This is a genomic window from Colwellia sp. M166, from assembly GCF_024585285.1.
Taxonomy (GTDB): Bacteria; Pseudomonadota; Gammaproteobacteria; order Enterobacterales; family Alteromonadaceae; genus Cognaticolwellia.
Genome location: NZ_CP040755.1, coordinates 2,479,869 through 3,402,614, shown reverse-complemented (window position 1 = coordinate 3,402,614; position 922,746 = coordinate 2,479,869). Strand labels below are relative to the sequence as shown.

771 protein-coding genes, 12 tRNA genes, 9 rRNA genes, 1 other RNA gene, 21 pseudogenes and 4 riboswitches (1 of these 818 cut by a window edge) are annotated in these 922,746 nt (G+C 39.3%); of the genes and pseudogenes, 334 read left to right on the top strand and 480 right to left on the bottom strand.

Going from position 1 to position 922,746, the window contains the following annotated elements; translation table 11 throughout:
• Positions 1–192: 192 nt before the first annotated feature.
• On the bottom strand, positions 193–1,173 hold the full coding sequence (locus FGD67_RS15340; RefSeq protein WP_257171982.1) for a transposase: 981 nt from the start codon (positions 1,171–1,173) through the stop codon (positions 193–195).
• A gap of 207 nt (positions 1,174–1,380) precedes the next feature.
• On the opposite strand from FGD67_RS15340, the gene FGD67_RS15335 reads away from it, so the two are divergent.
• From FGD67_RS15335 to FGD67_RS15325, 3 genes are all read left to right on the top strand, one after another.
• Positions 1,381–1,683: a hypothetical protein gene (locus FGD67_RS15335; RefSeq protein WP_257171981.1), complete on the top strand. Its 303-nt coding sequence runs from the start codon at positions 1,381–1,383 to the stop codon at positions 1,681–1,683.
• A gap of 120 nt (positions 1,684–1,803) precedes the next feature.
• Positions 1,804–1,998 carry a hypothetical protein gene (locus tag FGD67_RS15330; RefSeq protein WP_257171980.1) on the top strand — a complete coding sequence of 65 codons (195 nt, stop codon included), beginning with the start codon at positions 1,804–1,806 and terminating at the stop codon, positions 1,996–1,998.
• A gap of 56 nt (positions 1,999–2,054) precedes the next feature.
• The gene (locus FGD67_RS15325; protein WP_257171979.1) at positions 2,055–2,477 is read left to right on the top strand and encodes a hypothetical protein; all 423 of its coding nucleotides are present in this window, start codon (positions 2,055–2,057) and stop codon (positions 2,475–2,477) included.
• A gap of 120 nt (positions 2,478–2,597) precedes the next feature.
• On the opposite strand, the gene FGD67_RS15320 is transcribed toward FGD67_RS15325, so the two are convergent.
• On the bottom strand, positions 2,598–3,599 hold the full coding sequence (locus tag FGD67_RS15320; RefSeq protein WP_257171978.1) for a hypothetical protein: 1,002 nt from the start codon (positions 3,597–3,599) through the stop codon (positions 2,598–2,600).
• Positions 3,600–3,809: 210 nt separating this feature from the next.
• Between FGD67_RS15320 and FGD67_RS15315 the strand changes: the two genes are divergently transcribed.
• The 5 genes from FGD67_RS15315 to FGD67_RS21935 are packed head-to-tail and all read left to right on the top strand — an operon-like array spanning position 3,810 to position 5,779.
• Positions 3,810–4,496: a site-specific integrase gene (locus FGD67_RS15315; protein WP_257171977.1), complete on the top strand. Its 687-nt coding sequence runs from the start codon at positions 3,810–3,812 to the stop codon at positions 4,494–4,496.
• A complete protein-coding gene (locus FGD67_RS15310; protein WP_257171972.1) occupies positions 4,439–4,720 on the top strand; it encodes a tyrosine-type recombinase/integrase in 282 nt (93 codons plus the stop codon). Before FGD67_RS15315 ends, FGD67_RS15310 begins: the two co-directional genes overlap by 58 nt.
• Positions 4,713–5,102 carry a transposase zinc-binding domain-containing protein gene (locus FGD67_RS15305; protein WP_257171971.1) on the top strand — a complete coding sequence of 130 codons (390 nt, stop codon included), beginning with the start codon at positions 4,713–4,715 and terminating at the stop codon, positions 5,100–5,102. Before FGD67_RS15310 ends, FGD67_RS15305 begins: the two co-directional genes overlap by 8 nt.
• A 40-nt stretch (positions 5,103–5,142) precedes the next feature.
• Positions 5,143–5,574, top strand: coding sequence for a transposase (locus tag FGD67_RS15300; RefSeq protein WP_257171976.1), 432 nt, complete (start codon positions 5,143–5,145; stop codon positions 5,572–5,574).
• A complete protein-coding gene (locus tag FGD67_RS21935) occupies positions 5,486–5,779 on the top strand; it encodes a transposase (protein WP_373567885.1) in 294 nt (97 codons plus the stop codon). The genes FGD67_RS15300 and FGD67_RS21935 overlap by 89 nt, the downstream gene beginning before the upstream one ends.
• Positions 5,780–6,068: 289 nt before the next feature.
• Here FGD67_RS21935 and FGD67_RS15295 read toward each other — a convergent pair whose 3' ends face one another.
• Entirely contained in the window at positions 6,069–6,278 is a 210-nt protein-coding gene (locus FGD67_RS15295; protein ID WP_257171975.1) for a hypothetical protein, read from the bottom strand.
• A 632-nt stretch (positions 6,279–6,910) separates the two neighbouring features.
• Between FGD67_RS15295 and FGD67_RS15290 the strand changes: the two genes are divergently transcribed.
• Genes FGD67_RS15290 through FGD67_RS15270 form a run of 5 tightly spaced genes read left to right on the top strand, consistent with a single transcriptional unit; the run spans position 6,911 to position 8,880 of the window.
• On the top strand, positions 6,911–7,213 hold the full coding sequence (locus tag FGD67_RS15290; RefSeq protein ID WP_257171974.1) for a site-specific integrase: 303 nt from the start codon (positions 6,911–6,913) through the stop codon (positions 7,211–7,213).
• Complete coding sequence (locus FGD67_RS15285) at positions 7,197–7,598, top strand: tyrosine-type recombinase/integrase (RefSeq protein WP_257171973.1); 402 nt, start codon at positions 7,197–7,199, stop codon at positions 7,596–7,598. The genes FGD67_RS15290 and FGD67_RS15285 overlap by 17 nt, the downstream gene beginning before the upstream one ends.
• Positions 7,541–7,822 (top strand): tyrosine-type recombinase/integrase, encoded by a 282-nt coding sequence (locus FGD67_RS15280; RefSeq protein WP_257171972.1) that lies wholly within the window; start codon positions 7,541–7,543, stop codon positions 7,820–7,822. Before FGD67_RS15285 ends, FGD67_RS15280 begins: the two co-directional genes overlap by 58 nt.
• A complete protein-coding gene (locus FGD67_RS15275; protein WP_257171971.1) occupies positions 7,815–8,204 on the top strand; it encodes a transposase zinc-binding domain-containing protein in 390 nt (129 codons plus the stop codon). The genes FGD67_RS15280 and FGD67_RS15275 overlap by 8 nt, the downstream gene beginning before the upstream one ends.
• 40 nt (positions 8,205–8,244) lie before the next feature.
• Positions 8,245–8,880, top strand: coding sequence for a transposase (locus FGD67_RS15270; RefSeq protein WP_257171970.1), 636 nt, complete (start codon positions 8,245–8,247; stop codon positions 8,878–8,880).
• Between the two features lie 673 nt (positions 8,881–9,553).
• On the opposite strand, the gene FGD67_RS15265 is transcribed toward FGD67_RS15270, so the two are convergent.
• The 7 genes and pseudogenes from FGD67_RS15265 to FGD67_RS15235 all read right to left on the bottom strand — a co-directional run bounded on the left by FGD67_RS15265 (position 9,554) and on the right by FGD67_RS15235 (position 18,566).
• The gene (locus FGD67_RS15265) at positions 9,554–9,874 is read right to left on the bottom strand and encodes a DUF2004 domain-containing protein (RefSeq protein WP_257171969.1); all 321 of its coding nucleotides are present in this window, start codon (positions 9,872–9,874) and stop codon (positions 9,554–9,556) included.
• Between the two features lie 377 nt (positions 9,875–10,251).
• Positions 10,252–10,882: pseudogene (gene cobO / locus FGD67_RS15260) on the bottom strand (cob(I)yrinic acid a,c-diamide adenosyltransferase).
• 83 nt (positions 10,883–10,965) lie between these two features.
• The gene (locus FGD67_RS15255; RefSeq protein WP_257171968.1) at positions 10,966–11,295 is read right to left on the bottom strand and encodes a DUF2149 domain-containing protein; all 330 of its coding nucleotides are present in this window, start codon (positions 11,293–11,295) and stop codon (positions 10,966–10,968) included.
• Between the two features lie 3 nt (positions 11,296–11,298).
• Positions 11,299–11,805 carry a MotA/TolQ/ExbB proton channel family protein gene (locus tag FGD67_RS15250; RefSeq protein ID WP_257171967.1) on the bottom strand — a complete coding sequence of 169 codons (507 nt, stop codon included), beginning with the start codon at positions 11,803–11,805 and terminating at the stop codon, positions 11,299–11,301.
• Position 11,806: 1 nt separating this feature from the next.
• Positions 11,807–16,207: a cobaltochelatase subunit CobN gene (locus FGD67_RS15245; RefSeq protein WP_257171966.1), complete on the bottom strand. Its 4,401-nt coding sequence runs from the start codon at positions 16,205–16,207 to the stop codon at positions 11,807–11,809.
• 268 nt (positions 16,208–16,475) lie between these two features.
• Entirely contained in the window at positions 16,476–17,918 is a 1,443-nt protein-coding gene (locus FGD67_RS15240) for a cobyrinate a,c-diamide synthase (protein WP_257171965.1), read from the bottom strand.
• Positions 17,919–17,960: 42 nt separating this feature from the next.
• Positions 17,961–18,566: a hypothetical protein gene (locus FGD67_RS15235; RefSeq protein WP_257171964.1), complete on the bottom strand. Its 606-nt coding sequence runs from the start codon at positions 18,564–18,566 to the stop codon at positions 17,961–17,963.
• Positions 18,567–18,741: 175 nt separating this feature from the next.
• A riboswitch (cobalamin riboswitch) is annotated at positions 18,742–18,957 on the bottom strand.
• A gap of 208 nt (positions 18,958–19,165) precedes the next feature.
• Between FGD67_RS15235 and FGD67_RS15230 the strand changes: the two genes are divergently transcribed.
• The 4 genes from FGD67_RS15230 (at position 19,166) to FGD67_RS15215 (ending at position 23,551) form a co-directional block, all read left to right on the top strand.
• Positions 19,166–19,753 (top strand): histidine phosphatase family protein, encoded by a 588-nt coding sequence (locus FGD67_RS15230; protein ID WP_257171963.1) that lies wholly within the window; start codon positions 19,166–19,168, stop codon positions 19,751–19,753.
• A gap of 118 nt (positions 19,754–19,871) precedes the next feature.
• Complete coding sequence (locus FGD67_RS15225) at positions 19,872–20,909, top strand: CobD/CbiB family cobalamin biosynthesis protein (protein ID WP_257171962.1); 1,038 nt, start codon at positions 19,872–19,874, stop codon at positions 20,907–20,909.
• A gap of 39 nt (positions 20,910–20,948) precedes the next feature.
• Positions 20,949–22,028, top strand: a complete 1,080-nt coding sequence (gene cobD / locus FGD67_RS15220; RefSeq protein WP_257171961.1) for a threonine-phosphate decarboxylase CobD — start codon at positions 20,949–20,951, stop codon at positions 22,026–22,028.
• Between the two features lie 203 nt (positions 22,029–22,231).
• Complete coding sequence (locus FGD67_RS15215) at positions 22,232–23,551, top strand: IS4 family transposase (RefSeq protein WP_373567779.1); 1,320 nt, start codon at positions 22,232–22,234, stop codon at positions 23,549–23,551.
• Between the two features lie 73 nt (positions 23,552–23,624).
• Here the strand turns inward: FGD67_RS15215 and FGD67_RS15210 are convergent, their stop codons facing one another.
• The 6 genes from FGD67_RS15210 to FGD67_RS15185 all read right to left on the bottom strand — a co-directional run bounded on the left by FGD67_RS15210 (position 23,625) and on the right by FGD67_RS15185 (position 31,009).
• Positions 23,625–25,493 (bottom strand): TonB-dependent receptor domain-containing protein, encoded by a 1,869-nt coding sequence (locus FGD67_RS15210; RefSeq protein WP_257171960.1) that lies wholly within the window; start codon positions 25,491–25,493, stop codon positions 23,625–23,627.
• A 53-nt stretch (positions 25,494–25,546) separates the two neighbouring features.
• A riboswitch (cobalamin riboswitch) is annotated at positions 25,547–25,691 on the bottom strand.
• A gap of 68 nt (positions 25,692–25,759) precedes the next feature.
• On the bottom strand, positions 25,760–27,268 hold the full coding sequence (locus tag FGD67_RS15205) for a cobyric acid synthase (RefSeq protein ID WP_257171959.1): 1,509 nt from the start codon (positions 27,266–27,268) through the stop codon (positions 25,760–25,762).
• Positions 27,265–27,897 carry a bifunctional adenosylcobinamide kinase/adenosylcobinamide-phosphate guanylyltransferase gene (gene cobU / locus FGD67_RS15200; protein WP_257171958.1) on the bottom strand — a complete coding sequence of 211 codons (633 nt, stop codon included), beginning with the start codon at positions 27,895–27,897 and terminating at the stop codon, positions 27,265–27,267. The genes FGD67_RS15205 and cobU overlap by 4 nt, the downstream gene beginning before the upstream one ends.
• The gene (locus FGD67_RS15195) at positions 27,894–28,733 is read right to left on the bottom strand and encodes an adenosylcobinamide-GDP ribazoletransferase (protein ID WP_257171957.1); all 840 of its coding nucleotides are present in this window, start codon (positions 28,731–28,733) and stop codon (positions 27,894–27,896) included. The genes cobU and FGD67_RS15195 overlap by 4 nt, the downstream gene beginning before the upstream one ends.
• On the bottom strand, positions 28,723–29,814 hold the full coding sequence (gene cobT, locus FGD67_RS15190) for a nicotinate-nucleotide--dimethylbenzimidazole phosphoribosyltransferase (RefSeq protein ID WP_257171956.1): 1,092 nt from the start codon (positions 29,812–29,814) through the stop codon (positions 28,723–28,725). The genes FGD67_RS15195 and cobT overlap by 11 nt, the downstream gene beginning before the upstream one ends.
• Before the next feature lie 166 nt (positions 29,815–29,980).
• A riboswitch (cobalamin riboswitch) is annotated at positions 29,981–30,177 on the bottom strand.
• Between the two features lie 178 nt (positions 30,178–30,355).
• Positions 30,356–31,009, bottom strand: coding sequence for a histidine phosphatase family protein (locus FGD67_RS15185; RefSeq protein ID WP_257171955.1), 654 nt, complete (start codon positions 31,007–31,009; stop codon positions 30,356–30,358).
• Positions 31,010–31,252: 243 nt separating this feature from the next.
• On the opposite strand from FGD67_RS15185, the gene FGD67_RS15180 reads away from it, so the two are divergent.
• The 3 genes from FGD67_RS15180 (at position 31,253) to FGD67_RS15170 (ending at position 38,269) form a co-directional block, all read left to right on the top strand.
• Entirely contained in the window at positions 31,253–32,065 is an 813-nt protein-coding gene (locus FGD67_RS15180) for a cobalamin-binding protein (protein ID WP_257171954.1), read from the top strand.
• Between the two features lies 1 nt (position 32,066).
• Positions 32,067–37,676 carry an ABC transporter substrate-binding protein gene (locus tag FGD67_RS15175; protein ID WP_257171953.1) on the top strand — a complete coding sequence of 1,870 codons (5,610 nt, stop codon included), beginning with the start codon at positions 32,067–32,069 and terminating at the stop codon, positions 37,674–37,676.
• A gap of 125 nt (positions 37,677–37,801) precedes the next feature.
• Positions 37,802–38,269 (top strand): 2TM domain-containing protein, encoded by a 468-nt coding sequence (locus FGD67_RS15170; RefSeq protein WP_077288120.1) that lies wholly within the window; start codon positions 37,802–37,804, stop codon positions 38,267–38,269.
• Between the two features lie 95 nt (positions 38,270–38,364).
• Here the strand turns inward: FGD67_RS15170 and FGD67_RS15165 are convergent, their stop codons facing one another.
• Positions 38,365–38,517 carry a hypothetical protein gene (locus FGD67_RS15165; RefSeq protein ID WP_257171952.1) on the bottom strand — a complete coding sequence of 51 codons (153 nt, stop codon included), beginning with the start codon at positions 38,515–38,517 and terminating at the stop codon, positions 38,365–38,367.
• 36 nt (positions 38,518–38,553) lie between these two features.
• Positions 38,554–38,808 carry a hypothetical protein gene (locus FGD67_RS15160; RefSeq protein ID WP_257171951.1) on the bottom strand — a complete coding sequence of 85 codons (255 nt, stop codon included), beginning with the start codon at positions 38,806–38,808 and terminating at the stop codon, positions 38,554–38,556.
• A gap of 114 nt (positions 38,809–38,922) precedes the next feature.
• On the opposite strand from FGD67_RS15160, the pseudogene FGD67_RS15155 reads away from it, so the two are divergent.
• Positions 38,923–39,104: pseudogene (locus tag FGD67_RS15155) on the top strand (transposase); the annotation flags it as partial.
• 31 nt (positions 39,105–39,135) lie between these two features.
• Here the strand turns inward: FGD67_RS15155 and FGD67_RS15150 are convergent.
• The 17 genes from FGD67_RS15150 to FGD67_RS15070 all read right to left on the bottom strand — a co-directional run bounded on the left by FGD67_RS15150 (position 39,136) and on the right by FGD67_RS15070 (position 52,877).
• A complete protein-coding gene (locus FGD67_RS15150) occupies positions 39,136–39,480 on the bottom strand; it encodes a hypothetical protein (RefSeq protein ID WP_257171950.1) in 345 nt (114 codons plus the stop codon).
• Positions 39,481–39,738: 258 nt separating this feature from the next.
• The gene (locus FGD67_RS15145) at positions 39,739–39,990 is read right to left on the bottom strand and encodes a DUF5676 family membrane protein (protein ID WP_257171949.1); all 252 of its coding nucleotides are present in this window, start codon (positions 39,988–39,990) and stop codon (positions 39,739–39,741) included.
• 401 nt (positions 39,991–40,391) lie between these two features.
• Entirely contained in the window at positions 40,392–42,053 is a 1,662-nt protein-coding gene (locus tag FGD67_RS15140; RefSeq protein WP_257175136.1) for an RluA family pseudouridine synthase, read from the bottom strand.
• Between the two features lie 240 nt (positions 42,054–42,293).
• A complete protein-coding gene (locus tag FGD67_RS15135; RefSeq protein ID WP_257171948.1) occupies positions 42,294–42,578 on the bottom strand; it encodes a hypothetical protein in 285 nt (94 codons plus the stop codon).
• Between the two features lie 660 nt (positions 42,579–43,238).
• Positions 43,239–43,589, bottom strand: a complete 351-nt coding sequence (locus tag FGD67_RS15130; RefSeq protein WP_257171947.1) for a hypothetical protein — start codon at positions 43,587–43,589, stop codon at positions 43,239–43,241.
• A 33-nt stretch (positions 43,590–43,622) separates the two neighbouring features.
• Positions 43,623–43,994 carry a cation transporter gene (locus tag FGD67_RS15125; RefSeq protein WP_257171946.1) on the bottom strand — a complete coding sequence of 124 codons (372 nt, stop codon included), beginning with the start codon at positions 43,992–43,994 and terminating at the stop codon, positions 43,623–43,625.
• Between the two features lie 12 nt (positions 43,995–44,006).
• Positions 44,007–44,408, bottom strand: coding sequence for a hypothetical protein (locus tag FGD67_RS15120; protein WP_257171945.1), 402 nt, complete (start codon positions 44,406–44,408; stop codon positions 44,007–44,009).
• Entirely contained in the window at positions 44,392–45,051 is a 660-nt protein-coding gene (locus FGD67_RS15115) for an isoprenylcysteine carboxylmethyltransferase family protein (protein ID WP_257171944.1), read from the bottom strand. Before FGD67_RS15115 ends, FGD67_RS15120 begins: the two co-directional genes overlap by 17 nt.
• The gene (locus tag FGD67_RS15110) at positions 45,041–45,379 is read right to left on the bottom strand and encodes a DUF2933 domain-containing protein (protein ID WP_257171943.1); all 339 of its coding nucleotides are present in this window, start codon (positions 45,377–45,379) and stop codon (positions 45,041–45,043) included. Before FGD67_RS15110 ends, FGD67_RS15115 begins: the two co-directional genes overlap by 11 nt.
• Entirely contained in the window at positions 45,376–45,759 is a 384-nt protein-coding gene (locus tag FGD67_RS15105) for a cupredoxin domain-containing protein (RefSeq protein WP_257171942.1), read from the bottom strand. The genes FGD67_RS15110 and FGD67_RS15105 overlap by 4 nt, the downstream gene beginning before the upstream one ends.
• A gap of 22 nt (positions 45,760–45,781) precedes the next feature.
• On the bottom strand, positions 45,782–48,058 hold the full coding sequence (locus FGD67_RS15100; protein WP_257175135.1) for a heavy metal translocating P-type ATPase: 2,277 nt from the start codon (positions 48,056–48,058) through the stop codon (positions 45,782–45,784).
• Positions 48,051–48,488 (bottom strand): MerR family DNA-binding protein, encoded by a 438-nt coding sequence (locus tag FGD67_RS15095; protein ID WP_257171941.1) that lies wholly within the window; start codon positions 48,486–48,488, stop codon positions 48,051–48,053. The genes FGD67_RS15100 and FGD67_RS15095 overlap by 8 nt, the downstream gene beginning before the upstream one ends.
• 170 nt (positions 48,489–48,658) lie before the next feature.
• Complete coding sequence (locus tag FGD67_RS15090; RefSeq protein WP_257171940.1) at positions 48,659–49,204, bottom strand: c-type cytochrome; 546 nt, start codon at positions 49,202–49,204, stop codon at positions 48,659–48,661.
• A gap of 11 nt (positions 49,205–49,215) precedes the next feature.
• Entirely contained in the window at positions 49,216–50,403 is a 1,188-nt protein-coding gene (locus FGD67_RS15085; protein ID WP_257171939.1) for an OprO/OprP family phosphate-selective porin, read from the bottom strand.
• A gap of 145 nt (positions 50,404–50,548) precedes the next feature.
• Positions 50,549–50,956 (bottom strand): hypothetical protein, encoded by a 408-nt coding sequence (locus tag FGD67_RS15080; RefSeq protein WP_257171938.1) that lies wholly within the window; start codon positions 50,954–50,956, stop codon positions 50,549–50,551.
• Between the two features lie 732 nt (positions 50,957–51,688).
• Positions 51,689–52,261, bottom strand: a complete 573-nt coding sequence (locus FGD67_RS15075) for a NapC/NirT family cytochrome c (protein WP_257171937.1) — start codon at positions 52,259–52,261, stop codon at positions 51,689–51,691.
• A 10-nt stretch (positions 52,262–52,271) separates the two neighbouring features.
• The gene (locus FGD67_RS15070; RefSeq protein WP_257171936.1) at positions 52,272–52,877 is read right to left on the bottom strand and encodes a hypothetical protein; all 606 of its coding nucleotides are present in this window, start codon (positions 52,875–52,877) and stop codon (positions 52,272–52,274) included.
• 272 nt (positions 52,878–53,149) lie between these two features.
• Here FGD67_RS15070 and FGD67_RS15065 point away from each other — a divergent pair, with 272 nt between their 5' ends.
• The 10 genes from FGD67_RS15065 to FGD67_RS15020 all read left to right on the top strand — a co-directional run bounded on the left by FGD67_RS15065 (position 53,150) and on the right by FGD67_RS15020 (position 67,333).
• Entirely contained in the window at positions 53,150–55,423 is a 2,274-nt protein-coding gene (locus FGD67_RS15065; RefSeq protein ID WP_257171935.1) for an OmcA/MtrC family decaheme c-type cytochrome, read from the top strand.
• 94 nt (positions 55,424–55,517) lie between these two features.
• Positions 55,518–56,528, top strand: a complete 1,011-nt coding sequence (locus FGD67_RS15060) for a DmsE family decaheme c-type cytochrome (RefSeq protein WP_257171934.1) — start codon at positions 55,518–55,520, stop codon at positions 56,526–56,528.
• A gap of 17 nt (positions 56,529–56,545) precedes the next feature.
• A complete protein-coding gene (locus tag FGD67_RS15055; RefSeq protein ID WP_257171933.1) occupies positions 56,546–58,696 on the top strand; it encodes an MtrB/PioB family decaheme-associated outer membrane protein in 2,151 nt (716 codons plus the stop codon).
• 330 nt (positions 58,697–59,026) lie between these two features.
• Entirely contained in the window at positions 59,027–59,635 is a 609-nt protein-coding gene (locus FGD67_RS15050) for a hypothetical protein (protein WP_257171932.1), read from the top strand.
• 11 nt (positions 59,636–59,646) lie between these two features.
• Entirely contained in the window at positions 59,647–60,240 is a 594-nt protein-coding gene (locus FGD67_RS15045; RefSeq protein ID WP_257171931.1) for a hypothetical protein, read from the top strand.
• A 119-nt stretch (positions 60,241–60,359) separates the two neighbouring features.
• The gene (locus FGD67_RS15040; protein ID WP_257171930.1) at positions 60,360–61,349 is read left to right on the top strand and encodes a prenyltransferase; all 990 of its coding nucleotides are present in this window, start codon (positions 60,360–60,362) and stop codon (positions 61,347–61,349) included.
• A 56-nt stretch (positions 61,350–61,405) separates the two neighbouring features.
• Positions 61,406–63,736, top strand: a complete 2,331-nt coding sequence (locus tag FGD67_RS15035) for a TonB-dependent receptor (RefSeq protein ID WP_257171929.1) — start codon at positions 61,406–61,408, stop codon at positions 63,734–63,736.
• 61 nt (positions 63,737–63,797) lie between these two features.
• Entirely contained in the window at positions 63,798–64,544 is a 747-nt protein-coding gene (locus FGD67_RS15030) for a fumarate reductase cytochrome b subunit (RefSeq protein ID WP_257171928.1), read from the top strand.
• 3 nt (positions 64,545–64,547) lie between these two features.
• Entirely contained in the window at positions 64,548–66,545 is a 1,998-nt protein-coding gene (locus FGD67_RS15025; protein ID WP_257171927.1) for a fumarate reductase flavoprotein subunit, read from the top strand.
• Positions 66,545–67,333 (top strand): fumarate reductase iron-sulfur subunit, encoded by a 789-nt coding sequence (locus FGD67_RS15020; protein WP_257171926.1) that lies wholly within the window; start codon positions 66,545–66,547, stop codon positions 67,331–67,333. Before FGD67_RS15025 ends, FGD67_RS15020 begins: the two co-directional genes overlap by 1 nt.
• A gap of 88 nt (positions 67,334–67,421) precedes the next feature.
• Here the strand turns inward: FGD67_RS15020 and FGD67_RS15015 are convergent, their stop codons facing one another.
• From FGD67_RS15015 to FGD67_RS14995, 5 genes are all read right to left on the bottom strand, one after another.
• Positions 67,422–70,598, bottom strand: coding sequence for an efflux RND transporter permease subunit (locus FGD67_RS15015; RefSeq protein WP_257171925.1), 3,177 nt, complete (start codon positions 70,596–70,598; stop codon positions 67,422–67,424).
• A gap of 2 nt (positions 70,599–70,600) precedes the next feature.
• Positions 70,601–71,959 carry an efflux RND transporter periplasmic adaptor subunit gene (locus FGD67_RS15010; protein ID WP_257171924.1) on the bottom strand — a complete coding sequence of 453 codons (1,359 nt, stop codon included), beginning with the start codon at positions 71,957–71,959 and terminating at the stop codon, positions 70,601–70,603.
• Positions 71,952–73,265 (bottom strand): TolC family protein, encoded by a 1,314-nt coding sequence (locus FGD67_RS15005; RefSeq protein WP_257171923.1) that lies wholly within the window; start codon positions 73,263–73,265, stop codon positions 71,952–71,954. The genes FGD67_RS15010 and FGD67_RS15005 overlap by 8 nt, the downstream gene beginning before the upstream one ends.
• Before the next feature lie 33 nt (positions 73,266–73,298).
• Positions 73,299–75,014: an HD domain-containing phosphohydrolase gene (locus FGD67_RS15000; protein WP_257171922.1), complete on the bottom strand. Its 1,716-nt coding sequence runs from the start codon at positions 75,012–75,014 to the stop codon at positions 73,299–73,301.
• A 195-nt stretch (positions 75,015–75,209) separates the two neighbouring features.
• The gene (locus FGD67_RS14995; RefSeq protein ID WP_257171921.1) at positions 75,210–75,506 is read right to left on the bottom strand and encodes a hypothetical protein; all 297 of its coding nucleotides are present in this window, start codon (positions 75,504–75,506) and stop codon (positions 75,210–75,212) included.
• 267 nt (positions 75,507–75,773) lie between these two features.
• Here FGD67_RS14995 and FGD67_RS14990 point away from each other — a divergent pair, with 267 nt between their 5' ends.
• Positions 75,774–75,962 (top strand): hypothetical protein, encoded by a 189-nt coding sequence (locus FGD67_RS14990; protein WP_257171920.1) that lies wholly within the window; start codon positions 75,774–75,776, stop codon positions 75,960–75,962.
• Between the two features lie 212 nt (positions 75,963–76,174).
• Here FGD67_RS14990 and FGD67_RS14985 read toward each other — a convergent pair whose 3' ends face one another.
• Complete coding sequence (locus FGD67_RS14985; protein WP_257171919.1) at positions 76,175–76,876, bottom strand: ABC transporter substrate-binding protein; 702 nt, start codon at positions 76,874–76,876, stop codon at positions 76,175–76,177.
• A gap of 386 nt (positions 76,877–77,262) precedes the next feature.
• A complete protein-coding gene (locus tag FGD67_RS14980) occupies positions 77,263–79,920 on the bottom strand; it encodes a TonB-dependent receptor (RefSeq protein WP_257171918.1) in 2,658 nt (885 codons plus the stop codon).
• Positions 79,921–80,221: 301 nt separating this feature from the next.
• Here FGD67_RS14980 and FGD67_RS14975 point away from each other — a divergent pair, with 301 nt between their 5' ends.
• Positions 80,222–80,926, top strand: a complete 705-nt coding sequence (locus FGD67_RS14975) for a UTRA domain-containing protein (protein ID WP_257171917.1) — start codon at positions 80,222–80,224, stop codon at positions 80,924–80,926.
• Between the two features lie 123 nt (positions 80,927–81,049).
• Here FGD67_RS14975 and FGD67_RS14970 read toward each other — a convergent pair whose 3' ends face one another.
• The 7 genes and pseudogenes from FGD67_RS14970 to FGD67_RS14940 form a co-directional block, all read right to left on the bottom strand.
• Positions 81,050–81,313 carry a hypothetical protein gene (locus FGD67_RS14970; protein WP_257171916.1) on the bottom strand — a complete coding sequence of 88 codons (264 nt, stop codon included), beginning with the start codon at positions 81,311–81,313 and terminating at the stop codon, positions 81,050–81,052.
• Positions 81,314–81,345: 32 nt separating this feature from the next.
• The gene (locus tag FGD67_RS14965) at positions 81,346–83,199 is read right to left on the bottom strand and encodes a 2Fe-2S iron-sulfur cluster-binding protein (protein ID WP_257171915.1); all 1,854 of its coding nucleotides are present in this window, start codon (positions 83,197–83,199) and stop codon (positions 81,346–81,348) included.
• Positions 83,200–83,968: 769 nt separating this feature from the next.
• A pseudogene (locus FGD67_RS14960) lies at positions 83,969–87,082 on the bottom strand (efflux RND transporter permease subunit); the annotation flags it as partial.
• A gap of 18 nt (positions 87,083–87,100) precedes the next feature.
• On the bottom strand, positions 87,101–88,951 hold the full coding sequence (locus FGD67_RS14955; RefSeq protein ID WP_257171914.1) for an efflux RND transporter periplasmic adaptor subunit: 1,851 nt from the start codon (positions 88,949–88,951) through the stop codon (positions 87,101–87,103).
• Positions 88,948–90,402 (bottom strand): TolC family protein, encoded by a 1,455-nt coding sequence (locus FGD67_RS14950; protein ID WP_257171913.1) that lies wholly within the window; start codon positions 90,400–90,402, stop codon positions 88,948–88,950. The genes FGD67_RS14955 and FGD67_RS14950 overlap by 4 nt, the downstream gene beginning before the upstream one ends.
• On the bottom strand, positions 90,402–90,926 hold the full coding sequence (locus tag FGD67_RS14945; RefSeq protein WP_257171912.1) for a DUF411 domain-containing protein: 525 nt from the start codon (positions 90,924–90,926) through the stop codon (positions 90,402–90,404). The genes FGD67_RS14950 and FGD67_RS14945 overlap by 1 nt, the downstream gene beginning before the upstream one ends.
• A gap of 156 nt (positions 90,927–91,082) precedes the next feature.
• Positions 91,083–91,463, bottom strand: coding sequence for a hypothetical protein (locus FGD67_RS14940; RefSeq protein WP_257171911.1), 381 nt, complete (start codon positions 91,461–91,463; stop codon positions 91,083–91,085).
• 389 nt (positions 91,464–91,852) lie between these two features.
• Here FGD67_RS14940 and FGD67_RS14935 point away from each other — a divergent pair, with 389 nt between their 5' ends.
• Together FGD67_RS14935 and FGD67_RS14930 are read left to right on the top strand one after the other, a co-directional pair.
• A complete protein-coding gene (locus FGD67_RS14935; protein ID WP_257171910.1) occupies positions 91,853–92,269 on the top strand; it encodes a hypothetical protein in 417 nt (138 codons plus the stop codon).
• 468 nt (positions 92,270–92,737) lie between these two features.
• Entirely contained in the window at positions 92,738–93,238 is a 501-nt protein-coding gene (locus tag FGD67_RS14930) for a hypothetical protein (RefSeq protein ID WP_257171909.1), read from the top strand.
• Between the two features lie 6 nt (positions 93,239–93,244).
• Here FGD67_RS14930 and FGD67_RS14925 read toward each other — a convergent pair whose 3' ends face one another.
• Positions 93,245–96,046 carry a serine/threonine-protein kinase gene (locus FGD67_RS14925; RefSeq protein WP_257171908.1) on the bottom strand — a complete coding sequence of 934 codons (2,802 nt, stop codon included), beginning with the start codon at positions 96,044–96,046 and terminating at the stop codon, positions 93,245–93,247.
• A 151-nt stretch (positions 96,047–96,197) separates the two neighbouring features.
• Positions 96,198–97,250 (bottom strand): FHA domain-containing protein, encoded by a 1,053-nt coding sequence (locus FGD67_RS14920; RefSeq protein WP_257171907.1) that lies wholly within the window; start codon positions 97,248–97,250, stop codon positions 96,198–96,200.
• Positions 97,251–97,824: 574 nt separating this feature from the next.
• Here FGD67_RS14920 and putA point away from each other — a divergent pair.
• Positions 97,825–101,649 carry a bifunctional proline dehydrogenase/L-glutamate gamma-semialdehyde dehydrogenase PutA gene (putA, locus tag FGD67_RS14915; RefSeq protein ID WP_257171906.1) on the top strand — a complete coding sequence of 1,275 codons (3,825 nt, stop codon included), beginning with the start codon at positions 97,825–97,827 and terminating at the stop codon, positions 101,647–101,649.
• A gap of 186 nt (positions 101,650–101,835) precedes the next feature.
• On the opposite strand, the gene FGD67_RS14910 is transcribed toward putA, so the two are convergent.
• The 5 genes from FGD67_RS14910 to FGD67_RS14890 all read right to left on the bottom strand — a co-directional run bounded on the left by FGD67_RS14910 (position 101,836) and on the right by FGD67_RS14890 (position 105,993).
• Positions 101,836–102,249, bottom strand: coding sequence for a GFA family protein (locus tag FGD67_RS14910; protein ID WP_257175134.1), 414 nt, complete (start codon positions 102,247–102,249; stop codon positions 101,836–101,838).
• Positions 102,250–102,497: 248 nt separating this feature from the next.
• Complete coding sequence (locus FGD67_RS14905) at positions 102,498–103,754, bottom strand: NRAMP family divalent metal transporter (protein WP_257171905.1); 1,257 nt, start codon at positions 103,752–103,754, stop codon at positions 102,498–102,500.
• An 88-nt stretch (positions 103,755–103,842) separates the two neighbouring features.
• Entirely contained in the window at positions 103,843–104,478 is a 636-nt protein-coding gene (locus FGD67_RS14900; protein WP_257171904.1) for a TetR/AcrR family transcriptional regulator, read from the bottom strand.
• 430 nt (positions 104,479–104,908) lie between these two features.
• Positions 104,909–105,307, bottom strand: coding sequence for a hypothetical protein (locus tag FGD67_RS14895; protein WP_257171903.1), 399 nt, complete (start codon positions 105,305–105,307; stop codon positions 104,909–104,911).
• 98 nt (positions 105,308–105,405) lie between these two features.
• Positions 105,406–105,993: a TetR/AcrR family transcriptional regulator gene (locus tag FGD67_RS14890; RefSeq protein ID WP_257171902.1), complete on the bottom strand. Its 588-nt coding sequence runs from the start codon at positions 105,991–105,993 to the stop codon at positions 105,406–105,408.
• 111 nt (positions 105,994–106,104) lie between these two features.
• Here FGD67_RS14890 and FGD67_RS14885 point away from each other — a divergent pair, with 111 nt between their 5' ends.
• Positions 106,105–106,647, top strand: a complete 543-nt coding sequence (locus FGD67_RS14885; protein WP_257171901.1) for a carboxymuconolactone decarboxylase family protein — start codon at positions 106,105–106,107, stop codon at positions 106,645–106,647.
• 279 nt (positions 106,648–106,926) lie between these two features.
• Here the strand turns inward: FGD67_RS14885 and FGD67_RS14880 are convergent, their stop codons facing one another.
• From FGD67_RS14880 to FGD67_RS14865, 4 genes are all read right to left on the bottom strand, one after another.
• A complete protein-coding gene (locus FGD67_RS14880) occupies positions 106,927–109,128 on the bottom strand; it encodes a PepSY domain-containing protein (protein WP_257171900.1) in 2,202 nt (733 codons plus the stop codon).
• 22 nt (positions 109,129–109,150) lie between these two features.
• Entirely contained in the window at positions 109,151–109,576 is a 426-nt protein-coding gene (locus FGD67_RS14875; RefSeq protein WP_257171899.1) for a DUF2271 domain-containing protein, read from the bottom strand.
• Between the two features lie 64 nt (positions 109,577–109,640).
• Entirely contained in the window at positions 109,641–110,042 is a 402-nt protein-coding gene (locus tag FGD67_RS14870) for a PepSY domain-containing protein (RefSeq protein ID WP_257171898.1), read from the bottom strand.
• A gap of 76 nt (positions 110,043–110,118) precedes the next feature.
• Positions 110,119–111,375 carry a ferric reductase-like transmembrane domain-containing protein gene (locus FGD67_RS14865; RefSeq protein WP_257171897.1) on the bottom strand — a complete coding sequence of 419 codons (1,257 nt, stop codon included), beginning with the start codon at positions 111,373–111,375 and terminating at the stop codon, positions 110,119–110,121.
• A gap of 336 nt (positions 111,376–111,711) precedes the next feature.
• Here FGD67_RS14865 and FGD67_RS14860 point away from each other — a divergent pair, with 336 nt between their 5' ends.
• Positions 111,712–112,386, top strand: a complete 675-nt coding sequence (locus tag FGD67_RS14860) for a response regulator (protein WP_257171896.1) — start codon at positions 111,712–111,714, stop codon at positions 112,384–112,386.
• Positions 112,383–113,735: an ATP-binding protein gene (locus FGD67_RS14855; protein ID WP_257171895.1), complete on the top strand. Its 1,353-nt coding sequence runs from the start codon at positions 112,383–112,385 to the stop codon at positions 113,733–113,735. The genes FGD67_RS14860 and FGD67_RS14855 overlap by 4 nt, the downstream gene beginning before the upstream one ends.
• Positions 113,736–113,999: 264 nt before the next feature.
• On the opposite strand, the gene rnpB is transcribed toward FGD67_RS14855, so the two are convergent.
• Positions 114,000–114,420: RNase P RNA component class A (gene rnpB, locus FGD67_RS14850), an RNA gene on the bottom strand.
• A 107-nt stretch (positions 114,421–114,527) separates the two neighbouring features.
• Between rnpB and FGD67_RS14845 the strand changes: the two genes are divergently transcribed.
• Positions 114,528–115,181: a glutathione S-transferase family protein gene (locus tag FGD67_RS14845; RefSeq protein WP_257171894.1), complete on the top strand. Its 654-nt coding sequence runs from the start codon at positions 114,528–114,530 to the stop codon at positions 115,179–115,181.
• A 26-nt stretch (positions 115,182–115,207) separates the two neighbouring features.
• Here FGD67_RS14845 and rsmI read toward each other — a convergent pair whose 3' ends face one another.
• On the bottom strand, positions 115,208–116,059 hold the full coding sequence (gene rsmI / locus FGD67_RS14840; protein ID WP_257171893.1) for a 16S rRNA (cytidine(1402)-2'-O)-methyltransferase: 852 nt from the start codon (positions 116,057–116,059) through the stop codon (positions 115,208–115,210).
• Between rsmI and FGD67_RS14835 the strand changes: the two genes are divergently transcribed.
• Genes FGD67_RS14835 through dolP form a run of 4 tightly spaced genes read left to right on the top strand, consistent with a single transcriptional unit; the run spans position 116,045 to position 119,567 of the window.
• Positions 116,045–118,000, top strand: coding sequence for a penicillin-binding protein activator (locus tag FGD67_RS14835; RefSeq protein ID WP_257171892.1), 1,956 nt, complete (start codon positions 116,045–116,047; stop codon positions 117,998–118,000). The two genes, rsmI and FGD67_RS14835, sit on opposite strands and share 15 nt — an antisense overlap.
• A complete protein-coding gene (locus FGD67_RS14830) occupies positions 117,987–118,361 on the top strand; it encodes a YraN family protein (protein WP_257171891.1) in 375 nt (124 codons plus the stop codon). The genes FGD67_RS14835 and FGD67_RS14830 overlap by 14 nt, the downstream gene beginning before the upstream one ends.
• Positions 118,362–118,402: 41 nt before the next feature.
• Positions 118,403–118,993, top strand: coding sequence for a phosphoheptose isomerase (locus FGD67_RS14825; RefSeq protein WP_077288143.1), 591 nt, complete (start codon positions 118,403–118,405; stop codon positions 118,991–118,993).
• Between the two features lies 1 nt (position 118,994).
• Complete coding sequence (gene dolP, locus FGD67_RS14820; RefSeq protein WP_257171890.1) at positions 118,995–119,567, top strand: division/outer membrane stress-associated lipid-binding lipoprotein; 573 nt, start codon at positions 118,995–118,997, stop codon at positions 119,565–119,567.
• Positions 119,568–119,704: 137 nt separating this feature from the next.
• On the opposite strand, the gene mrcB is transcribed toward dolP, so the two are convergent.
• Entirely contained in the window at positions 119,705–122,068 is a 2,364-nt protein-coding gene (mrcB, locus tag FGD67_RS14815) for a penicillin-binding protein 1B (protein ID WP_257171889.1), read from the bottom strand.
• Between the two features lie 239 nt (positions 122,069–122,307).
• Between mrcB and miaA the strand changes: the two genes are divergently transcribed.
• Positions 122,308–123,216: a tRNA (adenosine(37)-N6)-dimethylallyltransferase MiaA gene (gene miaA, locus FGD67_RS14810; RefSeq protein ID WP_257171888.1), complete on the top strand. Its 909-nt coding sequence runs from the start codon at positions 122,308–122,310 to the stop codon at positions 123,214–123,216.
• Positions 123,217–123,398: 182 nt separating this feature from the next.
• Here miaA and FGD67_RS14805 read toward each other — a convergent pair whose 3' ends face one another.
• Positions 123,399–124,919, bottom strand: coding sequence for an aldehyde dehydrogenase family protein (locus tag FGD67_RS14805; protein WP_257171887.1), 1,521 nt, complete (start codon positions 124,917–124,919; stop codon positions 123,399–123,401).
• A gap of 120 nt (positions 124,920–125,039) precedes the next feature.
• Here FGD67_RS14805 and FGD67_RS14800 point away from each other — a divergent pair, with 120 nt between their 5' ends.
• Complete coding sequence (locus tag FGD67_RS14800) at positions 125,040–125,951, top strand: AraC family transcriptional regulator (RefSeq protein ID WP_257171886.1); 912 nt, start codon at positions 125,040–125,042, stop codon at positions 125,949–125,951.
• Between the two features lie 10 nt (positions 125,952–125,961).
• Here the strand turns inward: FGD67_RS14800 and hrpB are convergent, their stop codons facing one another.
• Positions 125,962–128,553, bottom strand: coding sequence for an ATP-dependent helicase HrpB (gene hrpB / locus FGD67_RS14795; RefSeq protein ID WP_257171885.1), 2,592 nt, complete (start codon positions 128,551–128,553; stop codon positions 125,962–125,964).
• Positions 128,554–128,692: 139 nt separating this feature from the next.
• On the opposite strand from hrpB, the gene thpR reads away from it, so the two are divergent.
• Together thpR and FGD67_RS14785 are read left to right on the top strand one after the other, a co-directional pair.
• A complete protein-coding gene (gene thpR / locus FGD67_RS14790; protein ID WP_257171884.1) occupies positions 128,693–129,265 on the top strand; it encodes an RNA 2',3'-cyclic phosphodiesterase in 573 nt (190 codons plus the stop codon).
• 88 nt (positions 129,266–129,353) lie between these two features.
• Positions 129,354–129,764, top strand: coding sequence for a hypothetical protein (locus FGD67_RS14785; protein ID WP_257171883.1), 411 nt, complete (start codon positions 129,354–129,356; stop codon positions 129,762–129,764).
• A 164-nt stretch (positions 129,765–129,928) separates the two neighbouring features.
• Here the strand turns inward: FGD67_RS14785 and pepB are convergent, their stop codons facing one another.
• Entirely contained in the window at positions 129,929–131,236 is a 1,308-nt protein-coding gene (pepB, locus tag FGD67_RS14780; protein WP_257171882.1) for an aminopeptidase PepB, read from the bottom strand.
• A 91-nt stretch (positions 131,237–131,327) separates the two neighbouring features.
• On the opposite strand from pepB, the gene sfsA reads away from it, so the two are divergent.
• The 7 genes from sfsA to panC all read left to right on the top strand — a co-directional run bounded on the left by sfsA (position 131,328) and on the right by panC (position 137,486).
• Positions 131,328–132,050: a DNA/RNA nuclease SfsA gene (gene sfsA / locus FGD67_RS14775; RefSeq protein WP_257171881.1), complete on the top strand. Its 723-nt coding sequence runs from the start codon at positions 131,328–131,330 to the stop codon at positions 132,048–132,050.
• 281 nt (positions 132,051–132,331) lie between these two features.
• Positions 132,332–132,772: an RNA polymerase-binding protein DksA gene (gene dksA, locus FGD67_RS14770; protein ID WP_077287833.1), complete on the top strand. Its 441-nt coding sequence runs from the start codon at positions 132,332–132,334 to the stop codon at positions 132,770–132,772.
• A gap of 30 nt (positions 132,773–132,802) precedes the next feature.
• Positions 132,803–133,693, top strand: coding sequence for a tRNA glutamyl-Q(34) synthetase GluQRS (gene gluQRS / locus FGD67_RS14765; RefSeq protein ID WP_257171880.1), 891 nt, complete (start codon positions 132,803–132,805; stop codon positions 133,691–133,693).
• Positions 133,694–133,805: 112 nt separating this feature from the next.
• Positions 133,806–135,218 carry a polynucleotide adenylyltransferase PcnB gene (gene pcnB / locus FGD67_RS14760; RefSeq protein ID WP_257171879.1) on the top strand — a complete coding sequence of 471 codons (1,413 nt, stop codon included), beginning with the start codon at positions 133,806–133,808 and terminating at the stop codon, positions 135,216–135,218.
• On the top strand, positions 135,218–135,709 hold the full coding sequence (folK, locus tag FGD67_RS14755) for a 2-amino-4-hydroxy-6-hydroxymethyldihydropteridine diphosphokinase (RefSeq protein ID WP_257171878.1): 492 nt from the start codon (positions 135,218–135,220) through the stop codon (positions 135,707–135,709). The genes pcnB and folK overlap by 1 nt, the downstream gene beginning before the upstream one ends.
• 56 nt (positions 135,710–135,765) lie before the next feature.
• Positions 135,766–136,560 (top strand): 3-methyl-2-oxobutanoate hydroxymethyltransferase, encoded by a 795-nt coding sequence (panB, locus tag FGD67_RS14750; protein ID WP_257171877.1) that lies wholly within the window; start codon positions 135,766–135,768, stop codon positions 136,558–136,560.
• A gap of 77 nt (positions 136,561–136,637) precedes the next feature.
• Positions 136,638–137,486, top strand: a complete 849-nt coding sequence (panC, locus tag FGD67_RS14745) for a pantoate--beta-alanine ligase (RefSeq protein ID WP_257171876.1) — start codon at positions 136,638–136,640, stop codon at positions 137,484–137,486.
• A gap of 143 nt (positions 137,487–137,629) precedes the next feature.
• Here the strand turns inward: panC and panP are convergent, their stop codons facing one another.
• The 4 genes from panP to FGD67_RS14725 all read right to left on the bottom strand — a co-directional run bounded on the left by panP (position 137,630) and on the right by FGD67_RS14725 (position 142,194).
• Positions 137,630–139,264, bottom strand: a complete 1,635-nt coding sequence (gene panP / locus FGD67_RS14740) for a pyridoxal-dependent aspartate 1-decarboxylase PanP (protein ID WP_257175133.1) — start codon at positions 139,262–139,264, stop codon at positions 137,630–137,632.
• 449 nt (positions 139,265–139,713) lie between these two features.
• Entirely contained in the window at positions 139,714–140,406 is a 693-nt protein-coding gene (locus FGD67_RS14735) for a tRNA (guanosine(46)-N(7))-methyltransferase TrmB (protein ID WP_257171875.1), read from the bottom strand.
• 67 nt (positions 140,407–140,473) lie between these two features.
• Positions 140,474–141,247 (bottom strand): ABC transporter permease, encoded by a 774-nt coding sequence (locus tag FGD67_RS14730; protein WP_257171874.1) that lies wholly within the window; start codon positions 141,245–141,247, stop codon positions 140,474–140,476.
• 5 nt (positions 141,248–141,252) lie between these two features.
• Positions 141,253–142,194 (bottom strand): ABC transporter ATP-binding protein, encoded by a 942-nt coding sequence (locus FGD67_RS14725; protein ID WP_257171873.1) that lies wholly within the window; start codon positions 142,192–142,194, stop codon positions 141,253–141,255.
• A 172-nt stretch (positions 142,195–142,366) separates the two neighbouring features.
• Between FGD67_RS14725 and FGD67_RS14720 the strand changes: the two genes are divergently transcribed.
• Positions 142,367–144,691, top strand: a complete 2,325-nt coding sequence (locus FGD67_RS14720; RefSeq protein ID WP_257171872.1) for a S9 family peptidase — start codon at positions 142,367–142,369, stop codon at positions 144,689–144,691.
• Between the two features lie 394 nt (positions 144,692–145,085).
• Here FGD67_RS14720 and FGD67_RS14715 read toward each other — a convergent pair whose 3' ends face one another.
• Both FGD67_RS14715 and efp read right to left on the bottom strand, forming a co-directional pair.
• Complete coding sequence (locus tag FGD67_RS14715) at positions 145,086–145,931, bottom strand: putative rhamnosyl transferase (RefSeq protein WP_257171871.1); 846 nt, start codon at positions 145,929–145,931, stop codon at positions 145,086–145,088.
• A gap of 280 nt (positions 145,932–146,211) precedes the next feature.
• A complete protein-coding gene (gene efp / locus FGD67_RS14710) occupies positions 146,212–146,784 on the bottom strand; it encodes an elongation factor P (RefSeq protein ID WP_257171870.1) in 573 nt (190 codons plus the stop codon).
• A gap of 46 nt (positions 146,785–146,830) precedes the next feature.
• Between efp and epmB the strand changes: the two genes are divergently transcribed.
• Positions 146,831–147,859, top strand: a complete 1,029-nt coding sequence (gene epmB / locus FGD67_RS14705; protein ID WP_373567776.1) for an EF-P beta-lysylation protein EpmB — start codon at positions 146,831–146,833, stop codon at positions 147,857–147,859.
• Positions 147,860–148,023: 164 nt separating this feature from the next.
• Entirely contained in the window at positions 148,024–148,320 is a 297-nt protein-coding gene (locus tag FGD67_RS14700; protein ID WP_257171869.1) for a hypothetical protein, read from the top strand.
• Between the two features lie 73 nt (positions 148,321–148,393).
• Here FGD67_RS14700 and FGD67_RS14695 read toward each other — a convergent pair whose 3' ends face one another.
• Both FGD67_RS14695 and FGD67_RS14690 read right to left on the bottom strand, forming a co-directional pair.
• Positions 148,394–148,894, bottom strand: a complete 501-nt coding sequence (locus FGD67_RS14695) for a DUF3016 domain-containing protein (protein ID WP_257171868.1) — start codon at positions 148,892–148,894, stop codon at positions 148,394–148,396.
• Positions 148,895–149,142: 248 nt separating this feature from the next.
• Positions 149,143–150,705, bottom strand: coding sequence for a PAS domain-containing methyl-accepting chemotaxis protein (locus tag FGD67_RS14690; RefSeq protein ID WP_257171867.1), 1,563 nt, complete (start codon positions 150,703–150,705; stop codon positions 149,143–149,145).
• 949 nt (positions 150,706–151,654) lie between these two features.
• On the opposite strand from FGD67_RS14690, the gene FGD67_RS14685 reads away from it, so the two are divergent.
• Complete coding sequence (locus FGD67_RS14685; protein ID WP_257171866.1) at positions 151,655–154,018, top strand: fatty acid cis/trans isomerase; 2,364 nt, start codon at positions 151,655–151,657, stop codon at positions 154,016–154,018.
• A gap of 24 nt (positions 154,019–154,042) precedes the next feature.
• Here the strand turns inward: FGD67_RS14685 and FGD67_RS14680 are convergent, their stop codons facing one another.
• Positions 154,043–154,948 carry a LysR family transcriptional regulator gene (locus tag FGD67_RS14680; protein WP_257175131.1) on the bottom strand — a complete coding sequence of 302 codons (906 nt, stop codon included), beginning with the start codon at positions 154,946–154,948 and terminating at the stop codon, positions 154,043–154,045.
• A 160-nt stretch (positions 154,949–155,108) separates the two neighbouring features.
• Here FGD67_RS14680 and FGD67_RS14675 point away from each other — a divergent pair, with 160 nt between their 5' ends.
• The 3 genes from FGD67_RS14675 (at position 155,109) to FGD67_RS14665 (ending at position 160,872) form a co-directional block, all read left to right on the top strand.
• Entirely contained in the window at positions 155,109–155,732 is a 624-nt protein-coding gene (locus FGD67_RS14675; protein ID WP_257171865.1) for a glutathione S-transferase family protein, read from the top strand.
• Positions 155,733–155,803: 71 nt separating this feature from the next.
• Positions 155,804–157,849, top strand: coding sequence for a pyridoxamine 5'-phosphate oxidase family protein (locus FGD67_RS14670; protein ID WP_257171864.1), 2,046 nt, complete (start codon positions 155,804–155,806; stop codon positions 157,847–157,849).
• Between the two features lie 530 nt (positions 157,850–158,379).
• The gene (locus FGD67_RS14665) at positions 158,380–160,872 is read left to right on the top strand and encodes an EAL domain-containing protein (protein WP_257171863.1); all 2,493 of its coding nucleotides are present in this window, start codon (positions 158,380–158,382) and stop codon (positions 160,870–160,872) included.
• A 523-nt stretch (positions 160,873–161,395) separates the two neighbouring features.
• Here FGD67_RS14665 and groL read toward each other — a convergent pair.
• The 3 genes from groL to FGD67_RS14650 form a co-directional block, all read right to left on the bottom strand.
• The gene (gene groL / locus FGD67_RS14660) at positions 161,396–163,048 is read right to left on the bottom strand and encodes a chaperonin GroEL (protein ID WP_257171862.1); all 1,653 of its coding nucleotides are present in this window, start codon (positions 163,046–163,048) and stop codon (positions 161,396–161,398) included.
• Positions 163,049–163,121: 73 nt separating this feature from the next.
• Positions 163,122–163,412: a co-chaperone GroES gene (locus tag FGD67_RS14655; RefSeq protein ID WP_077287781.1), complete on the bottom strand. Its 291-nt coding sequence runs from the start codon at positions 163,410–163,412 to the stop codon at positions 163,122–163,124.
• A 106-nt stretch (positions 163,413–163,518) separates the two neighbouring features.
• A complete protein-coding gene (locus FGD67_RS14650; protein WP_257171861.1) occupies positions 163,519–164,028 on the bottom strand; it encodes an FxsA family protein in 510 nt (169 codons plus the stop codon).
• Positions 164,029–164,550: 522 nt separating this feature from the next.
• Here FGD67_RS14650 and FGD67_RS14645 point away from each other — a divergent pair.
• Positions 164,551–166,395: a protein-disulfide reductase DsbD gene (locus tag FGD67_RS14645; RefSeq protein WP_257171860.1), complete on the top strand. Its 1,845-nt coding sequence runs from the start codon at positions 164,551–164,553 to the stop codon at positions 166,393–166,395.
• A 220-nt stretch (positions 166,396–166,615) separates the two neighbouring features.
• On the opposite strand, the gene FGD67_RS14640 is transcribed toward FGD67_RS14645, so the two are convergent.
• The 3 genes from FGD67_RS14640 to FGD67_RS14630 are packed head-to-tail and all read right to left on the bottom strand — an operon-like array spanning position 166,616 to position 170,713.
• The gene (locus FGD67_RS14640; protein ID WP_257171859.1) at positions 166,616–169,063 is read right to left on the bottom strand and encodes an EAL domain-containing protein; all 2,448 of its coding nucleotides are present in this window, start codon (positions 169,061–169,063) and stop codon (positions 166,616–166,618) included.
• Positions 169,063–170,292, bottom strand: a complete 1,230-nt coding sequence (locus FGD67_RS14635; RefSeq protein ID WP_257171858.1) for a hypothetical protein — start codon at positions 170,290–170,292, stop codon at positions 169,063–169,065. The genes FGD67_RS14640 and FGD67_RS14635 overlap by 1 nt, the downstream gene beginning before the upstream one ends.
• A complete protein-coding gene (locus tag FGD67_RS14630; protein ID WP_257171857.1) occupies positions 170,264–170,713 on the bottom strand; it encodes a substrate-binding domain-containing protein in 450 nt (149 codons plus the stop codon). Before FGD67_RS14630 ends, FGD67_RS14635 begins: the two co-directional genes overlap by 29 nt.
• Positions 170,714–170,997: 284 nt before the next feature.
• On the opposite strand from FGD67_RS14630, the gene aroQ reads away from it, so the two are divergent.
• From aroQ to FGD67_RS14610, 4 genes are all read left to right on the top strand, one after another.
• Complete coding sequence (gene aroQ, locus FGD67_RS14625) at positions 170,998–171,450, top strand: type II 3-dehydroquinate dehydratase (protein ID WP_257171856.1); 453 nt, start codon at positions 170,998–171,000, stop codon at positions 171,448–171,450.
• A 76-nt stretch (positions 171,451–171,526) separates the two neighbouring features.
• Positions 171,527–171,976: an acetyl-CoA carboxylase biotin carboxyl carrier protein gene (gene accB / locus FGD67_RS14620; RefSeq protein ID WP_257171855.1), complete on the top strand. Its 450-nt coding sequence runs from the start codon at positions 171,527–171,529 to the stop codon at positions 171,974–171,976.
• Between the two features lie 23 nt (positions 171,977–171,999).
• Positions 172,000–173,346: an acetyl-CoA carboxylase biotin carboxylase subunit gene (accC, locus tag FGD67_RS14615; RefSeq protein WP_257171854.1), complete on the top strand. Its 1,347-nt coding sequence runs from the start codon at positions 172,000–172,002 to the stop codon at positions 173,344–173,346.
• A gap of 126 nt (positions 173,347–173,472) precedes the next feature.
• Positions 173,473–173,646, top strand: a complete 174-nt coding sequence (locus tag FGD67_RS14610) for an oxidoreductase-like domain-containing protein (RefSeq protein ID WP_257171853.1) — start codon at positions 173,473–173,475, stop codon at positions 173,644–173,646.
• Here the strand turns inward: FGD67_RS14610 and elbB are convergent.
• Genes elbB through FGD67_RS14595 form a run of 3 tightly spaced genes read right to left on the bottom strand, consistent with a single transcriptional unit; the run spans position 173,643 to position 176,955 of the window.
• Positions 173,643–174,299, bottom strand: a complete 657-nt coding sequence (elbB, locus tag FGD67_RS14605; RefSeq protein WP_257171852.1) for an isoprenoid biosynthesis glyoxalase ElbB — start codon at positions 174,297–174,299, stop codon at positions 173,643–173,645. The two genes, FGD67_RS14610 and elbB, sit on opposite strands and share 4 nt — an antisense overlap.
• Entirely contained in the window at positions 174,296–175,492 is a 1,197-nt protein-coding gene (locus FGD67_RS14600) for a multidrug effflux MFS transporter (protein WP_257171851.1), read from the bottom strand. The genes elbB and FGD67_RS14600 overlap by 4 nt, the downstream gene beginning before the upstream one ends.
• Positions 175,489–176,955: a PLP-dependent aminotransferase family protein gene (locus FGD67_RS14595; RefSeq protein WP_257171850.1), complete on the bottom strand. Its 1,467-nt coding sequence runs from the start codon at positions 176,953–176,955 to the stop codon at positions 175,489–175,491. The genes FGD67_RS14600 and FGD67_RS14595 overlap by 4 nt, the downstream gene beginning before the upstream one ends.
• A 187-nt stretch (positions 176,956–177,142) precedes the next feature.
• On the opposite strand from FGD67_RS14595, the gene FGD67_RS14590 reads away from it, so the two are divergent.
• Complete coding sequence (locus FGD67_RS14590) at positions 177,143–178,108, top strand: DMT family transporter (protein WP_257171849.1); 966 nt, start codon at positions 177,143–177,145, stop codon at positions 178,106–178,108.
• Positions 178,109–178,302: 194 nt separating this feature from the next.
• Here FGD67_RS14590 and FGD67_RS14585 read toward each other — a convergent pair whose 3' ends face one another.
• Positions 178,303–180,738: a zinc-dependent metalloprotease gene (locus FGD67_RS14585; protein WP_257171848.1), complete on the bottom strand. Its 2,436-nt coding sequence runs from the start codon at positions 180,736–180,738 to the stop codon at positions 178,303–178,305.
• A gap of 229 nt (positions 180,739–180,967) precedes the next feature.
• Between FGD67_RS14585 and FGD67_RS14580 the strand changes: the two genes are divergently transcribed.
• The 5 genes from FGD67_RS14580 (at position 180,968) to FGD67_RS14560 (ending at position 187,088) form a co-directional block, all read left to right on the top strand.
• Positions 180,968–181,936 carry a class 1 fructose-bisphosphatase gene (locus tag FGD67_RS14580; RefSeq protein ID WP_257171847.1) on the top strand — a complete coding sequence of 323 codons (969 nt, stop codon included), beginning with the start codon at positions 180,968–180,970 and terminating at the stop codon, positions 181,934–181,936.
• A 300-nt stretch (positions 181,937–182,236) separates the two neighbouring features.
• Positions 182,237–183,775 (top strand): PAS domain-containing methyl-accepting chemotaxis protein, encoded by a 1,539-nt coding sequence (locus FGD67_RS14575; RefSeq protein WP_257171846.1) that lies wholly within the window; start codon positions 182,237–182,239, stop codon positions 183,773–183,775.
• A gap of 259 nt (positions 183,776–184,034) precedes the next feature.
• On the top strand, positions 184,035–184,577 hold the full coding sequence (locus tag FGD67_RS14570; protein ID WP_257171845.1) for a GbsR/MarR family transcriptional regulator: 543 nt from the start codon (positions 184,035–184,037) through the stop codon (positions 184,575–184,577).
• Between the two features lie 142 nt (positions 184,578–184,719).
• The gene (locus tag FGD67_RS14565) at positions 184,720–186,090 is read left to right on the top strand and encodes a cytochrome ubiquinol oxidase subunit I (RefSeq protein ID WP_257175130.1); all 1,371 of its coding nucleotides are present in this window, start codon (positions 184,720–184,722) and stop codon (positions 186,088–186,090) included.
• Positions 186,087–187,088 carry a cytochrome d ubiquinol oxidase subunit II gene (locus tag FGD67_RS14560; protein WP_257171844.1) on the top strand — a complete coding sequence of 334 codons (1,002 nt, stop codon included), beginning with the start codon at positions 186,087–186,089 and terminating at the stop codon, positions 187,086–187,088. The genes FGD67_RS14565 and FGD67_RS14560 overlap by 4 nt, the downstream gene beginning before the upstream one ends.
• Positions 187,089–187,193: 105 nt before the next feature.
• Here the strand turns inward: FGD67_RS14560 and FGD67_RS14555 are convergent, their stop codons facing one another.
• The gene (locus FGD67_RS14555) at positions 187,194–189,266 is read right to left on the bottom strand and encodes a S9 family peptidase (protein WP_257171843.1); all 2,073 of its coding nucleotides are present in this window, start codon (positions 189,264–189,266) and stop codon (positions 187,194–187,196) included.
• A 288-nt stretch (positions 189,267–189,554) separates the two neighbouring features.
• On the opposite strand from FGD67_RS14555, the gene FGD67_RS14550 reads away from it, so the two are divergent.
• Complete coding sequence (locus FGD67_RS14550) at positions 189,555–190,478, top strand: manganese-dependent inorganic pyrophosphatase (RefSeq protein ID WP_257171842.1); 924 nt, start codon at positions 189,555–189,557, stop codon at positions 190,476–190,478.
• A 93-nt stretch (positions 190,479–190,571) separates the two neighbouring features.
• On the opposite strand, the gene FGD67_RS14545 is transcribed toward FGD67_RS14550, so the two are convergent.
• Positions 190,572–191,000: a PACE efflux transporter gene (locus tag FGD67_RS14545; protein ID WP_257171841.1), complete on the bottom strand. Its 429-nt coding sequence runs from the start codon at positions 190,998–191,000 to the stop codon at positions 190,572–190,574.
• A gap of 86 nt (positions 191,001–191,086) precedes the next feature.
• Between FGD67_RS14545 and FGD67_RS14540 the strand changes: the two genes are divergently transcribed.
• Positions 191,087–191,968, top strand: a complete 882-nt coding sequence (locus FGD67_RS14540) for a LysR family transcriptional regulator (protein ID WP_257171840.1) — start codon at positions 191,087–191,089, stop codon at positions 191,966–191,968.
• A gap of 65 nt (positions 191,969–192,033) precedes the next feature.
• Here the strand turns inward: FGD67_RS14540 and FGD67_RS14535 are convergent, their stop codons facing one another.
• Complete coding sequence (locus FGD67_RS14535) at positions 192,034–194,208, bottom strand: prolyl oligopeptidase family protein (protein WP_257171839.1); 2,175 nt, start codon at positions 194,206–194,208, stop codon at positions 192,034–192,036.
• 148 nt (positions 194,209–194,356) lie between these two features.
• Here FGD67_RS14535 and FGD67_RS14530 point away from each other — a divergent pair, with 148 nt between their 5' ends.
• Positions 194,357–194,902 carry a GNAT family N-acetyltransferase gene (locus FGD67_RS14530; RefSeq protein ID WP_257171838.1) on the top strand — a complete coding sequence of 182 codons (546 nt, stop codon included), beginning with the start codon at positions 194,357–194,359 and terminating at the stop codon, positions 194,900–194,902.
• A gap of 187 nt (positions 194,903–195,089) precedes the next feature.
• Here the strand turns inward: FGD67_RS14530 and fadA are convergent, their stop codons facing one another.
• The 3 genes from fadA to FGD67_RS14515 all read right to left on the bottom strand — a co-directional run bounded on the left by fadA (position 195,090) and on the right by FGD67_RS14515 (position 199,015).
• Complete coding sequence (fadA, locus tag FGD67_RS14525) at positions 195,090–196,253, bottom strand: acetyl-CoA C-acyltransferase FadA (protein ID WP_257171837.1); 1,164 nt, start codon at positions 196,251–196,253, stop codon at positions 195,090–195,092.
• A 14-nt stretch (positions 196,254–196,267) separates the two neighbouring features.
• Positions 196,268–198,442, bottom strand: a complete 2,175-nt coding sequence (fadB, locus tag FGD67_RS14520) for a fatty acid oxidation complex subunit alpha FadB (protein WP_257171836.1) — start codon at positions 198,440–198,442, stop codon at positions 196,268–196,270.
• A gap of 288 nt (positions 198,443–198,730) precedes the next feature.
• A complete protein-coding gene (locus tag FGD67_RS14515) occupies positions 198,731–199,015 on the bottom strand; it encodes a MazG nucleotide pyrophosphohydrolase domain-containing protein (RefSeq protein WP_257171835.1) in 285 nt (94 codons plus the stop codon).
• 149 nt (positions 199,016–199,164) lie between these two features.
• On the opposite strand from FGD67_RS14515, the gene FGD67_RS14510 reads away from it, so the two are divergent.
• On the top strand, positions 199,165–200,361 hold the full coding sequence (locus tag FGD67_RS14510) for an MFS transporter (protein WP_257171834.1): 1,197 nt from the start codon (positions 199,165–199,167) through the stop codon (positions 200,359–200,361).
• 33 nt (positions 200,362–200,394) lie between these two features.
• Here FGD67_RS14510 and FGD67_RS14505 read toward each other — a convergent pair whose 3' ends face one another.
• Positions 200,395–202,620, bottom strand: coding sequence for an EAL domain-containing protein (locus FGD67_RS14505; protein WP_257171833.1), 2,226 nt, complete (start codon positions 202,618–202,620; stop codon positions 200,395–200,397).
• Between the two features lie 350 nt (positions 202,621–202,970).
• Between FGD67_RS14505 and FGD67_RS14500 the strand changes: the two genes are divergently transcribed.
• Complete coding sequence (locus FGD67_RS14500; protein WP_257171832.1) at positions 202,971–203,879, top strand: TIGR03899 family protein; 909 nt, start codon at positions 202,971–202,973, stop codon at positions 203,877–203,879.
• 45 nt (positions 203,880–203,924) lie between these two features.
• On the opposite strand, the gene FGD67_RS14495 is transcribed toward FGD67_RS14500, so the two are convergent.
• From FGD67_RS14495 to FGD67_RS14485, 3 genes are read right to left on the bottom strand one after another with little or no spacing between them, the layout of a single operon-like run.
• Positions 203,925–204,686, bottom strand: a complete 762-nt coding sequence (locus FGD67_RS14495) for a phosphoadenylyl-sulfate reductase (protein ID WP_257171831.1) — start codon at positions 204,684–204,686, stop codon at positions 203,925–203,927.
• A complete protein-coding gene (gene cysI, locus FGD67_RS14490; protein ID WP_257171830.1) occupies positions 204,679–206,421 on the bottom strand; it encodes an assimilatory sulfite reductase (NADPH) hemoprotein subunit in 1,743 nt (580 codons plus the stop codon). The genes FGD67_RS14495 and cysI overlap by 8 nt, the downstream gene beginning before the upstream one ends.
• Complete coding sequence (locus FGD67_RS14485; protein WP_257171829.1) at positions 206,421–208,235, bottom strand: assimilatory sulfite reductase (NADPH) flavoprotein subunit; 1,815 nt, start codon at positions 208,233–208,235, stop codon at positions 206,421–206,423. The genes cysI and FGD67_RS14485 overlap by 1 nt, the downstream gene beginning before the upstream one ends.
• Positions 208,236–209,009: 774 nt before the next feature.
• Between FGD67_RS14485 and FGD67_RS14480 the strand changes: the two genes are divergently transcribed.
• Complete coding sequence (locus FGD67_RS14480) at positions 209,010–211,217, top strand: tubulin-like doman-containing protein (RefSeq protein ID WP_257171828.1); 2,208 nt, start codon at positions 209,010–209,012, stop codon at positions 211,215–211,217.
• A 790-nt stretch (positions 211,218–212,007) separates the two neighbouring features.
• Here the strand turns inward: FGD67_RS14480 and rrf (FGD67_RS14475) are convergent.
• The 5 genes from rrf (FGD67_RS14475) to FGD67_RS14455 form a co-directional block, all read right to left on the bottom strand.
• Positions 212,008–212,122 (bottom strand): 5S ribosomal RNA (rrf, locus tag FGD67_RS14475).
• Positions 212,123–212,433: 311 nt separating this feature from the next.
• Positions 212,434–215,336, bottom strand: a 23S ribosomal RNA gene (locus FGD67_RS14470).
• 530 nt (positions 215,337–215,866) lie between these two features.
• A tRNA-Ala gene (locus tag FGD67_RS14465) sits at positions 215,867–215,942 on the bottom strand.
• Between the two features lie 119 nt (positions 215,943–216,061).
• A tRNA-Ile gene (locus FGD67_RS14460) sits at positions 216,062–216,138 on the bottom strand.
• A 122-nt stretch (positions 216,139–216,260) separates the two neighbouring features.
• Positions 216,261–217,806 (bottom strand): 16S ribosomal RNA (locus FGD67_RS14455).
• Together the 16S, 23S and 5S rRNA genes with 2 tRNA genes alongside form the textbook arrangement of a ribosomal RNA operon.
• A 967-nt stretch (positions 217,807–218,773) precedes the next feature.
• On the opposite strand from FGD67_RS14455, the gene FGD67_RS14450 reads away from it, so the two are divergent.
• Positions 218,774–219,220: an RNA-binding protein gene (locus FGD67_RS14450; protein ID WP_257171827.1), complete on the top strand. Its 447-nt coding sequence runs from the start codon at positions 218,774–218,776 to the stop codon at positions 219,218–219,220.
• Positions 219,221–219,500: 280 nt separating this feature from the next.
• Entirely contained in the window at positions 219,501–220,595 is a 1,095-nt protein-coding gene (trmA, locus tag FGD67_RS14445; RefSeq protein ID WP_257171826.1) for a tRNA (uridine(54)-C5)-methyltransferase TrmA, read from the top strand.
• Here trmA and fabR read toward each other — a convergent pair.
• A complete protein-coding gene (gene fabR / locus FGD67_RS14440; RefSeq protein WP_257171825.1) occupies positions 220,576–221,229 on the bottom strand; it encodes an HTH-type transcriptional repressor FabR in 654 nt (217 codons plus the stop codon). The two genes, trmA and fabR, sit on opposite strands and share 20 nt — an antisense overlap.
• 216 nt (positions 221,230–221,445) lie before the next feature.
• On the opposite strand from fabR, the gene FGD67_RS14435 reads away from it, so the two are divergent.
• The 3 genes from FGD67_RS14435 (at position 221,446) to FGD67_RS14425 (ending at position 224,647) form a co-directional block, all read left to right on the top strand.
• Positions 221,446–222,564 carry a fatty acid desaturase gene (locus tag FGD67_RS14435; RefSeq protein WP_257171824.1) on the top strand — a complete coding sequence of 373 codons (1,119 nt, stop codon included), beginning with the start codon at positions 221,446–221,448 and terminating at the stop codon, positions 222,562–222,564.
• 69 nt (positions 222,565–222,633) lie between these two features.
• Complete coding sequence (sthA, locus tag FGD67_RS14430; protein WP_257171823.1) at positions 222,634–224,076, top strand: Si-specific NAD(P)(+) transhydrogenase; 1,443 nt, start codon at positions 222,634–222,636, stop codon at positions 224,074–224,076.
• Between the two features lie 79 nt (positions 224,077–224,155).
• Positions 224,156–224,647: a histidine phosphatase family protein gene (locus FGD67_RS14425; protein ID WP_257171822.1), complete on the top strand. Its 492-nt coding sequence runs from the start codon at positions 224,156–224,158 to the stop codon at positions 224,645–224,647.
• A gap of 29 nt (positions 224,648–224,676) precedes the next feature.
• On the opposite strand, the gene FGD67_RS14420 is transcribed toward FGD67_RS14425, so the two are convergent.
• Together FGD67_RS14420 and FGD67_RS14415 are read right to left on the bottom strand one after the other, a co-directional pair.
• Complete coding sequence (locus FGD67_RS14420; protein ID WP_257171821.1) at positions 224,677–225,171, bottom strand: hypothetical protein; 495 nt, start codon at positions 225,169–225,171, stop codon at positions 224,677–224,679.
• Positions 225,172–225,783: 612 nt separating this feature from the next.
• The gene (locus FGD67_RS14415; RefSeq protein WP_373567774.1) at positions 225,784–227,103 is read right to left on the bottom strand and encodes an IS4 family transposase; all 1,320 of its coding nucleotides are present in this window, start codon (positions 227,101–227,103) and stop codon (positions 225,784–225,786) included.
• Positions 227,104–227,220: 117 nt separating this feature from the next.
• Between FGD67_RS14415 and FGD67_RS14410 the strand changes: the two are divergent.
• Positions 227,221–228,106 (top strand): annotated as a pseudogene (locus tag FGD67_RS14410) (IS982 family transposase).
• A gap of 163 nt (positions 228,107–228,269) precedes the next feature.
• On the opposite strand, the gene hemE reads toward FGD67_RS14410, so the two are convergent.
• Entirely contained in the window at positions 228,270–229,337 is a 1,068-nt protein-coding gene (hemE, locus tag FGD67_RS14405; protein WP_257171820.1) for a uroporphyrinogen decarboxylase, read from the bottom strand.
• A gap of 717 nt (positions 229,338–230,054) precedes the next feature.
• Between hemE and FGD67_RS14400 the strand changes: the two genes are divergently transcribed.
• The 3 genes from FGD67_RS14400 to FGD67_RS14390 all read left to right on the top strand — a co-directional run bounded on the left by FGD67_RS14400 (position 230,055) and on the right by FGD67_RS14390 (position 232,451).
• A complete protein-coding gene (locus FGD67_RS14400; protein WP_257171819.1) occupies positions 230,055–230,342 on the top strand; it encodes a hypothetical protein in 288 nt (95 codons plus the stop codon).
• A gap of 4 nt (positions 230,343–230,346) precedes the next feature.
• Positions 230,347–231,201 carry a lysoplasmalogenase family protein gene (locus FGD67_RS14395; RefSeq protein ID WP_257171818.1) on the top strand — a complete coding sequence of 285 codons (855 nt, stop codon included), beginning with the start codon at positions 230,347–230,349 and terminating at the stop codon, positions 231,199–231,201.
• A gap of 149 nt (positions 231,202–231,350) precedes the next feature.
• Positions 231,351–232,451 carry an NAD(P)/FAD-dependent oxidoreductase gene (locus tag FGD67_RS14390; RefSeq protein WP_257171817.1) on the top strand — a complete coding sequence of 367 codons (1,101 nt, stop codon included), beginning with the start codon at positions 231,351–231,353 and terminating at the stop codon, positions 232,449–232,451.
• An 87-nt stretch (positions 232,452–232,538) separates the two neighbouring features.
• Here the strand turns inward: FGD67_RS14390 and FGD67_RS14385 are convergent, their stop codons facing one another.
• A complete protein-coding gene (locus FGD67_RS14385) occupies positions 232,539–233,297 on the bottom strand; it encodes an FKBP-type peptidyl-prolyl cis-trans isomerase (RefSeq protein ID WP_257171816.1) in 759 nt (252 codons plus the stop codon).
• 159 nt (positions 233,298–233,456) lie between these two features.
• On the opposite strand from FGD67_RS14385, the gene FGD67_RS14380 reads away from it, so the two are divergent.
• The 8 genes from FGD67_RS14380 to FGD67_RS14345 all read left to right on the top strand — a co-directional run bounded on the left by FGD67_RS14380 (position 233,457) and on the right by FGD67_RS14345 (position 244,141).
• On the top strand, positions 233,457–234,413 hold the full coding sequence (locus tag FGD67_RS14380) for a WD40 repeat domain-containing protein (RefSeq protein ID WP_257171815.1): 957 nt from the start codon (positions 233,457–233,459) through the stop codon (positions 234,411–234,413).
• Complete coding sequence (locus FGD67_RS14375) at positions 234,413–234,634, top strand: SlyX family protein (protein ID WP_257171814.1); 222 nt, start codon at positions 234,413–234,415, stop codon at positions 234,632–234,634. Before FGD67_RS14380 ends, FGD67_RS14375 begins: the two co-directional genes overlap by 1 nt.
• A gap of 290 nt (positions 234,635–234,924) precedes the next feature.
• Positions 234,925–235,599 (top strand): response regulator transcription factor, encoded by a 675-nt coding sequence (locus FGD67_RS14370; protein ID WP_257171813.1) that lies wholly within the window; start codon positions 234,925–234,927, stop codon positions 235,597–235,599.
• The gene (locus FGD67_RS14365; RefSeq protein WP_257171812.1) at positions 235,599–237,023 is read left to right on the top strand and encodes a HAMP domain-containing sensor histidine kinase; all 1,425 of its coding nucleotides are present in this window, start codon (positions 235,599–235,601) and stop codon (positions 237,021–237,023) included. Before FGD67_RS14370 ends, FGD67_RS14365 begins: the two co-directional genes overlap by 1 nt.
• 561 nt (positions 237,024–237,584) lie before the next feature.
• Positions 237,585–239,273, top strand: a complete 1,689-nt coding sequence (locus tag FGD67_RS14360) for a phosphoethanolamine transferase (protein WP_257171811.1) — start codon at positions 237,585–237,587, stop codon at positions 239,271–239,273.
• The gene (locus tag FGD67_RS14355; RefSeq protein ID WP_257171810.1) at positions 239,273–239,638 is read left to right on the top strand and encodes a diacylglycerol kinase; all 366 of its coding nucleotides are present in this window, start codon (positions 239,273–239,275) and stop codon (positions 239,636–239,638) included. The genes FGD67_RS14360 and FGD67_RS14355 overlap by 1 nt, the downstream gene beginning before the upstream one ends.
• A 95-nt stretch (positions 239,639–239,733) precedes the next feature.
• Positions 239,734–241,764 (top strand): LTA synthase family protein, encoded by a 2,031-nt coding sequence (locus tag FGD67_RS14350; RefSeq protein WP_257171809.1) that lies wholly within the window; start codon positions 239,734–239,736, stop codon positions 241,762–241,764.
• Positions 241,765–242,059: 295 nt separating this feature from the next.
• On the top strand, positions 242,060–244,141 hold the full coding sequence (locus FGD67_RS14345; RefSeq protein WP_257171808.1) for a bifunctional diguanylate cyclase/phosphodiesterase: 2,082 nt from the start codon (positions 242,060–242,062) through the stop codon (positions 244,139–244,141).
• A 258-nt stretch (positions 244,142–244,399) separates the two neighbouring features.
• On the opposite strand, the gene FGD67_RS14340 is transcribed toward FGD67_RS14345, so the two are convergent.
• Positions 244,400–245,872: a CotH kinase family protein gene (locus FGD67_RS14340; RefSeq protein WP_257171807.1), complete on the bottom strand. Its 1,473-nt coding sequence runs from the start codon at positions 245,870–245,872 to the stop codon at positions 244,400–244,402.
• 591 nt (positions 245,873–246,463) lie between these two features.
• Between FGD67_RS14340 and FGD67_RS14335 the strand changes: the two genes are divergently transcribed.
• The 7 genes from FGD67_RS14335 to FGD67_RS14305 all read left to right on the top strand — a co-directional run bounded on the left by FGD67_RS14335 (position 246,464) and on the right by FGD67_RS14305 (position 251,959).
• Entirely contained in the window at positions 246,464–247,885 is a 1,422-nt protein-coding gene (locus FGD67_RS14335) for an ATP-binding protein (protein ID WP_257171806.1), read from the top strand.
• A gap of 9 nt (positions 247,886–247,894) precedes the next feature.
• On the top strand, positions 247,895–248,560 hold the full coding sequence (locus tag FGD67_RS14330; RefSeq protein ID WP_257171805.1) for a response regulator: 666 nt from the start codon (positions 247,895–247,897) through the stop codon (positions 248,558–248,560).
• A gap of 85 nt (positions 248,561–248,645) precedes the next feature.
• Positions 248,646–248,828: a hypothetical protein gene (locus tag FGD67_RS14325; RefSeq protein WP_257171804.1), complete on the top strand. Its 183-nt coding sequence runs from the start codon at positions 248,646–248,648 to the stop codon at positions 248,826–248,828.
• Between the two features lie 113 nt (positions 248,829–248,941).
• On the top strand, positions 248,942–249,229 hold the full coding sequence (locus FGD67_RS14320) for an EF-hand domain-containing protein (RefSeq protein WP_257171803.1): 288 nt from the start codon (positions 248,942–248,944) through the stop codon (positions 249,227–249,229).
• An 11-nt stretch (positions 249,230–249,240) separates the two neighbouring features.
• A complete protein-coding gene (locus FGD67_RS14315) occupies positions 249,241–249,711 on the top strand; it encodes a hypothetical protein (protein WP_257171802.1) in 471 nt (156 codons plus the stop codon).
• Between the two features lie 268 nt (positions 249,712–249,979).
• On the top strand, positions 249,980–251,254 hold the full coding sequence (locus tag FGD67_RS14310) for a YHYH protein (protein WP_257171801.1): 1,275 nt from the start codon (positions 249,980–249,982) through the stop codon (positions 251,252–251,254).
• 174 nt (positions 251,255–251,428) lie between these two features.
• A complete protein-coding gene (locus tag FGD67_RS14305) occupies positions 251,429–251,959 on the top strand; it encodes a hypothetical protein (RefSeq protein ID WP_257171800.1) in 531 nt (176 codons plus the stop codon).
• 267 nt (positions 251,960–252,226) lie between these two features.
• Here FGD67_RS14305 and FGD67_RS14300 read toward each other — a convergent pair whose 3' ends face one another.
• Positions 252,227–252,421, bottom strand: coding sequence for a YheV family putative zinc ribbon protein (locus FGD67_RS14300; protein ID WP_257171799.1), 195 nt, complete (start codon positions 252,419–252,421; stop codon positions 252,227–252,229).
• A 129-nt stretch (positions 252,422–252,550) separates the two neighbouring features.
• Here FGD67_RS14300 and FGD67_RS14295 point away from each other — a divergent pair, with 129 nt between their 5' ends.
• Together FGD67_RS14295 and FGD67_RS14290 are read left to right on the top strand one after the other, a co-directional pair.
• On the top strand, positions 252,551–254,449 hold the full coding sequence (locus tag FGD67_RS14295; protein WP_257171798.1) for an ATP-binding cassette domain-containing protein: 1,899 nt from the start codon (positions 252,551–252,553) through the stop codon (positions 254,447–254,449).
• 88 nt (positions 254,450–254,537) lie between these two features.
• Entirely contained in the window at positions 254,538–255,260 is a 723-nt protein-coding gene (locus FGD67_RS14290) for a tetratricopeptide repeat protein (RefSeq protein ID WP_257171797.1), read from the top strand.
• Positions 255,261–255,465: 205 nt separating this feature from the next.
• Here the strand turns inward: FGD67_RS14290 and FGD67_RS14285 are convergent.
• A pseudogene (locus FGD67_RS14285) lies at positions 255,466–255,684 on the bottom strand (LytTR family DNA-binding domain-containing protein); the annotation flags it as partial.
• On the opposite strand from FGD67_RS14285, the gene FGD67_RS21930 reads away from it, so the two are divergent.
• The 4 genes from FGD67_RS21930 (at position 255,681) to FGD67_RS14265 (ending at position 258,024) form a co-directional block, all read left to right on the top strand.
• Positions 255,681–255,902, top strand: coding sequence for a hypothetical protein (locus FGD67_RS21930; RefSeq protein WP_257171795.1), 222 nt, complete (start codon positions 255,681–255,683; stop codon positions 255,900–255,902). The pseudogene FGD67_RS14285 and the gene FGD67_RS21930 overlap by 4 nt on opposite strands.
• Before the next feature lie 142 nt (positions 255,903–256,044).
• Entirely contained in the window at positions 256,045–256,176 is a 132-nt protein-coding gene (locus FGD67_RS14275; protein ID WP_257171794.1) for a DUF3149 domain-containing protein, read from the top strand.
• Positions 256,177–256,816: 640 nt separating this feature from the next.
• The gene (locus tag FGD67_RS14270) at positions 256,817–257,788 is read left to right on the top strand and encodes a hydrolase (protein ID WP_257171793.1); all 972 of its coding nucleotides are present in this window, start codon (positions 256,817–256,819) and stop codon (positions 257,786–257,788) included.
• A complete protein-coding gene (locus tag FGD67_RS14265) occupies positions 257,785–258,024 on the top strand; it encodes a YheU family protein (RefSeq protein WP_257171792.1) in 240 nt (79 codons plus the stop codon). The genes FGD67_RS14270 and FGD67_RS14265 overlap by 4 nt, the downstream gene beginning before the upstream one ends.
• A gap of 45 nt (positions 258,025–258,069) precedes the next feature.
• On the opposite strand, the gene FGD67_RS14260 is transcribed toward FGD67_RS14265, so the two are convergent.
• The 3 genes from FGD67_RS14260 to nudE all read right to left on the bottom strand — a co-directional run bounded on the left by FGD67_RS14260 (position 258,070) and on the right by nudE (position 260,126).
• Positions 258,070–258,654, bottom strand: coding sequence for a YceI family protein (locus tag FGD67_RS14260; RefSeq protein WP_257171791.1), 585 nt, complete (start codon positions 258,652–258,654; stop codon positions 258,070–258,072).
• 90 nt (positions 258,655–258,744) lie between these two features.
• A complete protein-coding gene (gene cysQ, locus FGD67_RS14255; RefSeq protein ID WP_257171790.1) occupies positions 258,745–259,572 on the bottom strand; it encodes a 3'(2'),5'-bisphosphate nucleotidase CysQ in 828 nt (275 codons plus the stop codon).
• Positions 259,572–260,126, bottom strand: a complete 555-nt coding sequence (gene nudE, locus FGD67_RS14250) for an ADP compounds hydrolase NudE (protein ID WP_257171789.1) — start codon at positions 260,124–260,126, stop codon at positions 259,572–259,574. Before nudE ends, cysQ begins: the two co-directional genes overlap by 1 nt.
• Positions 260,127–260,266: 140 nt before the next feature.
• On the opposite strand from nudE, the gene yrfG reads away from it, so the two are divergent.
• Entirely contained in the window at positions 260,267–260,941 is a 675-nt protein-coding gene (gene yrfG / locus FGD67_RS14245) for a GMP/IMP nucleotidase (RefSeq protein ID WP_257171788.1), read from the top strand.
• A 305-nt stretch (positions 260,942–261,246) separates the two neighbouring features.
• Here yrfG and FGD67_RS14240 read toward each other — a convergent pair whose 3' ends face one another.
• The 12 genes from FGD67_RS14240 to gspC all read right to left on the bottom strand — a co-directional run bounded on the left by FGD67_RS14240 (position 261,247) and on the right by gspC (position 272,851).
• The gene (locus FGD67_RS14240) at positions 261,247–261,990 is read right to left on the bottom strand and encodes a type II secretion system protein N (RefSeq protein ID WP_257171787.1); all 744 of its coding nucleotides are present in this window, start codon (positions 261,988–261,990) and stop codon (positions 261,247–261,249) included.
• Complete coding sequence (locus tag FGD67_RS14235) at positions 261,990–262,463, bottom strand: type II secretion system protein M (RefSeq protein WP_257171786.1); 474 nt, start codon at positions 262,461–262,463, stop codon at positions 261,990–261,992. Before FGD67_RS14235 ends, FGD67_RS14240 begins: the two co-directional genes overlap by 1 nt.
• Positions 262,460–263,692, bottom strand: coding sequence for a type II secretion system protein GspL (gene gspL, locus FGD67_RS14230; protein ID WP_257171785.1), 1,233 nt, complete (start codon positions 263,690–263,692; stop codon positions 262,460–262,462). The genes FGD67_RS14235 and gspL overlap by 4 nt, the downstream gene beginning before the upstream one ends.
• Positions 263,692–264,714, bottom strand: coding sequence for a type II secretion system minor pseudopilin GspK (gspK, locus tag FGD67_RS14225; protein WP_257171784.1), 1,023 nt, complete (start codon positions 264,712–264,714; stop codon positions 263,692–263,694). The genes gspL and gspK overlap by 1 nt, the downstream gene beginning before the upstream one ends.
• Positions 264,707–265,387, bottom strand: a complete 681-nt coding sequence (gspJ, locus tag FGD67_RS14220; protein ID WP_257171783.1) for a type II secretion system minor pseudopilin GspJ — start codon at positions 265,385–265,387, stop codon at positions 264,707–264,709. Before gspJ ends, gspK begins: the two co-directional genes overlap by 8 nt.
• Positions 265,384–265,782 carry a type II secretion system minor pseudopilin GspI gene (gene gspI / locus FGD67_RS14215; RefSeq protein WP_257171782.1) on the bottom strand — a complete coding sequence of 133 codons (399 nt, stop codon included), beginning with the start codon at positions 265,780–265,782 and terminating at the stop codon, positions 265,384–265,386. The genes gspJ and gspI overlap by 4 nt, the downstream gene beginning before the upstream one ends.
• A complete protein-coding gene (gspH, locus tag FGD67_RS14210; RefSeq protein WP_257171781.1) occupies positions 265,766–266,398 on the bottom strand; it encodes a type II secretion system minor pseudopilin GspH in 633 nt (210 codons plus the stop codon). The genes gspI and gspH overlap by 17 nt, the downstream gene beginning before the upstream one ends.
• 27 nt (positions 266,399–266,425) lie before the next feature.
• Positions 266,426–266,860, bottom strand: coding sequence for a type II secretion system major pseudopilin GspG (gspG, locus tag FGD67_RS14205; protein ID WP_257171780.1), 435 nt, complete (start codon positions 266,858–266,860; stop codon positions 266,426–266,428).
• A gap of 2 nt (positions 266,861–266,862) precedes the next feature.
• On the bottom strand, positions 266,863–268,086 hold the full coding sequence (gspF, locus tag FGD67_RS14200; RefSeq protein WP_257171779.1) for a type II secretion system inner membrane protein GspF: 1,224 nt from the start codon (positions 268,084–268,086) through the stop codon (positions 266,863–266,865).
• 114 nt (positions 268,087–268,200) lie between these two features.
• The gene (gene gspE / locus FGD67_RS14195; RefSeq protein WP_257175128.1) at positions 268,201–269,703 is read right to left on the bottom strand and encodes a type II secretion system ATPase GspE; all 1,503 of its coding nucleotides are present in this window, start codon (positions 269,701–269,703) and stop codon (positions 268,201–268,203) included.
• A 77-nt stretch (positions 269,704–269,780) separates the two neighbouring features.
• On the bottom strand, positions 269,781–271,877 hold the full coding sequence (gene gspD, locus FGD67_RS14190) for a type II secretion system secretin GspD (protein ID WP_257171778.1): 2,097 nt from the start codon (positions 271,875–271,877) through the stop codon (positions 269,781–269,783).
• Between the two features lie 17 nt (positions 271,878–271,894).
• Positions 271,895–272,851 (bottom strand): type II secretion system protein GspC, encoded by a 957-nt coding sequence (gene gspC / locus FGD67_RS14185; protein ID WP_257171777.1) that lies wholly within the window; start codon positions 272,849–272,851, stop codon positions 271,895–271,897.
• Positions 272,852–273,054: 203 nt separating this feature from the next.
• Between gspC and FGD67_RS14180 the strand changes: the two genes are divergently transcribed.
• The 3 genes from FGD67_RS14180 (at position 273,055) to FGD67_RS21830 (ending at position 278,692) form a co-directional block, all read left to right on the top strand.
• A complete protein-coding gene (locus tag FGD67_RS14180) occupies positions 273,055–273,468 on the top strand; it encodes an RNA-binding S4 domain-containing protein (protein WP_257171776.1) in 414 nt (137 codons plus the stop codon).
• Between the two features lie 9 nt (positions 273,469–273,477).
• Positions 273,478–274,335: an Hsp33 family molecular chaperone HslO gene (gene hslO / locus FGD67_RS14175; RefSeq protein WP_257175127.1), complete on the top strand. Its 858-nt coding sequence runs from the start codon at positions 273,478–273,480 to the stop codon at positions 274,333–274,335.
• A gap of 442 nt (positions 274,336–274,777) precedes the next feature.
• Positions 274,778–278,692: a S8 family serine peptidase gene (locus FGD67_RS21830; RefSeq protein WP_306556755.1), complete on the top strand. Its 3,915-nt coding sequence runs from the start codon at positions 274,778–274,780 to the stop codon at positions 278,690–278,692.
• A gap of 470 nt (positions 278,693–279,162) precedes the next feature.
• Here the strand turns inward: FGD67_RS21830 and FGD67_RS14150 are convergent, their stop codons facing one another.
• The 12 genes from FGD67_RS14150 to FGD67_RS14095 all read right to left on the bottom strand — a co-directional run bounded on the left by FGD67_RS14150 (position 279,163) and on the right by FGD67_RS14095 (position 289,672).
• Positions 279,163–280,005, bottom strand: coding sequence for an IS630 family transposase (locus FGD67_RS14150; protein ID WP_257171775.1), 843 nt, complete (start codon positions 280,003–280,005; stop codon positions 279,163–279,165).
• Positions 280,006–280,428: 423 nt separating this feature from the next.
• Complete coding sequence (locus FGD67_RS14145; protein WP_257171774.1) at positions 280,429–281,196, bottom strand: TIGR04219 family outer membrane beta-barrel protein; 768 nt, start codon at positions 281,194–281,196, stop codon at positions 280,429–280,431.
• Positions 281,197–281,200: 4 nt separating this feature from the next.
• Entirely contained in the window at positions 281,201–282,193 is a 993-nt protein-coding gene (locus FGD67_RS14140) for a DUF2333 family protein (protein ID WP_257171773.1), read from the bottom strand.
• Positions 282,194–282,202: 9 nt separating this feature from the next.
• A complete protein-coding gene (locus tag FGD67_RS14135; protein ID WP_257171772.1) occupies positions 282,203–282,673 on the bottom strand; it encodes a copper chaperone PCu(A)C in 471 nt (156 codons plus the stop codon).
• A gap of 507 nt (positions 282,674–283,180) precedes the next feature.
• Positions 283,181–284,158, bottom strand: coding sequence for a lipopolysaccharide assembly protein LapB (locus FGD67_RS14130; RefSeq protein ID WP_257171771.1), 978 nt, complete (start codon positions 284,156–284,158; stop codon positions 283,181–283,183).
• Between the two features lie 31 nt (positions 284,159–284,189).
• Positions 284,190–284,528 (bottom strand): hypothetical protein, encoded by a 339-nt coding sequence (locus tag FGD67_RS14125; RefSeq protein ID WP_257171770.1) that lies wholly within the window; start codon positions 284,526–284,528, stop codon positions 284,190–284,192.
• 69 nt (positions 284,529–284,597) lie between these two features.
• On the bottom strand, positions 284,598–284,810 hold the full coding sequence (locus tag FGD67_RS14120; RefSeq protein WP_257171769.1) for a PspC domain-containing protein: 213 nt from the start codon (positions 284,808–284,810) through the stop codon (positions 284,598–284,600).
• Positions 284,811–284,964: 154 nt separating this feature from the next.
• Positions 284,965–285,627 (bottom strand): phage shock protein PspA, encoded by a 663-nt coding sequence (pspA, locus tag FGD67_RS14115; protein ID WP_257171768.1) that lies wholly within the window; start codon positions 285,625–285,627, stop codon positions 284,965–284,967.
• 13 nt (positions 285,628–285,640) lie between these two features.
• Positions 285,641–285,934 carry a hypothetical protein gene (locus tag FGD67_RS14110; RefSeq protein ID WP_257171767.1) on the bottom strand — a complete coding sequence of 98 codons (294 nt, stop codon included), beginning with the start codon at positions 285,932–285,934 and terminating at the stop codon, positions 285,641–285,643.
• A 366-nt stretch (positions 285,935–286,300) separates the two neighbouring features.
• Entirely contained in the window at positions 286,301–287,179 is an 879-nt protein-coding gene (locus tag FGD67_RS14105) for a sulfurtransferase (RefSeq protein WP_257171766.1), read from the bottom strand.
• Between the two features lie 906 nt (positions 287,180–288,085).
• The gene (gene dusA, locus FGD67_RS14100) at positions 288,086–289,072 is read right to left on the bottom strand and encodes a tRNA dihydrouridine(20/20a) synthase DusA (protein WP_257171765.1); all 987 of its coding nucleotides are present in this window, start codon (positions 289,070–289,072) and stop codon (positions 288,086–288,088) included.
• A gap of 132 nt (positions 289,073–289,204) precedes the next feature.
• On the bottom strand, positions 289,205–289,672 hold the full coding sequence (locus FGD67_RS14095; RefSeq protein ID WP_257171764.1) for a MarR family winged helix-turn-helix transcriptional regulator: 468 nt from the start codon (positions 289,670–289,672) through the stop codon (positions 289,205–289,207).
• A 194-nt stretch (positions 289,673–289,866) separates the two neighbouring features.
• On the opposite strand from FGD67_RS14095, the gene FGD67_RS14090 reads away from it, so the two are divergent.
• From FGD67_RS14090 to FGD67_RS14060, 7 genes and pseudogenes are all read left to right on the top strand, one after another.
• Entirely contained in the window at positions 289,867–290,529 is a 663-nt protein-coding gene (locus FGD67_RS14090; protein WP_257171763.1) for a class I SAM-dependent methyltransferase, read from the top strand.
• 22 nt (positions 290,530–290,551) lie between these two features.
• The gene (locus FGD67_RS14085; RefSeq protein WP_257171762.1) at positions 290,552–290,956 is read left to right on the top strand and encodes a hypothetical protein; all 405 of its coding nucleotides are present in this window, start codon (positions 290,552–290,554) and stop codon (positions 290,954–290,956) included.
• Positions 290,957–291,016: 60 nt separating this feature from the next.
• Positions 291,017–291,427: a GNAT family N-acetyltransferase gene (locus FGD67_RS14080; protein WP_257171761.1), complete on the top strand. Its 411-nt coding sequence runs from the start codon at positions 291,017–291,019 to the stop codon at positions 291,425–291,427.
• Between the two features lie 83 nt (positions 291,428–291,510).
• Positions 291,511–292,396, top strand: a pseudogene (locus tag FGD67_RS14075) (IS982 family transposase).
• 6 nt (positions 292,397–292,402) lie between these two features.
• Complete coding sequence (locus FGD67_RS14070; protein ID WP_306556801.1) at positions 292,403–293,395, top strand: choice-of-anchor A family protein; 993 nt, start codon at positions 292,403–292,405, stop codon at positions 293,393–293,395.
• A gap of 732 nt (positions 293,396–294,127) precedes the next feature.
• Complete coding sequence (locus FGD67_RS14065; protein WP_257171760.1) at positions 294,128–295,594, top strand: methyl-accepting chemotaxis protein; 1,467 nt, start codon at positions 294,128–294,130, stop codon at positions 295,592–295,594.
• Complete coding sequence (locus FGD67_RS14060) at positions 295,578–296,111, top strand: DUF6436 domain-containing protein (protein WP_257171759.1); 534 nt, start codon at positions 295,578–295,580, stop codon at positions 296,109–296,111. The genes FGD67_RS14065 and FGD67_RS14060 overlap by 17 nt, the downstream gene beginning before the upstream one ends.
• Before the next feature lie 919 nt (positions 296,112–297,030).
• Here the strand turns inward: FGD67_RS14060 and FGD67_RS14055 are convergent.
• Complete coding sequence (locus tag FGD67_RS14055; RefSeq protein WP_257171758.1) at positions 297,031–297,744, bottom strand: cytochrome b/b6 domain-containing protein; 714 nt, start codon at positions 297,742–297,744, stop codon at positions 297,031–297,033.
• A 327-nt stretch (positions 297,745–298,071) separates the two neighbouring features.
• On the opposite strand from FGD67_RS14055, the gene FGD67_RS14050 reads away from it, so the two are divergent.
• The 4 genes from FGD67_RS14050 to FGD67_RS14035 all read left to right on the top strand — a co-directional run bounded on the left by FGD67_RS14050 (position 298,072) and on the right by FGD67_RS14035 (position 302,218).
• A complete protein-coding gene (locus FGD67_RS14050) occupies positions 298,072–298,563 on the top strand; it encodes a LuxR C-terminal-related transcriptional regulator (protein WP_257171757.1) in 492 nt (163 codons plus the stop codon).
• A 254-nt stretch (positions 298,564–298,817) separates the two neighbouring features.
• The gene (locus FGD67_RS14045) at positions 298,818–301,175 is read left to right on the top strand and encodes a M1 family metallopeptidase (RefSeq protein ID WP_257171756.1); all 2,358 of its coding nucleotides are present in this window, start codon (positions 298,818–298,820) and stop codon (positions 301,173–301,175) included.
• Positions 301,175–301,675 carry a DUF6702 family protein gene (locus tag FGD67_RS14040; RefSeq protein WP_257171755.1) on the top strand — a complete coding sequence of 167 codons (501 nt, stop codon included), beginning with the start codon at positions 301,175–301,177 and terminating at the stop codon, positions 301,673–301,675. The genes FGD67_RS14045 and FGD67_RS14040 overlap by 1 nt, the downstream gene beginning before the upstream one ends.
• A 78-nt stretch (positions 301,676–301,753) precedes the next feature.
• Complete coding sequence (locus FGD67_RS14035) at positions 301,754–302,218, top strand: chemotaxis protein CheX (protein ID WP_257171754.1); 465 nt, start codon at positions 301,754–301,756, stop codon at positions 302,216–302,218.
• 352 nt (positions 302,219–302,570) lie between these two features.
• Here the strand turns inward: FGD67_RS14035 and FGD67_RS14030 are convergent, their stop codons facing one another.
• Together FGD67_RS14030 and FGD67_RS14025 are read right to left on the bottom strand one after the other, a co-directional pair.
• Positions 302,571–302,816 carry a transposase gene (locus FGD67_RS14030; protein ID WP_257171753.1) on the bottom strand — a complete coding sequence of 82 codons (246 nt, stop codon included), beginning with the start codon at positions 302,814–302,816 and terminating at the stop codon, positions 302,571–302,573.
• A 176-nt stretch (positions 302,817–302,992) separates the two neighbouring features.
• Positions 302,993–303,790 (bottom strand): IclR family transcriptional regulator, encoded by a 798-nt coding sequence (locus tag FGD67_RS14025; RefSeq protein WP_257171752.1) that lies wholly within the window; start codon positions 303,788–303,790, stop codon positions 302,993–302,995.
• An 862-nt stretch (positions 303,791–304,652) separates the two neighbouring features.
• On the opposite strand from FGD67_RS14025, the gene FGD67_RS14020 reads away from it, so the two are divergent.
• The 7 genes from FGD67_RS14020 (at position 304,653) to FGD67_RS13990 (ending at position 311,482) form a co-directional block, all read left to right on the top strand.
• Complete coding sequence (locus FGD67_RS14020) at positions 304,653–304,970, top strand: UxaA family hydrolase (RefSeq protein WP_257171751.1); 318 nt, start codon at positions 304,653–304,655, stop codon at positions 304,968–304,970.
• Between the two features lie 204 nt (positions 304,971–305,174).
• Positions 305,175–306,257 carry an alpha-hydroxy acid oxidase gene (locus FGD67_RS14015; protein ID WP_257175124.1) on the top strand — a complete coding sequence of 361 codons (1,083 nt, stop codon included), beginning with the start codon at positions 305,175–305,177 and terminating at the stop codon, positions 306,255–306,257.
• Between the two features lie 15 nt (positions 306,258–306,272).
• Positions 306,273–307,319 (top strand): aldo/keto reductase, encoded by a 1,047-nt coding sequence (locus FGD67_RS14010; protein ID WP_257171750.1) that lies wholly within the window; start codon positions 306,273–306,275, stop codon positions 307,317–307,319.
• Complete coding sequence (locus FGD67_RS14005) at positions 307,319–308,191, top strand: amidohydrolase (RefSeq protein WP_257171749.1); 873 nt, start codon at positions 307,319–307,321, stop codon at positions 308,189–308,191. The genes FGD67_RS14010 and FGD67_RS14005 overlap by 1 nt, the downstream gene beginning before the upstream one ends.
• 21 nt (positions 308,192–308,212) lie before the next feature.
• Positions 308,213–308,989, top strand: coding sequence for an SDR family NAD(P)-dependent oxidoreductase (locus FGD67_RS14000; RefSeq protein WP_257171748.1), 777 nt, complete (start codon positions 308,213–308,215; stop codon positions 308,987–308,989).
• Positions 308,990–309,040: 51 nt separating this feature from the next.
• The gene (locus FGD67_RS13995; RefSeq protein ID WP_257171747.1) at positions 309,041–309,916 is read left to right on the top strand and encodes a fumarylacetoacetate hydrolase family protein; all 876 of its coding nucleotides are present in this window, start codon (positions 309,041–309,043) and stop codon (positions 309,914–309,916) included.
• Positions 309,917–310,831: 915 nt separating this feature from the next.
• On the top strand, positions 310,832–311,482 hold the full coding sequence (locus FGD67_RS13990; RefSeq protein ID WP_257171746.1) for a TetR/AcrR family transcriptional regulator: 651 nt from the start codon (positions 310,832–310,834) through the stop codon (positions 311,480–311,482).
• 80 nt (positions 311,483–311,562) lie between these two features.
• Here the strand turns inward: FGD67_RS13990 and FGD67_RS13985 are convergent, their stop codons facing one another.
• On the bottom strand, positions 311,563–312,171 hold the full coding sequence (locus FGD67_RS13985; RefSeq protein WP_257171745.1) for a TetR/AcrR family transcriptional regulator: 609 nt from the start codon (positions 312,169–312,171) through the stop codon (positions 311,563–311,565).
• A gap of 268 nt (positions 312,172–312,439) precedes the next feature.
• Between FGD67_RS13985 and FGD67_RS13980 the strand changes: the two genes are divergently transcribed.
• Together FGD67_RS13980 and FGD67_RS13975 are read left to right on the top strand one after the other, a co-directional pair.
• Positions 312,440–313,594, top strand: a complete 1,155-nt coding sequence (locus FGD67_RS13980) for an efflux RND transporter periplasmic adaptor subunit (protein WP_257171744.1) — start codon at positions 312,440–312,442, stop codon at positions 313,592–313,594.
• Positions 313,591–316,680, top strand: a complete 3,090-nt coding sequence (locus tag FGD67_RS13975) for an efflux RND transporter permease subunit (RefSeq protein WP_257171743.1) — start codon at positions 313,591–313,593, stop codon at positions 316,678–316,680. The genes FGD67_RS13980 and FGD67_RS13975 overlap by 4 nt, the downstream gene beginning before the upstream one ends.
• A 95-nt stretch (positions 316,681–316,775) precedes the next feature.
• Here the strand turns inward: FGD67_RS13975 and FGD67_RS13970 are convergent, their stop codons facing one another.
• From FGD67_RS13970 to FGD67_RS13950, 5 genes are all read right to left on the bottom strand, one after another.
• Positions 316,776–316,931, bottom strand: a complete 156-nt coding sequence (locus tag FGD67_RS13970; RefSeq protein WP_158077028.1) for a hypothetical protein — start codon at positions 316,929–316,931, stop codon at positions 316,776–316,778.
• Between the two features lie 27 nt (positions 316,932–316,958).
• A complete protein-coding gene (gene rraB, locus FGD67_RS13965; RefSeq protein ID WP_257171742.1) occupies positions 316,959–317,309 on the bottom strand; it encodes a ribonuclease E inhibitor RraB in 351 nt (116 codons plus the stop codon).
• 26 nt (positions 317,310–317,335) lie between these two features.
• Positions 317,336–318,082 carry a 1-acylglycerol-3-phosphate O-acyltransferase gene (locus tag FGD67_RS13960; protein WP_257171741.1) on the bottom strand — a complete coding sequence of 249 codons (747 nt, stop codon included), beginning with the start codon at positions 318,080–318,082 and terminating at the stop codon, positions 317,336–317,338.
• A gap of 115 nt (positions 318,083–318,197) precedes the next feature.
• A complete protein-coding gene (locus tag FGD67_RS13955) occupies positions 318,198–318,944 on the bottom strand; it encodes a VacJ family lipoprotein (protein ID WP_257171740.1) in 747 nt (248 codons plus the stop codon).
• Positions 318,944–320,239 (bottom strand): hypothetical protein, encoded by a 1,296-nt coding sequence (locus FGD67_RS13950; protein ID WP_257171739.1) that lies wholly within the window; start codon positions 320,237–320,239, stop codon positions 318,944–318,946. The genes FGD67_RS13955 and FGD67_RS13950 overlap by 1 nt, the downstream gene beginning before the upstream one ends.
• Positions 320,240–320,505: 266 nt before the next feature.
• Here FGD67_RS13950 and FGD67_RS13945 point away from each other — a divergent pair, with 266 nt between their 5' ends.
• Positions 320,506–321,288 carry a hypothetical protein gene (locus FGD67_RS13945; RefSeq protein ID WP_257171738.1) on the top strand — a complete coding sequence of 261 codons (783 nt, stop codon included), beginning with the start codon at positions 320,506–320,508 and terminating at the stop codon, positions 321,286–321,288.
• 93 nt (positions 321,289–321,381) lie between these two features.
• On the opposite strand, the gene FGD67_RS13940 is transcribed toward FGD67_RS13945, so the two are convergent.
• Both FGD67_RS13940 and FGD67_RS13935 read right to left on the bottom strand, forming a co-directional pair.
• Positions 321,382–322,101: a response regulator transcription factor gene (locus FGD67_RS13940; RefSeq protein WP_257171737.1), complete on the bottom strand. Its 720-nt coding sequence runs from the start codon at positions 322,099–322,101 to the stop codon at positions 321,382–321,384.
• Between the two features lie 305 nt (positions 322,102–322,406).
• The gene (locus tag FGD67_RS13935; RefSeq protein ID WP_257171736.1) at positions 322,407–324,185 is read right to left on the bottom strand and encodes an acyl-CoA dehydrogenase C-terminal domain-containing protein; all 1,779 of its coding nucleotides are present in this window, start codon (positions 324,183–324,185) and stop codon (positions 322,407–322,409) included.
• Between the two features lie 155 nt (positions 324,186–324,340).
• Between FGD67_RS13935 and FGD67_RS13930 the strand changes: the two genes are divergently transcribed.
• On the top strand, positions 324,341–325,300 hold the full coding sequence (locus tag FGD67_RS13930; protein ID WP_257171735.1) for a hypothetical protein: 960 nt from the start codon (positions 324,341–324,343) through the stop codon (positions 325,298–325,300).
• 440 nt (positions 325,301–325,740) lie between these two features.
• Here FGD67_RS13930 and FGD67_RS13925 read toward each other — a convergent pair whose 3' ends face one another.
• Both FGD67_RS13925 and FGD67_RS13920 read right to left on the bottom strand, forming a co-directional pair.
• Positions 325,741–329,049 carry a response regulator gene (locus FGD67_RS13925; RefSeq protein ID WP_257171734.1) on the bottom strand — a complete coding sequence of 1,103 codons (3,309 nt, stop codon included), beginning with the start codon at positions 329,047–329,049 and terminating at the stop codon, positions 325,741–325,743.
• A 717-nt stretch (positions 329,050–329,766) separates the two neighbouring features.
• Positions 329,767–330,804, bottom strand: coding sequence for an NAD(P)/FAD-dependent oxidoreductase (locus tag FGD67_RS13920; protein WP_257171733.1), 1,038 nt, complete (start codon positions 330,802–330,804; stop codon positions 329,767–329,769).
• Between the two features lie 472 nt (positions 330,805–331,276).
• Here FGD67_RS13920 and FGD67_RS13915 point away from each other — a divergent pair, with 472 nt between their 5' ends.
• The 9 genes from FGD67_RS13915 to FGD67_RS13875 all read left to right on the top strand — a co-directional run bounded on the left by FGD67_RS13915 (position 331,277) and on the right by FGD67_RS13875 (position 345,598).
• Positions 331,277–331,711 (top strand): Rrf2 family transcriptional regulator, encoded by a 435-nt coding sequence (locus tag FGD67_RS13915; protein WP_257171732.1) that lies wholly within the window; start codon positions 331,277–331,279, stop codon positions 331,709–331,711.
• A 452-nt stretch (positions 331,712–332,163) separates the two neighbouring features.
• Positions 332,164–333,174 (top strand): cytochrome-c peroxidase, encoded by a 1,011-nt coding sequence (locus tag FGD67_RS13910; RefSeq protein ID WP_257171731.1) that lies wholly within the window; start codon positions 332,164–332,166, stop codon positions 333,172–333,174.
• A 12-nt stretch (positions 333,175–333,186) separates the two neighbouring features.
• Positions 333,187–334,509 carry a cytochrome-c peroxidase gene (locus FGD67_RS13905; protein ID WP_257171730.1) on the top strand — a complete coding sequence of 441 codons (1,323 nt, stop codon included), beginning with the start codon at positions 333,187–333,189 and terminating at the stop codon, positions 334,507–334,509.
• Complete coding sequence (locus FGD67_RS13900; protein WP_257171729.1) at positions 334,506–335,096, top strand: arsenate reductase (azurin) small subunit; 591 nt, start codon at positions 334,506–334,508, stop codon at positions 335,094–335,096. The genes FGD67_RS13905 and FGD67_RS13900 overlap by 4 nt, the downstream gene beginning before the upstream one ends.
• Positions 335,097–335,106: 10 nt before the next feature.
• On the top strand, positions 335,107–337,812 hold the full coding sequence (locus tag FGD67_RS13895; protein WP_257171728.1) for a molybdopterin-dependent oxidoreductase: 2,706 nt from the start codon (positions 335,107–335,109) through the stop codon (positions 337,810–337,812).
• A gap of 52 nt (positions 337,813–337,864) precedes the next feature.
• On the top strand, positions 337,865–338,950 hold the full coding sequence (locus FGD67_RS13890; protein ID WP_257171727.1) for a putative porin: 1,086 nt from the start codon (positions 337,865–337,867) through the stop codon (positions 338,948–338,950).
• A gap of 229 nt (positions 338,951–339,179) precedes the next feature.
• On the top strand, positions 339,180–341,621 hold the full coding sequence (locus tag FGD67_RS13885; protein ID WP_257171726.1) for a HEAT repeat domain-containing protein: 2,442 nt from the start codon (positions 339,180–339,182) through the stop codon (positions 341,619–341,621).
• Between the two features lie 68 nt (positions 341,622–341,689).
• Positions 341,690–344,203, top strand: a complete 2,514-nt coding sequence (locus FGD67_RS13880; protein WP_257171725.1) for a PAS domain S-box protein — start codon at positions 341,690–341,692, stop codon at positions 344,201–344,203.
• Complete coding sequence (locus tag FGD67_RS13875; protein ID WP_257171724.1) at positions 344,204–345,598, top strand: sigma-54 dependent transcriptional regulator; 1,395 nt, start codon at positions 344,204–344,206, stop codon at positions 345,596–345,598.
• Positions 345,599–345,688: 90 nt separating this feature from the next.
• On the opposite strand, the gene FGD67_RS13870 is transcribed toward FGD67_RS13875, so the two are convergent.
• Together FGD67_RS13870 and FGD67_RS13865 are read right to left on the bottom strand one after the other, a co-directional pair.
• Entirely contained in the window at positions 345,689–345,850 is a 162-nt protein-coding gene (locus tag FGD67_RS13870; protein WP_257171723.1) for a hypothetical protein, read from the bottom strand.
• A 644-nt stretch (positions 345,851–346,494) separates the two neighbouring features.
• Positions 346,495–347,874, bottom strand: a complete 1,380-nt coding sequence (locus tag FGD67_RS13865; protein ID WP_257171722.1) for a PhoH family protein — start codon at positions 347,872–347,874, stop codon at positions 346,495–346,497.
• Between the two features lie 578 nt (positions 347,875–348,452).
• On the opposite strand from FGD67_RS13865, the gene rapA reads away from it, so the two are divergent.
• The 3 genes from rapA to FGD67_RS13850 all read left to right on the top strand — a co-directional run bounded on the left by rapA (position 348,453) and on the right by FGD67_RS13850 (position 353,337).
• Positions 348,453–351,371 carry an RNA polymerase-associated protein RapA gene (rapA, locus tag FGD67_RS13860; protein ID WP_257171721.1) on the top strand — a complete coding sequence of 973 codons (2,919 nt, stop codon included), beginning with the start codon at positions 348,453–348,455 and terminating at the stop codon, positions 351,369–351,371.
• A 203-nt stretch (positions 351,372–351,574) separates the two neighbouring features.
• Positions 351,575–352,258: a pseudouridine synthase gene (locus FGD67_RS13855; protein ID WP_257171720.1), complete on the top strand. Its 684-nt coding sequence runs from the start codon at positions 351,575–351,577 to the stop codon at positions 352,256–352,258.
• Positions 352,259–352,347: 89 nt separating this feature from the next.
• Positions 352,348–353,337, top strand: coding sequence for an alpha/beta hydrolase family protein (locus FGD67_RS13850; protein WP_257171719.1), 990 nt, complete (start codon positions 352,348–352,350; stop codon positions 353,335–353,337).
• Positions 353,338–353,493: 156 nt separating this feature from the next.
• On the opposite strand, the gene FGD67_RS13845 is transcribed toward FGD67_RS13850, so the two are convergent.
• The 3 genes from FGD67_RS13845 to FGD67_RS13835 form a co-directional block, all read right to left on the bottom strand.
• Positions 353,494–356,649, bottom strand: a complete 3,156-nt coding sequence (locus FGD67_RS13845; protein ID WP_257171718.1) for an efflux RND transporter permease subunit — start codon at positions 356,647–356,649, stop codon at positions 353,494–353,496.
• The gene (locus tag FGD67_RS13840) at positions 356,646–357,920 is read right to left on the bottom strand and encodes an efflux RND transporter periplasmic adaptor subunit (protein ID WP_257171717.1); all 1,275 of its coding nucleotides are present in this window, start codon (positions 357,918–357,920) and stop codon (positions 356,646–356,648) included. The genes FGD67_RS13845 and FGD67_RS13840 overlap by 4 nt, the downstream gene beginning before the upstream one ends.
• A gap of 117 nt (positions 357,921–358,037) precedes the next feature.
• Entirely contained in the window at positions 358,038–358,418 is a 381-nt protein-coding gene (locus FGD67_RS13835) for a YacL family protein (RefSeq protein WP_257171716.1), read from the bottom strand.
• A 415-nt stretch (positions 358,419–358,833) separates the two neighbouring features.
• Between FGD67_RS13835 and FGD67_RS13830 the strand changes: the two genes are divergently transcribed.
• From FGD67_RS13830 to FGD67_RS13815, 4 genes are all read left to right on the top strand, one after another.
• Entirely contained in the window at positions 358,834–359,622 is a 789-nt protein-coding gene (locus FGD67_RS13830) for a hypothetical protein (protein WP_257171715.1), read from the top strand.
• Positions 359,623–359,858: 236 nt separating this feature from the next.
• Positions 359,859–360,827, top strand: coding sequence for an HlyD family secretion protein (locus tag FGD67_RS13825; RefSeq protein ID WP_257171714.1), 969 nt, complete (start codon positions 359,859–359,861; stop codon positions 360,825–360,827).
• A complete protein-coding gene (locus FGD67_RS13820; RefSeq protein ID WP_257171713.1) occupies positions 360,827–361,783 on the top strand; it encodes an ABC transporter ATP-binding protein in 957 nt (318 codons plus the stop codon). Before FGD67_RS13825 ends, FGD67_RS13820 begins: the two co-directional genes overlap by 1 nt.
• The gene (locus FGD67_RS13815; protein WP_257171712.1) at positions 361,780–362,925 is read left to right on the top strand and encodes an ABC transporter permease; all 1,146 of its coding nucleotides are present in this window, start codon (positions 361,780–361,782) and stop codon (positions 362,923–362,925) included. The genes FGD67_RS13820 and FGD67_RS13815 overlap by 4 nt, the downstream gene beginning before the upstream one ends.
• A 150-nt stretch (positions 362,926–363,075) precedes the next feature.
• Here the strand turns inward: FGD67_RS13815 and acnB are convergent, their stop codons facing one another.
• Positions 363,076–365,667: a bifunctional aconitate hydratase 2/2-methylisocitrate dehydratase gene (gene acnB / locus FGD67_RS13810; RefSeq protein WP_257171711.1), complete on the bottom strand. Its 2,592-nt coding sequence runs from the start codon at positions 365,665–365,667 to the stop codon at positions 363,076–363,078.
• Positions 365,668–366,163: 496 nt separating this feature from the next.
• Between acnB and FGD67_RS13805 the strand changes: the two genes are divergently transcribed.
• On the top strand, positions 366,164–368,959 hold the full coding sequence (locus tag FGD67_RS13805; RefSeq protein ID WP_257171710.1) for a bifunctional aconitate hydratase 2/2-methylisocitrate dehydratase: 2,796 nt from the start codon (positions 366,164–366,166) through the stop codon (positions 368,957–368,959).
• A 251-nt stretch (positions 368,960–369,210) separates the two neighbouring features.
• Here FGD67_RS13805 and FGD67_RS13800 read toward each other — a convergent pair whose 3' ends face one another.
• From FGD67_RS13800 to ampD, 7 genes are all read right to left on the bottom strand, one after another.
• Positions 369,211–369,555 (bottom strand): hypothetical protein, encoded by a 345-nt coding sequence (locus FGD67_RS13800; RefSeq protein WP_257171709.1) that lies wholly within the window; start codon positions 369,553–369,555, stop codon positions 369,211–369,213.
• A gap of 146 nt (positions 369,556–369,701) precedes the next feature.
• Complete coding sequence (gene lpdA / locus FGD67_RS13795) at positions 369,702–371,132, bottom strand: dihydrolipoyl dehydrogenase (RefSeq protein WP_257171708.1); 1,431 nt, start codon at positions 371,130–371,132, stop codon at positions 369,702–369,704.
• A 259-nt stretch (positions 371,133–371,391) separates the two neighbouring features.
• Complete coding sequence (gene aceF / locus FGD67_RS13790) at positions 371,392–373,050, bottom strand: dihydrolipoyllysine-residue acetyltransferase (protein ID WP_257171707.1); 1,659 nt, start codon at positions 373,048–373,050, stop codon at positions 371,392–371,394.
• Between the two features lie 25 nt (positions 373,051–373,075).
• On the bottom strand, positions 373,076–375,751 hold the full coding sequence (aceE, locus tag FGD67_RS13785) for a pyruvate dehydrogenase (acetyl-transferring), homodimeric type (RefSeq protein ID WP_257171706.1): 2,676 nt from the start codon (positions 375,749–375,751) through the stop codon (positions 373,076–373,078).
• Between the two features lie 104 nt (positions 375,752–375,855).
• Complete coding sequence (pdhR, locus tag FGD67_RS13780) at positions 375,856–376,617, bottom strand: pyruvate dehydrogenase complex transcriptional repressor PdhR (RefSeq protein ID WP_257175123.1); 762 nt, start codon at positions 376,615–376,617, stop codon at positions 375,856–375,858.
• 198 nt (positions 376,618–376,815) lie between these two features.
• The gene (gene ampE, locus FGD67_RS13775) at positions 376,816–377,697 is read right to left on the bottom strand and encodes a beta-lactamase regulator AmpE (protein WP_257171705.1); all 882 of its coding nucleotides are present in this window, start codon (positions 377,695–377,697) and stop codon (positions 376,816–376,818) included.
• Between the two features lie 138 nt (positions 377,698–377,835).
• A complete protein-coding gene (ampD, locus tag FGD67_RS13770) occupies positions 377,836–378,417 on the bottom strand; it encodes a 1,6-anhydro-N-acetylmuramyl-L-alanine amidase AmpD (protein ID WP_373567884.1) in 582 nt (193 codons plus the stop codon).
• Positions 378,418–378,514: 97 nt separating this feature from the next.
• Between ampD and FGD67_RS13765 the strand changes: the two genes are divergently transcribed.
• From FGD67_RS13765 to yacG, 9 genes are all read left to right on the top strand, one after another.
• Positions 378,515–379,036, top strand: a complete 522-nt coding sequence (locus FGD67_RS13765; protein WP_257171703.1) for a TIGR02281 family clan AA aspartic protease — start codon at positions 378,515–378,517, stop codon at positions 379,034–379,036.
• The gene (gene nadC / locus FGD67_RS13760) at positions 379,037–379,924 is read left to right on the top strand and encodes a carboxylating nicotinate-nucleotide diphosphorylase (protein WP_257171702.1); all 888 of its coding nucleotides are present in this window, start codon (positions 379,037–379,039) and stop codon (positions 379,922–379,924) included.
• Between the two features lie 434 nt (positions 379,925–380,358).
• Positions 380,359–380,826: a pilin gene (locus FGD67_RS13755; protein WP_306556754.1), complete on the top strand. Its 468-nt coding sequence runs from the start codon at positions 380,359–380,361 to the stop codon at positions 380,824–380,826.
• 125 nt (positions 380,827–380,951) lie between these two features.
• A complete protein-coding gene (pilB, locus tag FGD67_RS13750; protein ID WP_257171701.1) occupies positions 380,952–382,658 on the top strand; it encodes a type IV-A pilus assembly ATPase PilB in 1,707 nt (568 codons plus the stop codon).
• A 186-nt stretch (positions 382,659–382,844) separates the two neighbouring features.
• Positions 382,845–384,092 carry a type II secretion system F family protein gene (locus FGD67_RS13745; protein ID WP_257171700.1) on the top strand — a complete coding sequence of 416 codons (1,248 nt, stop codon included), beginning with the start codon at positions 382,845–382,847 and terminating at the stop codon, positions 384,090–384,092.
• 158 nt (positions 384,093–384,250) lie between these two features.
• The gene (locus FGD67_RS13740; RefSeq protein WP_373567771.1) at positions 384,251–385,135 is read left to right on the top strand and encodes an A24 family peptidase; all 885 of its coding nucleotides are present in this window, start codon (positions 384,251–384,253) and stop codon (positions 385,133–385,135) included.
• Positions 385,136–385,185: 50 nt separating this feature from the next.
• Positions 385,186–385,797: a dephospho-CoA kinase gene (gene coaE / locus FGD67_RS13735; protein WP_257171699.1), complete on the top strand. Its 612-nt coding sequence runs from the start codon at positions 385,186–385,188 to the stop codon at positions 385,795–385,797.
• A gap of 94 nt (positions 385,798–385,891) precedes the next feature.
• Complete coding sequence (zapD, locus tag FGD67_RS13730; protein ID WP_257171698.1) at positions 385,892–386,638, top strand: cell division protein ZapD; 747 nt, start codon at positions 385,892–385,894, stop codon at positions 386,636–386,638.
• Positions 386,639–386,793: 155 nt separating this feature from the next.
• Complete coding sequence (gene yacG / locus FGD67_RS13725; RefSeq protein ID WP_257171697.1) at positions 386,794–387,030, top strand: DNA gyrase inhibitor YacG; 237 nt, start codon at positions 386,794–386,796, stop codon at positions 387,028–387,030.
• A 27-nt stretch (positions 387,031–387,057) separates the two neighbouring features.
• Here yacG and mutT read toward each other — a convergent pair whose 3' ends face one another.
• The 3 genes from mutT to FGD67_RS13710 form a co-directional block, all read right to left on the bottom strand.
• Positions 387,058–387,456 (bottom strand): 8-oxo-dGTP diphosphatase MutT, encoded by a 399-nt coding sequence (mutT, locus tag FGD67_RS13720; RefSeq protein ID WP_257171696.1) that lies wholly within the window; start codon positions 387,454–387,456, stop codon positions 387,058–387,060.
• 237 nt (positions 387,457–387,693) lie between these two features.
• On the bottom strand, positions 387,694–390,372 hold the full coding sequence (gene secA, locus FGD67_RS13715) for a preprotein translocase subunit SecA (protein WP_257171695.1): 2,679 nt from the start codon (positions 390,370–390,372) through the stop codon (positions 387,694–387,696).
• 125 nt (positions 390,373–390,497) lie between these two features.
• A complete protein-coding gene (locus FGD67_RS13710; protein WP_257171694.1) occupies positions 390,498–391,397 on the bottom strand; it encodes a M23 family metallopeptidase in 900 nt (299 codons plus the stop codon).
• A gap of 32 nt (positions 391,398–391,429) precedes the next feature.
• Here FGD67_RS13710 and FGD67_RS13705 point away from each other — a divergent pair, with 32 nt between their 5' ends.
• The gene (locus FGD67_RS13705; protein WP_257171693.1) at positions 391,430–391,891 is read left to right on the top strand and encodes a DUF721 domain-containing protein; all 462 of its coding nucleotides are present in this window, start codon (positions 391,430–391,432) and stop codon (positions 391,889–391,891) included.
• 89 nt (positions 391,892–391,980) lie between these two features.
• On the opposite strand, the gene lpxC (FGD67_RS13700) is transcribed toward FGD67_RS13705, so the two are convergent.
• The 23 genes from lpxC (FGD67_RS13700) to mdh form a co-directional block, all read right to left on the bottom strand.
• Positions 391,981–392,898, bottom strand: coding sequence for a UDP-3-O-acyl-N-acetylglucosamine deacetylase (gene lpxC / locus FGD67_RS13700; protein WP_257171692.1), 918 nt, complete (start codon positions 392,896–392,898; stop codon positions 391,981–391,983).
• Between the two features lie 138 nt (positions 392,899–393,036).
• Positions 393,037–394,200 (bottom strand): cell division protein FtsZ, encoded by a 1,164-nt coding sequence (gene ftsZ, locus FGD67_RS13695; RefSeq protein ID WP_257171691.1) that lies wholly within the window; start codon positions 394,198–394,200, stop codon positions 393,037–393,039.
• A gap of 78 nt (positions 394,201–394,278) precedes the next feature.
• Positions 394,279–395,514 carry a cell division protein FtsA gene (gene ftsA, locus FGD67_RS13690; protein ID WP_077283778.1) on the bottom strand — a complete coding sequence of 412 codons (1,236 nt, stop codon included), beginning with the start codon at positions 395,512–395,514 and terminating at the stop codon, positions 394,279–394,281.
• Between the two features lie 5 nt (positions 395,515–395,519).
• Positions 395,520–396,299, bottom strand: a complete 780-nt coding sequence (locus FGD67_RS13685) for a cell division protein FtsQ/DivIB (RefSeq protein WP_257171690.1) — start codon at positions 396,297–396,299, stop codon at positions 395,520–395,522.
• 3 nt (positions 396,300–396,302) lie between these two features.
• The gene (locus tag FGD67_RS13680; protein ID WP_257171689.1) at positions 396,303–397,238 is read right to left on the bottom strand and encodes a D-alanine--D-alanine ligase; all 936 of its coding nucleotides are present in this window, start codon (positions 397,236–397,238) and stop codon (positions 396,303–396,305) included.
• Positions 397,235–398,695, bottom strand: a complete 1,461-nt coding sequence (gene murC, locus FGD67_RS13675; protein WP_257175120.1) for a UDP-N-acetylmuramate--L-alanine ligase — start codon at positions 398,693–398,695, stop codon at positions 397,235–397,237. Before murC ends, FGD67_RS13680 begins: the two co-directional genes overlap by 4 nt.
• A gap of 8 nt (positions 398,696–398,703) precedes the next feature.
• The gene (gene murG, locus FGD67_RS13670; protein ID WP_257171688.1) at positions 398,704–399,810 is read right to left on the bottom strand and encodes an undecaprenyldiphospho-muramoylpentapeptide beta-N-acetylglucosaminyltransferase; all 1,107 of its coding nucleotides are present in this window, start codon (positions 399,808–399,810) and stop codon (positions 398,704–398,706) included.
• Positions 399,803–401,065: a cell division protein FtsW gene (gene ftsW / locus FGD67_RS13665; protein ID WP_257171687.1), complete on the bottom strand. Its 1,263-nt coding sequence runs from the start codon at positions 401,063–401,065 to the stop codon at positions 399,803–399,805. The genes murG and ftsW overlap by 8 nt, the downstream gene beginning before the upstream one ends.
• Positions 401,065–402,459 (bottom strand): UDP-N-acetylmuramoyl-L-alanine--D-glutamate ligase, encoded by a 1,395-nt coding sequence (gene murD / locus FGD67_RS13660; RefSeq protein ID WP_257171686.1) that lies wholly within the window; start codon positions 402,457–402,459, stop codon positions 401,065–401,067. The genes ftsW and murD overlap by 1 nt, the downstream gene beginning before the upstream one ends.
• 10 nt (positions 402,460–402,469) lie before the next feature.
• Positions 402,470–403,552 (bottom strand): phospho-N-acetylmuramoyl-pentapeptide-transferase, encoded by a 1,083-nt coding sequence (gene mraY, locus FGD67_RS13655; RefSeq protein ID WP_257171685.1) that lies wholly within the window; start codon positions 403,550–403,552, stop codon positions 402,470–402,472.
• Positions 403,552–404,952: a UDP-N-acetylmuramoyl-tripeptide--D-alanyl-D-alanine ligase gene (gene murF / locus FGD67_RS13650; protein ID WP_257171684.1), complete on the bottom strand. Its 1,401-nt coding sequence runs from the start codon at positions 404,950–404,952 to the stop codon at positions 403,552–403,554. The genes mraY and murF overlap by 1 nt, the downstream gene beginning before the upstream one ends.
• Entirely contained in the window at positions 404,949–406,547 is a 1,599-nt protein-coding gene (locus FGD67_RS13645) for a UDP-N-acetylmuramoyl-L-alanyl-D-glutamate--2,6-diaminopimelate ligase (RefSeq protein ID WP_257171683.1), read from the bottom strand. The genes murF and FGD67_RS13645 overlap by 4 nt, the downstream gene beginning before the upstream one ends.
• On the bottom strand, positions 406,540–408,297 hold the full coding sequence (locus FGD67_RS13640; protein ID WP_257171682.1) for a penicillin-binding protein 2: 1,758 nt from the start codon (positions 408,295–408,297) through the stop codon (positions 406,540–406,542). The genes FGD67_RS13645 and FGD67_RS13640 overlap by 8 nt, the downstream gene beginning before the upstream one ends.
• Before the next feature lie 21 nt (positions 408,298–408,318).
• Complete coding sequence (gene ftsL / locus FGD67_RS13635; RefSeq protein WP_077283799.1) at positions 408,319–408,633, bottom strand: cell division protein FtsL; 315 nt, start codon at positions 408,631–408,633, stop codon at positions 408,319–408,321.
• Between the two features lie 15 nt (positions 408,634–408,648).
• Positions 408,649–409,590: a 16S rRNA (cytosine(1402)-N(4))-methyltransferase RsmH gene (gene rsmH / locus FGD67_RS13630; protein ID WP_257171681.1), complete on the bottom strand. Its 942-nt coding sequence runs from the start codon at positions 409,588–409,590 to the stop codon at positions 408,649–408,651.
• Positions 409,591–409,635: 45 nt separating this feature from the next.
• Entirely contained in the window at positions 409,636–410,094 is a 459-nt protein-coding gene (gene mraZ / locus FGD67_RS13625; protein ID WP_257171680.1) for a division/cell wall cluster transcriptional repressor MraZ, read from the bottom strand.
• Between the two features lie 275 nt (positions 410,095–410,369).
• On the bottom strand, positions 410,370–411,470 hold the full coding sequence (locus tag FGD67_RS13620; protein WP_257171679.1) for an ABC transporter ATP-binding protein: 1,101 nt from the start codon (positions 411,468–411,470) through the stop codon (positions 410,370–410,372).
• The gene (locus FGD67_RS13615; protein WP_257171678.1) at positions 411,467–413,095 is read right to left on the bottom strand and encodes an iron ABC transporter permease; all 1,629 of its coding nucleotides are present in this window, start codon (positions 413,093–413,095) and stop codon (positions 411,467–411,469) included. The genes FGD67_RS13620 and FGD67_RS13615 overlap by 4 nt, the downstream gene beginning before the upstream one ends.
• Before the next feature lie 24 nt (positions 413,096–413,119).
• Positions 413,120–414,133, bottom strand: a complete 1,014-nt coding sequence (locus FGD67_RS13610) for an extracellular solute-binding protein (RefSeq protein WP_257171677.1) — start codon at positions 414,131–414,133, stop codon at positions 413,120–413,122.
• A 142-nt stretch (positions 414,134–414,275) separates the two neighbouring features.
• On the bottom strand, positions 414,276–414,749 hold the full coding sequence (locus tag FGD67_RS13605; protein ID WP_257171676.1) for a YcxB family protein: 474 nt from the start codon (positions 414,747–414,749) through the stop codon (positions 414,276–414,278).
• Between the two features lie 639 nt (positions 414,750–415,388).
• A complete protein-coding gene (locus FGD67_RS13600; protein ID WP_257171675.1) occupies positions 415,389–416,831 on the bottom strand; it encodes an IS1182 family transposase in 1,443 nt (480 codons plus the stop codon).
• 275 nt (positions 416,832–417,106) lie between these two features.
• Positions 417,107–417,706 (bottom strand): hypothetical protein, encoded by a 600-nt coding sequence (locus FGD67_RS13595; protein ID WP_257171674.1) that lies wholly within the window; start codon positions 417,704–417,706, stop codon positions 417,107–417,109.
• A 133-nt stretch (positions 417,707–417,839) separates the two neighbouring features.
• On the bottom strand, positions 417,840–418,775 hold the full coding sequence (mdh, locus tag FGD67_RS13590; RefSeq protein WP_257171673.1) for a malate dehydrogenase: 936 nt from the start codon (positions 418,773–418,775) through the stop codon (positions 417,840–417,842).
• A 194-nt stretch (positions 418,776–418,969) separates the two neighbouring features.
• Between mdh and argR the strand changes: the two genes are divergently transcribed.
• Entirely contained in the window at positions 418,970–419,443 is a 474-nt protein-coding gene (argR, locus tag FGD67_RS13585) for a transcriptional regulator ArgR (protein ID WP_077283815.1), read from the top strand.
• A gap of 175 nt (positions 419,444–419,618) precedes the next feature.
• Here the strand turns inward: argR and FGD67_RS13580 are convergent, their stop codons facing one another.
• The 5 genes from FGD67_RS13580 to FGD67_RS13560 all read right to left on the bottom strand — a co-directional run bounded on the left by FGD67_RS13580 (position 419,619) and on the right by FGD67_RS13560 (position 425,045).
• Positions 419,619–420,542, bottom strand: coding sequence for a Dyp-type peroxidase (locus FGD67_RS13580; RefSeq protein ID WP_257171672.1), 924 nt, complete (start codon positions 420,540–420,542; stop codon positions 419,619–419,621).
• Between the two features lie 197 nt (positions 420,543–420,739).
• Positions 420,740–422,005, bottom strand: coding sequence for an ammonium transporter (locus FGD67_RS13575; protein WP_257171671.1), 1,266 nt, complete (start codon positions 422,003–422,005; stop codon positions 420,740–420,742).
• Between the two features lie 9 nt (positions 422,006–422,014).
• Positions 422,015–422,353 (bottom strand): P-II family nitrogen regulator, encoded by a 339-nt coding sequence (locus FGD67_RS13570; protein ID WP_077283821.1) that lies wholly within the window; start codon positions 422,351–422,353, stop codon positions 422,015–422,017.
• 788 nt (positions 422,354–423,141) lie between these two features.
• Complete coding sequence (locus FGD67_RS13565; protein ID WP_257171670.1) at positions 423,142–423,987, bottom strand: HDOD domain-containing protein; 846 nt, start codon at positions 423,985–423,987, stop codon at positions 423,142–423,144.
• A 224-nt stretch (positions 423,988–424,211) separates the two neighbouring features.
• Positions 424,212–425,045 carry a DUF2797 domain-containing protein gene (locus FGD67_RS13560; protein ID WP_257171669.1) on the bottom strand — a complete coding sequence of 278 codons (834 nt, stop codon included), beginning with the start codon at positions 425,043–425,045 and terminating at the stop codon, positions 424,212–424,214.
• A 144-nt stretch (positions 425,046–425,189) separates the two neighbouring features.
• Here FGD67_RS13560 and FGD67_RS13555 point away from each other — a divergent pair, with 144 nt between their 5' ends.
• Together FGD67_RS13555 and FGD67_RS13550 are read left to right on the top strand one after the other, a co-directional pair.
• Complete coding sequence (locus tag FGD67_RS13555; RefSeq protein WP_257171668.1) at positions 425,190–425,453, top strand: GIY-YIG nuclease family protein; 264 nt, start codon at positions 425,190–425,192, stop codon at positions 425,451–425,453.
• A 140-nt stretch (positions 425,454–425,593) separates the two neighbouring features.
• Complete coding sequence (locus tag FGD67_RS13550; RefSeq protein ID WP_257171667.1) at positions 425,594–426,319, top strand: DUF3581 domain-containing protein; 726 nt, start codon at positions 425,594–425,596, stop codon at positions 426,317–426,319.
• A 116-nt stretch (positions 426,320–426,435) separates the two neighbouring features.
• Here the strand turns inward: FGD67_RS13550 and FGD67_RS13545 are convergent, their stop codons facing one another.
• A complete protein-coding gene (locus tag FGD67_RS13545; RefSeq protein WP_257171666.1) occupies positions 426,436–426,690 on the bottom strand; it encodes a PGPGW domain-containing protein in 255 nt (84 codons plus the stop codon).
• Positions 426,691–426,849: 159 nt separating this feature from the next.
• Complete coding sequence (locus tag FGD67_RS13540) at positions 426,850–427,359, bottom strand: hypothetical protein (protein WP_257171665.1); 510 nt, start codon at positions 427,357–427,359, stop codon at positions 426,850–426,852.
• Positions 427,360–427,608: 249 nt separating this feature from the next.
• Here FGD67_RS13540 and FGD67_RS13535 point away from each other — a divergent pair, with 249 nt between their 5' ends.
• Positions 427,609–428,484, top strand: a complete 876-nt coding sequence (locus tag FGD67_RS13535) for a DNA ligase (RefSeq protein ID WP_257171664.1) — start codon at positions 427,609–427,611, stop codon at positions 428,482–428,484.
• Positions 428,485–428,510: 26 nt separating this feature from the next.
• Entirely contained in the window at positions 428,511–429,125 is a 615-nt protein-coding gene (locus FGD67_RS13530; RefSeq protein WP_257171663.1) for a LysE family translocator, read from the top strand.
• Positions 429,126–429,218: 93 nt separating this feature from the next.
• On the opposite strand, the gene FGD67_RS13525 is transcribed toward FGD67_RS13530, so the two are convergent.
• The 8 genes from FGD67_RS13525 to FGD67_RS13490 all read right to left on the bottom strand — a co-directional run bounded on the left by FGD67_RS13525 (position 429,219) and on the right by FGD67_RS13490 (position 438,825).
• A complete protein-coding gene (locus tag FGD67_RS13525; RefSeq protein WP_257171662.1) occupies positions 429,219–430,118 on the bottom strand; it encodes a class I SAM-dependent methyltransferase in 900 nt (299 codons plus the stop codon).
• Between the two features lie 112 nt (positions 430,119–430,230).
• Entirely contained in the window at positions 430,231–431,655 is a 1,425-nt protein-coding gene (locus FGD67_RS13520; protein ID WP_257175119.1) for a sodium-dependent transporter, read from the bottom strand.
• Between the two features lie 187 nt (positions 431,656–431,842).
• On the bottom strand, positions 431,843–432,682 hold the full coding sequence (locus FGD67_RS13515) for an HDOD domain-containing protein (RefSeq protein ID WP_257171661.1): 840 nt from the start codon (positions 432,680–432,682) through the stop codon (positions 431,843–431,845).
• 51 nt (positions 432,683–432,733) lie between these two features.
• The gene (locus tag FGD67_RS13510; RefSeq protein WP_257171660.1) at positions 432,734–434,431 is read right to left on the bottom strand and encodes a M28 family metallopeptidase; all 1,698 of its coding nucleotides are present in this window, start codon (positions 434,429–434,431) and stop codon (positions 432,734–432,736) included.
• A gap of 242 nt (positions 434,432–434,673) precedes the next feature.
• The gene (locus tag FGD67_RS13505) at positions 434,674–435,153 is read right to left on the bottom strand and encodes a winged helix-turn-helix transcriptional regulator (RefSeq protein WP_257171659.1); all 480 of its coding nucleotides are present in this window, start codon (positions 435,151–435,153) and stop codon (positions 434,674–434,676) included.
• 310 nt (positions 435,154–435,463) lie between these two features.
• Positions 435,464–438,022 carry an EAL domain-containing protein gene (locus FGD67_RS13500; RefSeq protein ID WP_257171658.1) on the bottom strand — a complete coding sequence of 853 codons (2,559 nt, stop codon included), beginning with the start codon at positions 438,020–438,022 and terminating at the stop codon, positions 435,464–435,466.
• 119 nt (positions 438,023–438,141) lie between these two features.
• Complete coding sequence (locus tag FGD67_RS13495) at positions 438,142–438,411, bottom strand: hypothetical protein (RefSeq protein WP_257171657.1); 270 nt, start codon at positions 438,409–438,411, stop codon at positions 438,142–438,144.
• A gap of 195 nt (positions 438,412–438,606) precedes the next feature.
• Positions 438,607–438,825, bottom strand: coding sequence for a hypothetical protein (locus FGD67_RS13490; protein WP_257171656.1), 219 nt, complete (start codon positions 438,823–438,825; stop codon positions 438,607–438,609).
• A gap of 207 nt (positions 438,826–439,032) precedes the next feature.
• Between FGD67_RS13490 and FGD67_RS13485 the strand changes: the two genes are divergently transcribed.
• Entirely contained in the window at positions 439,033–439,872 is an 840-nt protein-coding gene (locus tag FGD67_RS13485) for an isopenicillin N synthase family oxygenase (protein ID WP_257171655.1), read from the top strand.
• A 157-nt stretch (positions 439,873–440,029) separates the two neighbouring features.
• On the opposite strand, the gene FGD67_RS13480 is transcribed toward FGD67_RS13485, so the two are convergent.
• Together FGD67_RS13480 and FGD67_RS13475 are read right to left on the bottom strand one after the other, a co-directional pair.
• The gene (locus FGD67_RS13480) at positions 440,030–443,230 is read right to left on the bottom strand and encodes an efflux RND transporter permease subunit (protein WP_257171654.1); all 3,201 of its coding nucleotides are present in this window, start codon (positions 443,228–443,230) and stop codon (positions 440,030–440,032) included.
• A 2-nt stretch (positions 443,231–443,232) separates the two neighbouring features.
• Positions 443,233–444,450, bottom strand: a complete 1,218-nt coding sequence (locus FGD67_RS13475; RefSeq protein WP_257171653.1) for an efflux RND transporter periplasmic adaptor subunit — start codon at positions 444,448–444,450, stop codon at positions 443,233–443,235.
• A 525-nt stretch (positions 444,451–444,975) separates the two neighbouring features.
• Here FGD67_RS13475 and FGD67_RS13470 point away from each other — a divergent pair.
• Positions 444,976–445,437 (top strand): TerB family tellurite resistance protein, encoded by a 462-nt coding sequence (locus FGD67_RS13470; protein ID WP_257171652.1) that lies wholly within the window; start codon positions 444,976–444,978, stop codon positions 445,435–445,437.
• Positions 445,438–445,503: 66 nt separating this feature from the next.
• Positions 445,504–446,334 (top strand): S1 RNA-binding domain-containing protein, encoded by an 831-nt coding sequence (locus tag FGD67_RS13465; RefSeq protein WP_257171651.1) that lies wholly within the window; start codon positions 445,504–445,506, stop codon positions 446,332–446,334.
• 200 nt (positions 446,335–446,534) lie between these two features.
• On the opposite strand, the gene tldD is transcribed toward FGD67_RS13465, so the two are convergent.
• From tldD to FGD67_RS13340, 25 genes are all read right to left on the bottom strand, one after another.
• Positions 446,535–447,983: a metalloprotease TldD gene (tldD, locus tag FGD67_RS13460; RefSeq protein ID WP_257171650.1), complete on the bottom strand. Its 1,449-nt coding sequence runs from the start codon at positions 447,981–447,983 to the stop codon at positions 446,535–446,537.
• On the bottom strand, positions 447,976–448,824 hold the full coding sequence (locus FGD67_RS13455; protein WP_306556753.1) for a carbon-nitrogen hydrolase family protein: 849 nt from the start codon (positions 448,822–448,824) through the stop codon (positions 447,976–447,978). Before FGD67_RS13455 ends, tldD begins: the two co-directional genes overlap by 8 nt.
• Before the next feature lie 9 nt (positions 448,825–448,833).
• Positions 448,834–452,976, bottom strand: coding sequence for a YhdP family protein (locus tag FGD67_RS13450; RefSeq protein WP_257171649.1), 4,143 nt, complete (start codon positions 452,974–452,976; stop codon positions 448,834–448,836).
• Between the two features lie 44 nt (positions 452,977–453,020).
• A complete protein-coding gene (rng, locus tag FGD67_RS13445) occupies positions 453,021–454,484 on the bottom strand; it encodes a ribonuclease G (RefSeq protein WP_257171648.1) in 1,464 nt (487 codons plus the stop codon).
• Between the two features lie 12 nt (positions 454,485–454,496).
• The gene (locus FGD67_RS13440; RefSeq protein ID WP_257171647.1) at positions 454,497–455,084 is read right to left on the bottom strand and encodes a nucleoside triphosphate pyrophosphatase; all 588 of its coding nucleotides are present in this window, start codon (positions 455,082–455,084) and stop codon (positions 454,497–454,499) included.
• Position 455,085: 1 nt separating this feature from the next.
• Entirely contained in the window at positions 455,086–455,565 is a 480-nt protein-coding gene (gene mreD / locus FGD67_RS13435; RefSeq protein WP_077283866.1) for a rod shape-determining protein MreD, read from the bottom strand.
• A complete protein-coding gene (gene mreC / locus FGD67_RS13430) occupies positions 455,562–456,443 on the bottom strand; it encodes a rod shape-determining protein MreC (RefSeq protein ID WP_257171646.1) in 882 nt (293 codons plus the stop codon). Before mreC ends, mreD begins: the two co-directional genes overlap by 4 nt.
• 15 nt (positions 456,444–456,458) lie before the next feature.
• Positions 456,459–457,502 (bottom strand): rod shape-determining protein, encoded by a 1,044-nt coding sequence (locus tag FGD67_RS13425; RefSeq protein WP_077283870.1) that lies wholly within the window; start codon positions 457,500–457,502, stop codon positions 456,459–456,461.
• A 250-nt stretch (positions 457,503–457,752) separates the two neighbouring features.
• On the bottom strand, positions 457,753–462,210 hold the full coding sequence (locus tag FGD67_RS13420; RefSeq protein ID WP_257171645.1) for a DUF6701 domain-containing protein: 4,458 nt from the start codon (positions 462,208–462,210) through the stop codon (positions 457,753–457,755).
• 246 nt (positions 462,211–462,456) lie between these two features.
• Positions 462,457–462,927, bottom strand: coding sequence for an MSHA biogenesis protein MshP (locus FGD67_RS13415; protein WP_257171644.1), 471 nt, complete (start codon positions 462,925–462,927; stop codon positions 462,457–462,459).
• Positions 462,917–463,726: a PilW family protein gene (locus FGD67_RS13410; protein WP_257171643.1), complete on the bottom strand. Its 810-nt coding sequence runs from the start codon at positions 463,724–463,726 to the stop codon at positions 462,917–462,919. The genes FGD67_RS13415 and FGD67_RS13410 overlap by 11 nt, the downstream gene beginning before the upstream one ends.
• Positions 463,726–464,331, bottom strand: a complete 606-nt coding sequence (locus FGD67_RS13405) for a type II secretion system protein (RefSeq protein ID WP_077283878.1) — start codon at positions 464,329–464,331, stop codon at positions 463,726–463,728. Before FGD67_RS13405 ends, FGD67_RS13410 begins: the two co-directional genes overlap by 1 nt.
• Positions 464,321–464,800 carry a type II secretion system protein gene (locus tag FGD67_RS21825; RefSeq protein ID WP_306556752.1) on the bottom strand — a complete coding sequence of 160 codons (480 nt, stop codon included), beginning with the start codon at positions 464,798–464,800 and terminating at the stop codon, positions 464,321–464,323. The genes FGD67_RS13405 and FGD67_RS21825 overlap by 11 nt, the downstream gene beginning before the upstream one ends.
• Positions 464,801–465,249: 449 nt before the next feature.
• Positions 465,250–465,768 carry a type II secretion system protein gene (locus FGD67_RS21820; RefSeq protein ID WP_306556751.1) on the bottom strand — a complete coding sequence of 173 codons (519 nt, stop codon included), beginning with the start codon at positions 465,766–465,768 and terminating at the stop codon, positions 465,250–465,252.
• A 33-nt stretch (positions 465,769–465,801) separates the two neighbouring features.
• Positions 465,802–466,425: a prepilin-type N-terminal cleavage/methylation domain-containing protein gene (locus FGD67_RS21815; RefSeq protein WP_306556750.1), complete on the bottom strand. Its 624-nt coding sequence runs from the start codon at positions 466,423–466,425 to the stop codon at positions 465,802–465,804.
• 146 nt (positions 466,426–466,571) lie between these two features.
• The gene (locus tag FGD67_RS13385) at positions 466,572–467,078 is read right to left on the bottom strand and encodes a hypothetical protein (RefSeq protein WP_077283887.1); all 507 of its coding nucleotides are present in this window, start codon (positions 467,076–467,078) and stop codon (positions 466,572–466,574) included.
• 25 nt (positions 467,079–467,103) lie between these two features.
• Positions 467,104–468,342 carry a type II secretion system F family protein gene (locus FGD67_RS13380; protein WP_257171642.1) on the bottom strand — a complete coding sequence of 413 codons (1,239 nt, stop codon included), beginning with the start codon at positions 468,340–468,342 and terminating at the stop codon, positions 467,104–467,106.
• An 11-nt stretch (positions 468,343–468,353) separates the two neighbouring features.
• Entirely contained in the window at positions 468,354–470,069 is a 1,716-nt protein-coding gene (locus FGD67_RS13375; protein WP_257171641.1) for a GspE/PulE family protein, read from the bottom strand.
• 1 nt (position 470,070) lies between these two features.
• Complete coding sequence (locus FGD67_RS13370) at positions 470,071–471,222, bottom strand: lipopolysaccharide assembly protein LapB (RefSeq protein WP_257171640.1); 1,152 nt, start codon at positions 471,220–471,222, stop codon at positions 470,071–470,073.
• Complete coding sequence (locus FGD67_RS13365) at positions 471,219–472,127, bottom strand: ExeA family protein (RefSeq protein ID WP_257171639.1); 909 nt, start codon at positions 472,125–472,127, stop codon at positions 471,219–471,221. The genes FGD67_RS13370 and FGD67_RS13365 overlap by 4 nt, the downstream gene beginning before the upstream one ends.
• A gap of 11 nt (positions 472,128–472,138) precedes the next feature.
• Complete coding sequence (gene mshL / locus FGD67_RS13360) at positions 472,139–473,839, bottom strand: pilus (MSHA type) biogenesis protein MshL (protein WP_257171638.1); 1,701 nt, start codon at positions 473,837–473,839, stop codon at positions 472,139–472,141.
• A complete protein-coding gene (locus FGD67_RS13355) occupies positions 473,836–474,159 on the bottom strand; it encodes a hypothetical protein (protein ID WP_257171637.1) in 324 nt (107 codons plus the stop codon). The genes mshL and FGD67_RS13355 overlap by 4 nt, the downstream gene beginning before the upstream one ends.
• Positions 474,152–474,856, bottom strand: coding sequence for a hypothetical protein (locus FGD67_RS13350; RefSeq protein WP_257171636.1), 705 nt, complete (start codon positions 474,854–474,856; stop codon positions 474,152–474,154). Before FGD67_RS13350 ends, FGD67_RS13355 begins: the two co-directional genes overlap by 8 nt.
• Positions 474,857–474,860: 4 nt before the next feature.
• Entirely contained in the window at positions 474,861–475,457 is a 597-nt protein-coding gene (locus tag FGD67_RS13345; RefSeq protein ID WP_257171635.1) for a PilN domain-containing protein, read from the bottom strand.
• 1 nt (position 475,458) lies between these two features.
• Positions 475,459–476,358, bottom strand: a complete 900-nt coding sequence (locus tag FGD67_RS13340; protein WP_257171634.1) for a hypothetical protein — start codon at positions 476,356–476,358, stop codon at positions 475,459–475,461.
• Positions 476,359–476,478: 120 nt separating this feature from the next.
• Here FGD67_RS13340 and FGD67_RS13335 point away from each other — a divergent pair, with 120 nt between their 5' ends.
• Positions 476,479–477,444, top strand: coding sequence for a 1-aminocyclopropane-1-carboxylate deaminase/D-cysteine desulfhydrase (locus FGD67_RS13335; RefSeq protein WP_257171633.1), 966 nt, complete (start codon positions 476,479–476,481; stop codon positions 477,442–477,444).
• Between the two features lie 71 nt (positions 477,445–477,515).
• Here FGD67_RS13335 and rplI read toward each other — a convergent pair whose 3' ends face one another.
• The 8 genes from rplI to FGD67_RS13295 all read right to left on the bottom strand — a co-directional run bounded on the left by rplI (position 477,516) and on the right by FGD67_RS13295 (position 484,414).
• Positions 477,516–477,968 (bottom strand): 50S ribosomal protein L9, encoded by a 453-nt coding sequence (rplI, locus tag FGD67_RS13330; protein ID WP_257171632.1) that lies wholly within the window; start codon positions 477,966–477,968, stop codon positions 477,516–477,518.
• Between the two features lie 20 nt (positions 477,969–477,988).
• Positions 477,989–478,216 carry a 30S ribosomal protein S18 gene (gene rpsR, locus FGD67_RS13325; protein ID WP_077283912.1) on the bottom strand — a complete coding sequence of 76 codons (228 nt, stop codon included), beginning with the start codon at positions 478,214–478,216 and terminating at the stop codon, positions 477,989–477,991.
• A gap of 66 nt (positions 478,217–478,282) precedes the next feature.
• Positions 478,283–478,615, bottom strand: coding sequence for a primosomal replication protein N (priB, locus tag FGD67_RS13320; protein ID WP_257171631.1), 333 nt, complete (start codon positions 478,613–478,615; stop codon positions 478,283–478,285).
• 7 nt (positions 478,616–478,622) lie between these two features.
• Positions 478,623–479,069, bottom strand: coding sequence for a 30S ribosomal protein S6 (gene rpsF / locus FGD67_RS13315; protein ID WP_257171630.1), 447 nt, complete (start codon positions 479,067–479,069; stop codon positions 478,623–478,625).
• Positions 479,070–479,326: 257 nt separating this feature from the next.
• Positions 479,327–480,190, bottom strand: a complete 864-nt coding sequence (locus tag FGD67_RS13310) for a universal stress protein (RefSeq protein ID WP_257171629.1) — start codon at positions 480,188–480,190, stop codon at positions 479,327–479,329.
• Between the two features lie 171 nt (positions 480,191–480,361).
• Positions 480,362–481,120, bottom strand: a complete 759-nt coding sequence (gene rlmB, locus FGD67_RS13305) for a 23S rRNA (guanosine(2251)-2'-O)-methyltransferase RlmB (protein WP_257171628.1) — start codon at positions 481,118–481,120, stop codon at positions 480,362–480,364.
• Positions 481,121–481,227: 107 nt separating this feature from the next.
• The gene (gene rnr, locus FGD67_RS13300; RefSeq protein WP_257171627.1) at positions 481,228–483,660 is read right to left on the bottom strand and encodes a ribonuclease R; all 2,433 of its coding nucleotides are present in this window, start codon (positions 483,658–483,660) and stop codon (positions 481,228–481,230) included.
• Positions 483,661–483,796: 136 nt separating this feature from the next.
• Positions 483,797–484,414, bottom strand: a complete 618-nt coding sequence (locus FGD67_RS13295; RefSeq protein ID WP_257171626.1) for a tetratricopeptide repeat protein — start codon at positions 484,412–484,414, stop codon at positions 483,797–483,799.
• Between the two features lie 274 nt (positions 484,415–484,688).
• Here FGD67_RS13295 and FGD67_RS13290 point away from each other — a divergent pair, with 274 nt between their 5' ends.
• Both FGD67_RS13290 and FGD67_RS13285 read left to right on the top strand, forming a co-directional pair.
• Positions 484,689–485,711 (top strand): sensor domain-containing diguanylate cyclase, encoded by a 1,023-nt coding sequence (locus tag FGD67_RS13290; RefSeq protein ID WP_257171625.1) that lies wholly within the window; start codon positions 484,689–484,691, stop codon positions 485,709–485,711.
• Positions 485,712–485,805: 94 nt separating this feature from the next.
• Positions 485,806–486,975 (top strand): HD-GYP domain-containing protein, encoded by a 1,170-nt coding sequence (locus tag FGD67_RS13285; protein ID WP_257171624.1) that lies wholly within the window; start codon positions 485,806–485,808, stop codon positions 486,973–486,975.
• A 153-nt stretch (positions 486,976–487,128) separates the two neighbouring features.
• Here FGD67_RS13285 and FGD67_RS13280 read toward each other — a convergent pair whose 3' ends face one another.
• Both FGD67_RS13280 and FGD67_RS13275 read right to left on the bottom strand, forming a co-directional pair.
• A complete protein-coding gene (locus FGD67_RS13280; RefSeq protein WP_257171623.1) occupies positions 487,129–488,538 on the bottom strand; it encodes a M20/M25/M40 family metallo-hydrolase in 1,410 nt (469 codons plus the stop codon).
• Positions 488,539–488,890: 352 nt separating this feature from the next.
• Positions 488,891–489,682, bottom strand: coding sequence for a haloacid dehalogenase type II (locus FGD67_RS13275; RefSeq protein ID WP_306556749.1), 792 nt, complete (start codon positions 489,680–489,682; stop codon positions 488,891–488,893).
• 276 nt (positions 489,683–489,958) lie between these two features.
• Here FGD67_RS13275 and FGD67_RS13270 point away from each other — a divergent pair, with 276 nt between their 5' ends.
• Complete coding sequence (locus tag FGD67_RS13270; protein WP_257171622.1) at positions 489,959–490,297, top strand: hypothetical protein; 339 nt, start codon at positions 489,959–489,961, stop codon at positions 490,295–490,297.
• 308 nt (positions 490,298–490,605) lie between these two features.
• Here FGD67_RS13270 and erpA read toward each other — a convergent pair whose 3' ends face one another.
• Both erpA and FGD67_RS13260 read right to left on the bottom strand, forming a co-directional pair.
• Positions 490,606–490,947: an iron-sulfur cluster insertion protein ErpA gene (gene erpA, locus FGD67_RS13265; protein ID WP_077283936.1), complete on the bottom strand. Its 342-nt coding sequence runs from the start codon at positions 490,945–490,947 to the stop codon at positions 490,606–490,608.
• Between the two features lie 64 nt (positions 490,948–491,011).
• The gene (locus FGD67_RS13260; RefSeq protein WP_257171621.1) at positions 491,012–491,755 is read right to left on the bottom strand and encodes a DUF6776 family protein; all 744 of its coding nucleotides are present in this window, start codon (positions 491,753–491,755) and stop codon (positions 491,012–491,014) included.
• Positions 491,756–491,814: 59 nt separating this feature from the next.
• Here FGD67_RS13260 and FGD67_RS13255 point away from each other — a divergent pair, with 59 nt between their 5' ends.
• Positions 491,815–493,503 (top strand): chloride channel protein, encoded by a 1,689-nt coding sequence (locus tag FGD67_RS13255; protein ID WP_257171620.1) that lies wholly within the window; start codon positions 491,815–491,817, stop codon positions 493,501–493,503.
• Entirely contained in the window at positions 493,503–493,934 is a 432-nt protein-coding gene (gene hemJ / locus FGD67_RS13250) for a protoporphyrinogen oxidase HemJ (protein ID WP_257171619.1), read from the top strand. Before FGD67_RS13255 ends, hemJ begins: the two co-directional genes overlap by 1 nt.
• A gap of 62 nt (positions 493,935–493,996) precedes the next feature.
• Here the strand turns inward: hemJ and FGD67_RS13245 are convergent, their stop codons facing one another.
• The gene (locus tag FGD67_RS13245) at positions 493,997–494,866 is read right to left on the bottom strand and encodes a hypothetical protein (protein ID WP_257171618.1); all 870 of its coding nucleotides are present in this window, start codon (positions 494,864–494,866) and stop codon (positions 493,997–493,999) included.
• A gap of 252 nt (positions 494,867–495,118) precedes the next feature.
• Between FGD67_RS13245 and FGD67_RS13240 the strand changes: the two genes are divergently transcribed.
• Positions 495,119–496,129, top strand: a complete 1,011-nt coding sequence (locus FGD67_RS13240) for an aspartate carbamoyltransferase (RefSeq protein ID WP_257171617.1) — start codon at positions 495,119–495,121, stop codon at positions 496,127–496,129.
• 45 nt (positions 496,130–496,174) lie between these two features.
• A complete protein-coding gene (gene hemL, locus FGD67_RS13235; protein ID WP_257171616.1) occupies positions 496,175–497,458 on the top strand; it encodes a glutamate-1-semialdehyde 2,1-aminomutase in 1,284 nt (427 codons plus the stop codon).
• 84 nt (positions 497,459–497,542) lie between these two features.
• Here hemL and FGD67_RS13230 read toward each other — a convergent pair whose 3' ends face one another.
• The 9 genes from FGD67_RS13230 to zapE form a co-directional block, all read right to left on the bottom strand.
• Entirely contained in the window at positions 497,543–498,022 is a 480-nt protein-coding gene (locus FGD67_RS13230; protein WP_257171615.1) for a ClpXP protease specificity-enhancing factor, read from the bottom strand.
• A gap of 11 nt (positions 498,023–498,033) precedes the next feature.
• The gene (sspA, locus tag FGD67_RS13225) at positions 498,034–498,675 is read right to left on the bottom strand and encodes a stringent starvation protein SspA (RefSeq protein WP_257171614.1); all 642 of its coding nucleotides are present in this window, start codon (positions 498,673–498,675) and stop codon (positions 498,034–498,036) included.
• A gap of 97 nt (positions 498,676–498,772) precedes the next feature.
• Complete coding sequence (locus FGD67_RS13220; protein WP_257171613.1) at positions 498,773–499,471, bottom strand: cytochrome c1; 699 nt, start codon at positions 499,469–499,471, stop codon at positions 498,773–498,775.
• On the bottom strand, positions 499,471–500,736 hold the full coding sequence (locus FGD67_RS13215) for a cytochrome bc complex cytochrome b subunit (RefSeq protein ID WP_257171612.1): 1,266 nt from the start codon (positions 500,734–500,736) through the stop codon (positions 499,471–499,473). Before FGD67_RS13215 ends, FGD67_RS13220 begins: the two co-directional genes overlap by 1 nt.
• Positions 500,736–501,326: a ubiquinol-cytochrome c reductase iron-sulfur subunit gene (petA, locus tag FGD67_RS13210; RefSeq protein ID WP_257171611.1), complete on the bottom strand. Its 591-nt coding sequence runs from the start codon at positions 501,324–501,326 to the stop codon at positions 500,736–500,738. Before petA ends, FGD67_RS13215 begins: the two co-directional genes overlap by 1 nt.
• A 457-nt stretch (positions 501,327–501,783) precedes the next feature.
• Complete coding sequence (gene rpsI / locus FGD67_RS13205) at positions 501,784–502,176, bottom strand: 30S ribosomal protein S9 (protein WP_257171610.1); 393 nt, start codon at positions 502,174–502,176, stop codon at positions 501,784–501,786.
• A gap of 3 nt (positions 502,177–502,179) precedes the next feature.
• Positions 502,180–502,608, bottom strand: a complete 429-nt coding sequence (gene rplM / locus FGD67_RS13200) for a 50S ribosomal protein L13 (protein ID WP_257171609.1) — start codon at positions 502,606–502,608, stop codon at positions 502,180–502,182.
• 256 nt (positions 502,609–502,864) lie between these two features.
• Entirely contained in the window at positions 502,865–503,689 is an 825-nt protein-coding gene (locus tag FGD67_RS13195) for a hypothetical protein (RefSeq protein ID WP_257171608.1), read from the bottom strand.
• A gap of 212 nt (positions 503,690–503,901) precedes the next feature.
• Complete coding sequence (gene zapE, locus FGD67_RS13190) at positions 503,902–505,017, bottom strand: cell division protein ZapE (protein ID WP_257171607.1); 1,116 nt, start codon at positions 505,015–505,017, stop codon at positions 503,902–503,904.
• Positions 505,018–505,197: 180 nt separating this feature from the next.
• Here zapE and FGD67_RS13185 point away from each other — a divergent pair, with 180 nt between their 5' ends.
• The 3 genes from FGD67_RS13185 to FGD67_RS13175 all read left to right on the top strand — a co-directional run bounded on the left by FGD67_RS13185 (position 505,198) and on the right by FGD67_RS13175 (position 508,329).
• The gene (locus tag FGD67_RS13185; protein ID WP_257171606.1) at positions 505,198–505,662 is read left to right on the top strand and encodes a YhcB family protein; all 465 of its coding nucleotides are present in this window, start codon (positions 505,198–505,200) and stop codon (positions 505,660–505,662) included.
• Positions 505,663–505,728: 66 nt separating this feature from the next.
• Complete coding sequence (locus FGD67_RS13180) at positions 505,729–507,084, top strand: Do family serine endopeptidase (RefSeq protein ID WP_257171605.1); 1,356 nt, start codon at positions 505,729–505,731, stop codon at positions 507,082–507,084.
• Between the two features lie 243 nt (positions 507,085–507,327).
• A complete protein-coding gene (locus tag FGD67_RS13175) occupies positions 507,328–508,329 on the top strand; it encodes a trypsin-like peptidase domain-containing protein (protein ID WP_257171604.1) in 1,002 nt (333 codons plus the stop codon).
• 307 nt (positions 508,330–508,636) lie between these two features.
• On the opposite strand, the gene murA is transcribed toward FGD67_RS13175, so the two are convergent.
• The 7 genes from murA to mlaF all read right to left on the bottom strand — a co-directional run bounded on the left by murA (position 508,637) and on the right by mlaF (position 513,317).
• Positions 508,637–509,899 carry a UDP-N-acetylglucosamine 1-carboxyvinyltransferase gene (gene murA, locus FGD67_RS13170; RefSeq protein ID WP_257171603.1) on the bottom strand — a complete coding sequence of 421 codons (1,263 nt, stop codon included), beginning with the start codon at positions 509,897–509,899 and terminating at the stop codon, positions 508,637–508,639.
• 27 nt (positions 509,900–509,926) lie between these two features.
• Positions 509,927–510,184 (bottom strand): BolA family protein, encoded by a 258-nt coding sequence (locus FGD67_RS13165; protein ID WP_257171602.1) that lies wholly within the window; start codon positions 510,182–510,184, stop codon positions 509,927–509,929.
• 24 nt (positions 510,185–510,208) lie between these two features.
• Complete coding sequence (locus FGD67_RS13160) at positions 510,209–510,505, bottom strand: lipid asymmetry maintenance protein MlaB (protein ID WP_257171601.1); 297 nt, start codon at positions 510,503–510,505, stop codon at positions 510,209–510,211.
• 69 nt (positions 510,506–510,574) lie between these two features.
• Positions 510,575–511,216 carry a phospholipid-binding protein MlaC gene (locus FGD67_RS13155; protein ID WP_257171600.1) on the bottom strand — a complete coding sequence of 214 codons (642 nt, stop codon included), beginning with the start codon at positions 511,214–511,216 and terminating at the stop codon, positions 510,575–510,577.
• 2 nt (positions 511,217–511,218) lie between these two features.
• Entirely contained in the window at positions 511,219–511,689 is a 471-nt protein-coding gene (gene mlaD, locus FGD67_RS13150; RefSeq protein ID WP_257171599.1) for an outer membrane lipid asymmetry maintenance protein MlaD, read from the bottom strand.
• A 45-nt stretch (positions 511,690–511,734) separates the two neighbouring features.
• Entirely contained in the window at positions 511,735–512,511 is a 777-nt protein-coding gene (mlaE, locus tag FGD67_RS13145; protein WP_257171598.1) for a lipid asymmetry maintenance ABC transporter permease subunit MlaE, read from the bottom strand.
• Complete coding sequence (gene mlaF / locus FGD67_RS13140) at positions 512,508–513,317, bottom strand: phospholipid ABC transporter ATP-binding protein MlaF (RefSeq protein WP_257171597.1); 810 nt, start codon at positions 513,315–513,317, stop codon at positions 512,508–512,510. The genes mlaE and mlaF overlap by 4 nt, the downstream gene beginning before the upstream one ends.
• A 447-nt stretch (positions 513,318–513,764) precedes the next feature.
• Between mlaF and FGD67_RS13135 the strand changes: the two genes are divergently transcribed.
• From FGD67_RS13135 to mgtE, 12 genes are all read left to right on the top strand, one after another.
• Positions 513,765–514,745, top strand: coding sequence for a calcium/sodium antiporter (locus FGD67_RS13135; RefSeq protein WP_257171596.1), 981 nt, complete (start codon positions 513,765–513,767; stop codon positions 514,743–514,745).
• A gap of 16 nt (positions 514,746–514,761) precedes the next feature.
• On the top strand, positions 514,762–515,727 hold the full coding sequence (locus FGD67_RS13130) for a KpsF/GutQ family sugar-phosphate isomerase (RefSeq protein ID WP_257171595.1): 966 nt from the start codon (positions 514,762–514,764) through the stop codon (positions 515,725–515,727).
• A gap of 1 nt (position 515,728) precedes the next feature.
• Positions 515,729–516,274, top strand: coding sequence for a 3-deoxy-manno-octulosonate-8-phosphatase KdsC (gene kdsC, locus FGD67_RS13125; protein WP_257171594.1), 546 nt, complete (start codon positions 515,729–515,731; stop codon positions 516,272–516,274).
• A complete protein-coding gene (gene lptC / locus FGD67_RS13120; RefSeq protein ID WP_257171593.1) occupies positions 516,271–516,837 on the top strand; it encodes an LPS export ABC transporter periplasmic protein LptC in 567 nt (188 codons plus the stop codon). Before kdsC ends, lptC begins: the two co-directional genes overlap by 4 nt.
• Entirely contained in the window at positions 516,803–517,348 is a 546-nt protein-coding gene (lptA, locus tag FGD67_RS13115; protein ID WP_257171592.1) for a lipopolysaccharide transport periplasmic protein LptA, read from the top strand. The genes lptC and lptA overlap by 35 nt, the downstream gene beginning before the upstream one ends.
• Positions 517,349–518,080, top strand: coding sequence for an LPS export ABC transporter ATP-binding protein (gene lptB / locus FGD67_RS13110; protein WP_257171591.1), 732 nt, complete (start codon positions 517,349–517,351; stop codon positions 518,078–518,080).
• Between the two features lie 60 nt (positions 518,081–518,140).
• A complete protein-coding gene (locus tag FGD67_RS13105) occupies positions 518,141–519,649 on the top strand; it encodes an RNA polymerase factor sigma-54 (protein ID WP_257171590.1) in 1,509 nt (502 codons plus the stop codon).
• Positions 519,650–519,685: 36 nt separating this feature from the next.
• Positions 519,686–519,973, top strand: a complete 288-nt coding sequence (gene hpf / locus FGD67_RS13100; RefSeq protein WP_257171589.1) for a ribosome hibernation promoting factor — start codon at positions 519,686–519,688, stop codon at positions 519,971–519,973.
• A 29-nt stretch (positions 519,974–520,002) separates the two neighbouring features.
• Entirely contained in the window at positions 520,003–520,455 is a 453-nt protein-coding gene (gene ptsN, locus FGD67_RS13095; protein ID WP_257171588.1) for a PTS IIA-like nitrogen regulatory protein PtsN, read from the top strand.
• Between the two features lie 7 nt (positions 520,456–520,462).
• Entirely contained in the window at positions 520,463–521,317 is an 855-nt protein-coding gene (gene rapZ / locus FGD67_RS13090; RefSeq protein WP_257171587.1) for an RNase adapter RapZ, read from the top strand.
• Between the two features lie 3 nt (positions 521,318–521,320).
• Positions 521,321–521,602 carry an HPr family phosphocarrier protein gene (locus FGD67_RS13085; RefSeq protein WP_306556748.1) on the top strand — a complete coding sequence of 94 codons (282 nt, stop codon included), beginning with the start codon at positions 521,321–521,323 and terminating at the stop codon, positions 521,600–521,602.
• Positions 521,603–521,784: 182 nt separating this feature from the next.
• Positions 521,785–523,143, top strand: a complete 1,359-nt coding sequence (gene mgtE / locus FGD67_RS13080; protein ID WP_257171586.1) for a magnesium transporter — start codon at positions 521,785–521,787, stop codon at positions 523,141–523,143.
• A gap of 105 nt (positions 523,144–523,248) precedes the next feature.
• On the opposite strand, the gene pmbA is transcribed toward mgtE, so the two are convergent.
• Positions 523,249–524,604 (bottom strand): metalloprotease PmbA, encoded by a 1,356-nt coding sequence (pmbA, locus tag FGD67_RS13075; protein ID WP_257171585.1) that lies wholly within the window; start codon positions 524,602–524,604, stop codon positions 523,249–523,251.
• Between the two features lie 105 nt (positions 524,605–524,709).
• Between pmbA and yjgA the strand changes: the two genes are divergently transcribed.
• Positions 524,710–525,228, top strand: a complete 519-nt coding sequence (gene yjgA / locus FGD67_RS13070; RefSeq protein ID WP_257171584.1) for a ribosome biogenesis factor YjgA — start codon at positions 524,710–524,712, stop codon at positions 525,226–525,228.
• An 81-nt stretch (positions 525,229–525,309) separates the two neighbouring features.
• On the opposite strand, the gene FGD67_RS13065 is transcribed toward yjgA, so the two are convergent.
• The 5 genes from FGD67_RS13065 to FGD67_RS13045 form a co-directional block, all read right to left on the bottom strand.
• On the bottom strand, positions 525,310–526,458 hold the full coding sequence (locus FGD67_RS13065; protein ID WP_257171583.1) for a succinylglutamate desuccinylase/aspartoacylase family protein: 1,149 nt from the start codon (positions 526,456–526,458) through the stop codon (positions 525,310–525,312).
• Between the two features lie 30 nt (positions 526,459–526,488).
• Complete coding sequence (locus tag FGD67_RS13060) at positions 526,489–527,667, bottom strand: PLP-dependent decarboxylase (protein ID WP_257175115.1); 1,179 nt, start codon at positions 527,665–527,667, stop codon at positions 526,489–526,491.
• Between the two features lie 92 nt (positions 527,668–527,759).
• Positions 527,760–528,509 (bottom strand): 2,3,4,5-tetrahydropyridine-2,6-dicarboxylate N-succinyltransferase, encoded by a 750-nt coding sequence (locus tag FGD67_RS13055; protein WP_257171582.1) that lies wholly within the window; start codon positions 528,507–528,509, stop codon positions 527,760–527,762.
• Positions 528,506–529,510 carry a 4-hydroxy-tetrahydrodipicolinate synthase gene (gene dapA, locus FGD67_RS13050; RefSeq protein WP_257171581.1) on the bottom strand — a complete coding sequence of 335 codons (1,005 nt, stop codon included), beginning with the start codon at positions 529,508–529,510 and terminating at the stop codon, positions 528,506–528,508. Before dapA ends, FGD67_RS13055 begins: the two co-directional genes overlap by 4 nt.
• Positions 529,511–529,589: 79 nt before the next feature.
• A riboswitch (Lysine riboswitch) is annotated at positions 529,590–529,797 on the bottom strand.
• A gap of 116 nt (positions 529,798–529,913) precedes the next feature.
• A complete protein-coding gene (locus FGD67_RS13045; protein WP_257171580.1) occupies positions 529,914–531,206 on the bottom strand; it encodes a DsbA family protein in 1,293 nt (430 codons plus the stop codon).
• Positions 531,207–531,383: 177 nt separating this feature from the next.
• On the opposite strand from FGD67_RS13045, the gene FGD67_RS13040 reads away from it, so the two are divergent.
• The 3 genes from FGD67_RS13040 to arcA all read left to right on the top strand — a co-directional run bounded on the left by FGD67_RS13040 (position 531,384) and on the right by arcA (position 535,066).
• Positions 531,384–532,445: a methyltransferase gene (locus FGD67_RS13040; RefSeq protein ID WP_257171579.1), complete on the top strand. Its 1,062-nt coding sequence runs from the start codon at positions 531,384–531,386 to the stop codon at positions 532,443–532,445.
• A 76-nt stretch (positions 532,446–532,521) separates the two neighbouring features.
• Positions 532,522–534,135, top strand: coding sequence for a sensor histidine kinase (locus tag FGD67_RS13035; protein WP_257171578.1), 1,614 nt, complete (start codon positions 532,522–532,524; stop codon positions 534,133–534,135).
• A 208-nt stretch (positions 534,136–534,343) separates the two neighbouring features.
• The gene (gene arcA, locus FGD67_RS13030) at positions 534,344–535,066 is read left to right on the top strand and encodes a two-component system response regulator ArcA (RefSeq protein ID WP_257171577.1); all 723 of its coding nucleotides are present in this window, start codon (positions 534,344–534,346) and stop codon (positions 535,064–535,066) included.
• A gap of 14 nt (positions 535,067–535,080) precedes the next feature.
• Here arcA and FGD67_RS13025 read toward each other — a convergent pair whose 3' ends face one another.
• Complete coding sequence (locus tag FGD67_RS13025; RefSeq protein ID WP_257171576.1) at positions 535,081–535,428, bottom strand: Hpt domain-containing protein; 348 nt, start codon at positions 535,426–535,428, stop codon at positions 535,081–535,083.
• A gap of 389 nt (positions 535,429–535,817) precedes the next feature.
• On the opposite strand from FGD67_RS13025, the gene folE2 reads away from it, so the two are divergent.
• From folE2 to FGD67_RS13010, 3 genes are all read left to right on the top strand, one after another.
• Positions 535,818–536,744, top strand: coding sequence for a GTP cyclohydrolase FolE2 (folE2, locus tag FGD67_RS13020; RefSeq protein ID WP_257171575.1), 927 nt, complete (start codon positions 535,818–535,820; stop codon positions 536,742–536,744).
• A 563-nt stretch (positions 536,745–537,307) separates the two neighbouring features.
• The gene (gene gltB, locus FGD67_RS13015; protein WP_257171574.1) at positions 537,308–541,768 is read left to right on the top strand and encodes a glutamate synthase large subunit; all 4,461 of its coding nucleotides are present in this window, start codon (positions 537,308–537,310) and stop codon (positions 541,766–541,768) included.
• 27 nt (positions 541,769–541,795) lie between these two features.
• Positions 541,796–543,244, top strand: a complete 1,449-nt coding sequence (locus FGD67_RS13010; protein WP_257171573.1) for an FAD-dependent oxidoreductase — start codon at positions 541,796–541,798, stop codon at positions 543,242–543,244.
• A gap of 85 nt (positions 543,245–543,329) precedes the next feature.
• On the opposite strand, the gene FGD67_RS13005 is transcribed toward FGD67_RS13010, so the two are convergent.
• The 3 genes and pseudogenes from FGD67_RS13005 to FGD67_RS12995 form a co-directional block, all read right to left on the bottom strand.
• A complete protein-coding gene (locus FGD67_RS13005) occupies positions 543,330–545,525 on the bottom strand; it encodes a diguanylate cyclase (RefSeq protein WP_257171572.1) in 2,196 nt (731 codons plus the stop codon).
• A gap of 228 nt (positions 545,526–545,753) precedes the next feature.
• A pseudogene (locus tag FGD67_RS13000) lies at positions 545,754–546,784 on the bottom strand (IS630 family transposase).
• A gap of 134 nt (positions 546,785–546,918) precedes the next feature.
• On the bottom strand, positions 546,919–548,814 hold the full coding sequence (locus FGD67_RS12995) for a beta-ketoacyl synthase (RefSeq protein WP_257171571.1): 1,896 nt from the start codon (positions 548,812–548,814) through the stop codon (positions 546,919–546,921).
• Positions 548,815–548,950: 136 nt separating this feature from the next.
• On the opposite strand from FGD67_RS12995, the gene FGD67_RS12990 reads away from it, so the two are divergent.
• Positions 548,951–549,970 carry a GlxA family transcriptional regulator gene (locus FGD67_RS12990; protein ID WP_257171570.1) on the top strand — a complete coding sequence of 340 codons (1,020 nt, stop codon included), beginning with the start codon at positions 548,951–548,953 and terminating at the stop codon, positions 549,968–549,970.
• 93 nt (positions 549,971–550,063) lie between these two features.
• On the opposite strand, the gene FGD67_RS12985 is transcribed toward FGD67_RS12990, so the two are convergent.
• Together FGD67_RS12985 and FGD67_RS12980 are read right to left on the bottom strand one after the other, a co-directional pair.
• The gene (locus tag FGD67_RS12985; RefSeq protein WP_257171569.1) at positions 550,064–550,375 is read right to left on the bottom strand and encodes a metalloregulator ArsR/SmtB family transcription factor; all 312 of its coding nucleotides are present in this window, start codon (positions 550,373–550,375) and stop codon (positions 550,064–550,066) included.
• A gap of 104 nt (positions 550,376–550,479) precedes the next feature.
• A complete protein-coding gene (locus tag FGD67_RS12980) occupies positions 550,480–550,812 on the bottom strand; it encodes a DUF2956 domain-containing protein (RefSeq protein ID WP_257171568.1) in 333 nt (110 codons plus the stop codon).
• Positions 550,813–550,922: 110 nt separating this feature from the next.
• On the opposite strand from FGD67_RS12980, the gene FGD67_RS12975 reads away from it, so the two are divergent.
• The 6 genes from FGD67_RS12975 to FGD67_RS12950 all read left to right on the top strand — a co-directional run bounded on the left by FGD67_RS12975 (position 550,923) and on the right by FGD67_RS12950 (position 555,375).
• Complete coding sequence (locus FGD67_RS12975; protein WP_257171567.1) at positions 550,923–551,558, top strand: dUTP diphosphatase; 636 nt, start codon at positions 550,923–550,925, stop codon at positions 551,556–551,558.
• A 149-nt stretch (positions 551,559–551,707) separates the two neighbouring features.
• Positions 551,708–552,367, top strand: coding sequence for a DUF2726 domain-containing protein (locus tag FGD67_RS12970; protein ID WP_257171566.1), 660 nt, complete (start codon positions 551,708–551,710; stop codon positions 552,365–552,367).
• 179 nt (positions 552,368–552,546) lie between these two features.
• On the top strand, positions 552,547–553,257 hold the full coding sequence (mtnN, locus tag FGD67_RS12965) for a 5'-methylthioadenosine/S-adenosylhomocysteine nucleosidase (protein WP_257171565.1): 711 nt from the start codon (positions 552,547–552,549) through the stop codon (positions 553,255–553,257).
• Positions 553,257–554,228 (top strand): cobalamin biosynthesis protein, encoded by a 972-nt coding sequence (locus FGD67_RS12960; protein WP_257171564.1) that lies wholly within the window; start codon positions 553,257–553,259, stop codon positions 554,226–554,228. The genes mtnN and FGD67_RS12960 overlap by 1 nt, the downstream gene beginning before the upstream one ends.
• A 103-nt stretch (positions 554,229–554,331) precedes the next feature.
• Complete coding sequence (locus FGD67_RS12955; RefSeq protein WP_257171563.1) at positions 554,332–554,721, top strand: rhodanese-like domain-containing protein; 390 nt, start codon at positions 554,332–554,334, stop codon at positions 554,719–554,721.
• A 12-nt stretch (positions 554,722–554,733) separates the two neighbouring features.
• Positions 554,734–555,375 carry a trimeric intracellular cation channel family protein gene (locus FGD67_RS12950; protein ID WP_257171562.1) on the top strand — a complete coding sequence of 214 codons (642 nt, stop codon included), beginning with the start codon at positions 554,734–554,736 and terminating at the stop codon, positions 555,373–555,375.
• Between the two features lie 111 nt (positions 555,376–555,486).
• On the opposite strand, the gene FGD67_RS12945 is transcribed toward FGD67_RS12950, so the two are convergent.
• From FGD67_RS12945 to tyrS, 10 genes are all read right to left on the bottom strand, one after another.
• A complete protein-coding gene (locus FGD67_RS12945; RefSeq protein WP_257171561.1) occupies positions 555,487–555,810 on the bottom strand; it encodes a ribonuclease E inhibitor RraB in 324 nt (107 codons plus the stop codon).
• A gap of 189 nt (positions 555,811–555,999) precedes the next feature.
• Entirely contained in the window at positions 556,000–556,473 is a 474-nt protein-coding gene (locus FGD67_RS12940; RefSeq protein ID WP_257171560.1) for a hypothetical protein, read from the bottom strand.
• Positions 556,473–557,027: a DUF4136 domain-containing protein gene (locus tag FGD67_RS12935; RefSeq protein WP_257171559.1), complete on the bottom strand. Its 555-nt coding sequence runs from the start codon at positions 557,025–557,027 to the stop codon at positions 556,473–556,475. Before FGD67_RS12935 ends, FGD67_RS12940 begins: the two co-directional genes overlap by 1 nt.
• A 120-nt stretch (positions 557,028–557,147) precedes the next feature.
• On the bottom strand, positions 557,148–557,648 hold the full coding sequence (locus tag FGD67_RS12930) for a nitrous oxide reductase accessory protein NosL (protein WP_257171558.1): 501 nt from the start codon (positions 557,646–557,648) through the stop codon (positions 557,148–557,150).
• An 11-nt stretch (positions 557,649–557,659) separates the two neighbouring features.
• Positions 557,660–558,478 carry an ABC transporter permease gene (locus tag FGD67_RS12925; protein ID WP_257171557.1) on the bottom strand — a complete coding sequence of 273 codons (819 nt, stop codon included), beginning with the start codon at positions 558,476–558,478 and terminating at the stop codon, positions 557,660–557,662.
• Positions 558,478–559,404, bottom strand: coding sequence for an ABC transporter ATP-binding protein (locus tag FGD67_RS12920; protein ID WP_257171556.1), 927 nt, complete (start codon positions 559,402–559,404; stop codon positions 558,478–558,480). Before FGD67_RS12920 ends, FGD67_RS12925 begins: the two co-directional genes overlap by 1 nt.
• Complete coding sequence (locus tag FGD67_RS12915; RefSeq protein ID WP_257171555.1) at positions 559,404–560,765, bottom strand: nitrous oxide reductase family maturation protein NosD; 1,362 nt, start codon at positions 560,763–560,765, stop codon at positions 559,404–559,406. Before FGD67_RS12915 ends, FGD67_RS12920 begins: the two co-directional genes overlap by 1 nt.
• 250 nt (positions 560,766–561,015) lie before the next feature.
• The gene (gene nosZ, locus FGD67_RS12910) at positions 561,016–562,908 is read right to left on the bottom strand and encodes a TAT-dependent nitrous-oxide reductase (RefSeq protein WP_257171554.1); all 1,893 of its coding nucleotides are present in this window, start codon (positions 562,906–562,908) and stop codon (positions 561,016–561,018) included.
• Positions 562,909–562,970: 62 nt separating this feature from the next.
• Positions 562,971–565,100, bottom strand: coding sequence for a transcriptional regulator NosR (nosR, locus tag FGD67_RS12905; protein WP_373567769.1), 2,130 nt, complete (start codon positions 565,098–565,100; stop codon positions 562,971–562,973).
• Positions 565,101–565,529: 429 nt separating this feature from the next.
• Positions 565,530–566,729: a tyrosine--tRNA ligase gene (tyrS, locus tag FGD67_RS12900; protein ID WP_257171553.1), complete on the bottom strand. Its 1,200-nt coding sequence runs from the start codon at positions 566,727–566,729 to the stop codon at positions 565,530–565,532.
• Between the two features lie 157 nt (positions 566,730–566,886).
• Between tyrS and FGD67_RS12895 the strand changes: the two genes are divergently transcribed.
• The 4 genes from FGD67_RS12895 to FGD67_RS12880 all read left to right on the top strand — a co-directional run bounded on the left by FGD67_RS12895 (position 566,887) and on the right by FGD67_RS12880 (position 570,884).
• Positions 566,887–568,284, top strand: a complete 1,398-nt coding sequence (locus FGD67_RS12895) for an OapA family protein (RefSeq protein ID WP_257171552.1) — start codon at positions 566,887–566,889, stop codon at positions 568,282–568,284.
• Position 568,285: 1 nt separating this feature from the next.
• Entirely contained in the window at positions 568,286–569,425 is a 1,140-nt protein-coding gene (locus FGD67_RS12890) for an anhydro-N-acetylmuramic acid kinase (protein ID WP_257171551.1), read from the top strand.
• A gap of 172 nt (positions 569,426–569,597) precedes the next feature.
• Positions 569,598–569,789 (top strand): hypothetical protein, encoded by a 192-nt coding sequence (locus tag FGD67_RS12885; RefSeq protein WP_077284068.1) that lies wholly within the window; start codon positions 569,598–569,600, stop codon positions 569,787–569,789.
• A gap of 174 nt (positions 569,790–569,963) precedes the next feature.
• On the top strand, positions 569,964–570,884 hold the full coding sequence (locus tag FGD67_RS12880; RefSeq protein ID WP_257171550.1) for a TIGR01777 family oxidoreductase: 921 nt from the start codon (positions 569,964–569,966) through the stop codon (positions 570,882–570,884).
• Positions 570,885–571,036: 152 nt separating this feature from the next.
• Here FGD67_RS12880 and FGD67_RS12875 read toward each other — a convergent pair whose 3' ends face one another.
• The 3 genes from FGD67_RS12875 to FGD67_RS12865 all read right to left on the bottom strand — a co-directional run bounded on the left by FGD67_RS12875 (position 571,037) and on the right by FGD67_RS12865 (position 572,361).
• Positions 571,037–571,405, bottom strand: a complete 369-nt coding sequence (locus FGD67_RS12875; protein ID WP_257171549.1) for a hypothetical protein — start codon at positions 571,403–571,405, stop codon at positions 571,037–571,039.
• 75 nt (positions 571,406–571,480) lie between these two features.
• Positions 571,481–571,735: a cytochrome C oxidase subunit IV family protein gene (locus FGD67_RS12870; protein WP_257171548.1), complete on the bottom strand. Its 255-nt coding sequence runs from the start codon at positions 571,733–571,735 to the stop codon at positions 571,481–571,483.
• Positions 571,736–571,743: 8 nt separating this feature from the next.
• Positions 571,744–572,361, bottom strand: a complete 618-nt coding sequence (locus FGD67_RS12865; protein WP_257171547.1) for a cytochrome c oxidase subunit 3 family protein — start codon at positions 572,359–572,361, stop codon at positions 571,744–571,746.
• 1,050 nt (positions 572,362–573,411) lie between these two features.
• Between FGD67_RS12865 and FGD67_RS12860 the strand changes: the two genes are divergently transcribed.
• A complete protein-coding gene (locus FGD67_RS12860; RefSeq protein WP_257171546.1) occupies positions 573,412–573,849 on the top strand; it encodes a universal stress protein in 438 nt (145 codons plus the stop codon).
• Between the two features lie 466 nt (positions 573,850–574,315).
• On the opposite strand, the gene tuf (FGD67_RS12855) is transcribed toward FGD67_RS12860, so the two are convergent.
• The 31 genes from tuf (FGD67_RS12855) to argC all read right to left on the bottom strand — a co-directional run bounded on the left by tuf (FGD67_RS12855) (position 574,316) and on the right by argC (position 610,305).
• Complete coding sequence (gene tuf, locus FGD67_RS12855; RefSeq protein ID WP_257171545.1) at positions 574,316–575,500, bottom strand: elongation factor Tu; 1,185 nt, start codon at positions 575,498–575,500, stop codon at positions 574,316–574,318.
• A 68-nt stretch (positions 575,501–575,568) separates the two neighbouring features.
• Complete coding sequence (gene fusA, locus FGD67_RS12850) at positions 575,569–577,665, bottom strand: elongation factor G (RefSeq protein ID WP_257171544.1); 2,097 nt, start codon at positions 577,663–577,665, stop codon at positions 575,569–575,571.
• A 141-nt stretch (positions 577,666–577,806) separates the two neighbouring features.
• Positions 577,807–578,280 carry a 30S ribosomal protein S7 gene (gene rpsG / locus FGD67_RS12845; protein ID WP_077288472.1) on the bottom strand — a complete coding sequence of 158 codons (474 nt, stop codon included), beginning with the start codon at positions 578,278–578,280 and terminating at the stop codon, positions 577,807–577,809.
• A gap of 105 nt (positions 578,281–578,385) precedes the next feature.
• On the bottom strand, positions 578,386–578,760 hold the full coding sequence (gene rpsL, locus FGD67_RS12840) for a 30S ribosomal protein S12 (protein WP_011045492.1): 375 nt from the start codon (positions 578,758–578,760) through the stop codon (positions 578,386–578,388).
• A 207-nt stretch (positions 578,761–578,967) separates the two neighbouring features.
• The gene (gene rpoC, locus FGD67_RS12835) at positions 578,968–583,182 is read right to left on the bottom strand and encodes a DNA-directed RNA polymerase subunit beta' (protein ID WP_257171543.1); all 4,215 of its coding nucleotides are present in this window, start codon (positions 583,180–583,182) and stop codon (positions 578,968–578,970) included.
• Positions 583,183–583,288: 106 nt separating this feature from the next.
• Positions 583,289–587,317 (bottom strand): DNA-directed RNA polymerase subunit beta, encoded by a 4,029-nt coding sequence (gene rpoB, locus FGD67_RS12830; protein WP_257171542.1) that lies wholly within the window; start codon positions 587,315–587,317, stop codon positions 583,289–583,291.
• A gap of 269 nt (positions 587,318–587,586) precedes the next feature.
• Positions 587,587–587,952, bottom strand: coding sequence for a 50S ribosomal protein L7/L12 (gene rplL, locus FGD67_RS12825; RefSeq protein ID WP_257171541.1), 366 nt, complete (start codon positions 587,950–587,952; stop codon positions 587,587–587,589).
• Between the two features lie 114 nt (positions 587,953–588,066).
• A complete protein-coding gene (gene rplJ, locus FGD67_RS12820) occupies positions 588,067–588,561 on the bottom strand; it encodes a 50S ribosomal protein L10 (RefSeq protein WP_257171540.1) in 495 nt (164 codons plus the stop codon).
• A gap of 301 nt (positions 588,562–588,862) precedes the next feature.
• A complete protein-coding gene (rplA, locus tag FGD67_RS12815; RefSeq protein ID WP_257171539.1) occupies positions 588,863–589,558 on the bottom strand; it encodes a 50S ribosomal protein L1 in 696 nt (231 codons plus the stop codon).
• 3 nt (positions 589,559–589,561) lie between these two features.
• The gene (gene rplK / locus FGD67_RS12810; RefSeq protein ID WP_077288466.1) at positions 589,562–589,990 is read right to left on the bottom strand and encodes a 50S ribosomal protein L11; all 429 of its coding nucleotides are present in this window, start codon (positions 589,988–589,990) and stop codon (positions 589,562–589,564) included.
• Between the two features lie 329 nt (positions 589,991–590,319).
• Entirely contained in the window at positions 590,320–590,898 is a 579-nt protein-coding gene (nusG, locus tag FGD67_RS12805; protein ID WP_257171538.1) for a transcription termination/antitermination protein NusG, read from the bottom strand.
• 10 nt (positions 590,899–590,908) lie between these two features.
• Complete coding sequence (secE, locus tag FGD67_RS12800; RefSeq protein ID WP_257171537.1) at positions 590,909–591,292, bottom strand: preprotein translocase subunit SecE; 384 nt, start codon at positions 591,290–591,292, stop codon at positions 590,909–590,911.
• Positions 591,293–591,400: 108 nt separating this feature from the next.
• Positions 591,401–591,477: transfer RNA gene (locus FGD67_RS12795), tRNA-Trp, on the bottom strand.
• A 299-nt stretch (positions 591,478–591,776) separates the two neighbouring features.
• Positions 591,777–593,507: a potassium/proton antiporter gene (locus FGD67_RS12790; protein ID WP_257171536.1), complete on the bottom strand. Its 1,731-nt coding sequence runs from the start codon at positions 593,505–593,507 to the stop codon at positions 591,777–591,779.
• A 585-nt stretch (positions 593,508–594,092) separates the two neighbouring features.
• Positions 594,093–595,277: an elongation factor Tu gene (gene tuf, locus FGD67_RS12785; protein ID WP_126667293.1), complete on the bottom strand. Its 1,185-nt coding sequence runs from the start codon at positions 595,275–595,277 to the stop codon at positions 594,093–594,095.
• Between the two features lie 79 nt (positions 595,278–595,356).
• Positions 595,357–595,432: transfer RNA gene (locus tag FGD67_RS12780), tRNA-Thr, on the bottom strand.
• A 16-nt stretch (positions 595,433–595,448) separates the two neighbouring features.
• A tRNA-Gly gene (locus tag FGD67_RS12775) sits at positions 595,449–595,523 on the bottom strand.
• 29 nt (positions 595,524–595,552) lie between these two features.
• Positions 595,553–595,637: transfer RNA gene (locus FGD67_RS12770), tRNA-Tyr, on the bottom strand.
• A gap of 35 nt (positions 595,638–595,672) precedes the next feature.
• Positions 595,673–595,748: transfer RNA gene (locus FGD67_RS12765), tRNA-Thr, on the bottom strand.
• Positions 595,749–595,882: 134 nt separating this feature from the next.
• A complete protein-coding gene (locus FGD67_RS12760; protein WP_257171535.1) occupies positions 595,883–596,611 on the bottom strand; it encodes a type III pantothenate kinase in 729 nt (242 codons plus the stop codon).
• Positions 596,608–597,582: a bifunctional biotin--[acetyl-CoA-carboxylase] ligase/biotin operon repressor BirA gene (gene birA, locus FGD67_RS12755; protein WP_257171534.1), complete on the bottom strand. Its 975-nt coding sequence runs from the start codon at positions 597,580–597,582 to the stop codon at positions 596,608–596,610. The genes FGD67_RS12760 and birA overlap by 4 nt, the downstream gene beginning before the upstream one ends.
• Positions 597,579–598,613 (bottom strand): UDP-N-acetylmuramate dehydrogenase, encoded by a 1,035-nt coding sequence (gene murB, locus FGD67_RS12750; RefSeq protein ID WP_257171533.1) that lies wholly within the window; start codon positions 598,611–598,613, stop codon positions 597,579–597,581. The genes birA and murB overlap by 4 nt, the downstream gene beginning before the upstream one ends.
• Before the next feature lie 70 nt (positions 598,614–598,683).
• Positions 598,684–600,843 carry a polysaccharide biosynthesis tyrosine autokinase gene (locus FGD67_RS12745; protein WP_257171532.1) on the bottom strand — a complete coding sequence of 720 codons (2,160 nt, stop codon included), beginning with the start codon at positions 600,841–600,843 and terminating at the stop codon, positions 598,684–598,686.
• On the bottom strand, positions 600,840–601,349 hold the full coding sequence (locus tag FGD67_RS12740) for a polysaccharide biosynthesis/export family protein (RefSeq protein WP_257171531.1): 510 nt from the start codon (positions 601,347–601,349) through the stop codon (positions 600,840–600,842). Before FGD67_RS12740 ends, FGD67_RS12745 begins: the two co-directional genes overlap by 4 nt.
• Positions 601,350–601,426: 77 nt before the next feature.
• Positions 601,427–602,590, bottom strand: a complete 1,164-nt coding sequence (locus FGD67_RS12735; RefSeq protein ID WP_257171530.1) for an outer membrane beta-barrel protein — start codon at positions 602,588–602,590, stop codon at positions 601,427–601,429.
• 261 nt (positions 602,591–602,851) lie between these two features.
• A complete protein-coding gene (argA, locus tag FGD67_RS12730; protein ID WP_257171529.1) occupies positions 602,852–604,159 on the bottom strand; it encodes an amino-acid N-acetyltransferase in 1,308 nt (435 codons plus the stop codon).
• A gap of 12 nt (positions 604,160–604,171) precedes the next feature.
• Positions 604,172–606,133: an argininosuccinate lyase gene (argH, locus tag FGD67_RS12725; RefSeq protein ID WP_257171528.1), complete on the bottom strand. Its 1,962-nt coding sequence runs from the start codon at positions 606,131–606,133 to the stop codon at positions 604,172–604,174.
• A 30-nt stretch (positions 606,134–606,163) separates the two neighbouring features.
• Entirely contained in the window at positions 606,164–607,408 is a 1,245-nt protein-coding gene (locus FGD67_RS12720; RefSeq protein ID WP_257171527.1) for an argininosuccinate synthase, read from the bottom strand.
• Positions 607,409–607,519: 111 nt separating this feature from the next.
• On the bottom strand, positions 607,520–608,440 hold the full coding sequence (locus FGD67_RS12715; RefSeq protein ID WP_257171526.1) for an ornithine carbamoyltransferase: 921 nt from the start codon (positions 608,438–608,440) through the stop codon (positions 607,520–607,522).
• A 36-nt stretch (positions 608,441–608,476) separates the two neighbouring features.
• Positions 608,477–609,268, bottom strand: coding sequence for an acetylglutamate kinase (gene argB / locus FGD67_RS12710; RefSeq protein WP_257171525.1), 792 nt, complete (start codon positions 609,266–609,268; stop codon positions 608,477–608,479).
• Positions 609,265–610,305 (bottom strand): N-acetyl-gamma-glutamyl-phosphate reductase, encoded by a 1,041-nt coding sequence (gene argC / locus FGD67_RS12705; protein WP_257171524.1) that lies wholly within the window; start codon positions 610,303–610,305, stop codon positions 609,265–609,267. The genes argB and argC overlap by 4 nt, the downstream gene beginning before the upstream one ends.
• Before the next feature lie 308 nt (positions 610,306–610,613).
• On the opposite strand from argC, the gene argE reads away from it, so the two are divergent.
• Positions 610,614–611,774, top strand: coding sequence for an acetylornithine deacetylase (gene argE, locus FGD67_RS12700; protein WP_257171523.1), 1,161 nt, complete (start codon positions 610,614–610,616; stop codon positions 611,772–611,774).
• A 108-nt stretch (positions 611,775–611,882) separates the two neighbouring features.
• Here the strand turns inward: argE and FGD67_RS12695 are convergent, their stop codons facing one another.
• Complete coding sequence (locus FGD67_RS12695) at positions 611,883–613,331, bottom strand: hypothetical protein (protein ID WP_257171522.1); 1,449 nt, start codon at positions 613,329–613,331, stop codon at positions 611,883–611,885.
• 230 nt (positions 613,332–613,561) lie between these two features.
• Here FGD67_RS12695 and FGD67_RS12690 point away from each other — a divergent pair, with 230 nt between their 5' ends.
• Positions 613,562–613,753 (top strand): DUF2970 domain-containing protein, encoded by a 192-nt coding sequence (locus FGD67_RS12690; protein ID WP_257171521.1) that lies wholly within the window; start codon positions 613,562–613,564, stop codon positions 613,751–613,753.
• A gap of 118 nt (positions 613,754–613,871) precedes the next feature.
• Here the strand turns inward: FGD67_RS12690 and FGD67_RS12685 are convergent, their stop codons facing one another.
• The 9 genes from FGD67_RS12685 to FGD67_RS12645 all read right to left on the bottom strand — a co-directional run bounded on the left by FGD67_RS12685 (position 613,872) and on the right by FGD67_RS12645 (position 622,971).
• Positions 613,872–614,687, bottom strand: a complete 816-nt coding sequence (locus tag FGD67_RS12685) for a Dam family site-specific DNA-(adenine-N6)-methyltransferase (RefSeq protein WP_257171520.1) — start codon at positions 614,685–614,687, stop codon at positions 613,872–613,874.
• Between the two features lie 335 nt (positions 614,688–615,022).
• The gene (locus FGD67_RS12680) at positions 615,023–616,375 is read right to left on the bottom strand and encodes an SPOR domain-containing protein (protein ID WP_257171519.1); all 1,353 of its coding nucleotides are present in this window, start codon (positions 616,373–616,375) and stop codon (positions 615,023–615,025) included.
• A 21-nt stretch (positions 616,376–616,396) separates the two neighbouring features.
• A complete protein-coding gene (gene aroB / locus FGD67_RS12675) occupies positions 616,397–617,461 on the bottom strand; it encodes a 3-dehydroquinate synthase (RefSeq protein ID WP_257171518.1) in 1,065 nt (354 codons plus the stop codon).
• A 10-nt stretch (positions 617,462–617,471) separates the two neighbouring features.
• On the bottom strand, positions 617,472–617,990 hold the full coding sequence (aroK, locus tag FGD67_RS12670; protein WP_257171517.1) for a shikimate kinase AroK: 519 nt from the start codon (positions 617,988–617,990) through the stop codon (positions 617,472–617,474).
• Between the two features lie 149 nt (positions 617,991–618,139).
• Positions 618,140–620,197 (bottom strand): type IV pilus secretin PilQ, encoded by a 2,058-nt coding sequence (locus FGD67_RS12665; protein WP_257171516.1) that lies wholly within the window; start codon positions 620,195–620,197, stop codon positions 618,140–618,142.
• 2 nt (positions 620,198–620,199) lie between these two features.
• Positions 620,200–620,730: a pilus assembly protein PilP gene (locus FGD67_RS12660; protein WP_257171515.1), complete on the bottom strand. Its 531-nt coding sequence runs from the start codon at positions 620,728–620,730 to the stop codon at positions 620,200–620,202.
• The gene (locus tag FGD67_RS12655) at positions 620,727–621,335 is read right to left on the bottom strand and encodes a type 4a pilus biogenesis protein PilO (protein ID WP_257175113.1); all 609 of its coding nucleotides are present in this window, start codon (positions 621,333–621,335) and stop codon (positions 620,727–620,729) included. The genes FGD67_RS12660 and FGD67_RS12655 overlap by 4 nt, the downstream gene beginning before the upstream one ends.
• Entirely contained in the window at positions 621,335–621,904 is a 570-nt protein-coding gene (locus tag FGD67_RS12650; RefSeq protein ID WP_257171514.1) for a PilN domain-containing protein, read from the bottom strand. Before FGD67_RS12650 ends, FGD67_RS12655 begins: the two co-directional genes overlap by 1 nt.
• Positions 621,892–622,971, bottom strand: coding sequence for a pilus assembly protein PilM (locus FGD67_RS12645; protein ID WP_257171513.1), 1,080 nt, complete (start codon positions 622,969–622,971; stop codon positions 621,892–621,894). Before FGD67_RS12645 ends, FGD67_RS12650 begins: the two co-directional genes overlap by 13 nt.
• Before the next feature lie 131 nt (positions 622,972–623,102).
• On the opposite strand from FGD67_RS12645, the gene FGD67_RS12640 reads away from it, so the two are divergent.
• Entirely contained in the window at positions 623,103–625,682 is a 2,580-nt protein-coding gene (locus FGD67_RS12640; RefSeq protein ID WP_257171512.1) for a penicillin-binding protein 1A, read from the top strand.
• A gap of 390 nt (positions 625,683–626,072) precedes the next feature.
• A complete protein-coding gene (pckA, locus tag FGD67_RS12635) occupies positions 626,073–627,683 on the top strand; it encodes a phosphoenolpyruvate carboxykinase (ATP) (RefSeq protein ID WP_257171511.1) in 1,611 nt (536 codons plus the stop codon).
• Positions 627,684–627,779: 96 nt separating this feature from the next.
• On the opposite strand, the gene envZ is transcribed toward pckA, so the two are convergent.
• Complete coding sequence (gene envZ / locus FGD67_RS12630; RefSeq protein ID WP_257171510.1) at positions 627,780–629,072, bottom strand: two-component system sensor histidine kinase EnvZ; 1,293 nt, start codon at positions 629,070–629,072, stop codon at positions 627,780–627,782.
• 50 nt (positions 629,073–629,122) lie between these two features.
• A complete protein-coding gene (ompR, locus tag FGD67_RS12625; RefSeq protein ID WP_257171509.1) occupies positions 629,123–629,848 on the bottom strand; it encodes a two-component system response regulator OmpR in 726 nt (241 codons plus the stop codon).
• A 292-nt stretch (positions 629,849–630,140) separates the two neighbouring features.
• Here ompR and FGD67_RS12620 point away from each other — a divergent pair, with 292 nt between their 5' ends.
• Entirely contained in the window at positions 630,141–630,512 is a 372-nt protein-coding gene (locus tag FGD67_RS12620) for a hypothetical protein (protein ID WP_257171508.1), read from the top strand.
• On the opposite strand, the gene FGD67_RS12615 is transcribed toward FGD67_RS12620, so the two are convergent.
• On the bottom strand, positions 630,509–631,003 hold the full coding sequence (locus tag FGD67_RS12615; RefSeq protein ID WP_257171507.1) for a hypothetical protein: 495 nt from the start codon (positions 631,001–631,003) through the stop codon (positions 630,509–630,511). The genes FGD67_RS12620 and FGD67_RS12615 overlap by 4 nt on opposite strands.
• 179 nt (positions 631,004–631,182) lie before the next feature.
• Between FGD67_RS12615 and FGD67_RS12610 the strand changes: the two genes are divergently transcribed.
• Positions 631,183–631,662: a TlpA disulfide reductase family protein gene (locus FGD67_RS12610; RefSeq protein ID WP_257171506.1), complete on the top strand. Its 480-nt coding sequence runs from the start codon at positions 631,183–631,185 to the stop codon at positions 631,660–631,662.
• A gap of 165 nt (positions 631,663–631,827) precedes the next feature.
• On the opposite strand, the gene FGD67_RS12605 is transcribed toward FGD67_RS12610, so the two are convergent.
• The 7 genes from FGD67_RS12605 to FGD67_RS12575 all read right to left on the bottom strand — a co-directional run bounded on the left by FGD67_RS12605 (position 631,828) and on the right by FGD67_RS12575 (position 641,176).
• Positions 631,828–634,062, bottom strand: a complete 2,235-nt coding sequence (locus FGD67_RS12605) for a TonB-dependent receptor domain-containing protein (RefSeq protein ID WP_257171505.1) — start codon at positions 634,060–634,062, stop codon at positions 631,828–631,830.
• 417 nt (positions 634,063–634,479) lie between these two features.
• Positions 634,480–635,589 carry a glycosyltransferase family 4 protein gene (locus FGD67_RS12600; protein WP_257171504.1) on the bottom strand — a complete coding sequence of 370 codons (1,110 nt, stop codon included), beginning with the start codon at positions 635,587–635,589 and terminating at the stop codon, positions 634,480–634,482.
• Between the two features lie 88 nt (positions 635,590–635,677).
• Positions 635,678–637,189 carry an oligosaccharide flippase family protein gene (locus FGD67_RS12595; protein ID WP_257171503.1) on the bottom strand — a complete coding sequence of 504 codons (1,512 nt, stop codon included), beginning with the start codon at positions 637,187–637,189 and terminating at the stop codon, positions 635,678–635,680.
• Positions 637,190–638,515 (bottom strand): O-antigen ligase, encoded by a 1,326-nt coding sequence (locus FGD67_RS12590; protein ID WP_257171502.1) that lies wholly within the window; start codon positions 638,513–638,515, stop codon positions 637,190–637,192.
• Positions 638,509–639,606 (bottom strand): glycosyltransferase, encoded by a 1,098-nt coding sequence (locus FGD67_RS12585; RefSeq protein ID WP_257171501.1) that lies wholly within the window; start codon positions 639,604–639,606, stop codon positions 638,509–638,511. The genes FGD67_RS12590 and FGD67_RS12585 overlap by 7 nt, the downstream gene beginning before the upstream one ends.
• On the bottom strand, positions 639,593–640,738 hold the full coding sequence (locus FGD67_RS12580) for a glycosyltransferase (protein ID WP_257171500.1): 1,146 nt from the start codon (positions 640,736–640,738) through the stop codon (positions 639,593–639,595). Before FGD67_RS12580 ends, FGD67_RS12585 begins: the two co-directional genes overlap by 14 nt.
• Before the next feature lie 6 nt (positions 640,739–640,744).
• On the bottom strand, positions 640,745–641,176 hold the full coding sequence (locus tag FGD67_RS12575; protein ID WP_257171499.1) for a serine O-acetyltransferase: 432 nt from the start codon (positions 641,174–641,176) through the stop codon (positions 640,745–640,747).
• 126 nt (positions 641,177–641,302) lie between these two features.
• Between FGD67_RS12575 and FGD67_RS12570 the strand changes: the two genes are divergently transcribed.
• From FGD67_RS12570 to FGD67_RS12555, 4 genes are all read left to right on the top strand, one after another.
• Positions 641,303–641,905 carry a sugar transferase gene (locus FGD67_RS12570; protein WP_257171498.1) on the top strand — a complete coding sequence of 201 codons (603 nt, stop codon included), beginning with the start codon at positions 641,303–641,305 and terminating at the stop codon, positions 641,903–641,905.
• Positions 641,902–642,540, top strand: a complete 639-nt coding sequence (locus FGD67_RS12565; protein ID WP_257171497.1) for an acetyltransferase — start codon at positions 641,902–641,904, stop codon at positions 642,538–642,540. The genes FGD67_RS12570 and FGD67_RS12565 overlap by 4 nt, the downstream gene beginning before the upstream one ends.
• A 17-nt stretch (positions 642,541–642,557) precedes the next feature.
• Positions 642,558–643,739, top strand: a complete 1,182-nt coding sequence (locus FGD67_RS12560) for a DegT/DnrJ/EryC1/StrS aminotransferase family protein (RefSeq protein ID WP_257171496.1) — start codon at positions 642,558–642,560, stop codon at positions 643,737–643,739.
• A 137-nt stretch (positions 643,740–643,876) separates the two neighbouring features.
• The gene (locus FGD67_RS12555; RefSeq protein WP_257171495.1) at positions 643,877–645,781 is read left to right on the top strand and encodes a nucleoside-diphosphate sugar epimerase/dehydratase; all 1,905 of its coding nucleotides are present in this window, start codon (positions 643,877–643,879) and stop codon (positions 645,779–645,781) included.
• Positions 645,782–645,808: 27 nt separating this feature from the next.
• Here FGD67_RS12555 and FGD67_RS12550 read toward each other — a convergent pair whose 3' ends face one another.
• Complete coding sequence (locus tag FGD67_RS12550; RefSeq protein ID WP_257171494.1) at positions 645,809–646,948, bottom strand: MltA domain-containing protein; 1,140 nt, start codon at positions 646,946–646,948, stop codon at positions 645,809–645,811.
• Between the two features lie 163 nt (positions 646,949–647,111).
• Here FGD67_RS12550 and FGD67_RS12545 point away from each other — a divergent pair, with 163 nt between their 5' ends.
• Together FGD67_RS12545 and FGD67_RS12540 are read left to right on the top strand one after the other, a co-directional pair.
• The gene (locus FGD67_RS12545) at positions 647,112–648,191 is read left to right on the top strand and encodes a metalloprotease (RefSeq protein ID WP_257175112.1); all 1,080 of its coding nucleotides are present in this window, start codon (positions 647,112–647,114) and stop codon (positions 648,189–648,191) included.
• 148 nt (positions 648,192–648,339) lie between these two features.
• On the top strand, positions 648,340–648,744 hold the full coding sequence (locus tag FGD67_RS12540) for a hypothetical protein (RefSeq protein WP_257171493.1): 405 nt from the start codon (positions 648,340–648,342) through the stop codon (positions 648,742–648,744).
• 142 nt (positions 648,745–648,886) lie between these two features.
• Here the strand turns inward: FGD67_RS12540 and FGD67_RS12535 are convergent, their stop codons facing one another.
• The gene (locus FGD67_RS12535) at positions 648,887–649,552 is read right to left on the bottom strand and encodes a YceH family protein (protein ID WP_257171492.1); all 666 of its coding nucleotides are present in this window, start codon (positions 649,550–649,552) and stop codon (positions 648,887–648,889) included.
• A 523-nt stretch (positions 649,553–650,075) separates the two neighbouring features.
• Between FGD67_RS12535 and FGD67_RS12530 the strand changes: the two genes are divergently transcribed.
• From FGD67_RS12530 to FGD67_RS12515, 5 genes and pseudogenes are all read left to right on the top strand, one after another.
• Positions 650,076–650,420, top strand: a complete 345-nt coding sequence (locus tag FGD67_RS12530) for a hypothetical protein (protein WP_257171491.1) — start codon at positions 650,076–650,078, stop codon at positions 650,418–650,420.
• Positions 650,420–650,476: pseudogene (locus tag FGD67_RS21925) on the top strand (hypothetical protein); the annotation flags it as partial. The gene FGD67_RS12530 and the pseudogene FGD67_RS21925, both read left to right, overlap by 1 nt.
• 12 nt (positions 650,477–650,488) lie before the next feature.
• Positions 650,489–651,223 (top strand): S8 family serine peptidase, encoded by a 735-nt coding sequence (locus tag FGD67_RS12525; RefSeq protein ID WP_257171490.1) that lies wholly within the window; start codon positions 650,489–650,491, stop codon positions 651,221–651,223.
• Positions 651,224–651,296: 73 nt separating this feature from the next.
• Positions 651,297–652,322 (top strand): IS110 family transposase, encoded by a 1,026-nt coding sequence (locus FGD67_RS12520; protein ID WP_257171489.1) that lies wholly within the window; start codon positions 651,297–651,299, stop codon positions 652,320–652,322.
• A gap of 415 nt (positions 652,323–652,737) precedes the next feature.
• Positions 652,738–654,921 (top strand): S8 family serine peptidase, encoded by a 2,184-nt coding sequence (locus tag FGD67_RS12515; protein ID WP_257171488.1) that lies wholly within the window; start codon positions 652,738–652,740, stop codon positions 654,919–654,921.
• Positions 654,922–655,141: 220 nt separating this feature from the next.
• On the opposite strand, the gene FGD67_RS12510 is transcribed toward FGD67_RS12515, so the two are convergent.
• The 12 genes from FGD67_RS12510 to FGD67_RS12455 form a co-directional block, all read right to left on the bottom strand.
• Positions 655,142–655,981, bottom strand: coding sequence for a hypothetical protein (locus tag FGD67_RS12510; RefSeq protein WP_257171487.1), 840 nt, complete (start codon positions 655,979–655,981; stop codon positions 655,142–655,144).
• A gap of 1 nt (position 655,982) precedes the next feature.
• Complete coding sequence (locus FGD67_RS12505) at positions 655,983–656,555, bottom strand: hypothetical protein (RefSeq protein ID WP_257171486.1); 573 nt, start codon at positions 656,553–656,555, stop codon at positions 655,983–655,985.
• Positions 656,556–657,392, bottom strand: a complete 837-nt coding sequence (locus FGD67_RS12500; protein ID WP_257171485.1) for a TIGR04255 family protein — start codon at positions 657,390–657,392, stop codon at positions 656,556–656,558.
• Between the two features lie 133 nt (positions 657,393–657,525).
• Positions 657,526–657,765, bottom strand: a complete 240-nt coding sequence (locus FGD67_RS12495) for a helix-turn-helix domain-containing protein (protein ID WP_257171484.1) — start codon at positions 657,763–657,765, stop codon at positions 657,526–657,528.
• A 420-nt stretch (positions 657,766–658,185) separates the two neighbouring features.
• Complete coding sequence (locus tag FGD67_RS12490) at positions 658,186–659,013, bottom strand: hypothetical protein (RefSeq protein WP_257171483.1); 828 nt, start codon at positions 659,011–659,013, stop codon at positions 658,186–658,188.
• 5 nt (positions 659,014–659,018) lie between these two features.
• Positions 659,019–659,264: an AlpA family transcriptional regulator gene (locus FGD67_RS12485; RefSeq protein ID WP_257171482.1), complete on the bottom strand. Its 246-nt coding sequence runs from the start codon at positions 659,262–659,264 to the stop codon at positions 659,019–659,021.
• 75 nt (positions 659,265–659,339) lie between these two features.
• Positions 659,340–660,047 carry a hypothetical protein gene (locus FGD67_RS12480; RefSeq protein WP_257171481.1) on the bottom strand — a complete coding sequence of 236 codons (708 nt, stop codon included), beginning with the start codon at positions 660,045–660,047 and terminating at the stop codon, positions 659,340–659,342.
• Positions 660,047–661,258: a site-specific integrase gene (locus FGD67_RS12475; protein ID WP_257171480.1), complete on the bottom strand. Its 1,212-nt coding sequence runs from the start codon at positions 661,256–661,258 to the stop codon at positions 660,047–660,049. The genes FGD67_RS12480 and FGD67_RS12475 overlap by 1 nt, the downstream gene beginning before the upstream one ends.
• Before the next feature lie 425 nt (positions 661,259–661,683).
• Entirely contained in the window at positions 661,684–662,547 is an 864-nt protein-coding gene (locus tag FGD67_RS12470; RefSeq protein WP_257171479.1) for a YicC/YloC family endoribonuclease, read from the bottom strand.
• A gap of 117 nt (positions 662,548–662,664) precedes the next feature.
• Positions 662,665–664,389, bottom strand: a complete 1,725-nt coding sequence (locus FGD67_RS12465; RefSeq protein WP_257171478.1) for a GMC family oxidoreductase — start codon at positions 664,387–664,389, stop codon at positions 662,665–662,667.
• Positions 664,386–665,156 carry a gluconate 2-dehydrogenase subunit 3 family protein gene (locus FGD67_RS12460; protein WP_257171477.1) on the bottom strand — a complete coding sequence of 257 codons (771 nt, stop codon included), beginning with the start codon at positions 665,154–665,156 and terminating at the stop codon, positions 664,386–664,388. The genes FGD67_RS12465 and FGD67_RS12460 overlap by 4 nt, the downstream gene beginning before the upstream one ends.
• On the bottom strand, positions 665,134–665,670 hold the full coding sequence (locus FGD67_RS12455) for a thioredoxin family protein (protein WP_257171476.1): 537 nt from the start codon (positions 665,668–665,670) through the stop codon (positions 665,134–665,136). Before FGD67_RS12455 ends, FGD67_RS12460 begins: the two co-directional genes overlap by 23 nt.
• Positions 665,671–665,837: 167 nt before the next feature.
• Here FGD67_RS12455 and rph point away from each other — a divergent pair, with 167 nt between their 5' ends.
• Positions 665,838–666,551, top strand: coding sequence for a ribonuclease PH (gene rph, locus FGD67_RS12450; protein WP_257171475.1), 714 nt, complete (start codon positions 665,838–665,840; stop codon positions 666,549–666,551).
• 20 nt (positions 666,552–666,571) lie between these two features.
• Positions 666,572–667,213 carry an orotate phosphoribosyltransferase gene (gene pyrE, locus FGD67_RS12445; protein WP_257175111.1) on the top strand — a complete coding sequence of 214 codons (642 nt, stop codon included), beginning with the start codon at positions 666,572–666,574 and terminating at the stop codon, positions 667,211–667,213.
• 83 nt (positions 667,214–667,296) lie between these two features.
• Here the strand turns inward: pyrE and FGD67_RS12440 are convergent, their stop codons facing one another.
• From FGD67_RS12440 to bioH, 3 genes are all read right to left on the bottom strand, one after another.
• The gene (locus tag FGD67_RS12440; protein ID WP_257171474.1) at positions 667,297–668,274 is read right to left on the bottom strand and encodes a putative metalloprotease CJM1_0395 family protein; all 978 of its coding nucleotides are present in this window, start codon (positions 668,272–668,274) and stop codon (positions 667,297–667,299) included.
• Positions 668,275–668,279: 5 nt separating this feature from the next.
• Complete coding sequence (locus FGD67_RS12435) at positions 668,280–668,576, bottom strand: hypothetical protein (protein WP_257171473.1); 297 nt, start codon at positions 668,574–668,576, stop codon at positions 668,280–668,282.
• Positions 668,577–668,688: 112 nt separating this feature from the next.
• The gene (bioH, locus tag FGD67_RS12430) at positions 668,689–669,489 is read right to left on the bottom strand and encodes a pimeloyl-ACP methyl ester esterase BioH (RefSeq protein WP_257171472.1); all 801 of its coding nucleotides are present in this window, start codon (positions 669,487–669,489) and stop codon (positions 668,689–668,691) included.
• Between the two features lie 54 nt (positions 669,490–669,543).
• Here bioH and FGD67_RS12425 point away from each other — a divergent pair, with 54 nt between their 5' ends.
• Positions 669,544–670,311: a ComF family protein gene (locus tag FGD67_RS12425; RefSeq protein WP_257171471.1), complete on the top strand. Its 768-nt coding sequence runs from the start codon at positions 669,544–669,546 to the stop codon at positions 670,309–670,311.
• An 8-nt stretch (positions 670,312–670,319) separates the two neighbouring features.
• Here FGD67_RS12425 and FGD67_RS12420 read toward each other — a convergent pair whose 3' ends face one another.
• A complete protein-coding gene (locus FGD67_RS12420) occupies positions 670,320–672,872 on the bottom strand; it encodes a M14 family zinc carboxypeptidase (RefSeq protein ID WP_257171470.1) in 2,553 nt (850 codons plus the stop codon).
• Between the two features lie 230 nt (positions 672,873–673,102).
• On the opposite strand from FGD67_RS12420, the gene nfuA reads away from it, so the two are divergent.
• Complete coding sequence (nfuA, locus tag FGD67_RS12415) at positions 673,103–673,684, top strand: Fe-S biogenesis protein NfuA (protein ID WP_257171469.1); 582 nt, start codon at positions 673,103–673,105, stop codon at positions 673,682–673,684.
• A 19-nt stretch (positions 673,685–673,703) separates the two neighbouring features.
• The gene (locus tag FGD67_RS12410) at positions 673,704–673,940 is read left to right on the top strand and encodes a hypothetical protein (protein ID WP_257171468.1); all 237 of its coding nucleotides are present in this window, start codon (positions 673,704–673,706) and stop codon (positions 673,938–673,940) included.
• Here FGD67_RS12410 and FGD67_RS12405 read toward each other — a convergent pair.
• Positions 673,937–675,268 carry an MATE family efflux transporter gene (locus tag FGD67_RS12405; RefSeq protein ID WP_257171467.1) on the bottom strand — a complete coding sequence of 444 codons (1,332 nt, stop codon included), beginning with the start codon at positions 675,266–675,268 and terminating at the stop codon, positions 673,937–673,939. The genes FGD67_RS12410 and FGD67_RS12405 overlap by 4 nt on opposite strands.
• A 102-nt stretch (positions 675,269–675,370) precedes the next feature.
• Here FGD67_RS12405 and FGD67_RS12400 point away from each other — a divergent pair, with 102 nt between their 5' ends.
• Positions 675,371–676,420: a polysaccharide deacetylase family protein gene (locus tag FGD67_RS12400; RefSeq protein WP_257171466.1), complete on the top strand. Its 1,050-nt coding sequence runs from the start codon at positions 675,371–675,373 to the stop codon at positions 676,418–676,420.
• A gap of 69 nt (positions 676,421–676,489) precedes the next feature.
• On the opposite strand, the gene FGD67_RS12395 is transcribed toward FGD67_RS12400, so the two are convergent.
• The 5 genes from FGD67_RS12395 to FGD67_RS12375 form a co-directional block, all read right to left on the bottom strand.
• Complete coding sequence (locus tag FGD67_RS12395; RefSeq protein WP_257171465.1) at positions 676,490–677,134, bottom strand: SCO family protein; 645 nt, start codon at positions 677,132–677,134, stop codon at positions 676,490–676,492.
• Positions 677,134–678,051 (bottom strand): heme o synthase, encoded by a 918-nt coding sequence (cyoE, locus tag FGD67_RS12390; protein WP_257171464.1) that lies wholly within the window; start codon positions 678,049–678,051, stop codon positions 677,134–677,136. Before cyoE ends, FGD67_RS12395 begins: the two co-directional genes overlap by 1 nt.
• 9 nt (positions 678,052–678,060) lie before the next feature.
• Entirely contained in the window at positions 678,061–679,044 is a 984-nt protein-coding gene (locus FGD67_RS12385; protein WP_373567883.1) for a heme A synthase, read from the bottom strand.
• A gap of 24 nt (positions 679,045–679,068) precedes the next feature.
• A complete protein-coding gene (locus FGD67_RS12380; RefSeq protein ID WP_257171462.1) occupies positions 679,069–679,629 on the bottom strand; it encodes a hypothetical protein in 561 nt (186 codons plus the stop codon).
• Positions 679,630–679,690: 61 nt separating this feature from the next.
• On the bottom strand, positions 679,691–680,437 hold the full coding sequence (locus FGD67_RS12375; protein WP_257171461.1) for an SURF1 family protein: 747 nt from the start codon (positions 680,435–680,437) through the stop codon (positions 679,691–679,693).
• Positions 680,438–680,488: 51 nt separating this feature from the next.
• On the opposite strand from FGD67_RS12375, the gene FGD67_RS12370 reads away from it, so the two are divergent.
• Positions 680,489–680,698, top strand: a complete 210-nt coding sequence (locus tag FGD67_RS12370) for a DUF2909 domain-containing protein (RefSeq protein WP_257171460.1) — start codon at positions 680,489–680,491, stop codon at positions 680,696–680,698.
• Between the two features lie 72 nt (positions 680,699–680,770).
• On the opposite strand, the gene FGD67_RS12365 is transcribed toward FGD67_RS12370, so the two are convergent.
• The 14 genes from FGD67_RS12365 to FGD67_RS12300 all read right to left on the bottom strand — a co-directional run bounded on the left by FGD67_RS12365 (position 680,771) and on the right by FGD67_RS12300 (position 696,926).
• Positions 680,771–681,655: a cytochrome c oxidase subunit 3 gene (locus FGD67_RS12365; protein WP_257171459.1), complete on the bottom strand. Its 885-nt coding sequence runs from the start codon at positions 681,653–681,655 to the stop codon at positions 680,771–680,773.
• Positions 681,656–681,685: 30 nt separating this feature from the next.
• Entirely contained in the window at positions 681,686–682,270 is a 585-nt protein-coding gene (locus FGD67_RS12360) for a cytochrome c oxidase assembly protein (RefSeq protein WP_257171458.1), read from the bottom strand.
• Between the two features lie 11 nt (positions 682,271–682,281).
• On the bottom strand, positions 682,282–683,886 hold the full coding sequence (ctaD, locus tag FGD67_RS12355) for a cytochrome c oxidase subunit I (protein WP_373567767.1): 1,605 nt from the start codon (positions 683,884–683,886) through the stop codon (positions 682,282–682,284).
• Between the two features lie 12 nt (positions 683,887–683,898).
• The gene (coxB, locus tag FGD67_RS12350) at positions 683,899–685,395 is read right to left on the bottom strand and encodes a cytochrome c oxidase subunit II (RefSeq protein ID WP_257175109.1); all 1,497 of its coding nucleotides are present in this window, start codon (positions 685,393–685,395) and stop codon (positions 683,899–683,901) included.
• Positions 685,396–686,096: 701 nt separating this feature from the next.
• Positions 686,097–686,711: a transcriptional repressor LexA gene (gene lexA, locus FGD67_RS12345; protein WP_257171457.1), complete on the bottom strand. Its 615-nt coding sequence runs from the start codon at positions 686,709–686,711 to the stop codon at positions 686,097–686,099.
• A gap of 146 nt (positions 686,712–686,857) precedes the next feature.
• Positions 686,858–687,907, bottom strand: a complete 1,050-nt coding sequence (locus FGD67_RS12340; RefSeq protein ID WP_257171456.1) for a DUF2955 domain-containing protein — start codon at positions 687,905–687,907, stop codon at positions 686,858–686,860.
• An 11-nt stretch (positions 687,908–687,918) separates the two neighbouring features.
• Positions 687,919–688,983: an HlyD family secretion protein gene (locus tag FGD67_RS12335; RefSeq protein WP_257171455.1), complete on the bottom strand. Its 1,065-nt coding sequence runs from the start codon at positions 688,981–688,983 to the stop codon at positions 687,919–687,921.
• Positions 688,973–689,464, bottom strand: coding sequence for a MarR family transcriptional regulator (locus FGD67_RS12330; protein ID WP_257171454.1), 492 nt, complete (start codon positions 689,462–689,464; stop codon positions 688,973–688,975). The genes FGD67_RS12335 and FGD67_RS12330 overlap by 11 nt, the downstream gene beginning before the upstream one ends.
• 704 nt (positions 689,465–690,168) lie before the next feature.
• Positions 690,169–690,283: ribosomal RNA gene (gene rrf, locus FGD67_RS12325) — 5S ribosomal RNA — on the bottom strand.
• Between the two features lie 309 nt (positions 690,284–690,592).
• Positions 690,593–693,491 (bottom strand): 23S ribosomal RNA (locus tag FGD67_RS12320).
• A gap of 431 nt (positions 693,492–693,922) precedes the next feature.
• A tRNA-Ala gene (locus tag FGD67_RS12315) sits at positions 693,923–693,998 on the bottom strand.
• 119 nt (positions 693,999–694,117) lie between these two features.
• Positions 694,118–694,194 (bottom strand) — tRNA-Ile (locus FGD67_RS12310).
• A gap of 122 nt (positions 694,195–694,316) precedes the next feature.
• Positions 694,317–695,863, bottom strand: a 16S ribosomal RNA gene (locus tag FGD67_RS12305).
• Between the two features lie 901 nt (positions 695,864–696,764).
• On the bottom strand, positions 696,765–696,926 hold the full coding sequence (locus FGD67_RS12300) for a hypothetical protein (RefSeq protein ID WP_257171453.1): 162 nt from the start codon (positions 696,924–696,926) through the stop codon (positions 696,765–696,767).
• Between the two features lie 524 nt (positions 696,927–697,450).
• Between FGD67_RS12300 and oxyR the strand changes: the two genes are divergently transcribed.
• On the top strand, positions 697,451–698,350 hold the full coding sequence (gene oxyR, locus FGD67_RS12295; RefSeq protein WP_126667225.1) for a DNA-binding transcriptional regulator OxyR: 900 nt from the start codon (positions 697,451–697,453) through the stop codon (positions 698,348–698,350).
• Positions 698,351–698,482: 132 nt separating this feature from the next.
• On the opposite strand, the gene ahpF is transcribed toward oxyR, so the two are convergent.
• The 3 genes from ahpF to FGD67_RS12280 form a co-directional block, all read right to left on the bottom strand.
• Positions 698,483–700,084 carry an alkyl hydroperoxide reductase subunit F gene (gene ahpF, locus FGD67_RS12290; RefSeq protein WP_257171452.1) on the bottom strand — a complete coding sequence of 534 codons (1,602 nt, stop codon included), beginning with the start codon at positions 700,082–700,084 and terminating at the stop codon, positions 698,483–698,485.
• Between the two features lie 99 nt (positions 700,085–700,183).
• Positions 700,184–700,753 carry an alkyl hydroperoxide reductase subunit C gene (gene ahpC, locus FGD67_RS12285; RefSeq protein ID WP_126667223.1) on the bottom strand — a complete coding sequence of 190 codons (570 nt, stop codon included), beginning with the start codon at positions 700,751–700,753 and terminating at the stop codon, positions 700,184–700,186.
• Between the two features lie 930 nt (positions 700,754–701,683).
• Complete coding sequence (locus FGD67_RS12280) at positions 701,684–702,106, bottom strand: hypothetical protein (protein ID WP_257171451.1); 423 nt, start codon at positions 702,104–702,106, stop codon at positions 701,684–701,686.
• 933 nt (positions 702,107–703,039) lie between these two features.
• On the opposite strand from FGD67_RS12280, the gene FGD67_RS12275 reads away from it, so the two are divergent.
• On the top strand, positions 703,040–703,465 hold the full coding sequence (locus tag FGD67_RS12275; RefSeq protein ID WP_257171450.1) for a CBS domain-containing protein: 426 nt from the start codon (positions 703,040–703,042) through the stop codon (positions 703,463–703,465).
• A gap of 111 nt (positions 703,466–703,576) precedes the next feature.
• On the opposite strand, the gene FGD67_RS12270 is transcribed toward FGD67_RS12275, so the two are convergent.
• On the bottom strand, positions 703,577–704,221 hold the full coding sequence (locus FGD67_RS12270; RefSeq protein ID WP_257171449.1) for an energy transducer TonB: 645 nt from the start codon (positions 704,219–704,221) through the stop codon (positions 703,577–703,579).
• Positions 704,222–704,493: 272 nt separating this feature from the next.
• On the opposite strand from FGD67_RS12270, the gene FGD67_RS12265 reads away from it, so the two are divergent.
• The 4 genes from FGD67_RS12265 to FGD67_RS12250 all read left to right on the top strand — a co-directional run bounded on the left by FGD67_RS12265 (position 704,494) and on the right by FGD67_RS12250 (position 708,626).
• Positions 704,494–705,393 (top strand): endonuclease/exonuclease/phosphatase family protein, encoded by a 900-nt coding sequence (locus FGD67_RS12265; protein ID WP_257171448.1) that lies wholly within the window; start codon positions 704,494–704,496, stop codon positions 705,391–705,393.
• 309 nt (positions 705,394–705,702) lie between these two features.
• Complete coding sequence (locus tag FGD67_RS12260; RefSeq protein ID WP_257171447.1) at positions 705,703–706,359, top strand: triacylglycerol lipase; 657 nt, start codon at positions 705,703–705,705, stop codon at positions 706,357–706,359.
• A 158-nt stretch (positions 706,360–706,517) separates the two neighbouring features.
• On the top strand, positions 706,518–708,170 hold the full coding sequence (locus FGD67_RS12255; protein ID WP_257171446.1) for a methyl-accepting chemotaxis protein: 1,653 nt from the start codon (positions 706,518–706,520) through the stop codon (positions 708,168–708,170).
• A gap of 114 nt (positions 708,171–708,284) precedes the next feature.
• A complete protein-coding gene (locus FGD67_RS12250) occupies positions 708,285–708,626 on the top strand; it encodes a hypothetical protein (RefSeq protein ID WP_257171445.1) in 342 nt (113 codons plus the stop codon).
• Here FGD67_RS12250 and FGD67_RS12245 read toward each other — a convergent pair whose 3' ends face one another.
• Positions 708,627–709,085 (bottom strand): hypothetical protein, encoded by a 459-nt coding sequence (locus FGD67_RS12245; protein WP_257171444.1) that lies wholly within the window; start codon positions 709,083–709,085, stop codon positions 708,627–708,629. It abuts the gene before it with no gap.
• 135 nt (positions 709,086–709,220) lie between these two features.
• Entirely contained in the window at positions 709,221–710,135 is a 915-nt protein-coding gene (locus FGD67_RS12240; RefSeq protein WP_257171443.1) for an AraC family transcriptional regulator, read from the bottom strand.
• A 151-nt stretch (positions 710,136–710,286) separates the two neighbouring features.
• Between FGD67_RS12240 and FGD67_RS12235 the strand changes: the two genes are divergently transcribed.
• Complete coding sequence (locus FGD67_RS12235) at positions 710,287–711,435, top strand: iron-containing alcohol dehydrogenase (RefSeq protein WP_257171442.1); 1,149 nt, start codon at positions 710,287–710,289, stop codon at positions 711,433–711,435.
• 92 nt (positions 711,436–711,527) lie between these two features.
• Here FGD67_RS12235 and FGD67_RS12230 read toward each other — a convergent pair whose 3' ends face one another.
• Both FGD67_RS12230 and FGD67_RS12225 read right to left on the bottom strand, forming a co-directional pair.
• Complete coding sequence (locus FGD67_RS12230) at positions 711,528–712,055, bottom strand: hypothetical protein (RefSeq protein ID WP_257171441.1); 528 nt, start codon at positions 712,053–712,055, stop codon at positions 711,528–711,530.
• Between the two features lie 189 nt (positions 712,056–712,244).
• Positions 712,245–713,300: a CNNM domain-containing protein gene (locus FGD67_RS12225; protein WP_257171440.1), complete on the bottom strand. Its 1,056-nt coding sequence runs from the start codon at positions 713,298–713,300 to the stop codon at positions 712,245–712,247.
• A 207-nt stretch (positions 713,301–713,507) separates the two neighbouring features.
• Between FGD67_RS12225 and FGD67_RS12220 the strand changes: the two genes are divergently transcribed.
• From FGD67_RS12220 to FGD67_RS12210, 3 genes are all read left to right on the top strand, one after another.
• Complete coding sequence (locus FGD67_RS12220) at positions 713,508–713,756, top strand: helix-turn-helix transcriptional regulator (RefSeq protein ID WP_257171439.1); 249 nt, start codon at positions 713,508–713,510, stop codon at positions 713,754–713,756.
• Between the two features lie 3 nt (positions 713,757–713,759).
• Complete coding sequence (locus FGD67_RS12215; RefSeq protein ID WP_257171438.1) at positions 713,760–714,488, top strand: hypothetical protein; 729 nt, start codon at positions 713,760–713,762, stop codon at positions 714,486–714,488.
• Between the two features lie 153 nt (positions 714,489–714,641).
• Positions 714,642–714,785 carry a hypothetical protein gene (locus tag FGD67_RS12210; RefSeq protein WP_257171437.1) on the top strand — a complete coding sequence of 48 codons (144 nt, stop codon included), beginning with the start codon at positions 714,642–714,644 and terminating at the stop codon, positions 714,783–714,785.
• Between the two features lie 236 nt (positions 714,786–715,021).
• Here FGD67_RS12210 and FGD67_RS12205 read toward each other — a convergent pair whose 3' ends face one another.
• Complete coding sequence (locus FGD67_RS12205; protein ID WP_257171436.1) at positions 715,022–715,312, bottom strand: putative quinol monooxygenase; 291 nt, start codon at positions 715,310–715,312, stop codon at positions 715,022–715,024.
• A gap of 50 nt (positions 715,313–715,362) precedes the next feature.
• Entirely contained in the window at positions 715,363–716,403 is a 1,041-nt protein-coding gene (locus FGD67_RS12200; protein ID WP_257175108.1) for a zinc-binding alcohol dehydrogenase family protein, read from the bottom strand.
• 117 nt (positions 716,404–716,520) lie between these two features.
• Here FGD67_RS12200 and FGD67_RS12195 point away from each other — a divergent pair, with 117 nt between their 5' ends.
• Positions 716,521–717,456 carry a LysR family transcriptional regulator gene (locus FGD67_RS12195; protein WP_257171435.1) on the top strand — a complete coding sequence of 312 codons (936 nt, stop codon included), beginning with the start codon at positions 716,521–716,523 and terminating at the stop codon, positions 717,454–717,456.
• A gap of 24 nt (positions 717,457–717,480) precedes the next feature.
• Here the strand turns inward: FGD67_RS12195 and FGD67_RS12190 are convergent, their stop codons facing one another.
• Complete coding sequence (locus FGD67_RS12190) at positions 717,481–717,852, bottom strand: hypothetical protein (protein WP_257171434.1); 372 nt, start codon at positions 717,850–717,852, stop codon at positions 717,481–717,483.
• Positions 717,853–718,159: 307 nt separating this feature from the next.
• On the opposite strand from FGD67_RS12190, the gene FGD67_RS12185 reads away from it, so the two are divergent.
• A complete protein-coding gene (locus tag FGD67_RS12185) occupies positions 718,160–719,410 on the top strand; it encodes an alpha/beta hydrolase (protein ID WP_257171433.1) in 1,251 nt (416 codons plus the stop codon).
• 154 nt (positions 719,411–719,564) lie between these two features.
• On the opposite strand, the pseudogene FGD67_RS12180 reads toward FGD67_RS12185, so the two are convergent.
• Positions 719,565–720,485: pseudogene (locus tag FGD67_RS12180) on the bottom strand (TMEM143 family protein); the annotation flags it as partial.
• Between the two features lie 211 nt (positions 720,486–720,696).
• Between FGD67_RS12180 and FGD67_RS12175 the strand changes: the two are divergent.
• A complete protein-coding gene (locus tag FGD67_RS12175; RefSeq protein WP_257171432.1) occupies positions 720,697–721,302 on the top strand; it encodes a cold shock and DUF1294 domain-containing protein in 606 nt (201 codons plus the stop codon).
• A 90-nt stretch (positions 721,303–721,392) separates the two neighbouring features.
• Here the strand turns inward: FGD67_RS12175 and FGD67_RS12170 are convergent, their stop codons facing one another.
• Positions 721,393–722,169, bottom strand: coding sequence for a PEP-CTERM sorting domain-containing protein (locus FGD67_RS12170; RefSeq protein ID WP_257171431.1), 777 nt, complete (start codon positions 722,167–722,169; stop codon positions 721,393–721,395).
• Positions 722,170–722,452: 283 nt separating this feature from the next.
• On the opposite strand from FGD67_RS12170, the gene FGD67_RS21810 reads away from it, so the two are divergent.
• The 3 genes from FGD67_RS21810 to FGD67_RS12155 are packed head-to-tail and all read left to right on the top strand — an operon-like array spanning position 722,453 to position 723,915.
• A complete protein-coding gene (locus FGD67_RS21810; RefSeq protein WP_306556747.1) occupies positions 722,453–722,983 on the top strand; it encodes a type II secretion system protein in 531 nt (176 codons plus the stop codon).
• An 18-nt stretch (positions 722,984–723,001) separates the two neighbouring features.
• On the top strand, positions 723,002–723,679 hold the full coding sequence (locus tag FGD67_RS12160) for a hypothetical protein (RefSeq protein ID WP_257171430.1): 678 nt from the start codon (positions 723,002–723,004) through the stop codon (positions 723,677–723,679).
• Positions 723,680–723,687: 8 nt separating this feature from the next.
• A complete protein-coding gene (locus tag FGD67_RS12155) occupies positions 723,688–723,915 on the top strand; it encodes a hypothetical protein (protein ID WP_257171429.1) in 228 nt (75 codons plus the stop codon).
• A gap of 59 nt (positions 723,916–723,974) precedes the next feature.
• Here the strand turns inward: FGD67_RS12155 and FGD67_RS12150 are convergent, their stop codons facing one another.
• Together FGD67_RS12150 and FGD67_RS12145 are read right to left on the bottom strand one after the other, a co-directional pair.
• Positions 723,975–724,757, bottom strand: a complete 783-nt coding sequence (locus tag FGD67_RS12150; protein ID WP_257171428.1) for a phytanoyl-CoA dioxygenase family protein — start codon at positions 724,755–724,757, stop codon at positions 723,975–723,977.
• Positions 724,758–724,815: 58 nt separating this feature from the next.
• Positions 724,816–725,265, bottom strand: coding sequence for a MarR family winged helix-turn-helix transcriptional regulator (locus tag FGD67_RS12145; protein ID WP_257171427.1), 450 nt, complete (start codon positions 725,263–725,265; stop codon positions 724,816–724,818).
• Between the two features lie 792 nt (positions 725,266–726,057).
• Here FGD67_RS12145 and msrB point away from each other — a divergent pair.
• Positions 726,058–726,501, top strand: coding sequence for a peptide-methionine (R)-S-oxide reductase MsrB (msrB, locus tag FGD67_RS12140; protein WP_257171426.1), 444 nt, complete (start codon positions 726,058–726,060; stop codon positions 726,499–726,501).
• 3 nt (positions 726,502–726,504) lie between these two features.
• Positions 726,505–727,002, top strand: a complete 498-nt coding sequence (gene msrA / locus FGD67_RS12135; protein WP_257171425.1) for a peptide-methionine (S)-S-oxide reductase MsrA — start codon at positions 726,505–726,507, stop codon at positions 727,000–727,002.
• 82 nt (positions 727,003–727,084) lie between these two features.
• Here the strand turns inward: msrA and yihA are convergent, their stop codons facing one another.
• Positions 727,085–727,741: a ribosome biogenesis GTP-binding protein YihA/YsxC gene (gene yihA, locus FGD67_RS12130; protein WP_257171424.1), complete on the bottom strand. Its 657-nt coding sequence runs from the start codon at positions 727,739–727,741 to the stop codon at positions 727,085–727,087.
• Between the two features lie 195 nt (positions 727,742–727,936).
• Between yihA and FGD67_RS12125 the strand changes: the two genes are divergently transcribed.
• Together FGD67_RS12125 and FGD67_RS12120 are read left to right on the top strand one after the other, a co-directional pair.
• Positions 727,937–729,163, top strand: coding sequence for a cytochrome c (locus FGD67_RS12125; protein ID WP_257171423.1), 1,227 nt, complete (start codon positions 727,937–727,939; stop codon positions 729,161–729,163).
• A 240-nt stretch (positions 729,164–729,403) separates the two neighbouring features.
• Positions 729,404–730,024 carry a cytochrome c gene (locus FGD67_RS12120; protein ID WP_257171422.1) on the top strand — a complete coding sequence of 207 codons (621 nt, stop codon included), beginning with the start codon at positions 729,404–729,406 and terminating at the stop codon, positions 730,022–730,024.
• A gap of 308 nt (positions 730,025–730,332) precedes the next feature.
• Here the strand turns inward: FGD67_RS12120 and FGD67_RS12115 are convergent, their stop codons facing one another.
• On the bottom strand, positions 730,333–730,839 hold the full coding sequence (locus FGD67_RS12115) for a porin family protein (protein WP_257171421.1): 507 nt from the start codon (positions 730,837–730,839) through the stop codon (positions 730,333–730,335).
• Between the two features lie 216 nt (positions 730,840–731,055).
• Here FGD67_RS12115 and FGD67_RS12110 point away from each other — a divergent pair, with 216 nt between their 5' ends.
• Together FGD67_RS12110 and FGD67_RS12105 are read left to right on the top strand one after the other, a co-directional pair.
• On the top strand, positions 731,056–731,634 hold the full coding sequence (locus FGD67_RS12110) for a HutD family protein (RefSeq protein WP_257171420.1): 579 nt from the start codon (positions 731,056–731,058) through the stop codon (positions 731,632–731,634).
• Positions 731,635–731,773: 139 nt separating this feature from the next.
• Positions 731,774–733,297 (top strand): S10 family peptidase, encoded by a 1,524-nt coding sequence (locus FGD67_RS12105; RefSeq protein WP_257171419.1) that lies wholly within the window; start codon positions 731,774–731,776, stop codon positions 733,295–733,297.
• A gap of 97 nt (positions 733,298–733,394) precedes the next feature.
• Here FGD67_RS12105 and FGD67_RS12100 read toward each other — a convergent pair whose 3' ends face one another.
• From FGD67_RS12100 to gorA, 8 genes are all read right to left on the bottom strand, one after another.
• Positions 733,395–736,244: a pitrilysin family protein gene (locus tag FGD67_RS12100; RefSeq protein WP_257171418.1), complete on the bottom strand. Its 2,850-nt coding sequence runs from the start codon at positions 736,242–736,244 to the stop codon at positions 733,395–733,397.
• A gap of 1,127 nt (positions 736,245–737,371) precedes the next feature.
• Positions 737,372–740,116: a DNA polymerase I gene (polA, locus tag FGD67_RS12095; RefSeq protein ID WP_257171417.1), complete on the bottom strand. Its 2,745-nt coding sequence runs from the start codon at positions 740,114–740,116 to the stop codon at positions 737,372–737,374.
• Between the two features lie 724 nt (positions 740,117–740,840).
• Positions 740,841–742,292 carry a GGDEF domain-containing protein gene (locus FGD67_RS12090; protein ID WP_257171416.1) on the bottom strand — a complete coding sequence of 484 codons (1,452 nt, stop codon included), beginning with the start codon at positions 742,290–742,292 and terminating at the stop codon, positions 740,841–740,843.
• 845 nt (positions 742,293–743,137) lie between these two features.
• A complete protein-coding gene (locus tag FGD67_RS12085; RefSeq protein WP_257171415.1) occupies positions 743,138–743,593 on the bottom strand; it encodes a hypothetical protein in 456 nt (151 codons plus the stop codon).
• Between the two features lie 225 nt (positions 743,594–743,818).
• Entirely contained in the window at positions 743,819–744,436 is a 618-nt protein-coding gene (locus tag FGD67_RS12080; RefSeq protein ID WP_257171414.1) for a TetR/AcrR family transcriptional regulator, read from the bottom strand.
• Positions 744,437–744,621: 185 nt separating this feature from the next.
• Positions 744,622–747,756: an efflux RND transporter permease subunit gene (locus tag FGD67_RS12075; RefSeq protein WP_257171413.1), complete on the bottom strand. Its 3,135-nt coding sequence runs from the start codon at positions 747,754–747,756 to the stop codon at positions 744,622–744,624.
• A 12-nt stretch (positions 747,757–747,768) separates the two neighbouring features.
• On the bottom strand, positions 747,769–748,944 hold the full coding sequence (locus tag FGD67_RS12070; protein ID WP_257171412.1) for an efflux RND transporter periplasmic adaptor subunit: 1,176 nt from the start codon (positions 748,942–748,944) through the stop codon (positions 747,769–747,771).
• 385 nt (positions 748,945–749,329) lie between these two features.
• Positions 749,330–750,682, bottom strand: coding sequence for a glutathione-disulfide reductase (gene gorA / locus FGD67_RS12065; RefSeq protein WP_257171411.1), 1,353 nt, complete (start codon positions 750,680–750,682; stop codon positions 749,330–749,332).
• A 232-nt stretch (positions 750,683–750,914) separates the two neighbouring features.
• Here gorA and prlC point away from each other — a divergent pair, with 232 nt between their 5' ends.
• The 7 genes from prlC (at position 750,915) to FGD67_RS12030 (ending at position 758,982) form a co-directional block, all read left to right on the top strand.
• Positions 750,915–752,957, top strand: a complete 2,043-nt coding sequence (prlC, locus tag FGD67_RS12060) for an oligopeptidase A (RefSeq protein ID WP_257171410.1) — start codon at positions 750,915–750,917, stop codon at positions 752,955–752,957.
• A gap of 4 nt (positions 752,958–752,961) precedes the next feature.
• Positions 752,962–753,147 (top strand): hypothetical protein, encoded by a 186-nt coding sequence (locus FGD67_RS12055; RefSeq protein ID WP_257171409.1) that lies wholly within the window; start codon positions 752,962–752,964, stop codon positions 753,145–753,147.
• Positions 753,148–753,256: 109 nt separating this feature from the next.
• Positions 753,257–754,051, top strand: coding sequence for a hypothetical protein (locus FGD67_RS12050; RefSeq protein ID WP_257171408.1), 795 nt, complete (start codon positions 753,257–753,259; stop codon positions 754,049–754,051).
• 28 nt (positions 754,052–754,079) lie between these two features.
• Positions 754,080–754,679 carry a site-specific integrase gene (locus FGD67_RS12045; RefSeq protein WP_257171407.1) on the top strand — a complete coding sequence of 200 codons (600 nt, stop codon included), beginning with the start codon at positions 754,080–754,082 and terminating at the stop codon, positions 754,677–754,679.
• Positions 754,640–756,589, top strand: coding sequence for a hypothetical protein (locus FGD67_RS12040; protein WP_257171406.1), 1,950 nt, complete (start codon positions 754,640–754,642; stop codon positions 756,587–756,589). Before FGD67_RS12045 ends, FGD67_RS12040 begins: the two co-directional genes overlap by 40 nt.
• A complete protein-coding gene (locus FGD67_RS12035) occupies positions 756,590–758,593 on the top strand; it encodes a hypothetical protein (protein WP_257171405.1) in 2,004 nt (667 codons plus the stop codon). It begins immediately after the preceding gene.
• Positions 758,593–758,982 (top strand): hypothetical protein, encoded by a 390-nt coding sequence (locus tag FGD67_RS12030; RefSeq protein ID WP_257171404.1) that lies wholly within the window; start codon positions 758,593–758,595, stop codon positions 758,980–758,982. The genes FGD67_RS12035 and FGD67_RS12030 overlap by 1 nt, the downstream gene beginning before the upstream one ends.
• Positions 758,983–759,208: 226 nt before the next feature.
• Here FGD67_RS12030 and FGD67_RS12025 read toward each other — a convergent pair.
• The 11 genes and pseudogenes from FGD67_RS12025 to FGD67_RS11975 form a co-directional block, all read right to left on the bottom strand.
• Positions 759,209–759,922: pseudogene (locus tag FGD67_RS12025) on the bottom strand (Tn3 family transposase); the annotation flags it as partial.
• A 109-nt stretch (positions 759,923–760,031) separates the two neighbouring features.
• Positions 760,032–760,409 carry a hypothetical protein gene (locus FGD67_RS12020; RefSeq protein ID WP_257171403.1) on the bottom strand — a complete coding sequence of 126 codons (378 nt, stop codon included), beginning with the start codon at positions 760,407–760,409 and terminating at the stop codon, positions 760,032–760,034.
• Between the two features lie 4 nt (positions 760,410–760,413).
• Positions 760,414–762,378, bottom strand: a complete 1,965-nt coding sequence (locus FGD67_RS12015) for a hypothetical protein (protein WP_257171402.1) — start codon at positions 762,376–762,378, stop codon at positions 760,414–760,416.
• Complete coding sequence (locus FGD67_RS12010) at positions 762,375–764,321, bottom strand: hypothetical protein (protein WP_257171401.1); 1,947 nt, start codon at positions 764,319–764,321, stop codon at positions 762,375–762,377. The genes FGD67_RS12015 and FGD67_RS12010 overlap by 4 nt, the downstream gene beginning before the upstream one ends.
• On the bottom strand, positions 764,308–765,729 hold the full coding sequence (locus tag FGD67_RS12005) for a site-specific integrase (protein WP_165745002.1): 1,422 nt from the start codon (positions 765,727–765,729) through the stop codon (positions 764,308–764,310). The genes FGD67_RS12010 and FGD67_RS12005 overlap by 14 nt, the downstream gene beginning before the upstream one ends.
• Before the next feature lie 135 nt (positions 765,730–765,864).
• Positions 765,865–768,141: pseudogene (locus tag FGD67_RS12000) on the bottom strand (Tn3-like element ISKox2 family transposase); the annotation flags it as partial.
• Between the two features lie 112 nt (positions 768,142–768,253).
• Positions 768,254–771,280, bottom strand: coding sequence for an efflux RND transporter permease subunit (locus tag FGD67_RS11995; RefSeq protein ID WP_306556746.1), 3,027 nt, complete (start codon positions 771,278–771,280; stop codon positions 768,254–768,256).
• Positions 771,277–771,996 (bottom strand): efflux RND transporter periplasmic adaptor subunit, encoded by a 720-nt coding sequence (locus tag FGD67_RS11990; protein WP_257175107.1) that lies wholly within the window; start codon positions 771,994–771,996, stop codon positions 771,277–771,279. The genes FGD67_RS11995 and FGD67_RS11990 overlap by 4 nt, the downstream gene beginning before the upstream one ends.
• A gap of 79 nt (positions 771,997–772,075) precedes the next feature.
• Positions 772,076–772,842 (bottom strand): annotated as a pseudogene (gene istB / locus FGD67_RS11985) (IS21-like element helper ATPase IstB).
• 24 nt (positions 772,843–772,866) lie between these two features.
• Positions 772,867–774,396, bottom strand: a pseudogene (istA, locus tag FGD67_RS11980) (IS21 family transposase); the annotation flags it as partial.
• A gap of 207 nt (positions 774,397–774,603) precedes the next feature.
• Positions 774,604–775,152 (bottom strand): efflux RND transporter periplasmic adaptor subunit, encoded by a 549-nt coding sequence (locus FGD67_RS11975; RefSeq protein ID WP_257171400.1) that lies wholly within the window; start codon positions 775,150–775,152, stop codon positions 774,604–774,606.
• Positions 775,153–775,268: 116 nt separating this feature from the next.
• Between FGD67_RS11975 and FGD67_RS11970 the strand changes: the two genes are divergently transcribed.
• Positions 775,269–776,298, top strand: a protein-coding gene (locus tag FGD67_RS11970) for an IS630 family transposase (RefSeq protein WP_161789755.1) whose coding sequence is annotated in 2 segments (ribosomal slippage) — positions 775,269–775,723 and positions 775,722–776,298 — 1,032 coding nt in all. Because the reading frame shifts where the segments join, the coding sequence is not laid out codon by codon here.
• A gap of 230 nt (positions 776,299–776,528) precedes the next feature.
• Here the strand turns inward: FGD67_RS11970 and FGD67_RS11965 are convergent.
• From FGD67_RS11965 to FGD67_RS11935, 7 genes and pseudogenes are all read right to left on the bottom strand, one after another.
• Positions 776,529–778,358, bottom strand: coding sequence for a molybdopterin dinucleotide binding domain-containing protein (locus tag FGD67_RS11965; RefSeq protein ID WP_228757881.1), 1,830 nt, complete (start codon positions 778,356–778,358; stop codon positions 776,529–776,531).
• Positions 778,292–779,968, bottom strand: a complete 1,677-nt coding sequence (locus FGD67_RS11960; protein ID WP_228757882.1) for a molybdopterin-dependent oxidoreductase — start codon at positions 779,966–779,968, stop codon at positions 778,292–778,294. Before FGD67_RS11960 ends, FGD67_RS11965 begins: the two co-directional genes overlap by 67 nt.
• 143 nt (positions 779,969–780,111) lie before the next feature.
• Entirely contained in the window at positions 780,112–780,546 is a 435-nt protein-coding gene (gene cueR / locus FGD67_RS11955) for a Cu(I)-responsive transcriptional regulator (RefSeq protein ID WP_088585976.1), read from the bottom strand.
• A gap of 220 nt (positions 780,547–780,766) precedes the next feature.
• A pseudogene (gene lpxC, locus FGD67_RS21920) lies at positions 780,767–781,691 on the bottom strand (UDP-3-O-acyl-N-acetylglucosamine deacetylase).
• Positions 781,692–782,003: 312 nt separating this feature from the next.
• Entirely contained in the window at positions 782,004–782,273 is a 270-nt protein-coding gene (locus FGD67_RS11945; RefSeq protein WP_212751624.1) for a hypothetical protein, read from the bottom strand.
• Complete coding sequence (locus tag FGD67_RS11940; protein WP_088585979.1) at positions 782,257–782,661, bottom strand: helix-turn-helix domain-containing protein; 405 nt, start codon at positions 782,659–782,661, stop codon at positions 782,257–782,259. Before FGD67_RS11940 ends, FGD67_RS11945 begins: the two co-directional genes overlap by 17 nt.
• A 93-nt stretch (positions 782,662–782,754) precedes the next feature.
• On the bottom strand, positions 782,755–785,220 hold the full coding sequence (locus tag FGD67_RS11935) for a heavy metal translocating P-type ATPase (protein WP_088585980.1): 2,466 nt from the start codon (positions 785,218–785,220) through the stop codon (positions 782,755–782,757).
• Between the two features lie 81 nt (positions 785,221–785,301).
• Between FGD67_RS11935 and FGD67_RS11930 the strand changes: the two genes are divergently transcribed.
• Complete coding sequence (locus tag FGD67_RS11930) at positions 785,302–785,754, top strand: Cd(II)/Pb(II)-responsive transcriptional regulator (RefSeq protein ID WP_105932867.1); 453 nt, start codon at positions 785,302–785,304, stop codon at positions 785,752–785,754.
• Between the two features lie 68 nt (positions 785,755–785,822).
• Here FGD67_RS11930 and FGD67_RS11925 read toward each other — a convergent pair whose 3' ends face one another.
• The 7 genes and pseudogenes from FGD67_RS11925 to mobI all read right to left on the bottom strand — a co-directional run bounded on the left by FGD67_RS11925 (position 785,823) and on the right by mobI (position 790,853).
• Positions 785,823–785,963 carry a hypothetical protein gene (locus tag FGD67_RS11925; protein WP_257175202.1) on the bottom strand — a complete coding sequence of 47 codons (141 nt, stop codon included), beginning with the start codon at positions 785,961–785,963 and terminating at the stop codon, positions 785,823–785,825.
• Positions 785,920–786,111, bottom strand: a complete 192-nt coding sequence (locus FGD67_RS21915) for a MerR family DNA-binding protein (protein WP_276309500.1) — start codon at positions 786,109–786,111, stop codon at positions 785,920–785,922. Before FGD67_RS21915 ends, FGD67_RS11925 begins: the two co-directional genes overlap by 44 nt.
• Before the next feature lie 9 nt (positions 786,112–786,120).
• Complete coding sequence (locus FGD67_RS21910) at positions 786,121–786,306, bottom strand: MerR family DNA-binding transcriptional regulator (protein WP_276309499.1); 186 nt, start codon at positions 786,304–786,306, stop codon at positions 786,121–786,123.
• Between the two features lie 14 nt (positions 786,307–786,320).
• Positions 786,321–787,067 (bottom strand): annotated as a pseudogene (locus tag FGD67_RS11915) (HAD-IC family P-type ATPase); the annotation flags it as partial.
• The gene (locus FGD67_RS11910; protein WP_088585983.1) at positions 787,061–789,556 is read right to left on the bottom strand and encodes a heavy metal translocating P-type ATPase; all 2,496 of its coding nucleotides are present in this window, start codon (positions 789,554–789,556) and stop codon (positions 787,061–787,063) included. The pseudogene FGD67_RS11915 and the gene FGD67_RS11910, both read right to left, overlap by 7 nt.
• Before the next feature lie 183 nt (positions 789,557–789,739).
• Positions 789,740–790,372, bottom strand: a pseudogene (locus tag FGD67_RS11905) (transposase); the annotation flags it as partial.
• Positions 790,373–790,409: 37 nt separating this feature from the next.
• Complete coding sequence (mobI, locus tag FGD67_RS11900; RefSeq protein ID WP_088585984.1) at positions 790,410–790,853, bottom strand: conjugative transfer protein MobI(A/C); 444 nt, start codon at positions 790,851–790,853, stop codon at positions 790,410–790,412.
• A gap of 464 nt (positions 790,854–791,317) precedes the next feature.
• Between mobI and FGD67_RS11895 the strand changes: the two genes are divergently transcribed.
• From FGD67_RS11895 to FGD67_RS11885, 3 genes are all read left to right on the top strand, one after another.
• The gene (locus tag FGD67_RS11895; RefSeq protein WP_257171399.1) at positions 791,318–792,292 is read left to right on the top strand and encodes a ParM/StbA family protein; all 975 of its coding nucleotides are present in this window, start codon (positions 791,318–791,320) and stop codon (positions 792,290–792,292) included.
• 125 nt (positions 792,293–792,417) lie between these two features.
• A complete protein-coding gene (locus FGD67_RS11890; RefSeq protein WP_008845653.1) occupies positions 792,418–792,564 on the top strand; it encodes a hypothetical protein in 147 nt (48 codons plus the stop codon).
• Position 792,565: 1 nt separating this feature from the next.
• Positions 792,566–793,807 carry an integrase family protein gene (locus FGD67_RS11885; protein WP_257171398.1) on the top strand — a complete coding sequence of 414 codons (1,242 nt, stop codon included), beginning with the start codon at positions 792,566–792,568 and terminating at the stop codon, positions 793,805–793,807.
• 16 nt (positions 793,808–793,823) lie between these two features.
• Here FGD67_RS11885 and FGD67_RS21795 read toward each other — a convergent pair whose 3' ends face one another.
• From FGD67_RS21795 to FGD67_RS11875, 3 genes and pseudogenes are all read right to left on the bottom strand, one after another.
• Positions 793,824–794,018: an AlpA family transcriptional regulator gene (locus tag FGD67_RS21795; protein ID WP_000127614.1), complete on the bottom strand. Its 195-nt coding sequence runs from the start codon at positions 794,016–794,018 to the stop codon at positions 793,824–793,826.
• A 399-nt stretch (positions 794,019–794,417) separates the two neighbouring features.
• A pseudogene (locus tag FGD67_RS11880) lies at positions 794,418–797,404 on the bottom strand (Tn3-like element ISKox2 family transposase).
• 102 nt (positions 797,405–797,506) lie between these two features.
• Positions 797,507–797,677 carry a hypothetical protein gene (locus tag FGD67_RS11875; protein ID WP_257171397.1) on the bottom strand — a complete coding sequence of 57 codons (171 nt, stop codon included), beginning with the start codon at positions 797,675–797,677 and terminating at the stop codon, positions 797,507–797,509.
• Between the two features lie 233 nt (positions 797,678–797,910).
• Between FGD67_RS11875 and FGD67_RS11870 the strand changes: the two genes are divergently transcribed.
• The 12 genes from FGD67_RS11870 (at position 797,911) to FGD67_RS11815 (ending at position 809,089) form a co-directional block, all read left to right on the top strand.
• On the top strand, positions 797,911–798,528 hold the full coding sequence (locus FGD67_RS11870) for a restriction endonuclease subunit S (protein WP_257171396.1): 618 nt from the start codon (positions 797,911–797,913) through the stop codon (positions 798,526–798,528).
• A gap of 53 nt (positions 798,529–798,581) precedes the next feature.
• The gene (locus tag FGD67_RS11865; protein WP_257171395.1) at positions 798,582–800,102 is read left to right on the top strand and encodes a type I restriction-modification system subunit M; all 1,521 of its coding nucleotides are present in this window, start codon (positions 798,582–798,584) and stop codon (positions 800,100–800,102) included.
• Positions 800,092–801,279, top strand: a complete 1,188-nt coding sequence (locus FGD67_RS11860; protein ID WP_257171394.1) for a restriction endonuclease subunit S — start codon at positions 800,092–800,094, stop codon at positions 801,277–801,279. Before FGD67_RS11865 ends, FGD67_RS11860 begins: the two co-directional genes overlap by 11 nt.
• Before the next feature lie 12 nt (positions 801,280–801,291).
• A complete protein-coding gene (locus tag FGD67_RS11855) occupies positions 801,292–804,234 on the top strand; it encodes a hypothetical protein (RefSeq protein WP_257171393.1) in 2,943 nt (980 codons plus the stop codon).
• 200 nt (positions 804,235–804,434) lie between these two features.
• Positions 804,435–805,052, top strand: a complete 618-nt coding sequence (locus FGD67_RS11850) for a type I restriction endonuclease (protein WP_257171392.1) — start codon at positions 804,435–804,437, stop codon at positions 805,050–805,052.
• Between the two features lie 151 nt (positions 805,053–805,203).
• Entirely contained in the window at positions 805,204–805,689 is a 486-nt protein-coding gene (locus FGD67_RS11845) for a DEAD/DEAH box helicase family protein (protein ID WP_257171391.1), read from the top strand.
• Positions 805,682–806,515 carry a hypothetical protein gene (locus FGD67_RS11840; RefSeq protein WP_257171390.1) on the top strand — a complete coding sequence of 278 codons (834 nt, stop codon included), beginning with the start codon at positions 805,682–805,684 and terminating at the stop codon, positions 806,513–806,515. Before FGD67_RS11845 ends, FGD67_RS11840 begins: the two co-directional genes overlap by 8 nt.
• An 85-nt stretch (positions 806,516–806,600) precedes the next feature.
• Positions 806,601–807,596, top strand: coding sequence for a hypothetical protein (locus FGD67_RS11835; protein ID WP_257171389.1), 996 nt, complete (start codon positions 806,601–806,603; stop codon positions 807,594–807,596).
• A 16-nt stretch (positions 807,597–807,612) separates the two neighbouring features.
• Positions 807,613–808,020 carry a M48 family metallopeptidase gene (locus FGD67_RS11830; RefSeq protein WP_257171388.1) on the top strand — a complete coding sequence of 136 codons (408 nt, stop codon included), beginning with the start codon at positions 807,613–807,615 and terminating at the stop codon, positions 808,018–808,020.
• A gap of 11 nt (positions 808,021–808,031) precedes the next feature.
• Positions 808,032–808,442: a M48 family metallopeptidase gene (locus FGD67_RS11825; protein WP_257171387.1), complete on the top strand. Its 411-nt coding sequence runs from the start codon at positions 808,032–808,034 to the stop codon at positions 808,440–808,442.
• 10 nt (positions 808,443–808,452) lie between these two features.
• Positions 808,453–808,626 carry a hypothetical protein gene (locus FGD67_RS11820; RefSeq protein ID WP_177222598.1) on the top strand — a complete coding sequence of 58 codons (174 nt, stop codon included), beginning with the start codon at positions 808,453–808,455 and terminating at the stop codon, positions 808,624–808,626.
• Between the two features lies 1 nt (position 808,627).
• Positions 808,628–809,089, top strand: a complete 462-nt coding sequence (locus FGD67_RS11815; protein ID WP_257171386.1) for a DUF1643 domain-containing protein — start codon at positions 808,628–808,630, stop codon at positions 809,087–809,089.
• A gap of 4 nt (positions 809,090–809,093) precedes the next feature.
• Here the strand turns inward: FGD67_RS11815 and FGD67_RS11810 are convergent, their stop codons facing one another.
• The 7 genes and pseudogenes from FGD67_RS11810 to FGD67_RS11785 form a co-directional block, all read right to left on the bottom strand.
• Entirely contained in the window at positions 809,094–809,744 is a 651-nt protein-coding gene (locus FGD67_RS11810; RefSeq protein WP_257171385.1) for a type I restriction-modification system subunit M N-terminal domain-containing protein, read from the bottom strand.
• Between the two features lie 132 nt (positions 809,745–809,876).
• Positions 809,877–809,954: pseudogene (locus FGD67_RS21790) on the bottom strand (hypothetical protein); the annotation flags it as partial.
• Positions 809,955–809,979: 25 nt separating this feature from the next.
• Positions 809,980–810,132, bottom strand: a pseudogene (locus FGD67_RS11805) (NYN domain-containing protein); the annotation flags it as partial.
• 204 nt (positions 810,133–810,336) lie between these two features.
• A complete protein-coding gene (locus FGD67_RS11800; RefSeq protein ID WP_257171384.1) occupies positions 810,337–811,053 on the bottom strand; it encodes a hypothetical protein in 717 nt (238 codons plus the stop codon).
• A gap of 62 nt (positions 811,054–811,115) precedes the next feature.
• Positions 811,116–811,562, bottom strand: a complete 447-nt coding sequence (locus tag FGD67_RS11795; protein ID WP_373567763.1) for a hypothetical protein — start codon at positions 811,560–811,562, stop codon at positions 811,116–811,118.
• 35 nt (positions 811,563–811,597) lie between these two features.
• Positions 811,598–812,938 carry a hypothetical protein gene (locus tag FGD67_RS11790; RefSeq protein WP_257171383.1) on the bottom strand — a complete coding sequence of 447 codons (1,341 nt, stop codon included), beginning with the start codon at positions 812,936–812,938 and terminating at the stop codon, positions 811,598–811,600.
• 317 nt (positions 812,939–813,255) lie between these two features.
• Positions 813,256–813,417 carry a helix-turn-helix domain-containing protein gene (locus tag FGD67_RS11785; protein WP_257171382.1) on the bottom strand — a complete coding sequence of 54 codons (162 nt, stop codon included), beginning with the start codon at positions 813,415–813,417 and terminating at the stop codon, positions 813,256–813,258.
• Positions 813,418–813,556: 139 nt separating this feature from the next.
• On the opposite strand from FGD67_RS11785, the gene FGD67_RS11780 reads away from it, so the two are divergent.
• From FGD67_RS11780 to FGD67_RS11760, 5 genes are all read left to right on the top strand, one after another.
• Positions 813,557–814,069, top strand: coding sequence for a hypothetical protein (locus tag FGD67_RS11780; protein ID WP_257171381.1), 513 nt, complete (start codon positions 813,557–813,559; stop codon positions 814,067–814,069).
• Entirely contained in the window at positions 814,066–815,169 is a 1,104-nt protein-coding gene (locus FGD67_RS11775; RefSeq protein WP_257171380.1) for a DEAD/DEAH box helicase, read from the top strand. The genes FGD67_RS11780 and FGD67_RS11775 overlap by 4 nt, the downstream gene beginning before the upstream one ends.
• A complete protein-coding gene (locus FGD67_RS11770) occupies positions 815,159–815,500 on the top strand; it encodes a hypothetical protein (RefSeq protein ID WP_257171379.1) in 342 nt (113 codons plus the stop codon). The genes FGD67_RS11775 and FGD67_RS11770 overlap by 11 nt, the downstream gene beginning before the upstream one ends.
• Before the next feature lie 85 nt (positions 815,501–815,585).
• Positions 815,586–816,347: a site-specific integrase gene (locus FGD67_RS11765; protein ID WP_257171378.1), complete on the top strand. Its 762-nt coding sequence runs from the start codon at positions 815,586–815,588 to the stop codon at positions 816,345–816,347.
• Positions 816,348–816,360: 13 nt separating this feature from the next.
• A complete protein-coding gene (locus FGD67_RS11760; protein ID WP_257171377.1) occupies positions 816,361–818,277 on the top strand; it encodes a hypothetical protein in 1,917 nt (638 codons plus the stop codon).
• A 112-nt stretch (positions 818,278–818,389) separates the two neighbouring features.
• Here the strand turns inward: FGD67_RS11760 and FGD67_RS11755 are convergent, their stop codons facing one another.
• Positions 818,390–819,082, bottom strand: a complete 693-nt coding sequence (locus FGD67_RS11755) for a DNA-3-methyladenine glycosylase I (protein ID WP_257171376.1) — start codon at positions 819,080–819,082, stop codon at positions 818,390–818,392.
• Between the two features lie 387 nt (positions 819,083–819,469).
• On the opposite strand from FGD67_RS11755, the gene FGD67_RS11750 reads away from it, so the two are divergent.
• From FGD67_RS11750 to FGD67_RS11735, 4 genes are all read left to right on the top strand, one after another.
• Positions 819,470–820,474, top strand: a complete 1,005-nt coding sequence (locus FGD67_RS11750; protein ID WP_257171375.1) for a hypothetical protein — start codon at positions 819,470–819,472, stop codon at positions 820,472–820,474.
• A gap of 100 nt (positions 820,475–820,574) precedes the next feature.
• Positions 820,575–821,027, top strand: a complete 453-nt coding sequence (locus tag FGD67_RS11745) for a HEAT repeat domain-containing protein (RefSeq protein ID WP_257171374.1) — start codon at positions 820,575–820,577, stop codon at positions 821,025–821,027.
• Between the two features lie 215 nt (positions 821,028–821,242).
• Positions 821,243–821,392: a hypothetical protein gene (locus FGD67_RS11740; protein WP_257171373.1), complete on the top strand. Its 150-nt coding sequence runs from the start codon at positions 821,243–821,245 to the stop codon at positions 821,390–821,392.
• A gap of 91 nt (positions 821,393–821,483) precedes the next feature.
• Entirely contained in the window at positions 821,484–822,008 is a 525-nt protein-coding gene (locus FGD67_RS11735; RefSeq protein WP_257171372.1) for a hypothetical protein, read from the top strand.
• A 497-nt stretch (positions 822,009–822,505) separates the two neighbouring features.
• Here the strand turns inward: FGD67_RS11735 and FGD67_RS11730 are convergent, their stop codons facing one another.
• The 3 genes from FGD67_RS11730 to FGD67_RS11720 form a co-directional block, all read right to left on the bottom strand.
• Positions 822,506–824,218, bottom strand: coding sequence for an LA2681 family HEPN domain-containing protein (locus FGD67_RS11730; protein WP_257171371.1), 1,713 nt, complete (start codon positions 824,216–824,218; stop codon positions 822,506–822,508).
• A 371-nt stretch (positions 824,219–824,589) separates the two neighbouring features.
• Entirely contained in the window at positions 824,590–826,032 is a 1,443-nt protein-coding gene (locus FGD67_RS11725; protein ID WP_257171370.1) for a DUF4041 domain-containing protein, read from the bottom strand.
• A 3-nt stretch (positions 826,033–826,035) separates the two neighbouring features.
• Entirely contained in the window at positions 826,036–826,275 is a 240-nt protein-coding gene (locus FGD67_RS11720) for a hypothetical protein (RefSeq protein WP_257171369.1), read from the bottom strand.
• 600 nt (positions 826,276–826,875) lie between these two features.
• Here FGD67_RS11720 and FGD67_RS11715 point away from each other — a divergent pair.
• A pseudogene (locus FGD67_RS11715) lies at positions 826,876–827,409 on the top strand (DNA-3-methyladenine glycosylase I); the annotation flags it as partial.
• The gene (locus tag FGD67_RS11710; RefSeq protein ID WP_257171368.1) at positions 827,399–828,190 is read left to right on the top strand and encodes a class I SAM-dependent methyltransferase; all 792 of its coding nucleotides are present in this window, start codon (positions 827,399–827,401) and stop codon (positions 828,188–828,190) included. The pseudogene FGD67_RS11715 and the gene FGD67_RS11710, both read left to right, overlap by 11 nt.
• A 234-nt stretch (positions 828,191–828,424) precedes the next feature.
• Here FGD67_RS11710 and FGD67_RS11705 read toward each other — a convergent pair whose 3' ends face one another.
• Positions 828,425–829,510, bottom strand: a complete 1,086-nt coding sequence (locus FGD67_RS11705; RefSeq protein WP_257171367.1) for a TonB family protein — start codon at positions 829,508–829,510, stop codon at positions 828,425–828,427.
• A gap of 338 nt (positions 829,511–829,848) precedes the next feature.
• Here FGD67_RS11705 and FGD67_RS11700 point away from each other — a divergent pair, with 338 nt between their 5' ends.
• The 4 genes from FGD67_RS11700 to ftnA all read left to right on the top strand — a co-directional run bounded on the left by FGD67_RS11700 (position 829,849) and on the right by ftnA (position 834,895).
• Positions 829,849–831,153: an NAD(P)/FAD-dependent oxidoreductase gene (locus FGD67_RS11700; protein WP_257171366.1), complete on the top strand. Its 1,305-nt coding sequence runs from the start codon at positions 829,849–829,851 to the stop codon at positions 831,151–831,153.
• 325 nt (positions 831,154–831,478) lie between these two features.
• Positions 831,479–833,425: a methyl-accepting chemotaxis protein gene (locus FGD67_RS11695; protein ID WP_257171365.1), complete on the top strand. Its 1,947-nt coding sequence runs from the start codon at positions 831,479–831,481 to the stop codon at positions 833,423–833,425.
• A gap of 218 nt (positions 833,426–833,643) precedes the next feature.
• Complete coding sequence (locus tag FGD67_RS11690) at positions 833,644–834,117, top strand: peroxiredoxin (protein ID WP_257171364.1); 474 nt, start codon at positions 833,644–833,646, stop codon at positions 834,115–834,117.
• 247 nt (positions 834,118–834,364) lie between these two features.
• Positions 834,365–834,895 carry a non-heme ferritin gene (ftnA, locus tag FGD67_RS11685; protein WP_257171363.1) on the top strand — a complete coding sequence of 177 codons (531 nt, stop codon included), beginning with the start codon at positions 834,365–834,367 and terminating at the stop codon, positions 834,893–834,895.
• A gap of 123 nt (positions 834,896–835,018) precedes the next feature.
• On the opposite strand, the gene FGD67_RS11680 is transcribed toward ftnA, so the two are convergent.
• A complete protein-coding gene (locus FGD67_RS11680) occupies positions 835,019–836,545 on the bottom strand; it encodes a DUF4397 domain-containing protein (protein ID WP_257171362.1) in 1,527 nt (508 codons plus the stop codon).
• A gap of 539 nt (positions 836,546–837,084) precedes the next feature.
• Here FGD67_RS11680 and FGD67_RS11675 point away from each other — a divergent pair.
• The 3 genes from FGD67_RS11675 to FGD67_RS11665 all read left to right on the top strand — a co-directional run bounded on the left by FGD67_RS11675 (position 837,085) and on the right by FGD67_RS11665 (position 842,827).
• Positions 837,085–838,269 (top strand): NAD(P)/FAD-dependent oxidoreductase, encoded by a 1,185-nt coding sequence (locus tag FGD67_RS11675; protein WP_257171361.1) that lies wholly within the window; start codon positions 837,085–837,087, stop codon positions 838,267–838,269.
• A 376-nt stretch (positions 838,270–838,645) separates the two neighbouring features.
• Positions 838,646–841,747: an efflux RND transporter permease subunit gene (locus FGD67_RS11670; protein ID WP_257171360.1), complete on the top strand. Its 3,102-nt coding sequence runs from the start codon at positions 838,646–838,648 to the stop codon at positions 841,745–841,747.
• Positions 841,748–841,771: 24 nt separating this feature from the next.
• On the top strand, positions 841,772–842,827 hold the full coding sequence (locus tag FGD67_RS11665) for an efflux RND transporter periplasmic adaptor subunit (RefSeq protein ID WP_257171359.1): 1,056 nt from the start codon (positions 841,772–841,774) through the stop codon (positions 842,825–842,827).
• 664 nt (positions 842,828–843,491) lie between these two features.
• Here the strand turns inward: FGD67_RS11665 and FGD67_RS11660 are convergent.
• A complete protein-coding gene (locus FGD67_RS11660; protein ID WP_257175105.1) occupies positions 843,492–844,250 on the bottom strand; it encodes an ABC transporter substrate-binding protein in 759 nt (252 codons plus the stop codon).
• Between the two features lie 421 nt (positions 844,251–844,671).
• On the opposite strand from FGD67_RS11660, the gene FGD67_RS11655 reads away from it, so the two are divergent.
• Positions 844,672–845,298 (top strand): GNAT family N-acetyltransferase, encoded by a 627-nt coding sequence (locus FGD67_RS11655; protein WP_257171358.1) that lies wholly within the window; start codon positions 844,672–844,674, stop codon positions 845,296–845,298.
• 61 nt (positions 845,299–845,359) lie between these two features.
• On the opposite strand, the gene FGD67_RS11650 is transcribed toward FGD67_RS11655, so the two are convergent.
• The 6 genes from FGD67_RS11650 to FGD67_RS11625 all read right to left on the bottom strand — a co-directional run bounded on the left by FGD67_RS11650 (position 845,360) and on the right by FGD67_RS11625 (position 854,550).
• A complete protein-coding gene (locus tag FGD67_RS11650) occupies positions 845,360–845,956 on the bottom strand; it encodes a PEP-CTERM sorting domain-containing protein (protein ID WP_257171357.1) in 597 nt (198 codons plus the stop codon).
• Between the two features lie 42 nt (positions 845,957–845,998).
• Positions 845,999–849,982 (bottom strand): ExeM/NucH family extracellular endonuclease, encoded by a 3,984-nt coding sequence (locus tag FGD67_RS11645; RefSeq protein ID WP_257171356.1) that lies wholly within the window; start codon positions 849,980–849,982, stop codon positions 845,999–846,001.
• A gap of 213 nt (positions 849,983–850,195) precedes the next feature.
• Positions 850,196–852,145 carry a DNA topoisomerase III gene (locus FGD67_RS11640; protein WP_257171355.1) on the bottom strand — a complete coding sequence of 650 codons (1,950 nt, stop codon included), beginning with the start codon at positions 852,143–852,145 and terminating at the stop codon, positions 850,196–850,198.
• 93 nt (positions 852,146–852,238) lie between these two features.
• Positions 852,239–853,726: a glycerol kinase GlpK gene (gene glpK, locus FGD67_RS11635; RefSeq protein WP_257171354.1), complete on the bottom strand. Its 1,488-nt coding sequence runs from the start codon at positions 853,724–853,726 to the stop codon at positions 852,239–852,241.
• Positions 853,723–854,172 carry an SRPBCC family protein gene (locus FGD67_RS11630; RefSeq protein ID WP_257171353.1) on the bottom strand — a complete coding sequence of 150 codons (450 nt, stop codon included), beginning with the start codon at positions 854,170–854,172 and terminating at the stop codon, positions 853,723–853,725. Before FGD67_RS11630 ends, glpK begins: the two co-directional genes overlap by 4 nt.
• A 132-nt stretch (positions 854,173–854,304) precedes the next feature.
• Positions 854,305–854,550 carry a TIGR02922 family protein gene (locus FGD67_RS11625; protein WP_257171352.1) on the bottom strand — a complete coding sequence of 82 codons (246 nt, stop codon included), beginning with the start codon at positions 854,548–854,550 and terminating at the stop codon, positions 854,305–854,307.
• Between the two features lie 200 nt (positions 854,551–854,750).
• Between FGD67_RS11625 and FGD67_RS21905 the strand changes: the two genes are divergently transcribed.
• The 4 genes and pseudogenes from FGD67_RS21905 to FGD67_RS11610 all read left to right on the top strand — a co-directional run.
• Positions 854,751–854,960: a cysteine-rich CWC family protein gene (locus FGD67_RS21905; protein ID WP_373567762.1), complete on the top strand. Its 210-nt coding sequence runs from the start codon at positions 854,751–854,753 to the stop codon at positions 854,958–854,960.
• 54 nt (positions 854,961–855,014) lie between these two features.
• Positions 855,015–855,449 (top strand): hypothetical protein, encoded by a 435-nt coding sequence (locus FGD67_RS11620; protein ID WP_257171351.1) that lies wholly within the window; start codon positions 855,015–855,017, stop codon positions 855,447–855,449.
• A gap of 167 nt (positions 855,450–855,616) precedes the next feature.
• Positions 855,617–855,850 carry a hypothetical protein gene (locus FGD67_RS11615; protein WP_257171350.1) on the top strand — a complete coding sequence of 78 codons (234 nt, stop codon included), beginning with the start codon at positions 855,617–855,619 and terminating at the stop codon, positions 855,848–855,850.
• A gap of 18 nt (positions 855,851–855,868) precedes the next feature.
• Positions 855,869–856,126 (top strand): annotated as a pseudogene (locus FGD67_RS11610) (alpha/beta hydrolase); the annotation flags it as partial.
• A gap of 270 nt (positions 856,127–856,396) precedes the next feature.
• On the opposite strand, the gene FGD67_RS11605 reads toward FGD67_RS11610, so the two are convergent.
• The 4 genes from FGD67_RS11605 to FGD67_RS11590 form a co-directional block, all read right to left on the bottom strand.
• Entirely contained in the window at positions 856,397–857,143 is a 747-nt protein-coding gene (locus tag FGD67_RS11605) for a TIGR00266 family protein (RefSeq protein WP_257171349.1), read from the bottom strand.
• Positions 857,144–857,723: 580 nt separating this feature from the next.
• Positions 857,724–858,974 (bottom strand): DEAD/DEAH box helicase, encoded by a 1,251-nt coding sequence (locus FGD67_RS11600; protein WP_257171348.1) that lies wholly within the window; start codon positions 858,972–858,974, stop codon positions 857,724–857,726.
• A gap of 6 nt (positions 858,975–858,980) precedes the next feature.
• Positions 858,981–859,328 (bottom strand): DUF2750 domain-containing protein, encoded by a 348-nt coding sequence (locus FGD67_RS11595; RefSeq protein WP_257175104.1) that lies wholly within the window; start codon positions 859,326–859,328, stop codon positions 858,981–858,983.
• A 72-nt stretch (positions 859,329–859,400) separates the two neighbouring features.
• Positions 859,401–859,877 (bottom strand): acyl-CoA thioesterase, encoded by a 477-nt coding sequence (locus FGD67_RS11590; protein WP_257171347.1) that lies wholly within the window; start codon positions 859,875–859,877, stop codon positions 859,401–859,403.
• Between the two features lie 121 nt (positions 859,878–859,998).
• Between FGD67_RS11590 and FGD67_RS11585 the strand changes: the two genes are divergently transcribed.
• Positions 859,999–860,442, top strand: a complete 444-nt coding sequence (locus FGD67_RS11585) for a YaiI/YqxD family protein (RefSeq protein ID WP_257171346.1) — start codon at positions 859,999–860,001, stop codon at positions 860,440–860,442.
• A 69-nt stretch (positions 860,443–860,511) separates the two neighbouring features.
• Here FGD67_RS11585 and FGD67_RS11580 read toward each other — a convergent pair whose 3' ends face one another.
• The 8 genes from FGD67_RS11580 to FGD67_RS11545 all read right to left on the bottom strand — a co-directional run bounded on the left by FGD67_RS11580 (position 860,512) and on the right by FGD67_RS11545 (position 869,023).
• On the bottom strand, positions 860,512–861,879 hold the full coding sequence (locus FGD67_RS11580; RefSeq protein WP_257171345.1) for a DEAD/DEAH box helicase: 1,368 nt from the start codon (positions 861,877–861,879) through the stop codon (positions 860,512–860,514).
• 273 nt (positions 861,880–862,152) lie between these two features.
• Positions 862,153–862,857, bottom strand: a complete 705-nt coding sequence (locus FGD67_RS11575) for a response regulator transcription factor (protein ID WP_257171344.1) — start codon at positions 862,855–862,857, stop codon at positions 862,153–862,155.
• A 257-nt stretch (positions 862,858–863,114) separates the two neighbouring features.
• A tRNA-Tyr gene (locus FGD67_RS11570) sits at positions 863,115–863,199 on the bottom strand.
• Between the two features lie 43 nt (positions 863,200–863,242).
• Positions 863,243–863,357 (bottom strand): 5S ribosomal RNA (gene rrf, locus FGD67_RS11565).
• Between the two features lie 309 nt (positions 863,358–863,666).
• Positions 863,667–866,563 (bottom strand): 23S ribosomal RNA (locus tag FGD67_RS11560).
• Positions 866,564–866,976: 413 nt separating this feature from the next.
• Positions 866,977–867,052 (bottom strand) — tRNA-Ala (locus FGD67_RS11555).
• 120 nt (positions 867,053–867,172) lie between these two features.
• A tRNA-Ile gene (locus tag FGD67_RS11550) sits at positions 867,173–867,249 on the bottom strand.
• Positions 867,250–867,479: 230 nt separating this feature from the next.
• A 16S ribosomal RNA gene (locus tag FGD67_RS11545) occupies positions 867,480–869,023 on the bottom strand.
• Between the two features lie 815 nt (positions 869,024–869,838).
• Between FGD67_RS11545 and FGD67_RS11540 the strand changes: the two genes are divergently transcribed.
• Positions 869,839–870,384 (top strand): gamma carbonic anhydrase family protein, encoded by a 546-nt coding sequence (locus FGD67_RS11540; RefSeq protein WP_257171343.1) that lies wholly within the window; start codon positions 869,839–869,841, stop codon positions 870,382–870,384.
• Positions 870,385–870,392: 8 nt separating this feature from the next.
• Here FGD67_RS11540 and FGD67_RS11535 read toward each other — a convergent pair whose 3' ends face one another.
• From FGD67_RS11535 to FGD67_RS11515, 5 genes are all read right to left on the bottom strand, one after another.
• The gene (locus tag FGD67_RS11535) at positions 870,393–870,626 is read right to left on the bottom strand and encodes a hypothetical protein (protein WP_257171342.1); all 234 of its coding nucleotides are present in this window, start codon (positions 870,624–870,626) and stop codon (positions 870,393–870,395) included.
• Positions 870,627–870,645: 19 nt separating this feature from the next.
• On the bottom strand, positions 870,646–871,458 hold the full coding sequence (gene aroE / locus FGD67_RS11530) for a shikimate dehydrogenase (protein ID WP_257171341.1): 813 nt from the start codon (positions 871,456–871,458) through the stop codon (positions 870,646–870,648).
• 116 nt (positions 871,459–871,574) lie between these two features.
• Positions 871,575–872,252 (bottom strand): OmpW family protein, encoded by a 678-nt coding sequence (locus FGD67_RS11525; RefSeq protein ID WP_257171340.1) that lies wholly within the window; start codon positions 872,250–872,252, stop codon positions 871,575–871,577.
• A 246-nt stretch (positions 872,253–872,498) separates the two neighbouring features.
• On the bottom strand, positions 872,499–873,404 hold the full coding sequence (gene hemF, locus FGD67_RS11520) for an oxygen-dependent coproporphyrinogen oxidase (protein WP_257171339.1): 906 nt from the start codon (positions 873,402–873,404) through the stop codon (positions 872,499–872,501).
• A complete protein-coding gene (locus FGD67_RS11515) occupies positions 873,401–873,946 on the bottom strand; it encodes a Sua5/YciO/YrdC/YwlC family protein (RefSeq protein WP_257171338.1) in 546 nt (181 codons plus the stop codon). The genes hemF and FGD67_RS11515 overlap by 4 nt, the downstream gene beginning before the upstream one ends.
• A gap of 184 nt (positions 873,947–874,130) precedes the next feature.
• On the opposite strand from FGD67_RS11515, the gene FGD67_RS11510 reads away from it, so the two are divergent.
• Entirely contained in the window at positions 874,131–876,077 is a 1,947-nt protein-coding gene (locus tag FGD67_RS11510; RefSeq protein WP_257171337.1) for a S9 family peptidase, read from the top strand.
• Between the two features lie 63 nt (positions 876,078–876,140).
• On the opposite strand, the gene FGD67_RS11505 is transcribed toward FGD67_RS11510, so the two are convergent.
• The gene (locus tag FGD67_RS11505) at positions 876,141–877,775 is read right to left on the bottom strand and encodes an acyl-CoA synthetase (protein ID WP_257171336.1); all 1,635 of its coding nucleotides are present in this window, start codon (positions 877,773–877,775) and stop codon (positions 876,141–876,143) included.
• Between the two features lie 354 nt (positions 877,776–878,129).
• On the opposite strand from FGD67_RS11505, the gene purE reads away from it, so the two are divergent.
• On the top strand, positions 878,130–878,612 hold the full coding sequence (purE, locus tag FGD67_RS11500; RefSeq protein WP_257171335.1) for a 5-(carboxyamino)imidazole ribonucleotide mutase: 483 nt from the start codon (positions 878,130–878,132) through the stop codon (positions 878,610–878,612).
• Between the two features lie 10 nt (positions 878,613–878,622).
• On the top strand, positions 878,623–879,780 hold the full coding sequence (locus FGD67_RS11495; protein ID WP_257171334.1) for a 5-(carboxyamino)imidazole ribonucleotide synthase: 1,158 nt from the start codon (positions 878,623–878,625) through the stop codon (positions 879,778–879,780).
• Between the two features lie 150 nt (positions 879,781–879,930).
• Here FGD67_RS11495 and FGD67_RS11490 read toward each other — a convergent pair whose 3' ends face one another.
• The 4 genes from FGD67_RS11490 to FGD67_RS11475 form a co-directional block, all read right to left on the bottom strand.
• Positions 879,931–880,497 (bottom strand): topoisomerase DNA-binding C4 zinc finger domain-containing protein, encoded by a 567-nt coding sequence (locus FGD67_RS11490; protein ID WP_257171333.1) that lies wholly within the window; start codon positions 880,495–880,497, stop codon positions 879,931–879,933.
• 95 nt (positions 880,498–880,592) lie between these two features.
• Positions 880,593–881,066 (bottom strand): DUF494 family protein, encoded by a 474-nt coding sequence (locus tag FGD67_RS11485; protein ID WP_257171332.1) that lies wholly within the window; start codon positions 881,064–881,066, stop codon positions 880,593–880,595.
• Positions 881,067–881,068: 2 nt separating this feature from the next.
• Positions 881,069–882,208 (bottom strand): DNA-processing protein DprA, encoded by a 1,140-nt coding sequence (dprA, locus tag FGD67_RS11480; RefSeq protein WP_257171331.1) that lies wholly within the window; start codon positions 882,206–882,208, stop codon positions 881,069–881,071.
• A gap of 33 nt (positions 882,209–882,241) precedes the next feature.
• Positions 882,242–883,330, bottom strand: a complete 1,089-nt coding sequence (locus FGD67_RS11475) for a LysM peptidoglycan-binding domain-containing protein (RefSeq protein WP_257171330.1) — start codon at positions 883,328–883,330, stop codon at positions 882,242–882,244.
• Between the two features lie 116 nt (positions 883,331–883,446).
• Here FGD67_RS11475 and def point away from each other — a divergent pair, with 116 nt between their 5' ends.
• From def to trkA, 4 genes are read left to right on the top strand one after another with little or no spacing between them, the layout of a single operon-like run.
• Positions 883,447–883,962, top strand: a complete 516-nt coding sequence (gene def, locus FGD67_RS11470; protein ID WP_257171329.1) for a peptide deformylase — start codon at positions 883,447–883,449, stop codon at positions 883,960–883,962.
• Positions 883,963–884,006: 44 nt separating this feature from the next.
• Positions 884,007–885,005, top strand: coding sequence for a methionyl-tRNA formyltransferase (gene fmt, locus FGD67_RS11465; RefSeq protein ID WP_257171328.1), 999 nt, complete (start codon positions 884,007–884,009; stop codon positions 885,003–885,005).
• A 2-nt stretch (positions 885,006–885,007) separates the two neighbouring features.
• A complete protein-coding gene (gene rsmB, locus FGD67_RS11460) occupies positions 885,008–886,315 on the top strand; it encodes a 16S rRNA (cytosine(967)-C(5))-methyltransferase RsmB (RefSeq protein ID WP_257171327.1) in 1,308 nt (435 codons plus the stop codon).
• A gap of 22 nt (positions 886,316–886,337) precedes the next feature.
• A complete protein-coding gene (gene trkA / locus FGD67_RS11455; RefSeq protein ID WP_257171326.1) occupies positions 886,338–887,717 on the top strand; it encodes a Trk system potassium transporter TrkA in 1,380 nt (459 codons plus the stop codon).
• 34 nt (positions 887,718–887,751) lie between these two features.
• On the opposite strand, the gene FGD67_RS11450 is transcribed toward trkA, so the two are convergent.
• The 4 genes from FGD67_RS11450 to FGD67_RS11435 form a co-directional block, all read right to left on the bottom strand.
• Complete coding sequence (locus FGD67_RS11450; protein ID WP_257171325.1) at positions 887,752–889,218, bottom strand: TrkH family potassium uptake protein; 1,467 nt, start codon at positions 889,216–889,218, stop codon at positions 887,752–887,754.
• Between the two features lie 9 nt (positions 889,219–889,227).
• Positions 889,228–889,851: a YigZ family protein gene (locus tag FGD67_RS11445; protein WP_257171324.1), complete on the bottom strand. Its 624-nt coding sequence runs from the start codon at positions 889,849–889,851 to the stop codon at positions 889,228–889,230.
• Between the two features lie 12 nt (positions 889,852–889,863).
• Entirely contained in the window at positions 889,864–891,183 is a 1,320-nt protein-coding gene (gene pepQ / locus FGD67_RS11440) for a Xaa-Pro dipeptidase (RefSeq protein ID WP_257171323.1), read from the bottom strand.
• Positions 891,184–891,301: 118 nt separating this feature from the next.
• Entirely contained in the window at positions 891,302–893,221 is a 1,920-nt protein-coding gene (locus FGD67_RS11435; RefSeq protein WP_257171322.1) for a transglycosylase SLT domain-containing protein, read from the bottom strand.
• Positions 893,222–893,449: 228 nt separating this feature from the next.
• Here FGD67_RS11435 and tusA point away from each other — a divergent pair, with 228 nt between their 5' ends.
• Complete coding sequence (gene tusA, locus FGD67_RS11430) at positions 893,450–893,701, top strand: sulfurtransferase TusA (RefSeq protein WP_257171321.1); 252 nt, start codon at positions 893,450–893,452, stop codon at positions 893,699–893,701.
• Between the two features lie 167 nt (positions 893,702–893,868).
• Here tusA and glyS read toward each other — a convergent pair whose 3' ends face one another.
• The 6 genes from glyS to dnaA form a co-directional block, all read right to left on the bottom strand.
• Complete coding sequence (gene glyS / locus FGD67_RS11425) at positions 893,869–895,935, bottom strand: glycine--tRNA ligase subunit beta (RefSeq protein WP_257171320.1); 2,067 nt, start codon at positions 895,933–895,935, stop codon at positions 893,869–893,871.
• The gene (gene glyQ, locus FGD67_RS11420; protein ID WP_257171319.1) at positions 895,935–896,870 is read right to left on the bottom strand and encodes a glycine--tRNA ligase subunit alpha; all 936 of its coding nucleotides are present in this window, start codon (positions 896,868–896,870) and stop codon (positions 895,935–895,937) included. Before glyQ ends, glyS begins: the two co-directional genes overlap by 1 nt.
• Positions 896,871–897,045: 175 nt before the next feature.
• A complete protein-coding gene (gene gyrB / locus FGD67_RS11415) occupies positions 897,046–899,490 on the bottom strand; it encodes a DNA topoisomerase (ATP-hydrolyzing) subunit B (protein WP_257171318.1) in 2,445 nt (814 codons plus the stop codon).
• 10 nt (positions 899,491–899,500) lie between these two features.
• On the bottom strand, positions 899,501–900,595 hold the full coding sequence (gene recF / locus FGD67_RS11410) for a DNA replication/repair protein RecF (RefSeq protein WP_257171317.1): 1,095 nt from the start codon (positions 900,593–900,595) through the stop codon (positions 899,501–899,503).
• 9 nt (positions 900,596–900,604) lie between these two features.
• Positions 900,605–901,708, bottom strand: a complete 1,104-nt coding sequence (gene dnaN, locus FGD67_RS11405) for a DNA polymerase III subunit beta (protein ID WP_257171316.1) — start codon at positions 901,706–901,708, stop codon at positions 900,605–900,607.
• Positions 901,709–901,736: 28 nt separating this feature from the next.
• Positions 901,737–903,098: a chromosomal replication initiator protein DnaA gene (dnaA, locus tag FGD67_RS11400; protein WP_257171315.1), complete on the bottom strand. Its 1,362-nt coding sequence runs from the start codon at positions 903,096–903,098 to the stop codon at positions 901,737–901,739.
• 477 nt (positions 903,099–903,575) lie between these two features.
• Here dnaA and rpmH point away from each other — a divergent pair, with 477 nt between their 5' ends.
• The 19 genes from rpmH (at position 903,576) to FGD67_RS11305 (ending at position 919,920) form a co-directional block, all read left to right on the top strand.
• Positions 903,576–903,710, top strand: a complete 135-nt coding sequence (gene rpmH, locus FGD67_RS11395) for a 50S ribosomal protein L34 (protein ID WP_033080930.1) — start codon at positions 903,576–903,578, stop codon at positions 903,708–903,710.
• Between the two features lie 41 nt (positions 903,711–903,751).
• Entirely contained in the window at positions 903,752–904,108 is a 357-nt protein-coding gene (gene rnpA / locus FGD67_RS11390) for a ribonuclease P protein component (protein ID WP_257171314.1), read from the top strand.
• On the top strand, positions 904,075–904,323 hold the full coding sequence (gene yidD / locus FGD67_RS11385) for a membrane protein insertion efficiency factor YidD (protein ID WP_257171313.1): 249 nt from the start codon (positions 904,075–904,077) through the stop codon (positions 904,321–904,323). Before rnpA ends, yidD begins: the two co-directional genes overlap by 34 nt.
• Before the next feature lie 6 nt (positions 904,324–904,329).
• Positions 904,330–905,958, top strand: a complete 1,629-nt coding sequence (gene yidC, locus FGD67_RS11380) for a membrane protein insertase YidC (RefSeq protein ID WP_257171312.1) — start codon at positions 904,330–904,332, stop codon at positions 905,956–905,958.
• A gap of 190 nt (positions 905,959–906,148) precedes the next feature.
• On the top strand, positions 906,149–907,534 hold the full coding sequence (gene mnmE, locus FGD67_RS11375; RefSeq protein ID WP_257171311.1) for a tRNA uridine-5-carboxymethylaminomethyl(34) synthesis GTPase MnmE: 1,386 nt from the start codon (positions 906,149–906,151) through the stop codon (positions 907,532–907,534).
• Positions 907,535–907,585: 51 nt separating this feature from the next.
• The gene (gene mioC / locus FGD67_RS11370; protein WP_257171310.1) at positions 907,586–908,029 is read left to right on the top strand and encodes an FMN-binding protein MioC; all 444 of its coding nucleotides are present in this window, start codon (positions 907,586–907,588) and stop codon (positions 908,027–908,029) included.
• A 411-nt stretch (positions 908,030–908,440) separates the two neighbouring features.
• On the top strand, positions 908,441–910,330 hold the full coding sequence (gene mnmG / locus FGD67_RS11365) for a tRNA uridine-5-carboxymethylaminomethyl(34) synthesis enzyme MnmG (protein WP_257171309.1): 1,890 nt from the start codon (positions 908,441–908,443) through the stop codon (positions 910,328–910,330).
• 30 nt (positions 910,331–910,360) lie between these two features.
• Complete coding sequence (gene rsmG / locus FGD67_RS11360; protein WP_257171308.1) at positions 910,361–910,987, top strand: 16S rRNA (guanine(527)-N(7))-methyltransferase RsmG; 627 nt, start codon at positions 910,361–910,363, stop codon at positions 910,985–910,987.
• 40 nt (positions 910,988–911,027) lie between these two features.
• Positions 911,028–911,828 carry a ParA family protein gene (locus FGD67_RS11355; RefSeq protein ID WP_257171307.1) on the top strand — a complete coding sequence of 267 codons (801 nt, stop codon included), beginning with the start codon at positions 911,028–911,030 and terminating at the stop codon, positions 911,826–911,828.
• A 12-nt stretch (positions 911,829–911,840) separates the two neighbouring features.
• On the top strand, positions 911,841–912,731 hold the full coding sequence (locus FGD67_RS11350; RefSeq protein WP_257171306.1) for a ParB/RepB/Spo0J family partition protein: 891 nt from the start codon (positions 911,841–911,843) through the stop codon (positions 912,729–912,731).
• Positions 912,732–913,011: 280 nt separating this feature from the next.
• The gene (locus tag FGD67_RS11345; RefSeq protein ID WP_257171305.1) at positions 913,012–913,404 is read left to right on the top strand and encodes an ATP synthase subunit I; all 393 of its coding nucleotides are present in this window, start codon (positions 913,012–913,014) and stop codon (positions 913,402–913,404) included.
• 17 nt (positions 913,405–913,421) lie between these two features.
• Complete coding sequence (gene atpB / locus FGD67_RS11340; protein ID WP_085330525.1) at positions 913,422–914,192, top strand: F0F1 ATP synthase subunit A; 771 nt, start codon at positions 913,422–913,424, stop codon at positions 914,190–914,192.
• A gap of 97 nt (positions 914,193–914,289) precedes the next feature.
• Positions 914,290–914,517: a F0F1 ATP synthase subunit C gene (gene atpE / locus FGD67_RS11335; protein ID WP_077284459.1), complete on the top strand. Its 228-nt coding sequence runs from the start codon at positions 914,290–914,292 to the stop codon at positions 914,515–914,517.
• 32 nt (positions 914,518–914,549) lie between these two features.
• Positions 914,550–915,020 (top strand): F0F1 ATP synthase subunit B, encoded by a 471-nt coding sequence (atpF, locus tag FGD67_RS11330; RefSeq protein ID WP_257171304.1) that lies wholly within the window; start codon positions 914,550–914,552, stop codon positions 915,018–915,020.
• 14 nt (positions 915,021–915,034) lie between these two features.
• Positions 915,035–915,568, top strand: a complete 534-nt coding sequence (gene atpH, locus FGD67_RS11325) for a F0F1 ATP synthase subunit delta (protein ID WP_257171303.1) — start codon at positions 915,035–915,037, stop codon at positions 915,566–915,568.
• Between the two features lie 13 nt (positions 915,569–915,581).
• Positions 915,582–917,123, top strand: coding sequence for a F0F1 ATP synthase subunit alpha (gene atpA, locus FGD67_RS11320; RefSeq protein ID WP_257171302.1), 1,542 nt, complete (start codon positions 915,582–915,584; stop codon positions 917,121–917,123).
• A gap of 27 nt (positions 917,124–917,150) precedes the next feature.
• Positions 917,151–918,011, top strand: coding sequence for a F0F1 ATP synthase subunit gamma (atpG, locus tag FGD67_RS11315; RefSeq protein ID WP_081179537.1), 861 nt, complete (start codon positions 917,151–917,153; stop codon positions 918,009–918,011).
• A gap of 57 nt (positions 918,012–918,068) precedes the next feature.
• A complete protein-coding gene (gene atpD / locus FGD67_RS11310; RefSeq protein ID WP_257171301.1) occupies positions 918,069–919,454 on the top strand; it encodes a F0F1 ATP synthase subunit beta in 1,386 nt (461 codons plus the stop codon).
• Positions 919,455–919,500: 46 nt separating this feature from the next.
• Positions 919,501–919,920, top strand: coding sequence for a F0F1 ATP synthase subunit epsilon (locus tag FGD67_RS11305; protein WP_257171300.1), 420 nt, complete (start codon positions 919,501–919,503; stop codon positions 919,918–919,920).
• 80 nt (positions 919,921–920,000) lie between these two features.
• On the opposite strand, the gene FGD67_RS11300 is transcribed toward FGD67_RS11305, so the two are convergent.
• The 3 genes from FGD67_RS11300 to FGD67_RS11290 all read right to left on the bottom strand — a co-directional run.
• Positions 920,001–920,249: a YdcH family protein gene (locus tag FGD67_RS11300; protein WP_257171299.1), complete on the bottom strand. Its 249-nt coding sequence runs from the start codon at positions 920,247–920,249 to the stop codon at positions 920,001–920,003.
• 12 nt (positions 920,250–920,261) lie between these two features.
• Positions 920,262–920,567: a TraR/DksA C4-type zinc finger protein gene (locus FGD67_RS11295; protein WP_257171298.1), complete on the bottom strand. Its 306-nt coding sequence runs from the start codon at positions 920,565–920,567 to the stop codon at positions 920,262–920,264.
• A gap of 554 nt (positions 920,568–921,121) precedes the next feature.
• Positions 921,122–922,746 carry the 3' portion of a S9 family peptidase gene (locus FGD67_RS11290; RefSeq protein ID WP_257171297.1) on the bottom strand. It continues 670 nt past the right edge of the window, so only the last 1,625 of its 2,295 coding nucleotides appear in the window; its start codon lies beyond the right edge, outside the window; the stop codon is at positions 921,122–921,124.

The window sequence follows — 922,746 nt, the reverse complement described above, 5'->3', positions numbered from 1 at the left end:
CACCCATGATAAATACAAGCCATAACCATGAAACAAGAAACAGTTATCTACAGTAAATTTTAGGCGGTTTATTAAGTTTACTGGCGCTGAATACCGACTTTTTAGTGATAGGCGTTCATTTCTCTGAATGCTAGCTGCATTAATCCCGTCTCCATTAGGAAACATCAATATAACCTGGGTTAAAAAATAGTGTTATGCGCTATTTAAACAAACTTTAGCGTTCGCTAGACCGTGCGTTCGATGTAATCCTACGTGCTCCGTAAATGCACATAAATGCTCGGCGCTACCCACGGCACCTGTGAAGATACCTTCGAAGTTCGTCGTCAGTTTCATCCAGCTTTCATTACTGATGTGTAACCTCGTGAGTATCGCGGTGGTTTCTGAATTAATCGCCCCACGTTTGTCGTCTCTGAGTATTCGGCCCGTTTCATCTACTAGCATTAAGTAATCTTGTAGGCTGAAACAAATACCCCTGGTTTTATCTTGATGTTCATGACCAATAAAGGGCAGTAATGCCGTGGGCTGTGTCCCTTTAATAGCAGCCTTAATGCGCAGTTGTATACTGGTAAAGTCTGATTGCTCTGGTGTGGGCACAATAGCAGCGCGGACAGGGTTTAAATCGACATAAGCCATACACGACAATAGTGCGCCTTCATCAAGCAGTGCTTGTGATTGAAAGCGCCCTTCCCAGAAGTGTCCTTTACATTCATCTTCTTTGTTTGCTTGTCGCGCTATCGGCTCATTCAGGGAGCGCATAAACCAACTGATATCGATTAAACGTTGTTTGTAAATATTTGAAGTATCTTCCACCATTTCTCTTTCGTATTCATTAAGCGTCTGTTGCTGTAGGTATTGCCTAGTCAGGTGGGTGCCTTTGTACAGTTGATGCCAACGTGTAAGTACCTCTAGCGTAGACCAGTTATTGACTTGCGCTGTGTCAACATGCAGCACAAGATGCAAGTGATTATGCATGACGGCATAAGCACAAATATCGATGGCAAACGTTTGAGATAATTCAAAAATTCGCGCTTCTATCCAATCGCGCCTGTGCTCATAATTCATGCCGGTTGCTTCATCGACACCACATAAGAATGCTTTTCGTACGGTGCGACTTTGAATATGGTAATACGGCGTATCTGACAAACTGATTTGTTGTGAACGGGGCTTTGGCATAATAGTATCTACACTTTGTTAAGTAAGGTTCATTAAGTGTAGTTTATTGATTAAAATGTGAGCAGGTTATTATGGGTGGCCTGATAAAATACGGCGTATCTGACAAACTGATTTGTTGTGAACGGGGCTTTGGCATAATAGTATCTACACTTTGTTAAGTAAGGTTCATTAAGTGTAGTTTATTGATTAAAATGTGAGCAGGTTATTATGGGTGGCCTGATAAAATATTTCACTAGTCTTAAATTGGAGCAGACTCGAACTATTGCAAGCTTTACTTATGATGGTGGTAATTGCCGTAGATACGGTTTTACAATTTTAAGAAACTATGACGGACATGATTTCAAAGTGACTTTGGTTGATAGCAATGGAGATAGAGTTGCTGGCGGATATAGCGTAGCAGTTTCCACTTCTATCTTTAATGCAGGCACTTATTATTGGGAAGTTGAAAATAAAACAACAACTGGATCTACTTATGGTGGAATTACTTATGAAGTAAGATCTGGTGGCTAGTTAAACTTTCTATTAACGACTCAGCCCTATGAGTCGTTAATAGAAAACAATCTAAAATAAAAGCTTAAGTTTTATAAAATTATGTCGATAAAAGAAAACGACATATGAAAAAGGATTTTTATGAAAATCAGCACCAATCTACTACCTACTCTATTTGAAAGTAAAATATCTATTTTTACAAACAGTGATGATGAAAAAATAAAAAGCTTTTCTACTAAAACAAGCGAAAGTGGCTTAAAAATTAATATAAACACAACTCACCTTGATCCTAAAGTTAAAGAAAAAAAGACAATAATGCTTTTGATTCATCATTAATTGAGGGAAGTGCATATGAAAAAGTATTTAAAAAAGAAGAGCTCAACTTTTCTAATATGAGTATAAAAGAACTTCATAGTATTGTTAAAAATGTGAATGAAATGGAACGAGAATACACACAAAAATACGATAGTGATGAACCAGTTAGATTAGGTAAGTCAGGAAACCCCATAATATCCAAAAAAAGAGAAGATATGAATAGTTTAGAGTCTAAACTTAGGATCCTTTCTTATGGTGGAGGGGATGTAGATCCTGATAAAAAAATTAATGTTATGGAGTATTTTTCTAACAGTTCAGAGAAATTAGATGGACTTGCTAAAGAATATCCTGAACGTCAGACTTATCAAGTAAGAGCCTCTTACATGAAAGAAATAATTAATACGTTTGATAAATTTATATCAGACGATACTTTTGATTTATATCAAGAAAAGGCTGCTTTATTGTTAACCGACAAAAAGAAAGTCGATGTTTTTATTTGAAAAAAGCCTAGAACATAGCAAAACAGCTAACGCCGTTTTAAGCGGCTTGTAATAGTTTGCTAAAATGTGAAACGAAGTGGAACCGAGCAAACTGTTACGAGTCCGACTTGAAAACCCTTGTTAGGTTTTTTTATGGCTGATTTTTCGTTTAAACCTCTGAAGAAGATGTTTGTCATTAGCACCAGCATGGAGCCTTTGAATGGCGCTTGTATCATTTTGGTTTTTACCAAGTACCTTTCCATAAACACCATAATCCTCATTAGCCTGTTTATTTTCAAATGTGGCTAAAATTAGCCTTGTTGATTCAAGTGATTTCAAATAGCGTGTAGCAATCTCTACCAGATCACGTGTCTTAATGTTAGATATAACGTACCGATGTATTACACGATTCCTTAGTTGATATAGAGCATTTAATTCATCGAATTTTTCATCGTCAATAATGCCAAATTCTTTAGCATGCTCGTATATTTTTCGCTCCATTATTCCCCATTCACCATCTGCTTGGAAAAAGTATTTAACATCGATATCGTTAGTTTGGGCCTTTATTTGTTTTGCGATCACAATACTCAACCTAAGGTAAGCATCTATTTGATTAGCTGCAATAGCAATTATTTCGATATAAGACTCAGATTCAATGGCAGAAAACAGTAAGTCATGAGATGCAGCTAATGAAGCGTGAAACCTATCGGATTTATCTAAATCGGCAGCAAGTTTGCGATCCGTTTGCGGGACAATTACGACAGTATTTAATATTGTCCTTACAATTTTAAGTTGTTCTTCTATACGAGGATCATTTTTTAATTTTTTGTCATGAATATATTTTCCGATTAGAGCTTGATCACCTAAAGCACCGTGGTATAAACGAGTGCAGAACTCAGAATCATCAAGATTAGATTCTCTCCACTCTAATTTTTTTATACCTTCAGGATTCGCATTTGCAACTTTAGGAGCCAATTCCTCCAACGGGTAACAACTTAATTGAAAACAACCAATTGATTCGTCGTAAGGTTGAAAGCTATAAGGTGATATTTCTTCCTCACCTTTAAAAACTGGATTGAGATATTGCCAATCTATTGGAATTTGTATTAGTAGTATACCGTTTGGCTCAGTCCAATGTTTCATTCGATACTCGATGCTATACCTGCTAAAAACCTAACGCCCACATTAAGTGGACAAAAATTGTTGCCTAAAATGTGTAGCGAAGCGAAACTGAGGCAACTGTTTTTGTTCCACTTTAATTGCTTGTTGAACGAAGCCGCTTTGCGGCAGAAAAAACAAAAGTAACCTGTACTTACCTTAACTGTCAATATCGGCAGTCTTGAGGAGTACCTTATGAATATCATCGAGCAAGCTCGTTTCAATTTATTGGTTCAATCTTACCTTAACGAACTGACCTTACAAGGAAAAAGTGACAAAACTATTGACTGTTACAGTCGATGTATTAGGCAAACAGCCACTTTCTTTGATACCTGCCCAGACGACTTGACGGTTGAAGCGCTGAAAACTTACTTCCTGTACCTCGTTGAGAATAAATCATGGAGTCACGTTAAAATCACCCGTTGTGCTATTCAGTTTTTATACACACATGTGCTACAGCGCCCTTGGCAATGGGTTGATATTGTTAAGCCCCCTAAAGTTCAAGCACTTCAGGATGTTTTATCCTTATCTGAAGTCGCTGCAATTATTAATACCACGCGTCAATTACGATACCAAGTGTATTACTTAACCACTTATAGTTTAGGGTTGCGCTTATCTGAAACCTTAAATTTAACGATTGCTGATATTGATCGTCATTTAATGCAAGTGCATTTACGTTATACCAAAAACAAAAAAGACCGTTTCGTTCCTTTGCCACAAGCAACCTTGTTGGCATTACGTCATTATTGGAAAACACACCGTCATCCCAGTTTGTTGTTTCCTGGGGGAAGCCACCACATATTCGACAAGACAAAACGCTGGTCATGGACAAAGGCGGTATACAAAAAACCATTAAACTTGTCGCTAACGCCTGTGGCATAACTAAAAATGTTCACGTGCATACGCTGAGACACTCTATTGCCACCCATATGCTTGAGCGTGGCGCGAGTTTGCGCTCTATTCAAGTTTTTCTAGGTCACGCTTGCCCCAAAACAACCGCGCTTTATACCCGCATGACAGAGGAAGTCGCGCAAAACAGTACACTTATGCTCAATGATATCGTTGACTCGCTTAACATTACTTGGCGGGAGCAGCGTGATGATTGAACTCGCCCAGATAGCCAGACAGTATCAAGATGAATTTACCCAAAAATACGCGAAACAAATGAAAGGAGTACACCATCAGGCACTCACAAAAATCATGGCGTGCCATACCCCACAAGCAGGGGCAATGTTGTATCATTGTGATGATTGTCAAACCAACAGCACCTTTCATCCTTCATGTGGCCATCGACACTGTCCGGCTTGCCAACATAAGAGCAATAGTGATTGGTTAACGTTGCAACAACAAAAATTGTTGCCTGTAGATTATTATTTAGTAACGTTCACGTTACCCTATCAATGTCGTCATTTTATTTGGACTCACCAAAAGTGGGCTTATCAAGCGATGTTCACTGCCGCTAAACAAACCCTAGACGCTTTTTTTTAAACGAGATAAACAGCTTGGGGAAAATAATGGCCTCATTGCGGTGTTGCACACGCACTCCAGGCGACTTGAGTTTCACCCTCACATTCATCTTGTGGTACCCGCAGGCGGGTTAGATAAATCGAGAAAACAGTGGCAAACAAAATCAGGGAAATACCTTTTTAAAGCCGATAACTTAGCCAAGGTGTTTCGAGGAAAATTCATCGCGCTACTGTGTGCGTCTGGTTATTATCTCCCGGCTAAAACCTCTAGTTCGTGGGTAGCTGATTGTCAGCACGTAGGGAAAGGCGATAGTGCGTTAACCTACCTTGCTAGATACCTCTATCGTGGGGTGGTGAATGAAAACAACCTACTCTCGATTAAGCATGACCGAGTGACGTTTCAATATAAAGAAAGTAAAACGAAACAGTTTAAAAACCATCACCGAGCACGCTACGGCCTTTTTATGGCGAGTACTACAACATGTACTGCCTAGCGGTTTTCGACGAGCACGCAATTATGGTTTTTTACATGGCAATGCTAACCGTACGTTAAAGCGGTTACAGTTACTGCTTAACGTGGTGTTAGCGCCCAGTGAAACATTACCTAAAAAAGGCGTTTGTTGCCCTAATTGTGCCACTCAAATGACGCTATACCGAATGCGACGAGGTCATCGCGTCATTAGGGGTCATACGATATAAAACAAGGAAGTGCCTAAGCAAAAGGAATTGTTGCGCCCTAAACAGTCACAAAGTGAGGATAATAAATATAAGAAAAAACAAATTGTTGCGTTACTATATTACCAAACTCTGTTTAGTGATAGTAGCTGCGCTTGGCCTGAAAATCACCGCTTAGAGGCACCGCCAACAGACAACCCATCTTAGTTTTATTTATTTACTTATAAAGAGTACGCACCAACACCGGGCTTGTTCAACAACAGGATTAAGTTGCGGCTGCGCGCAACCTATCCTTTATTTATTAGCTATACATTTAACCAAGCCAATTTTTAACTGGTTTAACCCACTCTGAAATAGGTTTGAAAAACGCCCCATGCTCTTTTCCTGTACTTATAGAGATTTCATTAAATGAACTCACATTAGAGCTTTGGTTGATCAAGAACTGACACGAACCAACCATATCAGATGTTTCATAAATTGAATGCACTACACCGTAGACTTTAAAAGCATCTCTATCTAGCATAAAGCTAGCGCAGCTAGCTAGAAGAATAATGTTAACTTTTGGATTTCTTAAGTCCTTTGAAGCTAAAATCGTAATTTCACCACCACGAGAAAAGCCTACTAGTGATATATTTTGTGGCTTAACACCAAGAGAAATTAGTTTTTTAACGTCACTAGATAATTTAAATGCAAACTCCCTAGGGTTAGTATTTTTAGGTCTGTGATACGCAATAAGTGTGTAGTTGTCACTTGAAAGAGCTTCTTTAACTTTTGGGAAGTCATATTCTCCCCAACGGGGGCTTATTGGATTAGTATTTTTTCCTTCAACAATTTTTCCATGTGAATAAAATACATATTTTTTATTGGGATCTATTGTATCTGGAAATTGATCTAAAACTTTTCCTGCATATACGAGTGAAGGATAAAGAAGTGCAAAGAATACTATAAGTTTGATATGAATCTTCCTTGTATAGCTAACGCCGTTTTAAGCGGCAAATTGCTGTTGGCTAAAATAAGTGAGGCACGAACAAAAAGCCAACTGTAATTTGTCCGACTTGAAAACCCTTGTTGAACGAAGCCGCTTTGCGGCAGAAAAAACAAAAGTAATCTGTACTTACCTTAACTGTCAATGTCGGCAGTCTTGAGGAGTACCTTATGAATATCACCGAGCAAGCTCGTTTCAATTTATTGGTTCAATCTTACCTTAACGAACTGACCTTACAAGGAAAAAGTGACAAAACTATTGACTGTTACAGTCGATGTATTAGGCAAACAGCCACTTTCTTTGATACCTGCCCAGACGACTTGACGGTTGAAGCGCTGAAAACTTACTTCCTGTACCTCGTTGAGAATAAATCATGGAGTCACGTTAAAATCACCCGTTGTGCTATTCAGTTTTTATACACACACGTGCTACAGCGCCCTTGGCAATGGGTTGATATTGTTAAGCCCCCCTAAAGTTCAAGCACTTCAGGATGTTTTATCCTTATCTGAAGTCGCTGCAATTATTAATACCACGCGTCAATTACGATACCAAGTGTATTACTTAACCACTTATAGTTTAGGGTTGCGCTTATCTGAAACCTTAAATTTAACGATTGCTGATATTGATCGTCATTTAATGCAAGTGCATTTACGTTATACCAAAAACAAAAAAGACCGTTTCGTTCCTTTGCCACAAGCAACCTTGTTGGCATTACGTCATTATTGGAAAACACACCGTCATCCCAGTTTGTTGTTTCCTGGGGGAAGCCACCACATATTCGACAAGACAAAACGCTGGTCATGGACAAAGGCGGTATACAAAAAACCATTAAACTTGTCGCTAACGCCTGTGGCATAACTAAAAATGTTCACGTGCATACGCTGAGACACTCTATTGCCACCCATATGCTTGAGCGTGGCGCGAGTTTGCGCTCTATTCAAGTTTTTCTAGGTCACGCTTGCCCCAAAACAACCGCGCTTTATACCCGCATGACAGAGGAAGTCGCGCAAAACAGTACACTTATGCTCAATGATATCGTTGACTCGCTTAACATTACTTGGCGGGAGCAGCGTGATGATTGAACTCGCCCAGATAGCCAGACAGTATCAAGATGAATTTACCCAAAAATACGCGAAACAAATGAAAGGAGTACACCATCAGGCACTCACAAAAATCATGGCGTGCCATACCCCACAAGCAGGGGCAATGTTGTATCATTGTGATGATTGTCAAACCAACAGCACCTTTCATCCTTCATGTGGCCATCGACACTGTCCGGCTTGCCAACATAAGAGCAATAGTGATTGGTTAACGTTGCAACAACAAAAATTGTTGCCTGTAGATTATTATTTAGTAACGTTCACGTTACCCTATCAATGTCGTCATTTTATTTGGACTCACCAAAAGTGGGCTTATCAAGCGATGTTCACTGCCGCTAAACAAACCCTAGACGCTTTTTTTTAAACGAGATAAACAGCTTGGGGAAAATAATGGCCTCATTGCGGTGTTGCACACGCACTCCAGGCGACTTGAGTTTCACCCTCACATTCATCTTGTGGTACCCGCAGGCGGGTTAGATAAATCGAGAAAACAGTGGCAAACAAAATCAGGGAAATACCTTTTTAAAGCCGATAACTTAGCCAAGGTGTTTCGAGGAAAATTCATCGCGCTACTGTGTGCGTCTGGTTATTATCTCCCGGCTAAAACCTCTAGTTCGTGGGTAGCTGATTGTCAGCACGTAGGGAAAGGCGATAGTGCGTTAACCTACCTTGCTAGATACCTCTATCGTGGGGTGGTGAATGAAAACAACCTACTCTCGATTAAGCATGACCGAGTGACGTTTCAATATAAAGAAAGTAAAACGAAACAGTTTAAAACCATCACCGAGCACGCTACGGCCTTTTTATGGCGAGTACTACAACATGTACTGCCTAGCGGTTTTCGACGAGCACGCAATTATGGTTTTTTACATGGCAATGCTAACCGTACGTTAAAGCGGTTACAGTTACTGCTTAACGTGGTGTTAGCGCCCAGTGAAACATTACCTAAAAAAGGCGTTTGTTGCCCTAATTGTGCCACTCAAATGACGCTATACCTAATGCGACGAGGTCATCGCGTCATTATGGGTCATACGATATAAAACAAGGAAGTGCCTAAGCAAAAGGAATTGTTGCGCCCTAAACAGTCACAAAGTGAGGATAATAAATATAAGAAAAAACAAATTGTTGCGTTACTATATTACCAAACTCTGTTTAGTGATAGTAGCTGCGCTTGGCCTGAAAATCACCGCTTAGAGGCACCGCCAACAGACAACCCATCTTAGTTTTATTTATTTACTTATAAAGAGTACGCACCAACACCGGGCTTGTTCAACAACAGGATTAAGTTGCGGCTGCGCGCAACCTATCCTTTATTTATTAGGTGTGGAAGTCACTTCAGACTTTGACCTTTATTCCAAAGGCTCTTATTCCCGTGATCCACACCTTGATTTTTACTCCACTCTAGCGTGCTTGCACGAAGACCGAAGCGAAGAACTTTAAACGCTTAATCCAACCGTTAATGTGGGCTGCCCCACAACTCAAGCTTAATAAATTAAGGTGCTTTCTGAACTTAACTTTTGCACTGAATTTGGTTCGAGCACCTACAGTCCTTTGAAATATAAACTACAAATACAAGGATTTAGCACACCTAACGCCTAGCTAAACGGCAAAATATGATGGCAGTTTTTTTGCGTGTTTTTGCAAAAAGAATGACAGCATATTTTGTCCGTTTGAGCTTTTGGTTAGGCTTTATATTAAACACTCAGTTTACCTTTAACTTTCCATTGAGATTTCTTCGATTTTACCATCTTCTCCGAAGCGAACACTTATCACATAGTCAGTTTCATCTTCTGGAAGAGTAAAATCAAAAACACAATCATCATCCCAATGATCCTTGAATTGAAGGATACTTAAAACACTCTTTGGTTCAGGCTTTGCTGTACCCAAATGCTTTAACCAATACTCAGGTTCAATTTCTTCTATATGATGAGATACAAACATTGTTGCACCATACTCATCTTCCTCGGTGCCAAAGGCTGCTTTAATGGATTCTAGAGCCGCTAGTTCTCGTTTTTTTATTTCTACTTCAGTCATTGAAGGAACGTCCTTATAGAGCCTAACAGCTTATTATGAGGAAAAAATCTTTGTTTAAACAAGGGAAAAATCCTTCTTTCATATTTCACGATAATCAAAACATACCCGATTTGTTCACTATCTACAATAAGTTACTAATAAAACATTTCGTTATGCTAAAGACATAAACGAGAATATTTCCTCTTTATTGGATGAAAGCAGGAAAACGCATTTAACTGTACAAATAAGCAGCAAATCAAAATAAATATGGATAACTAGATAAGCTCTTTTTCTTGCTCATATTAAAAAGCAAAGGAGAGCAAAAAAGTATGCTAATTATTTATCGTCTTGACTTATCTCTGAGCATCAATGCTGTTTCATGCATCCTATAAGCGCAATTACCAATCCAACCCTTTTTGCGCTTTTACGCCGGCTTTAAAGGCATGTTTAATCGGTTGTACTTCAGATACCGTATCAGCCAATTCAATTAATCGTCGATGACATGCACGTCCTGTGATCAATACGTGCTGCATCTTAGGACGATTATTTAATGCTTCAATAATTTCATCAAGTTCAATGTAACCATATTTGACCATGTAGGTCATTTCATCCAGTAACACAATATCAAGGTTTTCATCACTGAGCATTGCTTTACTTTTTTTGCCACGCCACTTTCGCTGCGGCAATATCAGTTTCAGTACTTTGGGTTTCCCAAGTAAAACCAGTTCCCATAACATGATACTGAATAGGAAATTGCTTTAAAATATTCATTTCGCCACATTCCCATTTCGAACCTTTGATAAATTGCACAATACCGGCCTTTTGACCATGACCAATTGCGCGTAATACCGTGCCAAAACCTGAAGTGCTTTTGCCTTTACCGTTGCCAGTAATAACAACTAATACCCCGCGTTCTTCTGTGGCTTGCGCTACACGCTCATCAACACCGGCTTTAATTTTTTTCTGACGCTCAATATGCTTTTGCTCTTTGGCTTTTACTAACGCTGCTTGCTGTTCAATATCGTTCATTGTTTTGCTCTCTCTATTCATAGCTGTCGGTACATACGCGACAATTGTATTTATTGTGATTTGTGACTAACAGTGATGACTGGCTATTCATTACTGATCAGGATCAGCTTGCCAGTTTCTGGGTCGCGATACACTTGCCCCATTGACTGATAGCCCTCTTGGCTTTGCAATTTATTCTTTAGCGCCTCAGGTGCTGTACTCAGTTCTTTACCGACTGAATTTACCGGCTGCACCTGAGCGGCACTGTCTGCTTTATTTATCTGAAAGTGTTGCTCTAATTCAGGACTAAGCGCCACTAAAGCGGCGATTAAGCCACAAGCAAAAACTAACATTATATCAATCAAATTAGCCAGAGGCCCTAATGGTTCTTGCTCTTGGCTATCAAATTGACTGCTACGCCATGCATCGCTCATTGCTTAAGCACCTGTTGTTAAAGTTGGTTCATCATTCGACAAAACTGTTGTCGCAGCTAGGTTAGTGCTATTTTCATCATCTAAACGTTGCATGGCATTATCATACCAACGTCTGCGCATTCTTCCCAATACAAAGCCCATCACACCGGCGAGTAAGCCAATGATAGTGGTATCAAATGCAACTGTCATTGCGGTGGTTAAAATACTGATATCACCTGTGCCCAATGCTGATAATCCAGGGCCTAAAGGGATCAAGGTGCCCATTAAACCAAGCATTGGCGCAATACGGGTGATAAAATCTGCGCGTTCAATGCGCTTTTTACCTTGTTCAATCAGCTGACGTTTTTGTTTTTCAGCCACTAACGCTGGAATAACAGAGAAGCGCTCACCAATAGCTAAACCAAATTCATAAATGGCCAACGCCGTAAAAAACAATAACCCCCACACCACAGGTTGAAGTAGCCATGAGGTGATTAAATGCATTAATTCTAAGGAAAAACCATACAACATATTAATGCTCCATTTTTGATAATTGACGACGAGAACGCATATAACCAGCTAAAATTAGTAGCAATATCAACACAGTTAAGCCCAATAATAAATGGTCTTGTTCAACAAGCTGTTCATTAGCACTCTCTTTTGAATCGTTTTTTTGTCGATCTGCAGCTTTATCGTTTGATGCTCTCTTCGCCTCAGATTTTGACGCTTCATTGCGCTGTTGTTCCAGCTCAGTACTAATTTCCTGAATATGTTGTACACCACTACCAACATCGCCTTCAGGGGTATGATTTGCCGCGGCTAACACCTCAGCTAACTGACGATTCAGCTGCGCTGATAACATTGGCTTTATAAAGTCATAAATCGGATGGTTAGCATGAGTATGACCACTACCTGGAATACCATTTTCGACAATATTTTTGGCAAATTTTTCTGCAAGCTCAGTTTGTGTTTGTTGTGATGCTTGCCAAAAACCTTTTTCAATTGCCACTAACATTACCGCTAAGATATTACTCTGTACATGTACATTGTGTTTTTCTTGTAAAAACTCATCTAGGCCAATTTCTAAGCTGTCATCAATATAAATCGCTTTTAAATCTTGCCAAACCCAAGATTTAATAATCTCTGGGCTTGTCGCCTGCCAACCCCACAAGTTTTCGATGAACTCACTGCCCATGGTTCTTGCACCCGCATAGCCTTGTTTCATTAACGGCTGAATCCACTGACGATTTAAAAATCGTCCGCGTAGTTCAGATAACAAAGCAGTTTGTAATGGGTCAATAGATAATTGCTGATTATTGGCATGTGAAATAACAAAGCTGTCGGGTTGCTTGCCTGCAATAGTTTCTATCGCTAAATTCAAACCACCGAGATAATCATAGGCATCATTATTATCAATTAAGCCATACAGATTACTAGCACGCCCTAGATACGTGCTATTGACATGGGCAAGTTGCTGACGAAAAAGTGCTTGGACATTACTGCCCATAGCAACATTTTCATTAGGCACGCCGTAAGCATGACTCATACGTTTGATATAGGCTTCACCTAATTGTTTTCGTTCTTGCCATGCCCCTGAACGCTCAGCTAAGCGATTAATACCTGCGCCATAAGCGCCAGGAGCAGTACCAAAAATACGATAACTTGCTTGGCGACCTAATAATTCAGGGCTTATGTTGCCGTTCGCACGTAATAGCGCTTGGGCCTCACGCAACCAATTACTGGCAACCATATTGTTAGCTAAGCTCTCGTTAAATTCATGTTTTTGTTGCGCTAACATGTGCTCTACTGGCTGCAACGCTGAGTTAAGCGCCATCATTAACGCCGGATGATCGCGTGCTATCACATGTTTACTTGCCGCAAGCGCTAGCAATACTGAACGGTCAAGCCAAGCTAACTGTTGAGCATATAAATCTCTAAATAGTCCTGAAGTGGTAAAAACAATATCGCGACGTTCTGCACGTTCATCATCAAGTGCAATTAACTGCAGAGACTTTAAAATACCACGACGATTCCACACCGGTTTCACCCCGAGCATATCCATACCAAACGCAATCATGGCACCTTCATCACGTACCGCATCAGAAGCCCATAAAATTACCGCTTCTTTATGAGTTTTATCCACAATAGGGTTTTCTGCTCTCGCTTTATTGGCTAACTGCTGGCCAGTAGCAAAACCTAGCTGTGAGGGGATCAAACTGCCATCTAAGGCATAAAAATTACGGCCAGTTGGCAAAGCGTCAGGTGTACGAATGGGATCATTGCCTTTACCTGGCGCAACAAAACCACCATTTAAAGCATTCAAAAACGCTGACATTTCACTTTTTGGCGATTTAATCAGGTTCTGTTTAATTTCATTTCTCTGATGCTTAGTAAAATTTAATTCGCCTTTTTCAATTGAGGTCATCATGGTGTCAATGGCGTCTTCTTGCCAGTCCTTGCCATAAACATGCAAACCTAAGGGCATAAAATCTTCTTGTAATTTAGTCAGATAATGCCCGACTTCATGCAACAAAAAATCATCATCAACCTCGCCAAAACCGATACCGCGTACCTGTAACTCTTCATCCATACTGGCAACAAGTTCATCGGTTAAATTCAGCACTTGAATTTTATGGCGCAGCGCCTTAATGGCTTTTTTCTTGGTGTCTTGATTCGACGCCGCTTCTGCACTTTCAATTAGCTGGCGTAATTGCAACAAACCATCGTAAAGTTCAGTTGTTGCTAAAGGCGGGGTCAAATGATCGAGCATAACGGCAATACCGCGACGTTTAGCTTGTATGCCCTCACCTACACCGTCAACAATGTAAGGATAAATACTGGGAATACTCTCAATAATTAATGCAGGGTAATCACTTGCTGATAAGCCAACGGCACGTTTGGGTAAAAACTCATAAGTTGAATGGCGACCTAAATGCACGATGGCATTAGCTTTGAAAACATCACGTAAATGATAATAGAACGCCAAATATTGATGCGGTGGTGGAAAGGTCATATTGGCATGTAAAAGCTCTTCATTTAGCTCCCAACCTCGTGGCGGTTGCGGCCCTAAAAACACATTGCCAAATTGTACACCCGGCAGCAGTATTTTATTGTTCCATACCATGGTCTTTCCTGGTACTTGCCCCCAACCACGAATACCTTCAATTTGCATAGCAATCAGTGCATCTTTAAGTCCCTTGGCTTCTTGCCATTGCGTTGCTGCCAGCTCATTACCCTTCAACCTTAAAGTAATTAAATCTTCATATTTATCAGTTAGTTGTGACAGTAAACCTAAAGCCCGGGCACGACCTTTGTGTCGAATACCATCAAGCGCATGGTGTAAATCAACCGAAGTGCTTGCAACATTTTCGAGTAAAGCTTTTAATACTGAGCTGCGCTCTACTGCAGGTAACTTTTCGAGCTCAGTTTTTCCGTTGGCAAAAAGATAATCGTTAACTTGCGCATGTAAATATCCTAATGGCCCTTCGATCATTTCAGCTTTAACCATGTCAGGCAAAGTATCAAAATAGCCTTGATATTCACTTGCTGACATCTTATTAATCAACGGCGACATTTTATTCAGCGCGCCAGCATCTTGCGGTAAGTTAACCGCTTTTAATTGTAATATATCAAGTAATTCATCGGCAGAATGAGGAAAGTCAGCCTCAGGACCAAGATCATAACCTTGTGCTTTTAACGCTAATAGTATTTGCCATAATGACTGCTGTACATCCAAATTATCAGCACCAATATTATGTCGTCCAGGAGGATGGTTATAATAAACAATAGCCACTTTTTTATCGGCATTTTCCGTTATTCTCAGTGCTAACCAAGCGGTTACACGTGCCTGTAAACGTTCAACTTCCGATGTTAAAACTTGGCTGATAGACAAACTAGCACCCGTTAATGAGTCTAGCTTAGCACTTGAAGCTAAAGCCAGAACATGTGGCTGAGAAATGCCCTGTAATTCAGGCATAGCGACACGATAATGCACACTGTCACTCGGTAAACCTGTTGGTGAAAGTTGATATGCTAAGGCGCTGAGCTCTGTCACGCGAATACCTTTAAACACTGGAATATTTAACGCATTAAACTTTTTAGTTACCGCTTCGCGACCTTCGCCACCACCAATAACAAAGTCTTGCAAAGCAATGATTGCCAATGGTTGTGTGGTTTTTAACTGTCGAATCGTTTCAATCGCTTGTTCGCTAGCTTTTCCCCAACCGGCAAGTACAGATACACACTGCCATTGTATTTGACATAGTTGCTGATGCAGCTGCCATTGTCCCGGTTGATCGCCAGTATCATGATCAATAATAAAAACCACAGGCTTAGCTATGTTTTTAGCAATATTACTCGTTAAAGCAGCTTTACTAATCAGTTGTTCTTGCCAATAAAAACGTATCGGTTGTAGTGGTAAAATTTTTGGCGCTTGTGCTAATAACATATCATTGCCATTAGTAAGCTGAGGCTGTGCTATTTGTTGCAACCATTCAAACAAATGCCCCAAATTTTCTTTACCTCGATTTTGCCAATAAGCGCGCGCTTGTAGCCAATAAGAAAATTGTGGCCACTGTTGCTGTTTATCTGCTAATGCCGATAGATAATTATTTTTATCAAGTGCCGTCATCAGGCTTAATAATTGTTCCTTAGGCAAATCAGCTGTGCGGCCACCTTGTTTATCATGGTGTAAAGCCATTAAACGCCTATCGGTATTCAGCATAAGTCTTGTTTGTTGCGATTGGTATTTTAAGGTGAGTAAGCGCTCGACAGATTCACCAAAAACCCCCGCAACAAGTAATGCTTGATGCTTATTTATTAACTGCTGTATCTGGCTATTGGTTAATTGATTCAGTTGGCTAACACTGCGAATAGTAATACCGGTTTTCGCTATTTCCTGCATTGCTAAAAACTGATGTGCTCCTGCTACCATGCTCACAGCTGACCGGTCTGACACTAATGCCAACACCTTAAATTCGGCTGCATTAAGTGTGAAACTATTAATAAAAACAACAAAAAATAACGTTATAGCAAAATAAGCATTACAGATAGACTGTCTTTTTGATGCGCTGATAAAAGATCTTATAGCTGATTTGCTACACATAAAACTTGTCATGAAAACTCTCATAAAACAGGGACTAACAGCTTAATTAATAGAATAATATTAACCAAGCTTTGCTAGATAAAATTTGAAGAGCGAATTAAAAACATCGCGTTTTATTAAAAATACGCAGTGTTAAACTTGGGTTGCTAGGTAAATACCAATGCATATAAGACGCAAGAATGTTGTTATGTTGGTAAACAAATTCTCCGGCCCGTTCACTTGGATGATGTGTCGTTTGACCACTAGGCTCTAAATCAATTTCAGCAGCAGAATAGTGAAAGCTATGCCCGCGCATTATGTTGTCAGTATCGTGAGCACCATTGTCGACAAGGCTGCCATCAATCCCTTTACCAAAACCGGTTAAATTAACCCACTGTGAACCGATAGCGGCGACTTTTTTCTGCATAACCGCCTTACCTGGCAATAAACCCAGCATCGAAAACTCTTGCCCTGACATATCGGTAAGTTGCTCAAGTAAATACATCATGCCGCCGCACTCAGCAATAATAGGCTTATTACTAGCAGCAAAACCTTTAACATCATCGAGAAAAGTGACATTCGCCATTAACTGTTCAATATAGAGCTCAGGATAACCACCCGGAATATATAAAACATCACCGTCAGGCAGGTGTTCATCGGTCAATGCTGAACAATAAACTAGCTCTGCGCCTGCTTGTTGTAAAAAAGCAATATTAGCCGCGTAAATAAAACTAAAAGCATTATCTCGCACAATAATAATGCGTGTGCCGAGCAATGCTTGCTTAGTCATGATTTCATCGCTATTGGTATGACTTGCAAAAAATTCTACTTTTTCAGGTAACTCAGTTAGATCGGTATTAGCGATATGACCTGCAGCTCGATCAAGTTGCGCATCAATATCGGATAATTCCTGTGCCAACACTAAGCCTAAATGACGTGCTGGTAAGGTAATAGTTTCATCTTTTGGTAAACGGCCATAAAAACGAAACTCTTCTGGAAAGCCTTCACTTAGCAACTCGATATGACGCTCGCTATTCACACGGTTGGCAATTACGCCAGAAAAAGGTAAGTTTTTTCTAAACTTTGCTAAGCCAAACGTCACCGCGGCAAAGGTTTGTGCCATCGCTTTAGCATCGATAACCCCTAGCACTGGAATGTTAAAGTACTCAGCTAGGTCCGCACTACTCGGGTTGCCATCAAACAAGCCCATGACGCCTTCAATCAGAATAAGATCAGACTCTTGTGCAGCACGATAAAGCAATTCCTGACAGCCTTTCTCGCCAACGAGCCAGAGATCTAATTGATAAACTAATTCACCACTAGCTTGGCGTAAAATCATCGGGTCAATAAAGTCAGGTCCAACTTTAAACACCGTTACTGTACGACCTTGGTTGCGGTGATAACGAGCCAAAGCCGCTGTTACTGTGGTTTTTCCAGAGCCCGAATGCGGCGCAGCAATAATTAATGCTGAACACATAACACCACTGCCTTGCTTATGTTCAGGCTTATTTTTAAATGCGGTGTTTGCAACTGGTGATGTTTGCTTTTTTGCAGAAGCCATTAAGCTATCCTTCTCATTAAACTATTTTTAACAAGCTAAAAATTAAAGCGAGTTATTAACTTTGGTATCTATGGCTTTATCAGCAAAGAAATGACTCAAGGTAAAATCAATAACGATCGCCGAAATCACATAGAAAATAGGATTAGAAATAGACTTAAAGTAGTATTTATCAACGCGGGTTGCGTATTCAGCCCAAGACAACTCAGGAAACTTACCTGATAATGCGTAATAGCTACCATTTGAAATAAAGAAGGCAATTGAGCTGGCAATAAATAACGCTAACGCCACTTTAACAATGTTGATTTGCCAGGCGCTTCGCTGCCAGTTAGGACGAGTATAATAACCGACAGTAAACATAACGCCGTAGCTCAATACTAACGCTGGATATGAAGTGGTAATACAGTCACCAAATTGACCACGATAATAAGATGACGCGAGATCTATTGTTAAAGTCAGAATGTAAAAGAACCAAAAGGCTTTAATATTTCTCAAATACATCCCAGCTAAAAAGAAAATAGCAATTGATGCACTCGGCAAATGGTTAAAGCTAGAAAAATGGTGTGTACGAGTAGCTAACATAAGAAAGCTTAATATTGCCAATACGGCAACAAACAAGTTAATAGGTAATTTTTGGTGGTCTGATTTCATAACGATTCCGCTGCCTAATATATATAGAATATTAACGGTGTAGGAAATCAAAGTCGGTATGCGGTGTGGTCACGTAATGAATAATAGCAACGATAAGTAGCGCTTTAATACATCATGCGATCGTAAAAAATAACTCAGACCGTATACTGTTCTCTGAATTACCGCCCACCGCAGTTGTCGAGTGATAGCTTTAGGCCGGTCTCCGGACTCCTGTTCATCGCACTTGCAACACCTTCCCATATCGTCACTATTTTGTTAAATAAAGTAGTGATTTAATACAGTGGTTTTGTTGCTGCTCACAGTTACCGTTGCGGGGGCAGTACTGGTATTTCACCAGTTTCACGTTTCATCTTTGTCATCCGTGTTAAGCAGATAAATTTTATCTCATTAACGCGGCAACTCAAGACACCTAAATCTGCGCTGATATTACGCCATGCGCAACGGTTATTCAACAAATAACACCATTTTACCTGCCTCTACTGGATGCTTGTCAGAGCAATAGTGTGTAGAAAAAACAATTGCATTGAATCAAGTTAATGATTTAGTTATTCTCCACAGCCAATTATTCTATTTTAACAGCTACAGCATAGAGCTAAGAAATGAAAACAACGCTATATTTAGCTCGTCACGGACAAACCCAATGGAATAAAGTACAACGTTTTCAAGGGCAATTAGACAGTGAACTAACCGCTATAGGCAAACAACAGTCAGAAAATGTTGCCTCGCAACTTATCAGCAAAAAAATAGACCTCATTGTTTCTTCCTCACTAGGACGAGCAATTGCAAGCGCGGCGATATGCCAGCAACAATTAAATGCCCCCGTGATGAGTTTAGATAGCTTGGTCGAAAGAGATTTAGGTCATTGGCAAGGTAAACATGTTAATGATATTAAGAACGATAAAAACTATCATGAAATATTACACCAATTTACCGAACTAAAACCGGTTAATGGAGAAAGCGCAATACTATGCGGTGAACGTATTTATCAAGCATTAAAGTCGCTAGCACTGAGTCACAAAAGTAAAAACTTACTGGTTATTTTTCATGGCGAAGCGTTACGTTGCTTATTAGCAAGACTAGGCGAAAATTCAACGGGTAATGCTTATCAACTCTTCGACAATGGTTGCTTATTAAGCTTGAATTATCTCCATCAGGATAATCAATTTCAATTAGTTGAGCAGTTATAACAACATAAACTGCCTAACTAAAACGCTATAACCAAGCTGTTTAGTTAGGCGCTTTAGGTCTTTTAATTTAAAGATAACTAAGCTTTATAACCCCGAAAATATTAAGGCAGTAGTAACATTGTTTGAGCATATTTTTCAACACAATATATTTCAACAAAGTATCGCAATACTGTCTGAATTTAGTCTGGTATTAACGCTGTTCATCGCACTATTGTTGGATAAAACGTTAGGTGAAGCAAAACATTTTCATTACTTGGTTGGCTTTGGCTGGTTAGCCAATAAACTGGCAGCAAGACTTAATCCGCTTCCAATAGAAAAAGTGTCAACCAAAGACCGTTCAGTACTAAAAGCAAAACTACTCGGCACGATGGCTTGGTGCTTATTGGTACTACCATTACCTGTACTTTATTATTTCCTCATTGAGCAGTTAACTTGGTATGGGCAAATTATGGCCGATGCCACGGTACTTTATTTAGCAATAGGACTGAATAGTTTATATCAACATGCCATGCAGATTTACCGGCCACTACAGTCTGGCGATATTGATAACGCTCGCCACTTCACCGGCTATATTGTCAGTCGAGAAACTTCAGCACTTACCGAGCAGGAAATATCAAGAGCGACGGTTGAATCCATGTTAGAAAACGGCCATGACGCGGTTATCGCATCACTTGTTTACTACCTTATTGGCGGCGCACCTCTGGTAATTTTGCATAGGCTTGCCAATACCTTAGATGCAATGTGGGGCTATAAAAACGCTCGTTTTATAAATTTTGGTTATGCCAGTGCTCGTCTCGACGATTTACTCGGCTTCATTTCAGGAAAATGTTGTGCGCTGCTCTATGCGATACAAGGTCTACCGCACCGACTTTTTGCCAAAGCACTTCAAAATGCCTATAGCCAAGGCAAGCAATATAAAAGTCATAATGGTGGCTGGGTAATGGCCGCTGGCGCAACCGTTATGGCAATAAAATTAGGTGGCAGCGCTCAATACCATGGCAATGTTGTTCATTCTGTCACTTTAGGCGCAGGCCGTGCCGTTAGCATTGATGATATTGTACAGAGTTTACATGTCGTTAACCGAGCTAGTTTACTGTTAATTACCTGGGTTTTTATCTGGCAATTAATCACAAATATTTTTTGCACGTTCATTTAATACCAAGTCCACTTACAATAGTTTATTACTAGGAAAAAAATGGCTTTAATTCATGGTGGGCAGTTACAACAGATTGCCGAGCAATATAAAATTTCAACCAATGATTGGTTAGATCTATCCACTGGCATTGCGCCGTTCAGCTATCCCATTCCTGATATCCCGTTAAGCGCATGGCAACAATTACCACAACGAAATCCTGAATTAATTGCTGCTGCAAAACAGTATTATCAATGTTCACAACTTGTTGTAACTAACGGCAGCCAAGCCATTATTAAAGCATTGCCTGAGCTATATCGGCAAAAAAATATTCACGCACGCAATGTCTATCTACCTGAACGAGGCTATAAAGAGCATGCACATGCTTGGAAAACCGCAGGTTATCAATTGCATTTCTATCAAGCGTCATTACCGGACATTACATCGTTATTACCAAACAGTGTGCTAGTGGCGATCAATCCTAACAACCCAACAGGGCAGTTTTTCACGCCTAGTATTATTAAGCAATATCATGAAAAGCTCAGTCAACTTAACGGCTTATTAGTACTTGATGAAGCCTTTATGGACGTTATGTCGAAGGAGCAACCTTATAGCCCTAACCTTGATAGCGATGTTGCTAATGATAGTAACAGTGGTCACGTCATGGTATTGCGTTCATTTGGCAAGTTCTTTGGTTTAGCTGGTATTCGTATTGGCTTTTTAATTGCGGATAATACTTGGTGTAAAAGCATTGCAAGCCTATTAGGGCCATGGCAAGTAAACGGACCAGCACAAATCATTGCCGAGCGAGCGTTAGCTGATATCAGCTGGCAAATAGAGCAAAAGTCACGTTTGAAAACATTGAGGAAAGCGCAAGAAAAGATGCTTAATGAAGTATTTTCTCAAGCTTTATTGCTTGATATTAAAGGCTGTGATTTATTCCTCACCTTACGTTTTCATCAAGTAGAACATGCTGAAAAAATTCACCATAGCCTTTGCCAACAAGGGGTCTATTGCCGACTTGCTGACGAGAAAGACACGATCAGATTTGGCATTACAGTGATGGGGAATTTTAAGCGATTAGAGAGTGCTTGCCGCCAAGCTTATACACGAATTATTGCCGGCATGGATGCAGGTACTTAGTTTTTGTCCGGAACGAAAAAACTGACCGTGCATCCTGTACATATACGCTTCTGTGCATCCTTGCACCTGCGTTATACCGTACATCCTGTACATAAAAAAGGCACCTCGTCAGGTTAATGCCGATCAGTTAAGATAACGATCGGTTGACCGATCCAAAAGATCATGCAAAATCCGTAGTTAGGTAACTAACTACGGATTTTTTTGTGAATATTGAACAAGCACTACAGACGACACTTGAAGAAAGTAACCGATACCATACCTTCGAAAAACTATCAGAAATCCTTTCTCCTGAAATCATTGAACAAGGCTTTGAAAAGGCTGGCATTGCTACGGTTCGCAAACGTAGGCTACCACTGGAAGCGGTTTTATGGTCAGTGATTGGTATGGCTTTATTTAGAAAAGAGTCTGTTTGGAATATCGCCACTAAGTTAGACATCATGTTACCTGGCAAGAGTCAGCTTGTTGCTCCCAGTGCTATGGTTCAAGCCAGACAACGCTTAGGCGATGATTCGGTTAAACAAGTCTTCAATAAATCTGCACAAGCAATGTATAAACAACACGAATTTGAAACATGGAATGGTTTGAACCTATTGGCTGTGGACGGTGTGGTCTGGCGAACACCTGACACCCCAGATAATCGTAAAGCATTTTCTTCTGGCAGCAACCAATATGGTGACACAGCCTTTCCACAAATCCGTATGGTCTGCCATATGGAGCTTACCAGTCATCAACTACTCAGTAGTGAGTTTGATAATTACAAAACGAATGAAATGAAGCTAGCTGAGCGTTTGATTGAACGCACACCTGATAACTCTCTTACTATGTTTGATAAAGGATATTATTCACTTGGGATGCTTAATCGTTGGCACCAAACGGGGAGTGATCGACATTGGTTGATCCCAGCAAGACCGGACTTACAGTATGAAATTATCACATCGGTTGGTAAAAATGACCATATCATTGCATTGAAAACAACAAAGCATGCACAAAAGAATTTTCCAGATGTACCTGAAATCATTAACGCCAGATTAATCAGTAAAACAATAAAGGGTAAAAGCTATCGCATATTAACGTCAATGACAGATAGATTGCGGTTTCCTGGCAACGAAATTGTTGAGTTATACTGCCATCGATGGGAGATAGAACTCGGGTTTAGGGAAATAAAACAAACGATGCTTAATAGTGCATACCATTTGAGAAGTAAGCGTCCTGATATGGTTCGCCAGGAGCTATGGGGCGTATTACTCGCCTATAATTTAATACGAAGAATTATGACGATGGCGGCGAAAGAAACAGGTATATGGCCAAATCAGCTGAGTTTCTCGAGTAGTTCGATGGCAGTGGTTCAGTATTTTTCGTCAATATCAATAATGAGCCCCGGTAATATTCCTATGCATTGGGATCATTTACTTAAAACCCTGCTCTTATTCAAACTTCCGACGAGGCGGGAAGATAGAAAATATCCCCGCTGGGTGAAACCCAAACCATCTAAATACCCTCATAAAAAGAAAAATGCCAGTTAGCTTAACTGACTGGCATTAACCTCGTCAGGTGCCTTTTTCATTCTAAGTTAATATATTACTATCAGCGCGGCTATTAATTTTGGTAAGTAATACCGAAGTACGCTACACGTTCCTGAGTAAAGTATGCACTTGACGTTTGGTAGTTTTCATCAAACACATTATTCACTTTTGCCTGAAGCTTAATATTATCAGAAACTGGATAACTAACACCTAAGTTCACCAATGAATAACTATCAAGCTTCACAACTGTACCACCAAAAAGATAATCATAACGCTTACCTTTATATTGAATTTCAGCGTATAAATCAGCCTTAGCAAGTGTAGTATCGAATTGATAACTTATATGATTTTTTGCACGACGACCTAGTTGCTTGCCAGTAGATGCATCTTCAGCTTCAATGTAGCTCACATTAAATTGGTGTACCCCACCAAAACCTTGATAATTAGCACCAAGTTCTGCACCTTTAATTTCAACATCATCAACGTTAACAGGTGTTACATTGCCATCTTTATCCGAGCCACTCCAATCGATTAAATCTTCGATGTCTGTTTGGTAAAGATTAAAAGCAATTGATAGTGCATCAAATTGACTTTTAACACTAAATTCATAGCTCTTCGAAGTTTCAGAGACTAAATCAGAATTGCCTTTATAACCAAAATTCAATGGGTAATATAAATCATTAAATGTTGGTGCTTTAAAACCAGTACCTGCAGAAACACTTAATTGAGTGCTTTGTGTTACTTGATAACCCACACTGGTGTTAAAAGTAGTTTCAGAATCAATACCTTCGACATCGTCATAGCGTGCAGCTAATTCATAAGATAACTTATTATCATTAAACATTGCATGTGCAAATACGCCTGTCGTGTCACGCTTAGTTTTATCGTACTCAGCATCACCTTTAAGCTCTTCCTGATATAAATCAGCACCTAGGTTCAATTGCCATTGTGAAGAAAGCTCACTACTATTTAATAATGAATATTGGTTACGACGCGAATCATATTTTGTACCATCACTTTTGCTTGTTCCATTACCGTAACCAATGTTAGAAGTACGGTTTTGACTAACACTGAATTGTGTGATGCTATTTACACCGCCAGCTTGCCAATTATAGTTGGCGCCTAATTGCCATACATGGTTATTCACTTCACTTTCATTAGCACCAAATGAGCTATCGTATTCAGTATCACCTTTGTCTAATTGTGCTAACCAATTTAAACTTAATGATTTGTCGATTTGTTGTTGACCATTAATAGCAAAAGAGTCAAAGCTATAGCCATCATCATCGGTTTCATTATCATCTTTAGCATCAAAACCATCACTTTCTTCGTGCTCAACACTTAAGCTCGTAAAGCCATCGCCATGTTCTATACCAACACCGCCGTTAATCATGCTGTAACCTTCGCTACCGACATTTGCACTAACGAAGTGTTCTCCACTATTTAGTTTGCGAGTAAATATTTGAATAACACCACCGATGGCATCAGATCCCCAGAGTGCTGCTCGAGGTCCTTTAACAATTTCAATACGCTCAACCAATTCAGGAGCAATATTTTGTACGTTAGTAGAGCCTAAGCTTGCAGAGCTAATACGAACACCATTTAATAAAACAAGGGTATGACCAGAGTTAGCACCGCGCATATATACTGACGATGCTTGACCACGACCGCCAGAAGTTGAAATATCAAGACCTGCAACAGTTGATAGAATATCTAGTACTGATTTAGGCTGAATACGATCAATCTCAGCACGTGTAATTACCACTTGGCTTGCTAATGAGTCAGCAATATTCATTGGTGAACGTGACGCAGTTACTGTGATTGTTTCTAAGTCATCTGCACTTTCAGTATTTGCTGAAGCGATAAAAGATGTCGACATTGCACCAGCAACAGCTAATGATAATAATGATTTTTTGAAAAAGTTATTTTGCTTAATGTTCATATGACCTCATTAATGATGCCCACCGCATCATATGTTTTACCACGTTTATACGTGGTGTAATTAAGTAAATTCAAGTGCTCGGACTGATTACGCTATACAAAAATAACGTGATTCACCGTTGCGGGGGCAGTGTAGAAATTTCATCTACTTCCCTCAAACTTACTGTATTAAACAGTAACTAACATGGTTAATTACTGTCGCTAGTTTAGATTCTTTGCATGTTGATATTTGTTAGCTAGGTATTCGACCAACAGTTTCAATAGCCCTTAAGTGCGACTACTCGGTGTATTCACACCCTGAGCAATAATCTGCTGAATTTTTTCCATAGCTAAATGCTCATTACAAACATCAGCTAATCGCTCTAGTTGTATTTCTCTGTGCTGATTAATATCAACAACCGGCTGTGCCATGTCTTTTATACCTAACCAATTGAGTACCGCTTGTGTCGGCTCAGGGCAATCAAAAAAGCCATGTAAGTAGCTAGCGATAATTTGTCCGTCATCAGAGATACAACCATCCGGTGTTTGTTGTTTTTTACCGGTACCATCACTTTCAATATGCAGTAATGGCTGGTTTAACGCTGGGCCCGTAGAGACGCCACAGTGAATTTCATAGCCTTTTAACTGACAAGTTTCACCTTTTAACGTCATGCTCGCCGTTACTTGGCTTAGTGTTTTATTTTGCGTTAGCGTGGTGGTGAAATCTAACAAGCCTAGGCCTGATATTTGCTCAACATGTGATTCAATATGTTCAGGATCGAATATCTGCTTACCCAACATTTGATAACCGCCACAAATGCCCATAACTTTACCGCCATAGCGTAGGTGTTGCTCTATTTCTTGCTGCCAACCTTGTTGCTTTAAAAAGCTTAAATCAGAAGTGACATTTTTACTGCCTGGAATAATAATTAGATCAGCCCCTTGTAACGACTGACCTATTCGGATGTATTGCAAATCAATATTGGGCTGTAAGCGCAATGGGTCAAAATCAGTGTGGTTGCTCATATGTGGTAGCAGCGGCACAAAAATTTTCACCTTCGCTTGCATGACTTTGTTATCAAGCGCGACCGCATCTTCTGCGTCTAATGCTAAGTCATGTAAATAAGGCAACACACCTAATACGGGCTTGCCTGTGCGCTCTTCAAGCCAATCTAAACCCGACTCAAGTAATTTAATATCACCGCGAAAACGATTGATAATAAAACCTTTCACTCTTGCTTGCTCTGACTCAGAAAGTAACGCCAGCGTACCAACTAAGTGAGCAAATACACCACCACGGTCGATGTCTGCCACTAAAATCACCGGGCAATCGACGGCTTCGGCATAACCCATATTGGCAAGATCATGAGCACGAAGGTTAATTTCAGCTGGGCTACCTGCCCCTTCAACCAGCAATACCTCATGATCATTGGCTAAACGGTGATGCGATTCCAACACCGCTTGCATCGCCACTTTTTTGTAGTCGTGATACTTGCCGGCTTCCATGTTGGATATTGCTTTACCATGGACAATAACTTGCGCGCCAGTGTCACTATTAGGTTTTAACAAAATAGGATTAAAATCAACTCGTGCTTCAACCTTTGCCGCAATCGCTTGCAAAGCTTGAGCGCGACCAATTTCGCCACCATCTTTAGTTACCGCGCTATTTAGCGCCATATTTTGCGGTTTGAATGGCGCTACGTTAATACCGGCATTCACTAATACGCGGCATAAGCCCGCAACTAAGGTGCTTTTTCCTGCATCAGAGGTCGTGCCTTGCACCATTAATGTTTTCACAATTGCACCTTGTTGTTAGTTTTTTCAGCTGATTTTAATGTTAACGATAAGCCTGCCATCACAAATTCAACATTATCAGCAATGCTAGCAATGGCTTGATGCAGCCAGCCCGCTTGATCAACGAATTGACGTGAAAGTTCGCCCATAGGAACAATGCCATGACCTACTTCATTACTGACTAGAATTATTTCAATCTTTCGTAGCTGACCATTCACTTTATGCTCAGGACTGTCTTGTCGCTGAAGATGCTCTAACAAGCTCAGCAGTTGCTGTTTTTCTTCTTGCCAATAAGCAAGGTTACACTCCGACGTTTGGTCAGCTTCTATACTTGGCTTGCATAAACTATTACTTAGCCACAACGTTAAACAATCCACCAATATACAAATATCTTGCCTGTTATCTTCAAGCGCTAATGCTATGGTCCTTGCTAATAACAGTGGTGATTCTATTAACTGCCAATGCGCAGGACGATCAGCTTGGTGTTGAGCAATGCGTTGCTGCATTTCATCATCAAATGCTTGTGCCGTCGCGATATAAGTCACGGGTAAATTTGAAGACTTAGCATAGCGTTCAGCCAACGAACTTTTACCGGAGCGAGCACCGCCAATAATGAGGTGAACTTTACTCATGAAGCCACCACAGAAAGTGACAATAACGAAAGGTAAATAACCACTTCAGAAAGCTGCTGTGCAGCGCCCAAACAATCGCCAGTATAACCGCCTAATTGTTGAGTAAACCAACGTTTTAAACACCAACGAGTAATGAACAAAATAGCAATCAGTTTCCAAGCAATGCTAAACGATAAAGTAAATACAATAATCACAGCCCCTGTCACCAGTAAGGTTAAGTAGCTGCTATTGGATAAATCTTGTGCCAGCGGTTTAACTTTCGATGTTGCGTCTTCACTCACATAAGGCATGTCAGCAATGAGGCTTGTTGCTAACACTCGGCTTAAACAATGGCCTAATAAAAAAATCGACAACATAGACATCACTTCAGACGGCAAGACTGCACTTATTACGTTATCTCCCACCATTGAAGTATTTAATAATGCTAACAATGTTTGATACTTAATCATCAGAATAAAAAATAGGGCCGCGGCGCCATAAGTCCCTAAACGACTATCTTTCATAATATTAAGCTTATTCTCTACAGTCCAGCCGCCGCCGAAACCGTCCCAAACATCAGCCCAGCCATCTTCATGAAAAGCCCCGGTTAAGAAGACACTCGTCGCCATGGCAATCAACAAAGCAAGTTCGACAGGCATAACACTGGCGGCAAGATAAAAAACTAACGCTGAGCCAACACCAATAAATACCCCCACTAAGGCGAAATATCGACTGGCTTGATTAAGCATATTTGCCGTAACATCAACCTTAAGTTTTACCGGGATACGGGTAAAAAAACTGACCGCTAAAAGCAATAAATGCCATTGCTCACGCAATATGCCTTGCTTAAGTAACATCAGTAACCTCGGCATCAACAAAACTTGCCATATCATTATAAAATGCCACCGCAGCTTGAAGAATGGGCAACGCTAATGCGGCGCCTGTACCTTCACCCAAACGTAAACCTAAGTTTAATAAAGGCTTAACGTTCAACCACTGCAACATTTTCTGATGACCTTGTTCACCTGAGCAATGAGCAAATACCATATAGCCTTTGACATTAGCATTCAGTTCAATCGCTAACATAGCCGCAGCGGTACAAATAAAACCATCAACAATAATCAGCATATTATTCTCTGCGGCCGCCAGCATCGCTGCAGTTATTTGTACTAGTTCAAAGCCACCGATACAGCGTAAAATTGCCTTTGCATCAACTAAGTTTTCAGCATGCAATGCCAAAGCTTGTTCAATAACTTGTTGCTTCTTCTTAACCACATCATCAGAAACACCGGTACCACGACCAACCACATCGCTGACAGGCACTTTCATTATTGCCGCCATAATGGCTGATGCAATAGTGGTATTGCCAATGCCCATTTCACCAAAGGCCACAATATTACAACCACTCGCTTTAATTTTGTTGATGTGTTGCAGTGCAAACGAAAAGCCCTGTTCGACTTGAGCCTCAGTCATTGCAGCTTGCTGGTTGATTGCCTGTGTTATATAACCTAAACGCTGATTAATAACCGGTAAAGATGCTGCAGGGGGATGTAGAATACCCGCATCAACAACACTCAGTTGCCAACCGAATTGTCGGCAAAGTACATTGATAGCCGCTCCACCATTGGCAAAGTTAGCCACCATTTGGCTAGTAACGTCACTTGGCGCAATAGAAACACCTTCGCTAGCAATACCATGATCGCCGGCAAATACCGTTAAATGGGGAGAGACAAGTTGTAACTTGTGCTGGGTGTCAGTTGGGTCATCGTTGAGAATATTATTTTTGGTGTCAGCTATCGTGCTTATTAGCTGTATTTGTGCAATTTGTTTAGCAAGTAATTCAAGATCGCCTAATGCACCTAATGGCTTGGTTTTACCATCGATTTTTGCTTGAATTTTTTCTGAATGTTCACAACTAACCGCTTGGATCTCAAACATGACATTACCTAAATCAGACCGTACTAAATAAAAAATTGTTAGTGGATCGGTATATGATGATTAACGTCGATAGTATTAGGGGGTTTTTGGGAGCAAATCTATTTTCATCAGTGATATCGTCACCAATAAAAAATTGATAGTGTCTCGAGTAACCCGCTCGACGTAGCAATTAATGTTCATATTCATCTGGTATCCTGACTTACAGCATCTAGATATATCCCTTCCCAATGATTTTCTTTCGAAAATGTTTAGTGGTTAATATATCGCTCTGTTTACAGTTGCGGGTACAGTTGTGGACTTTCACCACATTCCCAGCCTCACGAATTTAAATGCTTTTAAGCAGCTTAAAAAAGTGTATTTGAATATGACATTATTTAATTATTGCCGCGATTATCGACAGCTAGGGGAAAATAGCAAGGTTTATTTTTATATCAGATAGTTCATAAAGTAATAAAAACGATAAAAATCAATCTATTGCTATAGAGTGCCAATTAACTTTCATACTAAAGGACTAAAATATTAGGGGCATATAATCGCGCAATTAAAGCATTAATTTAGACCAAGCTTTACCTTCGTTATCAATGAAAACTTGCAGATGAATTAAGCTGCCATAAGGCACATCCAAGTTGGTCATATGATAAGTACCTGGAATAGGCAGCCCTAATACTTTAGCCAGTAGATATCGAATAACACCACCATGACTCAACACTAAAGTATTTAATGAGTCCGCTTTTTCGAGTTCGCTTTGGCACAATTGCGAGAGTAAATTTTGCCAGAAGTTATCAACGCGCTCCATAAAACTTTCCATAGACTCACCGTTGGGCGGTTGGCATTGCCAGGGATCTTGCCAAAAATCGCCTAAGGTTAACGTTGTTTCTGCTGCGGTTGTTTCAGCTTCCTGTGTTAATTGCCACAACGCTTGATAAGGTTTACCGTCCCAATCACCAAAGTTCATTTCTTGTAATTCGGTCAACACCTGCAATGAAAGCTCATGTTGTTGGCAATATTGTGTGGCAAATTCTCGACACCGAACCAACGGCGAGCTATAACAATTTGAAATTTTAGGTAAATTTTTTGTGGCATTAATAAGTTGTTGCTTGCCAATATCGGATAGCGCAATATCAGTACGACCGCAAAGGATGCCGCTTTGTACAAGCTCGCCATGGCGTAACAAATAAACATTAAATACTGACAAGCTACTCTTCCTATTTTTAGCCTCGCTATTGCCGACAGTTTAGCAAAAAAGCTTGTGCTATTAATATGATAAATATTTTTATGTATACCCATGACGCTTCAAGATACATAATTTAAGTTTGAATTATCATCGGTATAAACAACAAAAAATTGATCTTTATCGCCCACCTTTTGGTAAGCTAAAAATATCTCAGTTAATATCTGCCCCATAACTATGCCAAATCATAAGTCACAAGGAAAATATATGTCCCCTGTTCCTGAACCTAAATGGCCAGAACGCATTATCTGTTTAACAGAAGAAACCACTGAAGCACTTTACTTAATGGAGGAAGATCATCGCATTATTGGTATTTCAGCTTACACCATGCGCCCAGCGCGAGCACGTAAAGAAAAAACCAAAGTCAGTGCTTATATCACCGCCAGAACCGAGAAAATTTTAGCATTAAAACCTGACTTAGTTTTAGCCTTTTCTGATATGCAGGCCGATATTGTCGCTGATTTAATTAAAGAAGGCATACAAGTACATTGCTTTAATCATCGAAGCATTAGCGAAACCTTGCAAATGATCCGCACACTTGCAGGCTTAATTGGCCAGCCAGAAAAAGGCGCAAAATTAGTAGCAGATTTACAAAACAACTTAAACACCATCAAACAACAAGCTGATAAGTTACCGGTACGACCGAAAGTTTATTTTGAAGAATGGTTTGACCCTATTATTACCGGCATTGGTTGGGTCAGCGAACTGATCGAAATTGCCGGTGGTATCGACTGCTATCGCGAATTTTCAACACAATCTTTAGCTAAAAACCGTATTGTTGCCGATGCTAGTGATGTTATTGCCAAACAACCTGATATTTACATTGCCTCTTGGTGTGGTCGTAAGTTTGATCAAGATAAAGTTACCACTAGAGCAGGTTGGCAGGAAATACCCGCAATAAAAAATGGTGACATTTACGAAGTCAATTCAACCGATATTTTACAACCGGGTCCGGCAGCATTAACTGATGGTGTAAAACAACTCGCCGATATTATTAAGCAATGGGCTGAGCATAAATAAAATGTTAAATATTTGCTGGCTGAGAAGTCGCTTAATCGCCATATTATGTACATTTGCTTTTGTCTATAGTAGCCAAGGCTCTGCGCAAGCGCTCGATAAAGTGTCTATTCAACTAAATTGGTTACATCAATTTCAGTTTGCTGGCTACTATGCCGCAAAAGAACAAGGCTATTATCGAGAATTAGGCTTAGATGTTGAGTTACGAGAGTTCGATGGTCAAGGAGCCGTTGACGATAATGTCATTGCAGGTAAAGCCGATTACGGCATCAGTAATTCAAGTCTACTGGTAGCTAAAAGCAAAGGTAAACCGGTTGTTATTGTTGCACAAATATTTCAACATTCACCGGCAAACCTTGCCACGCTGCGCTCTTCTAATATTGCTAGCCCATTTGACCTCATCGGTAAACGTATCATGATGAGTTCAGCATCAAAAAATTTCGACCCTGTTACCGCGATGCTATTGCAAGCGCAAACAAAAAAAAATGCTTTTACTTGGCAAGACAATAACCAACCCTTCTCCGCATTGGTGAACGGTGAAACTGACGCGATTTTAATTTATAACACCAATGAGCCATTCGAATTTGCCCAAGCTAACATAGATATATTTACTATCGACCCGAGAGATTATGGTATTGATTTTTATGGTGATAATCTTTTCACTAGCGAGTCCGAAGTAAAAAATAATCCTCAGCGTGTACAGGCTATACGCCAGGCAACGATTAAAGGTTGGAAATACGCCCTAAATCATAAAACAGAAATCATTGAGTTGATTGAAAAAAAATACAATAGCCAAGATAAATCTCATGCCCATTTACGTTTTGAAGCCGAAGAAATTAGTAAAGTAATTTTAGCTAAATTTATTGCTATAGGTTCAATTGCTCGCACCAGAATGGAAAAAACAAATGAAATTTATCATCAACTTGGTATGACAAATTCACCTTTTCTACCTGAAAATATTTTACTAGACGATGCCTTAGAAAATTTTTCAGATAAGCATATTAGCCACGACAGCAGCACGTTATTAATAATATCGATGATATTGATCTCTTTATTATTAATATCTATCACCTTAGTGTTACCTAAGCTTATTACTCAACAGCGTTTAGTTGCCTTTATGGCGTCACGGAAATTTCCGCTTATCGTGCACTCAATTTCAGTATTGAATATCACCATTATTTTCAGCGTAATTTATCTCACCTTGCAAGATAATGAAAAAAGTACACAAAGTAGCATAGAAAAAAATCTTGAGTCTGTTGTCAGTGCGACAAAAACAAGACTTAATGACTGGATAAGTGAACAAGAATACTTATTACAACAAATGCGAACTGACACAAAAATAATTAATTTAACCAAACAACTAAACCAACAAGCGCCTCAAACAGAAAAACTAATAACTTCATTAGCATTGCAAGATATACGGCAATATTTTCGACAAAGTAACCTACAAGGCCAAGGTTTTTCTATCATCAATAAAGACAAGATTAACATTGCTTCAAATCACAATGAAAATTTAGGCAAAATTAATGTTATCGCACAACAAAAGCCAGAGCTACTGAGCAGCGTATTTACCGGTGAAACACGCTTTGTCTCGCCGATCAAAAACGATCAGAACGTATTGTTTGGTAATAATAGTAATCCGATAGATCAATACAGCATGTTTATTGTTAGCCCGATATTTGATGATAATCATCAAGTTATTGCGGCATTAGCATTAAAAATTCAAACCAGTGGTCAAATTTCCGATATTATGCAACAAGGCCGTATTGGTGCATCAGGCGACAGTTACTTAGTTAACGAGCAAGGTCAAATGCTCTCCAAAAGTCGCTTTGAAGCCAGATTATCGATATTAAAGTACTTTCAAGATCATAGTAAAAATAATCAGCTGATCACCCTTAAAGACCCACAAATTAACATTACTGAAGCGCCAAATGCCGTCATAAATAATCAAGCTTTGCCATTTACCTATATGGCTAATCATCTTATAAATACAATGTATAAAAATAACAGTAACTTAATAGTAAAAAATAAAATAGCGACAAACGTTTTAGGTTACAACGACTACCGTGGCGTTAGCGTTTACGGCGCTTGGTTATGGGATTCAGAGTACGGCTTTGGCATAGCAACTGAAATAGACGTTAATGAAGCGATGTTAGGGTTAAATTCACTACGTAATAAGTTAATGTTGATTTCATTTTTTACCTTATTGCTGACCTTAACCGCTAATATATTTACCGTCACTGTTGGCCAACGTTCAACAAAATATATGCGACGTTCAAAAGCTGAATTAGAAAAGATAGTTAAACAACGTACCACCGAATTACATCAACGTGAACGGGCAATGTGGGAGTTATACGAATATGCCCCTGTTGCCTACGCTACATTAAATAGCCAAGGCCAGTTTATAAAACACAATTGTGTATTTGCCAAAATGTTTAAGCGCCCTAGAGAGCTTTTTGTGTCCTTAAACTGGCAAGAATTTGTCGAACCAAAACACTATGTTCATCGTATATTCCAGAGTAAGTCTCATCTTTTAGAGTGCGAAATTCCAGTAAGAATTAGTGGCAACCAAACCATAGATACCATGCTATCGGCTCTACCTGTTTATGATAATGACGAATTAATTGAAGTGCGACTGACCCTTATTGATGTGACACAAAGAAACGCAGCCAAAGCACAATTTGCAGCATTAATGGAATCCGCACCTGACGCCATATTAATGTTAGATAAAAACAGTGAACACCGTATTGTAAACTCGCAAGTGCTCACTATGTTTGGCTATGATAAATCAGAGCTGATTGGTGAAAAAATTGAACGATTACTACCTGAAGAAAAATGTTTACAGGTTTTTGAACGCTTACTCAGTGCGCCTAGCACTGAAAAGCAACGCTTAGAGTTGCTCGGTAAACGCAAAGATGGCGATGAGTTTTCCGCAGAAGTGACGGTAAATTCAATTGATATTCACAATGAGCGCTTTATCGTCGCTATTGTTAGAGATATCACCGAACGCAAACTTAATGATCAAGCTCTGGCAGAACAAGTCTTATTCCAGCAAGCGTTGGCTGATACTATTCCTTATCCTATTTTTGTTAAAGGCACAGACTTACGATTTATTAACGTCAATAAATCATATGAAGAAACATTCAATGTTAGGCGCGAAGATGTTATTGGTAAAACCGTACTCGATCTTGACTACTTGCCATTGGCTGATCGAAAAGCTTATCAAGCGGAAGATACCGCACTTATTGCCTCTATGGGCATGGTGCGAAAAGAAATCCCGCTAGTCTACGGTGATGGCTTAACGCACTCAACCATGTACTGGGTGAAGAGCTTTGCTAAAGCCGATGGCAACATTGGCGGCTTATTAGGTACGTTTGTTGATATCAGTGAACAAAAAATGGCTGAGCAAACCTTAGCACACGCCAAGTCTTTAGCTGAAGATGCGGTAAAAGCAAAATCTAACTTCTTAGCCAACATGTCGCATGAAATTCGCACCCCGATGAACGCGATCATAGGTATGTCGGCTTTAGCGCTGAAAACCAACTTATCACCTCAGCAACAAAACTATATCTTTAAAGTTAATCGTGCTGCCGAATCCTTATTAGGTCTGGTAAATGATATTTTGGATTTTTCTAAAATTGAAGCCAATAAACTCGATATTGAAGTTATTCCATTTTGCCTAGATGAGATTCTCGATAACCTCGGTAATATGCTAATGGATAAGCTGACCGAGAAAAAAACTGAGCTTATTTTTGACGTTGAAAAAACCGTTCCTATTGACTTAATTGGCGATCCTTTACGCCTTAGTCAAATACTCACTAACCTGGGTAGCAATGCGGCTAAATTCACCGAACACGGTGAAATAAAAATTCACATATCTTGTCTTAAAAAGCATAATAACAAAGTCACTTTAAAGTTCTCTATTTGTGATACTGGCATAGGAATGAGCGCCGAGCAGCAAGAAAAGCTCTTCCAGTCATTCAGCCAAGCTGACGCTTCAACCACAAGGAAATACGGTGGCACAGGTTTAGGGCTAGCAATATGTAAGCACTTGGTTGAATTACTAGGTGGCGAAATATGGTTAGAAAGCCAAGAGGGACAAGGCAGTCAATTTCATTTTATTGTTGATTATCAATGCCAATCGTTAGCACAAAGCCAAGCAAAAAGACCTTATTTATCATCACTTCAAGGCGGAAAACTTGCCTTAATCGCTGATAATGAGAGCTATAAGCCTATTTTACTGCGCATGTTGCAATCGTTTGGCTTTATTGTCGAACACTACAGCTCAGTCACGAGCGCGCTGACTGAGTTAACACAAGATAGCCAAACTTTTGATGCCTTGATTTTTGATCTGGTTAATTGCAATGATCAGCAAAGTTGTCGTGATATAAGATCAATACGAGATGCCTGCATCGATTTGCCAATATTACATATTCTGCCGAACCGACAAGAAATACCCAGCAAAACTCTTAATACCGATGAAAAGTATTACGTCACCTGTAAGCCAATTACCTCGTCGAATTTACTCGACAATTTATTAATTGCCCTGGGGCACGAAAACCTACGTAATATCAAATATACCTCAGCCCCCCTTGTTGAGCAGTCAGCAATCAATGCCCTACAAGGGGCGAAAATATTATTGGTTGAAGATAATGAAATAAACCAAGAATTGGCAACCGAACTATTAAGCCATCACGGTATTGCAGTAACCGTAGCCAATAATGGTCAAGAAGCGATAGATTATCTGCAACAGGAAAGCTTTGACGGTGTGCTGATGGATTGCCAAATGCCCGTAAAAGATGGTTATACCGCCACGCGAGAAATTCGCCAAGACGCGCGTTTTATCGATTTACCTATTATTGCCATGACCGCTAATGTCATGGCTGGCGATCGAGAAAAGTCTTTACGCTCAGGCATGAATGAACATATCGGCAAGCCTATTAACACCGGCGAACTCTTTAGCAAATTAGCCCAATGGGTAATACCGAGCAAACCTAATAATAAAAAACACAAAGCTAATTCATATAAAAATGACCTGCTTACCCTACCTGAACTTGAGGGTATCGACACCGCCGCAGGTTTAGCGGTAGCGCAATATAATCAGCAATTGTATCAACGCCTACTGGTTAAGTTTAAACATAACTATAGCCAAGCTATTAACCCGATAGCGCAGGCAATGAATAGCCATGACTTTGCTACGGCTGAACAACTGGCTCATACCTTAAAAGGTGTCGCAGGTAATATTGGTGCTCAGCAGCTTTATACCCTTTGTCAGCAGTTGGAAAATGATGCCATACAGCATGATATAAAACCGCTACTACTCGAGCAATGTCAAAATGAACTTAACCGTATTCAATTATCATTATCGCAACTAGAGCCGCAAGTCCCTGTTGAGCAAGCTTTCAACGTTAAGGACTGCAAAGCATTATTCGAACAATTGGTTATCGAGGTAGATAATTATGATGTAGCGGCCATAGATACCATTCAGACATTATTATCGATGACACATCAACAGCACTACCATCAACAACTAAAAGATATCATGACAAAGGTTGAAATATACGAATTTGACGATGCCGCCACGTTACTCAAGGAAATTGAAATTTCATTATGAGCCTGTTCGATAACACTATAAGTTACTGAATTTTAACAACTGTCACAAAGTTGTCAGGTAAAAGTCGTAGTAAAAAAAGAGTAACTAATCAATAATTTAACCAGAACAGCAACAAGGGGAAGTAAATGACCGTTCGAAAATTAAGACTTAAACGAGCATGGTCTCAGGAGCAATTAGCCCAGTTTAGTGGTTTGAGTATTCGAACAATTCAACGCATTGAACGTGGTCAAAAAGCAGGTTTGGAATCACTTAAATCTCTTGCCGCTGTTTTTGAGGTTGAACTTGATGAATTACTAAAGGAGAAGGATATGAGCAACTCGGACACTTACAACGATGAAGAAACTCGAATTATCGAACATGTTCAGGACATTAAGGGATTTTATAGCCATCTGATTAATTATGCCGTGGTTGTACTAGGCTTATTCTTACTGAATTTTCTTGTTAGCCCTGGTTATTATTGGGCTTGGTGGGCGGCATTAGGTTGGGGGATTGGGGTGATATCACACGGTTTGAGTGTGTTTGAAGTTTATAGCTTTTTTGGCGCTGATTGGGAGAAAAAGCAAATAGAAAAACGCTTAGGTCGAAAACTTTAACTTGGCTTGCTTTATTGTAACCTCCTCAGTGTGATGAAGAGGTGTGCATGAAAATGGGCCAAGCCAATGTTCTTTTTAGCGGCTTATTATGTGAGTTAGCCACATGTTAATTTTGCTTGTTGTTTACAAGCACTTTGTGCTTGCTCTGTTGATTCGCCGCCCATACAGAAATCAAACCTTAAAGCTCTCTTTTCTGGGGCGGGATCTGCAATAGTTGAAGCAGGAATCCACTTCCATTTTTTTAGCATTTTACGCGAATGTTTACCAAGGTTATTTTTAGGTAATTAGTTGATAACCTCAACATTTTCAGTTTTTCCTAAATCGGAAATATTAAAAGATAAAACAGCACATCCTCTACTCCCTGAACGGGCAAGTTCTAAAGGATATTTCGGGATATTTTTATTTGCACGTTCCCAGGTAAAGTCACTAGTGAGGGCTAAGTAAGTTACCTGTTCATCAGCGTAAATAGTCTTGTTTTTACCTACAGTACTTATCGAGGCAACAGCAACAACAATTGAGATTAATGTTAATATCTTCATATACACTCCATTGTTAGAATCATTTACATAAATATAATGACTCCCACTCAAAAATGGACATCAAAACAGCGGTGACTACGATTAACTGTCATCAAAGGTTAACAAGGACGTGTGATGACCACACCAAGGAAACAACACGTTAGCTTAACCAATCATCATATTATCATTATGTCTCACGCTGTATTCGTCGCGCTTTTCTCTGAGGTCAAGATAACGCCACTGGACAAAGCTATGAACACCGTCGTAGATGGTTTGAAGATAAGCTTTTAGCCTTAGCCCAAGTCTTTGCTACTGATAATTTAAGAGGGGCTTTTATTTTTTAAGTTTTTAAGCAACTAAATCAATTCCTATTTTAGCACTAGTGATGAGTGCAAAATAAATAAGAAGGCCTATAGATTTTTTACGACGACGAGCAAGTAACTCTTTAATTGCAACACTACCATCAATATCTAGCAATTGAGATTTCCATAAAATAAGCCAAAATATTTTTAAAGTAAACTCTTGATTATTTATGAATATTTTAGTTTTTTTGATTGGTAATAAAATTAAAGATGAATATAAAAGCTCATCTTCACACATAATGTTAAAACGTGTAGTAAAGCGATCATAAGAAACGATCACCATTAAACCTGATATTGTATGTGTTTGCTTCTGAATTCGTTCAAATGCCATAATTGATAAAGCCTAACGAGCCTGTGGAATCACTCATTTTTGATAAATATCCCGATAAAACAGGAGTACTAAATGCATTACCTATATCGAGTTAACCAACCGCAGTGCGATACAGGAGCACAAGAAATAAACAGGAATAACTTAATTCGTTATACCAAGTCTATTAATATGCATTTGGAGCAAGCAAACATTATATGAAGCGCCTCGATTGCCAACTTTTTCAAGTGCAACAGAGCTATTAAGTGAAAGCTCAACAGCCTACAGCCTGTTATATATTGAGGCTATCAGCCAACCACTGACACCTGCAATTGCGCCCCAAGCAAACAGTCCCGTTAAAAATCCCGAAAAGGTTAGAGTCCAGCCTAATGTACTAAAATCTGCGTGTACCATATGCCCAGTAATCTTCATTATGAGTTGCGGCATAAAATGAACAGCGGCGCTACACACAACCCAAAGAATACCAAAAGAAATAGCACTAGAAATTCCAATTTTATTTGCATCAATGTTCATGGCTTCCTCCAATTTAAGAAGTAGTAATCAGAATTAAAGAAACATAAGCTTATTATCGCGACTTCTCTGCAATGCCCGTTCCATAATTTCGCTTTATTATCACTTAATATCCCATAAATTCAATAAATTAGAAAGATTAATTTTAACAAAAACTGAGCGTATTAAACTATTACAGCGAAGTCTCAGTAATATTCAATTGATGATAATGCAGCTATTTCATCACTATCCTACGTAGGGTTAAAATATGCAGCTTGTACCACAACGTTATGCAACTTGGTGACTGACTACCTGGTGACCTTTACGACGACCAAATTCACCTTGATACGCTTTTAGTTATTCTCGTATAACTGCTTGGCAGCTAGCTGCTTTACAACAACAAACAAGGTTATCAATAAACTAGATTAAAAGTCAGCAGCAACTTCAAAAACTAAAGCTTGATGATTAATCGGGTGTTGCAACGACAAGTATTCGGCATGTAAATGTAGTCGTTGTGCTTTTAAACCATAATGATCGTCACCAACAATCGGCATATTTAAGCCATCTTGATGGGCGCAATGCACGCGTAGTTGATGTGTACGTCCCGTTTTAGGAAATAAGTGCAAGCGCGTGGTGTTATTTTTCCGCTCCAATACCCGCCAAGTCGTTAATGCCGGTTTACCGTGCTGATAACACACCATTTGTCGTGGTTTATCATCAAAATCTAGCCGTAGTGGCAATTCAATCGTGCCACTGTCTGCTACAACATTTCCGCTAACTAAAGCCACATAACGCTTCTCTATTGTGCGCTCAATAAATTGTTTTTGCAGCGCTTTATGAGCACGTTTATTTAAGGCAATAATCAACAGTCCAGAAGTCGACATATCTAATCGATGGACAATAAGCGGCCCAGATGCTTGTGGGAACTGGTTTTTAATGCGCATATACACTGAGTCGGCAATCGTTTTACCCGGCACGGATAAAAACTCAGCCGGCTTATTAACCACTAAAAGATCGTCGTCTTGATAAACGATAGCCAAATCTTTGCCATGTGCAGGATTAATCAGCAAAGGGTTATCATCAACATCTAAGCCCTGAAGCATATGCCCTAAAATAGGCTGACATTTACTGTAGCAAGAAGGATAGTAATTCTTATGTTGCCTGATAGCTGACTTAGGCGCTGCGCCCCACCAAAACTCCGCCATAGTGACGGGTGCTAAGTTATGTAAATAAGCATATTGCAATAATTTAGGCGCGGCACAATCACCAGCACCCGCAGGTGGTATATGTTCCGGTAACTCAGCAAAAATAGCGTTAAGGTCTTTAGTTGCGCCATCTGCGTTTAAAAACTGATATTGTGAAAAGAGTTTTTTCTGTAAGTTTTTAGAACGTGCTTTACGCTGCTTCTTTAACTTGGCAATTTTACTGGTTATCGTATCTAAGGCTTGCTGCAATAATGCAAGTTTACTCTGCCCGTGCTGTTTTAATGCTTGTAACTGTTTTTTTTCGTAAATGCTTTGCCCTGCTAAGACAAGTTTTAACTGCTCAAATCCATCGACGGTTAATTGCTCAACCGCCTCATCTCGCTGCTTTTTTCTTTCTTGGCGGTTAGCAACAATTAAGCGCTGTTGTACTGATAACGCTTGTTGATAACGGTTAGTTGCTTCATTAAGCGCATTCGTTGCAGTAGTTAGCGGCTCACCACACTCTAATTGTTCAATTTCAGCATTAATGTTATTGATAATGCGGTTTTCAGCTAGAAAAGTGTCATCTTGTAATTGCATATCAGACACAGGCGGAACAAAGTTAATAGCAGTATGGTTATATTCCAACTGGCCAGAAAAAGCCGATAAATAGCCTAGCTGTTGTTGGGCATTTTTAACCACCAAAACCCCCAACATTTTACCGCTATCGCTTTCACTGCCAATAATATCAGTTTGCTTTTCTAGCGCTTGCTGCAATTGTTCAGCAGCAGCAACAGCAAGTGCCTGTGGTTGATAATAAAACGGAAAGGTAAATTTTTCCGGTAAGCTGATATGAACAACAGGCTGAGAAAATAAGGTAAAACAAGATTCAAGGTTTGGCATAGCAATATAATACTGAGATGTTTGCGAAGATATATTTCGCGATAATAGCATATTCAATGATATCTCACTAAGTAAGCTCAATAGTTTATCAGAGCATGATCTGCTGATAGCGCTTCAACCAAAAACACCAAGATATAGTGGCAACAGCAGCATAAACCATAAATGCTGAACAAATTCAGAGTCAATAAAACTTGCGGCGCTGACAAGATCAGCACGCAACCATGACCTTTTGTTCGGCAATTATTTAATAATGGCAACACCGGCAACTTCTACAACCGTTTTAGCCTCGGCACGTTCGATAATTTTTACTAAGGTTGTTTGGATCGTTTCGTCTTTTCTGACATCGTTTTCATTCGAAAAACGTTCTTCTTGGGCACTTGCTCCGGCTTCTAAAATAAAACTTACTACCACTTGTGTCGCGCAATCTTCTGTTGGGCCAAAATAAGCTAAGGTTATTTGCGGATAACCTTGGAAACCATTTTTAACTTTCTTTGCAATACGTTTTGTCGATTTGTCTAAATTCATAATAAGCGCCTTGAAGAAGTCTCCAGCCCAGATAATAGGCTGATAATTATTTGCTAAAATATGCTAGGAAATAAGAAAAAGCAAACCTTATACCAAGTTTATTCCCACTCAGCGCTTACCAGCGTTTGAGAACAACGATCATTTTGTGAATATAGTTATTCTATATGAAGGAAATTATCGCGGTTATCGAACCGCTGGTAAGCTCCTCAAGGGTGATTTTAAAAGCCTTACAGGCCGTGTTATTGATTTCGATAAGGTGCTCACAGGGATGTGAGTCATTAGAACAAGGCAGGAGTAGTTGTCGAGAATAACCCTTACCTTCAATCAATACCTTGCCAACATGGATGTTGGTACTTAGGTTCAGTCTGGAACGGTGAACCTGTGCCGCTAAGCCGGTTAAATTTCACTGAGTGGGAACAAACTTAGTAAAATTGGTATTATATCGGCAATCAAGGCACTGAACAGTGTCGTTCACAAGGCAATTAAGACACGTAAATAACTGAGATCATGAATCAGCTATAAAGTTATCTACTTAACGATTGGCCAAACATCGAAAAAGTGGACGATGCCGATAGGAAGGAGGAAAACGGCCTTGAATCAATTTATAATTGAATTCGAAGGCCGTTTGAAAGGTATTATTTAAATTTGGCTTTTCAGCCTTTATTTATTTAATTGCACCATATCGTGTTTTTTAATAGCTCCTTTTAAAACTGTAACTTTCGCAAAATGTTCATCAATAATTTTATCTATTCTCACTTGTCCTATTTCTTGCTGCTTATAGAACTCAGCTCCTTCGTCATTGTCATCATTCATGACAAACCGATAGGTATGTAAAATTTGCCCCGTTTTTGCACCATCATTCAAGCCAACACAAACAATGGCTTCACTTTCAGATGCGGAAACGACTTGACCACGCATTAAATAGTTATGTGAAAAATCACTATTTGCACACCCAGCAAGAACGACAGCAAAAACTATAAATCCGATTACTTTAGATATTTTATTTAACATAATTAATTCCTATTTAAGTTATTTTGATTAAATTTAACGTTTTCTTTTAACCGAGCCTGGGGGGGTTTTATGACAACTCCACGGCGTATGGTCTGAATTATCTTTCACATTTTGATCGACAAATTTGTAATAGCCCTCCTTAGTGCGAGTCCACCAATCATCATGTATATCAGCACCATGTTTTCTAATGACTTCTTCAATGCCAGCAAGGTTTAAATTAACCGCGTCATAGGCTAAATGGATACTTTCTTCTTTACGATTGAAAGATACTTCATCTAGGCCAAACATTTTATCAATTTCCTTAATTAACGCCTCAATGTTTTCATCTTTGACCTTTGACAGTCTAAGGTTCCTAACAACTAGGTTGCTTTCTCTCACTCCAACTCTATGATCTAAATCAGTCATATTCCCTCTCCTTTAATGATTGTGTTGATTTGATGCTTTGCTATTTACTATTTTATTCGATGCCATTTGGGGCATCATACTTTCCATCATTTGTAAGTGATGTTCAGCCATATTTATTTGTTGTGCTATCGATTTATCAGCCATATCCCTATGCATTATTTGCATCATTTTTATCATTGACCGTCGATGCTCATGCATGAGTTCTTGCTGTTTTTTAGGCTCAACTTCTCGCTTTATAGCGATAAGCTGCTTTCTCATAATCTCCATATTTTCATGCATTTTGTCCATATTTGCATGAGACATTGCCATCCCCTCATGCATATCGTTGTTAGCCATCTCAAAAGCTACTGTAGAAAAACTAATAACAACGGACAGAATACTTACGGTAAATAAGTAGTTAACTAACTTTTTCATTGTTCTTTCCTTTTTCCTTATTTGAAAATTTTGGCAACCAAGCTGGTGTTTTAGCCATATATAATAAGTATTCCTCACCAAACTCACGGATAACTTTCTCTTCTTCTTTATTTGCAAGACGCACATAGACAACCACTAAAATCGGAAACATTACAATTGTCGGAATTGTTGGCCATTGTAATAAGAACCCAAACATAATTAGGATGAATGCTACGTACTGAGGATGTCGGCAACGCGCATACCAACCAGAAATCGCCAATGTGTTATTTTTTTGCGCTTGATGCAAAACATTCCAAGCAGAGGACAAAATGAAGAATCCTGCAACAATTAAAACGTTACTCGCTATATGCAAGGGGTCCCAATGAGCATTACCTTCGAAACCAAAAATTGTATGTAATAAGTGACCATTTTCATGAGCAAGGAAGTTAATACCTGGATAATTTTCGGTTAACCAACCAGACAAAAAATAAATGCTTAACGGAAATCCGTACATTTCAGTAAATAATGCAACAATAAATGCTGAAAATGCACCTAAAGCTCGCCAATCAGTTTTAGTTTGTGGTTTGGCAAAACTAAAAGCAAAAAAGATAAAAATAGCGGAATTTAAGATCACTAAAGTCCATAAACCATAATCACCGTTCATTATTATTCCCCTTCTGCTCTTTTTCGTCCCTTGCGGTTTTCAGACCTTCCAGATAGCCGTTTCTATAGGCTTCATTTTTATCTGTTAGTTCTTGGAATGTTTCTTCCTTATCACCTTTAGAAGACGCTACTTGATTATTTTCATGCTTCCCGTGACTGCCATGCATAAATATGTGCATCAATGGGCAAAGCAATAAAATTAGAAAAGGCAAGTACTGAAAAAAATGCTGCCGATGTTCAACCAACAAAAAGTAGCTGGCTGCAGCAATTAGCCCTAATGCCGCCCATCCTGTCGGGGTTGACCAAAATGAACGATGTTTTTTACTCATTTCTGTCCTCCTAATGCAGCACTTTCAACGACAACCAAGGTACCGGTATACATTTTCATCGGACAATGAAAGGCATATTCTCCTGCTAACATTGCCGGTAACGCGACTGATTTACTTACGCCTACCGGTAGCTCTTCACTCAGTTCAAAATCGGGAAATAACACCGTAGCAGCACAAGGGCTGCCATCTTTTCTTAAGAATTGCAGTTTTGTTGGCTTGCCCGCAGCAACCCTGATTCGTGCTGGTTGGTAGATACCGTCATTAACCACAACGGTTATATTTTCTGCGCTAGCATCAACAGCCTTTGACGGTTTATACAACCAAAACCACCATACGATGAGCGCTATCAGCGCCAAACCGATTAAATTGACTATTATCATTTTAAATTCTCCAACACTTTTATTAATGTTCTTTGGCTTTAAAAAACCGTAAGCGATTGGCATTACTTACCACTGTTAATGACGAGAAGGCCATGGCGGCTCCAGCAATAACGGGATTAAGTAACAGGCCAAAAAATGGATAAAGCACACCGGCAGCAAAAGGCACTCCAGCTACGTTATAGATAAAGGCACCAAAAAGGTTTTGCTTAATATTGCGTAACGTTGCTTTGCTAATGGCAATCGCATCGGCGAGACCATGTAATGAACCTCGCATCAAGGTAATATCAGCACTTTCAATAGCAACATCGGTACCCGTACCAATCGCAAAGCCAACATTAGCCAACGCCAATGCCGGAGCATCATTAATACCATCGCCAGTCATACCGACAATTTCACCTTGTGCTTGCAACTCTGCCACTTTATTGGCTTTATCTTCCGGCAACACTTCAGCAAAAACCTCAGTAACACCGACCTTTTTAGCCACGGCATTAGCGGTTGCTCTATTGTCACCGGTTAGCATAACCACGCGGATACCACCGGCTTGTAAGCGTTTAATGGCTGAAATAGAGTCAGTTTTAATCGGGTCAGAAACAGCAATAATAGCGGCTAATTTGTTATCAACAGCGAGGTACATCGGCGTTTTCGCCTCATCAGCAAGTTTTTGTGCTTGGCTAACAAAACCATTAAGCGCGATGTGCTTACTCAACATCAGCTTTTGATTACCAAAAAGTAATTGTTGACCGTTAAAATTGGCTTTAATGCCATGGCCGGCAATGGCATGAAAGTCACTAACATTCTCTGGATCAATACCTTGCTTAATGGCAGCATCAACAATAGCCTGTGCTAACGGATGTTCTGAGCCACTTTCAATGCTGGCCGTTATGGTTAAAATATCGGTTTCTGTATAGGCTTTATCGATAACAATAATATCGGTTACCGTTGGCGATCCTTCAGTAATGGTACCGGTTTTATCCAAGATCATAGCGGTAATCTTTGCTGAGGTTTGTAGTGCTTCGCCATTGCGGATCAACACGCCAGCCTCAGCAGCTTTACCCACCCCCACCATCACCGACATCGGCGTTGCTAGGCCAAGCGCACAAGGACAAGCAATAATTAACACGGTAGTGGCAGAAACCACCGCGAACGCTAAGCTCGGCTCAGGACCAAAATTAAGCCAAACTAAGGCACTAACAATAGCGATGATCATAATCACCGGAACAAAATAGCCTGAGATGACATCCGCTAAACGACCAATCGGTGGCTTAGAGTTTTGCGCTCGTTTCACCATATTGATAATTTGCGCCAATGCGGTATCTTTACCGACCCGCGTCGCTTTAAATAAAATACTGCCTGATTTATTTAAAGTCCCGGCAACGACTTCATCTTCTTCAGCTTTCTCGACTGGCATCGGCTCACCCGTCAACATTGATTCATCAATGGTGGTGTGGCCTTGGACAACGACACCATCGACTGATATTTTTTCTCCCGGCCGGACACGAACGATGTCATTAAGCTGTACTTGCTCAATGGCAATATCAATTTCTTGTTCTTTGCCGTCAACAACCCGAACAACACGTGCGGTTTTTCCTTGCAAGCCAATTAAGCGCTTAATCGCTTCACTGGTTCGCCCTCGTGCTTTCACTTCCAAGGCAAGCCCGAGGTTGATCAACCCGATAATCATCGCGGTAGCTTCAAAATAAACATGGCGTGCCATCTCAGGTAATGCCATTGGGAACAACACAACAATCATTGAATATAGCCAAGCGGTACTTGTCCCTAACGCAATTAAGGTATCCATATTCGCATTATGATTAACAAAAGATTTCCAAGCGCCTATGTAGAAGTGCTTGCCGGCAAAATACATAATGGCAAGGCATAACAGGCCAATCAACAACCAAACCGCTCGTTCTAACGATGTATCAACGGTCATAGGGCCACCGGCAATGCTATAAATCATCAATGGGATACCAAGTCCCAAGGCTATCCACACTTGCTTCATTAGCTTAACGTAATATTTTTCATCGGCGACTTCTTTTTCATCTAGCAACTGGTCATCACTTGCTTGATTACTACTTTTGGCATTATAGCCAATGGATTCAACCGTATTGATCAGAGTTTCAGGGGCAACATCACCAGTAACAAGCACAGTTCTTAAAGCAAAATTCATCTCGGCACTTTCGACTCCTGTCACTGCTCGCAAAGCTTTTTCTATTTTACCAACACAACTAGCACAACTAGCACCATCAATAATCAATTCTTGACTAGCGCTCTGAGTAATATCGTCTGATAATTTATTCATCATGTTCTCCTTCACTTTGACTAATTGTTGCTATTTCACCTTCAATAAGGTGACATATCATATGACCTGATGGCGCTTTATCAGGTATATTCTGCCAATCGTTTACTGCTTTTCTTAACTTCTCTCGTAACAACAGCGCCGCCTGAAATTGTTTCTCGGTTTCTGCAAGACGACGTTCAACAATTTCTCGCACTAATGGGCATGCGGTATGGCCTTTATCCGCTTCAGCTAAAATGTCTTTAATTTCATCAACTGAAAAGTCTAATTGCCGAGCACTTAAGATAAACTTCAATCTTCGTTGTACCGCTTTGCCATAAACCTTATAACCATTTTCTGGGTTCTTCATTGGAGAAATAAGTCCAATACGAGTGTAATAGCGCACCGTATCAGGTGTAGTATTCATCACATTCGCTAACTTCTTTACCCTCATCACACAAATCCTCGTTTATAAGTGTCAAAAATAGCTTTTAACAACTATCCCTAGTTTAAACCTATGTCTAAGACACAGGTCAAGCGATAAAAATCATATATATTCGCAGTAACATATACGAAAGAAGAGAAACTACCCGATATATTTTAGGATAGTTTCTCTGCATTTAATTATTGATTTAAATAACGCACAATCACTTGCATATCTTCCTCCGTCATGGGGTATTTAGGCATGGCCGATACGGCATTATTAAATTTTGGATCCTTTAACTTTCTCAAGACAAAGTCTTGGCCTTTATCAGCAACAACTGAATCTAATTTAGGCCCTAAAGTTCCTCCTTGCCCTTTGAGAGAATGGCAGCCCTGACAACCAAAAGCGCTGATCAATTCTTCCCCTGAACGTTGGGGAGCTTTATTACCCGCCGTATCGAAATTATTTCGCACATCAGACGTTAATGTACTGGCTAAAAACGCTTCAACAGCTAACGTTTCTTTACCTGTCATATGTGCTTTCGCTCGCATATGCGGCATCACAACTGACCACTCCTGCTTGGAATATTCCTCCGCGGGACGGGCATTATGACAACGAGCACAGTTTTCACTGTAGACTTTAGCGCCGGTTGCAATCAAAGAAGGATCGCTAACATGTTGAGCTTGAACTGTATAAGCACTAGAAGACAGTACTATGACTGACAATAAAAGTTGAGTTAATTTCATGATAGTTCTCCTTAAAAACCAAAGGCTAATTGTAAAAACATACGATCATCAGGTACTACATCGTGGCTCGCTTGTGCATTATCAATAGAGGTACTTTCAGCACCAAATTTCAATACTGCACTGGGCTCCAACCAGTAATTAATACCGTAATAAATACGACTACCCGTTTTACCGCCATCTTCTTCAAATTCATGCACAATACTGCCATCAAAGTCAGAAGAAATATCAGAATAGCGGACAACAAGTTCAATAGGATTTAACCAATCTTTACCTAATTGGCGAGCTTGCCAAGTACCTTGTACATACCACCCTTCCTTATCAAAGTCTCTTACCCATTCTTCACCGTGTGCACCTTCGACGCCTTCGTCTTCACCTTCTGTTTCAGCTGTTGAGCCAAAAATTTCACCTCTGACACTAGCAAAGCTCCCTATCCAGTTAAAGTCGACATTGTAAGCGTTGTAATTTAAATCACCGTCATTACTATAGGCGCCGGTATAATATGAAACACCGATTTCCCACTCAGGTAAAAATGCATAAGCAATACGCCCACCGTAAGCCATAGTGTCATTGTTATCACCTTTTTTGGCAGCCATCTCAACACCACCGCCATGATCACCTTCTTCTTGGCGAGGACCACTCACAGCATAAAAGTCAGTGAACAGTTTCCCGGCCTCACCTAACGTCCAGGTATTGCCAATGTTTATTCCGGTATCACCTAAAATACTAGTAATTCCGCCGAGTGAACCGTTACCACCGTGCCCACCGTAAAGTCCCGGATTACTGGCGGCTTTATTGATCCAGCTAGGGTGGAGGTTGGCACCAAACTGCCCAAAGGGTAATAAAAATTTACCTGCGGTAATGATGGTATTATCATTAAAGAAATAGTGCATATTGGCATATTCAAGTTCGGTTTCTGTTTCACCTTCTGCATTGGTACTGAACTCAAGTTCTGCTTCAATGTGAATTTTTTCAGACAATTGAAATAAAAATATAGGAACAAAACGTGCAACAACATTATTCTGAATGTCATTACCTGCTTCATCTTTCATGTCAGATTGATCGGTGTAGGTCACATCACCATATCCTGCGATAGCAAAACGACCAATATCTAATGAGGAACCTTCTTGTGCATACGCGTGAGATGCACTCGATAATACTAAAGCAGTCGCAATTGCGCTGCTAAGAGCCTTAATTTTCATAGTAATAACCTTACTAATTTTATAGTTTATGATATCCATCTCTTTCAGGGCATAACAATTACATGCGCACTAAAAGCAAGACGAATAAAAATTTCGTTTAAAATTTAAGAGTTGATCTGTGTTTTTTGAACGGATCTATTCTGTACTATGAAAATATTGGAGGGCGATATAAATTTGACTTAGGTTCTGACACATAAACCTTTGCTAGCTTGTTAGTGACCTGCTGGATAACAGCAAAACAACTTACTAAATCATATCGTGACAACAGCGTTAAGTTAGCTTGAGATACTAAATTAGCGCTGCAATCACAATCTACGCATTGACAGTTATTCATTGATGAGGAAATTTTTAATTTATCAACACTCTGCTTATCTGCTTTGTCATGTGCATTGACATCATGATGTTGATGAATTTGGAGAGTATCTGTAGATAAGGTCGCGCTAATGTTATGCATGGCCATTGCTTGACATAAATGAATAGGTTTTGCAAACACTTGTCCATTTACAACTAAGTAAATAATGATATTTAATAATAAAATGATTTTGGTGAACATTTTAAATATAAATTTCCATTGTTATTGCATCTACTGATTAGAGTATAACCCCTAAAAATTCTAGGGTCTTTGATATAAATCAATTTACATTTTTATATCGAAAAGGGTTTTATTAATACCAAATTGATTAAGTTCTTTTCCACTCAGCGAGAATTAAAAGGCTTAGCGGCACAGGCTCATAGTTCCAGACTGAACCTAAGTACCTACATCCCTGCAGGCAAGGCATTGATTGAAGATAAGGGTTATTCTCGACAACTGCTCCTGCGTTGTTCTAATGACTCACATCCCTGAGAGCACCTTGTCAAAATCAATAACGCAGCAGGTAAACCTTTTGAACTCGAGCTCTGGGAGCTTTCTCTATATCCACTAACATCGTTAAATTTATTTGATTCAGAGTGGCTAAACCGAAACAAATTCGCCTTGTTTTTGCACATAGAGAAGCGCTCTGAATTGGGAAGAAATTTAATTAAATTGGTATTATTGCAGTGTAATATAAAGCAAGTGACTCAACAAGCCGTAAGAGATCTGCGTGCAAGCGACTGAGTATTAAAATAAATTCAGCTGAAAAATTAACTTTTCACTCGTTAATTCAATCAGCTGATTTTTAAAAATATCTTTGAATTACATCTTTGTTCGCATTTGTTTAGGCTCTACCAGAGCCACTACATCAGTTAAAGTCTAACACTCACTAACTCAGGCTGAACCATTCGACAAAGCTGCCAAGCCTTTAAATCAATTTTCAGGCATATTGTGAGCAATACCTTTATGACAATCTATACAAGTTTTGTCTTTCTCTCTCATGTATGCAATATCATGCTTTTTACGTGCTCGTTTAGACTGTTTTTCAAGGTTCATTCTTGCTTCAGTATGACAGTTTCGACATTCTCTTGAATCGGTCGCTTTCATTTTAGCCCAAACACGCTCTGCCATTTTCCCCCGATGCTTTTCAAATTTTTCCGGCGTATCTATAGTGCCTAATAGTTTATGCCAAAGCTCAGCAGATGCCGCAACTTTACGGGCTAATTTAGGTATATAGTCTCGCGGTACATGACAATCAGGACATGAAGCGCTAACCCCTGACACTGGGTTATAGTGAGGAGACTCAATATACTCTTTATAAACTGTTTGTTCCATCTCATGGCAAGAAATACAAAACGCTTCGGTATTCGTTACTTCTAGTGCAGTATTAAAGCCGCCCCAAAAAATAATACCAAAAACAAAAAACATTAATGCACCTAAGGGAATACCAAATAAGTACCACTTTTTAGGGATACGCCAAAGTTTAGGGTTTGTAAATAATTTCATAGCTTATGACCTACTGCTGGCTTGCATAATAATGAAGAAGCGAATTAATTTGTGGCTCAGACAATTTGTTGATTTTTTTCTGCATTTCTGCAACTGTTTGACGCTCACCAGAGCGGTAATCGCTAAAAGATTGTTCTAGATACGGCCGCCACTGGCCAGCTAAAATACCTGAATCATCGTCAGCTGAACTGCCACCATCTTCATGACACTTTGTACATCTATTTTCATGAAGTTTAGCGCCTTCTTTTGCTAATATGGCATCAAAGCTTTGCTTTGCTGGAATAAAGCTTTGTGCTGAATAATAGCTTGCTAGCGCCTCGATATCCTCTTCTGAAAGGTCCTGTGCAATAGTCACCATATCTGTTTCTGGGCGCTGAGTGTCACCATGTCTAAATTTACTTTTTTGTGCAATGCGTGTTTCATCAATATAGGCGGCTAGCATATCGATAATTGTGGTCTCTGAATATCCGGCAATGATCGGTATATCAGAATCGCTGCTAACTCCTTTTGCGCCATGACAGTCGTTGCATATAGTAATGGTATCGTCTATCGATGCAGCTTGTGCAAAAGCACAAGCAAAGATAACCAGGAGAATACTAAATTTGACTTTAAGCATGTTTTTTACTCCAAAATGTATTAATTAAACAAGTTTTTCAATATATACAATTATCTATAAAGAACCTGATTATGATATCCCCAAAAAACAATGAAAATAGACAATAATCAATACCCTTAGCAAAGTCATCAAAGCCATATTATATAGATAATGTTTAAAAACCGTTACAACTGGTAATAATGACTAAAAACAGTTCTTTATAAAGGTTAACCGGACTTAGCTACTAAGTTGTATGTAGGCACAATGACGCTCAATCGATGATGGATCTTATTATGAAAAATAAAAACAAATGGCAGCTGAAAGAATTATTTGCCAGTTTTGCGCTGGTTTTTGTACTAGCGCTTTCTGGTTGTGGTGGTGATGGTGATACTGGCGCTGAAGGCCCTGCAGGGGCACAAGGTCCTGTTGGTGAAGACGGGCCGGCAGGTCAAGCCCCACCAGCAACAACATCAAGACAAACAGCGGTCATGGACTCAGCCATTACCAATGCCACTATTACTGAAGATGGTAGTTTAATCGTTGAATTTTCAATAGAAGATGATGTGGGTGTCGGTTATAGTGCGCTAAAAAGCAACCAAATTCGCTTTACCCTAGCACAACTAACCCCTATTAATGCGATTACCGGCGAGTCCTCTAAATGGCAAAGCTATATCAACATAATAGAAAGTGCACCAACCGATCCTAACAACGGCTCAGGCACTGTAGATACGGTTCAGGCAACGTCAGAAACGGCGAATGCTAGCGGCGGCGTTTTCACTAATAATAATGACGGCACTTATCGTTATACTTTCGCGACCAATGTGCTCAACGTTACTTCCCCTGTTGCGGTAACTCACAATGCCAACTTTACCCATAGAATTGCCTTTCAAATCAGTGGCAGTGGTTTTCCAACCATGAACCGTTCATTTGATTGGCAACCTTCTACAGGAACAACAACTAATATTACTAATCGAGAAATGGTGGTTGAAGGAACATGTAATGGCTGTCATGGTGAATTAGCACTTCATGGTGGGGGTCGTGTTGATACCGCTTATTGTGTTACCTGTCATAACCCAGGCACAGTAGATGCAAACAGTGGTGAAAGTGTCGACTTTAAAGTAATGATCCACAAAATTCACCGCGGCGCTAACTTACCATCGGTTGTCAATGGCGGGGAATATGCCATCTGGGGCTATCGTGACAGTAAGAATGATTATTCTGGTACCCATATCCCACAAGATATTCGTAATTGTACCAATTGTCATGATGATAGCAATACCGAAACACCCGATGCTATAAATTGGAAATCTCAACCGTCAATCGAAGCCTGTGGTTCTTGTCATGATGATGTCGATTTTGCAACTGGCACAGGTCATCTTGCCGGTGCTCAAGCGGACAATAGTTTATGTCAAGGTTGCCATGGTGTCTCTGGTTTCTCTTCGATAGAAAGTAATCACACTAACGTGATGGCAAATGTTGCTAGTGCTCGTAGCGCTATTGTCACTGAAGCGAAAGCAGTTCGAGTTAATCTTAACACCGGTGATATTGAAGTTGATGTCATGGTAACTTTAGAAGGTACACCGGTTGCTGCTCTGCGTGATATTAGCGATATCGATACACCAGCAGGTGCAAAATTTGGTAAATACAAATACGGCACCGATAATGGTTCTATCACTATTAACTGGGATAATGGTACCGGCTTTCAATTAAATGATGAACTAATAGCCTTAAATGATTGTACTGCAGACGGTACAGGGTTATTTACTTGTGCCGCACCAGGTCTTTTATCTGGCATAACTGCAACAGATACTATTATGGTTACCTCCGTTGGCTTATTTGTTTGTATGAACGAAAAAGACGGCGCTGTAGTTCGATGTGACTCGCCGGAAACTGCTGCTATGGATGTTGCGCAAGTAGACATCACGCCTTCAATAGTATTCTTTAAAGGTGACGGTACGATAACAACAGAAGCTTATAATAAAATTGGCGCAGATATCAGCGCTTGTCAAAGTTGTCATGCCGATAACAAATTCCACAATGGCGCAACCGACTTAGTGCAATGTAAAACCTGCCATAATGCGACACGAGTTGGTTACAGAGGTTTAGGTGATTTAAAACGTCATGTCCATCGCTTGCATTCGAGCTTAGATAAGAATGCACTTAATGACTCTAACCCTGAGCAAATAGATCATTTTCCTGGCAACATTGATAACTGTGCTCAATGTCATAGCGATGATCAGTTTGACTTGCCAATAAAACAAAATACCCGTGCTTCTATTGCTAGTAGTGGCAATGCTAATGTTTATGTAAGTCCTACAGCGGTTGTCTGCGGAAGTTGTCACCTGAATGTCAAATTAGGTTTAATTGACCCAAGCTTACCGGGGTTAATTGACCCGGCTAAAGGTAGTATTGATGCTAAGGGACAAGCCTTGATAGATCACATGATGCAAAACGGTGGTATTTTTGGCGCCGCCACATTTACGCAAGCGAATAAAGTCGAATCATGTGCTGTGTGTCACGCTATTGGTGCAGAATTTGGTGTCGACAAAATTCATGATATTAAATAACCAAGTTAAGTTATAGCAACTATGGCCAAGAGTAATATGCTCTTGGCCTATTTCAACGTTAATGTTCTAGATATAAAATAAGAGTGCAAATTCCATGCGTGCAATTTTTAACATTATTTTGGCGGTTATATTTTTTAGCTCGCTCCTGTCAACGCAAAGTTTTGCCGAAAAAAATACTATAGAAAAAACCGTAACCCCAGCCAAAGCTTTAACAGCACAGCAACTTGATAAATTACTTGTGAAAAAGTTTAAGCAAGGAAAGTATTCTAAAAAAGGAGCTGACAGTTGTCTTAAATGTCATGACGGAGCATCGGATAAAAGTGCGATGGGTATTTTTGATAATGTCCATGGTCGCCAAGATATAGAAAACTCGCCATTTGCAGAGTTACAATGTGAAACCTGTCATGGTCCTGCCGGTAAACACTCAGCAAAAGTTAGAAAAGGTAAACTCAGAGAGCCGGTCATTACCTTTGGCGCTGATTCTCTTGTTGATGCCGACAAACAAAATAGTGTTTGTTTGAGTTGTCATGAAGATAGACAACGCCTAGCATGGCAAGGTAGTGCTCATCAAAGTGAGCAAGTGCCCTGCGCTTCTTGTCATCAGGTTCATCAAAGTCAAGATCCGGTGTTGTTTAAACAACAACAAAATAAATTATGTGGTAGCTGTCATAAAGAAAAACTACACGCTATCAATAAACGTTCGAGTCACCCTTTAAAATGGGGCCAAATGGCTTGCGCTGATTGCCATAATCCGCACGGTTCTTTTACTGAGCATGAGCTTAATCGTCCTTCCATTAATCAAACCTGCTATCAATGTCATAGTGAAAAACGCGGTCCTTTACTTTGGGAACATGCTCCTGTAGCCGAAGACTGTAGTGTTTGCCATGATGCCCACGGTGCTATTAATGCCAATATGCTTAAGCAACGTACACCACAATTATGCCAAGATTGCCATACGCCTGCTGATCATCCGTCAACCGCAATTGCCGGTAGTGAGTTTGTTAACAATACTCAAAGTGCATTTGCTCTCGGACAAAACTGTATGAATTGTCACAGTTTAATTCACGGCAGTAACCACCCTGCTGGCCGGACTTTTCAACGATAGTATTAAGGAGATCACCGATGAATAAAGCTGCCTACAGTTCACTCTTTAATAGCGTCACGCTTGCTATTTTTATTTGCTTTACAGCAACTAGCTTGGCAAAGGATTTTCGTTTACAAGATGCCAATACCAAAAAGCTCAAAAAAGAAAAGTGGCTTTGCAAATATTGCCCTAGCCATACTCAGTCAAAAGCAAAAATTGCTGTTAAGCTATCAAATAACTCTGAAGATAATGGCCACTTTTCAACCATAACAGGTGAAAAAAAAGACGGTAGTTACGCTTATCTTGATGCTGAACTATCTCAAAGAGCTTCAGATAAATATTATAAAGCTAGCGCCAAAGATTTAGGCAAAGATAATAGCAATCTTGCTTTATCAGCAGCAAAATCAAAAAGTTATAAAGTTTCCTTAAATTACCAGAGTCTTGATCAGTTTGGTTATGCGCAAGGCCTAACACCATTTACCAATGTAGGTAGTGACTCGTTGCTTTTGCCCGCTGACTGGCAACGGGTAGCAACGACCACTGAAATGTCTAATCAGCAACTTTCACAATTTGACCAACAAATAGAAAGAGAAAATTGGCAATTGGCAGCAGAAGCTGATTTTAGCAATAATTGGCAAGGTTATATTGATTATCAACAACAAGATAAACAAGGTTTACGTACCACCAGTGGCAACATTATCACCAAAGCTGTTATTTTGCCGACCGCGATAGACCAGCAGCATAAGCAACTGGATGCCGGTAGTTATTATCAATATGACGCTGGCACATTATTAGTTAATTATTATCACAGCGACTTTAATAATAAGCGCACAGCAGTAAATTGGCAGAGTCCATATAGCCCTTTATTCGGTGCTGCCAATAGTGGTCAATTATCTACTGCACCTGATAATAAGTTGGATCAAATCAGTATTTTTGGCAATTACCGCGATAATAATTTGACCCTGCAAGCTCGATTAATTTATGGCCAACTCACACAAACCGATGATTTTTTAGCTTATAGTTCAAATGATTTACTGGCAGTTAACGGCTTACCCACCACGGGTTTAGACGGTAAAATAAATACTTTTTCAACACATTTAAAAGCCCTATACAGAACCGATAATAACTGGCGTTTAACGGCTAACTATCGGCTGCAAGACCGTGACAATAAAACACAAACTAATACTTACCAACAGCTATTAACTGACAGTGTTGTTTTGCCGGACTTGATTACTAATAAGCCCTACAGCTTTAAAAAAGAAAACCTGACCATGGAAGCACAATATCGTTTTACCCTTCGCTCTCATTTATCTATGGGCTGGCAGTTAACGAAAAGAGAACGTAATTTACAAGACAGAGAAAACACCAATAATAAAAAGTTTTGGTTTAAAGTTTCCAGTCATTTTGCGCCATTTAATAAAGTTTTTGTCGAATTATCGAAACAATTTCGCGATGGCAGTAGTTATGACCGCATTGAGCAAACATCGCCGATTAACAGCGCATTGGCAATGCAAAAATATAATCAAGCAGACCGGACTCGAGAACAAGCCAAGGCTTATTTATCTTTTAATCCCTTTAGTAATAATTCAAACAATGCCCTGATCAGCACTGAAATCGCTATTGAAGGTTATTTCGCCCGCGACCAATATCAAAACACGGATATAGGCTTAATAGAAAATAAACGTAACGGTATTGATCTTGCTGTTAGCACACAATTATCAAGGCATATTTCAATCGCCGTTTATAGTCATAACCAATGGCAAGAAAACCTCAGTCAAGGCAGTTACTGGTTTTATGATATCGACTGGTTAAGTCGTCAAGATGATAAATCTGATAGCTTAGGAATAACCCTAGCGGCTGAAAAACTTGCTGACGGCAAGTTAAGCTTAGGTGCCGATTACACTTATTCCTATGCAAGCGGCCTAACACAAATTGATTCACTGTCACTAAACTCCAGTGACCGTCATAAAGAACTGGTGATCAATTCCCAAGATATCAAGTTATATGCAGATTATGAATATTCAGAACAAGTAAGCTTAAATTTTAGTTTATTTTATCAAGCATTTAGCGAAGATGATTGGCGTGCAGAATATGATATAGATCACATGATCAACGTACTTGGCAATGGTTTCTACAACTATGACTATGATGCATACAGAGTCACCACTGCAGTGACTTATCAGTTTTAAAAGCTATCGCTATTACCGGTTAAATGAATATGATGCACTTTCATTATCGCTATTATTTTCGTGCTCTTCAGCGGCTAATTATTTAGCTTAATAAATAGCCGCGACGTGGGTTGATAAAAATCATAACGAATTGATTTATAATGTTATAGATTAAATTAACCTTGATAGGTAATAGTTTATCATTGAGTAAATTCATTTAATCGAGCAGGGTTAAAGAGTATAAATATGCCTTTTATCACTTTAACTTGTGTTAAATCAAATCAACTTTTCTCACCCTGTTTATAATAAATGTACATCTTATATCTCTTCAATTTTACATAGGGAGTAGTAATGAGTTACCCCGCGAAAATTATACAAATGGCAGGATCTGCTCGCTCTATAAATGCGTCATTCATGCCAGTAACACTCGATGAAAAAACTTATAATGCTGACATTTATGCGCTTAATTATGCCATTTTATTATTCAGCCGTAATTTAGCAAAAATTGATATCTCGATTAGCCAAATTTTCACCCAATTTTCGCGTTCATTTTTGCTTAATTTATTAAATACGCCTGTAGAAGATATTAAAAAAATTGCCAACCATTCACTATTGATGTTTAGGCTTGAAAAAAGCAATAACTCGATGCTAAATTATTTTTTTAATACTGCGTCAATTGAAGTAAGGAACATTAAATCAAAGCAAAAATTACAACTATTTTTATTACGAGAAGCAGCGCGAAATGATATCAGTACTGCTCAGCTAATCTCAGGTTTAAGCGTCGACGAGTTAATCTTATTAGCTAATCAATCCAATGACGAAATTACCAAAACCTTACTTGATAATCATCATATTTATGTTTACCGAGGTACAGAGTCCGCATTAAAACAATCACTTATCATGCCAGAATCAAATAATGCCCAAATGATTTCATTCACAAAGCTCCTACTAGGAAAATGAAGAACTTGATTATGAAAGTAACAACAGAAAGTTTATTACAGGCCAAAACATTGATTACTTTTGGTTTGCGCCCCCAACAAGTAAAAATGCTTACCGGCGTCACTGAGTCTCGTATTGGTGGTTTAACAAAAGAGATCATCGATGACGGTACAAAAATCGCGACAAAAGGCTCTCTATCAGCCAATAAAATATTAAGAACAAAAAATCATTTTAGACAATTTTCTTTATGGATGACTATCTATAAAGCTATTTTAAGCTCGGAATATGATTTTCAAAGAAAAGCGCTAAAAACGCCTTGGTATTCGAATATCGACAGTAATATTCTGATAAAAACACAAATTATGTTTCTCAATATATTAGACGCTGAGTTCAATATTGAGATCACAGAGACTGCGGTTATCGACCTTGCCGAATGTTTAAATATTTTAACTGAAATTTCGACCAAAGAAAGTACCTATATCGTCACTTGCCCGGACTGTGGTGTTGACTATGTCATTGTTGAGTCAAGTAAACAAACCGACAATTGTCCCTTTTGCCATGAACGGAGCTATGAAGCAGAAAGAAATCGGATCGAATTGATTTTTGATAATCGGATGAAAGCTTAGTTAACCGCTATGTAACAACAAGAAAACGTCGATTGAAAAAGTGCATTTATTGCTATAAACGCGCTAGAAAAATACACAAACGCTTAATATAAACACTATACATTTAAAGAGGATTTAGTATGTCACAAGCCATTTGGCTGCAAGCATTAAAAACAGTACCACAGGTTGATAAAACACAGTGGGATAGTTTTGGTATATTTACTCGTTGGTTAATTGCCGCACGATTTTCTGTCACTCTCATGACATTTAGCTCGGCAATTATTGGCATACTTATCGCGCTAAGTCATGGTGCCATTGCTGTGGGAGTATCAATATTATGTGTTGTAGGTTTGGTACTTGCCCATGCAACCAATAATTTACTCAACGATTACACTGACTCAATTAAAGGTGTAGATAAAGGCAATTATTTTCGCACTCAATACGGCACCCACGTATTAGAAGGTAAATTGCTCAGTAAAAAACAATTGATGAGCTATATCATTGTTACCGGTTTATTAGCAATATTTTGTGGCGCAGTGATCATCTATTTTCGCGGCGTTGAAGTGCTCTGGTTAATGCTCATCGGGGCCTTTTTTGTACTGTTTTATACTTGGCCCTTAAAGAAACTTGCCTTAGGCGAATTGTCAGTTTTACTGGTTTGGGGACCCTTAATGGTCAGCGGTACATATTTCGTTGCCAGTGGCGAATGGAGCATAGCATCGGCGCTGATAGGTACCTTATACGCCTTGGCACCAACGGCGGTGATCTTTGGTAAACATATAGATAAAATAACCATGGACAAAAGCAAAGGCATTTACTCGCTGCCGGTATTGTTAGGAGAAAGTAAATCTAGAAAAGTTGCTCAAATCATCATGCTAAGCCAATACCTGTTAGCTAGTTATCTTTATATCAATGGCTATTTAGGCGTAGGGGTTTTTCTATTGCTATTAGTGTTACCAACACTACTACAAACCTGTAAAGTTTTTAATCAACCACGTCCGAGTAAAATGCCACAAGGCTTTCGCCAAGAAGTATGGCCTTTGTGGTTTGCTCCTCATGCTTTTCAATACACCAGGCGCTTCAGTTTATTTTTCTTATTAATGTTAGTCGTTGAAAATATTCTCGTTTAGCATAATTTTTCAGAAATATACCATTAAAAGTTAGTCAGCTATAAAGGAAAAGCTCAATGGGTCAAACGTCAACAAGGAGATTAACATTACCATTATTTGTAATCTCGACATTAAGCGCAGCAGTATCGGCGTACCAAGCACCAAAACTGCCAAAGGTGAAAGATAACAGCGCGCAAAACAACAGCATAGAAGTGATCACCGTTACCGCACAAAAACGTGTTGAAAATATTTTACAAGTCCCAATTTCAATCACAAGTTTGAACAGTGACAGTATGACTAAAACAGGCATACGCCAATTAAATGAAATTGCCGAATTTGTGCCCAATTTAACCATGACCACTACCAATGATTTTTCTTCTAGTATCTCAATACGTGGGGTTGGCTCAGCCAGCCGCAATATTGGTTTTGATGCTAGGGTTGGACTTTATTTAGATGGCGTTTATATCGGACAATCACCGGCACATAATCAAGATTTATTAGATTTGGAGCGTATTGAAGTACTGCGTGGCCCTCAAGGCACGCTATTTGGTAAGAACAATGTCGCTGGAGCAATCAACCTTATTTCCAAAAAGCCAACGGATGAATTTTCCGGTGCTGTCGGCTTCTCTATCGGCAATTATGACTTACAACAATATACAGCCATGTTTAATACACCGCTTGGTGATAATGTCGCGGCGAAGTTTAGTTTTAATCAATATCAACGCTCAGGTTTTACCGAAAATATTAGCACTGGAAATTGGTTAGATGCGCAAGACAACTACGCATATCGAGGACAAATAAAGGCAACACCTTTTGATAACCTTGAAGTGAATTTTTCTTTTGATCGCTTACGTTCAGAGCGGTTGTCATTTGACGGTGAGCCCATTACCAACACCTTAGGTAGTGCTAAAAACTCGGAAGTTGTCGCACGCAACAAGGTCAGTTTTGATGTTGACCCTAATGAAGACAGAGATATTAAAGGAGAGATACTGACCATAGACTGGGACATAGCTAATAACTATTTTATCAAATCAATTACCGGCCATCGTGAAGTTTATCTAAATTATATTAACGACTTTGACTTTTCCAATGCCGCTGTTTCCTATTTAGATTACCTTGATGACTACAGCCAATGGAGTCAAGAGTTTCAATTGATTTCACCTGAAGGCGATTTTCAATATGTCGCAGGTTTGTATTACTATCAGCAAAACGCCGACACCAAAAGATTACCAACCGTGGGTGATGAAACACTTGCTCTTTTTACTGGCGTGCCACGTAGTACTTTTGAAGCCGGTGCAGCCTTAGGCGATCCTAGCTCAATTGCGATGTTATCGGCATTTCAGCCTGGTGTGCTCAGTACGGTCGGCAATGTTGAAACAGAGAGTTTTGCAACATTTTTTAACAGCAATTACCGTTTCAATGAGGCCTTTACCTTAGACTTGGGCTTTCGTTTTTCTAGTGAAGAAAAAAACGTTGATTGGACAGTTTCAAGCATAGATCCCGCTACTGGCATCCCCGTTATTCCCATTTTTAATTTAGCCAATGGTCAAGTCATTGATAAAAGACGCGATAACGATTTTTCGCCGTTAGTATCGTTAAACTATCGCCTGAACGAGCAGGTTAATACTTACCTGAAGTACGCAACAGGATATAAAAGTGGCGGTTATAATGTTGATTTTTTAACTCAGGCACAACTTGACGCCGGCATAGAGTTTGATAAAGAAACCGTCACAAGTTACGAAATCGGCCTTAAGGGACATTTGTTAGATCAACGTATAACGTTTAGCAGTGCGCTTTTCTACTCAAGTTATGACGATTATCAAATCAATCAGCTGATTAACCTTGATGCGGGTACAACAGCCTTAAGTATCCGTAATGCTGCACAGGTAGAAACACGTGGTTTAGAGTTTGATTTAACCTATCGGCTTACTCCCGATTTTCAGCTTAATATTGCCTTAGGCTTACTTGATGCAGAATTTACAAAATTTCCCGCAGGCGGCAGTAACGGTGAAGACCTGTCAGGCGAAAAGTTACCGGGGGTGTCCGATTATACCTTCAATATCAGTGCCCAGTATTATTATCCCTTACCCGCACTTAACGCAGAACTGTCCGCTACGCTAAGTTATAACTATCAGGATGATTACAATACCGATCTTGATGGCTTATCACAAATCACGCTTGCCAATGGTGAGCTGCTTGCTATCGGGCAGGTTAACGGCTTTGGCGTTATGAATGCCAGTGTTGGATTAGAACCCTTAGACAATGGTATAAGCGTTTTTTTATGGGTCCGAAATCTGACTAACGAAGATAACGCTATTATTTTGGGTGAAAAGAGCTTTTTTGGCACCCGACGTAATGTCTATTTAAATCCACGAACCTTTGGGCTGAGTGCAAAATATAGCTTTTAGTGACGGGAAAATATTGCGCTGAATTCGGGGCAATAATAAGCTTATAAGGATTGAATTTTACATGATAACTAAAATCAACCGCTGGCCGGCCAGATTAGACTTAATGCAAAGTGGTAGCGGTTTAATCCTAGCGTTATTTATGTGGGCACATATGTTTTTTGTTTCAAGTATCTTAATTAGCCATGATGCTATGTACTGGGTAGCAAAAATGTTTGAAGGTCAGCCACTGTTTGGAAAATCTTATCCTTGGCTAGTATCGATTGTGGCTTTAGTTATTTTCAGCTTAATTTTTATTCATGCCGGCTTAGCCTTAAGAAAATTTCCTAGTAAAGAGCAAGAGTTTAGCGCGTTTAAAGCGCATTTACAGCGATTTAAACATGCTGATACCTATTTATGGTATATACAAATGCTAACCGGATTTCTATTGTTTTTTCTGGTCACGATTCACTTGTATCAGCTGATGTTTCACCCAGCAGATATTGGCCCCTACGCTTCTTCAGATAGAGTATGGTCAGGTCGAATGTGGCCGTTATATTTAATATTACTTTTTGTCGTCGAAATTCATGCCGGTATTGGCTTATATCGCTTAGCCATGAAGTGGGGTTGGTTTGTTGGTAAAGATATTAAAAAAGGTAGAAAACGACTACAACGACTAAAATGGGCCCTGACACTATTTTTCCTCACCTTAGGTTTAGTCACACTGCTAGCCTACATTAAAATTGGTTATCAACACGCTGATAACGTCGGTCAGAGGTACCTTCCTGCTGATAAAACCTTGTCAGAATCTACCAAAAAATTGCCGGAATAGACCATGAAAATAATACATACAGACGCGTTAGTTTTAGGGGGTGGATTAGCCGGATTAAGAACCGCCATTGGCATAAAAAAACGCGGCCACGAGGTTATTACACTTAGTTTAGTGCCGCCCAAAAGATCGCATTCGGCAGCGGCACAAGGTGGTATGCAAGCAAGTTTAGCCAATAGTGTACAAGGAACAGGTGACAACGAAGACCTACATTTTATTGACACCATCAAAGGCAGTGATTGGGGCGCAGATCAACAAGTAGTTCGTATGTTTGTCGACACCGCACCAAAAGCCGTTAGAGAGCTTGCCGCATGGGGTGTACCGTGGAATAGAGTACAAAAGGGTGACCAACAAAGTGTTATAGACGGTAAACAAGTGCTTTTAACCGAAGCTGAAAACGCCCATGGGCTAATTACGGCAAGAAACTTTGGCGGCACACAAAAGTGGCGAACTTGTTATGTTGCAGATGGCACCGGTCATTCAATGTTATATACCATGAGTAATCAAGCCATAGCGAACGATATTCCTGTGCACGAAAGGATGGAGGCATTATCACTAATTCATGATAAAAAACGCTGCGTGGGGGTAATCGCTCGCAATCTTATTTCAGGTGAACTTGTCGCTTATATTGCCAAAGCCACTTGCATTGCCACTGGAGGTTTCGGCCGCATATACCGCGCAACAACTAATGCACTGATTAATGAAGGTATAGGTGCAGCACTCGCCTTAGAAACGGGGGTTGCTGCGCTTGGTAATATGGAAGCCATACAATTTCATCCAACGGCGATATTTCCTGCTGGAATATTGGTAACCGAGGGCTGCCGAGGAGATGGCGGCTTATTATTAGATGTCAATTTACATCGTTTTATGCCTGATTATGAACCGGAAAAGAAAGAACTCGCCTCACGTGATGTGGTTTCTCGCTGGATGGAAACCCATATCGCAAAAGGTTACGGAGTAAAATCAAGGTTTGGCGAGCACCTATGGCTGGATATTCGATTACTTGGCGAACACCACATCAATACAAAATTACGTGAAGTAAAAGAAATCTGTCAATATTTTCTTGGTATAGATCCCGTGAAAGAGCTTATTCCTGTGCGACCAGCACAACATTATTCTATGGGCGGCATTAGGACAAACCACCAAGGACAAGCTCCTAGCCTGCTAGGTTTATATTCGTGTGGTGAAGCGGCTTGTTGGGACCTGCATGGTTTTAATCGCCTAGGGGGAAATTCAGTTGCTGAAACAGTAGTCGCTGGCATGATAGTAGGTGAATACATGGCTGATTTTTTAACAAGTGATGAAAGCAATATCAATATCTCAAGCTCACTGATCACTGATTTTCACCAAAAAGAACAAAACAAACTCACAGCTTTTCATCATCCAGATAACACAGAAAACCCTTTTGAAATTATGCATGAAATGCAAAATATTATGACCAATAATGTCGCTATCTTTAGAAATAAAACGCAGCTTGATGAAGCGATAACACAATTAAAAGCATTACACATCAGAGCTAAAAAAATTCGTGTTCAAACAAAAGTTAAAGGCACAAATCCAGAATTAGTGGCAGCATATCGCGTACAAAAAATGTTAAAACTTGCGCTTTGTACTGCCTATGGTGCACTGCAAAGAGAAGAGAGTAGAGGCGCCCATAACAGAGCTGACTTTCCGCTGCGAAATGACAAAGAATGGTTAAATCGTACGCTCGCCACATGGCCTTCAGAGCAAGATGAACTGCCAACACTAGATTACGAGGCAATCAAGGTAGAAACCATGGAAATGCCGCCAAATTGGCGTGGTTATGGGGCAAAAGACAGAATTGAACATCCTGATACCCCTGTTCGGCTTGAAGAAGTCGCCAGCATAAAAAAAGCACAGCCGATAACCACAAACAATACAGCTCAAACCAAAGACATTTTACAAAAAAAATTGATGCCCTATAAGCACTTGCTTCCTGAAATATTCAGGGGAAAAAATGCTCGACTATCGGATGAAGACTAATGACAGCCAATAAACTACCTGCCAATAACAAGGGCTCAGATAGCATTGCTATTACTGAACTCGAGACACCGCGATTATTAACATTCAATATTTTCAGGCACAATCCTGCCGATGAAAATAGCCAAGTTCATCGTCAAAAGTACCTGATTGAAGAAGCGCCATCGATGACATTATTTATCGCACTCAACGAAATTAGAGCAACGCAAGACCCAAGCTTACAATTCGATTTTGTTTGCCGAGCAGGAATTTGTGGCAGTTGTGCAATGCTCATCAACGCAAAGCCTGGCTTAGCCTGTCGAACGTTAACAAAAGATCTGCCCGATATCATCAACTTAGCCCCCTTGCCCGGTTTTAACTTAATTGGCGATTTAAGCGTCAACACGGGCGAATGGATGCGCGGCATGTCAGAAAGATTGGAAACATGGATACATTTACAAGAAGAATTAGTCGATCTCAGTAAAATAGAAGAAAAAATGGCACCTAAACTGGCCACAGATATCTATGAATTAGAGCGCTGTATAGAATGTGGCTGCTGTATTGCCGCATGTGGTACTGCACAAATGCGAGAAAGTTTTATTGCTGGCGTTGGCATAAATCAAATCGCTCGATATAAACTCGACCCTAGAGATAAGCGCACAGACGCTGACTATTATCAGGTAATAGGAACAGAAAACGGCGTCTTTGGTTGTATGACTCTGCTTGGTTGTGAAGATACTTGCCCGAAAAATTTACCTTTAGCACAACAGATTGCCTACATGAGAAGAAAAATGGCATTGGTAAAAGACTAAAGCCATTTACCAATGACAGCAAATATAAAAAGTGCCTTAACTGTATTAAATACAGCGAAGGCACTTTTATTGGCCTACTACTAGTAACCTAGCTCGACGTTATTTCTTGAGCCAAAGAAGGTTTTCTTGCTTTTGCCGCTTCTTGAAACTGTAAGATATAACTATAAATTACTGGTAAAACAAGCAGATTCAAAATCAAAACGGTTAACATTCCCCCTAACATTGGTGCGGCAATTCTGTGGGTTACATCAGAGCCTGTAGAACTGCTCAACATAATTGGAATTAAACCAACCATAGTTGAGATCGCCGTCATAGCAACAGGGCGAACGCGTTTTGACGTTGCAGATAACACCGCATCTTTAATTTCATTTACCGAAAGAGCTTGCTTACTTTCCGCTCGGCGTATCACCATTTCACGATCAATAAAACTTAATACTAAGACACCTATTTCAGCAGCCATACCGGCGAGCGCAATAAAGCCAACCGCAACCCCTACTGACATATTGTAGTTGTTGAGATAAACCAACCAAATGCCACCAACCAAAGCAAAAGGCATAGACATCATAACAACAACAGGTTCGATCACATTACGAAAGTTAAGGTAAAGCAAGAGGAATATGATAAACAATGTCGCTGGTGCCACAATACTTAATCGTTCTGCTGCTCGCTCCATATACTCAAATTGTCCAGACCAAGTCACGGTATAGCCTGCAGGAATGTTAACTTGTTCCGCTAAGACCTTTTTAGCGTCACGAACAAAGCCGCCAATATCTGAACTGGCAATATCAACATAAATCCACGCGTTGGGACGTGCATCCTCACTTTTTATCACCGGTGCTCCACGTCGGTAAACAAGATCTGCCACCATAGCAATAGGTATTTGTGTGCCGGTTGGTGTTGAAATTAACACCCGCTTCAGATTTTCTAAATCATCACGAAGTTCTCTCGGGTAACGTAAGTTCACTGGATAGCGCTCTAAGCCCTCAACTGTTTCAGTGATATTCATGCCACCAATAGCACTTTGAATAACATCTTGCACTGCCCCCACTGTTAGGCCATAACGAGCCGCTTCGACCCGATCAACATCAAAGTCAAGATAGTAACCACCTACAGTGCGATCACCAAAAGCGGACGTCGTTTCTGGTAATCCTTTCATGGCTTGTTCGATATCTTTAGATACCTTTTGCAACACAGTTAAATCGGGACCAGAGACTTTAATGCCTATCGGGGTTTTTATCCCTGTCGATAACATATCTATGCGAGTTTTAATTGGCATAGTCCAAGCATTGGCTACGCCAGGAAAATTTATCGCTTTGTCCATTTCAGCCATCACTTGCGTGGTGGTTTTATCTGGATCTGGCCACTCTTCCTTCGGTTTTAAGCGAATGGTTGTTTCTATCATAGATAAAGGTGCGGCATCGGTGGCAGATTGTGCTCGACCTACTTTACCAAAGACGTGATGAACTTCAGGGAAAGTTTTCAAAATTTTATCACTTTGCTGCAAAAATTCTTTTGCTTTGGTGATCGAAATTCCAGGAAATAAGGTGGGCATATAAAGAATATCACCCTCATCTAATGGCGGCATAAACTCACTACCTAATTTTGAATAAGGATAATAAGTAACGGCCAGCAAGGCGACTGCTAACACCAGTGTCATACCACGAAATTTCATCAAAAATGTCAGTGCTGGAGTATGTAACTTATGTAAGACACGGTTTACTGGGTTTTTATGCTCAGGCATGATTTTTCCGCGCAAGAAGTAACCCATCATAACGGGCACTAATGTAACGGCTAATATTGCAGAGGCCGCCATGGCATAGGTTGCGGTAAATGCTAGAGGGCTAAATAATCGACCTTCCTGTGCTTGCATGGTAAAAATAGGTAAGAATGAAACGGTGATCACTAATAATGAAAAAAACAGTGCTGGCCCGACTTCCCTACTACTATCACCAATAACCTTCCAACGTTCATCATTGCTGAGTTCTCGGCCTTTTTCTTCACGCGCTTTTGCTAAGCACGTATGGGCATTTTCTACCATAACAATGGCGCCATCGACCATAGTACCAATCGTGATAGCAATACCACCAAGCGACATAATATTGGCATTTAAACCTTGTAAACGCATAACAATAAACGCCATCAAAATACCTAACGGCAAGGTAATAATGGCAACAAATGCTGAGCGCGCATGCAACAAGAACATGATAACCACTAAACTAACAATAGCGAGTTCTTGCATCAGTGAGGTGTTTAAGCTGTCTACTGCGCGTTCAATAAGATCGCCGCGATCATAAACACTTACAATTTCCACCCCTTCAGGCAAACCGGCCTTAAGTTCCTCCAATTTTGCTCGTACGCCTTGAATGGTTGCTAACGCATTCTCGCCAAAGCGCATAATAACAACCCCACCCGCAACTTCACCTTCGCCATTAAGGTCAACAACACCACGACGCAATTCAGGCCCTATATGCACATGGGCAATATCTTTCAGACGAATGGGGATCCCATCTGCGGTTACCGCGACGGGAATAACATTTAAATCTTCAACTGATTTTATATAGCCTTTACTGCGTACCATATATTCGGTTTCAGCCAGTTCAATTAAACGACCACCAACATCTTTATTGGACATCTTTATTGCCATTTTCACTTTGTTAAGTGGAATGTTATAACGTGCAAGAGCACTCGGATCGACATCAACTTGGTACTGTTTAACAAAACCGCCCATTGAGGCGACCTCAGCAACACCATTAACGGTTTGCAAGGGATAACGCAAATACCAATCTTGCAGTGAGCGCAATTGTGCTAAATCGTGCTGGCCTGTTTTATCAACTAAAGCATATTCATAAACCCAGCCAACACCGGTAGCGTCGGGACCGAGTGTCGGTGTTATACCTTGAGGCAACCTGCCGCTAACATAATTTAACGATTCAAGTACTCGTGAGCGTGCCCAATACATGTCGGTATTATCTTCAAAAATGATGTAGACAAAAGACATACCGAAAAAGGAATAACCCCGTACCACTTTCGTGTTGGGCACCGCTAGCATAGAAGTCGTTAATGGGTAGGTCACTTGATCTTCAACCACTTGCGGTGACTGCCCAGGAAATTCTGTAAAGACAATAACTTGCACATCAGAAAGATCGGGGATGGCATCCAAAGGAGTGTTTTTATAAGCAAAAAGTCCCACTAGAGTAATAATGATGGCTGCAAGTATCACCATAAACCGATCTTTGAGCGAAGCTGAGATGATGGCTTCAATCATAATTATTGCTCCTTAGCCTTTAATTCATCAACGTTTGGCATATCCATCGCTGGCATCTTATTTTTTTCTGCATTTTTTTTCTGTGTTTGCATCAACATTTTTTCTGTTGCTTCACGTAGAGATGACTCTGAATCCACCATAAATTGTGCAGACGTAACCACCTCTTCTCCGGCGCTTAAGCCAGAAATCACCGCAACTTTACCGCTTGACTCAACTCCCAAGGTAACAATTCTCGGCTCAAATTTTCCGGGCTCTTTAACAACAAAAACTTGTGAGCGTTCTCCAGAACGAATAACGGCTTGGGCAGGAATGACAATGGCATCCTCCTTAACATCAGAATAAATATTTACTTCTGCAAACATATCTGGTCGCAGCAATTTATCTGGATTATCAAAAATAACCCTGACTTTGGTACTACGTGTTTTTGACTGAGCATAAGGATAAATATAACCTAAACGTCCTTTGAATTTTTTACCCGGAACACTGGCTAATGTCATTTCGACTTCATCACCTACTTTTATCCAAGGTAATTCATACTCATAAATATCGGCATAAACCCAGACTTGGCTCAAATCAGCAATCATATACAATTCAGTTTTAGGGGTAACATATTGCCCTTGTCTTGAGCCTATGCGCGTAACGGTGCCCGCAACAGGAGTGTGGATATGTAATTGTTTTTTTATTTTCCGAGTTTTTTCTAATTCTTTAATTTGATGTTCTGGCACATCAAGCAACACTAGCCGCTCTCTGGCACTATCAACCATTGTTTTCGCGCCGTTTCTAACATCTTCAAATGGGCTTGCTTCAAGTGCCTTAAGACTATTTAAGGCAAGTAAATACTCTTGTTGTGTTGACACTAATTTAGGCGAATAAATACTAACTAGCACATCATTTTTTTGCACTGTTTCACCAGTTTTATCAACTGTTACTGTTTCAATCCAGCCTTCAGTTTTAGGGTGTAAACGCGCCATTTTCTGCTCGTCAAAGTCAACTCGTCCAGAAGCACGTATTGTTCGGCTCATTGACTCTTGTTTTGCAAAAGAAGTTCTCACCCCGATATTTTGTACCACAGTCGGATCAATTTTCACCGTGCCCATTACGGCATTACTATCTTTTTCTTCGGCATAAACAGGGACGTAATCCATTCCCATTGAATCTTTAGCTGGGACCGGCGAAGTCACTGTCGGATTCATTGCGTTACGATAGAATAAAGGCGTTTCTTTACCTGCTGCAGCACCTTGCTGTTGTGGTGCATTTACAGTAGTTAACGTGTTGTTATTTTCATAGTCAAAAAGTATATATCCGACGCCAACGCCAACACTTAGCATAATAATTGCGGTGGCTAATGTAGATTTATTCATAAATAGATTCCTTGCCGATAGAAGCTTGTAAACTTGCTAATGCTTGATTGCTTTGTGAAACTGCTTGCCAATACTGTAATTCATAATTAAATAACGTCACTTGGCTACGAACTAAATTTAAAAAATCAACTTCGCTAACTTGATAACCAGCCAACATTGACTGTACGGTTTGCCTAGCCTGCGGTAATATCCCGGTGGTAAATAAAGATAATTGCTCTGTTGAACGACTATATTTAGTTAAGCTGCTAGCAATATCTGCTCTTACTTGATTCATTTCATCGCGATAGGCATATTTCGATTTAAATTGTTCACCTATTCGCTGTTTAACTTTGTATGACTGTTTTGTACCGGCATATAATGGCAATTTAATGCCTAACTTGATTGAAAAAAGATCGGCTCGCTCACCTGCCATTAAAGGCGAATTTTGTCCTGTTCTATCACCATAAGTTACTCCAACGATAAAATCGGGAAAGTATTCTCGCTCAGCCAAGTCAAGTTTCGATTTAGCTGCTAACACTAACTGTTTATGTTTTTTTAACACCGGACGAAACTTGTTAGCCAACTGATATAGCTGTTGCTCTGGCAGCACTTTTCTGCTCAGTAAATTAATCTCTTCAGGTAAAGTTATAAGACTTCGTGGCGCAATATTCATTAAAATATTCAGCCGAATTAATTGTTCATCTCTTAAGGCATTAATTTGAATTTTCTTATCAATTAATTTTGATAGCTCTAGTTGCGCTAATAATACATCTTGTTGTAATCCCTTGCCGGTAGTGTATTTGGTTTCTGCTACCTCAATAAATTGCCTCAGTAGAGCTTGGTTTTTATCGACGGTTACGATTGCTCTGTCTAAATAAAACATTTGCCACCATTTATGACTAATATTTTTTGCTAACAACAATCGCATTTCTGCCACATCAAAATAAGCAGCTTTTGCTTCAAACTCAGCAGCCTCTGCTTTTAAACTTAACTTGCCTGGAAAAGGTAATGCTTGTGAAAAACCAATTTGTAATTGCGTCATTCCCTCTTGGTTACGTTCAAAGCTATCGGTTGGAAAACTGACCGCCCCTAAACTTAATATTGGATCGGCTAATGTTCCCACCTGTGAGGGTATGTTTTTCAAAGCCTCATACCGTGCCTGCATTTGCGCTAAGTTAGGGTTACCTTCCAATGCTAGCGCTATGGCACTTTGCTCAGTCAGTATCTCAACGCTATCAGCATTATTTTTATTTAGCGGTTTAGCTGATAGTTGCAGGGAGAACAATAATAATATTGACATTATCAATATACGATTTATCATTTGCATATTCATTATCCTATTGAAATATATAAAATTAAATTACGCCTTGGTTCCTACAAGACTCTCTAACTCTTTAATGCTTATTGGCTTTCTGTTTTTCAAATTTACATAGCAAGTTGAATACAATAAGCATGTGCCTTGTACTTCATTGCGTAAAATATTATCTTTTTGAGATGAATTAATTCTATTGTTAAGCAATAAAATAAAGTCATCGCCAAACAATCTAAAAACAAGCTGATTTTTTCCTATTGCCTGTAGTGTACTTACTATTTCTTGTAATTTTTCATCACCTTTTTCCCAGCTATTTTGGGCATTATATTGTGTAAAATTATGTACTTTAATTAACAGCGCATATTTATATTTAGCTAACTCATGCGGTTGTTTTGTTAATAAAAGTTCTAAATATTTTTTATTATAAGCATGTGTCAGGTTGTCTTTATAAAAATAAGAAAAACGCTCGTGCTGTAAATCAGATTCAGGTAATTGAGCTACCTTATCGTCTATATTTACTTTTGATAATACGACAATTGCAGACTTTACAATCACAGGATTAAACTGATGACCACTTAATTGCGATATTTCTGCTATGGTTTCTGAGACTGTTTTTCTTGCCTTATATATCCGGTCTGTCGTCATAGCATCAAAACCATCAGCGACAGTTAGAATTTGAGACAAAAAAGGTATTTGATCCCCTTTTAGAGCTTGAGGGTAGCCTGAGCCATCATAGTATTCATGATGATGACGAACTATCTCCGCAATATCCTTGTAAATAGAGACTTTAGAGAGTATTTCATAACTTGTCGTCACATGATTTTTTATGATCTTGTACTCTAATTCGTTGAGCTTTCCTGGCTTAAGTAATATCGAATCTGGAGTCGATATTTTCCCAATATCATGCAACATCGAGGCCCGATAGAGTAAATCTTTATTGAATTGAGATACCTTTAAATGATTAGCAATTAAACTTGCATATTTGGCGACTCTTTGCGTATGTCCAGCAGTATAACTATCTCGTTTTTCAATGATATCGACAAGATTATAAATACTTTCTTCATAGTTTCTTAACCGTCTAGCTAAGGCACTACTAGCTTTTTTGTAGCCATAAATAATTGCCGCTAAACCTAATAGCCAAATAACGAAAATACTTCCTACCATATTCCATATATGTGAATATGACTGAGACAATTCTGTCGATATGGCAACTGATACAAATATTCCGCCAATGTATTGCTCAATATTTTTGATATTAAATAATTTGCAAATAGCGCATTCATTATTCATGACTATAGGTTCGAGCGCTCTAACAAACTCCTCTTTACCTACTTCATCAATAAATAACCCCGCTTCACCACTTGTCATCAATTGTTTAATGAAAATATTTTGCCAATTTTCAAGCTTATAATTGTCAGTTTGAAAATTTAAGTCTTTTTTTACTAAAATTAAAAACACCTCTGGGGAGCCAACATCCATTTGAACTAAAATCATCTTTTCATTTAGTTTTTGACGGTTTTTTTCTCCACCAATTTTTGCAATATCTTTAACAATATTTCTTTCCAGCACCGGGCTATTCTTTACTAACCAATCTGATATTGTTAAGAAATATGTAATAACTGCACTAGCCTCTTCTGTGGCTCTTTTTTTGACATTCTCTTTAGAAGAAAAAAATAAATCCGAGGCCAAAGCAGCTGCTATAATTGTCCAGACAAAAAAGACTATTAACGCTATTCTTTTTAGAGTCCCTATCCTTTTAAGCATTCTGTAAGCTCCTATCTACGTGTACGTTCATTTCTAAAGATAACGAAGCTTTGTCGATATAAACGCCCCAGCTAAAAATTCTCGGCGAATAAATGCTTGCCGTCAAAAATCACGACGACACCAATTAAGATACTAACAAAGACATAGTTGAAAATTCAACTTTTTATAAATATTTTAAAACAGTTCTATTAGGTGCTATGACAATATTGGCGGGCGATATAAATTTGACAAAGGCTGTGATAGATAAGCCTTGGTTGATTTGTGAGTGATCTGTTGAATAACGGAGAAATAACTGGCTAATTCATGCTCTGATACCATCGTTAAGTTAACTTGAGATACTAAATTAGCACTGCAGTCACAATCAACACATTGACAGTTGTTCATTGAAGAGTCTGTTTTTATACTATCAACAACTTGATTATTCACTTTTTTGTGCTGATGAATATGGGGAATATCTGTAGATAATGCAGAAGTAGAGGTTATGTTATGCACGGCCATTGCTTGGCATAAATGCATCGGTTTCGCGAACACCGGTCCATTTACAAACAAGTATATAATCATATTTAATAACAAAACGATTCTTGTACGCATTACAGCTATAAAGTCCCATAGTTATCCCATCTACTGGTTAAAGTATAACGGCTATGCTAATAGTATAATTTGATATAAATCAAATTATACTGCTACAACGGTATTTATAATGACTTATTCTAGGGGGGATTGTGATGTAAATCATTTTATACCGCTATAGAGGTGCTTATGATGGATTTAATAACGAAAGATTTTGATATAAATCAAATTACCTTGTTGTGGTTATTCATGATGAGCTCTTTCACTGTTAGCTTAATTTCGGCTGGCAAATTGCTAACTGGCTTTGCGGTCACTGTTATTGAAGTAACTATTGCATTAAAGACAAGAGTTTTTATTTCTGCATACAAAACCAGCTAAAGAACTGCTGGCTAATAACCGCCGTGCGCTATCACTATTTTTCAATGCCTGATGAAATTGCCTTTAAGTTGTGCAAGGTGCGGACTGAGCGAGAGCAAGATTCAGTAGCGGTGGGGTTGTTGCTTAAAATGACGAGGCTTCACAACATTCGCGGTGATTAAAACACTTTTATCTCGAACAAAATTTAACCGTAAAACATCAGTAGGCCTTAATTAATATTTAATTTTTTTTGCTGTATTAATCATTTCTTCCATCTGATCAGTTCCTTCTATTTCATCTATGTATGCATTAAGATCGTTCACGAATGATTGCCAATTACTGGCAAATGCCATAGTCACTTCGATGTTAAATATGGGTTTAGATGAACGATACAATAAATCATTTTTAAATATATTATCGATTAGCCAATCAGCTGTATGCTCATTTATTAAGGTAACATCACATCGACCTTTTAACAGCATTTTTAACATTGACTCATCACTACTACTATCAATGCGAATAGATTTTTCTTCCTCAAACAATTTTGGTAATAAAGGATATTCTGAATAAGTATAGGAACGATGAGTACAAATACGTTTGCCAATTAAATAGCTTTCAAAATTTATTTTGTTATCTAATACTTTTGTACTAAAAAAATAATAGCCAAATTTTAAAAAAGGCTTGGTGAATAAAAAATTACTTGGGTTGACCAACCATTCTTTATTCATTAATGAACCATCTAGTTTATGCTGTGCTAAATACTCTTCTACTCTTCCTGAAGGCACGTGGAGATAAACAATTTCTATATTTGATTCTTTAGTTACCTTATTTAAAAAACTAGGAATAATCCCTTCAAAGTTTAATCCATTATCTGGAGAAGACAGAAAAATAGAACTATCTATGTCTTTCGCTTGAAAAATTAATGTTCGAGTCATAGAAAAGCATGACTGCGACAATAACAAGGTAAAAATCAAACCGTATGATCTAATAAACATCAATATTTTATAACCCATAAAAACTTTAAACTGTACCCAATAAATCTTATTGATTCAAATAAAAAAAGCTTGTCACCCAGGAAGTGTGACAAGCTTTATACTAGCGGTTGTTGCTCTTTCGCTTTAGAGCTCTGCTGCACTTGAAAAGTTGGCAATCGAGGTGCTTCATATAATCTTTGGTTGTTCCAATTGCATATTAAGCACGGCTTACACTAAGTACCTACGTCCTGTAGCCAACAAAAATTGCCACTTTTCAAGGCAAGCCAAGGGCCTATGGCTAATAGCAGAGACTAAAATGAAAGATCAACAGCCCCTAACAACAACTATTAAAAACGGTAAGACATTTTAGCAAAACCTCTGCGGCCTAATAAATCATAAGTCATGACATCGGTATTAGCATCATTCCAAGATGTTAAATAAGGCGCCTTTTTATCAAATAAATTATCAATCCCCATTGAGACTGTTAGTGAATCATTTAGCATGTAAGAAGCTGATAAATCTGAATAAGTAATTGATTCAACTGATTTTCCTAAAGGATCAAAATCACCACCGTTTACATCATCTGCACCACCAATATAACGCATTGAATAGGTAGCTATCCAATCATCAGATATCAACGAGAAGCTAAAATTACTACGCCATTGGGTGTAACTACCTTGATCTTCTGTGATAAAGCCTACTTTATCAATTGTAGGTTGACCAGCAAAAGGGGTACTTTCATGGGTTAATAGACGTGTAACATCTAAGCTAGTTTTTGAATCAAGTCCAAATAACTTGGTTTTGTAAATAATATTAAAATCTACACCACTAACTTTTTCAAAGGCTGCATTTACCGGTCTTTGATTAAGCTCGATAACTTGTTTTGTCACAGGATGACGAGAAAAAGTATCACAAAATTGTGAATTTCCTTGTGGATCTTCATAACATAATTTCAGCATATCTGAGCCATTTACCGAGGTAATTGAGTCTTCTATTTCAATATTAAAATAATCTAACGTTGTGGATAGACCATCAACAAATTTTGGCTCCCACACAATACCTACAGTAGTAGTATCAGCAAACTCAGCACCTAACTCGGGATTACCGCCAACACTGGTTAACACGGTTGTGCCATCTTGTACAAAATTGGCAGGCACACCGTCAGCTAAACAGTTTGTTGCGATTGCATCTGAGGCATTCTCACATGGATCGATTGTCCGTAGGTTTTCACCGTTGGTACCGCCAAATAACTCGGTAATAACAGGCGCACGAAATGCTGTTGATTGAACACCTCGTATCATCAAAGCATCATTAACTCTCCATGTCACACCTAATTTATAAGTAGACTCAGCGCCAACAGTACTGTAATCAGAATAACGCATTGCCATTTCTGCAGTTAAACTTTGAACAAAAGGCATATCAGCTAATAATGGAACAGATAGTTCAACAAAAGCCTCTGTTACATCGTAACTACCATTGATTGGATCTTCATCACCGTTAGCCAGTACCGTTGAATCTGGATCTCGCCAGCCTTTTTCTGTGCGTGACTCTACACCCGCAGCAAAACCAACAATTCCGGCTGGTAATTCAAATAAGTCACCATATAAATTCGCGGTCCATGTACGCATTTCATTACCACCAGTACCTTCGCGGCGATATTTTACATAATCGATAACATTTTGATCAAGTTGATTGACACCAAACCAATTACCACAAGGAATGCCATTGCTATTATCATAAGTACATATACTTTCATCTAATGTTTGCGCAGCCTTTGAGGGATCAATATCAAAAGTCCATCCATCTGTGCCCGTATTACGGCCATAATTATAAGCGGCATCCCAACCCCACCCATTATCAAACTCTCCTTCTAAACCAATAACAATCCTAATGGTATCCGTTTCTTGAAAAAAGAAAGGTGCACCTAATTCAGTATTTCTTCGGCGTTGAAACTCTAAATCTTGTCCTGTTGGATTATAATCAAAATCGGAAGACACCGTTATACCAGCAAAACCATTACGAGGTGTTACTATTTGCTCACCTTTACGTTTTGTATACATGGCTTCTGTAAATAAGCGCACTGAATCATTAACTTCATAGTTAACAAAACTTGAAACATTAATACGTTCCATTGGGCTAACGGCATTTAAGTAGGGGATATAGTCAAAACCATGTTCTGCACTATTATATGGGCCATAAGCCGTCGGATTATTTTCATCTTGACTAAATTGTACTTGGCTACCATCAGCTAACAGTGCTCTACCACCTTCAGTTGTGGAACTACCGAAACATTCAAATGTACCCGCTTCTGTGCCAAACTTAGGACAATCGATTCGATCTGATTGACGAACAGCTTCTGTATTAGTGTAATTTAAACTTAGTACCGCATTGCCTCGATCAAAATTCCCACCTAAGGTAAGGTTAATATCCTGATTTTCACCATCATTTTCATCGGTGATACCTGCTTTTACATTTAGCTCAGCACCGTCAAATTCTTTTTTAGTGATTATATTTACCACACCCGCAACAGCATCGGCACCATAGATCGCAGAGGCGCCATCTTTAAGTACTTCAATACGCTCGATCATTGAAGTAGGAACCATATTTAAATCAACAGAGCTGTTGGCACCAGTTCCACCACCAACCACACGACGGCCATTAAATAAGACCAAAGTACGTTTAATCCCCATGCCACGAAGGTTTACTTGTGCTGTACCATAACCACCACTAGTCCAATAGGCATTAGTTGCGTTACCTGCTACACCTGCTGAAAATGACATTTCTTGAAGAAGATTTTCAACATTTGAAATACCAGACATGCTTATGTCAGCTGCGGTAATAACAGAAACAGGGCTAGCTGACTCCATATCTGCCCTTTTAATTTTTGAGCCGGTTATTTCTATGCGTTCAACATTTTCGTCTACGGCTTCTTCTGCACTGGCAAGCGTAGGGATAAAAGCTACTCCTGCTATCAGTAATGCATTAGTAATATGAGAGTGTTTCATTATCATTCCTTCATTATTTTATAGTGAGTTATAATTTAGTTTTTTTATTATTAGCTGTATTTTATAACGTATAAAACCGGTATATACAACAATTATTTCATCCTAATAATTGTTTAAATCGAGATAAGACTTGATAAAAACTCTGTAGAATATGTTATGTTAAATAATAACAACCCATAGCGGTATATACCGCCAGTTAATACAATGTTAATGCAGGGTTAATCAAAAGTAACTACAATGCTGATTAATTACACAATCGTAGTAGTAATTTGATATTTACAAGAAATATAGAAGAAAAAATATGGTTCAACCTAAATACAGACTTATTGCTGACTTTATTAAAGATAAGATAGAGTTAATGATGTGGCCAGAAGGGTTTAAAATACCTTCTGAAACTGATTTAGCCACTCAGTTTTCAGCTAGCCGCATGACGGCAAGAAAATCTATTGATGAACTGGTGTTAAAAGGATTATTAAAAAGGGTTCCAAGCGTTGGTACCTTTGTAGAAGCCCCTATAGCTCAAAGCTCTTTATTAGAAATAAAAAGTATTTCAAATGAAATAAAATCTAGAGGGCATATACATCGCATGACGGTACTAAGCAAATTAACGTTAATACCTAACGATAAATTAGCTTTAAAACTTGGATTAACATCACAAAATAAAAAAATTTTTAAAGTTATTATTATTCATTTTGAAAATGAAACGCCCATTCAATTAGAAGAAAGGTACGTTAATGCAGAAAAAGTGCCTGAATTTCTAGAACAAAATTTTAACAAAATTACCGCTCATGAATATTTATCTTCTGTTGCTCCTTTAACTGAAGCTGAGATTTCTGTTGAGGCGGTTATGCCTACTAAAATTTTAAAACATAATTTACACTTACAAGAAAACATCCCCTGTTTAAAAGTTTCAAGAATGACACTATCTAATGAACAGCCTATTAGTTTTGCGACTCTATATCATCCGGCTGATAAATATAAACTAACAAGTGTCATATATGTATAACATCAGTTTGGCTTGGTGCATCTTGTAACTAGTTGATTCATAGTTTTATTCTTCAAATCACTCACTGTGTATTTTTCAGTAAAAAGTCACCTAACGCTGACGCTAGGTGACTATTTCGCTTATTTAATGGTTATGTCCGTTTTTACCATCTTGCTCTTTCATTTTGCTGTGATCCATTTTATCTTTGGACGCCTCAGCCTGCTTCATACATTTTTTCATCATGGCGACAGCAACCGGATCTTTCATATCCATTTTGCTGTGATCCATTTTGCTACAATCTGCTTTTTTTGCTTTTTTTACATGCAATTTGGGATCGTGTGCGGTTGCGGTTATTGATAAAGTGATGGTTGGTATTAATACTAATAACATTTTTACTAAATTTTTCATGGTTTTATCCTACTGTTTATTATTCAATTAGTTTATGAAAATGCATCAAAAGCAATTGCGCTTTCTTTCACACCATGCGCTTTTAATAACTTCATTGTTTCCGTCATCATGCTCTGAGGGCCACATAAATAAAATTCAATATTGTCAATATCATCCAAAATATCTATATTTAGCGCTAATATTTCTTGTGCATATCCTTGCGAACCTAACCACTCTTCATTAGGCTTAGATAGTACAGGGTAGTAGTGGAAATAGTCATTTTCTTCAGCTAACTGATAGAACTGTTCTGAGTAGAGCAAATCACATTCAGAACGCGCTCCATAGAAAAAGTGAATATTACGTACTTTTTCATTTAGATCATGACTGCTTTGCGCATCAAGCGCTAATTGCTCTTCAATGATTGATTTTAAAGGAGCCATACCTGAACCAGCGCCTAACATCACCATAGTTTTATTGTTGTTTTCTTTTACAAAAAACTCTTCAAATGGACCTAAAGCTTCAATGGTTTTACCTACACTGAGGTTACAAAGGTAACTAGAGCCTGCTCCAGGTAAGCTCTTATGATCTGGAGCTGTTTGAATTTTTATGGTAAAAACAAGTTCCTCGGTATTGATAGATGACTCAGCCAGCGAATAACTTCGTGTACACGCAAGATGCTCATATTCTAGATGCTCTATATGGTGCCAATGAGGCTTCAAATGTTCAGGCAAATTTAAAGGAATTGAGACCCCCTTTGCTGTGGGAATGAAAAAACGCATAAATGCACCGGCTTTGTATGCTAGTGCCTGTTCTGTTTCGAGCTTAAATCGTAACTCTTTAATAAAAGGACTAACAAAGCGACTAGACGATAAAACCAATGAATGTTTTTTCGCATCAGTAACATCAATTAATGTCATGTTTTCAACATCATTACTAAAATGTTGACAAGCTAATCGATAACCCTGCTGTAATTCTTTATCAGTAAAATGCAAATGATCGGCTGATGTAGATTTAACAATTGGATTTATCATTACTTTACAGCGACCACAAGTACCACCGCCACCACAGGTAGATGGTAAAGCAATATCATGTTCGATAAGGCCATCGAGTAAATTGGTATGATTTGATAAAGTAACGGTCCCTATACCTTTCTGGTTTTTATCAAATAGTTTTACACCTTGCTGTTTAGAAAAATATTTAATTTTATACTGTCCACGAAGCCCTAAATCAACAGTCCAAATTAAGCCTGTTAGTGAGAGCCATAAGGTAACGAATGCAAACAGGATAATTTGGATATTATTAAAACTGCCTTCATTGCCATAATCCATAAAATGCAACATGAAAAAGATATCGGCGAAGCGTTTGAGTTCATCACTATGACCAACAATTCTGCCAGAGCCTGCCTCAACATATACACTGGTATTGATATCATCATCAAAGTTGACTTGCCACGTCGCATTTTTTTGCTTCGGAAAATCGTCTAATGGATATTGTAATAGCTTAGCCGAGCTTACTACGCCGGGGCCATTATAGGATTGCTGAGCCAATTCACTGGCAAAGCCATTATCGATTGTTAATTTAATTCCCGTATAAGCATTAACTAGTGTGTAGTGATTTTCAAAATCCTCATATAATCCTTTTTGATGAGTAAGCAAATAATAAGGTGTTTCTAACAGTTGTATTGGCTCTAGCGAAATACTTGAGTTAAATTCATGCAACACCTCATTTGGCTCAACTAAACGTGCCCTATCTACTTCAACACTCTGCTGAGTATGACTCTTATAGGTATGTCCTGCTGATTTTGTATGATCCATCAAATTAAAGAAAATACCACTAAGTAGCCACAGTAAAAATTGAATACCAATAATGACCGACGCCCATTTATGTATCTGTCTAATTAAAGGCATTAGGTTGCTCCTCGGTTGTTGCTTTATCTATTGCTGTCGTTGTTTTGTCCGATTTGAACACTCTAAAATAAGTAAGAAATAGCCCACTAATCGCGGCAATAATTCCTAAGAAAGTAAACCAAAAAAGCAATGAGTTTGCTATGTCGCTTTCTTCATAGTCCATAACATGAAAACGAAACATCCAATCAAATAGGCGCCAGAAATCATGACGTTTTGCTAGTAACTCGCCACTCCGCGCAGAAATATAAAGCGATGGACTGCCCAAATCATCAAAATTGACTCTCCAGGCAGGTAAAGCATCGTGCATCCGTCGACTTAATTCAAAAGGTGGACTGTCCTCGATAAACTCGACATTGCTGATATCACCTTGGCCACTATATATATACTTGGCCGCTTCAATACCTGATGTTTCACTTAACGGTGACAGTAGCTGACCATTATTGGCATCAACCAAGTACTTAACCTTGTCTACTGAAAACCTATACACCTCTTTATTTATAAACATGCCTACACGAACTTTATCCGCATCAGGGTATTGTTGCTGTAGTGATTTCAAGGTGAAATTAATATTATTTGGATCAATTTTGTTTTGATGATTAATCACTAAAGTGTCGCCATGAATATAGTCAATATTAAAAAAGACCATATAAGCACCAGTAACTGACCAAATAACAAATTGTGCACCAATAAACAGCATTAACCACTTATGATATTTCCTGCTGGTTTTCAATACATTAATCGGTTTTTTTTTTATAATTTTCTTTTTAGGTAATGAGTTTGAACGCCATAAATAAAAGAGTACCGGTAAGATAAGAAGTGTCAAAATAACTGCACTTAACATACCGCCAACCATAGGCGCGGCAATTCGACTCATCACCTCTGAGCCAGTTCCTGTACCATATAAAATAGGCAACAGACCAACAATGATAGCCGCTGCTGTCATCATTACCGGTCGAACACGCATACCAGCACCATGTATTACCGCCTCAAGCACATCGGCTTTTGTCGTAGCAATACCCTTTGCTTGATGGTCACTAAGCATTGCTTGGTAAGCTTGATTTAGATAGACAAGCATAATAACGCCTATCTCAACCGCAACCCCCGCTAACGCGATAAAACCGACACCAACTGCCACTGAGAAATTATAACCTTCTAGATACATTAACCAGATGCTACCTACCATCGCAAGCGGTAACGTGCCCATGATCATGGCTACTTCAACAACGTTTCTAAAATTTAAGTACAGGAGAATGATAATGATAAATAGAGTTAACGGTACCACATAAGCTAACTTGGCTTTAGCACGTTCCATATACTCATATTGTCCTGCCCAAACGATAGAATAGCCTGCTGGCAGTATAAGTTTATCAGCAACAACCTGCTGTGCATCTACAACGTATGTACCAACATCTACACCGTCAATATCGACATACGCCCAACCATTTAAACGGGCATTCTCAGACTTTATACCCGGAGGGCCATCTTCAACAAAGACATTAGCTACATCACCTAATGAAATACGTTGACCACTAGGCGTGACAATAGGCAATAATGCTAGCTGCTCGGGTGAATCACGATAATCTTGCGGATAACGTAAGTTGACAGGATAACGCTCTAACCCTTCCACGGTTTGTGTAACATTCATACCGCCAATTGCCGTAGCAACAACTTGTTGAATATCCGCAATATTTAAACCAAAACGAGCGGCCTTAGCACGTTGAATATCAACTTTAACATAACGTCCACCTGCAACACGCTCTGAATACACCGAAGCGGTGCCGGGCACATCAGCTAAAATTTCTTCAATTTGTTTACCAATATCTTGAATTACGTCCAGCTTTGGACCCGCAATTTTAATACCTACGGGGGTTTTAATGCCGGTTGCTAGCATATCGATACGGGTTTTAATCGGCATCACCCAAGCGTTGGTTACTCCTGGCAATTTGACTAACGCATCTAACTCTTTTTTCAAACTTTCGGTGGTAACACCTTCACGCCATTGATCATGAGGTTTTAACTGAATAAAAGTTTCTATCATAGTCAGTGGCGCAGGATCTGTCGCTGTTTCTGCCCGACCAACCTTACCAAACACCGTTTTAACCTCTGGCACTGTTTTGATGAGTTTATCCGTTTGTTGCAGTAACTGCCGTGCCTGACCAATAGAAATGCCAGGATAAGTCGTTGGCATATACATTAAGTCGCCTTCATCGAGCGGTGGGATAAACTCGCTGCCAATTTTATCAAGTGGATAAATACCAACCGCAAGCACAGCTAATGCTGCTACTAAGGTTATTTTTGGAAATCTCAATACCGTTTTCAACGCCGGCATATAGATAAAAGTTAAAAAACGATTGACCGGATTTTTATGCTCTGGCAATACTTTACCTCGAATAAAGTAACCCATTAACACTGGCACTAAGGTGATCGCGAGTGCTGCAGAAGCCGCCATGGCATAAGTTTTGGTAAATGCCAGTGGCGCAAACATACGTCCTTCTTGCGCCTCTAGGGTAAAGACCGGAATAAAACTAACCGTAATGATCAATAAACTAAAAAATAACGCAGGACCAACTTCACTAGCGGATTCAGTCACTATTTTCCAGCGATTCTCCTTGGTTAGTGGCGTCCTTTCCATATGCTTATGCATATTCTCTATCATTACGATAGCACCATCAATCATCGCACCAATGGCTATAGCAATACCCCCCAATGACATGATATTGGCATTTAAGCCTTGCATATGCATAATGATAAAAGCCGTAAAAATACCAACAGGTAAGCTGACAATAGCGACCAGTGACGAACGAACATGGAAAAGGAAAACAATACAAACCAGAGCCACAACGCCAAACTCTTCTAACAGCTTAAAGGCTAAGTTATTTACCGCTCGCTCAATCAGTGCTGAACGGTCATAAACCGGCACGACTTCAACACCATCTGGCAGGCCTTTCTTCAGTTGTTCAAGCTTTGCTTTTACACCATCAATCACTTGTTGAGCGTTTTCACCAAAACGCATCACCACAATACCGCCCACGGTTTCACCTTCACCATTAAGCTCAGCAATACCGCGACGCATTTGTGGACCCGTGCCAATGTCAGCAACATCTTTTAACAACAATGGTGTGCCATTTTGATTAACACCCAATGGAATATTTTCTAGATCTCCAACACTTTTTATATAGCCGGTCGCTCGCACCATATATTCCGCTTCTGCCATTTCAACAACAGATGCGCCTATTTCTTGGTTACCTTGTTTAATTGCCGTTTGAATCAACGACAGCGGTATACCAAAGGCACGTAATTTATCCGGATTAACTCTGACTTGGTATTGTTTCACCATACCACCAAGCGCGGTAACTTCTGAAACACCAGGCACGGTTTGCAACTCAAACTTTAGAAACCAATCTTGAATGCTACGTAATTGACTTAAGTCGTGCTGCCCAGTTTTATCAACCAAAGCATACAAATATACCCAGCCCACCCCTGTGGCATCAGGACCTAATTGTGGTCTGGCATCAGCAGGTAAACTAGGGGCAACTTGGCTTAAATATTCCAAGACCCGTGAGCGCGCCCAATAAAGATCGGTATCTTCATCAAAAATGACATAGACGTACGAGTCACCGAAAAAAGAATATCCCCGCACAGTAACCGCTCCAGGTACAGACAGCATCGCTGTTGTCATTGGATAAGTGACTTGATCTTCAACCACCTGTGGTGCTTGTCCTGGGTAGCTGGTTTTTATTATTACCTGTACATCAGACAAGTCAGGTAAAGCATCAATAGGGGTTTTACTGATCGAGTACAAGCCAGCACCGACCAGTAAAAATGTTGCCAGTAAGACGAAAAAACGGTTACCAACTGACCAACGAATAATAGAAGCAATCATAAGTGTTTAACTCCTTTATTAGTGGTTTGAGTGATCAACAGCAGGCGCTTCAATACTCGAAGTTACGGCTGATGTTTCACCATCGGTTATAGGAGAGATTTCAACAATAACAAAGTTGCCATCACGAATTTCAAAACTGAATTTAACCAACATACCTTGACTTAGTCCTGCCAAACTAACGCCATCATCAGTGATAAAATCAACGGTTGCTGCTGCTCTATTCCATTTTTCAATAGCAGAGCGACTGATATTGATCATACCGTGCTCAACCATTAATGAGTTGATGGTACCGGTGACGGTCGCCGAAGACATGTCTGAATTTTGCTCGCTGTTTTTAGACATTTGCATGTCTGTCATCACATCGGCATCATTAGCAGGTGCATCAGGAACATGAATATTACTTATTTGGTAGTCGCCAGCAGCTGTTTTTGTCACTTCAACATGTAAACTAAGACCTTCGTTAAGTTGTGCAAAATCAACCGCGTCGGTAGCAATAAAATCCATAGTCATTTCAGGCCAATCCCACTCAGGGATAGCTTCATGCGCTAAAGTTAACATTTTATGATCAGCCATCAAGCTTTGTACTTTTGCTGACACCCAAACTGAAGCAGGCGTGCTCTCATCTAAGCTTGAGTCATCATGATTCATGCGCTTGAAGTCCGATGATTTACTTGATTCAGAATCAAGTAAGAACTGCGCTGAAGTAACGATTTTTTCTCCCTCGCTAATACCGGCAAGTATCTCAACACTTTCACTGTCATAACGCCCTACGCTAACAGCTACCGACTTAAAACTGCCCTCACCTAACGCGAGCACAACTCTATCTTGATTGCCGGTTCTAATCAGTGCTTCTTTAGGGATAAGCAGTGCACGTTCATCACCGGTAGTATGAATAGCAATTTGCGCGAACATATTAGGTTTAAAAACCTCATTATCGTTATTAAAACGTAAACGAACTTTCACCGTACGGGTTTTCGCATCAAGAGTAGGATAGATATAGTCAACTTGACCTGTCCAAGTTTTACCTGGCAGATAATCCAGTGTCATGGTCACTGGCGTGCCCATTTTCACTTGATCTGCTTGTCGTTCAAAAACCTCGGCATCAACCCAAACTTCAGATAAGTCACCAATAGACAATAATGTTGAACCTGGTTTAACAAAAAAGCCTTCACGGATTTTTAAATTCTCAACCACACCGTTTTGTGGTGCATAAAAGGTAATGCGCTGTTGAACTTTTTTAGTTTTTTGCAGCTTAGCAATCGCTTGTTTAGGTAATTGTAAAGCCGCTAAACGATTTTTCGCTGCGCTAATCAATCGACTATTTTTACGATCTAACGCCAACAATAGCTCTTCTTGCGCATTAACTAACTCGGGTGAGTATATCTCGTATAACGCTTGGCCCTTTGTGACTGGATCACCTATGGCTTTAACATGAAGTTTTTCGATCCAGCCTTGCACTCGCGGATGGATATGGACTAATTTGTCCTGATTGTAAGCAACGTAACCAACCGTATTGATTTCAGTGTGTAATGATTTATAACCAACTGTTGCTGTACGAACCCCCAAATTATTAATGACATCAGAGGAAATTCGGATGGTGCCAACACCTTCATCAGGACCTTTGCCACCATCGTCATATACTGCCACCAAATCCATGCCCATTGGCGACTTACCAGGCTTGTCGCGGCGGTAATTAGCATCCATAGGTGCAACCCAATACAATGGTTTTTTTTCTGCTGATGCCGCACTTGTGCTCTGGCCACTGCCAACTGGCGCTAATACTGCATAGGCGCCAACGGTGATAATACCGCCAATGATCATACCCATAACAATTGGTTTAATGTTTTTTCCTAATGTAGTGCTGCTCATTCTCTCTCTCCCGACATAGCTGCATATTGGCTGCTATTGGTCACATTCAGATTGTTTTCAGTCATTGCAGTCTTAATACCACCGATAAAAAGGTAATTTAATTCCAAATGTATTTTTTGTTCTTCGACATTCAAGGTTAAGTCATCTATTTCTGCATTCAATACGGCAATGCGTGCACGCACCACTTCGGCAAAATCACCATCATCATTGGTATAGGCCGTTAACGAAGCTTCCGCTTGATCATGTATTTGAGGCAGTAACTTTGTGTTGTATAAGTTTTGTCTCTCTTTTACTCGTAGTAGTCGACCTTTGGCACTTGAATAGGCGCCGAGTAATTGTCTAAGCAGTAATAATTTTTCTGTTTTTATCGCTTCGGTTTTAGAAACAGCGGAGCGAACATCTTGGTCTTGCCTATTTTCGGTAAAAATCGGTAGATCAAATGTCACACCAACCGAAAATAAATCTGCTCTGTTTTGGCCCATAGGATCATCCGCGCGATAACCATAACTAGCGTTAACACCCCACTCTGGCTTGTATTTTTGTTTGGCGAGCTTGATACCCGTTTTTGTCGCGTTAACTTTTTTATCGACAGCAATAACTGCGGGATGTGGATAAAAGAAAGGCACTAAGTCTTGAGGTTTCAGCCAATTTTCAGCATAAACTAAATTGCTATTAAGCAAATCAATGCTCGGTAACTGCTGGCTAAGTGCAATATCATGCCATGACAAATCAGAGTACAAAGCAGCGTCATCCACTGTATGGTTTGCTGATGCAAATCGTGTTAACCACTGTAAGAGCATGCCGTCGTATTTATTTTTCTGTTGCGCTAGTTTATCTAATCGTTCTTCTAAGCGAGTCAGTTCTAGCTGTGCTCTAACGATATCCTGTTGACGAGTTTTACCTAAAGTAGATGAGTAACTTGCTTCAGCGACATCAGCTAACTGCTCAAACAAAGATCTGTTTTTTTCAATTAAAACAACACTTTGCTGAACCCTGTAAGCATCCAACCATAAACCACCGACCGTAACCGCAACTTTTGCAGCTCGATCTAAGCGTTGATATGGATACATTTCACTTTCAAGCTGCAGTTGCTGGCTTTTAAATTTTAACGTATCACCGCGTGGGATCATTTGACTGACACCTATTTTCAGCTGAGTCATACCCTCTTGGTTCAAGTCAAAACTATCTGTAGGTAAGCTGCCCATACCAACCGATATTTTAGGATCTGGTAAGGTATTAGCAGAAATACTTGCAGACTCAATAGCTTGTTGTTGATGACGATTACCCTTTAACCATGGATCATGCTGTTGTGCGACTTTAATTGCCTGCTTAAAAGTGAGTATCTCTCCACTTTGCACTGACTGCTCAGCAAGCGCAGTCAAACTTGTCATCATTAAAACCCCCAAACCTACGTTAATAAAAACTTGATTGTAGTGGTTGTTTTTAAGCATTAGAATTGCTCCTTGTACGACTGGATAGTGGCATAAACTTCATAGCTGCCATCAGATTTTAATAGTAAAATCTGATAAGGACGAAACTTTTCACCAACTTCCATTCCTGGCGTACCTACCGGCATTGCAGGCACTGATAAGCCAATAACATCACTTGCATGCTGTGCTTGTAAAAATTGTTTGATGAACTTTGCTGGCACATGGCCTTCAAAAGTGTATCCGTCGGTTGAAATTGCGGTATGACAAGAGCGATATCGAGGCGCAATACCTTGCTCTTCTTTAATCACTGAGAAATCTTGGAAATTATGGATTTTTGATTCGAAGCCACTGTCATGGATGTGATTAAGCCATTTTTCACAACAACCACAAGTGGGACTTTTGTACACTTCTAAATGAATGGTTTTAGGTTGAACATTTTGCGTTTTAGCACTATCTGCAGCTACGGTTTTATCTGAGCAACTGGCAATGACAAACACTAAAGCCAAGATTGCGGCAAACTTTAAGGTAAATTTATTTGAAGACATAAACCCCTCCAATAGGGATATTAATTAATATTTTTAATAATAATTAGCTTATTTTTGATGTCACTAAAGATAGTTTTCTTTAAACACAGAGATCAAAAAAGCCTAATACAGATATTTTCTATCAATGAGCCAATTTTTGGCACAATTATGCTGTATTTAGCTTAATATTGGAGGGCGGTAAAGTGATGTAGATTGTTGGTTGTCAGCCAAAGGAGAATGAGAAAGTATTTTAGCAGATAAATCAATAATTGGACTACTGCCTATGTTCTTCATAAACACAGCAACGGTTGAGCAGCCACCCGTAAAGCAGCTGCAGGTTTTAACACAACAATCTTCTGAAGAGTCGTCTGAGTCTCCAGAAAAGCTTTCAGCCATATTATGCTTACTATGGTCCATCATGATTTCGTCTGGTAATTGCGCGCTATTTCCTGACATGCTCATCATATGATAAGGCATAACAGCAGCCGCTACCGCTTGACCAACAAAAGTCAAACATAGCAGTAATACCATTAATGTTTTAGGAAAATTAAAAGACACAAGCAACCAAATTCAAATTTTTACTTGCTGTGGATGGTACAACAATCAATACCTTGCCTCAACTTATTAATTTATATATTTAAAAAAACATTGCGTTAATGTGATATATATCAAGAAAATTAATTATAGCTATTTTTACTCGATCGCTAATAATCAGCTTCATTAACACCATTCCATTCACTATGTAATATCGTGTAATGGTTATGTTGAGTGCTCAACAACTATGATAATAAACTTGAAATGAATATTTTTAGCTGCCGTAGCAGCACACGAGAAAACAAGTTACCAAGTAAAGCACTAAAAAATATCGCATAAATTCAATTGTTATCAACCATAAAATAAAATGCAGAGCCCAAATAGCCATGAATAGTTATAGATTGGAGAGAGATATGAGCGTACCAAGATCATTTATCAATTATATGAAAATTATGCGTGAATATTATAAGTCAGGCGCCACTCGCCCAGATCCCCTGCCCAAGGACTTTAACTTTAATGATATAGAGGTTGATGCCAGTTCATATGGCTTTATCAGTAATGATAATTTTAATAAAAGCATAAATAACACCAACAACAACAACAACGTAAAAAACAATAAAATACCAATGAGTAGCAATGATCAAGTTTTGCCTGCAAAGGCTGCACCACAAACTGAAATTACCACTATCGATTTATTTCAGCAAAATGACAGATTAAAAAACCTTGGCCAACAGCCGCCAACACAGAAAAAAATCACTTTAATTCTGAGCAAAAAAGTCAATGGTATTTTTGCTACAATGATGGCGAGCTTCAGCCAAGAGTCCAAATAACACCAAGCCGCCCTAAACCTGAATAACAGCAATAGCTTTATTGATGATATTAGAGCAAAACAGTGCCTATAAGACAAAAGACATAAAATATCGTTAGCGACTCAAATCAGCGATAGTTCCTATAAAGTCGAATAGACTTTGCTTCTAAAAAATCAACAGCCTTAAGCGTTATTCAACGCTTAAACTCAATTGATATTAATAGAGAATATCTCCTCACTATTGATTTTTTAAATACTAATTTTTTAAGTATTGATTTATTCATTTTCGATTGCTAGTTTATTGTTCAGCCTCTTATTGAGAAATAATTTTAGCTAAAATAAAACATGACTCAGAAAATATCTGCATACGACTTCAGGTTAATTAATCATTTTCTCGTATCGGTAACTTTTTCTGACACGAATAACTAAACACTCATCGTAGATACTTAATAACCAATAATATCGAATAATAACTAAAGGGAACAAGATTATGACCACTGAGCAGACCGCCAACGAAACAGCCGCTGAAGATATCACTTTTTATGTCAATATGGATTTTAGTAAACTGGCTAACGACATTAATGATCAAACCTTAGCGCATCAATTTAATGGCAAAGGCCGAAAAGTCACTTATCTAACTGAAGAGCAAGAGTTAACTTATTTTTACTACTCATCAGACAGTGCCGGTGAAGATAAAATAACGCCGCCGTTTGAAATTAACGACGGTGATACTGTGACCTGTTCGCTACAACCATGGAACAATGGTGACAGCAGCGATAGCAACAAAGCGAAGTTTAAATGGAAAAACATTCTGCAAAATCGTTTTGATTTACATCAGGTATCAACAGAAAGTAAAGCGCAAGTAACCTATAAAGCGGTAATCACCGAAGGTGCGACTGAAACTGATACGGTGATCATTAATATTCACTTTAAACTTAATGGCGACAAGTTTTCAATCGCTTGGGATCCTCAAGTGAAAATAAAAAAATAGATACTTTTAATTTATTATCAACATTTTTAGGTACTCAGGATCCTCTTTTAAATCATCAAAAAGCGGTGAATTAGCAACCTCAGCTAGTGAATAATTCTTATTCATAGCAGATTTTATATGCTTAATCGCCGCTTTTTTCATATTTAAGCGAACATAGGCGGCAGCAATGAGGAAATTATCAGCACCGGTATCTTTTTTATCGATCTCTTTGGCGTAAAACTGTGTTTTATCAACATTATCTAAATTGGCATAATAATATGCTGATGAGGCTATAGCATTTTTGTTATTGGGATTTAACACAACAGCTTGTTCACTAAGGATTATTGCTTGCCGAAAAGCTCCTATATATTTAGAATTATTTGCAAAGCGATAAGCATCGGCTAAATTACCCCAATTAATATAGTCACTATCATTTAAAGCGATCATCTGCTCATACGCTTCTACTGCTTTATTAAAATCTTTTAACATAAAGTAGTAGGTACCAAGGTTAGCAAAACCATCGGCATTTGGTTGAATTGATATGGACTTCTCTGCAGCTATAATAGCCTGTTCAGTATCACCTAAAAGGTAATGGCAAGCACTGATATTAAGGTGAGCAATATAGTTATTGGGTACTTGTTGTGCTAATAATTCAAAATAATTTATTGCTCGATTATACTCACCATTATTATAATGAAGAGCTCCCACGTTTGCTATAACGGTCGTATTATTTGGCATCAACTTAAACGCTTGCAATAAAATGTCTTCAGCCATTTTAATTTCATTTAACTCTATATAGGCATCAGAAAGGCCAGCATAGGCTTTTAAAAATCGTGGTTGTAACCCTATACTTTTTTTGAATAATTCTACCGCTTGGGCATAATCACCTTGGTTAAGGCTCAGCTCAGCTTGTAAATAACTGAGCAAATTATGCTGGCCATTGACTTTTTTCAACTGCTCAACCGTTGCCGCCATTGGCAGCAGTTGAGTCGCATCATTTGATTCAATAAAATGACGTAACTGTGACTCTGCTAGCCCGACATAGGCATCGCCATAGTTAGGGTCGAGACTGATCGCCGCATTAAAAGCAGCCAATGCCTTAGCAATATTGTCTTCGTGATCAAAGCGATATAGATAGCCTCGGCCAGCTAAATAGTGTTTATAAGCACCATCAAAGGCCGGTTTTTGCGCAGCAAACCGAGCGGTTAACTCTGCTGGTATTTGCCAACCGAGCAAGTTCATCACCTGTTGGCGAATGTCGCTTTGCGCGGCGAATAAATTATTTGCATCTAAAGTCAGCTGGATAGACTTTAACTGCCGACCATCAGCGCCATTCACTAAGCTCAAATGCAAACTGCGCGTAGATCCCATATGCTGAATACTGCCGGTGACTATAGTATCGACACCATATTTATTATAAATTCCACTAACGCTCGGGTCGTCAAGTTGTCTAATTTCACTTGTTGGTAATACCCAAGTGCTACCATCACCTTGCTGATAACCTACTTCGGCTAAATCACTACTGAGCATAGTCGCGATACCGTCACTAAAAATTTGTAACACCGGATCGCCGCTAATATTATCGAACGGTAAAAAAGCAATCTTCTTTGCTTCAACCAGCTGCCGAGCAATCAACTCTTGCGTGCTGGGCGGGAATAAAACGCTGCGTACACTCCAACCTAAAACAGCGACTAGCGGTAAAATAAATAAACTTTGGGTCAGCCAATGTTGCTGTTGCCACCAATTTTTTTTTGTTCTTAACTGCTGATCTATGGTGGCAAGATCTTGCGCTAAGGCATTTGCACTTTGATAACGTTTTGCCGGCTGTGTTTGTAGTAACTTATCAACCACGGCAATGAGTTCAGCAGGTACGCTCAGCTGAGGCGGTTTGCCGCCGGTTTCCGCAATATTTTTATCAACAAGTTTGCGCTCAGCCTCACGTTCAGCGATAAGTTCGGCTAACGGGGTGTATTTTCCCTGCGTTATAGCGTCAGTAATTTGCGCTAAATTAAAACCTAAAAAAGGTTTAACACCGGCCAACATTTCATACAAAACAATGCCGAAAGAAAATAAGTCTGACCGCGCGTCACCCGTTTGCCCTTGAATTTGCTCCGGTGCCATATACTGTACAGAGCCTGTTATTGCTAATGATGACGATTTTAGCTCGATATTTTCATCGCAAGCAATAGCCGCTACTAACGGTATTTTCGCTGGTGTTAACGCGGTTTTTAGTGCTGACTCTGGCGTTTGCTCTAGCTCGACACTGCCAATGGGCTCTAACAAGGCAGCAATGCCAAAATCGAGTATTTTAATCTGGTCATTTATATCGACCATAATATTTTGCGGTTTAATATCGCGGTGAACAATGTGTTGCTGATGGGCACAAGCAAGTGCCGCCACCATCTGCTTGGCATAATCGATAACGATATTTAGCGCCAAACCTTGTTGCGGAATAACAGCATTTAATGGCCGACCATTAACCCATTCCATGACAATAAAGTTGCTATCGCCGTCACGAGCAATATCATAAATGGTCACTATATTAGGGTGATTAAGTTTAGAAATGGTTTTCGCTTCTGCCAGTATTAATGCCTGTTGAGCATCGCTGATACGCAGCATTTTAATCGCAACAAAGCGTTCTAAAGCCAGATCTTTAGCTTTATAAACCGCGCCCATGCCGCCCTTACCTAAAATATCGATAATTTTAAAGTGCGCCATACTGTTATGATTAACTTGCTGTGCTTGAGCCGCTTGTTCCTGCTCAGAAAGCAAGGTCACTTCGCTGCATTGAGTATCTGCAATGATGATGGTGTCGTTATCTGGATTCACTTGATATTTTAATTCAGTTGATTATGTATTAATTCATTTTCATACCAAGTGTTATTGATATGCCCGAATTGAAGTTATTTTTATTTTTATTTTTATTTAACTAAATATTATTGCATATCATTTCGCTAATACACGCATAATAATCAGTAACTTAATGAGCTCGTTGGCCAGCATAACTGGTGATATTTTGACTCATGTTATAACTATCGTTTGGCTCGGCTTCCAGTAAACTCACTTGACGCGTATCACATTCCATTTTATCGCCTTTATGAATACAAAAAGACTTACTGGCTAAACGTAGCTTACCGGCATTGCGCTCTATAATGTTATTTGACTCACAAGCGTTATTCAGGGCATCAACGAACTGTTTACGAATACGGTAAATTTGTATATTTAAATGACTAGCATCTAGTCCTAAATCTTTCGCAAGGTGTTCGGCATATACCCAACCTTGTTCACTATCATCAAGACCTGCTTGCATATCTTTCGCACGTTGACGAGCAAGCGTCAGCATAAGGTAGTGATGACTACGTACTAATAAATCAATCTGCTCTTCACCACTTTGCATAACAACATGGGTGCTTTCTTCATCTAAACTGGTTTGAAATAAAAAACTTAATTCATCAAGCGAAGTTACACTAGGTCTGAGCAATTGTGTTTCAGCAATACTGCGGTTAATTTGTAGCTGCCATGTTAAGCCGTCAATATCTAAATACGCTTGATCATCAAGTTCACTGGCAGAAATTGGTTGATTCAAATTATCGTCAAGAATTTCTTGCCACCAAGAGTAGGTTTGGTTGTTATAGCTTAGGACGATATTTTGCGACTTTTGACTCGGTAATAAATGTAAATACTCTAATTGAATAGCATCGCTGTTATGCGCCACGGGAATCAAGCAATCACAAGGAGGGCTAACATCAAACACCTCAAACGCATTATTAGATTTACCTGCAAAGGTGATCACATCACCAACATTAAGCTGGGCAACTTGTTCACGAGATAATTTATTACCATTAAGCCAAGTACCATTACTACTGACATCACGCAGTAGCCAGTACTGCTCATTCCACTCAATAAAAGCATGTATTTTAGAGATATATGCATCGCTGACGTAAGTATTAACTGAGCTTTTAAGTCGACCAAAACTATGATGAGATTGCAGTAGGCAACGTTGTTGCGTTTGATTGTTAATTAAAACGGCCATCAGTTCCTCTTTTATGCTATCAGCGTTAATCCAACGTTTATTTAACCGTCAGTAGGCAACAAAAGCATAAGCCAAGTTGTCTACGCCGCGTTAAGTTAAATAATCAATATATAACTAAAAAGTGTAGTCTTTATTCTGCCCTATTTAGCTAATCAATCAAGTACATTTGTCCAATGATTATCACTTTTACTTTTTTTACTGGTAACAGTCTTCATTTCAGTGAAATATATTCGCTCAAGATTAATGTATCAAATAATTTATATCATTATTATCACCATCTGAGCGTTAACTTTATCATCAGCTACCATAGCTACGAATATTACGAGGATAAATCAACATACAACTTTGTTCTATCTCATCGTAAAAAGCTTCTACTTAATTTTACAAATGTTAAATTTATTAACATCAAATACATTCTACTGTGGCATTAAACTTTAACGGCATTTTAAATGGCTTAAAACGCAAATTTAGCTAGCACATACGGTTAAGTTTTATTTAGAATGCACGAATTATTCTATTGTAACTATCGCTAACTAGTAACAGGCTACTATTTAGTCATTTTGAGGAAAAGCATATGCTTTTTAATGGTTCGTTTATCACAGACTGCCCAATTCGTCAGAAAATTCGTGAGTTTTATCGTATTGATGAAAATGTAGCGGTAGATCATATTCTTCCTTTAGCTGAAGTAAACGTTAGTGCCCGAAGTAGAGCTTGGGAAAGAGCACGTAAAATGGTCTTGAAAATTCGTCAAGATCAATCAGGTAAGGGTGCAATAGATGCCCTATTAAATGAATATTCACTATCAAGTGAAGAAGGCGTGGTATTAATGTGTTTGGCTGAAGCCTTACTACGTGTACCTGATAAGCATACGCAAGATGCCTTAATTCGTGACAAAATATCGCAAGGACAATGGAGCAGTCACTTAGGCAGCAGCGATTCTTTATTCGTTAATGCATCGTCTTGGGGCCTACTCATTACCGGCTCTATGGTTAATTATGCCGATAAACGTAAACAAGACAGTTTTGGTTTATTGAAAAAAACCATTGGCCGCTTAGGTGAGCCGGTTATTCGTAAGTCTATGAACTATGCCATGAAAATTATGGGCAAACAGTTTGTTATGGGCGAAACCATCACCGCAGCAACAGAGCGAGCAGCAACGAAAGAACAACAAGGTTACGTTTATTCTTACGACATGCTCGGCGAAGGCGCTCGCACCATGGCCGATGCTGAACGTTATTTAAAAGCTTATCAAGATGCGATAGAAGTTATTGGTGAAGTTGCGGTGGCCTCAGGTAAAAACGACCCGCGTAAAGTACCGGGTATTTCAGTGAAACTTTCCGCTATTCATCCTCGCTATGAGTTTAGCCATAAAACACGGGTGATGGCTGAAATTGTCCCTAAACTTAAAGCACTTTGTTTGCAGGCTAAAAGCTATAATATCGGCTTAACTGTTGACGCTGAAGAATCTGAACGCTTAGACATTTCACTTGATATTATTGAAGCGGTATTTAGTGATAATGAATTAGGCGATTGGGATGGTTTTGGTATTGCCTTACAAGCGTATCAAAAGCGCGCTATTTTCGTGGTTGATTGGCTACGTGAGTTAACCGTACGTGTTGACCGTAAAATGATGGTGCGCTTGGTGAAAGGTGCTTATTGGGATACTGAAATTAAAAATGCTCAAAAAGATGGTCATGCTCATTTCCCGGTTTTCACGCGTAAGTCTTCAACCGATGTTTCTTACCATGCCTGTGCCAACAAATTATTAGAATATCGAGATACTATTTATCCGCAATTCGCTACGCATAATGCTTATACCGCAGCGACTATTGTTGAACTAGCGGGTGATGATAAAGAAGGTTTTGAATTTCAGTGTTTACATGGCATGGGCGATTCTTTATACGACCAAATAGTAGCCGGTGAAAAAATTCAGTGTCGTATCTACGCGCCAGTGGGTCAACATGAAGACCTTTTAGCCTACTTAGTCCGTCGTTTATTAGAAAATGGCGCTAACTCTTCTTTTGTTAATGCTATTGTTGATGAATCTCAACCGGTAGAGTCATTACTTGGCGACCCGGTTGAAAAAACTCAACGCTTAAAAGATAAATACAATCATCAAATTATCAAACCTATTGCTTTATATCATGACGCAAAAGGTCTAGGTCGTGATAATTCGAAAGGTTTAGATTTAACTGACATCAATGTTATTACACCATTAAAGGCGTCATTAGATAATTGGTTTGTTGACAATTTACTCAATAAAAATGATGTGCCATCAGACGCTGTTGCCGTGAAAAACCCAGCAAATCATAGCGAAATTATTGGCTTTCATCAGCACCATAATAAAGCTGACATGTTAGCCATGATTGACGTTGCTGAAACCGCCTTTGCTTCATGGTCAGCCACGCCAGTAGTTGAACGTGCAGCTTTATTGTGTCGTGTTGCTGATATTCTTGAACGTCATACCGACGAGTTGATCGCGTTATGTATTAAAGAAGCCGGTAAAATAGCACAAGACGGTATTGATGAAGTCAGAGAAGCGGTTGACTTTTGTCGTTACTATGCAGAAAAAGCCGTTGAAATTGCCGCCGATGAACGCTTAGAAGCCCGTGGAGTTATTTTATGTATTAGCCCGTGGAACTTCCCGTTAGCGATATTTTTAGGCCAAGTAGCCGCCGCTATTGCCACCGGTAATACGGTATTAGCTAAGCCCGCGGAACAAACCAGTTTAATTGCTTTACGTACCATTGATTTAATGAAGTCAGTCGGTTTACCTGAAGGCGTTGTACAAGCGGTTATCGCCCGTGGTAGCGAAGTGGGTAGCGTGATCATTCCTGATGAACGCATTCAAACCGTGATGTTTACTGGCTCAACACAAACCGGCACCGTTATTTCACAAACCTTAGCTGACCGTGGTGGCGATCAAGTGCCATTAATTGCCGAAACTGGCGGTCAAAACTGCATGATAGTAGATTCAACGGCTTTACCAGAACAAGTCGTTGATGATGTTATTTCTTCAGGTTTTCAATCAGCAGGTCAACGCTGTTCAGCGCTTCGGGTATTATTTTTACAAGAAGATATTGCTGATGACGTGATTACTATGCTCAAAGGTGCATTAGCTGAATTGTACGTTGGTAACCCAGCAAAACTAAGTACTGATATTGGTCCGGTGATTGATCAAAAAGCGCTAGACGCCCTTAATGCCCACAGCGACTACATGAAAGACAAGGGGCAATTGTTGTATCAATGCCCTATTGCTGATGAAGTAGCTGACAATGAGCATTTCTTTTTCGCACCACGCCTATATGAAATTAGCGATATTAGCGTACTTAAGCAGGAAGTATTTGGTCCTTGTGTGCATGTTGTACGCTTTAAAGGTAACGAAATAGAAGCAGTTATTGATAAAATTAATGGCACGGGCTTTGGCTTAACGATGGGCATTCATACCCGTATTGAACACCGTGCTTTTGATTTAGCTAAACTTTCACGTGCCGGTAACGTCTATATTAACCGTAATATGATCGGCGCTATTGTTGGTGTCCAACCTTTTGGTGGTCGCGGCCTTTCAGGTACTGGACCAAAAGCAGGCGGGCCGAATTATTTATCTCGTTTAGTGATAGAAAAAGCGACGCCAGATGCCGAGCAATTTAACTTATTACCTTCACAAGTAGAAGCTTTAGACGGTGATGAGCAGTCAGATAAAGAAGCTGTTTTATTTATGGACAAAGCCAATGCAGCAGAAAAAGCTTGGCGCTTAACAGAGTTAAACACCCGTCTTTCTTGTGTGCGACAATTGTTAGCAAAAATTGCCCACGTTGGTATTGTTGATGATTTAGCCGACGATTTAAACCGCACCTTAAAATCGGCGCGCTCGCAATTAATTGATATCGAAAAACGCATGAAAAAGCCAACATTCTTACCAGGGCCAACGGGTGAGTCAAATGTGCTTTATTTGGAAAATCGCGGCAATATTATCTGTTTTGCTGACTCAACGGTTAGCTTTCATTTCTGGGTACTTTCGATTGTAACGGCATTAGCGACCGGCAATACCGTGATTAGTGTAGTATCTGACTTGTATTATGACGAAGCCATCGCCTTTAGAGATAAATTCCTCTCGACAGTCGCTGATGCCGGTGTTTTCCAAGTTGCTCGCTTACGTCACTTATCAACGATGTTGACGCATCCTGCGTTATCAGGCGTCGTAGTCGACAGTAATTGTGACCGTAAACATTATATCAGTGAAAAATTAGCAGAACGTCAAGGCGCAATATTGCCAGTGATCAGCTCTGAATACTTTGATAATCTGATCCAACGTTTGTTGACAGAAAAAACCGTGAGTATTGACACCACAGCTTCTGGCGGTAACACCTCATTAATGACCTTGGTTGAAGAAGATTAACTTACTGAACATCATGCAATAAGTAGAAAGTTATCAATAAAAACGGGCATCATTAGATGCCCGTTTTTTATTATCGTTTGAATAGCCTTTTGAAATTGCTCTTTAAAATCCGTTAGCGAGTAAGCTGCCCTTCTATAAATCCTGTTTATTCATGCTCCCTTCACAGTTAAAAACCTGATTGTATGGCTACTTCGTTGGTACGGTATCAAACATCGGAATATCAGTAATACCTTTTAGCCATGGCACAGCAGAACGACACCAAATTTGATTTTTTGGGGTTAATAGATTGCGTTGCTCAATACAACCTGCTCTGATGCCATACACTCTATTAGCTGATTCAACTGAAGTGGCATAAAGTGCACTGCCACAATTTGCACAAAACCCTTGCGCTCGTTGATTACCACTTTCAGCTATTTTAATATATTCTTTTACTGCACCTTTGGTAAACCTTACACCATCAGGCTCAGATACCACGACACTTCTAAATGCCGTACCCGATAATATTTGACAATCAAGGCAATGGCAGATCATCACTTTATTTTCGTCAATTTCAGCTTCAAATTTGATTTCGCCACAATGGCAGCCACCATTAATATGCATCATGTTTTTTCTCACTTGTATTAAATATTGTTGATAACAAATTGTTAATTAGCGCCATTATACTAACGCTAACTTATAAAGTTTTACTTATAATAATAACTTCGTTAGATTCACAAATTAAGTCTATTGGTTAACTGATAAGTAAATGTAGGGTAATTGAATATGCTACGCTAAATGCGCTCAACAGTTTGAGCGCAAAAGTACAGTAGCTTTTCGAGCAATAAAAACCTCAAAATATCGGCATTTTATTAAGAGAAAAATTTCCACCACAAAAAGAAGCCGCTAAATAAAGTTAATACGGTCAAACACACCAAGGTATACACTTTAAACCAGCCTTGTGGTTTTTGTGTTTGGCAAACATCGGCGCCCATCATGACCTTATAATTTAACCAAGCGTAGATTGGCGCACTGACAAAGGAAACCGTAGTAACAAAATCAAGCAATGCTTTAATGTCTGCGCTAAAGTCACTGATAATCCACCAACTGCCGACCGCAAGTACTAATAGCGAGCCAATATAAACTTTGTTTGCTCTATTTTGTATTGCTTCACTTTGTTCTTTACTGGCAAGCAAAGCAGCACGTCGCCATACTTGTGGAAAACCATCAGCTACCGCAAAGGTAGTTGAGAATAAAGCAATAAAGGTTACCAATGCCATCAACAACCAACTCCACTCACCTAAAGCCGTACTGTAAATTCCCACTAATTGTCCAGCAAAAGCTGCTGCTGACTTAGCAAAACCATCACCTTGACCAAACATTAATAATGCCCCTAACCATAGGAAAATAATCGCCAATAAAAAGCTGGTTAAATAACCAATATTAAAATCCAACGTGGCATTTTTAGCTGAGGCTTTACCTGGTTTTTCCACACGTGAGGTAGTCCAAATAGAGTGCCAAACCGACACTTCAATAGCGGTAGGCATCCAACCAATAAGCGCAACAATAAAAGCAATGCTCGCCGCAGAGGTTAATGAAATTACGGGTGCCTCAGCTGACGGACTAAAACCTAAGCGATTGACCGCTGCAAACCAAGCTATAACGCTCGATATTACTAGAATAAGCATCATCCACTTAAGTAAGGAACTCAATAACTTATAATGACCAACAATTAATACCGCACAAACAATTACCAAAGTCAGTGCTGCCCACTGTGACAAGGAAAGCACATCACCAAAAAGATTCATTGCCAATGCAGACGTCACAATAGTGACACCAGATTGGACAAAAAACATGGTGACAAAGGTTAAAAATAAAAATAAATAAAATGCCCAATTGCCGACACTTTTATAACCATCGAGTAAGCTTTTCCCAGTGAGCCCTGCATATTTAGGACCGAACAAAAAAAATGGATATTTAACCACATGGGCAAGAATAATAAAGCCTAACAAGGCAAAGCCAAAGTCAGCACCGGCACGTGTTGCCTGAACAATATGAGAAACACCAATACTGGTGGCAGCCCAGACAATACCTGGACCTAATAGCGCAAAAATTTTACTAAACTTCATAGTAACTCGAAAGTGAATTTGAATTCACAATAACTTAATATCTCTTATTGAATTTTGCAAATTATTTTCGGCGTATAGTACTAAATGACTACACCGATTCAAGGCTTAAATACGGTAATAATATTTTTGGCAATTCAAATGTAAGCTCTTCAGCACTGGCGCTAGTTGCAATAGCGGGGGTTAATGAGGGATAAAGTACTTTATCTAGTAAACTGGTGATCATCATAAAAATAACCATCTCAGCAGCCTTACTCGGTTCAGCAGCTTTGATCTCTGCCTGAAAATTTAATAATAAATTAGCCAATCGACGATATACACCTCGGCGGTCAACAAACTCGTCAGAATCGAGCAATGATGAATGTAGCCTTGAATTTAAATGCAAGGTGCGAAAAACACTTTTTCGAGCAGATATAAAACCATAAACCTCTACCGCAAGCTGCTCTATAGCTTCTTTTAAACAGTGATACTGATTAAGCTCAAGACGGTCAACCCATAACAAAAGCTCATCACCAAAATCCTGATAAAGCAATGGCAGTAAGGATTCTTTATCTTTAAAGCGACGATAAAATGTTCCGACAGAAACCCCGGCATGTTCAGCTAGCTCTTTAATAGAAATATGTTCAAAGAATTTATCCTGTAAACACAAATGTAACGCTTCGATCAGCTTACGCTGAGTGTCTTGGCTTCTTTGCTGCTTCGGTTTAAAGACATTTCTACTTGGCATGATTATAGTGTTCAAGTCAGCTTGTAACTGACTAAATGATGCTGTTTTTAATCAGAAACAGCAATATAAAAATCAAACTTTTCCATTCGAAAGTGCTTAAAAACAATATGATACATTTACTACCAACTAATATCGGCATGACTACTTGCTCTACTTTGTCAGTAAAAATTAATAACCATCATGTTGCCGAATTGGCATCTTCCTCACATTTTACGAAGTGAGAAAATTTTCCGCATTTCATCCAAAGTTAAAATCAGGTTTTAACTAATAACTAATTCATTGTAAAAGTTAACGTTTACAATGCGCAACACTTCCATTAGCAATGAGCTTGAAGTTATCATTTACCTTTTTAAGTGTTAAATATAATAGCGTATTACCCTACGGAAGTTTCGCTTCCACAGGGCATGAAATTAGCTCAACAGAGTCAGAGTTATTCGTATGATACTTTAGCTTTATTTTTTAACTTATCTTTGTAAATAGGGTATAAGTTATAGGTAGGATAAAACTCAGTTGTAAATGCTTTCCAAGCAGTTTTTTCTATAGCAAGGTTAACTTCATTCAGTTGGTGTGCAGGAACTTCTAAAGTAACAACATGCCCAATACCCATCATGACATACCAACTTACAACCGAAACACCTTTTGGTGGAAATGCTTCAAAGAAGCCTTGATCGGTTAAAATTTGCTGAATTTCGTCTAAATTCTTACTTTGGTCGTGTTTTAAAAAAACAGTCAAAAGAATTGAGCCTTTTGGTGGTGAATCAACTGTCGACTCGGCCAGAGACGTAAAACTGCTTAAAACAAGTACAATAAATATCAGTAATTTAGTCATTAACTTTCCTTTTTTTAGATGGGCTTTAAGCATTACCAGAAATAATTTCTGTATTTATCGAATGGAAAAGTAATTCCATGTGAATATTGTTAGTGCATTTATAAGCTTTTCATTAGCATAAACATTTGATTGATCATTGGCTGAGCTAATTGCGCTACATTTGGGCGGTTAAAATACCCCCGTAAACCGGTAAATTGCACCTGAAAAAAGCGCGCATATTCAAGTGGAGTAAGTGTATTACTTAACTCATCATTATTGATTGCTTGTTCAAACAATTGCGTTAAATAAGTTTCAAATTGAGCAGCTAAATCTACACTTAACTCGTATAAGCTTGAGTCCTTTTCTGCAAATTCACTGTTTGCTTTAACCAGCATACAAATAGCACTTGGACTGCAATCTTTTGTGCTAATTACCACGTTTTCTACAAATGCACGTAATCCTCCGAGTATCGTATCGGCGCTTGATAAAAAGCCCTCTATTTGGCTTTTCATTTGTATGGTGTAATCTTTCAGTGATTCACTGTATAGCCCTTCTTTAGAGCCAAATGCAGCGTAAATACTACCTGGGCGCATATTAACAGCTTCTTGTAAGTCACGCGTTGATGTTGCATGAAAGCCTTTTTGCCAAAATAGCTGGCTAGCAACGCGAATGACATTCTCGCGTTCAAATTTAACCTTATTAGCCATATCATTCTCAATCAATTTGAACATTCGCTCAATTTTAACTTGAACAGTCGCTCAAAATCAAATACTATGTGTTTCGACGTTACTAAACCTAACTATTTATTGGAGTTAAACATGACAGAATTTACTTTATATACAGCAGAAAACGCACCTGAAGAAGCAAAACCTCTAATGGCTGATTCAGTAGCTGCATTTGGTATGCTACCTAACTTACACGCAGTAATGGCTGAAGCACCAACATTACTTAAAGGTTACCAAGTACTGCATGACTTATTTCAAAAAACATCATTTAATGCTGAAGAGCTTACCGTAGTATGGCAATCAATTAACGTTGAGCATAACTGTCACTACTGTGTACCAGCACACAGCGGTATTGCAGCTTCAATGAAAGTTGACCAAGATATTGTTGATGCACTGGTCAACAAAACACCTCTTGCAAACCCTAAACTAGAAGCACTACGTGAAACGACATTAGCAATGACACGCGAGCGCGGTGTCATTAGCGATGAGCAAATTGAGAAGTTTTTTGCAGCAGGTTATGGCAAGCAACAACTACTTGAAATAATTGTCGGTTTATCTCAAAAAGTGATGAGTAACTACACTAATCACCTTGCTGACACTCCAGTAGATGCACCATTTAAAAAATACATAAAATAAATACGGTTTTATGTATGACAAAAGGCAGCTTAGGCTGCTTTTTGTGTTTTTATTAGAAAGCGGTTATTTAAATTTTGCGGTTTTTATACTGCGTATATAGCTGCGACTCAAATGAAAGTTCAACTGTCCCTAGCATATGCTCTCTAGCGTTCATCCAAAAATGAAAGTACCCAGGAATAACAAGTGTCTCTTCCGTGCAACCCCCGATTAATATCCAAGCGCTATAATGGATAAATTTACAAAGTACAACAATGCTATTTATTTCAATTAGTGAACAAACTAATAAACATCTTCACGGTAACGGCCTTGGGCTTTGAGCGTTAGTACGTCTATGCCCATAGGTGCTATTACTTCGTCCAATGCTACCATGACGCTGCTTGCCATATCTCGTCCTCCGCAGACCAAAATCTGTGCCCCTTTTGCTATTAATCCTCGTATCTCTAAACTATCAACAGCGATTTTTTCTTGCACATAAGAGCGGTTGTTGCTACGGGAGAACACGGTGTTCAGCTCTGTCAGTCGCCTATCTTTAAGATAACTATTAAGCTCAGACTCATAGAGAAAGTCTGACTGTCGACTACGCCCTCCCCAATAGAGATGTATGCGGTGGTGTGATTTATTATTGCGGATAAAACCGACCAAAGGTCCAATACCTGTGCCTGCTCCAATCAGCACTATCGGAGCTTTACCAGAAGCGGGGCGGAAACTCGGATTGAGCTGGATAAAAGCCTCGATACTGTCGCCAACAGATAGTGAATGGAGGAAACTCGAACACAATCCACCGGAATGAAGGCGTATGCAGATCTCCAACATGCTATCTTTCGATGCAGAAGCGAGGGAATAAAATCGTGCCACCTTGCTGCCTGGCGCTAAAATACCAACTAAGTCACCTGCCTCAAAATGTGGTAGAGCTTTATTAACAGCAGATTGTTTAAAGCGTAACACAGCCGTTGGCGCCTTCACTTCAGCGCCGTAATCAACTCGCTCGACGAGCGATAGTGTCGTACAGCTAGGATAATTCGGAGTGTAAAGCAGCGACAGCTCGGTATTGATCATCCTACCCACAGTGTTGCCCCAACGGGAAAACTCCTGCGGCGACTGTCTGTTAATGGTATCGAGTGGCAGTAATTGTGAGCAACCTTTAGCAGTAAGTGCCGTTTGCACATCTTTTGCATATTGACAAAAACCAGGAAATTGTCGATCGCCAAAGCCCAGTACCGCAACGAGAAACTCTGGTATTTCAGTCATTTTATCTAACTGGGTCAGGAAGTGACTGGCCGAAGCAGGTGCACCACCATCGCCATAGGTCGCGGTCAGAATAAATAGCTGCTTTATATTTGAGTAACAACTCACAGAATTATTCGCAAAGTTGTTCATTGACATTGTGTGAGCTCGATAACCGACTAAGTTAAGCGCATTATGAAAGGTTTTAGCGAAGCCCCAAGTACTATTTCCTTCACTGCCAACTAATATTACTGTATCGGCACTACGAAGAGCGGTATTGTTGTTGATCGTCGTGGCCGACCTTCTGCGACTCCACCAAATTTGAATGCCAGTCCACGACATTAGTGGCACTGCTAGTGCGCCTAAACCTAATAGTAACCCGAGCCACCAAAGTCCTTCGCCCGTATGCAGCATATAGATAAATTCATACAATTTTTGCTTATTGTTGAAGGGTTTAAACGACAATAATTGTCCTGTAGATTGGTCAATAAACCCGCGCCCTTGATGCGTAGTAATTGAATAAACATCATTGTGATCGTTCTTGTAAGGATAAACCAATTCTCTAAGCTCACTGATAGGGATAGATTTTAAAGCGGTAAGCGTATCGATTGATGCAGGTAAATCACCTTTTACACTTTCTGGAAAAACGGGTTCTAATGATTGATAATCAGGTAGTAATTCAAAGGTCACTGCAGACATATACAGACCAGTAGTGGCCGATAGCATCAGCGCAAGAACGGCTACTCGGCCCATCTGACAGTGTAAGCGCTGCCTAAAAGCACCTTGAATAGGTCGTAAAATTTGACGCCAACCACCAAGTCGCTTGGTCACCATGATGGCACCTGAAATGGTTAACAGCAGTATAATAAAAGCTGTAATACCTGCGCCAATACGTCCAAGCGAGCCAAGTAAGTATGAACGATGCAATTTTTTCAGCCAAACCATAACAGGTGAGTTTGAATAAGCCTCGATAGTTTCACCAGTTATTGGGTTTATTAAATCTGCCCCGGTTTGTCCATTTTCAGTGTAATAAACGATAATACTTCCTGAGGGGGTGCGCTGTATTTGCTCCGCATCTGGGTGGCTAGATGCCAGCTTGCCAGTTAACTCAGCAACACTGATTGAAGGTGTTGCCACTACCTTCACTTGTGCGAACTCTATAACGGGATTAACCGATAGAACCGCACCAGTAATAGAAAGTAACACAACCAACACCGTTGATATTAACCCAAACCAAGAGTGAAATTTACGTAGCATAGCTAACTCCTAAGGCAGCCTTTTAAAATGCGTAGGTGAAAGTTTTGACGTAGCCTCGTCCAGCGGAGGGTTTACCGGCACCTAAGGTGGTCAATGGCACTACAACATCATTGCGATTGTCACGCATGTCTTCAACGGATGTATCTACTTTAAGCTGAAAACCCGAGTCAATATAACTATCAGGCAGATCAAGTGTTATCGTTAATGTCTTGCCACTGGTAACGCTCGCACCAGTCAGTCCATCATATTCACTGGTGCGCATTCGGCTGCCACGTGCCCAACCGGTTAAATGTTTATAATACTTTGACTTTTGTCCAGCAATCCACAGTGTGTGCTGATATTGACCTTTTGCATTGGTTAAATAAACAGCTAAATATGCTCCGTCACCACGATAGTTTTGTAGTTCGGTAGTAAGACTTATTTCGCGCGCTGAAGTTTGAGTACTCATTGCAAAGGAGCAAAAAAAACACAGTGTCATAGTTAAATATTTCATTGTATTATCTCTTTAGTATTCAATCGATGGTGACTTTAGGTTTGTTTTTTTGTTTATTTTTTTGGGGGTTATTTTCTGAGTGCGTTGGCGTACCTAGAGCTAAGTAATCACTGGCGTCACCTGACATAGCAAATTTAATTTTAAGTTCTCTAATCTTTAGTGACGCGGGTGAAAATGTCGCTTTTATTAGGTTTCCCTTTCGATCGACTCCTTTAACTTCGTAACAACCATCGTCCACTTTGATGCGATTAACCTTCCAACCTTGGTCTTCAATTATCTGACGTAGTTGTTCTCGAGGTTGCCACTCTGATACCGGATCAGTGCAATCATCGTCAGCCCATGCTGCGCCACTTACAAAAAAAGAGCTGATTAAAAGTGTAACTAGTTTCTTTTTTGCATTTCTTACTTTTGATTTACTCATGGTGAATCTCCTGTTGCTTTATGATTATTATAAACAGCATTGCTGACATTAAACTGAAAGCAATACCGCTTTAGTTTTATCTCAGTTCAAATGCCTCTTTATGAAAAAATAATGCTCCTTGTAATATTTCTCGTAATTCACTTTCTAATATTCTTGCCCATCCAGTCGGCCCACAAAACCATACCTCCATCATGCCTTTTGTTGAATGTTGAGTTAACAGTTGCTCTGTTGTCAGTTTTTTGCCTTTATTACTGTCATGAATGTGCAATTGAATAAGAGGTAAACCGATACAAGCCTCTTGTAAACGCTTAACAAAGGGATCTGTTGCGCTATCACGACAAGAATAATGCATTTGAGTCAAGGGCAATTGTCCCGGCTTATTTTTCAGCTCTTCAAGCTTTGCTAAAAAGGGAGTTACACCAATACCGCCAGCGATCCATATTTGTTCCGCTGTGGTATTTTTTGGTTTGAAATTAAATCGACCATAAGGACCTTCGACTGTAACTGATTGTCCAACCTTTAATTTATGTTCTAAACGTTTGGTATAATCGCCTAGTGCCTTAATCTGAAAAGTAACTTGGCCGTCACCGTGATCCGAACTCGCAATTGTAAAAGGATGAGCCCCTTCAGTGTGATTAAATGTAACGAAAGCAAACTGTCCTGCACAATGCCTTTGCCACTTTTTATTCAGTTGACACTCAACTTCAATAATACCCGCTGACATCGTTGAAATTGCATTGATCGCACCCTGCACTTGCCGTGATTGTCCTATTTTCCCACTTAGTGAGACGATACTGGCGATGCTGCCCCCGATTAGTAATAGCACCATTAACAAACCTACAGGTTGTTGCCACCAGACCAGTGGAGCTAACAATACAGCATGAAAAACCACTAATAAATAAAGTATCGGCATCACACGGTGCACATAGCGCCATATGTTGTAAGGAAAACGTTTCCAAAGCGTTAGCACAAGCATGGCAAAAACAAGATATACAGCCCACTCTCCAACGTCTTCAGCAGCATCTCTCATCATCTCAATAAATCCTGAAAAATCTTGCTCAGGTGAACGACCGTCTCGCCCAAATAGAGACTTAATTACGTCATCGCCCATTTCAATCAGCCAATGAAGGGCAGCAAACACTACCGCTAAAATCGCCATCCATTTATGAAGGCGATATATCTTATCAAGGCCATTGAATGGTGCTTCTAACCAAGCTGGGCGAGTAGCCAGCATCATGGTCACTGACATTAAAGCAATGGCCAATAATCCACTAAGGTATAGGCTATTATCATAAATTTCCCAGGGTAACGAAGGCGTTGTTATGGTATTCATCGTATAGCTCCAACCCCAGATAATGAAAATACAAACGGTTATTAGCGTGAGCGTTATACTTAGTATGTGCTGTTTCATATTAACCTCATTAATTCATTGAATGCTCAGTGTATCCTTGATTCCTGACAATAAGCTTAAAATAAGCAATGAGGTTTAATGCACGAGCAATTATCCTGAATAACCCTTCTCTTCAATCAATGCCTACCTAAAGCGTTTCTAATTCAAGCTTAATGCTGCCCCTTGAGGTTGTTTGGATATATATTAAATTTTATTTTCAGTTTATTGTCAGGAACTTGGGGTATTATCAAGGTTACTGATAAGGTTTTGAGGTACAAAATGCGCATATTATTGGTAGAAGATACCGAAGGTTTAGGTGAAGTGATACAGGGTCAAATTGCTGATGAAGGCCATGCGGTTGATTGGGTGAAATGTATTTCCAACGCCGAAGCCAGCCTTAGTACAACCCACTATGATCTGCTGCTTCTTGATTTAATGCTGCCCGATGGCAGTGGGATCGATTTATTAAAGAAAATACGTAAAGTAGGCGACACAACAGCTGTAATTATATTAACCGCCAGAGATCAAATTTCTGACCGTATAAATGGATTAAATGCCGGCGCTGATGATTACCTTGTAAAGCCCTTTGATCTATCAGAACTCTCCGCTCGCATAGCCGCCGTTTCCAGACGATATGCAGGCAATCCAAATCCAAAGGTTTACATAGGAACATTGGAGATTGATCTAACTAAACATATTATCTCTCGCGATGGTATTGCGGTCAATTTAACTGCTAGGGAATGGGCATTGCTTGAAGCATTTATTCAAAGACCGGGTACTTTACTGTCAAAATCACAATTAGAAGATCACTTGTATGCTTTTGGTGCAGAAATAGAAAGCAATACAATTGAAGTTTATATCAGTCGTCTACGTAAAAAGTTGGGAAAGGAACAGTTAGAGACAGTACGTGGTCTGGGCTACCGCATGAGATCATCAAGACTGGAAAATACATGATTGCAACAGAAACAAAAAAGTCACAAAGTCTTCAAAAAACGTTAGGAATTGGCTTAACTATTGGCGTGACTTTACTGTGGATATTAGCCCTGTCAGGTGCCGTCTATGTGTCAAAAAACAAACTTAATGAACTATTTGATAGCTCACTAGCAGAAACAGCTCAACGTATTATGCCGCTTGCGGTTGTTGAAATAATTAACAGAGAAGACCCCGAGCAAGCGCAACAAATAATGTCATTTAAAGCGCATGATGAGCGCCTTATCTATCTTGTTCGTAATCACCTAGGACAGATTTTATTGCAATCTCATAATGCTGATCCTGCCATCTTTAATCAAACTCTTCTTATAGGGTTTAATTCGTCAACGACATATCGATTTTATGGCGCCTCAGCAGTACAAAACACATTGCACATTGAGGTTGCCGAACCTCTGAAGCAAAGACGAGAAGCAATCATAGAAATGGCTACCTCGCTATTTTGGCCATTAGTATTGCTCATCCCTCTTTGTTTTATCGGTAGCTGGGTATTTGTTCATTATAGTTTACGTCATATTCTGGCTTACCGAAATGAAATTGAATCCCGTGGCAGTGGCGATCTCACAACAGTCAAAGTCGAAGGGTTACCCACTGAAATTATTCCTATCGCCGAATCTGTTAATAGTTTACTAGATCGGTTGCGACGAGCACTTGAGTCAGAAAGATCATTTACGGCAAACAGTGCTCATGAATTACGAACACCTATTGCAACAGCCTTGGCCCAAGTTCAACGCTTACAGCTAGAGGTTTCAACAAGCTCAACTCAAGATAAAATGGCCAAGCTTGAAACAACTTTACGAGGCTTATCGAACTTATCAGAAAAATTAATGCAGTTAGCCAAAGCTGAAGGTGGAGGGCTTTTGTCAGCTAAAAAACACAATCTTATTAGCCTATTAAAATTACTCGTCGGCGATTCACAACGATTAAATCCAACAAATATAATTACCCTTACATTGCCAAAAAACAAAGAATATATGTCTGCCATAGATCCAGATGCTTTCGCTATTTTGATTCGAAATTTACTAGATAATGCCATAAAACATGGCGGCAAATCTCAACCTGTTGAGATCAGTTTTTCTTGCAACGGCTTATTGAATATCGTCAATGCAGCTAGTGTTATACCAGCCGATACATTATTGCAATTGCGGCGACGTTTTGTTCGGTCGAATATTTCAGTTCAGGGCATGGGACTTGGATTAGCAATTGCCGATGCAATAGTAACCGGCGTAGGTGCAACTATGACATTCAGCTCGCCAGCGACTGGACAAAAGGATGGCTTTGAAGTGAACGTAGATTTTTCAACAATTAAAGATTGAACTTGAAAATTTATCAGAAAAAACTTGTGCCGAAATGTATTGCACAGTGAGATATGTAATAGCAATTTTACTAAGTGCTGAGTGGGAACAAACTTAATAAACTTGATATAAATAAATCTTAGAGTGAAATAAGGAGTGTGAAAATCAGTACCGTGTAACTAACCGCGCAGCATTTTTTACTTGTCATGATTTAATTTGAAGTCAGGTGAGCTGATTTTAGAAAGCCGCTTAACTATCGATTAGATAATCAAGCGGCATCTAAAATTGGTGAGATGACGCATAAGCCGGGTTTTGTATCTCTTCCGAAGAAAAGTGACAATCATTCGTCTAGGCTATAAATCGCTCTATAGCTCAAGCAACCTACCCGGTTTCCACGCGAGCCACGCTTATACTATGCTAATTTGCATTAACCTAGTCATGAAACCCTATTTGGTCTTGCTCCGGGTGGAGTTTACCCTGCAATTACTGTTACCAGCAATCCGGTGCGCTCTTACCGCACCCTTTCAGCCTTACCTGTGAGGTTCCTAAGAACAACCATCGGCGGTCTTCTCTCTGCTGCACTTGTCGTCGGCTCACGCCGCCCAGGCGTTACCTGGCACCCTGCTCATTGGAGCCCGGACTTTCCTCCCCCCCATCTGTCTACCCGAAGGCACAACGATAAAGCAGCGATTGTCTCGTCAACTCGGCGCGCATTCTACCCCAAATCATCACTAAGGTCTATTCACTAAATTAAATATCGTCACTAAGCATCTGCTGTTATAGTAATTTCAAAACATGAAATGGAGCGTATTTATGATAGAACTTTGGCATTGCCATAATACCCGTTCACTGCGCGTATTATGGGCTTTAGAAGAGATGCAGCTTGAATATAAACTACACTCATTGCCCTTCCCACCGCGCTTTTTAGCAAAAGAATATTTAACAATTAACCCGTTAGGTACTGTGCCATTCCTAAAAGATGGTGATACTACGCTAACCGAGTCGAGTGCGATGCTGCTCTATCTTGCTGAACGCTGCCCCCATCATGACTTAAGCGTGCCAGTAACACACCCGGAATATGGCGATTATTTGAATTGGTTATTTTCTAGTGATGCCACACTGACTTTTCCACAAACCTTAGTGTTAAGGTACAGCCAATTTGAGCAACCTGAACGCCAACAATCACAAGTTGTTAAAGACTATGCCATTTGGTTTTTAGCACGTTTAAAACGCTTAAATATCCACTTAGAAAACAAGCACTATTTAGTAGACAATAAATTTACCATTGCTGATGTCAGCGTAGGTTATGCACTTTATTTAGGGGAATTATTGGGTTTAGCAAAGCAGTATCAACCACAAACACTGGCTTATTTGCAAAGACTAAAGAACAGAGCAAGCTTTATGGCAATTAAAGATATAGGCCAAGAAATCAGTAATTACACCATAAAGCCGGTTGATATAGGCTAACGCGCTATGTTTTCATAGCAAAGGCTCTAAGCTTTCATAGCCAGCGCATAGTCATACAGAGCGTTTTTCTTCACGCCATGAATTTCCGCCGCTATAGCGCAAGCTCTTTTAGGTTTCATCTCGGTTAAGAGTAACTTCAATGTTGCCACAACATGCGCAGGAATGTCATTAGGGTCAATTTTTTTCCCTTCAATGATCAGTACCATTTCACCTTTGAGTTGATTTGGGTCGGCTTGTAAAAAAGTTAATAAATTATCAGCGGTATCAGAATGAATAGTTTCAAAGGTTTTGGTTAATTCACGTGCCATCACCACATAACGCTCACCGCCAAGGGTTTTAACAATATCTTCAACGGTATCAATAGCGCGACGCGGTGCATCATAAAACACTAAGGTACGCGTTTCGTTCGCCAAATCATTTAATGTTGCTTGTCTGGCGCCTGATTTTGATGGTAGAAAACCTTCAAAAGTAAAACGATCTGTCGGTAAACCGGCAACTGAAAGCGCAGCAATAGCAGCACATGCACCGGGAATTGGCGAAACATTTAAACCTTGTTGACGGCAATGACGTACTAAATGAAAACCTGGATCGCTGATCAATGGCGTACCGGCATCCGACACTAAGGCAATACTTTTACCTTCCTTTAATAAAGCGGCTATTTGTTCTTGGCGTTGACGCTCGTTATGGTCATGCATCGACATAGTTTTATTTTTAATGGCAAATGCTGATAACAATCGTTGAGTATGCCGCGTATCTTCACAGGCTATAATATCAACCTGTTCGAGTATATCTCGCGCCCGTTGACTAATATCACCAAGGTTACCGATAGGTGTGGCAACTATGTATAAGGTGCTAGGCTGAATTTGAGAATCCGACATTTTAAAAATACTTGTGTTGAGACTGAAGAGGATGAAGTTTATTATAAAGCACTATTAAAAAGTATGGATTTATTAACTTTGACACTCACTAAATGGTTTTCATCACATAAAAGTCGCTTATGTGCACTAGCAACGGTCGCTATTTTAACTAGCTGCTCAACAACTCAGCTAAATAAACCAGCAAAGTCATCAGTAAAAAAAACGGATGTTATCCAAACGCTTGAAACCGCATTAACGGCAGAGCAACTGGTTGCAAATGCATCGGTGCAGATGTCATCAAACGAAAATGACGCCGCAGTGACTTCGCTACTAACGGCCAGTGAGCTATATTTAATCGAAGCCAAAGCACACCAAGCACTTTGGTTAGTGAAACAACTTAATGCCTTGGCTGAAGCCCCACAGCAGCAATATCAATTAGCGGTCATAGAAGCCAAAAGCTTATTGGCTTTAGAAAAGCAACAAAAAGCTTATCAAGCACTGAATAGCGCCAATAATATCAAAGAACAGTCTCAACTTACTCATGGCCTAGATTATTATCAAACCCTTGCAAGCGTACAAAGTCAAAGAAATTTACCCATTGCCGCACTTGAGGCCAACTTACACGCTTTTGCTAAAAACTCAACAGCAAGCACTGATGATATTGAGATGATTTGGCAGCAACTTTGCCAGTTATCACCTTGGCAGCATCAACAGCTAGTTAAAATGTCGCCACCCAACATTAAAGGTTGGAGTAAGTTACTCACTTTTGCCAATAAGTTTGGTGATGACGACACTCGCTTCAAGCGTTATTTAAGTCAATGGCAAAGAGAATTCAAAACCCATCCTGCACAGCACATTGTTACTAACTTAAACCAACAACAGCCAACACTGAGCAATGAGTTTGAGCATGTTGCCGTTATTATTCCACTGTCTGGTAAGCAAGAACGTGCCGGTAAAGTTGCTCAGCAAGGCATACTTGCTGCGTACAATATCAACAGCGGTAAAACCTTACACTTTATCGATTCAGCAACACTGGACATGACCACATTAAGCGCAACGCTAACCGAGCTAAGCATCGACTATGTGATTGGCCCATTATTAAAAGAGAATGTAACAAGCTACTTAGCACAAACTGAAATTACACTACCAACATTATTGCTTAACCTGCCTGAAGAGGTTAACTTGCTGCCACATCAAGTTGCCTTATCAATGCGACCAGAAGATGAGGCAATGCAAGCGGCTACAACGCTTAGTCGTCAACATTATCAACAGCCTCTTATTTTAAGCCATCAAGACAATGCTAGCCGCCGTATCGCGCAAACATTCAGCCAACAATGGCAGCACATTACGGGCCAAACGCCAGAGATGGTGTTTTTTAATAATGACGCAAAAATGCAAAATCAACTGCAAGCAAGTCTTGGCGTCGACTTAAGCCAACAAAGAACCAAAGAGCTTAATAGGCATATTAAATACTCAATTAAGAGCGAACTACGTAATCGTCGCGATATCGATATGATTTACGTGGTTGGCTTACCGCTAGAGACAAAATTATTAAAACCTTATATCGACGTAAATATCAGCCCATTTGCTGATTTAATTCCGGTATATGCTAGTTCTCGCAGTCACAGCACTAAAATAGATAAAAGTGATAATCGTGATTTATCCGGTTTAATCTTTACTGAAATGCCTTGGCAGTTAAAAAGTAAGCTACAAAATAAAGCTTTAGTAGCACAAGCAAAAAAATTATGGCCTAACCGCAGTGATAGCTTACAAACCATATTTGCTATGGGATTTGATAGTTTAGCCTTAGTCGATAAAATTTCTGCGATGCAAAATAAAACTTATGTCCGTCATTATGGTCAAACTGGCATATTACAACTTGGCAGTGATAATATTTTGAAGCGTAGCTTAATTTGGGGTAAATATAGTCGTAGTAAGGTGCAAGAAATTGCTATGGACTAATAAAACCAATACCGTCACCACGGGGAAAAATAGTGAGCAATTAGCCGCGCGCTATTTAACCCAGCAGGGTTTATTATTACGAAGCTGTAATTTTCAAAACCGCCGTGGTGAAATTGATTTAATTATGACTGAGCATGACATTTGGGTGTTTGTTGAAGTGAAATACCGCAAAAATTCACACTTTGGTGGTGCTTTAGCTGCGGTATCAGTAAAAAAACAGCAAAAAATTAAACAATGTGCTGAATTTTATCTGCAACAAGCAGGATTAAATGAATATAATACCCCTTGCCGATTCGATGTTATCGCCATGCAAGGTGACATTAACAACCCAGAAATTACTTGGCTTAAAAATGCCTTTTAATCAATGCCTTTACGAAATGAGACAACGGAGCTAATTCCACCATGTTAGAACGGATAAAAAGTAATTTTACCGAGAGCATACAAACAAAAATTGCCGCCAGCGAATTATTGGCTGGACCAATAGAGCAAGCAGGCATGACCATGGTACAAAGCCTATTAGCCGGCAATAAAATATTAGCCTGTGGCAATGGTGGTTCAGCCGGTGATGCACAGCATTTCTCTGCTGAATTATTAAATCGTTACGAAACCGAACGTCCGCCATTACCCGCTATAGCGCTCACAACTGACAGTTCAACCATTACTTCAATTGGTAATGACTATCATTTTGATGAAATTTTTTCCAAGCAAGTACGTGCATTAGGTAACAATGGTGATGTGCTACTGGCTATTTCAACTAGCGGTAATTCGCGTAATGTTATTAAAGCTATTGAGACCGCAGTATCACGTGACATGCCTATTATCGCCTTAACCGGCGGTGATGGTGGCGATATTGCGGGGCTATTAGGTGAAAATGATGTTGAGATTCGTGTGCCTTCAAGCCGAACCGCACGTATTCAAGAAGTACATTTAGTGGTTATTCATTGTTTATGTGACATTATAGATACTACACTATTTCCGCAATCTGAGGGTTAATATGTCGATAAAATCAATTATCAGCACACTTGCTTTAGCAGCCCTGCTGCAAGGCTGTGTTGCTGCTGCTGTCGTTGGTGTGGTCGGTGGCGCAAGTGTCGCAACTGATAATCGCTCTTTGGGTAATCAAATAGACGATCAGAAAATTGAACTCGATGCCCATGCCAATATAGCGAATAGCGAGGCCTTAAAAAACAACACTAATTTGCATGTTGTCAGTGTTAATGGCAGCGTACTGGTTGTTGGACAAGCGCCTAATAGTTATTTACGCGACCAAGCGATAAAAGCGATTAATGACGTTAATGGTGTCAACCAACTTCACAACCAAATTCGTGTTAGTAATACCACGTCTTTTACCACAAAAACCAACGACGTTTGGCTAACATCAAAAGTAAAAGCCGCGTTATTTGGCAATGAAGAACTCGACTCGAGTAACATTAAAGTCGTGACAGAAAATGGCGAAGTGTTTCTTATGGGGTTAATTACTAAAGCTCAAGCCGCCATTGCCGTTGATATTGCACGTAATGTTGGCGGCGTTAACCGAGTATTTAAAATTTTCGAATACTTAAAATAATCCCTTTCAAAGAGCATACACTAGGCAGATAAAACAAAAAAGCAAATCCCTGATTTGCTTTTTTTATATCACCAAGTCCTTAATTTTAAGACTAACATTAGCTCTCATTAACGTTTGTTGTTTTGTATCTAGCTTAGTTATTCACTAAACAGCCTTTCAAGCCACGACTTCTTCTTTTGTTGATTAGGATCCTGTTCGCACTGGGTTTCATATATCAAGCCGGTAGTCACCGCTGGTAGTAACTGCGAATTATCACAGGCTTCTACCACTGCCCGGCCACTTTTATTATCAAAGCGTACTAATTCAATACTGGCTGGGACATTAACTTGCCGACTCTGAGCGTCAATTTTATTCATAAAATCAGCAAATAATACCAATGCACCACTACTACCGGTTAATTTTGTTGGCTTGTTATCGTCTCGACCTAACCAAGCAGTGACTAAAGTATTATTATCATAGCCAACAAACCAGCTGTCTCTTTGATCATTGGTGGTGCCGGTTTTTCCTGCTACGTCTGTACCTTTAAGGCGCCAAGTTAACGAGCGAGCGGTACCTGAAGTCGTGACCTTATTTAATGCAAAATCGAGTAAGTAAGCCGCTTGTGTGGAAATAATTTGCTGATCTAGTGCTTGAAATTGCCATAAGGTTTCACCACGAGCACTAACAATACGCTCGATTGCATGAGATTTTTCAGCGACACCATGATTAGCAATCGGCAAGTAAAGTTGGCTTATTTGTACTGGCGACATATTTAATGCCCCCAGTAACATAGAAGGTCGAGTAACAATATCGTCTTGATAACCCAATAAATGTATCGCTTTCGCGACATTATCTAAACCTAATTGCATGCCAAGATTTACCGTCGGCACATTAAGGCTTGAGACCAGTGCATCAATTAAATGTACTTGGCCGCGATATTTACCATCATAATTTTTCGGCTGCCAAGCTTGCCCACCTGCATTAGCAAGTGTGATAGCTCTATCTTCAATGATACTAGCTAAATTAAAGCGCTGATAACGTTCCAACGCCGCAAGATATACCGCAGGTTTAATTAACGAGCCAATAGGTCGTTGAGCATGCAATGCTCGATTAAACCCAGCATAACCCGCTTCTTTGCCGCCAGCTAAAGCCCGAATACCGCCTGACTTTACATCTGAGATCACCATAGCAACCTGTAATTCAGAGCCTGATTTTTCTTCTAAACTCGGTAATTGCTGGTCAATACTGGCTTGTAAAGCTAACTGTTGATTAATTGAAAAACGGGTAAACACCCGTACACCCGATTGTTGCTGGTATTCTGATAAGTGTCGTGACAGTTCGGCTTTAACTAATTGCAAATACGCTGGAAACTTTTGTTGCTGTACTCGTCGTTTTTTTCTGATCGATAAAGGCGACTCAACCGCCCGTTCAAACTCATGCCGAGAAATAATTTCTTCTTGATACATTAAGCGCAAGACTAGGTCTCGTCGCTTAGTTGTGCGCTCGGGAAAACGCCAAGGATCATAATAACTAGGTCCTTTAACTTGGCCAATAATCATCGCCATTTGTTCAGAATTAAGGGATTGGATAGACTTACCAAAGTAGAAGTCTGCTGCCAAGCCAAAGCCGTAAATACCATTGGCGTAATGTTGTCCTAGGTACACCTCATTAATATAGGCTTCTAATAACTGATCTTTGCTGTATCGATATTCCAAAATTAGCGCCATGATGGCTTCATTAGCTTTGCGCCATAAGGTTTTCTCTCTGGTTAGAAACATATTTTTAACCAGTTGCTGCGTTAAGGTACTACCGCCTTGTACTGTGCGACCCGCTCTTAAATTTTGGTAAAGTGCCCGCAAAATACCGAATGGTGAAACGCCATGATGAAAATAGAAATCTCGGTCTTCGATGAGTAATAACGTATCCAACAACTTTTCAGGCACGGTTTGTAAAGACACTAATACCCGATCTTCTTTGCTTTCAGGTAAAATTCTATCCAATAAAAGGGGTTCTAATCGTAGCTGCGAAACATGTTCATTATTACGATACAAGGCTTGGACTTTACCATTAGCAAGGTCAATGGTGATTTCTTGCGCGGGCTCAATTCCACCACCAAAATCAAAAGCACGACGATAAATAATCGCTCGACTTTTTGACAAAGCAAACTCACCCGGACGTTGAGCCTTGGTCACTTTTTTATAACGATTGGCAATTAAAGCTTGTTTCAAATTGGTCAGTGCTAACTTACTGCCAATACTATATTCTTCAACCGCACCGTAAACCTGCACGGGTACTTGCCAGCGCTGACCTTCAAACTTATCACGCACTTTACCATCAAGATAAATACTGTAAATAAACAGCATAAACATCAGTAAAACACTCATTTTAACCGTAAACCAAAATGACCAACGCAACAGTCGTTTTACTCGACTATTAGCCATTTTCTCAGAAATTTTTGCATTTTCTGGCTTAGCCTTACGTGTTTTTTTTGTCGATGTTTGAGAAGTTTTTTTTGCCGCCATATTTGATTAAATTGCCTCTAAGCTACATGAAAGTCGTGATCTTAATCGCACTAACACTATATCACTAATGATATATTTTAATGGCTAAAATTAACCAAAAACAGCATAAGCCACAAGCATAGTGATAAATTTAACGATATAATTCAGGCTTTATTTTAGCTCATAGCAATCGGACTAATGACTTGCTCACCTAGTAAGAATTACTTAATCCGTTTGGTATCAATACCCATAGGTTATTTATGTCAGCTTTTAACATGCTAGTAGTACTTGGCTCAACAGCATCAGGTAAAACTAAACTGGCAGTAGCATTGGCCCAAATGCTAAATGGCGAGATTATCTCCGCTGACTCTCGGCAAGTATATCGTGGTTTGGACATTGGTAGTGGTAAAGACCTCGATGAATACCAAAATGTTAAACATCACTTAATTGATATTGTCGATCCTGGTTATGAATATAGTATTTTCGATTTTCAACAAAACGTTATTGACGCCTACCAAGAAATTACCAATAAAAATAAGCTTGCTATTATGGCCGGTGGCTCGGCACTTTATGTTGACTCGATACTCAAAGGCTATCGACTGATTGAAGTGCCAGAAAATAAAGCGCTTAGAGCTTCATTAGCAATACTTTCTCATGATGATTTAGTGATTAAATTACAACAACTTAAGCCAAATCTACATAATACTACGGATCTTATTGAACGTGATCGACTCGTGCGCGCTATTGAAATAGCACAAGGCGAACATGACGCACAAGACAACAGCAATGATTTTCCCGATTTAAAGCCGCTAATATTTGCCATAAAATGGCCAAGAGAGGTTATTCGCCAACGCATTACCCAACGTTTACAAGAGCGGATGACGCAAGGATTAATTGAGGAAGTAGCGCAACTACACGCGCAAGGCGTAAGTTGGGAAACCTTATATTTTTATGGTTTAGAGTATCGATTTATTGCTCAGTATTTACAAGGAAAGTTAAGTAAAAACGATTGCTTTCAAAAGCTCAATTCAGCCATCCATCAATTCTCAAAAAAACAAGATACTTGGCTGCGCCGATTAGAACGCAATAGTTCTAAAATTCATTGGCTAGACGGCGATAAAGATGTCCTTGCACAAGCGATGAAAGTTATCGCACAATTAAGTCGCTAAATTAACTTTAGCGCTCACTAACATTACCGCTGAACACTGACCATTCTATCAGTATTAGATAAGCAAACATGGCACTAATGTTGTTAGCATAGTGCCATATTTGCTAGTCAGTTAAGTATGGATGCTAGCTACAATAGATAAAAAGCTTGTTAGCGAGTAAACCACTCACTCAGCCACTAATGCTAGAAAAAACCTAACGGGTTAACATCATAGCTGACCAATAAATTCTTGGTTTGCTGATAGTGCTCTAGCGCCATTTTATGGGTTTCACGACCAACACCTGACTTTTTATAACCACCAAATGCCGCATGTGCTGGATACAGGTGATAACAGTTAGTCCACACTCGTCCGGCTTGTATTTTGCGTCCCATACGATAGGCTAAATTCATATCGCGTGTCCAAACCCCCGCACCTAAACCAAACTCTGAACTATTGGCCAGCTCAAGTACTTCCGCTTCATCTTTAAAGGTTGAAAGCGAGATCACCGGACCAAAGATTTCTTCTTGGAATACTCGCATATCATTGGTGCCTTTTAACAAAGTCGGTTGAATATAGAAGCCATTTTCATGCTCTCCAGCCAGAGTTTCAACTTCACCACCAAGTAAAACTTCAGCCCCCTCATCACGACCAATAGCGATATAGCGCATAATTTTATCAAACTGTTCTTGAGAAGCTTGTGCCCCCACCATAGTTTCGGTGTCCAACGGGTTACCACGCTTAATCGCTTTAGAGCGTTCAATCACTTTTTCAATAAATTGAGGATAAATATCTTCATGAACAAATACCCGTGATGGACAGGTGCAAACTTCACCTTGATTAAAATAAGCTAGCACCATACCTTCAATACATTTGCTCAAATATTCATCTTCATGATCCATCACATCTTTAAAGAATATATTCGGTGATTTTCCGCCCAACTCAACCGTGGAAGGAATTATATTTTCAGCTGCACATTTCAAAATATGCGAGCCAACCGGCGTTGACCCCGTAAAGGCTATTTTGGCAATTCTAGTACTCGTCGCCAACGCTTGACCTGCTTCTTTACCATAGCCATTAACGATATTTAATACGCCACTAGGCAATAAGTCACCAATAAGCTCAGCTAACACTAAAATTGATGCTGGTGTTTGTTCTGCTGGCTTTAATATTACACAATTCCCCGCCGCTAATGCTGGTGCCAGTTTCCAAGCGGCCATTAATATTGGAAAATTCCACGGAATGATCTGCCCAACCACACCTAAGGGTTCATGAAATTGATAAGAAACGGTATTTTCATCAATATCGCCAATAGAGCCCTCTTGTGCACGTAAACAACCGGCAAAATATCTAAAATGGTCAACCGCTAAAGGAATATCAGCCGCCAAGGTTTCTCGTACGGCTTTACCATTATCCCAAGTTTCAGCTACCGCTAAATAGGTTAAATTTTGCTCAATACGATCGGCGATTTTCAATAAAATGTTCGAACGTTCAGTAACTGATGTTGCACCCCATGCGTCTTTAACCTGATGGGCTGCATCTAGCGCCAGCTCAATGTCTTTATGATTAGAGCGTGGAATTTGACAGAAAACCTGACCATTGACAGGGCTAATATTATCAAAATACTGACCATCACATGGCTCAAGCCACTGGCCACCAATAAAGTTTCCATAGCGTGATTTAAAATTAATGAGTGCGTTTTCTGTTCCCGGTGCTGCATATATCATAAGACTTTCCTCTAGTTGTATTTATAGTTATTTCTGATTACCTTAGTCATGTTGAAAATTTAAACTATGCTATTAATTCAAAAAAGTTGACTGCCAGTACAAATATAAGGCGTGATAATAATGATTAAGGAAACGTTAGCGGCAAAACGCAAAAACCCCAAAGTGTTAGTTGAAAATAAAATTAGCTTTGCAGGGCCTGATACCGAGCTGAGTATTTACGATACTTTTGAGCAAGCAAATCGGGTGCAATTAAGTTCTGATCAACTGCTATTTTGCGGTATGGTGGCAGGTAAAAAAGTGATGCACGACGATCATGCTAACTATGAGAGCGAGTTCCTTCCCCATGAATCTTTTGTTATTGCACCTAATCATCAAGTTGAAATCGATTTTCCTGATGCTAAAATAGATCAGCCAACAACCTGCTTAGCCATTGAAATATCGCTTGAACGGATCGGAAAAATAGTTAACCATATTGAGCAACAAGCACCACTGGATAAAAGCTATGGTCAATGGCAATACCATCATCATTTAGTACATACTCACCATAACGCTCAAACTCAAGCCCTACTGGCTCGCATAGTACAAATTTATACCGAAAATCATCAAGATCGAAATTACATGATTGATTTAGCCATATCTGAATTAACCATTCGTTTACTGCGCCACCAAACACGCGACTTTATTATTGCTCATAGTGAACAAACACCCGATCACAATGGCATGAGCGCCGCCGTGAATTTTATAAACCAAAACTTAGCAACAAACTTGAACATAGAGCAGCTATGCAAGTTGGCATGCATGAGCCGTACTAAGTTCTTTCATCAGTTTAGAGTGCACTTAGGCTGTACTCCTGCGGTGTATCAACAACAAACTCGACTAAAAAAAGCAGCCATGATGATAAAGCAAGGGCAGCAAATCACCCAAGTTTGTTTTGAGCTAGGTTATAATAATCCTAGTCACTTTAGTCGTTGCTTCAAACAATTTTTTAACCTTAGCCCGAGTACTTTTAAACGTCATTATTTAAGCAGCTAAATACCGAGATTTATGTTTTGATATGTCGTTTGGTTTTCCTGGTTGCTTGTGCATTAGCAGGGTCGTCCGGCCAAAAATGCTTTGGATATTGTGCCTTCATATCCTTTTGCACCTCACGATAACTCCCTTGCCAAAAAGCAACCAAGTCTTGTGTCACCTGAATAGGTCGTTTAGCCGGTGAAAGTATTTCAATAATCAAGGGCACAGCACCATTATTTACCTTATCACCAACCGTAGGAGTTTCAGTAACACCATATAGCTCCTGCATAGGTAAAGACACAACAGGGGCTTGTTCTAAACTATAGCGAATAAGACACTTTCGTCCCGTTGGACCAATAAAAAAAGTTGGCGCTATTTGTTCAAACGCTTGCTGTTGTTGATAACTTAATTGGTTCAATAATAGTGCCGAAAAGTCCACTTTTTCGAGTTGTGCTTTCGTCGTAATGTCAGTTAAATAAGGCCCTAACCATTGCTCTAAGTTTGCTAATAAAGCAGCCTCACTTACCTCAGGAAAAAGTAAATGCGTTTGGCTAGTCGTTAGCCAGCGCCAGCGCAATAATAATTGCTGGCTACTATCATCAAATTTTAACCATTGTAGGCCTTTCTTGCGAATTTGCTGACACCAACAGGCGACTAACAGTTCTGCGGCTATTTTTTTGGCGCTATTCTCTTCTTTAACAACTAATGCCCCGATCACTTGATGTTGAGTGGAAATAATGCGGTTAAGTTGTTGATCAAACTGTAAATGGGTTTTGCTTTGTGTTTTAACTACGCCCCAAGCCATTGCTTGTGACAAATCAAATTCTGCAGCAAGCGCTACGGATAGGGTATGCCGACGTTGAAATAACTGCACAGCAATAATAAATTTTTTGCTCGCTAGGGCGTCCGACTCACTCATGAGCACACCTTTACCATAAGCCGTTAAGTAATCACCTTGGTTATTTCTTTGTTTCGCTATGCGCTCTGGATAAGCGTGCAGCAATATTAAACCACAATGCTGTATCGGTAATTCATTAAGTGTTATGCAAAGACTGGAGCTCAACTTAGCTTGCTGCAACGTTTGCTCAGCGATCCTAGTTATTACTTGGTTATTCGCTAAACGAAAGAAGCGCTGTGCTTGTACAATAATACGCTGATGATGCGCTTTTTTGGGTTGTTGGCAAAGCAGCATAACACGGTGAGCAATATCACAATCATCCGTACGTTGTTGCGGATTAAAAATATCACGTTCTTCTAATAACGCCACCAGTAAACAAGCCAAAGATAATAAATGCAAAATCTCCTGCTGTTGTGCTAAATGCTGCGCACTTAACAACATTTTGGCAAACCTTGGATGACAGGGAAAAGCCGCAGCTTTTTTGCCATCTAGGGTTAGTTGTTTTTGTTTTGTCAGTAAATCTAGCTCAATCAATTCCTGCCAAGCGAGCTGTTCACGTTTGCTATCAGGCATTTCAATCATAGGAAGTTGGCTGCAATCACTTGCTCCCCATCTTGCTATCTCTAGCAACATAGGCAATAGATCCGCCTGTTGTATTTCACTGATACTTTGCTCGTTTCTGCGTTGAAAATCATCCTTACTAAATAAACGCAGGCAATGTCCGGCTTGTAAGCGCCCGGCTCGCCCGGCACGTTGAATGGCAGAGGCTTTAGCAATACCGCGCTGAGTGAGTTTATTACTCAGTGTTTGGGTATCATAAATCGCGACATTTTCTAGGCCCGTATCAATAACAAGATTAACCCCTTCAATCGTCAAACTTGTTTCTGCAATATTAGTTGCAAGCACTAATTTATTTTTACCGTTTTTTGCTGGCGCAATGGCTTGCTGTTGTTGAGCAAGTGCTAAATCACCATAAAGCGGACAAAGCAGCATAGATTCAGGCATAAAGCTCAATAGCTGCTCAGCCAAATAACGAATATCGCCCGTGCCGGGTAGAAAAACCAATATCGAACCTTGATGTGAGTTAACTATCGACTTTAATACACTTAACGCATGCTCTCGCCATAGCCTAGCATTAGTAGGCGCTTGATAGTTGATCTCAACCGGATAACTTCGCCCTTCACTTTCTAGGCAAATAGCATCCGGCAGTTTTTGTATTATGCTATCGGTCGCCAATGTTGCCGACATCAGCAAAATCTTTAAATCATCACGTAAACCTAATTGCACATCGCGCGTTAAAGCAAAGGCTAAATCAGCATTGAGTGAACGTTCATGAAATTCATCAAATACCACTAAGCCACAATCAGCTAACTCAGCATCGTGTTGAATTATCTGTGTTAAAATCCCTTCAGTGATCACTTCCAGACGGGTATTTTTCGACACTTTACTTTCATTACGTAAGCGATAGCCGACGGTAGCACCAACAGGTTCGCCAAGTTGCTTTGCGAGATAGCAGGCAATATTCTTGGCGGCAATGCGTCGTGGTTGCAATAGGTAGATTTTTTTCCCTGATAAACATGCTAAATCTAATAACCATAATGGTAAGTACGTTGACTTCCCTGCCCCTGGAGGTGCAGTTAACAATATGGTTTGATGTTGATTAAGTGCACTAATGACATCATCTCTAATGTCATCAATAGGGAGTTGTTTGGCCGGTAGCGTCATAAATTATAAAGCGTTATATTAATTTTAAGTATTTTATGAGCGTAATATTATCATAACAATGCCATAGCCATTGTCGGTTATTACAGCCATCTCGCATAAATAACCTTAAACCATAAAAGCTTAAAACATGGAGTAAAGGATGAAAAAAAGAATGTTTATTGCCTTAGATATTACAGAGACCGATAAAGCCAAGCTGGCGAGTTGGCGCGATCAACACTTATCACTGGCGTTTAAGGCAATTGACGAGCAAAATTTTCATATTACCTTGGTGTTTCTTGGTCTAATAGATAACCGACAACAAGCACATTTGACACAATTGATTAATCAGCAACAAGCAGATATTCGAGCATTATTAACGCCCGTTTTGCAGCAAAATCAAAAACTGTCGATGAAGCTTTCACAAATCGGTTACTTTAAAGCTGCAAAAGTGCTGCATATTATGCCATCAACTTGCCCTGAATGGTTGATGCGGCTAAATAAGGCTATTATTTTGTCATGTAATGAAAGTGCAATAGCGATAGAAAACAGGCCCTACCAAGCTCACTTGAGCCTCTATCGCAAAGCCAAATTTAACTTGCCTGAGACCTTAACAACACTGCAAGAAAGCACTTTACAGCAAGACATCTGCATCAATAGCTTTAGCTTATATCACTCTTACTCTACTGATTTAGGTGTAGTTTACCAAGCCGTTAAAACGTGGAAAATAAACTAAAACTGGACATTATTAAAATACATGCTTACTTGGCAAAAGCACAAAATACTGTTATCAATTACTACCCAATTTAAAATGGAGTTGAGCAATGGAGAGAATTGTAGAAGAAAATTATTCGATAACATCGCAATCAAACATTTTGCAAGTCGAGGTTTTTGGGCCTTTTAATGGCCATGTCACCGAAAAATACATAGACGATATGTATGGCGCCTGTGAACAATTTTCTGGTCAACCTTGGGGGTTATTAATTTCATTTTACGGTAATAGTGTTTTTTCACCAGAAGCTGAAGAAGCATTAATAAAGGTCAATAAGTACCGCGTTAAACATGGGCTAATTGCTAATGCCAGTGTGTTAATTGATAGCAACACTGCTGATATTCAACAGCTACAACTTAGAAGAATTTATCAAGCATGTAATATTACCTTTTATGTTTTTAGCGATATTAGTAATGCGCAATCTTGGTTAGAGCAGTTTTTACAACAAACACCGGATGATTAACTAACTAACTTACTTACTTGATGAAATTAAATAAAAAAAGCTGAGATAATCTCAGCTTTTTTAGTTGCCAATGCAGGTTAAGCATTGGCTAATTTTATACACTTACACTTACTTAAACTCAGTAAAGTCAAAGCGCTTTGACATTAGTCATAAGCGCAACTAGATTAATGCTTTGAGATCAAGTCAGCAATGGTGGCAATACCTAGCCCTGTCGCACCTGCAGCCCACAAACTAGAGTCCTCAGCATTATATGCCGCGGCTAAATCAAAGTGTAACCAACCGGCACCTTCATTGCCGACAAAGCGTGATAAGAACCCAGCGGCATTGCTTGCACCACCCGCACCACCACCTTTTTGTGTGCGACTATTTGCAGTGTCAGCAAATACCGATGGGCATTTATCCTGATGCCAAGGCTCTAAAGGAAATTGCCAAATAGCTTCACCAGTAGCGTTTGCTGATGCTTGAGCTTTTGTCACAGCGTTATTATCCAAGGCAAATAATGCTGAATAATCGCCACCAGTTGCCATCACAGCAGCGCCAGTTAAGGTTGCTGCGTCGATGATCATTGGCGCACCCGTTTCACTTGCTGCCATCAAGCCATCAGCCAACACTAAGCGGCCTTCAGCATCAGTGTTTGCAACTTCACAAGTAACACCATTTTTATATGTAATAATATCGCCAAGTTTATAGGCATCATTACTGATCATATTCTCAGCGCAACATAAGTACAATTTAACCCGTTGATCTAAGCCTTGTTTAATCGCTAATGCTAATGCACCGGCGACAACAGCAGCACCGCCCATATCACATTTCATATCAAACATGCCGGCGCTACTTTTAATACTGTAACCGCCACTATCAAAAGTAATACCTTTACCAACTAAGCATGCAGCCACTTGGGCATTGGCATCAGCTGTAGGGTTAAAGTCAACTTCCAGTAAACAAGGTTGGTTAATACTACCTTTGCCAACGTTATATATGCCCATCCATTGTTGTTCTAGCAATTCTTCACCTTTAATAAGGCGAGTAGTCACATGTTCAGGAGCGAGGTTAGTAATATAATCAGTTGTCAGTTGTGCAAGCTTCAATGGATATAATTCAGCAGGTGTTTGATTCGTTAAATCACGGCTCCAAGCATAAACCGCAAGTTTATTATTCAAGCGTTCAATTAACCCTGGTTCACCACAAAAACTGATATTTTCTAGTTTATCAACGCAGCTAAAGCCGAGCGCAAAAGCCCATTGGCTAGCTTCATCCCAACCCTCACCGCTCAGCAACGCATGGTCAATATCTAGTTTTTCTATCTTACGTGCTGCCATTTGAATTTTTCGTAATCGATAAGTCGCGTCTTGAGGTAAGTAAATAGCAATACTGTCAGTTGCAATTTGGATGGTTTTTCCTTGCTGCCAACCTTGTGCATGGTTATTTGTTGTCAATGTTATTGATACTGGAGCAGAATTAGCTGTTGTCATGTTCTCACCTTTACATTTAATTTAAGCTAATAGTTTACACTATGCCGGCAAATAATTAACCTATAGCTATGATTTATCAACTACTATTTATATGGACTTTATACTAGCGCCAAGCACACTCATCAAACGTTATAAGCGCTTTCTTGCTGACGTCATAATTGAAGATGAGCAACATGTTAAAACAGCAATAACCATGCATTGTGCTAATACTGGCGCTATGACCGGATGCGCTGAGCCCGGAGATACTGTGTGGTATAGTACTTCTGACAATTTAAAGCGTAAATACCCTAACAGTTGGGAGCTCACTTACACACAAGCACAGCATTGGATTTGTGTTAATACCATACGGGCAAATCAACTCACCGAAGAAGCTATTATTCAAGGTAGCATTAAAGAGTTTTGCCAGCACAGTCAGCTCAAAAGAGAAGTTAAATACGGTGAAGAAAATAGTAAAATTGATTTTCACCTTTATGACGTTAACGGTCGAGAAACTTTTATTGAGGTTAAAAGTGTCACGCTGCTTGAAGCCGAGCAAGGCTACTTTCCCGATGCCGTGACCCAACGAGGGCAAAAACATTTACGCGAGTTAATGGCAATGGCTGAGCAAGGGCATCGAGCAGTACTTTTCTTTGCCGTATTGCACTCAGGTATAAATGATGTAAAGTCTGCCTGTCATATTGATCCTAAATACGCAGAGCTGCTGCTTGAGGCGAGTCAACAAGGGGTTGAAATAATGGCCTACAAAGCAACATTTGAAAAAGAAAAACACCTATTTAAAATGGCTTTAACCACTAAAGTGCCGGTTCTACTTTAAGTAATAAAGAGTAAATAGAGACAATAAAGATTGACCTTATCGCAAAAAGCTTGTAAAAGAGCTTGCTTATAATTTATTGTCGCCTTAGATAACGTTTAGACACAGCAATATTTTTAACATTATCAAGAATATTATCGATTAAGCCTTGAATTTTATATTAGCAAACACAATATATGTGGAATATTTCAGGTCTAATTAAATTGGCAGTTGCAACCAAGCGATAAAATTACATTAAGTAACTTTTTTATCGATTTAGGTCTAGTAGCATTAGGAGAATTAACATGCCAACACACAAAACATTAGGTATTTTAGCATTAGCAGGTGTTAACCCTTACGTTGAAAAGCCTAACGAAGAATACATGAACGAAGCACAACTAGAGCACTTTAAAAAAATTCTAGATGCTTGGCGTGTACAGCTTCGTCAGGAAGTTGATCGTACCGTAACGCATATGCAGGATGAAGCAGCAAACTTCCCTGATCCCGTAGACCGTGCAGCTCAAGAAGAAGAGTTTAGTCTTGAATTACGTACGCGTGATCGTGAACGTAAACTGATCAAGAAAATTGAGAAAACCTTACAGCTTATTGAAGATGACGATTTTGGTTTTTGTAACTCTTGTGGCATTGAAATTGGCATTCGTCGCTTAGAAGCTCGCCCAACAGCTGATCTTTGTATTGAATGTAAAACTCTACAAGAAATCAAAGAACGTCAACTAGCGGGTTAAAAACCAATATTGTTGGAGTTTATCAAGCCTTTGCGACCAGATAATGCAAGTTATTATCGTGGTCGCTTTGCTCCTTCCCCTTCCGGTTTATTACACTTCGGCTCTTTAATTGCAGCATTAGCAAGTTATCTCGACGCCAAGCATAATAACGGCCAATGGCTGCTTAGAATTGAAGATATTGATCCTCCTCGAGAACAATCCGGTGCCAGCAGTGAAATACTCAAAACCTTAGAAAGCTATGGCTTACATTGGGATGAGGACGTCCTTTATCAAAGCCAGCAAAGTGCAATTTATCATGAAGTATTGGCTGAACTAGCAGAACAAAAACTCAGCTATTATTGTCGCTGTACTCGCGCGCAAATAAAAGCCCAAGGTGGCATCTACCAAGGGCAGTGTAAAAACCTCGCACAACCTGTGAATAACAGTGCTATTCGCATTAATAATACTGTCGGTATTTCGCAATATAATGACCTCATTCAAACCCAAGTCACCTGTGACACTAAGTTGGCACAAGAAGACTTTATTGTTGTACGCAAGGATGGTCTATTTGCCTACCAATTAGCGGTTGTTGTTGATGATATTTATCAAAATATTAGCCATGTTATTCGAGGTTGTGATTTACTGGAGCCAACAGCAAGACAACTGAGTTTTTATCAAATTTTACAGCATAACGCCCCTAAATTTGGACATTTCCCACTTGCTGTCAGCAAACCAGGCTTTAAGTTAAGCAAACAAAATAGTGCCCCTGCAATAGATAAAAACAACCCGCTACCGTCACTTTTTTCAGCCCTAGTTTTTCTGGGTCAACACCCCCCTAATGGCTTACAAACGGCCAGTGTTGATGAGCTTTTAACTTGGGCAATCACCCACTGGTCAATTGCTCAAGTACCAAAATCACAAGAAATAATTTTACAAGTGTAATAAACGCCGACTTTTCATTCGGTTTGCATTCTCTTTTCTCTTGCACTGTTATATCATTGCGCGAGAAATTTAACAAAAAATAGGGTCCAACATTATCAAAAGCGTGATCAATTTGTGTAAAAAAGTACTCGGAAAAGCACGAAAAAAAACCTCTACTCTGCCATCATTTGAACAGCCTAAAATACTTTCTCGTGATCAGCACCCTGTATCTAGAAAACACATCAGTCATAATGCTTTAAAAGTATTGTATCGCTTAAATAAAGGTGGCTATGACGCCTATTTAGTTGGCGGTGGTGTGCGTGATATTTTATTAGGCTTAGAGCCAAAAGATTTTGATATTGCCACCAATGCCACCCCTGAGCAAATTAAGGCCTTGTTTCGAAATTGCCGACTGATTGGTCGTCGTTTTCGCCTAGCTCATATTGTGTTTGGTCGTGAAATTATTGAAGTAGCTACCTTTAGGGGCCACCACGATAACAACGAAGAAAATAGTTGCCAAAAAATTTCTAAGCAAAGTGAAGATGGCATGCTACTGCGTGATAATATTTACGGTAGTATTGAAGAAGACGCTGAGCGTCGAGACTTCACTATTAACGCACTTTACTATTCCGCTAAAGACTTTAAAGTTTATGATTTTGCTAACGGTGTTGCAGACGTATACGCCAAGCAAATTCGCTTAATTGGCGATCCTGAAACACGCTACCGCGAAGATCCAGTGAGAATGTTACGCGCGATTCGTTTTGCCACTAAATTAGATATGGAAATTCACGCTGATTCTAAAGCGCCAATAAAGTCGCTTGCGCCTTTAATGGCTAACATTCCGCCAGCGCGCATGTTTGAAGAGTTTTTAAAGTTGTTTATGTCTGGCAAGGCGGCAGAAAATTTTCAGCTATTACGTGATTACAGCTTATTTCAATATTTTTTCCCTGCGGTAGATCAGCAGCTTAATCAGCAATCTCATGCCTATTTAGCTGACTTTATTTGTTTAGCAATGAAAAATACCGATCATCGTGTTAATACTGAGCAACGCGTTACGCCGGCATTCTTATTTGCCGCTATGCTTTGGTATCCAATGCAAGAACAAATACAACGTTTAAACAGTGAAACACAACTAACACCACAAGATGCTTTTTTCGGGGCATTAAGTGAAATAATGTCAGAGCAACAACGTAGCATCGCCATTCCAAAGCGTTTTCAAGCGGTGATGAAAGATATCTGGATTCTACAAGAAAAGTTAGTTCGACGAGATGGTAAGCGTGCCTTTAAAGCACTTGAACATCCAAAGTTTAGAGCAGGATATGACTTCTTATTATTACGTGCTGAAATTGAAGGCGTTAAAAATAGTCATTCTGAGCAAGCAATAGCATTGCAAGAGCTTGCCAAATGGTGGGGTGATTTTCAAGCTTGTAACGCAGACACGCAACAAGTGATGATAAAAAGTATTGTGCCGAGTAAAAATGGTCCACGTCGCAGCACACGTAAACGTAGAAAACCACGTGTGCAAAACTCAAGTAGTGACGCATAATGGCATTAGCCTATATTGGCTTAGGCAGTAACTTAGCGGATCCGCAAGCACAAATAGCGGCGGCATTAGCTGAGTTAGAGCAACTTGAGCATTGCTTACTTAGTCAGGTTTCTTCTTTATACTTTAGCCGTCCCATGGGGCCACAAGATCAGCCTGATTACATGAACGCTGTGGTTGCGATAGAAACAAGCTTAAGCCCTATCAAATTGCTCGATCAGCTGCAGGCTATTGAAAATAATGCTGGACGGGAGCGTAAAGACAATCGCTGGGGTGCACGAATATTAGATTTAGACATACTTTTGTATGATCAACAATTGATTAATACCGAGCGCTTAATCATTCCCCATTATGGTTTAAAACTGCGCGAGTTCGTTTTATTGCCTTTAGCCGAAATAGCAAATGAACTTATTTTGCCCGATGGCGATAGCGTTAAAGCACTTGCTCAGCAGATTGAAAAGAATGGGCTAAAAGTTCATAGTAAATTACGTTAGTATAATAAATTTAACATTAGCAACGATTAACGCTGCACCATAAAAATGGAATGAACATGGCTAAAATAACCACTGCCACTTTACAGAAAATGAAACATCAAGGTGAAAAAATCACCACCATTACCGCTTATGATGCTAGTTTTGCTAAAATATTCGATCAAGCAGGCATTCATGCAATATTAATCGGTGACTCATTAGGTATGGTCTTACAAGGCCATGACGATACGCTACCTGTTGAAATTGAGCATATGGCTTACCATACGCAATCAGTAAAGCGCGGAGTCGAAAACACGCTTATTATCGCTGACATGCCCTTTATGAGCTATGCCACAACTGAGCAGGCTTATATTAATGCCACTAAGCTGATGCAAGCTGGCGCTAGTATCATTAAGTTAGAGGGTGGTGAGTGGTTAAAAGAAACCATCAAAGGCTTAGTTGAACGCGGTATTCCTGTCTGTGCTCACTTAGGCTTAACACCACAATCAGTCAACGTTTTTGGCGGTTTTAAGGTACAAGGCCGAGAAAATGATAAAGCACTAGAAATGATTGAAAATGCTAAAGCCCTAGAAGCTGCCGGTGCACAATTATTGGTTTTAGAGTGCATTCCAAGCAGTTTAGGTAAAGCAATTACCGAAGCAGTTTCAATACCAACAATCGGTATTGGTGCAGGTAAAGACACTGATGGCCAGATTTTAGTTATGCATGACGCCTTAGGCATTTCATGTAGTTATATGCCAAAGTTTTCACGTAACTTTTTAATCGATACCGGTGATATCAAAAAAGCCATCGAGCTTTATATTGATGAAGTCAGTAAGGGTAATTTCCCAGGCCCTGAGCATATTTTTAAATAATTAAAGCCAATCAGACTAATTTATTGAGCACTTAACGAAAGTTAAGTGCTCTCACATTGAGTAAAAAGTAGAATACCATGCAAACAATTGAAACAATTTCGACTTTGCGTAGCGAAATTAATCTTTGGCGCCAGCAAGGTCTTAAAATTGCCTTCGTGCCAACGATGGGAAACTTACATCAAGGGCACATTGCCTTGGTTGAAAAAGCCAAACAAATGGCTGATAAAGTAGTGGTGAGTATTTTTGTTAATCCAATGCAATTTGGCGTTAATGAAGATATTGATAACTATCCTCGCACTATGGCTGCTGATCAAGAAAAATTAGCCATTGGTGGATGCGACATCCTCTTTATTCCTACCCCCGCCATTATCTACCCCAAAGGCCTAGATAAACAAAGTTATATTGAAGTGCCCAATGTCTCTGACGGTTATTGTGGTGAAAGTCGCCCTGGACATTTTCGCGGTGTGGCAACCGTGGTTTGTAAGTTATTTAATATCGTACAACCAGACATCGCCTGCTTTGGTTTAAAAGATTATCAGCAAGTACAAGTAATTCAAACCATGGTTGAAGACTTATCAATGCCAATTGAGATCTTGCCAGTAGAAACCGTTCGAGAAGATTCGGGCTTAGCGTTAAGCTCACGTAATAATTATTTAACTGCAGAAGAAAAGAAAATAGCCCCGGCCTTAAGTCAAAATATTCAGTGGCTAGCAAAAGCCATTCAAAGAGATAATGATTTTATTGGTTTAGCAAAAAAAGCCGCCAGTTATATTGACAATGCTGGCATGAAAACAGATTACATTCATATATGCCACGCCCGCACTTTACAACCAGCCAGTGAAGACGATAAAGAGTTGGTCATTCTTGCTGCTGCTCATTGTGGCAAAGCCAGATTAATTGATAATTTACGTATTAGCCTAACTTAAACGTTTCTTAATGTTGGTGATTGTTGCCAGCTAGCAACAAAAAAGCGACTCATCTCGTAGAACTTTCGGTTCTATTGATAGTCGCTTTTTTATTGATATACTCAATTACGTTAAAATTTAGCCGTAACAGATCATTCGATATATTACGGTTTTGACATGGATAATAATTTAGGTAAGAAGGTTTCACTTTCTAGCGCTAGCTGCATCTGCTCAGTTAAGACATCTTGTAAAATCGTTTTTGACGTTAACGGATTCGCTAATACCACACGAAAAACTAAGGTTTTACGTCCTTGATATTTTTTCACTTCAATACGCGTACGCGAAACAAAAGATTTGCCATTTTCACGTTGACGCTTTTGAATAAATTTAGTTAATTTATCGAGGATAATATTAATTGTTTCTTGCTGTGCATCATCGGCGTTAGCTAACAATGCTTGTACGCTTGCTGGGTTATAACGATATGTCAGCAAGCATAGTTCAGGCGCGGTGATCAGCTCAAAATCTTCATGCTGCGTGATCAACTCAGCAAAATAATGCGCTTTTTCAATACTACTATTAATCAGTAACTCATAGCCTGGGCGACTGATCACATGCAATGCCGCATAAACTAGCATTGCCATACCCGGACGCGAGCCTTCTAAAGTATGACTACCTAAATCTTTCGAGCCTTTACGCAAGATATATTCTGCATGGTGTTCAATAGCGGCAACAGAAGCCGGATTTTTAAACACCACTAAACCTGCACCCATCGGCACGTACATTTGTTTATGTGCATCTATGGTAACTGAATCAGCGAGTTCAATACCTTTAAGCATCGGACGATATTTTTTCGAGAGTAGTGTTGCACCGCCCCATGCAGCATCAACATGAAAGTGTGCTCCGTAATGCTGAGCAATTTCAGCCATCTGCGTAAGTGGATCGATATTACCGGTTTCAGTGGTACCGGCAACACCAACAATGCTCAACACGCGAATATTTTCATCAGCTAACTGCTGACACTTTGCTTTCAGTAATTGACAGTCAATTTTATTGTTTTCATCGGTTGGAATAGCAATAACACTATCTTGTCCAATACCTAAGACATCAGCCGATTTTTTCAGTGAGTAATGACCACGCGCTGATACTAAAATAGCTAAGCCATCATACTGGTAATGCTTAAGTGCTTTATACAAGCCCTCACGTGCCACACCTTTAAAGTTAGCATCAGGCTTTAACAAGTTATTGCGAGCCACCCAAAGTGCCGTTAAATTGGCAATCGTGCCGCCTGAGCAAAATGCCCCTAAAGAATGATTAGCACTGTGCATCCACTGTTGATAGAAAGGTTCATCACCTTGATAAACCAAACGGTGCATCATGCCTAGAACTTGACGCTCCATTGGAGTAAACGCTTTAGAAGTTTCAATTTTTACCAAGTTTTGGTTTAGACCTACCATCAACTTTGATAGCGGTAAAATAAAATAAGGTAATGCAGAAGTCATGTGACCAATAAAGTTTGGACTAGAAGTATGTACTGACTGAGACACTAGCTTATCAAGTAAGTGGTGCATGTGATCTGAAACAAACGCGGGCTCTTCGGGGATCAATGAGTTAGCAAAATCCTTTTCAATTTCGCTTAACGCTTGCTCCGTGGCTGCAATATGCGCACCAAGAAAACCTGCTAAATTTTGTGATATCTCATTCTCTATTCGACCTAATGTGGAATCAGGTGCAACAGGAATGGTAAAAATGCGATGTAAAGACTCTTCAGATACTTTTGCCGCGCGTTTACTCAGCGTCATACTTACTTCACTATTCACGACTTGCCTTAAGCAAGTTGATTTATATAAGTGCGGCACTTTAATAAAAAATGAGCCAAAAGTCTCGTTATTTCCACTAAAGTTGAGCTTTTACAGAAATGTTGACCGGTAATTACCTTAATTTAACCAAGTAACGTTGCGGCATAAACTAAACCAAGTTCAACAATTGCTAAGCTGCTTAACGCCATCATAAATACAGTTTTTTTAATATTGTTAGTCATGTTATTCATCCTAAATTACAATTAATATACTTAAGCTATATCAACTTTCAGGCCAAAAACACAAACAACTGAAATATAAGATAAAAACAAAAAAAACAGATTTTAACAGTGTTATTAGTTTGTAAAAACAAGCTAAAATATTGTTAATTTCGCCAATTTTTTGTTTTTATACAAAGCTTAATAATTACTCAACATGATTAATTCACAGCCTTAAGATTTGATAATATCAAGCTGCCAACACTGCTGACCACTGGCATGGAACTTTGCCTCAAACGGCGTTAAAGGTTGAGTAACGCTCACCGTTGATATCTCGCCTTTGAAAGATAAAACCTCAGCAGCTAGCTGAAACTCTTCTAAGTAAAGTAACCAATTACTGCGTAAAATAATCTCTTGCCCAACGGCAATAATTTGTGGGAACACCGCACTGCCGTGCCAGCGTCTTTGCACATGTTTAGCTTTCGGCCAAGGGTTAGGATATAAAATGTAATGCTTAGCCACCGGCCAATTTGCAGCAACCACCAGGCGGTAAAAATCATTTAAGTCTGCGCGCACTAAATGATAATTTTCAACCTTGCCTTTACCGTCATCATGTTCAACTTCACCAACATTACGATTAATTCTGTGGGCTGATTTATCGACCCCGATCACTAACGCGGTTGGATTTTGTTTTGCTAACAACCGAGTACTTTGACCAACACCACAACATGAGTCTAAAATAATCTCACCCGAAAAATCTTGCACAATGGCGTTAATCTCATCAAAAGCTTGTTGAGTATGCGCTTGTATCGGTTTTTGCGACGGGTGCGCTACATGCTTATTAACAATCGCAAGCAGTTTTTCATGTATACCCGGTTGATTGGTGACAATCGCTTTCGAATCACCTGTAATTTCTGTCTCGGTCATTAACTTTTACCTATTTACTTATTTAGCTATTTACTTATTTAGCTATAGTTTTCAATGCCAAAAGGTATTAGCTTCTTAAGCCAATACCTTTAGTAATTAACACCATAGCAATGGTGTATAAACTAACAATAAAAACGCCTAACACGCCAAACGACAAGGTTAAACTAACATCAGATATACCCAAAAACCCGTATCTAAAGGCATTAACCATATAAACAATAGGATTGATTTGCGACACTCCTTGCCAAAATTCAGGTAACAAGCTAATCGAATAAAATACCCCGCCTAAATAAGTTAATGGCGTCAGTATAAAGGTTGGAATAATTGAAATATCATCAAAACTACCTGCGAAAATAGCGTTAATTAAGCCGCCTAAAGCAAAGGTGGCAGAAGTTAAAGCAACCGTAGCAATAATGACCCAAATATTATGAATTTGTATATCAACAAAAAACATCGCCACAATAGTAACAATACCACCGACCAACATACCACGCGCCATACCGCCGCCAACATAACCGGCAACAATCACCCAGTTAGGTACTGGAGCAACGAGCATTTCTTCAACATTTCGTTGCCACTTAGCACTGAAAAATGACGAGGCAACGTTGGAGTATGAATTAGTAATAACACTCATCATGATCAAGCCTGGGACAATAAATGACATATAATCAAAGCCACCCATTTCACCAATACGCGAGCCAATTAACGAGCCAAAAATAACAAAATATAAACTGATAGTAATGGCTGGTGGAACTAGCGTTTGTATCCAAATACGCATAAAACGTTGTATTTCTTTATTAAGAATACTTTTAAGCGCAATAAAATTTCTCGATGATGCCATAATATTTATTCCTTAACTGCGCTATCAACTGACGCTTGGCCACTACCAACAAGACTAACAAATAGCTCTTCGAGTCGGTTACTCTTATTTCGCATACTTAGCACTTCAAGGCCTTGCTTATTAAGCTCAACAAAAATGGCATTAATGGTTTGGCTCTTATTAACATCGACTTCTAGCGTATGATCATCAATAACTCTGGAACTCAAATTATCTAATGCTACCGGAGCACTGTTTGGCTTCAGATCAAAGACAAATGTTTCGACATCAAGTTTCGCTAATAGCGATTTCATATCGGTATTTTCAACGATAATACCTGAGTCAATAATGGCAATATTACGACAAAGCATTTCAGCTTCTTCTAAATAATGTGTGGTTAAAATAATAGTAATGCCCTGCTCATTAAGCTCACGTAAAAAGCCCCACATTGAGCGACGTAACTCGATATCAACACCGGCCGTTGGCTCATCAAGAATAAGCATTTTAGGTTCATGCATTAATGCGCGAGCAATCATTAAACGACGCTTCATACCACCAGAGAGCATACGTGCAGCGTCATTACGTTTCTCCCATAAATCGAGCTGCTTTAAGTATTTTTCGGCACGTTCTACGGCTAACTTACGTTCAACACCATAATAACCGGCTTGATTCACCAGTATCTTCATTAACGGCTCGAATTGATTGAAGTTAAATTCTTGCGGCACTAAACCAATAAAACTTTTCGCGGCTTCAAGCTCTTGGTCAATATCATGACCAAAAACAGCAACACTGCCAGCGGTTTTATTGACTAAAGAAGTAATAATACCAATGGTTGTCGACTTACCGGCGCCATTAGGACCAAGCAAAGCAAAAAAGTCGCCCTGCTTAACGGTAAGGTCAATACCTTTAAGTGCTTGAAAACCACCTTTGTAGGTCTTCGTTAATCCTGATATTTTTAGTGCTGGTAGCATAGCGAACCTCAAAAAAATTGCGTGCCTTTAACGTGGGGGCAAGTTGGCTATTTTCAACGTGTAATACCCTATTGTTCACGTAATAGTGACGAACAAACGAAAAGTTGCGATGAATGCGTTTGCCTTACCCTTGTATACATTTTAAAGTGAAGGCAAAAATTAAGGATAAACAATGTTGATAACTAAGCTATCGCGATGGTGTGCATTAACCGCCATTTCCGTGTCATTAATGGCTTGTCAGAGTACTTCTGAGCCAGTACCAACTCAAAGCGTAAACCACATGCCTTTAACCGTTGAACGCATATATAAAGATGATGAATTTAGCTCACAATGGCTAGGACAAATTCGCTGGCTGGCCGATGGTAGTGGTTACACTACCATTGAAAAGTCTGAAAAAACTAAAAATAATAAAACGGATAAAAACAGTAACAACGATGCTAAAAAAGCAGAAAGCATTGGCAAAGATATTGTTTTCTACGATCCAAATACTTTAGCTCGCCAAGTACTCATTTCAGCAGATCAGCTCATTCCAGCAGGTAAAGACCAAGCTTTATCAATCGACAATTACCTTTGGTCTGATGATCGCTCGCAACTGCTTATTTATACCAACAGCAAAAAAGTTTGGCGTTCGAACAGTCGCGGTGATTATTGGATTTTAAACCTGAAAACCAACCAACTAAATCAATTGGGTGGTAAGGACGTTAAAGATAGCAGCTTAATGTTTGCCAAGTTCTCACCTGATGGCAACAAAGTGGCTTACGTGACCGACAATAATATTTATGTTGAAACACTAGCAAATCATCACATTAAGCAACTCACCTCAGATGCGGGCAACGGTATTATCAATGGTTTGTTCGATTGGGTGTACGAAGAAGAGTTTTCAATTCGAGATGGTTTTCGTTGGAGCCCTAACGGTAAAAGCATTGCCTACTGGCAGCTAGATACCCGCGGCAGCAAAGACTTCACCATGATCAACAACACCGATGAACTTTATCCAACGTTAACGACGTTTCCTTACCCTAAAGTGGGCGAAGAGAACGCCTTAGCAAAAATTGGTATTGTTAATGTCAGCAATGCTAAAACCACTTGGGCCAAGTTACCTAACAATTCGCGTGAAATGTATGTGCCGCGTATGAACTGGTCTGGAAATTCTGAGCAAGTATTAATTCAACACGTTAATCGCAAGCAAGACACCAACAAACTCTATCTTACCGAGATAAAAAACGGTGATGTTGAGCTGATACTAACCGAACAAGAAGAAAACTTTCTCGACTTTTATGATGACGCTAAATGGTTAGAAAGTGGCACTGATTTTATCTGGAAGAGTGAACGCAGCGGTTGGCGTCATATCTACAAAATATCACGCGATGGTAGCAACATAGTAAATTTAACCAATGGCGCTTTTGATATTACCGACGTGCAAGCAATTGATGAAAAAAATGGTTGGATATACTTTATCGCTTCACCTGATAATGTCGCACAGCGTTATTTATATCGCAGTAAGCTTGATGGTACGTTATCAAATCAACGCATTACACCGAATGAGTATGCTGGTTCAAACCGCTACCAAATGTCGCCTAACGGCCAGTGGGCAATTCATTCATTTTCAAGCTTTGCTCAACCAACCCAAAAACAATTAATTAAAGTTGCCGGACATCAGGTAAAACATCAATTAATGACCAACGAAAAGCTGAATAAGCAATTGGCAGCACTAGCGAAACCTGAGCATGAATTCTTTCAAGTAACAGCACAAGACGGTGTGGTACTTGACGGTTACATCATGCGCCCTGCTAACTTTGATGCCAGTAAAAAATACCCCATTATATTTTATGTTTACGGCGAGCCAGCCGGACAAACAGCACAAGATAAATGGCGCGGTAATGCTTACTTATGGGATCAAATGCTAACTGAGCAAGGCTTTATTGTTGCCTCAATTGATAATCGCGGGACACCTGCACCTAAAGGCAGAGCATGGCGCAAATCAATTTACGGTGCCGTCGGTATTTTATCATCACGTGATCAAGCTGACGCATTAAAAGCGATGACAGAACGCTGGTCATATATTGATAGCGACCGTGTCGGCATTTGGGGTCACTCAGGTGGCGGCTCAATGACCTTGAATATGCTATTTCGCTACCCTGAGTTATACAAAGTCGGCATATCGTTAGCACCCGTGGCTGATCAACGCCTGTACGATAGTATTTACCAAGAGCGTTATTCGGGATTACTTAGCGATTATGCCGAAGGCTATGAACAAGGTTCACCGATCACCCATGCTAAAAACCTACAAGGCAAGTTATTGCTCATTCATGGTACCGGTGACGACAACGTGCACTATCAAGGTACAGAACGATTAATCAATGAGCTGATAAAGCATAACCGTCAATTTGATTTTATGTCATATCCAAATCGCAGCCACGGCATACGTGAAGGTGAAGGAACCACCTTACATTTGAAAACCATGATGACCAATTACTTTAATGAGCATTTAAAGTAAGCGATTAAAAATAATATGCACTGAGAGTATTTAGTGCTAATTGCTAGTAAAAGGGAGTAATCCGGTTGATTACGTCCCCTTTACTGCTATTTTAATACATAACTAAGCACTGATGAGAGCCGACATCTCGAGTGTTGGTGTAAGATCAGCAAGAATATGACTTAGATCAACAATACCCCATGAATAATAAAGCAGCTTCATCAAGGAGCACTTGTGATTTAAAACGGTCGAAGCAAAATGTCCCAAACATTGGTCTTCTCGTTACATATCGTACAATGACTCATTCAATAACTGAGTGTTCATTACAATTTCAACAGGCTTTCGGCTTGATATAGAGCTCCCAAAACACAACATTATTTAAACAAATATGGGTGATATTTCATATGGGAATAAATTAATTAATATTGAGAAATAATTTACGTTTAAGCAATTTGACGGACACTTTCCATTGAGTTTTTATCTGATGTTTAAAACCTTTAGCTTTCCATGTTTCAAATGCAACAACCTTTGATTGTAATTCATCTAAGATAGATTTATTCAGGTTAAAGGCACGGATATCATCCCATTCAACGTCTCCGTAACCGTAAAAACTATTTATCTTATTTTCCATATGAATCACTGACATCCACATAAGTTTATTTCTAACGGGAGTAACCTGCTTGACTTTACTCCACTGACCATGACGTTCATTTGTCCAAACAGTTTTATAGCCTTCACTTTTCTCAATTAAGCTTAAAAAAGGATTATGGACATGGGAGCGTTTAGCAAATCGAACGATAGGCTCTACTTGCAAAGTGTAACCATCAACAAAATCGATAGCCATAAAGTCTTGTTTCGAAAACTGAGATTGAACTTCTTTAATATAATCTTGATGCAAACTATCATCATTATCTAGTCTAGAGGTAATGAGATAAGGTTGAGTTAACCTCGATTTTATCTCAGTATTTATTGATGGAAAAAATTCTTTCATCCCATCAATAAATATAGGTGTAAATGCTTCAAATTCATTATCTAAACGAGCAATCGTTTCGCGGAATATTTCAGGAGTCGAGATATCAAAAAAAACTAACCAGGTGAAGTTTTTTTCGGTTTGGGCTTTAAGAGATGAAAAACAATAATTTTCAAAAAGCTTAAGACGATTTTCCATCCAACTATCTGTCAATACTGCCGTATTAGTACGAGTGGTTTGCCAATCTGAACGACATAGATTGAAGCGAGTTAACACAAAATGTTGAAACATTATTATCCCATAAAACGGAAAGTGGTGAAGTTAAATTTCAAGTTATTTCATCCCTTATAACAATACATTAACTACACAAACAATAATCATGACACACCTAGTGATAACCTTTGAACAGTTTAAAGTAATCGACTAAATTTACTGGTTCTAGTAGATTATTCCCTCCAAAGATCTGTTGTTCCTCTTTTTCTTGCGCGTTATCAACATGTAATAAAAAATAAAGTCATACATAAAAAAAGCCTGCAAATGCAGGCTTCTTATTAAGCTAGATATTGCTTATCTAAGACTTACCAGCACGTGAAACATAATCACCGGTACGGGTGTCAACTTTAACTACATCACCTATTTGTACAAATAGTGGTACACGCACTACAGCACCGGTAACGAGTGTTGCTGGCTTGCCGCCGGTGCCAGCAGTGTCACCTTTTAGGCCAGGGTCTGTTTCAGTAATAGCTAATTCAACAAAGTTAGGTGGATCGACCGAGATAGGGTTACCGTTCCAAAATGTGATAGTACAAATATCACCTTCAGCTAACCATTTAGCTACATCACCAACTGCTTTTTCGTCAGCAGCAATTTGCTCAAAGGTTTCGTTATTCATAAAGTGCCAAAACTCACCGTCAGCATATAAATAGCCAAGCTCTGAATCCATAACATCGGCACCTTCAACACTTTCACCCGACTTATAAGTTTTCTCCAATACCTTACCTGATATCAACTTACGAATTTTAATCCGGTTAAATGCTTGCCCTTTACCTGGTTTTACGATTTCATTATCGATAATGTTACAAGGTTCACCATCAATCATTAATTTAAGTCCAGCTTTGAACTGGTTAGTGCTAAAATTAGCCATAATTATTATGCTCGCTCGTTCACGTAGTACACGTAAAGGTTAAAAATTGAATATAGAAATGCCGCAAATAATAACCCAAATCAGCGATAAATTGCACACTTCTTGGCAAAAAGAATTAGCAAATGTTATTACAGATCCAAAAACCTTAGTCGAGTTGCTCGATATTCCACCAGAAAACTATCAACAACACTTTGCCGCGCGTAAATTATTTCCAGTGCGTGTGCCACGGACTTTACTATCTCGTATTAAAAAAGGCGACTTTAATGACCCTATTCTAAAACAAGTAATGCCATTAGATGTCGAGTTTTCAGTGACAGATGGCTACGTAGAAGATCCACTCGAAGAACACGACACAGTAGCGCCTGGGCTTTTACATAAGTACAAACATCGGGTATTGATGATGGTAAAAACCGGCTGCGCCATTAACTGTCGTTATTGTTTTCGCCGCCATTTTCCATATGCTGACAATAGCCCAAATAAAATTCGCTGGCAGCAAGCGTTGGGCTATATTCGAAATCATTCTGAGATCAACGAAGTTATTTTTAGTGGTGGCGACCCATTAATGGCCAGCGATGAACATTTACAATGGTTAATTACTGAAATTGAGCAGATTACTCATATTAAACGTTTACGTATTCATACCCGCTTGCCAATTGTTATTCCACAGCGCATAACGCCAGCATTGGTTAGCACCCTAGCAAAAACAAGATTAAAAGCCACTATTGTGTTTCATATTAATCATGCCAATGAAGTTGATGAAAATGTTATTCAAGCCATTGAACCTTTACGTACGGCAAGAGTGCCATTATTTAATCAAAGTGTATTACTTAAAGGAATTAACGATAACGCAGATATTCTCGCAGAGCTCAGTGAACGCTTATTTGATGCTGGCATCCAACCCTACTACTTACACCTATTCGATAAAGTGCAAGCCGTTGCTCATTTCGATTTAACCGAAGCAGAGGCAAAAAAAATAATTATCGAGCTGATGGCGATTTTACCGGGTTATTTAATGCCAAAACTTGTCAGAGAAATTGCCGGAGAGGCCAGTAAAACGCCGATCAATTTAGCTTAATATACCGATGAAAACATTGCTGATCCATGAGCAAAATAATCGCTTCTTTGCTGAGCATAACAAGTTCAGTAATTTAATCGCAAAATTTGTTCGAGAAGCTAACAAAAATCAAACCAATTTGGCATAATAGTGTAATTGAACAGACCAAACGAATACGAGCTATTATGAGCGAAGCAGTACACAAACAATTAATCGATAATATTTCAATAATTTTAAAAAAGTCACTTGCAGCAGACGCTACGTTAACCACATTACGCGAAGCTAAACAAGCTGGTTTTGCAGCAATATTTACCGAAGATGCTGGTTTTAAATGTAGCGCAAATACTTTTCAACCTTATGTTGAAGAAGTGGCGAATGATTTGATTTTTTGGCAAAAAACTTCAGATCAACAAACTCTGATTAATATCGTGAAAAAAATTGAACAATTATTTACTGTTTTAGCTAAGTTTGAACAAAGCTAATCGTAATCATATCGATAAAAAACGCAGCTAAGCTGCGTTTTTTATTGACTGAATATTGCTAAGCAACAGTGAGTTATTTTATAACATCATCGGCAAAGGTTTCTCTAAACCAGTCATCAAGCATTTCTTTCTCGTAACTTAATGTTTTATTTCGATACCTTAAACCCGTATGTGATAAAAAGCCTAAATCTTTCAATGATACCTCTTTACCTTTAATCACCTTATTATCAGCATTTAGTAATTGATAACTAAAATCTATACGTGGAAAATATATACTCTTAACAACACGAATACGTTTAATGCCACTAAAGTTAACGTCACCAGCTAAATCTACATCAGTAATATCGAGTATAAGCTTTTGATTTTCAGGCAATGATGCTGCCAACTCAGCAAAGTGCTTTTCAAAAGACTTAAATGTTCTTTCTTTAAAATGTTTTCGATGTTCTTCACCAGCATCAATATCGGAATATTTATCTGAATTTGACCACTTAACTTCAACCTCCGCAGCTTGTGCATGGCTAAATTGCCCTAATACCACTAGCGCAGATATTAAATACATGATTGATTGTTTCATTACATTATCCTCTTTAGCTTGTTTCAGTATAGTAGAGCTTGTGACATGAGAAAAGTGAGCTCAGGTTACATAATGTATTCTCAACATTTTATATACACAAGCAATAATGGTTATACCAAGTCTATTAAGTTTGTTCCCTGAGAGGGAAGAAACTTAGTAAAATTGCTATAAACAATATAATGGTGCATACCGTAATTCAAAAAAAAAGCCTGCTAAAGCAGGCTAATGTTATCGATAATAGTACTAATTTAACGCCTAAATTGAGCAATTAATGGCTCTTGATCTGAGATTATATCAAGCAGGTTTGATGACAGTGTACTCGACTCTTGACTATTTTCATCGCACAAAATAGTCAAATCATTAATACGCACAATATTTTGGCTTACTTGCTCGGTAACAACTGATTGCTCTTCTATCGCTGTTGCTATCTGAGAAGTTGCATCTGAAATTGAAGTTACTTCGTTATGTATATTTTGCAGCGCTTCACCCGCTTCACTTGAAAGTGACACACAGCTAGCTGACAACGCGTTTCCTTTGCTCATAGAGTCTACAGCGTTATCAGAGTCTATTTGTAATTGGGTCAGTAAGTTTCTAATTTCTTCTGTTGATTGTTGCGTTCTCAATGCTAATGCTCTGACTTCTTCAGCAACAACAGCAAAGCCTCGTCCTTGCTCACCAGCCCTTGCTGCTTCAATAGCCGCATTTAGAGCCAGTAAATTTGTTTGATCAGCAATACTACTAATTTCAGATAAGACCGTATATATAGACTTACTACCATTAGATAGTTTAGTGATCATATTATCAACCTCGGCCAATTGCAGAGACAAATCATGAATAGCCTTAACAGAAGCAACGATGGTCTCTTGACCTACTTGGGTTAATGTTTGGCCATGTTCCGCCGATTGAGCCGTCAGCGTAATAGTTCTCGCTAAATCTTGCACGGTAGTCGACATTTCGTTTATCGCTGTCGCAACTTGCTCTGATTCATTACGTTGTTCATTTAAGCTTTGTGATACTTGATTACTTTTCTCAGCAGCCGTCAATGCACTATCACTAACATGAAGTGATACGTCACTCACTCTGCCAACAACCGCATTAATTTCCGCTTTACGCATAGCTAGCGCTAACTCAACCGTACCAATAGCATCGTTATGACCAGAATAAATATAGCTCATTAATGAATTGGAAAAAACATCATCCGCTGCTTTTAAGACTTTCTTATACTTTCTACGCCATGCTAGCGAAAATAAAGAACTAACCATACCAATCAAGACAAATGGCAGTGTCACCACTAGGCTTAATTCAGTAGTTATAGCTAAAGTTAAGCTGGCTAAAGTAAAGATAAATAAAGCCAATTGACTCCAAAATGTTTGATCAATTTGGTACTTCAACTCAAGAGGCATTCCATCCTTATTTAATTTCGAATATAAACGTTCCGCACGTTTTTTAACTTTATTATCTAACTTTGTTCTCACCGATTGATATTCAATATTATTACCTGATTCATCTTTAATTGGAGTGACATAAGCATTAACCCAATAATAATCACCATTTTTACATTTATTTTTTACTGGCCCCATCCATGATTTACCTTGCTGAATAACTGACCACAAGTCTGCAAACGCTTGCTTAGGCATATCGGGGTGTCTAACAATATTATGAGGTTGGTCTTTCAGTTCATCTTTACTATAGCCGGCAATTTTACAAAATTCGGCGTTCGCATATTTTATATGACTATCTAAATCAGTAATTGAAAGTAATATTTCTGATTCATTAAACGTTTGTTCTTTAGATGTACGATCTAAATTCATCTGACTTCGCCCTTGAAGATTTTTTTATTATTTAACAATAAATTTCTTATCGTTGAGCCCTGATAGGAGCTTACTGCAATATTACAGCTTATTAGTAACTTACAACTTGACATGGCTCAAAAATTCAACATAAATCGAACATATAATATCAGAAAAACCTTAAAATGACGGCAAGAAAGCAGAGTTACTGCAAATGATAAACGACAAAAACTTACTCGTTATTGATGTACTTATGATGAAAGTAATTATTTTATGTTTTTAATGATATTTTTACTTTTATCGCTCACTATCGTTTAACTGAACAGCACCTAGACAAACCAACAAGTGACCTCGGCGAAATAATATTTTAATATTGCTCGATAATTAATTTCTCCTTATGGTTTTGACGACTTCACTCGTAGTGAACTGGCAAATATAGCCGAAGTAACCATTCCGACTATTTATGACCTTTTCGACAAAAAATAGATATTTTTCAAGAACTCGTTAAAGAAACGGTTATACGTATTCAAGAGGCTTTAGTAAAACCTGATTTAAAAGATCCTATTGATACTACAGAAACTTTTATTGATAACTTTTAGCACTTTATAGCAAGTCTATTAAGTTAGCTGCCAAGGGTGATTTTAAAAGCCTTTTAATTCTCGCTGAGTGGGAAAGAAATTAGTAGAATTGGTATTACAAACAAGATAAGTTATTTTATTCAGTCAGGGTTCAAACACAGCGCAAGTAAAGCTCTGTATTTTACTCATAGCGAGTTTATTGAAAATTCAATGCTATAAAAATTAATCTGTTTGCCATTGAAGGCAAACATCAGTAAGCAACTTTGACTATCTCTATGCGCTATCTATTATACGTTCAAAATTGATTTGCTATAGGCTTTAACCTTGGCATTCTGTTATATTGTTTGGTTATTAAATTTATATTACGTCAATGCACCAATAGAACCTCTTCCATGAAAATGCTTCCAAAATCAAAAACTGTTGTGCTGATGGTTATCATCACAATTTTTGCCGGTTGTGCCGTTATTGCTAATAATCACTTTGACGGCATGTTTGGCATCGCTGAGCCTCAACAACGCATGGTTGTCGAAAATTCGAGCCCTGCGGCCTTTTATCATGAGCAAGTACAACCAATCATTGAAAATCGATGTGTGGTCTGTCATGGCTGTTACGATGCACCTTGCCAATTAAAATTATCGGCCCCAGAGGGCATCGATCGTGGCGCAAATAAAACTTTGGTCTATGACGGCACGCGATTAATCGCAGAAACACCACAACGTTTATTTATTGATCAAGACAGTACCGCGGCTTGGCGCAACAATGGTTTTTATCCTGTGATTAACGAACGACAGCAAAGCGCTACAGTCAATCAAACAACCGGTGTTATGGCAAGATTACTCGCCCTTAAGCAACAACACCCCCTACCTCAAGGTCAGCTTTTACCTAAGCAATTTAATTTCGCGTTAGACCGACAACAGCAATGCCCAAGTGACGTTGAAGTAGACAGCTACGTAACAAACTATCCAGATTGGGGTATGCCGTTTGGCTTACCTGCACTTTCAGCTCCAGAAGATAAAATTTTACAAGATTGGCTACGCAGTGGTGCAAAAATGGCCCCTAAAGCGTCATTAGATAATACTTATAGTGAGCAAGTGACACTGTGGGAAAACTTTTTAAATGGTGACAGCTTGAAAGAAAGACTGGTCAGCCGTTATTTGTACGAACATTGGTTTATTGCCCACTTGTATTTTTCTGAATTACCTGCCGGAGAATTCTTTAAAGTTGTACGTTCAACAACACCACCAGGGCAAGCCATCGATATTATTGCCACGCGCCGACCTTACGACGAGCCTGGCGTAGAACGCGTTTATTATCGACTTTGGCGCGAGCGTGGCACAATATTAGAAAAAACCCATATGCCGTATGCGTTAAACAGCGAGCGACTAAAAAAATATACCCACTTATTTTTACAAGACAACTATCAAGTCACGCGTTTACCTTCGTATAAGCCAGAAGTTGCTTCTAACCCATTCAAAGCTTTTGAAGAAATACCTTCCATCGCGCGTTATAAGTTTTTGCTTGAAGAAGCAGAATTTACCATCATGAACTTCATTAAAAGCCCGGTCTGTAGGGGCCAAGTAGCCTTGAATGTGATTAATGATCATTTTTGGGTGTTTTTTGTTAATCCCAATGAAAAAAATGCTAAGGAACACTCGGCATTTTATAACGCGCAGCAAGATCAATTAGCCCTACCTTCAGCAGCTGAAAGCAATGCTTACATTTTAACTAACTGGTTAAAATACTCTGAGTTACAACGAAAATTCATGCACGATAAAGCGATCACCATGAATAAAGCCTTTCCTGGTGGCGAGCACTTAACCACAGATCAAATTTGGGCCGGTGACGGCGAGAATCCTAATGCCGCATTAACCGTCTTTCGACATATTGACTCTGCAACAGTAGTTAAAGGTTTAGTTGGACGTCCGCCGCAAACATCTTGGGTGATTGACTATGGCTTATTAGAGCGTATTCATTATTTATTAGCCGCCGGCTTTGATGTTTATGGCAATATTGGTCATCAATTAAATACCCGATTATATATGGATTTTTTGCGTATAGAAGGCGAATTCAACTTTTTAGCACTGCTTCCTCCAGAAACAAGAAAAACCGAACTCAACCAATGGTATCAAGGCGTGTCAGACAGTCAGAAAGAGTACTTACTCGCCCCACATAAGTTATTCTCTCAGCCTTCTGGTATTGATTATAAAACCACGCAATACAAACAAGAGTTGTATCAGTTATTAGAGCAAAAACTTGACTCTGTATTAGCGACAGAAAATGACCTATCGAGTGTAAAAACGCCTAGTAGTCATCGCCAAGGGCTAGAAAAGTTACAAAACTTGGTCGGTGGGCCAACCACTTTACTACCACAGATCAGCTTTTTATCGATACAAAGCGCTGAAAAAACGCATTATTACACTCTGCTAAGAAACAATGCCCACAGCAACATCACCAGTTTACTCAGTGAAGACGATAATCGTTTACCTGAGCAAGACACAGTTACCGTGACACAGGGTTTAGTTGGCGCTTATCCTGACGTTTTTATCAATATTAACGAGTCACAAATATCGAGTTATGTTGAGGCCGTGTTGGCATTGAGCACAGAAGCTGATTATGCAGAATTAATGGACCAGTACGCGATACGCAGAACCAATCCAAATTTTTGGCAACACAGCGACAATGTGCATGCTGACAATAAAAAACAGCACCCTTTCAAAGCCGGACTGTTTGATTATAATCGCCTGCAAAATAGATAAACTAGTATTGATGTTTAAAGCGCTCTAGTTTCTAGGTCCAAGCGAAGACGCTTTAAACACCATCGCTAAATGCTCTATTAGCACTCGAATGCGTTTAGGTAAATGTCTGCCGGACGGGTATACCGCATGCAACGGAATAATACGCGCTTCGTTATCTTCAAATAATAATTTTAACGAGCCTTCTTTTATATACGACTCCACCACATACGCTGGTGCCGCACCAATTCCTAAGCCAGCCGCCGCCATGTGAGCAACAGCACGAGGTGAGTTTGCGCTATATGAGCCCATCACCGGATAAGACTTCATCTCGCCAGCAATTTTAAACTGCCAATGATGAGGTTCAATACTAAACTGTTGTAAAAGACAATTATGAGTCGATAAAGCACTCGGATGTTTCGGCCTGCCAAATTCAGCTAAATAGTCTGGTGAGGCAAAGACGACAATACGCATATCCATAAGTTTTCTGGCGATCATGGTTGAGTCTTCCAGTTTGCCAAAGCGAATAGCCAGATCAATTCCTTCATCAACTATGCTGACAATATGGTCAGACAAACGCATATCGATACTTACTTTTGGGTGCATTTTTTGAAAGGGTGCTAATGCCTCAACCAGCTTAGTGCTACCAAAGCCGGTCGGTGCGGTTATTCTTATCACGCCAGCAAGTTCAGACTGCCCCTGCTGAACAACATCTTCAAGTTCAGCAAATTGCTCTAATACCGGTACACATTTTAGAAAGTAAGCCTGCCCTGTTTCCGTTAATGTCACACTACGCGTTGTACGATGAAACAACTGTGCGTCAAGCCGTTCTTCTAGTTGGCCAATGTATTTGCTCGCCAGTTTAGTACTAATGCCAATAAGTTTAGCGCCGCTAGTAAATGACTTTTGCTTAGCCACAGCAACAAAAGTACGCATGCCATCAATGGTGTCCATCACGATTACTCTTTTTGATTGTGGTTAGCACCACCTTTATGAACATATTGTACATAGTAATTCTATATTTCACCATATTGTCTACACACAACATTAGCTCTACTATTTAACTCACAAGATAACGAGCAACTTTGCCTACCCAATACTCAAGGAATTAATCATGTCGAACACTGTAAAAATTCATAGCTTTACCCTATCAGGACACGCCCATCGAGTTGTATTATTTGCGGCGATAGCGGGTATTAAACACCAAGTAAATTTAATCGACTTACCTGCTGGAGAGCACAAAGAAGCACCTTTTCTCGCCCTAAACCCACTGGGCCAAGTGCCGGTTATTGAAGATGGTAATGTGGTTGTATCTGACTCAAATGCCATTTTAGTTTATCTAGCGAAAAAATATGCACCAACATTTTTACCCAATGATCCGGTTGTTGAAGCCCAAATTCAAAAGTTTCTCACCTTAGCTGCTGGCAGCCTAGCTTTTGGACCTGCAGCAGCGAGGTTGATCACTGTATTTAATGCGCCAATAAATGTCGAGTACACAATGGAGATAGCCGCAAAAGCACTCAGCCAATTAGACCTGCACATGCAAGGTCGTGAGTTTCTTGTTGGTAATACACCAACAATCGCTGATATTGCTATTTATAGCTACACCGCCCATGCACCAGAAGGCAACGTGTCGCTATCGCCATACCCTAACGTTCAACGTCTTTTGAAAAACATTGAAGCTTTAGATGGCTTTGTAGCGATGCCAACCACTGAAGTTGGCCAGCTTGCTAAATAACTTAACCGCTTAATTGCACAGTATTTATCAGCTCAATCATTGAAGAATATTTAACAAAATTTGAGGCCAATATGTCTAATGCATCAGAAAAATCACCTTTTCATTCAGGTGAAAAAGCCATGCAACAGCGAGTGGGTAAAGCCGATGCAATGGCGACTATTGGCCGCAAAGTCGTTCGTTCTTACTTGCCTGAGCAACACCGTGACTTTTTTGCCAAACTGCCTTTTGTTGTTGTTGGTAGCGTCGACGAAGCAGGCAGACCTTGGGCCTCTATCTTACCGGGTTCACCTGGTTTTATGAATTCCACAACACCTACCAGTGTAGATATCAAAGCGACACCGATCACTGGCGATCCTTTATCAAGCTCACTAAAGCTTGGCCAGCCATTGGGCTTTTTGGGCATTGAAATACCAACACGCAGACGAAACCGCTTAAATGCACGAATAACAGCCGTTACAGAGCAATATTTTAGCATTAAAGTCGAGCAGTCATTTGGCAATTGCCCACAGTACATTCAAACGCGTGACTTTCGCCAAGTTGACAATGTGACTGCGGAAAAAACATATTTTAAAACATTAGATAGTGATGCAAAAAGCGTAATTTCCCAGTCCGATACTTTTTTTGTCGCTAGCGCAGTTAACACCAAAAATACGAAAAATGTTGAAGGCGTAGACGTATCGCATCGTGGCGGAAAATCAGGTTTTGTTGCTGTAGCTGGCAATACCCTGACCATCCCTGATTACGCAGGGAACAATTTTTTTAATACCATGGGTAACTTCTTACTGAACCCAAAAGCGGGTTTGCTCTTTCCTAACTTTGAAACCGGTGATTTATTATTCCTATCTGGACGAGTAGCAATACTGCCAGAACATGATCCGCTGCTTAATTCATTCAAAGGCGCAGAGCGCGGTTGGCAATTTATTGTCGAGCAAGGGCTAAGTATAAAAAATGCCTTACCTTTCAGAGCCAGCCTAATCGAATACTCACCTAACTCATTGTTAACAGGTAACTGGGCGCAAGCTAAACAACTTGAAATGGCTCAAAAGCAGTCAAGTATGTGGCATTCATTTAGCATCGTTAAGATCATTGATGAAACAACTGACATTCGATCCTTTTATCTAGAAAAACACGATAAAAGCGAACTTGTGCCTTTTAAAGCAGGCCAACACTTAACTATTCGCTTAGAAAGCAATTTAGATAATAGCTCAGCTATAGCGAATACAAACAATTGGCTTATTCGTAATTATACATTATCGAGTTCGCCTCATGATGCGCTTTACCGCATTTCAGTTAAGCGTCAAGAGCAAGGTTTAGCGTCATTACATTTACACCATAACCTAGCTATTGGCGCACTTATTGAGGCGAAATTCCCGCAAGGAAATTTTTGGCTAGACACCTCAGTCAAGCGACCTGCGGTATTATTAGCGGGTGGTGTAGGTATCACACCGATGATTTCAATGGCGCAGCAAAGTTATGTCGAAGGCATTAGAACGCGTAATACAAGGCCCATCAGTATATTTCATTCGGCTCAAACAAAAGCGCAACTTGCTTTCTATGATCACTTCAAACAATTAGAGTCTGCGACAGCTCAAAGTATTGCTTATTACCCCGTTGTTGGCAAAAGAATTTCCAAACAAACCTTATTAGAAAACATGAGAAGCCTAGAGCTAATTAAGGCAAGTAATTACTTTTTATGTGGCCCCGAAAGCTTTATGCAAGCGATGTACGACATCTTGCTTGAGCTCGGCGTTGCCGATAAAGACATTTTTGCCGAAACATTTGGCCCTTCATCTTTAAGGCGCATAACACATCAAGATGACATGGCTGAAGAAGCTGAAACATCGCTAGTAGAATTTCGCGACGCAAATATTAAGCAGCAATGGCATAAAGGCGGAGCGACACTATTAGAGTTAGCCGAAGCGCAAGGACTATCGCCACCTTACAGCTGCCGAAGCGGAAATTGTGGTTCATGTGCAGTAAAGCTACACGCCGGCACCGTTACTTATAGAACAAAACCCAGCGCTCAAATCGCTGAAAACAACGTGCTCATCTGCTGCGCCGTGCCAGCAAAAGGCACTAACCAGCTTGTTTTAGAGTTATATACCCAAGCCACTTGAATCCTGTATCTTCAAGTGGTTTGGGTATAAACACACGCTGAGCCACACTAAGGAAATATTTATGTCGACTAGAGCGCCACGACAAGTATTTCTTTGCCTCTTTTCTTACCAGCAAGCGACAAAGCAATATCTTGTTGGTATACAACATTAAATAAATTTTCACTAACAAAGTGCTGCAAGATCAAAGCATTTAGAGCGTCACATAATCTTTGTTATCTGAGCGAATAAAAATCAGCGACTTTTACTTCCTAGCATAGCAAGCAAATATTTAACCTCTGACAAAATAGAGGAACTAGCGCAAGGTTACTGTTACCTGAGTCAGAGTATTAGCAAATGCTTATTTACATTGCCTTAACCTCTGCCATGTTGCCCATGGCATTTTTCGAAATATTCATCAACTACTCGTGCATGCAAATTAACTTTTACTTGATATATATCTATATGATGCATCGAATTAATGCTATAAAGCTCATTTAGTTATTCAGCCTAACTTGAGTTTTTGTATGATTTCAAATAGTAAAAAAAACATAATGGCAAAAGATTTAGTACAAAAAAATTTATTGTCGTGTTCAAAAATGACCACTATTTATCAAGCGGCAATGAAAATAAGAGAAAAAAACACCAGTTCTATTCTTATTGAAGATAATGAAAAAGTAATAGGTATTTGGACCGAAGCAGATAGTAAAAAATTAAATTTCAGCGATATAAATTATTATGATTCGCCTATTTATAAGTTTATGAGCGCACCAGTTATAACTATAAATGAACAAATGCCTTTGCAAGAAATTATCATGACATTTCATCGCCATCGAGTACGTCATTTATTAGTGGTCAATTCAGAAAAGCTAACTCTGGGCATTGTCAGTCAAAGTGACGTGATTAAAAAACAGGGAGTTGAACATTATCTTCGCTTGCGAAAAATTAAAGACAATTATAATCCCAAAGTACCTATCATATTAGGCAACCTTCCGATAAGTGCTGTTGCCAATGCTATGTCTGAATATAATTGCACATCAGCGCTTATTCGTCATCATCAAACAAATGAGTTTGGCATTATCACAGAACGAGATTTATTAAGACTTGTCGCCGATAAATACAATAATAGTGATGCGTGGTCCTCTTCGGTATACCCGCTAATTACGATCAACGAAGAAGACACGCTCTATCAAGCTTATCTATGCCTTCAAGAACATAAAATTCGACATTTAGTTGTCGAAAACTCGCAAAAAGAAGTTGCCGGAGTGCTCTCGTTACAACACATTTTGTCTGATCTTGAAATTGCATACTTTCAAAAATTGGAAAGTGTTTTAGTTGAACGAGATAATGCACTGGAACAATCTAAAAGAAACTTAGTGTTTGCAGAAAAAATTATTGAGTCATCCCTTGACAGTATAATGGTAACTAATGGCAAAAGTATTATCTTGTCAGTAAACGCCGCTTTTACTCGCTTGACAGGCTATACACAAGAAGACGTTATTGGTAAATCATCAAATATTTTAAGCTCAGGCAAGCATGACAAGGCGTTTTACCAGAAAATGTGGCAGAGCCTTTTAGAAGATAAAACATGGCAAGGCGAAATTTGGAACAAAAAAAAATGTGGTACTCTCTACCCTGAATGGTTAACCATAGTGCAAATTAATGACGGTAATACTCCAGAGCCACTTTATGCTGCAATTTTTAGTGATATTACGCAGAGAAAACTTGCAGAAAAAAGAATTCATGCGCTTGCTTTTTATGATGAACTGACCGGCTTACCCAATCGACGACTTTTTAATGATAGGTTTGAAATTGCATTATCAACCGCCCATAGGAATCAGCAATTAGTTGCTGTGCTATTTTTGGATCTCGACCGATTTAAACAGATTAATGATAGTTTAGGGCATAACATTGGTGATGAAATATTAATCGCTACAGCGAAGCGAATACAAAGTAGTATTAAAGAAGGTGATACCGTTTCTCGATTTGGCGGCGATGAGTTTGTTATTTTATTGACAGAAATGACATCTTTAAAAGATATTGTTGGTGTTATCGAGCGGATAACGAATGTATTAAATGAACCTCATCAACTCGATACACTTGAACTTCAGATCACTTCCTCTATTGGTGCATCTGTTTATCCTGAAGATGGTCTCGACTCTGATGCTTTACTCAAACATGCAGATACAGCCATGTATAAAGCCAAAGATGAAGGAAGAAATTCATATCAACTGTATTCTCCTGAAATGAATACCATTTCAATGGAACGTTTAATTACCCAAAATTTTCTGCGCAGCGCATTGAAAAAAAATGAATTTGAACTGTATTACCAGCTTCAGGTAAATAGTGTTACTCAAAAAGTGGTCGGAATTGAAGCCTTATTACGTTGGAATCATCCCGATCTTGGCCGCGTCTCCCCTGCTCACTTTATACCTATGGCAGAAGAATTAGGATTAATAGTTGAAATTGATAAATGGGTTTTAACACAAGCCTGCCAACAAAGAAAAATATGGCAACAACAGAATTTTGACTGTGGACGTATTGCTATCAATATTTCGTCTCAACACTTTAAACACAACTTAATTGACTCTATTGATTTAGCACTACAAAAAAGCGGCTTATCACCAGCTTTACTTGAAATAGAAGTCACCGAAAATTGTTTTATTGAAAACATCAAACATGCAAGTTCAACATTGCAAAAAATTCGACAATTAGGTATTAAAAACTCAATTGATGATTTTGGCACAGGTTTTTCATCTTTAAGCTATTTAACTCAATTACCCTTTGATACCTTAAAAATTGATGCAAGCTTCATCTCGAAGCTACCCAATGATCTCAAACAATGCCAAATCATTAAATCCATTATTGCCATGGCCAAAGGCTTAGATTTAACTTTAGTCGGGGAAGGAGTAGAAACAGCTGAACAAGCTAATTTTTTAAAGGTTAACGGCTGCGATGTTATACAAGGATATTTGTATTCAATACCAGAAAATGCTGAAGCCGTTACTGAACGCCTCACAGAGCGACAATTAATTTCATCAAATTAGCTATTATAGATGCCTAGAGGGTGTCATTAATTTTCTGACTTAACTAAGGCTATAGCATGCGCTATGGCCACAAACTAAAAATCTAAAAACAAAAATCTGTAGATGCAGATTTTTTTATTTAAAGCGTTAAGTAGCTAATGCTATTTATGCGCCGAGTAAATGGTTTAACTCACAGATTTTTTGTTCCTGACATAATATCAGTACCTACATCCGTGTAGGCAAGGCGTTTTATTGCATTAAACCTATCCAAACTCATTCAAAACGCTATTAAAAGTACTTCTCAACGCTATAACTGGCAACGACTTTTCCGGCGTTAAATTGTGCTCATCGTTTATTTGCATTGTTTGTGCCGAAAACAAAAAACCTGCCGAAGCAGGTTTTTATTTTAAAGCGTTAAGTAGCTAATGCTATTTATGCGCCGAGTAAATTGTTTAATTCAAGGCGCTTTCATTACGACGTTTAGTGTTTCTTAAACGAGTGATGAAGCAACGAAGAAGTTAGTTAGCAATTTAATCAGCATAAACTACATCATGCCGCCCATACCACCCATGCCACCCATGCCGCCCATATCAGGCATAGCACCACCAGCATCTTTCACTGGTGCGTCGGTGATCATCGCTTCTGTTGTTAGCATTAAGCCAGCAACTGAGGCAGCAAATTGTAATGCGCTACGGGTTACTTTAGTTGGGTCAAGGATACCCATTTCTAACATATCGCCGTAAGTGCTGTTAGCTGCATTGTAACCGTAGTTACCTGTACCGCCAGTACGTACTTCGTTCAACACGACTGAGGCTTCGTCACCTGAGTTAGTTGCGATTTGACGTAGAGGAGCTGACATAGCACGAATAGCAACGTTAATACCGTGAGTTTGGTCTTCGTTGATGCCTTCTAAGTCTTTAATTGCATCAGCAGCACGTACTAGTGCAACACCACCACCGGCAACAACACCTTCTTCTACTGCTGCGCGAGTTGCATGTAATGCATCTTCAACGCGTGCTTTTTTCTCTTTCATTTCCATTTCTGTTGCTGCGCCAATTTTGATAACCGCAACACCGCCAGCTAATTTAGCTAGACGTTCTTGTAACTTTTCTTTGTCGTAGTCTGAAGAAGAGTCTTCAATTTGACCGCGAATTTGTGCAACACGCGCTTTAATTTCAGCTTCTTCACCAATACCATCGATAATCGTTGTATTGTCTTTAGAGATTACTACACGCTTAGCTTGACCTAGGTCTTCTAAAGTAGTTTTTTCAAGCTCCATGCCGATTTCTTCAGAAATAACAGTCGCTTTAGTTAATGTCGCGATGTCTTGTAACATTGCTTTGCGACGGTCGCCAAAACCTGGTGCTTTAACAGCAGCAACTTTTACGATACCACGCATGTTGTTAACGACTAGTGTTGCAAGCGCTTCGCCTTCAACATCTTCAGCAATAATAAGTAGTGGCTTACCTGCTTTAGCAACACCTTCCAATGTTGTCAGTAATTCACGGATATTAGATATTTTTTTGTCAACTAATAAGATAAATGGGTTTTCTAATTCAACACTACCGCTTTCTTGGTTGTTGATGAAGTAAGGAGAAAGGTAACCACGGTCGAACTGCATACCTTCAACAACGTCTAGCTCATCTGTTAATGCTTGACCTTCTTCAACAGTAATAACACCTTCAGTGCCTACTTTTTCCATTGCTGTTGCAATGATTTTACCAACAGTTTCGTCAGAGTTAGCAGAGATAGTACCTACTTGCTCAATGGCTTTGTTGTCGCTACATTCTTGTGACAAACCTTTAAGTGCTTCAACTGCAGCAATAACTGCTTTGTCGATACCACGTTTAAGGTCCATTGGGTTCATGCCTGCCGCAATAGATTTTAAACCTTCGTTTACAATCGCTTGTGCTAGTACAGTTGCCGTTGTAGTACCGTCACCGGCTTCGTCATTGGCTTTAGAAGCAACTTCTTTCACCATTTGTGCGCCCATGTTTTCGAATTTGTCTTCTAATTCAATTTCTTTAGCAACACTAACACCATCTTTAGTGATCACTGGACCACCAAATGATTTGTCTAATACAACATTACGGCCTTTAGGACCTAATGTTACTTTTACCGCGTCAGCTAAAACATTTACGCCACGTAGCATTTTTGCTCGTGCGTCATTACCAAATAATACGTCTTTTGCAGCCATTTGCATGGTTCCTTATAAACTGTTCTTTGCACCGAACTTAATCAGTGCAATAAAATGAGTGGAGAGTTATTGCTTATTCAACGATGGCTAAAATGTCAGACTCTGACAAGATTAGAACTTCTTCGCCGTCAATTTTTTCAGTTTTCACGCCGTAACCTTCACTGAAGATCACTTGGTCACCAATTTTTACATCTAACGCACGTACGTCACCGTTTTCTAACATTCGGCCCTTGCCAACTGCTACGACTTCACCACGTGTTGATTTCTCAGCAGCACTACCTGTTAATACGATACCGCCAGCAGATTTTGACTCAACTTCTTTACGCTTAATGATCACACGATCGTGTAATGGACGAATACTCATTTTGTTCTCCTGAGATGTTCAATTTAATAAAAAATTAAGGATTTTAATTTTGTTGATTCAGAGATGGGGATTAAATAAAACTTCACAAGCCCATTTCAGTATTTTTTTAATCTTTACGCTCAAATTCACCGTCTAAAGTTTTGCCTTTATGTGGTGGCTGAATATGCTCTTGAAACGGACTATCCTGATGATTTGAAAAGTCATCTTGATTCTGAGCAGGGTTATGGCTGTGAAATTGAAAGCTTTGTTGGCTGGTACTGTTAGTTGTAATATGTGATTTAACACTACCAGCAATAGCATGACGAACCGCTGGAATTAATAAGCTCAAGCCAAGAAAGTCAGTAACAAAGCCTGGCGTTACTAACAATACACCGGCAACAAGTAACATAAGTCCGGTAACAATTTCATCAGAAGGCATTTGCCCTTGCGCCATTTTTGTTTGTACTGAATTTAAGGTAGCTAGCCCTTGTTGACGGACATATTTAGCCCCTAACCAGGCGGTAAAAATAACGATAGCAATGGTAGGCCAAAGCCCAAAAATAGCACCGACCTGCAGCAAAACGGAAATTTCAATAATCGGAATAATAATAAAAAATATAAATAACAGGCGAAACATAATCGCTCCTAATCATCTTTAATGAAACTAATATGGGGGTTAACGGGTCTTTTTCAAGCAAGCAAGCTTTTTAGCTACTTACTATTGGGAAATATATAACTAAAGTGAGACCTTACAGATTAAGAAGTCTTAAGGTATAACGTACACTCATACTATTTAAACAACTATAACGAACACACGTTACCTTGTGATAAGTTAAGCTTTTATTAAGGTGTTTTTGATAGGCTAGTAAGCATTACAACCGACCTATCTCGATAGTAGCGACAATAACACTCTTATGAGTGTGTAGTAGCTAAGAGATAAATTATTTGTGTTGATATTTTACCTAACATTATTTAGGTGTATCATGAACTAGCGCATGCCGTTAATGCGACGCCACATATAATTCAACACATTTAATTCAATTTATAATTGCATTAAACAAGGGTCTGATAAGACATTTTTTAAGATTATCACTTTGAACATCCAGCAAGGTGGTTATCAATATTCAAACTGGATAAATGAGTCTTTAAAATAACGGTTATGAAAAAAATTGTTGCTGTTTTTTGGTTAGTTCTTGCCAGTTTATCTTTTGCTACTACGCCTTTAGTCAATGCCCAAGAATCTATTTTTAGCTCTTCTGCATCATTATTTAGTAATGATAATGAATTTTTAAGAGTTGACGATGCTTTTATTTTTGATTTTCATCAACAAAAAAACAAATTAAAAATAAGCTTTAATATTGCTGAAGGCTATTATTTATATCGTCACCAATTTAAGTTTTCTACAAAAAATGCTGTTATCGTACCGGTAAACCTACCCGAAGGTGAGCATCATGAAGATGAGTTCTTTGGTGTTCAGCAAATATTTACCGGACAATTAGCCTTTACTGTTGATATTGAACAAGCTAATAGCGATGCCAGTATTACCGTGCGTTATCAAGGTTGTGCCTTTAAAGGTTTATGTTACCCACCAACAAAAAAGACCATAGATTTAAGTAGAGTTGATTTAACGGCGAGCCCTACTAGCAATACACAAAACGTATTAGCAGCATTAGATGCAAACAATTCACCGCAAGCTAGCAACGATACAAGTAAAATAGTTGCTGACAGCAGTGAACAACATCAATTAGCTGATATGCTCAAAGGTGACAACATCTGGTTAACACTGGTGGCATTTTTTATTGGCGGTTTGTTGTTGTCTTTCACCCCCTGTGTTTTTCCTATGTATCCCATTCTAACCGGTATTATTGTTGGTCAAGGTGATAAACTTTCAACAAGAAGAGCCTTTGCTTTATCGTTTGCTTATGTTCAAGGTATGGCGGTTACCTACACGTTACTTGGCATTGTTGTTGCTATTGCAGGCGCACAATTCCAAGCTATGTTTCAACACCCTATCGTACTTATCGCCTTAAGTATTTTATTTATTTTCCTAGCGCTTTCGATGTTCGGTATATTTAATTTAGCGCTACCAAGTAGCTGGCAAAACAAACTCAATCAGCTTAGTAGTAATCAAAAAGGCGGCTCTTATGTTGGCGTATTAGTGATGGGTGCTATTTCTGGTTTAGTGGCATCGCCATGTACTACCGCACCATTGACCGGTGCATTGTTATACATCTCGCAATCAGGTGACATATTACTTGGTGCTTCAGCATTATATGCACTAAGTTTAGGTATGGGTTTACCGTTACTCGTACTAGGTAGTTCAGGTGGTAAGTTGTTACCTAAAGCAGGTAACTGGATGAATGTTATTAAGAACATATTCGGCTTATTACTACTTGCTGTGCCGATATTCTTATTAGAGCGTTTTTTGCCTGTATTTGTTATCGACGTGCTTTGGGCTGTACTTATTTTGGCTACCGCCGGTTACTTTTATACCGTTAATCAAAACTCGGCTAAAACCTTTGGCTTTGGCTTGCGCAGTATCATCATCTTTTTAGTCTTCTTTATTGGTGCTAATAAGGCTTACCAGTTAATTTATCCAGTAACTCATGTTGCCACATCAACACAAACTGAAAGCCATGGTTTTGAGCAGGTAAAGAATCTAACAGAGATGAATCAAGCAATTGCTAAAGCTAATGCAGAAGGCAAAACGGTTATGGTCGACCTTTATGCCGACTGGTGTGTTGCATGTAAAGAATTTGAAGAATACACCTTCTTTGAAGCCAACGTGCAAAAATCACTATCAAATACCTTGCTGTTGCAAATAGATTTGACTGATACTGGCTCAGAAGACAGCCTTGAACTGATGTCTCATTTTGATATTTTTGGTTTACCGTCGATTTTATTCTTTGACAAACAAGGTAATGAATTACCACAACGCAGAGTCACAGGTTTTATGGCTGCTGATGAATTCTCAGCGCATGTAGATAAGACATTTTCACTCTAACTTTTGCCTTGTATACGTCAAGCTGACAGTCATTTAATAAAAAGCGCCAAAGGGCGCTTTTATTTTGCATATACGGCGTAAAATTAATAGTTTGTGGAGCCATTGATATAACATGTAAAGACTAAAACCATCAGTTGTTTATTTGCATTGCTATATCAATAAATCACCACGTCATTACGGTATAATTTGATTAATATCAGAAGTCTTAAGTGCATTCAGCTTAATGACTATCCGAGCTACTTAACACCTTCCAGCAACCATCAACCATTTCATGCTCAATAAAGTCGAAAATTTCAGCTTCAGGGATAGGTTTTGAAAAGTAATAACCCTGAATAAGATCACAATCATTTTCAGTTAAACTGCGCAACTGAGCTTGTGTCTCAACACCTTCAGCAGTTACGATAAGTCCTAAATTCTTCACCATTGCAATAGTTGACATAATGATTTGGAAATCGGCATGATTCTCTAACATGCCAAAAACAAAGCTCTTATCTATTTTAATGACATCAACAGGCATGCGCTTTAAGTAAGCTAATGAGGAGTAACCTGTGCCAAAATCGTCAATGGCAAAGCTAAAGCCTAATTCCCGTAATGCATCCATGGTTTCTATCGCTTTATCTATATCTTTAACCAAGGTTTGCTCGGTTAGCTCTAATTCAAAGTTTTGTGCATTAACCTTAAACTCTGCAAGCAATCGCTTTAAGTAATCTGGCAGATTAATATCAGCAAATTGTGCTGCCGATAAATTGATCGCAATAATGACATCACTTAATCCCATATCTCGCATACGACAATATAATTCAAAACAACGATGAATGACCCAATAACCTAGTGCAATCATATGCTCAGAGTTTTCTAAAATAGGAATAAAATCATCAGGAGAAACCATACCTCGCTCAGGGTGTTGCCAGCGTAATAAAGCCTCAAAACCATGAACTTTATTAGTTTTTGCCACCAACTGTGGCTGTAAACTTAAACTAAACTGTCCTTTGGCAAGCGCTTGCTTAACTTCACCCTCCATCATGACTCTCTGCGCTACACGCTGTAACATATCACCATGATAAACAAAGTACTGATCACCACCATTATCTTTTGCTTCATACATAGCAATATCGGCGTGACTGACCAATTCACTGGCTTGTATTAAACTACCGTCAGTCATGGCTATACCAATACTACTGGTGACATAAAACATGCCTGTACAAATTTTAATTGGTTGTTGAAAGCTTTTTATAATGACTTTAGCCAAATTTTCAGCATCTTCATATGAAGTATTGCTCTCTAATAAAATAACAAATTCATCACCACCAAAACGGCAAACCATATCAGCACTACCAACACTCAGGTTAATTCTATTTGCCGCCTCAATCAGTAATTTATCGCCCTCACCATGTCCGTGACTATCATTTACCTTTTTAAAGTCGTCCAAATCAAGAAACAAAATGCCAATATTACAGTTATTACGTGTACCCTTTTGTAAGTATTTACGCAGTTGATAATTCAACATATTACGATTAGGTAGCCCCGTTAATAAGTCATACATCGCAATATTTTCGAGCTCTTTGGTTTTTTGCGTTATTTCTATATTGAGTTTCTCTAGTTCATAACTCAAATCTGTCGTGGCATTAATCAATACATCTATTTCATCTGGAAATACTTTTGATTGCGCTATTCTTGTCTGGCGAAATTGAGTAAATTCTTTACGTGCTAATAAAGGTAATATATCTGAAAGTATTGATAGCTTCTTAATAGAAGGTCCCGCAACAAAATATACTAAAAAAGCCAAAACAATAAAAATGGCTAACGCTGACAATATAAACTGCATACGATGCGCTTGATATTTATCAATAAAAGAGCTGACATCATCAACTTGCGCCATATAAAAGTCTTGAGAAGCTGAGGATGCTAACGGTAATAAATTAATCAAATAACTACGCTGTTGATACTCAACCTGTAAACCGTCCATTTTAACCTTTAACAATAATTCAGACGGCTTACTCTGAGTAAAAAGCGTTTTCATTAATGGCGCAGCAGAAGAAGTGACAATTTTTGCTTGAGCTAAGGTCGACGCCTGTGCTTTATTAAAAGCGACAATCGCCACTTGGTTCTCTAGTGCTTGATTGATTGCATAGATAACATCAACAAATGATATCGCCATAGTGACAATCGCCATTTCACCTCGAGCATTCAATATCGGTATCGAGATTAACTGTTGGCACTGTTGCACACAGCTTAAATAGTCATCAGGAGAAAAGCTTGCACTCACTCGCTGCATACTTGCAAGCACCTGTTTCGATAATGGTGCAGATTGATAAATAGGCTTAAGATCACTAGAAACTAACCATAACGCTTCAACATTATGGTTGATTTGCAAAGCATCAAACTGTTGCTCTAAAGCGTTGGCAGCATGTTTGAAGTTTGACTGCTCTTTAAGTTGAATAAGATCGGTGAATGATTCTAACCAAATCCGTGCTTGTTCTCTAACAATGCGACTTTGCAGGTTAAATTGTGCATTGCCTTGTCGTAATTTAGTGCTTTGATATTGAGAAAACTCCTGATCTAATCGAGCAACCGACAATATAGAAATTGACAAGCTTAATAGCAGTAAAGCACTGACAACTAATACAAATAATTTAACTGAAACACTAACAAAACGAATCTTCATCATTAAAACCAATACATCAGTTGAATAGCCCAAACCTGCCAGTTTTCATTTGCATTAGCAACGGGGTTAGGTTGTACGATTGGCGATAGCCTAGCGCCACCTTGCATCCAATGATACTCAGCATTCAACCGAAAGTTACTGCTAAAATCATATGAAAGTCCAATCATAGTATCATTGTGAAAACCAAAATATGAGGGTATTAAACCGCCAGAATTTTCTGCCAACTGACTACCATTCTTATCATCTTTATTGGCGTAAAAACGCTCATAGCGAGCCATTAATGACAGATCATTTATTAAGTGATAACTGCCCTGCAGGTAATAGCCTTGCCCTATTTCATCGCGATGAAAGCCAGGAAAATAAAATTCACTGGTAAGAAAGCGCTCTTGAAAAAGTTCGGCACTAAATTGCCAATGCTCGCCTTCATACAAAGCATTAGCGGTATAAAACTGAAATGCAAAATCACCATCAGAAAAAATATCAGTTTCATCTCGTTGATAAGAAAAGCTAGCATCAAGTGCTGAAAGGCCAAATCGCCATTGTGAAAAAGCTGGCCGCCAATAAATACTTGCTTGAGCATCTAGAGCATGCTCTAGCGTTCCCTGTGCCGACTTACCGAGCACAACGTTAGCCTGCTCATCTGAAATGGCACTTTTTCCTCGGCTGAAGTTAAAGTCAATATCACCGAAATAATCATCACTATATTTCAACTTAACCGCAGCACCATCACCACCAACGGCAATATCTCTAAAACCATCAAAATACACCACTTGCGGAATAAGAATAGACGGCCGTGCAAAAGGAATATCACGAGTACTTGAATATAACCAATGGTTGTTTTTTACGCGACCAAAATAGAAGCTAGCTTGCCAAGCTTCATTATAAAAGGCATTCCACTCCAAAAGTAAGTAATCTACACGAAGGCCGGGATGATAACGATTCCCCCCATTAAGGTAGACTGCCTGACCTGCAATACGAAAATCATTATTAATTTGATACGAGGCGTTAATGCCCACTTCGGTTAACTCTAACGATAGACTTTCATCATCATTAATATAATTACTTTTATCTGCGTCAATGATGCCTTGAGCAACAAAGCCATGAATTTGTAATGACTCGCTTTTAACCTCTGCGGCACTGAGATTAAAAATCAAACAAAAGTTACACATAACACTGAAATAATAACAGCTTAAATGAGACGGTTTACTCAGTAACTTTAATGACATTAACATCTTTGGCCTCCGATAAATTTTCCACATAGCCAATAGCACCTTTAGTTGACTTTATCGCTTTGATAAGTTCGCTTTCACTGGCCACTTCAATAGGTGCGACACCATAACCTGAAAATGTTAGCTTGTTCCATATACGGTCAAGTTGATAAGGAAATAAACGCAACTGCTCTTTGCAAAATTTTTGATGGAGTGGACTTTTGCTCGCTAAAACATAGACCACAATAGGCGTGCCATTTTTCCAATGGGCTTGACGCATGGAATATATACGGCGCAATTCGTTAACCGACAACGATGCGGTATCGGCCGTGATATTAGAAATAATATTAATTGCATATACTGGAGAACTAAAGAGTAAAATAATAATAGCAATTTTTAATAATATGACTTTAATAATTTCATCCTTGTAATTAATAGAAGGCAAAGATTATTTAACTCCGCTTACTCCTATGATCAGTTAAACCAATGAATTAATTAAAATTCCTACAGCATTCAGTTTAGTAAATTTATTATAACTTACCTAACATTAACAGCTTTATTTTCTCCCTCAAGTGATTAGACCAGTATTTTGCTGCTATATTCTGCGAAAACACTATAATAATCGTCAAATGAGATTAATTACGACTTTTCAGTCAAATTTATTTCAAACTTATAGTTAAATATGACATGATGCAGTATTACTTAACAATTAAGGTGTTTTTGCCGAAGATGACTACAAAGTTTAACATTTTAGTTTTAAATGGTCCTAATTTAAATATGCTAGGTAAACGTGAGCCAACGATTTACGGCTCATCATCCCTAGCTGAAATTATAGCAAGCTTAACTAGCATTGCCGATAAAATGAACCTACAGCTGAGCCATAAACAATCAAACGCAGAACATATATTGATTGATGAAATTCATGCCAGCTTTGAAAAAATAGACTTTATTATTATCAACCCTGCAGCTTTTACACATACCAGTGTTGCGCTTAGAGATGCTTTATTATCGGTTAATATTCCATTTATTGAAGTTCATTTATCTAACGTCCATGCACGAGAGTCATTTAGACAACATTCATATTTATCAGATATTGCAGTAGGCGTTATCAGTGGTTTAGGCACCAGTGGTTATGAATATGCTTTAGATTTTGCAAGAGATTGGTTAACACACAACACATAGACACTTTTACTTAAGTGATGATATTCACTTAAGTTTTTTATCAATATAAATTAAATAATTATCAAAAGGTATTCACATGGATATTCGTAAAATTAAAAAATTGATTGAGCTAGTTGAAGAATCAGGCATCAACGAGTTAGAGATTTCTGAAGGCGAAGAGTCAGTACGTATCAGTCGCGGTGGCACAATTATGCAAGCGGCACCTATGATGCAAGCTACGCCTATGATGCAAGCAGCACCTGCAGCTGCTGCGCCAGTTGCCGCAACAGAAGCTGCTGCTCCGGCAATAACCGGCCATATTGTTCGTTCACCTATGGTGGGTACTTTCTACTCAGCAGGTTCACCTGATGCTCCGGCATTTGTTGAAGTGGGTCAACACGTTAACGCTGGCGATACGCTATGTATCCTAGAAGCGATGAAAATGATGAACCAAATTGAAGCCGATAAATCAGGTGTAGTCAAACAAATTTTAGCTGAAAACGAAGATGCTATTGAATTTGATCAACCGCTATTCATCATTGAATAAGCCCAACCAATAAGGGTATTTTCATGTTAGATAAAGTTGTTATCGCCAATCGCGGCGAAATTGCCTTAAGAATATTGCGCGCTTGTAAAGAGCTTGGCATTAAAACGGTTGCCGTTCACTCGACAGCCGATAAAAATCTTAAGCACGTATTATTAGCTGATGAAACCATCTGTATTGGTAAACCTTCAGCGATGGATAGTTACTTAAATATTCCTGCTATTATCACCGCAGCAGAAGTTACTGACGCAGTTGCCATTCATCCAGGCTATGGTTTTCTTGCTGAAAATGCAGATTTTGCAGAACAAGTAGAAAAGTCAGGTTTTGCCTTTATTGGCCCTAAAGCGGAAAGTATTCGTTTAATGGGTGATAAAGTGTCAGCAATTAAGGCGATGAAAGCCGCTGGCGTACCTTGCGTACCTGGTTCTGATGGTCCATTAACGGAAGATAATGTAGCTAACTTAGCGCACGGTAAACGTATTGGCTACCCAGTGATCATCAAAGCCTCTGGTGGCGGTGGCGGTCGTGGTATGCGTGTCGTTCGCAGTGAAGAAGATTTAATCGAGTCTATTCAACTAACGAAATCTGAAGCGCGTTCGACTTTCAATAATGATATGGTTTACATGGAGAAATTCCTAGAAAACCCACGTCACGTTGAAATTCAAATTATGGCTGATGGCCAAGGCGGTGCAATTCATTTAGGTGAACGTGATTGTTCAATGCAACGTCGTCACCAAAAAGTTGTTGAAGAAGCGCCAGCACCGGGTATTACACCGGAAATGCGAGCAAAAATTGGTGAGCGTTGCTGTAATGCTTGTATAAAAATTAATTATCGCGGTGCTGGCACTTTTGAATTTTTATACGAAAATGGGGAATTCTATTTCATTGAAATGAATACCCGTATTCAGGTAGAGCACCCTGTAACAGAAATGGTTACCGGTGTTGACTTGATCAAAGAGCAACTTCGCATTGCTGCTGGTCAACCTTTGTCTTATACCCAAGATGATATTAAAGTGTCTGGTCATTCAATTGAATGTCGTATAAACGCTGAAGATCCACGCACATTTATTCCTTCACCTGGAAAAATTACCCGTTTTCATTCTCCAGGTGGTTTAGGTGTACGTTGGGACTCTCATATTTATGCTGATTACTCAGTGCCTCCACACTATGATTCTATGATCGGTAAGTTGATCACTTGGGGTGATAGCCGTGATGTTGCTATTGCCCGTATGCGTAACGCATTAAGTGAATTAGTTATTGACGGTATTAAAACAAATATCGCATTACATAAAGACATTTTAAATGATCAAGGTTTTGTCAACGGTGGTGCAAATATTCATTACCTTGAGAAAAAGCTTGCTGAGTTAGACTAAACGTTAAAGCGTTACTGACTAAAAAGCTCTGCATGCAGAGCTTTTTTTATGTTCAGTGTAAACCGTATGTCGTGATATCATCAACGATAAAGCACGACTTATTATCCATGATTATGGCTAGAAACAATGACTGAATTACTAGAAAAACCTTTACCGCCCGCCGATGATGACTGCTGTGGCGGTGGTGCATGCAACCCTTGTGTTTGGGACCACTACTACGCCGAACGAAAAAAATGGCGCTTACAGCAAGTCGAATTAAAAGCAGCCGCAGAGCAAGAAACAAAAACAACCGACGATTAATTGGCCATCTTAATCACTTTTTCAACCAGCTTATTAATGCCACTTGCCGCTTCCACTAATGAAGTTGCCAGCATATAAGCCGGTGTTGAGACTAATTTTCGAGCTTCATCAACAACAATATCATCAACAGCACATGCTCTATGAGCAAGACCAATATTCGTTAAAGACTGCGCTATGGCAATATCTTGACCAATAGTCGCCTGAGCTCCCTCTCCGTAAATAAGTGGGATCATTACGGGGGCAATGCACATATAACCGGCAGGTTTGTTGGCTTTAACAAATGCTTGGCACACAGCTAGTACTTGTTCATTAACACGAATATCTTCACCATTGATGGCAAAATCAGATAAATTTTTCGCGGCACCGAAACCACCTGGCACTATTAAAGCGTCAAATTCATCAATATAAAACTCTGTTAAATCTTCCACATCGCCACGAGCAATACGAGCCGATTCAACCAAAACATTACGCTGCTCTGCTACCATAACCTCACCGGTAACATGGTTGATAACATGATGCTGATTAATATTTGGTGCAAAACAACGATACTTTGCGCCTGCTTGTTCGATAGCAAGCAGGGTTAATACCGCCTCATGTATTTCAGCACCATCATAGACCCCACAACCTGATAAAATTACTGCTATGTTTTTCACACTGCCTCCTTAGCTATATTCAGCTTATTACGTATCAATTGACAGGCCATAACAAGATAAATAGACACTGCCATTAAGAGTGCAAATGGTAAGGCACTGCCGTCATAAAATACAGCTAAAATAGGACCCGCTAATGCACCGATACCAAAGCGTAAGGTGCCATTTACTGCTGTCACGGTACCGGCATGATCAGCAAACTCTTGCAAAATCAAAGCATCAGCATTCACAGAGATCATTGATAAGCTACCCATCAAGGGCAAAATCACTATCACATGATACAGTAAAGGTAAGGCAAAAATATTTGCCAACAGCAGACTCGTTGACATAACAATTGCCAACGAAAGACCGAAATAAAGCATTTTCCTCGAGCCGACATTGACGACAAAACGGGTATTAATAAAGTGTGCGATCATCAACGCAAAAACATTCATGCCAAACAATAAACTAAACTCGAATTCAGACACCTTGAACACCATCAAATAAACAAAGGGAATCGCGGTTATGTAAGCAAAAAAAGCTAACGACACCATCATCACGCTCAATAAATCAAAGCGGGCGGCGCGATTGCTGAAAACAATTTTATAACGCTCAATCACCCGATAAGTTTTTTTCGGTTTCGGCATAGTTACGTCTGGTAAAAACGTAGCGCTGCAGATAAAAACAATAAAAGCATAACTCGCCAAAACATAAAATATCATCTGCCAGCTATGCAGCAACAATAAGCTACCGATACTTGGCGCTATCATCGGCGCCAGCATCATGATCATACTGACATAAGACAAACCTTTTGCAGTATTTTTGCCATAGAGCTGTCGAATAATACCCGGCACAACCACAGTCGCTGCGCTACTGATAAAAGCTTGGCAAAAGCGTAAGGCGATAAATTGTTCAATATTTTCGACTAATGTTAACCCTAAGGTCGTTAATAAAAAGCCCGACAAACCCATCATAATCATGGTACGACGAGAGTATTTATCAGCCATAGGGCCAAAAACTAACAGCCCCACTGCATAGCCTAATAAATAAATGCTTAAGCTGTTTTGCACCAAAGGCATTTTAGTTGAAAAGTAATTGGCTAGCTCTGGCATACCCGGAAGATACATATCAATAGCCAACGGCGATACTGCTATTATGGCAGCGAGTAACGGCAGTATTAATTTAAATGAGACCTTAACTTTTGGCTCGTTCATCATTGCGGCTTCCCTATACTGCTAGGCTCTGGGTAATCATGAACAAGCTTCCCAATAATTTGAATGGCATTATCTATTCGCTCACTCCACTGAACACCAAAACTGATCCGCATATAGTTTTTATATTTTCCTGAAGGTGAAAAAATCTCACCTGGAGCAAAATTAACCCCCAGAGCAACGGCTTGTTTAAAAAACTGACTGGTATCAACATGAGAGCGGCAACGTATCCATAGCACACTGCCACCTTGAGGTTTTGAAATACAGACTTGCTCGGGAAAATATTCAGCAATTAATGCCCGCATACGTTCACAATTATAGCGAAGGGTTTTCCTCAACACCTGCAGATGCCTGTCATATTCACCACTCATTAAATAATCACTTAAGGTCCACTGCTGTAACATTGACGTAGAGCACGACTGCGCTCTTTTGATGCGCTTAGCTTTTTCTTCAAACTTGCCCGGTAACAACCAACCAACACGATAACCTGGCGCCGCCGTTTTGGAAAAAGATGAACAGGTTAATACTAAGCCTTTTTCAGAATATAACTGCGCGGGCACTGGCCGACAGTCAGAAAAGTACAAATCGCTATAAACTTCGTCTTCGATCAGCACAATGTTCTTGTTTTCCAGTAGCCTCACCATAGCTTGTCGTTGTTTATCTGTCATCATCGAGCCAGAAGGATTGCTAATGGCAGATGAAAATAAACACGCTTTCACTGCGTGTTGCTCAATAACCTTAGCGAGTTCAGCAACGCAAACCCCTTCTTCTGTGCAGGTATAAACCTCTAGCGCTTTCATACCTAGGCTTTCAATCAGCTCAATAATGCCAAAATAACAAGGTGATTCAACCGCTATAATGTCACCGCGCTCAGCAACACACTGTAAAGCAATGGATAAAGCTTCTTGCGCGCCATTGGTGATAATAAGATCGTCGTGATTAACCAAAGCACCGCATTCTTGATAACGAAAAGCTAAATTCAAGCGCAATTTAGCATCGCCATTGACCGGTCCATAGCTTACGGCTTTTTTTGATACTCGACTCAGAACAGAACGCATTAATCGAGCGAGTGTTTTATCTGGCGGGTGTGCATTTACCGGATTAGAAATACCTAGTGCGACAGAATCAGGCATATGTACAGCTTCATATACTTGTTCGATTAAGCTACGACAAGAAATTTCAGTCGGCTGACAACCCGACCATTTTGCTCGCATGGGCAATAAAGTTCGGGCTTGTGTCGCTTTTAAGTAATAACCCGACTGAGGTCGAGCAGAAATAGTGCCTTGACGCTCAAGCTCAATATAAGCCTGCTTTACCGTTGGCACACTGATATCAAACTGTCGGCTCAACTTACGTAAACTCGGTAATTTATCACCTGGACGTATTGCACCACTGCGTTGCTGGTGCTCAACAAAATCTATCACTTGTTGATATAAAAATTCTGACGCAGATTTATCAACTAATCGCATAACTGTATAGGTTGCATTTTCATTTTTTTGTATATGTTATTAAAACAAAAAAGCCGTAAAATGTCTATTCGTTACTAACACTGCCTAATTGATATACCTCAGTATTTAGCTGGTTTAAAAGCTATTCGCTTGGTTTATCTTATTGCTCCACAAGCAACAGCTTGTAAGAGCTATTCAAGAGAACGCTATGAATAATACATTTTTATATATCATTACTGTGTTGATTTGGGGCTCGACTTGGATTGCAATTAATTACCAACTAGGTGCAGTGGCTTCAGAAGTTTCTATTGTTTATCGTTTTGGCTTAGCGGCAATAGTGCTATTTGCTTATTGCCGTCTTAAAGGTTTACCGTTATGTTTTTCATGGCGTCATCATCGACAGTTTTTCCTCTTTGGCGCCACTTTATTTAGCGTTAATTACTATTTACTTTATTCTGCACAGCAGCACATCAATTCAGCACTAACCTGCATCGCTTTTTCAATGATCATGTTTTTCAATGTTTTTAATGCTCGCATCTGGTATGGCACTAAAGTCACTCAGCAAGTTTACTTAGGAGGAACATTAGGCCTACTCGGTATTGTCACACTCTTCTGGCCACAAATTAGTGATACGCAGTTGGGTCCTGAAACGCTATTGGGCTTAGGGCTTTGCCTTACTGGTACTCTATTTGCGTCAACCGGTAATATGTTATCAATGAGAAACCAAAAGCTCAACTTGCCTCTGATGTCTGCTAATGCTTGGGGTATGGCGTATGGTGCTATTTTTATGGCTATTATTGCCATAATACGAGGCAGAACTTTTAGTTTTGATTATAGCTTTTCCTATATAAGCTCGTTACTTTATCTCGCTATTTTTGGTTCGGTTATTGCTTTTGGTAGTTATTTAACATTGCTCAATCGTATTGGCGCTCATCGCGCCTCATATGCATCAATTATGTTCCCTGCTGTCGCCGTCGTCATTTCAACGCTTGTTGAAGGTTTTTCTTGGACTATTTACACCGTGATTGGCTTATTATTCATTTTGGCAGGTAACCTTGTAGTACTGACGCGTGCTAAAAAGCCAATAACGCTAGCTAATTGTACAGAAACGCATAGCACTAAAGTCATGCCAGCAAATGTAAATCAAAGCAATTTAAAAACAGAGAGCTTATAGCGGGCTTAATTATCTCCAATTGGGCAATTTTTTGTGCGCAGTTCACTTTATCCTAAGTGCCAATTGCACAACGGCGTTGAAAACCTTCCTTTTCAGCGCCGTTTTTTCTTATGCCTTTTAGCTTCAGAAGCGGTTAGTGTTTCGTATTAATGATTTGATTTTTCAACAATACTCACTCATTAGGCGCTTTTTTCTTAATCACTGCCAATAGGCGAGCCCGGCGGTAATTTTATCTTAGATGCTGGCGTCGCTATCTTGTCATGACTCAAACTGTAATTAATTTGATTTGCTAATAGAGCAAACTGTGCACGAGAGCTTTTATATTTTTTCGTGCTGCGCTTATCCGTTAACCACTGAGATAAATCAGTTAAGGTTAAATACACCTCCGCTTTAACTTCCGTTACCAGATTTTCGCTGTGCCACAACGCTAACAAATGCTCGATTAATTGCTGATTCACCCGTTGTTGTATTAACAAGGCCGTAGATTTTTTTGGGGCCGACTGCAAAGTAGCACCAATAAGCTCGTTAAATAGCTGCCCTACCGAGGGTATGTTGTTATCCAGCATACTTTGCTGTTGCAATCTTGCTAAGCGTTCCGCATTAAGCAGCAATACCAAAGTGTGCTTGGCACTAGCTTCTGCCGCGCTAATAGGGTCAAACGTTAAACCTGTGTAACTGGTAAAGCTTTCTCTATTGCGACTGTAGCCATAAGCTTTTGGCGGAATTAGCGCCGTAACTTCCGCCGGAATCGCTAGCGTTTCCACTGACAAAGTTAACAATAAAGCCTTCAAGGCAGCATGTTGTGACTTACCTGAAAGCATTTTTTGTTGGTTAGTAAATTGTTCACTACGCAATTGATAACCGTAATCGACACCGGCGATAAGCTTAGCTGTAGCCTCAACTTGAAAACGATGGAAATTGTAAATTGGCACCAACACTTGTTCTAGTTCCGACATCGGTGTACCCACGGGAATACTGTTTAAGCCGAAGTTAGCTAAAGCGAGCTCTCTCACCTGCAATACTCGGGTTAGTTCTGCCGCAGCGTCTTTACCGTTGTCCCACAAGTGTCCTGTTGCATGCGCGCCAGATTTAGCTCGCGCATCAGGATCAGAGACATAAGCTAAACCTTGTTGCAGGGCTGAATCAACTAACTCAGATAAATACTGTGCTTCTTGCGCTTTACTGACGTCGCCATAACCATAAGCAACCACATATTTATCCCAGTCGCCAATATCTGTTGCGTAGGCATTTTCTAAGCTGATTTCATCATTTTTTATGGTGATTAACGGGTGTGGGTAATCCATCACCGATGCACGGTCGTTAACACTGGCGGCAAAGTTATGCGCAATACCTAAGGTATGCCCTACCTCATGTGCTGATAATTGACGAATACGGGCTAGTGCCATAGCTTTCATCGCACTGGTATCGGTATCTATGGTTTTAAAAGGAGAGGTTAAGCCAAGGGCAATTAAGTAATCTTGACGAACTCGTAAAGAGCCCAGCGTGACATGACCTTTAAGAATTTCTCCCGTGCGCGGGTCGATAACCGAAGCGCCATACGACCAACCACGAGTGGCACGATGTACCCACTGAATCACGTTATAACGCACATCCATCGGATCGGCATCACTTGGTAACATTTTAACTTGAAAGGCATTTTTATAACCAATAGCCGCGAATGCTTGATCCCACCAACGAGCCCCATCGAGTAACGCACTTTTTACCGGCTCAGGTACGCCAGCATCAAGATAGTAAATAATAGGTTCAACCGCTTCACTTACTTTCGCTTGTGGATTTTTTTTCATTAGGCGATGACGAGGAATATTGCGCGTTATCAGCGGCTCATCAATAGCACTGGCATAATCGGCATAAGCGTTTTGCCAAAAACCGCTATAAGGATGAAATTTCCGAGTTTGATAACCATCGTCAGGTAACTTAATTAATGAATGATGTAAATTCACCGTAACAGCAGATGCGTCTGGCACAACAGCACGTAAATGTGCACCGGCTTTGCTGCCTTTATAAGTTACTGTTGCTTCTAACTCCGTATTGTTTGGAAAGGCTTTACTGCGCTTTTGATAAACCCCACTGCGTGAGGCATCAATCTTATAGTCGCCTTGTTTAGTGCGTTGTAACTGTGCTGATAAGTTATGGATGTCTGACAATAAGAATGGTGTGTAATCAATAAGCGTTTTACTGTTATCTGGTGAGCTATTACTGACCTTAAAGCCCCAAATAATTGAGCTAGCAAAGGCTTCATCAATGGCTTGTTTTTCCAGCACACTATCAGTATTAGCACGGTAGTAGCTATTGAGTTGACGTAAAAAAACTTTGTCACCCACTCTTTCAAAACGCACTAAACGGGTATCACCCAGCTGACCACGGTCTAAACCAATATCATTAGAGCCAACACCATGCGGCAAACCACTTTGAAATAAAAACTCTTGTTCAAAGCTTTCAATTTCTAAAAATACGTTGCCGGTTTTATCATCAAGATAAAAAGAAAAGTAACCTTGATGGTGTTGCTTGTCTTGAATAAATTCAGCGTAAGTTGGCTCTGCTTGCGCCAGCGCTTGTGCTGACAATAGGCAGCAGAAAAAGAAGCCCATTACTCTAATGAAAAAATTCATTCTATATCCTTGCCGTCTGTAAAATTAAATAATGAGAAGTGCTGAAAATACTCATATTCTTGTTATAATCGATTTAAAAGTAAGCTTAAAAGTTTTTTAAGCTTACTTTATCGCTTAATTAAAGCAACTTTTGATGCCTTGATAGTAGATCATTACATTGAAAATTAAATACAATATACAATTCACTCTTGTAATTAAGAGTATGACTTTAAAGTAATTAGGTAACCCGATGCAACGACTAGCTCCCGCTTTACGTGAAGATAATGTACCATTAGATTTAATTTCATTAATAAAAACCATTTTAGCTGCCACCAAAGAAATATCTTTTCGTGTTAGCCAAGGTCACTTAGGTGACGCTATGGGATCAACCTTAGATGAGAATATCCAAGGTGAAGTGCAAAAGAAACTTGATGTTGTCGCCAACGAGTTATTTAAAGACATTTTATTAGAGTCGGGCTTTGTTAAGGCAGTATCGTCTGAAGAAGAAGACACCTCAGTTGCCGGTGACGAAAACGGCAAGTTTATTGTTTCATTTGATCCGCTAGACGGTAGTTCAAATATCGATATTAACTCGTTAATTGGCACTATTTTTTCTATTCATCAAGCGCCAACGGATATGGATGCTAGCGATCCTGATATGTTTAAGCAATCAGGTGACAAACAAGTTTGTGCCGGCTATGTACTTTATGGCCCATCAACTATGCTAGTGATGACAACCGGCAGTGGTACACACTTTTATGTGCTAGACCGCACACATGGTGGTTACTTATTAGTTGAACGTAATGTGCAAGTGCCACAAGATACGCAAGAATTTGCTGTTAATATGTCAAATCAGCGTTTTTGGCAAAAACCTATGCAAAACTACATCAACGATTTACTTGCCGGTGACACAGGTCCGCGTGGTAAAAATTTCAACATGCGTTGGATTGCCGCTATGGTGGGTGATATTCATCGTGTTTTATGTCGTGGCGGATTGTTTACTTATCCAAGCGATAATAGAAACCCAGATAAACCTTATAAATTACGCTTAATGTATGAAGCCAACCCAATGAGTTTTTTACTTGAGCAAGCTGGTGGCTTAGCCATGACAAGCGAAGGACGCATTATGGATATTGAACCAACAGATATTCATCAACGTGTTGAAGTGATCATGGGTTCAAAAAATGAAGTCGAAGCTTGCTTAGGCTATTACAAATAATACCAAGTCTATTAAGTTTGCTCACTGAATGGGAAGAAACTTAGTATAATTGGTATAATATCGGCGTTAATCCCTCCTCTCCAACATTAAAGCACTTGAAAAATTTTCAAGTGCTTTTTTTATTTTTAACTATACTGCAAACAATAAAGTGAATTGAAATCCACAAAAAAAACAAAACTAAGTGTTGAAATTAAAGGCCTTATTCGACAAAATCACAATCCGACAATAAAAAATGTGTCATATGGCACACAAAATAGAATATAGCTGCTACTAAAGCACTTTATAAAGGACGATGGGATTATGAGTCATATCACTACAATCGAACGTACCTTCACCGAACAAGAGCAACTAGTCTCTACCACCGACTTAAACGGCGACATTACTTATGCTAATGCTGAATTTTGTCAAATAGCCGGCTACAGTTTAGAGGAGCTTATCGGTCAACATCACAATATTGTCCGTCACCCTGATATGCCCAAAGCAGCATTTAAAGATCTCTGGGAAAAATTAAAGCGTGGTGAATCATGGCGAGGCATGGTTAAAAATCGTTGCAAAAATGGTGATTACTACTGGGTTGACGCTTATATAACCCCACTTTTAAAAAACGGTGAAATATCAGGTTATCAATCAGTTAGAGCATTTCCTAGTGCACAACAAAAGATACAAGCTCAAGCACTGTATGACAAGTTGAACCAGAACAAAGCGATTATTGACTTACATGCCAATATCTTCCTCAAGCGCTTTATTGCACTTATTGCTGTTGTAACAGCAATAACACTCGATTGGCTGCTTGTTGGTACTGTAACCTCAGCATTAATTTTATTAGTTTGTTTAGTTTTTATACTCGTTGTTTTTTCAGAAGAATTTATAAAGCTGCCTCACCAGCTTGCAAAAACTAAAGCAACATTTGATAGTCCATCGCGACACATATACTTAGGCAAAGGCATTCTAAATATCATCAATTACCCTACCGAGCTTTATAAAGCGAGAATTAAAACAGTACTAGGGCGGAGCAATGACTCAGGTAGAAGGTTAGCTAAGCTGGCTGATGAACTTGCCCAAACCTCAAATGAAATGTTCACTAGCATCCAAGAAGAAAATGAACATATAGGCCAATTTGCGACGGCAATCACCCAGATGAGCGCAACCATCAGCGAAGTGAGCGAAAGCACCACTTTAGCACACGATAAAGTTGAACAAGTACAAAGCGAGTGCTTACAAAATATTGTGACCATCGAAAGTAGCGAGAATAAAATTAATCAACTTGCCAGCGATGTCGAAAATGCTGCGAGAAATGCCACTGAGTTAGTTACCGATGTTGACAAAATATCAACCGTGATGAGTGAAATTCAAGGTATTGCCGATCAAACTAACCTACTAGCATTAAACGCAGCAATAGAAGCAGCAAGAGCCGGTGAACAAGGACGAGGGTTTGCTGTTGTTGCTGATGAAGTCAGGACCTTAGCAAGCCGAACCCAAAATGCTACCGAGCAAATTCAATTATCGGTCAATGAATTACAAGGCACTTTAAAAACATGGAATCAAGTTATGCTGCTCAATAAAAGCAATGCTGAAGAATGCTCGGCTGAATCAAAAACTATTAAACAAGCAATGCAAAATATTATTGAAAACATTCAAAATGTTAATGATATGACCGCGCAAATTGCTACCGCATCAGAGCAGCAAAGCGTGGTGGCCGAACAAATTACTCAAGGTATTCATAATATTGACAACATATCGCAGCGCAACACCTCATTGGCAGCAAAAGTATCAGATAAAAGTAGCGAAGTTAATAAAAATGCTGAAGCGATAGAAGAGCTTAGCACCAACTTTAGTTAATATCTCACTTTAGCACTTTTTTCTACTCCAACCTTACGACTATTATGGCTACCCAAGTAGCCATTTTTTATCCTACATGCACAATTTCCGCCTTGTTAGCCATTAGATAGCTATTCAAAGTTAAAGTCAGCAGCCAAAAGAAAAGTGATAAAAATCACTAAAACCCAGCTTTACGGCGACAAAAGCTTGACTTAGATCAAAAAAGGATTACAATTTTCACAAATTACTGAAAATTCAGAAATCTAAAAAGGCTATCAGTATGAAAATTACCGCTATGACCCAATCACTGGTATTGCACTTTGGTGAAATGGGCTCTCGTTGGGGATTAAACCGCACACTGGGGCAAATGTACGCCGTTATTGTACTTACCGAAGCGCCGCTTAATGCCGATCAAATCAGCGAAGCATTACAAATATCACGCTCTAATGTCAGTATGGGTTTGAAAGAACTGAAATCCTGGAATCTGATAAAACTGCATCACATTCCAGGTGACAGAAAAGAGTATTTTTCAGCGCCAAGCGATATTTGGGAAATAGCTCGTACATTAGTCGTTGAACGCAGAAAGCGTGAGCTTGATCCAACTTTATCGACATTACGTGATGCCTTAATGGAGCAGCCTAGCAATGAGTCAGATAAATATACTCAAATGCGCGTTAAGCAAATGCATGATCTAATGGAGATGGTCACGCTATGGTCTAACGAAATGCAAGGCATGTCATCAGAAAAGCTATCAGCTTTACTCAAACTGGGTGAAGGCATTAGCAAAATTTTAGATGTAAAAGACAAATTATTATTGAGGTAATGGTAATAATCACTATTTCACAGCGCTCAATTAAAACAATTTAAACAACACAACCGAACCAATCTGGTTACATTATTTACCTTACTGAAGTGGAGTACATCACGTGTTAGATGCAGCAGCTATTGCTAATGACACAAGTTTCATGCTTTCACGCATCCAATTTGCTGCCAATATTAGTTTTCATATTTTATTTCCTACCATCAATATCGCCTTATGCTGGATATTGTTATTTTTTAAAGTGCGCTTTAACCAAACTCAAGATGAAAGTTGGTTACGCGTTTATCGCTTTTGGGTTCGAATATTCGCTTTGACCTTTGCTATCGGTGTTGTCAGCGGTATTACCATGTCATTCCAATTTGGCACCAATTGGCCTGGCTATATGGAAACTGTCGGCAATATTGCCGGACCATTGCTTGGTTATGAAGTCATGACCGCTTTCTTTTTAGAAGCATCATTTCTTTCCATTATGCTATTTGGCATGGACCGAGTATCTAATCGCGTTCACACCATAGCAACGGTACTGGTCTCTTTTGGCACCACTCTCTCTGCTTTTTGGATTTTATCACTCAACTCTTGGATGCAGACCCCCGCAGGCTTTGAGATGATCGATGGTGTTGCTCACGTCACCAGTTGGATGGACGTTATTTTTAATCCATCTATGCCTTACCGTTTAATGCACATGTTGTTAGCATCAGGGCTAACTTCAGCATTTTTGATCTGTGGTATCTCAGCTTATCGACTCATCAAAGGCGATAATAAGAAATCAGTCAAGCAAGCGCTCAATTTTTCAGTCATCTTGGCAGCTATTTTAATCCCATTACAAATTTTTGTTGGTGACCTACATGGTTTAAATACTTTTAAACACCAACCAGCCAAAGTCGCAGCAATGGAAGGAGCATGGGAAACGGCTACTGAAGTTCCACTATTGTTATTTGCCTTACCTGACCAAGAAAAGCGCGAAAATAGTTTTGAAATAAAAGTCCCTAATATGGCCAGTATTATTTTAACCCATGATCCGAAAGGTGAAATAAAAGGCTTGAATGAGTTTATTGATAAGCACCCGCCCGTTGCACCAGTATTTTTCAGCTTTAGAGTTATGATCGGCATGGGCGTACTAATGCTACTATTTTCTTGGCTTGCTACCTATCAATTTGTCATCAAAAAACAATATCCACCTTGGTTATTAAAAACCGGTATTGCTATGACTTTTTCTGGATGGTTAGCCACTTTAGCCGGTTGGTATGTTACTGAAATTGGTCGTCAGCCTTATTTAGTTACCGGCATACTGCGTACTAAAGATGCCGTTACCACCACTCCTCCGACAGATATTGCGTTGTCACTCACGTTATACCTAGTTATTTATGGCTTTTTGTTAATCGCTTATATCCGTACTTTATTTGTCATGGCCAATCGAGCGGTAATACTCGAAGAAAGCAATGCCTCGCTAACAGGTAAAGAACTTACATCTGACTCAAGTAAACCTGTAACAACGAATGAAGGAGTAGCATCATGAATGTTACATCTGTAGATTGGCTACCAAGCGTATTTATTGGCTTAATGGGGCTGTCATTTTTAATTTACGCCATACTTGATGGTTATGACCTAGGCGTTGGCGTATTGCTGCCATTAGATAACCCACAGCAACGCGATACCATGATTTATTCTATTGGACCATTTTGGGACGCTAATGAAACTTGGTTAGTAATGGCCATTGGCTTATTGCTGATTGCTTTTCCAAAAGCTCACTCGATTATATTTCAAGCCTTGTACTTGCCAACAGCATTAATGTTAGCGGGATTGATTTTACGTGGCGTATCGTTCGACTTTCGCACTAAAGCGCCGATTACTGATAAACATAAATGGGATTACGCTTTTAAATTTGGCTCTTTGTTAGCCACGTTAACCCAAGGTTATATGTTGGGACGCTATGTCACTTCATTTGAAGACTCTTGGTTAAGTATTGGTTTTTCAGCCTTATCAGCTGTTTGTGTTACGGCTGGTTATTGTTTTATCGGCGCTGCTTGGTTGGTGATGAAAACAGAAGGCGAGTTGCAACGCAGAGCAGCAAACTGGGCAAAAATCACTAACGTTTTGATGGCTGTTGGTATTATCGCGGTATGTTTAACTAATCTTCTCATTGATCAGCAGATCATGGATAAATGGTTAGGTGGTATGCAAGTGTTAATTTTAATTCCAATAACCTTACTGCTTGCTTTTACTTTTATCACCGTTCACTTGTATTTAGATAAAGTACCGATGGCAGATGATATTGGTTGTTGGTTTCCATTTTTAGCCGCTATTATACTGTTTATAATGTGTTTTTGTGGATTAGCCTATAGTTTTTATCCTTATATAGTGCCTTTTAAAATGACCATATTTGAGGCCGCAAGTGCTCGAGAATCTTTATGGTTTATTTTTGTTGGCGCCGCTGTCGTTTTACCGATGATTATTGGTTATACGATATTTTCTTATAAAGTGTTTTGGGGTAAAACCACTAAGTTAAACTATTAAATAGTTTTTGGTTTCTAATTTATACACTCCGGTACATAAAAGCCCGATATTAACCAGTAATATCGGGCTTTTTCATTTCATTAGCACATGTAACAACAAGACATTTTATGCCTTATCTTGGCTCTCTTCTTTAGCTTGTGCCTTTAATGCTTCTAACTTGGCTTTATGATCTAACTTGTAGTCAGGCATGTCTTTATTACCGGCCATTAAGTAGTTATCCATCCAACGCATTAAACGTAAGCTGTAATCGTATTGTGCCGCCGCTTTGCGGTTACCATGACCCTCACCTGGGTAATATACTAAACGTACATCTTTACCTTGTACTTTCATATAGCGGTACATTTCCATTGATTGTGCTGGGTGTACACGCGGATCATCTTTACCGTGCATAATTAGCAATGGCGTTTTTGACTGATGTGCCCAGTAAATAGGGCTACGCTCTAAGTAATATTGCCACTTATCCCAAGGGTAAGAACGTGCATGTACTAAGTGCATTTCGTTAGAAATATCGGTAGTACCAAACTTAGATAACTGGTTTGAAATACCAACAAACATCACGCTCGCAGCAAAATGTTCCGTTAATTTAGTTGCTGCCCAAGCAGAGGCATAGCCACCGTATGAACCGCCGGTAATACCAACACGCTTAGTATCAACTAAGCCGGTTTCAACTAAATAGTTTTTCATATCCACTAAGTCATCAAACTCTGCGCCAGCATAATCATTTTGACCTAACTTCGAATACTCAACGCCTTTACCGGTTGAACCACGGTAGTTTGGATAAAATACCGCATAACCACGTGCCGCCCCCATTTGACCCGGTTTAGAGTAAGCGGTTATCCAACCATTTTTTTCATGACTTTCTGGACCACCGTGTACTTGCATGATTAATGGATAACGTTGGCCTTTTTTATAATCCAGTGGATAAACTAAAATACCACCCACCTCAACACCATCACGCGCTTTTATGCTGATAGATTCTTGCTTAGCAAAGCGTTTGTCATTTAACCATGGATTAGAGTCGGTAATTTTACTCAGCTTTTTAGCACGAATAATAAAGCTTTCATTTGGATGCTGGGCGCTATGACCTTTGACACCGATAGTTTTATCTGAGTTTGAAAGCGATAATGAAGACGCTATAATTTTTCCTGCTTGTAGCTGAGTTTTATAGTTATTACTACCGGGGTTAATGTTAGCAACAATACTTTCAGTGCCAACATTGGCAATAAAGTTTAACTTACTGCTTTTATGTGACCATTCAATATCGCTGACATGCCCAGCAAAATTTGGCAACCAATCTTGTATTTCACCACTGTTAACATCGGCTAAATATAAACGCCCGGTTGCAGGATCATGTTTATCTTGTGTACCAATAACCGCGATATATTTACCGTTATAAGAAAACTCAGCGCTGCCTAGCTTGCCTTCAGTAGCAATCGACATGGTAATTTTTTGATCGGCCAAGTTCATCACATGCCATTGTGCTTTAGTGTATGAATCATCAATTAATGCTGTAGGCTGAGTTTTCACCAATAACTGCGCGTTATCAGCAGCCCAGTTCATATCACTAACATAACCGGCAATATCAACAGCATTTAACTGCACAGCTTTATGCTGCACCGTTAAATCAGTAATAAATAATTGCTTATTTTTCAAGTCCATTTCATAAACTTCAGCTTGAAAACCAAGTTCTTTGAGTTTTTTATCAGACTTATCTTCTGCTGGCATCGCTAATAACGCAACTTGCTTACCATCAGGGCTAATATCGTAGCGACTAATTGAGGTATCTTTTAACGACAATACTCTTTCACGTTCGCCACCATCAACAGGAATACGATAAAGCTGGGTAAATTTTTCATCTTTAAATTTGGCAAGAAAATAAACAAATTTTCCATCTGCCGACCACTCTATAGCGCCAACGTTAACTTTGCCAGTGATAAAAGGTCTTGCATTACCTTTAGTGTCGGTAATAAAAAGTCCGCTATAACTGCCACCATTATTATCTACATATAGCTCTCGTGGTAAAGTTCGGGTGAATGCAATATGATCGCCACTTGGGCTAATAACGCTATCTCTTACTGATTTTATTTTTGGAATATCTTCTAGGGTAATAACATCACTCGCCATCGCACCAATACTTGCCAACGACATTAATGCCACTAATGATTTTAATTTCGACATAAGTTCCTCAATTAAAAAGCTGCCGATCATGGCAACCGTGATTTTGCACAAAATTATAAAAATTACCGTTCAATACTAACCCAATAGAATCAAAGCTTAAAGCGTTAGGCTAGTCACGATTAATCGATTTCAACGTAATATGATTATTCAGACAAAAGTTGGATAAAAATAGCGCCAACACGTACTAGGCGAACTGCCTATGTTTTTGTTAGAATACGCAGCATATTTTGATAACACCATTAACGGCTGAGTCGTTATTCGGTCAATGGCGCTTGGAGATAACGATTTATGCCGGCTTATGCAGTAGGACACAAGGTTCCTGATTCAGATTCAATTTGTTCAGCAATTGCACTTTCATACTTAAAAACAACCATTGGTGAAGATGTAAAACCGGCTCGTTTGGGCGAGCTTTCACCTGAAACTTTATTTATTTTAGATAAATTTGGTTTTGAACAACCAGAGCTTAAAACTAGCTTTGCTGATACCGATGGTATTTATGTTGTTGATCATTCAGACCGTATTCAAGGCCCTGATGATATTGATGCTACAACGATATTAGGTATTATTGATCATCATAAATTAGGTGACATTACCACATCTACGCCGTTAGAAATTTGGGTGCGCCCGGTTGGTTGTACTAATACCATCATTAAAATGATGTATGACTTTCATAACGTAGAGATCCCAAAAAATATTGCTGGTGCCATGATGTGTGCGATTTTGTCTGATACGGTGATATTTAAATCTCCAACATGTACCACCGCTGACATAAAGTGTGTTGAAGCATTAGCAGAAATTGCTGGCATTGAAGATTATAAAGCCTTAGGCATGGAAATGTTCACCGTGAAATCTTCAGTACAAGGTACGCCGGTACGTGAGTTAGTATTACGTGATTTTAAAGATTTCAACATGAAAGCTAACATTGTTGGTATCGGCCAATTAGAAGTTATCGACCTAGCGTTATTCGATGACATGAAAGCTGATTTACACGCTGATTTACAAGCAGTTAAAGAAGAAGGCAATCGTCACACGGTAATGTTACTGCTAACTGATATCATGCAAGAAGGTTCTGAGCTATTAGTAGTAAGCGACGATATCAGTATTGTTGAAAAAGCTTACGATATAACGCTAGTTGACGGTAAAGCTTGGTTACCAGGTGTTATGAGTCGTAAAAAGCAAGTTGTACCACCATTACAAGATACTTTTGCTTAAGCTGTTATATTAAGCTTATGCTTAATAGTAAATATTAAAAAGCCCAACAATTGTTGGGCTTTTATGATTAAGAATAGCAATCACCAGAATCACTTATATTAGCTGCCCTTTACCAAACCATTTTTTATAAGGTTGATATCTGTCGTATAGCCAATTAAAAATAAAGGTATAGACTAATATAAACGTTAAAAAGCCTGCCTCCAAAATTATGGCTTCAAACCACGATATATTTAAATACCATGCGATCACGGGCAAAGTAATGGCCACCATGCCGAACTCAAACCCACAGCTATGGATAATCCTAACGACTAAGCTTCTTTCAATACGATTGTCACCCGCTAATTTATCAAAAACTATGTTGTAAATATAATTCCACAACATAGCAATCATCGATAAAGCAATACCTACGATGACCATTTTCTCTGCTGCAAAACCAGCAAGTAACACTGAAATTGGTACAACAATAGCTAACATACTTACTTCAAAGAAAATAGCCTGAAAAATTCTCTCAGCGGTGTTCATTAATTATTCCTATATTTAGTGACGATGAGATTATTTTCATCCAAAATAGAGATACGTGTTAGTTAGATAGTATCTGGAAAAGCGATATGTTAAGTATTGAACAACTCCAAGCCTTTGCAACAACGGTAGAGACCGGATCATTTTCGGCAGCAGCGCGACGTTTAAATAAAGCTCAATCAGTTGTTAGTCAGCACATCATTAATTTAGAAATAGACTGCAATGCTACGCTTTTTGAACGCTCTGGCCGTTACCCACTATTAACAGAGGCGGGGAAAAGTTTATTACCGCAAGCTCAAGCTTTACTTAATCAGCATCAACGCTTACAAAACACTGCACTAGCATTGACCGATGATACCCCAAGCGAAATAACAATTGCCCTTGATGAAGGCATACCGTTTAAAAAAATCACAACCGCGATTGACCAATTACAACGCGAATATCCTTATGTTACATTAGAGTTTTTAAGCGCCTCAAGTCTTGACATCATTGACATGCTAAAAACTGAGCAAGCATTAGCCGGTATTATTTTTAGCGAACTCGCTATGCCCAGTTATTTAGATTTTGAATGCCTTGGCACCGTAAAGTTTGATGTCTATGTTGCAAAAAATCACAGCTTAGCAAAACTGAAATGTAAAAATATCGATGGTTTACGACTACACCGGCAATTACTTATTCGCTCTCGCAATACCCAAACCAGTAGCTTTCAATTAAAGATCAGTCCCGACATTTGGTATGCCGACAATTACTTTTTATTACTCGAACTCACCTTAAAAGGACATGGATGGTGTTTATTACCTAATCACGTGGCAGATGAATCAATAGAAAGAGGAGAGCTTGTTAAGTTAACGTTAGAGCATGGTGACATGGGCTGGCATGCCAATGTTGATGTACTACAACATCAAAGGTACAGCAACCTAGCCATTTTTAGAACACTGAGAAATTTATTGCGAAACCGACTTAAACCTTAACACTTGCATCGTAAAAAAGCCCAGCAGTTGCTAGGCTTTTGGCTATTTACATTCTCTACAAGAGTTTAAATATCTTTCACGCCCATATTAAATAGCGTAAAGCCGTAAATATCAGCATATTGATCAATGGTTTTACTGATCGGCGTGCCTGCACCATGCCCTGCGTCAGTTTCAATACGAATTAAAGTTGGATTAGCGCCAGCTTGTTTAGCTTGTAGCTCAGCAGCAAACTTAAATGAATGCGCAGGTACCACGCGATCATCATGATCCCCTGTGGTCACCATAGTTGCTGGGTAATGCGTACCTGCTTTAACATTATGTACCGGCGAGTAACCTAATAAGTAGTTAAACAGTTCGGCGTTATCATCTGATTTACCGTAATCGTATGCCCAACCAGCCCCTGAGGTAAACGTGTGGTAACGTAGCATATCAAGTACACCAACCGCGGGTAATGCTACTTTAAATAACTCTGGACGTTGCGTCATCACAGCACCAACCAGCAAACCACCATTAGAACCACCCATAACCGCCAATTTAGCGGTAGAGGTTACTTTTTCTTTAATCAAATACTCAGCAGCAGCAATAAAGTCGTCAAAAACATTTTGCTTTTTCATTTGCGTACCGGCATCGTGCCATTTTTTACCGTATTCGCCACCACCACGTAAGTTCGCTACAGCATAAACGCCGCCTAATTCTAACCATGCAGCACGGGTTGAACTAAATTGCGGTTGTAAGCTAACATTAAAACCACCGTAACCATAAAGAATAGTAGGGTTAGTACCATCTAACACTAAGCCTTTCTTATGGGTAATAATCATCGGCACTTTAGTACCATCTTTGGAGTTGTAGAAAACTTGCTTTGATTCGAAGTTATCACTATCAAATTTAACTTTCGACTTCATATGAACCGTAGACTCGCCCGAAGTAAGATCTAAGCTAAAACTGGTTGAAGGTGTTTTCTGGTTACTAAATGAATAGTAAACTTTACTTTGCGAGTCTTTACCGCTGAAGCCGCCAGCTGTACCCACTTCAGGTAAAGCGATATTACGAATTTTTTTGCCGCTTAAGTCATATTGCTGGATAAAAGACGTGGCATCTTTCATATATTTGGCAAATAAATACTGCCCCCCTGTTGAAACTGATAAAACATTGTCTGTTTCTGGAATAACATCTACCCAATGTTCAGCTGTTGGTTGTTGAGCATTTACCTTGACAACACGTTTATTCGGCGCATCTTTATTGGTAATAAATAGTAACTCATCACCTTTACCGCTGACCAGTTCAGTATCTGAATTGGTGTTATCGACTACCGCCACTAATGCTGAATTAGTTTTAGTTAAGTCTTTAATAAAGAGCTTATTACCTGAAGTAGAAACTGCTGCTGACACTAACAAATACCGGCCATCTTTAGTCACTTCACCACCAACATAGCGATGCTTCTGAGCATCAGTGCCGCCGAATACTAGAGCATCTTCTGACTGTGCAGTACCAAGCTTGTGGTAGTACAACTTATGTTGATCAGTTTTAGCTGATAACTCACTACCTTTAGGCTTGTCGTAGCTAGAGTAATAAAAACCTGCGTTACCAACCCATGATAAACCGCTGAACTTAATATCGACCAACTCTGACTCAAGTATTTTTTTTGTTTCGGTATCAATAATACGCGCTTTACGCCAATCGCTGCCACCTTCTGAAATCAAGTAAACAGCCAACGAGCCGTCTTCACTAAATTCAATATTAGCTAACGACACAGTGCCATCTTCACTAAATTCATTAGGGTTGAGGAAAACCTCCGCTGGAGCATCTCCTTTTTGACGGTACAAAACATATTGATTCTGTAAGCCATCATTTTTATAAAAATAGTTATAACCACCTTCGATAAAAGGCATGCCAATTTTTTCATAATCTAATAATGCCGCAAGACGTGTTTTAATTTTTTCGCGATAAGGTATTTGTGCTAAATAATCGTGCGTGGCTTTATTTTGAGCCTTTACCCAATCAGCAGTTTCAGCACTCATATCATCTTCTAACCAACGATAATAATCAGTCACCTTAGTGCCAAAGTAATCATCAACAACAGCAACTTTCTTCGTTGTTGGATAAACTAGCGTTGTGCTCTCACTGCTGACACTAACGACTTTTTCAGTTGCTGCATTGGTTGTGGTGTCTTGACCACAGGCACTTAAGCCAAACAATGCCAGTAATATCGCAGAATTTAATACTATTTTTTTAGAATTCATAATTTACCAAGTAAATGAGATTGTTATTCTTTGCCAGCCATCATATGGCAGTATCTGATTGATGTCTATGTTAGGAAAATAATTAGTGCTAACCTATAAACATACAATAGAATCAATCAACTATGAAGATAGATAAAGTAGAGAAGATATGAATATTGCAAACTCAGCTCGCCTTAGTTATCAACTCATTGACGAAAGTGACAGTGAGTTTTTATTTCAACTCGATCAAGATCCAGAGGTAATGCGTTATATCAATAATGGCGTTATGACCACACGTGAAGATATTAGCGATATCTATATTCCACGCCTTAACGCCTATAAAAACGTAGACAAAGGCTGGGGCTTATGGAAAGTAACAGTTATCGACACGGAACAAGACATTGGCTGGATATTAGTACGGCCAATGGACTTTTTCTCCGACAAGCCAATTTGGCATGATATCGAGTTAGGCTGGCGGTTTTTCCAATCGACTTGGGGTAAAGGTTATGCCACAGAAGCGGCGATACAAGTTCAAAAAGCGCTAGCAAAACAACCGGAAAATAAAGCATTTAGTGCTGTTGCCATGCTGGATAATGATGGCTCGGTTGCTGTGATGAAGAAAATGGGTATGGACTATATAAAATCTTATATCCACTGTGATTCACAATTGGGTGATTTAGACGTAGTGCTCTACCGCATGGAAAATAAAAGCTAAAAAATCGTCAATCTTTCACATCTATATGATTGTGACATTCTATACATCCTGTACATACACGCTCTTTCACATCCATGTGACCGCGTTATACCGTACATCCTGTACATAAAAAAGCCCAACAAACGTTGGGCTTTAAAAGCTGACTCAGCAGCTTAGCAATAAGCTGCTAAACCTCAGTGCTTGAAAATCACACTCGTTCAAATACGGTCGCGATACCTTGGCCTAAACCAATACACATAGTCGCTAAACCAATGTTAACGTCTTTTGCTTCCATTAAGTTAATTAACGTACCTGAAATACGTGTACCTGAACAACCTAGAGGATGGCCTAGTGCAATAGCACCACCGTTAAGGTTAATCATGTCATCCACTTTATCTTCTAAACCTAATGAACGTACACATGACAATGCTTGTGCTGCAAATGCTTCGTTAAATTCAGCTAATTCGATATCGGCTAAGGTTAAACCTGCACGTTGTAGTGCTTTTTTCGTTGCTGGCACTGGGCCAAAGCCCATAGTAGATGGATCACAACCTGCGATAGCCATACCACGAATTTTAACACGTGGTGTTAAGCCCATCGCTTTCGCACGTTCAGCTGACATTACTAACATCGCCGAAGCGCCATCAGAAAGTGCAGAAGAAGTACCCGCTGTTACCGTACCATTTACCGGATCAAATACTGGACGTAAGCCCGCTAAACTTTCAATCGTCGTTTCAGGACGAATAACTTCATCATGCTCGATAAGCGTTAACGCGCCCATCGCATCATGACCTAAAGTTGGTACGATTTCGTTTGCCCAACGGCCTTCAAGCATTGCTTTATGAGCCAGTTGATGAGAACGAGCGCCAAAAGCGTCTTGTTCAGCACGAGTGATACCGTGTTGCATACCGAGTAACTCAGCTGTTAAGCCCATGTTACCAGCAGCACGTGAGATATGTTTGCTCAATGCTGGATCAAAATCTACATCGTACATCATAGGTACGTGACCCATGTGTTCAACACCACCAACTAAAAATACATCGCCTTGACCGGCCATGATATTAGTAGTGGCGTCATGTAGTGCTTGCATTGATGAACCACATAAGCGGTTCACGGTGACAGCACCGGTAGACTTTGGAATATCTGTTAATAGTTGAGCATTACGAGCAATATTAAAACCTTGCTCTTTAGTTTGCTTAACGTTGCCCCAGATAATGTCTTCAATTAATGCGGGATCAAGGTTAGGGTTTCTAACCAATAGTTGCTGCATTAAATGTGCTGATAAAGTTTCAGCACGAACATTACGAAAAACACCAGCTTTTGAGCGCCCCATTGGGGTACGGATGCAATCGACAATAACGACTTCTTTCATGATTTTCTCCTCGCCTAAGCTGTTTTAACGTCGGTTGTAAAATATGACTGACCAGATTTCGCCATTGCGCGCATGCCATCAGTAACTTGATAAATTTCGCCTAGGTGCGCATATTTATCTGCCATTGCAATAAAGTTATCTAAACCTAATGTTTCTAAATAACGAATTGGACCCCCTCTAAATGGCGGGAAGCCTAAACCGTAAATTAAGCCCATGTCAGCTTCAGCTGCAGTATCAACTACACCTTCTTCTAAACAACGAACCACTTCATTGACCATAGGGATCATCAAGCGAGCAATAGTTTCGTCTTGAGTGAAGTCTTTTTTATCTACGCCAGTACTTACACCTGCAAACAAGTCATAAGCTGCTTGTGCTGCAACTTTTGTTGGGCGCCCGCGCTTATCTTTACCGTAATCGTAGAAGCCTTTGCCGTTTTTCTGACCTAAACGTTTTTCGTTATATAAAGCACTTACTGGGTCATTATCAATTTTAGTCATACGGGTTGGGAAACCAGCAGACATAACACCCGTACAATGATCAGCAGTATCAATACCCACAACATCAAGTAAGTATGCTGGGCCCATAGGCCAACCAAATTGTTTTTCCATGACTTTATCAACAGCAACAAAATCAGCACCTTCAAGTACTAATTGGCTAAAGCCAGCAAAGTATGGGAATAAAACACGGTTGATATAAAAACCAGGACAGTCGTTAACAACGATAGGTGATTTACCCATTTTCGCAGCGTAGGCTACAACAGCAGCAACGGTTTCATCAGAAGTTTCTTTACCACGAATAACTTCAACTAGTGGCATTTTGTTTACCGGATTGAAGAAATGCATGCCACAGAATTTGTCTTTACGTTTTACACTTGTCGCTAGTAAATCAATTGAAATAGTTGAAGTGTTTGAAGTCACGATAGCGTCATCGCTAACATAGCTTTCAACTTCAGCTAAAACCATTGCTTTAACTTTTGGATTTTCTACTACAGCTTCAACAACAATATCAACATCTTTAACGCTGTCGTAGCTTAATGATGGTGTGATGTTATTTAACACGCCAGCCATTTTTTTCGCTGTCATGCGGCCACGTTCAACTTGTTTAGTTAAAATACCCGCTGCCGTAGTAAGACCTAAATCAAGTGCTTGGTCGTTAATATCTTTCATGATAATTGGCGTGCCTTTATAAGCAGACTGGTATGCAATACCGCCGCCCATAATACCTGCACCCAACACAGCTGCTTTATTAACCGCTTTAGTTGCTTGCTTGCCGGCTTTTTTCGCCTTGCCTTTTACTACTTGGTCAGCCATAAATAGGCCAATTTGTGCAGTAGCAGCATCAGTTTTCGCTAATTTCGCAAAGCCTGCGTTTTCTAAAGCCATTGCGCCAGCACGGCCTAAACCTGCTGCAGCTTCAATGGTTTTAACCATCACCATTGGTGCAGGGTAATGCTTACCCGCTTTAGCTGCGATCATACCTTTACAGGTATTGAAGGTCATAATAGCTTCTACTGGAGAAAGCTTTAATGCTGCTAGTTTAGGTTGACGTTTTGCACGCCAATCTAATTTGCCAGCAATCGCTTGGTTTAACATTTTTAATGCCGCTTCACGTAAATGCTCTGGAGCAACGACGGCGTCAAGTAAGCCTACAGCCATTGCTTGTTCAGCTCTAAACGCTTTACCTGTAGACATCCACTCAACTGCATTATCAGCGCCAATAACACGTGGTAAACGCACGGTGCCACCAAAACCAGGAATTAAACCTAATTTTACTTCTGGTAAACCGATTGAACATGACGTATCAGCAATACGATAGTCACAAGCTAGAGTCATTTCACAACCACCACCTAAAGCGAAGCCATTAATAGCAACAACTGTCGGTAAGTTGATATCTTCAAATGAATCAAAAACATCAGAACCTTGCTTTATCCAAGGCATCAATTCAGCTTCTGGCTTTTTAAATATCTCTAAAAACTCAGTGATATCAGCACCAACAATGAATGAAGACTTAGCTGAAGTTACCAGTACTCCTTTTGCTTCACTGCAATTATTAATCGCATCAACTACAGCGATATATTCTTTAAACGTTGCCTGATCAAACTTGTTAACTGAGCCTTGCGCATCGAATTTAAATTCGACAATGCCGTCATCTAACAACTGGGCAGAAAGGCTTTTGCCTTGAAATAACATGCCTACTCTCCTGACTTTTAATGGATCTTATCTAGATCGATTGACTGGTAAATACGTAATCATAGATTACTACCAAGCGTGTGAATATTTAGCTTACTCATGCAATACAACAAATAAGTAAAAGAAATAAAGTGCCAATGAGTTTGCCTTGAAAGGAAAGGGAAAGCAAATTTTTTTAAACAGGCGTTTTAATTAAGTGTATTAAAGTTGTCATACAACAAAAAAACACCTTTAAGCCATTCGTCTCTAGCTCTTTAAAAACAAAGGTAAACAGCATTTACATTAAACTTATTTAACACGACCACGAGTGCCTCTTTGTTCATTTTTTTTCATTTTATTTAACAGTTCCTGCTCCATATCTATACCTTGCCAATGGGCAATATCTAACACTCTCAAGACGATATCAGCTAACTCTTCAGCGAAGTTATCTGTTGGCTTTTCACCACGACATTCGTTTATCGCTTCTCCCACTTCTGAGGCAACTAAAGCAAGTGCCTCTAAGGTTGTTTTATTGTGCCAGCCCATACGTTCAACCCAAGCGTAATTTTGTTCAGCTAATTTATTAATTTTCATAACTAGTCTCGATATATCGATTTAAGGGCGCAGTTTGATGTTACACACTTGCAAAATATCAAATTCAATCATTATCTTTCGCCGTGTATTTAAACAATAATTAACTTACAATAAGCTGCCCCTGTCAATACCGTATAGCTGGATTTGAAATGCCATTAAGTAGTAAATTACGCTCACCAGAAAGTTTACTGCTCGCTATGGCATTTATTATGCCGTTAGTGTTTTCAGTTTGGATGGCTTTGCTAAATAACTTTGTGCTTGAACAAGCCAATTTTACCGGTGTTGAAATTGGCATATTACAAAGCTTAAGAGAGATTCCTGGCTTTCTTGCTTTTACCGTTATTTACCTTTTGCTATTTATTAAAGAGCAAAAACTCGCTTTAATGGCTTTAGCCTTAACAAGCTTAGGGGTAGCGGCAACTGGATTTTTCCCTTCGGTGATTGGCTTATATCTCACGACAATTATTATGTCAGTTGGTTTTCATTATTTTGAGACCGTTAGCCAGTCTCTGACTTTACAATGGATTGATAAGGACAAAACCGCACACTTTTTGGGCCGTGCTTTGTCGGTAAAATCTATTGCCTCATTAATGGCATTTTCCAGTATTTGGCTGTTAATGGAACAGTTTTCGTGGAGCTATAAATCAACCTACGTGTTATTCGGTGGTATTGCATTAGTGTTTACCATTGCCTTAGCTTTATTGTTTCCTTATTTCCCACAACCCATCGAACAATCTCGTCGATTGATATTACGTAAACGTTACTTGTTATTCTACGCGTTAACATTTTTCAGTGGTGCTCGTAGACAAATTTTTGTCGTATTCGCCGGCTTTTTAATGGTAGAAAAGTTTCACTATAGTGTTGCTGATATCAGCGCGTTGTTCCTCATCAACTATATATTTAATTGGTTGTTCGCCGCTAAAATTGGGCAATTTATTGGCCGAGTCAGTGAACGCAGTGTGTTACGTTTTGAGTATATTGGTTTAACTATTCTTTTTATTCTTTATGGTTTGGTCGAGAACGCTAATATCGCGGCCGCACTATATGTCATTGACCACTTATTTTTTGCACTGGCTATTGCGATAAAAACCTATTTTCAAAAAATTGCTTTACCGGAAGATATTGCAGCAAGCGCAGGGGTAAGCTTTTCGATTAATCATATTGCAGCCGTGGTGATTCCAGCTTTGCTTGGTATGGTTTGGATAGTTAATGCGTCATGGGTATTTTATATCGGTGCTGGGTTTGCCTGTTGCTCATTACTATTAACGCTGTTTATGCCATACGCACCGAGCCTAAACGTAGAGTTTCGTACAAAAGAAAAAGCACTTGTAGAACAAGTGCTTTAATATACCCTCAAACCGATGGCTTTTATGTTTAAGCTATCGATTTCTTTTTTCTAAACAAGTAAAGAACTCATCAGCCGGCATCGGCTTAGCATAATAAAAACCTTGTACTTCATCACAGCCTAAAGCTTTTAATTCAACTTCTTGCTCGATGCTCTCTATCCCTTCAGCAATAACTTTCAAGTTCATTTGTTTACCTAAGTTAATAATAGTATCCGCTATAATTGAGCCGCCTGGCTCAGCAATGTCATTGACAAACGAACGATCAACTTTTAATCGGTCCAAAGGTAGCTTTTGTAGGTAACTTAATGATGAAAAGCCGGTACCAAAATCATCTAGCGCAATACTAATACCTTGTGCTTTTAACTGTACTAAAGCATCAATAATAACTTGCGGTTCATCCATTAAAACATTTTCAGTAATTTCTAATTCCAATTTACTCGGATCGACTTTATTTAGCTGTGTTATTTCAATAATTTTATCAACAAAGTTGTCACGCTTAAATTGAGGTATCGAAACATTTACTGAGATACTGACATCGCCAAATTGACTTTGTGCAAGTCGCTGTAGTTGTTGACAAGCTTGATCGACAACCCAATTGCCAATTTCAATAATTAAACCTGAATACTCAGCTAATGGAATAAATACCGCAGGTGAAATAAACTTACCTTCAGCCGTTTTCCAGCGCAGTAAAGCTTCCGCACCAATTATTTTCCCCGTTGCCAAGCTTAATTGTGGTTGATACCAAAGCTCTAAACGGTTTTCAGCAAAATCGGTACGTAGTTGTCTGATCATACCTAAACGCCAGAGTGTTTTATCTTCCATTTCTTGATGATAATAAACAAAGGGTTCTTGAAGAGATTTTTTAGCTAGATTAAGGGCAATATTGATTTGATTTAAGACTTTTACTCCACGAGTTCCAGCCGATTTTTTCGAACAAAAACCAAAGCTAGCACTGACAGGTAAATTTTGCTCTCCCGCTGCAAATGGCTGACTAAAGAGTGCCATTAAGGTTTCAGGATTAACACTTTCTTTCGGACCAATAATACCAAAAACATCGGCACCAATTCGGGCCAAATGATTTTTTTCACTTAATGCACGAATACGTGCAGAAACCGCCATCAGCAACTGGTTACCAATATCTTGTCCTAGACCATCATTAATATCACTAAAGTGATTAATATCTACCAGTGCCGTGACTAAATTATCATCGTCACTTTGACAAAAGTCATCTAATAAATTAACAAAATCTAACCGATTCGGCAATTCCGTTAACCAGTCTTTATAAGCGGCATTACGCAGTTTTTGGAACAAATGCACATTTTCATAACCGGTGGCTATGTTGGTCAGAAAAACTTCAATAAGTTGCATTTCAATAGTTGTTAACGCTTGCTCAAGCTCTAAATGGATGACGGCTCTAAAACCACCGCTAGCGAAATAAAATGAGGTTGAACTGGCATTAAAGAAGTGTTGTTTTTGTTGAAAACAACTGGTTATCTGCCCTGCTATATCACGATTATCTAAGGCTACAAGTTTTTGATTTAGTTTTGATTCAGTTAATCCCTCTTGACCAAGGATATATAAACTTAAATCATCAGCACCTTCAACAATACCTTGACCACGAGCACAGAAAATACTATTGGTACTATCAACTAACTTTTTAAATTCAATTAATACCCCTTGTGCATAATCATGAACAGTATGTAGCTCTAATAGATTAGCAGCAGCACCAATGATTTTTTCTAAACCTTTTCTATTTTTAGTGACAGAATCAATTTGTTGATATGAACGAATAGCGGCATAAACGGTTGTTACTAACTTGCGACGAGTTAATTCAGTTTTTGTTTTATAATCATTGATATCATAATCTTTAATAACGCTTTCTTCAGGCGCATAACCCGGCTGACCGGTACGTAAAACGATACGAATATCATCACGCTTTAATTCTTCACGGATATATTTAACAACCGCAAGACCCGCATCATCACTTTCCATAACGACATCAAGTAAAACCAGAACAATATCTTCATGTGCTGCAATTAACTTACAAGCGTCTTGACCAGAATAAGCATGCAGATATTCTAAATGGCGACCTAAAACAACCAGATCAGATAAAGCAAGCTGAGTTACTGAATGGATCTCAGGATCGTCATCGACAATTAAAACTTTCCAAGTATCCCTTATAGCGGAATCTAATATTTCATCTTCTTCGCTATCATCGATAAACAAAAAATCATCGTTCGTATTTTCAGAAACTTGCATATCATCCTCAATGCACTAGTAAACTACAACCAGTAGAATTTTTGAACATCTATTTCGTTAAAAATTGTCTTATTATATAGTACATAATAAAAGTCGAATTAATATTATTCAACATTTCGTTTTAATAATATTCATACTACAGGCTGCATTTAACAAAAAATCGTATATTTGTACAAAAACCTGCACAGTAGAAAAAGTTAAACATATGTAAAATAAAGGTAATATATATTTCTGTAAAAAACACGATAAATATATAACAGAATGAGTAAAGTTTGATTTTACGCTATAATAAGTTTTCAGACGGTGTTATGTTGGATTTTCCAGCACTTTATAGTTTTAAGGAATATACAGTGGCGTCAAATTCGATTAAAGAAGATACAGTAATTGAGCATTCTGTGGAACAAGACACACATACTATCGTCGAGCAGGAACAAGCCCAAAACGTCGAAAAAAACAACTCAAGCGCTAATCCTTCTTCACAGCAACAACTGTTAGGCTTTGCTAAAAAGTTTTCCTTAGACGCTGCATTTTTGCCCGAAAATAAACAAGCACCATTAGAAGATCGCGCATATCGGCGAAAAAAATTAGATGAGTTACGCCAACAAAAAAATATGGAAGAAATTATGCTACGAGCAGCTCAATATTGCTCTGATGGCACTATTACTGACCGCGCTGACCAAGACTGGTTTAGTCATTTTGTCAGACTTGCTGAAGGTATCAGTAATAAAACCATGCAAAATTTATGGGCAAAAATTTTAGCTGGTGAAATATCTCACCCAGGTTCTTATTCTTTAAAAACCTTACAAATATTTAGAAGCATGAGTATTACCGAAGCAAAATTATTAGCAAAAGCTTGTAGTTTAGCTGTAAGTGATGGTCGTAAAAAAAATATTAGAGTGATCAGTGGTGCTTACCAAATTCCCAAGTTATTTAACTTCTTTAATCGTCAGCGACAACAACGCTTAGATCTCAGTCTAGCGGGGTTGAACTACGCTGATATTTTAACCTTGGCCGATAATCATTTACTATTTGAACAAGAAGCTGAGAGCCACGCACTTGCTAAGGGAGAGAAGATCCAGTTTAACTATAATGGTAAACCACTCAGTTTTGTGGCAAAAAAAGCCGACGCCATACTGACCTTTTATAAGTTTACACCCATTGGCACTGAGCTAGCTCATCTAGTAAATGACAATATGGATGATAATTACTTAACAACAATGAAGACACAGTTGGCTGAAAACTTTATTATTGAAGGATAAAAAAACAAAAAGAATGCAGCACAGACATTCTTTTTGTAGCTGTCTTTAAATCCCATCACCGTCAGTATGTAAGCCACACTCTCGTTGCATACCAGAGAAGCGAGTGTCACTTTCATCCATTCCAGCGGTTAGTGGCTGTGTACTATGAACATCACCAACCGAAACATAACCCTCTTCCCATAACGGATGATAAGGTAGATTATTCGCCGTTAAATATTGATGAACATCTTTATTTGTCCAATCGATAATTGGATGAACTTTAAAACGCCCACGTAAAATGCTGACGACAGATAAACCTTCACGATGGCTAGATTGTTGTCGACGAACACCTGAAAACCAAGTCCCCGCTTGCAACTCACTTAAACCACGCTCTAGTGGCTCAACTTTATTACGTCGGTTATAAGCTTTCAAAGAAGCTTCATCTGTTGCCCACTCTTGTCCATACTTAGCTTGTTGCCAAGCGGCACTTTCTTTGGCACTGTAGACCTGCAAATTTAACTTTAAACGTTCAGTCATCTGTTCAATGAACTGATAAGTTTCAGGAAACAAATGCCCAGTATCTGTTATTAACACCGGAATATTAGGGTCAATCTGAGTCAACATATGTAACATCACGGCTGACTGAATACCAAAGCTAGACGATAAGACAAATTGCGATGGCAAGTTTTCCATCGCCCATTCTACTCGCTGTGTTGCCGATTGCTTTTCTAACAATTCATTCCACTGCTTTAACCAAGGCTCTGGCAATGAAGCAGGGAATCGATTATTAATCACCGAAGGTGTTCTAGCTTGAATTATGTTAGTCATGAAAATCTCGCTTGCTAACTTTAACTTCTTTGACAATACCGACACGAATTACAAAATCGCCAAAGGCTTCTGCTATGTTTCGCTCTGCAACCCACCGCTTAACTAAAGTATCTATTTCTTGCAAAATATCTTCTTCGTTAAGGTTTTCTTTATACATTTTAGGCACGCGTGTGCCAGCAATGTTACCACCTAAGTGCATATTATATTTACTTGGTCCCTTACCAACGAGACCAATTTCAGCCAACATTGCACGTCCACAGCCATTAGGGCAACCAGTCACTCGTAAGATAATACTCTCCTCAGCAACATTATGCTTAGCCAATATAGCTTCAACATCAGTCACTAAACCGGGTAAATATCTTTCTGCTTCTGCCATTGCTAACGGACAAGTTGGAAATGCCACACAAGCCATAGAGTTTTTGCGTTGTACTGAAGTACCATCAGAAATTAAACCGTGCTCTCTAGCTAAACGCTCAATTTCAGCCTTATCTTCACTAGCAACACCCGCAATAATTAAATTCTGGTTGGCTGTCATTCTAAAATCACCTTTATGGATTTTAGCAATTTCCGCCACGCCAGTTTTTAAAGGCAAATTAGGCTTATCAAGCAAGCGACCATTTTCAATAAATAATGCTAAATGATATTTACCGTCAAAACCTTCGGTCCAACCGATACGATCACCACGGCCAGTAAATTCATAAGGGCGACTTTCTGCAAAAGTAATACCTGCGCGCTGCTCGACTTCAGCTTTAAAAGTATCAACACCGACACGATCAAGGGTATATTTAGTCTTCGCATTCTTACGATTGACACGGTTCCCCCAATCACGTTGAGTTGTAACAACAGCGGTAGCAACATCTAAGGTTTTAGCTAACTCAACAAAGCCAAAGTCATCCGCTTTACGTGGATAAGTTGATTTATCTCCGTGTGTCATAGCTAAACCGCCACCGACCAAGACATTAAAGCCGATAAGCTTCCCGTCTTTAGCGATAGCAATAAAATTTAAATCATTAGCATGTACGTCAACATCATTTTGCGGGGGAATAACCACCGTCGTTTTAAACTTACGAGGCAAATAAGTAGATCCTAAAATAGGCTCGACAACTTCACCATTTGCACCTTCTTCAATTTTTTCGCCATCTAGCCAAATTTCTGCATATGCACGTGTTTTCGGTAGTAAATGCTCACTAATTTTTTTAGCCCATTCATAAGCTTCTTGATGAAGTTCAGATTCAACAGGATTAGTAGTACAAAGTACATTACGGTTTACATCACCCGCCGTAGCGATAGAATCAATACCATATTCATTTAAGGTTTGATGCATTAACTTAATATTAGGCTTCAATACACCATGAAACTGAAAGGTTTGGCGTGTGGTAATACGAATACTACCGTAGCTGGTTTTTTCACGAGAAAATTTATCAATCGCTAACCATTGTGTCGGGGTGATAATGCCACCAGGCATACGAGCACGCAGCATAACATTGTGTAACGGCTCTAACTTTTGCTTAGTACGTTCATTTCTAATATCACGATCATCTTGTTGATACATGCCATGAGTTCTGATCAACTGAAAGTTATCAGCAGTAAAACCACCGGTAACATTATCTTTTAAGTCATCGGCTATGGTACCGCGTAAGAAATTACTTTCCGCTTTTAAGCGTTCATTATCAGCATGTTTACCTTCAACAATTAACGGCCCATTAGCTTGATTTTTTTCAATTAAATCAGTCATTAGTATACATCCTTCTGATAACGCTTGGCGTTACGTAAATCTTTTAAGTAAGCGCTTGCTTGCTCTTCAGACAATTTGCCTTGTGTTGCTATAATATCCAGTAATGTAGCTTCAACATCTTTTGCCATTCGGCTCATATCGCCACAAACATAAATATGCGCACCGCGCTCTAACCATGAAAATACTTCAATTGCATTTTCACGTAACCTATCTTGCACATAAATTTTATCCGCTTGATCACGAGAGAAAGCTAAGTCTATTTTAGTTAACAGACCTGACTTAAGGTAATTTTGCCACTCAACTTGGTATAAAAAGTCTTGTGTGAAAGTTTGGTCACCAAAAAATAACCAGTTATCACCTGAAGCTTCTGTTGCTTCTCGTTCCTGCATAAAGGCTCTAAAAGGCGCTACTCCCGTACCAGGTCCGATCATAATCACAGGCGTATTACTATCCGCAGGTAACCTAAAGTTATCATTATGTTCAATAAACACTTTAACTTCGCCGCCTTCATTAACGCCATGAGCTAAAAAGCCTGAAGCACCACCTTGACGGTTCGCCTCACCAGCCTGATATTGAACCAGACCAACAGTTAAATGTACTTCTTCTTCAACTTCACTTTGTGAAGAAGCTATCGAATAAAGTCTTGGCGTAATTTTTCGTAAGGCATCAACAAATTCTTGCCCTGTTAATGTATTTTCCGTAGCCAAAGGCGCTGATTTTACAACGTCAACAACTTGATGATTGCCTGCAAATTCACGTAGAGCCGTTTTATCACTCAATAGAGCAATTAGCTCTGGCGCTTGAGACTTATTGGCCCAGAACTCGACAAAATTAATTGAGGTTTGCGTTATTTCAAACTTAGTCGTTAATGCTTCAACTAACGTTAAACTCTCATCTGTAACAGCAACTTTTTCTTGTGCATTAAGTTCAAGTGTCAAAAGAAGCTCTTCAACAAGCGAAGCTGAGTTGTCAAACCAAACACCTAGTGCATCACCAGGCTGATAAGTTAAACCTGACTCAGCTAAGTCTATTTCAATATGTCTGACATCTTTAGCTGAATCTCGTCCAGTAATTTTCTGACTTACTAATAACTCAGCAGCATATGGGCTTTGTTTTGTGTACTGTGATTCAGTGCTTACAACATTTGATAATGACACGACATTGCTAGTAGCACTTTCACTTTCAAGCATTTCTTTCGCTTGTGCAATGACAGTAGTCGACCAAGTATTAGCATCAGCATCATAGTCAACATCACAATCAACACGAGGTGTAATTCTTTTTGCACCTAACTTATCTAAGTACAGGTCAAAGTCTTTACCCGTTTGGCAAAAAAACTCGTAGCTAGTGTCACCCAGGGCTAAGACGCTGTAATGCAAATGTTCAAGACTAGGTGCTTTTTTAGATGAAAGAAATTCATGTAATGCAATGGCGTCATCTGGTGCTTCACCTTCACCATTGGTACTAGCAACAATCAATAAGTGAGTAATATTTTTAATTGCTTTAGGCTTTATCTCACCCATGCTCTTTAATTCAACAGTTAAGCCTTCAGCACTCGCTTTAGCAGCTAAGCTCTTAGCTACACCTTTGGCATTACCTGTTTGAGAACCATACAAGATAGTTAACGTTGTTTGCACAGCAGTTGTAGTTTCTAAAGTGGCTACAGCACGGCTGGTGCCACCTTCTGCTTTAGCGGCTAAATAACCACTAGCCCACGCTAACTGCAAAGGAGATAGATCGTTAATACTTTGTTTAAAAGATGCTAGCTGATTGGTATCAAGCATAGTTTGATTTAAGTTTTGCTTTTCCGGCAACATGTCGAGTATACGCCCATTACTAATTAATGATGCAAGAGTAATCTCTTTTATGTCGAAAGAAAAAGAATAGAAAAGGCTTTTTTATGCAAAAATAGAATATAGAAGTTTTAATTAGAGAATAACTCAATATTAACAATAGTTATTAATCGCTGCGTGTATTCACTAATCACCATTGAATAATAGTCATATCCCCCCGCCATAGCTACCTAGATCAAAAGAATTAAATATTTCACATCAGCGCACTTTATAATAAAACAAAGGAATGATACATTATTTTTACTGTTATATTTAATTTTGTATATCGTAAAGTAATACTAAACCTATTAAGTTTATTCTCTCTCAGCGCTTACCAGCAGTTTGAGAACAACGAAATTTTTTTGCATGTAGTTATTCTATATGAAAGAAATTATCGGCGATTATCGAATCAAGATAAGCTCCCGAGGTGTCATTTTAAAAGGCTTACAGGCCGTGTTGTTGATTTCGATAAGGTTCTCACAGCGATGTGATTCATTAGAACAACGCTGGAGCAGTTGTCGAGAATAACCATTATCGAAATCAATGCCTTACCTACATGAATGTAGGTACTTAGCTTCAGTCTTGAACTGTGAACCTGTGCCGCTAAGTCTTTTAAATTTCACTGAGTGGGAAGAAACTTATTAGAATTGGTATAAACATAATAAGCACCCGACTCAAAACGGGCATTTATAAAGATTTACTCTATAGTTAATAGACGTTTATGGTAAGTTAATCTTTAAGTCATCAAGGAATAAAAATATGCAAACTAAGCGACTAGCTAAAACCAAAAAAAAATCTGCAACCAACCAACAAAGCATAGTTGAGCTAGAAGATGACTGCGATATTATTGTTAAGAGTAAAGTACCTAACAAGTCAAGTGAGCTGACTTCAGAACAACTTGGCGTACCAAATTATTTTACCGAAAAGGATTTAACACGGATACTATCGAACTTAGACGCACTCCGATACGATGTATATCCTCAAGAAAATAACGAATTAGATGATACAAAAATTACTCCTAATTTTCCTTCCGTCTGTCTAATTGGTTTAGGTCGTTGTGGTTCCAATATTGCCTTAGATGTCGCTTCGCTTGTTCATAATGCACGTAATTATTATTTGAATGAATTCCATGATGAAGAAAATAAACGTAAAGAAAAGGAATCTCGTGCGGTAAAGTGGATACAACGCAGTTTGAAACTTACCGATGAGCAAGTTGTAAAGCCTATTTTTCTTATGGAACCTTTAGTGATGCTTGGCGACTTAGATAAAGATATCGAAGGTCGAATTCGCTTTTCATCCAAAGGTGAGGCAAATAATTTCCTTGCTGAATACAGCAAATTAAAAATAATGGATTTGTCAGAGGTTCATGCGGGTGGTGCTGGTAATGCGCCTATACTAGGTCAATACTTAGCCAAAATGATCTTAAATAAAGAAACAGATCAATTTACCAATCCCGACTGGAAGTTCATCCATTCTTATTTAATAGATTCATGTGGCATCAAGGCCAATCAATCACGTTTATATTTCTACATTTTTAGTGCTGGCGGTGGCACTGGCTCAGGAATGGCATCAGAGTTTGGTTTAGCACAGCAATTCTCATACATGAGTAAAACTTTCGATATACGCTCAGAAAAAGAATTACTTAGCCACAGTCAATCCTTCGTTTTTGAACCAATTTTTACCAGCGGCATCTGTATTTTACCTAATATAAATGACCCTAGCATAGAAACTTCTGAGGCATTACATATCAACGCGGGGCGTTTACTATGTAAGTACTTAGCCGAAGAATGGGATTTTTCCTATAACGTTGAAAATGAAGAATGTAGTGCTCCAAATGTAATGCACAGAATTCGCCCTTGGAATGCAATGATGCTCATCTCCAATGATATTATGCGCTATGCAGAAGAGAATGATAATGAAGGTGGCATTAAAAATATTGATGTAAATGCTATGGAAGCTTATGCAAACCAATACATTAGTCAGCAGATATTTAACATTTTAAGCGCTCAAGCTGTCACTACAGATTATGATGAAAACTACTTTAGACGCGCAGGAATAGACTTAGGTGAAACCATAAGATTAGATGCTAATGACTTATTTATGAGTTTAGCAGGTCCTGTTGCTATTGCTTATGCAGAATCTGTTGTCGCCAGTAATATAGATTCTGATAATAATGTTACGCATGCCGAAGCAAAAAAATCTTCTGTCGATATTGATGACTTATTTTTTAGGTCAATTGATTTACCTCACTTTAATAAACAAACTCAAGCGATAGAAGGTGTTAGTTTATTACCTATTGAATCAACACAATACCGCCAGGCACTAAAACTGTATAAAGAGAACAATAACGATGCAAGCAAATTGAAAGAACTGCACTTTTTTAAGAACTGCTCCTCAATTGTCTCAATTGTTTCATTACCTAAAGATTATAAATTGTCTTACATGGACTTAAACAAGTTAAAAACCCATCTTAATAATTTATTTCCAAATACAACGTTAAAACGATACGCATTGGTTATTGGTGCTTCGGCAAACTTATCTTTAACAACACTCATTGCCAAAAGCCCATGTTTAAGTGATGATTTTTTGACTTTGATCGTATCTTATATCAAACGTTGCTTTGCTAGAGATGACTATCGATTTGATGATAAATTAGATAAAGCAATAATCAGCTTTATTAAAGAAGACAAATTTGACGAAGAAAAGCTTCATGAAATGTTAATGGAGTTTGAAAATCCAGCAAAAATACTCGATACAAATTGGTATGCAATTAAACCAATGTACGAAAAAAAATACAGAGAGCTTATCCGTGATAATAAAAAATTCACATCTATCAATGATATTAGATTGAGCATTGATTGCGTTAAAAAATCAATTCACTACCTTCGTGAAATTTATCGTCATAGAATTAGCAAGACACAAATAATATCACTTAACAATGACATTTTCCCTCAAAAAAAGACTTAACACACAGTCAAACGAGGTAAAAATCAAATAACTATTTAAGTCGACAGCCGGATAACTATGCTGTCGACTTATTTCAGTTATTTACAGTGACTCGCTATTTAGTTCAAAATCATAAAGTTGCAACAAATACTCATACCTAACATTCACTCCTGCTTATCCATAGATAGGATAAGTTGTGTCTGATCGTAATTATCCCTACCTGATAGCTGAACTTTAATTATATACATCTCAAAAAGTAAAAAGTTCGCCATCTTCGTAACGGCCTTTAGATGTGTGTTAATGCTGTGAGCACAACGATATACAGCAACGACGTTCGATTTTTACATGAGATTAACTTACATTAGTCAAACGACCATTGTCAGTAGTGCTTCAAGGTAGCGTGTGATTTCTTAAATGCTAGAAAGTCAAAAACCGTAGCGTTAGCTACGGATTTCTGACGTGCAAAGATGCGCTAATGTCGTGGGCATATGAATATGCAGCAACGACCTCACATAAAGAGAAGAACACCCACACGCTCTTTACCATCGGCGCTAACACGTTTGACGCGAAGGGATTCACTAATGGTGCGCGTGAATCAATGCACAAGAACGAGCACTTCTGCGTCTCTTTATATAGCGAATTTCCTACAAGGATGTAGGTCACTAGGACAACGCAGGAGCAGTTGCCGAGGGTTCAAGGGGGCCACGGTGCTATTGTCGCAATTTTTTATTTAAACGTTAGATAGCAAAAAGATTTGAATGTCAGAAAGCAAAAAACCCGTAGCGTTAGCTACGGGTTTTTCTTAATAGAAGCCTAGCAATGTCCTACTCTCACATGGGAACTCCCACACTACCATCGGCGCTAACACGTTTCACTTCTGAGTTCGGAATGGGATCAGGTGGGGCCATGTCGCTATTGTCGCTAGACAAAAATTTTCTTGTTAATTACCAAATTGACGTCATTGCTACAATCACTCTGATACTCATTGAGTAAACTCAACTTCGTTTCTCGCTCATTTGCGGCTTTGTCAATTCGTCACTTACCTACGTAAATGATTAACAAGTAATAATCTTAGAAAGCTGAACTCTGTTAAGAGTTATAAATACTCGTTTTACTGATAGCTGACAGCTTTTAACTGTTAGCTTATCTATCTCTTATTCACACCATTGTCATGCGTGATGCGTGTATTCCTACACTGTGTCAAACTTCATACAACTCAAAACCACTTGGGTGTTGTATGGTTAAGCCTCACGGGTAATTAGTATTGGTTAGCTCAATGCCTCGCAGCACTTCCACACCCAACCTATCAACGTTGTAGTCTCCAACGACCCTTTAGGGAGCTTAAAGCTCCAGTGAGAACTCATCTCAAAGCCTGCTTCCCGCTTAGATGCTTTCAGCGGTTATCAGTTCCGAACGTAGCTACCGGGCAATGCTATTGGCATAACAACCCGAACACCAGCGGTTCGTCCACTCCGGTCCTCTCGTACTAGGAGCAGCCCTCTTCAATTCTCAAACGCCCACGGCAGATAGGGACCGAACTGTCTCACGACGTTCTAAACCCAGCTCGCGTACCACTTTAAATGGCGAACAGCCATACCCTTGGGACCGACTTCAGCCCCAGGATGTGATGAGCCGACATCGAGGTGCCAAACACCGCCGTCGATATGAACTCTTGGGCGGTATCAGCCTGTTATCCCCGGAGTACCTTTTATCCGTTGAGCGATGGCCCTTCCATACAGAACCACCGGATCACTATGACCTACTTTCGTACCTGCTCGACGTGTCTGTCTCGCAGTTAAGCTGGCTTATGCCATTGCACTAACCGTACGATGTCCGACCGTACTTAGCCAACCTTCGTGCTCCTCCGTTACTCTTTAGGAGGAGACCGCCCCAGTCAAACTACCCACCAGACAGTGTCCCCAAGCCCGATAAGGGCCCTAGGTTAGAACATCACGCATACAAGGGTGGTATTTCAAGGTTGGCTCCACCACATCTAGCGACATGGTTTCAAAGCCTCCCACCTATCCTACACATGTAGGAGCAATGTTCACTGTCAAGCTATAGTAAAGGTTCACGGGGTCTTTCCGTCTAGCCGCGGGTATACGGCATCTTAACCGCAATTTCAATTTCACTGAGTCTCGGGTGGAGACAGTGTGGCCATGATTACGCCATTCGTGCAGGTCGGAACTTACCCGACAAGGAATTTCGCTACCTTAGGACCGTTATAGTTACGGCCGCCGTTTACCGGGGCTTCGATCATGAGCTTCGTCCGAGGACTAACCCAATCAATTAACCTTCCGGCACCGGGCAGGCGTCACACCGTATACGTCATCTTTCGATTTTGCACAGTGCTGTGTTTTTAATAAACAGTTCCAGCCACCTGGTTACTTCGACTCTCCATTGCTTACTGAGCAAGTCATTCACATTAGAGAGCGTACCTTCTCCCGAAGTTACGGTACTATTTTGCCTAGTTCCTTCACCCGAGTTCTCTCAAGCGCCTTAGTATTCTCTACCTAACCACCTGTGTCGGTTTGGGGTACGGTTCCTATATATCTGAAGCTTAGAAGCTTTTCCTGGAAGCATGGCATCAATGACTTCATCTCCTTGGAGACTCGTCTCGTATCTCAGCGTTACTAATTAAAGTGGAAGTCCGGATTTACCTAAACTTCCCGCCTACATACTTTCACACGGACTACCAACGCCGTGCTCATCTAGCCTACTCCGTCCCTCCTTCGCAATATATAGAAGTACAGAAATATTAATCTGTTTCCCATCGACTACGCGTTTCCGCCTCGCCTTAGGGGCCGACTTACCCTGCCCTGATTAACATGGGACAGGAAACCTTGGTCTTTCGGCGGGGGAGTTTTTCACTCCCCTTATCGTTACTCATGTCAGCATTCGCACTTCTGATACCTCCAGCAAGCTTTACAACTCACCTTCAACGGCTTACAGAACGCTCCCCTACCACTTGAACCTAAGTTCAAATCCGCAGCTTCGGTGACTAGTTTAGCCCCGTTACATCTTCCGCGCAGACCGACTCGACTAGTGAGCTATTACGCTTTCTTTAAAGGATGGCTGCTTCTAAGCCAACCTCCTAGCTGTCTATGCCTTTCCACATCGTTTCCCACTTAACTAGTACTTTGGGACCTTAGCTGGCGGTCTGGGTTGTTTCCCTCTTCACAACGGACGTTAGCACCCGTAGTGTGTCTCCCGCATATCACTCATTGGTATTCGGAGTTTGCAAAGGGTTGGTAAGTCGGGATGACCCCCTAGCCTTAACAGTGCTCTACCCCCAATGGTGTTCGTGCGAGGCTCTACCTAAATAGATTTCGGGGAGAACCAGCTATCTCCCGGCTTGATTAGCCTTTCACTCCGACCCACAAGTCATCACCGCATTTTTCAACATACGTGTGTTCGGTCCTCCAGTTGATGTTACTCAACCTTCAACCTGCCCATGGGTAGATCGCCGGGTTTCGGGTCTATACCCTGCAACTAAACGCGCAGTTAACACTCGCTTTCGCTACGGCTCCCCTATTCGGTTAACCTTGCTACAGAATATAAGTCGCTGACCCATTATACAAAAGGTACGCAATCACTAGACTAAATCTAGCTCTCACTGCTTGTACGTATGCGGTTTCAGGTTCTATTTCACTCCCCTCACAGGGGTTCTTTTCGCCTTTCCCTCACGGTACTGGTTCACTATCGGTCAGTTAGGAGTATTTAGCCTTGGAGGATGGTCCCCCCATGTTCAGTCAACGTTTCACGTGTGCCGACCTACTCGATTTCATGATAAGTTTATTTTCGTGTACGGGACTATCACCCTGTATCGTTCTACTTTCCAGTAGATTCCACTAACTTACAAACCACTTAAGGGCTAATTCCCGTTCGCTCGCCGCTACTAAGGAAATCTCGGTTGATTTCTTTTCCTCGGGGTACTTAGATGTTTCAGTTCTCCCGGTTCGCCTCATTAAGCTATGTATTCACTTAATGATACCCGCCTTACGACGGGTGGGTTTCCCCATTCGGATATCTTTGGCTATAACGGTTTTTATCACCTCACCAAAGCTTTTCGCAGATTAACACGTCCTTCATCGCCTCTAACTGCCAAGGCATCCACCACATACGCTTAATCACTTAACCATACAACCCCAAGTAGTTTCTGGTCTTTTAAGCGTTAACCTTCGTTGCTTTTTCGCTCATGTAGTAAACTACACATCGCTCAAAGCGTCTTGTTTAACACCTAAAATCCTGCGAAATCATTTTATTGCTAAAACATTTCCTATTGGATTGTTCGGAGACTAATCCGAACTAATTGTAAAGTCTGACATTTTCACGCACACAAAGTGTGTCTTGAATAAGAGTGGTAATTCATTACATTTAGTAAACTAAACGAAACAAACTACCGGGTTGATTACGTTTCCGAGGAGGACCCGTAATCACCATCATTAACAGGCGATATTCCCATTAACAACAGCTTGGTATTTATAATTTACAAACAACAGCGCGACACCGTGTTTGCCATATAAATACCGGTATTTATATCAGCTTTCCAGATTGTTAAAGAACTTGTCATTCACACGCATTCGGTGGTGACTTGGTTAAAAACCAAACTTAAAGTAGCTTAAATAAAGCATAACTTAAGTTTGGTCTTTCAATTCTTAGTGAAGAAGTGGTGGAGCTAAGCAGGATCGAACTGCTGACCTCCTGCGTGCAAGGCAGGCGCTCTCCCAGCTGAGCTATAGCCCCAAATGGGAAACATCTTTAAGCTAGAACAAAACTCAGATTTACGTTTTTTACAAGGCGGTTTATCGCGAAGTGTAGGTTTTCTACACGAGTGATGAACCAACGCCGTAAAAAGCGTAAATTGGTAGGTCTGGGCAGACTTGAACTGCCGACCTCACCCTTATCAGGGGTGCGCTCTAACCAGCTGAGCTACAGACCTATTTCTCTTTCAAGAATTGTTGTCCGAAGCTTAGATGTTTGGACTTCTTCTAATTTGTTATCATGTAATTTGTGTGAACACTCGCAGAACCGAGGTTCTCATTAAGCTGTTTTACTTCAAGATAAGGAGGTGATCCAACCCCAGGTTCCCCTAGGGTTACCTTGTTACGACTTCACCCCAGTCATGAATCACAAAGTGGTGACCGTCCTCCCCGAAGGGTTAAACTAGCCACTTCTTTTTGCAACCCACTCCCATGGTGTGACGGGCGGTGTGTACAAGGCCCGGGAACGTATTCACCGTAGCATTCTGATCTACGATTACTAGCGATTCCGACTTCATGGAGTCGAGTTGCAGACTCCAATCCGGACTACGACAAGCTTTGTGGGATTCGCTCCACCTCGCGGTATTGCTGCCCTCTGTACTTGCCATTGTAGCACGTGTGTAGCCCATCCCGTAAGGGCCATGATGACTTGACGTCGTCCCCACCTTCCTCCGGTTTATCACCGGCAGTCTCCTTAGAGTTCCCGCCACTACGCGCTGGCAAATAAGGATAGGGGTTGCGCTCGTTGCGGGACTTAACCCAACATTTCACAACACGAGCTGACGACAGCCATGCAGCACCTGTCACAGAGTTCCCGAAGGCACAAGTCTATCTCTAGTCTCTTCTCTGGATGTCAAGGGATGGTAAGGTTCTTCGCGTTGCATCGAATTAAACCACATGCTCCACCGCTTGTGCGGGCCCCCGTCAATTCATTTGAGTTTTAACCTTGCGGCCGTACTCCCCAGGCGGTCAACTTAGCGCGTTAGCTACGCCACCCACGGTTCAAGACCACAGACGGCTAGTTGACATCGTTTACGGCGTGGACTACCAGGGTATCTAATCCTGTTTGCTCCCCACGCTTTCGTGCCTCAGTGTCAGTCTTTGTCCAGGTAGCCGCCTTCGCCACTGATGTTCCTTCCAATCTCTACGCATTTCACCGCTACACTGGAAATTCCACTACCCTCTACAAAACTCTAGCTTGCCAGTTCAAAATGCAGTTCCCAGGTTGAGCCCAGGGCTTTCACATCTTGCTTAACAAACCACCTACGCACGCTTTACGCCCAGTAATTCCGATTAACGCTTGCACCCCTCGTATTACCGCGGCTGCTGGCACGAAGTTAGCCGGTGCTTCTTCTGCGAGTAACGTCACAGATGTTGCGTATTAAACAACACCCTTTCCTCCTCGCTGAAAGTGCTTTACAACCCGAAGGCCTTCTTCACACACGCGGCATGGCTGCATCAGGCTTTCGCCCATTGTGCAATATTCCCCACTGCTGCCTCCCGTAGGAGTCTGGGCCGTGTCTCAGTCCCAGTGTGGCTGATCATCCTCTCAAACCAGCTAGAGATCGTCGCCTTGGTAAGCCATTACCTTACCAACTAGCTAATCTCACTTGGGCTAATCAATGAGCGAGAGGTGCCGAAGCGTCCCCCCCTTTGGTCCGTAGACGTTATGCGGTATTAGCAGTCGTTTCCAACTGTTGTCCCCCACTCAAAGGCATATTCCCAAGCATTACTCACCCGTCCGCCGCTCGACGCCGAATAGCAAGCTATTCTCGTTTCCGCTCGACTTGCATGTGTTAAGCCTGCCGCCAGCGTTCAATCTGAGCCATGATCAAACTCTTCAATTAAAAATCGTTTGTGATGCTCACCTTAACTAACCGAAGTTGACTAAGAAAAGACATCTGCTCAATGAATTCTGTCGTGTTACTTAATCCCGACTAGGAACTAAATAACTACATAAAACGTATTATTCAAACCCGAAAGTTTAAATGATACTTATTTTTTGTGTGACATCATATTAAGCTGTTTTTTTGTTATGTTCTTTCCGAAGAAAGAGATAACTATGTAAAATCAACGTTAATGTGAGTGTCCACACAAATTGCATGATAACTAATTGTTAAAGAACGTATCATCAAAGATGATACCGATACAGAATCTCATTCGCTCTATACCGTAAGTTGTTTCGTTGCTGCAGACCACTCTTTGCTTGACGCTAAGGGCTTCTGAAGCGAGATGCGCATTCTACGCAACTCAGTTTTAATGTCAACGCTTTTTTGAAACTTTTTAAACTTTCTTTTCAGAAGATTTAAAACCTTTACTTTAAAACGTTAAGTTAACCAATTCAGCCTGAACTGTACGAGATAACCTATTAAAACAGCTCGTTGGGGTGACCCCTTGGAACTGGAGCGCATTCTAGAGATTTTTCGCCTCACGTCAACAGCTAAATGCAATTAAATTACAGAAATATGACTGTTCGCCTTTTTATTGTACTATAGGCATTTTTATTGAGCTAAAGCAGAGTAAAATGCACTCAGCTCATAAATATAGGTGCAAATAATACTGTTTTATTTATAACATCCCTACTCTACAGCTTTACATTTACTCCCTTATATAAGGTGTATTAGTAGCACTACAAATATATAAAGTAGTGCCATAGCCTGAGTTATACGAAAAAATGTCTCACAAACTATAGATAAAGGATACTTACCTGATTAAATTGAATAAAAATTGCACTTATAGTTGCACATTACTAAAAGGTGGGTAACATAGAATTGCAATTTAAGTTTTTTATAAAATAATAATTAGGTATCCATTATGAAGTCTCCTCAAGCATTAACGCTAATTGTGGCGTTAGTATTCTCTGTTGCTATATATTTTTTAGCTAGCAGTAATGTATTCGAACTAACAAGTATAAGCGTTGCAGTTGTCGCTTTTGTTTGTGCATTTATCGCGCCGCTAGTTGGAAAAGCCGAAACAAATGTAGAAGAAGCCGATGCAAGCATCACTACACTCTATGTTGGCAACTTGCCATATAGAGCTAATGAAGCTGCAGTTAGAGAACTTTTTTCCGAATATGGTCAAGTTCAATCTGTAAGATTGATGAAAGATAAACATACCGGGAAAAGACGCGGATTTGGTTTTGTTGAAATATCAGCAGCTGATGCTGATAAAGCTGTTTCATCATTAAACGATAGTGAGTTTCAACAAAGAACCCTGAAAGTACGCGAAGCAAAAGAGCGACCAGAGCAAGCTGCTGAATAAAGCCTGAGTAAAACTTTCATGATTACAAGCCCACTTATTTGTGGGCTTTTTTATGTCTACTCATAATTTAAAGTAAAGCTTTGCTCTTTGTTAACACCTTTATACACTCTGCATTAGCCGGTATTATCGCATTAATAATTATGATTTTTGACTAAGTGCTATGCTTGAAAAGCTAATTCTTCTAGAATACAGCTTTTAATTACTAGACAAAAATGGCGCAATCGCTAGAATCCTCGCCTCATAATCTGTTCGCTATATTCACTATCAACAAGGTATTTCAATGTTTAGCCACATTCACCCCGACAATTATCAACCACAACTTGATGAAAAACAGCAAAGTATTGCAGCAGATTTTGCTGAGTTTGAATTGCCAACATTTGAAATTTTTCCATCGCCAACATTAAATTATCGTCAGCGTGCTGAGTTTCGAGTTTGGCATGAAGGTGATGATCTCTATTACATCATGTTTGATAGCGAGACCAAACAAAAGTTTAGGGTTGATGATTTTCCTGTTGCCAGTGAACTTATTAACCAATTTATGTCCGTACTATTAGCTGATATAAAAGATAAAGACATTTTGCGCCAACGCCTGTTTCAAGTAGATTTTCTTGCGACGTTAAGCGGCGAGGTATTAATCAGCCTGCTTTATCATAAACAGTTGGATGAACAATGGATTGAGCAAGCGCAACAGTTAAAAGTGCGTTTATCAGTAATTGCCCCTGTCGATATTATTGGCCGCGCACGCAAACAAAAAGTGATCTTAAATAAAGACTATGTCATGGAAACCTTGACGGTAGGCGACAAACAGTTTCATTACCAACAGGTTGAGAATAGTTTTACTCAACCTAATGCCAAGGTAAATGAGAAAATGTTACTTTGGGCTCAACAAGCAACAACCGGTACAGGTGGTGATTTAATTGAGCTTTACTGTGGTAATGGTAATTTTAGTATCGCATTAGCTGAAAACTTCGATCGTGTACTCGGCACTGAAATATCGAAAACCTCAGTCAAGTCTGCGCAAATTAATATCTCGGCAAACAATCTTGGTAATGTTGATATCGTGAGAATGGCCAGTGAAGACTTCAGCCAAGCAATGAATGGTGAGCGAGTATTTCGTCGTTTAGAAGGTTTTGATCTAACAAGTTATAATTATCAAACTGTACTTGTTGATCCACCGCGAGCGGGTCTTGATCCTGATAGTGTTGAATTAGTCAGTCGTTTTGAACGTATCATTTACATTTCATGTAACCCAGTAACATTACGTGAAAACTTAACTGAGCTAGTTAAAACTCATAAAATCGAACACTTCGCGCTGTTTGACCAATTCCCTTACACTCATCATATTGAAACTGGCGTTATTTTGTCTCGCCTTTAGATCTTCTTCGCGCTTCGCCACGAATTTCACTACGCAAACCGAATTCAAAAGCACCGCGAGCAATAAACCTTAGCTGTTTAATTGTTCGTAGTGCTAATTCTTTTAAATCATTCTTGTCACAATCTAGTGCGTCAGAGCCTGCACTAAAAACAATAGTAACGGCAGCATTGGCTTGTAGATAAGCGACCTCTCCGTCTAACTTATTTGCTTGTTGTAAATAATCACATAATTCTAAAGTAAAATAACGAATCTCTCGATTAACCGCCGCGCGAAAAGCGGGTGAAGTTCCAGAGCGTTCACGTAATAGCAAACGGAAAATATTACCATTATTCTCAATAAATTCCATAAAAGTAAAAACAGAAATTTGAATGACTGAACCGCCTTTTTCAATACGCTGTCTTGCTTGTCGCATCAATTGACGCAAAGTTAAGCCGGCTTCATCAACCAAGGTCAGACCTAGTTCATCCATATCAGAAAAATGACGATAAAAAGAAGTCGGCGCTAATCCCGCTTCTTTTGCGACTTCTCGTAAGCTTAGGCTAGAAAAACTTCGTTCACTGCTGAGCTGCCCTAAGGCTGCATCAATTAATTGTCGACGTGTTTTTTCTTTCTGCAGTGCTCTAATACCACTCATAGCCGTACACCTAGTAATGACTTTCACTTTATATCGAGTTGATATGATACTGAAAATAGGTAATATTACTAGTAAATTACGTGAATCTAACTAAGTTGAATTTTTTATCAGGGTTAATAAATCAACATTGAACACTTGACTCAGCAATGAGTAAAGTTAAAATAGCGTACATGTGTACACCGAAAATTTCGGTGATTAACTCTAGATGGAAATTAAATGAAAAAACCACCTATTATCTGGTTAAATGTTTTTATATTCAGCATTACCTTTTTATTTGCTGCAATCGCAGTACCTTACCGTGCGTTCACTCATGGCTTTGATGCCACAGAAATCACCGTGGCAATTATTTGCTTTATTTATTGTGGCATGTCGATCACCGCTGGTTATCATAGACTCTGGTCACATAGAACTTATCAAGCGCATTGGTCACTACGACTGATTTACGCTTTAGGTGGTGCATTTGCTTTGCAAAACAGTGCGCTGCACTGGTCTTCAGATCACCGTATTCACCATAAACATGTCGATAAAAACCATATTGATCCCTACTCAGCTAAAATGGGTTTCTGGCATTCACATATCGGTTGGATGATTAGAGACTTTCAACCAGAACGATACAATGATTACGATAACGTTCGCGATCTACAAAAAGATGCAATCGTCGTTTGGCAGCACAAGCATTATTTACTCTTAACGATTTTAATGAACGTGGGCGTACCTTTATTGTTTGGTTTATGGCATGGCGATGTAATTAGCAGTTTACTTCTTATTGGTTTTTTACGTTTAGTGTTAAGCCATCACACAACATTTTTCATTAATTCATTAGCTCACATTTGGGGCAAACAAACTTACACAGAAAAAAATACCGCGCGCGACAATGGTTTTTTAGCCTTCTTTACTTTTGGTGAAGGCTATCATAACTATCATCATATTTTTGAAAACGACTATCGTAACGGGATTCGCTGGTGGCAGTTCGATCCCACAAAGTGGCTTATCAAGGCCTGTGAATCACTAAAGCTAACATCCAAATTACGTATAACACCTGAAGATAAAATCGAAAAAGCACGCTTAGCGATGATTTTATTACGTAGTAAAGAAAAAATAGCCGCACATCCTGACGCTGAGCAATTATTAGAAAGGCTACAACATGAATACGATGAACTGATTCATAAAATTAATGAGTTTTATGAAGTGCGTAAAGCGTTAATCGCCAGCAAGCGCGACCAATTAATGGCTGATGTAGAAAACTCAGAAGTAATGGCTCAGTACCAAGAAATTAAGCGCCGATTAGCTGAACAACAACGTAGCTGGCAAAATATGGTAGAAAAACTAGCATAAAAACAGTTACCTTAGATTTAATTCCTGCTAAAATTTTTATCCTTGAAGCAGGAATTAAAGGGTCAACCGTTGAGTAAACAAGCACAAGCTGAAACGAAAAAAATAAAAAACTCTACTAAAAGTTATGATTTCGACGCTATTATTATAGGCACAGGCCCTGGTGGCGAAGGTGCAGCGATGAATCTGGCTAAACGTGATAAGCGTGTTGCGATTATTGAGCGCTATCATAATGTTGGTGGCGGTTGCACTCACTGGGGCACTATCCCATCAAAAGCGTTACGTCAATCGGTTAGCCGACTCATTGAATACAATTCCAACCCATTATTTAATGCCGGACAAAACGCCAAGCAGCTGACCTTTCAAGATATTTTAAGTCACGCATCGGCCGTTATTCGTAAACAAGTTAATTTACGTAGCGGCTTTTATAATCGTAATCAAGTTGAGCATTTTTACGGTGAAGCATCGTTTGTTGACGCCAACACGATTCAAGTATTACGTACTGACGGCACCATAGATACCATCACAGCGAAGCAAGTTGTGATTGCCACCGGTTCTCGTCCTTATCATCCTGACAATGTCGATTTTTCACATCCTAGAGTTTATGACTCTGACAGCATTTTATCGCTTGAGCACTCACCACGTCATATCATTATCTATGGCGCAGGGGTTATTGGTAGTGAATACGCATCGATTTTTCGCGGATTAAGCGTCAAAGTTGATTTAATTAATACTCGTGATCGCCTGCTGTCATTTTTAGATGATGAAATGTCCGATTCATTAAGCTATCACTTATGGAACAACGGCGTAGTCATTCGCCATGGTGAGCAAATAGAACGCGTTGAAACTAATAAAGATTCTGTTATTGTCCATTTAGAATCTGGTAAAAAAATGCGTGCTGACTGTTTATTATTTGCCAATGGCCGCACCGGTAATACCGCCGACTTAAAATTAGAAAACGCAGGATTAACAGCTGATGGCCGTGGCCAATTAAAAGTTAATGAAGCCTATCAAACAGAAGTCGAGGGTATTTTTGCTGTCGGTGATGTTATTGGTTACCCAAGCTTGGCTAGCGCAGCCTTTGATCAAGGGCGAATTTGTGCCAGCGCTATGCTAGATGGTGAAGGTAAAACAAAACTTACTGTGGATATTCCAACCGGTATTTATACCATCCCAGAGATCAGCTCAGTAGGTAAAACGGAGCAAGAGCTGACAGAAGCAAAAATTCCCTATGAAGTGGGCCGTGCGCAATTTAAACACTTAGCTAGAGCACAAATTTCAAATAACTTGGTTGGCTCATTAAAAATTCTTTTTCATCGAGAAACTAAAGAAATACTAGGCATACATTGTTTTGGTGAAAATGCAGCTGAAATTATTCATATTGGTCAAGCAATAATGCAACAAACTAACGGTGGCAATACCATTGAATATTTTGTTGAAACAACCTTTAATTACCCAACCATGGCAGAAGCATTCAGGGTAGCAGCATTAAACGGCTTAAACCGACTTTTCTGATCACGATGATGTATCGACAAAGCAGTGATAGCTTTGTCCATGCTTTTATATTTTAACTTCACCAAAAGTTGATAATATTATGAAATATAGTTTACTAGCGGCATTGTTATTTTTTGCTTTGCCTAGCCAAGCAGAAGATAGCTATAGCCTGTATTTAGTCAGACATGCAGAAAAACAAGTATCCAAAGATGATCCTAAACTTAGCCAATGTGGTGAACTTAGAGCTAAGCAGTTAGCAACCCTACTTGAGCATGCACAAATAAAGCATATTTATAGCACGCCTTACCAACGTACCATGGCAACAGCAACGCCATTTTCTCAACAACAACAATTGGCGATTAAACAATATTCACCAGCAAAGCTAGAGCAGTTTGCGCAACAGTTATTACAACAAAAAGAGAATGCCCTAGTAGTTGGTCATAGTAACACTACGCCACAATTGGCAGCACTGCTCAGTGAAATGGCAGTCAAAGGTATAACCGAAAAAGAATACCGTAACTTGTACCAAATACAAGTTAGCGACAGTGGTAAAACCTTAACACTATTTACCCAGCCACTAACTTGCCACTAGCCTTGTCATAAAGATGTGATTAAAAGAGCTTACATATCACTATGATTTACTTTATTACCCGGTTCAATCAACTCAATTTCAGTAATAGTAAAAGGTGTGCCCCATTGTTGAATGGTCATGACATTTTTTACTTTACCTTTAATACGAACAATAGCGCCATTTTGAGCAAATTCTTTCGCCATGTTCAAAGGTAATATTTTCCTGCCAGAATCGGTAATAATGCCGTAAAAACCACCTTCTAGATTTAAAAACTGTACACGACCACGTTGCCAACCACTAAATTCATCTTTTATTTTGTTGTTCAGGTCCTCCACTGTCTGCCCTTTTAAATCATCACTCGCATTAATAGGTGTGGCAACAAGTTTCGTCACCTCTTGTTGGGTATTATTACTCTTAGTTTCTTGCATTATAGCTTCATCAGCTTTGACCGAGTTACTTTTCTCTTTATCGCTTGAGCTGCTGCCACAAGCACTAAGCAATAAAGCAATCATCAAGGTAGATAAAATATTTTTATTTTTTGTCATTATAAGGTCCATCAATAAGCAATTTATAGTTCAAGCATACCTTATCGCTAAGCGATAAAATAGTGGCTAAACTATCGCTGATTGAGCCCGATGGCTATAAATATTTAATACCATAAGCAAAAGTAGAGTATAACTGCTCAAGCGACAGCTTTATGAAGTCGGCTAATACCAAACCTATTAAGTTTGTTCTCTCTCAGCGCTTACTAGCGGTTTGAGAACAACGATCATTTTGTGAATATAGTTATTCTATATGCAGGAAATTATCGGCGGTTATCAAACCACTGATGAACTCCCAAGGGTGATTTTAAAAGGCTTATAGACCACGTTATTGATTTCGATAAGGTTCTCACAGGGATGTGAGTCATTAGAACAACGCAGGAGCAGTTGTCGAGAATAACCATTATCTTCAATCAATACCTTGCCTACAGCGATGTAGGTATTTAAGTTCAGTCTGGAACTGTGAACCTGTGCCGCTAAACCTTTTAAACTTCACTGAGTGGGAACAAACTTAGTAGATTGGTATAATTCATAAACACAGCTTTACCGTGCCAGAAAGCTCATGATATTTTTGCCAATAAAAAAGGAGCCTAAGGCTAATGCCAGTCAGTTAAGCTAACTGGCATTTTTCTTTTTATGAGGGTATTTAGATGGTTTGGGTTTCACCCAGCGGGGATATTTTCTATCTTCCCGCCTCGTCGGAAGTTTGAATAAGAGCAGGGTTTTAAGTAAATGATCCCAATGCATAGGAATATTACCGGGGCTCATTATTGATATTGACGAAAAATACTGAACCACTGCCATCGAACTACTCGAGAAACTCAGCTGATTTGGCCATATACCTGTTTCTTTCGCCGCCATCGTCATAATTCTTCGTATTAAATTATAGGCGAGTAATACGCCCCATAGCTCCTGGCGAACCATATCAGGACGCTTACTTCTCAAATGGTATGCACTATTAAGCATCGTTTGTTTTATTTCCCTAAACCCGAGTTCTATCTCCCATCGATGGCAGTATAACTCAACAATTTCGTTGCCAGGAAACCGCAATCTATCTGTCATTGACGTTAATATGCGATAGCTTTTACCCTTTATTGTTTTACTGATTAATCTGGCGTTAATGATTTCAGGTACATCTGGAAAATTCTTTTGTGCATGCTTTGTTGTTTTCAATGCAATGATATGGTCATTTTTACCAACCGATGTGATAATTTCATACTGTAAGTCCGGTCTTGCTGGGATCAACCAATGTCGATCACTCCCCGTTTGGTGCCAACGATTAAGCATCCCAAGTGAATAATATCCTTTATCAAACATAGTAAGAGAGTTATCAGGTGTGCGTTCAATCAAACGCTCAGCTAGCTTCATTTCATTCGTTTTGTAATTATCAAACTCACTACTGAGTAGTTGATGACTGGTAAGCTCCATATGGCAGACCATACGGATTTGTGGAAAGGCTGTGTCACCATATTGGTTGCTGCCAGAAGAAAATGCTTTACGATTATCTGGGGTGTCAGGTGTTCGCCAGATCACACCGTCCACAGCCAATAGGTTCAAACCATTCCATGTTTCAAATTCGTGTTGTTTATACATTGCTTGTGCAGATTTATTGAAGACTTGTTTAACCGAATCATCGCCTAAGCGTTGTCTGGCTTGAACCATAGCACTGGGAGCAACAAGCTGACTCTTGCCAGGTAACATGATGTCTAACTTAGTGGCGATATTCCAAACAGACTCTTTTCTAAATAAAGCCATACCAATCACTGACCATAAAACCGCTTCCAGTGGTAGCCTACGTTTGCGAACCGTAGCAATGCCAGCCTTTTCAAAGCCTTGTTCAATGATTTCAGGAGAAAGGATTTCTGATAGTTTTTCGAAGGTATGGTATCGGTTACTTTCTTCAAGTGTCGTCTGTAGTGCTTGTTCAATATTCACAAAAAAATCCGTAGTTAACCTCAGCTCGGGATAAGAATTAATTAAATTGAACTAAGTGCCCGTTCCACGATCCGATCTTTCGACCAAGAAAAAACAGAAAGATAATAAGGAACGGGCATGAATAAACTAGTTGAAATATTCTGTGATGTCGATGATTTTTGTCGCGTATTTATCCCACAATGGGAGAAACAATTAATTGCTGATGGAAGTATCAAGCGAAATCGTCCATGCCGTATGGCTATGAGTGAGATAATCACTATATTAATTGCTTTTCATACATCAAATCATCGCGACTTTAAAAATTATTATAAAGGTTATATTGCTAAGTTTTATCGTTCACATTTCCCTAGCTTATTGAGCTACACTCGATTTTTAGAAGTGATGCCTAAAGCGGTCGTTCCACTTTCTAGCTACTTTTCAATACTTAAAGGTGAGTCTACAGGTATTGAGTTTATTGACTCTACAAGCATAAAAGTATGCCATAACTTAAGAATTCCTAGACATAAAACATTTGACGGTATAGCCGAACGGGGCAAAGGAACAATGGGTTGGTTTTATGGGTTCAAACTACATTTAGTCACTAACTTTAGAGGTGAAATAGTTGAGGCTAAATTAACTACTGGCAATGTTCACGACACAAAGCCCGTATTAGCCTTAGCTAAAAACTTAAAAGGGAAGTTATATGCAGATAAAGGCTATATAAGCAAAAAAATTAACAGTTGGTTTGAAGGAAAAAGGAGTTGATTTGATAACAACCGTGCGCCGTAATATGAAAGCCAAAGCTATGTCGTTATGGGATAGAGCAATGTTATCTAGACGGTTTATTATTGAAACGATAAATGATCAATTGAAGAATATATCTCAAATAGAGCATTCGCGTCATCGTAGCCCTAATAGTTTTATGTTGAATTTACTGGCAGGTTTAGTGGCTTATTGCCTTAAAGAAAATAAGCCAACCCTTAATATTAGTGACGTAGAGAAGAATGCTATGGTTAGGGCTTAACCCGATCTGAGGTTAGTTAGTTACCTAACTACGGATTTTGCATGATCTTTTGGATCGGTCAACCGATCGTTATCTTAACTGATCGGCATTAAGCCTAAGGCTCCTCTAATATTTAATATCGGTGATTTATAGTAAGACTAAAGCACTGACGTAACGATTACACTTACTTATGAAACGGTTTACTTAAACGGTGTACTGAATCAATAAAGTGTCCGGCATGTGCGGGATCAACATCAGGATGAATACCATGGCCTAAGTTAAATACATGGCCTGTACCGCCCTCACCAAATCCGGTTAATATTTTTGTTACTTCTTGTTCAATACGTGGCAATGGTGCGTATAACATAGATGGGTCCATATTACCTTGCAGTGCGACTTTATCACCAACACGAGCTTTGGCATTTTCAATATCAATTGTCCAATCAAGACCGACAGCATCACAACCCGTTGCTGCGATATCTTCTAACCACATACCACCATTTTTAGTGAATAAGGTTACCGGCACTTGGCGTCCGTCATTATGACGAGTTAAGCCATCAACAATTTTTGCCATATATTGTAATGAAAACTCTTTATAATCGCGTGGCGACAAAACACCACCCCAAGTATCAAATACCATCACCGATTGAGCACCAGCAGCAATCTGAGCATTCAAATATAAAATAACTGAGTCGGCCAATTTATCTAACAATAGGTGTAAGGTTTGCGGCTCTGCAAACATCATTTTTTTGATCTTAGTGAAGGCTTTTGAGCTACCACCTTCAATCATATACGTTGCTAGCGTCCAAGGGCTGCCTGAGAAACCAATTAACGGAACATCGCCGTTCAGTGTTTTCTTAATAGTACGAACGGCATTCATGACATATTGCAATTCGCCTTCAGGATCAGGAATACCTATTTTATCAACATCTGCTTTACAGGTAATAGGGCGCTCAAATTTAGGACCTTCACCCGTTTCGAAATAAAGCCCTAAGCCCATAGCATCAGGAATAGTTAAAATATCGCTAAACAAAATAGCGGCATCAAGCGGAAATCGACGTAGTGGTTGAATAGTCACTTCGCACGCTAAATCAGCATCACGACAAACACTCATAAAATCGCCAGCACCTTTACGTACTTCACGATACTCAGGTAAATAACGACCGGCTTGGCGCATCATCCAAACAGGAGTGTAATCAACAGGTTGACGCAATAGCGCTCGCAAATAAGTATCGTTCTTTAATTCAGTCATGAAAATTTTTCTCCGCAATAATATGCGCGCATTCTATCACTTCAAATTTTATTGATCTATGTTCCAAATCAAATCTCCGCGAACTGATAGCATTGTTAGCCATTTTTTTAATATAAAGTCTATTTTTAGCCACCAAAAAAGTTGCTCGATAAAGCAGCAAGCTTATTAAACAGAGTGCTTTTATGAAAAAATTTAATTTTATTGAAATTTATTTCAATAAAAAATTGTGCTCTGATGAACAACTAACTACCGCAATAACGCCAAAAACTCACACTAGTGGTACACCAGTCGATGTGTTTTTTATCACATTATAGTAATTAGCCAATAAATGCTTACAACTTGATAGATAACACTTTTTTACAGTTTATTAACTTTTTTAGCTAAATTGTCGTTACAGAAATTTAACTTTTGTCTTAACTGCCTAATTTACAACTGTAAATTATCCTGACAGTAGATGATTGCCTAAACAATTATACGAAAATATTCGTGGAATATATGCTCTATTAAAGTTGTTGCACAGAGAAAAAGCCTTTGCTATAAATTGTCCCGCGCTAGAGAAAAACAATAATAAAAATAAAGAAACAAATAAAAAGAAGCTAGTTTACTAGACCATACAGCGAGCATTTCAAGCCTTACTTCGGTAAGGCTTTTTTATTGCCTGACATAATATATAAGACAGGGACTGTTGATCTTTCAACCTTGAATCGGAAGAAATTTATGATGGATAAAAAATCAGATGACTGGCAAAGTTTACCTTTTATATTGAAATGTTGGTTTCTTTTCAATTTTTTACAAGCTAAACCTAATAGCGCATCAGCTTCTAGAGTTGAAGTGATGGGTCACATTAGTGGTTTTGCTTTTTGTTGTTTAGGCTTTATAAGTGAGCCCGCACTTGCTGGGGGTGTACTCATGCTTGCAACTGCCTATTTCTACCATTGGCTGAAATGGCAAGTCGACAAATATAGTACCTGGTATGACGATAAATCACCTCAAGACAACGAGTAAGAGTATGCATGTAACATCTGGTCCTGTCTTAAAGCGATTTAGCAAAGTAGCGTTTTGCTTGTGGCTTTTTGCTCTAGTGCAAAGCGTACTGGCCATGTTAGATATTGTTACTATTAATCAAAGTAGCACTGAGCGAGTGCTTTTTGGCATAGTAGAATTACTCACTATGGCACTACTGATTTTAAACGCTGTCACTATTCGTAATTTTATCGCTAAACAAAATTGTGCCAACGCCTATCGTTTCAGTAAAATTTGTCTATATTCTCTGCTGTTTTGCGCGGCTGGCGATATTGTTAATAGAAACTTTCCACAACTTTTTTATCAATATGATGAAGTTATTAAGCACAGTTATTTAGCTGACTCGGTGCTATTCTTCTTCCCTGGCTATTTAATGTTAGTTATCGGTATTGCTCACTTGGCCATTAAAAGCGGACTTTCAAAGAAATGGCTTGTGATAAGCACATTACTAGTCACAGTTGTTGCGCTAGTCACCTACCGTGATATGCATTTGCTAACAACAAATAGTGTTTTTACCTTTATTACCGCTTCTTATTCAATATTAGTGAGCATTTTAGCGTTATCAGCTATTTGGTTGATAATGTCATGTACTCAAACCAAAATCCCTGTTCGTTTGTGGTATGTGGCAGTTGGGCTAGTGTTAGCGATGATTGCCGATGCTTTGATAGGTAAGTTTTGGATTTTTGGCGCTCAGGGGCAAGGATATTTCCCGCTAGTTAGCCATATCAATTGGATTATTTACTTTGGCTCGCAAGCATTAATTCAGCAACTTCCTATCGCACTGTTACAGATCAAACAGCATCACAATCATGTAAATGCCGCTCCCATTATCAGTAATTAACTCAAGTGAGTATTGATATATCTGCAAATAAGGTTAAAACTTATCAGAGGGTTATTTCATCGTAATACGCTTGAGATAATAAATATGGCACAAGCGACATGAGCTGAAATATTTATCCCCTTCACAAGCCGTTTTTTAGGATTATATTTATGGATAGTGTAGATATTATAGTGGTCGGAGCTGGTGTTGTGGGATTAGCCATCGCAGCTAGGCTAAGTCGTAAGTATTCACAAGTTTTGTTAGTCGACAAAAACGCCAGTTTTGGCGAAGAGACTAGTAGCCGCAATAGTGAAGTGATCCATGCCGGTATTTATTACCCTGAAAATAGCTTAAAAGCAAAGCTATGTGTCAAAGGTAAGCATCAACTTTACCAATATTGCCTACAACGTCATATTCCTCACCAAAAAGTTGGAAAACTGTTGGTTGCTAATGGCGTGACAGAAGAGGCTGATTTAGCAAACATTGAAATACAGGCACAGCGCAATGGCGTAAATGATTTGATCTGGCAAAGTAAAGCACAACTCAAATGTTCAACACCGGCTCTAGCTGCATCATCCGCTTTACTTTCTCCATCAACGGGCATTATCGACACACATAGCTATATGCAAAGTTTACTGGCCGAAGCACAAAATAATGCAGCCACATTTGTTGCCCGTACACAATTTGTTTCGGCACAAGCCAATTCGCAAGGGTTTGAGGTTAACCTAAATAGCCAAAGAGATAATATCACCCTACAGTGCAAGTGGCTGATTAACAGCGCAGGATTACATGCAACAACCGTTGCTCATGCAATTGAAGATATGCCAACACACCATATCCCCATTGTACACTATTGCCGGGGGCACTATTTTAGCTACCATGGTAAAAGCCCATTTCAGCAACTGATCTATCCTATTCCCTCTGCTCATGGCTTAGGTATTCATGCTTCATTAGATATCGCAGGACAGCTTAAATTTGGTCCTGATACCGAATATATAGATGATATTGATTATGAAATTAATCCATCATTAAAAGCGAAATTTGTTAATGCCATCACTAAATATTTTCCTGAGCTAGATACGACAAGATTAAAGCCTGACTACGCAGGTATTCGCCCCAAATTACAAGCCGTCAATGAAGACTTTAAAGACTTTGATATTCAAGGTAAAAAAACGCATGGAGTAGCGGGGTTGATTAATTTATTTGGTATTGATTCACCCGGATTAACCTCAAGTTTAGCAATTGCCGAATACGTTGATAATTTAATGTAAGCGGTTCTGAGTTGGTAAAACCGAATACTTAAAAGCAAAAAACCAACCTAAGCGGTTGGTTTTTTAAGTATTAAAGATAAATATCTTCTATTGATCGCCAACCTGCGGTGCTGCTTCAGGCTTAACAATTTCTAATAGTTCAATTTCAAATTCAAGTACTGAGTTACCCGGGACCTGTGGTGGCTTGCCATTAGGGCCGTATGCTAGATCTGAAGGAATAGTAAATTTATACTTAGAGCCTACTGACATTAACTGTACGCTTTCAGTCCAACCTGGAATAACCCCATTAAGTGGAAATACTGCTGGTTGGTCACGGTCGTACGAGCTATCAAATTGCTCACCGTTTATGAAAGTACCTTTATAATGAACTTTAACAGTATCAGTTGCTACTGGTTTTTCACCTTCAGCAGCTTTTAATACTACGTACTGAATACCAGATTCAGTCACTTGTACGTCATCTTTTTTAGCATTTTCTTCTAAGAACTTTTGACCTTCGGCTAAGCTTGCTTCTGCGCTAGCTATGGCTTGCTCTCTTTGCTTCGCTTTCATTGCCTGATCTAGATTCATCAACAAGGCTTGAATGTCTTCTTTTTCAATTTGTGACTTACCCGCCATGCTATCAGTGAAGCCGCGGATGATAATTGCTTTATCTAGCGATAAGCCTACTTTGTCGTGCTCTTCTAAGTTACGCTCCATGTACATACCAATTGAAGCGCCTAGGCCATAGGCTTGTTTTTGTATTTCTGTATCAAGTGCAATAGCTTTTTCTTCTTGTTTAGCTGACTCTTGACAACCCATGACTGACAATAAAGCAATAGCGACTAAAGTCGGTTTAAAAAATTTCATTTACATCTCCGTTTTACTACTCAGTTGGAAATTCCCGCTAAGTCATTTAAATATGTGTGAATTGTGAAACAATGCGGCTTATACTAACGATAAATGCCACAAGAAAAAAGTATTAATATTTTGCTGAACTGTAACTTAAAATTTCTGAAGTCCAATATAGTGCTTTTATTAGCATTACTTGCTGGTTGTCAGCCTCTAGGTCAAGCACCAGAACAAAGATGGCAGCATGCTATTGAAGGCGCGTACGCGGCTAATATTTCTAATGACGGAAAATACAGTGTCGTTTCGTCCATCCATCACGGCATCAGTTTATGGGATTTAGATAACAACGCGCTGAAATATACTTGGTCTCAACAACAAGACAGTGCCGACAATTTAGTGTTGGTTGCCGATATTGCTGATAATAATAGCCATGTTTTAACGGCTAACCGTAACGACTTTTCGTTATGGAATATCGAGAATGGTCAATCTGAAGGCTTTTGGTCGATTTCTGAGTCAACTGTTCGTGATGTTGCGGTGTCAAATAATGGTGAGCATCTGCTTATTGGCCAAAGTAACGGTAAAGTTGAGCACATCACGATTGCCACAGGCCGACGTTTAGAGTTTTTAGGTCATCAGGAAAAAATTAATGCCGTTGATATGCTGCCTAATGGCCGCATTGCTATCTCTGGCTCTAATGACTTTGTTGCTTACGTATGGGACACCTTATCGGGACAAGTTATTTATCGCTTTAATCATCCAAGCCGCGTCACTATGGTGGCGCTAGACGCTAAAGGTAGATACGCCTTTACCGCTGACAGTAAAAAGTCAGCCAATATTTGGGATTTAAAAACCGGTAAGCTAATTTCAAAATTAAACTATTTCAATCGCCAAGAGGTTTTTAGTGCTGTGCAGTTTTCACCTGATGGTACTAAATTATTAACCGGCGCACCTTCTCGTAAAGTCAGCGTTTGGGCTATTGCTACCGGTGAGCGCTTAACAAGTTGGCGAGTTTTGCCGCGAGACGATATTAGACCTGCCGGAGCTGTTGTTTATAGTGTTGCTTTTAGAGATAATAACCAAGTGATTACTGAAAGCTCTTCAGGATACGCCGAATTATGGCAGGTAAATAAATAGTGAAACCAAGCAATGAATTAACGCAAGCAATTGAAATGCTTGAAACCCGAAATGCATTTCAGGATGACGCCATTGAACAACTCAATCGTGAGTTAACCATACATCAAGGACAAATTGCAGAACTTAAACAGCAATTAGCCCTACTGGCGAATAGAATTAAAGAAAACACACCTGATCAGCAAGGTAAAGACGAAGTAGAACCCCCTCCTCCTCATTATTAAGCAATCGTTACGCAATTAAGCACTGTCTACCTAACTAAAGGCAGTGCCTTAACAAGCCCCCTTTTAACTTAATATAAATAATTCTAATCGCTGAACGCTACTCGGTTCTGGCCTATGCGCTATTTACTTGGCTAAATCAAAGACCCCACGCTAAACATTAGCTTTAATTACTCAAGATCTTATGTTAAAAATTTACTTAGTTACGTCATTCTTTCAGCAAAAAATCAGCTATTCTTAAGTTTAGTTTGTTATGTTAATGATATTAAGCTGAAAATGTTATTGGATTCACCTTGAAAATACTGATCATTGAAGATTCAACTTCGCTTCGAAGAAGTCTGAAAATAGGGCTGTCTAACCTTGGTTTTACCGTTGACGATACCGGTGACGGCTCTGAAGGATTGAGTATGGCACTTGCAGGTGATTACTCACTACTCATTTTAGATCTTATGCTGCCTTCAGTTGATGGTACCGCTATTTTAAAAGCCATTAGGAAAGCCAATAAAGATATGCGTGTACTTATTTTATCTGCGAGGGATTTAACTGAAGATAAAATAGAAGGCCTATTAAACGGTGCCGATGACTACCTCACTAAGCCGTTCTCTTTTGATGAACTACACGTACGCTTATTATGCTTAATGAGACGTGGCAGCTTAAATATTAATAGCACCACCATTACTGTTGGACCATTTTCTTTAGATCTACACTTAAAACAATTACATTGTGATGGCAAAGACGCTAACTTAACCCCTAACGAATACAAGCTAGTGGAATGTTTATTCTCTAATCAAGGTAAGGTTATTTGTCCAGAAAAGCTGAGTGAGTATTTAGCGGGGCAATATGATGCTGTCGCGAAAAACTCTATTGAAGCACACTTATCAACAACACGAAAAAAGACTCGCGCGTTAGGCTACGATTTACCGATAAAAACAAAGCGTGGTTTTGGGTATTTTGTGGAAAATAACTAATGTATTCTATTAAAAAAAGGCTAAGTCGCTATCTGTCTATTTCTGTTTCGGTATTATTAGTATCGATACTCTTAGCCACTGATCTCAGTGTAGATACCTGGATCAGTCAAGAGTTTGATAGAGCAATGAGTAATAAATTGCATCTACTAACTACCTTAGTAAATGAAGATAATAAAAAAATAGATTTTGATTTTGCTGATGAGTTTATGCCTGAGTTTTCCGGTGCAATCGATCCTGAGTATTTTCAGTTATGGTACGACAATAAAGTTTTCGAGCGTTCAAAAACATTAACTTTATTTGACGTTAATAACCTCCCTCTGATTGAGGTGGCTCTACATAGCTCAAAGATTATCAACATCACCTTGCCTGATGGTCGTTCAGGTAGAATGATTTCAACAAAATTTATACCGCAAATAGACAGCGATAGTAGAAAAGAGTTTGCCGCTTCAGTCGGCGCTTTTACCAAACAACAAAAACCTATGATGTTAGCTTATGCGGTCAGTAATGAAAGTCTAAATCAAACACTTTGGTTTGTTGATATTATTTTTATTTTATCTTCCCTCTCAACCGTATTTGCTGTCCGATTTATCGTATATAAAGTGGTAGAGCGCGGATTAACGCCACTTGATAGCCTAAACGATGAGATAAAATCTATTAATCTCAATTCGGACATTGATGCTATAAATACTGATAATTTACCAGAAGAGTTAATGCCTATCGCGGGCGGTATTAATCATTTTCTTAGTGAAAATAAAATTTTGTATGCTAGAGAAAAAAGAATGAGTTCTGATATCGCTCACGAACTAAAAACACCGATTGCTGAGCTGATCAACTTAAGTGAAGTCGCCATTAAATTTCCTGATGAAAAACAAATATCGGCAACTTTTACCTCCGATGTTTTGAATATTTCAGAACGACTTAAAAGTATTGTTAGTAGTATTTTATTACTGCAAAAAAGTACCAATAATGCTGAACTAACAAAGAGTGCTATTCCTATCGCAAGCTTTATTAATGCTATCTTACAACGAGAAAACAAGACAAAGCGTGATGTTTCATTAATAGTAAGTCCTGAGGTTGAAAGCATACGCACCAATGAATTTGCACTTGAAACCGTATTAACTAATTTGCTCAGTAATGCTTTACATTACAGTCCTGCCAAAAGCCAAATCTGTATATTAGTCAATGTAGATGATGATACAGAACAGGTAAAATTGAGTATTTCAAATACCAGTATTTATCAATACACGGAACAAGATCTAGCGCAATTTTTTGAACCCTTGTGGCAAAAAGATCAATCAAGAACCTCTTCACAACGATATGGTTTAGGACTAGCGATAGTTAAATCTTATTGCGAAAAAATTAATGCCGAAATAAAGATAAATTTAACCTCAAAAAATCAACTTACTTTTACCATCATCATATAACAATTAACAGTGAACACTCTTTCGAATTAACAAGGTATATTCATTAGCAACATACCTTTAACAAATGAAAGCACCACAATAATGATAACTTTACAGCTCTTTAACCCGAGTTGCGTATTCAACCGCTCACTATCGCCAGCAAGCCAGCACTGACAAAGTCGATAATAGCTTATACCAAGTTTATTAAGTTTGTTCACACTCAGAAACTTAGTAAAATTGGTATTATTGCGCAACTTTGCTTATTCAAAGTTGCTGTTAATTAACTATCTTAAGTTAATTCTCAAGCGAATTTAGGCGACTTATCAGCTTATGCTAAGCAAATCTTAAGCTTAATTCAATAACATAGAAACACTTACTTTGAGGTGTTTTTATGACCATTAAATTTCATAATATTTTTGCCAATACACTGATGACGGCTATATATCTGCTCCGCCGCGCTAAAACCTTACTGCTCGCAACAAGCAAACTAGAAAAGCCAGTAAAGCTATGGTTATCACATAGCAGACTCAGCTATGCTGCGCTTACAGTTATAAGCACAGACTTGTTTTCGAGTGACGAAAAATGAACAAAGTCATGCAGTTTTTTAATCAGAAAACCTTAACTACCAATCAGTTATTATTCGCTACTTGTAGCTATTTAGCATTAATATTAAATTTACCCTTTCTCACCAGAGCATCGACAGCGATAGCCGCACTAGAAAACTACAATATATTTTTCTTAATTTCTTTGCCGTTTTTTCTCTTGAGCTTAATGCTACTTTTACATGGCTTGCTTGCTTTTAGATGGATAACCAAGCCAATATTAATACTGACAGTGACAGTGTCAGCCCTAATATTTTATGCCACTGTTACTTATGGTATTGTGTTTGACTACGGTATGGTGCAAAACACCTTTGAAACCGATACAGCGGAAGCTCTAAGCTATGTAAACTTTTACGCACTGGGCTTTTTTATTATTTTTGCCGCCATCCCTTGTTGGCTAATTTATTCTATAAAGCTGACCTACAAACCATTTTTACAAGAATTATTTAGCCGTGTAAAGCTGCTCAGTGCCAGCCTCGCATTTGCATTTTTAGTGGCCATTGTATTCTATTCCAACTATGCCTCTGTCGGTCGAAATAACAAAGATATTGCCGGTTATATCATCCCATATAAAATGATAGATTCTTCTTACAAATTTATAAGGAATCATTACTTTTATCCACCATTAAAGTTTCAAGTCTTAGACACTAACCCTTCGATTATACGGGGAAATAATAAAAAACATGTTACTGTTATGGTATTAGGAGAAACCGCTCGAGCGATGAGTTTTTCACTCAATGGCTATCCGAAAGAGACTAATCAATATACTGAGAAACAAGGCGTTGTGTCTTTTTCAAATATGACCTCTTGTGGCACAGCCACTGCAGTTTCAGTGCCGTGTATGTTTTCACGCTTAGATAAGAGTAATTATGACAAGCGTATCGCAACAGCCCAGCAAAATGTCGTTGATATTATTCGTTTGGCAGGTGCTGATGTTTTGTGGATAAGTAATAATAATGGCAGCTGCAAAGGGGTTTGTACTCGTGTCAAAAGCGAACAAATAGCAACCGATATATCAAACCCGTTATGCGACGGAGAGTATTGTTACGATGAGGCTCTACTAAAGCCCTTAAGGGCTAAGCTTAAAAATATTACTCAGGACAATACCTTAATAGTGCTGCATATGATTGGCTCTCATGGCCCGACATATTTTAAACGCTATCCTAAAGATAAGCGAATATTTACCCCCGACTGTCAACGTAGCGATATTCAAAATTGCACACATGAAGAACTGGTAAATACCTATGATAATACTATCGCTTATACTGATTTTGTACTATCAAAAGTCATTACTGAGATGGCAACATTAGCCGAAGAGCAAGCAATGGAAACGTCAGTATTATATATTTCAGATCACGGTGAATCTCTGGGAGAGAAAGGGGTTTATTTACACGGCCTACCCTATGCATTTTCCCCGGAAGAGCAAACACATATCCCAATGATTTATTGGAATGATAAGCAGCAGACCGATTTTAGTTTAAGTTGCCTCGCTCAAATGTCGGATGCGCCACTAACTCACGATAATGTTTTTGATACTCTGCTCAGTATTATGTCAATTCAGTCGAGAGCCTATATCAATGATAAAGATTCATTTATTCACTGTAAGTCACTATCGGCAATTGCCCGAACCACCACAGTTAACTCACAAAATTTGGAGATTTTAAACTAGTGTTTAACAACAAAGATAAGCCCAAAGGCATAAAACGTATTTACTTAGCGTCATTAAATTCTTTTCGGGCTTTTAAATGGTTATATCAACATGAGTCAGCGTTTAAACAAGAGTTACTTTTACTGTGTTTATCCGTGCCAATTAGTTTTCTTTTTGATATTAGTAGCACTGAGCAGTTAATACTTGTGCTGGCGATTGTCTTTATCATTTTTACCGAAGTGCTCAATACCGCTATTGAGGCCGTGGTTGATCGGGTAGGATTGGAGATTCATCCCTTGTCAGGATTAGCAAAAGATTTAGGCTCGGCTGCTGTGCTCATCAGTATGGTTATCGCCATGATAATATGGCTAATAATATTATTTTAACCCCCTCATTAGCTTTATTTCAGTTTATCTTAAGTAAGTCTTAAGGTTGGTTATTTAAAGTAAGCATTGTGTTTCATTACTAATACCAAACGACAATGCTTACTTCAATAATTTATCTTCTACGACCATTTTTGCTATTCATTTTGATATTAGTGATCACTTTATTTGTTTCAAGGCTTGGTTTTAGCTTTTGGCAATTTGAACGAATAACAAACACGGGAAGCTTACTAACATTATTGTTTAATGGCTTGAGAATTGACTTAAGTACCATTGGCTACTTGTTAGTAATTCCTGCTTTAATACATCCTTGGGCGATGCTTAACGACAAGTTATCCGCACTGTGGCTAACTTTACTTAAATGTATATTTACGATTATTTTTATTAGTGTTTTGTTTTTTGAACTAGCAACACCTGCTTTTATTACTGAATATGGCTTTCGTCCCAATCGATTATTTATTGAGTATCTGGCCTACCCGAATGAAGTCATAAAAATGCTTTTCAATGGCCACCTAGTTACCCTAATTATTGTTATTTCATTACTGATATTCACCAGTAAAGTATTTTGGCAATTAAGTCACAAGCTATTCAAGCGTTATCAGCCAGTAGGAAAAAGTAAAATAGCGCCATCGGTTATTTCTTCTTGTCTTCTGGTTATTGTACTTTTTGCTTTTGCCAGAGGCACAGCTGGACATCGTCCCATTAATCCTTCATTAGTCTACTTCTCAACCGATCCATTGATAAATTCACTAACGCTTAATTCTATTTACAGCGTTGCGCATGCTTATAAACAATTTGGTGATGAAGAAAACGCCGCTAAGTTATACGGAAAAATGAATGAGAAAGACCTCATTGATATTATTCAAACTGAAACACAACTAGATCCCCAATCGTTTATTCTTTCAGATCTACCGTCATTAAATAAACGTTTACCTGTTTATCAAGGCAAAGCGAAAAACCTAGTTATCATCTTAGAAGAAAGTTTAGGCGCACAATTTGTATCCTCTTTAGGGGGCATAGCATTAACACCCGAAATAGATAAATTAAATAATGACGGTTGGGCCTTTAAAAATTTATACGCCACAGGTACGCGATCAGTGCGAGGAATAGAAGCGGTCATTACAGGTTTTACTCCAACGCCTGCAAGAGCCGTTGTTAAGTTAGGTAAATCTCAACAGAATTTTTTTACCATCGCAAGTCTATTAAAAGACAATAACTATAGCACCCAATTTATTTATGGTGGTGAAAGCCACTTTGATAATATGAAAAGTTTCTTTTTAGGTAACGGCTTTAACGACATTGTCGATTTTGATGATATCGAAAAACCTAAATTTGTTGCCTCTTGGGGCGCCAGTGATGAAGATTTATTTAATCAAGCAAACGTAGAGCTCAATAAACTACATAGTGCAGATAAACCTTTTTTCAGTTTTATTTTTTCATCAAGTAATCATGATCCTTTCGAAATTCCAGAAGCTGTTATTACGCCTATCAATTATACCCAAGCACAACTCGACAAATACGATGCAAAAGAATTAGCTCGCCATAAAGCTATTCAATACGCAGATTATGCCTTAGGTAAATTTATTGCCAAAGCTAAAACACAAGCATACTGGCAGGATACCGTATTCCTGATTGTTGCTGACCATGACGCTAGAGCATCTGGTAGTGATTTAGTGCCGATTAATAACTTTCATATTCCCGGCATTATTCTCAATTCAGGCAAAGAGAATATCCTTGACGAAAGAGTAGTGAGCCAAATCGATTTAGCCCCGACCTTATTATCATTAATTGGTATTGAAAACATATCGCCAATGCTCGGCCATGATCTGAATAACAAACAAGCAGCAGGAAGAGCCATGATGCAATATGCAGATAACTTTGCTTATATGAAAAATGACAATGTTACCATTTTACGCCCAGATAAAGCGCCCTTAGCTTTTAATTACAGCCCTAGCACTCATCAATTAACGCCAACGACATTAAACTCTCAACAAGAGAAAGTAGCCTTAGCTCACGTACTCTGGGGCTGCTTAGCTTACGAGAAAAAATGGTATCCATCGGGCCAAGCCTTACGTTTCGATCTGGCAGCTAGCGCACAAAATAGTTCAATAACACCTATCACACAGTAGCGGATTAAAACGATTATTGCTTAAGGCTATAGTTGATTAAGATGCTTGCAATTATGGTCTGCTTATAAGCATCAGCTAGCCTGATATCACCAAGGTTAATATTTTATTGCTAGCGCATAATGCGATGAAAAAACAATCAAAAATTATGGATTAGCTAAAATACCAACAAGCCCAAGAAAACCCTAAGCAATTGTAAAATAAAATAATAATTCTAGGAATTAAATTCAGCCGTGCTAAATTAATTCTTTATGACTACTATTAAGGTAATCATAATGTAATTATTGGATCTCGCTTAATGGGCTCAAGTAAAGTTTGCAAAATGTTAACTCATCAATATGTTATCAATGATCCACTGCACCAACTATTTGATGCAGTACGTGCTATTTCTGTACAAGGATATGATGAGCAACGACGTGTGATCTATTGGAATAAAGGCAGTGAGTTGCTTTATGGTTATAGTAAAGAGCAAGCGAGAGGGGAGAAAATAGAAGACCTAATTATCCCTGAAAAATTGCGTAAAATAGTGGTTAATGCACACCATAATTGGATAACAAAAGACATAGAGATACCAGCAGCTGAGATCACGCTACGTAAAAAAAATGGTCATGAAATATCGGTTTTTTCAAGCCATGTCATGTTCACAAATCAATATAACAACAAGCAAATGTACTGTATTGATATTGACCTAACGGATGTAAGACAAGCACAGGCACAAGCACTATTTAAAGAGCATATGCTTGAAACTATCTTTGAAGCCATTCCTGATTTATTTTTTTTGATGGAAGCTGATGGCACCATTCTTGATTATCATGCCAATAACAAAAATAACCTTTACATTTCAGCAAATGAATTTATCGGCAAAAATATGACGGAGGTATTACCTGAAAAAATTGCCAACCAGTTTAAAAGTCATATCAGGAAAACCATACAACAAGAAACAATGACATGTTTTGAATATGAGCTATCTATGCCACATGGCTTAGGATACTTTGAGGCAAGAATTAGCCATCTAGCAAAATATAAACAAGTGATGGTGATAGTTCGTGATATTACCGAGCAACATAAATCGGCCGAGTTGATCCGTCATCAAGCCTATTATGACAGCTTAACTTTATTACCAAATCGTTTTTTAGCACTCGATCGCTTATCGCAAATACTGATTGAAGCAGAGCGAAATAATGAAAAAGCTGTGGTGCTGTTTCTGGATTTAGATGACTTCAAGAAAGCCAATGATTCATTAGGCCACGAAATAGGCGATAAACTCTTGATAGAGTCAGCAGCTCGACTACAGCAAGTCTTACGCAAAGAAGATACTGTCGGACGCTTAGGCGGTGATGAATTTATTATCTTACTAAGAGGGCTAACTGAACATCATAATGCTTTAGCTATTGCGGAAAATTTACTTAAAGCTTTTAGAGAGCCGTTTAAAATTGGTGGTCGAGAGTTAATATTAACCATGAGTATTGGTATTGCTATATATCCTAAGAATGGTACTTGCGCTTCTGACTTACTGCGCAATGCCGATACCGCAATGTATCAAGCAAAAGCACTAGGACGTAATACCTATTCATTTTTCACTAAAGAAATGAATACCAGCATGCAACGACGCTTTAAAATTGAAGAACAAATGCATGGTGCACTCGAACGTAATGAGTTTGAATTACATTATCAAGCTCAGTTTGATGCCAAAAATGAAAATATTATTGGCGCAGAGGCTTTACTGCGTTGGTATAATCCTAAACTCGGTCATATAACCCCAGAAGAATTTATTCCAATCGCGGAACATACCGGCCTCATTGTACCTATTGGTCAATATGTTATGAGGCAAGCATTAAACTTTTTAACTCAATGGCAAAATGCAGATCAACAGCAATATACTATGGCGGTTAATTTATCACCTCGTCAATTCAGAGATATGGGATTACTCAGTTTTATAGAAAACACCTTACGCGAGAGCAATATCAGCAGTAAATATTTAGAGCTTGAAGTTACTGAAGGGGTGTTAATGAGTGGCCAATCATATATACACCAAGCGTTAGAGCAAATTAATGAGCTTGGGATAAAGTTATCAATGGATGATTTTGGTACTGGTTATTCATCATTAAGTTACCTCAGGCAGTATCCATTTGATGTCCTTAAAATTGATCGCAGCTTTATCAATGGCATCACGTTAAATGAAGCTGATTACAACTTAGTAAAAGCAACCATCGCCATGTCACATAGTTTAGGATTAACAGTTGTTGCTGAGGGTGTTGAAACGAAAGAACAATTACTATTACTGCGAGATTTAGATTGTGACTTCATACAAGGATACTATTTTAGTAAGCCGATACCCGCCATGCAGTTACTTGAGTTTTCAGCACGTTATTATCAATAATTGGTATTTAAAATGCCCAACCGCTACAAAGCAATTACTTATGTAATTACACTTATAAATGCCCATATTATGTTGGCGTGAATACCGCCCACTTGGGGCGTGCTACCCTGATGCTAGTTTTACAAGTTCTTTGATAAAAAGCCTTAACATTACTGTTAAGGCTTTATCTAATAACTAAACTCAACAACTAAACGGTATTTTACCACTTGAGCTTAATCTTTACATTGAAACTAAAGACAACAACGTAATCATTAACAACTACTGGCTATCTAAATAGGTTTCAACTGCTTGTGCACGTCTCTCTGCATGTTCTTTTAACTGTTCAATCGCTTGATAGAAATCGCTTTCACTATTTAAAAATGAATATCCTGATAGCTCTGTTGTTGCATAAGGTGCTACCAATGCAGCGTAACTGTCATAAGCGGCTTGCATCGTATTCGTTTCAAAAGCGCCGCCTATAGCTGCCAATACATATTCGTTGTAGCGTGCTCTATAAACATCATCAGCATACAGCTTGGCAATTAATGGCCAGCTAACACTATCAAGATTAGAAAAATCAAGATCTAGGGCGCCTGACATTTTACCCTCTTGTAGCGCTTCATTATTATCCCAAGGGATCCAGGTTAGCTTTGCTGTTTCTGGGTTATTATAAAGATAATAGTTATGTGTCATACGGCCATAGGTATCCCAGTTTTGTATGATGCCATTCACCGCTAAATAGTGTAAAAAAACATCGACATCAAAAACCGCTTCAAGGTTTTCTCGCCATGTATCTGGTGCCGTGGTTCTTGTTTCTGCATGCAAGGCATCAAAAAGCGCAATGATATCTGACCAATCTTCGTCGTCTTCATTGGTTTTCTTGGTAAAGTTTTCTTCATTAAAACTACCGTCAACAAAATCGGCGCCACTGTCTTCTGGCTTGTATAAATTACCATTGTCATCAGCAAACTGTGTTTCAAGCACGGTATCGTCTATTTCTTCTATTAAGGTGTATAAGCCAAAATATTCCGGTCCGTTACCATGATCAACATACAGTGTGTAAAAAGCAGTATTAGATATTGCCATGCCTGAGTCTCTAAACACGTCAGCAGCAACCTTTTCACGTAAAAAAGAGCTGTCATCGAAATTATTTTTTAAACTGAATTTTTTAAAGCCATAAAATCGCTGGTTATCAATTTGTGGATAGTCATCTTCGAATTCATCAAAATCCATTTTAAATGAAAGCTTAAGTATTCCTTGCTGCCAACTTGTTTGTAATGATGAATTACCTTTAAAACGAAGGCCAACTCGATACCATTGCTTATCGTCATAATAGACCTCAGCGGGGACAAAAATAGGATCTTCATCAACATCACTTAAACCAGCACCCGCTGAACGTTGACCAAATTCTCCATACAGTCCAGTCATATCATCAAGCATACTTTGCCAGCGCTCAGACGTTATAACAAAGTCGAAACGTTTAACTTGGGTATTATCAAAAACCTCGTCAAAGTCTGGCTCCGCACTTTTGCTATGTGTAGCATCGGTCCAATCTGTTGTTTCAAAATCGGTATCTGTTATCTCAGTACTGATAGGGTCAGAAGGAACCTCTGCCACTATTTCCACTTCAGCTACGTCAGTGCTATCACTACCACCGCATCCTGATAAGGTAAATGCTAAGCTAACGGTTGACAGTAAAGCCAACTGTTTTAGCGTCTGATTAAATTTATGATAAGACAAGTTATTCAACATATTAAACCTACTATTAGTTAACTTTAATTCTTTAGTGGTGTATTTAAATGATGCATTTAAATGGCGTATTTGAACGAAGTTAGTTTTAAGTACCTCCGTTCAAGTTGATGCATTAAAGGTTACATAAGCAATGTGCAAAAAATGGGTAAACAATGAGTAAATGTGAAATAGTTTATGATGAGTTTAATTTACGCTTATTTAATGCCGGTCTAAAAGCTCAACGTAGACCTCTAAACTAAAATGAATATCACTGCATTTATTAAGATAAAAGTATTAAGACAAAAAACACTATGGTTATTTAACGAGCATTATTTTTTATTCATCCATATTTTTTGCACATTGTTTTGTTATGCTAAAACAAAGGGAAATACGACGATAGTTAAGGCTTTACATGCAGCTATATAACTGTAATGTTCACGTACTATCAAGAGCAGCGTGTTATTACACTAAAATGCCATTGCTTTCAAACAAGCGTGAAGTCCCATCTTTTATTACTTTTGAGATTAGTAATTATCAATGAAAATTCAGAATAAGTTATTTGTGTTTTTATTCAGCTTTAGCCTGATATTAGTGACCGTTTTGGTATCGCTGATGCAGTGGAGCATAGATAAAGGCATGATCGAATATGTTATTTCCAAAGAAGTGGAAACCTTAAAGCCGGTATTGTCTAAGCTTGCTGATGAATATGAAATCGACAATAGTTGGCGTTCTATGGTGGGTAAAAATCATAAATTTGGTCAGTTAATTCATCAAAAATTGGCGGGTAATGATTTTGAAATCGAGAAAAACGCACGACCACCGAGAAAGCAAGGCTTCAAAAACCCAGCGCATAGACCGCCACATTTAGCTGATCGTAGACCGCCAACAAGCCTTCTAGATAATAACAACAGACCACCATTTCCGCCTCAACGTGAAGCACATTATGCTTTACTCGATAGTAAGGAGGTATTGATTGCTGGCAGTTACCCGGCGAAGCTAGAATATACCAAAACACCGATAGAGTTGAATAATCAAGTTATTGGCTTTGTTGCTATATCTAAACGCAACGAACTGACACAAGGTTATGAAGTTGATTTTATCGAGCAACAACAAAAGTATTTATGGCTCATTGCCCTTATTGTTATGCTGTTAGTGGCTTTGCTGACATTACCACTTGCTCGTCATATAGTTGAACCGATTAAGCTGATCACCCGTGGCATGCATAAGTTAACTCAAGGCGATTATCAACAGTCTATTGATCTGAAGCGACAAGACGAACTCAGTGAATTAAGCCGTGATTTTAATGAACTTGCCTTAACGTTAACAAAAAATGAAAGTGCACGAAAACGCTGGCTAGCCAACATATCTCATGAACTTCGTACACCCGTCGCTATTTTACGTGGTGAATTAGAAGCAATGCTGGATAAAGTTAGGCCATTAACCTTGAGCAATATCGCTTCTGCTCATGACGAAGTTAAGCACCTGCAACGGTTAATCGACGATTTAAATCAGTTAACAAGTGCTGATATCGGTGGTATGGGTTATCGTAAACACGCAGAAGAGTTAGTATCATTAATCCAAAATGAATCAACAAAATATCGTGGTTATTTAGCCGATGCCGGCATAACACTATTACTTGATTTAGCCGTTGATGAAGCCAACATTTATGCTGACAAAACTCGCTTATATCAATTGTTCGAAAATATAATCAATAATTGTATTAAGTATTCGGGTGCAAGCGAGCTTAAAGTGTCGTTAACGGTTGATAAAACTGTCGAACAATTAACAGAAAACGATAAAGGCACCGTAACCTTAACCATTGAAGATAACGGTATTGGCGTTGATGAAGCACACTTAGCGCATTTATTTGAATATCTGTATCGCGTGGAAGACTCTAGAAATCGTGAAACCGGTGGTTTTGGCTTGGGTTTATCTATTTGCCAGCATATAGTTATCGCACATCAAGGTAAAATTAATGCCACGGCCTCTAGTTTAGGCGGTTTAGCGCTAATAATTACCTTACCTTTAGCTTAAGGAAATTAAATGTCACCTTCGATATTGATAGTAGAAGATGAAATGAAACTGGCTACTTTACTAGCCGATTATTTTACCATGGCGGAATTTAGCCCTCATTTAATTCATCATGGTGATGACGTTATTGCTTGGGTTAAAAGCAATCAGCCTAAAGCTATTTTGCTCGACATTATGCTACCGGGTAAAAATGGTATCGATCTCTGTAAAGAAATTAGGCAATTCTCTAACGTACCTATTTTAATGGTTACCGCAAAAGTAGAAGAAATAGATCGTTTGTTAGGCTTAGAGCTAGGCGCTGATGACTACATTTGCAAACCTTTCAGCCCTCGTGAAGTGGTCGCCAGAGTTAAAGCGATATTAAGACGAACGCAAACAATTGAAAATCCTAGTGATATGATCACATTGGATGAATATCGCCTTACGGTCAGTTTTCATCATCAAGAAGTCGCGCTAACCGCTGTTGAGTTTCAACTGCTAAAACCTTTAGCGGAAAAGCCCGAACGTATTTTTAGCCGCGAACAACTGATGCAAAATATGTATTCAGATCATCGTATCGTTAACAATCGCACAATTGATAGCCACATAAAAAAATTACGCAAAAAGCTCAGTGACATTAGCAATGGCAAAGATTGGGTACAATCTGTTTATGGCACCGGTTACCGCTTGGTGCTCTAGCCCTTTTTAATTTAGTCTCTTTTTTTCTTTAACCCCTTTGCTGATTTAGCCCCTTCCTACAACAGTACATTTATACCCAAGCCACTTGAAGATGCAGGATTCAGCAAGTCGAGAAAGGGTTAGCACCAAGGCATTGATTGAAGACGAAACCATGGATGGTGAAGGTAGAGCGAAGCAGGATGCCAGAGCCGAGAATGGTTGTTCCATTGTCGAAATCAATAACGCCGGAGATGACCCTTTATCAGCTTGCCCGAAGGGAGCTATATAAAACTCTCTGCTGAAAAGTAGCGGCTAATAACTTTCTTTTTATTTGCACATTGTTTGCGATTTCCCTTATTAAGCTTGTGGTGAATTTAGTTTTAGCACAAGGATTAACCAAAAATGATGAAGACTCAATCAACAATGGTGATAGCGGTCACGCTGCTATTGGTCGTATTTAATCAAGCACAAGCAAAAGAGCGTAATAACGATAGACCCGGCCCCCCGCCTTCTTTTTCATCTTTGGATACTAATGCTAATAATGAAATCGACTTTGACGAATTTTCACAACAAAAATTGCCGCATGGTGATCACAAAACAATTTTTTCTCATATCGACAGTGATAATAATGGTGTGATTAGTGAAACAGAATTTAAGGATCACAAACCGCCAGCTAAAAAAAAAGACTAAGGAATAATGCAATGATTAATAATGTTAACTCTGGTATGTCTATGCCTCCACCGCCGCCAAGATCGGAGCAAAGTTTAACGGAAGAGCAGCAGACTTTTATCACCGATACCTTAGCGGAATTTAATGCTGATGAGCTAAGCGAAGAAGATGCGCTTAGTATTATAGAGATGTTTTCACAAGCAGATATTCAACCTGGAGCAGCGCTTGAGAAAGCAATGTCTAGTGCAGGTTTTGATGCGAAAAACCTTGGTGATATCGCAGCGGCATCGGACAGCAGCAGACCGCCACCGCCTCCGCCGCCAAAACAAAGCAGCGATGAAATAAGCTCGATGGCTGACTATCTAGCTGAACTTTTAGAAGAAACCTTGGCAGCTAGTCAAAGTGAAAACCTCAGCGATGAAGATAAACAAGCGATATTGGCCCAAGTTTTTGATAAATTTAATATCGAGCCGAGCGAATCTATTATTAACACCAGTGCTTAACAAATACGGCTACCTATTCATCATAACGTTTTATAGGTAGCCGCTTTATAAATAGCGGTTCTATAAAACGTTGCGTTATTTTTAATAATAAAAATAACGCTCACTTATTAGCTAGGTCTTAGCTTCTTCCTAAATTTTCGTTAAAAAACTGCCCTTAAAATCTTTTTAAACACTTTCACATTACTTGCACATTTCCTGCACATTGACCTTTTAAGCTTGAGTTAACTATAGTTTCTAGTCCTAGTGATAAACCTTAAAGGAAAAAGCCATGCTACAAAAATTCAGCGCTTATCGTCATACCAAACCAACGCTAATAAGCTTGTTATTACTTTCTACATTAGCCGCTTGTGGTGGTAGCAGTGATAGTAACAACGATAGTGGCGAAACAATAGCCACAAATACAGCGCCAATAGCGAATGCTGGCGATGATCAAAACGTATTTATTAATAGCACAGTGACACTGTCTGGTGCGCTAAGTAGTGATGCAGATGGCGATACCCTAGGGTATTCTTGGAGCTTATCTACCATTCCCACCGATAGTGTAGCTATATTATCAAGTGAAAGTGATGTTGCCCCAACCTTTATCGCTGATGTTGTTGGCAGCTATGTTGTGCATTTAACGGTTAATGACAATCAAGAAAACAGTGAAGTCGATAGTGTTGAAATTATCGTTTCAGAAGTTTCTGATGGCAGTACGGCAAATGTTTTATGTGATTACAATTATAACGAATATAACGATTCAATTTATGTGCTTGAAGACAGCATGACACAGTGGAGCTGTACTGATAGCGAACGCTTACTAAGTGCTAATGGTGTTCCAGATCATGAGGTTGGCGAGTTTCCAAATAGTAATAATCCTAATGCGATTGAGTCACAAACAGTTTCTGATAGCCTAACGTTATCTCCTGTTGAGTCAACAACAGCAACAACCTTGGGTGGTCCTCGTGGTGTAACAGGCTACGTACTTAATGGGGTAAAAATTGATGCAGGTACGGCAGGAAGTTGTGATGATTCAGGCAATGACTGTAGCCTGATTGATAACAGCGGTAATTGGAGTATCGAAGCCTTAGGTCAAACGAGCTTTAATTTTGGTACTGATGACAACAATGCCCACGTTCAACCAGGTGGTGCATATCATTACCATGGCATGCCTGAAGGTTTTATCACTAAACAAGGTGGCAGCGACACCACTATGACCATTATTGGCTGGGCTGCTGATGGTTTTCCTATCTACGCACGTTATGGCTATAGCATTGCCAGCGATGCGACATCATCAATTAAGCTGATCACCGGTAGTTATCAACTGATCAGTGACGTTAGTAGCTCTCGCCCTTCGAAAGACATATATCCGTTGGGCACCTTCGCACAAGATTGGCAATATGTTGCTGGCTCTGGTGATTTAGATGAATGTAATGGTCGAGTTGGTGTTACACCTGAATTCCCTAATGGTATTTATCACTACTTTGCGACAGAAAGTTATCCTTACTTTCAACGCTGTGTAAAAGGTGAAGTAGAAGTTACTGGCGGCATGCCACCACCATAATTCGCTAGTTTAGCAAGAGAGTCATTGCTGTTAAGTACTCTCATCAGCGTAATATTTTACAGCAGCAAGCGGGCTGACTTTTACATCAAATCAGTCCGAACTTAATACTCATTGTTATAATTTACCGGAAATAACTTGATGAAATTGAATATTAAATTGAGAAATAAACTAAAGATGAAATTATCTCTAACAACCTTTGCCACATCAGTGATGTTAATCAGTACGTTATTTTCTCAGGCTTTATATGCTCACGTAATGGTCGCACAAAAAGGCACATTAAACGTTGCTGAAGATGGGGTGTATATGGTGATTTCGTTACCTGTTTCTGCTTTTTCAGCGATTGATGATGATAATGACGGCAAACTTTCTGCGGCGGAGTTTACTTTACATCGCTTGGAAATTATCAAGACAGTGCATAGCAAAATCACTTTAAAAGATAAAAATGGTCCACTGGCATTACAAGGCATAATGCTATCACCTGTAACTTCTCATCATTCACCTCAAACGCCTTCGTCACATTTAGTCGTTATGGGGCGTTTTACTTTAGCTACAGCAGACAGTGCACTTGAGTATCAAGTCAGTCTTTTTGGCAAAGGTGAGCATGAAGATACATTGGCCATCACAGCTACACGTAAAGGAAAAAGCGATAAACATACTTTTGAATTATCAGAGAAAAATTCAAAAGTATCGTTATTTTCCGAATAACTTATCATGTCAGGTGCTAGTTAAAGGCCGCTAATAGCCTTTAACAAGCATTCGATATGACCGTTTTTGATATCAGGGTTTATTAATGTCGATTGCTTAGTGCTACTGATAATATGACTTCAGTTCGACTTATGATACGAGTTCAATACGATGCGAATACATGTAAATACGCTTAAACACTGACTGTATTCAGCTTTCAGCACTTGTAGACTAGCTAAACAAACAAGCTCAAAAACGCTATTGCTCAGTTATTAGCGGTTAACGAGTTTACTCTTGTTTGAAAATACCAATGACCTGCTCATTCGGTCTGACTTCTTGTACCACATGTTCTTCAGGTTGCGACATTAAGTGACCACAACTAACACAGGTTACTGTCTCTACACCATTTTCTTTGGTTAATCCCATGGTGTCCATTGCCTTACATTTCGGACAAATTGCCCCAGCTATAAATCGTTTTTTCACGTTTTACTCAATTTTAGGTAATTTTTAATTCGTTTTAGCAAGATATCTGCTCAGTGTTTCTATTTTACCTTGAACAACCCCCCAAGGAAAAGCGACAATAGCGCCTTGCATTAAAAAGAGTAAATATAAATGATCACAGCTACAGATTTAAGTTTAGCCCGAGGTGCAAAATACCTCATAAAATCATCAAGTTTTACCATACACCCAAATCATAAGGTTGGACTTGTTGGGGCGAACGGCTGTGGAAAATCGTCTTTGTTCGCTAGCTTACTTGGTACCTTGCCGCCAGATTTGGGTAACCTATCCATGCCGGCAAGCTGGAAAATTGCCACCGTTAAGCAAGAAACACCAGCGCTAGAGCAATCAGCCTTAGACTATGTCATGGATGGTGATATTGAATACCGCCAGCTAGAGGCAAAATTGGCCCAAGCACGCGAAGATGATAACGGTACACTTGAAGCGACCATTATTAACCAAATTGATACCATCAATGGTTACAGCTTACCGGCTCGTTCAGCTGAGTTATTACACGGTTTAGGCTTTATGCAAGAGCAACTAGCAAACCCAGTAAAATCGTTCTCTGGTGGTTGGCGCATGCGCTTAAACTTAGCGCAAGCCTTGATCAGTCGTGCTGACTTATTGCTATTGGATGAACCAACCAACCATTTAGATTTGGATGCCGTTATTTGGTTACAGCGTTGGTTAAAAAGATTTACCGGCACTTTAGTGTTGATTTCTCATGATCGAGATTTTCTTGATGATGTTATTGGTCAAATTTTGCATATTGAGCATCAAACCGCGAAATTATACTCTGGTAACTACAGTGCCTTTGAACGCCAACGTGCAGAGCATTTAGCTCAGCAAGATGCACAATATCAAAAGCAACAAAAAGAAGTTGCCCATTTAACCTCGTTCGTTGATCGTTTTCGTGCCAAAGCCAGTAAAGCAAAACAAGCACAAAGTCGTTTAAAACGTTTGCAAAAACTACCTGATTTAGCGCCTGCGCATGTTGATAGCCAATTTACCTTCAATTTTGAACAACCTGAAACACTACCTTATCCGCTATTAGCATTAACAGAAAGTCAATGTGGCTATAATGATGAAGCTATTATTTTACAAGACGTTGGCATGACCTTAGTCCCCGGTAGCCGCATCGGTTTACTGGGCCGTAACGGTGCCGGTAAATCAACACTCATAAAGTCACTGGCCGGTGATTTAGCCTTACTTAAGGGTGAGCGTTACTGTGCACAAGATTTAAAAGTAGGTTATTTTTCGCAACATCAACTTGAGCAATTGCATATGCCTAGCAGTGCCATTGAACATATTACCCGTGCAAAGCCTGATATCACCGAATTACAAGCTCGATCGTTCTTAGGCCGCTTTGGCTTTAGTGGCGACCAAGCATTAGATAAAGTTGGCACTATGTCTGGTGGCGAGAAAGCGCGTTTAGTATTAGCACTTATCGTCTTAGAAAAACCACAGCTGCTTCTGCTCGATGAACCCACTAACCATCTCGACTTAGAAATGCGCCAGGCCTTAGTGTTAGCTTTACAAGACTTTGACGGTGCGATCATTCTTATTGCCCATGATAGATATTTATTAGAGTCATGTGTTGATGAGTTTTACTTGGTTGCTAATGGCCATGTAACAGATTTTGATGGTGACATTGATGATTATCAACAATGGTTAAATGATGATAAAAAACAATCAGTCAAAGCAAATAAAATTGTCAGCGAGCCACAAATAGACAAAAAGCAACAACGCAAAGAACAAGCTGAATTACGTAAAAAGGCCTCACCACTACGTAAACAAGCAGATAAGTTTGAAAAAATAGTACAAAAAGCACAAGATGAATTAACTGACGTTGAAGCTCAATTAGCCAATAGTGATGTTTATCAAGCAGAGCATAAAAGCAAACTCACTGAGCTACTAAAGCATCAAGCTAAGCTTAAGCAAACGTTAGAAGAAAATGAAATGCAGTGGCTTGAGCTTGAAGAACAAATTGAAGAGATAATGTCACAAGCATAATACGTTTTGTTGCTACACTTAAATTATCGCAGCATATTAAGTTGTCACGCTATCTCATCATGACAACATCAGACTATAGGACATGATAATGAAAAAATTAATCTTACTTGCACTTAGTATTGCGCTATTCGCTCAAAGCTCGGCGTACAGTGCCGATCTAGATCAAGGCATATATGAGCTAAACCGTGGTGAATTTAGAGCAGCGATTGCCGAATTTGAACCTTTAGTTGCTGAGCAATATGCACCAGCACAATATCAAATGGGGTTAATTTATTTGAACGGTTATGGCGTGATTAAAAATGCTAAAAAAGCACTCGAATTATTTAATTTAGCCGCCGCGCAAAATTATCCTGATGCTTTATTCGACCTTTCTTTACTTTATAGCGAAGGTGAAGTGACTAAACAAGATCTAAAAACTGCTTATGCCTTAATGGAAAAAGCAGCTAATAAAGATCTACCTCGTGCGCAATTTAATCTCGGCGTAATGCTCTACAACGGCAATGGCATAGAGCGGAATTACCTACAAGCCTCGCGCTGGTATCAAAAAGCCGCCGATCAAAACTATGCCTTGGCGCAATTTAACCTAGCGTTAATGTACTTTGAAGGTAAAGGGCTTCCTCAAAGTACCGAAATGTCATACATTTGGAATATTATTGCCGCTAAAAATGGCTATCGTGCGGCGGAAAAAAGTCGTGATATGGACGAGTATAAATTATCTGTAGAGCAAATTAAAACTGCACGAGAAAAAGCTGACACCATTCACCGTAAAATCATCGAGCAACGAGAATTAAAACTAAGAAGGTTTCTTTAAAACCAAGATCTTTAGGGGCTATTGATCTTTCACTTTATAGCTATGTTGCACTTGAAAAAGTTGGCAATTAAGGCGCTTCATATAATGTTTGCTTGCTCCAAATACATATTAAGCAACAAAGATTGACGCTTTTTCAAGGCAAGCCAAGGGGCTATGACTATAATAAGTAACCTTCACTTAACAGCCCGTAAGGTTACTTTTTCGGTTATACAAGTCGAGCTTTGAAGTTTTCTTTATAACGTCGAGATAAATTTAAGCTTTTTCCATTGGTTAATTCAACCTCGCTATCACCAGAGCTTAACGGGGTGATTGACTCAACATAATTTAGATTGATCGCATGCGAGCGATGAATACGACAAAAACCCTTAGCCTCTATCTGCTCACTTAACTGTGTCAATGTCGCACGCGTAGGGTATATACGTGACGTGGTTTAATTTAGGTGCTGCGCTAGAGGCCTCTATTTTGATATTAATCACCTTCATTGCATGCTTACTCAGCTATGAAGTTATTAAACGCATCAATGTATTAAGACCTTGCTTTGAGCTAAAAATGAAAGCAACAAAACATTCACTCTGTCAACGCATTACCGACACCATAGCAACCATATTGATTATTCCCTTTGCCTTGGAGATATTGATTTAAATGAAAAAACTTATCGATATAACAAAGAGATTCAGTAGATAAACTGACGATGATAGTGATCTAAATCAACAAATAAAGTAGGGTTATTATTTACAATGGTTATCTACCCTATTAACCATTTTAATATCTTTTGGAGTAAGTTATGAACATTTTAGATATGCTACTCAACGACCCTATTGTACTGATTTCTTTTATTGGCTTAGCTGTTCTGTTAGGTATTGGTGGCTTTTATATTTATTACTTTGCAAAGCACATTAGTGAAGATAAGCAGTAGTTTATTGCCTGCAGCTAAATAATATTGTTGCTTAAATACCAGTGATAAGCACTTGTGACGAGATAAATATCTCGTCATCGAGCCGCAAACTGGGCGCTAACAATAAGCCATTACAATATTTCGAGGCCGGATAGAACGATACTATTGAACAAAATGTTTAATTTAACTTCATAAAACATCTTGTTGATACAAAATCGTTTTTTCTACTAATACCAATTTGATTAAATTTCTTCCCAATTCAGAACGCTTCTCGATGTGCAAAAACAAGGCGAATTTGTTTCGGTTTAGTCACTCTACATTAAATAAATTTAACGATGTTAGTGAATATCGAGAAAGCTCCTAGAGCTCGAGTTTAAAAGGTTTACATACTGCGTTATTGATTTTGACAAGGAGCTCACAGCGATGTAAGTCATTAGAACAACGCAGGAGCAGTTGTCGAGAATAACCCTTATCTTCAATCAATGCCTTGCATGGATGTAGGTACTTAGGTTCAGTCTGGAACTATGAACCTGTGCCGCTAAGCCTTTTAATTCTCGCTGAGTGGGAAAGAACTTAATCAATTTGGTATAAATAGCACTTATGGGCATTAGCGTACTTTTAACGTACAATAACTTTTTGTATTATTTACTATTACCGCATTATGTTTACCAAAAGCTCTTTCAGCCCTGCTTGGTGGCTCAAAAATCCTCACCTGCAAACTGTTGCCGCTAAATTTTTTAGGCGTCATCATAATATTACTACAACCGATGAAACCTTAGAGTTACCCGACGGTGACTTTATTGACTTAGCTTGGACTGAAAAAGTGAACTCGGCATGTACTCGCCCGATTGTTGCGGTTTTACACGGTTTAGAAGGCTCAAAAAATAGCCATTACGCTAAGGGCATGTTATCAGCAATTAAAGCGCAAGGTTGGGTAGGAGTATTGATGCATTTTCGTGGCTGTAGCGGCCGACCTAACCGTATGGCAAAATCTTATCATAGCGGTCAAACCTGTGATGTTGACTATTTTAGCCAACACCTTGCTAAGTATTACCCAGAGGCGAAAAAAGCCATTGTCGGCTTTTCATTAGGTGGCAACGTTTTAACAAAATACTTAGCAGAACAAAAACAAACGACTTATCAAGCAGCTTGTGTTATTTGTGCTCCACTTGACCTATCAAGCTGCTGCGACCGAATTAACCAAGGATTTTCTCGCGTCTATCAAAAATATCTGGTTGATATGCTCAAAGCCAGTACGATAAAAAAAATAGATGCTAAATTGCTGAATAGTGTTGATATAAAAAGTTTACAACATATTCGATCAATTCGAGATTTTGATCAAATGATTACCGCTCCTATCAATGGCTTTGCAGATGCGAATGACTATTATCAACGCTCAAGTGGCAGAGATGTGCTTAAAGACATCGCCGCACCCTGTTTGATCATTCATGCCAGCGATGATCCTTTTTTATGTGATAAAAATACCACGGCTATCACTATGCTACCGCAGCAGATGACCTTTGAAATAAGTGCCCGTGGCGGTCATGTTGGCTTTATTAGCGGTAGTAATCCATTCAAGCCTAAATTTTGGCTTGAACAACGCATTCCAGAGTTTTTCACGAGATACTTATGATTATTGCCTTAGATCAATTACCTACCGAGACCTTAAACGCCATCATCGAGAACTTTGTGCTAAGAGAAGGTACTGAATATGGCAGTGAAGATGTTTCTCTGACTGACAAAATAAGCCAAGTTCATCAGCAACTAAAACAAGGCTCCGCACTATTGGTTTATTCTGAATTACATGAAACGGTGAATATTCTTCCCGCAGCGCAATTTAATGAAGGCAGTGAAGAAATAATAGAATAAAAAAGGCACTGAAGCAGTACCTTTATAAATTCAATAAAAACAAACTTAGCGAACAAATGTCACCGAAAAACTGACCGGTACAACATAGTCAATGCTCGGTAACGAGGCTAACTCTTTTAATTTATTAATACCAGCCACCAGCGAAAAAGCCTCCGCTTTGATAAAAAATGGTTGGCTTGTATGCACTAACATTTGTTTTTCAGTCAATTTAATCACATTGACATTAATGCTGACAGCTTGCTGTTGGCCATGAAAGTCTATTTGTCCATCGACGGTTAACTGTTTAACGTCGCCCGTTTTTAAGGCTGCAAGCATAGTATTATCAAGCTGAGCACTAAACGTTGCAGAAGCGTATTTATTGCTTTCAAAGACAAATTGTTTCATGCGCTCATCACGAATGACAATATTAGTGTTAACACTAGCTAAGTCGACATTAATATTAACCTGTGCTTTCTCATCAATATTACCGGCAAGCGTTGAGAAATGATGATTTTCTGCAATCATTGATTTTTTCACTGACATAAAGGTTAACTGCGACTTTTCATTATCGAGTTGCCATGCTGCTAACACAGGTAAACTCGTCATGATACTCGCCAGTAAAGTTATTAAAATTAAAGTTGTTTGGCGCATTGAGCACTCCATTTTTTTGATGTACGCAACTCACAATATCCCATGATACTTCAACAAGCAGTGTCAGGGGAGATATGTCAGTGCCTAAGGTTATTTAATTAAGCGTGTAGCTCTATGTGGTTTAATAATATCATGCCAAGGAATATTTTTGCTCCCTAAAGACAAAAAGTCAGGCTGCATTAACGTTTCACGTTGATTATAGGTTAAGGGATTAAATTCACTATCAATAATACTGCCACCGGCTTGTTCAATAATACAATGGCTTGCACCAGTATCCCATTCACCTGTTGGTCCGACACGTAAGTAACAATCAGCGCCACCTTCGGCAATTAAACAGTTCTTTAACGAGCAACTCCCTAAAGCAACGCGATCATAGCCATAGTCGTCATTTAAATATTGGCCCATTAAGTTAATATCTTGTCGGCGGCTTATTGCAACTTTGATCCGACGTTTACCATCATATTCTGCCACTTGTATCCTATGACTCGCGACATTATCTTCTTTAAAAGCACCTAAGTTATTTTGTCCGTAATAGGTTAGATGGTGATCTGGAGCATGAATAACCCCAATGCTCGGCCAACCATTTTCCACCAAGGCAACATTAACCGCAAAATCACCACTGCCAATAATAAACTCACCGGTACCATCAATCGGGTCTAATAACCAATAGCGCGACCACTTACTACGCTCTGTAAGTGCTAAAGCGCCAACTTCTTCAGAAATAATAGGAATATCTGGCGTGAGAGTTTTCAGTACGTCCATTAAAACATCATTAGCGGCAATATCAGCGCTTGTCACTGGGCTATTATCGGCTTTTATTTCAGCGGTGTAATCACCATTTTTATAGTGGCGACTGACTTCTTGTCCTGCTTTTTTTGCACTTTCCAGTGCCACAGACAATAACATTTCCGGGCTCATTAAATACCTCCCAAGTGATCTTTAACTAATAACAATGCGGCAAGGCTTCGAGCCTCATTAAAGTCTGGTTGCTGTAATAACTGTCGATAATCAGCTAATGACCAAGACACGACCTCTAAAGCTTCAGGTTCGTCACCCTCCAGTTTTTCAGCATAAAGTTGATCCGCTATAAAAATAGTCATTTGTGCATCAAAAAATGCGGGGGCCATCGCAACGGTCTGAATAAACGTTAAGTTTTCAGCGCCATAACCAATTTCTTCTTTCAGCTCTCTATTTGCTGCTTCGGCAGCGCTTTCGCCAGCATCAATCAAACCTTTTGGAAAACCTAACTCATAGCTATGAGTACCGGCACAATATTCTCGCACCAACAGCATGCTATGTTGATCAAGCATAGGAACGATCATCACAGCCCCTCGACCCGCGCCTGGCATACGCTCGTATTCACGTTCGACACCATTGCTGAAAGTGAGGTCAATTTGTTCTATAGCAAATAAGCGACTTTTCGCTACTTGCTTACGTGCAGTAATTTGCGGTAGTACTTTTTTTGTTGTCATAACGCCCTTTATTGCAGCAACTTAGTAAAAGAATGCATTAAAGTAAAAGCTAAAGTTTAACCATAGCACGATAACCTTGAATACATAGTCAAATCTCTTCGGTATAATCCTATAATAAACGTGTTTCTAGGGAAAAATCTATGCTTGATTGGTCAAAAATCTCAACTGTTTTACTCGATATGGATGGGACTATTCTCGATTTACATTTTGATAATCATTTTTGGTTGCATCATCTACCCCAACGTTACAGTGAACTGCATAGCGTAAATTTAGCTGAAGCTAAAAAATTACTCCTTGAGCATTACCAAAGAGTTGAGGGCACAATAGACTGGTATTGCTTAGATTATTGGGCCGAGCAAACGCAACTATCTATTACTGACTTAAAGCGAGAGGTGCAACATTTAATTCAGTTACGCAGTGATGCCCATGACTTTCTTTGTGCACTCAAATCTTCAGGCCGTGACATTGTACTCGTGACGAACGCTCATCCTGCTAGCTTAGCACTCAAAATCGAACGTACTCAATTAGACAAATACTTTGATACGCTTTACTCTACGCATGAGTTTGGTGTTACGAAAGAGTCTCAACTGTTATGGCAACGACTACAAGAAAAGCATGGCTTTATTTTAGAGAATACACTTTTTGTTGATGATAATATCACTATACTCAATTCAGCTAAAAAGTATGGCTTTGAACATTTATTGGCGGTGGCAAACCCTGATAGCCAACAAGACAGTCGTGTGATTAATGAATATCCCGCAATTATCGATTACAGTGAATTTCTAGCAGAAATAAAGGCAACGGCTCAGAACTAACCCGAGCAGGTGAACTCACTTAGCGAAACAATCCCTAGGAACACGAAAAGTGAGTTGAATATAAATTAACCCCACTTCGGGTTAAGCTACTTTACCCAACAATGCTATTTAAACGCCTATCAGCGTTATTTTTACGCCCAATAGCTCGCTATTGGTTTGTAAAAATTCCTTGCTAAGCGCCTAAATTCCATCATTGCGCTTTTTTTCATCTTTTACTTAAAAAATATCGTGAATAATTCAACGAATAACACTATGAATCAACAGGTTATAAAGCCCACCAATCCGAACTGAGGTTAAATTAAGCGCTATAGCTTTAAACGATAACGGCCTTTTCTATCAGGCTTACCTAAAAAGCTTAACGCTTCTCTTAATTGCTTAGGAAATTTTTCCCCTGGTGTTAAGTATCCACTACCAGCAAAGCGACCGCCTTGCTTTAGTTGTGCATTATAGCTCAAGCCTAGATCATTATTAGGTGCTATCTCGGCAATCAATTCGCCTTTATCACAACTCAATGCTGCCGAAAGCTTACCAAGTTTAACTTTTTCATCAAATGCCGAAACAGCAGCATCGCGCCATTCAAGCTCACCTTGTAATTCACCACAAATAGGGGAGCCCATCACAAAGCGATCAACATTCAGTGTTAACTGCTCATGGGCAATAATGTCTATCGGCAAATTAAGGCGTGCAACAACAGTATTAGCTGCAAGCGAAAGTTGTGCATCATTAATGGTTATATCAGAGCGTAAACCACTAATGGTTAGCTGACCTTCTGGGCCATTAATCAGTGGATCGCCAAAAGTAACCTCCAATTTAGGATCTAGCATGAGTACCGACATTAATGACAGAGCACTTTGTACTTTGCTAATCACCACATCATCAATCATGACTTGTTTGACACTGGCACGCCAAATGGTACCTTCTACCGCCGCTACCGAAACATTAGCCGGCAATTTAATTTGCGTCATTAACCAACTCGCAGGCATTAAGGCAATAACAAACACGCTATAAAAAGCGAAAAAAATGGCGCTGTAAGCAAACGTTTTTTTCATTAACTCTTTCCTAACTGTAATCGACGAACACGTACCACGCCTTGTTCATCCGCTAAACTCAAATCAATATTTTTCACTCGCAGGCCTTCTCTACTGGCTAATTGCTCTAACCAAGTTAATAACTGGTTAAACGATATTTCATCAATCCAGACCTGTAAATCATCAGCTTGAGGCTGCATGCGAGTAATGATTATATCGTTTTGCCTTGAAGTACGATTAACGATACTCGATAAGCTGGCACCACTACGGCTACCACTGCTTAATTTTGCTTGTTTATAGCGTTTAGTGTTGTCTTCAACCCAAGACAATAAAGCCTGTTGACGTTCAATTTCAATTTTTAATTTACTACTGGCGATATTTTCATTCAATGGTTGCCAAATTAGGCCATATAAAATAAATATTGAAATAGTCGCAGCCATCACCATCACCAAACGCTGCTCACGGAGGTTTAACTGTTGCCACCAAGTTTTCATGAGCGCCCCTTAGCAGATGTATCGGTGATACTGAACGAGCCAGAAATTTGTTCACCCTGGTTATTTTGTGCCCCTAAATTCACGCTTAAACCCGCTTTTTCAAGTGCTACTTTTAACTTTTCGAAATACTGATAATCTTTAGCAACCGTTTGCATACGTACTTCTTGACGCTTACCGTCAAACTTCAGTGTTTGTGGCTTTATTTCCGGTACGCTTGCTAAGGCAGGCTCAAGCTTGACTAATAATGGTAAAAAGCCTGCAGACTCTTCGCTATCACCAACTTCAGCTAATTTTTGTCGTAGCAGTGAACGAATAGTTGACACCTTAACTCGCTTTGCCTCAGGAAATGCGCTTTTATAGTTAGCGATAATATTTTTTTCAATGGCCGACTGTTGTTGAGATAACTGATAAAGTTCAACGCCTTTAAGGGTAAAGTTAAGCAACAATGCGCAGCAAGCAATACCGGCCACCCATAGCCAACTCATACTGGTTGCTGAACGCTTTTCTTTTACTTGCAACTCACCTTGTAACAAGTTGAATTTACGTGAATGATGATTGGCTAAAATAGCCAACGGCAGCTCTTCAGGTAAGTATTCAACATTTAACTCTGCCGGCACTTGTGACAAAGAAGAATAAGCTAATATAGTATGTGCACCTTCATCGATACCAGTAAATTGATTAGCAACAATAGGCCAAGCATTAGCTTCAAATGCCATAACATGCCATGTACTAAGCCTTAACAACACTTGCTCGCCAAGCATTACAGCATGACAACTTTCTTTATCATTAGGTAGTGCCAACGCATCAGGAATAATAACTTTACAGAAAATACCTGCGTTAGCTAACCATTGCTGCCACTGTACTAATTGTTCACGCTCAAGCGCAGCTAAAAAGCAATTATGGCCCTGTTCATCATGTTTGAGGTCACTAAAGGCAAAAAACAGTTGTTCTACATCTTGTGCTAGTTCTTCTTCCAACATGTATGGTGCTGCTAAACGAATAGCCCGTTGCGATGAACCCGGCACCGTCAAACTTTTGATCGCGACATCACTGGCCGGAACAAATGTAATAACGTCTCTTGATAACGACTTTTCAGCTAACTGCGCTAGCGCTTTTGCATTAGGTAATTCACCACTTGCAATAATTTCTTCTTGTCCGTTAGTTTTAATCAGCCAATGAATTCTATTCTCAGCTTGACTGCCTAAACGGATAAATAACGTTTCACCCATTATTCTCGTCCTATGATGCGACTGATCACACTTATATTATTTTTATTTTCTACTTTCATAATGGTATTCAAAGCGAAATAACTATGATTAAAACTTGCTGTTGTTTTAAGTTTAAAATACTCACTTTTAACCGTAAATTGTTGCTGTTTTTCTGGTGGAATTTTCGCTTTACTTAACTCAGGCAAAGCAAAAAAGTCAGCTACACTACTAAAACCTTCTTCTTCGCGGGCAGACAATGCTTGCACCGCGTCATTTTGACTTATCCCTAACATAGCGACAAGTATTTCAGGTTTATCCACTGCTATAGTGTTGAGGTTAACCTTATTAAGATTACTATTGGGTAACACGCAGGCATAGTCTTTGAGTTTATTGATCACGGCAATAGTGAAATGCTCAATAACTCTTAACTCACCTAAGCTTGCCAAGTAATTATTAGCCGCTAAATACGGAAATTCTTTCGCGGCATAATCACTATCCTCTGCCCCTCCTGAACTTGATATACTGCTATTAGCATCGAGCCAATCGGTTAAAGCATCTGCCATATATTCTGCTTCAAAATTACCAACGCCTTCAATACTTAATGCGATTAGCAGTTCTTCAAAAGCAAGTCGGGCAGAAGATTTAGCGCTAGTATCATTGCCATTACCGCTGGTATTACCGTTATCATCATCGGCACGCAAAGCATTTAAATTAAAGCAACTGTGTAAATCGGTTATCTCACCGGTTATTTGCCCAAAGTCGACAGGAAAAGTGCTTTCTCCTTGCGCCCACATCTGTCCCAAATGTGTAACCTCTTCATTATCTTCAAATGACTGGGCTAAAATTCTTTTCGCAAAGGCTTCAGCGCCCATAGCATACCAATAGGCTTGCTGGTTTGAAGCTAAATTGCTGGTACGTTGCATTTGTAATTGTAAACGCGCGGTCATTTGTGTTGCTAAAATAGCAATTAACGCCACAATTAACATAACGGTAATTAATGCTACCCCTTTAGATGAACGCTTAGTGTTAAGGCGGCTAATCACGATCGACCTCCTTTTCTTGTAAGCCATCACCTGCTACGAGAAATTGACGACGAATAATACCATAATCTGTGGTATCTAATTCAATAGCAATTGCCATAGGCAGCGTATTTTCTTGTAAGGTTTTCTGCCATTTTTTACCATCATAAAATTCAAAATCTAACTTTTCTACTTGCGAAATCAAAGGCCTTACTTTCGGCTCTTCGCCTAAGACGGCATCAACAAAATTAAAGTGCACACGCTCTAGTAACTTGTCGTTCAATTGATAAGCTACTGACTGCATATCACTGCGTGGCAGCAATAAACCGGGGTTAGTCCAGCCGTGGCGAACAAAGGCAATGGCCTGTTCACTACTAGAATAACTGTCATGGTCTGTGTGCAAAAAACCTGTTTGAGGTGCTTCACCATTTAAACGTATGCTGCGACGAGCAATCTGCAACATATCACGTTCAATCATTAAAAAACCACGTTGTAATTCATTGATCCTATCCGTGCGCTCTTTAGTGACGGTATCACTATTTAATACCGTTTCAAAAATACTAAAACTGGCCATGCTAATAACGGCAAATATTGCAATGGCAATTAAGACTTCTAGCAGGGTAAAACCCTGTGTTTTACTGCGAGCAAGATGCAATTTTTGCTGACAAGTATTTGGATTAATACTGAGAGGCGTCATTGATTTTTCTTCGAGACATAAGTCATCAAACTACTTAAGGCTGAGGTTTCTTTCTCATTTAATCGCACTTCCATGACAATAGCACGCATATCTTTGTCGGTAGTTTTTAGCACTTTCTGCTGCCATAACCACTCTTGACCAGCTAGCTCTACCTTACCTTTTTTATTGTCTTTTGGTGGCCATGTGTTATCTAAAGTAACCTCAACAAGTTGATTCGATGCGACCCAATTGGCCACAATTTTACTTTCTAAATAACCTAAATTACGGGCATTAGTGTCAGCCGTACCGAGAATGGCAATACCCGCAATAGAAAAAACCGCCATTGCCAACATCACTTCAAGTAAGGTAAAACCTTTTTGCAACCTTTTCACCAAGCAATTAACGTGAGCTGTCATTGGCTATTGGCCCCTCTATCGTCAATGGCGTGCTATAAATACCAGATACTTTAAAACTGACATTTTCATCATCGTCAAAAGTAAACTCAGCAAAAGAAAACGTTAAGCTAAAAGGCGTTATGTCACCACCCGAGAGCATATACACTTGTGGAATAATTTTCTTCTCTTCATCTTCTTCCTCAAAAAAACTATCAGTATCTTCTTCGGTAATTAATAGCGATGAATCGAATAAAAGTGGCTCTTCGATAGGTAAGTCATCAAGTTGTAAACTAATTTCAACATTATCGGGTAAGGTAAATTCTTCAAACAACGGGTTATCTGCAATTGGTGACCATTGCACACCATCGTAACCTAAAAATTGATAAGTGTTTTCTTTAACAAACAGCCCTAACTCAACATTATTCAATAAGCCATATTCTGCGGCAAGGTCAAAAATGCCCGCAAAGCGGGCACTGTTTTGTTGTAATATTTGCTCTGGTTTACTACTGGAAAAAGTAAATTGCACCGCAGAAATCATCACGCCAACCAAGACAATAACTAACATCACTTCTATTAAGGTAAAACCTTGCTGCGAACAATGTCTTGGTTTGGCTGTACAATCAGTATTAAGTTGCATAATGAACAAATAATCAATCAGTAAAGATTATTGAAAATCGCCTAAGTTCCAGTTCCCAATATCATCATCGGTTCCAGGTTCGCCATCAGGCCCCATAGAAAATATATCCATGCTGCCATGCTCTCCTGGGTTTAATAATTGATACTCGCTGCCCCATGGGTCGTTAGGTAAACGTTTTACATAACCACCCTCAGGAAAACGGCGGGGTGCTGGTTCAATATCGGTTTCAGTCACTAAAGCTTCAAGCCCTTGTTCGGTAGTTGGATATTTGTAATTGTCCATTTTATACATGCTTAAAGAGGTTTCTAAAGCATTAATATCTGAAACCGCCTTTTGCATATTTGCTCGTTCTTGACTGCCCATTAAGTTTGGTACCACCATACTGGCTAAAATTCCTAAAATAACAATAACGACCATCATTTCTAATAAGGTAAAACCACGAACATTTTTCACTGCTTTCATTTCTAACTTCCTATTAACGTATTTAACTGAAGAATTGGCTGTAGAATAGCCATAACGATAAATAATACAATACCAGCCATAACCACCATCAGCGCAGGTTCAAAGGCTTTTAATGAGATATTGACTATCGCTTCAAAATCTCGATCTTGGTTGTCTGCTGCACGACCTAACATATGTTCAAGCTGACCACTTTTTTCACCACTAGCAATCATATGTAACATCATAGGTGGGAACAATTTGGTTTGCTCTAATGACACCCGTAAGCTTGCCCCCTCTCTGACTTTATCAGCTGCTTCTTTGACACTTTGCTTAATATATAAATTATCAAGCACTTCTCCTGAGATTTTCATACTCTCTAAAAGAGGAACGGCACTGGCAGTTAAAATACTCAATGTCCGTGCAAATCTAGCAGTATTAACACTTTTTGCTACCTTACCAATTCCCGGTAGGCTAAGAAAGCGCCGATGATAAGCAAATCTAAAACGCTCTTTTTTCAATAGCTGTGACCAAAGTAACATCAGCGCAGCAAAAATTAACACGATAGCTAAACCATATTCACGTAAAAAATCACTACTCGCGATCAAGAACTGAGTCGTGCCAGGTAAGTTAGCGCCCATATGCTCGAATTGTCCAACAATTTTTGGTACAACCGCGGTCAACAAAATAGTAATAACGCCAGTAGCGACAACTGTCATGATTATCGGATAAACCAAGGCCTGTATAAGCTGTGATCTAAGTTGCTCTCGTTGTTCAGTATAATCGGCGAGCCGATCCAGTACTTTATCAAGATGTCCTGATTTTTCGCCCGCCGCTACCATGGCACGAAATAAGCGATTAAACACTTGTGGGAACTCTGCCATGCTTTCAGCTAAGCCATAACCTTCGGTAACTTTAGTACGCACCGCCATGACCATACTTTTTAAGCTATTTTTATCACACTGCTCACCAACGGCCATTAATGATTCTTCAATTGGCAAACCCGATTCAACTAAGGTAGAAAGTTGTCGGGTAATTAATGCCAACTCTGATGCTGATATTTTCTTAACACCAGAAAATAATGACTTTTTATTTTTTTGTTTGTTTTTTTGTAAGCATGGCCTTACTTCAATCGGCATTAAGCCTTGTTCACGTAATAAATTACGCACATGCCTAGGAGTATCACCTTCGATAACTCCTTTCTTGTTTTTTCCTCGGCTGTCTACCGCCTGATAATCGAATGCTGCCATAATTTACAATTTAATCTTTACCTAGTTTGAGGAACTGCTAGCTTGTTATTATAACGTTCAAAACAGCCTTCTCAACAAAGCTAAGTCGAGCTAAAACTCGATAACCTTAGCTAATTAATCTTCACGGGTTACACGTAATACTTCTTCAATGGTAGTCTCACCGCGCATTACTTTATCAAAGCCATCGCGACGAATGCTCGGCGTTGATTTACGAATGAATTTCTCAATAACTTGCTCACCTTTACCGTTATGGATCAGTTCGCGTACTTTATCATCTACGACAATGAGCTCATGAATACCGGTTCGACCTCGATAACCTTTAAAATTACACTCATCACAGCCCACCGCTCTAAAAATAGGCGCGGTATCATCATCGTTAAGTTGTAACAATTTCCGCTCTTCTGCAGACGTAGGGCAACACTCTCGACAATGTGGGCATAAGGTGCGCACTAAACGCTGTGCCAGTACACCCAATAAACTTGAAGACAATAAAAAAGGTTCGACGCCCATATCTTCCATACGAGTTATAGCACCAGCTGCCGTATTCGTATGCAATGTCGATAGAACTAAATGGCCGGTCAAACTGGCTTGCACGCCAATTTGCGCGGTTTCTAAATCACGGATTTCACCCACCATCACCACATCAGGATCTTGACGTAGTATGGCGCGTAACCCCCGAGCAAAGGTCATATCTACTTTAGTGTTAACTTGTGTTTGACCAATACCTTCAATGGCATACTCAATCGGGTCTTCAACGGTCAATATATTACGCTCTGTGCTATCAATTTGACTTAAGCCAGCATACAAAGTGGTACTTTTACCTGAGCCTGTAGGTCCGGTGACCAGTATAATGCCATGCGGCTTTTCAATTAACTCAGAAAAACGTGCTCGGTTACCATCCGTCATGCCTAAATCTTTTAAGTCTAAACGCGTTGAGTTTTTATCAAGTAAGCGTAAAACGACTCGCTCACCATGACCAGTTGGCATAGTTGAAACACGTACATCAACAGCTCGGCCGGCTATTCTCAGAGAAATACGACCATCTTGAGGAATGCGTTTTTCAGCAATATCAAGTTTGGCCATAACCTTAATGCGTGAAACCAACAACGAAGCTAATTTACGATTAGGCTTGAGCACCTCTCGTAAAACACCATCAACTCGAAAGCGAATTTGTAGTGCTTGCTCAAAGGTTTCGATGTGAATATCGGAAGCATTTTCTTTAATCGCTTCACTCAACATGGCATTGATTAACTTAATAATCGGTGCATCATCTTCGTTTTCTAATAAATCTTCTGTTTCGGTCATTTCATCGGCAAGGGAGTATAAATCTACTTCGTTGCCGATATCTTCCATCATTTGTTGCGCTTCTGAAGAGTCACGTTGATAGGTAATAGTCAGTAACTGTTCAAACTCTTCGGGACTTTTTACACTAAGGGTGAAAGGGGTTTTCAATACTCGACGCACTTCCAATAAAATATTGGCGTTTAGGCTGTCGATACACACTAAACGTAATGCACCATTATCATTTTCTACCAACACGCTATGACGCTTAGCAAAACCAAAAGGAAGGCGAAAGCGAATTCCGTTATCAGTTAAAATATCGCTTTCAGCTAACATTAATGACTCATCATCTATGATAGCTGTTTCACTTGCAGCAACAAACGCTTGTGTTTGTGGGTCAATATCACTCATGGCTATTCGTTTTCATCCGAAGATTTGCTTTCATCACGTTTTTGCATGTATTCATCAAATGATGGCGGTAATGACAATTCGTCATTCCATTTTGGTAAAATAGGTAGTTTTTCTTCTGACATTAACTCTAGGCCAACTGCTTTCTTTTCAATTTCTAGTGCACGAATATAATTGTATTTTTCTTTACTGATATCATTCATCAGCTTGCCGTCACGGACAATAGTCGGTCGTAAAAACACCATCAAGTTACGCTTACGTTTAGTATTACTGGTAGATTTGAATAGATGCCCAATAAAAGGAATATCACCAAGTAAAGGTACTTTTTGCACACTTTCTTGTACGTCTTCATCAATCAAACCACCTAAAATAACCGTCGCGCCATCATCAGCCATCACGGTGGTTTTAATTTCACGTTTATTAATAGAGATATCAACACCGGTGGCGCCGCTTACTGAAGAAACTTCTTGCTCGATAGTTAACTGCACACCGCTGCCTTCATTGATTTGCGGTGTTACTTTTAACTTAATACCAATTTCTTGACGTTCAACCGTTTGGAATGGATTACTATTATTGGTTCCTGTTGCAGAACCCGTGATAATAGGCACTTCTTGACCGACAATAAAGTAAGCTTCTTCATTGTCCAACGTGGTAATACTTGGTGTAGAGAGTAAGTTGGAATTAGTATCAGAACTTACGGCTTGAATGATTGCCCCCCAATCGTTCTTCACAATACCAAACAATGTTCCACTCACTGAGCCTAAAACTTGAGCAGCCAAGCTATAATCGCCTTCAGTATCATTCTTTCTGTAGCCTGCTGTAATTAGTTCCCCTGTATCTGCAGCCCTAACTTCCGGTACCCACTCACCTTGTGTTGATTTAGCCGCTTCAGCTGCTGCTGCAATCGAACTTATTGGAGTAACACCATTGGTAAATTGCGACATAGCTCCTGACTCGTGATACCACTGTACACCTAAGTTAACACCGTCACCTTCAAATACTTCTACAATAATCGCTTCAATAAGTACTTGGGCACGGCGGATATCCAGCTGGCGAATCACCGCTTCAAGTGAGCGCAGCATATCAGGTTGGGCCGTAATAACTAAGGTATTGGTGTCCTCATGAGCATCAATACTGACATTACGGCTTTGGTTTTTTCTCGACGAGGTAGTAGCAGCACCGGCAGAATCAGCTTCAATAGATTCACTAACACCTTGTAGTACTTTTACCATGTCTTCTGATTTTGCATATTTCAGATGATAAACACGGGTATTACCGTTAGTTTCTAACTCACTATCTAATCGTGAAACTAAGCGAGCAACACGTTCGCGAGCTTTTACTTCGCCACTAACAATAACGCTATTAGTACGTTCGTCAGCAACAATTTTAGGGATAAGAAACGTTGGCGTACCTGAAGCTTTACCTTGGCTAGATTTATTCATCGCTTCAATAATACGGACCATTTCGCCCGCAGAAGCATATTGCAGGCTAATAATTTGTACATCTTGATCGCCTGCTTTATCAACACGCTCAATAATTTGTACCAAGCGATTTACCACCGCAGCAGTACCCGTTAGCATAATAACGTTAGCCGGATCATAGTTAACTACATTACCGCCGCCAGCTTGATCTGATAATTGACGTAACAACGGGGTTAGTTCACGTACGGTGACATTTTTAACCTCTACAACACGGGTAACCATTTCATCACCGGCACCAGGATTTTCGTTTCCTACCACGGGAATTGAAGAGGTTTTGGCATCTTTATTACGAATGATCTTGACGACATTATTTTCCATTTCAACAGCGGAAAAACCGTAAACTTCTAAGACATTAAGAAAGAATTGATAATATTGCTTTTCAGTCAGTAGATCATAACTGCGGACATTAACTTTGCCACGTACGTTGGGATCGACGATCATGGTCTTTTTTAAATTTTTACCGACGATGTTAATAAATTCTGCAATTTCTGTGCCTTTGAAATTGGGTGAGTATTCGGCGGCATTAATATTGGTAGAGAGTAAAACACTATTAAGTAAAACTGCTGTAACAACCCCGGTAAGGCTACGCTTATACCAAGGTGCGCTTAATAATTTGCGCATGTATTCTTCCTTTTATTCTAATTATCTATACTGAAAAGTATTTCTGTCATGTCACCATTACGATCAAGTAACAATGAAACATCGTGTTGTTCTTTTAAAGATTTTAGCGCTTGAGCTGCTTCTATTGGTGCGGTTAAATCAAAACCATTCATTTGTATTGCAACATCACCGGTCTTAAGACCTGCGTTTTGGAAAAAAGTTGGATCTTTTCCTGGCATTATTCGATAACCGGAAATTTTGCCATTCTCTCGCTTTGGAGAAATTTTTAAATAGTCGGTAATTTTACCTGGGTCGCGATTCAATTCTTGTTGCAGTGACTTGGTTGCTTTGGTTAACGCTTTATTATTTCGTTGATCAACAATGTTTGGTGACGATAATTTGTCACGAGATACTTTGCTTGGTTGTGGTTGAGATCTTTGGCTATTTGTTATTACTGGCTTTACATTTTTATCGAAAACCAAGCCTTCAAACATTAAGGTTTCTAAACGCCCTGATACTTTTAACAACACACGATCGTTATAAACATCCTCTAACACCGCCCGAGTACCTTTAATGTTTTCACCGATACTGTAGGTCTCTTGTTTACCTGAACTCTCAATAATAGCTCCAGCAGTTGCCTTGTCGTTACTGGCAACAACACCAGTTAAGGTTAGCTTTAAACGCGTTTCAGGAGCATCCTCAATAACAAGCTCTGCGACTTTTTCGACTTTATTTTGCGAAAAAACACCAAAAAGATTAAGTGATTTAACGGCTTGCACGCTAACTTGCTTTTGCGGTGTCATTGAAGCCGAGGATGAAGTTGACAGTTCCACACCAGCATTATAACTAGATTCAGATAGCCCTAACCAAGTTAATTGGGCAAATAAATAGGCAATATAGCTCAGTAACAATAAAATAATTACCTGAGTAATTTTTCGTTGAGGAAGCTTAGGTAACTGTTCAAGCGTGCTTGATAGATTATTCGATAAGAGCATTTTTTATAATTTTGTTATTATCTGGAAATTTCAATTCTCTTTGATGATACTTGACCTAACGCTCGGCAACAAGACGTCATATTATTTTTTACTAAAAATTAGTTAACAAAATGTAAACTAATGCAATCTGGCTAGCGTAAACATTGCCGTTATGTTAACTTTCGGCAATTTTAAAAGCGCCTCTATAGAGTATAAACATTACAATGGCTAAACCTAACGTTAATGATACTGAAATCAATCAATCTACCCGCTTAGACAAATGGCTGTGGGCTGCTCGATTTTATAAAACACGGGCAATTGCAAAACAAATGATCGATGGCGGCAAAGTATTTTATAATGGTCAGCGCAGCAAGTCTGGTAAAGCAGTTGCTATAGGTGACCGCATAACCATTAGGCAAGGTTTTGAAGAAAAACAAGTCACGGTTATCGCCTTAGCTGATAGGCGTAGAGATGCCACTTTTGCGCAAACGCTTTATCAAGAAACTCAAGCAAGCATTGAAACTCGTGAAAAAAACAGCTTAGCTCGTCAACAGGGTATTTTATTAAGCCCCGCCAGTGACAGCAAACCCGATAAGAAACAACGCCGACAAATTCGGCATTTAAAAGAAAGGATATAAATAGTGACAATGCAAACTGATATCTTAAATCGATACTTATTTGATAACTTACATGCGAGAGGTGAATTGGTTAACTTAAGCCAAACCTTTCAGGAAATTGTTGCTCCGCACAACTATCCTTCAGGCGTAAAAAACTTATTAGGTGAGTTAGTTGCTGCAACTTGTTTACTGACTGCGACATTAAAGTTTGAAGGGGAGATTGCCGTTCAACTACAAGGTGATGGTCCTATAGGTTACATGGCTGTTAATGGTAATAACTTGCAAGAAATGCGTGGCATTGCGCGTATGACCAGTGAAACCGATGCAACAAGCCTCCAAGATTTAATTGGCAAAGGTAATATGGTTATTACTATTCGTCCAAAAAATGGTGAACCTTATCAAGGTGTTGTTGCTCTTGAAGAAGAAACTTTAGCTCAATGTTTAGCACATTACTTTGAAGTTTCAGAGCAAATTCCAACAAAAATCTGGCTGTTTACTGACGAAAATACATCACAAGTAGCAGGAACATTAATTCAGTTATTACCGGATGCCGGTGATAAGGCACAACAACAAGCAGATTTTGAACATTTATGCCAATTAACAAATACCATTAAATCAGATGAAATATTCTCTGTTGACAGCCAAGAATTACTATACAGATTATATCATCAAGAAGAGGTTAGACTATTTGAGCCACAAGCTATTAGCTATAAATGCAGCTGTTCAGAGGAAAAATGTTTAAATGCAATTTCTCAAATTGAACCGAGCGAACTTGACAATATTATCGTCGAACAAGGTAGTGTGTCGATGACTTGTGACTATTGCCTGACCACCTATCAATTTATGCGGCCTCAACTCGAGCAATTTATCAACGATAACAAACATTAATTAGAACTTAAAACCTTGGCTTGAAGATAACACTTCAAGTCAATGCTCATGTTACATTTCCGCATTAACTCACCATCATTTTTTTAATCATTCATACAATTGGCTTATAAAATGTCAAATTGTCAGCAACGATCATCATCACAGCTCTAAAAGTTTGCTCTAAACAGCTAAAGTTAAAAAAATAAAAAATCACCTCCTGTAAATACTATTTTCCACTTTTGAAAGCAGAACACAATATTCAAGCAAAAGTTCGCTAACATTGTATTTACATTATATTTACATGTGCTATGTTTAGGCGTCGCATTATTGCGATTTTTTGAATTACTCTCAAATTCTAATGCATTTAAGAATCAATATATACTAGCTGGTAAGATGATATTTAAAATTATAAATCAGCAAAAAAATAATAAAGTGCGCACTAATAGCGCAAAGGAGATTATCAGTGAGAAATAAAGTCGCAATAGCCGTGTCAGCGGCATTCGTTTCGGTGACTGTCAATTCAGTTGCTGCAATGAATTCAGCATCACATATAGATAGAAGTGCTATAAACAAGGTAAATGGCAGCCCTGAAGTTTCAGTAGTAAAAGATATTTCGACAGGAAAAATAAAAAAATCTATTTCAGAAACTCATGACTACTTTATAGTCCAGTTAGAGGACGAACCTTTAGCTACCTATGCTGGTGGAGTTACCGACATCACTGCAACTGCCATTTCTGCTTCTGATAAAAAAAGGCTAGATACACATTCTAAAGCAGCTAAAAAATATAAGAGCTATTTGGAAGAGAAGCAAAGTAGCTTTATTAACTCTCTTAAAAACAAATTACCAAATGCCACAATTTTTAAACAATTTAATACCGTGTACAATGGCGTAGTTATTTATATCGAAAAGCAAAAAGCCAATGAATTAAAAACACTTCACGGTGTAAAATCTGTACATCCACAACGCATGTATCATGAGTCTATGGATAGGTCACATGACATTATTGATACAGCTACAGCGTGGGAATCAATGGGCGGCAGAGGTACAGCAGGTGCCGGAGTTAAAGTTGCAATCATCGATGGCGGTATTCGTCCTGAAAACCCACTATTTTCTGGAGAAAATTTCACCGCTCCAACCGATTTACCAGACGCAGTTCAAACCGACTACTGTCATACTATCGACACTGATTTTTGTAATAACAAATTAATTGTTGCTCGTTATTCAGCGCCAACATTTGCTATTACCGACGGAGAGCACAATAGCCCTCTAGCATATGGCGGTCATGGTGTTCATGTCGCAGGTACTGCTGTTGGTAATGAAATTGATATTGAATATAGAGGCCACGATTTAACTATTTCAGGTGTTGCTCCTGGTGCATACTTGATGGTTTATAAAGGCCTTTTCGATGGCAGTGGTTCTAACATCATGCTATTGGAAGCTTTCGAACATGCGGTTAACGATGGCGCGGACGTCATCAATAATTCATGGGGTGGTGGCGCTGGCGCGGACCCTGCGACTAGTCCATATAATCAAGCATTTAAAAATGCAGAAGCTGCCGGTGTTGTGGTAGTTAATGCTGCTGGTAACGACGGTCCTGGCGACCAAACAATCGGTTGTCCTAGCTGTGTGGAATCTGGTCTTTCAGTAGCAAACACGACGCATGGACGATTTTTTGCTAATACGGTCGACGGCAACGGTGAAAGCCACATGGCTATCGACTCAACACAACCTGCGCTGACAGAAAATGTAGTTTTACCTCTGGTGGCTTCTATTAATGTTGAAGCAGAGAACTTTGAAGGTTGTGATCCGTTCACTGATGAAACAGTGTTTGCAGGTAGCATTGCTTTAATCTCACGTGGTTCATGTGCATTCACTGATAAAGCTGTAAACGCAGCTGCCGCTGGCGCAGAAGGCATTGTTGTATATAACAACCTTCCTGCAGCACCATTCCCAATGGCTATCGATACCGTACTACCTGCATTAATGGTATCACAAGCTGCCGGTGAAGCATTAATCGAGGCATCTACAGTTGAAGGCTTTGAAGTAACACTTAATGCAAGCGTTAGCCGAGTTGTTGTTAACGAGTTCGCTGATAATGTGGCAGAAGGTAGCTCACGTGGACCAAATGGTGATGCGAACATATTAAAACCAGATATTGCCGCGCCAGGAACGAATATTTTATCTGGCGCTTCTCCTGACACCAGCGATGGTGAACATTTCATGGTGATCTCCGGTACCAGTATGGCATCACCTCATGTAGCAGGCGCTGCAGCACTTGTATTAGCAAAACACCCTGAATGGACTGCAACACAAGTACAAACAGCACTTACATCAACAAGTGTTCAAGAAGGACTTGTCGATGATGACGCCGTATCGCCAACAACACCTTTTGATATTGGTGCGGGTCGATTAAATGTACCAGCAGCAATAGATGCAATGTTAACGTTTAACAAACCATCTATGGCAACAGCTGCTTGTATTGGTTCATGTTCATTTGAACGTAGCTTAACCAATATGACTGATGCAGAAGGTGAATGGACTGCGACTGTTAGTTTATCTGATGAAATGGCAACAGCATCTTTATCGGCAGACAGCATAACGTTAGGAGCGCATAGCTCTGCTACAGACACGAGTTCATTTACATTAAACATTGATACTTCATTTGCAGAACCTGCAACTTGGGTAATGGGACAGTTGAAGTGGACACACAGTTCAGGTAAATCAGCAGTTATGCCTATCGCTGTTTTTGCTAATGAATCATCTGACAACACTGTATTAAGCAATGCTATCGTTGGAGAGCCATCAAAAGTAGGTCCTATTGATATTCGCACAGCTATAGCTAACAAAACATTTACTGACGAAATCAGTGTTGCTGTTGATTTTACCAACGCAACTTTAGTTGAAGACAGTGGTACTGCTGTTGTCACCAAAGGTGCTGAAATTTCTTTGGCTGTAGATGAAACCACAGGTAAGCTAACTTGGAAAGGCACTCTAGATACGTCTGACTTAGTAGTTGCACAAAGTACTATATTTGGTGACCCGTTAGACAACTTTTGGGACTTAAATGTAGTAGCTGGCTTAGGAGTACCTGTTACAACAGTAGACTGTTCTGCTCAATGTGATGATGCTTCAATAGAACTAAACTATAACTTTTCGTATATGAATAAAGATTATACAAGTTTAACTGTATCTTCGAATGGTTTTATTACAGCAGGTAGTGGTGCTAACTCAGCAGTTAACCAGTCATTGCCAAGCAGTATCGCTCCAAATAATATCCTTGCACCGTACTGGGCTGATTTTGATTTAGATGGCACTGACGCTAATGATCCTGGTGCAGGCAACATGATGTACGCTAGATTTAATGTGGGTGTTAATGTACTCGTGGTTCAATGGGATAAAGTAGCGGTATATGATGAAGACCCAACTAAAACTTATACTTTCCAAGTATGGATTATTGAAGGAAGTGATGAGATTTACTTTACTTATGGTGATTTAGCGGAGACGCCGACTAACCTTACTATTGGTGCGGAGAACATTACGGGTGATACAGGCTTTAACTATCATTATAACGGTACAGGTAATGCCGACTTCTCTACTTTTGATACCCTTCAAGTAAGTGCAACTATCGGCGGAACGGTTGATTTTGATTACAAAGTTGAACATAACGACAGCAGTAATTTAGCACTTGTTGATACCGCAGATGCAATTGAAGAAAAAACAGTTGTAATCGACGTGTTAGCGAATGATCCTGCTGTTGCTAAAATCATTGCAAAATCTGAATTAATCTCAGGTGAGCAATCGCTCAAGGCATCAAAACTACTTACTGTTGGATTGGCATTAGATAACAGCTCGTTATCAGTGACGACTCAACCGGCTAATGGTACAGCAACCGTCGAGTCAGACGGAACAATTTCGTATTTACCTAACGTCGATTTCTTTGGTAGTGATACCTTTGAATATACAGTAGCAGATACTACTGGCGTTGTATCAGATGCAACTTCGGTTACAGTAGCCGTAGAAAATGTGAATGATGCTCCTACGCTATCGGCAAACCACATTACAGCGCAAGAAAAAGATACTGTAAACTTAGCGGTTACGGCAATAGATGTTGATGGTGATGACTTAACTTATAACTGGACACAATTAAGTGGTCCAGCAGTTAGCTTTGATGCTAACGCAACGTCTCCAAGCTTTACTGCTCCTAAAGTATCATTAGATGAAAGAATGTCATTTCAAGTAGTTGTAAATGATGGCTCTGTCGATAGTAGTCCAGCTATTGTCACAGCAACCATTGTTAACAAGAAAGAAAGTGGTTCATTCGGTTGGTTAATGTTACTACTTACACCTATGTTATTTACTCGCCGTAAAAAAGCGTAATATTATAATGTAGATTGTTAGTAAAAAAGCTATCAACGTAAAAGCCATCAACATTATGTTGATGGCTTTTTTATTGCTTGTTCAACAACAATATCGTGAGATATTGTTTCATTCGATAAATGCCAGTGCCTACTCTTTGCCTTTATCATCAGGCAATCAACCTCATTAAATTACTGAACTGAGCTAGCAGCTCGGTGTAAATATATAACTCCATCACTGTATCAAAAGCGTGAGAGCTAACCCTTTTAACCTAGCGCTTGAGTATTGCTGAGAAAGCAACTTTTCAACTTCTAAGCAAATACCTTTAAGCACTTCATCAACTTTTGAGCCGAAGATTACTGTTCTATATTTGGCTGGGAAAACCAAGTAATACATCAGTATCGTGACATTATGTCTTTCATGTATATATTCGCTCATGCAGCCATTGTACGCCGCAAGCGGTGAGGAATTAAACCCGAAGAAGATTAAACTTAGATTACTGCTAGCTCTTGAGTATGCCAACCAGCGCTATTCATCACCACAACCGCATGTCTACCCTTTGGCGTGGCTTTTGATACTTGCTGAAGGTGGAGCTTCATAACTTCTTTATTAACAACCGGACTTATCAAAGCTTCTGTTGCTCTACTTGATGGGTAAATAGCCCCAAACAAATAAGCATATTCAAACTGTTGTTGCTGAACCACTCGTGGTCTCGTGCCTTTTCTTGCCCAAACACGCGTGGTGGTATTTTGTTGGCCAAAGCGTGCTTTATCTTGAAACCAAACATCTACATTTTCCAAGCGGATTTGCCACGGAATGTTAAGGATCGTTTCCATCAGGAAGCTTTTTAAAAACATCTTGTGCTTCTTGTGATTGCTTTGGATGTTTGGATGCTTGGATGTTTGGATGTTTGGATGTTTGGAGCGACAGGTTATCCATGAAAAATTCAATTCTCGTAATAACCGGTAAATATTAGATATTTCATACTCAATGCTAAAGTGTTCAGCGATATAATTTTGAATGTCTACGCCTTGTAAACGGCCACCTTTATTGAGTTCACTGTAGGCTTCAATATAATCACTGAGTGCTTTTTTCTGTTGCAAAGTTAGTCCAGAAGGGCGGCCAGTTCGGCGGGCATCATTTAATCCTTCTAGGCCATGATTTAAAAATAAGCTAACCCATTTATTAATACTGGTTCGACTTATTTTAAGTGCATCGGCAATAGCGGTTCTAGACTGGCCCTCTTTAAAATGTGCTAATGCTAAATAACGCATTTTCTTTCTTGCATTGGTTTCTTTTCTCGCTAAAGCGATAAAATCAATTTCTGTTAACACGGTAAGCTACGATTGAAAAAATAACAATGTATTAGATCATATATTTAATCCGTTTGGTATTACTTAATGAAGCTATCAACATCATGGATGCTGAGCATATAATACGGGTCTTAGCAAAAGTATATTGCTAAGGAACAAGAAAGCCTTCAATCCAAATAATAACAAGCTTGAACTAAGCCTGTAAGCTACTTGTCATAACTAGACCGGCAATTTATCAACAAGCACAAAGGGAAAAAGTACGTAGCTATGAGTTAGCCACAGTCAGAGAGTTAAACACGTCGTTCTATGCCACATTGAGATGAAGAATGTTGTATTTTTTACTAAGGAAAAAGAATAACGCTAGCCTATTTTAAGCAATACCGCAGTATATAAAGCAGAACTGCTCACTCAGCCCTGCTTTATATAAGTATCTAGCGTGATATCTTAAAAGTGAATAGTGGTACCGACAAATACACCATCAAACTCAATATCGGTATATAAATCATTTAAGTCTTCTAATTCTAACTTAACCGCGCGGTAGCCTAAGTTAATATTCATATCAACAGCCAGGTTATCAATCAGTTCATAGCTCACACCTACTTCATAGTCATAAAGTGTATGATCGTCAAAAGATAAAAAGTTACCTTGTGCGTAAAGATTTAACCCTGTAAGTGGTAAACCAACATTAGTTGCTACATATAACATAGGCACAATATCTGTCACAGCGATACTAGCCGACTGTGTGGTAGTTCCAGAGCCTGTAGTAATCTGTGTTGCTAAAGTCACATCACCATCAAAATCACGCGCGGTTAAACCAAAGTCGAATGACAATAAATCATTATCAAATAACTCATAATATAAAGTGTAATCAACATAACTGACATTGAAGTCAGCACTAACTTGAGCATCGTCACGGAAAGTTTCATCGTCAAATTCGAAATCAGCTGCTAGTGTTGTTACACCATCAGTTTCTAATGATGTTGAAGCTATGCGTAAATTTGGAATAAAGGGTAATGGGTGCTCAAAAGCAACAAAAAAACTATTTTGTTTTTCATCAACCAAATTAAAATCTATTTGTGAACGACCATCTCCAAATGTACCAGAGGCCTGGTTGTCCCATAGTTGACCACCTAGATAGATACCTAAAGCATCTGCTTGAACATTTGTTGATAAAATCGAGGCGAGCGTTACTGCTAGCGCTATTTTTTTCATGTTATTACCCTTGACTTAATAAGTCGTTTAAATCGATCAGTGCGGCATTTGCACGTGAAATATAATTAGCCATTACTAATGAGTGGTTCGCAAGCATGCCAAAGCCATTGCCATTTAAAACCATCGGGCTCCAGATTGACTCTTGACTTGCTTCCAATTCACGAATAATTTGTTGCACACTAACTTTAGCATTTTTCTTTTCTAACACATCATTAAAATCTATTTCAATGGCCTTTAAAAAGTGTAATAAAGCCCAACAAGCGCCACGCGCTTCATAAAATTCGTTATCAATAGCCCACCAGCTTGTTTTCAACTGCATGCTCGAAACACTTGAGGTTGATTGTTGTGCGACACTATCGCCAGCAAGATCAACATTGAGTTGCTCACGGCCAACACTTGCACTTAGGCGTTGAGAATAACTACCTAAACGTTTTGTCGCTTCTTGGATCCAAGCACGTAAATTATCAGAACGTGCGTAAAATTGAGCTGATTGATTATTAACCTCTGTTAACGCGCTTCTATAGGCATATAACTCATTAATTGCTTTTTGATACTCTCCTTCAGCACTAGGAATTGCCCAACTGGTATGATCAATATTAAATTGTGGTTGCGCTACCTTTAAATTTTTATTTTCTGCTGACTGAGACTGTGAGCGACTAAATTCTTGACGCATCACCAATGACATATCTCTGATCATCTCTAATGCGCCAAACTCCCAAGCCGGAATATTATCTAAAAATACCGATGGTGGAATGGCGTCATTAGCTAAGTAACCACCAGGTTTATTCAATAGCGTTTCGGTTACACGAATTAATGCCGTGGTGGTGGTGTAGCCAACAACAGGTGCTACATTTTCTGCTGCTGCGGCTTTGGTAACTTCAGCTCGAATATCAAACTGTGCAGGCTCAAAACTCCAATAGACACCGAGTAAATACAGCGCCATAAATAGCGCTAAAACCCCTGAAATAATAGCTTTTGTTGAAATATTAACACTCATAACAAACTCCTAATGGTGGTGGTGCTTCTTCTGCTTAAGACCCTTAATAATATAATTCACATCGATGTTAGGTTGATCATCAAAGTGCAACGTTATGATAATGTTTTCTTTAGCTTTTAACGGCTGTTTCAAATCAAAAATCATCAAATGAAAACCTGATGGCTGAAATAGCATGCTATCTTTTGCTGAAATGTCGACGTGATCACGTTGACGCATACGCATTAAACCATTGGCCATCGTATGTTCATGAATTTCAATCCGATCACTTACCGTACTTGATGCCGAAATCAACCGAAGATCTTTTGCAGATAAATTACTGATAGTCATATAAGCTGAAGAAATGGACGTGCCTGGAATGCTTTCTCTTGCAAAGCTGTTTTCAATGAGTACTTCAGTATTCTGTCCGCTAAATACTGTGCCTGCGAAAGCACTATTTACGAATAAAAACAGTAAAATTAATACTAAAAATATATTCCTCATAAGCCGCTATACATCCTTTTTACTTATATCATGATTCATCATCACCATTGTAACTAAGCTTGAGCAAAATGGATAACTTAATTATGAAAAATCAATTCAATAGCTCACTATTTATTGTTATTTACCTATGCAAAAAAGTAGCCTTATACTACATTTTTTTGAACAATAGTAATTATTTGTAATGTTAAAAATAATCAATAAATTTTCCATTTCAAGTGAATTTACACTGTGAAGGTAGAGCTTTTTAAGATCTTAAAATTATGATGGGTTTAATATCGAACATTAATAACGCTTTATGACTAGCATAAATAAAGGCAAATTGAAGATAACAATTCAACACTTAGTTAAACAGATAAAAATGATAAAGCAATAGAGTTGTGCGACTCTATGCAAATAAATTTTAAAACCATAAGATTAAAAACGCAGAAGGTAATACTTATTACATTCTGCGCAGTCCCACTGAGATATAATAATAGCTATAGCTCAATAATAATCAAAAGCGGCAAATTAGCCGGTAAGTTTCTTTAATTTTTTCTTTAACTTTTTAACTTTACCTTCTAAATCTTCATCTTCGCTAATATCAATTTTGGCAATAGCTTCGTGAGCTTTAACTTGCTCTTTTTGTTGCAAGTATAGCTGTGCTAAACGGTAATTCACCCAAGGTTGATATTGTTTAGCGGCCAATGGTAGCGCTTGAATCAAGGCTTCAATACCCTGCTCAACTTCCACGCCAGATTCTACAGAAACCTTACCTTGTTGGTACAGTGCTTCAGCTCTATTTTCATCATCTTGTGCATATTTAACGGCTAAAACTAAATCAGCTCGTGCTTTGTCCCAAGCTTCGTTTTTTATACTTTGTTGGGCACGTGAAAAATATAAAGTGCCACTCTCAGGATATTGCTCAAAGGCTTCGGTCATAGTTTTATCGGCTAATTTTGGTTGCTCAGTTTGCCAATAAACCGTCGCTATTTGGCTATAGCCTTGCGCAGCATCATAGGTTTGTAATTGTTTAGCATAAACTAATGCTTTATCGGTATCACCGCCAGCAATACTCGGAGCATTCAAATGAAAACCTATCAAAGTATTAAGTGCATCTTGATGATCTGGCTTTAACTCAACAGTTCTTTCCATCGCTTTAATAAAATCTTTAGCATAGCTTAGCTTTGAAAAAATACTGGCTTTTTGTACCATAACCACTGCGCTAACGCCTAAATAATAATTAATATCTACGTTGCTTTCATGTTGTTCTTGCAGTGCTTCAAAGTAATCAAAGGCATCTTCAGTATCGTTATTTTCTAGTAACAATCGCCCTTTCAACACTTGCCCTGGAATAGCATTTTTTTCTTCTGCTGTTAAAGTATTAAAAACTTGTTGTGCTAGCAATACATTATCTTGCTCTAAAGCATTTTGCACCGCTTGAATGTCTGCATAGCTTGCCATGCTGATTGAAGTTAACAAGGTTAACACTACTAATTTTCTTTTCATTTTACGTCCTGTATTTTTATTATAAGAATGACTAATATTGAGCAGTTCTTTTATCTCGTGTTACTAACCAAATAACGCCGGCGACTAAAAATATTGGCCAAAAGACACCAACCAATAGCATTGCTCCGCCACCTAACAACAGCATAGCAACAAAAATCAATGAACCAAAAACACTCATCGCTATTGCTAAGGCAACTAACACAAGTATAACCATCACAAGTGCTGAAATACTAATGGCTTTTAAAGGTTCAATTAATTGCTCACCTACATAAACATCAACGTCAAGTAATTCAATAAAGCTAGTTCCTAGTACATAGGTTAAAAATATTGTTGCGAAAATAGCTAAACATAGTGATTTAAAAAATGACATTTTCTTCCCCTATTTCATTAAACTGATCTTGCGCCAGTTTTACAAATCTTTAACCTAACAACTCTAGCTTCAGGCTTTTGTTGGCATTAACAACGTAGCAACTAAATAAGCAACGCCAGTAGCAACAGGAAACATAAGTAGTGCGACAATAGCGCCAACTCTAACCGCTATACGTGGCAAGTTATAATGCTTGGCAATGCCACCACAAACACCTGATAATTTTTTATGCACCATATCTTTAGTTAAGGTTTTATTGACTGAATACTCACGGTCAAAACTCATAATTTACTCCTCGTGCCTAACATGGCAACTTTTACACATCAATTTGAAAAAAAACAATAGTCCAGCACCGATAAAAAAACTAATTACGGGTGTTATAAACATAAAGCCCGTAATTATCCATGATGAAAGCGCCATGATATATTTGCTCTATCGCCTAGCCGTTTACGACTTTTTTCTTTAGCTGTTCAAGCTCTTTTTCAATATTGTCGTCATTTTCTAACTCACGAAATTGACTAGTTAAATCTTTTGCTGAAGTCATATCATAAGCTTCAACTTCCGCCTCTACCCGATCAATTTTTTGCTGATAACGTTCAAACTTATTAATCGTTTCGTCAATATTATGAATCGCTGCTTTTTCACAAACCTTTAAACGCACTTCTGCTGACTGTTGACGTATTGCATAAGCTTCTTGCTTACGCTTAGCTTCAGTTAATTTATCCTGCAAACGCTGGCTATCTTGCTGAACAGCCGTTAAGTACTCATCAAATTGTGCTAGCTCTTCGTTAAGCTCAGCCAATTTTTGTGTACAACTTTGCTTTTCAATAAGCGCTGACTTAGCTAAGTCTTCACGGCTTTTACTCAAAGCAAGCTCAGCTTTTTCTTGCCAATTAACAACACGACTTTCCATGTCACGAATATTGCGCAGAACAGTTTTCTTTTCTGCAATTTGTTTAGCGGCAGCAGAACGCACTTCAACGAGAGTTTCTTCCATTTCCTGAATGATCAACTTGATCATTTTTTCTGGCTCTTCTGCTTTATCTAACATTGAGTTAATGTTTGCGTTAATAATGTCAGTGAATCTTGAAAACATGCCCATGGTACTTCTCCTATTAATCATCTGCTGTGTGTTGTTTTTTTTGCTTTAACTTATTCTGCGTTGAAATCACGGCCACCTCTTGAGTTTTCACTGTGTTGTAGCGCATTGAAAATCGTTGCAATTCAAGCTTAATTGAATTCGATACCTGCGCAGATAAATCCTGCGCAGCCTTTTCTCCTTGTGCTTGTAGTGTTGCTGCTAAACTCTGTTCTAAAGTGACTTCTTTTGCTGAAGCATTGAAAGTAAATAGCAACGTACAAGATAATAAAACGGTGCTTAAAGCGTACTTATTCGGTAATAGTTTCATTATTAATATCCTTATGTCTGTAGCATGAAGAGTTATTATTAATTCTTCATGCTGGTATCTGACATTACTATTACAAGTGCTGTGCCAACTGATAAAAACTTTTTATATCATTGTTATTGAAGAGTTTTTTAAAATCCCACTATAAATCATCATTTAGAGACATAATATGTCAAGCTATATTTTGGTCAATATAGTCATTGCAATTAGTTAAATTGACCAATATGAAACATTGCTTTCATCAAAGTAATTGATAACCAACAAATCACTGGTAAAAAATAATAAGGGAGTTTATTTTGAAGGAAATTTACAGCTTGTGATTACGGCAAGCGAAAGCTGCCGTAATCTAAAGGATCAACTGTGCTAGTCTTAATAAGGGGGCTTATCAATAGAAGTTTCAACAACAGTATTCGGTAGTGAGCCCCACTCGCTCCACGAGCCATCATAAACTCGTACATCAGTATGACCACTAATATTAGCCGCTAACGCCAGTACACAAGCAGTAACACCTGAGCCACAACTCATGATCATTGCTTGCTGTTTTGGATTAATATTAGCAAAAGTTTGTACTAATTCATTTACAGGTTTAAACAAGCCTTGGTTGAACAAATCGGTATAAGGTAAATTTTTCGCATTAGGCATGTGGCCACTACGCACGCCAGCACGTGGCTCAGCATCAGCACCGATAAAGCGACGATTAGCGCGTGCGTCTATAATAAGCGCTTCTTGCGAGCAAGTATGAGTTTGAACCTCTCGCCAGTGAGCAAAAAAGCCCGCTTGCTCTTGTGCAACAAAATCCCCAGACACAGGGTTTTTATCGTCCACGTTATCAATTGCAGCATCCGCCAGAGGTTTATTCAACGTTAACCAGTAAGGTAAACCACCATCTAATACAGCAATATTTTCATGACCCATAGCCCGAAACATGTACCAAGCTCGCGCCGCAGAAAATAAGCCTAAATCATCATAAACAACAATCTGGCTTTGCTGATTAATGCCTATGGCTCTCGCCGCTAACTCAAAGTGTCCAACTGATGGCATGGTATGCGGTAAATTACTTTTTAGATCAGAAAAGTCTTGGTTTAAATCAAAACGACGGGTATGTGGAATACGAAATTCTGGCCAGCTATGCTTGGGTGTCATCATATTACCTACTGGAGGAATACTGGCATCTAGTATGACAAGATTTTTGTTATCTATAATTGCGTGTAAATCTACACATGAAATTGTTTGTTGAAAACTGCCCATTATCCAGAGCCTCACAGATCAATATAAAGCAAAATTAGCCGAGATACCTCTGAATATACAGTATTGCTCAATACTGTTCAGCTAAATTATATGCAAGTACAACTATAGTAATGATACGAGGTCGGGGTATTTTAATAACTAGGTGTCACGGTAAGCAACAGGCGTTGATGAACTTATGCAACGTAAATCTTCAGCTAGCTGGGTAAGTGCTTTCACCACAAAGCAACCTGATAGCTGAAAAATAATGACCCTTTGATTAATGTTGCGAGGATAACATATCTTTTTTTCGCTCTAAACCTGCCACCACGAATGACGTGGCTAGCATACAAATACCAGGTAACATAAACAGCGTAAATAATATCGTTAAGCTTGGCATCAGCATTATTCCTTTTAAGTCGTTTAACGTACTATTTTTATAGCACCATTAATATAAGTTGTATGAACTCTTACAAAGGTTGTACCAAAAATAAAATAAAAACTAAGGCGTTGTTTATTAAGTAAATTAAGTTTAGTTATATTTTCGAAAATCAATATAGTTTGCCAATAAAATACAGATATAGTTGCGATATGGTGAAATTCACTAATTTATAGTGATTTTTAAATTCCCATCACAAACAGTAGAAAACTGATGATATGTCCGCAAACGACCTCAAGCTGCAGGATCCAGCTGAAATCAGCCTTAGGGGAAGGCTGAGCCCTCCCCTTATTCCTCGTTACATCTTTTTTAAGAGAGTACCATTAACAAAAAATGCACCTTAAGCTTGAATCGCTCAAACGTCCTGAAACACCGATCTTGAGGTGGTATAGCTATATTCCCAATATCGAACAATAAATATCGATATTGGGACTTGAAAAACGTAGAAAGGCAAAAGTAGATGAACTAAATAAAGGAGAAAAAGTTAAATACTAAACTTCATTTAAGTCAGGGTTAAGCTGCAACACTTTATCGAAAGCTTGTTGTAATACTTCACCACCAATGTTTTGACCGTTAGCATTTTCGCTTAAATAACGACGGAATTGTTTGGCGCCGGCTAAGCCATTACACAAACCTAACATATGCCTTGCGACATGCCAGGCTCGACCACCGCTGGCCACATGAGTGTCAATATAATCAACCATCTCATTAAGCACTTCAAGGCGGCTTTTAACGTGACTACCGACCTGCCAAATTTCATTATCAGCTTGAGCTAACATATAAGGATTTTGATAAACTTCTCGGCCGATCATAACACCATCAATATGCTGCATATGCTCGTTCGCCGCAGCAAACGTCGTAATACCACCATTAATCGAAATATCTAATTTCGGAAAGTCTTGTTTGAGTTGATAAACTCTTTGGTAATCGAGAGGCGGAATATCTCTATTTTGCTTTGGACTCAAGCCACTTAACCAAGCTTTGCGGGCATGAATAATGAAATGCTTACAGCCCGCCGCACTAACTGTTGCTAAAAACTGTTGTAAAAACTCATAACTGTCTAAGTCATCAATACCAATACGAGACTTTACTGTCGTAGGAATATTAGTCGCATTTTGCATACTCGCCACACAATCAGCCACCAGTTCAGGCTCAGCCATTAAACAAGCACCAAACTTACCATTTTGTACACGATCTGACGGACAACCGACATTGATATTGATTTCATCATACCCTTGCTGCTCAGCAATTTTTGCACATTCAGTCATGGCATTGACATCACTACCGCCCAACTGCAAAACCAGCGGGTGTTCTTGCTCGTTATAAGCTAAGTAATTGCCTTTACCGTACAAAATGGCGCCCGTAGTCACCATTTCGGTATACAAAACAGTACGTTTGGACATAACGCGATAAAAATAACGGCAATGACGATCAGTCCAATCGAGCATGGGTGCAATGGAAAGTTTGTGAGAAATCATAAAGTTAACAATAAAACCTATAAATTAAAAGCAAGTTCAGCGTTGAAAATAACCACTGTAATATTGCTAAATTATACGGGGTTTATAGACGCTAAACAAAAGAAATAACAGTAAGCGATTAGGCAGATTTTTTTATTTTTCGTTAGCATGCGTAGCACAAATCTTTGCTAGGGTTTGCTCAAAAGCATTATATTCTTTAGCCTCCAAAAGGCCCTTCAACAATTTTGCCAAATTGTTATAAACAGAACTTTGAATGTTCAGGAACAATTTCCGACCTTTTTCAGTTAAAAGTATATGCTGTGCTCTTGCATCATATTGACAAGTGGCGCGATATATTAACTCTCGCTTTTCAAGTTTATTGACCATTAAGCTTGCCGATGATTTTTGTACCTGCATTTCAGCAGCCAATGCTGATAAATGAGTACTATCATCATGCTGCTCACTTTCAGGAGCAACTTCGGCATGCTCGGCAAGATGAACACATAGTAAGTACTCAAATTCACTATAACTCAAACTGCTTTCTTTATTATCAAACGCTTGCACATCCCACGTTCTAGAGATTATTCGTTGAAACTTTATTAGTGAGTTTTCCAAATCCATAGTTAAACAATATCATTTAGTTAGCTTACCTAACAAAATAACATTTCTTCTGTAAAAGTACTAACGATATCCCCCCCCTCACTGCATATATTTGCAAGAAACAACTCCTTACATTTTTCACATAAATAACATCACAAATAAAAATTAGTTTGACTAACTAACTTAAATGACCATAATAGTTAGGCAATCTAACAATGATTAATAAAAATATAACACATATGAATGATAACAAAGATGATCTACTTGCCAGTGCATGGAATGACAAACTTACCGAAGATTACGTTGAGCAGTGGGGAGAGCTTCTACTGCACAAAAAAATTCCTGAATTCTGTAATCTATTGCCATCAGAGATTGTTTTAGATATTGGTTGTGGCAGCGGAGCTGCTGTTAGAGCAATTGCCAGCAGGCTATCAACAGGGCATGTTACAGGCATTGACCCAACAGCTAAAATGCTTGAAATCGCCTCAAAACTCACCGTAAAAGACAGCCATTATCAACGGGTGACATTCTTACTTGCAGGAGCAGAAAAAATACCGTTTGAAAGTGAAAGCTGTGACTTAGTGTTAGCGGTGAATACCCTACATCATTGGGTAAATGTTAACGATGGACTCAATGAAGTATTAAGAATACTAAAGCCATCAGGTCGATTTGTCTCTGTTGATGATCTTTGGCAAGAGTCGATTGAATACGGGCAAGAACAAGCTGACGATAACGAAAAATTTTCATGCAAACATGAACTTAAAACTAGAAATGGCATTGTGAAATTACTGAACAAAAATGGTTTTACAGATATTTCAAATTCGGAGCACCGTGAGCCAGATGCCACGGCATCAATAATCACAGGATATAAAGCTTAATATTAACTGAAGGAAATTAAAAATGAACATGACACTCGCGCTTATGGGACTTTCGATATATATCTTGTTGTGGGAAAAATTACCCGATTGGGGCAACTGGTTTAACTGGATTATTGAAAGATTACCTAGACCACTGGCTTATTTATACCAAGCGTGGCAATGCCCCTACTGCTTTGGCTTTTGGGTTGCATTAGCCCTACATGGTATAACTGGATTACAGACAATCCCTGCATTAGAAACTATGCCTAGCTATATCGGTTTTGGTGGTACTGCCATTGCGTGGATATTAGATGCATTAGCAACGGCAACTTTAATCATGTTAGGGCAACTTTGTTTAAATGCTATTGCAATGCCTGCAATTAAAGGCTATCAAATGACGAAGGAGTTCAAGCAATCTTTTAAAGAAGAGTCAACCGACTCACTTTAAGCATAGAGATGCACCATAGCAATAAAATATTTTGAAGGGTCTCAACAAAGGAGTTTTAAAATGGCATATCTCCAACCGCTGCACCAAAGGTGCACGTTTAATACTGAACGACTATTAATTAAAAGTCTTAATTCCCAATTATTTAATGAAGACAGTAAACGACTATACACACGTAAAGTTTTGGCGTTGTTAACGCCAACAGTGACTAACTCTCTCCCAAGTGAATGGCAAAACATAACAAGCTACGAAGAGGCAAATAATTGGTGGCAACAAAGAATTAAAGAAAGCTGTTTTCTATCCATCCAGCTAAAATCAAACAATGAGGTTATTGGTTTTGTATTTCTTTATGACGATGAGACGAAAAAAAGACAATTGGATTTACATATTGGCTACCTATTAGGTGAGTCTTATTGGGCTAAAGGCTATGGCAGTGAATTGATTAAAGGTCTAGTTAACCTCAGCTCGGGATAAGAATTAATTAAATTGAACTAAGTGCCCGTTCCACGATCCGATCTTTCGACCAAGAAAAAACAGAAAGATAATAAGGAACGGGCATGAATAAACTAGTTGAAATATTCTGTGATGTCGATGATTTTTGTCGCGTATTTATCCCACAATGGGAGAAACAATTAATTGCTGATGGAAGTATCAAGCGAAATCGTCCATGCCGTATGGCTATGAGTGAGATAATCACTATATTAATTGCTTTTCATACATCAAATCATCGCGACTTTAAAAATTATTATAAAGGTTATATTGCTAAGTTTTATCGTTCACATTTCCCTAGCTTATTGAGCTACACTCGATTTTTAGAAGTGATGCCTAAAGCGGTCGTTCCACTTTCTAGCTACTTTTCAATACTTAAAGGTGAGTCTACAGGTATTGAGTTTATTGACTCTACAAGCATAAAAGTATGCCATAACTTAAGAATTCCTAGACATAAAACATTTGACGGTATAGCCGAACGGGGCAAAGGAACAATGGGTTGGTTTTATGGGTTCAAACTACATTTAGTCACTAACTTTAGAGGTGAAATAGTTGAGGCTAAATTAACTACTGGCAATGTTCACGACACAAAGCCCGTATTAGCCTTAGCTAAAAACTTAAAAGGGAAGTTATATGCAGATAAAGGCTATATAAGCAAAAAAATTAACAGTTGGTTTGAAGGAAAAAGGAGTTGATTTGATAACAACCGTGCGCCGTAATATGAAAGCCAAAGCTATGTCGTTATGGGATAGAGCAATGTTATCTAGACGGTTTATTATTGAAACGATAAATGATCAATTGAAGAATATATCTCAAATAGAGCATTCGCGTCATCGTAGCCCTAATAGTTTTATGTTGAATTTACTGGCAGGTTTAGTGGCTTATTGCCTTAAAGAAAATAAGCCAACCCTTAATATTAGTGACGTAGAGAAGAATGCTATGGTTAGGGCTTAACCCGATCTGAGGTTAGTTACTATCTCCACTTTACTGCTTTCTAGTTTCAGTTATTCGGCATTTGCGGGCATTATTAATCTTGGTGCAGCAGCAGGTTATAATGCCTTTATTCATCAAAATTTTTCAGCAACAGGTAGTGATGTTGAAGGGCGCTTAGCAGCAGGTGGTAATGTAGATATCAGCCACTACAGCATAAACATCAAAAATTCACAGCAGTTATATACTGACACGAATCTACTTCCTGCTTTAGTTGTTGGTGGTGATTTAAGCTTTACTAGCGGACGAATAGCCGGCGATGTTTATGTTGGTGGTAATTATACGCCTACAGGATCTGGCACTATCACTAATGGCAGCGTGAATAACATTGGTCTTGCTACGGTTGCTCCAATTGCTCCAATTGCTCCAATTAATTTTGATACTGAGTTTGCTCTTTTACGTGAATTGTCGGCTAGTCTTGGCTTATTAGATGCAAACAGCGTAGCTACCGATAAATGGTCTAGTCAACATTTGCTTGGCGCAGGGAAAAATGATTTAGCAAACGATCTGCATGTGTTCAACTTAGATGCTTCAGATATGTTATTTAGTAATTACTTCCTATCAGAAATTGACCAGAATGATACTGTGATACTTAATATTTCTGGTACCGATATTACGACCAGTACGGGAAACTTTGGCGGTTCTGATGATTCTCTTAAAAATATGTCAGACAATGTCATATTTAATTTTTTTGAAGCTGAAACCTTGAATATTAATGCCGCGTTATATGGTTCAATCTTAGCGCCTAAAGCAGATATTAAGACAGGAAATGGTGTTATTTGGGGACAGGTTATCGCAAATTCTTGGCAGGGTAATGCACAAATAAATGATAATCCATTGGCAAGTAACTCAAGCAACGCCCCGGTTACATCGAATGTTACTGTGCCAGAACCGTCAAGTTTAGCCATTTTGGCATTAGCTTTATTTGCTTTGTTTGTTTTTAGAAGACAACAAACTCAGTAGAATTGGTATAATATTTTTATTCAACTACTTTATTTCATTATCGCAGTTTAATCCAAGCAGTCAGGAAGAAATTTCGTGCTTGGGTTGTTGAGTTAAATACGACGCCATTGCTACATTTTAGCTATCACTATCACTATTATTACTCACAAACTGCGGCTGTAGCCGCATTCTTAGTTGGACTATCATTGATGGTTAGTCATTTGTTGAGTGCGCCGGATTGGTAAACCGCAGCTTGTCAAATAGTTAAAAAATTTGCTGGTACATTAAGCCTAAACAAAATCAGGTACCCGAGCGGGGGCGAACATACGATTGCCCTGTGTGCGGTTGAAGCTTATTGTTTTAGGTTGTCGTGCTAGCCCAGTTCTGATAATGCAAAAAACAGAACTCAAGTGCCTTATCCTGATGATGTTGCGTCAGGATAAGATTTGGGATAAGTATGAGGCGCGTTAGTTTAATTAATTATTTTATAAGTAATTGTTAATTAATGGTTTTAAATTTTTGTCTAGGGTGTGCTTATAGGTAATAAACTCAGTATTGTTCTACAGAAACAACAGGCTGTTAGCTTTCATCTGATTTGCATTAATACAGAATGTTAGATTTAGCAGCTATAATTTTTATCTATGAGAATTATTAATACTTGGTAGCTGATCTTTTCTTTAGCCGAGTAAGTATTATTGTCTACTATTAAATAAGTAAGAAAAAATTGCACATAAAGGGCAATAGTGAAAAATTATGAATAAAATAAATAAAGTATTTTCTAGTGTGCTGGTCTTGCTCTTTTGTGAGTCAATTGCTATCGCATTTTTCTATGGTACATTCGCTGAAGCTTTGGTTATTGGTATACCAGCACTCGTTGTGCCGATATGGATGATGAATACGGCTCCAAATGCGACATTAACCAAACATGCATCAGCATTGTCGGCAATGATATTTGCAGCGCTGCATATCCATCAAATGAATGGCTTAATAGAAGTTCATTTTGAAATTTTTATTCTCATGGCCATATTGATTATTTTCAAGGATTGGAAGTTATTTATTTCTGCCATTACTTTAGTTGCTCTGCATCATACTGCTTTTTACTTTATGCAAGTGGATGGTGTTGGTGTTTATATTTTTGATGAAGACCGTTTGTTATTTTCAACGGTAGTATTACATGCTGCTTACGCCATTGCTGAAGCTATTATTGCCGGTTTTATTGCTAAAACTTTATATGACGATAGTCGGGTAGGTAAAGAGCTTGCGCAAGTGACGCATACCATAATCGAAAATGAAAAGTCACTCGACTTAAAAGTTAGAACTGATGCACGTAGCAATGTGGTATTAGAAGAATTTAATCGGCTTTTAGCCATTTTTGATAACGTAGTTGCTGGTGTTAAAATACAAACCAATGAAGTGAGTATAAACCGAAATAATTTAATGTCAGTCAAGTCTGAGCTTGAAACATCAGCGAATAATCGGCAGCAAGAGACTGAAATAATAGTATCATCAGTTGAAGAAATGGCGGTCACTGTTACCTCAATAGCACAAGACACCACTAAACTTAATGCTCAAATGCAAGCAGCGAGTTCATCTACGCAAACAGCTAACCAATACATTGAAGAAATCAATGTTAAAAATAGTGAGCTTACGGGGACGCTAACAAAAACAAGTGATGAAATAACGGCTTTAGCTAGTTCTAGTGATGTTATTACCAGTGTCTTATCAGAAATAACAAGTATCGCTGATCAGACGAATTTATTAGCCTTAAACGCAGCAATTGAAGCTGCTAGAGCTGGAGAGCAAGGGCGCGGTTTTGCTGTCGTTGCCGATGAAGTCAGAGCATTGGCTAATAGAACAAAGGAAAGTACAGATAAAATCGCCACGACGCTTACTCAACTTATTGGTTACTCTAAATCATCGACACAATTGATGGCGGAATGTCTTGATGCTGTAGAGTTGGTTATTTCAGTGGCAGAAAAAGCAAGTATAGAGGTACTTAACTCAGCACAACTGGTTTCATCATCTAGTGATATAGCACACTCAGTAGCCGCCGCAGTAGAAGAGCAGTCAACAACAACAAATGAAATAGCTCAAAGCACTGAAAAAATGAGTTTATTAGGGCAAGATGATGCGCAAAAAGTTGAAATGTTAGCTGAAGAAGTTAATAAAATATCCGCCGCAATCACCTCATTAGAGACCAGCATTGCCAGCTTCAAATAAAACGGTAACACGGTATCATTATACCGTGTTTGTGCTCTGGCTTGTTTTAACATTGGCGGCAGCAAACTATTTTATTGCCGGTCGCTTAATGTCGTTTGATCCTAATATGAAGTTATCAGGTCAAGACAGTAGCACTGTGATTAAACAAGTTAGAGCAATTTCAGCACTTAAAAATGTTAACCTCAATCATGCGATTATTCACTTCACAAGTGATGAGTGTTCGTGTACCCAATATAGTGATGAGCATAAACGTGCCATTAATGAGCAAGCAAAATCAGATGGTTTTTACGTGATTAACATTAATCTACCGACTGATTTATTAACGATTATTCCATCAACACCGGCAATATTAATTACTGGTGGTAAAGAAGAGCTTTTATATTTTGGTCCTTACTCAGCCGGATTAGCCTGTTCAGCATCAAACGGCTATGTTGAAACTGTATTACAGAATTACGCGCAAGGTTTTAACTCTGATCTGGTCATTAGTGATGTTAAAGGCTGTTATTGTAATATTTAAGTAACCTGAATGCGGGGTAACGGATGTGCGAAAAAATTAATATAGTGCAATATTTACAATCACTTTAGTCAATTTTATTAAAAGTTGGCGGATAGTTTATTATCAATGTTATAAGCGTGAATCAAGGCTGATTTGTGTACCTAATAGCGAGCTATTAGTTGCAAATTTAACGCAGACATCCGCATAAATCGTAGCATTGACGAACTTAGCTTATCCCGAGCTCAGGTTAACTAATAAGCGATTGAACTTCATATAAAGACGCCTCTATTAAATTTTATTTAAGATCAATATACCTATTGCAAAGGTCAGACCAGAATTGCAAGTTATTATAAAGCATAACATTTCACTTACTTTGTCATTTAAAAATAAGTGAAGTGTAAAGTAACTAGACAGCTATAGTGGGTAATTAAGTAGCGGAATTAAATTTACAGATTAAAACCTAGATCGTAAGTGCTACATTACGTTGAAAAGCAGTTTAAACACTGTATTTATTTTCTAGCTAAATCAGTGCTATTAAGTTCAATATGGCATTATAACTTTGCTCTGCCATCATCAAATTTTGCTTGCTATACAAACAATACTCGATATTCTCCTCATCAGGCTTTTCACATCGGTGTGTTTATCATTTCACTTTACTGCACCATTACTTTTCGAAATTGACAGCTCATGCACAGTTTTATTTTGACGCTGTTTTTTATAATATTGAAACTGTAAAATTGCAACAAGCTATAGAGCAAAAAATAGCCGCCGCTTTAATTATTTAAATCAAATACATCGTATACAATTTAGAGCTGATGATGTTATTTATAGTATGCCCTCAATGACTCTGAGCTAATAAATTAAAGCCGCAACTTTTGTGGTAAAAAATCCTCACAGCGCATCATTAAAATACGAGCTTCAATAAAAAGTTATCCGCATTTTATTTCGACTTATTTTTTGGCAAATACTTATAGCCGGTGATCATAGCGGAAACTAAAGCGGTTTTTTCTCTGCGCTCAGCGATAATGACACCGAAAATATGTAAAGGAATTAAAAATAGTAAGCTGTAAAAAGCATAAACATGGGCAGTGATAAAGGGTGATCTTATTTCTCGCATATTTTTATAAGCCACTTCATCAACATTCTCTTTTGAATAAGGCTTAATTTCTGCAACATTATCCTTATCGATCGCAATGCTTTCAGCAAAGTAATGACCAAATGGTGGATAATATATATCAGTTCCTGCAATCACTAAACCTGAAATTAATTGGGTAGACATAAGCAAGAACAAGGCAAGTACCATTAATTTTCCTGCCGGATTATGCCCTTTGTAAGCTGGATTTTTATGCTGTTTAAACTCAACTAGCTCTTGAGAAAAACCTTTGTTAAACGGTAAAATTTTATTCCATCGTTCATGAGCTTTCCCAATAAAACCGAGCAACAACCTAAACAGTAAATTAATAGCAAAAACGTAGCCGACAATAACGTGTATTGTTTTCAAGAGTACTTTACCATCAGTGCTAACACCAAAAAGCTTGCCGTTGAGAATAACTAATCCGATACAAACAAGTAGGGTTATTGCGATGACATTTACCCAATGAAATAGCCTAATATTACGGCTCCAAACAAAAACTTGTTCACGTTTAATACTCATATTTACCTCTCTTTTATCTAGGGACTGACTAAAAATTATAGTTAGCTGCTTAATTTTCCTGATGAGTCGTTGAACAACCTAATAACCTGAAACTAAATAAGCTATAGGTAGCAACGCCATAACTTTAGCCTGATAAAAATTAAGTCATAGCTATATTATCAACAGTATTTATTCTAGATACTTGCGTTAGAACAACTATTGGGGCGTAAAGTAACGTATATTGACATGCACCAACATTGGACATAAGTCAGTGTTAATGACTTTTTTCATACTCTTAATGGTACATATGTCTATTACAAGCATATACCACTAATAAATGAGGACTTTATGAGAGATAAGTTAATAATAATCATACTGCTTATTATTATGTTTTTAAATTTTTTTGACGTACTTACCGATATTTCTTTAGGTGTGCCTAGCTGGCATATTTTTTCTGAAAGTCTCATTGTGCTCGTATCAGCTATTGGTGCACTTTTTCTCATCAAAGATATACGTAATAGAACAGCTGATATCATAAGACTAAAACAAGCATTATCAATATCTAATGACAAATTTAGAAATATCTCTGATGAAATGAAAAATGCTCGCCATGAGTACAGTGCTGTTATTCGTAAACAATTTTTACAATGGTCGCTTACCCCAAGTGAGCAAGAAGTAGCGATGTTATTACTGAAAGGTTTAAGCTTTAAAGAAATCAGTGCCGTCAGAAACACCAAAGAAAAAACCGTTCGACAACAAGCGTCTACCATATATAGCAAAGCCAATATTGAAGGCAGACATGAGCTCGCTGCGTGGTTTCTAGAAGACTTTATGCAATAAAGTTGATGGCCTTGATTCGCCACCGCTACAGACTTAAAAGTTACGGTAAATAAGCTTTTTTCTATTGCCAACTCAACAGAAGCGATAAAACCCTTTCTGATTTTACAGATAAATATTCGATAATCACTATTTAACCTATTTTTTATGCGACCTGTCGCATATTTCACCGCATATTACTCGCTCATAAGTTAAAAAATGTTATAAGGGGGCGTTTTTTATCAAATTCATTAGGTTTTTAATTCATCAGGGAAATCATGAAATATTCAATTAAGTCAGCCTTACTTTGTCTATGTGTCGTGGCCAGTAGCCAAGCCTTAGCAAAAAACAGTATTAGTGACGATAAATTTCGTCAATTGGAAGAAAATTTACCAACACCAAACACTTACCGCACAGCATCTGGTGCACCTGGCCATCAATATTGGCAGCAAGATGTAGATTATAAAATTAACATTACCCTTAATGACGAAAAGCAAACCTTGTCAGGCAGTGAGACTATTGATTACACCAATAATTCACCTGATACCTTACGTTATTTATGGCTGCAATTAGATCAAAATAAATTAGCCGAAAACGCTGGTGCAAAAACCACTCGCTCAGCACCTGATAAAAAAGTGACTTACAGTGGTTTACGTAATGCCATTGAAACAGAGGCCTTCAACGGCGGCTACAATATTACTCAGGTGGCAGGTTCAAATGGTAAAGATTTACCTTATGTGATTAATGGCACTATGATGCGTATTGATCTGCCAAAGTCACTTAAATCAGGTGACAGTGTTGAGCTTAATATCAATTGGAATTACCAATTACATGAGCAAAAAGTATTAGGCGGCCGTTCAGGATATGAATACTTTAAAGAAGACGATAACTACCTTTACGAAGTTGCTAGCTGGTTTCCACGCGCGGCCGCTTACTATGACGTGATGGGTTGGCAGAATAAGCAGTTTATCGGTAGCGGCGAATTCACTCTAGAGTTCGGTGATTACGACGTTAGCATTACTGTTCCTGCTGATCATGTTGTTGCAGCCACCGGTGTTTTACAAAATCCAAAACAAGTGTTATCAAAAACACAACGTAATCGTTTAGCGAAAGCTAAAAAAGCAAATAAGCCAGTACTTGTTATTACTCCTGAAGAAGCGTTAGAAAACGAAAAATCTCGCTCAAGCAAAACTAAAACCTGGGAATTTGAAGCAAAAAACGTTCGTGACTTTGCTTTTGCATCCAGTCGCAAGTTTATTTGGGATGCCCAAGGTTATAAAGGTGGTAAAACCGAAACAATGGCCATGTCTTATTACCCTAATGAAGGTAATCCCTTGTGGGAAAAATACTCAACTGAGTCAATTATTCACACCATGGAGCAATACAATAAATACACCTTTGATTACCCATACCCAGTTTCAATTTCGGTAAATGGCCCAGTTGGTGGCATGGAATACCCAATGATCACATTTAATGGTCCACGCCCAACATTAGATAAAAAAACCGGTGAAAAAACCTATTCTCGTGCAACAAAATATGGCTTAGTTGGCGTTATTATTCATGAAGTAGGCCATAACTATTTCCCAATGATCGTTAACTCTGATGAGCGTCAGTGGACTTGGATGGACGAAGGTTTAAATACTTTCCTACAATTTGTTGCTGAGCAGGCATGGGAAGAAGGTTATCCTTCTCGTCGTGGCGATGCCGCAAACATTACTAGCTACATGAAAAGTAATAACCAAGTACCGATCATGACTAACTCAGAGTCAATTCTGCAATTTGGTAACAATGCTTACGGAAAACCGGCAACCGCATTAAATATTTTACGTGAGACCATTATGGGTCGTGAATTATTTGATTTTGCTTTTAAAGAATACGCGCAACGTTGGAAGTTTAAACGCCCAACTCCTGCTGACTTTTTCCGTACCATGGAAGATGCTTCAGGTATCGATTTAGATTGGTTCTGGCGTGGTTGGTTTTACAGCACAGATCATGTTGATATTGCACTAGGTAATATTCATTTATACCGCCCTAACAGCCAAAATCCTGATACGGAAGCTGCATGGGAACGTGCTTTAGATAACGAAAAACCTGAATTTATCAGCAAAATTCACAATAGTGGTCAATGGGTTCGTACTCAAGATAAGCCTGAATTATTAGACTTTTATAATACGCATGACAAGTTTACCGCCACCAACGCAGCACGTAATAAATACAATGCCAGCAACAAAAAGCTCGAGCAATGGCAAAAAGATTTACTGCTTGACGAACGTAACTTCTACATCGTTGATTTCGAAAACAAAGGTGGCTTAGTTATGCCAATTATTTTGGATTTAACCTTTGCTGACAACACCGTAGAGCGGGTTACTTTACCGGCTGAAATCTGGCGCCGTAACAGCAAAAAAGTATCAAAACTACTCATTCGTGATAAAGAGCTCACCGCTATCGCTATTGATCCTAACTGGGAAACAGCTGATGTAGATGTTAATAACAACTACTGGCCTGCACGCCCAATTAAATCTCGCTTTGAGTTATACAAACGTAAAAAGGACGACATGATGCGTGATTATAACGTTGAATTAAAAAGCCTTGATGACGAAGACAAAAAAACAACCGTTGAGGTTAAACAGCCATAATGTTGTTAAGCATAGCTAAACGCATTTTTGTTTTGCTATTGTGTGGGCTTACCGCTGATGCGGTTGCCCACCGCTACTTTTTTAGCATTACTGATCTAGCGTTAAATGAGAACACCCAGGCAATAGAAGTTATTCATCAGATAACTGCACACGATATTGAGAATGTAATTGCTGAAACGAAAAACATTCATTTTTCGGTGGCTCACCCTGATTACGAAAATACTATTCGTCAGTATATTGAAGATAATTTTCAGCTACAATATCAAGGTAAAGCAGTGCCATTAAACTGGGTAGGGCTTGAAATAAACCGCGGTAATATCTTTATTTACCAAGAAGCTGAGTTTAAACATTCATTAGTTGGACTAAAAATAACTAACCGTTTGTTAATAGAACATTACGAAAAACAAATAAATACAGTTAATTTTTACGATAATACGATAAAAGGTAGCCTTACTTTCAAAAGATCAGTTACTATTAATGATATTGAAATTAACAATTAATAATCGTTAGATTTACATTTTGCCCATATGCGTGCAAAATCTAATGACTAGATTACACCAAAGGCTTTGGAAAACTTCATGAATGTAGAGTTTATAAATCCGTTTTTGTCCTCAATGCTTAATGTTATGTCAACCATGGCCCAAATGGAGCTAACACCTGAAAAACCTCGTTTGAAAAAAAATGAAATTGCTCAAGGTGACGTTTCGGGCTTAATTGGTATGGTAAGTGAGCAAACTAAAGGTTCATTATCTATTACTTTTGAAGGTGAACTTGCCTTAGCGACAATGAAAAATATGGTCGGCGAAGGTCCTGATGAAGTCAACGAAGAGATCACCGATTTAGTTGGTGAAATTACCAATATGGTAACCGGCGGCGCAAAACGTATGTTGAGTGAAAAAGGGATTGAATTTGATATGGCTACTCCTATGGTTGTTTCAGGTAAAAATCATACCATTACCCATAAAGCCGATGGACCTATTGTCATTATTCCGCTTTCTTCTAAGCACGGCAGAGCATTTATTGAATTTAGTTTTGATAAATAAATCAAGCTAATAAAAATATAAACAGCCTCGTGAACGATGAGGCTTTTTTGTTTTGTCCTTCGCTAAACTCCTAGTTTGCAAATCATTATTACTTTTCGTAAATAACTGATACAGCTCTCTAGAGCCTTCCTACACCGAAAATCTGGCGCAAAATATTAACGTCTATATTGTTTAACTGGATATTTCACAAGCCCGCAATTTTAAATAAAAAACTTTGCCATGAAAATCTTTAACAAAGTAAAACATGATGCATGTTTGCTCCATCAATAATACCAAGCCTTGATTTGATTAACCTGCCCTATTGTAAACTCAATCCGCTTGTTATCTTATAACAAGCGGATTAATTAACTGATCAAATTAATCCGTTTGGTATAAAACCTGCGTTTGCAATTTCATCAGGAGAAATTTTTTCATGACGAATAAAACGATAAGCACCTTCTATTTTACCTGATGTGCCACATGCTTTTAAAATTGAACTTGAAGCATTTTCGGCCATATCACTTGTCAGTTGGACTAATCGTTTTGTGCGTCGAGGATCGTCTAAATTCGCTTGGCCAAAAACCAATTGGGCCCATTGTGTTGCTTCAGGATCATCCATATTTACTAAGGATGAAATAAAATGGTATTAGATCATAAATATCGCACGTTGAAAAGTTGTGTATAAGAGACAAGGATGTAGGTACTGAGGTTCAGTCTGGAACTGTGACCCTGTGCCGCTAAAGCTTTTAACTTCACTGAGTGGGAACAAACTTAGTAGAATTGATATAAATACATTTAAGCTTCATACCCTAACAAACGTGACATCTCTTCAGCAGTCGCTTTAATTTTTTCATGAGCTAAATTTCCATCTACTGAATGGGAACCATCAAGAAAGCCAATAAAAGGCACGACTAATGCTGCTGCTATTTGCCCTGTATCATCAAAAATTGGGTAACCTATATCTTCAACACCTTGTGTCTGTGCACTAATAATATTTTCAAAGCCCTGCTTCTCTACTTTTTCGAGTATACTTTTGAATGCTATTTGATTTGGCTTAGGATGATTTTTAGGTATCCTATTTAGCATAAGCTCTCTTTTTTCAGGACTAGAATATGCAAGTAACAAATGGCCTGAGCAAGTATTCATTAATGGCGCTTCAGCCCCTAGCCTGACACTAAAAATACGGGTAGATGGGGAGTCTTGTTGAACTACAACATGACCTTTACCTTCATAATAAATAACTAAATGGCAAGACTGTTCAATAGTGTATGAAAGACTTTGCATTAAGGGATTAGCTAAAGAGGTTAATCTTTTTATCGGAGGAAAGCGGTTAGATAAGCTAAACATTTTTAATGTTAATCGATATTTGTCGCTCCCCATTGGCATTTCAATAAAACCACGTTGCTCTAATACCGCTAACATTCTAAATAACTCGCCAACTGATTTATCTAGTCTCCGAGTAATTTCAGCAATGTTTAAACCATCAACTTCATAAGAAAGTAACTCTAATAGATCTAGGCCTTTTTCAAGTGCAGGAGCTGAATAATGTTTCTTGCGTGAGCCAGTTTCTTTCGTGGTTTTTTTTTCAGTCATTTGACTTCCATTTCAACAATGCGGTTGATTAACTTGACGGTAAGAATTGCAATTATACCTCATTATCAATCAATAAAAAAAGATTGTATATATGAAATGAAATAAAACTAGTGACTCAAAGCAAGCTAATGTTCAACTAAAGAAAATATTCTATCCACAAGTTTCCACTTACTTCCAAGTGAGCTACCTTATTCAATTTTCTGATAATTCTCCATAAATGACTCCCACGCTTGAACTCCGTCACTATAGCAATTCTAATAGGTTTGGCCTTATTCAAATCATTGGTGATGTTTGTTAAAAACTAAAATTCTCATCTACATTCATACAAGCGTTTAACTTCAGTAACTTTAGCTATCTTCTTATAACGATTATTTTGCAATTTCTTCTTTATTATCGTTTTCTTTAGTATATGACTGAAACAGAATAGCCATACTTTACACAGTAACCGCGACACCCTTAATCGCCATGTTGACTAATTTTGCAGCCTTACTATGTGGAAGCCACTAACATCTGCCGAGTAATTCATGACTGTCTTCCCACTATCACTAAGTTCACTTTCTCTTTAAGGAAGGGTGGTATTTTATACTTAAAAATATAGCTCGAATTAATATGAAATATAATAATTTAAATATCAACAAGTTAAACGAATTTACAACTTTCATATTGATGATTCTATTTTTATTATCGGTCAATATAAATAAATCAAAATTAGGAATAAATGCTAAAAACAGTTGACTTGTGAAACCTTAACACTTAAGTTTTACAAATAAAATTAAATTTCATATTTGAAAAGCATCTAAAATTATACATTTCACTACCGTGATAATTATGAAATTACCTAATTAAAAATTTTGAGGATGACATGGCCGTAGCAAAATTTGTTTTATTTAATAATGTTCGGTTTCCAAACATATCAGATAATGCAGAAATTGTTGAAATGATCGCCTTTGCTGCTTTATTAGTTTTATTTACTACCGATAGAGGCTCTGTAGTTGGCTCGGCAATATCTTCGGTAATAAAAATATCAGTAAACCCTGAAAGGTATTATAACTTAAGTGAAGATATAGACCTTAACACCGGATTAATAATTGAAGGTAAAGCTACCGTTGTTGAGGTAGAGCAAACTATTTTCGAGCAAATGATTAATGTCATTAGCGGTAATATGGGTAAGTCAGAATAATTAGAAAGAATTTATTTTGACTTATAAATATTTAATGAAACTGGACAACCTAAGGCAATGGCCCCATCTTGACTTAGGCAACTTTTTCATTAAAGCAATCTTCTTTTTTCAAGCAAAGCCAGACTAAACAGGTATTAAAATGAATGATTTTTTGACAATAACTTTCCTGATGTTGCAGACTTAAAACGCCAAGCTAAAAAGCGTATTCCTAAATTTGCTTTTGATTATCTAGAAGGCGGCTGTATGGAAGAAATTGGTGTGCAACGAAATCGCGCTGATATTGAAGCCGTCCAGTTGCGCAGCGAGCTATTAAAACCCTTTAGTGGTAGTGATTTAAGTGTTGAGCTATTTGGCCATAAATATTCAGCTCCTTTTGGTATCGCCCCGGTAGGATTACAAGGTTTAATGTGGCCTAAATCACCTGAAATCCTAGCTAAAGCTGCAGCAGAAAAAAATATCCCTTACGTATTGAGTACTGTTTCTTCTAGTAGCTTAGAGCGTATAAGCGAAGTTTCAGAAGGCAATGCTTGGTTTCAGCTATATAACCCCACTGATGATGTCATTCGCACAGACTTAATGCGTCGCATCACCGCGGCACAATATAAAGTGTTAGTGGTGACAGTTGATGTACCAACGTTTGGTTTTAGACCAAGAGACATCCGCAATGGCTTAGCCATGCCGCCAAAAATGACCATCAGCAATATATTACAAATGTTGTCATGCCCTCAGTGGTTATTAGCAACCGCTTTGGCAGGTAAACCTGAAATGGAAACATTAAAGCCTTACATGCCAAAGGGTATGCCAACAGATCAATTAGCTGCTTTCATGAATAAAACCGTTATGGGCCGTGTAGATATTGAAGGATTAAAACCCATAAGAGAACTTTGGAAAGGGCCATTAGTCATTAAAGGCTTAATTAATGAAGTCGATGTTGAAGCAGCAATTTCTTTAGGCGCAGACGCAGTTGTTATTTCCAACCATGGTGCCCGCCAACTTGATGCCGGTGAATCACCCGTTGAGCCCTTGCAACGTATAGCTAAAAAACACGGTGATAAAATTAAAATATTTATGGACAGTGGCTTACGCAGCGGAACTAACATTGCGGGGGCATTAGCCTCTGGTGCAGATTTTACCTTTTTAGGGCGTCCTTTTGTTTATGGTGTTGGTGCCTTGGGCGATAAAGGAGGCATTCATACCATTAATTCACTGACCTTGCAGTTAACCCAAATAATGAATCAGCTAGGATGTAAAAGCGTTGCAGATTTGCCTCGTCATTTAGTTAGTTAAATAAGCTTATTATATATGAATAATATTTGCGATAGACGACAACTTGGTCAAACTGCACTTGAAGTATCAACACTAGGCTTTGGTGCAGCTTCCATGGGCAATCTATATCAAGCAGTATCAAATACAGAAGCACAAGCGACATTAGATAAAGCAATTGACTTGGGGATGACTTTATTTGATACATCGCCTCGTTATGGTGCCGGTCTAAGTGAACGGAGAATAGGTGATGCGTTAAGGCCTTTGAGCAAAGAGCAGTATGTTTTATCGACCAAAGTTGGCCGACTGCTTAAACCCGATGCAACAGCAGATATCAAGCAATTACGCCATGGTTTTCTTAGTCCTATGCCCTTTGATGCTCATTATGATTACTCTTATAGTGGCATCATGCGTTCATTTGAAGACAGTCAGCAACGCTTAGGTTTAGCGGAAATAGATATTTTATTGCTTCATGATCTGGGCGCTTATACCCATGGCGATAATGATAAACACTACTTTAAGCAATTTGAGACCAGCGGTTATAAAGCCTTAGATGAATTAAGAAAACATGGCGACATAAAAGCCGTGGGTTTGGGCGTGAATGAAGTTGAAATTTGCGAGCGAGCAATGAATATCGGTCAGTTTGACTGCTTTCTCTTAGCCGGAAGGTATTCATTATTAGAACAAACGCCGCTTCAGCAATTCTTACCTACATGTGAAGCCCATGGTGCATCAATTATTTTAGGTGGCCCCTACAATTCAGGCATTTTAGCTACCGGTGTAAAGGGTAACAACATCCCTTATTATGATTATGAACCAGCACCACAGCATATTATTGATAAAGTCGCAAAAATTGAAGCCGTTTGTAGTCAATATAAAGTCACGTTAGCCGCAGCCGCTTTACAATTTCCATTAGGGCATTCAGCAGTCGCGTCGGTAATTCCAGGCCTAGGTAGTGCTAAACGTGTAGAACAAACTATCGCATTATTTAATGAGGTTATTCCTGCTGAGTTTTGGCAAACATTAAAAGATAAAAACTTGTTAGATAAAGACGCACCTTTACCCTGCTCAGCGAAAAGTATCTGATGAGTAACACTAAATTTGAAATCAAACCGAATATAGAACGAGTTGATAGTCATCAACATTTTTGGCAATTATCACGCGATGACTATCACTGGCTAACACCTGAGCTAGCGCTACTGTATAAAGATTTTCTACCACAGCACTTAGCCCCTACGCTTGAGCACCAAGGTATTAGTCAAACCATATTAGTGCAAGCCGCGGCTACTGAGGAGGAAACTCATTTCTTACTTGAAATTGCTGAGCGTACCAACTTTGTCGCAGGCGTGGTCGGTTGGATTGATATGGAAGATGCCAAAGCAATAACGACCTTAGCGCGCTTGGCTCACAATCCATATTTCAAAGGCATTCGACCAATGCTACAAGATATTGACGATGTGAATTGGATCTTAAAAGATAAATTCAATCCTATTTTTGAATTTATGGCAAAAAAACACTTAACTTTTGATGCCTTAGTTAATGATGTTCATTTATCGAATATCAAGAGCATTGCCGATAGACATCCAACTTTAAAAATTGTGATAGATCATTGCGCCAAACCAAATTTAGCTATGCCACCATCTCGCTTTTGGCAAAGGCGTATAACAAGCATTGCTAGCTGTAAAAATGTCTACATTAAAATGTCGGGCTTATTAACAGAAGCGCCACAAGGGCAAGTTGATGCCAGTATTATTCAACCCTATGTTGACCACATTAGCCAAGAGTTTGGCCCAAATAGAATCATGTGGGGAAGTGATTGGCCCGTAATCAAACTTAATGGCGACTATGACACTTGGGTAGAATTAACCCAAGTATTACTCAACAATTATCAAGATGAAGAAAAACGTAAAATTTGGGCAGACAATGCTCGTACGTTTTATCAGTTACCTTCTTATTAGTTATCGATTTAGGAATTAAGTATGACTGTAGAAAATAAAATAAAAGTCGCTTTAGTCACCGGTGGTGCAAGCGGCATAGGCAAAAGTATTTGTTTGCGACTTGCTCAGAAAAATATAAAAGTATTAGTTGTCGACCTAAACCTTGAAGCCGCACAAGCAACTGTTGAAGAAATTATCAATGCAGGCGGCATTGCTCAAGCCTATGCCCTTGATGTATCGAACAATAAAGACGTTTTAGCCTTATTTAAAAATATTAATAACGAACATACCATCGATATACTAGTTAATAATGCTGGCATAGCACATATCGGTAATATCGAACAAACCAGCGAAGCAGATTTAGATAGGCTCTATAACATCAATGTTAAAGGCGTTTACAACTGTATTTATGGCGCTATTGAAGCAATGAAAGCTCAAAAAAGTGGCGTTATTATCAACATGGCGTCAGTCGCCTCTTCCGTGGGCATTGCTGATAGGTTTGCCTATTCAATGACCAAAGGTGCGGTATTAACCATGACTTACTCTGTTGCTAAAGATTACTTAGCTGATGGTATTCGTTGTAATTGTATATCTCCCGGTCGCGTCCATACCCCTTTTGTTGATAACTTTTTAGAAAAAAATTATGCCGATAATAAAGCAGAAATGTTTGAAAAGTTATCCAAAAGTCAACCTATTGGCCGAATGGGAACACCGGATGAAATTGCCGGCTTAGTCGATTACCTTTGCTCTGATGATGCGGCATTTATTACAGGAAGTAATTTCCCAATAGACGGCGGCTTTGTCACCTTAAACAATTAAGCTAATTTAACTAAATTTAACTGAACAACTTATATTAAAGAGATCAATGAAATGAAATTACTTCGTTATGGGCCATTAGGTCAAGAAAAGCCTGGTATTATGGATGATAATGGCATTATTAGAAATCTAAGTGATGTCGTTGGTGATATTAACGGTGCAACATTATCAGCTGATAACTTACAACGTATTCAAGCTTTAGATTTATCTAGCTTGCCGATTGTTGATAAAAATGTTCGTTTAGGGGCTTGTGTCGGTAATGTCGGTAAATTTCTTTGTATTGGTCTTAATTATGCTGACCATGCTGCTGAGTCTGGTATGAATATCCCAGAAGAGCCAGAGGTATTTACTAAAGCGACCAGTGCAATTTCTGGCCCTAATGATGACATAGTACAGCCTAGAAATAGTGATAAGTTAGACTGGGAAGTTGAACTTGCAATCGTCATAGGCAAACATGCTTCTTATGTTAGTGAAGAAGATGCTCACGAATATATTGCCGGATATTGTGTTTGCAACGATGTTTCTGAGCGTACTTTCCAATTAGAAAAAGGCAGTCAGTGGGACAAAGGAAAAGGCTGCGATACTTTTGGTCCTATTGGTCCTTGGCTAGTCACCAGTGATGAAGTCAAAGACCCTAATAATTTAGCAATGCATTTAGCAGTTAACGGAAAGACATTTCAAAATGGCAATAGCAAAACTATGGTATTCAAGCCCGCTTACATTGTCAGTTACTTAAGTAAATTTATGAGCTTACAGCCGGGTGATATAATTTCAACTGGCACACCTCCTGGTGTTGGTTTAGGCCAAACTCCACCATTATACTTAAAACCTGGCGATAAAATCACCTTAGGTATTGAAGGGTTGGGCACACAACAACAAGCAGTTGTTGCTCACGAAAAAGATCGAGTTGTCGTTTCTGTCAGTGACTAATTCCTGAGAATATGACTAACTTTGAATATATGGCTAAATAGCAATTTAAACCTTTAATATCAGTTAATCTTTTCAAAGCACAAAGCGCCATATTTTTGATGGCGCTTTGACCTAAAAAAGCTATAGCAATTTATGAAGTAAATATAATATTAATCTGTAATCCACATTCAGTACTTTAAATCAAGTTTGCATGCTGCCTTTTCAAACTTGGTAACTAACATTGTATATTTTGTAATACCAAAGCTATTAAGTTTGTTCTCTCTCAGCGCTTATTACATGATGAGCGGGAAAAGCGTCTTTATTCAATCATGCTATTGAAACTGACGCATAATCTTGATTACACGATATAAAACGCCAACAGCCTTAAACTTTTGCCGTGAAATAATTATGATCACTATAGCGATCTGACGACTTCCAGAGAGTACAGTAATACCAACTCTACTAAGTTTCTTCCCAGTCAATGAAATTTAAAAGCTTTAGCGGCACAGGTTCACAGTTCAAGACTGAACCTAAGCACTCACTTAAATTAATTTAAGGTGTTGATTTAAATAACATTTATTCATTATCAAAATCAACAATACGGCCTGTAAGCCTTTTAAAATTAACCTTGGGGAGCTTACCAGCGATTCGATACCGCTGGTAAGCGCTGAATGAGAACAAACTTAATAGACTTGGTATAACAATCAATCTATATCGACATTGCATGATGATTAAACGCACGGTTTCTGTGCATCAAGAGTAATATCATTCACCTGTAACATCTGGAGAACATCGCGATTATACTAGCGCTAGAACCGCCGTATTAACGGTTAGTGGTCAGTAGCTTAATATTTCTCGCTAAGCAATAACTTAACTATTTGACCGATTGATCTCAAATATACCATTGAGTACAATATGGCTAATGTAAGACAATAAATGGATATCATTGTGGTTAGTGGCCGTAAGCGTAAATTTGATGAGCAAACTGCATTACAAGCAGCAATGGAAGTGTTTTGGGCAAAAGGTTTTGTTGGTGCTTCTTTAGCTGAGCTAACAAAATGTATGAAGATTAATAAGCCGAGTATGTATAATACTTTTGGTAATAAAGAAGCTTTATTCATTAAGGCGACTCAATATTATATCGAACACAATTTAACAAGCCACTCTGCTGCCTTGTATGAACCTAATACCCCTTTACAAACTCGGCTAAAAAACTACATGATGTCAATTGTTCGTATGCAATGTAGCTCCGAGCAACCCAAAGGTTGTTATCTCGTATTGTGCCAATCAGAAGTCGCCGGTGGCGATATTCCTGCTAATGCTGCCGCTTTGCTCACTGAAGTTGAGGCGAGTCCAAAAGTGTTATTAAGTGAACTGTTTAGTCATGATCAAGAAGCCATTTTGTTGGGCTTGCATCATAACTCAGCGGGCAACGCACTAAGTTTATACACAGCACTCAAAGGCACAGCAGCAATGGCACGTTCCAAAGTATCTTCTTCAGATTTAGAGTATGTTATTGATACGATGTTAACCGGAATTTTCAGTGCTTCTGAAGTTCATGCCTCATCAGTACAAACCATGCAGTAGAGCTGCCCTCTAAAATTCAGCTTTTATCTTGAATAGCGCTAGTAAATATGACCGGAGTTACTCTGCAGGTTACTGAGTAACTAAGTTGAGTAGCCTTTAATAAACATCGCAATACTCGAGTCTAAATAACGGTTAATTTCGCTTTCTGATATTTGCTTTTTAGTATTAAATTCAAGCCGCATCCAGCACTCTCCTTTCACCATATTTAAAAACTGTAACGCAGCAAATTTAGCTTCAGGGATTATTAGCTGCTGCTTGTTATCAAACTCAGCCATGAGCTTTGCCACGTCATTCACAATACGTTCAGGACCCTCTTGATAGAATAGTTCCGATATTTGTGGGTAAGATTTAGATTCGTAAGCACAAATTTTATGTATCGCTAGTGCTTCTTTTGAGGTCAGCATAGCCAAAAACCGTTTTGCCAAAATAAATAAAATTTCTGCCGGCTCACTAGCGGTATCAAGTGAAATTTCAGTCATTTGGTAAGAATCACATTTTTGCTTTATTGATGCAGCAAATAATTCATCTTTACTACCAAAATGGCTATACACCGTTTGCTTAGAAACACCGGCATTTTTAGCAATTAAATCCATACTCGTAGAGCTATAACCTTGTTCGGTAAACAACAACGTTGCTGCAACCAATATCTGTTTTCTTTTACTTTCACTTTTGCTTCGCACATTTGCCATAAAGCTAGTCACCACTATCCATAAAAACTAAAAAATTAACACGATACATGTCCGGTAAGTACATCACACAGGTCAATATTAATATGAGTATTATACCCTATTAAGCTACAACTTTACCTCTTCCATAGTGTTATCTACTGATCATCATTGATTAGTGTAAAGATCTTTAACCGTGCGATAACATACATCAAAATAGACTAGACAGTCTAGTTTGAGTAAACTAGACTGTTGAGTCTAGTTTGTATACTTTACATTTAAGGCTCATTACGTGTTCATAGTCCAACGCACCAAAAAACTACTGGCAATTTATGGTTTATTATTAACTTGCGCCTTATTAAGTGCTTGCTCTGATACTGAACAAGACAAAACTCAAGCGAGTGAACTAAGCGCTAATTATCACCACAGTGCTAATATTCAAACCATCTCACCAAATTTGTCTTATGATATTGAGCGAAATTATATTGGTAAAGTTGTCAGTAAACAGTTGGCATCACTCAGCTTTGAGTACGCCGGCAAAGTCACCAAAGTTTATGTCGATAGTGGTGACATCATTAAACAAGGTCAACTATTAGCAGAGCTTGATACAGAATTACTCACCATTAAGCGACAAGAAATTGCCGCGACCATAGCGCAATTAAATGCACAAGCTGAATTGAATCGTTTAAACCTATCGCGCATTTATGATTTAAGCTCTAAAGGTTATAGCTCTAAGCAGGCATTAGATGAACTTGAAACGGAAAAAAAGATCATTATTGCTGATCTGTCTCGCCAACAAGCAAATATAGCAAATATAGAGTATCAAATGTCACGGGCTAAGCTTCATGCGCCATTTGATGCCATCATAAGCACACGCTCTATCGCCGAAGGGGAGAACTTCAGCCCAAATCAAACAGCCTTTGAGCTGATTAAGCAAAGCCATCATGAAGTTTCTGTCGGTGTGCCTGTTAGCGTAGCTAGTCGCTTAACTGTCGGACAAACATTGCCCGTGACCTTAGATAAACAAGTCTTATCGGCAACACTATTAGTGATTGGAAAACAAGTACATGACATTAGTCGTACGGTTGAATTACGCCTAGCTCTGAGTCAGAAAAACCATTTTTACAATGGCCAACTGGCACAAGTAAACATTCAGCAAAAAATTGAGCAAGCCGGTTTCTGGTTACCTTTATCGGCATTAACCGATGGTATTCGAGGTCAATGGAATGTTTATCAAGTCACGCCAACAACAGCCGATTTATTCGCGATTTCAGCAACCACTGTTGAAGTAAAATATTCAACATTAGACGCTGCTTATATCACTGGTTTACCTTTAGTACCTGTCGATATTATCGTTGCTGGTGTGCACCGCTATGTCCCCAAACAAATTGTTAAGCGTGCTGATCAACAAGTAACGCCCGTCGCCATGAAAGGGCAAAGCTTATGATACGTTCATTTGTTAAAAATGGCCGCTTAATGTCTTTGGTGATCACCCTCTTAGTCGTAGCTGGTTTAGGTGCCTTGAGCAATTTGCCTCGTACCGAAGATCCCAGAATAACCAACAGAATCGCCAGTGTTATTACGCAATTACCCGGTGCAAGTGCTGAAAGAGTTGAAGTACTCATTAGCGAGAAAATCGAGCAAAAGTTACGAAAACTACCTGAAATAAACCTATTAACTTCAAACTCTCGCCCCGGTATTTCAATTGTCCAAGTGAAATTACAAGATGAAATTACCGATACCAAGCCGATATGGTCTAGAGTGCGAGATTTGCTTAATGATCTCAGTCCAAGTTTACCTGCCGGTACACTCTCACCAATATTAGAAGACGATAGAGGCTATGCTTATACCCAAATAATCGCTCTCAACTGGCAAGGCACAGGTGAACCCAATACCGCGACACTAGGGCGCTATGCAAATGAGCTACAAAATCAATTAAAGTTAATTTATGGAACTGATTTAGTCAGTATTTTTGGTCGAGGATCTGAGGAAGTTTTAGTCGAACTCGATCCCATGATGAGTAGCCAGCTAAAGCTATCCGTTAGTGATGTTTCAGAAAAAATACGTCAAGCCGATGCTAAAGTTTCTGCAGGGCAATTAACCAATCAATTCAACCAAATGCAAATAGAATTGGCCGGCGCGTTACATGACACTGACCGGATCAGTGATATTTCAATCAAAGCAGACAATAATGGCAACTTAATGCGCTTAGGGGACATTGCTGATATTCAAAAAACCGTCAGTTATCCACCAAAAGAAATAGCGATGATCAACGATCAGCAGGCTGTTGTTGTGGCCACACGCATGCTACCAAACTTACGTATCGATCAATGGAGCGCTTCAGTTCAGCAAGCCTTAGCGGTATTTGCCGAAACCTTACCCAATAATGTCAGTTTAGAAGTAATATTTGATCAAAGCAGTTATACCGAAACTCGTCTCAGTGATTTAGTCAGTAATATCGCCGTAGGTTTTGCCATCATCGCAGTCGTACTACTCATCACATTAGGTTGGCAAGCCGCTTTAATTGTTGCCCTATCGCTGCCATTAACCGTGTTATTTACCTTATCTGTGATGAATTTTTACGGTTTACCGATACACCAAATGTCAGTAACCGGTCTGGTGGTTGCTTTAGGGATCATGGTTGATAATGCCATTGTCATAGCTGATACAATAAAAACCAATCGGGAGAATGGTCAACGTCGACTTGATGCGGTCTCAAATGCGGTTAACCATCTATGGCTACCATTACTTGGCTCAACCTTAACAACCATTTTAGCTTTTATGCCTATCGTATTGATGCCAGGCCCTGCCGGTGAGTTTGTTGGTGGTATTGCCCTCAGTGTTATATTCTCCCTGATTGGCTCTTATATTATCTCTCATACTATTGTTGCAGGTTTAGCCGGTCGCTTCATTGGCAAACGCAATAATACTCATGAATCACATTGGTACCAACGCGGGATCACCTTACCGGCATTAAATCGCAGCTTTGTTAGTGTTCTAAGTTGTTCACTGACTTACCGAAAAACCATCATCACTTTAGTATTTTGCCTACCGCTATTTGGCTTTATCGCGGCAAAGCAATTACAAGAGCAATTTTTTCCGGCTTCTGATCGCGACATGTTTCAAATTGAGCTTTTTTTACCGTCACAAAGTAGCATTATCAATACCCAGCGCGTCAGTTCACAGCTAACAAATTATCTGACAAAGCTAGAAGGTATTAAGGATGTTCGTTGGTTTATCGGTAATAATGCCCCGTCTTTTTACTACAATTTAATGCCAACAAAAGATGGTGCTCAATATTACGCGCAAGCGATGGTTACCGCGACAAGCTTTCAAGCCGCGAATCGTTTAATTCCTGACATCCAAAAAAGTTTAGATGAAATGTTACCTGAAGCACAAATATTGGTCAGGAAACTGGAACAAGGCCCTCCTTTCAATGCCCCTGTAGAGTTACGTATCTTTGGACCTAATCTAGATAGGTTAAAATCTATTGGTGATGATATTCGCGCTTTTATGGCTGATACCCAAGATATTACGCATAGTCGAGCAACGCTTCAGCCGGGAACACCTAAGGTTTGGGTCAATATTAATGAGGCTAAAGCTAATTTAGCCGGCCTGTCTTTAGTACAAGTAGCGCAGCAACTAAACACAACGTTATCTGGTCAAGTAAATGGCTCAATTATCGAAGCAACAGAGTCTATTCCAGTTAGGGTTCGTATTGGTAATGAACAACGAGATGATTTAGCTGCTTTAGAAAATGTTAACGTTATTAATCCAAGCTCAAAGCAATCGATACCACTGACTGCGATTGCCGATTTAGAAGTTAAAGCTAGCCGTGGCGCTATTCCACACAGGAATGGTGTGCGCGTGAATGTCATTGAAGGCTATATTCGTGCCGGCGTGCTTCCCTCAGTAGTTTTGGATCGCGTTAAAGAGAATATGGCTAAAGCAGATTATCAATTATATCACGGCTATCGCATAGAGTTTGGTGGTGAGTCAGCAGAGCGTAATAAAGCCGTGGGTAAGTTATTGGCAAGCGTTGGTTTAATACTAACGTTGTTATTGACGGTGGTGGTGTTATCTTTTAACTCATTTCGACTCAGTGCCATTATATTTTTATCGGCATTTCAATCTATTGGCTTAGGGTTACTAAGTGTCTATATTTTTGACTACCCTTTTGGTTTCACGGTAATTATTGGCTTATTAGGCCTAATGGGACTTGCTATCAATGCCGCGATTGTCATTATTGCTGAATTAAAAATGGATGAAAAAGCCATACAGGGTGACCAAGCAGCAATTATTCGTTGTGTACAAAGTTGTGCTCGCCATATTAGTTCTACAACCATCACAACCGTTGGAGGCTTTTTACCCTTGATTCTTGCTGGCGGTGGTTTTTGGCCGCCTTTTGCTGTCGCGGTAGCTGGTGGTACTGTGTTAACAACCATTTTATCGTTTATCTTTGTGCCAGCAGCTTTTTCGTTATTTAGCCAACACAATGCCTTTGAACTGACCAAACAACCAGCACTAACTTAAATAGTGAGGTTAGCACTAGCAACGAGCTCAGATTAGCTTTTGGTTATTTAGTCGCGATGATAAAAAACGCAAAGTGTTACCACTTTGCGTTTTTATTAGTCAGGATTAAAGCCATTTTTAATTTTTTCTATGCGCTCTTGATGCCGGTGATGTGCTTTTAGTGCTGCAACAGCAAATGCGCCAACGATAGCGACTATAGGAATTAGTAGCGATAATGTTTCGGGTTGTAATAAAGTTTTTAACCATTCCATCGGATAACCTATTTTTTATTGTATTATTTATTCTTCGAAATATGTGCCCCAACCATCATAATCAACTTTGCACTGTTTTGCTAATTCGAACATCTTTTTAGTTTCATCAAAAATAATATCAAAATCTAAAGCTTGTTCTGTGACAATATCAAAGGCAAAAACTTTGTCGCCATTTTCTAATTCAGCTTCTTCAGGCTCTTCAATTTCTAAACCCATTTTAAATGCAGCAATGGCCGCTTTTTCTAAAATATCGAAATCGACACTAGAAAAGTGATGCTCGATAGTATGGTGAACTTCTTCATTAGTGCCATCTTCAACCAAGGCCGCTATCAACTGCTCAGTATGCTCTTGCCATTGTTGCAATTCTTCATCAATCATTGTTTTATCTCACTTGGTTACTTATTTTATGACTTTTTATCATTTGGCGATGTTAGCTCGCAGTCAGTCTCAATATTTAATTGTTCAATTTTAGCTAGCATAGCACTACGGGTTTGATTGGTTACCGTGCGAATTTTTTCCTTATCTTCACTCGATAACGTAATAGGCGCTAAAAACTCAATAATCATTTTACCGTTATCCCAACGGTTTAAATCGATGGTTTTATGACTGTTGCTAGCACAAACAGGCACAATCGGCACTTCTGCTTTTGCTGCCGTACGAAATGCGCCGGTTTTAAACGGTAATACACCCCGACCATAGCTGCGAGTGCCTTCAGGGAATAACCAAACAGATAGTTTCTTTTCACGAATTTTTTGTGCGGTTGTATCTATGGTCCCCATGGCTTTATTTTTATTTTTCCTATCAATTAAAATATTACCGGTTAACCAGTACATTTGCCCAAAAAATGGTATCCATTTTAAACTTTTTTTACCAACACTCACTGTTCCTGGTTGCACTGCACCACTGACGGTAAAAATGTCATAGCTATTTTGATGGTTGCAAATATAGACCACTGGAGCAATATTTTTTGCCGAATCAGGTATTCGTACTTCAATATCTAAACCCAAAATTTTTGCAACTTTGCCAAGATACTTAGCCGTATGATAAACATTATCGCGATGAAATGGTCGGATCAAACAGAATAAACAAGAACAGATAGAGATGATAACTAAGCTTAAAGTCATCAATATGACACGAATAACAGCTAACAAAGGGCATTCCTAGAAAATTTATAAGCGCTGATTATACCTTTAATTTCTAAAATAGCTAAGCCAACAGCCTAGCTTTATAATCAGACAATTAAATATACGCGGCAAGCCCCTATTATCAACGGGCCACCTGAATTTCACGATACTTTTTATAAAGTAATTTTAGGTGCTCATATTCAAATGCTGAGCCTGAGGCATAATATCGAAAAGGCAAAGATGCTCTTGCATCAACACCATCGATTAGCGATATCAATAATTCTTCATCTGTATCCAGACCTAATTCATTAATGGCTTGTTGGAAAACTAAATTATCAAAGGCCAGAGCTGTGGCATCACGAAGTGATGACGGCCCTAACAGCGGCAATACTAAATAAGGCCCTGCATCAACGCCCCAATAACCTAAGGTTTGGCCAAAATCTTCATTTTGCTCAGCTAAGCCTATTTGCGTGGCAACATCAAACAATCCCGCTAAACCTAAAGTGGAGTTTAAGGTAAAGCGAGCAAGTGTTTCACCTGCTACAAATAATTTTAACTGTAGTAGTGAGTTAATAAACGTCGATATTTCATCTAAGTTGCTAAAGAAGTTATGAACACTTCTTTCAACCACATCAGGGGTGATTTTTTGATAGCCGGCAACCACTGGTAATATGACATACTCATCAGCTTTAGCATTAAAATAATACATCCGGCGATTAAACCCTTCCCAAGGATCGCTATAAGCACTCATCACTCCCAACTCTTCATGGTTATTAGGTAGCTTAACTATGGGGGCAATGGCATTACTTTCTAACTTAGGTACTGAAGAACATGCAGTCATTAAAAAACAACAAAAAAGTCCGAGCAACTGATTAAGCAGCTTTAGCATTAATTAACGCCTCTGTGAAAGATGGTCTGTAGATGTTCAACAAAGCTTAATCTGTCCATATTGCCACAATGGCCACCACGCGGAAATATTTTGGCACGCTCAGTAAATATTGACTGTAAATAGTCAACTTCTCCTGCCTTTAAAATAATATCATCTTGATTTGTCACTAAATAAATTTTTTCCGACGTTTTTAAATAATCCTCTATTGCATGCAAGCTGTACCGATGTATCAAATCAGCTTTAGTGGTAGTAGCATCTTGTCGTTGCGCTCTTGGCAGCATAGCACCGTCAAAGTAATCGCCAAAAGTTACGTCACTAGCACGTTGCATTGAGTGCGTTAGACTTTCAAATTTATCTATCACATGATTTTTATAAGTGATTGCACCGGTATTAAAACTAGCATCCAAAGCAAATATCATATCTGATGACGACATTCTAAATGAAGCACCAATTAACAGCTTCAATTCTGCTTCGGTCAAATTGGCATACTTAAATAAACTAAAGATCGATCCTTGATCAAATGCTGACGATGCTTGCATTGAATATTGATCAGAAAAGCGTGCAAATATTTCATCAAACATTGCCACGGCGGCTTGACGGTTATCACGTAAGTTAAAATATTCATCGAGTATCGTGACTGAGTTATATAAACTCACGGGTGGGTTGATCAGCAATACTTTTTCAAAATTAAACGCTTGCTGTTTTTCATCAAGTAACGCGATAAATGCCGAATGCGCGCCCCCTAAACTGTAGCCCGTAATAGCAAATGATGAAGCTTCTACCCCATTTTGGGCCTGCACTTGCGCCCAAACTAAGTTCATTACTTTATATAAATCTTCGGCATCATGCGCTAAATCACCTGGCATATAGGTAGTATTAGTTGAATTAACAATAAAATTGGCAAAGGTCGGCGATGACAAAGAAATGACATGATAGCCTTGTTGATAAAAGCTCTTTTGTAGACTTAACATTTTCGCACTGTCGTAACTTGCCCCCGTGCCGGCAATAATAAAAATAACCGGCCCGATAGCATCTTGCTTAATTAAAGAATATTTCATCTTTTTGTTAAACCAGAACACTTCGGGAATATCTTTTAATGGCTTAATTGTTATTTGTTTATTGATCACAGTAATTGATTCCGGCATATCTGCAGCAACTTCTTGGCAGTAACCTGTTACCGTTGCTTGATAGCGTGAATACGGTAAATCACAAACAGCTTTAACCAATACCGCTTCATCTTGTTGAATGCTACATGCTGATAAGAATATAATGAGTAAAACACTCAATAACCGCACTGAATCTCTCCCTAACTGGTTTGTTTTTTCAATCTAAAATCATTGCGAATAAGCCATGATATCACTGGCACATTCTAACTTTTGTCCAAATAAAAGTATCTAATTTAAAGCGTTAATTAAATAACTGGATAGTTTTCTCACCACATATTTTTCATTGACTATAGTTAACTTGGACGCTGAATTAACTAGCACTTATTTAATATTATTTTTTCTCCCTCGTCTAAACACTTGACCTAACCGTGGGTTAAAGTCTAATAAGGAGTTATATGAATATTACTTTAATCATTAAATTAAGTTGCTTTATTATGGTATTACCACTGCAGTGTCAGGCCATGGCTGAAGACAGCAAAGCAAGTACAGTGACAAACTCTGTAAAACCGGCCATGACAATTTATCAAGCAACAAACAATAATTTGTCATTAAATTTAACTCAAGAATGGGGTTTATCTGCTCTTATTATTGCCGCTCAAGATGAAAAAAATCTTCACAATCGACAAGTAATAAAACAGTTATTTTCAGTAGATGATACTAAGGTACTACAAAGACATATCAATAAGAGCTTTCAGACGGGGCTGTATAGCTTAAAAAATAGTTATATTTTATCACCAAACTACACGCCTTTGTTGTCTGCTCAACTTCTGCTTGCTAACGCGGTAAAAAATGACTTATACCAGCTTGGTCGATTAAGCACAGAAACAGGTTATAGCGATCAAGAACAGCTGTATCAGAAACATTTTAGAGTATTTATACGCAGCGCTTATAACGTGTTACACCATGGAAAATTTGATTTATCTTTAACCGCTAGTTTTGAAAGTAGACAAGCCCAACACAGTTTGACACCTGTGCTTGAGCCGTTCAATAAAAGCCCAAACAATGAACAAACAAGCTCTACCACCTTAGGTATTATCGGCAGTTACGATCTATCAAAGCATTGGAGCTTAGTCGGAGCCTTTACCTCTAGCCAGATAAATAATGAAAATATTAATTCTGGTTTACAACAAAAGCATCAGCTTAATATCGCTATAATTGGCACAACTTATTCTTTTTAACCCCTGTTATAAACTATCTAGGGCAATAAAACTGATTAACTGGCCGCTAAAAATTAATTATTAGTGAACAAAAACTAATCGAAATAGCAAAGATTACGCGGCTGTTTCGTTTAATATATAGCCTTGTCCCCAAACAGTTTCAATACGCACATCTGTCATTCCCGCATGCAATAGTTTGTCACGTAACTTAGCAATACGAACATCTACGGTACGCTCAACACCATTATATTGCCGGCTTAATAAAGTGCTATAAATAGTATCACGTGTCATCACTTGGCCTGCATTTTGGGTTAGCAGAGCCAATAATTGAAACTCAAAAGAACTTAAAGGAATAATATTACCATTAACTTCACATTTACTTGCTTGTTGATAGAGCGCAATATTGCCCAATTTGTTAACATTTAATTGACGAACTTGATGCACTGATTGACGACGTAACATGGCGTCAAGCCTTGCTTTTAATACTCTAGGCGATACTGGCTTAGAAATAAAGTCATCTGCGCCAAGCTTAAAAGCACTAAGTTGATCTTCCTCTGCTTCTCGAGCTGTTAAGACGATAATCGGCTGCTGATATATTTTTCGCAAGGCATAGCAAACATCAAAACCATCTATCTTAGGCAAGCCAATATCCAGAATTACCAAATCAGGTTTATAGGTTAAAATAGCCTCTTGTGCTAAATCGCCACTAAAAAGCTGTTGGACGAGATAATTAGATTTCTCTAAGAATGACTTTATTAGGTGAGAAACCATGCGATCATCTTCAATTAATAGTATTTTTTTCACCCTATTATTGACATCGATTACGTTATTCAAGCCCAATATTTTCTCTTCCACAAATAAGCACTAATTTAAGTTGGCGCAGTATAGTGCAATAAAACAGCAAAAAAGTATGATTATGTTACTAAGGCAGTAACAAAATGTAATCTCAGTACAAGTAAAGTAACTTGATTTATAGCCGCGTTAATAATGATGCTAAACGCATTTATTTTTCGATGTCATCTTCGCTTAAGCTAAGCGGTAGCCAGAGTGAGGTGAAGCTATTTATACACTGAATAAAGACAAAAAAGCCAATTCAATATTTTTGAATTGGCTTTTATCGAGTTAAATAAAGACCGAACTTAAAACAGCTCTTCAGGGATATCAAACATTGCACTTTGACCAGATTTTGCTGATGTGATCAACGATTGACAACGTGGTAATAAGCGCGAAAAGAAATAACGAGCGGTATGAATTTTACTTTGATGAAATGCACTATCGTCACTTGCTGCGAATGACACTTCAGCCATTTTAGCCCAAATATAGGCCATCGAGGTATAACCAAAGACATGTAAATAATCATTCGCCGCACAACCAAGCTCTTCTTTTGAGCTCTGCGCTGCCGTCAATAAATATTCGGTTAAGTCTGCAAGCTCATCAATGGCACTTGCTAAAGGTTGAGTAAATTCTTGCATAGCGTCCGCTTTTTGCTCTTGAATGTAACTACGTACTTCATCAAGAAAAACTTGCACTAACTGACCTTTACTACCGGCCACTTTTCGTACTAATAAATCCATGGCTTGCACACCGTTTGTGCCTTCATAGATTTGTGAAATACGGGTATCTCGCACTAGTTGCTCTTGTCCCCATTCTCTAACATAGCCATGACCACCAAACACTTGTTGGCCGGCCACTGTACTTTCAAAACCAAGATCCGTGAAAAATGCTTTCGCAATCGGTGTCATCAACGCCACAAGCTGATCAGCTTTCTGCTGTGCTTCACCACTGCCATAAGTGGCAATATCTAACTGCATGGCAATATACGTTGATAAAGCACGTGAACCTTCATTCGTCGCTTTCATATTTAGTAGCATACGGCGCACATCGCCATGAACCAGCAATGAATCTGCCTGTGCATCTGGCGACTTAACACCCGATAAAGAACGCCCTTGAATTCTATCTTTAGCGTACTCTAAAGCATTTTGATAGGAGCGTACCGCAGCTCCTAATCCTTGAATACCAACACCAATACGTTCAAAGTTCATCATGGTGAACATGCAAGCTAAGCCTTTATTAAGCTCACCAACTAAATAACCTTTAGCACCATCAAAATTCATCACACAAGTGGCCGAAGCATGGATACCCATTTTATGTTCAATCGAACCACAGCTGACTTTGTTTTGTTCGCCAAGTGATTCGTCATCATTAACATGAAATTTAGGCACTAAAAATAGCGAGATACCACGAGGGCCAGCAGGAGCATCAGGTAATTTAGCTAGCACCAAGTGAATGATATTTTCAGTTAAATCGTGCTCACCGGCAGTAATAAATATTTTCGTACCACTAATAAGGTAGCTATCATCCGCTTGCGGCACCGCTTTAGTTCTGATCATGCCTAAATCAGTACCGGCATGAGATTCGGTCAAACACATGCTAGCACTCCAATCACCGGCATACATGCGAGTTAAATAACGTTGCTTTAACGCTTCACTACCATGTTTTGCTAGTGATAGACCTGCACCAGCAGTTAAGCCGGGGTAAAGCGAAAAGGAAATATCTGCTGAACATAACATTTCTTCATGAAATGCAGTCAACATTTTAGGCATACCCATACCGCCAAAATCTGGGTCACCACCGAGTGATGTCCAGCCGCCAGCAACGTAAGTATTAAAAGCTTCCTTGTAGCCTGGTGCCGTAGTAACTTTGCCATTATTAAAAGCAACACCGACTTCATCGCCATTACGAGATAGTGGCGCTATTTCTTGTTCGGTCACTTTTGCACACTCTTGCAAGATAGCTTCAGCAGTTTCTCGATCAACTCGATCAGCCAGTGTTGGTAATGACTGCCATAATTTATCGGCATTAAATACGTCATATAACAAAAAATTCATATCTTTTAGAGGCACTTGATAGTCAGCCATTACATTCTCCGAACAGGTAATTTAAACAAATAATTAAAACACTTGTTTGAATATATATCAAACGCAGTAAAAGTAAAGCGATAACTAGAAATTCGCATGCCTGTAATATTTAACGTAAGCTAGGAGCTGTTACTATTTACTTATATAGGTTTATTGTGAAATTTCTTGCGCTTGTGGGTATTTTAATAATATGTTTTCCTAATACTGTTTGGGCAAAGCAAGTTGATTTTAGAAAGCAAATTATCGATCAACAGGTAGAATTCAACTATCAATGGTTAGATCAGGCTCAACAAGTGCAATCCCTGAGTTTTTCAATTGGCAAAGCGGCTATATTTGAGCGTTTTAGGAACTTTAAAGCTTATAAAGCTAAGCACGCAAAAAAATATATCAATCATCAACTTAGAAAAAAATTACAACAAAATCCTATCGCCAATGTAAAAGTAAGATTTTTAAATCGGGGAGGTAATTTACAAGTAGATATTAGCGGTAAAAATCAAGTAACTGTTGACCAAGCATACCAAACTATTGCTCAGCTCGAGAAAGAGCTAGTGAATGAACATTTAACGCGTAACTTCTACACCCAGTTTCTTTCATATGATAATAACTATGCAATAAAACCCGACCATGTCCGTTTTGCACAAGAATCTGTTGCTGACTTTTCGTCACTCAAGCCGCTTATTTTGGCCAGTGTTTCTATATTAAATGTGCGAGAAGTCAGTGACTATGTGCTCGGATTTGTTCAAAGTATTCCTTATGCTACGTTAGAGTCGAGAGTGACCTCAACAGGTGCTGGCTTTAATCCTCCCTTACAAACGCTTTGGCAAAATCAAGGCGATTGCGATAGTAAAGTTACCCTGACCGCAGCTATTTTTAGAGCCTTAATGCCACGAATTAAAATGATGTTAGTTTTTATTGATAACCATGCGCTACTTGCAATAAATATTCCCAAAGAAGAGGATGAACTGACGATTACAGTTGATGGTTTGGCTTATGTTTTAGCTGAGCCGACCGGTCCTGCAATGATGCGTGTTGGCGAATTATCGTCTGATGCTGAGTTTGCCATACGTAATGGTCGCTATTATGCTGAGGCTTTTTTTGCTGAGTCGGATGAGTAAAAATATCACAACAGCACATCCCGTAATTCACGTTCATCTCAATAAGTTATAAACGGCTTTTATACCAATTCTAATAAGTTTGGTATTAGACGGTCAGTTAAATAGAATTCACACTTGCTTCTTTATCTACTCATACCAATTCTACGAAGTTTCTTCCGACTCAGTGACACCTAAAAGCTTAACGGCACAGGTTCACCGTTCCAGACTAAACCTAAGTACCTACATCCATGTGGGTAAGGCATTGATTTCGATAATGGTTATTCTGTACAACTGCTCCTGCGTTATTCTAATGACTCACATCCCTGTGGCACCTTATCGACGTCAATAACGCGGCCTGTAAGCCTTTTAAAATCAACCTTGGGGAGCAAACTTAATCGACTTGGTGTCACTGTTGGCCATTTCGCTTGTAAGCGCTAAAATAGCATAGTGAATAAAGTAGCTTAACCCGAATTGCGGTTTGTTAACTGCGATAAAATACTGTCGCGTAAAGCATTAAGGCTGATCGGTTTAGAAATATGCAGGTTCATTCCTGCGGCTAAACATTGCTGCTTATCTTCTTCACGAGCGTGTGCTGTCATAGCAATAATAGGTAAATCATTATATTGCGACTGAGCACGTATATGCTGGGTTGCCGTTAAGCCATCCATTACAGGCATTTGAATATCCATCAGGATAATATCAATATTTTGCAAGGGTAACTTGTCTAGCGCCTCTTGCCCATTTTGCGCGACAACCACAACAGCCTGCATTGATTCTAATAACTTAATTGCAACCAATTGATTAACAAGGTTATCTTCTACCAGTAATATTGTTAACCCGGCCAAACTTGCTGTTGTTGTCGAGATAACGTTAGTCTCTGGTTTAGCGTTAACTAACGGTAAGTGTGAGGATAAACGAGTAAGTTCTTTGGCTAGCTTGGCAATAACATCTCGATACAATGGCATTTCTAACAATAAATAATTAATGCTATGGTGGTTTAACTGCTCTAGTAACTCAAATGAAATAACACTGGCTACAGGCTGGCATAAAGCAAGTACTGTAACTTCTTGCCTTATTATATTCAGCTCATTTTGCCTAAAACCTTGAGGATAATTACTGCTATCGATAAAGAGTAGCTTTTGTGCACTAACGCTTATCTTTTCTAGCTGATTGATGCCATTAATCTTGGTGATCTGCTGATTGATATCAGTAAAATTTTGCTCTAATTTATCGGGTATATGCACGGCTAAATTAAACACAGTACATCGAGAAAATTGCGACTGAAACTGAGTTAAATAATTATTAGCGCAATCAGCTTTACTGGCAACAGGGTTCGGCATATTCATTGGTAGTGCCAAGGTAAATTCCGCCCCATCACCTAAAGTACTTTCAATAGAAATTTCACCACCAAGCAGTTGTGCAATATGTTGACATATTGATAGCCCCAAACCAGTACCGCCATATACTCGGGTCATAGATTCATCAGCTTGCTTAAATGCTTCAAATAATCCTGACTGTTTAGTTTTTTCTATGCCAATACCGGTGTCTTTGACTTTAAATAGCAACAAAGTGCTACCGTCGTCAGAGTGTTGACAAGATAATGACACGCTAAGCTCCACTGTGCCTTGTTCGGTAAATTTAATCGCATTATTAAGCAAATTGCTCAGCACTTGCACCAAGCGCATAGTGTCAGTGTAGATTTGCAATGGCACTTGGCTGTCAATGGCAACTTTTAAGCTTAAATCTTTACCGACTAAAGCCGCAATATTTAAATTAAGCGCTTGCGATACAATGCTATCTAGCTCGATCAATTCTTGATGAACAGACATATTACCTGACTCTACCTTGGCCGAATCAAGTAATTCATTCACCAGATAAAGTAGCGTATTTGAAGCCGTTTCAGCATTGCTTAGATATTGCTCTTGCACCTTATCTAAACGACTTTGTTGTAAGAGAAAAAACATCCCTTGAATGGCATTGATAGGCGTACGAATTTCATGACTCATATTTGCCAAAAATTGACTTTTAATTTTGTTTGCTTCTTCAGCTTGATTTTTCGCGCGTTGCAGATCTTGGTTAATTTCAAACTGCTGAGTAACATCACGAATAAGCACGATACTGCCAAGTAACGTACTGTGCTCACCATAAAAAGGAGCCTTATAAATTTCATAGGTATTGTCTTCGGTTGACACGGTTTGCTGATGCGCGGTGGCTGATTTTTTTCCTTGCTCTATGCCGATACTGTGGGCAACCTTTTCACCTAAATCCGTGGCAATAAAATCACTAATTTGACAGCCTAGAATATTAACTTCTTTTTGTAATACTAACTGCTCAACGGCCTGGTTACAGCCGATTAATCGCCCTTGTTGATCGTTAAAAAGAATATAGTCAGGAATTGCATCCATCACAGAACGTAACAAAGCATAATCACGCTGATGCTGCTCACTCTTGTGAAATAAAGCTTGAGTTTTTTCTTTCACTCTTAGATCAAGTTGATTATTTTGATCTTTTAAGCGTTGCATCAAACTGCGGTTTTGCCCAAAGAGATCTTCAACAATTTTAAACCAATGACGCCACTCATCTGAAGGTTTTATTTTACCAGGATCACCGGCTGAACAATTTTCAATATGGGCAATAAACTTCTTCGATGGTGCAATAAAAGAGCGATAGGTTACATAATAAATAAGCCCTAACAAAGTTAACAAACCGAAGAAAACACTCGCAAACATAGTTAGAAAACGCTGATTAATTACCGCATAGAAATTATTTTTTTGATGGTATTCTAGTAAAACCCAATCATTAACCGACAACTTTTTTCGTTGCACAATCCAATCACCAATTTCTGCGCTCGGCGTAAGATCTAATAGCGACTGGTAACTAAGTTGATTTAATTGTGCCGGCGCAGCATCACTAAAAGCGGTACGTGTACTCAGTGTTAAATTAGCACTATTTTTATGCAATAAAACATGACTATGTTTATCAACAATAATATAGCCGTGATCTTGCTCATGAACGTCAGGCAAATAGTTGTATAAGCTTGCGGTATTAATATCAATTAACACCGCCCCTTTCATTTCATTGGCTAAATACACCCCCAGACCTAAAGCCGTGTTAAGGCCTTTACCTGCAGAATCAACATAAGGTTGTGACCAAAGTTTTTCATCACGATTTTTTGCAGCTTTAATCTTCATCATTAAGCTATTGGTTAAGCTTTGATCACTATATTGCCAAATACTGCGTGGTACCCAAGGGTATAGATTCACAAATCGTTGCATTGAAATGTAATATAACCAGTTTGCTTCTTTAATTGATTTTTGTGCGGTGACAAATGCCGGAGTTAATGCATTCGCCATAATTAGCTCATTTTTAAATGCTTGATTAAAGGTATTAAGCTGACCAATTCCGGTGATATTACCACTCATGATACGGTTATGAGTACTTAAGCTTCGTCTGGATTTATTAAGATAAAAATATTTACCTTCTTGATGTAACGACGGAATTTGATTGGCTAATTCTTCAGGAAAACGGAGATAATATTCTGCTAAATCGCGGATGCCAGTCAGTGTTTCCACAGTGCTAGCCAGCTTTTTATTAAGTTGTACACTGTACTCGGTCAGCTCTAGTAGTTTTTCATCATGATGTGACAAACGAGCAAGATAATAATTATAGAACGTAATAATAAAAGTCAGTAGCATAATGCCAGAGAAGACGATAATAACTGATTTATTGTATCGTTGAAAAAGCTGCTCTTTTGAGTTTTTTGCAAACACTATAATAACCTTAGCTCGGGTTAATGGATATTATAACCATTTGATTCTTGGCTAAATTATTCATTATATATCTTTAAGTAAAAGCCTAACAAAGCCGCAATGATGAAATTTAGCGGCTTAGCAAAGCCTTGTTACCAACCAATAGCGAGCTATTGGCCGTGAAAATAACACTGATAGACGCTTAAATAGCATGATTGAGTAAAGTAGCTTAACCCTAACTGAGGTTATAGTACCTTGTTAAGGCATTGATTATAGGAAATTAAGTAAAGTAGTTTGCCTTATTCATTACGCTTTTTTATATCTAAGTGCTGCATTTTAACATCAACCAACCTTAGCATCATATAGCAATAAACGAAGCACTGTATATACCAATAATTCACAACAAATAATAGCTGCTGTAATAGATAACACAAAATCAACGCTAACCTTCAAAGCTATGTAATGCATCAATCATCCCTGACAGTTTGTGCTCAATATTTTCACCAAGCCATATCTTCAAGACACGACCAGATTCAGAATCGAGCAATGTTTGAGGTAACCCCCCATTTCTGTTGCTTTTCAATAAAAAAATGTAGAACAAGACGTGTTAATTTATCCTTGGTATGGTTAATAAAATAAGCAAATAAAGCCCGCAATTTTTGATGACTTTATTTTAATTGATGAAGTCTTATTTATTAGCCCTTAGGGTGATAATACAACGACGTTATATCAGGTCACTTATTGCTCCGAAATATCCGCAGGGTTGATTAATTTATGTAATATAGGGCTTGTAGTTGTATAAAGTGTCGCAACACGCTTCGATGTATCCATGGATTGCTTAATGGCAAAAGCGGCTAATGCTGCTTCATGAAAGCCACTCAAAATCAGTTTTCTTTTACCTGGGTAATAGTTAATATCTCCAACCGCATAAATACCAGAAACTGATGTTTGAAACTTTTCAGTATCGACACAAATTTGATGATGATTCATCTTTAACGCCCAATCCGCGATAGGACCAATTTTGGGTGAAAGACCAAAAAATACTAATAAATGATCAACATCTACGGTTCTTTTAATACCAGAAGATTGCACAATAAGTTTATTAAGGACATCACCATCTTTTTTGTAATCAACAACCTGTCCACTTAAAAATTGCATTTCATGATTATCACAGAGCTTTTCCATGCTATCTATACTCGCTTGAGATGCTCTAAAGTTAGTGGTTCGATGGATCAAGAGCACACTTTTTGCGATAGGCTGCAGTGTCAACGCCCAATCAAAAGCACTGTCACCGCCACCTAAAACAACAATATTTTTATCTGTATATAAATTTTTATCTTTTACCCGATAAAAAAGCTGACGGTTTTCAAATGCTTCAATACCTTTAACTTTTAACCGTACGGGTTCAAAAGCCCCACTACCTGCAGCGATTATAATTGCCCGACATTTCACCGACATACCTTTATCGGTTTTTACCCAGAATAGCTGCTCACTGACTTTATCTATTTCAATAACTTTATTAGATAGTAAATATTTTGCTTGAAATGGCGATGCCTGTTTTGCTAAACCATCAATAATGGCTTGAGCTGACGCGACAGGAATAGCTGGAATATCATAAATAGGCTTATCAGGATAAAGCTGAGAACACTGTCCGCCCAGCTCTGCAACACTATCTATTACTACCGCTTTTAATCCCTGTAAGCCTAATTCAAATATCTGAAATATGCCAACAGGACCCGCGCCAATAATGACAACATCCGTTGCTAAAGTTTTCATAGCGATAATTCCTTACTTTAGTGAGACTAAAAAAAGATACATTTAATATGTACCTTAATATACATTTGATATAATATACATGTCAAATGTACATTACGGGTATTTAACATATGAATATTTTTCAGAAATTAATTGCTCTCTTAACAGCGGTTGAAACCAAAGATACCAGTAAGAAGCCCGCAGATTTGATGCTATATTCGCTTACCGATTATCAAGAATCTAATCTGGAAAACTATCTATCTGGTTGTTGTCTAAGCAATATTTATTAAGCATGAACAAATAGCAGTTACAACTGCTAGCAATTTGACTTGGTAACTAAGCAACAGAGTTTTTACGCTTAACTAGCAATAAGCAAAATTAGTTGACCACTACTAACAGGTATCTTAAAGTTTGCTCGAAACTGAGGTGCATAGTATGCCAGCCAGCAATGACATAGGTTGTCTGAGGTATTACTGCACAAAAAGGAAATTATATGCACTTAACACGACATACTGACTACGGTATGAGAACTCTTATTTACCTTGCTCTTTTGCCAAGCGGTGAAAAAGCCAGTATCGATAAAATCAGTACTTTATATGACATTTCTAGAAACAATGTTAATAAAATCGTGCATCAACTCGGCAAAGCCAATATCATCGAAACTCAGCGTGGTAAAGGGGGCGGCTTTTTCCTAAAATTGCCTCCTGAAGAAATAAATATTGGTGAGATGGTTATTTTGCTGGAAAGTACACTCAACATTGTTGATTGCGAAACACAAAAATGTTTAATTTTACCTGCCTGTAAATTTAAGCAAATCCTTAATGACGCCACAAGAGCTTTTATTGACAGCCTAAAGGCATATACCTTAGCCGACTTAATGACAGATTCACAAGAGGACCTTATTAAGTTATTTAAACTATCAGTGTAAATAACTTATTTTAGCAGCGCTGGACTTCCCATTCATTAATCCGTAAATAGTAAACACTTAAATTTTTTGAACTTAATGACATGCTTAAAGATACTTGACACCTACCAGTTATTTTATGCCTGTTCTAGGCATCTGTGAGAAACATCGTAAATGAATTTAACTATTTGCATGTTCGTTAAAACAAATTAAACACTTCGTTACACTCCTCCCTAAAATCGCCCAACAAAAAACCATAACACATTGTATTTATTACAAAAATATATATGGCTCAATATCTGCTTAAAGTAAATACTCAATACGAAATAACTCGTGTAAATTTTATTTATAACACTAAAAATCAGGAGAGTAATATGGGTCCTACTGCGAACAAAAGTCGCTTTTTGATGCCCTTTGCGCTGAGCCTTTTCTTAATCACGGCAAATTCTAACGCTGAGAGCGTTAGGTTTGGAAATTTGCCAACCGTAAAGGTCGATGAAGCAAAAGCGGCGCTAGGAAAACGTTTATTTTTTGATGCAAGACTTTCAGGCGATACATCCACATCGTGTGCAAGTTGTCACCAACCAGACAATGGATTTTCAAGTAAAGAAGCATTATCCCCTGGTTACCCCGGAAACAATCTTTTTAGAAATGCACCTACATTAATTAATACAACATTCAAAAAAAGTTGGATGCATGATGGCCGAATAGGTACAAACCTAAATGATGTCACTCGTGAAATGATCACTGAAGATTACATCATGAATATGGACATGCGATTAATGCAAGAGCGTATTAAACAAGATCCTATATATATCGAAATGTTTAAAGAAGCAGGATATGGAGAACCCTCAAACGGCAGTGTTCGAAAAGCAATTCCTGAGTATTTGAAAAGCTTAGTGAGTTCAACAACCCCTTTTGATACCTATAAGATGACTGCAACTGCCAAACGTGGTTTTGAGTTATTTAAAGGCAAAGCTGGTTGTTCAGGCTGTCATAACGGACCTCTCTTCTCAGATGGTAATGCATACAATACTGGGGTTCCTGAAAACTTGAACATTTTTACTGATGTCTCTCGACATCAAGCATTTATCGCTTTTAACATGTTTATGGGTAATGAGAATTATATGAATCTGAAAAGAGATGTTGGTGCTCATGTCCGTTCACATAAGGCTGATGGCAGTGATATTGGAAAGTTTATGGTGCCAACTTTACGTGAGTTAAAGTATACCGCGCCTTATATGCATAACGGTATGTTTTCTAGTCTTGAAGAAGTTGTGGCCTTTTATAATGCAGGTGGCGAACAAGATAAAAACAAAGATGAACGTATAAAGCCACTGAACTTGAGCAAACACGAACAAATGGCGTTAGTCTCATTTCTAAAATCACTTTCTAGCGACACCCCTTTAACGACAGATAAGCATGTTTGGACGAAAAGCGATTATAACTATGAAGTCATTTCTAATTGGCTAGATGTTAAAAATTAGGTGGGAATAATAATGAATACAAATAAAGTAAGAAATAGACTGAGTAAAACTTGTTTTCTAATATTGCCATTGATGTTAACTGCTTGTAATACCAATACTTCTGTTGCAGCACCAATGCCAGAAAACATATCGAATAAAAAGGTAAGCAACAAAAATAATGATGTTGACCAAGCACTAGTTAAATTAATTATAGATGCTAAAGCAACAAGAAAAATTCCTAAACAAGAAAACATTAACTTGGCTGGTAAAGTTTACCCAGCATTAGCGCCTTTAGGTCCAGTACCTGAGCCTAAAGATAATCTAATGACACCAGAAAAAGTTGAGTTAGGTAAGATGTTATTTTTCGACGGAAAGCTCGGTGGAAATACTTCAACACCATGTGTTTCATGCCATTTACCTGAAACTGGTTGGGATTTTCCTGCCGACATTTCAATGGGGTATCCAGGAACTGTTCACTGGAGAAACTCACAAACTATAGTTAATTCAGCCTATTATGGAAAACTATTTTGGGCAGGTTCGTCCAAGTCATTAGAGGCACAAGCCAAAGGTGCAGCAAAAGGTGCTGTTGCTGGAAATGGTGAAGATGATTTGATGGAAGCTCGTCTAGCGCTTGTTCCTGATTATGTTAAACGTTTTAAACAAGTCTTTGGTGATGATTGGCCAAAAGTTAGCAATGCCTGGAAAGCTATCGCGGCTTTTGAACGCAGCTTAGTACAACGTGATACACCGCTAGACAATTATTTATTAGGTGATAAACAGGCACTAACTGAAGAGCAAATCAAAGGTAAGACTTTATTTGAGGGAAAAGCACAGTGTATTGCTTGCCATAATGGTGCCTTAGCCAGTGACGAAGCTTTTTACAATATTGGCGTGCCAAGTAACAAGCGCTGGGAAAGTGACTCCTTAGCCCAAATAACTTTCCGTTACGAAATGTACGCTAAAGGTTCTAATGAAACATTATATCGTAGTGCTAAAGCAGATCCTGGAGTCTACTTTCGTGGAAAAATGAAAGATATGAAAGGAGCTTTTAGAACGCCATCATTACGGTACACCAAGTATACGGCGCCTTACATGCACAATGGTACTTTAGAAACTATGGCAGATGTGGTTGACTTTTACGATCGCGGTGGTATTGCCGAAGATGGAAGAACTTCAGGTTACGCACACAATAAAAGCGAATTAATTAAACCGTTAGGATTAAATCAACAAGAAAAAGCACAACTACTAGCTTTTCTAGAGGCTTTTTCAGGAAATAAAATTGGTCTTACTCGTCCTGACATTCCAGACTATCAACCATTGTTTACCGAACAAGAATTGTTGGAGGCAAAAAAATGAGCACTATAAATTCAGATAAACTCGACTCAAGAGATGACGCGATTGAACATGGCAAGTGCATGGTGTCTCGTAGAGAATTCTTAGTTTATTCAGGTGTAGCAACAGCAACAACTATGGTTGCAGTTTCACTTTTTCCTGGAATTGCTAGCGCTAGAGAAATCAATGCAAGAGTTACAGGGTATCCACGTAAGAAAATTGCGACGATGAGTCAACTAAAAGATAATAAAACCTTTGATTTTAACTATCCAGATAACGGCCCTAATTCACAAGCTATGCTCATTAAAGCGGGTATTGAGTGTGGAGGAGGTGTTGGTAAACAAAAAGATATCGTCGCTTTTAGTTATATGTGCACACATCAAGGTGGTCCTTTAATGGGATCATATAAAGTAACTGGTGAACATCGCACAGTAGGTCAATGCCCTTTGCATTTATCAACCTTTGATATTAGACGTCATGGAATTATCGTTTCAGGACAAGCTTATGAAAGTTTGCCACAAGTGTTATTAGAGGTTGATGGTGATGATATATACGCTGTAGGCGTTATGGGACTGCTATTCGGTCGCACAGACAACTTGATGTTAGGATAGGAGAACAAAAATGACTACTAATTTTTATATTCCAGAAGATCACGCGCCTTTACCACCAAAATCAGCAGAAATAATCACTACAGCCTGTGATTATTGCATTGTTGGCTGTGGTTATAATGTTTATCGTTGGCCACTAGAGGTCGCTAATGGCGGCGTAAAAGCACACCAAAATGCATTTGGGGTTGATTTCCCGACATCAGCGCTACAAGCATGGGTAGCCCCCACACAACACAACGTAATTATGCATGAAGGGAAACCTCATAATATCATTATCATTCCCGATAAAGGGAATAAACACATCAACAAAAATGGTGATTCGAGTATGCGCGGTGGTTTGTTAGCGCAAAAACCCTATAACCCCAAAACAGGAACCCGCGATCGTTTAACTCAGCCACTACTTAGGATTGGAGGTCAATTACAACCAGTTCCTTGGGGTTTTGCTCTTGATATTGCCGCTGAAGTTGGAAATCATGTAAGGAAAGTGCATGGTGATAATGCATATGGAGTAAAATCATTTTCGTATCAATATATTGAGAATACTTATGCGGTAACCAAATATGCATTACGTCACGTAAACACCGCAAATTTCAGTTTTCATGATACCCCATCCGACGTTACATCAACTCCTGGTTTTCGAGATGCTGGTTTTGATAACTTTGCCCCTGCTTACGATGACTGGGCTAGTGCTGATACTTTAATGGTGTGCGGCACTGACCCTTATGAAACTAAAACGGTTTTATTTACACAATTCATGATGCCGGCAATATTATCTGGTATGAAAACAGTGATTTTGAATCCACGAGAAACGGCCGGTATAGCTTTTATGAAAAAGCATGGAGGTTTGCACTTGGATGTTAACCCTGGTTCAGATAACTTAGTTTTAGGTGCCATATTAAAAGTTATTATGGAAAATGGTTGGCAAGACAAAGAGTGGATTGATAAGTGGGTTAACAACCAATGGGAGTCAAATTCAGGCTTCGGGCAAGGTACTCGCAACACCCCTTGGCAATGGCGAACAACCTGGGGGAAATTCCAGACAAAAGGTTATGAAGACTATAAAAAATGGGTATTTGAACAAAAAGAATATGACCCAAAATATGCGGCTGAAGTTGCTGGAATAGATATTGAAAAAATTTATAAAGCAGCTGAAATGCTGGCGAAACCGAAAGCAGATGGCACACGTATCAAATCATCAATTGCCATTGAAAAAGGGTTTTATTGGTCAAATAATACCGGAAATACCAACGCAATCAGTTCTTTGGCTACCATAATTGGAGCAGGTGGTAGAGCAGGACAGGTGATTGGACGATTGGGCGGGCATCAACGTGGTGGTTTAGGTGGAGGTAAATTACCACGTAACAAATCACCAGAGAAAGTACCTGGTCGTCGTCGTAGAGCACTTGATACTGACCGTTGGACTTATTCAGGACATACGCGTTTTGCTCATGTTATTGGCACGACGTGGATTCAATCAATGTGTGGTACTCAAGGATTACAGAAAAAGTTCTGGGAACTTGTAACTAGAAATCCTCACCAAGTATATACCTATGATAAAAAAGAGATTATTGAAACGCTCAAAAAACGTGCTGACTCTGGAGGTATGGTGGTAATTAACCAAGATATTTACCTTCGAGATCCCATAGGTGCCAAATTTGCAGATATAGTGTTTCCTGCAGCTGGCTGGGGTGAAGAAGATTTTATCCGCGCCAATGGTGAGCGTCGCTTAAGACTTTATCAAAAATTCAATGACGCACCAGGCCAGGCAAAACCTGATTGGTGGATCATTAGTCAACTGGCAAAACGTATGGGGTTTGATGGTTTTGACTGGAAGAACTCGAATGATGTTGCCGAAGAAGCTTCACGTTTCTCCCGTGGATCACGCAAAGACTTTCATATGGTTAAAATTGCCGCTCACAAAGAGGGGAAAACCTTACATGAAAAACTACGAGAATTTGGTACTGATGGCATTCAAGGACCTGTATTTTATAATTATGATACAGGTAAATTAGTTGGTACAAAACGTTTGCATGATACCGAATTAATGCAAGACAAAACACGTTTAAAAGAGATGGGGCTCGAAAATGGACCTAAAGGGGCAAATGTCTTAGGTAAAAAGTTAACTCACTTTAACAGTCAAACCGGTAAAATCAATCTACAGAAACACCCTTGGAATCTTTTTTCTGACTTCTATGAATGGATAACGCCCAAGGAAGATGAACTTTGGTTTTCAAATGGTCGTATCAACGAAATTTGGCAATCTGGCTTTGATGATGTCGAACGACGTGCATATACCATTCAACGTTGGCCTGAAAACTGGGTAGAAATCAATCCTGAAGATGCTAAAAAGCGCGGAATTGAATCTGGCGATCAAGTCATGATGTACTCCGATCGTGTCGCTGCTTTTAAAGATACCATTCTAGGTGTACACGGTAATGACTTTCAGTTCAGTAGTCTTATGAAGAATGGTCATATTGAGTTGAGCAAAGCCGCAGTAACAGCTGTTGCTATCGTCACACCTTGCGTTAAAAAAGGTGTGCTTTACGCTAATATGATGGATATGCGCCAACCAAGCAATTCATTAACAGCCCGTGTTGTAGATCAGATTTCTGGTAACTATAACTTCAAAATGGGTGTTGCTAACATTCGAAAACTAGGAGAGAGTAAATATAAATCTGAATTCCGCAGTTTTTCATTTGCTCCTAGAAATATCGTTTAAATCATTTATGGGGAGTTAGCTCCCCACAATCTACACCCTTTAGGGGAATAACATGTTAAATAAAAAACTCTTTTCCATCGGTGGAGTCTTTGCTGCCGCCTTAATTTCAACCACAACCTTGGCAGATGTACCATTAGATGACGGAAATAAAGTAAAACTTTTTGGTGATATGCGTATACGTGCTGAACGAGATGACAGTGAAAAGTCCAATGGCTCTGAACGCGATCGTGAACGTCTACGATATCGCGCTCGCTTAGGAATCAAATACGAAGTAGCAAACAATTGGTTAGGGCAAATGCGTATAGCAACTAACGCTTCAAGCCTTAATTCACCACATGTTAATTTTAGTACCGTCAAAGTCGAAAATGACAAAGTGGTAGGTGATGATAACGACGCAGATATCGGTTTTGATCAAGCTTTCATTGCTTATACTGGTGTTGATGATTTAACTTTAGTTGCAGGGAAAACGCCTCTTAATTTCATAAATAGTACTGAAGTATTCTGGGATGCAGATATAAACCCAACAGCACTTGCAGCAACCTATAAGGTAGGTAAATTCACTTTTAATGGTGCCTACGCTACGCTTGTTGAAGGCAATTGGAATGATGATATTGATGCTACGTTCGCTCAAGCTGTTTTCAATACTAATTTTGCACAAAGTGAATTACTACTAACGTTAGGTGGAGCTAAGGTAGATAGCGGTAATATTTTTAATGCAGAAAACTATTTTATGGCAATGGCTGATTGGAAAACAGACAAAGTCAGATTCATTACTGAGTATATTGTCTCGGACGCTGATATTGAAGATACTGCCTATACATTTCAAGCACGTTATTCATTTAATAATGGTTGGGGTATACGTGCTTATTGGTTACATGTTGAAGCCTTTTCAACCATCGGAGATGGTACAGTGTCGCAAGACGATTTTCCAAATCCAGGCAATACAGGTGTCTCTAATTATAAAGGCTATCGCCTACAACTTGACTACAATGTTAATCCAAAAGTCGCTATTGATTTACGTTTATATAGTATGAAGCGCTTAACAGACAAAGCGCTCCTTCCAGAGAGTATTAGTGATGCGATTTTCAATGAAAATGAGCGAACTCGCTTACAACTCAATGTTAATTATAAATTTTAACCATTGAAAGCTATTAATCAGTTCACTTAACGAATGAAAAAAGGAAATCTTTCGATTTCCTTTTTTCTTAATAGTGTAAGTATAAAATTTAACGAATCGTTAAATTTTATACTTACAACCAAAACGAACAAATTAATTGATTTATTTTTCAATAAGTTAGATATGTCATCAATATGGTTTGGTTCTTGCTGAGCATACTATATATAAATAAAAATCATCTGGAGAATTCATGATGGGAAGAGAAGCTGTAATAAGTAACTTATTAACTTGGCTCGACAAAGGTAATGAAGCTGACCGTTTTTACACAGTTAGAGCATTAGCAAATTTAAATGCAACAGAAACTAGCCAACAACTGATTGAACGACTAGGTGATGATGATGATGATGTTTGTACCGAAGCGGCGTTAGCGCTAGGTAAATTGGCTTGTAAAGACGCCATTCCTGTTTTAAAACAGGCAATGAGTAATCATGATTTAGGGGATGTAAGAATTGCAGCAACAAAAGCATTATCAAACATAGGAACTGATGATGCGCTTGATATCTTGCTAGGGCTTGCGCAGGAACGACCCGCTGGAATGGAAGAATATAACCTCGATGGCTGGGATGACTATTGGGATATTCAGCGCATAGCGATTATTGGTATTGGCGACCATCAAGTTTCAAAAGCAGTACCTGTGTTAACCCAGTTATTAAAATCAGAAAGTTGCCAAGATTTAGAACCAGAAATTTTAACAGCCTTAGCAAAAGCCGATCTAAAAGGAGTAGAGTTTCTTCTATCGATTTTAGCAGAAAGCTCAAATCGAACAATTAGACGTGCTGTAAGTGCCCTAGCGCAATGTAAAAGTGAACATTACGCACTTTGCTTAAATGAAATAGTTAAATTAATAAGCCACCAAGATGCCCATGTAAGATTAGCCGCTTGTCAAACGTTAGGTCATTTTTCTTTGTACGAAGCATTTGAGCCTCTAGCACACTGTTTTGCAGACACCGATACTGATGTCGCGGAGGCTGCAATTCTTTCCGTAATAAACATTGCTCGCTCACTTCCTGATGGCTTAAAAGCTATCTCCCCACACATGCTATTATCGATAGCGAAAGAAGCTAATGACAATGCCTGTAAAGCACTATTTAAAATTGCAGGTGAAATGTCGGCTTATGCTGATGAAATGACAGCGGCAGATTATAAATTTTTAACACAATTTATAACACACTCGGATGAAGAGCTCATGTTATTGGCAGCAAAATTGCTGTTTAATAAAAATAATACTTCTTTTCAGGATATATTTATTGAACTGATTAGTAATAAAGCGTTATCAAGCCATATTCGTCGAGATTTAATTCAATACTATGCTATACATATTAAAAATGATGAAGTAACTCTCGCGCCAATAATTAGCCTATTAAATGAAAAAGACAATGTTGTGAGAACCGCAGCATTGGAAGTTATTGCAAAAACGGCAAAACTCCCTTTTGATGATGAGTTTAACCCTGCCGAATGCTGTTTGTATCACTTAGTTATCAATAAAGAGCTCCCCACTCAAGCTACGAGTATGGAGGCATTATCAACAAAAGAAATAAAAATAAACAATAATATAAAAGCTGAGCAAGTGATCCCAGTAACAGTTATTGAAACAGATACCATTGAAAATAACGATACTATTGATAATTTGATGTCTGAAATAAAACAAGATATTGGCAGCCAACCTGAAATTGAACTTTCAGAAGATACTCCTGTAGTCACTTCAACTTTGGCTGCTATTGGTGCTACGGCGATTAATGAAGCAATTAATCCCGCGGCAAAGGAAATAGATCAAGATCAACGCTTACGTCAATTATTAGAAGAACAACCTAAAGAAATGGTTGAGTTCAATGGCATCGTTGAAGAACACCTACAAAGTGGAAACAAACTAGGTTATTCAAGAAAGAAAAATGCTCGTATTGCTATAATCAATAATCAGGTTCTTGCTGCTCAAGCACTCGCTTACTACCCAGTAAAATCGACTGTACAGCTTATTTTAGAAAGTTTAAGGACCCCTGATATTGAACTCAATATCGCTTTATTAACGGCCCTTAATCGAATTGTTGAAAATGATCTTAAAATTAAAGGTCTAAGTAATATAGTCGGTATTTGCTCAACGTTATTATTTGGAGGAAATGAGGAGATTCAATATTTGGCAGCTAAAATATTAGGACAATTGAAACATCGCCAAGCAATTCCAGCTTTACAAGATGCTTTAGCAAACGGAGATCAAAATGTCCGTATTCAATCAATTCATGCTTTGGGCGAATTAATTTCTAAAAAAGCCAAGCATATTTCTGCTCAACAGCATGTGGTGCGCGATGAAAACAAAGATGAAAGTAGAGATGAGAAAAGCATTCGATTAGTGATAGCCTGTTTAGATGATCCTGAATACGGTGTTCGAAAAGCAGCGGTTATATTTATTCAAAACCTTAAAATTCCTCTTATCGAAAAACTTGTCGATACCGGTTGTGTTGATGGTGGTGTTTTAGCTGGAACTGTAGGTAAAGCTTTAAAGGTTATTGATACAGTCAAGGCTACTAAAGTGATATTATCTCGTCTATCTTCTAGTGAAGAATTTAGTCAGCGCAAATATTTGTTTAATCAATTGGAATATCTCTATGGAGTAAGTCAGTTTTCAACAGCTCAATAACTATTAGTGCACATTTTTTATCATAGCTGTTTCTCAATCACTACTATCTTAAATTTGGAGAAAATGATTTGGCCCATCGCCGTTTTGCTATTGCTTTAACAAAAATATTGCTACCAACAATCTTATTCATCAGCATTATTATTGTTGTCGATTATGATAGTACATTAGACAGTAAATGGCAGTCTTTAATAAAGCAGCAAAAGAGCGCGGTTGAGGCTGGCCGCATAGCAATTCAAGCAGATCTTGAACAAGTTTTAGGAGACACTAGCGTCCTATCTTCCGGATTTCGAGTGTTTGACTATATAGACTTTAAGGCAGAAGAATCACTCAAAACACAATTTTTAAGTTTTAGTAAAAATAAACCTCGATATGTACAAATCCGCTTTATTGATAATAAAGGTATGGAGGTCATTCGAGTAGAGCGAAGTAAAAACGGTTATGCGCTGCCTATTCGCAAATCAAAATTACAAGATAAATCTTCTCGATATTATTTTAATCAAGCAAATAGCTTAGCTTACAATGAAAGTTATATTTCACCTATTGATTGGAATATGGAAAACGGAAAAATAGCTCAACCACTGACCCCTACAGTTCGTTTCGCAATGCCTGTATTTAACAGTTTTTCTCGACGACAAGGGGTGGTGGTGATCAATTATTTAGCAAGTCATTTAATTTCTCGTTTTATCGAAGCTTCCGGACTACATCAACAACAATTGTTTCTAATTAATGACAAAGGACAGCTACTCTATTTACAAGATAAAAGCTCTGGGGCTGAATGGGTCTTAGGGAAAATAAAAAGCTTAAAAGAAATATATCCTTCATTATGGCAGCAAGTTGAGAATGACTTACAAGGGCAAATGAAAGTTGACAGCGGTTATTATACCTTTACTTCGGTTAGATCTAAGACAAATGTTAAAAACACAGGAAATAATGATTGGATTTTAATATCTCAGTTGTTGCCTACTGAGTTAAATGTTACCAGACAAGAATTCTTTGACCATAGATTTCCTTTATATTCGGCAATTTTTGTAATTTGCTTCATTTTAAGCGTTATCTACACTCGAATAAAAGTCAGTCATCAAGAAACAATAAAAAGGACTCAATATGAGCAACGTTTTCGACAGATATTGGAAGGACTAAAATTAGCCGCAATTATTATTAGCCCCAATGGAAAACTAGTTTTTGTTAATCAATATTTTTTAACTCAATTAGGGTGTAAGAAAAAAGATATTTTAGAAAAAGATTGGTGTTTATCCTTTATGGAAAAAGAAAACATTCATGAACTAGCACAAGTATCTGCTCTCATTAGTAACCCTAAAGAACAACTTTCTCTAGAATTTAGAGTATCAAATAATCAAGTTAAAGGAAGAACTTACAAGTGGACATCTAGTTTTTTCACTGATATTAATGAAAGCCAAGAGTATTTAACTCTTATTGGGGATGATATTACAGATCAATTAGAGCTAGAAATAGAACGGAATAAATTGTTTCAAGTTGTAGAGCAAGCAGCTATCACCGTTATGATCACTAATTTAAAAGGTATTATTACTTATGTTAACCCTAATTTTACTGACATTACTGGATATAGTAGTTCAGAAGCCTTAGGCAGATCCCCTTCCTTTTTAAAAACAGTAAAAACAGATGCTAATACTAATACTGAAGTTTTATGGAAAACTATAGAAAATGGCGGTATATGGCATGGAGAATTTTGTAACCGCAAAAAAAATGGCCAAGAGTATTGGGAGGCAGCAACAATCTCTTCAGTTAAAAATAAACAAAATGAAAACATTGCTTATATTGCAGTAAAGCGTGATATTACCGAAGAGAGAAGATTGTCGTTAGTGCTGCAAAAGGAACAAGAAAATAAATTAAAACATGAGCATGATGCTGTTGTTGGTCGAATGGCTTATATGATTGCGCACGATTTAAGGAACCCCTTATCTTCTATAAAAATGACTATGCAAATGCTTCCTCAACAGTTAGCCGATACCAAACCTGAAATTATAGAGCTAACTGAAATATCTTTAGAGCAGATTCAATATATGGAGAATATTCTTACTAGTTTGCTCGCGTATGCTCGTCCGGATAAGAATAAGCATCAATGGCTTGAGCTTGGAAATATCATTCAAACGGTGTTAGACAGTGAGCTTAAAATCGAAAAATATAAAACGGTAAACATTAACTATGACACTGAAAATGACTTACCTCAATTACATGCAGATGTGACTAAAATGAGGCAAGTTTTTCAAAATTTAATTGTTAATGCAATTGATGCAGCCCTAATCGATAAAAATAACACTCCCAGAGTAGATATTTCTATCGGGATGGTGATGATGGCATCAGGTGAAAAACTAAGAGTTATCATTAGCAATAACGGTGAAACTATTGCTCCTTTTATGGATAAAAAAATATTCGAACCTTTCTTTACCACAAAAGCCAAGGGTACAGGTTTAGGTTTAACGATAGTGAAAAATATTATTAGTTATTATAATGGTGAGATAACATTAAAAGCTCACCAGGATGGTGGAACATATTGTACTGTAATTATCCCTATCCACTCAAAAAGGATTAATAAAAATTAAATGTTAAAGAAACTATTAATAATTGATGATGAAGTAGCGATTTGTAGAACGCTACAAATATACTTTAAAAGTCAATCTTTTGAGGTTCATATTGCACATGATGCGCAAACAGGTGAAAAACTAGCCTCCATAGTAAACCCTCATGTTATTATATTAGATATTTGTATGCCGGGTAAAAGTGGCTTAGAGCTTTTACCTAGCTTAAAATCTCAGTTACCTGATAGCCATATTATTATGGTGACTGCATTTCATGATATGGAAAATACCATTGAAGCAATGCAACAAGGTGCTGATGAATATATTCATAAACCTATTGATCTTAATGAAATCAATACTGCTGTTAACAGAGCGATGATGGTATGCGCAAGAAAACGTAAAGATATTATCACCATAAATAATGTAGAACTTAATCATGAGAACCAGAAAAAAATGGTTGGTGGTTCTAAAGCAATGCTTGAAGTTTTTAAAACCATAGGCCGCATTGCTCGTACACCTACAACGGTACTCATTACCGGTGAAAGCGGCACAGGTAAGGAAATGGCCGCTCGCGCTATTCATACTTCTAGCCAAACACCTAAAGGACCATTTGTCGCTATAAATTGTGCCGCTATGGTTGAAAACTTAATTGAATCTGAAATGTTTGGTCACATGAAAGGCGCTTTTACTGGCGCTATCTGCAATCAGCTAGGTAAGTTTGAACTTGCCAATGGTGGTACAATTTTTCTCGATGAAATAGGTGAACTTTCACAAACGTTACAAGCAAAACTGTTGAGAGTTCTGCAAGAAAAAGAATACACCCCTATAGGAGGTAAAGAAACAAAACATACCACTGCACGTGTACTATCCGCAACTAATAGAAACTTACTTGAAGAAGTTAAGGCTGGACGTTTTCGCGAAGATTTATATTATCGCCTACAAGTCATCAATTTGAACATGCCGCCACTGCGAGAAAGAAAAGAGGAATTATTTCAACTAATTTCAGTGCTACTCGCACAAATAAATAGTCAACTAAATCGAAATGTTACCCAATTAACTAAAGAAGTCATGGTTGCGTTTCAAAAATATTCATGGCCAGGTAATATTCGAGAATTAGAAAACTTATTAACTAAAGCCGTTACGATCACACATGGTTCAATAATTAGTTTGGATTTATTGCCGCAACTAATTAATGATGATCGAAATATTTGTATTTTTACTGAAGATGTAGAGCCTCAGAAAGACAGAACTGTTCAGAAAAATGAAGATACATTGATGGATATAGAAAAACGGCATGTTATTAAAGTATTAACACAAACAAATTGGCATAAAGGAAAGTCTTGCGAACTTTTAGGCGTATCACGCCCTAGGTTACAACGATTAATCATTCAATATAGTTTACAACAACCTAGATCATAAGCTATTGTAAACATAGACTTATTGAATGGCATATAAACAATCAAACTATTTACTGCTATTTTTTTGCCTCTAATGAATTTAAATAAGCGGTTATAAATATTCAATATTTTTCTCAGTTAAGCTTGCAACCGTACCGTACATCACTGCGGATTGTCCACCCTTGCGTTGCCCTGTTTTATAACTGCTTAATGCGGATATTAAATAAACAGCTTTTTGTCCGGCAAGGTTTGGATATTGTTGATTCCTAGCCATACCAGTTTGCCCATGACTGCCTGCGCAAAGCGTAGATTTTTGCTATCCTTGCGCTGCTATGTTTCCATCAGCATAACTAAATAAAGAACAAGATAATACTTCCTAAATCGGATTAAAATCAAATAAACACACTTTTCACACTCACATAAAAAAAATATAACACTATTAAATCAATCTATTATAACTTCATATTCAAAAAAATATAATAAACTAACATACCTAATACCAAGTTTATTAAGTTTGTTCCTACTCAGCGCTTACCAAGGGTGATTTTAAAAACATTACAGGCCATGCTATTGATTTCTATAAGGTTCTCACAGGGGCATGAGTCATTAGAGCAACGCAGGAGCAGTTATCGAGAATAACCATTATCTTCAACTAATGCCTTGCCAACATGGATGTTGGTGCTTAGGTTCAGTCTGGGGCTGTGAACCTGTGCCGCTAAAGCTTTTAAATTTCACTGAGTGGGAAGAAACTTAGTAAAGTTGCTATCACTACTACTTAATTCAAAAAACCCGACTACGAATTGACAGTACAAGCTGTTAATTCGTAGCCGGGGTTTTTAGACTGAATGCTATATTATCTAGACAATCAGCGGGAAACGTAGAGCACTTGCCTAGTGAACACATTAATATAAATTTTCACTATAAATTTTCTTCGGCAAATGATGCCAATCGGCTGCGTACTACACCATTTAAATTGATGGTACTACTACCAGGAAAGTCCTTAAAACGCTCAACAATATAAGTTAAACCTGAAGTTACTGCGGTTAAATAATTACTATCAATTTGTGCCAAATTACCTGAACAAACTAACTTGGTGCCTTCACCGCAACGGGTAATAATGGTCTTTAATTGTGAAGCGGTAAGGTTTTGACATTCATCAAGTAATACTAAGGAGTTCTGAATACTGCGGCCACGCATAAAGTTAACCGACTTAAACTGAATATTAGCTTTGTCCATAATATAATTAAGGCTGCCATTCATATTCTCATCTTGTTTGTGCAGTACTTCTAATGAATCGGTTATCGCCGCAAGCCAAGGTGCCATTTTCTCTTCTTCGGTACCCGGTAAAAAACCAATTGATTCCGCTATTTCTGGTGTACTACGGGTGACTATAATCTTATCGTAAAGCCCGCGTTCTATCACTTGTTCTAACGCTGTGGCTAATGCTAACAAAGTCTTACCGCACCCTGCTGGTCCTGTCAAAATGACTAAATCAATGGTCGGATCAAGTAAAGCATCCATCGCCATGCCTTGATAGATGTTTTTCGGGTGAATGCCCCAAGCCTGTTTTGCCATCAAGCGCTCACGGCTCAAATCTGTTATTGCTAAGTTCTCATTATCCCAGCCAGTCACCTTAGCGGCAAAGTGTTCGCCTTCATCAATCAAATATTCATTCATGTAACGGTTAGGTAAAACATCACGTTTAATATAATGAGTCGTATTGCGCCCTTCCGTTTCACTTTCACACTTCTCAACATGTTGCCAAAAATCACCTGAAAATTGATGATAGCCTTTGGTTAAAAATTTAATATCATCAATTAATTGATCACTGCGGTAGTCTTCAACAAAAGCGAGGCCTGCTCCTTTGGCTTTTAAGCGCATGTTGATATCTTTAGTGACTAGCACAACCTTATTTTTAGGATTTTTGGATTGCAAATAAATAGCGCAACTAATAATGCGGTTATCATTTTCATTGAAAGACAATTTAACCTTACTTTCCTCTAAGGCGTAATCATTAAAAATAGACAAACAACCACTGGGGTGTAACTCATCATTTTGGGGTAATTTAACCCCCGCAAGTACTTGCTCAGGTGAGGCATTAACCAGAATATCTTCAAGCGCTCTGATCGCTACTCGCGCATCACGACTGACATCTTTCTGGCGGTCTTTGATGGAGTCGAGTTCTTCTAATACCGTCATAGGTACCACGACATCATGTTCTTTAAAGGAGAGAAAAGCGAAAGGTTCGTGAAGTAATATATTGGTATCTAAAACATAAATAATTTTTACTGCTGTCATATGAAAGTCCTTTACCAAGTGAAGGCCCCACAGCATGCTTGTTATAAACTGCTGCTAGAAACCACAAAAAGTTGATAACTCATCTAACCAAAAACAATTTAATTACCTGTTTGTTCTTACCATTGTGCTTACAATCATAAAAACAGCTCGCGCTACTAAGCTTATAACTACTTTGACAGTTTATTTTCCTGTAAGCAAGTCGCTTTATTAAACAAAGTAACATCCATGGCATTTTAATGACAGCAGCGAGCTCAGCTATCTGCGAATAGATATTACTAACAAGGCTCAGTTAAGCCTTCCGTACTACAGCGTACTGAATTTAAGGAATAAAAATTATAAACAGCTGATAATTAAACGCATTAAATATAGTAAAGGCTTTTTACTTTAACTAGAACTCAACTCACACAGAAACGCTAATGGTCATGATTGCCAAAGTAAAATTCAATTCTATAAGTTTTAATCAAAAAAAGTGCCCTTTTCCGGATTTATTTAATGATCACTTCTATGATTAACGATACTATAGCGCCTTTTTTTTGACATGTATTTATTACGCGAATTATTGAATTGGAGTTTTTTCTATGACATTTTACCCTGGGCAGCGCTGGATTAGTGATAGTGAGTCAGATCAAGGACTAGGTACCGTTACCGCAGTCGAAGGTCGTTTTGTTACTATCGTGTTTACGGCAACTGGGGATGCAAGACAATACGCCATAGACAATGCACCACTCACGCGAGTTATATTTAATGCTGGCGATAGTATTCCAAGCCATGAAGGTTGGTCACTAACCGTTGAATCTTTCGAAGAGAGCCATAATTTACTGACTTATTTTGGTGTTCGACAAGATACCGGAGAAGCTAGTTCACTAAAAGAAATGATGATTGATCATTTTATTAAATTTAATAAGCCTCATGATCGGTTGTTAAATGGTCAAATTGATCGCCTTGATTGGTTTCGTTTACGCAAAGATTGTTTGCATCATCAATTTAGCCAACAACAATCAGATTTAATGGGCCTTAGTGGTGGTCGCGTTAGCTTGATCCCACATCAATTATATATTGCTGAAGAAGTCGGCAGTCGTTTTGCGCCACGTGTTTTACTCGCTGATGAAGTTGGCCTAGGTAAAACGATTGAAGCTGGTTTAATCATTCATCAACAATTAGTTACAGGCCGTGCCAAACGCGTACTGATCATAGTGCCAGAGTCATTAATGCACCAATGGTTGGTGGAGATGTTACGCCGCTTTAACTTACCCTTTAGTATCTTTGATGAAAGTCGTTGTGAAGAAACCTCAAGTAACGACGAAGGTGAAAGCGAAAATCCTTTCAGCTCTGAACAATTAGTACTTGTTAATCTTGGCTTTATTACTAAAAATCCACGTTGGTATGAAGCGCTTATCGAGGAAGAATGGGACTTAATGGTTGTTGATGAAGCCCATCATTTGAGCTGGCAACAAGACAACGCCAGTATTGAATACCAATGTATTGAGCAATTAGCGCAAACCATTCCAGGCGTATTGTTACTTACAGCAACACCAGATCAATTAGGCCATGAAGGTCACTTTGCCCGTTTACGATTACTTGATCCTGACCGTTTCTTCGATTATCAAAAGTTTACCGAAGAAGAGCAGCATTACACCGAAGTTGCTGATGCGGCCAATACCTTGGTTACTACTGAACCATTAGCTAACGAACAAGTCGCCACATTAACCACATTGTTAAAAGCAGCTGACGTTAGTACTTATATTGCGGCAATCAATCATCCTGAAGAAGATCAGCAAAAAAATGCTCGCCAGCACATTCTTGATCAATTGCTAGACCGTCATGGTACAGGTCGTATCTTGTTCCGTAATAGCCGCAATACGATTAAAGGCTTCCCAGGTCGTGAATTACATGCCACGCCACTTGCTATGCCAGAAGCCTATCAAGAGTCGATCAATGAACTCTTGTTATCTGGCACTGCTGAAGACTTAAAGTCACAAGCACAAGCGAAGTTTATCTTCTCTCCAGAAACCCTATTTAGCCTAGACAGCCACGAAGATTGGTATGACATTGACCCTCGCGTTGAATATTTAATTGATTTATTACAATCGCTTAAAAAAGAGAAAGTATTAGTTATTTGTGCCCATGCCCAAACAGCAATTGACTTAGAAACAGCCCTTCGTGTTAAAGAAGGTATGCGTGCTGCGGTATTCCATGAAGGTTTAAGCATATTTGAACGCGATCGCGCTGCCGCTTACTTTGCACAGGATGAAGATAGCGCGCAAGTATTGCTCTGTTCTGAAATAGGTAGTGAAGGCCGTAACTTCCAGTTCGCTCACCACTTGGTATTGTTTGATTTACCACGTAACCCGGATTTACTTGAACAACGTATTGGCCGTTTAGACCGTATTGGTCAAACTGAAACTATCCGCATTCATGTGCCATATTTTCAAGATTCAGCACAGAGCTTATTGTTTAAATGGTATAAACAGGCTTTAAATGCTTTTGAGCACACTTGTATTACTGGTCATGCTGTTTTTCAAGCCTTTGGCGATACTTTGTTTGACCTTGCACTTAGTGCTAGCTGGGACTCTAACGAGGCAGAACAGCTGATCAAGCAAAGTCATGAAAAGCATATTGCTATCAAGCAAGACCTGGAAAATGGCCGAGATAAGTTATTAGAATTACACTCTTCTGGTCAAGGTAAAGCACAAGCCTTAGTTAAAAAAATAGAAAAATTAGATCAACAAATTCATCTGCCACAATTTATGTTTCAATTGTTGGATGTTTTTGGTATTCAACAAGATGATAAAGCAGATAACGCGATTGCATTGCAACCTTCTGAACATATGCTGTGTACAAACTTCCCTTGTTTGCCTGAAGATGGCGCAACGATTACCTTTAATCGTCAAACCGCTTTAGCCGTTGAAAACTACCAACTGATCACTTGGGATCATCCAATGGTGCGTGGCGCTATGGATTTGGTCTTATCTGATGAAATTGGTAACTCAAGCATCGGCCTATTAAAAAATCCGGCACTACCTGCGGGCACATTTTTCTTAGAGTGTATATTTACCTTAGAAGCTATTGCACCAAGCAACTTACAATTAGGCCGTTATTTACCGACAACGCCTATTCGTATTTTGGTTGATAAGAATGGTAATGACCTTGCCGATAAGGTTAGCGAAGCAGTATTAGATCAGCAGTTATCACCGGTCAAGAAACAAGTGGCTTTACAATTAGTTAAAGCGCTGAAAAGCCAAGTTTCGCCACTAGTGATTAAAGCAGAAGCCCATGCTGAGCAACAAATTGCCACTATTCAACAAAAAGCATTAGTTGGCATGCAAGTCGCCATGGATGAAGAACATCAGCGCTTAACGGCATTAAAAGCTATAAACCCTAGTGTTCGCCAGCAAGAAATTGACTTCATTTTGATGCAAAAAAATGCTTTAGCTGAATATATTGCTAAAGCACAAATTAAGTTTGAAGCTGTACGCTTAATTGTTGTCAGTAACTAGCACTAAAAACTTATGACAAAGCCCGGTAACACTAGCATTTAGCTAGCCATCGGGCTTTTATTACCCTACTATTTCATCTTAATAACAACTTGACGATAAAAGCTAAATTAATATTAACCTGTTTATGTTTTTAATCTAGATCAAGCTAAAAATTTAGTCAGCTATTCAACAATACGACTCAACAACTTCTAAGGAAAATCAACATGGGTGCTAACCCTGACTTTATTTATCAGCCTCCCATGACCCCCTATCTTGATATTGTGTATCAAGACAATGATATCGTGGTGTTAAATAAACCCAGTGGCTTATTAACGGTACCGGGACGTTTACCTGAGCATCAAGACTGCTTACAAAACAGAGTGTTAAAAGTCCTGCCAAGTGCAACGGTGGTGCATCGATTAGACATGGCAACATCAGGTATTATTTTAATGGCCCTTAATAAACCTGCGCATGTTGCTATTAGTCGTCAGTTTGAAAAAAGATTAACGCAAAAAAGTTATATTGCTCGAGTTTTTGGTAAAATTGCTGAGAGCCAAGGCTCTGTTAAAGAGCCTTTAATTTGTGATTGGCCGAACAGACCAAAGCAAAAAGTTGACTATGAACATGGCAAAGCCGCACTAACGCACTATAGCGTATTAAGTTATCGTGAAAATGATGATGATCACATCACAACGTTGGTAGAACTAACCCCTGTAACCGGCCGTTCTCACCAACTGCGTGTGCATATGTTATCTCTCGGCCATCCGATACTTGGTGATCGACTTTATGCTCATGAGCAGGCACTAACGTGCAGTAATCGTTTGCAATTACATGCAAAAATGCTACAAATCAGCCACCCTGTTACAGCGCAAACCTTAACGTTTACCAAAGCCTGTCCTTTTGACTAAAACCATTAACGGTGAGTTTAAAGAAATAACGGTTCTTGTCGATAATAAGTGTATATACTTTCTCACCTGCCTTAGGAACCTTGCTTTTTATGTACTCAAAAATACAATCGCTATTATTCTTCGTCATGTTAACTGCCTTATGCTTAGCCATAAACAGCCCTGCATCCTTAGCGTTTGTCAGTGCTCAAGAAGAACAAGCCGCAAAGACTAATAAGGATACTGAAGACCTCAATAAAGCCAAAAAAAGCAGTGAAAGTAAAGCAGTAACAGATAACCCTGACTCGACAAAATCTGATAACGCGGCGCATCAACATCAAGCTATTATCAAGGCACCTATTGATGCATTTACACAACAGCAACAAGACATTGAGCATTATTTAGCAACAGAAGAAATTAGCTCTTTACTTGTTGGTAGTGAAAAATACCTTATCGCAACCAATAAACACACAACGGCGATTAATAAGGGCGTTATGGTGTTAATTCCCGACTGGCAACAAAGCATAGCAACACCTAACGCACTGAACCAATTACGCGAAGAAATCCCCAAATATGGCTGGACCACAATTACCTTACACCCTCCCCATAAACCTAATAATTACCCGTCACAAGCCTTACTAGCGGCAGAGCGCAAGACTGAAAACAGCGAAAGTTTAACCCGCTATAGTAAAAAGCTTGCTGATATTATGCTTGCCGTTATCGAACAAGCAAAAGGCTATCCTGGAGTTATCATTATCGTTGCCGAAGGTAGTCATGCCGCTCTATTGCTCGATGTTTATCAACAAAATTTACTTGCCACTCCTAGTGCAATAGTCATGCTCAGCAGCTATATGCCAACCATAGCAGCGAACAATAAAATAGCCCAACAACTTGCCGTGACCGACTACCCAATACTCGATTTATACTTAAAACGCGATAACCGCTTAGTGCTTGCCAATGCAAAACTGAGGAAAGACTCGGCAAAAAGAGAAATGAAAGTCTATTACCGACAAAAACAATTAAACAATCGGGTAACAGGATATTACCCCAAAAAAACCTTAGCAAAAGAAATTATAGGCTGGCTTAGCTCAGTAGGCTGGTAGTTTGGTTAATGCTGCTTAAGCAATGAGAAAGTTATTAAGCTCATAACAAGCTAAGCTGTATGTTATAAAATTGATAACATACAGCTGGTACTACGGTTAACTTAAACCAATCTATATTGTCGTTAAATCCCTATATCTAGAAAACTTTTCACTATATTAATAAGGTTTTGTTTCGGCATCTAAGCTTTGTCCCTTACGAAATAGGTTGGCGATATCTTCTTTAATTAAATAGAGCGCTGGAATTAAAAACAGCGTGATAACCGTAGCGAAAACAATACCAAAGCCTAATGATATTGCCATCGGTATAATAAATTGCGCTTGCAAACTTTGTTCAAAATATAATGGAAAAATACCAAAAAACGTGGTCAGAGACGTCAGTAATATCGCTCTGAATCTTTGTGTACCGGCCTGACTGACAATGTCGAACATGCGCATGCCTGAGCCTTTAGCTTTATTAATAAAGTCGACCATAATCAAGCTGTCGTTTACCACAACCCCCGTTAAAGCAATAAAGCCAAACATCGACATCATATTAATCGTACGGCCAAGCAACCAATGGCCAATAATGGCACCAATAATACCAAAGGGAATAACCGACATAATAACCAAAGGCTGACTATATGACTTAGTCGGAATGGCAATTAAGCCATAAATCAAAAACAAAGCCCCTATCGCAGCAAAGCCAAGTTGCGATAAGAAATCAGCTTGATCCTTACTGGCTCCTTCAATACCATAATTGACACTAGGATAATCTGCTAAAATTTCTGGTATGTAGTCATCATTCATTTCCGTAACAACTTTTCTTGATTCAACCTTTTCACTGTCAATATCAGCAGAAATAGTAATTGAACGCTTTTGATTAATACGGGTAATGGTAGAGAAGCCTTGGCCAATTGCGATATTAGCCACTTGATAAAATGGTACTTGTTCACCACTGGCAGTTCTGATCCACATTTCTTCTAAATCAGATACCGATAAACGGTCAGCTTCAGGATAACGCACCATCACTTTCAATTCATCGCGTCCACGCTGAATACGCTGCGCTTCATCACCATAAAAAGCTTGCCTGACTTGCTTAGCTAAGCTCGACAACGTTAAACCTAGTACCTCTGCTTCAGGTTTAATGCTGAGTTTAATTTCTTGACTGCCACGACTAAACGAATGACGGACATCGTAAACCCCATCATAGCTATTTAACTGCGCTTGAATAGCCTCTGCTGCGGCTTCGAGCTCAGTATCATTTTGCCCGGTTAGCTGAAACTCAATAGCGGCACCGCCGCCAGCATTAGTGCCAGCAAAAAATCGTAATTCTTTGCTGCCGGGAATTTCGCCAATTTCATCACGCCACAGCTTCTCTATTTCGTAGGCATCAAGCTCACGTTGATCCGGTTTGACTAACTCTAACAAGACACTGGCACTGGTATTACCATTGGTAAAGACCATTTTATGCTTAATAAAGCTAACACCTTCATACTTATTCTCTTCAGCAATCGTTTTAACCGCCTGTTCCACTCTGGCTATGGCTTTATTGCGTTGATGTGCAGCAGAGCCGTCCACCATAGTAATATTACCTTGAATAAAGTCGCTTGGAATATTAGGAAATACTTCTAATTTGACAAATGCGCCCACAATAAGACTAATAGATAAAATTAAAATCGCGACAAATATCGCCATGGTGTTGTAACGGGCAATTAATGCTTTTTCAAGCAGCGGTTTGTAGATTGAATGAATAAAGTTTTCTAATCTATCTTTAAAACGCATTTGAAAGCGTTCAAGAATATTGGCTTTATCTGCGGTTAACGGTACATACTTCATATGCGCTAAATGGGCAGGTAATATCCACTTTGACTCAATCAATGAAAACACTAAGCAAAAGCTTACAACGATAGAAATAGAGCGAAAGAAGGCGGCAAAAGTGGCATCAATGAACAATAAAGGCGTAAAAGCGGCTATGGTGGTTAAAACACCAAAGGTTGCGGGCATAGCAACTCGCATTGTACCACGAATAATATTGTCGCGAGAGTGACCGTATTTTTCAATTTCAGCATAAGCACTTTCACCAATGACAATCGCATCATCAACCACAATACCTAACACCATAATAAAGGCAAACAAGCTCAGCATATTAATTGATACTGACCATTCACCTAATAATGGCATCATTAATAACGCACCAAAAAAGCTAATCGGAATACCTAACATCACCCAAAAAGCGATTTTTATTCTTAAAAACAAGGCGAGAACAATAAAGACTAAAAATGCCCCCATCAACATGTTGTCAATCATCATGTCTAGGCGCTCAGAAAGGTAATATGAACTATCGCCCCAAACGGTTAACTTTGCCCCTTGAGGCAATTGCTGATTTTTTTCATCTACGTAGCCTCGAACCTGAGCGGCAATTTCTAAATCATTTTGATCGCCGGTTGATTGCACCATAATACTTGAGGTGTTTTCATCATCGAAAGTGGCAAAATCTTCTTGCTCAACAAAACTGTCCTTAATATTAGCGATATCGGCTAACACTAGGCGTGTACCATCAACATCAGTGCGTAAGACTAAATCACCATATTCATGGCCTGTATAAGCTTGGCCTTCAGCACGCAGTAAAATGTCACCACCGCGAGTTTTTATCGTACCGCCAGGCATATCTATCGAAGAACTACGAATCGCTAGCGTAATTTCATCGAAGGTCAGCTGGTATTGCTGTAGTTTTTCTTCAGACACTTCAATACTGATCTCATAATCACGATTACCGACCAGTTCGGCACTATTAACACTAGGTAAGGCCATAATTTCATCACGAATATTTTGTGCCATTACCTGTCTAGCACGTCGGTCCATGGAGCCACTGACCGACAGCCACATCACCTGACCTTTAAACTCTTGTTTAGTGACAATGGGTTTTTCGGCTTGTTCTGGAAAGGTCGTGATCGCGTCAACTTGCATTTGTACTTCATCAAGTTTTTCCGACATTGAATAGCCTGACTGTAGCTCGATAGTGACAACACCGATGCCTTCGCTAGCCTTTGCCGTAATGCGTTTTATCCCTTCGATATCCTCCAGTGACTCTTCAACTTTAAGGATAACTGATTGCTCAACCTCTTCTGGTGCTGCGCCTAAATGAGGCACTACAACCTGAATACTATTGGCATTAAATTCAGGAAACATCTTTTTATTAATGCCCTGATAAGAGAAGTAGCCTGACACTAAAATAAATACCATCAGTAAATTTGCTGCCACACTATTGTGAGCAAACCACGCAATAATGCCGGTGTGTGTGTTTTCTTGCTCAGTTTCAGAGAACTCGCTCATGAGTCATCACCTTGAGCATTAGCGATATCATCAAGATCTTCTGCTGCTGGCATCTCTTCTGGCTCACCGACAATACGTAAAGCCATCCCCTCAACTGGTGCTTCCATTTGCGTCATAACTAAACGAAGCCCTGCACTAAATTTATCATAGCTATAAACATAATCGACATCGTTACGCAGGACTTTAATCTCTTGAATATGTAATCGGTTCTCGCTATCGACAAGATAAATTTTATTTGCGCCACGTAAAGCATCACGAGGAATAGTGACAATATCATTAACGACTTTCCCTGAAATATTGGCATTAACAAACGTGCCCATGCGCAACTCTTGGTGGTCGCTAGATGATAAAACACTGTACGGGTCATCAACTTGGGCAATCACATAGTGCACTCGGCTTCGACTATCGACTTCACCTTCATAACGGGTTAAGTTTGCCGCCCAAGTATGTTCGACACCCGACAGTTGGTAATGAATATCGACTTTTGAGAGCTTATTTTGCTTTTGATTTATTTTAGGTAAATTTAAAAAATCAACGTCCCGCTGTTTGATCGGCAGTCTTACTTCGGCATAATCTACGGCAAAAGTTTTCGCTAACACTGCCCCTGTCGTCACATATTGGCCGATATCGACTTGCTTTTCTTTCACTATAGCGTCGTACGGTGCAACGATTTTAGTACGAGTAAGTTTAACTTCTGCGTCAGTAACATCGGCTTTTGCTGCCTTGATATCAGCCTGCGCTTTTTGTAACTGTGGTAAACGTAAAGCCAAGATTGGCGCTTCAGATAAAGTTTTACCTGATAGCATCCATTCGTCTTCTGCTTGGTCTTTTCTCGCTTGCTCTTCAATTAATACCGACTTAGCGGCATCTAAGCGAGACTGCGCTTGCAATAGTGACACTTGATAACTGATGTCATCAATACTCAGTAACACTTCACCTTTTTTGAAAAATCCACCGACATTAAACTTCTCGTTTACTGAGGTGATTTGCCCAGAAACTTCTGAAACTAGATTGGTTTGTGTGCGAGGTAAAACACTACCTTGGCTAGCAATAGTAAAACGCACATCTTGTCGCTCAATAGCCTGAACTTCAACCAGCGGCGCTTTAATGATAGCCGGTTTCTTTGCTGGTTTAGGCGCTAATGCCGCAAATACAATCAAACCAACGATAGCGAATAAAATAATAGCAATGGGTGTTAGTACAAAACGTAATGGGATCATACGTCTATTTTCTTTATTGTTATTGTTATTGTTAGCAGCAGAATTCATCATTGATTCTCAAGTAAAAGATAAAAAAGGTATAAAACCATTAAGCGAAATTTAATAATATAAGAAGAATAATAACTTAGCGTGATAAATTAACAAGTTTTAAACATTCATTGACCGGACTTAATATTTACGAATAAACTTGGCCCAAGACAATAATATTTCTCTAAGATCCTCACTACCACAAGCGGCTGAGTCCTGCTGATCAAAATCAATATTCTCTTCAACAAGCCCGTCAGGCAAAACTTCTAATCCATCCATGCTAGCATTGGTTTGTATAGTGACATCACCACGATTAAAGACCGCGCTATATTCATTACCTGTGATGGTAATTTCTGTTTGCTTCTCATGCTCTATATCTGAAATAGCTAACAACAATTGCTGCAATTTTTCGGCACTTGTCCCTACCTCTACTTCTAACCACGGACCAATCACTTCATGTTCAAGTGAAAACTTAGCCATTGCTGCACCGGTGATTGGATCATCTATAAACTGATATTCCATAAATACCTCTTAATGAAAAAATGTTGATAAGCCCTAAATCAGAGCAAATAAAATAAACCCATATTAATCGAAAAAATAATAATTTTTATAAACCTGAGCTTAAATTTCAAACTCACTATCCTCTAGTGCTGTCTTCTAACGTAAGCCAAACGCGCTATTATTACTTGTGCTTAATTGTAGCAAAAACTTAGCTTTTAACACCTTATTACTCAAGGTATTACTATCTTTCTCACCTTGATTGATACTGTTACCTCAATCGTAAATAAAAGTAGAATAAAGTGGTATAAATTTTCAGCTTGTTGTTTTTTGCTGATAAAAACATTGAAAATAAAAGCAACTGATAAACTGCTATTGAACTTCCTGCGCGCCAATACGTCTATAGATTATTCTATTACTTTTCTGGTTATATTTTTTAGTGAACAAAGGGACTTACGCAGCGGTTTTATTCTCGTTTATTATTCATGGCTTAATCCTAGCTCTGCTACTCTTAACCCGCTCAACTAAGCAAATAACTATACAACCTATATCTAAAAATACAGCAATTAAAAGCTATATCTATTATGCACCTAAAATCACTAAAGCCCCATTAAACGAAAGTGAAGAGCCGACAATAATCAAAGAGCCGGTGACGCCAAAAAACCAACAAGAGCAGCAAACAAATAATACAGGAGTTACAGCAACAGAAAATGACAATCCACAGCTTGATAAAAACGGCTTAAAAACGGCACCACGAGAAGCCTCCGAATCCTATGATTCTTCTTCGCAAGATATTACACTTCCGCCGATTGATTTAGCAGTACCAATGCCGCCCCCCACGCCCAAGCCTGTTGATCGCAAACTTGATAGTTTTACGCAATTACAAAGATTACGTAGTAAGTTAAATAATAATGCGGCTATCAACACAGATAACCCTTATCAAAAATACCAACCGCCCTCTGTGTTTAATAAAACCGTAGAGTCAGTACCACATTCAATACCATTAAAAGATGAAGAAAAAGCGCGAGAAAATCGTACTAAAAACATGGCCGCGGGCATAGCAATCACTAAAGGTGAAGATGGCCGATGCTCTATCACACAAGACTTGAGTGTTTATGGCTTAAGCGAAGGTTCATCTACGCAATTTTTTGCCTGTGGCGAGTCTAAGTTTGATAAAAATTTTCGTGAACATATGAAGAAAATAAACACTAAAATGGGTAAGAAGTAATTACTATTCAGTTGCTTAATATTGCATAAATTTCCTTTTCATTCTCCCTAACGTCGTAACTTAGCTACTCAGGCTAATGATAAAACCTGAGCGAAACAAGAATAATTTAAACGCACTCATATTGATATAAGCACTATTTTATCGCCATTTTCTAACCGTTACCTTGAACTTGTAGCCCTTAAGCGTAAACTTGAGCTATAGGCTAATTTAGCGGCATTTTCAGGAAGAAATTTATCATGCTTAATAAAATATTAATCAGCTTTATATTGTTACTTTTTGTCGGCTGTAGCCACGAGCAAGAAAATGTTGCGTTAGGCACCTTAGAGCGTGATCGTATTGCACACACAGCAACCGTCAGTGAAGTGATCACCGACTTACCCATAGCAGCCGGCAGTAAGGTCACTAAAGGCATGGTATTGGTAAAGCTTGATGATGACTTACAAAAAGCATCGGTTGCCAAAGCGAGAGCGCAAGTACAACAGGCGCAAGCAACCTTAACCAAAGCACACAATGGTGCCCGAGCAGAAGAGGTAGCAGCTGCAAAAGCCAATGTAGCAGGCGCTAAAGCAGCACTGGCAAAAAGTATGGCAAATTACACTCGAGCAAAAAGTTTAATAAAAGCTAATTTAACCAGCCAAGCCGCTCTTGATGACGCCATCGCAAGTCGGGATGAAAATTTAGCAACACTGAGCAGTACTCAAGAGCAATTATTACAACTGATTAATGGTACACGGATTGAAGATTTAGCCATTGCTGAAGCGGTTTTGGCAAGCAATATTGCCATGCTAAGCAGTGAAGAAAAAAAGCTCAGTAATTTGACCATTACGGCAAAGCGTGATGGCATTTTAGATAACTTACCGTGGAATTTAGGAGAACGAGTTACTGCCGGTAGTCCTGTAGCTATTGTGCTAGCGGGTAAAGCGCCTTTTGCCCGTGTTTATATTCCTGGGCCTTACCGGGTTCATATCAAAGTCGGTGACCCATTAGCTGTGCATGTTGACGGTTTAGCTAAGCCTATTCTCGGTAAGGTGCGCTGGATAGCTACCGAGCCGGCGTTCACGCCTTATTATGCGCTTAACCAAGCTGAGCGTGCTAACTTAATGTATTTAGCCGAAATAATGTTGCCTGACAATACTAGCGATTTACCTAGCGGCATTCCCGCCCAAGTCGTTTTACCACTGGTAACTGGCCTAAGTGAACGCTAATGACTGAATTCGCCATTGATGCCCGCAATTTAACCCGAAAATTTGCCGCAACGACCGCCGTATCGTCATTAAATTTGCAGGTAGAAAAACAGCGCATTTATGGTTTTCTTGGCCCCAATGGCTCAGGAAAAACCACCGCTATTCGCTTATTCACCGGTTTGCTCAAACCGAGTAGCGGCAGCGTAAACGTCTTAGGACTTAATTTACCTGAAGATGCGGAACGCTTGCGCAGACAAATAGGTTATATGACCCAAAAATTTTCGCTTTATGATGATTTAACCATCACCGAAAACATGCAGTTTATTGCTCGTATTTACGGCTTAAGCCCAAAAGAGCAAAAAGCTCGCCTCGATGAACTGGTCAGTATTTACCAATTATCAAAGCTTAAAAAGCAATTGGCTGGCAGTTTAAGTGGCGGACAAAAACAACGTTTAGCATTGGCTTGTGCGGTAATGCATCAACCTAAATTATTGTTTTTAGATGAGCCAACCTCGGCGGTCGATCCTGAAAATCGTCGTGAATTTTGGGAGCAACTCTTTGATCTCTGTGATCAAGGCATGACGATTTTAGTTTCAACACATTACATGGACGAGGCTGAACGCTGTCATAAATTAGCTATTTTAGAGAATGGTATTAAGCGCGCTGATGATTCGCCCGCACAATTAATGGCCAACATGCCGGCGAATGTTATTGAAGTATCAACCGATAATCTTAGACAATTAAAACAGCAGTTAATTGCTTTACCCGAAGTGGTATCGGCCTCACAACTGGGGGCTCATTTGCGCGTGTTGGTCAATAAATCGATTACCGATCCTATCGACTTTCTAAACCAAAGCCATATTATGCCGAGCCACACAGCAATGCACTTAGTTCGAGCGAGTCTTGAAGATGTTTTTGTCTTATCAACAGGCAGTCATACTATTTTGCCAGCAGAGACAAATAAGGTGAAGGCATGAAATCCTTATTAAGAATTCAAGCCATTGTTATAAAAGAGTTAATTCAACTTAGACGCGACAGAATGACTTTTGGGATGGTGATCATGATCCCTTTAGTGCAATTGCTACTTTTTGCCTTTGCCATTAATACCAATATTCGCCATATTCCGGTTGGTATCGTCGATCAGAGCCAAACCGCATTGAGTCGGGTGTTACAACAAACCATTTCAGCAACTAGTATCGTTAATTTTACCCATCATTATACCTCGTTACCGCAAGCGCAAGCCGCTATTGACCGTGGTGATGTTCGCGCTGTGCTGATCATTCCAAAAGATGTTAGCCAACGTCTAGTGCGCCACGCTACTGTCGGTTTTGGCTTACCGCCAGCCAGCGATGAAGAAACTAGCCGCCCGATTGCGCAATGGTTAGTCGATGGCTCTGATACTGCGATTGCAGCTAGCATAAAAAGTTTACGCAATATGCCCTTAGCTGAATTATTAGACAAACCGGTTAACCGTAATGTACCAACCTTTGAAGTGACTTTACTGTATAATCCCGAGCAACGTAGTGTGGTCAATATTGTCCCTGGGCTGGTCGGCATTATTCTCACGATGACCATGATCATGTTTACCTCAGCCGCTATTGTTCGCGAGCGAGAGCGTGGCAATATGGAACTATTAATTACCACGCCTTTAGCTGCACTTGAACTGATGATAGGTAAAATTTTTCCGTATATATTTATTGGCGCCATTCAAGTCATCATTATTTTAGGCTTGGGATATTTCTTTTTTAACGCGCCAATTAATGGCGGTTTATGGCAATTAACTTTCGCAACCCTACTGTTTATTTCTGCAAGTTTAGTACTAGGTTTAGTAATATCTACGTTAGCGAAAAACCAATTACAATCAATGCAAATGACGGTATTTATATTACTTCCGTCGATATTATTATCCGGCTTTATGTTTCCTTACGAAGGTATGCCGGAAATAGCGCAGTACATCGCAGAAGGTTTACCGGCAACTCATTTTATTCGACTGGTGCGTGGCGTTGTTTTACGTGATGTAGCCGTAGTTGATATGACGTTTGACATGGTATGGTTAATCGGCTTCACCTTACTAGGCTTGATGGTTGCGGCCTTGCGCTTTAAAAAGTCTCTCGATTAGTTTTATAACAATTGAAATAAAATACAAAAACGCCGATTGATTTAAAAACCAACCGACGTTTATAGTTATTTTCATTAAGCCAATACATAGCTCAATAACACACCAAAACCTACGCTCTAGTGTGCTATAAATCAGCAGCAAGACTGCAAGTTAAGCTTCTACTTGTAAAATTACCGTCTCAGCTTTCTTGGTATAACTATCCATAGTGTGAAAGTTCAAGTAACGATAAGTATCAGCTGCTGTTGCATTAATTTTCGACGCATACATCATGTACTCATCAACTGACGGTAACTTACCTAAGATAGCACCAACACCCGCTAACTCAGCTGAGGTTAAGTATACATTCGCGCCATTACCTAAACGGTTAGGGAAGTTACGTGTTGAGGTTGACAGCACAGTAGACTTTTCTTCAACACGCGCTTGATTACCCATACACAATGAACAACCCGGCGTTTCAATACGAGCCCCTGCCTTGCCATAAATACTGTAATAACCTTCAGCCGTTAATTGATCTCTATCCATTTTCGTTGGTGGTGCAACCCATAAACGTGTGGGTAAAATTTTGCCAAAGTTTTCAATCAATTTACCCGCAGCGCGGAAGTGACCAATATTGGTCATACATGAACCAATGAAGACTTCATCAATTGCAGTGCCGGCAACTTCTGACAGCAGCTTTGCATCATCAGGATCGTTTGGACAACAAACAATTGGCTCTTTAATATCAGCTAAATCTATCTCGATAATATGCGCGTATTCAGCGTCAGGGTCGGCGGCCATCAATGATGGCTCAGCTAACCATGCCTCCATACCTTTGATACGACGCGTAATCGTTCGCACATCACCATAGCCTTCACTGATCATCCACTTCAACATCACAATGTTGGAGTTTAAATATTCAGCAACAGCTGATTCTTCAAGCTTGATTGAACAACCGCCAGCTGAACGTTCAGCTGAAGCATCTGATAATTCAAATGCTTGTTCAACGGTTAAGCCTTTCAAACCTTCAATTTCTAATACACGGCCAGAGAACTCATTAATTTTCCCCGCCTTTTCAACCGTTAACAAACCATTTTTAATGCCGTAATAGGGAATAGCATGCACTAAGTCACGTAAGGTGATACCCGGTTGCATTTCACCTTTAAAACGTACCAATACTGACTCAGGCATATCAAGCGGCATCACACCGGTTGCGGCAGCAAAGGCGACCAAACCAGAGCCGGCAGGAAATGAAATACCTAGCGGGAAACGGGTATGTGAATCACCACCAGTGCCAACCGTATCAGGTAATAACATACGGTTTAACCATGAGTGAATAACACCATCACCTGGGCGCAGTGAGACACCACCACGATCCATCATAAAATCTGGTAAGGTATGATGCGTCACGACATCAACCGGCTTAGGATAAGCAGAAGTATGGCAGAAAGACTGCATGGTTAAATCAGCTGAAAAACCTAAACAAGCGAGATCTTTTAATTCATCTCGTGTCATAGGGCCGGTGGTATCTTGCGAGCCAACGGTGGTCATTTTAGGTTCACAGTATTGACCAGCACGAACGCCATCAACACCACAAGCCTTACCGACCATCTTCTGGGCTAAGGTAAAACCTTTAGTTGAAGATGTTACTGGCGCTTGCTGAGCAAACAAGTCTGGCATAGGTAAACCTAAAGCTTCACAAGCTCTGGTCGTTAAACCTCGACCAATAATCAATGGAATACGACCACCAGCACGAACTTCATCTAATAACACTGGGCTGAGTTTAAATTCAGCGATAACTTCACCGGTCGCACTTTTAACAACACCTTCATATGGATAGATGTCGATAACATCACCCATATGCATTTTTTGCACATCTAATTCAATCGGTAATGCGCCTGAATCTTCCATGGTATTGTAAAAAATAGGCGCAATTTTACCGCCTAAACAGACACCACCACTACGTTTGTTAGGAATGCAAGGAATATCATCCCCCATAAACCAAAGCACTGAGTTAGTGGCAGACTTACGTGAAGAGCCGGTACCAACAACATCACCAACATAAGCCAATGGAATGCCATCTTTTTGTAACGCTTCAAGTTGCTTAATCGGGCCAACAACACCATCTTCATCCGGTGTAATACCCTCACGCTCAATTTTAAGCATAGCTTTTGCGTGTAAAGGAATATCAGGACGTGACCAAGCATCTGGCGCTGGTGATAAATCATCAGTATTAGTTTCACCGCTTACTTTAAATACTTTAACGGTAATTTTTGTCGCGACTTTCTCTTTTGCGGTAAACCACTCGGCATCAGCCCAAGATTGCAATACTTGCTTAGCTGCAGTATTACCGGCTTGGGCTTTTTCTTGCACATCATGGAAAGCATCGAACATCAGTAAAGTATGTGACAAACCTTCAGCGGCAGCAGCAGATAGCGTGTCGTTATCTAAAAGTTCGATCATCGGTTGAATATTGTAACCACCTAGCATAGTGCCCAGTAATTTCGTTGCTTGCTCTGGTGATAAAATGGGCGAAGATGTTTCACCTTTGGTGACTGCCGCTAAAAACCCGGCTTTTACATAAGCGGCATCATCAACGCCGGCAGGCACACGATTGGTTAATAAATCAATTAAAAATTCTTCTTCACCTGCTGGTGGTGCTTTAATTAATTCAACCAAAGCTGCAGTTTGTTCAGCATCTAATGGTTTTGGCACAATACCTTCAGCAGCGCGTTCGTCTCTATGTTTACGATAATCTTGAAGCACGGTGTTCACCTCTGTGGTAAGGATAGCTAACCTTAATTCTTTTATTTAGCCGCCCTGATTAGGTTGGCGCGAATTAAGTTTGTTAAGTATCTAAGATTAAAAAAATTTTCACTACGATTATACGACAACATGTACATTAATTGAACTACAGCGGTAATCATCAACTGTATCCTTACTATGAATGTTACTTATAATTCTTTTAAATCAATAATGTGCGATTCTTACGAGGACTGCATCTACGACTAAATGATTAGAGCGAATCAGCAAGTTTATGTTTAAGCTGCTTGTTTGGCATAAACAGCTTAAGCATATAAGCGAAGATTATTGAAAAGTATAATCAACATAACTAAAGCTTCTATCCGGTATAACCACCATGAATAGTGTTTATTTTATCAAATGATTCATAGTCGTTAAAAAATCAGGTAAAATAGCGCCAAAATTTGTCCCAGCTAATGATCATGTTATTAGCATCTTATAGCTAGAGAGAGAATATCAAATGAGCCTGTATTTAGAATATATAGCAGAAATTGAAAATCGTAAAAATGAGCTAGGTTTAGCACCTAAGCCTATCGATAGTGCTGAGTTATTAGCGGAAATCATTGAGCAAATTAAAGATCAAGGACACGCACACCGCGAAGATTCTTTGAACTTCTTTATCTATAACACCTTACCAGGTACTACCAGTGCCGCCGGTGAAAAAGCCGCCTTTTTGAAAAAAATCATTTTAGGTGAAGAAGTTGTAGCAGAGATAACACCTGAATTTGCCTTTGAATTGCTGTCGCACATGAAAGGTGGCCCATCTATCGAAGCACTACTTGACCTAGCATTAAGTGACGATTCAGCATTATCGACACCAGCTTCTAACGTATTAAAAACTCAAGTATTCTTATACGATGCTGATACAGCTCGTCTTGAAGACGCGTTTAAAGCAGGCAATGCCGTTGCTAAAGAGCTTTTAGAAAGTTATGCCGCAGCTGAATTTTTCACAAAACTACCTGACATTGAAGAAAAAATTGAAGTTGTAACTTATATTGCTGGTGAAGGCGATATCTCAACTGATTTACTTTCTCCAGGTCACCAAGCACATTCTCGTGCTGACCGTGAGTTACACGGCCAGTGTATGATCACGCCAGAAGCACAAAAAGAAATACAAGCATTACAAGCTAAGCACCCGAAAGCAAAAGTTATGCTTATTGCGGAAAAAGGCACGATGGGCGTTGGTTCTTCTCGTATGTCTGGTGTTAACAACGTGGCACTTTGGGCCGGTAAACAAGCAAGTCCATATGTACCATTTATTAACATTGCACCTGTAGTTGCAGGTACTAACGGTATTTCTCCAATCTTCTTAACGACTGTTGATGTCACTGGTGGTATTGGTCTTGATCTTAAAAACTGGGTTAAGAAAGTAGATGCCAATGGTAATAACGTTGTTGACGAAAATGGCGATGCTGTTTTAGAAGAAGCTTACTCAGTTGCCACTGGTACTGTGTTAACGATTGATACTAAAGCGAAGAAACTATTAAACGGTGATAAAGAACTAGCTGACATCTCTTCAGCCTTTACCCCGCAAAAAGTAGAATTCATGAAAGCTGGCGGCTCTTACGCTGTTGTATTTGGTAAGAAACTACAAACCTTTGCCTCTGAAGCTTTAGGCGTAGCCACTAAACTTGTTTATGCTGCTTCGAAAGAAATTTCACATGCAGGTCAAGGCCTGACAGCCGTTGAAAAAATATTCAACAGAAATGCTGTTGGTGTTCTTTCTGAAACCGATCTTCATGCCGGTTCAGATGTGCGCGTTAAAGTGAACATTGTTGGCTCACAAGACACTACCGGCCCGATGACTTGCCAAGAGCTAGAAGCGATGGCAGCATCAACTATCTCTCCTTTAGTTGACGGTGCATATCAATCTGGTTGTCACACTGCATCAGTTTGGGATAGCAAAGCTAAAGCTAACATTCCTAAGCTCATGAGTTTCATGAACAAGTTTGGCCTAATCACAGCGCGTGACCCTAAAGGTGTTTACCACGCGATGACTGACGTAATTCATAAAGTATTAAATGATATTACTGTCGATGACCGCGCTATCATCATTGGTGGTGACTCGCATACGCGTATGTCTAAAGGTGTCGCATTTGGCGCCGACTCAGGTACTGTTGCCATTGCACTGGCGACAGGTGAGGCAGCGATGCCAATTCCAGAGTCGGTTAAAGTTACCTTTAAAGGCAAAATGCAAGCTCACATGGATTTCCGTGATGTTGTGCATGCAACACAAGCACAAATGCTTAAGCAATTTGGCGGCGAAAACGTCTTCCAAGGTCGTATCATTGAAGTGCATATTGGTACATTAATGGCTGACCAAGCATTTACTTTCACTGATTGGTCTGCAGAAATGAAGGCAAAAGCTTCAATCTGTATCTCTAATGATGAAACCTTAATTAAGTCAATCGAGCTTGCTAAGAGCCGTATCCAAATCATGATCGACAAGGGTATGGAAAACGAAGCTAAAACGCTTACCGGTTTAATCGCATTAGCTAACAAGCGTATTGAAGAAGTTAAATCAGGCACTAGTCCAGCACTAGCACCGGACGACGCAGCTAAATACTATGCAGAAGTTGTTATCGACTTAGATGTTATCGACCAACCAATGATTGCTGATCCTGATGTAAACAACGACGATGCCTCAAAACGTTATACACATGATGTTATTCGTCCAGTGTCATACTACAACGACAAGCCAGTAGACTTAGCATTCGTTGGCTCTTGTATGGTACATAAAGGCGACATGCAAATCATCGCTCAAATGTTACGTAACATTGAACAGCAAAACGGCAGCGTATCATTTAAAGCGCCATTAGTTGTTGCGCCACCAACTTACAACATAGTTGATGAGTTAAAAGCTGAAGGTGACTGGGATATTCTTAAAAAATACTCAGGCTTTGAATTTGATGATGCTAACCCGAAAGGCGAAGCACGTACTAAATATGAAAACATTATGTATTTAGAACGCCCAGGTTGTAACTTATGTATGGGTAACCAAGAAAAAGCTGAACCTGGCGATACGGTTATCGCAACATCAACGCGTTTATTCCAAGGTCGTGTTGTTGCCGATACTGCTGAGAAAAAAGGTGAATCATTACTAGGTTCAACACCTCTAGTTGTGCTTTCAGCTGTACTTGGCCGTTTCCCATCATTAGAAGAATATAAAGCTGCTGTTGAAGGTATTGACTTAACTCGCTTCGCTCCTCCTACAGAAGAGATGAGCACTAAGTACGTACCGATTAAAATGGTATAAGCTTGGTCTATTTGTTTAGCTAACATGGCTCGTTAACGTTAGCTAAACTCGATGTTCGACTTAATGCTTAAATCAAGAGTTGAGAGAACATTTAAGGTTAAATACCAAAAAAGGTGACTTAATATAAGTCACCTTTTTTTATGTCTTCGCTAAATTGATATTAGCTAGCAGTAAGGTTAATTTAGCGGCTCAATGCCGCCCATACTGCTGTCTTGTTACTTATTACTAACCGCAGAAAGACATTCAATACATTATGGATTAGGACACTCAATATTCGCTGATAATGAAGGCAGAATCATATTAGGAAATGACAATTTATCATCAAAGCGCTCTACCCCTGCTAACACTTCAATTTTAAAACCGTAACTTTTGCAAATACGCAGTGACTGACGCATTAAAAATGTTGCTAATTTACTAAACTCTGTATTTTGTTTTGTGATCACTTGTAGGTGATACTTACCATCTATTAAATCTGTTTGTTTAAACTGCACTTGATGATCAAAATCCCATTCTGACGCACCATTGGCTGTAGTGGCAAGACTTGAACAAGCACTAATTGATAATAATATTATTAAAAAAGCGGTAATTTTCATCATTAAAATATCCTATAGCCAAATAAAACGTCTGTAGTATCAGTATAGTCGTGCAAAAAATTGATAGCTACTGCAAATTAAGAACACAAAAAAGCCAGCATCTCGGCTGGCTTTCTAATTAACTTACTGAAACCTTAAGACCCAAGAAATTACTTTTTCTTTTTAACTGCTTTTGCATTAGGTAAATCAGTGATTGAACCTTCAAAGATTTCTGCTGCTAAGCCGATTGATTCATTTAGTGTTGGATGAGCATGAATAGTTAATGCAAGATCTTCTGCATCAGCACCCATTTCAACGGCTAAACAAACTTCACCTAGCATTTCGCCAGCATTGATACCAACAATAGCACCACCAAGGACACGGCCAGTTTCTTTTTCGAAGATCATCTTAGTTTTACCTTCAGTACGTGCAGAGGCAATTGCACGACCAGAAGCTGCCCAAGGGAAGTTAGCTACTTCAATGTTTAAACCTTGCTCTTTCGCTTCACGCTCAGTAACACCAACCCAAGCCATTTCTGGATCAGTATAAGCAATTGAAGGAATACAACGAGGGTCAAATACGTGCTTCTTACCAGCAATAACTTCAGCAGCACAATGTGCTTCATGTACGGCTTTGTGAGCAAGCATAGGTTGACCAACAACGTCACCGATAGCAAAAATATGGTTTACGTTCGTGCGAAGCTCGTTAGTTACATTGATAAAACCACGTTCGTCAACATTAACACCGGCTTTATCAGCCGCAACTAAGTGACCATTTGGCTTACGACCAACTGCAACTAAAATCTTGTCATAGCGTACTTGCTCAGCTGGTGCATTTTTACCTTCAAATGTTACATACAAACCATCGTCTTTTGCTTCAACTGCAACAACTTTGGTTGATAACATGATGTTGAATTTTTTCTTGTTGAAGTTAGTGTAAACTTTAACAATGTCTTTATCAGCAGCTGGCACTAATTGATCAGCAAATTCCACGACAGAAACGTTTGAACCTAGTGCTTTATATACCGTCCCCATTTCTAGGCCGATAATACCGCCACCAAGTACCAACATTTCTTCAGGGATGTCTTGAAGCTCTAAAGCACCGGTTGAATCAATAACACGTGGGTCTTCAGTTGGGATGAAAGGTAAATCAACTACTGAAGAACCTGCTGCAATAATCGCATTATCAAAAGTAATGGTTGTTTTACCATCAGCGCCTTCAACTTCGACAGTTTTATCAGAAGTGAATTTACCGTAACCAAATACCGTTTTAACTTTACGTGCTTTAGCCATACCGCCTAAACCACCAGTTAATTGACCAACAACGCTTTCTTTCCAGTCACGAATTTTGTCTAAATCAATTTTAGGAGTACCAAAAGTAACACCATGAGACGCCATTGCTGCCGCGTCATCAATAACTTTAGCTACGTGTAAAAGTGCTTTTGAAGGGATACAACCCACATTCAAACAAACGCCACCAAGCGTCTCACGGCTTTCAACTAACACTACGTCTAAACCTAAATCTGCTGCGCGAAATGCTGCTGAATAGCCACCAGGACCCGCACCTAAAACTACTACTTGAGTTTTAATATCGTTACTCATGCTAACCTCAAAAATTGATGTATTTATTGCTGGTTATGCCAGCCTATATTTGCCAAACGTTTATTAAAGCTATTAACAATTAATACTTTCAGCACTTTTGGTATTTTTCTTGTCGCAATTTTACTTAAAGCGCACAAGGATCGCTATCTTTTAATCAGCAATTATTGATGAAAAGTGGGCAAAAATGAAAATCAATCACTGGTTTTCACTTTGCCAACTTATTGCAACATAACGCTGATATATATCAAATGTTAGTGAACTATAATATGAGTGTTCTAATATCACTCATCACATTTGATAGATGCACAGTAAAGCGTGCTGCCAACGCACCGTCAATTACCCGATGGTCGTATGACATTGATAATGGCAACATAAGCTTAGGTTCAAAGTCTTTACCGTTCCACTTGGGTTTCATTTCAGATTTTGAAACCCCTAAAATAGCCACTTCTGGTGCATTGACAATCGGCGTAAATGCCGTGCCACCAATACCGCCTAAACTTGAAATGGTAAAGCACCCACCTTGCATATCAGCAGCCTTAAGCTTGCCATCACGTGCTTTGATGCTAATTTCAAGTAACTCACGTGATAACTGATGAATGCCTTTTTGATCAACATCACGTACTACCGGTACAACCAAACCATTTGGAGTATCAACCGCAACACCGATGTGAATGTACTTTTTCAAGATTAAACTTTCACCGTCTTCACTCAGGCTTGAGTTAAAAGTTGGAAACTCACGCAAAGCATCAGCAGCTGCCTTTAAAATAAACACTAAAGGTGTAATTTTAAAGCCAAGTTTTTTCTTTTCACAAATGACATTTTGCTCTTTGCGGAATGCTTCAACATTAGTAATATCAGCTTCGTCAAATTGAGTAACATGCGGAATCGTTACCCAGTTACGGTGTAAAAATGGTCCAGATATTTTCTGAATACGCGTTAAGGCTTTGGTTTCAATTTCACCAAATTTAGCAAAATCAATCTGCTTAGCGCTCACTACCTGTAAGCCACCTTCGCCTGCAGCTACCGAACTACCGGCATTGGCTTTCGGACGCGACAATTCATACTTAACATATGATTGTACATCTTCTTTAAGAATACGTCCTTTGCGACCAGAACCTTTCACTGCCGTTAAATCAACACCAAATTCACGCGCTAATCGACGAATTGAAGGCGAAGTATAAATTGAACCTGCATTCGTTAAACCCACTTGTGGGTGATGTGGCACAGGTGCTGCTTTTTTCGCTGTCGGTGCTTGGACAGCTACTTCCGCTTTTTCAGGAGCAGCAACCGGCGCTTCAGCTACCGCCGGCGCACCCGAAGTAGTTTCAAGCTTGATCACAAGTGAGCCTTGCTTAACTTTATCACCGGTACTGATGAGCACTTCTTTTACTGTACCTGCATGTGATGACGGCACATCCATGGTGGCTTTATCAGTTTCTAAGGTGATTAAACCATCTTCAGCTTCGATAACATCGCCAACAGCAACCAGTACATCAATAACATCAACCTCGCCATCTTCACCTATATCAGGTACCACGACATCAATAACTTCACTACTTTCAGTGCTTACATCAGCTGGTTCAGCAGAAGTTTCAGCTTCTGGCGCAACCTCTGATTGAACTTCAGTATCAGCTTCGCTTTCAGTTGCTGTTTCACTTGCTTCAGCTTCAGAATCATCGGAGGCTCGCTTCATTTCTGCTATGACATCGCCTTCTTTGATTTTATCGCCAAGCTTAACGGTTAAAGCAACTAATTCACCGGCAAATGGCGCAGGAATATCCATAGATGCTTTATCAGTCTCAACGGTGACAATACCTTCGTCAGCTTCAAGGTTATCGCCAACAGCAAAACATATTTCAATAACTTCTACTTCATCGCCACCGACATCTGGGACGAGAATTTTTTCAATATCAGACATTTCTTAATTCCTTATCTCGTCTTAATTACGCGTAAAGCGGATTAAGCTTTTCAGCGTTAATATTAAAGCGTGTGATAGCTTCGCTCACGACTGAATGCTTAATATCACCACGGTTTGCCAACTCATAAAGTGCCGCAACAACGATGTAGTTTTGATCAACTTCAAAATGCTGACGTAAGTTAGCGCGACTGTCACTACGACCAAAACCATCAGTACCTAAAACACGATATTCGGTATTGATATAACCGCGAATTTGGTCAGAATAATTTTTAACATAGTCAGTTGCTGCAATGGCAGGACCTTTATCAGCAGTAATAACGTTAGAAATATAAGCCGTTTTTTGCTTGCTTTCAGGGTGCAACATGTTCCAACGGGCAACTTCTTGTCCGTCACGTGCTAGTTCATTAAATGAAGTTACTGAGTACACATCACTTGATACGCCATAATCAGCTGACAAAATTTGCGCTGCTTGACGTACTTTTTGTAAAATAGTACCTGAGCCCATTAATTGCACATTGGCTTTAGCTTTTTTAGCTTCAACACGTTCAAGTTGGTAAATACCTTTGATAATTTCTTCTTCAACCGTTTTATTATCAGGTATTGCCGGGTGTTGATAGTTTTCATTCATTAACGTTAAGTAGAAGAAAACATTTTCATTTTCTTCATACATACGACGTAAACCTTCACGAACGATAACCGCGATTTCATAACCATAAGTTGGGTCATAAGTGACACAATTAGGAATTAAACCGGCTTGTACGTGTGAATGGCCATCTTGATGTTGTAAACCTTCACCATTTAGCGTTGTTCTACCGGCCGTTGCGCCTAGTAAGAAACCACGTGCTTGGCTATCACCTGCCGCCCATGCTAAATCACCAACTCGTTGGAAACCAAACATTGAGTAGTAAATGTAGAATGGAATGGTCGTTGCATTACACGTTGAATAAGAAGTACCTGAGGCAACCCAAGACGCCATAGCACCTAATTCGTTAATACCTTCTTGTAATACTTGGCCTTTCTTATCTTCACGGTAGTAAGCTACTTGGTCAGCATCTTGAGGAACGTATTTTTGTCCTTCGCTAGCATAAATACCCACTTGACGGAACAAGCCTTCCATACCAAAAGTACGCGCTTCGTCAGGAATAATTGGCACAATACGCTTACCAATTTTTTTGTCTTTTAATAAGCTATTAAGTACACGCACGAAAGTCATTGTTGATGAAACTTCGCGATCTCCAGAACCTTTTAAAATAGGTTCAAAGATTTTTAATGCTGGAATATCAAGTGTTTCTTCAGCTTGCTGACGACGTGCAGGTAATGAACCACCTAATGCTTCACGACGCGCTTTCATGTACTTGAATTCTTCACTATCTTCAGGGAATTTGTAAAAAGGTAGATCAGCAATTTGGTCATCGCTAACCGGAATATTGAAACGGTCACGATAATGTTTAATCGCATCAACGTCCATTTTCTTAACGTTATGAGCAATATTCAATGCTTCGCCTGAAGCACCTAAACCAAAACCTTTAACCGTTTTAGCTAAAATTACCGTTGGACGACCTTTAGTGTTCATCGCTTTTTCATAAGCGGCATAAACTTTAACGGGATCATGACCGCCACGATTTAAACGCCAAATATCTTCGTCTGACATATTGGCAACAAGTGCCGCAGTTTCAGGATATTTGTTGAAGAAATTCTCCCGAGTGTACTTACCGCCTTTCGCTTTACAGTTTTGGTATTCACCATCAACTGTTTCGTTCATCAACTGTAATAATTTACCTGAGGTATCACGGGCAATCAGTGAATCCCAGTATGAACCCCAAATAACTTTAACCACTTCCCAGCCTGCGCCACGGAAAGTACCTTCAAGTTCTTGAATGATTTTACCGTTACCACGAACAGGGCCATCTAAACGCTGTAGGTTACAGTTGATCACGAACGTTAAGTTATCTAAGCCTTCACGTGTTGCTAAGCCGATAGCACCTAATGATTCGGGCTCATCAGTTTCACCATCACCTAGGAAACAATAAACCCGTTGACCAGAACAATCTTTAATGCCGCGATCAGTTAAATACTTAAGAAAACGTGCAGTGTAAATAGCTTGCAGTGGACCTAAGCCCATTGAAACTGTTGGGAACTGCCAAAAGTCTGGCATTAAATGTGGATGAGGGTATGAAGACAGACCTTTGCCATCACACTCTTGACGGAAATTATCCATTTGCTCTTCGGTTAATCGACCTTCCATAAATGCACGAGCATAAATACCTGGAGAGATATGACCTTGAGCGAAAATGAAATCACCGCCATCTTTTTCTGATGATGCTTTAAAGAAATGGTTAAAACCAACATCATATAACGTCGAAGAAGAGGCAAAGCTACCAATGTGGCCACCAAGCTCTAAATCTTTTTTCGAGGCACGTAATACCAGCACCAAGGCATTCCAACGAATAGCGGCACGAATGCGTGATTCTATCGTTTGGTCTGCTGGCATATGTGGTTCTAACCCTGGTGGGATAGTATTAACATAGGCTGTTTTAGCATCAAACGGTAAATGTGTTCCGCTACGACGTGCTCTGTCGATTAACTTTTCAAGTAGAAAATGAGCGCGTTCTGGCCCTTCATTTTCTAACACAGACTCCATTGATTCCAACCATTCTTGGGTTTCCATTGAATCAATATCTAGATTTGGGAGCTCAGACATAATTACTTAGTCTCCAATTGTTATATGTTAAGTAAATTTATTTGTTTAAAGATAGCTGCTTTTAAGCAAATATCCTTATCGCAAAGTCATTGTTCAAAAAAGCGTTAAAATTCTGTTTTTTTCATTCTGCGTATAGAGCGTTCCATACGACTATTTTCTTGTGTCATCTTTAATAATACTTCTTCAATAAAAGCTAAATGTCGATGGCTTGCTCCCCAAGCAATTTGGGGTTTACCACTAACAATCGCACTCATTAAACGTGTACGATAATCAGATATTTGACTAAACACATCAGGTCGCTTAGCCAAAATAGTTAAATTTTTCTCTATATTGTCAATCAACAATGGCGCCATGCTATGAGCTAAATGCAAAATAACCACATTATGACTGGCGGCGCATATCGCTAAATAAAACTCAAAAACGGCCTGTGCTTCAAGACGATAATTATCTTCTAACTGCGCACTGCCAATATTGTCATGCTTGCGCTGAATTTCATCGAAATCAGCTTTAGTACCGCGCATCGCCGCATAATAGGCCGACATGCCTTCAATACCGTGACGAAATTCTAATAAGTCAAACTGCGACTCTTTACTATTGGCCATTAAAGCAAATAAAGGATCGGACAAACCACCTAGAATTTTATCATTAACAAAAGTACCACCACCTTGACGACGAGTAATTAACCCCTTCGCTTCCAGCTTCTGAATGGCTTCACGTAATGAAGGGCGAGAAACATCAAATTGTTTCGCCAGTTCACGTTCAGCGGGTAACTTTTGTCCGGGTTTTAAACTACCTTCTAGAATCATCGTCTCAAGCTGAGCCAGAATAATGTCTGATAACTTTGCTTGCTTTACCGGTTTTTTAATACTCGGAATTGACATCTAAAACCCTTTATTATTCAAATTCATTGCAACTAAATAGATTAATCCAACTAAAAAACCACTTGGTAAATTGGTCTGACCATTGATTTTTTCGACTCATAATGTATCAAATGAATACCAACTTGTAAACCAGTGAGTAAAAAACGAGCAAAAATTTAAGCGAATTAAAGTGGCCGTCGATAGCTAGGCTAATACACCCGTAAGTATCAACACCGACAGTATCGCTAGAAACAGTAATAAGGTTCGTTTAGCAAGCTTAACCAACAGACAAGGCTCTGAACTACAGTCATCGGCATCAATCATGTAATCCTCAGACATTTGAGCAACATCAATCAACACTCGACTAGGAGGCTTTTCGAATTCGAATAAGTTTTCTAGCCAAACGGGCATTGCTTTCGAAAAATGACCGACAAACATGTAGCCAAAAGCAACCAACCTTACCGGTAACCAATCAATCCAAAACAGCAATTGCTGACTTGCTTGGCTAGTATCATAACTTTGTTCATTATTTGCTTTAATATTTTCATGCGCTTCATCTTGCGCAACAACATCTTGCTCGTTAGCACATTCATTTATTGTGGTTAATAAGCGATAAAATAATGCCCCCGCTGCGCCAAAAAGCACGAAAAATAGCATAACAGCAATAAAATAACGGTAATTTAGCCAAACCAATGTTTGGCCAAACCCCATCTCTTCAATATTTTTATCTTGTTGTAACTGTAAGCGTTGAAGGTCACAGCTGGTCATTTCACCTTTAAATGCCGATTGTAAATAGCATTTATAAGCATCGCGAGTTTTCATACAGCCAAAGCAGACAATTAATATCAATGTTGAAACAATTAGATGCAGTAAAGCATTATCTATTTGCGCTAATAAAAAATAACAACCTAGCACCGGAATAAAAATAACCAGGTAACTTAAAGCAGCAGAGTGTCGATAATCAGCAAAAAACTTAGTTTGCTTAAGCACTGCGACATAGCGTTGATAAAAAGTATTAAATTGCCAAGCACTCGATGATAAATAGCGTTCAGCAATCAGTGCAATTAACAAACTAATTAAGCTCATTTTTAGTTATCCTAATGTTAAATATAATTCATGGTTTTGAGCGTTCAGTTAACCTCACGCCTTCGCCACAAGTGTTTTTTGTTTTACTAATAGCTCAAAACTAAAAGCTGACCGCTTTCTCTGCCTTATTCTTAGCAATTAACCGTTTTCTGCCAGCAGCGCTCGATAACATTGCCAATCAAAAGATATACCGGGATCCGTTTTGCGCCCCGGAGCAATATCACAATGGCCAACAATATTATTTTGTAATGCTGGGTAAGCAGCAATTAGCGCCCTACTCAACTGGCTAAGCTGCTGATATTGTTCTTTAGTATATGGAATATCATCCGTTCCTTCCAGCTCAATACCAATCGAGAAGTCATTACATTTATCTCTATCTTGATAACGAGAAACGCCGGCATGCCAAGCTTTATCATTAAATGAGACATATTGCACAATATCGCCATTACGCTTGATCAAGCAATGCGCCGATACCCGCATTTTATATATGCTTTCAAAATAGGGATCTGCTGTTGGCTTTAAATGACCAAGAAAAAAATCACTTATATAATTGCCACCAAACTGCCCCGGTGGTAATGAAATATTATGCACAACCAGTAAACTAATACTTTCGTTTTTATCTCTCGGCTCAAAGTGGCTAGACGGCTGAATTTCAACATCCGTTAACCAACCGTTTTCAATGGCCCACTCAGTGCTATTTGCTCGGTTATTTTTCAGCATGGTCATACAATAATCACCATCGTGTTTATCCTAACGCTATTAAATAGTAAAGTAGACAATAGGACAAGCTATCAACTTAAGATCGATATCACTACTTATGACTGAACATGACACGACAACAAGCTTTGGTAAATATTTTATTTGGGTCGCTTGGTTTATCGGCATTGCTTTATTAGTCTTTGTTTTTCAAGACTTACTCGATGAGCAGTACAATCCAAACCAAGACCCTAAGTTGTCATTACAAAGCAATGGCAAAGCACAAGTCACCTTACAACAAAATCGACAAGGGCATTATGTTACCAACGGTGCTATTAATGGTACTGCGGTTACTTTTTTACTTGATACCGGTGCCACTCAAGTATCTATTCCAGCCCATATAGCTGAAACCTTATCATTGCAAGCTGGCGACAAATATCGAGTGCAAACCGCCAATGGCACTATCACTGTTTATCAAACCCAGTTAAATGAATTACGCATTGGCAATATCTACCTGTATAATGTTGCCGCACATATCAACCCGAGTATGGCTGCAGACGAAATTCTGTTGGGCATGAGTGCCCTAAAAAGAGTAGAATTTAGCCAAACCGGAAAACAACTTATTTTACGAGAGCAGCTTTAGATGTTACCAGACTCATTATTACACGACATAACCAAAACCGTTACATGGGCTTTATGTGAAGACCTAGGCGTAAACACCTATGATGAACTTAGCACCAGCAGCGACATTACAGCCGAACTTATTCCATTGGAAAATCAAGCAGTAGCTAATATTATTAGTCGTGATGAATGTGTCATTTGTGGCGTAGCTTGGGTCAATGAAGTTTTTAAACAACTTGATAATATCTATAACTCCAGCACAAAAATCACTTGGTTTGTTAACGATGGTCAACATGTTAGCGCCAATACGACACTCTTTGAATTATCTGGCAATGCCCGTATTTTACTAACCGGTGAGCGCACCGCATTAAACTTTTTACAAAGTCTTTCTGGTACAGCCACTATCACCAGTGATTATGTAAAACACCTTGCAGGTACAACCACAAAGCTATTAGATACCAGAAAAACCTTACCTGGTTTACGCAGTGGCCAAAAATATGCCGTAACTTGTGGCGGTGGCGTAAACCACAGAATTGGTTTATTTGATGCTTTCTTAATTAAAGAAAACCATATTGCCGCTTGTGGCGGTATTAAAAAAGCCATCGCAACAGCACGTATCAATCATAGTGACAAAACTGTTGAAGTTGAAGTGGAGACTATCGCAGAGTTAACTCAAGCCCTCAACGCCGGCGCTGATATTATTATGCTCGATAACTTTAGTCCGCAAATGATCGAGCAAGCCGTGAAACTAACGGCAGAAATATCTGCAGGTCAAAGTAAACTAGAGGTTTCAGGCAATATGACCCTAGCAACATTAAAAGATTATGCAAAATCGGGGGTTGACTTTATTTCAGTTGGGGCGCTAACCAAACATGTACAAGCCGTAGATCTTTCCATGCGCTTTGTTTGAGCCAGCTGATCTTTCGAGGTTACTTCAGCAACAAATTATTCCGTGCTTACTACTAGGCAGCGCAGCAATAAATACGCTTTAACTGTGTGCACAGCAACTATAAAAGCTCAGCAGTCTAAAATTATTAATCAGTTATTTGATGTAGGTCAAAATTGCTTTCGCCTACATCAATGATTAACTTATTCGTGTGTATTTCATTTCACTTCATATCAAACATAAATCAAATTTACACCGCACTTAGTCAACCTACATTTTAAATGATGAAAAAGGTAAGTAACAACTTACTATCACTCACACACCTAACTAAAATACCAGTAACAAAATCTAACATTCTGTTACATACCTGAAAAAAAATTCGCCACAATGTTTTACATTTGGTTATTTTTGTCGCAGTATCATTTTAGCCCCCGTAATAATGTATGGAATAATTGATTATGAAAAAGACATTACAAAACTTAAATATGAAGAAAAAAGCTCAAGGTTTTACCTTAATTGAATTAATGATCGTTGTGGCAATTATCGGTATTTTAGCCGCAGTCGCTTTACCGGCTTATCAAACATATTCAGATAGAGCGAGATTTTCTGAGGTTGTATTAGCTGCAACCCCTGCTAAAACTGCAATTGAACTCTGCGTTCAAACGACTGATGCAAAAGCCTGTCATCAAGTAGAAGATGGGCAAACAGGAACTGCCGCTAACACTAATGGCTGGGCCGCTGCTCCTAGCGTTAAATATGTCGTTATTGGTGGTACTGCAGCAGCACCAACAGTAACAGTAACATCAACATTTACTAACGATGCTTCAGCCGATGTTACTTTCGTTTTAACGGGTACTGTTGTCGATGATGAAAGTATTACCTGGGATAATACAGCTGGAACATGTGCTGCCGCTGGTCTTTGTTAATTTTTCATAAATTTAATTAAAAAAAGCTCCTAAGGGGGCTTTTTTATTAACTAACTTTCATTATTATTGTATATTGTAAGCTACACTCTAACTGTTGATTTTTACTGAGTTTATTAAAGATATTTATGAAAGGTCTTCATCAACAATCAAGCCTGCTATCGGCACTCGCCAAACATGATATTGTTACCCGTGAGATGGTCGACACTATAAGTGCTGACTTTATTCGCCAAAAAAAACCATTTGTTCGTTACCTAGTCGAAGATAAAAATATTAATGCCGAACAAATAGCTAGCACACTCTCCCGCAGTTTTGGCTGTCCTCTGATTGATCTGAGTAATTTTGACACATCATTAGTCCCTGAAGGTGTCCGCAATGAGAAGCTGGTGCGCAAACACAGTGCCTTACCTTTATTCTTGCGTGGCAAGGTATTATTTGTTGCCATGTCGGACCCAACTAACCATGATGCGCTAGAAGAAATTCAGTTTAATACCGGTTTTTCAACTGAATTAGTCCTTGCTAATGAAACCTCATTAATGGCTTGCATCGAGAAAATTTTAGAAGCAGACAGCGATGCCCTTGATATCACCGATATGGATACTGCCGAGTTAGCTGGTATCGATGTGCAAGATGAACATCAAGAAGACGATAACATTGGCGGTGGCGATAAAGAAGATGCTCCTATAGTTGTTTATATTAACAAAATATTACTCGACGCTATTCGTAAAGGCGCCTCTGATTTACATTTTGAACCTTATGAAAAATCTTACCGTATTCGCTTTCGTATCGATGGCATATTAACCGAAGTCGCTAAACCGCCGGTATCTTTAGCATCACGTATGGCTGCACGCCTAAAAGTGATGTCGAAGTTGGATATTGCAGAGCGGCGCGTACCACAAGATGGTCGTATAAAGTTGGCGTTATCAAAAAAGAAATCAATTGATTTTCGTGTTAGTACTCTACCTACTATGTGGGGTGAGAAGGTAGTGATGCGTATTCTTGACTCCTCCAGCGCCATGCTGGGCATTGAAATGCTTGGTTATGCTCCAGAGCAAAAGCAAATTTACATGGATGCACTAGCACAACCGCAAGGCATGATATTAGTAACAGGCCCAACCGGCTCGGGAAAAACCGTATCACTTTATACCGGCTTGAATATTTTAAATACCGAAGAGCGCAACATTTCCACCGCAGAAGATCCGGTGGAAATTAACCTTGAAGGTGTCAACCAAGTACAAATTAATACCCGTGCAGGTTTAACCTTTCCGGGGGCATTACGCTCATTTCTCCGTCAAGATCCCGATATTGTTATGGTCGGCGAAATTCGTGATTTAGAAACCGCTGAAATTGCTATTAAGGCGGCTCAAACCGGTCATTTAGTGCTATCAACTTTACATACTAATTCAGCAGCAGAAACATTAACTCGCTTATTAAATATGGGCGTACCATCCTATAATGTGGCAAGCTCTGTCAGTGTTATTATTGCCCAGCGCTTAGCACGTCGATTATGCATTCAGTGCAAAACAGAAGAAAACATTCCCGAAAGCGAACTACTTACACAAGGCTTTTTACCCGAACAACTTAGTACCATAAAGTTATATAAACCGGTCGGTTGTGAGCTATGTACTGGAGGTTATAAAGGTCGTGTTGGTATATATGAAGTAATAAAAATTAGTGATGTAACAGCAAATTTGATCATGACGGGCTCTAACTCTTTAGATATTGCCGCTCAGTGTCAACGTGAAGGCTACAACAATTTACGCCAGTCGGGCCTAGAAAAAGCCGCTTTAGGTGTTACCAGTTTAGAAGAAGTAAATCGCGTCACTAATAATTAGCCTGAATACAGGTTAACTTGACATTTTATAAAAGTAGCGCCAAGCAATAGCTTTATCACTAATTTTTAAAAAATTGCCAAGTTTGTCCATTCGATATAAGCTAAATAATGTAGATTAGATGGCCTTATGGGCATTACTAACGATAATACTAACAATAGCTCTTACAATAAAAATTAGGTTAATCGCATGGCTGCTATTTCTTCATCAAGAGACAAGAAAAAAGTAAAAGCACTTGATATCTATAAGTGGCAAGGATTAAACCGCAAAGGTAAAAAAGTTGGCGGTGAGCTCAATGCTAATAACATATTAGAGCTAAAAGCACAGTTACGTAAGCAAGGCATAACACCAGGCAGGATCAGTAAGAAAGCTAAACCTTTATTTGGTATCGGCGGCGATAAAAAAATATTGCCCGTTGATATTGCTGTACTTACCCGTCAAATTGCCACCATGCTAGGCGCCGGTGTCCCTTTAGTTCAAACCATTGAAATGATAGCTAGTGGCCATAACAATGGCAATATGCAAAAGCTATTAGGTAATATTGGCAACAAACTACAATCCGGAGTGCCATTATCAGATTGCTTGCGCGAGCACCCACTTTATTTTGATGACTTATATTGTGACTTAGTCAATTCTGGTGAGCAATCTGGCGCCCTTGAAACCATCTATGATCGTGTTGCTACCTATAAAGAAAAAGCTGAGGCGTTAAAAGCTAAAATAAAAAAGGCTATGACCTACCCGATATCTGTTTTAGTGATCGCCTTTATTGTTACTGCCGTACTTTTAATATTTGTCGTACCAGTATTTAAAGACATATTTGATAGTTTTGGCGCAGAACTACCCGGCTTTACCTTATTAGTTCTGGCCATATCTGAATTTATGCAAGCCTACTGGTATTTTGGTCTTGCCGGCATATTTGCAGCAATATACTTATTTAAAAAAACCCACCGTGCTAGCCAAAGTTTTCGTGATAGCGTCGATAAAAAAATATTAAAAATTCCGGTTATAGGTGATGTTTTAAAAAAAGCAGCTGTCGCGCGCTATGCCAGAACCTTATCCACGACTTTTGCCGCTGGCGTACCGTTACCTGATGCATTAGAATCAGCAGCGGGGGCTTCAGGCAATGCGGTATTTCGTGAGGCTATTTTAGATATTCGTGCTGAAGTCACCTCTGGCATGCAAATGAATTTAGCGATGCGAAATTGCGCTATTTTTCCTGATATGGTGATCCAAATGGTCGCCATTGGTGAAGAGTCTGGCGCTGTCGATGATATGTTGGCAAAAGTGGCTACCGTTTATGAGCAAGAAGTCGATAATGCCGTTGATAACTTAACCACCTTACTCGAGCCGATGATAATGGCCGTACTTGGCGTGGTCATCGGTGGCTTAATCATTGCTATGTATCTACCCATATTTCAAATTGGTATGGTTGTTTAATAACAATAGATTAAAGCTTTAAGCTATGAGTAAAAAAGAGCAAGTTGTCAGTTCTTAATCGTATATTTTCATTTGGAGCTAGCAGCTAATAACCAATAGTTTTTAAATTAACGGCTATTCGTTAAACCTATTAACAGCAATTAAACAAGGCAAAACCTTTGACAGATTTCATTACCCTAATGAGCAGTTCTCCTACATTTTTCTTTTCGATTGTTTTTATTTTTTCTTTACTGGTAGGCAGCTTTTTAAATGTGGTTATTTATCGCTTACCTAAAATGCTCGAACAAGGATGGAAACGTGAATGTCGAGAGTTTTTAGCGGATGAACTTGCTAAGCCAACACAACCGACAAATGAAGCATTGATCACCCTATCAACACCAAGTTCTACCTGCCCAAACTGTCAGCACAAAATTCGCTTCTACGAAAATATTCCACTACTTAGTTGGTTATTTTTACGAGCTAAATGCAGCCAATGCCAGTCAAGAATATCTTTACGTTATCCGTTAGTAGAGTTGAGCACTGCTTTATTAAGTATGCTCATCGCAGCCCATTATGGTACTACTTTAACCACGTTATTTTTGTTGATATTAACTTGGGGCTTGGTTTGTTTAACCTTAATAGACTACGACCACATGCTATTGCCAGATCAAATCACTTTACCACTATTATGGTTAGGACTTTTAGTTAATATTAATGGCGCAATTGTGCCATTAAATGATGCTGTTATTGGTGCGGTTGCCGGCTATATGAGCCTATTTAGCATTTTTTGGCTATTCAAGTTAGTTACTGGCAAAGACGGTATGGGTCATGGTGACTTTAAATTAGTGGCATTATTTGGTGCTTGGATAGGTTGGCAGTTACTGCCATTACTCATTTTAATGGCCTCAGCTGTCGGCGCAGTGATAGGTATTAGTTTAATGGTCTTTAAAAACCACCAGCGAGAACAAGCTATTCCATTTGGTCCTTACTTAGCAATCGCGGGTTTTATCACCTTACTATGGGGTAATAATATTTGGTCTTGGTATTTAAGTTCATTAGTTTAAGCAAATTAACTATCTATCATAATGTAAATAAAAAGCGAGCAACTTAGTTTATGTCTGAATTTATTGTCGGCTTAACTGGCGGTATTGGTAGCGGTAAAACCACGGTTACCGATATTTTTCACCAATTAGGTATTGATATTATTGACGCTGATATCGCTGCTCGCATAGTAGTTGCACCGGGTAGCACAGCATTATTAACCATTAGCAATTACTTTGGCAGTGAGTATATTGATCATCAAGGGCAACTTAACAGAGCAAAACTGCGTAGCAGGATTTTCACTGTTGCTGAAGATAAAACCTGGTTAAATAACCTATTGCACCCTTTAATTCGACAAGAAATTTTAACACAAATATCGTTGGCTAAAAGTCGCTATTGCATACTAGTGGCACCATTACTGTTGGAAAATAAGCTCAATAAATTGGTCAATCGGGTGTTAGTGGTTGATGTTGATGAAAAAACACAAATTGCCCGAACCGTTGCACGCGATCCTAGCTCAGCAGAAGAGGTTAAGCGCATCATTGCCAGTCAGATGCCAAGAGCACAACGTCTTAGCTTGGCTGATGACATCATAAGTAACCACAATATCAGTTTAAAAACACTTCGCCAGCAAGTAGGCAACTTAGATAAAAAATATCAAAAAATGTTAAGTAACTCGTTATGAATAAGTGTTTTTTATTAAATAATTCGCCATTCTCACTAGCGATAGGTAGTATGAAGTAATTATTGGTTAAATTAATAGATAAAGTCCGAAAGTCATGACTGCAATATTGTACGAACATCCGCTCAATGAGCGTATACGTAACTACTTAAAACTTGAGCAACTTTTTGCTCAAACCTTTGATTGCTTGCAATACAATATTGTCACTAGCCACAGTGTATTTTTTAACGCATTATTCGCCATAGTCGACACCTTAGAGCGAAATGATATCCGTGGTGATTTAATTAAAGATCTTGAAAAATTAGAACAAAATTTAGTCATTTGGTCACAAAACCCAGAGATTGATAACGCCATTTTGGAAGAAAACTTAAAAAAGACCATCGGCCTTTCAAGTAATTTAAAAGTAGCTTGCCCTCAATGGACCGAACTTAAAGCCGACAAATTTTTAATGGCTTTAAAGCAGCGTTTCGCTATTCAGGGAGGAAGTTCGAGTTTTGATCTGCCACAATTACAATTTTGGTTACACCAACCCAGTGCTCAAGTTGAGCAGCAGTGTCACTACTGGTTATCACGACTGGCTCAAATTAGTTCAGCATTATCATTGATAATGAAATTTATTCGACAAAGAGCAGAGTTTAAACAGATATTGACGGAAAGTGGCTTCTATCAAGACAATGGTGAAGGGTTAATACTTTTGCGTATCAAAGTAGCTGATACTTTATCGTTTTACCCAACCATTAGTGGTAACCGCTTTCGCTACTCTATTCGCTTTATGATGCCATGTAATGATGCTGGGCGTAAATACGTTAAACAAGCCACAAGTTTCTTATTAGCTCGTTGTTAACAGCATGTGCTTAGCGATCAGCTAAGGTACAACAAGAAGTATTTCGGCTTTTACTGAGCATATATAATTAATCGCTTCAGACGAAAAGTTAATAGCTGCTTAGTGAAATATTTCTTATAATAGCATTATCACTTTATTCGCTAGTAACATCTTATATGACATTAAAAGTATCTTGCCCCACTTGTAAAAAAGAAGTGCTTTGGCAAGCGCAAAGCCAACATCGTCCATTTTGTAGTAAGCGTTGTCAGTTAATTGATATCGGTGATTGGGCTGATGAAAATCATAAAATTAGCCAGCCAGTGCAAGGCGCTGTCGACTTAAATGAAGAAATGCTTGACGCGTTGGAAGATCAATTTTTACAACATAATAAATTTTTTGTTGAACCTGAATAACAAGTATTATTATCAGGTAAGCTGAAGCTACAAATATATTTGTTGTAGCTTTTCAATAATGGCTTGATTAGCAGCAGGGAAATTTAAGTGTTCGAAATCAGTTAATTGATACCAAGCAGATGCTTGCCCTTCTAAAGCTTTTGCTTCACCGATAAAGTTATCAACAACAAAGACTTCTAATAACACCTTTTTATCAACGTAGTCATGGCTTATTTCGATTAGCGGCGTACAGGTTAACACTTCTATCGCCACCTCTTCTTTTAGCTCTCTAAATAGCGCCTGATGCACAGTTTCATCATCTTCAACTTTACCACCGGGAAATTCCCACTTTCCCCCTTGATGACTATCTGCTAAGCGCTTAGTTAGAAAATACTGATCGCCCTGTTTGATAACCCCAACAGCAACATGCACAATTTTAGTTGTCATAATACGATGCCTTAATTAAATTTATTTTTATATTGTTTATCTAAAGAAGTATGCACTTAGCGCTATATCGAACACATGAGTAGGTACAAATTTTTGAAATTATCATTGCCCCGCAAGCACTCAAAGACTGACTTTTAAATTCTCGCTAAGAGGTACTTTCTGAGACGGATTGCTATTAAACATAAAAATACCAGTCAAAAGACTGGTATTTTTATGTCAGACTTAACGCTTGATAAGTTAGCTTAACTTACCGTGACACTGTTTATATTTTTTACCTGAGCCGCACGGACAAGGCTCATTACGTCCAACACGCGCCATCGCAGTTTCTTCAGGCTGTGAGGCCGACTGATGTGTAAACTCTTTCGGTGCTTCATCAGCTTTTCTATGTTGTTCTTCAACCGCTTCAACATCAGATTCAGCCTTAATTTGCACTTTACTTAAGATACCAATAACATCATATTTTAAGTTATCAAGTAATTCGGCAAATAACTCGAAAGATTCACGCTTAAATTCTTGTTTTGGATTCTTTTGCGCGTAACCGCGTAAATGAATACCTTGACGTAAATGGTCCATTGCCGCTAAATGCTCTTTCCAATGAGAATCTAGGCTTTGTAGCATAACAGCCTTTTCAAACTGGCGTAAAACTTCAGCACCAACCATCTCTTCTTTAGCAACATAACTCGCTTCAACTTCTGCAACAATTTTTTCACGTAAAGTTTCTTCATGCAAGTTGCTGTCTTCTTCTAACCATTTTGCAATAGTCAGCTCAAGATTAAGTTCGCCTTTAATACGTTCTTCTAAGCCCGTAACATCCCACATTTCTTCTAACGATTGTGGTGGAATATGTTGACTAATCAAACCATTAACGACATCTGCACGAATCGCTTTAATAACCTCAGCAATATCTGCTTCATCCATCAGCTCATTTCGTTGCTCATAAATAACTTTACGTTGGTCATTTGAAACATCATCAAACTCAAGTAATTGTTTACGAATATCAAAGTTACGGCCTTCAACTTTACGTTGAGCATTTTCAATACTCTTAGTCACCCAAGGATGTTCAATTGCTTCACCGCGCTCCATACCTAATTTACGCATCATGTTAGAAATACGCTCAGAGGCAAAAATGCGCATTAAGCCATCTTCCATCGATAGGTAAAAACGCGTTGAGCCCGCATCACCTTGACGGCCTGAACGACCACGCAATTGATTATCTATACGACGAGACTCATGACGCTCAGTGGCAACAATATGTAGGCCACCCGCGGCTAATACCTTTTCATGCTCTTCTTGCCATGCGGCTTTCACTTTTTCAATTTGGTCTGCGCTTGGGTTATCAAGCTTAGCTAGCATCATACTTAAGTTACCACCCAGTACGATATCAGTACCACGACCAGCCATGTTAGTGGCAATGGTTACCGCACCAATTTTACCCGCGTCGGCAACAATCTCAGCTTCCTGTTGGTGGAACTTAGCATTCAATACTTTATGCTTAATCTTTGCTTTCTTTAAAAATGAAGATAAGAATTCAGAGGTTTCAATGCTGATAGTTCCCACCAAAACCGGTTGGCCACGTTCAACACAGTCTTTAATATCTTCTAAAATCGCTTCAAACTTTTCTTCAGCTGTTAAGTAAATTAAATCAGGTAAATCCTTACGTACCATAGGTTGGTTTGTTGGGATAACCACCGTTTCTAAACCATAGATATGATTAAACTCGAACGCTTCTGTGTCCGCAGTACCTGTCATACCTGATAATTTATTATAGATACGGAAAAAATTTTGGAAGGTAATTGATGCCAGTGTCTGATTTTCATTTTGAATATCAACACCTTCTTTCGCTTCAACCGCTTGGTGCAAACCTTCTGACCAACGGCGACCTTCCATTGTACGACCGGTATGTTCATCAACAATGACGATTTCACCATCTTTAACAATATAATCAACATCTTTTTGAAACAGTTTATGAGCACGCAATGCCGCCATAACATGATGGAGTAAAGTAATATTTGCTGCTGAGAATAGAGAATCTCCTTGCTGCATTAAACCTTTTTCGATCATGATTTCTTCGATATGTATTTGACCTAGCTCAGTTAGATAGATTTGCTTGGCTTTTTCGTCAATGGTGAAGTCACCGGTACTTTCTTGACCTTCTTTATCTTCTTCATCTTGCTGAACAAGCGTTGGCACTACCAGATTGATATTACGGTAAAGTTCAGAACTATCTTCCGCTTGACCAGAAATAATTAATGGCGTGCGCGCTTCATCAATTAAAATCGAGTCGACTTCATCAATAACGGCAAAGTTTAATGGCTTTTGTGCCCGCTCTTCTGGCGAAAAGGCCATATTATCGCGCAGGTAGTCAAAACCAAACTCGTTGTTGGTACCGTAAGTGATATCAGCGTTATATGCTGCTTGTTTATCGCCAGGTGCCATACCAGCAATATTACAGCCAACAGTCATACCTAAAAATTCAAATAATGGCCGACTCCAATCCGCATCACGGGTAGCAAGGTAGTCATTGACCGTAATCACATGCACACCTTTATTGGTTAAAGCATTTAAATAAGCCGGTAAAGTTGCGGTAAGCGTTTTACCTTCACCGGTACGCATTTCGGCTATTTTACCCGAGTTGAGTACCATGCCACCGATCATTTGCACATCAAAGTGACGCATACCAAATACGCGTTTACTCGCTTCACGTACCACAGCAAATGCTTCAGGAATAAGCTCGTCTAGTACTTCGCCTTGCTCAACGCGCTCTTTAAACTCAGTTGTTTTTGCTTTTAGTTCTTCATCACTGAGGGCTTCAAAAACGGGTTCTAGAGCATTAATTTTTGTTACTTCTTTGCACATTTGTTTAAGTAATCGATCATTTCGACTACCAAACAGTTTTGTCATTAACTTTACAAACATCGTGTTAAACCATATTGAGAAGAAAATCTTCCGCTGAAAATAAATGACCGGTGGGACCGATCACATAAACTTGCTTAGTATTGTAATCGCAGTAGTATTTTAAACAACTGAAATTCGTGCAAAAACTAATTTTTTGCTTTGCGATAAACGTATTTTTTTGGATCTATTTGGCGATTATTACGCAAAATTTCATAATGTACGTGTGGTCCTGTGGAACGACCTGTACTGCCCATTTTTGCAATAACCTGACCTTTAGTAACAACATCACCAACCGATACTTTTATTGCTTTATTGTGACCATAACGAGTTTTTAAGTTATCACCATGATTAATTTCAATTAATTGACCATAACCATAACGATCACCTGCCCAACTTACCACTCCAGATGCGGTAGCTATAATATCAGCATCTTCACTACCTGCAAAATCAACGCCTTTATGCATTGCCGGCTTACCATTAAAAGGGTCTTTACGCATACCAAAATACGATGACAACCAACCCTTCTTTATTGGTCGACCAGACAAATACCGTGTATTCTCTATATGGTGACCTAAAGTGACAGATTCAAGCATTTTTAATTGTTTTTCTTCATGACCAAGCGATTCTTCCAATGCGGTAATATCCAAAAGTAGCTCCGCTAAGCTTTTAGGCTTTTCCTCATGACTTTGAATCATCGGACCGCCACTCGAGGGGAATGATTGAAAGTTAAATTCATTATCAGGAATGCTCGCCTCTTCAGCTAAGCGATCGCCTAAAGCATTTAATCTTAACACTTGGCTTTGTAATTCGGCCAACTTCATGGTAACTGCGGTTACTTGTTGGCTATTTACTTTAGTATCATCAATAATGGGTAGGCTTGATAGCTGATATATTGTATTTTTCGGTACATCATCTGCAGAGGCGATCAAATGGACAATAAAACCTGAAATTAAGGCAAAAACAATTAAGGCAGATAACCAATGTAGCTTATTTAGCTTCATTGAAAATCTAACGTTCTTTCCTCGGTATAGTAATGTTAAACTCATAACTCATTCATCGTTTGTTCAAGAGCTGACTTATGGCACGAAAATCGAAAATCCCCACAGACATGTCAGCGCTGTTTAATTCAACGTCAGGCACTTTGGCACAAATAGCTGCAAAAACCAACTTTTTAACCGTATTGGCTGATATTGTACGACAAATTTGTCCCGACCTACCAGCAGATGTTTGGAAAATAGCCAATTTCAAAGCTAATGCCATTGTCATTGAGGTAAACTCAGCCGTTTGGAGCCAACGATTACAGTTTGAAAGAATGAATATTTGCCGAGAACTTAGCGAAGTAACCAATAACGAATTCAACCAAATAGAAATTAAAATCACACCATTTCGAACAAAAATACCCGAAAAAACCGTTATTCCTAACGCCATTAATTCCACTATATCAGCACGTACCGCAGCGCAGTTATTAGCAGTGGCACGCAGTGCTCCTGATAGTTTGCGGAAAAAGTTAGAAAAACTTGCTTCGCATGCAAAAAAATAGCTTTTGAACAACAGTTTAGTAAAATTTAATGATAAAAAAACCAGCACGAAGACTGGTTTTAATGTAGCGATTTTCGCAACTGAATTATATTAAAATGCCGTCGCACTAATTTCTTGAAATTGGATGGGTGATTCAATCGTATCTTCATACGTTACCCATTCCCAACAATCGACTTGTTTAAATACTTCACGCAACAACATGTTATTTAAGCCATGACCTGATTTAAAAGCATTCAGTTCACCCAAGATGCTAACACCGCCCATATACAGGTCACCAATAGCATCTAAAATTTTATGCTTAACAAACTCATCATCGTAGCGTAAGTCATCTTTATTGAGCATGCGATATTCATCTAAAACAATCGCGTTTTCCAAGCTACCACCTAAGGCAAGGTTATGTGAACGTAAGAACTCAATATCTTTCATAAAACCAAAGGTGCGTGCGCGACTGATCTCTTTAACAAATGAACAACTTGAAAGATCCATACTCATGGTTTGACAAGTATTAGCAATCACCGGGTGTTCAAATTCAATCGCGAAATTAACCCGAAAACCTTCATAAGGCTTTAATTCAGCCCACTTGTCACCTTCTTCTACGCGTATAGTTTTAGTAATACGTAAAAAGCGTTTGGCAACATTTGATGTTTCAATGCCTACTGACTGAATTAAATACACAAACGGTAAAGCACTACCATCCATAATTGGAATTTCAGGTGAATCAACCTCAACAATGAGGTTATCAATACCTAAACCTGCGACAGCAGAAAGCAAATGTTCGACGGTGGAAATCTGAACACCTTGCTCATTCACTAAACACGTACATAAAGTTGTTTCACCCACAGCTTCCGGTGTCGCTGGAATATCGACAACGGGATCTAAATCAACTCGGCGAAAAATAATACCGGTGTTAGCAGGCGCAGGACGGAGAGTGATCTGCACCTTTTCACCTTTATGTAACCCTACACCTATGGCAGAGACACTTTCTTTTAACGTACGTTGTTTAATCATAAATAGCCTTCTTAAGCCTATATTTTGCGCTAATAAGTCGCCGCCGAAAATAAGCGGAGACGTAATATAACAAAAAAGCCTAATAAAATCAAAAAACCAACATTTTTAGTATTGCGTAATTAACTTTTCGAATATCGCTTAGTCTGCTTGTTTACGTAAAAATGCCGGAATATCTAAATAATCATCAAGTTCAGTAGCTGCTACTTTCTGCGCTTGAGCATTAGCTTCTGGCATAGTAACCGGATTCGCAGACAGCTCAGGTTGTGCGCTAGCAATATAGTCACCACCAACAACTTGTGGCTCAGCCACAGGCGTAGGATTGACTAAGGTAATATCTGGTTTACGCTCTGCACCAATACCCGTTGCCACAACCGTTACTCGTAATTCTTCCGTCATTTCAGGGTCAATAACCGCACCAACGACAACGGTAGCATTTTCAGATGCAAAAGCTTTAACCGCATTACCAACAGTTTCAAATTCATCAATGCTAATATCCATGCCGGCAGTGATATTAACCAAAATACCGCGCGCGCCAGCTAAATCAACGTCTTCAAGTAACGGACTTGAAATAGCAGCTTCTGCCGCTTCCTCTGCACGGTCTGGACCTGATGCAGTGCCAGAGCCCATCATTGCAGTACCCATTTCAGACATTACGGTTCTAACATCGGCGAAATCGACGTTTATGAGTCCAGGACGGGTAATAAGTTCCGCGATACCTTGCACAGCACCTAATAAAACATTATTCGCGGCTTTAAAGGCATCTAATAAACTGGTGCCAGGGCCAAGCACTTTCAATAATTTTTCGTTCGGAATAGTGATCAATGAATCAACATTTTTTGATAAAAACTCGATACCTTGATCGGCATAGTTCATGCGTTTTTTGCCTTCAAAAGGAAATGGCTTAGTCACGACCGCAACCGTTAAAATCCCCATTTCTTTGGCTATTTCGGCAACAACTGGCGCAGCACCAGTGCCCGTACCACCACCCATACCAGCTGCGATAAAGACCATATCAGCACCTTGCAGTGTTTCTTTAATAGTTTCTCGGTCTTCTTCCGCACTTCGGCGACCAATTTCAGGGTTCGCACCAGCACCCAGTCCTTTAGTGACATCGTGACCTAGCTGCAAAGTAACATTTGCCGCTGAGTTACGTAATGCTTGAGAATCGGTATTTGCGGTAATAAATTCTACACCTTCAATGGTTTGTGACACCATGTGTTCTACCGCGTTTCCGCCCCCGCCACCAACACCAATAACTTTGATGACTGCTTCTGCGTTGTGATCTTCCATTAATTCAAACATTTTATTATCTCCGATTTTTAATACGTTTTGTTCCACCAAAACTCTTTTATACTTTTAATTAGTAACTAAAATCGCTAATTAAAATTCGCCTTTAAACCAAGCAAGTACTCTCGAGCCGATACTACCGACTGACTCGCTTTTCTTTTTCTCATTACTTTGCTGCTGATTCGCTTGCATACCATAGTGTAACAAGCCGACAACCGTAGAATATGTTGGGTCGTTAACATACTCTTTCAATCCGCAGATATCTGAAGGCTGAGCAACTCGTGCTGGCATTTGAAATACTTCTTCGGCAAACTCAACTACACCTTCCATTTTTGCTGTACCTCCGGTTAAAACATAACCCGCAGCAATTTGATCTTCTAATCCACATTCTCGTAGTTCCTCTTGGATCAGTTCAAATAATTCTTGATACCTAGGCTCAACGACTTCCGCTAAAGTATGACGTGACATCGAGCGTGCAGGACGTCCGCCAACACTAGGCACTTCAATATTTTCTTCCATACTGACCATTTGGCGCAACGCACAGGCGTACTGCACCTTAATCTCTTCAGCATGACTTAACGGTGTACGAAAAATCTTTGCAATATCGCTAGTAACTTGATTACCTGCAACAGGTATTACCGCGGTATGGCGTAAAGCGCCACCGGTAAAAACCGCAATATCCATAGTGCCAGCGCCCATATCAACCACACAGATCCCAAGCTCTTTTTCATCATCAGTTAAGATTGCGTAGCTAGAAGCAAGCGCTGAGAAAATTAATTGATCAGCTTTTAGGTCACAACGTTCAACACATTTAACAATGTTTTTTGCCATGTCGTTTGCACAAGTGACAATATGTACTTTTGCTTCCATACGCACACCTGACATGCCGATAGGACTTTTTATACCGTCTTGGCAGTCTATGCTATATTCTTGCGGCAAAACGTGCAGCATACGACGTTCTGCCGAAATGGGCACAGAGCGGGCGGTATGAATAACGTTATCCACATCATCCTGCATCACCTCTTTATCATTGATGGGCACCATACCGTTTTCATTTTGGCAGCTGATATGCTTACCTGAAATGCCAAGGTAAACTGAGGTGATGTGGCAGTCTGCCATTAATTCAGCTTCGTTAATCGCACGCTGAATAGACTGAATAACCAGATTAAGGTCATTAACACCACCTTTATCCATGCCACGGGCAGGTTGATTTCCAACACCAACAATACTGAGCTGATTATCGGGTGTGATCTCACCAACCGCTACTGAAATTTTTGACGTTCCAATATCTAATCCAACTACTAAATTTCTTTCAGTTACTTTTGACATTAAGGTTAAACTCTTTCTTTATTATCCGTGGTTTTCCAACCTACGGCTAAACCAGTATCATATCTCAGATCAACATAATCGACTTGTTGACCCTGCTTTGTATTCAATTTTATCTGTGGATAAACATCCATAAAGCGCTGTATACGCTCAACGCGGTTATCGCGACCTAAGTTGATAGTCACACCATCATCTAAAATAAGCTGCCATGCAAAACGTTCAGACAGTACCAACTCATCAATACTTAACTGACTAAAATCCAACAGTTTATTCAAATTTCTAAAATTCTCCAAGGCAACTTTCTCACTACCTTCTGGGCCAAAAAATGCCGGCAGTTTCTCAACTAAACGTTTTATGTCAGCCTGAAATGCTTTACCATTTTCATTAATCAAAAAATCACCATTCCAATGGGCAATAGGCTTTTGATCTACTACATAAATTTTTAATTCATCTGGCCATTTTTTTCGTACTGAAACCGAATAAACCCAAGGTAATTTAGCCACTCTCTGTTGGACATCATTAACATCCAAATTGAAAAAATTACCCAAATTAACTTTTTCTATTGCATTTTCAATATCTAAACGCGTGGTATACGGCATTTCACCCGCAATAGCAATGGACGTAACCGGCACTGACTCTTCAGCGCTTAAGCGTTTGTTTAAAAAAAAACCAAACAATAATATGGCAATAATAACAGCAACAAAAAACGTAACGCCTAACCAAAACGACCAGTGTAAATTGGTGACGTCATTCCTTAACGGCTGTTGCTTCTCTATTGCCTCAGCCATTACCTACAGGCGACCTTGCGCACTAATAGCAACAATTTCTGTCACTAATTCACTAAAACTTAAACCATGTACTTTTGCAGCTTTGGGTACTAACGATGTTTCTGTCATACCAGGTACCGTATTAACCTCTAATAGCTGCCATTGGCCTTGAGTGTTACGCATGACATCTACCCTTCCCCAGCCTTTTGCGCCGGTAGCATTGAACGCTTTTAACGCTATAGATTGCAACTCGCTTTCATCGGCTTGCGATAAAGAACATGGGCAATGGTATTGCGTACTTGTCGACATATATTTCGCGTCGTAATCATAAAAATCATGCGGCGTTTCCATATGAATTACCGGCAAAGGCGTTTGCCCTAGAATAGCCACGGTGTATTCTGGCCCTTGGATCCAAGCTTCAACTAATATTTGTTGGTCGTACTCGAAAGCGGCGTTCAAAGCTTGATGTAACTGTTCAGCATTATTTGCTTTTGACATACCAATACTTGAGCCTTCATTGGCCGGTTTCACCATCACCACATCGCCTAATTGCTGTAAGATTTTGTCAGCATCACCCACTTGATATTCTGCTTTATTAACAATGGCAAAAGCAGCTGTTGGTAAATTTAAGGCTTGAAACACTTGTTTACTACGAATTTTATCCATCGACAGTGCAGAGCCAAGCACATCAGATCCGGTGTACGGAATATTCATATATTGCAGTGCACCTTGCACACAACCGTCTTCACCGCCACGACCATGTAAGGCAATAAAAACGCGATCAATATCAAGTGTCGCTAAATCGCTTAAGCAATAATCTTGGGTATCAATAAGTTGAACGTCAAAGCCAGCTTCTCTTAAACCTTTAGCTATCGCTTTACCTGAGTTAAGTGATACCGCTCTTTCTGCTGATGTACCACCATATAAAACTGCCAGTTTTTGTTCGATCAAAGCTTTCATACTGTTAACACCATTAATTTTTCATCTGTCGCTAAATTACGCGCAATCGTACCGATATTACCGGCTCCCTGAGTGATCACCATGTCACCATCACATAATTGTGCGGCCATTAATTCCGCTAATTTATCACTATCACTGACATAGATAGGCTCAACTTGACCTCGTTGACGAATACTACGTGCTAAACTTTTGCTATCGGCATTTGCTATCGCGGCTTCACCTGCTGCATACACGTCAAGCAAAAATAAGCAGTCAACTTCTGAAAGTACTTCAACAAAATCTTCATATAGGTCACGGGTGCGTGAGTATCTATGCGGTTGAAATACCATAACCAACCTTTTTTCAGGCCAGCCTTTACGCATAGCATCAATGGTGGCTTTTACTTCCGTTGGATGATGGCCATAATCATCAATCAATAACATTTCACCTTGCGCAGTAGTCAGTGTTGCTAAGCTTTCGAAACGTCGACCAATACCGGCAAAACTCTGTAATGCTTGTTGAATAGCATTATCGGCTACCCCTTCATCAACAGCTACTGCTACACCTGCTAAAGCATTTAAAACATTATGTTGGCCGGGTAAATTCACACTAATTGGCAAGGGTTTACTACCTTCACGCTCAACAACAAATGAACTTATACCACCTGATTGTTGGTATTGTGTTGCTCTAACATCCGCATCCTCAGCAAAACCATAAGTGATCACTTGACGACTAATGCGCGGCAATATCTCTCGCACGACCGGGTTATCTATACAAACTACCGCTAAACCATAAAACGGTAAGTTGTGCAGAAACTCGATATAAGTGTCTTTAAGTTTTTCAAAGTCACCTTGATAGGTTTCCATGTGATCTTCATCAATATTGGTGATCACCGAAACCATAGGCTGTAAATGTAAAAACGAAGCGTCACTTTCATCCGCTTCAGCAATTAAATAACGGCTACTACCTAAACGGGCATTGGTACCGGCACTATTAAGTAAACCACCGATAACGAAGGTAGGATCTAACTTAGCTTGCGCAAAAATACTGGCAATTAAACTCGTCGTCGTGGTTTTTCCATGGGTACCCGCAATGGCAATACCATGACGAAAACGCATTAATTCCGCTAGCATTTCAGCACGACGCACAACCGGAATACGCTGTTGATGGGCAGCAGCGAGCTCCGGATTATCAGCATTAATTGCCGTTGAAACCACGATAACACTAGCACCAATGACATTGTCTTGATGATGGCCAATAGTCACTTTCGCCCCTAAAGCACTCAAGCGTTTAACCACTGGATTTTCACCAATATCGGAACCGGTAATTTGATAGCCTTCATTGAGCAATACTTCTGCAATACCGCCCATACCAGCGCCACCAATACCAACAAAATGGATGGTTTTAACACGGCGCATTTCCGGCACCCTATTATTAGCATTATCTAAAGTTGTATCGCTGTTTTTTTCTGTCGTCATTTCTCTACTCATTGTTGTGCAACCTCTATACAAACATTAGCAACACGTTTAGTTGCATCTGCATGGGCAGCATTGTGTGCAGCTTTTGACATCTGCTGCACCACTTTGTCTGATATAAACAAGCTATTTAACATTTGCCCTAAAGTTGTACCGTTAAACTCTTTCTGTGCAATTAATTTTGCTGCGCCGCAATTAACCAGATACATAGCATTCTTGGTCTGATGATCATCAACTGCATGTGGCAATGGTACGAATATCGCAGGCTTTGCTGCCATTGCTAATTCAGAAACGGTCAACGCACCAGCACGACAAATCACCACATCTGCCCATTGATATGCCGCTGCCATATCATCGATAAATTCCGTCACTTTCACCTTTTCTTCTGGTAAACCGTAGTCCTGATAGCTTTTTAGTACCGTTTGCTCATTACCACCGCCGGTTTGATGCCAAACATCAATACTTTGCACTTTGATCTGCTTCATCGCTTGTGGCACAACATCATTTAAGATTTTGGCCCCTAAACTACCACCAACCACTAAGACTTTTTTACTGGTTGCTGGTTGCGCTGGCATTACGTTTTCAATGGCAATAATATCGCTACGTAATGGGTTTCCTACAACTTCAGGCGTTACTCTTTTACTAAAGGCTCCGGGAAAAGCACTTAAGGTTCTAGTAGCAAAATGCGAGAGAAAACGATTACTCATCCCTGCTACCGCATTTTGCTCATGTAAAACTAACGGAATGCGTAATAACCATGCGGCAACACCTCCAGGTGCGCTAGCATAACCGCCCATACCTAGGACGACATCGGGTTTAACTTCACGTAGCACCCGAATAGATTGCCATACTGATTGCAGAATTTTAAATGGCGTTTTTAGCCATGTTTGCCAGTTTTTGTTACGGATACCGGCAATATTAATAAATGAAATCGGATAACCGTTTTTCGGTACTAATTCCGCTTCCATACGCTCAGCAGTGCCAAGCCAATGTATGTTCCAACCTTGCTGTACTAATGCTTCCGCGACAGCAATGCCTGGAAATATATGACCACCCGTACCGCCCGCCATCACGAGTAGTGTCGGGCGCTTTACTTCATGACTAGTATGTTCAGTCATTTTCACCCTCGATAAGTTCTGTTTTCTTCACTTTATTTCGGTTCTTTTTACTACTTTTATTGGTTGTAACTGTTCGACTCGTCGCTTGAATGCTTTGTAATCTAATTTCATGATCAATACGAATTAAAATTACCAGCGCAATGGTCATGATAATCATCGAGCTGCCGCCATAGCTAATTAACGGCATAGTTAAGCCTTTAGTAGGCACTATCCCTGCACTCGCACCGATATTGACCGCGGCTTGAAAACAAAACCAAATCCCAATAGCGTAAGCAAAAAAACCTTCAAAATATTTTTCTTGGTTAACCGCCTTTCTACCGAGTAACAAAGCTTTAAAAACCAAGGTCATACTGAGCAGCAGAATAACGCTAATACCAATAAAGCCAAATTCTTCGGCCAATACTGCCATGACAAAATCGGTATGTGCCTCAGGTAAATACTCTAATTTTTGTACGCTATTACCTAAACCTTGCCCAAAAGTTTCACCGCGGCCATAAGCCATTAATGATTGAGTTAGTTGATAACCACTGCCAAAGGGATCTTTCCACGGGTCAAGAAAGCCAGTAACACGGGCCCAACGATAAGGCGATAAATACGCCAACATTGACAGCAAACTAATGCCAACACCAGCAATAGCAATAAACTGCCATAACTTAGCACCGGCTAAAAATAACAAGCCAAAGGTGGTGACAAACATCACGATAATAGTGCCTAAGTCAGGTTGTAGTAACAGCAAACCACCTAAAACACCAAAAACGACTAAAGGTTTCGCAAAGCCTTTAATATTTTCCATCACCTCATCGCGACGTCTAACGAGATAGGCTGACAGATAACAGAAGAAAAATAATTTTGCCGGCTCAGCTGCCTGTACGGTGATCGGGCCAATGGCAATCCAGCGCGTAGAGCCATTAACATTACGACCAATAAGTAGCACCACAATAAGTAGAGCAATGCCTAAGAGCAATAGGTTGCCACTATATTGATGCCAACGACTCATCGGTATTTGCAATGCCACAGCAGCAACACCTAAACTCAAGACAATGTAGATCATATGGCGAACAACAAAATGAAATGGGTTATCAAATAGCCGCTCAGCAATTGGCATTGATGAACTTGCCACCATCACTAAACCGATCATATACATGCTAAGGGCAAGTGCCACATAGCTACGATCAAAAGTGGCTACTGTTTTCGTATCAGCCTGCAACCATTGCGGTAAAGCCCATTGGGGAAAGTTAGCAAAAGAAACTGACATTAACTGCCTCCCTTTTGCATTAACACTGATTTAATAAACACCACACCACGTTCGACATAATTTGCAAACATATCTAAGCTGGCACAAGCTGGCGAGAGTAACACCATATCACCTACATTTGCTTGTGTTCTAGCAAGCTCCACCGCCGCTGGTAATGAATCTACATGGCTAGTTGTTTCTGCTTGCTGACTTAATCTCAACGATGCAATGGCGCGGCCATCTTTTCCGAGCGTAATTAAATAATCCACTTGCTGTGTTAAGACCTGACTTAACGGCGAGAAATCGGCCCCTTTACCGTCTCCACCGGCAATTAAAATTAACTTATTGCCTTTCAGAGTTGGCGACAAGCCTTCAATAGCGGCAAGTGTCGCACCGACATTGGTTGCTTTTGAGTCATTAATCCAGCGAATACCATCATGACTTTCAATCACTTCACAACGGTGTGCTAAACCTTTAAAAGCCATTAAACTTGCTAACATAGCGTTCAAATCCCAACCAGCAGATTTTCCTAATGCTAATACCGCAAGATAATTTAAGGCATTATGACTACCTTGCAAGGGTAACTGTGCTAAAGCGCATAAAGCTTGCTCACCATACATCAAATGACTTTCATCATGAATATTTGCTAAGCCAAAATCAGCTGATTGCGCTTGATCACTACCAAAACTTAATAATTGGCTTTGCGCATAAAGCCCGTTCGGTTTTGTCGCATGATCATTGCGGTTAAAAATGGCATAAGTACAATTGTGATAAATGCTTTGCTTAATTGCGCCATAGTTTGCCAATGTCTTATGACGATCTAAATGATCATCACTTAAATTCAAGACAGTGGCAGCCAGTGCTTTCATGCTTTTCACGCTTTCAAGCTGAAAACTCGATAACTCCAAAACAATAAAGTCAGCCTGCTCTTTATCTATTTGATCTAATACCGGCAAACCAATATTGCCGCCTAGCTGCACACGATAACCAATGTCATTACCAACATAATTAAGCATGGATACAACAGTAGATTTACCGTTAGAGCCGGTAACCGCTAGTATCGGCGTATCACTTAAACGACAAAATAACTCAATATCACCAATAACATCACAGTTACTCGTAATCGCTTTGTTAATCTCGGATTCAGCAATATTAATCCCTGGGCTAACAATCAAGACATCAGCTTGTGCAATCAAGGCTTGATCCCATTGTCCGAGTACTAAAGTGTTATCACCAAACTGATGTTTAAAGTCACCCGGAGAAATAGGCATTGCGCGACTATCATTAACTGCAAAAGAAATTTTGTAACGATGTAAAAAACGCGCACACGAGAGTCCCGTAATACCAATACCTAATATTACAATACGTTTATTCGCTAATTGCGCCGTTATCGACTGTTGCAGTTGTTTATTCACGCGTCTATGTTTACCTTAATTTTAAGGTTGCTAATCCAACCAATACCAAAACTAAAGAAATAATCCAAAAGCGGACAATCACTCTTGGTTCAGGCCAACCTTTTAATTCGTAATGATGATGTATTGGTGCCATGCGAAAAATGCGTTGCCCACGTAACTTATAAGAGCCTACCTGTAAAATAACCGACAGGGTTTCGATCACGAAAACCCCGCCCATAATAAATAACACTAACTCTTGCCTAACCAATACCGCAATAACACCTAATGCAGCACCTAATGCTAATGAACCAACATCGCCCATAAAAACTTGTGCTGGGTAGGTGTTAAACCATAAAAACCCTAAGCCAGCGCCAACAATAGCGGTACAAACAATAACCAGCTCACTCGCTAAAGCAATATGGGGGATATGTAAGTATTCAGAAAAATTGGCATGACCTGTCATGTAGGCAAATACTGCGAATGCACCAGCCACCATAATGGTTGGTACAATAGCAAGACCATCAAGGCCATCTGTTAAATTAACAGCGTTGCTTGTTCCAACAATGACGAAATAAACCAAACCGATATAAAGCAAACCAAGTTGCGGTAATACATCTTTAATAAATGGGATAAGTAAGGTGGTTTCTTCTGGGCTTTGGGCAAATTGGTAGAGAAATATTGCTGTCGCTAATCCTGCAACAGTTTGCCAAAAGTACTTCCAGCGAGCAATTAAGCCATTAGAATCTTTACGAATAACTTTACGATAATCATCAACAAAACCAATGGTGCCAAAACTAAGCACAACAAATAACACCACCCAAACATAGGTATTGGTTAAGTCCGCCCATAGTAAGACACTGGCAACGATTGAGGCCAGAATCAACAATCCGCCCATTGTTGGCGTGCCTGATTTTGACAAATGGCTTTCGGGACCATCGTCTCGCACGGTTTGTCCTATTTGCATATTTTGCAAAGCACGAATTAATTTAGGGCCAAAATATAACGAGATAACCAACGCGGTGAGCGTTGAAACAATTGCCCTAAATGTTAAATAAGAAAAAACATTAAAGAATGAATAATACTGAGTGAGATACTCACCTAACCAAAGTAACATTATGCCTGCTCCTGCAGTGTTAGACTGTTTTGCCATTGAATAATATCAGCCACTACGTATTCCATATGAGCACTGCGCGAACCTTTTACTAAAATTGTCACTTGCTGCTCTTCACCTTGAAGCATCTGCTGTAATCGTGAGACTAACTCTTCTTTACTACTAAAATGTTGACCTGGGGTATTCTGGCCTTGATAAAAAGCATCAGAAGTATTTTGACTTAATACCCCTAAGGTCAAAAGATCATCAATATGTTGACTTTTTGCATGCTCGCCGACTTCTTGATGATAACGACGCGCTTCACCACCAAGTTCCCCCATATCGCCAAGAATAAGTACTCTGCGTCCTGGATAGCTAGCTAAGAGATTCGATGCGGCATTAATTGATTCAACATTGGCGTTATAGCTATCATCAATCAATCTAAGATTTTGCTGCAATTGATATAAATTCAAGCGTCCCTTAGCCGCAGTCATTTCAGCCAAGCCCAAACGAATATCATCTAAACTCGCACCAAACTCTAAAGCTATGGTTGCTGCAGCGACCGCATTACAAACGTTGTGATGACCTGGTACTGTCAATTCAATATAGGTACTGCCTATCGGAGTGGTTAATTTGAAACTCGCACAACCGTTATCATCTAAAACTTCCTGATGGCTATAACAATCAGCTATTCCCTCACAGGAAAAACGTTGCACTTTTTTATCTGCTAAACGCCATTGCCATTTATCAAGCCATGGATTATTTTCAGCAAATATAGCGACGCCATTAGCACTTAACCCGGAAAATATTTCGCCTTTTGCCCGAGCAACACCAGATAAATCGCCAAACCCTTCTAAGTGTGCGGCAGCAATATTGTTAATAATGGCAACATCTGGTTTTACTAAGCCTGAGGTATAGGCAATTTCACCAATGTGGTTTGCACCTAACTCAACAACAGCAAAGTCATGCTTTTCTTCTAAACGTAATAAGGTAAGTGGTACACCAATATCATTATTAAAATTACCTTGAGTTGCTAAAACATTACCTAAACGACTTAACACTGCGGCAACCATTTCTTTTACCGTGGTTTTGCCACTACTACCGGTAATTGCAACCGTTTTTGGGGCAACTTTTGCTTTCACATACGCGGCAATTTGACCTAAGGCTTGATGTGTATCGGCAACTACCACTTGTGCCATTGCAATCTCATCATAAAATTGTTGAACAATAACAGCGCTACAGCCTTGCTCACTGGCTTGCTTAACAAATTTATGACCATCAAAATTTGGCCCTTGTAATGCTAAAAAAACATCGCCAGCATTTAAGGCCCGGCTGTCAGTACTAATAGCATTTATCGTTAAGTTCTCGCCAAACAATTGACCATCAACCGCTTGCGTAAGTTCAGTTAACGTTAGCGCGATCATAGCATCACCTCTGTTGTATAAAACCCACGAACCACTGCGCGTTCATCATAATGATGCTTTTCAGCCCCCATGATGATGTAATCTTCATGACCTTTACCGGCACAAAGAATGACATCATTGGCCTGTGCCTTCTGTAATGTGCTTAATATAGCGCTCTTTCTATCTAAGATTTTTTCAGCGCACTCTGGCTGGCGTAAACCAGCAATGATATCGGCAGCTATTGCTTCAGGCGCTTCACTACGCGGGTTGTCATTAGTAATAATAATATGATCCGCTTTGTCTTCAGCAACCTTTGCCATCAAAGCACGCTTGCCAACATCGCGGTCGCCACCACAGCCAAAAACTAGCCATAGTTTACCCTGACAATGTAAACGGCAAGCATCTAAAGCACTCGCCAAAGCATCAGGGGTATGGGCATAATCAACAACCGTTGTCGGTTTACCAACAGATGAAAAGGCTTCCATACGACCAATAATCGGTACAAGTTGCCTAATTGCGTTAGCAATCATACTCAGAGCAATGTTTTCAACCATTAATACCGCGATAGCAGCGAGGAGGTTTTCGACATTAAAATTACCTAACAACTGACTGCGAATTTGGCACTGGCCCTGCTCGGTATTTAACGTAAAACTTACCCCATCCACATGGTGTTTTATATCAAGTGCTTGGACAAAGTGGCTATAGCTGCTAATATTTTCCCCACGACCATACACCACTACAGTTTGTATTTCAGGCCAATGTTCTAGCCAATTGCGCCCTTGGCTATCATCACCATTAATCACCGCAACTTGCTGACTATCACCGGTAAATATTTGTTTTTTCGCGTCAGCATAAGCCGACATAGTGTGATGATAATCTAAATGATCTCGCGTTAAATTAGTAAATACTGCGGTGTTGAATAAAGCGGCGCTAACGCGTTTTTGCGCTAACGCATGCGATGAAACTTCCATCGCAACATCGGTGATATCTTGGGTATTAAACAATGCCAATAGCTGATGTAACTCTGTTGCACCTGGGGTGGTGTTATCAATACTTTTTAAACTGGCAAGCTTGCCAGCACCATTGGTACCAATAACCGCACAGTTTTTCTGACAATAGTCTAATAAATTAGCAATAATTTGACTGGTGCTGGTTTTACCATTGGTACCGGTAATACCAATAATATTCATCGATTGTTGAGGTGCGCCATAAAAGGCTTTAGCAACATTAAATAAGTCTTGATTCAGCTGAAAATAATTCAATATCGCAATGGCGTCTGTATCTGTCTGCTGTAACCAAGTCAGTTTTCCATGTGCTGATGGCTCAGTCGTTTCTTGTATTATCATTGCACAATTGGCAGCAAGCGCTTGGGCAATATATTCACGTCCATCACGTAAGCTACCCATAACGGCACAAAACACATCGCCAGGCTTAATCGTTCGCGTATCATTAACCAAGTCAGCAGTAGTCGCATCAGTTTGAAACAGCTGAGAAAACTTGGCTTTAAGTTGAGTTAAATCATGGTGATTCAAGCTAATGCTAGCACGCTTTAATACCGCTTCAATGGCAGCAAAATTTCTTGGTTGATTAGAAACGCGTAAAGCGTGATCAAACATGGTCACGCTCCTTGGGTAGGTTTTCTGTTTTTGGCTCTGCCGTTACAACGGTTACTTTGGTATTGGCATCTGGCGCTACATTGAGCAGCCGCAGCGTGCCTTTCATAATACGGGAAAAAACTGGCGCAGCAACTTCCCCCCCGTGATATAAATCACCACCGGGGTCATCAATCACCACCACCACAGCAATCTCAGGATCTGATATCGGTGCTACACCGGCAAATAAACCGACATAATCATTACCATAACCACCGGCAAAGGCTTTAATCGCCGTACCACTTTTACCACCAACACGGTAACCGTCTATTTTTGCAACGGTATAGTGTTCATTAACGACGTGTTCAAGCATGTCTAATACATTTTGACTATTTTCTGCAGAAAAAATACGTTCAGCATTTTTCTTGACCTGTTCTTGTGGGTCTTGCTTTAAAATCGTTAACGGTATTTTCATACCGCCATTAGCTAATATGGTATAAAAACGCGCCAACTGAATTGGGGTAATAGCAACACCGTGACCCCAAGACAATGTCGCTAATTCAAATTTTGACCAACGCGCTCTATCGTGCATCATGCCTGAACTTTCACCGACAAGTCCGGTACCGGTTTCTTCAGAAAATCCTGCATCAAAAAACTTATCAATTAAATAATCTTTGGGTACCGATAATGCCAACTTAGTCGTGCCCATATTTGAAGAGTGCACCAATAACTCAGCTAAAGTTATTTTTCCGAGGTAGCGCGGATCAGAAACTCGACTACCACCTAATCGCATCCAGCCTGGGTAAGTATCAATGATGCTATCTTTTTTTACGCTACCAAATTCCAGTGCAGTTAAAACCGTCAATGGCTTCACACTTGAACCGGGTTCATAGATATCAGTAATAGCGCGATTACGAAAACGGTGAATTGCTACACCCGAACGGTTGTTTGGGTTATATGATGGACTATTCACCAAAGCTAATACCTCACCAGTATTCACATTGGTAACAACAGCGGACCCTGATGTTGCCTTAAACGCTTTCACTGCGCCTTTGAGTTCACGATAAGCAAGTGCTTGAATACGTTGATCAATGCTCAAGGTTATTTCTTTAGGTGGCGTAGAGGCTTTGACTGATAAAATCTCTATCTTTCGACCTTTAGCGTCTTTACGATATTGTTTTTCACCATCTTCTCCAGTTAGCAACTGGTCATAAACCCGCTCAATGCCTTCAATACCTTTGTCATCAACATTAGTAAAGCCGACAACATGGGCACTTATTTCACCCGCAGGATAAAAACGCTTAGATTCTTTACGTAAATGAATGCCTGGAATTTTTAATTCGCGAATATAATTAGCCATCGCCGGTGCGACTTTACGTTCAATGTAAACAAAGCGTTTAGTCGGGTTTTTAGTAATTCTCACTTGTAGTTTTTTAACATCTTGACCTAGTACATCAGCCAAAGCTTGCCAATGCTTTTTCATTGATAAAGCATTGCTATCAAAAATAATTTTAGGATCCGCCCACACTGTTTCTACCGGTACACTGATCGCTAATTCATGGCCATTACGATCGACAATGGAGCCCCGTTGTACGGTTTTAGTATTGGTACGAAGTGAGCGGTTATCACCTTGCTTTTTCAGCATGTCAGGTTCAAACACTTGAATATATGCAGTACGAGCCATTAAACCAGCATAAATCAGCACAACAGCACCTAGCACAACGTAAAAACGCCATACTACTGTGTTCGGATTATATTGTGCTGGTTTTTTCATAGCCCTACTCGTGCTAAAAATTTATGGTAATTTAATAATAATTTCAGAGCTGGCATCTGGCCTTGTCATATTCAGCTGTTTTTCTGCATTGCTTTCGATGGCACTATGCTCTGCCAAGCTATTTTGCTCTAATAATAAATTACGCCATTCATTTTCTAAGCCATCACGTTCAGTTAATAACACTTCAATTTTACTGGTGGTTTGCCGATTCAAGTGAGTAAAGTAAATGACTGAAAACGCTGATAGCAATACTAATAATAAAATGCCATATATAGCGAGATGGCGCCGAATGTCCTGCCAAATATCAAGTACTAACACCACTTTCTTGGTTGCCATACTAAAGCACCGTAATTAGCGCGCTAACCTTTGCGCAACACGAAGTACCGAGCTGCGAGAACGCACATTTTCTTCAACTTCATCTTTGCTGGGTTTTAACTTACGTCCAACTAAACTTAAATTCTTGCCTTTATTTAATTCTTCTTCACTAATTGGCATGCCTCGTGGCACTTTCTTACCTTGCGAATTTTTTTTCATAAACTGTTTTACTAAACGGTCTTCAAGTGAATGAAAACTAATCACCACCAAACGGCCATCGGTAGCAAGCACAGCTAAAGACGCTGCTAAAACTTTTTCAATTTGTTCTAATTCGCTGTTGATATACATGCGAATAGCTTGAAAGCTACGCGTAGCTGGATGCTTTTTAATTTCTCTTTGTGGTGCTGTTTTCTTAATTAATTGCGCTAATTGCCCTGTGCGAGTTAATGGAGTAACTTCTCGCTCATCAACAATGGCATTAGCGATACGCCAAGCATGTTTCTCTTCACCAAAAGTGCGCAGCACCCAAGTAATATCTTCGACATCAGCAACTGCAAGCCACTGTGCTGCCGTTTGCCCACGAGTGGTATCCATGCGCATATCAAGTGGGCCATCTTTCATAAAGCTAAAACCACGTTCAGCTTCATCAAGCTGTGGTGACGAGACACCTAAATCAAGTAAAATGCCATCAACTTTTTCAACCAGCTGATGCTTCTCAGCAATCATTTGTAAGTCAGCAAAACCATGGTGTTCGATGATAAAACGTTCATCATTAGCATATTTTTCTGCCACAGCTATTGCCGTAAGATCTCTATCTATCGCAATTAAACGGCCATTTGATCCAAGCTTTTCAAGAATTAAACCTGAATGTCCGCCACGGCCAAACGTACAGTCGATATAAATACCCTCTGGCTTTATTGCGAGCCCTGCGATTGACTCTTCAAGCAGAACTGAAATGTGTGCATTATCGTGTTGCATTATGAGTTTATAAACGCCATTTAGTTATTATCATTCAACGACTTATCATAAGGATAAATCAAGTAAGCGGTCAGTCAGTTCTATTTCACCTGACTGTATTTTCGCAATGCCTTGCTGCATTTGTGTTTGCCAAGCGCTATCGCTCCAAATTTCAAATTTTCTCAATTGTCCAACCAACATTAAGTTTTTTTCTAAGCCTGCATGTTGGCGTAATGGACCATTTATTAATAAACGACCACTTTTATCAATTTCACAATCTGAAGCGTTACCTAATAGCACTTGCTGTAATAATCGCTCTTGTGGATTCATACTCGACAAACCACAAAGCTTTAATTCTATTTCTTCCCATTCAGGCAGTGGATATAACAATAAGCATGGGTGTTGAATATCAAGGGTACAAACCATTTTTCCTTGGCAATCAGCAAATAGCTCTTCGCGATACCTTGTTGGTATCGTGATCCTATTTTTGCTATCGAGCGTTATTGCGCTAGTGCCTCTGTACATAGTCCAACTTATTGTTTGGGATCACTTTTGATCCACTAATTCCCACTTTATCCCACAATCATACAGTTTAGTGAGTAAAGCAAACTTATGTCAAGCAAAGTTTTTGTAATTTGATCGCGCTGAGTGCCTATAAAATAAAGGCTTTGAGGGAAGTGGATGAATTTGTGGGCTTTTGTGGATCTGCCACCCAATTATGGCGATATAATTAATTATTTTAGACTAAAATGCTATTTATCTGTCACAAATTAGCGACACTAGTGTTACCTTCACCCGAATTACGGGTGAGCGATAGTAGGATATAACAGAAAATGTTGACCTTTTAACTGAATGGCTAATTTAGCACCTAAAACAAACAATTCTTGACTGTAAAAACTTAACTGTGAGAATGCTAATATTGATTCTTTTTCAATGCTGCTCAGTAAATATCGATAACCTTGCTCAGTAACGCCGATATGTTCAATAACAACATTATTCGCCTGCTGTTGAGCAAGTTCAATATCTGTTGCTTTAACTAGTAACTGAAAATTCGTGCTATTAACACCATGACAGCGTTCTCGATTAATAATATGCTCAAGGTTTATTTTACCAATTAAGCTCGAGACTTCTGAGTGGCTGTCATCATTTAGCACTGACACTGGCAACCAACTACCCAATTGCAAGAAATCAGCGACTTGCCAACTACTAGGTTGCTGACAGACTTGCGCTGGCGCTCCTACTTGTAATATTTGACCATGGTGCATAACCGCAATTTTATCGGCAAAAGTGAATACTTCGTCTTTATTATGGGTGACAAAAATAGCAGTCATATCCAATCGCTTTAATAGTTGCCTAATTTCAATCATTAGCTCATGGCGTAATCTAGCGTCAATATTTGAAAAAGGTTCATCAAGCAATAATAAACTTGGCTGTGGTGCTAAAGCACGAGCAATAGCAACCCGCTGTTGTTGACCGCCGGATAATTGATGGGGATAACGATCAGCAAAGTCAGTTAGTTCTAATAACTTTAATAGTTCTTCACAACGCGACTTTTGTTCAGCTTTGGTTATTTTTTTCAGACCAAAGCAAATATTTTCACTGACCGTCAGATGTGGAAACAAGGCGTAATCTTGAAATATCATACCTATATTACGCTCTTCCGCTGGCAGCATATTTTCAACACTGATGTTGATAACTTTTTCAGCGCTATTGATAGCAATATTACCGGCACTTTGGCCAATAAAACCCGCTAAGGTATTTAATAGCGTGGTTTTACCACAACCACTTGGCCCAACAAGTCCTAGTATTTCACCTTTTGCCAATGATAAGTCAACTTGCGATAAAATCAGCTTTGATTGCAGTTCAACCGCTAAATTTTCGATGCTAATAAGTGCTTTCACTGGCTGTCCTTTTGGCGATTAAGAAAAATAATAGGCAGTAAGCCAAATAACACGATTAAAATAGCGCCGAGTGCCCCTTGCTCTAATCGCTCATCAGAAATGAGTTGGTATATCTGTGTACTTAAGGTTTCAAAGTTAAATGGCCGTAGCAATAATACCGCCGGTAATTCTTTCATCGCTTCAACAAAAACTAAGAGCCAAGCAACAAGAATAGATGATTTTAATAACGGTAAATGAACACGTAAAAGCGCCGGAAAAGTTTTTACACCTAGACTTGCCGGTGCTAAATCAAGTGAACGAGGAATTTGGCCCAGACCAGCACTGAGCGTACCATTAGCAATCGCTGAAAACCGCACTACAAAGGCAAAAACAATGGCAAAAACTGTACCTGATAATATCAAGCCTGGGGCAGTAAAACCTAGCATTTTGGCTACATTATTAATGCCATGATCGATTGGGCCAAAAGTTGCCAACATCGCCATAGCAAGCACAGTACCAGGAATAGCATAACCAAAACCTGAAATTTGTAGCGGTAACATCCGACCGCGACTTTGATGAAGACGCTGAAACGACGCTAACATCAAGGCTATTAACGTCGCAATAGTGGCACTATAAGCAGCAATTTCTATACTGTTTTTTCCGGTTTCAATTAAGGCCAAAAACTGTTGTTGATCCGCGTAATCAAACGCCATCACAAGTAACAATATCACCGGTAGTAAGAAACCGGCAAAAACTAAAAACCAACAAAATAAACTGGCGACAACTTGCTGCGTAAGAGAAAGTTTTTTGCGTTGATGTTGAGTATTGGGCCGACTTGATTGATGTCGCTGTCCTGCTCGGGCTCGTTGTTCAGCCACAACAACAAACAAAATAAACAGCATCAAAACACTCGCGAGTGCATTGGCAGCGGCAAAATCACTATAGCCTAACCAAGTATCATAAATAGCCGTGGTTAAGGTATTAACGGCAAAATATTGTACGGTAGCAAAATCAGCGAGGGTTTCCATTGTTACTAATGCTAATGACACGGCAATTGCAGGTCGGGCTAATGGTAATGCTATCTGATAAAAACTTTGGCGTTCTGTACAGCCTAATAAGCGGCTTGCGCGTAGTAAATTGCGATCTTGCTGTTCAAAAGCCGTACGTGTCAGCATGTATACATAAGGAAATAGCACTAAAGCTATCACGATGGCACCGCCGCCTATGGTTCGAATATCAAAGAAGTAATAATCATTGGGGGACTGCCAATCAAACCAGGCTCGTAACAAGCGCTGTACGGGGCCGGCATAATCAAATAGATCAGTATATAAGTATGCGACTAAATATGCCGGCATTGCTAAGGGTAGCATTAACAACCAGCGTAGTTGTTTGCCCATCACAATATTAGTTTGACTAATGATTGCGGCGGCAGGAACACCAAAACACAAAGATAACAGCGCAACCAGCAAACCCAACACGACAGTATTGCGGATATATTCAGGTAACACCGTGGCCCACAAATGGCTAAATAAATCGCTCGAAGCATTAAGACTACCCAGCAGCATTACAACGATAGGTAAGATTAATGCAAAAGCAAAAAACCAGCTGAAAAATTTCCAACTGGTATTTTTATTCCCAATGATCACGAAACTAAATCTTAAGAAAAAGTATTATAAATCAAACTGCGCCTTATCTAATAAAATTAACGCCGCTTTACGTTGCTTGGCAATAGTTTCGAGTGACAAATTATCTGCTTTAAACTGCCCCCAAGATTTCACTAATTGTGACGGTTCTACACCTGGACGCACAGGATATTCCATGTTTGTTTCTGCATACATTTTTTGTGCGGATTCTGAAACTAAAAAGTTCATTAAGGCTAAAGCGTTGCCTTGATTAGGGGCATATTTGGCCATCGCCATACCAGAAATATTAACATGAGCACCACGGTTATTTTGATTTGGAAAGTTAATATAAACTGCATCAGCCCAAACTTTTTGCTGCTCATCTTTCAACATATTACCAAAGTAATAACTGTTACCTAACGATACATCACATAAGTTTTGGTGAATGGCTTGTACTTGTGCACGATCACTGCCTTGTGGTTTACGTGCTAAGTTCGCTTTAACTTTTTCCAACCACGTTAGGGTATCTGCCTCGCCATGCTCTGCAATCATAGACGCAACTAACGCGACATTATAAGGATGCTTACCACTGCGAGTACAAATTTTTCCTTGCCACTTTTTATCCGCTAAATCTTCATAGTTAAAATCTATTTTTCCTAAACGTTTAGCAGAATAAATATTACGCACGCGTGTTGTTAACGCATACCAAGTATCGTCTGATGCTCTATATTGCGCAGGAATGGCTGCTGTCATTTCAGTCGAGGTTGCAGCTTGTAAAAGCCCTTTATCGTGCAATTCAATCAAACGGCTAATATCTGTGGTTAATAAAATATCCGCGGGGCTATATTCACCTTCACGAGCTAACCGTTCAGCCATGCCTTTTTTGGCAAAAACCACATTAACTTTAATACCAGTTTCTTTGGTAAACTCATCAAAAAGAGCTTTAACTAAAAACGGCTGACGATACGAATAAACATTAACCTCATCGTTTGCTAAAGCATGAAAACTTGCACCAATAAGGGCGACAAAAACAAGAGTAGAAAACCAGATTTTATTCAACATTAAGTCCGCCTAAACAGTCAGAAAAGAGATTCCTAAATTTGCCGTCAGACTAATGAAGATATTTATGGCTGTCAAGGGTTTTGAGAATTATTCTCATTTAACTTTGATTTCGGCTAGGTTTGAAGATAAATTTGTTAACCTGTTAACATTTCGCTTGTAAAAATGCTTTCGCTGACTCTGAAAGACAACGGTTAGAAATATAATGGCGAACTGAATTATGAGTTATTAGCCAGCCATTGGTTGTTGGTGCTAAACATTCAATATCTTTAAATAGCATTTTATTGTCATTATAAAATGACGATATATGAATACTGTTTTGATTAATTTTTAAGGTAACTTCAGCTTTAGCTACCTTACTTAGCATTTGACGGGCAACCCACCACGACTTTTTGTAACGAGTACTGACCAGTTCTAACACCCCTAGTGAGAAAACAAACCATGCTGCGTAAGGGTTGAGCTCTGAAAACAACACTAGGCCGGCACCAACAACCAGTAGTGCTAAACCTTTACCATATAAACGAACAAAAGTTTGTGCTTGCACGGACTCTTCATAACATTCATTAAAGTGAGATTTATCTAGAATAAATGTAGTTCGATAATCAAGGGGCTGGGTCATATTACAGTCATCATCATTGGAGTGGTCTGCATTTTACCTATATCTCGAGATAATTACTATTTTGTCATCTCAGCAGACAACACTTGACTGGATAACCATTAGTTCAACATCTTATAATCAACTGAGCTTACTTTAATGATAATAGATCAGCTTAAGGCTCAAAGGCTGAATTACCTACATAAAATAAAGAGAGTGAAATGGAGAGTGAAGTAGTTTTTTTGCCACTAGTACCTATGCAAAAAAACAATCAACTTAGCTGTATATAGCGGCATAGTTAATTTAGCCACCTAATTAGAGGTGTTATTATTCACCTCATCAAATTTTTGGTGACATTTTGAATTTATAGGTTTTAATCAAATCAGACAGTCGAATAAGCCACCATTGCCGTCGTTCACATTTGAAATATTAATGATCAGTTTGTCAGATCACTTGTCGTTAGGTAAACCAATGCTAACGTCCGCTTTCGTATCTAAACTGCCTTTTACTGAGGTGAATTTGGTTAAGAAAAATCGTCCGCAAAGTGGCCAGCCTGTGTAAAAACTCATTGTTGTTCGTATAAATTTTAAAATACGTTTTACCGCTTAGTTTGTTTATTTTGGATGTGAGTCGAATTTAAAATAAAAAGATAAAGCTAGAGCCTTATATCGTGGCCTTTATGGCGTTCATTAACCCTTCAACACCCATTATGTTTAACATTCGCTTGAAGTTATAAGCCAGAACATGGAGATTCATTTCGGTTCGGACGTTTTTAAATCGACGAGTGAGTGAATGCGTCATACCCATCCAACATTTAATCGTACCGAACGGATGTTCAACGGTCTGCTTTCTTATCAGCATCAAGTCTGGCCGTTTTTTCATCAACTTATCCATATTATCTATTCTGTCTTGATGCACCCATCGAGATATTTTTCGTGGTGTTGCACTTTTTGTGCATTGTGGCTGCAAGCTACAATGTCGGCAATCTTTGATACGCACTCGGTAATGCATCAAATATAAATCACGCTCTTTTGTTCTGGTTTTACCCGGCATTAATTGACAGTTATTGGGGCAAATATAAACATCGTTGTCTTTATCATAGGTAAATTTCGAACGATTAAAGATGCCTTTTTTATCGCCACCTGAAGTATCACCTTTTGGTACAAGTGGTGTCATACCTGCATCTTGAGTGTCTTTGATATCTTGGCCGCTGAAGTAACCTTTATCTGCGATAACTATTAGGTCTTTTCTTTTTAGTGCGTGTTGCGCTAAAACCGCTGTAGGGCAGAGTTGACCTCGGTCAGTCGTATCAGTAACTTCATGTGCAACGATTAAGTGATGCTTGGTATCAACAGCGCTTTGTATGTTGTAGCTAACAACTCTTGTCATACCCTGCGTTTTCATCAGTCTTGAATCTGGATCCGTGGTGGATATTTGTTTTTCTGGATGCGCTTTAACTTCTTCTTCTAGTGTTTTTAATTCAGCTAGCTTCTGTTTTAAATTATTAATGGTTTCTTGAGTTGCCTTGACCGTTTGGGGGCTATGTTGCTCTTCATCAGCACGGTCTAGTTTTGCTAAATAGTTACTAATATGTTTTTCAACACGTTCAATATGAAAGGCCATTTTCTTTGGGGTGTAATTGTTATCTTTGTTATTGCTGGCTTTAAATTTACTACCATCAATAGCAATCTCACCTTCATCAAACATCTGAAGTTTCCTGCATAGCTCAACGAATGTCCGGCACACATGCTTAATACCCTTAGCATTATTTTTTCTAAAATCAGCAATGGTTTTAAAATCTGGAGCAAGTCGTTCAAGTAGCCACATGAGTACAATATTTCGATTCGCTTCAATTTCTAATCTTCTAGAAGATTGGACTCGATTTAGATATCCATAGAGATAGAATTTTAACATAACCGCAGGGTGATACTTAGGACGGCCAGTAGACTTGGTGATCACCCCCGTAAAACCTAACTCAGCTAAATCCAATGCTTCAATAAACACATCAATGACTCGGACGGTATTTTCAGCATGAACAAAGTCATTGAGAGATTCAGGAAAGAGTGTCGATTGGGCACGATTAGCACCTTTAATAAAACCAGACATTACGCTTACCAATAAAGATTAACTTACTAATAATTATAGTAAATAAGTGCTATATTTGTGAGAAAGGTTAAGACTGATTGATCATAAGTACACGATAGTTATTCGAAAAGGTGATCAAAAGTTTTTCACACAACCTGTGGCAATAGTTAGCGTCCCAAGATGACTTTCCACAGAAAGCTTTGAGGTCAATTACTGTTTTTCAGGTTTAGTTCAGCTTGATATTAAAAAACGTCAGTTCAAGTCTGAGCTACTACACATTATAACTATAACTTATCTCAATTGAGGTTATTCGTTTTAGTGTTTTTATCTTGCGTATCCACTTCTAATGTCGACAATTCGCTATTCGGCGACAATTCTTCTTCTGCTGTCACCTGCGTCTGAGATACCTTGCCTTTACGGTTGGAATTTAGCGAGGTTAAATAAAGCTCTATTTTTTGCTTGGCAACCGCCGTTAAACCTCCCGCTTGTTGCTGCTCTTCAAGTAGTCGTTCAATTTTACCAAAGAGTTTATCGAAATTTTCATCAAGCTGATTTTTGACAAGGTTTGGATTTTCGGTCGTGCTTTTACTGTAATTACCTTGTGTGGTATTTGGGTTTTTGTCCGTATTATTAGCAGCATCAACAGAGCTTGCCTCTTTGGCATTTACCGGTAAATCGCCGAATAAGTTTAACCAGTGATCGGTATTATGCCCCCAGTGCATTAAGCGCTGAAAGTGGCCATCTTGCTTACTATTGCCTTTGACTAAATCAAGTACCGTACAAATAATGGCTACCGGACTCAGTATTAAATCTCTTGCCGCATCCAATATTAACTTTATTTGAAACTTGATACTTTCACGAATGAGTTGCCATCGCCGTTTACTCGCACTAGTCATTTCTCTTCCTTTTTATGATTCATCTTAAGCTTTATTTAACTGAGGCTCTCTTGACATAGTAACGGCTTCAAGAAAATTTAGACAATAAAAAACCGCGTTAAACGCGGTTTTTAAAACAAGCAATGAAGCTAGATTAACCGTTGATAAAATCAACACCTTCTTGAATGTCTGCTTTTAGTGTTGCAAGCATGTCATTTTTGGCTTTTTCTTCAAAAGCACTTAACTCACCGTATGGTAAAATTTCAGCGATACCGTTAACACCTAAACGCACTGGATGAGCAAAAAATGGCGCATCGCCAGCTTCAACTTCCACGTAAGCGTAATCAACAACATCTTCGCCTTGTAAACCTTTAACTAAAGATAAACAAAAACGAGCAGCAGCAGCACCCATTGAAAGCGTTGCAGAGCCGCCACCAGCTTTAGCATTTACCACTTCAGTACCGGCATTTTGAATGCGAGGTGTTAAGGCCGCAACTTCTTCATCAGAGAAAGTAACACCTTCAACTTGCGATAGAAGAGGTAAAATTGTCGTACCTGAATGGCCGCCAATTACTGGAATTTTCACGTCAGCTACATTCAAGCCTTTTAATTCAGCAATAAAAGCTTCAGAGCGAATAACATCAAGTGTTGTTACACCGAAAACACGGTTTTTATCGTAAGTACCGGCTTTTTTGAACACTTCAGCAACAATTGGCACAGTGCCGTTTACTGGGTTAGTAATAATACCCACTAATGCTTTAGGACAGTTAGCAACAATGCCTTCTGCTAAAGTTTTGATAATACCCGCATTAACTGCAAATAAATCAGCACGATCCATACCTGGTTTACGTGGCATGCCCGCAGGAATAATAACAATGTCAGCACCAGTAAGTGCGCCAGCTAAATCGTCAGCACCAAAACCAGCAACGTTTACTGCTGTAGGGATGTGTGATAAATCAACGGCAACACCTGGAACTACTGGTGCAACGTCATATAAAGATAACTCAGAACCTGCAGGTAATTGAGTTTTTAATAGTAAAGATAACGCTTGACCGATTCCGCCAGCAGCGCCTAGCACAGCAACTTTCATTTGATGTCTCCGAAATTTGAGTAATTACGTAATAATTTGTCGGCCAAAAGATATAGCATAAGTGGCCAAAAAACAATGATTATTAACCTGTATTGGCTTATAAGGATAACGTATAATAAAAATTGTGAAATAATACTTAGGTATTACAAATCAACAATAGTCGATAAAAATAGCCATTAAACAGCGAACTTATTATGAGCGGACAAAAAAAACAAGAAGCTTTAGTACAAGCATTCAAAGATTTATTAAAACAAGAGCAATTTAGCTCGCAAGGTGACATTGCAGATGCACTAAAGTCGCAAGGTTTTGATAATATTAGTCAGTCAAAAGTATCGCGTATGCTCAGTAAATTTGGTGCCGTGCGTACACGTAATGCTCGCCAAGAAATGGTTTATTGTTTGCCTGCAGAGCTAGGTATGCCAACGGCTAAAAGCCCATTAAAACAGCTGGTTCTCGATATCGAGCATAACGATGTAATGATTATTATTAGAACCAGTCCCGGCGCGGCGCAGTTAATTGCTCGCTTACTCGATAGTGTCAGTAAAAGTGATGGCGTACTTGGTACGATTGCCGGTGATGACACTATTTTTATAGCCCCTACCGACGTCAAAGAAATAAAGCAAACCATTGCTAAGCTTGAAGCGCTCTTTCTAAAAAACTTAAGCTAACCCAAATAACTTATTAAGACACTGAAGGTTTAAACCAACCATGTTCAGTGTTACATCTGTTTTAAGGGATAATCCCCCCTATTAAAAAGATGCATCTTGAGCATGATTCGCTCAGACGTCCTGAAACGCACATCTTGAGGGGCTATGGAAATATAGCGTTAATAGCAACACCTCACTACTCACCAAGCTTCGCTAAAACATTTAAGCTCGGGACAAAAAATGCGGCACCGGTTTCTGCTTGCGTATATTTAAGCATATGGTCACTGTGTCCGTGGGCATCGCCGGTGATCATACTTTTAAGCATCAGTTCAAAAGGTTCAGGTGAGTGACAATAAGAGACAAAGAACAGCCCCTGTAGCTTCATATCACCATAAGGCATACTCTGGCGTAATATTTCAAGGCTATTACCTTCACTATCTTTTAAGTTAACGCGTTTAATATGTGAAGTGGGGGCTTTATTCTCTTCAGAATACTCTTCATTATTAACTTTAGTACGTGAGAAAATATCTTCTTGGTCTTTGACTTCTAAAGAATTCCATAAATTTAAATTATGTCGATAGCGTTGAATATGTAAATAACTACCGGCAGAAAATTCAGGATCTTCTTGTTCATTAATCAAGGCAACTCGACGGCGATGATGGCCTTGTGGATTTTCAGTACCGTCAACAAATCCAGTGAGATCACGGCCATCTAAAAACCGAAATGATCTTACTTGCTCAACCAATTCAACACTATCAGCTAATAACTGACAAACTTTTGTTGCTACAATGTGATTAACATCCGCTCTATCACCACGAATTTCGATATACAGATCATAATTATTGGCCGGAGCAGTACAATCCTCGACAGCCATTTCTGGAAACTGTCTTAAGTATTTAGGGCGAGCTTCGGGGTATAGCTCATCCCAAAAATTAGTACCTATAGCAATAACCCCGGCTAAATTAGCTTCAGAAAAACGATCAGCGTATTTATCAAATAAAGCGGGCAAACGGGATAATGCTTTACGTAAAAATAAATTTTTATCGTCGAAGGCATTAAATAATAAATAATATCCGTGAAGACTAGGCTCCGCACATACACCAAACTGTTCTCTGGCCATTTCACAATCCGCTTATAAACATATTAACTAATGCGTTAATTTTACACATTTTATTGCTAATGGCAGTAAAATTTAATAAATATTTAATCTGCCTTAATCTACTACACATAGTTAAGGTTAATATTGCTATGCAAAAATATAAAAAGCCTGTACAAATTAAAGCACAGGCTCTATAACTTTCGATATCAATGAACTACTTAGCCACGAGTAAACTCAGGATAAGCTTCCATACCACAATCTGATTTATCAACACCTTCATACTCTTCTTCGTCCGTTACTCTGATGCCAATTAATTTTTTCAAAATAAACCATACCGCTAAACTCGTAAAGAAGACCCAAACAAAAATTGTCGCCGCACCGATCAACTGTCCACTTAATGTAGAAGCACTATTGGTGACGGGTACTAATAACAAACCAAGTAGACCGACCACACCATGTACAGAAATAGCACCAACAGGATCATCGATTTTTAACTTATCTAAACTGATGATTGAGAAAACAACTACGATACCAGCGATAGCACCAAACAATGTCGCTTGTAACGGTGTCGGGGTTGATGGCTCAGCCGTTATCACAACTAAACCTGCTAATGCGCCATTGAGAGCCATGGTTAAATCTGCTTTTTTAAATAAGACTTTCGCTAAGATTAATGCTGCTACTGCGCCTGCAGCTGCAGATGCATTGGTATTTAGAAATACCATAGCAACCGAATGTGAACTAGCGATATCGCCCAGCTTCAATACCGAGCCACCATTGAAGCCAAACCAACCCATCCACAAAATAAAGGTACCTAAAGTCGCCATAGGTAAATTAGAGCCCGGAATCGCATTGATGTGACCATCAGCACTGTATTTGCCTTTACGTGCCCCTAACAATAAGACACCTGCTAATGCCGCGGCTGCACCCGCCATATGAACAATACCAGAGCCAGCAAAGTCTGAAAAACCTAGTTCAGATAAGGTATATAAACCAAACACGGCGTTACCACCCCAAGTCCAACTACCTTCCATGGGATAAATAACAGCAGTTAACACAACCGCAAAGGCTAAAAATGCCCATAATTTCATCCGCTCAGCTACCGCACCCGAAACAATTGACATAGCCGTGGCAACAAAAACAACTTGGAAAAAGAAATCTGATGCCGCTGAATATATTGCCGCACCTGTAAAGCCATCTTCTCGCGTAGAAAATTCAGCTAACACCTTAGCAGGGTCAACCGTCTCAATGCCCGACAAGAAAATACCACCACCGTACATAATGTCGTAACCAACAAATAAATACATCATGCAAGCAATCGCATATAAGGCGACATTTTTAGTTAAAATTTCGGTGGTGTTTTTAGCACGAACTAGGCCCGCTTCTAACATCGAAAAACCTGCCGCCATCCACATCACTAAGGCACCACAAATTAAAAAGTAGAAGGTGTCCATCGCATACTGAAGTTGAAAAATATTTTGTTCCATGATGAGCTCCTATAGCGCTTCTGCGTCTTGTTCACCAGTACGAATTCGCACCGCTTGTTCAAGGTCATAAACAAATATTTTGCCATCACCAATTTTTCCTGTGTGTGCTGACTCTGCAATAGCTTCCACTAAGCGCTGCACCACATCATCATTTACTGCAATTTCAAGTTTTACTTTTGGTAAAAAGTCCACTTGATATTCCGCACCACGATAGAGTTCTGTATGCCCTTTTTGACGGCCAAAACCTTTAACTTCGCTCACCGTTAATCCTTCAACACCGATTTCAGAGATCGCTTCTCTGACATTATCAAGTTTGAATGGCTTTATTATCGCATTGACTAGTTTCATTTTACTTTCCCTTATTTTTCGTTAGTAAATACTTATCAAGCACCATGCCAAATAAATATTACATAAAAAACAACAAGATAGATGATTGATGCTGAGGTACCTCGCACCATGACAGTGCGAAGACAAGTGATTTGCAAGCTACTGGTGCATTTAAAAATGTCTAAAATTGACTTAATTTATTAAAGAAGCCAGCCTGGTTTAAATCACTTGATTTGACTCAATCAGCCACTATAGATAAATAAATCATCAAAAGTGATGAAAGGTGGGATGAACATATTATCTTGTAGACTTATACCAATTTGATTAAATTTCTTCCCAATTCAGAGCTCGAGTTTAAAAGGTTTACATACTGCGTTATTGATTTTGACAAGGTTCTCACAGGGATGTGAGTCATTAGAACAACGCCGGAGCAGTTGTCGAGAATAACCCATATCTTCAATCAATGCCTTGCATGGTGTAGGTACTTAGGTTCAGTCTGGAACTATGAAACTGTGCCGCTAAGCCTTTTAATTCTCGCAGAGTGGTAAAGAACTTAATCAATTTGGTATTATTAAATACAGAAAAATCAAAAGATAACTTATGCTAAGAAATACAACTGAATTAAAAATTAGCACAGATGTATTTCTTATAATTGGGTATTAAGCTGATAGCGTTACAAAAAATAAATAAAAATGATGCTGTTAGGCTACTGTAAACTACGCTTTAGGGTGATTATTCTATTGCTGTATCGACATCATTAATAAAAACTAGGATAAATCGTACCTAACCATATCAAAAGCCAACAACGATTAATAAATCATGGCGGCGCCAGGATTTAAAATAGACAAAATGCTCAAACGTTCAAGATCACAAAAATTATTCGCGCCTTTAAGCATATTCTGATCAATAGGTAATTGTTGCAGTGTATCTTCAGTTAATAACAACTCAATAGCATGTGAGCTACAATCGTATTGACTCAACATGATTCGTTTCGCGAGATACAATAACTTGCTTTCGTCACTGCTATAGGTGAAATCATTATCATCTTGATTACGAATAGGCTCGATAATGCTAAATGGCAATTGCCATTGTTTTAGCAGCTCAGCACTACATGCACCATAGGTAAAACCAAGGCTTGCTACTTGTTTTTCCCAAGGTAATTCTGTTGAAGAAAAACTGTTCGCTACAAGCATTTGCTCTGGAGACACCTGATGAACAACAAGTTCTCCCAAATTGTGTAGTAAGCCTAAAATAAATAAACGTTCGGAATTTGCTATATTAAGCCTCGCGCCAAGGTATTTTACAATTAGCGCACAATCAACACTTTTACACCAGAAATCATCTAGATAGTCCTGTTTAGCGTCTATTCCTTTAAAAGCTTTGTTAGTAAAAAAAGTAATCACTAAATTGTAAACTTCAGTAATGCCTAACACTAGTACAGCTTTAGAAATGGTATCAATTTTACCAGAATAATTAAAAAAGGAACTATTCGCTAATTTTAAAATGGTTCCCGCCAATGCCGGATCCAATAATATCACATCGGCAATATCATCAATTGTAGAGCTTTCATCATCAATCAACTCCTTAATACGAATAAAAGAATCCGAGAGGACAAACATCTCACTGGCTCGTTCTGCATAATCATTAACATTCATTATCATCATTCCCAAATAAACCTGCCATATATTCCTTTACGGCACCTTAAACTTAGTAGGCAATAGCTAAACTATCTCAAAAAGCTGATGGTACATATAGCTCGTTAAGATGAGATAGCTTATAGAAATATGCCTTGTTTTGCTCTATCGAACTTAAGACCAAATTAAACCTATAAATAATAAATTCAGTTTAACCTATTTACGTTAGTTATCCTTTAAAACAATCAATTTACCTGCAAACTTACATGATAAGAAGTAAACTTACGCAAATTGATCACACCCGCATCAAAAATCAAATACTGCCCTTTTATGCCAACTAATGTCCCTGAAACTTCCGGTGTTTTATCAAAATTAAATGATGATATTTTTGTTAAATATTGCTGAACAGGGAAGTGTAAATCTATCACATCTTCATTCAGTTCAGTGACAGCATCAACGCCATATTTTAAACTAACACTTGCCAATTTTTCAGCGATTTTAGGTTTTAGCTCCTCGGCAATAGCTTTTAAGTCTAGCGCCTCAGCACTGCCCTTAAGCATAGCTCGCCAATTAGTTTTATCGGCTATATATTCAGCCAATGCTATTTCAACAAGGCCGGATTGTAAGCGAGTGCTTACTTTAAATATAGCTAAAGCCTGTGTTGCCCCTTGATCGATCCAGCGCGTGGGTATTTGGGTGTGGCGTGTAATACCCACTTTTAAGCCTGAAGTATTGGCTAAATAAACATAATGCGGGATCATGCAATTACTTTCCCCCCACTGCGGCTCTCGACAAGTTCCTTGCTCAAAATGGCAAGTTTCTGGCTTCATAATGCACATATCACATTGCGCTAATTTTTGCATACAAGGGTAACAATATCCTTGAGAATAGCTTTTTTTAGTTTTTCTACCACAATGCTGGCAATCAATATGACCGCTATATTGCAGTGTTAGGTGCTTACCGATCAGTGAATTCAACTCAACTTCTTGCTCACCAACCACCATACGGTAGTTTACCGTACCATCTAAGGATAAATCTGCACGCATTTTTCGCAGAGCACCTGTTTCTATTTGCAACATATATCAACCTATTATTTTTTCAGTCGCTAATAATATAAAAATCACCTACTAGCAGCTAGCACTAATTCATTTTTAGCTCGAATATCAGCAAAAAACTTGCGATGATACCTAGATATCTCACTGATCGGACTTTATTTATCTTATATGTGGTACGTCTATTTCCTTCGTTGCGCTGATAATAGCCTTTATGCCGGTATTACCACCTGCCTTGAGCGTCGTTTAGCTGAACATAACAGCTGCAATAAAAAAGCGGCAAAATATACACGTGTGCGCCGTCCGGTAAAACTCGCCTATGCTGAGCCGCAACATGATCGACAGCAAGCAAGCCGCCGTGAATATCAACTTAAGCAACTCAATAAGCGTAACAAGGAACAATTAGTTGAAAGTTACCAACTTGCCAACAAGTAAAATAATATACAGCTGTTCGCCTAAACCCCTTGTTTTTACTGGTCTGCTTTGTAAACAAAAGCTCAATAAACTTCGATTTTAATTAGCCATACTGATAGAATAGCGCCGATTTTCGTAGCTTAAAGTGATGACACATATTCATGTTTTTAGAAAACTATTGCCATATTTCAGATGAAAAAATTACTTTCACACGTCAACAGGCGAGTGATTTTGCAAAGCAAATTGCCGATGATTTTAATCCTTTACATAACATCGATGCTAAACGTTTCTGTGTTCCTGGAGACTTATTGTTTGCACTAATTCTAGAACGTGCCGGTTTACATCAAGAAATGAGTTTTAAATTTTCAGGTATGGTAACTGATGCAACAACGCTAAATATTCCAACAGAAATAACAACAACAGCGAGTATTATTGACGATAAAGCAAAAGAATATTTAAATATGTCTGTTGCCGGCCATAGCACAAAAAACAGTAAAGCAATTGAGTCTTTAACACGTGCCTATGTCGAGTTTTCAGGTCATACTTTTCCTCATATTCTGGTCGAATTAATGAAAGAAAATAAAGTCATGATCAATCCAGCTCGCCCGATGATCATGTATGAAAGTATGTCAATTCAACTTGAGCAACTTGATTTTCAAGACATCACCTTACGCTTGTCTTCAACCACTTTAGCGCAAGAAGGTAAACGTGGTAATGCCTGCTTATCTTTTGATTTGGTTTCGCAAGGAATAGTGATCGGACACGGTAAAAAGTTCATGCTATTAAGTGGCTTACGAGACTATTGTCAAGAAACCATTGACAACATCGTGACCGAATATAACCAGACTAAAGCTCGTTACATTACCGAGAAAACACAATCTGCATAACCTATATAATACCAAGTCTATTAAGTTTGTTCCCACTCAGAAACTTAGTAAAATTGGTATAACTTAGCTTAGGGTAATAACAATCACTAGGAATTACCCTAAGTAGCCAACCACGACTAATTACGCAATTTTTTTCCGAACCAGTGTAAGGCTTGATCAGCTTTCACAGCAGCTTGACGAAAATATTTCTGACTTTTCTTCAGCCAGACTTTCGCCCAGTCATACTCTAAACTTAGCAAGGCTAAGCCAAGGGGGATAAATATTACCGCCGGCCCGGGCAGTAAGATAAAGACTATGCCAATCAATAAGCACGCAAAGCCTAAAGCAGTGCGTGTGGTACGCTTTAGCCTTTTGAACATATTTGTTTGCATAATTTTCCTTCACTAATTTTATTGCTGTAAACAATAATTTGCAAAACTCATTCCAAAGATAATTATCTTTATTTATCAACAAACTAATTTTAACTTCCCTTAAATACCGATAACTAAGTGGTGTAAAAGACAAAATAATAGTGAAGATGGCAAAGCCGTTCAGTAACTTTTTTCAAACTCTGTTTGTTGGCGTCGCTTATCTTCAACGCATGCTGAAAACTGCGACATTGATTTCGGCTGACGACAGCCCTTATTTACTTGATAAAATTTCAGCCAAGCTTGTAGTTTTTCACCTTGATATTTAGATCGCACCACCACGGGGCTGTTGCTAGCAAAGGGCACCAAGGCTTTAAGGGGAGCAATTTTTTTGTTATTTGCGCCGCCAACACTAATAATTTTTTTCTGATCCGTATGCTTTAGTTTTACTCGTTGCTTTTTTTTGGTTTTAGACGTAAGTTTGCCATTTTCACATTGCCACCAATTGTTGCGCGCTTTAGCTTCTTGAGTTGCTAAACTTTTACTACGTTTATTTGAGTTAGCTTGACGTTGTTGTGCCTGAATACTATCAAGTTTTTTACGATAGCTTTGGCAGTGTTTTTTGCCTGCTAGCGCCTCAAAAGAACTTAACAGCATGATTAATAGCAAACTAAAAATTATTACCTGTTTCATATTGCTTCAGCCAGAGAATTCCATTTCCATAACAAAAGTGTAGTCAAGTTTAAGTAGTTTTCGACTCTATAAGAGAGATAAAAGTCACTATAACCACACGCTCATAGCCATGCCAAAATAAAATCATAAATATTAAAAATCCTTTACTGAGCTTTAGCATAACTCAACAACCGCAACTATAATAACAGCAATCAAAACTCATTCTATGATTGACAACTAAATTAAACCACAATGAAAAGAGGAACATGGATGTTTCAAATAACAATTAGCCACATACTTTACAGTAGCTTTCTGCTACTGATATCAACTTGCACTGGTGCGCAGCCAGTCACTGAGCAGATCGCTTTCCAATCAAAGCCAAAATTACAACTGGCAACTACATATCAAAAAAATACCGTTATTGCTGATTATTGGGTAAGTGAAAAATTAGATGGTGTTCGAGGGTACTGGACCGGACAACAACTATTAACCCGTAATGGTAATGTCTTATCACCACCGCCATGGTTCATTGAAAACTGGCCAACAATAGCCATGGATGGTGAATTATGGAGTAACCGTGGACAATTTGAAGCAATCAGTAGCTGTATTCGACGTAAGTATACTGATGGGCAATGTTGGAAAAACCTTAAGCTGATGGTTTTCGATCTACCTCATCAAGCGAATAACTTCAGTAATCGCCTTAAAACTATGAGGAAATTACTGAACAAAACAAATTCTCCCTATCTAGCAATAGTGTCACAATTTAAGGTGGTAGATCATATTCAATTATATGCACTTTTGGATAAAATAGTTGCTGAGAACGGTGAAGGGTTGATGCTACATCTTGCTACCGCTAATTATCAAAGTGGCCGAAGTAAAAACTTATTAAAACTCAAAAAGTATCAAGATGCGGAAGCTAAGGTTATTGCACATCTCGCTGGTAAAGGAAAATATCGAGGCTTGTTAGGAGCAATTAAGGTAGAAACTCCAGAAGGTATTATATTTAAAATCGGCAGTGGTTTTTCCGATCAACAGCGCCATCACCCTCCGAAAATTGGCAGCATCATAACCTATAAATATGTTGGTAAAACGCAACGAGGTGTGCCAAGATTCGCCAGCTTTCTTCGAATTAAAAACCAACATTAGTCGCACACCTTAAGGCGTAAAATTTTATGGAATTACATTTATGGTTATCTCTAGTCGTTATTTGTATTCTTGGGGCACTATCTCCTGGTCCTAGCCTCGCCTTAGTCATTAAAAACACCTTAAATGGTGGCGTGCAGCAAGGCTATGCTACAGCAATTAGCCATGGACTAGGCGTAGCACTTTATGCTGCAATCACGGCCACAGGTATTGGTTTGTTGATAGTGCAATCGCCGCTGCTATTCACCGCAATAAAATACGCTGGTGCGGCATTTCTTTTATATTTAGGTATAAAATCTTTAATGAGCAAGCAAAAAAGCATGCAATTTTCTCAGCAAGCAACTGCGCTAGATCCATCAATAAACGGTTGGCGTGATGGCTTTTTAATTGCATTTCTCAATCCTAAACTTGCTATTTTCTTTCTGGCACTATTTAGTCAATTTGTTGAGCCTAATGCCGGATGGCAGCAAAAAGGCATCATGACAGCAACAGTCGGGATCATTGATATGTTGTGGTATGTCATTATAGCTTTTACCATCTCACGTGGACCTATTTTAGATAAATTAAAAGCTAATAGTCATATTGTTGATAAAGTCACCGGAAGTTTTTTGATTTTATTAGCTGCGCGCGTAGTGTGGACTTAAGGCTAAAATTTCGAACTAATTAGCCGGAGTAAGGAATAAGGACATTTTATTACTTACTCCGGTATCGAACAAACCTCATTAATAATCAATACATTAAGAACTAACTTCAGGTTTATAAATAAAATATAGGCACTTTAAACCCTTGCCTTGATGAGCTTCTTTGAATACTTCAGGTGTCTTAACTTGATATTGAAAGACACAATCAGGGCATTCTTTTGCCACTTCTGCCATAAGAAAGTCTTCATTCAAGTCAGGAGAGTTTAAGCACAATAAAACATCGCCATTCTCTGACATCAGCTCAGGTAAGCGACGAATGATCTTTTTATAGTCTCTTTCAATATCAACGCTACCTTTTTGAAAAGACGGCGGATCAGAGACCAATAACTGATAGGGGCCATGTTTTTTCAAGCGTCCGTAAGACTTAAAAATATCGACACCTTCAAAGATAACTTTCGATAAATCTTGATTGTTTAAGCGATGATTTTCTCGACCTTTTGCTAACGAGCTTTTGCTCATATCAATATTAACGACTTTACTGGCATTACCGGCTAATGCCGCAACAGAAAAAGCACAGGTATAAGAAAATAGATTTAACACCTGCTTATTTTCACTATGGCTTTTAACCCATTCTCGGCCATTGCGCATATCTAAAAACAGACCGGAGTTTTGCGCTTTACCTAAACTGATCTGATATTTTAAACCGTGCTCTAGCGCAGATAAGTGAGTGACCTCTTCGCCCCAAAGTAATTCACAAGGGGCAAATTTACGGCAGCGATATTGCACCTGAATTGATTGGCATTTATCGGTCAATGTCCGTAATTGTTCGACTAACGCTGACAACCAACTTGCTTCAACCTCTTGGTATAAACTAATCAAAATAACCGGCTCTAACCAATCAATATTGACGTGAGATAAATTAGCATAAGCATGACCACGGCCATGAAATAGTCGTTGGCTTTCTTGAAAGTCATTTGTTTGAATAAACTCAATCATTATATTAAACCAATTTAGCTTGAAAAAATAAGGCCGGATAATAACAAATTATTCGGCCTTATGGGTTATCTAAAGTTTTTAATTAACAGCAAATAATATTATTTGCTGTCTGTTAAAAACCAAAAATATTATAAGCAAAGAACTTTTGTGCAACCGTATTAATGAAAATCCCAAATATAATCACCGGAATAAAAGTACCTAAGGAAAAATTAATATATTTTTCGACCCAAGAGCCTTTATAGGCATCATTCCCTATTGCTAGCTCTTCAGATAACTGCAGTTTCTTCCAACGATAACTGACAAATACACATAATAAGAAACCATTCAACGGTAAAATAGTGTCATAAAAAACATCAACTATTACGTCAAAGAAAGCTTTATTCTGTCCTGCATAATTCATAAAATCACTAAAAAAATCAACCATCCCATACGAGACTAATGCAAAAATTGTTAATATCCCTGCACTCATCAGCAGAGTTGTTAATGCTTTCTTACGACTTTGGCATTTTTCAAAAACCAAATAAGAAACAGGAACTTCAATAATAGATACTAATGATGTTATCGCAGCAAAGAACACTAATAAAAAGAATGAAACAGCTAATGCACTGGCGCCAAAATAGCCCAAAGATACTTGTAACGCTAAAAATATTTTCGGGAGAAAGGTGAAAATTAATGCTACGCCACTATTACTAAGTTCATCAGGGTTAATATTGGGATCAAAGGAAAAAATAGCGGGTAGGATCATCAAACCAGCAGTAAAAGCTACGGCAGTATCGGTAAGAGCAACAAATTTAGCAGAACCAACGATATCTGTTTTTTTATCAATATATGAGCCATAAGTGATCAAGATCCCCATGCCTAAAGATAATGAAAAAAATGCCTGAGATAAGGCTCCATTTATAATTGAGGGAGTTAACTTGGATAGATCTGGGATCAGAAAAAACTTTACTCCCGCCATGGCATTTTCAAGTGTTAAGACATAAATCACCATCAAAATAAGCATGATAAACAATGCCGGCATTAAAATTTTCGCCGCCTTTTCTATACCTTCTTTAACACCAGCCACTAAAATAAAATAAACCATTGCCGAAACAACAATTAAAGAGGCAAATAAATATTCATTTTTTACAAATTGTGTAAAGTAGTCACCATTCGCCAATAAATCTAAGTTTCCCGAGACAATTAAAACGATATAACCCAGTATCCATACGGTTATAACGGTATAAAATACGGCAATCATAAAAGGGGTCAACACGCCAAGAAAGCCTGCAGCTCCCCACGCACGACTTCCACCACTTAAGGTTTTATATGCACCAACAGGTTCTTTTTCTGTTTTCCGTCCAACCGCCATTTCGGCAATCATCACAGGTAAACAAATAAAAAAAACAAAAAGAGCATACATTAATAAAAATGCACCACCACCATTCTTGGCTGCATTTACCGGAAAGCCAACCAAATTGCCAATACCGACTGCTGAACCCGCTGCAGCTAAAATAAACCCTAAACGGGAACTAAAATGCTCTCTCTCTGTACTCATAAACATCCTTCGAAATAATTTTGTAGGGCTAATAATTATAATTGTTACTACACAGTGCCCATTTTTATTGAGATAATATAATTTATTCAACCAACCGATGCTAGCAGGCTTCGTTAATAATGTCTTGTTTTGAAAGTCAGCAACAACCAACAAAGTGTATAATATTTATTGCACTTGCCAAGCAACACTAACCATAAAATTTTGCATTCATAATATTGAGAATATTTTCAGTTTCTATTGTGGCAAAATTTGCTGCATCTTCTAGGTCATCTTTTGATATATGTAATGACTGACATAGTGCTGCATCAACATTATCATCATAGTTAAATGTCTCGGGGTGACATTCAACCAATGCTAATCGTGAGGCAAGGTACAAAACTTTCACATCTTTATTAATTTCAATGTTTTGAGCATTATTGTAATGGCGAATAGGTAAGATTATTTTTTCTGGAATTTGCCAGATTTTCAGCAGCTCTGCTGAAACCTCAGTGTAAGTAAAACCGAGCACCTGTTGCTGTAGTTGCCAAGGTAGGATATTAACATTGTACGCCTCACATTTTTTTGCCAACTCAGGAGAGATTTTTGCAACAATTAATTCACCAAAATTTTGTAATAAGCCAGCAACAAATAAGCGCTCAATATCTCGAATGCCGGCAGTAATGGCTAAATTTTTCGTTGCCAAACCACAAAATACACTCATACGCCAAAACCTTTTCAAATCTATCGACTGACTTGAAAAGTGTTTGAATGCTGTTGCCGCAACATCCACCAACATCATGTTGTAAATGGCTTGTGTGCCAATAATAGTAATCGCACGTGAAATAGTACCAATTTCACCTGAAAAGCTATAAATAGCACTATTAGCCATTTGCAATAAGCGCGAGGCCATCGATGGATCAACACTGATAACATTGGCAAAATCTTCAATAGTGGAGTCATCCTCCTCCATTAGCGCTTTCACTTTAAAACAGGCATCAGGTAGCGCAAAAGAGCCATTCGCTTGCATGGCATATTCAAGAGCATTCATCAGTTGCACTATCCTTATATAGATTTCATGTAAAATTCACGCTACTTAAAATTATTGTGCGAAAGTAACAGCAAAAAAATCGCCATCATGCCATTGAGGACGCTCAACTTGATTAGCGATTTCTAAACCTATCATCATATTAACCAATGCAAAGCTTGCTGCGGCCTGATAGTTAATGGGTAAGGTAATTTCATCACTGTGTTGATGATAGTGATTTTTTAAGAAGTCACCAAACACCGCACCACCATCAATACTCTCATCAGTTGATTTAAAGCCGGTCATTAAAAAGACCGATGGAATACCAGCTTTAACAAAGCTGTAGTGATCACTACGGGTAAAAAGTGCTTGTTCCGGCATGGGATCTTCACTGAGTTCGATGTTAATTTTATTTGCCGCTGTGGCAACAATTTTTCCCATGGTTGAATGCGTTGAACCAAACGCTATAACATCCGCAAATGGATAAAGAATTAATGGCATATCTAAATTAACATTTGCCACTAATTGCATGACCGGTATGGTTGGATTATTAGCAAAGTAACTTGAGCCCAACAAGCCTTTTTCCTCGCCGGTCACCACAACAAATAGCACAGAACGTTTAGGTTTTATTGGCATTTCGGCTAATAGACGTGCTGTTTCGAGTAAAATAGCAACACCTGAAGCATTGTCTAGCGCGCCATTATTAATAGTATCGTCATCGCCAGCATCTGAACTTATGCCTATGTGATCAAGATGGGCACTAAAAACAACATATTCATTTTTCAGCTGCTGATCACTACCTTCAACCGCAGCAATAATATTCGGACTCGTGATTTCTTCATAACGAGAGCGGTTTTTCAGGGTAACTTTGTACGGTAAAGCAAAACCTTTAATCGCATTATTATTGGTATCTGCGCTATAAATATCTTCTAACGTTCTTACTGCACCAGTAAATAAAGCTTTTGCAGCAGTTTGATGAAGATAGGCACCTGCCAATATTTCCGGCTGCGTACCAAACGGCACATTGTCTTTCGTCAGCCAACTCAAACGTGGTGTTTGGGCATATTGTGCTGATTTTTCAAAACTACGTACTTTTTCCCGCTTAGGCGTATGTAGCGTGATAAAACCTATCGCACCATGTTCTGCAGCGTGACGGCTCTTTTCTGCACTTGCACCAATATGCGCGCCTTCTTCTGACGGTAAGTCATCAGGCCTACCGGTTAAAGCCACAACAATTTTACCTTTAACATCAATATTGTCATAATCATTGTAGCCAAACTCTGGCGATACGACCCCGTAGCCAACAAATACGGTTGAAGCCGTAATAGCGCTATCATTTTGTAAACTCGAACCAGAAGTCAAAAACTCTGTTGCATGCTCAAGTTCGATATCACCTTTTAAACCATGAATAATAGCGCGAGCAGAGCCATCAATAAGGTAACTTTTACGAAAGCGTACTTGCTGTTCAAAACCACGCTCCTGACCCACAATGCTTGTACCCTTTGGCGTTAAACCCAGTTGTTTAAAGTAAGATTTCACATAGTTAGCCGCTATTTGATAGCCATGACTACCAGTATCTCGGCCCTGCAAGGTGTCATCAGCAAGAAATTCAACATGTGCTTTTATGTTATCGGCATTAACTTGATGAGGCACTTCTTCATTGGCCACTTGTGTCACTGGCGCTGGAGATTTATTGCAAGCCAATAGCGCTATAGCCAATAGGCCTATTAAACTAACTGTGCTGTTTTTTTTCGACGGGATTATATACTTCATAGTTTCTCGTTAACTTATGCTCATTGATGCTTGAATTACTCGCAAATGGCGTATCCAGGAGTCATTGAGTATTATTATTTATTTTTATAAGCAAGTGCTAGCCTTTGATATCACTCAATGGCAATAGCCAGAAAGTATTAAAACACTATATCGAGTGTTATCTGAAAAAACTAGCACTGGGTAGAAAAAGCAAATTAGGCTATCTACAGATAGTGTTGTTATAACTTTGCATTGCGCTATTTTCAATCAAAAATGGGGACACCAGAGTGTCGTTTAACATGTTCAGTAACGATGTAAGTATGTGTTTGGGAAACACCAGATAACTCCACAATTGCACCTAATAATGCACGATATGCTGCCATGTCTTCGAAGCATACCTTCACTAAGTAATCAAAGCCTCCTGCAACCATATGACATTCTGCGACCTCTTTAATTTCAATAACTTCACTACGAAACTTATTGAAAATATCAGCGGTAGTGCGATCAAGCGTCACTTGAATAAATGCTGTCATACCGTACTTTAATTTACTGGCATTTAAAAAAGCCCCATAAGATTCAATATACCCTTCATGCTCGAGACGTTTTACTCGCTCTAAACAAGGACTAGCACTTAAATTAACACGCTGTGCTAAAGTACTATTTGAAATGCGACCATTTTTTTGTAAAACATCTAAAATAGTTAAATCAATACGATCTAAGACCTTGGGTTTGCTACTTGTCATCTGTCAGTCAGCTTTAAAGTTAATGGCTTTATTAGCGGAATAAATTACCGCAAAAAATCTCGAAACGCCAACATATTCGTTAGCCGATTTCAGTCAGAAAACCTTGAGCATTATTAATTTTTCAAAGCTGTGATTTTTTAGGTTTACCGATGACTAATAGCATTGTATCGAAAGAAGTGACCACTTAAGGCTATATGAGTGAGATTATACCAAGTCTAATAGGTTTGGTATTAAGAAGTGCCTAAAACTTAAAGTCATGACTATCTTTTGACGCCTGCTCTGAGCAAGCAAAAAGAAAATAACTTATCTGTCAACATTTGCTCAGTAAAAAGCATTCAATATCATCCGCAGGTAAAGGCTTAAAGTAGTAAAAACCTTGACCATAAATACAACCCATTTTTCTTAAGAGTTCCGCATCGGCAACATTCTCAATGCCTTCGCCTATTGTGGCCATATTTAAGTTAGCGGCTAAATCAATAATGGTTTTAATTATTGCTTGATGGTTGCCACGTTCATGAACATTTTCAATAAAAGAACGATCAATTTTTAACACATCCATGGGAAAGCGATGTAAATAGCTTAAACTCGAATAACCGGTGCCAAAGTCATCAAGTAATATTTTTACGCCCATTTTTTTCAAGGCATACATATTTTTCAATACCAGATCATTATTTTCTAATAACGCACGCTCAGTCAACTCAACACGTACTTGGTGCGGTTTTACACCTGTTTTATCAATAATAGCTTGGATATCTTGCGGTAAACTAACACTAAAAAAGTGATTACAATAAAAATTGCAACTCACATAAAGGTGCTCTAAACCGAGGCGTTGCTGCCAAAGCTTAAGCTGTCGACATGATTTTTCTAAGATTTGTAGATCAATCTCCATCACTAAATTAGTTTCTTCTGCCAATGGAATGAAATCATTAGGGAAAACAAAACCACGCTTTTCACTCGGCCACCTTGCCAAGGCTTCAAAACCAATAATTTTACCGTCAGTCATTTGAACTATTGGCTGAAAATAAGGCACAAACTCTTGATTAGCAATAGCTTCTCGAATATCCACTTCTAACGATAAAGCATTTTGCACTTTTTTATGCATACTCGAGTCAAAAACTTCGTAGCGTCCTTTACCTTTATCTTTCGCGTGGTACATGGCGATATCGGCATCTCTGAGCATATTATCAGCACTACCATAACGCTCATTATTAAATAACACGCCGATACTGGTGCCAATAAATACCGACTGGTTTTCAATATTAAAAGGGGCAGATAATAACTCAGTTATTCTGTTAGCAATATCGTATGCAACATCATCACTCTCAAGATCTTCAACCAAGATAACAAATTCATCACCTCCTAAACGTGCGACGGTATCCGTATCTCGAACCACATCAATCAGTGCTGTAGCAATTTTTTTCAACAGCTTATCGCCAGCGTGATGGCCAAGACTATCATTGACAACTTTAAAACGGTCTAAATCAAGAAACAAAACGGCAAATTTAAATGCAGGTCGGCGCTTATTACGAGCGATAGCGTTATTTAATAAATCAAGGAAAACCGCTCGATTAGGTAAGCCGGTTAAAATATCATGTGATGCGGCATGTTTAAGTTTTTCTTCCGCAGTTTTACGCTGTTTTATTTCATCTTCTAACGCCATTGTTCGTAATTTGACTTGGTGCTCGAGTAATTCATGAGCTTTGCGTTTGTAATCTGCAATTTCACGACGTTGCATCGCGGATGCGACATGCCGTGAGACAAAACGCAATAACTCAGCATCTTGCTCGGTAAAGCGTGTTGATTGCTGATAACTTTGTAAAACCATAGCACCAATAACGTCACCAGAATCAATTAGGGGCACACCAAGCCAGGACACAACTTCAGGCTCAGGCTTAATGGTTTTTCCTTGTTGATGCAAAGTCAGCATGCTTTGTTGATCAAGCAACACGGTTTCGCCACTTCTAAGTACTAATTCAGTAAAACGATTCGACAGTTTTCTTGGCTGATAAAATGTTTCATCATTTGCTTGTTGATCTTGAACATAGGCAAAAAACAGCTCTTCATTACTAGGGTTATATTTAGCAATGTAAAAGTTCTCAGCATTGATTAACTGGCCGACAATGTTATGAACCATGCCATAAAACTTATCAATATCTAGATCAGGATCATTGGTCAACTCAGAAATTCGATACAATGATTCTTGTAACAATTCAGCCTTTTCACGGTCACGAATTTGTTGCATCAACTCTCGTGTTCTTGCGTCGACGGCTGCTTGTAAACGTCCTCGATCTTGTAATCGTGTCAATGCGGTTACAATATGTTGCGCAGTAAACTCGAGTAAATCACGTTCAGATTCTTGATAACGGGTCTCGGCAGAGTAACTTTGTACCGCCATCACCCCGATAACAAAGCCATCATGTATCAGGGGTACACCAAGCCAATCAATACTTGCAGCCCCAACAGCCTTAATTTTTTCCTCTTGTTCTAATTGTGCAATAACTTCAGGTGTCGCCAATAAAGTCTTACCAGTTTCAATAACATAATTTGTCATTGAGCCACTGAAATCATTGAGCGAATAAATACGCTTTTCCATTTCATCTTTTTCATCAACGTGATAAGTCAAATCCAAGGTTGATAATGTTTGATCATAGAGCACGATATAAAAATTATTAGCGCTCATTACTGAGGCAATAGAGCGATGTACTTGTTCGAAAAAAGTATTTAGGTTAGCGCAATCTATTGAAAGTTGGTTAAGCTTAAATAAAGCCGTATAGCGGTCTTGCAGTTTCTGGTATTTATTCAATAAAACGATAGGTTCTGTTGTCAAATCTGCATTCGAATTAGCTAAGGGTTCTAATAAATCTGTCAACTTTTCCACCATACTACACATTTAAATTTTATGAATCGGATCAGTTATCTGTTTACTGCCTTATTAAAGGCAAATTAAAATAACAAAAATCAGTAACATTTACAGGCAAAATTCTTAGGTTATTTTTTAAGTTTTTGCGCTTCTGCAACTGCGGCCTTATTACCACAAACCCCTGCTTGCTTGTCATCACGATAGTAACGAATATCAATACAATCTTGTTGATATCTTCGTTCTAGCTCAGTACGCATCAAAGGCTTATTTTTAGCATTAATTATTTGTTTGTGTAACGACTGACATTGTTGTACTTGTTCTGACGCTAATGTTACATCTTCACAACTGTTATTATTGGAACTACATGCCGAGAAAACTAATATCCCGAAAACTATCATTACAAACTGCTTTATCATGTTACTTCTCTTTATATGCTATATAAAATTAATTCTACTTGATCTAAGCTAGGTTTTACTTAATTCCAGATCATCTCATTGTAAATTTATCGGCAAAAAAATTGACTGTATTGGTATAAATTGGAAAATACCCTAAACTGTATTTTCATTGAATTACAACACACTAGTATACCAATTCTAATAAGTTTCTTCCCACTCAGTGAAATTTAAAAAGCTTAGCGGCACAGGTTCACAGTTCCAGACTGAACCTAAGTACCTACATCCATGCAGGCAAGGCATTGCTTGAAGATAATGGTTATTACCTTGGTCAAAATCTATAACACCGATGATAAGCCTTTTAAAATTCCCCTTCGGGAACTTGCCAGCAATTCGATAACCGCTGATAATTTCTTTCATATAGAATAACTATATTCAAAAAATGATCGTTGTTCTCAAACCGCTGGTAAGCGCTGAGAGAGAACAAACTTAATAGGTTTGGTATTAGTTTTCTGTTTATTAGTGTTATTGTCAGGGGCAATGAATTACCCCACTTCCTTTTGTTTTGGGTATATAATACTTAAAAATAAAGATTAAGCATTAAGATTATTGTATTAGAGGACAATTATGCAAGTACAAGTGGTTGATTATCAGGCTAACGATGCCGCACAAAAGTTTGTCGAGAGTTTACGTAACACGGGTTTTGGCGTATTAACTAACCATCCAATTCAACAAACATTAGTAGAAAAAATATATCAAGATTGGTATACGTTTTTTACTGAAGATGAGAAACAAGCGTTTGCCTTTGATCCTGAAAAACAAGACGGCTATTTTGCGCCAGAAATTTCTGAAACGGCTAAAGGCCATAGTAAAAAAGATATCAAAGAATATTATCATGTTTACCCTTGGGGTCGTATTCCACAGCACTTGGCAGAAGATATTCTTAATTATTATAAAATGGCTTCTGATCTTGCCAGTGAATTGCTTGATTGGGTTGAAAAATATAGTCCTGCCGATGTGTCAGCTCATTATTCAGAGTCGCTATCAAATATGATCATGGATACACCGAATACTTTATTGCGTATTCTTCATTACCCGCCATTCAATGGTACAGAAGAGCCAGGAGCCATTCGTGCTGCAGCCCATGAAGACATCAACTTATTGACCATTTTACCGGCAGCGAACGAGCCTGGCTTACAGGTACAAGCTCAAGATGGTGAATGGTTAGATGTTCCCGGTGACTTCGGCCATTTAATTGTTAACATTGGTGACATGTTACAAGAGGCGTCGCAAGGCTACTTTCCTTCAACCAGCCATAGAGTCATTAATCCAACAGGTGAAAACTCGGGTAGATCACGCATCTCTTTACCATTATTTTTACATCCTCGTAGTGAAGTCGTACTTTCCAAAAATCATACCCAAGCAAGCTATTTATTAGAACGCTTAAGAGAGCTTGGTGTTAAATAATCCCAATCCTAATAGTGCTTTATCTATCAATGTACTATGACGGTCATTAAATCTAACCGAAGTTAAATAGCCGTGGATTTATTCAATAAAAAGCCATCACATTGTGATGGCTTTTTAATGTTGAACGTTAACTTATATTCTGGTTATTGAGTTACCGTTAAGCCCCACTCTTAAGGCTATCTAAAGCAGCTGAATCATCTGTTGCTACTTTTTTCTTACGCCTAAACATCACTCTCAAATCTTCAATGATCAAATAAAGACAAGGGATGAGTACCAACGTTACTATCGTAGCAAATAGCACACCAAAAGCTAACGACACAGCCATTGGAATAACAATTTGTGCTTGTGCGCTGACCTCAAAAAAGATAATGGGTACTAAACCAATAAACGTGGTTATCGAAGTTAACAATATTGCTCTAAAACGCTTAGTACCAGCATGCATTACCGCATCTTTTAAATGTACGCCACGTTTTCTGGCATTGTTAACATAATCCACCATCACTAAGGAATCATTCACCACCACACCGGCAGCCGCTAATATCCCCATAACAGATAAGGCACTTAAATCCATACCAAGCATGAAGTGACCCAGTACTGCGCCAATAATACCAAATGGAATAACCACCATAATCATGGTTGCTTGTGCGTATGATTTCAGTGGTATCGCTAGCAATGAAAAGATAATCAATGACGAGATAATAAAATCTCGTAGTTGGCTATCAGCACCTTCCATTTCTTCTTGGATACTACCGGTGACTTCGCTTTTAACTTGTGGATACTTTTTTATTAATTCTGGTATAAAATTATCGCGAATATCATTAGCCACTTTAAACGGCTCAACTTGCTCGGCATCGACACTAGCCCAAACATTGATCGTCCGATTACCATTTTCACGGCGTATACGTGTTACCCCATCTTGTAGCGTAATAACCGCCAATTCAGATAAAGGTAACTCAGCACCATTTGGGGCTTGGATCATGACATCATCAACATGACCAATTGAACTACGCTGGGCAAGTGGATAACGTACCATCACCTTTACTTCTTCACTATCGCGTAAAATACGCTGAGCTTCTAAACCATAAAAGCTATAACTTACCTGAGAAGCAATTTCAGCAAGCGTTAAGTTCAAGCTATAAGCTAATGGCTTCAATTCAAATTGTACCTCTTTAGCACTGGTTTGACGGCTGTCATTGACATCACCAATACCTTTAAGAGAATTAAGCTTAGCTTTTAACTCTTTTGCTGCAGCAAGCAATTCAGCATCATTTTTACTTTCTAATCTAAAAGCAATATCGCCATCATCTCTGCCACCACCAAATAAGTTATCACCGATGGTAAATGATTTAACGCCAGGATAGTTAGGGATAGCCGCACGCCATAAGTCAGCGAGTTCAAAAGTGTTAATTGGACGTAGTTCAGGTATGACAAGTTTCACCATAAGTTGGCCACTGGTTCTGCTACGTAAATCAACCTGCATATCAGAAATCATTGAATTGCCGTATTCTGCTTCGATCTCTTTATCAATACGATTTATAATTCCCTGAATATTGAGTAAAGTTTCCAACGTGGCTTTTTCTGACGCATCAACATTCATTTCAACACTCACACGCGGAAAATCATGAGGTATTTTAGGTTGACCAACAAAGCGTACAAAGCCACCGCTAAATAAGCCGGCACTGATCAGCATTAAGCTAATAAAGAACATTAAAACCGCATAACGATATTGAACAAATAATGCTAAAGATGGACTATAAACATTTTCAATAAACGCTTTCAATTTCGTGTCCACCCACAAGCGCAACCTATCGACTGGGTTCTTAGGGTTAAAGGCTTTAATTTTCATTTTCACTAAATGCGCTGGCAAAATCAGTTTAGATTCAATCAAAGAAAAGATTAAACACAGAATGACCACAGAGCCGATCGCTTTGCCAAATGCAGATGAAGGACCTTCACCAAACAGAAAGGGCAAGAATACCGCAATTGTAGTTAAGACACCGAAGGTTGCTGGCATAGCCACACGTTTAACACCGCGAATAACATTGTCGGTACTGTGACCATGCTCCTCGATTTCTTCGTGCGCACTTTCACCCATGACAATCGCATCATCAACAACAATACCTAATACTAAAATAAAGGCGAATAAGCTAATGACATTGATAGTGACATTGACAAATTCCAGCGGCATAACCAGTAAGGTACCTAAAAAACACACTGGCAAGCCCATCATCACCCAAAAAGCTAAACGAACTCGTAAAAATAGCGCAAGCATTAAAAATACCAGTACCGCTCCACTTTTCATGTTATCTATCATCATGTCTAAGCGACCGTCTAGGTAATAGGTCATATCAACCCAAGTCTCTAATTTAACCCCTGGTGGTAAAACAGCCGCTTTATCATCAACGTATTTTTTTATTACGTTAGCAATGCCGGTAATACTTTGATTATCCGCTGCGCCAATAAACAAAGTGACAGAATTTTGTCCATTAAACTTTGAATATTGCAGGCCTTCTTCAAAGCCATCAATAATGGTCGCAATTTCACCTAGAACCACTCGGGTACCATCAGCTAAAGTTAATACCGGAATTTGTTCGAATTCATGTCCTCGATATGCTTGATTTTCTACCCGTAGGTTAATGTAGCCATTTTCTGCGCGAATTTGTCCCGCTGACATATTGCGAGAATAGCTGCGCACTGCATTAGCAATGTCATTGAAGCTTAAACCGTACTCTCTAAGTTTATCTTTGCTGACCTCAATCGATATTTCATAATCTAAGCCGCTGAATAAATCAGAAATATTAATCGTCGGTAGTTGCTGAATTTCATTGTGAATTTTACGGCCAAGCTCTTTGAGCTCACCGTTAGTTAAATCACCATATAAACTTAAGTACATGACCTCTTGACGAAATTTTTCACGCTCCACTTTTATCCGTTCCATACCGTCAGGAAAACTGGAAATGGAATCGATAGCAGATTTAACCTCTTCTAACACCACTTGCGGATCGTAATCTAACTCAACTTCAAACCAGCCATTAGAGAAATTACGATTTGAATAGGTGATAACACGCTTAAGGCCCTGAACAGTCTCCAGTGCCTCTTCAATTTTTATGGTAATACCTTCTTCAACTTCTTGTGGTGCCGCACCTGGATATGGAGCAGCATAAGAAATCCAATTGATCTTAACTTGCGGAAACATTTGTTTATTAATGGTTTGAATGGTAAAAAAACCACCGACCAAAATAAAAATCATTAGCAAGTTAGCCGCAACACTATTACGGGCAAACCAAGCAATTAAGCCGGTATTGGTATCAATAGTATGATCAATTTCAGGGCTTTTTTTAGCTGTAGCTGTTGTCATGATTATTCCCCTGAATCACTATCATTTAATGCTACCTGTGAATTGTCTTCTTCGTTATCGACTTGTTTTTCTATGTTTTCTTTCGGCTTATCATCAATTAAAGCCAGTTTCATTCCATCAATTGGGTAATCAAGTGCCGACACAATCAATTTATCACCTTCAAACAAACCACTTGAAACAATAACATTGCGACCATCTTGTCGAACAATGCTAATTTCTGAATAATGCAATTTAGATTCACTATCTAAAATGGCAACACGATTATTTTCCACTAAATAGCGAGGAACACTGGTGGCTTGCGCAACTTCTAACCCTAAAATTTTAGCCTTCACATAAGAACCAAAACGTACCGGCGTGTCACGATTATTATCAGTTAAAGCATATGGATCATGAATTTCAGCAACCAAATAGCTCATACGGCTTTTATTGTCTATGACACCTTCACTACGAGCTATTTTAGCTGGCCATATGATTTCACGACCAGCAAAGGTACCCATTAAATTAACCTGAGCATTTTTACCTTGATCAATTAAGAACTCTAATTGATTATCAGCCACAGGTAATCGTACCTCAGCAGTCGCTGTACCTAGTAATTTACCTACCATGCTGCCAGTACCAACGAACGAGCCTAAACCCACATTACGGCTGTCAATCATTGCGTCGTAAGGCGCTCTAATTTCCGTTCTTTCTAAGTTACGCTTCGCTCTTAATATCGATGCTTGTGCCGACTTTACTCGTGCAATTTCTTGCGCTAGCTGTGGTTTACGTAAACTTAATTCTGTTGGTGATGTATCAGTAATACGTTTCCATTCTTGTTCAGCTACCTGACCTTGAGCACGCTCAGTTTCCAAAGACGCACGTGCTGATGCCATTGTTGCTTCAGCGTCAATCAGAGCAGCTTGATAGTCATTAGGGTCAATACGTGCTAATAACTGCCCTTGTTTAACAAAACCACCACGAACAAAGGTCTCTGATAATTCGACAATTTGGCCACTGATTTGTGCCACTAATTCAGTTTCATATTTAGGTTCAACTACCCCGTATGAATCAACTTGTAAGGTCAGCTGTGCTAAATATATCGGCTCAACAGCAACGATAGGTGTATTATCAACTTCTTCTTTCTCTTCAGGCGGTTTTTTCATGCTTGAAAAGAGAACAAAAATTAAAATACCTGCGATTAAGATAACAAAAGGTATGAATATCTGTTTTTTCCGTGTCACTGTGACGTCCTCATAAAATCTAATTTTTTGTAATTATTAGTTTAATTGCAGCTAGGATACCTAAATCTCTGGCTACAAAAACTAACAAAGTTGTAAATGCTTGTTACAAAATTCGCGCCGTTTTTAAAGTCAGCTTATAAATTATTTAAAAAAACATAAATAACAACAAGTTAAATTATTTTAACTTGAAAAAATAAAAACAATCAGATGATAAAATTAATCTGACATTATAACTAATTGGTTTTTTTCACTAAATAATCAAACTTTTATAAAACTATTTCGTCGATATCACCAACAGTAAAATAGTAACTAAAGAGATAGTCGCAATACGGTAGAACGCCATAAAAGATCATCAGATAAAAAATCAAGACTTCACCCGTATAACCCTGGATAAATAAAAATAAGCCCAGTCAAAGCCAATAAGTTCAGTTAAACATTTAGCCGTAGTTACAATTTGTTATAAATAAGTACTTGTACCTAAAAATGAATACTTTAGTATTAAACCTATCAATCGAGGATAAATTTATGTTGTCAAAAATTAATGCATTTTTTCAATCATTAGGTGAAGAAGGCCAGCAACAGAGCAATGAAATCAGTTTAGAGATCGCCTGTAGCGTTTTATTATGCGAAGTCATGCTTGCTGACGGGCAATTAGATGATGCTGAACAGAAAAAATTAACTGATATTATTTCTGAGCAATTTCAGCTTTCTAATGAGGAAGTACAAGACATCATCAAGCACTCTTTGGCCTTATGCGAAAATGCCACTGACTTTTATCAATTTACTTCAAAAATCAATGAAAATTACAGTACAGAGCAGCGGATAACTATGCTTGAGTTACTATGGAAAGTCGCGTACGCCGATGGCGAACTTGCCAGTATTGAAGAGCATATCATTCGCAAAATATCAGATTTATTACATTTACGACACAGCGAATACATTCAAACTAAATTGCATTGCCAAACAAAAAATAATCCTCGTAGATAAAATGATAGTTAACTTAGCACCGGATCGGTTATTATAGCCGTAAGTTAACTGACCGCAAGAATCCACATGGCAAGCATTGGCAAATATAACACCCTTCCTGTAGTAGCAATTACTGATAATGGCGCCTATTTAGATGCAAATGAATTAGGAGAAATTCTATTACCTAATCGTTTTGTACCAGAAAACTGTCAACCGGGTAGTGAAGTTAAGGTTTTTATCTATGCAGATACCGCCGATCGCATTGTGGCAACAACTGAAAAGCCCTTAGCGGAAGTAGATCAATTTGCCTCATTAAAAGTCAGCCAAGTAAATAAAATGGGCGCCTTTCTTGATTGGGGTTTACCAAAAGATTTGCTCGTGCCTTATAACCAACAGCACAGCGAAATGGAAGTTGGTAAGTATTATTTGGTCAGAGTCTTTCTCGATTTAAAAACCGACCGTTTAGTTGCTTCAAGTAAGCTTGATAAATTTATCGACATTTGGCCGGCAGAATATCAAAAGTGGGATAAGGTAAAGTTAACCATCGCCACTAAAACAGACTTAGGCTTTAAAGCTATTATCAATGATCTACATTGGGGTTTGCTTTACGATAACGAGATATTTAAACCACTACGTACCGGTAAAAAAATAACCGGTTATATCAAGCAAGTACGCGAAGATGGTCGTATTGATTTATCATTAACCCGTCCAGGTGAAGGTAAAGTTAAAGACTTTAGTGATAAATTATTAGCACATATCGCCGAGAATGATGGTTTTAGTCCGTTGCATGACAAGAGTGATCCTGAATTGATCAAACGTATTTTAGGGGTTAGTAAAAAAACCTTTAAAGCAACAGTAGGCAACTTAATGAAAAACGGCAAAATCACCATTGAGTCTAATGGTATTCGCTTAAAGTAGTTTTACCCAATTTAGCATTTAAGTTATATTAAAACCTAGCTACTTTAACTACTTGATCATCAAACTATTTCAGCCATAAAAAAAAGCCCATACGGGCTTTTTTTTATGGCTGAAATAAGAGTTTGGGTATTAACATAAGTTTCTTTCCTCTCATTTAATTTAAACGCTGAGAGGGAAAACACTTAATTTTTTGCTATTAACTATTGCGTACCACCAACGGTCATTTCATCAATTTTTAAGGTCGGTTGACCCACACCAACCGGTACGCTTTGGCCGTCTTTACCACAAACACCAACGCCTGCATCAAGTTTCAAGTCGTTACCAACCATACTGACTTTTTGCATGGCTTCAGGACCACTACCAATTAATGTCGCACCTTTGATCGGTGAGGTTATTTCACCATTTTCAATTAAATAGGCTTCTGAACTGGTGAATACAAACTTACCTGAAGTAATATCCACTTGGCCACCAGCAAAATTTGGTGCATAAATGCCTTTTTTTACTGATTTAATAATATCTTCTGGCTTATGCTCACCCGCTAACATATAAGTATTGGTCATCCGCGGCATAGGTAAATGTGCATACGATTCACGTCGACCATTGCCGGTGGGTTTAACGCCCATTAAGCCGGCATTATGCTTGTCTTGCATATAACCTTTAAGCACACCTTTTTCGATCAGTACGTTGTACTGTCCTGGTGTGCCTTCATCGTCAATACTGATAGAGCCGCGACGGTTAGCTATTGTGCCATCATCAACAATGGTACATAACTCAGAGGTGACTTGCTGACCAACTTTACCTGAAAACGCTGATGAGCCTTTACGATTAAAATCGCCTTCTAAACCATGACCAACCGCTTCATGTAGTAACACACCAGGCCAACCAGCGCCCAACACCACTGGCAATAAGCCAGCAGGTGAATCAATCGCCACTAAATTAACTAACGCCTGACGAACCGCTTCTTCAGCATAACTGAGATAACGAGGTTTGTTATATTCTAACTCAAAGAAGTAGCTGTAATCTGTACGTGCGCCACCACCCGCACTTGCGCGCTCTCGTTTGCCATTTTCTTCAACTAATACCGAGCAGTTAAGCCGAACTAATGGCCTGATATCTGTAGCATAAGTGCCATCACTGGCGGCTACTAATATTTTTTCATAAACCCCTGATAAACCAACAATGACTTGTTTAACACGCTTATCAACGCTTCTCGCATGTGCTTCAACTTCGTGTAGTAACGTGATTTTTTGCTCTTGTGCTAGACTCGCCAATGGGTCATTAGCTTGATAAAGTGCGGGGTTTTGCTGGATCTTTTTGCCATCAAATACTTGCACGCACGCAGATTGCCCAGCATTGGCTATACCTTTAGCAGCATCAGCCGCTTTTTTTAATGCCGCAGGAGAAATATCATCCGAATAAGCAAAACCGGTTTTTTCACCTGATATCGCACGTACACCAACACCACGTTCAAGGTTAAAAGAACCTTCTTTAACAATACCGTCTTCTAACATCCACGATTCATGACTACTCGATTGAAAATATAGATCTGCTAAATCTACTTTACGTTGGAACATGCTATCCAACGTATCCATTAACATGCTTTGCTCTATTTCACTATTAGCTAAGAGCTCTTGCTCAACATTATTCATACGACATCAACTTATTTTTAAAACGATTATGAGTAGCAACAGGCATAGCTTTACGCACGTTGAGTAATTCTTGTTCTTGAAAATCAGCACAAATAATACCTTTACCGGTATCACGCCGAGCCAGTATTTCACCCCAAGGATTTATGATCATACTGTGGCCCCAAGTTTCACGGCCATTTAAATGCACACCTTCTTGTCCAGCGGCAATAATATAGACTTGATTTTCAATCGCGCGGGCTTGTAATAACGTTTGCCAATGCGCCGCTCCTGTTACCCGAGTGAAGGCACTGGGTACGGTAATAATTTTTGCCCCTTGCTGGCATAACTGGCGAAATAATTCCGGAAAGCGCAAATCATAGCAAATCGATAAACCAATATTAACACCCGCAACATCAACTACGCTAACACGATCACCGGCTTGCGCATAACGCGATTCACAGTAATTTTTTTCACTGTCTTCAACGGTAACATCAAACAAATGAAGCTTATCATAATCACCAAGCTCTATACCCTGTGGCGAAAAAACGAAACAGCTATTGGTAAATTTATCATCTTCATTTGCTAGCACAGGAATACTACCAGCCACAAGAAACACATTAAAGCGCTTAGCAAGCTCAGCCAGTTGTATTTTCAACTGTTGAGTTTCTTTATTTTCACGCGCTAACGCTAGCTGTTGTTGGTCTTTACCACCAAAAAACAAACAACATTCTGGTAATAATACCAATTGTTGTTGATCATATGCCAAGCTTGCTAACTGCTGTTCAATATCAGCAATATTGTCAGCAACATTGGTGCTGGAGGTCATTTGTATTGCACAAAGTTGCATTGTTTTACTTACCATTATTGATTATTAACCATCAAAGTTATCTATTATCGGTGCTGGTTTTATTGGCCCTTCAGGCACTGGGGCGGTAGTATCAGGGCTATTATCTGGCGTTGAGTCAACAATTTTGGGTGGTGATGAACGGCCAACACTGATGTTTTTATTTTTTCGGCTGACTTGTTTAAATGTCGGCTCATCTAAATTCCCTGTCACTTCAAAATTAATTTCAGCGATAACCGTTGACGTGATCACTTCATCGAGAGCCATACCCGCTAAAAATGTTACTGGATTTAATGTCGCAATCCACGCCAATACAGGTAGGCTAGAGGTTAAATTAGGCTTATATGACATGCGATAGTCAAGGTCACCATTATTTAAGTTGGTATTGCCGACAATCGTTAAATCTCCAGCGGTACCTTTCATCAAGACATTATCCGTGTATACCACGCCGTTTTTCATAGTAAAAGTCCCCGCTAATTCACTATAAAACATACCATCACTAAAAATATCTCTAAAATCGAAACTAAGCTTACGCACTAATGACTGCAAACTTAACAACGATAAAATACGTACACCTTTATCATCAACATCAGCTAAATAGCCATCATCAAGCTTTGCCGAAAGCTGACCATCAAAGGTAGATAGTGCAAAGTCATGTGGGCCCCCTTGCCAAACAACATCATACTTCATGGCAATACCACTATCTCTAATAATTGAAGCATAGCCGATATTTTCTACCTCACGAGCAACACTATTAGTATTCAATGTACCCGTGATACGAGTATTTGAACTATCATTGTCTTGCTGCCATCGGGCATCAAAGGCCATTTGGGTTTTACCACGCTTGGCAGTAAATTTATTCAATAGCAGTGTATTTACATCTTCACGTTCGAGCGTAAAGGCTACTGCTCCGAAATCATAATCACCATATCGGCAACTCGCACATTTGACTTTTAGCGGAGGCATAGCAGCAAAAATTTCAGCATTACTCACATGATCAATCATCAAAGGTGTCGGCTTTTCAATCATGGTATCGACAGCAAGCTCAGTATTATCTGCATCGGTTTTTTCTATATGTCGAGTAGCTTCTACGTCATCATCTTCAGTAGTTGAAATTGCTTGTTCACTGGCTATGTTTTTAGCCTGAGCAATTGTTATTTCTGAGCCGGGATCATTTTCACTTACCACCTCTTTAGGCGACGTACCATCAACATTATTTAAATGCATAAAATCAGCATCGATATCTATGCCTTGTTGATGCCAATCGGGATAAAATTTAGCGGAGCCTCTTAACTCTTTAGCGTTAACATTAAGTAACCACCAATTTGGCTCAGCTGCAAAATTAAAATCCACCTGCTGAAAGTTTTCACCATAGACAGATAAATTATCGATTTTGCCATGTATTTTATCTGGCGTGCTTAATAAACTCGACTCACTTGTGCTTGAAGCTAAAGTCGCTGCCGATGTATTTACAGCAACAGGCTCTGCTTCAAGCGAAGCGAGAATATCCAATACTAGAGGTTGCCATTGCTCATAGTTAGCTTGTGCTAGATCAGCTGTAATATGAAAGCCCGTCGTCGGTAACCACAACTGCTGCTTACCTAGCACTAAGTGTGCCAGCGAGAAATGCGTTTGCTGATGGTCAAGCAAGCCATAAAAGTCAACTTTTTCGCCAATATCAGCACTTATTGTGCTATTAAATTCATCACCAAAAGCATGAATACTGACCGCAACTTGCTCTGCAGCATTTTTACTAAATGGTGCGGGTAACGCTAAGGTTAATTCATTTAACTTTGAGTTAATTTGGTAATCATAAGTAAATTTATCATCACTGATATTAAGCGCTAGTAAGCCTTGCCAAGCTAAGGGCCCTTGGGCATATTTTACCAAATCATGAGGTAATTGCGCATGCCACTGGCTAGCTTGCCATTGAGCTAATGTTTCAATATTGACGTTATAAAACTCTGACTTTTGCTTAGCTTGCACATTAAGTGTTAACGGCAAACCACGCCAATCCATCTCAACATTAGAGGCTGTTAGGACATCATTAGCATAATCCAAGTGACCGTTTACTTGGCTAAAATCCATACGTGGCGCTTGTAGCGCTAAGCGATTATTTTTAAAGTCAACATGGCCCTTTGCAACAACGGCATCAAGATCGTTTAACGGTAAGGTTAACGAAAAGTCACCACTAATAGGGTCTGAAATAAGCACTTGCTCTAATGTCACGCCAATGGAATTTTGCATTGGACTAGCGTCCATCAATTGACTCACCTGCTGTGGTTGCACATTGGTAAAATCAGCATCGACCGTTAATACTTGACCATCAGATAGGCTCGCAATCGCGGCTTCAACTCCGCTAACATCAATACCTGATAACTGACCTGCTCGCCCTGTTATTAGCATACTATTATTAGTAAAGTTTAAATTGGCTGAAAAATTATTGATTGCCGGCCATTCAGGATCAAATTTAAACGTACTTTCTGATAATTCAGCATCAACAACAAACACACCTTCGTGATGATCAAATGGAAAGTTTTGTAATGGCCCATTAAACAGCACCAAAGCCTGATTAACCTTACCATCAACAATGGCACCATTTAAGTAACCGACAAGTCCCGGCCCCATCAGTAAATGTGGATAATAATACTCAGCATACTTGGCATTGCCATCACTCACACTAGCTAATAATGACATCGTAATCGGCTGATCTTTTATACTTTCAACCTTAACATCGGCAGTTAAGTTCAACTCTGGAGAGCTAAACTCAATATTATCAACCAAGAGCTGCCAATCATCGGCAAAAAACTGCGCATTAATCTGGCTACTTAAGCGTGTATAAGGAATAGGATATTTAAAGTGTTTATCAAAATTAAGCGCGCCATCAACAGCATTTAATGATATTTGCAGCTGATTATTTAAATAAACCAATTCGCCACTAACATTATCAATACCAGGAATGCCATGGCTAAAGTGACTATTAACGTTGCTAAATTCTGCGGTTATCGCTAAATCATCGGCGCTAGTACGAAAATGAATATCTTCAACGCGACCAACAGCAGCAAGATCAAGTAATAAGCTTTCTAGCGCAACGTCATTCAGTAATAACGGTGATATACCAGTAAAACTGGCTAACTCTAAGGCACTGATATAACCGTTAACGTTATCACCGTCAACATTGGCCAATAGTGATAGTCGATTAGTCTCAATGCCATTTCTTTTAATGGTTAATGCTGATGTGGCAACGTTAAACTGCAATTCACCCAAGGTTTTTATTTCGACATCACCACCGATAACTTCAAAACTTTGTACTTTATCAAGATGCTGCCAAGTAATTTTGTTATTACCTAACGCTAACTGAATAAATTCGGCTTCACCCGCACTAATATTCAGCCAAGCATTAAAGTTAATCGCCGAATGCGTATTGGCATCCTTGATCGCTAATACTCGCCCTAACCAAGGTGTTATATCGATTTCATTCGCTTCAAGGTAAGCTTGTCCACTGAGGTTATCAAAGCTTTGACCTTTAAAGTCTAATAATACTTTTAAATTATTAGAGCTTAAGCCATCAACAATGACCGTTCCATTGGCTTGATGACGATCATTGTCATTGAGCCAAAACATTTCATTAATGGTAAACGCTCGATCTCCGGCAATGGAACGATAAAGTACATGGCTATCACGAATTGAAAAGCGAGAAATTTGATCTAATAAAATAGTAGAAAGCGAGTCTAATAAGCTCTCATCAGATTCATCATTATCACTGACTTCTTCCGCAGAATTAGCCAGCGCATCCTGCTCAAACGTTAATTCAGCGCCGGAAATAACAAAGTCTTTAGTCACTAATTGTCTTGAGCGTACACTGCGCCAAAAATCCAATTCAACTTCTAGGCTATCAATGTATATTTTATTATCACCGAGGGAGGAAAGCTCGACTTGTCGGGTGATCAGAGTCGGCCCCGATGTTTGCCAGCCCATGCTTAGGGAACCAATAGAAATATTACTGTTGTAGGTGGTATTTATGTAATCTTCGACATTTTGGCGATAATTATGCGCATAAGGTAGAAATAAGCGCAAGGTACTAATCAACACGGCAAACACCACTAGCAATATTGCTAACAGTTTATAAAGGCGCTTAAGCCAGCGATTTAATACCGTGGAAACACTCATTAATATTTTACCAAGACACTTACATTATTCATAAATATAGGACACTACATCATAACAACATCAAACTGCTCTTGATTATACATGTTTTCTGTCTGTACTTTAATCTGCTTACCAATGAAAACCTCAAGCTCAGCAAGATTATGATACTCATCGTTTATTAATGATTCACTCACCGATGACGAAGCATAAACAATAAATTTATCGGCATCGTATGCACGGTTAACGCGGACAATTTCTCGTAAAATTTCAAAACAGACCGTCTCAACCGTTTTAACATAGCCTCGACCATGACAAACTTCGCACTCGCCACAGAGAATATGTTCTAAGCTTTCACGCGTGCGTTTACGCGTCATTTCAACAAGCCCTAACGCTGAAAATCCTGACAAGCTGTATTTAACATTATCTTTAGCCATAGCCACATCTAAGCTATGTAGTACTCGGCGTTGATGCTCTTTCTCGTTCATGTCGATAAAATCAACGATGATAATACCACCAAGGTTTCTTAATCTAAGCTGTCGAGCAATCGCCTGCGTCGCTTCAATATTGGTATTAAATATGGTCTCTTCTAAATTTCTGTGACCAACAAAAGCACCGGTATTAATATCAATCGTGGTCATAGCTTCTGTTTGATCTATGATCAGGTAGCCCCCCGACTTCAACTCAATTCTACGGTGCAAAGAACGTTGGATTTCACTTTCCACATCAAATAAGTCAAATATTGGCCGCTCGCCGGGATAGTATTCCAATACTGGCGCTAAGTTCGGTACAAATTCACTGGTAAATTCAACTAATTGCTCATAAGTTAGCTTAGAATCAATACGAATACGTTCAAGTGAAACACCAACAAAATCACGTAGCACTCGAAAGGCTAATGATAAATCTTGATAAATAGGATCTTTGGTTTGTTTGCGCTCTTTGCGCTCGATCACTTTTGCCCACACACGGCGCAAAAACTCGGCATCGTGCTGCAATTCTTCAATACCAGCACCTTCTGCGGCAGTACGGACAATAAAGCCATGATCTTCTCCGCAGTATGGCGTAACAATAGATTTTAAACGGTTGCGCTCTTTCGGGTCTTCAATACGTTGCGATATTCCAGCGTGACTGGCATTGGGCATCAACACTAAAAAGCGTGCTGCGACAGTAATATCTGTAGTTAAACGGGCGCCTTTCGTGCCCATAGGGTCTTTAACAACCTGGACAACAATATATTGCCCTTCATGCACCAAATTGCGAATATCAGGTACTTGTTCACTATTACTGTCTACTTTTAAAATCAATTTAGAATTAATATCCGAGGCATGTAAAAAAGCCGCTTTGCCTAAATTAATATCAACAAAAGCGGCTTGCATGCCGGGTAGTACCCGAATAATCTTACCAAGGTAGATATTTCCTACTAAGCCACGACGAGCTTCACGCTCAACATGCACTTCTTGTAGTGAACCATTTTCGATTAACGCTACCCGTGTTTCACTTGGGGTAACATTGATAAGTAATTCACCGCTCATATCAATTCCTGTTTAATCTGTTGTCATTGATGACTTAACACCGAATGTCGATAGTAACTGGGCTGTTTCATATAAAGGCAAGCCAACTACAGCAGAATAGCTACCACGAATTTGTTTAACAAATTGACCCGCAATGCCTTGAATACCGTAAGCGCCAGCTTTATCTTGCGGCTCACCTGTATGCCAGTAGTGTGTTATTTCTTTTTCACTTAGGGTTTTGAAATCTACCTCTGTACTTACTATAACAACCTCAAATCGTTGACCTTTAACCCCAGCAATTGCGGTAACCACTTCATGAGTATTGCCTGATAACATAGCCAACATAGTATGACAATCAGATAAAGATTCAGGCTTACCTAAAATATGCTGCCCAAATACCACACTCGTATCTGAACCAAGTACCACCACATCATCATGATGTTTAATAGCAATAGCCTGCGCTTTTGCTAACGCCAAACGAGCAACATATTGCTCAGGAGATTCACTCGACAGTACGCTTTCATCGATATCGGCAGGTACACAAGTGAAATCATAACCAAGTTGTTTTAGTAATTCTTTACGGCGTGGTGATTGTGACGCCAAAATCAGGGTATTAGACATGTTATTTGATTCGAAAGTTTCGTCTTATTTTACGTAATAATAAAAATACCCAAGGCCACAATATAATTGTGGTAAGAACGGGGTATAAATAACTCGGCAAAAATACCGCATCAGTTAGAAAGCGTTGCAGCCAAAATACTATTAAATGATACAGCGCCGACAACACACCAACAATTAATGCTTGCTGCCAAATAGAAAAGTTGCGTATTTTTTGAAAATTTCCTGCCACAATATAAACAGAAATAGCCATTGCTGCAGCATGAACACCTAAGGTTGAACCTAATAAAACATCAAGAATAAAGCCCATCACCCCCGCTGATATAACATTTACTCGGTTTGGTAACGCCAAGCACCAGTAAAGTAGCACAATCAGTACCCAGTCAGGTCGAAAAGCATCAACACTCAAAGGCAAAGGCATAATACTTGCCATTAAAGCGACTAAAAAAGTTAATAGAATAATCAAGCGACTAGCAATGGTCATTTATTTTTAGCCTTGTCATCTGGTTTTAGCACTATATTTTTAGTTGCTTGCAAGTTGCTTTGCTCTGGCCATAACAATAAAACATAACGTAAGCGATCTATTTTCGCGACAGGTTGACTTTGAATTTGAGAAAAAGCACGTGATTCATCTTGCAACACAGAAGTCACTTTTGCCACGGGATAACCTTCTGGAAATTTACCGCCTAAGCCTGACGTAACTAACATATCATCAACTCGAATATCAGCACTATGCGGCACATGGTTATGTCCTAAGGTATCTATCACCCCAACCCCACTCGCAATTAAGCGAACGCCATTTCGGCTGACTCTGACCGGTACCGCATGAGTTACATCGGTGATCAATAATACACGACTACTGGTAGTGCCTACATGCAGTATTTGACCAACAATACCTTCATCATCAATAACGGCTTGACCTTCATAAACGCCATCATTTGCCCCTCGATTAATGACCACTTGGTGGGTATAAGGGTCACTATCAACCGCTAAAATTTCAGCAACCATTTTTTTAGCATCACCACGTAATGGTGACGCAAGTAAGGCCCTTAAACGATCATTTTCGCGTTGTACAATCTGTAATTGTAACGCTTGTTCATGAAAAGCTAATTCATTGATTTTATATTGCTCGTTATCGGCAATAAGTTGACGACGAGTAACAATATTTTCTGCCGCCCAATTCATCATTTGTTTAGGCGCTGTTGCTAAGTATTGCAGAGGGCTCACCATAGACTGTAAATAGCCGCGAGCAAACTCGAAGCTATTAGCTTTATGGTCAAAAAATATTAACAGTCCAGAACAAAACAGCACCAAAATAAGTCGGTGCTGTGGGGAAGGTCCATGCTTAAATATTGGATTCATTGCGTGAACTATTAATTATTCGTAAGAGAACAAATCGCCGCCGTGCATATCAATCATTTCAATTGCCTTGCCACCGCCACGTGCCACACAAGTTAATGGATCATCAGCAACCACAACAGGAATGCCAGTCTCTTCCATTAATAAACGATCAATATCTTTCAGTAAAGCACCACCGCCAGTTAGAATCATACCGCGCTCTGAAATATCAGCTGCTAATTCAGGTGGTGATTGCTCAAGTGCAACCATAATAGCACTAACAATACCGGTTAACGGTTCTTGTAGTGCCTCTAAAATTTCATTGCTATTGAGTGTAAAGCTACGAGGAACACCTTCAGCTAGGTTGCGACCGCGTACTTCAATTTCAACTAATTCTTCACCTGGATAAGCTGAGCCAATTTCATGCTTGATTCGTTCAGCGGTTGCTTCACCAATCAGGCTACCAAAATTGCGGCGTACATAGTTAATAATAGCATCATCAAACTTATCACCACCAATACGCACAGACGAAGAATAAACCACACCATTTAATGAAATAATGCCAACTTCAGTAGTACCACCACCAATATCAACTACCATTGATCCAGTTGCTTCCGATACTGGCATACCCGCACCAATTGCCGCTGCCATAGGCTCATCAATTAAGTAAACTTCACGTGCACCTGCACCCAAAGCTGATTCACGAATGGCACGACGTTCAACCTGTGTTGAACCACAAGGAACACAAACCAAAACACGTGGGCTAGGACGTAAGAAGTTATTGCTATGCACTTGTTTAATAAAGTATTGCAACATTTTTTCTGTCACAAAAAAGTTAGCAATAACGCCATCCTTCATCGGGCGAATTGCCTCGATATTGCCCGGCGTACGGCCTAACATTTGTTTAGCTGCTGTACCAACAGCCGCTACACTTTTAGAGCCACCACTGCGATCTTGTCGAATAGCAACAACAGAAGGCTCGTTTAAAACAATGCCTTGGTCTTTCACATAAATCAGGGTATTTGCTGTTCCTAAGTCGATTGATAAATCGTTAGAAAACATGCCGCGTAATTTCTTAAACATATTGTCGAAATGTCCTTTAAACATCACCTAGGCAACAAATTGCCAGAATAGTATTGTGCTAAATTTGCCAACTTAAAATCAGCTGACAAATGATATTTGGTATTATTAACAAGCTATCATACCGCAGACTATAGCGCTTGTGTTGTTAGATTGATAAAAATATCGCGAAATATTCAGTTTTTTTGTTATTCATTAAATCAACAAGCGTTTACAGGCGGCAGGTCAACAAAATACTCAAGCCATCTCAACACTAATTGGCCACTTCACGCCATGAAATAATACGGTCGTTGCCGCGGTAAAGACCAAAGCTTAATGTAGCACTTGGATTAGCATCGAACGGACCATCATTCTTGCCATCCTCATTGCGCCAATCAAATTGCAACCATGCTGGCATTTGGTATTCAAAGTCCAGCACTCCTTGCTTAGTTGGTGAACTGAAAAATAATTGTTTTTGCTCACCTTCAATGAAAACACCACTAACACTCGCCTCAGTATCGGCAACCTGTATGTTGTCGGTTTCAATATCAATGAGACGATAATCCCAAATGTTCATATTACCTGAGTATTTTGTACCTGATTTTTTATCCTCAACACTCGCAGTTAAACAACTTTCATTGGAATTTATCGCAAAATTTTCACTGTCATATTTCCCGTTGGTGCCGTTATAAACCTCTATTGATAATGGTACTCGCAAACGTGTATTTTCTGAGCCATAGGCATTTGCTAACACCATTCGAGCAAAACGAATATCAACACCAGTGCTGACAAGCTTTTCAATAGCGGCTTCAGCTATTTCATTGCTGGCTGGATTGATTTGTAAAGTAACGCCATCTTGATCGGTAATTTGCTGGGGTACAAAAGGAATTTTTGCCGAAAATGGCTTTAAGAAACTAGTTTCATCCCGATCATAACTAAAATGGTCATTATCTGAAAACGTATAAAGCATTTGCCCGGCAACTAAAGCGCCTTCATCATTAACACTAAACTCTAGCTTACCTGGCTCCATAAACGCAGTGATCTCAACAAAGTTTGCAGCATTTTCATCAGCACTTAACGCCTCATCATTAACACGAAGCTGCTCATCGTCATGGTCAGGCCAAGGAATATCAACACCTGTTGCCAGCAACCTCATAAAGCCTTCTGCCGCACCTAAGGTGTAGTTTTGTGTTATTTCGTCTTGTGCATTAAAAGCTGTAATGGCTATTTTCGGTGTTAGGCTATAGCCAATAGTGCCTTTGTTGTCAGTTGTGCGTTGGCCGGTATAAGTCCAATTTGCTATTTCACAGCGCCCTGAATCTGCATCACTGTGATAGGCATCAAGCCTACCCGCAGTATTGACTGTTTGCTTAAAGTAAGCAGGAGTAAAACGCCCAAGCGTAAGGTTGTCGGCACTGACTAAGCCTTGACTACCTGATAAACCGCCATAATTACTATCTTGTAGCTCAACATTAATAACACCAACTTCATTATATCGCCCACCATTAAATACTGATTGCCCTTTATCGCCATCGCTAAAGTTAGTTAATACCACAGGCTGAAAACCAGTATCGCTTTCAATACTTGTGTTATCGAGGTACGTAAACTGACCATTGACGGTATCTGCAAGGGTCGGCGCTACTCTTGTCACCTTTAGTTTTAGTGTTCCATCGCTTTGTCGATAGTTTTGTGTGATATCACCGTTCTCATTTAAGGCACGAACATGAAAAGTAAAATCTTTGCCTGCAACAAAAGTGCTATCAGCAGTGGCGTTATAACTGGCCGTAGAGTTAATCACAAATTTGTCTGGCTTTACCCAAAAGCTATTTGAACTGCCAACAATAGCAATATCGTCATTAGCATATTTTGCATGTAAACGAATTTGCCCAGCATCTAGATACTGAGGTTTTACAATAGTCGCAGTACTCTCAGCATCAAAAGCTAAGGTAACATCGTTGGAAAATTGTGGATATTTTGCAATATTCTTGTCACCCGTTTGGAAAGCTAAGCCGGGGTTAAAGTTTAAATCTGGCGTTATATTCTCTTGAGATAAGCTAATCGTAACATCACCAGAAAATAAACCTTCACACACCCCGTTATTACTTTTAACTGCTTGCAGTTTCAGGGTGTCGGCAAATTCTTTACCTGATATTTGATGTGCAATAGTCTCATTATTATCGTTACTAGAAAGAAACCTAAAGCCAGCGTTTTCAAAGCCCATGTTACAGCTATCACCGACACCTGAACACTCAAAAGCATGACTGGCATTCACGCTTGCATCGTCAACTGATAAAGTTAATGTTTCTGCGGTGGTATGATTAAACGTAAAGCTTGTACTGCCTGTAAAGGTTGGTGATGCTTTAATAATACGCCCATCAGTTGGACTAATGACAGTAAAGTTTAAGCTCACCGCTTCGGTACTTAAATCACTATTACTTGCACATTCGCTATTAGTGCAAGCTTTGATGGTGATTTGCTCAGCGGCACAAGTTAAACCATTACCATCATGCACAATTTCATAGTGATGAATAATGGGCTCCGCGCAAGGGTGTCTTTTAGCATAAATCTTATTGATTTCAGCAGCACTTAACGCGCCTTTAAAAATATGCACTTCATCAATCAACCCTGAGAAGAATCGACTAGAAATACGCTGATCTTGCCCTATTTGTAAGGGGTCATTGTTTAATATTAAGTCCCCCGTTACCGCGCTAGATCCTTTTTCAACACCGTTAATATAGATTACTTGCTTACCACTTTCATAAGTTATGGCAACGTGATACCAGTTACCCGCTGTAATACCGGCACCCGATGTAGAAAAAGACGATGTTTGCCACCACCAGTTAATTTCACCTGAAGGTTGCAGGTGAAATTCGTAGTTCTCATCTTTCGAAACAATAGTTTTTAGGCCAGAGCTTGGTAATGATTTGGGATTTATCCAAACACTTACCGTTAATGTTTTTTGTAAATCTAAGGGAAAGTCACTCGTACCATCATCGTCAATTTGAATATAGTCATCAATGCCATCAAATTCTCCATAGCTACAAGTACCAGGATTACCCGTTAGCGCTGAGGTTGCGCTATTAGTAGTAAGGCCATTAAACGCTTGGCCATTAAAATTACCTGTTTCATCAATAACTTCATCGGTAGATCCATTCCATGATAACGATTCCATTGAAAATTGCGCAATCAATTCACTGTCACAAATAATAGGTTCGCCATCAAGATCTAAACCGTTACTTTGATAATTATATATTTGATTAATTTGTGTTTGGCCAATAACACCATCAAAAATAACCAGCTCATCCATTAGGCCATTAAAAGCCTGGGAAGAATCAAAACGATTACCAACACTATCCTGCTCTTGCCCCAGAATCAGACTTTCTACACTCCGCGGGCTTGTTGTTAAAGCTATACACCCTTGAGCAATACTATCAATAAATAGACAACTCTGATTATCACCATGTGTCCAAACTAGGTGACGCCAAGTGTCTCCTGCAATCGAAGAGGTAGTTAAAGTGCTAATCGGCCTATCTTTTAGATATGGCCTAAAGCTTGTGTCACGCGTAAACCACATCAATAGTTCATTATGGCTGCCTGATGTGGCGCCAGATAGAATACTCTGAGTACTAGTTTTAGCCGTTTTCAGCCAAAGTGAAATACTAAACTCGCTTTTATTATGCAAAACATCTTTATCAAGTACGACATAATCTTGAGTACCTGTTGTAGATAAATCAAGTGCTTGACACACCTTACCTTCTACCGTTTGTGCTGATCGCGCTGTACTATGAAACTCGCCAATACTGTCTTTAACTTCGCCAGCAACATTAGCATATTCTCTTTCGTCGAACTTAAAGTTAGCAATGGCGGTAACAGGAATATCTTTCTGACAAAACTCACCAAAATCAGCCGTAAAAACATCGCTATCGTAAGTCAAAATAGAGTCAGAGTTTACGGTAAACTTCTCTCCTGAGGTCACCCCATGTAAGAAACTTGCCGATGTAAAAGTAATATCCTTAGCATACAGAGCGCCTGAAAAGGTCACTCCGCTATTTAGCGTTACATCCCCATTAACATGCATCACGAGTTTACTTACATCACCGGATATATTTTTACCGCTTGAGTTAACCATAGTTGCGGCAGTAAATAATACTCCTGAGTCAATATAAACAACGGCGGTGCCCGCACCGACGACGTTGATTTCAACACTTGACGCTACCGAAAATTGACCAAAATAATAGGTTTTTCCTGCAGACAAGTTAAGTGTGTTGTTAAAGCCTAAAGATAAGTTCTCAAAAAAATAAACATCATGGTTAGCACTAAAATTAAGTACTGCATCGGAGTTAGCGGTTATTTGATCATAATTATTGACACTTGTGGTGCCAAAAGTCGTTATTTGATTGCTCGGTGGACTATAGTCAATGGTGCCACTACCGCGTAAAAAATCGGCATTAACCTCTGGTGAAGCTTGACCAGAAGCCATGCAATTAGCCGTCGAACAACTGTTAATGTTCGAACCTAAGTTATGACTAATTTGAAAAGTCGACAATACGGTATCAGGGTTATTGGTAAGGCGTGCATTGTAACCAAAATCAACACTACTGGTGTTTGCGCTAGCACCATGAGAAGCAATAACATCAGGAAATACAGCTTGACATTCAGCGGCCAAAACAGGAGCTGAAAAAGCGCTATAAATCAGCATAAACAAAGCAGTAAAATATTTAAATTTACACATAATAACAACCTTCTATCTTAATACTTTACTAGCATGTTGATTGATATCAGCACTAATTGTTAACGTCGAGTAAAGTCACACTCTACACTAACTGAAATAAATTATATCGCATTAGCCAAGCTTTTTTATATCGCCTCCCCATGAAATACGTCACTTCAAAACGAGGAAAGCCAGTTTTTTTCACCTGTCAATAAGGCAATACACCAAGACAGCTTGCATACTACTCAAGCTGCGTAGAAGCCACTCCTACATACTTCGAGCTTCCACTTCAATCACTCTCGAGGTAGTTTCACCAGCGATATTGCACTGTCCGACACTTGTAATGGTATAATAACGTACCCCATTATGAGTGAAGTCATCACATTTAATAGGGTCGACTATTTCACAAGCGTTAAAACCCTCTATTGTACTGATTATGGGTGGCTCATGGCTAACATCAGCACATGTATTTACTGCGCTGCTATTTAAACCCACAGGAAACAACTGCGATAACTGCCATTGCACCCCCGTTTGGGCAGCGTTGTAGGCACGCGTTCCTAATACTTCAAACGCTAAGTTTTCTTGACTAGAGTCCATCATTTTAACCAAAGCAGCGCCAAGTAATGACATCACAACAATAACAAAAATAGCAATAACTAACGAACTACCTCTACGCGGTCGATAATAGCCTAAGTTATGATGAAACAGTTGATTCTTTAATTTAAGGTTACGGGACATTAGGCACCTGAATTTCATGACTAAAATTTATTTCTTCATCATTTCTAACGAATTTAAAACGCACAATAACCATAGCGTTTCTTTGTAACGTGCTAGGTAGGGTTTCGAACGGAACAACTCGACCCGCTGCTGAGAAGTTTTCTAGATCTTCAGCCATTAAAACACCACCGTTATTCGGCTTACCATTAGTGTCATAGCCGTTATAGCCTTTATAGCGTCTAAGCTGTTCACTTTCAATACAATAACTCACGGGTTCGTCGATAAAGAACAGTCGCTTAGTCGGTGATTCAGCGACAAATAAAATATTATTGGTGAAATTAATCGTTGATGGTGTTTGTTTATCGCCAGCGTTATCTAGAGAAGAAAATTCAGCGACCACCCCCGGAGTTTTAGTATAAATATCGGCCGTATTTAATGCATATATCGAGACATACTTGGTTGTTGCTTGTAGCGAATCTTCTAGCATGAGTACTTCGATGCTATTGCTGGCCGCTTCCGGAGCTACGGGAATATCAACATAAATAACACTTTGGTCGATAGGGGTAAACTCTAAACATTGAGCATTATTGCCGATAGTACGTATGCTATTGGGCAGTGCATTTCTGACTTCTCGACTAAGCCGCTCAAGCGAAAATCTCGCGGTTGAAATAAGTGCATCACGATCCGCTGCATCGGTATAACTTTGAGTGCCAAATCGTAAAAAACTCGTGATACTCGTGGCAACAATACCCAAAATAACGATCACTGTGACGAGCTCAACTAAAGTAAATCCCTTTGATTTAGTCGATAATAAGCGCATTAAAAATTAGCCTTAAAGGCAGAAAAAACGAAGTCAAATTGCTGCGGCGTTGTTACCGTCACCGTGATCAACTTAGCCGTGTAATTATTTGCATTAGCGGTGACCCGATAGTTACTTTCGTTAGTCACACTAACTTTTACTTGAAAACCACGGTAAATATCTTTTAAAGGATCACCGGCCCCTAGAGAACTCTCAATTTCATTAATGACTAAGTCATTATAATCGTCAACATCATCGAATAATGCCCTATCACCAGACTCTTCATTGCCTAAATTTACTGAACATGCTCGTTCGCCATCTGTTACTTCAATGGCGCCATCATTGTTGATGTCATCGCCACAGCGGTATAAGCCGCCAGACATATCAGAGTTTTCATCAAATGCTTTTGATAAAATCTCATTCATCATTGATTGGCCTAACTCAGCGGCTCTAATTTGATGAATTTGTTCTGCGCTTTGTTTAGACAAGGGATAAAGTAACGTTGTGAAAATTGCAAAAGATATTGATAGCACCACAATACCAATGACGGTTTCAATCAAGGTAAAGCCTCTCTGCAATTGCCGAGCATGGGCAACACCTAGCAATGCACCATGATTAGCTAGCATGAATATAGCCCTCTGACTCGATAATAACTTGTAATGCTTGCTCACCGGTAATGGTGATTTCGATTTTTCTATTGTTGCCATTAACGCTGGGCCGACCCATAGCATCAAAAGCAAAAATAAGCCCTGCGGGGCTAAAAGTAACGTTATCATCACTCGCAATTGTCACACTTGTAGCTCTTTGCTGTCTTGGGTCTGCATACTCTGCAATTGGGCTGCAAAGCACTTTTGTTAGCTGTTTAGTGGCTAACTGCACTTGATGACAAAACTTATTGCTCGTGGCAGAGGGGGAATTAACTTGTTGCATCGCACGCGTTTGTATTAAGCGTAATTTGGCGATTATGTCAGTGCGATAAGCATATTCAGAAAAGCCATTTTTACTAAAAAATTTAGGCGTAACTGTAACAGCAAGAATACCTAAAACTATAATAACCAGAATAAGTTCTATTAAAGTAAACCCTTTTGAATTCATCCACTACGACCTTTTATCTGTTTACCTTAGAAAACACAAGTAATCATCAATTATTATAACCGCTGTGCATAAATTCGAACATTTCAAACTAGGGAAAACAGCTTTCTGCGAAGCACACTCTGCTACGATAATTATAGGATTAATCATTGTTGTACAAGTATATCTCAGCAGCTTTATCAAACTAAGCGTTATTAGTTTCTTTAGTTTTATGTGGCCTTGTCATTATACTTAGCTGTATCTTTTGAGCCTTTTACCACCAGATTGTCAATGTATATACTTTGTTTGCGATTCTACTTTATCGTAGAGCGCTAAACTAAACATTAGATTTCTAAAGTAAACAAATCAATAGCACACTAACATTCATCATAAAAATATACTTAAAGCCAAAGCTAAAATATTGATATAAAAAAGGAGAGCTAAGCCCTCCTTTAAAAATTTATATCGAAAAATTAACAATCATCTAGTGAAGTACTGTCAATCACAGGACGAATATTAACACCTGACGAACGCGTATAAACTAATCGACAATCTGCTGATGAAGCAGAGATGTGTTGTATAATGGTTGTAGTAGAAGATTCAGTTATTTTAAAGTCGCCCGTAGCTGTAGTATCTAACTCTAATAAATCTTTTAAACCATATGCTGCAGCAGCTGAAGTACCGTCATTATCACCAATTCCTCGCGATGCAGGATAACCGTTGAATAAAACATAGTGAACGTTGTCAATTTCTACAGTTGAAGTGCCTGAGGTTTTACCATCAATAATAGCTTTTGCATGCATCACGCTCGAGACACTTTCGATACTAGCTTCCACTCCTCTCATAACAGAAGCTTTTGCATCACCAGTCAAATCAATAAACTTAGGCGCAGCAGTTGCCGCTAGAATACCCAAAATCACAATAACCACGACTAACTCAATGAGTGTAAAACCCTTTTGGCCACTAAAAGTGTTGCCTGTAAACCTTTTCATAATATAAACCTTTTGTTATTAACTAATATAAAACTAATTGTTATTGATATAAACCACGACTGAGCTATTTGCCGGTTGATATGTAAAACTATTGGTATTGCCAGTATCTGTTGCTGTACCGGGGTCTGTATAATTATCGCCACTTTTATTTAAAGTTTCTTTTAAATAAAAATGACAGAGAGTTGATGCTCCAGAGCCTGATTTAGCCGCTAAGTAATCCATGCTGCTATCACTATTTATGGTCGCTATAGCATTAGTTATACGTGGCGGTTGTTGGAAAATGTTTTGCCATATATCAACACAGTTAGCCGATGTGAAGCCAGTGCCTAACCCTGCACCATTATTATTTCGTCCGGCAACTGATGAAACAACATAACCGGGTCTGATACCTGTAGCCTCAGTTGTTAATACTAAGTCTGCACCGTCGTAGCTAACAACATTACGGTTAGTGCCATCTGTAGGACGCCCTTCTGCTTCCCATTGTGCACGAGCTAATGAGATCGCAGTAGCAAAACCGCCAGCCATGCCTTCAATGTTTGCTTGTTTTGCTTGATCAGTTAAGTCTAGAAATTTAGGGATTGCGGTAACCGCCAAAAACCCTAAGATCACAACAACGATAACTAACTCTATAAGGGTAAAACCTGACTGTTTTCTCATAACAACCTCTTAATTATAATATTAACTTTGCTTTAATTTTATTCTAACAACGAAATACTAATAAAGTCACTTACTTAGTTACATTTCCATAAAAATTAGAATAAAACATCGTGTTTACGCTAATCCTGAGAACGAGCCAGTAGATTTTAGTGTCTTAATTGCACCTGACTGACTTTGCCATCATGGCGATAGTAAGTAAAATACTCACCACTGGATAAACTATATTGACAATAATTCATCTTCTCATATGTAGGGCCAACCAACACTGCCCCAATAGGTTGCTTCATATAAACTAAAGGTGATCCCATCACAAAATGCCAAATTTCTTGGCATGATAAATCTGAACTTCCAGCGTCAACCCAGCCTTTGCTATTAACAGGAACCTTTACCTCATTGCTACCATCGGCTAGCTGGTTACTAGCTTGAATCTTAACCAAATGTGGTTGTTTATCCATAAACCACTGTGCACGAATACCATTGACTCTTGCAGAAAAAACTTGCGCTATCGATTCGAAACCAGCACGGGTCAGTTGTCCTTGGTGTTTAAAAAAATAAAATATAAAAGTCGCCATTAATAATGCTACCAGTACAACTACCATAAGAATTTCTGCTAGAGACTTTTCTTTTTTTTCAGCAACCTGTAATGATGTCATTGTTTTACCATATAAAGAAGTTCATTTACTTACCTTGGAATGCTGACATCATATCCCACATAGGGGTAAAGATACCTAACGCTAATACCAAGACCATAACAGCGACAATTGCAACCATAATAGGCTCAATACGCGCTGTTAATGTACTAAGTTCATAGTCTACTTCTCGTTCATAATAATCACCAACTTCTGCCAGTAACTCATCAACTCGCCCTGTTTCTTCACCGACAGCGACCATCTGTAACACTAAAGGAGTAAATAAGGTACTGGTAACCGCCGAGCGTAATAAACTTTCACCACTTTCAATACTACTACGCATGGCAATAATTTTTTCACGCATAAAAGTATTATCAACGGCATCAGCAACGAGTGTTAAGCCAGATGTCATTGGTACGCCAGCACGTAAAATAATGGCAAAGGTATGAGCAAAACGAGATAGAATTGAACGTTCAATAACCCCACCAACAACCGGTAATTTCAACTTGCGCCTGTCCCAACCGTACATCCCAGCAGGTGTTTTTAAATAATACTTAATCGCAAAAAAGCCAACAACACTGGCGATCAACATATGCGGCCAATAGTTGAGAAAGAAGTTGGAGCTAGCAATCAGCATTTTAGTTGCCCAAGGTAAGTCAGCGCCGAGCTTACTAAACATATTTGCGAAGGTCGGAATTACAAAAATATTTAAAATAACTAACGCAGCAACAATGGCAATCAAAACAAAGCTAGGATAGCGTAAAGCGGTTTTAATGCGTTTACGGGTTTCTTGTTCACGCTCAAAATAGCTGGCAAGCTTTAGAAATGCATCGTCGAGATTACCTGTATTCTCGCCAACATGGACCAGAGAAACAAACAAGGGCGTAAATATTTTGGGGTGCTGATGTAAGGCATTAGAAAGCGGAAAGCCACCCTCTAGTTGCGCAGAAATATCTGTTAATGCTGACTTTAACTTTACTGATGTACTTGATTCTGCCATGCCATTAATGGCTCTTAAAATTGGCACACCTGACTTAACCAAGGCATACATTTGCCGACAAAAAACAATTAAATCGTCCAAGGTAACTTGGTTAAAGCCCAGTAAATCACTAATATCAATATTTTTTGATGAAATGTCACTATCAGCCTGTTTAGCGCTTTCTATAGATATCGGAATAATACGTTTACGGGATAATTGCTCAGCAACCATAGCGGAATTGACCGCTTCGATAGCGCCTTTTACTTGGCTACCATTGGCATCTCGCCCAATATAATTAAATGCTGGCATAATATTATTGCTTATCCTGTAACGTCAACGGTTTCAACTAAACGCAATACTTCTTCAACACTGGTGATACCTAATTTAGCATAATCAAATGCTGCAAGTGCTAATGGTCTAAACTCCGGATGCTGCTTGGCTGCTTGTGTGAAGGCCTCAGTATCTTCACGTTTTAATGCCGACATCATAGCTTCATTCATTTCTAATAATTCAAAAACACCGATCCGACCTTTATAGCCAGTATAGTGACAACTTTGACATCCCCTGCCGTTACTAAATGTAATAGCACTGATGTCACTGTCCGCAAGATTCGATAGCCACATCATTTCCTGTTGATCGGGTTGGTGAACTTGTCGACAATTTTCACAAATTTTTCGCACTAAGCGCTGCGCAATAATTGCTCTTAATGAACTGCCGACTAAAAAACCAGCTGCGCCCATATCTAATAAGCGCAGGGCACTAGTGATAGCATCATTCGTATGTAGTGTAGACAAAACTAAATGACCAGTTAATGCGCCTCGCAGACCAATTTCAACCGTTTCTTGGTCACGCATCTCACCCACCATCAGAATATCAGGGTCTTGTCGGAGCGCCGTGCGCAGTACGCTTGAAAATGTCAGGTTTATTTTGCTATTCACCTGCACCTGATTAACTCGTGGTAAGCGATATTCGACAGGATCTTCAACCGTAATTATTTTTTTACTCGCTTGGTTTAGCTCACTTAGTGCGGCATATAACGTTGTTGTTTTACCACTACCTGTAGGACCAGTAACCAACACCATGCCATGAGGTCGTGATATTTGATGGCGGATACGCTGCACAAATTGCTCTGGCATGCCTGTTTCATCTAGCGACAATAACCCAGCAGATTGATCTAGTAGTCGCATAACAACGGATTCACCATGTTGTACTGGCATAGTCGACATACGTACATCAATGCTATGGCCTTTAATTTGTAGGTTAAATCGACCATCTTGCGGTAAGCGCTTTTCAGAAATATCTAAGCCCGCCATCAGCTTTAAACGCAACACCATTGCTGAGGCAATTTTATTCTCTTTTAATATATTTTCTTGCAACACGCCATCAATACGCTGACGAATACGTAACGAGTTTTCATCTGGCTCAATATGGACATCGGATGCTCGCATTTGCACCGCATCCTCAAAAACCGATTGCAATAGCTTACCAACAGTTGCGTCACCCCCCTCTTCAAGAAAGGTACTTGATAAATCGAAGTTACTTCCTTGATCATATTCTTCCTCAAGTTGGCTAGCAAAGGATTCAATATCAGCTGTACGGCGATATAAACTATCGAAAGCGTCAAACAGTTGCGATTCCATTATCACCGCTAAGTTTAAACGTTTTGGCGATAACATTTGCTCAAGTTGATCAAGGGCACTTAAATCAGCTGGGTCACTCATACCAATGAGTACCGAATCCCCTTGATCTTCAATAATCAGGGCACGCAAACGTCTTGCATGCACTTCTGGTAATAACAAGGCAACTTCGGGGGGAATTCTTCGTTGGCTAATATCTAAAAATGGCACATCAAGCTGCTGCGCTAAAAATTCTAACAGCTGTTTTTCACCAATATGACCTAATTCAATTAAGGCATCACCGAGTTTTCTGCCACTGGTTTTTTGGCTATTTAACGCTTGCATCAATTGTTCATTACTAATGATATGTTCGTGAACAAGCAAGTCGCCCAAACGCATTTTTAATTTAGGTGCTGCCATATTATTCTCCTAGCTCTATCAGGCGTTGACGAGCAAACTGCATCGCACTATTAGATAAGTCATTGCGCGCTATTGCCTGTTTGTAGGCATCTCTTGCCAGCACAAATTTGCCAAGGCTATCTAATGACACTGCAGATCCCAACCACCATCGCCCAACATGAGGCTCAAGTGCAATAAGTTTTTCATAAGCAACAATGGCATTACCATGCTCGCTTAAGTCTGCTGCCGTATTTGCGAGTAGTGCTTGTAATTCTGTACTTGTACTATGATTTACTGGCCTTAAGACATTATAGGCTGGTCTCGGCTGGCCTTGTTCATAATAAATTCGTGCCGTCATTAAACGCATTTCTTCAGATTGGGGTGCTAACGCTATACCTTGTGATAATAAGTTCACCGCATCTTGATAAGATTTTTTACCATACCACAGTGCAGCGAGCTGTTTCCGAGCAGTTTCATGCTCAGGCATGATCAATAACACTTCTTCAAATAATGCTTCAGCCTTAATAATGTCATTACGCTCAATGGCCTGCTCAGCTTCAGTTATTTTATTGGCTGCTAGCGCCTGTGGCGTCAATTGTGTACGTGAAATAGTTAAACTTGGTTTGGTGTCGGTATCTTCAAGCTTAACAATATCGAGAACAGGTTTTTTCTGAGCAAGATCAACAACACTCTCCGGCTGATTAATTGCTTTCAGCTTGCTTACTGCAGGGCTATCACTGTTAAGCATAACTGGCTTTTCTGATAAAGCGGATAACTGCTTTGCTACATTATCAGCTTTATCCATAGCTTCTTTTTTTGCGATCGATGTTGTCGCTAAGGCTTTTTCTCGCACGGGCTCAGAGCGAATAATCGGGGGGGGATTAATGTTTTTCTCATCAGTGTTTTTTTCATTGCTATGAGCCACAATTGGCTGAGTGGTATTGGCATCGCTTTTAGCTTCAACTGCCAGCACTTGATCTTTTAACTGTTGATTTTCACTGTAAAGTTGCCAGCTAAAAATACCGAGAACATTTAATACCAAAATAGCGACAATAACTAACAGCATGCTGCGAGCTGAAATTTTTCTTGTCACAGAAACTGCAGCATTAGCCGTTCCTTTTTGTTCACTTTGACGCTGGTCTAAATCTTTTAACATTTGATTGATGACGCTCATAGCGATATCCCGATAACATTCCATGAATAATATAAGCCAACAAGCAGCGCAGTAATTAATAGGCTAGCTAAATAAAACTTGTGAGGGGGTTTATGCTGCATACCTTCAGTATCTTGAATTGCTTTTGTTAAATGTTTATTAGTGAGTTGATAACACCCTTCGCCATAGCCAAGCATCAACATTTTATGGCAAATAATATTCACTAGCCGTGGAATACCGTTACTGACTTTAGCAATTTTTTTCGCAATAGCTCGAGTAAATAAACTGGCACCTTTATAACCAGCAACCTGCAAGCGATGCTGAATATAATGTTCAACTTCCAGTGCCGTCATGGCACGCAATTTATAAGAAAAAGTGATGCGCTGCTTCAATTGTCGAAAGGCTTTTTCAGCTAAGCGTTCATCCAACTCTGGTTGCGCAAATAATACCACTTGTAATAATTTTCTAGTTTCTGTTTCAAGGTTGGTAAATAGTCGCAACGCTTCAAGGCTTTCAGCTGGTAGTGCTTGCGCTTCATCAAGGATCAACACGACAGAATGCCCTTGGTTGTGCAATTCCAATAACCTTTGCTGAATACGTTGTGTTAAAAGCTGTAGCGATATACGCTGCGCTTGCTTCACCCCAAGTTCAACAGCAACCGCACGCCTTAATTCATCAGGTTTTAAGTAGGGGTTTGGAATGTAAGCGGTGACAAAATGTTCCGGAATTTCATTTAATAATTTACGACACAGTAAGGTTTTCCCCGTACCAACCTCACCGACCACTTTAATAAAGCCCTCACCGGTTTTTAATGCGGTAAGTAATACCGCAAGCGCCTCGTCATGAGGCTCTAAACCCAAATAAAAACTGGTGTTTGGTGTTAAAGTAAAGGGGAGTTCTCTTAAACCAAAATGGTACAAATACATAGCGTGGTAACTTAATTACTAGCGGCGTTTGCGTCCGCATCTTCAGGAAACCATTGTTTTAACAAAGCACGCGCATCCTGTAGTTGGTTTTTCCAAGTATCTTGCCCAATAACAATAGGTTTTAGCAAAATAACCAGCTCTTTTTTCTGCACTGATTCACTCTTACTCTTAAATAATTCGCCCATAATTGGGATATCACCTAAGAACGGCGTTTTAGATTCAATATTAACTTTTCGGGTTTCAATGAGGCCACCAATCACAACTATTTCACCTGACTTAGCGCGTATAATAGTATCTGATTCGCGGACACTGCTTTGCGCTAATGGTAAAATAATATCTTCGTTACTTAACCGTATGGTTTTAGTTTGCTCGTCAGTAATGGTCACTGATGGGTGAATATGCAAAATAACTTCACCATCAGCATCTATTTGTGGCGTTACATCCAGTGCAATACCAGAGAAAAATGGTGTTAAATCAATTTCAGGGGTTGTGGTAGTTGAAGTACCCGTTGTCGTGGTACTAGAAACATCAGTAACAAAATATTCATCTTCGCCGACTTTAATAATGGCTTTTTGATTGTTGGTTGCTGTAATTCTTGGGCTGGAAAGTACTTGTACATTACCTTGAGTTGATAACAAATCAATCACACCACTAAAATCTTTATTTAGAAAGCTCAGGCTGGTTACCCCACCTATTGCAGAAGAAATAACATTACCAGCAATATTTCCTGTGGTTGAAAAGCCAATATCGGTACTTTCAATATGTCCTAGTACTTGATCCCACTTCACCCCTTGCTGATAATCATCATTTAAAGTGACTTCCATAATTTTTGCTTCAATAATCACTTGACGACGCAAGTGCTCTTGAGTGCTTTCAAGAAAGCTCTTAACTGCGGTGATTTCAGAAGGCAGTGCTCGAATGGTGACTAAGCCCGCTTGTGGTGAAACAATGACAGAACGACCGCCTTCATTACCCACCAATGCCGTTAAGGTTTCTTTTAATTCACTCCAGAAGTCAGATTCGTTTTCGGTATAAATGTTAATACCGCTACTGCCATTCTGATTATTACTACCTTGACCATTACTATTTTGATTACTATTGCTGCTATTATTATTGCTATTGTTACCACTTGAGTTACTACTATTAGGATCATTCTCTGAAACACCACCAGAGTTTATGCTAGTACTAGACATACCGCTGCGCTTAACATATAAATAATTTAGCGGAATTGTTTCAGTACGAATACCGGCAGGATAAACTTGAATCACTCGACCTTGGCGACGAATGTCGTAACCATACAGTGACTCAATAACATCAAGCGTTTCATCTAATGTCACATCTTTTAAATTCAAGGTGATCGTGCCACTAACCTCAGGATGAACCGCAATACTGTATGAAGAGTCATCAACAATAGCGGCAAAAAATTGCTCCGCGGCAACCCCACTTGCCGCTATTTCTAAACGTTTCTCAGCCAACAAGCCGTGACGCGCTTGCTGAACTTCTTTTTGCATAAGCTCTCGGCGAACAGAGTTCGGTAGTGCTTTTAATGGCTTAGGTGTTGCTGGCTGACTCGCTTGAGCAATCGCGTCATCTAAGGCTTGATTAACCTCAGTCGGTGGTTTTGGTGCTGATTGACAGCCGGCAAGCACAAGTACAGCTGTGCAACAAAACAATTGAATTTGGTGCTTTTTATGATTAATTATTTTTTTCATTGTGAGTTCGCTATAACACCGGAAAATAATGATAATTCCATTTTACCCTGTGGTGAATCTAGCACCACCCCTTTTGAGTTAATAGCTATCAACTCAAAACCTTTATATTTATCACCAACATTCAGCACTTGACCATCAATAATAACTTTTTTATTGCCGTCACTTCGAATAATCGATTGTAAAGTTAACCGCGTGCTTTTTTCGCTACTACTGCCACTGCTTGATGCTACTGCATCAAAAGGCTTCGTCGGATCCACTTGTTGGCTATTTGCATAATGAGGCAATGACAGTAGCAATAAAATGAGGCTAATTTTATACACCAATAAACTCCTGTGCCGTACTTAAACTATAGATTTCCACTTCTAGTTCACTAACTGGATGGGCTTTTAGTTGATAATCAAATTCTTGCCAAAAGAATTTCCAAGACAAACTTTCTAATTGTATCAAGTAATCTTTTAACTGAAAGTATTGCCCTTGTAGCTTAATTTTAATGCCATGGCGATATAAACGTAACTGCTTGGCCGGTGTTTGATCAACACTGGCAGCTAGCGTGTCTTGTTTATCCTGCTGTTCACTATTTTCAAGGTTACTTTTCGTTACTGGGCTTGCAGGCAAAACTTCAAATGAAAGTAACTTAACCCCCTTCTGTAATTTTAACAGTTTGATTAAGGCATAACGCATTTGAATAGGATCAATTAAGTCTGAGGTTAAGCTCAATAATTGTTGATCTATTTCCCCCAGCTTTGCTTGGTACTGCAACAATTCTTTCTTCAAGGCACTGTTAGGATCTTCAAGCAATGCTTGCTCTAACACTTGAATAGAATTTTTATTGTTTTCATTGCTTTGCTGTGTCTGCAAAATTTTCTCATTCAGTTGAGCGATGCCCTGATAAGCAACACCTAAAAATAAACTGTATAAGATAAAACCTATGGCGATTAAACCAGCCGTAATAATTAAATATTGTTCTCGCGGAGTGGTGTTACTAAATTTTTCACTAAAAGCCAGCCATTGCGCCATATTATTACTCCCCTTTACCCTGTGCAGAGCTAACAACAAACTCCGTTAGTTGTTGCTCATTTTCAGTCAAAGAAAAATTAATAAAGCGCTTACCTGATAAAAATGTTGAAGATTCAAAACCAGATAACCAATTCGGCACGGCATCAGGTGTACGAGCTATACCAGTAAATGTCATATTACCGTTACCAATATTAACACTCTGTAAGCTAATGTTGTTGTTATGTAACTCAGCTAACTCAGCCATTGCACTAGAAAAACCAGCACTATAAGTTTGTGCCGGGTCCGTTAATTGCTGATGTAGATGCTGCTTATTTGCAATCACTAATTTAACCGTATTAAGTTTGGCCAACAATGCCGCATCTTTACGGTTAGCACTGATAGCAGATTCTAAGTTTTGTAATTGCAGTTTTTGACTACTATTTAGTGCCTTTTCCGCTTGCAACACTGCATTTAAACGACTTAACTGTATCTGAGAGATAAAGATTAGTACCAACATAACTATCAAAGCCGTTAACCATAAAGCGACAACACGATTCAGTGTCCACAAGGCTTTTACCGGTAGTAAGTCGGCCTGTAATAAGTTAATCGAATATTTAGCCATTTTAGTTTGGCTCCATAAAATTTAACTGCGTTGAACCTATGGCTACCGCACTATTTCGATAGTTTCCCAAGCTTTCTGGCATAGTAAACAACTTCACCTCTACGTTGGTATTCTCCGCCAACTTGCGAGCTAAAAAGGCTTCATTCTGCATTGGGATCAAGACTTCAATCGCTTTAATTGGTGCTTGCTTTAATTGGCGATCAAAGTAGTCAGTCGAGCGCTGAATTTCTAAACTTAGTGAGTCAACAACGCTCATGCTTAGTTCGTCTTCACTTTTGGTGGCAATCTGGGCAAAGCCCCGTAAACGTCGACTAAAAAATAATTGACCATTTTTGATAATTAACAGGTTCACTTCTTCACCAGGCTGCTGGCAAACCAATAACACAGCGTCTTCTTGAACTGGCAACAAACTAGCAAAAGCAAACTCTTCAGTGGTAATACTGACAACATTCAAATTATCAGTTGTTAATGTTGTGACGAGTTCAATTAAATCATTTTTAGCAACACAAACAACATTAATTTTTTCATGACCACCAGCCAATATCGGCCCATCAAAATAATCTAAAACCATATTTTCGGGGGCAATACTGACTAAATCTTTTATTTGCCACTTTAAGGCGCCATGTATTTCTGCAATGGGGACGTTTGGCTTATCAACTTGCACGAATTGCGAATGAGCATTCGGCAACACCAAATGACATTGCCCAGTTAATGACTTAGTGGCAACTAAGTGCTTGAGTGCATTTTTCAGCGGATGAGCTTTATTTTCGATGACTTCACAGTGATTTTCAGTCGATTTTTTTATCAAATAACTAATCGACTGCTGCCGTAAGGCAACACCAACAATATTAGCGGACTTTGTTTGTGAGAAAACATTTTTGATACGTGTAATAATTGACATTAAGCGATATCATTCTCTTATTTACGTGTCACCATAAAACCATTATCGCTGATTCTATTTATCACGCAAGTGTTTTAATTACTTCATTTTATTTACCTTATTTCTGAGCTATAAAATATTATGTCTGCTTTATCCATCTTACAGCCAATTCATCATCCAACTTTTATTCATCATAAGATTTCTGTGCAAGTTAAGCGTGATGATCAGATTGATAAAGTTATTTCGGGTAACAAATGGCGCAAGCTAAAATACAATTTATTACATGCTAAAGCCATTGGTGCTGAAGGTATCATCACCTTTGGTGGTTGTTTTTCTAATCATATTCACGCCTGTGCTCTGGCCTGTCAACAACAACAATTATCCGCTATTGGTATTATTCGTGGCGAGCAAGATAATCAAAACAATTACACCTTAGCCTGGGCAAAACATTGGGGCATGCAACTGTCATTCGTCGATAGAAAAACCTATCGTTTACGTAACCAAGAAAGCTATTTACAGCAACTACAACAGCAATTTCCGGATTATCTTATCGTACCTGAAGGAGGCAGTAATGCGCTTGCTTTAACCGGTATGGCTGAAGTTATTGCCGAATTAAATCAACAAGGCGAGTTCGATACGCTTATAACTCCTGTAGGCAGTGGCGGTACACTTGCAGGCTTGATTTTCGCTGATAAAGCTCAGCATGAACTACTGGGGATCTCTGTGTTGAAACAAGATGGTTATCTTGAGCAACAAGTAAATGAATTATTACCTGAGGCGGCTAAATCATACCGTAACTGGCAAGTTATGAATCAATTTCATCGCGGAGGCTACGCTAAATTTAATCCCCATGATGCACAGAGAATACGTAGTTTTGCTAAAAGTGTAGGGATAGATTTTGAACCAGTATATTCAGGAAAAATGATTTTAGCTTTACTCGATCTTATTGAAGCCGGTTATTTTCCGGCCCATCAACGTATTGTATTGTTACATACAGGGGGCTTGCAAGGACTGGCAGGTATGTTTGAGCGTGGCATCCTTCCACAAAAGGACTGGCCAACACTACCTGTGGCACCAATAAACCAAAAGAGTCAGAGTTATGGTTGAATTATTGCCATAAAAAAACCCTGTTTTCATTACTGAAGACAGGGTTTTTAATAGCTAACTATTGCGCGCGATTAAGCTTCAGCAATAACCACTACTTTAATTGTTGCATCTACATCGTTGTGCACGTGAATTACGATATCGAATTCACCTGTTTCACGGATGCTACCTAAAGGTAAACGTACTTCAGCTTTAACAACTTCAACGCCAGCTTCAGAGATTGCATCAGCAATATCACGGGTACCAATAGAACCAAATAATTTGCCTTCTTCACCTGCTTTAGAAGCGATAGTGACTTCGGCTAATTCAGTTAACTTGGCAGCACGAGCTTGTGCAGCAGTAAGTTGTTCAGCTAAGTTTTTCTCTAAGTCAGCACGACGAGCTTCAAAGTGCTCAACGTTTGCTTTAGAGGCAAAAACAGCTTTGCCTTTTGGTAATAAAAAGTTACGAGCGTAACCAGATTTAACTGTTACCTTGTCGCCAAGGCCGCCTAATTTGGCGATTTTATCAAGAAGTATTACTTCCATTTTCAAAACCCCTTATTAGGTTACTTATGTAAATCAGTATATGGTAATAATGCTAAGTAACGAGCACGCTTGATCGCACGACCAAGTTGACGTTGATATTTAGCACTGGTACCAGTAATACGGCTAGGAACAATTTTACCACTTTCAGTGATATAGTTTTTTAGTACAGCTGTATCTTTATAATCGATTGCAGCAGCACCTTCCGCTGAAAAGCGGCAGAACTTACGACGTCTAAAAAAACGAGACATGGATTTCTCCTAAATTGGCTTCCTTTATCTTTCCTGACAATTATCAGTTAAATAAAATGGCCTAAATTAAATCATTTCAATTTGTTGGGCATGTAACGCCAAAAGCGGATTTCCGTTTCTGGATTCATGACGGTTAATAAAACCTGTCACTCTAATATTACAGCCTTCAATTAAATCACGAGTTAAGTGCTGTGACACATTACCTGTAGCGACAACCTGTATTCGAACAAACGCTTGTCTGTTCAACCCTGCTTCATTTTGTAGAGACTTATGGTCCATAGAAAACTGACAGTGTTTAATACCGGCTGGGCTAGTTGACGTTTTCGGTGGCTTTACCACATGTCCGGTCAATACCAAGCAATTCTCTTGACTATTTGTTATAGAAAGAGAGTTGGTCACTGGTTACTTATTCTTCGCACGCAGCTTCTTCTGCAGCTGGTGCTTCAGCAACTGGTGCTTCAACAACTGGTGCTTCAACAGCTGGTGCTTCAGTAACATCTTTCTTCACTTCGCGACGCTCATCACGACGGTCTTCTTTAGCAACAGCCATAGCTGAAGCTTCAGTTACCGCGCCTTTAGTGCGCATGATCATGTTACGAATAACAACATCGTTATAACGGAAAGAAGTTTCTAGTTCATCAATAGCTGCTTGAGGCGCTTCAATGTTAATTAAAACATAGTGTGCTTTGTGCAATTTATTGATTGGGTAAGCTAATTGGCGACGGCCCCAGTCTTCAAGACGGTGGATTTTGCCTTCAGCATTAGTGACGATGTCACTGTAACGCTGAATCATAGCTGGTACTTGTTCACTCTGATCAGGGTGAACCATAAATACGATTTCGTAATGACGCATTACGAGCTCCTTACGGTTGTAGCCTCATTGTCTGGCTCAGCCAACACCAGTTGAGGCAAGGAACAAAAGTTCAGGCTGAATTAAGGACGCGTAGTGTAGGGAAAATGAACAATAAAGGCAAGGAATAACGTGTTTTTATCAGTGATTGATATTTACTGCTTGAAAAACATCAAATTAAACTAACCGCTCTTTCTACATAGCCGTTAATAAAAAGTAGCCCGATATACGAGCTATTTTATATTTCATCAAACTTTTGATTATGGATTTAATGCGAGAATATCGGTTTTTAATAACGATAAGGTTTTTTCTGCGGTATTACCGAACACCTTACCACTAATACCAGAACGCCCAATCATACCAATAACAACCACGCCGGCCTTAGATTGTGCAGCAATACTAGTGATAACCTTACCAGGTTCACCCGCTTTGATATGAAAGTTACATGGTTCAATATCGTACTGTGAGCATATTGCTTTAATCTTTTCGTCTAATTTTTTCTGTGCATGCCTTTCCATTTCATCAGGGTATTGCACTCCTAAGTCTTTAAGTAGTATTGAAGTTGGAACGGTATAACAGACGTGCAATTCAGCATTAAAACCGTCGGCTAAAATTTTAGCTTGTTGTAAAATTTTTGTATTTAATTCCCGCTTAACTTTTTTCGTGGTACTTAAGTCAATTGCAGCAAGAATATTTGATGATTTACGCCACTTCTCGGGGGCAGAAATTAACACAGGTACTTGGCATTCTCTCAATAAGTATAAATCTGTTGAGGTATAAAATAATGACTCTGAACGATTACCCGTTTTAAACACCAGTTTAGGTTGCTCTTCTGCTACGTAGTTAGCTACCCATTTATGAATACGGGACGCCCAGACAACTTCATAGCTATAGGTTTCACTTACGGAAAAAATAGCGGCTAATTGCTGAGCCGCTTTTTCCGACATTTTAGCTAATACATCATCTTTGATTTGTTTCACATTATCGACAGCACCTATAACGTCTTCATTGCAAAAATAAACAATATGTAATGTTGACTGGTAAGCGCTTGCCAACTGACTGGCACGTTTAATGGCTAATGGTTCTTGCGTTAACATGTCTGCAATAACAAGTATCTTACTCATAAAATTCCCTTATGTTGTGGCTTAATACCTATAAATGTAATCAATAGCTCATAGAGCATGGTAATCTTTTAATTACTTTAACAAAAAGTAACAAGTACGACCTTGATATTGCGCATAAAATCAACTTATCCTATCGAGCTCAGCTAACTTACTAGGCTAGCCATAAGGACTCTAACCATTAAGCCTTTGGCGTACTATTTCAAATAAGCAAATGCCCGTTGCCACGGAAACATTTAAACTAGAAACACTACCCGCCATAGGTAACTTAACTAATTGATCGCAGTTTTCGCGAGTTAAGCGACGCATACCTTTACCTTCAGCACCCATTACTAATGCCATTGGTCCAGAGAGTTTTTCATTGTATAAACAGTTGTCCGTTTCACCTGCTGTACCAATAATCCATACCCCCATTTGCTGTAAAGCTTTCATGGTTCTCGATAAGTTGGTCACTTGTACTAGAGGTACACTTTCAGCTGCACCCACAGCAACTTTTCTTACAGTTGCAGTCAAGCGAGCAGCATTATCTTTTGGCACTATAATGGCTTGTACTCCCGCCGCATCGGCATTTCGCAAACAAGCACCTAAATTATGTGGGTCAGTGACACCATCTAAAATCAATAAAAATGGTGCTTGTCCTTTACCTTCCGCTTCGGCAAGAATGCTATCCAGATCCGCTTCAGTATACGCTTTTCCTGGTTTAACGCGTGCAACAACACCTTGATGTTGCTCACCGTCAGTTTTATCGTCCAGTACTTTACGGTTCGCCATTTGGGCGGGAATACCGTATTTTTTAGCTAAATTAATGATCGGCATTAAACGGTCATCTTCACGACCTTTTAATAGCCATAACTCAATAAACCTTTCCGGTGCGCTTTCAATCAGGGCTTTTACCGCATGAATGCCAAAAACTAACTCTTCTTGCTTTGCCATAAAATTTTCTTTCTCTATTAAATCGGTTAGTTGATAAAACAGCTGTAACGTTTTTGTTTACAGCTGTTTTGTCAAAGTAGGTTTACTGGCTTCATTTGTGTAGGTTACTAAGTTGCTTTACGCGCATTCTTACCTGGACGCTTTTTTCTCGCCTTCTTTTTGCTCGCTTTAGTGCTAGTTTTCGCACTTGCTTTAGCACCAGGTTTGGCGATTTTAGTTTTATCACTTGTTATTGTTGATTTACCATCCACATGTTTGCCACGTTTATGCTTATCTGAACTTTTGCCTTTTTTTAGTGGCTTAGCGCGTTTAAGTACAGCATTTTCACCGGCCAATGATAAATCAATTTTTTTCTCATCAAGGTTAACTGCTGCTACTTGTACTTCCACGGTATCGCCAATACGATATTTAGCGCCGGTATTCTCTCCAGACAAGCACATCCGGACATCATCAAAGTGATAATAGTCATGTCCTAACGAGGTAATATGCACTAAGCCTTCAATATGCAAATCAGCTAAACGGACAAATAAACCAAAATTAGTTACCGTTGAAATTACGCCAGTAAACGTGTCGCCAATATGATCCTGCATGTATTCGCATTTTAGCCAATCAGAGACATCTCGAGTAGCATCATCCGCACGGCGCTCTGTCATCGAGCAATGTTCACCCAGCTCAATAACGGCTTCGGGTGTGTAACAATGCCCGCCGGCATTAGCTTCATTTTGCGCTTGCTCATCTAAAATAGCTTTAATAACACGGTGAACCACTAAATCAGGGTAACGACGTATCGGTGAAGTAAAGTGACTATAAGACGGTAAGGCAAGACCAAAATGACCGATATTATCACTTTGATAAACCGCTTGGCGCATTGAACGTAAAAGCATGGTCTGGATCAGTTCATAATCTGGACGTCCGGCAATTTTTTCTAAAATATGACAATAATCTTTCGGCTCTGGTTGAGCTTTACGCTCACCCATAGAAGATAAATCTAGTCCTAACTCATTTACATAACTGATAAAATTATTATATTTATCTTCACTCGGTTTATCATGCACTCGGAACAAGCCAGGTTTTTTATGTTTTTCAATAAACTCTGCGGTCGCAACATTGGCTAAAATCATACATTCTTCAATGATTTTATGTGCGTCGTTACGCACCATAGCAACAATAGATTCTATTTTTCGATTACTGTTAAACAAAAATTGAGATTCAGTCGTTTCAAAGGCAATCGCGCCGCGCTTAGTACGAGCCGCCGTTAGCACTTGATACATTTTATTGAGATTTTCTAAATCAGGCACTAATGCTTGGTACTGTGTGCGTAACTCAGTACGATAGTCTTCATCTTTTTGTTCAGGATTTACGCCTAAAATAGTCGCAACCTTACTATAGGTAAAGCGAGCTTTAGAGCGCATCACTGACGGATAAAACTTAGCGTCAGATAGCTCGCCCGCTGCACTGATGGTCATTTCACAAACCATGCAAAGACGATCAACATCAGGATTTAACGAACAAAGTCCATTGGAGAGTTTTTCCGGTAGCATTGGAATAACTTGACTAGGAAAGTAAACCGAATTGCCACGAGCAATCGCTTCATCATCTAATGCTGTTTTATTCCGAACATAATAACTGACATCGGCGATAGCAACCCATAACGTCCAACCACCCGTAGCATTAGGTCGACAATATACCGCATCATCAAAGTCACGAGCATCTTCGCCATCAATAGTAACTAACGGTAAATCTCGCAGATCAATTCTTGGCGCTTTTGCCGACTCTTCAACTTCATCAGCAATACCACTAACTTCGGCAATCACCTCAGGGGAAAACTGATAAGGAAGATCATGCTCGCGCAAGGCTATTTCAATTTCCATGCCCGGTGCCATATGCTCACCAAGTACTTCAATGACTTCGCCTACCGCATTTGAACGTTTTGTTGGCCTTTGAATAACATTAACCACCACGACTTGACCATGACGAGCAGCTAATTTTTTATCTGGTTGGATGAGAATATCTTGCTGAATACGAGCATCATCTGGTACAACACAGGCGATATGATGGTCAACGTAAAAACGCCCAACCACACCGGCTTTACGCGGCACAATCACATCCAATATTTTAACTTCTTTGCGACCTTTACGGTCAGTGCGATCAATTAATATTGCTTCAACAATGTCACCGTGAATCACGCGCTTCATTTCGTAAGAAGAAATATAGAAATCTTTATCACCATTATCCGGAGCAAAAAAACCAAAACCGTCTCTATGACCAATCACTTTCCCGGTTAAAACATCTCGACGGTTAGCAATGGCATATTGTTTAAATTTATTAAAAACAATTTGACCACTATTTTCCATAGCGCGTAAGCGGTGTTTTACACCAACCAACATATCTTCATCAGTATATTGTAATTGCTTAACAATAGACTTAAAGGTGGGTGGGATGTTTGATTTTTCGATCAACGACAATAGCAATTCACGGCTTGCTACGGGCTTATCGTATTTGTCAGCTTCTCGCTGTTGGTGTGGGTCTTTTTCGGTCACTTTTATTCTATAATGGTTTTTTGTTTAGTATATCTTAGATCAACGCCATACCCAACCTACTTAAAAATGCAGTGAGATAATGATATTAACAAGCGATGCGAGTCAGTTCAGCTTATAGGCCAAGCAAGTTAACTGGCTAATATTTTCCGCTTTTAGCGGCATTAACTACCCGTTCAGGCATTTTTTCGGCCAATTTACTTAGCTTTGAAGTAATAACTTTATGGTTTTTTTTATCATCAGTCACTGATTGATGCAACTGTACGTACAGTTGTGGAAAATCTAACGGGCTACCATCGCCGGATAAATAAATGTTCGCTAATCTCAGTTGTGCTTTTAAATTGTTTAAGGCCGCTGATTCTTTTAAAAATAGAATCGCTTGATTAATATCCGCCTGAACAAATTTACCAACATGGTAATAACGCCCCAGCTGTTCTAACGCTTCAGACAAGCCCTGATCGGCAGAAGCTTGCATATAATGTAGCCCCAAGGGCACATCTTTTTTCACACAAACGCCATAAGCAAGCATATCACCCCAAAGAAATTGATAAGAAGGCATTTGAGATTTAACAGCACGGGCTTCAATATCTTGTACCAATTGGCAATCATCAATAACCACTTGGCTTAAGTGCTTATTCTCTTTAATGAGATCCAGTAATACGTTATCACTGTAGATTTGTACCGCGGTCAATTCTGCAGCTGAAACGCTAACAACATGAATTATTGTAAATAAAATGGTGATAAGTATTCGTTGCATAATGCCTCTTTGCATTTGAGTGTAATTATAATGGCGCTATAGGTTATATCGTCAAGCTAGCACAATAACTTTAATGCTAATTTATTGGCATAGGCTGTTATAAAGATCTAACAACTAAATCCTATGCAAATATAATACCAATCAAATAAAATAGTTTGCTAATTTAGCGTATTATTATCGAGTTGAAAGTAAAAAAGCGTGCTTAAACATATCACTTGCACTCGCTAGAATAAAATATAACAATGGCGAAGACTTGAGCAGTAAGGCGTGTTAAATGTCACACATTCAGCAATTAATTGAAAATTCAAAAGCAAACGAAGATATTGCGCGTAAATTATTTGAAATTGAAACAGAAATTTTAGCTTGTCAATCAAGTGAAGAGCTGTTGCAACGTTTATTAGACTTAATTCAAGTAAAATTTCAATTATCCAGCATTTCACTCTTACTGGCCGAGCCAACCCCATTAAGTTATTTAATCAACGGTAACTTACAATCTCATTGGCATAAAAAATACACCAAACAAATTTCTGTAGAAAAATTAACGCTATTACATTCAAATAAAAAGCCCTTCCTCAGCAATCAACTGAAGCAGCTCGATAACATCATACCGGCAGCATTACTGGCTGATGCTAAATCTGTCGCTTTGACGCCATTATCCTTAGAAGGTAAATTATTTGGTAGTTTATTATTTACTGACAAAGCATCGGCTCGTTTTCACCATAAGCTAGGCACATTTCATTTAGAGCAACTCGCCGTCAAAGTTAGTCTTTGTTTATCCAATGTGCTGATCCGAGAACAGCTTCAATACATGGCGCATTATGATCGCTTAACCGGTGCAGCTAATAGACGATTAATGGAAGTTTGCTTAGGTGAAGAGCTGATCCGTCAACGCCGTTATGGCGTGCCCTTTTCAGTACTATTTATTGATTGCAATAAATTCAAAGCTATTAATGATACTTATGGCCATGGCTGTGGAGACAAAGTGCTTACCTATGTAGCCAGTCAGTTACAAGAGTTAGTACGAGAAAATGATAAATGCTTTCGTTATGCTGGCGATGAATTCGTTGTGGTGCTTGCAAGCCAAACCCTACCCGAGGCGGAACAAGCCGGTGAGCGTTTATGTCAATTTTTTAATAGCAATCCTATGCGATATCAAGATATTCGTTTACCGATCAGTATTAGCTGTGGTGCAGCAGAAAGCGACGGCAAGCAAACCATGGATGAACTATTAAGAGCCGCTGATAAGCGTTTGTACGCCAATAAAAAAGCCAGTAATGGTATGGTATTTAAACTATAAAAATACTTGCGCAGTCAAAATACACTATATTGGATTATAAGCATAGAACCCCCTAACCACTAGCGACTATTAACGGTGTTTATCTAATCGTATTATGATCATAAAAATCAGTATTAGCGACTTAAAAAAAGGTCACTTTGTTGTCGATATTGTCGAACAACACGGGACTTATAACTTAACTCGCGCTGGTCATATTAAAAACCACACCGTTATTAGCAATCTAAAAGCTAAAGGGGTTATATCGCTGTTAATTGACAGCACCAAAACCATTGATGATGCACTCAGTGTTCCCATCCCCGAGCTACATAAGCAATCAGGGCCGGTGATCCTTGAAGTCACTAAAGCTAAAAAGCTTTTTAATGAAGCTAAAAAGCTTCAACAGCAAGTATTTCTCGATGTAAAATACGGTCGGACAATAGATATTGGCCCCATCATCGATGCCACAAAGCAAACTATCGCAGCAATATTCAAAAACCCTGACGCATTAGTTTGCGTCATTAACATTCGTAATAAAAATGAATATTTACTAGAGCACTCCGTTTCTGTTTCGGTATTAATGACTGTTTTTGCGCGCTTTTTAAAAATGGATCGGAAAATTATTCAACAACTTGCTATCGGCGCATTTTTGCATGACGTTGGTAAAATCAAAATCCCCGATCAAATCCTTAATAAAGCTGGGAAGCTTACAGCAGAAGAATATCGACTCATTCAACAGCATGTAAATTATTCCATTGATATCATTAAAGCAATACCAAAAATTTCACCACTGAGCTTGGAAGTTGCCGCAGTGCATCACGAGCGCTTAGATGGCTCTGGCTATCCATTCAACCTAAAACAAACTGACATTTCAAATTATGGCGCCATGATTGCAATTTGTGATGTTTTTGACGCGCTAACCGCAGATCGCTGTTATAAGGACAGCTACAGTCATATTAAGGCATTTAGCATTTTAAGAGAGCTAGCCTTTCAGGGCAAACTTATGCCAAGACTAGTTGATTTGTTTATCAAGTGTTTAGGTGTATATCCGGTCGGTACCTTAGTAGAACTGAACTCACACCGCTTGGCAATAGTTGAAAGTCGCAATCAAGATGATCCTATCAACCCAAAGGTGCGTTGTTTTTATAGCATTGAAAAACAACGATATATTATGGCAAAAGATATTAATTTAGCGAAAGAAGCGGATTTTATTATACGAGGCGTTAAGGCTAAAGAGTTCAATTTAGATATGAATCGAATTATCGAGTTTCTCTTATTGGAAGGTTAATCACGAGCACAGTCCATCAGACAACAAAATTATTTATCATTCAGTGTTAATGTTCAAACTTAGTTTCTTAATATATACCCATGCCACGTCAAAAGCCGAGATTCAGCTGAACCCTCATCTTGAGCTGGTATGGGTATAAAGCACGGTACGCTGCTACTTTCTAAAGTCGACCTGAACTTGTGCTGCAAAGTAAGCATACATAGCATAAATAGCCGTATTTACTTTCAGTGCTTCTGGTTCAACTTTGTCCAAAGTATCATTTTCCGTGTGATGATAATCAAAATAGTTAGCACCGTCAGGTGAAAATTTAATGCTTGGCATACCTTCATTGCTCAGCGCACTCATATCTGATTGTCCTTTCGCATTGTTATCAGGCGAAAGGGCGACACCCAGAGGAGCTAAATATTGTGCTAATTCGCGCACGGCATTTAACGACTGTGCGCCAACACCTGGAGTCATTTTATAAATACGACCAATACCAAAATCCCACTCAGCACCAATAACATGTGCAGGCATATTATCTTTATGTACTTTGACATACTGCTTGGCCCCTAATAAGCCAACTTCTTCAGCCGCAAATAAGATCACACGAATGGTACGTTTTGGACGTTTAGGTAATTGGCCAATATAATGTGCGGCCGCCATAACCATACCGATACCTAAACCGTCATCTAGTGCCCCCGTACCCACATCCCAACTGTCTAGATGGGCACCTAAAGCAACAATTTCTTCAGGTAATTCACTACCCGTAAACTCTCCAATAACATTCGCTGATGTTGCCAACACCTCAGTGTCCGTTCTAGCCGTCATCTGCAAGTACATACTTACCTCACCACCACGCTTAAGTTGATTAACTAATAAGTCAGCGTCTGGGTTAGATAAAGTTGCAGCAGGAATTTTTTGTACCTTATCATCATAACGCATCACTCCAGTGTGAGCGGTACGATTATTATCTGTACCCACCGAGCGCATTACCAATGCCGACGCGCCTTTTTGTGCCGCAACAACAGCACCATTAACCCGTGTGCCTACGGCAGGACCATAGCCTTTACCATCAATATGGCGTTCCATCTGATAAGAAACAAAAGCAATTTTTCCGTGCAAGCTATTATCTTTTGCCGCTTTTAAATCCGCAAAAGTTTCAAAGTGTGCAATATTTGCCGTAAGACCTGCTTGCTCAGTACCAATACTACCACCTAGTGCCAATACCACAACGTCATGCGGATATGGTGCAATAATGCGTGCTTTTGCTTCGCCACGTAACCAATAGCTACCGGTAACTTCCTCGGTCCAAACTTTATCAAAGCCTAAGGCTTTCATCTTATCAACGGCCCAAACAATCGATTTTTTATCGCCATCAGAGCCCATTAAGCGATGACCTACTTCTGTGGTTAATGATTCAATTAATTGATAAGACAAGTCAGATTTTAGCGTAGTAGCTTTCAATTCATTTAATTGTGCTTGTTGTTCAACATTTAATTGTTGTGCGGCAACAAAAAAACTTCCAACACTCATACATACAGCTAAACAAGTGCTAGCAATAATTTTCATTTTTGGCTTCATGGTTTACCTTAAGGCTATTATTTAACTATTTACTGAATAATTGCCGCTAAGTATCTATAAAAGCGGATTAACTTGCAATCAGTTCCCTGATTTTTCAGCGCTCAGCAAGGATAACTTTCTATAAAGATAGAATAAGAGCAAGTGTGCAGGTTTTTATGTTCAGTGTTTTTTAAAAGCTCAAAATCAATAATACCGATCAGTCTAAGAAAGTACTCTTTTTAACGAGAGTTTAAAGGCTTAGAGGCAAGCCATTGATTGCCGAACATGATTTTATCGACAACGGCGCCCTGCGTTGTGCTAATAACTCACATCCATGTGAGAAACTTGTTAAATATATATCAAAGCAAATCATTTAATCAGTGTTGGTTTTTAATTCTAGTTGCTCAACCAACTCAATTAGATCTCGCCCGATAATATCTGGCGTACCAGCTAATGGATAAAGTGCCTTACCAGGACGCATAATAAAGCCTGTTTTCCATCCGGCTTTTTCTGCGCCAGCAATATCCCAAGCATGAGCAGCAATTAACATAGCGTCTTTTGGAGCAATATTCATTTGCTGCTGTGCCCAGTGATAAACTTTTAGCTCCGGCTTAAATGTCGCTAAATTTTGTACTGTAAGTGAACCATCAAAATATTGTGCTAGGTTAGCATTTTTAAGTTGAGCTGCAATACCGGCATCTGATGAATTAGTTAACGTGATAAGTGTATAGCCCAACGCACGAAGTCGCTTTAAGCCTTCGACAACATCTTTATGTGGCGCTAGATCTCTAAACGGTGTTAATACTGCAGCGCTTGCTTGTTGAGGAGTTAAAGGAATGTTCTTTTGCTTTGCAATCATCTCTAAAGACGCAATGCCTATTTCCACAAAGCTATGGTACTGACCTGTTACATTTGCCACCAACGAGTAATGCAACATGGTAGTAAACCAATAAGGTACTAGGTCTTCCCTGCCACCTAATGCGCTAGCAATTGATTTAGAGACATTATTTAAATCCAATAGTGTTTCATTGACATCAAAAAAAATGACTTTCGGTTTAGCGAAAAGTTTAGTCTGCACTTCCTGCGCTTGTGCCATGGGTGAGATTACTGGCATAACATTGAATGCCATTATTACAGTGAGGATTAAGAGTTTAATTTTAGTCATATTGATTTTGCCTATAAAAATTGATCAGATATTACGAGTAAAAATTGCAAACTGACCTTTAGAGTGATTTATTCAAGGGATATTAGATGATGTTCGAATTTGTAACCCCAGCATGATTGCGCTTGAGCACAAATGTACCATTTGGTACATTATAAATTAAATATGTTCCGATAGGTATAAAATTATTAGCTGCTTTTCTAACCGCTTGAAAAAAGCAATACGAATCGAAGAAGATATTTTTATCATCCTTTAAATTGCAAGCAAATGAGAAATAAAATGTTCAGTAAATCTGTAAAATTAACTTTGTCCCTAGTGTTTATAATTGTCACTACCGCTTGTGCAAGTCACAATGACATAACATCAGGAAAAGTTATTTCTGTTAATGATGATAATGCAAGTGTTTACATAGCTGCTGACACTTCAACATTGCCAGGAAAGGCTATCACGGTACGCAGACTGCTTCCGACTAATACAGTACTTGAAGGAGAGCCGCTTTATTCATACCAAGTCGTTGGTAAAACGGTGATTAACGCTGAAGACAAAGCTAATTATATCAGTATAAAAGCTAATAACATTGCCATTAAAATAAGGGATATCGTTGAGTTAACTGAATAGTGTAGACAAACTATTCATCCAATTTACGCTGCAGTGGCTAAATAAATCCAGTCACTACAGCCAAATTAATCATCACTGGTATTATTGAGATAAATATGGTCAAACAGATGCTTAATAAAAAATATTAACGATTTAAAGTTTGCTTGGTGATTAAAGTGACAATATCAATCACTTTGGCAGCCTAGCTAAACGGTAATGATATTTTATACAAAACGACTACCGTAAGATTCATCTAAATATCAAATCAGGAGTTAGCATCCTTTTAATCAACATGCTGTTGGATTTTTTGATTAACTAGGGTCAATTAATTAAATAGAGAAAGAAGATCCACAACCACATGTTGTTGTAGCATTTGGGTTATTAACCAAAAATCGACTACCTTCTAAGCCTTCTACGTAGTCAACTTCACCGTCAACTAAATACTGTAAGCTCATCGGGTCAATAACCATAGTGACACCTTTTTTTACAATGGTCATATCACCATCATTGACTTTTTCATCAAAGGTAAAACCATACGAAAAGCCCGAGCAACCACCGCCTGTAACGTAAACACGCAACTTCAACTCTGGATTCTCTTCTTCCGTGATCAACGACAATACTTTAGTCGCAGCAGCGTCCGAAAATTTAATAGGTAATTCAGGATTTGACATAAAACTCAACTTAAAACGAATGAACTAGGACGATTATCTTAAACTTGACTGTTTTAATCAAGTATTATGGTGAACTCTGTGAATTATTATCAATAATTTTCAACCAAGCTTGGCTCTGATCAATGCGATTGTATTCCTGCCATTTACCCTTTGGCAAAATTGCTGCCACATTAATGCTTTCAGGAATAAAGTTATCAGGTAAGGTTAACTCGCCATTAATGACCTGAAAATATTGAAAACTAAAGGATAAATCTTTCTTTGTTAGTGTTGATAATTCCGATAATGGAATACGGGTCGGTTTATTATCTAAACTGCCGTTAATCGATAGCTCGATAAAACCTTTCGCGTAGCGTTTACGTAATAACTGTTGGACTAACACCACTTGAAAACGATAGTGAAACGGACTTTCTGTTTTGGTTAAGTTGACATTATCAATCACTAAGCCATTCGCCGCTTTTTCTGGTGCCATAACTTTTTCATAAAACGCCAACTCTTTTTTAACTTGAAAGTGCTCTTGCTCAATAGATTTTAACATTTTTTGGCTGCGTTGATTGGCCATACGCTCAACTTCCAGCTCAACATCGAGTGTATTAATGCGTTTGGTTTTTTCAACTAATTGCTGATAGAGGAAATCTAATCGTGCTTGTTGCTGCGCTAAAGTCTGATTTTGATAACTATGATAGAAATTACCTAACCGATAGCCACAAAATAATGAAATGACAACAATTGCTAATAGCAAAATTGCCGAGCGAAATGCCCCCAAGCGCATTACCATAGTACTGAGATTTATTTTTGCTAACCAATTCATTTGAAAAGTATTATGATATCCAAAAGGTCTGTAAGTATGCCCAATAAAAATAACTCAATATGAAGACAATAGTCCAGCTAAAAAAGCGCCTTGCGCTACCACAAACATCATGGCAACTCTGTTTATTAGCTGCAATTGGTGGTTTTGCATCTGCTTTGTTAGTTGTGTTATTTATTTTTGCCATCGAAGGCATTCAGTTATTCTTTCTACGCGAGAAAGACAATTATAACAGCTTAACGGCTTTAAGTCGTTTCCAATTACCAATTATTGGCGCGGTTATTATCCTCTTCTTTGCTTGGTTAACCGGTTACAAATATATCCGTAGTGGTATTCCCTATGTTTTACATCGCTTAAAAATTGCCAATGGCGTTATGCCTTTACGTAATACTATCAATCAATTTATTGGTAGTACCATAGCACTTGCTGCTGGTTTCTCAGTTGGTAGAGAAGGTCCTGCGGTACACTTAGGTGCGGCATGCAGCAGCTATATAGGTAATAAGTTGAATTTACCTTACAACGCTATTCGCAGCTTAAGTGCTTGTGGTATTGCTGCTGGTATAGCCGCTTGTTTCAATACCCCGGTAGCGGCTGTATTATTTGTTATGGAAGTTATTTTACGTGAATATAAAGTTCATATCTTTATCCCAGTAATGATTGCTGCCATTGTCGGTTCAATGACCACCAGTAGCATTTTTGGGCCAAACCATGAATTTGGTTATTTCAGCGTGATAACATTAACCAAAGACCATTATTTAATATTGGCCTTACTCGGTATTGCCTTGGGTGTGATTGCCTTTGTCTTTAATCGTTATTTAATATTGGTGATCAAGCACAGTGCGCGCTTTCATATTGTTCCCCGTATACTTACCGCAGCATTTATTACTGGCGCACTTGGCTACGCCGTGCCTTATGCCATGGGTACTGACCTAAGTGCAATAAATTTCTCTCTACAAAATAATGTCGAATTACAGCTATTAATCGGCTTATTAATAGCCAAAATGATCATGACTATTATGGCGCTTGGTTTAGGGATACCTGGAGGCATTATTGGCCCTATTTTAGGTATTGGCGCCATTGCCGGTACGTGTGGCTCCATGATCGCAGTGCATTTTATGGCCGGCGATATTTCTGCCAGCGATTTTGCCTTAATGGGTATGGCTGGTTTTATGGCGGCAACACTCAATGCTCCCTTAGCTGCACTACTTTGTGTGGTAGAGCTTTCTAATCAAATTGAAATTATTATTCCGGCAATGATTGTTATCACTAGTGCTTGTATTGCTTCTGGGCAATTTTTTGGTAACCGTTCAATTTTTATCTTGCAGTTAGAAGTTCAAGGCTTGGCATATCGCCGGCCACCAATTGAAAAGTCCTTACAGCGCATCGGCGTTATTGGCGTAATGGAAGAAAATATTACCTTATTGCAGCAAGCTGATGAGGATTCAATTACTGAGCTATTATCAAATCAAACCTCACAGCAGCACGTTATTTGTCAATTAATTCAGCCTGATGAGTCAACACAGTTTGTTTTTTATCAAGCCAGCCGAATCAAAATTGACGCTAAACCGACAATAGAAAAGCACACTCTGATCCCACTACATAGTCAATCGACATTAGCCGAAGCCTATTTATTACTGGTAAAGAAAAGAGCTGGCGGAGTGTATATATATCAAGATAATCCAAATGAAATTATGGGTATAATACCCTTTGATACCATTCGTTCTTATTTATTGAAAGGAAAAACTAACTAATGAATAGCATTCTTTGGCTTAAAGCATTTCATGTGATTTTTATGGTCGCGTGGTTTGCGGGTATTTTTTATTTACCACGCATTTTTGTTAACCACGCCGAATCAAATGAGCCATTAGTACACCAACAACTTAAGGGCATGGAACGTCGATTACTCTTCTTTGTCACGCCCTTTGCTATTTTTACGGTTTTATTGGGCATCGCAATTATTTATCAATATGGTTACCCATGGTTTGTCGCGGCAAAGTGGCTACATATAAAAATCACACTCGTTGTGCTATTACTTATTTATCATGGTTATTGTTTTAAATTAGTCAAAACATTTGCCGCCGACAAAAATACTCGTTCAGGTAAGTTTTATCGATTTTTTAATGAGATACCTGTCATTATATTATTTGTTGTTATCATACTAGCTTATGTAAAACCGTTTTAAACCGCTAGGGTCTGTTAAGCTTTTATTTTAGCCTCTGCTATAAATTGAAAGATCAACAGCCCCTAGTGAAAGCAGTCTAGCCACAATGATTTATTGCTCAATATCGCTCGACTTTTATCTGATAATAAAGGGTTATCTAACATAAAAACCTTACGTTGTGGCAAATTGGCTTTTAGAAACATATTTTGTGTTACTGGGTGCTGAAAAAAAAATTGTTCAAATGCCCCCGAGTCAACTATGCGAGTAAAACCGTATTCTATTCTCTGTGCCAGACGACGATTTTCTTTCTTAGTAAAAAAATACATTGGTGCTGGATACCTTAATAAAAAATGTTGTTCAACCGCTAAGTGCTCCTTATCCGCTATCTCCAACCAAGGTTCATGTATCGCTCTAGGAAAATAATCAAAACGGTGTTTTTCTAGCATGGTTAACAATGAAAATCCCCGCCCTTCAATCACATCAAAACCATTTGCACGTAAAATATCGCTATCAGGCCAATCGTAGCCTTGACCAAGTGACATTTTCTTTAATTTATCGAGCGTTACATCAGATGAAAAAATGGCGCTATCACTTTTACGAATAACAGCAATACGCACTCCCATAAGACCTTTTAATAATGGTATATAGATCGCCTGCAGATCTTGCTCTAAGGCTTGCGATGTCATGCGCCAAGCAACATCAATAGTTCGCCCTTGCTGCAGCATAGCGGAAGCTCTACCTTGTGACATATCTAAGAGCACTGGGCTCAGTTTAAAGTCGCCATATTGCTCGCTTGAAGCTGCTAAGATCAAGGTCAGTAAATCAATATAATACGCTTGTTTGGCCTCAGGGTAGGTCTCAGAAATGTTATAACGGACCACATCAGTAGCATCTGCACACATACTACTGATCAGCATAACAATTAGTAGTGGTGATATTAGTAACATCCGCATATTAATCAATCCCTAACTTCTTTAATCACTGCAACTAACACTCTAGTGTACGGATATTTACCTCATGGCTAAACTTAGCCTATTTTGTTACTTCAAATCAAGATAATACATTCTCAGCATTTAACTTTTGTGCTATATTTCGCAGCAAATTTGGTTGTTGACTCAAAAGCAATAACCGACAAAACGATGAAAACAACCAAGGTGCGAAAATTCTCTACCTTGCTAATGATTGCAATAATTTAGGCATTACCTATGATGAAATTTGAAGGCAACCATATCCTATCTGTATCACAATTCGATAGAGAGAGTATTTCCCGTATTTTAGAGATCTCAACCTTAATGGCACCCTACGCCATGCGAAAAAAACGTTGCCATGTGCTTGAAGGTGCCATATTAAGTAACTTATTCTTTGAGCCGAGTACTCGTACTCGTGTCAGCTTTGGTACCGCTTTTAATTTATTAGGTGGTTTTGTCCGAGAAACCGTTGGTCAGGAGAACTCTTCACTGTCAAAAGGTGAATCTTTATTTGACACTGCCCGTGTCATTAGTGGTTATTCCGACGTTATTACCATGCGACATCCAACAATGCACTCAGTTGCAGAGTTTGCCAAAGGCAGCAGTGTTCCCGTGATCAACGGTGGTGATGGTGCTAATGAACACCCAACCCAAGCATTACTTGATTTATTTACTATCCAGTCTGAAATGGCGCGCTACGACATGGGCTTAGATGGCTTAAATATCGTTTTAATGGGTGATTTAAAACATGGTAGAACAGTACATTCATTATCAAAGTTATTGAGCTTATACAACAATATAAAAGTTACTATGATTGCCCCCCAAGCATTACAAATGCCAGATAGTGTTGTTGCTACTTTATCTGATGCTGGACATCAAGTAGTGATGGCTGACAAAATCGAAGGCCATTTAGCTTGTGATGTTATCTATCAGACGCGTATTCAACAAGAGCGTTTTGCCAGTAAGGATGAAGCCGATTTATACCGAGGCCATTTCAGCTTAAACAAAACGGTTTACCAGCAATACTGCCACAAACATACCGTAATAATGCATCCATTACCGCGAGATTCTCGTGCTGAAGCTAATGAGCTCGATATTGATCTAAATGATTTAGATAATTTAGCCATATTTCGACAAGCACAAAATGGCGTACTGGTTCGTATGGCGTTATTTGCCTTAAGTTTAGGTGTTGAGAATAGACTTAGTCATTATGAAAAGCCTGTCACTTGGCACACCAACAAATACTGATTTCAATCTTAATAGATAGATTACGTTAACAACGAGTAGAATATTATGACAAAAAATTCACAGCAGTTATTTAATGCAGCCCAAGATATTATTCCCGGCGGTGTAAATTCGCCGGTTCGTGCCTTTAATGGTGTCGGTGGTACGCCAGTGTTTATTAAAAAAGCTCAAGGCGCTTATGTTTTCGATGCTGAAGGCAAAAAGTATGTCGACTATGTTGGTTCATGGGGACCCATGATTTTAGGCCATAATCATCCCGCTATTCTTCAAGCGGTTATTGAAACTGCACAAAATGGCCTGAGTTTTGGTGCGCCAACAGAATTAGAAATAACCATGGCAGAGAAGGTGCGTGAAATCGTGCCTTCAATGGAAAAACTGCGCATGGTCAGCTCAGGTACTGAGGCCACTATGAGTGCCATAAGACTTGCTCGTGGTTTTACTGGCCGTGATAAAATATTGAAGTTTGAAGGTTGTTACCATGGTCATGCTGACTCGCTATTAGTAAAAGCCGGCTCTGGCATGCTAACAATGGGCGTACCTAGCTCACCAGGAATTCCTGATGATGTGGCTAAACACACCCTCACAGTTAGTTACAACAATCTTGATGAAGTAAAAGAAATTTTTACTAAATTTGGCGATGAAATTGCCTGTATTATTGTTGAGCCCGTTGCCGGAAACATGAATTGTGTGCCTCCTGTAGAAGGATTTTTAGAGGGCTTACGTGCCGTTTGCGATCAATACCAAAGCGTTTTGATCTTTGATGAAGTTATGACCGGCTTTCGTGTCGCATTAGGTGGTGCGCAAGCACATTATAACATCGTGCCAGATTTAACCACCTTAGGTAAAGTTATCGGTGGTGGTATGCCAGTAGGCGCATTTGGTGGCAAAAAAGAAATAATGGATTACATTGCCCCCGTTGGTCCTGTTTATCAGGCCGGAACATTATCCGGTAACCCTATTGCTATGGCAGCGGGTTTAGCTTCACTTAATGAGTTAACTAAAGGCAATAAACATCAACAGCTCAGTGATGCCACGGAAAAGCTAGCCATGGGCTTAAAAGCCGCCGCAGAGCGCAATGGCATTTCACTATCAATTAACTACGTTGGTGCTATGTTTGGCTTTTTCTTTACTGAAGAAGAGCACGTTACTTGCTTTGCTCAAGCAACAGCCTGTGATGGTGAAAAGTTCAAGCGCTTCTTTCATTTAATGCTGGAAGAAGGTATTTATCTTGCTCCTTCTGCATTTGAAGCCGGCTTCTTATCAACCGCTCATGGTGACGAGGAAATTGAGTTTACCTTAGCTGCTGCTGATCGCTGTTTTGCGCAATTATAAGCGAATGACTATAACAAAAAAGGTAAGCATGATGCTTACCTTTTTTTGTTTGCTTAAATAAGTTGGTATTAAACTTAACCTTGGCTATTTTTTCACTACTGACAAGCTAGGTTTTTTAGCTTTCGATGCTTGAGCACCTTGCGGCTTAATTGACGCCTTAGTATCAGTTTCATTACCTACAGATTTTACCGTAGACATAATCGGTGATGGCTCGAGCTTTTCAACCATAGTATCCGGCTCAGGATGTTCAATCGCTAACGATGTTCCTGCACCATTTTCTTTGGCATAAATAGCAGCTACAGCACCATAAGGCACGCTCATATGCTCAAGCTTACCACCAAAACGAGCACTCAGTTCAATCGATAGTTCACCCATAGCGATACTACCTACCGCCGATGCTGAAACATTCAAGACAATTTGGCCATCGTTAACATATGACATAGGCACCATAACACCATAAACACTGACATCAACAACAATGTAAGGTGTTAAGCCATTATCAGAAATCCAGTCATAAAAAGCCTTAACGATATAAGGCTTGTTCGATGTCATCTCATTACTCATCTCTAGCGTCTTTAAACCGGAGCGCCAAAGCGTAATTCACGCTCAGACTCGGTTAATGACGCTTGAAAGGACTCACGTTCAAACACTTTCAACATGTATGACTTAAGTTCTTTTGAACCTTGACCTTCAAGCTCAATACCCATAACAGGTAAACGCCACAGTAACGGTGCTAAGTAACAATCAACTAAGCTAAACTCTTCACTCATAAAGTAAGGCGCTTCATTCAAAATAGGCGCAACACTTAATAAACTTTCTTTCAATTCTTGGCGGGCTTTTGCTGCAGCATCCGCAGGTCCGTTATAGATGGTTTTCGCAAGACTATACCAATCTTGCTCCATACGATACATCATTAAACGACTACGACCGCGAGACACTGGATATACTGGCATCAATGGTGGATGCGGAAAACGTTCATCCAAGTATTCAATAATGATTGATGCTTCATAAAGTGCTAAGTCACGATCAATTAACGTCGGCACAGTGCCATAAGGATTCAAATCAAGTAAATCCTCTGGTAAATTGGCTAAGTCAACCAAATGGATGTCAACACCGACACCCTTCTCTGCCAACACGATGCGGGTTTGATGACTATACATATCATCTGCATGCGAATATAAAGTCATAACAGAGCGTTTGTTTGCGGCTATGGCCATAATGCCTCCAAAAAATTCTTAATTAAAAAAACTAACAAAGGGGGCCAAAGCCCCCAGTAATATCTAACATTTACACTGTGCTATATAACATTAATAACTAGTGTACATCTCTCCAGTATTCTTTCTTCAATAAGTAAGAAAAGAATAGCAGGATAAATAAGAAACCAATAACCCAATAACCCATGCTTTCGCGTTCAAGTTTATTTGGTTCACCGGTATACTCCAAGAAATTAGCTAAATCACGAGCAAATTCGTCATATTCTTCTGTGGTCATTGAACCGCCAGTAGCTTCAGACAAATTACCGTGTTCATCTATTGTACGAACCCCTTGGAGGTTTTGTAATACGTGTGGCATACCCACATCTTTAAAAACTTTATTGTTAACACCAAATGGGCGGCTTTCATCAACATAAAAAGAACGCAAATAAGTGTAGATCCAATCAGGGCTTCTAAAACGTGCTTCAAGTGTTAAATCTGGTGGTGTACTACCAAACCACTTAGCAGCTTCTTTCGCCGGCATCGTATTAGTAATATGGTCACCGACTTTTTCACCGGTATACATATAATTAGCTACGCCGTCTTCATCAGAAATACCTAGATCTGCAAAAGTACGATTGTAACGCTGATATTTAAGTTCATGACAAGCTAAGCAATTATTAATGTAAGCTTCAAAACCACGTTTTAATGAGGCTTTATCCGTTAAATCATTGTTGGCTTCATCTAAATGCAAGCTAGAGCCAGCCGCTAAGGCTAACATAGGTAGCATAGCTAAAACTGCTAAAATAAATTTTTTCATTATCCTGTTACCCTCTCTGGAACTGGCTTAGTTTTTTCATTTTTACTGTATATCCATAGCGCAACGAAAAAGCCAAAGTAACCGAAACTAGCAATAGTACCAATCATATTATTCAGTGGGGTTGCAGGTAATGTCCCCAAAACACCCAAAATGATAAAACAAATGGCGAATTGCACAAGGTTAACGGTATGAGCAGTACAACGGTAGCGTAATGATTTAACCGTACCACGATCAAACCAAGGCAACATAAACAAGGTGATAATAGCACCAAACATACCAATAGCGCCTAAAAGCTTATCAGGAATAATACGTAAAATGGTATAGAATGGACCAAAATACCAAACCGGTGCGATATGCTCTGGTGTTTTCAAGCCGTTAGCTGGTTCAAAGTTTGGCGCTTCCATAAAGTAACCACCGCCCTCTGGCGCAAAGAACATCACCCAACAAAAAACAATAAGGAAAATAACAACGGCAACTAAATCTTTTACGGTGTAATAAGGATGAAATGGTATCGCATCAACAATATCGTATTTCTTAGTGTATTGTTCGTGGAAAGTAAATTTACTTTGTTCTTCAAGAGGAACACTACCTTTAGGCTTTTTAATGTTCGTGCCGTCAGGATTGTTTGAACCCACTTCGTGTAACGCTAAAATATGTAAGAAAACTAGCACAACTAACACTAATGGTAAGGCAATGACATGCAAGGCAAAGAAACGGTTTAGCGTCGCGCCAGAGATAACATAATCACCACGGATCCAGAGCGTTAAGTCATCACCAATCACGGGGATTGCGCCAAAGATTGAGATAATAACTTGTGCCCCCCAATACGACATATTACCCCAAGGTAATAAGTAGCCCATGAAGGCTTCAGCCATTAAAACTAAAAAGATTAACATACCGAATAACCACAATAACTCACGAGGTTTCTGGTAAGAGCCGTACAACATGCCGCGGAACATATGCATATAAACAACGATAAAGAATGCTGACGCACCCGTTGAATGCATATAGCGCAATAACCAACCGTAGTCGACATCACGCATGATATATTCTACCGAAGCAAATGCACCATCGCCTGATGGTTCATAATTCATTGTTAGCCATACACCAGTTAATAACTGATTGACTAAAACAACACTGGCCAAAATACCGAATACATACCAAAAGTTAAAGTTCTTTGGCGCTGGGTATTGTGCCGCATGTTTGTTCATTGCATCCATCAAAGGTAGACGCTGTTCGATCCAAGCCATTAAGTTATTCAACATTATGCTTCTCCTCCAGACACACCAATTAATAAGGTATCTTCAGTAGGGAATGAATGCTCAGGAACCATCAAGTTGGTCGGTGCTGGTACACTTTGGAAAACACGACCAGCCATATCGAATTTAGAACCATGACAAGGACAGAAGAAGCCATCTTTAACACCAGCAACGTGCTGTTCGAAGTCACCTTTATGGTGAGTAGGAGCACAACCTAAATGAGTACACACACCGAGCGCCACCAAAAACTCTGGTTTAATCGAACGAAACTCGTTAGTCGCATAAACGGGCTGTTGTGGTACTTCTGATTGTGGATCTTTCAATTGGTCGTCATGTGTACTTAAACCAGAGAGAATTTCTTCGGTTCTACGTACGACATATACTGGCTTACCGCGCCATTCAGCACGAATTAATTGACCAGGCTCTATTTTACTTACATTGACTTCAACCGGTGCACCTGCGGCTTTCGCACGCGCACTAGGGTTCCAAGAACCAATGAAAGGCACAGCCACACCGACAACACCAACACCACCAACTACCGAGGTAGCCGCAGTTAAAAAGCGTCGACGGCCGTTGTTAACGGGCGCATTGCTCATTCAAACTCTCCAATTATTATCTAGCTAAAACAACAACACATGACTAAGAAAATCACTTAGTTATTGTGCAGATTGCTGATCGACTAAATCAACGACAAAAAAATTGTTCTGATGATAAAGAAAACCCTTGTTTTTTACAAGGCAATTAACCTTTTCAGCATAGGTTTATGCAAATAAAAGTTAATTGTCAATTGTCACACCAAGCAAATGAAAACTATTCGTATTTATGACTTTACTATCTTGTGTATTGTACATCTATACTGGTAAAAACTTTAACGCTTATTAACTGGCAACTAATAGTTATTTAAGAAATGAGAAACGATTTTTTACCGGATAGTAAACCGACATTTGCTGATAGGCATTTTACGAGCCTCAAAACAAAAAAACATGACGTCGATCAAATTTTTACCATAAAAAAACCGGCAAAAGCCGGTTTTTGAAATCGTAAACGTAAATATTAACGTTTTGAAAATTGTGGCTTTTTACGAGCCTTGTGTAAACCAACTTTCTTACGTTCAACTTTACGAGCATCACGAGTAACGAAACCAGCATTACGTAGAGGACTACGTAAAGTTTCATCAAACTCCATTAATGCACGAGTAATACCGTGACGGATTGCGCCAGCTTGACCAGAAATACCACCACCAGTTACTGTGATGTTAAAGTCAAACTTTTCTAACATTTCAACTAAGTCTAATGGTTGACGAACAACCATACGAGCCGTTTCACGACCGAAATATACAGAAATGTCACGTTTATTAATTGTGATAGCACCGTTACCAGCTTTCATGAACACACGAGCAGTTGAGCTCTTGCGACGACCAGTACCGTAATATTGATTATCAGCCATTGCTTACAGCTCCAAAAGTTGTGGTTGTTGTGCAGTATGTTTATGTTCAGTACCCGCGTAAACTTTAAGTTTACGGAACATTTCACGACCTAAAGGACCTTTAGGTAACATACCCTTAACTGCGAATTCAATCACGCGCTCTGGAGCTTTTTCGATTAGCTTTTCAAAGCTAATTTGCTTAAGACCACCAACAAATTCTGTATGCGAGTAGTAAATTTTACCTTTCGCTTTATTACCAGTTACTTTTACTTTCTCAGCATTGATAACAACGATGTAATCGCCAGTATCTACATGAGGAGTATATTCTGCTTTATGCTTACCGCGTAAACGACTTGCAATTTCAGTAGCGATACGACCTAAAGTTTTATCTTCGGCGTCCACTAAGAACCATTCGCGTTGTACGCTCTCTGATTTAGCTACAAAAGTTTTCATTAAAAAACCCAATTTTAAAAGTGTTACTTAAATAATAACCTAAGAAAACCTTAAGTTATCCGTTAAAGACTACGCTATTGCCCCTTCGAGCATCGAGTCCGTTGCCGGTCCTCTGGAAAAAGAACAAGCTTTGTAACGTAGGGAGCGCGGATTATACAGAACAAAGCTTAAAAGATCACGCCTAATTTTTAATCTTTTTCTACTATTGCTTAAAAAGCATAAAATTTTACTACGATTTACTAAATACTTCGTTCAATCATTGTTTATCCTGCTCTAATGTACTTAGCTGTAATTTAATATAGCTAGTCATATGAGCTTCAATTTTAGGAAATTCTTCAGGATAAAGTGCTTTAATCTGCATAAGGGCTGAAATCGTTCCAAGCCGATAGGCTTGAGTGGCGACCATACTTGCTGTTTGAGCGTATATTGGCTGATAATTTTTATCAGTTAAGCTTGTCCCGGTTCTTTTTTCATAAGCTTCATCTATATTGTTCATTAATATAGCAGAATATTTATAGCTATCACTAATGTCAGAAAACGCTAATATTGCCTTTTTATCTTTTACTATTATGGCATATATTTCTGCATCAATAATTTCAGCAAATGGTTTTTGTCGGTCAAAAAAAGCCGCAATAAAATGTTTATAAACTACACGCATTGAAAATAAATCGGCTCGCCAAGTATTTCCTTCTGCCTTTTGAGTTGTTTGCCAAGGTAATATTGGCTGTTCGTCAGCAGGATATTGTTTAGCCAAAGTCAGTGCGTGTTGACATAATTCAGCACTGATGTCCGGATGATATTGCTTAATTATTTGTAAGCGCTTTTTATAAGCCGAAGCATATATTTTGCTAAAGAGTAGATAATATAATTTATTGCTATCTTGTAATATTAACTGTTCATTATCGGACGCTAGCTCTTTATTCATTATTACTTGATCAATAATGAATTGATTAAACAATCCAAAGCTTGAATTAATGACGCTTGATACGCCTAAAGATTGTTCACTACAAGCAGAGTTAAACAACTGTGCCCGCCAAACCAAATACTCACTCTGCCACATAGATTTAAGTGCTTTTGGCAAATATTTTTCTGTGATCTCGAGTGAATTTCTAAAGGGATTATCAGTAACCTGCGCCGATACGTTAAGTGTAACTGTAGCAACTAATACGACGCTAAAGTAAATCAATTAATTTTTAATCATTTTTTTAAATTCCATTTCATTCTTATAGTTTTTTTATATTGTATTGAAAGAATGATTAAAAGTTAATGGTTATTAATCAGGTATGTAAACTGTTAAGGTAAGTGTTCACTCGCTAAATAATCATGCGATTGCATTTCCTGTAATCGACTCAAACAACGCTTAAATTCAAAACTTAATCGACCATCAGTATACAAATACTCTAATGCCACTTCCGCTGACATAATCAATTTAACATTGCGCTCATAAAACTCATCAACTAAAGCAATAAAACGACGCGTGCTATCATCATTATCTGCTCCCATCTGCGTGACATTAGCCAATAAAACCGTATGATACAATCGACTTAACTCCATATAGTCACTTTGGCTGCGCGCAGATTCACACAAGGTAGAAAATTCAAAGTGCACAACACCATCAGCTTCTTGTACTGTGGTTAGCGCACGATGATTAATTTCAATCACTTTATCTTTTTGACCAACTTCCAAGGATAATTGTTGAAAGTAATGTCTTAAGTTTTCATCGGCTTGTTGGTCTAACGGAAAGTGGAATATTTCTGCCTGCTCTAAAGTACGCAAACGATAGTCAACACCACTATCAACATTAACAACATCACAACATTCATTAATCAGCTTTATAGCGGGTAGAAAACGTTCACGTTGTAAACCATTACGATACAGTTCATCTGGAATAATATTTGAGGTCGCGACTAAAGTGACATTATGGGCAAATAATTCTTCAAATAAAGTCCCTAAAATCATCGCATCGGTAATATCAGAAACAAAGAACTCATCAAAGCAGATAATACATGTTTCATCGGCGAAGCGTTTAGCGATGATTTTCAGCGGATCAGCTTGCCCCTGTAAGGTCTTAAGTTCTTCATGCACACGATGCATAAAGCGATGAAAGTGCACGCGCATTTTATTGTTAAATGGCAAACAGTCATAAAAGGTATCAACGAGATAGGTTTTACCACGGCCAACACCACCCCAAAAATAAATTCCTGTAATAATCGTTTTTTGTGGTTTTTTAACCACGCGCTTCCAACGGTTCAGCACTTTTTTAAAACCAGATACCGGCAACGGCTTAGTGCTTAAGTCTTCATATAAACGCTGTAAATTTTTTACCGCATTTTCCTGTGCCGCATCAAAAAGAAAATCATCGCGAGTTAAATCTCGAGTATACTTTTCCATAGGGGATAATTTAATCATTTAACAACCGTTTTATTCGCACTAGTTTTATTTTCATACACGGTTTACATCTACTGCCCTTGAAAAATATTTTTTAACAAATATATTCATTAGGAAAGTAGCGTGAAGCACGTTATATTGAATTGGATTGAAGGTTATTTTCTCTAATTTTTTCCATGAATACAATGAAGGTATAAAAATATGAATGTTGTTTTAGGGTTCGGGCTATTTATCGTTGGTGCTATTATCGGTTTTTTTGCTAACAGAATGCTTTCTTCCTCTGCTCAAGAAACGCAAAAACTTGCCGCGAAAGCCAGCCAAAGTGAGTCAGAATTAGCACAGTACAAACTTGATGTTGCTGACCATCTTGAAAGTTCAGCAAAACTACTTGAGCAAATGAACAGCACTTGCCAAACCGCAATGAGTCAGATGGCGCAAAGTACCCAGTTACTACAGCAAGCGACACCTGAAAACATTGAAAACATGCCGTTTTTTTCGAAAGAAACACAAGAACAATTAGCGCAAACAGTCAACTTACGACACAAGAAAAATTTGCGCCAAAATGATGAAACTGTATCAGAGCCCCCCCTAGATTATTCTGGTGCACCAAGTGGTTTGTTTGACGATAAGAAACATAGTGTTACAAATAGCACGAGCAATGGTTAGGAACTAATTTTTTTATTCTATGTCTTTAATTGGGTATAAATACTTTAGTTAGGAGTTTTCTATTATATGAAAAAATTATCAGTTTTAATAAATACCGTATTACTTTCCAGTACGATTGCCATGGCAAGCCTTCCTGTCCAAGCGGGCTTACCTCAATCGGTTAATGGCCAGACCATGCCAAGCCTCGCTCCCATGTTGGAGCATGTAACTCCTGGTGTAGTCCTGATTTCCGTACGCGGCACTCATGAAGTTAAACAGCGTGTTCCTGATGCTTTTAAATTTTTCTTTGGTAACCCTCGTCAAGGCCAACAACAAGAACGAGAATTTCGTGGTTTAGGCTCTGGTGTTATTATTAATGCCGATAAGGGCTATATCGTTACTAACAACCATGTTATTAACGACGCCGACGAAATTCAAATTACTTTAAAGGATGGCCGTCAACTTGAAGCAAAAAAAATTGGCAGTGACGAAGCGAGTGATATCGCTTTATTACAAATAGAAGCCGATGATCTCGTGGAAGTAAAGGTCGCTGATTCCGATAGCTTACGGGTTGGTGATTTTGCCGTCGCTATTGGTAGCCCATTTGGCCTTGGGCAAACAGTAACATCGGGTATTGTTAGTGCTTTAGGCCGCAGTGGTTTAAACATTGAAAATTATGAAGACTTTATACAAACCGATGCCGCTATCAATAGTGGTAATTCAGGTGGTGCTTTAATTAACTTACGTGGCGAACTTATCGGTATTAATACCGCTATTTTAGGGCCTAATGGTGGTAATGTTGGCATCGGCTTTGCTATTCCAAGCAATATGGTACAAAACTTAGTCAACCAAATTATCGAGTTTGGTGAAGTACGACGTGGTGTGTTAGGTGTCGCTGGTCGAAGTGTTACCAGTGAAATAGCTAAAGCCATGGAGCTCGATACCAACCAAGGTGGTTTTGTTGAACAAGTAACACCAGATTCTGCCGCTGATGAAGCAGGTATTCGTGCCGGTGATGTTATTACCAAAGTAAATGGCAAAATGGTGAAAACCTTCAATGAACTTAGAGGTAAAATTGGTTCAATTGGTGCAGGAAAAACCGTAAAAATCACCGTGATCAGAAAAGACGGTAAAGAGAAAGAGTATGACGTCACTTTAAAGAAATCTGAAACAGCAAATATCGAAGCGGCAAGCTTACATCGTATGCTTGACGGCGCTGAACTAGAAAACAACAATCAAGGTGATGGTATTATTGTTGCTGAAATTGCTGAAAATAGTCCAGCTGCTTCAATAGGCTTACGTAAAGGTGATGTAATTAATGGCATTAATCGCCAGCGCATTGCTAATGTTGGTGAATTACGTAGTTACTTAAATGACCATAAAGGTGTCTTTGCACTCAATATATTACGTAATAACTCAGCGCTATTTTTGATGATTAGATAGCCAATATAATCAATTTATAAGCGCTTAACCTTACTTATTTTTAAAACCAAAAGCCTGTCAAATCGACAGGCTTTTTATTTCATATCTCAACAAGAGATATAATTTATAGCCTAACAACTGACAAAAACTTTTTCACTACAAAGGCTTTGTGCTAATCTACAAAAAATTAGACTAATAAAAATAATCCCATTGAAAATTATCAATGCCTTAAAGTTTTTCCTTCGCTCTGCGAGTTACGGCGTCATGTTCGCAGTAGTTTTACTATTACTGATGCCTGAATTACGTGAAAATAACCTTGTTCCTTGGCAAGTATTTACCACTACCGAGACAAAGCAACAACCCTTATCTTATGCTAAAGCCGTGCGTTTAGCCGGACCTGCAGTGGTAAACATCTACTCTGAAGATATTCAAGTCAACCCAACTTATGGCCGTCAATCACGAAAAGTAACTTTAGGTAGTGGCGTGATCATGCACAACCAAGGCTACATTTTAACCAACTACCACGTTGTGCAAAGTGCTGATTTAATTGTTGTCGTACTACAAAGAGGCCAAGAACTTCATGCCGAACTCATTGGTTACGACGTGTTAACTGATCTTGCGGTGTTAAAAGTTCAAGCCAGTAATTTACCTGTTATTCCACAAAACAATAGCTTAACGTCACAAGTAGGCGATGTTGTACTCGCTATCGGTAATCCGCTAAATTTAGGGCAAACCGTGACTCAAGGTATCGTTAGTGCCACCGGACAAAGTGGTTTAAGCACAAGTTACTTGCAGTTTTTACAAATGGATGCAGCTATTAATGAAGGAAATTCTGGTGGCGCACTTATCAACTCCAATGGTGAGCTAGTAGGCATTAACTCAAGAAAGTTTACTCAAGCAAATCCAAATCTAAATATTCAAGGTATATTCTTTGCTGTGCCATACCAATTAGCACATAAGATTATGCTAAAAATTATTGAGCATGGACGCGTTATTCGCGGCTGGCTTGGCGTTGAGGCCAATGATTCTGTTGCTAGCATCAAAGGCTTTGTTATCGGTGCTGTTACACCGCAAAGCCCGGCAATGAAAGCGGGTTTGCAATCAGGTGATGTGGTTTATCAAATTGGCGATATTCAAGTACAAAATGCCAAACAAGGCTTAGATGTAGTTGCAGAAGCCTCACCTGGCAGCGTGTTAAACTTTATGGTATCTCGGGACAACCAAAAGCTAATACTTCCTGTCACTATCGCTGAGGTAACAAAGTAGCTACAGCACATAGCGTACTATTTAACCTCAGTTCGGGTTAATGAATGCTTACCAACCTAAAAATAGAACTTAATATCAAGAACTTAATTCATCACGATAAAATAACTCTATCTCTATCACTCAACATTGATAGTTGAGTGTTTATCAAGGCGGTTCTGCGTATCCATAGCTGGCTATTGGTAGCAGATCCAACACAGATAGGCGCTAAAATAGCTTGTTGAGTAGCTTTGCTTATCCCGAACTGAGGTTATTTGGCAAACAAAAAAAATCCCAGCAACTGGCTGGGATTTTTAATATTTAGCTTAAATTAAGTAACTTGAATACGAGTAATATTGGCACCTAACGCTTGTAGCTTATCTTCAATTTTTTGATAACCACGATCAATGTGATAAATACGATCCACTTGCGTTTCCGTGCTCGCCACCAGTCCAGCAATAACTAAACTTGCTGAAGCGCGTAAATCTGTCGCCATCACCTGAGCGCCATTTAATTGCTCAACACCGGTACTGATTGCTGTATTACCTTCAATACTAATTTTTGCACCCATACGCTGTAGTTCAGGCACATGCATAAACCGATTTTCAAAAATAGTTTCCGTTGTCGTTGCCGTACCTTCTGCTATTGCATTCAGCGCTAAAAATTGCGCTTGCATATCCGTTGGAAACGCAGGATGAGGCGCAGTACGTACATTTACTGCTTTTGGCTTTGTCGTCATTTCAAGTTCAATCCAATCATCACCTGTAGTGATAATTGCACCGGCTTCTTGTAACTTGCTCAGTACAGCATCTAAAGCTTTAGGATCCGTTTTTAAACACCTAACTTTACCTTTAGTTACCGCGGCAGCGACTAAAAACGTTCCCGTTTCTATACGATCAGGCATAACGGAGTAACGTTCGCCATGTAGCTTCTCGACACCGGCAATTATTAAAGTGTCCGTACCCGCACCAGAAACTTTCGCTCCCATACTGTTTAAACAATTAGCTAAATCGACAATTTCTGGTTCACGTGCAGCATTTTCAATAACCGTAGTGCCATCAGCAAGTGCAGCAGCCATCATCAAGTTTTCAGTACCCGTTACACTAACGGTATCCATAAAGATAGTCGCACCTTTGAGACGGCCAGTATTACGCGCAATGATATAACCATTTTCAACTTCAATATCAGCGCCCATTAACTTCAGGCCATGAATGTGAAGGTTAACCGGACGTGCGCCAATGGCACAACCACCAGGCAAGGACACCTCAGCATGGCCAAAACGTGCCAGTAAAGGACCTAAAACTAAGATAGAAGCGCGCATGGTTTTTACTAATTCATACGATGCACGACAATGATCAATGCTACTTGCATCAATCATTAAACTGTCTTCACTAAGCCACTGACATTTAGCGCCAAATTGTGACAAAAGTTTAATCGTTGTTTCGATATCATTCAGTTTCGGGACATTAGCAAAGGTTACAGGAGTTTCTGACAGTAATGCAGCCATTAAAATTGGCAATGCAGCATTCTTTGCCCCTGAAATAGTAACTTCACCGCGTAGTGGTTGCCCACCAATAATTTTAAATGCGTCCAATAGTATATTCTTATCTGTCGGTGTTAATTAAAGAGGTAGGTTAAACATTTTTTCACGTTGCCAGTCAGCTGTTGTGAACGTTTTAATCGATACCGCGTGGATCACGCCTTCATTGATAACTTGTGCTAAAGGCGCATAAATTGTTTGTTGTTTTTTCACTCGGCTCAAAGCACCTAAAAAATCTGCCACAGCAATCACTTTGCATTGTGAACCATCAAATGCCACATGAATCTCATCTAATTCAACCGCATCGGTAATTAGTTTTTCAATATCTTTTACTTCCACTTTTTACTCCAAATAGCGTATATATTAGGTATCTTCTATTGGCAATAAAGTATCAACCGCACTTAGTTTTGCCAATTTTAATAAGTCATCAGGTAAATTCACTAAGCCAATATGGCAAGCTTTACTAGCCGCTAATTCAATTAATAATAGAATCCACGCTAAGCCAGCAGTATCAATTTGACTGACCTTTGCCAAGTCTAAAACCACTCGCCCATTATCAACTAATTTACGATACTCTTTATCAAATGCTCGCGTTATTGTAGCACGCGTTAAGGCACCACTAAAAATCGCTTTTTGATCTGCTTGTTGGACATCTATCATTTTAATCTATTAACAACCCTATAATACGCCATTGTATTGCTACATCGATAATAACTGACTGCTCTTATACTACTTAAAAACGATGTTTCGTGCACTTTTCTCTTTTAGCATTTCAGTGACGTGAGCTAAACCTTTTTGACGGATCAAGCTACTAAGCTCTGCTTGCTTACTATCAAGCAAACTAATTCCTTCTGCTACCATATCATAGGCTTTCCATTCACCGGTTTTTTTATGTTTGCGCACACGAAAAGAGATATTAATAGGGGCACGTCCTGGTTCTATCACACTGGTTTCGACAGAAACCACACGATCTTTCGAAAAATCTTTTGCCGGAGCAAACTCGACTTTTTGATTATTATACAAAGTAAAAACCTGTGCATAAGATGTGATTAAATATTCTCGAAATGCCGGGACAAATTCAGCACGATCGGCTTTATTGGTTTTTTTAAAGTTACTACCAATGACTTTATAAGCAGCATATTGATAATTGATGTAAGGCATCAACTCTTCACGGACAATATTCTTTAATAAATTAGGTTCGGCTTGTATCGCACTTTGTTCATTAGCAAAACGCTTGAAAGTGATATCAGCAACCGTTTTGATCATTTGATAAGGATCTTTTTTATCAACATCTGCTCCAGCATTAGCGCCAACAGCTATGGTTAATAGCGCTAAACAAAAAAAGACTTTTTTTATGACATTGCCCATCATAATTAATCACCACTCCCTTGACTAAACAAAAACTGACCAATTAATTCTTCTAGTATCAATGCGGGTTTTGTATCTTCAATAAAGTCACCTGGCTGTAAGGTGTCAACTGAAACATCAATAAAACCAGGTAACAAGCCGATGTATTGTTCACCTAATAAGCCAGCAGTTAAAATGGAAACTGAAGTGGCTTCTGAGAAGTTGTTATATTCCGCATAAATATCCAATGTAACCACTGGCGTATAGTCTTCACTGTCCAATGAAATGTCACTGACACGTCCAACAACAACACCACCGACTTTTATTGGCGAGCGCACTTTTAAGCCGCCAATGTTGTCAAACTTTGCATATAACTGGTAAGTATTACCATTGCCGGAGATGCCACTATCAGCTACTTTTAATGCCAACATTAATAATGCCGCAATACCAATAACCGCGAATAGCCCAACCAATAACTCTATTTTTTTCGACACCATGTCTTCCACCAAATTCAAAAATATCTAATTAAATAACCGCGCTCACTAATTTGTGAACATTAAAGCAGTTAAAACAAAATCTAAACCTAAAACTAATAGTGATGATTGCACTACCGTTGAGGTTGTTGCGCGACTTATGCCTTCAGAGGTTGGCTCACAAGAATACCCTTTATAAACCGCTATCCAAGTAACAACAAAAGCAAACACTAAACTTTTAATAATGCCATTTAAAATATCTTTCTCAAATGACACTTGCGCCTGCATAACAGACCAAAAGGTACCGCTATCAACACCAAGCCAGTCAACGCCAACAAGGTGTGCTCCTAGAATACCGACCGCAGAGAATATAGCCGCTAACAAGGGTAAACTAATAAAACCCGCCCAAAAGCGCGGAGCAACAACACGACGTAAAGGATCTACAGCCATCATTTCCAGACTCGACAGTTGCTCGGTTGCCTTCATTAAACCTATTTCCGCAGTCAATGCTGAGCCAGCTCGACCTGCAAATAGCAAAGCCGCCACCACAGGGCCCAATTCTCGCAATAATGACAACGCCACCATTGGCCCTAAACTTGCCTCTGCGCCATAGCCAACCAGTATAGTATAGCCTTGCAAAGCCAATACCATGCCGATAAACATACCTGACACTAAAATAATGACTAGTGACAACACGCCTACGGAGTAGAGTTGATTAAGCAGTAAAGGAAAGCCTTTACGTGGGCTCGGTATATGAAATAAGGCTGATGCTAGCATCAGTAAAGCACGGCCTAAGCCAGCGACCTGGCCAATGATGGTTCGACCAAAAATTTGCAATTGCTTCACTGCTTGATACCTCGAGCAATTAATTCTTCACGATAAGGCGCTGCTGGAAAATGAAATGGCACAGGACCATCGGCTTCGCCTTTAACAAACTGCTGTACTAGCGGTGACGTTTGTTGATAAATTTCTTCTGGCGTGCCCTGACCAATAATTTTTTGTTCTGCGATAATATATATATAATCGGCGATGCTCATCACTTCAGGTACATCATGAGAAACCACCACAGAGGTTAACCCTAATGCTTGTCCTAAGTCTTGAATCAAGCGCACAATCACTCCCATAGAAATAGGGTCTTGGCCAGCAAAGGGTTCATCATAGAGAATAAGTTCAGGATCTAAAGCAATGGCACGAGCGAGTGCAGCGCGTCGCGCCATACCGCCAGATAATTCACTCGGTCGTAAATCTCTTGCACCACGTAAGCCAACCGCTTCTAATTTCATTAACACCATTTTTTCAATGATGTCTTCTGATAGTTCCGTATGCTCACGAATCGGAAAGGCAATATTGTCGTACACACTCATATCGGTGAACAAAGCGCCACTTTGAAAGAGCATACTCATACGTTTACGTACTTCATATAGATTGCTACGTGACAATTGGGGAATATCATGACCGTCAAATAAGATTTGTCCAGACTCTGGTTTAATTTGGCCACCAATTAGCCGCAGTAAAGTGGTCTTACCAATACCACTAGGACCCATTATTGCCGTAATTTTACCTTTAGGAATCGACAAACTGATGCCATCATAGATAACACGTTCGTCACGCTTAAAGGTCATATTTTTGATATCAACTAAAATTTCGGACATATTGCTTGGGATAACATCACTGTTAATTATTGTCTTATGTCACCGAATTCTACCGCAGCGTAACATCTCAGTCATTAGAAATTAGCAAATATTTAGTAGTAAAAACGTAAGTAAAAGTATGTAAATGTAATTAAGTGTAATTAAGTGTAAGAAAGGCTTTATGAATATCTATTTCCGTCACTTAAGTTTGAACGTTCACAAAGTGCTAATACTTCAGATGAAAATTAAACCCTGACAAATTTATTTTTTAATGATTTTATTATCAATGCACGTGCCAATAATAGCAGAAAAAGTTTATAATGGCTTTTGCTCAACATAATGTTAGCAAAATAAATATAAATGGGCTGTCATCGGTTATCATCAATGGTTTACAATTCCTCTTTTTATTTCATCATTAGCAACGAGTAAAACGTGCTACTTATTACCTTAGCCAAACAGGAGCTTTGAATGTTCATCCAAATTTTGATCTTACTACTTTCACTAATTATCTTAGTGTGGAGTGCAGACAAATTTGTATTTGGTGCCTCATCATTAGCACGAAATCTTGGTATATCTCCCATGATCATTGGTTTAACTATTGTCGCAATGGGCTCTTCAGCCCCCGAAATGATGATCGCAGCAACCGCTTCTTTACAAGGTAACCCCGATACTGCTGTCGGTAATGCTATTGGTTCCAATATTACCAATATAGCGTTAGTGTTAGGTTTAACGGCCTTATTTCACCCTTTATCTGTTTCGTCTTCCACCATCAAACGTGAAATCCCGCTTATTTTAATTGTTACTGCTATCGCAACTTACATGTTGGCCAACAGCCACTTTAGCTTTAATGAAGGCTTGATACTGATCATCGGTTTTGTACTTTATATTGCTACCTTACTGTTCGTTACTTTAAAGCGGGCAAAACAAAACCCTATAGACGATAAAATGGTCTTAGAAGCCGAGCAAGAAGTGCCGGAGGCCGTCAGTACTCGACGTTCAGTCATTTGGTTAGTTTTCGGCATTATCTTTTTGCCATTAAGTGCAACATTTCTTGTCGACTCTTCAATTTTTATTGCCAAAGCTTTTGGTATTAGTGACTTGGTCATAGGTTTAACCGTCATTGCTGTTGGTACTAGTTTACCTGAACTAGCAGCCAGTATTATGAGTATTATTAAAAAAGAAGACGATCTGGCTTTGGGAAATATTATTGGCTCAAATATCTTTAATATTCTTGCCGTACTATCGCTAGCGGGCTTAATTTCACCTGGTAATATTGACCAAGCAGCGGCCTCTCGCGATGCTCCATATATGCTAGCAACAACTTTCTTACTCTTTCTGCTTTGTTTTAGTCGTAGCGGAAAATTTCGCATCACACGCGCGAAAGGTTTACTATTGTTAGCAGTATTTATCGGCTATCAAATTTTACTTTTCAGTCAACTTAAAACTTAATGATTGGTCTATAGCAATGAAAAACTTTAAGCAGTTAGCACAAAACGTCATTAAAATTGAGCAACAGGCTATTGCTGAATTAACACAATTTATTGATGACGACTTCGTTAAGGCTGGTGAATTAATGTTCAACTGCCAAGGCCGGGTCATCGTAATTGGTATGGGAAAATCTGGCCACATTGGCGGTAAAATTGCTGCAACACTGGCCAGTACAGGTACACCATCATTTTTTGTCCATCCTGGTGAAGCAAGCCATGGCGATCTTGGCATGATCACCATAGATGATGTGGTATTAACTATCTCTAATTCTGGCGAAACCGGCGAAGTATTAGCTATTATTCCCGTCATCAAGCGATTAGGGGCTAAGCTTATTGCCATGACCGGTAACCCTGATTCAACATTAGCACAGCTTGCCGACACGCATGTTTGCGTCAAAGTATCGCAAGAAGCTTGCCCTCTAGGGTTAGCACCAACCTCTAGCACCACAGCAACTTTAGTGATGGGAGATGCCCTTGCGGTTGCGCTATTAAATGCTCGTGGTTTTACCGCCGATGACTTTGCTTTATCTCACCCTGGTGGCAGTTTAGGGAAAAGATTATTATTGCGTTTAACGGATATTATGCATAAAGACGAGCGCCTACCAACCGTAGCAAAAAGCGCTAAAATAAAAGATGCTTTAGTTGAAATGTCTCTGAAAGGTTTAGGCATGACAGCTATTATTGATGACAATAGTCAGCTGATGGGGCTATTTACCGATGGTGATTTACGCCGTATTTTAGATGCAAAAATTGATATTCACCAAGACAGTATTACCAGTGTTATGACCAAGAATCCTTATGTTGCGAAGCAAGATATGCTGGCTGCTGAAGCACTAAAAATTATGGAAGACAAAAAAATTAATGGCTTGATTATTGTTAATGACAATAATCAACCGATTGGTGCGATGAATATGCATGACTTATTAAAATCTGGAGTGCTATAAATTGGATAGCCTGTACGGAAACGTTACACCCAGTGTTTGGCATAAAGCACAAAAGATTAAACTCTTTGTTTGCGATATTGATGGCGTTTTTTCAGATGGCCGTATTTATTTAGGTAATAATGGCGAAGAATTAAAAGCTTTCCATACTAAAGATGGCTATGGCATCAAAGCTTTAGGTGCTAGTGGTGTTGATGTTGCCGTGATCACCGGCAGAAAATCTAACATAGTACAGACCCGCATGAGTGCATTAAATGTTAAACACATAGTCCAAGGTGAAGAAAATAAACTCCCAGCATTAAAAGCCATGATGGCGGCATTAAAATTAACACCTGAGCAAGTCGCTTACATTGGTGATGATATGCCAGATTTTGACTGCCTTAACTATGTGGGTTTAAGTATTGCTGTTAATGACGCGCATCCTGCGATATTAAAACTCTGTCACTATATTACTTATACCCGAGGGGGTTTTGGTGCCGTACGAGAAACTTGTGATCTAATAATGCAAAGTCAAAACACCTTAGCGGCGGCTACAGGCGCGAGTATATGAGCCGAATTTATCTTGCGACAATAATCTTATTTATCATAGCCGTTTCGACTTATGGACTGCTTGAATGGTATAGCGTGCAAGAAGAAACAAGCAACATTCTCGACAGCACGAGTAACCCTGAATTTATTGCTGAGAATCTCAACAGTGACATTTATAAAGCATCGGGCGCATTAGCTTACAATGTTGAAGCACAACGAATGGAACATTATGCGCAATTAGAGGTCACACACTTTGAGTATCCACAATACACTTTATATCCAAAAAACAACAAACCCACTTGGCAAATTACCGCCAACGAAGGCACCTTGTATGGTAACAACCGAGTAAAATTAAAAAATCGCGTACGTTTAATCGCCACTGATGAAGAAAGTTTGATACAGGAAGTACACGGAAAAAATTTAGAAATGGACTTGAAAACTAATATTATCAGCTCAGAGCAAACTATCTTAATATTAGGTAAAGGATTTACTATGTATGGCTCAGGATTAATTGTAGACTTAAACACAACACAGATGACATTGACCGAACATGTACAAACCATTTATAAAAAAACTAACAACTAAATTAACTTTCTTAGCGGCGCTACTTTTATTAGTCCCTGCAGCAAGTGCTGAAAAGTTTGATGTTGAGCAAGAAATTAAAATTTCTTCTTCACGCCAAGCAGCCGATCTGAAGAACAAAATATTCAGTTATATTGATAATGTCATTATTTCTCAAGGCACGCTTAAAATACATGCTGAATTAGTTCAGGTCATCACTCAAGAAGAAAACGATAATAAAATTTATATTGCTAAAGGCTCACCAGCAACATTTGAGCAAACCCTGCAAGATGGTAGTCCAATCAACTTACAAGCCAACGAAATCCGTTATGAACCAGCGATGAATATTGTCGTCATTTCAGGTAATGCCTTATTACGTCAAGAAGGCAGCGAAGTGAGCGGTAATAAAATTACTTATAATTTTGACACTGAATATGTCAATGCTGAAAGCTTAGAAAATGCCAAGGTTGAGACGGTTTTACAACCTAAAAATAAAACTGAGCAACTAGAAAAATCAAAGGATAAACAAGAGTAGATGGCAACTTCAACATTATCCGCAACCGGTCTAGCAAAAGCCTATAAAGGCCGAAAAGTAGTTAAAAACGTCAGTATGAAGGTCTCTGCTGGACAAATTGTTGGCTTATTAGGACCGAACGGTGCTGGCAAAACGACCTCTTTTTATATGATTGTCGGTTTAGTCAACAATGATAGCGGCTCCATTGTTTTAAATGATGAAGACTTAACTTTATTACCGATGCACGAACGCGCACGTAAAGGTATCGGCTACTTACCTCAAGAAGCATCAATTTTTCGTAAGCTTTCGGTTTATGACAACATCATGGCCATTTTACAAACTCGCAAAACTCTCAATGATATCGAAAGAGAAGAGAAACTTGAACATCTGCTAGAAGAGTTCAACATTAGCCATATCAAAGATAACTTAGGCATGAGCTTATCGGGTGGTGAACGCCGACGCGTTGAAATAGCACGCGCTTTAGCAGCGGAACCAAAATTTATCTTACTTGATGAGCCCTTTGCAGGTGTTGACCCTATTTCAGTAGGTGATATAAAAAAAATTATCCTACACTTAAAAGAACGTGGTATTGGCATTTTGATCACCGACCACAATGTACGAGAAACACTCGATGTTTGTGAGCACGCCTATATTGTTAGTCATGGCGAACTTATTGCTGAAGGTGATGCTAATCAAATTCTTGCGAATCAGCATGTAAGAGATGTATACCTTGGTGAACAATTCACGCTATAGTGAGTAACAAACTACAACGGCACAATAATAATGTCTTTGAACAGGGAAAAGAAAACGTAAATGCGTCCTACTCTGCAACTCCGTATCGGACAACAGTTAACGATGACCCCGCAATTGCAGCAGGCGATCAAACTGTTGCAATTATCTACTCTGGATCTACAGCAAGAAATTCAAGAGGCACTTGAAAGTAATCCTTTGCTTGAAGTTGATGAAACTGCTGATAATAGCTCGGAAAGTACCCCTGACCATTTAGAGGAAGCCTTTTCTGCTGGTGTTAGTGAAGATACAGCAATGTCATCCTCAGATGGCAGTGAAGATTCAGCACCAACGATCGATGAAATTAGCTCCTCAGAAGGCCTAGCCAAAACCGATATTCCCGAAGAACTTAATAGTGATACTACTTGGGATGACAACTTTAGTGCTGGTGCAAGTAGTGGCGGTGTTGGACCGGCATCAGAAGATTATACCTACCAAGGTGAAACAAAAGATTCATTACAAGATCACCTAATTTGGCAAATGGAACTCACGCCCTTTAGCGATACCGATAAAACCATTGCTATTGCCATTATTGAAGCCATTGATGAAGCAGGTTACTTAACCGTTTCAGCAGAAGATATCTTAGAAAGTGTCGGCATTGAAGATGTTGAGCTTGACGAAGTTGAAGTAGTACTAAAGCGCATTAACATGTTTGACCCCGTAGGTGTTGCTGCTCGTTCAATTCCTGAATGCCTACTGATTCAACTTAATCAATTCGCTAAAGATACCCCTTGGTTAGCGGAAAGTAAGTTAGCCGTAACTGAATATATTGAATTACTCGGCAATCGAGATTACCGCCAGTTAATGCGAAAATTACGCTTAAAAGAAGATCAATTACGCGAAGTTATTCGCCTGATACAATCTTTAGATCCTCGCCCAGGCGATAGCGTGATAAAAAGCGAAGAACAATATGTCATTCCTGATGTCTCTGTTGAAAAGAAAAACGGCCGTTGGACGGTAGAGCTCAACCCTGATACTGCACCTAAGTTATCGGTAAATCAGCAATATGCGGCGATGTCTCGCACCATGAAATCATCCACTGATAGTCAGTTTATCCGCTCGAATTTACAAGAAGCTAAATGGTTTATCAAAAGCTTAGAGAGCAGAAACGATACGCTATTAAAAGTGTCAAACTGTATTGTGCAACGCCAGCAAGGATTTTTTGAACATGGTCCAGAAGCTATGCGTCCGATGGTATTAAACGATATTGCCGAAGCTGTTGATATGCATGAATCAACAATCTCACGGGTGACGACGCAAAAGTATATGCACACGCCTAGAGGGATTTTCGAGCTGAAATATTTCTTTTCAAGTCATGTTAGCACTGAAAATGGTGGTGAGTGTTCATCGACTGCAATTCGTGAATTAATCAAAAAACTTGTTGCTGCTGAAATACCTGCAAAACCTTTAAGTGATAGCAAAATGGCAGATATTTTAGCCGAGCAAGGTATCAAAGTCGCAAGGCGGACCATTGCTAAATATCGTGAATCGCTCTCTATACCGCCATCAAATCAACGTAAAAGCCTACTCTAGGCCAACTTACTCACCCGTAAAAGAGGACAGCAGCATATGCAAATTAATCTTACCGGACACCATGTCGACGTTACCGATTCATTACGTGATTATGTTAATGGCAAATTTGAAAAGCTAGAACGTCATTTTGATCACATCAACAATGTACATGTCGTATTAACAGTCGAGAAGCTCAATCAAATTGCCGAATCCACTGTCCATTTAAGTGGCACTGAGGTCCATGCTAAAGCAGAAAACAATGATATGTATGCATCAATTGATGCTTTAATTGATAAGCTAGATCGCCAAATCTTGAAGTACAAAGGCAAGATTAACAAGCATTAGCGTAGCACCACATTAGGTCTTATAAGTTTATGAAGTTGCAAGATATCTTAACTCCGGACTGCACTATTTGTGCAGTACCGGCTGCAAGTAAAAAACGTATTTTAGAATATTTAAGTAGTCTTGCTGCTGAAAAATTGGCAAATCACGACACTTTTCAACTATTAGAGAGCTTAGTTAAACGTGAACGAATGGGCTCAACAGGTATAGGTAATGGCATTGCTATACCTCATGGCCGCTTAAGTGATGCCACACAGCCAATTGCTGTGGTTATCACCATAGAAGAAGCGATTAATTTTGATGCTATTGATCATCGTCCCGTAGATATTTTTATTGCCTTGTTTGTACCTGAAGAAGAATGCCAAAATCATCTGTGCACCCTTCAAAGTATTGCGACAATTTTTCGTAACAAACAGTTTTGCAAACAGGTACGTCAATGTAAAACTAACCAAGAGCTTTTTCAGTTAATCCAACAAGCGAGTTAAAGCACGGATGAAATTAATTATTGTAAGTGGCCGATCTGGCTCCGGCAAAAGTGTCGCACTGCGTGTTTTAGAAGATTTAGGCTATTACTGTGTCGACAATATTCCAGTTAATTTACTACCGGCATTAACCCATACGGTCATCAATGATTATGAAAATGTTGCGGTAAGTATCGATGTTCGCAACTTACCGAAAGATCCTAACGATGTGCCTGAAATTATTGATTACCTGCCGAGTGCTGTCGAGTTAAACCTACTCTATTTGGATGCAGATGATAGCGACCTGATCCGTCGATTTAGTGAAACTCGACGTTTACACCCATTGATTAAGCAAAACATTGCTTTAGACCAAGCTATTGCCTTAGAGAAAAAACTGCTGGAACCGATCGCTAGTCGAGCACACTTATATATCAATACCAGTCAACTATCACCACATCAACTTGCCGACTTAGTCAGAGAACGTATTTTGGGTAAAACATCAGGTTCTATGGTGGTGGTCTTTGAATCATTTGGTTTCAAACATGGTGTGCCGCAAGATGCCGACTATGTTTTTGATGCCCGATTTTTACCTAATCCATTTTGGGATAAAGAGCTAAAAGACTATACCGGCTTAGATAAGCCAGTACAAGATTTCCTTGCTAGCCAAGCGATAGTGACTAAGTTTATTTGGCAAATTAACAGCTTTATGATGACTTGGTTACCGCATTTAGAACGTAATAATCGTAGCTATATTACCATCGCTATTGGCTGTACTGGCGGTAAGCATCGCTCAGTATATATTGCAGAATTATTAGCCAATAATATGCGTAAAGAGCGTAAAGACGTGCAATCTCGTCACCGTGACTTACCCATTGAAAGTACATAAATTATGATGACTGTACAATTTAGCCGTGAAGTACTGATCATCAATAAACTTGGCTTACATGCCAGAGCGGCCTCAAAACTTGCTCAGCTTAGCCAAAAATTTACCGCGAAAGTCACAATTGAATTAGCTGATAATAGTGCTGACGCTAATAGCATTATGGGCTTAATGCTATTAGCCGGCGCCCAAGGAAAAACCGTTAAGGTTGTCGCCTCAGGTGAAGATGCAGAAAGAGCGCTAGCAGAGATTTGCCAACTTTTTAGTGACAAATTTAATGAAACTGAGTAAATAAAGCCAAGCACTAAGCTCCTCAACCTGTGTTTAAGTCAATAAAAAAGCTGCGAAAAGTGATAAATTACGGTAAACTCAACACTGATAATTATCAATTTTGAGCGTAACATCACCTTAATAATTATCCTTCATACTAATAATTTTCAGTTTTCGTTTTTACAACGGCACAAGGTAGCTATATGCCGGAAGTTTCTGAGCAAGATTACAGTCATCAACGCCTACAGCAAGTTAATGATGCCATCGATAGTGGCATGTTTGTCTATGTCCGCAAATTATTGCAAGACATGCCTGCTTATGATCTCGCCTTACTATTAGAGTCTTCTCCAACCAAGAGTCGTATGGCGCTATGGCAATTAATTGATGCTGATCATCATGGTGAAGTACTTGAAGAGCTAAACGAAGAAGTTCGAAAAGGCATACTAAAAAATATTCATCCAGAAAAGTTAGCTGCCGTTGCTGAAGGCATGGATGTAGATGATTTAGCAGAAGTATTCAGAACACTACCTGACAGCGTTTATCAGGAAGTGCTAAACGCAATGGACTGGCAAGACCGTAGCCGTGTTGAAGCCGCATTGTCATATGAAGAGGATACTGCCGGCGGTATCATGAATACCGACACCATATCTATTCGTCCAGATGTGACGGTAGATGTGGTTTTACGCTATTTGCGCTTACGTGGCGAGTTGCCTGAAGCAACCGACTCATTTTATGTTGTTGACCGCGAAGATCATTTCATCGGAGCCGTATCATTATCAGCGATTGTAACTGCAAAAGCTGAAACCATCATTTCCAACCTGATTGATGAAGACATCCAAGCAATTACCGCTGATATGAACGAGAAAGACGTTGCACAACTATTTGAGCGTTATGACTGGTTTTCAGCTCCCGTTATCGATGAAGAAGGACGCTTGCTTGGTCGTATCACCGTAGATGATGTTGTTGATATTATTCGTGAAGAGGCTGAACATTCCATGATGAGTATGGCGGGTCTAGATGACGAAGCCGATACTTTTGCTCCGGTATTAAAAAGTACTCAACGACGCTCTATTTGGTTAGGGGTAAACTTAATTACCGCCCTAATGGCTGTTGCAGTATCAAGTATGTTTGAAGGAATTTTAAATCAGTTAGCCATTTTGGCGGTATTAAACTCTTTAGTCCCTAGCATGGGCGGCGTTGCCGGTAATCAAACCTTAACACTGGTTATTCGCGGTATGGCTTTAGGGCATGTTGGTGAGAGTAACTCACGTATTTTACTCTATAAAGAGCTTGCCATTGGCTTTTTCAACGGTTTGATATGGTCCGTATTAATCGCCACTGTCGTCGCTATTTGGCAGCAAAATTTAATGCTCGGCGCTATTATCGCCTTTGCCATGTTAATGAATATGACCGCTGCGGGTCTAGCGGGTGTCACGATTCCTTTAGTATTGAAAAAGATGAATATAGACCCAGCATTGGCCGGTAGCGTCATTCTCACTACCGTTACCGATGTTGTCGGAATATTCGCCTTCTTGGGTACCGCAACGTTACTGCTAGGGTAGAGCAGCCGTCAGTTTTAAGCTGTCAGTCAAAACAAGTGGAGCGGCTCAGGACTGGTTTTTGCTTTTAACTAAAAGCTGATAGCTATTAACTTCCAACTTTAATACTTAACTGCCAGCCACTTGCATTTCATTAACGATAATTGAGCCGGTATGAATACTACCACGCATATCAATATCATCTCCTATTGCCACAATACCAGTAAAAATATCTTGGAGCTTTCCAGCAATAGTTATTTCATCAACCGGATAAGCTATCTCGCCATTTTCGACCCAGAAGCCTGCAGCACCGCGTGAATAATCGCCCGTGACTACATTAACCCCTTGGCCCATCATTTCAGTCACTAACAACCCCGTACCCAATGTTTTTAACATGGCATCAAAATCACCACCTTGACCAGCGCCTTTCATACCAAGTTGCCAATTATGAATACCGCCGGCATGACCCGTTGTTTGTAAACCCAGTTTACGTGCTGAATAACTAGTGAGCAGATAAGTCGCTAACTTACCGTCGGTAATGATTTCACGATCAATGGTTGCGACACCTTCAGCATCAAAAGCGCTACTCGCTAAGCCTTTTTTGATATGAGGACGTTCGCTAATATTCAAAAACTCAGGAAAAACTTGTTTGCCAATTGAGTCCATTAAAAAAGAAGATTTACGGTATAAATTGCCGCCACTGATGGCGGCGATAAAATGCCCAAATAAGCTATTTGCAATATCGGCACGAAACATCACTGGCACTTTAGCCGTGGCGAGTTTGCGCGCACCTAAACGAGACAAGGCTTCCATAGAGGCCTGTTGACCTATCTTGCGAGCAGTTTCCATTTTGTCAAATTCGCGGCTGACAGTATAAGCATAGTCACGCTGCATATCGTCACCTTCGTTGGCGATCATCACACAACTCAAATTATGCCGCGTACTTGGGTAGCCAACCAGTTGGCCATGACTGTTACCATACACTTTAAACCCTTCATAACTTGCGAGTGTCGCACCGTCTGAATTGGTTATACGCTTATCATAGCTAAGCGCTGTGTCTTCACAGCTTTTAGCGATACTTATTGCTTGCTCCGTTGTTAACGCTTTCGGGTGATATAAATCTAAATCTGGAGGCGACATCGCTAACATTGCTTTATCAGCCATGCCAGAGCAATCATCAACCGAGGTATATTTGGCAATATTGACCGCAGCTTCAATCGCTTGTTTTAATGCTTTTTCTGATAAATCAGCTGTCGAGGCGCTACCCTTTCTGCCGGCTTTGTAAACCGTAATACCTAGCGCACCGTCACTGGTAAATTCTACATTTTCAACTTCACCTAGGCGAGTACTAACACTCAGACCTTGTGTACGGGTCATAGCAACTTCAGCACCATCGGCGCCCAGTGACTTTGCCAGTGTCATGGCGTCATTAACACGTGTTTTTACATGCTCTATTTGCATTTGAATACTATCAGAATCGCTCATGGGTAAATTATTTCTCACATTTTATCGATACAAACAACAGGAATGTTTTTGCTGGTACAGCTTTGTTGTATACTACAGGTAACAATCACTTTATTACTTAACATTATGCCCCAGTCTGCCAACGATATCGATGAATTAGAAGAAGAATTACTGAGTAAATCGGAAATAAAACGAGAAATGCATCGACTGCAAGACTTTGGCCTTGTCATCGTCAAAATGTCGAAGCATCAACGCAGTAAATTACCACTGACTGATGAGCTTAAAGCTTCAATGGTGCTAGCAGATAAAATTGCCAACAAGCACGAAGCATTACGTCGCCATGTGCGCCACATTGCTAAAATACTAGCTGAAACTGATCTTGAGCCGATTAAACAAGCAATGGATGTTATGGCTAATAAGCATCAACAAGAATCAGCGAAGTTTGATAAATTAGAAAAAATTCGTGATGAACTTATCACCCAAGGTAATGACAACATCGAAGACTTGCTAGCCCAGTGTGAAACAATGGAAAGACAGAAACTTCGACAATTAGTGCGCCAGGCGAAAAAAGAGCATAAAGAAGAGAAGGTGGGTAAACATTATCGTGACCTGTTTGCCTACTTAAAAGAGCATGTGATTTTTTAACTAAAAGTCAATTTGAGCTTTAATAAAAACGCCTTGATTTACAAGGCGTTTTTATTTCTCTTTGCGCGATAATACCCGCAGTTATAAAATACTGTACTGACTAAACACTTTATAAAGTTCAGTGCCTTGATTAACGCTCGCTGACGCAAAGTGCAAAATAGGAATCACGGGATGATCTAAGCTAATGTAGTGTAATGGATCGCCATCACCGTAATTATCCATTCGAAGAATTCGAGCTAAAGGCTCTCCTGCCGCTAATGGTTGACCAAATTCAGCTAAATAATCTACCATGCCACCCATTGGTGAATATAATGCTTTGTAATCGGCTAGCATGCAGCTATATCGGATCATGCTTTTAGGGTGAAAATCGTTACTCTTTATCACGCCTTGATATTGTAAATAACTTAAAATACCTTGTGCATCTTCATGGGCAACATCTAAATCTATTTGTTCTTGTGAGCCTAATTCAACAGTAAAGCTTTCTTTAATAATTAAATCTTGCGCATAATTTTCATCCGCTTTCGTTATCGAAAAATCACGCCCTAACTGAGCAAACGCAAGCTTTAGCTGCCACCAAGGACAAAAAGTTGCTTCATCTAACGCGCCATCAAAACTGTTAGGAATTAACAAGGTATGTGGAATATCAAAGTACTTGGCACTTTCCTTCGCATATTCGGGACAATATAAATGTTTGCTCGAAATAGGACCGGTATGTAGGTCTAAAACAATATCAGCTTGATGGGCTAATTGCTGTAATTGAAAAGCAATACGCTGCCCAGTAGTCAGGCCATAAATATTATGATTAAGTTTTTGCTCAATCTGCTCCAACAGTAAAGCTTTAAAGGCACGCTCTATTTCAATAGCTGAGTGGCTCAAATAGGCTTGTGCAAAAGGTTCAATGATATCAGCAGCAAAATAGTACATTCGATTCCAGTTAACACCAGTGATGGGATCAAAACGCCCTAAAGTGTACTCACCATTTTTATGGTTACATGCAACAGGGTTTGCATAAGGCACTAATGTAATACTGCTGTTAAGTTCAAGTGTTTTTAACTGCTCTAAGAGTTGAAAAATAACCGCATTGCCCTGTACTTCTGCGCCGTGCATATTGGCTTGAATATAAACATCTGGCCCCTGCTCTTTACCCTTGATCCGATAAACCGGCACCGTTAGCGCCGCGCCACTGGCCATTTCACCGACGTGCATAACTTCTTTACTAATTACATTCATAAATAACCTTATTCTAGCTGTTCAGCCCGATCAGCGTAAATACCATGACGCTGGCTCTGCTGTCCGCACCTGCTCAATTTTTCCGCGCTGTAAAACGTATTCGGCAGCCACTTGATGGCAAAGAAAGAACGGCATACTTTCAGTAAAACCATAGGCGCCAGCCAAACCAAAGACTAGCTGATCACCAACACCGACATCATCAGCTATTGCTAGTGTGCCCAATTTATCTAAACTGGTACAAAGTGGACCATGCAAATCAAAATAACGCGGGCTTGCTGTAGACTCTCTGAGCATAGCAACTGGAAATGGCTGTTCCGTAATCGCAGGGCGTAATAAATGATTAATCCCCCCTGCTAGTACTAATTGTTGTTGCTGAAAATTCTGCTTACGATCGACCACAGAAGTTAGGTAATAGCCCATTTCAGCAACGGCATAACGACCTAACTCTAACCAAAGTTCACTGACACCAGCACGCGCTTTTATTATTGCTAAGTCATTAATAATTGTCGGCCAACTCAAACCTTGCTCTGTTTGTAAATAGTCAACACCTAAGCCCCCGCCTAAATCTAATACTTCTAAGTTCATGCCCAAATTTTCAGCTAAGGTTAATAGTGGCGTAACCATTTGCGACCACAACTCAAACATACGTGCATTGCTGAGCATATTTCCCCATTGAAAAATATGTAAACCATTGATATTCAATGCTGAAAAATCAGCTACCTTGATTGTTTGCCATTCATCACAAGATAAGCCAAAAGCCGTAACTTCATTACCACCTAAGGGGTTTTTTTCACCCTCTTGCCATTGCAATTGCACTCTTAATAGCACTTGTGGTCGACAAGAGAGTTCATTAGCTGCTTGGTTTAGCCATTGTAGTTGGTTTAAACTTTCAACCACGAAAGTGCGTACACCTTGGCGTAAAAAAGCTTTCATCTGAGATTTTGACTTTGCTGGGCCTGTATTTAAGATGCGATCTGCAGCAATATCTTGCGCTAATACTTGGCTCAATTCGCCTTGGCTAGCAACATCAAAATTAAAGCCTTGCTGCGCTAAGGTTTGTATTACTCGCGACAAAGGGTTTGCCTTAACAGCAAACCAAAGCTTAATAACATCTTGTTGCATGAGCAGCGATAAATGTTGCTTAAGAGAATCTAAATCATAAAGAAAAAAACCCGCTTCATCTTCTGCTATATCATCGCTAGGCGGCATTAAATCACGGTGCTTATTCAGTGATGCCATTAAGCTAGCGCTAAGCCAACTAGGCCTAGCCTTATCATTTAACATTTCAGTCATTCTTATTCCTAACGCAGTACTGATTCAAGCTCTAAGGCGGCATTACTTTTTTCATCACGGTATTTAACAATTAACGCACAAGCCATATTAAGCCCGTGTTGCTCAGCCCAAGCACCGGCAACAGGGCGTGTACCGGGCACAACCACGGCATTTTCAGGAATATCAGCACCTTTGGCTAACATTAAGTTATTAACGCAATCATATACAGGTACTGATGCTGATAAAGAAACCCCCGGTGCTAGAACCGCACCTTTTTTCACCACAATCCCTTCCACAATAATCACCCCAGCGCTCAAAAAAGCATTATCTTCAATAATCACTGGGCTTGCACCGATAGGCTCAAGCACACCACCAATTTGTACCGCCGCAGAAACATGCACATTCTTACCAATTTGTGCACACGAACCTATCAATGCATGACTATCAACCATAGTACCGCTGTCAACAAATGCACCAACATTAATATAAGCGGGTGGCATAATAATCACACCTGGTGCGACATAAGCACCACGACGAACCGATGAGCCACCCGGCACCATTCTTACCTGATCACTAACGGTAAATTCACGCGCAGGTAAATTATGTTTATCAACAAAACCACGATAAGCGCCTTCAAACTCAATATTTTCTCCAGCTTTAAATGCCGCTAAAATAGCGTGTTTAACTTCAGTGTTAACTTGCCAGTGGCCATTGCTATCTTGTACTGCTGCTCGAGTTTTACCGGTTTCTAAATCTGTTAATGTTTGCTGCCAAGTCATGAAGTTAGTTCTCGTAAGTTAGTTTCTTCTAAAGGGGAATGTAACGCAGTATCGCTATCAGAGCGATCCATCTGGGATACAGTATTTATAGTCTGGCTAAGCAGCCATTGTTGAATTCTTTGGTCAATAGCTTGTAAGCCATGATCTTCTGCAAGCTCGTCTTGGCAAAGTGGCAAACGTAGCGTCGCTGAGCTAATAACGTTCAATTCAGCGAGTAAAACTTTTACTGCAATTGGACTCGTCACTTGAAATAATGCCGAGATTGCTTGATGCCAGAGCGGAAAGAGACCGGCATGATTTTTAGCTAAAGCTAACTCGACATATCTACGGGTTGCTTCAGGCCAAACGTTGGCACAAACCGACACTAAGCCTTTAACATCTGCCGCCGCGAGATACGGCATCATGGCATCTTCGCCACTATATAGCTCAACATTAGGGCAATGTTGACGGTACGCTAACAGTTTATTGAGATCACCACTGGCTTCTTTTAATGCCCAGCAATTTTCATGACTTTGCACTTGCTGCAAAGCACTAAGGGCAATCTCGCCGCCCGTTCTTGACGGCACGTTATACAACATACAAGGCAGTTTAGCGCTATCAAGTAACGCCTTAAACCATGCAGCTTGCCCCTTCGGACCTGGCTTGGCGTAAATAGGGCTAGTCAGTAAATAAGCACTGATCGGTAATTGGTTACATTGTTCTATCCAAGCACTCTGTTCATTGAGGTTATAGCCTCCTACCGCAACCATCAATGGCACGTCTAATGACATGGCGCTAACATATTCAACAATTGTTAAACGCTCTTCAGCGGATAACGCTATACCTTCTCCCGTGCTACCCAATAACAAAATGCCATTTTTTGCCTTATTTTGCTGTAACGCTAAGTGTTTTAAACTGGCATAATCAATTGCACCATCAGCAAATAATGGCGTGATCAAAGCAGTCCAGACCAAAGGTTGCTCTGTAAGGGAATTATATTCTAAAGATTCTTTTTGATTCATTGCTCTCGAACTCTTGTGTTCGGAGAACTTTTAGGCGCTTGCACAGGCTAAATTTCAAGAACGAAATTTGGCCTTTACAAAGGCCAGAAGCTCTCCACCTAGTAAGGTGACAGTTGCAAGGATTCAACCTAATACTCCATTGTTTCTTAGTTAACAATCAAGCTTTAACAACCGATATTGGTACCATCAAAAATACCACTACCTCGGCGTTATACCCCCTTATTATTGCTCATTAGAGTTTGATCTCTTCACAATAACTACCTGGTTAACGCTCCTCTTCTGGCCCTTTCATCGTTTGATTAATTTTTTACCATCAATCTCACTGGAATAAGGGACGACAATATTAAAACATTTAAATCTAAGCACAGTCAATAGACGTCTATACGTATATTGATATTTTAATCTAACAATTTGATAGTAATGATTTTATTTCTTTTTCCAATAATGGAATACGATCTTGCCCCCAATAACTGCATGTACCGTAAGTAAAACAAGGTACACCCCAAAGGTTTAACTTATTCAACGCCACTTGATTGACATCAGCCCATTGCTGCCAATCATGCGTTTGCTGAAAAGCACGAGCATCATCGACATTTAAAGCTAAATTTTTCATTATCTTATCAACATTAACAGCATCAGCTAACTCAATACCGTCAACATAAATTGCTCGAAAACACGCTAGCATATACTCAGTTGCTTTGCCTTGTTGCTCAGCCCAAGCGAAGAAACGGTAAGCATTAAAGACACCATCACCTAAAGGATCGACAAAACCGGTAAACTCAATGCCTAGTTTTTTAGCCTCCCGTATCGAATCTAAGTAAATATATTTTTGTTTAACCACAGGAATCGATGCACCACGCATCAATAGAGGCAATACCGGCTTGATAACAAGCTCAAGTTGATTACGCTCAGCTAAAGCAATCGCTTGCACAAAACCTAAATAAGAATAAGGACTACGTAAGGATAAATACACCACCAAAGGCTCTGAGTGAATACTAGCTAGCTGTGTGGCTTTAGTCTTAGCGCTATTAGCTAAGCAATCATTAGCATGCGTCGGTTTTTCAAGCCTAATAGTCGGCGCAAGTGCAGCGGTTGTATGATCCATTAAAGCAAACTTCAATAACAGGTTTTCAAAGTGATATAAGCGATCAACCCCCACAAACCAATGGCCAGCAAAAAAAATGTTTGCTGGGGCATAATGTCCTTTTTCTTGCAAGCGTATTTGATTTTTAACTTGATGATTTATAGGGGGTGTCGAGGTCTGCAGATGTTCAGTGTATTGATCACCCCAGGTTTTTATAAAAATTTGTTCCGCATTTTCAATATTATTCACCAGGAGTTGCCATGTTTGCTGGCCCGTAGTTAATACTAGCAATGAAGGCTCATGAGTAATGTTAACGAGTTGATACTGTTCAGCAATTAAATTAGCATCTTTAATAGCCCATTGCCGATAGAGTTTTGGTGAAATGGTAATCCCCGGTAACGCCCCCCAAATAAAAAGCACTTTAAAATTGAGACTATACTGCTTTGATAAGCGAGATAGCATTTGTACCAACATAAAGCTATGTGGATCATTGAGTGACAAATACACTTCAGCTTGCGCTTTTTGACCAAAAAAACGTCCAAGCATAAAATAACGAAAGATTAATATCTCTTGCCTAAATTGACTATGTAGCCATTTTATTTTTAATCGCAATAACGTTTTACTAAAAATAGCTAACTCCAGAGGGACTAATGATGGCGAGATAATCAAATTCGCGTAGAATACGCAACATTATGACATATTAATTTCAACGGCGATGCTTATTTGTATAAAACTTATACAAACAAGTAACTGTAAATTAGTAACATTTAACATCCAACAGGTACCTTCATGGCAATAAGCAATATTAACCAATTATTGATCCGTAATCTCGAGGCTTTTGCAGCAACACGACCTCTTTTGGTTAATATTGCCGACGACGGTTTTATTGCACAATATTTAGTCCAACATAATGTAACTCAACTGGATAGTTACCATAGTAATTACGCGGAATATCAAGCAGCAAAGCGCATAGTTAACCCTCGCATAAAAAGTCATTTTTGTGTTGAATATCAAGCAAAAAATCAACATGACATGGCGATTATTCATTTCCCCAAAAGTAAAGCAGAGTTCAGCTTCACTTTAGCTATGCTTGCTCAGTCAATGGCCAAGGATGCCACTATTATCATAGTTGGAGAAAATAAAGGCGGTATAAAATCAGCTGAAAAATTAAGCAGTGAATACTTAGAGTTTTGCCATAAGGTTGACAGTGCTCGCCATTGTTTAATGTATGTAGGGAAGTTTAAAGCATCGCTTCCTCATTTTGACTTACAACAATTTTACAAATATTACTCGATAAAAGTTCAAGAAAAGCAACTAAAGATTGCTGCATTACCTGGCGTATTTAGTCAAAACGCTTTAGATACTGGCACGGAAGTTTTATTAGCTCACTTACCTAAAAATATGAGCGGAAAAGTCTTAGATTTTGGCTGTGGCGCCGGTGTTATTTCGGCTTACATAGCGACAGTTTACCCAGAAACAAAGCTATCTTTAGTTGATGTCAGTGCCTTGGCATTACACTCAGCACAAACGACATTAACCTTAAATCAGTTAACCGGTGAGTACATCGCTTCAGACAGTTTATCAAATGTACAAGAGCGCTATAACTTTGTTATCTCTAACCCACCGTTTCATCAAGGGGTAAAAACTCATTATGCCGCTACAGAACATTTTTTAGCTCAAATCAAACAAAATTTACATAAAAATTCATGTGTTACCATTGTTGCTAACAGCTTTTTAAAATATGCACCGATCATGGAACAAGCGATAGGTAAAACACAAACTTTAGCTATCGAAAAAGGCTTCGCCATCTATCAGTGTGAGCTGAATAACAAAATTGAAAAAAATAACTAAAACAAAATGATTGTTGAAAGCAATAAGGTTTTCTACAATCAGTTTAATTCCAACAATTAATTGAGTTTAGTATTGTATGCCACCAACCAAACGTATTTGGTCTATTCGTCGGATTTTTCTGATCTCAATCATCGGCTTTGTTTCGCTACTGTCTATCGTCAGCATTTCAATCTTAGCTAAACAATATATTAATAGTTACAATATATTAGCATCAAGCCATATCAAATATTGGGCAAGTGTTGTAGCTGATGAAAGTCGAGATTATTTAGTTAATTCAGAACGACAAGCGCTAAATGATAATTTATCTATTTCCGAGAAAATTCCTAATTTAAATTACCTGCATATTTATCAACTCAACAAACAAGCAGAAAATACTGAACTTTTTTACAGTTATAAACGTAACCAACGCCGCTCAGCTATCACCGAGAAATCAAACGACTATGCTCACTTATCAGTGCCAAGATTTAGAGAGAAATACGTTGAGTATATGCAGGCTATCAAAGTTGATGAGAACGTCATTGGCTTTATTTATCTACAAAGTAGTACCGAACACATCACTCTTCTCACCGATAAGTTACTCATCACGAGTACGGTACTCATTATTATCATTATTATTATTGTCACTTTCATCGCATTGCAGCTTGAACGTTATATTAGTGCACCATTTTTTACCTTAATTAACACCATTCAAATTGCTTCTCGGCAAAAAAACTTTCGACAACAATGCCAAGCAATGCCCTATCGTGAAGCGGATATGTTAAGCCAAAACATTAATATTTTATTTACCCGTATGGAAAAACACATTGCACAATTAGACGCTGCTGAGCAGCAAAGTATTGAGCATTCACACGAACTAGAAGATAAAATTAACAAACGTACTGCCGCGTTAAAAGAGTCAAACCAAGATTTACTTTCTACCTTAGAAAAGCTTCATCAATTTCAGGGCCAATTAGTGGAAAGTGAAAAAATGGCTTCTTTAGGAGATATGGTCGCAGGTGTTGCCCATGAAGTAAATACACCGATAGGTCTAGGGGTAACCGCTTCGACATTGTTGGCTGATAGATTAGAAGATATTAAAACTAATTTTGAAAACAAAACATTAAAATCTAGTCAATTGAAGAAATTCCTTAACGAAGGCAGTGAAAATGTTGCCATTATCTATCGTAATTTAAATCGAGCAGCTGATCTTATTTCTAGCTTCAAAAAAGTCGCGGTGGATCAATCAAGCGAAGAAGTACGCACTTTTAAAGTTAAAGAACTGCTCAGTGAAGTATTGCTCACTCTCAGGCCAAAATTACATTGCTTACCTTATGTTATTGATATTGACTGCCCCGATAATTTAACGATTGTCAGCAAACCAGGACCTATCAATCAAATTTTAATTAACTTGGTGATGAATTCAATCATCCATGGTTTTGAAGGGAGGGAGGCTGGTCGAATCTCAATAACGGTCATGCCACTCAGTAATCAACTTAATATTCTTTTTAAAGATGATGGTCATGGCGTTAATGAGTCAATAAAAAATAAAGTTTTTGAACCTTTTACTACCACAAAACGTGGAGAAGGCGGCAGTGGTTTGGGCTTACATTTAGTCTATAATTTAGTTACCCAAGCACTTGGCGGCTCAATCGTTTTAAATAGTGAGTTAGGTAAAGGGGTTAGTATTGAAATTAACTTTCCCATTAACTAGAACTTTGATCTGCGTTGACTCACCATCATGAAATTGGCGATAAAATTGTATTTTTATTAATTTTGTTGACGATTGTTTTTTAATGATGATTTTTATACTATTAGCCGATATTTAAAGGCAATGAAATAGTCTATACTAACCAAGGTCAGCACATTAGCACTTAACTTATTCATTTATAAATTAAATTTTACGGGACTGGACAATTAACATGCAAAAACCGCATATACTAATCGTAGAAGACGAAGACGTGACACGCTTTAATCTGCGAAATCTATTTGAAGCTGAAGGCTATCAAGTGTCTGAAGCAATAGATGGTGACAGCATGGAGAAGCAACTGCAAACTAATCAAGTAAATCTCGTTATTATGGATATAAACTTACCGGGGAAAAATGGCCTCTTATTAGCCCGTGAGTTGACCAAAAACAATGATTTAGCATTAATTTTCCTTACCGGTCGAGACAGCGATATTGACAAAATTTTGGGACTAGAGATTGGTGCCGATGACTACCTTACTAAACCGTTTAATCCGCGCGAATTAACTATTCGCGCACGTAATATTTTAAACCGCATATTGCCAAGCAGTGTAGAAAAAGATGATGCGATTATTTATTTTAATCAATGGTCGCTTAATGGCAACTCTCGAAAAATGATCACTCCGGATAATAGAGAAATATCAATTCCACGTGGTGAATACCGAGCGCTGCGCTTGCTTATTGCTAATGCCGGACAAATTGTTACCCGCCAGCAACTGATCAAAGAAATGACCGGCCGAGATCTACGTTCTAACGACCGAACGGTTGATGTCACTATTCGTCGTCTACGTAAACATTTCGAATCTGTGCCCGACTCACCGGAATTAATCAACACTATTCACGGGGAAGGTTATCGCTTTATTGGCCGAGTAGAAAAAGTTGCAAGTAACAACAATTAACGGCCTTCACAACCTTACTGCTTAGCAAGCCATTGCCGAAAAACCTCAATAGCTTGCTGATTTAGTTGAGTTAATACATGTAAATGAGTAACTTTAACTTGCCAATTTTCAGTCATTTTTTCAATCGCGACAAGTTTTTGATGCACTTGAGATAAACCGGCGCTCGCTGCAGACCCCTTCATTTTATGACAATGTTCTTGCCATGCTTTTTGATCCTCAGCAACGATAGCAGTATTAATGGCAGCTAAATACAGCGCAGACTGTTGAATATATAAATCTAACATTTGCTGGATAATTGCTATATCTAATGCCTCTAAATAACCATTAATTAAACTTAAATCTAATTGTTCCGTTGCTATCATGGAGTCTCCTAAGTGACTGTTGCATTGATCGTTAAGTGGCTATAATTTTACGGCAAGGAAAAATAAAGCTCAATCTGATTTATATTGCTATTTTGTTTACTTATTTATGCAAAAAACCTCTTCGGATAATAGGACTATTTATTGCATCAATTAAATACAACTATCATATTCTTCAACAATATCACCAGCACTATCACAAACATTGCTTTTGGTGGGTATTTCGTTCAAAATAGCCGCCTTTTTTAAGGTCATTGCATTATATTCCACTTTTAATAATATTTGTGGAAACAATCGCGTTTTAAGATAGCAATGCCAATTATAATTCTACTATGTACTGAAGTTACCATGATAGCCCTTTACCTAGTGCACAAGCGAATAGCGGAGTCAAAATGCCTACATTAATGCCTGATATAGCAAATCACACCACAGCTCAAACTGAGGGTACTTTGGATTGGGTCGGCATGAGTAATATAGAAATGCCTATCATGGTGGCCTCACAAGGCCAATCAGAACGTATGGTTTCAGCCTACGTAGACGCGTTTGTAAACCTTAAAGAGCCAAAAGCCAAAGGCATTCACATGTCGCGCTTATACCTACTCCTTGATGAATTATCAAACTCAGATGTACTAACTCATCAAAGCTTAGTAACACTATTAGATGGCTTTATTAGCAGCCATGAAGAACTAAGTGATAACGCAAAAGTTAAATTTAGTTTTGATTACCACCTGCGTCGTAAATCACTGATCAGCGGTAAACAAGGTTGGAAAGCTTACCCTGTCACCATTACCGGTCGCTTAAACAAAGGCAAGCTTGATATCGAGCTTTCACTTGACGTACGTTATTCTTCAACTTGCCCATGCTCTGCGGCATTGGCTCGTCAATTAATACAGAAAGCCTTTAAAGATAAATTTTCCCATGAAGCTAACGTTGACTTAGAGACAGTGCACGAATGGCTAGGTACAACCGAAGGTGTAATGGCTACGCCTCATAGCCAACGCTCAGTTGCCGAAATTAAAGTCAAACTTAACAACTCAACCACTGAATTTCCAATTACAGAGCTGGTTGATTTAATTGAAAATTCACTAAAAACACCGGTGCAAGCTGCGGTAAAACGTGAAGACGAACAAGAGTTTGCCCGTTTAAATGGTCAAAACTTAATGTTTTGTGAAGATGCTGCTCGTCGTTTACAGCATACCATGAACGCATCAGAGCAATTTGATGATTTCTGGCTACGCATTAACCATTTAGAATCGTTACATGCTCATGATGCTGTCAGTGTTACCACTAAAGGTCTGGTTGATGGCTACCAAGCCTAATAATTTAAGTATTAAGCCTTCCCTTATCATTACGCTAGCTTATTTACAGAGTTAGGCTACAACACCATCATCAAGCCTTTTAGTCGTTATAACATGATTAAGAGGCTTTATTTTATCCAGCAACTAATGCTAACGTCATACATAGCAACTCACGGCACATTCTTAAAGATTTTAAAATAAAGGTTCCAGCCGTGGTCAAAAAATCTGCTCAATCATATGAATAAACAGTGAATAAAAAAACTACTGAAATTTATTTTTAATAAAAATTAAAAATGTAATAAAATTACAATAAAAGCAATAACTGATGATGGATTATATATTTTTTCTTATAAAGTAAACAATTACGACAGTAATAAGTATAAAAAGTGTTTTCTCTTCTATTTCCATCGCCGTAATGACGTAAAAAAGCTACGAGTATTTACTCTATTTACATTGACCTTTCAATTTTAAATGTTTAATGTAGGGAGTTCTCCGGTACGAACTTCGGATTATTTATGCACTTTAAGTATAATTTTATTCCATTCTAACAAAAATTTACCGGAGCTTTTATTTAGGGGAATAAAATGCAACTTTACGATCATACTTATCAAAAAGACAATTGTGGCTTTGGCCTCATTGCCCATCAACACGGCGAAAAAAGCCATAAACTCGTAAAGACAGCCATTCATGCTTTAGACCGAATGCAACATCGTGGTGGTATTGCTGCCGATGGTAAAACCGGTGACGGTTGTGGCTTGTTGATGCAAAAACCAGACAGTTTTTTCCGTGCCGTCGCTGAAGAAAAAAACTGGCAATTAGGCAAAAAATACGCTGTCGGCATGATTTTTCTTAACCCAGATCCAATTGAAGCCAATGCCAGTAAAAAAATTCTTGAAGAAGAGCTAGCACGTGAGACACTAACCTTAGTGGGCTGGCGAGTTGTGCCAACAGATACCAGTACCTTAGGCGAAATAGCGAAAGGTAACTTACCGTCTATTGAGCAAATTTTTGTTGACGCACCGTCAGGATGGCGTAACCGAGATCTCGAACGTCGATTATACATGGCAAGACGACGTGCTGAAAAGCGTATCAGCGATGATCGCTTCTATGTTGCAAGCTTGTCGTGTCTCGTTACTATTTATAAAGGTCTAATGATGCCGGTAGATTTACCGAACTTTTATTTAGACCTGGCTGATATTCGTATGCAAACGGCCATTTGCTTATTTCATCAGCGTTTTTCAACCAATACCTCACCACAATGGCATTTAGCACAACCATTTCGTTATTTAGCGCATAATGGTGAAATCAATACTATTAAAGGTAACCGCCAGTGGAGTCGCGCTCGAACTCATGGCTTTAAATCGCCCTTGTTACCTGATTTACAAGACGCCGCTCCTTTTGTTAACGAAAGTGGCTCTGACTCCTCGTCATTAGACAACATGCTCGAGCTTTTCCTTGCTGGTGGCATGGATCTTTATCGTGGTATGCGCTTATTAATGCCACCAGCTTGGCAAAGTAACCCTTTAATGGATGACGACTTAAAAGCCTTTTATGAATTTAACTCCATGCATATGGAGCCTTGGGACGGACCGGCAGGCGTTGTCGTGACTAATGGTCGTCATGTTGCCTGTAATTTAGATCGTAACGGCCTAAGACCTGCTCGCTATGTGATTACTCGTGATGGTTTTATTACCTTAGCTTCTGAAGTCGGTATTTGGGACTACGGTGAAGATGAAGTGATAGAAAAAGGTCGAGTGGGTCCAGGTGAAATGCTGGCCATTGATACCTATACCGGAAAAATATTTAACTCCAGCGCTATCGATAATGAACTGAAAGTTCGCCATCCCTATCGTCAGTGGCTAGACAATAATATTCGTCGTTTAGTACCTTTTGACAAATTAGATGCTAGATTAATTGGCCAACGAGTATTTAGCGATCAAGAAATAGCTCAATACCATAAAATGTTTAATTACAGTTACGAAGAAATACACCAAGTAGTAAAAACATTGGCTGAGAATGGTCAAGAAGCTACGGGGTCTATGGGTGATGACACGCCAATGGCTGTGCTATCAAGCCAACCACGTTCACTTTATGATTACTTTCGTCAACAGTTTGCCCAAGTAACTAATCCCCCCATTGATCCATTACGCGAACGTTACGTTATGTCATTGGGAACCTGTATAGGCCGAGAGCATAACGTTTTTAACGAAACCACTGGCCATGCTGACCGCATTTTATTTGCGACACCGGTATTAATGTATACCGGTTTAAAGCAATTACGTGAATTGGACCCTGAACATTACCGATCTGATACCTTAACCTTGAATTATGATCAAGATGAAGGTTTAGAAGCGGCAATATTGCGCTTATGTGATGAAGCGGAAAGCTTAGTTCGAAATAAAAATACGGTTATCTTAGTATTATCTGATCGCCAAATACATCAAGGCATGCTGCCTATTCCAGCAGCAATGGCCGTTGGCGCCGTGCAAAAACGCTTAGTTGAGCAACAATTACGTTGTGATTCAAATATTATTGTTGAAACAGCGTCTGTTCGCGACTCTCATCAGTTTGCTGTACTACTTGGCTTAGGCGCAACAGCTATTTATCCGTACCTAGCTTATGAAACCATCGAGCAATTAGTTGAACAAAAACAACTTGATTTGACTGCCCGTCAAGCGGTGGTTAACTACCGAGAAGGCATTAATAAAGGCCTACTAAAAATATTATCTAAAATGGGTATTTCAACGATTGCTAGCTATCGTTGTGCCGGCTTATTTGAAGTCATTGGTCTTAATAGCAATATCATGAAACTGTGTTTCCCTGATTTACCTAGTCGTATTCAGGGTGCTGACTTTTCAGATATTGAACAAGATAATATCAACCTTGCTCGTAAAGCTTTTATGCCACATCAAAAAATGAGCCATGGCGGATTATTAAAATATGTTCATGGTGGTGAATACCACGCCTATAATCCTGATGTTGTTAGCACGCTACAAACCGCTGTTCGCAGTGGCGACTATAGTGATTATCGAATATTTGCTGATCACGTAAATAATCGTCCTGCTGCTGCATTACGCGATTTATTGGCATTTAAAGACGATCAAAAAGCGATTGATATCGCCACCGTTGAACCAGAAACAGAACTATTTAAACGCTTTGATAGTGCCGCGATGTCAATTGGTGCACTAAGCCCTGAGGCCCATGAAGCGCTCGCTATAGCGATGAACCGCTTAGGTGGTTTTTCTAATTCGGGTGAAGGTGGTGAAGACGAACGTCGCTTTGGTACCGTAAAAAATTCACGTATCAAGCAAATTGCTTCGGGACGATTTGGCGTTACACCTTACTACCTAGTAAATGCTGATGTACTACAAATTAAAGTAGCACAAGGCGCAAAGCCAGGTGAAGGTGGTCAATTACCCGGTGATAAAGTCACACCTTTAATCGCAAAATTACGTTTTTCAGTGCCTGGGGTTACTTTAATATCACCTCCACCTCATCACGACATTTATTCTATTGAAGATCTAGCGCAACTGATTTTCGATTTAAAACAAGTCAATCCTAAAGCAGTTATTTCCGTCAAACTGGTTTCTGGTCCAGGCGTTGGCACTATCGCTTCTGGTGTTGCCAAAGCCTACGCTGATTTCATTACTATTTCTGGCTATGATGGTGGTACTGGCGCTAGTCCATTAACCTCGGTTAAATATGCCGGTTGTCCATGGGAACTTGGTTTAGCTGAAGCGCACCAATCTTTAGTCACCAATGGCTTAAGACATAAAGTACGCTTACAAGTTGATGGTGGTCTAAAAACCGGTATAGATATCGTCAAAGCTGCCATTCTTGGCGCAGAGAGCTTTGGTTTTGGTACCGCGCCTATGGTGACATTAGGTTGTAAGTTCCTCCGAATTTGCCACCTAAATAACTGTGCTACAGGTGTTGCAACCCAAGATGAAGTGCTACGTGAGCAGTTCTTTAAAGGCTTACCTGATCAGGTGATGAATTACTTCAAATTTATCGCTCAAGATGTCCGAGAAATCTTAGCGCATTTAGGGGTTGAAAGCTTAACCGCCATTATTGGTCGTACTGACTTACTCGTGCCTTTGTCAGGCATTACCGCTAAGCAACAAAAGTTAGATTTACGACCTATTATTGCCCCGGTTGTTGCCACTGATGATACGGCATTATATCAGACTGATACTAATGAACCTTTCGATAAAGGTGAGTTAAATCAGCGTTTATTATCACTGGCTGCAGATGCTATTGCGCATAGCAGTGGTGGTGAATATCGTTTAAATATTCAGAACACTGACCGTTCTGTCGGCGCAGCATTATCAGGTGAAATTGCCCGTCATCACGGTGATCAAGGCATGGCGGCAAGCCCGATTAAAGTCGCTTTTAGTGGTACCGCTGGTCAAAGCTTTGGCGTTTGGAATGCCGGTGGCTTAGAAATGACCTTAACAGGTGACGCTAATGACTACGTGGGTAAAGGCATGGCTGGCGGAAAGCTCACCATTAAACCACCAAAAGGAGTAGAATATTTAAGTCATAAAACCATGATTATGGGTAATACTTGTTTATATGGTGCAACAGGCGGAAAACTCTACGGCTGTGGTCGTGCGGGTGAACGCTTTGCGGTACGAAATTCAGGTTGCCACGCGGTAATAGAAGGCACAGGTGATCATGCTTGTGAATATATGACCGGTGGAATAGTGACTATTTTAGGTCAAGTGGGTGTCAATTTTGGCGCCGGTATGACCGGCGGCTTTGCTTATGTTTTAGATGAACAAGATGATTTAGCCATACGTCTAAATAATGAATCTATTGAAATGTTGGCGATAGATGAACTTAATATTCATCAAGAACATTTACGCGGCATAATCAATCAACACTTAGATGAAACTGGGAGTTTAAGAGCAGAGGAAATTTTAAATAACTTTGCTACTTACGCACCATTATTTAAGTTGATTAAGCCCAAAGCGATTGATGTTAAAACCTTATTAGGTCATCGCAGCCGTTCGTCCGCAGAACTACGTGTTCAAGCGCAATAATCAGAGCACAAGTGGAGCAACTAATTCATGAGTAAGAATATTTATCAATTTATCGACGTTAAGCGTATCGACCCGCCTAAAAAGGCAATAGAGCAACGCAAAATTAACTTTGTCGAAATATATCAACCATTAAGCAGTGATCAAAGTGCTGGCCAAGCCGATCGATGTTTAGATTGTGGCAACCCTTATTGCGAATGGAAATGTCCAGTACATAATTATATTCCCCAGTGGCTAGAATTAGTCACTGATGGAAAAATTATGGAAGCAGCAGATCTTTGTCATGAAACCAATAGCTTACCTGAGATGTGTGGTCGTGTTTGCCCACAAGACAGGTTATGTGAGTCAGCTTGTACACTCAATGATGAGTTCGGTGCTGTCACTATCGGTAACATTGAAAAGTACATCACAGATACTGCAATTGCTCAAGGATGGAAACCTGATTTGTCACAAGTGATCGCCACCGGCAAACGGGTAGCCGTTATTGGTGCCGGTCCTGCAGGTATCGCTTGCGCTGATGTGTTAACAAGAAACGGGGTGCAAGCCGTTGTCTTTGATAAACATGCGCAAATAGGCGGTTTACTTACTTTTGGCATTCCATCTTTTAAATTGGAAAAAGATGTTATCCAAACCCGTCGAGAAATTCTTGAAGGTATGGGCATTGAATTTCGCTTAAATACCAATGTTGGTGTCGATATCAGTTTTGCCGATATCAGTGACGAATTTGACGCAGTATTTTTAGCCCTTGGCACCTATACTGATATGACCGGCGGTTTTGAACATGAGTCAGCAACAGGCGTATACAACGCCTTAGACTTTTTGATAGCAAACACGCAAAAATTAATGGGTCTTTCACAAGAAGATGGCAATGAAAATGCTAAACCTTATGTGAACTTCTCAGGTAAAAAAGTGGTTGTACTTGGCGGTGGTGATACCGCGATGGACTGTGTACGTAGTTCGATTCGACAAGGCGCAACGGCAGTAACATGTGCTTATCGTCGTGATCAGGCTAATATGCCAGGTTCACCTCGCGAAGTACAAAATGCCAAAGAAGAAGGCGTAGATTTTCAATTTAACATTCAACCTATTGATATTGCTACTGATGATAATGGTAATACCTGTGGGGTTAAATTTGTCAAAACACAACTCGGTGCACCCGATGCGAACGGTCGACGAAATCCAGAAACCATTGCTGACTCTGAGTTTATTATGCCTGCTGATGCTGTGGTTATTGCTTTTGGCTTTATGCCAAGCCCACCACAATGGATGAAAGATGCCGGCGTTGAAGTTGATGCCAGAGGACGTGTTATTGCTACAGATAACAGCAACTTTGCTCTGCAAACCAGTAAAGAAAATATCTTTGCTGGCGGTGATATGGTGCTGGGGTCAGATCTTGTCGTAACGGCTATAGACCAAGGCCGAAAAGCCGCAATCGGTATCCTCGACTTTGTTATGACACCTGAGATAAAACAGGCATAGTCACCCTATTAATAGCACTTTGAAATACACGACTTGTGTTTTTAAAGTGCTATTACTGTTATCAAAAAATAACAGTTATCTAAACTCAAATTAAATGATTAACTGACAATTGATTACGACCGTTATTTTTTGCCTGATATAACTGCTCATCAGCAAGTTTAATCCAAGCATCAATATTTTCCGATAGTTTCGCATCAGCGACAACAACGCCAATCGACATGGTAATGTTAATGTTAATTGAATCTTCAATATCAGAAGAAAAACAGTGCTGTGCTATCTCTTCGCGCAGTTCTTCGAGCTTTTGCAAAACAGCATTTTTGTCATCATGTTGAGCAACAATAATAAACTCTTCACCACCAAAGCGTGCAACGATATCACTGCGACGGTCAAACTTACCTTTCATTAACTTAGCGACATAGGTTAAACAATTATCACCCACTAAATGGCCATATTGATCATTTAACTTTTTAAAGTGGTCAAGATCTAACATAGCAAGCATCATAGCGGCATCATTTCGTGACAAGATAGCCCGCAACTCGCTAAACTTACTCTCAAGGTAACGGCGGTTATATAGCCCCGTTAAGCTATCTTTATGTGCTAGCTCTTCCAGTGCTTTATTTGCTTTATTCAGCTCTTTAGTACGTTTTGCTACTTTTTCTTCTAAAGCAAGCTGCTGTTTTAATAGTGTTGCTTTCGATTGCTGTAATTTTTCATATAAACTGACAAACTCAGTCGGTGCATCATAGGGTATAACCTTATAACCGGCTTTATTATCCGCTCGAGCAAGCTCTTTTAAAGCAAATGCCAAAGGGCGATTTAAAATATGAGCAAATTGACTGGCCAGTAATAATACTAAAACAAAAATTAAAGACAATGACATGAAAATGGTTAAATACTGTTGCTCAATTAATTGTAAAAATTGGCCATGTTCAATTAAAACCAAGACTTTCCAGCCATTATTTAACGTTACTCTACGATATAAATAGCGTTTCATGTTCGCGCCATGAGTATCGATTATCATAAACTTATCTTGCAGTTCTATATGGTCGAAAGAAGCATTAAATTTTGCTAATTTTGTCAAGGATAAACTCGATTCAGCATAAATAACATTATCATTTTCATCCGTTAACACGACATCGATTTGTCGATCGTTGGCCGCATAACGATTAACCTGATCAAACATATTAAGGTTTAATGAGCCCTCAACTATCCCTGTAGGGCTCTTGCTATTTTTAGCATACAGAGGGGCACTTATTGCAATAATAGGATCAGAGCCAAAGCCTCTACCAAGAAAAACCGGCGAAGTATAAAGTGACTGATGATAAAAAGCTTGAGTGAAATAGGAGCGATCAGAAATACTAAAGCCTGCTTTAGGTAAGTTATCCATTAAAGAACGAGGTGAAGATGCCACTAAATCAGCATCTTGATTGGCAATAAGCATAGTCAAAAAACCCGGATAGAACTCATGCGTTTTACTCAATGAATCATCGTAATCACTTGGCGCAATAATCGAAAGCTTATTTGCTATTTGCGCAATTGCCTTCTTATGTTCATCAACATAGCTTTCAATAATACGGCTCAAGTATTGGCTACTAATATCAAGCTTATCTTCAAACTGCTGTTCTTGTATCTCATTTAAGTTACGACTTAAATACAAGCTAACACCGACCACAAAAAAAGCTGACATGATCCAAAAGATATAATGTAAGTATTGCTTAAGATTTTTTATTAAAGCGGGCTGCTGTGATCTAACCCAAAGATTTAATTTATCGCCAAAAACAAACAGCAAGATAACCGCTAAACTAGTATAAAAAATAGCATTAATACTTTGTTTAAATAAGGAAAAAAGTAAATATCCTTGAGTATCTGGACTATTAAACCAAATCAGTGCTGCCGTCAAAGGCATACCGATAATCAACCAATAAACAAAATCTGCGGTCGGTAAATACCAGCCACGCCCCCGCATATAAGAAACAAAAAGTGCCTCTAAGCCAAAAGTTAAAAAGCCAAACGGATGTCCCCAAATAATAAATAATGGCGCGACACAGATCACAGCACTTAACAATGTTAATGCTGGACGTAAATAAGCTGCGGCTAAAATGAAAGCTAAATTACCAATAACTAAAGAAATGCTATACGCAAGTTCTATTGGAAAGCAGTTAAGCAACGCGCCAACCAGACCCAAAATCACGGCTAATAAGATAGAACGAATTTGGCTAGGCTTAGCCTCGACGGTTGGTTTTTTGAATTTTAGAGCAATTTTAATTGGCAAGCTAGCCATGAATAGTGCACCACATCAATCGTTAGTAAATCGCTAAATTTAACGGTTAAGTTAAAAAGAAAATGCTCTTGAACAGTAACGTCATTTTACTGAATATCAACATTGTGTGTTTAATTTAGCAATATCCATATATTGATTATATAGCTAAAAATAGCCAATAATGATCTTTGACCAAACTATATTGCATTAAATACAAAAGCCCTGTCAATATAATACCAATTGCATTAATTAATTGACCAACTTTATCCACTCTCTCCAACAGAGATTTTTGACTCGTTCAACATCCGCAATGAATGTATTCCAAGCGCGAGAGACCTGTTCCACTATTTCTTCGTAACCTCGAAATACGCGGTTTGATAAGCAACGTTGCCGTAACCATTGCCATACTTGCTCCATCGGGTTCAGCTCCGGAGAATAAGGTGGGAGTTTTAACAGACTGACATTGGTAAATGGGCTGGCCGTATCGATCGTATGCCAGCCCGCGCCATCCATTACAACAACGGCATGACGCCCAGGCTCTGTCGCTTCACTTATTAATTTCAGATGCTGCTTCATCACCTCTTTATTCACAAGAGGGCTGATAAGCGCCTGAGTATTACCATTGCTCGGACACACCGCCCCAAAGACATAGCCATAATCGAATTGCTGTTGCTTTACTACTCTTGGCCTGCTGCCCTTGGCTGCCCATATTCTGGACGTCTGATTTTGCTGACCGAATCGTGCTTCGTCTTGAAACCAGACGTCAACGCGATCCAGAGGAAGATGACCGGGAGTGTGAAGGATCGTTTCCAGCAGGAAATTTTTTAAAAGTGTCCTGGGTTTGTTGTGATTGTTTAGGGTGTTTAGAGCGACTGGTTATCCAACTGAAACCGAGCGCATCCATGATGCGGTATACGTTTCGCAACTGATAATCGATTTGGAAGGTGTCGCTAATGTATTGTCGTACATCCTGTGCAATCAAACGCCCCCCCCTCCTTTTTAACCGCATTTTCTTTGATAAAATGTGCGATCTGTTCTCGCTGGGAGACGGAGAGCTGACAGGGTCTACCCGGACTAGGTTTGGATTGCAGACCTTCAAGTCCGTGCGCCAGATAGTTGGATACCCAGGTATTAACACTGCCTCTGGCAACCCCAAGGTAAGTTGCTATCTGGGTTCGTGTTTCCCCATTCTTGAAATGATACAAAGCTAGATAGCGGGTTCGCAGTTGCCCGTTGGAGGTTTGCTTTGCTAATTGTTTAAAGTCGTCGGCTGTATGCATATCAAAATCACTCGAATATGAATACCACTATTAGATCAAACTTTTAAGACAATTGGTATAATACCAATTCTCATAGCTTGGGTATTATTGCAGGGCTTCGAAAAATTTAATTATCTGTGGTTAATGCCTATAGATCAAACCATATCACTAAACGGGTTTGCTGTTGGTAGTACTATTTTATTGGCAAAACCTGTCACGCTGATATTTTCATCGGTTAAGTTAACATCATCATCCATCAATGTACCATCGCCAAAACGATAAATAATTTGAAAATCACCACTGTCAGCTTGAGCTTGATATTTAGCTCTTGCCTGCTCTACCAGGGAATTTTTATCGCGATAAGTTGCCATACCATCACTACCGTGGCGTTTTTCCATCATAGCTAAGGTTATCGCAGGAGAAAATAAGGTCGCTGTCGCATTATTGCCACCAAAGCCTTTCGAATTAATAAACGCAACATCCATAGCCTGACAATGCCAGTGTTCAGTAGCAATATTTAGCTGTTCATCATGAACGTCATCAGCGACTTTATCAATTGTCGTTATACCTGGCATAATGTTATGTGCAAAAATACCTAACGCCATCGCCACCTGATCACCACTTGCAGGGCCGATAGTATGACCAACAAAGGCTTTTGGCGCTGCTACAGGCCAATCAGTAATATCAAAGCTCTTAGCAACACGATCATAAATTAAAGATTCAGTAACACGATTTTGCGGCGTACTAGAGCCGTGCGCTAAGATAAAGCTGCGTTGCTGAACCGATTCCGCACCGACAATCGATTTAGCCAATGCAACTGCTTTAGCCATAGTAATGTAATTACCTGGACCTGGTGCGGTAATTGATTTCTTTATACCGTCAGCATTGGTGTAAACATCGGCAACTGAGCCTAGCACATTGGCACCCAGTTCAATCGCTAACGCATCGTCAACTAAAATAATAAACTGTGCGGCTTCACCAATAGTAAAACCACAGTTTTCACCAAATGGACGACTAGTACGGCGATGATCTGCAACACCGTTACCATCAATTTTTTTCAAACCTTCTTCATTGGCAAGCGCACTCATATTACCAAAGCCTTCAACAACTTCTGGGGTAATAGCACAGTCATTACTACCCACTATCGCCAAACGAATACGACCGGCTTGAATATCCTGCACTGCTGCTTTTAAGTTATATAAAAACGTTGCACAAGCGCCTGTTGAGGTGAAAGTTGTACCTACATTACCGGTAACATAGGCATTAATAAAATCAGTCGACATGGTGTTTAAACCAAGCGCTAAATTTTTTGTTGATACGCGATCGCCCTTCAAACGGCTCTGCATCATACCACCCACACCTTCTGCTTGAGTTTGACCAAAAACAGATGCTGAATAAGTACCAATTTCATCTGGGCTAACCTTATCAGCGATTTTATTCCAGCTATAACCCGTGGAATGAATAGCGTCTGCAGCGCCAAAAATAGTCGCTTGTAAACCCCGAGGCTGATAACGACTATTGTATAAACTTGCAGGTTTAAAGCCGGTAGGAAATTGCCCTGCCGCTTTAATCGGGTTATCACGTGTTGAGCTGTGACTGACTTCAATTTCGCCAGCAATATCCACACGCACTCGCTTCTCAGCTAATTCAGTGATTTTCCATGTCCGTGGTAACGGGCTTGGTAAATCACGAGCACGAGTTTCAAAGCTTATGCCTTGCTCGCCCACATCCATGGTTAATTTTTGTTGCCAAGGTGTCGCATCAGGATCAAAGTGTTCATGCTCTATTTTACGGATCAAGGTACCGGCTAATATTTCTGCACCGAAGCGCCCTTCAACAGCTGACTTTTCAACGACTGTACCGTCGACATCAACTAACTTACCGTCTCGACTGGTCAATAAATTCATTAAGGTCGCTAAGCCGACAAAAGTCTCTTGGCGAGCTTCAGCATTTAGTTTATCGATAACAATACGACGAAAGCCTTGATGAAATGATGTTCTGCCGGCAGCATTAATGCCGCCCATGCCAATTATAATCGGTAACGCAGTCATGAAAAGTCTCTTTAAATTGCAACTAAATAATTAATATCACTCAGTGTAAGAGTTAGCTATAAAAAATAATACTCATATATAGCCAAAAAATATGTCAAAATAGCCAAATGATAAAAATAACGTAACATTAGCTCCAATGAAGGCAAAATTTAAACGCGATCAAGACAAGACCATTAATATTGCCCTACTACTTTATGATCACATGTTAGCCACCAGTGTCAGTCTGCCTGTTGAAATGTTACGTGCTGGCGAAGCTGTAGCTTTACAGGAAAATCGTCACGCCCCACGGCTATCAATTCAAATGGTTGCCGAGAGTATTAAACCCATATCCACCCGTGCTTTAATTAAATTACTACCAGATACCGATATTGACCATGCTCAACGCCCAGACTTTGCTTTTATCCCTAGCCTCTGGCGTAATCCCAGACCAACAATCGCCGGACAACCTAAAATGCTACAGTGGCTTAGTGATATATGGCAGCAAGGTTCGACCTTAATTGGTGGTGGTACGGGGGTTTGCTTAATGGCTGAAGCGGGTATTTTAGATCATCACCCAGCAACTACTCATTGGCATTATGTCGAACAATTTAAGCGCGATTATCCAAAAGTAGATTTAAAACCAGATTTTTTTATCACCCAATCTGAACGCACTTATTGTGCAGCTAGCCTAAATGCTCTAGCCGACATTGTCGTTCATATTATTTTTCAAGTTTATGGCCAAAATGCCGCACAACAAGTAGAACGTAACTTTTCGCATGAAATAAGAAAACCTTATGAAGAACAGCGCTACTTAGAAGGTGCAGTTGATCGTCATCCCGATGAATTAATCAGCCAAATACAATTCTGGCTAAAAACTAATTTAAATTCAGCGCTGACGTTAAATGATATCGCGCAACAATTTGGTATCAGCCAACGTTCGTTTACCCGTCGCTTTAAACTCGCCACGGGTATCAATGCCACGCAATATTGGCAACAGCTAAAAATAGAAACGGCAAAAGACCTATTAGGGGCAAGTAATTTATCAATTCAAGAAGTTGCTTTTCAAGTCGGCTATCAAGACCAAGCAAACTTTACCCGTCTCTTTAAGCAAGTACTCAACTTAACACCCAAAGCCTATCGCGCTATGGTGAGAAAGAAATTATTTACTAATGATTAACTATCTCCCGGTGATACCGCAACCTGCAGTATCATCGGGATAACACAAAAGTTTGGTCGTTTAAACGCCCATATTCGTCATTTAGTGTGCCAGCTATTGGCAGAATTCACTATGTAAAAAGCTGATCAGCTTCACCACTGAAGGGTTCGCAATGCTGTAAAAAATAGTCTGAGATTCTCGGCGTGTTTTGACCAAACCATCTTGGCGTAATCTCGCTAAATGCTGTGATAAACTTGATTGGCTTAGCTCAATAACGTTATTAAGCGCAGTAACGGACATTTCTTTCTCGCCTAAATGACACAATATTAACAGCCGATGTTGGTTACTCATGGCTTTCAATAAATCAGCAGCCTGAGCAGAATTTTCCTGCATGTCTTTTATATTAATTTCTGCTAACTCAGCCATTTACTTCTCTCATTCTCATTATTGGTTTATTACAAAATCATCACTAGTTAGCCACGATATTAACCCGACGAATATATGGATAACTAGCAGCACTCGCGTGTTCTTTAAACAAAAATAAAATAGCCCCAACTCACCATCAGCAACACCCAAGGCAATATTGATAATACTCTAGTGCTTGCGGTGGAAACCTTTGCATTATCGGTTGTCGATGGTAATGCTTCCGTTGTCGTTGTACTCGTTTTCGCAACTAAACCTTTTTTGCGTTGTTTATCACGTTCGCGCGCTTTAATTTTTTGCTGTTTTTTATATTCACTAATGCCTTTCTCAATACCTTGGGCAATTAATTTCGTTTGTTCTTTGGTTTGAGATTTTTTCTGCGTGCCTTTAGCTATACGTAAAGCTTCACTTTGAGTTTCGTTTGAAACTTGAGCTGTCAAAACTAAAATCCTTAATCATTTTATTATTCATTATATAATGCCATTAATCTTGCTAAACTATCAGCAAAAATTTTTATTGCCACCACATTAGCCAAAATATAGAGAACAGCATGAGCGATTTACTTAGCACCGCAAAAAACCAAATTACACAAATGTTATCAATGCAAGATGCGATGAATTCACGGGTGAGTGAAACATGGCGAGATAACAATTATGAATGGTATCGTGCCATTTGGGTTGAGTGTGCAGAAATGCTTGATCACCATGGTTGGAAGTGGTGGAAACATCAAGAAATTGACCTACCACAAGTCCAGTTAGAACTGGTTGATATTTTTCATTTCGGTTTGAGCTTACGACTTATGAGTGGTGATTCGATTGCTGATATTAGCCAGACTTTAGCAGCAGAATTAACTCAAAATAGCGGTGAAGAAGATTTTAAAATTGCTTTAGAAACGCTGGCCTCAAAAGCGGTCACTAACCAAGCTTTTGATGCCTTGGCACTTGCCGATTGTATGCGTTTAACGTCAATGGATTTAGCTGAATTGTTTCGTCAATATGTTGGTAAAAATACCTTAAACTTTTTCCGTCAAGATCACGGCTATAAAGACGGTAGCTATATCAAAGTATGGCATGGTGAAGAAGATAATGAAGTGCTAGCAAATTTAGTTAACTCATTAGATGCTAACGCTGATGATTTTCAACAGCAGCTTTATAGTGCCTTAGAAGCTAAATACCCAAAGCAGTAAATATATAAAAATCAAATGGTTAATTAGTTATATAAAGCTTTAAGATATAATTAATTAACCAATGAGATCTTAGTGTGATCTCTGGCTCAATTTTTGCTTATCTAATGTTCTAAGATAAACGTCAAGAATTTGAACTGCCGGAGATGTATATGGAACTCATTCTATTTGCCATGATCAGCCTAATTGTTATTGTTGCTATGCTTGCAAGTCGCTTAAACGACAATAGCTTTCCTTTTCCTTTCGATCGTAAAACTGCTTTATTCACTCCCGCAGAAAAAAACTTTCAAAACCTTGTTGAACAAGCAATGGGCACAAAATATCGCATTATAAATCGCGTTAAGCTGGCCGACATTGTTAGCATTCGTAATGGGGTATCAAATCGAGCGGGCCAAACCGCGGTAAATAATGCCAATAGTAAATATTTAGACTTTGTAATTTGTGAACGCGACAGCATGAAAATGCTTGGCGTGATTGACTTAGTCGACACCCAAGGTAAGGGTTATAAAGTTAAAAAAGATTGGTTTGTCAGTGGTGCGCTTGAAGCCGCAGCTATTCCACATATTCGAATTAAAGTAAAAGCGAATTATACCATTGATGAAATTCGCGCTTGCATTAACAGCCGAATACTCGGTAACAATGCACCAACCCCACAAGTAAAGGGAAGAATTATTCCAGCACCTTTAGTCAGAGCTCGGCCAAGAACAGTTGGCGCATTAAGCCCTGCTGCGGCTCAAGCCATGTTGCCCAAAGATACACCAGCAATGGCTAGGCAGCTTGCCTCACCGCAAGCCGCTGCGCTACCGCACTAACCCCCCCATGATACTTCATGGGTATGTACCCATACCATAAACTTAAAGCAGATTTACAGATCTGCTTTTTTGTTAATACTGAAGAAAGATTTTACGCGTAATCCACGTTATAATCCGCGCATAAACTATAGACATAACTTAGCGAAACACCTCACTAAGACTTTTACAGGATTAAATTTATGAAAGCAGGTATTATCGGCGCAATGGAGCCAGAAGTTGCGATTTTAAAAGCTAAACTAGAAAACTGCCATACATCGACACATGCCGGCTATACCTTTTACCAAGGCTTATTAGATGGCACTGACGTGGTTATTGTTCAGTCCGGTATCGGTAAAGTTGCTGCCGCACTTGCCACAGCGATACTGATTGATAAATTTCAACCTGATTATGTTGTTAATACTGGCTCTGCTGGCGGCTTTGAGCAATCGCTGAAAGTAGGCGATATTGTCATCAGCTCAGAAGTTCGTTACCACGATGTTGACGTTACCGCTTTCGGTTATGAAATAGGTCAATTGCCTGCCAACCCACCGGCATACATACCACATCCTGAATTGGTCGCGGCAGCCAAGATCGGGATTAATTCACTTGCGAATATTCAAACCTTGGTTGGCTTGATCACTACAGGGGATACCTTTATGACCAAAGATGAAGATATTGCCAAAGCAAGAGCCAATTTTCCGACCATGGCAGCAGTAGAAATGGAAGGCGCGGCTATTGCCCATACCTGTCATCAGTTCAACACTCCTTTTGTCGTTATTCGCTCAATGTCAGACATTGCGGGTAAAGAATCACCAAGCTCATTTGAAGCTTACTTAGAAACAGCATCAGTTAACTCATCAGTGCTGGTTACCAGCATGTTAGCGGCACTCAAAGGCAAAACACTAAACTAATGGAAAATCTGAGTAATATCCTCACCAGTTCGCATTTTTATTCTGCTGCCTTCATGCTGTTACTAGTGATGGCATTAAAAGCCTGTATTGGACAGTTTGTTACTCAGCAACCATTAGCTTTTTTTAACTTTTATTGTCAGCGTTTGGCCGATAAAGTCAATAAATCAAGCAACAGTGCCCGTCAACAAAACATTTCCGGTTTAATCGCCATTATAGTTACACTCACGCCATTACTCATTATTCTCTGGTTATTTGAGGCTTTTATTGAAGTGTATTGGCTGTGGCATGCATTATTGCTCTACCTTGCCTTAGGCAGCTTTGGTTTAACTAAAACCAGTAAAAATGTGGCACGCGAGCTAGTCGCCAATAACAACTATCAAGCTAAACAAAAAATAGCAGCTTTCTTATTGCGCAGCACCGAGCAATTATCACCGTTAGGTATCAGTAAAGCCTGTATTGAAACACAAGTGTTACGTAGCTCACAATTACTGGTTTGCGTCGGATTTTACTATCTCGTGTTCGGACCTCTGGCAGCGTTAACCTTTCGTTTATTACTAGAAATGCATTACGCCTGGAACATAAAGCTTGCTCGTTTCATCCATTTTGGCGCCGCCATTAATCATATTGTAAAACTCTTACAGTGGTTACCATGCCGACTATTTACCTTAGTACTATTACTCGGTACTGTTGGTCAGAACACGTTACTTTATTGGCGCTTAATACGCGGCAAATTTTTCCACACAGATAACAGTATATTATTACATGTGCTAGCCTTAGGTTTAGCGGTTAAACTCAGTGGTGTTGCTATGTATGACGGCAATAAAGTACGTAAAACTAGCTTTAATGACTCAGCAAGGCAGCCACAAGCTACCGATATTATTCATGCGAGCAAACGCATAAATTATGCGCTTTACCTACTCATTTTAATGATGATGCTACTCGCGATAATTTCCTATAGTATTACTGATTAAGACCAACAGCCATACGATAAAAGCCCTTTGCTATTATTAAGATTCAGGTACACTATAATTCTTAAAATGAACGGCTAAATTTCACTTACTTTAAGGCCATATCATGAAACTGATTAAATTGTCGCTAGTTACTTTATTAAGTGTCATTTCGCTGCTCTCTTTTGCCCAGCAAACGGTCACAATTTCACAACAAGAGCTGTTAACTTTAATGGCAACACCAAACAAACAGACGATAATATTAGATGTGCGTAGCGCTGAAGAGTTTGCCGAAGGTCATATCAAAGGGGCAATTAATATTAGCCATGAGCAGATTAACGCTAATCTAAGTAAAATTAGCGCCTTTAAAGATCAAACTGTTATTGTACATTGTCGTTCAGGTCGTCGTGCTATCAGCGCAGAAAACGATCTTCGTGCCGCTGGTTTTAGCGATCTTCGTCACCTTGAGGGTGATATGAACGGTTGGCAAGCTGCTAATTTACCCTTAATAAAATAACAAGCGAGATAAATGACAGAATTACTCTATTGGCTTGATATATTTGGTATTGTCGTTTTTGCCTTTTCCGGGGCATTAATGGCCGGACGCTATAAACTTGACCCTTTTGGAGTGGTCGTTCTGTCTGCCGTCACCGCGATTGGCGGGGGCACCATGCGCGACGTTATTTTACAAACGCCAGTATTTTGGCTGCAGAACCCCGTTTACCTCTATGTTATTTTAACCACAGCAGCACTCACCATTATTTTTATTCGTTCACCCAAGCGTATCCCTAAACGTTTTTTATTAGTCTCAGACGCTTTTGGTTTAGCTTTATTCGCCGTACTGGGCACAGAGAAAGCACTCAGCTTAGGTTCTTCCATTCCTGTAGCCATTGTTATGGGTATGATGACGGGTGTTGCCGGTGGTATGCTGCGCGATATATTATGTAATGTAATACCAATGATTTTACGACAAGAAATTTATGCCACGGCCGCTATTTTAGGCGGCACGTTATATACATTATTACGCTATTTATCCGTACCTGAACATATCGCTATTATAACAGCGATACTTGGCGCATTAGTATTGCGTTTAGCCGCAATTTATTGGCGCGTGACCCTACCCGCTTTTGATATAATCGAACCGGAAGAAAGCAAAAAAGACCAAGAATAGCCAGCTGGACTATGCATGATCTTTTTCTTTTATAACTTGATAAGCTCAATTATATCAGCTACTAACTTAGGCAGAATAACTTGCAACGTCAGTTAGCAATATTTGAGGCACTTATGCCTCGATACCCCAACCATCATTATAACCTTTGAATTTTGTCGCTAGCAGTTCAAATTCAGCTTCTTGTGCAATAATCGCGTCATAACTTGGTACCATGCTAACCGTACAGTTAACATCCCATACATTTGGCAATTCATCGGGCACTAGCTCAACTGGCATATCTGGCGCTTGCTCTGCTAAGTGAGCAACCATAGCTTGTGCGTGTTGCTCTTGTTCAAATAACTGAAAAAACACTACCTGGTGAATTTCGTTTAAATCAATGCCCGCAGTTTGCATTTCAGCTAAAACTTGGCCGGTTTCATCATTTGGGAAGGTCATATCACATACAAATTATTAAAAACAATACCTTATTATATACCCAAAGCCATTCAAGATGCTCGTTCGACTGGCAATTAATACCATACAATTACTTTTGCTTGATGCTATCACGTAGACAAAGGGCGGCAGACAGATAATTTAGTGGTAACAACCGATGAATTTCGCACTTTGACTTAGTGATTTCTGCCACTAATGAGTGGTACTTATTAACGTACAAATATTTTGCTGACACGCCAATTGCGCAGTTGAATTTATGGTTGGGCATTGCTCGATAATAAGGTCTTTCGTGGCTATTTTTTTCAGCTGTGATGCACCGATAATATTACTAGCAAGTCGACAGTCGATATTTTTAAATCTAACGGTCAACACCTGACATTGCGCTATTGTCACGCAAGTTAAATTATTAATCAGCGTTGTTTCAAAGCTTTTCATCACGCTTTTATCATCTGATGGTGACGGTATTTCAGCATCATCGGCATGATTATAATGACTAAGATTACGTTGTTGTTCTCGCTTTTGTTGTTGCAACTGAGCATCGTGTTCTAGCTGATTTTTTAACAAGGTAGTCGATTTTTCGTTCTCAGATAATAAATAGCCTAAGCCGAGTAATATGATCAAAAGACCGACACACCCTATCAGTGTGATAATTAACCATTTAACCATTAAGCAGGCTCTTTGCTTGAGTTAGCGCTTACTTTACTTTTCTTACCTTGTGGAAAATCACGCAGCATACTATCAACCGCAGTGGTTATTTTTTCCTGCGTTTCGCGGCTATTATCATCTGCTTTAAATTTCAATGGATAAACACTACGCCACACTGAGCGTTGGCTTTTAGGATCGATAATATCGAGGATCAAACTACCTGGACGTAGTTTATTTTCTAACTCAGCATGCGTTGCTTGACCCGCTCTTAAGCAATAGCCGCAATATTTTACCTCGCGATTATATTTTTCTAACTCAAAAGCACGATGATCCAGAAGGTGATAAGCAATAACAATATCAGCTTTTTTTAGTGTTTTATAGCTAAAACCATTGCCATCAAAGCCTTGTTCAATCGCTAGTTCGATGTTATTGCGTGTACTGTCACTGAGGTTTTGTAAGTCACCAAATGTCGAATTACGACCATAAGTGCTATAACTTTCAATCGAGGAAAAATCAAAGCCATCACGAAATGACGTCGTAGCTGTTATAGTCGAACAAGCAACAAGGTTGATCATTAAAATTAAACAGCTAAGTGACCTAATACTTATCATAGTATCTTCAAGAAAAAAATTAATGACACTAGATTACCTAGCTGTGCTGAGATTACAACATCTGCTGACGATATAAACGTTAACTTATTGCAGTGATTGATAACTAACCGCGTTAAAGTCAATAACACTACCACCGAATTCTGTCGCAAAAGCATCAGCATCTGTTTTTGCTGAAAAGCTCGCCAAAGTTTTCCCCATAGCGCCAATTTTATCTGAGCCTACCACGTACCAAGCTTTACGTGCATCAATAAAGTAGCCGTCATTAGGCGCATCCCATGGCGCTTTACTCATGTCATGAACCAAAATCGTAGTGACATTACGTTTGTTTTCAGGATCAAGATAAAAGCTAAACATATCACGCGTTGAACAGAATTTTTTTACACTATTACCATCTGCTTCAGTTACACCTTGGCGAAATAACTCGGCTTTAGGTCCAGAAAAGTTGCTAATTAGCATGCCACATAAGTGACACTCATCTGCACTTTCAATAGCCACCGCTTGATGAATAATCTGTTGTTGCGCTGACTGTTCAGAACAAGCAACCACAGCGACAAAGATCAGCGAGAATAAAAGTTTACGGAACATGATGAATACCCTTAAAGTTTTTTATTTTTGAAAATAATGGCTGCAATAGCTAATGGAGCAACAACCCAAGCTAATAAAATCGTCAACAATTGGCCTTGTGTTAAATTTGCATTGATAGCAACGGCCAGTGCGCCATTGACATCTGTGCTATCCAAACCAGCAAGATTAATTAAACGAAACACATCCGCTGGATTTAACATCATCAATTGCGTTAATGCTGATTGACTTAGCCCTGAATCTGCGCCAACCAGTAAAGCCAGTAAGGCTAAGTCAAATACCAAAGCAAAAAAGAACCAAGTGATTAAAGCAACGCCTGCCGCTTTAGACTTTTCACTGGCAAGTAAGCTGATCATATAAGCGATAGCGGTAAAGCTTAGGCCTAATAACGTTGCGCTAATAATAAAATAACCAAAGGTTTCAATGATGACAACGTCACCATGTTGAATAAACAGCAGTAACGCTGAGGCACCAAACCCGAGTAACGTGGCTAAAGCAATAATGCCGCCTTGACCAAAAAACTTGCCAAGCAGCAATTGATTTTTACTCAATGGGTACGTTAGCAATAACAACAATGTACCGCCCTCTTGTTCACCAACAAAACTGTCATAACTGAGCAGCAAAGCAATCAGGGGGATCAAAAATACAGCTAAACTCGCTAAGCTAGCAATGGTGGTGGATAACGACGTAACACCAACAGTACCTGAAGCCGCGGCACCAAAGTAAGTCAAGCCTACGGATAATACAGCGAAAATCAAGGTTATCGACAGCAACCAGCGATTGCGTAGGCCATCATGAAACTCTTTATTAGCGACAGTTAGTATTTCTCTCATTACGCACCTGCCTTGGTATTTTCTATTTTCATTTGCTCTGCTTGTGCTAAATAATACTGATAAACTTGTTCTAAATTTGCCGACTCAACCGCAATATCACTTAGGCTTTCATCTGCCAATAAATAGCGTAAAACTTTAAGTTTGTCTTGTTCAGGTACCGTTAAATAGCCAGCCGAATTGACATATGTTTTGACCATTGGATGTTCAAGTAATGCTACATTTAACCCTTGTGGTTTAATTTGCGTTGGTAAACTTGCTGCCGCTCGTAGTTCAGCAATAGTACCAAGCGCTAAGGTTTTACCACCTGAAATAATCATCGCGCGGTCAATATGCTGCTCAACCCCCGGCAAAACATGAGAACAAAGCACCACACTCGTTCCTTGAGTTTTTAATTGATCTACACTGTTATAAAATTCTGCCGTCGCATTGGGATCTAAACCGACGGTGGGTTCATCAAGCAATAATAATTTCGGTTCGCCAATAAAGGCTTGTGCTAAACCTAAACGCTGACGCATGCCCTTAGAATAAGTTTTTACTTGCCGGTCCATGGCATGAGCAATACCGACTTGCTCCAGAAGAGCCTTGGCATGCTTTTTTGTCTGACCTTTTAAGCGAGCAAAATAACTTAGTACCTCTAAACCAGTTAATTGTTCGTAGAACATGACATTTTCTGGCAAATAGCCCATTTTTGCTCGCATATGCCATGCTGATTTATCATCAGGCTTCATGCCCATCACGCTAACATCGCCAGCATCGGCAGAAATTACGCCTAAAATAAGCTTCATCATGGTGGTTTTGCCAGCGCCATTATGGCCAAACAAACCGAGTACTTCTCCCTGCGCTAGTTGCAGGTTAATGGATGATAACGCCGGCAAACTTTTATAGTTTTTACTGACATTTTCAAGGGAAACTAAGGGTGTTTTCATTATGGTTGACTTGCCTTATTCGCATGAACTTCTGACTGACCATCACTTGCTTGGAGTAATGACGCGATATGACTTGCTCTCTTTGGCACTGCTGAAGGTTGCATGAGTGGAAAGCTGTCTTTAACGCCTGGTGGCTTTAAAACCGGAAACTCTTTTTGTATCCAACGTAATATTAATACTACCGGGCTATCCATGATCATTTTCATTTCTGGGTAGCGCCAAATGAGTTGGTCAATGCCGTCGTTTGGTTCAAAAATAACATCACCAATATTATCACCATTCATATCCCAGCCTAAATAGTTACTCCAATAGTTGCCTTGACCTTCAAAGCTCCATTCTTGTTTTTTATTGGAAACATATTTAACTTGTACCGGATTATTAATAAAACTATTACCGTAGATTTTAATATTCTCTGAACCAGCCGTTAAATGAATGCCAATTTCAGCAGTATCGACACGATTATTTTTAATGGTGTTATAGCCTGAGTTATAAACAAACAAGCCCTTACCGTCTCGACCTAGCACTTTGTTTTCTGGCTTAGTCCAAACGTTTTTAATATCATTATTCTCAAAAGTTGATTCAGTGATAAAGTTGAGTAAAAAACCATAATCTTCTGAGTCACTGGTTTTATTGCCTTTAATGATCAGACGGCGCGAGCTCATTAACGCATAACCCGCACGAGTACTATAAGCTGTGTTATTAATCACTGAATTGTCATATGAATACATATAATGAATACCATAACGTAAATGATGCATGGTATTACCTTCGATAATATTATTTTTACTGGCAATAACATAAATGCCATCACGAACGCCACTCATTTCATTGGCTAAAATGTGAGCATTTTCAATGCTGGATATCTGAATACCGTTACCTCGATCAGCAGAGCGAATGTTGACATTGCCTTGCACGGTATTATTAATCACTTTTGCATGCTTAATTTTATGCAACCAAATACCAAAGCCATCGCCAGTTAATTTGTTATTTTTTATTTCAATGTTTTCAGCTTTAGTTGTCGAGTAAATACCTGAATTTTCATCAGTTAAATTATGGCCCCAATTCTCAATAATAAGATTTTCAACAGTAATATTTGAATTTTTTAGTAATAAAGCATTACCTTGGCCATTGGCATCGATAATGGCGCCGTCTTCACCAGATAAGGTCAATTGACGGTTAATAATAAAATTTCCCAAATAGCGCCCAGCGCTTAATTTAACAATATCACCATCAACACTGGCATCCAGCTTTTGCTGCAGGTTATCTTCAGGCGATAGCCAAATAGTGGCAGCAAAGACATTAAATGAAAAGTGTAGAAAAAGCACAGCAACAAGTAGTTTTCTCAATGATCGTACGCTCAAAAACTCGCCCCTATAAATTAAAAATGCGGCAATAACAAATTGCTATTGCCGCCTATTTTACGCTGACTTATCAAGTTATCCTAGTACTAACATAACGTTAGCTGTGAATAAAAATTCGTTCAACGCTAGCCTATTCAAACATCAACTAACACCCGCAAACACATTACCATACCGTTTATCTACGGCTGTTGACAGCAACACTCTGCTACTGTCAACACTATGTACTTGCTAATGTCTGTTGTGCGCTTAATTAAGCTTCAACTAGCATACGGCCACGCATTTCCATGTGTAACGCGTGACAGAACCAGTTACAGTAGTACCACTGTACGCCTGGTTGATTAGCCGTAAAGGTAATCGATGCTGTTGCTTGTGGACCAATTTCCATTTGTACACCATGGTTAGTCATACAGAAACCATGGGTGACATCTTCAACTTGATCGAGGTTAGTAACGATAACGGTAACTTCGTCACCTAGCTTAACTTTAAACTCAGACATACCGTAAGTTGGTGCGATAGACGTCATGTATACACGTACTTTCTTACCGTCACGAATGACTTTATTATCAGTATAAACATCGACGCCGTCTTTTTTCGCCATAGCTTTTGTTTCAGCAAAGATTGGATCAGTGCGTGGCCATAATTTTAACGGTTTCATTTTGCTGCGATGAACCATGATACAGTCATGCGGTTCGGCAAATGTTGGACCATCATGTACAAGCTTCATTTCATCACCAGAAATATCAATTAACTGATCGTTTTCTGGGCGTAATGGTCCAACAGGCAAGAACCGATCTTTAGAGAACTTACAAAGTGAGATTAACCATTTACCGTCAGCATCACGCGTTTCACCTTGTGTAGTATGGTTATGACCTGGTTGGTAATGTACATCTAATTTTTGACGAATATAATTAACTTTTTTGCCGTTATGCGCATCAATAGCATCTTGTACATTCCATTTAGCAATTTGACTATCAAGGAATAAAGTAGTGTACGCATTGCCTTTGTTATCAAATGCGGTATGCAATGGCCCTAAGCCTAGTTCTGGTTCAGCAACGATGGTATCGCGTGGCTTAATTTTATCAGCAAATAATGCATCTAATTTCTTAATTGAAATAATTGACACTGTTGGCGATAACTTACCGTTTGCCACAAAGTACTCGCCGTTAGGAGAAGTATTTAAACCATGTGGTGATTTTGGTACTGGGATATAACGGGTTAAATCTGAACCTTTACGTCCATCTAATACTGGCACATTATTACCGTTGTAAGTTTTATACTTACCCGCTTTAAGTGCAGCTTCACAAGCAGCTAAACTGAAGATGACCACATGATCACGCTCAGCAGAGATCATTTCACCTAAGTTCATGCCCATTTCTGAGTTATAACAGGTTGATGCAAAATATTTACCATCAAAATCTGCGTCTGTGTTATCCAAGTTACCGTCAACCATAACTTGGAAAGCCATTTCCATAGTTTCTGCATTGATAACGTTATAAAGCGAACGATAAGTACTGACATCTTCCATGCCGGCTTTACCATCGTTATTCATTGGAATTTCAAATTCACCATTACAGACAACATATTTAGTGTATGGTACTTTTTGTACTCGTAAACCATGAACCGCTTGTACGTTAGGTACAGTCAACATTTTGTCACATTTCATCACATCACAACGAATACGAGCAACACGAGAGTTAGCTTTATCGTTAATGAAAACGTACTTACCATCATAGCGACCATCTTGCATACTCATATGAGGGTGATGCGAGTCCCCAGCAAGTAAATGTGCGCTTTCGCCCTTAATGCGCTTACTTTCTTCAGTTAAGCCCCAGCCTGTTGCTGAATCGATATTAAATACTGGAATACGCATTAATTCACGCATAGACGGAATACCCATAATACGGACTTCGCCTGAGTGACCACCTGACCAGAAGCCATAGTATTCATCCAAATCTCCCGGATGAACAAAAGCTTCATTTTTTGCATACTCTGCAGCATTGGCTCTTGCCGTGCTTGCAAACATAGCAGCAGTCATTGGAGCAGCAACAGCACCAGCACCCAATAACGCTGTTTTACCAAAAAACTTACGTCTACTTTCGTTCTCTAACTCTACGTTATTAGAGCCATTATCGTCGTTACTCATCACTCTTCTCCATTATGGTTATTTTTAATTAATTTTTAAACTCATCTTTCTATTTAAACAAATTAAGCAACATTGACTGCTTCAATTTCTGTTGCTTTATATTTAGCTTTTTTACGTGCTAATTTTTTCAGTGGAGGACATTTTTCTTCATTAAAATAAGTCACTTGGCAATCCAAACAGTAGTGACACTCACGCATATTGATTTCCCCATCAGGATTAATCGCTTGAATTTCACATTCTTTCGCACAGGTTTTACAAGGTTGACCACATTCAGGACGACGTCTTAACCAGCTAAATAAGCGCACACTATTACTGGTTGAAAGTGCAGCCCCTAATGGACATAAGTAGCGGCAGAAAAATTTACGATTAAATATATTGATAGTTAACAAGGCTAGTGCGTAAATAATGAATGGCCACTCACGATCAAACTTTAATAAAAACGTAGTTTTAAAAGGCTCTATTTCAGCAAACTGTTCAGCTAAGGCTAAAGAATCAAGTGATAAGGCAAATAAGCCTAGTAGTACTAAGTATTTAATCGCCCATAAACGTTCATGTACAGCCCAAGGCAATTCAAACTGAGGTATCTTGATATAACGAGCAAAAACATTAATCAACTCTTGTAAGGCGCCAAAGGGACATAACCAACCGCAATACACTGCTCGGCCCCATAACAGCATAGTTACTGCCGCAGCGCCCCATAACATAAAGATCACTGGGTCGAGTAAAAATAAGTCCCAAGAAAAATCAGACATAAAGGCTTGTAAAAAAGTAAAGACATTGACAATGGATAATTGTCCGCCCCACATCCAGCCGATCAATACCACAGTCACCACTAAAAAAGCATGGCGGAAGTTGTGCATAAAAGTCGGGTGTTTAACCAAAACATCTTGGAAAAACAAGGTCGCAAGTAGTAGTGCCATCAGAATAGATAAAATTACCACCTCAGTTTTTTTATCTTGCCAAACTTGCTGCGTCAGGGTTAATTCTGGCTCAGGTAAAATGATCGGTGGACGGTGTAAGTATTGTTCTAAACCATGGTAACTACCTTTAAAGCTAGTAAATATACTGTCAACCGCGCCCATTTGACGACGCACAAGCAATTCAAACTGCCAGTCAACACCGGGGTTAAATTCATGATGTTCACGGACAATAAACAGTGACATTTCTTTGAAATTTGGCGCACCATCAATAAAGATATCAGTAACACGATTGTGATCTAAATCACGGAAAGCAAAAGCCGTTTCGTTTTGTAGTATTTGAATACGGTCAAAGATGCCACCACGCACATAACCAGAGCCTTTAAAGGAGTAACCACTACCTAGGACAACAATGGCATGTTCATTAGGTTTTAGGGTTTTCATCAACCATTGATATTCACTATCACCTAATAAATTACGGCCTATGGTTGGAATATCCGCTTGGGCATAATAGACCTCAGCAAACATATCTGCTTTCTGCTCAGGCGTAGCTTGTTCAATTGTTTCAGCTGCTGTACCAACAAAGGCTTCATCAACCGTATTACGGTCGAGATATAACTTACGAATAGAGCCATCACCAATCAGGGTTTGCCAACTTGCTTGTTGATAAACATCAGGCAATACCGTAGCCATTGGTTGCTTAATTTCTTCGACTTCTTCGATAATTCCCAATGAGCGAGCAACTTTAGTCGCCGCTTTAGTAATAGCAACATTCATCACCATGACGGTTACTGTCGCACCTGACAAGCCATCAATATGAATAACATCACCTTTAGCATTACCGCCAACCTTTAAGCGGTCACTAACACTCAGACCGTTGTATTGATCCGTAAAGGCCCATAATTTACTTTCTGGAATACCAGCTAAAATAATAGGTTCATGATGCTCTAAAACTTTCGCGCCAATGTATACACCTTTAGGATTAATCGCCACCAACATGTTAACTGGCTCACCTGAGTAGGCCGGAATTCTTGCAATATCATTGGTTTCAAAAGCATAACCAATAATCTCTTCTTGTTGATAAATAGTCCAAATAAGCGGTTTACCCGCTTTATCAGAAACTTTAGTCGCTTGTGGGAAAATTTCATTGATCAGTGGTAATGGATCTCTTGGCTCACTAACAAATAAGGCGTGCGCAGAAAACTGAGCAAACCAGAGCAACAGAACCGAAAATAACCTTAACTTTTTTTTACTGTACGACAAGTAAAGTAGCATTGTACAAAATACCTACACTTAGATTATAAGCAGCAAGTTCAGAGTAATATGGTAAGCCTCTAATTTATCTAACTGCGACAATATGTCGCATATATTACGCACATTGAAATTAACGATAATGACTTAGATCAATAAAGTTATGCTATTGCCAGACTAACAATCACACACTTTTTGTAAGGATATTTGATACTTAGCTATATTATCGTGATGGATAAAACTGCTTTTAGATTAGCATTCGTGAGTAAATTCAACTGATTTTTTATGAGGTTATAGCAGTATTAAATAAGTAAATTAACCACTATATTTTGTTCGATTTATTTAATGAAGACAGGCTAGTTGCTAATAAAGACTATGATGAATAGTACTAAAAAAGCCAGTCTCAATGACTGGCTTTTTCAATAAATAATCTAGTTAATTTTACCAATATGATTACTTAAGCGTAACCTGAGCAAATTTGCGTTTACCGACTTGATAAACCGCAGTAGAACCCGCCTTAATAATGAGCTTATTATCGGTAATTTTTTCACCTTCAATTTTCGCCGCACCTTGTTTTATCATGCGCATAGCTTCTGAAGTACTTGCTACTAAACCGGCTTCTTTTAACAAGTTAGCAATAGCAATTTCACCCGTTTCAGTAGCAATATCTAATTCAGGCATATCATCAGGTAAAGCACCTTTTTGAAAACGATTAATAAACTCTTGATGAGCAGCTTCTGCCGCTGCAGTATCATGAAAGCGCTCAATTAACTCTTTTGCTAAATCAATTTTTACATCGCGAGGATTTGAGCCCGCAGCAATTGCTGCTTTGTAGCCATTAATAATTTCAATTGGTTTAAAGCTCAGCAATTCATAATAACGCCACATTAAATCATCAGAAATGGACATGATTTTGCCAAACATATCATTTGGCGCATCAGTAATACCGATGTAATTATTCAACGACTTAGACATTTTCTGTACGCCATCCAAGCCTTCTAATAATGGCATCATGAGTACAGTTTGCGGACGTTGACCTTCTGACTTTTGCAGTTCACGACCCATTAATAGATTAAACTTTTGATCGGTGCCGCCTAATTCAACATCCGCTTCTAAAGCAACTGAATCCCAACCTTGTACTAAAGGATACATAAACTCATGAATGGCAATCGCTTGACCGCCAGCATAACGTTTTTTAAAGTCATCTCGTTCCATCATACGAGCAACGGTTTGGCGTGAAGCAAGCTTCAACATGCCGGCAGCACCGAGTTTTTCCATCCAGGTTGAGTTAAAGGCCACAGTGGTTTTTACTGGGTCTAAAATTTTAAACACTTGCTCTTTGTAAGTTTCAGCATTTGCTAGTACATCAGCCCTACTTAACGGTTTACGCGTAACATTTTTTCCACTCGGATCACCAATCATGCCGGTAAAGTCACCAATTAAGAAGATAACTTCGTGTCCTTGCTGCTGAAACTGGCGTAATTTATTTATCAATACTGTATGACCAAAATGCAAATCAGGTGCTGTTGGATCAAAGCCCGCCTTAATTTTCAGTGGCTTGCCTTTCTTCAACTTTTCCAATAACTCATCTTCTAGCAGAATTTCTTCCGCACCGCGTTTTATTTCTGCAAACGCTTGGCTTACATCTGACATTTACTAGGCTCCAACAAAGGTATAATTAATCATTAATGCTCGAATTCTACTGTAATTTTCACTGCGGTGAAAACCCTATCATTGTTTAGGAGGATATTATTTTGCTATAGTAAACGACAATTGTCGTATCAAAATCTCATTTATAGGTCTTAGCTTTTTGAAAAATATAAAAAATTTATATTTTGCCTTACCCAAACAGCACCAAATAATTATTACTTCGTGCGCTGTTATAGTGCTATTTTTATTAATGGTACCGTTAAAAAGTAGTAAGCAAGCAACATCAAACGTTACGGGTGAATTTAAAGTCGGCCAAAGATATCAAGTGGCCACGCCTGAACAAACCAGCAACACTCAACCATCAACCAGTATTGAATTACCCGATGCCCCGATCGAAACTTTAAATGATACACAGCTCCCAGTGCGTGAACTACCGAGTAATATTGAAGAAAGTGCAGCACAACTTCAGTGGCAAGCAGTTAAAGTAAGAAGTGGCGATTCGCTCGCTAAAATATTTAAACGCAATGGCCTCAACGCCACCACAACCCATAAAGTGATCACGGCTCAAGGAGAAGGTAGTAAGTCACTGAAAAAGCTCGGGGTTGACGACATTATTCGTATTGGTAAAGATGAGCAAGGCAGTTTAGTCTCACTTGAGTATCCATTGTCAAAAAATGAAACGCTATACGTTAACTTACAAAATCAACAATATCACGCCTATAAAGAAAGCAAAAGTGTCGAGGTGCGTGAAGCTATTGCTCATGGCGTTATTAAATCTAATTTCTGGCATGCCGCAGCTTCAGCAGGACTTAATGACGGACAAATTATCAGCTTGGCGAATGTATTTGGTTGGGATATTGATTTTGCTTTAGATATCCGTGCAGGCGATAGCTTTAATGTGATTTATGAAAACCAATATATCGAAGGTGACTTTATTGGCACAGGTAACATAGTAGCGGCAGAATTTATTAACCAAGGTGAGTCTTTTCACGCTATTCGTTTTACAGATGGCGAATATTATTCAGCTGATGGTCGTAGTATGCGTAAAGCTTTTTTACGCGCACCTGTCAGCTTTAAATACATCAGTTCAAATTTTAAGCCCAAACGTTTCCACCCAGTACAAAAACGCTGGAAAGCCCACCGTGGCACCGACTATGCAGCAAAAACAGGAACCCCTGTTGTCGCTGCTGGTAATGGTCGAGTCACCGACGCCACTTATAATAAATACAATGGTAACTATGTATTCATTCAACATGGTAATGGCATAGTCACCAAGTATTTACATTTCTCAAAGCGTGCGGTTAAAAAAGGTCAACGCGTTAAGCAAGGACAAGTAATTGGCTATGTGGGTTCAACAGGTTTAGCAGCAGGTCCACATTTACATTACGAATTTTTACTTAATGGCGTGCATCGCAACCCCAGAACCGTAAAACTGCCAGACGCTAAGCCTCTTAACCAAAAATATAAACAAGCTTTTGAGGTGATATCAAAACAACGATTAGCTGAGTTGACAGGCTCACGTCGAATACTGTTATCCATGCAGCCAAGTGCCGAATAAAATGAACCATAAAGTTCGCTATATTGGCTTAATGTCGGGCACCAGTGCTGATGGTGTTGATCTCGCCTTGGTCGAATTTGACATTGAGCAATCACAACAAGCTAACGGCGCCAATTTAATCGCCAGCTTTTACCAAGCTTACGACAACGTTACCCATCAAAAAATAATCAGCTTATACAATGCTAGCCATAATGAAATCGACCGTGCAGGTAGCCTAAATATCGAACTAGCACAGTTATTTTCTCAAGCAATCATACAATTTTTACAGCAAGAAAAGCTCTCTGCTACAGATATCACCGCAATAGGTTGTCATGGTCAAACCATTCGTCATCGCCCGACAGCAAGTCAATTCGCCAGCACACCTTTTACCCTGCAAATTGGTTGTTTGCAGACCTTGGCACTATTAACCGGCATTCGTGTAGTCGGAGATTTTAGAGCAAAAGATATTGCTTTAGGAGGTCAAGGTGCACCATTAGTGCCGGCATTTCATCAAGCGATTTTTGGCTCAACCGAAAAAGACGTTTTTGTCGTTAATATTGGCGGCATTGCTAATATTACATTTTTGCCCAAAAATAGCCGACAAAATACCACAGGGTTTGATACTGGCCCTGGCAATGCGTTAATGGATTATTGGTTTGCTCAGCATCAATTAGGACGCTATGACGCACAAGGAAAATGGGCCAATTCAGGTAATATTTGCCATGAATTACTGCAAACCATGCTCGACGATCCATACTTCACACAGCCAGCCCCCAAAAGTACAGGACGTGAATATTTTAATGCTCAGTGGCTAACAAAATTCACCAGTAAAAGTGCCTTAAAATCGGCCGATATTCAGGCTACATTAACCGCACTAACAGCCGAAACTATTGCACAAGAAATTAACAAATTAAGTACGAAATCAGACGTATACCTTTGCGGTGGAGGCGTTGAAAACAACGCACTAGTTTCGTTATTAAATCATAAACTTAGCCGACATACCGTAATGAATACTCAGTCAAAAAATATAAATAGTGATTCATTAGAGGCAATGGCATTTGCCTGGTTAGCCTTCGCATTTGATAAAAATATTTTTGGCAACATTCCAGCTGTAACAGGGGCTAGCAAGCCAGCTGTTTTAGGTATTAGTATCAATCCTTAAAAATGACTAGATTTGCATAGTTTTCTGTTTATAATAATCCGTTCCTGTTGAAAAAAAGCACGTTAACTGAATAATATTTGAACTATCCTTGCTCAAAGGTTTCTAAGTTAATTACAGAGTTTGCTTTATCGAATGCACTGTTCGATGTTCAACATCAAACGAGGAGGAAGCAATGGAATTTAACGACATTCATATTGGCATGAAATGCGGCAGTAAAAAAGGCAGCGGCACCGTTACATGGATAGATGGTTCAACCCGTACTATTTACATGGCAAATAGCGACAGCAACAACAGCTTTGAAGTCGGCTTCGAAGAGATTATTGAAGATCCTCAAGCGCACAACAAAGAAGATACATACTATTAAGCCTTTTTAACTGGACTTATCTGATAATAAAAAGGCTCCTACGGGAGCCTTTTTTATTGGCTAAGATTGTCACTTTACATGTTATACCAAGTTTATTAAGTTTGGGATAACGATTATCAGCTAAAATAAGGTAGTAATACCCACTTACACTTAAGGTAAACTTTAGGGGCAATAGTGAACATACTTATTACTGGCGGTACAGGCTTGATTGGTAGAGCATTAATACAAAGTTTAAATACAGATCATATTATCGTGCTGACCCGGAACCGCAAAAACGCCGCAAAAATACTACCTGCTCATATCGAGTTAGTCTCAACACTTACCGATGTTAACTTTGATGAACTTGATATTGTGGTTAATTTAGCTGGTGAAAGCATCGTGGGCCGACGGTGGTCAGAAAGACAGAAAGCAGTTATTTGCCAAAGTCGCTGGCAAATAACTCAAAACCTTGTGGAAAAAATACAAACAGCGACTAAAGCACCACATTGCTTTATTTCAGGCAGTGCTATTGGCTTTTATGGCCGTCAGAACGCCTTAACGATAGATGAAAGCCATCAGGATATTCATCATGAGTTTAGCCATCATGTCTGCCAACAGTGGGAAAGTATCGCCTTATCTGCTCAGTCAGATAACACGCGAGTGTGTCTTTTAAGAACCGGTATTGTGTTAGCCAGCAACGGCGGTGCATTGCAGAAAATGTTACCGGCATTCAAGTTCGGCCTTGGTGGTCCAATAGCAAATGGACAGCAATTTATGTCGTGGATACATATCGACGATATGGTCGCGGTTATATTAGCTGCAATCTATCAACCCATGTTAGCTGGTGCTATCAATGCTACTGCCCCGATGCCAGTAAATAATCAAGAATTTTCCGCAACCTTAAGTGCCGTACTGTCACGGCCTTGTTTTTTCAAAGTGCCCGCTTTTGCCTTACGAATACTAATGGGAGAGTCAGCAGACCTCATACTTTATGGCCAAAATATTATGCCCGCTAAATTACTAAAAAATAATTTTAAATTTCAATACCCTTCCTTACAGGTTGCCCTAAAACAACTATTACTTAAACCAGATGATAATATAAACAATGTCATATAGGTGCAGCTTGAAAGCAGAACTAATGGCGAATGCTGGCTAACTTAACAGCAGTTAATGGCTTATACCATTGCCTGTATTAGAGCAACGCAACATCGAAATTCAGCAGGCTATCATTTACATTAAGCATTAGTCTATTTCTAGGTAGCCAAAAACTACTGTTTAAATACCGTATTTCCTGCCCAAGCACGTATTAAGGCCCATACAGCAAACACTATAAAAATCGTATGCACCAAGACGAAATAAGTGATAACAAATACCCAAGTCCAGCCGGAATTAAAGCCACCTAACATTATCATCAGTATGCTAACAAAAATCAAAGCAGCTGCCGCTAATAGGTTTAATTTAATAGCAAACTTCAGGTGGCTATCAGACAAGCTATTTTTATCAACGTTACCCAGCTTAAAAAGCAAGATGATAAATGAAAGTACCGGTAAAAATGTTAAGTTCAATATCGACCACAAAGCAATACTAGATGCTTGCTGTATTTGCTCTTTACTCTGTATTCTTGCTTGTAAATTCATTGATAACTCCCTTTTACTTTATTGATGAATTATTAGGCCATTAACTTTAAGTTCAAAATGTTTTTCGTTTTAAAACTAGAAAAAAATTGTCACTATAATCATCGAAGGAAAAATAATAAAATATAAACGCATCAAAAAACGTAAGTTCTTATTAGCATGTTTTAACTCCATAAAATGATCAATAACAATAATACCTTTATACATTAGCGTTACTGCGACTAACATACTAACAAATGCACTTGAAGCAAACTGTTCACCTAAAAAAGTGTTAAATAAGGTAATGGCGATTAATGTTGCCCAGAACCACTCCAAACTAGAAAATTTTTTCATTTTAACCTCTAGCGTAATACGTATAACAACGGAAAAATTAAAATCCACATCAGGTCAATCATATGCCAATAAACCGCTAGCGCTTCAAGACCGCTATGCTCCTTAGCCGAGTACTGGCCTGCACGCAATCGAAAAATCACCCACAACACCGCACATGATGCCCAGCCGACATGAAGAAAGTGATTGAAAGTCATGTAATAGTAAACCGTATAAAACTCATTAGTACTGGTGCTTAATCCTTGCAAATTATTCCAGTAGAACTCCCAAGTTTTTACGATAAGATAGAAGCAACCACAGCTAAGTGCCAACCATAAATATCTTTGACATTTATCACGATCATCCAAGCGAATATGCATCATAGCCTTGGCCATAAAATAACTACTCGACAGTAAAATTATGGTATTCGCCACACCTAAGCTGGTATTCAATCCTTGAGGACCTTGCGCAAAAACAGCGGGGTAATAATATTTGGCAACAAAATATGCAATGAAGAAAATAGCAAATTCAGTAAGCTCAGAAAGTATGCCAACCCAGATAGGAATATTGCCGGGAATTCGACCTGCCTGCTCTTCACTCCAAGCGCGAGGAAAGATACCTAACGTATTACTTGGTTGCTCATTACTCATATCAGTTTCACTCAGTTATTCAACTTCAATAGCATACCTAACTACACGCTTTTTTAAGTGACGTGCATCAAGTTACAGTTTATTACTCAGGTAACGTTCATGACAGAGCGAAGTTCAGATCACTAAGTTTACAACAGATAGTTAGCACTAGTGTTTCCTTACATCAATGCTAAAACCTAGCACGATAATCCTTGCGCATATCACTATATATCACTTTAAATAAACTGATATTAATAAGTTTGCTTGCATTGCTTGATTTCGGTCAAAGCATTAAGTGGTTAAAACTTGAACATCTGCAACAGTTTTATTACAGTGGTAGTCTAAGTTTTAAAGCCGTTGTTTCGCTTAAGAACTGTACAAAAATTTTAGTTAACCTGAGCATGAAGTGATGAATTTACGAAAACTGAATAGCGCGAGATACTTATAATGATTTAAGCTATTCTTTATAAAATTTTGGGACATTTTTTATTATCAATGCTAGAAGTTTTGTCTGGATCAAGGCCGGTTGTTACTTAATAACCAGTAATTATTAGCATAAATCGTAGCATTAACCTAGTAAGTTTATACCGGATTTAGGTTATACCAAGTCTATTAAGTTTGTACCAACTTAGCGCTTACCAGCGTTTTGAGAACAACGATCATTTTGTGAATATAGTTATTCTATATGAAGGAAATTATCAGCGGTTATCGAACCGCTGGTAAGCTCCCGAAGATTGATTTTAAAAGCCTTACAGGCCGAGTTATTGATTTTGACAAGGTTCTCACAGAGATGCGAGTCATTAGAACAACGCAGGAGCAGTTGTCGAGAATAACCATTATCTTCAATCAATGCCTTACCTACATGAATGTAGGTACTTAGGTTCAGTCTGGAACTGTGAACCTATGCTGCTAGAGCTTTTAAATTTCACTGAGTGGGAAGAAACTTAATAAAATTATATTAACTAAAACGGGGAAAATCTCATCTTCTTCAAGGGCTTTACCTAGCTAATGTTTTGACTAAATGAATAGAGAAATTATCGATAAAAAACCGATTACGAATAGGAGAAAAAAGTGAAAAATATTTTATATCTTGTTGCCGTAGATGGCAGTGATTGTAGTTTACGTGCTGCTGATCGTGCAGTTAATTTGGCCAAACAGACCCATGCAAGCGTCACATTCTTAACCGTAAAAGATTGGTCATACTTACAACCTATGGTACTCGAAGGAGCTGCACCCATAATATTAGATCAAGCTGCTGAAGAGCTTCATACTCGGACTCATGTCTTAGTACCCTTAATTGAGAAATACCAAGATTCTGATCTCGAGATCAAAGCGGAATTAGTCTGGGGAGATCCTAGCTCAGAGATACAAACTAAAATTAAAGAATTACGCGCAAACATGTTGTTTATCGGCCGTCAAGGACGCTCAAGAATTGCTGACATTTTACTTGGCAGCATAGCAAATAAGTTGGCTCACCAAGCCGATATTCCGATAGTGCTAGTGCCTTAACAAACTCATTTACATTGCATGATAAAGAACAGTTAATGCCAGCAAGAAAGGTTGGTGTCAGCTCTAATGTCTTTCACCTAAGGTGAGCAACATTTGTATTATTAGTATATCCTTGTGGCCTCGGCTCAACTTACCGTGGAAGTCCAGTGTGTCTTAAATTATAACAATTCTACTATGTTTCTTCCCACTCAGTGAAATTTAAAAGCTTTAGCGGCACAGATTCACAGTTCTAGACTGGATCTAAGTACCAACATTCATGTACGCGGCCTGTAAGCCTTTTAAAATTCCCCTTCGGCAGCAAACTTAATAGACTTGATATTAGCTATTAAGCGATGCCTTTCTTCAGGCCAGAGCGATACAACACCAGCACCCCAAGCTTCATCGGATAAGCTCTGAAACTGACTCTGCTGAAAACAAAAAAGGATGCCGAAGCATCCTTTTTTAAGTGTTTTATTTAAATCAGCTATTAAGCAATAATTTTAGATACAACACCAGCACCAACAGTACGACCACCTTCACGAATCGCGAAGCGTAAACCTTCGTCCATCGCTACTGGGTTGATAAGCTCTACAACAAACTTTAAGTTGTCGCCTGGCATTACCATTTCAACACCTTCAGGAAGCTCTACTGCACCTGTGATGTCCGTTGTACGGAAGTAAAACTGTGGACGGTAGCCTTTGAAGAATGGCGTATGACGACCACCTTCATCTTTTGACAATACGTAAACTTCTGACTCAAACTTAGTGTGAGGTGAAATTGAACCTGGTTGACATAATACTTGACCACGTTCTACATCTTCACGCTTAAGACCACGTAAAAGTACACCACAGTTCTCGCCAGCACGACCTTCGTCAAGAAGCTTACGGAACATTTCAACACCTGTACAAGTTGATTTTTGTGTATCACGGATACCAACAACTTCTACTTCATCACCCACTTTAACAATACCGCGTTCAACACGACCTGTTACAACGGTACCACGACCTGAAATTGAGAATACATCTTCGATAGGCATGATGAATGCACCGTCGATTGCACGCTCTGGCTCTGGAATGTAAGTATCAAGTGCATCAGCAAGTTCGATTACTTTAGCTTCCCACTTCTCTTCACCTTGAAGTGCGCCTAAAGCTGAACCTTGAATTACGGGTAAGTCATCACCTGGGAATTCGTATTCTGAAAGAAGTTCACGAACTTCCATTTCTACTAATTCTAGTAATTCTTCGTCATCTACCATGTCACATTTGTTCATGAATACGATGATGAAAGGTACGCCAACTTGACGTGATAACAAGATGTGCTCACGTGTTTGTGGCATAGGACCATCTGTAGCAGCAACTACTAAGATAGCGCCATCCATTTGTGCTGCACCCGTGATCATGTTTTTGATGTAATCAGCATGGCCAGGACAATCTACGTGTGCGTAGTGACGGATTTCTGTATCGTATTCGATGTGAGAAGTATTGATTGTAATACCACGCTCACGCTCTTCAGGAGCATTATCGATTTGTGCGAAGTCTTTAACTTCACCACCGTGAACTTTAGTTAATACCGCAGAGATAGCGGCTGTTAAAGTTGTTTTACCGTGATCAACGTGGCCAATTGTACCTACGTTAACATGTGGTTTATTACGTTCAAATTTTGCTTTAGCCATTTTTCAATTACCTTAAAGTTTATTAAAAGCCCGGCCAAAAGACCGAGCCAGACTTTCAAAAAGCCTTACTAAGATTCAATTATTTTGTCGGCAACAGCTTTAGGTGCTTCGCTATATTGCTGAAACTCCATAGAGTATGATGCTCGACCTTGAGTTGCACTACGTAATGCCGTAGCGTAACCAAACATTTCAGATAGTGGCACAAGTGCATTCACTACCTTAGAACCAGCTGGACCTTCGTCCATGCCATCGATCATGCCGCGACGGCGATTTAAATCACCAACGACATCACCCATGTTTGCTTCTGGCGTAATAACTTCAACTTTCATCATTGGCTCTAGGATTACTGGTGATGCATTGAGCACCCCCTGCCTAAACCCCATCGATGCAGCGACTTTAAACGCCATTTCGTTTGAATCGACATCGTGAAAAGAGCCATCATAAAGCGTGACTTTAATGTCTAATAACGGGTAACCCGCCAAAACACCACTGTCCATTTGCTCACGACAACCTTTTTCAACTGCTGGTATATATTCTTTAGGAACACTACCGCCAGTCGTTTCGTCGACAAACTCGAATCCCTCGCCTTCAGGCAACGGTTCCATTCTCAACCAAACATGACCAAATTGACCACGACCACCTGATTGACGAACAAATTTACCTTCCACTTCTACAGATGAACGAATAGTTTCTCGATATGCCACTTGTGGATTACCGACATTACACTCAACGCCAAATTCTCGTTTCATGCGTTCAACTAAAATATCGAGGTGTAATTCCCCCATACCTGAAATGATGGTTTGACCCGTTTCTTCATCAGAGACTACTCTAAATGACGGATCTTCTGCGGCCAATTTACCTAACGCAACACCCATTTTTTCTTGGGCAGCGATGGTTCTTGGCTCAACTGCTACAGAAATAACCGGCTCAGGAAACTCCATCCGTTCGAGTGTGATCACATGGTTAGCGTCACATAAAGTATCACCGGTAGTGACATCTTTAAGGCCTATAGCCGCGGCTATATCACCTGCTCGTACTTCTTTAATTTCTTTACGATCATTTGCATGCATTTGTACAATACGACCTAAACGTTCTTTTTTGCCTTTTACAGGATTGTATATACTGTCGCCAGTTTTTACTACACCTGAATAGACGCGAAAGAAGGTTAGCGTACCGACAAACGGGTCTGTCGCAATTTTAAATGCTAAAGCAGCAAAAGGTGCTTTATCATCGGCTTCACGACTACCTTCAGTTTCGTTTTTGTCATCGTTAATACCTTTTATTGCTTCAACATCAGTTGGTGCAGGTAAAAATTCGACAACAGCATCAAGTACTGCTTGTACGCCTTTATTTTTGAAAGCTGAGCCACAAGAACAAAGGACAATTTCATTGTTTAGCGTACGGGTACGTAGCGCAGATTTAATTTCTGCTTCGGATAAATCACCTTCTTCAAGGTATTTATCCATTAATTCTTCAGAGGCTTCAGCTGCTTCAGAAACAAGATTTTCATGCCATTCATCGGCTTGCTCTTGCATATCTGCAGGAATATCTTCATAAGTAAAAGTCATGCCCTGGTCACTTTCGTTCCAGTTAATAGCTTTCATTTTAATTAAGTCGATCACACCAGCAAAGTTTTCTTCTGCACCAATGGGTAAATAAATTGGTACGGCATTAGCTTCTAAGCGAGAATTGAGTTGTTCAACAACAGATAAGAAGTCTGCTCCCGTACGATCCATCTTATTGACGAACACTAAACGTGGAACTGAGTATTTTTCCATTTGACGCCAAACAGTTTCCGTTTGGGGTTGAACTCCTGAAGATGCACATAGCACTAATACCGCACCATCTAATACACGCAGAGATCGTTCTACTTCAATGGTAAAATCTACATGGCCAGGGGTGTCGATAATATTAATGCGGTGATCTTCAAATTGTGCTTCCATCCCTTTCCAGAAACAAGTCGTAGCTGCAGAGGTAATAGTAATACCACGCTCTTGCTCTTGTTCCATCCAATCCATGGTAGCTGCGCCATCATGAACTTCACCGATCTTATGTGAAAGACCAGTATAGAAAAGTACCCTTTCTGTTGTTGTCGTTTTACCGGCATCGACATGAGCACAAATACCAATATTTCGGTAACGCTCAATAGGGGTTATACGTGCCACAATTACATCCTCTTTCTGAGATTATTTCTCAGATTATAAAACAGTTGTGGCTATCACTTGGTATCAATATTGATATTCGGTGATAACCACGGCATTACACTTATCATTATAGAAATAGCAGAGTATGCTAATTCATAATGCCTACCAACGGTAGTGAGCGAATGCTTTGTTAGCTTCAGCCATACGGTGAACGTCTTCACGTTTCTTAACCGCTGAACCTTTGCTGTCAGACGCATCTAGCATTTCATTAGCTAGGCGCTGAGCCATTGATTTTTCACCACGTTTACGAGCTGCTTCAACTAACCAACGCATGGCTAGCGCATTACGACGCACTGGACGTACTTCAACTGGAACTTGGTAAGTAGAACCACCAACACGACGTGATTTAACTTCCACTTGTGGGCGGATGTTATCAAGTGCTGTTTCGAATAACTCAAGGTGAGTTTTTTCAGAGTTCTTTTCAGTCAAAATGTCTAATGCACCGTATACAATTTTTTCTGCAGTAGATTTTTTACCATCAACCATAAGGATGTTGATGAATTTTGCTAAAAGTTCGTTATGGAACTTAGGATCTGGCAATATTTTTCGTTGCCCTACGACGCGTCTTCTTGGCATCTTAATTCTCCGTTATATTCAGGATAAACCCAAAATGTAATATGTTATTTGGCCTTACTTAACGTTTCTATTCTTTAGCTTACTTATCAGCTAAGAAAGGGAAACTTAAGATTTAGGTCGTTTAGCACCGTATTTAGAACGGCCTTGTCTTCTGTCGCTTACACCTGAACAATCTAGTGCGCCACGAACGGTGTGGTAACGCACACCTGGTAAATCTTTAACACGACCACCGCGAATCAAAATAACGCTATGCTCTTGTAAATTGTGACCTTCACCACCGATGTATGAAGTAACTTCGAAGCCGTTAGTTAAACGAACACGAGCAACTTTACGTAGTGCTGAGTTAGGTTTTTTTGGTGTAGTTGTATACACACGAGTACATACGCCACGACGTTGTGGACAAGCTTGTAACGCTGGAACGTTACTTTTAGTTACTTGTCTTACACGTGGTTTACGTACTAATTGGTTAATAGTTGCCATTAAATAGCTCCCGATTAGTTAAATTTGTGTAAATTCCAATCAATGGGGAAATTTACACCCTTATAAACGTGAAAATCCGCGACCCTAGATTCAATACACAAAGGTACGGAATATAGGGTCGCGGAATTCTATAGGTCAAGCTTTAACCTGTCAAGCTTTACTCGCATTAGACAGGTTAATCATCTGCTTTTAACCGATTTAGTTCTACTATTCACTCGTAGAGCTTAAATCTGCATTTAAAGCATCTGTTAGTGCTTGTGCAGCTTCGTCAGCTGATACTGTTACTTCTTCAACAGGAACAGCGTTTTTAGCACGCGCACGTTCTTGATGATAAGAATAACCAGTACCTGCTGGGATTAAGCGTCCAACAATAACGTTTTCTTTCAAGCCACGAAGTTTGTCTTTCTTACCAGCTACAGCTGCTTCAGTAAGTACACGCGTCGTTTCTTGGAAAGATGCTGCTGAGATGAATGACTCAGTTGCCAATGATGCTTTAGTAATACCCATCATTTGCATTTCATATTCAGCTGGTTGTTTTCCGGCAGCTTCTAACTCACGATTAGAGATATTCACACGGGCAACTTCAAGGATTTCGCCTTTAAGGAAGTTACTATCACCGGCGTCTAAGATCTCACACTTGCGGATCATTTGACGGACGATAACTTCGATGTGCTTATCGTTAATTTTAACACCTTGCAAACGGTATACTTCTTGTACTTCGTTAACAATGTAGTTAGCCACTGGAGCAACACCACGTAAGCGTAAGATATCGTGCGGAGACTCTGGACCGTCGGCGATAACTTCACCTTTCAGTACAGATTCACCTTCAAACACGTTTAATTGACGCATTTTAGGGATCATCTCTTCGTATACTTCACCACTCGGCTGAGTGATTAATAAACGTACTTTACCTTTAGTTTCTTTACCAAAAGCAATAATACCTGTTTTCTCAGCTAAAATAGCTGGAAGCTTAGGCTTACGTGCTTCAAATAAATCCGCTACACGTGGAAGACCACCAGTAATATCACGAGTTTTCGATGACGCTTGTGGAATACGCGCTAACGCATCACCAATACCAACTTCCGCACCATCTTCAAGGTTAATAATTGCATTACCTGGTAAGAAGTATTGTGCAGGAATTTCAGTACCCGCTATCATTACATCGTTGCCTTTAGCATCAACTAACTTAACTGCAGGGCGCATTTCTTTACCCGCTGAGTTACGTTGACCAGCTTCAGTGACGACAATACTTGATAAACCGGTAAGCTCATCAGTTTGACGAACCATAGTAACGCCATCGATAAGTTCAACGAATTGAACCTTACCTGCCACTTCAGTAATAATTGGATGCGTATGTGGATCCCAATTAGCAATGATATCGCCGGAAGTAATTACTTCGCCATCTTTTTTATTAAGAATGGTACCGTAAGGTACTTTGTAACGCTCTTTCTCACGACCAAGTTCGTCAATTACTGTTAGTTCTGATGAACGTGAAGTAATCACTAAGTGATCTTCTGAGTTAGTTACAAATTTAGCGTTTTGTAATTTCAGGGTACCTGTGTTCTTAACTTGTACATTGTTCTCTGCTGATGCACGTGATGCAGCACCACCAATGTGGAACGTACGCATGGTTAACTGTGTACCAGGTTCACCGATAGATTGTGCAGCCACAACACCAATCGCTTCACCTTGGTTGATCATATGACCACGAGCCAAATCACGGCCGTAACAATGAGCACAAATACCAAAGTCAGTTTTACAAGTGATGATTGAACGAACTTTCATTTGATCAATTGAGTTTTCTTCAATGAAATCACATAACGCTTCGTCAATTAAAGTATTACGTGGAAGTAATACTTCATCAGTACCTGGTTTAACAACATCTTCAGCGACAACACGACCTAGAACACGTTCACGTAACGGTTCAACAACATCACCACCTTCAATCAATGGCGTCATTTGTAAACCGTCTAATGTGCCACAATCATGTTCAGTAACGACCAAATCTTGCGCAACATCAACTAAACGACGGGTTAAGTAACCCGAGTTAGCTGTCTTCAATGCCGTATCGGCCAAACCTTTACGCGCACCATGAGTTGAGATGAAGTATTGTAATACGTTCAAACCTTCACGGAAGTTAGCTGTGATTGGTGTTTCGATGATTGAACCATCCGGTTTAGCCATCAAACCACGCATACCTGCTAGCTGACGAATCTGAGCAGCACTACCACGAGCACCTGAATCGGCCATCATGTAGATAGAGTTGAAAGAGTCTTGCTCTTCTGGCTCACCTTTAGCGTTAATCACAGTTTCTTTTGATAAGTTGTCCATCATCGCTTTCGAGATTTTCTCGTTGGCAGATGACCAAATATCAATAACTTTGTTGTATTTCTCACCTTGAGTTACAAGACCTTGCTCAAACTGAGTTTGGATCTCTGCAACTTCTTCTTCTGAATCTTCGATGATGGTGTATTTCGCCGCTGGAATTACCATATCGTCGATACCAACTGAAGCACCCGCGATCATCGCGTAGTGGAAACCTGTATACATAATATGGTCAGCAAAGATTACAGTATCTTTAAGGCCCAAGTTACGGTACGCATGGTTAATCAGTTTTGAAATAGGCTTTTTACCTAATGGCTGATCAATGAGATCATAAGGCATGCCGTCTGGACATACTTGCCATAAAATTGCACGACCTACAGTGGTATCACGCAAGGTAGTCTTTGGTTCAAGCACACCATCAGCATTACGAACATGTTCTGTAATACGAATTTTTACACGCGCATGAAGTTCAGCAAAACCAGTACGGTAAGCTTTTTCAGCTTCTTTGATGTCGGTAAATATCATACCTTCACCCAAACCATTTACCCGATCACGTGTTAGGTAATATAAACCTAATACAACATCTTGTGATGGTACGATGATTGGATCACCGTTAGCTGGTGAAAGTACGTTATTCGTTGACATCATCAACGTACGTGCTTCCATTTGTGCTTCGATTGTCAACGGTACATGTACCGCCATTTGGTCACCATCGAAATCGGCGTTATATGCCGCACAAACCAATGGATGCAAATGAATCGCTTTACCTTCAATTAGGACAGGTTCAAACGCTTGGATACCCAATCTATGAAGAGTAGGTGCACGGTTAAGCATAACCGGATGTTCACGAATAACTTCGTCAAGTACATCCCAAACTTCAGCGCCTTCACGCTCAACTAATTTCTTAGCCGCTTTAATCGTTGTTGCTAGACCACGTGCTTCTAATTTACCGTAAATAAATGGTTTGAATAATTCAAGTGCCATTTTCTTAGGTAAACCACACTGATGTAAGCGTAGCGTTGGACCAACGGTGATTACTGAACGACCAGAATAATCAACACGTTTACCCAATAAATTCTGACGGAAACGACCTTGCTTACCTTTAATCATATCGGCAAGAGATTTAAGAGGACGTTTGTTAGAACCGGTAATTGCTCGACCACGACGACCATTATCTAATAATGCATCAACAGATTCTTGCAACATACGTTTTTCGTTACGTACGATGATATCTGGTGCAACTAGGTCTAGAAGACGTTTCAAACGGTTGTTACGGTTGATTACACGACGGTATAAGTCGTTTAAATCAGACGTTGCAAAACGGCCACCATCCAAAGGTACCAACGGACGTAAGTCTGGTGGTAAAATTGGTAAAACGTTCATGATCATCCACTCAGGCTTATTGCCTGAAGCTGCGAATGCTTCCATTAATTTCAAACGTTTGGTGATTTTTTTACGTTTTGTTTCACTGCCGATTTCAGGTAATTCTTCACGCATTTGCGCTACTTCACCGTCAAGATCAATCTGTTGTAATAACGCAAGAACCGCTTCAGCACCCATTAGGGCATCAAATTCATCACCGTGCTCTTCTAACGCATCAAGATATTCTTCTTCGGTTAGAATTTGGCTTTTCTCTAATGTTGTCATACCGGGTTCGGTAACAACGTAAGATTCAAAATAAAGCACACGCTCAATATCACGTAACGTCATGTCTAATAATAGACCGATACGTGATGGTAATGACTTTAAGAACCAAATGTGAGCAACTGGGCTTGCTAATTCGATATGACCCATACGGTCACGACGAACTTTAGTTAATGTAACTTCAACGCCACATTTTTCACAAATTACACCACGATGCTTAAGGCGTTTGTATTTGCCACAAAGACATTCGTAGTCTTTAACTGGTCCAAAAATACGCGCACAGAACAAACCATCACGTTCCGGCTTAAAAGTACGATAGTTAATCGTCTCAGGTTTCTTTACCTCACCAAATGACCATGAACGAATCATGTCAGGTGAAGCTAGTCCGATGCGAATACCATCGAACTCTTCTGTTTGATTTTGTTGCTTAAGAAACTTAAGTAAATCTTTCACACACTATCTCCTGTCGGAGTTAAATACCGGAGGGAGCAGTTACCTGCTCTCTCCCTGTACTGACTTTAAGCCTTAGCTAAATGTCAGCAATGTAGCTTATGGTAGCCTAGTCCTGATCTAATTCGATGTTGATACCCAACGAACGAATTTCTTTCAACAATACGTTGAATGATTCAGGGATACCCGGTTCCATGCGATGATCACCATCAACTAAGTTTTTATACATCTTAGTACGACCGTTAACATCATCAGATTTAACCGTTAACATTTCTTGCAAGGTATAAGCAGCGCCGTATGCTTCTAGGGCCCACACTTCCATCTCACCAAAACGTTGACCACCAAACTGTGCTTTACCACCTAATGGTTGTTGCGTTACTAGGCTGTAAGAGCCAGTAGAACGTGCATGCATTTTGTCATCAACTAAATGGTTCAGTTTTAACATATACATGTAACCAACAGTTACCGGACGCTCAAATTCACGACCAGTACGGCCATCAGTAAGAGTGAATTGACCACTTTCAGGCATATCAGCAAGTTTAAATAAGTCTTTAATTTCTTTTTCACTAGCACCATCAAATACTGGCGTAGCAATAGGAAGACCTGCACGTAAGTTACCCGCTAAACGCATAATTTCATCATCAGAGAATGAATCAATATCTACGTTCTGACGAGATTCACCTAAGTCGTAAACTTCTTTCAAGAATCCACGTAACTTATGAACTTCTTGTTGAGCTTCCAACATGCGGTTGATTTTCTCACCGATACCACGGGCAGCCATACCTAAATGCGTTTCTAGGATCTGACCGATGTTCATACGTGATGGTACACCCAGTGGGTTAAGTACAACATCAACTGGCACACCGTGCTCATCGTAAGGCATATCTTCAACAGGTACTACGTTTGAAATAACACCTTTGTTACCATGACGACCGGCCATTTTATCACCTGGCTGGATACGACGTTTAACGGCTAGATAAACTTTAACGATTTTCAATACGCCTGGCGCTAAATCATCACCTTGAGTGATCTTGCGGCGCTTAACTTCATATTTCTTATCGAAGTCGGCTTTGATGTTGTCGTATTGTTCAGCGATTTGCTCAAGTTCTGACTGTTGACCTTCGTCGCTCAAGTTTTGAACTAACCACTTGTCACGTGACATGCTATTAAGATCAGATTCATTCAAACCAGATCCTAACAATAATTTTTTCGCACGAGCATAAATACCATCTTCTAAAATGCTGAACTCATCACCCAAGTCTTTCTTAACTTGTTTAAGTTGCATTTCTTCGATTTCAACAGCACGAGCATCTTTTTCTACACCGTCACGGGTGAAGATTTGCACGTCAATGATGGTACCTGATACTGAGTTAGGTACACGTAAAGAGCTGTCTTTAACGTCAGCTGCTTTTTCACCAAAGATAGCGCGTAAAAGTTTTTCTTCTGGCGTTAATTGTGTTTCACCTTTAGGAGTAACTTTACCCACTAAGATGTCGCCACCATTAACTTCAGCACCAATGTAAACAACACCGGCTTCATCTAATTTAGATAATGCAGATTCGCCAACATTTGGAATATCAGCAGTAATTTCTTCACTGCCAAGTTTAGTATCACGAGCGATACAGGTTAACTCTTGAATATGAATCGTAGTAAAACGATCTTCAGTAGCTACACGCTCAGATAACAACATTGAATCTTCGAAGTTGTAACCATTCCAAGGCATGAATGCAATACGCATGTTTTGACCAAGAGCCAGTTCACCCATATCGGTTGAAGGACCATCAGCTAATACATCACCACGAACTACAGGCTCAGCCATACGACACAATGGACGTTGGTTAATACAAGTATTTTGGTTTGAACGGGTGTATTTAGTTAAGTTATAAATATCAATACCAGCTTCACCAGCTACCATTTCATTTTCATTAACTTTAACGACGATACGTGACGCATCAACGTAATCAACAACACCACCACGTTTAGCAACAACAGTAACACCAGAGTCAACAGCAACAATTTTTTCCATACCCGTACCAACAAGTGGCTTATCCACTTTAAGGGTAGGTACAGCTTGACGTTGCATGTTCGAGCCCATCAAGGCACGGTTAGCATCATCGTGTTCTAGGAACGGGATCAATGACGCCGCTACAGATACGATTTGTTGTGGAGAAACATCCATATACTGAACTTGGTCAGCAGACATTAAGGTAAATTCGTTTTTATGACGACAAGCAACTAAACCGTCAACTAATTTACCATCAGCATCAACTTCAGCGGTAGTTTGTGCAATAACAAAGTTACCTTCTTCAATAGCAGAAAGGTAATCAATGTCATCGGTAATTAAACCGTCAACAATTTTACGATAAGGTGTTTCTAAGAAACCATAATCGTTAGTGCGCGCATAACATGAAAGCGAGTTGATCAAACCAATGTTTGGTCCCTCTGGCGTTTCAATTGGACATACACGACCATAATGCGTTGGATGAACATCACGTACTTCAAAACCAGCACGTTCACGTGTCAAACCACCTGGCCCAAGAGCAGAAATACGACGCTTATGCGTGACTTCTGATAACGGGTTGTTTTGATCCATAAATTGTGACAATTGAGATGAACCAAAGAATTCTTTAACGGCAGCAGAAATCGGCTTAGCGTTAATTAAATCTTGTGGCATGATCGCATCTAAGTCACCAAGACTTAAACGTTCACGAACAGCACGCTCAACACGAACTAAACCAACACGGAATTGATTTTCTGCCATTTCACCTACAGAACGGATACGACGGTTACCTAAGTGATCAATATCATCAACTTCACCTTTACCGTCACGAATGCCGATCAAAGTTTTCATTACTGAAATGATATCTTCTTTAGATAATACACCTGTACCTACATCATCAGCATTACCAACACGACGGTTGAACTTCATGCGACCAACAGTAGATAAGTCGTAACGCTCTAGAGCGAAGAACAAGTTATTAAATAGTGTGTCCGCTGCATCTTTTGTTGGCGGCTCACCAGGACGCATCATACGGTAAATTTCAACTAGCGCTTCTAAGCGGTTAGTTGAGTTATCTACACGTAAAGTGTCAGACATATATGAACCAACATCAAATTCGTTCATATATAAAGTAGCAAGTACTTTATGGCCTGCTTGACTTAATTCAGCTAGCATTTCTAAGGTGATTTCAGCATTCGCTTCAGCGATTACTTCACCAGTAGACTCATCGATATAAGCCTTAGAAAGTACTTTGCCTACGATATATTCAGCTGGTACGTCTAGCGTAGCCATTTTCTCTTTTGAAAGAGAACGAATATGACGCGCAGTAATTCGACGACCTTGCTCAACAAGTACATCGCCATTTGGTAACTTAATGTCGAAAGTAGCTGTTTCACCACGTAAGCGTTCTGGAATTAAATCCATGACTAACTTATCGCCTTTAATCTCGAAATTAGTCGTATCGTAGAAAATATCTAGAATTTCTTCAGTAGAGTATTCCAAGGCACGTAAAATGATCGAAGCAGGTAATTTACGTCGACGGTCAATACGAACGAATAAATTATCTTTTGGATCAAATTCGAAATCCAACCAAGAACCACGGTAAGGAATAACGCGAGCGTTATATAACACTTTACCAGAAGAGTGTGTTTTGCCTTTATCGTGATCGAAAAACACACCAGGAGAACGATGTAATTGAGAAACAATAACACGCTCTGTACCATTGATGACAAACGTACCGTTGTCAGTCATTAATGGTATTTCACCCATGTATACTTCTTGTTCTTTGATATCTTTTACTGTGCCTGCTGCTGCTTCTTTATCATAAACAACTAAACGCAATTTAACGCGTAATGGCGCAGAATAGGTTACACCGCGAATTTGACATTCTTTAACATCAAATAACGGCTCGCCTAAACGGTAGCTAACATATTGTAATTCTGAGCTACCAGAATAAGCTTTAATTGGAAAAATAGAATGAAACGCAGCCTCTAGGCCTGTTTCACCTGTTGGATCAATATCAATAAACTTACGGAAAGATTCGAGTTGGATTGATAACAAGAATGGATAATCCATTACTTGCACACTTTTACCAAAGTCCTTACGAATACGTTTCTTTTCAGAGTAAGAGTAAACCATGGGGTTCCTCAGCTTGCTGGTTATGGCCGAATCTGCCTTAAAATACCAATTGGATTTAAATAATGGCGCAAATTACCCTCAAGTAATCGGCAATTATCTAATCCAATTGGTATCAGGACAGGATATTGCAGTGATGCTTTTTACATCAAGCATCAAATAATGCACTGTTTTGGTTTAAAAAAAAACCACTTTCTTTAGCGCAAAAAGGCCGGTGACGTTTAAATCACCAGCCATTGCCTTTTCAGGCAAATAATCTGTTTAATAACAGACTATTTGATCTCAACAGAAGCACCTGCTTCTTCAAGAAGTTTCTTAAGCTCTTCTGCTTCAGCTTTTTCAACGCCTTCTTTGATCGCTTTAGGAGCTGATTCAACTAAGTCTTTAGCTTCTTTTAAGCCAAGACCTGTAGCGCCACGAACTGCTTTGATCACAGCAACTTTCTTCTCACCGAAGCTAGTCATTACTACGTCAAATTCAGTTTGCTCTTCAGCAGCTTCAGCAGCGCCACCAGCAACAGCAACAGCTGCAGCAGCAGATACGCCGAATTTTTCTTCCATTGCTTCAATAAGTGCAACAACGTCCATTACTGACATTTCAGCAACTGCGTTTAGGATATCGTCTTTAGAAATAGACATTTTAAATTTCCTGTTTTTTAGTAAACAGCCTTTGGCTGTTTGAAATAACTATAAATACAAAAAGTGCTAATTGTGCTCTGCGTATATTTAAGTAACAGCAGAGGTAAACAATTATTAAGCAGCTTCTTGCTCTTTCTGATCGCGTACTGCAGCAATTGTGCGGACAAGTTTGCCTGCAGATGCTTCTTTCATAGCGCTCATTAAACGTGCAATTGCTTCGTCGTAAGTTGGTAGCTTAGCTAACATGTTTACGTCTACTGCATTACCTTCAAATGCTGCTGCTTTTAATTCAAAAGCTTCGTTAGTTTTAGCGAAGTCTGTGAATAAGCGTGCTGCTGCACCTGGATGCTCGTTTGAAAATGCAATCAATGATGGACCAACTAATGTGTCAGTAACACATTCAAAGTCAGTACCTTGTAATGCACGACGTGCTAACGTGTTACGGATAACTTTCATCCATACGCCGTTTTCACGTGCTTGCTTACGTAATACAGTAATTGCTTCAACTGAAACACCGCGTGAATCCGCGACTACAGCTGATTGAGCGCCATTGGCAGCTTCTTGAACTTCAGCAACAATTGCTTTTTTGTCATCAAGATTGATAGCCATTGGCTTTACTCCTGGTTCACCGGCAATAAAAAACCGGTATTTACTATCCCTAAACAAATTAATATCTGCTTAGGCCGTTACGGCGAGGACCAGAATTAGGAAATACTGGGTAATCACCATCTACGTAGGAAAAATTAAGCTTTCAACGAAGAATCGTCTCAGCTCCTACGGTCTTTGACGGGGTTGTCTGAAGCAATTAAATTGCTAATGTACAGACAACACCTACCAAAATTTAAGGGGCGAAATTATAGTCTACAATTCCGCCCTTGTAAAGCATCGATTACCGACACCTTACAGAAAGTTATAGTGTCAAGCTAGCTTGGTTGACGACAACGCCGGCACCCATAGTAGTTGAAACAGAAACTTTCTTAATGTACTGACCTTTAGCATTAGCTGGTTTTGCTTTTTTAAGCGCTTCCAATAATGACTCAAGGTTTTCCTGCAATTTAGCACCGTCGAAATCAGCCTTACCAATAGTAGTATGGATGATACCGTTTTTGTCATTGCGGTAGCGAATTTGACCCGCTTTTGCGTTATTTACAGCCGTAACAACGTCAGGAGTTACTGTGCCAACTTTAGGATTAGGCATTAAACCACGAGGGCCTAAGATTTGACCTAGTTGACCAACAACACGCATAGCGTCTGGAGTAGCAATTACCACGTCAAAGTCCATGTTACCGGCTTTAACTTGTTCAGCTAAATCTTCCATACCTACGATGTCAGCACCAGCTTCTTTCGCTTTATCTGCGTTAACGCCTTGGGTAAATACAGCAACACGTACATCACGACCAGTACCGTTTGGAAGCACTGTTGCGCCACGTACGTTTTGATCAGATTTACGAGCGTCAATGCCAAGGTTTACAGCAACATCAACACTTTCACGGAAGTTAGCAGTAGCAAGTTCTTTAAGTAAAGTAATTGCTTCGCTGATGTCATATTCTTTTAATACGTCTACTTTTTCACGGATAAGACGAGCGCGTTTTGATAATTTAGCCATTGATTAGTCCTCTACCACTAAACCCATTGAACGAGCAGAGCCCGCAATGGTACGCACTGCAGCTTCCATTGAACCAGCAGTAAGATCTGATTCTTTTGTCTTAACGATTTCTTCAAGTTGTGCTGTAGTAACAGTACCAACTTTTTCAGTGTTAGGACGACCTGAACCACTCTTGATACCAGCAGCTTTTAATAATAAATAAGCAGCAGGTGGAGTTTTTGTTTCGAACGTAAAAGAGCGATCAGCATAAACAGTAATAACTACTGGAACTGGAGCGCCTTTCTCTAAAGAATCTGTTTTCGCGTTAAACGCTTTACAAAATTCCATGATGTTCACACCGTGTTGACCTAGTGCAGGACCAACTGGCGGTGACGGGTTTGCTGCGCCAGCAGCAACTTGTAGCTTGATTAAAGCTGTGACTTTTTTAGCCATGGTTTTAATACCTTTAGTTTGGGTGCAAACGCTGATAATTATAATCAGCTCCCCGTTAACGAAAATCGATTCTATCTCTATCAGATAAAATCGGCAGCGGATTATATATTATTCAAAGGCGCTAGTGCAAGATAAGATGCTTAATTTGTTCAAAAAAAGAACGAAGACATTAAGCTGATGGTCTAGGGAGTGAAGTTAGGTAGAAATATTCGAGCAGTTTAATGGCATGTAGTAAGTGGTGATTGAGTCACAAATTAATCTGACTCGCCATAAAGTTTAGCCATAAAAAAACCAGAGTTGTTACTCTGGTTTTTTTGTTGAATTTGGCTTTAGCCTTTTTCGACTTGACCAAATTCAAGATCAACAGGTGTTGAGCGACCAAAAATAAGCACAGAAACTTTGATTCGGTTTTTCTCGTAATCAAGTTCTTCAACCACACCGTTAAAATCAGCAAATGGCCCGTCAACAACACGTACCACTTCGCCTGGTTCAAATAATGTTTTAGGCTTCGGCTTATCAGTATCTTCAAGACGTTGTAAAATGCGATCAGCTTCTTTTTGCGTAATAGGAGCAGGACGATCACTGGTACCACCAATAAAGCCTAAGACACGTGGCACACTTTTAACTAAATGCCATGCTTCTTCATCCATCGCCATTTGTACTAAAACATAGCCAGGGAAGAATTTACGTGAGCTTTTACGTTTTTGTCCAGCACGCATTTCAATAACTTCTTCAGTCGGTACTAAAATCTGACCAAACTTGTCTTGTAAGCTATGAATTTCAATATGTTCGGCTAAGGTTTTCTGCACGCGACCTTCATAACCTGAAAATGCTTGGACAACATACCAACGCAAATGTGATTTGTCAGTTTCTTCAAGCGCTTCTGTATTTACTATTTCTTCAGTCATGATATTACCTTTAACCTACTTTTAAACCGGTGATCAATCCCACTACCCAAAATAGAACTGAATCTAATCCCCATAGCAGTAAAGACATAATTAATGTTGCGACTAAAACGATACCAGTTGTTTGCACCGCTTCTTGACGCGTTGGCCAAACCACCTTACGTACTTCAGTGCGTGATTCTTTAGCAAATGCTACAGCAGTACGGCCTTTAACTGTTTGCATAGCAACAAGCCCTGCAATAACAATAGCAGCAATAACTGCCAAGGCGCGAACAAGAATAGATTGTTCAGCGAACATGTAATTACCGACAACAGCGCCAGCTAAAAGCAAAACAATTACGCTCCACTTTAAGAAATCAAATGAACCACTTGGCTCAGTTTCAGTATTTGCATTCATATCTACTACCTGTAATTACGTGTCTAAACTAAGACAAAACAACCCCAATATAATCGAGGTTAAAATCTAAAGCCCCTATAATTTAACTTATAAGCACTTTACTAAAAATGGCAGGGGTAGAGAGATTCGAACTCCCAACCGTCGGTTTTGGAGACCGCTGTTCTACCAATTGGAACTATACCCCTTTAAATTGTACTTACACTTGCCGAGTGGTTCTTAGTTGTTTGGGAAAATTAAGAGATACTCAGAAGTGAAGCGCTATTATACTGAGCAAAAGATTTTACTCAAGGGAAATTTACAAGATAATCTTTAGCCATTAAGGTGGATGAACTATATGGCACTAAAATATTTGCCCACAGTAGGGGAAAATAACAACATTAACTTACCTTTAAGGAAATTAATGTTGTTAAAGCACTTTAATAACAAGCATTGAAGGAGTTATTACTGATAATTTATACTGGCAGATACACCCCAAGAAAAAAGTTTAATTCAGGGTTTTGAATTTATCTGCTATCACTAAAACACCTACCGTAATGATACGCTGCGCCACCATATCACGAACATAGAGTTCTACATCGCCCAACTCAACGACCGCATCAATATGCGGTAAGGTATTAAGCGTCGACCTTATCACTTGTTCTAGGGTATCTTGTGCCGCACCAAAAATATCAATATTATAAGAACGTGCTATATCTGCAATTTTAGTATTGCCCTTAAGTCTAAGCTCTTGAGTTGACAACTCATTTCTTTCGCCATAGGTTGCTCCTGAGAACACGCAATCAACAAATATCCTAGTATGCGGTTTAAGTACAATAAATAACTGATCTTCAGCTTGTAACAGAGTCGAGCCACGCGGTGCGATAACATTATTGTCACGAGAAATCATCGCCATCACTGTGCTTTCAGGCAATGCTAATTGCGATAAACGCCAACCAACGGCACGTGAGGTTTTTCCTAAGGTATATTCAACAATATCGGCGTCAACATCGCCTAAAGCAGTAATTTCTAAGGTAGCTGCCGGCGTCACTGGTGGTGGTAAAGTCAGTTTCAATTTTCTCGCCATCCAAGCTAAACTAGAGCCTTGTAAAGTTGCTGAAATCAACACGACAAAAAATACCACATTGAAAATAAGATCTGCACCAGGTAAGCCAAAAATTAATGGAAATATTGCCAATATGATCGGCACTGAGCCGCGCAAACCAATCCATGAAACTAAGGTAATTTCACGAAGATTAAAACCAAACACAGCTAAAATAGGTATCACCGCAATAGGTCTAGCGATAAAAATCAAGACGAAGGCTATCATCAACCCTTCAAGCCAAACATCAAATAAGGATGTTGGTGTGATCAATAATCCCAATACCACGAACATGGTTATTTGACTTAACCACGCTAAACCATCATGGAACAAGAAGGTACTGCGCTGAAAAACAAATCGGCTGTTACCTATTACCACACCAGTAATAAAAACAGCTAAAAAGCCACTGCCGCCAATGTTCGCAGTTATACCAAAAGACAGTAAACCACAAGCGGCCACTAACACTGGATATAATCCTGCCGCGGATAATTGGATCTTATTGATTAATCGCACAGACATCCAGCCTACCGCTAAACCAACAGCAGCCCCCAACCCCATCTGTGATAAAAACATCACTAATAAGCCGGTGCCTGGCTTCATTCCATTAACTAAAATCTCTAATAAACCCACGGTTAAAAATATTGCCATCGGGTCATTTGACGCACTTTCAATTTCTAAAGTTGCTTTCAGCTTTTTATTTAAGTGAATGCCAGCATTTCGCAATAACGAAAATACCGCAGCGGCGTCTGTCGAACCAACAATAGCACCTAACAGCAAGCCTTGTAGCAAGGGGATTTCTAAAATGTAAGCTGCTGCAACACCGGTAAGTGCCCCAGTAATTAAAACCCCTAACGTTGCTAGGGCCGACGCGGGCTTCCAAACTTGTTTAATCGCCTTAATAGGCGTTTGTAAACCGCCATCAAATAAGATAAGTGCTAATGCTAACGTGCCTAGTGAGTGGGCAGCTTCTGCATTATCGAAAAAGATGCCGCCGGGGCCATCTTCACCTGCCAGCATACCTACGATCAAAAATAGTACCAGTACGGGCAACCCCAAACGAGCCGATAATTGACTCGAAATAATACCGAGTAATATCAGTACAGCGGTCAACAATATTATTTGGTCAATAAAAAACATCTCGGACTCCCTTAACTAGTAATAGACAACTTAGCCTATGATTAAAAAGTTTAAAATCACTTAAAAAACAAAACTTATACCAATTTAAAAACCGCTGGTAGGCGCTGAGAGAGAACAAACTTAATAGGTTTGGTATTATACTCGTCACTGAGCTAAGTCCTTTACTAAAATTATTGCTAACTATTGGTTAAAGATTTGGGTAAATATTGCCATTTCAAGAGCAGACTTTGGGACCTAATTTAGCAAATATTACGCATATATAGTATTTTTATTCTCGTTTTTCATTTTAATGCTATTAATTTTGTATGAAATTAAATCAATAAATACAGTCTAATAGAAAAGGTTTGCTGAGGAGTTAGTCATAAAATGGAGGTGAAGTAGGATACTTTTTGATCTTACAACACCAGCACCAACAGTACGACTCTCAGCTGCGCACCAGAGCTGCTTGCGAAAATCACTAAAAATAGTCCATTGGGACTATTTTATTAACGTATTTCCTCATCACGGATAAACCCATGAAGCTAGTCGTACTGAAAACAAAAAAGACGCCGAAGCGTCTTTTTAAGGTTTGGTGTCTAAAAATGATTAAGCAATAATTTTAGATACAACACCAGCACCAACAGTACGACCACCTTCACGAATCGCGAAGCGTAAACCTTCGTCCATCGCTACTGGGTTGATAAGCTCTACAACAAACTTCAAGTTGTCGCCTGGCATTACCATTTCAACACCTTCAGGAAGCTCTACAGCACCTGTGATATCTGTTGTACGGAAGTAAAACTGTGGACGGTATCCTTTGAAGAATGGCGTATGACGACCACCTTCATCTTTCGATAACACGTATACTTCTGATTCGAATTTAGTGTGAGGTAAGATTGAACCTGGTTGACATAATACTTGACCACGTTCTACATCTTCACGCTTAAGACCACGTAGAAGAACACCACAGTTCTCGCCAGCACGACCTTCGTCAAGAAGCTTACGGAACATTTCAACACCTGTACAAGTTGATTTTTGTGTATCACGGATACCAACAACTTCTACTTCATCACCCACTTTAACAATACCGCGTTCAACACGACCTGTTACAACGGTACCACGACCTGAAATTGAGAATACATCTTCGATAGGCATGATGAATGCACCGTCGATTGCACGCTCTGGCTCTGGAATGTAAGTATCAAGTGCATCAGCAAGTTCGATTACTTTAGCTTCCCACTTCTCTTCACCTTGAAGTGCGCCTAAAGCTGAACCTTGAATTACGGGTAAGTCATCACCTGGGAATTCGTATTCTGAAAGAAGTTCACGAACTTCCATTTCTACTAATTCTAGTAATTCTTCGTCATCTACCATGTCACATTTGTTCATGAATACGATGATGAAAGGTACGCCAACTTGACGTGATAACAAGATGTGCTCACGTGTTTGTGGCATAGGACCATCTGTAGCAGCAACTACTAAGATAGCGCCATCCATTTGTGCTGCACCCGTGATCATGTTTTTGATGTAATCAGCATGGCCAGGACAATCTACGTGTGCGTAGTGACGGATTTCTGTATCGTATTCGATGTGAGAAGTATTGATTGTAATACCACGCTCACGCTCTTCAGGAGCATTATCGATTTGTGCGAAGTCTTTAACTTCACCACCATGAACTTTAGTTAATACCGCAGAGATAGCGGCTGTTAAAGTTGTTTTACCGTGATCAACGTGGCCAATTGTACCTACGTTAACATGTGGTTTATTACGTTCAAATTTTGCTTTAGCCATCTTAAAATACCTCTGGGTACATTAAATAAATTAATTTATAGTGTTAAACATTGATTAATCTATAGAAGGTCTAAAGAAGTGGTGCTGATAGGCAGATTCGAACTGCCGACCTCACCCTTACCAAGGGTGCGCTCTACCAACTGAGCCATATCAGCATTTCTCTATAAAGACTGGAGCGGGTGGCGGGAATCGAACCCGCTTCATCAGCTTGGAAGGCTGAGGTAATAGCCAGTATACGACACCCGCTAAATTCTATCAGATTATCTCTGTTAAAATGGTGGAGGGAGGTGGATTCGAACCACCGAAGGCTGAGCCGTCAGATTTACAGTCTGATCCCTTTGGCCACTCGGGAACCCCTCCAAATTTCAATATTCACATTACAAGTAATGTATTAATGGTGCCGACTGCCGGAATCGAACTGGCGACCTACTGATTACAAGTCAGTTGCTCTACCAACTGAGCTAAGTCGGCACTACATTAAGTGGTGCGAATTCTAGAGTAATGTTTTCTAGCTTGCAACAGGAAAATGCAAAAAAAAAGCATGTTTTTATGTGTTTGATGGTTTTTTACTCACAAACATGGTTATTTAACTATGATCGCCGATGCTAAAGTGCCTTAAAACAGCTTAAACCATAAAAAATCAACTTAGGCTCTAATTGAAAGTTATCAACAATTAACTTAGCAAGCTCTTCACCGTTGCCACCTGTTAGTAATATTTCATCAAGGTTTAGCAGACTATTTGCTTGAATAATTGCTTCTTTAACAGCCCCTACGGTCATTGCCCAGCTACCATGATTTAAACAAGTAGAACTATCGATACCAAAGGCCAGATTTGCATGCGCACTTGGTGTAGCAATAATTTTTTGCGTGCGCGTTAGTAAACTATTAAACATAGTCTGCACACCTGGCATAATCCAACCACCACAATGCTGACCACTACTCGCCAGCAAATCAACCGTAGTCGCAGTACCAGCATCAATAATAAGCAGGTTACGGTTAGGATAAAGTAACTTTGCTCCTATCATCGCCAACCAACGATCAACACCTAAACGTTCAGGCTGTTGATATGACGATATAACACCAAAAGCTGTTGCTTGGCTCTGTGCATGTACAAAGGCAATATTGTTAAAAGATGCCCAGCTTTTAATGGCATCGTGAATATCATCACCATGGACATTGGCCAGTACCACTTGTTTTACATGTGAAAATTCACCTTGTGACAATTGCGCTAAAAAGTGCTGATAATCAAGGTATACGATCTCAGAAAGTGCTAGACCACTCGTTTGAAGCACATACTTAACTTGCGTGTTGCCAACATCGATTAACAATCTCATAAACCGGCCCTTAGACTCACTTCACCACCATAAACAGGACCTACTTGGCCATTAACTTCTAGCATCAAAGCACCTTGGGTATTAATACCACGAGATATCCCACGAGTGATTTTTTCGCCGGTGATCAAAGCAACAGGCTTATTGATATAAAAGTCTTGCCCTTGCCATTCTTTCACCATGGTATTGATGCCCGTCTCACTGTGCACTTTTAGCCGTTTAAGTAATGCTGAAATAATATGTGCAGCTAACAGATTACGATCAATTTCTACATCAATAGCATTTGATAAATCAGTCCATGGTTGGTCAACTAATTCAGCACTTCTTTCTGGCATATTAATATTTAAACCAATACCAATAACACAATGACAAGGCTCCATCGTTTGCCCTTCAAGGTCAATCAAAATACCGGCCAGCTTAACACCATTAAAATAAATATCATTTGGCCATTTTAATTCTACGTCAACTTGATATAAGGTTTTAATTGCATCGCTAACCGCAAGTGCTGCCACGACACTGAGTCCCATCGCCGCAGACATGCCTTGTTCTAAATACCAATACATCGACATATAAATATGAGAGCCAAAAGGCGAAATCCATTGTCGTCCCCTTCGCCCCCTGCCCGCGCTTTGATATTCGGCTATACACACTTGGCCGACAGTATTTTGATTAGGTAAACGCCGCATTAAATAACTATTGGTCGAGTCGATTAGGTTATGCACTTCCACTTTAGTGTTAGCATCGAGTACCTGTAACTGTGCAACGATTTGGCTTTCATCGAGCAACTCAATAGGCTGAGCTAATCGATAACCTTTTCCTGTGACACTAAAAATATCAAAACCCATTTCTTGCAAAACAGCAATATGCTTTGATATCGCTGCTCGGCTAACGCCCAACTCTTCTCCGAGCATTTGTCCCGAGAGAAAATCGCCTTTGACTAGTTTTTTAATCAGTTGCTCACGAATGGCTTTCATTTCTGACTTCCTAGGCAGGCGATATCGTTCAGCTCATCACCGCCAATAAACCTAACTTCAGGGTCTAGATGAACATTAAATTTAGCTTGTACTTTCTCTTGAATAAAACGCGCAAAAGCAACGATTTCTTGACCTGATTTGCCCTGATAATTAATCAGCACTAAGGCTTGTTTCTCATGGATACCGATCCCTGCTTCACGAAAACCCTTCAGACCCGCTTGCTCAATTAGCCATCCCGCAGCTAATTTCATCTCGCCATTGGCTTGTTTATAGAACGGTATGGTTGGATATTTTTCTTGTAAGATAGCAAAAAAATCAACACTGACTAGTGGATTCTTAAAAAAACTCCCAGCGTTAGGTAACTGCTTTGGCTCAGGTAATTTTGCCTGACGTAATTGCATCACTTTTGCCATGATAGCCTGTGGAGTTATCGGTAAATCAATTTCACTAAGTCCTTGGTAGCTATTGACCGCCTGCCAAGCTTTTGGTAAAGAAAAATGCACATGAGTTATAATACCCTTACCGCTTAAGGCTTGTTTAAATATGCTGTTGCGATAAGCAAATTGACAATCGGCTTTGCTAAAATCTATCAATGCTTTTGATGCAAAATCAAACCAAGTAATACGTTCAATAAAATCACCAACCTCGACACCATAAGCACCAATATTTTGTACCGGGGCTGCACCGACACTGCCAGGGATCAAAGCTAAATTTTCTAAGCCGTAGATACCGTTATTAACACAAAATAAGACCAAGTCATGCCAATTTTCGGCGCAAGCGGCACTGATCTGAAAACACTCATCACTTTCAGTAACCTCGATTCCAACTAAACTTGGCTTTATAATAATAGGGGCATTTTTCTGACAGAATAAAGTATTGCTACCTTCACCAAGGATGTAGGATTTAGCCACCTTACTCTGAGGAAGTTCTGACAGTTCTTCGAGCTTAGTAGGAAAAAATATTTCCGGCGTAATCGCTGAAACATTTAAACTATTTAGTGCTTTTAAAGAGAAATTAGTGCGTATTTTCATAACAGAGACAGTAAAAGGTTTGCCTTATTGTACGCAAAAATTACTACAGCATAAACAACGTTAGGTTTAGTTAACCACGTTTTCTTGCGGCAAGCTTAATAATATTACTACGTTCAGTATAATATTTATTTTGGTATTTATCGGTATCAATGTTTTCACTGTGATTAATCACCACACCTTCTATCGGTGCATTAACCTGCTTTAACATTCTCAGACCAGATGATATTTGCTCTCGCTTGGTTTTGTTGCCATGCACAATATAGAGCACGCTATCAACTAATTTAGAGATAATAACCGCGTCACTGACCGCATGTACTGGTGGTGTTTCAATAATGATACGGTCATAAAAATTACCAAATACTTTAATCAACATACTAAAGCGCTTCATCGACAGAAAGGCAAGTGGATTAGCCGGAGAAACTCCAGAGGTTAAAATATCTAATTTGACGCTTTTATCGCGAATAATACATTCATTAATTTGATGAGTTTTAGCTAATAAATTTGAAAGCCCTGGCCGATGTTGGTTCAAATTCATATTTTTGGCAATGGTTGGGTGGCGCATATCCGCTTCAATCAGTAGTACCTTTTCCATCTCACTAAAAGAGCGCGCTAAATGCAGTGCGACAGTAGATTTGCCTTCATTGGGTACTGACGAAGTTATCGCAATTATTTTAGGGGGTATTTTTTCGCTGTTAAATAACAGTGCGGTTCGTAACGTGCGTATTGCTTCAGTAAAGCGATTATCTGTACTGTAGACATCTTCTTTTCGTTGATTTGTGCTCGCCTTAATTCTAGGTAAAACAGCGAGAATAGCCGCCTCGTGAAAATTATCCAGCTTACGGCGAGAATTAAGCGTATCCACCAAAAGTTCACGCATAATAATAATAATGGAAATAAACGCTATAGCGAGCATAAATGTGATCACTATCACCAAGACTTTATTCGGCGCAAACTGACTTTTAGGTATGATCGCCTTATCAATAAAACGCACATAAAAATTGGCTTTATAGTTACCCATAGCATCGGCCTCTTTTAAGCGCACTAAGTAATTATTATAAAGTTCTTTATTGGTATCAACTTCACGCGTTAACTGGGAAAATTTGTTTTGTAAGCGACTTAAGCGTAAATAGTCTTTTTTAGCAATAGCCAGTCGTTGCTTGGTACCATTAGCTCTTTCAATGGCACTAAAATATTCTTTTTCAATTGAAGTAACAATATCGTAAACCTGTTGTGTAATACGATTTTTTAACGACATTAGCTCAGCGTTAACGGCAATTTTTTTCGGATGTTTAGGACCATAACGCTGTGACAGTTCAAAAGACTTACGTGCAACTTTCTCTTCGGCGCGACGTAACTGCAGCAAAGTCGCGTGATTACTGATTTCATACAGTTCACTTAATTTGGCAATATCACCATCATACTTTTTCAGGCTTTGATAGGAAATGGCCAGATCATCGGCTAATTTATCAGCCCTAAGTGTCTCAGAAGTAAGCTGCGTTAGTTCCGCTGCAACTAAACCGACAACCCCATCTATATCGACAATCCCCTCAGCTTCTCGATAAGTTTGTAACGATAACTCTGATACTTGCAATTTTTTTCCTAGCTCTTCAAGTTGATCAACCAACCACTGAGAGGTAGTTTCTTTTGAGGCACTATGAATTTCATCTTGATACTGCAGATAAGTGATACCGACTTGATTGGCGACTTGCTGCGATAACTCAGCAGAAAATGATGCATAAGATATTTTTACCAACTCAGTACCTAAAATAGGCACAATGGATAACTGTTTTTGAAACTGAGCAACAATATCGCTGGCCGATGGCACGGAATCACGCGCGCCGATTTTTTCTAGTATCGCCAGCTTGCTATTATACTTTCCGCTACTAAACTCTCGATGTTGAACCAAATTAAGTTGTCTTATTACCCGCTCGGCAAACTTACGCGAACGCAATAATTCGAACTGTGTTTGAATTTGTTCTTTACTGGCGTTTGATTCATTAAAAGCGTCATTAATAGATAAAGTATTAGCAGGTTTATTACTGCCAATCTGTAAAATTGCTGTCGCCCGATATGAGGGTTTAAGTAAGGAAAGATAGCAGGCAACAAAAAAAGTGAGCACCAGTGTAAAAAATAAAATTTTCCAACGACCGGTCCAAAGCGGCGTTAAAATCTCTTTTAACTCAACTTCTTCATTCGTTGATATTAAGCTTTCACTTTCTTGTATTTTCAAAAAAAACTTTGCTCGATTTTTATGATGTCGTCTGGCAATATTGCACTGGCGACATTGGCTTCAAATACCATTTTTTTTCCGTCAACTAGCCGAGTGATATACCACGATGACTTTGATGCTCGTGCAGCTAACCCGCCAGCAATGGCAATAGCTTTGTCTAAGGTTAAATCTTCCTGAAAGGGGTAACCGCCTGGGCGCTTTACTTGTCCATGAATAAAAAAAGGTCTGTACATCACGATAGAAACCGTCACTTGTGGCTCAATTAAGTAATCGCCACGTAAGCCGTTTGCTATTGTGTTTTCTAACTCTTTTACCGTTAAAGCCACAACGGTTATATCAGATAAAAACGGAAAAGAAATAACCCCTGATTTATCAATTTTAATTTTGCTGGTGAGATCGGCCTCTCCATAGACCATTATTTGGATCTGATCACCCGCTCCTAATTGATAATTACTGGCTGCTGCTTGGCCAAAAAATAACAACAAAGAAAGTATCAAAAATCGCATGTTAGTTATCCCAATCAATTACAAGTAAGTGATTCACACTTTTGAAGATGAAGTTAATTCACCACATAAAAAACATCTTACAACTCAACGCTCACACTCAAGCCTAGGCGATTATAGCGATAATCAATATCACGGTAGTTCGCCTCTAGTGACTGATAGTTGTAGCTTGCTTGCAAGCTTAACCGGTCATTGTATTGATAATTCAACTGCAATGTAGAGGATATATAATCTTCTTCTTGCCTGTTTATCGCTGTAAAAAATTGCTCTTGATTAAGCCCTACCGCAACAAAAACAGTTAACTGCTCGGTAACAGCATGCGCTAAATCAATTTGATAGCGTTGAGCTAAACGGTAACGGCTAAGCAAGCGATTGCTCTCATCAAATTGACGATCTGACACAACGTGCATTTGTGTAAAGTCAGAAGGTCGCCAAGTATAATCAAACTGCCACTTAAATGCGTCATCATCACTTAATCGGCTATCTTCAAATTTAAGCTTTTGATAGCCCAGTAAAAAACTTAACTCGCTTATGACTGTAGTAGACCATTTAATACCAACTAAACCGGTCAGACTATCCCGATTAATCAGTGGCTCATTCGGGTACTCAATGGTTTTATAATCGATATCAAATGCCAGATAAGTTTTACCTGATAAGAGATAATCAAAGCTCGAATTTATGCTTAGCACCTCGGTATCAAGCTTACTTGTGAAGTCACGTCGTGTGGTAAATTCGCCCTCATCGTAAGCAACATTAACCCTTAATTTAGCCTGTGATGCTGTTGTGCCATATTCATAACCGGCATGAACACCAACATTTTTCTTTTCATCACCTTCAGATAAGCTTTTAGCCTCACCTAAAGATAAGCCTTCACCGCGATAGACATAACGATTAAGCCAAAGAGCTGTGATATAAAAACCTTGATTTTGACTAAACTTAAATTGATATTTTGGCTTGAGAGTGAAATTGGTATGTTGGTCATTTTCAAATTGTTCAAAAAAATGCCCTGTTACATTAGCATCGAAATCAAATGCCGACTGTTGCATTTTTGATGTTAATGCCAAGTCTGATGACAGGGTATAATATGCCGTACTTTGTTGATCACGAGTTTGATACAAAAAATTATCAATGTAGCCAGCTTCTACAGCTAAATTAAATCGAATATTATTATCTGCCTCTGCATGAACCAAAGCACTAAAAGCAACAAATATTGCAGCAATAGTGATAAAGCGAGAGTATTTCATATCTCAGATTTGCCTGTTTTTATTATTTTTATTATTTTTTATTTTTTATTTTTTATTTTTTATTTATTAAAACTATCGAACTCGAGATTAATTACCTAGCTTTAATAGTCGATAGTATGCACAAAAAACCAAACTTTGTAATCATCTGTTATCAACTTGTAACAGTTATCTTTGCTTTTGACAATAAAAAACGCCAGTCAGTTAACAACTGACTGGCGTTTTTCTCTGGACTTTTTCTTTATCTCGTTACTGTAAGAATCATTATATAGCTTTAGTGAAAGCTTTCGACTTACGCTGAATATTATACATTTTTTGTTTACCTTCAGGCAGTTGATCAATAGCTTGTTCACTATAACCCTGTTCAATAAACCAATGAGCACTGACTGTAGTTAGTACAAAAATTGACATTAAACTTTGCCTTTTAGCCGCCTGCTCAAGCGCTTGGATCAGCCGAATGCCTCGATTACCACCACGATAATCAGGATGAATAACCAAACAAGCGATCTCACCTGTTCTTGCTTCTGGATAAGGATAAAGCGCCGCGCAGGCAATAATGACCTCTTCCTTTTTAATCACCGTAAATCGATCTATTTCAATTTCTAACAACTCACGCGAACGTTTAACTAACACGCCTTCTTCTTCCAAGGGCGCTATTAGCTCTAAGATCCCCCCAACATCATCAATACTGGCGGCAGATAATTGTTCCTGATGATCTTTAGCAATCAAAGTACCTGCGCCATCACGGGTAAAAAGCTCTTGTAGCAAGGCGCTATCACTGGTGTAACTCACACAATGACAGCGTTCAACACCTTGTTTGCCACACTGTATAATGGCTTTTAGCAATAGTTGCTGTACATGATCTTTTTGCTCGGCAAGTAAATTACTAACGGTTGCCACACCACAACTGCGAATCAAGGCACCTTTGCTATCTAACAAGCCAGTATGTTCGGTCAGGGTGATTAACTTATCTGCCTTTAGTGCTATCGCTGTTTTAGCGGCAACATCTTCTAATGCTAAGTTAAACACCTCGCCTGTCGATGAATAACCCACCGGCGACAATAGCACTATCGAGCCAAAATTTAGCTGAGTATTGATACCTTCGGCATCTATACGGCGTACTAAACCGGTATATTTAAAATCAATACCGTCACGCACACCAATAGGTTTAGCAATAACAAAGTTGCCCGTACTCACGCGAATTTGCGCACCATGCATCGGCGAGTTAACTAAACCCATGGTTAGCAATGCTTCAATATGAATGCGTAGTGAGCCGGTAGCATCTTTTACTGCCAGCAAGGTTTTTGCATCAGTAATACGCACATTGTCAGCAATGTTTTGTGGTATCGCTTGAGCAATCACCCGTTCTTCAATTTGGGCACGGGCACCGTGTACCAGGACTAATTTAACCCCCAAACTTCTTAGTAAAGCAATATCATGAATGATATTAGCGAAGTTCGCGTGCTGTACAGCTTCGCCACCAAACATTAAAACAAAGGTTTTACCTCGGTGAGCATTAATATATGGCGCGGCATTTCTAAACCACTTTACATTATCTTCATTACTATTCATGGTAGGCAATCACTAACTCTCTAGCTCGTCGGCACTAACAACACAACGATCAACAATATATTCCATCGCAACCTCATCGGCAGGATCTTTATATGGACTTTGCTCACTATCCTCAATGATATTGTCCGCTAAAGAATTTTTATCGATTAAACTAAAGCCAAGTTCAGTGAAATATTGTGGAATATAGGTTAAAACAATAATCTTTTGTAACTCAATTTGATGAGCAAAACCAAGTAAGTATTGCACCAGTGCTTGCCCTTGCCCTTGACGTTGAGCGGCTTGGTCAACCACTACTGAGCGTATTTCAGCTAAACCGGTTTGATAAATATAAAGTGAAGCACAACCCACTACACTACCGTCAATTTCAGCCACGACAAAGTTTTGAATGTCGTGAATAATATTGTCACGACTGCGTGGCAAGATCTCGCCTTTTTCAGCCCAGTAACTTGTTAAATGATAAATGCTATTAACATCCGACATTCTAGCTCGACGAACTGATAATGCCGCAGCACGTTGTGCGTTTAAGCGCTGTTTAACTTGCTTTAAAGCGACTTTTATTTGTTCTTTGCCAGGTGCACCAACAACTTGTTCATTCAATATTTCACGATCACCGGATTGAATATTATCCAGTGCTTTTTGTACCTGACTACGTGATGTTCCACCTAGAGCCTCACGTTTATCGAGTGTCGATTCAATCGATAAGTGTTGGTAAACATCTTGTTCTATGCGGTCACTAAAGTCTTGTAGTTGCGTTAACGTGAGATCTTCTAAAGGTACACCTTTATCGATTGCCGCAAGTACGACCTCACCTACAATATGATGCGCTTCACGAAACGGAATATCTTTACTGACCAGATAATCAGCTAACTCAGTTGCATTAGCATAACCTTGTTGAGCCGCAGCTAAGGTCCGTGAACGGTTAACCTTTAAACCGTCAGCAACTAATACCGCCATCTCCATACACTCTTGCCAAGTATCTAAAGCATCAAAAAGCCCTTCTTTGTCTTCTTGCATATCTTTGTTGTAGGCAAGCGCTAGTGCTTTCATAGTCGTCAACATACCGGTCAGCGAACCAAAAACGCGTCCAGCTTTACCACGAATTAACTCACACGCATCTGGGTTTTTCTTTTGCGGCATAAGTGATGAACCAGAGCTAACTAAATCACTCATTTCCACAAAGCCTGCTTCGCCAGAGTTATAAAAAATAAGGTCTTCGGCAAAGCGTGACAAATGCATCATAGAAATACTGGCAGCAGCGAGTAGTTCAATAACATGGTCTCGGTCAGACACAGCATCTAAACTATTCAATGTTGCGGTTCTAAAACCTAACTTTTGCGCTAAGTTATTTCTATCAATTGGGTAAGCTGTTCCTGCCAAGGCACCAGAGCCTAAGGGCGACACATCTAAACGATATAAGGCGTCTTTTAAACGACCAATATCACGGTTAAACATTTCAACATACGCTAAACACCAATGACCAAAGGTTATCGGTTGAGCTCGTTGTAAATGGGTATAGCCCGGCAATACCGTGTCTTTTTCACGTTCGGCCAAGTTCATCATGGCTTGCTGTAAATTCACTAGGGCAAACAATAATTCTCCACCCGTTTCTTTACACCATAGCTTTAAATCGGTGGCTACTTGGTCGTTACGACTTCGTCCAGTGTGTAATTTCTTACCTAAATCACCGGTTTTTTCTATTAAAGCAATTTCAACCCAACTATGAATATCTTCAGCATCAGAGCCGAGAATCTGCTCTGGGTTTGCTTCAACAGAAAGCTTTAATTCGTTTAATGCCTCGGTAAGTTCAGTTAGCTCACGCTCATTAATGATCCCGACCGAATGAATGGCCCCTGCCCATGCCATAGAGCCAACAATATCCTGCACTGCCATACGGTAATCAACAGGCAATGAATCATTAAATTTTTTAAATTGTAAACTTGGCTGCCCTTTAAAGCGTCCGCCCCATAATGCCATAGTAAATTTCCTTGAAACTGTTATTGATGATTATTTATCATTGCTAATGACTGAGTCAGCTTGTTTTAGTGCTGTAATGCGACTCGACAAACTAAACAGACGAATAAAACCTTCTGCATGTTTTTGGTCATAGACATCATCAGCGCCAAAGGTGGCAAACTCTTCAGAATATAAGCTATTAGGTGAGCGGCGTTGTGTAACCTGTGCCATCCCCTTAAACAATTTAACAACAACATCACCGGTTACTTGTTCAGCGAAGGAAGCTGCAGCGGCGAGCTGAGCCTTAGCTAACGGAGTAAACCAGCGACCATCATAAATAACGTGAGAAAATTCATGACCAACGGCTTCACGATATTTCAGCGACTCTTTATCTAGTATTAATGACTCTAAACCTTTATAAGCTGCCATTAACACCGTACCGCCAGGGGTTTCATAACAGCCACGTGATTTCATACCCACTAAACGATTTTCTACAATATCAATACGGCCTACACCATGGGCAGCGGCCTTTTCATTTAACAACATTAAAGCTTGATAAGCTGACATCGGCTTGCCATCAACGGCAACCAATTCACCTTGTTCAAAACTTAGCATGACTTTGCCGGCTTCATCAGGCGCATCTTGTGGATCAACCGTCATGGTCCAGACTTCTTTTGACGGCTCACACCAAGGGTCTTCAAGTTCACCACCTTCATGAGAAATATGCCAAGCGTTGGCATCGCGGCTATAAATTTTCGTTAATGAAGCTGAACAAGGAATATTACGTTCAGCTAAGTAATCAAGTAGGTCTTCACGTGAAACCATATCCCACTCACGCCACGGCGCAATTACCGTTAGCTGTGGTGCTAAGGCAGCAAAGCATGATTCAAAACGCACTTGGTCGTTTCCTTTACCTGTACAACCGTGACAAACTGCATCGGCACCCACTTTTAATGCTACTTCAATATGGGCTTTAGCAATAACTGGCCGTGCCATTGAGGTGCCTAATAAATACTGACCTTCATAAACAGCTCCCGTTTTGATAATCGGGTAAATATAATCTTTTACATATTCTTCTTTTAAATCGACAACATGACACTCAGACGCACCTGAAGCAATGGCTTTTTCTTTAATACCTTCAAGCTCTTCATCGCCCTGACCGACATCAGCACAAAAGGCAATGACTTCACAGCCGTCATAATTTTCTTTTAACCAAGGGATAATGGCTGAGGTATCTAAACCACCTGAATATGCTAATACTACTTTTTTAATGTTTTTCTTTGCTGCTAAAGCCATGATTTATTCCTTCACAATATGTTGTTTTCAGTTTAGCCAACAACGAGTAACTGGCTAAACTAATTATGTATTTAAAAATTTAATCGAATATCTACTGAATAATAAGGAGCACTAATCCGCCAGCAAGCTCACTAGTACAGCATTCTGTGCCCACATGCGGTTTTCAGCGGACTGAAAAGCTACTGACATCTCACTATCAAATAACGCGGTGGTGATTTCTTCTTCTAGATGTGCCGGCTGGCAATGCATTACAATACTAGCACCCACTTCTGCCATTAATTGATGATTCACTTGGTAATCGGCAAATTTTTCTAGTATCGCGGCTTTCTTACTTGAGTCTTCATCACCCATAGATATCCAAGTATCAGTATAGATTGCATCTTGCTGCCCTATTGCTTGCATATCACTGGTTAAGGTTAGCTTTGCCCCTGACTCTTGGCAAAACTGCATCGCCTTGTTAACCATTTCTGCATCGGGACCATGTCCTTGTGGACAAACTAAGGTAAAGTCTAAACCAATTATTGCCGCCATCAGCATTAACGAGTTTGACACATTATTAGCATCACCAATATAGGCTAGCTTCACTGCTGAAAGCTCTGGGAAATTTTCCGCTAAAGTGACAAAATCAGCCAATGCTTGACACGGGTGATACAAATCACACAAGGCATTAATCACTGGCACACTGCCATGCTCGGCCAATTGCTCTATCGAGCTATTATCAAAAACACGCGCGACAATAGCATCAGCAAAACATGAAAGGTTTTTAGCATAATCACTCACCCGTTCACGCTCGCCTAATTTGCCATTTTGCTGACCTAAGTACAGGGCGTGACCACCCAATTTATTAATGCCAATATCAAAGCTAACATGGGTTCTCAAAGAAGGCTTTTCAAAAATCATCGCCACAGATTTTCCTGCTAAAGCTTGCTGGTATTTTTCCGGCTGCTTCTTAATATCACGTGCTAGAGTAATTAAATCGAGAATTTGTGCTTTACTAAGCTGATCATCAGCTAAGAAATGTTGTAAGTTCATGTTTTATCCTGTGCGAAAAATAGTTAACGAAATAAATTAACAGCCATCTGGCTGTATACGAGTGCCAATATTGACACCGTTGAGCAAATCAACAATTTGCTCTGGCGATTGCCAACTGGCAACCGCGATACTTCGTCGTAATTTATTAGCCGCTTGTAATGCTGCATTGACCTTAGCGGTCATACCACCAGCAATAACACCACTATCAATTAATTGCTTAGCTTGTTGATTATTTAAGGAAGTTAAATATTCACCAGTAGTGCCTTTAACACCATTGACATCAGTCAATAGTAATAATTCAGCATTCAGTAGCTGGCAAACAGCGACCGCAGCGTCATCGGCATTAACATTAACCAACTCACCATTTGCCAATGCACCAATGGAAGAAACAATAGGTAGAAAGTTAGCCTTAAGTAAGGTATCTAATAAGGCACTGCTATAAGGCTTTGGCTCACCAACTTGACCTAGTTGTAAGGGACTCAACTGACATTGCACCATTTGACCGTCAGTTAATGACAAACCAACCGCTGGTAGCTGCAAACTGGCTGCTGTTGCGACAATGGCTTTATTAACGCTACCGGCTAAAGCACCACTAATAATCGGCATATGCGCTTTCGGTGTCACCCGCAGGCCATTTTTTTTCTCAGTAACTAAACCCGCTTGAGATAGCATTTCGTCTACAACACAACCACCACCATGTACAATGACTACAGGTTGTTCATCTAAGCTGGCGATCACTTTGAGTAAAGCCGTTAATGCTGAGGTATTCCCTTGGTTGTAGCCATCTAAGATAGCGCCACCAATTTTGATCACTACCGGCTTTTTCATAATGTACTCGCTGTTGGCAATAAACTATATTGACTAGGTAGATCTAAACAAATATTAGCACATTGAATAGCTTGTGAAGCCGCACCTTTTAATAAGTTATCAATAGCACAACTCACTACAACCACTTGCTTGTTTTCATCAACTTGCCAATGAAGATCAGCAAAAGGCGTGTAGGCAACATTATCAATTTTTGGCCATGCCGTTACTAATCTCACTAATGGCTTATTTTGATAGGCTTGGGTAAATGCAGCATCAACTTGTTCAGCACTTACTCCTGCTTTTAATTGCAAGGTTATCGTGACTAATAAGCCACGCTTATATGGTGCTAGATGAGGATTAAAAATAACTTCGGCATTAGCTTCTTGGCTAATTTCAGGCTGATGTCTATGCTGAAGAATATTATAGGGCGTTAAACTCACTTCATAAAAACTGGTTGCTAAAGAAGCTTTTCTTCCGGCGCCACTAACACCGCTAATACCATTGACCACGATCAACGAGTTTTCTACATGCAGATTATTAGTGGTTATAGGCTTTAAAGCTAACAAACTAGCGGTTGGATAACAGCCAGGCACAGCAATCAAATCACTACTGGCGATTTCATTTGCTTGCCACTCAGCTAGGCCATATTGCGCCAACTGCAATGCCTCTAATGATTGATGCTCAAAGCCATAATGAATAGGATACTGCTCAGCATCTTTCAAACGAAAGCCACCAGATAAGTCAAACACTTTGATATCGGCATCAATAAAGGCTTGCGCCCATTGGGCACTAAAGTCATGTGGTGTGGCAAAAAAAACAGCATCAATATCATGATTGTCGATATTAATCTGCTGCTCAAACCATTGTGCAGAAAAAGCCTGCAAAGGCAAAGTACATAGTCCCTGCCAGCGAGCATGTAATTCAGCAAAAGTTTTACCGCTAGCATCACTATTTTCAGATACCAACAAATGTTGAATTGAAATTTTATCATGCTGTATTAATAAACCAATTAATTCAGCACCTACATAACCACTTGCACCAATCACTATGACGTTCATTTACTTACCATTCTATTTACGATTAGAAACTAAGCTTACGCTGTTAATACGTAAGTTTTGCAATTCTATTCAACTTTAACTAATTATTATCTAGCTATGACGACCAAAAAGGTGATATTACCTAGAAAACATGACTTACCAGAACCTACATTTGACCTTATCTTCGTCGCTTAGTTGAAAGCATTACAAATATTTTCATAGTGTGATTTAATTAGGTTGTGTACATTATGATGCTAAAGTATCACTATATAATTAGTTATGCAACTAATTAGCATAACTACCCATAATAATTTGGATTATTGGATATCATGAACAAGCAAAATAAGCACTTACCTAACTTTACTCAAGCCATCAGTCAGTTAATTGCCTTACCTAGTATCAGTTCTTCACAAGCTAGCTGGGACCAAAGTAACCAAGCGGTGATAAATTTGTTATCCGCTTGGTTTGAAACTTTAGGTTTCACTATTACCATTCAAGCCGTACCCGGTGTGAAAGGTAAATACAATATGCTAGCAAAGCTAGGTTCAGGTCACGGTGGCTTATTACTTGCTGGCCATAGTGACACAGTACCCTTTGATGAAAACCGTTGGCTTTCAGATCCATTACAAATTAATCACAAAGATGACAAACTTTTTGGCCTCGGTACATGTGATATGAAAGGATTTTTTGCATTTATTTTGCAAGCTTGTCAGCAACTAGATATAGCATTATTGAAGAAGCCATTATATGTTTTAGCAACGGCAGATGAAGAAACGACCATGGCTGGCGCACGATTTTTTGCTGATAGTGACATGATTAAGCCTGATGTCGCTGTTATCGGCGAACCAACAAATTTAGTGCCGGTAATTATGCATAAAGGTCATATGTCTCATAAAATCAGTATTAAAGGTCAGGCGGGACATTCAAGTAAGCCAGCTAATGGCATTAATGCCATTGAAATCATGCATCAAGTGATTAGCGAGTTATTTAAGCTGAGAGAAAAACTCAATCTCAGCTATCAAAATGAAGCATTCGATGTGCAAACACCAACCATGAATTTAGGCGCCATTCACGGTGGTGACAATGCCAATAGAATTTGTGGCCATTGTGAACTTGATATTGATATGCGTTCACTACCTGGTATGAAAGATCAAGAGCTTGTTTCATGGTTATCAAAAGCTCTGCAGCCAATCGCTGAAAAATACCCAGCAAGGTTAACGATAACCGAGCTTGATCCAAGTTCCCCTAGCTTTCAACAAACCCCCGAAAGTGAATTAGTACTTACCGCCGAGAAGTTTTCCGGCCATAGCTGCTGCGCAGTAAATTACGCAACAGAGGCGCCTTTTATTCAACAATTAGGTTGCCAAACAATCGTGATGGGACCTGGTTCGATTGATCAAGCACATCAACCTAATGAATATCTTGCTGACAGTGAGATTATTAAAACCGAACAGCTGCTCGCTCAACTCATTCAACATTATTGTTTCTAGCTAAAACACTCGCTGTCAGGCTTACAGGAGTATTAAAGAAAATTTCATTTCCTTAAAGTAGCGACGCCTTATGTCCTGACAGTTTAATCAGCACATAAGGCAAACGAGTTAACGGCTGCGATTCCAAAGTTTTTGGTTAGTTTTCATTGAAAAGTACTCCCCTGGTTGCCAACAGCGCGGCAACAAATCAAGTTTTTTACGCTCAAGATAATTTGATGACAACAATTCTAAAATTTCATTCAGCCTTTCTTTATTGATACTTGAAAACGCTTTTGCTGTTTCTACAAAGTACAAATTGCTGTTTTTTTTAACCACTAAATCATGGCCATAGCCAATAAAGGTTAAACTTCTAGTTGCCATACGGCATTTAGGTTCGCTAACATTTGCGGGATAAAGTTGATTAACTATCGCGTATTCATAACGAACTTCTTGCTCAACATCTGCCGGGATATAAATCACTCCAAATCCTTGCGGAAAGTCCCCGGTAATTTGATATAAAGCATCAACAATAGGACGACTACAACTACCACGTTCAGCATTTTGGTATAACGCTTGATAAACTTTTGGTAATAATTTGTAGTTATAGCTAGCTTTGGTTGATAAAACTATTGAAGTATATATTTGTGGAATTTTTAACAAATTTCCTATGCCTAACTTAGGATTAACACTACTTTTCAATAATTGCTTAACAAAACGTAATTTATTAGCTTCAGCTTTATTAAAAACATCTCGCTCTGTTTTAGAATTACCTAAATACATACTAACGCCAATACCATTAAGTAAATATTTCAGCGTTTCCCGGTAATTAATCTGTAACAAGGCTTTACGCTCTTCAACACTTAGCGTGCGATAACAATCTTGTTTACCGTCAACACCAAACATGATTTCTTGAGCATCAGGATGACTATTACCAATGTCTTGTAGAATAGCGGCCATTAATATTGGAATTTTAAGTCCATTAACAAACTTACTATAAGCCACTTCACTTTCACTGCGCAGCTCTTTAAGATTAAAGGTCGATATTTCAGCTAATTCTTGCTCTAAATATCGATCTGACAAGAGTTTTTTAAAGCAAACTTCATCAAGTAACCTTAAAGTTAGTACACTTTTGTATAATGGTTTACTCCGTTCGTTAACCGCCGCAACTTTACTACCTTCAGTCGGAGCTAATAGCTGAATAGTACCTAATAGTTGTGCTGATTTTCGGTTGCTTTCTGAAAAGCTATCACCTTCACAGAGCTCTATAATCTCTCGACAAATAGCCTGCAAGTGTTGAGAACGCTCATTACGCTCAAAGCGCAACTCTTGCAGATACTCTCGCTGCTCACGCTCAAGATTTTCTATCTTAGCTTTGCTTTTAGGATTAGCAATTTGTTTTAAATGCTCAATATCCTGTGTTAATTTTTCAAGTTTACGCTGAGAAAAATGCTCTAAATCGTAAAATGCAATCGCCCTCTCCAAGACAGAGTCTTTTAAAGGACTACGACCATAAATTTTATCAATGAGAATTTTTACCTGTGCAGTAAATTTAGTATCGCCCGTTAAATGTTTCGACATGAATTCCGTTCGCGTTAAATGATGCTTATTAGAGGGTATGACTTAAACCGTAGTTAAATAATATCTCGATTAGTTAATCACATCAATTTATCTGTTTATTATAATGCTTAACATTAACTAAAAATGTTTAAAATATAAGTAAATTGTCAATACTTGATCGCGACTGCGCATTAGAACATACTGAATATTCATTGGTTAATAAAATAGCAAAGCGGCATTTAAGGATAGCAATGAGCTCAAGTAACTTTAAAGAAACATTTAAAAGTGTAGGTGCGGCATTTTTCGGAGTACAGAGTGATAAAAACAGACAGCGTGATTTTACACAAGGTAAGCTTAGCCACTTTATTATCGCCGGCTTAATTGCCGTGGTGGTTTTCGTTACTGCACTTATAGCCATCGTTAGTTTAGTGTTACCTAGCTAGTGTTCACTGCGACACTTGATAAATTTTTATCAATCGCTAACGCTCACTGACAAAGAATTCTAAAGCGAAAGTTAAATTAGCATCTGGTAATTTTCAGCCTAAGCAAAGCTTTCACCAACTAATAGAGCACCAACAGTTCAGCAACTTTATTACGTTTACTGCCTTTTTGACTAATGGTTCGAGATACTTCTATCGAACGCTGCTTTTTTGCATGCTGATAAATCTTTCGTGTCCAAATAGTATCATGGTTGCTGATCAGTACTGATATATTACGTTTGTTGGTAACTTCTTCCGCGGCATTAGCGAGATCAGCTTGTTCATCTAAACCAAAACCATTACCTGAGTAACTGGTAAAGCTCGCAGTTTTACTGAGTGGCACATAGGGCGGATCACAATAAATGACATCCCCTGATTTTGCATGAGCAAAAGTTTGACGGTAACCATCACAGATAAATATTGCTTTTTTTGCTTTCTCGGCAAAATGATACAATTCAGCCTCAGGAAAGTACGGTCGTTTATACTTACCAAATGGCACATTATAGCCACCAGATTTATTATATCGACATAAACCGTTATAGCCATGACGATTCATATAAAGAAAAACTAACGATCTAAAATAGGGATCTGAGCTTGCATTGAACTCTTTACGTAATTGGTAGTATACCTCTGACTGGTTCTTTTCAGCGGTAAAAAATTGCCGAGCATCTTCGATGAATTTTTCCGGCGTTCGCTGTAAAATTCGATAAAGATTAACTAAGTCTTGATTAATGTCGCTAAGTAAGTACTCATCATAATCGCTATTTAAAAACACTGAACCTGCACCAACAAAAGGCTCAATCAAGCGATTTCCTTTTGGTAACATAGAGTTTATTACATCACTTAGCGCGTATTTTCCTCCCGCCCATTTTAAAAAAGCTCGATGTTTTTTCTTCATGATACCTACAAACCTAAAAATTCAACAACAGATAGCAAGCATCTGAAAAGTAAGCGGGGATTGTATCGTGAATTAATAGCAATCACATTAAATAATTCTACAACTTGATACATCAATGGGTTCACATAACTACTGTCCCAAATTCAGGTACACTAGGCTATATTTCCGTGCTTTTTAGTAAAGTTGATTATTTATGAATTCTCATGGCATGTCTTAGGTTACGTTTCAAACCATGTTAAACACTATGATTGAGTTCATAGAAAAAATTCTAGATAAGTAATCTTGCTTAACAAGCCTACACTTAGTTAGTTGTTATTTATTTTGTTGGGTTATGATTATTGCGAAGACAAGAAAGCATTAATTTCATTATTCACCACAGTAACCGACTTAAGCCATGGCTGGCGTTCTAATAATGCTTTTGGTAATTGTGATAAAGCAAGTTCCGCAGCAGGTCTTTCGGCATATACGGTACTTGTGATCACCACTACCGGCTTGTTATTCAATAAGCGTTGGTAAGCCTTATACTCGACACCGGTTAAGGTATCTAAAAACTTTTTCGGTAATTTTAACTCACTAAATGCTGCAATTTGTATCACATAACCTTTCTTATCAGCATAATAAGCATTATTTATTATTAATGGTTGCGGAGAGTGATTTGCCACTATCTTAGCTGCGGTTTTCTGCTCGCTTACGCTAACACTAGCTGCTGCAACATCGATGGATAAAACATCATCGACCTCAGTAGCCATTGCTAACATAATATCTGCAGGCGACGCCGGCAGTATTTCATTTTCCTTCGCTCGGTCAGATACCGGACTAGTTAAAGATAGATAAATATCTTTAGCTACCGCAGCGCTATGAACTTGTGTTTTTTCTGTTAACGAGGACGCTTTCGCGTCAGGGGCAATGGTACTATCAGCGATAAGTACCATTGTCTGTGGCTTCGCTAGTTCGTTCTTCAATAATATTTTTTCTTGATTATCGATCACTAACGACTTAGAAAAATTAAAACTATCTCGTTGTAATAAACTGATCACTAACACAGCAAAGCAAAATAAAAGCACTAATACGCTAAGCCACCATTTATTTTGCTTAATAAAAGACCATTTTGGCTGAGTATTCTTAAAAATTAATGCCGTGGTTGATAGTAGTTGACCTGACTGTGCTGATAACAATGCTAATTTATCATCAAACAGAGTTTTATTATCTGCAACCGTTTTCCCCGCTTGGGCAGAGCCGAACATCACAATATTAACATTCAAATTAGCTTTTTTGGCGATCGCTATTAATTGTGCCGTTTCATGTAATATTTGCAAGGAGAGATACTGTGCATTATCAAGGATAATACTAATCACTTGTGGTGATTTTTTCGCTAAATTAATCACACTCACAGCTAAAGATATTTCAGGATCAAATAACTCGCCAGCAGATAATTGCTCTATAATACGACAACGAATTTGAATATTATTGAATTGTGAAGAAAGTGAAATATAGGCGGCATTATGTTGTTCAGATAAACTTGCCAGAAATTGACCAGAAAGTGCGGCATTCTGCTCAACACTTTCATCAATCACTAAGATAGCTTGTTTTGAAAAGCGTAGAATATAATCTATGCGTGCATGGGCACTAATTTTAGTGACACTGGTGTTATCATTTGATAAGCCAATATTGTTTACTAACGCCGACATACTTCACCTATTCAGAGTAAATTATAGAATTTGTTGAAGCATTTCCTCACTAACATCGTCGTTAATTTCAGATTGGCCAATAGCGGTTGGAAGGATAAAACGCAGTTTACCTGCTAAGTTCTTTTTATCACGGCGCATATGACAAATAAATTCGTTAAAACCCATATTTTCTGGTGCAATTAACGGTAAATTAAACGCAGAAAGCAGTGCTTCAACACGACGAAGATCTGACACTTCAAGCAAATTCATTGCTACAGCTAACTTAGATGCAATTACCATACCAGCAGCTACAGCTTCACCATGTAACCATTTTCCATAGCCTTGGTCGGCTTCAATAGCATGGCCAAAAGTATGACCTAAATTTAATAACGCTCGAACACCTGCTTCGGTTTCATCTTCAGCAACAATATTGGCTTTGCATTGACAACAACACTCTATCATTTGCATTAATACCGTACTTTCACCCGCTTGAATTTCAGCAACATTATCTTCAAGCCAAGTAAAAAATTTACTATCACCTAGTATGCCATATTTAATCACTTCAGCCATGCCAGCATTAAACTCTCTAATCGGCAAAGTAGTTAACGTGGCCAGATCAATAAAGACCGCCTTAGGTTGATAGAAAGCACCTATCATATTTTTACCTAAAGGATGATTAACCGCTGTTTTACCGCCAACAGAGGAGTCTACTTGAGACAAGACGGTCGTGGGTACTTGAATAAAATCAATACCACGTTGATAGCAAGCAGCAGCAAAGCCGGTAATATCACCGATAACGCCACCACCTAATGCAATTAGCGTAGTGTCTCTACCATGGGTACCGGTTAATAGGTGTGACATTATCCGTTCAAAGTTTGCTAAGCTTTTTTCTGCTTCACCATCAGGTAAAACAATTTCATCAACGTCAAAATTCTTTAGGCTGTGCTTTAACTGCTCAATATAAAGTGGTGCTACAATGTCATTACTAACAATGCATACACGTTTACTACGGATATGACTAGACAGCAGATCACTATTGGATAATAGTCCGCTGTCTATATAGATAGGGTAGCTGCGCGTACCTAGTTTAACTTGCAGTGTGGTCATAGCTACGTCATTAAAAATCTAAACGTTCGACTATTTTACTTGCTACCACTTTGGCACTTTGATCATCCGTTTGCACGATTACATCGGCAATTTCTTCATATAACGGATTGCGTTCAACAGCTAAGTTTTCAAGTACTGTTCTAGGTTCTTCATCGGTTTGAAGTAGCGGACGACGTCTGTCTCGCTGGGTGCGAGCCACTTGTTTATCGATCGTTGTTTCAAGATAAACCACAATGCCGCGTGCGGATAAGCGATTACGTACTTGAGCACTAATCACAGATCCACCACCAGTTGCTAAAACAATACCTTGTTTTTCACTTAAATCCTCAATAACGGTTTCTTCTCTTAATCGAAAGCCTTCTTCGCCTTCAAGATCAAAAACCCACGCGATATCAGCACCGGTGCGACGTTCAATTTCTTGATCGGAATCAAAAAATTCTAGATGTAGCTTATCCGCTAATTCTCTACCAATGGTGCTTTTGCCTGCGCCCATCGGGCCTACAAGGAAAATGTTACGTTTTTCTGCCATTAGATTAATTAATACTCGTTTATTTATTACGTGAACAGGTAAGAGGGAACCCCCTCGAAAATTTCAAGGGCGCAATTATCGCAATTGCAATTGTTGGGTACAAATTGCAAGCATGTAAGATGAAAACACCACCTTACAGGCAAATTAACTTAAAATCTTTCTGTAACTATGCGTGGTGTAACGAATATTAATAGCTCTTTTTTCTCATTAAAGTTACTACTATTGCGAAACATCCAGCCAAAATAGGGAATATCACCTAAAACAGGGACTTTTGACACTGAACTAATAATTTGTTGCTGATAAATACCACCCAGCACGATAGTTTCCCCATTATTAACCAGTACTTGTGTGCCTATTCTTTGAGTATCTATTGCCGGCGCACTACCATTTGACACATCTGAAACAGTATCTTGCGTTACCACTAAGTCTAAAATAATTCTATCATCAGGAGTAATATGCGGAGTAACCGTTAAACTTAATACCGCTTTTTTAAACTGGGTAGAAGTGGCTCCGCTAGAAGCAGCCTCTTGATACGGAATTTCAACCCCTTGCTCAATATAGGCTTCCTTTTGATTAGCCGTAGTAATACGAGGGCTAGCAATAATTTCACCTTTATTTTCTTTTTCCATCGCACTTAATTCTAAATCAAGAATAGTACCATCGGCTAAGCGCGCAACTTGAAACGCGATACTACCGGCAGGGCTTGTCACAGGTAGATTAACATTTAATCGGTCGGTTAAATTAGGCACGATACCATTACCAGCATTATTGGCACCCGTAAGCGTACCTGAGGTTGAGGATTCACTGCCCGTATCTGTAACCCCCCAACGAATACCTAACTCTTCATTGATATTATCTTTTACTGTCACCATGCGTGATTCAATAATAACTTGCCGAACCGGTATATCTAAAACAGTCACCATACGTTTAATGTCTGCAATGCTATTAGCCGTATCACGAATTAGCAGTGTATTGGTTCTTTCATCAACACTGACGCTACCCCGTGCAGATAAAATGCTATTTTCTTCATTCTTAATTAACGTCGCAAATTCAACAGCTTTAGCATAATTAATTTGTACATATTCTGAGTATAGTGGGGCTAATTCTTCAACTTGCTGCTGTGCCTGTAAATCACGAGCTTCACGAGCGGCTAATTCATCGCTCGGCGCTACCATCAGAATATTGCCTTCCATGCGTTTATCTAAACCTTTAACCTTCAAGATAATATCAAGTGCTTGGTCCCAAGGTACACCATCTAAGCGCAAAGTAATGTTACCTTGCACAGTATCACTGGTCACTAAGTTAAAACCATTGTAGTCAGCAATAATTTGTAAAACGGTACGCACAGCAATGTCTTGAAAGTTTAACGATATTGCCCTGCCATTAAAGCTTTCTTCTTCACCAAGATAACCATCCTCTTGAACTTTACTCTTTACTGTTAAGGAGAATACATCGTTCAATTGTTGGTGTTCATAGTCAAATGCACCATTAATATCTACCACTAAACGAGCATTACGATCAGCCTTAAAGGTTTCAATACCGCTGACAAGAGTACCAAAATCAGTGACATCTAATTTATATATAAACTCTTCAAGAATTTCAGTGTTGTGAAATTCAATATAAAGTTTACCTAGTTTTTCACTGACATCGACAGCCACTTTGCTATCAATAAGCTTAATTAAAAGCTGCGCTTCATTTTGCGGGCTACGCTTGAAGTCAATATTGTCGATTTTATTAATATAACCATGGCTCAGTGGAATTAATTGCTTTACCGCTTTATCGACTTGCCCTGTATTGAGAGTTAAAGCAAAAGTATTATCTTTTTGGATAACATCAAAAATAGATAAATGCTGTAAATTAACATTGGCGACAACTTTACCGGCTATTTTTTGTATGACAATATTTGTCACCCCTGCATGTTCAATAAGAGTGTTGGCTATTACAGGGTTAAACTGTTCGGCATCAAAGGTGATACTAACTTGTGCAGGCGTCATTGACGTTGTTACTTCCGGCTGAACTAAGATCTTATCTGATAACTCAAAAACCAATTCAATTTCATTACTTTGGATAGTGTTATAGGTAAGTCCTGTTAGCTCATTAGCCCACGAAACAGTAGAGAGTACGCATAGATAAACCGCTGTTATTAACTTTAGTATTTTGCAATGTGTCATAAGATCATCATTTTTAATTTTATTAAATAGCAACATTACTATCTTTGCTCCTCTGCACTTGCCTGTGTCATGGCAACAACCGTCTCACGTTCTACCCAACACCCTGCGCCATCAGGAATTAATTCTAATACTTTTATATTATCTTGGCTTACTGTGGTAATTCGGCCATGGTATAAACCAACATAACTGCCTACCGCCACGCGATGTAAGGTGTTATCAGACGCTTCAACTAAAGCCCAAGTCACGCCCAATTCACCTAACGTGCCACGCATAATTAAATCACTCAGTGAATACTTCTCTAAAGGTTGTTTTCTACGCCGTGGATCTGGGCTTAAACAGCCTGACATTTGTTGAATTTTTTCTTGGATTGCTTCAGGTTTCGGGGCATCAAATGGACTACGTAGAGTTTGGACAGCATAGTCAAAGTGGTCAAACACAGTCACTTCTGGCATCGGTTCTATCGAACTTGCAGTAGTTGATTGCACATTAGCAATATATAATTTTAAGTCATTAGTATCACCAAAACACCCCGTTAATAGCACAGCACTTAATATAAAAAGTATTCTCATTTTTCTGCTGCCTCCCGATAACGATAGGTTTTAGCTTGCAGCTTTAACTTTAAGTCTCCAGAGTTCTGCTTTTGCAGGTTAATATCAAAATCATGCAGAGTGACAATTCGTGGTAAACCAGCAATCCGACTTACAAACTGTCCAAACTCATGGTACGACCCTAAAACTTCGATATCTATCGGTAACTCAATATAAATTTCTTGCTCAATTTCTGGTTGCCAATTTAGTTTGACAAAATCAAGTCCCGTGGTGGTACCAACAAAAGTGATATCATCTAATAAACCCGGTGTTTCATGGCTTTCTGGTAGACTTTTCAACTGTTTAGCAAACATTGCTTCCGCTTCAATCATCTGCTGTTCGAAGCGCTCTAAATTCGCTGAAATATGATATTTAGCTTGGTATTGTTGTTTTAAGGTCGTTTCTTCAGCTGTAACACGTTCAAGCTGCTTAATTTGGTCGCTAATCATCAGCGCATAGCCTAAACCTAGAACTAAAATAACTAAGAATATCGATAAAACAACTTTCGCTGCTTTCGGCCATTGACCAATATTATCAAGTTCTAAGCCATTAAATTGCTCGGTAAATTCTGATAAATCAAAATTCATCATGGCGCCCCTAGCTCATTCAGATTCATTAAGCCTTTAATGCGAACTTGCATTTTGAAATCGCTTAACAATTTACTGGTGGCATCATTTGAGGTTATTGACTCAAGTATCGCACCTTCAAATAAATCAGAGCGTTCTATCTCTCTGATCATGTTAGCCAAATGATTGTTTGACTCACTTTTACCGACAATACTCAGGCTATTACCCTGCTTTTCTAAGCGCGTAAGATAAATACCATTAGGCACTACTTGCGCTATTTCATTCAATACTTGGGTACCAACATTACGGCTACGCTGTAATTGTTCTATAACATTAGTGCGCTTTTTAAGTTCTTTTTTCTTTTCGTTAAGCGATTTTATTTTTGCAATACGTAAGTCCAGCACTTTAATTTCATTTTGCAAAAACTGATTACGGGTGTTTTGACCATCAATACGCATTTGATAAAATTGGTTCACTAAAAATACCAAAGCAAAAGTGCCCAGGGCAACTGCAGTTAATACCGTAAAGTACTCTCGCTGTTTGGCTTTTTCGGCTTCTTCACGCCATGGTAATAAATTTATATATGCCACGGAACAAAACTCCTTAATGCTAAACCGGCCGCCACCATAAGACGAGGCGCTGTTTTCACTAGCTGTTCTTGATCAATCTTAGTGGAAATTTCCATGCCTGAAAAAGGGTTCGCTATCACCGTATGGATAGCCAGCTCTTCAGTTAGTAGTTGTTCTATTCCTTCCACTAAAGCACTACCACCTGAGATAACAAGGTAATCAATTTTTTCTTGGCCGCTGGTGGTTAGAAACATTTGGATAGCACGACGAATCTGTTGTACTAATATCGTATGAAAAGGCGCTAAAACTTCAAAAGTATAGTTGGCAGGTAAATCATTAGTGAGTTTTGCTAACTCAGCATCTTCAAAAGATTTATTATAATAAGAAACGATTGCACGAGTATATTGCTCGCCACCAAAAAGTTGATCACGACTGTAAATATGCTTGCTCGCTTCAGTAACTGAAAATAGTGTCATAGTGGCGCCTAAATCAACCGTAGCAACAACTTTATCTGCAGCATCATCTGGCAACTGCCGCAAGGTTAAATCAAAAGCACGGCTAATTGCATACGACTCAACATCAATCACTTTTGCATCAAAGCCACCCGCGTCTAATGCTGCAACACGTGCCTCTACAGATTCAGTACGAGCAGCGCTGAGCAAAACATTAATTTTACTTGGGTCCGACTCATTAATGTCAAGTGATTCAAAATCTAAGCTAACTTCATCGAGAGGGTAAGGGATCAAGCTATCAGCTTCAATTTCAATTTGACTGGCCAATTCTTGTTCGTTTAGTGCAACATCCATATAGATGATTTTCGTAATAACCGTTTGCCCAGAAACTGCCGATGCGGCTTGGCTTACTGACGAGGATATTTTTTTTCGAATTTTCGCTACAACTTTACCAACCGCGTCAATATCCTGAATTTCTCTATCAACAATAGCCCCTCTTGGCATCGCTTCAATGGCGACAGTTTCCAGCACATATCCAGTATCGTTTTGGCTCAGTAGAACAGCTTTAATAGAGTGGGAACCAATGTCAATTCCTACCATTAATGAGGTCTTTTTTTTCCATAAACTACTTAACATAGAATCCTACTAGAACATTTTATTATTATAATATTAGGCATAAAATTCGTATAAATACATTTATTACATGCTTTTACAGGATATACTAGTATTATTACGTCATTTTTATAACTTTTATTGAGCATCCCTCTGTGTTTTCTATAAAAAATCTGTTAAAAGCAGGCTCTGTATTGATATTAATTGGAATTCTAGCGCTTGCCGGAATTTATTTATCCATGCGTTCAAGCTTACCCAGTGTTGACTCACTGAGAGATTTGCAATGGCAAACGCCAATGCAAATATTCAGCGCTGACGGTAAACTTATTTCTCAATTTGGCGAAAAGAAACGTATCCCGCTAACATTAGATGAAATGCCCAAACAACTAATCAATGCGATCTTAGCCACTGAAGACGACCGTTTTTACCTGCATTTTGGTGTTGATCCTATCGGTATGGGCCGAGCCATATTAGGCCAGTTAACCGGACAAAATAAAGGTGGTGCAAGTACCATCACCATGCAAGTTGCACGAAACTTCTTTTTAACTCGTGAGCAAACTTATGTCCGAAAAATCCGAGAAATATTCATCTCCTTTCACATTGAAAGTCTACTGACCAAAGATGAAATACTGGCTCTCTATATGAATAAAATATCTTTAGGGCATCGGTCCTTCGGTTTTGGTGCTGCTGCACAAGTATATTATGGTAAAGATGTTAAAGAGCTGAGCTTAGCTCAAATTGCGGTATTAGCAGGATTACCAAAAGCGCCTTCAACCATGAATCCAATTAGCCGTCCGGATCGTGCAATGCAGAGACGGACAGTGGTGTTGCAACGTATGTATAATGCTGGCTATATTACTGAGCAAGAGATGTTAACAGCCAATAAGCAGCCAATTACAGCCGAAAAACATGGTGCGGAAATAGAGTTAAATGCACCTTATATTGCCGAAATGGCTCATCAAGAAATGATTGAGCGTTTTGGTAAGGAAGCTGCTTATACCGGCGGATATAAGGTTTTCACTACCGTAACTTCAAAGCTGCAGCATGCCGCACAACAAGCTGTCATTAATAACATAATTGCCTATGATCAACGTCACGGTTATCGCGGTCCTCTGACAAGTTTACGACCAGCAAACGATGAGCAATTAAATTCGACTGAAATAAATGCTCCCAGCAACACAATAGCTGAGCCAATAAGTGATGATGAAATAGCACAAGCCCTCGCGCCTTTAAGCAGCTATCACTCACTTGTTCCTGGCGTTGTTACTGAAACCTTAGAGCGCTCGATTAAAGTCAGATTAGAAGCTGGCTCTGATATCACTATCGAGTGGCCAGGGTTGTCGTGGGCACGAGCTTACTTTAACGACGATAAGCAAGGCCCAGCTCCCAATAACGCAAATGAAATAGTCAAAACTGGCGATATCATTATGGTCACGCCGTCAGCAACAGGCTATCGCCTGAGTCAATTGCCCGATGTGAGTTCAGCGCTGGTATCTTTGGCGACTGACAATGGAGCAATAAAAGCAGCCGTGGGTGGTTTTAGTTTTATCCAAAGTCAATTCAACCGTGTAACTCAAGCTAAACGGCAAGTGGGCTCCAATATTAAACCTTTTATCTACTCTGCAGCACTAGACAGTGGTTATACCTTAGCATCAATAGTTAATGACGCACCAATAAATCAATGGGATAGAAGTTCAGGCGTAGTCTGGCGTCCAAAAAATTCACCGCCAGTTTATAACGGGGAAATTCGCTTGCGTTTAGCGCTTGCACAATCAAAAAACGTTATTGCCGTTCGATTACTCAGAGATGTCGGCTTAGATAAAATTATTCCCTACTTGGCCTCGTTTGGCTTTGATCCTGATGACTTACCCCGTAATGAATCTCTAGCTTTAGGATCAGCCTCTTTAACACCTTTAGAGGTAGCAACAGGCTTTGCTACTTTTGCCAATGGTGGTTTTTTAATTCAGCCCTATTTAGTCGAACGCATTGAAGACTCATTCGGTAAAGTTATTTTCCAAGCTAACCCCGCTATTGCTTGTGATCACTGTGAGGATAATTTTCCAACAGCCTCAGTTTTAGAAACTAAAAATAAAGACAATGATACTTTAGATAACATTACCGATACCATACTTGAGCCAAAAGTTATTAATAAAGCTGGACGGGTAATTAGTGCACAAAATGCATTCTTAATGACTGAAGCTCTTAACTCCGCTATTTGGGGGGCTGACTGGAATATAAAACCTTATTGGCAAGGTACTGGCTATCGTGCCCGTACACTTAAACGCAGAGATATTGCAGGTAAAACAGGTACCACCAACCAAGCAAAAGATGCTTGGTTTTCCGGCTATAGTCGCAGACTAGTCACTACATCTTGGATAGGTTTTGACGATCCTAGCCGTAATCTAGGTCGAACGGTTTATAACAGTAACTTAGGTAAAGCACAAACCACAGGCAAAGAGTTTGGTGCAAAATCAGCACAGCCAGCTTGGATTAATTTTATGAAAGTTGCACTAGCAGACCTTCCTGTTGAACCATTTGAACAGCCACAAGCACTGATGTCGGTTCGCATAGATAAAGCCTCAGGAAAATTAACCAAGAAAACAGATAAATCCAGCCGTTTTGAGTACTTTGAATTAGGCTCTGCCCCGACAGAATACATTAGTGAAGATATAAGTAGCGAGATCCTTGATGGTAGCAACCCTATTGAAAGCAGCGAAGGGGAAATATTCGATTAGTTATTAAAAGTTTCGTTAGATAAGTATACGAATGGAAAATATGCTTTCATTCGTATCACTTCGAAACATTTAATAAATTTCATTCAATTTTTACCTCCTCAATAACGACTCATTTTCCTGACCATTCGGTCAACTCAGTAACAAGAACAAGTGTTTGATTTTATTATAAATAACAATAAAATTTAAAATGGTTTTGTATAAAAAATTGGCTTGACGTTTGACATAATAAAAATCTCAACAAAAAAAAAGTGAAAGTTATAATGAAAACTTTCAAAACGAAAGAAAAAAAACTTTCGTTTTGCTCAACAATCACCTAAAATTGGCGCCCATAATCGGAAATACCACACTATTCATTTAAAAAACGTCATACTTTTTAGGAGCGAATTCGCAATGGCAGCTTTAGAAAACTCAATAGATTTATCTTCATACGGCATCACTAATGTTGCAGAGGTCGTTTACAATCCGTCTTATGAGTTACTTTTTGCTGAGGAAACAAGATCTGATCTCACAGGTTTTGATAAAGGCGTAGTGACCGAACTTGGCGCTGTTTCAGTAGACACTGGCATTTTTACTGGCCGCTCTCCAAAAGATAAATATATCGTCCGTGACGATACCAGCCGTGATACTGTTTGGTGGTCAGATCAAGGTAAAAATGACAACAAGCCAATGACACAAGAAACATGGACTGATTTAAAAGGCTTAGTAACTGAGCAACTATCTGGCAAGCGCTTATTCGTTGTTGATACCTTTTGTGGTGCTGATGACGCTACCCGTTTAAAAGTTCGTTTTATCACAGAAGTCGCTTGGCAGGCACATTTTGTTAAAAACATGTTTATTCGCCCAACCGATGCTGAATTAGCAAATTACGAACCTGACTTTATCGTCATGAATGGTGCAAAAGCCACCAACCCCAACTGGCAAGAACAAGGTTTAAATTCAGAAAATTTTGTTGCATTTAACTTAACTGAAAGAATGCAACTTATCGGTGGTACTTGGTACGGTGGCGAAATGAAAAAAGGTATGTTCTCTATGATGAACTACTTATTACCTTTAAAAGGCATTGCCTCGATGCATTGTAGTGCTAACGTCGGTGAAGATGGTGATACAGCTATTTTCTTTGGTTTATCAGGTACAGGTAAAACTACATTATCAACTGATCCTAAACGCCAGCTTATTGGTGATGATGAACATGGTTGGGATGAAAATGGTGTATTTAACTTTGAAGGTGGTTGTTACGCAAAAACCATCAACTTAAGTAAAGAAAACGAACCTGACATCTACAATGCTATCCGTCGCGACGCGTTACTAGAAAACGTTGTGGTTAACGAAAAGGGCGAAATTGATTTTGACGATAACTCAAATACTGAGAATACTCGTGTTTCATACCCTATTCACCATATTGATAACATTGTAAAACCTGTTTCTCGTGCTGGCCATGCAAAAAAGGTTATTTTCTTAACTGCTGATGCTTTTGGTGTATTACCACCTGTTGCTAAGTTAACTCCTGCACAAACAGAGTATTACTTTTTGTCTGGTTTCACAGCAAAACTTGCCGGCACTGAGCGAGGCATCACTGAACCAACACCAACATTCTCAAGTTGTTTTGGTGCGGCGTTCCTAAGCTTACACCCAACACAATACGCCGAAGTACTGCGCAAACGTATGCAAGCAGTCGGCGCAGAAGCTTATTTAGTTAACACCGGTTGGAACGGCACAGGCAAACGTATTTCAATTAAAGATACTCGCGCCATTATTGATGCCATTTTAGATGGTTCAATTGATAATGCAGAAACACAAGTTTTACCATTATTCAATTTAGACATTCCAACGAGTATTGCTGGTGTTAATAGCGAGATTTTAGATCCACGCGACACTTATGCAGAATCAACACAGTGGCATGAAAAAGCTGTCGACTTAGCTACTCGCTTTGTTAACAACTTTGACAAATTTACCGATACTGACAATGGTAAATCATTGGTTGATGCTGGCCCTAAAGTTTAATCTAAATCGCACAGCATCTAAAAAAAGCCGTCGTCAATACGACGGCTTTTTTATATCTCATCATTGATGAATTTATCTGGTGAATTAGCACTAATGCTATTGGGTCGGTAAACAAATTTTCGCGCTTAAACCGCCCTCATCTCGATTAGACAATTCAACGCGACCACCGTGAGTGTCAACAATACGCTTTATGATGGCTAAGCCTAAACCACTGCCTTCCCCTCCTCGTGCTTTATCTCCTTGCGTAAAGGGTTGAAATAAACGCTCAATATCAACTTCGGGGATCCCTGGTCCTTCATCACAAACACAAAAATAAATTTCCCGTTTACTTTTATCAAATGCAGATGTTACGGTAATTTTACCGCTCGAATAACGTAGGGCATTTTGAATTAGATTTGCCAGTGCTCGTTTCATCGCAACATAACGTAATGGCACTTTCGGTAAAGATTCAGCTGTAAAAATAATTTCTCGCTCTAAAATGCTTTCTGACTGCACAACTTCCTCAATCAAGGTATTAATATCACCTAACTCAGCTTTATCCTTACTATCATGGCGAATATAGTCGATGAACTGATCTATGATGTTATTCATATCATCAATATCACCTTCAATACCTGCTTTTAAAAAATCATCATGTGCAGAGATCATTTCAGTTGCTAAACGAATACGGGTTAATGGCGTGCGTAAGTCATGAGATATACCTGCCATGAGTAGATTACGGTCATCTTCAAGTTGTTTAATGCCCTTAGACATATGATTAAAGGCTCGCGTTACCGCAACAATTTCAGTCGTGCCACGCTCGGTCAAGGGTTCAGGAAAATCACCACGGCCAACATCATGCGCAGCATGCTGTAAGGCACTTAGCGGCCGGTTAAGTTGTCGTACAAACAGCCAACCACCCATAACACTTAAAATTCCTAAAATCATGAGTACCACAATAAGCGGTGAAAAATTTTCTTCTTCTAAGCCATTAATCGGAATTTTAACCCAGTAATCGGGTGCTTGTGGGGGACGGATCCAAAATAGGTATTCATCACCTTGTGAAATTCTGACTTCAGCAGGGCCACCTAATAAATTCGACATTTCTTCCGAGCGAAAAGCGTAATAAACAGCCTCTTGCAAGCCAAGCTTCATTGCGGCAGCTTCACGATAGACACCAATGCCAGTTTCTCGCTGAAACGCTTCTCCCATCGCAGGACTTAAAACTTCATCAGCAACATCAATAAAAACAACCTTAACTTGCTTTGCCAGTAGCTGGTTAACCTGTTGTGCATTAGGCTGAATTATATATATCGACATCGATATAAACGACACAACCTGATTAATTAACAACAAAAGGCCAATTAATAACACCGTTTGACCAAAGGCGCTACGTGGCAATATTTTCATATACTTCTACTAAATTAAGGTTATTTTTTGCATGTTTTTAAGTAGCGTCATTACTCAACAGACTTACCTTCAGGAACAAAGACATAACCCAAGCCCCAAACGGTTTGAATATAACGAGGTTTAGCGGGATCTTCTTCTAACATACGGCGTAAGCGTGACACTTGGACATCAATACTACGCTCTAACGCCGAATAATCACGACCACGCGCTAAGTTCATTAACTTATCACGTGATAATGGCTCTCTAGGGTGTGTGATCAATGCCTTTAATACCGCAAACTCCCCGCTAGTTAATGGCATATTGATATCACCTTTAAGCATTTCGCGCGTAGCAAGATTAAGTTGATATTCACCAAAAGAAATAATATTTTCTTCTTGTGAAGGTGCACCTGGGGCTTCCTGCACTCGGCGACGTAAAACCGCTTTAATACGTGCTAACAATTCCCGAGGGTTAAATGGTTTTGGCATGTAGTCATCGGCGCCAAGCTCTAAACCAATAATACGGTCTACCTCATCGCCTTTTGCTGTTAACATAACAATAGGGATATCATTAGAGTTTTGACGTAAACGACGGCAAATAGATAAACCATCTTCACCAGGTAACATCAAATCAAGCACTAATAAATGGAAGTTTTCTCGTTCGAGTAATCTATCCATTTGCTCAGAGTTAGCAGCACTACGAACGACAAAGCCCTGTTCAACTAAATATCGTTCCAGTAAGGCACGTAAACGCATATCATCATCAACAACCAAAACTTTCGGCGTTTCATGTCCCATAATACTTATTCCATTATCGCAATATTAAAAATTACTCTAACTATAAGCCATATTGGCTAAAATATAAAAAACTGTTCTAGGTCAGTGCCCTAGTATTTGTTACAAATTATGTTTTATCGAATATATAGTCATGCGACTTCAAGATGCAAGGTACAGATGATATGAGCAACACCTTCAGGCAAAACCTTGTCAAAATCAATAACACGGCTTCACAAAGCAATGCCTTTGCTAATAATCGCATGGCCATTGATTAACTACTTACATTGACTAGTTATTATGGGAGAATACGTAAATGAAAGTCTGGCGCCATTTCCATAAAGTCCCTATCCGTGTTTTACGTATCAGTAAAAGGCGTAATATTGTCCGACTTAAACGGCAAATGCTGAAGATAAAAATAGCCTTAGCTCAAGAAAAAGCAGAAACCAAGGCTATGTTAAGTATTTACAAGCGCTACACCAAACGTGATGCTAGTGCTGAAGAGATGCGTATTGCCAACCAACAATTTGTTGATATATTAAAAGGTCTTGGTATTGGTGTTTTTGCTATTTTGCCATTTGCCCCTATTACCATTCCTATTATGATAAAAGTTGCTCGCATGGTCGGCGTAGAAATACTGCCTAGCTCTTTTGTTAGTGACAAAAAAGCACAAAAGAACAAGGATTAACGCAAATAGTGAATCGCTTGCTCAGTAACACATTGCGTAAAGCTTTTTTGTCTTTCTACTCGTGAAAGTCCATTAATCGCTTTACTAACTAAAGCCATTTTTTGCTGTTTTTCTGCTAAAGGCAAATGCGCAAACTGTTCATTAAAACAACCCGTTAAACCATAATTTAATGCCTCATCTGACTTAAGAGATTCACCGGCCAAACAGGCAATTAATTTTTCAGCTAAATTGTTTTTATCTAATTGCGTAATTAAACTTTTAATATTTACACTGTTATCAGCATGCTTTGTTTGCTGACAGCCGTACAACATATCTGCAACCGCAACAATGGGAATAAGTGCGTCATGCTGTGCGCCAAAGCGCGCTTTTAACCACTGATCTCTATCTAAAGTTTGACTTTGCTCTGCGTGAAGTGCTGAGCTAAATGAGACAGCGACACTAATAACCCAATATAGAGAAAAAAATCGCTTATATAATTTACTTTGCTGCATAACCATTCTGTATTTATCACCTTTTTAATGTATTCACTCTATCAAAAATTTCACTCTTACTTGCACAACTCACAAAAACGACTTTACGATAACGGTTATAAAATTTCATCTTAGCTTTGTGAATAGCTGTCAACATGCTTAAATACTAATACAATAAGCTAATAATGACCGGTAGTACGATGATAAAAAAACTTCAAATATGCGCTTTTGTAATAGCATCAGTTATTTTTTCTCAGTCACTATGGGCAAATGATAATAATAGCGTAAATACCATTGAATTATTAGAGCAGCAGTTAGCAAGTAACAAAGGAGATGTCATCTATGTCGACTTTTGGGCGTCTTGGTGCATACCTTGTCGTCAGTCATTTCCATGGATGAACAATTTAAAAGCAAAATATCAAGCTGATGGCTTAACCATAATCAGTGTTAATTTAGATCACAGCCGTACATTAGCCAATGAATTTTTAGCAGAAATACCGGCTGATTTTCCGGTAATTTTTGATCCAAAAGGTCTGATAGCACGAAAATATAAACTTAAAGGTATGCCAAGTAGCTTTGTTGTTGACCGAACAGGGCAAATAATCAGTGTTCATGTCGGCTTTAATCAACAAAAAAAGATCGCCTATGAAGAAGAAATTAAAACACTTTTGCAACTATAGAATAGCTAGATCAGCAGAGTAGCAATATATTATTCTCCACTGATAATCGAACTAAGTCATGATAGTGCTTAACAAGCTTGTCACGATGACCTCACATTACCTTTATCCAAATAAGCAAAAAGCGAGCTTATCGCTCGCTTTTTCATACCTTCATACCATGTTAAATTAGAAGCTGTATTTATAGCCTAAAGTAACACTACGTGGTTTACCGACCATGATAGAGCCATGTGTACGTGTTGACATGTACTCTTTATCAAGTAAGTTATCAACATTGAATGTGATTTCTTGGTTTTCTGCAACACTATAGTGTGCGGCCATATCAACCACAGTGCGGCTGTCAATAGACTGTCCAGAAACCAATGCACCTTGACCTGCTATTGTACGCATTTCATCCATATAACGCACCAGCATGTCACCGCGCCAGTTTTCTCCAACAACACCCAAGCTTACTTGTAATTGATTTTCTGGTACGTAAGGTAATTCATCACCGGCCGCAACATTCGCCCAAGTCTCTAATCCTGATTCAAACGCATTTTGAAATTCTGTATCAGTAAAGGTGTAAGTCACATCAACAGGAAATGCTAATGCTCCGGCAGTAAATTCATAACCAGCTTTCATTTCTAAGCCTGAAACTTTCACTTCACCGGCATTATATTGGTTGCCAATATTATCATCATCACAACCTTGGCTAGCAGTACAATTACCGTGCATATTCTCATAATCTGAATAGAAAAATAGTGCTTCAGCACGTAAAGCTTCCTGGCTGTAACGTAAACCTAACTCGTAGTTAATGCTTTCTTCGTTTTCTGCTTTATCATTACCTGGTGCTGGCGGCGCAAAACCTTTTTGTATGCCACCAATAATAACTAAATCATTATTAACACGATAGGTTACCGCGAGTGAAGGCAACAAGACATCAACATCATTGCTGACATCTTTCTTTAGCGGTTGACTACGATCAATGATGCCTTTATCCCAATCTTTACGTGAAATAGTCATATCTTCATAACGTAAGCCGGCATTGATAATGAAATCACCAACGGTATATTCATCATGAATAAAAAGCGCAAGCGCCTGAGCTGAATCAATACGATTAGAATCAGTACCATGAATACCCGCTTGGATTAAGGTCATTTCATAACTATTGTCCATGCTATAGTTATCTACCCACTGGAAGCGATCCATTTCATCTTCATGGTAACGGGCGCCAAATTTCACTTGATGAGCACCAAAATCAGCATCTAGAACCGTTTGAATTCCTTTTGATTCATAATCTCGGCTGTTAGCTTTAACATCAACATAAAGTACTTCATTGTTAGCATCTCGATCAAAAGCTGCGGCTTTATCGATACCACCGCCACTTAAGCTACTCTTCTCAACAACATGTTCATTATTATCATCGAAAAGATAACCACCATTATCATCAGTTGCCCAAGCACCCACACTACTGGTTTTATACCAGTTACGGCTAAACTCGTTGTAATAAGCTGTGGTGCCTAACGTAAAACGCTCTGATAGTTCAATATGATGATTAATTTGCAATTGTTTATGGCTAGTATCCATATTATCAAGCTGTGAAGCAGAATAACGAGAATAAGGATTAGCTTTAAAATCAGCATCAGTTAAACCCATATAGGTTTCATCTGAGTCTTCATCTGAATACTTTAGTTTAAACTCTAATTCTTGATAGTACTTGGCATCAGTATCGCTGTTGATCATCACTTTCGCCATGATGTCATTCTTAACAAAACCTGTATCATCACCGGTATGATTTACATCTTTAAAACCATCGGCTTGGTAACGGAACACTTCAATAACTGAAGAAACATTCTTTCCTGCACCGCCCACATAAGCATGCGCTTTACCAAAGCCATCTTCACCTGCACTTAAGTTAACTTGTCCCGCAAGTGCCTGCTCTGGAATAGTGCGAGACAACATATTGATCACGCCGCCAGTAGTACGAGGACCATACATTGCACTTGACGTGCCTTTGAGCACTTCAACTTGTTGCATACGACCTGCAGTTGGAAAATAATAAGCAGAAGGTGCTGAATATGGTGCTGGTGCCGCTAACACGCCATCTTCCATAATGGTGATTTTTTCACTGCGATTCTGTCCGGTACCACGCATACCAATATTAGGGCGTAATCCGTAACCATCTTCTTCTAATACATAGACACCCGGCACTGATGTTAACGTACGCATAATATCGGTAAAATCAAACTTCTCTAGATCAGCTTGAGAAATCATATGGGCACTGCCCGGCATATCATTAACGGCTTGAGCACTACCGAAAATAGTTAAATGTTCCATATCATCATCTGCTAATGCAGCATTCGAAATAGCACTAAAAACCGATAAAGCAATCAACGCAGGTTGAAAAGAAGAAAGAATTCGCATGACTCAGCCTATAAAAGAAACAATAATTGAATTGCGCGCATTTAATCACAGCATCAAATGGGAATCAATATCATTTGTATTATTTTTAATTTTTTATTGATATAGGACAAGATCAAGTTAAAATATACTGACGTGGTGGGGTTAGGTGAATGAATACCAATTCTACTAAGTTTCTTCCCTGTCAGTGACATTTAAAAGCTTTAGTGGCACAGGTTCACAGTTCCAGACTGAACCTAAACCTACATCCCTGTGAGAACCTTATCGAAATTAATAACGCAGCCTTTAAAATCAACCTTTGGGGGCTTACCAGCGATTCGATAACCGCCGTTGATTTCCTTCATATAGAACTATACCCACAAAATGATCGTTGTGCACAAAGCGCTGAGTGGGAACAAACTTAATAGACTTAGTATCACATTAAAGTGCCATGATTTTATTGATCTCCGCGTTAACCTGGTTGACATTAAAGCTGTTTTCAACCATTTTTCGACTGGCATTTGCCATAAGCGGCCAATGCTCAGGGTTTTCAATAAACCAAATCATTCGATGAGCTAATTGTTTAGCATCACGCACTGGTACAAGCCAACCATTCTCACCATTGATCACAGTATCTCGACAGCCAACGGCATCAGTAGTTAATATCGGCCGCCCTATGCTCATCGCTTCAAGAACAGTTCTTGGTAATCCTTCATGGTAAGATGGTAAGGTATAAATATGACAAGCCTGAATAAAAGGTATAACGTTATCAGTTGAGCCTAAGTACTCAATCTGACCTTCAAGCTGCCACTGCTGCACTTCTTCAACACTAATGTGATCAGGTGAGCTATCGTATGGACCTAAAAGTTGGCAATTGATATTAGGGTAGCGTTGTTTGACTATTTTAGCGGCCTTGGCAAATTCTCGAATCCCCTTATCACCCAGTAAGCGAGCAATCAATAAAAAAGTCACCTTACCTTGAGGCAAAGGTTGCTGCTGGTAAGCATCAATATCAATCCCAGAGCCAAATACGCGATAACACTTATCAGCTTGAGCTAAGCCTAAATCAACGAATAACTGCCGATTCTCCTGATTTTGAAAAATCACTTTTTTGGCGTTTGCTAGTGAAAATTTATATAAATGCTTAACCAGATAATTCACCGAATTACGCATGAAAGAGCCTTTTTCAAAGGCATAACCTAAGCCGGTGATCATGGCATTAAAACCATTAAAACCAATAAGGCGAGCAGCAATACCGCCCCAAATAATCGGTTTAATGGTATAAGCCAGTACCTGATCAGGGGCCAGTTCAACTAAAGCTTGTTTAATGGCCAGTAATGTCATGATATCAGCAAGAGGATTCAAACCATTACGCTGTACTTTGTAAGGTCGAAATGTCGCACCTAACGCCGTTACTTGCGCAACAACATCGGCTGAAGCCGCTGCTGACATCACAGTAACTTCATGACCTGCATCGACAAATGAACGAATTAACGCACCACGAAATCCAATAATGGAATTAGGATAAGCACCAATTATAACTATCTTCAAAAACATCACCTTAACTGTGATAAATCGCAGTAAACCTAACCTAGGCTTTTATATGAAACATTAAAACCAGCACCATCACCTCGAACAATTACCAACTAAAAATCAAACGCTTAATAGCTTTACGCTCAGGCACCATCAAGCTCAAAAAGTAACTAAGTACAAGATAAATCAACCCCGTGAAGAAACAGCCTAAAATCAACCCCAACCAAGTTGCAGACAGGTAATTAGCGAGGGCAAATGCTAAGGGCATACTGATCAGTATCACAGGCATAGAATAGCGTAAGAGCTGCTGGTAAAAATTTAACATATTCAAACCTACTACACGGTATAGGTAAATATTCACCAAGAGTAATTCACCCACAACCAATGCTATAGCCGTGCCCCAAACGGCACCTATCATGCCTAATTTTTTCACCAATATAATTGAGATAACAACATTGGCAAGCGCTGTAGCCAATAACAATAAACTGCGAACTTTATGCTTATTTAATGCTTGTAACACTGCATTAGTTGAGCTTTGTGCCAAAACAAAAATAAACGGCACCATAGGAATTAGTGCCACTAAAAAAGCTTCTGAAAATTCAGCGCCAACAAACAGATGAATAAATAACTCTCCAAATACAGCAAAAATAACAAATATATAACCCAATACCATCATCTGGTATCGGCCAATGGTACCAAGCTGTGCCATCAACACCGTAGGTGCAACGTCTTGCTTGACCATTTGAACAATTTTCGGGGTAAATATATTAGAAATAGCGCTGGCAAAGGCAATGAAACTAAAAATTAATTGACTACCAATATTAAAAATACCTAAGGTTTTACTATTCGTTAATGTGCCAATAATCAAGTTATCTACTCGCCAGTTTATTTGGTTAACAATAACGTTTAAGGCGATAAAAGATGCGTAAACAAAAATTTCTTTCAATGTGGCTTTATCAGCAAGTTTAGCCTGAAAATGAATATCAATATTTCGCCTGATATAAATAAAACGTATCACGCTATGAAGTAAATTGGTGACGGTATCAATAATGACAATAGTCAGTACACCAAAGCCCGATTCTAAGCACATCACAACGCTGATACAGCGAGCAATAAAAACTAAAATTTCAGTCGTTTTTTGAAAACGAAAACGCTGATAGCTGCTAATAATTCCGGTTAATGAATTGCTCATTAACGTAATGACAACATTAACTAACAGCACCAAAAATGCCGACTCGAGTAAAGTGATTTCAGCGGCTGACAGTGAGTAAGAGAAAATGTCAGGTAATTTATACCAAACGATCAGCCCTATACCACCAACAAATAAGGCTAAGGCTCCGTAGATAGTAATAATACTACTAATAAATTCGGCTTCTTTTACTTTATCATTATTGGCTTTATAGACAGATAGAAAACGAATCGTAGTATTTGCCAAGCCAAATTCTAAAACAATTAAGTAGCCTGCCAAAGCAGAAACTAAGCTATAAATACCATAATCACTCACCCCCAAGTGATTTATAATAAATGGGATCAGCAACAAAGCGGCAACATTTCTAATTGCTATTGAACAATAGCTTAACACTACGCCATTACGCCTTTCTCGGCTTAAGTTTGTCATTTAAGAGTCTTTTCTATAAGTGTTGTAAACAATTAACATAAGAATCAAGTAGCTACCATATTTACCTAAATTTTGTAGGCTAAAGCAATACAATATAAAAACAATAATTGGCAGCCATGCCAAACGAAATATATGCTGACTAGCGGTACGGTTTCTTTCGGCTCTAAAGCCTAAATAAAGATAAGCTGCGAACAAAGCAAAACCCACTAAACCGAAACTTATCATAATTTCAAGCAACGTATTATGCGGACCAACAACTTCAGGGAACAACCCTGATTGCAAGAAATGAAAGTTGTAATAGCCTAAATAACCATTAATACCGGCACCAAAAAGCACAAAGCTATAAGGTAAGGCAAAAAACAGTCGAATATATTCTTGTAAAATATCACTGCGTGAACCGGTTAAGTCCGATAGATTATCACCGCTGAAACGAGAAAATATAGCTAGCTCACCGATAAACGACGCGCCGCTAAACCAATACAAAGCAATTAAGATTAATACGCCATTGAATGAAATTAACAAGCGTACAAACATATCCCCTAACGCTGAGCGATAGTAAAAAATAAAATAGGTCAGTAAGCTCAGCGTAGCAACAATAAAGAAACTGCGAGAAACCGTTAAAGCGCCAAATACTAACATCAACAAAATTATTGCATATGTTGTGCTAGGAATTTTCTCGCGCGGTATAGTTGGCAGATAAAAATATATCAGCAGTAGACAAAATAAACCAAAATTATTTGGGTCGCCAGCACCGCCTGAAAAACGACTAATAACCGTTAACGATGACATGCTTATTGGGCCGAAATACGATTGTAACAGGCCATAAAGTGTCGAAACTATTACCCCGCATAATAAAGCAAAGCGTAATTGAGAAAATGAACAGTATTTGTTTTTATCGAATAATAACAAAGATGTAAATATAAAAAATATTGCCCAACGTACCGTTTTTGATGACAGCATCACAGGGTTGTAAATCACATGCATCAACTCATACAACAAAACTAACAGCATCAGCAATAAGCCGGGTTGAGAAAATTGCGTTGCAAAAACATGAGTCAATAAGTAACGCCCAAACATGGCTAAAAAAATAAACGTTAATAACGAAATAGCAATATAAGGTGATTGAGTAAATATCTCCGAACAAGGCAGTAAGAAAAAGGCTAATTGAATGCTACGACCAAACGGTAATAACACAGCACAAGCAATACCGGCTAATACCACCAGCAATAGCAGTGGCGCACTTAAGGTTATTGCATAGGCTATAATGAGTAATGCACAAAGTACTATTTCTACATTGAGTGCTCGCGCCAACTTACTTATCAGCATGTAAATTCACGTGTATGATAAAGCGCGGTTAACTGACGTAAAACCCCTTCTGTAGAAAAGCCTTGTTCAAGAAAAGCAGTGCTAATTTCTTCATCAGTTAAATAAACTGCTGACAAGTGATTTAATTGCTCAAGCCAAGATGATCTATCATCAAGGTCATGGAATGAAATAAGCTTGAGTCCCATATCTGACTCTTTTGCTATCGTATTGGAAATTAAGCAGGGTAAGGCCGAGGCTTGCGCTTCTAATAACGCTACTGATATGCCTTCAAATAATGACGGCATGATAAAACCATCAGCACTTTGCAATAATTGCGCAATATTGGGTGTAGCTGGCAGTAAGGTAAAACGCGCTTGCTGGTTTTCTGCTTGTATTTTTCGAGCAAAGTCATCTTTTAACGGCCCTTCACCCACACAAACAAAGTGTATCGATGAATCAAGGTTTCTTTGTTGTGCTAACTGTAAAAGAAACTGATGGTTTTTCACCACAGAAAAGCGTCCGACATGCAGGACAATTTTTTTATCTAGTGGCAGGCCAAATTGCTGCCTTAGATCACTATTATCTTGTGGTTTTGCTAGGTATAGCGGCACAGAAATAGCATTATTGAGCACAGTAAAAGGCTGCTTAGCGTATAAAAATTTTCCCGCACTTACACCACAGGCTAAATGAACATTGCTAGCACGAATAACAATACTTTTAAGCAAACCGATAAAGGGAAGTAAAAGTTTATTTTCAACACCACTGGTATGCGAGTGACATACTCGCACCTTAATTCCTTTATATTTCGCAAGCCAAAGTAGCAGACCATTTTTAAAACTGTTATGAACATGCACAACATCATAGCGAGGCGTGCTTGAAAGTATTCTATTTATTGCTTTTATATGCTCAATTGGTTGTTGTTTAATCGTGGCAATAATATCAATTTTACCGCCCAAGGCTAGAATTTCTTGCCGTAACGGACCATCATTAAAACTAATAAAATCAAATTGATACTTACTTCTATCTAGGTTTCGATACCAATTCATCACCACAGATGAAATGCCACCTAAGGTCAACGCAGGAATAACCTGTAAAATTCTAATTTTTTTCATGATGTAAATAAGCATCTAAATAGCGTTGGCGAGTGGTAGATAAACAGTAACCACGCTGTTCAAATTGTAGATCAATATCAACTTTACTAACACTGGCGACTAAGGCTTGTTGCTCTATTGCATCACTCCACACTTCATGGCCTACATTCAGCGCTAAGTACTGACAAAGGCCGACACCAATATCAGCTTCTTCGGGAATACCTGTAGACAGTAGACATGGCAGTCCAGCAGCTTGCGCTTCTAAAGCAGCAACACCTAAGCCTTCGCTAACAGAAGTCATCACCATGACATCAAATAACGCCAATAGCTGAGCTACATCTGATCTTTTGCCCCAGAACCTCACCTTGCCTGCTAAGCCTAAGCGCTTTACTTGCTCCTGCAAGGCGGTATGTAATTCACCATCGCCAATTAAATGCAAACAGAAGTTACTGCGGCGGTTAGCTAAACAACGAACCGTATCTAATAAAAAACGATGATTTTTAACCGCATAAAAACGACCGACACAGACAATATTCAGTACTTGAGGATCAAGCTGATATTTTATTTTATCTTCTTGAGTAATGCTTTGCTGATGTCTAATACTGTGAAAATCAAAAGCATTGGGAATCACATCAAAATTAGCTACTGTGCCATTTGAAGCGCTGCCATATAAAAACTTTCCAGCAGCCTTTGAGATCGCAAAACGATGTGTGGCAAAAATAACACATAATGCTCGACCAAGTGACAACATAAATCGCGTTGATAAATTGTTCACTCCAGTACTGGTATTTCGTGCATGGGTTATTCGCGCTGAGATACCCGCTAGAAAAGCAATAAAGACACACAAACCAGAATAATAGGAAGTATGCGCATGAATAGCTGTGTACTTGGGCTTTTTCCGCAATAATCGATACAACTGCCAAAGATTTTTTAACAAGCCCTCACGCGGACTATCAATAACATGAATTTTACCACCGCGACCCAACACTTCATCCACAAAGTAGCAATGCTCTTTAGTCATAATAACAAAGTCATTAACTAAAATATCCGTATTTTGGCTGCGAAATAAATCCATAATGCGGCTTTCTGCACCACCAAGATTCAAGTTCATAAAGACGTGCAGTACACGCTTTGGCATAGACTCATTCAACATATTATATTAACCTTTGTTGATTAACTTAGCCGGAGAGCCTACGACTGTAGTGTTTGCTGCAACGTCACTTAACACCACAGAGTTTGCACCGATACGGGCATTATCACCGATAGTCACAGGGCCCAATATTACAGCCCCAGCGCCAATAAAGACATTTTTACCTATAACAGGAATACCATTTTCAGCCGTCGGCTTACCGTTACCGCCAATAGTAACGTTTTGATATAAACAAGTACCAGCACCGATCTTAGCGTGCTTGTGAATAACAACACCTAAACCATTATGAAAAAAACCAACATTTTCACCGATATCAGCGGTATATTTCACATCACAAGCAAATACAATACGTATAAAGTAATGAATGAGCTTAGGTAAAAGAGGAATTTTTTTTAGATAGCACCAACGAGATAAATAATAAAGGCGAACGACAGCATGCATAAGGAGGCTTAGATATGAAAATCAATTTGTTATTATTGTATTGTTCAATTTACTCCTGTTATATTGGAAAATAAAGCGAAAACGGAAAACTACAGCTTTCAATTTTCTGAATGCAAACGACTTATTATGTATAAATTCATCAAACGTATCATTGATATTTTGGCTGCTTCACTCGCGCTACTCATACTCTCGCCAATTTATTTTATCATCGCGCGTAAAGTGGCAAAAAACATCGGCACTCCGGTTATTTTTAGCCAACAGCGCCCCGGTTTGCATGGCAAAATTTTTACCATGAAAAAGTTTCGTTCAATGCGCGATGTACAAGATGAGCATGACAATGTGTTACCTGATCATGAACGCTTAACCGAATTTGGTATAAGGTTAAGAAACTCAAGTTTAGATGAACTTCCAGGTCTGTGGTCGGTGTTAAAAGGTGACATGAGTTTAGTCGGACCAAGACCTTTGTTAGTTGAATATTTACCTTTGTATTCCAAACAGCAAGCAAGAAGGCATGATGCAAAGCCAGGCATTACTGGCTGGGCACAAGTTAATGGTCGTAATGCCATTAGTTGGTCAGATAAGTTTAAACTCGATGTTTGGTATATTGATAATCAATCGCTGTGGCTAGATATAAAAATTATCTTGCTTACGGTTAAAAAAGTATTTTCACAAGCTGATATCAACGCCGATGGCGAAGTTACAATGAGCAAATTTACAGGCCAACAATGAACAAACATAAAACCTTAGTGATTATAGGTGCTGGTGGTCACGGTCGTGTCGTAGCGGATTGTGCAGAAAGCACGGCAGTTTATCATGAAATTATATTTCTCGATGATTGTTTTTCGACACGTAAAAACAATCGCCACTGGCCAATAGTTGGCCCGATAGATAGTTGGACTGAGCATAGTGATAATGCTGATTTTATCGTTGCCGTAGGCAGCAATGCATTACGGGAAAGCTTATTACAACGATTATTTGCCACCGAAAGCTATATTGCCACACTTATTCACCCAACCGCTTTTGTCAGCAGCCATTGTGATATAGCTCAAGGCGTGGTTATTTTTGCCAATGCCGTCGTTAATGTTGGTGCCCGTATCGATGAGGGTTGTATAATTAATACCGCTGCCACCATAGATCACGACTGCCATATTCAAGCTTATTGTCATATTGCTCCGGGCGTCAATATCGCTGGTGGAGTCAATGTCGGCAAACGGTCTTGGTTAGGCATTGGCAGCTCAGTGGTTGAATACATCACCATTGCTGAAAATACTCAATCGGGTGCCGGTGCTGTGATCACGCGCGCAACCCAAAGTAATACACTTTATTTGGGTGTTCCTGCCCAACCTACTCGTTCGCTTATTTAACATTTACAGGATCGCCCGTGCTTAATACCCAATTTTCACCATGGCCAAGCTTTAGTGAAGAAGAAATTTCCGCCGTTAGCCAAGTATTACAATCAAATAAAGTTAATTACTGGACCGGACAACAAGGTCGTGATTTTGAAAAAGAATTTGCTAGCTACACTGATAGCCAATATGCCATTGCACTCGCTAATGGCACATTAGCTTTAGATTTAGCCCTACATGCTTTAGAGCTAGGCAGTGGTGATGAAGTTATTGTCACCTCGAGAACTTTTATTGCTTCCATCAGTAGCATTATCAATGCTGGTGCAACACCGGTTTTTGCCGATGTCGAACTTGATAGCCAAAATATCAGCGCTAAGACCATTAAAGCAGTATTAACAAAAAAAACTAAAGCCATTATCTGTGTACATTTATCGGGTTGGCCGTGTGAAATGGACGACATTATGACGCTAGCTAAAGCAGAAAATCTTTATGTTATCGAAGATTGCGCTCAAGCGCACGGCACTAAATACAAAGGCCGCTCCGTCGGCAGTATTGGTCATATCGGTGCTTGGTCATTTTGCCAAGATAAAATAATGACCACAGGTGGTGAAGGTGGCATGTTAACCACTAATAATGAAAACTTATGGCGTAAAGCCTGGGCTTTTAAAGATCATGGTAAATCTTATGCTGCCGTGTATGAGCAAGAACACCCCCCAGGTTATCGTTGGCTACATGAAAGCTTTGGCACTAATTGGCGTCTTACTGAAATGCAATCAGCTATTGGTCGTATTCAACTTAAGCGTATGGCTAATTGGACCAAGCTGCGTAATGAAAATGCTGAGAGGATCTTTCAAGTTTGTCGACAATACCCTTGGTTAATTGTCCCAACGGTACCCGATTATATCGTGCACGCCTATTACAAGTGTTATGTTTTTGTTGATGCTGAAAAATTACCTACTGATGTCTCTCGAGACGATATCATCAATATCATTCATCAGCATAATATACCTTGTTATTCTGGTAGTTGTTCAGAAGTCTATAAAGAAAAGGCTTTCGAACGAACCAATTTACGGCCTAAAGTAGATTTAAAAAATGCTCAAACCTTAGGTAGTACAAGTTTAATGTTTTTAGTGCACCCAACGCTTACTAACAATGAAATGAATACAATGTGCCAAGGGCTCACTCAAGCGTTTGATATCATTGATAACAAAGGTTAAAGCTGTATTTTACTGAAAAGTATTTACCTAAATCTTACAATTAAACAATGACAATGTAACAATATGTTGCAAGAATACTGTTCAAAGATCGTTATTGCAGTTTTGCATTAAAACGGCGTGTTGTAAGGTATATTTTCATGGTTAGACCTATTGATTTAATCCCAGGTTCAGTGAAGCTGATTTTAGCACTGGCTTACGACCTGTTAGCTCTTAGCATCGCTTTTTACCTTGCCTACATTATTCGCTTAGGCGTTGATAGTGTTGAAATTTCTTGGCAAGAAAATATCGCATTTATCACCGTAGTCAGTTCAACATTAGTGCTATTTTATAGCTTTGATGTTTATAATTCTGTCGTGCGTTTTTTCAACGCTAAAGCCTTTCTGAAGATCCAATTATTACTAGTCATTGCCAGTATTATTTTCTATTTAACCAGCTTTTTAATCGATGCTTTCGTTCCTAGATCTGTGCCTATTGTATTTTTAGTACTTGCCAGCCTGCAAATTGCAGGTGCGAGAACTTTAGTGAGTTTAGTGTCGAAAAAGCGTTGGTTTGACGAACGTGAAGGTGTGGTTATTTATGGTGCAAGTAGTGCTGGCAGGCAACTCGTGCACGCCTTATCGCAAGGAAGAAAATATCAACCGTTGGCATTCATAGATGAAAAAAAGCATTATGTTGATCGCAAAGTGTTGGGACTGAAAATATATTCCCATAAAAATATCGACAAGCTGATTAAAAAATATGGCCAATTCAAAGTATTGATTGCCATTCCACAAGTTGACCCTATTCGCTTGAAACAAGTTGTGGCACATATTGAACCTTATGCGCTTGAGCTATTAATAGTACCCGATATGTCGGATATTGTGTCCGGTAAACGTAGCATTGATGAATTAAGAGAGGTTTCGGTTGATGAATTACTTGGCCGTAAGCCTGTAGAGCCGATAGCTGAGTTACTCAGCGCCAATATTAGCGATAAAATTGTGCTGGTTTCTGGTGCTGGTGGCTCCATAGGTAAAGAGCTCTGCCGACAAATAGTATTGAACAAACCACAAAAACTCATACTGCTTGATGTTAGCGAGGCACAGCTTTATGAAATTCATCAAGAACTTAGTGAAACTTTACAAGAAACAACCAACCCTCTTAGCGTTGAAGCTTTGATCGGTAATGTGCAAAATGGCATGTTAATGAGCCATATTCTTCGCAAGCACCGCGTACAAACTATCTATCATGCTGCAGCATACAAGCACGTACCTATGGTAGAGAATAATGTTATCGCCGGCGTCACGAATAATGTTTTCGGCACCTACGAAATAGCACAAGCGGCTATCTACTGTAAAGTGGAAACCTTTGTGCTGATTTCTACTGACAAAGCCGTAAGACCGACTAATGTCATGGGCGCAACTAAGCGTTTAGCCGAGTTAGTGCTACAGGGTTTAGCAAAAAAAGATCATCACACACGTTTTGTCATGGTGCGTTTTGGTAACGTGCTAGGCTCATCAGGCTCAGTAGTGCCTTTATTTAAAAAACAAATTAAACGCGGTGGCCCTATTACCATTACCCATCCCGATATTATTCGTTATTTTATGACCATTCCTGAAGCCGCGCAGCTCGTTATTCAAGCAGGAGCTATGGGTACGGGTGGTGATGTTTTTGTGCTCGACATGGGCAATCCGGTAAAAATAGTCGACTTAGCCTATAAAATGACACACTTAATGGGCTTAACCATTAAAGATCAGCAAAACCCCAATGGTGATATTGCTATACAGTTCAGCGGCTTGCGGCCGGGTGAAAAACTTTTTGAAGAATTACTGATTGACGATAATGCCAAGAAAACTCAACACCAACGTATTCTCACCGCCAATGAACGTTCATTACATTATAGTGATGTCGCTAAAATCATTGCGCAACTAAAAGATGCGATGCGCGATGAAGATGAAACTAAAATTCGTCAATTACTGATCGCTGCCCCACTGGACTATCAGCCGACCGTTAGCAACACAGTGCAACAAAAGCCTGAAAAACCATTAACCAGCCATGTTGCCTAAGCTAATTTAATTGTAATCAAGCTTGCGTTACTGCCTCACTAACATCAACCAAGCATTGGCATAATCAGGTAAGTGCTTATTCGCTTTATAATAGTCTTGCCAACCGTAATAGCTATCGACTAATAAGTCGAGTTGAAATAGGTTGTTATCAAATGCGCCACCCTGATCAGAAAGTACACCCAAACGTGAAACATTTTCATTTTCCGATGTATAAGTCACCATAAATAACTTACCTAAACCTAGTTCAGCAACATTACCCGCAAAAGATACCTGTGGCGAGATAGCAATTTTACTGTCAAGTGTTTCACCATAGCCCATAATGCTCGGCACTTCAGAAAAATACCAATAGCGCGCTTGTTCACGTTTACCTATAGCATAATCATAAGCAATACCATTATTACGATGCACATTGAAATAACGTCGAACACCATCAACTTCAACAACACCTGTGCCTTGTAATAACACATCATGTAAAGCTTCTTCGGTTAACCATATCAACGGCTTAGCTAATTTTTTTTCTTCTAGCATACCGGCAATAATATCTTGCCGGGTATATTTATGACGCGTGAGCGACAAATCATCATTAGCTTCCTCTAAGGTCAAGGCCAATTCATCATAAGGTAAAGCATAAAGAGCCTGATTATAGCGCGGAGTTTTAACTGCACTAGCCGTTAACAACTTAGTGTAATATTTGGTTAAAAATATCTTATCACTTGGTATGGTATTCAACATGCGAGACTTGTTAGCATTGGTACTTTTAATGGCAATTTCTTGAGCGGTTTTGATATCCGGTGTCCAACGGTAAAAATCAAAATTATCAATTAAAAACTGCTTATCATGTAAGCGGCTATGGCGTTTTGCTCGTACATCTTCTCGGTAAGTTTGACAAATAAACGCTAAAGTTTTTTTGACCTTAATTAGCGTTACACTCTCGTCAAATACTGTCCCAGCATGCACGGCAAACTTGTCAGCTGAAAATTGCGTTAAATAACGCTGTGTTTCATCAGCAACATCACACAAGGCACTGGCTTTAAAATCAGTCATGTTAGCTAGGTTTGGTGCTTTATCGAGATTAAAAAATCGAACGGGGCTGTCAGCAAAACTCTGAGAGCTGGCAACGAAAAAAACTAAAAAAGGGAGTAAAATGCGCATAATAAATAGAGTCACAACACTGAATATGGCTCCATGGTATGACAATCACCAAACCTGCGCTACTGTCATTATCAAAAAACCTGCTTCAATGCTCTTCCGCAAATTTTTCTCGATAAACCTTGCTGACTGAGAAAATATAGCGATAATCGGGCAAGGTTTTGTGAGCAAAGGTAATGAAGTGCAATTATTAGAAATAGAGTGTGTAGGCAAAAAATTACGATTAGAAGGTTCAATGGCCGGATGGCAAGAATTGTTTTGGGACGAGCAATGTGTCTCACAAATTAATGCGAATGCCGACGGTGATGTATTTTCACATAAATTTTCTCTACAAAGTGAGCAAGGCGAGCTACCCATTGAACTTAACGGTTCATTGCAATGGCAACCTTTTGCACTGCAATTTCAATTGTTAGTTAATAACGAACTATTACACGACAATACGCTACTTGAAAAAGACATAGAACAACGTCAAATTACCGTTGGTGAAAAACAACCAATTAAATTTAGCTTCATAGGTATGGCAGGCCTAGGTTTAAAGCTATTAAAAAGTGCCAAAGTCATTAAAGTGCTGTTTGCTGCTGGTAGTTTGGCGGCTTATAGTTGGTTATTTTCTATCGAATTCGCCATCGCGCTCATTCTTTGTTTAGTTTTTCATGAATATGGTCACATCAAGGCAATGAAATACTTTGGCCTAAAAACCAAAGGTATATACCTCATTCCCTTTGTTGGTGGCTTAGCATTAAGCGATGACAAAATTAATACTCGCTGGCAAGACATTGTTATTTCAATTATGGGGCCATTTTTCGGCTTAATACTGTCTATTGCCTGTTTAATTGGTTATTGGCTGACCGATATTGAAATACTGGCCGGTTTAGCAGTATTTAATGCCTTACTCAATTTATTCAACTTGTTACCTATATTGCCATTAGACGGTGGTCACGTACTTAAAAGTATCGCTTTCTCCATCAATTCTAAAGTCGGCTTAATTGCCTGTGCGTTAGGAGCAGCGCTAGGTATTTATATCAGTTATTATTTTGGTTTAGCGCTATTAGGCTTTTTATTGGCCATTGGTAGCATTGAAATATTCTTTGAATATAAACGTCGACACCTCAGCCAGTTGCTGCCACTTAATCGTTACGCACAAATCGTATCAGCTATTTGGTATGTTGTTACGGTTGGTGGTTTAAGTGCCATTATTTGGCTAGTTGGCCAAACAGCTAATGACGCTTTGTCACTGCCGCTTAAAATATTGGCTAGTTAAGCGCGCTCTAATCAAGATGAAATATAGTTAAGGCCTAAGTTGACGATAATTAATGGCTGGCAGCAAGCGCCAGCCTTGTGATTGTGGGTGCTGGTGCTGGTGAAAATAGTAGTAAACTACTCCGCTAGTAAGTAAAAAGGAACAAGGTGTGATTTCGAAAAAAGTAAGAGAGTTATTTGTCTCTTTAATGGAAGCAACGGACGACTCTGCCGTTAGCTATGATGGTGAAACAGAGCAATACAGCGGTTTTTTCAATAGCACAGTTGTTGACAAGTATATTGAGCTAGGCGCACTAGAATTAGTTGAAGGAGGCAATGGCCCAACAGTTATTCTGCTCAACAACCGAGACGACTTTTTAAGCTCATTCGCCGCAGGTGTTCGCGAGGCCAAGAACGGCGCAGATCAATCATACGCCGACTACAACGCCAATCCGTTTGCCTTTTCTGTTGGCTTTGAACACTTTCATCAAATAACCAAGAAAAAACGCCAGTTAGTGGGTTATATTTGTCATGGCTTTGAAAATGATGAAACCGGATTGCTGCATTCGCAATGATGCTATAAATTCGTAGCGAGTTAACCTCAATAAATCGTTTCCAACGCTGTATTTAAGTATTGAGTAACACCATAACAATCACTAAAACATTATTTTTAGCCCGCTACTGCAATATTTTATATTATCATTTAACAACAGAAAGTTACTTATCTTCAAGCAATTCAGTTAAGCAAACTACTTGTTCGGTTAATGCAGCAACTTGTTGTTCTAATACGAGTACTCGCTGAACCAATTGCTCATCATCTTCGACACGGCTAACTTGAGTTTGAGCAGGGTTAACCTCCATTAATTCACTTTCATCAAGCACTGAGAATAATTGCACATAGCGAGATTCCCGCTTACCGGGTAAACGTTCCAGCTTTTTAACCAGTATTTGATTATTTAAGTTTTGTAATTGATTTAACGCGCTTTCAACTTCATTGACATCAGTAAAGTCAGCAAGACGATTACTACGTGTTCTTAATTCACCCGGCGTTTGAGGTCCTCTGAGCAATAATAGACAGATAATAGCTCGTTGTTGTGTAGTGAATTTTAAATCGCCAAACTCAGTATCACAAAAGCGATGAATATATTTACTCACGCGCCCCGAGGCTTTGTGGTCTATCATTAATAGGTTCATTTTTACCAATTCATCAACGTTATCTTGCACCTCAGCTTCACTAAGTGACATAACTGGCTCACGGTTACTTTTTTGATTACAAGCTGTTGTTATACCGTTAATTGAAAGAGGGTATTGCTCAGGCGTAGTGGTTTCTTTTTCTAGCATGATACCAATAATACGGCATTGCTCTATGGATAGTGTGATCATATGGAGGCATCCTAATTGAAAATAGCGAGTTAACTCAAACTTCAGTCTGTTATAGCAAGCAATATACACCTTTACTATGCCATCATGATTAATTTATCAGAGAAAAGCAGACGCAGCATGCACGATTAAGTAATAACTAGACTAATACCAAGTCTATTAAGTTTGTGCCCACTCAGAGAAACTTAGTAGAATTGGTATAACAAAGCTTGAAAGTTTTAATTACTGGTCTAGGCTAAACTTATCTCCTTCGTGGACTTTTAAGCCACACAAAGCCCGCTAACAACAATAGAGATACTTACATTCAAAATATTCACTTCGTGAGGTTCTGAAACTGAGTGAATATTAACGAATTTATAAATAAAGGACTCGTAGGAAAAAGTAATCAGGACTAAAATAACTGGTGTGGGGCACTTTTAAAATCACATTGTTTGTCAAACTGCAGACTTTGTCAGCATTGTTCATAGTTATATGAAGTATTAGTCATCGTTTAATTCGAATTAAAGTTTAAAGACGGAGTAAGCAAATGAGAACGGCTAATAAAAATGCCCTGGTGTTAATGACATCAGCGCTATTCACAAGTATGACGGCAATAGCAGCTGACGAACTGCAGATATCAACAATACAACCAACGCAAATAGCTTTTAGCGCTAACAACACAACTGGAAATACCTATATCATTCAACTGGTTGAACCAGCAATTGCCGTATATGAAGGTGGCATAGAGGGTTTTGAGGCCACTAGCGCGAATGCAAACGGGAAAAAAAAATTAGATGCAAAAAGCAAGAAAGCAAAAAAATATCAACAACACCTCAAAAACAAACAACAAAGAGTACTCAAAGAGGCCGGGGGAAACTTAATAGAAACTTAGCACCTAAATATGAATATCAGCATGCAATCAATGGGTTCGCTCTAGAACTGAGCGCCGAAGAAGCAAAAATGCTCTCTGCTATGGACGGGGTTTTAAGCGTACAAAAGGAAAGGTTTGAGCAGCTGTTGACCGATGTTGGGCCACAGTGGATAGGCGCTGAACATATCTGGAATTCAAATAGTGATGGGCCTAAAGGTGAAGCTATGGTGGTGGCGGTATTAGATACTGGCATTAATAGCGATCACCCTTCCTTTGCCGACATTGGTGGTGACGGCTACGATCACACCAACCCACTTGGTACCGGCGTTTATTTACCCGGTAGCTATTATGCTACGGTTGATGCAAGTTTTTGTAATGATAAGCTGATTGGCGCATGGGATTTTGTTGCTTCAGATGGTACCGTGCCAGAAGATAACGATGGCCATGGCAGTCACACCGCTTCAACTGCGGCCGGTAATGTTGTCAATGGCGCAACCTTAATAGCACCTACGACATCGGCAAGCTTCAATATTTCAGGGGTAGCACCACACGCTAATATTATTGCCTATGATGTCTGTGACGATGGTTGTCCTGGATCTGCACTGGTAGCTGCAATCAACCAAGTTATCATTGATGCAAGTAACCTACCCAATGGTATCGCGGCATTGAACTACTCTATTTCCGGTGGCGGCGATCCCTATAATGATACAGTTGAGTTAGGTTTTCTAGCCGCTGTGGAAGCAGGAATATATGTTGCTGCGTCCGCGGGAAATTCAGGTCCTGCAGCAAGTACTGTCGCTCACTTGGGCCCGTGGGTGATGTGATGGACGCTCCCAATTACGGCGTCAATGCGCCAAACTGGTTAAAAACAATCAGTTAATTTAAGGAACGTCCGTCATGAAAGTTAGCACAATATCAATTGATTTAGCAAAAAACGTTTTTCAACTCATGGGGTTTACTGAGGCTAATAAAGGCGTTTTTAATAAGCGCTTGAACCGCGCTCAACTGAAGCATTTTATGCAAATGCAACCCCCATGTCGTGTTGTGATGGAGGCCTGTTATTCTTCTCATTATTGGGGCCGGTTGTTTGAATCCATCGGTCACACTGTGCACTTAATTCCTGCGCAACACGTGACACCTTTTGTGCGAGGAAACAAGAATGACAGTAACGATACACTGGCCATATTCGAAGCAAGTAGGCGACCTTTCATTCGGTTTGTCCCCATCAAAACCCAAACTCAGCAAGAAACGTTAATGCTACATCGCTTGCGAGAAAGGTTACTTAAAACACGTACAGCGGTCACTAATCAACTACGTGGTTTATTAGCTGACATTGGCCTTGTTTTCCCGTTAGGCATACCTGCTTTTAATGAAAGTATGCAAGCATTATCACTTGATACCACGTTATCGGTATCAGTTCAGTGGCTAGTTAACGATGTTTATCAAGAATTCAAAACCTTAAACCTACGTATTAAAGCGATTGAAAAACAATTAAAAACTGACATTGAAGCCAATTCATTAGGGCAAATACTATTGAGTATCCCTGGCATTGGTTACCTCAATGCTTCTGCCTTTATTGCCTCTATAGGCAGTGGACAAGCCTTCACCAGTGCACGCGACTTTGCTGTTTGGCTAGGCATTACACCCAAACAATTTGCCTCAGGCAATAAAAGCGTGATGGGCGGCATCAGTAAACGTGGAGACCAATACCTGCGTAAACAGCTTATCCATGGTGCGCGTGCCATCATCGTTCATGCCAGAAAGAAACACGATGCATTGAGTGTGTGGATAACCCAGTTAAGTGCACGAAAACCGTTCAATTGTACCGCGGTTGCCACTGCGCACAAGTTAGCACGCATCATGTGGACATTGTTACAAAAGCAATGCCATTACACGCCTCAACCGGTTAAGGTAATCACATGATTGACGACCCGTTTTACCCTCTAGTAAGCCTGTGTAGGACAAAGGCCATGAGTCTGTGTGGGTGTTTAGGCTGCTAGAGGGGACTTAATTTATCCAGAAAACTTTTCAAGACTGTTGTTGATAAGATGAAAAAAAAAGGCACTAGCCAACTAGAACAAAGCCTGTGAGAGGACAAGTGTATCTATCACGTTTGGGTGAACAATGTTTTAAGGTATTTCTAGTTCGCAACTTATCTGGAGCATGGATAACAAACCATAGCTCGAATATATGTCAGTACAGTTTGCTTTAAGCAAGCGAAAGCGCCTGTCATCATGAACAAAAGTATGAAAAGAGTAATGCTCAGTAATCAAAAACATAAGCCCGTTTTGTTATGTTTTCGTATTCACTTGGGTTGACATCAAGGAAGCGTCCATATATGTCCACTACGGCAGCATCCACCCATAACCGAAAAATTGCCAATAACCTCGTAAATTTGAGCAGTGACAGTTCGGCACTCGCTGATATTAGTGGTTCCAGTTTTAGCGCAGGTTATGGCCCAGCGCCTATTATGCATGCTAATACCACGGCATTTGATCCAACAGGGCAATGCTTAACTCCTTTCCCCGCTGGCACATTCAACGGCGAAATCGTGGTCTGTGACCGCGGTACTATTGCCCGTACTGCTAAGGGACAGAACGTATTAGCTGGTGGTGCAGGCGGCTATGTCTTAGCCAACTTAGGTCAGGGCGAAAGTACTGTCGCTGACGGACACTTTTTACCTGCCATCCATATTGGTGACACAGCCGGTATCGCTTTACGCGATTGGCTCGCTAGTAATACCGAGACCATGGCTACCATTACCCCCTCTGGCTTTAACTTAGACCCAGAAAACGGCGATATTATGGCCGACTTTAGTTCACGTGGACCACAACTAGCATTCAATGTCCTGAAACCTGACATCACTGCCCCGGGCGTAGATATTATGGGTGCTGAAGCCAATGGTCAGGCGCCTGCTCCCGAATATCAAATTATTAGCGGTACTTCAATGTCTAGTCCTCACAACGCCGGCGCCGGTGCCCTTATGGCGGCCGCACACCCAGACTGGACCCCGACTGAAATCAAATCAGCAATGATGATGTCTGCAGTAACCGCCAATACTTTCAAAGAAGATGGCGCTACGCCGACCGATGCCTTTGACTTAGGTGCTGGTCGGATAGAGCTTAGTGCAGCCGACGAAGTTGGCTTAGTCATGAGTGAAACCGTCGCCAATTTCCTTGCCGCTAACCCCGCACTTGGCGGCGATCCCAAGTCGTTGAACTTACCAAGCATGATGGACAGTAATTGTGTTGGCACCTGTTCGTGGACCCGCGTGGTTACCAATAAAACCAAGCATACTGGACATTGGAATGTTACTGCTAATGGTAGTGGTTTTGAACTTGAGGTAGCAGTTTCACCGCAAGCAAAAAGCAAAAAGCATAATCTGAAGCTAAAAGCTGGCGAAAGTGCCACCATAACCATCACCGCCCACAATTATAGCTCAGCAGGTGGTTGGCAGTTTGGCAGTCTAAAATTAGACAGCAACGGAAATAGCAGCCCAGATTTACATATGCCATTAGCGGTATTTGCGTCAAAAGCTAGTAATGCTGAGTTATTTAGCAAAACAGTCGACCGCGAAACGGCTGCTAGCGGTGACATCTTAAGCTATCAGCTAAAAGTAACGAATGGCCAACTAGACGGTCCTATTACCGTTACGGACGTCGTGCCAGCAGGTAGCAGCTATGTGGCAGGCACAGCAATGGAATCAGTGGTCAGTGGCGTAACAACGTCAGCCTGGGCTTATGATGCCAATAGCAATAGTTTATCTTGGACCGGCGAGCTTGATTCCGGTGGTATCGAAGTCGCGTTGGATAACGGTGGATTGCTTTTTGGGTATGTTCCACTTTCAGGATTTTTTGCACCACTGCCACTAACCTGTAACAGCGATTGCGATGATGGCGGATACGCATTTAATGTACCGCCCTATACCTATAATGGCCAAACTTATACGCAAACCCTTATGTCGGTCAATGGCACGCTAGAAGCGGGATTGAACAGCGGCCAATTTAGCAGTTTTAATAATCAAAACCTGCCAGATGCTACGGCGCCAAATAACATATTGGCACCGTTCTGGCGCGATCTCAACCTCAATGCAGGCGGTAATATGTATAGTGGCACTCTATCAGCTGGTCCTTTTTCATGGACGATATATGAATGGGAGGCAGTGCCGCATTTTGGCAGCAGCAATAGTGTGAGCATGCAAGTCTGGATAGGGGTGAATGGCACGCCAGTCGAAGGTGATATTCACTTCGTCTATGGCGATATGTCTAGTGGCACAGCTAATGGTGGTACCGTAGGGGCTGAGAATGCTACCGGTAGCCTAGGAAAAAGCTACTTTTACAACGGCAATGGCAATGCGCCAGTAGAAGGTGACGAGATTAGGGTCTCCACTGTCTTCGGTGGTGAAGCCAACTTGTCCTTTAAAGTAATGACGGACTGTAGCGAAGACTTAGTGATCAACCAAGCCAACATGAATAATGCTAGCAAAGGTGAAGTGGCGATTGCGGTAACTTCATGTCAGTAATAAAAAATATAAGTAAGTACTAACAACACTGACTTTTTAGCGTAGAGAACTATGAAGCCCGGACATACCGGGCTTTTCATTATCAGAAGTAGTCGCTATTCTATGTTCTGGATCTGAAAACTAATTTAAAACTACATTCAACCCCAATAACAGCAACTTAAGACCAAAAACAAGACGACTTAATGTTGACGTGTAACCTTTGGTGTAACCAGTTGCTTTATTATTGGATGGGTTCTGCTAGCTCTGAATCAACTTTCCCAAGGGATATGTAATCCAAATTCCACTTTATAAATTTAGAGTTATTTAATTGCTCAAGTGTAAGATTACTTTCTGAAATAAATGCAGTTTTATTTAGCTCAATTCCATTAACTTTTTTAAACAATTCTGAAACCTTATTCAAAAAGACTTCAAATCTAGATACATCACTGTCTTCCTCATTACACATAAGATCATAGCTAGTATTAGATAATGTATAGAATATAGATATATTGTAAGAGTTAGCATCATCAAGATCTTTAGTCGGCTCATCAATCAACAAATAAACTGAACGGCATAATTTTCCTACTTCTTTGCTATAAAGTGTTTTTAGTTTATTTCTCAAGCTACCAATTCTCAAATCAAACTTATCAGGTAAAGCACTAGCAATATACCTATTTGACATCCATCTCTTAATGTCTGTTCTATTAGTCTCACTTAAAACAAAACTACATACATTAGATTCATCTAGCTTTTTACGAGATATAAACCCTCTATAGTTTTGATTAAATCGATATGTCACATTAGTGGAACTGCATGTGATATCGAATAATCTTGGATTTTTACCATACATATTATTCGCTAAGCATTCGTTTACCACATGGCCTAAAATGTACTCTAAGTTTTCTTCAACATTATAACTAGGGTGAAGTAAAGAGCAGGGGTGAGAGAGAACAAGATAAACACCGTTTGTATCTTGATGTTCGGCTTTAATTGCCTGATACAGCTCTGGTGCAGAATCAACATTAAAAGCAGTACATTGATCCCAGCCTATTTCTAATGCTTTTATCTTATTAAAACTCACTTTAAGCAATTCCCAACATGTTATTTAAATCTTTAGTATCAGCTACTTTTCTTAAACTAATGTTGATCTTTGTTGATAGCTCAATAAAGTCATCCCTTAAAATAGTGTCACCTTCAAGTAGCTCATTAACTTCTTGAACTAAAGGATCAAGAGGGTTTCTTAGCCATTCACCAAAAAGTGTTTGATGTCTTTCTTTGATTAAATATAAGGCGAAGCTTAATTGATTAAAACGATCTTGAGTTTTACTTCTAACTTTTTTTAATGGTGTGTTTAAATCATGCCATTTATACACAGAAGACCTTGTTGTTTGCATCAAGGTACTATATTGAGTGACATTTAGCCCAAAAGATTCTTGCAACTGCTTACTCTGTTTTTGAAACTCCCTTTCTCCACCACCACTAAATAATGTCTCGTCATCTATTTCAGACTTCACTGCTGTTGTAAAAGTATATTTGGGGTTTGATAGCCTTTCTGTAGACTCTGAAGCAAACGCTCCACCTGTTCCCATACAAGCACATAATAGAGCTGCTGGTACGGTTAAAATCATTGATGTTTGATTAGAGTTTACTTTCATTTAAGAGCTCCATTTTTCTATAGCGTAATCAGTTACTGAATCAAAGAAGATATTAGATGAATAAACATGAAGCCATCTAAGTGTTTCAAATACATTTACTTCTTTCGAGTTCATTAATTTTGCATAAGTAACAACATGATCAGTATCTATAATCGCAGATAAATTTTGATTCAGGTTGAATAAATCAAATTCACTGTTATTAGCATTCAACTTCTTCATTGGCTCTAAAATAGCAGATAAATCGTCTGGAACCCCTTTTAAGTTTCGACCTGAAACAGGTCTTAAGTATAAAATTGATCCATGTTCTGACTGATAGGCATATTGACTTCTTGCTTCTAGAGATTTTAGATTTTTAGATTCATGATTAGGGGACAAAATACTTTCATTAAGATATTGGTTCAATGTTTCCCCTGAATCAATAGTTATATTATCTACATAGCGAATACTTATAGATTTAACAAATTGTTGTTCCGTTATTCTTTGGTAAATACTAAAAGCCATTTCAACTATTTTAATATAACTATCAAAGTCTTTGTAATTTCTTGTGTATACAAAAAATTGACCTCCAATTATAGCTACGCCACTTTCTTGCTCAACATCAATAAAGTGATGCTGCTTTGTTTCTTGCTGGTTTATCTGCAATCCATTCTGAACATTAATTTGAAGATCATTTGTGATATGTGGCAGATGATGAGGAAAACCATTTTTTCTTAGTTCGTCCTGCACATCTCCTAAATACTTGCTTTCAAAGTTCACTAAATCAGCACAATCTATTTTACAAATAACCAATTTAATAGGTGCTGATTTTAATTTATGTTTGCGGACTGAGTTCTTCACATTAACCTCAAGATTAAACATTACAGTGTATAGTTTACAAACTATACACTGTATCTTAAGAAAACTCTAGGAATCAAATTGAATTTGAATGAACGAAAAGGCGTATGAATATTTTTAAGTAATCTTGAAATAGTTACTTAAGGTTAAGGAGTAAATTAATACCATCAACCGGTGATAACTCAAGTGCACGACAATAAGCCATATACTCAATCACATCTATTCTTCTTTCACATTGCTCAACTTTACCGATAAAAGAATGCGGTACTTCAAGTTTCTTAGCAAGATCACGCATAGTTAAGCCTTGAGTTTCTCTAGCATCTTTTAACCAAGAAATAAGCATCTGGTACTGTGTGGAATGGATAGACTTTATCATTGTCCCCATGTTAGAGACAAGATATGATGTACCCAACTTAGGGACTGATTGTTTTTTTTAGAATATGTTTGAACATTTATCTTGGATTTTACTGTTGAACTGGTGTTACTTTTTTATCTTTTTAAATGTGCATATCCAGCACTCTAATAGCTTCAATGGTAGCTCTAGAAAATATGAAGTTGCTTTAATGCTATCTTCATTATTAGGTTCGATAGTATTGTTTGTATTGCTTTACCTTTTGTTTCAGAAAGCTCATTGGTATACACCGATAGTATTATTTACTGTAGGTGGGCTTATAAGTGGTTTAGCTCAAGCATTTATCATAAAATTTTTTAACCCGATGACTGTTAGCTTAATAGCCTTTTTTAACTGGCCTATTGGTGCTTATTTTGTCTATTCAATAGTTACTTAATAAAAGTACTAAGCATTTTCCCAATCACTTAACCATTCATCAACTGTTTGGTCTTGTGGCCTCTTAACCTTGTTTGTTATGGGTAATTGATTACTTATTACCGCACTACCTTGATAACTTGAACCGTAGTTTGATTCCCCCGTACTTAATTCCCTTTCTACAGCTTGATTTCTAAAGGGTTGGGGGAATTCCTTGTTTGGTATACCTGTCTGGTTATTGTATGGGAGCTGTCTGGCATTTGTTTGTAAGTTGTCAGGCGATAATGCAGCTAAAGCTGACTTAATTTGCTCATAACTTACATTACATAAGGGGATCAACTTAGCTGAAATTTTACCTTTATATGCATCCGTTTCAGGAATAAAAAATATATCTTTTAAATTCCCCATATAATCATGGAAAGAAGCAAGCCTTGGTGGAAGTGATAATTCAGTTGATAACCAAAACTTATAAAATAAAAACTTCTTTGAAACCCTAAATTGTCCCTTAGGCAATGGACTTCCAGCTTGATGATATTTACTAGATCTTGCTCGATTCAATTCAACATTAAAAATCACATGAGCTTCTTCTCCTGTAACCATGTTGCTAAATTGCAAAGTAATACCCTCACATTTTTTTGAGCCATATCTACCTGTAGAATATCCAACATATTGGTAGATATTTAAATTCAACAATTTAGCAATTACATATGTAAGATCAGCTTTATTTTCTAAAAGAAAATCTAAAGGTACTTTCTTATGGCCTGATGGCTTTATTTCCAACCTTCCTTGGTTGATGTAAACAATTTCTCCACGCTTAATTAATCTTATTAATAAATCCAGCCCCTTTAACTTAGCCATAACTTTTAGCTAGCTTGAGTTTCAAGTAAGTGGATGAACCATAATAAGGAACTTTTTCTCCAAGCCGAGCGATTTGAGGATAACTTTATTTTGGTAGGTAGTGATTTACCTTGATGTGACCAACGCCACCATGTAGGTGAACTAACTTTGGTTATTTCTCGACGCTCTTTTTCTTGGCAAAGTGCTTCTTTTTCATTTGAAGCAGCTAAAATTTTTGAGCGTTGTGCTTGGGTTGGTTCTTTATATGACATTAGATGATTCCTGTTAATTTGTAATTAATTCAGGACTCATGTTATTGAAAGCTATTTATAGGTAGTATGGTGGAGCTAGCTCCGCCATAAATGGTGTAATTGTTTAGTAAGGTTTAGATCATAATTATTTGGACTGCCTTCAACTTTTCTTATAATAGCTTGTTTAATTTTTGCCCTAGCCGTATCCAAATCAAGCTCAACTTTTTGATCAACAACAGAACAATTTTCTTTAGATTTTTCGGTATGATCACAAAAGCAATCTTGTAATTGTGTAGCTAACTTATCCTTATCGCCATGCTTAACTTTTTTCTTTTCATAATTTAAGTTACTCGGGTGATTTTTTATATAATCGTTAAGGATTTGATCAGCCATATAATCAATACCTTTACGCTTCGCTTGTAATTTATTTTCGGCTTGAGCAATACTCTTAACTGACACTCTTTCAGCTTGATTTTTAACAAAAGGTCTTAATAACGTTACTCCTTGCTGACGCCCAACTGCTAACCCTAACTTAAAAAAAGATATAGCTAATGAATCACCACCAGATTGTAAATTTTGTGGTGAGATACTTTCTATAAAATGTGTTGCTACAGCATGGCTATCTAATATATCTTTTTCTAAACTGTCTTTTTCAAATTTACCTTCAGTTTTATTGATTAATTCTTTTAACAGTAAGTGAAGCAATTCAACAGACGAATTTGAATTAGGTACTGTAACTAATTCTTCCATTGTTAAATCGATTAGCTGTTCATTAAATACTTGATACGGTGTTTTTCCAGCCATTACTTCACCATCTTAACTACGTTGCTTTCACCGTTAACCATTGGCGCAATATGAACCGCTAATTTAGTTAATGCTTCTCTTCTTTCATCAAAGTAAGCATGACGGTCATAAATGCCCTCAACGCCTCTTATTTTGTGATTTAGGCACTTTTCAGCAATATGTGGTGGTGTTCCAAGTTCAGCAAGTAAAGATCTACAGGTACGTCTTAAATCATGTGGATTAAATGGCAATACTTTATCCATTACATTTAGTGAAGGCTTCTTGCCGCCATCAACTTTTTTGCCAAACATTTTAGCAACAGCATGATTAAGCGTATCGCTACTAATAAAAGGTCGTTTACTCGCTTTTCGGCTTGGGAATAAATAATCAGAACCGCAAGATCTAACCTCAAGCTCTTTTAGCCAAGGTATTATTTGATCAGGCAAGGGAATATCAATAGAAGCTTTAGTTTTTGAACGTTCGGCTGGTAATGACCATACTTGTTTTTTAAGGTTAAATTCTTTCCATCTAGCTTCGATAAGTTCAGACTTACGAACGCCAAGACAAACAAGTAAGGCAATAGCTAAATAGTTATCTCGAGTAAACCGATCTCTATGTTCTCGGTAGACATAAAAAGTTTGGTTTAATTCAACAAATGATAAGGCGCGATCTCTTGGTTTTTCTTTACCGCCAGCATCATCATTGTTAAATGCGAAAGCTGGATTGTTTGTAATAAAACCTAGCTTAATCGCGTGATTAAATAGGCTTTTAGCATGAATTAATGTTTTATTAGCACTGGTTAAAAAGCCCTTAGCGGCTTCTTTTTCAATAATGGTCTTAATATCCATAGGCTTAACTTTATCAATTGCTAAAGTGCCGATAAAAGGCGCTATTTTTTGTGTGTAAATTCTGGCTGGTATTTTGTAATGCTTTAACCGTTTCTCATTACCCTTTTGCCAGTCAATGAATAGATCATCAACAGTCTTAATATCAATTTGTTCAGCTCGTTTAGCTTCGGCTACAGGATCAAAGTCATCAACACGAATGCGTCTCTTGAGTTCAGCAGCTTCTTCTCTGGCTAACGTCTTGGTTCTATTTTTAAGTGTATAAAACTTGCGGCTACCATTAATGGTGTAACGTAACTCAAAGCTGATAACGCCCTTTGTTGTTACCTTCTTGTATAAACTATCACCCAATGACTCACGAGTGTAACGACTACCATTAGCTTTCATTTATCAATTAACCTTATCATTACTTAGCATTTACCCTTGAAGTGACTTATCAAATAACCTTTACAATACTTGACATGAGTCTATTTTATTAGACTGATCAGCCTTAATAAAACAGAAGAACATAACCTGAACATTACTGAACTTTTGTAGCTTTACCCCAACATTACTAAACATTGATAACCTAAAGATTACTAAAGATCTGCTTATCAAATGATCAGAAAAACCTCTTAAAACCTTACCTTTACTTACCATCTGAACCTTAGGATTACTTAAGATCTGTTGGGGATTAGTGGTTACACAAATACAAGTGAGTAACCATTCGTGTAACCATTTATATTAAATTAACAGGAATTATGTGAAATAGCTAGAAATAGAAAAACCCTTATTTAAAGGGCTTTTGAGGGAGTTTGAATTCAACAAATAAATTATTCAATATTTTGAATTTGCTCGCGCATTTGCTCAATTAATACTTTTAGCTCTACGGCTGAATTGGTGATGTCGGCGTTAATCGACTTCGACCCTAAAGTATTAGCTTCTCGGTTAAATTCTTGCATCATGAAGTCCAAGCGACGACCTTGCGCACCTCCTTTTTTCAGTATGCTGCGAGTTTCTTTCACGTGACTAAATAGACGGTCAATTTCTTCATCAACATCCATCTTTTGCGCTAGCAATACCAGCTCTTGCTCAACACGTGAAGATTCTAGCTCAATGTTAGCATCAGCAAATTTGTCAGTAATACGTTTGCGTTGCCATTGAATAATTTCAGGCATGTGGCCTTTAACAATATTGGCTTGTTCGATAATACCATCCAAACGCTGTTCGATAAGCGCCTTCATATTGGCACCTTCATCTGCGCGGGCAACGATGAAGTCTTCTAATGCTTGGTCAAAACCGGCAAGAATTTCAGCTTGAATTGCATTCATGTCTGATTCTTCGGCTTCCATCACACCTGGCCAGCGCATGATTTCTAGTGGGTTAATTTGACTATTCAACGTTTGCTCATTGATCCAATTAGCATGTTTAAGCAAATTATCTGCAAGCGTTGTATTCATCGATAAATTGCTTTTTTCACCCGGATTAGCATTAAAGCGTAAATTACATTCAACTTTCCCGCGATTTAATTGCTTGCGAAAACGCTCACGCAACACGGGCTCTATGCTTCTAAATTGCTCAGGTAAACGAAAATAAGTTTCGAGGAAACGTTGATTAACGCTGCGAATTTCCCACACTGCGTTGCCCCACTCACCTTTAATTTCATGGCGAGCGAACGCTGTCATACTATGGATCATTGAATTTCCTAACTATCAAATATGGTCTATAACTGAGATTATGCCCTAGCTGAGATCAGGTATCTACTGCAATCAGAGCTGGGGCATATATTTATAGCTTAGCCAATATTGTCTACGTTAGCTGATACTTTTCTGCCAACGTTGTTTTATATGATCAGCGACTCGGAATGAGTTGGCATAAATGGTAAACGTATAAGGCACGCTACCACCTGTTGGCATAAATGAGGCATCAGTAACAAAGAGGTTATCAACGTCATGCGCCTGACAGTTTTTATTCAATACCGTTGTTTTAGGATCGTCACCGAATCGACAACCGCCCGCCATTAAGTTTGCCGCCGGTGCGCTGCTTATCGATGATGAAACGTTAGTCGCACCCATTTCTAATAGTAGTTTCTCTGCTTTTTCAGCCAAATATTCACCAACATCTAAATCGTGGTTGTGTGCGCCAATGCGTATTTTAGCCACTGGGTCACCCCATTTGTCGGTAATGTCATCATCTAAAGCGACAAAACAATTATCGGTTGGTAACCAATCATTAAATACTTCAAAACGTAAGGTTTTATAGGTGGTAAATTCTGTTTTCATGCTTTGTTTAAGTTCTTCGCCCCACAGTAATTTTTCACTGTCTTGGCTTTCATCGTATTGCCATTTTGTGCTTTGCGCGCGCGAGATTGGGTTTTGATAAAACAAAAAATCTACCGTGCCGCCTTTCGCTTTACCATTACGGTTAAAGCCATTAAATGCTTTATCATCAATCTGATACCAGTCTTGTAAAGCACGATTAATAAACGGCCCAACTTGCTTAAGTTGCGCTTGCTTGGCTTCGGTTAAGTCTTTATAAAAGAAATCACCACGGCCAGTACCACCACCGCTAAAAATTAAATTTTTACCCACTTGACCAGAGCTATTCGCAATACCATTTGGGAATTTCTCCCCTTTTGATGCCAGCAATAATCGAGAAGTTTCTACCGCTTGGCAAGCTACAACATAGTATTTGGCTTGAGCAATGTGCTCACGCCCAGCTTGGTCATAATAATGCACACCTGATATTTCGCCTTTACTGTCAGTGGCAATTTTATAAACTTTTGCATGCGGCGTAATCGTACAATTACCGGTTGCTACCGCGTGATTAAGCAACGCTGCCCTGCCGCTACCTTTAGCGCCTGATGAACAGCCATAACTACTGCAATAACCTGAATATTCACAGCTATTTCGGCCCATTGCCGGTTGTGACAATATGGCGCGTGGTACGGGTACGGCGTGGTAACCAATTTTTTCAGCACTTTCATCGATCCACGACGATATACCATGTTCTGCTACCGGTGGAAACGGAAAGTCTGTGGAACGCGGCTCTTGGTGTGGATGTTCAGACACGCGACCTGAAACACCGACAACTTTTTCAACCTGTGCGTAATAAGGTTCAAGTTCATCATAACTAATCGGCCAATCTTCAACATTAGCGCCATCAATGGCACCAAATTCTGTTTTCAAACGAAAGTCGATAGGCTTCAAGCGATGAAAATAACCGCTCATAAAATTTGATGAACCACCAACAACCGTACCATTCCAGAAGCTCCAGCCTGATTCACTGGTAGCTTCGCCTTGCCAAAAGCTTTCGCCGTCATCGGTTTCATATTCTTCTTCGATAACATGCTGTTCGTCTTCAAGCTTAGGGTTGTAAGCATCGCGCAAGCTGATGGCTAGCTCATCTTTATAAAATTCTTTTTCTGTCAGCCAAGCACCTTTTTCTAACACAAGAACTTTTGCGCCGGCTTTCGCTAAGGTATAAGCGACTGGTGATGCACCCGCACCACTACCTACGATACAAATATCATATTTCATGCTTTTCGAGCCCCTACTTGCTTACGGGTATATTGTTGATGGCTAACAACTTGCGTTGTTGTTTGCTTTGCGAATGTCGCCGTCCTGCTTAACACAATAGGTTGTTTGCCAGGTAGTTCGTAATAGCGTTTTCCGGCTTGCGGTAAAGGAAAACCCGCTTGATGTTCTAACCAGTGCCAACCTATGCCATTAGGGTTACCGCCATAACTCGGCGGGGAAAGCATGGCCTCAAAAAGATAACCAACCAAATTACTTAACCAGTTTTCACCGGCGGTTGATTTACTGATCGCACGTAAAATATTTTCTTTTTCGTCAAAAGTTAAGGCAATGAAGTTCTTCTGCAATTGGCTGTTACTGAAGCCATTAAGCCAGCCAACGCCTTTATAGATAAATTCAATTTCAGCTTCTTCTGTCGGCTGTTGAAAAACCACGTTGTATAAATATTGTGTTGCTTGAATTTCTTGCGCGCTCGGACCGGTTGCTGATTCAGGTAGCAAGTGTGCCAGTACAGCATCTAAGGTTAACCAGGGATCGGTTTTCAGTGCACCATCAAGCTTATTGCTCATACTGGCTGACCAACTACGCATAGGCATTGCGGCCACCATAGTCGCTCCCGCCGCAGATTTTAGTGCGTTACGACGTGACAGCTTTTTTTGTAACCATTGTGGCGTACTAAAGTTTTTATCAAAAAACGATAGCACCTGCGACAATGGCTTACTGACGCGTTTTTTTCTTACTACAGCTCTAGCCTTTTGCGTTTGAGACATCACTATTTTCCTTATTGTTTTCTGCCTGCCATTTGCTTAAAAATGCTGACCAATATTCTGCTGAATATTCTAAATTATCCAATAACTCGGCAGTATCTTTGGACAATAACATTTGACCAGTATTAGTTGACACATACATATGCGGGTAACCTTGTACTGGTGGTAATGACTTCATAAAGGCTTCATTTTCGTTACTGTCACTGACACTAACTTTAAGCAGAACATAATTGTCATGTAACTGTTGATTAATTGCAGGGTTATCAGCTAAAAATGCATCCATTTTGTGACACCAAGTACACCAAGTTCCACCTATTTCAATCAATACATTTCTCCCACTTGCTTGCGCCAGCTTAATTGCTGCTTGCGCATCTTTAAATGGATCACGCTTGTCATCATAAACTTTACTGTATAACGGCAACGCTTTTACTGACTGACTAATCACTTCTTTTGCGATTGTTTGGCTAGTGATAAATAAACTCACGATAAGCAAAATGATAAACAGCTGAAATTTCATAAATTCTCTCTATTGTGCTGACATTTGGAGCCAACGCATAATAATGACTTAATAGAATGACCTTAGATTAATTAACTATATTTCAAAATAGTTGCTACGTCATTATGTCAAATTGTTATGCGAACGATTATAATGCGCAGCAATTATACTATGATAGGAATTTCAACATGCGTCCAAGCGGCAGAACTTTAGGACAAATTCGTCCGGTAACCATTACTCGTCAATTCACAGCTCATGCAGAAGGCTCTGTGCTTATTGAGTTTGGGGATACTAAAGTTATTTGTACTGCTACAGTTGAAACTGGCGTACCACGTTTTCTAAAAGGCCAAGGCAAAGGCTGGATCACTGCTGAATACGGTATGTTACCTCGTTCTACTCATACTCGTATGCGTCGTGAAGCGGCTAACGGTAAGCAAAGTGGTCGTACGTTAGAAATTTCTCGCTTAATTGCTCGTTCGTTGCGTGCAGCTGTTGATTTAGTGGCATTGGGTGAAAATACTATTACTGTTGATTGTGATGTAATTCAAGCTGATGGCGGCACGCGTACCGCGTCAATTACCGGTGCATGTGTGGCTTTGGTTGATGCATTAAACCATATGCGTGCGAAAGGTATTATTAATAACAACCCACTTAAACACATGATTGCTGCTGTTTCTGTTGGTATGTATAAAGGTGAAGCAGTTTCTGACTTGGATTATCTTGAAGATTCTGCAGCCGATACTGATATGAATGTTGTAATGACCGAAACGGGTAAATTAATTGAAGTACAAGGCACCGCCGAAGAAGAGCCGTTCAGCTTTGACGAGATGCAAGAAATGCTTACCTTAGCTAAAAATAGCATTAACGAGCTATTTGATATTCAAAAAACTGCTTTAAACTAAGCCACTGATAGGAGCCAATGATGAAAGATTATCAACGCGAATTTATCGAATTTGCCTTATCGAAACAAGTACTGCGTTTTGGTGAGTTCACTTTAAAATCGGGCCGTACCAGTCCTTACTTTTTTAATGCCGGTTTATTTAATACTGGTGGTGATTTAGCACGCTTAGGTCGTTTTTATGCAGCAGCTTTGCAAGACTCAAAAATTGACTATAACTTGTTATTTGGCCCTGCTTACAAAGGCATACCGATTGCAACAACAACGGCGGTAGCACTTGCTGACAGTTACGATATTGATATGCCTTATTGTTTCAACCGTAAAGAAGCAAAAACTCACGGTGAAGGTGGTAGTTTAGTTGGCTCCGCGCTTGAAGGTAAAGTGATGCTAGTTGATGACGTGATCACAGCGGGCACCGCTATTCGTGAATCGATGGAAATTATTAAAGCCCATGGCGCAGAATTGTCAGGGGTACTCATCGCTTTAGACAGACAAGAGAAAGGCCGAGCTGAGCTTTCTGCCATTCAAGAAGTTGAACGCGATTTTAATACCAAAGTAATATCGATCGTTACCTTAGCTGACTTAATTAGTTATTTAGAAGAAAAGCCTGATATGGCAGACAGTTTAGCTAGCATTAAAAAATATCGCGAAGATTACGGTATTTAGCACTTTTACTCGCTTTGTTACAAGCTGTAAACGTAAAAAGCCTGCAAAACTGCAGGCTTTTTATTTGTATCTTATCAATTTTGCTAAGCGGTTAATTCAAATTGATAGCTTGCTGGCTTTTCGTACGCTTGATTAATGTTTGCATAAAATTGATTAATGCGTCCCGCTCTTTCATCCACTTCTAAAGATCTACTTGGCGCTACTTGTTCTTGTGCAGATAATGTTTGGCCAATAAATTGATCAAATTCATTACTAGCATCGTTAGCACTTTGACCTTCTTGAGATAAAACATCATTAGGCCTGATTAAACCAACAAAATCTTGTTTTGCGTTTGGGTCTTCTAGCGAGATTGCCGATAATTCTGATTGAGCTTGTGCAATCAATTTAGCAGCAGATGCAGCAACGCGAGTGTCTTGAATTGATGGATTCGCTGGTGCTAATGCTGCCGCGTGAACCTTCTGCATTTTGGCAATAGTAGCACTAGGATTACCATCAACAGGGGCCAAATCAACCGAAACTTCACCGCCAATCGCATACTTATTACCGTCAGGACCTACTTCAAATGAATAGTTAGGTGCACCAGTATAAGCCCCCCCGACGGCAGCATGAGCTAATTCGTGTGAGCGAACCTCTTGATCTCGTAGTTTTAAGCTTTTAACCTCTTGTTGCTCGGCAAATAAAGCTTCCTTAGATTTCTCAGAACCCTCTTGTGACCCTTGCTCTTCAGTTAGCTCTCCTTTGGAGTTACTACTTTGCTCATTATCTTCTTTGTCATTGTCTTGTGGAGAATCTTGCGCCGAACGCTCGGAATTATCACCAATAACATCATTAGCAAGTTCTGCTTGCTTACGCAGACTAGCAAAGTCTACTTGCTCGTTATTTTGGGCTGGAGTGCGTCCACGCTCTTTATCAGAGGCTACACCTTTTTCAGCAGCTGATTGGTTTGAGGCTTCAGGTTTAGTAATGATTTCTCGTTGCTGATTATCACGACGCAAGCTATCCGTCTGCAGATTTACTGCAGTTGGTATGGGTAAGTTATAGCCTTGCGAATTAATATTCATGATTATTAAACGCGTACATCCAATAAGGTGCCTAAATTATCATCAGCTGCTTCTATCACTTCTGCAGAGGCTTTAGCTTGAAATTCGGCAACACGAGAATCAACAATAGATTGGTTTAAATCTGACAGTTCACCATTGGTTTGGTTTTGCTCAGTAGCGTTAGCATTATTTTCTTGCCCGACACCAAAATCTTCAGGGCTAATCGTAATATTTGACGCTATACTCGCAGCAGCTTGGTTAGCATCATCGGTTGCTTTTTGAAAACCTTGTACGCCAGCATTGAAAGCTGATTGAATTTCCATAAAATCCTCCTAAATACACTTATTAATTGCCAATGACGCAATTAAACAACAACTATACATAACTGATAATAACCTGTTTAATTATTAACCAAAACGATAGAAAAGTAAACCATTAGTCTTTATTAAAATGCCTCAGTAACCAGCTTTTCACTATCAACAAAAACTCCTCCTGATGAGATATAAATGGTGCATGCGAGGCTTGTGCAAATATATGACAGTCACTATTGGGCACAAGATCATCAATCAATGGAATAACCTGCTTGGGAACTAAACCATCAAGCTTGCCATAAAGTCTGAGAAATGGTTGGTGAATATCACTTAAGGCATTAGACAAATTTGAACTTGTTAATAACGCTAGCGAATCATCTAAAATTTGCTGGCTAGGTTGTTCATGTTGCATAACTAAATCACGAATTTTCTTGATGTCTTGACGAACATTTGGGCTGCCCATCGCTTGTATCTTCAAAAAATTACTGATGGTTTTCGTGGTATCTTGCGCCAGTTGTTGATGAAACATCGCTAAAACAGCTTTTTTAATGCCGGGCCAATTATCTTCCTCAACAAATTGTGGTGAGCTAGCAACCGTGATCAACCCTAAGACCTGCTCTGGGTAATTAATAGTGATTTGACTAGCCACTAAGCCACCTAAAGACCAGCCAATATAAACGGCTGGTTTGGCAACGGCTTGTTGAACTTTTTTTGCTAAATTGACCAAGCTGTACTCAGCCACTTGAAATCCACTGTTGGTTGCAAAGCCAGGCAAATCAATGGTGATGACCTCAAAATCAACTTGCAATTGTGCTAAACATGGTTGCCAAACCGCTGAATTTAAACCCCAACCGTGAATAAATACGAGCGGAAGGCCTTGCCCTTGGCTCGCAATTTTCAATCTTTCTGCCATGCTTTCAGTCATCCGTACAGTGCTCAATATTTAGTGAAGGCATAGTTTAACGAAAGGATGTTGAAAATGGAATTTGGCAACAAGAACCGTAATGAAATAATGAGTTATTTACGCCAGTCATTATACAAGAATATAAGTAAATTAAGGCTGCATATTAGCTGTTGTTGCTTATGTGGTAATCCTTGTCAACAGCATCCGCTATTGTGTCAATATTGTCAGGCTGATTTACCCTATTTTAATCATCAGCTTGTACCATATGATTTATTATTATGGCCCGCTATTGCCAAGATAATCCCCATAAGACATTTTGATCACCTATTAGCAATAGCGCCTTATGTCTGGCCATTTGACGCTTGGATTGGTCAGTTAAAATATCAATATAAAACAGAATTCGCAGCGCTGCTAAGTTACTTGCTAATTATCCATTGGCGTCAATATCTTGAAGCTGGAAAAGCTAATATTATATCTAACAATATAATGATTTTATCGGTGCCGTTACATTTGAAGAAATGGCAAGAACGCGGTTTTAATCAAGCTCACCTTATTGCCCAAAAGTTTGCGCAGCATTTTAGCTATGATTATCAAACCAATATTATTATTCGTGAGAAGCTGACTGAAAACCAGGTTGGTAAGTCAGGAATTGAACGTAGAAAAAACTTAAAACATGCTTTTAGCATCCAATTTAATCCACAATTGTCGCTGCCCAAGCAAGTTATTTTAATTGACGATGTGGTGACCACAGGCACAACAGCAAATGAGATTTGTCGACTACTGAAAAGAAAAGGAGTGCAAAATATTACCCTCCTTAGTCTTTGTTTAGCTCTGCCCAATTAAGCTGATTTTTATTCCGCTAAGCTAGTACTAAAGGCTTTAGAAAAAAACAGACTGTTAGCGATAATTTTCATACTACCCAAAAAGTAGCCACGAAAAGCTAAATCATCCGTACTAGCAATAACTCGACCTTTGCCAACATTGTGGGCCACCAGTGTCGGATTGTTGGCTAGTCGATTAACTAAATTTTGATCCGCATAGCCGCTGAGTAATGGCAATTTACTATATTTCGCCACACTAACAAATGGTAAAATGGTTTGTTCCATAATCACCGTACTATTTCTAAATACCGGCAGTTCATTGTTTTGATAACCATAAGCCAAAGGATGACTGGTATCTAATTCTGCTTGAAAAATAGCGCCAGCGATACGTTTTCTACCCGCTAAAACTTCTTTGTCACCGTAGCTGAGTTTTTCAGTATCAAATAATTGGTCAATATGATCTTTAGTAACAAAATCAATTTTTAACAACTCTTCTGCCGACAACCAACGTGCTGCACGTTTTTGACCAAACAACACGCCACCATTAACTAACCATGATTTAAGCTTACTCACGGCTCTGCTATTTAACATTGAATACTTACCGTCCACCATAATGATGTGGCTATAATCGGCTAAATTAACCGCGGCTAAACGTTGCATTTCGACTACAGTAACCGGTATTTCCAATAAATTATCCAAATAATAAAGTACTTCGCCAGCTTCATATTGCGAGACTCCCTTACCACCGATCATCAAAACTTTTGGCGTGATCACCGGACGAAAAGAACTACTACCCATATCGATGCCTTTGACAGTTAATCCGGTTTCTAAGGCCAATAACGGAATTTGACTGGTAGCAGCAAAATTTTTCAGCACCCTTTGCCAATTATTTACCGTTTGGTTGCCCGCTGGCACAATAATGCTGCCCTGTTCAAAGGTTTTCACAACACCATCGACAACGGCTGAAAAGGTTTTAGTGGCAACTTTTGCTTTCAGCTTTGCATTAGTAATTTTGTGTAACAGTTTAGGCGCTAAAAATTCATGCCATTCAAATACATAAGCATAAGCAGAATCAACAACGTCAGCCACTTTTTCAGTCATAGGTTGCCAAGGTGTTTCCGACGTTTTCAAGCCCCAAGTTCGGCCAACTTGGGCAAAATCAATGTTCATGGCTAACGGTAATGTCCAACCTGAGACATCATAAAAAGTATTATCTTGAAAGTTTTTTTGTTGAGTAAAAAGCGCTTTAATGACTCGATACTGAGGTTGAGCTAGCGGGATGTAATAACTATGCTTTGCGGGATAAATACGCTCATGAATTTTATAGTCTTGTGTTAGTCCATAAACCTTAATTTGATGTTGTTGCAACTTACTTAAAAAACTCTGTAAGCGGTAATTATCTTTGCTTTCAGTGAAAATATAGCCATTAAAATTTTCATCACTGGCTTGTTGTTGGGCAATTTTGTAAAAGTCTTTTCGGTATGCTTTAAACTGCTCTTGATTTTTCCAAGCACCTTCAATTGTTGATAGTGACGTTAAGACATGATTTTGTATGCCATATTCAAAAGTTAATAAACCATTAACACTATTTTGTTGAAAACCTCGGCTGCTTGCTTGCTCAAATAGCACGCCAATACCGCCGTTAATATCTGGATAAGTTGAACCTTTACCGTAGTAAAAGTCATCAAAACTTTCTTCGCTGTAATATAAACGATCTTTCGCATCTAGCGCTTTGGCATGATACGTCGCTAATAGCTGTGTTAATTCAGTATTTTTTGCTAGCGTTAAAGGATGTGTTCGTGTTGGAATGCCAGGTTGAAAAAAGTAACTGCCGTGAGCACCCATTTCGTGAAAATCACCTAGAACATTTGGTTGATATTGATGAAAATAAGGTAGGCGATTTTGGCTTTCCTTTTGCGATAATAACAACCAATCACGATTTAGATCGAAACCAAAATGATTAGTACGGCCAGTACGCCATTCTTGATGATGTTCAATGTGATTTGGATCAGCATTAGGAGTTATGCCACGATGGGTAGTTACCCAATTGACAAACCTATCCATGCCATCAGGGTTAATGCTTGGCTCTATCACGATAATCGTATCATCAAGCATTTCAGCAACCGCTTTGTCTTGTGATGCCGCTAAGTGATAAGCCACCACCATAGCCGCATTGGTACCACTAATTTCATCACCATGAACACTGTAGCCTAACCAAACAACAACAGGATCGTTAGCTGATGCCGTTATGTCTGAACGTCGAGCTAAAATTTGTTCAATATTAGCTAAATTATCAGGGCTAGAAATTGTCAGTAAAACTTGCGAGCGAAATTCAGTTGTACGGCCAATTTCTTCAATTTTCACCCGAGAGGACAAATCTGCTACTTGTGTTAAATAATTTAGCACCTGATCATGACGGGGATGGCGTTCACCAATCCCAAAGCCCAATGTAGATTCCGGTGTTGGTATATTGTTGTTATATGAGGCACCTTCAGGCAAGTAAGTACTTACATCAGCACTAAAGGCGCTAAACGAAGCACTGATTAAAAATAATATTACAATTCGGCATAACGATAACAACATAAAATTTTCCTTATTTAATTGTCGGATAAAATAACAAAATAATGTCATATGAACTAGTTATCTCGTGATAATTAACTATATTTTCTATTTTTTTTCGTTTCCATATTATCAGTATCTAAATTATGCTATCTAGGACTAGCGTGAAATGACAGAGCAGAGTAAAATGTCCATACTTGAGTAAAATAGTCGGGTATTGAACATTCAACCCCAGTAGTGAAGAGTAAAATAGTATGAATATTAACATTTCAGAAACTGCACAAGAACATTTTGTAAAACTACTTTCTCAGCAAGCTGATGGTACCAGTATCCGAGTGTTTGTTGTTAATCCTGGAACAGCAAGCGCAGAATGCGGTGTATCTTACTGTCCGGCTGATGCTGTAGAAGCTGACGATATTGAACTAAAGTATGAACATTTTTCTGCCTACATAGACGCTGACAGTAAATTATTTTTAGAAGACGCGGAAATTGATTTTACTACCGATCAAATGGGTTCACAGTTAACTTTAAAAGCGCCAAACGCTAAATTACGTAAAGTAGCTGATGATGCACCATTATTTGAACGGGTAGATTACTTCTTGAAAGCAGAAGTAAATCCGCAACTCGCCGGCCATGGCGGTGAATGTACCTTAATGGAAATCACCGAAGACGGTTATGCTGTATTACAATTTGGTGGTGGCTGTAACGGTTGTGCGCAAATTGATGTAACGGTTAAAGACGGTATTGAAAAGCAATTAATTGACATGATGGGTGATGAAATTAAAGGTGTTAAAGATATGACTGAACACCAACGTGGTGAGCATTCATACTACTAATTATTGCTTTAGTGTCACTATGTCATTGTTAGAAAAAATAGGCCAAAATCCACAGCGTAGCATGCAGCGTTTTCTCTGTGGACTTGGTCTTTTTGTTTTAGGAGCTTGTTTTATCTTGCTCGGGCTATATCAAAGCCATATCTGGCAAATAATCGGCTTAATTATTTTAGCTTGTGGCTGTCTACTTGCCATTTACGGTTACATTGGTATGTTTGCCAATCGCTTATATCATATCGTTAATCGTACAAAAGATTAAAACGAGAGCCTGTTCCGCTGATAATGCCACGCTAACGTTACTCCACGCGCCAACATAAACACCGAAAATGCCGCCCATAAACCATGGTTACCATAGTCTTTTAACAGCCACCAGACAGGAAAGAAGCAGCCAAATGTCGCAATAAGCATACTATTTCTCATTACTGCTGCTTGCATCAAACCAACATAAACACCATCATATAAATAACACCAACAGGCGAGCAGTGGCAACGCAATGATCCAAAACATATGTTGCTGCGCATATTCAACAACTTCAGGAATACTCGATATGGTTGAAATGAAATATTGCCCACCAAGATAAAACAGTAAACTATAAATGATCGCAAAGATGCCGGTCCAAAAAAGTGCGATATTAACACTAGCAAAAATATTTTTCTGCTTCCCTTGACCTTTAGCCTTGCCAACCATGACTTCAGCTGCATTAGCAATACCATCTAGACCAAAAGATATCAGCAGTAAGAAATTCATTAAGATGGCATTAGCAGCAACGACATCATCACCTAAGCGCGCACCTTGAAAAGTCATAAAGATAAAACATATCTCTAAACATAAGGTGCGAATTAAAATATCTCGATTAAGTTTGAAGTAACTTAACAAAGCTGACTTTTCAAAAATCAGCTCAATCAAGTGTTTACTTGAGGTAAACAAGCCAACAATTTTCTGCTTAAAATGAGTAAAAACTAACCCTAAGCCGATCAATAAACCACTATATTCTGCGATTAATGTTGCCGTAGCTACACCTTTAACCTGCCAGTCAAAACCGATAACAAACAATAAGTCCAATAACAAGTTAATCAAATTAGTAGCAACAATTAACCACAGCACAATTTTTGCTTTATGATTACCCAGTAACCATCCTAAAATAACTAAGTTCGCTAACGCAGCCGGTAAGCCCCAAATGCGAATTGCACTATACTCACGCGCATAAAACTGTACTTGCTGCGAACCACCAGCTAAAGATAAGGCAAAGTCTAAATAAAATACTTGCAGCGCAATAACCGTCAAACCAATGGCAAAAGCAACAATAATACCGCGTAATAAAATTAAACTGTTTAATTCGTTATCATTTTTGCCTAAGGCTTGTGCTGATAACCCTGTGGTCGACATGCGTAAAAAACCACACAACCAAGTAATGGCGGTGATGAGCATAGCGCCGACTGTGCTGCCGCCTAAATAATAAGAATATTCCAGATGGCCGATAACCGCAGTGTCGACTAAGCCTAATAATGGCGCGGTAATATTTGATAAAATCATTGGCAGGGCAAGAATAAATAGCTGCTTATGACGCTCTATATCATTGAATTTCAAAAAAAGCCGACCTTTGTTGGCAAATGGACTGTATAAATAGTGTAAAAAAAGCTATTTTAAGCAGGAGCTTAAAAACCTTATAAACATTTTAGGAAGATTACCATGAAATACCGCTTGTTGGCAGCACTGTGCTATTGTCTTCACATGACCAGTTTTGCCACTGTCATTTTACAATATCATCATGTCAGCGCTACTACGCCTGCGAGTACCAGTATTTCTCCTGAGCAATTTTCACTGCATATGCAATACCTTGAGGACAATAACTTTAAAGTCATTGCATTATCGACGTTAATGACTTCAATTAAGCAGCAAAAGCCACTACCAGATAAGTCAGTGGTGATCACCTTTGATGATGCTTATTTAGATATTCTAACTCATGGTAAACCGATTTTAGATAAACACGAATTTCCATTCACCATTTTTATCAACCCCAGTATTGTTGAGCGTAATTCAAGTCACTATTTATCATGGCAGCAACTAAAAGCCATGGCTGACGATGGCGTAATTATCGCTAACCATGGTATGACTCACGATTCACTAACACGGGTTCCTGAAGGTGTCAGTCAGCAAGCCTGGCTAGCCCAAAATACCGAATCGCTATTAAACGCAGAACAGTTAATTGCTGAAAAAACCGGACAAAGTTGGCGCTATTTTGCTTACCCATATGGTGAATATAGTCCTGAGATCCAGCAGTGGATAAAAAGTAATGACTTTGTCGCTTTTTCACAGCAATCAGGCGCAGTCGGATTAGCAACAGATATCACCAGTATCCCACGTTTTCCTGCATCTCAACCTTATGATCAATTATCAAGCTTACGCGATAAACTTAACGCTTTAGCTTTTAATATTCATCTTGCCGGTGAAAATCAACAAACTATTTTTCAACAGGGAGAGTCTACATCTGTTAGCTTTACTATCGAAGTAGATGACTTCAACCCAGAACAGTTACATTGCTATATTTCAGGTTTGGGCCGTCAAAAAATTCAATGGCAAGGTGAGGAAATGTTTACCATCAATTATAGTGCGCCTTTACCCACAGGACGTGTGCGCTGCAATTGTACAGCACCGAGTATTAGCGAGCCTGGACGTTACTATTGGTTTTCTAAACCTTGGTTTATTCTAAAAGAAAACCGTCAATGGTACCCACTATAATGCTATAAGTGAGAAAGCCTTTGCGCTCTAGTATGACAGCTATCCATTCGGATTCAGCCTTTCACTAGCTCAATACAAAGCAACTATTTTAGCAAAGTCACTGACCAGTTTATCGCCTTCAATCACGGGGACTTCGCCCAGAGCCTGTTTAGGTTTGAAAATAGCTTCGACCTTACCCGCCGGGTTAATCAACACCAAAGACGCACTGTGATCAACGAGATAGTTGCTTACTGTTTGTCCGTGATCATCACCATTCGACTCAGTAATGGCATACATTAAACCTAAATTACGAGCGAATGGAAATAGTGTACCGTGATCGCCATGCAAAGCTTTGAATTCAGGATTAAAATAACCAATATAACTAGCAAGCTTTTCTTGCGTATCACGTTTAGGATCAACAGAAACTAGCAATACTTGACTATTATTTGCGATGGCTTTTAGCTCATCATAAATAAAATTCATTTCTTGCAAGGTGGTTGGGCATACGTCCGGACATGATGTGTAGCCGAAGAACATCCAACTCCAATGTTCTTTTAACGAGGCATTGTTAAAGGTGTTACCAAGATGGTCAGTTAATTCGAAAGGCTTAACGTCACGCGCTTGTTGATAATGCAAAGCGAATTCAACATTGGCCTTTTTATTAAGTTGGCCAAATAACATAACACCCGCCACTAGCGCACCAACAGCGACAATTAAGGTAACAATTTTATTCATTAGCCGGTCACCGGTAATAAGTAATGATCAAGTAGCAGAATAATAAATAACGCCATTAAATGCACAATAGAAAACTTAAAGGTATCCATCGCAGTACTCTCATCAGCATTAAATTTTAATTTCCAAGCATAAGCAAAAAACACTGAGTTTAACACCACGGTACCAATTAAATACAACCAATTACTCATGCCGACTAAGTAAGGCAGCAAACCAACGACAAATAACAAAACCGTATACAGTAATATTTGCGTTTTAGTAAAATTAACCCCGTGAGTTACCGGTAGCATGGGGATATTTACTTTCGCATAATCATCTTTACGATGAATCGCCAAAGCCCAAAAGTGTGGCGGAGTCCAAGTAAATATTATTAGCACTAATAACAAGGCATTAGCATGAATTTCATTAGTCATTGCCGTCCAACCCAATAATGGTGGAATCGCGCCAGCTAAACCACCAATGGTAATATTCTGCGGCGTAGCACGCTTTAAATACATAGTATAAACAAAGCTATAACCGACTAAGCCTGAAAAAGTTAACCAAGCGGTTAGTGGGTTAACAAAGCTATATAGAATTACAAAGCCTGTTACCGCTAGCGCTATAGCAAACATTGAGGCACTGCGTGCAGTAAGTCTACCATTAGGCAAAGGTCTGTTATGTGTTCGCCCCATCACACTGTCAATGCGTTCATCCACAATATGATTTATCGCAGCAGCTGCCGAAGACAAAAAGCCTATACCTATCATTGATGGCACTAATACTTGCCAAGGAATAACCCCTGGTACTGATAGACACATACCCACTAAAGCAGTGAGTACGAGTAATGCTACAACGCGAGGTTTAGTTATTTCATAATAATCACGCCAAGTTGCTGTACTAGGTGCGCTATGACTTGCTGCTATTGTGTTAGTTTGCCCCATAATATGCCCCTAAATTTTACGTTTTAAACTGTATGTCATGGTAATTAATGACATCATTAACATAGCTGCCACAACGTTGTGGCTTACAGCTACACTCAAGGGTAACGAAAACCAGACATTACTGATCCCTAAGCCAACTTGCACGCTGAGAATAAAGCCTAAACTCAGCGCGGCATTTCTGAAAAATGGCGATTGTGCTTTGCGATAAACACGAATAACTAGCCACAACAAATATAGTGTGGTGACGATAGCGCCAAAGCGATGCATGACATGAATAGTTAGGCGTGAAGCATGATCGAGATGGCCAAACTCATAACTGTCTTTTTCTGGTGGTATTAAATCAAAGGCATGTTCAAAGTTTACTTGTTCTGCCCAGCCAGCTTGGCATATAGGCAACTCAGTACATGTTAATGCCGCGTAATTCGCCGCAGTCCAACCGCCTAAACCAATTTGCCCGACTAAAATAAAAATACCAATAAGTCCAAATTTTGCATATTTTTTTAGGGCAAAATCTCCACCGGGCACTCGATAACCATGCAAACGTAGATATAATAAAAACAATAAGCATAAAGTCGTAAAACCGCCTAATAAATGCCCCATCACCACTACAGGCATTAGTTTCATAGTAACCGTCCACATACCCAGCGCCGCTTGGAATATCACCACCAGCAAAATTAGAATAGGTAAACCAACAGGCCCACCTTGTGCTCGTCGCTTTAAAGACATCAAAGCTATGATCAAGATCAGTAGCCCTAATGAGCCAGCAAAATAACGATGGATCATTTCATTCCATGCTTTATGTACCTCAACTGGACGTTCTGGAAACGCTTGTTCAGCAGCAACAATTTGCTCAGTCGTAGCGGGAACCTTTAATAAACCATAACAACCGGGCCAATCTGGGCAGCCCAAACCAGCATGAGTTAGTCGTGTATATGCACCTAAACTCACCACAACAATGGCTAATAAAATGCTAACAAAAACCAGTTTTCTAATATCTGAGGAGCTTTGTGTTCTCATTTAGCCAATCCTTGAATATTTAAGTAATTTCTTAAAGTCAGCCAAGATTGCTTTACCAAACTGGGGTAATTGTTCAACATTTTTAGGAGGTAAGTGACTAAGGATGACATTGCCTAAGGGATCAACAATCAGTACTTGCGATTGCGTAATCGTACTTTTTGCCAAAGCAGGCATAGCTTGAACATGCCATTTTTTCAGTTGAATTTTACTTGCCTGTTCATCAGTTAAATTCTGTTGCGTTAGTGCCACAGGCATAACACGTGGCATTTCTTTTCCTAACGCGATATAAGTATTATTAACACTCACCAGCGTTTTTTCACATTGTTGATCGCAACTTGCAGGTAAGGTGTATAGCAACAACCAGTGATGATCAAAATCTGTAAGATTGAGCCCAAGCTTGGCGAGGGTTAATTCATTTTCGAGTAATTGTCCTTGATTAGTCACCCCATAATTAAACCACTGTTGATTTAAAGCTAATTTAGCCAATACCACGGGAATAACAAACACAGCCAAAAGGATCAACATACTACGGCGTGATTTATTTACTTCTGAAGAATTCATACAACTCAGCCTTTTATTCTTATTATTCGATTTCGGTACTTTTCTTATACTTTGATTATTTTTAAATAGTACTCTGACTTTTACTCATTTTTATCGCAGCCCAGATCATTAAGCTTATCCACGCTAACGCCAAACTAAACCACTGAAAAGCATAAGCCCGATGCTTTTCTGGTGGCATTACGATGGCTTGCCAGTTCTTTTTATAACCAATAGTCTCTTTTTTATCTAAGTAAACCACAAAGGGCAATAGTTTCTTACCAATTAAGGGTGAAAATTTATCTAATTCAATTTGTTGTACTCTTAATGGCCATGTCGGATTAACTAAATTTTGTGCTTGCAATTGAATACCTACTTCAACTTCTCGAACATGGCCAGTTATAACATGTTGGCCTGTAATTGCTGTTATTGTTGGCAAAACATTACGGTCTATTGAGCCTTGTACCCAACCTAAGTTAACTAAAACGGCATAACCTTGACTTGTGATGACTTGATAGACACGATAACCCAAGCGGCCATGATCAGGTTGGTTATCAAGTAAAAAAACTTTATCTTCAATAAATACCCCATCAAGTTTAATCGGCAAGTCATTAATACCATCTTGCAAACCGTTAAGTGCTAACACTTGCGTTAACGATAAAGCTTGTTGTTGGCTTAATTCACTGATGCGTAGTTGACGTTGCTCTTTTTCAAGTGCTCGCTCACTTTGCCAAAATCCAAGCTTGATTAATAACGAAAATACTAGCATGGTAAATAAAACCATTGGCCAGTTTAGTTGTTTTAACTTGTGCTGAGGTGATACAAAATTCATAGACTACCGCATGTTCAAGAACAAAAAACAAACTATAAAAGAGAGAATGCTGTGTTAATTAAAATTATGATTATCGGCTTATTAATGCTTATGGTTTATAACCTATTTAAAGCATTATTCGCCATGAATAAAAACGATCCTGAGAAGCCACCTATGACTAAGTTCATCGGCCGACGGGTAGTAACATCCGTCGTGATCATATTATTACTGTTAGTGGGTATTTTCACTGGGCTTATTACACCTAACCCACGCCCATATTAACTATTCATAAAATGACATAACAAAAAAGTGCTCAACTCGGTAAGCAGCTAAGCACTTCATCGTTATAACGGGTTAAATGATATAAACAAAAACAAACAGTAATACCCAAACCACATCCACAAAGTGCCAATACCAACTTGCTGCTTGAAAGGCGAAGTGATTTTTCGGCGTAAAGTGACCTTTAAACACGCGAATTAGCATCACTAACAGCATAATAGTGCCTAAGGTGACATGCATACCATGAAAGCCGGTTAGCAGATAAAAGGTATTGCCGTAGATACCGCTATTTAAGTACAGTCTCATTTCTTCGGCATAACCGTGCGCGTACTCTAAACCTTGGCAATATAAGAATATACCACCTAACAACACAGTTAAGCCTAACCAAAATTTTAATAAGCCGCGTTTTTCTTGCTCTAATGACACATGAGCAAAGTGGGCAGTGATCGAGGAAGTCAACAGTAAAATCGTGTTAATTAATGGTAAACCATACCAACCCATCGCCGTTGTTTCTGTTCCGTCAGGGGTCTTAACTAGTGGCCAAGTTGCGGTAAACTCTGGCCATAAAATGGCCGCGGTTGCCGCATTATTACCCGCACCACCAAGCCAAGGGACTGAAAAGGTACGAGCGTAAAGCAAAGCACCAAAAAAAGCGGCAAAAAACATCACTTCTGAAAAAATGAACCAACTCATCCCTTGTCGAAATGAATTGTCCATTTGATGGCTATATTTTCCTGACATTGACTCTGTAATAACATTGTTAAACCAGCCAAATACCATATAAATAATCAGTGCGATACCGGCGAGTAAAATCCAACCGCCACCGCTACTTTCAGGATTATTAAGATTTGAAACATAATTACCGGCACCGACAGCAATTAAAAATAACGCTATCGCGCCTATAATTGGCCATTTGCTTTGCGCTGGTACGTAATAACTTTCGTATTCTTTTGTTGTCATTGTTGTTCCCCTCATTTAAGTGCCAAGCACTTAAGAATCAACTGAGCTTGTAATATCGTATAAGGTGTAAGAAAGCGTGATAGTACTAACGTCGTCAGGTAAGTCTAAATCGATATAAAACTGTAATCCCATTTCAACGTCTTCGCTGGCTTTTAACGGCTGATTATTAAAACAAAAGCATTCTATCTTTTGAAAGTAAATTGCCGCCCTTCCCGGTGATACTGACGGCACTGCTTGGCCGACAATATCGCTTACAGACTCATTTTTGGCATAAAACTTAACGATTTTTCTCTCACCAGGATGTACTTTTACTTCATTAATCATTGGCTCAAATCGCCAAGGAATGCCCTTGGCGGTTCGGGTCAAAAACTGTACAGTAATCGTACGTTCGGTATCTATGCTTGCGGCTTTATAACTTGCAGCCACGTTAGACGTTTTACCGTTTAATCCGGTGATATCACAAAATACGTCATATAACGGCACCATCGCAAAACCAAAACCAAACATAGCAAACACAATCAACATCAGCTTTTTAACTGTTTTTTTCACTGATGCGTCTTTAGCGTCTACTTGCGCTTGCTTTGACAACTTATTTTGCGATTCGCTGTTAATCATTCTGCCCCCAGTTAATCGATTTTTGGTGGTGTAGTAAAGGTATGGTATGGCGCAGGGCTAGGCACTGTCCATTCCAAACCTTCAGCGCCATCCCAAGGTTTCGCTGGTGCTTTTTCGCCACCTCTAATACACTTGATCACTAACACCAAGAAGATTAATTGCGAAAGTCCAAAGGCGAAACCACCAATACTGACCCACTTATTAAAGTCTGCAAATTGCAAAGCATAATCGGGAATACGACGAGGCATACCCGCTAAGCCTAAAAAGTGCATCGGAAAGAATAATAAGTTTACCGACACTAAAGAACACCAAAAATGCCACTTACTTAAGGTGTCGTTGTACATGTGGCCAGTCCATTTTGGTAACCAGTAATAAGCACCTGCAAAAATGGAAAATAACGCCCCTGTCACTAATACATAGTGAAAATGAGCCACAACGAAGTAAGTATCATGATATTGAAAATCCACGGGGGTCATCGCTAGCATCAAGCCAGAAAAGCCACCAATAGTGAACAAAATTACGAAGGCAATAGAGAACAACATCGGGGTTTCAAAACTAATCGAGCCACGCCACATCGTTGCCGCCCAGTTAAACACTTTCACGCCAGTAGGTACGGCAATTAACATGGTGCAATACATGAAGAACAGCTCACCAAATAACGGCATCCCTGTGGTAAACATGTGATGCGCCCAAACAATGAACGACAAAAATGCAATTGATGCTGTCGCGTAGACCATTGAGCTATAACCAAAGAGCTTTTTACGTGAAAATGCGGGAATGGTAGTAGAAACAATACCAAAAGCCGGCAAGATCATGATGTACACCTCAGGATGACCGAAGAACCAGAAAATATGTTGAAACATTACTGGGTCGCCACCACCGGCGGCATCAAAGAAGCTTGTACCAAAGTAAGTATCGGTTAACACCATAGTAACAGTACCTGCGAGCACCGGCATCACCGCGATTAACAAATAAGCTGTAATAAAAAATGTCCAAACAAACAATGGCATTTTCATGTAAGTCATACCCGGCGCGCGCATATTCATGATGGTGACGACAATATTAATAGCCCCCATAATCGACGATATACCCATGATATGCACTGCAAAAACAAAAAATGCGGTACTACCATTACTGTAAGTTGTTGATAGAGGTGCGTAGAAGGTCCAACCAAAATTTGGCGCACCGCTATCTAAAAAGAAAGTTGATAATAATATCGCAAAAGCAAAGGGCAGGATCCAAAAGCTCCAGTTATTCAACCGTGGTAATGCCATATCAGGTGCACCTACCATCATAGGTAGCATCCAGTTAGCCAAACCCGTAAAGGCTGGCATTATCGCGCCAAACACCATGATCAAACCATGCACTGTGGTCATTTGGTTAAAAAAGTCAGGCTCAACTATCTGAAGTCCCGGCTGAAATAACTCAGCTCGGATAACTAGCGCCATAACACCGCCAGTCAAAAACATGATAAATGAGAACCATAAATACATCGAGCCGATGTCTTTATGGTTAGTGGTATATAACCAGCGTTTCAGGCCAGTCATTTTATGATCGTGGTGATCACCGTCATGTGAGTCATGCTCGGATTGATCATTAATTACATCTGTAGTCATTATAACGCCTCCCTACTTCGCACTGGCAGCAACATCTGCTGGCTGGACTAAATCACCGGTGTTGTTACCCCAAGCATTTCGCTCAAAAGTGATAACTGCAGCAATTTGCGTTTTAGTTAATTGGCTAGCAAACGCTGCCATCGCTGGATTTTTCTTGCTGCCATTAAGCACCATATCCATATGCACTGCTATATTACCAGTGGCAATTGCACTACCTTTAAGAGCAGGAAATACCGGCGCCATCCCTGCACCATTCGCTTGATGACAAGCCACACAAGCAGTCATATAAACTTTTTCACCCATAGTCATTAATTCATCTTGGCTATAGACCTTAGATAAATCTTCAGCAGGGATCTCTTCAGCTACTTTAGCAACAACTTGCTCTTTAGCATCAACAGCCACTTGCGTAACTGTATCAGTGACATTTGCAACAGCAGCGCCGGAAGCAGCTTTTACATCCGCGGCTTGCACCGCATCACCGGTATTATTACCCCAAGCATTACGCTCGTAAGTTACAACTGCAGCAATTTCTTTTAAGCTTAATTGTTTGCCATAACCTTGCATACCCGTGCCTGCTCGACCATTAAAGACAACGTTGATATGTTCGCTTGCTGGGCCAGTAGTGGCAATTGCACTACCTTTAAGTGCTGGGAATGCCGGTGGTAAACCTTGTCCACTCACTTGATGACATGCCGCACAATAGGCGATATATGTTGTTTCACCTAGCTGCATTAGCTCGTCCATAGGAACAGACGCATTTAATGATGCCGCTTCAGCTGCTGCAGCGTTAGCTTGTAGTTGCTTTTGCTCATCAAGCCAAATGGCATAGTCGGCTTCAGTTTTCACTTCAACAACAATCGGCATAAAGCCATGATCTTTACCACAAAGCTCAGCACATTGGCCACGATAGGTACCCGGTTTATCAACCTTAGTCCAAGCTTCGTTAATAAAACCAGGGTTCGCATCTTGTTTTACCGCGAATGCAGGTACCCACCAAGCATGGATAACATCATCCGAAGTAATAACAAAACGAACTTTTTTATTGATTGGAATAACTAAAGGACGATCAACTTCTAGCAGGTAGTGTTCACCTTTTTCGGCCGAGGTACCATCTTGGTTTTCGTATTGCTCACGTGGAGTAGACAGTACTGAGTAAAACTCAATATCTTGATCAAAGTACTTATAGTGCCACTTCCACTGCGAGCCAGTAACTTGCACAGTAATGTCAGCATCATCATTATTTTCCATATCAATGAGCGTAATTGTGGCAGGAACTGCCATGGCAATAAGAATAACGACTGGGATAGCCGTCCATAGAATTTCAACTTTTGTGCTTTCATGGAAGGTAGCTGGCTTCGCCCCTTTTGATTTACGGTGAAACACCATAGACCAAAACATAGCGCCAAATACTACAACACCAATGGCAGTACAGATATAGAGTACCAACATATGCAAATCATATACGTCTCGACTAACTTCTGTAACACCTTTGGTCAAGTTCAGTGACATATCTGCCCAAACTGAACTAGACAATAAACTCCCTAGCAACAGTAAACCTAGGTTACGTCTTTTCACTCGACATCTCCTTCACCCTTTGAGGCTAAATAACACAATATAATCATTAAAAACAATGAATATGGTTATCTCGCGCATACATTTATTATTATTTAAGTGACGAATTTTCAAACAACAATCAATTACGTCCTCTTGTTATTTTTGTACGTTTTCTAGACTAGAATTACTCAAAACTTGATCTGGGTCAATTTATAATTTCATAAGAAAGAAAAATAAAAACTAATAAATACAATAGAGTAATAACCCTAAAACAAGGTGAAAACTGCATTTATACTGGCATAGCTTCAATGTTCATTTTTCATTCAGCACGCAAATATCATGCAGAATAATAAATAATCAGCACTGAAAGTGACTGTACAAAAAAAAGTCAACTGTCAGTATAAATTGATGACAAAGAAAATTACTCTACATAAATAAACCTTAGATACATAATAACGAGTAGAAGTAAGAAAAGCCCAAATTTGAAAGGTAAATAGCTTGAACTAACAACGAATAAATTACTTTTATATCGCGTGTGTAGACCTAAAGTGTAAATAGGGGAGGGAGATATATAAATGACTGCAGATCTAAACAAGGTAATTGATTAAATCCACAACATCATTCGATGATACAACAGTAAAAGTGTCTGAAAGTTATCACATCCAATCAGCTGCGCGGATAACGCCAACCGCAACACCTTCAACATTGAAATTCTGCGAAGTTAAATCAACTTTAATTGGCGCGAAATCTTCATTTTCAGCATGTAAATAAACCACATTACCTTCACGCTTAAAACGTTTCACCGTAACATCGTCTTCAACACGAGCAACAATAACCTGGCCATTTTTTACGTCATTAGTTTGATGAACCGCAAGTAAATCGCCATCCATAATACCGATATTCTTCATACTTTCGCCATGAACACGTAATAAATAATCAGCAGCAGGATGAAATAAACTACCGTCAATTTTGTAATGTTGCTCCACATGCTCTTGAGCTAAAATAGGCTCTCCAGCTGCCACTCGGCCAATTAATGGCAAACCGTCTTCAATGATAAACTCTTCAGCTAAACGAATGCCACGCGATGTGCCTGGTAACATTTCAATATAACCTTTCTTAGCTAATGCTTTTAAATGTTCTTCTGCTGCATTTGCCGATTTAAAACCAAAAAAATTAGCAATTTCGGCACGTGTTGGTGGCATACCGGTATCAGAAATTTTGTCTCTAATGAGATCAAAAATCTGCTGTTGTCTAGGTGTTAAAGGGCGCATAGTTAATCCTTAGGCTAGCTTATCAGCAAACCTGTATTTTTAAACAGTATTACTGTTATTGTATACAGGCTGTAAGTAAACGCAAGGAGTTATTATAATCAGCACTATAATCATGAATGTAACACTCACTCGAAGAGCTACATCGGCTAGTCATAAGTGTGATGGCGTGTAACGCTAAAACGATTCAGAATACGATGAATAATATACACCGCGCTTAAACTTGCTATTACAGCTAAACAAACCGAACTAAAGCGATAGAGTGCGCTGAAGATTAGATCTTGTCCTGGTCCTAAAGATTGACCAAATAAAATACCAAAAGTGGTTAAAACCCCAAAACCAACTCCTGGCGCCCCACCACCTAGAATATGAAATCGACTAAATATCAACGACAAAATCCAGAGTATAACAACAGGAAATAACAAAAAGTCACTATGCGTGTATAACAATAACTGTGCAACTAAGGCGGCGCTACAACCGATAAGTGTACCTATTATGCGTTGCCAACTTGCTATCCCGGCAGCTTTCCAACATAAAGAAAATAAGATTAAAATAGATGCGGCCTGAGCAGAAATTGAATCTTGTAAATCTAGTGTTTGAAAAAACACAAAAGACAGTGTCGCAACACTCGCACATAAAAGCACTTCATGACGTATGCTTTCTTTAGCTTTTTCAGGCATCAATCGAGCAGCTCGAGCTGTTACATCAGGAAACAGACCATGCATCAATATTGCAATAATTATCGTCATTATGATCGCAACAGCATTACTTAATATTAATGGGTATATACTTGCATTATCAACAATATAACTAGCAAAATGTAATTGAATTGATAAGCTCACAGCGCCTAAAGCACCAAACAAAAAAGCACCTGAAGTACTCATTTGATAAAACAAAAAACAAAAGGTAATAAAAACAAGCATTGTCATTAAAACAGGTAAGTGCGAAAACGCCCCCTGCATCACTAACACTATACATGCACTAAATGCAGCACTGGCAATAAACTGCCTTATGACTGATGTATTAATAATCGGCACCAACCCCAATATCAACATAGGATAAACAGTAAAAAATATCCCATTCGGCCAGTTCATTAATTTACTTAGTGCGAACCCAACGGTACAACCCCCAGCAATACGCAAGGCTTGGCGTAATCCATTGGCATCAAGCTGTGTCGGTTGGCTAATGACTTTATTCATATAATGCTCTACTAATAAATGTAGTGTAACCAACTAATAAAACGTATTTGCATTGAGCCTAACCACTGACCAAACCATGAATCTGGCAACAATTGTACCGTTGCTCTTGCGCCACTCGGCATATTAGCAAGTAATGTCTCATTCGTTGATAACTGCAAATGAATGCGTTGACGCTGAGCATCTCGTACCCAACGATTACTTGTCTCGGTAGTACTCAGTAAGCCATTCGCGCTTAATTGCCCATCACTCACACCCGCTTCAAAGCTAACAATTTTAGCATCATATACTTCACCTGGACGGCTATCGAATACAACTTTTGCTAAACTTCCTATTCTCATATTTAGTAGTGATTTTTCACGAAAATCAGCAACTAAATCAGCTTTATTAGCCACTATTGCCAATAGAGGCGTGCCAGTAGAGGCATAAGCACCGTCAAGTAATTGTAAGTTAGCAACGACACCACCACTGAGTGCTCGCACTTTTGTGTATGACAAATTAAGCTCAGCTTTCGCTAATTGATTAGCGGCATGATGCAACGCTAAATTATTATCACCTGAATCTCCTCGATCTAAAATAGCTGCAGATAGCTGCGCCTCAAAAGCCGTTACACTTGACTCACTTGCTTCAAAGTTTGCCCTAATGCTTTCAAGGTTTTGTTCAGAAATAGAGTTTTGTTTATATAATTTTTCACCTCTATTCTTTAATAGCTTTTGTTCATGTTGTTTTGCTTTAGCAGCACTAATTTGTGCCTCAAGCACTTTAATATTAGTATCAAGACGCTGATTGAGTAATTTAGCATCATCATAGGCAAGTTTAGCTTGTTCATACACAAGTAAATAACTGCTATTATCGATTTCAAATAATAAATCATCTGCTTCTACTGCTTGATTATTACTCACAACTACATTAGTTACTCTGCCACCAATTTGAGGTGCTATTTGCACAACGGAATGATAAACCCGCGCTTGTGGTGTAACCGGAAACCAAATATCCGCAATAACATAATAGATGAAGATTAAAATAAATCCGACTAATGAACATTTTACATAACGAGCAAATTTTTGATCAGGTGTCATGAATATTTCCGTGATTAGTAGATTGTTTAATATAAGTTTTTGCGTTTTCTTCAATTTTAACTAAACCATAGGCCATCATATCAAGTTGCTCATGGTTCAAACCGTTATAAAGCTGATCTTTTATATTGGCTATTTTCTCTTGCAAGGTGATCAGTACATTCCTGCCTTGCGCAGTAAAATATATTCTTTTACTGCGTTTATCTTTCTGATCGACTTTACGCACAATCAATAACGACTCTTCAAGTTGTTTAAGTGTCCGTGTCAGCGAGGGCATCTCAATAGCTAAACTATGCGCTAATTCAAGTTGTGTTGTCCCTTCTTTGAGCACATTTATATGTACTAATGTTCTCCAACGACACTGTGTTAACCCTAACGGTTCAACAGCAATAGTGACAACTTCTCGACATAACCTATGCACACGACCCATATTGCCACATAAAGTTAAATCGAGTGTTTCATAAAAAGGCGGCTGTTTTATCATAGTAGTCTCTACTTACTTAGCAAGCTAACTAGTTTATCATTAGTTAGCTTGCTAAGTAAATATAGAGTAATCACTTTAAAATATAAATTTCTAGTCCTTAGCATTGTCTCTGCTGATGTCTTATAAAGTGTATTTTATTACGGTGTTATTTCTTTAGAATTAATATAATAAATGAATTAGCAACACCAACTGACGAGAGGCAGCTGTCACTCAGGTTAGTCACACTATTATTATCATTGGTGTTTCAACATAGTGCGTAACTTTTTAAACGCCAGAAAGTAAAAAGCCTACCAATGACGTGCATGGATGCACTAATGCCCTAAGCACATGGATGTGAGGAGCGGTGTCCTACTGACGTATAGGATATATTAATGTCGTGGGCATATGAATATGCAGCAACGACCTCACATAAAGAGAAGAACACCCACACGCTCTCATTCGACGCTAGTATATTTGACGTGAAGGGAATTACTAATGCCGTGAGTGCATGGATGCACAAGAACGAGCACTTCTGCGTCTCTTTATATAGCGAATTTCCTACAAGGATGTAGGTCACTAGAACAACGCAGGAGTAGTTGTCGAGGGTTCAAGGGGGCCACGGTGCTATTGTTGCAATTTTTTATTTAAACGCTAGATAGCAAAAAGATTTAAATGTCAGAAAGCAAAAAACCCGTAGCATTAGCTACGGGTTTCTCTTAATAGAAGCCTAGCAATGTCCTACTCTCACATGGGAACTCCCACACTACCATCGGCGCTAACACGTTTCACTTCTGAGTTCGGAATGGGATCAGGTGGGGCCATGTCGCTATTGTCGCTAGACAAAAATTTTCTTGTTAATTACCAAATTGACGCCATTGCTACAATCGCTCTGATACTCATTGAGTAAACTCAACTTCGTTTCTCGCTCATTTGCTGCTTTGTCAATTCGTCACTTACCTTCGTAAATGATTAACAAGTAATAATCTTAGAAAGCTGAACTCTGTTAAGAGTTAAAAATACTCGTTTTACTGATAGCTGACAGCTTTTAACTGTTAGCTTATCTATCTCTTATTCACACTATTGTCATGCGTGATGTGTGTATTCCTACACTGTGTCAAACTTCATACAACAAAACCACTTGGGTGTTGTATGGTTAAGCCTCACGGGTAATTAGTATTGGTTAGCTCAATGCCTCGCAGCACTTCCACACCCAACCTATCAACGTTGTAGTCTCCAACGACCCTTTAGGGAGCTTAAAGCTCCAGTGAGAACTCATCTCAAAGCCTGCTTCCCGCTTAGATGCTTTCAGCGGTTATCAGTTCCGAACGTAGCTACCGGGCAATGCTATTGGCATAACAACCCGAACACCAGCGGTTCGTCCACTCCGGTCCTCTCGTACTAGGAGCAGCCCTCTTCAATTCTCAAACGCCCACGGCAGATAGGGACCGAACTGTCTCACGACGTTCTAAACCCAGCTCGCGTACCACTTTAAATGGCGAACAGCCATACCCTTGGGACCGACTTCAGCCCCAGGATGTGATGAGCCGACATCGAGGTGCCAAACACCGCCGTCGATATGAACTCTTGGGCGGTATCAGCCTGTTATCCCCGGAGTACCTTTTATCCGTTGAGCGATGGCCCTTCCATACAGAACCACCGGATCACTATGACCTACTTTCGTACCTGCTCGACGTGTCTGTCTCGCAGTTAAGCTGGCTTATGCCATTGCACTAACCGTACGATGTCCGACCGTACTTAGCCAACCTTCGTGCTCCTCCGTTACTCTTTAGGAGGAGACCGCCCCAGTCAAACTACCCACCAGACAGTGTCCCCAAGCCCGATAAGGGCCCTAGGTTAGAACATCACGCATACAAGGGTGGTATTTCAAGGTTGGCTCCACCACATCTAGCGACATGGTTTCAAAGCCTCCCACCTATCCTACACATGTAGGAGCAATGTTCACTGTCAAGCTATAGTAAAGGTTCACGGGGTCTTTCCGTCTAGCCGCGGGTATACGGCATCTTAACCGCAATTTCAATTTCACTGAGTCTCGGGTGGAGACAGTGTGGCCATGATTACGCCATTCGTGCAGGTCGGAACTTACCCGACAAGGAATTTCGCTACCTTAGGACCGTTATAGTTACGGCCGCCGTTTACCGGGGCTTCGATCATGAGCTTCGTCCGAGGACTAACCCAATCAATTAACCTTCCGGCACCGGGCAGGCGTCACACCGTATACGTCATCTTTCGATTTTGCACAGTGCTGTGTTTTTAATAAACAGTTCCAGCCACCTGGTTACTTCGACTCTCCATTGCTTACTGAGCAAGTCATTCACATTAGAGAGCGTACCTTCTCCCGAAGTTACGGTACTATTTTGCCTAGTTCCTTCACCCGAGTTCTCTCAAGCGCCTTAGTATTCTCTACCTAACCACCTGTGTCGGTTTGGGGTACGGTTCCTATATATCTGAAGCTTAGAAGCTTTTCCTGGAAGCATGGCATCAATGACTTCATCTCCTTGGAGACTCGTCTCGTATCTCAGCGTTTAAATGAAATCCCGGATTTACCTAAGATAACCGCCTACATACTTTCACACGGACTACCAACGCCGTGCTCACCTAGCCTACTCCGTCCCTCCTTCGCAATATATAGAAGTACAGAAATATTAATCTGTTTCCCATCGACTACGCGTTTCCGCCTCGCCTTAGGGGCCGACTTACCCTGCCCTGATTAACATGGGACAGGAAACCTTGGTCTTTCGGCGGGGGAGTTTTTCACTCCCCTTATCGTTACTCATGTCAGCATTCGCACTTCTGATACCTCCAGCAAGCTTTTACAACTCACCTTCAACGGCTTACAGAACGCTCCCCTACCACTTGTTCCTAAGAACAAATCCGCAGCTTCGGTGACTAGTTTAGCCCCGTTACATCTTCCGCGCAGACCGACTCGACTAGTGAGCTATTACGCTTTCTTTAAAGGATGGCTGCTTCTAAGCCAACCTCCTAGCTGTCTATGCCTTTCCACATCGTTTCCCACTTAACTAGTACTTTGGGACCTTAGCTGGCGGTCTGGGTTGTTTCCCTCTTCACAACGGACGTTAGCACCCGTAGTGTGTCTCCCGCATATCACTCATTGGTATTCGGAGTTTGCAAAGGGTTGGTAAGTCGGGATGACCCCCCTAGCCTTAACAGTGCTCTACCCCCAATGGTGTTCGTGCGAGGCTCTACCTAAATAGATTTCGGGGAGAACCAGCTATCTCCCGGCTTGATTAGCCTTTCACTCCGACCCACAAGTCATCACCGCATTTTTCAACATACGTGTGTTCGGTCCTCCAGTTGATGTTACTCAACCTTCAACCTGCCCATGGGTAGATCGCCGGGTTTCGGGTCTATACCCTGCAACTAAACGCGCAGTTAACACTCGCTTTCGCTACGGCTCCCCTATTCGGTTAACCTTGCTACAGAATATAAGTCGCTGACCCATTATACAAAAGGTACGCAATCACCGGACTAAATCCGGCTCTCACTGCTTGTACGTATGCGGTTTCAGGTTCTATTTCACTCCCCTCACAGGGGTTCTTTTTCGCCTTTCCCTCACGGTACTGGTTCACTATCGGTCAGTTAGGAGTATTTAGCCTTGGAGGATGGTCCCCCCATGTTCAGTCAACGTTTCACGTGTGCCGACCTACTCGATTTCATGATAAGTTTATTTTCGTGTACGGGACTATCACCCTGTATCGTTCTACTTTCCAGTAGATTCCACTAACTTACAAACCACTTAAGGGCTAATTCCCGTTCGCTCGCCGCTACTAAGGAAATCTCGGTTGATTTCTTTTCCTCGGGGTACTTAGATGTTTCAGTTCTCCCGGTTCGCCTCATTAAGCTATGTATTCACTTAATGATACCCGCCTTACGACGGGTGGGTTTCCCCATTCGGATATCTTTGGCTATAACGGTTTTTATCACCTCACCAAAGCTTTTCGCAGATTAACACGTCCTTCATCGCCTCTAACTGCCAAGGCATCCACCACATACGCTTAGTCACTTAACCATACAACCCTAAGTAGTCTCTTCTAATAAAGAATAAAAAAACAAAGTACAAGCAGGTGACAAAACCCGCTCAATTGTAAAGTCTGACATTTTCACGCACACAAAGTGTGTCTTGAATAAGAGTGGTAATTCATTACATTTAGTAAACTAAACGAAACAAACTACCGGGTTGATTACGTTTCCGAGGAGGACCCGTAATCACCATCATTAACAGGCGATATTCCCATTAACAACAGCTTGGTATTTATAATTTACAAACAACAGCGCGACACCGTGTTTGCCATATAAATACCGGTATTTATATCAGCTTTCCAGATTGTTAAAGAACTTGTCATTCACACGCATTCGGTGGTGACTTGGTTAAAAACCAAACTTAAAGTAGCTTAAATAAAGCATAACTTAAGTTTGGTCTTTCAATTCTTAGTGAAGAAGTGGTGGAGCTAAGCAGGATCGAACTGCTGACCTCCTGCGTGCAAGGCAGGCGCTCTCCCAGCTGAGCTATAGCCCCAAATGGGAAACATCTTTAAGCTAGAACAAAACTCAGATTTACGTTTTTTACAAGGCGGTTTATCGCGAAGTGTAGGTTTTCTACACGAGTGATGAACCAACGCCGTAAAAAGCGTAAATTGGTAGGTCTGGGCAGACTTGAACTGCCGACCTCACCCTTATCAGGGGTGCGCTCTAACCAGCTGAGCTACAGACCTATTTCTCTTTCAAGAATTGTTGTCCGAAGCTTAGATGTTTGGACTTCTTCTAATTTGTTATCATGTAATTTGTGTGAACACTCGCAGAACCGAGGTTCTCATTAAGCTGTTTTACTTCAAGATAAGGAGGTGATCCAACCCCAGGTTCCCCTAGGGTTACCTTGTTACGACTTCACCCCAGTCATGAATCACAAAGTGGTGACCGTCCTCCCCGAAGGGTTAAACTAGCCACTTCTTTTGCAACCCACTCCCATGGTGTGACGGGCGGTGTGTACAAGGCCCGGGAACGTATTCACCGTAGCATTCTGATCTACGATTACTAGCGATTCCGACTTCATGGAGTCGAGTTGCAGACTCCAATCCGGACTACGACAAGCTTTGTGGGATTCGCTCCACCTCGCGGTATTGCTGCCCTCTGTACTTGCCATTGTAGCACGTGTGTAGCCCATCCCGTAAGGGCCATGATGACTTGACGTCGTCCCCACCTTCCTCCGGTTTATCACCGGCAGTCTCCTTAGAGTTCCCGCCACTACGCGCTGGCAAATAAGGATAGGGGTTGCGCTCGTTGCGGGACTTAACCCAACATTTCACAACACGAGCTGACGACAGCCATGCAGCACCTGTCACAGAGTTCCCGAAGGCACAAGTCTATCTCTAGTCTCTTCTCTGGATGTCAAGGGATGGTAAGGTTCTTCGCGTTGCATCGAATTAAACCACATGCTCCACCGCTTGTGCGGGCCCCCGTCAATTCATTTGAGTTTTAACCTTGCGGCCGTACTCCCCAGGCGGTCAACTTAGCGCGTTAGCTACGCCACCCACGGTTCAAGACCACAGACGGCTAGTTGACATCGTTTACGGCGTGGACTACCAGGGTATCTAATCCTGTTTGCTCCCCACGCTTTCGTGCCTCAGTGTCAGTCTTTGTCCAGGTAGCCGCCTTCGCCACTGATGTTCCTTCCAATCTCTACGCATTTCACCGCTACACTGGAAATTCCACTACCCTCTACAAAACTCTAGCTTGCCAGTTCAAAATGCAGTTCCCAGGTTGAGCCCAGGGCTTTCACATCTTGCTTAACAAACCACCTACGCACGCTTTACGCCCAGTAATTCCGATTAACGCTTGCACCCCTCGTATTACCGCGGCTGCTGGCACGAAGTTAGCCGGTGCTTCTTCTGCGAGTAACGTCACAGATGTTGCGTATTAAACAACACCCTTTCCTCCTCGCTGAAAGTGCTTTTTACAACCCGAAGGCCTTCTTCACACACGCGGCATGGCTGCATCAGGCTTTCGCCCATTGTGCAATATTCCCCACTGCTGCCTCCCGTAGGAGTCTGGGCCGTGTCTCAGTCCCAGTGTGGCTGATCATCCTCTCAAACCAGCTAGAGATCGTCGCCTTGGTAAGCCATTACCTTACCAACTAGCTAATCTCACTTGGGCTAATCAATGAGCGAGAGGTGCCGAAGCGTCCCCCCCTTTGGTCCGTAGACGTTATGCGGTATTAGCAGTCGTTTCCAACTGTTGTCCCCCACTCAAAGGCATATTCCCAAGCATTACTCACCCGTCCGCCGCTCGACGCCGAATAGCAAGCTATTCTCGTTTCCGCTCGACTTGCATGTGTTAAGCCTGCCGCCAGCGTTCAATCTGAGCCATGATCAAACTCTTCAATTAAAAATCGTTTGTGATGCTCACCTTAACTAACCGAAGTTAACCAAGAAAAGACATCTGCTCAATGAATTCTGTCGTGTTACTCTCTATCCGACTAAAGAAGAAAGTAACTACATAAAACGTATATTTAAATCCGAAGACCTAAATGATACTTATTTTTTGTGTGACATCATATTAAACTGTTTTTTTGTTATGTTCTTTCCGAAGAAAGAGATAACTATGTAAAATCAACGTTAATGTGAGTGTCCACACAAATTGCATGATAACTAATTGTTAAAGATGGGTACACGAAGTACCTATGCCGAACCGTTCATGGATGAACGTCTTGTTCGGTACGAGCCAACAATCTCATTCGTTGTTAGACCGCTTGTTGCTTGAAGCCGGCTAGTAGCCTTGCCTGAAGCGAGATGCGCATTCTACGCAACTCAGTTTTAATGTCAACATTTTATTTGAATTTATTTTAAAAGTTTTTAAAACTTTCAAAACCATCTTTTAAAACGTTAAGTTAACCAAATCAGCCTAAACCACATTAGATAACTCATTAAAACAACCTCTTCGACTTGTCCCGAAGAAGTGGAGCGCATTTTAGAGATTTATCGCCCCGCGTCAACCGCTAATTGCAATTAAATTGATAAAAGTGGTTTGTTTGCTTTTTATTTGTACAACCCTTGCCGTAACTGTGTTTTAAATGCCCAAATAGCGCTAAAAGCACACACTTTAGTCTAGGTAATTAATACAAAGGCATCTATCACCATCAATACATTTGTCTAAATTGTTAAGTAAAACTAGCTAAAGTCAGCAATTAAATGTCATCTAAAGATAAAGGCGCATTAAAAGTCAGAAGTGGTGAAATATAGTTAATAGCAATCTCTACCCCTGATAACGCATGTTCAAATGCTATTGCCTATTTATTTTCAAGTCCGAGCTTTTTTCGATATTTCAAAATACTTTTAAACTCATCTATATAAGTGGTAAGCAGCTTTTGAGTACTACCAGCAGATACGCGCATGTTTGATTTATCTGAAGTATCTAAAAGTTGTCCAAGATATTTTTCTTCCTGGCGCAAAATAAAGTATTTCTTATGCCTTCTTAAAGTTAATAGATAGATGTGCGACTCAAAATCACTAACTGCAGCAATGCTTCTTCTAATGAGCGTGTAGTATCTCTAAGTTTGCCGTAAAAACCTGAATGACTATCTAAACCTTGAGCTATTGAAGTAGTGACTAACTGTTCAAATATTTGCTGGTATGTTTGTATGCTACTCTTGATAGCTGATAATTTAGTTTCGATAATATCGGCGGAAACTAAACGCTGTTCTAAAACATTAAAAGAGTATCGTAAAATGTTGCTCGGTGTTTCACATCTTTACGCAATAAAAAATCTTTTTCACTGCGACGTAATTGCAACATGGCAATTTGTAGATCTATTTACTCACTACATTATATTTAAATTGCTCATATTGAACATAAACATATCAACCTTTTTACTAGCAGCGCCTAAATGAAAACTGAATACCATACTAGCTAAACATAAATGAGCAGGTTAACATCAATAAAACAATCAGTTTTTAAGTTTTGATAGATTATAACTATGATAAAAATACGTGATTTAGAATATCTCACCGCCATTGCTGAATATAAACATTTTGGTCATGCCGCTGACGCCTGCTTTGTTAGTCAGCCGACATTAAGTGGTCAAATTCAAAAGCTAGAGCAACGATTAAAGCTAACGTTAATTGAGCGCCAACCGCGCAATGTTATGCTAACTCCTGCTGGCGAGAAACTTGTACAACAAGCTATGCAGGTTTTGAACGCGGCAAATAATTTTGAAGAAGCAGCAAAGGCTTTACTTGATCCGCTTTCAGGTGACTTACATATTGGCTTAATTCCCACTTTAGCGCCCTATATATTGCCGCATATCATGCCCGCCTTGAATAGTAAGCTAACGAGAATAAACTTCTATTTACATGAAAATAGAACACAAGATTTGCTGCAACAATTAGAAACTGGCAAGCTCGATATCTTAATTCTGCCTTGGTTACCTGAAATGTCTCGTTTTGAGCGTTATGATTTATTTAACGAACCTTTAGTGATGGCAACGTCACCTTCACATGCGCTTGCTGATAAAACTAAGGTTAGTTTTGACGATTTACACAATCAAAAAATTCTTACTTTGGAAGATGGTCATTGCTTGCGAGATCAAGCAATGGGTTATTGTTTTAGTGCCGGTGCAGAGGAAGATCATAGCTTTCGTGCTACCAGTCTTGAAACCTTGCGTTATATGGTGGCAAGTAATATGGGCATTACTTTGTTACCGCAATTGGCCACCATTAATTATGCTCCCCAGCAACACATTCGTTATATTCCGTTTGATAGTCCACAACCCATACGCGAAATAGCCTTACTTTGTCGTGCTGGTTACACCAGAATGGAAAGTGTCAGAGCGATTGTCAGTGAAGTGAGGCAAGCAGTAAACGGCCTTTTTGATTAATACGAAGGGTATTGCCTAGATTAAAAACAATAAAACGCTATCGTTGATGACGATAGCATTTTTTTTCGCGTGTTTTCTATCTTGGTAGTAATTAACTTTCAATACCATCTTTAATAGATTTTTACTCGTTAACTACGCGGCAGCTTCACTAGCACTTTCAGTGTTTTCTAAAGGGTTTGGTGTTCTGATCAAGTAATCAAAAGCACCTAAAGCGGCGGTTGCACCACTACCCATCGCAATAATGATTTGCTTAAAAGGTGTATTAGTTACATCTCCTGCCGCATAAACACCAGCGATATTAGTTTCACCTTTTTGATTAACGATCACTTCACCGCGTTCAGTTAAATCAATGGTACCTTTTAAAAATTGTGAATTAGGTACTAAGCCAATTTGGACAAATATACCAGCAAGTTCGATAGTTTCTTGCGTATTTGTCGCTCGATTAAGGTAATTAAGCCCCGTTACATGCTTACCGTTGCCTAATACTTCTGTCGTTTGCGCATTAACAATAATCTCGATATTAGGTAACGAACGTGCTTTATTTTGTAATACCGCATCAGCACGTAATACGGTATCAAATTCCAAGACAGTAACATGCTCTACTAACCCAGCAAGGTCAATGGCAGCTTCAATACCTGAATTACCACCACCAATAACGGCAACTGATTTTCCTTTAAATAATGGGCCGTCACAATGCGGGCAATAAGCCACACCTTTACCACGGTATTCTTGTTCACCTGTAACGTTCATTTCTCTCCATCTTGCACCGGTTGCAATAACGGTTGAACGTGTTTGTAATGTCGATCCGTTTTCTAATTCAACGGTAATTAAGCCACCTTCAACATCACTTTCAATAATATTTTTGACTCGTTGATTATTCATAATATCAACATCATAGTCATTAACATGGTTTTCTAAACTCGCTACAAGTTTGGGACCTTCGGTAGCACTGACAGAAATAAAGTTTTCAATCGCCATGGTATCTTGCACTTGACCACCAAAACGGTCAGCAACGATACCGGTGCGTATGCCTTTACGGGCACTATATATTGCTGATGCCGCGCCCGCTGGGCCGCCACCAATCACTAATAAATCAAAAGCTTCTTTGTTGTCTATTGCTTTTGCTTGTCTCGCGCCAGCATTTGTATCTACTTTATTTAAGATCTCAGTGACGGTCATTCTGCCCTGAGCAAAAGCTTTGCCATTTAAGTACACCGCAGGCACAGAAAGAATATCGCGTTTATAAACTTCTTCTTGAAATAGTGAGCCATCAACCATCACATGTTTAATTTGTGGGTTAATCGCCGCCATCATATTAAGCGCTTGCACAACGTCTGGACAATTTTGGCAACTTAACGAAATATAAGTTTCAAAACTATACTCGCCTTCGAGTGCTGCTACTTGTTCGATAACTGCTTTATCAAGCTTAATTGGGTGTCCGCCACTATGTAATAGGGCTAACACTAATGAGGTAAATTCATGCCCCATCGGTACACCAGCAAAGCGCATTTCGCCGCCAGTTTTTACCGATTTTACTAACATTGATGGCACACGTTCATTGCTAGCATCTGCTGCAACAACCGTTACTAATGCTGACATTTCAGCAATTTCTGTCACCAAGGTTTTTAATTCTTTTGATTTTAAGTCTTCGCCTAAAAATACTGACAATTCAACAGCCGAGGTTAAATTTTGTAAATAGGTCGTTAGTTGTTGCTTTAAGTTCGTATCTAGCATGGTTTATTCCTTCGAGAATACTGATGAATATGGTTTTTATTTATTTTTTGGAAAATACCGCGATACTTTCAGTCATACCGCGGTGATGTTAGCTGTCGTTTAGATTTTGCCAACTAAGTCTAATGATGGTGTTAACGTTTCTGCACCTGGCTGCCATGCTGCTGGACATACTTCACCGTCATGGTCAGCTACATATTGTGCGGCTTGAATTTTACGCACTAACTCTTTCGCTGAACGGCCTATACCTAGGTCATGTATTTCGGCAATTTTAACTTCGCCTTCAGGGTTAACAACAAACGTACCGCGAAGTGCTAAACCGTCGTCTTCAATCATGACACCAAAGTTACGCGTAATTTTACCTGTTGGGTCACCAATCATTGGGTAAGTAATTTTACCAATAGTGTCTGAACTACCGTGCCATGCTTTATGTGTAAAGTGTGTGTCAGTTGATACTGAGTAAACTTCAACACCCATTTCTTGTAGTTGAGCGTAATGGTCAGCCATGTCGCCTAACTCAGTTGGACAGACAAATGTAAAGTCAGCTGGGTAGAAGAAAAATACTGCCCATTTACCTGCAACATCTGCTTCTGATACTTCAATGAATTCGCCGTTGCTAAATGCTGTTGCGTTGAAAGGTTGAATCGTTGAGTTGATAATTGAGTTATACATGTTTATCTCCAATAGTTTTTTAAAAATGTGTGTACTTGTTAAGTTGGGATAATGATACGTCTAACCTTGGAATAGGAACAATCGTTTGAATTAATCATATCGATAGGCACAAACTATCAAAATAAAAACTACATAAAAACTACATAAAAACTAATAACGTAGCGCTAAAAGGATTGGCATATTAGGTATTCTAAAAGACTTGGGGTGGCTAACGTTTTCTATAACTATAAACAATAGAGTGTTTCAGTAAGTTATGCGGTGCAAAAATTAGCAGATAAAAAAAACGCCCCTCATATGAGGAGCGTATAACAAAACATAAAATTATTTAAAATAAAACCGAGGGGAGAATCTCTTATTAAGTCAGAGCCTCTTAATCACAGTTAGTTCAATTTTATTGAAAATTAATTTCTCTTCTCTTAACTGTTCAATCAGTTGCTATTTACAGCTAATATTATTAGCTTAATCTAGGGGCTGTTGATCTTTTACTTTATACCAAGTCTATTAAGCACCGCTTACCGCGTTCTGCTCACGCTACGTCCTGTAGCCAACAAAGATTGACTATTTTTCAAGGCAACCCAAGGGGCTATGGCTAATTTTCAATCTAACATCGTTGGAAATTGTTAAAGTAGATTACTACATCGCACACTTTTCGCCTTGTTAACTCAAAAATTAGCTAATAGCAGAGACTAAAATGAAAGTTCAACAGCCCCTAAGATCATAGTTTCAGGTTTAAAAACATACAGGCAAAAAAAACGCCCCTCAAATGAGGAGCGTATAACAATAATATAAAAACACTAATAAAAACAAAACCGAGGGGAGAATCTCTTATTAAGTAAGAGTACTTTCGTAGTTGTTAGTTCAATTTTATTAAAAATTAATTTAAATAAAGTTTAAAACTGGTTTTTATTAGCCTGCAGCAGACTTAAATTATTAGATATATTCAAATTGATACCGATCTGCTATCAAATTAAGCACCTTCGTCAGCTTTTTCGCTAAATAACCAGAAAGTAATTTAGGTGTCTGTTGCAATAGCCGTTGCTCTACCCCGGTTATCGCTACATGACAATCTAATAGTTTACTTGTCGAGGAAACCATTAGTACATCATCCGCTAAAAATTCTCTTTTAACTGCGTTGTCTTGATTTTCTTCACTGTCCTTGAGTTCTGCTATACAAAGCAGGTAAAAATTAATCTGGATAATATTTTCTTCTTCACCGTACCAATTGGCGGTCATGGTATGAAAATTCAACTGGGCTTCAAGTTTATTACTGATCGCCACTATATTTTTTATTTCAGCAATTAAATCATCACTAGCCCGAATAGAAATAGGCAGTTGTTCAGTCATAATATTCATAAATAACCTAAATTTGGGCAACAAATTGCCAATAACAAGACCTTATCTGTGTTACTTACACGGGTAATACTCTCGCTATTACTTGCTAGCAACATTTTACTATCACTAAAACTCAGTCATTAACATGAAATTTAAGCTCAGTATGCCCTAATTTTAACGGCTTGCAAAAGTCTTCGTAATTACCGCTCAAGCAAATGAGCATTACTTAGCTTTTTTATTGCTAATACTCTTAGCTATAAAAAATAAAACTCAACGGAATAACGACTCATAGTCTCGCTTAATTATTCAAAAACAGTTGTTATAAGCTTAATCGACCAAGAAACTTCATCCATAAAATTAATAAGTGCTTGATGTTATTTATTGTAATACCATTTATTATTTGGATAATAAGTGCTGTAGTAATTAATGTCATTGATCACAAGAAAGCTCAAGTTTTACATCAATTGTTGCTAACAGTTACCTGCTTGTAAATCCAGTATCAGGAAAACGAACAATAGTTGATGAACAACTCACGATGAATATTGTTAAAGCAAGTTTAGTGGCAAGTAAACCTCGAGTGATAATCTACAAAGCAGTGTTTATGTTGAGCAAAGCCCTGTTCGTTTGACTAGCTAAAGTAATAGTAATAGTAATAGTAATAGTAATAAATACTTTGCCAATTTTTCTTTATGTTGCACTTTATGGATTACGGTAACTAGGGTCGGCTTTAATTACATGTAAATTATACTGTTTACGTTTATCACCTGACTAGTTAACCTTAACAGGTTTGATATGGACAATACATATGCTGGCTAATGGCAGATACCGCTTACAAGGCAATCACCAGTAGTCACACTGAAAAATGTCGTACGAGTATTGCGTCGATAGCTCAGACTATTGGCCTTTAGCATTATTTTATCTACACTTTAGCAAAATATATCAGAGTAATAAGATATGAAAATTGAAGATATTATGTCTAGCAATGTCACCTGCATTAATATGGATGAAAGACTTGTTGTAGTCAGGGAGTTATTTATTAAACATAAATTTCATCACTTACTCGTGGTAAATAATAGCCATGAACTTGTTGCTGTTATTTCCGAGCGAGATTACTTAAAAGCCACCAACTCAAACCAAGAATTGCCGACAGCAAGTAAGAGAGATTTGGCGATGCTCAACAAACGAGTACATCAAATAGTAAGAAGAAAATTAGTCGCTATAGAGCAGTTCAGTAACTTTTCTGCCGCTATCAAAGTATTTCATGATACCGGTGTTTCTTGTCTTCCGGTAATAAATAGTGATAATAAGCCCGTAGGGCTATTAACATGGCGAGATATTGTAAAATGGCTATATAACAGAGCTAATACGCCTAAAAAATAATACTTTAACAGCTCTTTTACCAGTGATCATAGTATGTTTTGCTCTAAAAAAATCAGTCTTTGTGATCAGTTATCAGTTAAGGTTATCTATTGTGTGAGATTAAATTCAAACTCAATCTCCCACTGCTGCTTTAGCAGGATAACGCCATTGCGTTAAGGCTTGCTTTGCTGAGCGCTCTAATAAATCATAACCATGTTTATTTAGCCCAACAATATCAACAACCTGACCTTCATCTGAAATATGGTACTGTAGTTTCACTGTACCTGACTTGCGTGCATAAAGTGCTGACTTAGGATATTCTGGCATAACACGATAAATGGGTAGAATATCCATTGATAGTTGATTAATTCTTGGCGCTTTAACATTATGATTCAACGCTTTATTTATCGATAAAGCTGCAGTGTTAACAATTAGACTTTCTTGACTATTTTCTGCGTGCTCAGGCACAGCACTTCCAAGCTTAGGTGGTAAAGGGGCTATTGACGGTAAAAACAACTCTTCCGGCTGAACTTCAATCACCCGAACAGTATGCTGTTTATATTGTTCAGCTACCCCATGTACAGGTGTTTTTCCAAAATGGCTTATCACCGCCATAATACCAAATGAAGCAACACCGCCAGTTAATAGTAATGCTAATACATGCCAAGGTGAACGAGGTGATTGTATTGGCTTAACTTCACCTGTTAGATCAACTATTGATGTACTGTTTTCTTTGTTGATAAAGACTAGTAAGTTCCTTATCAAATTTATCTGCACTCATAATAGTACTCCTAACAAAGAGTGATAAAGCGACAAGTTAAATTGCGCAACCAATAAAGACAAATACATGTTTTTACCGGTTGCCCTGTAGTTTGTCAGTAATTTTTCTGGATTAGCGGCCAGATTATAGCAACCTTTAATCATTGACGGTAACTGCAAATTTATAGCCTAATATTAAAAATAAATTATCACGTCATGAGAACAGTTTACTTGAATTTGCTATATCAACGGTTACTATAGCTGCCCAATGTATAATCTAGAATCATCTAATGACAAAATTAATGAGTTTGCTCGCCATCATATCAACATTAATAAGCGCGCCAATTTTTGCTGAAACGTTAAAAGTAGCTTCTTGGAACATCGCTTGGCTTGGCTCGCACGAGTATAACCAGCGTAAAGATACCGATTATCAAAAATTGGCGCGTTATGCGAGAGAGCTAGATGCCGACGTTATTGCTTTGCAAGAAGTTGAAAGTGAAAAATGGGCAAAAAAAGTTTTCGGTGATGAATATGATTACTTCTTCACAACTAAAGACTGGGTGCAACGTGTTGGCGTAGCGGTCAGAAAAAGCAGTGGCTATAAAGCCAACGCTATTGAGTACCGTGAACTTGACCAGGGCCTTGCCCGTCGAGGTATGGACGTTACCTTAACCAAAGATGGTAAGAGCGTGCGCTTGTTAGCTGTGCATATGAAATCAGGTTGTTTTGATAAAGCCCTTGATCAAGCCAGCATAGCTAAAATGCCTAATACTAATGAAAAAGAAGTCTATGCTAAAACTGCCTGTGCTGAACTTGCTAAGCAAGCAATACCGCTAGAAGCTTGGGTTGATGCTCGCGCTAAAGAAGGTGTACCATTTCTTTTATTAGGTGACTTTAACCGTCGATTTGTTAGAGATATTTCATTAAACCACACCGAAGTGCAAGGTTTATGGCAAGCGATTGATGATGAAGGCACTGAAGCATTATGGGCTCCAACGATTAAAGCTGAATCTAAATGTTGGGGTGGTTATTACAAAGATTATATTGACCACATTATTTTTGACCCAAAAGCCAAAGCTCGTTATGTCGTCAATTCTTTCGATCAATTGGTCTTCACACCAAAATACACTAAAGAGCTCAGTCAAACACTGAGTGATCATTGCCCTATTTCAGTAGAGCTAGCGTTGTAATTAAAATTATTAAGCCCCGCATTTATCAGCTAAATGTGGGCTTGTTTGGTTAATATTACTCACCTATTTGATAATTATCAACCAAAGTATTCATTACACAATGAAGCCAAGACAATACCGAATTACGGATATAAAATCAATAACTTAGATGGTTATTGTCGTAATGTAGCCATGAGAGTTGCGGTACTTTAAAAGCTGAAAATTTAACTCTGATAGTTACCTCTAAAACCTTAAAACTTTAGTAGTTAAAAGCTTTCAGCTATTATCAAGATGAGCACAAAGTATACTATAAACACGCTGGAATTAACCATGACTACAAGCAATAACGCGATAAATGAATGTGTAATTTTACTACATGGTTTAGCCCGTTCAGCGCACTCGATGGACAAAATGGCAGATAAATTAGCAGAGCATGGCTATAAAGTATTAAACATCGATTATCCTTCACGAGCTTACTCAATTGAAGAACTTGCAGAACAAACCATTACTGATGCACTAAAACAATGCCAAGGCATGCCGGTAAATTTTGTCACGCATTCAATGGGCGGTATATTGGTCCGGCAGTTTCTTAGTAAGCACAGTATCGACAAGTTGAATAAGGTGGTGATGCTTGGTCCACCCAATAAAGGCACCGAAATTGTTGATAAACTCAGGCACTTACCTGGTTTTAGTTTTGTTAATGGCGCAGCTGGCATGCAATTAGGCACCGGCGAGTTAAGTGTGCCAAATCAGCTTGGTAAAGCCAATTTTGATGTCGGTATCATTGCCGGAACACAAAGCATTAACTTACTATTATCGTCACTGATACCCGATACTGACGACGGTAAAGTTTCAGTCGAGAGTACCAAAATTGATGGCATGAATGATCACATTGAAATGCCCACCACCCATGTATTTATGATGCGAAATGATGCTGTGATAGCGCAAGTTATTTGTTACCTCAAGCAAGGTCAATTTAATCACTAACACGAGTAATCGTGTTGATGATTACCGCGTATATCGTCCAGCATAAAATAATCGTCAAAGGGTATACAAGACTAAAGTCTGATTGCCAGTTCCTACAACACTGACTACCGTAAAGTGAGAATAAGAGGGTCTTCTCAAAAACCATACGGTGATTAACTATGTTTACATCTCGTCAGATTACAGCGTTGCTCGCATTGTTAGCCGCTTTTATAATAACCGTGCTCTTAATTACCCTAACTCTGCTATCAATCAATCTAAATTGGCAAGCATTGACCATATTTATGCTTAGCTTCTTTACCGCCTTAGTCAGTATTAATTTTGCCGTTAAGCACAATCAAAAAATTCAGCATCAATTACTGCTCAGCACACTAAAACTAGATACTTCAACAAGCGCCCCCTTACAAGATGTGCTTCTTGAACAAGCAAATAAAACCACTAGTGCAGGCAAAAATATTGACGATAAAGCCAGCGAGTTAGCAATAAATTCTGCAGAAGTGAGCTTTTTTCTTGAGAAACTCAGTACTGCCATAGAGTTATCCAGTGAAGATGTTGATCGACTCGCTAGCGCCGCTCAGCAAATGTCTATTAGTATTCAAGTGATGAATGAAAACGCCGCTATAGCGTCTCAACAGTCAAACCAAGCGAAAACCGCTACATCGCTAGGTTCACAACAGCTAAATGCTAATGTTACGGTCATAAATCAATTGAATAGTGATGTAATTAGTACCGCAGAGAGAATTAAATCACTCTCGCAAAACGCTGCTGAAATCCAAAGTATCACTAATGTTATTGACGGAATATCCGCTCAAACAAATTTGTTAGCCTTAAATGCTGCGATCGAAGCAGCGCGTGCTGGCGAACAAGGCCGAGGATTTGCCGTTGTCGCAGATGAAGTTAGAGCTTTAGCGTCGAAAACCGCGGATGCAACAGAGCAGATTGGCACCACACTGAATCAAATAAATGAGCAAACACTACAAACCACTAATGCGATGGCCCAAATTGTTGAACAAAGCCATAGCATAGTTAGCAGCATGCAACCTTTGGCTATTTCATTAAGTGATATCAATCAACAGATGACTGAATCATCAAATGCAAGCGACCAAATCAGTACCGCACTACAAGAGCACAATGTCACCAGCGGTGAAATTTCTGTGGCAATTACAAATTTACATAATTTTCTTATCGAAAAAAGCAAAGAAACCTATATAATTTCAGAGAAATCGACAGAGCTATGCGCAAGTACCGAGTCTATTTTCATCGAACTTGCTGAGTTCAAAACGGGCTCTTTAGTGGACGCTTTCTGTTTATTAGCTCAGGTTTCTGCACAGCAAGTCGCCACTTTATTCAGTGAAAAAATAGCCTGTAATGATATCAGTGAACAAGCTTTATTTGACTTCAACTATCAGTTGATCGCAGGCACATCACCACAAAAATATCACAGTAAATTTGATAATTTTACTGACAAATATTTACCGGCAATTCAAGAACCAATTTTACAAGAAAACCTCGATGTCATCTACGCTGGCGCTGTCGATATTAATGGCTACTTCCCTACCCATAACCACTGTTTCTCACAACCATTAACAGGTGATAGTTCGATAGATACCTTGAATAATCGTACCAAGCGTATATTTGACGACAGTACTGGTATTCGATGTGGTCAGCACACCCGTAAATTTCTCCTGCAAACATATAAACGTGATACTGGAGAAGTCATGCATGATGTTTCTGCTCCGATAATTGTCAATGGCAAGCACTGGGGTGGTTTCCGTATTGGCTTTAATGCCCAACGACATAAAATAGCCCCATAATAGAATTATGAATTTATTGTGATGATTGCAAATTTACTATACTAATCCACCATAAGTTTAGTATGGTATCTGTGAGCTTAAGCAATATTTAATGAATCTAGGTGGGGAATCAAGATGAAATTATTTAAACAATTAGCACTATCAACCTTAGTGGTATCAAGTGTTTTATCAAGCTTTACGTCTGCGAACGAAATGGAAATCACCGCAAAATCTCAAGTGATATCAAAAGACAGTAAGCTCCATACTTATAGTGGAGATGTCAGAATAGCCTTCGCAAATGGTAGTTTATCGACAAAATCTACTCATGCCTCCTTCCAAAAAGGAAAAACAGTAATGGAAGGTGACGTTGAAATTATTCTCAATAACGCCGTTGCCAAAACGCAAAGAGTCATCTTTATCCCTTCACAACAGGGTTTTGTTGCCAAAATGGATCGAGTAACGTTAACCTATAAGTAATTACTTATTCACTGTTTTGTCGTGCTGATCGATACTCACGCTAATAGTTTGATGCGGACTGCTGGTAAAGCTTACCGGCACTGAATAGCCAATAATATCATCAGCACTTTTTTGGTGTGGATTTTTACTCTTAGTTGCTTTAGCGACAATAACCACGTTTTCAGCTTGCTGTAAGGTTAAATGAGGCAATAAATACATACTTTGATGTAGGATAATTTCACTCGGTAATTGCGATAATTTGCCCTTAAAGTTTGCTAATGGCAGTCGCTCGCCAGGTTTCGAGGCGTAAACATATAGCACCCATTGCTCGGCATCATTTGGCATTAAGCTTTGCTTTACATCAACCTGAACTGTCACACTTCGACTTAGCTTATCACTCACCTGCTCTTGTGCTTTCACTGGCATTTGTAGCAATAACGTTGCTAGTAAAATACTACCTAATTTTAATAATTTTATCACCACTACCACCTTAAGCTAAACTCGCCAACATCAACTCAATGACATCACCTAATTCATGTTTTACCATTGAGTGCTTAAGTCAAGCAAGCGGCCAAGAGCATATCAGTTATATTTCGCCAACAAACCTGACCTACCTCAATAAATTGGCTGCGCCCCTACATTTATCGTTCTAGGCGTGGCATTAAAGTGACGCTTAAATTCTCGACTAAATTGTGACGGGCTGGTATAGCCGACTAAAGAAGCCGCTTCTGTCGCTTGCTTGCCATCTGTGACAATCAGATCTTTAGCTTTATTTAAGCGGATTTTTTTTAAATACTGCAATGGGGTTTCATTAGTAACTTGACGAAATGCTCGGTGGAAACCTGAGACACTCATATGCGCTTGGTTTGCTAAGTGTTCAACAGATATTACCTCTGCATACTCTTTGTGCAAAGTATCAAGTACACGGGCGATTCTCGCGTAATGACCATCGTGACGCGCTAAATCAAACAAAATATGGCCATTTTCTCCTACCAGAGTACGATAAACGATTTCTTCAACGATAGCTGGACCTAAAATCGCCGCTTCCATATCGTTGTGCAAAACCTTCAATAAACGCATGACGGTATTATTAAAATCTTCACAAACGCTGTTTGATTTAACCCCAAAGTCGAGAACATTTTTATCGTGTTGACTATTGCTGCAAACTTGCTTACCTTGCTCGTCAATTTGGCCAACAAGTTTATGCAACGTATGAGAATCAACATCGATAGCTAAACCCATAATAGGTAATGATTTTTCAGCAAAAGCTTCACACTCTAGCGCCATAGGCACACCTAACACTAAATAATCGCCTGAGCCATATTGCACACAGCTATCTGCAATATAGATATTTTTTCGCCCCTGTCCCAAAACAATAATCCCAGACTGATAAAGTAAAGGTTCACGAGCACTACTGGTGTCAGCACGATAAAACTTTACTCCGGGGATCACAGTTTTATACATACCATTTAAGTCATGTAATAATTTAAACTGACAGAAAGACTGCATTAATGGTGCTAACGCTTGCATAATTTTCCTAGTACGGGCTGTTCAATTCGACAACTTTACATGAATAGGCAATGATTATCGATAAATTCGGCTATTTAAGTAATAAAAACTACATTAATATGCAATACATCAAAAGTCACTGTGCTTTTTCATTAATTAAAGAAGGTGTTCCATGGAATTTTCATACGTTAATCCAACTCAAATTCATTTTGGTCAAGGTAAAATTGCCAGCGTTAGTGACGCAATTCCAAGCACAAGTAAGGTATTGGTTATTTATGGCGGCGGCTCGATTAAAAAAAATGGTGTTTATCAACAAGTGCAAAGCGCACTTGCTAACCACACATGGTTAGAATTTTCAGGTGTTGAGCCTAATCCAACCATGGAAACTTTAGATAAAGCCGTAGTTATAGCCAAAGCTGAAAAAATTGATTACATACTTGCTGTTGGTGGTGGCTCGGTGATTGATGGTGCAAAATATGTTGCCGCGGCTGCCGGCTATGACGGCGAAGGCTGGGATATACTCTTAGGTAAACATACTGTCACTGAAGCCATCGCCATCGGTGCGGTACTGACTTTGCCTGCGACCGGCTCAGAGTCAAATGCTGCTTCCGTGATCACGCGTGCTGCCACACAAGATAAACTACCGTTCTTTGCACCAGCCGTGCAACCAAAGTTTGCTGTGCTTGATGCAGACGCTATGAAAACCTTACCTGAACGCCAATTAATTAATGGCTTAGTTGATGCTTGGGTACATATTTGTGAGCAATACTTAACACTATCAACGGGTGCTATGGTACAAGACGGTTACGCTGAAGCATTACTGAAAAACTTACTAGTACTTGCTGAGCAATACGATCAACGCGCAACACTACACTGGCGTGAAAACTTAATGTGGACTGCCAACCAAGCACTGAATGGTTTAATTGGTGCCGGTGTACCGCATGATTGGGCTACGCATATGATTGGCCATGAATTAACTGCCCTTTATGGTGTTGACCATGCCCGTTCGTTAGCCATTATTCAACCATCATTAATGCGCAACCAACTCGCCGTTAAGAAAGATAAATTAGAACAATTAGGCAAGAATGTTTTTGCTTTAGCTGAGGGAGAAGATCTGGCAGAACGTACTATTGCAGCGATTGAAGCGTTTTACCATAGCTTGAGTGTTGCAACACAATTAACTGAACATGGCGACGATAAAGCCGCTGCTATTGATAAGATCATCGCGCAGCTTGAAGCACATAAGATGTTAAAACTCGGTGAAAACCAAGCAATAACTTTAACGCAAAGTCGTGAGATATTAGAATTAGCGGTAAAATAATTCATTAACCTCCGATCAAAATAAGTAACAATAAAGCAAGTATTGATGTTCAATACTCGCTTTATTTATTTTACATGACAATAATTTTAACTTTACTGTTGAGCAGCTAAAATTACTCTTACCTCATTCAATGCGGCAACAGCAAAACCTTGATCATAGAAATACAAAATTTTTCCTTGCTCATCTAATAACACTACCCGTGCATTAGAAGCATTTTCATTACCGGTAAGTGCTTGAACTTTTTCACCATCGTCATAAACAGTAACCACGCCTTTCCATAAAGATTTTGGAATACCTGCTCGCATGCCATTATCAATAACCGTGCTAAACATTTGCGGAAATAGACCTTGAATAGTCGGTATTTCATAGGCATTAACTTGCGTTTCTGTCATATCCAAAGCGATTAGCCAACGATCGATATCAAACTGCGAGTTTTGTACATAGCCCATGAGCAATAAGGTTACTTCACCATTAAAGTCAGCGGGGATAGCGACGGTATTTTTTTCTAATGACTGGCCAACAACATTGGGAAAGGTTTGTCCGGTAATAGCTTTATTTGGATATACCGTGCTACATCCGGTTAGTAGCAACCAAGCGAAAGCCAAGGTGATTATTTTCATTTTTATATGCTCAATAAAAGATAAATGTCTAATCACTATTACGTAACGATTTTTATTTTGGTTCACTTAAGCAGCGAATCGGCTAACTTGCCAATATTTGCTGAATATCTCTGCGTTAAATAACAAAATGGATTAAATGTCTCACATTATCCACACCATTCAAGATACCTTTCAAGACTTAGTACAGGGCTAATCGGCTTGATCATCACCTTGTTGTTTAAGTCCTCTTAACCTATCTCGATATTTATCGCGGGCTAGCGCTTGCATATCGGTCACCGCATCACTTTCATCAACTATCTCACGACCCAATAAGGTTTCAATGGCATCTTCTAAGGTAACAACGCCTGATGTCTGACCGTATTCATCTTCAACCGCGTAAATATGCATATGATTTTTTATAAAAATATCTAACAACTGCTGAACGGGTAGTTTTTCAGATACGGCCGTTAGCGGGGTAATAAAGTTACTAATCGGTTCATCACCATGACCATTACGCTCAGCTTCATATAAATCGCCTTTGATCACTTTACCGGTAATATCATCAATCGTATTGCCGTAAACAGGGATACGAGTAAATTGGCGAGTTTGCTCATGGTTTAACGCGGCAGTTACGGTTATATCTTGATGTAACATGTGAACAACGGTGCGAGGGGTAAAGACATCACCAGTACGCAATTCACGTAAATTAAGCATGTTAGATAAGTATTCATTTTCTTGTGAGAACAAACTACCATCTTTATGCCCGAGCGACGCTAAAGCAATAATTTCTTCGCGGGTAATTTCACTGGTTTTATCTTTTTTAAATAAACGCGTCAGTCGAGTCGCCAGCCAAACCAGCGGATAAACGATTCGCACTAACCAAGCAATAACATGGGCAGAGGGTATAGCTAAACTACGCCAAAAAGTTGCCCCTAAAGTTTTAGGAATAATTTCTGAAAAATACAAAATAACTAAAGTCAGTAATACCGCAATTGCGCTTTCCCATTTTTCACCGAATATAGCAAGCGCTTGTGCTCCAACCCCTGCAGCCCCCATAGTATGAGCAAAGGTATTAAGAATTAAGATACTCGACAGTGACTCTTCTAAACGCGTTTTAACATTGACCAAAACCGCAGCAGATTTTGGTTTTTGTGTTTTCATTTGCTCAACAAAACTCGGGGTGATCGACAATAAAACCGCCTCTAATACTGAACATAAAAATGAAACACCAATAGCAATGGTTAAATAAATAAAAAGTAAGGTCACGCAGTCATTCCGTATTAACAAGTCATGTATTTCCAGAAAAGTAGCATACCACAATGCCAGCAATAACTTTATGCTTGGTTTTAGCGTTTAATGGTTTGGTTGGCAGAGTTTTGCTAATTAATTGTACAAAAAGTGCGGTAATTGATTGCCCTTATGAGAATAAATTCTTAAAATGCAAATAATCTTAACAAATTTTGATAAATACAAATGGCACATTTTTCTGGATTAGAATTAAAAAACTTAAGAAAAGAAGCTGGTTTTACGCAAAAAGTACTTGCCAGTCAAATAGGTATCAGCCGAGAAACTGTTGTTGCCATTGAGAACGAGCACCCTAAAACCATTGACTCTCTCAGTCTTGAAGTGGTGAATGCTTGGTGGCTTGCTTGTCGAAAGTCAGTATCTGAATCTAGTCAGTTATCATTTAAAGTGCAAGTAATGAAGTTTTTTGGCATGTAATTTATGATATTACGGCAATATATAGGCAATGGTATTACTAGCCTTTTAGCTGTTATATTCTTAACGATTGCATTACTGACCTTTGGCTATGCGCAATATTTTGATCGCTTGTTCATTATTTTTTTACTGAGCTTAATATTTTTTAATATTCACAATGCCAATATTATTAGCATTGCGCTAATTTTCTTGCTCGAACGTTTCTTAGAGGAAATTATTTTTTTCTCTAGCAGCTACCTATTTATCAAACCATTGATCTATCTATTGTCACTCTGGCTAATTAAGCTGTTTTGGTATGATAAGTTGATTCGGCGAATCATTTTACCGACGGTGCTTATGTGTATCATAGGCGAAATATATTGGTATTTAATCGACTACAATGCGCCAAGAATGCACTCATACATCGCTATGTTAATGCTTAATATGGTAACTCGACACCTAATATTTCTTCGCATTCCGATATTCAAAAAATTTCAGACATTATCATTTATTAAAAATATCGTCCGCTTGCCATTAAAACATACCTCGGTAGATATACAATTATATTCACTTGCTATGGTGAATATTTTAGTTGTTGTTATTATGATTGTAGAATACCTATTACGTCACTTAACGTCATTAGAGCCTTTATTTATTTATAATTTCTACTCTGAAACTGTACATGTTTTATCGGCGACAACATTATTTTTAATCGTCAACTTTATCATCAAATCTAACTATAAATTCGCGGCTTAAGCCCTTTTCCCTTCAAGTCAATTAGTGCTGAGTTAATACCGTAAAAAAAAACTACGCAACATAATTCTGTTCAACACGATATAATTTTGAGTACTTTTCCTGAATAATGGTTGTGGATTTAAATCCACTCAACTTTTTTATTAAGGAATAACCATGAAAACATTTAAATTAGCTTTAATCATTGCCACTCTTGTCATTAGTTCAACTGCTTTTGCTACTGGCGGTAAAAAAGAACCACCACAAGAGCCAACATTAATTGAAGAAATTATTGAGATCATTATCATTGTACTGAAATAAGCTCACTGATATGCAATAAGCAGCTATCTCTTGCGTGTGACATTTTCTACAAAATTATATTAGTTAGAAATGGTTAGCTGATGCGCAGATAAATACCAATGCTTGCTGCAAAAATAAAAGCAATCGACCTAAGAAAGTGGCCTATATCACCCAAGCTCAGTTATACAGGCCGCTCTTTAGTTGATTATACCAAGTTTATTAAGTTTGTTTCCACTCAGCGCTTAGTAAAATTGGTATTATTCGATATGCTGCATCTCATTCAACGTAAACTCGGCAACAGCCTCTTGCGTCGCGCTAAGGTAGTCTTGCAATGGTTGATTAGTCATATGTGCTTGCCATAACTCTCGAGTCTGCCAATTTTCATAAAACATAAAGTGTGCCGGATTTTCAATATCTTGATGCAGGTCGTAATTTACACAACCTTTCTCTGATCGTGTTACTTTAATCAGCTTTAATAATTCTGTTTTAACTAAATCAATTTGCTCAGGGTGTGCGGTAATATTGGCAACGATAGTCAATTGTGTCATGATAATTTCCTTACTATTTAGTATCTTTGGTTAATTTTTACTGTCTGCTATTAAAAGCCTTGTAAAACTAGCTTGCCTATCGACTTGCCTGACTCTAATTCTTGGTGCGCAGCTTTGAGATTTTCTGCATTTATTACCCCTAAGTTTTTACCAACGGTAGTTTGGATATACCCCAGATCAATAAACTCAGCCACACGATTCAATAAATGACTTTGCTCTTGCATGTCAACAGCATTAAACATTGAACGTGCAAACATAAACTCAATATGAAATGACAAACTTTTCATTTTAAGTTTCATAATATCGAGTGGTGTTTCAGGGTCATCAATCATAGCTATTTTGCCAAATGGCACTAGCAAATCTATATACGTGTCAAAGTATGACGCTGTACTGTTTAAACTTGCAACATGAGTAACTTGACCGACCCCTTCGTTGGCAATTAACGCATCAATTTGTGGCTTCAAGGCTTTACTGTGATCAACAACATAATCTGCCCCTAATTTTTTCACCCATTGTTGCGAGCTTTCACGAGAAGCCGTTGCAATGATGGTTGCACCTGTGATCGCTTTTGCTAATTGTAAGAAAATTGATCCCACACCGCCGGCAGCGCCTACCACCAAAATAACATCTGCTGATTTATCTTTGCTCGTTGGTGACTGTTGTTTAATGGCTAAGTGTTCGAATAACATTTCCCATGCCGTAATTGCTGTTAGCGGCAATGCAGCCGCTTCAGCGTCTGATAAACTTTTTGGCTTTTTGCCAACAATGCGTTCATCAACCAATTGATATTCTGCATTGCTACCTTGGCGAGTAATATCACCAGCATAATAGACGTGATCTCCTAACGAAAATTCACTAACATCTTCACCAACAGCCACTACCTCACCCACCGCATCCCAGCCTAAAACTTTAAATTCGCCTTCGCTAGGTGCGCCTTTGAGGCGTACTTTATAATCAACAGGGTTTACAGCTATCGCAGCAACTCTAACTAATAAATCACGTCCAGTAGCAACCGGTTGTGGTAATTCAATATCCATTAAAGAATCTACGTTGCTTATAGGTAACGACTGGGTATATCCAATAGCTTTCATCATCTTTCTCACTTGTTTGTGTCATGGTTACGTTTTAACTTGGCTTTATAATAACGCTTGATTAATTAGCATTAAACAGCATAATAATTGAATCATTATCAATAATTTTTTGACAATATGCAGATAGAAGACTTACATGTCGTACTAAAAGTAGCAGAATTTCGTAGTATTACTGCCGCTGCAGCAAGTTTAGATATGCAAATGGCTACCGCAAGTGCTGCCATTAAACGTATCGAGCGAGCACTCGGTGTTGAGTTATTTATTCGTACGACCCGTAGTTTACGTTTAAGTGGTCCAGGAGAGCGTTATATTCCTCATTGCCAGCAGGCATTAGACATGCTTGAGCAGGCCAAGCAAAATGTTAAAGACGACTTAGCGATAGTTGATGGGGAATTACGTATTGCTATCTCATCAGATCTTGGTCGTAACCTTGTTGCACCGTGGTTAGACGAATTTATGCAAACCCATAGTGCTATAACGCTAAAAGTAAGCCTGAGTGATAGTAATATCGACTTTTATCGAGATGGCGTTGATATTGCCCTGCGCTATGGCTCTCCTACTGACTCAAATATGTATGGTTTTAAGGTTTGTAATATTCCACGTTTGCTCTGCGCTAGTCCGAATTATTTAGAGCAACATGGCACACCTACACACCCAAACGACTTAGTCACACATAACGGACTTTTCTATCAACTTAGCGACATAATTCACAATGTTTGGCTTTTTTCTCATCAGGGCGAAAAATTTAAAATTAAAATGAATGGCAACCGTGCCGCGAACGATGGCGATCTTGTTAGGCGCTGGTGTGTTGCGGGCAAAGGTTTAGCGACCAAATCTGCGTTAGATGTAGCTTCTGATCTACTAGCTGGCGACTTAGTGAATGTTATACCTGAATATAAAGCTACCGACACTGAGCTATGGATCATTTGCCCAAGCCGGCAATCAATTACGCCAGCAGTGCGATTATTACGTGATACTTTTCGTAAAAAATGCCAAACCATTTTTCAACAATTGCACGATAAAGGCATTTTATCAAACGAGGAACTCAAGTAACCCAGATTTGGCAATAAGAAAGAATTATTTCGCTAGATCTTTTAATGCTCTCAGATCACTACGTTCAATTTCTTGCGCATAAATTGCGGTTGGATTATCGGTAATGCTTGAATACAGCACAACCTTAGTATCTATCACTTGGATACCATAATTACCTGAGGTTAAGTAAATACCGCCAGCATAACGACCCGATGTTGGTAACCAGTCGGCTTTATTCTGCACTAACCACTCGCTCAGCATAATGTATTCTGCATCTTGCTTAGTTAACTGTATTGTTTTGTCACTACCCGCACTCACAAACACTGTCAATTCTGGCTCAAGTTGTACCTCAACTGACTTACTACAGCCCGTCAATAGTAGTAACAGTGTTGATAAAACTAGCAGATAATTTTTCATTTTCTTCTCCATTATTTACTAAAAAATAAATACTATCGGTTTAAACCATCAAGGCTGACATTGTAAATATATCGCGCAAACTTACTTTGATAAATCGCAAGGTTACTGCATTTTCAGTTAATTTTCTGCAACTATATTATTGCGACTTTATTTATCTTAAATGTCTAATCATCGGTTAAGTTTAACTGCTTTCCAGCCTAGTTTTAGGCTAACTATTATTAATAAAAGACAATACTCTACCAAGCTGATACTGTCTTGTTAAAGCTTTCACTAGCATTAAGTACTGATTAAACATACGGATATAACTATGACAATAAAAAAAGTGACCTTACTACTTATCGCCTTAACGAGTTTTAATACTCTCAGTTTTGCTACAGAAACACATGCACAGCAATCAGGTAGCGCTATTGTCAGCGCTTACGAATTACAACATTCCTCAACCATATTTGCTGAAAAAAGACGTTATATGGTCTCGCTTCCCGAACGTTATTCCATGAATAAAAGATCCTACCCGAGCCTTTTTGTGATTGACGCAGACTTTCAATTTCAACATGTTTCAGCGGTCGTAAAAAACTTAGCACGAATGGGTAAAATCCCCCCCATGATAGTTGTAGGTATTGCTAACCAAGGTGGCGATGATTACCTCAAAACCACAACCTGGCCAGATAATAAAGATGATGCTTTCGGCCATGCCAGCAAATTACAAGCTTACTTAAGCCAAGAATTACTGCCCTTGATTGACCAGCAATATCGTACCAATAGCCAAAAAGCCCTTGCCGGTTATTCACTTGGCGGCTTATTTACCCTCTATAGCATGATGCAAGAAGACACCCCCTTTAATGCCTTTCTTGCCATGAGTCCTAGCGCTTGGTTTGACGAGTACAGCTTAGCGAGTAAATTAACGCCTTTACTAACAGCAAATAAGCTCACCGCACCGGTATTTATTTCACTCGCCAATGAAGAAGATATGGGAGTTGATAAGGTTATTGAAGCTTTTGAAACATCCGCTGCAAAGTCATTAAACTGGCAATATAAACATTATCCGAATGAAAATCACTTCACGACTGCACTACCCGCTATTTATGACGGCTTACAATTTTTAGCACCCAATTATGCAATTGATGGTACCGACATGCTTGCCTTAGGCGATTATAAACAAGTATTTGCTCATTTTAAGGCACAAAAAAAGCAATGGGCTGGTTTTCAATTTGAATGGCTACATAGTTATCAATTTAATAAATACTTATTTTGGTCAAAGCAAATAGACCAAGTTGATGAGATTCTAGTTGAGCTTGCCGCAGAGTTTCCCGAGTCATTAACCTTAGTAACCATTCATCTTGCCAGCGGCTTTAACAAAAAGAAAAACTTTCCTAAAGCTTTACAATTACTTCAGCAGGTAAAGAAGCAAGGTGAAAGTTTTCCTGGATGGCATAAGCAAATGAGTGTTTATTATTCAGGCACTGAACAAGCAGAACTCGCAGCAAAACACCAAGCATTAGCACTAGAATTGGCTAAGAAATATCATTTTGAAAGCTGGGAAGTATGGGAGCTAATGTAATTTAAACGAGCAACCATCGTAATAACACGTACCAGCTATTATGTTAGTTGCTACTGTTTGACAACAAAAATCAACACAAGGCCTTAAAATTAGCTCTTGAAGTGGATTCGGTATATCTCTATTTTCACAATTTTCAACGATGTTACGTTGAAAATTAGCCATCACCCCTAACTAACTGCTGTTTCGCTTTTTCCAGTGAAACTGCATGATAAACACCGTCTTTTACCTCAACCAACTGCATACGCTCAAGTTTTCTTAAAGCATCTGATATTTCAAAATCTAGCTCACATTGATAATGACTTTTAAACCAATGTTCTATCTGCTCATCTATAGTCACTGAACGACAACCTGAAGGGCAATTGAGCAAAAAACTATAGGCTAACACCGACTCTTTAAAATCTTCATCTTCTGCCGCATCAATTAAAGTATGAAAAACGCCGGCGTTATTATCGAGATTTTTAAAATACAGATTATCTGATAATGCTTTCATAAATTTAATTTTTCTATTTTTAAATTTACTCCACTCTTTAAAAATAAAACCACCAAACACCCCTAAACCTATAGCCAGAGAAATAAAATGCTGTTGTGTCATCTCAACTGAATCTGCACGCCAGCCAAGCCAAAAAGCTAATAACATTGCTAATAATACCAATGATGCGCCAAGTTTAGTCACTAAAACTACCGCACCACCAACCACCGCAGATGCACCAATAACAACTTTATCGATTGGCCTCATCCGTACTTCGCTGTTAGGAAATAACATTTCCAAATCTGCTTTTGGCACATTTTGAAACAGCTTTACTATGGTAGATCCTGGCTCAAAGCCGATCAGTGATTTATTTTTCCCCTCAAAGTGCGCTTTATCTTTAAAAGTGATAAAAACCGCGACCCGATCATAATGAGTAAAGTTAATAGTTTGTTTGCGCAAACCAAATAGCGAGGTAATGGTTTCAGTTAATTGCGACTCACCTCTGCGGTAAAACACCACTTGTGCAAAGTCATCAAACTCCACTTCTAATCTAACTTTAAATAATGACTCTTCAGTTAACGCATCTTGAAGATCTTGTTCGGTAAGGTATAAATCGGTCGGCAGCCATAGCATAATATCAAGTCTGGTCAGATAGTTAGAGTGTAAAACAATTAATAAGAGATGGAAATATCAATACTCGGTAAAATATATTAAACAATGCTCTATAAAATAAGCCTCGATGCTAGTTAATCGCTGCAAAGTTCAACATATCAAGGTACAGTATCATTACAAAAAATAGCGATTAAAGGATTACGTTATGCGCTTAAAAGGAACTTTACTTCATTGGAACAATGACAAGGCATTTGGATTTATTACCCCTAATAGTGGCGGCGACGATGTTTTCATTCATAAAACTGCTTTCGCTAATCGCCAACGCACACCTGAAAGGCATGATGTCATCTCCTTCTCGATAACAAAAGATAAACAAGGCCGATATTGTGCAGATAATGCGACATATTTTGGAGAAAAAAGCATAAAAACACCTAGCAAAAAAATCAATAGCTTTTCAATTTACTTGTCGGTGCTATTCCTCGGACTCGTGACACTGGCATTGCTACTAAACTATATTCCTCAAATGTTAGCACTGGCATATTTGGGACTCAGTATGGTGACTTATATGATATATGCGCTTGATAAATCAAAAGCTCAACGTGGTGCTTGGCGTATATCTGAAGCTAGTCTGCACTTTTTAGCACTGATTGGTGGTTGGCCTGGCGCGGCCATTGCGCAGCAACTACTTCGACATAAATCAAAAAAGCGCAGTTTTAGGATAATATTTTGGAACACCGTTATCATCAATTGTGCCACGCTGGCGTGGCTTACCTCTGCAAGTTGCGAGTACTTATTACAGCTGTTGAGATAATTTAACCATGTTATACCAATTCTACTAAGTTTCAGGAGTAGCAATAAAAAAGCACTATAAATAGTGCTTTTGCAATACAAATTAAACACCTTACAGCTTTTTAATACGACGAGAAACTAAACCAACAAGAGCCAACATAAAAATAGCTAACGTTGATGGCTCGGGAACAGCAGTTGCGCCATTGCCAGCAATGATTTGAATTGTATTTCTCACTAAAAGATCGTTTGATTGTGTACGTGACCAGGCCGCAATGGATATATCATATGTGGCATCTAGCGTTGGATCAAAGCCAAAACTCTCTAACGTCCAATGTGGTTTCCACGAATTTTGGGCTAAATTATTACTGGTAAGTAAATTGTTAAAGCCAATTACATCATCTTTTGCTGCAACCGTGCCTCCGCCATTACCCGTTGCATTAGTACCAATAGCGTGGTCAAAATAGCCGGCTAATAGGTCAAATGTCAAGAAGTCGACACCTGCAGTCGGATCTTTATCTATGCTTAGTTCAAAAACATAATTACTTAAGTTAGCACCTGAACTCCCTAAGAAATCTGAGTTAATAGACCATTCATAGCTCCATACAGCTGTTGGTGATGGTTGAGTTGGTGCAACACCAGCATCAAAGGTATATGTACCATCACCATTACTGTTAAAAGTGTTCTCTGGCGAACCAGTCAAATTATGGCGTAGTTTGCCACGAAGACCAATTTCAATACCGTTATCTTGTGCAACTGTAAAAAAACCATTCGCGTTACCGCTGCCGAAAATAACATCATTGGTAACATCCGTATCGTTAATTATTCCGGCTTTAGCAAATGAAGTCATTGCTAAAGTACAACTGATTAAAGTTAATTTTAGATATTTCATACTCATGCCTTTCTCCAAGGTTTTAGTTATTATTCAAACAGGTATAAGCAAGTAATACACCGCAGCAATTAAATATAATATTTTCATAAACATAAAATTTGCTCTTTGTTATTTGACATCATCTTTGTAAAAATACCTGACACCTTTGTACTACTACACTCCCATTATAAAAACACTACTGAACCTAAACTTTTGTAAATGCCAGTCAATAAAATGAGTGATTTTAATAAAGCTACGTTTATGGTATTTTGATTGTCAGTTACAGTACTTTTCACAAAAAATCATGTTAAATAACAGAGCATTAAACACAAAAAAGTCGGGCTTCACTTTAATTGAGTTAGTTGTGGTCATCGTTATTTTAGGTATTTTAGCGGCCACTGCTACCCCTAAATTTTTGAATTTGAGCTCCGATGCTAACAAAGCTGTGCTTGAAGCTATGGGCGGCGCTATTTTATCAAGTGCTCAAATGGTACATGCAAAGTCTTTAGTAAAAGGGGTGCAAGACCAAGAAAAAACCGAAATTGATTTAGATAATGATGGTGTTAACGATGTAGAAATAGCCTATGGTTATCCAAGTGCTAGTCGCGGCAATGGAATTTCAAAGCTCATGGGAAGTAACTTCGCCGAGGAGTGGGCTTGGTCTACAACCTATGGAGATACCCGAGTTTGGCTAACAACAGCATCACTTGCTGCTACTTCGGGTCAAAAAATCAATCAAGTTCCGATTCGCAATACTAACTGTTACATTCTTTATGATCCTGCAACTAGTATCGGGGCATTACCAGCCGTTAGCTATGTTACCACTGATTGTTAATTGAATAGGCAAAAGCCCATGCAAGATTTTTTCAAAAAAAGCCTGAACATAGTGCGCTCTGCAACCGATAAAGCAACGACAGAGCTAAGCTCTAGCTATACTCTGGTCAAAGAAAAATGGCATGGTTTGCCCATATTTGTTTCAGCTGAAAAATCAGATAAATATCACGATATTCAATATGATGAAAAACACTACTTTGTCATACCTTATGAATTGTCAGAGTATAAATTTGCGTTACACACCATGCGTTGCTTACCCAATGCAGTACCTGAAATTAATAATTTACCCAAAAGACGTATTTTTCATTTCCCCAATGAGCATTCAGAAGTCATGCTTAAAAACTATATGCGTCAGTCTGCCGAGGAAATGGTCAGGGATAACAACAACGGTAAACAAAATAGTCTCGAATCATTAGCAAACCAAATAGACGCATTAGACAAAAAGTTAACATACGGCATGTTGTTGGTTGGCGGACTTGCTGCGATTGTAAATCCGTTGTTCGGAGCCGGTATTGCCGCTAAAGCTTTACTGCCCAGTGTTGGCGGTTTATTGAATAAATATGGCCTAAGGCCGACAGGTGAAAAACTTAATCAATACCAACTTGATAAATCAATCAAAGCTGCTGAAGAGCATATAACAAAAGAATTTGAGCAATCCAACACCCTACAAGTGATTAACCCTATTTACAACAGTTAGAGCTAACCTTGAGAACAACAGAATCTCAATACGACCCTTTAACAGGTCCTAATTTTTCAGCGGGTAGTATTACCGAGTTAGCGCATGACAGATGGCGAGAGCTCACAGAAGTCGCCATCTGTCATGTTTACAAAGAAGCTTATGAAAATCCTGTTCTGCACGAGCAAGCTAAGCTGGGTCCGGAGAATTTAAGATGGCTAAAAATAATGTTCGAAGTAAACAATAAAACAAAATAACGCTCGTCTGTCGTTAATCCAACGAAAATATAGTCAAAATATTTTAAATGAACTTAGCACTAATCTTGTAACTTTAATGCCATGGTATTAAGAAACAATCTTGGATCGGTAATTTTTTCCAACATTGACCTATCAGGCAAGCAATCATCATCAACATAGTCGACATAATCTGCAGATGAATCAAAAACTAGAATATCTAATGCTAATCTATCCAAGCCATATAAACCACGGTGGATCATATCAGCCGAAAACACCAATAAATCCCCCGCCGCTAAAGTGATTTTTTTCCCGGTCGAGAGGTTTTCACTACTCTCTCGTCCTCGCTCTTCTTGACGGACATTAAACTCTTCTTCATTATCCCAGCGTTTATGCGTACCTGGCACTAATTCCATACCAAGCTCGTCAAATAAGGGCACTCGAAGATGTAAAACTTGCGTCTCGTGGATAACTTTCTTTTGCCCTTCAACGTCATAATCATATTGACAATCACGATGCCAGAAATCTTTTTGCTGACGATTAACAGGGTTAAAAAATAATTGGGTGTTCATAAATGCCGGTTTACTCGCGATAACCGCTTCAACAATATTCATGATTTTTTTTGAGCTAATAAAATTAAACAACTGCACCCGATCGTCAGATGCTAAATATTGACTGCCGGTAATTAACGAAGAATTAAAAGCTTCTTGTTGATAGAACTCAGCATTATCCTGTTTCCATAATTCATGAAATTTTAATATAACTGTCCTTAGCGACGCTATTTCACTCGCACTAAAATAATTCCTAATAACAAAATAGCCTTGTTCATCATAACGACTATTTAATTGCTGTAAACTTTCTACCATGACTAAAAGTTGCCTCAATTGAAATTATAAAACCTTCACTTAACGCGACCTACTGAGCTTAATCAGTAGTCGTTAAGTTTTTCAATAAAAGATCGCATGCTTGCTTCAAATTGTTCAACTCTTCAGAGGTCATTTTCGATTTACACATCATCATATCAGGCACTTGCTCTGCGGCTTGGCGTAATTTATTCCCCGCATCAGATAAGCTAATAATTCTTACCCGTTCATCAGCTTTACTCCGCGAACGAATAACTAAGCCTTTGCCCTCCAAACGTTTCAATAAAGGCGTTAAGGTACCTGAATCTAAATGTACTTTAGCGCCCAACTCTTTCACATTCATTATTGAATCTTGCCATAACACCATCATCACAATGTATTGCAGGTAAGTGAGATCCAATTTTTTCAATAATGGCTGATAAGAGCGCGCCATTGCATTTGAAGCACTGTACAAAGAAAAACAAATTTGCTTATCCAACGTAAGGTTCGAAGATGAGTCGGGTTTTGTCATGAAATATCACCACATAAAATAGATTGTGCGCAATATACTTACTTTCACTTTAAAACTCAATTAGCATAGCCACATAAATTGCGCACAATAAAAATGTACGCAATTAAAACACATAAACCTTAAGTTAACAAAATCAAAGCTAAGAAAATATGAGCGCTGCATATCAACAAATGTATCAAGCGGATTTTCATATTTGAAAGCCATAATTTTAAGAAAAATCACCAGTCTTTAATCGCAAGAAAAAATTATCTATTACTTGGATACCTTCAAGGGTATCAACAAGCTCTATTGCTGTTTTTCCATCAAAATCAATTCTAGGCGAGCATAACCATGTGCTTATTTTTTGATCTAAAACAAATAATTTAGAGTAAAGGCTTTACTTTTATAGAGTGGTTACTCTATACTTGCATTGTTCTCTTTAGAACACCTGTTGTATTAATTTTGAATTCTAGCTTCCCCAAGCTAATTATACCGATGGCCATTTTTGTCATCGGTTTTTTTCTGCCTAAATTTCTTCTTTTCAGCTAATTTTCTACTAATAAGCATGCTCATATTGGGTTAGCACTCATCAAACTAAAAATAATATTATACCAAGTCTATTAATTTACTTGCTACTGACGCAGTAAAAAGTAATTAATGTGCTTGAATTTAATTAGCACAGCTACTAATGCAAATTATTTTTTAACTTTCCGGTCTATTGTTAAACAAGATGTAAAAGGATAGTGCTTCATTCTATAGCTTGGCTAAATCATGAAGTCTTCACTACATAACTCAAGTAACCAAGGAGATCTTATGTCAAAATATATAAAATCGAGCGATGCTATTACTAACTTAACTTCTGAGCAGTACCGTGTAACGCAAGAAAATGGCACCGAACGTCCTTGGACTGGTGAGTTGCTCGAAAATACCGCCCCGGGTATTTATGTTGATGTAGTTTCTGGAGAGCCTTTATTTGCCTCAGCTGATAAATTCGACTCAGGTTGTGGTTGGCCAAGTTTTAGTAAACCGATTGAAGCGATTAACGTGAATGAGCTTACCGATGATACCCATGGCATGTTACGTACAGAAGTTCGATCAACCCATGGTGATAGTCACTTAGGACATGTATTTCCAGATGGACCTATTGCGCAAGGTGGTTTACGTTATTGCATTAATTCTGCTTCACTTAAGTTTATTCATCGCGATAACATGGCTGATGAAGGTTATGAAGCATATTTAGCACAAGTGGAAGGATAAAAAATGGCAATTGAACGTGCAGTATTAGCAGGTGGGTGTTTTTGGGGTATGCAAGATTTAATTCGTAAGCTACCTGGCGTAACGGAAACCTCTGCAGGCTATACCGGTGGTGAGATTGAAAACGCTACCTATCGCAATCATGGTGATCATGCAGAAGCTATTGAAATATATTTTGAAAATACGGTGATCGAGTATCGAAAAATTCTCGAGTTCTTTTTTCAAATCCATGATCCTACAACAGAAAATAGACAAGGTAATGACCAAGGGCGTGAATACCGCTCAGCCATTTATTATACAAGTGCTGAACAAAAAGCTATGGCTGAGAAAACCATTGCAGATGTTAATGCTTCAGGTTTTTGGCCAAATTCGGTGGTAACAGAAGTTGAGCCTGTAGGTGATTTTTGGCAAGCCGAAGTAGAACATCAAGATTATTTGCAGCGAGTGCCATACGGTTACACTTGCCACTTTCCAAGACCAGATTGGATATTACCCGAGCAATAATACGCTAAAGGTTTTATCACAAAAAAGCCTCGATATCCGAGGCTTTTTATTTAACAAATTGCCCCCGACTAGGAGCCAAATGTTATTCTTCAGTCAACGGTTCTTCGCTTAACTCATTAAGCAATTGAATGTTCTCATCTTGAAACCAGTCGCAGATCACAGCGTCAGCTTGTGCAGAGCCGGTACGCTTTAATGACGAAAAAGCTTGCACTTTAATATCAGCATTTAATGGTGCTAATTGCTTTTTAACGGCTAGTACTTGCGCACTTACTTTACCTTGTGACAATTTATCACTTTTCGTTAGCAAAGCTAAAACAGGTAACTCACCGTCAGCTGCCCATTGAATGAGATCCATATCAAGATCTTTCAATGGGTGTCTGATATCCATTAAGATAACCAAGCCCTTCAAACATTGACGCTTTTCTAAGTATTCGCCTAATGCTTTTTGCCATTTTTTCTTCATTTCCATTGGCACTTTAGCAAAGCCATAGCCTGGCAAATCAACTAAACGCTTGTTTTCGGCAATTTCAAAAATATTAATTAACTGCGTTCGTCCTGGTGTTTTACTAGTACGCGCAAGACTTTTTTGATTAGTTAGGGTGTTTAACGCACTTGATTTACCTGCGTTAGAGCGACCAGCAAATGCTACTTCAATACCACTATCTGCGGGTAAACGACGGATATCGGGTGCGCTAATGGTAAAAGTCGCTTTGGTTAGATGAATGGCTGTAGAAGACAAGATTTAGATCCAACAATATAAATTAAAACCACATTATATCGTTTTTTCACACTAAAGATGCAATTGTATTAAACTTTAGGCAAATTTTTTCGTTAAAAGCCCCTATAAACGACGTTAATAGTGTATCATGTCGCCAATTTTTCGGCTTATTGAAAACATTCAATAAAAACACTAAAGCATGTTGAGAGTTTTGTTATGAAACATATTCTAATTTCATTAATTTTAACACTATCAAGTATTAATATTGCTGTAGCTGCATCTGGCGATGCTGACGCAGGTAAAACTAAGGCAGCCACTTGTGCTGCATGTCATGGTTCAAACGGTATTGGCGCTAGTGATAGCTACCCAAATTTGGCTGGCCAACATGCTGACTATATCGTTAAGCAATTAAAAGCTTTTAAAGCTGGCGATCGTAAAGACCCCCTTATGAGTCCAATGGCTGCACCTTTATCTGAACAAGATATGGCTGACGTTGCGGCTTATTTCTCTGCTTTACCACGAGGCGGTGCAAGCCAAGATACTGGCTCTGCAGATGCAGGTAGTGCAGTAAGCGCAGCGCCGGTTGCTTATGTACCTAACCCAGCGGCGGGTAAAAGTTTATATGAGCTAGGCGATGCTTCACGAAACATTGGCGCATGTATTGGTTGTCATGGCAGCGAAGGTAACAGTGAGGTATTAATTTACCCTAACCTAGCTAATCAACACCCAGAATATATTGCTAAGCAATTAATGAACTTTAAAAAGAAAGATCGTGTTAACTACGCAATGAACCAATTTGCTGGTGCTATGACCAAAGATGATATTGCTGACATGCAAGCCTACTTTGCTGACCCAGCAGCTGTTGCCAATGTAGTTTCACGTAAGGTAATGCCGGCAGCACCTGTTACAGCTGAAGTTATTGCTGGTAAAGCTAAGGCAGCTACTTGTGCAGCATGTCATGGCGCTGACGGTAATAGCCCCGTTGCCATTTACCCGAAACTTGCCGGCCAAAGTGCTGACTACATCATTAAACAATTACAAGAATTTAAAGCTGGAACACGTAAAGACCCTGTTATGGCTCCTATGGCTGCCGCATTAAGCGAGCAAGACATGTTAGAAGTTGCTAGTTACTTTGCTGCACAAAAAATTGCTGTCGCTGATTTAGCAGGTTCAGAAGCAGGTAAGAAACTTTACTTTGGTGGTAACGTAAAACGTAAAATCACCGCTTGTGTTGCCTGTCATGGAGTTAGCGGCAAAGGTATGAACAAAGCTGGCTTCCCAACCATTGCCAGCCAAAACGAAGCTTACTTAAAAGCACAGTTGATGAAGTTCAAAAAAGGTGAGCGTAATAATGATTACAACACCATGATGCAAAGTGTTGCTTCTAAACTGTCAGCAAACGACATTGATGAGTTAGCCAAATACATGGCATCAATGAAATAAGCTTTGATAAAAAAGCACAAATAATAATAAGCAGCGTTTATCGCTGCTTTTTTATTACTAAAAATAGCAACAACTGTTGATCTATTTACAGGTTAGTAAACATTTAGTTGATTTTTTTAACCGCAATATTTCACTCTGATTAAATTCGTGTAGAATGCCAAAGTTATATCGTTAACTATTTTTTAATAGCAAAAGATTTATCATATATTTTTATTTCAATGACAAGCAGAGACTAAACTAATGAAAAAAATTATCATGACTGTTTTACTAGGATTAAGTGCAGTGGTTACTGCCAATGCCGCACAAGGCGATGCCGAAGCAGGCAAAGGCAAAACAGCTATGTGTGCTGCTTGTCATGGCCCTGACGGCAACAGTTTAGTTCCTATGTATCCTAAATTAGCCGGACAAAGTGCGAGCTACTTAGTTAAACAACTGACTGAATTTAAACTGGGTATGACATCTGCTGGTAAATCAGGTCGTGTTGACCCAGTAATGGGCGGTATGGCAATGGCCCTTAACGAACAAGATATGGCTGATGTTGCAGCATTTTATGCTAGTCAAAAAAGTACAGCCGGTAGCGGTACTGCTAATGCTGAAGGTAAAAAACTTTACTTAGGTGGAAACGCTGAAATGGAAGTTACCGCATGTGTTGCCTGTCATGGTATCAATGGTAAAGGCATGCCAAGTGCTGGTTTTCCTGCCCTTGCCAGCCAGAATGCTGAATACTTAAAAATTCAGCTAGAAAAATTCCGCAGTGGTGATCGTAACAATGATCCTAACGCCATGATGCAGGGTATCGCAGCAAATTTGACGGATGAAGAAATTACCGCCTTATCACAATATATGTCATCACTAAAATAATAATACCAATAGTTTCAAGCTTATGATTAAAAAAAAGCAGCATAATAGCTGCTTTTTTATCAGCTAAAGTGATACCAATTTTATTAAATTTATTCCCACCTCAGAGCTGCATTAGTAAGCTTAGAACAAACAAAATTGATTAAACATAGTCACTCTATCTTTCGTCAATTTTGTGATGTTATCAGTTTACTAATCAGCTCCCAAGGGCAAGTTTAAAAGGTTTGTATCCTACGTGATTGATTTAGAGAACAACCATTGGCTCTAATAACCAACAACTACAGCTTATTTCAGATTACTTATTTAATCACTTAAAAAGCATATTTAAAGCCAATGGTTAATAGATCTGTGCCGTCATAACTTTCATACGAAGCTTCAATACTCGTTTTGTCATTGATTTGTTTACCAACACCACCACCAAAACCAAATTCCCAGTTATCGTCACTACGCGAAATACCGTTATTACTGGCTTTAATATCTAGATTTGCATAGGAAGGCATAGCATATAAATATACGCCGTTATCATAATTATACTGCGCACGAATTGATAAAGCAGTGAAGCGCTTAACTTCTACTTTAACACCATAAAATTTATCATCAGAAACACCTGTACCAAGACGTAACGCTGGAATAAAAGAGAATTTACTGCCCTCTTTGGCAAGCTCGTAGGCAATAGAGCCATAAATAACACCTAGCGAAATTGACTCTCCATCATCGCTATCTGATAAGTTGGCATAACCCGCACCAGCAGACCAGTTTGCGGAGGCGGTCAAAGGTAAGGCCAATAGAGAAAGTACCATTAGATATTTTTTAAACACAATTAACTCCTTTTATTTACTAAATGTAAGTCATAAGTCGCGCATGCTAGCAAAGGCTATTTTGTTAATCAATTGTTAGAGCTTTAATACAACTAAAAAATGGTAACAAAGCATGACCTTATTAAAAGAAAGCTAAAATAAGCTGCTCCTGTCGCAGACACAGCACAACCTTTCAGGCTATGATCTAAACACTTTGTAAATGACCGGCAGCATCTAATGATAGAAATTATTCCCCCTACACAATTTAAAACCGTGCCATGGAAAAATGGTCAGGGAGAAACTATCGAAATGCTGATCAATCCCGGTGGTAGTTTAGAAAACTTTGATTGGCGATTAAGCATGGCCAACGTAGTTGAAGATGGCGTTTTCTCTAACTTTTCAGGATATACCCGCAACCTGATTTTAATTGCTGGTGACGGTATAAATTTACAGCACAACGACAATAAAATTGATCGGTTAACACGTTTACTCGATATTTCTACTTTTGACGGTGGTGATAAAACTGTCGGTAATTTGCAGAGCAATGAAATTACCGACTTTAATATTATCACTCGTACCGAGCGCATTACTACTAAGGTAAAGTGTTACCCCCAAGCAAAAAACCAAGATCTTGGCACAAGTCAGCTCTGTTTTATTTATAGTTTATTCAAAGATGCCTTATTGACTATAAACAACGACCAAAAAGTAGTGACCTTACCCGCTCAACACTTAATGCAGATAACTGACTTACCCGAAAACTACGCCACACTAACAGGAGACCACCTTATAGTGGTTTATCTAAGCGATTGCACATAGAGCTCACGTTTGAAAATAAGGTTGTTAATCGCTAGAAATACTCGTTCTAACTTTTAATTGTGATTTTTTCTTGGCACTACAGTACGCTCAAAGTACAAATCTAAGTTAACAATTAAAATTACCTATTAAGGATAGTGTTATGAGAATTAGGCATTTAATACCGATAATTAGCTTATTATTACTTTTATCGCCATTAGCAAATGCAGAATTTGAACGCAAAATTGCCATTGATGAAAGTAGTACAAGTAGCCATAGCACTAAAGTGAACGGGAGGTCATTTGACTACACAGCAACCACCGGCACTCAACCCGTTTGGGATGAAGAAGGTAATCCTACAGCTAGCCTTTTTTATACTTATTACCAAAGGTCAAAAGTAAAAAATAGAGCCGCACGTCCATTACTGATCTCATTTAATGGTGGTCCTGGCTCTGCATCAGTTTGGATGCATGTTGCCTACACTGGTCCTAAAGTACTCAATGTTGATAGTGAAGGTTTTCCGCTACAACCGTATGGCGTAAAAACGAATGAGTTTTCTATTTTAGATACTGCCGATATTGTTTTTGTTAACCCAGTTAACACCGGTTATTCTCGAGTTTTACCCAATAAAGATGGCAAAATGCCATCAAAAGCTGAGCAAAAGAAAATGTTCTTTGGCGTCAATGCTGACGTTAAATACCTAGCCGATTGGGTGAATACCTTTGTAACTCGCAACAACCGCTGGCAGTCACCTAAGTATCTGATCGGTGAAAGCTACGGTACTACTCGGGTTTCAGGTTTAGCATTAGAACTACAGTCACGTCAGTGGATGTATCTTAATGGCGTAATTTTAGTCTCACCAACGGATATTGGTATTAAGCGTGACGGCCCGGTAAAAGCGGCAAATCGCTTGCCTTATTTCGCAGCTACAGCTTGGTATCACAAAGCTTTAAGTGCCGATTTACAAAGTCGTGATTTGTTAGAGATATTGCCTGAAATTGAAAAGTTCACCCTTAATGAATACTTGCCTGCATTAGCTAAAGGTGGCTTTATTGCTGCTGACGAGAAACAACACATCGCAGAGCAAGTATCACGATATTCTGGCTTGTCAGTACAAGAAGTATTAAGAAGTAATTTAGATATTGAAACGTCATATTTTTGGAAAGAGATACTACGTAACCGTGAACAAACTGTTGGTCGTTTAGACTCTCGCTACTTAGGTATTGACGAAAAAGTTAGTGGTAGTCGCCCTGATTACAATGCAGAATTAACCTCGTGGCTACACAGCTTTACGCCAGCAATTAACTATTACTTACGCGAAGAGCTTAATTACAAAACCGACATTAAATACAATATGTTTGGCAATGTGCATCCTTGGGATAGAAGCAATAACAAAACGGGTGAAAACTTACGTTTAGCTATGGCACAAAACCCTTATTTAAACGTAATGATCCAATCGGGTTACTACGATGGCGCAACCAATTATTTTGATGCTAAATATACTTTATCGCAACTTGACCCAAGTGGAAAAATGCGTGATAGATTATCGTTTAAAGGCTATAAAAGCGGTCATATGATGTACTTACGTTACCAAGATTTAGCAGCATCTAACCAAGATATTCGCCAGTTTATGCAAGCAACATTGCCAAATAAAACCACACCGGCAAAGTATCACAGCAAGCAATAAATTATCCTGAGCAAGACTCGAAAAAATAATTACCATAAAAATGCCAGTCAGATTCACTGACTGGCATTTTATTAACATTTTACAGCTTTAGCTATATCTATATATCGTAGTCAATCACTTCATAACCTAGCGCTTCTAATTGTGGTTTTAAGGTTTTAGCGTCGCCAACCACCACCATTAACATCTCTTTTATATTTAAGTGCTTTTTCGCTAAGGCATTAATTTCTTCTTTGCTAATATTTTTAACAATTTCATTGCGCTGTTTAACAAAGTCAGCACTAAGATTATGCTCTAAAATTTGCGCTAAGAAACTCAGCTTACTGCTCGGTGTTTCATACTTCAAAGCATCTTTCTGGTTAATTGCATTGCGCATAAAGGCCAATTCTTCATCACTAATACCTTTATCAGCATAGTGTTGAATTTCTTTCACAAACTCAACAATCGACTTATCAGTGACATCAGCGCGTACTTCAGCACTGGCAGTATATACGCCTGAAAACTTATCACCGTAGAAATAAGAACGCGCACCGTAGGTATAGCCTTTGTCCTCACGTAAATTTAAATTAATGCGACTGTTAAAAGCGCCACCCAATGGAAAGTTCATTAAATAAGCACGATAGTACTCACCCGTCACATCTTGGGTCAATGAACGCTTACCAATACGAATAGCTGATTGCGCCGCATTATCTTTGTTAACTAAATAAATAACCCCCGCTTTAGCCGTTGAATCAGGTAAGTTAAGCAACAACTTTTCACCTGCACCGGTTAAAGGCTTAAATATAGCTAATGACTTTAAAACACGGTCTTTGGCTAAATCAGATACTAGTATTATTTCACTGCCTTTTGGCTGTACTTGTTGCTCATAAAGTGCTTTTACATCAGCCAACTGAATATTATTCAATGACGCTTCTGAACCCGCGCTAGAAATTGCGGCAATGTTATCAGCATGTAGTAATTGACGATAAGCCGTTGATGCTAAATAGCCAGCGTCTTTTTTACCATTAATAGCGCCTTGAATTGCATTACTTTTATTGCGCTGGAATTCATTGGTTAAGAATGCTGGTGCGGTTAGTTTTTCATAAACTAATGCAAGCGTTGCATCTAAGTGCTTAGTTAAAGTGTTTACATTAATGGCTAAATAACTATTGCCTGCAGAAATGCCTACTGAGGCACCTAGCTTTTGTAACTCCTTACTCATGTCCTCTGCACTGCGTTTAGTTGTCGATTCATTCAACATTGCAGCCATAAGTGAAGCGGTACCGGCTTTGTCTTTACTTTCGTAATAATGACCGGCAGGTATTTTAAGCAATATTGAGGTGGTTGGTGTTTCTTTACTTTGTGTCGCTAAGATTTTAATACCATTCGCAAAAGTTTCTTGCCACATTTGCGGTACATCGACGGCTTTATTCATCCCTGCTGTTGGCATAATACTGCGATCAAAGTTATCTATGGCTTTACGTATTTTTAAGTCGCTATCCGTTGTTTGAGCCAGTTCAGGAGTAACTCGTGTTGGTGGCGTAAAGTTATCTTCAGCAGCAACTAAGTTCATTTGTCCTTTTGGCACTACACTCATGATCACGCCATGTTTATCTTTAAGATATTTTTTATAAACACGCATCACATCGGCTTTCGTTACTTCGGCATAACGGGCAATGTCTTGCTCAATATAATTGGGATCACCTTTAAACGTTTCATTAGCCGCTAATTGACTAACCTTACCTGCTACACTTTGTAAGCCAAAAACAAAATTAGCTTCCATTGCCGCTTTCGCTTTTATTAAGTCATCATCTTCAACACCACGAGTTTCAAATTCAACTAAACTATCGCGAATAATTTTTTCCATATCTGCCAAGGTTTTTCCTGAAGCGGGATGTGGTAACGCTAATAGATTAAAAGTACAGGCAAGTTCTGCACATGGATGACTGACTGAGGCTTGTACGGCTAATTGGTTTTTCACTAAGTTTTTATAAAGTAATGATGTTTTGCCACCACCTAAAATGCTCGACAGTAAATCCAATGCAGCTTCATCTTCATGCCTAACACTCACTGTCGGATAAGACATATATACTAAGGGTAAATGGACATTATCTTCCATAGAAATATAACGATCAGCATTGATAGTAAAACTTGGTTTTTCTGGCATTTTCACTTCAGGACCACGTGGAATACTGCCGAAATACTTATTTACCATGGCTAAGGTTTTTTCCACATCAACATCGCCACCTATGGTTAAGGTGGCGTTATTTGGCCCATACCAACGTAAGAAAAATGCTTTTAAGTCATTAACATTTACACGATTAAGATCTTCAATATAACCAATGGTTTGCCATGAGTATGGATGACCTGCTGGGTACATAGCTTGTCCGACACGCTCACTCAATAAACCGTAAGGACGATTGTCGTAGCTTTGACCCCGTTCATTTTTTACCGTTTCACGCTGTATTTCAAATTTTTCTTGGGTTACCGCATCAACTAAAAAGCCCATACGATCCGCTTCTAACCAGAGCATCTTCTCTAATTGGTTGGCCGGTACCGTTTGAAAATAATTGGTACGATCACTGTTTGTTGTACCATTCATGGTACCACCAGACTCCGTCACTATTTTAAAGTGTTCGTCATCAGCAACGTGTTCTGAACCTTGAAACATCATGTGTTCGAAAAAATGGGCGAATCCCGACTTACCGAGCTCTTCTCGGCCAGAGCCAACATGGTAAGTCATATCAACATGAACCAAAGGGTCTGAACTATCTTGATGCAAAATTAATGTCAAACCGTTATCAAGCACATATTTTTGATATGGAATAACAGTTTTCCCCTCTTGTGCTTCAACCTGTTCAATAAAGCTCATTCCAGCAACTTTAACTGCTGAAGCTGTACTATCAACCGTATTGGTATTTTCGCAGGCAACTAAAAAACTGAGTAATAATGGTAAGGTCCATTTTTTCAAAATATTTTCCTCTATTCAATCATAGCTAATTGTGAACTGAGGGTAATATATCGTTATTAGCCGCAAGTACAATAGCTTAGCGCTATTCAATGAAATAATTGCGTAATTAACAGCCTTAATAGCCCACATCGAACAATGTAATGGCTAAGTTGTGTTGAATCTAGTTGAGTTGAATCTAGTTGAGTTGAGCAAAATTATTCTGCGATATAATGGCAAGCAAACTATAAAGCGCACGATTATCGCTAGTGATTACTTTCTAATTTTCATAATACTATTTATACAATCCAAATATATCAATTTTAGCTCAAGTGAATTTTAAGCAATAAAAAAGCAGCTCTCGCTGCTTCTTTGATATTGTACTGTTCGAGTTACTCTTCTTCAGTTGTTTCAACTGATTCTTCAGTTTGCTCTTGTTCTGCTACTGGTTCGTGACCTTCGCCACCACATTGACCACAACATCCCATAATAATTCTCCGTTGTTTAAATATGCCCTCATCATACTTAATGGAGATAATGCATTATTGATCAAAATCAGTTAAAGCTAATTAATTTAGTTAGTCGTTGATAAATAAAAATTTAAATTTTCAATTTTTTTCATACCCAGCACTCGCTAGCTAAAAAACATGCTGAAGTAGTGCTAAGTTAGCAATTAAGACCATAACCGCAAACTAAACAATTGTTTATTTTCTTGTTAACTAAAGTGCATAAGCATGCAACTTCATGTAATAAAACTACATGAGTTGCCGTTTATAAAACATTTACATCACATTTTATGACAGCAAAAAAAAAGCCGACAACTAAGTTATCGGCCTATAAGCTATGAGGAAAGCTAGAATGTTCAAAATTATTACAACAAGTGTTCGCGTTAGGAACAAAACGATTATAGAGTAATTATTCTAAGACTGTAAAGCATATTGTGTAATTTTTTTACATTTTGTTTTAATTTTAACGTGTGAATACTGCTAACTAATCTAAAATTTTAACTTTTGGGTAAAAAAAGGCCTCTAGAAAGAGGCCTAAAAAATACACATTATGAAGGGATCACTCAGTGTTATATAATAAGAGCGTGCTGCAACTGAATAAATTTCAGCCAGTAGTTAATAATCCCAGCACATTTACATTAATCGCTAATGTGCTTGTTCCCAGTTATCACCGATACCCGCTTCAGCAATCAGCGGCACACTCATGGTAATAGCATTATTCATAATATCGACTAAACTCGCCGTCGTTGCTTCTACTATGTCTTGATGGATTTCGAAAATTAGCTCATCGTGTACTTGCATGGTCATTTTTATTCTCTGATCATTTTGCTCTAATATCCAAGCGTCCACCGCTAACATGGCTTTTTTAATGATATCTGCTGCTGTACCTTGCATTGGCGCGTTAATCGCCGCACGTTCAGCCGCTTTTTTCCGCATAGCATTTTTTGCTTTAATATCAGGTAAATAAAGTCGACGACCAAATAAAGTTTCGACATAGCCTTTTTCTGTCGCTTTTTGACGGGTGTCTTCCATGTACTGAGACACATTCGGATAACGTTCAAAGTATTTATCCATATATGCTTGTGCTGTATGACGAGGAACATTCAGCTGTTTCGCCAGACCAAATGCTGACATGCCATAAATTAAGCCAAAGTTAACCGCCTTAGCACTACGGCGTTGCTCACTGGTTACTTCATCAAGTGGCACGGCAAATATCTCTGCTGCCGTTGCTTTATGCACATCTTTACCTTCTGAGAAGGCTTTAACAAGACCTGGGTCATCTGATAAATGCGCCATAATCCGTAATTCGATTTGCGAGTAATCAATAGCAACAATTTTATGCTCTGGTGGGGCAATAAAGGCCAGACGTATTTTACGTCCTTCTTCACTACGAATAGGAATGTTTTGTAAATTTGGATCGGTTGAAGATAAACGCCCCGTTGCCGTCACGGCTTGATGGTACGAAGTGTGAACTCGGTTAGTTTTCGGAACAACCAGTAAAGGTAATTTATCGGTATAAGTAGACTTTAACTTACTTAAGCCTCGGTTTTCTAAAATCACTTTTGGTAAGGGATAATCTAAGGCTAATTCTTGCAACACTTCTTCGGCGGTTGAAGGTGCGCCTTTAGGGGTTTTCTTAATAACCGGTATTTTTAACTCTTCAAACAATATCACCTGCAATTGCTTAGGCGAACTTAAGTTAAAGCTTTTGCCAGCTAAGTTGTGTGCTTCAATTTCTAACTCAGATAAACGCGTACCAATTGACTGGCTTTGTTGATCTAACATATCGCAATCAATTAGCACACCATGCTGTTCCATACGTGCAAGCACAGGTAACAAGGGCATTTCAATTTCGTCGAATACGGAAAGTTGTGAAGGCACTTTCGCTAACTGCGGATAAATTGCTTGGTGCAAACGTAAGGTAATATCAGCATCTTCTGCGGCGTAATGTCCGGCTTTTTCAATATCAATTTGATTGAAAGTCAGCTGCTTTGCACCTTTACCCGCAATATCTTCAAAATGAACGGTTTTATAACCTAAGTATTTTTCCGCTAAAGCATCCATATTATGACGCGTGGCGACACTATTAAGGCAGTAAGATTCAAGCATGGTATCAAAAGTTATACCTTGCATAGCAATACCATAGTGCGATAACACATTGGCATCGTATTTTAAGTTTTGCCCAACTTTAGCCACTGTTTTACTTTCTAATAACGGTTTGAGTTGCTCAAGGACCCAATTAAGCTCAAGTTGCTCTGGCGCATCTAAATAATCATGATTTAAAGGCACATAAGCGGCTTTGCCGACTGCTAAACAAAATGACAAGCCGACTAATTCTGCCTTCATATAGTTAACGCTGGTGGTTTCAGTATCGAAAGCAAAAAGCTCGGCACTTTTTAGCTTTTCAAGCCAAACACCAAAACTTGCTTTATCAAGTACAATGTCATATTCAGCGTCAACATCAGCAGGCAATTCAGCTACTGCCTCATCGCTTTCAGCAACCGCTACTTTTGTTTTATCATCGCCAGAGTTTAAGTCTGCCAGTAAACGCTTAAGTTCGAATTGTTGGTACAGTGACTTGAGTTTTTCAACATCAGCAGCTATCGGCTGCAATTCTGTTACCGTTTGTTCAAGTTCAACATCGAGTCGAATAGTAGCCAGCTCATAAGAAAGCGGTAATTGTGGTAAAGCGGTACGTAAGTTTTCACCAACCTTACCTTTTACTTCATCAGCATGCGCCATCACCTCTTTTAAACTAGGGTGCGCAGTTAACCATTTTACTGCCGTTTTAGGTCCACATTTTTCAACGCCTGGAATGTTATCAACTTTATCGCCCATTAAGGCAAGATAATCAATAATTTGATCTGGGCGAACACCAAATTTTTCAATAACGCCGGCCTCGTCCATTTCGACATTGGTCATGGTATTAATTAAGCGTACATGTTGGTTAACCAACTGCGCCATATCCTTATCACCAGTAGAAATAACGGTTTCCATACCTAAGGCTGTCGCTTGCTCTGACAAGGTACCAATAACATCATCAGCTTCAACACCTTCAATAACTAATAAAGGTAGGCCCATAGCAGCAATTATTTCATGTAAGGGTGCTATTTGTGTACGTAAATCATCCGGCATTGGCGGTCGATTAGCTTTATATTCAGGGTACATGTCATTACGAAAGGTTTTTCCTTTGGCATCAAACACCACAACAACATTACCGTTTGGATAGTCTTTTTTCAGACTTCTGATCATATTCAACACCCCGGTAATAGCACCGGTAGGTTGACCGTCTGATGTCGACAAAGCTTGCAAATATGGTACGTGATATGCGCGGAATAAATAAGATGAACCATCGACTAAAATTAGCGGTGATTGGTCAGAAGTTGGCATGATAATTTTTTGACTGGGAGAAAGATTTGCTAAGCATGCCATAATCAGCAAATTCTCTCTAGCAATTCATTTAAATTAGTCACATCAATTAGTGACAACTGTGGATAAGTATGTTGAAAAGCACGATGAAAAGCCATAAAGATCTAACGAACTTTACGGAAACCTAAGTTTAACTCACTGTAATTATTGAAAAAAGGTAAGTCAAAAATCCTTTTCATATATTTATTGTTATTTTTTTATTATGTGGATAAATAAATACACATGCTTAAACCATGCTGCTCAATTAACGAGCAACTTAAATAAGCGAGCTAAGAGATTACCAGAAAACGGCATCATTACCAGACAATTGTTAAACTATTTTTACCGCTTTATGATGCCTAGAAATAACAAAAAAACATAAGCTATATTTGGCAAGGGCTAGCTTAATTTTGTTAATTAAACTTTATGAGAAATTAAATTTTTTCTCGTGATAAATGATCATTTAATTTTTACATTAGCGGTAATAAAAGTGATAAATACCATAGAAATCGATTTTTAAATTAGCGGGAACTTATAGCAATATAACAAAACGACTTATTAGCATTGCATGACAATCAATTGTCCAATTTACTATCACTTTTCCTAAAATAATATTAAAGAAAGCGGCTAATAGACCTTAGTAGCACTAAATTCTAGCCGACGGAAAAACAGTATTTTGACACCTTCAACGCTAATTTATGTATTTTCATTGGTGCCTTTGAATACAGTTTCTGCCTTGAGCCTTAGCACTCAACAACGCTTGGTCAGCATGCTCAATCAATGATGGTATGTTTTTATCATGTTCTTGCAACGATGCTGCGCCAATGCTCACAGTGACACACAAGTCACCCTTGTCGGTAACAACCGGTAAGTTAGCAATACTCGCTAGAATACGCTCAGCAATAACCATCGCGTCTTCCAACGTGGAATTGGGAAGAACGACGATAAACTCTTCACCGCCATAGCGGCCAACTGAATCATAAGGACGCACAGATTGCTTTAGACGACCAGCAACATCACTGATCACTTTGTCACCAACAAGATGGCCATATTCATCGTTGATGCGTTTAAATTTGTCAATATCGATCATTAATACACTGAGCCACTGACTATTTCTTCTGGCACGGTCGAACTCAATTTGAGCGACTTCCATCACCTTTCTACGCATAAGTAGTTGGGTAAGCTCATCTGTTGAAGCTAGCATTTCCAGTTCAATATTTTTTTCATTCAGCAGTTTATTGGCATTTTTAAGTACCTCACTCCAGTAAATAATTGCTTTATAAATCAGAAATATCAGAGCGACCATCACGGCAAGTAAGATAAAAAGAGGATAGGACATGCCACTAATAGCATTGTCGATAGTAAGAAGGCTTGCTTGGCTCATTGATGTACTTTTTAACCGAGCCAACTGCTCAATGCTGATAAAACGGGCCGTGGCAACATAACCGACTAACACAGTAACAAAAGCGATTGTCGCCAGTGTGAGTACTCTATATGACACAACCCGCTTTACTGAATTTGGTGAGTGCAATGCCGCACTAAGCTTAAGAACAACAGGACTGAAAAAATACAATACCGGCAAGACGATAAAAGTAGTCTGTAACCATCCGCCTACCCACCAACCTTGCCAAACCGGAAGTGCATTGTTAAGTCCTACTTTATTCGCAAATGCCCAAATAAATGACCCCGAGGAACCTGCTAGAGAAGCCACCAAAGAAATAAGCACAAAGCCAATGAGAGAAACAAACACATTAATCTTGGTATGTTTAGGTAGAATAGACAAAGATAAATAATAAAATGCCAAGCTGAGTGGATTGGCAAAGGAGAATAACAAAATCCAGCCCAACGGCATACCTCCAACATATGCAACCAAAAAAGTCGCAAGATAAGCTGGAATTGCTGCCCAAAAATAGCCAAACCAGAAAACGATCGGCACACAAAGTAACATTGGAATATAGACAGTAATGTAAATTGACATGCCACTAAGTGATAACTCCAGACCCGTCCATTCCAGATAACGAGTGATTACACTTGATGGTACAATTATCGCACAACCTAAAAGCCAGAAAAGCACGAAATCACGAGCTTTTCCACCCTGTCTGAGCATGGCTAATGGCTTAAACGGAATGTTGGCAAAACTGCTATTTGTCTCAGTCAATTTAATTACCTCTTCCATATATTAATGACTAGTGGCATTCATATTTCAACTTGATTTAAGTAACATGATATTGCAATTCCCAAGAGCTAAATAATGAATATAAGTTAACATCTGATCGCTTATATCATGTTAGGTTATATAGCTAAAGCACCTTATGTCCTACCCTTTGTTTGCGGTTCAGAGCTTATCGCATTCTCACCAGGGCATTAACTTCTCCAACAACATTATTAAATGGCTAACAATAACAGCCGTTAGGTTTGACTAAAAAACTACCGTAAAAATACTATTGCAGATACCACATAACAACAAGGTTAATAGTTTTTCCAGCGTTTACAAATCTACACAGTAGGTTTTCCAGACACCATTAATTCATAGTATCAAACTCTTCGGTTGAGTTTGGGTGAATAACAACCGTACAATCAAAGTCAGCTTTTGTTGCGCCGATTTCATTGCTATGGCAAAGCCCTGCAATAATTCATCAATACAAAAATAAACCATGAAAAACAAAGGTTTTCTTATTTTCTAAGGCAAACTAATTTTATTCTAGTTGGCTCGCGATAGCCCTCACTAATCGCTTGATATAAGAAGATAAATTGAGAGCTATACACTTCAACTTATCATCACCGCATTCAGCAATAGCTTCTTACTTTGATATCCCGACAGTAACAATAACCGAATGACCAAACACCACTGTCGCTATATTGGAATAATTTAAATGGTGATTAGATTTGTTATCTAATAAACGTCACATAAGCGGCGCGCTGCTGCAACATCAGCAGGCGTTAGCAATGAACGGAAGTATTATCGCTGGCAGGCTTACGACTTATAAGCTATCAACTGGCCTGTTATTGCCAATTGACGTCATTAAAATATTTTGGATATTCTTCTAGTGCTTGAAGAATCATAACCGCGCCTGATTTTTTATTCTCAGCATGCTTAATTAAGTCGTTCCCTTGCATTATTTTTGCAAGTAAGACATGAAGCTGTGCGTCAGCTTTAGGGGCTAGTTGGCAATTTTCGAATAAAAAATTCAGTTGCTTATCAAACGCTGATGCTAAGGCTAAAAATTGAGTTTGAGAAAATTTATCATAATGGATAGCATCAAGATTCACCATTAATTGTTGTTGAATACTGACCATACCGATATGTAAACTCTGATCGATTTGCCACTTAGCACCATGGTTTAACTGCAATGCTTGTTGATTGCTATGCTGGTGCTGATGTTCTTCAGCAACCGTTGAGTAACTTAATAGGCAATTAAATATTATTGCGGTGAGTAATACATAACGTGTAGACAGCATTTTTACTCTCATATTTGTTGTACTAAGCAGATTTGATTTATTGTACAACCTCGCATTAGAGTAACAAGCGTAAAACAAGAAAAATGCGTTAAAGCTAGTTAAGATCAATTAATACCTTGTAGAAATGAAGATTGTAGGCCGTTAGCTTTAACTTAACGCGATTAAACCATGCTCCTAAGTTTCTTTAATGTAATGAATACTCGCTAGCCTTAACAAGCTAAATGCTTACTCAAACGGCATAAGTAAGGTTTTTATTGCCGGGCGAAGTGCAATTAACACCGTTTCCTCAGTCAACTCAGGGTAAAGCATTTTTCTTAACAGTAAGCCTGCCATAACCGAAAAAATAACATTAACTCGACTTTCTAACTCCACAGCAGAAATTTCTTTAATTACGCTACGCTCGCTCATCAGTAACTGACACATTCTATTGCGTGCTTGCGTATCAGCATCACGTAATAACGTGGCAACTTTATTGTTGCGCCCAGCCTCTGCTAACATTTCTAAATCGACCGCACAAGCACCGGTGTCCATATGTCGTTGTACACCGACATTCAAACCATTAAGTAGTACCGTTAAAATGTCACCTGGTTGCTGTTCAAATTCTTGAAATATTGAGAACATTTCTTCCATGTCTTGCTCAATAATACTTTCTATAATCGCTTCTTTGCTGTCAAAGTAATTATAAATATGCCCTGCACTCATACCGGCTGTTTTTGATATTTCAGCCATGCCCGCACCATGAAAGCCTTTCCGGCGAAAACAATCAGCTGCCGCAGTAAGTACTTGGTTACGGCGCGCTTCAGCTAACGCAGGATCTATATGTCTTTTAGTTTTTGGTTTCATCAGAAACTCCACTACAAACCCAACAGGTTCGGCATAAAGGCATGCCCTTACAATTAAGCTAAGTTATTTAAGGCCTATAGCAAACTATAGACCTTAAAATACCATTACTGAGCTGTATTTTCAGGTTGTTAGCCACCACTACCAAGCACTTAAGCTGAACGTTTTTTGATGGAAGTATTTACTGCTCATTGTGTATGTTCCTTCGCGGTATTATCTGTTTTACCTGGAAATATTCGGCGCACGATAACGAAAAACATTGGCACAAAAACCACCACTAAAATTGAAGACGCTAGCGTACCACCAATAATAGAAATACCGAGTGCGTTCTGCGCGCCAGAGCCGGCACTAGAGGCAACAGCTAACGGTATAACACCACAAATAAAGGCCATTGAAGTCATTAAAATTGGACGTAAGCGCAAACGAACTGCAGCGATTGCAGCATCGACGACACTTAGCCCTTCCGCCATTTTATGAATAGCAAATTCAACAATTAAGATGGCATTTTTAGACGCTAAACCAATGGTCGTTAATAAGCCAACTTGTAAGTAAATATCGTTTGATAAGCCGCCGCCAAAAGCTGCCATGATCGCACCAAATATACCTAAAGGCACAATTAACATAACCGCAAACGGTACCGACCAACTCTCATATAATGCCGCTAAACATAAAAATACAAACAACAGTGATAAACCATAAAGTAACGGCGCTTGACCTCCACTTGAGCGTTCTTGATAAGAAATACCCGACCACTCAGAAGAAACACCATTAGGTAATTGCTTAACTAAACGTTCCATTTCATCCATGGCTTGACCGGTACTGTAACCCGGTGCTGCACTACCTTGAATTTCCATGGCAGAAAAGCCATTGTAACGCTCTAAACGCGGTGATCCGTACGACCAAAATGAACTAGCAAAGGCGGAGAATGGCACCATATCGCCATTATTATTGCGCACGTACCATTGATTAAGATCTTCTGGCACCATGCGTGATTCAGCTTCACCTTGCAGATAAACTTTTTTCACACGGCCACGGTCAATAAAGTCATTAACGTAACTACTACCCCACGCGGTAGAAAGTGTGCTGTTGATATCACCTTGCGATACGCCAAGCGCTTCAGCTTTTGCAAGATCGATATCAAGCTGTAATTCTGGCATATCTTCTTGTCCATTTGGACGTACTCCTGCCAATATCGGACTTTGACTCGCCATACCTAGCAACTGGTTTCTAGCCGCTAATAAGGCATCATGACCAAGACCAACACGGTCTTGCAAAAACAGATTAAAACCATTTGCCGTACCTAGCTCTACAATCGCTGGTGGTGGAAAGGCAAAGACAAAAGCTTCTTTAATAGTAGAGAAATAACCCATACCTTTACCAGCAACTGCATTAACCGATAAGTCGTCACGTTGACGTTCATCCCAGTGCTTCAAGCTAACAAAACCTATAGCTGAGTTTTGTCCTGAGCCAGCAAAGCTAAAACCTGTAACAGTAAAAATACCTTTAACCGCTTCAGACTGATCGTTCAAGTAATGATTTTCTACTTTTTTAACCACCGCTAAAGTTTGCTCTGTAGTTGACCCCGCAGGTAACATCACTTGGTTAAACAAAATACCTTGGTCTTCATCAGGTAAAAATGCCGTTGGTAAGCTTGAAAATACATACACCATGCCGCCAACAATCACGCCATAAATAAGTAAGTAACGCTTAGCATGCTTGATCATTCGGCCAACAAAGCTTTGCGCACCTGAGTTGGTTTTATCGAAGCCGCGGTTAAAGCCAGAGAAAAATTTACCTATTAATGAGTTGTCATTATGCACATGGCTAGGTTTTAATAAGGTTGCACATAATGCCGGTGTTAAAATAAGCGCCACTAATACCGAAAGCCCCATGGCGGAAACCAACGTGATAGAGAACTGTCGATAGATAACACCGGTTGAGCCACTAAAGAATGCCATCGGTATAAATACCGCAGAAAGCACCATAGCAATACCAACAAGTGCGCCTTTAATCTCATCCATAGACTTACGTGTAGCTTCCAGCGCCGAAAGTTTTTCTTCAGTCATTAAACGTTCAACATTTTCCACCACAACAATGGCATCATCAACTAGCAAACCAATAGCTAAAACCATGGCAAACATTGTTAAAGTATTAATTGAATAGCCAAAGGTGTACAAGATACCAAATGTGCCCAGCAAGACCACTGGCACAGCAATGGTTGGAATAAGCGTTGCTCTGAAGTTTTGTAAAAACAGATACATGACAACAAAAACCAAGATCACCGCTTCGATAAGAGTGTGTATAACTTTTTCAATCGATAATGAAACAAACGGCGTAGTATCATAAGGAATAACGGTAACTAAACCTTCAGGGAAAAATGGTGCAAGTTCTTTCAGCGCATCTTTAACCCCTTGAGCTGTATCGAGTGCATTTGCGCCACTGGCCAGCTTTACCCCTAAACCTGATGCTGGCTTACCATTAAAACGCGCAACAACACCATAATTTTCACCACCTAGCTCTACTCTTGCCACATCTTCAAGACGAACAATAGAGCCATCACTGTTGGTTTTTACCAAAATATTTTCAAATTGTGCAGGGGTTTGTAAACGACTCTGTGCTGTTACTGTCGCATTAAGTTGTTGTCCGGCAACAGCAGGCATTCCGCCGAGTTGACCTGCTGAAACTTGAGCATTTTGCGCACTAATTGCCGCGCTGATATCAGCAGGTGTTAATTTAAAGTTTTGTAATTTTGCCGGATCTAACCAAATACGCATAGCATATTGAGAGCCAAATAATTGTGCTTCACCCACACCATTAACACGCGAAACAATATCTTGTACATTTGACGAAACATAATCACCAATATCAATATTATTCATGCTGCCGTCTTGCGAAACAAAACCGACCACAAGTAGGAAATTACGCGCCGATTTTGCCACCACAACACCTTGCCTTTGTACTTCTTCCGGTAAAAGTGGTGTTGCTGTTGCTAATTTATTTTGTACTTGTACCTGAGCAATATCAGGATCAGTTTCGGCACTAAAAGTCAGGGTAAGTGTTGCTGAGCCACTTGATTCTGAAGTTGATGACATATACAACAAGCCATCTAAGCCTTTCATTTTTTGTTCAATGACCTGTGTAACTGAGTCTTCTAATGTTTGTGCTGATGCGCCTGGGTAGTTAGCGGTAATACTAATCGCTGGTGGCGCAATTGAAGGATACTGCGCAATAGGCAAAACCTTAATCGCTAAAATACCCGCAAGCATCACTATAATTGCCAACACCCAAGCGAATATAGGTCTATCGATAAAAAATCGTGACATTCAGATTCTCCGTTATTGCGCTTTGTTTGTAGAAGATAAAGCTGACGAGTCAACTTCAGTTGCGGTAACTGGCGCACCAGAACGAATCTTCTGTAAGCCTTCAACAATAAGTCTGTCACCTGCTTTTAAGCCATCAATGACTAACCAATTAGCGCCAACTGAACGGTCAATTTTTAACACTCGACTTTCAACGATACTCTTTGCACTTACCACAAGCGCCGTAGGCTCGCCTTTAGAATTGCGACTAACACCACGTTGCGGTACCAAAATAGCATCCGCTTTTACTCCTTCAACAATTGATGCGCGTGCATACATGCCTGGTAAGAGAAGCTTTTCAGGATTTGGAAATTCAGCTCGCAGAATTACAGATCCTGTGCTTGGATTAACGGTAACTTCAGAAAACTGTAACGTCCCTTTATGCGGGTATATTGAACCATCTTCCATAATCAACTCAACGTCTGTTTGCGTTGCAGGATCAACCGTTAATAAGCCTGATGCCAAGGCTTTTTTACGTTGAGTAAGTTCATTACTTGATTGTGTTAAATCGATATAAATTGGGTCTAGTTGCGTAACAGTGGCAAGCGCTGTCGCTTGGTTAGCACTAACTAAAGCCCCAACTGTCACACTTGATTTACTAATTTGACCACTAATCGGTGATGATACATGGCTATAATCAAGATTAATTTTTGCCGACTGTAATTGTGCTTTCGCTGTTAATAATTCAGCTCGTGCTTGTTTGTACGCTGCATCTGCCTCATCAAAGTCTTGCTGACTTACGGCTTTAATTTTTAACAGTTCACTAAAGCGAGCAGCTTTAGCTTTACTGCTCGCAATACTGGCCTCTGCTCTGGCAACTGCGGCTTCACTGGCTGCAAGTTCTGCTTCAAAAACGGCAGGATTGATTTGATAAAGCGCCTGACCTTGCTCAACCTGTTTACCTTCAACAAATAAGCGCGACTGTACAATACCACTGACTTGAGGACGAATTTCTGCAATTTGAAATGCATTTACACGCCCGGGCAATTCTTTTTTAAGTGTGAGCGCTTGGCTTTTTAACGTAACCACACCGACAGGTGTGGCTTGAGGAGCTGAAGATGTAGCTTGTTCAGCTACAACATCACACCCAGTTAAAACAACAGAACCAACGATGGCCGATAAAATTAATAGACCGAAACGGTAAAACTGCATAAATAAATACTCTTTGCATTAGAATGAACGATCATTCTAATATAAAAAAAAGCGATTTGAAATTTTTCAGAAGTTAAAAGATGTAATGAATTGTACGCACTTAATACGCTTCATAGCTGAGTTACCCATGGGTTTGCCATGCCACCCGTCATTAAGCAAACTTCAGCCGATACTGTGAATAGAAGTGTTTGAAATAATAAGCAAATAATTTCAATTAGCTTTTGCATATGAAAAGCCCGAGATGACGTTACAAGAATGATGATGAAAGAGTTACGTTGCGTAAATTTTACTGAGGACAAAGTCGTTTAGAACCCTATTATCTAGAGTTCTAAACATCTGTTCATGATTTTCTAAACGAACGATCAAGCTACCTAATAATCTGTGGTTACATAGTGACAAATTCTTCTGCTGACGTTGGATGAATCGCCACGGTATTATCAAAATCAGCTTTTGTTGCGCCCATTTTCATAGCGACAGCAAAACCTTGCAGTAATTCATCACTACCAAAACCAATACTGTGAATACCGACTATTTTTTCTTCTTTACCAGCACAAACTAATTTCATGCGAGTCGGATCGCGATAATCTTCAGTTATCGCTTGATATAATGCGGTGAATTGAGAGTTATAGACTTTAACTTCATCAACACCGTACTCTTCAATCGCTTCTTTTTCTGACAAACCAACCGTGCCAATTACCGGATGACTGAAGACTACTGTCGCTATATTTGAGTAATCTAAATGCTCGTCAGGTTTATTGTTAAATAAGCGTTCACATAAACGACGACCTGCCGCAACAGCAACTGGCGTTAACTGCGCGCGGCCAGTATTGTCACCCACCGCATAAACACCGGCGACGTCAGTATTTTGATATTTATCTGTTGGAATAAAACCACGTTCGTCGAGCTTAATACCTGTTGATTCAATATTAATGTTATCAGTGGCAGGCTCTCGGCCAATCGCCCAGATTAGAGTGTCTACAGGTCCAACAGTTTTACCGTTTTCTAAATGAATTGTCAGCGTGTTATCACTATGCTTTTCAATCCGCGTTGGTACGCTCATGGTATGCAGCGTTGGACCATGTTTGGCCATTTGTTCCACTAACGTATCACTGAGCATGTCATCAAAACCGCGCAATGGTTTTTCTTTACGTACCAATAAGTGTGATTCACTGCCTAATGCGTGTAACACGCCCGCAAGTTCAACTGCTATATAACCGGCACCTACCACCGCTACTTTCTCGGGTTGTTCGGTTAGTGCAAAAAAACCATCGGAATCAATACCGTACTCTGCACCTTCGATGCTTGGGCGACTTGGGCGTCCACCTGTGGCAATCGTAATATGCTCAGCGGTATATAAAACACCATCAACCTCTACCGTGTTTTTATCAACAAACTTAGCAAAACCATCAATCACAGTAACGTCGTTACTGGCAAAACCACGCGCATAAGCCGCATGAATACGTTCGATATAAGCTTCTCTGTTTGCGACTAATTTCGACCAGTCAAAGTTTTGCAATGGCGCTTTAAAACCATAATCATTAGCGTAATGTAATGCATCGGCAATTTGTCCGGCATACCACATGGCTTTTTTCGGCACACAACCGACATTCACACAAGTACCACCAATATGTTTAGCTTCAATAATTGCCGCTTTTTTACCTAAACGCGCTGCTCGGTTTGCTGAAGCAATGCCGCCACTGCCAGCGCCAATTGAAATGTAGTCAAAATGTTGTGTCATATTAATATTCCTGTGTGATTATGATTTATTATATTGGACTTAAAAAACAAAAATTCAAGCATAGCTATCAACATAGCTAATTTATAACGTCTAAATGATATTAGATTGACATGATATTGAAGCTATAAATTTCAAATTTTGATCACTAGTACCAAATAGTGACAGCTAAACCTTGATTATCGACTGCTTTGCCATTACATCTAGACCATAACCTAGCTAAAATGCGAATTTCATGACCAATCCATTATTACAAAATACATCATTACCACAATTCTCTAAAATCAAACCAAAGCATATTAAACCTGCGGTTGAAGAAGCTATAGCCAATTGTAAAAATACCATTGCAGATGTGTTAGCTAACAATACGCCATTTACTTGGGCTAATTTAGTTGCACCTATTGATGAAGTTGATGACGTATTAGGTAAGTTATGGTCGCCCATTTCGCATATGAACTCAGTGGTTAACAGCGATGAGCTGCGCGATGCTTATGAGTCATGTCTGCCACTTTTATCTGAATATGGCACGTTTGTTGGCCAACATGCTGGCCTATTTGCCGCTTACCAGCAATTAAGTGCAAGTGATGAATTTAGCCAGCTAAACACAGCGCAACAAAAAGTGATCACTAATGCCTTAAGAGACTTCAAGCTTTCTGGTATCGCGCTGAACAGTCAAGATCAAAAACGCTACGGTGAAATTTCTGCCCGTTTATCTGAACTTAGTTCTACTTTTGGTAATAATATTCTCGACGCCACCCATGCATTTAACGTTAATATTACTGATGAAAAAGAACTCTCGGGATTGCCCGCAAGTGCCAAAGAAGCGGCAAAAGCCTTAGCCGAAGCACAAGAAAAGTCAGGTTGGTTATTTACCTTAGACATACCAAGTTATTTACCGGTCATGACCTACTGTGATAACCAAGCATTACGCGAAAAAATGTATCGTGCTTACGTTACCCGTGCCTCTGAAATTGGCCCAAATGCTGGTGAATATGACAACAGCCCGATCATGAGTGAATTACTCGCTTTACGTCATGAGCTTGCCAACTTACTCGGTTTTGATAGCTTTGCAGAAAAGTCTCTCGCAACCAAAATGGCAAATAACAGCAATGAAGTTATCGGCTTCTTAGAAGATTTAGCCGTAAAATCGAAAGCTCAAGGTGAGCAAGACTTAGTTGAAGTTACAGCATTTGCTAAACAAAACTTTGCCCAAAGCGACTTACAAGCTTGGGATTTACCCTATTACAGTGAAAAGTTAAAACAAGAACGTTACGCTATTTCTGACGAAGAATTACGTCCTTACTTCCCTGAAAGCAAAGTTGTTGCCGGTTTATTCGAAGTGGTACATCGCTTGTTTGGTTTAACCATTAGTGAGCGGAAAGATGTTGATACTTGGCATAAAGATGTTAAGTTTTTTGATGTTTTGGATAAAAATCAGCAACTTCGCGGCAGCTTTTATTTTGATCTATATGCTCGAGCCCACAAACGTGGCGGCGCTTGGATGGACGACTGTGTCGGCCGACGAGAATTAGCCAATGGCGATATTCAATACCCAGTTGCCTACTTAACCTGTAATTTTAATGGCCCTGTCGGCGACAAACCGGCTTTATTTACGCATGACGAAGTCGTTACCTTGTTCCATGAGTTTGGTCACGGTATTCACCATATGTTAACGCAGATTAACGCAGCAGGCGTTTCTGGTATTAACGGTGTGCCATGGGATGCTGTTGAATTACCGAGCCAGTTTTTAGAAAATTGGTGTTGGCAACCAGAGGCACTTGCCTTTATTTCTGGTCACTATCAAACAGATGAATCGTTACCGCAAGATATGCTAGATAAAATGCTCGCAGCGAAAAACTTCCAATCAGCAATGCAAATGATCCGTCAGCTAGAATTTAGCTTATTCGATTTTAAAATGCATGCTCAATACTCGCCAGAAAAAGGTGATGAAATTCAACAAGTATTAAACCAAGTTCGTGATGACTACGCAGTGTTTAAAGCGCCAGAATTCAATCGTTTTCAACACAGCTTTGGCCACATTTTCGGCGGTGGTTATGCGGCCGGATATTACAGTTATAAATGGGCTGAAGTGTTATCGGCAGATGCTTTTTCTCGCTTTGAAGAAGAAGGGATTTTTAACCAAACGGTTGGCCATGACTTTTTATCCAATGTGCTAGAAATGGGCGGTTCAAAAGAGCCAAGCGAACTGTTTAAAGCCTTCCGTGGCCGAGAGCCTAGCATTGATGCTTTACTGCGTCATAGCGGCATCACAGGTTAAGCACATGGCATTAGAAAAAATTGACGATATTTATCAACGCGCCGCTGCTCGCAAAGGTGGCGCAGCCAATCTCAACATCTTACTCGGGCCTGGTAATGAAGATCGCTTATTAGCCGCCATACCTGACGACCGCTTTTTAGCCGAGTTCAGTAAAAAAGTATTTCAATCGGGTTTTGTTTGGCACCCATAAGTTTTAAGGAATCTATTAATACGTATAAGTAATTTGAAATATTGACACATCCGAGTTAACTAACTATATCTTTAATTAGCCACATATAATTAATTGAGTTGGGAAGTTCATGTCTATAGTCAAAATTTTAATTCCTAAATTTCATGTCTACACACCTACGACAATAAAACCAAAAGCTCCTGCATTTTCCTTAAAAGCTCCCAAAATAAAATACTTCTCCGTTAAAGCTGAAGATTTTGAAAATCCGGCATTTTACCATTTCCCATTATTGTTATTACCTGACCACTCTTTATGGAATTATGCTAACAATTACCTTTTATATAAACTTGAATCAATAGATCCTCCACATTCAACTACATTATGTAGTATTGCTGACTCAATTAAATATTTTGGCAATTACTGTTTAGACAACGAAATTGATTATTTAATTTGTACCCGCAAATCAAACTCCCCGCTTAGGCGTTACCGACGACACCTTACAGATAAAATAATGAAGAATGAGCTAGCAGGATCTACCGCAAAATCTCATATGTCTAACCTTGTAAATTTCTATCGATATTTACTCCACAGTGAAGATGTAAAATTTGAATTTCCTCCCTGGAGGGATCAAGAAGCTAAAATTTTGATTTCAGATACCGGTCGAGGGAGTTATATAAAAACGGTTAATACATCAGACGTTTCACAAGCCATAAAAGGAGGTATATCCACAGCAAGAAAACATGAATATTCTACTTACGAAGGCCGTATTATTGATGGTGGAGAGTTACGCCCATTGAATTATGATGAACAAATTATTTTGATAACAGCACTAAAAGAACTAAATCATCCTGAAATGATCTTGATTTTTTTAATTGGCTTATGGTACCGGTGCAAGATTACAAACAATCTTAACCCTCAGACGTGAAAATTTTCAGTATGTGCCTGAGGAATCCATGACTGAAGTTGTGGTGTACGCGGGAAGATACAACAAAAATGGAAATGGTTTAGTTGATAGTAAAGGAGATAAAAGTATAACTATTTACTTTCCTATCGAACTATATAAAAAAATTCAACTTTACTTAAATTCAGAACGAGCACTTAAACGCAGTCAAAAAAGTGTACATCGACCTGAAAATATTGATCTTCAATACCTTTTTCTCTCTCAACAAGGAAATCCTTTTTATTTATCAAAATCAGACACCAATGCTAAATTTTATCGGCAGCTACCATCAGGACAAGCCGTAACAACATTCGTATGTGAGCGGTTAAAACCTAAATTAGCTGAATTGGGTTTCACTGCTAGCTTCAAGTTCCACGATACGCGCGCTACCTTTGGAATGAATATTGTGAATCATGGATTAGAGCAGGTAAATACAAAAGATAATGCTGGTGGATCTATTAATTTATTGTTTCGCTTCGTCAAAGTGAGGATGTGTCACAACGACCTTAAAACAACACAGCAATACCTCGACTTCAACTCAAACATGAAAATTGTCAAAGAGGCTAAGTTGGGTTGGGAAAAGCACTTAACATCATTGTTGGCGGTAGCTTAATGTCTGAATATCAATTAATAAAAGAAGTCATATACACTGTAGATGAATTATTAAAATTTTTTGAATTAGAAGAAAACCCTAAAGTTTTTGATCGTGTGGATAATATTATTATTCAATTTCCCAAACAACGTTTTCACCTTGGAATAATATGCTATAACAACGTCAAATTAAAATATGATAAAAAATTTAAAAAATTATACGCTATCATAGATTCCTTAGACATTGAAAAAGTGAAAATCACTAAGCTATTACTCCAGCATATTAATGACCTACTTATAGATGGAATACGACCTATTACTATCAATGGTCGAATAAAGGTTATTCTGAACTTTATAGAGCACCTTAAAATTAATAATATTGAATTAAAGTTAAATCGAACATCCTTTCAAAGCGCAATAGTAAATTACAGTCAACACTTACTCCATCAAATTAAAATATATGATAAAGAATTGAGAGTTGGGCTAAAAACAAACACTGCGCATAACTATCAAAAATGGGTACTATCATTCGCAGTATTTATTTTAAATGCCGACCCCTTTGAACTATTAAACAGCGACATGTTCATAGTATCTAACGATGCTGAACGTATTCCTACTCAAGCATTATCAATTGAAGAACAAAGTGTAGAATTCAACCAATATACAACTCTATTTAGACGCTTTAGTTCCATCGTTCTAAATCATGAAATGTTTCCACTTAAATTTGAATTATATAATATTACCTATTGGATTACCCCAATAGGTAATATTGCGCATAAAGATAACAAAAAATTAAAAAAACCGGGTATTTTCAACTTCAAGGAAGGGCGAGAATATAGTCTTGATGAAATTATTTCAACAAAGCGCTATAAAAATACAAGTAAACGAAACCAAGCAATAAAGCTATTTCGACAAAATAAAGACAAAGCAAATATCTATAACTCTGCAGCTCGCTTACGGATTGCACTTCATGCCTGTAGAGCTTATTTTATGCATTTTTTATTTTTAACAGGAGAAAATGATAGTACCGCCGCAAGTTTATTATTTAATATAAATTATGTGATAGAAAATAGTGAAGTAAATTTTAAAAGTATTAAATGGCGAGCAAATGGCATTCCTGTTAAATATGACATTCAATCTGAATTTATTGACGATTTTAAAACATACCTCCGTTTACGAAGCTTTCTACTTAAACATTATAATGAAAATCATAACGAACTATTTTTTGACCTATTCAATAATCAATTAATAGCAGCCCGCATTGATGGAACATATAGTAGCCATATTCGTATCAGTATTTCACGTATATTTAGTGAAAATAGCTTTGTAGCCACCAGCAAAAAAATTCGCGTTACCAAGGGGCTATGGATCAGAAGAAGGCATGGGAGTTCACTGACCACTTATATACTGCAACACAGTAAACAATCATCAAATTCCAGCTATACAAGCCCCCCCCTAGAGAGCCATGATGAATTAACCGATTATTTCAATGAGTTAAACAATCAACTAATAGTATCTAATGGAAGTGAAAAAAATACACCTAGCGGTAAGTGTATAGAACCACACCTACCTAATACGATATCAGAGATAAAATTAATCGATACAGTTACCATTAATTGTAATGATCAAACAACTTGCCTTTTTTGTAGTAAATACAGAATTCATGGTGATGCAGAGGATATTAGAAAGCTTTTATCTATGAAGTATCTAATAATTCAAAGTGAATATTTAGCTGCTTCAGTAGAGCACTTTAAGAATATATACGAATTGACATTAACTCACATTGAGTTTCTTCTTGACCAAATTAAAGCACTAGGAAAAGAACAAGCAAAGTTAATTATTGATATAAATCAACAGGTATTTGAAAATGAAGAACTTTCTGATTATTGGTATCGAAAATTAGAGTTGTTAAATGAATTAGGAATCTTATAAATGGCCTATGAAACTAAATTATTAGAATATCCAGCGTTAGCTCCGTTTAATAAAAACAATAAAATAACGCCTGATATTTACTATAAAGATACAACTAAAGTTATATACCCAAGTGATGATTTTGTTATTTCTCGAGATTTAACGGGAGAAATACTAAGCCGATATGGTGATCTATCTTATGAACTTAAACCATATAGCACCACTAAGAATGGAAAAACGAAAATTCCTTTCGATACAATAGAAGGAAGAAACTATCAATACGAAGCTCGTTGGTTATGGTTTATATGTTATCGTTTCGGCAAAGGAAAAAACAAAAACAACTACACCGTGGGTATTCTATATAGTCGTTTTATTGGGTTTATTAAACCATTATGTCAATTTTCTAAGATTCACAACACATCAGCTATAAAAGTATTAGAAACAAAGGCACTGCTTGCTAAATTTATACATGAAAATGATACCGCCATGTTTAATAAGCAAGTATTACCAACATTAAACTTATATCACTCTTTAAAAGACATTATTGGTTTTAGTGTTGCTCTTAATGATGAAGTAATTAACCTTTTAAATAAGAGAAGCCAAAAAGTAGCCTCTAATAAAAATCAGACTGAAATAATACCACCTAGACTTTATGGTCTTTGGTTGAACGAGGCATGGTCTATTATTGATGAATTTGAAAAACACTCGATAAATATAAAAAACCTAATTTTTCAGTTAATTAAAGAAAATCCATATCATAGAAATAATTATACTAGGGATATGCGTAGCAATGCTTGGCAGTCTTGGATACGTGATTTTAAATTAACACAATTAGCTAATTCAAGAAACTTCTCGACCAATCGCCGTACGTTTCATTTATATTTATCAGACGTAATGTTGATTTGTAAGGGATTAATTCATTTTTATAGTGGCATGAGAGATGATGAAGTTTTATCTCTTAATTATCACTGTTTACAGCTTGATAAGGTTAACAACAGAAAAAAAGCAAGATTACTTGGAAATACGACAAAATATATAGGCAGTAACAAGCCAGCTCAATGGGTAACTACTGTCGATATAGAAAGAACTATTATAGTGTTACAAACAATTGTTGAACCACTATCAACTCTCATTAATGTCACTGTAAATCCTAAGATTTTAAAAGGTGAAACACCTTGCCCACTATTTTTATCTCCTAATTACATACAATCAAAAGAATATAGAAAGCGTCATCCTTCAGGGAAAACAAAAATATGGAATGGAAACTCTTCATCATTTTCAAATAACAGCCTTTTTAACAAGGACCTAATGAAAATTACAGAAGAAGACATCCAATACCTTGAAAAATTTGAACCTGAACGTAACTGGCGTCAATCTGAATACGCTGTTGGCAAAATATGGCACTTAAAAACACATCAATTTCGTCGTAGTTTAGCGGTATATTCAGCCCAAAGTGGTTTAGTTTCAATCGGCTCACTCCAAGCACAATTAAAACATTTATGCCAAGAAGTCACTTTTTATTATGGAAACAATGCCGAAAGAGCCGCAAACATATTTGATATTGAAAGTAAAAATCATATGGCTCACCAATTCATTAAAGAAAAGCCTATAGCAGACTACACCGCTTGGGTTTGGCAAATATTGTTTAGTGACGAGAAACTTGGTGGCATAAACGGAAGAATCATAGAACGAACTATCAAAGGCAACACTCCTGAAGCAAGAGTGATAATTCGTCAAGATAGAAAAAAAACTATTAAACAATTTAAAGATGGTCAACGCGCATATACCGACACTCCGCTTGGTGGCTGTGAAACAATAACACCTTGTGACAAAAAGCTCATGCATAGCTTAACAGCTTGCATAGACTGTAATAGAGCCGATTTAAAACCCAGTAAAGTGAGTAGAACTATTGATAGCATGACTATTTTTGTCAATAGCTTACCCCCTGATTCTGTCGAGTTTAGAACTGAGCGCAGCGAACTAGACAAGCTAATGGCATTAAAAGCAAGAATGGAGAAAGATTAATGCAACATGATGATTATTATCGCGCACTAGAAAGGTTAAGCACAAACAAGCCAGAGATCCTTTCAAAAGGTACTTATAAGATTAATAAGGACACAGTAGCATTAGAAGCGGGCCGTAAACGAGGTACAATTAAACCATCTCGTAGCCAGTTCGAAGACCTTATTTCTAAAATCGAAGAAGTTGCTGAACAGTATAATAATAAGGACGTTAATAAGCTAAAAAAAGCCGAGGCGCTTGCTGCTCGATTTAAATCTGAACGCGATGAATTCCGTGAACATTACCATGCCGCACTCAACAGAGAGGCGATGCTTGTTCGGACATTAAGCAACTTAGAAAAACAAGTGAACAAACTTGAAGCTGAACGAAAAGTTATCCATATCAAAAAGTAATTTAATCCCAAAGCTCCCAAGAGCCATACTCAAGCTTTGGATTACTTGGGGGTTCTAGGGATTTTCCCCTCTAAAGTAACATAAATCGCCACAACCCTCGCAGTTAATGGCTTGTGGAGCTGGGTTACCTTTCATTTTGGGGTTCTAGGGATTTTCCCCTCTAAAGTAACATAAATCGCCACAACCCTCGCAGTTAATGGCTTGTGGAGCTGGGTTACCTTTCATTTTAGACTTCATTTTCAACAATAGGCCTAGTTATTTCCTGTAAATCAGGTAGTTTGCGGTTACTAGCGAACTGATAAGTGCCGCTCAGATTAATGTTCTGCCATGCAACGGGTGATACTTGTCGAGTTATTGCTGCTTTTTCCTCGTCACCAACTTCTTCAAAGTGCAGTAATAGATGACTTAGGATCATCGAGTTAAAGTAGATAATAGCATTTGCCGTCAAACGGGCACACTCGTTCCAGACGACTATTTCTGATTCGTTTTTTCCACGGAACTGGTCACGATTGACCGATGCAATAGCTCGCCTGAGGAAATGCCAGGCTTCGCCTCGGTTCAGTGCTCGTTGAACATATTGGCGCAGACTTGCATCATCAATATAATCAAGTAAATATTGGGCTTTGATGAGCCTATTATATTCCGTTAATGCTTGTAATATAGGGTGTCTAGATGGATAACCAGATAATTTGCGTACTAGCAATGCCTGTGTTGTGCGTTTTTCTTGAAGGGATAACACAATACGCTGAATATCCTGCCAGCCTTCTTCAATCACATTCATTTTTATCGGCTTTTTCAGCGCCAGATGCGTGTTTCCGTCGTCGCTTTCAGTTACGTTAAATAGGTCATTGATCACACTGGTGAACTGAGCATACCTAGGCGCAAAACTATAACCGCATAAATCCAATAAGGCATAATTAACATGATTAACACCATGCGTACTGAAAAATCCATGGCATACGGACATATTAATATGCAATGATATCAATTAGATATTGGTTTACGATATGTCTACACATTGTTCGCAATATACGGACATATTACGGTTGTTATGCCCGTATATTGCGAACATTATTTTTGCCAATTTCATTTAAAAATGACTTTTCTAAATCGGATAAGCGTTTTATCAACATTAATTCTCGGTTCAGTGATTGGTGGTACAGGTTTTTATAATGTTCTTTTTCTGACTTTAGCTTATCTAAGTTAGCTTTAGAGTCTTCTTCAGGTTTACTTTGAATGCTTGCAGCTAATTCAATTTCTTCAATAAGATTTGCGAATTGAGGACGTGATTTTTTGATTGAACTTCGTTTACGACCAGCTTCCAAGGCAACTGTATCTTTAGAGATACGAGTTCCTTTGGGTAAAACAACCGGTGTATTATTTTTTAATCGCTCTAAAGCAGACATGTAGTTATCTACGGCTCCCATTAAATCATCCTCCTTTAACCATTTTATTTTGTTGTAATAGCAGTGCTTCTAGTTCCATTTTTTCGGTTCTATATTCAATACTATTTCTATCGAGCGATTCTACAAAGTTACGTTGATAATTTATTACATTTTGTACTTTTGATGGTTTTAAAACAGCATCAGTGCATTTTATACAAGCAGATATATTACCAAGTAACTTTTGATTACAGGGAGAAGTCGTAGTACATGCCCCTAACGCTGTCTCTTTATAAGCCAACCCACCATTTTTGAACTTTTTAACAATATCACCTCGATTCGTGAGGATTTTTACTTTTTGCTGTTCATTCTTTGGTTTGTTAAACCGCTCAATATGATTGCCATGACTCCCATGTAAATCCTCTTCAGAAAACAATAATTCCAACACGTATGCAAGCGTATCTACTTCTGGTTTGCTTCTATCATATTCATTGTAGAAATGCTCATTGGTATCAAATAGCTCACTGTACTCGTTTCCATGAGCATAATATAAGGACATTTCACGGGTGATATGCTTGAGTTGTCGTTTTAATGTCGAGAGTTTTACCAGTCCACTTTGACGACAGTAATAAGCAAGAGTTCGCCTAAATTGGTGCGAAGAAAAAGACCACCTTTCTCCAATTTTAAACTGATCTTCCATTCTCCATGCTCGAGAGCAATCAATTATTTCAAGGAAGTTCAGATCATCATTGTTAATTTCTATTTCTTTAATATTAATAAAGCGCCATAACGTTGAGCTTGTATGGCTGTGTGGTAAACAAGTTGTTGAACTTCTTTTTGCCCCAACAAAACCTAAATAGCTTGGAGATGGAAATAGAATAAGCTCTTCAGCAGAGAAATCATGATCGTGGGTTACAAGTTTTGCGATAGATTGTAGTACTTCAACAATAGTTTCACTTTCTTTTGATGTGATCCATGCGGTTGTTTTTCGTTGACCAACAAGCTTACTTGTTTTTCCCAACAGTCGAACTATATTTCCATGTTTTGATTTTTCTATAGATAAGCAATTCAACATTAAGCTAAGTAACTCACTATATCTCATGCCTGAATAAGCATGTAGTAAATATCTTCCTGCATCTTGGATTGCTAGGATATAGCCATGAATATTTGTAAGACTCTTAATGCCCAATTTATCAACTTCACTGGTTAAACCATGAAATTCAACAGCTTCTGAGAAGTTGAGCTCAATACCATATTTTTTAATATTTTTAGGTTTTTGCCTTCGTCCATATCTTTTGTTCTCAACACATTTTTCAATGAGTGATATAAGAGGCGCTTGTATTTTTTTAAAGGAAAATATCAATGACCAAAGCTCAGATAAAAAACCGCTAAATATACGTGGAGGGATGACAGGGTGTTGCTTATGTTCTGGAATAGTCTCTCGTAGCGCTCGAATATCAGTGATAACCTTTAAACCTAATGTAGGAATACCTGTTTGTTTTTCACCTAGTTCGAATAAATGTCCCAAAAAAGCGATAAAGTAAGTCAATAAACTACCAGTATTAATCTTAGACTTTATAAATTTAGTAACATTTTGTTCTGATGCTAAAACCTCAGTGACAGTTAAACTTTCTTCACTCGCGTAATGACATAGTTTTTTAATTACTTTGTGGTAGTTAGATAAAGTCCCAACGGTGAGGGCTCCTGCTCGTCCCGTTGAAACAAGATATATCATTATGAAAGTTAGCCATTTTGCTTCATCCACCATTTGATATGGAATGTTATTCCAAAACAATTTTGTATCTTGTGAGGCCGCTGTCCGGTATGGAGTTAAATCCCAATAAGTAGCGTCACCATAGGTTGATAGCACTACTCCGTCACTATTTCGTGAGATAACGAAAGTTTGAGAGGGGCAAGTTATATTTTTAGAGTTAAGTTGAAAACTGTCAGGTTTAGTTTGGTCAACCGCCGTTTCAAATCTAGATTCGTAAAGTAATTGATAAGACTCATTCATTTAATGAGCTCCAAGTTAATGAGTAACTGGTATTTCCTGTCCCAGTATGGAGAAAGTATTTCTTGCTCTGACACTTCCGAGCATATTCTATCAACAAGCAGTTTTAATTTTTTATTCTGGCTTCTAAGTGACATTAATATTTCATCTATACGAGTAAGCAATTTACCAAAGTAGTTTTCAAAATGTGTTTCACTGCTTGCCAGTTGACGAGACTCAACAGAGATATAACGGAAGCTAACTAATTTTCTGATGTCTTCTTCATCTGCAATTATTCTATAGTGGGAACAATTTAAGCAACCAGAAGGGGCTGAACAATTCGGTAAAACATTATTTTTAGCGTCAATGACTTTTGGATCTTGGAATTGTTGGCACTGACCTATAGGAACGGAGGTATACTGAGATTTTTTGTCGCTAGACGTATTAAATTGAATAGTGGAAAGGCTATCGTAGAATTTTGACATTTCGTTTGCGCTTTCAATTTCAGACCCCGTTGTATAATGTTTTAACACTGTACGCTCGCTATTCTGTAACATCATAGCGGTGGTTTTAGAATCTGTTTTGGTGATTAACCAATCGGCTTTGTGAGCTCTCCATTCTCGCGCTGTTATCGTTGGTATATCGATACCTATATTATTCCTTAACTTTTGATTGAAATTGGTAGTAAACCCCTTTGATAAAGGCTTGTGATTGATAATTGAAGCATCAAAACCAAAAAATAATAAGGAACTATCTTCCACAAGTAAATATTTTCGAAGTTTTAAGTACTTTTTAAAGAGTGGTAAAAATGAACTGGTCACGATGAAGTGCTGCGATTTGTTTCCAGCTCTGAGTTTAATCGCACGGTAACCTTGGTGTTCTTTTCCAACGCTATAATCTTCAGACCAATTAAGTGTTATCAATTGTGCTAAATTCATTGCGGTATTCGATATGAATAACATGGTAAAAGCGTCACTTGCAAGGTAAGCAAGACGTCTACGATAATAGTGATTATTGTCAGCATTTACCTTGGCTAAAACCTTTTGGGATGATTTCATAATGTACCTAGAGGCATCTCTCTTTTGTTTTTTATCTCCACTGTAGAATTTTTCAATGTTTTTTACTTTAGACAAGCAACCGTTTTCATAATCCCACGACCAAAAACCTATAGCCCATTCATTACGGTTTTTTAATTTCGACTTAGTGGCCATAGGGCGAGTTGTTGGAAATACCCACAGAGTTTCTTCAGGCAAAGTCAATTGAAACGGGTACTTTTCAAAGCTAAGAACAAAGTCAGTTATTTGATTAAAAAGGCTTAAATATAGTTCAATAGACTGATGGGCCTTTGAATGACCAGGAACTGGGGTAGCTATTGTTGCAGTTTCACTCTTTCTTATAATACGAAGCCCCGCACTAATGACTCCTTCATCGTCATCAAAAATGAATTTTAATATTTCAATAATATGGTTTTGATAGCGAGCAGCGGTATTTATGTTGAGTTGACTACTTCGTGTTAAATGAAAAAGAGTAATGATATATTCTGCCAAGCTTTTTCTTGCTGTCATGATCGTGTTCAATACATCTTCTTGCTGGTTAGAATCACACCAAACTAAAAACTGATTGAAGCTACTAGTATATCGATGAAGAGTTTTTGGCGTTATGCCTGTGCTATATCGACTATGCAAATATTCCACAAAGCCTTTTATAGCGCTAATACGGCACTTTTTGAATGAACTGACATTAACTAAGCTTGTAGCATAGTCTGCATGATTTGAATTGGCATGTTTTGGTTTTCTCTTTGTATAGCACCAGGAACCGACATCTACGTATTTGACTTGCCAAGGTACTTTTATTTGTAACTGTGAATAATCAAATGGATAAATATTGTCATCAAAATTAAGTGGGATATTTTCAAGTTCATATACAATAGTTTTTCGTTCTGTCCATCGAGTATTATTTTCCTTCATAATTATCACCTATTTGCATAAGGTGCTTTTCAAAATCAGATTGAACAGTAAGTGCAATAGAAAAGTCTTTTCTAAAGGTCAGATACCGCTCAGTTGTAGCAATACTTGAATGACCTAGTCTTTTTTGAACGATCATTAGGGCTGACCATAAAGCATCACCACTCAATAACTTTTTCCCTGAAATATTATTAGAAGATTTAATTTTATCTTCTAGCAAGTTCATACCAAAAGTGGCTCTGAGATCATGAAATCTAATGCTAAATATGTGGCCTTTGCTAGTGAGCTCAGGTATAAGTTGCTGTCGTATAAATGCGTTTACAGATATTCCTCGAGGAGGATGACGATAAAGGGTTAAGAATGGATCTGAGTTTGCCATATAATAAGGTCGTCCGCCTTTAGTTAAAAATGCATATTGATGGTTATCAGATTCATAAACTAGCTTAGATAATTGATTTCTTGTTTTGGCACGCTTTGAACCAAGATATAACTGAATACGCCTATATAGCCACGCAGGTATATGTAGAACAATATTTTTTCCATACTTTGTATCAATTAAGGTACCGTTTCCAGTATTTATTTTCACGACTTCTAAGGTATCAGGTATCTTAGCCTCAAAATGGCAATATCTTAATGTGAAAACTGTTTGAAGCCTGGCACCGGTTGTTAAGGCAAGCATAAATGACAAAGTCATTTCTGAATTGCCAATGTTTCTTAATGCCTCGATTAACTGGTATTGCTCGTTTGTAGCAAGAGGCCTTAGTTTTCCACCGTCTTGTATGTACTCTTCATAATCAGAGTTATTGTTCGTTTGTTTAAAAGATAAATCCGTGGATATTTGTTTTTTACTGAGTGAAAAGCCTTTATGATCTTTAAAGTTAATAAAAACTTCTTTCTCTCTCCACAATGGATAATCAAATGTTACTCCTGCACAGGTTTTAAGCCATCGGTAGAATGTTTGTACTGTTCCCATTCTGCGTTTAGCTGTACTAGGTTTTATTTCCCCATTTCTTATTAACTCATGAAGGTAGGCACAGAATCGATAGGTTGGTCTTGCCATTATTCGTTTAGGGACGGATAAATAGTCAACTTCTTCAGTATCTAACCATCTTTTAAACATAACTAAATCAACAGATTTAGATTCTAATGTTTTTGGAGAAACACGTTTAACCGATTTTAAACTATCCAGCAAAAATAAATTAGCCTGCTCCCAAAGGCTTCCGTCTGAATTAAGTATCATAGGAAAATGATTGTAATGATCTAAATGAAAGTCATCATTTTGCTGAATTTGATACTTATATTTTTCTTTAGTTTTTGGACATGTATTAGAAATTATTTCACCATCAACACAGTAACTAGTAGGCTCAAATAATTTTAAGTGAGTTATAACTTCAAATTTAGCTTTAGACATTTCGATATCTATTTAGATTATGAATAATGATTTATAGAAATCTAAAGTAACTCAATAAGAATGTTTTTACAGGAAAATATGTCCGTATTTTAGTATATTTACATCTGTAGAATATTGCAGTTATATATACAGTACATGGGTGTCGGTTGAGAGGACATCTGGCTTAAGATCACTAGTATTAGATTGTAGTAAGTCGTAAATATAATGGGACTCATGCTCATTAGATCCTATGATACGGGCATTTAACGCACTATGATTGGCAACTAACGTCATGGCCGTAATACCTTTGTTGGTGCCGAAGTATTTCGAGGAGTAGCGAGTTTTAAAAGTCTCAAGGTGAGTTTCAAATTTTTGCCCATCGGTACTGGCGTGCAGGACGTCTTCTTGGATGTGATAGTGGCGGAAAATAGGGAGTGCCGCTACTGCGTTATTGATGATATCACTAGCCTCTTGCAAGGTTTCAGGCCTAATATAATTAGCTTGTATAGTGCTTAGATGCTCATAACTGCGATCAGATATTTGTGCCATCCCATATACGCCGCGATGTGTCGCATTCGCAATTAGAATAGCCAATAAATCATCCTGATTGGCGCCTACTTGTTTTTGTATTGGCAGCACGTGTGCGAAGCATTGCATAAAGTTGGTTTCTTGTTCAACATAACGCAACACATCAGCAATACTGACGGGGATCATTTGTTTAAAGAAAGGGTTGTTGACAAGTGATTGGGAGCCTTTAACTGGCAGTCGCCATCGTGTGCCACTTCGGCTCTTCATGATCACATTGCGGTTATCACCATTATCAATGTGACGAGCAACATCTTCTAGGGATGTTGTTAAGCGTATTTGTTTTACTTGCAGTAGCTTCTGAATCGGCTGCTTTAGCTTTTCCAATGTTGATGATGCCAATAGATCAGGCTGTATTGACGATGCAATTAAGTCGTCTTCTAGCGCACGATATTTAGTGACGTTTGATAAGTAAATTCGACCATTAAGCCGAGAAGCCAGTTGACGGTAAAGCAACCATTCGTATCGCTGTGGATGAACAACATCCTTGTTAATTAACCATGGACGATGTTTTTGTTGGATAAGTGTACTATCCATTGTTTGCAATGTATTACCTGCTAATAGTTCTGTTTTTGTGGTTTTGAGCTGGGTCACTAATGCTTCTGAGCCTTTACCTGCTTGGCATTCAAGACATAGAAACACGGGCCTTAATAACTGCTCAATTAACCCGTTTTGATCATCATAATATTGCCATTGATATTCTTCTACCGTGCGTTTTTGCTTTTTTAAGTACAGGCATAGCGTTTCTATATCTTGGTTATTCATTACACTTAATGCTTGTTGCCTAACCGTTGCAAATGGTTGATTATCGTCGATACTGTCATCAACAAACAGATGCAGTAATTCTGCGGCTTTGGTGACATTGTCTGCAGCTGACCTCCATGAGTCAAACACTGCCTGTTGGGCAAACGCATGCGCAGCTTCTTGTTGTTTACGGATATGATGAATAAACCCATCAGCCAATCGCTCTAGGCTTTGCCGTATGCGTTGAGTCAGAAAACACAGCAACCATAGGTGTTGCTGTGGACGCTTAAAGCGTTTTAGTTTACTGCCATAATAATCCACCATTTCACCGAAGTGTTGTTGGTTTTTAGACGATAAGGCTAAGCCCTTAACAGCATTATCAATCTGTCTTGTATAAGGCTGTAACTGATGATACACCGTCAGTTCTTTTTTTAGCTCTGTCACCATAACGCTTTTTGCACCGGCTCGAAGCTGGCTTAAGGAGAGCCCATCTTTGTCATCGATAATAGTATTTAGAAATCCGTGTAGTTCAGATGAAACATGAATACGAAGCTTATTATTTAACGCCTTCTTGACCTGTTGGATAACACGACTGATAAGCTTTTGTAAGACAGTATATTTAGGGATGGCAATTCTATGCGTTGCTAGATATTCAGCGGCTGCATCGAATAGATAACGAGGCTCAAGCCAAGCTTTGCCGACCATAACAAGATGTTCGTACAGCGGCGCAAAGTGCAGACTTTCGTCCCATTTCTGATAGTTTAATAACCTCAGTATTCTTTGATATATACGGTCACGCTGCATCTTATTAATGCTGAAAGGCCTGATCCCTTTGCCTCCTTGAACTTGCGTTGAAATAAACTGCATATCGTCAAAGATGAGGTTAAAGCTAGGTGAAAGAATCACAGGCTTAGACTTAAAATACCCTAATAACGCAATGAAATAGCATCGGTGGTTCCTTAGGCGAATACTTTTCAACTCTGTTAACTCGATCTCGTTTGGCGTAAAATACAATCGTTGTTGTTCAAGTGATAATAGCGGCGGAGAATATAGATCAAGCTGCTCAGCTTTGGTAAGAATTGATAGTTCGTTTTTTATAGCCATAGGAATTAAATTAAGTTTAAGGGGTTGTTAACCTCATAATTTGCCATACTTTGGAGAAGTAACCCACCTTTGTATGCCTTTAAATATGGTGAGTATGGCGATTTATGTTACTTTAGAGGGGAAAATCCCTAGAACCCCCACTAGCTAATAGCAAAGGTATAGCACCCGCAATAAACGCCAGAGATGTCATAAGAATCGGACGTAAACGCAAGCGAGCAGACTCAAGCACGGCCGCCAATGGTGATAGTCCTTCACTCTCCTTGGTTCGGGCAAACTCCACGATTAAGATTGCATTTTTCGCGGCCAGCCCCACCAAAACAACAAAACCAATCTGAGTAAAGATATTGTTATCACCATTAGAAATCCAGACTCCCCCAATTGCAGAAAATAGCGCCATCGGCGCAATCAGCAATACAGCAAATGGCAAAGACCAACTGTTATATTGTGCCGCCAAGATAAGGAAAGCAAAGAAAACAGCTAGAGGGAAGATATACAGTGCTGAATTACCCGCCAATTTTTCCTGATAAGTAAGGTCAGTCCATTCATATGCCATCCCTTCAGGTAAACTTTCCTTAACTATTTTCTCAATAGCATCAGTTGCCTGTCCCGAAGAATAACCTGGTGCTGTACCACCTGTAATATCTGCAGATGGGTACCCGTTATATCGCATCACACGGTCAGGTCCAGAAGTTCGCTTAATATTTATCAGAGCTGATAAAGGAATCATGTCACCTGCTGAGTTTCGCACCTTAAGCAACCCGATATCTTCTGCTTGCATACGGAATGGCGCATCGGCTTGGGTAATGACTCGATACGTCCGACCAAACCTATTAAAATCATTTACATAAAGCGATCCAAGATTCACCTGTAAAGTATCAAATATATCTGTTAGCGCAACCCCCTGAGATTTTGCTTTCACACGATCAATATCTACCTGAATCTGAGGCGAGTTAGTTTCAAAACTGGCCATCATCCCTGCCAACTCTGGAGTTTGCATAGCTTTAGCCATGATGACGTCCTGCACACGAGCAAGCTCTTCAAAACCTAATCCGGCCCGGTCTTCAATTTGAAGTTTAAATCCTCCCATACTCCCTAAACCAGGAACAGGTGGTGGGGGGAATATACCCACGAAACCATCAGGAATTTGACTAAATTTCCCCATCAGACTACCAGCAATAGCCTGAGCAGATAATGATGGATTTCGACGTTCTTTAAAAGGTTTCAACATAGTAAACATTAATGCTGAATTTGGCATGTTAGGGCCGTTTACCGATAAGCCAGGGAATGCAATCACACTTTCAACTCCAGGCTGAGATAAAGCAATCCTGGACATTTCCTTAACTACAGCTTCGGTTCGGTCGAGTGAAGCGCCGGAAGGAAGCTGAGCAATGCCAACAAGGTAATATTTATCCTGAGCAGGCACAAAACCACCAGGAACCTGTTTGAAGCCCAGGAAGGTCAGTGCCAGAAAACCAGCATACAGAATGAGTACAATTGTACTTCCGCGAACGATACGTCGAATCGTCCCAACATAGGAATTCGACAGGCTATCAAAGAAACGGTTAAAACGACGGAAAAAAGATCCGAAAAAACGATCCATTACACGAGTCAACAAATCTTGCTTCTCTATACCTTGATGTGGTTTCAGTAGTACGGAAGCTAATGCCGGAGACAATGTTAAGGAGTTGATAGCCGATAAAATCGTTGAGATAGCAATCGTCAATGCAAATTGACGATAGAATTCGCCCTGAAGCCCCGAGAGGAATGCTGATGGAATAAACACAGCTGCCAGTACTGAGGTAATAGCCAGAATTGGCCCCGTTACCTCGTCCATTGCTTTTCTTGCGGCGTCTTTTGGTGAGAGTCCTTTTGCAATATGGCGCTCAACGTTCTCAACCACAACGATTGCATCATCAACAACAATACCAATTGAAAGAACCAGACCAAATAAAGATAGCGTATTGAGTGAGAACCCAAATACATCCATTAATGCAAACGTACCCACTAATGAAATAGGCACTGCGATCAATGGGATGATTGATGCTCTCCATGTTTGCAAAAATAGCATCACGACCAGCACAACTAATATTGTGGCCTCTAATAAAGTCGTCGTGACAGATTTCAGGGAAGCACTAACAAACACGGTCGGATCATAAGCGATACTGTACTGAATACCTTCCGGAAACCTTACTTTCAGGCGTTCCATTGTTGACCTTACCGATGCAGACACCTCAAGTGCATTGGCGCCCGGGGTCATAACAATCTGCATACCCACTGCATTTTTATTATTTAGTAAACTCCTCATGGAGTAGTTATCTGAACCGAGTTCAAGACGAGCCACATCACGCAAGCGCGTAATTTGTCCGTCATCTCCGGTTTTAATAACTATATCGCCGAACTGTTCCTCAGTAGTTAGGCGCCCTAAGGCATTCACAGTGACCTGGAATGATGACGATGCATTAGGTTGCTGTCCGACAGAGCCAGCCGCTACCTGAACGTTTTGTTCTTTAATCGCAGCAGTGACATCACTTGATGTTAACCCTCTGGAAGCCACTTTATTAGGATCTAACCATACTCGCATGGCATATTCCCCTTCACCTCCCAGCGCTATGCTTGCGACACCTGGTAAGCGTGAAAGCTCATCACGTACGTTTAACATTGCATAGTTAGAAACATAAAGTGGATCATAACGCTCATCAGGAGAGAACAAATGCACCACCATAAGAATATCCGGCGAGGTTTTTTCAGTCACAACCCCTATTTGCTGGACTTCCGTTGGTAGCCGAGGCAAAGCCCGTGATACCCGATTCTGAACCTGAATTTGCGCAATATCGGGGTCAGTTCCCTGTCTGAAAGAGATGGTTAAAATCATTCGGCCGTCAGAAGCAGTTTGAGAACTCATGTAAAGCATGCCTTCAACCCCATTGATGGCTTGCTCAAGCGGGGCGGCAACAGTATCTGCTATTACATTGGGGTTTGCTCCGGGGTAGCTTGCCGTTACCTGAACGGTTGGCGGTGTTACGGACGGATATTCACTGAGAGGAAGTTGAAAAAACGCTAAAGAACCCGCTATCAGCATAAAAACTGATAAGACAATTGCAAATATGGGGCGCTGGATGAAGAAATGAGGAAATTTCATTTACTACCTCCCTCATTTTTGCCATTCGATTTTTTAGATGCACCTTCAGGCTGCCTCTCAGGTACGCTCAACAGCGTTTGCATCGATACGATGTCTGGCGTAACGGCCATCCCCGGTCGTACGAGCCCTTTTATGATAATTTTTTCCCCGGCCTTCAGACCGTCGCTGATAACACGTAATCCATCGACCATTGGCCCCAACACTATCGGGCGATACTGCGCCTTATTATTGGCATCAACAACAAGGACATACTTATTGCCCTGATCTGTGCCTACGGCTTGATCGTTTACCAAAATTACTTTTTGCTCACTACCAGTGCCTAACTGAACTCTGGCAAATGCTCCAGGAGTAAGAAGACCATCAGCATTCGGGATAATAGCCCGGACACGAACAGTGCCGGTATTACGATCAATTTGGTTGCCAACAAAATCAAGCGCCCCCCCGTGCGGATACCCCTTCTCATTTGCCAGACCTATATGTACGGGTAATTTTTCGTTGCTACGTCCGACAACATCAGGCCGAGCCTTACTGACAGTATTGAGATATGTCGCTTCATCAATATCAAAATAAACATATAAAGGGTCGGACGAAACGATTGTTGTCAATAGAGTCGCGGCCCCCCCCTGGCTGCTGCTAACCAAGTTACCTTCAGTTACTAAAATCCGATCGATACGGCCATCAATTGGCGCAGTCACACGCGAGTATGACAAATCCAGCTTTGCTTGCGTATTCCGGCGAAGTTGAACGGCTATTCTGATTGAACGTGAACACCTTGCTCCCTAACGCAAGCTTACTTTAACTGTTATCTCCTAAGTGTTCACGTTCGATGTTTTCCCCTGTGTGTTTGCGCATTGATTCTCCCTTCAGTTCCAGCCGATGACTGTTGTGCATCAAGCGGTCTAAGATCGCATCTGCTAACGTGTTATCTCCTATTGCCGCATACCACTGCTCTGTCGGCAGTTGGCTTATCAGTACTGTCGATGTCACGCCTGACCGATCATCCATTATTTCCATCAAGTCATTGCGTTGGCCTGGTTTCAGCACCTCTAGACCCCAGTCGTCTAAAATCAACAACTGCGTCTTAGCCAACTGGGTCAGCAACTTCTGATAACTGCCATCCGCCTTGGCTTGTGTCAGCTCCAACAACAAACGTGACGTTCTAAAAATACCTCACGCTTTGACCCTGATGGCAAGCATGTCGCCCAAGCGCACACGCCAAATAGGTTTTGCCGGTGCCGCAGGGACCGGTGATGAGCAAGTTCTGCGCCCGCGTTAACCATTCCCCTTGGCTCCAGTTGGGCGATCTGCGCTCGCTTAAGATTACGGTGTTGCTGGTAATCTATCTCCTGAAGCGTCGCCTGAAGCCTAAAACCTGCTTGGCGCACCAAGCGGGTCTGTTTGCGGTTCTCTCGTTGTAAATGCTCCTGCGTTACCAGCAGTCCCAGTCGTTCCAAGAACGGAAGCTCGGCATAGGTACCGGGCTGCTGTAACTGGGTTTCTAACGCTGTAGCCATGCCGCTTAGGCGCAGCTCGTGCAGTTGGTTTAGGGTTTGAACTGTCATCTGTGGCTCCTTTAGTGGAAGTTCTTCCGGACCACGGATATTCTCGTGATCTTGTGGTAATTCGATGGTTAATTCTTGCTGGTGAGGTAACTGATCACGGTTGCTTTGCAGTACCGATTTCAGTTGCTTAAGGCGATTCAGCCCCTCTCGATTGGCGATAGCACATGCCGCATTCAGACGCGTTGCGGGATAGCTGCGCGTCAAATTGAGCAGCCCTAAGGAGACCTTATAGGCTTGCTCTGGATGGGCCTTCTCTTCAAGACGGTCACTGACCCAACGCAGCACTTCCGGCCCCGTATCTTTAGCCCATTGCTTCAACCGTCCTGGCGTCCAGCGTTGCTGTTTGCTATGCCGCTCCGGCATGTGGGCCGGTGTTGTGGTCATACCCGGACGGTATTTGCGAGGATGTGCGGCAATTAACGTCTGACGGAAGTAGAGCTGTATCAGCGTATCGCCAGCATGTAGCTCCAACTGCTCACCCACATATTGATGCGGGACAGAGTAATGATGCTGTTGATAAGCCACATGGTAATCGATACCCACCTTCACCGTTTTGATGTCGGTATAGCGATAAGGTTGTAGTGGTAGCGGCTTGAGCACTGGCTTATCTAGCCGATTAAATGCCTCCAAACGATTTCCTGGTAATTGCTTGAAGGGGCGCAGGTTCAAATCATCCAGCAACATCCGGATGCATTGGTTTAACTCTGCCAGTGAGAAGAAGGTGTAATGCCGCAGTCTGGCTAAAATCCAGCGTTCCACAATCTGCACAGCCACTTCAGCCTTGGCTTTATCCTTAGGTTTGTAAGGCCTTGCTGGGATAACTGCGACTTGATAATGCTCCGCTAACTGTTGGTAGCTGGGATTGAGTTCCGGATCATAACGACAGGTTTTACTGACGGCGCTGCGCAAGTTATCTGGCACCACTATCGCAGGTGTGCCACCGAAGTATTCAAACATGCGCACATGGCTTTGTAGCCAGTCTGGTAAGGATTGCGAGTGTGTTGCTTCAGCATAGGTGTAGTTAGACGCGCCGAGCACCCCCACAAAAATCTGAGCGGTAGTGACTTCTCCAGTGAGGGCATTAACCAGCGGTACGGTGGGGCCGCAGTAATCAACAAAACACTTCTCTCCGGCTTGGTGCAGTTGTCGCATCGAACGCTTCTGCTTTCCATGCCACTGCATATAGAGCGAGCAATACTGCGAGTAGCTGTAACAACTGTTTGGATGGCGTTGTGTGTATTCCTCCCACAACAGTTGCTTGGAGACACCTTTTTTCTTGAGTTCTTGATGGACCTCAGTCCAATCAGGCAGTTGAAAACGTGCGGACGGCTTAGTATCCGCAGCGGGATAAAATAACTGAGCAAGATGTTGGTCATCCATCTCGTCTGGTAATGGCCACGAGAGCCCGATGGCCTCAGCCTCAGTGATGAGTTGTTTGACTTTGCCGAGGCTCACTTTGGTGCCTCGATGTATTTGCCGGTAGGACAAGCCAGCTTGCCACCGAAGTCGAAGTACTTCACGAATTTTACGCATTGCAATTCTCTCTGCTGGCATCACTGGTCCTCGTAAAAAGTCCAGCTTACCAAAATTATTAAATACAATGCGTTAGGGAGGATTCTGACGGAACGTGAACACCGATTCTGGCAAGATGAACACCTATACCGGCAATATGAACACCGATTCTGGAAATGATGGTCAAAGTGTTCAGATTGAAATCAGTATGGGTGTTCACGTTCAATCAGTAGAGGTGTTCACGTTCCGTCAGAATGAGTGTTCATGATCGGCCGGAATACGCATTGCTGCTTCGACTGCAGCCTTCGATACCTGAACCTGTGCAACGCGGGCATTTTTCTCAGAAGATGCATCATCATAGTCTTTACGCGAAACAGCACCTCCGTTTACCAGACGGCTAATACGCTCGTAATTGCGGCTTGCCTGGAACGCCTGAGCTTCTGCCTGTCGTAATTGCGCTTGTGCACTATCAAGCACAACCTGGTAGGGCCGCGGATCGATTTGAAATAACATCTGTCCTTTCTGAACCAGACTTCCCTCCGGCACCGTAACAGATTCGATTGCCCCTCCTACCCTGGGGCGTAGCTCCACTGTTTTAATAGCCGCTAAAGAACCGGTAAATTCAGCAGAAGGTATAATATTCCGTGATACGGCAACAGCCACGGGTACCTGTGGACCTGCAGGCGCATTTGCAGTTTTTTTTTGCGTTTCGCTTGCATCATCATTTGCAAGTACCACTTCTGTATTGGCTGTCACTGCAACTGCCATCAGCAATATCCCAACTTTCATTTTCATCATAACGATCCTTTCATTCACCAAAACTCTTCGGCCAGTCCGAAGTTGGCGTCTGTAGTAATACCAATTGTCTTAAAAGTTTGATCTAATAGTGGTATTCATATTCGAGTGATTTTGATATGCATACAGCCGACGACTTTAAACAATTAGCAAAGCAAACCTCCAACGGGCAACTGCGAACCCGCTATCTAGCTTTGTATCATTTCAAGAATGGGGAAACACGAACCCAGATAGCAACTTACCTTGGGGTTGCCAGAGGCAGTGTTAATACCTGGGTATCCAACTATCTGGCGCACGGACTTGAAGGTCTGCAATCCAAACCTAGTCCGGGTAGACCCTGTCAGCTCTCCGTCTCCCAGCGAGAACAGATCGCACATTTTATCAAAGAAAATGCGGTTAAAAAGGAGGGGGGGCGTTTGATTGCACAGGATGTACGACAATACATTAGCGACACCTTCCAAATCGATTATCAGTTGCGAAACGTATACCGCATCATGGATGCGCTCGGTTTCAGTTGGATAACCAGTCGCTCTAAACACCCTAAACAATCACAACAAACCCAGGACACTTTTAAAAAATTTCCTGCTGGAAACGATCCTTCACACTCCCGGTCATCTTCCTCTGGATCGCGTTGACGTCTGGTTTCAAGACGAAGCACGATTCGGTCAGCAAAATCAGACGTCCAGAATATGGGCAGCCAAGGGCAGCAGGCCAAGAGTAGTAAAGCAACAGCAATTCGATTATGGCTATGTCTTTGGGGCGGTGTGTCCGAGCAATGGTAATACTCAGGCGCTTATCAGCCCTCTTGTGAATAAAGAGGTGATGAAGCAGCATCTGAAATTAATAAGTGAAGCGACAGAGCCTGGGCGTCATGCCGTTGTTGTAATGGATGGCGCGGGCTGGCATACGATCGATACGGCCAGCCCATTTACCAATGTCAGTCTGTTAAAACTCCCACCTTATTCTCCGGAGCTGAACCCGATGGAGCAAGTATGGCAATGGTTACGGCAACGTTGCTTATCAAACCGCGTATTTCGAGGTTACGAAGAAATAGTGGAACAGGTCTCTCGCGCTTGGAATACATTCATTGCGGATGTTGAACGAGTCAAAAATCTCTGTTGGAGAGAGTGGATAAAGTTGGTCAATTAATTAATGCAATTGGTATAATTTCTTACAGGCTAAAGCTTGTAGTAACTGGAAGGTCAAGGGGGAGGATGATAAAAACTTAGAAAGATCGCACTGATAAAATTGATTAAATCGGCTATTGAGGTGAATTCGTACAAAAAATTGAAAATTGTTTAAAACATAATGTTATTCATAGAAAAAATCAGGCCACTGAAATGGCCTGATGTAAAGGATGCTAATAGCTAGTACTTACCTCAAGCATCAATCGTGATATCACCGGCAGGAATGCACTGACATGTCAAACATGCCCCCTCATCAGAGGGCTCCACACCATTCAGATGCTGTACGTTCCCTGCAATCACCCTAGTTGAACAGCTTTCACATTGTCCAACACGACAACCACTAGGCATTTGAATCCCAAGCTTTTCCCCAAAATTAAGTAGAGTACCTTTATCCGTGGTCCAAATCTCTGTTCTTCCTGATTTTGCAAAAATGACTTTATGACGTAATGAGGGATCATTATTTATTTTTGCTGGAGAACGAAATATCTCGTAGAAAATAGCAAATGCAGGTACACCTCTCTCCTGAAGCCCTCGCGATATCGCATCCATCATAGGCTGCGGACCACACATGTAATAACGAGCATTATTCTCAATAAGATATGCCTCGACATCTCCCGCACCAACGTAACCAGCTCTATCATAATCCAATCCTGGAATATCACAGTCGAGGGGCTGATTGTAGATATTAATTACTTTAAGCCTGTCAATAGACGCATTTAGCTCCGCAATTCTTTTCTTAAACGCATGTAGCCTACTATTTTGATTAGCATAGAAAAGCCAGATCTCCGGACCTTCCGCTTGGGGGTTAATAGACTCCAGATAGGAAATGAATGGAGTAATTCCAATACCGCCAGCAAAGATTACGACAGGCTGGACGGCATTGAGCGGGACAATGAAATTCCCCCCAGGAGGGGTAAGTTCAACATCCTTGCCTATCTGCAAATGCGTGTTTATGTAGGATGACATTATTCCTTCAACATACTCACCTTTCTCATCAGTCGCTTTCTGATGACGGACAGAAATGGAATAGGTTTTACGGTCATGAACAAACGCAGGGCCTGTCAGCGAATACGCCCGGGTAACGATCTCTTCAGAATCGCTCATCGGACAACAGCTAACAGTGATATGCTGGCCCGGTTCATAATCAGGTAAGTAGCCTTCACTGTTCGATTGGAAGGTAATTGTCGTAACATTATCTGCTTCTTTTTTCAGTTCAATGACTTTGAATGTTTTACGACCTTCCCAGGGGCGCCTTATCAGCTCAAAATCATTCAAGCGGCGAATGCGGCAGCGGAATGAACGCAAAGGTAAAGCACCGCTGACTGGATCATAGCTATCACCGCTGATTAAACTATTGTAATTGCTACTGTACTCACCTTTAACCGGGTATGAAGGTTTGCCAAAATCAGGACAAGCCTGCCACCACCCAAACTCAGCAATTACAGTTTCATGAGAGAGTTTGGCTTCCACTTTTGCTCTAAATCGAGCAAGACCTGCTCTCGTTTCAATTTCTACCCAATCCCCCGTCTTGATACCTTCTTCGTCAGCCAGAGTTGCCGAAATGTCTACCGTTGGATAAGGTGCTTTTTTTCGTAGGCTAGTCAGGCTTCGATGTTGGCTATGACAGAAGAATCCGCTTTTAACGGATGTCAGCATTAATGGATAATCAGGATCGTTGCGCTGGTATTCTTGCGGCTGTACATACTCAGGTAAAGGATTGTAACCATAGTGATGAAGGATCTCAGAGTAAAACTCTGCACGTTTTGTTTCTGTATTGAAACCTGCCAGATATCCACTATTTGGGTCTCTGAAAGCATATTTTCTGACTTTATGCTCAAGCGGGATATCGTAACCTTCTGGCTTATTTCTGAGCATCTCAACAGTCAAACCTAATGGTTCTAGTTGATAATTCCAGGCTGCCTCAATATTGCCGTCGAAGAACGCTTCATTCATTCCTAACCGGCATGCAAGATCGAAAACAATCTCAAGGTCGGAACGGCTTTCACCGCGCGGAGAGACCATTTTTTTCTCAACTGAATGTGGTCCTGAGCAGCAGCACTACTTTCAAACCCGGTTCTTAGGCCTTCGCGCTCCCAGGCAGTGTTAACTGGCAGAAGGATATCAGCATACTTTGATGTAGGCGTTTCAAACAAATCTACATGGGCATAAAACTCAAGCGCCTCAAGCGCCTGTTGTCCGAGAGAAGTATCACTTTGTGAAAGTAATATGTTGGCACCAAAGCCAATTAACCCGCGAATTTTATAGGGTGTACCTTCTAATACTGAATGCCAGATATCCTGAGAATGAACCCAACCTTGTGAAGGCGGCCCGATAGGCCTTTCTTCAAGGCCTAATGCTTTATCCCATTGTGATTTAGGCATCAATGTCGGTGAATTAACCACATTTACCGGGTGGCTGGCATAGATTCGATTACATCCTTCCTGATCGAAACAACCGGTTAAAGCATACAGTGTCGCAATCGCACGTTCTGTTTGGGTGGCATTAGTGTGTTGAGCCACTCCAGACCAACTGTGGTAGGCGATTTTCTTGGCCCCGGCAATCAAACTCGCAGCGGCTTCAATTGACGCAACAGATACCCCGGTGATACGGCTTACGTTTTCTGGGTCATAATTAGCCAACATATCTTTAAAAGATGAAAACGCCGTTTGGCAGGAAATTTTTGCACCATCAGCTATTGCGACTTCAACATTGCCCTCAAGTGCAGCTGTAGGCATCAGCGTTTCTTCAGTTCGAGTCTCGGAATCGATAAATGTGACTTGCTGGTTGTGTTCGTCCCAAACTGTATAGCGATTACTGATGGCAAGTGGGTTAATATCTTTTTCCCGAAGAAAATAACCATTATCATTTCGAACCAACAAAGGACCATTAGTCCAGTTTCGAACAAACTCATGATTAAACAGGTTTCGTTCTACCAGGAGATGGCTTAACCCCAAAGCTAATGCACCGTCAGTTCCAGGATTGACATCAAGCCAGGCATTTGCTTCTTTCGCTAAGGGTGTCGGGCGAGGATCCACGACAATCAGTTTTGCGCCGTTATTTCGACCAGTACCAATCGCACTAGCCTGGGCAAGCCAAGTATTCGCGGGGTTATGCCCCCAAAGAAGAATAAGATCGGCATGGGAATAATCAGCAACAGGAATGCCGCAGCCAAAGGTCCATCGATGTGCAACGTCTTTATGCCAGTTACATATCTCAGTTCCATAGCTGGTATTTGGGCTGCCATAGATACGAACAAATCGCTCTAACCATTCAATTGCATCACTGAGGGGGGTACCGCTTGGGCTCGTAAAGCCGAAAGCGACAGATTCAGCTCCATCCTCTCGTTTAAATTTTTCCAGTTGTCCGGCTATCGTTGACATAGCCTCTTCCCAACTTATACGTTGCCAGCCCGGATCCTCTGCACCTTTAGGATGAGTTCTCTTCATCGGGTACAGAATTCTATTTGCGCTGTCCACCAGCTCAGGTGCCGCTTTCCCCTTCATACACATGGCCTTACCATTAGGGTGTTCAGGGTTAGCCCGTACCTTGATCAGGTGGTCATTTGCTACTTCACTCAGCGTCCCACACCGCGAACGGCAAAGTGTGCAATATCCGGGAATAATATCTGACATTGGAAACCTCACTACTAAAAACAGTTAATATTCTTTAAAAACCACATTGATTTCTTTTTACCCAAGAGTTACTAACCCAATTAATGTCATCTTGTTTTGTAGGCGTAATTTCAGTTGAAATTACTGTCATCTATGGATTGCGGCTAAGAAATTTCAGGACCAGAGTCTGATTTTTGTAAACCGTTAACATCTGCAAGATACAGTGCACTCAAAATAGGGCATTCAGGCTTATCATCCCCTGCACAGCAATCAGAAAGCGTTGTAAGTATTGATGCCATACGCTGAAATTCTTGAATTTTTCGCGTCAACTCGTTGATGTGTGACTCGACTAATTTTTTTACATCAGCACTCTGGCGCGAATGGTTCCCCCACAGACAGAGAAGTTCCCCTGTTTGTGCCAGAGAGAAACCTAATTCCCGACATCGGCGTATAAAATGTAATTTGTACACATCAATATCGCGGAACATCCGATACCCGGCTGCAGTTCTGGCTACTTCCGGTATTAATCCCGCCTCTTCATAATAGCGGATCATTTTTGCGGAAACTCCGGATAACCGGGCAGCATCACCAATGTTCATCCTTACCTCCCAAAATGTATTCTGTTGATACCAGATCCAGTTTCAAATGACGTCGTTTCCGGCGCTCTTACCTTGCATACGTAGTGATACGGTTACCGTCTGGCTCATCAATATTGAGTCGATATCCAGCCTAAACCTTCCTGTGGCGGTAAGGTCAAGAAAAAAGATCATCAAGATAAGCTGTATAAGAAACCAGATGTGACGAAAATACTCATCTCCCTTATGACCACATACTTAATGACTCAAAACACTCTTCTTTGGGTTTAGAAAGAATGCTATCTCTAGTGGAATCATTTTTATATTCGCCAACACTCACTAATTCCCATGATTCGACATCATTCAACAACGCAAGCATCAACTTATTATTTAATGCATGACCTGACTTATAAGCATGGTAGGCGCCAATAATATTATGGCCTGATACGAAGAGGTCTCCAATCGCATCCAGTGTTTTATGTCGCACAAGTTCGTTGTTAAATCGCAGACCTTCCGGGTTCAGAACGCTATATTCATCAAGACCTATCGCATTATTCAAACTTGCCCCTAACCCAAGACCTTTTTGTTGTAGAAGTTCTACATCACGAACAAATCCAAAAGTTCTGGCATCAGCAATCTCGCCAATATAGTGTGCCACTACACTCAGCAGAAATCAAGGGATGCTTAAAATCAATCATAAAATCGATCGAGAACTTAGAGTCTGGATGCAAAAGAGCCCATTTGTCGCCATCTTTTACGGAAACCGTTTTTTTTATCAGCAGATATTTTTTTAGCGCACACTGCTCTATCAAACCAGCGTGCATTATTGAATATATGAATCCTCTGGCACTCCCATCGAGAATGGGAAGTTCTGGAGCATCGAGCTCCACCAAGAGGTTATCAAGTCCCATGCTGGACACCGCAGAGAGGAAATGTTCGATTGTTGAAACTCGAACTCCCTGAGGGTTGATAATGCTTGTTGCCAGCATAGTGTCATGAATCTGATCGGCACGGAGCTGAATATCAACAACAGGAGTTACATCTGTTCTACGGAACCGTATGCCACTATTGGCACCAGCAGGCATGATTTTCATGTTAACGGTTTTACCGCTATGCAAGCCAATACCGTTTAACTCAACAATATTCTTGATAGTTTTTTGCTTGATCATGGAGACCTCTATTTGCTCTAGCGACTAGGCAGAACGTCTGCAACAAGGCTCCATTAATGATTCCCCCTATTGCCCTGTTCATCGTCCTCGCTACTCTCGACTTGGTTCCATTAAAAACCCTAAAGTTGATATAGGGTCAAGCTTTTATACGATATACACATGAAGCATCTTGCACGAGTCGCACTGACTGACCCGAGTTAGTTACCATCATATTCCTTATGGTTGAGACCATATGGAAATCAGTGAATTAAAAATATTTATTCATCCAAAACACAAATGGTTTTAAGAAAACCTAACCCCCTTCTTGTAAAATTATTCAAGATAGTCAAGTATATTTTTTATATTGTCAATTAGGGCCACATGCAGGTCAGGGTCATCACATTCATCTGAATGGCAATAGGAAATATGTTGAAGTATAATTCTTTTTTTGAATTCGCTAACGGTGCACTCCAACTCATACACCGACCGTACGATATCAATACAAGGTTCATCATCGATTAAAAAATCCTGCATTTTATTATATTTATCAGCCAGCTCTTCTATCATAGGAATCAATACGGGGTCATTAACTAACATTGGCATATCTCTCCTCATCGTCTGAAAGTAAAGATGGACACAGCGCTGATAAATCCCAACTCCCTTGCTTACGGTACCGACCGGGAGGAAGATGAAACTTGTTTTTGAAAGCTCTCGTGAAAGTTTGTTGCGAATCAAAACCATACTGAAGAGCAATGTCCAGAACTGTTCTGGAAGTTAGTTTCAGATCGATGGCAGCGCAGGATAATCGACGAGAGCGAACATATTCACCCCGCGCAATGCCGGTCGCCTGTTTAAATAAACGTTGAAAATGCCATCGTGAATAACCAGATTTTTCAGCAATGATTTCTACTGGCAAGGTTTTATTCAATGAACATTCAACCCACTGTACAATATCTTCGACAACACTTTCAGAATATTTTTTGGTGTCCATCCGCTCCCCCTCAAACCATATTCGATAAATATGTTCAAACCAGAATACGGTCTCTGAGTCTGTCGTCCATGAAGAACTCAGAGACCCAACTCTTTATTTTCGTAATAATCTCAGGCCATTTGCCACAACCAGAAGACTGGCACCAACATCAGCAAATACAGCCATCCACATGGTTCCCATTCCCATGAGCGTGAGTACAAGGAATACGGCTTTAATACCTAGAGCGAGGCTGATATTTTGTACAAGTAAGCTGTACGTTTGTCGGGACAATTTCACAAAGGCTGGTATTTTACGCAGGTCATCATCCATTAAAGCTACATCTGCAGTTTCAATCGCCGTATCAGTACCCATTGCTCCCATAGCAAAACCGATATCAGCTGCAGCCAGAGCCGGTGCATCATTGATACCATCACCAACCATCCCAGTGATTCCAATCCGTGAATGCTCTTCAACTGCACGATGTTTATCTTCTGGCAATTGATTCCCTCGAGCCTCATCAATTCCAACCTGAGATGCGATTGCTTTAGCTGTATGTGGGTTATCACCAGTCAGCATAATAGTTTTAACGCCAAGTTCATGAAGTTGTTCAATCGCTTCACGACTGCTGTTTTTAACAGTATCAGCAACAGCGAACAGCCCAAGCACTTGCTTACCATCATTGAGTAAAATAACTGTTTTACCCTGGCTTTCCAGCCTTTGTACTGTTGCTTTAATCTCTGATGGACAATTAAAGTGTTCTTCTGTCAAACGCAGGTTTCCAAGGTAAAAATCCTTACCTGTAATTACGCCATGCACACCTCGCCCAACAATCGCTTCAAAGCTGTCAACATCCTGCTTTTTCAAATCAGCAGAAGCATTCACAATTGCCAGTGAAACAGGGTGATCAGAGTAACTAGCGAGACTAGCTGCAGTAGTACGAACTTCACGCTCGCTCCATCCATTGAATACCATTACGTCGGTTTGTACTGGTTTCCCATGGGTAATAGTTCCTGTTTTATCCAGCGCAAGGGCTTTTAGCTTACGTCCCTGCTCAAGATAAACACCGCCTTTAATGAGAATCCCTTTGCGAGCAGCTGCAGTAAGTCCACTGACAATCGTTACTGGCGTAGAAATAACCAGGGCACATGGACACGCTATGACAAGCATAACTAAAGCTTTATAGATCCACTCCTGCCATGTTCCTGCCCCAAACAATGGTGGCAATACAGCAACCGCAACAGCAATACCCATAACGACTGGGGTATAAATCTGGGAAAAGCGGTCAACAAAACGTTGTGTAGCTGCTTTGGCACCTTGCGCCTGCTCAACAGCATGAATGATTCGCGCAAGGGTTGTATTATTTGCAGCTGCAGTGACTTTATATTCAAAAGAGCCTGACTGATTTATTGTTCCAGCAAATACTGTATCGCCCGCGATTTTATCGACAGGCATACTTTCACCTGTAATTGGAGCCTGGTTAATGGTGGTTTGACCTTTGACGATTTCTCCGTCGAGACCAATTCGTTCACCTGGTTTTACCCTAACAATACTGCCCGGTTGTACGCTACTGGCGTCAACTTCCTGCCATGTTCCATCAGCTTGTTGGACCATTGCAGTTTCAGGAGTCAGGTTCATCAGTGAACCTATTGCATTTCTGGCTCTATCGAGTGATTTGGCTTCTATTAGTTCAGCAATGGTGAATAACACCATAACCATCGCCGCTTCTGGCCACTGCCCAAGGACCAAAGCCCCAGTAACGGCAATACTCATTAGTGCATTGATATTCAAGTTGCCATTGCGAATCGAAATCCAACCTTTTTGGTAGGTTGTCAGACCACAAGAAAGCACTGCTATCAAAGCCAACCCAGCTTCGAGCCAGTCAGGCATATCAGCCCAGTGCATCACTTCGGCTGCAAGAGCAGCTACGCCAGCCAGAGCTAATGGCCACCAGGGCTTTTTTTTCTCCTGGGTATTTTTCTTGCCGCTAGTATTATCCGAAACTTCTGGCTCGAATCCCAACGAGCGAATTGCAGCCATGATCGCTTCAAGCGAATCCGGTGTATGAGTTACAGTCAAAACACGCTGCATCAGGTTGAAATCAAGCTCTTTAACAGAGCTCATTCCACCCAGTTTCTTTTTGATAAGATTTTCTTCAACAGGACAATCCATCTGCATAATGCGAATTTCTGTCCGTAATCCACCAGCCACAACCTGCGAGCCCCCCAGGCTACTCAATTGTTCTGGAGCCGCGGAGCAACAATCCCCCTCATGGCCGTGATCGTGGCCTTCATGAGAATGCTCTTGCGCGGCATGATCATGGTTACATCCCTTATGATTATGCTCATCATGCGAATGCCCTTCGCCGCCATGACTATGGGCATCATGATTATGGCCTTCATGGGAATGGTCATCACTGCATTTATTGTGATTATGAGCCTTCTGATCATGTGCATGATCATTTGCTTTATGTGATTCACCAGTATTCTTAACCCGGAGTCCTGTCCCTAAATTGAACGTTTCACAGCAACTAGCCGCTTCGTCTCCTGCAGGGGTTTTGCTATTTTTTACACCACCACTCATTTTCATTTCCTCATCTGCTAACTATACTGACTATTAAAGACCCTGATCTAACTACAGGGTCAAGTGCATAAGGGGGGATGCATGAAAATTGGTGAATTGGCCCGTAAGGCGGGTTGTCCGGTGGAAACTATTCGGTACTATGAGAAAAAAGGATTACTTCAAGCTCCATTAAGAGATATTGAAAATAACTACCGCTGTTACAACAATACTCATCTGGAAAAGTTGTTATTTATCCGACGCTGCCGCTCTCTTGATATGACTCATGAGGAAATACGTGCATTGCTACTGGCAATTAATAATCGCGGTAAAGACTGTGGCCCCATTGATGCAATAATCAGTGCCCATCTCACGCATGTTCAGCATCGTATTAAAGAGCTATTAGCCCTGGAAACACAACTAAAAGAACTTAATGGCTATTGCAGCTCAGACCGGAGCGTGGACGAATGCGGGATAGTACAGAAATTGACTGCTGATGAAGAGAATGGTGATCTTCCTTTAACCGTACCAACTGACCACTTGGGGGGGGTGCATTAGTGGTGTGCGCTTATAAGTTGATTAGACTGATGGCGTAACACTAGCCCATACAGCTTTGTGCTACGCCATCATGCCCTTAAAATAAGGGGTCGGGCTTTTTCCATTTCGTTACCACGAGAACTACGTTGCACCGCCCCTTCTCTCTTACCGGGATGGCTTTTAGCATCAGCGGTCATTAATGTCTGGTATTGGGCATTCAAATCGCTCATCCCCAGCACAGCTTTTGAACAGAGCTCTGAGTGTATATGCCATTCGTTGCATATTTTCCATACGTCGCTCTAAATCATCCATATGCTCTTGTGCCAGACGTTTAACATCGGCGCTCTGGCGAGATTTGTCATTCCATAACTTGAGCAAATCGGCTATCTATTCAAGAGAAAAACCAAGGTCACGCGCACTGCGGATAAAAATCAGACGGTGGACATCATTGGGTGCATAATCACGGTAGCCTGCTTCGGTACGACCTATAGCAGGAATCAGACCAATTTGCTCGTAATAGCGAATCATCTTTGCGAAGATTCCTGATTCGTTCGATGCTTTACCAATGTTCATAACTCCCCTTTATCTTAGTGCTCAGAGTCTTCTGCCAGCGGAGTCTGGAACCGACGCAAACGAAGTGCGTTGCCCAGAACAAATACACTGGATAGCGCCATCGCGCCTGCAGCAAAGATTGGCGAAAGCAGCAATCCATAGGCAGGGTACAGCAAGCCTGCTGCTACAGGGATCAATGCGGCATTATATCCAAACGCCCAAAAAAGATTTTGCCTGATGTTACCTATTGTTGCCTTAGACAATCCAATAGCATTAGGCACACCCTGTAGGTTGCCGGACATTAAGACAACATCAGCAGATTCCACCGCTATATCGGTACCTGTACCAATTGCAAGCCCAATATCTGCCACAGCTAAAGCTGGGGCATCATTAATGCCATCACCAACATAAGCGACCTTACCGTAAGACTCCTTCAACCGACGAACTGCTTCAACTTTCCCTTCTGGCAACACTTCGGCAACCACTTCATCAATACCCAGCTGTCTCGCTATCGCATTTGCTGTATTGGCATTGTCACCTGTAATCATTGCGACTTTGAGCCCCAGTTGGTGCAATGCATTTATGGCAATCGGCGTACTTGATTTAATAGGGTCAGCGACTGCGATAATGGCTGCCAGACGTCCATCGATAGCAACATAGAGTGGAGATTTCCCTTCGTTTCCAAGGCGTATCGCAGTCTTTGAAAAATATTCGATGTCCAAGCCTAACTCACGCATAAATCGATCAGCCCCAATCTCTACGCGCTCTCCGTCTACTAGTGCTCAGAGTCTTCTGCCAGCGGAGTCTGGAACCGACGCAAACGAAGTGCGTTGCCCAGAACAAATACACTGGATAGCGCCATCGCGCCTGCAGCAAAGATTGGCGAAAGCAGCAATCCATAGGCAGGGTACAGCAAGCCTGCTGCTACAGGGATCAATGCGGCATTATATCCAAACGCCCAAAAAAGATTTTGCCTGATGTTACCTATTGTTGCCTTAGACAATCCAATAGCATTAGGCACACCCTGTAGGTTGCCGGACATTAAGACAACATCAGCAGATTCCACCGCTATATCGGTACCTGTACCAATTGCAAGCCCAATATCTGCCACAGCTAAAGCTGGGGCATCATTAATGCCATCACCAACATAAGCGACCTTACCGTAAGACTCCTTCAACCGACGAACTGCTTCAACTTTCCCTTCTGGCAACACTTCGGCAACCACTTCATCAATACCCAGCTGTCTCGCTATCGCATTTGCTGTATTGGCATTGTCACCTGTAATCATTGCGACTTTGAGCCCCAGTTGGTGCAATGCATTTATGGCAATCGGCGTACTTGATTTAATAGGGTCAGCGACTGCGATAATGGCTGCCAGACGTCCATCGATAGCAACATAGAGTGGAGATTTCCCTTCGTTTCCAAGGCGTATCGCAGTCTTTGAAAAATATTCGATGTCCAAGCCTAACTCACGCATAAATCGATCAGCCCCAATCTCTACGCGCTCTCCGTCTACGGTAGCCCTGACGCCCATCCCAGTAATTGAATCAAACTCAGTCAACACCGGCAGTGATATCTCTTTTCCTAGAGCGGCCTCAACGATAGCGCGGGCAATAGGATGTTCCGAACGTGATTCAACAGCGGCAACTTTTGCTAATACTAAGTCAAGCTCAAACCCTTCAGCCAACTCCAGATCTGTCATTACTGGGCGTCCCTCAGTCAAAGTGCCAGTTTTGTCTACAGCAACGACCTTGGCATCTTTAAGCAACTGCAGAGCTTCTCCCTTACGGAACAAGATCCCCATTTCTGCACCACGGCCAGTACCTACCATGATAGAGGTTGGGGTAGCCAATCCCATTGCACATGGGCAGGCAATGATCAACACAGCCACGGCATTAACCAGTGCGAAAGACAGGGCCGGTGATGGCCCAAATGTTAACCAGGCAAGGAAAGTTAACAACGCTGCCAGCATCACCACAGGAACAAACCATAATGTCACCTTATCGACCACAGCTTGTATGGGTAGTTTAGAGCCCTGGGCTTGCTCTACCATTCTGATTATTTGTGACAGCATCGTCTGACCACCAACGGCTGTTGCACGCAACCTCAATGCTCCTTTCTGGTTAACAGTCCCGCCAACCATTAAGCTTCCGGGAACTTTCTCGACGGGGATAGGCTCCCCCGTTATCATCGATTCATCGACAAAACTTGTTCCTTCGCTCACCTCACCATCAACCGGTACCCGCTCACCTGGTCGAACTTCGACAATGTCATCAAGGGCTACATCGCTGATGGGAATATCGATGACAATACCGTTACGCAGCACATGCGCCTCTTTGGCCTGCAATCCAACCAAACGCTTGATAGCCTCAGACGTTCGACCTTTAGCCCGCGCCTCCATGAATCGTCCTAAAAGAATAAGAGCGACGATTACCGCAGCTGCTTCGTAATACACATTGACGGTACCTTGAGGCAGAAGACCCGGAGCAAAGGTCGCAACCATTGAATAACCGAATGCAGCGAGAGTCCCGACGGAGACGAGAGAGTTCATGTCTGGGCCAAGTCTTAATAACGCGGGAAAACCTTTCACGTAAAAGCGCCGTCCCGGAATAGCCAGCACCAGCAATGTTAACACAAACTGGAGATACCAGCTTTCCTGGAGCCCAATGGTATCCATTATCCATTGATGCATTCCCGGTATCACATGCGACCCCATTTCCAGAATAAATACTGGTAACGCAAGTACAGTCGCCAAAAATAAATCTTTCTTCAACGCAGCCTTTTCAATATCTTTTTTTTCTGCAGTATCATCATTATTCTGGCTTTGGTTATCAACCAGGCTGGCTTCATAACCGATTTTTTCGATAGCAGTTATGAGGTCATCAGCTCCAGCGGTTCCACGAACAGTGGCTCTTTCAGTCGCTAAATTAACAGTGGCTTCTTTTACACCTTTAACCGCTCGGAGCGACTTTTCGACACGCCCTACGCATGATGCACATGTCATGCCCTGAACTGATAACTCTACAGAAGCTTGGGGAACCTCATAGCCGACCTTTTCAACTGCTTCAACCAACGCCATACGATTAACTAATGTATTTAGGCGGATATCTGCACGCTCAGTTGCAAGGTTAACGCTTACGCTTTGTACACCTTCAACCTTAGCCAGAGCGGCTTCAACTCGTCCAACGCAGCTTGCACAAGTCATTCCCTCAATGGGCAAACTGACTTGAGTTTCACCATCATTAGAATGCTGTTTTTTTTGAATGCTCATGATGTATTTCTCATCGTTATGTTCAGATAAAGAACAACCTTAAGGCTTACCATCGTGGGAAGGTCAAGCGCATTATTTTGAACATGCCGATACCGTGGAAGAAATCGTCATAAAATCCTTTACATGAACACATGTTCATGTGTCAGAGTATCGATAAAACCCAGCTTTTTGCTGCAATGTAGTTCACTTAAGCGGAGCTGCCTTGCGATTAACTGGATATCGGGTCTTTGATATTTTTACCGCCCTAGGCCTATTTGGCTTAGGGCGTTTGTCTATAAAAAGGATGGATAAGTCTCCTCGCAGACTTTTTAGACGCTTTGCCGTATTACCGGGAGACACCTCTTTGCACATGACCTTTGTTGACTCGCGATAAACTGACAAGCGTACTTAAAACTGATTTCATTGGGCATTCGACCATGCTCTACTGTCGCTTGACTGGCCTCTCGTCTCACCAAGTTATAACCAAGTAAAAGCCCCCCATAGTTCTTGATAGACAAGCTCCACCGTCTTACTCCTCAGTACTAAAGCGTTGTGTTGCATCGAACTTTTTATGTCTCGATACCCCAACTCAATTTACCATCTCTCATGGTAAAGCTCAGCGACCAATTCTCCGTCGTACTCTTCCCTCGGCAAAGACGTAAACACGGTTTTGTGCTTACCTTGTACTTGATATGTAACGGCTCTGACTTGCCATTTTTCAGGTAGGTTAGGATTTTTCTTGCGTGCCTGTGGTGAGACGTTCATTTCTACCAACATGTCGTCGCTCTCCTCATCGTCCAGAAGGATGTATTTAACCCCTTTCTTAGCAGGCAACAAACAGACCAGTTACCGCGAGTGAAATAGCGCAGTTAACTCAATAGGCATTCACTTTGCGACGCAACATGTTGAGCTTATCAACCTGGCGTCGAATATCACTGAAGAATTCTTCTTTCTCCATGGCCAGCGCTAGCTCCCATTCTTTGGCCAAACCTTGGCAGTCCAAAAATGCGTATCTCAGCTTCGTCTTTGAAATACGCAGCCCCTTGCTAAAGACCACGCGTTTGCCTCGTTGACCGTGAAAACTGTTGATGTACCACTCAATGCCAAAGCCATACTTAAAGTCTCTGATACGGACACCAAGCAGCCCCCAATCTTTAAAGGGCGCATTCTCGCGAACCTTGTAATGGGTAACCCAAAAGTCATCAACTTCAGTTCGTGCCAGTGCTTTTAGCCTGTCCGTTTCTTGCTGAAGTAAATCTGATACCTCTGCTTTCCATTGTTCATTGACGATTTCTACCAAACCAATTTCCCCATCCAATTAACCCCAAAAGCCAAAACCACTATCCGTTTGGCTTTTGGATCGAAACGCCAAACGTAAAACTGCCGTAACAATCACTGTTTGGCGTCTCGATATAAATCAACTCGCGCAATCCCATACCTGACAAGGGATACAGGCCGATTTCACTTAAAAACGCCTAAAAAGACGTATTGCCATGAAAATACAAACCGTTTGGCAAGTTCAGGCCAGAATGCAAACAACGTTTGGCGTCTCGATTTTTTTGGCTAGGTTATCCGCCGCCAAACAGAGCCTATTCTCATACTTTTGCGAAAATGCAATAGGCAGATAGATGAAAGGATTTGTCACCTTTCTGCCCACCGCCAGTGCACCGAATCCTGATAATGACATTTGAGTGAACCGCCAGAGCACTTGGAAAAGCCCAAGCGTGACCAGTGCGGTTGATTGAAAACTGTTAGAGCACTTTGAGTGCACAGGAGATAAGTATGTTTGTACTAGGCGTAGATATCGGTTACTCAAACCTGAAGCTGGCCATTGGCCAATCAGGCAGTGAACCGAAAACCATTATTCTGCCTGCGGGTGCCGGTCCTGCGGATCGTATGCCGGAGCGTATCGGTGGAGGCGATGATGAAACTTGTTTGTATGTGTCTGTCGATAATGAGCGTTGGGCGGCAGGTGTGCCTGCTGGACGCCTTCAAGGCTGGGAACGAGAGCTTCACCCGGAATATCCCACCACAAAAACCTATAAGGCGCTTTTTCATGCCGCATTGTTAATGGCTGAAACAGAATCCATCGATTTGGTTGTCACTGGATTACCGGTTTCCCAGTTTCATGAACCACAACGTAAGTCTGACCTTGTGCAGCGTTTAAAAAGTGTCCATCAAGTGACGCCTAAGCGCAGCATCACAGTTCATGACGTCAAAGTGCTGCCGCAGCCTGCCGGTGCCTATATGGATCTGGTTCAAACAGGTGGTGATTTGGGCTTGATTGAAGAAGGTCGTGTCGTTGTCATCGATCCAGGCTTCTTTTCTGTTGATTGGGTTGCCCTTGAGGCCGGAGAAATTCGCTACAGCTCATCAGGAACCAGTCTTCAGGCAATGTCCGTGCTACTGGAAACCATTGATAAGCTGATTTCGGAAGATCACGGTGCCAAAGTCGGAATGGATCGACTTGAAAAAGCCATGAGAACCGGCGACTTGCAGGTGCTGCTATTTGGTGAAAAAGTCGATATTTCACCTTATCTGAATGCTGCCATGAAAAAGGTAGCGCCTGTTGCTCTTACAGCCATGCGCCAATCCATGCGTGACGAAAGCATCAATGCAGACTTGGTATTGATCGCCGGAGGTGGAGCCTTGGCTTATAAGGAAGCGGCCAAGGAGATTTTTTCACGAAGCAAGATCATCGTGCCGGAACAGTCTGTTTTGGCGAACGTCCGAGGCTTCTGGTTTTATGGGGCATGATCATGAGAGTTGTCGTCAACATCCCCCCAGGGAGCCACCCAGAACTACTCAAAGAATTAGAAAAGACGCCGCCACGGGAACGCGCTGAGCGTCTGAGGATGCTGGCCACCTTTGGCTTAATTCAAATGAGCCAACCCAATCTATCAACGACATCTGCACCGGTGGATGGCCATGCACCAGATGGTGAAGTTACTTCCATGAGTACAGCGCCAGAACCCAAAGCAGAATCACGTAAACAATCATTAAAATCAAAACTAGGGCTGGGCTTATAACATGGCGTTATCAGTTAGCTGGCTCGATGCCAGGTTAAGTAAAGAAGCAAAAGAAACCGTAGTAAAAGCCGACCGAGATGGGCTAAGTGCTCGGGTATCGCCCAAGGGCAAAATTGTTTTTCAGTTTCGTTATCGTTTCGATGGCAAGCAACAGCGGGTAGACATAGGTACTTACCCACTTATGAAGCTTGCTGAAGCCAGGAATGAGCTGGATAGGTTAAGGTCAGTACTTGATCAGGGCAGAAATCCCAAGCTCTACCTACAGCAGGAACGGGCCAAGTATTCTGCCAACCAAAGCTTCGAATCGATTTTTCGAGACTGGATAGACTCTGCCGGTAAGCAAGGGCTAAAGGAGAAAACGTGGCACTTCCAAAAACGCAGCAGTGAAATATATTTGCTGCCCCGACTTGGCAAGTACCCATTAACTGACATCAATGAATTGTCCTTGCGAAACTGTCTTCGTGAGGTTTCGGAGTCGTCCCCTTCAAACACAGAGCGCCTAGTGTCTGTACTGCATAAGTTCTATGACTGGCTGATTGATGAACAAATTTTGGAAATTAACGCTGCTGCTGGGATCACAGCAAAGAAGGTTGGCGGTAAGAAAGGCAAACGAACTCAGGTGCTAAATGACAACGAGATCAGGATACTTTGGCGCTATTTGCATGAGTCAAAAATTACTGAGAAGAACCGCATCTACATAAAATTGCTTCTGTTATTGGGAGGCCGTAAGGGAGAACTCATTCAAGCTGAAAAGCATCACTTTGACTTGCAATCTGCAATGTGGACAGTGCCCATAGAGATCCGCAAACAAGGTGAGAAAATTGGAGCGCCGATCATGCGGCCATTAATCAAACCAGCTATCGAGCTGATTGAACTGGCGATGCAGATGAGCAAATCAACTTACTTGTTTCCCGCGAACGGACAAGAAGAGCTTGCCACAAATGGCTTTGATACCACTATTCCTAACAATGTGAAAATCTGGGCTCGCAGATCGCTTGGTATTGAGATGGAACACTGGTCTATACATGATCTTCGCAGAACGATGCGAACGCGAATGTCAGCCATCACCACGCAAGAAGTTGCCGAGTTGATGATTGGCCACAGCAAAAAAGGGTTGGATGCTATCTACAACCAATATCAGTACCTGGATGAAATGCGTCATGCTTACGACGTTTGGTATCAACAACTAGAAACCATCATTGAGCCGACAGGCTTTCCATTCAACTGGCGTTTCGGACAATAAAATAAAAGAAAGAGGCTCAGTCCTCTTTCTTCTCATACTCCTCCAAATCTTCAATGTGCCACAGCTTGTTTCGTGTATTTCGGTTGATACGAGGTTGCGGCAAGCTGCCATCTTTTATTCTTCGCCAGAGCGTCGTATAGCTAATGTGGTAACGAGCCATCACTTCGTAAGATGTTAGAAAAGGGGTTACCTGGTGCGCTACTGCTGTCATCTGCATTCTCCTGAAAATCAATGTAAAGCTATCATCGCCTGATTCATCACTTGTTGATGGTCAGAAAGATGCATGATTTGTTCAGAAGATCAGCCTTATCATGACACCGGTATCATTGTGCAGTTTACCAAATTTCCAGTTTACGGCGAAAAGCGCCGTAAAATCGCATTAAGTTAAACCATCTTTATCGATATGCACGCTCTAGCTACTAGGAATTTAGCGTAGCGGTATACTTCGTAAGTGCATTTCGATGGCTTCAATCACTGACTTAGTGAGGGGTAAATGCGCTTTTTCTTTCGCCCATACCTCATGGGGTTCTAGGGATTTTCCCCTCTAAAGTAACATAAATCGCCACAACCCTCGCAGTTAATGGCTTGTGGAGCTGGGTTACCTTTCATTTTAGACTTCATTTTCAACAATAGGCCTAGTTATTTCCTGTAAATCAGGTAGTTTGCGGTTACTAGCGAACTGATAAGTGCCGCTCAGATTAATGTTCTGCCATGCAACGGGTGATACTTGTCGAGTTATTGCTGCTTTTTCCTCGTCACCAACTTCTTCAAAGTGCAGTAATAGATGACTTAGGATCATCGAGTTAAAGTAGATAATAGCATTTGCCGTCAAACGGGCACACTCGTTCCAGACGACTATTTCTGATTCGTTTTTTCCACGGAACTGGTCACGATTGACCGATGCAATAGCTCGCCTGAGGAAATGCCAGGCTTCGCCTCGGTTCAGTGCTCGTTGAACATATTGGCGCAGACTTGCATCATCAATATAATCAAGTAAATATTGGGCTTTGATGAGCCTATTATATTCCGTTAATGCTTGTAATATAGGGTGTCTAGATGGATAACCAGATAATTTGCGTACTAGCAATGCCTGTGTTGTGCGTTTTTCTTGAAGGGATAACACAATACGCTGAATATCCTGCCAGCCTTCTTCAATCACATTCATTTTTATCGGCTTTTTCAGCGCCAGATGCGTGTTTCCGTCGTCGCTTTCAGTTACGTTAAATAGGTCATTGATCACACTGGTGAACTGAGCATACCTAGGCGCAAAACTATAACCGCATAAATCCAATAAGGCATAATTAACATGATTAACACCATGGTGTCGGTTGAGAGGACATCTGGCTTAAGATCACTAGTATTAGATTGTAGTAAGTCGTAAATATAATGGGACTCATGCTCATTAGATCCTATGATACGGGCATTTAACGCACTATGATTGGCAACTAACGTCATGGCCGTAATACCTTTGTTGGTGCCGAAGTATTTCGAGGAGTAGCGAGTTTTAAAAGTCTCAAGGTGAGTTTCAAATTTTTGCCCATCGGTACTGGCGTGCAGGACGTCTTCTTGGATGTGATAGTGGCGGAAAATAGGGAGTGCCGCTACTGCGTTATTGATGATATCACTAGCCTCTTGCAAGGTTTCAGGCCTAATATAATTAGCTTGTATAGTGCTTAGATGCTCATAACTGCGATCAGATATTTGTGCCATCCCATATACGCCGCGATGTGTCGCATTCGCAATTAGAATAGCCAATAAATCATCCTGATTGGCGCCTACTTGTTTTTGTATTGGCAGCACGTGTGCGAAGCATTGCATAAAGTTGGTTTCTTGTTCAACATAACGCAACACATCAGCAATACTGACGGGGATCATTTGTTTAAAGAAAGGGTTGTTGACAAGTGATTGGGAGCCTTTAACTGGCAGTCGCCATCGTGTGCCACTTCGGCTCTTCATGATCACATTGCGGTTATCACCATTATCAATGTGACGAGCAACATCTTCTAGGGATGTTGTTAAGCGTATTTGTTTTACTTGCAGTAGCTTCTGAATCGGCTGCTTTAGCTTTTCCAATGTTGATGATGCCAATAGATCAGGCTGTATTGACGATGCAATTAAGTCGTCTTCTAGCGCACGATATTTAGTGACGTTTGATAAGTAAATTCGACCATTAAGCCGAGAAGCCAGTTGACGGTAAAGCAACCATTCGTATCGCTGTGGATGAACAACATCCTTGTTAATTAACCATGGACGATGTTTTTGTTGGATAAGTGTACTATCCATTGTTTGCAATGTATTACCTGCTAATAGTTCTGTTTTTGTGGTTTTGAGCTGGGTCACTAATGCTTCTGAGCCTTTACCTGCTTGGCATTCAAGACATAGAAACACGGGCCTTAATAACTGCTCAATTAACCCGTTTTGATCATCATAATATTGCCATTGATATTCTTCTACCGTGCGTTTTTGCTTTTTTAAGTACAGGCATAGCGTTTCTATATCTTGGTTATTCATTACACTTAATGCTTGTTGCCTAACCGTTGCAAATGGTTGATTATCGTCGATACTGTCATCAACAAACAGATGCAGTAATTCTGCGGCTTTGGTGACATTGTCTGCAGCTGACCTCCATGAGTCAAACACTGCCTGTTGGGCAAACGCATGCGCAGCTTCTTGTTGTTTACGGATATGATGAATAAACCCATCAGCCAATCGCTCTAGGCTTTGCCGTATGCGTTGAGTCAGAAAACACAGCAACCATAGGTGTTGCTGTGGACGCTTAAAGCGTTTTAGTTTACTGCCATAATAATCCACCATTTCACCGAAGTGTTGTTGGTTTTTAGACGATAAGGCTAAGCCCTTAACAGCATTATCAATCTGTCTTGTATAAGGCTGTAACTGATGATACACCGTCAGTTCTTTTTTTTTAGCTCTGTCACCATAACGCTTTTTGCACCGGCTCGAAGCTGGCTTAAGGAGAGCCCATCTTTGTCATCGATAATAGTATTTAGAAATCCGTGTAGTTCAGATGAAACATGAATACGAAGCTTATTATTTAACGCCTTCTTGACCTGTTGGATAACACGACTGATAAGCTTTTGTAAGACAGTATATTTAGGGATGGCAATTCTATGCGTTGCTAGATATTCAGCGGCTGCATCGAATAGATAACGAGGCTCAAGCCAAGCTTTGCCGACCATAACAAGATGTTCGTACAGCGGCGCAAAGTGCAGACTTTCGTCCCATTTCTGATAGTTTAATAACCTCAGTATTCTTTTGATATATACGGTCACGCTGCATCTTATTAATGCTGAAAGGCCTGATCCCTTTGCCTCCTTGAACTTGCGTTGAAATAAACTGCATATCGTCAAAGATGAGGTTAAAGCTAGGTGAAAGAATCACAGGCTTAGACTTAAAATACCCTAATAACGCAATGAAATAGCATCGGTGGTTCCTTAGGCGAATACTTTTCAACTCTGTTAACTCGATCTCGTTTGGCGTAAAATACAATCGTTGTTGTTCAAGTGATAATAGCGGCGGAGAATATAGATCAAGCTGCTCAGCTTTGGTAAGAATTGATAGTTCGTTTTTTATAGCCATAGGAATTAAATTAAGTTTAAGGGGTTGTTAACCTCATAATTTGCCATACTTTGGAGAAGTAACCCACCTTTGTATGCCTTTAAATATGGTGAGTATGGCGATTTATGTTACTTTAGAGGGGAAAATCCCTAGAACCCCTCTAGGGAAACGTTCAACAATGTGATCTTCATGAAAAGCAACAGTGCGTTGACCTTCCTCATCAACATTCGATACGTAAGGCAGGCTGCCTAAATTTACAGTTTGTTTTACAACTTTGGGATAATTGCCACTCAAATTAAATGCTCCATTACAATACTGCAAAATATACGCATGAGCATTTAAGGTGTCAACAACAAATTGCAGTATTTGATTACTGCAAAAATAAATTGACCTAGCCAACAATGTCAGCCACAATAATTTTCATTAAATTAATTCCGATTTTGTAACGCCAGTTGGTCATACCCCATTGGCGTTTATTTACTTTTTGAGCAAATCGGTTTGCTGAACACAACCAAGGTTTAACGTTCATGAATGCAAAAATGCGCCAAGCTACTGAAGAGCTGCGCCTGAGTGATATTGCCGATATCCGCTTAGGCCACCCTTTTCGTGGCACGGTGAAGCAATACGACAATGGTGATGTAAATGTTGTTCAAGTAAGGGATACCGAGCCAACGGGTGAAATCAACCAATACACTATGGTTGAAACCGTATTAAAGACGAAAAAACAACCCGACTGGTTACAAAATGGCGATGTGTTATTTGTCGCTAAAGGGGCAAAACATTACAGCGTATTAGTAGAACAGGTATTAGAGCGCACAGTCTGCTCACCACACTTTTTTATGGTGCGTTTAAAACCTGAGTTTAAAGATGTGATCGTGCCCGATTTCTTATGCTGGCAGCTTAACCAACAACCAGCACAGCGTTATTTTAAAGCGACTGCTGAAGGTTCAATGTACCTAAGTATTCGCAGGCAAGTGTTGGAGAACGTGCCCATTAAGGTGCTTAAGTTAGAGAAGCAAAAACAACTCGCTGCAATTCACCGCTGCGCTGTTAGAGAGCAAAAAGTATTAAAAAAGCTGATTGAAAATAGACAGCAACAACTAGAAGCCATTGCTATTCACGCACTTGAAAGCTCATGCGTTTGAAAGAGAGCCTAAAACAAAACAGATTTAAAAATTAATAACAAGGACTAAAAAATATGACCACAACCAACCAAATCAATCAGGACGATATTAACAAAGCGGTGTGGAACGCCTGCGACACCTTCCGTGGTGTGATCAGTGCCGATACCTATAAAGACTTCATCCTGACCATGCTGTTTTTAAAATACATCTCTGATGTATACAAAGACGAATACAACAAACTGGTAACTCAATATGGCGATAATCCAGAGCTAATACACGCCATGATGTCGAAGCAGCGCTTTGTGCTGCCAGAAGGCGCGAGCTTTTGGGATTTATACGAAAAACGCTACGAAGCAGGTAACGGCGAGCGTATTGATAAAGCCCTACACGCACTCGAAGAAGCCAACGGCAGTAAGCTTAAAAACGTATTCCAAGACATCAGCTTTAACACTGACCGCCTAGGCCAAGAAAAACAAAAGAACGATTTACTACGCCACTTACTAGAAGACTTTGGCAAAGACATTTTAAACCTAAGCACAGAGCGTGTAGGCAGCTTAGATATTATCGGTAACGCCTATGAATACCTGATTAAACACTTTGCCGCTGGCAGTGGCGCGACCGCTGGTGAATACTATACCCCGCCTGAGGTCTCAACCCTTTTAGCAACCATTTTAGAACCAGTTGAAGGCGACCAAATCTGCGACCCATGTACGGGCAGTGGCTCGTTGCTATTAAAATGTGGCGCTATGGTACGTAAAAACTCTGGTTCAAAAAAATACGCATTATTTGGACAAGAAGCCATTGGTTCAACTTGGGCATTAGCCAAAATGAATATGTTCCTTCATGGTGAAGACAACCACCGTATTGAATGGGGCGACACTATTCGTAACCCACTGCTACTTGATAAAGACGGCAACGGCTTATTGCACTTTGATGTAGTAACAGCCAACCCACCGTTCAGCCTCGATAAGTGGGGTCATGACGATGCTAGCAGCGACCCTTATGGGCGTTTTCGCCGTGGTGTACCACCAAAAACCAAAGGTGATTATGCGTTTATCAGCCACATGATTGAAACGCTAAAACCGGAAAGCGGAAGAATGGGTGTGGTGGTGCCACATGGTGTGTTATTTAGAGCATCGAGTGAGGGTAAAATTCGTCAACAACTCATTGAAGAAAACTTGCTCGACACCGTTATTGGCCTACCCGAAAAGCTGTTCTTCGGCACCGGCATTCCAGCGGCTATCTTGATCTTTAAGAAGCAAAAAACCGATAAAAACGTACTGTTTATCGATGCCAGCCGTGAGTTCAAATCAGGCAAAAACCAAAACCAGCTAACCGCAGAGAATATTCAAAAGGTTATCGACACCTACAAGGCGCGAGAAACCACAGATAAATATTCTTACCTAGCCAGCTTTGATGAAATTAAAGAAAACGACTTCAACCTCAATATTCCACGCTATGTGGATACCTTTGAAGAAGAAGCCGAGATTGATTTAGAAGCGGTGCGCACTGAACGTGTACAGCTAAAAAATGAGCTGCAAACCCTTGAGTTCGAGATGGAAGGCTATTTAAAGGAGTTGGGTTATGGTGCCTAATGGATGGAACTTGGGGGTGTTTTCAGACGGAATTGAATTGATTTCGGGTCAACATGTAGAAGCTAAATTTGTAAACACAGTTGGTAATGGAAAGCCGTATTTAACTGGCCCCGCAGACTTTCCCAGTGGAAAAATAGTAGTTACCAAGTATACGGAGAATGCTAAAAAGGAATGTTGCAAAGGCGATTTGCTAATAACTGTAAAAGGTTCAGGAACAGGTAAAGTAATTGAGGCTGATGCTGCTTATGCAATTAGTCGCCAATTAATGGCGATCAGGTCAACTTCATTTGACCCAAAGTTTTGTTTCTACAACTTGGTTGCAAGTATAAGAAGGTATGAAGGAGCTGCCGCAGGTTTAATTCCGGGCATTTCAAGGGAGGATGTGCTTAATACTCCAATAATGGTTCCTCCTCACAACGAACAACGCAAAATCGCCAAAATCCTATCTACTTGGGATAAAGCGATTAGCACCACCGAGCGCCTAATCGACAACAGTAAACAGCAGAAAAAAGCCCTAATGCAACAACTGCTCACAGGCAAAAAGCGCCTACTTGATGAGAATGGGGTTAGGTTTAGTGGGGAGTGGAAAAAAGGAAAGCTGAGCGATATTGCCAATATTGATTCTGGCTATGCGTTCAAGAGTAATGATTTTACCGACTCAGATAAGGGTATCCCTATTATTCGAATGAGTGACTTTAAAGCTGGAGGTATAGATATTTCCAGTGCAGCTAAAGTTATTCCAGAGAGCACTATTGGTCTTGATAGATTCAAGTTGAAAACCGGTGACTTCGTATTCGGAATGTCTGGCAGTTTGAGTAATTATGGCTGGGTAAAAGAACGAGATCTTCCGTGTTTTCTTAATCAACGTGTCGGGCGAATACTGGCCAAAGAATGCGCTGTGCAACTGTTTGTTACGTATTTGTATCTATCCGATAAGATCCAGCAGTCGATACTCGACAAAGCTGCTGGTGCAGCCCAGTTGAATATTAGTTCGACAGACTTAAGGACGACCATTGTTCACTATCCCTGCTATGAAGAACAACAAAAAATCGCTGCCGTGCTTTCAACTGCCGATCAGGAAATCTCTGCTTTGCAACAAAAGCTCGATGCCTTAAAGCAAGAGAAAAAAGCGCTGATGCAGCAGTTGTTGACGGGTAAGCGACGGGTTTTGGTGTAAGGAGGGCTATTTATGGATTTGAATATTGATCAGATTAGGAAAGCGTACCTCTTCGTTAAAAGCTACGCATACCATGAGAACCTTAATCTGTTTCTTAAGCAACGTGTGGCAGAGTTCGAGACTAGCCACACTGAATTGGACGAGGTGTTTGAATCCATAATAGAGGTCGTTGATCAAGAAAACCCTTCTAACCACAAGTATTTCAAGGATTGGCTGAAAAGTATTAACTACCACTTGCTACCAAAGCTTGTAGAGCGCAACGAAGACAAACCAAGCCAGAATACAGGGTTATTCATTAGTAATGTCCGTGATTCTGAGCAATATCAGGTTTCCAAAGTTAACTACTTCATCAATGCTCCGGTAGAAATCCATATCATTGAAATGCTGTGGTGTCTGTTTGTTGGCTCTGCTCTTGAGGAAGACATGAGCAAAGACAGCTACGGTAATCGGATGCACTCCTCGGCTCTTAACTTTTCAAAAGATAATGACCTTTCCGGCCAAGAGGTCTTCAAGCGATATATTGATCAATACAACCAATGGCGCGATCAGGCCTTAGAGGTTGCAACTCAAATCTCTAAGAATGGCGATGATGTGGCACTTTTATCGCTTGATTTGAAGTCGTACTTTTATCATGTGGATCTAGATTTTGAAAACATCGAAGCTGAAATTCAAAATCATTATTCAGACAACGCCCAACTCGCGGAACTTGCACTAAAACTCAACCTTGTGTTGGAAGCAATATACAGTCGTTACCAGCAAGTTATTGCACCTAGAATCAAGCAAACTCATGTTAAGTGCAAAGATAAAAAGTGTTTGCCTATCGGCATGGCGTCAGCATCCATCATCGCCAACTGGTATCTTTCAGAATTTGATTATTCTATTGGTGATGATGTTAGGCCAGCCTATTATGGCCGCTATGTCGATGACATTATAATGGTCTTCAAGCGTCCTAAGTTTGATGTAGAAAACCCAATACCATCATTTGTAAATCATTATTTAAGTTCTGTGCTCACAGCAACCGGCGATAATGCCGAATATGTAATATCAGTTGCTGACAATACGTTGCCAATGCAACAGGATAAGCTCATATTGCAGTTCTTTGATAAGGAGCATAGCCGCGCCGGGCTGGAAGCCTTTAAGCAAGAACTTGATGAAAGAAGCAGCGCATTCAAATTTTTGCCAAGCGATCATATTGATAAAGAACTCGACAGATTTGCATACGATGTACTCTATGATGGGTCTGCCAATAAGTTACGCAGCATTGTCGGACTTGCTGAAAATGAGACAGAACTGGCAAAGTATCTATCCAGCCATATAACGGCTCATCGACTTTGCAAACTAAACAATAGAGATGTGGTTCTTCCACAACTGAAGCAATTTTTTAAGGGGCAGAACGCACTTCAATTTTTCCGTTTATGGGAAAAGCTGTATCAATACTCGGTAATCACCAGAAATTACGGATTTGCTTCTTTCTTCTATCAGTATGTTGAAGCCGAAATAAACAAGATTATTGGCATTATGCCGAACTCTAGGAGGCCTTCCGATCGGTTTACCAAAAAGCTAAACGAAGACCTGAATTTATACAACCAGATTGCGTTGGCAATTACGATCGGACTTTTGGATATAAAAGCCTTTCCTTCTCATATCGACATTCTTTTCATTGAAGATGAGAGCGTGTTTCACGGCACAAACCCTGAATTAAATAAATTAGTCAGCTATGCATCTGATTTGCACTCCTTTTCATGGCAGTTTCGGTGCTCTAACCTTATTCGTCATCACCTCGTTGCCTGGCCCCTTGCAAATTATTCTCTTGAAGAGTCCGACCTGACATCTGAAAGCGATTTCACAAGCAATGAGGATGTCGAGTTAGATGAAACCAAAATTGCTTTTTCTCCACGATTCATACACTTCGACGAATGGCAGATCTTTCATTTGGGAAAATATCTCGCCACCGAGAACGATTTGAATGGTTGGCTAGCAGAGACCATAGATGCCTATAAGTATCGATTCTTCGGGAATGAATTTCCTGTTGACTTTACAACTGATGATGCAGGCACCGGAGGGATTGCTAAGTCCAGCCTATTGGTTTCTGACAAGGATTCTAAAGACCAGATTAACTTGGCAATAGCAAATCTTCGAGTAAACGAAGAGGATATCAGCAGTGCTGTGCGTCGAGATCGACAGCCGAACCTTAGCTTTAAACGCCAGGAAGATCTTTATAGCATCTTGAATTCGGCTCTTTATGAGAAAGCTGATCTATTGGTGATGCCTGAAGTTGCCATACCTGTAAGTTGGCTTCCGTTTATGGTGTCATTTTCACGTAGACATCAAATTGGTCTTGTTTTCGGACTTGAACACTGGGTATCGAATGGTGTCGCATACAATTTGATCATAGAAGCGCTGCCATTTAGAGTGTCTGGCAAGTACAAGTCCTGTGTGATGACGGCTCGCGTAAAAAATCATTATGCCCCTGCCGAACTAGGGCTTTTAGAAGCAGTAAGGCTTAAGCCTGGCAATCTTGTACTCAAGCAAAATGCCTATTACCACAAAGTATCATGGCGTGGTTTGTCATTTGCGTCATACAACTGCTTCGAATTATCAGACATCACACACCGGGTTTTATTTAAATCACAGATCGATCTTCTATTTGCATGCGTCTGGAATAAAGACACAAATTACTATCAACATATTCTGGAGTCCGCTGTCCGGGATCTGCATTGCTACACAGTTCAAGCAAATACCTCGCAATACGGAGGGTCTTGCGTATTGAGACCAACCAAAACCGAGAGTAAGACGATGCTTTATGTTAAAGGTGGTGACAACTCTTGTGTCCTGACTACAAAACTCGACATAAAGGAGCTTAGAGATTTTCAATACAAATCAAAACCAGGCTCAAAGGATTATTTTAAACACCTCCCCCCAGGTTATGACAGCGACTCGGTACTCAGCCGATGAACTTACTACACCTCGGGTATCAGGGGTTGAAGAGAGATAACAAATGACGCAATACACACCTAAATTTCAAGAAGAATTCAGCGCAAAAATACCTGCGCTGTCGCTGTTAACCAACTTAGGTTACACCTTCATTCCCCCCCAGCGAATGCGAAGCGCTACGTGGCAACACGCTTGCCAGCGAAAAAAAGAGCACGCATCAGGTGGTGTTGTTACCTGTAATGCGTGCCTTTTTAGCCAAACAGACATTTTCGTTTGCAGGTAAGCAACATACACTATCAGAAGCGGCCATTGATAAGGTAATGCATGAGCTGAACCCTGCCATGAACCTTGGGTTAAAAGCGGCTAATGAGAAAATTTACAATGCCCTAATGTATGGCGTGAGTGTTACTGAATTTATTGATGGTAAAAAAGCCTCACCCACTATTAAGCTGATTGATTGGCATAATATTGATAAAAATGCGTTTCATTGTACCGAAGAATTAGTAGTACAAAATGCCGAGGGCACAGGTAACCGTAGACCAGACATTGTGTGTTTTGTGAATGGTTTACCATTAGTGGTGATTGAGGCAAAACGCCCGGATTCAAACAAAGAGGGTAAATCGACCAACTTTGCAGCAATCTCTCAGCATATTCGTAACCAAAAGCAAGATGAAATACCGCACTTATATGCCTACAGCCAGTTATTATTGGCCATAAACGGGCATGAGGGCTTGTATGCAACGTGCGGCACCCCTGAGAAGTTTTGGGCAAAGTGGAAAGAAGAACACTCTCACTTAGGAATAGCCGAAGCGGAATTTGTCAGGTTAAAAAAATCATAAATTAAGCAATGAACAATTAAATGCACTGTTTAATCATCGCCCTGCAAAAGATAAAACAGATTACCTTTCACTTGTTGCTGCGGGTGAGCTGACAGTAACCGACCAAGATAGGCTGATTGTAAGTTTATTACGCCCTGAACGCCTACTGGATATGACCCGCCTGTTTACTTTGTTTGATAAAAAAGCAGGCAAGATTGTAGCTCGATACCAGCAGGTGTTTGGTATAAAAGCACTTATTGAACGAATTAATACGTTTGATGACTCTTCTTCCGCTCGCGGCGCTGGCGCACGTCAAGGCGGCGTTATTTGGCACACCACAGGTAGTGGTAAGTCGTTTACTATGGTGTTTTTATCTAAGGCGCTTATATGGCTTGAAGAGCTAGCGCAGTGCCGCGTAATTATTGTGACTGACCGCGTTGATTTAGAAGACCAGCTAAGCCGTACGTTTGCATCTGGTGGTGTACTGACCGACCGCGATAAAAAAGATGCGATGGCGACCACAGGTAAGCGTTTGGCCGAGCAAATTGGTCAAGGTAACGAACGGGTTATTTTCTCGATCATTAATAAGTTTGGCTCTGCCATAAAAATACAAAGACTGCTACAACGACAGCCCGAATATAATTGTATTAGTGGATGAAGGTCACCGCAGCCAAAACGGTGAAAATAATATCCGTATGCAGCAAACCCTGCCTAAAGCTGCTTTTATCGCCTTTACAGGTACGCCGCTATTAAAAGACGACAAGACTGCAAACAAGTTCGGTAAGATCATTCACTCTTACACTATGCAGCAAGCGGTTGAAGATAAAACCGTGACCCCATTGCTGTATGAGGAACGTATTCCTGAGCTAAACGTTAACGATAAGGCGATTGATGCATGGTTTGATCGCAGTACCAGTAAGCTGAGCGACAAACAAAAAACTGATTTAAAAAGAAAGTTTTCACAAAAAGGTCAAATATATCAAACTGCCGATCGCATTATGTTGATTGCCTATGATATTGCCGACCATTTTCAAAACTTTAAGCATCAAGGTTTAAAAGGTCAGTTAGCTTGTGACTCTAAAGCCTCTGCAATACGTTATAAAGAGGCTTTAGATAAAATTGGTACCGTGACATCAGTTGTGGCAATGTCGGCTCCTGACACACGTGAGGGGCATGATGTAGTTGATCAAGAAAGCAAAGACATTGTGCAAAATTGGTGGAAAGCCAATGTTGATAAAATGGACGAAAAAGCCTACACCAAAGCCATTATTGAAGACTTTGGTAGAGATGACGGCCCTGACATCATGATAGTGGTTGATAAACTGCTAACGGGCTTTGACGAGCCAAAGAACACTGTGCTTTATATTGATAAGCCTCTGAAAGAGCACAACCTAATACAAGCAATTGCCCGTGTTAACCGATTACATAGCAAAAAGCAGTTTGGTTACCTGATTGACTACCGAGGCATTTTAAAAAGAACTTGATACCACCATAGAAAAGTACCAAGACCTTGCTGAGCGCACTCAAGGCGGTTTTGATATAGATGACCTAAAAGGTTTATATAACCGAATGGATACGGAATACAAAAAGCTTCCGGGGTTACACAGCGATTTATGGGCGATATTCGATGGTGTTAAAAACAAACAAGATGGCCCCGCTTTACGCCAAGCATTAGCACCAAAAGTACATGAGGTTGGTGGTAAGCTTACCGACACCAACCTTAAAAAGCGTGATGATTTTTACTCAATACTCACGGCATTTTCAAACTGTATGAAAGTAGCGCTGCAATCAGCCACCTACTTTGAAGATAAGTCGTTTGATAACAAGCGCGACCTATACAAACGAGACTTAAAAGCCTTTGTCGATTTACGTAAGCAAGTACGTGAAGATGCCGACGAAACCATTAACTATGATGAATACGCTGAAGATATTCGTAGCCTTTTAGACAAGCACATTGCTGGTATTGAAGTTAAAGAGCCAGACGGTGCGTATTTAGTCGGTAACTTGGGCAAAGACGTTAAACCACAGGATATGAGCGATGACGAAGCGCGTAACCAAACAGATAAAATCACTGGCCGAATCACTAAGATGATTGAGCAAGACTTAGCTGATGATCCTTATGCTCAAGAGTATTTCTCTAAGATGCTTAAAAAGGCGATTGAAGATGCCAAAGCAATGTTTGATGCACCTGTTAAGCAGTACATATTGTTCGCTGATTTTGAGCAGGAAGTGAAAGAGCGCAAAGTGGCTGATGTTCCCAATGACTTTATGGATGACGCAGGCAAGTTAAACAAACATGCCCAAGCCTATTTTGGCCTGTTCAAACATTTATTCGATAGTGCATTTTTAACTGAAAAGGCACTGGATAATGAGAAATTGGTAGCGCTTGCTTTTGATATTGATGCCGTCGTAAATGACGCGGTTGCTGAGTATTCAATTAATCCAGCAGAAATTGAAAACGCCATTCACATGAAATTATTACCCATACTGTTTACTGAGCTTGGCCTTGATAACGCACAAAAACTGATTGAAGAAGTGCTTAAAGTCACTCGCTTAGAAGCTTAGCAAGGGGCTAACAAGCGTGACTAGACAAGCCGTTGCTGCCGCTATTTGCCCAAAAGAAAGCAGAACAACAACCAGTGAACGAGGTGTTTTTACCTATGGTAACGACACCATTCACTATGATGTTATTCGTAAAACCAAGCCTGCTGATAACGCTAAAAAAACAGCACGCAAGGTCATTATCAAGGTTCATCCTGATCAACGTGTTGTAGCTACTGTGCCTCATGATGCTAGTGATGATGCTATTGTTGATGCCATGCACAAGCGTGCAAGATGGATATGGCAAAGTATTAATGACTTTGCTAAGCAAAAAGACACGGTTTTACCTAAGCGCTATGTGAGCGGTGAAACTCAGTTTTATCTAGGCAAGCGCTATGTACTCAAGGTAATTGTTGATGCCGAGCAAGTACCTAACGTAAAAAGCTAAGCCGTGGCAAATTGAACGTCACACTCAAGTATGAAATAAGCAAAGATACTGATGATCGGTTGGTGAAGGTTAAGCCGCTAATCGACAAATGGTATCAACATAAAGCAAAAGCAATTTTTCATGAGCGACTAGCCGAGCTTCTTCCGAAAGCGACTTGGGTAACAGGTATTCCTTCATTTCGTGTAATGGCAATGAAAAAGCAATGGGGAAGCTGCTCAACTAAAGGCAACTTGATGCTCAACCCTCACCTCGTTAAAGCACAGAAAGAATGCATTGATTACGTGATTTTACATGAGCTTTGCCACATTGCCGAACACAATCACAGCGAGCGCTTCTGGCGCTTATTAACCCAAGTAATGCCAAACTGGAAAGAAGTAAAAGCCAAATTAGATGACATGGCGGAGATGTATTTGAATGAATAAGGACTGCTGAATGAAATGCCCAACTTGTGAAAAGTATATTGGCTGGGATTGGCTAGAAGATGAATGCATTGAGCCTAATGAAACCTTTGATTGCCCACACTGCGATGAAACCTTGCGCTATGAAGTGGATGAAGGTACGTACTTTGGTGCCCAACATGTAACGATTGAAGTTGTGGATGATTGATATGAAGAAAACAGCAAAACTATCCGATTGTAGAACTTATCGTTATGAACTTTGGCGTATTTGGGACGAGTCGAAACCCTATGCGATGTTCATAGGACTTAATCCATCAACAGCAGATGAAACTGAAGACGATCCTACTATTCGTCGCTGTATTAATTTCGCTAAAACATGGGGCTATGGTGGCTTATGTATGACCAACCTTTTTGCCTATCGAGCTACTCAGCCTGAAGACATGAAAAGAGCATCTGATCCAATCGGTAATAAAAATGATGAGACACTGATCCTACTTGCCAAAAATGCGGGAGTAATTGTTGGGGCTTGGGGAAATGATGGTATGTTTTTGAATCGCTCTAAACATGTTCGAGCCTTGATTCCAGAATTAAACGTATTGAAAGTCAATAAATCAGGTGAACCAGCTCATCCACTTTATTTAAAATCGACTTTAACACCTATTGAGTGGTAACACTTTATGCTGCTGTTGGAAGGTGGCATTCGTTAGTAAAAAATGAAGGTGACATTATATAAAACTCACCGGCTTTTTTACCCGCGCCAGAGGCAAACTGCCCAATAAGGTATTCGTAGGCATCACCGAGTAAATCAATTTCTGAGTTTTCTAATTGAAAATCAATATTCTCTAAATGCACTAATACTTGGCTAATAAGTTTATTGCGCGCATCAGGGTTTTTACCTAGTTTGCTTGAGTTAAGATCTAACTCTTCAAACAAGCCATTAAAATCATCGGCAGAGTCTGCCGCTGTGGTTGATTGTTCAATGTCGTTAAGTACACGGCTTAGCTCATCAAGTATAAATTCTTGCTTTTCACCACGTTTGGCTAGGCTGGAAAATAATTGGTTAGGGGCAATAAAGTAACCAAGGTTTTCAATACACTCTTCGCGTAAATCGTTGATAAGTGCTTCGTCGTCAGTTGCTTGAGCAAATGTAATACCGTCTTCTGCTAATAATACGTCACAGTAACGGTTTAATTTGTCTGATAAGTATTTGTAGAAAATAAGCCCAAGAATATAGTCACGAAAGTCATCAGCTGACATATTGCCACGTAAGGCATTGGCGATGTTCCAAAGCTGTTTTTGTAATTCTTGTTGATGTTGTTGAACCATGATTTACCTGTATTTTTGTAACAATAGTATGAAAATAGTGAGAAGAATATTTAAAACCAATTAGCAGTGTAACATAGGCTTATTAAAACCATTATGTTTGAGGTTGTTGAGCATTCTATTTAGTTTCGTTCGCTATTTGGCTCGCTTCTTATCTCTAACCCAAAATATTGAGCCGTTAGTTTTTTTCATTTCGAATAAGTCTATTGATGCAAAGAACTCACTTAACTTTTTGAAGCCATAATTTTAGGTTAGGACTTTTCCAGTTACCGTATGCTTTACGAATGTTTACTACGCCATAGCGAGCAAGCTCTGAGAGGATAATATCTATTTTAGCGGCTGGGGCATTATCCGCATCAATGAATAATGCGATTTTTTCCTTGTCTTTCAAATTACAATTCCATTTTAGTTTCAATAACGCTTAATCTTAATTGTACATTTATCTCATATCATAATGAAATAGCAATTATTTTTGTTGTTAGTAGCTAAGGAATTAAACGGTAACCGATTAGCTCAAGTTAGGGTCATTGATTACCGTTTATAGTTAACTTCGACTAGGGCTTAACTCTATAGGGTTGAAGTGTTGTTAATAATGTCACGCTCTTAAAATGCCAAAATTACCTTCATAATCAAAAAAGTCAGACTTTGTAATTATGGGGGTTCTTCTAGATAATTCAGCGGCAGCACCATCATAATGGGCTGGCATAAATGTTTTAATCGTACAGGTTTTAGCTAATAAGCCCTGGCTATTTATGCCAACATCTAGCGCTAAAGGTAAAAAAACATCATCAATAATAGTGCTGTACTGGCTTATTTTACCGTTACTTTTAGTGTGTTGGTCAGATAATTCTAATGCTGAAAACACAAGAGGTTTAGTGATTCTTTTAAGGTATAAGTTTAAGTCATGAGCATTCTTTAATTGATGCTGGCTCCTCATAATCAACCTAACTAAGGCGTGCTTAGATAAAACAACATAAAATGATTTATAGCTAACCCCACCTCTAACATTGATGGTTAAATCAAATGCAATTTGGTCATATTCTTCAACATCACTAGTACTTGCAAATAATTTTTTCTTTGCGCTAAATAAACACCATTCACCCCATATTAACTGCCATTTATTCGTATTGTTGAATCGCTCAGCAATCAATACAGCGTTGGTTTTTTCTTTACACAACCCCTTTATTTTTTTACAAATTTTTCTTTGAGAGTATTCAAAGTTTTGAGGTGCACTATTGTTTGCTGCTGCATATAAGCTTCTAAATATGCGTTTAACAAGCCCTTTGGCTTGGCTTTCATCGATGTAGGACATAGTTTACTCCTGTTAAAAAGTTGATGCGTTAAAAGTTAATTTCAAATTCACCGAAATTAGTTTTAATCATCAACCTCGTAACATAAGCGAAAGCCTATTTTAGTGCTTTTATATGCCCCCGTTGTGCTTAGGATATTATCTCTAAAGCAATCATCGCCATAAAAACTAGATAAATCGCCGCTTCTTATACATGTTTTTTCCATAACCCATTCAGCGAAATAGTTTAAAGGTATAAATTTAGTTCCATCTTCCATAATGTCCCATGTGAATCTATTTGGAAATCTGACAAAGGTATTGTGACCACCGGTACCCTTAATATCCATATCAATTTTTCTAGTTGAACCAACCTTGAAACCTAACTTATCGGTTTCGCCACTATTTGTATTAAGAAGTGTTCCTTTTCTGCGAATATTTTCGAACTCATTTTTTTTCAATAACCTTAAAGAAAGCCCTGTTATTTTTTTTTTCCAGTTCAGGTAGGCCATAGCATCGTACCAAGTACATGCCACCGGAAGCCCCTTGTCATCATCTAAGTTATTTCTGTCTATTCCTGTTGTTTCTCTTTCTTTTTCTCTCCAGGAAAGCTTTCTTTGCGGTATTTATAATATTCAGTATTTGCTTTAATAAATTCTTCAAATTCAGCAATAGTAACTAAGTCAGTTACAAATATGTTCGTATTGGCAACTGCCTTGAATTCATTGAGCACAGGTGTTGAAGCAGAATTTATATAGCTTTTAGGGGGGTAAGTTTCGTTTTCAACGTAAAAGGCTTCAAGCAAACTATAATCAGGGTAATTACTCGCAGTTCCACCGCTTTGATAATGAAGCTGCTCTGCATGATGCTCATCTAATTCTCTTTGTCCTTGGTAGTTAAAGTAATACCAACGCGCAAAATCATAATCATTGATACAAGTGGGTAGATCTTTAAGCTTAAGCGCACCATTGTGGTAATTGAACACAAAAGGCTTATCACGCATATTTTTAAAGACGAAATCATATTCACCATTTGCGCCTTTTAAGAATATTAGATTATCATTGAAAGAAATGATCTCTAACCAACCTTCTGAAAACTCTCTAATACGCTCGCCAAATAACTCGCATGCTTTAGTCGCAATATAGGGTTCGATTTCGCAATCATAATCTTTGGGCGAATACAGCTGTAATTCTACACCATAATTATTTGGCTCAACCAATAAATCACCTATCAGGTTAAATCCTGAATCTAAGTCAAAAGAGTATTTGCCAATAACTAGGTCGATAACCTTACGGTTTCCGCATCCAAAAGGTAGGTCTTCAATAGTAGCATCACGAAATTTTTCCGCGATTAGTAGATCTTTATCTGTAAGAGATTTTGCAAACACCGTTTTTCTCTCAATGCCAAAGTCCCTAATCTCTTTTATCTCAGAGGCATTTACTAAGTAATGCCCATCAGAAAACGTGTTATCAAAAGGAAAGTTATACCCAGTAAATATTTTTTTCGGAATTTTACCTCCATTAAAAAATAAACGTTCTGATATTTGCTGATAAGAGATTTTTTTTACAGGCATGCCAAGTTTTGCATACCTAAAAGTAAATAAGTCATCTTTTTTTACTAAGTTATGCTTATCCATAAAGGGCAGTATTTCGTCTTCATAGACTTTGCTATAACTTGCGAATCCCCCTTTAACGCCTAAAGTGCTTGCGATTCTATTGAGAGCTGTTGTCTTTTTGAGTTTTTTACGGTTGTCGTTGACATGCTTTTTAGAGTTATCACTAACATTTTTAGCTGTTAATTTTATAGACTCTGGAGACAGATCTTTTAGCTCTGCAAAATGATAGTCATCAAAAACTAGAAATGAACTTTGTACGTGAACTTTATTCGAATTGATCGAGGTAGAATTATTCATGGATTATACCTTTAATTTTGCCGACGTAAAACGTCCTACTCCTTGGCTAAAGGATATAAAATAAAAGACCCGAATAATTTTAGGGGGTGACTCTTTGTTTGAAAGGAGTAGAAATTCAACCGCTGGTTGAGCCGACCATTTACAACATTATTGTCTAATGAAAGTTATGATGTCAACTGATTTTGATTACTTAATTAATGCGAGATATTTATTCGATTAAAGCAAACGCGAACCAAAATTACTGATGAAATTTAGTTTCTACCTCTTCAGGCTGTGGAAAAATTTCATCAATTCCACATTGGAGTAGGTGAATGATTTCATAAATTTTTTTCGCATGATGCAGGAACAGAGCCTCTTTCTATTCGACTTAAATAGCTTGCCTCGACACCTAATTTATTAGCTATTTCAGCTTGTGTTATAGAGCGCTTTGTTCGGGCAATTTTGAGATTCATGCCAATTATTTTTTGCACGGGCTGCATTCAAAATTTCCACAGATAAAAGAATAAATCTTCCCATATTGCAGACAACCAACCCATGACATATAATGAAACTTATTGACATATATATCAATATCGTTACTTTTTTATCAAATACTTAACCCCTGTAGCAATTAAAAATATGAAATTAGATTCTTTTGTCGCTCAAATTATTGCCGCAGCCAACTTTGATCACTTCACGACCAGCGATGTCCGATCAGCATATTTTGCTTTAAAGAATGACTCATCATTAGAGCCAACCAGTGTTAGGCGGTTCATTTATGCAGAACTATTAAAACTAGTGAATAAAGGTTGGTTAATTAAACCCAAATCGAATAAAAAAGGGCTTACCCGCTTTCATAAAACCGAACTTTTTGACAGTCAGCAAATAGCTTTATTGGCTGAAGCTACCACTAAAGTATCAGATAATACAAATGATGCTAAACAAGACAAGTTAATCACTAAGTTAAATCATTATAAAGCTGAATTATTATTGAATATTGGCGAATCAGAAGCTTACAAGGAGCTGTATTCTGAGTTTCCCGAGTTAGTTGATGAAATACAACCTCAATTTAATAAAGCTAAAGATAATAATACTAGAATTTTAGGCAAGATAAGGGCTATTGAAGGCTTACTTGAACAAGAGAACTTATGAAATTAAGACAGTGGCAATCTGAGTGTATTGATTTAGCCTTAGCTCAATACTTAAAGGGGCATAGCCACTTTTTAGCCTTAGCAACGCCAGGCGCGGGCAAAACGATAATGGCTTCGGAATTGGCTGATCAGCTACTTAAAAGTGACCAAGTGGATTTAGTGGTTTGCTTTTCCCCTTCTTCCATCGTTGCTAAAGACTTTAGTGAAAGTTTGCACCTAAGAACACAAGAGCGTTTTGACGGCTTGATTGGTGCTAAGGGTAGATCACTGACTTATCATAATCTACAGTACCTTGATGCAAGCTTTTGGCGGCTGTTTGAGCGTTATCGGGTATTTGTGATATTTGATGAAATTCATCATTGTGCTGGTTCAAATGTTGATAATGCCAACGCATGGGGTGAGCAGATAATCCTTAACATTCAAAATAAGGCAAAATTTACACTGGCATTAACAGGCACTCCGTGGCGATCAGACGCTGCTCCTATCGTTCTTTCTAACTATACACACCCTAATAACAAAATAGCCTGTGATTACGTTTACGGGCTTTATGAGGCTATTCATGATGATGTTTGTAGGGTTCCTCAAATAGTTGCCATCGATAATACAAATATTTCGGTTGTTGATATCGAGGAAACTAAAACGTTTAATAGTTTTAAAGCGCTTTTATCTCAGTCAATCATTCCTTATCAGGAGATTATTGAGAATGAGGCGGTGATGGAGTTTTTAATCGCTTCTGCACATAAGAAATTATCAAAAATTAGGCGAGTTAACCCTGACGCTGCGGGGTTGGTTGTTGCTTCATCGGTAGAGCACGCAAACCAAATATCGATGTTGATGAAGTCGTGTTTTAACGAAGATTCGATAGTTGTAACGTACAGGGAAAGTGACCCAACGAATATTATTCAACAATTCAGACATGCCAAGAGTAAGTGGATAATATCTGTCGGCATGATCAGCGAAGGTACGAATATCCCCCGTTTACAGGTTTGTTGTCACCTGACCAATATCAAAACTGAAATGCACTTTAGGCAGATATTAGGTCGTATTTTAAGAATGACTGGCTCAAAAGAACCAAGAAGCGGTGATGTATATGCCAGCTGAGCCTAAGTTGTTGGAGTATGCCTATCGCGTTAAGCAAGATGTTCCTTTTGAAGCTGATGTGGTTAAGTTTGAAAAGATGAAAGCTGAGGTTGTTGACGATTTAGAGTTTACAGAAAAAAAGGATGTTGTTTTCGATAAGGCTTCACCATTAAAGCCTAATGCTGAGCTTACAGTTAGTGTTTTTGGAGCTAAAGCTGAAATTGTAGACTTTGATGAATCTAGTAATGCCGTTGATGATCACTATCTAACAACTTCGTATGAGAAAGTGGTCAATATATTTGGTCGTTTTAAGCAGGAAACGATAGCGTTGGGGCTGAGTGGGTTGAGGTGATAAATATATTGTTAATTATATATTGCAAATATACTCCCAAACCCTATACTTGTCAAAACACAAAAAATGACAAGTTGGAATTATAATGAACAGAATGAAAGATATCAAGAAAGTGCAAACGTTAGAAAACAAAGCCTTAACAACTCAAGACCTCAAGAAGTTCAAAGAGGCTTTGAAAGAGAATGGTTACGCGCAGCTTCAAGATTTATTTACGATGATTTTGAATACAGGAGCAAGAATTAATGAAATATTACCGCTGAAATTTATAGATATTAATTATAAATCTAATTCAATATCAATTGAGTCTATAAAAACCAGCACACCGCAAATACGCACTATCATATTAAATGAAGAATGCATTGAGGTGCTATCAACATTACAGCATGAATACCCGAATGATATTTTTGTCTTTCAATCTAGAAGTAGTAAGAATCAAAAAAATAAGCCTGCATCACCGATCTCTAGGCAGTATGTAATGAAAGGTTTTAAGACAGCGAGCGATAGTACTGCATTACCAATCACAGTTAGTTCACTAAGACGCCACTTTGCCACACACATGTCATTCATAGCCTCCTCACATAAAGTTGATCATAAATATTTAGCACAACTTATGGGGCACGAAACCGTGACTACGACTAAAAGTTATATCAATCGAGAACTAATAGCCGCACCTGAAGCAAACCTAGAGCAATCACAAAAAATGGATAATGGATTAGAATCGTTACTAAATTCTGCAATATCAAATAATAGCAGTGAATTGTCGGATATCGCTAAAAAACATGGAATTTCAGAAAGTGATTTAAATATTACTTTGAAAACAATACAAAAATTAAAAGAAAGCACTTAAGCTTAGGGGTGATATGAACAGATATACTCTTATCACCCCTAAAATCTACACAATAGAAGAGCTTACTGACCTATTCGATAACAACGATACATTTAGTTTTAATCGAGTAGATAATATTGTTATACAGTTTGGCACTACCTTTCAGCACCTCGGACGCATCTGTTATACAGATTTTAAAACAACCAACAAAGATAATCGAACTCTTAAGGTTAACTTAAGATCCATCGATATAACTTCAACTTCATTCGCTACAAAGCTGATTACCTATGTAGCTGACTTATTGTTAGATGGTAAAAGACCCCGTACTTTAAGTGGATTTACCAGCTATATGATTAGTCTATTTAAGCGCATTCATACTGACGGGGTTAAACTACAATTTAATAAGTTTTCCATTCAAAGTTTCATTCACCACTATACAGATCATTTATTACACGAAATTAAAATATATGACAGAGACTTAAAGTTAGGTTTATCAACTCACACAGCGCAAACCTATCAAAGTAGAGTTATTTCATTTTTTGCATATGCGATAAGTGTTGAAGAAAGTGAGTTGACCGGCGGGTTATTTATAATTCAACGTAACAATAACCAAGTTCAATCTGCCCTTGCTTTAAATGATGAGGCTTTTGCCAAACAATTTAGCTTATACACACAAATATTCAGACAATTCAGCAATATAGTATTAGACCATATCGAAATCCCGACATCAGTAGATGTAAATAATGAACTATTATGGATAGCACCGTCTTATAACCAATGGTTGAAGCCAAAACATAAAAAGACAATTGGGATGCGTGCGTTCAATTATGATACTGGGGATTTTTATTCTGTTGAAGAGCTTGAGTTGTTTGCTCATAACAAAGGAAAAAAAAGGTATCAATTAGGCCAGCATGTAAGCCAAGCAGAAGATGCTAACGTTAAAGTAAATTTAGAATACTCAAAATTAAGATTATTGCTGGCTGCATGGGCTTGTCGAGCTTATTTCATGCATTTTTTGATAGTGACAGGTGAGAATGATAGTACTGCCGCATCGTTAATTTTTGAGGATGAATACCTTACGGATAAAAGCGAACAGAACTTCAAAAGTATAAAATGGAGAGCTAATGGCATTACCGTTAGTTACGATATTCAAAATGAGTTTGTGGCTGATTTTCAGCGCTACATCCAACTGAGAAGCTACTTAATTGAATATTACCAACAAGATTATAAAGCTCTATTTATTAGTGCTGCAGTAAGTAAACTATCTAGCTTAAGCACCAAAGGAGATGTTTCTTGCTCTTTTAGAAAGCTGTTCTCAACCCAATTCACCGGCGCTCCTTTAACAGGTACAAGTAAGTCTTTTCGAGTAAGTAAGTCACTATGGGTTAGAAATAATTATGGTAGTGGAATCAGTAGCTATGTCATGCAACATAATAAAAAGTCTGCTGATTCACACTACACGAATAAAGATACAGAAAAGTCAGCTGAGCAGATAACTGATTATTTTGCTGAGTTAGATAAACAACTCTTAAAAGAGCCTGTTATATCTGTTCCTATCCCTAGTGGCAACTGTTCTGAAGAGTCAAAGCCTGAGCCGCTGAACTCCCTTCCCTCAAATAGCCCTATAACGGTTAGCTGTGGTAACCACGAAGGCTGTTTGTTTTGTAATAAATATCGAGTTCATGCAGATGAAGCTGATATCAGAAAGCTATTGTCAGTAAAGTATTTAATAATACAAAGCCAAACTTCATCTGCGTCACAAGAGCATTTTGATAGCGTTTATAAGCAGATATTAACACGTATTGAAGATTTGTTAGGCTTCATAGGCGACAAGAAGCCTGATTGTTTAACTATTATTAAAAACGTTCGTAAAGAGGTATTTGAACAAGAGTTACTGTCGGAGTATTGGTATCGTAAGTTGGAGTTATTAGAAGAATTGGGGTTGCTATGACTTATGATTAATAGCTACATCATTATTTCCAGACGTGCTCATCTAAAGTGGAAACAAAATGATATCTGTATAGGTGAAGTTATTGTAATTAGATAGCTTCGTCAACGCTCAACTAACTAATAAACCCAACATGATTATCACCAACCGAATACGCAACTATTTGACTTAACTCTTGTAAGCTAAAACCAGATTCTTTTTTCCATTGATTGAACGTATCTTGAATTATTTTCAAATTACGTTTTGAGGTTAACCCTCCGTCAATCAGATTATGAGACCTAAAATAAGTTTCAACGTCCCTGCTGAGAATAAAAGTATCAACACCTAATTGGCGAAGTGCGTAAGGACCTGTATTCCCGCCTAAGCGAGCGCCGTGCTTTTTAAGATGCAACCAAAGACCGGTAATATCATCAGCAGGCCAGTCTGCCAACCACTTACTAACAGAACCATATTCGTCACTCAGTTCTTTTAGCCATATAGCATTATCCCGAACGGTTTTAACCTTGGTATGATTACGGATTATTTTTGGATCTGCAGCTTTACGCTCAAGCATATCGTCCGGCATCATTATTAGCTTATCAATGTCAAAATTCCAAAAAACCTCTTCAAAACCATCCCATTTTTTATTAACAACCGCCCACACAAAACCCGATTGAAAAATTTTTCGTGTGAACTCAGCAAGCACCTCACTATTACTTACCAATAATAGCTCGTCATAAGTAAGAGGTTTAGATAATAAATGAGATAAAGCCATTTCTCCGCCTTTTCGCTCAGCAGCTCGGCGATAAAGATTTTCGAATTTTTCCATTAGGTAGATCGTTAACATTTTAGATATGAGAATAGTTTACAGGAGATACCGCTAAGGTAAATATTTAGATTAAGTATCCATGCATATAGCCAAAGAAAATTGTAACTAGACTAACGTCGTTAAAGAGCGATGAGCAGACGTTGAGGTTTGCTAAATATCGTAGTTAACTGATTGGTCAAACTGCTCTTTGCGCGTATATCCATGAAAATAAGCGACGCGCACATATTGTTCTATTTATCTTTGCTCAAATGTTTTAGAAAACTTAGAGATAGTAATTCCTTAGGTTGTTTGTTAAAACTATATAATGTAGAAAAATGAGCGTTAAGTTGGCAGAAATATGCGTGTCGCATAAATACTAAAATGTTATGCATCTATAAGGGATTTCCCATGTTTGAAGACTTGATAAAAGAAATGGAACGGATGAATGGCCAGTCGGTATCTGTAGTAATCGAATCGGATGAAAAGGGATATATCGACAAGCAATGCCCCAATGAAGACTGCGAGTTCATTTTTAAAGTCAATGAAGAAGATTGGGCTAATATCTTCAAAGACGAAGCTGTATGGTGCCCGTTTTGTCGTCATGAAGATCCCTCCGATCAGTGGTTTACTATTGAGCAAGTCGAACATGCTAAAGCTGAGGCGTTTGCCGTAATTCAAGGGAAAATTCATAACTCCCTCCTTTCTGGTGCTCAAAAGTTCAATGGGCGTCAATCGAAAAACAGCTTTATCTCAATGTCAATGAAAGTAACAGGCGGCTCTAAAAGAACACATACAATTCCAGCAAAGGCTGCGGATCTTATGCAGCTGGAAATTCAATGTGAAAACTGCGAATCCAGATTTTCTGTTGTAGGTAGCGCATACTTCTGTCCCGCGTGCGGTCACAACTCCGTGACTCGTACGTTTAGAGACTCATTACGGAAAATTCGGGCTAAGAAAGATAGTGTCGGTGTTGTTAAACAGGCGCTAATCGAGACAGCAGGCAAAGATGAAGCAGAGTTAACATGCAGATCGCTGATTGAGACGTGTATTAGTGACGGAGTAGTTGCCTTCCAGAAATATTGTGAAGGTATGTATGACGTTTTTGGAAAGGCTCCGTTCAACGCTTTTCAGCGTTTAGAACAAGCTAGTGAGCTTTGGAAAAAGGCGGTTCAAAAAGGGTTTGATGAATGGATGAGTAAAGACGAAATCAATTTACTTCGAATTCTATATCAAAAGCGCCATTTGCTCGCCCACAATGAAGGAATTGTGGACGAGAAATACCTTGAAAAATCAGGTGATAACAAATACAAAGAAGGTCAGCGCTTAATAATTTCGGCCAACGATGTGGAAAACCTAGTGGTCTGTTTGGAGAAATTGTCTATCGGTATTGAAGAGGCGTGTAGCGATGCATAACAAGGCGCTGCATTCGGAAAAGATTACTCGCTCTGCTCCTAATTTTCCGGTGAGCGCGGCGTTAGTATGTTGTCCATCATTCATCACTTAAGGTAAATCAATGTCACTAATAATGAAAACGCCAGCTAATATCGATGAACTTATTAAAAATGCTAATTGTAAACATGATTGGAAAACTCGATTCTCAGCGTTAGAAGAACTAAAAAAGTATGATTGTCAAAAATCCCGAGATGTTATAACTAGATTGGCTTTACATGACAAAGTTTTCAAAGTTAAAGAAGAAGCTGTTCGAGCTGCTCAAGCGTTGGGCATTACTAAAAATGGAAAAGCAATCAGCTTAGGCAAAAAAGATATCGGATTTAAACCTAAAGATATCACTAAACTATTTCTTAGAGTTAAGCGTGAGAAAAATATAGAAGAGTTTAACCTTGAACAATTCAAAGCAGGGTTTAAAGATACAAACCCTGAAATGTATGACGTACTTAATTTTGACAAAGAAAGTAAGTTTGACGCATGGGTTGAAACTACATTTAAAGGGTTACCCAAAAAGTAGGTACGCTAATAAGAGCTTCAAACGGCTAACCCCGTTTTAGTGGCGTTATTTGTAAAGAATGTTTGGGAGTAGAGTTATACTCCTCCCAACAACCGTCCGGTCGGGTTGCTACCACCAAAGCATGACCGGTTTTAAACCTAAATATGGTAGCAAAGTCTGAGCCGTCTCTTTCCCGATCCCACATGAGACTGAGGCATTGTTAAAGGAGTGAGTCTATGACAAAACCTACTTTGGCGGGTTCAGCAAGCTTGCATCTTCGGTTAGGTGCTTTTGGTGTATTGTTTACAGCTTTGTCTGTGGCATTCTTACCATCTGTTGCGTTCGCGTTGACACTAGTAGCATCAATTGTACTAGCCAAACTGTAATGCTTAGGTGCGTATTCAGTTAGGCTGGCGCACCGCCCTCATTTTACAAATCACAAGCGAATAAACTACTTGAGCGATAATTGAGGCAACTATGAATAAAAAAGAAGATTGGTCAGTTTTGAGAGGTCTTACTGAACAAATAAAGCAATGCGATGCTCAAGGATTAGTTACTCCAAGTATTGCTATGAGTTTTATTTGTATCGATGCAATGGCTAGTCTTGCTAGGCCATCAGGTAACAGTAGAGTTACGCGCGCAGACTTTATTGGCTGGTGCGATAAGTACTTAAAGTCAAATACTCAACAACAGTATCAATATTCGGGGAAAGATGTATATGCTGCTAGATGTGCGTTACTTCATACTTATGGCACAACAGCTGAATTACATGATAAATCTGATATCATGAAGTTCTTATATCATGATTGTAATCATCTTACGCATCAATTATACGCAGAAGAAAATACGGTTGCTATCTCTACTAAGTCATTGGTTATCGATGTTTGCAACGCCGTTGATAGTTTTATAGCTGAGTGTACTTCAAACGCTTCGCTTGGTGATTTAGTTGTCAGTCGACTTGATGAAGTAATTACAGTGGTTCCGTATTTAGCACGTAGCTAACAAGCTGTTAATCATGGCGTTACCAATGACCGCAATTGGCACATAGCGGCCCATCGCTCTAAATTGTTTTTGTCCATAAATGAGTTAGGCCTTATGACGGCAATGCCGGATCACTTGTCGCTAGATAACCCAAGGCTAATGTCCGCTTTCGTATCAAAGTGAACATTAGGTGGGGTGATTTTATTATGTGAATTAGGTCTTCTTTGTGGCAAAAATTAGCGTTTAGAGATAATACTTCACAGTCAGCAATGTGCCAACTGCTGCCATTCAACAATAACTTAACAACATAAATTCAATTGTGAGAACGGACGTTAAACTAATTTTTGGAAAGAAATGTTTTAGAACAAGCGCTTCAATGTCTAAAATACCAATAGCAAACCTAATGGACATTACTCAAATCAACCAAGCTTAATATTGTGCTAAGTCCGATACGACTCAGCACACAGAACTAAAAATGTTGAATACAAAACTAAAAGCTGGAGAAGAGATATAACTCCTTATCTCAAAGGTATATCACGAAGTAAAGCGATACCTTCTTGATGTTCCTTTTTCATCTCTGAATCTAAATTGATTGCCAATGATAGATACATTATGGAGTTTCTGACTAACTTTATTAATGAAAATAGTCGAACTTCAAGGTCATCAACCGTTATATGAAGTGTATGAGAAGAAAGCTTTTGTTTTTCATATCGTTGAGAGTTTAAGCCCGCAAGTTCATCTTCAAGCTTTTTTTGCTTAGCCCTATTTTTTTGTTCTAAATCCTTGTTTTTCGACCTTCGAGCGTTTGCAATTTTCTGGTTTATTTCGTCTAACTTGGTTTCCAGTTCTGAATAACCACTATTGAAGCGCTCAGTTGATAGCTTATTTACGATATCGAAGTTAGTTATCAAGTGGTATGACTCTGCGTCAACAACAACCAAAGAGCGATGTTCCATAGCGTTTCTAATTTCGCTAAATTTTTCAGCACTCGGATTAATCCATTTTGAGACTGATTCAAACCCTTTTACATCTCTCAATTCTTGTAGGATAAAGAAAAGAGCATTGATGAAGTGGTTTTGACCACCTTCCAACTTCTCGTTTGGCTTCCAACTTTTACCATTGAGCTTTTGGAATAGCTTATCAATGTAGATCTTATTGTCTTTTGATATGTCATTCAGATCAAAGAAGCGGTGAATGAAATAAGCAATTTTATCGAAAAGAGAATATAGGATTTTGAATGCAGATTTCAAATGACTGACTTTCAAATTATCAATCGCACCACAACGAGTATCTACGTGCTGAAAGGTCTTGTTAGAGTAATGAATTTCATCATTTTCAATAGACATTGCTTGATACATTAAGTATCTCGCATAACAGTAATCATTTTTAATCTCATCGTAGTTTCCGTGATAAGTCAGTTCATCAGTTTCACTGAGTAAATCATTGAAGCGTTGAGTAAATGAAGATAAACCAAGTACATCTTGATAAACTATCTCAGACTTACATACATCATTTAAATCGTTGATAAATAGCCGATTATCAGCACACCATGATAAGTATTTCTTCTGTCTGTCAGATTCAAATTGCTCTTTAAATTCATCAAAATAGTTAAATGAATCATTTTCATAATTTTCGTGATACCAGCTTCTAAAATGATGAAGCCGTCCACCCTCATCAATTGGGATACGCTGTTCTGGTTCAAGCAACTCCTCAAAAGGTTTGAGTTCTTCTAACAGTTTCGCAGCAGTATAGTAATGATATTCTCTATGTCCTGAGTCATAGATAGAATCTGCTATAAACAGTTCATTTCGAGCCTTTGCAACGTAGGCAACCGGATTATTGTCTAATCGTATTGCTTCATCATAAAGTTCAATACAACATAATGCTCGCCCTTGTGAAGAAAGGTGATTGGCTAAGTTTGTACAGATCATTGATTTTAACCTTATGGTATTAGGTGAAGCCTCAACGCTGTTTATCACTGCTAATGCTTTTCGATAGCAAACAGCTACTTTTACCATCTCTTGTGAGTACCACTTGGACGTTCGAGGGTGATATAAGGCAGAATAACAATTAGCCAATGCGTAATAGTATTGAGCTTCATAAAGTGCTGAATCGAACTGGTACTCATGTGCTTCGTGCTCATCTACGTAGACTTGCAGTTTTACTAAATCACCTGATAGCAGCAGGTCATCTGCTTTTAGTGAAAACTCTACCAACTGTTCATACTTCATCCTAAACCCTTACCTAAAATATCAGCTCTCATATTGCACCTTAACTTAATGAATTTCATCTTAAATTTTCAATAATTCGTCCAACTTTTCATTCTTGTCTTTTGGTATAAAAAGCAAATAAAACATAGCTTTACCTATTCTAAATGCACTAATAACATATAAATATTCTAAGGTTGAACAACTAAGCAGTGTGCAACGCTACAAAAACTTACCACTGCACTTAAGGCTCTTTATAGATTTCTTAATGGAATTTACTGAAACATAAACTGGACACTTCACTTTGGCTCGAAGTTTAACGTTGCTAGCACGCAGTGGGGCAAAGGTGAGCCAGCGCTGATCTGGCTGACTCGAAGGTGGACAAAACTATTAAATCATGCGGCATCACTAAGACGGAGGCTTTCGTAATAGTCTTCCGCCAGAGCGGTCATTTTGAACTCAGCATCTACACCAGCGATTTTCTCAACGGCACCTTTAATTTCCTCTAGATCGACACTGAAGAACTCCTTACGAAGGTTAATTGCATTAACACGTTGAGAATGGAATTCACGATGCAAAGCTGTTTCGAGTGCAGGTGCATCATCAGTATAAATCATGGCATGTACGTCAAATGGGAATGGTACACTGGCATCACCAAGCTCTTTAACTCTGTCCATAGGCTCAAGTCTGCGCGTTAAGCCTATCTTGTAAACATCTTCTCCAAAGGAACCAATGTTACTTATCACGTACACATAGCCCTTACGAGTTTGTTCCGCCATACTCTTGGCACGTTCTTCTTTGGCTTCAGCTTCGGCTAATTGCTGCTCTAGAATGGCTATTCTTTGTTCCATTTCACTACGTTCTTGTTCATTAGCTTGAGCAAGCTCTTGCTGAGCTTTATCAAGAAGGTTTCGATACATTTTTTCTTCTTTCTCAGCTTCAGCAATAGCTTTTTCAAACTCCTTTATTGCTCTCTGCTCTTCACGAATTTGCTCTTTGATAAGCTTCTGCTCGGCAATTTCTTCCTGCTTCTTCAGGGTATATTGATACTGAAGCTTACATTCTTCGAATTTTAGTTCGATGTAGTCAATATCAAAGCCGCACTCCAGTGTCGCAGCTGACTTTTCTAGATTGTTTGCTAGTTTCTCGATTCGTTCCAGCGTACGACCAAATGAGCTTGGAGAAACCTTGCCAATAAGCATGTCACATTCAATATTGAACGCAGTTAGCATTAGCTTAACTTGACCATTGAGGATTTTTTTATTCAAAGGCTTATCATTAGAAATAACGGTCGTTTCTGGGAAGGTGACTGCGGTTTTGGCTTTAATCATGTCTTTTTGTTGCTGCCGTATGTCTTTGATCTCTTCAGAATAGCGAGTTGATGTTTCGTAGAGATATTGTGGCATTTCAAAGTGACCATGAGCAGTATATTCATCGAGTCGTGAATACAAGTCTATCCCACCCATAAGCTCGTTCAGATCCTGTTCGCTCTTTTCAATATTGGCATTAAGTTCATTTAGAGTGTTTTGAGCCGCGTCAAGAGACTGTTGCTGTTCTAGAATATTAACTTTAAGAGAGTCATCTTGTCCTTTCAAAGCTTGTAGGTCGGCAGTTTCAGCGTTAATTTTGAAAAGCGCCTGCTTTGCTATCTCATTAGTTTGCTGTAGTGATTCATTTACTTCCTTTAATGTCTCGTGCTCTTCTTTGGCTTTCGTTAACGCTTCATCAATTGACTTGTACTGTCCAACTTTTTTATCCGCAGAGCGTTTCGTCACTATATAGGTCAGCAAAACTGCTAACAAAGATATGCCTGCTAATATCAGTAAATTATTATCCATTGTTTACCTTAAAACCTCTTGTATGAATTGCTTTCTAAGGGCGGCTCGTTCTTCGCAGCGGTCTTGGTACTCTTCATTTGCATTTGATAGCGCATTTTTAAATGCTTGCTTTGCTGCGGATTGTTGCTGTCTTACTTGCCGCTTTAGTTCTCGCTGAGCTTCGCGGGTGGCTTGTTTGTTGGCCCTATCTATAGCTTTAACAACCTTTATAGCCGTCCTTAAACCACTTCCTCGTCTGGCCAATGCATTTCTCCTCTGAGCAAATTAGAATTATGCTTCCGATGCTAGCACAACAAAATTGGAAGGGTTACATTGAAATCAAACAGATTGCATAAAGTCTATAGCTGTGAGAGCGCTAAGGTTTCAAATATCTATGTTTCTCACAGGTAGATTAGCCCCTTGCTTTGGGTTAGAAAAAATATTCCAAATGATGGCGTGGAGAGTAATGGCGCATGCAGTCGCTGACTCATTTTGGGGCATAAATGAGTTAACACCACAGTCCGCAATTGCTAAATGAAGTCATAAGGTATTCATTGATGTTATTGTCAGTAAGTTGGAGGCTCATCAAATTGGCAACGCCTACTTATTTACATATATATAAAATAATTAGCTATTTATAACTTGGTGGCAAAGTAAATGTGATTTCCTGTCAATATTGAATGTAATTCTGTAGGATTGTACAATAAGAATAATATGGACATATGTATGCACTTATCACATATTTTGTCTATAAAAAACCATTCACTTTATGGACACGCTAGATTCATGTTATTTAATTATTTTATTCATAAATCAAAGCTTTACCTGAGTCCATATTGCAATTCCTTATGGGTGACCTTGCGCGTAGTAGAAAATAAATGGCCAAATTTCGAAGAGAGCTTTTTTAATTTTAATATCGAAAAAATTTTGATGATGCCAGAAGAAATGATGGAACGAAAAGCTAGCGATCCAAAAATCATTCGTAACTTTAACAAAGTAAAAACCATTAAAGCTAACGGGCAAATGATTTTTGAAGAACAACAAAAAGGCCATAGCTTTGCTGAATTTATTGCTAACTGGCCCAGTAACGATATTATCGGTTTATGGGCCTATTTGAAAAAGCACGGTCAGCGTCTTGGCGGTAATACCGGACCTTATGCTTTGCGAGCGTTAGGCAAAGACACGTTTATTCTTAGCCGAGATGTCGAAGCGTATTTTCGCGCTCATGATATTATCACCGGCGGCATTCAAACTAAATCGAGCTTGAACGCTATACAAGCAAGCTTTAATCGCTGGCAGCAGCAATGTGATTTATCACTAAGCCAGCTAAGTCGTCTTATTGCTTATGCAACGGGCGACAATCATATTCATTTAGAAGAAGTCGCCAATGTTGAATAAAGTTGCCGTTGCCTATGTTGATGCTGTCGACATCGACAAAGCAAAAAAAATTGCCAAAAAGTGGCAACTTGATTATATCGGCGATATTGCCGCGGTAAAAAATCATCCTGAACTATTGTTCGCCTTACAAGTTAACCTACAACGCTTAGAGCTAAGTAAGCTTGATGAACCCAAACTAGGCGCTATTTGCGTTGATTTTGTTGATGGTGCCACAGCCCATCGCCGTAAGTTTGGCGGTGGTCGAGGTCAAGACATTGCTAAAGCAGTCGGATTAAAACATGGTTTTACCCCGAATGTACTCGATGCCACCGCAGGCTTGGGCCGTGATGCTTTTGTGCTAGCTACTTTAGGTTGCTACGTTACCATGATGGAGCGTATGCCTATCGTTGCCGCTTTATTAGAAGACGGTTTAGAACGCGCTAAGCTAAGCACTGAAATTAATGATATTACCGACCGTATGCGCTTAATTAATTCCTCATCGATTGAAAATATGACCTTAGCCGAGCCGCCAGATGTGATCTACCTTGATCCTATGTACCCACACCGTGAAAAATCTGCCGCCGTTAAAAAAGAAATGCGCGTATTTCAGTCACTAGTGGGTGAAGATCTTGATGCTGACAACTTACTTGCGCCAGCCATTGCCTTAGCAAAGTACCGCGTTGTCGTTAAACGCCCTAGTTATGCGCCACCACTGGCAGGAAAAACGCCTTCAACCAGTATTAATATGAAGAAAAATCGCTTTGATGTTTATGTTAATCAGGCTATTCCTAGAAATAACTAAATTAACCAAGGTAACTTAGGGTTCTAAACTTATAGATTTTCGAAAGTTGCCACAATATATTAGGATTAAATAGTCTAGTGAATAGGTACATCAGTAACATTTACAACAACTAAAACTTGGACGGTTCGATATAGTTTAATCGAGCTTGAGCAAGCCTAATATCAAGTCTATATAATTGTTGTAAAAACTACCCACGCTATCATTCACCTATCTGCTAGCTAAAAAAATAGACAACTAATCCATCTTAAAGTCTAAACGTACAGTGGCGTATGCTTCAGTAGGCTTTCCATCTTCAAATTTAGGTGCGTAGCGCCATTTTTCTAATGCCGCCAAAGATGACTTCTCAAATTTACTGCCACCTTCAGAGTTTAATATTTTTGCCTCTTTCACGGTGCCAAAATCAGAAACAGTAAAACCTACCTCTACCCAACCTGTCTTGCCTTTTTTAGCATAATCCATTGGATATTTAGGCTCAGATCTAAATAAAGGCATTTGGTCTTGACTATCATCCCACGGTTTCATTGAACCAATGGCAATACAATGTTTAGTTGCTTCATCACTTTTATTTGATTTTTCTAGCGCGTGAATCATATATGCATGAGTGCTTAACGCTAAAGGGTGCGTGCCCCCTTCTAGTGACTCAAATACAGGTAAATTCATCTCCCAATGTTCAATCGCTTGGCTATATTTTTGTCGTGCTGAATAATATTTACCCGCATAAAAATTAGCTCTAACTACGCGCTTATCATTGTTAGGTAAATTTTCTGCAAAAAACTTTTGCGCCGTTAAAATAGTGCTACTTTTTCTAGAGCCTGCACGAAGTAATTCCATTCCCGCTTCTAATTGTATTTGCGCATTAAAATAAGGATGTTCTTTTTCATTTTCTTCAGCAATATTTAAAGCAGATTGGTAATAACTAATCGCTTTTTCACTTTCGTTATAAGGCAGAGATTGGCCTAAAAGAATATAGATTTCAGCAAGCTCTATAGCATTATCCCCATATTCACTTTTGAAAATATTTAAGGTTTCTAAGAGAACTGGCGTTGCTGCTTTTTCTTGATTTTTATTGAGGTATTGTTGAGCTAATATTAGCGCTAAATTTGCGGTATTAATATCAGTGTCACCATAGAGCTGTTTGCCTAACTCGTAAGCTTCTTTTGCATATTTAAGTTGCGCATCTAGGTCATCACTTTTTACCGCATCTTGATATGAGTAATAAGCAGCTTTGAACTGAGTGTTTAATGTTTCTTCTGAGTTTGCGTTAGTGCTAAATAACAGAGCTGTTATTATTAGGTATAAATAAGTCCATTTTAGAGTCATGTATTTTCCTTTAAATATAGATTCTTCTTTAAATTGAAGTCCGTTCAGTATTGCCAACATGATTTCACGTTTAGGTAAATATTTCAATCGCTTGACCTACGTCTTAAGTATAGATACATAAGTTAATTAGCAAATGCCATGAATAGACTTCTGATACTGTTCGCTACTGCACAACAATTAGGTTTATCGGTGAAAGAAAATAGTCGTTCAAGCGTACCTCTATATTGATGATACAAAAAGAGCCGATATTCTCCTGTGGTACGGCTGAGAAATTCTGAATACAATCAATATGAGCGGTTTGTAAGTTTAATGAGTTTTTATTTTTTTAGGATAATACGATGAGCAACACCATACCTAAAATCGTCGTTATTGGCGGTGGAGCCGGTGGATTAGAGCTGGTAACTCAATTAGGACATAAGCTAGGAAGAAAAAAGCACGCAGATATACTCCTTATTGATAAGAATCGTACCCATATTTGGAAGCCATTACTACATGAAGTTGCAACGGGCTCTATTGATCCCGATTTAGATGGTGTGGTTTATTCTGCTCATGCTGCTAAGCATCATTACCGATTCCAGTTAGGTACTTTTTACCAACTTGATCAAAGCAAAAAATGTATTACTCTAGCGCCACTTTCTGACGACTTAGGCCATGCTATTTTACCTGAGCGAACTGTACATTATGACTACCTTGTTATTGCAGTTGGCAGCGTAAGTAACGATTTTAATACCCCTGGCATTAAAGAACATTGCTACTTTTTAGATTCAAATCAGCAAGCAGAACGTTTTCAGCATACCTTACTTGATAGCTTTACTCGTTTACATCAAGACGACAACCAACAACAATCTCTCAATATTGCCATTGTAGGTGCTGGCGCAACTGGGGTTGAGCTTTCAGCCGAGCTATATCATGTATCAGAGCTGTTAAAGTTATATGGTTTAACTAACATGTCTTCTAAGCGCCTACATATTCACTTAATTGAGGCAGGTCCGCGTATTTTACCCGCGCTGCCTGAGCGTATTGCCATTAGTGCCAAACGCGAATTATTAAAGCTGGGTGTGAATGTGCGTGAACAAACGCAAGTAAAAGAAGCCAGTGCGCAAGGCTTTATTACCAAAGATGATGAGCATATTAATGCTGACATTATGTTATGGGCAGCAGGTGTTAAAGCCCCTGACTTTATCAAAGACTTAGCTGTGTTTGAGCTCACCCGTAGTAATCAAATTCAGGTAAACCAATTTTTACAAAGCACAGTCGATGACAGTATTTTTGTTTTAGGTGATTGCTGTGCCTTTACGTTAGACGATGGTAAGCAAGTGCCACCTCGTGCACAATCAGCACATCAAATGGCACAATGTATTGAAAAAAACCTTATTGCGACACTAAAACAGCAACCATTGATAAAATTTAAGTACAACGACTATGGTTCATTGGTTAATTTATCGCGCTACAGCACGGTAGGTAACTTAATGGGTAACCTCACCAGTAATAGCTTTTTTATTGAAGGTAAAATTGCCCGCTTTATGTATGTGTCGTTATATCGAATGCATCAACTTGCTATTCATGGCGGCGCTAAAACCTTGGCGTTGTGGATCAGCGAAAAAATACTGCGCGTCGTACGTCCAAAAATGAAGTTACATTAATTTGCATGGGTTATACACCAAGTCTATTAAGCTCTGAGTGGGAAGAAACTTAGTAACATTGGTATTACTTTAACCTTCGAAAGGGTTTCGACACGATAATTAACACACTGTTTTTTTTAGATTTTACAACGCAAAACCGACTCTTTGATAGGTAGTATTATTAATATTTATCAGTAGAGCAGGGGCAAGCACTTAATTTGTGTGTTTATCGCGTCACCATCAATACATTTGTCACATTAGTGTCATCTAACCTTAACCAAACTGTCATATAAAAACGTGAGAATTCGGCATCGTTCAGAAACATTAGTTACAGGGTTGGATGCCAGTGCGGGTTTCAAGTTTTTCAAAAGTATCAGTGATCGCGGTTAGTTTATTTGCCGCCGTTTTTTTAACCACCATGTACCATGTCGGTAATTCACTCACTATTAGTCGCGCACAACTCGCCGACTACCAAGCCCTAAAATCAGCAACTACTGTTAGCTTTTATCGTACCATTGCACAATACTTACAATCTGGCGATGCAGCTTTACTAACTAGGGCACAACAGCAATTGGCGCGGATCAACCAACAAAGCAAAAAACTCAATTTACCCGTTCTAACCGCTAATCTTGAAAAAAACACCGCAAAACTGGATCATGACATAAGCACTAAATATCGTGCCTTAGGCAAACTGAGTGGTGACCCATTTGTGTTACTTCGTAATGCTGAGCAAAGCATGTTGTCGCTAACCTTTACCCTCACTGAATATGCACAACAAAGCAAAAGCTTAAACTCGCAACAACGCCTTGATTACTTAGTCAATTGCCAGCTAATTACCAAAAGCTTAAATGAGTTGATCCACAGCCGAGAAAAATTCTTTATCACCAATACTAATATCGATACCAATAGTACTGGCCATATAAACATTATCAACGCAGAATTAAAAAATCTAATAACTAAGCTAGCAAAAATGCCGGCGTTAGCTATATATGCTGAAATTGACGAAGATGATTTTTTTGCTGATGAAGAAAACAGTGAAGATTTAGCAGACGAAGTGATCGATGAGCTAAGGTCACTTAGCAATAGGTACCTTAGCGAGTTTAACAGCACCTCAACACTTAAGCTAAACAGCCAACAAGGGCTTCAACAGTTAATTGCTGATGTCGAAATATTAGAGCAAATCATACTGACCGGTGAAACTACCATTGTTGATGAGCAAAAAGAATTAAATCAACAATTAATGTTAATTGTTATCGGTTTAACAACATTTTTAATATTTTTTTTAGTGGCTAATTATGCCTTACAGCGCACGGTTATTTTAAATCCACTACGCAAATTACGCGATAGCTTTGTCGCCTTAGTCGAACAAGGTAAGGTTGATAACATTGAAGGGATTTCGGTTAAAACCGAACTGGGTGAAATATCTTCAAGCTTTAATCAAATGGTTAATAAGCTCGCTAACGATGATCGACAAAAAGCCCACCAGCTTGATCTGGTTGCTAATGCCCTAAAAGCGATGGAAAGCCAAGTACAAAATATCTATCAATCTTCCGCCAGCACCAGTGAGCATGTACAAGGCGCACGTCAAATTATGGCAGCACTTGGGCAAGCTACTGAAACAGTAAACGACTTATCAGGCCAAGTGGTTAACAATGCGCAAGCCACTCAGCAAGCAATGGAGGCGAGTCAAGCACGCGTCGGACAAGTATTACAAGCCAGTGAGTCAACCAATATTGCTGCACAACAAAGTAAAGACGCAATAACCTCACTTTCGCAATCAGTTAACAGCGTAACCTCGATTGTTGATGTTATCGCCGCCATTGCTGACCAAACCAATTTACTGGCATTAAATGCCGCTATTGAAGCCGCTAGAGCAGGAGAACACGGCCGAGGGTTTTCTGTCGTTGCCGATGAAGTCAGACAATTAGCTGGGAAAACACAAGAGTCATTACAACAGATTTCAGCCAAACTCGAACAATTACAAAGTGCAACTAACTCGATTCAATCCACCATTATTGACATAGAAACCGCCTCCGCCAATCAGCAGAGCATTGCTGATGAATTACAAAAAACGGCTATTGAAGTTACTGAACAAGCAAAATTTTCTGCTGAAGTTGCCTTAAACACACTGCAACAAATCACCCTACAGCGAGAACATTTCATTACCTTTGAAACCGCAATGAGCAATGTCGATCAAGAAGTTAGCCAATCACAACAATTAGCAGAAAATATTGCACAAGACGTTAATAGCCATGTTTCGGGTATTAGCGAAACCTTGCAACAAGCTAGCTAAGACCCATCCGTCTATGAAAGCGCTATCTTAGTGAGAATTTAAAAGCTCAGCGGCACAGGTTTGTAGTTCCTGACCAAACCTCAGTACCGACATCCATTTAGGCAAGGCATTGATAGAAGATAATGGCTTAAGTTAAATAATTTGATGGCTATCGAACAGTTTTTATGAAGTAATGGTCACTTATCTATAATTTATTCTAACTTTATACGGGACACACTATGATCCAAGTAAATGCGACTATGCCAACTGGGCAACTACAAGAATTAAAAGATGGTGAAATGATCAGTCATGATACTTCAGAACTTTTTGCTAATAAAAAAGTGGTAATGTTTGCCGTACCGGGTGCATTTACCCCAACCTGTTCAGCAGCACATTTACCTGGCTATGTGGTTTCAGCTGATGAATTAAAAACTAAAGGCATTGATGCCATTATTTGCTTGTCTGTTAATGACGCTTTTGTCATGGCAGCGTGGGGAACGGCGCAAAATGCTGAAAACCTGATGATGCTAGCGGATGGCGATGGTAGTTACACAAAAGCGCTAGGCCTTGAAATGGAAACCGCAGCATTTGGCGGCTTACGCTCGCAACGTTATTCAATGATCATCGACAACGGTGTGGTAACAAGCTTAAACATTGAAAAACCGCAAGAATTTGAAGTCAGTAACGCCGAAACCATTCTAAGCCAACTATAAACTATAGTTTCAGCAAGCCACTCGGGAGCCAATGCTCCCTTTTTAATCTACTTACTGCCTTTGATTCGAATGTTAAGTGCAAATTTTTTATTTGAAACGTTAAAGTAAGATAAATAAAAACCATTATCGTTTAACTGTAGCCCTTGTTTTATAAGGACTTTATAAATATTTGTCTTGAATTAATATTGATATTAACGCACACTGCCGTGCATAATTTATGTGATAAAACGCACAACGAGGTAGCACAATGTTAAAACCTGAAATGGTTAAGCAGTTAAATAATCAGATCAACTTAGAATTTTATTCTTCAAACTTATACTTACAAATGAGTGCTTGGTGTGAAGAAAAAGGCTTTGAGGGTGCTGCGATGTTTATGCGTAAGCATGCTGCAGAAGAAATGGATCACATGACCCGTTTATTCACTTATGTTAGTGAAACCGGCGCACTACCTATTTTAGGCACCATTGATGCGCCACCACATGAATTTGAATCATTAGCCGATGTTTTCGAAAAAACTTATCAGCACGAATGTGAAATTACTGAACACATTAATAGCTTGGCGCACCAAGCGTTTAGTAATCAAGACTATTCTACCTTTAACTTTTTGCAATGGTATGTTGCTGAACAGCATGAAGAAGAAACCTTGTTTAAAAGTGTGTTAGATAAAATTAATTTGGTCGGTCACGACGGCCACGCATTATTTTTTGTTGATAAAGATTTAGCTGAAATGGCAAAAGCTAGCGGTGGTAGTATTATGACTGCAACAGCTGGCCAGTAAAATCGAGCACACAACAAAATAGCAGAAAACTAAAAAGGCTTACCTAAATACTTAAGTAAGCCTTTTTTATTGTGCGCAATTTATTAATCACACGGGTATAACGCTATTTTTCAGTAATAAACATTAGCCTTCTTCGTCATCAGTTTGTTTCAGTATTTCTGTACGATAACCGGTTGGCTCATTAATATCAGCTTCAACGATTAAAAACAATTCTTCTGACTCTTCATCAAGTACCAGCTCAAAGCTTGATAGGATAACATCACTACTATCAACTTTAGCTACGGCAAACACTTGATAAGTATTATTTTGAAGATAAACAGATTCAGGTTGAGTATAAGCAGCACTGCGATTATACAATGCTGTTTCTATGGTTTCGTCACTGCGGACAAAATAGAAATTAACTAAACTAAAATCATCGCTATCAACCAGGTTTATCATGGTAATTTGATGATCGTAGATACTTTCTCGAGTGCTGTTATTAACCACAAGAGATCGAATTTTCACTTCAATTTCATCAACAATACCGTCATTGTTTTCATCAACATTGCCATCACCATCAAGATCAACATCTTCTTCATTTAAGTAAAAGAATACTGTTTTATTGGTATTTTCAGCCAAACCTAACAAATGATTGCTCAACAAAGATTCAGCCGTATTTGGAATTAACAAATCTAAACTGTAATCACCTTTATCTTGAATTTTTGTGTCACTGAAATGCCCACGCTCAAGTGCTTTAATTTCCGCTTCATCATCAATACCATTAATGTAAACGTCGAACGTTCCTGTGTAATTCGGTATCAAATCATGCTCAGTAATCGCATTATAAGCTCTGAATCTTGCTTCTGAATCGGTATCTAAATATTCAGTTATTGATGAGCTTGACATACGATCAAGCCCATAAGGTGAATTGCCAGAGCCATTGTTTTCACGCACTATCATCACATATTGTGCAGGGTAAGCGTAATCAATATCACTTGAAGTAAACAACACCTCTTCAGTTCCAGCCTTGGTGATATAGAAAATATATTCATCTTGCTCAAATTTTTGATTGTCTGATAATTGCTTATAATTATATTGCCCAACTAATGTTGCTTCATTGAAAGTTTCATCAGACTCTGACATGTAAACATCAACGCCAGCAGAATCTGGGTGTAAATTTAATATCCGTAAGTTGAATAGATCATCATCCTCGTCTTCATCGTCATCAACTACGGCAATATTGTAAGTTTCCACTTGTGCTGAGGTAATATCATCGGTTAATACCAATAATTGAATATTATCTTTACTAACCGTTATTTGTCCTTCTGCTACCAGTGCTAAATCATCACGATCATTGCTGTCTTCGTCTTGCCAGCCCATTTCATAAAAATAAGTATTCGGTTCTACCTCAAAGTTACTCAGTGCTTCAGTGTATTCAATACCATTAAAGGTGACTTCATAGTTACCATCATCATCATCGTCATCTGACTGTAAATCTTGGTCAATGGTTAACAAAATTTCGGGCGCATTTTTCGAACTATTGTAAAATTTCACATAACCGACATCACTATTGTCATCACCACCGCCACAACCGGCAAGCACTAACGCCGATGCAAATAGCAATATAGTTGAAGATGAAATAGTTGAAAACAAGTGGGATTTAGAACTCATATATTTTTCCAATAAAGTTAATGGCCATTACTGCACAGAAATAACTGACAGATCATTAATGCTCTCACCTGAAAAAACAGCTGAATAAGCACGTTGTAGAGCCGCATTTTAGGAGGTAGTTCTAAAGTTCACATCATCTTTGCACTTCTTTACTTATCTATACTTTTCTTTACACAGTAGGAAGATAAAGGTCTGCAGAATAATGCTATAAAATCACCGTAAATAGGTGATAAAAATAAAGGACAAAAAAATGATTATTGAGATAAATCATAGCTGACAATGTTTGCTATAAATAAATTTACCTTCACCATTTTCCAGCATACGAAGCGAAGAATTTGAGCAAAAGGAAAAAGCTAATATTTTTGCCAAAGATAATGAAAAAAAGAATTTTTTGTTATTCAATCAATATAGTTTTACTTACGGACATCATAATGCAATTAAATTGGCCTTAAAAATAACTCGCACAATTTTATCTTATCGCTCTACTGAATCATCTCACGTATAATAATGTCATCTAAAACATAAATCGGGTTGTTTCGTTGATATTTTCTGACGTAGTTATTATTGGTGCGGGTGCAGCAGGCTTAATGGCCGCAGCTACCGCTGGCTATCGAGGCCGTAGTGTTACCGTACTAGACATGGGGAAAAAACCGGGCCGAAAAATATTAATTTCTGGCGGCGGCCGATGTAATTTCACTAACGAAAACGCTAGCCCTGAAAACTACCTTTGCCAAAATCCGCACTTTACTAAATCAGCGCTTAGCCGCTATAGCGCACAAGATTTTATCGAACTTGTTGACCGTCATGGTCTGAATTATCACCATAAAACCTTAGGGCAATTATTCTGTGATAATAGCGCTCAAGACATTGTCGATATATTGATGACCGAATGTGAATGGGCAGGTGTCGATATTGCCTTGCGTAGCGAAGTCATCTCAGTCAACAAAAGTGATACGGGTTATGAAATTGTCACAACAAGCGAAAGCTATCAATGTGAGTCATTAGTTATTGCTTCTGGTGGCCTTACTATGCCGAAATTAGGCGCTAGCCCAATAGCTTATAAAGTTGCTGAGCAATTTGGCCTCAATGTTTTACCTACCACCGCAGCATTAGTCCCTTTTACTTTGCATGATCACGATAAACAGAAGTTTGACGGCCTGTCTGGAATTAGTCTACCGACAGAGGTTAGCAGTGAAGATGGCACCACATTCAATGAAAACATCTTATTTACTCATCGTGGTTTGTCGGGCCCTGCCATTTTGCAAATATCATCATTTTGGCATGCTGGGCAAGCGGTAACCATCAACTTGCTACCGGAATCACCTGTTGATATATTGCTCAATGACTGGCGTGAAACTAGTGGTCAAAAATCACTAAAAAATATGCTCGCCACTGTTTTACCCAAACGCTTTGTTGAAGCATTAGTCAAACAAAAAGACATAACAGATAAAGCCATCAATCAAATCAGTAATGACGAAATTACCTATCTAGGGCAATATTTACATCAATGGCAAATCAAACCTAACGGCACTGAAGGTTACCGTACAGCAGAAGTAACCTTAGGTGGTGTCGATACCGACGAATTATCATCAAAAACTTTTGAAGCAAAAAAAGCAAAAGGCTTATTTTTTATTGGTGAAGCAATCGACGTCACCGGCTGGTTAGGCGGCTACAACTTTCAGTTTGCGTGGAGTAGTGGCATGGCGTGTGGGCAGGCGGTTTAGTTGGTTATAACAAACTATAACGAATACTCAAGATATCTAGTGACGCTCTAACTATATAATTTATATTAGTTTTGTTTTTATGGTGTGTATTCGTTTTAGAAATAATGTAGGTTTCTAGCTTCGACCTCCCATAATTAGATAAGACAGATACAGGTTAAACTTCATTAAACCTTATGTAAGTCGCGCTAACTTTCAGTTTGGACTTCCCTGACTTTACTAGACACCAAATGAGTTACATTGTAACTTCCCCACAAATGTAATCAAATGTATCCAAAGTGCTTTTTATCGCAATATTTCGGCGCTTTACCCTAAGCTTACGCGCACTGAATAGCCGAACAACTTATACTGCTACCAGTATAAATTTTGGAATAATTGAATGAACTTAACGCGCAACGCTTTAAAAAATCCAGCGGCCATTATTGTCATTGTTGCTTTGGTCATGGTGTTTGGCTTTATGAGCGTGCTTAAATTGCCCATTCAATTAACTCCTGATATTGAACAACCACAAATTACTATTTCGACAGGCTGGCGCAGTGCAGCACCTGCCGAAATGGAATCAGTGATCATTGAACCCATTGAGAATGTTGTAAAAAACACTCAAGGAGTGACTAAGGTTACCACTAACATTCAACGCGGCTTTGGTAATATCACCCTCGCTTTTGACGTGGGTGCTGATATGCAGCGCGCTATGCTTGATGTGATTAATAACCTTAATCAAGCGCCGCCATTACCTTTAGATGCGATAGAGCCAGTCGTATCGGCTGGCGGTGGTCGCGGTGGTCCAAATACCGCGTCATTGATGATTAAAACCTTACCCGATAACGCCAATACAGATTTAGGCTTATATCAAAAGTTAATTGAAGATGTGGTTAAACCGCGTTTTTCGCGCATTCCAGGTATGGGGCAAGTTAACTTAAATAGCTCTCGCCCGCGTGAATTACGCATTACTTTTGATCCCATGCGTACTGCTTCTCTGGGCTTATCCATTGCCGATATCAGTTCAACTATTGCTCGTGCCAGTGATGTTTCTGCCGGTGTTGCCGATGTCGGTCGCCGACAATATACCATACGATTTTCTGGGCAATATAGCGTAGAAAATTTAACTGATATGATCATCAGTTTCAGTGGTGACCGACCTATCTATTTAAAAGATGTCGCTACCGTGGAAAATACCTTAGTTGACCGCTTTGGCTTTAATTTACGTAGCGGGCAACCTTCTTATTATTTCACCTTGAAGCGTCAAAACGATGCCAACACCGTTGCCTTGCTAGACGAAATTAATATTGCCATTAAAGAACTCAATGCTGGCCCAATGAAAGCCGCAGGTTTGGTCATAGAGCTTAGCTTTGATGCGTCAGTGCATATAAGAAATGCCCTAGAGCTGGTACAAAACAACTTAGGTTTAGGGGTATTACTGGCCTTAATTATTCTCTGGTTATTCTTACGCGGCATTCGTAATACGCTGATTATTGCTGCGACTATTCCGGTCTCATTAATGGTGGCATTTATCACCTTGGCGGCATTCGATCGCAGTTTGAACGTTATTTCACTGGCGGGTTTAGCCTTTTCTGTTGGTTTAGTTTTAGATGCGGCGATTATTGTGCAAGAAAATATTGTTAGGTTGCGCAGTTTAGGCATGGACAATAACAAAGCGGTTATGCGCGGAGCCTTGCAAGTAACGGGGGCGCTGTTTGCTTCAACCGCAACCAGTGTTGCGATATTTTTGCCGATTTTATTTATGAAAGGCATTGAAGGCCAGCTATTTTCTGATTTAGCACTGACACTTTCTATTGCCGTTATTGCTTCACTGGTCTCGGCCATCACTATTATTCCTATCGCCAGCAAATACTGGTTAAAAGCGGATGAAACGCCAGACCCTTTTGCCCACTATTGGGAAAAATTAACTCACTTAGTCATGCGATTAACCAATTCAACCACTAAGCGTTTTAGCTGGATAGCTGCCCTGCTCGGTGGCTCGATTCTGGTGACTATGCTGATGATGCCTAAAACCGACTTTATGCCTCGTGCCCCAACCGATGGCTTTTTTTACAGCCTGAATATGCCGCCAGGTGGTAACGTTGACTTTATTGAACATGAATTTGCTAGCTTAGTAAAAGAGCGTTTGGCGCCTTATTTAAGCGGTGAAAAAATGCCAAAAATAAAAAGTTATAACTTTTATTCTTATGGCTCAGGTTCAACAGGAGTTTTTATTTACGCTGATGACCCAACCCGCGTTGAAGAATTAATGCAAGAAGTCAGAACGAAAGTGATGGCTAATTTACCTGACACACAAGTATTCATATTTAGGGGTTCAATGATCAATGTTTCTGGCGGTGGTAATGGCCGCACTATTGATATCGACATTAAAGGTCCTGATATTGAAAGTTTAATGACCGTTGCTCAAGCGGGCATAGACGCTATTAACGAAAATATGACTGGCACAACTGCCTTTCCAAACCCTAGTTTGAGCTTATCTGAACCTGAACTTAAACTCGTGCCGAACGACCAACGTATTTCACAGGCAGGTTTAACGCGTCGTGACGTTGCTAATGCTATTCGCGCTTATACTAGCGGCCTGTTTATCAGTGAGTACTTCGATGGTAATGACCGCGTTAATGTGATTTTACGTGGTAAACAATGGAATACACCTGACGAACTTGCCTCTTTGCCGATTCATTCGCCATTAGCGGGTGTTCAAACCATTGGCGAGCTTACCGAAATAACCCGAACAGCGGGACCAACTCAATTACGTCGCGTTGACGGTAAACGTACCATTAGTTTGCAAGTTTCACCGCCAGCAGATATGTCGCTTGAAGAAGCATTGAACTCGATTCAAGTCAGCGTTTTACCTTCAATGAATGCTCTGCTGCCTGCTGACTCTTCTATTTTACTCAGTGGTAATGCCAATGAAATGGCTAATGCTATTAATGATATGTTGAAAAACTTTGTGCTAGCGTTACTGATTTTATTTTTATTGATGACGGCATTATTTAAGTCAGCCAAAGACAGCTTATTAGTGCTGCTTGTTATGCCAATGGCAGTCGCGGGCGGAGTCTTAGCGTTGAACCTATTGAATGTCTTTACGTTTCAATCACTCGATTTAATGACCATGATCGGCTTTATCATCCTCTTAGGTTTAGTGGTTAACAACGCGATTCTACTGGTTGATCAAACTCGGGAAGGTGAACGCGAAGGATTATCGACTCACAAAGCGGTTGCACAAGCCGTACGCATTCGCGCTAGACCAGTTTATATGAGTACGTTAACCAGTTTATTTGGTATGTTACCGCTGATGTTAATGCCAGGCGTTGGTAGTGAAATTTATCGTGGTTTAGCGACCGTTATTGTTGGCGGTATGACCGTTAGCGCTATTTTTACCTTAGTGCTATTTCCAAGTTTATTACGACTTAGTGAAAAAGGCGCAACAGCCGCTATTGATAACAGTAAAAACAGAGTAATGCTAAGCCAACATCATTAGCAAGTAATCATTAAAGGAAGCACCATGTTTACAATGAAAAAAGTTATTAGCGCCATACTCGGTGCCAGTATATTGCTTGCAGGGAATACCATTGCAGCTGAAGGTCCAACACCTAAGCCCGTTAAAGTTGATCCGGTTAAAGTAATGGATTTAAGTGCCACTACTGATTTAATGGCCACAATTCATAGCCGTTCACATGTACCGGTTACGGCTGGCGTTAATGGCCGTATCGAATGGCTCGCTGAACCCGGTAGCATGGTACAAGAAGGTGATGTCTTGGTAAAAATGGATTTATTACCTTTAAAATTGATGCAGCTAGAGCAACAAGCACAATTAAAGCGCGCCAAAATTAATGTCAACTATTTGCACAATGAAGTACAACGTTTACAGAAACTTAGAAAAAGTAATTCGGCATCACAGTTTCAACTTGATCAAAGCCAATCACAGTATGATTTAGCCAAAACAGATATTGAAATTGCCGACTTAAAATTACAACAGATTAACGATCAAATACAACGCGCCAATGTCACCGCACCATTCTCAGGCGTTATTACCGAACGCATCGTACGAGCAGGTACTGATGTTAATCGTAGCGATAGCTTGTTGAAATTACTCGACACTGAGCACTTAGAAGTGCGCCTGTACGTGCCGATTAAATACTTAGCATTTATCCGTAAAGGCCATAGCTTGAATATCAGTGCTAATGGGCAAATAATTAACGCGAAAATCACAGCACTGATCCCAAGCGCTGATGCCAAGTCACAAACTTTTGAAGTACGAATTAATATTCCCACGCATTTAAATGAGTCATGGGCTGCCGGTCAACTTGTTAAAGTCACTGTGCCAATTCAAGCAACTAAAAACACCTTAACCGTGCACCGCGATGCACTGATTTTACGTAAAGATGGTACTTACGTGGTGAAAATAGATATCGACAATAAAGTGCACCGTTTACCAGTGATTGTGCAAAATGGCACTTTTGATCGCGTTAGCATTGAAGGTGATTTAAAAGCTGGTGATAACGTGGCTATTCGGGGCGCTGAGCGTTTGAATGAGGGGCAACAAGTTGTCGTGCAATAGATTTATACCACGTCTAGTGTGAGTATTTTTCTGTTGTTAATAACAAGATATTAGAAGACTTAGCTTATTGAGGGTTTTTCTGTGAGTAGGTTTGAAATTGTACTCTAATGCTTAATCTGCTTATTCAGTTCGGATTGATTGACTTTATAATACCAAGTCTATTAAGTTTCTTCCCACTCAGAGCTTATCAGCGTTTTGAGAACAACGATCATTTTGTGAATATAATTATTCAATATGAAGGAAATTATCGGCGGTTATCGAACCGCTGGTAAGCTCCAGAAGGTTGATTTTAAAAGGTTTACAGGCCGCGTTATTAATTTCGATAAGGGAATAACCATTCTCTTCAATCAATGCCTTGCCCACATGGATGTAGGTACTTAAGTTCAGTCTGGAACTGTGAACCTGTGCCTCTAAACCTTTTAAATTTCCCTGAGTGGGAAGCAACTTAGTAGAATTAGTATAATCAGTTGATTTATAGCGTTATTGACTAAATTATGCCCTAGTTCTCTTTAAGTAAAAAATTAAATAGCCGCGATAATGAATTTATGTGCTTAGCGAGTGCTTTATTACCAACCAATAGCGAGCTCTTGGGCGTAAAAAACGCTTATATGCACTTAAATAGCATGGTTGAGTAAAGTAGCTGCACTCATACTGGAGTTATATATTAAAAAATTTGAGTTTCAACATCATATTTGTCTAAAATTTCTTTTAGTTGACCTGTTTTTTTTATTTTTTTTATTGCTGCATTTATTGCAGGAAGCTGCTGTTGCTTTGCTTTATTAAGTCTTATTAGTAAATTTCCAGTAGAATGTAGTGCTGCCATCTCGATTTCCGCTTGAAGAATTTCCGCCCAATGCTTCGCGGCTTCATACTCAAGAATTACTGCTTGCACGCGCTTATATTTTAACGCTTTAATTAAACTTTCTTCGTCACTAAAATCTACGCGCGTAAATTGATAATCATCAAAATAAAAATACCCTGCAATAGTACCAATAGGCATAGTGTAAATACTCTCTAAGCTCGGAAATAAATGCTTATTACCTTTAAGTGTTATGACATACTCCTTTATTGCAAAAAGTGGCTCACTAATAACAAAATTACGACCGTAAGTTCCGCCAGGAAACCATGCTGTGCAGATAAAATCAAAATCAACAATACCTTTTACCAAAGCAAATTCTGCACGTTTCATTGGCCAATTAACAGCAGTAAATGTAATAGCTGAGTGTTTTTCAATCAGTACCACCAACTCAGATAAAATACCATCTTGATTTGGTGTCTTTCCTGTTCTATATGGCGCCCAACCGGTATTTTCACCTAAATCAAAATGTAATGTTGTAGCGCTATCTCGTGCAAGTACAACCGGGGTAACCGAAAAAACACTGAAGATAAATAACATCAGAAAATAGATTGGTATTTTTTTCATAATTTTCAACTTAGTATTATCATGAACATCAATTGTATACTCAAATCTCTCCTGCATATAAACTCCAACATGACTTTAGTGCGTATTTAACAGCTATAAAATGTAATATTAAAGCTTTGATTTCACATTACCCCCATCAGTTTCTTTTGCATTTCAGTCTAAAGGACAGTGGTGATATTACTGTTCACAGATTAAAGTATAGTCTGCAATTAGCTTAAATATGAGTTGTAAGTTTATATTAACTTCATAAAGTAATGTGCTATGCGAAAATTAATCAAGGTCTGGTATCGCGCTATAACTAATGATATAACCGCGCCATATTATTTAATTTAGTAGTGAATAAAGTTTACTACCTTGACAACCTAAGGCAGAGGCTTGTTGTGCTAAGCTGTATAAAAGGCAAGCAGAGCTCTGAAATACCATGAATTTAACCATAGAATTTAAACAACCAGAAATTAAAAGCACTTTTGATTGGCAATTAATACAAGAAATTAATGTCAAAAATGACCAAAGCCAAGTTATTGCCAAAGCAGAAATTGAAATAATCACACTAAATAAACATCGAGGTGCTGACGAAAGCTATGAATTATTGAGCCAGCAGGGTGCTACTGACTGGGAAGTACCATTAAACTTATTTTTTAAAAAACAAAATGTTGCTGCAGATCTACTGGACAAATTACAAGCAAAAATAGATACAAAAGCTAAAGATCATCTATTAATTGAAGCGATAAGTGTTTTACCTGCATATCGAAAACAAGGCGTGGCTAAGTTTCTTTTAACCGCAATAGCTCAACACTACAGCAAGGTACAATCTATTTCAGCACTGAGTATGCCGATGAGTTTATTTGTTGATGCTCAAGATTGTGAGAGTGAAGAAAATAAAACTTACTACCAAGCAATGAATTTAGCAGCAGATAATTTAAACCCTGAGCAGTTAAGTGCTTTTTTTGAAAAATCAGGTTTTAACTATTTAGCCATTGATGATAGTGCCTTAGAAGCGCCGTTACCGTTTAAAGTATTTATCGCCAGCCCAAAGACTATCATTTAGTTTTGTATATATAAAACCCCTAATGTTTAGGGGTTTTCAGTTTTATTATCAAACGACTCTGTTAACTTTTACGTAATCGACCTGAGCCTACTAATAACATAATTGCTAAAACAAAAATCGCTATTGAACTTGGCTCTGGCACACTCGCTTGACTACCTAAGCGAACGCTAACGTCTTCAGCAGTAACACCATTATATGCGCTGCCAAATAGGTCAAAAACAGCAATGTTACTCAAGGAAAATTCAGCTAGCCCTAAACTAACAACGTTAAAGTCGATAGACGCTAATAGAAATTGACTCAAGCCATCTTGCGCAGCAAATAGATCAAATGCATCTGCAAAGGCAAACTCACTAATAAATAAACTATTGAGTCCGGTGTTATCGACCACAGTATCACTTGGTATAAAAGTAACCATATCAACATCTAACCTAGTGCCAAAAGTTACTTGTTGAAATGTTAATAAGCTATCTGGAGACAATAAATTAAATGAAAATTCAGAAACTAACGGCTGAAAGCCGTTGTTAAAATCTGAAATATAAATATTTGCGGTTAAGGTATCATCAATACCATAAAATTTATCTTCAATATCAATAATTAATGAAGCATTTGCCGTAATTGTTGTGCACCATAGAGTCAACAATATTAAAAAATTTTTCATGTTATTTTCCTGTATATGGTTAGGTTATTAAATTATTTTTATTTAACTTACACAACTTGCACGAGTACATTTCGCCATTAATGCTCTTGCATCTGAACTGCTCACTGTACCGTCGTTATTAAAGTCATAGTCAAGTTCAAAGCTCACGCCTGCTCTTAATTGGCTAATAAAACTTCTAATGTCGTTAATATCGATATCTCCGTCATTATCAAAATCACCGAGCAGCACTTCTGCAATATTAAAAGTAAACGAAACAATAACCGGGTCATGATCCGAGGCACGATAAGCATCACTGCCATAATAAGAGCCTAACTGTCCGTCAGACTTTTTCTCCATGTTGTAATCAAAAGCTCGAGGTTCATCAGCATTAATGTGCCACTCATCAACAGCATCAACTAACGCAGTGAGTGCATTGGTTGCTAACATATGATCAAGATAACCAACCTCACCACCAAAGCCGTATGAATAAGCACTAGGACCTACTTTTTCAGCAATTAAATTACGGTAACCGTTAGCAGTAATAGTTTCGATAGGATCTTCTTTACCGTAAGCATTTAAATCACCAATAATTAAGATGTGGTCGGTTTCGATACTGGTTGGTTTTGAATCCAACCAATTAACTAGTTTTGTTGCCGCTTGGGTTCTCAACTCATTCCAACAAGCTTGACCATCATTTTGGTCAGCATTGTTACCAGAAGCGCTACTACAACTACCTTTTGATTTAAAATGGTTAACCGCTATAGTAAAGTTTTCACCGCTAGCATTAGAGCTAAACGACTGAACTAATGGTTGACGATTACCAAAATCAAATGGCGCCTCATTCGTTGTCATAGTATTACCGATAAGCGTTACTGTGCTAGGTTTATAAAGTAAACCGACAGCAATAGCGTCTCCGCCTAACTGCGCAGCATCAATGCTGATATATTGATACGTATTAGCACCCACTAAGCTGTTTAACTTGTCAGTTAAATCGGCAATCGCTGAAAGCTCATCATAACCGTCATTCTCGATTTCCATTAAGCCCACAACATCCGCGTTGATTTCGGCAATCGCCGCAGCAACTTTATTGCTTTGACGGGTAAACTCTTCAAGTGAATCTGTGCCACGCGAGGTTGGAAAACCACCTCCATAACCATCACCATTAAAGTAATTTAGCACATTAAAACTGGCAACTTTGATTTCGCTTGTCGAGCCAATAGTAGGTGATGACTCACGGAGATTGCTTGCGCTAAATGTTGGTGTTGTCATAGGTAATACACGGTAGGCGTTAAAGCTGTAATCTAAAATACCGCTTAAGTTTTCCACGCTGTCACCTAAACGCACGGTGCTGTTATAGCTTAAACCTGCATTTGGAAAAGGGATAAACTCTGGGTATTGGCTACTATTTTTATCATCAATAACAATAGCATTTCGTGAGTTTCTATCAGCCAACGCAATTGCTTGACTAGAGCCAGGCGTATAAACATTAGTTGGGATAATTAATCGACCGTATGACAAGGTTAGCTGACCATACTGTGCTAGATCATAGCTATCAGATACATGTAACTTCTGTTCAAAAGTGACTCTCATCCCTTCCCAGGATTCCCAGTCACTTAAACTAGTCACAGGCATAGTGACATTGGTTGCGGCAATGGCATCGCCTGCACCACAGTCAAGGATACTTTCACTTAGTGATAATTGCGTACGATTATAAAACTCTTTTACGTCACCTTTAGCACGTACCAGCGTGCCTTCAGTTGGCACTACGCTGTTGCCATTTAAGTAAACAAAAATTGCTTCTGATGTTGCCGGATCTGCATCGTTATCTTGCGCTTCTTCCTGAATGAAGAAACCAGATAAACTGTCGACCACCGAGGTTACAACCGCTTCGACAACTTTGCTTTCATCAACCATAATTGAAGCATCGCCGCTACCTTGAATTGCGCTGATCAGTTCTGCACTATCACCACACATGCCAATTAATGATGGCGCTTCTGGCTCAGGATCAGGTCCTGGGCTAACCACAACGCCATCAAAACTATGGGCACCTAAATAGCTAAAGGTATTTGATGAATAGCTATCCCATTCATTGGTGACAATAAAGTCATCACTGACGTTCTTATCACCTGAAGTAACATTAGACTTTCTCACTAAGGTGGTATTTGCCGCCCAGCTAGTTCTAACGCCTTTAACACCAAATGAGTCAACCAACTCACCATCTTTTACTAGCTCAAAATAGTCATCACCATTAAAATTAATTGCACTGCTGGTCATATCCACTAAGGGTTTAAGTGCACTGTCAGCGGTTATTTGGCTTGAACCTATAACAACAACATCGTTAGCTAGCACTGTACCAGCAAGGTCTGCCGTCACTGTCGGTTCGGTATTACCATTGCCATACAGTTTCAGCTGATAGCCAGATAAAGATACGGTGGTACTCGTAGGGTTAAATATTTCAATTGCTTTATTGTAGCTACTGCCCTCAATATATTCAGAGATAAATAACGCTGAACTGCTTGATGGCGGTGTCGGGTCAATCGGATCTGGAAGCGTGGGGTCAACTGGATCGGTTGGTGTCGTTCCATCACAGGCATTAGTAAAAATTTTCGTTACCCATTCTGGATGATCGATAAAGGGATTACGATTGCCTTGAAACTCATAAATGCGATTATTACGTTCTTGCTCATAGCTGTCCACTGGGTCAGCTTCATGCCAAGCCAATAAAGCACATAACTTACCTAGTTGTGGTTGCCCTGTGCTGGTTAGCATATCAACTAAGGTTAAATCTGGCGTTTGAGGGTCTGCACCTTCATAACGCACATCCATATAAAAAGTCATACGAGCAACATCGCCTTTAACCGCATTTCTTGGCTCAAATGAATTACTATCCACACGATTCAATGGCGCTTCTGACAATGCACTATCACTGTAATCAAAATCTAAATTACCACGTGATGAATTAACCGAAATATCTGTCGGTCTTAAATGATGAATATCGGTATAAGCTGAGGCACTTGAGCTTGGAAAGCCATGACTTTTTGCCCATACATGCTCACGATTCCAGTTATCTGGATTAGAAGATTGAGAACCGCTTCCGTTAGAAAACTTTGCTAATGACGTGCCTTTATACAACAAAATAACATTATTATTATTTAGCGGGTCTTCATCAGTTTGAGTTAACGCGGTCCAAACTTCAGAGTAAGTCAACACCTTATGATTAAGGCTTATTACACCATTAATCGCAGTACGAAGTTGTGCTGATGTTGCTTGGTTTGTCAGCGATGAATGTACATCGGCATAATAAATACTATCGTCGAATTCACTGGCAACAGCAACCTTGCTTAACTCTGGGCAATTGAAGCAAGCATCGGTAATAGTATCGCTGATTGGTGGTTCTACAGGTGGTTCAATTGGCGGCTCCACTGTACCGCTATTGCCCGAAACCACGACATTATCAAAAGTTATGTATTCAGTGCCGGCATTATTTTTCATGCTAATACGAATAACTAACGAATTACCTGCAGCAATAGCTGTGGTGATGGTTTCACTGGTAAAATCATCAATTAAGGTGTGTGATGCACTCCCCTTACCTTGCCAATTATCTATGGTATTAAATACTCCACCGTCAATAGCATAAGCAACATCTATAAAATCAGTACTTTCGTGATCACCATTCTCTGCGGCATTTACTGCCAAAGTTATATCAGAAAAACGGCTAATGTTGATAGCTTCTGACTGCCACATGGCTATACCGTCTAAATCTCGTCCTTCAAACTTTCCATTGTTGACTTTAAACCAATCTGATGTCGCTGTAAGCTCTGCTGAACTAACATCAATTGACCATTTGGTTACATCAGTTAAATCAACTTGATTAAAAACGGCCCCTTTGCCATCAATACTTACCGCATCGAAGTTTTCACTCCATATTTCATCCGCGTTAGCCATTGATGAAGCTAGCACACTACCGGTAAAAATAGTAAAAACCACTGTACTTGCTAAGCTTGATTTAACACTGCTGAACTTTTTCCGCAAAAAAATATTCACCACACACACTCCCCAAATTATTATTATGCAAAATGCCTAATGGCATTCTGTATGTTAAATGTTAAGTTATTGTTAAAGAAAAGTGAATGTTTTTTAACCACTGACCATTTGGTAAGTAAATATTACTTTGAATTGATGTCTATTGAGAGAGAGTTAGCAAAGTGTGTTTTAGTTAATTTTAATGACATAACAGCAAAAAAATATAACTTTATTTTATTATGCTTTTTTTCGTGCGCTGTATTTCTTCGCTTTTATTTTACCTTTAAAAGCAACTTTAGGTAATTGTGCAAAAGATTGTTGCTCAGATTGTGCAATCATCTGTGCTATGGTCGCTGTTAAAGGATTAATAAGATCTTGGTAGCGATTTTTTTTCTCACTAATATTGGTCAATGTTGCTTCCCAGTGTGCGGTCATATCGGGCATAGTCGCAGCGACAGGTAAGGCCTTGATTAACGATGTACCAACAACTGTTGCATGAATATTTTTTCCTTGTCGCTGCAAATAATCACGCTTAAAGAGTAAATCAATAATCCCTGCACGGGTCGCTTCCGTACCTAAGCCATCATTTTCTTTTAAGAGTTTTTTAATCTCATGATCACTGACAAATCGAGCAATACCTGTCATAGCACTTAACAAGCTAGCGTCGGTAAAATGTTTAGGTGCTTGTGTAATACGACTAATTAATTCTCCATGACGAGACAATATTTTTTCACCTTCAACTAACTTCGGTAATAGTTGATGCGCTAATTGCTGTTCAACATCATCATCACTCCCTTGTTTTACTGTCTCTGGCTTTTTCTTTGCCCGCTGAAATAATACTTTCCAACCTTGAGCAATAGGCGTTTTAGCATTGGCTAAAAACTTACCGCCAGCAATAAGCACTTCAACGCGAGTTTGATTATATTGATAAACTGGATAGAACTGCGCTAAGTATTGTCGAACAATAAGAAAATAAATTTTCTTCTCAAATGGATTTAACGATAATTTCGATGGCGATTTTTCAGTCGGAATAATGGCATGATGAGCGGTAACTTTGGCATTGTTCCAGGCTTTACTTTTTAACGAGCTATTGGCCCCTTGTGCAAATGAGGAGTAGCTATCATCTGCACTAACGAGCATAGCAATAATGCCCTTAGCTTGGCCATGATGCTCTTTTGGCAAATAGCGACAGTCTGAACGCGGATAAGTGATCAACTTATGCTTTTCATACAAAGCCTGACATACATCTAGCACCAATTTTGCATTCAGTGAGTAAATTTTTGCTGCGTCAATCTGTAAGGCTGATAAGCTATAAGGTAAAGGTGCAGCTTGTTTTTTTTGTTGCTCATTGACCGAACTAATTACCGCTGGCTGGTTTTCAATACGACGCACAACATTTTCGGCTAAAGCACGGTTAAGGACACGACCTTCTTCATCCATATGAGGTTGGCAAGCTGCACTTGGCTGCCATTTAGCAATAAAGTATTCTTGAGTATTACTTGTTAAATGCGCGTGCACGTCATAAAAGTCTTTAGCAACAAAGTTATCAATTTCTTGTTGGCGTCGTACCACTAAACCTAGCAAGGGGGTTTGCACTCGGCCAACCGATAACACACTGTTAAAACCAGCCTTTTGGCCTTGAATTGTATAGGCTCGCGTTAAATTAATACCGTATAACCAATCAGCTCTAGAACGTGCTAAGGCCGATATCGACAATGGCATAAATAACTGGTTACTTTGCATATTAGCAAGTGACCTTTGCACCGCAGGTAAATTTAAATCACTGACCAATAAACGTTTAATATTTTGCTTCTTCTTCGCCGGCACCTTTAAAAAATCGATCACTTCATCGACTAACAGCTGTCCTTCTCGATCGGGATCGCCAGCATGAATAATTTCATCGGCTTGCTTGACCAGTTTTCGCAATACGGTAAGTTGCGCACGTGTTTGCGTTTTGGGCTTTAATTGCCACTGCTCAGGCACAATCGGTAAATGAGCCATTTGCCATTTTTTAAAGGCCGGATCATAATTTTCTGGCTTAGCTTGCTCGAGAATATGGCCGATACACCAACTCACCACATCGCCATTACCAAGCTCGATATAACCTTGATGATTTTTCTGTGGTTTAGGTAATGCCGCGGCAATTGCTCGACCTAAGCTTGGTTTTTCAGCAATATATAATTTCAAGATGAATACTTATCTGAGCAGTAAAAGCTATTAAACTTATTAGCTAGCCTAGCACTTAAAACTGTTTATTTATACAGTAAAGTGTACTTAATGTTAATCGATAACTCGCTGCAGTGCTGTTAACCAACCTTGATAGTGCCGATTTCGACTGTCTTCAGCCATTTTTCTGTCAAACTTGTCCTGCAACTGCCATGACTGTGCCGCTTGTTCAATACTGTCAAAAAGCCCCTGTTGCAAGCCCGCTAATAGTGCAGCACCTAAGGCGGTCGTTTCGGTAATTTTTGGTCGTTCTATGGTAATGGCTAAAATATCAGCTAAAAACTGTAGCAACCAATTATTCACCACCATACCGCCATCTACTCGTAATTGCGTAGTTTTAATACCGTCTTGTGCCATTGCCGTTAATAAATCACGCGTTTGATACGCCACTGATGCTAAGCCAGCGCTGACTATTTCTTTAATACCAGAATCGCGCGTTAAACCTATAATTGCACCACGTGCATCTGGTTGCCAATGTGGTGCGCCAAGCCCAGTAAAAGCAGGTACTAAATAAACATGATTTTCATTTTGCATAGATTCCGCTATGGTGGCACTTTTTCCAACATCAGTCATTAATTGCAAACCATCACGCAGCCACTGCATAGTCGCTCCGGCCATAAAAATGCTGCCTTCAAGCGCATAAGTGCTTTGATTATTTATCCGATACGCCACAGTACTTAACATTTTATGCTGCGAATAAAGTATTTCTGAACCGGTATTCACCATAACAAAACAACCTGTACCATAGGTGCCTTTCATCATGCCTTTTTCAAAGCATGCCTGACCAACCAGTGACGCTTGTTGATCACCTATCATGGCATTAATGGCAATGCTTTTACCAAAATAGTGTGTTGCCGTTTGACCAAAATCATCGGCACTATTTTTGACTTCGGGTAGCATCGCCTCTGGAATATTAAACAGCGTAAGTAGCTCTTGATCCCAGCAATTTTCGACAATATTAAATAACAAAGTTCGAGATGCATTGCTGGCATCAGTGGCAAACTCTTTTCCTGCAGTTAAGTGCCAAAGTAAGAAGGTATCTACCGTGCCAAAGCATAATTGCCCAGCTTCTGCCTTTGCGCGCGCACCAGCAACATTGTCTAGCAACCATTCAATTTTACTGGCTGAAAAATAAGGGTCTATTAGTAGTCCTGTTTTCGCTGTAACTTGTCTGGCGATCTCCGAGTTTTGTTGCAGTTTTTCACAGCGCTTGGCGGTACGTCTATCTTGCCAGACAATTGCATTATAAATAGCTACTCCGGTACTTTTGTCCCAGACAATAGTGGTTTCACGCTGATTGGTAATGCCAATGGCGACAATATCATTGGCTGTCAAATCGCTTTTCGTCAGCACTTGTCGACAACTTGTTAGGGTTGTTTGCCAAATAACTTGTGGATCATGTTCTACCCAACCATCATGAGGATAGATTTGCGCAAACTCTTCTGATGCACTGGCAATAAGCTCGCCAGCAATAGTAAAAATAATGGCTCGACTACTTGTTGTACCTTGATCGATAGCCAGCAAATATTGGGGTTTGATCACACGGTTCGCCTATTTTTATGCAATAAAAAATATTGATTGATCTTAACTAAAGCTTTTTTCATTGCTTGTGCCAAGAAAAATTCGACCCATTTTTCTGGTAACCATTTAGGTCCATTGCAAACAATAGTATAACGTACAGAAGTTTGTGTTGGGGTTTGCGCCGTCAGGTAAATATTGCCTTGGTGGTTGCTTAATGGTTTATCTCCGACAATGGCATAACGTATTTGATTTGAGCTAGTAAACAATACTTGTTCTGAAAATTTCACTCCAGCAACACTAACATTACGAATTGCCCCTTTGCCACCAGCGGGCTCTCCATCATCAGCCGTTTTTGCAACAGCAAATTTTGCATCAAAAAAACGATGCAATTGCTGATGATCGAGTAATAGCTTACTGATTTCATTTGGCGCCGCGGCAACCATTTGCATTACATCAACATTAACCATAAATTTACTGTACTTTCATAAAGATAACTACAGCAACAGTAACGGATTTAGTTGTTTAGGGTCAAGGCAGAGGTATGATAATTATCAATATATGATACTAAAAACAAGAGAAAACAATAACTTAGCTAAGCGCTATATAACCTTACTATGGCAAGGCGTAAACTCTATACGCTCTCCAAACTTATTAAGAATATTCACTTTGCCGTCACAAACAGCAATAATTGACTTATCTTGCTTATAACTCTCAGGAATGATCACTCGGCCATTTTCTAATTGCACAAAGTGTTCAACACTATGCTGTAATTGCAAAGATAATTCACCATAATAAATAATGGTAACTTCTTTTATTGACCCTGTTGGCTCAAGTGAAGGTTGCATCTTGCATCCTATGTAGCTAAAAAAGAGGCCGTATTTTAATCAATTGAATAAAAAAAACTGTTAACGTTATCAACGGATGTTGCAACAAATTGTAACCATGTTTACATTTTCTAGTTATTGATGCCTAAATGATGATTTATCCGAATTAGCAACTGAGTTACACTAAAATGAACAAACCTACAGTATGGAAGTGAGTTATTTTGACCACAGTAATTAATGACAACCTCTGCCCATTATGTCATGCAAATAACCTGTGTGGCGTCAAAGGTACTGAGCCATGTTGGTGTGTCAGCAGTAATATTAAACCCGAATTACTGATGCGGGTACCAAAAGAACTCTCTAGAAAATCATGTATTTGTCAAAAGTGTATCAATAAATTTAACTTAACAGAAATTACTGACAAATCGTAACAAGTAAATAATTTTAAAATATCGACCTAACCAACTTATCTATAAGGATTTATCGTGTCATATAAGCCAGAGCAAGACATCATATTTAATACGATAACATCACCGTTGGGCGATGAATTAACTTGGCGTTGGGATGATAAATTGTCAACGTTACTTACTGAATTTTCCTGGGAAAAAAAAGACCAGATTTTACTTATATTGCGACAATTATTTACTGAAGAATGGAGTAATAAAAACATTAAAAAGTCACCACAAGCGATTAAAGATGAGCTTGGGGAGTTAGCAAAACTGACTAAAGAGCAATTGATATTTACCCGGCCAGCTACAGTAGATACACCAGCACTCGCAATTCTTTGGTGGCCTTGGGGTCACGGCGCAACCTATTCGATACGTATTAAAATATTAAGTGTTAATTATGATGATATTGCCCTGCAACAAGCACAGAAAAGTCTGATGAGTAAGTTTTTCCAACGACTCACCTCAAGATAAATCTAGTACGCGACAAACAGAAACCATATTGGCCAACGTTGGTCACCAAAAAGCTATGGTCAGGAATTTTATACCAAGTCTATTAAGTTTGTTCACTGAGTGAGAAGAAACTTAGTAAAATTGGTATTAGTTTTCATCCATGGTTTTAATGCGATTGGTTTGAAGCGATGGCGTTAGAGTTAATGCTAAATCGTCATTCTTACGATAATAAGGACTTAAAAAATACGAGTGTCTTTCTTTTCCCTTGGCCTTCGAATGGCGCTATGATGAAAAACAAAGCTTATTTATCTGATCGCAGCGATGCTGAAGGTTCAAGTATCGCTGTAGCACGTGGCTTTTTAAAGTTGCGTGATTTTCTGATAACACTGAGACCAGATCATGACGATATAGCATTAAAATAATGCGCTCAACAGCTACATTTACTGTGTCATTCTATGGGCAATTATGTTTTACAGCATGCACTTACTGCATTAATTAAACTTAATGACCAAAAGTATTTACCCCAGTTATTTCAACATCTATTTATGTGCGCGCCTGATGTTGATGATAACGTTTTCGAACAAGAGCAACCGATGGTAAATGTGCACCGACTCGCTCGGCAAGTCACGGTGTATTACAACAATGGCGATCTGGCAATGTATATTCAGATTATACTAAAGGAAATATTGATCGCTTAGGCCATAATGGTTGCGCTAGACCTCTGCATTTACACCACAAAGTGAATCAAGTAAATGGCTCTAAGATCGTCGGCAGAGTTACCGAACAAGTTATTATTTATGGGCGACCGTTAACAAAGATATCAGACAAAGTATCGACGATATCACCTACAGTGATAGCGTACGTAAAAGAGCCTCCAATCTACACAGGTTTGGCATTTAATCTAATACCTAACAGCACTTATTAACGCTGTTAGGTATAATATCAAGCGACTGTATAGCTAAAAATAATTACTCCCCCTGACTTGAACCACCATGTATAGGAGCATGCTGAATAACCCGATCCGCTAAGCGAGAGAAAGGTAAACTTTGCAGCCAGACTTTACCATGGCCAGAAAGCGTGGCAATAAACAAACCTTCGCCACCAAAGAGCATACTTTTTAGGCCTTTAGTTAATTCAATGTCGTAATCAATACCATCACTAAAGCCCACTAAGCAACCGGTATCAACGCGTAATACTTCACCATTCAGTTCCTTTTCGATAATCGTACCACCGGCATGTAAAAATGCTAAGCCGTCACCTTCTAAACGCTCTAAAATAAAGCCTTCACCACCAAAAAAACCACTGCCTAAACGTTTACTAAAGGTGATATCTATTTTAGTTCCCAAAGCGGCACAAAGAAAAGCATCTTTTTGACAAGTAACACCGCCGCCAATATCAGCGAGATTTATGCTAATAATCGAACCTGGATACGGTGCTGCGAAAGCAACAGTACGACGTTGTGGATGTTGATTAGAAAAATGGGTCATAAACACTGACTCTCCGGTCAACATGCGTTTACCCGCAGAAAACAACTTCCCCATGATGCCTTGGGTGGCATTTGAGCCATCCCCCATCTTTGTTTCAAATTCTATACCATCTTCCATATAATTCATCGCACCGGCCTCGGCGACAACGGTCTCTCCCTGATCTAAGGTTACTTCAACTAACTGCATTGAATTTCCGATAATTTGATAATCTATTTCATCACTGCGCATTGTCTATCCTTATGCTCTGGCTATATTTATCGTTAGTTAACTTTATTATTTGGTTTTAACATCTCATGCAACTCGAAAATTAAACCACTATGCTACTTAAGCAAATTTCTACTTTATTGGCTAGCACTAACCACGTACTGATATTAATTTTTACATTTACGACTGAAAATTTATGACTAATAAACCTCAACTTTCCGATATTATTTATACCTTGAAACAAACAATCGTGAAAGTACCTTTTAAAAGCATATTTTAAGGACTCGTATAACAAAAATAATAAAGCTTATTTCCGTATTCACAGTAACAGTATTACTAGTATCAGTTTCAATAGTTTCTCTGCAACATTTGAGGAAGGAACGCACTACAAGATAGTGGTAAAAAATAAAGCAACGCCGCCAGAATTAAGTGGGTAGTCACCTCACCAGCGTACCAGTCATGATAGTCAGCAGTAAATATTAAATTAATAGTGATAATTTTTTGCTGAAGTGGCCTATCTGTTTAGCCTTTAAATATCAAGTAATACAAAAAAACCGAAGCTTTAACTAGTTCGGCTTTTCATCTTTAATTAAGCTATTTTTTATTAATGTCGACGATGTTTATTACTCGGCTTACTTTTGTTTTTATCACCAAAGGCTTGTTGACGACCGTGCTTTTTTTGTCGCCCTAAAGTGTTTTTGCGTGCTGGAACATCGGTTTTCGTTAAATCGGGTTCATAACCTGGCAGCCATTGTTGCATTAAACGTGTATCTAATACTTTTTCAACCGCTTCTAATAACCAATTTTCAGACGGGCTCATTAATGAAATAGCTAAACCTTCATTGCCCGCTCGACCTGTTCGGCCAATGCGATGAATATAGTCTTCAGCAATATAAGGCAATTCGTAATTAATGACATAGCGTAAATCATGGATATCGATGCCACGAGCAGCAACATCGGTGGCGACTAACGCTCGTGTTTTTCCTGCTTTAAATTCAGCTAAAGCTTTATCTCGCGCACCTTGCGATTTATCACCATGGATAGATTGGGTTTTAATACCATCCTTCGACATTTCTTTCGCAAGCTCATCTGCACCTTGTTTGGTGCGGGTAAAAATAAGCACTTGTTGCCAGTTCTTGGAGCCAATTAAGAACGAGGTTAACTCACGTTTACGGTCACTATCAACGGTATAAACAATTTGTTCGACTTGTGTGGCAGCTGTATTGCGTTCGCTTACTTCAATAAGTTCTGGTTCATTAAGTAAAGTTTTACTGAGTTTAAAAATAGCATCGTCGAACGTTGCAGAAAACAGCAAAGTCTGACGTTTTGGCGGTAAACGATTAAGAATACGATCAATTTCATCTTTAAAGCCCATATCTAACATTCTATCAGCTTCATCAAAGACAATAGTTTCTAGATGGATCAATAACACACTGCCGTTAATAATATGATCTAATAATCGTCCAGGCGTGGCAATTAATACATCAACGCCTTTTTCAATTGCTTCAATTTGCGGTTTAATACTTACGCCGCCATAAGCAACAGCAATATTTAGCTCGGTATTTTCAGCATAGCTAACAAAACTTTTATACACTTGCTGAGCAAGCTCACGGGTTGGTGTTAATACCAAGGCTCTGATCGGTCTTTGTGCAGGGATATTCTCACTTAGGCGTTGAAGAATAGGTAAAGCAAAGGCGGCCGTTTTACCAGTACCTGTTTGTGCCCCTGCCATAATATCTTTATTAGCTAAAATAGCCGGAATCGCTTGTTGTTGAATCGGTGTTGGCTGTTCATAGCCTAAAGCTTTCACGGCATCGGTAAGTGATTTATCTAGTGCTAAGGAAGAAAAACTCATGACAAATTATCGCTTTTTAACTGAATGTTGCTTAAGCTCATGCTCAAGTTCATCGGGATAATAAACGAGCCCTTGTTCATCTTGGCTTGGAAAGACTACAATGGCGAGTTCGTCGTCTGCAAGACCATGTGTCCATCGGCTAAACCACTTATTCAAAGAAATAGCTTCAGGCTGACAATTCTGCCATTGATCAGTAACCCAAGCTTGGGCGAACTCTTCATTCGGCCAAACTGGCACACAATCTTCTTCTTCAGTATTGAGCATCACACAACCATGTTCATCAGTTAAAATCCATAACTGATTTTGAGTGACGGTCTCATTAACAAAATAAACAGCGCGTTGCGCATCATCCATTTGTAATATTTGCTTAACTTTTTCTGGCTCTAACACATGAAGTCCTGCTGAAATTTATTTTTAAATAAGGCGCTATTCTACAAAAATTTGCATCTCTTCGCCGATCTGTTTACGCATTTCCATTAATTTTCTTGCACTTTCATGCTGCTTTTTATCTGCTTCTGACTGTGGAACCCACTCAGGAACGCGTTCAGATTGACCATTTTGATCAACAGCAACCATAATAACAATGCAGTGTGTGGTTAATCGACGATTTAACGATTTAGGATCACAAGCATTCACTTCCAAAGCTATATGCATTGAAGATTTACCGGTATAAATAACCTTTGCTTCAACTTCTACTAAGCTACCAACGTGGATCGGGGCAATAAAACGGATACCACCTGCATAAGCGGTAACACAATAACGACCACTCCAACCAGCGGCACAAGCATAAGCAGCTAAATCGATCCATTTCATGACGGCACCACCGTGAACTTTACCACCAAAATTTACATCTTGAGGCTCAGCCAAAAATCTTAAAGTTATATCACGCTGTGGTTGATTCATTACATTTCCTGTTTATAAATAATTGTTACAATCTAATTAACCTTTAACAAAACTTACAATAGCGATTATTTAAAGGTACATTACCACCAGTTAAGTCATAGTTAAAATTTAAAGAGAAAGCATGAAAATTTGGGTTGATGCCGATGCCTGTCCCGTAGTCATTAAAGAAATATTATTTAGAGCCGCTGAACGTACACAAACAGTCACAACATTACTGGCTAACCATTATTTAAAAGTGCCACCTTCTAAAGTTATCAGCTTTGTACAAGTGAGTGCTGGCTTTGATGTCGCTGACAATGAAATTGTTAAACGCGCCGAGCCTAATGACTTAGTCATCACCGCAGATATCCCATTAGCCGCAGAAGTTGTCGAAAAAGGTTGCTTAGCGCTAAACCCTAGAGGAGAACTTTACACCGAGAGCAATATTCGTCAACGTCTTAATATGCGTGATTTTATGGATACTTTGCGCTCTAGTGGTATTGAGACCGGTGGCGCGCCACCAATTAGCCAAGCAGATCGACAAGCCTTTGCCAACAACCTTGATAAATTATTAGCACAACAATAATTTGCTTTAATTAATCCCAATATGGCCTTTTACTAATTAAAAATCACCGGCCGTATATTTAATTGTTAGTTATTTGCTTGCAGCTGGTTTAATACGACGTCTGCTAGCGTTATTACCATCACTATTCCCATACGGATTAGCACTAGTATTGTTACCCGTATGACGTCTATTTTTACCGGTTGGCTTATGACCACGTGCATTATCACCTGAGCGTTGACCATCTTTATGTTCAGGTTTGTCCGTTTTGAACTTCTTCGGTTTTTTTGCTTTTAATGGGCGTAATTTACGTGATTCTGGTAAAGCATTGAGTGGCTCAAAACCAGCAACTATTTCTCTCGGTAAATGGGTTTGAATCACATGTTCAACGTCATTCAATAGATCGATTTCGTCCGCACAGACTAATGATACCGCATGACCACTTGCACCAGCTCGGCCCGTACGACCAATACGATGTACATAATCTTCTGGTACATTCGGTAATTCAAAGTTAACCACTTGAGGTAGTTGATCAATATCGATACCACGAGCAGCAATATCTGTTGCTACCAGTACATTGATAGTACCTTCTTTAAATTGTGCTAATGCTTTTGTTCTTGCCCCTTGGCTTTTATTGCCATGAATAGCAGCAGCTCTAATATCAGCAGCATCAAGTTGTTTGGTTAATTTATTTGCGCCATGCTTAGTTTTCATAAAAACGATAACTTGTCGCCAATCATTAGTTTTAATCAAATGTGTCAGTAATGGCGCTTTCTTATTTTTATCTACTGAATAGATTAACTGCTCAACCGTTTCTGCCGTGGTATTTTTCGGGCTGATTGAAATCTCTACGGGGTCATTAACAATTCCTTTCGCTAGCTCACGAATATCTGGTGAAAATGTTGCTGAGAAAAGTAGTGTTTGGCGTTTTTTTGGTAATAAGGATAAAATTTTCTTAATATCACGTAGAAAGCCCATATCTAACATACGATCAGCTTCATCAAGTACTAAAATTTCTAATTGATTAAAACGTACAGCATTTTGATTATATAAATCTAATAACCGTCCTGGTGTAGCAACAAGAATATCAACACCTTGACGTAAGCGTAGCATTTGCGGATTAATTTTAACCCCACCAAATACTACCGTTGATTTAAGGTCTAAGTGCTTACCATACATTTCGACATTTTCAGCTATCTGAGCAGCAAGTTCACGTGTTGGCGTAATAATGAGTGTTCGCGCTTGATTGGGGCGTGCTTTCTCGCCATTTGAAAGCAATTCGAGAATAGGTAAGGTAAAGCCTGCTGTTTTACCTGTGCCCGTTTGCGCAGCTGCCATGACGTCTCTACCAGCGAGTACCGCAGGAATAGCCTGAGCTTGAATAGGCGATGGTGTATCGTAACCTTTTTCCGCTATAGCTTTTTGAATTGGGGCAGATAAACCTAAATCGGTAAAACTCATAGAATATACTCTTCTCGCTGGGGTTTGAGCCAATGTCAAACGGCGGTGCAGAATACAGTATAGACGGCTCCAGTGCAATGATAGTAGTTATTCTAGAGCATTAACAATACCACCGAACCATTAATAAACCGTCGCATTGCTTATGAGTTGTTAATGAAATTAATCATGGTCAATCTCAAAAAACACCAACATAAAGATTATTGATATTTTCAGATTATTGAGGAACTTAATACTTATTTATTATCTTACTCGGCCAGCCATTTATAAGCAAAGTTAGGTGACGATTTCAGATTCAGAAACTATTGAAAAACACACCTGGTACCCTATAGAGCGAACAGATTGAATAATATTTGCCGGTAAACCAACCGTTTTTAATTTATTTCTGATACGAGCGACTTTAATATCAATAGAACGGTCAATACCGTCATAATCAGCTCCTTTCAACACTTTCAGAATAATTTGCCTAGACACCACACTGTTATGCTTAGTGGCAATAAAGTAGAACAACTCATATTCTTCCTGTGTTAAGCCCAAAGCTTTTTTTTGATAAAAGCAATCTGTTGACGCCGGAATAAACTTAAGCTCACCAAACTCTAAAATATCATCAGGTTGATAATTAGTAGGTCGAACGCCTAAGCGTTTTATACGTTGATATAGCACTTCAAAGGGTGCTGTTTTTAACACGAAATCATCAGCGCCAACTTCAAAGCATTTGATTTCTGCTAATGAATCTTCATCGCTGGTAATGAAAATAATCGGTCGTTGATAAAATTCTCTAAGTTGTTTACACACCTCGTAACCATTGATATCAGGCAAGCCTATATCTAATAAAATCAGATCAGGAAAAGTATTAATAACTTTCCGCAATGCTGTCGAACCATTGAACACTTGATTAACAGCGAAGCCTTTACGTTCTAATTGGCTTTTCAAAGTAAGAGACACCAATTGATCATCTTCAATAATTAGTACTTCTTTCATGATGGTGTTCCTTAATTCATAATTCGTAAATTTCATTTAGATCACAATTACTTAACCTAAAACAATAGATACTAATAAATTGATTTTCCTCCTTTTATCTTCACACAACAATACAAAATAGTAGGATAATTGTATCTAATATGTAACTTTGACAGATCAATAAGTGACCAATAGTCGCAGAAAGCACTAAATTATGGAAAATTTTTTAAAGAACATAACGAAAAAACCCGTAGCATGAGCTACGGGTTTTAGAATGATGGTGGAGGGAGGTGGATTCGAACCACCGAAGGCTGAGCCGTCAGATTTACAGTCTGATCCCTTTGGCCACTCGGGAACCCCTCCACAGGGTCGAAAACCCAGCATAAGCTGGGTATTCTGAAAAGAAGTCTAGCAATGTCCTACTCTCACATGGGAACTCCCACACTACCATCGGCGCTAACACGTTTCACTTCTGAGTTCGGAATGGGATCAGGTGGGGCCATGTCGCTATTGTCGCTAGACAAAAATTTTCTTGTTAATTACCAAATTGACGCCATTGCTACAATCGCTCTGATACTCATTGAGTAAACTCAACTTCGTTTCTCGCTCATTTGCTGCTTTGTCAATTCGTCACTTACCTTCGTAAATGATTAACAAGTAATAATCTTAGAAAGCTGAACTCTGTTAAGAGTTAAAAATACTCGTTTTACTGATAGCTGACAGCTTTTAACTGTTAGCTTATCTATCTCTTATTCACACTATTGTCATGCGTGATGTGTGTATTCCTACACTGTGTCAAACTTCATACAACAAAACCACTTGGGTGTTGTATGGTTAAGCCTCACGGGTAATTAGTATTGGTTAGCTCAATGCCTCGCAGCACTTCCACACCCAACCTATCAACGTTGTAGTCTCCAACGACCCTTTAGGGAGCTTAAAGCTCCAGTGAGAACTCATCTCAAAGCCTGCTTCCCGCTTAGATGCTTTCAGCGGTTATCAGTTCCGAACGTAGCTACCGGGCAATGCTATTGGCATAACAACCCGAACACCAGCGGTTCGTCCACTCCGGTCCTCTCGTACTAGGAGCAGCCCTCTTCAATTCTCAAACGCCCACGGCAGATAGGGACCGAACTGTCTCACGACGTTCTAAACCCAGCTCGCGTACCACTTTAAATGGCGAACAGCCATACCCTTGGGACCGACTTCAGCCCCAGGATGTGATGAGCCGACATCGAGGTGCCAAACACCGCCGTCGATATGAACTCTTGGGCGGTATCAGCCTGTTATCCCCGGAGTACCTTTTATCCGTTGAGCGATGGCCCTTCCATACAGAACCACCGGATCACTATGACCTACTTTCGTACCTGCTCGACGTGTCTGTCTCGCAGTTAAGCTGGCTTATGCCATTGCACTAACCGTACGATGTCCGACCGTACTTAGCCAACCTTCGTGCTCCTCCGTTACTCTTTAGGAGGAGACCGCCCCAGTCAAACTACCCACCAGACAGTGTCCCCAAGCCCGATAAGGGCCCTAGGTTAGAACATCACGCATACAAGGGTGGTATTTCAAGGTTGGCTCCACCACATCTAGCGACATGGTTTCAAAGCCTCCCACCTATCCTACACATGTAGGAGCAATGTTCACTGTCAAGCTATAGTAAAGGTTCACGGGGTCTTTCCGTCTAGCCGCGGGTATACGGCATCTTAACCGCAATTTCAATTTCACTGAGTCTCGGGTGGAGACAGTGTGGCCATGATTACGCCATTCGTGCAGGTCGGAACTTACCCGACAAGGAATTTCGCTACCTTAGGACCGTTATAGTTACGGCCGCCGTTTACCGGGGCTTCGATCATGAGCTTCGTCCGAGGACTAACCCAATCAATTAACCTTCCGGCACCGGGCAGGCGTCACACCGTATACGTCATCTTTCGATTTTGCACAGTGCTGTGTTTTTAATAAACAGTTCCAGCCACCTGGTTACTTCGACTCTCCATTGCTTACTGAGCAAGTCATTCACATTAGAGAGCGTACCTTCTCCCGAAGTTACGGTACTATTTTGCCTAGTTCCTTCACCCGAGTTCTCTCAAGCGCCTTAGTATTCTCTACCTAACCACCTGTGTCGGTTTGGGGTACGGTTCCTATATATCTGAAGCTTAGAAGCTTTTCCTGGAAGCATGGCATCAATGACTTCATCTCCTTGGAGACTCGTCTCGTATCTCAGCGTTTAAATGAAATCCCGGATTTACCTAAGATAACCGCCTACATACTTTCACACGGACTACCAACGCCGTGCTCACCTAGCCTACTCCGTCCCTCCTTCGCAATATATAGAAGTACAGAAATATTAATCTGTTTCCCATCGACTACGCGTTTCCGCCTCGCCTTAGGGGCCGACTTACCCTGCCCTGATTAACATGGGACAGGAAACCTTGGTCTTTCGGCGGGGGAGTTTTTCACTCCCCTTATCGTTACTCATGTCAGCATTCGCACTTCTGATACCTCCAGCAAGCTTTACAACTCACCTTCAACGGCTTACAGAACGCTCCCCTACCACTTGTTCCTAAAGAACAAATCCGCAGCTTCGGTGACTAGTTTAGCCCCGTTACATCTTCCGCGCAGACCGACTCGACTAGTGAGCTATTACGCTTTCTTTAAAGGATGGCTGCTTCTAAGCCAACCTCCTAGCTGTCTATGCCTTTCCACATCGTTTCCCACTTAACTAGTACTTTGGGACCTTAGCTGGCGGTCTGGGTTGTTTCCCTCTTCACAACGGACGTTAGCACCCGTAGTGTGTCTCCCGCATATCACTCATTGGTATTCGGAGTTTGCAAAGGGTTGGTAAGTCGGGATGACCCCCTAGCCTTAACAGTGCTCTACCCCCAATGGTGTTCGTGCGAGGCTCTACCTAAATAGATTTCGGGGAGAACCAGCTATCTCCCGGCTTGATTAGCCTTTCACTCCGACCCACAAGTCATCACCGCATTTTTCAACATACGTGTGTTCGGTCCTCCAGTTGATGTTACTCAACCTTCAACCTGCCCATGGGTAGATCGCCGGGTTTCGGGTCTATACCCTGCAACTAAACGCGCAGTTAACACTCGCTTTCGCTACGGCTCCCCTATTCGGTTAACCTTGCTACAGAATATAAGTCGCTGACCCATTATACAAAAGGTACGCAATCACTAGACTAAATCTAGCTCTCACTGCTTGTACGTATGCGGTTTCAGGTTCTATTTCACTCCCCTCACAGGGGTTCTTTTCGCCTTTCCCTCACGGTACTGGTTCACTATCGGTCAGTTAGGAGTATTTAGCCTTGGAGGATGGTCCCCCCATGTTCAGTCAACGTTTCACGTGTGCCGACCTACTCGATTTCATGATAAGTTTATTTTCGTGTACGGGGCTATCACCCTGTATCGCTCTACTTTCCAGTAGATTCCACTAACTTACAAACCACTTAAGGGCTAATTCCCGTTCGCTCGCCGCTACTAAGGAAATCTCGGTTGATTTCTTTTCCTCGGGGTACTTAGATGTTTCAGTTCTCCCGGTTCGCCTCGTTAAGCTATGTATTCACTTAACGATACCCAAGTTACCTTGGGTGGGTTTCCCCATTCGGACATCTTTGGCTATAACGGTTTTTATCACCTCACCAAAGCTTTTCGCAGATTAACACGTCCTTCATCGCCTCTAACTGCCAAGGCATCCACCACATACGCTTAGTCACTTAACCATACAACCCCAAGTAGTTTCCTATTTGGTACACCGCGGAGACTAATCCACAGCAATTGTAAAGTCTGACATTTTCACGCACACAAAGTGTGTCTTGAATAAGAGTGGTAATAAATTTAACTCGTAAAAGTAAAAACTTACTACCGGGTTGATTACGTTTCCGAGGAGGACCCGTAATCACCATTATTAACAGGCGATATTCCCATTAACAACAGCTTGGTATTTATAATTTACAAACAACAGCGCGACACCGTGTTTGCCATATAAATACCGGTATTTATATCAGCTTTCCAGATTGTTAAAGAACTCAATTAATGCACGCATTCGGCATAAATCGTGGTTTAAAAAACCAAACTTAAAAGAGCTTATAAAAAGCATAACTTAAGTTTGGTCATTCAATTCTTTGTGAAGAAGTGGTGGAGCTAAGCAGGATCGAACTGCTGACCTCCTGCGTGCAAGGCAGGCGCTCTCCCAGCTGAGCTATAGCCCCGCAATGGGAAACATGTTTAGCTAAAACGAAACTCATATTTACGTTTTTTACAAGGCGGTTTATCACGAAGTGTAGGTATTTCTACACGAGTGATGAACCAACGCCGTAAAAAGCGTAAATTGGTAGGTCTGGGCAGACTTGAACTGCCGACCTCACCCTTATCAGGGGTGCGCTCTAACCAGCTGAGCTACAGACCTATTTTATACTCGTTTCTTTACTTGATTTCTTCGTTGTACTCGTCGTTCGCTTGTCATTACCAGTCGGTAACTCCTACGCTCACTTCTCGCACGCCTTGAACTCAAGCAAATTAACTTCGCCTAAAAGGGATGAAGCACTAGCATGTTTGGACTTCTTCTAATTTGTTATCATGTAATTTGTGTAGACACTCGTAGAACCGAGGTTCTCATTAAGCTGTTTTACTTCAAGATAAGGAGGTGATCCAACCCCAGGTTCCCCTAGGGTTACCTTGTTACGACTTCACCCCAGTCATGAATCACAAAGTGGTGACCGTCCTCCCGAAGGTTAAACTAGCCACTTCTTTTGCAACCCACTCCCATGGTGTGACGGGCGGTGTGTACAAGGCCCGGGAACGTATTCACCGTAGCATTCTGATCTACGATTACTAGCGATTCCGACTTCACGGAGTCGAGTTGCAGACTCCGATCCGGACTACGACAAGCTTTGTGGGATTCGCTCCATCTCGCGATATTGCTGCCCTCTGTACTTGCCATTGTAGCACGTGTGTAGCCCATCCCGTAAGGGCCATGATGACTTGACGTCGTCCCCACCTTCCTCCGGTTTATCACCGGCAGTCTCCTTAGAGTTCCCGCCACTACGCGCTGGCAAATAAGGATAGGGGTTGCGCTCGTTGCGGGACTTAACCCAACATTTCACAACACGAGCTGACGACAGCCATGCAGCACCTGTCACAGAGTTCCCGAAGGCACAAGTCTATCTCTAGTCTCTTCTCTGGATGTCAAGGGATGGTAAGGTTCTTCGCGTTGCATCGAATTAAACCACATGCTCCACCGCTTGTGCGGGCCCCCGTCAATTCATTTGAGTTTTAACCTTGCGGCCGTACTCCCCAGGCGGTCAACTTAGCGCGTTAGCTACGCCACCCACAGATCAAGTCTACAGACGGCTAGTTGACATCGTTTACGGCGTGGACTACCAGGGTATCTAATCCTGTTTGCTCCCCACGCTTTCGTGCCTCAGTGTCAGTCTTTGTCCAGGTAGCCGCCTTCGCCACTGATGTTCCTTCCAATCTCTACGCATTTCACCGCTACACTGGAAATTCCACTACCCTCTACAAAACTCTAGCTTGCCAGTTCAAAATGCAGTTCCCAGGTTGAGCCCAGGGCTTTCACATCTTGCTTAACAAACCACCTACGCACGCTTTACGCCCAGTAATTCCGATTAACGCTTGCACCCCTCGTATTACCGCGGCTGCTGGCACGAAGTTAGCCGGTGCTTCTTCTGCGAGTAACGTCACAGATGTTGCGTATTAAACAACACCCTTTCCTCCTCGCTGAAAGTGCTTTACAACCCGAAGGCCTTCTTCACACACGCGGCATGGCTGCATCAGGCTTTCGCCCATTGTGCAATATTCCCCCACTACTGCCTCCCGTAGGAGTCTGGGCCGTGTCTCAGTCCCAGTGTGGCTGATCATCCTCTCAAACCAGCTAGAGATCGTCGCCTTGGTAAGCCATTACCTTACCAACTAGCTAATCTCACTTGGGCTAATCAATGAGCGAGAGGTGCCGAAGCGTCCCCCCCTTTGGTCCGTAGACATTATGCGGTATTAGCAGTCGTTTCCAACTGTTGTCCCCCACTCAAAGGCATATTCCCAAGCATTACTCACCCGTCCGCCGCTCGACGCCGAATAGCAAGCTATTCTCGTTTCCGCTCGACTTGCATGTGTTAAGCCTGCCGCCAGCGTTCAATCTGAGCCATGATCAAACTCTTCAATTAAAAATCGTTTGTGATGTGAGACAAGTAAACTTGTTTCAACATCTGCTCAATGAATTCTGTCGTGTTACTTAATCCCGACTAGGAACTAAATAACTACATAAAACGTATTATTCAAACCCGAAAGTTTAAATGATACTTATTTTTTGTGTGACATCATATTAAGCTGTTTTTTTTGTTATGTTCTTTCCGAAGAAAGAGATAACTATGTAAAATCAACGTTAATGTGAGTGTCCACACAAATTGCATGATAACTAATTGTTAAAGAACGTATCATCAAAGATGATACCGATACAGAATCTCATTCGCTCTATACCGTAAGTTGTTTCGTTGCTGCAGACCACTCTTTGCTTGACGCTAAGGGCTTCTGAAGCGAGATGCGCATTCTACGCAACTCAGTTTTAATGTCAACGCTTTTTTGAAACTTTTTAAACTTTCTTTTCAGAAGATTTAAAACCTTTACTTTAAAACGTTAAGTTAACCAATTCAGCCTGAACTGTACGAGATAACCTATTAAAACAGCTCGTTGGGGTGACCCCTTGGAACTGGAGCGCATTCTAGAGATTTCTCGCTTCACGTCAACAGCTAAATGCAATTAAATTGATAAAAGTGGTTTGTTTGGCTTTTATTTGCACAGCCCTTGCTGTGACTGCGTTTTAAATGCGCAAATAGCGCTAAAAGTACGCACTTTAGCATCAGGCCGAGCGACGACTTTACCTATTTGCAAACTAAGATTAGTCGAATATTTATTTGAAGCACACTATTTAACCCGACATTTTGCTAATATGGCTATATCAGTCATTTAAAAGCTTATATTCATGCATAAAAACAAATTTCGTAGTTATCATAACAATGCTCCTATATTAGGTAGTAATGTTTATGTCGATGAAACAGCGGTACTCGTTGGGGATATCACGTTAGGTGATGATACTAGTGTTTGGCCCTTAGTCGCTGCAAGGGGTGATGTTAATAAAATAACTATTGGCGCAAGAACTAATATTCAGGATGGTAGTGTTTTACATGTCACTCGAAAAAGTGCAGCTAACCCAAAGGGTAATCCTTTAATCATTGGTGACGATGTTACCGTTGGGCATAAGTGCATGTTACATGGTTGTACATTAGGAGATCGTATCCTTGTTGGTATGGGTGCTATTATTATGGATGGTGCGACTATTGAGAATGACGTATTCATTGGTGCTGGTAGTTTAGTGCCTCCAAACAAAACACTAAAACGCGGTTATTTATATGTTGGTAACCCCGTAAAACAAGCAAGATTACTTAAAGAAAGTGAAGCTAAATTTCTCAAGCAATCAGCCATTAATTATGTGGAATTAAAAGATGAATATTTAGCTATGGATAATTAAAGCCTCAATCATCTGATGTCTATATGTATTTCATTTCCTTCTGGCTCATTTTTTTCGAGCCAGAGTTCTGCCACTTCTTCTAAATCATATTTTGTACAATTATCAATTTTCGCTATGTTTTTTAACTGCATTGAGTGAAAAAATATAGTTACTCTTTGCCCTGATAACTGGCCGGTCAATGACCATGCGTCATGTTGTTCATCAAAATGTAGGTCATCATTAAATAAAAATGCTTGATTCATCTTTCTTTCTCTAAATTTGTTACTTCAACTGAGTTCTTAACGATATCAGTACAGGTTCGATATCTGGACTAACACCTCTCCATAACTTGAAGCTTTCGGCGGCTTGTCCTACCAACATACCTAACCCATCGATAATATGCTTAACCCCAAGAGTTTTTGCTTGAATTAAAAAAGCAGTCGGATGTTTGCCATACACCATATCATAACAAGCCACTGCGCTTTTTATGGTGGCGTTTGAAATGGGTAAACTTTCGCCCGACAACCCTGCCGACGTTGCATTAATAATAATATCAAAAGATAACTGCTCAGTATCAGTAAACGTAACAGCATGTATTGCCTGATCAGGATATTGACTAACAATGGCTTGCGCTTTACTTAGTGTTCTATTGGCAATAGTTAACGACGTTGGTGATTGCTCTAATAAGGCTTGCACAACACCTTTCGCTGCTCCGCCAGCACCGAGCAATAATATTTTACTCTTTTGTAGTTGAATTTGATGTCTAAGCAAATCACTTACTAAGCCGACACCGTCAGTAGTATCACCATAAATAGCACCATTAGAGAATATTAAGGTATTAACCGCACCAGCTAACTTTGCCCTTTCACTCAATTCGTCGCACAGTATAAAAGCTTGTTCTTTAAAAGGCGCAGTAACATTGGCACCTTTACCATTATCGGCAATCAGTTCACTTACTGCTAACTCAAATTTATCAAGATCAACCAATTCACTTTGATAATTGATAATTTGTTCGGTTTGTGTGGCAAATTGTTGGTGAATAAACGGCGATTTTGATTGAGCAATTGGATTGCCAAATACACGGTATTGATCCATGAGAATACTTGCTAAAGAGTTTAGCTGTAGACTAACCTAGTTATGAAAAGATGCAAACAAAAAAGCAGTAATTCAATTACTGCTTTTTATATTTATTAACCTACTTAATCCTGACCTTAAAATTTATAACCTAACATCAGCGAGTAAACCATTGGATCGACATCAATGTTAGCTTTACCAATGCTAGCTCCACCAACATCGAATGTTGCATCAGTAGATATATCAATATAACGAATAGAAGCGTTTAGTGACCACTTATCATCTAAATGATAATCAGCGCCAATTTGTGCAGACAAACCAAATGAGCCATCTAAATCTAGGTTGCTTAAACCTAATGATTTTGGAGCCGCGGCAAAATCTTCATCAAAGAAAACTGTATAGTTAACACCAACACCAACATAAGGCTTAAAAGCTGAGTTCGTATCAAAGTAATATAATGCACTTAATGTTGGTGGTAACTGTGATACTTCGCCTAAGTTAGCACCATCAACCCCAAGCACTGCGTTTTTATCTTGAATAGTTACATCATGGGTAAAAGGTGTTGCGGCTAATAGTTCAATTGCCCAGTTATTATCGTAGAAGTAAACAAAATTCAAACCTAGCTGTGTATTATCGTCTACCGTCAATGTCATAGTTGAATCAGCGCCACCCAACATAATGTTAGATTTGTCACTGTCAGGGTTAACCATAGTTGCGCCACCACGTACAATAAAATCACCCGCTTGGTTTGAAAAAGCCAGAGGAGATAATGTAAGAGCAGAAAGTATTAAGCCATTAATTATTGATTTTTTCATGAGAGCATTACCTTTTGTTAAATATAGAAATATTGAATTTGTTTAATGAGGTAATATTACGCCCGCTCGATAATAGAGTAATTGATCTAGCACAAGGTTTTTAATAAACCACAAAATAATTATGGTTTTATTTAAAGTAATGAATTAAATAGTGATTGTTTTGTGATCTAACGCACAAAAACAACATATTGAACTAAGCTTTCTACAAATATATTGTTTTTGAGTGCTAAAAACAGATGATATTTACTATAGCCAGCTTTGTGCAACAAGATAGTTTTGTAGTTCAGCTTCTGCACTGCCATCTGCAGCTTGAAAATTATACTCCCAACGAACCAATGGCGGCATCGACATCAATATAGACTCAGTTCTACCACCTGATTGCAAACCAAATAAAGTGCCGCGATCGAACACTAAATTGAACTCAACATAGCGACCTCGACGATATAATTGGAATTGACGATTATTATCATCATATGGCGTGGCTTTGCGCTTTTCTATCAAAGGTACATAAGCATCAATAAAACCTACGCCAACGGCTTTGATGTAATCAAAACACTGCTCGAATGACCACTTATTAAGGTCATCAAAAAACAAGCCACCGACACCACGAGTTTCATTTCGATGCTTTAAATAGAAGTATTCATCACACCATTTTTTATATTCGGGATAAACCTCTTCGCCAAAGGGCTGACAAATATCTTTAGCCGTTTGATGCCAATATACAACATCTTCTTTAAAAGGATAAAAGGGAGTGAGATCGAAACCACCACCAAACCACCATACGGGTGCTTCACCTTCTTTCTCAGCAATAAAAAAACGAACATTGGCATGAGAAGTTGGAACAAAAGGGTTTTTAGGGTGAATAACTAAAGATACGCCGCAAGCTTGCCATTTTCGGCCAGCCAATTCAGGTCGATGTGCTGTTGCTGATGGTGGTAATTTATCACCTGACACCACAGAAAAGTTTACACCACCTTGTTCAATCACAGAGCCACTGGTTAATACTCGTGTCCTACCACCACCACCTTCCGCACGTTGCCAATTATCTTCAATAAATTTACCACTACCATCAGCAACCTCTAACGCTGAGCATATTTGGTCTTGTAATGATTTCAGAAACTTAATAACAACGTTTATATCTATAGTGCTCATGAGCGAATAATATCTCCAGATAATGCATCAATAATGGTGGATGGCTGTTCAAAGCCTAAAGTCTTACCTTTAATAATAAAATCAATTTTTTCAGCTAATGTACTTGGTATATTTTGCCAGATTTTTGCGGGGGCTTGACCACTTAAATTAGCACTAGTGGAAACAATAGGCTTGTTGGTGGCTTTACAGAGTGCAACCACATCAGGTTGGCTAGTAATACGTACAGCGATAGTATCAAAACAGCCTGTAAGTAACGCTGAAGTATTAACATTTTTAGCAACTAATTGCGTGATGCCATCAGGCCATCGAGATAACACAGCAAAGCGCTTATCTTGTGGGATTTTACTATCGTCTATATAAGGAAGTAGTTGTGAATAATTACCGGCTAGCAGTATTAAGCCTTTATCGACTGATCGAGCCTTAATAGACAATAGCCTTTCAATTGCCTGATCATTGTCGGGATCACAACCTAAGCCAAATACGGCCTCAGTTGGATAGGCCAAAATACCGCCCTGTTGATAAGTTTCTAATGCTGTCGTCATTGAATTTTATTACAGTTTATAAATAAAAATTATTTACCTGTGATTATACGTTTTTTTTATTGTTACTGTATTTTAATTTAAGCATCCACAAAAAATTTCTAAGCTTGTTTCTCTGAACAAAAAAAACTACAGTGTTACAAAAATGCAACATTTTTACTACGTATATAATAAGGAAATTAATATAATGCAAGTAATCTACAATTTAGCAGTTACATTCTTTTTACTATTGTCTGCTTTTAACGCTCAATCTGAAAACTGGGATTCTTTGTATGATCATGCTCAATATCAAAATGCTAAAATATCTCCCGATGGAAAATATATTGCGACAGCTGTAAATCATGAAAACAATACAGTTTTACTCTTTTTTAAACGCGAAGACTTAGCAATGGTAGGAAGTGCTAAACTTGCCGGAAATTATGAAGTAGGAAATTACCACTGGGTCAACAGTGAGCGCGTAGTGATTGATATGGTAAAGCGTGTACCGTGGCATGAACAACCGCAATTTTATGGTGAACTATTTGCAGTAAACTATGATGGATCTAGAGCTAAACTTATATATGGTTACAAAGCAGGTAACCTACAACGTCCTACTAGATTAAAGCGTAAGAAAAGTATATCTGGTTGGGCAAGCATTATCGATATCTTACCAGAAGACGATAGACATATTCTAATAAAATCAACACCGATGAGTGCTACAGGGGAAAGGCTATCTTCAGTGTTCATGCTTAATGTATACACCGGCATAATCAACAAGGAACTAGGCAAAGCACCTATTCCTTTTAGCCATTTTTTAACAGATACTAAAGGAGAGGTTAAAGCTGTTGTTGGCACAGATAGTAAGGATAAAAAACAATTATATTTAAAAAAAAATGGCCAATGGGAAAAAGTTCCTGATGGTACAGTTAGTAATTCAGTTTCTTTGATTTCAATTAGCTCGTCAGGAAAGTACCTTTACACTCGTGATAATCACAACCAGGATCTTTTTGGTATATTTAAATTAAATATGGAAAACTTTTCATATGAAAACATATATACCGATAAAAATGTCGATGTAACTGACGTAAAACTTACGGCTGATGGAAGATCATTATATGCCATTAGAATTGATGACGGCTACCCAGCATATTTGCTCCTCAATAAAGAAATTGAAGAAGCATTAGTATTTAAAAGCTTATTGCAATCATTCCCATATAACTCGATTAATATAACCAGTAAAAGCGAGGATGGTAAGCTATATATTATAATGGTTACCTCAGATATTGATCCTGGTAGTTTATATTTGTACGATAAAGAAAAAAATAAGATTGAATTATTATTTAAATTTAAACCACAAATTAAAAATGATAGCTTAATACCTTCAGAGCCTATTCAAGTTACCGCGACTGATGGCAGTAAAATAAACGGGTATTTCACTCAAGCAAAAAATAAAAATAATGCTAAACTAGCTCCTGTTGTCGTCGTCGTGCATGGTGGGCCACATGGCGTAAGAGATTATTGGCGTTATTCAAATAATGTTCAGTACTTAGCACTACATGGGTATTCCGTCTTACAAGTTAATTACCGTGGTTCCGGCGGATATGGTGAAAAGTATGAAATAGATGGCCATAGAGTATGGGGGTCGAAAATACAACAAGACATTTATGAAAGCTATCAATGGCTTGTTGATAGAAAAAAAGCTGAAATGAATAATGTTTGTATTATGGGTGGGAGCTTTGGAGCATATTCCGCAGTACAAAGTACAACCTTATATCCAGATACATATAAATGTGCGATCGCTAACGCTGGTATTTATGATTTAGAGCTTATGTTTGAAGAAGGGGATATTCGCACTAGAAGCTCAGGACTGAGCTACTTAAATAATGTACTAGGAAATGATAGTGAACAATTGAAAGCGATGTCTCCTGTAAATTATGCTTCAAAAATTAAAGTGCCACTTTTATTAGCGCATGGTAAAGATGATAATCGCGCCCCTTTCGAGCATGCAAAGCGTTTAAGAGATGCGCTAGATGAAGCTGGTACTTCTTATGAATGGCTTGCTATTGAGAAAGAAGGTCATGGGTTTTATAATCCAGAAAATCAAAAAGCATACATGAGAAAGGTTGTTGATTTTTTAAGTAAACATTTAAAATAGCTCCTCATAAATGCTTAGGAATAAAAAAGCCTGAATTAATTCAGGCTTTTTAATGGTTAGTTTTTATGCTGACTCAAATAAGGTTTTAATCTTTTGTCTTAAGACAAACTTTTGCACTTTACCGGTCGATGTTTTAGGTAGCTCACTAAAAACAATAGTTTTAGGGACTTTAAAGCCCGCCATATGATCTCGACAATGCTGAATAACATCTTGCTCTGTAATGCTTTGGCCTCGCTTCAAGCAAATGAATGCACAAGGCGTTTCTCCCCACTTTTCATCTTTCTTCGCTACAACAGCAGCTTCTAGAATGGCTGGGTGCATATATAGCACGCCTTCTATTTCAACAGAGGAAATATTTTCCCCGCCAGAAATAATAATATCTTTTGAACGATCACGAATTTCAATATAACCATCCGGATGCTTGACCGCTAAATCACCGGAATGAAACCAACCATGTGCAAAAGCTTCTTCTGTGGCTTTTTCATTTTTTAAATAGCCTTTCATCGTGGTATTGCCGCGAAACATTATTTCACCAATGGTTTCACCATCAGAACGAACAGGCGCCATGGTATCAGGATTAAGAACATCAACTTCCTCCTGAGTCGGATATCGTACGCCTTGGCGTGCTTTTAACGCCGCACGTTCATCAGCACTTAACTCATTCCATTCTTTTTTCCACTCACTAACTACACAAGGTCCGTACACCTCAGTTAAACCATAACTTTGTGTAATTTCAATACCTAAACGTTCAATGCCTTTAATCACGGCCGCCGGCGGTGGAGCGCCAGCGGTCATGGCTTTAATATTTTTAGGCAATTGTGTCAGTAAGCTTTGCTCAGCATTTAAAATCATATTAAGTACAATCGGGGCACCACAGAAATGACTAACTTTGTGTTCGATCATAGCATTAACAATAGCACCAACTTCAACTTGCCTTAAGCAGACTTGTGTCCCCCCAACCGCAACGATGGTCCAAGGAAAACACCAACCATTGCAATGAAATAAAGGTAAAGTCCACAGGTAAACCGTATTGCTGTCTGTCGGCCAAATAAAGTTATGGCCAATAGCATTAAGATAAGCACCACGGTGAGAATAAACCACACCTTTGGGGTTGCCAGTTGTACCCGAAGTATAATTTAACGCTAATGCTTGCCATTCATCAGCAACGAGAGAGCCAACAAAATTTTCATCCCCTTGCGCTAATAATTCTTGATATTCCATTGTGCCGATACATTCACCGCCAGGGCCTTCAATATCATCAATATCGATTACTAAGGGCTTTCGCTTGGAAAGTGCTAATGCTTGCTTAATCACACCAGAAAATGCAGTGTCGGTAAGCAAGACATCACATTCCCCATGATCCATAATAAAAGCAATATTTTCGGCATCAAGACGAATGTTGATCGCATTAAGTACCGCTCCTGTTAAAGGCACACCATAGTGGGCATCAAGAAAAGCAGGAATATTTGCCGCCATTATACTAACGGTTTGCCCAGGTTTTACCCCATGTTTAATCAGGCCTGACGCTAAACGACGAACATTTTTGCGATATTCATCATAAGTAATTCTTTGCTTACCATGAATAATCGCTATTTTTTCAGGGTAAACATCCGCAGTACGATTTAAAAAATTAATTGGTGTTAATGGTTGGCTATTAGCAACAACCTTATCTAGACCTTGGTTATAAATATTATTCATACTCTTCCTCGCTTACTTTTTGAAGTAACCCTTAGTAGTAATTTAAACAACACGCAATTAAGTTATCGATTGTTTAAACCAATAGAATACGGTCACCTTAATTATATTTAACCTTTTATATAAAAATAATCATACGCGGATAATAAAATTAAAAAATAATCCTTTGGTCTACATCAGCTAAAATTAATAGTTATTTATCGCTACCGTGAAATATTTGTCATTTCAGAATATTTTTAAACACGTTATAATCTTGAGCTAAATTTCGCCTGATCGTTAAATAATACCACATGATGTCATGCACTCAGTTGGTATAAGATTAGGTTTAAAATCACATCATAAAAAGGCACTAAGTATATGAAAGTTGGAATTATCATGGGGTCAAAGTCGGACTGGCCGACAATGCAGCACGCTGCTGATATGTTAGATTTATTTAACGTTCCTTATGAAACAAAAGTAGTTTCAGCACATAGAACACCCCATTTACTTGCTGAATATGCAGAGAGCGCCAAAGCACGTGGTATTCAAGTGATTATTGGTGGTGCTGGTGGTGCTGCGCACTTACCTGGCATGACCGCTGCTTATACCAGCCTGCCTGTTTTAGGTGTACCAGTGCAATCAAAAGCCTTAAGTGGTCAAGACTCATTACTCTCTATTGTCCAAATGCCAAAAGGTATTGCCGTTGGCACATTGGCGATTGGCACAGCAGGCGCAGCAAATGCAGGTCTATTGGCTGCACAAATCATCGGCTTAGCTGATCCAACAGTACAAGCTGCTGTTGAAAAATTTAGAGCAGAACAAACACAAACCATTCTTGATAACCCAAACCCTGCACAATAAGGCTAGCTACATGAATGTTTTAGTATTAGGTGCAGGTCAATTAGCTCGAATGATGGCACTCGCTGTTAAGCCCTTAAATATCGATATTAGGGCTTTTGATGTTGGCTCAGGTAATGTCGTTGATCCGCTGGCAACTAACATTGTTTTTGGTAACTTAACACAGGGCATCGAATTTGCAGACTTTATCACGGCAGAATTTGAACATATCGACCACCAAACACTCGCAACGTGTCAGGCTTCAGGTAAGTTACGTCCCGCAAGCCAAGCGATTAAAGTTGGCGGCGATAGAAGATTAGAAAAAAGTTTGCTAATAAAATCTGCGGTTGCAAATGCTCAACACCAAATTATCGAAACTAAAGCAGACTTTGATCAAGCTTTAAATCAACTGTCTTTTCCTTTAATTTTGAAAAGCGCCCTCGCTGGCTACGATGGTAAAGGTCAATGGCGATTGCAAGATAAAGCAAAAGCAGAAGAAGTCTGGCTTGATATTAAAGCTTTTTTCGATGGTGGAGAACAAGGTGTAAAGCATGCGGTTATAGCAGAACAAATGGTGCCATTTGATCGTGAAGTTTCTTTAGTTGGTGTTCGAGATAGCCAAGGTAACACACTCGTTTATCCACTGACTCAAAATCATCACAGTAAAGGGGTACTCAGTGTTTCTATTGCTACTCACGTGGATGAAGTGTTGCAAACACAAGCGCAACAAGTTTTTAATAGTATTGCTAAAGAATTAGATTACGTGGGCGTTTTAGCAATTGAATTCTTCCAAGTTGGCGAACAATTATTAGTTAATGAAATTGCTCCTCGTGTGCATAACTCAGGTCATTGGACACAACAAGGTGCAGATACTTGCCAATTCGAAAATCATTTACGAGCGGTCTGTGATTTGCCATTAGGGAGCACGGATTTAATTCGTCCGACCGCCATGATTAATATCTTAGGTGAAGATAACGTACCTAACGAGATATTAAATGTCGCAAGCACAAAATTACATTGGTATGGGAAAAGTAAACGCGCTGGTCGTAAAATGGGCCATATTAATGTCTCAGGAAAATCTGAAGCGCAATTAGCCACACGATTAATGTTATTAGCTAATTTATTGCCAGAAGCAGCGTTTGATGAACTTAAGCCTTATATCGCCGCCTACCAAAACAGTTTAAGTAGCTAAAAATAATGTAAATATCACTCATTAATGGCTCAACGATTTAAGTTTATTATTAGTGATTAAAAAAGCCAGTGATATCATAGCGATATAACACTGGCTTTGTTATTTTAATTATACCAAAAACTAATTTTTTTGAAAGTGTTATACCAAAAACTAATTTTTTTGAAAGTGACCGCAAGGTTTAGCTGCGCATTGTAACTTCTCTCCCGCCGCCATTTGCCTTTTTAGCAACAAGCCAAAGCCACATTGCTCGCATTTGCCTGCAACAGGTTGGTGATTGACAACAAATTTACATTTCGGATAGCTATCACAAGCATAAAATGTTTTGCCAAATCTGCTAGTCTTTGATTGTAAGTAACCTTTTTTACATTGTGGGCAAGTAATGTCTTGTTCTGCTATATCATTATCATCTTGATGCACGATATGGTGGCAATCAGGATAGTTTGTACATCCAATAAACATACCATAACGGCCTTGTTTTACCGCAAGTTCATTGCCACATTCAGGACACTCACTACCAACAAGCACTTTATCATCAACTCGTTCGTGCTCAACAACAGGTCGTGTATATTGACAGTTAGGGTAACTAACACAGCCAAAAAACGAGCCGGATTTACTATGCTTAATGGCTAACTTTGAGCCACATTCTGGGCAAATTTCAGTGGTATTTTCTAAGGCATGTTCATGACGTGAAAATAGTGGTTTTTCGGGGTTTGACATAGTAAATGCACCTACAAAATTAGGTGCATATTATGCCATATTTTAATCAAGAAGCTGTAGTGTAATTTTCCTACAATTAAATTCCAGCGCAGCCGCTAATGCAATGGCCCTTCTTGCTCATCAAAAATTAAGTCTTCCATTTGGGAGTAGGCATTCTCTTTGCCTGGTACATTAAACAGCACCATTAGCACCACCCACTTTAAATCATCGATGGAGAAAAATTTAGTATCCAGCTCCATTACTCGGTCAATGACCATTTCACGGGTAGTAAAGTCTAATAGATTCACTTGTTCTAAAAACATGAGAAAACCTCGGCATTCTACGTCTAGAATCTGACTTTCTTCACTGGTATAAATTCGAACCGATTGATTACCCACACGAGTTAAATAAGGATAAGTTTCAGTATCTTGCAAGGCAGCAAGCTTTTCTAACCACGCAAGTGCTTTATATATTTCATCTTGGTGAAAACCGGCACGGGTTAATTCATCCGTCAGTAAGTCATGATCTACCATTACTTCGGCTTCACTATGAATATAATTTTCAAAAAGGTACATCAAAATATCAAACATAACTAGCCCCTATTTAATTTAAGGTAGCCCCCTGGCACCGCAGACACAAGACCTTTAAGCTCAAGTACTGTTAATCGAGTTAGCACTACGTCTATGGGTAGTTTACTCCGAGAAACCACCATATCTACAGGGGTGACTTCATATCCCACACTAGCTAACATTGGATCGTTAAACAAGTCCTGTTGTACACTTTTTTCTCTTGAATTAGCTTTCTCTTTGTTTCTACTTAAGTTTAGACTATCTGTGACAATATCTTCAAACTCTTCCTCTATATCGGCTATATCCTCAACAAGTTTAGCGCCTTGTTTAATTAGCCAATGACAACCTTTTGCTTGCAGATTATAAATTGAACTTGGTACAGCAAACACTTCTCTTGATTGCTCTAGTGCACAACGAGCCGTGATCAAAGAACCGCTTTTCAATGATGCTTCAACCACTAAAACCCCCAAACTTAAGCCGCTGATCAAACGATTTCGTTTCGGAAAATGCCCTGCTTTAGGTGCAATACCGGGTGCAAACTCACTAATGAGTAAGCCCTTATTTTCAATAATATCTTTCTGTAATTTTTTATGTCGAGCGGGATAAGTCATATCTAAGCCAGTAGCAACAACGGCAATGGTATAGCCTCCATGGTGCAAGGCCCCTAGATGTGCCTGAGCATCAATACCTAATGCCAAACCACTGGTTACCACAAACTGCGCCGTTAGCTGCCCGGCAAGTTTATGAGCTATTTCTCGACCTGCTACACTAGCATTACGACTGCCAACAATAGCTATTTTAGCAAGTGATAATAATTCGATATTGCCACGGGCAAATATCACTATGGGTGGATCATAGATTTCTTTTAATAATACAGGGTACGCAGGATCGTCATAAACAATAATTTTACTTTGACAAAGCTGTGAATCAAAAATTACTTTAGTTAAACCATGCCAGTCAGGTGAACTAATCGCAGAGCGTTGAGCTCCAGTAAGGCCCGTTTGATTTAAATCGACTTGTTGAGTAAATAATGTTTTTAAACCAAACTTTTTTACTAAGGCAATTTTTTTATAGCTCGCTAGTCGTGGAATAGCTTTTAGCGCTAGCCAATAATGCACAGAAGTTAACTCAGTTACGGCTTTATTATTACGAGTATCTGCCACCGTATTCTCCTTAAGAGTGACTAGCACTATATGTTATGGTGCAATAACCCCATCAAGCACACGTAATGCTTTGTCCGAATGAAGAATTAACGCCATACTCACTTTATCGTAAACTTTAAAAACCATGACTTGGCCAATACTTTCAGTAGGCATATCATAGTCAGAGTGGTTATCACTGCCCATGCGATTCCAACGCGAGGTATTATGCGTGTATTCGGGACCATTATCAGTATCGATTACCGCAGGGCTTTTTCGGCTAACGGTTAACACATCACCAGCTTGTAAAGCTTGCTTTGCTCCCTGATTAATCATCACGACATCAAACTTAGCAAACTCACGCAGTTCTGTGACCGAGTTAATAATAAGACCTTTAGTATTTTTAGCACCGGCTCGCATAGTAAACACTGCGGGATACTGCTGCTCATCATTTACCGGTACCACAAAAGCACCAGAATGAATTTCACGTTTTACGCCACTAATATAAAGAGTACCCGGTTGCTTTTTGCTGATGTTGCCACGTTGTAGTGCCTTACCGGTACCAACAAGTATAATGTTATAGCCCAAATTTTCTGCTGTTGCTGGGTCAATAATAACAGTACCTTTATGATAGATAGCATAACTTTGGCCAACAACAAGGTCGCTATTTACATAAGCTTTAAAGCCATCTAGGCTAGATTTATAACCTTTTTCACTACCAATAATATAAGAAAATCGCTCCAGCTCTGCTAAAGTTTTAACGCTATCATAACGAATATAAGGTGCAATAGCCTGCAAAGGTAATGTGCTCACTGGAGTTTGATTTTTTGATTGCTTACGAACTTTAGGTGACCATTTTAATTTAGGTTTACCTTTAACTAACATGGGCTGTCCTTGTGCATCAAAGACTAAACGCAGTTCATCACCAGGATAAATTAAATGAGGATTGTTAATTTCAGGATTAAGACGCCATAATTTCGGCCACAACCAAGCTTGATTAAGAAAAACACCTGAGATATCCCATAAGGTATCGCCCTTCTTAACAATATAAGACTTTGGAGCATCAGGCTTTAATGTTAACTCATCAGCCAGTAAAGACAGCGACATGAAAATGCCAAGTATTAGCGAGAAAATTTTTATTAGCATGTTAATCTGCCTATTATTATAGGTTTTATCCTAAACCACTATGATTAATTTCAATTAATGGCTAAAATTGAAACATAACACTCTATGCGATATTTCGCGAATTCTTTTGAAAATTTATGGCTATTTTACCTGTATTACGATTTCCTGATGAGAGATTAAGAACGAAAGCACAACCCGTCACTGAAGTTAATGATGAAATTCGCACTATTATCAACAACATGTTTGAAACCATGTATGCTGAAAATGGTGTTGGCTTGGCAGCAACGCAAGTTGATATTCATCAACAAATTGTCGTTATTGATGTCTCAGAAAATAAAGAAAACCCTTATGTCTTGATTAATCCTGAAATCACTCGTAAAAGTGATGAAACTCTGATTAATGAAGAAGGCTGCCTATCTGTACCTGGCTGCTATGCGAAAGTCGATCGTAGTGTCGATGTTACCGTTACCGCCCTTGATGAAAATGGCAAAAAATTCACTTTAGATGGTGAAGAGCTATTAGCTATTTGTATTCAACATGAACTTGATCACCTTAATGGTATCTTGTTTGTTGATTATTTATCGCCACTTAAACGCCAGCGTATTAAAAAGAAATTAGAAAAAGAAGCGCGTTTAGATAGTGCGAACGCATAAAACTACTGTATTTTATATAACTAACTTGTACTCAGGAAACGCCCTTGTCCAACGCTGTAACTAAACCATTAAATATCATTTTTGCTGGCACACCCGACTTTGCTGCTCAACATTTAGCAGCACTACTGCAATCAGAACATAATGTTCTTGCGGTATATTGTCCGCCTGATAAACCCGCGGGTCGAGGTAAAAAGCTAACAGCCTGTGCAACAAAGCTATTAGCTTTAGAGCATGATATTCCTGTTGAACAACCTGAAAACTTTAAAGCGCAAACAACACAAGCTGTACTAGCAAGTTATCAAGCGGATGTTATGGTGGTGGTTGCTTATGGTTTACTACTACCAACAGTAATTTTAGAAACGCCAAGATTAGGTTGTATTAATGTTCACGGTTCTATTTTACCTAAATGGCGCGGAGCTGCACCCATTCAGCGCTCTTTAGAAGCAGGTGATGCACAAACGGGCGTAACCATAATGCAAATGGATAAAGGCTTAGATACCGGCGATATGATATTAACCGCAATTTGTGATATCACACAGGAAGATACCAGCGCGAGTTTATATGAAAAATTAGCTAAGCTTGGACCGATCGCACTTTTAGAGACCCTAACCTTGATGGCCAATGGTGATTACACGCGCCAGCCACAAGATAATAATCTCGCATCACATGCAGCTAAACTTGATAAAGCCGACGCTGAATTAAATTGGCAATCACCGGCTAAGGTACTTGCTCGTAAAGTAAGAGCTTATATCCCTTGGCCAGTGACACAGTTTACCTTTAACGACAGCAGTAAACTGCATCGCATACGTGTTTGGCAAGCCAGTGCTCTTAACCTCAAACATAAACACACTGTTGGTAATATTATCAGCGCTGACAAACAAGGGATTATTGTGGCAACATCCGAAGGTGCTCTACGTTTAGAAGTCATTCAACTACCAGGAAAGAAAGCCATGGCGGTTGCCGATCTATTAAATGGTAAAGCAGATTGGTTTGCTCCAGGCGAAGCAATAAATGGTTTTGAAACAACACAAGGGCAACAGTAATTATGGCTGCAAATCTAAGAGCATTAGCTGCCCGATGTACTTTTGCCGTGGTAGATAAAGGCCGCAGTTTAGCCGATGAATTACCCTTGCAATTAGCTAAAATAGACGGTAAAGATAAAGGCTTACTGCAAGAGCTTTGCTATGGTGTATTAAGGCACTTACCTGAGTTAGAACACGATGTTCGTGAATTCATCAAAAAACCACTAACCGGTAAGCAACGTGTTGGCCATTTCTTAATGTTAGTGGGCATATATCAAATAAAATATACTCGCATTCCTGATCATGCTGCGTTCAATGAAACAGTTTCAGCCTGTAAGCCGTTAAAGTGTGATCATTTAAAAGGGGTTATTAACGGTGTATTAAGAAACTTTCAACGGCAGCAAGTAGCTAAAGATAACCAAGAGTGTACAAACAAATTGCCCGATGCTGTTGCTTTTAATCACCCTTCTTGGTTTATTAAAAAGCTACAAGGTGCCTACCCTGAAATTTGGCAAGATATTCTTAATGCTAATATGCAGCGCCCGCCAATGTGGTTGCGAGTTAATCAGCTTCATCATAGTGTCGATGATTATTTAGCCCTACTAGCGATTGAGAACATTGAGCATTTACTGGTTGATAAAAAGTCTGGTGCTATACGGCTAACTGAAGCTGTTGATGTCAATAAATTACCCGGTTTTCAACTCGGTTGGGTATCTATTCAAGACGGCGCAGCCCAACAAGCTGCGCTTTTGCTTGCTTGCCAACCAGACGATAATGTCCTTGATTGTTGCGCCGCTCCTGGCGGTAAAACCTGTCATATTCTTGAGTACAGCCCGAAAATAAAATCGATGACAGCCATTGATATCGAAGCCTCTAGATTAGAGCGCGTAGAAGAAAATTTACAACGGCTAAATTTACAAGCCCACGTTATTGCTGCTGATGCGGCCACACCTGGAAAATGGTGGAATGGTGAGTTATTCGATCGCATATTGCTTGATGCTCCATGCTCTGGTACTGGTGTAATTCGGCGTCACCCTGATATAAAATGGTTGCGCAAAAGCCAAGACATAGCAGTATTAACCGAGCTACAGCAAGATATTCTTAAAAATATATGGTCTTTATTGAAGCCCGGTGGTACTTTGCTATATGCAACATGCAGCATTTTACCTGAAGAAAATAGTGAACAAGTGCTGCGCTTTGTTAAGGAAAATTCTGATGCTGAACATATAGCTATAACCGATCAAGTTAATGATATTGGCTGGCAAATTCTGCCCAATAACAATTCAATGGATGGTTTTTATTACGCTAAGTTAATTAAAAAACCGCTATAAAAACAACAAAAAGCAATCTTAAATGAAAATAATAATTATTGGTGCTGGGCAAGTTGGTGGAACATTAGCTGAAAACCTTGTAGGAGAGCAAAACGATATAACCCTGATTGATACCAACAGTGAAACTCTGCGTGAATTGCAAGACAGAATGGATTTACGCGTTGTTACTGGTCACGGCTCTCATCCTGACGTACTTAAACAAGCTGGCGCTGAAGATGCTGAGCTAATCGTTGCGGTAACGAATGATGATGCGACAAACATGATCGCTTGCCAAATTTGCTATTCTTTATTTAATACCGCCAATAAAATTGCCCGCATTCGCTCAAGTAAAATACTAAAATATCAAAAAGAGCTTTTCCAAAATAAGAACATCCCCGTTGACCATGTCATTGCACCAGAACAACTAGTCACCCGTGATATTGCCCGACTCATAGATTACCCTGGAGCACTACAAGTATTAGAGTTTGCCCAAGGTAAAGTCAGCTTAGTTGCCGTAAAAGCCTATTATGGTGGACTATTGGTTGGTCATGCCCTGTCAACACTACGTGAACATATTCCTAATATAGATACCCGTGTTGCAGCGATTTATCGTAACGGTAAGCCCATTAGACCACTAGGGACTACGGTTATTGAAGCCGACGATGAAGTGTTCTTTATAGCCGCGAGTATTCATATTCGAGCGGTAATGAATGAATTACAAAAATTAGAAGCACCTTATAAAAAAATCATGATCGCCGGCGGAGGTAATATTGGTGCGGGTTTAGCTCGGCTGTTAGAAAAAAATCACCAAGTTAAATTAATAGAACACTCAGCTAAACGTGCTGCCTATTTAGCTTCTGAGTTAAGTGACACTTTGGTTTTTGCTGGTGACTCTTCTGATCAAGAGCTTCTGATGGAAGAGCATATTGACCAATTTGATGTTTTTATTGCGGTCACTAATGATGACGAAGCAAATATTATGTCATCGTTACTCGCCAAACGTTTAGGTGTGCGCAAAGCCATGGTATTAATCCAGCGCAGTGCCTACATTGATTTAGTTCATGGTAGTAATATAGATATTGCTGTTTCACCGCAGCATGCAACTATTTCAGCGCTATTAACTCACGTACGTCGAGGTAATATCGATAATGTTTACAGTTTGCGTGGTGGTGCAGCAGAAGCGATAGAGATTGTCGCTAAAGGTGATGAAAAATCCTCTAAAGTTGTTGGTAAAACTATCCAGCAAATTAAATTACCGCCCGGTACAACTATAGGCGCTATTGTCCGTGACGAAGAAGTGCTAATCGCCCATTCACATACTAAGATTGAAGCAGAAGATCATGTGGTGCTGTTTTTAGTCAGTAAACGTTATATCAGCGATGTTGAAGCCTTGTTCCAATTAGATGCTATAACATTTTTCTAAGCATTCAAGCTTAATAGCTACTGTAAGAATAATATTAGGTTCGCCAAAATGCTGGTGTGAATAATACCAGCAAGGTAAAAATCTCTAAACGTCCAAATAACATAGCAACAACTAATACCCACTTACTAAAATCATTTATATCAGCAAAGTTTGCCGCGACTTGTCCTAAACCTGGGCCTAAGTTATTTAAACAGGCAGCCACCGCGGTAAATGCAGCAATATCGTCCATACCTGCGGCTAATAGCAATAGCATACAAATAACAAAGACAGCGGCATAGGCAGAAAAGAAGCCCCAGATAGCTTCGACAACTCTATTGGGTAAGGCTTTTTTACCTAATTTAATCGTAAATACCGCTTTGGGATGCACCAATTTATTCAGCTCTCGAACACCTTGAAGGTAAAGAAGTAGAACACGAATAACTTTCATGCCACCACCAGCACTGCCCGCACAACCACCAATAAAACTTGAAAATATTAATAATATAGGTAACAGCGTTGGCCAATTAGAAAAAGCGGCTTCATTGGCAGATGCTGCCGAAAACCCTGCCGTAGTGCCAATAGATACCGCATGAAAAAGTGCTTGTTCAAAATTTTCAAAGCCCGATTGATAAACATTAAAACTCATCAAGACGACAAAACAAATCAGCGTTAAGACTAACTGAATACTTAAAAAAGCTTTTAATTCTGAATCATAAAAGTAACTGCGTAATGAACGACTGTTAACTACGGCAAAATGTAAGGCAAAGTTCACCCCAGCAACCAGTAAGAAGAAGACACAAATAAAATTAATCAATGGGCTGTCAAAGTAGCCCATACTCAAATCATGGGTTGAAAAGCCACCAATCGCAATAGTAGAAAAAGAATGGCAAATAGCATCAAAAAGGTTCATTCCGGCAGCCCAATAACTCAAGGCACAAGCAACAGTTAACGTTACATAAATCATCCACAAATGCTTGGCAGTATCGGCAATACGAGGGGTCATTTTTGAATCTTTTACTGGACCCGGCATTTCCGCCCGATATAATTGCATACCACCAATACCGAGCATAGGTAAGATGGCCACAGCGAGGACAATAATACCCATACCTCCTAACCATTGTAATTGCTGTCGATACCACAGCACAGCATGCGGCAAACCATCAATTTTAGTTAATATCGTTGCCCCTGTGGTAGTAAGGCCAGAAAACGATTCAAAGAAAGCATCAGCAACGGAGAGATTGGGTTCATCTAATAATAATAATGGTACTGCAGAAAAGCTTGCCAAAACAGTCCAAAATAACACCACTATTAAAAAACCTTCTCGTGCCCTTAAATCACTTTTTTCAGCGCGATAAGGATACCAAGACAGTAACCCTGCGATCAGGCAAAAAACAAAAGACATTAAAAAAGAAACACCGCCACCATCACGGTAAACGAGTGAAACAAAAGCTGGCGGTAACATAGTCACACTCAATAAAGCGACTAGTAAACCTAATATTCGGATGATATTTTTAAATTGCACGGTAGTTTATTATTGCTTTTTAGTTATCGGTTGTAGTGTTAACTGCCCAGCAGACATTGTTTGCAACTGCAGTTGGAAAAACTCAAGTTTTTCATCTGGTAATGCGAGCGTAAGGACAATATTTTCATTGTAGTCTTGTCGAATGATCTCGCCACCAAACTGTCCAATATAGTACAAAACATCGTTTACTTGGCTATATTGACACGCTAGTGTTTTGCGTACCATAGGAATTTTCAGTTTTGTCGGTAAAACCGCTAATGCTTGTTTAACACTACCGCCGTATGCACGCTGTAATCCACCAGGACCAAGTTTAGTACCACCGAAATATCGTACAACAACTGCGCAAAGCTCACCTATTTGACTACCTATTAACATACTCAGCATAGGTTTACCGGCGGTACCTGATGGTTCACCATCATCAGAAAAACCATACAACTGACTATTTTCAGGCCGACCAGCAATAAAGGCGTAACAGTGATGATTAGCCTGTGGGTGCAGTGCTTGTAAACTTTTTATAAACGCCTTGGCATCAGCAGCACTAGTGCAAGGCTTAAGGTAGCAAATAAAGCGGCTGCGAGTGACAATTGTTTCATCAATAATCTCGTCAGCAGCTATCACATAAGGCGTGGACACGTATATATTCGCTTAATTTAATTCAAAATCTCGTGTCATATTTTCATTATGAGACTGGTGAACGATAATATTATCTTCGATTCTGATACCGCCAAATGGACGCATAGTATCAACTTCTTGCCAGTTAACCATTTTGCCATGCACTGATTGCTTTAAGTCAGCAAGCAGTGAATCAATGAAATATAATCCAGGTTCGATAGTGAAAACTTGATTGCTTTCAATGATACGTGATGTCCGTAAAAAAGCGTGTTGCTCAGGAGTATTAACATGAGTACCACGTTCGTCAGCCATAAAGCCACCAACATCATGGACTTGTAAACCTAAATGATGCCCTAAACCATGCGGAAAGAAAGTTGAAATAATGCCACTATCTACTGCAGTATCAACATCAACATTAATAAAATTAAACTCTTTTAGTACCTTACCTATCTCGCGATATGATGCAATGTGCAGATCAACGTAACTAAGCCCTGGCTTTAAACCATCAACCGCATTTAGCATTAAGCTGTCCATGCGAGCGATTAACTCTGCAAAACGATCGCGCTTAAAGGAATAAGTACGCGTGATATCTGAGGCATAACCATGAAAATTAGCACCCGCATCTAATAAAAATGACCGGTGTGCTTGTGGCACCTCGCGATCTAACGCGGTGTAATGTAATATCGACGTGTTTTCATTCAAGGCGACAATATTGCCATAAGGTGTTTCACTTTCAACATGCTGTGTCGCTTTAAGGTAAGCATGTTGAATATCATATTCTGAGGCGCCATCAAAAAAGGCCGCCTTTGCTGCTTTATGGCCCTTAACCGCAATGGCATTAGAACGGCGCATGCATTCTTGCTCATATGATGTTTTATAAGCACGATGGAAGTGTAAATAGTTGATCAATGGCTCAGGATTGATATGCTCAAAGCCTAAGGCTTTTGCGACTTCGATATGAGCACCGATATAAGCAAAGGCCTTTTTATCGTAAGGCAATAACTTATCAACCTCACTTGCCTTAGAGAGAATTTTAATATCGAAAAAATCACTCCAGTAGCTACCGGCTAATTCAATAACTTTATGCCAAAAATCAACTGGTTGGTAATAAATAAGTGTTGGCTTATCGCGGCCATTTACTAATAACCAACAATTAGGAATATCAACTAAAGGTAACCATGCTTTAAAGTGTGGATTAACACGAAATGGGTAGCTATTATCGTCTAAAAAAGCCTTGATCTCTTGACCAGAATGAATGACTAAGCCTTGAAGATTTTCTCTTGTTAATACAGCTTTGGTTCTTTTTTGTAATTCAGCAACATGAGCTGGATAGTGACTCGCTAGTGTATTCATCTGGTAACTCTCTAAATTTCTTGTTGTTTTAATTATACCGCGTTTAGTGCGATATGATAATGCTTATACCTATGATACTTCAACATACTGTTTCAGAGCTATCATGGCTATATATGCGCTATTCATTTATATTCATCGCAATGATCTGATCAAATAACGAAACTGTTTGCCCTACTTTATGTTGATATATTTGTTGATACGCGAGAACACTTTTGACGTATTCTCGTGTTTCTTTAAACGGAATAGTCTCGATCCAAACATCTGCAGGTAGCGATTCAGCCCCCTTTAACCAAGTTTTTACTCGATAAGGACCGGCATTATAAGCTGCGGTAGCAAGCACAGGGTTACCATCATGACGATCCAATAAGTTTCGTAAATATTTAGTCCCTAGCTTGATATTATTTTTAGCATCGAGTAAATACCGATTAGACACTGTTTTACGTGCTAACTGCTTTGCCGTACCTGGCATTATTTGCATTAAGCCTTTAGCCCCTGCAGAGGAATTAGCATCTGACATGAACGAACTTTCTCGCCGAGCAATAGCAAACGCCCATGCTGAATTGATTTTTTCATTGCCAGCGTAATGTTTAATCTCATTTTCAAAGCCTAATGGAAAGCGTAAATTAACATCATCAAGATAGCCAACCTTAGCTAAGGTAAATATAGCTCTGTCATACCAATGCATCTCATTAGCAATTTTAGAAGCAACTAACTTGTCTCGCTTATTGAGTTTCGATAACCAATAGTTCCATTCTTGACGCGCATGATGAAATCGGCCAATAGCAAACAACTCAAAGGCTCTTTTCGCTTCAGGGCTTTTAATAATCAACGCTTTTTCATCAGCACTAACATCAAGCGGTATGTTCTGAAAGTTAGCTGGCTTATTTAAATAGCTGGCGGCTAAAAAACCATAATAATGCCGGCTTTGTGCCAGTTCACTTAATAGTTTATTGCCAGTTTCTAGCGCTCCGGTTGCCAATAAACTTCTACTATACCAATAACGCCACTTTAGGCTTTTTTGTGCTATTTCAGGTAATTTTAACAGCTTAGTTTTAATATTTTGCCAATTTTGATCTCGTAATGCGTCTGTTATATACCACTGTGTTAAATTACTATTAAAATCTTTATCATCAACTTGTGCTAACCACCCTGCCGCATCTAAATGATTTTTACTGGCCAATGCTAAAGCAAACTTCAAGGTGATTTGTTGTTGCTGTTGTTTTGTAAATGGTAATAGTGTCTTAGCTAAAGCATAACTATCAAGTGCTTGTTGAGGTGCACGCCATATCAAACGCTTTAAACCGTAAGCAACAATTTCAGCTTCTCTTGGAGTTTTGTTTTTAAATTTTGTTAAACGTTTAACGTAGGACGGATCACGACGTACTTTATGCCAAAGCTCAGCTAAATACTGCTCATTTTTTGGTAATAGCATGGTTAAATAAGGAATTAAAGTATGCTTACCACCATCTGCGGCTAACACGATACGTTGCCAGATAATATCATTGGTTCGATAACCCGCTTGTTGCCATTTTTTAAATAGCGGATCACAAACTTTAGGTTGAGACTTACCAACCAGCCACAGTGGTGTCACTTTTGGCAAGATACTTGAAGCTGCTACTCCCGATTTCAATTGAAATAAGTAATATTGACAGGTTAACTCAACGTTATTGGTTACTTTGTAAAAGCGTTGAAAAAGTACCGGTTTGTTACGTTTAGCTAAATAATTTAACCATTTTTTTCTTAATGGCCAATCCAGTGGTGTGCCTTCATACTTGTTTAAGTAGTCATTAATTTCTGACGCAGACGACAAGTTGATTTTTGTCATTAAACGCTTCTGATCCAAATAAGGCTGAAGTGGGTAGTAGTGCAGTTGGTTGTATAAATTTTGATAAGTTGCAGAGCCACTATTCCACACTTGCTTTTCGGCTTGCAAAAAGGTTTTCCTTTGCAAGTTTTCATCATTAGCAAAACTTGCTGTACTTGCCAATAGTGTACTTAATAAAATGCTTTTGAGAAATCGGAAACTACCTAACGGCATTGGATGGCCTTGGGAAAATAAGCGTAGCTCAATTATTCACTCCTAACGTAACAAAGCAAGTCTAATCACCATATTTATCCGCTTAATTTTAAATAGTAACGCTGAATCTCAACCATATTAGTTAAAATTATTTTTGAATTATTCATTATTACCAATAATATTATGGTTGCGTCATTGTAAATAGGCTTTAAACTTGGCGGCAGTATATATTGCTTAGCAAGGTTAGAAATGACAACCAAGACACTTCCAGACACTGACCATCAATTAGATGCAATAGGACTACGCTGTCCAGAGCCGGTGATGATGATACGACAAAAAATCCGTCAGATTGCCGCCGGTGAAACGCTATTAGTTAGCACTGATGACCCATCAACGACAAGAGATATCCCCAGTTTTTGTCGCTTTATGGAACATCAGCTTATTGCCCAACAAGCAACCAACAAACCTTTTCAATATGTTATTAAAAAAGGCATGGCTTAACCAAGCGTTAGTTAAGTATCATTAAAACTTTATAAACTTGGTATTACTGCTATTCCCCTAGCTTTCCCTCTAATAAAAAAGGAATGCCTAAGCCTTCCTTTTTGTCATGTTCATATAAGTTATTTTTTATAATAAAATGGCTAGCACCGTATTATTGCAACTGGTATTTATTGCAATAATGATATATCGGCAATAGCAAAGAAGCTATTACGAATTTCACTGAGCAAAGTTAAACGGTTAGTTTTAATGGCTTCATCGTCTGCCATCACCATAACATTATCGAAAAAGTTATCAATTGGTTGCTTTAATGTCGCTAATTCAGCAAGTGCATTTTGATAATCTTTATCTACCATTAATGGCGCTACTTTCACTTTTACTTTTGCAAAACTTTCAGCAAGCTCTTGTTCAGCAGCTTCAGATGCTAATTCTTGTTTAAATTCAGAATATAACTCACCTTTAAACTTCACTAGAATATTACCTACACGCTTGTTAGCTGCTGCTAACGTTGTTGATTCAGCTAACGTTTTAAAGTGAGTTACGGCGTGAATACGTTTGTCAAAATCTAAAGGTTTAGATGGCGCATTAGCTAAAACCGCTTGAATAACATCAATGGCAATTTTTTGATCTTGGTAGTACGCACGATAGCGACCTGAGATAAAATCTAAAACTTGTTTAGCCACATCGTCATTAGATAATTTATCTTGATATAACTCGACACTTTTCGCAATGAGTTCAGCAATATCAAGATTCAGTTGCTTTTCAATAATAATACGGATCAAGCCAATAGCCGCACGGCGAAGTGCAAACGGGTCTTTATCGCCTTTTGGTGGTTGGTTAATACCAAATATTCCCACTAAAGAATCAACTTTATCTGCGATAGCTACCGCACAACCAATAGTTTGCTCAGGTAATGCATCACCCGCATAACGTGGACGATATTGATCTTCTAACGCTTGCGCAACAGCCGCGGGTTCACCATCATGTTGAGCATAGTATTTACCCATGGTGCCTTGTACTTGTGGAAACTCAAGCACCATATCCGACATCAGATCAGTTTTACTTAACAAACCGGCACGGTAAGCCAGTGCTTTATCATCACCCGTTTTCTCAGCAACGAATTCACTTAAGCTGGCAATACGTTCTGATTTTGCTTTTACTGTTCCCAATTGTTTTTGGAATAAAACTGATTCTAAACTGACCAACCTAGACTCAAGTGTTTGTTTTTTATCTGTTTTAAAGAAAAATTCAGCATCAGCTAAACGTGGACGAATTACCTTCTCATTGCCCTTAATAACTTGGCTTGGGTCTTTACTAGCGATATTTGAAACAAAAATGAATTTATTCAATAACTTACCGTCAACACTGGTGACCGGAAAGTATTTTTGATGATCTTTCATTGAATATATTAATGGTTCTGCTGGCACATTAAGAAACTCCTCGTCAAAGCTCCCTACTAAGACAACAGGCCATTCTACCAATGAAGTCACTTCATCAAGTAACTCTTCATCAGGTAAGGCAATGCCGCCAATTTCTTCAGCTGCTAAATTAATTTGCTCTAGAATGGTTTTTTTACGTTCTTGATAATCAACCACAACATAGGCATCACGTAAGATTTTTTCGTAATTATCAGCATGATTAATAGTGACTAAGCCATCATGATGAAAACGATGTCCAGTAACAACATTATTGGAATTTACATTGAGTGTTTCACCAGCAATAATTTTTTCGCCGTAAAGCATAGTCAGTGTATGCACTGGGCGGATGAACTGCGTTCTGCCTGAACCCCAACGCATAGGTTTAGGCACTGGCAATTTAGCTACCGCCTGGTTAACCATATCAGGAATCAACAGCTCAATGTGCTTACCTTGCTCTACCGTTTTATGTAGCAGCCATTCACCTTTATCCGTAACCAAACGCTCAGCATCTGCGACGGTAATGCCATTTGAACGAGCCCAACCTTCTGCAGCTTTACTTGCATTACCTTCGGCGTCAAATGCTACATTAACAGCAGGCCCACGTTTCTCGATGGCTTTATCAGCTTGACTAGCAACCAAACCATCAACTTTAACTGCTAAACGTCTTGGTGTCGCATACCAATGGATATCAGCATAAGAAAGCTTAGCTGCGTCCAATTGGGCTTTAATTTGTTGATGAAAAGTCATTGCTAAAGTTTTTAACGATTTGGGTGGTAACTCTTCAGTACCCAATTCTATTAATAGTGTTTGAGTAGTCATTATGCTTGCCCCTCTGCTGAAGTGCCTTTGGCATCGTTATTCTTACAAAGAGGGAAACCAAGCTCTTCGCGTTTTGCATAATAAGCTTGTGCACATGCTTTAGATAACGTTCTGACACGTAAAATATAACGTTGACGTTCTGTCACTGAAATAGCGTGACGAGCATCGAGTAAGTTAAAAGCATGCGAGGCTTTCATAACCTGTTCATATGCAGGTAATGCTAAACCTGCTTCAATAAGCTTTTGACTAACCACTTCGCATTGGTCAAAAGTTTTGAAAAGATCGGCAACATCAGCATGTTCAAAGTTATAAGTTGATTGTTCGACTTCATTTTGGTGGAATACATCACCATAAAGTACTTTACCCATAGGGCCATCAGTCCAGACTAGATCATAGATACTATCGACGTTCTGAATATACATAGCTAAGCGTTCTAGACCGTATGTAATTTCACCAGTAACAGGTGCACACTCAATTCCACCGACTTGTTGAAAGTAAGTAAACTGGCTAACTTCCATACCGTTTAACCAGATTTCCCATCCAAGACCCCAGGCACCTAAAGTTGGTGATTCCCAGTTATCTTCTACAAAGCGAATATCATGTACTAGCGGGTCTATGCCCATCTCTTTTAGTGAGTCTAAATATAATTCTTGAATGTTATCCGGTGATGGCTTAAGCATTACTTGAAACTGATAGTAATGTTGTAGACGATTAGGATTTTCGCCGTAGCGGCCATCGGTAGGACGACGACATGGCTGAACATATGCACTACTCATTGGCTCTGGACCAATAGAGCGCAAAAATGTCATTGGATGGAATGTACCAGCCCCTACTTCTAAATCTAATGGCTGAACTATGACACAGCCTTGACGTGACCAATAATCTTGCAACTGCAATATTAGTCCTTGAAAGGTCTTTACATTAAACGTACTCATAACAATCCGATTCTATGGTTATAGTGTGATAAATAAGGCTAATTATACCGTTTGTCGCTTTATTAGCCTAGTGCCCTTGCTTAGATGTTTAGAGTTTATCACTCAAAAATACAAGGTTAGAAACAAAAAATGCCCGATTTGATGATCGGGCATTGTTATCTTTAAATTTTAAAAGCTAAACATCTAAGTTAGCCACTTTAAGCGCATTCTCTTCAATGAAGTGTCGGCGTGGTTCTACATGATCACCCATTAAGGTAGTAAACAATTGATCGGCAGCAATAGCATCTTCAATAGTTACTTGTAGCATTCTACGTGTTTCAGGATCCATGGTTGTTTCCCATAGTTGACTAGGATTCATTTCACCTAGACCTTTATAACGTTGAATATATTGACCACGTTTTGATTCTGCCATTAACCAATTTAAAGCTTCTTCAAACTCAGTGATAGGTTTAATTTTTTCGCCACGCTTAACATAAGCACCTTCTTCCATTAAACCATTTACCGCTTTATTTAAATTTTGAATATTTTCAAATTCTTTCGAATCAAAAAATTCATAGTCACAGTCATAAACGGTATCAATACCATGTTTACGTACATTAAAACTTGGGTAATAAACATTACGCTCTTGGTCTTGCTTAACTTCTACCGTGTAAATAGAACCATTACCATCTTGATCTGATAATTGCTTAAGAAGATTAGCAGTCCAAGTTTCTACTTTATCTTTATTTTTAAAGTCTTCAGTAGAAATAACATCACCGTAGATCATCTTCTCTAAAATATCAGCAGGGATCAAACGAGACACACGTTTAATAGTTTCGTGAGTTTTACGGAACTGTTTAACTAATTTCTCTAGAGATAAGCCTGATATTGCTGGTGCTGATTCATTGACATGTACTTCAGCATTTTCTAAAGCAAGTGTCGTTAAGTACTCAGTTAAGCCTTCATCATCTTTAATATAACGTTCTTGCTTACCTTTCTTCACTTTATAAAGTGGTGGTTGAGCAATATAGATGTAACCACGTTCCATTATTTCAGGCATTTGACGATAGAAAAATGTCAGTAATAATGTTCGGATATGAGAACCATCGACATCAGCATCGGTCATGATGATAATGCTATGATAACGAAGTTTATCTGGATTATATTCGTCGCGACCAATACCACAACCTAACGCAGTAATTAGCGTACCAACTTCTTGTGAAGATATCATTTTATCAAAACGCGCTTTTTCTACGTTAAGAATTTTACCTTTCAATGGCAAGATGGCTTGGTTTTTACGATTTCGTCCCTGCTTGGCTGAACCACCAGCAGAGTCTCCTTCGACAATATATAGTTCAGAAAGTGCAGGATCTTTTTCTTGGCAATCAGCTAATTTACCTGGTAAACCAGCGATATCTAAAACACCTTTACGACGGGTCATTTCTCTTGCTTTACGTGCAGCTTCGCGAGCACGAGCCGCATCAACAATCTTCATAATGATAGTACGAGCTACTGAAGGTTTCTCTAATAGATACTCACCTAGTTTTTCGCCCATCGCTTGCTCTACAGCTGTTTTAACTTCAGATGACACTAACTTATCTTTAGTTTGAGAAGAGAATTTAGGGTCAGGTACTTTAACTGAAATTACAGCAGTTAAACCTTCACGAGCATCATCACCAGAGGCACTAGTTTCAGTACTACCACCTTTCTTAGTTTTATTTAAACCTTCTTTAACCATGTAGCTATTAAGCGTACGAGTTAAGGCTGTTCTAAAACCACTTAAATGAGTACCACCATCACGTTGTGGAATGTTGTTAGTAAAACAGTGGATGCTTTCTTGGAAGCCATCATTCCATTGCATTGCTACTTCAACAATAATGCCATCATCACGTTCTAGATCGAAATAGAATATTTCTTCATTAACTGGCGTTTTATTGGTATTTAAATAATCAACAAACGCTTGAATACCACCGTCAAAGTGAAAGTGATCTTCTTTACCCGCTTCTCGTTCATCAATAAGTCGAATAGAAACACCAGAGTTCAAAAATGACAACTCACGGATTCTTTTCACTAGTAAGTCATAGTGGAATAGCACATCAGTAAAAGTATCTTCACTTGGCCAAAATCTCACTTCTGTACCGGTTTTGTCACTTTCACCAACAACTTTCAAAGGCTCTGCTGGAACACCGTGATGATAAAATTGTTCGAATAATTTACCGTCTCTTCGAATATTTAATTTTAATTTGTGACTTAAAGCATTTACTACAGATATACCAACACCGTGTAAACCACCCGAAACTTTATAGCCCGAGTCTTCGCCACCAAACTTACCACCAGCATGCAATACTGTCATGATAACTTCTGCTGCTGAAATTCCTTCTTCTGGATGAAGTTCAGTTGGAATTCCTCGCCCATCATCTCTAACTGACACTGAACCGTCTAAGTGAATTTTAACAATAATATCACTACAGTGACCTGCAAGAGCTTCATCAATTGAGTTATCCAACACCTCAAATACCATGTGATGAAGGCCAGTGCCATCATCGGTATCACCTATATACATCCCTGGTCTTTTGCGAACTGCATCTAAGCCTTTAAGTACTTTTATACTTGCCGAGTCATATTCATTTTCTATTGTCATAGCTTGTAGCCTACTCACTCATTACTGATAGTTTGCCATGTTTCACGTGAAACATTTTATAGTTTTCTTTCTGCGGAACGAGTTGTTCCACTGCTGTTTTATCTATTGCAGTTACAATAACCTGACAATCAATTTCTGCTATTGCATTATTTAATAATGCTCTAGAGTGAATATCAAGTTCTGCACCTACATCATCAATTAACAAAATTGGTTTTACTCGGTTTACTCTTTCAATAAGCTTTGCCTGTGCAAAAGTTAAAGCGAGTAAAAACAACTTTTGTTGCCCACGAGATAGTTGATTATCAAGGGATGTACCATTTAATATAAATCTTACATCAAACTTTTGTGCACCAAATAAACTGTAACCCATGGATAATTCTTTATCGCGATACTGTTCTAAAACTTCTAATAACTTCTTCTTTGAATTCCAACCTTGTAAGTATTGAATTACTATATCATCAGATACTGACGGTAACATTATTTTCAACCAAAAACTTAACTCGTTAGTCAACTCATTCACATATTCAGCTCTATGGTGAGCTATTTGTTCTGAGCTCTCAGCAAAAATATCAGTCCAATAATTTAGTGTCGATAAATCTGTTTTATTTCTTAAACAAGCGTTTCGTTGCTTTAGTATTCTAGAAAACTCTCGCCAGTGATCCGAAAATGAATGTTTCACGTGAAACAATCCTAAATCAATAAAGCGTCTTCTTTGTTTGGGACCGCCAAAAAAAACAATAAAACTTTCAGGCGTAATTACTTGTACAGCAACATTTTTAGCTAACGATGAAAACTTACTTTGTTTTTCTCCGTCGATTCTAATTTCACTATCGCTAGCGTTACTGTTAAAACCTTTTCTTACTCCAAGCTGACAATCTTTATCTGTTTTGACACTAACAGTAAAAGTATTCTTGCCGTGTTTTAGTAAATTATCAACTTTTGAACTACGGAAAGACTTACCATGAGCTAAATAAAAGATAGCCTCTAGTACACTACTTTTACCACTACCATTATCACCAATAATAAAATTTACATCAGCATGAAAATCAGCAGCAACACTTGCTATATTACGAAAATCTTGTATAAATAATTTACCAATGCTCACTTAATAATTCTACAAACGCATTGGCATAACAACATACAAGGCTTCACCAGACTCGCCACCTTCGATTACAACACTACTATTAGCATCCGCTAAAGTAAATTTAACATCAGTTTCTTTAATAGCATTTAATACGTCTAGAACATAACTAACATTAAAACCTATTTCTACTTCTTCATAAGGAAAGTCGATACCAATAATTTCTTCCGCTTGCTCTTGTTCTGGATTATTAGCGGTAATTTTTAATTCTGTGTTGCCAAAATTAAGCCGAACCCCTTTAAACTTTTCATTAGATAAAATAGAAGCACGGGATAATACTTGTCTTAACTCATCTTTATTAGCATTAAGAATTTTATCACCATTACGTGGTAAAACCCGACGATAATCAGGAAAGCGGCCATCAACAAGTTTACTGGTAAAGGAAAATTCATTATCAATAATACGAATATGATTTGAGCCCAAAAATACCTGTACGGCTTCATCGACAGGATCTAATAAACGAATAATTTCTAGAATACCTTTACGTGGAACTATGACTTGCCTAGCGGGTAATTCAAGTTCTTGATTAGAAATTTTACAAATAGCTAAACGATGGCCATCAGTAGCAACAGAACGTATTTCATGCCCTTCGGTTTCTATCGACATACCATTTAAGTAGTAACGAACATCTTGATTCGCCATAGAAAAATGCGTACTTTCAATCAAACGTAATAATTCAGACTTTAATAATTTAAACGCTACATCACCTTGCCATTCTTCAATATTTGGAAAGTCACTGGCTGGCAATGTTGAAAGTGAATATTTACTACGGCCAGTGCTAATTTTTATAACATCGTTAACTGATTCAAAAGTTAGCATTGAATCATCAGGTAAACTTTTACAGATATCGAGTAATTTACGAGCGGGAATGGTAATTTTCCCATCTTCTGCATGATTGTCTACAGTCGCATAAGCCACCATTTCTAGTTCTAAATCAGTAGCTGTTAAGGTAAGTGATTGCCCACTTACATCAAAAAGAATATTACCTAAAATAGGTAGTGTACTCTTTCGTTCTACAGCACCAGAAACCAATAATAAAGGTTTCAATAGTAATTCTCTATTCAATGAAAATTTCATTTCTGACTCGCTTATAACTTACTTATTATTATGATGACAATGTTCTGGTTAAATTTGAATAATCTTCTTTTATATCGTGAGATTCTTCACGTAACGCTTTCACCTTACGACAAGCATGTAATACAGTTGTATGGTCTCTACCACCGAAGGCATCACCTATTTCAGGTAAACTGTGGTTCGTTAGCTCTTTAGATAATGCCATTGCAATTTGGCGAGGTCTAGCGACTGAACGATTTCTTCGTTTAGAAAGTAAATCAGCTACTTTGATTTTATAATATTCAGCTACCGTGCGCTGAATATTATCAATCGTGACCAGTTTATCTTGTAATGCCAATAAATCACGCAATGCTTCGCGAACAAAATCAATGGTAATCGCTCGGCCAGTAAAATTAGCATTCGCAATAACTCTATTTAATGCGCCTTCAAGTTCTCGAACATTTGAGCGTAAGCGTTTAGCAATAAAAAATGCCACTTCGTCAGCCAAATTAATATGACTTTCTTGCGCTTTGCGCTTTAAAATAGCCACACGCGTTTCTAACTCAGGTGGCTCAATGGCAATAGTTAAACCCCAGCCAAAGCGTGACTTTAACCTATCTTCAACATCAACTTCTTTAGGGTAACGGTCACTGGTTAAAATAATTTGCTGATTACCTTCAAGTAAAGCATTGAAAGTATGAAAGAATTCTTCTTGTGTCCGATCTTTACCAGCAAAAAATTGAATATCATCAATCAGTAAAGCATCAACTGAACGATAATATTGTTTAAATTTTTCCATGGCATTATTTTGTAATGCTCTTACCATATCTTGCACAAAACGCTCTGAATGCATATAAGCTATTTTTGCATTCGGTTTATTTAACAAAATACCATTGCCAACAGCATGCAATAAATGCGTTTTACCTAAGCCAGTACCACCGTAAATAAATAGCGGGTTATAGGCTGCACCGGGATTATCAGCAACTTGTGATGCTGCAGCACGAGCTAATTGATTTGATTTACCTTCAACAAAGTTATCAAAAGTGTATTTAACTCTAATATTGGTGGTTTTTGGTAAATTACTTTCTGGCGCGATAATGTCTTTATTTGAGCTTTTAGTATTAGGCTGTAATTGACTAATACTATTTTGAATATTACTTTTTTGTGCCGGAATACTACCAACGTCAAAACGTAATAATGGCGGATTAGCACTATCCTGCATACCCACGAGCTCATTAATGCGATTGACGTACTTATCTCTTACCCAATCCAAAACAAATCGATTTGGCGCATATAAAGTCATAATATTATCTGTTATCACACACTGAAGCGGACGGATCCACATACTAAATTGTTGTGCGGGTAATTCTTCTTGAAGAACAGACAAACATTTTTGCCAAAGTGTATGATCCAACAACCGACTCCTGATAAATACTATACTTTCTGTCTTTAATCACCGATAAAAGCAAACAATAAAAAAATAGAAGAGTATAAAAATTAATTTTTATAATTACCCTATTATCACTATAGTTATCCACAACATCAATATTGACTTTTCGATAAATGCATTTTATTGACAGTTTTTTTTCCTAAGCTCAATTAAATTGGGCAGCGAGCAAGTTTTTAATAGCAAATAAATGTTAAAAAACTTTCCATATACCATTTAATTATTATGGAAAAAAGACCATATCTTAACTATCAAATATAAAATTGTTAAAAAACTGTGGATATTTATCTGATCTGAACGATCCGTAAACGATCTTTTTAAAATAGCTGGATAATAACCATTGACAAAGTTTGCTTCTCTATATAGAATTTCGCCTCATTTTTAGACCCAGTGTGCTCATGAAGGCTGTTTTGCCAGGGCAACAACAACAGACGGATTAGCGTAATGAAAAGAACATTTCAACCTAGTGTATTAAAGCGTAAGCGCAACCATGGCTTCCGTGCTCGCATGGCTACAAAAAACGGTCGTGCTGTAATTGCACGTCGTCGTGCTAAAGGCCGCGCAAGCCTTAGTGCTTAATCTTTTAACTTGCAACTTAAGTTAAAGGAATAGTAACCGCTATGGTTACTTATGAATTTAATCGGGAGTCACGTTTGTTGACTCCCGGTCAATTTCAAGCTGTATTCTCAAAACCTCTGCGTTTTGGGTCTAGCCACATCACCATTCTCATCACCCCAAATTCTGATAAAAACAACCGTCTCGGTCTAGCCATTGCTAAAAAACGGGTTAAATTAGCTGTACAACGAAATCGTATTAAACGACAAATTCGAGAAAGCTTCCGTTTAAATCAACATAATCTCCCCCATATAGATATGGTGGTTATGGTTAAATCAGGTACTGATAAGCTCGAAAATAAAGAAATTAATCAGCAATTGGAAAAAATATGGCGAAAAATAATTCAGCGCCACAAAAAGTAGCTATTACCTTAGTAAAAGCTTACCAGCGTTGGCTTAGCCCATTGCTTGGTCCTCATTGTAGATTTGATCCAACATGCTCTTTTTACGCTATAGAAGCAATAAATCGCTTTGGTGTGATAAAAGGTTGTTGGTTAGCAGGCAAACGTATACTAAAATGCCACCCACTTAATGCGGGAGGACATGATCCCGTGCCACTATCAAAAAAAGAGAAATAAGACATTATGGAATCCCAACGCAGTTTTCTTTTTATTGCGCTTATGGTTGTTACCTATTTGCTATTTAATCAATGGCAAATGGACAATGCTCCAGTTATTGAGCAACCAGCAGTAACTCAACAAACAACACCAAGCAATAATAACGGCGAATTTGTTCCTGAATCATCAGCAACAGTAACGTCTATTAACAATGAAAAAACGCCAGTAAGTGCTAGCCTAATTTCAGTGACCAATAATGTTTTTTCACTAAAAATTGATACTAAAGGTGGTGACATTGTTGAAGCTAAATTACTAAAATTTGATACTGAGCAAGGTAACGGTATCCCGTTTACTATTTTACGCAGTGACCGTGATCGTTATGTTGCACAAAGTGGCTTAACTGGCGCACAAGGTTTAGACCGTGTTATTCAGGGTCGTCCTATCTATCAAACATCAGCAACTTCATATCAAGCAAATACTAATGAACCTCTGGTTATAGATTTAAATTACATTGACACTGCCGGTTTGTCTGTTACTAAACGCTTTACCTTCGGTTTTGATAGCTACGCTGTTGATGTTGAATATATCATTGAAAACAATGCTAGTACGCCAGCAAGTGTGCAAATGTATGCACAACTTAAGCAAACCACTTTAATTGAAAGTGGCAGCGGCCTAATTCCTACCTATAAAGGTGCGGCATATTCGACCACTGAAGATGTTTATGAAAAGTATAAGTTTGACGATATTGAAGAAACAAACTTAAATGTTTCTACTCAAGGTGGTTGGGTAGCCATGTTACAACACTATTTCGTTTCTGCATGGGTACCTGAAAAAACAGCAAATAACCAATTATATACCCGTTATTCAAGCAATAAAGATGCGGTTATTGGCTTTAAAGCTCCTGCAATAACTATAGAGCCAAATAGTACAGCAACAACATCAGCAATCTTTTATGTTGGCCCAAAAGATCAAGATGTGCTTGAGAACATCGAAGAAAACTTAGATTTAACTATAGATTACGGTTTCTTATTTATGATCAGCCAACCATTATTCTGGCTGCTAATTAAAATCCAATCTATTGTCACTAACTGGGGTGTAGCCATCATCATCATCACCCTAATAGTTAAAGGTGGTATGTATCCACTAACCAAAGCGCAATATACCTCAATGGCTAAAATGCGCGCATTACAACCTAAAATGACCCAGTTAAAAGAACGTTTTGGTGATGATAAACAAAAAATGTCACAAGCCATGATGGAACTTTATCGTAAAGAAAAAGTAAATCCTGCTGGTGGTTGTTTACCATTAATTATTCAAATGCCAATCTTCTTAGCATTATATTGGGTATTCTTAGAAAGTGTTGAATTGCGTCACGCGCCATTTATGTTGTGGATCCAAGATCTATCAGCACAAGACCCGTTCTACATTTTGCCAATATTAATGGGTATCAGTATGTTCATTATGCAAAAAATGCAGCCCATGACGGTTCAAGACCCTATGCAGCAGAAAATAATGCAGTATATGCCAGTTATGTTCACCGTATTCTTTTTCTGGTTCCCTTCAGGATTAGTACTTTACTGGTTAGTCAGTAATATTATTTCAATTGTACAAATGAAAATAATATTCTCGGGCATCGAAAAAGCCAAAGCGAAGTAAAACTGTTTTTATCTGTGAAAAGGTAGCTTCGGCTACCTTTTTTTATACCTTAAATTTAGCTTTCAACTTTCTTTATCGGCAATATCGTCTGTAAAAAATCAAACAAAAGTTCAGTGCGCATTTCACGCAAGTACTTAACGGTTTATAATATCGCCAATTAATAGAATTTACCGTTAACTGAGAACATGTCATGTCTAACCTTGCTTTTTCATCAAGCCAAAAAGAAACTATCGCAGCACAAGCTACAGCACCAGGAAGAGGTGGGGTTGGTATCATCAGAGTTTCAGGTCCTGAAGTTAAAAATGTTGCTCAAGCAATTTTAGGCAAGCTACCAGAACTTAGAAAAGCTGAATATTTAACTTTCAAAACTCAAAAAGGCCAAGCATTAGATCAAGGTATAGCCTTGTACTTTAAAGGTCCTAACTCTTTTACTGGTGAAGACGTATTAGAGCTTCAAGGACATGGTGGTCCCATTATTTTAGATATGTTACTAAAAGAGATACTCGCACTCCCTAAAGTGCGTATGGCAGGCCCCGGTGAGTTCAGTGAACAAGCCTTTCTCAACGACAAACTCGATTTAACACAAGCTGAAGCCATTGCAGACTTAATCAACTCAAGTTCAGAGCAAGCCGCCCGTTGTGCTTTACATTCTCTACAAGGTGATTTTTCAAAGCTAGTCCATAAAATGGTCAATGACACGATACATTTACGTATGTATGTTGAAGCCGCTATTGATTTTCCTGAGGAAGAAATAGATTTTCTTGCTGACGAAAAAGTTGTTAATGATTTAAAAGCAATCATTGCACAAGTAGCTGAAGTAAAAAATAAAGCCCAACAAGGCAGTATTATCAGAGAAGGTATGCGTGTAGTTATTGCTGGGCGACCGAATGCGGGTAAATCCAGTTTGCTCAATGCTTTAAGCGGTAAAGAAAGTGCCATAGTAACTGATATTGAAGGCACTACTCGTGACGTATTAACAGAACAAATACATATTGACGGTATGCCATTACATATCATTGATACCGCAGGATTAAGAGAAAGCGCTGATAAAGTAGAACAAATAGGCATTGAACGTGCTTGGCAAGAAATCAAACAAGCCGATCGAGTATTATTAATGATCGACTCTTCTCTGGATGAAAACATAGATCCAAAAACAGTCTGGCCAGAATTTTTCGAGAAGTTACCCGCGAATATTGGCTTAACCGTAATACGAAACAAAGCAGATATTAGCCGAGCTAAAACCGGTTACAGTGAATTAAATACCACTCCTACGGTAACTTTGTCAGCGAAAACAGGTGCGGGCGTCTCAGCGCTAACTGAGCACCTTAAACATATCATGGGTTATCAAGGTAGCACTGAAGGTGGTTTTATGGCGAGACGACGTCATTTAGTAGCACTTGAGCAAGCACATCAACACTTAGAAATAGGCTTAGAGCAACTTGAGTCTTATGTTGCTGGAGAAATATTGGCTGAAGAATTACGTTTTTGTCAGCAAGAACTCAATAAGATCACCGGTGAATTTACCAATGATGATCTTTTAAGTGAGATTTTTTCATCATTTTGTATCGGTAAATAGTAACAAGATCTATCTCAATATTTAAAAAATAACAACTAATAGGAATAGAAAATGAGTTCATTTCAAATCATTGTTGGCAGTATGTTAGGTGGCTCAGAATATGTAGCAGAGGCCTGTGAGGAAACATTAATAGCACTTGGCCATCAAGTTGACGTGCATTTACAACCAACATTTGCTCAAATTTCAAACGAAAATCAAACTTGGCTAATTTGTACATCAACTCATGGTGCCGGTGATTACCCTGACAATATTCAAACATTTATCACAGATCTTGAAAAGAGCGATCAAGATCTATCCTCAATAAATTTTCTAACGATCGGCATTGGTGACTCAAGCTATGATACCTTCTGTTATGCCGCTAAAAAAATAAATAATATATTAATTTCAAAAGGTTGTACTGAGATCACAGCTTTACTCACATTAGATATGAGTGAGGATATCGATCCAGAAGAGCGTGCTCAACACTGGTTAAATGAGAATAAAGATCTTTTATAAGTAACTTACCCATAAGTTATTCACATTAAAGGTTCTAAAAAACCATAGATGTGGATAACTATAAGGAAAAGCTATTAATTAACTATTATTATTCAGTGTATATAAATTAACTTTATTTTACTTGTGGATAAGTAGCAGTTTTGATCAAAGCTTATAACTGAGTTGATCAATGCTTGATCACAAGGAAGCCCCCTAGTTAATAGTATGTTTTTTATAAAGAAAAGTGACTTATCAACAGAAAAGCAGGATCCTAATAAGTAATAATAATAAGATCTTTAAATAGATCTTTATATATTATTTAAGGATCAAGCTAAGATCTTTTCCTCAATTTGATCATTCCCCTGAAGCAAAAAAAGCGCTAAAATATCGCTCTTAATTTTCAAAAGCAAAACAAACTAAGGTCAATAATTTATGTGGTATCAAGAGTCTTATGACGTAATCGTTGTTGGGGGTGGTCATGCTGGTACAGAAGCTTCACTTGCAGCAGCACGCATGGGCTGTAAAACATTATTGTTGACCCATAACATCGATACACTTGGCCAAATGTCATGCAACCCAGCCATTGGTGGTATTGGCAAAGGTCATCTGGTAAAAGAAATTGATGCGCTTGGTGGTTTAATGGCAACTGCAGCTGATCATGCAGCAATACAATTTAGAACCTTAAATGCCAGTAAAGGTCCGGCTGTACGCGCAACTCGTGTGCAAGCTGATCGAAACTTATATCGTAATTTCGTCAGAAACTATCTTGAAAATCAAGAAAATTTGACCATTTTTCAACAACCTTGTGATGATCTAATCCTAGAAAACAATAAGATCGTCGGTGTTTCAACGCAAATGGGCTTGAAATTTAAAGCAAAAAGCGTTGTTTTAACGGTAGGTACCTTCCTTGCTGGTCAAATTCATATTGGTTTAAATAATTACCAAGGTGGTCGAGCAGGTGATCCTGCTAGTGTTAACCTTGCTGCACGTCTACGTGATATGCCATTTCGAATCGATCGTTTGAAAACCGGAACTCCACCACGTTTAGACGCAAGATCACTTGATTTTTCTGTCATGACTGAGCAACCTGGTGATGATCCTCGTCCAGTATTTTCTTACATGGGTTCTACAAACGATCATCCCGCACAAGTTTCTTGTTTTATTACTCATACTAACCAGAAAACACATGAAATTATTAAATCAGGATTAGATCGTTCACCTATGTATACTGGTGTTATTGAAGGGATAGGTCCTCGTTACTGCCCTTCAATTGAAGATAAAATACATCGCTTTGCTGATAAAGATAGTCATCAGATATTTGTTGAACCTGAAGGATTAAATACACATGAAATTTATCCTAATGGCATTTCAACAAGTTTACCGTTTGATGTGCAAATGGATCTTGTTAGATCGATTAAAGGTTTTGAAAATGCTCATATTACTCGTCCTGGTTATGCAATCGAATATGACTTTTTTGATCCGCGTGATCTGAAGCAAACGTTAGAAAGTAAATTTGTTGAAAATTTATATTTTGCAGGACAAATAAACGGTACTACCGGTTATGAAGAGGCTGGAGCTCAAGGTCTTGTTGCTGCCACTAACGCTGCAGCAAGAGTACAAGGCAAAGAAGAGCTGATATTAACTCGAGATCAAGCTTATATGGGAGTTCTCATTGATGATTTAGCTACCTTAGGTACTAAAGAACCTTACAGAATGTTCACTTCACGTGCCGAATATCGTTTATTGCTTCGCGAAGATAATGCTGATATTCGTTTAACTGAAAAAGGTCGTAGTTTAGGTTTAGTTGATGATCAACGTTGGCAACGTTTTAGTGAAAAAATGGAAAATGTTGAAACAGAGCGCCAACGTTTACGATCAACTTGGCTACAGAAGGATCACCCTGCTGTTGCAAAAGTTAATGAATTATTGAAAACACCATTAAGCCGTGAGAACAGCTTAGAAGATCTCGTTCGACGTCCAGAAGTTCGTTATGATGATCTCATGTCGATTGAAGGCTTAGGTCCTAAAATGGCTGATAAGCAAGCCGCTGAACAAATTGAAATTCAAATCAAGTATGCCGGCTATATCGACCGACAGTTAGATGAAATAGCTAAAAAGAAGCGTCATGAAAACACTTTAATCCCATTAGATTTTGATTTTACCCAAATATCGGGCTTATCAAATGAGGTTGTTGCTAAACTTTCAGATGCTCGTCCTGAAACTATTGGCAAAGCATCGCGTATTTCTGGTATTACTCCAGCCGCAATTTCGTTATTATTGGTTTATCTGAAAAAACATGGCTTATTACGCAAAATTGCATAATAAATCAGCATAAACGAAAGATTCCACCTAATGACATTATCCGAACAACTTATTGCTCTGATTAAAGAAACCTCACTTGAGGTTTCTACAGAGCAAGTATCGTTACTTATCCAATATGTTGAATTATTAAATAAATGGAATAAAGCCTACAACTTAACCTCAATACGTGATCCTAAAGATATGATAGTAAAGCATATTATGGATAGTTTAATGGTGGGACCATTACTTAAAGGTCAATCATTTATTGATGTAGGTACCGGACCCGGTTTACCCGGTATTCCACTGGCTATTTTGTACCCAGAGCGTAATTTTGTCTTATTAGACAGCCTAGGGAAAAGGATTACTTTTTTAAGACAAGTTGTTTTTCAATTAAAACTAGGTAATGTTACACCAGTTAAATCACGCGTTGAGCAATATCATCCCGAACAGCCTTTTGATGGTGTACTCAGTCGAGCTTTTTCATCATTAATTGATATGGTGACATGGTGTGAACATTTAGTAAGTGCAGAGCATGGTCGATTTTTAGCATTGAAAGGTATTTATCCTGAAGATGAAATATCGGCATTACCGAGCAATATTTCACTTACAAATAGTTATACGATTATCGTTCCTCAATTAGAGGGTGAACGCCATTTGATTGAATTAGTAAAATCATAAATAATAATAAACTTTTGCTCAGAAAGTATTTGAGGCTCCTGTGGGAAAAATAATAGCGGTTGCAAACCAAAAAGGTGGTGTCGGAAAAACGACAACCTCAGTTAATCTTGCTGCTTCTCTTGCGGCAACTAAACGTAAAGTTTTATTGATCGATCTTGATCCCCAAGGTAATGCTACTATGGGGAGCGGTATTGATAAATATGAAGTACCAGCAACTTGTTATGAATTGCTGATAGAAGAACGTCCTTTTGAAGACGTGGTTTGTAAAAATACTGCCGGTGTTTATGATCTTATTGCTGCCAATAGTGATGTTACAGCCGCTGAAATTAAATTGATGGAGGTTTACTCTCGCGAGCATAGATTAAAAAATGCTTTATCAAAAGTAAGAAATGACTACGATTTTATTATTATTGATTGCCCACCTTCATTAAACATGTTGACTGTTAATGCCATGACAGCGGCAGATTCAGTATTGGTGCCTATGCAATGTGAATATTATGCCTTAGAAGGCTTAACCGCATTAATGGATACCATTTCGCAATTAACAACGGTAGTAAATGGCAAACTTCATATCGAAGGTATTTTACGCACTATGTACGATCCTCGGAACCGTTTAGCTAATGATGTATCAGAGCAATTAAAACGTCATTTTGGTGATAAAGTCTATCGCACAGTTATTCCGCGTAATGTCCGTTTAGCGGAAGCACCAAGCTTTGGTGCACCTGTGATGTATTATGATAAGTCCTCTACAGGGGCAAAAGCTTATCTTGCCTTGGCGGGTGAAATATTACGTCGTGCAGAACAAAAAAAACAACCTACACCGCAAGCAACTACAGAGTAAGTAAGGAATATCATGAGTCAAACAAAACGTAGAGGTCTAGGTCGTGGTCTTGATGCCTTATTAACAAAGCCTGAAAGTGAGTCTACAGCGAATGCTGAAGGTCAAAAAGAGTCATCAAATAAAAATGCAGAATTACAAAATTTACCGATAGAGCAATTGCATCCAGGTAAATATCAACCGCGCAAAGATATGTCGGCTGAAGCACTAGATGATTTAGCAAACTCTATAAAGTCACAAGGTATTATTCAACCTATTGTCGTACGTCCTGTTAGTGAGCACAGTTATGAAATTATAGCGGGTGAGCGTCGCTGGCGTGCCGCTCAATTAGCTGAATTAGACACCGTGCCTTGTTTAATTAAGCATGTACCTGATGAAGCTGCGGTTGCTATTGCATTAATTGAAAATATTCAACGTGAAGATTTAAATGCTATGGAAGAAGCCATAGCATTAGAGCGTTTATTAATTGAATTTGAATTAACCCATCAAGAAGTGGCTGATGCCGTGGGGAAATCAAGAACGGCAGTAACGAATCTATTGCGTTTAAATAACCTCAATAGTGAGGTGAAAACTTTGCTTGAGCATGGTGATATCGAAATGGGCCATGCTCGTGCTTTGTTAGCACTAGATAATGATGTTCAAACTAATACTGCGCGTATTGTTGTGGCGAAAGAACTCAATGTTCGTGAAACAGAAGCGTTAATTAAAAAAGTACAACAACCCGCTAAAGAAGTGGAAGAAAAAATGGTAGATCCTAACACTAAAGCGTTAGAGCAAAATTTATCAGAAAAACTAGGTTCGAATGTTACGATAAATCATAATAAAAAAGGTAAAGGTAAGTTAGTTATTTCATACAGCGATTTATCTGAACTTGACGGTATTGTTTCACGCTTTAACTCTTTTTAACTCTACTCACTAAAGTAAGCAACTTTGATCCGATGAGTTGCTTACTCAATTCAATCTATATGACAACTTTAGTAATTATAAGAGAAAGTTTTCATAATAGATTATACATTAGTCGTAATTTTGACATTTAGTGTTACATTTAGCACATTATCTGGGCAATGAGCGCCCTATTTTGTTGCATTGGCGCTGTAATTAAGTATACTTGCGTCGGCTTTTTAAAGATGAAAATACATCTTTAAAAAACTGTAAGTATTACGAAAAATATCGTACGGGGTTTCTGGTGAGTTTATTTATTCACAATGAGTTAGCTAAACCAGGAAGGCAATTTGCTTTTAAGCAAATATTGATTTCGATAGTCATTGTTTTAACTTGCAGTGTAGCGACATATTTTATTTGGGGATTATCTTTTGCACACTCGGTGTTAGCAGGTGGCGCAATAAGTATAATCCCTAATTTTATATTTGCTTATAAAGCATTTAAGTATGCTGGAGCAAGATCGTCCGAAAAGGTTTTAGATGCCTTTTACAGTGGCGAAAAATTGAAAATTGTATTAACGGCCGTTTTATTTGCGCTAGCCTTCAAATTTTTAGCGATAGAGCCGATAGCTTTTTTCAGCAGTTTTTGTTTAGTAGTGGCTTTACCATTATTAACACCATTTTTGTTTAAACTTTAATCATTGGGATAATTAATATGTCTTCAGGTGCGGAAATTACCAGCCAAGAATATATTAAACACCATTTAACCAATTTGTCTGTCGGTGAAGGGTTTATGACCGTTCACATAGATACACTTGGTTGGTCGGTGTTTTTAGGTTTGGTTTTTATTATGTTGTTTCGTTCAGTCGCTAAAAAAGCAAGTACTGGTGTTCCCGGTAAATTGCAATGTGCTGTTGAAATGATTGTAGAATTTGTCGATGACAGTGTTAAAAGTACCTTTCATGGTAAAAACCCTGTTATCGCTCCATTAGCATTAACCATTTTTGTTTGGGTATTGTTAATGAATGCTATGGATTGGGTACCGGTAGATTTAATACCGCGTATTTTTGAGTTGTTTGGTGTGCATTACATGAAAGCCGTACCTACAACCGATCCAAACATGACTTTTGCTTTAGCTCTGGGTGTTTTTGTACTTATCATCTACTACTCAATTAAAGTAAAAGGTATTGGCGGGTTTATTAAAGAGCTAACCACACAGCCGTTTGGTCATTGGTCACTTTATCCTGTTAACTTTATTTTAGAGATGGTTACTTTATTGGCTCGTCCGTTATCACTAGCACTTCGTTTGTTTGGTAACTTGTACGCCGGTGAATTAATTTTCTTGCTAATTGCGACAATTGGTTTATTCCAATTGCCAGTACACTTTTTATGGGCTGCTTTCCACTTGTTGGTTATCCCATTACAAGCGTTTATCTTCATGATGTTAACGATTCTATATTTGAGTCTAGCGCACGAAGATCATTAATTCATTTAGCTCTTTGGAGCTAAGGGCAGGATGCCCAAACATAGTTTTTTTAACCTTAGTTTTTTAACTTTATAACTTTAAATAATCGGAGATAAATATGTTATATATCGCTGTTGCTTTATTAATCGGTCTAGGTGCTCTTGGTACTGCGATTGGTTTTGGTTTACTTGGTGGCAAGTTCTTAGAATCTGCTGCACGTCAACCTGAATTAGCACCTCAACTTCAAGTTAAAATGTTCATCGTAGCGGGTCTTATCGATGCTATTGCAATGATCGGTGTTGCTATTGGCTTATACCTATTATTCGCAGTTGGTGTTCCAGCTTAATTTAAACGCGAATTTGAATAGGAGATACATAAATGAATCTTAATATGACCTTAATTGGTGAATTAATCGCATTTATCGTATTCGTAATTTTTTGTATGAAGTATGTATGGCCACCAATTATTGGTGCCATCGAAGCGCGTCAAGCAATTATTGCTGATGGTCTTGCTGCTTCTGACCGTGCCGCAAAAGATCTTGAGCTTGCTCAAGAAAAAGCTACAGCACAATTAAAAAACGCTAAAGCGCAAGCAGCCGGCATTGTCGAAGCTGCTAAAAAGCGTGAAGCTCAAATAATTGAAGAAGCTGCAGTTAAAGCACAAGCTGAGAAAGATAAAATCTTAGCGTCAGGTCGTACAGAAATTGATACTGAACGTAACCAAGCTAAAGAAGAATTGCGCCAACAAGTGGCTATTCTTGCGGTAGCTGGTGCCGAGAAAATTCTTGAACGTTCAATTGATGCCGCTGCACATAGCGACATTTTAGATAAACTTGTAGCTGAACTTTAGAGGGAACTGAGCTTATGTCTGAATTGACAACCATCGCTCGTCCCTACGCTAAAGCGGCGTTTGATTTTGCTATTGAAGCAAATGCAGTAGAAAGCTGGTTAGAAATGCTAGTTTTTGCCGCAGAAGTTGCTAATGATGCCACCATTAAAGAGTATCTCTCTGGTGGTGCATCAGTTGAACAAGCACAAGACATTTTTTTAAAAGTCTGTGATGTACAACTTGATAGTAATGGCCAAAACCTAATTAAGGTGATGGCTGAAAATCAACGTTTATTGGTGCTACCACAGGTTCTTGCTCAGTTTAGTGAATTAAAAGCTGAACATGAGAAAACAATTTCTGTGGATGTAACTTCAGCTGTTGAATTAACAGCTGAACAAGAAACTACATTAGGCGCTGCGCTTGAAAAGCGTTTGGCTCGAAAAGTTAAACTTAATTGTAATATTGATGCAAACGTAGTCTCTGGTTTAGTAATAAAAGCTGGTGACATGGTAATAGATGGTTCAGTACGAGGTAAATTGAACCGCTTAGCAACAACAATGCAATCCTAACGGGGAACAGAGCATGCAACTGAATTCCACTGAAATCGCTGAACTGATCAAGAGTCGTATTGAACAGTTTGACGTAGTTAGTGAAGCTCGTAATGAAGGTACTATCGTTTCTGTAACAGATGGTATCATTCGTATTCATGGCCTTGCAGACGTAATGCAAGGCGAGATGATCGAACTTCCTGGCAATCGCTTTGCTATCGCTTTAAACCTTGACCGTGACTCGGTCGGTGCGGTAGTTATGGGTCCTTATGCGGATCTAGCTGAAGGCGTAAAAGTAAAATGTACTGGTCGTATTTTAGAAGTACCAGTCGGACGTGGCTTATTAGGCCGTGTTGTAAACACTCTTGGTGAGCCAATTGACGGTAAAGGACCTATCGAAAACGATGGTTTCTCTCCAGTTGAAATGGTTGCACCAGGTGTAATCGATCGTAAGTCTGTTGATGAGCCTGTGCAAACGGGTATTAAATCAATCGATGCAATGATTCCAATTGGTCGTGGTCAACGTGAACTTATCATTGGTGACCGTCAAATTGGTAAATCTGCCATTGCATTAGACGCAATTATTAACCAGAAGAACACAGGTATTAAGTGTGTATACGTAGCAATTGGCCAAAAAGCGTCGACTGTTGCTAACTTAGTACGTTCTTTAGAAGAGCACGGCGCGTTAGCTAATACTATCGTTGTTGTTGCTGGTGCTTCTGAAGCAGCTGCTCTTCAGTACTTGTCAGCATATTCTGGCTGTACTATGGGTGAATACTTCCGTGACCGTGGTGAAGATGCATTAATCGTATATGATGATTTGTCAAAGCAAGCCGTTGCTTACCGTCAAATTTCATTGCTTTTACGTCGTCCGCCAGGCCGTGAAGCCTACCCAGGTGATGTTTTCTATCTTCACAGTCGTTTGCTTGAACGTGCTGCTCGTGTAAACGAAGCATACGTTGAACGTTTCACAAAAGGCGCAGTTAAAGGCAAAACAGGTTCTTTAACAGCATTACCTATCATTGAAACGCAAGCGGGTGATGTATCTGCATTCGTACCAACTAACGTAATCTCAATTACCGATGGTCAGATCTTCTTAGAATCTAACCTATTTAACTCAGGTATTCGTCCTGCTGTTAACGCTGGTATTTCTGTATCTCGTGTTGGTGGTGCTGCGCAAACTAAAATCATCAAGAAACTTGGTGGTGGTATTCGTTTGGCATTAGCACAATATGCTGAATTAGCAGCCTTTGCTCAGTTTGCTTCAGATTTAGATGATGCGACTCGTGCTCAATTAGAGCATGGTCAACGTGTTACTGAACTGATGAAGCAAAAGCAATACAGCCCATTGTCAATTGCTGAAACAGCTGTATCTTTATTTGCCGCAGAAAAAGGCTATTTAAATGATATCGCAATCAACAAAGTTGTTGATTTTGAAGATGCATTACGTACATACGTAAACAATGACCACGCTGAGTTGATGGCTACTATCAATGAAAAAGGCGACTATAACAAAGATATCGAGTCTGGTTTAGCGAAGGCGATTGAAGCTTTCAAAGCTACTCAAACTTGGTAATTTAGTTAACCTTTTCGGAGAATAGTCATGGCCGGTGGTAAAGAGATAAAATCGAAGATCGGAAGTGTAAAAAACACACAGAAGATCACCAGCGCAATGGAAATGGTTGCAGCAAGCAAAATGCGTAAAGCGCAGGATAGCATGGCTGCCTCTCGTCCATACGCTGAAAATATGCGAAATGTGATCGGTCACATCGCGCTTGGTAATCTAGAATATCGTCATCCATATATGGAAGAACGTGAAGCCAAGCGTGTAGGTTATATCGTAGTCTCAACAGACCGTGGTTTGTGTGGTGGTTTAAACATTAACTTGTTTAAGCAAGTACTTGCTGATGCTGGTAAACAGCAATCAGCAGGCGCCGAAGTTGAATTTGCCGTAGTGGGTTCTAAAGCTACGTCATTTTTTAATAATATGGGCGCTAAAGTCGTTTCACAAATTTCGGGATTAGGTGACAACCCTTCACTTACTGACTTAGTTGGTAGTGTAAAGGTGATGTTAAATGCCTATGACAATGGTGAGATAGATAGATTGTTCATTGTATATAACAAGTTTGTTAATACCATGACGCAAAAACCGACAATCGATCAACTTTTACCTTTGCCTAAGTCAGATGATGACGCTATTAAGCATCGCTGGGATTACATATACGAACCTGATGCTCAAGCAATACTTGAACATTTATTAGTTCGTTATACAGAATCTCAAGTATATCAAGGTGTGGTTGAAAACCTCGCATGTGAACAAGCTGCTCGTATGGTTGCAATGAAATCTGCAACTGATAATGCGGGTGACTTAATTGATGATTTACAATTGGTATACAACAAAGCTCGTCAAGCAAGTATTACTCAAGAATTGGGTGAAATTTGTGCTGGTGCAGCAGCGGTATAAGCAAAGGTTCTTTGTTTATTTTTTAGTAAATAAGAGCACAAGATTAGAGGATTAAACATGAGTACAGGTAAAGTCGTCCAAATCATTGGCGCAGTTGTGGATGTAGAATTTCCACAAGATGCTGTACCTCAGGTATATGACGCATTAAATGTAACTGAAGGTGACCTTTCAGGCTTAGTACTAGAAGTACAACAGCAATTAGGTGGTGGCGTAGTTCGTGCTATCGCTATGGGTTCATCAGACGGTTTGCGTCGTGGTCTGACAGTAGAAAACACAGGTAATAACATCCAAGTACCAGTAGGTACATGTACATTGGGTCGCATTATGAACGTATTGGGTGAGCCTATCGATGAAGCTGGCCCAATCGGCGAAGAAGAAAAGTGGTCAATTCACCGTGAAGCGCCAGCTTATGCTGACCAAGCGATGTCTAACGAGCTACTTGAAACTGGTATCAAAGTAATCGATTTAGTTTGTCCATTCGCTAAGGGTGGTAAAGTTGGTTTATTCGGTGGTGCTGGTGTTGGTAAAACCGTAAACATGATGGAACTTATTCGTAACATCGCGATCGAGCATAGCGGCTACTCAGTATTTGCTGGTGTCGGTGAGCGTACTCGTGAAGGTAACGATTTCTACCATGAAATGAACGATTCTAACGTACTTGATAAAGTATCGTTAGTTTACGGCCAAATGAACGAGCCTCCAGGAAACCGTTTACGCGTAGCGTTTACTGGTTTGACTATGGCTGAAAAATTCCGTGACGAAGGTCGTGACGTATTATTTTTCGTAGATAACATCTACCGTTATACACTTGCTGGTACTGAAGTATCTGCATTGTTAGGTCGTATGCCATCAGCTGTTGGTTACCAACCAACACTTGCTGAAGAAATGGGTGTTCTTCAAGAACGTATTACCTCTACGAAGAAAGGTTCAATCACTTCAATTCAAGCGGTATACGTACCAGCGGATGATTTGACCGATCCATCGCCAGCAACAACCTTTGCTCACTTAGATGCAACAGTTGTACTATCTCGTGATATTGCATCACAAGGTATTTACCCAGCAATTGATCCACTTGACTCTACTTCACGTCAATTAGATCCTTTAGTTGTTGGTGCTGAGCATTATGAAACAGCTCGTGGCGTGCAATCAACGTTACAACGTTACAAAGAACTTAAAGATATCATCGCCATCTTAGGTATGGATGAGTTATCTGAAGAAGATAAATTAGCAGTGAATCGCGCACGTAAGATTCAACGTTTCTTATCTCAACCGTTCTTCGTTGCTGAAGTATTCACCGGTTCTCCTGGTAAGTATGTATCACTTAAAGACACAATTGCTGGCTTTAAAGGTTTACTTGCAGGTGAATATGATGATTTACCTGAGCAAGCTTTCTACATGGTTGGTTCTATTGAAGAAGCAGCTGAAAAAGCTAAAAACATGTAATGAAGGCTGGTGATTAACAGTTGTTAATCACCTATTAGGAGGTCACATGGCAATACTTTCTGTAAATCTTAATGTCGTAAGTGCTGAAGAAAGCTTATTTTCTGGTAGCATTGAATCATTACAGATCACAGGTAGCGAAGGTGAATTAGGTATTATGCCTGGTCACGCACCTTTGCTGACCTCACTAAAACCTGGTATGGCAAGAATCGTTAAGAAAGGTGGTGAAGAAGAAATCATCTATCTTTCTGGCGGTATGTTAGAAGTTCAACCTAATAACGTAACAGTATTGGCGGATATCGCCGTACGTGGCGGTGATTTAGATGAACAAGCCGCACTAGAAGCTAAAGAACGCGCAGAGAAGCACATGAATGAACATGTTAATGATGTTGATTATGCTGAAGCTGCAGCTGAATTAGCTCGCGCTGTTGCACAATTACGTGTTATTCAAGCGTCAAGCAAAAAATAGCTCACAGTAAGTTTTAGTGATCAAAAAAGCGACTTTTACTTCGGTAATTAGTCGCTTTTTTATGCCGGTAATTTTTGATTTTATGCTGTAACTTTTGCTTTTTTCAGCATGCTAAAAAGTTCATCTTTTAAATGTACACGCGCTATTTTTTGAGTTTCTAAATATTCATCAGAAGTGGTTTCAACGCCTTCTTCAATGTGGCGTACTTCTTGGTCTAGCGCATGGTACTCTTTAAATAAACGGGCAAAATGACCATTAAACATTTTTAATTGACGGATTTCTTGTTCAAATTCTGGAAATTCGTGGTGCAAATCGTGTTTTTCTATCATGTTTTGTTGCTCCTATTTAGCACAGTTAATACAAGTATCGATATAAGGTAAAACTTTCAAACGTTCAGGGTTAATTTTTTGCTTACACTGACTGCAAAAGCCGTATTTATTATTTTCAAAACGGGTGATTGCTTGATTAATTAAGTTTAATTCTCGCTGAGCTTCGATATGTATTTCACTGAGTACTTCGTTATTTTCACTGGTTTGTTCTGCAAAATCTTGTGAACGCCCTTTGCTAAAATCAGCCTCGATAGCGTTAATACGTTGTTGAAGTTCAACTTTTTTATCTAGTAAATTCCGTATAATATCTTTACTCATTAGTATTTCTCCTTAGGCTTTATTTCATTTTATGCCTCTAATAAGTCGCGGTTTTGATCTAGCGCAATATTGTACTTGAGCTTGGGCTTTTTTTTCTTAAGCTACTGTATTAAACCATGCCATTTAAGCGCTTATCAGCGTTATTTTTACGCCCAATATGGTATTACCTTGTTAAGTAGCTAAATTTGTCATTGCGGTTTTGTAAATGTTTTACTAATAGCAATAGAGTGAATATTTAACTAATAATTTTATTAATTAACTGGTTATAAAGTTTGTGAATCTGAGCTGAGGTTATATTATTTTGTTAGTGCTAGTACTTTTTGCCGCATTAAAAGTACTAGCACCTTGTACCTTACTGTGTTGATGGTTTTCTTAATAGTTAATAGCAAGCTCTAAGGGTTTATATGTTGAAACTTGCTATGATGCTCTAGGGCTAATGCCGTGATAAATTATGGCAGTGAGGGATAGACTTAAATTAACTGAAACAAGGAGTTCTTTAAAGTTAGAAAAAGGGCGTACCCCTTATTCTAACTTAGGTTATTGTTGAGAGAATATTATTTTGAAAAAGTGAACTCTTTTGGTGGTGTTACCGCCATTAAATGCTTAACAAAGTAATCCCAACGTTTACGCATCATGTATGGCTCTCTAGCAAAGCCATGACTGCGGTTTGGCAGCATAAGCATATCAAAATCTTTATTAGCTTTAATTAACGCTTCTACCACTATTAAGGTGTTATATGGTGGTACGTTAGTGTCGGTGGTACCGTGAGCTATGAGTAACTTGCCTTTGAGGTTATCAACAATTAATTGATTAGCTTGGCTATCATAATTGCTACTACCATCTTCATTTTTCACCAATACACCGTGGTATTTTTCACCCCATTCATCGGCGTAGTTACGGTTATCGTGGTTACCTGCTTGTGAAACTGCGACAGAATAAAAATCAGGGTAAGTTAATAAAGCACGTGTTGAAGCAAAACCGCCACCAGAATGTCCCCAAATACCGACACGAGAACTATCTATCCAGTTATATTTATCAGCTAATTGTTTGATAGCGGCTACTTGATCAGGAATACCGCTGTCACTCATGTTCTGGTAATAAAACTCGTGGAAGCTTTTTGAACGTCCGGGGGTACCTAATGCGTCAATTTCGATAACAATAAAGCCTAATTCGGCAATGGCTTGGTTATCACCACGAGCGCTTCTAAAGTGACGACCTCGAATACTCCCTACTTGTGGACCTGGGTATAAGTAATTGACGACAGGGTATGATTTGCTAGCGTCAAAATCACTAGGCTTATACATTAAACCATAGATATCATGTTGGTTATTACGGTCTTTAACGATAAATGGCGTTGGTGCCTGCCAACCGGTGGCACTTAGCTTGCTAATATCCATTTGTTCAACGACAAAACCTGATTTGCTACTGGTACTGCGAATAAAGCTGGTTTCAGGTTGGTTTGGTGTTGAAACTCGGTCTAAAAAGTAGGCGGCATTTTTACTCAGTGATATACGATGATGTTTTTGCTCAGGAGTTAGTAACGTTAAACCTGACCCGTCTTTGTTAATGCTATAAAGATAATGAAAATAAGGATCGCCGCCCTCTTTTCCTGCAGCGGTAAAAATTAGCTTACCGGTGTCTTGATTGACATCAAGTAATTCTAGCACCGTCCAATTACCTTGAGTAATTTGATTTTTTATTTTACCTGTTGTCGCATCAACAAGGTACAAATGTCCCCAGTCAGAACGCTGTGAAAACCAAATAATCTCATTACTTTTATCAAGATATTGCCAGCTAATACCACTGACACCTGATTCAAAAAAAGTATTTTCAGTTTCACTTAAAATGGTTCGAACTTTACCTGTTGTAGCGTCAGCTACTTTCAGTGTGGCAGTCTTGTGATCACGTGTAGATGAAACAAAGAGAAAGTGACTACTATCAGCAGACCAGTCGATATCCAATAAACTACCATCTCGTCCTGCAACGTGATCTGTAATTGTTGAGCGATGGTCATCAGCAGGCATATCAAGCGCTGTTACTTTAGCCTGCTCAACATCGATAACGACACGATGAATTTGGAAAATATTTTTGTCACCAGGTAATGGGTATTTCCAAACATCAATTTTGGGATGCCCTACTGCTGTTGATACTATGCCCATTTCACCAACATTGCGGCCAT

What these genes read in the sequence shown, in the direction of transcription:
- FGD67_RS15340 (WP_257171982.1), bottom strand. Translation starts at nt 1,173, where the DNA reads ATGCCAAAGCCCCGTTCACAACAAATCAGTTTGTCAGATACGCCGTAT.
- FGD67_RS15335 (WP_257171981.1), top strand. Translation starts at nt 1,381, where the DNA reads ATGGGTGGCCTGATAAAATATTTCACTAGTCTTAAATTGGAGCAGACT.
- FGD67_RS15330 (WP_257171980.1), top strand. Translation starts at nt 1,804, where the DNA reads ATGAAAATCAGCACCAATCTACTACCTACTCTATTTGAAAGTAAAATA.
- FGD67_RS15325 (WP_257171979.1), top strand. Translation starts at nt 2,055, where the DNA reads ATGAGTATAAAAGAACTTCATAGTATTGTTAAAAATGTGAATGAAATG.
- FGD67_RS15320 (WP_257171978.1), bottom strand. Translation starts at nt 3,599, where the DNA reads ATGAAACATTGGACTGAGCCAAACGGTATACTACTAATACAAATTCCA.
- FGD67_RS15315 (WP_257171977.1), top strand. Translation starts at nt 3,810, where the DNA reads ATGAATATCATCGAGCAAGCTCGTTTCAATTTATTGGTTCAATCTTAC.
- FGD67_RS15310 (WP_257171972.1), top strand. Translation starts at nt 4,439, where the DNA reads ATGGACAAAGGCGGTATACAAAAAACCATTAAACTTGTCGCTAACGCC.
- FGD67_RS15305 (WP_257171971.1), top strand. Translation starts at nt 4,713, where the DNA reads ATGATTGAACTCGCCCAGATAGCCAGACAGTATCAAGATGAATTTACC.
- FGD67_RS15295 (WP_257171975.1), bottom strand. Translation starts at nt 6,278, where the DNA reads ATGCTAGATAGAGATGCTTTTAAAGTCTACGGTGTAGTGCATTCAATT.
- FGD67_RS15290 (WP_257171974.1), top strand. Translation starts at nt 6,911, where the DNA reads ATGAATATCACCGAGCAAGCTCGTTTCAATTTATTGGTTCAATCTTAC.
- FGD67_RS15280 (WP_257171972.1), top strand. Translation starts at nt 7,541, where the DNA reads ATGGACAAAGGCGGTATACAAAAAACCATTAAACTTGTCGCTAACGCC.
- FGD67_RS15275 (WP_257171971.1), top strand. Translation starts at nt 7,815, where the DNA reads ATGATTGAACTCGCCCAGATAGCCAGACAGTATCAAGATGAATTTACC.
- FGD67_RS15265 (WP_257171969.1), bottom strand. Translation starts at nt 9,874, where the DNA reads ATGACTGAAGTAGAAATAAAAAAACGAGAACTAGCGGCTCTAGAATCC.
- FGD67_RS15255 (WP_257171968.1), bottom strand. Translation starts at nt 11,295, where the DNA reads ATGAGCGATGCATGGCGTAGCAGTCAATTTGATAGCCAAGAGCAAGAA.
- FGD67_RS15250 (WP_257171967.1), bottom strand. Translation starts at nt 11,805, where the DNA reads ATGTTGTATGGTTTTTCCTTAGAATTAATGCATTTAATCACCTCATGG.
- FGD67_RS15245 (WP_257171966.1), bottom strand. Translation starts at nt 16,207, where the DNA reads ATGGTAGCAGGAGCACATCAGTTTTTAGCAATGCAGGAAATAGCGAAA.
- FGD67_RS15240 (WP_257171965.1), bottom strand. Translation starts at nt 17,918, where the DNA reads ATGGCTTCTGCAAAAAAGCAAACATCACCAGTTGCAAACACCGCATTT.
- FGD67_RS15235 (WP_257171964.1), bottom strand. Translation starts at nt 18,566, where the DNA reads ATGAAATCAGACCACCAAAAATTACCTATTAACTTGTTTGTTGCCGTA.
- FGD67_RS15230 (WP_257171963.1), top strand. Translation starts at nt 19,166, where the DNA reads ATGAAAACAACGCTATATTTAGCTCGTCACGGACAAACCCAATGGAAT.
- cobD (WP_257171961.1), top strand. Translation starts at nt 20,949, where the DNA reads ATGGCTTTAATTCATGGTGGGCAGTTACAACAGATTGCCGAGCAATAT.
- FGD67_RS15210 (WP_257171960.1), bottom strand. Translation starts at nt 25,493, where the DNA reads ATGAACATTAAGCAAAATAACTTTTTCAAAAAATCATTATTATCATTA.
- cobU (WP_257171958.1), bottom strand. Translation starts at nt 27,897, where the DNA reads ATGAGTAAAGTTCACCTCATTATTGGCGGTGCTCGCTCCGGTAAAAGT.
- FGD67_RS15195 (WP_257171957.1), bottom strand. Translation starts at nt 28,733, where the DNA reads ATGTTACTTAAGCAAGGCATATTGCGTGAGCAATGGCATTTATTGCTT.
- cobT (WP_257171956.1), bottom strand. Translation starts at nt 29,814, where the DNA reads ATGTTTGAGATCCAAGCGGTTAGTTGTGAACATTCAGAAAAAATTCAA.
- FGD67_RS15180 (WP_257171954.1), top strand. Translation starts at nt 31,253, where the DNA reads ATGTCCCCTGTTCCTGAACCTAAATGGCCAGAACGCATTATCTGTTTA.
- FGD67_RS15175 (WP_257171953.1), top strand. Translation starts at nt 32,067, where the DNA reads ATGTTAAATATTTGCTGGCTGAGAAGTCGCTTAATCGCCATATTATGT.
- FGD67_RS15170 (WP_077288120.1), top strand. Translation starts at nt 37,802, where the DNA reads ATGACCGTTCGAAAATTAAGACTTAAACGAGCATGGTCTCAGGAGCAA.
- FGD67_RS15165 (WP_257171952.1), bottom strand. Translation starts at nt 38,517, where the DNA reads ATGCTAAAAAAATGGAAGTGGATTCCTGCTTCAACTATTGCAGATCCC.
- FGD67_RS15160 (WP_257171951.1), bottom strand. Translation starts at nt 38,808, where the DNA reads ATGAAGATATTAACATTAATCTCAATTGTTGTTGCTGTTGCCTCGATA.
- FGD67_RS15150 (WP_257171950.1), bottom strand. Translation starts at nt 39,480, where the DNA reads ATGGCATTTGAACGAATTCAGAAGCAAACACATACAATATCAGGTTTA.
- FGD67_RS15145 (WP_257171949.1), bottom strand. Translation starts at nt 39,990, where the DNA reads ATGAACATTGATGCAAATAAAATTGGAATTTCTAGTGCTATTTCTTTT.
- FGD67_RS15140 (WP_257175136.1), bottom strand. Translation starts at nt 42,053, where the DNA reads ATGCCAAACCTTGAATCTTGTTTTACCTTATTTTCTCAGCCTGTTGTT.
- FGD67_RS15135 (WP_257171948.1), bottom strand. Translation starts at nt 42,578, where the DNA reads ATGAATTTAGACAAATCGACAAAACGTATTGCAAAGAAAGTTAAAAAT.
- FGD67_RS15130 (WP_257171947.1), bottom strand. Translation starts at nt 43,589, where the DNA reads ATGTTAAATAAAATATCTAAAGTAATCGGATTTATAGTTTTTGCTGTC.
- FGD67_RS15125 (WP_257171946.1), bottom strand. Translation starts at nt 43,994, where the DNA reads ATGACTGATTTAGATCATAGAGTTGGAGTGAGAGAAAGCAACCTAGTT.
- FGD67_RS15120 (WP_257171945.1), bottom strand. Translation starts at nt 44,408, where the DNA reads ATGAAAAAGTTAGTTAACTACTTATTTACCGTAAGTATTCTGTCCGTT.
- FGD67_RS15115 (WP_257171944.1), bottom strand. Translation starts at nt 45,051, where the DNA reads ATGAACGGTGATTATGGTTTATGGACTTTAGTGATCTTAAATTCCGCT.
- FGD67_RS15110 (WP_257171943.1), bottom strand. Translation starts at nt 45,379, where the DNA reads ATGAGTAAAAAACATCGTTCATTTTGGTCAACCCCGACAGGATGGGCG.
- FGD67_RS15105 (WP_257171942.1), bottom strand. Translation starts at nt 45,759, where the DNA reads ATGATAATAGTCAATTTAATCGGTTTGGCGCTGATAGCGCTCATCGTA.
- FGD67_RS15100 (WP_257175135.1), bottom strand. Translation starts at nt 48,058, where the DNA reads ATGAATAAATTATCAGACGATATTACTCAGAGCGCTAGTCAAGAATTG.
- FGD67_RS15095 (WP_257171941.1), bottom strand. Translation starts at nt 48,488, where the DNA reads ATGAGGGTAAAGAAGTTAGCGAATGTGATGAATACTACACCTGATACG.
- FGD67_RS15090 (WP_257171940.1), bottom strand. Translation starts at nt 49,204, where the DNA reads ATGAAATTAACTCAACTTTTATTGTCAGTCATAGTACTGTCTTCTAGT.
- FGD67_RS15085 (WP_257171939.1), bottom strand. Translation starts at nt 50,403, where the DNA reads ATGAAAATTAAGGCTCTTAGCAGCGCAATTGCGACTGCTTTAGTATTA.
- FGD67_RS15080 (WP_257171938.1), bottom strand. Translation starts at nt 50,956, where the DNA reads ATGTTCACCAAAATCATTTTATTATTAAATATCATTATTTACTTAGTT.
- FGD67_RS15075 (WP_257171937.1), bottom strand. Translation starts at nt 52,261, where the DNA reads ATGAAATTATTTACAAACCCTAAACTTTGGCGTATCCCTAAAAAGTGG.
- FGD67_RS15070 (WP_257171936.1), bottom strand. Translation starts at nt 52,877, where the DNA reads ATGCTTAAAGTCAAATTTAGTATTCTCCTGGTTATCTTTGCTTGTGCT.
- FGD67_RS15065 (WP_257171935.1), top strand. Translation starts at nt 53,150, where the DNA reads ATGAAAAATAAAAACAAATGGCAGCTGAAAGAATTATTTGCCAGTTTT.
- FGD67_RS15060 (WP_257171934.1), top strand. Translation starts at nt 55,518, where the DNA reads ATGCGTGCAATTTTTAACATTATTTTGGCGGTTATATTTTTTAGCTCG.
- FGD67_RS15055 (WP_257171933.1), top strand. Translation starts at nt 56,546, where the DNA reads ATGAATAAAGCTGCCTACAGTTCACTCTTTAATAGCGTCACGCTTGCT.
- FGD67_RS15050 (WP_257171932.1), top strand. Translation starts at nt 59,027, where the DNA reads ATGAGTTACCCCGCGAAAATTATACAAATGGCAGGATCTGCTCGCTCT.
- FGD67_RS15045 (WP_257171931.1), top strand. Translation starts at nt 59,647, where the DNA reads ATGAAAGTAACAACAGAAAGTTTATTACAGGCCAAAACATTGATTACT.
- FGD67_RS15040 (WP_257171930.1), top strand. Translation starts at nt 60,360, where the DNA reads ATGTCACAAGCCATTTGGCTGCAAGCATTAAAAACAGTACCACAGGTT.
- FGD67_RS15035 (WP_257171929.1), top strand. Translation starts at nt 61,406, where the DNA reads ATGGGTCAAACGTCAACAAGGAGATTAACATTACCATTATTTGTAATC.
- FGD67_RS15030 (WP_257171928.1), top strand. Translation starts at nt 63,798, where the DNA reads ATGATAACTAAAATCAACCGCTGGCCGGCCAGATTAGACTTAATGCAA.
- FGD67_RS15025 (WP_257171927.1), top strand. Translation starts at nt 64,548, where the DNA reads ATGAAAATAATACATACAGACGCGTTAGTTTTAGGGGGTGGATTAGCC.
- FGD67_RS15020 (WP_257171926.1), top strand. Translation starts at nt 66,545, where the DNA reads ATGACAGCCAATAAACTACCTGCCAATAACAAGGGCTCAGATAGCATT.
- FGD67_RS15015 (WP_257171925.1), bottom strand. Translation starts at nt 70,598, where the DNA reads ATGATTGAAGCCATCATCTCAGCTTCGCTCAAAGATCGGTTTATGGTG.
- FGD67_RS15010 (WP_257171924.1), bottom strand. Translation starts at nt 71,959, where the DNA reads ATGAATAAATCTACATTAGCCACCGCAATTATTATGCTAAGTGTTGGC.
- FGD67_RS15005 (WP_257171923.1), bottom strand. Translation starts at nt 73,265, where the DNA reads ATGCAAATGATAAATCGTATATTGATAATGTCAATATTATTATTGTTC.
- FGD67_RS15000 (WP_257171922.1), bottom strand. Translation starts at nt 75,014, where the DNA reads ATGCTTAAAAGGATAGGGACTCTAAAAAGAATAGCGTTAATAGTCTTT.
- FGD67_RS14990 (WP_257171920.1), top strand. Translation starts at nt 75,774, where the DNA reads ATGATGGATTTAATAACGAAAGATTTTGATATAAATCAAATTACCTTG.
- FGD67_RS14985 (WP_257171919.1), bottom strand. Translation starts at nt 76,876, where the DNA reads ATGACTCGAACATTAATTTTTCAAGCGAAAGACATAGATAGTTCTATT.
- FGD67_RS14980 (WP_257171918.1), bottom strand. Translation starts at nt 79,920, where the DNA reads ATGAAACACTCTCATATTACTAATGCATTACTGATAGCAGGAGTAGCT.
- FGD67_RS14975 (WP_257171917.1), top strand. Translation starts at nt 80,222, where the DNA reads ATGGTTCAACCTAAATACAGACTTATTGCTGACTTTATTAAAGATAAG.
- FGD67_RS14970 (WP_257171916.1), bottom strand. Translation starts at nt 81,313, where the DNA reads ATGAAAAATTTAGTAAAAATGTTATTAGTATTAATACCAACCATCACT.
- FGD67_RS14965 (WP_257171915.1), bottom strand. Translation starts at nt 83,199, where the DNA reads ATGCCTTTAATTAGACAGATACATAAATGGGCGTCGGTCATTATTGGT.
- FGD67_RS14955 (WP_257171914.1), bottom strand. Translation starts at nt 88,951, where the DNA reads ATGAGCAGCACTACATTAGGAAAAAACATTAAACCAATTGTTATGGGT.
- FGD67_RS14950 (WP_257171913.1), bottom strand. Translation starts at nt 90,402, where the DNA reads ATGCTTAAAAACAACCACTACAATCAAGTTTTTATTAACGTAGGTTTG.
- FGD67_RS14945 (WP_257171912.1), bottom strand. Translation starts at nt 90,926, where the DNA reads ATGTCTTCAAATAAATTTACCTTAAAGTTTGCCGCAATCTTGGCTTTA.
- FGD67_RS14935 (WP_257171910.1), top strand. Translation starts at nt 91,853, where the DNA reads ATGAGCGTACCAAGATCATTTATCAATTATATGAAAATTATGCGTGAA.
- FGD67_RS14930 (WP_257171909.1), top strand. Translation starts at nt 92,738, where the DNA reads ATGACCACTGAGCAGACCGCCAACGAAACAGCCGCTGAAGATATCACT.
- FGD67_RS14920 (WP_257171907.1), bottom strand. Translation starts at nt 97,250, where the DNA reads ATGGCCGTTTTAATTAACAATCAAACGCAACAACGTTGCCTACTGCAA.
- putA (WP_257171906.1), top strand. Translation starts at nt 97,825, where the DNA reads ATGCTTTTTAATGGTTCGTTTATCACAGACTGCCCAATTCGTCAGAAA.
- FGD67_RS14910 (WP_257175134.1), bottom strand. Translation starts at nt 102,249, where the DNA reads ATGCATATTAATGGTGGCTGCCATTGTGGCGAAATCAAATTTGAAGCT.
- FGD67_RS14905 (WP_257171905.1), bottom strand. Translation starts at nt 103,754, where the DNA reads ATGAAGTTTAGTAAAATTTTTGCGCTATTAGGTCCAGGTATTGTCTGG.
- FGD67_RS14900 (WP_257171904.1), bottom strand. Translation starts at nt 104,478, where the DNA reads ATGCCAAGTAGAAATGTCTTTAAACCGAAGCAGCAAAGAAGCCAAGAC.
- FGD67_RS14895 (WP_257171903.1), bottom strand. Translation starts at nt 105,307, where the DNA reads ATGACTAAATTACTGATATTTATTGTACTTGTTTTAAGCAGTTTTACG.
- FGD67_RS14890 (WP_257171902.1), bottom strand. Translation starts at nt 105,993, where the DNA reads ATGGCTAATAAGGTTAAATTTGAACGCGAGAATGTCATTCGCGTTGCT.
- FGD67_RS14885 (WP_257171901.1), top strand. Translation starts at nt 106,105, where the DNA reads ATGACAGAATTTACTTTATATACAGCAGAAAACGCACCTGAAGAAGCA.
- FGD67_RS14880 (WP_257171900.1), bottom strand. Translation starts at nt 109,128, where the DNA reads ATGCTACGTAAATTTCACTCTTGGTTTGGGTTAATATCAACGGTGTTG.
- FGD67_RS14875 (WP_257171899.1), bottom strand. Translation starts at nt 109,576, where the DNA reads ATGAGTACTCAAACTTCAGCGCGCGAAATAAGTCTTACTACCGAACTA.
- FGD67_RS14870 (WP_257171898.1), bottom strand. Translation starts at nt 110,042, where the DNA reads ATGAGTAAATCAAAAGTAAGAAATGCAAAAAAGAAACTAGTTACACTT.
- FGD67_RS14865 (WP_257171897.1), bottom strand. Translation starts at nt 111,375, where the DNA reads ATGAATACCATAACAACGCCTTCGTTACCCTGGGAAATTTATGATAAT.
- FGD67_RS14860 (WP_257171896.1), top strand. Translation starts at nt 111,712, where the DNA reads ATGCGCATATTATTGGTAGAAGATACCGAAGGTTTAGGTGAAGTGATA.
- FGD67_RS14855 (WP_257171895.1), top strand. Translation starts at nt 112,383, where the DNA reads ATGATTGCAACAGAAACAAAAAAGTCACAAAGTCTTCAAAAAACGTTA.
- FGD67_RS14845 (WP_257171894.1), top strand. Translation starts at nt 114,528, where the DNA reads ATGATAGAACTTTGGCATTGCCATAATACCCGTTCACTGCGCGTATTA.
- rsmI (WP_257171893.1), bottom strand. Translation starts at nt 116,059, where the DNA reads ATGTCGGATTCTCAAATTCAGCCTAGCACCTTATACATAGTTGCCACA.
- FGD67_RS14825 (WP_077288143.1), top strand. Translation starts at nt 118,403, where the DNA reads ATGTTAGAACGGATAAAAAGTAATTTTACCGAGAGCATACAAACAAAA.
- dolP (WP_257171890.1), top strand. Translation starts at nt 118,995, where the DNA reads ATGTCGATAAAATCAATTATCAGCACACTTGCTTTAGCAGCCCTGCTG.
- mrcB (WP_257171889.1), bottom strand. Translation starts at nt 122,068, where the DNA reads ATGGCGGCAAAAAAAACTTCTCAAACATCGACAAAAAAAACACGTAAG.
- miaA (WP_257171888.1), top strand. Translation starts at nt 122,308, where the DNA reads ATGTCAGCTTTTAACATGCTAGTAGTACTTGGCTCAACAGCATCAGGT.
- FGD67_RS14805 (WP_257171887.1), bottom strand. Translation starts at nt 124,919, where the DNA reads ATGATATATGCAGCACCGGGAACAGAAAACGCACTCATTAATTTTAAA.
- FGD67_RS14800 (WP_257171886.1), top strand. Translation starts at nt 125,040, where the DNA reads ATGATTAAGGAAACGTTAGCGGCAAAACGCAAAAACCCCAAAGTGTTA.
- hrpB (WP_257171885.1), bottom strand. Translation starts at nt 128,553, where the DNA reads ATGACGCTACCGGCCAAACAACTCCCTATTGATGACATTAGAGATGAT.
- thpR (WP_257171884.1), top strand. Translation starts at nt 128,693, where the DNA reads ATGAAAAAAAGAATGTTTATTGCCTTAGATATTACAGAGACCGATAAA.
- FGD67_RS14785 (WP_257171883.1), top strand. Translation starts at nt 129,354, where the DNA reads ATGGAGAGAATTGTAGAAGAAAATTATTCGATAACATCGCAATCAAAC.
- pepB (WP_257171882.1), bottom strand. Translation starts at nt 131,236, where the DNA reads ATGACAACAGCTAATTCTGCTCCAGTATCAATAACATTGACAACAAAT.
- sfsA (WP_257171881.1), top strand. Translation starts at nt 131,328, where the DNA reads ATGGACTTTATACTAGCGCCAAGCACACTCATCAAACGTTATAAGCGC.
- dksA (WP_077287833.1), top strand. Translation starts at nt 132,332, where the DNA reads ATGCCAACACACAAAACATTAGGTATTTTAGCATTAGCAGGTGTTAAC.
- folK (WP_257171878.1), top strand. Translation starts at nt 135,218, where the DNA reads ATGGCATTAGCCTATATTGGCTTAGGCAGTAACTTAGCGGATCCGCAA.
- panB (WP_257171877.1), top strand. Translation starts at nt 135,766, where the DNA reads ATGGCTAAAATAACCACTGCCACTTTACAGAAAATGAAACATCAAGGT.
- panC (WP_257171876.1), top strand. Translation starts at nt 136,638, where the DNA reads ATGCAAACAATTGAAACAATTTCGACTTTGCGTAGCGAAATTAATCTT.
- panP (WP_257175133.1), bottom strand. Translation starts at nt 139,264, where the DNA reads ATGACGCTGAGTAAACGCGCGGCAAAAGTATCTGAAGAGTCTTTACAT.
- FGD67_RS14735 (WP_257171875.1), bottom strand. Translation starts at nt 140,406, where the DNA reads ATGACCGAGACAGAAATTACAGGTGATTCGAAAGCGATTGTCACCAAT.
- FGD67_RS14730 (WP_257171874.1), bottom strand. Translation starts at nt 141,247, where the DNA reads ATGGCATCATCGAGAAATTTTATTGCGCTTAAAAGTATTCTTAATAAA.
- FGD67_RS14725 (WP_257171873.1), bottom strand. Translation starts at nt 142,194, where the DNA reads ATGCTACCAGCACTAAAAATATCAGGATTAACGAAGACCTACAAAGGT.
- FGD67_RS14720 (WP_257171872.1), top strand. Translation starts at nt 142,367, where the DNA reads ATGTTGATAACTAAGCTATCGCGATGGTGTGCATTAACCGCCATTTCC.
- FGD67_RS14715 (WP_257171871.1), bottom strand. Translation starts at nt 145,931, where the DNA reads ATGTTTCAACATTTTGTGTTAACTCGCTTCAATCTATGTCGTTCAGAT.
- efp (WP_257171870.1), bottom strand. Translation starts at nt 146,784, where the DNA reads ATGGCTAATTTTAGCACTAACCAGTTCAAAGCTGGACTTAAATTAATG.
- FGD67_RS14700 (WP_257171869.1), top strand. Translation starts at nt 148,024, where the DNA reads ATGAGCGAAGCAGTACACAAACAATTAATCGATAATATTTCAATAATT.
- FGD67_RS14695 (WP_257171868.1), bottom strand. Translation starts at nt 148,894, where the DNA reads ATGAAACAATCAATCATGTATTTAATATCTGCGCTAGTGGTATTAGGG.
- FGD67_RS14690 (WP_257171867.1), bottom strand. Translation starts at nt 150,705, where the DNA reads ATGAATTTAGATCGTACATCTAAAGAACAAACGTTTAATGAATCAGAA.
- FGD67_RS14685 (WP_257171866.1), top strand. Translation starts at nt 151,655, where the DNA reads ATGAAAATGCTTCCAAAATCAAAAACTGTTGTGCTGATGGTTATCATC.
- FGD67_RS14680 (WP_257175131.1), bottom strand. Translation starts at nt 154,948, where the DNA reads ATGGACACCATTGATGGCATGCGTACTTTTGTTGCTGTGGCTAAGCAA.
- FGD67_RS14675 (WP_257171865.1), top strand. Translation starts at nt 155,109, where the DNA reads ATGTCGAACACTGTAAAAATTCATAGCTTTACCCTATCAGGACACGCC.
- FGD67_RS14670 (WP_257171864.1), top strand. Translation starts at nt 155,804, where the DNA reads ATGTCTAATGCATCAGAAAAATCACCTTTTCATTCAGGTGAAAAAGCC.
- FGD67_RS14665 (WP_257171863.1), top strand. Translation starts at nt 158,380, where the DNA reads ATGGCAAAAGATTTAGTACAAAAAAATTTATTGTCGTGTTCAAAAATG.
- groL (WP_257171862.1), bottom strand. Translation starts at nt 163,048, where the DNA reads ATGGCTGCAAAAGACGTATTATTTGGTAATGACGCACGAGCAAAAATG.
- FGD67_RS14655 (WP_077287781.1), bottom strand. Translation starts at nt 163,412, where the DNA reads ATGAGTATTCGTCCATTACACGATCGTGTGATCATTAAGCGTAAAGAA.
- FGD67_RS14650 (WP_257171861.1), bottom strand. Translation starts at nt 164,028, where the DNA reads ATGTTTCGCCTGTTATTTATATTTTTTATTATTATTCCGATTATTGAA.
- FGD67_RS14645 (WP_257171860.1), top strand. Translation starts at nt 164,551, where the DNA reads ATGAAAAAAATTGTTGCTGTTTTTTGGTTAGTTCTTGCCAGTTTATCT.
- FGD67_RS14640 (WP_257171859.1), bottom strand. Translation starts at nt 169,063, where the DNA reads ATGATGAAGATTCGTTTTGTTAGTGTTTCAGTTAAATTATTTGTATTA.
- FGD67_RS14635 (WP_257171858.1), bottom strand. Translation starts at nt 170,292, where the DNA reads ATGTTAATGTCATTAAAGTTACTGAGTAAACCGTCTCATTTAAGCTGT.
- aroQ (WP_257171856.1), top strand. Translation starts at nt 170,998, where the DNA reads ATGACTACAAAGTTTAACATTTTAGTTTTAAATGGTCCTAATTTAAAT.
- accB (WP_257171855.1), top strand. Translation starts at nt 171,527, where the DNA reads ATGGATATTCGTAAAATTAAAAAATTGATTGAGCTAGTTGAAGAATCA.
- accC (WP_257171854.1), top strand. Translation starts at nt 172,000, where the DNA reads ATGTTAGATAAAGTTGTTATCGCCAATCGCGGCGAAATTGCCTTAAGA.
- FGD67_RS14610 (WP_257171853.1), top strand. Translation starts at nt 173,473, where the DNA reads ATGACTGAATTACTAGAAAAACCTTTACCGCCCGCCGATGATGACTGC.
- FGD67_RS14600 (WP_257171851.1), bottom strand. Translation starts at nt 175,492, where the DNA reads ATGATGAACGAGCCAAAAGTTAAGGTCTCATTTAAATTAATACTGCCG.
- FGD67_RS14595 (WP_257171850.1), bottom strand. Translation starts at nt 176,955, where the DNA reads ATGCGATTAGTTGATAAATCTGCGTCAGAATTTTTATATCAACAAGTG.
- FGD67_RS14590 (WP_257171849.1), top strand. Translation starts at nt 177,143, where the DNA reads ATGAATAATACATTTTTATATATCATTACTGTGTTGATTTGGGGCTCG.
- FGD67_RS14585 (WP_257171848.1), bottom strand. Translation starts at nt 180,738, where the DNA reads ATGAATTTTTTCATTAGAGTAATGGGCTTCTTTTTCTGCTGCCTATTG.
- FGD67_RS14580 (WP_257171847.1), top strand. Translation starts at nt 180,968, where the DNA reads ATGCAACGACTAGCTCCCGCTTTACGTGAAGATAATGTACCATTAGAT.
- FGD67_RS14575 (WP_257171846.1), top strand. Translation starts at nt 182,237, where the DNA reads ATGAGTCATATCACTACAATCGAACGTACCTTCACCGAACAAGAGCAA.
- FGD67_RS14570 (WP_257171845.1), top strand. Translation starts at nt 184,035, where the DNA reads ATGAAAATTACCGCTATGACCCAATCACTGGTATTGCACTTTGGTGAA.
- FGD67_RS14565 (WP_257175130.1), top strand. Translation starts at nt 184,720, where the DNA reads ATGCTTTCACGCATCCAATTTGCTGCCAATATTAGTTTTCATATTTTA.
- FGD67_RS14560 (WP_257171844.1), top strand. Translation starts at nt 186,087, where the DNA reads ATGAATGTTACATCTGTAGATTGGCTACCAAGCGTATTTATTGGCTTA.
- FGD67_RS14555 (WP_257171843.1), bottom strand. Translation starts at nt 189,266, where the DNA reads ATGTCGAAATTAAAATCATTAGTGGCATTAATGTCGTTGGCAAGTATT.
- FGD67_RS14550 (WP_257171842.1), top strand. Translation starts at nt 189,555, where the DNA reads ATGCCGGCTTATGCAGTAGGACACAAGGTTCCTGATTCAGATTCAATT.
- FGD67_RS14545 (WP_257171841.1), bottom strand. Translation starts at nt 191,000, where the DNA reads ATGAACACCGCTGAGAGAATTTTTCAGGCTATTTTCTTTGAAGTAAGT.
- FGD67_RS14540 (WP_257171840.1), top strand. Translation starts at nt 191,087, where the DNA reads ATGTTAAGTATTGAACAACTCCAAGCCTTTGCAACAACGGTAGAGACC.
- FGD67_RS14535 (WP_257171839.1), bottom strand. Translation starts at nt 194,208, where the DNA reads ATGAATTCTAAAAAAATAGTATTAAATTCTGCGATATTACTGGCATTG.
- FGD67_RS14530 (WP_257171838.1), top strand. Translation starts at nt 194,357, where the DNA reads ATGAATATTGCAAACTCAGCTCGCCTTAGTTATCAACTCATTGACGAA.
- fadA (WP_257171837.1), bottom strand. Translation starts at nt 196,253, where the DNA reads ATGAAAGAAGTCGTTATTGTCGATTGCATCCGTACCCCAATGGGGCGC.
- fadB (WP_257171836.1), bottom strand. Translation starts at nt 198,442, where the DNA reads ATGTTATTTCAAGGCAAAAGCCTTTCTGCCCAGTTGTTAGATGACGGC.
- FGD67_RS14515 (WP_257171835.1), bottom strand. Translation starts at nt 199,015, where the DNA reads ATGAAAATTAATAAATTAGCTGAACAAAATTACGCTTGGGTTGAACGT.
- FGD67_RS14510 (WP_257171834.1), top strand. Translation starts at nt 199,165, where the DNA reads ATGCCATTAAGTAGTAAATTACGCTCACCAGAAAGTTTACTGCTCGCT.
- FGD67_RS14505 (WP_257171833.1), bottom strand. Translation starts at nt 202,620, where the DNA reads ATGCAAGTTTCTGAAAATACGAACGATGATTTTTTGTTTATCGATGAT.
- FGD67_RS14495 (WP_257171831.1), bottom strand. Translation starts at nt 204,686, where the DNA reads ATGACTAACATAATTCAAGCTAGAACACCTTCGGTGATTAATAATCGA.
- cysI (WP_257171830.1), bottom strand. Translation starts at nt 206,421, where the DNA reads ATGACTGATTTAATTGAAAAAAATCAAGCTAATGGGCCGTTAATTGTT.
- FGD67_RS14485 (WP_257171829.1), bottom strand. Translation starts at nt 208,235, where the DNA reads ATGTTGCCGGAAAAGCAAAACTTAAATCAAACTATGCTTGATACCAAT.
- FGD67_RS14480 (WP_257171828.1), top strand. Translation starts at nt 209,010, where the DNA reads ATGCAAACTAAGCGACTAGCTAAAACCAAAAAAAAATCTGCAACCAAC.
- FGD67_RS14450 (WP_257171827.1), top strand. Translation starts at nt 218,774, where the DNA reads ATGAAGTCTCCTCAAGCATTAACGCTAATTGTGGCGTTAGTATTCTCT.
- trmA (WP_257171826.1), top strand. Translation starts at nt 219,501, where the DNA reads ATGTTTAGCCACATTCACCCCGACAATTATCAACCACAACTTGATGAA.
- fabR (WP_257171825.1), bottom strand. Translation starts at nt 221,229, where the DNA reads ATGAGTGGTATTAGAGCACTGCAGAAAGAAAAAACACGTCGACAATTA.
- FGD67_RS14435 (WP_257171824.1), top strand. Translation starts at nt 221,446, where the DNA reads ATGAAAAAACCACCTATTATCTGGTTAAATGTTTTTATATTCAGCATT.
- FGD67_RS14425 (WP_257171822.1), top strand. Translation starts at nt 224,156, where the DNA reads ATGAAATATAGTTTACTAGCGGCATTGTTATTTTTTGCTTTGCCTAGC.
- FGD67_RS14420 (WP_257171821.1), bottom strand. Translation starts at nt 225,171, where the DNA reads ATGACAAAAAATAAAAATATTTTATCTACCTTGATGATTGCTTTATTG.
- hemE (WP_257171820.1), bottom strand. Translation starts at nt 229,337, where the DNA reads ATGACTGAATTAAAGAACGATACTTATTTGCGAGCGCTATTGCGTCAA.
- FGD67_RS14400 (WP_257171819.1), top strand. Translation starts at nt 230,055, where the DNA reads ATGATGGATAAAAAATCAGATGACTGGCAAAGTTTACCTTTTATATTG.
- FGD67_RS14395 (WP_257171818.1), top strand. Translation starts at nt 230,347, where the DNA reads ATGCATGTAACATCTGGTCCTGTCTTAAAGCGATTTAGCAAAGTAGCG.
- FGD67_RS14390 (WP_257171817.1), top strand. Translation starts at nt 231,351, where the DNA reads ATGGATAGTGTAGATATTATAGTGGTCGGAGCTGGTGTTGTGGGATTA.
- FGD67_RS14385 (WP_257171816.1), bottom strand. Translation starts at nt 233,297, where the DNA reads ATGAAATTTTTTAAACCGACTTTAGTCGCTATTGCTTTATTGTCAGTC.
- FGD67_RS14365 (WP_257171812.1), top strand. Translation starts at nt 235,599, where the DNA reads ATGTATTCTATTAAAAAAAGGCTAAGTCGCTATCTGTCTATTTCTGTT.
- FGD67_RS14360 (WP_257171811.1), top strand. Translation starts at nt 237,585, where the DNA reads ATGAACAAAGTCATGCAGTTTTTTAATCAGAAAACCTTAACTACCAAT.
- FGD67_RS14350 (WP_257171809.1), top strand. Translation starts at nt 239,734, where the DNA reads ATGCTTACTTCAATAATTTATCTTCTACGACCATTTTTGCTATTCATT.
- FGD67_RS14345 (WP_257171808.1), top strand. Translation starts at nt 242,060, where the DNA reads ATGGGCTCAAGTAAAGTTTGCAAAATGTTAACTCATCAATATGTTATC.
- FGD67_RS14340 (WP_257171807.1), bottom strand. Translation starts at nt 245,872, where the DNA reads ATGTTGAATAACTTGTCTTATCATAAATTTAATCAGACGCTAAAACAG.
- FGD67_RS14335 (WP_257171806.1), top strand. Translation starts at nt 246,464, where the DNA reads ATGCAGTGGAGCATAGATAAAGGCATGATCGAATATGTTATTTCCAAA.
- FGD67_RS14330 (WP_257171805.1), top strand. Translation starts at nt 247,895, where the DNA reads ATGTCACCTTCGATATTGATAGTAGAAGATGAAATGAAACTGGCTACT.
- FGD67_RS14320 (WP_257171803.1), top strand. Translation starts at nt 248,942, where the DNA reads ATGATGAAGACTCAATCAACAATGGTGATAGCGGTCACGCTGCTATTG.
- FGD67_RS14315 (WP_257171802.1), top strand. Translation starts at nt 249,241, where the DNA reads ATGATTAATAATGTTAACTCTGGTATGTCTATGCCTCCACCGCCGCCA.
- FGD67_RS14310 (WP_257171801.1), top strand. Translation starts at nt 249,980, where the DNA reads ATGCTACAAAAATTCAGCGCTTATCGTCATACCAAACCAACGCTAATA.
- FGD67_RS14305 (WP_257171800.1), top strand. Translation starts at nt 251,429, where the DNA reads ATGAAATTATCTCTAACAACCTTTGCCACATCAGTGATGTTAATCAGT.
- FGD67_RS14295 (WP_257171798.1), top strand. Translation starts at nt 252,551, where the DNA reads ATGATCACAGCTACAGATTTAAGTTTAGCCCGAGGTGCAAAATACCTC.
- FGD67_RS14290 (WP_257171797.1), top strand. Translation starts at nt 254,538, where the DNA reads ATGAAAAAATTAATCTTACTTGCACTTAGTATTGCGCTATTCGCTCAA.
- FGD67_RS14275 (WP_257171794.1), top strand. Translation starts at nt 256,045, where the DNA reads ATGAACATTTTAGATATGCTACTCAACGACCCTATTGTACTGATTTCT.
- FGD67_RS14270 (WP_257171793.1), top strand. Translation starts at nt 256,817, where the DNA reads ATGTTTACCAAAAGCTCTTTCAGCCCTGCTTGGTGGCTCAAAAATCCT.
- FGD67_RS14265 (WP_257171792.1), top strand. Translation starts at nt 257,785, where the DNA reads ATGATTATTGCCTTAGATCAATTACCTACCGAGACCTTAAACGCCATC.
- FGD67_RS14260 (WP_257171791.1), bottom strand. Translation starts at nt 258,654, where the DNA reads ATGCGCCAAACAACTTTAATTTTAATAACTTTACTGGCGAGTATCATG.
- cysQ (WP_257171790.1), bottom strand. Translation starts at nt 259,572, where the DNA reads ATGAGCCCGGAAATGTTATTGTCTGTGGCACTGGAAAGTGCAAAAAAA.
- nudE (WP_257171789.1), bottom strand. Translation starts at nt 260,126, where the DNA reads ATGACAACAAAAAAAGTACTACCGCAAATTACTGCACGTAAGCAAGTA.
- yrfG (WP_257171788.1), top strand. Translation starts at nt 260,267, where the DNA reads ATGCTTGATTGGTCAAAAATCTCAACTGTTTTACTCGATATGGATGGG.
- FGD67_RS14240 (WP_257171787.1), bottom strand. Translation starts at nt 261,990, where the DNA reads ATGAAAAAAACGTTTGCTTACAGCGCCATTTTTTTCGCTTTTTATAGC.
- FGD67_RS14235 (WP_257171786.1), bottom strand. Translation starts at nt 262,463, where the DNA reads ATGAAAACTTGGTGGCAACAGTTAAACCTCCGTGAGCAGCGTTTGGTG.
- gspL (WP_257171785.1), bottom strand. Translation starts at nt 263,692, where the DNA reads ATGGGTGAAACGTTATTTATCCGTTTAGGCAGTCAAGCTGAGAATAGA.
- gspJ (WP_257171783.1), bottom strand. Translation starts at nt 265,387, where the DNA reads ATGACGCCTCTCAGTATTAATCCAAATACTTGTCAGCAAAAATTGCAT.
- gspI (WP_257171782.1), bottom strand. Translation starts at nt 265,782, where the DNA reads ATGACAGCTCACGTTAATTGCTTGGTGAAAAGGTTGCAAAAAGGTTTT.
- gspH (WP_257171781.1), bottom strand. Translation starts at nt 266,398, where the DNA reads ATGCAACTTAATACTGATTGTACAGCCAAACCAAGACATTGTTCGCAG.
- gspG (WP_257171780.1), bottom strand. Translation starts at nt 266,860, where the DNA reads ATGAAAGCAGTGAAAAATGTTCGTGGTTTTACCTTATTAGAAATGATG.
- gspF (WP_257171779.1), bottom strand. Translation starts at nt 268,086, where the DNA reads ATGGCAGCATTCGATTATCAGGCGGTAGACAGCCGAGGAAAAAACAAG.
- gspE (WP_257175128.1), bottom strand. Translation starts at nt 269,703, where the DNA reads ATGTTAGCTGAAAGCGATATTTTAACTGATAACGGAATTCGCTTTCGC.
- gspD (WP_257171778.1), bottom strand. Translation starts at nt 271,877, where the DNA reads ATGCGCAAATTATTAAGCGCACCTTGGTATAAGCGTAGCCTTACCGGG.
- gspC (WP_257171777.1), bottom strand. Translation starts at nt 272,851, where the DNA reads ATGCTCTTATCGAATAATCTATCAAGCACGCTTGAACAGTTACCTAAG.
- FGD67_RS14180 (WP_257171776.1), top strand. Translation starts at nt 273,055, where the DNA reads ATGGCTAAACCTAACGTTAATGATACTGAAATCAATCAATCTACCCGC.
- hslO (WP_257175127.1), top strand. Translation starts at nt 273,478, where the DNA reads ATGCAAACTGATATCTTAAATCGATACTTATTTGATAACTTACATGCG.
- FGD67_RS14145 (WP_257171774.1), bottom strand. Translation starts at nt 281,196, where the DNA reads ATGAAAAAAATAGCGCTAGCAGTAACGCTCGCCTCGATTTTATCAACA.
- FGD67_RS14140 (WP_257171773.1), bottom strand. Translation starts at nt 282,193, where the DNA reads ATGAGTGTTAATATTTCAACAAAAGCTATTATTTCAGGGGTTTTAGCG.
- FGD67_RS14135 (WP_257171772.1), bottom strand. Translation starts at nt 282,673, where the DNA reads ATGAGGAATATATTTTTAGTATTAATTTTACTGTTTTTATTCGTAAAT.
- FGD67_RS14130 (WP_257171771.1), bottom strand. Translation starts at nt 284,158, where the DNA reads ATGAAAAGAAAATTAGTAGTGTTAACCTTGTTAACTTCAATCAGCATG.
- FGD67_RS14125 (WP_257171770.1), bottom strand. Translation starts at nt 284,528, where the DNA reads ATGTCATTTTTTAAATCACTATGTTTAGCTATTTTCGCAACAATATTT.
- FGD67_RS14120 (WP_257171769.1), bottom strand. Translation starts at nt 284,810, where the DNA reads ATGAGTTTTGACCGTGAGTATTCAGTCAATAAAACCTTAACTAAAGAT.
- pspA (WP_257171768.1), bottom strand. Translation starts at nt 285,627, where the DNA reads ATGGGCATGTTTTCAAGATTCACTGACATTATTAACGCAAACATTAAC.
- FGD67_RS14110 (WP_257171767.1), bottom strand. Translation starts at nt 285,934, where the DNA reads ATGAAACTATTACCGAATAAGTACGCTTTAAGCACCGTTTTATTATCT.
- FGD67_RS14105 (WP_257171766.1), bottom strand. Translation starts at nt 287,179, where the DNA reads ATGGGCAGTTTTCAACAAACAATTTCATGTGTAGATTTACACGCAATT.
- dusA (WP_257171765.1), bottom strand. Translation starts at nt 289,072, where the DNA reads ATGATTTCTCACAAACTTTCCATTGCACCCATGCTCGATTGGACTGAT.
- FGD67_RS14095 (WP_257171764.1), bottom strand. Translation starts at nt 289,672, where the DNA reads ATGGATTTGGAAAACTCACTAATAAAGTTTCAACGAATAATCTCTAGA.
- FGD67_RS14090 (WP_257171763.1), top strand. Translation starts at nt 289,867, where the DNA reads ATGATTAATAAAAATATAACACATATGAATGATAACAAAGATGATCTA.
- FGD67_RS14085 (WP_257171762.1), top strand. Translation starts at nt 290,552, where the DNA reads ATGAACATGACACTCGCGCTTATGGGACTTTCGATATATATCTTGTTG.
- FGD67_RS14080 (WP_257171761.1), top strand. Translation starts at nt 291,017, where the DNA reads ATGGCATATCTCCAACCGCTGCACCAAAGGTGCACGTTTAATACTGAA.
- FGD67_RS14065 (WP_257171760.1), top strand. Translation starts at nt 294,128, where the DNA reads ATGAATAAAATAAATAAAGTATTTTCTAGTGTGCTGGTCTTGCTCTTT.
- FGD67_RS14055 (WP_257171758.1), bottom strand. Translation starts at nt 297,744, where the DNA reads ATGAGTATTAAACGTGAACAAGTTTTTGTTTGGAGCCGTAATATTAGG.
- FGD67_RS14050 (WP_257171757.1), top strand. Translation starts at nt 298,072, where the DNA reads ATGAGAGATAAGTTAATAATAATCATACTGCTTATTATTATGTTTTTA.
- FGD67_RS14045 (WP_257171756.1), top strand. Translation starts at nt 298,818, where the DNA reads ATGAAATATTCAATTAAGTCAGCCTTACTTTGTCTATGTGTCGTGGCC.
- FGD67_RS14040 (WP_257171755.1), top strand. Translation starts at nt 301,175, where the DNA reads ATGTTGTTAAGCATAGCTAAACGCATTTTTGTTTTGCTATTGTGTGGG.
- FGD67_RS14035 (WP_257171754.1), top strand. Translation starts at nt 301,754, where the DNA reads ATGAATGTAGAGTTTATAAATCCGTTTTTGTCCTCAATGCTTAATGTT.
- FGD67_RS14030 (WP_257171753.1), bottom strand. Translation starts at nt 302,816, where the DNA reads ATGGATGATCCTGAAGCAACACAATGGGCCCAATTGGTTTTTGGCCAA.
- FGD67_RS14025 (WP_257171752.1), bottom strand. Translation starts at nt 303,790, where the DNA reads ATGACTGAAAAAAAAACCACGAAAGAAACTGGCTCACGCAAGAAACAT.
- FGD67_RS14020 (WP_257171751.1), top strand. Translation starts at nt 304,653, where the DNA reads ATGGCCGTAGCAAAATTTGTTTTATTTAATAATGTTCGGTTTCCAAAC.
- FGD67_RS14010 (WP_257171750.1), top strand. Translation starts at nt 306,273, where the DNA reads ATGAATAATATTTGCGATAGACGACAACTTGGTCAAACTGCACTTGAA.
- FGD67_RS14005 (WP_257171749.1), top strand. Translation starts at nt 307,319, where the DNA reads ATGAGTAACACTAAATTTGAAATCAAACCGAATATAGAACGAGTTGAT.
- FGD67_RS14000 (WP_257171748.1), top strand. Translation starts at nt 308,213, where the DNA reads ATGACTGTAGAAAATAAAATAAAAGTCGCTTTAGTCACCGGTGGTGCA.
- FGD67_RS13995 (WP_257171747.1), top strand. Translation starts at nt 309,041, where the DNA reads ATGAAATTACTTCGTTATGGGCCATTAGGTCAAGAAAAGCCTGGTATT.
- FGD67_RS13990 (WP_257171746.1), top strand. Translation starts at nt 310,832, where the DNA reads ATGGATATCATTGTGGTTAGTGGCCGTAAGCGTAAATTTGATGAGCAA.
- FGD67_RS13985 (WP_257171745.1), bottom strand. Translation starts at nt 312,171, where the DNA reads ATGGCAAATGTGCGAAGCAAAAGTGAAAGTAAAAGAAAACAGATATTG.
- FGD67_RS13975 (WP_257171743.1), top strand. Translation starts at nt 313,591, where the DNA reads ATGATACGTTCATTTGTTAAAAATGGCCGCTTAATGTCTTTGGTGATC.
- FGD67_RS13970 (WP_158077028.1), bottom strand. Translation starts at nt 316,931, where the DNA reads ATGGAATGGTTAAAAACTTTATTACAACCCGAAACATTATCGCTACTA.
- rraB (WP_257171742.1), bottom strand. Translation starts at nt 317,309, where the DNA reads ATGATTGATGAAGAATTGCAACAATGGCAAGAGCATACTGAGCAGTTG.
- FGD67_RS13955 (WP_257171740.1), bottom strand. Translation starts at nt 318,944, where the DNA reads ATGCTAAAGCTGCTTAATCAGTTGCTCGGACTTTTTTGTTGTTTTTTA.
- FGD67_RS13945 (WP_257171738.1), top strand. Translation starts at nt 320,506, where the DNA reads ATGAATATTACTTTAATCATTAAATTAAGTTGCTTTATTATGGTATTA.
- FGD67_RS13935 (WP_257171736.1), bottom strand. Translation starts at nt 324,185, where the DNA reads ATGGCTGACTATCAAGTGCCTCTAAAAGATATGAATTTTTTGTTATAT.
- FGD67_RS13920 (WP_257171733.1), bottom strand. Translation starts at nt 330,804, where the DNA reads ATGAAAACTTTAGCAACGGATGTTGTCATTATTGGCGCGGGTCCTGTT.
- FGD67_RS13915 (WP_257171732.1), top strand. Translation starts at nt 331,277, where the DNA reads ATGCACTTAACACGACATACTGACTACGGTATGAGAACTCTTATTTAC.
- FGD67_RS13905 (WP_257171730.1), top strand. Translation starts at nt 333,187, where the DNA reads ATGAATACAAATAAAGTAAGAAATAGACTGAGTAAAACTTGTTTTCTA.
- FGD67_RS13900 (WP_257171729.1), top strand. Translation starts at nt 334,506, where the DNA reads ATGAGCACTATAAATTCAGATAAACTCGACTCAAGAGATGACGCGATT.
- FGD67_RS13895 (WP_257171728.1), top strand. Translation starts at nt 335,107, where the DNA reads ATGACTACTAATTTTTATATTCCAGAAGATCACGCGCCTTTACCACCA.
- FGD67_RS13890 (WP_257171727.1), top strand. Translation starts at nt 337,865, where the DNA reads ATGTTAAATAAAAAACTCTTTTCCATCGGTGGAGTCTTTGCTGCCGCC.
- FGD67_RS13885 (WP_257171726.1), top strand. Translation starts at nt 339,180, where the DNA reads ATGATGGGAAGAGAAGCTGTAATAAGTAACTTATTAACTTGGCTCGAC.
- FGD67_RS13875 (WP_257171724.1), top strand. Translation starts at nt 344,204, where the DNA reads ATGTTAAAGAAACTATTAATAATTGATGATGAAGTAGCGATTTGTAGA.
- FGD67_RS13870 (WP_257171723.1), bottom strand. Translation starts at nt 345,850, where the DNA reads ATGGCTAGGAATCAACAATATCCAAACCTTGCCGGACAAAAAGCTGTT.
- FGD67_RS13865 (WP_257171722.1), bottom strand. Translation starts at nt 347,874, where the DNA reads ATGACAGCAGTAAAAATTATTTATGTTTTAGATACCAATATATTACTT.
- rapA (WP_257171721.1), top strand. Translation starts at nt 348,453, where the DNA reads ATGACATTTTACCCTGGGCAGCGCTGGATTAGTGATAGTGAGTCAGAT.
- FGD67_RS13855 (WP_257171720.1), top strand. Translation starts at nt 351,575, where the DNA reads ATGGGTGCTAACCCTGACTTTATTTATCAGCCTCCCATGACCCCCTAT.
- FGD67_RS13850 (WP_257171719.1), top strand. Translation starts at nt 352,348, where the DNA reads ATGTACTCAAAAATACAATCGCTATTATTCTTCGTCATGTTAACTGCC.
- FGD67_RS13845 (WP_257171718.1), bottom strand. Translation starts at nt 356,649, where the DNA reads ATGAGCGAGTTCTCTGAAACTGAGCAAGAAAACACACACACCGGCATT.
- FGD67_RS13840 (WP_257171717.1), bottom strand. Translation starts at nt 357,920, where the DNA reads ATGATGAATTCTGCTGCTAACAATAACAATAACAATAAAGAAAATAGA.
- FGD67_RS13835 (WP_257171716.1), bottom strand. Translation starts at nt 358,418, where the DNA reads ATGGAATATCAGTTTATAGATGATCCAATCACCGGTGCAGCAATGGCT.
- FGD67_RS13825 (WP_257171714.1), top strand. Translation starts at nt 359,859, where the DNA reads ATGCTTAATAAAATATTAATCAGCTTTATATTGTTACTTTTTGTCGGC.
- FGD67_RS13820 (WP_257171713.1), top strand. Translation starts at nt 360,827, where the DNA reads ATGACTGAATTCGCCATTGATGCCCGCAATTTAACCCGAAAATTTGCC.
- FGD67_RS13815 (WP_257171712.1), top strand. Translation starts at nt 361,780, where the DNA reads ATGAAATCCTTATTAAGAATTCAAGCCATTGTTATAAAAGAGTTAATT.
- FGD67_RS13805 (WP_257171710.1), top strand. Translation starts at nt 366,164, where the DNA reads ATGAGCCTGTATTTAGAATATATAGCAGAAATTGAAAATCGTAAAAAT.
- FGD67_RS13800 (WP_257171709.1), bottom strand. Translation starts at nt 369,555, where the DNA reads ATGATGAAAATTACCGCTTTTTTAATAATATTATTATCAATTAGTGCT.
- lpdA (WP_257171708.1), bottom strand. Translation starts at nt 371,132, where the DNA reads ATGAGTAACGATATTAAAACTCAAGTAGTAGTTTTAGGTGCGGGTCCT.
- aceF (WP_257171707.1), bottom strand. Translation starts at nt 373,050, where the DNA reads ATGTCTGATATTGAAAAAATTCTCGTCCCAGATGTCGGTGGCGATGAA.
- aceE (WP_257171706.1), bottom strand. Translation starts at nt 375,751, where the DNA reads ATGTCTGAGCTCCCAAATCTAGATATTGATTCAATGGAAACCCAAGAA.
- ampE (WP_257171705.1), bottom strand. Translation starts at nt 377,697, where the DNA reads ATGAGCTTAATTAGTTTGTTAATTGCACTGATTGCTGAACGCTATTTA.
- ampD (WP_373567884.1), bottom strand. Translation starts at nt 378,417, where the DNA reads ATGCTGAAAAATAACCGAGCAAATAGCACTGAGTGGGCCATTGAAAAC.
- FGD67_RS13765 (WP_257171703.1), top strand. Translation starts at nt 378,515, where the DNA reads ATGACTGAACATGACACGACAACAAGCTTTGGTAAATATTTTATTTGG.
- nadC (WP_257171702.1), top strand. Translation starts at nt 379,037, where the DNA reads ATGTTACCAGACTCATTATTACACGACATAACCAAAACCGTTACATGG.
- FGD67_RS13755 (WP_306556754.1), top strand. Translation starts at nt 380,359, where the DNA reads ATGAAAAAGACATTACAAAACTTAAATATGAAGAAAAAAGCTCAAGGT.
- pilB (WP_257171701.1), top strand. Translation starts at nt 380,952, where the DNA reads ATGAAAGGTCTTCATCAACAATCAAGCCTGCTATCGGCACTCGCCAAA.
- FGD67_RS13745 (WP_257171700.1), top strand. Translation starts at nt 382,845, where the DNA reads ATGGCTGCTATTTCTTCATCAAGAGACAAGAAAAAAGTAAAAGCACTT.
- coaE (WP_257171699.1), top strand. Translation starts at nt 385,186, where the DNA reads ATGTCTGAATTTATTGTCGGCTTAACTGGCGGTATTGGTAGCGGTAAA.
- zapD (WP_257171698.1), top strand. Translation starts at nt 385,892, where the DNA reads ATGACTGCAATATTGTACGAACATCCGCTCAATGAGCGTATACGTAAC.
- yacG (WP_257171697.1), top strand. Translation starts at nt 386,794, where the DNA reads ATGACATTAAAAGTATCTTGCCCCACTTGTAAAAAAGAAGTGCTTTGG.
- mutT (WP_257171696.1), bottom strand. Translation starts at nt 387,456, where the DNA reads ATGACAACTAAAATTGTGCATGTTGCTGTTGGGGTTATCAAACAGGGC.
- secA (WP_257171695.1), bottom strand. Translation starts at nt 390,372, where the DNA reads ATGTTTGTAAAGTTAATGACAAAACTGTTTGGTAGTCGAAATGATCGA.
- FGD67_RS13710 (WP_257171694.1), bottom strand. Translation starts at nt 391,397, where the DNA reads ATGAGTTTAACATTACTATACCGAGGAAAGAACGTTAGATTTTCAATG.
- FGD67_RS13705 (WP_257171693.1), top strand. Translation starts at nt 391,430, where the DNA reads ATGGCACGAAAATCGAAAATCCCCACAGACATGTCAGCGCTGTTTAAT.
- lpxC (WP_257171692.1), bottom strand. Translation starts at nt 392,898, where the DNA reads ATGATTAAACAACGTACGTTAAAAGAAAGTGTCTCTGCCATAGGTGTA.
- ftsZ (WP_257171691.1), bottom strand. Translation starts at nt 394,200, where the DNA reads ATGTTTGAATTAATGGAAGATCACAACGCAGAAGCAGTCATCAAAGTT.
- ftsA (WP_077283778.1), bottom strand. Translation starts at nt 395,514, where the DNA reads ATGTCAAAAGTAACTGAAAGAAATTTAGTAGTTGGATTAGATATTGGA.
- FGD67_RS13685 (WP_257171690.1), bottom strand. Translation starts at nt 396,299, where the DNA reads ATGGCTGAGGCAATAGAGAAGCAACAGCCGTTAAGGAATGACGTCACC.
- FGD67_RS13680 (WP_257171689.1), bottom strand. Translation starts at nt 397,238, where the DNA reads ATGAAAGCTTTGATCGAACAAAAACTGGCAGTTTTATATGGTGGTACA.
- murC (WP_257175120.1), bottom strand. Translation starts at nt 398,695, where the DNA reads ATGACGACAGAAAAAAACAGCGATACAACTTTAGATAATGCTAATAAT.
- murG (WP_257171688.1), bottom strand. Translation starts at nt 399,810, where the DNA reads ATGACTGAACATACTAGTCATGAAGTAAAGCGCCCGACACTACTCGTG.
- ftsW (WP_257171687.1), bottom strand. Translation starts at nt 401,065, where the DNA reads ATGTCAGTTTCTTTTGCTAACTTTCCCCAATGGGCTTTACCGCAATGG.
- mraY (WP_257171685.1), bottom strand. Translation starts at nt 403,552, where the DNA reads ATGTTACTTTGGTTAGGTGAGTATCTCACTCAGTATTATTCATTCTTT.
- murF (WP_257171684.1), bottom strand. Translation starts at nt 404,952, where the DNA reads ATGATCGCGCTAACGTTAACTGAACTTACGCAAGCGGTTGATGGTCAA.
- FGD67_RS13645 (WP_257171683.1), bottom strand. Translation starts at nt 406,547, where the DNA reads ATGTTTGATCACGCTTTACGCGTTTCTAATCAACCAAGAAATTTTGCT.
- FGD67_RS13640 (WP_257171682.1), bottom strand. Translation starts at nt 408,297, where the DNA reads ATGAAAAAACCAGCACAATATAATCCGAACACAGTAGTATGGCGTTTT.
- ftsL (WP_077283799.1), bottom strand. Translation starts at nt 408,633, where the DNA reads ATGGCAACCAAGAAAGTGGTGTTAGTACTTGATATTTGGCAGGACATT.
- rsmH (WP_257171681.1), bottom strand. Translation starts at nt 409,590, where the DNA reads ATGCAACACGATAATGCACACATTTCAGTTCTGCTTGAAGAGTCAATC.
- mraZ (WP_257171680.1), bottom strand. Translation starts at nt 410,094, where the DNA reads ATGTACAGAGGCACTAGCGCAATAACGCTCGATAGCAAAAATAGGATC.
- FGD67_RS13610 (WP_257171677.1), bottom strand. Translation starts at nt 414,133, where the DNA reads ATGTTGAATAAAATCTGGTTTTCTACTCTTGTTTTTGTCGCCCTTATT.
- FGD67_RS13605 (WP_257171676.1), bottom strand. Translation starts at nt 414,749, where the DNA reads ATGACCCAGCCCCTTGATTATCGAACTACATTTATTCTAGATAAATCT.
- FGD67_RS13600 (WP_257171675.1), bottom strand. Translation starts at nt 416,831, where the DNA reads ATGTCTGGTTTTATTAAAGGTGCTAATCGTGCCCAATCGACACTCTTT.
- FGD67_RS13595 (WP_257171674.1), bottom strand. Translation starts at nt 417,706, where the DNA reads ATGACTAGTGCGAGTAAACGGCGATGGCAACTCATTCGTGAAAGTATC.
- mdh (WP_257171673.1), bottom strand. Translation starts at nt 418,775, where the DNA reads ATGAAAGTTGCTGTGCTAGGCGCTGCTGGCGGAATCGGTCAAGCGTTA.
- argR (WP_077283815.1), top strand. Translation starts at nt 418,970, where the DNA reads ATGAGCGGACAAAAAAAACAAGAAGCTTTAGTACAAGCATTCAAAGAT.
- FGD67_RS13580 (WP_257171672.1), bottom strand. Translation starts at nt 420,542, where the DNA reads ATGGCCAGAGAACAGTTTGGTGTATGTGCGGAGCCTAGTCTTCACGGA.
- FGD67_RS13575 (WP_257171671.1), bottom strand. Translation starts at nt 422,005, where the DNA reads ATGGAACAAAATATTTTTCAACTTCAGTATGCGATGGACACCTTCTAC.
- FGD67_RS13570 (WP_077283821.1), bottom strand. Translation starts at nt 422,353, where the DNA reads ATGAAACTAGTCAATGCGATAATAAAGCCATTCAAACTTGATAATGTC.
- FGD67_RS13565 (WP_257171670.1), bottom strand. Translation starts at nt 423,987, where the DNA reads ATGAATGTTAATGATTATGCAGAACGAGCCAGTGAGATGTTTGTCCTC.
- FGD67_RS13560 (WP_257171669.1), bottom strand. Translation starts at nt 425,045, where the DNA reads ATGTTGCAAATAGAAACAGGTGCTCTGCGAAAAATGCGTGCAGATTTA.
- FGD67_RS13555 (WP_257171668.1), top strand. Translation starts at nt 425,190, where the DNA reads ATGTGGTACGTCTATTTCCTTCGTTGCGCTGATAATAGCCTTTATGCC.
- FGD67_RS13550 (WP_257171667.1), top strand. Translation starts at nt 425,594, where the DNA reads ATGTTTTTAGAAAACTATTGCCATATTTCAGATGAAAAAATTACTTTC.
- FGD67_RS13545 (WP_257171666.1), bottom strand. Translation starts at nt 426,690, where the DNA reads ATGCAAACAAATATGTTCAAAAGGCTAAAGCGTACCACACGCACTGCT.
- FGD67_RS13540 (WP_257171665.1), bottom strand. Translation starts at nt 427,359, where the DNA reads ATGAAACAGGTAATAATTTTTAGTTTGCTATTAATCATGCTGTTAAGT.
- FGD67_RS13535 (WP_257171664.1), top strand. Translation starts at nt 427,609, where the DNA reads ATGTTTCAAATAACAATTAGCCACATACTTTACAGTAGCTTTCTGCTA.
- FGD67_RS13530 (WP_257171663.1), top strand. Translation starts at nt 428,511, where the DNA reads ATGGAATTACATTTATGGTTATCTCTAGTCGTTATTTGTATTCTTGGG.
- FGD67_RS13525 (WP_257171662.1), bottom strand. Translation starts at nt 430,118, where the DNA reads ATGATTGAGTTTATTCAAACAAATGACTTTCAAGAAAGCCAACGACTA.
- FGD67_RS13520 (WP_257175119.1), bottom strand. Translation starts at nt 431,655, where the DNA reads ATGAGTACAGAGAGAGAGCATTTTAGTTCCCGTTTAGGGTTTATTTTA.
- FGD67_RS13515 (WP_257171661.1), bottom strand. Translation starts at nt 432,682, where the DNA reads ATGAATGCTCTTGAATATGCCATGCAAGCGAATGGCTCTTTTGCGCTA.
- FGD67_RS13510 (WP_257171660.1), bottom strand. Translation starts at nt 434,431, where the DNA reads ATGAAGTATATAATCCCGTCGAAAAAAAACAGCACAGTTAGTTTAATA.
- FGD67_RS13505 (WP_257171659.1), bottom strand. Translation starts at nt 435,153, where the DNA reads ATGACAAGTAGCAAACCCAAGGTCTTAGATCGTATTGATTTAACTATT.
- FGD67_RS13495 (WP_257171657.1), bottom strand. Translation starts at nt 438,411, where the DNA reads ATGATAGTTTTCGGGATATTAGTTTTCTCGGCATGTAGTTCCAATAAT.
- FGD67_RS13490 (WP_257171656.1), bottom strand. Translation starts at nt 438,825, where the DNA reads ATGAAAGAAATTATCAGCGGTTATCGAATTGCTGGCAAGTTCCCGAAG.
- FGD67_RS13485 (WP_257171655.1), top strand. Translation starts at nt 439,033, where the DNA reads ATGCAAGTACAAGTGGTTGATTATCAGGCTAACGATGCCGCACAAAAG.
- FGD67_RS13480 (WP_257171654.1), bottom strand. Translation starts at nt 443,230, where the DNA reads ATGACAACAGCTACAGCTAAAAAAAGCCCTGAAATTGATCATACTATT.
- FGD67_RS13470 (WP_257171652.1), top strand. Translation starts at nt 444,976, where the DNA reads ATGTTGTCAAAAATTAATGCATTTTTTCAATCATTAGGTGAAGAAGGC.
- FGD67_RS13465 (WP_257171651.1), top strand. Translation starts at nt 445,504, where the DNA reads ATGGCAAGCATTGGCAAATATAACACCCTTCCTGTAGTAGCAATTACT.
- tldD (WP_257171650.1), bottom strand. Translation starts at nt 447,983, where the DNA reads ATGAATAATGTTGAGCAAGAGCTCTTAGCTAATAGTGAAATAGAGCAA.
- FGD67_RS13455 (WP_306556753.1), bottom strand. Translation starts at nt 448,824, where the DNA reads ATGGTAAGTAAAACAATGCAACTTTGTGCAATACAAATGACCTCCAGC.
- FGD67_RS13450 (WP_257171649.1), bottom strand. Translation starts at nt 452,976, where the DNA reads ATGAGTGTTTCCACGGTATTAAATCGCTGGCTTAAGCGCCTTTATAAA.
- rng (WP_257171648.1), bottom strand. Translation starts at nt 454,484, where the DNA reads ATGAGCGGTGAATTACTTATCAATGTTACCCCAAGTGAAACACGGGTA.
- FGD67_RS13440 (WP_257171647.1), bottom strand. Translation starts at nt 455,084, where the DNA reads ATGTCTAATACCCTGATTTTGGCGTCACAATCACCACGCCGTAAAGAA.
- mreD (WP_077283866.1), bottom strand. Translation starts at nt 455,565, where the DNA reads ATGACCATTGCTAGTCGCTTGATTATTCTATTAACTTTTTTAGTCGCT.
- mreC (WP_257171646.1), bottom strand. Translation starts at nt 456,443, where the DNA reads ATGAATCCAATATTTAAGCATGGACCTTCCCCACAGCACCGACTTATT.
- FGD67_RS13425 (WP_077283870.1), bottom strand. Translation starts at nt 457,502, where the DNA reads ATGTTTAAGAAATTACGCGGCATGTTTTCTAACGATTTATCAATCGAC.
- FGD67_RS13420 (WP_257171645.1), bottom strand. Translation starts at nt 462,210, where the DNA reads ATGTGTAAATTTAAATATTTTACTGCTTTGTTTATGCTGATTTATAGC.
- FGD67_RS13415 (WP_257171644.1), bottom strand. Translation starts at nt 462,927, where the DNA reads ATGTCCCGTAACCTTAAATTAAAGAATCAACTGTTTCATCATAACTTA.
- FGD67_RS13410 (WP_257171643.1), bottom strand. Translation starts at nt 463,726, where the DNA reads ATGCGCTTATTATCGACTAAATCAAAGGGATTTACTTTAGTTGAGCTC.
- FGD67_RS13405 (WP_077283878.1), bottom strand. Translation starts at nt 464,331, where the DNA reads ATGCTAGCTAATCATGGTGCATTGCTAGGTGTTGCCCATGCTCGGCAA.
- FGD67_RS21825 (WP_306556752.1), bottom strand. Translation starts at nt 464,800, where the DNA reads ATGAATTCAAAAGGGTTTACTTTAATAGAACTTATTCTGGTTATTATA.
- FGD67_RS21820 (WP_306556751.1), bottom strand. Translation starts at nt 465,768, where the DNA reads ATGAAAAGGTTTACAGGCAACACTTTTAGTGGCCAAAAGGGTTTTACA.
- FGD67_RS21815 (WP_306556750.1), bottom strand. Translation starts at nt 466,425, where the DNA reads ATGAGAAAACAGTCAGGTTTTACCCTTATAGAGTTAGTTATCGTTGTT.
- FGD67_RS13385 (WP_077283887.1), bottom strand. Translation starts at nt 467,078, where the DNA reads ATGACATCATTACAGGTTGCTGAAAAAAAAGAAAAGTCTCTAGCAGAA.
- FGD67_RS13380 (WP_257171642.1), bottom strand. Translation starts at nt 468,342, where the DNA reads ATGCCAGCATTTAATTATATTGGGCGAGATGCCAATGGTAGCCAAGTA.
- FGD67_RS13375 (WP_257171641.1), bottom strand. Translation starts at nt 470,069, where the DNA reads ATGGCAGCACCTAAATTAAAAATGCGTTTGGGCGACTTGCTTGTTCAC.
- FGD67_RS13370 (WP_257171640.1), bottom strand. Translation starts at nt 471,222, where the DNA reads ATGAGCGTCATCAATCAAATGTTAAAAGATTTAGACCAGCGTCAAAGT.
- FGD67_RS13365 (WP_257171639.1), bottom strand. Translation starts at nt 472,127, where the DNA reads ATGTATTTGTACCATTTTGGTTTAAGAGAACTCCCCTTTACTTTAACA.
- mshL (WP_257171638.1), bottom strand. Translation starts at nt 473,839, where the DNA reads ATGAAAAAAATAATTAATCATAAAAAGCACCAAATTCAATTGTTTTGT.
- FGD67_RS13350 (WP_257171636.1), bottom strand. Translation starts at nt 474,856, where the DNA reads ATGGCGCAATGGCTGGCTTTTAGTGAAAAATTTAGTAACACCACTCCG.
- FGD67_RS13345 (WP_257171635.1), bottom strand. Translation starts at nt 475,457, where the DNA reads ATGGCTAAATATTCGATTAACTTATTACAGGCCGACTTACTACCGGTA.
- FGD67_RS13340 (WP_257171634.1), bottom strand. Translation starts at nt 476,358, where the DNA reads ATGTCAATTATTACACGTATCAAAAATGTTTTCTCACAAACAAAGTCC.
- FGD67_RS13335 (WP_257171633.1), top strand. Translation starts at nt 476,479, where the DNA reads ATGTCTGCTTTATCCATCTTACAGCCAATTCATCATCCAACTTTTATT.
- rplI (WP_257171632.1), bottom strand. Translation starts at nt 477,968, where the DNA reads ATGGAAGTAATACTTCTTGATAAAATCGCCAAATTAGGCGGCCTTGGC.
- rpsR (WP_077283912.1), bottom strand. Translation starts at nt 478,216, where the DNA reads ATGTCTCGTTTTTTTAGACGTCGTAAGTTCTGCCGCTTTTCAGCGGAA.
- rpsF (WP_257171630.1), bottom strand. Translation starts at nt 479,069, where the DNA reads ATGCGTCATTACGAAATCGTATTTATGGTTCACCCTGATCAGAGTGAA.
- FGD67_RS13310 (WP_257171629.1), bottom strand. Translation starts at nt 480,190, where the DNA reads ATGAGTAAGATACTTGTTATTGCAGACATGTTAACGCAAGAACCATTA.
- rlmB (WP_257171628.1), bottom strand. Translation starts at nt 481,120, where the DNA reads ATGGCAAAGCAAGAAGAGTTAGTTTTTGGCATTCATGCGGTAAAAGCC.
- FGD67_RS13295 (WP_257171626.1), bottom strand. Translation starts at nt 484,414, where the DNA reads ATGCAACGAATACTTATCACCATTTTATTTACAATAATTCATGTTGTT.
- FGD67_RS13290 (WP_257171625.1), top strand. Translation starts at nt 484,689, where the DNA reads ATGTCACACATTCAGCAATTAATTGAAAATTCAAAAGCAAACGAAGAT.
- FGD67_RS13285 (WP_257171624.1), top strand. Translation starts at nt 485,806, where the DNA reads ATGATCATAAAAATCAGTATTAGCGACTTAAAAAAAGGTCACTTTGTT.
- FGD67_RS13280 (WP_257171623.1), bottom strand. Translation starts at nt 488,538, where the DNA reads ATGAAGCCAAAAATGAAAATTATTGCTAGCACTTGTTTAGCTGTATGT.
- FGD67_RS13275 (WP_306556749.1), bottom strand. Translation starts at nt 489,682, where the DNA reads ATGACTAAAATTAAACTCTTAATCCTCACTGTAATAATGGCATTCAAT.
- FGD67_RS13270 (WP_257171622.1), top strand. Translation starts at nt 489,959, where the DNA reads ATGTTCAGTAAATCTGTAAAATTAACTTTGTCCCTAGTGTTTATAATT.
- erpA (WP_077283936.1), bottom strand. Translation starts at nt 490,947, where the DNA reads ATGTCAAATCCTGAATTACCTATTAAATTTTCGGACGCTGCTGCGACT.
- FGD67_RS13260 (WP_257171621.1), bottom strand. Translation starts at nt 491,755, where the DNA reads ATGAATTGGTTAGCAAAAATAAATCTCAGTACTATGGTAATGCGCTTG.
- FGD67_RS13255 (WP_257171620.1), top strand. Translation starts at nt 491,815, where the DNA reads ATGAAGACAATAGTCCAGCTAAAAAAGCGCCTTGCGCTACCACAAACA.
- hemJ (WP_257171619.1), top strand. Translation starts at nt 493,503, where the DNA reads ATGAATAGCATTCTTTGGCTTAAAGCATTTCATGTGATTTTTATGGTC.
- FGD67_RS13245 (WP_257171618.1), bottom strand. Translation starts at nt 494,866, where the DNA reads ATGCGGATGTTACTAATATCACCACTACTAATTGTTATGCTGATCAGT.
- FGD67_RS13240 (WP_257171617.1), top strand. Translation starts at nt 495,119, where the DNA reads ATGATGAAATTTGAAGGCAACCATATCCTATCTGTATCACAATTCGAT.
- hemL (WP_257171616.1), top strand. Translation starts at nt 496,175, where the DNA reads ATGACAAAAAATTCACAGCAGTTATTTAATGCAGCCCAAGATATTATT.
- FGD67_RS13230 (WP_257171615.1), bottom strand. Translation starts at nt 498,022, where the DNA reads ATGAGTAATGAGATGACATCGAACAAGCCTTATATCGTTAAGGCTTTT.
- sspA (WP_257171614.1), bottom strand. Translation starts at nt 498,675, where the DNA reads ATGGCCATAGCCGCAAACAAACGCTCTGTTATGACTTTATATTCGCAT.
- FGD67_RS13220 (WP_257171613.1), bottom strand. Translation starts at nt 499,471, where the DNA reads ATGAAAAAATTTATTTTAGCAGTTTTAGCTATGCTACCTATGTTAGCC.
- FGD67_RS13215 (WP_257171612.1), bottom strand. Translation starts at nt 500,736, where the DNA reads ATGTTGAATAACTTAATGGCTTGGATCGAACAGCGTCTACCTTTGATG.
- petA (WP_257171611.1), bottom strand. Translation starts at nt 501,326, where the DNA reads ATGAGCAATGCGCCCGTTAACAACGGCCGTCGACGCTTTTTAACTGCG.
- rpsI (WP_257171610.1), bottom strand. Translation starts at nt 502,176, where the DNA reads ATGGCTGATAATCAATATTACGGTACTGGTCGTCGCAAGAGCTCAACT.
- rplM (WP_257171609.1), bottom strand. Translation starts at nt 502,608, where the DNA reads ATGAAAACTTTTGTAGCTAAATCAGAGAGCGTACAACGCGAATGGTTC.
- zapE (WP_257171607.1), bottom strand. Translation starts at nt 505,017, where the DNA reads ATGATTAAATTATCCCCTATGGAAAAGTATACTCGAGATTTAACTCGC.
- FGD67_RS13185 (WP_257171606.1), top strand. Translation starts at nt 505,198, where the DNA reads ATGAATGTTGTTTTAGGGTTCGGGCTATTTATCGTTGGTGCTATTATC.
- FGD67_RS13180 (WP_257171605.1), top strand. Translation starts at nt 505,729, where the DNA reads ATGAAAAAATTATCAGTTTTAATAAATACCGTATTACTTTCCAGTACG.
- FGD67_RS13175 (WP_257171604.1), top strand. Translation starts at nt 507,328, where the DNA reads ATGTTCGCAGTAGTTTTACTATTACTGATGCCTGAATTACGTGAAAAT.
- FGD67_RS13160 (WP_257171601.1), bottom strand. Translation starts at nt 510,505, where the DNA reads ATGATAGATGTCCAACAAGCAGATCAAAAAGCGATTTTTAGTGGTGCC.
- FGD67_RS13155 (WP_257171600.1), bottom strand. Translation starts at nt 511,216, where the DNA reads ATGATGGGCAATGTCATAAAAAAAGTCTTTTTTTGTTTAGCGCTATTA.
- mlaD (WP_257171599.1), bottom strand. Translation starts at nt 511,689, where the DNA reads ATGGTGTCGAAAAAAATAGAGTTATTGGTTGGGCTATTCGCGGTTATT.
- mlaF (WP_257171597.1), bottom strand. Translation starts at nt 513,317, where the DNA reads ATGTCCGAAATTTTAGTTGATATCAAAAATATGACCTTTAAGCGTGAC.
- FGD67_RS13135 (WP_257171596.1), top strand. Translation starts at nt 513,765, where the DNA reads ATGTTCATCCAAATTTTGATCTTACTACTTTCACTAATTATCTTAGTG.
- FGD67_RS13130 (WP_257171595.1), top strand. Translation starts at nt 514,762, where the DNA reads ATGAAAAACTTTAAGCAGTTAGCACAAAACGTCATTAAAATTGAGCAA.
- lptC (WP_257171593.1), top strand. Translation starts at nt 516,271, where the DNA reads ATGAGCCGAATTTATCTTGCGACAATAATCTTATTTATCATAGCCGTT.
- lptA (WP_257171592.1), top strand. Translation starts at nt 516,803, where the DNA reads ATGTACAAACCATTTATAAAAAAACTAACAACTAAATTAACTTTCTTA.
- lptB (WP_257171591.1), top strand. Translation starts at nt 517,349, where the DNA reads ATGGCAACTTCAACATTATCCGCAACCGGTCTAGCAAAAGCCTATAAA.
- FGD67_RS13105 (WP_257171590.1), top strand. Translation starts at nt 518,141, where the DNA reads ATGCGTCCTACTCTGCAACTCCGTATCGGACAACAGTTAACGATGACC.
- hpf (WP_257171589.1), top strand. Translation starts at nt 519,686, where the DNA reads ATGCAAATTAATCTTACCGGACACCATGTCGACGTTACCGATTCATTA.
- ptsN (WP_257171588.1), top strand. Translation starts at nt 520,003, where the DNA reads ATGAAGTTGCAAGATATCTTAACTCCGGACTGCACTATTTGTGCAGTA.
- rapZ (WP_257171587.1), top strand. Translation starts at nt 520,463, where the DNA reads ATGAAATTAATTATTGTAAGTGGCCGATCTGGCTCCGGCAAAAGTGTC.
- FGD67_RS13085 (WP_306556748.1), top strand. Translation starts at nt 521,321, where the DNA reads ATGATGACTGTACAATTTAGCCGTGAAGTACTGATCATCAATAAACTT.
- mgtE (WP_257171586.1), top strand. Translation starts at nt 521,785, where the DNA reads ATGCCGGAAGTTTCTGAGCAAGATTACAGTCATCAACGCCTACAGCAA.
- pmbA (WP_257171585.1), bottom strand. Translation starts at nt 524,604, where the DNA reads ATGAGCGATTCTGATAGTATTCAAATGCAAATAGAGCATGTAAAAACA.
- yjgA (WP_257171584.1), top strand. Translation starts at nt 524,710, where the DNA reads ATGCCCCAGTCTGCCAACGATATCGATGAATTAGAAGAAGAATTACTG.
- FGD67_RS13065 (WP_257171583.1), bottom strand. Translation starts at nt 526,458, where the DNA reads ATGAATGTAATTAGTAAAGAAGTTATGCACGTCGGTGAAATGGCCAGT.
- FGD67_RS13060 (WP_257175115.1), bottom strand. Translation starts at nt 527,667, where the DNA reads ATGCCGCCTAGCGATGATATAGCAGAAGATGAAGCGGGTTTTTTTCTT.
- FGD67_RS13055 (WP_257171582.1), bottom strand. Translation starts at nt 528,509, where the DNA reads ATGACTTGGCAGCAAACATTAACAGATTTAGAAACCGGTAAAACTCGA.
- dapA (WP_257171581.1), bottom strand. Translation starts at nt 529,510, where the DNA reads ATGAATCAAAAAGAATCTTTAGAATATAATTCCCTTACAGAGCAACCT.
- FGD67_RS13040 (WP_257171579.1), top strand. Translation starts at nt 531,384, where the DNA reads ATGGCAATAAGCAATATTAACCAATTATTGATCCGTAATCTCGAGGCT.
- FGD67_RS13035 (WP_257171578.1), top strand. Translation starts at nt 532,522, where the DNA reads ATGCCACCAACCAAACGTATTTGGTCTATTCGTCGGATTTTTCTGATC.
- arcA (WP_257171577.1), top strand. Translation starts at nt 534,344, where the DNA reads ATGCAAAAACCGCATATACTAATCGTAGAAGACGAAGACGTGACACGC.
- FGD67_RS13025 (WP_257171576.1), bottom strand. Translation starts at nt 535,428, where the DNA reads ATGATAGCAACGGAACAATTAGATTTAAGTTTAATTAATGGTTATTTA.
- folE2 (WP_257171575.1), top strand. Translation starts at nt 535,818, where the DNA reads ATGCCTACATTAATGCCTGATATAGCAAATCACACCACAGCTCAAACT.
- gltB (WP_257171574.1), top strand. Translation starts at nt 537,308, where the DNA reads ATGCAACTTTACGATCATACTTATCAAAAAGACAATTGTGGCTTTGGC.
- FGD67_RS13010 (WP_257171573.1), top strand. Translation starts at nt 541,796, where the DNA reads ATGAGTAAGAATATTTATCAATTTATCGACGTTAAGCGTATCGACCCG.
- FGD67_RS13005 (WP_257171572.1), bottom strand. Translation starts at nt 545,525, where the DNA reads ATGGCTAGCTTGCCAATTAAAATTGCTCTAAAATTCAAAAAACCAACC.
- FGD67_RS12995 (WP_257171571.1), bottom strand. Translation starts at nt 548,814, where the DNA reads ATGACTGCGTTACCGATTATAATTGGCATGGGCGGCATTAATGCTGCC.
- FGD67_RS12990 (WP_257171570.1), top strand. Translation starts at nt 548,951, where the DNA reads ATGAAGGCAAAATTTAAACGCGATCAAGACAAGACCATTAATATTGCC.
- FGD67_RS12985 (WP_257171569.1), bottom strand. Translation starts at nt 550,375, where the DNA reads ATGGCTGAGTTAGCAGAAATTAATATAAAAGACATGCAGGAAAATTCT.
- FGD67_RS12975 (WP_257171567.1), top strand. Translation starts at nt 550,923, where the DNA reads ATGAGCGATTTACTTAGCACCGCAAAAAACCAAATTACACAAATGTTA.
- FGD67_RS12970 (WP_257171566.1), top strand. Translation starts at nt 551,708, where the DNA reads ATGGAACTCATTCTATTTGCCATGATCAGCCTAATTGTTATTGTTGCT.
- mtnN (WP_257171565.1), top strand. Translation starts at nt 552,547, where the DNA reads ATGAAAGCAGGTATTATCGGCGCAATGGAGCCAGAAGTTGCGATTTTA.
- FGD67_RS12960 (WP_257171564.1), top strand. Translation starts at nt 553,257, where the DNA reads ATGGAAAATCTGAGTAATATCCTCACCAGTTCGCATTTTTATTCTGCT.
- FGD67_RS12955 (WP_257171563.1), top strand. Translation starts at nt 554,332, where the DNA reads ATGAAACTGATTAAATTGTCGCTAGTTACTTTATTAAGTGTCATTTCG.
- FGD67_RS12950 (WP_257171562.1), top strand. Translation starts at nt 554,734, where the DNA reads ATGACAGAATTACTCTATTGGCTTGATATATTTGGTATTGTCGTTTTT.
- FGD67_RS12945 (WP_257171561.1), bottom strand. Translation starts at nt 555,810, where the DNA reads ATGACCTTCCCAAATGATGAAACCGGCCAAGTTTTAGCTGAAATGCAA.
- FGD67_RS12940 (WP_257171560.1), bottom strand. Translation starts at nt 556,473, where the DNA reads ATGGTTAAATGGTTAATTATCACACTGATAGGGTGTGTCGGTCTTTTG.
- FGD67_RS12935 (WP_257171559.1), bottom strand. Translation starts at nt 557,027, where the DNA reads ATGATCAACCTTGTTGCTTGTTCGACTATAACAGCTACGACGTCATTT.
- FGD67_RS12930 (WP_257171558.1), bottom strand. Translation starts at nt 557,648, where the DNA reads ATGTTCCGTAAACTTTTATTCTCGCTGATCTTTGTCGCTGTGGTTGCT.
- FGD67_RS12925 (WP_257171557.1), bottom strand. Translation starts at nt 558,478, where the DNA reads ATGAGAGAAATACTAACTGTCGCTAATAAAGAGTTTCATGATGGCCTA.
- FGD67_RS12920 (WP_257171556.1), bottom strand. Translation starts at nt 559,404, where the DNA reads ATGAAAACACCCTTAGTTTCCCTTGAAAATGTCAGTAAAAACTATAAA.
- nosZ (WP_257171554.1), bottom strand. Translation starts at nt 562,908, where the DNA reads ATGAGTAACGACGATAATGGCTCTAATAACGTAGAGTTAGAGAACGAA.
- nosR (WP_373567769.1), bottom strand. Translation starts at nt 565,100, where the DNA reads ATGCTACTTTACTTGTCGTACAGTAAAAAAAAGTTAAGGTTATTTTCG.
- tyrS (WP_257171553.1), bottom strand. Translation starts at nt 566,729, where the DNA reads ATGTCAGATGTAAGCCAAGCGTTTGCAGAAATAAAACGCGGTGCGGAA.
- FGD67_RS12890 (WP_257171551.1), top strand. Translation starts at nt 568,286, where the DNA reads ATGAACCATAAAGTTCGCTATATTGGCTTAATGTCGGGCACCAGTGCT.
- FGD67_RS12885 (WP_077284068.1), top strand. Translation starts at nt 569,598, where the DNA reads ATGGAATTTAACGACATTCATATTGGCATGAAATGCGGCAGTAAAAAA.
- FGD67_RS12875 (WP_257171549.1), bottom strand. Translation starts at nt 571,405, where the DNA reads ATGAATTTACAAGCAAGAATACAGAGTAAAGAGCAAATACAGCAAGCA.
- FGD67_RS12870 (WP_257171548.1), bottom strand. Translation starts at nt 571,735, where the DNA reads ATGAAAAAATTTTCTAGTTTGGAGTGGTTCTGGGCAACATTAATCGCC.
- FGD67_RS12865 (WP_257171547.1), bottom strand. Translation starts at nt 572,361, where the DNA reads ATGAGTAATGAGCAACCAAGTAATACGTTAGGTATCTTTCCTCGCGCT.
- tuf (WP_257171545.1), bottom strand. Translation starts at nt 575,500, where the DNA reads ATGGCTAAAGCAAAATTTGAACGTAATAAACCACATGTTAACGTAGGT.
- rpsG (WP_077288472.1), bottom strand. Translation starts at nt 578,280, where the DNA reads ATGCCAAGAAGACGCGTCGTAGGGCAACGAAAAATATTGCCAGATCCT.
- rpsL (WP_011045492.1), bottom strand. Translation starts at nt 578,760, where the DNA reads ATGGCAACTATTAACCAATTAGTACGTAAACCACGTGTAAGACAAGTA.
- rpoB (WP_257171542.1), bottom strand. Translation starts at nt 587,317, where the DNA reads ATGGTTTACTCTTACTCTGAAAAGAAACGTATTCGTAAGGACTTTGGT.
- rplL (WP_257171541.1), bottom strand. Translation starts at nt 587,952, where the DNA reads ATGTCTATTTCTAAAGACGATATCCTAAACGCAGTTGCTGAAATGTCA.
- rplJ (WP_257171540.1), bottom strand. Translation starts at nt 588,561, where the DNA reads ATGGCTATCAATCTTGATGACAAAAAAGCAATTGTTGCTGAAGTTCAA.
- rplA (WP_257171539.1), bottom strand. Translation starts at nt 589,558, where the DNA reads ATGGCTAAATTATCAAAACGCGCTCGTCTTATCCGTGAAAAAGTAGAC.
- rplK (WP_077288466.1), bottom strand. Translation starts at nt 589,990, where the DNA reads ATGGCTAAAAAAGTCACAGCTTTAATCAAGCTACAAGTTGCTGCTGGC.
- nusG (WP_257171538.1), bottom strand. Translation starts at nt 590,898, where the DNA reads ATGACTGAAGAAATAGTAAATACAGAAGCGCTTGAAGAAACTGACAAA.
- secE (WP_257171537.1), bottom strand. Translation starts at nt 591,292, where the DNA reads ATGAATGCAAATACTGAAACTGAGCCAAGTGGTTCATTTGATTTCTTA.
- FGD67_RS12790 (WP_257171536.1), bottom strand. Translation starts at nt 593,507, where the DNA reads ATGTTTTTTATTGACCAAATAATATTGTTGACCGCTGTACTGATATTA.
- tuf (WP_126667293.1), bottom strand. Translation starts at nt 595,277, where the DNA reads ATGGCTAAAGCAAAATTTGAACGTAATAAACCACATGTTAACGTAGGT.
- FGD67_RS12760 (WP_257171535.1), bottom strand. Translation starts at nt 596,611, where the DNA reads ATGAGATTGTTAATCGATGTTGGCAACACGCAAGTTAAGTATGTGCTT.
- birA (WP_257171534.1), bottom strand. Translation starts at nt 597,582, where the DNA reads ATGAAAGCCATTCGTGAGCAACTGATTAAAAAACTAGTCAAAGGCGAT.
- murB (WP_257171533.1), bottom strand. Translation starts at nt 598,613, where the DNA reads ATGAAAATACGCACTAATTTCTCTTTAAAAGCACTAAATAGTTTAAAT.
- FGD67_RS12740 (WP_257171531.1), bottom strand. Translation starts at nt 601,349, where the DNA reads ATGCGATTTTTGATACTTTCTTTGTTGTTATTTTTTGGCCAAGCAGCA.
- FGD67_RS12735 (WP_257171530.1), bottom strand. Translation starts at nt 602,590, where the DNA reads ATGAAATACTCTCGCTTTATCACTATTGCTGCAATATTTGTTGCTTTT.
- argA (WP_257171529.1), bottom strand. Translation starts at nt 604,159, where the DNA reads ATGAATAGTAATGAAGATAATGTAAAGTGGTTTAGAAATGCCGCGCCA.
- argH (WP_257171528.1), bottom strand. Translation starts at nt 606,133, where the DNA reads ATGGCATTATGGGGCGGACGCTTTAAAGGGCAGCCAAGTTTACAATTT.
- FGD67_RS12720 (WP_257171527.1), bottom strand. Translation starts at nt 607,408, where the DNA reads ATGGCTTTAGCAGCAAAGAAAAACATTAAAAAAGTAGTATTAGCATAT.
- FGD67_RS12715 (WP_257171526.1), bottom strand. Translation starts at nt 608,440, where the DNA reads ATGAACTTACAACATTTCTTAGCTGATGATCAGCTTAGTAAAGCACAA.
- argB (WP_257171525.1), bottom strand. Translation starts at nt 609,268, where the DNA reads ATGAAAAAGCCGGTAGTGATCAAAATTGGTGGCGCTATCTTAGATGGC.
- argC (WP_257171524.1), bottom strand. Translation starts at nt 610,305, where the DNA reads ATGAACGTCATAGTGATTGGTGCAAGTGGTTATGTAGGTGCTGAATTA.
- argE (WP_257171523.1), top strand. Translation starts at nt 610,614, where the DNA reads ATGAACAAGCAAAATAAGCACTTACCTAACTTTACTCAAGCCATCAGT.
- FGD67_RS12695 (WP_257171522.1), bottom strand. Translation starts at nt 613,331, where the DNA reads ATGTCGAAACATTTAACGGGCGATACTAAATTTACTGCACAGGTAAAA.
- FGD67_RS12690 (WP_257171521.1), top strand. Translation starts at nt 613,562, where the DNA reads ATGAGCTCAAGTAACTTTAAAGAAACATTTAAAAGTGTAGGTGCGGCA.
- FGD67_RS12685 (WP_257171520.1), bottom strand. Translation starts at nt 614,687, where the DNA reads ATGAAGAAAAAACATCGAGCTTTTTTAAAATGGGCGGGAGGAAAATAC.
- FGD67_RS12680 (WP_257171519.1), bottom strand. Translation starts at nt 616,375, where the DNA reads ATGTCGGCGTTAGTAAACAATATTGGCTTATCAAATGATAACACCAGT.
- aroB (WP_257171518.1), bottom strand. Translation starts at nt 617,461, where the DNA reads ATGACCACACTGCAAGTTAAACTAGGTACGCGCAGCTACCCTATCTAT.
- aroK (WP_257171517.1), bottom strand. Translation starts at nt 617,990, where the DNA reads ATGGCAGAAAAACGTAACATTTTCCTTGTAGGCCCGATGGGCGCAGGC.
- FGD67_RS12665 (WP_257171516.1), bottom strand. Translation starts at nt 620,197, where the DNA reads ATGTTGCTATTTAATAAAATTAAAAATGATGATCTTATGACACATTGC.
- FGD67_RS12660 (WP_257171515.1), bottom strand. Translation starts at nt 620,730, where the DNA reads ATGAGAATACTTTTTATATTAAGTGCTGTGCTATTAACGGGGTGTTTT.
- FGD67_RS12655 (WP_257175113.1), bottom strand. Translation starts at nt 621,335, where the DNA reads ATGAATTTTGATTTATCAGAATTTACCGAGCAATTTAATGGCTTAGAA.
- FGD67_RS12645 (WP_257171513.1), bottom strand. Translation starts at nt 622,971, where the DNA reads ATGTTAAGTAGTTTATGGAAAAAAAAGACCTCATTAATGGTAGGAATT.
- pckA (WP_257171511.1), top strand. Translation starts at nt 626,073, where the DNA reads ATGGCAGCTTTAGAAAACTCAATAGATTTATCTTCATACGGCATCACT.
- envZ (WP_257171510.1), bottom strand. Translation starts at nt 629,072, where the DNA reads ATGAAAATATTGCCACGTAGCGCCTTTGGTCAAACGGTGTTATTAATT.
- ompR (WP_257171509.1), bottom strand. Translation starts at nt 629,848, where the DNA reads ATGGGACATGAAACGCCGAAAGTTTTGGTTGTTGATGATGATATGCGT.
- FGD67_RS12620 (WP_257171508.1), top strand. Translation starts at nt 630,141, where the DNA reads ATGAAAGTCTGGCGCCATTTCCATAAAGTCCCTATCCGTGTTTTACGT.
- FGD67_RS12615 (WP_257171507.1), bottom strand. Translation starts at nt 631,003, where the DNA reads ATGCAGCAAAGTAAATTATATAAGCGATTTTTTTCTCTATATTGGGTT.
- FGD67_RS12610 (WP_257171506.1), top strand. Translation starts at nt 631,183, where the DNA reads ATGATAAAAAAACTTCAAATATGCGCTTTTGTAATAGCATCAGTTATT.
- FGD67_RS12605 (WP_257171505.1), bottom strand. Translation starts at nt 634,062, where the DNA reads ATGCGAATTCTTTCTTCTTTTCAACCTGCGTTGATTGCTTTATCGGTT.
- FGD67_RS12595 (WP_257171503.1), bottom strand. Translation starts at nt 637,189, where the DNA reads ATGACAAACTTAAGCCGAGAAAGGCGTAATGGCGTAGTGTTAAGCTAT.
- FGD67_RS12590 (WP_257171502.1), bottom strand. Translation starts at nt 638,515, where the DNA reads ATGCTGATAAGTAAGTTGGCGCGAGCACTCAATGTAGAAATAGTACTT.
- FGD67_RS12585 (WP_257171501.1), bottom strand. Translation starts at nt 639,606, where the DNA reads ATGAAAAAAATTAGAATTTTACAGGTTATTCCTGCGTTGACCTTAGGT.
- FGD67_RS12580 (WP_257171500.1), bottom strand. Translation starts at nt 640,738, where the DNA reads ATGTTGAATGAGTCTATGCCAAAGCGTGTACTGCACGTCTTTATGAAC.
- FGD67_RS12575 (WP_257171499.1), bottom strand. Translation starts at nt 641,176, where the DNA reads ATGCATGCTGTCGTTCGCCTTTATTATTTATCTCGTTGGTGCTATCTA.
- FGD67_RS12570 (WP_257171498.1), top strand. Translation starts at nt 641,303, where the DNA reads ATGTATAAATTCATCAAACGTATCATTGATATTTTGGCTGCTTCACTC.
- FGD67_RS12565 (WP_257171497.1), top strand. Translation starts at nt 641,902, where the DNA reads ATGAACAAACATAAAACCTTAGTGATTATAGGTGCTGGTGGTCACGGT.
- FGD67_RS12555 (WP_257171495.1), top strand. Translation starts at nt 643,877, where the DNA reads ATGGTTAGACCTATTGATTTAATCCCAGGTTCAGTGAAGCTGATTTTA.
- FGD67_RS12535 (WP_257171492.1), bottom strand. Translation starts at nt 649,552, where the DNA reads ATGATCACACTATCCATAGAGCAATGCCGTATTATTGGTATCATGCTA.
- FGD67_RS12530 (WP_257171491.1), top strand. Translation starts at nt 650,076, where the DNA reads ATGAGAACGGCTAATAAAAATGCCCTGGTGTTAATGACATCAGCGCTA.
- FGD67_RS12525 (WP_257171490.1), top strand. Translation starts at nt 650,489, where the DNA reads ATGCTCTCTGCTATGGACGGGGTTTTAAGCGTACAAAAGGAAAGGTTT.
- FGD67_RS12520 (WP_257171489.1), top strand. Translation starts at nt 651,297, where the DNA reads ATGAAAGTTAGCACAATATCAATTGATTTAGCAAAAAACGTTTTTCAA.
- FGD67_RS12515 (WP_257171488.1), top strand. Translation starts at nt 652,738, where the DNA reads ATGTCCACTACGGCAGCATCCACCCATAACCGAAAAATTGCCAATAAC.
- FGD67_RS12505 (WP_257171486.1), bottom strand. Translation starts at nt 656,555, where the DNA reads ATGAAAGTAAACTCTAATCAAACATCAATGATTTTAACCGTACCAGCA.
- FGD67_RS12495 (WP_257171484.1), bottom strand. Translation starts at nt 657,765, where the DNA reads ATGATAAAGTCTATCCATTCCACACAGTACCAGATGCTTATTTCTTGG.
- FGD67_RS12490 (WP_257171483.1), bottom strand. Translation starts at nt 659,013, where the DNA reads ATGGCTAAGTTAAAGGGGCTGGATTTATTAATAAGATTAATTAAGCGT.
- FGD67_RS12485 (WP_257171482.1), bottom strand. Translation starts at nt 659,264, where the DNA reads ATGTCATATAAAGAACCAACCCAAGCACAACGCTCAAAAATTTTAGCT.
- FGD67_RS12480 (WP_257171481.1), bottom strand. Translation starts at nt 660,047, where the DNA reads ATGGCTGGAAAAACACCGTATCAAGTATTTAATGAACAGCTAATCGAT.
- FGD67_RS12475 (WP_257171480.1), bottom strand. Translation starts at nt 661,258, where the DNA reads ATGAAAGCTAATGGTAGTCGTTACACTCGTGAGTCATTGGGTGATAGT.
- FGD67_RS12470 (WP_257171479.1), bottom strand. Translation starts at nt 662,547, where the DNA reads ATGATCCATAGTATGACAGCGTTCGCTCGCCATGAAATTAAAGGTGAG.
- FGD67_RS12465 (WP_257171478.1), bottom strand. Translation starts at nt 664,389, where the DNA reads ATGAAATATGATATTTGTATCGTAGGTAGTGGTGCGGGTGCATCACCA.
- FGD67_RS12460 (WP_257171477.1), bottom strand. Translation starts at nt 665,156, where the DNA reads ATGTCTCAAACGCAAAAGGCTAGAGCTGTAGTAAGAAAAAAACGCGTC.
- FGD67_RS12455 (WP_257171476.1), bottom strand. Translation starts at nt 665,670, where the DNA reads ATGAAATTTCAGCTGTTTATCATTTTGCTTATCGTGAGTTTATTTATC.
- rph (WP_257171475.1), top strand. Translation starts at nt 665,838, where the DNA reads ATGCGTCCAAGCGGCAGAACTTTAGGACAAATTCGTCCGGTAACCATT.
- pyrE (WP_257175111.1), top strand. Translation starts at nt 666,572, where the DNA reads ATGAAAGATTATCAACGCGAATTTATCGAATTTGCCTTATCGAAACAA.
- FGD67_RS12440 (WP_257171474.1), bottom strand. Translation starts at nt 668,274, where the DNA reads ATGAATATTAATTCGCAAGGCTATAACTTACCCATACCAACTGCAGTA.
- FGD67_RS12435 (WP_257171473.1), bottom strand. Translation starts at nt 668,576, where the DNA reads ATGGAAATTCAATCAGCTTTCAATGCTGGCGTACAAGGTTTTCAAAAA.
- bioH (WP_257171472.1), bottom strand. Translation starts at nt 669,489, where the DNA reads ATGACTGAAAGCATGGCAGAAAGATTGAAAATTGCGAGCCAAGGGCAA.
- FGD67_RS12425 (WP_257171471.1), top strand. Translation starts at nt 669,544, where the DNA reads ATGGAATTTGGCAACAAGAACCGTAATGAAATAATGAGTTATTTACGC.
- FGD67_RS12420 (WP_257171470.1), bottom strand. Translation starts at nt 672,872, where the DNA reads ATGTTGTTATCGTTATGCCGAATTGTAATATTATTTTTAATCAGTGCT.
- nfuA (WP_257171469.1), top strand. Translation starts at nt 673,103, where the DNA reads ATGAATATTAACATTTCAGAAACTGCACAAGAACATTTTGTAAAACTA.
- FGD67_RS12410 (WP_257171468.1), top strand. Translation starts at nt 673,704, where the DNA reads ATGTCATTGTTAGAAAAAATAGGCCAAAATCCACAGCGTAGCATGCAG.
- FGD67_RS12400 (WP_257171466.1), top strand. Translation starts at nt 675,371, where the DNA reads ATGAAATACCGCTTGTTGGCAGCACTGTGCTATTGTCTTCACATGACC.
- FGD67_RS12395 (WP_257171465.1), bottom strand. Translation starts at nt 677,134, where the DNA reads ATGAATAAAATTGTTACCTTAATTGTCGCTGTTGGTGCGCTAGTGGCG.
- cyoE (WP_257171464.1), bottom strand. Translation starts at nt 678,051, where the DNA reads ATGGGGCAAACTAACACAATAGCAGCAAGTCATAGCGCACCTAGTACA.
- FGD67_RS12380 (WP_257171462.1), bottom strand. Translation starts at nt 679,629, where the DNA reads ATGAATTCTTCAGAAGTAAATAAATCACGCCGTAGTATGTTGATCCTT.
- FGD67_RS12375 (WP_257171461.1), bottom strand. Translation starts at nt 680,437, where the DNA reads ATGAATTTTGTATCACCTCAGCACAAGTTAAAACAACTAAACTGGCCA.
- FGD67_RS12365 (WP_257171459.1), bottom strand. Translation starts at nt 681,655, where the DNA reads ATGACAACAAAAGAATACGAAAGTTATTACGTACCAGCGCAAAGCAAA.
- FGD67_RS12360 (WP_257171458.1), bottom strand. Translation starts at nt 682,270, where the DNA reads ATGATTAACAGCGAATCGCAAAATAAGTTGTCAAAGCAAGCGCAAGTA.
- ctaD (WP_373567767.1), bottom strand. Translation starts at nt 683,886, where the DNA reads ATGACTACAGATGTAATTAATGATCAATCCGAGCATGACTCACATGAC.
- coxB (WP_257175109.1), bottom strand. Translation starts at nt 685,395, where the DNA reads ATGTCACTGAACTTGACCAAAGGTGTTACAGAAGTTAGTCGAGACGTA.
- lexA (WP_257171457.1), bottom strand. Translation starts at nt 686,711, where the DNA reads ATGCGCCCTTTAACACCTAGACAACAGCAGATTTTTGATCTCATTAGA.
- FGD67_RS12340 (WP_257171456.1), bottom strand. Translation starts at nt 687,907, where the DNA reads ATGAATAAAGTCATTAGCCAACCGACACAGCTTGATGCCAATGGATTA.
- FGD67_RS12335 (WP_257171455.1), bottom strand. Translation starts at nt 688,983, where the DNA reads ATGACACCTGATCAAAAATTTGCTCGTTATGTAAAATGTTCATTAGTC.
- FGD67_RS12330 (WP_257171454.1), bottom strand. Translation starts at nt 689,464, where the DNA reads ATGATAAAACAGCCGCCTTTTTATGAAACACTCGATTTAACTTTATGT.
- oxyR (WP_126667225.1), top strand. Translation starts at nt 697,451, where the DNA reads ATGATAAAAATACGTGATTTAGAATATCTCACCGCCATTGCTGAATAT.
- ahpF (WP_257171452.1), bottom strand. Translation starts at nt 700,084, where the DNA reads ATGCTAGATACGAACTTAAAGCAACAACTAACGACCTATTTACAAAAT.
- ahpC (WP_126667223.1), bottom strand. Translation starts at nt 700,753, where the DNA reads ATGTATAACTCAATTATCAACTCAACGATTCAACCTTTCAACGCAACA.
- FGD67_RS12280 (WP_257171451.1), bottom strand. Translation starts at nt 702,106, where the DNA reads ATGAATATTATGACTGAACAACTGCCTATTTCTATTCGGGCTAGTGAT.
- FGD67_RS12275 (WP_257171450.1), top strand. Translation starts at nt 703,040, where the DNA reads ATGAAAATTGAAGATATTATGTCTAGCAATGTCACCTGCATTAATATG.
- FGD67_RS12265 (WP_257171448.1), top strand. Translation starts at nt 704,494, where the DNA reads ATGACAAAATTAATGAGTTTGCTCGCCATCATATCAACATTAATAAGC.
- FGD67_RS12260 (WP_257171447.1), top strand. Translation starts at nt 705,703, where the DNA reads ATGACTACAAGCAATAACGCGATAAATGAATGTGTAATTTTACTACAT.
- FGD67_RS12255 (WP_257171446.1), top strand. Translation starts at nt 706,518, where the DNA reads ATGTTTACATCTCGTCAGATTACAGCGTTGCTCGCATTGTTAGCCGCT.
- FGD67_RS12250 (WP_257171445.1), top strand. Translation starts at nt 708,285, where the DNA reads ATGAAATTATTTAAACAATTAGCACTATCAACCTTAGTGGTATCAAGT.
- FGD67_RS12240 (WP_257171443.1), bottom strand. Translation starts at nt 710,135, where the DNA reads ATGCAAGCGTTAGCACCATTAATGCAGTCTTTCTGTCAGTTTAAATTA.
- FGD67_RS12235 (WP_257171442.1), top strand. Translation starts at nt 710,287, where the DNA reads ATGGAATTTTCATACGTTAATCCAACTCAAATTCATTTTGGTCAAGGT.
- FGD67_RS12230 (WP_257171441.1), bottom strand. Translation starts at nt 712,055, where the DNA reads ATGAAAATAATCACCTTGGCTTTCGCTTGGTTGCTACTAACCGGATGT.
- FGD67_RS12220 (WP_257171439.1), top strand. Translation starts at nt 713,508, where the DNA reads ATGGCACATTTTTCTGGATTAGAATTAAAAAACTTAAGAAAAGAAGCT.
- FGD67_RS12215 (WP_257171438.1), top strand. Translation starts at nt 713,760, where the DNA reads ATGATATTACGGCAATATATAGGCAATGGTATTACTAGCCTTTTAGCT.
- FGD67_RS12210 (WP_257171437.1), top strand. Translation starts at nt 714,642, where the DNA reads ATGAAAACATTTAAATTAGCTTTAATCATTGCCACTCTTGTCATTAGT.
- FGD67_RS12205 (WP_257171436.1), bottom strand. Translation starts at nt 715,312, where the DNA reads ATGACACAATTGACTATCGTTGCCAATATTACCGCACACCCTGAGCAA.
- FGD67_RS12200 (WP_257175108.1), bottom strand. Translation starts at nt 716,403, where the DNA reads ATGAAAGCTATTGGATATACCCAGTCGTTACCTATAAGCAACGTAGAT.
- FGD67_RS12195 (WP_257171435.1), top strand. Translation starts at nt 716,521, where the DNA reads ATGCAGATAGAAGACTTACATGTCGTACTAAAAGTAGCAGAATTTCGT.
- FGD67_RS12190 (WP_257171434.1), bottom strand. Translation starts at nt 717,852, where the DNA reads ATGAAAAATTATCTGCTAGTTTTATCAACACTGTTACTACTATTGACG.
- FGD67_RS12185 (WP_257171433.1), top strand. Translation starts at nt 718,160, where the DNA reads ATGACAATAAAAAAAGTGACCTTACTACTTATCGCCTTAACGAGTTTT.
- FGD67_RS12175 (WP_257171432.1), top strand. Translation starts at nt 720,697, where the DNA reads ATGCGCTTAAAAGGAACTTTACTTCATTGGAACAATGACAAGGCATTT.
- FGD67_RS12170 (WP_257171431.1), bottom strand. Translation starts at nt 722,169, where the DNA reads ATGAAATATCTAAAATTAACTTTAATCAGTTGTACTTTAGCAATGACT.
- FGD67_RS21810 (WP_306556747.1), top strand. Translation starts at nt 722,453, where the DNA reads ATGTTAAATAACAGAGCATTAAACACAAAAAAGTCGGGCTTCACTTTA.
- FGD67_RS12160 (WP_257171430.1), top strand. Translation starts at nt 723,002, where the DNA reads ATGCAAGATTTTTTCAAAAAAAGCCTGAACATAGTGCGCTCTGCAACC.
- FGD67_RS12150 (WP_257171428.1), bottom strand. Translation starts at nt 724,757, where the DNA reads ATGGTAGAAAGTTTACAGCAATTAAATAGTCGTTATGATGAACAAGGC.
- FGD67_RS12145 (WP_257171427.1), bottom strand. Translation starts at nt 725,265, where the DNA reads ATGACAAAACCCGACTCATCTTCGAACCTTACGTTGGATAAGCAAATT.
- msrB (WP_257171426.1), top strand. Translation starts at nt 726,058, where the DNA reads ATGTCAAAATATATAAAATCGAGCGATGCTATTACTAACTTAACTTCT.
- msrA (WP_257171425.1), top strand. Translation starts at nt 726,505, where the DNA reads ATGGCAATTGAACGTGCAGTATTAGCAGGTGGGTGTTTTTGGGGTATG.
- FGD67_RS12125 (WP_257171423.1), top strand. Translation starts at nt 727,937, where the DNA reads ATGAAACATATTCTAATTTCATTAATTTTAACACTATCAAGTATTAAT.
- FGD67_RS12120 (WP_257171422.1), top strand. Translation starts at nt 729,404, where the DNA reads ATGAAAAAAATTATCATGACTGTTTTACTAGGATTAAGTGCAGTGGTT.
- FGD67_RS12110 (WP_257171420.1), top strand. Translation starts at nt 731,056, where the DNA reads ATGATAGAAATTATTCCCCCTACACAATTTAAAACCGTGCCATGGAAA.
- FGD67_RS12105 (WP_257171419.1), top strand. Translation starts at nt 731,774, where the DNA reads ATGAGAATTAGGCATTTAATACCGATAATTAGCTTATTATTACTTTTA.
- polA (WP_257171417.1), bottom strand. Translation starts at nt 740,116, where the DNA reads ATGCCAACTTCTGACCAATCACCGCTAATTTTAGTCGATGGTTCATCT.
- FGD67_RS12085 (WP_257171415.1), bottom strand. Translation starts at nt 743,593, where the DNA reads ATGCTGTCTACACGTTATGTATTACTCACCGCAATAATATTTAATTGC.
- FGD67_RS12080 (WP_257171414.1), bottom strand. Translation starts at nt 744,436, where the DNA reads ATGAAACCAAAAACTAAAAGACATATAGATCCTGCGTTAGCTGAAGCG.
- FGD67_RS12075 (WP_257171413.1), bottom strand. Translation starts at nt 747,756, where the DNA reads ATGTCACGATTTTTTATCGATAGACCTATATTCGCTTGGGTGTTGGCA.
- FGD67_RS12070 (WP_257171412.1), bottom strand. Translation starts at nt 748,944, where the DNA reads ATGCAGTTTTACCGTTTCGGTCTATTAATTTTATCGGCCATCGTTGGT.
- gorA (WP_257171411.1), bottom strand. Translation starts at nt 750,682, where the DNA reads ATGACACAACATTTTGACTACATTTCAATTGGCGCTGGCAGTGGCGGC.
- prlC (WP_257171410.1), top strand. Translation starts at nt 750,915, where the DNA reads ATGACCAATCCATTATTACAAAATACATCATTACCACAATTCTCTAAA.
- FGD67_RS12055 (WP_257171409.1), top strand. Translation starts at nt 752,962, where the DNA reads ATGGCATTAGAAAAAATTGACGATATTTATCAACGCGCCGCTGCTCGC.
- FGD67_RS12050 (WP_257171408.1), top strand. Translation starts at nt 753,257, where the DNA reads ATGTCTATAGTCAAAATTTTAATTCCTAAATTTCATGTCTACACACCT.
- FGD67_RS12045 (WP_257171407.1), top strand. Translation starts at nt 754,080, where the DNA reads ATGACTGAAGTTGTGGTGTACGCGGGAAGATACAACAAAAATGGAAAT.
- FGD67_RS12035 (WP_257171405.1), top strand. Translation starts at nt 756,590, where the DNA reads ATGGCCTATGAAACTAAATTATTAGAATATCCAGCGTTAGCTCCGTTT.
- FGD67_RS12030 (WP_257171404.1), top strand. Translation starts at nt 758,593, where the DNA reads ATGCAACATGATGATTATTATCGCGCACTAGAAAGGTTAAGCACAAAC.
- FGD67_RS12020 (WP_257171403.1), bottom strand. Translation starts at nt 760,409, where the DNA reads ATGGGAGCCGTAGATAACTACATGTCTGCTTTAGAGCGATTAAAAAAT.
- FGD67_RS12015 (WP_257171402.1), bottom strand. Translation starts at nt 762,378, where the DNA reads ATGAATGAGTCTTATCAATTACTTTACGAATCTAGATTTGAAACGGCG.
- FGD67_RS12010 (WP_257171401.1), bottom strand. Translation starts at nt 764,321, where the DNA reads ATGAAGGAAAATAATACTCGATGGACAGAACGAAAAACTATTGTATAT.
- FGD67_RS12005 (WP_165745002.1), bottom strand. Translation starts at nt 765,729, where the DNA reads ATGTCTAAAGCTAAATTTGAAGTTATAACTCACTTAAAATTATTTGAG.
- FGD67_RS11995 (WP_306556746.1), bottom strand. Translation starts at nt 771,280, where the DNA reads ATGAAATTTCCTCATTTCTTCATCCAGCGCCCCATATTTGCAATTGTC.
- FGD67_RS11975 (WP_257171400.1), bottom strand. Translation starts at nt 775,152, where the DNA reads ATGATGAAAATGAAAGTTGGGATATTGCTGATGGCAGTTGCAGTGACA.
- FGD67_RS11965 (WP_228757881.1), bottom strand. Translation starts at nt 778,358, where the DNA reads ATGGTCTCTCCGCGCGGTGAAAGCCGTTCCGACCTTGAGATTGTTTTC.
- FGD67_RS11960 (WP_228757882.1), bottom strand. Translation starts at nt 779,968, where the DNA reads ATGTCAGATATTATTCCCGGATATTGCACACTTTGCCGTTCGCGGTGT.
- cueR (WP_088585976.1), bottom strand. Translation starts at nt 780,546, where the DNA reads ATGAACATTGGTGATGCTGCCCGGTTATCCGGAGTTTCCGCAAAAATG.
- FGD67_RS11945 (WP_212751624.1), bottom strand. Translation starts at nt 782,273, where the DNA reads ATGCCAATGTTAGTTAATGACCCCGTATTGATTCCTATGATAGAAGAG.
- FGD67_RS11940 (WP_088585979.1), bottom strand. Translation starts at nt 782,661, where the DNA reads ATGGACACCAAAAAATATTCTGAAAGTGTTGTCGAAGATATTGTACAG.
- FGD67_RS11935 (WP_088585980.1), bottom strand. Translation starts at nt 785,220, where the DNA reads ATGAGTGGTGGTGTAAAAAATAGCAAAACCCCTGCAGGAGACGAAGCG.
- FGD67_RS11930 (WP_105932867.1), top strand. Translation starts at nt 785,302, where the DNA reads ATGAAAATTGGTGAATTGGCCCGTAAGGCGGGTTGTCCGGTGGAAACT.
- FGD67_RS11925 (WP_257175202.1), bottom strand. Translation starts at nt 785,963, where the DNA reads ATGAGCGATTTGAATGCCCAATACCAGACATTAATGACCGCTGATGCT.
- FGD67_RS21910 (WP_276309499.1), bottom strand. Translation starts at nt 786,306, where the DNA reads ATGAACATTGGTAAAGCATCGAACGAATCAGGAATCTTCGCAAAGATG.
- FGD67_RS11910 (WP_088585983.1), bottom strand. Translation starts at nt 789,556, where the DNA reads ATGAGCATTCAAAAAAAACAGCATTCTAATGATGGTGAAACTCAAGTC.
- FGD67_RS11895 (WP_257171399.1), top strand. Translation starts at nt 791,318, where the DNA reads ATGTTTGTACTAGGCGTAGATATCGGTTACTCAAACCTGAAGCTGGCC.
- FGD67_RS11890 (WP_008845653.1), top strand. Translation starts at nt 792,418, where the DNA reads ATGAGCCAACCCAATCTATCAACGACATCTGCACCGGTGGATGGCCAT.
- FGD67_RS11885 (WP_257171398.1), top strand. Translation starts at nt 792,566, where the DNA reads ATGGCGTTATCAGTTAGCTGGCTCGATGCCAGGTTAAGTAAAGAAGCA.
- FGD67_RS21795 (WP_000127614.1), bottom strand. Translation starts at nt 794,018, where the DNA reads ATGACAGCAGTAGCGCACCAGGTAACCCCTTTTCTAACATCTTACGAA.
- FGD67_RS11870 (WP_257171396.1), top strand. Translation starts at nt 797,911, where the DNA reads ATGAATGCAAAAATGCGCCAAGCTACTGAAGAGCTGCGCCTGAGTGAT.
- FGD67_RS11865 (WP_257171395.1), top strand. Translation starts at nt 798,582, where the DNA reads ATGACCACAACCAACCAAATCAATCAGGACGATATTAACAAAGCGGTG.
- FGD67_RS11860 (WP_257171394.1), top strand. Translation starts at nt 800,092, where the DNA reads ATGGTGCCTAATGGATGGAACTTGGGGGTGTTTTCAGACGGAATTGAA.
- FGD67_RS11855 (WP_257171393.1), top strand. Translation starts at nt 801,292, where the DNA reads ATGGATTTGAATATTGATCAGATTAGGAAAGCGTACCTCTTCGTTAAA.
- FGD67_RS11845 (WP_257171391.1), top strand. Translation starts at nt 805,204, where the DNA reads ATGACCCGCCTGTTTACTTTGTTTGATAAAAAAGCAGGCAAGATTGTA.
- FGD67_RS11835 (WP_257171389.1), top strand. Translation starts at nt 806,601, where the DNA reads ATGGATACGGAATACAAAAAGCTTCCGGGGTTACACAGCGATTTATGG.
- FGD67_RS11820 (WP_177222598.1), top strand. Translation starts at nt 808,453, where the DNA reads ATGAAATGCCCAACTTGTGAAAAGTATATTGGCTGGGATTGGCTAGAA.
- FGD67_RS11815 (WP_257171386.1), top strand. Translation starts at nt 808,628, where the DNA reads ATGAAGAAAACAGCAAAACTATCCGATTGTAGAACTTATCGTTATGAA.
- FGD67_RS11810 (WP_257171385.1), bottom strand. Translation starts at nt 809,744, where the DNA reads ATGGTTCAACAACATCAACAAGAATTACAAAAACAGCTTTGGAACATC.
- FGD67_RS11800 (WP_257171384.1), bottom strand. Translation starts at nt 811,053, where the DNA reads ATGTCCTACATCGATGAAAGCCAAGCCAAAGGGCTTGTTAAACGCATA.
- FGD67_RS11790 (WP_257171383.1), bottom strand. Translation starts at nt 812,938, where the DNA reads ATGAATAATTCTACCTCGATCAATTCGAATAAAGTTCACGTACAAAGT.
- FGD67_RS11785 (WP_257171382.1), bottom strand. Translation starts at nt 813,417, where the DNA reads ATGCAGCCCGTGCAAAAAATAATTGGCATGAATCTCAAAATTGCCCGA.
- FGD67_RS11780 (WP_257171381.1), top strand. Translation starts at nt 813,557, where the DNA reads ATGAAATTAGATTCTTTTGTCGCTCAAATTATTGCCGCAGCCAACTTT.
- FGD67_RS11775 (WP_257171380.1), top strand. Translation starts at nt 814,066, where the DNA reads ATGAAATTAAGACAGTGGCAATCTGAGTGTATTGATTTAGCCTTAGCT.
- FGD67_RS11770 (WP_257171379.1), top strand. Translation starts at nt 815,159, where the DNA reads ATGCCAGCTGAGCCTAAGTTGTTGGAGTATGCCTATCGCGTTAAGCAA.
- FGD67_RS11765 (WP_257171378.1), top strand. Translation starts at nt 815,586, where the DNA reads ATGAACAGAATGAAAGATATCAAGAAAGTGCAAACGTTAGAAAACAAA.
- FGD67_RS11760 (WP_257171377.1), top strand. Translation starts at nt 816,361, where the DNA reads ATGAACAGATATACTCTTATCACCCCTAAAATCTACACAATAGAAGAG.
- FGD67_RS11755 (WP_257171376.1), bottom strand. Translation starts at nt 819,082, where the DNA reads ATGGAAAAATTCGAAAATCTTTATCGCCGAGCTGCTGAGCGAAAAGGC.
- FGD67_RS11750 (WP_257171375.1), top strand. Translation starts at nt 819,470, where the DNA reads ATGTTTGAAGACTTGATAAAAGAAATGGAACGGATGAATGGCCAGTCG.
- FGD67_RS11745 (WP_257171374.1), top strand. Translation starts at nt 820,575, where the DNA reads ATGTCACTAATAATGAAAACGCCAGCTAATATCGATGAACTTATTAAA.
- FGD67_RS11740 (WP_257171373.1), top strand. Translation starts at nt 821,243, where the DNA reads ATGACAAAACCTACTTTGGCGGGTTCAGCAAGCTTGCATCTTCGGTTA.
- FGD67_RS11735 (WP_257171372.1), top strand. Translation starts at nt 821,484, where the DNA reads ATGAATAAAAAAGAAGATTGGTCAGTTTTGAGAGGTCTTACTGAACAA.
- FGD67_RS11730 (WP_257171371.1), bottom strand. Translation starts at nt 824,218, where the DNA reads ATGAAGTATGAACAGTTGGTAGAGTTTTCACTAAAAGCAGATGACCTG.
- FGD67_RS11725 (WP_257171370.1), bottom strand. Translation starts at nt 826,032, where the DNA reads ATGGATAATAATTTACTGATATTAGCAGGCATATCTTTGTTAGCAGTT.
- FGD67_RS11710 (WP_257171368.1), top strand. Translation starts at nt 827,399, where the DNA reads ATGTTGAATAAAGTTGCCGTTGCCTATGTTGATGCTGTCGACATCGAC.
- FGD67_RS11705 (WP_257171367.1), bottom strand. Translation starts at nt 829,510, where the DNA reads ATGACTCTAAAATGGACTTATTTATACCTAATAATAACAGCTCTGTTA.
- FGD67_RS11700 (WP_257171366.1), top strand. Translation starts at nt 829,849, where the DNA reads ATGAGCAACACCATACCTAAAATCGTCGTTATTGGCGGTGGAGCCGGT.
- FGD67_RS11690 (WP_257171364.1), top strand. Translation starts at nt 833,644, where the DNA reads ATGATCCAAGTAAATGCGACTATGCCAACTGGGCAACTACAAGAATTA.
- ftnA (WP_257171363.1), top strand. Translation starts at nt 834,365, where the DNA reads ATGTTAAAACCTGAAATGGTTAAGCAGTTAAATAATCAGATCAACTTA.
- FGD67_RS11680 (WP_257171362.1), bottom strand. Translation starts at nt 836,545, where the DNA reads ATGAGTTCTAAATCCCACTTGTTTTCAACTATTTCATCTTCAACTATA.
- FGD67_RS11670 (WP_257171360.1), top strand. Translation starts at nt 838,646, where the DNA reads ATGAACTTAACGCGCAACGCTTTAAAAAATCCAGCGGCCATTATTGTC.
- FGD67_RS11665 (WP_257171359.1), top strand. Translation starts at nt 841,772, where the DNA reads ATGTTTACAATGAAAAAAGTTATTAGCGCCATACTCGGTGCCAGTATA.
- FGD67_RS11660 (WP_257175105.1), bottom strand. Translation starts at nt 844,250, where the DNA reads ATGAAAAAAATACCAATCTATTTTCTGATGTTATTTATCTTCAGTGTT.
- FGD67_RS11655 (WP_257171358.1), top strand. Translation starts at nt 844,672, where the DNA reads ATGAATTTAACCATAGAATTTAAACAACCAGAAATTAAAAGCACTTTT.
- FGD67_RS11650 (WP_257171357.1), bottom strand. Translation starts at nt 845,956, where the DNA reads ATGAAAAATTTTTTAATATTGTTGACTCTATGGTGCACAACAATTACG.
- FGD67_RS11630 (WP_257171353.1), bottom strand. Translation starts at nt 854,172, where the DNA reads ATGGTTAATGTTGATGTAATGCAAATGGTTGCCGCGGCGCCAAATGAA.
- FGD67_RS11625 (WP_257171352.1), bottom strand. Translation starts at nt 854,550, where the DNA reads ATGCAACCTTCACTTGAGCCAACAGGGTCAATAAAAGAAGTTACCATT.
- FGD67_RS11615 (WP_257171350.1), top strand. Translation starts at nt 855,617, where the DNA reads ATGGCGTTAGAGTTAATGCTAAATCGTCATTCTTACGATAATAAGGAC.
- FGD67_RS11605 (WP_257171349.1), bottom strand. Translation starts at nt 857,143, where the DNA reads ATGCGCAGTGATGAAATAGATTATCAAATTATCGGAAATTCAATGCAG.
- FGD67_RS11600 (WP_257171348.1), bottom strand. Translation starts at nt 858,974, where the DNA reads ATGAGTTTTTCTTCCTTAGCACTAGATAAATCACTTACCGATGCCGTG.
- FGD67_RS11595 (WP_257175104.1), bottom strand. Translation starts at nt 859,328, where the DNA reads ATGGATGATGCGCAACGCGCTGTTTATTTTGTTAATGAGACCGTCACT.
- FGD67_RS11590 (WP_257171347.1), bottom strand. Translation starts at nt 859,877, where the DNA reads ATGAATCAACCACAGCGTGATATAACTTTAAGATTTTTGGCTGAGCCT.
- FGD67_RS11585 (WP_257171346.1), top strand. Translation starts at nt 859,999, where the DNA reads ATGAAAATTTGGGTTGATGCCGATGCCTGTCCCGTAGTCATTAAAGAA.
- FGD67_RS11580 (WP_257171345.1), bottom strand. Translation starts at nt 861,879, where the DNA reads ATGAGTTTTACCGATTTAGGTTTATCTGCCCCAATTCAAAAAGCTATA.
- FGD67_RS11575 (WP_257171344.1), bottom strand. Translation starts at nt 862,857, where the DNA reads ATGAAAGAAGTACTAATTATTGAAGATGATCAATTGGTGTCTCTTACT.
- FGD67_RS11540 (WP_257171343.1), top strand. Translation starts at nt 869,839, where the DNA reads ATGCATAAAAACAAATTTCGTAGTTATCATAACAATGCTCCTATATTA.
- FGD67_RS11535 (WP_257171342.1), bottom strand. Translation starts at nt 870,626, where the DNA reads ATGAATCAAGCATTTTTATTTAATGATGACCTACATTTTGATGAACAA.
- aroE (WP_257171341.1), bottom strand. Translation starts at nt 871,458, where the DNA reads ATGGATCAATACCGTGTATTTGGCAATCCAATTGCTCAATCAAAATCG.
- FGD67_RS11525 (WP_257171340.1), bottom strand. Translation starts at nt 872,252, where the DNA reads ATGAAAAAATCAATAATTAATGGCTTAATACTTTCTGCTCTTACATTA.
- hemF (WP_257171339.1), bottom strand. Translation starts at nt 873,404, where the DNA reads ATGAGCACTATAGATATAAACGTTGTTATTAAGTTTCTGAAATCATTA.
- FGD67_RS11515 (WP_257171338.1), bottom strand. Translation starts at nt 873,946, where the DNA reads ATGACGACAGCATTAGAAACTTATCAACAGGGCGGTATTTTGGCCTAT.
- FGD67_RS11510 (WP_257171337.1), top strand. Translation starts at nt 874,131, where the DNA reads ATGCAAGTAATCTACAATTTAGCAGTTACATTCTTTTTACTATTGTCT.
- FGD67_RS11505 (WP_257171336.1), bottom strand. Translation starts at nt 877,775, where the DNA reads ATGAATAATATTTATAACCAAGGTCTAGATAAGGTTGTTGCTAATAGC.
- purE (WP_257171335.1), top strand. Translation starts at nt 878,130, where the DNA reads ATGAAAGTTGGAATTATCATGGGGTCAAAGTCGGACTGGCCGACAATG.
- FGD67_RS11495 (WP_257171334.1), top strand. Translation starts at nt 878,623, where the DNA reads ATGAATGTTTTAGTATTAGGTGCAGGTCAATTAGCTCGAATGATGGCA.
- FGD67_RS11490 (WP_257171333.1), bottom strand. Translation starts at nt 880,497, where the DNA reads ATGTCAAACCCCGAAAAACCACTATTTTCACGTCATGAACATGCCTTA.
- FGD67_RS11485 (WP_257171332.1), bottom strand. Translation starts at nt 881,066, where the DNA reads ATGTTTGATATTTTGATGTACCTTTTTGAAAATTATATTCATAGTGAA.
- FGD67_RS11475 (WP_257171330.1), bottom strand. Translation starts at nt 883,330, where the DNA reads ATGCTAATAAAAATTTTCTCGCTAATACTTGGCATTTTCATGTCGCTG.
- def (WP_257171329.1), top strand. Translation starts at nt 883,447, where the DNA reads ATGGCTATTTTACCTGTATTACGATTTCCTGATGAGAGATTAAGAACG.
- rsmB (WP_257171327.1), top strand. Translation starts at nt 885,008, where the DNA reads ATGGCTGCAAATCTAAGAGCATTAGCTGCCCGATGTACTTTTGCCGTG.
- trkA (WP_257171326.1), top strand. Translation starts at nt 886,338, where the DNA reads ATGAAAATAATAATTATTGGTGCTGGGCAAGTTGGTGGAACATTAGCT.
- pepQ (WP_257171323.1), bottom strand. Translation starts at nt 891,183, where the DNA reads ATGAATACACTAGCGAGTCACTATCCAGCTCATGTTGCTGAATTACAA.
- FGD67_RS11435 (WP_257171322.1), bottom strand. Translation starts at nt 893,221, where the DNA reads ATGCCGTTAGGTAGTTTCCGATTTCTCAAAAGCATTTTATTAAGTACA.
- tusA (WP_257171321.1), top strand. Translation starts at nt 893,450, where the DNA reads ATGACAACCAAGACACTTCCAGACACTGACCATCAATTAGATGCAATA.
- glyS (WP_257171320.1), bottom strand. Translation starts at nt 895,935, where the DNA reads ATGACTACTCAAACACTATTAATAGAATTGGGTACTGAAGAGTTACCA.
- glyQ (WP_257171319.1), bottom strand. Translation starts at nt 896,870, where the DNA reads ATGAGTACGTTTAATGTAAAGACCTTTCAAGGACTAATATTGCAGTTG.
- gyrB (WP_257171318.1), bottom strand. Translation starts at nt 899,490, where the DNA reads ATGACAATAGAAAATGAATATGACTCGGCAAGTATAAAAGTACTTAAA.
- dnaN (WP_257171316.1), bottom strand. Translation starts at nt 901,708, where the DNA reads ATGAAATTTTCATTGAATAGAGAATTACTATTGAAACCTTTATTATTG.
- rpmH (WP_033080930.1), top strand. Translation starts at nt 903,576, where the DNA reads ATGAAAAGAACATTTCAACCTAGTGTATTAAAGCGTAAGCGCAACCAT.
- rnpA (WP_257171314.1), top strand. Translation starts at nt 903,752, where the DNA reads ATGGTTACTTATGAATTTAATCGGGAGTCACGTTTGTTGACTCCCGGT.
- yidD (WP_257171313.1), top strand. Translation starts at nt 904,075, where the DNA reads ATGGCGAAAAATAATTCAGCGCCACAAAAAGTAGCTATTACCTTAGTA.
- yidC (WP_257171312.1), top strand. Translation starts at nt 904,330, where the DNA reads ATGGAATCCCAACGCAGTTTTCTTTTTATTGCGCTTATGGTTGTTACC.
- mnmE (WP_257171311.1), top strand. Translation starts at nt 906,149, where the DNA reads ATGTCTAACCTTGCTTTTTCATCAAGCCAAAAAGAAACTATCGCAGCA.
- mioC (WP_257171310.1), top strand. Translation starts at nt 907,586, where the DNA reads ATGAGTTCATTTCAAATCATTGTTGGCAGTATGTTAGGTGGCTCAGAA.
- mnmG (WP_257171309.1), top strand. Translation starts at nt 908,441, where the DNA reads ATGTGGTATCAAGAGTCTTATGACGTAATCGTTGTTGGGGGTGGTCAT.
- rsmG (WP_257171308.1), top strand. Translation starts at nt 910,361, where the DNA reads ATGACATTATCCGAACAACTTATTGCTCTGATTAAAGAAACCTCACTT.
- FGD67_RS11350 (WP_257171306.1), top strand. Translation starts at nt 911,841, where the DNA reads ATGAGTCAAACAAAACGTAGAGGTCTAGGTCGTGGTCTTGATGCCTTA.
- atpB (WP_085330525.1), top strand. Translation starts at nt 913,422, where the DNA reads ATGTCTTCAGGTGCGGAAATTACCAGCCAAGAATATATTAAACACCAT.
- atpE (WP_077284459.1), top strand. Translation starts at nt 914,290, where the DNA reads ATGTTATATATCGCTGTTGCTTTATTAATCGGTCTAGGTGCTCTTGGT.
- atpF (WP_257171304.1), top strand. Translation starts at nt 914,550, where the DNA reads ATGAATCTTAATATGACCTTAATTGGTGAATTAATCGCATTTATCGTA.
- atpH (WP_257171303.1), top strand. Translation starts at nt 915,035, where the DNA reads ATGTCTGAATTGACAACCATCGCTCGTCCCTACGCTAAAGCGGCGTTT.
- atpA (WP_257171302.1), top strand. Translation starts at nt 915,582, where the DNA reads ATGCAACTGAATTCCACTGAAATCGCTGAACTGATCAAGAGTCGTATT.
- atpG (WP_081179537.1), top strand. Translation starts at nt 917,151, where the DNA reads ATGGCCGGTGGTAAAGAGATAAAATCGAAGATCGGAAGTGTAAAAAAC.
- atpD (WP_257171301.1), top strand. Translation starts at nt 918,069, where the DNA reads ATGAGTACAGGTAAAGTCGTCCAAATCATTGGCGCAGTTGTGGATGTA.
- FGD67_RS11305 (WP_257171300.1), top strand. Translation starts at nt 919,501, where the DNA reads ATGGCAATACTTTCTGTAAATCTTAATGTCGTAAGTGCTGAAGAAAGC.
- FGD67_RS11300 (WP_257171299.1), bottom strand. Translation starts at nt 920,249, where the DNA reads ATGATAGAAAAACACGATTTGCACCACGAATTTCCAGAATTTGAACAA.
- FGD67_RS11295 (WP_257171298.1), bottom strand. Translation starts at nt 920,567, where the DNA reads ATGAGTAAAGATATTATACGGAATTTACTAGATAAAAAAGTTGAACTT.